A 663,992-nucleotide genomic window follows, 5' to 3' on the forward strand; every position below is an offset into this window, starting at 1 on the left:
AGTTGTACAAGTCGTGTTTTCAATTTTTAAACCTACTGGAACGATATCTGCTAAATCAGTGCCACTAGAAATTAATGAAAACGCTAAACGTGTACCAGCACCAATAGTAATACCAGCTTTAGTTAAGAAAGTAACAGCACCAGTACCATCTAAAACGCCGTCAGAAGAGGCTACAGCAACAAAAGTACCAGCATTATCTAAATCTTCTTTAACTAAGTGAATTTGGTTAGCGTTACCGTGAAATTTAGCACCAGTTAATTCCATACGAATTTCTGTGCCTGATGGAATATCAGTAGTAGGGATATAAATGATGTGTTGGTCTTCACCAGTAGCAGCACCAGTACCATCGATATCATCAAAACTTACTACTAAATTACCTGTTAATTCATAAGCAATTTTAGTTTCATTGATTGCTTCTAAGTCGGTATCTGAAGCGCCGCCACGAACTGCAACACAAGATGCTAAACCGTAAGTTTTGTCAAAAGCATGTGGAACTAAACCGTCACCACCTTTATATACTTCAAAACACGCCTCTGTACCTGCGAATGCGTTACCAGCATATAAGCCAGCTAACACTGCAGTAGAAATAAGCGCTTTATTAAGTTTTTTCATTCCGTTTTACTCCATGAAATATTTTAAGCAGCAATTTACTGCTTATTGGAACACGTGTTCCTAGGTAATTAGTGTATTTCAACACTTTACCTAAGGTATTGAATTCAACTGCGACTTTAGTACAGCAGTCGGTGCTTGCATGCGTTCACCACCTGCAAAAGCCACCGAAGCTTATTCAACGTGTCGAATCATAACGTTGTTTAACCTTAACAGTCAACATTATTATTTCAAAAAAAACCTTGTAATTGCTTGTTTTTTTAACACTTAGCCCTAGCTATTTCAGTTATTGGTTTATTGGAAAACTATATAACTCAGATAGCTTACGCCCAAATTCATCTAACTCTGTAGTATCTTTAATTATTCTTGGTGTAATTAGCACCATTAGCTCAGAACGAGAAAAGTCATTACCCTTAGTTTGAAATAATCTCCCTAAAATGGGTATATCACCTAACAGAGGAACTCTACTGTCATTCTCATTTAAATCTTCCTGAATCAAACCACCTAAAATAATAGTTTGGCCATTACCTGCTAAAACATTAGTGCTAATACTGCGCGAAGTAATAGTCGGAGAAGGTATGCTCGACAGAGTATTAGGGCTGCTTTTTGACGTTTCTTGCGATATTTGTAAACTCACTACACCGTCGGCATTAATAATAGGCGTAACAGATAAAGAAATACCAGTAGAGCGATACTGTACACTTGTTCGCACATTATCAGAAGAGTCTGATTCTCTAAACTCAGTAATAATTGGCACTTGTTGTCCTGAGTTAATACTGGCACTTTCGCCATCTCGCACTACCAAATAGGGCCTAGCTAGTACACGAGTATTCGTTTTACTTGCTAACATTTGTAAAGCTACGTTCCAGTTACCATTAAAACCTAAAAATGATAATGAGCCTGTAGTAGACTTTAAGCCTAAAGTAGCAGATTTAGTATGATTAGCTTTAGAATCATAAAACCAATCTATACCTGCAGATACATTGTCTGACAATTCAACTTCTGCAACAATCACCTGTAAAGCTACTTGCCCTGGCATCCTATCTAACTGCTCTAATAAAGCTAACACCTCTTGGTATTTACTCGGTGATGTGTTTATAACAATCGCATTTTGACTCTCATCAGCGGTGATCCTAATACTACCGGTTCCACTTTTAGTGCTAGCAATGTTGCCACTGGCTTGATTGGGGTTATTATTAACAATACCACTCGTCATTGAGCCTAAAACCGCTTGAAGACTTTTAACTAAATCGCTTGCTTTAGCAAAATTAGGCCGATAAACATACATTCGCTCGCTTTCACCACCAGTTGCCACATCGAGCATACGCGCCCACATACTAACGCGGTCGCCTAAAGTACTATTTCCAGAATAAACAACAACAGCATTTAGTCTATTAATTGGTACCATAGCAATATCTTCACCAATTTGAAGACCTTCTGCTTTCATAAGTTCTTCCATTTGCCCAATAAGGGCATCAGGTGATAAATACACCATACTAAGCATTCGTATATCGCGCCCTCTTGCATGAGGCACATCTAGCATATTCACTATTTGTAAGGCACGCTCTATATCAGCTCTTTTACCTTCCATTACTAATAATCGATTAGTATTATCAGAGTAGGCTTTAGCGTTAGTCAGTTTACCTAAAATGCTAATAATAGAACGAGATGAATTATATACATAGGGTACTAATTGAATAACATCGTCACCAGATTCAGGCAAATCTTCTAAGTTACGGCCTATGCCTATAGAGCGATCAAGTACACGGTTAGACGCTTTGTTAACGTAGATAATGTTATCTTTAGTATACACCTCAACTTTTTGCTGGCTTAACACCTGACGGGTTATTTGAAATAACTCCTGCGGGCTCACATCTTGCTGAATGCTAAGTACCAATTTTTCTCGCATTTGTTCAACTTCAGATGATAAAACATAGCTTAGCGACAACAACTCACCAAAAACATAATGAGCTAGTTGTGGCACTTCCATCTCATTAACAGCCACTTTAATTGGTGCACTAGTTGCGAAATGAGGCAACTGAGTTAATAAAGGCGATCCTCTTTCTATCGCCCCCATACTATCGATCTGATGCTCTGCAAACTCCTGTAAATCAGCTTCTTTTTTGTCAACTGCATTATTTGATACTATAGCTTGCTCTTGTTTTAAAAAAGACTCATTAATGCTGAAGTTACTTTTTAACTTATCTTTATGATCATTAGATTCGGTTGACACACAAGACACAGTAAGCGTAGTTAGTGTGAGTATAACTAATGGCTTGATAAATTTGTGTTTGATTCTCATTAAATTACTATACCTACGATTAAAGGGTAAATGATTACTTGGTCTGTGGTTTAAATAAATTCAGACTTAGCTGTGGCAACTCTTGCTCATGTTCAACTTCTTGTTTATTCGGCATAAACAGCGCGGTATTATTGGTTAACTCAATTAAACTATAACCATAAACTTCAGTACCAACAGTCACTGTGATTAAACGTGAAGTAGTAGCTATACCAGAGCTTTTCTTATTAAGCATGCTCATATCAACAACCATTCGCCCAGTTAAATTACCATTAACCTCATCAATTGCCACAAGCTTAGGAGATAAGTCACTTAAGGTCAGCTGTTTAGGTTTTTCAAGTTTTTTTTCTTCTATCAAAACAGGCGTAACACCAAACAGTAAACTAAATGCCTCACTACTAGCTTGGGTATCTTTTAAGCTGCCAAACTGTATGGCTTGTGCAACTTCTTTATCAATATCACGTCCGGTTAAAGGCGTTACATAAGTCTGACGTACAACAGAAATAAAATGAATCAGCATTGCTACCATTACTGCTACCAATACTAAGATCTCTTGACGATTAAATTTAATCTTCATTGGCAACCTCGGGTTTGAGCGGTACTAATATTTCAAGTATTCCTGTCATATCGGATGCAACGCGATTACTCTTTATTAAACGTATACTAGCAAACAAACTTCTTGGTTTACCTGTTTCTAAAGCAGCAATTAAACGATAGATATCTTGAGGCTTACCTTTTACAAATACGCTCGCAGGTAAAGTGGTTGCGCCTTTATTATTTACTTGGCCTGTATTACGCGTAGTTAGCTCTACACCTACCGCTTTTGCTTCTGCCTCTATATGCTTTAATACTTTTATCGCCAACTGACTTTCAGGAGCAGAAAACCAAGCTTGCTCTAATTGGGCATAATTATCATCTATCGCTTTTTCTTGAGCTATTAACACAGTAGAACGCTGTTGCACATTAGATAAACGTTTCTCATTAAGACTTAGTTGATTTATGGTTTGTGTTTTTAAAGTAACCCAATCAAGCCAAGGCACTAATATAAATTTCGCCAACGCCAAAACAATCACAATGCCTATTAACAAAGGTTTATTTTTCATTATTAACCTCTTGCTGCATGCTCTGTGTTGTTTTTTCCGAGGTAACTTGAGTTGCCTTTGGCTGATAAACTAAGCTAATAGTAAAAGTTTCACCACCTTTATTATTGCTTTGTATACTGCGGTCAAACTTTACTTCTGCCCATTCAGGCCTACCACTCAACTTACTAATAACATCTACCGCCGATGGTGAAGTGCCACGAATTTGCAATAAAGAACCGCTTTGTTGAATATTATCTAATATTGCATCATCAGCTAGCTGAGTGCTTAGTGTATGTAAAATCATACTTGCTGATGGTAGCCGTTTATAAAGATCGCGATATGTTTGTATTGTTTCTGCTTTGTGATCTAACGCTTGCTGTTTATCAAATAAAGCGCTGGCTTCAGCTTGTAATTGTTTAACTCGCACTTGCAGCCGATTTTCTTGCCAAGTTAACCCTGCCGATATAAACATCATATAAATAGCAACTAAAGCAGCTGAGTAACCACCGATTTTTTTATAGTCTATAGCTTGTTTTACTTGCTTAGTAGAAGTACGAACTATACAACCAACCAATTCCCACCATTTAAGCGGTAAAGTTTGCATTTGTAAACTGCTTGGCAAAGTTAGCAGTTCAGGATTTATACCTTTGCTATTTTCACCTAACGCATCTAAAAAGTAACTTTGGTTAACCATTAACCCCTGAATAGGTGTTAAATGCAATTGATTAGAGTCGGCTAACCATGCCCAATACGGAGTTTTAGCCTGAACTTTATAGAGCTTTTTCTTTACCAACAAACGATAAAGCAGCCAAGTTTCAGGAATAAGAATATGCCAGCCGTTGGGTATATCAGCTATCACTTTTGCGGGTAACAGTGCATATAGCACTTGATACCGACCATTTTCATTCGACTGAACTTTCCAAATAGCTTTAGAACCTGAACTAGCTAGCACTTTTAGTTCATTACGAATCAACTTAGGTAAATCAGTCAAAGCTGCTTTATAAGAACGCTGAAACTCAGTGTACTGCTGTTTAGGTAATACCCGTATACGCTGGCTTGCTGAAAGGAACTTGCTATTTTTACTGTTTTCACCTTTTAGCTGTCGCGGTCTTGTAAACATCTTTGATAATGCTTTCACTTGAAGTCGGTTCCTATATAACCGGGTTGTTTTTCTGCAACATAGCTTATCCGCTTGGTGCTGTTAGCTTTAATTACAACAAAAGATTGCCTATATGCCGCATCTTCAATGGTAATATCAATACTGACTTTTAATCTTCGACTTAAATACACCATCATGTCTTCTGAGCGCTCAACCATCAAATCATCACTACTTATATTTTCTTCACCATTACGCATTTTCATAAACTGCTCTGCTCGATAATCGCCAAGCAGTACTGGTAACAAGGCGTCTGGTGCAAACTCGTAGTTTATCACATGACTCCCCATAAAAGTAACATAGGGACCAATACGCGACCAGTCTTTCTCTAAGCCTTTTACTAGCCCTAATTCATCTGTGGTTTGTGGTAAACCATTCCTTGGCAACCCTTCAGAAGCGTAATCTTGCTTTTCTGCGCCATTCAGATGTAAAAAGTCATCTGCATCAATCCAGTCTTCAATTGCTGCTACAACATGATCTGGGTTTTCAACATTAAAACGATATAAAAAATTAAGCCATAATCTAGGCTCAAAAGGATGAACCGGCACCATTGATGCTGTATCAAAAATTTGAACTTGGGCGTTATTCCAAGTAAATGGAGTACCCCAAAAATTAAATTTTTCAGGTAGCTCTAGTTCAGCTAAGCGAGCCTTATTAGGACGTTCAGCCCATAAAGGCGTTGTTTGCAAAAGATATATCAGCTCTTCTTTAGCTGATTCAACCGCAGCCCTTGCTAACAGGCTGTTTTTTGCTTGTTGAGCTAACCCAATATTAGCTTTACTTTTATACTGATACACAGTCACTACAGTTGCAATAACAGCTGCTAGCATTAGCACTAAAATCAGTGCCACACCTTTTTGTTGCTTAATACTGCAAAAAAATCTAGCCATCAGTTCTACTCATAAAAATATTAACACGCTGCATATCTGCGTTTTCAAGTCGAACCCACACTATTTCAGGCTCTTGCTCTGACTCTTGCTCTGCATCGATACTCAACTTAATAAATAGCGGTAGTAATTCTGTATCAAAACCATCCACAGAGTTAAACCAAGCAGGGTTATGCGCAACAATACCTTGGTAAGAGTCAGACATTGCATTTAGTCTATCTCGTGCTGAAGGCCAACTATAATATTCAAGACGTATATTTTTAACTGGTTTAATTGGTTTCTTATACGTTTCACAAAGTTTTTCAGGGTTGAATTCAGGATTTATTAATAACTTCTGTATAATTAAACGCTCACAGTAAGTTAGCACTTCATCAATGACACCTAACCAAGCTACTGCTGTTTTACCTTGCTCTTGCATGCTTGTTGTTGTCACCCACGATACATTATCCTTGTCACCTTTAAACCATGTTTTAACAACATGTGGTTCTACTGGCACCGCATAATTAAATGCAGCCGAAAGTTGCTCTTGCCAAGCTAAGCCAGCTTTAGCCTGTTGCATTTGTTGTTTAACACGATTCTGCGACTTATTAAACCCCACCACATAAAATGAATAAGCACCGCTGGCTAATGACAAAACTGCCGTCAGTATTAGGGTGGCTATGAGCATTTCTAATAAAGTTAATCCACGCTGATTTGCCATATTGTTTGCCTAAAGTCGTAGGTAATTGCAGACTCACTAGAAATAGTGATGTTATAAAGCACTAAAAAACCCGCTCCTGTTTCCTTAGCTCCTGTCTCGGGACTAAAGCCCCTTATTTCCGGCGCAGCACTTATAACTTCTGCTTTCCAGCTATATTTATTGTTTACGGTTGTAATATCACCTTTAACTTTTTTCTGCTCTAGCTCATAACGAATATTTGCTTGTATAGTGTTATAGTCCGCTAAGCTATTTATATATTTTACTGATTGCAGTTGAGTAGCAAAATTTTGCTGAAATACTACAGCAACTAAACCTAAAGTCATAAACAAAATGATTGATGCTATAAGCACTTCAATCAGGGTAAGACCATAATGCTTTTTCATCATCTATCACCAATTGCCATGCTTGGCCGTTTATATACGCCTCTAAAGAAATAGGATCTACAATCCCGTCGGGTGATACCGAAAGTGTTTTTTCGGCAAAAGAGGTATATTGAAGTGTTAATTCCTGTTCAAACTGCTTACTTTTGGCCTTAATGCTTTTGCCATTAACGCTTATCTTTACAGGCCGAGATAAAAAGAAACTGCTATTTTGCATTTGTTCAATAAAAAGCGCACTCAATTGACGCTCTGATCTATGCTTTGCTGACTCTACTTGCTTCACAGTCAGCGGAAGCACAATACTTAAGCTAAGGGCCATAAGTACCATAACAATCAGTAGCTCTATTAATGTAAACCCTCGAGAATTAAAACGGAACATCTGATGTCGAAACGATACTTAGCAGCATGGTAACCACCACAGAACCTACCAGACCACCCATAACAATAATCAGTAAGGGCTCTAACATACTAGTCAGTTTCATTGCCCATTGCTCAAAACGCCAACGCGCTCTTTCGCTCATCTCACCAAAAACCACATCTAAATTGCCGCCCTCTTCGCCTACTTTCACTAGCGACAACATTACCGGCTCTAAAATATCCGTTGCGGCTAAAGAGTCTGATAGCATTTTACCTTGCGACACTTCATCTCTTACTCGCTTTAACTGGCCTTGAATTTTATTATCATTAGCAATAGCCACCGAAAAACCCAATGCTTGAGCTAAAGGTAAACCGCTTTGCAACATTAACTGCATGGCAGAAATAAAACGAATACGCTCACTTAGCAATAAACCATTTTTTATTAAAGGCGTATTTCTTAACGCTGCAGATAAAAAACTTTGAAACCAAGGTTTGCGCCAAGATATGGCAATAAAAAATACAAACCCGACAATAGCAATAAGTAAGGTAAACTGGTTATCTTGCATCCAAGCGCTACTGTCTAATAAAAAGGCGGTATAGGCCGGAATATCTTTCATATTGGCAAATAGACCTTCCATACTCGGCACAATAAAGTTAAAAATAGCAAACAATGACACTAAGCAAACCGCAAAAATAAAACCAGGATAAATCATGGCTTGGTTCACTTTACCTTTTAAATCATTTTGAAATTTTTGGTTATGACCTAGCCGCTCTAGTGTAACCGCTAACTGACCAGACTCTTCACCAATACGAACCATTTCACAATATAAGGTATTAAAATAACGTGGGAATTGAGCAAAGGCAGTATGTAAAGGATTACCGCCTCTTACCTGCTCTGTCATCGAGCCTAGCATTTCAGCCGCAACCGGATTTGGGTTAGCTTGCGACATCATATCTAAAGCGCGATCTAGCTGAACGCCATTGCGAAGTAACAAAGACAGCTCTACAGTAATTTGCTCTAAATCACCCGCAGATATACTATTAAATAGCCCAGCATCCGGCTTTAACTGCTTAACCTGTAAAGGCGATAATTGCCTTGCAATAACCAAACCTAAAGCATCGGTTTCAGTAGCCGCACGAACTCGGCCTTTTACCCGCGAGCCTTGGCCATCTATCGCTTCAAATTCCCAGCTTAACATTAACCGGCTACTCGCATCACTTCATCAAAGGTGGTAATGCCGCGCAACACCTTTAATAAACCATCTTGCTTTAAGGTTCTTAAGCCTTTGCGCTCACGATATTCACGCACAGATTTAAGAAAGTTATGATCTTTAGGCATAGACTGAATTTCATAGTCATTAGGCAGATACTCTAAAATAGCAACACGACCTAAATACCCAGTACCACCACAACGCTCACAGCCTTTACCTACGCATATATCAGGCGTAGCAGAGAAACCCGCTAGCATCTGTTGTAAGTCTGGATGCTTAATAATTAATGCTTCGTTTTCATCTGTTGTTTTACAGTGAGTACAAATAGTTCGCACTAATCGCTGGGCCATAATAGAAATAACCGAGGCATTTAATAAAAATTCTTCTACACCCAAATCAATAAGACGGGTAAAGGTTGTAGGTGCATCATTAGTATGCACAGTACTAAACACTAAGTGCCCAGTTAACGATGACTGCATAGCAATACGCGCAGTTTCTTGGTCACGTATTTCACCCACCATAATAATATCGGGATCTTGACGGACAATGCTTCTTAAGCCGCGTGAAAAATCAAAGCCAATATCGGTATTCACTTGAACCTGATTAATGCCTTCTAACTGATACTCTATAGGATCTTCTAGAGTAATAATCTTTACCGAAGGCTGGTTTAGCTTAGCTAAAAACGAATATAAACTGGTGGTTTTACCCGAGCCCGTTGGGCCTGTCATTAATATAACGCCGGTGGTCCGTTTTAAATCTTGGTTTATCAGCTCAATTAAGTCATCTTCATAGCCAACAGCTTCTAAAGAAAAGTTAACCGACTCTTTTAACAAGAAACGCATTACCATACTTTCGCCTTCACCTAGCGGTAACGACGACACCCGGATATCAAGCTCTTTACCAGCAACACTGGTTTCTATTTTGCCATCTTGTGGCTTTCTGCGCTCGGCAATATCCATACCCGCTAAAATTTTAATCCGCGACACGACACCAAGCTGTAAATCTAAAGGAATAGTATCACTTTGATGTAAGATACCATCAACCCGATAACGCACCCGATAGCGGCCACTTAATGGCTCAATATGCATATCTGAGGCACGCATTTTTATACCACGAACAATTAAGCTGTTCACTAAATTAACCGTAGGCGCACCATAGGCTAACTCCCGTAACCGCTCTAGCTCTGAGCCAGTATCTTGCATTTGATGCTGCTCTGACACTTTTTTTGCCAAAAGCTGAGCACGCAAGGCATCTAGCTGCGATTGTTTACATAAATGAATAGATAAATTGTAGATAGACTCTGGCCAAAGGTTATAAACCTCTAATACAAAAGGATCAATCACCGCTAAATGTAGTTGATCATCGGCCATTAAAAAAGGTAAAGCGCCAGCTTTAAAGCTAGCGTCTAGATCAAAGGTATTTAAAAATTCGATATCCAGCTCAGAGTGTTCAGCTAAAGACTCAAACACCGGAAGCTTAAGGTAAGACGCATAAATATCGGCTAACTCGTCTTTTTGTAAAATACCCAAGTTAACTAAAATATGCTCTATTCTACCGCCAAGTTGCTTTTGGTAATCTAAAGCCCGCTGTAATTGCAGCTCAGTTACTAACGCTAACTTTAAAATATGTTCGGCTATACCAAGTGGCCGTCCATCATTGTTAGCCTTAACGGCACCATTAACGGTTGATAATGTCGGCATTGTCTTCCTCACCACCCTCGCGGCCATCTGCACCTAAGCTTAATAAGTCGTATGCACCACTTTGCCCAGGAAAACGATATACATAAGGAGCGCCCCAAGGGTCTAAAGGCACTTCACGAGGTAAATAAGGACCATCCCAACCACGTTTATCAGATCCAAGTAGCTCATCTAAACGTTCAGGATACCTGCCTACATCTAGTCTAAATGCATCTAAAGACGTAGCTAGCATCTGCATTTGTGCTACAGCTGTATTACGCTTGGAAGAATCAACTTTCGAAAACATCGTTGGCGCAACTAAGGAGGCTAGAAGACCTAAAATAACCATAACGATTAGTAGTTCAATTAGCGTAAAACCTTTTTTATTTCGTGCAGATATGCGCACCTTTGCTCCTTACTTTACGGCTTAATTTAATGGTGGCAATTATACTTAAAGCCCTTATGCTATGCAAACAGATACTCAGACTTGAATAACTGCAACCATAGCCTTACACTTGCCAATTTGCTCTGGGTCAAAAATAGTGAAATATCTGATTACTGGCAATCATGCCTGCGCTAACAGAGGTGATGCAGCAATACTTCGCGGCTTATTGCATTATCTGGATAGCCAAGAAGATAGCGACTATATCCTAAACAGCCGTCATCCTGATAGCGCTAATTTTTTTCTGAATAAAACCGTCGTACCAGACGCCTTATATCTGTATAGAAAAACACATAACAATCGTCTCCGGCAAAAGCTGTACTGGCGTATACTGCCCTATTATTTAGCGTTATTAATGTGGATTTTTAAAGACAAGCCGCAAGCCATAGCGCCCTACTTGCCAACGTTTATGCGCCAGCAAGTTAAGCAACTGCAATCTGTCGATGCCGTTATTCAGGTTGGCGGCTCATTTTTCATCGACTTATACGGCAACGGCCAATTTGATCACGCCATTTGCGCTATCGCCGCAGGCAAGCCGCTTTATTTAGCAGGCCATAGCATAGGCCCTTTTACAGGTAAGTTATATCAGCAATTTTGCCATTTTGTTTATCGCCATTGCCATTGGTGTGGTTTGCGTGAGCATGTTAGCGCGCAAGCAGCAGAGCAAGCGAATATCTGCCTAAATAACTTAGTACTAGGCGCAGATACCGCTTGGCTAGTCCCTGGCGCTAAATTACTGGCTAATCAAGCAACAGTCGAAAAAAGCAATACTATTGCCATCACGGTGCGCTCAGTGCAACCGTTCTCTAGCAGGCTTAATATACAACAACACCAATACGAAGCCGCCATGGCCAAACTGGTTGATCAGCTTAGCGCTATGCACTATAAAGTGGTGTTTTACTCTACTTGTACCGGCATCGACAGCTACGCCAATGACGATCGCATGGTAGCATGGCGTATTCGCAGCTTATGCCAAGCTCGCACTTTACCTGAAGTCGAAATGGCCGAGCTAAACGACGTTGAATTAGGCCTCGCCTTAGCTAAATGCACACTAACAATAGCTACTCGCTTACACAGCGCTATAATCTCAATGAATTTCGCCACACCCGCCATCGCCATTAATTATGAACATAAATCAGCGGGGATCTATGCAGATATGGGATTAAGCCACTACGCTTTTAGTATGCAATCATTGCAAGATGGCCGTTTGCTTAAGGCAATTACTAGCGCGTTAAGCAATAGCAACCTTAGTGCAGAATTTACCTCAGCAGTTCAAAAACAACGCCTAGCCGCAGAGCAATTTATTAGCGCCATGCTAAAACACAGCAAGGAAAAGGTGTAATGCAAGTCAGCTTTTTTGTCGATCAATACCCCTGTTACTCTGAAACCTTTATTCAAAATCAAATAGATGGCTTATTAGCCGCCGGCATTAAAGTGCAAGTAATCACGCTGTTTTCAGATCCAACCGCCCCCATAAACCCAAAGCTGCCAGTAAAAGCCATCTATCAGCGGCCAGATCCTAAAGTTAAAATGGTTATAAAACGCAGCCTATCGGTTATAAGCAGCCTATTTAACACCAGCGTTTGGCGCAGCCTTAGTCAAAACCAGTTTGCTTTATTGCGTAAAAATTTATTCTTGCCAGCCTTAGCCGCAGACTGGCATAAAAAGCACGGCAGTATGCAAAACGATATTATTCTGGCGCATTTTGGCACAACCGCAGTTACCGCCGCTATGCTGATAGAGCTAGGCTTATTACAAGGCAAACTCGTTAGTGTATTTCACGGCTTTGAATTATCCGAACACCAAGTGCTGGCTCGTTATAAAAAAGCTTATCGGGGCCTTTTTGCTACCACAGAGCTATGTATGCCCGTTAGTCAACTTTGGGCTCAGCGTTTAAAAACCTTAGGCTGTCCTGAAAATAAAATACAGGTTCATCATATGGGCATTTATGCCGACACTTTTAGTTTGCTAGAACCGAACCGGCCACTTAATAACCCCATACAATTACTCAGCGTTGCTCGGCTAGTCGAGAAAAAAGGCTTAGATGATGCAATTGACGCCATTAGTTTGCTAAAGCAGCAACAGATACCCGCTAAACTAACCATAATTGGCGATGGCCCATTAAAGGCCGCATTACAACAGCATATTCAACACTTAAATTTACAAGACAGGGTTAAGCTAGCTGGGGCTCTACCCCACAGCGACGTTAAACAAGCCCTAGAGCGCTGTGATATTTTTATGCTGCCAAGTAAAACGGCCGCTAATGGTGATATGGAGGGGATCCCCGTATCGTTAATGGAAGCCATGGCTAGAGGCATTATTGTATTAAGTACTAAACATAGCGGCATTAGCGAGCTAATTAAACATAATGAAAATGGCTACCTTGTAGATGAAAATGCACCAGAGCAACTTGCTCAACAAATCCAAAGCATTGCTAAGGCTAATAACCTAAGTCAAATAAGGCTATCGGCAAGAGCACAAATAGAAGCGCATTTTAATCAGTCTGTACTTAACGAAAATTTAATTAGTCAACTGCAGGCCCTGCATGATCTCAGTTAAAAGCCGTGGGATCTGGATAGTTTTAGCCGCCATTAGCGCGGCGCTACATCAATTAATATTAATGGTCATAATGTCGCGTTTACTTAGCGTGCAAGAAGTTGGTCTTTATAGTTTATTACTTGTTTTTACGGCTCTAGCAGGCGTACTACAAGACGGTGGCCTCGCCAGTTTTATTGTCCATAAACAAAAACTAAAACGCGCTGAATATAGCGCTATGTTTATACTTAGTACCTTACTAGGTTTGGTTATTGCCAGCCTGTTAATTGCCAGTTCGCCATTTTTAAGTTTGTTATATCAACAGCCACTTTTAACTGAATATATGCCGCTGGTTGCCATAACCTTACTCATAAACAGCTGTGTTACGCCTTATCAAGCCAGCATGTTAATTTGCCAAAGACAAATCGCCTTAGCCAAAATAGACATTTTCAGCAAAACCTTTGCTACTGTACTCACAGTCTACTTGTTACTCTCTAGCACACTTGGCATTGCCAGCGCCCTTTATGGCGCTATTGCTGCGGCCTGTATTAGGTTGCTAATTTTAGGCTATAGTTTACCTATTGCTTATCAACCAAGCTTGGCAGTTAATTTATCTATTATTCCTAAAGCCCTGAAATTTGGTAGTTATCAAACCGCGGCCTTAGTGTTAAACCAATTAAGAACCCGGTTAGATCAGCTGGTTATTGGTAAATTAATGGGCATGGAAACACTCGCCATCTACAGCCTAGCCAAAGAATTAATTTCTCACCCTAATCGCTTTATCGCCCCGCTTATTCGAAATTTACTATTTCCTAAGCTAGCCCAACATCAACAAAAACCAACGCAGCAACAGCATATATTTAGCCAAGCCATTAAAGCCATAGCTTGGAGCAACAGCATAATTTTTGCCACTTTAGCCTTAGCTGCAGGCCCTATAGTGCAATTAGTTTACAGTAATGACTACCGAGCCGCCGCCCCTATATTAAGTCTGCTTGCTGCCTATGGCATAGTTCGCAACACCGGCGCCGCTTATGTAAGTTTTGCCCAAGCGCAGGGCCGAGCTGAATTAGAGTTCTATTGGAATGTATTTGCTTCTATTATCATGGGGGCCGTTATTTGGTTTAGCGCTAGTACCTTATCGTTAAGCTTTACTGCTATGGCATTAGCCGGTGTGCAACTAAGCCTTTCCTATATTGGCTTTTATTTTTTTAGATACCATATAGCCCCGCTAAAGCAAGTTAACTATATTGCTTTAAGCCTAGGGCCAGTATTAGTTGTGCTTAGCGCCAGTATCATCGGCTATATCATCTACGCTTAGGCGGCAAAAGCTCGCTTAAGTCGTCTAATCGCCCGGTGATAAAACAGAATACAGCGATCAATAAAATCAAGTGCTGAATTGGCCGGAACTGCCGCAAGCTCTGGCCAAGCTAAATGAATTAACTGCTGATGAAAAGCCCCTTTACGCTGCTCTGCTATAGGAATACAAAGCATCAATTCTATAATGTCTCTGTGACTAAAGGGCGAAATAAAAACAATACCACTTTGAAAACCATAGCGATTAATCGCACTATAAGCACTCACGCGGTTTTCTTGATAAAATAGCGCCAGCAATTGCTCAATAGGTAAATTAGGTAGGCACTTAATATAATGGGCTAATGCGGCAATAAGCGGCTCTTTATAAGGTAAGCCGCATAAAGACAGCAAGGTTTCTGGGGTTAAAGTCAACTCTGGCTGCTTGGTGTTTTCAGCCACTTTATCTAAATAATAGCCCTTAGCAATAGCGCCACCCACCCCAGAAAAAGCAAAGCATAAACCAACACTATCAATAAGCTTACTGCTTTTTAGCGGCGAACCGCCAATGGCATAGCCAGTACAAGATAAAAACTGCGTAATCTCATCTTCAGATAAAGCAAACTTAGGCTGAAACTGAAACACCTGATGTTGCAAATTAAACTTTTTAGCCAGCTGAGTTGCCGTTTTAATATCTTGATAAGAAGCAAAAGAGCGATCTGCTCGGGTCCAAAAATCTACTTTGTTCTGCACACCTTGGCTACACGCCAGCATAACTCGGCTGTCTACCCCCGCAGTCAAACCAATTCTTACTGGCATAGCTTCACTGCAGGCTGTAAATTGCTGCTGCATCAAGGTAGCAATAGTGGGCAGTCGCTGTTGCCAGTTTAAACAAACAGGCAGTGCTGTATCTTCTAATGGCCAATGTCGCTTAGCTGCAAAGCTTTGTAAATCTAAATAATGGTTAGCCAGCAGTCTTTGTACGCCTTTATAAGCTGTACAGCCCGCAGGATACCAGCAATCATCATTAATAAGCTGCTCTGCACTAAACAAAGGCGCAAGCTTAGCCTCCATTAGCCCAGGTGTGGCGGCTAGTCGTTTACTAGCGGGTGCATACACTAAACTTTGCGACGCTAACGGATCCATATAAACGCGCTGAGTATCCTCGGTAACAATAAACGCCAACCAACGGCCAGCTAATTGATACAACCAAGTCTCTAACGGGCTATTGGCTTTAGCTAAATCAGAAGCACAAGCAACAGGCAGAGTTATTGCTTGTGTTAGCAATTTATCCTGCAGCATAGCCCAGCCCACAATATAACCAAGCACTTCACCTTGGCCAGAAAGCAAACTCACAACAGGTAAACTAGGCTCGGTAGCTAACCTAAAGCCAACTAACGACCATTGCCGAAAATGATTAGGGAAAACAAGCGGATCATTAGCCGTTGTCAGCACAAACTGATGGCGAAGTGGTAAAGTCATAATTTAAATTAGATAATTAATCTGATAATTCAGGATAACAAATAGTCTTGTGTTAAGTAACAGCCTATTTGCCATGATAATATGCAGCTAACTTGCTACAATGCGCCAAAACAAAATTATAACCTATGCCAGCAATAAGTATTGTTATTCCTCTATACAATAAAGCGACCTCTGTAAGCAGAAGTATTAACTCAGTGCTACAGCAAAGCTTTAGTCACTTCGAGCTAATCATTGTCGACGACGGCTCTACTGACAATAGCCTTAACATAGTACAAAGCTACCAAGATAAACGCATCACCATTATTCAACAACAAAATCAAGGGGCATCGGTTGCTAGAAATAATGGCGTCCTAGCCGCAAACAGTGAGTTTATTGCATTTTTAGATGCCGATGACTGCTATCACCCAGACTTTTTACAGCGAATTATAAACCTCACAGAGCAATATTCTGATGCCGCACTATTTAGCTGTCGCTTTAATTTCGTTGATGAAACAGGCAAAACCTTCAGCCCTAAAGGCAGCTTACCTGAAGATTATATTGGCGAAATAACCCCTTTTTATCCCTTGTTCAAACAAAACCGCGCTTTAATACACCCCTCTTCTATGGCGGTAAACAAAAAACTATTTTTAGCCTGTGGCGGCTTTCCCGCAGGCAAAACAGTTGGCGAAGACTTACAGCTAATATTAAGTATGGCATTGCAAGGTAAGGTTGTATCTGACTTACGCATCTGTGCCACCATTCACCGAGATGCTGAAAATAGAACCCAAAATAGAGCAGAAATTAAACCGGGCTGCCACTTAGAGTACTTTTTTAAAAGCCAAAGTTGGCAACAAAATATAGCAGCAGACACCATTGAACAATTAAAAGACTTTTTAATTCATAATGCCTTGTTACACAGCGCCGGTGCCGCTTTGCTTGGCCAGCGCAGCTTAGCTTACTATTATGCCAAACTTATATGGCAGCAAAGCCCACTAAACGGCATCATAGCTTTTGCTATTGCTGTTATGCCACAACGCACTTTAGCTTGGTTAAAACAGAAACGAAATAATGACTAACAGCCTAATATCGGTATATATACCTACACACAATCGGCCTGTAATGCTAGCCCGAGCCATCCAAAGCGTTATCAATCAAGACTATAGCAATATCGAAATTATCGTCGTTGATGATGGCTCAACAGCCCAGAACCAAAGTAAAGCCGAGAAGCTCTGTGCACAGCACCCTAATATTATATATATAAAAACAGCTATTTCAGGCGGTGCCTGTGCAGCACGGAATCTTGCTATAAATAAAGCCAGCGGCGACTTTATTACCGGCTTAGATGATGATGATGAGTTTTTACCTAATCGCCTTAGCGCTTTTATGGATAACTGGCACAAATTCACTGATCTATCATTACTTTGCACCGGTTATAAGTTTATCTTACCCGGCGGAAAAGTAATCAACAGTGGCCAAAAAGCCATGGCAATAGGCAAGCAAAGAATATTAGATATAAATGATGTTGGAAATCAGGTATTCACCAAAACCGAGTACTTAAAAGCAATAGCGGGGTTCGATCCTAACCTAGAAGCATGCCAAGACTATGACGTTTGGATAAGATTAATCCAAACATTTGGCACAGGCTATAGATTACCACTAATTAACTACATCGTTCATCAAGAGCACGACTCGCCAAGAATATCTCAACTAGACAAAAGACAACGTGGTCATAAGCAGTTAATAACCAAACACCAAGAAAAAATGACCCCACAACAAATTCGAAGTCAGCAATTTTTCTGTGCTTTATATGGTGGCGAACAAAACATCTGGCGCTTAACAAAATTAAGTGGCTGTCGGCATTTGCTAGTACTATTTAAGGTGCTATTTGTCCGCGCACTATCTACAAAGCGCTAATTTGAGCTAACTAAAGCTCTTTAGCAAAGCACTTTTTCAAGCCATCTTCAATAGTGATTACCGGCTGCCAATCTAATTGCTGCCGCGTATGGCTTATATCAACTTGTAAGTTACCACACAAGCGCTCTATAACAGCACGTTTTCCTAAAAGTTTAGCAGCCAATTGCAACCAGGTACTAGGAACAGAGAACAAGCGAGGCTTCTTACCAGCGGCTCGCACTAATAGCGTTAATAATTCTGTTGTAGAAACATCATGGTTATCACTAACTAAAAAGGTTTGTCCCACTGCTTTTGGATGCTCAATACAAGTAATTATTAAATTCAATAAATTATCTAAAGCAACAAGACTGCGCTTATTATTTATAGCGCCTAATGGCAAGGGCAAGTTCTTTTTGGCCAGGCGTATCATAGATAAAAAGTTACCTTTAACACCTGCGCCATAAACTAAAGGAGAGCGAATAATAACCACTTCCATCTTTGTTTCAGCGGCAATTTGCCTTAACCCCAACTCAGCTTCAGCTTTTGAAATACCATAAGCATCAACAGGCATAGGCTGCTGGTTAACATCAAAGGCTTTGCCTTCTGCCGTTACTTCGCCATTTACCTTAACAGTACTGATAAAAATAAAGCGCTTCACACCCTGCTTTGCCGCTTGGCGGGCTAAGTTTAAGGTGCCTGCAGTATTTACATCACGAAAAGCTTGAAGAGGATCTTGAGCGCAATCATTCATCTGATGCACACGGGCAGCAGCATGAATAATAACATCAGGCTTAGCTTGATTTAGAGTTGAAGACCAATCAGTAGAACCCGTTACGTGCGAAATTAATAGGTTTTGGGTTGGCGCATCACATGCAAACGGACTTCTGGTTATAGCAGTAGCGTTATAGTTTAACTTTTGCAGTTCAGACAATAACGCCCTGCCAATAAAGCCATTGGCACCCGTAATGAGCAGGTTTTTAATCATGTACAATCTCAGTTGTCAATTCAGCATACAACGCAAAATAAGCAGCTACAGTATTAGAAATATTATACTTATCTATTGCCAACTGCCGGCCTTTCTCTGCCATACCCACGCGTATTAATGGGCTAGTATACAAATATTTAATCGCCTCTGCTAGTGGTTCAACCTGACGAACAGGAACTAAAATTCCGGTTTCATCAGGAATAATAGCATGGCGGCACCCTGGCACATCCGTGGTAATGATTGCACGGCCACAGGCCGCGGCTTCTATAAGTACTTTAGGCAGTCCTTCTCGGTATGAAGGTAATACAACTAAGTTACTTTGAGCAAAAATCTGAGGAATATCATCCCTAAAACCTAAAAAATCAAGTAATTGCTCTTTTTCTAACATTTGAATTACATCAGGCGATACTGAAGCAGGGTTCCCCTCGTCTGTATCACCGGCAACCCAAAAGCGAATTTCTGGATAAACAGCTTTTACTAGCCTAGCCGCAGCAACAAACTCTAAAAAACCTTTGTCTTTTAACAAGCGTGCAGCAAAGGTTACAGTGAACGGCGCTTTAGGCTCGGGTAAAAATAAATATTTTTCTAAATCTACACCTGCACCGTTAATAATACGGGCTTTTGACTGCACCACTATGCCAGCATTTAAAAAACTCTGTTTATCTGACTCATTTTCAAATACCGCTAATAAATTAGGGTGAGCAAAGACTCTTTTATATAAAAAGCTAACTAAACCACGTACTAAAACAGCACGGATACCATGATGAATAAACACATAGCCTAGCCCAGTAACAACAGCTAATACACCAGGAACCTTTGTAATACGTGCAGCTAAGCCACCATAAATCACTGGTTTAATGGTCATTAAATGAACAAGCTCAGGTTTTAAGTGGCGAAATAAAGTCAGTAAGTAAAAAAACGATTTAAATTCAGAGAAAATATTCTTACCACTTCGGCTTAAAGGAATAACATGATGAGTTAAACCCGCAGCGGTAATTTGGGCAACTTCAGCTCCCGCCATTGTCGCTACATGTACATCATAACCTTGGGCTTTAGCTTCATTCGCTTCAGGCAACCAATGCGACAAAAAGAACTTAGCAATATTCACCACAAAAACCATTTTAGGCTTATCGCCTTGATATAGCTGTAAATGAGTTTTTATTACAAGCTCTATATCAAAAGCCTCCTCAGCTAACTGCCGACCTGCAAGCCCCATCCTAGCACGCAGCGCAGTATCTTCAGTAAGCTTACAAATTGCTGCAACTAACCCAGCAGACTCTTTTACAGGCACTAATAAGCCGGTAACATTAGGCGTTATTGCATCACGACAACCAGGAACATCGGTCGTAATCACCGCTCTACCACAAGCCGCCGCTTCTATTAAACTTTTAGGTAAACCTTCGCGATAGGATGGCAGCACAATAATATTGGCTTGAGCAATAATATTATTAATGTCTTTTTGATACCCCCAATGCTCAACAATGCCTTCATCCAGCCAACGACTGATATCAGCACTAGACACCGACTTAGGGTTACCATCATCAGTATCGCCAACCAATACCATCCTAATCTCTGCGCCTCTGCGGCTTAGCTCTCTGGCAGCTTCAACAAATTCTAAAACGCCCTTATCTATTAATAAGCGAGCCACTAACATCACTACCGGTGTCGATATCGGCTCTGGCTGAACATCATAACGGCTCAAATCCACGCCAGAGCCACGGATCATAACTGCTTGTGAAGGATCGATAATCCCAAGATCAAGCAATAACTGTTTATCATCCGGGTTTTGAAAAATAACTTTGGTTGTATCAGCTGAATGCAGGGCAAAACGATATAATAATGAAACGGCAAAACGCAGAATGCTCGCTCTTAAACCTCTAGCAATAAATATATAACCTAAACCAGAAATTGAAGCGACACGCTGTTTAACCTTTAAAAAGCGGCTAGCAATACCACCATAGATCACAGGCTTAATGGTAACCAAATGCACAATATCAGGTTTAACTTTGCGCAACATGGCATAAATGCCTTTAAAAGCATTAATTTCTGAAAGTAAGCCCGTGCCACTACGAGATAAATCTAATTGGTGTAAAACAAAACCTAACGACGCTAAATACTCAGCTTGGTCAGTAAAATTACAAGCAAGGTGCACTTCATAGCCATCACGCTGTGCCGCTAATGCAATAGGCAAACGGTGCGATATAAAAAACCAATCTACGTTAACAACAAACAGTAGTTTTTTCATTTAGGCTGTTTCTCTTGCCCGACTAACATAAATTTAAGCTCATTAGCTAGGCGCTCCAGTAACACTTGTCATAGATGCAAAAATATCAAACCAGCAACTCGACGCGCTATCAAGACTATATTTTTCTTCTGTTAAATACCTTCCAGCACAACCTAAACGCTGACGTAACTCGTAATTATTCATTAAACCAGTGAGTTCAGCTCCCCAATCAGCTATATTTTCAACACCAATACCCACTTCTGCTTGTTGTAAAATATCTTTATTCATACCCACGTTAGAAACAACACAAGGTATAGCACACGCCATATAAAGCAGCATTTTATAACTACATTTGCCATTCGACCAAGGATCATCTTGTAAAGGCATCAACCCAATGCTCATTCGCTGAATTGCGCTAACCTCAACTTCAGGGCTCCACTTAATAAAAACTACTTTTTCATCGGGCAATTGCTTAAAGCGCGGTTTTACATCAGCAATAATTAATAATTTCCAATCAGGGCATGCCGATAGCGCATCAATTAAACCAGATTCTATTTCATATAAATATTTAAAACCGCTCGAAGAGCCAGACCAGCCCAAAAATAACTGTTCAGTACTTACGGGTTTAGGTGTAAATCTACTAGTGTCAACAGGGGTAGGAATAATGCTTAATGGTTTATTAAACTGCTTAAAATAATCAGCTAAGTAACTGTTACCACATGTAATATGCGATGCTAAAGAAGCAATAGTTTTTGCTGCCAAGCCTTTTTTACGCAAGAAAATAGCATCATCAACATCAAAAATAATAGGCTTACGTATAAAGCGCTCTAATGTAGGTAAAGTCGAAATAAGCTCGCGCTGTAAAATAACACAGTCAATATCCGAATTATTGATAGTACGTATTTGCCCGAGTCTATGTGTAACTTCAGAAATAAACCAAGCAAACCGCTGCCATTTACTAACAGGTGGATATGCAGATTTCTTAGCATGATAAAAAATTAAATTAATATCTTTAGAATTAAACTTATCAGCATATTGGCTTACACGAAACCGAGTGCTAGGGATATTTTTACCCTGAGTAAGTACCGCTACTTTCATTGTTCAGCCCTTTTTAAATCAGCGGTTATTTTTTGTTGCTTATCTATTTTAGATAAATTCATTTCAAAATACATATTAACCAAAACGATTAAAACAGGAAAAATAAAAACAAATCTAGACGCAACAAATAGCGGATAGCCCAAATCAGAAACAAACACAAAACCTAACACTAAAATAAAAGAAGCAAAAGATTTAATATTCGAGTACAAATAACCCACTACAATAACAAGCACTAAAAAATAACCAAAAAAGCCGCCTCGCAATACATATTCAGATAAAATATTATCACCAAACGCAAGATCACCACCTGAAGTAAAACCAACACCAAGTATAGGTGAATCAAAAACATAAGCATAGCTACCAGCAAGCCTCCCACCTAACGAAAACCTTGATAGCAAGCCATTATCCTCTCTTAAAACAACATTAAAAAACAATTTAGAAACATCTTCCACGAACCATACAACTGTATTTAAATTAATAAAAATAAAATAAAATAAAACTAGCAAAAACAGCATTACAATAACAACATTAACAGCACGAAAAATATAGTAAAAATAGGCTAAAACCATTATAAAAAATAAGAAAAAACCAGTATTAGACAAAAGCAATAAAAGCAAAATTGAAAATGCGACACTAAAAAACCGCAGTATACACTTTGCACTAAAAGTACAAACTAGACGTGAAAAAACCAAACAAACAAAAGCAATAATAAAAAAAGCAAAACCAGCAACAGAATGAGTAGCAAACACAATGACAGGCTTATTAGCCCAAGTAACCATAAAATCAAATAGTTCTGGATATAATTGCTGATAGAAAGTACGTTGAAATTCAATAACTGCTTTCGATTCAAAACTAATACAAAGTGCAAAAATAAGAAGTGATAATATAAGTAACAAGACGACTCTTATTTGATTTTTAGTAAAGTACAAGTCTCTAATATTAATTGAACAAATCAAACAAAGGGCAATATAAGGTACTAACGCCCCTAAGGTCAAATGACCAAAAGGTGAAAAAACAGACATCGCACTTAAAGTCAAGAGCAATAAAAAAGAAAACGATAGCAACTTTTTTGATAACGTAACTTTAAATAATAAAGCACCAAATAAAATAATAAAAATAGCTAGGCAATAACTAAGTACAGTTAAGTAAGGGTTAATAACCCCACCTAACGAAGAGGGAAAGTACAAAGAGATAATTAAAGCTATTATTAAGCACCAATTAAAGTTTGATGGCTCATGCTTATTATTTTCATGCACCTCGAGCAAAATAGCGCTCCTTCAGTAATTGACGAACATTCATATAATTCATCATAATCATCACTGAGATAAACACAGCTCCCCCAACTAGCGTTTTCAATATTAACGCCCATAAAGCGGTTAGCACAGGTAACTGAACAATTGCTAATACCATACAGCAAATAGCAAAAGCCACCTTAACAATAGCTAACTTAGGTAAAGCTGGCATTACAAAGGCATATTTCCCTAATACAATACTAGTAACTAGCGATGCAGCAAAGCCGTAGCAAATGGCAACAGCAGCGCCACTAAGGCCACAAATTGGGATCAATATAATACAAGCAATAATATTAACTAATGCCCCTACAGCAACAGTATAAAACTGCAAAACAGTATTGCTACCTAACTGAAAAGCATAATCAAAATAATAAGATCTTATCACGCTTAAAAATAAAGCAAGCGCTAGCCAAGGCATTAACGTATTAGCACCAGCTCTAAAGTTTTCGCCCATAAATAAAGCTGCAACATCAGCACTTAATAATGCAAGACCAACACAAGAAGCCGCAGCGACAGCTAATAGTAACTCAAAATTTATGACTAGCTGCTTTCTTGCAGCAATCTCGCCTTCTTTATTTAATTTACTAATTATCAAAGGAAATGCAGCTAAGTGAATAATACCCAGCAAGGTACCAATAATATATTGTATAAACTCAAAAGAAGCTGAAAAAACGCCAACTTCGGCTGGGCCTTGGTATTTCGCTATAAAAAACCGCCCACTAGCATCAATTAAGAAAGTCATTACAAATGTCATTGTTAATGGCATACCGTAAACTAACATCTTAATAAAAATACTCTTATCAAAAAAGCGAATATCAGAGTTAGCCCACTCAGACCTCTGTAACAAGCTGCTTAAAAGCAAGGCAATTAGCAACATCATTAATACAGCTCGAACATCCAAGCCAAAATGTAAAGCAGCGCCCCCCAGCAATAAAGCTAGCCCACTTTTAATCAGTGATGCGATACCGTAACGTACCGGCCTAAGAGCGATATTGTCAAAGCGCAATGCAAGTGCAAACCACCCTTGCCCAGCGGCAAGAATACCCACAATAGAAAAAATAACTGAAAACTGGGATAAGTAATCATCCAACGGTAAAAAATAAGTAGCTACACTTATTATTAATGCTATACACAGCCAACTATACACAGCCGTAGACACCCATTGCTTTTTAAGCCGAGCATCATTCACTTCAGGCAAAAAACGTCCTAAAGCTAAGCTTATCCACTGAAAAACAATAGTATTTAACCCCATTGCGACAACAATAGTTAACGAGTAAAAACCATAATCTTCAGGCGTTAACAATCGGGTATAAACAGATAAGGCCAGTAAGGTAATAATTGCAGGCCCTAACCTTGCTAAAAAGTATAAAATACTATGCTTAAACAACATAACAGCAACTCAAGGAAGATCAGGCATCATAGCGGTTAAGGCATCAAGCCAATGCCGATTAACAACACCATAATGGTTTGAAATCTTTTGAGAATTTAAAATACTATAGGCTGGTCTAGTTGCTGGCGTAGGATATTGCTCAGTCGTAATAGCATTTAACTCTATCTTGCTAGCTGTTTGTTTAAATATATGCCAAGCAAAATCATACCAAGATGCCACACCTAAGTTAGCAAAATGATAGATATCTTTATGCAATTTAGCGTGTTGACTATGTTGAATTATTTTTAAGATGGCCAGTGCTAAGTCACCGGCATAAGTAGGCGTACCTATTTGATCGGCCACGACATTTAGCTGGCTGCGCTCTTTACTTAAGCGGATCATCGTCTTTAAAAAGTTATTACCATATTCACTATATAACCAGCTAGTACGAATAATAATAGCCTGCTCACAGTGCTCAAGCACAGCCAGTTCACCAGCAAGCTTACTCTTGCCATACACCGAAACCGGCTCAGTTAAATCTGACTCAAAATAAGGCTTGTTAGTTTTACCATTAAAGACATAATCTGTTGAAATATGAATTAAAGGCAAATCTGCTTGTTGACAAGCAATAGCCAATTTTTCAGGCATAGTCGCATTAAGCATATAAGCCAACTCCGGCTCATGTTCAGCTTTATCAACAGCAGTATAGGCTGCAGCATTAACCACTATACTAGGTTTTACAGCAGCAACTAAGGTTGTAAACTCAAGCTCAGTTTCTAAATTAAGCTCTCTTCTACTCGGGGCCTCAAATGCTATGCCCGCTTGGCTTAACACCGCTTGTAGGCATGTGCCTAACTGGCCAGTTCCACCTAAAATTAATACCTTCATTTAGCAAACAACGATGCAAAAGTTGGAGCACGGCTATCTTTATCTGAAAGCACCGGTTCAGTAATAGGCCAACTAATATTTAGCTGCTCATCATTCCAACAAATGCTTCCTTCATCTTCTGGTGCATAATAATCAGTGCACTTATATTCAAAGTCAGCAATATCAGAGACCACTTGGAAGCCATGAGCAAAACCTGGTGGAACCCAAAGTTGGCGAAAGTTTTGTTCCGAAAGATAAACACCATACCATTGACCAAAAGTGCGAGAATCAGGCCTTAAATCAACGGCGACATCGTAAACTTCACCTCTGACAACTCTAACTAATTTGCCTTGAGGGCGCGTTTTTTGAAAGTGTAACCCTCTAAGCACGCCTTTAGCCGACCGAGAATGATTATCCTGAACAAAAGCTAAATTAATACCTGTTTGTTGCTGATAACGTTCAGCATGAAAACACTCAACAAAAAAGCCTCGCTCATCACCAAATACCTTAGGTTCAATAAGCACACAATCTTGCAGTGGTGTATTAATTACTTTCATTTATATCCCTCTGCCACTTTTAGTAAGTAAGCGCCATAGCCCGTTTTAGAGAAACGCTGGTAGCGTTGCATTAACTCATCAACATTTAACCAGCCATTACGAAAAGCAATTTCTTCTAAGCAAGCAACTTTAAGCCCTTGTCTATGCTCTATCGTTTGCACAAATTGGCCAGCTTCTAACAAAGAATCATGAGTGCCAGTATCAAGCCAGGCAAAGCCACGACCTAACAAGCTTACACTTAAGGTGCCGCGCGTTAAGTAGGCGTTATTCACATCAGTAATTTCCAGCTCGCCTCTTGTCGAAGGACGGATATTTTTTGCGATATCAATAACATCGTTATCATAAAAGTACAGGCCTGTTACCGCATAATGTGACTTAGGCTTAGCCGGTTTTTCTTCAATTGATAACACTTTGTCTTGGTCATCAAATTCAACTACACCAAAACGCTCAGGATCAGTCACATGATAGCCAAACACTGTTGCGCCTTGCGACTTTTTAATGGCTGCATGTAATTTATCGGAAAAATGCTGGCCATAAAAAATATTATCCCCTAAGACTAAGCAAACATTGTCTTGGCCTATAAATTCCTCGCCAATAATAAAGGCTTGGGCAAGCCCGTCTGGGCTTGGTTGCACAGCATAACTTAAACTGATCCCAAAGGCAGAGCCATCACCCAGCAAACGCTGAAATGCCGCTTTATCTTCTGGCGTAGTAATAATTAAAATCTCACGAATGCCCGCCAGCATTAATACCGACAAGGGGTAATAAATCATCGGCTTATCATAAATAGGCAACAACTGTTTTGATACACCCATAGTAATAGGGTAAAGCCGCGTTCCTGAACCACCGGCTAACACAATACCTTTAGTATTGTTTAATGTTGAATTTTTAGTGTTTAATTTTAAATTAGTCATATCACTTCTTAATTTGTGATGTTTTTACAATATTAGTCAATAGTTTAGCTAGCTATTGGCATTAATTTAATAATGTAATTTTAAGTTTGAATTCAACACTAAAAACTTAAAACTTAACATTCAATTGCGCCAAGGCGCTATTGCTGATAGCTGCCATCCAGCACAGCTTGCCACCAGCTTTTATTATCAAGAAACCACTGCACGGTTTTTCTAAGCCCAGTTTCAAAACTCTCTTCAGGCGCCCAGCCTAGTTCACGCTGAATTTTCGACGCATCAATAGCATAACGACGATCATGGCCGGGACGATCTTTTACAAAAGTTATCAAACTTTTGTAGTTTTGAATGTTAAGTGGTGAATGCTCAGTGTTTTGTGTTGAGTTTAGCGGTGCTAGTTCGTCTAGAATTTGGCAGATGGTTTCTACTACGTCTAAATTTGTTTTTTCGTTATGACCGCCAATATTATAGGTTTCACCTATTTTGCCTTCGGTAACCACTTTATATAAAGCCCGCGCATGATCGTCTACATACAACCAATCACGAATTTGATCACCCTTACCATAAATAGGCAGCGGCTTACCGGCTAAGGCATTTAAAATAACCAGCGGAATAAGCTTTTCAGGAAAATGATAAGGCCCATAATTATTAGAGCAGTTAGTAATCACTGTCGGTAAACCATAAGTACGAAGCCAAGCCCGCACTAAATGATCGCTTGCGGCTTTACTGGCAGAATAAGGTGAGCTTGGCGCATAAGGTGTAATTTCAGTAAACAGTGGAAGGGCTGAGTTATGAGTTTTTAGTTTTGAGTTTTGAGTGTTAATTACTTGCGCTGTTAACTCAGCACTCACCACTAAACCCTCAACACTGCTTTCCTCATCACTCGCGTCAGCGACCTCGTCTGCCGGATGCGGTAAATCACCATAGACTTCGTCGGTACTAATATGATGAAATTTAAAGTTAGCTTTTTTCGGCTCAGCTAGTTGCTGCCAATAGTGTCGGGCTACTTCTAATAACGTATAGGTACCAATAATATTAGTATGAATAAACTCAGCTGGGCCGTCTATCGAGCGGTCAACGTGGCTTTCTGCTGCTAGGTGCATTACACAATCAGGTTGATGCTGGTTAAACACCCGCTCTACTTCAGCGCGATCACAAATATCAACCTGCTCAAAATAATAGCGCGGGTTTTCTGCTACCGACACTAACGAGTTTAAGTTGCCTGCGTAAGTTAATTTATCAACATTAATCACACTTGAAGCGGTATGTTCAATAATATAACGCACGACGGCAGAGCCAATAAAACCCGCCCCGCCAGTTACTAAAATTTTCATTATAAATTACCAAACTGCAAAAAGTTACTTAGCCGACGAATCACTTTCTAGCCATCATAATACTGACAAGCATCGCCAATATGGTTGATAGAAAAGCAATTAAAACCACAATCAGCGCACGCTTAGGGCCATATTTTTCTTCTGGAACAACGGCAGGATCAACCACTTTTAATACATACTCATCGCGCACATTGGCTAACATTAAGTTTTTTGTTTGCTCTTCAATTAGCAAATAAAGCATAGTTCTAATGTCAGCTATTTCTGCTTCATTAACATGTTTTTGTAAAAAGGCTATGCTAGATTCGGCTTCGTTTATGGTTCTTACTCTAATGTCTTCATTTAACTCTTTAACCATCAAGGTTAACCAATCTCTAGCTAACGCTGGTGAATAATGCTGTAAAGAAACCTTAATCATGCCAGTTAACTTGTCTTGATCTAAGTTAAAGGTTTTTTCAAATTCTTTATGTACCTCCAAAGAAGAAGGTTTAACTTGTTGATAGGGCTTATGCTCTCTAACCCACTCCTGACGCTCAGGATCATATAACTTTTCATTAATAATCAAGGTGTCAGTTTCACGATCCCACCCCTTAGCTGCAAATGCCGGTACATATAAGTCATACTTTTCAATAAAGCGCATCATAAAGCCACGTGACTTTAATACTTCTATGGCGAGTGTCTTATCTTTACCTGACGACGAACCTAAATTAACTCCCGCCAAAGCCGCTAATCCACCTAATTGGCCTGGAAGCTTTAAGCTAGAATCTTCGCCTGCAGGCGCTAAAATCATTTCAGCTCTATAAATATTCGGTAGACTTAGCGTATAAAATACCGCACCAACCGAGCAAATAAAAACAAAAATCATAATAGACCACTTGCGCTGCCAAATTACCGCAAACAGCTCGTCTAACGTAATATTATCCGACAGTGTTGTTTTAGAGTTTTTTGAAGTCATGCCAATCCTATTAAATTAGAAGCTATTCAAGGCAGCTATAGCAACCGCAGTTTGATAGAAAATTTGCGTAACCTGAGCCCACAGATTTAAATTATCTTTATATTCGGTATCTAGTGGCACAACGATAGTATCACCCGCTTTTAAGTTGTTTTGGCTAGCACTAAACCAGCTGCTTTCAGGCACCATTACCGAGCCATTGGCGCGAATAACATAAACGCGGTCTTTATCAGCTCGTATACGAAAGCCGCCAGCTAACTTTAAGTAGTCTTCTAAAATTTGGTTATTAGCAAAGCGATGGCTGCTAGGGTGCTGCACTTCACCTACAATAGAAATAGTATTGTTTTCTCTTGGAATAAACAGCTCATCACCATCTTCTACTTGTAAATCGGCACTAGGTTCACCAGCAATAATCATTGGTAAATCAATAACTAAACGACCTATCGGCTTCACCTTTTCTATTTCATTAATCATGGTAATAGAATCTTCAGGTGATATTCTAGCAATTTCACTAGATAACGACTTGGCCGCAATATCAGCACGTAACTGCTCACTTAACTTTTTAAGCTGCTGGGCTTCACGCTCACGAATTTGCTCACGGGTAAATAAGCTACCATCAACAAAGGCATTATTAGTTAAGCCACCGGCACGCTTTATTACATCAGACAGTTTCTCACCTTGCTGAATGGTATAAACACCAGGGAATTTCACTTCGCCATGTAAAGTAATGGTTTTATCTAAATCCCATTCAGGTACAGCAAACACATTTAAACGATCACGGCTGGCTAAAGCAATATTGTGCTGGCCAGATAATACTTGCGACAAATCAACGCTTTCATGCTCAATATACACCCCTCGTGCCGAGCCACTATTAGCCACTGCGCGGGTTAACTCAGCACGTTTTAAAAAGGCAGAATCTTTTAGTCCCCCTGCAGCATCAATTAAATCTAATACAGTGCCACCTATTGGTTGTGGGTAATCACCCTCAACTAATACTTCACCATTAACACTAACAATTTTAGCCTCAACCCCATTGCGTGCTTGTTGGCGTAGCTTTTGTAACACAGGGTAAAGTAACTCAGTACGGGTAAGATGCGGCGTAAATTTAATTAATTCTGCATCATCTAAAACATTATCTAATAAATAAGCAAAGCTTTCTTTTAAGGCTTTTTCTTGTTCTTGCTTAGTTATGTCATCGGCAAAAAGGCGGCCTTCGGCTGACTGTAATTTTTTAATATCTGCCATTAAGCGCTCTTCGGTTAGCACTTCTGGTTCAGACATTAACCTAAAACCGTCTTCAGCAATATCTAACTGATTTAACCAACGCAACTCTATTGCAATATCAAAGCGCTGCTCTAATTTATCACGCAAATATTTATTTAATGCCGAGCGCTGGAAGGTCTGCAAAGCTTGATGAAACACTACTACTGTATCTCTAGCTTTAAGCTCAATATTGTCGGCACTGTTTGGCTGGTTAATAGCATCAGCTAACCTAAACTGCAATATGTCTATATCACCTAACGGATTAATTTCTCTTAAAATAATTCCGTAGTTTAAATCTGCCGTTCGGTGTAAGTCAGACCATCTAGAGCCTAATAAATCTGTTAACTTTAAGCCTGGCTGCCAAGCATGCACACCAGGGCGAACAACAGCCCCCACTAATGTGACCGCATTTTGTACTTGCGGCGAGGTAGCACCAATTTTAAGGGCGTCACCGGCTCTAACCTGTAACTTTTGCTGCTTAGGGTTTGTTAAATCAACACTTAAATATTCACGATAATTATGTTTATTAAAGCGCTCTAACACCGCTTTTTGTGGGTAAGCCTTAGGCGTCGCACCACCTGCCATGGCTAATAAATCTTGCAATGTATCTGTCGCCGACACTTCATACTTAGCAGGGCGATGAACCTCACCACTCACTTCAGCAATAGCCGTCACTGGCGCCACAAAGACAACATCACCATCTTTTAAAAACACATTATTAGTGGCATTACCTTTTAGTAATAAGTCATATAAATCGAACCTAGCAACACTTTTGGCTGAGCGTTGCACAGAAATATGCCGCAAGCTACCAATCTCGCTTACACCGCCAGCGGCAAAAAGTGCCTGAGTTACTGAACTTAGCGCGGGTAAATTATAAGAGCCAGGATATTTCGCCTCACCGGCAATAATCACATTAATAGTGCGTAACGCCCCCATGCTAACGGCAACATTGGTTCCTAATAATTGCTGTTTAACGCGCTCAATAATAAGATCTTTGGCTTCGGCATAACGCAAGCCCGATACTTGTAACGCCCCCATATCAGCAATATTTATTGCACCATCACGGTTTACTTTAGCGTTAACATCACGATTCACTTTGCCAAAAAGTTGTAATTGTAAATTATCACCAGGGCCTAAAATATACTCATCTGGAACCGGCAGGTTTTTAGCACTAGAAAAAGAAGAACTAGCAGGTTCAAACATATTCATACCAAAACGTTTAAGTTCGGTATCTGCTGTTTTCTTGTCTTTTTCTTCTTGTTGCTTTCTTTGTTTCTGCCGTTGCAATAATTCGTCATCAGGGTTTTCAGAGTCAGATGAAGACGCCCCCGTTAAACCTAAATCACTTAAGTTTATGCCATACTGCTGGGCTAATTGCTCTTGCTGTGCTCGTGGCAGCTGTTTAAATTGTTCCAGCATGGCCGGAGTAACAGCCTGCGCTGCCACTACGGCCGACCATAAGCTTAAAGCGGCTACCAATAAGGTTCGAATTGCAATCTTAAACACCTGGGAACTCCATTATTATTGTTCAACCTGTAGCTAATTTTTACAATAACCACGCTAACGCACTAAAACCTAAAACCTAAACCCTAAACCCTAGGCCAGTGAATTATGCTGCATAATCGGCGGATTATAACCTAAATCGGCCACTCTGAATTACTTAGTCTCAATTTTTTGTTAAAACGTGTTAGCCTAAAGCCGCTATTACACAATTACCAACGCCACTCCCAGCGTAAAGCCACTTTATGCTCATATTTAGTTTTATTTATGTTACTCGCACCAGCATTCGCATCAGTACGAGTATCAGCACTAATATTAGCACTAGCATTAGCTGCGCCATTAGCCAATAACTGCTGCCGCTGAAGTTGATAATCAACACTTATTAAGCCTTTAAATAACGGCTGCTGATAACCTAACTCTAGTGTTTGACGCTGTTTAACAATACCTTCTTGAGCAATACTTTGTTTAGCAATACCTTGTTGAGCAAAGCTCTGCTGTTTAAAATGAATATAACTAGCCTGGCCATTGCCTTGATAGCCTTGCACTGCAATTAGTAATTGTTCAGAAGGCACTAAAGCAGCATCAGCACCGCCTTGGCTTAACCAATGCGGATAATTATCTGCAATTTTTTGTAGCTCAGCGGTTAAACTTAATTGATGGTTTACATTCGCAATATTGTACTCAGCGCCAACTAAATAGCCCGCATTGCTCTCACGGCTAGTCGCTTTATTGCTCAGGTTGCCAAGGTTATTACTCGAACTTGTATAGCGATTATTCGCGTATGCAGCACGCCGGCTTTGGCCATTCGCCAGGCTAACACCAGCATAAACAGCTGTGTTAGCCGTTATGCTGTATCTAACATCTAATTGGCTAATAGTAGTAGCCGCATATTCTTCTTTAAGGGCAGTGCTTTTATCTTCAAAGAAAGCAGTTCTATCTTCAAAGAAAATGTTAGTGCCTATAGTCTGCAACTGAGACTGAGACAAACTTGCTGTTTTATCAGCATTAGCCAAGCCTAACTGATGAATGGCGTTTAAACGCCTAGCAACTTCATTATCTAAGGCTTGATGATAGGTTAAACTTGTTGCGACTTCTAAGGCAGACCAAGGCTTTATGCTAATACGCGCTGCAGCAAAGTTATGATGGCGTAGCAAAGCACTACCGGCTTGCTGGCCAAGCTCTAAGCTAACATTAGCGTTGCCCAAAAAGTCTAAGCTGTCATTAAAAGGTAAAGCAGAATTAAGTCGGTTTAAGCGCAGTTTCTTTGCCGCTGGGCCATTATGACTAAAATTAAAGCTAGTATCATAACCTGGCCCCCACCATTGCTGTTGCTGGGTTGCCAAAAGCACCCAATTGCCCAAGGTGACAGCGGCATAACTCCCCTGCCAATCATGGCTTGGGTTATAGTCAGTAAATATTGCCTCATTCTCATCAGCAGAAAAGTGATAAGTATCAGACCAAGAAAAAGGTTTATAGTTAAAGCTTTTAACAATACCTAATGCCCAATTATTGCCTTTAAACTCAGTGCCCACTTTTATTTTTGCGCGCTGTGCATAGTTGTTAGCAAAGCCAGAAGGCGCAAAACTATCAGTCGCTGCGCTTATTTCTAGTGTTTTTATATGCTCGGTACGGGCATGGTTAACAGCCGAAGTTAAGCGCAAAAAAGCCAATAATTCAGAGTCTGTAAGCTGTGAACGGTCAACCTTAGCTAACTCAGCTAAAATAGGCTGCCACATTAACGGATAAGTATTAATAGGAATATTAAGATAACCAGCATCAGCTAAGAGTTTTATGCTGGTTCGTAAATAGCGATCATCAGTATTTACCCACGGCGAGGCAACTAACTGGCATGGATATAAAGCAGTTAAAAAAATACAGCCAATAAAGAAAACCAATCGAAAAAAAATAGCTGTCGCCCTATATAAAGTATTTAACTAAAAGCCCTCTAAAAACCGCATGGATACTAGCAGAAGCCCATTACACAAACAAGTCAAAACAGCCATAGTAGCTAGGTTAAGGCTTAGTCTAGCTATTCAAAACCAGCTTAAATTAGTTAGGTTTTAACTGCGCCTTTTAGCCAGCCAAGCTTGAAACATTAAAATGTTCCACAGTACACCAGACCAATTTCTATGTTCAGAAAGGTGAGCTTGCCACAACTTATGCACCTGTTTTGGATCAAAATAGCCATCCGCCTTTAGTGTTTCAAAGTCAAGTAATTGCTCGGCCCAATCCTTAAGCTCATTCCTAAGCCACTGAGCTAAAGGTACCGAAAAGCCTTTTTTAGGCCTTTCTATCAAATTCTGAGGAACATATTTATATAAAATATTACGCAGTGGGCTTTTAGCCGTTTTATTTTTATACTTTATGGCTTGCGGTAATTTTAACGCAAACTCAACAATGCGATGATCTAACAGTGGTATTCGGCCTTCTAATGATACGCCCATAGCGGCACGGTCAACCTTACATAAAATGTCATCCGGTAAATATGTTACTAAATCAATCGCTGGCATAACATCTTCTGTAGGCAACTTACTTAATGCTTTTGCTGATAACATCAGCTCTACTAAGCCTTCATCACCATTAATAACTAAGTTAGGTACATTTCTGTAGCTTGCCATCATAAAGCTTCGATAAAACTGCTTAAAGTCAGTTATAGTTAAAAGCTCTAATGCTTTGCTAATCTTATCGCCAACTAAGGCATCTTTAGCCGATAAAGCCCCCACTTTATTTAAAACTCTAATCGGTAATAGCCGCTGCAACATTTGTAGCCCAGCGCAAGTAAACTGAGATAGCCCTGATAACTTCTGCCATGCCGCTAACGTTTGCTGATAACGGCTATAGCCCCAAAATAGCTCATCACCGCCATCGCCCGACAAGCAAACCGTGACATGTTGTTTCGCCATAGCACAAACTAAATACATAGGTAGCTGGCTTGAATCAGCAAAAGGTTCGCTATAAATATCCGCCATCAAATTAACAGTCTCTAATACCTGCTTATCCGATATATATAAACTGGTATGTTCTGTGCCTAAATGCTTAGCAACTTCTTTAGCAAATATAGCTTCGTCATACTTAGCATCATCAAAACCTATTGAATAAGTTTTAACTGGTCGATCAGATAACTTTTGCATCAAAGCCACAACTAAAGAAGAATCAACGCCGCCCGATAAAAAAGCACCTAAAGGCACATCAGCAATCATTTGATCTTTTAAGCTTTGTAACAGCAAAGCTTCTAGCTCTATTGCTGCTGTCTCTTCACTCAACTCTAGCTTATCGCCTTGCTCAATAATGTCTGTAACTGACCAATAGCTTTTAAAAACTGCCCCTTTACTGTTAAAGCGTACATATTGACCAGGCTGCAATTTTTTAACTTCCTTATAAATACTTAAAGGTGCAACAATATAGCCTTGGCGTATAAGCTGTGAAAGCGCCGCTCTGTCTATGCTTAACTCATCTTTGCTTAATACCGCTTCAATACAGCTTAGTTCAGAGCCAAAAACAATATCATCAGCAACAGAAGCAAAATATAACGGCTTTTCACCTAAACGATCCCGCACTAAAATCAGGCTGTTATCCTGGTTATCCCAAAGCGAAAAAGCGAACATACCAACCAGTTTTTCCAGTGTTGCCGCTAAGCCAAAAATATCAATAGCCGCTAATAGTGTTTCAGTATCTGAATGGCCTTGCCAATTAACATCAGCACAGCTATCTATTTCTTTTCTAATAGCTAAGTGATTATAAATTTCACCATTAAAAGCAATTACATAGCGCCCAGTCGGTGAAAGCATTGGCTGGTGTCCGGCAGCAGAAAGGTCAACTATAGATAAGCGCCGATGAACAAAGCCGGCAGAGTGCAGATCATTTAACCAAACACCCTGATCATCTGGCCCTCTGTGTACTATAGCCTGCCCCATAGCCTGCAGTGCTTCAACATTTATTCTGTCACTTTTCGTTGCGGACCAAATTCCAGCAAAACCACACATAAATATTATTTTCCTAGTAACATTTTCTTAGTAACAGGCTCTTACTAACAGGCTTTTAGTAACATAGAATAAAGACGCAAATACGCCTGCCAGCTGGCAGCAATTGAAAACTGGCTGCGAGCTAAGTCTCCTAGCTCACGCCCTATGGCGAGGTTCTGTTGTCTATCGTTATGCAGATAATCAAGCATAGCGCGGCATAATTGCTCGGCACAACCGGGCTTAATGCTAGGCACTTTATCTGCCAAAATCCGTTTAACATCACCTACGTCAGTCGCTATACAGTACTTATTGGTTAACATTGCCTCTACCAACACATTAGGAAAGCCTTCGCTAAGCGAGGGTAAAATTAAACAATCACTATCCTGCAACACCTCAGATACATCGGCAACTTCGCCAATAAACTGGCAATGCTGGCGAATAATAGGGTTATCTAAATAAGGCTTTAATGCACTAGCCGTTGCAATATCACGACCAACAAAAGTAAATGTCAAATGGCCAAACTCAGCGGCAGGCAGTTGCTGTTGTAATAATAAAATGGCCTCTAATAAAAACTTATGGCCCTTTACTTGCGCATAACGGCCAATAACAGCAAATTGGTAATTTTGCTTTAGTTCAGCTTGGTTAGCGTTAGGCTTTGTAAATGTATCCGACATAGCAGCAAAAGCGTCGGTTGCAAATCCATTAGCAATAACAAGCGATTTAGCTAAGTAATAACCGGCTTGGCCATGTGAAGCTAAACCTGCCTCAGAATTACTTATAATATGGGGTTTCAGCCTATGGCTTAACCAGGCAGACGCTTTAGAAATTAGCCCCGTTATCCCTGTAGGAATTTGACTACGACGAATGGCCCAAACCAGCTTAACCGGCAACCTAGCCGCCGCTATGCTAGTAAAAAAATTAGCATGATACATCCAGCACTGAAAAACCGTTTGCGCCGAATTCAGCTGCTTTAATAAGTTACGCAGCGTCAAAACCGCTTTTAGGTTCAAAGGGTTATTCAGGTTGCAGCTATAAATAGGAATATTTTTTTGTTCAAGCCGCTGCCAAAGTGCGGTTTTATCACTTTTTAGGCTAATTACAATATGCTCAACATCAGGTGTGGCCTGTTGCGACTGGCTAATTAACAACTCCAGCTGATTTTCTGCGCCACCTTGATATAAGGCGCTAAATATATGAACAATGCGCAATCTATTTCACACCTGCTTTAAACCGATTAATAAGATACTGCAATAACGTAGGGTGGCTCCACAGTTGCGAGTCTAAGCTAGGTTGAATACAGTTAACCTTATTAGCCAATAAATCATCAACCACCTTAGGTAATAGGCTCATCGCCGCTTTTTGCTGCAATAAGGGGTAAGTTGCAAAGTTATCTTGGCTAGTTATAGCACTAAAGGCATAAGCCAGAACATCCCCCGTATCAATGCCAGTATCAACCCTATGAATAGTCGAACCAAAGTTTGCTGCATCTTTATTCACTAAGGCCCAATAACCACCATGCACACCGCGATATTTAGGGTTTATTCCAGCGTGAATATTAATAACGGGGCAACTAAACACAGCCAGTAATTCAGGGCTTAAAATACGAGTACCACTTAGGATCACAATATCTGGCGATAGCGAGGCTAAAAAGGCCATAGCATCAGCAGAATTAACATTCGTCGTCGTAAATATCGGCTTAATACTGGCAATAGAATGAAAGCCAGCTAAAATTTGTTGCCGGCGTTTTTTGCTAGCAAAGCTTAAATACTTTTGCACCAGCATAAAGCACACTTGGCCAAACACCTTAACAAGCCCCTGCTTCTTTATTCGTCGCAATAAAAGCTGTTTTTTATCGTCACGGCGCTCTTCTACCCAATCTACTTTAAAGCCCGCTTCCGTCATAGTTTGAATTAACATCTGAGTTGAAGCAGAAGCCCTACCTAAAACCACTAAGTGCCGCATGCTTTACCTGCTAAAAACTGGGTTGCCGCCTGCTGCATAGTCACAGACTTAAAGCCATAGCGCTTATTTAACATCTGATAATGCTGCAACAACAACTCTAGTTGCTGTAAGTTTTGTTCGGTATATTGGCCAAAATTATGTGGATGCCACCATAAATGAAAAACGCCGCCTTTTTTAGCCGTGCGTGTCATAGACCACTTTAACCGGCGCAGTTTAATGCCATCTAAAAAGCGTAACTTAGACGAATAAGGCCGAAAAAACAAACTGGCTGGCACATCCACCATGCCTGAGGCCTTGTCTAACTTAACCTGTTGCCGCAAAGATCCACTTAACGGAATATAAGTGTCAATTAGCCTAAATAATCGTTTTATAGCACTGCGTTCATTACGGCTTTCTGCTTTATAAGCCCAATGCTCAGGATTACCTCTATAAGCAATTAAGCCTTGTTGCTTACATACGGTTAAATAATCAGAATTAAATTGATTACGAGGAAAAACCAAGCTGCGCAGCGATATCTGTTTAGCCGCAACAATATCAGTGCAGGCTTTTAAATCAGCAGTAAACTCGGTAATAATTTGGCCTTGCTCTAAGCAATAAAAGTGTGAATAAGTATGAGAGGCAAACTCTTGATTAGGTGTATTAGTAATGGCTGTTACTAAATCAGGGGCAAATAACAGCTTAGGATCTAAGCTAGATAAATAGTCTAAATCATGAAAAGGACTATATTTTGTATCTTTATAACTAGGTAGTAACTTAGGTGTATTATTAACAAAGCTATCATAGTCATTGGCACATAAGGCCCCAACACCAGCCCAAGTGCAAGCGACATTATATTTATTAAAAAGCTGCAGCAGCTTTGGCACAACTTGATGTACATTTTTTAAAACAGTGAAGTATTCCTCACCGCGAGAGTCTCTTACCCCCCAAAACAATTCAAAGTCTAAAGATATAATAAAACCATTCATATAAGGTTTCCATTTACAACCTGACTTGCAGCTTGTTTTATTACAACTGTTATAGCGGGTAAAAATTAATCTAACACCTTAAAAACCGCATGGATACTAGCAGAAGCTAAATACCCGAACAAGCCACAAACCATTTAGGTGGGTATAATTTACACGCTCGCCTTAGCTAAACCCAATTAAAGCTAAGCTAAAGCGAATTTATAACCTAGATAATTAGTAAAAACTTAACGGCACAAAGTCTGCAGCATTTGCTTAACATCAGCACCTAGGGTTTTGTCACGCATAGCATATTCTATAAATGCCTGAATATAGCCCAGCTTATTACCGCAATCATGGCTACGGCCACTTATATGATGCGCCTGCACGGGTTGCTGTTCCATTAATAAGGCAATTGCATCTGTTAGTTGTATTTCATCACCCGCCCCTGTTGGCGTGCGCTTTAAGCAGCCCCAAATTGCCGGGTTAAATACATAACGGCCCACTACCGACAAATTAGACGGCGCTTGCTCTTGGCTGGGCTTTTCAATAATATTGGTAATAGCAGCAGAGTTACCCGCTGTTAATACTTCGCCATTTACATCAGCAATGCCGTAATTACTTACTAACTGCATAGGCACTGGTTCTACCATAATTTGGCTTATTTGGCTGTCTTGATACAGCTTAATCATTTTAGCTAAATTGTCGCTAGCTAAATTAGCATCATAAGCATCTACTATCACATCGGGTAATAACACGGCAAAAGGCGCATCGCCAATTAATGGCAAGGCACACAAAACCGCATGACCTAAACCTTTAGCTTCACCTTGGCGCACTTGCATAATAGTGACATCTTTGGGGCATATTGCCTGCACTTCATCTAGCAACTGCCGCTTTACTCGCTTTTCTAGCATAGACTCAAGTTCAAAGCTTTTATCAAAATGGTTTTCAATCGAATTTTTCGAGCTATGGGTAACTAATACAATTTGCTTAATACCCGCCGCAATACATTCATCAACAATATATTGAATCAGCGGTTTATCCACTAAAGGCAGCATCTCTTTAGGAATAGCCTTAGTTGCCGGTAACATTCTAGTACCTAAGCCTGCAACAGGGATCACCGCTTTTAATACTGACATCTAATATCCTTTTACTATTTTATTATTAATCATTACCAAACAAATCTCGAGTATACACTTTCTCTGCCACATCCATAAGCTCATCAGCCATACGATTAGACACAATTACATCAGCTAATTGTTTAAATTCAGTTAAATCAGTCAATACCCGAGAATTAAAAAAAGCAGTTTCAATTAAGGCAGGCTCAAATATAATAACTTCAATACCCTTGGCTTTAATTCGCTTCATTATTCCCTGAATAGCAGAAGCCCTAAAATTATCAGACCCCGTTTTCATCACTAACCGATACACCCCAACCACTTTCGGGTTTCGTTTAAGAATTGATTCAGCAATAAAGTCTTTACGTGTCCTATTAGCATCAACAACAGCGCGAATCATGTTATTGGGTACATCTTTGTAGTTAGCTAACAACTGCTTGGTATCCTTAGGTAAACAATAACCACCATAACCAAATGAAGGATTATTATAATGAGTACCAATCCGCGGATCTAAGCCTACACCTTGAATAATTTGTTTTGCATTTAAACCATGACTTTCTGCATAGCTATCAAGCTCATTAAAATAAGCAACCCGCATAGCTAAATAGGTATTAGAAAACAATTTAATTGCTTCAGCTTCAGTCGATTCGGTAAATAAAACCTCAACATCTTGCTTCTCAGCGCCTTGTTTCAGTAAATTTGCAAAAAGTTTTGCGCGTTCGCTTTGCTCACCCACAATAATGCGTGACGGATATAAGTTATCGTAAAGCGCTTTACCTTCGCGTAAAAATTCTGGCGAAAATATTAAATTTGGTGTAGCAAAGCGTTCACGTGCAGACTCCGTATAACCAACAGGTACTGTAGATTTTATTACCATCACTGCATTTGGGTTAATAGCCATTACGTCTTTAATAACAGTTTCAACACTCGTTGTATCAAAATAGTTGGTTTGCGGGTCATAATCTGTTGGGGTTGCAATAATTACAAAATCTGCATTTAGATATGCTAGCTGCTTATCTAAAGTAGCAGTAAAATCCAGATCTTTATTAGCAAGAAAATCACCAATCTCTTTATCTTCAATAGGTGATTTTTTTGCATTAAGTAACTGCACTTTTTCCGCAATTATATCTACAGCCACAACTTGGTTATGCTGTGCTAACAGCATTGCATTTGACAGCCCAACATAACCCGTTCCGGCTACAGCTATTTTTAGCTTCGACATCATTATCCTTATTAAAATATTATTTCACTAACGTTCACTCTGGTGACACGCACTTTAAGTGCTGTGACTAGCTTGTTTCACAAGCGGTAACAAGCACCTTCGGTGCAGTAACTGCTTCCGCCGGAAGCGGCCACTCACCACTAAACACTTAAAACTCATCACTTGCGACTTAATTACACCTACGTTGCAATTACAGCGTTTATATCCAACAGCTGTAACGCCACCTGTAACGACCGCTTCGCTCCATCGTCACCGTGTACTATTCTCACCTGCTGCGGTTTATGCCGCATGCGGTTAATAAAATTAATGAGGCCAGTTTTATCAGCATGGGCTGAATAGCCGCTTAATGTTATCACTTCGGCTTTAATATCAATGCGTTTATCGTCTATATCAACATAACCGCCTTTAGGGCCGTATTGCTGAATGGCGGCGCCTAAGGTGCCACGGGCTTGGTAGCCAACAAAAACCACTTGATGGGCATTATGTCCTAAAAGGGCTGATAGGTAATTTACTACTCGGCCACCTTGGCACATGCCACTGGCAGCTAAAACAATGGCGGGTTGTTTAGTCGAAGCTAAATACTGCACTAAGGCTAAGTGCTGACTGTGGCTGTCTATAGTGTGTAGCTGCTGAAAATTTAACGGGTGCCGGCCTTGGCGTAAGCGTTGCTTGGCTTCAGCGTCCCAGCAATGTTTAAGATCACGATAACTTTGAGTAAATTTAGCCGCTAAGGGCGAGTCTACAATCACTTGCAACTGATCCCAGCGCAAGCCTTTATTAATTTGCTGCCCTCGCAAGCGGTGAATAATAGCCTCAAGCTCATACAATAACTCTTGGGTACGGCCAATACTAAAAGCCGGAAACAACACAGTACCGTTATCACGCAAGGCATGTAATAACACTTGCTGTAAGCGCTGTTGTCTATCGCGCCGGCCTTCATGCACTCTGTCACCATAGGTACTTTCAATAACAACAGTATCCGCACTAAAAGGCGCTTTAGGTGCAGGCAACAAAGGCGCATAAGGCGCGCCTAAATCACCCGAAAACACGGTTTTATACCACTTTTGCTTGCCAGTTGCAGTTGCTACTTTATGCCTAAGCTCTACATAAGCCGAGCCTAAAATATGCCCCGCCGGCTGAAACTTAACTTGCAGCCCAGCACTAGTACTTGTACTTGTACTATTAGGCTTAACAGTTAGCCACTGCTTATACTTACAAGGCACTAACTGGCGATGAATTTTAGCTAAAAACACTTTAATTAACGCCTCATCACGGGTCACCCCTACCTTAAGCGCATCTTCAAGCACCAAAGGCAACAAAGTCGCTGACGCTTCAGTACAATAAATAGGCCCAGCAAAACCGGCAGCCAATAAATAAGGAATACGCCCCACATGGTCAATATGCACATGGGTAACAATTAACGCTTTAATATGCTCAATAGCAAAATCAATCTGCGAGTTTGTAGCAGAAGCACCAGCAGAGCCACTACCAGAGGTTTCAGCCCCCTGAAATAAACCACAATCAATTAAAACAGAATAATCATCAGCAATTTTATATTCATGACAAGAACCAGTAACGCCATCAACAGCACCGTGGTGAAGGAAAATTGGGGAGGGGTACGCAGTCGACATCCTGTCTCCTTTGTTTAGTTTTGAGGGTTGAGTTTTTAGTGTTTAGTTGTAAAGCTAAGTTTTTAGTTATAAATTATTTAGGTTTAGTTTTATTATTTCTTTGGGTATTTTTTATAATGGTGGTTAGTATTTTAATTAATTCTTCGCTTTGTTCTAGTAGGCTTATAACATGTGGTTGGCTAATATCTAAATAGCCAGTTTCACATAATAGGTTTAGCCAATATTTAGTTTCTCGTGACTCTTTACTAGCAATACACATCTTGGCAATAAAATCAGCTTTAGACTGCCCTGCCTGAGCTTCATTTATATTGGCACCAATTGAAGTACCCGCACGCAACAACTGCTTAGAAAGCACATACTCTTTTTGCTCTTTACATAAGTGCTGATAAAGCTTAATTACCCTAACCGCAAAACAAAAAGACTTGTTAAGTACATTATTCGAATCAACAGGCATCCCTACCCCACAACCCCCAAATAAATATACTTATAGATCAAACCAAGCAATTAACAACAAAAATATAACATTTATTTCAAAATACACTGCTTTTAACTCAACATTCAGCACTAAAAATTCAACACTAGTAGCTTGCCTACGACAAGCTACTTAACCCTATCCCCACTGCCCTTGCCCGCTACCGTCATAAATATATATTTAAAGTAATCGGCTAAGGTTAAGCTTTCTAGCATCTTAGCGTCTGTTTCTGCTAACAGCACTGGGGTAGACATATCAATTTCGTTTACTTGGGCTAAACCAGTGATGCCAGGCCTAGCTTTTAATACACCGCGCTGTTCGCGCTCGGCTATTAATTCTTCTTGGTTAAATAAGCAAGGTCTTGGGCCTACTAGGCTCATATCGCCTAGTAACACATTCCACAATTGCGGTAATTCATCTAATTTAGTTTTACGCAAAAAACCACCGAATTTTGTAATAGAGCTAGTGCTGGCTAAATGGCTAGCAACGGATGCTGTGTCTACTTTCATGGTGCGAAACTTCACTAAAGTGAAAGGCTTTTTATTACGCCCTACTCGTTGTTGCATAAAGATAGGCGAGCCGGTATCGAATAAACCAATAATATATAAAATAACCAAAAATGGCAGTGCAAACACTAAACCAAATAATGAAAACAGAAAATCCAATAAACGTATCATTTGCAATCCAATTAGTAACTATTTAAAACAGCGGCGAATGCCTTCATCTAAAGAAATAGGCGGAGCCCAATTTAAGGTTTTTTTGGTATGTTCTATATCGACAGTTAATGAATTAGCCAACCGCTCTATCATAGCTTTTTTACCAACGGCAGAAGCCGCAAGCTTTAAAATAAATACAGGAACAGGAACCAATAAAGGTTTTTACCCGCAGCGATAATTAATTTTTCTAATAGCGCCGATGTTGAAACATCTTCATCATCACTAACTAAAAATGTTTCACCTGCTGCGTTAGGGTGGTCAACACAAGTAATAATTAAATCTATCAAGTTATCAATAGCGACAAAGCTACGCTGGTTATTTATAGAACCTAAAGGTAATGGCAAGTTTTTATTAGCTAACTTTAATAACAAACCAAAATTACCAGGTGCTGCTTTACCATAAACAAGTGGAGGACGAATAATAACCAACTCCATTCCGGTTTCAGCAGAGATTTTACGTAAACCAATTTCGGCATCATTTTTTGAAATAGAATAATTATCAGTAGGGCTCGATTTATCAGCTAAAGTAAAAGTTCTAGAATTGTGAGTTCCCATTACACCTATAGAGCTTAAAAAAACAAATCGCTTAACACCATTAGCCGCAGCTTGCTTGGCAAGCGAAAGCGTTGCATAAGTATTGCAAACTCTATAACCTTCTAAATCTGCTTGCTCATACTTATTAAACAGATGCGCTCTCGCAGCTAAATGGATAACTACATCAACATCGTTTAACGCAGCACTAAAATTGCTATCTGAAGAAAAGCTATTTACATAATAATGAAGCTCGTCAAAATTGTCAGCGAAAGCACCTCTTGAAAGACGTGCAGTTGTAAATCGTTCAGCAAGAAGAGCATAAAGCTTACTACCAATATAACCTGTTGATCCTGTAAGTAAAATCCTTGGCATATGTAATTAGCCTATAATATATTTGTTATAAAAATTCGTATGCTTCTTTTTTAGGTAAACAATGCTAAGGTAACAGAAAAGGTTATAACTTGCTGTAACATGATTGCAATTACCAACATCACGAAGAACTCGCCAGTAAAACTTAAAAGCATCAGACTTACTGCGAGATAGCGAACCAGCCCTTATTCTATAAAAACCTAAATTCTTATTTAAAGAATAGGCATAATCAAACTGCTTAAGAAGTTCAAGCCAAAGAGCAAAGTCTTGCCGCTTTTTTACTAAAGGCATATATATTTTACCATAAGGCTCAGTATCGTAAATAGCGGTTAAACAGCCAATATAGTTATGCTTCAATAAAGATTTAAAATTAACTTTTTCTGGTACTGCAATTTGCTCCAGTAAACTCCCTTGCTCATCCATAGTCGTATGCGAAGTAAATGAAAAACCGATATTATTTTCTTGCATAAAATTAATTTGATGCTCAAGTTTATCTGGCGTCCATAAATCATCCGAATCTAAGAAAGCTATATAACGGCCCTTAGCTTCAGATATAGCGACGTTACGAGAACCTGCACCGCCCAAATTTTTACTATTACGGATAAGTTTGATTCGATTGTCAGTCAGGTAAGGAAGGATACAATCAATAGTATCATCAGTAGAGCAATCATCAACTACCAGTAACTCCCAATTTTGAAATGACTGTGAAATCACAGAGTTGATTGAAGCTTTAATAAATTGACTGACATTGTGCGCTGGCATAATAATAGAGACTAGTGGAACATCTTGTTGATTAATATTCATCCAACCTTCTCCTAGGGAAACTTTTACAAAAACATCTTTAGCCAAACTAAAAATAACTCAGTAGTTTAATATTGAGTTAATAATTTTATTTGAGGCAAAACCATTCCCATATAAGTCAATACCATACTGATCATTGAATATATATTCATTGAATGCTGATAAAATATTTTTCTTATCCGCACCAGCTAATACATTAAAATTGTGATGTACGAGTTCAACCCATTCTGTTTCATCACGTAATGTAATGCATGGTTTTGAAAAAAAGAAAGCTTCCTTTTGTAAACCACCGCTATCAGTCATTACTAATTTACAGTTATCGATTAGCCAAACCATATTTAAATAACCAACAGGCGAAATAACTTTAATAGAAGAAGACAATTTAAATTGTAAACCTTCAAGCTTAGATTTAGTGCGAGGATGCAAAGGCAAAACAATAGGAATCGATTTAGCTATAATATTTAAAGATTCAACAATTGAAGTTAAACGATCAATACAATCTGTATTTTCAGCTCTATGAATGGTTGATAATATAAATTCACCAGTTAACTCTAAATTATTTGGTTTAACAGCAAGTCCTTTATAAAATAAAGCCCCATCTTGCATCACATCACCAACTAGCTCGACCCGCGCACCCCACTTTGAGACGCCTTCATTATCTAAATTTTGTATCGCAATTTTAGTTGGACAAAACAAGATTGAACTAATTCTATCGGTTAAAATTCTGTTTACCTCTTCGGGCATGGCCATATTAAATGATCTTAAGCCTGCTTCAACATGGGCAACTTTAATATGTAATTTAGAGGCAGCTATAGCACCAGCTAATGTAGAATTAGTATCGCCATAAACCAAAACCCAGTCTGGTTTTTCTTTCAATAAAACCTGTTCGATTTTTTCAATCATTTGTCCAGTCATGGCACCGTGAGAGTTGCCGCCAATGCCTAAAAAATATGTAGGCTTGGGTATTTGCATTTCATCAAAGAAAACATCGCTCATATTCGTATCATAATGCTGACCAGTATGAACAATAATTTCGTGTAAAGTATCGCACTTTGAAATCTCGCGACTCACAGAACCAGCTTTTATAAATTGTGGCCTAGCACCTAATATAGTAACAATTTTTAACACTTCTAAATCTCCTTATATAACGTCAATAATGTTTTCTCTTCAGCTGCCCAATTATATTTAAGTTGCACGGCTCTTAAACCATTCTTCCCCATTCTATTTGCATCTTCAGGGTTGCGAATTATAAAATTAATTGCATCTGCAATTGCTTTAGGGTCTGTAGGTTCTACACAAATCCCACACTCTTCCCCTTCAACAAGTTCACGCCACATCGGAAAGTTAGAAGTTATAATAGGTAAACCTGCAGACATATATTCAAACATTTTATTAGGCTGTGCATCAATATGATTAGGATAATCATGAAATGTTACAATTCCTGCTTTCGAACGCCCTAAAATTTCAGCGGCAAATGTACGATCAATAAACCCTAATTCATTAACTTGTTCCCATGCTTTACAACTCTTTACTTCTTGTTCAATATGAGGCTCAGAAAAGCGACCTGCCAAATTGAGTCTCACACAGGGTGCACTAGGCAGTGCTAAAATCACCTCCTTTATCCCTCTAATTTCTGTTATCCCACCTAAATAACAAACTTCATCAGCTTTTTCTGACCATAAGGTATCATTAAATTGATTAAGCTCACCTATAATAGGGTAGTTGTTAATGTTATATGATTTACAATTTAATTTAGATAATTTACTAGTAATAGAGGGTGTAGCTCCAACTAAAGCATCAAATTTACTCAAACTAAATTTCTCATAAAATTCAAAGAGTAATGGTAGGATTTTTTTAAAAAAAACATTTAAATATGGCTTTGACTTTAGTTGTTTAGGTAAATCCTCATGTGCATCAAAGACAACTTTAAATCCTTTTTTCTTTAGCTTTAAACCTATAGGAATTAACTCCGGATCGTGTAAATGATAAACATCAGCTTTCAACTCTATAGCTTTATTATAAACAAGTTTAGTTGTTTTAAGCATACGCGACAATCGCCCTACACTTAAACCTACGTCATATATGGTAACACCTTTGTCACTTAACTCATCCCCTTTGCCATCAGCAACAATAAGTGAAACATTTTTGCCTGACATTGCTAATGAGTTACACATTTTCAGAAATATACGCGTATCGTATCTTGGGTGAACCGATGTTACGTGTACTACACTATTATTTTTCATATAAAAAACTCTTCTTAGGTAATAATTTATATAGCATGACAAGTAAAAGAACCCAAAGATAACCATAACTATTCAACACTATAGTAAATTCACTCAGATAAAACATAAAAGAAATAAAGCCTAGCAAAACAACGATTAGATTATCTTTACTATGCAGCATATACTGAATAAAAACACTTGTAATAAAAACAAAAAAACATATAAACACATAATAAAGATACTTTAAATAATAAGGGACATTAAGATTAGAATTCCCTATAAGTCCAGTAACCATTGTGCAATCTTTACCTACAAAGTAATTACAAGCATTTAGGTCAGCTCTAAAGTATTCACCACCAAAAATGTAAGTATAATAAACACTTGTCCTATAGTTATCATTAAAATCATATAAATACTCATAACCTGCAGAAATTGATATTGGAACAGCCACTAAACGTATAATAAAAACTTCAGCAATATCAATAAAATCACGCTCTATAGTAACCATATATGTTCCATAAACGATAACTGTAAATGAAAGTAAAATAAAAGCGAACCCTAATAATAAGTGTCTAACTTTAAGCGTACGCAAATAAACACCAGCAATAAAAAAAGCAAGTACAAAAACAATAGCTGTTTTTGATAAAGTAAGTGTTGATGTGAAAACAAGTGGCAGTAGCAATAAAAAATTAAACTTAAACCGCCCTATTAAAAAAGCTACAACTGGGTTTATAATATAAAGAAGAAAGTAAATAACTAACAAGTTTGAGTTTTTATAAAAAACCTCTCTATAATAAGACATTTCTTCAAAACTATAAACCCCAACATTAAACAGAGGTGAATTCAATATCGGCACAGTATATAAAAAGAAAGCAGAAATTATTAATAGAAAAAAATAACAAACCCAAAATGAAGCGCTAGAAATGTTTTTCTCGGAAGAAATTGTAATTCCATCATAAAAAGTCTTGTTTCTTTTTTTTTGAAAGAGTGACAATATAACAACAACCCCACCAACCACTAAAATATCGTCAAAAACCAAATTAATCCTATCAAGTTGATAATTCAGCATAGCCATTCTATCACTATAAAAAGAACTTAAAAGAAAACCTAACAAACAAAAAATAAAATAACCTAAACTAAAAAAATTAAAAACTGTTAGGCTATACCTTTTATAGTTTAAATTCAAAAAATAAACAAAAAACATTAAAAAAATTAAAATAACAATCTGCTCAAAATAAAGCATCACTTACGCACCACCTTAACAATACCGTATATTAGTAGATAAAATGATACTAAAAACAATATAAAAACACACAAAAGGTGCAGCACCATCACTTGAAAAGTGCCATTGTATATTGCTACAAAAGTATAAGGAATATAAGTCCTATCACATTTAATTTCAGCACAAATATAACTATCATCTTTAGCAAGTTCATATAAAATAGCAAAATTAATATTATTGTATTTTATATTAGCTAAATTATTTAACCTGTCGTAATAACTCCAATTTTCAAAAAAATATAAAGGCAATACATCAACAAGACCCTGCTTCAAAACCGGATGTAATGGGTCTTGTATTTCATTATAAAGTTCATATGATTTTATATTGAGGTAAGCGTAATAACCGCCATTTAAAACGTAGGCAAAATCACCTTTACCTATCTCCTCGCTTGCATATTCGATTATGAATTTATTATCACTGTCCATACTCCCTCCTTCGTAAACACTTGCAGTTAACGAAGAGTAGAATTTATCGGCTAATATTTTGTATTCAATATCACCAAAATATATATATGCACGAAGCATTAAGTTCATAGCTAAAGAGTCAGTCAAACCAGACCACCAAATAGGCTTTAATACTCCAACTTTTAAATTATTATATTTCCACTCAAAATCATATGGAAGATGAATGTTTCCATTTAGTTCAACTACATTACCTTTAACCCATTCAACAGTATTCATAAAGTTATCTTCATTAATCAAACTTAATGGCGGTTGAACATTCCAGTACTTTTGAGTTTCATCTTTGTACCATACAAGATGCTTATTATTATCCTTAACATTCATCACAACACTATCTGAATATCTTAAGCCATAGTGAACAACGTAATATGGAGATATAAATTGACCTTGACTTGCACTTGTTGAATGAGGAATTCCTTTAGAGTTAAATTTTCGAACAGAAAATTCTTGATGTACTATAAAATTTCTAACTTTGGTATTAAACTCATTAATTTCATACTCAAAACCTATAAATATTAATAAAGAAATCAATAATGATACAATGAAAATTAAAAAATGTTTCACTTCACTCTCAACCTATTAATTGGATGTATTAAAACTAACAATTGTATAAAATACCCAAGAGTAATTATTGCGACTAATAGCACATAAAAGCTAATAGCATTACTACCTATGTATTGATACAACAACAAAAAAGAACATACAAAAAGCAACTTAATAAGCTCTGTAAGGAGCAGTAGTTTCTGAACGCCTAACAAGTTAAATAACTGGGAAATTGACGAGATTGTTAATATTGGTATAGTTAAAAATATAACTATTGATATAACATCTAAGATACCATTCCAATTTTCAGGCTCGTACTTCAAAAGTAATGGATATAGTAAATGATAAGAAAAAACTATTAATAAACTTACTGAGAATAAGACAAAAATTGTATTTCTGATCAGTTTAATTTTATTCTCACTTTCGATTTGTACAAATTCTGCGACAAAAGCTTTAGATACTGATTGAGATAGCATTCCTATAGGAATAGTTATTATTCTATTTGCCATAAAATATAAGCCTGCTGCTTTTAAATCCACAATAGTTGCCATGAATAAGATAGGTAAATATTGAGTTAATGCTGAGAGCAAGCTTGCGGGCATAGCAAAAAAACTATAAGGTTTTAGACCTATCCAATAATTCTTCCAACCACTTTTAATTTGTTTAGTATTTATTTTTGAAAGGAATTCAAAAATTGTTGAACTCATCAATATAATTTGACCTATTCTCGAAAGAAACTCTGCGTACCAAAGGCCATATACGAGTTTAATATTACCAAACAGTATTTGAAAAAAAATCAAAAACACTGATCTTGCAACATTAGTTTGTGCCAATTTAAAAATTTTATTTTTGTTTACAAACATACTTGATGTTAACTGGCAAACATTGTAAGAAATTACAATCAAAAAAATATATATAAACTCTTCTACCGAAAAGTAATATTTCGTGTAATTATTCTTAAAAAAGTAATTACTAACTATAATCAAAATAAAAATTATAGTGGTTAGCAACATTATTGAAAGTATAATTGATTTAAAGTAAATACTAATATAATGTTTATTATTTCTTTCTAGGGACAGGATATACGCATCACTTTTAAGTAATGTAATAATTGCCATTATTGAAACTATCGAAAATACAATTCCAAACTTTCCAAAGTCTTCTGGATCATAAAGAAGAGAAACAGTAGGCAAGCTTAACAATAATATAACTTGTGATATTACATTACTTCCGAGTAATCCAGATATATTTTTGATGTATCTAAATTTCATACTGTCGATATGTAGCCATGCATCGGCAAACTAAAAACACTACTCGCTAACTTCTCAGCTATAGGAAAGTCGCCTTGCTGATAACCTAGTTTGCTAAATGCGGTTTGCTGATGCATGCAAGTGCCATAATAAATCATGGTAGGAATACCTTTAGCTTTATACTCTGCCATTACAGCATCGCGATTATTAGAGATAAGGGTATATTGCGCCCATGAACTAACAAAATCTATAGGCACCTGTGGTGTTTTAAATTTACCCGCTAGTTCTTTCTCATAGTTATCAGCTGCTTTATTGCGATTAATTAACTCTGTTGGAAATTCAGCTAGCTTCTCCAATAAAACGGCAGCTTGTATTGTATCTAAACGACTATTCATACCTATACGAACATTATCGTATTTGTCTTTACCCTTACCATGAACACGATAAGACCTTATTAGTTCGGCGTATTCATCATTATTAGTGAATATAGCACCGCCATCGCCGTAACAACCTAGAGGTTTTGCAGGAAAGAAGCTTGTAGTTGCTATATCACCAAAACTACCTGCCCGCTTACCATCTATACTGCCACCGAAGCCTTGGGCGGCATCTTCAACAAGTTTAAGGTTGTACTTTTTAGCAATTTTTTCAATTTCAGGGTAGTTTGCCGGAAGTCCAAAGAGATCGACAGCTATAATCGCTTTAGGTTTTAATTTGCCTTCCGCGATCGTTGCCTGTATCCGTTTTTCTAGATCTTGCGGGCAAATATTAAAAGTTGCTTCATCTGAATCAACAAAAACTGGCGTAGCACCCTCAAAGGCGATTACTTCTGCGGTAGCGAAAAAAGTAAAGGTTGGGCAAAATACGGCATCACCTGGCTTAACGTCTAATACCATCATGGCAAGCGTTAAAGCATCAGTGCCATTTGCACAAGTAATAGCATGTTTAACACCGACATATTCAGCAAGCTTTTGTTCAAGCTCTTGTACTTCTGGGCCCATTATATAATGGCCATGATCTAATACTGTTTGAATACGTTTATCTATTTTTTGTTTTAAATGCTGATACTGCGCTGCTAAATCAATAAATTGCATGATATTACTACTCTTGAATTAATTTTAGGCTTGTTCCTGATAACAGATAGGTATCACCTGTGTGCTGACACTTTTCAGTTCCTTCACCTGATAAAGGCAAGGATAACTGTTCGCCGTATTTACTTATCCAGCCTATTTGCTTAGCAGGTACCCCAACCATTAATGCAAAAGCCGGAACATTTTTATTTATTACAGCGCCTGCCCCCACTAAGGCGTACTCGCCAATAGTTACACCACAAATAATGGTGCAATTCGCGCCAAGGGTTGCACCGCGCTTAACGTAGGTATCACGATATTCCGTTTTACGCTCTATAAATGAGCGTGGATTATATACATTGGTAAACACCATGCTAGGGCCACAAAACACATCATCTGCTATATATACATTGTCATATACAGATACATTATTTTGTATTTTCACGTTATTGCCGATAGTGACTTTATTGCCTACAAAAACGTTTTGGCCTAATGAACACTTATCACCAATTACAGCACCTGAACAAACATGGCTAAAATGCCAGACACGGCTATCAACACCAATTTGTGCGCCATCATCAATAATGGCGCTTTCATGTTTATAAAACTGCATAATTAGCGAATTACCTTAGCAACAAAGGGGTGAACATCAGACTTGTTATTAACTGTATCTTGCTTTCTTATTTGGCTTACAATCTCAATACTTTTACGGGCTTCATCTAAACTAAAACCGCCGCCATTTAAAATATGCTGATAGCTAACTGTATGTAAGTCAGTAAAACCACCTGAGAACTCAATTTCTTTACCATCTACAGTTATAGATCGGTAAGTTCTCTGGCCTGCAGCTTTAACACTTTCGGGGATATAGTTGTAATTTACTGATAAAAACCAACGTACTTTAGCATGCTTAAATTCTAAATAACCTGCACTAGAATCAGCTTGTTTTAGGTGGGCTTCATTTTTAACTAGATCACCAAATACCCAACCTAACATGTCATAAAAATGCACACCAATATTAGTCGCAATACCACCTGATTTTTTATCATCACCTTTCCAAGAGGTGAAATACCAATGGCCCCGGCTTGTTAAATATGTTAAATCGACATCAAATACTTTATTAGGGTTTTTAGCTACTTCTGCAGCTACATATTCTTTAAGCTCAATAATACTAGGGTGTAACCTTAATTGCAGAATATTATAAACTTGCTTACCTGTTTCTTCTTGAACTACTTTTAATGCGTCAATATTGTGAGGGTTTAGAACTAAAGGTTTTTCACAAATGGCATGAGCACCGTGACGCAAAGCAAAGCGGATATGCGAGTCATGTAAGTAGTTTGGCGAAGCAATGCTTACGTAATCTATTAAGGTGCCTTTTCTTTTTAATAAATCTATATGGCGATCAAAGCGCTCATACTCCACAAAAAAATCTGCTTCTGGAAAATAACTATCAATCACACCGACCGAGTCATTTTTATCCATAGCCGCTACTAGTGTATTACCTGTATCTTTGATGGCTTTCATATGGCGAGGGGCTATATAACCAGCGGCACCAATCATGGCAAATTGTTTCATTCTCAATCCTATAGAAATCACTAAATTAAAATATGTAAATTACTAGTCAAGCTTAAAGCTTTGTTTGAGTCAGCAAGCTTATAAACGAATATCAACAGACTCTTTAGGTAACACATACTTTAAATCGTATAAAATGTGCTGCCGTTTACCTAAAGTTTTAATTTTATCCGGCCCCATCTGTTTAAACTGATCATGACCAACAGCTAACACTATTGCATCATAAGTACTTTGTTTAGGATTAGGCGTTAACGTTAAACCATACTCGTGCTCAGCTTCAGATCCTGAACACCAAGGGTCTACAACATCTACTTCTATGTTGTAGTCTTTTAGCTCAGTAACAATATCCACCACTTTGGTATTACGAATATCAGGGCAATTTTCTTTAAAGGTAAGCCCCATAACTAGCACTTTAGCGCCATCGACCTGAATCCGTTTTTTAAGCATATTTTTTACTAGTTCCGATACTACATGCTTAGCCATACCATCGTTTAAGCGGCGACCAGATAATATAATTTCAGGATGATAACCAATAGACTGGGCTTTGTGAGTTAAATAGTAAGGGTCAACACCTATACAGTGGCCGCCTACTAAACCTGGACGAAAGGGTAAAAAGTTCCATTTAGTGCCAGCTGCTTCTAATACTTCTAAAGTATCAATACCAAGCTTATTGAAGATTATTGATAACTCATTAATTAGGGCAATATTAACGTCACGCTGGGTGTTTTCAATTACCTTAGCGGCTTCTGCCACTTTAATTGAGGATGCTTTATGAGTACCCGCAGTGATAATTGATTTATATAACTGATCTACCGTTTCAGCAACTTCAGCATTTGAACCTGAGGTCACTTTTAGTATATTCGTTACACGGTGTTGCTTGTCGCCTGGGTTAATACGCTCTGGTGAATAACCGGCAAAGAAGTCTTTGTTGAATACTAAGCCAGAAACCCGTTCTACTACGGGGATACATACTTCTTCTGTTGCACCAGGGTAAACTGTTGACTCATAAATAATAATATCGCCTTTAGTTACTACCTTACCTAGCATTTCACTGGCTTTTACCAGTGGTGTTAAGTCTGGTTGTTTATGCTCATCTATTGGCGTTGGCACGGTGACAATATAGATATTACAGTTAGCTAAATCGGCAGCATTATGTGAATAGCTTAACTGCTCTGTTTGCTGTAATTCTTGGTCGCTGACTTCTAAAGTTGAGTCATGGCCAGCTTGTAATTGCTCTACCCGGCTTTTATTAATATCAAAACCTAGCGTTGGATATTTTTTACCAAATTCAACGGCTAATGGTAGGCCAACGTAACCTAAACCAATAATTGCTATACGTGCTTTTGTTAAAGAGCTAATTGAGCTATGCATCCGTTGCATCTCCGAACTAAAAACTGATTAAATTAAAATTTAAGACTGATTATCCGACTTATAAGCATAACCATACTGATACTGGTATTGATAACCTGATGCGCGGCGTTCTACACCATTTAAAATAACGCCTTTAATGGTTATGCCGTTCTTTTCAAACCTTTGTACTGTGTGTTGCATTTCGTTAACTGGGGTTTGGTCAAAACGGGCTACTAATAAGCTAGTGCCGGCATAGTGGCCAATAATGGCAGCGTCGGTTACGGCTAGTATTGGTGGGGTGTCTATTAGTACGTAATCGTAGTCTTTTGCTGCTTGTTCTAATAGCTGTTTCATGCGGTTGTGCATTAATAGCTCGGCAGGGTTTGGTGCTGCTGTGCCACGTGAGATAAAGTCTAAACCGGGTATATTGGTGACTTGCACTACCTTTTTATAATGTTCGATGCTTTTAGTGTTGTCGGCTACAAAGTCTGACAAACCAAAGTCATTTTTAACGTGCAGCATTAAGTGGCTGTAGCCACGGCGAATGTCACCGTCTATATACAGCACTCTTTGGCCGCCGGCTGCTAGTACAGCCGCTAAGTTAGCGCTGATAAAGCTTTTACCTACCGCTGGGCTGGGGCCTGATACCATAATAATATTGTTTCTGGCTTCTAGCATGGCAAAGTGCAAACTGGTACGTAAGCCACGCAATGCCTCGATGGCTAAATCGGTTGGGTCTGCCTTGGCAAGTAATAGCGCTTTATTAGCGGCTAATTTATTCTTTTTACCTATTAATCGGTGCTTTTTATTAAAAGCTTGCTGTTGTTCTGAAAGTGGCACTGAGGCGTAAACGTTAATGCCTACGTCTTCTAGCTCATCGGCACTTTGAATGCCCCGGTTTAATGCAGCGCGTACTAAGACTAAAGCCACGGCTAGCATGCCACCTAGTATAGTTGCCATAACCACTATTAATGACTTTTTAGGCGCTACTGGTAAAATATTGGTTTCGGCGTGATCTAAAATTCGCACGTTGCCAACAGTGCCAGCTTTTAAAATATTTAGCTCTTGCATCCGGTTTACTAGTTGTAGGTAAATTTCTTGGTTTACTTCTACATCGCGGGTTAAGCGTAACACTTGCTGCTGGGTTTCGGGCAGATCTTCTATTTGGCTGGTTAGCTTTGCTTGTTCGGCCATTAAGGTTTGCTTTTGGCTAATAAGCGACTGATAGCTTGGGTGCTGCTTGGTATATAAGCGGCTAAGTTCGGTTTCTTTAATTTGCAGCTCGTTAAGCTGGCGTTCTACTTCTATTACTTGGCTTAATATGCCTGAGGTTTCAAGCGATAAGTCTACCGACTTACTTTGTAAACGGTATTTATTTAACTGCTCTTCGGCTTTGGTTAAATTGCGCTTTATATCAGGTATTTGCTGATTTAAAAACACTAGGCTTTTTTCTGCTTCGGCAGCATTACGCTGAATGTTTTGCAGCATATATTCTTCGGCTATGGCATTTAACACATTTTTTGCCAGTTGCTTATTATCATGCTGAATGCTGGCGGTTAAAATGCCTGTTTGCTTACCGCGCTCTGACACATTTAATAGTTGTTGCCAGTCGTTGATAGCTTTTAAGCGGTTAATTTTAGTTAGGCTATAGCTTTGGGTGTTAGCTAGGTTTGCCGCACTAATATGTAAAGCCCAGTCGTCGTCTGTTGCTAGCTGGCCAACTTCACCTGCTAATACAGTGTCGTAATTAGCATCGCTAAGGCGAAAGCTATTGTCTTTAAAAGCTAAGTTTAATTTTTGGCCTATATATTTTTTAGGCACTGTAAACTGTTTAATAATTAATTGATCTTGCTCTGGGCTACGGCGGGCTAAAAAGCCGCCTATAACCGGCATATAGTTAGGTGTGGCTATAGTGGTTAAGTCTAATTGGTCTACCACGCTGCCTATAATCATGCGTGATTTAATAATTTCTATTTCTGTTGCAGCTTCGCTTTCGCCTGCAAACATTTCACCCATTTCGCCTAACATTGGCATGCCAGTTGATTTTTTTTCTACTTGCAAAAGCGCATCGGCACGGTAGATAGGCGTTGCTAATAAGGCATAGCTTACACCCACTACGCAAAATATGGCTGTAATAGCAATAATTAGCCATTTATGATCTAGCAGCTGGCCAAATAGCCGAGCCAGATCGATTTCATTGCTGGTATTTTGCATTGAATTTTGAGAGTTGGATGCTTGTTGCATTATGTCATAACCCTATGAGTAAATTAGTTTAGCTTAGTGCACCAAGTTGCCACTGCAGCATCTATTAGTTGATAAACGTGCTGGTAGACTTCTTCGCTTTTTTTGTATGGATCGGGAATATCTTTACTGCTGGTGTTGGTAAGCCACTGGCCTAGCAACATAGTTTTGGCGTGTGCCTCTGGGTAGCGCTTGGCAATAATGTTTCGTTGCTGAGCTTCCATTACTAATATTAAATCGTATTGGCTTATCAGCTGTTGGTTTAATTGTTGCGCTTGGTGCTTGGGACTAATTAAACCGTTTTGAGCGGCAATTTGTTTAGCTGTGGCATCCATGTCCCAGCCTGTACCATCACTATGAATACAGGCTTGTAAACCAGCTGAGGCGATATGTTTATGTGGTAACTTTTGTTTAAGTAAAAATTCGGCTGTTGGACTACGACAAATATTACCTAAACATACCACTAAAATATTATTAAACATTATTCTCCTTCTTTGTTATTTGCTACTTAAGATCGCTTTGAAAACGACCAATTGAGTATAAACCCGTAATTGATGGCAATAATTGACTGATTACACGGTTCCAACGCGCAACCGGTGCTGCGGTAACATAAATAACATCGCGCTGTTGTAACTGAAATTGTTCGGCCATTATAAGCGCAGTAGCGTTTTTAGCATTTAACTGGAACACATCGGCTAAACGACCACTATCAGCTGCAGCTTGGCGAATAACAAATACGCCAGAAGCATCGGCTGTTTGCTCATATAAACCACCTGCTTCTGCTAAGGCTTCGGCTAGGCTCATACCATTGCGACCCATTAAGTAGCTTTTTGGCTGCCGTACTTCACCTAACACAAACACTTTATTGTCGTCGTTACGGGCAACATGCAAAACGTCATTACGCTTTAGCATAATGTTTTGCTCGGTATTACCTTGTTGATATAGCTTGCGTAAGCTAAATTTTTGCTCTTTGCCATCGCGCAATAAACTTACTTGCTCCCAGTTAGCGGCTTCGGTTAAACCACCTGAGGCATTAATGGCTTCTATTAAACTGGTTGGAACGTTAGTTACTGGTAATACACCTGGTTTTTGTACCTCGCCAGTAACATAAATACGTTGGCTACGAAAGCTAGCCACAGTAACATCAACTTGCGGCTTTTCAATGTATTTACCTAAATGATGGGCTAATAAATAGCGAATTTCGGTTACTTTTAAACCTTCAACTTCTAACCAGCCAATATAAGGGTAAAAAATACGGCCATCATTATGCACCCAAGTACCAGCATCTTCTGGGCTACGCATTGAACCTGCCGGTATGGTTAGTTCTGGATGTTCCCAAACGGTAATATTAAGAACATCACCGCGACCAACTCGATAGTCGTAATCTTTTTGTTCTTGCTCAAAGCTAGTGTTAGCCACTAAGTCTGTAGCGGGTTGGCGCATTAATTTGTTTTCGGCAATAACTTGTGGGGTAATATTATAAAATTTTATTTTATTATCTAACCCTGGCGCGGCTTCATCTGACTTAACAAAGCTACCCGGTGCTAACATACAACCACTTAACATAAGTACAGCACAGCTAGAAACGATTGCTTTAAGGGGTGTTTGACCAAAAAACAATTTGGAAAACAATGTCATAAATAGCTACCTTTTTTATATACACAAACTAGTGCCTCTGAATTATTAAAATCAGAATTATTGGCCATTATTTAAAGCGCGTAAGTATACCCTAAATAATTTTATTTGTATTAATAATTACAGTTTTAAGTGCACTGTTTAGTGCTTAGAATTTAACACTACTTGCCATTCAGCGTAATACAGCTGCACTGCAAGCTTTCCTGCCACGGTGGTAAAGTTATCCCATATTGCTGTTGTATTTTTTGACCGCTTAGAACACTAAAGTTTGGCCTTGCTGCTGACCAGCTTTTGTGAATGCATATTTCCCCCCTTTAAAAGGGGTCAGAGTGATTTTTAAGAGACATAGATACATAAAATCACTCTGACCCATTTTATTGCATTAATTATTTGCTTGGCTATATTTTACAAGTAATACCAATTAAATTTACAATAAATAAATATGGCGCGTAGAAAGAGAATTTTAATAACTGGAATGCCTTACCATGTTGTACAGCGTGGTCATAATCGCGCTAATTGTTTTTATGATGAGGCTGATAAAGCCTGTTATTTGTCTATATTGGCTAGACACCTTACTGCTTATGGAGTGCAATTACATGCCTTTGTATTGATGAGTAATCATGTTCATTTGTTATTAACGGCTAACCAAGATGGCATGATTTCAAAGCTGATACAGAATTTAGGGCGTGATTATGTTCATTATTTTAATAAGCGCTATCAACGCGTGGGGACATTATGGGATGGTAGATTTAAAGATAGTTTGGTAGACACTGATCAATATTTTCTTACTTGTCAGCGTTATATTGAGTTAAACCCTGTTCGAGCCGGTATGGTTTTGCACCCTGCTGATTATCATTGGTCTAGTTACCACGCTAATGCTAGCGGAGTAAATATTAGCATTGTTACTCCGCATCGGGTGTACTTAAACTTAGCTGACACTTTAGAGCAACGATTAGTAAATTATCGGGCGTTATTTGAGCTTGGTATTTCTGATAAAGATCTTAATGCCATTCGTTCGGCGCTTAATCATAATTATCCTTTAGCGGATGAAGGTTTTATTGCTGCACTTACTAACAAATATAATGTGAGCTTTGGCCGCAGGCTTAAAGGCCGGCCATGTAAATAAAAGGGCACAAAAAAGGGGTCAGAGTGATTTTAAGTAAATCACTCTGACCCCTTTTTATTGGTTACAACCGGAGATCACAATCATTAGCCGGTAGGATGTACTTTAAGTCGTATAGTACGTGTTCTGGTTTCATTAAGGCTTTAATGCCGCTGATGCCTAGTTCGCGAAATTGATTATGGGCTACAGCGACGATAGCGGCGTCGTAACTGGCTGGGTTAGGTTGTTTTACTAGCGTTATGCCGTATTCGTGTTCGGCTTGGGCTGTGTCTACCCATGGGTCGTAAACGTCGGCTTGGACGCCGTATTCGGCGAGTTCGGTTAGCATGTCGACGACTTTAGTGTTGCGAATATCTGGGCAGTTTTCTTTAAAGGTTAAGCCCATTACTAGCACTTTAGCGCCTGAGACATGAATGCGGCGTTTTATCATGGCTTTTACTAGTTCGCTTATAACATAGCGGCCCATGCTGTCGTTGATGCGACGGCCGGCTAAGATAACCTCGGGGTTATAGCCAATAGATTGCGCTTTATGGGTTAAGTAATAAGGGTCAACCCCTATGCAGTGGCCGCCAACTAAACCTGGGCGAAACGGTAAGAAGTTCCATTTAGTGCCTGCGGCTAATAGCACTTCTTCGGTATCTATGCCCAACTTGTTAAAAATAACCGCTAATTCGTTAATTAAAGCGATATTTAAATCTCGTTGGGTGTTTTCTATTACTTTGGCCGCTTCGGCAACTCGGATAGAGCTGGCTTTGTAAGTACCAGCAGTAATAATGCTGGCATAAAGCGAATCAACAAAAGTGGCTATTTCGGGCGTTGAGCCTGAAGTGACTTTTTTAATGGTGGTCACGCGGTGTTCTTTATCGCCCGGGTTAATACGCTCTGGGCTATAACCGGCAAAAAAATCAACATTGTATTTAAGGCCTGATACCCGTTCAATAACCGGAATACAGTCTTCTTCGGTTGCACCTGGGTACACAGTTGATTCGTAAATAACGATATCGCCTTTTTTAACCACTTTACCTAAGGTTTCTGAGGCTTTTATTAACGGCGTTAAATCGGGCTGGCGATGTTTATCTATTGGCGTTGGCACAGTAACTATATAAATATTGGCTTGTTTTAAATCAGCTACTTGGCTGCTAAAGCTAAGCTGGCTAGCTTGCTTTAATTCCTCTGGGCTTACTTCTAAGGTATGGTCTTCACCTTGACTTAACTCGGCAACCCGAGCTTGATTAATATCAAAACCCATAGTTGGGTAATGCTTGCCAAACTCAACCGCTAACGGCAAACCGACATAGCCTAAACCGATAATAGCGATATTTACATTTTTTAATGCTGTCATTCTGAATTATCCATAAATATTTGTTAAAAGCAGTGACGGGCAGCTGCGTTGCTGTGACTAGTTACCTTTAGTAACAGTGACTAGCTCACTAGGTGAGCAGTGACCGTTCGCAAAGCGAACTAGTTACCTGTCACCGCTTGCGAAGCAAGCTCGTCACTCAACAAAAAGCTGACTAGTCAGCTTTTTGTTGCTGCACATACCACGGCATTGCTTGTTTTAAACCGTCTAAAATTCTAAATTCTGGCTTGTAGCCTAATATTTGTTTGGCTTTGCTGATATCGGCTTGCGAGTGGCGTACGTCGCCGGCGCGGAAGTCTTGGTAATGCGGTGCGCGGGCGTATTGTACGTTATTTTCAGCTAGGCATTGTACTAAAGCATCAAACAATTGGTTTAGTGTGGTTCTGTCACCTACTGCGACATTAAAGACTTCACTTTTTTCAATTGGGCTTAGTGCGGCGCGTAAGTTGGCTTGTACCGCATTGGCCACAAAGCAAAAATCGCGACTGGTTTCGCCATCGCCATTAATTTTTACTTCTTGGTTGGCTATCATGGCGGCGGTCCATTTGGGGATAACAGCAGCATAAGCACCGTTGGGGTCTTGCCTTGGGCCAAAGACATTAAAATAACGCAAGCCAACACTATGAAAACCATAAGTACGTGAGAAAACATCGGCATACAACTCGTTAACGTATTTAGTTACCGCATAAGGCGATAAAGGCTTGCCAATATTGTCTTCTACTTTAGGCAGCGCTGGGTGATCGCCATAAGTAGAGCTTGAAGCAGCATAAACAAAACGTTTAACTTTAGCCTCACGCGCAGCTTGCAGCATATTTAAAAAGCCGCTGATATTAGTATCATTAGTTGCGATAGGGTCGTTAATTGACCGTGGCACTGAGCCTAAAGCGGCTTGGTGCAGCACATAGTCTACGCCTTCGCAGGCTAACTGGCAGTCGCTTAAACTGCGAATATCGCCTTCAATAAAACTAAAATTTTGCCATTGCTGTTTGCTGACTAACTGCTGCACTTGATGCAAGTTATGTTGATGACCAGTAGCAAAGTTATCTAACCCTACTACGGTTTGATTATATTTTAATAAGGTTTCTACTAAGTTAGAACCAATAAAGCCTGCACAGCCAGTAACTAACCAACGAGCATTTCCTTGCTTTAGGTTTGCAATAATATCCATTTATGTCCTCTATTTGTATTTTGTAGCAACTGTTCTGGTTAACTTGTTTAGCTAGCTGTTTTGGCTAACTTTTTTGGCTGATAACATCAATAATACGCTGACAAGCATTGCCGTCACCATAAGGGTTATGGGCAAAGCTCATACTGTCGTAATAGGCTTTATCTGTTAGAAGCTTTGTTACTTCTGTGACTATTTTATCTTTATCTGTGCCCACTAGCTTTACTGTGCCAGCGTCTACTGCTTCTGGCCGTTCTGTAGTGTCGCGCATAACTAATACTGGTTTACCTAAGGATGGCGCTTCTTCTTGAATGCCGCCCGAGTCGGTTAAGACTAAGGTGCTGCGGCTCATTAAGTAAACAAAAGGTAAATAGTCTTGCGGCTCGATTAAATGCACATTAGGCGCATCAGCTAATAAACGAAATACTGGCTCACGCACGTTTGGATTTAAATGCACTGGGTAGACTAAGTCACAATCTGGAAATTGTAGCGCAATTTGCTTTAAGGCGGCACAAATATTGTCAAAACCGGCACCAAAACTTTCACGGCGGTGGCCTGTTACTAGCACTAAACGTCGGCCGTCTTGGCCATAAGGAAATTGCTTAGCAAACTGGCTTGATAATTCTGGGTTAGCATCAATTTTTGCCACTACTTGCAACAAAGCATCAATAACGGTATTACCAGTAACGGCAATATGGGCTGGGTTAACGTTTTCGTTTAATAGGTTTTGTTTTGACGCTACGGTAGGAGCTAAATGATAACGGGTAATAGCGCTAGTTAATTTACGGTTAGCCTCTTCTGGCCAAGGGCTATAAATATTGCCGGTGCGCAGCCCTGCTTCAACATGACCTACGGCTACTTTTTCATAATAACAAGCTAAGGCAGCAGCAAAAGTAGTACTAGTATCGCCATGCACTAAAACCACATCGGGTTTAAAGTCCTGCAACACAGGTTTAAGGTTTAATAAAATGCTAGTAGTAACGTCGTATAAGTCTTGGCCGGCTTTCATTATGGCTAAGTCGTATTCTGGTGTAATATCGAACAGCTTTAATACTTGATCAAGCATTTCACGATGCTGGCCAGTGACGCAGACGCGGCTTTCTATATGGCTTTGCTGCTTTAATAAGTTAACTAAAGGTGCCATTTTAATGGCTTCTGGCCGAGTGCCAAACACACTTAACACTTTTAACATTATTACGCCTCATAAAATCAATAGCATAAAGCTTACCAAAAGCCCTTTTAAAGCGATAGAGCAAACAGGTAAACTAGCGGTTATCTATTAGTAGCCAGCAGTGCTTTTTAAATACTGGCTTTATTTTGCAGGAACCTTTTATGTTGTACTTTAGCAGCCGTGCCATACCTGAATTAGCAGGCTTAAATCTTAACCAGCGCATGCAGGTTATTCGTGCCACTGCTGATCAATTGCCGGCACCGACAAAAATTATTTTAAACATTATTAAACTTTTAATTCTAACACCATTATTTTTACTAATAGCCCGCAGCAGTGGCTGGGAAATAGTGGCTTATGTAGTGTTATTGCTAATAAGTTACCCAGTTATTACCAGGCCCATTACCTTTGCGCTTTGCCGGCCTAAAATGCCAGCTATTCGGCAAAAACTGTTTGAAACTACAAAGTAAAATTTAGCTAGGTTTATGCGATAACACGCATTAACCGAACCTGAATCAGGTCTTATTAGTCGCTTTTTTCGCTTTAAGTGGTACGTTAACGGGTGACAAGCTGCCGTTTGATATGCATAATCCAGTGCAACTTCGTACAAAGTAAGCGAAGAATATAACTCTAATAATCCTGGGGAAACCATGTCAAATTCAAGTAACATTGCGGCGGTGCCAGAAAACCAGCCGCAATTTCTCGGCCATCCGGTCGGGCTTTATGTATGCTTTCTTACCGAAATGTGGGAGCGTTTTTCATTTTACGGTATGAAGTACCTGCTGTTGTTATATTTAACAAAATATCACTTATTTAGCGATGCCGGCGGTTTAGATGTTTTAGGTAGTTATGCTGGTTTAGTCTATGCCATGCCTGTGATTGGCGGTATGTTAGCCGACCGTTACTTAGGTATGCGTAAGGCAGTAACCTTTGGTGCTATTTTACTTTGTTTAGGCCACTTAGGCTTAGCCTATGAGGGCTTCCAAGCCTATGTGCAAGACGGTGTGGTGGTGCAAGATACCGGTGCCATTCAAGTATTTTACTTCTCTTTAGCCTTAATCATTATGGGCGTAGGCTTTTTAAAACCGAATATCTCGACCATTGTTGGCCAGTTATACGGTAAAGAAGATGCCCGTCGTGACTCTGGTTTTACCATTTTTTACATGGGTATTAACCTGGGTTCTTTTATTGCTACTTTAACGGTTACTTATTTAGGTGAAACTTATGGCTGGGGCTACGGCTTTGGTTTAGCCGGTATTGGTATGGTGTTAGGTTTAATTATTTTCTTAGCTGGCCAGAAGTATTTATATGGCTATGCAGAGCCTGCCAACCCAGGCATGTTAAAAGAGAAAGTGTTTGCTGGCATTAACCGCGAGTGGATGATTTATTTAGCTACTATTCCGGCATTAGCCGTTATGTGGCAGCTGGTTCAATATAACCCTGTAGTGCATAACACCTTATTAGGTTTATCTTTTATTGTGCTAGTGGGTATTATCTGGTTTATGGTAACCCAGTGTACTAAAGAAGAGCGTGATCGCATGACAGTGCTTATTGTGCTAACGGTTTCTACCGTAGTATTTTGGGCCTTGTTTGAGCAATCTGCGTCGTCTATGACCTTATATGCTGACCGCGTATTAGACCGTACTATCTTTGGTTATGAAGCAACAGCTGGCCAGTTTGGCTCGTTAAATGCCTTCTTTATAATCACCTTAGCGCCGCTATTTGCTTGGTTATGGATTGCCTTAGCAAAACGTAAAATTGAACCTAGCACGCCAGTTAAATTTGCCTTAGGTATTATTCAAGCAGGCTTAGGTTTTGGTGCCTTAGTTTATGGCGCCAACCACCCTAACGAAGCCGGTTATGTAGCAGCTTGGTGGCTAGTGTTAGCTTACGCCTTACACACTATGGGCGAACTATGCTTATCGCCAGTTGGTTTATCGGCCGTTACTAAGTTAGCCGTACCAAAAGTTGTCGGTGTGATGATGGGTGCTTGGTTCTTAGCCACTGCCTATTCAGAGCTTTTAGCTACACAATTAGCTAAATTAGCCGCTGTTGACACTAAAGCAGGCGAAGTTGCCGATGTGCAAACCGCCCTAGCCTCGTATAACGAACTGTTTAGTTTCTTATTCTATGTTGGCGTAGGCTTTGGTGTCTTTATGCTACTTATTAGCCCTTGGCTGAAAAAACGCATGCATGGGGTGCATTAGAACAGCAGTTACGAGTTACTTAAGAGCAGTGATGAGTTGTTAGTGATGAGTGCTTAGTTACTTAAGAATACTAAAAAGCCAGAGTTTTTACTCTGGCTTTTTTTACGCTTACTTTTTAATCGGCAAAGCTAATTTTCCCCATAGTAACGCTCGGTATACCGGCTTGGCTGTTACTGAATTTTTGCTTGCCACCTACTAAACACTCATTGGCTAGCACAGCGAATAATACCGCTTCTTTAGCATCGGGGTTGATACCTAAGTCTGCGGTGCTGGCAAAGCTGACATTTGGCAAGGCTTGACTAAGGTGCTGCATTAATAATGGATTATGAATACCACCGCCACTGGCATACACCACAAACGGCTGCAAATCGGTTGTTAGTGTATTAATAGCATGGGCTATCATATCTGCCGTAAACCGGTTTAAGGTGGCCATAATGTCGGCATGGCTTAAGCCTTGGCTGGCACTTTGTTGCTGGGCTTGCTGTAAATAGGCTAAGTTAAACACTTCTGGGCCTGTGGTTTTAGGAAAGTCTAAACTAAAAAATCTATCTTGTTTTAATGCCGCTAATAAGTTGGCGTTGATTGCTCCGGCTTTAGCTAGTGCGGCTCCCTGATCATAATACTGGCCTGGAAAGTGAGCTTGAATATAGGCATCCATTAAGGTGTTGCCCGGCCCTATGTCCGAGCTGAAAACCGCACTAGCGTCTTGGCTGCTGGGCAAGTAGGTTAAATTGGCTATGCCGCCAATATTAAGCAAGATCCGGTTTTGTTTTGGGCTGCTAAATAATAAGTAATCACCATAAACCGCTAAAGGCGCGCCTTCGCCACCGGCAGCAAGATGCTTTTGCCTAAAGTCACTAATAGTAATAATACCTGTGGTTAAGGCAAGATGATCGGCATCGCCCAATTGTAAAGTGGCATTAGGAAATTCAGCTAACTGATGCTGCCGCTTAGGGCAATGAAATACGGTTTGACCATGGCTGGCAATAATATCAATATCATTAGCTGTTAGTTGCCACTGCTGTAAACACTGATTAATTAAACGGCCATGCTCTAGGCCAATCCAAGGGTGTAATAAAGTAACCATTTGTAAGTCAACTTGGCGCTTGGCAAATACAGCTTTAACTCGCTGCTTGTAGTCTTGGTTGTAATCAATAGTGGTAAAATTAAGTAGCTCAACTTTGGTTGCTAAGCCCTCGCCCGTTAAACGACACAGAGCAATGTCTAAGCCATCTAAGGAGGTTCCACTCATTAAGCCAATAATCATCCGGCTGGGTTTAGACGCCATGTTAGCGAGTTTTTCAATATGAGAATGCATAGAGCGGCCTTGCCATTAAATTTCATTATTTAAGATCCTAAGCATAATGAATAAACTTTATTGCTAAAGCTACTCTTAGCTTAGATTTTGGCAAAAATGCATGGCTTCACTAGCCCTGCAAACGCAGTGTTAAAATATTTATTTGCAATGACATTTTTGTTAGTAAAGTAATATTTACTTACTGCCCAATTTAACAGCTAAATAAAACCCATAGTTTGATCTTGCGCATTGAATCTAGAGCTAAGGGGCGTATCATTAGAATGTCTACCCCTTCATAGGTATGGCATTTCTATTAACTGCGCACTTGGAGTATGCAGATGGATATAGTTGAACTGTCACGATTTCAATTCGCGTTTACCGCGATGATCCACTTCCTCTTCGTTCCCCTGACTATTGGTATGGCTCTTATTCTGGCAATAATGGAGTCGGTTTATGTGTTAACCGGCAAGGTTATTTATCGCGATATGACCAAGTTTTGGGGTAAGTTATTTGGCATTAACTTTGCGTTAGGCATTACCACCGGTATTGCTATGGAGTTTCAGTTCGGTACTAACTGGTCGTATTACTCCCATTATGTCGGTGATATTTTTGGCGCCCCTTTAGCGATTGAAGCCTTAATGGCGTTCTTTTTAGAGTCGACCTTAGTGGGCTTGTTTTTCTTTGGTTGGGACAGGCTAAGCAAAGAAAAGCATTTAATGGTTACTTGGTTAATGGCGCTTGGCACTAACCTATCGGCATTATGGATTTTAATTGCCAACGGCTGGATGCAACATCCTGTGGGCTCTCAATTTAATATAGACACTATGCGCATGGAGCTAACTAATTTTAGCGAAGTAGTGTTTAATCCGGTTGCCCAAGTGAAGTTTGTTCATACCGTTTCAGCCGGTTATGTTACCGCGGCTATTTTCGTGTTGGCTATCTCAAGTTGGTACTTATTAAAAAAACGCGATCTCGCTTTTGCTAGGCGCAGCTTTGCTATTGCCTCGGCTTTTGGTTTAGCCAGTGTGCTTTCGGTTATAGTACTTGGTGATGAGTCGGGCTATGAGCTGGGCGATGTGCAAAAAGTGAAGTTAGCGGCGATTGAAGCCGAATGGACAACTCACCCAGCGCCGGCTGCTTTTACCTTATTTGGTATTCCTAATGAAGAAACTCAAACCACTGACTATGCGCTGCAAATTCCGGCAGCTTTGGGTTTAATTGCTACAAGATCTTTAGATAAAGAAGTTAAAGGCTTAGATCAGCTAAAGCGTGAGCATTTAGACCGTATTGTCCGTGGCCAAGAAGCTTATGTATTAATGCAGCAGTATCGCCAAGGTGATAAATCTAGCGCTACAGTACAGCGCTTTAATGAGCTAAGCGATGACTTAGGCTATGGCATGTTATTAACCGCCTATACCGATGATGTTGCTAATGCTACCCCTGAGCATATCGCCATGGCCGTAGAAGACTCTATTCCCACCGTTTGGCCACTATTTTGGAGCTTTAGAATAATGGTTGGCTGCGGCTTTTTAATGCTATTGCTGTTTGCTTGCGCTTTTTGGCATAGCGCTAAACGTACTGCTGTTAAACCTAAGTGGTTACTCAAGTTCGCCTTATACAGCTTGCCGCTACCCTGGATTGCCTGTGAAGCCGGTTGGTTTATTGCCGAATATGGCCGTCAGCCTTGGGCTATAGGTGAGATACTACCTACCCATATGGCGGTGTCACAACTTAGCACCACTGATATTTGGATTAGCTTAGGCTCTATCATGGTTCTCTATACTATTTTTGTCATTATCGAAATGTGGTTAATGACTAAATATGCTCGGATTGGTCCTGCCGCGTTAAAAACCGGGAAGTATGATTTAGAACATTCTGCAGCTGAGCTTAAAGAGGGTTAATCATGGATTATGAAGCGTTAAGATTTATTTGGTGGCTGCTAATTGGCGTGCTGCTAATTGGCTTTGTGGTTACCGATGGTTTTGATATCGGTGTTGCTGTTTTGCTTAAGATTATAGGTAAAAACAATAATCAACGTCGCATTATGATAAACAGCATAGCCCCACACTGGGATGGCAACCAAGTTTGGCTGGTTACAGCAGCCGGTGCCTTATTTGCCGCTTGGCCAACCGTTTATGCCGCCGCGTTTAGCGGTTTTTACTTAGCAATGATGCTCACTTTATTTGCATTATTCTTACGCCCCATCGGTTTTGAGTACCGAGCAAAAATTGATGATGCCGCTTGGCGCGAAAAGTGGGACTGGGCACTTACAATTGGCTCGGCAGTGCCTGCTGTCGTGTTTGGTATTGCCTTTGGCAACTTATTACAAGGGGTACCTTTTCAGTTTGATGATATTTTACGCCTACATTATACCGGCAGCTTTTTTGCCTTATTAAATCCTTTTGCGCTCTTGGTGGGTGTACTAAGTTTACTTATGTTGGTAAACCACGGCGCAACTTACTTGCAATTGAAAACTGAAGATGACCTACGTGCCCGTAGCGAAAAAATATCGACTATTTTAGCCGCAGCCTGTGCTGTGATCTTTGTATTAGCCGGTATTTGGTTATATTTTGCTATCGACGGCTATAGCGTAACTAGCGTTATTGATACTAATGGCATCAACCGCACTGTGGAAAAAACAGTAACAACGGCCAAAGGTGCTTGGTTTAATAACTATGCCAAATGGCCGCTACTTTGGTTAGTACCTGCCTTAGGTGTCTTGGGCTTTATTTTAAGCTCAATAGCCAGTGCAGCTAAGCGTCATATCTTGGCATTTATCAGTTCAGCAATTGCTATTGCCATGGTGGTATTAACCTTTGGCGTTAGTATGTTTCCCTTTATTATGCCCTCTAGCAGTATGCCAAATCATAGCTTAACTATGTGGGATGCCACCGCAAGTGAAAGCTCGCTGATGATTATGTTTATTGTCGCCTGTATATTTGTGCCCATTGTCTTGCTTTATACCGCTTGGAGTTACTTTGTTATGCGTGGTCGGTTAAACGAGCAACATATTAAAGATAACTCTAACTCACTGTATTAAATAAAGAGGATAACTTATGTGGTATTTCGCTTGGATTTTAGGTGTGTTATTAGCCTGCTCTTTTGGCATTATTAATGCCATGTGGTTAGAAGCGCAAGGTTACGAAGACGAGGAACAACAAGCTGACTAAGTCAGAAAATAAAGCTGACGCAGCACTTATTAACAGTGCCGAAATAAGTGCTAGTAAAAGTGCCAGTAAACAGCTTAATGCTTTGCTGGCACCGCAGCGACGTTTGTTACAAGCCGCTTTGTTACTTGCGGTGTTGCATGCTGCTCTATTTGTTTGGCAATGCTATTTATTAGCAATGTTATTTAGCCAATGGCTAACTAGCAGCTTGCAGCAGCAAGCTATTACTACCCAGCAACTTTTACACTTATTACCTTGGCTTTTATTCTGTTTATTTATGCGGCCTCTATTACATTATGGCCGCGAACAATTAAGCTTATTAGCCAGCCAGCGCTGTAGGGCCTCATTGCGCCAGCAATTACTAGCTACTCTTGCTAGTAGCGGCACAGCAAAAAGCCGTTATGGTGCAGATGGCAGTATTGCCAGCCAAGTATTAGAGCATGTTGATGCTTTAGATGGTTTTATCAGTCGCTATTATGTGCAGCGTTATTTAGTGTTAATTACGCCGGTTTTACTGTTTATAGCTATTTTGTATTACAGCAAATTAGCGGCAGTGTTATTACTTATTACCGCGCCCTTAGTGCCCGTATTTATGGTGTTACTTGGCAATGCCGCTACCAGCGCCAGCCAGCAACAATTGCAAGTGTTAAGCCGCATGAGCAGCCGGTTTTTAGATTTAATGCGCGGCATGGCCACTTTGCAACATTTGCAAGCAACAACCAGAGCGACTAATAGCGTAGCCAACGCCGCTGAACGTTATCGTAGTAGCAGTATGAAAGTATTGCGCTTAGCCTTTTTATCAACTGCGGTATTAGAGTTTTTTGCCTCACTAGCCATTGCCTTATTGGCGCTTTATCTTGGTTTAGGCTTGTTAGGTATTTTACCTTGGGCCAAAGCTGAGATCCCCGTGCCCTATCAAGGTGCTTTATTTATTTTGTTATTAGCCCCTGAGTTTTATGCCCCCCTGCGCCAACTTGGCAGCGACTACCATGCTAAAGCCCAAGCCTTAGCGGCAGTTGACGAGCTAGCGCCGCTGCTTAAGCGCAGTGTTTGGCAGCATAGTGGTAAGCAATTACTTACGTTAACCCAAGCGCCTAGTATAGATATTAGTAATTTAATAGTGTTGGGCGAGCAAGATAGAGCTAGGCTTAACTTAGCTAAGCTTACTATTAACGCTGGCCAGCGCCTTGTTATACAAGGCGCTAGCGGTTGTGGTAAATCGACTTTATTAGAAAGCTTGCTTGGCTTTAATCAATACCAAGGGCAGATTTTAATTAACCAGCAGGATTTAAAGCTATTAGACCGCTCGCACTGGCAACAACAACTTGGCTATTTAGGCCAAAGTAGTGCCATTATGGCGGCTAGTATTGCTGATAATTTGCGCTTAGCTGCGTCTGAAGCCACTGACGCCGAGCTAATAGCTGTATTAAAGCAAGTTGAGTTATGGCCACTTATTCAGCAACTGCCATTACAGTTGGCCACGCCACTAGGTGAGCGCGGTTTCGGTTTATCTGGTGGCCAGTTGCAACGTTTAGCTATTGCTCAGTTGTTGTTGCGCCAAGCTTGGTTGTGGCTGTTAGATGAACCTAGCGCCCATTTAGACTCTGCAACGGCCCTGCGTATTCACCAGTTATTAGGTAAGTTAAGCCAAGGCAAAACCTTAATTTTAGTTAGCCATAATAGCGAGGGCTTAGACTGGGCCGACGCCCTATTAGACATGCCGATAAATCCTATCCAGCAGGCTAAGCAGAAGGTGGGCCATGAAACAAGCTAAAACCAACGCTAAGCCTAGCTTAATTAAACTGCGAACTATTTTACAAGGTCGTGCTGCTAACTGGTCTCTGGCGATCTTGTTAGGTTTTATTACTCTTTTAGCGGGCACTACTTTATTGGCATTATCTGGCTGGTTTATCAGTGCTGCTGCCTTAGCCGGTTTAGCCAGTGTTGCAGCTTATGGCTTTGACTACTTTAGGCCAGCGGCCATTATTCGGCTTTGTGCTATTGGCCGCACTGCTGGGCGCTATGCTGAGCGTTTAACCTCACATTATGCAGCGCTGGGTTTACTTAAAGATTTGCGGGTAAAAAGCTTTGCTACTTTGGCTAAGCAAAAGCCACAACAACGTGGTTCAGCGCAATTGCTGCAGCGCTTAGTGGCTGATATCGACTTATTAGATTTATTGCCACTTAAAGTAATTGCGCCTTGGTTATGGGCTAGCTTACTTAGTTTATTAGTTTTGCTGTTTTGGTACTTATTAGCGCCTAGCTTAGCCTTTTATGCCGTTTTGCCTTTAGTCTTAGCTTGGCTTGTTGTCCCACTGGCCACGTTGATGGCAGGCATTAAGCTGGCCAAGCAAGATACTGACTTAGCCGGTATAAGGCGCCAGCAATTGCTAGAGCCTTTAGCCATGCTAACGCCACTGTTACTGTGGCAGCGCTGGGATAATGCAGCTGCGCGTTTTAATGCTACCGATAATCAGTACTTAGCTCTGCAGCTAAAACAACAACAGCTAAGTAGTTTAGCTAGTTTAATGCAACAGTTACTGCTGGCGATAACCTTGGTTGTGCTGTTGTGGCAAGGCATAATATTAGTGGCTGCTGCTAAACTAACAGTGCCCTTATTGTTAGCAGCATTATTAGCCTTATGGGCGCTAAGTGAAGCCTTAACGCCGTTATGCCAAAGCTTTATTGCTTTGGGGTTAAGTATAGCGGCGCGCGATAGAGTAAACCAACTGGCCGAGCAGCCCTTAGCTAGCCAAGGTGCAGTGCTACCAACAGGGCCCTGGCAATTAACGGCTAAACATATTACTGCTAGGCAAAACGGCGCTTTAACTGGCCCTGACAACATTAGCTTTAACCTCAGTAGCGGCCAAGTGTTGCATATTAGTGGTTTGTCGGGTTGCGGTAAGTCGACTTTGCTGCAAGTGTTAGCTAATCAGCTTAATTATACTGGTCAGTTGTTATTAAATAATCAGCCTTTAAGCGCTTGGCAATTACAAGATGTTATTGGCTATTTACCGCAGCAATTAGATATTTTTGATCTTAGCCTAGCCCAGAATTTACGCTTAGCTGATCCTGAAGCTACTGATGAGCAATTATGGCAAGTATTAGCCCAAGTTAATTTAAGCGATTGGGCGACGGCGCAGCCAGAGCAACTTAATACGGCTTTGGGTGAATATGGCCGTCAGGTATCGGGCGGTCAAGCTAGGCGAATTGCTTTAGCTCGTTTGCTACTAACCAAGCGGCCTATTTTATTGTTAGATGAGCCTTTTGCGGGTTTAGATACAGCTACTAGGCAGCAAGTTTTAGCGGCTTTAATCCAACAGCAACAACAAGGTTTGTTAATTATAGTTAGCCATCATCAGCTTAATAACCCTAAAATCCAAAAGCTTAGCTTATAAGCTAGCTGCCAAACCTAAGCTTAACTTTTAGCTTTATGTTAAGATATCGCCCATTACACAAGCGCTTTTAATGGAGTGGCCTTTTTTGTGTTAGCCCAGTATCAACAACAAGTTGAAAGCTCAAACTTACGTTATGATGAAGCTCAGTATCAATTGGTTTTACAGCTAGAGCAGCTAGCTAAACAATTAAATAGCGGCATAACACCCAGCCAAGGGATCTATATATTTGGCCCTGTTGGCCGGGGTAAAACTATGCTGATGGATAGTTTTTTTCAAAAACTGTCCATTAAGCAAAAAGTACGGCTACATTTTCATCACTTTATGGCCAGGGTGCATAAAGAACTAAACCAGTTAACTGGCCAAGAGGATCCGTTAGATACAGTTGCCGCTAACTGGGCTAAACAATACAAAGTTTTGTGTTTTGATGAGTTCTTTGTTAATGATATTGGCGATGCTATGTTGCTTGGTACCTTATGGCAGGCTTTGTTTAATAAAGGCGTACTGCTAGTTACTACCTCTAATGCCCCGCCTAAGCAGTTATATTTAGATGGCTTACAACGCCAGCGCTTTTTGCCTACTATAGATTTACTAGAGCAGCATTGTTTGTTGTTTAGTTTAGATAGCGGTATAGATTATCGCCGCTTAGACAATACGGCTAAACCTTATTATTTACAGCAAGCTAGTCAGACTGAATTAAAACAACTTAGTCAGCAATTATTTGGCCCAGCACCAAGCTGTCAGCAAGTGTTAGTACTACAACGGAGCATTGCCTGCTTATGGCGCAATGATAAAGTAATTGGCTTTGATTTTAAGGCCTTATGTTATAGCCCACGTAGCCAATTAGACTATATGCAGTTAGCTGCCAAATACCAAGCTATAGCCGTTGATCAGGTGCCACAATTTAGCTATTTAGCCGAAAAAGCCATAGTACACGGCGTTGAAGATCAATATCAGCGTGAGCATAAAGAATATTATGTTAGCAAAATGGATGATGAAGCGCGGCGCTTTATTGCTTTGGTGGATGAATGCTACGACAAAGGCTGCTTATTGCTAATTAATGCTGAGGTTGATATTGCTGATTTATACCAAGCCAAACAATTAGCCTTTGCTTTTGAGCGCTGTACTTCGCGTTTGTATGAAATGCAGCGCTGGCAAATTAGCGACTTTAAAGTAATTAAACCGCAATAAACTGCTGCCAATCTTGCAACAGTTTAAGCAAGTCTTCTAAACCGCAGTGACAACTTAAGCCATGTTCATCAAGTTGCAGTTGTTCTTCTAGCAACAGTTGTTGCTCTGTTGTCGAATTATGATCATGCAAAAGACTATTGTGCTGCAGCATAACCTCAAGCTGCTGCACATCTAAAACAAATTCTTTGCCTTGGTAGCGCCAGTCATTAAAAGGCGTAAGCGCCTTAAGCTGTTGGATTAATTGCACTACAGCCGTGGCATCAGCGGCAAACTCTTCTAATAAAAAATTAGCTAATATTTGATATTCTGGCGCTAACACTAAGCCATATTGCCCAGTATCACGCTGGTAAGTAAAGTCGTATTCCAAGTCAGTTGCCTATTGATTTGCTAGGCGCTGAGTATAACCTATTGCTAAGCCGTTTTACTCGATTAGCAGTGGACTTTTGGCCCTTTGCACCCGATTGCGCCCCGATTTTTTAGCCACATATAAAGCTTCATCGGCGGCGGCTATACATTCATTAGCGGAAAAACGCTGATTATTTGCCGCTACACCTATAGATACCGACACCATTAAACCAGGCTTATTTAGTGCTAACTCTAGATCTCGGGCTTTTATACAAAGCCGGTTGGCTAATTGCTCGGCGGCGGCGACACAAGTGGATGGGAAGATAATTAAAAACTCCTCGCCACCTATACGGCCGATAATATCGGTTTTACGTAATTGTTGGCGACATACAGCCGCAAAGCGCCAGAGCACTTCGTCACCCGTTTGATGACCAAAAGTATCGTTAATTTGTTTAAACCAATCTAGATCTAAAATGGCAATGCTTAAATCTAAATTGTAGCGCTCGGCTTGGGCATATTGCTGTTGAAATAGCTGCATAACTTTGCGTCTATTATAAACAGCAGTTAAGCCGTCGGTATCGGCCAGTTGCTCTAGCCGCTGCTGATGTTTGCGACCACGATAATATAGCACTACTAATAATACTATGATGGCAAAGCTAAGCAATAATACCCCCAGCAAAAACATATAACGTTGCTTTTGGCTGTTTATCATTAAAGTATGTAAGGCATTTTTTTGCTCTAGCAGCTTATTTTCAACTTGCTTAGCCTCTAAGTCATACATAATACGCAGCTGATGTAAGGCTTGGCTGCTTTGTTGCTTATCTAATTGCTGCTTTTTTTGTTGCACCTGCAATAGCAATTGATAAGCTTGTTGGTACTGGCCCTGTTGCGCCAATACAGTTGCCCTACTGCTATCAATAGCTAAGGCCTGAATGGGCATAGTGTCTTTATCGACAAAGTGTTCGGCTTGTTGCAGGTGCTGCTCGGCTAAGGCTATATCTTGTTGGCTAATTGCTAGCTTTGCCAAACTAAGGTTAACATCGAGCTGCATATAAGGATTATTAGCTTTGGCAAAAATAGTTAAGGCACTATTAAAACGTTGCTTAGCCTGTTCAAAGTTGCCGAGGGCTATATCGATACCGGCAATTTCTTTTTCGGCATAAGCTACGCCTTGCCAATCATCGACTTGCTGCGCCAAGGTTGCCGACTCTGTAAGCAAGTTTAAGCCTACTTCATGATTGCCTATGTTTTTTTCTGCTCGGCCTAAACCGTATAAAGCAATACTTAACTCTAGCCAGTTTTGCTGACTGCGCTGATAATTAGCCACCTCAGTGAAGTATGGAATAGCCAAACTATCCTCACGCCGATATTCGTAGACCAAAGCGATTAACCCCGCTACTTCGGCCGGATGGACATCGGCATTATTGCTCTGCGCAGCTAACTGATAGGCTAGATTTAAATCAGTTAGGGCACCGGTATAGTTAACTAAACTAATATTAAGTGTGCCCCTTGTCACTAAAGCAGATAGCTTTAAATTAGCTTCTTGCTTTAATTCTGCCCATTCTATGGCCTGCTCTACTTCGGTTAAAGCTTTACCAGGCACGCCTTCGTTATCATAAGCTAGGGCTCTTACCAGCTGTAATTGATGATACCGTAAGGGATTAATTGATTGTAATTTAGGTAGATTTAAACCTTGTTCGGCATAACTAATGGCCTGCTGTGAATGCGATAAGCTATTGTAAGCACGGCTGAGTAATAAATAGTAATCAGCCGGTTCAAGCTGGGTAGCAGCCGGTTTATTATCGGTTAAAAGGGTGATTAGTACCTGTGGATCTTTTTTGCCTAACTTAGTGTATTCACTAAAACTAAGCTCGGTAGCTAATGCAAAAAGTGGTATTAAGCTAAGTAGACTTCCTAGTACTAGTTGCTTGAGTATAGACACTATAATCTCATTAAACACCCTGTTCTTAAGTTGATTGTCGCAGCTAATGCAACTGAGTTCAATGGACAAGCTAGGCATTGAACCTGAATATTAAACACTATAGCTCAGCTAGGTTAACAAAAAACAAAAAGGCCTGTAAATACAGGCCTTTTTAGCAAAAGCTTTATAACAATACTGCCTAATTATTACACCGCAGTCTGAATAATCACATTATCTGCCTTTTTAGTGTATTCAGGCATTTTATGGAAGTTCAAGTAACGGTAAGTGTCGGCCGCTGTAGCATCAATTTGTGCTGCATACTCTAAGTATTCAGCCACTGTTGGTAATTTACCAATGATAGATGCAACCGCCGCTAGCTCAGCTGAAGCTAAGTAAACATTAGCACCTTGGCCTAAACGATTAGGGAAGTTACGCGTTGACGTAGACACTACGGTTGAGTTTTCTGCTACCCGTGCTTGGTTACCCATACACAGTGAACAGCCAGGCATCTCAGTGCGAGCACCTACTTTACCAAAGATGCTGTAATAGCCTTCGTCCGTTAATTGCGCTTGGTCCATCTTAGTGGGTGGCGCTATCCATAACCGGGTTGGTAATTGGCCTTTATACTTATCCAATAATTTACCCGCAGCACGGAAGTGACCAATATTAGTCATACAAGAACCAATAAAGACTTCATCAATTTTATCACCAGCTACTTCAGATAATAAACGCGCATCATCTGGATCATTTGGCGCACATAATACTGGCTCTTTAATTTCGGCTAAATCAATCTCGATCACTTCTGCATACTCGGCATCAGCATCAGCAGACATTAATTCTGGCTTAGCTAACCATTCTTTCATCGCGATAATACGACGCTCGATAGTCCGCACATCACCGTAACCTTCACTGATCATCCACTTTAACATTACTATGTTAGATTCTAGATATTCAGCAATAGATTCTTGTGACAGCTTAATAGTACAACCAGCAGCAGAGCGCTCAGCAGAGGCATCAGATAATTCGAATGCTTGCTCAACCGTTAAGTGTGGTAAGCCTTCAATTTCTAATATGCGGCCAGAGAACGCATTCTTCTTGCCTTTTTTATCTACTGTTAATAAGCCTTTTTGGATAGCAACATAAGGGATTGCATGTACTAAATCGCGCAGCGTAATACCTGGTTGCATTTCACCTTTAAAGCGAACTAATATCGACTCTGGCATATCTAGTGGCATAACACCCGTTGCTGCAGCAAAGGCAACTAAGCCTGAACCTGCTGGGAATGAAATACCAATTGGGAAACGGGTGTGTGAATCACCACCAGTACCTACGGTATCAGGTAGCAACATCCGGTTTAACCAGCTGTGAATAATACCGTCGCCTGGGCGTAATGACACACCACCACGGTTCATAATAAAGTCTGGTAATGAGTGATGGGTATCAACGTCTACTGGCTTAGGATAAGCCGCAGTGTGACAGAAAGACTGCATTGTTAAGTCTGCAGTAAAGCCTAAACAGGCTAAGTCTTTTAATTCGTCACGAGTCATTGGCCCTGTGGTATCTTGCGATCCTACTGTGGTCATTTTTGGTTCACAGTAAGTGCCTGGGCGAATACCTGCAACACCACAAGCTTTACCAACCATTTTTTGCGCTAAGGTATAACCTTTGCCTGAGTCGACTTTAGGCAGTGGACGACGGAATTTTTCTGACGGGCCCTGACCTAAGAACTCACGAGCACGGTCGGTTAAACCACGACCGATGATTAATGGAATACGGCCACCGGCGCGCACTTCATCAATTAATACGTCTGTCGCTAATTCAAATTCAGCTAATACTTCATCAGTGCCATGACGAACAATTTTGCCCTCAAATGGCAGTATATCAATAACATCACCCATCTCTAAGTTGCTAACATCAACTTCGATAGGTAAGGCGCCTGAGTCTTCCATAGTGTTAAAGAAGATAGGAGCAATTTTGCCCCCTAACACAAAACCACCACCGCGCTTGTTTGGCACGTATGGAATATCGTCGCCCATAAACCATAACACTGAGTTAGTAGCAGATTTACGTGATGAACCTGTACCTACAACATCACCAACATAAGCTAAAGGATGACCTTTTTTGTTTAATTCTTCAATTTGCTTAATTGGGCCTAAGGTACCCGGCTCGTCTGGTGTAATGCCTTCGCGAGCATTTTTTAACATAGCTAACGCATGCAAAGGGATATCAGGACGTGACCAAGCATCTGGTGCTGGTGATAAATCGTCAGTATTAGTTTCGCCTGATACTTTAAATACGGTTACAGTAATTTTTTCAGCTAAAGGTGCTTTGGCTTCAAACCACTCGGCATCTGCCCAGCTTTGTACTACTTGCTTAGCATAGTCATTGCCAGCTTTTGCTTTTTCGGTAACATCATGAAAAGCATCGAAAATAAGTAAAGTATGCGATAAAGCTTTAGCCGCAACTGGCGCTAAGGTTTTGTCATCTAATAAGCTAATTAATGGCTGGATATTATAACCACCCATCATAGTACCTAACAGCTCAGTAGCACGCTCGGCACTGATTAAGCCGCAGCTAATTTCACTTTTTGCTACTGCAGCTAAAAAGCCCGCTTTAACATAAGCGGCTTCGTCTACCCCTGGTGGGACACGGTTAATTAATAAATCTAATAAAGTTTCTTCTTCACCTTGAGGTGGGTTTTTAATTAATTCTACTAAAGCAGCAACTTGCTCTGCATTGAGCGGCTTTGCTGGTATACCTTGCGCTGCGCGCTCGGCCACATGTTCGCGATATTGTTGTAGCACTATTTGGCTCCTCTTGGTCGTTAATTGCAGCCATACTGCTGCAACATTATTCACTAGACTGAATGGGTTGAATTATAAGAAAATTTAGGCCAAATTGACATTAGCCGACCAACTCCCAGACTTATAGTGGGTATAAATTTGATGAATGTGGCAAATAAAAAAAGGCTAAGCACTTATAATGCTCAGCCTTTGTAGTATACCAGATTTAGCTTACCAAATCTTAACCCGCTTTTCTGGGGCTAAATACATGGCATCACCTTCTTTAATATCAAAGGCTTCATAGAACTGAGGAATATTTGGTAATAAACCAATAACCCGGATATATGGCGGTGAATGTGGATCTGTGGCTAAACGTTGGATTAAGGCTTCGTCACGGTATTTAGCACGCCATACCTGAGCCCAGCTTATAAATACTCGCTGCATGCCAGTAAAACCATCCATCACTGGTGCGTCTTGACCATTTAATGATAGCTCATAAGCTTTTAAGGCTACTGTTAAGCCACCTAAGTCACCGATGTTTTCGCCTAAGGTTAAATCACCATTTACTTTATGACCTTCAAGCGGTTCATACTGGCTGTAGTGTGCACTTAACATAGCGCCACGCTTTTGGAACTGGGTTTTATCTTCTTCAGTCCACCAGTTGCGTAGGTTACCGTTACCATCGTACTTAGCACCTTGGTCGTCAAAACCATGGCCTAATTCGTGGCCGATAACTGCGCCAATACCACCATAGTTTACAGCGTCATCTGCTTCCATATTAAAGAAAGGTGGCTGTAAAATTGCTGCAGGGAACACAATTTCGTTATTTACTGGATTAAAGTAAGCGTTAACGGTTTGTGGCGTCATATGCCATTCACCTTTATCAATTGGCTTACCTAACTTAGCTAGCATTTCTGCATAACCAAAATGGCTAGCACGGATAAAGTTACCCACTAAGTCATCTGCTTTAATTTCTAGCTTAGAGTAATCTTTCCACTCGTCTGGGTAACCAATTTTAGCAGTAAAGGCATCTAACTTAGCATGAGCTGCTGTTTTGGTATCTGGAGTCATCCACTCTAGTTCGTCAATAGCAACGGCATAAGCTTTGATTAAGTTATCAACTAGCTTTTCCATCCGCGCTTTGGCTTCTGGTGCAAAGTGGCGCTCGACATAAAGTTTACCGGTTAATTCACCTAATACCCGATCTGAAGCGTCAACCGCTTGCTTCCAACGTGGTTGTTGCTCTTTAGTACCATTTAAAACAGTGCCATAAAAAGCGAATTGACGATCAGCAAAGTTGCTGCTTAGTCTGCTGGCATAACCACTAATGGTTTTCATGGTTAAGTAATCTTGCCAGCTGGCAAGATCACTTGCCGCTAGCACTTTAGCAAAACCACTAAAATAGCTTGGTTGACGGACTATTATTTGGTCAACTTGAGTTAAGTTAACGGCTTTAGCAAATTGCGACCAATCAAACTTACCCATCTTTTGATCAAGTTCAGCAAAAGCCATTTTATTGTAGGTGTTATCCGCGTTACGGTTTTCTACTCGGGTCCAATGGTGCTCGGCTAAGGCCTTTTCCAGCTTAAACACCCGCTCTGCAGCCGCAGCTGCATCTTTATTGCCAGCTAGACTAAACATATCAGTTAAGTAAGCTTTATATTCTGCTATTAGCTTTTTACCGGCTTCATCATCTTTAAAATAAAAATCGCGATCAGGTAAGCCTAAGCCTGATTGGCTGATATAAACAGCGTATTGGCTAGAGTTTTTGGCATCGTTATTAACAAACCAACCAAAAGGAATAGAAATGCCATCACGCTGTAACTTAGCAAATAATGCTGGTAATTCTGCTTTATCTTTTAAAGCTGCTACTGCATCTAATTGCGGTTGTAATGGTGTAAAGCCTAGGCTTTCTACTTTAGCTTCATTCATATAGCTTTTATAAAAGTCACCTAGTTTTTGCTCATCTGAGCCTGGCACTAAATCGGTGCGAGCAGAGACTTCATTAATAATGTCCATCACAGCGTGCTGAGAGTTATCACGCAAGATATTAAAAGAACCATAAGAAGATTTATCTGCTGGAATTTCAGTTTCTGCCAACCATTTACCATTAACAGCTAAGAAAAAGTCTTCACTAAACTTAACGGCTGGATCAAAGTATTGCTGCTCTACGCCAGAGACTAAAGGGGCTGTAGTAGTGGCTGCAGCAGTTTGTTGCTGAGTTGGCGCTTTAGCTGTTGTGGCTTCTTGCTCACCACAAGCGGTTAAGCCCAGCGCTAAAGCAACAGAAGCTGCAACTAAGGTAGTTTTTTTCATTCCGATTATCCTGTTTTTATACCAGTTATATCACAAAATCTCCCTATACTAACCTGTGCTAGCTTTGATGCCAAACGCCTTTAACAGTTATTTCGCAGTTAAGTTGTAACAAGTTATAATACAAATAATAAAGGTGTCAGAGTCAATTAACTGCTGGGTTAATTGACTCTGACACCTTTATTAAAATAGGGGTTTAAAAGCTATAATGCATATTTGCTGATATAGTTCGGCTAGGCTCGGTTATTTTATTTAAACTAGACCTGTCTGCATGGCCTGCTCCGTTAAGATAACGTACATATTTTTTATCTGTTAGGTTAGTTGCTGATAAATTCATTCTAAAGTTATCGGTAAACTCATAACTAGCTATTAAGTCTAAGCTGCCATAACCAGCAATTTCAATATTATCAGGATTAACTTTATCCATCCGCTTGGCCCAATTAACAATTAATTCGCTGGAAAAATTTTCCAGCTCAAAGCTAAGCCCTGTCACACCAGATAATGGCGCGATACTCGTTATATAATCACCGGTTTCATCATTTTTACCATCTTGATATGCCGCATTTGCAAAAAATGACCACGCATCATTTACATGATAGCGAACAGAAGCTTCTATACCCTTTGTTGTCACTGCATCTATATTTTGGTATTGATACACTAACACTTGGCTTTCTTCCCCTGTATAAGGATTACTAATGCTTTCAATATCAATTAAGGCGGTAGATAAAAACTGATCGTATTGATTGTAATAAATCGCTGCACTGAATATAAAATCGTCTAATTGCCCTCTAATACCTAATTCATAAGCATCACTTTTTTCTGGCGATAAATCTTCGCTAGGCACAATTTTATAACCGTAAATAGAGTTATCGTGATCAATATAGCCTAAAGTGATAAAGCTTTAATACTCTACAGCCAATTCGCGGTAATCATGACAATAAATGATTACCGCTAAAGGTTAAAACAATGACAAACCTAATTCTTCAGCAAATAAGCTAATTAGTTGCATGCCAACAACAGAGTTGCCAAAAGAGTTTAATGCTGGGTTCCATGCTGAAATAACCCCAAACTGCGGCACTATAGCAACAATGGCCCCGCCTACACCACTTTTAGCTGGCAAGCCTACTTTAAAGGCAAATTCACCTGATTGGTCATACATGCCGCTAGTGGATAAAATTGCATTAACTCGGTGGGCGTCGCGGCGACTACAAATTTGCTCGTTACTATGCGGCTGTATGCCACGGTTTGCTAAAAACAATAATGATTTGGCTAATTGCTGACAATTAATTGCCGTAGCACATTGATGAAAATAATGTGCTAATACATCTGGCACTTCAGCTTCAATATTGCTAAAGCTTTTCATTAAGTAAGCAAGCGCCGCATTGCGATTACCATGCTCAAGCTCTGATAAATAAACCTTTTGATCGGCATAGATATTTTCATCACCGGCTAAACGACGGATAAAAGTTAAAAAAGCACTTTTACTTGCCGAGTAATGGCTTACCAAAACATCAGCAACTAATATAGCACCAGCATTAATTACAGGATTACGCGGAATACCTTTTTCCCATTCCAACTGAACAATAGAATTAAATGGCTGCCCTGATGGCTCCATGTTAACTCGCTGCCATAAATCATCACCAAGTCTATTCATTGCCATCACTAAGCCAAATACTTTCGACACACTTTGTAATGAAAAGCTTTGCTCTGCTGCCCCTGCGCTGTGTATTTGTCCGTCAATGGTTGCTACCGCTATGGCTGCAGAGCTTGGTTCAACTTGCGCTAAAGCGGGAATATAATCAGCCACCTTACCTTCACTATACAAAGGTTGGCACTGCTGGAGTAATTGTTGCAATATAGAAGTTATGGCTTGCGGTTGTTTCATAGGCACCTATAAACAAAATCAGGCTAAATTTTTGTTGTTTATTATGACACAGACTCAGGTTGACTTCAGGCTAGATTCAGACTTAATACTGACATTTAGCTTAAATGTGCTTCCAAAGCAGCCTCAGGCTCACTTTCTGTACAATCTAGCGAACAAAACAGAAATAAATTAGCCTTTGATGGTATTAATTGAATCAAATAGCTGTAATAACAAGCTAACTCTATAATTTGTTGCTTTTAATTACGACTTTAGTTATAATAGGTCTAACAGTGACTCAGTAGCAACACAGCGAGACGTAGCCTATAGCCAACTAAAAATTAGCTTTATTTCTTTCTATCGTCTCATCGTTTTAAACCAGCTACGTTAAACCGTAACTGGGTCTATTTAGCCACACTGTTATCTAACCATGTTCCAATTACACATGCTCTGGAGGCTATATGTTATTAAATAAAATTTCTTCTTTCTTAAAATCTGTAAGCGTTAAAACTCGTCGTTATTTATTAATGTCAGCTTTAGTGCCGTTAACACCACTAATGTTGCACAATACTATGCAGCAATTAGATGAACCCCAAGCCAGCAATCAGGATAGCCTAAAACCATTAAAAGTAAGTTTAGGCACCGCTGTTTATTTAGAATCAGAACAAGAACAAAGTAAAAGCTGGTTAACCTTAGTTGCTAGCCCTGATGCCAACCTTAAACAAGGTGAGTTATCAGTATTATCACCACTTGGCCAAGCCTTATTAGGTAAGGACGCAGGTGATGAAGTGCAAGTTAAAGTATTAGGTAGCGAAATGCGCTTTGTTATTGCAGAAATTACTAGAACTAAAAATATCAGCAATACAACACAACCTAGTTATCATGCTGAACAAATAGTTTCTTAAAAAATTTTACAACACCAAAACTCATTACATAAGTATCATTTCTCCTTGATACAAAAGCAAAAGGCCGCAATAGCGGCCTTTTTTATTTAAGCTGAAAAATTACTTTTTCTTGGCTTTTGGGTTTGGCAGATCAGTAATAGTACCTTCGTATATTTCTGCAGCCATACCGATAGACTCGTTTAACGTTGGGTGAGCATGGATAGTTAACGCTATATCTTCTGCGTCTGCACCCATTTCAACAGCTAAACAAATTTCACCTAGCATTTCACCGGCGTTGATACCAACCATAGCACCACCTAATATACGGTGAGTTGCTTTATCAAAAATTAATTTGGTAAAGCCTTCAGTACGTGAAGAGGCAATAGCACGGCCTGATGCAGCCCAAGGGAAAGTAGCTGTTTCAATTTGAATACCTTGCTCTTTTGCTTCTTTTTCAGTTAAGCCTGTCCAAGCCATTTCTGGATCTGTGTAGGCAACTGAAGGAATGCAGCGCGGATCGAAGTAATGTTTCTTACCTGAGATAACCTCAGCCGCAACATGGCCTTCATGAACCGCTTTATGCGCTAACATTGGCTGCCCAATGACATCACCAATGGCATAGATGTGGTCAACGTTAGTTTTTAATTGCTTATCAACATTAATAAAGCCACGCTCATCAACATTTACACCGGCTTTAGTTACGTCTAATAAGTTACCATTTGGCTTACGGCCAACAGCCACTAAAATCTTGTCGTAACGTACCGCTGTTTCTGGCGCGTTTTTACCTTCGAAAGTCACATATAAGCCATCATCTTTGGCTTCTACGCCAACAACTTTAGTTGATAGCATAATGTTGAAGTTCTTTTTGTTGTACTTAGTATAAGTTTTTACTAAGTCAGCATCTGCTGCTGGCACTAATTGATCAGCAAATTCTACTACTGATACTTTAGAACCTAAGGCACGGTAAACAGTACCCATTTCTAAACCTATGATACCGCCACCTAAGACTAACATTTCGCCTGGAATATCTTTTAATTCTAAGGCGCCTGTTGAGTCGATTATGCGGTCGTCATTTTCTGGAATAAATGGTAGAGAAACTGGCTCTGAACCTGCTGCGATAATAGCGTGTTCAAAGGTAATAGTAGTATCGCCAACTTGTAAGGTGTTAGCACCAGTAAATTTACCGTAGCCATTAACTACTTTAACTTTACGCATTTTCGACATGCCAGCTAAACCTGTGGTTAATTGAGAAACCACTTTGTCTTTCCAGCTGCGAATTTTATCTAAATCAATTTCTGGTGCACCAAAAGTAACACCGTGTGACGCCATTTCACGGGCATCATCAATCACTTTAGCAACGTGTAATAATGCTTTAGAAGGAATACAGCCTACGTTTAAGCAGACACCACCTAAGGTGCTACGGGCTTCAACTAAGGTGACTTCCAGACCTAAGTCTGCTGCACGAAATGCAGCAGAGTAACCGCCAGGACCTGCGCCTAGCACCACAACTTGGGTTTTAATTTCGTTGCTCATCGTATTACCTTTCTTTATCGGGTCGGGTTACTGACAGGATCTTTATTTAAATCCTATCAGGCGAAAAAAGTGGCAAAATTTTAACATTGCCAACAGCAGAAGTCCCGAAACTTTTGCTGGGACTTCTGGTTTTTACTAGCTACTCATTTTCTATATAAGCACTTATATAACGCTTATATAGCTATTACATAATAATCTGACGAATATCCGCTAAATAGCCCGCTAAAGTTGCGGTAAAGCGTGCAGCTAAAGCGCCATCTATAACACGGTGATCGTAAGATAAGCTTAACGGTAACATTAAGGCTGGTAAGAACTTTTTACCATTCCATTTTGGTTTCATATCTGATTTAGACACCCCCAAAATAGCCACCTCTGGCGCATTAACAATAGGCGTAAACGCCGTACCGCCAATACCGCCTAAGCTAGAGATAGTAAAGCAGCCACCTTGCATATCGGCCGCTGTTAACTTGCCATCACGGGCCTTAGCCGAGATCTCTTGCAACTCACGAGATAGCTCAATAATGCCTTTTTTGTTTACATCACGTACTACAGGCACTACTAAGCCATTTGGCGTATCAACCGCTATGCCAATATGAATATATTTTTTCAAAATTAAGCTAGCACCATCATCAGACAGCGAGCTGCAAAAGGTTGGAAACTCCTCCAATGCCTTAGCTACTGCTTTCATTATAAAGACTAAAGGTGTGAACTTAACGCCCAGCTTTTTCTTTTCCGCTAATTGATTTTGCTGCTTACGGAAATCTTCTAAGCCGCTGATATCAGCTTCATCGAATTGGGTTACATGCGGAATACGTACCCAGTTCCGATGCAAGTTAGCACCCGATAGCTTTTGAATTCGCGATAATGGCTTAGATTCCACTTCACCAAACTTAGCAAAGTCAACTTTAGGCCAAGCAATTAAATCAAAGCCCATATTAGACGCTGAGCCACCCGTGCTAGCACCGCTTTCTACTTGCTTAACTAGCTGCTTAACGTAGTTTTGTACGTCTTCTTTTAGTACCCGCTCTTTACGGCCTGTACCTTTAACTTTGGCTAAGTTAACGCCAAATTCGCGAGCAATACGACGTACTACTGGTGACGCATGCGCATATTCTTTGTTTTCAACAAAGCCATCTGTCGCTGGGCTGCTTGGTGCTGCAGCTTTAGCTGGCTCGGCTTTAGCCGTTTCTGTAGCAGCTTTCGCTTCAGGCTTGGCCTCAGGTTTAGCGCTTGAGTCTGGCTTAGCCGCAGGTGCGCCTTGTGCTGAGGTTTCAAACACCATCATTAAGCTGCCAGTAGACACTTTATCGCCAACAGCCACTTTAATTTCTTTTACTGTACCCGCCATAGGCGCGGGTAATTCCATTGCCGCTTTGTCGCCTTCAACACTGAGTATTGACTGATCAGCTGACACAGTATCGCCAACTTTAACCAGTACTTCAGTTACTTCAACGGCATCACCGCCGATATCAGGTACATTAATATCTTCTAAGCTAGTGGTCGCTTTAGCTTCAGCTGCTGGCTTAGCTGCTGATTCTGTAGCTTCAGACTTAGTTTCGGTTTTGCTTTCTTCTTTGTTATCGGCTTTAGCATCGGCTTTGTCGCCATCAGCTGCAAATACCATAACCAGGCTACCGGTTTTTACCATGTCGCCAACAGCAACCTTAATCTCTTTTACTACACCTGCTGCAGAGGCAGGCAATTCCATTGCCGCTTTGTCGCCTTCAACGCTGAGTATGGTTTGATCAACAGCAACGCTATCGCCAACTTTAACCAAGATCTCAGTGACTTCAACTTCATCAGCACCAATATCCGGAACTTGAATTTCAATAGTCATTTGCAATCCTCTTATGCGTATAGCGGGTTGATTTTGCTGCTATCGATGCCGAATTTTTTCAGGGCATCCACTACTACAGCTGGTTTCAACTCGCCTTGCTTAACTAGTTCGCTTAATGCTGCAACCACAATATAGCTGGCATTTACTTCAAAATGACGGCGTAAATTCTCACGGCTATCAGAGCGACCAAAACCATCAGTACCTAACACTTTATATGCGCTAGTGGGTAAGTAAGCGCGAACTTGCTCGGCATAGTTCTTCATATAATCTGTTGCGGCTATAGTTGGTGTATTATTTAGCACTGTAGCGATATAAGCTGTTTTAGCTTCAGCTTCAGGGTTAAGCATATTAAAGCGCTCAACATCTTGGCCATCACGGGCTAGCTCATTAAAAGAAGTTACTGAATACACATCAGAGGCAACGCCATAATCTTTGCTTAGAATATCTGCCGCTTTGAGCACTTCTTTTAAGATGGTGCCTGAGCCAAGTAACTGAACTTTACCACGGTCGCCATTTAAGGTTTCTAACTTATAAATACCACGACGAATACCCTCTTCTACCCCTTCAGGCATAGCATGGTGATGGTAGTTTTCGTTCATTACTGTGATGTAGTAATAAATGTTTTCTTGCTTCTCGCCGTACATACGCTCTATACCATCTTGAATGATTACCGCTAGCTCGTAAGAGTAGGTAGGATCATAAGAGATACAGTTAGGTACTGTGCTGGCTAAGACATGGCTGTGGCCATCTTGGTGCTGTAAGCCTTCGCCGTTTAAGGTAGTACGACCGGCAGTAGCACCTAATAAGAAACCACGGGCTTGCTGATCACCGGCCATCCACGCCATATCACCGACACGTTGGAAACCAAACATAGAGTAATAGATATAAAACGGGATCATCGGTAAATCGTTGGTACTGTAAGAGGTGGCTGCCGCTACCCAAGATGACATAGCACCCAGCTCGTTAATACCTTCTTGTAATACTTGACCGGCAGTATCTTCTTTATAGTAAGACAACACTGAGTGATCTTCTGGCTTGTAGTTTTGACCGCCTGGATTATAAATACCAATTTGACGGAATAAACCTTCCATACCAAAAGTACGAGCTTCATCGGCAATAATTGGCACAATTTGCTGACCAATGTTTTTATCTTTTAATAAGATATTTAACATCCGGACAAAGGCCATAGTAGTTGAAATTTCGCGCTTTTGCTCTTCTAGTAAGCCACTAAACTCGCTTAACGCCGGTAAGCTTAACTTTTGGCTAAACTTAGGTAAACGCTTAGGCGTATAGCCTTTTAATGCTTGGCGGCGCTCATGTAAATAAGCTAACTCTGGCGAGCCTTCTGGCAATTTAATATAAGGTAAATCTGCTACTTGCTCTTCAGTAATATAATCTTCAAGCCCTAAACGTTTGCGCAGTTGCAATACGTGGGTCATATCCATTTTTTTCACTTGGTGAGCAATATTCTTACCTTCAGCCGCTTCACCCATACCGTAACCTTTTACGGTTTTAGCTAAAATAACCGTTGGTTTATCAGTACACTCTTGAGCTGCTTTAAAGGCTGCAAATAACTTAGAAGGTTCATGACCACCGCGCTTTAAGGCGAAGATTTCTTCATCTGTCATATCTGCAACTAAAGCTTCAGTCTCTGGATAACGACCAAAGAAGTTTTTACGAACATAAGCACCATCATTAGCTTTATATCTTTGGTAATCACCATCAATAGTTTCGTTCATTAACTGCAACAGCTTACCTGTAGTGTCTTTAGCTAATAATTTATCCCAACCACGGCCCCAAACAACTTTAATAACATTCCATCCTGCGCCACGGAATAAGCCTTCTAATTCTTGAATAATCTTGCCGTTACCCATAACTGGGCCGTCTAAGCGCTGTAAATTACAGTTAATTAAGAAGCATAAGTTGCCTAGTTTTTCACGGGCAGCAAAGGAAATAGCACCGCGTGATTCTGGCTCATCCATCTCACCATCGCCTAAGAAGGCATAAACCCGTTGCTGGGTGGTGTCTTTTAAGCCACGACCATTTAAATACTTTAAAAAGCGCGCTTGATAAATTGCAGAAATAGAACCTAAACCCATAGAAACAGTAGGGAATTGCCAGAACTCAGGCATTAATTTAGGGTGCGGATAGCTAGGTAAGCCTGCACCATCTACTTCTTGACGGAAGCTATCTAATTGCTCTTCAGTTAAGCGGCCTTCAACAAAAGCACGGGCATAAATACCCGGTGAAATATGGCCTTGGTAATAGACTAAATCGCCACCGTCGTGTTCATTAGGCGCGCGGAAAAAGTGATTGAAGCAGGTTTCATAAAATGCCGCTGACGATTGATAAGATGCCATATGGCCACCTAAATCTAGCTCTTTTTTCGAGCCACGCAGCACTATCATTATAGAGTTCCAACGGACAACTGAGCGAATACGTCTTTCTAAGTTAACATCGCCTGGGTACGCTGGCTCTTGTTGCGGCGCTATAGTATTGATGTAGTTTGTCGTCACACCTGTTGGCATGGCCACACCATCTAAACGCGCTTGATCTAGCACTTGCTCAAGCAGGAACTGAGCCCGCTCTACCCCTTCAGTGCGAACAACCGATTCTAACGCTTCTAGCCACTCTTTGGTTTCTAGCGCGTCGATGTCAACTTTACTGACTTCAGACATATCGAGGTTTCCTATGGTTATTTACGCTTATGCTGTGCTTTATATAAGCGTTAAAGTTATTCATATTAAAGCTTTACCGAGTTAACTTTGCTGAGTACGCCGTAAAGAACGCTCTAACCGCGATCGCTCTTTACCTATCTCTAACAAGGCTTCTTCTATAAAGGCTAAGTGACCATTACTGGCCTGACGCGCCTGTTCAGGTTCGCCGTTAATTACCGCCAGCATTAAACGTTGACGGTGCTGATTTAATTGGTCAACTATGCCGTCTCTTTGCTGCAAGTGATCCAAGTTTATACGAATATTTTTTTCTACTAATGGCATTAAACCGCGCACTAAATGCAGTAACACCACATTATGTGAGGCTTCAGCCACTGCTAAATGAAAGTTAGCAACAGCTTTAGCTTCGCTATCTAAATCATTTAACTGTTGCGCGCCACAAATAGCTTCATAATAACGCTTAATCTGCGAAAAATCGGCCGTTGTACCGCGTAAAGCAGCGTAGTAAGCGCAAATTCCTTCTAAGGCATGCCTAAACTCCAGTAAATCAAACTGCGACTCTGGATGACGGGCAATTAATGCAAATAAAGGATCGGTTAAACCTTGAGTTAAGTTTTGGCTAACATAAGTCCCACCACCTTGGCGACGACTAACTAAGCCTTTAGCTTCAAGCTTTTGGATCGCTTCCCGCAATGAAGGGCGTGATACTGCAAACATCTCTGCCAATTCACGTTCAGCAGGCAGCCGTTGACCAACAGCAAAAGTGCCCTCAAGCATCATGTTCTCTAGCTGTTCAACTATCCTATCGGACAGCTTAGCGGGTTTAATTTTAAAGTCGGCCATTAAGTAAAAAAACGTCCTTAAGATGCGCTTGTGTAAATTGGTCTTACCAATATCAAATTAATCGCGATAAGGTAACATTAATCTGGTATCAAGTAAATAAAGCAGAGATCAAAGCGAAAGGCAAAACGGTAAAATAGTTAGAGTATAAACTCGATAAATAGCTAGTAACTTTAAGGCTGTACTAAAAATAGCTTTTTAGGTCTATGGCTATTTACTGAGTAACCGAAGCAAGCGCTGTTCTATATAAATGTAAAGCCGTGGTTGGTGCAAAAACCAGCCACCTATGTAGCCCACAACGCTGCCGAGTATTACATCTTTCATTCGCAGCATTAATAACCAATTAAGATCCTGAGCGACGCTGCTGGCTTCCGCTAGAATAATAGTTAGCGGCGTAATAAAAATAACCGCTAGCCCATAATTTCGAGTAACCAAGACTTCCGTTAAAAAGCTTAGTCCCATAATTAATAGTGCTAATGTCCAAGCATTAGGGCTAAACGAGAAAATAACCCAAGCTAAGCCCATACCTATGGCGGTGCCAACAATACGATGAACTTTTCGTTGCCACACCGTCCGAAAGCTAGCACCTTGGAGGATTGCCAAACAAGAAATCGGCACCCAATAAGGTTTATCAAAACCAAACCATAAAGCCAATAAATAACTGATAGCAATAAAACTAGCTATGGTTGCCGCTTCTAAAAAAATTGCCGCCACTCTAGGTTCGGTTGGCTCAGCGGCCACTAGGCCATACTTATTGCCAGCCATTAGCTGTACTAAGCTATAAATAAGCGCTAATAAACTTGCACCAAAACAACCAAATAACAGCAATCCTGCTCTTTGTGCCACTAATGACAAATCAAAATGTACGGCACTGGCAACACAAGCGATCATAATAAAAAAGAAACTGCCAGGTGGCGGCACAACAAAAAAGCGGCAAATAAAAGTCGCTAAAAATGAGACAAAAAACAGTGCCAGCACTAGCACCCAAGGATTAAAGCCAGCTAACAGACTTAAGGTAAAACTAGCAGAAAAACCAAAGGTCACTAATGCCATAGTCACCATGCGATGTGGCAAAGGCGTTTGCCTGATATACAAGCTGGCCAAGCCACCTAAGCTTGCCATCACCCCAAGCGCAAAATGATTAAGCCAAACAGCAATAAGAGCGGGTATACCAACAGATAAAGCGACAGTAAGATGAATGCCAAATGGCCGCTTTTGCGGACTTAATACTAAAAGTGGCCGGATATTTGCCCAGATCCCTACTTTATTGTCAGATAACGATTTTGGTGATGTCATAACCCACCATTAAACTTATTGATAAATGCTGCCTTTATGCTTTAACCAACCACCCACGTGACGGCCTTGAGGGTCATGGTGGGTCCAGTGCACCACACCACCTTTATTATTCCATTCATATTGGCCATAAAACTGGACAGTATCGCCCTTTGCTAATCCATTAATTCTTGGCGCTAGATCTATATTATGGGCAATTAATAAGGTTTGACCATCAGCAAGTTGTAAAATAAAGCGCTGATGGCGGGAGCCTTTATTGTCGTCCGCTAATACTCTAATCACACTTCCTGAGCCTTGAACTTGAACCTTACTTTGCTGATTGATAAAAGCTTGCTTTATCGCACTATTTTCTGAGGTGTTTTTTTGAATAGCTTGTAGCTTGGCTTGTTGGACTGGAGCGCTATTCTGTACTGGCGGCGTTTTAGTTGGTGTTGCATCTAACCAATGGTAAAGCCCTAAGCCTATTAGGACTATAATTAACAGCTTTTTCATCCAGTCGCTCTCCTTAGCTTAATAACTTTTAATAGCAGCTAACCATTGCAGTTAGCCGCATTTTGTATTGCTGAGACTCTCTGAATTAGCCACTATTCGCTATAAAAAGCTTCAACAGTGCCTTTAAGCTTAATTAATAAAGGTTGACCACGGCGGTCTAGCGCTTTAGGTGATGCCACTTTTACCCAGCCTTCGCTGATGCAATACTCTTCAACATCAAAACGCTCTTTGCCGTTAAGTTTAATGCCTACGCTGTGCTCAAAAATTTCTGCTACATGATGCGGGCTACGAGGGTTTCCTGATAAGTGATCCGGTAATTCTGGACGCGTTTTTGTGTCGTTCATAGTAAACCTAAAGTAAATAAAAGTGGGCTATTGTAGACAATATCAGCCTAGCGCTCAATAACCCTTGATTCAACAAGCTGTGAATAGTTGAGCGCTGCTATTTTGTTGCAGCTTTAATTGTTGCTTGCCAATTAACGGCTTGCCATTGGCCATTACGTTTAACAAAGGTGCCACTATTTAAATAACGCTGAGTCTTAGCACCTGAACGCCCCACTAAGACAAAGGCAACAACAGCCGTATCACCATACTGCATTATGCTAACGTCTTCACTACTATACAGTGTTTCGATATTGTCGGGCGCTATCATGCCGCTGCTATTAACGCCTTGCATCAACTCTGCTTTACCAAAACGGCTGCCGCTAGAGCTAGTATAAATAAGCTCATCAGCCCAAAACTTATTGTGAATGCTGGCATCATTGCGGGTTGCACCATCGAGAAACTCCGATAGTAAGGCGGTTAAATCAGCTTTATCATCAGCCATAGCAAATACAGGGCTTAACAGTAAAATACTGCCAAATAAACAGCTCACTAACAGTTTCATCTTAGATCCTTATATTTAAGTTAAGATATCAGCAATAAAAAAGGCGCTCAATGCGCCTTTGATAACACAGTTTTAGCAGTAAAAACCATTACATGCTAATACCGCCATCAATTTCTACCACTCTGCCGGTGTAGAAGTCGTTCTCAAAGATATATTTAGCGGTATGGGCAATTTCACTGGCTTCGCCTAAACGGCCTACCGGTTTCATTTTCTCTAAACGCTCGCGCATTTCCGGTTTCATGGCATCTGTCATTGCTGTGCGTATAACACCAGGCGCTATAGCAGCAACACGAATACCATAGCGGCCTAACTCACGGGCCCAAGTCACTGTCATCGCCACGACACCCGCTTTAGCGGCTGCATAGTTTGTTTGGCCCATATTGCCGCTACGTGCGACGCTAGACATATTAATAATAACGCCTTTACGCTGACGTTTTACCATTATGGCTGCAGCTTCACGGCCACACAGGAAGACGCCTGTTAGGTTTACATCGATAACCGACTGAAATTGTTGCAGTGACATTTTGCTTTGAATTTCACCGTCTTTATATTTCAATAATAAGCCATCACGTAAAATACCGGCATTATTAATTAAGCCGTCAATACCTGAAAAATCATTATCGATTTGGCTAAAGATTGCTTCTACTTCGCTTTCATCTGCAACGTTAGCGCTATAGGTATTTACCGTGGTACTTGCTGCTAATTCGGCTTTAGCCGCAGCTAATTGCTCGGCATTCATATCGATTAACGCTAATTTTGCGCCTTCTGCAGCACACATACGTGCCATTTCAAGACCTAGGCCTTGAGCACCACCTGTAATTACGATGGTTTTGTCTTTTAATTGCATTAGCAATTTCTCCGAACAACGCATCTGTTCCGTGCATTTATGTCATGACACGCCGTAAACCCATCCATGGGGGCTTGATTCCGCCCATCCAGGGCTGCAACAGTCCTGACATAAAGCACATACACAGATGCTGTAATTTATTTAAAAACGAAGTTAGATTCTTTATCAAAATAGCCGCAGAGTAATATAAGCCGATACGGATATACTTTTTTCTGTGACCATTGCAGGCCATGGATGGCCGGAACTGAGCCCCATGGACGGTTTATAGCGTGTCACAGAAAAAATGTATGCAGTAGCAGCCATTACTCGCAGTTTATTACTAAGCTTTCTTCTCAAACATCTTAAAAATGCTTGAAAAATCTAGCTTGCCATTACCTGCGCGCTGGTGAGTTACATATAAACTACGCGCCAAGGCTCCCATTGGCGTGCTGCTATTGCTTTGTAAGGCGGCTTCTAGAGCTAAGCCTAAATCTTTCGCCATTAAATCAACTAAGAATCCACCTTGATAACCATTAGATGATGGCACATTCTCCATTACATCAGGACAAGGATTATATAGCTCTAGCGTCCAGTTACGGCCCGAACTTTTAAGCATAATATCTGATAACACTTTAGGATCTAAACCGTTATCTATGCCCATCTGTAATGCCTCTGACGTTCCCGCCATAAGAATACTAAGCAGCATATTATTACAAATTTTAGCCACTTGGCCTGCGCCTACTTCACCGGCATGAAACAAGTTTTTACCCATATCACTTAGCACTGTTTTAGCACGCTCAAAGTTAGCAGGCTCACCACCGGTAATAAAGGTTAAGGTACCCGCTTTCGCGCCGCCCACGCCTCCTGAAACAGGCGCGTCAATAAAAGCAATGCCGTGCTCAGCTAGGCCAGCGCCAACTTTACGGGCACTGTCTGCATCAATTGTCGAGCAATCAATAACCAAAGCAGACTTAGCAATATGCTTAGCTAAACCCTGTTCACCTAGGTATAAACCTATAACATGCTTACCCGCAGGCAACATTGAAATAACAAACTCTGCATCGGTTACCGCTGCTTTTGCCGAGCCTGCGCTGGCTACGCCTTCAGCTTTTACTTGGGCTAAGGCTGCTGCTGATAAATCAAAGGCGGTTACTTGATGTCCGGCTTTAGCAAGATTGATAGCCATAGGGCCACCCATATTACCAAGGCCTATAAAAGCGACTTTTGCCATCTTAGGATCCTTTTAATCTTCTATTTGTCCAAGGTCACGAAGCGGATGTGCAGCTGCAGTCCATGGCGAGCGGAATAACTCAGTCACTATTTCAGCCGGTACATCGGCAACCGTTTTATATTGCCATTTTGGTTGGTGATCTTTATCTATTAATAAGGCGCGAACACCTTCGGCAAATTCACCTAATTTACCGCATTGCACACTTAAGCCAAGCTCTAAACGAAAGCTATCGGCTAAAATTTTACTTTGGCCTAACTGCAATAACTTAAACACTATATGTGCAGTAATTGGGCTACCATAGGCTAAAGAGGCTTTAGCTTTATCTAGCCATTTATCTTCTTCACCCTCAATAGCATTAATGCTAGCCATAACTTGAGCTAAGTCAGTTTTAGTGGCTAATGCAGCAATTTCATCTTGATAAGGACGAATATGGCTTAATGGCATTTGGCTACGGCACTGATCTTCTTCAGTGCGCAGGATGTCACTTAACTTTTGATGGTTCAATATAACTGTATCGCCCCATTTTACGGTTAAGAGTTTATCCATTAAGGCTTCTTTTTGTTCGTTAGTAACAAAATGATCCGCCAGACCAATAAACTTGGCATCAGCGGCATTAATTGAAGCACCTGTTAAGCCTAAAAATAAACCACAGCCTGTAGGCATACGGTTTAAAAACCAACTTGCACCAACATCTGGATATAAGCCAATGGCCATTTCTGGCATGGCTATCCGGCTAGTAGCCGTAACCACTCTATGCGATGCGCCAGCCATTAAGCCTAAACCGCCGCCCATAACAATGCCGTTACCCCAAACCAATACCGGTTTTTCAAAAGTATGAATTAGGTAATCTAACTCATACTCTTTAGCAAAGAACTCTTCTACTTCTGGTGCATATTCGCCCGGTTGTTGTTGCATGGCCTGGTATAAGTCACGAATATCGCCACCAGCACAAAAGGCTTTTTCGCCAGCACCTTGCATAAAAACCAAACAAATATTGTCATCGGCCTGCCAGCGCTTTAACTGCGGCAGCATGGATTCAACCATTGGCAAACTTAACGCATTTAATGACTTTTCGCTGTTTAACGTCACAACGCCAATTTTTTTGCCATTATGGGTATCTAGCTCTACATATTTAACTACGTCTGTCATTTGCTTATCCATTAATCCAATTGGGTTTACGCTTTTCTAAGAATGCGGTGACGCCTTCAACTTGATCTTTAGTGTCAAATAAACCAACAAAATATTCACGCTCTAAAGGCAAGGCGCTATGCATAGTACCTTTACGGGCCTGCTGGATTAGCTGTTTACAAGCGCTAACTGCAGGAGGGCTTTGCTCTGCTGCTTTATCCGCCAACTCTAAAGCGGTATCTAAAGCAGCGCCGGTAGCGACAACTTCTTCAATTAAGCCGATTTGTAAGGCTTTTTCAGCGTTTACTCGCTCGCCACATAAAATCATTCGCTTAGCCCAACCTTCGCCGACTAACCAAGCTAGGTTTTGAGTACCGCCAGCACAAGGTAATAAGCCTACTTTTGCTTCAGGTAATGCCATTATAGTTTGTTGCTCGGCAATACGAATATCACAGGCTAAAGCGACTTCTAAACCACCGCCCATGGCATAACCATTAATAGCCGCTATAGATACCCCTCTAAAAGCACTTAAGGTTTCAAAGGCTTCACCAAAGATCCGAGACATATCGCTAGCCACAGCTTTGTCACCATCAGCAAATAATTTAAGATCGGCGCCCGCACTAAAAAACTTTTCACCTTCACCGGTAATAACCAAAGCATAGATATTTTTGTCTTCATCTAGGCTTTTAACAGCGTCACGCAATTGGGTTAAAGTTTCAAAGGTCCAAGTGTTTGCAGGAGGGTTAGCAATAGTAATTAATGCGGTATGACCACGCTTTTCTAGTTTTAACTGTGCCATGATGTTTCCTTATCTAGGCCACAGCAAAAACATAAACATTTGCTGTGGCAAGTTACCGATAGTCAGTGTTTACTGACTATTAGTTTGCATGCTGATTATAAAATATCAGCAGCAGCTTGATCTAACAAACGACGGCCAATGATCAAACGCATGATTTCATTAGTGCCTTCTAAAATTTGATGTACTCGCACATCACGGAAGTGACGCTCTAATGGATATTCTTTGATATAGCCATAACCACCGTGTAACTGCAGGGCTTGATCGCAAACACTAAAGCCAACATCGGTGGCAAAACGTTTCGCCATAGCGCAATAAGCAGTAGCTTCGCTGTCTTGTTGATCTAATTTAAAGGCGGCTAAACGCACTAACTGACGCGCAGCAACCAGCTCAGTTGCCATATCAGCAAGTTTAAACTGTAAGGCCTGAAATGCAGCTAAAGGCTTGCCAAACTGCTGCCGCTCTAACATATAATTACGTGCGGTATTTAAAGCTTGCTGCGCCGTACCTATAGAGCAAGTAGCAATATTAATACGACCGCCATCTAAGCCTTTCATGGCAAAGCCAAAACCTTCCCCTTCATTACCTAATAAGTTATGAGCCGGAATACGCACATCTTCAAAGGTAATTAACCGAGTTGGCTGAGCATTCCAGCCCATTTTTTCTTCCGCTTTACCGTAAATAACGCCTTTGGCATCAGCTGGAACCACAAAGGCCGAAACTCCTTTAGGGCCAGCGTCACCAGTACGGGCCATAACAACAAGTACTTCTGTTTCACCTGCACCTGAGATAAACATTTTTGAGCCATTAAGCACATACTCATCGCCGTCTTTTTTAGCGCTTGTACGTAAACTGGCGGCATCAGAGCCTGAACCTGGTTCGGTTAAACAATATGATGCTAATTTTTCGCCTGTGACGAGTTTATCTAACCATTCGCCTCTAGCTGTATCTGTGCCCCAATTGGCTATCATCCAAGTTGCCATATTATGAATAGTGAGCATGGCCGTTGTAGCAGTACAGCCCATAGCTAACTGTTCAAAAATAATAGAGGAGTCTAACCGTGATAAGCCCATACCACCGTATTGCTCTGGGGTATAAAGCGAGCAAAAACCTAGCTCACCAGCTTTTTGAATAACAGCCTTAGGAAAGAAGTGCTCACGGTCCCACTCGGCTGCATGGGGGGCTAGCTCTTGATCAGAAAATTGTTTTGCTAGATCAACAAAGGCTTGTTGGTCATCTGTTAAATTAAAATTCATATAGTGTCCTGCTTATACAATCGGCTTCGTTGCTTGCTTACGTCACCGTATTAACCTTTTCAACCTGCACCAGAGACTGACTACAACACAAAACCGGAACAACTAAACAGACTATCAAAAGCGAGGATGGGAGATCCGAGCGGGTCTGCGTGTTGCTCCGGAGGAAGCAGTTGCTTGCACCGGGCAGCGAGGAACACACTTTACACACTGACACGCCATGAACCGTCCCTGGGGCTCGATTCCGGCCATCCTTGGCCTGCAACGGTCAGTTTAGTAAAGTCCGCTCTCACCTGTGTATTTTAACGTAGATTAATCGACATATTAGGCCCTGACACCGGAATATCATCGTTAAACCAACGCGCTGTTATGGTTTTAGTTTCGGTATAAAAACGTACGGCTTGTTTACCATAAGCATGCTGATCACCATAGAAAGAACCTTTCCAACCGGTAAAAGAGAAAAACGGCAGAGGCACTGGAATAGGAATGTTAATCCCTACTTGACCTACTTCAACGTTATGTTGATATTTACGCGCTGCAGCACCGCTAGCGGTAAAGATGGAGGTACCATTACCATAAGGGCTGGCATTAACTACTTCTAAGGCGGCATCTAAAGAATCAACCTGCATAGTGGTTAATACTGGGCCAAAGATTTCTTGCTTGTAAATCTCCATATCGGCGGTGACATCAGTAAAGACTGTAGGGCCTACCCAGTTACCATTTGGGTAACCTTCAACTGTGCAGTTTGAGCCATCTAACACACACTTAGCGCCTTCTTTTTTACCTTGTTCAATTAATGATAAAACGCGAGCACGGGCTTGTGGGCTAATTTGCGGGCCATAAGCGGCTTCAGGATCGGTATAAACGCCTGGGCGAACCTTACCAATTGCAGCAGCAACTTCTGGGATCCACTGTGCGGAATCACCTACAAATACCGCGACCGAAATAGCCATACAACGCTGGCCAGCAGCACCAACAGAAGCCCCCACTAAGGCATTAATTACTTGTTGCTTATTCGCATCTGGCATAATAACCATATGGTTTTTCGCACCAGCAAAAGCTTGTACCCGTTTTAAGTTATCAGTACCTGTTTTGTAGATATACTGACCAACATTCACCGAGCCAACAAAAGAAATAGCTTTAATATCTGGGTGATGCAAAATGGTATCTACTTGTTCTTTAGCACCATGCACTACTTGTAACACCCCTTTAGGTGCACCTGCTTGTGCAAATAGCTCTGCTAATTTATTCACCGTCATTGGATCTTGCTCAGACGGTTTTAAAACAAAGGTATTACCACAAGCAATAGCTAGCGGGAACATCCACAAAGGGATCATCGCAGGGAAGTTAAATGGCGTAATACCAGCACAAACGCCTAATGGCTGAATATAGCTATAAGTATCAATGCTGCGTGCTACGTTTTCGACAGTTTCGCCCATCATTAATGACGGAATATTTGCTGCTTGCTCAACAACTTCAATACCGCGCCATACGTCGCCTTTGGCATCTTCAACCGTTTTACCTAATTCTTGGCAAATAATTTCTGCTATCTCTGCTTGATGCTCTTTAAGCAAATGCGCATAACGCATCATTAAGCGCGCCCGCTCTGATACTGGCACTTCTTTCCACGTTAAAAAGGCTGTTTTTGCCGATTCAATAGCGCGCGTCATCTCGTCTGGCGTAGCACAAGGCACCTGAGCAATCACTTCTTGAGTTGCTGGGTTGGTTACGTCAATTAATTTGTCGCTATTAGAGCTAACAAATTCGCCATCAATAAAATGTTTTACTTGTACTGTCATGAAGCTTCTCCTAGTTGTATGAAGCACTGCCAGCCTTTGGCTTAGCTGGCAGGTAATTAATTAATTATCATTAAGCGGTTGTCTTAGATTACTTCTACCGCTAAGGCGACAGCTTCGCCGCCGCCAATGCATAAAGATGCAACACCTTTATGTAAACCGCGCTGACGTAAAGCATGAATTAAGGTAACTAAAATACGTGCGCCTGAGGCACCAATAGGATGACCTAATGCACAAGCACCACCATTAACGTTTACTTTGGCTTCATCTAAACCAAGCTCGTTAATCGCTAGCATAGTAACCATGGCAAAGGCTTCGTTTATTTCCCATAGATCAACATCTTGCTTAGACCAACCTGCTTTAGCTAATACTTTTTCCATAGCGCCAACAGGTGCCACAGTAAATAAAGCAGGTTCCATAGAATTAGTAGCATGAGCAACTACACGAACTAATGGTGTTAAGCCTTGCGCTTTAGCATCGTCTTCACGCATTAACACTAAAGCCGCACCGCCGTCAGAAATAGAGCTAGAGTTAGCTGCCGTAATAGTGCCTTCTTTAGCAAAAGCAGGACGCAAGGTTGGGATTTTATCAAAATTGGCTTTAGCCGGTTGCTCGTCAGTGTCAAAAACCTGCTCGCCTTTACGGGTTTTAATAGTAACAGGCGTGATTTCAGCCTTAAATGCACCGCTAGTAATAGCTTGCTGAGCGCGGGTTAATGACTGCACAGCAAAGGCATCCATTTGCTGGCGAGTAATGCCTTTTTCATCAGCAGTTTCTTGGGCAAAACAGCCCATGGCCTTGCCATCATACGCATTTTCTAAGCCATCTAGCATCATATGATCTTTTACTTCGCCATGGCCCATACGCATGCCACCACGCGCTTTTGGCAGTAAATATGGCGCATTAGTCATTGACTCCATACCGCCGGCAACAACAACATCGGCGCTACCTGCTTTTAATAAGTCAGTCGCTAACATCACAGCTTTTAAACCCGAGCCACAGACTTTATTAATAGTAGTGGCACCGGCAGATAAGGGTAAGCCGGCTTTTAATGTTGCTTGGCGCGCAGGGGCTTGGCCTAAACCAGCAGGCAACACATTACCCATAATGACTTCGCTAACGTTTTCACCTTTTATACCCGCTTGATTTAATGCGGCGCTAATTGCCGTTGCACCTAATACAGTTGCATCAACCGCTGATAAACCACCCATAAACCCGCCCATAGCGGTACGTTGAGCTGCAACGATTACGATATTGTTAGACGCCATTATGTTCTCCAAACTTGATTGAAATGAAAATAGATAAAAAAAGTTGTTTCAGAGCCTACACCAAATTTACGTTTACGCCAACGTCAACCTTATAACACTATGGTTGTGTATGCTTAATTTGGTTCATTTCTGTGTACAACTAAGCGGATAAAAATGGCATCTTTGCTTTACAGTTGTTATTAGCTGCGGCTTACAGTCTAGATGGTTACTTTGGCTTACTTTACCTTTACGTAAACTTCACTTATAGTTGCAACGTTTTTGAGAAGGCAAATATGACTAAAAAAGAAGAAAAAACTTACAGTATTAGTGAGCTAGCAAAAGAGTTTGATATTACTACGCGCAGCATTCGTTTTTATGAAGACCAAGGCTTAGTTTCGCCGTTGCGCAAAGGACAAACCCGCATTTATAGTAATAGAGATCGGGTGCGTTTAAAACTCATTTTACGCGGTAAGCGTTTAGGCTTTAGTCTAGCCGAAACAGGACAGTTATTTGAACTTTATGATGTAGATAAAAGCAGCGTAACGCAGCTAAATACCATGATGAAGTTAATTGAACAGAAAAAAGCTGAATTACATCAGCAAATGGATGATATAAAAGTTGTGCTAATGGAGCTGGTAACTGTTGAAAAGCGGTGCCGCGATATCTTAGCAGAGACCAAACCACAGACACTGCCAAAACAGCAGGATTGAGCAAACGGGGAATAACATGATTAGCAGTTATAAAGGCCTTAATTTCGACTTAGGTGAAACCGTCGATATGATCCGCGAGCAAGTAAACGCTTTTGCTCGTGAAGAAATAGCACCACGTGCTAGCCAAATTGATATAGATAATGAATTTCCGGCCGACTTATGGCGCAAATTTGGCGACTTAGGCTTGTTAGGTATTACTGTAGATGAAAAATATGGTGGCTCTGGTTTAGGCTATTTAGAGCATGTTGTTGCCATGGAAGAAATTAGCCGTGCTTCTGCTTCTGTTGCCTTGTCTTATGGTGCTCACTCTAACTTATGTGTTAACCAAATTTCTCGTAACGGTACTGAAGAGCAAAAATTAAAATATTTGCCTAAACTATGTTCTGGCGAGCACGTTGGTGCTTTAGCGATGAGCGAGCCTAATGCTGGCTCTGACGTTGTTAGTATGAAACTGCGCGCAGAGAAAAAAGGCGACAAATATATTCTTAATGGCAATAAAATGTGGATCACTAATGGTCCTGACGCCGATGTATTAGTTATTTATGCAAAAACCGATGTTAATGCTGGCTCTAAAGGCATTACCGCTTTTATTGTTGAGCGTGGCTTTAAAGGTTTTAGCACAGCACAAAAGCTAGATAAATTAGGTATGCGCGGTTCAAATACCTGTGAATTAGTATTTGAAGACTGTGAAGTACCAGCTGAAAACGTATTAGGCCAAGTAGGTAGTGGCGTAAGAGTATTAATGAGTGGCTTAGACTATGAGCGCGTTGTACTTTCTGCCGGCCCACTGGGTATTATGACCGCCTGTATGGACGTTGCGGTACCTTATGTACACGACCGTAAACAATTTGGTCAAGCCATTGGTGAATTCCAATTGGTTCAAGGCAAATTAGCCGATATGTATACACAAATGAATGCGGCCAGAGCCTATGTTTATGCTGTAGCTAAAGCCTGTGACCGCGGCGAAACAACGCGTAAAGATGCTGCAGCAGTTATTTTATATGCTGCTGAATTAGCAACAAAAATGGCCTTAGATGCTATCCAATTACTAGGCGGTAATGGCTACATTAATGAGTACCCTACTGGGCGCTTATTGCGTGATGCAAAATTATATGAAATTGGTGCTGGTACGTCAGAGATTCGCCGGATGTTAATTGGCCGCGAATTGTTTAACGAATCTAACTAACTAAACTAGGTAATAAGCGCAAGTAACATTGCTGTTACCCAAAGTCCGGTGCAAGCCAAAGCTTTTGCTTTGGCTAACCAAGTCTGCTGAACCAAGTCTGGTGTAAGGTAACTTAAGTGACCCAAATTACGTCTAAAATTAATCCTCGCTCTGAGGAATTTCAAAAAAATGCGGCGGCTATGCAAGTCGTTGTCGATGATCTCAACAGCAAAGTGCAACAAATTAAACTCGGTGGTGGCGAAGCCCTTATTGCTCGTCATGTTTCTCGTGGCAAAATGTTTGTCCGTGAGCGAGTGCAAAAGCTATTAGATCCAGGCTCTCCATTTTTAGAAGTCGGTCAATTTGCTGGCTGGGAATGCTATGACGACTACGTGCCAAGTGCAGGTATCGTTGCTGGCATCGGCCGCGTGAACGGTGTTGAATGCATGATAGTGGCTAATGATGCCACTGTTAAAGGCGGCACTTATTACCCGTTAACCGTGAAAAAACATTTACGCGCCCAAGAAATTGCCGAGCGTTGCAACTTACCTTGTATTTATTTAGTGGATTCTGGTGGTGCTAACTTACCGCGTCAAGACGAGGTTTTCCCAGATAAACTGCACTTTGGCCGCATTTTCTTTAATCAAGCCAATATGTCAGCCAAAGGTATTCCACAAATTGCCGTGGTAATGGGCTTATGTACGGCTGGTGGTGCTTATGTACCGGCTATGGCTGATGAAAGCATTATTGTAAAAGACCAAGGCACTATTTTCTTAGCTGGTCCGCCTTTAGTTAAAGCGGCAACGGGTGAAGAAGTTACAGCAGAAGAATTAGGCGGTGCCGATGTCCATTGTAAAATTTCAGGTGTGGCCGATCACTATGCCTTAAATGATGAGCACGCTTTGCAGTTAGCCCGTAACTGTGTAGCTCGCCTTAACCGCCAACAGCAAACTAAGGTGGATGTTAAGCCAAGCCAAGAGCCGCTATACGATGCCAAAGAGCTCTATGGCATTGTTGGTACAGACTTGCGTAAACCTTTTGATGTTAAAGAAGTGATAGCCCGTATTGTTGATGGCTCAGATTTTGATGAGTTTAAACAATATTACGGCTCGACTTTAGTTTGTGGTTTTGCCCGTATTTTTGGCAATCCAGTAGGTATTGTTGCCAATAATGGCATTTTATTTTCTGAGTCAGCCCAAAAAGGCGCCCACTTTATTGAGTTATGTGCCCAGCGAAAAATTCCTTTATTATTTTTACAAAATATTACCGGCTTTATGGTTGGTAAAAAGTATGAAGCCGAAGGTATTGCTAAACACGGCGCTAAAATGGTGATGGCGGTAAGTTGCGCTAAAGTACCAAAATTTACGGTGTTAATTGGCGGTAGTTATGGTGCAGGTAACTATGGCATGTGTGGCCGTGCTTATGATCCAACCATGATGTGGATGTGGCCTAATGCTAGAATTTCCGTAATGGGTGGCGAACAAGCTGCCGGTGTTATGGCACAGGTGACCAAAGATGGCTTAGCGCGTAAAGGTGAAACCTTATCGGCAGAAGCTGAGCAAGCACTGAAAAAGCCAATTGTTGAGCAATATGAAAAGCAAGGTCACCCCTACTACGCCAGCGGCCGCTTGTGGGACGACGGTATTATTGACCCTGCTCAAACACGAATGACAGTAGGCTTAGCTTTAGCCGCAGCTTTAAATGCGCCTATTGAAGAGACTAAGTTTGGCGTATTTAGAATGTAATTTAAAATTTAAAATGGCAGGTATGGACTTAGCAGCCTGCAACTGCTGCGTCCATTTTTACTGTGACACGCCGTAAACCCATCCATGGGGGCTCGTTTCCGCCCGTCCAGGGCTGCAACGATCACAGTAAAAAGGACATCCGCATTTGCCGATTAATCTGATCAGGGCAGCACGCAGTACTTTTTTTCATAACCTTTGAACGCCTGGACGGCGTGAAAGGAGTCTACAGGGATGTATTTACGACGTGTTAGGAAAAAAATGTACGCAGGGCTGTCCCGTTTAGTATGCATGAAGCATGCTTGAGCAATAAATTAAAATACTCTCGGAGTAATATATGAAGCCTACTTACACAGAAGTCAGCATAGATAAGCGCGGTGTTGCCACTTTAACGTTAAACCGCCCTGAAGTGCATAATGCCTTCGACGATAAAATGATAGCTGAACTGATCAGTATTTTAGGCAATTTAGCCTCTGATGATGCTGTGCGTGTTTTAGTGTTAAACGCTAAGGGTAAAAACTTCTCAGCTGGCGCCGATCTTAACTGGATGCGCGCTATGGCTGATAAAGATTATCAACAGAACCTAGACGATGCCGACGAGCTGGCAGAATTAATGCACAAACTGGATCGCTTCCCAAAACCTAGCATCGCCTTAGTGCAAGGCGCAGCTTTTGGCGGCGCTGTTGGTTTAGTGGCTTGTTGCGATATCGCTATTGCTACAGATAATGCTAGTTTCTGCTTAAGTGAAGTTAAAATTGGTTTAATTCCTGCTGTTATCAGCCCATATGTAATGCGCGCCTTAGGTGAGAGACAAAGCCGTCGTTACTTTATCACCGCTGAGCGCTTCAGTGCCAATACGGCATTAGACATGGGTTTATTACATCAAGTTGTTGCACAAGATCAACTCGATACTGCTGTAGATAATTTTATTCAAACCTTATTACAAAATAGCCCCGCAGCAATAAAAGCCGCTAAAACCCTGATCCACAATATTTATAATCGTAAAATTGGCAATAATGTTATAGCTCATACTACGCAAGCTATTGCTGAAATTAGGGTATCAGCAGAAGGCCAAGAAGGCTTAACGGCGTTTTTAACTAAGCGCAAACCTAACTGGCTAAATGAAGAATAGGTAAGGAATAACATCCATGTTTCAAAAAATTCTGATTGCGAACCGCGGTGAAATTGCTTGTCGTATTATTGATACCGCACATAAGCTTGGTATTCGTTGTGTCGCAGTTTACTCTGAAGCCGATGCTAATGCTCGCCATGTTCGCATGGCCGATGAGGCTTACTTACTTGGCCCAGCGCCAAGTAAAGACTCCTATTTACGTTTAGATAAAATTATTGCTATCGCCCAAAAAAGTGGCGCCCAAGCCATTCACCCTGGTTATGGTTTTTTAGCCGAAAATGAACAGTTTGCTCAAGCCTGTGCCGATGCCAACATTGTATTTATTGGCCCGCCAGTTAGTGCTATTACCGCTATGGGTTCAAAAAGTGCGGCTAAAAACATCATGCAACAAGCTGGTGTACCCTTAGTTCCAGGTTACCACGGTGAAGATCAGTCTGATGCCACCCTAGCGGCAGAATCGGCAAAAGTAGGTTACCCACAATTGCTAAAAGCTGCCTATGGTGGCGGTGGTAAAGGCATGCGCGTGGTGTGGTCAGAAGATGAATTTGCCAGTGCCTTAGCCGGCGCCCGCCGCGAAGCAACAGCGGGCTTTGGTAACGATAAAATGCTGATAGAGCGTTATTTGACTAAGCCGCGTCATATTGAAATTCAAGTTTTTGCTGATAATCACGGCAATGCCGTCTATTTAGCAGAACGTGATTGCTCTATTCAACGTCGTCATCAAAAAGTAATTGAAGAAGCACCAGCGCCAAACTTTACTCAGCAACAGCGTGAAGCTATGGGTGAAGCCGCTGTTAAAGCTGCCCAAGCTATTGATTATCGTGGTGCCGGTACAGTTGAGTTTTTATTTGATGAAGACGGCTCTTTCTACTTTATGGAGATGAATACTCGCCTGCAAGTAGAGCACCCTGTTACTGAAATGATTACCGGCCAAGATTTAGTTAGCTGGCAGCTTTTAATAGCCGCAGGTGAACCCTTGCCGCTAAGCCAAGACCAAGTGCAAATTGATGGTCATGCTATTGAAGTACGGGTTTATGCAGAAGATCCTGATAATGACTTTTTACCCGCTACCGGCAAGTTAACTTATTTGCGCCAGCCAGAAGCCAGCCGTTATGTACGAGTTGATACTGGCGTAGTTGAAAACGATGAAGTTAGCCCATTTTATGATCCTATGATTGCTAAGTTAATTGTTTGGGATAAAAGCCGTGATCGCGCGATTAACCGTATGTTACGCGCCTTAGAAGATTACCAAATTGCCGGTGTGACCACTAACCTTGGCTTTTTAACCAATTTAGCTGACCACCCTGCTTTTAAAGCTGCCCAGCTAGATACTAACTTTATTAATCAGCATCACGACAGCTTATTTGCTCCGGCTAGTGAGCAAAGCCAGCAACAACATAGCCAAGCTTTAGCCTTAGCTGCGTTATATATCTTGTTGCAACAAGCTTCTCAAAAGCATGATTTAGTAACTCAGACGCCATGGCAAATGAGCAACGGTTGGCAGTTAAATACAGTACCAACCAGAATTATTACCTTGCTAAGCGGCGAAGAACAGCAACAAGTCACTATTGAACAGCATCCACAACATTACCAGTTGCAATTGGCCGCTCAGAGCATTAATTGCCAAGCTGAGTTAACAGCTGATCACTTAAGTTCTGTGCTAGATAATCATAGGATTAAGGTTAAAGTTAGCCAATATCAAGATACTGTGAGTGTGTTTATTAAGCATCAACGTTATGATTTTACTTATCAAACTGAAGTGGCTACTGAAGGCGAAGGTGCTGAGCATGCTGGTAACTTAACAGCACCAATGAATGGCACTGTTGTAGCGGTATTAGTAGACAAAGGCTCTGTAGTAAAAGCAGGCGATACACTGGTTATTATGGAAGCCATGAAGATGGAATACAGCATTAAAGCCACTCAAGATGGCACGGTGAATGATGTATTTTATGCCGCAGGTGACTTAGTCCAAGACGGCGCAGAATTAGTTGATTTTACGGCGGACGAATAATGACATTACCCAAGCAAGTTAGACTGGTTGAAGTAGGCCCGCGCGACGGCCTACAAAATGAAGTAAGTGTTAGCACAGCCGATAAAATTGAGCTAATTAATCAGTTAGCTGCGGCTGGGCACAGTTATATAGAAAGTGGTGCCTTTGTTTCACCAAAATGGGTGCCGCAAATGGCTGATTCAGCAGAGGTGTTTGCGGGAATAAACCGCCAAGCGAATATTACCTATGCGGCATTAACGCCTAATTTAAAAGGCTATGAAGCGGCTAAATTAGCTAATGCGAGCGAAGTTGCTATTTTTGGTGCGGCTTCAGAGGCTTTTAGCCAAAAAAATATAAACTGTAGTATCGCAGAAAGCTTAGCTCGGTTTGAGCCGGTAATGGCAGCAGCTAAGCGCGATGGCTTTAAAGTAAGAGGTTATGTATCTTGTGTCGTGGGCTGTCCTTATCAAGGTGAAGTGGCCCCTAGTGAGGTTGCTCGGGTAGCTAAAGCTTTATTGGATATGGGCTGTTATGAAATTTCTCTTGGCGACACTATAGGTGTAGGTACACCTAACAGCGTTAATGCCATGCTAGATGCGGTGTTAGCTATTGTGCCGGTAGAAAAAGTAGCGGTGCATTTTCATGATACTTATGGCCAAGCCTTAACTAACATTTACGTTGCCTTAAACCGCGGTGTTAGCGTGATAGATAGCGCTGTCGCTGGTTTAGGTGGCTGCCCTTACGCGGCAGGCGCATCTGGCAATGTGGCAACTGAAGATGTAGTCTATTTGCTAAATGGGCTTGGCATCTCTCATGGTGTCGATTTAGATTCTTTAGCTGCAGCGGGTAGATTTATTACTAGCAAACTAGGCAAACAGCCTAGTTCTAAAGTAGGATTGGCGCTGCAAGCTAAGTGCAGTACAACTTAAGTATTCAAGCGCTATCTACATTTTCTCGCAGCATTAATAGTATTAAGCAAATACAGAGGACAACAAATGGCAGGGTTTAATAAGGTCGTGAATAGCTACGAAGAGGCCATGGCCGGCTTGCAAGACGGCATGACCGTTATTGCTGGCGGTTTTGGTTTATGTGGTATTCCTGAGGGCTTAATCGCGCAAATAAAAAAAATGGCTACTAAAGACTTAACCGTGGTATCAAATAACTGTGGTGTAGATGGCTTTGGTTTAGGCATTTTGCTTGAAGATAAGCAGATTAAAAAAATGGTTGCTTCATACGTGGGTGAAAACGCCTTGTTTGAAAAGCAGCTGCTTAACGGTGAATTAGAAGTAGAACTTACCCCACAGGGCACTTTAGCTGAAAAAATGCGTGCTGCAGGTGCTGGTATACCTGCGTTTTTTACCGCTACTGGCTACGGTACACCTGTTGCAGAAGGTAAAGAAACCCGTGAAATTAATGGCCGTAACTACGTACTTGAAGAGTCTATTCAAGGTGACTTTGCAATTGTCCGGGCGTGGAAAGCAGACCGTTATGGCAATTTAATGTTCCGCCATACTTCAATGAATTTTAACCCTATGGCAGCCACAGCAGGCAAAATTACTGTAGCTGAAGTAGAAGAAATTGTTGAACCAGGTGAGCTTGAACCTTCACAAATTCATACCCCAGGTATTTACGTACAACGTGTAATCAAAGGCTCTTTTGAAAAGCGCATTGAACGTCGTACAGTACGCCAAGCATAAGGAGGCAACACTATTATGGCTATAACTCGTGAACAAGTTGCCATGCGCGTAGCGCAAGAATTACAAGATGGTTATTACGTCAATTTAGGCATAGGCATCCCAACTTTAGTAGCAAACTATGTACCTAAAGGTATTGAAGTAATGCTGCAATCTGAAAACGGTTTATTAGGTATGGGCCAATACCCAACTGAAGATGAACTGGATGCTGATATGATTAATGCCGGAAAAGAAACCGTTACCGCAGTTAAAGGCGCAGCTATTTTTAACTCGGCTGAAAGCTTTGCCATGATCCGTGGTGGCCATGTTGATTTAACCGTATTAGGCGCCTTTGAAGTCGACCAAAACGGCAACATTGCTAGCTGGATGATCCCTGGCAAACTTATTAAAGGCATGGGCGGTGCTATGGATTTAGTAGCCGGTGCGCAAAATATTATTGTCACTATGACTCATGCCGACAAGCACGGTAACAGTAAACTATTAACTGATTGCACCTTACCTTTAACCGGCGTAGGTTGCGTTAAGAAGATAGTTACTGACTTAGCTGTATTAGAAGTACGTGATGGTGCCTTTCATTTATTAGAGCGAGCACCAGGTATTACGGTTGCAGAAATTCAACAAAAAACAGCCGGTAAATTGGTCGTAAATGGCGACATTCCAGAAATGACTTTTGGCTAAGTAATCATATTATACTAGCGCACTGTTAACTTAGTGCGCTAGTCCCCACCCACTTATGCTGCTACTTTTTGGCATACACCCAAATCATGTGATACACTTAGGTTGTACCACTTGATATAAAGAGGTGTAACATGATAGCGCTAGTAAAAGAATTCACTCCCAAACTATATCCTGCTAATAATATCTGGCAGCAGCTAGGCATTGCTGAGCGTGGGCCTAAGTTATATCAAGCCTTACATAATGGCTTTGCTTATAGTGTCTTTGACACTCTAGCTAGCTTATCCGGTTTAGATAAAAAGCAACTAGCCGCAGTTTGTCAGTTAGCACCCGCCACTTTGGCACGGCGAGCCAAAAGCGGTAAATTTACTCAAGAAGAAAGTGATCGCCTATACCGTTTTACAACTGTTTTAGTTGCTGCCTGCGCCTTATTTGATAATGATATAACCGCCGCTAATCATTGGTTAACTGAGCCTGTATATGGCCTTGGTGATAGAGCGCCGCTGGATATGCTAGCTACCTCGGCCGAAACCCAAGCCATACTCGATTTAATTGGCCGGTTAGAGCATGGTGTTTTTGCTTAATGGCAGCTGTTAAACAAAACATTATTCATTTATACCGTTTGGTTCATAACAAATGGGCAGCCCAAGCCTTTGATGGTGAAGGCGCTCGCCGCTTTGGCGGTCGTTGGAACAGCAAAGGTCAACTTTGTATCTATACCGCCAACAGTGAAGCTTTAGCTATTTTAGAAGTGTTAGTGCATTTAAATAATCGTGTAGCCTTGCGTCAATATAAGCTATTTCAATTAACTATTGCTCGCGCTGATCTGATGCAAATAAGCAGCAACACACTACCTGCGAGTTGGCGTGACCAACCAGCAACCAGTGAAACTGCCGCTATAGGTGATAACTGGTTAAGCCAAAAAGCGAGTTTGGCTTTAGCAGTACCCAGTGTACTGGCACCTAGGGAAAGCAACATTTTACTTAACCCTAGCCATGCCAGCTTTAATGACTGCTTAACTACTATTACTGAACTAGACTTTATGCCCGATCCGCGCTTAGCGCTTTAATCGTGCTAACAAGCTAGAGGTGTCCCAGCGTTGGCCGCCCATTTGTTGTACTTCGCTGTAAAACTGATCAACTAAAGCGGTTAAAGGTAAATGGCTGCCATTATTGCGCGCTTCTGCTAGTGCTATAGCTAAATCTTTACGCATCCAATCTACGGCAAAACCAAAGTCATATTGGCCTTGTAACATAGTCGTTGAACGATTTTGCATTTGCCAAGACTGCGCTGCCCCTTGAGATATCACCTCCACTACTGCTGCTGCATCTAAACCGGCATTTTGCGCAAAATTTAAGCCTTCGGCTAAACCTTGTACTACACCTGCAATACAAATTTGATTCACCATTTTAGCTAGTTGACCAGAGCCGACAGGCCCTAACAGCTTAGCGCAGCGAGCATAACATTGAATAGCAGGCTCTGCCTTGACCATATCTGCATCTTCGCCGCCAATCATCACGGTTAAAATGCCTTTTTCTGCACCCGCTTGACCACCTGATACCGGCGCATCTAAAAAACCTATCCCTTGCTGTTTAGCTGCTGCAGCTAGTTCTCGTGCTAACTCTGCCGATGCAGTTGTATGATCAATTAAAACTGTTGCTGGCTGCATACCGGCTAACACGCCATGCTCGCCATAAACGACCGAGCGCACGTCATTATCATTACCGACGCACATAAACACTAAATCAGCATCTTTTGCTGCTGCTGCCGGTGTTTCTGCCCAAGTGCCGCCATATTCTGCAGCCCACTGTTTGGCCTTAGCTGTAGTACGATTATAAACTTTAACTTGATAGCCATTTTGCTGTAAAAAGCCGGCCATAGGATAGCCCATTACCCCTAAACCAATAAAGGCAACTTGTTTACTTTGTTCATTTGATTTGTTTGACATAGCTTAGACTTAGATCCGCAATTTTATGTGGCGCAGAGCTTACAAATTAATCAGCCTAATTGCAAAGCTGGTCACGCTTAACCGACTATTTTTTTCGCTAGATGTTAAAGCAGCCGCTATAAAACGACGCTAGCAACAAAAAAGCCTTGTTATAAACAAGGCTTTTTTTAACGCTTAAGCTGCTAGGTTTAGCGTGGCGGTAGCATGCCTGGTGGTAATTTACCGCCCATGCTACGCATCATTTTCATCATGCCGCCTTTACCAGACATTTGTTTCATCATTTTTTGCATCTGGACAAACTGCTTTAATAGCTGATTAACATCTTGGACTTGAGTACCAGAACCAGCTGCAATACGCTTTTTACGTGAACCTTTTAATAAATCAGGGAAATTACGCTCTTTAGGTGTCATAGAGTTAATAATAGCCTCCATTTTAATAAATTGCTTATCGCCCATTTGATTCATGGCGCCAGCTGGTAAATTTTTCATGCCAGGTAGTTTATCCAGCATTGACATCATGCCGCCCATACCTCGCATCTGCACCAGCTGATCTCGAAAGTCTTCTAATGAAAAGCCTTTGCCTTTCATTATTTTTTGCGCCATTTTGGCCGATTTTTCTTTGTCGACTTTCTGTTCTAACTCTTCGATTAATCCCAGCATATCACCCATGCCAAGAATACGCGAAGCAATACGATCTGGGTGGAATGGCTCTAAGGCATCAGTTTTCTCACCCATACCAATAAACTTAATAGGTTTACCGGTTATATGACGAATTGAAAGTGCGGCACCACCACGGGCATCACCATCTGCTTTAGTTAAAACCACACCGGTTAAAGGTAAAGCATCGTTAAAGGCTTTAGCGGTATTGGCCGCATCTTGCCCCGTCATGGCATCTACTACAAATAGGGTTTCTATTGGTTTAACTGCAGCATGTAAGGCTTTAATTTCGTCCATCATGTCGCTATCAACATGTAAACGACCGGCAGTATCTACTAATAGAACATCAAATTGACGCACTCGAGCATGACTAATAGCCGCATTAACAATATCTACTGGCTTTTGTGAGACATCACTAGGGAAAAACTCCACCTTAATATCATTAGCTAAGGTTTCTAATTGTTTAATAGCCGCAGGACGATAGACGTCTGCTGATACCACTAATACTTTTTTCTTTTTTCGCTCAGTCAAATATTTTGCTAACTTAGCTACAGATGTAGTTTTACCCGCACCTTGTAAGCCCGCTACCATAATCACAGCTGGCGGCTGAATATTAAGTGCTAACTCTTCGTTAGCCTCACCCATGGCTTCTTCAAGTGCTTTTTGCACAATTTTCAGAAACTCTTGACCTGGGGTTAAACTTTTACTCACTTCTAAGCCAACTGAACGCTGCTTAACATTGGCAACAAAGTCGCGAACTACTGATAAAGCTACGTCTGCTTCAAGCAGAGCCATCCGTACTTCGCGTAGGGTATCTTTAATATTGTCTTCAGTAAGACGGCCGCGACCGGTAATATTTTTTAAGCTACGACTTAATCTGTCAGAGAGGTTTTCAAACATGCTAATATACTCAACACTGATAATATGGCTGATTATACCTCAGACGCACTGAAGAATCAGCTTTATAGGATACTGGTTAGCTAAAACTCATTAAAATTATCGCCTATAAAAAGAGCAGGCTTTAAAAGACTAACAGTGAACACTGTGCTTAAGTGCCAACATACCATACAATAGTAGATTGATGAAATAAGAGGGATTAATGCATATGTCACCGGTATTGCTAAGCGCACTCGCTTTAATTGCTTATTTGATTGCAACAGCTTCAGTATTGCTGCGTATTTTTCATCCGGCTGGTCCTCACTTTAAAACCACCTTTTCGGCGGCTAGTATTGCTATAGTGCTGCATATGTTTGCTTTAACAGCCTTATTATTTACCGACAATGGCCAAAATTTCAGTTTATTAAACGTTGTCTCCTTAATCTGTTGGCTTATTACCGTAGCCATAACCCTAGCGGCGCTACGCAGCCCAGCTATTTTATTATTACCCGTTGTTTATGGTTTTGCTTGCTTAACGCAACTGGCAACACTAATTACACCCCAATATATGCAAATCCAACATTTTGAACAACATATCAGTATATTAGCTCATATATTTTTAGCCTTTATCGCCTATGCGGTGTTAATTATGGCCATGTTGTATTCATTGCAAGTCAGTTATATTAGCCATAAGTTGAAGCAAAAAGATTTTACTGCTGTTACGCGGCATATGCCTCCTTTGGTATATGCCGAAAAGCTACAATTTAGGTTACTGTTAGCTGGCACTATTTTATTAGGTTTAGCGCTGTTAAGCGGTGCCTTATTTATGGATAACTGGTTAGCAAAAGCCAACTTACATAAAAACGTGTTAAGCTTTATTGCATTTTTAGTGTTTGCGCTGCTATGTTGGGGCCATGCCCATAAAGGTTGGCGCGGTAAAACTGCCTATACCCTTACTATAACAGGTAGTGTATTGCTAACATTAGCCTATTTTGGCAGCCGTTTTGTTCGTGAAATTTTATTGGATAAACTTTAACTCTTGACTGAATTAACTGTTCGTAATAATAAGTATGAGTGTTTGGTTATAAAGGTGTTTAACTCTTGGACGACATAGCAACAGGTACGTTATTTATTATTCTTGGCGTGCTAATTTTTATATCTGCCTATTTCTCTGGTTCGGAAACCGGCATGATGTCTGTAAACCCCTATCGTTTGAAACATTTAGCAAACGAAAACAATAAAAGTGCTATTAGGGTTAGTAAATTATTAAAACGGCCTGATCGCTTAATTGGTTTGATATTAATTGGCAATAATCTAGTTAATATTGCTGCATCGGCTATCGCAACTATTATTGGTATGCGTTTATATGGCGATATGGGTATTGCTATAGCTACTGTTGTGCTGACGTTAATTATTTTAGTCTTTGCTGAAGTGACACCTAAAACCATAGCTGCGCTGCACCCTGAACGTATTGCTTTTCCTAGTTCAGCCATATTAGTGCTGCTCTTAAAAGTATTTTATCCTTTAGTCTGGTTAATAAATTTTATTACCAATGGTATTTTAAGGCTATTACGCATTAGCCCTGAAAACCATCAAGGCAATAGCTTAAGCGCACAAGAGTTGCGCACTGTTGTTCATGAAGCTGGCGCTTTAATACCTGAACAGCATCAAAGCATGTTAGTGGGTGTATTAGATTTAGAAAATGCCACTGTTGAAGATATTATGATCCCACGCAATGAAATTGTTGGGATTGATATCAATGACGAATGGCGCAGCATTGAACGACAGTTAGCCAATATCCAATACAGTCGTATTTTATTGTACAGAGATAACATTGATGACGCTTTAGGCTTTGTTCACCCTCGTGAATTAATGCGGTTATTATTTAAATCACAATTAACTAAAGCCTCTTTATTGCGCGCTGTAAATGATGTGTACTTTATTCCTGAAGGAACTCAGCTTAGCACTCAACTACTGAAGTTTCAGCGCACTAAAGAGCGCATAGGCTTAGTAGTAGATGAATATGGTGATATTCAAGGTTTAGTTACCTTAGCTGATATTTTAGAGGAAGTGGTAGGTGAGTTTACCACCGACATTGCCGAAGAAAGTAACGAAGATATTATGCAACAACCCGACGGTTCATTCTTAATTGATGGCAGCATTAATATTCGTGATTTAAATCGGGAGCTGCATTTAGCTCTGCCTACAGATGGCCCAAAAACTCTTAACGGCTTAATATTAGAATTATTAGAAGAGATCCCACAGGGCAGCCTAAGCATTAAGCTAGCTGGTTACCCATTTGAAGTGATTACAGTGCAAGATAATATGATTAAAACGGTACGTTTTATCTCTCATTTAAAATAGCCAAGTATCTGCATAACGCGACTGCACAACTATTTACAGCTTTAGTGAATGGCGTTAGTGCTGTCGCCCTCTAGCGCTGCAGTTTGCTGTAAACCATGTTGTGGCTGATTATGATGTAATGCGGTTAACATATTCTGCCAAAAATATGGGCCTAGTTCATTTATTACATTAGACTCTGCGTTTAAAAGCATTGCAACGCCAATCTGATGGTCTGCTGAGTAAGCAATTTCAGCACGATAGCCTTTTACCCAACCACCATGATAAACCAGTTCATCATCACCAAACTGATACAAGCGCCAACCTAGACCATAATTAGCATCTTTGAGGAAGGCTTTCCATTGTTTACGCCGCAGATCACGACGCGTTTTAATATGCCGAGTTGTGAGTTGCTGCAAGTTCTGCTCTGAAAACACTTCAGGATTATGGCCTAATTGGGCGATTAACCAATAGCCTAAGTCAACCACACTTGCATTCACACCTGCCGCTGGCAAAAAGTGATAATAATCTTCAGCGACTTTAACCGGATGCCATTTTTTTCTGGCCATAACATGAGGCATTGCTCGGTTTTCAGTGCTAAAAAACCCATCCATGCCAACCGAAGCGGTAGGTAATTTTAACGGCGTAAATAAACGTTGTTGAATAAGCTCAGCATAACTAAGACCTGTGGTTTGCAGCATCACAGGTTCAATTAAACTAAATAACACATTTTGATAGCCATAGCATTTACCGGGATTACATAGCGGATCTATTTTACTAAACTGCGGTAAAATTCGCGCCATGGGCACATCAGCCTCAATTAAATTGTCATAGGCATTTGGCATAACACCGGTACTTTGCGATAACAAATGATTTAAAGTTAGTTCTTTATTAAAACGTTTTGATTTAAAAGAAAATTCAGGAATGTAATCAATTAACTTATCATCTAAAGCAAACTTACCCTCATCGGCTAATATAATAGATAAGCCAGCCGCAAAAGTTTTTGAAACAGAAGCAAGACGAAAAACAGTATAAGGATCAACTGGTTCTTCTGAACCAAGTTGGCGCACACCAAAACCGGCAGTAGCGATTATTTTATTACCTTTGACAATGGCATAAGCACCACCTGGGACGCCAGCCTCAGTTAATTTAGCAAAAAAATGTTGATCAAAATCACTGATCACTTGACCTAAATCAGCCTCTGCCGCTACCGGCACTGCAACCAACACAGAGAGAAAACTTAACAACAAACTTATAAACCACTGTTTCACTTTGTGTCCTTATACTTACTACCTAACTTTGTATTGTAGGGATTTTGACTTCTGATGCCAAATTTTCTGATCCACTATAATGCCAAGTTATAAATTAGCTTACAAAGTAAAAGTATGTCTTTACATAACCTTTACCCATTAGCACTACTGCGCTGACTTAGCGCTGAGTATAGTATAGGCATAAAGAATGTACGGCTATAAAAGCAGTATTTTGCTAAAGAATAATATTAGGGGTACCTAAATGCGTTATTGGATTTCAGCCATAGTAGTGGCAAGTATTATTGGTGTATTTTGGCTTAGTAATGGCGATAAAGAGCCTGCTATTGAGTATCAAACCCAGGCCATCACTACTGGTGCTATTGAAAGTGTTGTAAATACTGCTGGCAGTACTAAAGCCGTTGTTACTGTAGAGGTAGGCACTGAAGTATCAGGCCTTATCACTAAACTCCATGTTGACTTTAACGACCAAGTTAAGCAAGGCCAAGCTATTGCTCAACTAGATGACCGTAGCTACCAAGCGCGATTACGCCAAACACAAGCCGATGTTACTATGGCTAAAGCCAATTTAGCCCAACAAGAAGCCGGCTTAACCAAATCTAACGCTGAATTAGCCCGTGCTGAGCGTGCCCTGAAACGGCAGCAGCAATTAATAGCTAGTTCATTAAGCAATCAAACTGAGTTAGATAATGCGGTCGCAAGTTTTGATACTGCAGTGGCACAAGTTGCGTTATCAAAAGCGCTTATTCAAAGTGCACAGGCTCAACTACTGCAACGTGATGCTCAATTAGAGCAAGCACAATTAGATTTAGATCGCACTATTATCCGCTCGCCAGTTAATGGCACTGTCATAGATAGACAAGTTGATATTGGCCAAACAGTAGCAGCTAGTTTATCTGCTCCAACTTTATTCACTATTGCTCAAGATTTATCACAAATGCAAATTGAAGCCGATGTAGATGAAGCGGATATAGGCAAAATAGAGCAAGGCCAAGCGGTTAAATTTCAAGTTGATGCTTTTCCTGAGCGCCAATTCCGTGGTCAAGTACAACAAGTACGTAAAGCGGCCAGCAATGTAGCTAACGTTGTTACTTATAAAGTTATTATTGACGCGCCCAATCAGCAGCAGTTGTTACTGCCAGGCATGACTGCAAATTTAAATATTATTCGCGGTCAAAAACAAGATATCTTACGAGTGCCTAATTCAGCATTACGCTTTAAACCTACTGGTATTAAAACTGACACTAATCAGCCCAGACAAACCGATATGGCCGACAAGCTAATTAGTGAGTTAAAACTAAGCGGTGAAAAAGCCGATAAAGTTAAACAACTAATAACCGAATTTCAAAAAAATCTACAACAGGCTTTTGCCCAAAGTAATAGCGCTGGTCCTATGCAAGACAGACGACAAATAATGCAGCAACAGCGGCAAAAAATGCAAAACGCCTTGCAGCAAGTGCTAACAGCAGAAGAGTTTGCGACTTATAGTCAGCTGATGGCTCAAGCCAGAGAACAACGGCAACAGGGCAATAACGGCACAGCGGCCCAAGTATGGAAGCTTGGCGCTGATGGCGTACCTTATGCGGTAGATATCCGTGTTGGCCTTGCTGATGACGAATATAGCGAAGTACTGGGCAATGCCCTAACAGCGGATGATAAGGTAATAGTGCGTGCAGTGAGGGCGAATTAATATGGCCGCTTATGCAAGTAATAGCTGTGTTATTGAAACAAAAGCCATTAGCAAACAATATCAAATGGGCGGACAAAAAGTACAAGCTTTAAAGCCTTTAGATATATGTATTAAAAGCGGTGAATTTGTTGCGGTTATGGGGCCTTCTGGCTCAGGCAAATCTACTTTTATGAACTTGCTAGGCTGTTTAGATTCACCCAGCAGTGGCGAAGTATTATTACAAAACGAAAACATTACCCATTTATCTGCCGCTAAACTGGCACAAATTCGTAATAAGTATATTGGCTTTGTGTTTCAGCAATTTAATTTGTTACCTCGTACTAGCGCGCTAGACAACGTAATACTGCCTTTGCTTTATAGCAAAACAGAAAAACATCTAGCCAAAGGTCTTGCAGAGCAAGCATTAGCCCAAGTAGGTTTAGCTTCTCGCGCTGACCATCACCCAGCACAGTTATCTGGTGGCCAACAACAGCGTGTTGCTATTGCTAGAGCCTTAGTCAATACCCCAGCCTTATTGTTAGCTGACGAGCCTACAGGTGCTTTAGATACCGAAACCGGCTTAGAAATTATGGCGCTATTCCAACAGCTACATCAACAAGGTAAAACTATAGTGTTAGTGACGCACGAGCATGAGATAGCTGCTTTTGCTAATCGCCAGTTAGTCTTTCGTGATGGCGAACTCATTAGCGATACACAATCTACCCCAGAATGCGCCCAAACCACCTTAGATAAATTAAGACAGAAACGTTCTGCCGGAGCACACTGATGAATATGCTAACTTTACTTGCTGTTGCTTGGTCTGCGCTTAAAGTAAATTTAATGCGCAGTATCCTTACTATGCTGGGTATAATAATTGGTGTATCTGCGGTAATTATTATGCTGGCATTAGGTGAAGGCGCCCGTTATGACGTTGATCAGCAAATTAAAAGCTTAGGCGGCAATGTCTTTATTGTCTTTGCCCGTGGTCGCTTTAGTGGTGGCGCTCGTGAATCGTCTGGTAGCCGTCAAGGTTTAACTGAACAAGATGCCTTAGCCATAGAGCAACAAATTCCACAAGTGAATGTTGCCGCGCCCACACTACGTGCTAGTGGCCAACTTATTTATGGCAATATGAATTGGGCCCCCGAAATTAATGGCGTGGATAATCGTATCTTTGCCGCCCAAAGCTGGTCTGTCGTCGCCGGAAGAGATTTTAGCACTACCGAGCTTAATACAGCAGCAAGAGTAGCCATTATTGGCCAAACAGTTAAACGGGAATTATTTGCTGAAAGTGATCCTATAGGCCAAACCATTAGAGTGAATAAAATGCCGGTCACTATTATTGGTGTACTTAATGGAAAAGGCCAAAATACCCAAGGTAATGATCAAGATGATTTAATATTTATGCCGTTAAGTACAGTACGCAAACGTATAGCGGGTACCACTTTATCTAGCCCGACTGCCATCCGCAGTATTATTGTCCAAGTTGAGCATGAACAAGATATGGATTATGTGCAGCAAGAAATAGACAGCTTATTAAGCCAACGTTTACGCAGTACTACTGGCGAAAGCCCATTTAGGATCTTTAACTTATCGCAAATGATCAGTACCCGCTCTGAAACCATGCAAATATTTAATGGCCTATTAGCCGCTGTTGCTTCGGTATCATTATTAGTAGGCGGTATTGGTATTATGAATATTATGCTAGTCTCAGTTACCGAGCGCACCCGCGAAATAGGTTTACGAATGGCGGTAGGCGCTGAACCTAAAGTGATCTTAAAACAGTTTTTAATAGAAGCAGTACTGCTCTGCGGTATGGGCGGCTTAATTGGCTTGCTATTAGCCGTTGCGGTAACCCAAGGTTTAGCCCACTTTGCTGATTATACGGCTATTATTCAACCTAGAGTGGTGCTGATGAGTTTAGGCTTTTCATGCTTAATAGGCGTATTTTTTGGCTACTACCCTGCGACCAAAGCGGCTAAGCTGCAACCTATAGATGCGCTTCGCTACGAATAGCTAAACAAATAAGTCATAACAAAAAGGCTTAATCTAGATTAAGCCTTTTTGTTTTACTGCAACGTCTTAAATAAACTTGATACTTTTCAATAACGGTCACTCAGTTACCAATCATCTAATAAGTCATCAAAAATGTCCTCGTCAATTTCAGGCTCAGCAGGCTTTGGAGGATTACCATCATAAATTTTAAATAATAACCGCTGAAAATAAGACTCTTTAACAAAGGCATAAGGATCTAGCGACTCGTCTAACATTTGCTCTAGTGACATCATTTGTTCACGGCTATCTAGCGCTTTTATAGTAAATCTAGTGATAGTTAACGGCATACTTAATAAAGATAACGGTGAATACCAAGTATCACCAACACGGCCAACTACACCACGAGCCGTATCTGGACCTAGCCCTGGTAGCATTAAATAAGCACCGTCACCTACCCCCCAAACAGCTAGCGTTTGATCAAAATCTTCATCTTGCTCTGCTAAACCAATATGACTAGCAACATCAAAAATACCAAAGATGCCTACAGTGCTATTAACTAAAAATCGGGCGGCACTAATAGCTGTACTGTTAGGTTTTGCCTGTAATGCGCCATGTAAAAAGTTAACGGGTTCAGATAAGTTATTACTGGCATTGATTAAACCTTTACGGGCAGGCTTAGGCACTACTGCCATATAACCAACTGTAGCTGGCCGTAACAAATAGTGATCTAAAACGTCGTAGTTAAAATCCCACATACTACGGTTAAAGCTTTCTAACGGGTCACGTTTATCAACATAACCAGTGCCTGCGGCTGTATTTTCTGTGCTATTAGAGGTGCTATTAGTGGCACAGCCGGCTAATAGCAGCAAAATAGAAACGCTATAAAGAGGTTTAAATATGGCCATGTTACGGCTCCAGCCTTAACTTTATTGAAATATGTGGTTGCTCAAAAGTTAAGACTTCTGAGACAGTTTGGATATCACCTGGCCGCTGCTCTACAGTGCCAGATATTGACATCCTAGCAACCACTTGTATTTGTTCAGCATTAGCTAAGCTCCAGCCTGGCTGCATGGCCATTGACTCTTGTAATAACAACTGCTGCTGCCCTGCCACTAGTGGTATACGCTGTACAGCTAAAGGTAAGGCTGAGCCTTCGGTGGCTCTGGCAAATAAAAATAGCGTAGCAGCTGGATTGGCTTGTTGCAGAGCAGGATCAACATATAAATCGACCGTTATCCGCCTAGTATTAACATCGACATCAACACCCAATTCAATTAAGCGTTGTTGCACCGCAGCATAACGAGGATCATCTGTCTCTAATTCCGCCAATAATACGGTCCAAGCTTGTTTGGCCTGTTCCATATCACCGTTTTCATAAGCTATTAAAGCCATTAAGGATAAGGCATCACTATTTTTAGGCTCTTTAAGTAATACTTTTGCCACTGCACGCCCGGCTAAGGCTAAGCTGTGCTCATCACCAACAATAATCAGTGCTTGGCTATAGCTTAATAAAACAGCAACTCTATCTGGTGTTAGCGCTAAGGCTTTTTCAAAGGCGTCTACAGCTTGCTCAGGAAAACCTTGCGATAAATGAATCCGTCCCAGCAGCATCCAAGCTATAGCATCATCACCTTCTTTAGCTAATTTAGTCCGTAATGCTAAGCCAAACAGCTGGATCTCTTCAGCAGAGAGTGGCTCGCCTTGTTGCAGTAAAGCCCGCTCACCGTATTGTTGCAGGTTATCTTTAGCATGTTGCCATTGCTGTAATTGACTGTAGTTGCCATTAAATGCATAGACCCCAGCAACCAACACTGCAATGCCAACTAACATTAACCAAGGTAATAAGCGGCTTTTTGCTGTCTCTTTTGCAGTAGAATCAGGCGTACCATTTATAAACTCTAATTTTAGTTCGTTAGCAGCTTGAACAAAGTCTGACTCAGCTAACTGACCATTATCACGCGCTAAGGCTAATGCTTGTAACCGTTGTTCAAATAGCGCTGTAGTAGATAAATTTTGCTGCCGACTACGCCGTGGCCAAAAAAGGCATAATGCACAAAGCAGCAGCATTACAGCACTGGCTATTACTAAAGGCCACATCATCATTCTTTACTCCGGTAGCGTTCTATCAACTTATCTAGCTCAGCACTTTGCTTGTCGGTTTGACTATTAGCTGTGTTGTCGTCTTGCTGACTTAAGGTGGCAGATAATGCTTTGCGCCTATAGCCACCAAACAATAACAAAGCGATTAACATCACCAGCGGCGCCAGCCACAACCATAAGGTAAGTTTATTAACAGGCGGTTGATAATGGGCAAAGTCACCATAGCGATTGACCATATAGTCTAGAATTTGCTCACGATTTTTACCTTCCTGAATTAACTGGTAGGTTTTTTCTCGCATATCCACTGCCACTACAGCATTAGAGTCGGCCACATTTTGATTCTGACATTGCGGACAGCGCAGCTCTGCGGTTAATTGCTGATATAACTGGCGCTGCTTAGCATCTTTAAAGGATAAAATCTCTTCTGCGTGGCTAAGATTAACTACCAACGCACAAAGCAGAATTAACAGTAAATGCCTCATGGTTTAGCGCTCCACTGCTGATATAAAGGGGCTATTTTACTACGCCATACTTGTGGATTTATATCACCAATATGATGCAGCCTAATAATGCCTTCAGCATCGATTAAAAAAGTTTCGGGTGCCCCACTGACACCTAAATCTAAAGATAAGGTTCTATTGGCATCTAAGATATTAAATTGGTAAGGATCGCCACGTTGGCGAAGCTTATCTAGCACTTCTTGCTGTAGAGCTGTTAAGTTAAAGGGCTTATCAAAGGTAGGATCTTTAGGTAAGTCGTAATATAAACCAATTATTTTCACCCCTTGCTGGCGTAACTCGGCTAAGTAGGCTAATTCAGCATTACAAGTTGGACACCAAGTTCCCCAGACATTTAACAAAAAGGTTTCACCTTTTAGTTTATCGGCAGTCCATCGCTTTTTTGGTTGCATTAAATCTGGCAAACTAAACTCAGGCAGCACCTTACCTACCGTTACTGAGCTGCGCTCCATAGGATTAGAAAACAAACCGCTGAGTAAAAATAAAGCTAGCGCTAAAAATAAAACTAGTGGTAAATAGTAAAACAATTTACGCATGCTTTACCTCAGCATTTTTATTGGCTTTAATTGCAGGCTTGCGACGGTAACGCTTATCAGCTAAGGCTAACACACCACCTAAAGCCATTAACACGCCCCCTAACCAAACCCAACGCATAAAGGGTTTAACCTGAATACGTAGCGCCCAAGCATTACCTGGCAGCTCTTCACCCAATGAAATATATAAGTCGCGACTTAAGCGCGCATGCACAGCGGCTTCGGTCATTACCATACGCTGAATTCGGTAGAAACGCTTTTCGGCATGTAAATGGGTGACATAGTTACCATTTTTACGTACGTCTATTTCTGCCGCTTGACCGCCATAGTTAGGGCCATTAAGTGCATAAACTTCTGTTAATTTAAAGTCGTAACCCGCCACTGAAGTTACATCACCTACTACCATGCGCACATCGCGTTCTTCGGTGTAAGTTTTGGTCATCACTACACCTACAATTAATACCGCAAAACCAATATGAGCTATGGTCATACCGTAATGGCTGGCATTAAGCTTAGTTAAACCTTGCTTAATAGAACCAAAATTGTGCAAGCGCAATAGAACTTCTGCTAATGCCGACACCCCGACCCAAGCACCTAACAATAAGCCTAGCAAAGCTAAATTTGCTTGTAAGCTTTGCATAGTTACCATTACTGTTAATGCCAGCATAATGGCCGCTATAGCCACTAAAGAGAGTGGTTTAATTAATAACATAAACTGTTGCTGCTTCCAGCGCACCCAAGGACCAAGGCCTAACAAGATGGCAAAGGGAATAGTTAAGTAATAAAACATCTGGTTAAAAAACGGCTCGCCAATAGAGATAGAACCTAAGCCTAATTCTTTATGAAATAATGGAAATAAAGTACCTAAAAATACAATTAAGCAGGCAGTTAATAAAAAGATGTTATTGCTCCATAGCATCATTTCTCGTGAGAAAAGCTGGTAGCGTGCTTGGCTGCGCACAGCACTCATCCGCAAGCCGTAAAGTAATAAAGAGCCACCCACTACTACCAATAAAAAGGCTAATAAATATAAGCCCCTACCTGGATCGGTAGCAAAAGAATGCACTGAGACTAAAACTCCAGAGCGAACTAAAAAAGCCCCAACTAAACTTAAAGCAAAAGCTGATAAGGCCAGTAAAACGGTCCAAGATTTAAAAGTACCGCGCTTTTCGGTTACGGCTAAACTATGAATTAAAGCTGTGCCTGCTAACCAAGGCATAAAAGAAGCATTTTCAACTGGATCCCAAAACCACCAGCCACCCCAACCAAGCTCGTTATAAGCCCACCAGCTGCCCAGCATAATACCTAAGGTTAAAAACACCCAAGCGGCTAATGCCCAGGGCCTTACCCAACGCGCCCACACGCTATCAAACTTACCCCCCATTAAAGAGGCGATAGCAAAAGCAAAGGCAACCGCAAAACCAACATAGCCCATATACAACATAGGCGGATGCATTATCATGCCAAAATCTTGCAATAAAGGATTTAAATCACGACCTTCTACTGGATAAAACGGCAAACTACGAGCAAAAGGATTAGACATTAATAATGAAAAAGCAATAAAGCCGGCATTTATTAGCCCCAATACAGCTAAAATTCGGCCTTGTAACAGTAAAGGTAACGCTTTTGAAAACGCTGCTACTAAGGCTGTCCAGCCAGTAAGCATTAGCACCCATAACAACATTGAGCCTTCATGCGAACCAAAGCTAGCAGCTAAACGATAATACCAAGGCAAGACTGAACTAGAGTTGCTGGCGACATTAATAACCGAAAAATCATTAGTATAAAAGGCATAGCCCAAAGCTGACATAGCAACAGCGCTAAACAAAAACATAGCTATAGCTAGTGGTTTAGCGGTCAATAAAGCTTGCTGATTGCCAGTAACACTGCCATAAAATGGCACTATGGCTAAGATAATCGAAATAGCAAAAGCAAAAGTTAAGGCCAACTGGCCTGCTTCAACAATCATTAATAGCCTCCACTAGCTGGCTGGTTTGCTGGTGGCACATGTTTAATACCTTTCATTGCTTCAGCAACTTCTGGCGGCATATATTCTTCATCATGTTTAGCTAACACTTCAGTAGCAATAAGAGTACGGCTATCTTGCAAAACACCTTGGGCAACTATACCTTGGCCTTCGCGGAATAAGTCAGGTAATAATCCCTGATAAATAATAGTCACTGTAGGGCCAGTGTCAGCCACTTCAAATTGTACTTTTAACGTATTTGGATCGCGTTTTACCGAGCCTTCTACTACCATGCCGCCAATACGGAGCCGCTGGCCTGGTTGCGGAATAACTTTATCTTTACCTAAACCTTCAATTAACTGGGTTGGCGTATAAAATAAATCTATATTTTGCTGTAAAGCATATAGCATAGCCCCAACAGCAGCGGTGATTAAGCCAACAATAAATACAATGGTCAGTAAACGTTTCTGTCGTCTTGGCTGCATTAGTTCTGTTGCTCCTGATACTGCTTAATACGTTGTTCACGAGCAGCTTGCGCTGCAATATCACGTTTTAATTGCTTATGCTGCCAGCGACTATAAACCACTAAAGCAGCTAACATTGCATAGGTGGTGCCAAAAGATAACCAGACATAAAAGCCATAATTACCCATTGCCCAAAATTCTGCCCATGATTGAAAATACATTATGACTTCCTCACCAGCGCTTTTACCCAAGGTCGATGTTGTTCATTTTGTAAAATTGCCGTTCTTAATCTCATACAGACCATAGCAAACATAAAAAGTGCGAAAGCTAAGATGCTTATCAGTAATGGCCACAACATGCTTGGATCTATTGAGGGTTTAGCAAACTTAGTAATAGAAGCGCCTTGATGCAGCGTATTCCACCATTGCACCGAAAAATGAATGATAGGCAAATTAATCACACCGACTACGGCTAATAAAGAGGCCACTTTACTGCCCGTTGCTCGGTCTGAAAACGCACCACTAAGGGCGATAACACCTAAGTATAAAAACAATAAAATTAACTCTGAGGTTAAACGCGCATCCCATTCCCACCAAGTACCCCACATTGGTTTACCCCAAGCCATACCGGTAATTAAGGCAATAGCAGTGTATACCGCACCAATAGGCGCTATCGCTAGCACTGACCACTGGGCAATTTTGACCTGCCAAACTAAAGCAATTAACGCTGCAATAGCCATATAGAAATAAGTACCCATAGACATAATAGCCGCTGGTACATGTAGATGAATAATACGGTAGCTGTCGCCTTGCTGATAATCTGGTGGGGTAAAAGCTAAGCCCCAAATATTACCTAAGGCTAAAGTGATAAGGGCTAATACCATTAACCAAGGTAACCAACGGCCACATAAATGATAAACAGTCTCTGGTTTTGCATAGGGGTGTAACCATTTAAACATGTTAGCTCACATTTATTTTCAATGCGCTAGCCACCGCAAACGGAATTAGCGCCAAACTAAATAATAACATTGCTAAAATTATTGCCAGTTGACCTTGATATGCTAGGCCCATACTAGCTGCCTCCATGGCAGCGCTGGCAAAAATTAGTAGCGGAATATACAAGGGTAATATAAGCAGTGCCAATAAAATGCCACCTTTATCGGCAGATAACGTAAGTGCTGCGCCTAATACACTAAGTAAACTTAATAAGGGTGTACCTAGGGCTAAGGTTAACATCATTGCCGTAAGACTTGCGGTATTTAACCCCAACAATAAGGCCACTAATGGTGATAACAACACTAAAGGTAAACCAGTACTTAACCAATTAGTGCAAATTTTTGCTAAGACAAATGCCATAACTGGCTGTCGTGCAGCCACTAACTGTTCGACTACGCCATTACGATAATCGTCTTTAAATAAACGCTCTGCTGCTAAAAGCACACTTAATAATGCTGCTATCCAAATTATACCTGGTGCCATCTGTCGTAATAAATTAGGTTCGGGGCCAATACCCAAGGGAAATAAAGTCAGCACTATAATAAAAAACAACACCGGATTAAGCCAATCCGCTTTTTGCCGCGCTAATAAACATAACTCACGACGGATAAACTGGCTAAGCATTACCATCGGTAGGCTAACTCCAATTTGTGCATGGCATGATACTCTAGCGTTAAAGGCTGATGGGTGGTTAGTATTATGCCACCTCCGCCTTGTAAATGCGTTAAAAAGTGTTGTTGCAATAAAATAATAGCGACTTGATCTAAAGCGGTAAAAGGCTCATCAAGGATCCAAACTTGCCGTGGTGTAAACCATAACCTTGCCAATGATACTCGTCGCTGCTGACCAGCAGACAACATACGGCAAGGAATATCTTCTAGGCCAGCCAAACCTAAGTTGGCTAAAAGTTGATAATCATCCGTAGCAGCAACACCTGAACTGGCGCGCCAAAAAGAAATATTCTCAATTGCCGTTAAATGCTCATGTATTCCACTATGGTGGCCGATATAACATAAGTTAGCCGCATACTCATCAGCCGCTTGTGCTAATGGCTGCTGTAAATAATAAATTTGACCATCGGTAGGCGAAGCTAGATTAGCCAACAATCGCAGCAGTGAGCTTTTACCTGCACCATTTTTGCCGGCAATTTGCAATAAGTGACCTGCTTTAAGCTGTAAACTAAGTTGCTCAAACAATACTCGATCTTGTCTAATGCAACTAAGCTCTGTGGCTTGTAACAATATTTGGCCGGTAGATACTGAATAAGATAGCAAGGGTAGCGCGCACCTAAAGTTATCGACGACTAAGTAAATTGCGCGCATATTAACATAATGCGACCATAATACGAATGACACAGCCTTTACTAGCAGTAAAAAAGAGTAAAAAATGGATGAAATAAAGTCTACTTTAGCAAGCCTAGTTAATAATTTAGCCCTAGATAAGCCTGCTATTAAATTAGTTGTCGCCCAAATATACCAAGCCCAGCTGCAACAGCTAAGCAGTGGCGCTTTTACCGTACAGTTGCCAACAACTCAAGGCCCATTACAGTTGCCTTTACCGCCAAGTTTTAATTGGCCACAGTCACAGGGTGCAACTATTACTGCGTCACCTCAAACTTTCTTGGTCGAGGTAGAGTTTTTAAGTCAAGAAAAAAATGTATTACAGTTGGCAATAAAGTCAGCCATAAATAAAATAAATTTACCTATTAGCCAAAGCCAAAGTCAATTAATAACCTTGGCATTAAGCCCTAGCCTGTTACAACAACTAGCGGCCTCTAGCACAGTTAATCTTGCCAGCCCACAACATATAAACGAACCTATAGGTAGCGTACTTATTAATGCGGCTTCGCTACCAGCTGCAGCCGTTATTAATGCCACTGTAAGTATGAGCAGCAATAAGTTAATACTAACGATTGCCAATTTAGCTCCTATAGCCCTAAGCCCCGCTGCTAGTCGGGCCTTAAGTGCTGTTATACAGCGGCAAACTATTAGTTATGGTAATGAGCAACCGGTACAATTACTTATTCGCCCTAGCAGTTCACAACTACAGCTAGTCACAGCTAATTCTGCATTAAATAGCAAAATAGACTTAAGCCCAGAAGTCCACCAAGCTATCCAGCAACAATTACGTAATTTAGTTAATCAACAAGCGCCTACTTTAACCTTGCAAAACCATCAACTCAGCTTGGGTAAAATGCCGGTATTAAATTTAGCCCCGCAGTTAAAAACCGCGGGTTTAAATAATAACTACCAAGTACAAATTTTGCAGGATGCTAAGCAGTGGCTATTACAATTAAGTTCAAAACCTCTTAATGAGCTAGTAACAATACCTAGCGATAAACTTAACCAAACTGTGCAGCTGCTCCAAACTCCAGCAACAACTAGCAGTCATAAAACAGCTCCAGCTATTAGCTTATCAAAAGATACTCAGCAACAAAGTGTACAACATGCTTGGCGCCAGTTATTACCACTATTAGCCCCTACTATTGATCCCTTAGCCGAACTTAGCTCGCAAGAACCTATAATTAATAAAGTTTTGGCTTTAATTCGTCAAAGTCAACCTGATGGTAATAAAGTGCTATCAAGCCCCCAGTTAATGCAGCAACTAAATAGCCTACTGCAGTTTCAACCTTTACAAACAACGCCTAACTTACAAACAGGTGCTGGCACCTTAGCTTTAGCCATTCAATTATTACTAGGTAATTTACAACAAAAAGCGACTGCGCCTGCCAATCAAAGCACACAAGGACAACGCTTAGCATCGCTTATTGGCCAACTAGAGCCAGCACAAGCAAGTCGCTTATTGCGGCATCTAGGCACACACAGTAGCGCTTTGCAGCAAAGTCAATTAAATATGCTCGATACCACCAGTAATCAGCAACTAGTGTTGCAATTACCCTTACAACAAGGCCAACAAAGTGTCTTAAATCAAATTACAATTGAACAACGCGAAGCCGACAACAAAAATGAGACTAAGAGTAAAAAACAATGGCGGCTAACAATGAAGTTTGACTTACAGCAACTTGGTAAGCTACTTGTCGTCGCCAGCTTACAGGAGCAAGAGTTACAACTGCAGTTTTACGCCGAACAAGAGCAAGCACAAAGAGTAACAGAGAAGTTTTTACCCTTATTAAAAGAGCGCTGCCAAGCGCAAGGAATAGCCGTAAATAAAGCAGAATGTGTTCTTGGTAAAATACCTGATAGCTTAGTCCCTAGAACTAACAGCTTAGTGACGATAAGAGTATAGTAAATATGAATAAATATAAGCAGTTCGATAGTCTTAATCAACCAAGTGCAGATACAGCATCCGGGCATAAAACAGCGACTGCCTTACAATATTCAGGTAAAGCAGCACCTACGGTTACCGCTAAAGGCCACGACGACTTAGCCGAAGATATTATCGCCTTAGCAAAGCAGCATGGAGTCTTAGTCCATCAAGATGATGAGTTAAGTAAACTTCTTAATCAGTTGAGTTTAGGTGACGAGATCCCACAGCAATTGTATATCGTTATTGCTGAGTTAATCGCATTTTCTTATGTGTTACAGGGCAAGTTTCCAGATAATTGGCACAACATTCATCAACGTATTGATATTAAAACTTAAGTAAAAAAGTTAACCAGACTTAGTTTGATGCAGACGTAATAAGAGCTCGGCCTCGGCTCGGGGTAGCTCACATTCTTGAATAATCTCTTCTAAGCCAGCGCCTAATTCCACCATTTTCATCGCTCGGCTATATATTTTTGCTTCTGGGTCGGCTAGTTCTAATGACTGCTGTTTATCTGTTAAGTGCTGCAGTTGTTGTTGTTGCTCAGTTAGCTCTGATTCAAAGTTTATTACTCGCTGACCTACGCCGATAATGCCACTACGTAATTCTTTAATTTCATGGCCAAGATTATTATTTTTCTCTGTTGTGCTGATTAAGGTTGTCAGCTGTTTTTGTAGCTTTTGTAGCTGCTGCTGACCACGACGCTGCCTAAGGTATAATGCTATCGCTAACCCTATAATTAAAACAGTTTGTGTCAGTACAACAGCCCATAACATCATCATTAAATAGCGCCAATATCATCCCACTCTTCTTCACTGAGTAGTTTATTTAAATCGACTAAAATTAATAACTCATCATCGCGGTTTGATACACCTTGAATAAAGCGAGCACTTTCATCCGTGCCTACATTAGGTGCAGTGTCTATGTCGGACTGTTTTAAATAAACCACTTCCGCCACACTATCTACCAAGATACCTATCACTTGTTTTTCAGCTTCAATAATCACAATACGACTATTATCGGTTACTTCTGCCGACTCTAAACCAAAACGCGTTCGAGTATCAATAACAGTAACAACGTTACCGCGCAAGTTAATAATACCGACAACATAGTCAGGCGAGCCTGGTACCGCAGCAATTTCTGTGTAACGCAGTACTTCTTGCACTTGCATAACATTAATACCATAGGTTTCTTCTTGCAGTTTAAATGTAACCCACTGCAACACTACATCAGAGCTAGCACTTTTTGCTTTAGCTTGTTTAGTTAGTGTACTCATACCCGGCTCCTTAATACTTCTTTATAATTATGCTGTAATATCTAAACCGCGGTTTAGTAAATCAATCATGACATCAACATCAAGTAATACACACATATGCTCTTTAATCACACCGGCCATCCAAGGTCGTTTACCTTCAACTTGGCGCCATTTTACATCTTCTTGCTCTAGCACAAAGGTATTAACTAAAGACTCACAACAAATACCCCAATTGCTTTGACCAAGCATAATGACATATTGATAATTTAACTGTTGTTGCATTTGTTGATCATACTTCTCGGGCATTACCCAACAAGCCGTATCAACAATATTAATTTTTTGCTCGCGATATAGCATAACACCTTTAAACCACTGCGGTTTAGCAAACAAACTATTTACACGGCCTAATTTATGAATGCCGCCAAGCTCTTTTAAAGGCACTGCAACTTTTAATCCAGCCAACTCAAAAAATAAAGCTTGAAAACGTCCTGTTCGATATTCTTTCTCTGCTGTTACTGTACTTTGAGTTGTTTCTGTTAGTAAGGTATCCGTTTGCTTTTTAAGCGTTACTGCCGCTACGGCTGCTATATTTTCTTTTGGCTTAACAGCGACTTTAGGCTTACTGACTGCTGGTTTATTTTGGCTTACTTGCGCCAGCAAGCTATTTAGCTGCTGTTGTTGCTGCTTAGCCAGTACATCGACTTCGGCTTTCTCTTCCGTTAATAACGCCGACAGATAATGTTGCATCACCTTATGACTCGCATTTAAATTGCTCATCATCTACTCCGAGCTTAACTGCAACAAATAAGTCAACAAGGTATTATAAGCAAATACGCCACGTGATGAAGCTGCATAAATATTAGGTGGCGTATGCGCTAAGCTAGCATCTCTAAACTTAGTATCAATAGGGATAACAGACGGCCAAACCTTATCTTTGTGATTCAACTTTAATGTTTTATAGGCTTCTAGGGAAGCATTAGTTCTTTTATCATACATAGTGGCAACTATAGTATAAGGATATATTTTTTTCTGCGAACTAGACATTAATTGAATTGTAGCGATCATTCGATCTAAGCCTTTTAAGGCCAAAAATTCAGTTTGCACCGGTATAACTAATCTATCACATGCTGCTATTGCATTAACCATCAACACCCCCATTACAGGTGGACAATCAATTAACACATAATCATACTCAGACTCTATTTTTAATAAGGCTTTTTTCAACATTAAGCCCATACCGCCACGAGCACCTAAAGAGCGATCTAAGGTAGACAGCGCCATAGATGCTGGCAAAATATCTAAATTTGTAACGCCACTTGGGCAAAGCGACTGTAAAACTTGCTCAGAAGTTACATCGTTACCGCGAATAAAAATATCGTAAACGCTCATCTCCAATTCTTCAGCGTCAATGCCAAAGTAATAGGTTAATGAAGCATGGGGGTCGGTATCAACTAACAGTACTCTGTTACCTCGCTCTGCTAATAAGCCTGCTAAGCTAACAGCTGTTGTCGTTTTACCTACGCCCCCTTTTTGATTGGCAACTGTCCAAATAATCACACTATTGTCCTTGCTCTTGTGGAGCCGGTGGTCGTGTTGTAATACGAATACCGCCTCCAGGTAAGGCAATTATTTTAATACTGCCATCATCTTGAGTAATCTGTTGTAGCTTTTGTTGTAACTGAACATCTTCAGGCTGAGATTCTACAGATGCTGGCTCAACTTGCTGATAACCATAACGAGAAATGGCAATCACTACTTTGCGGTTTTCAGCTCGACCTTGAGCGGTGTTATTATCAGTAAAGGGATAATACTGACCAAACCCCTCAATGGCCATTCGAAAAGGGTTAGTGCCTAATTGCTCTAAAACACGTAACACAGAAGCAGCTCGACTCGCCGACAACTGCCAGTTTGAAGCAAAAATCTCATTATTAATCGGACGATTATCGGTATAACCGCGAACCCGAATATAATTATCTATCGGATTAATAATTTTTGTTATTTCAGTTAATAAGGTTACAGCTGAGTCAGTTGTCGTAGCGCTACCACTAGCAAAGAGTAAGCCGCTATTTAACTCAATAGTTAGCCAATTTTCATCACGTTGAATTTTAGTTAAGCCTTGGTCAATTAAGCTATCTAAGGCTTTTACCAATTGCTGCTCTACTGATATTAAGGGACTACCTAGCTTTTTATGATCAACTTCTGACAAAGTACTAGCATCAGCTAATAAAGTAGGGCCTTTTGCAGGCTCTAACGAAGTGCCATATAAAGTTAATTCACTTTGTGGGCCAATATGGCTTAATAAACCTTTCCCCTTTAATCCAGTTTCAGACTCCGTTGGCGTATCAAAAATACGGGTCAAACTTTGGGCTAAAGCACTATATTGTTCTTCTTTAATAATCGACATTGCGTACAGGACAACAAAGAGCGCAAACAAAAGCGTCATAAAATCAGCATAAGAAACTAACCAGCGATCTAAATGCTCATCATGTTGCTGCTGATGCCTGCTGCGATGACGATACATAGCATTAATCCAATTGGTAAGCTGCCAGCTTACGTTCAATGCTGTAAGGGTTTTCCCCATATGAAATTGAGACTAAACCTTCCACTATCAACTCATGGTAAAGTGTGCGCTGCTGAACTAAATTTTTTAATTTATTGCCTATAGGTAAAAATAGAAAGTTAGCAAAGCCAACTCCATAAATAGTGGCAACAAAAGCAGTTGCTATGCCCATGCCTAGTAATTGTGGTTCAGAAATATTTGCCAAAGCCTGAATAAGCCCCAGCACCGCTCCTATAATACCTATGGTTGGGCTATAACCGCCCATAGCATCAAAAATTCTGGCTCCGCGCATTAAACGCTCATGCTCTAAGGTTAATTCAGCATCTAGTGTATCTTGCAGTACAGTTGGCTCTACACCGTCTACCAACATATTTAAACCACGATGTAAAAACTTATCTTTTTCTATTAAAGCATCATCTTCTAACGCTAAAAAACCACTATTTCTGGCTGCTGTACTCCAATTAACAATACGTTTTGAAGTTTGTTGTAACGGATTTTCTACAGGGTGAAACACCCAAGGCAACAGTTTTAAACCTTGTTTAAATTGAGAAGAAGGTGTTTGTAACATGACAGCGCCTATAGTACCGCCAGCGACAATTAAAAAAGCGGGCAAGTGCAATAAGGTAATTAAACTGCCACCTTCCATTACAAAGCCACCAGCTACAGCGACAATAGCTAGAAGAAATCCCGCTAAAGCTAACTTATCCATGATTTAGCTCCTGCAATAAACACTTCACAACATCGCTTAACTTTACTTCTTCATCCATTAAACCAGCTTGGGCAATAGCTTGAGGCATACCATAAACAATACAGCTAGCTTCATCTTGGGCCCATATTTGCGCCCCTTGTTGCTTTAACATTCTTGCCCCTTCACGACCATCAGCCCCCATACCTGTTAACACTATTGCTAAAACTTTATCGGCAAATACTTTGGCGGCTGTAGCAAAAGTTATATCAACACTGGGCTTAAAAGTAATACGGGGCGAGTCATCTTCTCGTATTCTTAACCGAACTTGGCTAGGTGCACCTTCCAGTAGCATTTGTTTGCCACCAGGAGCAAGATAAGCTACGCCAGGCTGCAGTAAGTCACCATCTTCGGCTTCTTTAACACTAATTTTAGCTAGGCTATCTAAGCGTTGGGCAAAGGCGCCGGTAAAAGCTGCTGGCATATGCTGAATTAGCACTATGGGTAAAGGAAAGTCTGCGGGTAAGGCTGTAATAATCCTCTGTAACGCAACGGGGCCGCCAGTGGAGGTGCCAATTGCAATCAGCTTATATTGCTTACCACTAGCTTTAAAGCATTTGTTGGTTGCGGTAGCAGCTAAACGCTGCCCTAGCTGGGGTCGTTGATAACCGTCTTGCTTAGGTACGGTTGTACGAGTACTTAAATTTGCTGTAACTGAGCTAGAAGGGTCAGGCCGCGGCGCTATACTATTAAAGGTAGCTCGGCCCAAAGGACGCTTACGAGCAACAGCTTTTACTCGGTCGCGTAATACTTGGCCAGCTTCATCTTTGTTGCGTGCTATATCTTCAAACTTTTTTGGTAAAAAATCGACTGCACCGGCCTCTAAGGCATCAAAGGTAGCCTTAGCGCCTTCATGGGTTAAAGACGAAAACATTAATATTGGTGTGCGCTGAAACTGCATAATTTCACGTACTGCAGAAATACCATCTAGCACCGGCATTTCTACATCCATAGTAATCACATCTGGTTGTAATGCTTTAGCTTTATCCACCGCCTCTCGACCATTAATTGCCGTATCTATCACTTCAATATCAGGATCTTTCGCTAATATTTCTGTCAGCCGACGGCGGAAAAAGCTTGAATCATCAACAACCAAGACGCGTATGGCCATAATGCTCTACTCACCTCGCCCTTTACTGAAGCGGTCTAATTTAATTTTTGACTTTTTAGCATAATGGGTAAGTAAACTAGGTACATCCAAGATCAGTGCTATGCCACCATCAGACGTAATAGTTGCCCCAGCCATACCTGGCGTACCTTGTAATAAGCGATCTAAAGGCTTAATCACTACTTCTTCTTGGCCTATTAATGAGTCAACAACAAAACCAACTTGTTGGGTACCAAGCTGAACAATAACTACATGCCCTTGTTCACGGCGGCGCTTTTTCTCTGAACCTTTAACTAACCAATGCTCTAAAAAGAATAACGGAATAGCTTTATTACGCACAACAACGGTTAATTGACCATCAACTATATTGCTTTTATTTAAATCTAAATGGAAGATTTCACTGACACCAGCCAAAGGTAAAGCGAAAGTTTGCTTACCCACTAACACCATTAAGGTCGGTAATATAGCTAAGGTTAAGGGTACTTTTATTTCTAGTAACGTACCTTCACCTAGTTTAGATTGAATTTGCACTGAGCCGTTTAGTTGAGTAATTTTTGTTTTAACCACATCCATGCCAACGCCACGGCCTGAAATATCTGATATTTGCTCTTTGGTTGAAAACCCAGGTGCAAAAATCAAATTAAAAGCTTCAGTATCTGACAGGCGGGCAGCACTATCTACATCAAGAATGCCCCGCTTGATGGCGATACTTTTTAACTTTTCCGGGTCCATACCCGCACCATCATCATGGATGCTTAATAAAATATGATCGCCAGCTTGCTCGGCAGAAAGTTTAACAGTACCAACTCGTTTTTTACCGGCTTTTTCACGTACATCTGGCATTTCTATACCATGATCTACTGAGTTTCGAACTAAATGCACTAAAGGATCGGCTAAGGCTTCTACTAGGTTTTTATCTAAATCCGTTTCTTCGCCTTCTAAAATTAACTCTATATCTTTCTTTAAAGAACGTGCCATATCACGCACTACGCGTGGGAAACGGCCAAATACCTTTTTAATGGGCTGCATTCGAGTTTTCATTACTGCACCTTGAATATCGCCTGTGACGACATCTAAGTTAGCAATAGTTTTACTCATGCTTTCATTCTGAACACTGCCCGACAAGCTTAACAGCCGGTTTCGCACTAACACTAACTCACCGACTAAGTTCATGATTTGATCTAAACGCTTAGTATCAACCCTAACGGTAGTTTCTGTTTGTACTTGCTGTGTTGCTGCTATGTTTGCAGCTGGTGCTACTTCTGTAGGGCTAGCTGTAGCTTCGGCTGCTTTTGCTGTAGCTGCTGTTTTTTCTGCAGCGGTTGGGCTAGATGGTTGTTTATTTTCAGTTTGCTCTACTGCAACAGTAGGCGCTTTGCCTTTACCATGAAGCTGATCAAGTAAAGCTTCAAAATCATCCTCATCAAACTCATCGTCATCTGTTGATGCTGAGCTGCTTGATGCTGGTTGCTTAGACGTTGTAGTACCTACTTGGCCAGTAGTGGCCGCTTCAGGAATAAAAACACCCTTGCCATGTAGCTGATCTAAAATAGCTTCAAATTCATCATCAGTAATATCGTCGCTATTATTAGTTGGCCGCTTTAAATCATCTTCGGCTAAAGGCTCAGCTTGCGTAGCTTTAGGTGCCTTACCATGCAGCTCATCTAAGATACGCTCAAACTCATCTTCAGTCATTTCGTCTATACCGCCCTCATTAGGCTCGGCATCAACTTGACTGTCTTGTGACTCAACTACAGGCTCAGCTATAGTTGGTGGTGCGGGTGCAGATTCTGATTCAGACTCTGGCTGACTATAAAACTCTAAAGCCTTGAGTAACTCAGCTGGAGCCGGTGTTAATGCTTGACGATTTATCACCGCAACAAACATGGCATTAATACTATCTAAAGATTGTAATATAACATCCATCAACTCAGCGGTAACACGGCGCTTACCGGTACGTAGCAAATCAAATACGTTTTCAGCACCATGACAAGCATCAACTAATTCTGTTAAGGCTAAAAACCCTGCGCCACCTTTAACGGTATGAAAGCCTCGGAAAATAGCATTTAATAAATTAGCATCGTCAGGATTATTTTCTAGTTCAACTAGCTGCTCTTGCAATAATTCAAGTATCTCACCTGCTTCGACGAGGAAGTCCTGTAAAATATCTTCATCCATATCAAAGCTCATGCTCGAATACCTCTTTTAAAAGCCTAAACTGGAAAGTAAATCATCGACATCGTCTTGACCATTTACCACATCTTCACGCTCTCCAGCATCTAAAATAGGTCCTTCTACACCCCGTGACGATACTTTTGATTTTTTCGCTACCCCTGCAGGACCTACAGCACCTGACTGATTAAATGCTGTTAGCAATCCAATTAAACTCTCTTCAACCTCACGTACTAACTCAATCACTCGGCTCAAAATTTGCCCAGTTAGGTCTTGATAATCTTGCGCCATTAAAACGTCGGTAAGTAAGCCATTTAGCGTTTTCGAATCTATATTGGCTTGAGCTATAAAATCATCAATATGGTGACATAAGCGTTTAAAGTCACCTAATTGTAATTGTCTTTGCATTAACTGTTGCCATTGCGGTTGAATAACAGTTAATTGTTGGGAAATATTATCGGCAATTGGCAAGCAAGACTCAACAGCATCCATAGTGCGATTGGCTGCTTGTTCTGTCATACCTATAACATGCGCTAACCGTTTTTTGGCGTCGGGTATGTCTTCTTCTACTAAATCATTTAAAGCTGGATCTAGATGAAAACTTTCTAATGAATTATGTAGCTGGCGGGTAAGTTTGCCTACTTCAGCAAATAATTCAGAGGTATCAGGCACCACCAATTCTTGAATAAGACTATTAGCCGATTCATATTGCTCAGTTTCAAGCAGTTCAACTAGCTGCCTCGCTTGCTGTAAAGAAATTACCGGTTCAGTTATCATCGTCATAATATGACTCCCCTGTCAGTGACGATTAGCCTAAACGCTCAAAAACTTTAGCTAGTTTTTCTTGTAGAGTGGCAGCAGTAAAAGGCTTGACTATATAACCGTTTACACCGGCTTGAGCCGCTGCAATAATTTGTTCTTTTTTCGCTTCTGCCGTTACCATTAATACGGGTATATGCTTAAGCTTGGCGTCGGCGCGAATAGCTCGCAGCAAATCTATACCTTGCATACCTGGCATATTCCAATCGGTAACTACAAAATCAAATTCAGAGTTCTGTAACATAGGTAAAGCTGTACTGCCATCATCAGCTTCAGCAACATTAGTAAAGCCGAGATCGCGTAACAGATTTTTTATTATGCGTCTCATGGTTGAGAAATCATCAACCACAAGAATTTTCATGTTTTTATCCAAAATCTCCTCCAACGAGATATGACAGCTAACTCAATACAAGGTTATGCCCAGTCTTGCATTCTGGCTTTTAATCTAATAAGAGCCTGACTATGTATCTGGCTCACTCGAGATTCACTTACATTTAATACTGCGCCAATCTCTTTTAAATTTAGCTCTTCGTTATAATATAATGATAATACCAAGGCTTCCCGCTCAGGTAAATTACTTATGGTTGCCACTAAATCTTGCTGAAATGCACTATTAGCTTGGATATCAAATAACTGATCACTGCCAGTATCGTCTGCACTAACAATAACATCTTCAGATACACCAAGATCTTCAATACCAATTATTCTACCACTGCTTATATCACTCAGTATATGATGATACTCATCTAAAGACATGTTTAGCTTTTCAGCTACTTCATAATCTTTAATATCACGACCATAAGCGGCTTCTAATTCTGCAATAGTATCGGCAATTAAACGGGCATTGCGATGAACAGAACGCGGTGTCCAATCGCCACGGCGCATTTCATCTAGCATAGCACCACGGATACGTATACCAGCAAAAGTTTCAAAACTAGCACCTTTGCTACCATCAAAATTCTTTGCTGCTTCGATCAATCCTATCATGCCCGATTGAATTAAATCATCAACCAGCACACTTGCCGGCAATCGCGCTAACAAATGATAGGCAATACGCTTAACTAAAGTCGTGTGCTGATCTACCAATTGCTGCATGCGATCAACACCGCCATAAGCCGCTAGTTTACTATTCACACTATGCCTCGCTCCGGATGAGAGTCAATTAATTGCTCTAAGAAAAACTCTAAATGCCCAGATGCCATATCAGGTAATGGCCACTTACCTGCTTTTAATGCCAAACTTTTTATTGCCATACTAGCAGGTGTTTTAGGAAAAGCTTCAATAAAGGCTTTTTGTTTACGGGCTGCTTTTCGGACATTTTCATCATAAGGTACAGTTGCAACTAGTTCGAGATTAACATCTAAAAATCGATCTGTTACTCGAGTTAGCTTGGCAAATAGCTCTTGGCCTTCTTTAACGCTTCGTACCATGTTGGCGACAATTTTAAACTTATCAACACCATGATCACGACTCAAGATCTTCATTAACGCATAAGCATCAGTAATGGACGAAGGTTCATCACAGACCACCACCATGACATCTTGCGATGCTCTTGAAAAGCTAAGTACCATATCGGAGATACCTGCAGCGGTATCAACTAATAATACATCTACCGCCGTTTCCATTTCACTAAAAGCACGAATTAAGCCAGCATGCTCTGCCGGTGCCAACTCTGTCATGCTTTGTGAGCCTGAAGATGCCGGTATAATTTTTATACCAAAAGGACCTTCAATAATAATATCATCTAACGAAACTTCACCAGAAAGTACATGAGATAGGTTTTTTTCAACCCGTAATCCAAGCATGACGTCACAGTTAGCTAAGCCTAAGTCTGCATCAAGCACTATGACTTTTTTACCTAATTGCGATAACGCCATGGCCAAGTTAAGTGAGACGTTAGTTTTACCTACGCCACCTTTACCGCCACTTACTGAGATAACTTTTACCATTTGTTTATTCATTTTTCTCAGGCCAGTAGCTTGATCATCAAAATTGTCATGATTATGCATAGGTCCCTTCCACCCGATCCATCTCATCATTATACCATTGATGAACCGTACTACTTTGTGCCAATCTTAATGTTTCTGCCTGTTGCACTAGCGCTGTGGCATCAGCCACCGCTATATCTTCGGGTACACGCTGACCATTAGTTAAATAGCTTACTGGTAATGCATTTTGAATTGCCACGTTAATTACTTCTCCTAAGCTTAGACATTCGTCAAGTTTAGTAAAAATGCAACCCGATAACGGTATACGCTTAAAATGAGTGACGCTTTCTTGCATCACGCGCGCCTGTGCTGTAGCTGACAATACCAGATAACTATTTATTTTGACATGGCTATTATGCACTAGTGTAGCAAGTTTATCGGCTAAACGTATGTCGCGTTGACTCATGCCTGCCGTATCAATCAAAATAAGTTTACGCTGTTGTAACTGATTAATTAATAACGTTAATTCTTCGCTATCTTTTGCTAATTTAACGGGGCAGCCAATTATACGACCAAAAGTAGCTAATTGCTCGTAAGCCCCTATACGATAACAATCAGTTGTGATCAGAGCAACTTGGTCAGCGCCATGACGACGAGCAAATTCGGCAGCTAGCTTAGCCACTGTTGTGGTTTTACCTACACCTGTAGGGCCAACTAAAGCCACAACACCACCACGACGTAAAATATCATCATTAGTAGTACTAATTTGTCCCGCTAACAACTCTAAGGCTGCTTGCCAAGCATCATTAGCGTTCATTTCTTCTGACATAAAGCAAGCCAACTGATCGGCTACTTGTTCAGATAAGCCTAATTGCTGTAAGTTTTCTATTACTAAAGCTCGTACCGGCTCGCGGCGTGCTAGATCTTGCCACATTAAACCTGATACTTGGTGCTGTAACAACTGGCGCATAGATAGCATTTCATTGCGCATAGAATCCATTTGCTGTTGCATTAAACTAGCTTGTTGCTGCTGCAGCTTACTGAGCTCGGTAAATTGCGCGTTATTAGTAGCCTGAGCATTAGTCGAAAAACTGCCAGAATTTTGACGTTCAAAACTATTTGGCCGCTCTGATTGTGGCTGACGTGTAAAACCTGCGGCAGTTGCTTTAGTTGGCTGGTCATTAGCCCCTGCTTCGTTCTGCTGCTTTAGCATCTGCCGGGCTAATAATGCTTTTAATGAATCAGCTCCTGCTTCAGTGTCATCGCTGTCATCTACTCTGGCTTGAAAGCGTGGTTCAGCCGGCTTAACTGCTGGTTGAGCTGCCGCCTTTACTAGTGCAACTTCATTATCAATAGCAGCAACTATCTCAACCCCTTCGGCAATTTTTTTGTTTGATAAGATAATAGCATCCGGCCCAAGGAATTCTTTTATTTCGGCTAAAGCACTACGCATGTCTTTTGCTACAAAACGTTTTATTTTCATGAATTACTCCTAAGAAGCCTGACCAATAACACTAACAATACGAATTTGTTTATCATCAGGTATCTCTTGATATGACAATACTCTCAATCCTGGAATGGTATACTTCACGAATCGTGCCATAACTGTGCGTAAAATTCCTGACGTTAATAAAACAGCACTATCGCCACTTAATTCTTGATTTTGATAAGCATCTTGTAATGACTGCTGAATACGGTCGGCTAGGCCAGGCTCGATACCCGCACCATCATTACCCGCGGCTTGCATGGACTGATGCAGCATTTGCTCAAGCTCTGGCGCAAAGGTTATCACCGGTATTTCACTACGACTGCCGCCTACTTCTTGCACTATTAAGCGGCGCAGGGCAATCCGACAAGCTGCGGTTAATACATCAACATCCTGACTTTTCGGCCCATACTCCACTAAGGTTTGCACAATAGTCCGCATATCCCGTATTGGCACGCCTTCTTGCAGTAAGTTTTGTAATACCTTTACTACTACTGTTAGCGGTAAAACATCTGGTACTAAACCTTCAACCAGTTTTGGTGACTGTTTTGCCAGCATATCTAATAAATTTTGTACCTCTTCGTGTCCTAATAAACTAGCGGCATGATTAGTAAGAATTTGACTTAAATGGGTGGCAACTACCGTAGCCGCGTCTACTACGGTATAGCCTAAAGTTTGCGCATGTTCACGCTGTTCTTTAGCTATCCAGACTGCATCTAAACCAAAAGCAGGATCTTTTGTTTCTATACCTTTAACAGTGCCAAACACTTGCCCAGGATTAATAGCTAACTCATTATCATGACGCAATTCACTTTCACCACTAATTACACCCATTAACGTCATCCGGTAACTGTTTGGTTCTAAATCTAAATTATCACGAATATGCACTGCTGGAATTAAAAACCCTAATTCTTGTGATAACTTTTTACGCACGCCTTTAATCCGATTTAATAGCTCGCCACCTTGGCTTTTATCAACTAGCGGAATTAAGCGATACCCTACTTCTAAGCCAATAACATCAACGCCTTGCACATCATCCCAACCAATCTCTTTATTAACTTGAGGCGCACTTGCAGACACAGCTTCAGCATCACGGGTAATAAGCTCGGCTTTTGCCTCTTTACCACGCTTATGCATCATATAAGCTAAACCACCAACAATAGCGGCTAGCGATAAAAATGAAAAGTGTGGCATACCTGGCACTACACCCATTAAGGTTAGTACACCTGCAGCAACAAATAGCACTTGGGTATTGCCCAACTGTGCCGTCATTTGTTGTCCCATATCTTCAGATTTATTTTGTCGAGTAACAATAATAGCGGTACCAATAGACAATAATAGCGAAGGTATTTGCGCCACTAAGCCATCACCTATGGTTAATAAGGTATAAACTTCCATGGCATTGGCAAAAGATAAGCCATGCTGGATCATGCCAATAAATAAGCCGCCAACTAAGTTAATCACTAAAATAACAATACCGGCAATCGCATCGCCTTTAACAAACTTACTAGCACCATCCATTGAACCGTAGAAGTCTGCTTCAGTAGTCACCTCTTCGCGCCGATCTCGGGCTTGCTCTTGGGTAATCAAGCCTGAATTTAAATCAGCATCAATGGCCATTTGCTTACCTGGCATAGCATCAAGGGTAAAACGCGCCGATACTTCAGCTATTCGGCCAGCACCTTTAGTAACAACCACAAAGTTGATAATGATAAGAATTAAGAAAACAACAATACCGACCGCATAGTTACCGCCAATAACTACTGAGCCAAAGGCTTCAATAACCTTACCCGCAGCATCACCACCATTGTGCCCCTCTAACAATACCACTCGGGTACTGGCTACGTTTAGTGCTAAACGCATAATAGTTGCTACTAGCAAAATTGCTGGGAAAGCGCCAAAGTCTAGCGGTCGCATGGTATATACCGTTATCAACAACACCACTAGAGCTAAAGCAATATTAAATGAAAACAGCACGTCTAATAGAATAGGCGGCAAAGGTAACACCACCATAGCTAACGCAGCTAAAATAAATAGCGGCGTACCCAACCCGGTTAAGAAGTTAAGTTTAGACCGATCAAAACCTTTAAGATAACTGACTAACTGCATGATAATCCTGACAGTAAAATGGCGCTATACAGAGTTACTGCAAGAAGTGCTCCAATTTTAAAATATTTAATTACTGAAATGAGTGTCAGTAAAGTAATTAATCATTAGTCATAACTATTACCACTACTTTAATAACGATAATCTTCGGGTATTGGCAGATCTTTAGCTAAAGCTTTTGGCCGACTGCCTTTACCTTTTTTATGCATATTTAACTGATAGACATAAGCTAGTACTTGAGCAACAGCAGCAAATAGCTGCTCTGGAATAGGGTGGTCTACTTCTGTAGTGTGATAAATAGATCGCGCTAACATAGGCGATTCTAATACCGGCACTTTGTGCTCATTGGCTATGCGTCTAATGTGCATAGCCACTTCATCTACCCCTTTGGCCACAACAACTGGTGCTCTAAATTTACCTTGGTCGTACTTTAAAGCTATGGCGTAGTGGGTCGGGTTAGTTACAATAACATCGGCCTTAGGCACCTCTTGCATCATCCGTTTCATCGACATTTGCATTTGCGTCCGGCGGATCCGAGCCTTTATCTCTGGGCTACCTTCACTATTTTTATTTTCATCTTTTATTTCTTGCAGCGACATTTTTAACTGTTTTATATGATTCCATTTTTGATAAGGGGCATCCACTAAAGCAATAACGATGACGCTAGAACAAAGACCTAAAAACACCCAGGACAAAAAGTATAAAGCCGATTCAATATTATCTGGGCCACTCATTAAAGATAGCGCCATAATATCGTCGAAAAAGTACTTTAAAAGTAAATAAGCAATACCTACTACTACTATTACTTTTAAAAAGCTTTTTAATAACTCAACTAAGGCTTGCAAACCAAACATACGCTTAAAGCCTTTTAACACGCTCATTTTACTGGGTTTAGGCGCAGCTGCTTGCAAGCTAAAATTAAAACCACCTAATAAAGTATTACCAATAAAGCCTGCTACTAATATTAAGGCAAAAATACCTGCCATTGGTGGAATTAACTCTTTACCTACTTCGCCCCAAGCCGTAAACATAGAGTTTACTTCAAACATATCTTTTTGATCTAAGCGCATCATCCGCTGGCCAATTGTTAAAATAGCCATAGCTAGCATTTTACCAAATACTAATATAGCAGTAGCGCTGCCTATTAAAACGAAGGCGGTACCTAAATCTTTTGAACGGGCGACCTGGCCCTTTTCGGCTGCGTCTTGCAGCTTCTTACTGGTGGGCTGTTCGGTTTTTTCTGCACTATCATCTGACATGTCAAGGCTCCTTGTTTAACAGCCAATTAGACGACAGCTATACTCGATGCTGTGTTGCCATTGCTTTTCAAAGTGAAATAGAAATGTATCTAAGGTTAGCCATAAAATCACTAAGCCCGATAACATGGTAATTGGGAAACCTATAGAGAAAACATTTAGCTGCGGGGCGGCACGGGTCATAATACCAAAAGATAAGTTTACCGTTAACATAGAAATAATAGGTGCTAAGGCAATAGCCAAAGCAGTTGCAAACATCCAGCCAGCAAACTCCAATACCACCCAGTAACTGCTTACATCCCACCACTGACCATTTATAGGTAAGGTTTCAAAGCTAAAGACTAGCATTTGGATCATTATTAAATGACCATCAAATAACCAAAATAATAAGGTGGCTAGCACTAAATAAAATTGCCCTATTGCAGGTACACTTACGCCACTAGCAGGGTCAACCATAGAGGCAAAACCTAATCCTGTTTGAGTAGCAAGCAACTGCCCCGCCACCACGAAAGTGGTAATAAACAGCAATGAGATAAAACCTAGAGCAAAACCGATCATTAACTGTAATAACACTTCAATAATCATCTGCCCAGACATAAGGTCAGCATTAACCACTGGCGGCAAAGTAGGCATTATAATCAAGGTAATCATTACCACTAAACCGGTTTTAATCCGCATAGGTACATTACGCACACCAATACCAGCCATAATTAAAAACATCCCCGTTACCCGGCATAATGGCAGTAAATAATCAGCTATGGTTTGCATTAAAATGCTTAACGGAAATTCCATAATTATTCTATTTAACCCACAACAGTTGGAATACTTAGGATTAATTCATGAGTAAATTCCATTATGGTTTGCGTTAACCAGTGGCCACCGTAAATAAGCGATAACAATGTAATAATTAAACGCGGTAAAAAGCTTAAGGTTTGTTCGTTTATCGAAGTAGCCGCCTGAAACACCGCCACTAATAAACCAACAAAGAGTGATGGCAAAATAATGGCACTCACTAACAAGATAACTAAAAAAAGTGCATCTCGCAGCACATCAACAAATACCTCTGGACTCATGTGCCGACTCCATAACTTGTGGCTATGGTGCCCATAACCAATATCCAACCATCAACTAAGACAAACATCATTAATTTAAAAGGTAATGAAATAATCATAGGTGATAGCATCATCATACCCATAGCCATTAACACACTGGCTACCACTAAGTCGATAATCAAAAATGGAATAAACAGCATAAAGCCAATTTGAAATGCAGTTTTTAATTCACTGGTAATAAAAGCTGGAATAACCACAGTGATAGGATAATCTTGCGGGTTCTCTGCTAGCTCTAATCCAGCAATTTGGGCAAAGGTATCTAAATCTTTAGTTCTAGTCTGATGTAGCATAAAGCCTTTTATCGGCACTATAGCTGTTTCTAAGGCTTGAACTGGCGATATAGTTTCACTTAAGTAGGGTTGCAGCGCGGTATCATTAATATCTTTAAATACCGGTGCCATAATAAAAAATGTTAAAAATAACGTAATACCTATTAGCACTTGATTTGAGGGCGACTGCTGTAAGCCTATGGCTTGACGCAAAATTGCCAGCACTACAATAATACGTGTAAAGCAAGTCATCATAATAACGAGTGCTGGAATAAAGCTCAGCATCGTCATTATTGCTAATACTTGCAGTGTTACACTATATTCCTGACTGCCATCAGCATTAGTGGTTATTTTTAGTGCAGATAGCGCACTATTATCAGCAAAAACATCAGGACTAATTACAGCTATTAGCACCAAAAACAACAGTCGCAACATAATTCATTCTATTTTTTTAGGAACGATTGTAACTGTATATGAAAGTCTGATGCCAACTTTTCTTCTGGGAGTGGACTTTCTAGTTCAAACAGCAAGTTTATACTGTTTGCAGTGACGCCTAAAACTCGTTGTTTCCCTTGCATTTCAATAACTAACAGTTTTTCTTTTGGCCCTAAAGATGTCGTAGAAATAATTTTTATATGACGGCTGCCAGGTAGTCGTAATGTCAATTTTTTGAAGGTCCAGCCTAGTACTAAAACAATTAACACTACGATCGCCAAAGAAATGGCCATTTTAGTTAAACTTAAACCAGCGCTATTTTTTTGACTCGGCTTAGTTGCTAAAGCTGCCACTGCAGGCGGAGGGCTTAGCTTTTTAACTTCTTCAGTATCTGTATCTGTTAATACCTGTTGCTGTGCAGGCTCAACTGTTGTCGCTTGCTCAGCCGACACTATATCCTCAGCAATGGCTTGACCTGCTGCTAAAGAACTACTGACACTGCTTAACAGAAACAGTATCAGTAGAAGCAAAATTGTTTTATAAAGTGATGCAGGCATTAACGCAGTTTCTTTATACGTTCAATCTGGCTAATTACATCCGTTAAACGGATGCCAAACTTATCGTTAACCACTACCACTTCACCGTGGGCAATTAAAGTACCATTAACCAATACATCTAGTGCCTCACCGGCAACACGTTCTAGCTCTACAACTGAGCCCTGGTTTAACTGCAATAAATTACGAATACTTATTTTAGCTCGCCCAACTTCCATCGATATAGTGACTGGAATATCTAAAATAGTATCTAGTCGGCGCTTTTCATCGACAGTAATGTCTGCCTTTTCGTCACTGAGCTCTTCTAAATCTACCGCCTCAGCATCTGCACCGGCTTCTGCCATTGCTGCGGCCCATTCGTCCATAGTGTCTTTATCATCAGCCATTTTGCTTACCTTTCATCCTGATCTGACAAGTTCAGATCTGCTTCTAGTTCATTGATATCAGCGTCGCTATCAAGTCGGCGACCGCCTTTTGTAAACACATGCAATTCAGATTTCACTGATTCTGGGCGTTTAATTTTTTCAACAATTTTAACCGCAACGTTTTCACGTAAACGCCCCAATTTACCGCGATAAGTAGGTAGGTCTTCAACCAATACTGTAATATGCTCAGGAATATCTATCGGAATAATATCACCAGCCTTTAACTCCATTAGTTCACGCAAGGTGATATCCACATCCAACATTTTAGTACTAAGATCGACCTTAACATCCATTATCTCGTCACGAAGTGCCTTACTCCAGCGCATATCGGTGTCTTCTTTGTCACTTTGCACTCCGGCATCTAATAGCTCTCTAATTGGTTCAAGCATGGAATACGGCAATGCAACATGAAAGTCACCACCGCCACCATCTAATTCAATATGAAATGAACTTATAACCACTACTTCAGTTGGGCTAACAATATTAGCCATGGCAGGGTTAACTTCTGAATCTATATATTCAAAAGATACATCCATTACGGGTGCCCAGGCTTCTTTGTAATCTTCAAAAATAAGCTTTAATAGCATTTGAATGATTCGACGTTCAGTTGGCGTAAACTCTCGGCCTTCAATTTTGGCATGATAACGGCCATCGCCACCAAAAAAATTGTCTACTAATATAAATACTAGCCGTGCTTCCATGGTGATTAAGCCAGTACCTTTTAATGGTCTAAACCGCACCATATTTAAACTGGTTGGCACAAAAAGCGTATGCACGTATTCGCCAAACTTAATCATTTGCACGCCGTTGATGGACACTTCTGCCGTTCGTCGCATCATGTTAAACAAGCTGATCCGCATATGACGAGCAAAGCGCTCATTTACCATTTCTAAAGTAGGCATACGGCCACGCACAATGCGATCTTGTGACGAAAAATCGTATTCAACAGCAGAGCGACCTTTACCTTCGCCTGCTTTATCTACCTCTTCTTCTTCAACATCATCGACACCGTGCAATAGCGCATCAATTTCGTCTTGTGACAATAAATCGGTCACGGCTGCTCACTCTTATTGCATTACAAAACCGGTGAAAAGTACTTCATCTACTACCACCGAACCCACTACTTCTAATAAAGCTTGTTGTAAATCACTCAGTGCTTTATTTTTTAAAGCATCTCTACCTGCTGCGGCACTTAAATCATCAGCATTGGCCGAACTAAAAGTTTGCAACAAACTACCTTCAATTAATGGTATATGACGCATAGCTAAAATTTCATTTTCTTTACCGCGCAGCAACAACTGTACCCGTATTTGTACCATTCTATCGCGACTGCTACCAGGAACATTAAAAACAAAAGGCCTAGGTAAAGGCACATATAATGCTGAACCTGCTAAAGCTTTAACCGAACCATCACTAGCTAGTTCTATACCATCTTTGTCTGTTGCAGCTTTATCTTGGCCATTAAACAAGAAGAAATAGGCTCCGCCTGCTAATAACAATATTAAAACAACTGCGCCAGCAATAATTAGCTTCTTATTTTTGCTCGCACCTTCGGTAATAACTAAATCTTTATCTGCTGCCATATTTTAACGACCTATAATTTACACTTGCACTATTATGCGACTCTAAGCTAGCCAATGTAAATCTTTGTATTTTCTTTTCTGTTGAGCCGCCGCCTTTGTTATTGCTAGCAATTTAAGCATAGTAGTCTACCAAGCGATCCGATTGCCGCACACTAATCTGTATTGGTATTGCTGAAAGCTCCTCATCGCTACCTTCAGTGCCAGCCTGTTGCTGTTTACCTTGGCCTTGCTGGGCAAGTTGCTGCTGTTGTTGTTGTGATTGTTGTTGCACTTGGCCTTCGGTTAACTGAATACCTTGCTGCTGTAGCATTTCTCGTAAACGCGGCAACTGCTGCTCTATCAGTTCCTTTGCTTGCTGTTGTTGTACCGTAAATTGTACTGTTGCCTGTTCTTGCTGAACATCTATTTTTATTTGCATCATACCAAGGCCAGCTGGATCTAACCTGATTTCTGCTCGCTGAATTTGTTGACTCAGCATTAAACTAACTTGCTGCCGCATTTGTCCTGCTGCATCTTGTTGCATTAAGTTAATACTTTGCCTAACTTGCTCAGCATGAGTCGCACTAGGTGTAGTAGCACTGGGTGCTGGCGATAAACGAGACTCGGCTGTTGCGGCTTGGGCATTAGCTAAAGCCGCAGAGAAACCCTGTTCTGAACGCTGTGAGTTGTGAGGTGTTGGGCTTAGTTTTTCAGTTAACTGCGCAGCCGCTTCTGCATCGGCTAACTTAGTTGGAGCTACAACTTGTTCGTTAGCAGATGCGCTAGATAGCACATTACTTTTTGTTGATGAAGCTGAGGATTGTGCAGCAGTCTGCTCAGCTTTAGTTGCATTAGCTTGCTCATTTCTACTTGATTGCGCCTTAGCCGCTACTGGCTCAAGCACCGCAGATTTAGATGCTTTAGTTTCATCTATAACTAAGTTAGGCTGCAAGTCTAGTTCGGACTTAGTTTCAGGCTTAGCTTCCTGTTTAGAGTCAGTCTTAAGATCCGATTTAGCATTAGGTTTAACATCTAGCTTAACATCACTCTTTTCACTTAACTTAGTTGCAGCTGCCGTGCTTTTCTCCAGCTTAACGGCTTGGTTTGGTAAAATTAGCTCTGCTGCAGGCTCTATTTCATCAGTAATGGCACTAGTTGCAGGTTCATTACTATAAATGGGCTTAGTATCATTAGCTACAGTTCTAGCATTAGCACCTTTATCTATAAGCTCATGATTACTTTCTTTATTGCTCTTTTTAGATAAGTCGTCTACTGCAGCATCTGGCTGTTCAGTAAAAATTGGTTTAGCCAGCTTTTCAGGATCATCAGTAACTAGCTTGGCGGCAGTTTTATCTTTATCTGCTGTTTCTGAATCATTTAACTCAGTCTGCTTTTGATTTGGCTCTTGCTCTGATTTTGCAGCTTTATTAATAATGCTAGGTACTAAGTTTGTTTCTAGCTCGGCTGATTCAGCTTCAGGGTCTGTTTCGGCTACAGGTCCATTATGCATAATGGGTTTAGTATCAGCAGCAGAAGGCGTTTGCTTACTGTTTTTAGTAAAGGCTATTTGTTGCAATAAACTCAGTGATAATTCATCTGTTCCATCTATAGCATCAGCAGCATCAAGTTCGGTTTGATTATCACTTTTAGCATCTACTTTAAGCAGTGATAAACTTATTTCTGATAAGTTGCTAACAGCGGCAGGAATTTGCCGTTGACCATGATGTGGGCTCTTAGCAGAGGCTTTGTTTAAAGCAGCATTAAAACTTGAAATAAAAGCATCAGTCGTGCCAGCCTCAGCATCAACACTAGCCGCAGAATCTAAGCGTAAACCACTATCCACACTACTTAACATCATTGAAACCTGTACATCTGACATTACTATCTCCTGCTACTATTCAGAGCCTGTTTAGTGCATTTTAATCGTTTTATCTCCAAACCTAGTACTTATTGCATACAAGTTTCAGGCCAATAAAGTAGCTTTAACCTAAAATCATAAAGTTTAGCTATTTTAGCGCTATTCTTCTAAAGCTAACCGGCGCATAAAGGCTTGGCCTGCATACTCATCAGCCGTTTTTTGCTCTTGCTTCATCTGGTGCTGCATAGCTGCGGCTTGTTCACGTTCTACTAGTAACTCTAGAGCTTTACGTTTTTTTTGCATGGCTAGCCAGCTTTGTTTTCGTTGTTCGGCAACTTGTCTAGCCTGATGTACGGCTTTAGTCTGCTGGGCTAAGGCTTGATCTAACTTACTAATAAAACTAACAAACTGATTAAACTGCCGGCTTTGTACACCTAAACTACCTTGTTGTTGGCTTTGCAAAATATATTCAGTGCGATAATTAGCTAAACCCTGATATTTTTGCTCGGCTTGCTGATAAAACTGTTGGGCATTAATAAACTGAGCTTGCAGCTTTTCTTCACGCTGTTGCTGCACTTTAATTAACATAGCAAAACGATGATTAATCATAAATTATGCCCTTGTGGCATCGGTATTAACTGATTAAGCTGCTGTAAGCTCTGATTATAAGGAATGATGTCAGTCATACCTTGTTGTAAAAACTGATTAATTTTTGGCATCATAGCTATTGCTTTATCTAACTGCGGATCACTGCCCTTAACATAGGCACCAATAGCAATAAGATCTTTGCTTTGCTGGTAACTAGCATAAAGTTGTTTAATTGCACGAGCTTGTTGCTGATGCTCCATACTTGTGACCGCTGGCATCACTCGGCTTATAGATTTTTCCACGTCTACTGCAGGAAAATGCCCAGAGTCAGCTAATGATCGTGACAATACTATATGGCCATCTAAAATTGCTCGCGATGCATCGGCTATCGGATCTTGTAAGTCATCGCCTTCTGATAGCACTGTGTAAAAAGCCGTAATTGAGCCTTGGCTGCCAGAACCATTACCCGCCCGTTCAACTAAGGCAGGTAACTTGGCAAATACCGAAGGTGGATAGCCTTTAGTCGCGGGCGGTTCACCAACAGCTAAAGCTATTTCTCGCTGCGCTTGGGCATAACGAGTAATGGAATCAATAAGCAATAATACATCCATGCCTTGATCACGAAAATACTCTGCCACTTGTACTGCTGTTTCACAGCCTTTTAGCCGCATTAAAGGCGACACATCTGCTGGTGCAGCTATCACTACAGATCGGGCCTTGCCTTCATCACCGAGTATTTCATCTATAAACTCTTTTACTTCTCGGCCACGTTCGCCAACTAGCCCAACAACGATAACATCAGCAGCTGTGCCTCGCGTCATCATACCTAACAACACACTTTTACCTACACCAGAGCCAGCAAATAAGCCCATACGTTGACCTTTACCAACGGTAATAATACTATTAATAGCCCGCACTCCTACATCTAAGGGCTGCTTAATGGGGCGTCTATTTAATGGGTTAATTGGCTTGCCTTTTCCTGAAGCATATTCGGTGGTGGCAATAGGCCCTTTACCATCTAAAGGAGCACCTACACCATCAATAACGCGGCCTAATAAATTTAAACTAAGTGGAATACCTTTATAGTTAAGCAAAGGTGTGACTTTAGCACCAGCTACTACACCTGAAACATCATCTTTTGGCATTAAAAAAATACGATCATTAGCAAAGCCAACCACTTCAGCCATAATTTCACCTTGTGCGGTTTCAACCATACAAGGTTGACCTATAGCAGCATTACAACCTGTCGCTTCAAGCGTTAAGCCAACCACTCGTACTAAGTGCCCTGCCACAGCTGCACGTACTGGTTGAATATATTGTTGCTGTTGCTGTAAAAAGCTGACTAGCTGTTCACTATTGGTCATTGTCATCATCACTTAGCGGCTGCTTAGTCTTAGGGGCTGCATTAGGGTGTGACTCTTCTGCTACAGTATAGTTTTGCTCATCAACTACAGGCGCAGTGCTAGCAGTCTCCTCTAAGTCTGCAGACTCGAGCTCTTCAGTTAAGCTGTTTGCCGCGCTTTGTTCAGCTAGCTGCTGTAGTTCAATAAAGTGGCTTAAGCTGTTTTCTACTCGCTGCTCTAAACTTCTATCTACACTAGATAAAGTGCTTTGCACTAAACAACCACCTTGGGCAAGGTTAGCGGCAGCAACTAACTGCCAGCCATGCTGGGCGAGCTCGTCTGCAGAATAAAAGCTCTCTACTTTTATAAGATCCTTGGGATTAAGTTTAATAACAACATTTTTGCTTTGTAGTGGTAAAGCTGAAGTTGCATCAGCTATGGCTTGCAGTATTACGGCAGTATTAGTTTTTGCTTCTACCCCAATAACAGCTTTAGCCATAGCTAAACTAAGTGCTAATAATTGCTGTTTTACTTGCTCATTGACAGCTAATAATGGTTGTTGCAATTGATTAAGTAAGGCGGTTAACTGTTTACGTTGCTCGGTAAGTTCTAACTCAGCTTCAGCTAAGCCAACTTTTTTACCTTCAGCTTGACCTTGCGCCATGCCATCTTGATAACCTTGCTCACGCCCCTCTGCATAACCTTTGCTAAAGCCATCTTCTTTGCCTTCCGCCAAGCCTTCGTCATAAGCGGCTTGACGCATTTCCTCAATATCAGCGGCTGTCAGCGGTTTAATGCTTTGCTCGGCCTGTTCCGTCATCGCTACCGGCTTTCTGTTAGCGTTAGCCATATTTAAAGCATTAGTACGCGGTTGTTTAGCAGCTAGCTCTGCCGTTAAATCGGGTGTAAACCACTGCTGCACCTGCAGCTCAGTTTCTTCGTCTGGCGAAAATGGCCGACCGGAATTAAAGTTTTTCTTCTCACTCATGCTAGGCACACCTTTTACAACTAACAGCTACATTATCTAGCATTTGCTAGGCTTTACCCACAACCCTACTTATAAGAAATCATCACCACCACCACCACCGAGCATAATTTCACCGGCGTCAGATAACCGTCGAGCAGTAGATAAAATTTCTTTTTGCGCCGCCTCAACATCACTTACCCTAACTGGAGCCATGGCCTCTAAGTCATCTTGTAACAGTTCAGCCGCACGCTTAGACATATTTTTATAGATTTTTTCTTTTAAGTTTTCGTCTGTACCTTTTAAGGCCTTTATTAATACATCTTGCTGCACTTCACGCAATAAGGTCTGAATACCACGGTCATCAACATCGATTAAGTTTTCAAATACAAACATTAAATCTTGAATTTGCTGGGCCATTTCTTCGTCATTTTCACGAATAGCATCCATTAACAAGCCTTCAATATTGGTATCCATATAGTTAAGTATATTAGCAGCTGCTTTTAAGCCACCCATCTTAGCGGTTTGAGTACCAGCTTGACCGGCAAATTGTTTTTCCATTATCTCGTTTAGTTCTTGTAAAGCTGCAGGTTGTACTTCTTCTAAGTTAGCTATGCGCATAGTTAAGTCTAAACGCACCTTTTCAGGGAACTGCGATAAAATTTCAGCTGATTGCTCTGGCTCTAAATATGACAATACAATCGTCTGAATTTGCGGGTGTTCATTACGAATAATGCTGGCCACTTGTTTAGAGTCCATCCATTTTAATGAATCTAACCCTTTAGCCCCGCCACCTAAGATTATTTGGTCAATTAAATTGGCTGCTTTTTCTTCACCTAAAGCAGCAGTTAAAGCGCGTTTTATAAACTCTTCACTTTGGAAGCCTATGGTACTAAAGTTTTGAATTTGCTCAATAAACAAACTATGCACAGCGGTAATCTTGGCTTGGTTTAACTCGACCATTTGTGCCATAGCTAAGCCAACTTTTTGCACTTGTTTCGGCTCTAGGTGCTTTAAAATTTGCGCAGCATCTTCTTCTGACAAACTCAGTAATAAAATAGCGGCTTTTTCAACACCGTCGAGTTTACCTATATCAAAGGTAGGTTTTGTTGCTTCTATGCTACTCATCTTCAGCCAACCAATTTTTAACCACTAAAGAAGACAGTTCAGGTTCATTGGCAACCAAGGCCCGGACTGCGCGTAATAGATCATCATCACCATGTAAATCTGGCAGCATTAAAGTGCCGTCTGAGGCAAAGCCTACTGCATTTTCATCAAATGATGAGTTTAACATGTTGATAGTATCATCCCCCAAGTCTAACCCTTTGCTCATTGATTTTTCATCATAAGCTTCTTTAGTGTCATCTGGGTAAATCAATTTCTTCAACATCGGTCTTACTATAAACAATAGCAAGACAATAACGATTAACCCACCAATGATTAATCTTATTAGCCGGCTAAACCACTCTTCAGTGTAAAAGCTAGGCTGTTGGATATCGAGAATTTCATCTTTAATAAAAGGTACAGATATGACTTCAACTATATCACCGCGCTGAGCATCAAAACCTATACCGCCTTGTAATAAACGACGTAAATTCATTAAATCAGCTTGGCTGCGAGGCTCTGGCGTAACACCATCGGCACCAGGCTTATAATCCACGGCAACTGATACACTTAAACGACGGATAACACCACTTTGCTGAGTAATATGGCTAATAGTGGTATCTAACTCATAATTACGTGTCGCTTCTTTATGGCTGCGGCCAGGTATAAGTTGCTGGTTATTGCTAGAGGTTGCTTGCTCAGGAATAGTTGAGTTTAAAGGCGGTTGATTAGATAAAGCACCTGGAATACCGCCACTGATACCACCAACGTTATTTTCTTCTACTGTCATTTCACTGCGTACAGCAGGCAAGTCTGGATTAAAACGTTTTTGCGTTTGCTCAGTAGCCGTAAAGTCCATATGTAAATCAACTTCTGCCGTATAATTACCATAACCTAATACTGGCATTAAAATAGAGTCGACTTTTTGTCTGTATTCCTCTTCACGAGTACGCTGTAGCTCATATTCACGACGTGAGCGCGCAGCCGATGCATCTTGTGAGCCACTATTTAATAGTCGGCCACTTTGATCGGTTACCGTAACCCGAGTTGGCTCTAAGCCTTGTACTGCTGAGGCCACTATATCCACAATAGCATTCACTTCGCTATCACGGATAACAGTACCGCCCCTAGCTGTTACTAAAACAGTAGCTGAGGGTATTTTTTGTCTTCTGGCAAAGACGTTTTCTTTAGGGATAGCCAATAATACTCTGGCTCGAGAAACACTTTGTAGTTCTTCTATAGTCCGTGCTAACTGCTGTTCACGGCTGTGCTTTAAGCGTTCTGTTTCTAAACGTTGGCTAACACCAAAACCACTGTCTTTTAATAAAAACTCTGTGCCTGTTGAGACTTCTTTAGTCAAACCAGCACGCGATAACGACAACTTGATTTTTTGAAATTGGTCTTCAGCCACTAAAATCACATTGCCTTGCAGCTCATAATTAATTTTTTGACTATCTAAATGATCTAAAGTTTGAATAAGCTCTTCGGTGGCAAAAGTGCCTAATGGCCGTAACTCTGGTTGCCTAGCCCAAAGCACAATTAAAATAGCAATGGCTAAACAAATAGTTAGGGCAATAACCATAGCCACCTGACGAATTAAATCTGTGCCAGCCAATGAGCCCATAAAGCTAGGTTTTTGTTCTGATTGTTCGCCGGCGTAGTCGTTTCCACTTAAAGCCAGTTCAGTTGATTGATTATCAGCCACTTATAATTACTCCTGACCTATACCGGCATCGACATAATTTCTTTATACGATTCAACCAGTTTATTACGAACTTGCACTGTAGCTTCAAAGGCTAATGATGACTTTTGACTAGCAATCATGACTTGGGCTAAGGACACATTAGGATCGCCCATCTCAAGTGCACTACGGAGTTTTCCGGTTTCTTGCGCTAAGTCATTAACATTGCCCAACGCTTGGGTAAGCATTTGGCTAAAATCTGTTTGGCTTGGATTAACCTCAGCAGTATTTTTAAGCTTTAGCTCAGTACCAACAGCTCGAGCCTGCACTGCCATTGATTGCATTTCGGCGTATAAGTTTGGGCCTTTGATATTCATAGCGTCACCTGTCAAAAAATTGCTGTCTATCTATTAACTATAGATAAAGCATTAACCGTGCCACTTATAAGTACATGAAATTTATATGGATAATACGAAAGGAAACGGGTGACTAGCACCCGTTGTTATCAATTTAAAGTTTATTGCATTATTACACTGGTATATCGATACCCTGCTCTCGCATCCGCGCTAACTTATAACGCAAAGTACGATCACTAATACCTAGCTTTTCTGCCACCGCTTTACGCTTATTTGCACAAGCTTTCATGGTAGCTAAAATAATCCGGTGCTCTTGATCATGAACACTAGCTTTAAAATCTGTAGCATTAGATAAATCATCAGCACTTGGTTCTAGGTTGATGTCAGCAGAGCATTTTACTGCACTAGGCGTATTGCTACTTGTAGCCATTGGAATACTTTCACTGCATTCCAACATAATATCTGCAGCGGCTATTTCATCAGTAGCTGAAATAATTAACGCGCGCTGGATCACATTATCAAGTTCTCGCACATTACCAGGCCAAGTATAGTTATAGAGCCGTGATGCCGCTTCCGCTGTTAGTGTGGCAATAACCCGACCTTCATTGCGGCAATATTTAGCAATAAAGTGCTCAGCTAAAGGCACTATATCTTCCGGCCTCTCTGCTAATGCAGGCCAAGTTAAAGGGAACACATTTAAACGATAAAATAAATCTTCCCGAAACACGCCATCGGCTACCGCTTGTTTTAAATTACGATTGCTGGTTGCTAATACACGCACATCTAGCTTAATGGTTTTACGGCCGCCCAAACGTTCAACTTCACGCTCCTGTAAGACTCTTAACAATTTAGCTTGCAGGTTTAAATCCATTTCTGTTATTTCATCTAACAAAATAGTGCCATGTTGCGCTTGCTCAAATTTGCCTGGGCAAGCAGCTATTGCACCGGTAAAAGCACCTTTTTCATAGCCAAACAGCGTAGATTCCAGCATGTTTTCTGGAATAGCCGCGCAGTTAATAGCAATAAAAGGGCCTTGATTACGCTCTGATAATTGATGGATATAACGGGCTAATACTTCTTTACCTGAGCCACTAGGGCCTAAAATCATCACATTAGCATCGGTACGCGCTACCCTGCCACAGAGAGTAAGTAACTGCTTACTACTTTCTGCTGCCACTATTGGTTCTATAGTTGATACCGGTTCAGGGCTAACATAGCGGCTAACAGTATTCACTAATACTTCAGGAGCAAAGGGTTTAGCTAAGTAATCAATAGCGCCTAAGCGAATAGCTTCAACCGCCGCTTGCACTGTGGCGTAAGCCGTCATAATTAACACTGGGATCTGCGGATATTGCTCACGTAAGGTTTTTAATAAGGTTAAGCCAGATACGCCACCTAATTGCACATCAGATACCACTAATTGGAATGATTGTTTTTTTAATAACATTAAAGCTGATTCAGCACTATCAACAGCTTGTACCTGATAGTTTGCCAGCATTAGTGTATCTTGAAGTGCTTCACGCAAACCAGCATCATCTTCAACCACTAAAATTGTTTGTTTCATGCTAAGCCTCCGCTTTATTTTTATCTAAACAAGCATCAGCGTTGTTATCAGTAGTATGTTGCACCGGCAAAGTAAGCTCAAAGCATGCACCGCCCGATTTACTGGGTTTATAGCTAACAACACCATGATGGGAGTGAGCAACAGCTTGCACTACTGCTAAACCTAGCCCAGTACCTGAAGACTTACTGGTTATAAAAGGTTCAAATAACTGGGATTGTATGCTGCTAGCCACACCTGGGCCATTATCAGCGACGGCAATAACAATATGCTCTGCCTGATGCTGACTTTTGCTGATGGTTAAGCTGATTTCTGCTTGTTCAGGTATTGCTTGTAAACTATTTTGAATCAAATTTAAGATAGCACCACTTAAGGCATTCATATTGCCAATTAAATTGGCATTAGGTGCAGTGTTAGTTAACTTAAGACTGGCATTTGCTGCTAGTAAAATGGCATCTGCGCTGGCCTGAATAGCACTAACTAAGTCTTCAACACTAAAAGCTGCTACCGCTTGTGAAGAGTCAGACCGCGCAAATAACAACATATCATTAACTTGTTGCTCGAGATCTAACAAACGCGATTGCAGTTTATGCTGAAACTGTTGTTGAGTTTGCATAGTTATGCGCGGATTAGCTAAATTTTGTGCATACAGCATAGCTGCCGATAAAGGCGTACGAATTTGATGGGCTAACGACGCCATCATCTTGCCTAAGCTAGATAAGCGCTGCATATGACTTAACCGGCTTTGCAAAGCACGAGTTTCAGTTAAGTCAGTTAACATTATTAACTGCCCTGGTTGGCCGTGATCTGATGAAGGGGCAAGAGCGCTTATTGCCAATTTAACCCGACGGCCATCTTTTAATGAGACCTCTAAGCCATCATCACTGCGCGGACTAAAACTTCGGGTAATAACATCTAACCAACGTTGGCCTATTAATGGCTGGCCTAATAGGTCTATCGCAGCAGCATTGGCTTGATAAACATAGCCCCGTTGATTTAATAAAATAACTGCAGCAGGTAAGGCTTGCAATAAAACCTCTGCTTGCTGATCCTGAGCAGTTTCTACCGGTTCTTTACCCCTTATATAAGCAGGTAATGCACTAACGTTAGCCGCAGACGAGTCTAATGTTGCAGTATATAAAGACGAAACAGCAAAAGCATTGGTCATAGTCATAGCTACCTTTAGAACAATTAAACAATAACGCTCTATAGCTAATGCAAATTACGAGCCAACCACAAACCTTTGATTAATAAGCATTTATTTTAGATTTATGCTAGTCAATATTATGACTATTGATTTTACTCTTCTTTATTTAGATTATATTTACGCATTTTTTCTACTAAGGTAGTACGACGTAACCTTAAGAACTCGGCCGCTCTAGCAACAACGTATTCATGACGCTGTAAGGCTTGGGCAATAAAGTGAATTTCTAATTCAGCTAAATGCTCTTTTAAATCTAAGCCTGTTTCTGGTAGTTGATTACCGTTATCAGCAAAGCCTACAAAACTATTTTGCTGCTCTTGCTCAGTTTCATCATCCTCTTCATCCGTTTGAAACAATTCGTTTAGCAAGTCACGCTCTTGCAAGCTTTCAGGGTACTCTGGCTGGTAGCTTTCAACATCTAAGTGGCGGTACTTTAAAGGCAGCTCTGCTATATCAACTACTTGTTCTGGGTACATTATGACCATGCGCTCTAATAGGTTAGCTAGTTCGCGGACATTACCTGGCCATGGGTGCAATTTTAAACTTTCAATTGCACGATCGGTAAATTTAACATTAGCATTATTGCGCTGACTTATGCGCTGCAACAAAGCTTGAATAAGCACAGCTAAATCATCAGGGCGCTGTTGCAACGAGGGCGTTTCTATTGGAAATACGTTTAAACGATAATATAAATCCTCAAGAAAACCACCATCTAAAATCATTTGCTCAAGATTACGATGAGTGGCTGCTACTATGCGTACATCCGCTTTTATCATCTGGGTGCCACCTACCCGCTCATAAGTACGTTCTTGCAACACTCTTAACAGCTTAACTTGCATCGGCTGTGGCATATCGCCTATTTCATCTAAAAATAACGTGCCACCTTGGGCTAGCTCAAAACGGCCTTTTCGGGTTGAAATTGCCCCCGTAAAAGCGCCTTTTTCATGGCCAAATAACTCACTTTCTAATAACTCCGCCGGAATGGCGCCACAATTAATAGGCACAAAAGGACCACAATTTCGCTGCGATAATAAATGAATATTACGAGCTACTACCTCTTTACCCGTACCAGAGTCACCTAATATCAATACATTGGCATCAGTTGCTGCCACTTGCTGAATTAAAAACCTCACTTGCTGCATGGGCTCAGAATTACCCACCATGCCATCAAATTGTACTTTATTATCTTGTGGCTGCTGGCGAGGCATTAATCGATGATACTGCTGACAATCACGCAGTAGCTGAGTAAGGCTAGCATAAGCAAAGGGCTCAGTTAATAAACCAACAACATTAGGGTATTGCAAATGTGCCTTTAATTGCTCACCTAGCAATAAAAAAGCGACAGTGGGATAACGCTGAATAATATCGGCATGCTGTTGCTCAGGAATAGCCCCCAGTAAAACAACGGCAATAGGCTCACGGTTTAATTTAGACACTAACGTCTCTAAATCACAGCTTTGGTGTGGCTCTGAAATAAAGCTTAACACCGTACTTAAACGCTCAGCACGACCAGATTGCTCATCAACAATATAAATTATTGGGCTATTCGACTTAATTAGATTATTCGACATAGTACTGCTTTTATTATGTTTTCAGTTTAATTAGCCTAATCATGGCTAAGCTTGACGACGCTTGCAACTAAATACGCTATTATTTTGACACAGCGTCAAAATAATAGCGTTAAATAAAGTATCACTAATGACATTTCAGTCAATATGCTGATAATACATAGTATTAAATTTGCTTTAATTACGGCATAGTTAGTATTGATAACAAATACTATGCTTTGCTGCTTCAACATTAGCAGTAAAGCTAAAAAAACACATAAGAATAACTAAGATAGCTGATATTACAGCTGCTAAGGGCACTGCATGTTCAACGGAAAAAGCATATTAATTACTGGTGGAACCGGCTCTTTTGGCCATAAATATACGGCGACTTTGCTGGCTAGGTATAAACCGAAGAAAATTATTATCTTTTCTCGTGATGAGCTTAAGCAATACGAAATGCAGCAACAGTTTAATCAAAGTTGTATGCGTTATTTTATTGGTGATGTTAGAGACGAGCAGCGGCTTATCCGTGCTATGCATGGTGTTGATTATGTGATCCATGCTGCTGCCTTAAAGCAGGTTCCTGCGGCTGAATATAACCCAATGGAATGCATTAAAACTAATATCAATGGTGCCGAGCACGTTATCAATGCGGCTATTGAAAACAATGTAGAAAAAGTCATAGCGCTATCGACAGATAAAGCCGCTAACCCAGTAAATCTTTACGGAGCAACTAAACTAGCTTCAGATAAACTCTTTGTAGCAGCCAATAATATGGCTGGTAGCCGGTCAACCCGATTTTCGGTAGTACGCTATGGTAATGTGGTCGGCTCTCGCGGCTCTGTTGTACCTTACTTTCAGCAGTTAAAAGCCAAAGGCAGCGATCATATTCCTATAACTCATGTTGAAATGACCCGATTTTGGATTAGCTTGCAACAAGGGGTCGATTTTGTATTAAAAAACTTTGAGCGTATGTTAGGTGGCGAAATTTTTGTGCCCAAAATACCTTCAATGCGGGTGGTTGATTTAGCCAAAGCAATAGCGCCACAGATACCAATAAAAGTAGTGGGTATTCGCCCAGGCGAAAAACTACATGAAATGATGTGCCCAGGTGATATGTCTTATCATACCTTTGAATTTGCCGACCATTATGTTATTGCGCCAGCCATTAAGTTCTTCAACCGTAGCAATGACTTCTCTAGCAATGCTTTACAAGAAAAAGGCAAGCTGGTTGCCGAAAACTTCGAATATGTATCAGACCAAAACCCAGATTTTTTAACGGTAGAGCAGCTTGCTCAGTTTAATCAGGAAGCTATGTTGTGATCCCCTATGGTCGTCAGAATATTAATCAAGCCGATATCGATGCAGTAACAGAAGTACTGCAGAGTGACTTTTTAACTCAAGGGCCAGCAGTACCGGCTTTTGAGCAAAAATTAATAGAACTCACCGGTGCCCAAGATGCCATAGCGGTAAATAGTGCAACCTCAGCGTTACATATTGCTTGTTTAGCCTTAGGCGTTGGCCCTGGCAGCCGAGTTTGGACATCACCTATTAGCTTTGTTGCTTCAGCCAACTGCGCCCGTTATTGTGGTGCTGATGTCGATTTTGTGGATGTAGAACCAGATAGCGGCAATATGGCTGTAACTAGCTTACGCGAAAAACTAGAGCAGGCTCGATTAACCGACACCTTACCGCAAGTCGTGATCCCCGTGCATTTAGCTGGGGCCAGCTGCGATATGCAACAGATCTATTATTTAGCCAACGAATTTGGTTTTAGTATTATTGAAGATGCCTCCCATGCCGTGGGCGCTCGCTTTCAAGATGAAGCTGTTGGCAACTGCCGTTATAGTGATATTAGTATCTTTAGTTTTCATCCGGTAAAAATTATTACCACCGCAGAGGGCGGTGTCGCCTTAACCAATAAAGCTGAATTAGCAGCCAAAATGCGCATGCTGCGAAGCCATGGTATCACTCGCGATGATAGCTTAATGACCGAGCCTAGCCACGGTGCTTGGTATTACCAACAATTGCAATTAGGTTTTAATTACCGCATGACAGATATGCAAGCCGCACTTGGCATCAGCCAAAGCCAGCGTTTACTGCCTATTATCAAAAAGCGCCAACTACTAGCCGCTAATTACAATCAGTTACTGGCAGATTTACCACTTGGTTTACCGGCGCTTGATGATGACAATATCAGCGCTTGGCATTTATATATTATTCGTCTTAACGACAAAACTAAACGTAAAGCCGTGTTTGAAGCCTTAAGAGCCGCAGGTATAGGCGTGAATGTGCATTATATTCCCATCCATACCCAGCCCTATTATCAGCAGTTAGGCTTTGATTGGGGCGATTTTCCTGTCGCAGAAGATTTTTATGAGCGCATTATTAGCTTGCCGATGTTTCCAGAGCTAACCGCTGAGCAGCAGCAGTATATTACCGATAAGCTGACTGAGTTATTAAGATGAATATTGTTATTATCCCTGCTCGTGGCGGCAGTAAACGTATACCGCGTAAAAATATAAAATTATTCTGTGGTAAGCCCATGCTGGCCTACCCTATTGAAGCAGCTTTACAAAGTGGTATTGTTGATAAAGTAGTTGTATCAACTGATGATGCAGAAATTGCCTCTATCGCCCAAGGCTTTGGCGCAGAAGTCCCCTTTATCCGAAGCGGCTCTTTGGCTGATGATCACACCGGCACCAGTGCTGTGATCCGTGATGCCATTGAGCAACTGCAAGTTTTAGGCTGGCCTTTGCAATATTGTGCTTGTTTATATGCTACTACGCCTTTGCTTAACGCTGAGACCCTTCGTCAGCTATACCAGCAATTACAAACAAGCTCAGCCGATTATGTTTTTACTGCTGCTCGGTTTTCATTTCCTATTCAACGCGCCTTATTAATGACCGAAAATGCCGGCGTGACTCCTTTTGATCCAAAAAGCATTAGTAAACGGTCACAAGATTTAGCGCCCACATTTCATGATGCTGGCCAATTATATTGGGCCAAAGCCAGTACTTGGCTAGATAACACTAAAACCATTTTTGGTGCTAATTCTCGTATGCATGTATTGCCCGATCATTTGGTGCAAGATATTGATACTGTAGAAGACTGGCGCCGAGCAGAATTGCTTTATCAATTGCTACAACAGGAAAAAGTATAAATGAAAGTCTTGCTGCGCGCCGATGCATCTGTGCAGATAGGTAGTGGCCACATTATGCGCTGTTTAACCCTTGCCCAAGCATTGCGCCAGCAAGGTGCTGAATGTCACTTTGTTTGCCAACAAAGTGAAGGCAATTTAATTGATTATATTGTTGAGCAAGGCTTCGTCGTATTTACGCTCTCTGGCACGACGCAAGATGAATTACTCGATGCTAAACAAACATTGGCGCAACTTACCCAGCAATATCAGCTATTAGTCGTTGATCACTATGAGCTGGCTAAAGCTTACTGCACAGCACTACGCCAGCAATGTCGGCAAATAATGGTAGTCGACGACTTAGCGAACAGAGCGCACGATTGCGATATTCTGTTAGACCAAAATTTATCCCCCAAACTAGAACAACGCTATGCGGGGTTATTACCAAAACATTGCTTGCAATTGCTAGGCCCACGCTATGCGTTGTTACGTCAAGAGTTTTATCAAAGTACTGACCCGCGCTCTGATTCACATATTCTGATTGGGTTTGGCGGTAGTGACGAGCAAAATTTAACCAGCTTAGCGATTGCTGCATTACAACAATTAAAGCTTACGCCAATAACGGCCGATATAGTAATTGGGGCGAATAATCCCTGGCGCACTGAGATTGAACAACAAGTAGCCGGCCTGCCCAATGTGAAGCTGCATATTCAATGCAACTACATGGCAACTCTGATGCACAAAGCGCGACTCATGCTTGGTGCCGGTGGAACTAGCCATTGGGAACGATGTATTTGTAACCTGCCTGGTCTGGTTGTTACCGTTGCCGAAAATCAGCAGGCGACAACGGCATATCTTGACCATCTTGGCGCTTGTGTTTGGTTGGGTCAGGCTGCTGAAATGTCAGCAGAGTTCTTTGCAGAGCAACTATGCTATTACCTGTCCCAGCCAGCACTGCTGGACGAGATTGGCCAGCGGGCGAAAAACCTGGTACCGGCTCATGCCGGCACACCGTTAGTGGTAGAGCAAATATTTAAGGTAGTGGCGAGAATATAATGTCAGAGATAAAAATAGCTAACCGTTTGGTTGGGCCAACACAACAGCCCTTTATTATCGCTGAGATGTCGGGTAACCATGGCCAATCGCTGGAAAAAGCCATGGCCTTAGTTGATGCCGCCGCAGCAGCGGGCACACATGCACTCAAACTGCAAACTTACACACCAGATACCATTACGTTGGATGTGCACGAGCGCGAGTTTTTTATCGCCGATAAAAACAGCCTGTGGCAAGGTAACTCTTTGTACAATCTATATAAAGTAGCCATGACGCCGTGGGAGTGGCATAAACCCATTTTTGACTATGCCAACAGCAAAGGTATGTTGGCATTTAGCTCACCGTTTGACTTAACCGCCGTCGATTTTCTTGAATCACTTAATGTGCCCTGCTACAAAATCGCCTCTTTTGAGAATAGCGATCATGGTCTTTTAGCTGCGGTGGCTAAAACCGGCAAGCCGGTTATTATGTCTACCGGCATGGCAACCCAAACCGAGTTAGCCGAATCGGTGGAAGTATTACGAGATAATGGCTGTAAAGATTTAATACTGCTTAAATGCACCAGCAACTACCCTGCCCGCCCGGTTGATGCGAATTTACGTACCATTCCGCATCTGGCGCAGCTGTTTAATTGTCAGGTTGGATTATCAGACCATACCCCTGGCGTGGGCGTTTCTGTCGCAGCTGTCGCACTGGGCGCAACCGTAATTGAAAAACACTTTGTACTGGATAGAAACGGCGGTGAAGTTGATGCCGAGTTTTCATTGGAGCCAGCTGAGCTAAAAATGTTGGTAGAGGAAACCACCCGCGCGCATGATGCGCTTGGTACTGTGCATTATGGTTGTACCGAGAAAGAGATAGCCTCACGGATACACCGCAGATCACTTTATATCGCCAAAGATATGAAAGCAGGCGACATTTTCACCCTTGAAAACCTGCGCTCAGTTCGCCCGGGGCTTGGGCTGGCACCTAAGTTCCTGCCTTTTTTTATTGGTAAAAAAATTAACCGCAACGCAGATCAAGGTACACCACTTTCCTGGGAGTTATTGTGAAGCAAGCAAATAGATTAGTATTGTTTGGTGCCAGTAAAGCTGGAGAAACCTATCTTAAAAAACATCCACAGCAAAATATTATTGCCTTTATAGACAATGATGCTAATAGGCATGGCAGCCAAGTAGGCAGTATTCCTGTATTGGCGCCGAATACATTACAAAAGCTAGAATTCGATACCGTCATTATCACAAGTTTATGGATCGACAGTATATACCAACAGCTTACGACCGAGTTAGGTATAGCTGCAGAGAAAATTTACGTTCCTAACAAGAGAGAACTAAAATCGGAGCATCCATTTAGTGATCCTGAAACGCTTGAATTGGGGCATCAACTGCTGATCACGTTAAGTGATCTATTCAGGCAATATGAAATTAAAGCCTGTATTGACTCGGGGACCCTTCTCGGTTTAATGCGCGAGGGTAAGTTACTCGCTTGGGATGACGATATAGATTTCGCCATAGATGATGCCGATTTTGACAAAGCACTGGCTATAATGAAAGATTTCCCGCAGCTGGCGCCAATGCAAGATAAAGTCGACTGGCAAGCGACACTACTTCGTCAATCAGGCGAAGATGCATGTCTTAATATCGAGTTTCAACCAAAACCTGGCAGTACCTTAATCTCCTTTGAAACCAGTTTGCAACGTCGTAAATCAGTAAATGGTCGCTCTGAGTTATTATCTTCTGCCGGAATTTTTTTCGCACCGGAACATCACTTTAACACCATTGAGACGATCAACTTTAATGGACACGCAATTCCTGTTCCATCTGACGTAGACGGGTTTTTAACATTTATGTATGGTGATTGGCGAACACCTAAAAAAGCTATGACGCTGAATGATTATGATAACAGGCGCACACCCGCTGAAATTAAGCATAAAACGGTTTCTATCTCAAAGCATGCGTTCTGGTAATGACCGATGACAGACGCTAACAGACTGAATGTACTTCTAACCAGTGCTGCAGCAAAAGTCACGCTGTTAACTGCATTACGCAGTGCGGCCAAACGAATCCATAATTCAGCCGTTATTATCGGTGGTGATAGCAGCTCTCCCGTGGTTAGCCAGTATTTCTCAGATGATTTCTGGTTAATGCCACCATTAAGTGAAGCTTCAACCAACGATATAATTAGTGGCTTACTACAACGCAAAGTGAGCCATATTCTGCCGAGCAGAGATGGCGAGCTACTATTCTGGGCCAAATACAAAAAGCATTTAGCTAGCGAAGGTGTTCAGGTGCTGGTTGCCGATGAGCAAAGCATTTTACGCTGCCTCGACAAACAACTGTTTGCAGATTTTCTTATTGAAAAAGGTTTGCCCGCTATAGCGACTTATTCAAATCTTGATACCGCTGCTCACAACAGTGCTAAATGGGTAGTAAAAGAGCGCTTTGGCGCGGGTAGCCAGAGTATTGGCCTGGCACTGGATACTGCGGCAGCGCTGCAGCATGCAACTGAATTAAAGCAGGCTGTTTTTCAGCCTTTTGTCGCGGGTAAAGAGCTAAGCATTGATGCCTGGCTCAACAAAGCCGGACAGTTAAAAGCCCATATTTATCGCTACCGCATTAAAGTCCAACATGGCGAATCACAAATTACTCAAACCGTGGCTTTGCCGCAGTACGACGACATTATCCGCGATACATTGCAGGCGCTACAATTAACAGGCCCGGTAGTACTGCAAGCCATTATCGACAATCAGCAACAACTGCATATTATTGAGTGCAACAGTCGCTTTGGTGGCGCTTCCACACTCGGTATTAAAGCTGGTGTAGACAGTTTGTACTGGAGCCTGGCAGAAAGCTGCGGCTTAGACCTTAATGCAATGCAGTTTGTACCAGCCCCAACACCAATAACTCAAGTACGATTCGCTGGAGATCTGTATTTGTGATTTATATATTTGATTTAGACGACACCCTTTACAACGAGCGTCAATACGTCGAAAGCGGCTTGCATGCCGTTGCACGCTTTGCCGCGAAACGCTGGCTGCTCGACGAAGATACCAGCTACCAAACTATGCTGCAATTATTAGACTCACAAGGCCGCGGACGGATTTTTGACGACTTACTGGCCCCACACAAGCTGGCAACTAAAGCTAATATCAAAGCTTGTGTTAGCCGCTACCGGCTGCATCAACCAGAAATAAGTATGCCGCAGGAACACCATGAGTTGCTACAAAAGCTACCAAAACCGCTTTATCTAGTTACCGATGGCAATAAAATCGTTCAGCAAAAAAAGGTTCAGGCACTGGGTATTGCGCATTATTTTAAGCGAGTTTTCATAACTCACCGCTTTGGCATAAAACATGCAAAACCCTCTACCTATTGTTTTGAATTAATTAAAAAAACAGAACAATGTCAGTGGCATGATATCGTTTATATTGGGGATAACCCAGCGAAGGATTTTGTGAACTTAAATACATTGGGAGCAAATACAGTGAGAGTGCTAACTGGTGTACATAGAAACAAGCAAGTTTTGGCAGAATATGATGCAAAGCATCAGATCCAAAATTTAGATGATATATTCACGTTATGTAACAGGCTCAAGCATAATAAATAGCCCAACTAAAATTTTATTAAATCGAAAAAAATTTAAATAAATGTCGTCCGAAAAGAGAGCGCTCTAATGCTGTCTTTCCTTACGAAAATGCCAAGTAAGCAATAAACTAACAATGAAAATGTAGGTTATATATGAAAGGTATTCTTTTGGCCGGAGGAAGTGGCAGCCGCCTCTACCCTATTACGCTTGGCATATCAAAGCAACTGTTGCCTATTTACAACAAGCCAATGATTTATTATTCATTGTCTGTTCTGATGCTGGCTGGCATTAATGATATTTTACTCATCACCACCACAGAACAACAGGCTGCTTTTCAGCGCTTGCTGGGCGATGGTGGCAGGTTTGGTATAAAGCTGCAATACGCCATTCAAGATAAACCTGAAGGCATCGCACAAGCATTTCTAATTGCAAAGCAATTTATCGGTCAGGATAGCGTTTGTCTGGTACTGGGCGATAACATCTTCTATGGACAAGGCTTTACCCCAATATTACGACGCGCTAAAACCCGATTACCCGGTGCAGTAATTTTTGGCTACAAGGTAAAAGATCCTGAGCGATTTGGAGTGGTGGAGTTTGATGAACAAAATAAGGTGCTTTCGGTCGAAGAAAAACCGGTACATCCTAAGTCTCCTTATGCTATTACCGGTTTGTATTTTTACGACAATCAGATTATTGGCATAGCGCAGAGCGTGACTCCTTCAGCAAGAGGCGAATTGGAAATCACCTCTGTAAATCAAGCCTATCTGGCTCAAAACCAACTAAAAATAGAACTGCTTGGTAGAGGCTTTGCGTGGCTTGACACCGGCACTTATGACAGCCTGGCAGAAGCATCAGCCTTTGTCGAAACAATAGAAAAACGCCAGGGCGATCAAATCGCCTGCCTGGAAGAGATTGCCTATAATAATGGGTGGCTAACATCGCAAGACATTGAAAAATGCCTGCGGGACATACCGGAAGGCAGTTATAAAAATTATTTAACTGAAACGATTTTTTGCTAATACAGCCATCGCATGCTCTGCAATTCATATTTCAGATACCACAATGCGAAATAACCTTAATAATAAGAAGCATAGAATGGAAAATATATATATTTACGGCACCGGCAGCAAAGCACTAAAATTCTTGCCTGCCTTGGCATTAAAGTACCAGATCATCGGTTTTCTGGACAGCGATCTAACACGCAAGGGGCAGTTTCTGCTAGGCGTTGAAATTTTCCATCCGTCATCACTGCCGGTCATCCATTATGATCATATAGTGATTGCCAGCAGCTATATTGACGAAATAAATAAAACCCTGCTCGACAACAACTTAAAAGCTGGTATCCTTATCGAACAGCTGCCAAATATCCTTCAGCTAAACAAAGACTATACACAGCTGGAAAATCACTACCGAGAGCAAAGCACCGAATATATCCCACGTATCCCGTTATTGCAGCAGCATATTGAACAAGCTAGGCTGATAACCGATCGGCAGGAGCTTCTGCAACTTCTTCCTAAAGGTGGCACTGTAGCAGAATTGGGCGTTGCAAATGGAGACTACACAAAACAAATTCTGAACATAAGCGCACCGAAAAAACTACACTTGATCGATATATGGCAGTCGGAGCGCTACAACGAAACACTGTTCCAGAATGTATGCAAAAAATTCGGCGCTGAACTGTCAAAAGGTCAGGTACAAATCCATCGCAAATTATCAGTTGAAGCAGCCGACGATTTTCCAGACCATTATTTTGATTGGATTTACATCGACACAACGCATTGTTACAAAGGTACCAAAGCAGAGCTTGAAACCTATGCAAGTAAAATAAAGCCTGGTGGCATCATCGCAGGCCATGATTACACTATGGGGAATTGGAATAGTCAGTTCAGGTATGGCGTTATGGAAGCAGTGCATGAATTTTGTGTGAAACAAGGCTGGCGAATTAAATATATGACGATGGATTTAAGCGAAAATCAGAGCTTTGCCATAGAAAAAATCAACTGAGAGGCTCGCAACCATGCCAGGTATTTTCGGTCTTAGCTTACACAACACAGACGGTCGGCTCCATTTTACTGCAATGACTCAGAAAATGCGATTGCTGCCAACAATCCATATTAAATCTATCAGCGAAAGTCCGGAATTTTGCTGCGCAACCAGCCATATTGCACTTTTTGCTCATCACGATGTGATAAACAGCGACGTTCAATGCTGGTTTGATGGCGAGCTCTACCAAACAGCCCATTCTAAACCTGATAACGCCCCCGTGCCCGAACCAGCTGAACAGTTGCGCAATGCCTATCTGGCTGGCGAGCTGGCTTCATTTCTGCGAGCGGCCGATGGTGCTTTTAATGCTGTAATTTATGATATGTCGCAAGACAAAGTGCTGCTTATCGCCGACAGATATGGCATGCGAAACCTGTACTATCAGAAAAGTTCTGCGGGTTTATGCTTCGCAGCAGAGGTCAAAGCTATTCTTGCTGCCCGCCTGGCGGTAACAGAACTTGCACAATTATCATTCGATTGTTTTATGGAACTGGGTTACTTACTGGAAGATCATACCTGGTTTAATAACATTAAATTACTCCCACCTGCCACTATTCTTGAATTTGATAAGCGACAGAATAAAAGCCGCCTGCAACGCTACTGGGAATGGTCGGAAATAAAGCAACAGAAACTGAGCTTTGATGACGCTGTCGATCAGGCTGCAGAACTTATGCTCGAATCTGTAAAAAGACGTTTTAACCCGAACAGTAGCCAGGGGGTGTCTTTAAGTGGTGGCTTGGATTCAAGATTTATTCTGGCTTGTATTCACAAACTATGGCCTGATTATCCGGGGCAGGCATATACTTTTGGCACCGAGGAATGTGCAGACATTACGATTTCTAAAGAAGTCATCCGACAAATACCAAACTGGAAACATCATATTAGTCTATTTACTGCCGACAATTGGTTCTCTCCAAGAATACAAAAAGTGTTAATGACCGATGGAATGCTAGATATGCAGCATATGCACGGCAGTGAGTTCCTGCAGTTGCTTAATTATAAAATAGATATGAACGGCTATGCTGGAGATGCAATACTTGGAGGAAGTTTTCTGGATGCAAAATCTTGTGACCAACGTATTACACCTGCATTAGCCAGGCGCTTTTATGGTGCGTTCACTGAATATTGTGACCTTAATGACACAATTTATGATTTACCACACTTTGAACCTCACCTTTATATGAACCGTATCAGGCGTCTTACCCAAATGGGTGTGGTCAATAGCCAGTTTGATTTGGAAATAAGACGTCCTTTTATGTCAAACAATTTACTTGAATTCGTATTTAGTATTCCTGACCATTACCGTTTAAACAACAAACTTTACGGCACCCTGCTAAGCCGTCATTTTCCTAAGTTTTACCGTAACATACGCTGGCAGAAAACTGGCTGGCCGATATCGGAACAATGCCCTGCAGGCACTGCAGCTGTATCAGGTATAGCCCCACCTGATTTCGGTAAACTCCAGGCATATATCAATTATGAAAATTTAATTAGACAACCTGATGCCGTTGCATCCCTGACAAGGCTACTGAATAACCCCAATGCGCTCTGGCGCCAACTAACAGACGTAGATTATTATAGAGAATTTTTCATTCCGCATATTTATGCAAATCTGAACAGATGCAATAAAATACTTAGATTAGCCACTGTAGAAATATATCTACAGAACACAAAAAACTAACCATCAATAAAAAATTACATAAAAAAACATTCAACCAGAGTATTGTATATGACAGAATCCGAGAAATTTTTAAATGTCATGATTAGGAAAGAATCACTCAGTTTTTTCGGAGTACAAGATGAAAACATCCTAACTAACATATGCGCTATCTGGCACAACGACAGAAACAAACATTGGCGCTGGAACGAAGTTGAACAATACGATGACCATAAAGGAAAAATACTTGATATGGCAGCTGGTGTAGGAACATTCTTACTCTACGGCTTGCATCAGGGATATGATATCTATGGGATTTAGCCAGAACAATGGAAGATAGATTACATCAATAAAAAATAAAAGAGAATAAATACCCACAATGGTACAACGAAAGAATAATTCAAGCTATAGGCGAAAGCATCCCATTCCCTGATAACCATTTCGATTACGTGACATCTTATCAAACTATAGAACATGTCTAAGATGTAGAAAAGTGCCTTTCTGAAATGTTAAGGGTATTAAAACCGGGAGGAAAATTAAGAATAAATGCACCTGACTACAGAGGTTGGTTCGAACCTCATTATCTGCTACCTTTTTTGCCAACAATGAACCGACAGCTGGCTAGAATTTATTTAACACTGTTACGCCGGCCAACTTCTGGTCTCGATAGTCTGAACTGGACCACAACACCAAAGCTGCTGCAGTATCTGAACCAATATCGGAATATCAGCTATCTGGATCTGACGCAGTTATACAATGAACGCGCTATCACCAAAATCCAGCAGGATTATAAAGTATCGATACTGCTAGCCAAACTAATTAATTGGTTAAAACAAGCCAAGCGAATGTTCAAACAAGAACAATACATCAACCTGGTTATCAGAAAGTCAACAAACTAAAACCAAGTATAAGCTAGTACACTGGTTCAAGTCAGGACGATTTCAGTAAGCTGGTAAGGACCTCAGTTACCCGCTCTTGTTGTGTCTGGCTGATCCCTATCCACAAGGGTAACCGGATAATCCGGTCGGACAGAGAATCGGTCATCGCCATGTCACCATGCACCCGGCCCAGCCGTTGACCAGCCGGAGAAGAGTGCAAAGGTACATAATGAAATACTGTACTGATTTGCTGCGCTTTTAACCCATTGATCACAGCCTGTCGATCCTGATGATCCGGCAGTAGAATATAGTACATATGGGCATTGTGCTGGCATTCGGCAGGGATAATTGGCCGGCGTAACAAACCTTCAGTCTCAAGAGGCTCCAGCAGCTGATGATAAAAGTCCCAAGACGACAACCGCCGTTGCGTAATGCTATCCGCCTCTTGCAACTGCGCCCATAAAAACGCGGCAATAAGCTCCCCCGGTAAAAATGAAGAGCCTGTGCTTTGCCAGGTATACTTGTCAACTTCCCCACGAAAAAACCGACTGCGATCCGTACCTTTTTCACGAATAATCTCCGCATGCCGGACAAAATCTTCCCGGTTCACCAGCAGCGCACCTCCCTCGCCGGAAATGACGTTTTTAGTTTCATGAAAACTGTAAGCACCCAGATCACCAATACTGCCTAACACCTTGCCTTTGTAGCTGGCCATCACGCCCTGTGCGGCATCCTCAACTACCAATAAACCATGCCGGCAGGCGATTGCCATAATTTTATCCATCTCACAGGCAACCCCAGCATAATGCACAGGTACAATTGCCCTTGTCCTAGACGTGATGGCATCCTCTATCAGCTTTTCATCAATATTCAGGGTATCGGGTCTGATATCAACGAAAACAGGTACTGCACCGCGCAAAACAAAGGCATTGGCGGTCGACACAAAAGTGTATGACGGCATAATAACTTCATCACCCGGCTGGATCTCCAACAGTAAAGCTGCCATTTCCAGAGCCGCCGTACATGAATTAGTTAATAAAGCAGATTTTGATCCAGTAGTATGTTCAAGCCACTTATGACAGAAAGAGGTAAACCTCCCATCCCCAGATAACTGCCCTTTATGATGTGATTCTGATATGAAATGGAGCTCCTTGCCAGTCATATAGGGACGGTTAAAAGGAATTATATCGTTACACATGGTAATACCTACCGTTATTTGAAAAAAATCTAGTCCTAATACTTAAATCTCTTATTTCACTAAGATCTGAAAAATTTTCTATTTTAATTAATTTGACTAACCCTGAACCACATATAACTACAGGCTTTTTATCTGAAAAAAAAAGAATTTTACCTATATTCTTCTCCCTTCGCACAATGTTAACATCTTCAAAAACAACACATTCTACCACTCTAACTAATTTGCCATTCATAAATGATTTTGCACCAGCATAAGGATAACCTACTGAGTCGCAAAACCTTGATATAAACTCAGAACTTTCGCTCCAATCTATAAAATAGTCATAATCATCACGCCACACACTGTATGAAGCATATTCAGAAGACTGGGCAATACCGAGGATATTTTCACCTGAAAGCATTTTTTCGAGAAGAAAAACCACAATCTCAACATAAATTTCTATCGAAAGCTTAATTGCATCGCAAACCTTAATTGGGTAATCAACAAACCTTGATTTACAAATAATAACATCACCAGAATCCGCATCATTATCCGCAAAAATAGCCGAGACTGAAATTTCTTTATCCTTATTCAATAAAGCAGTTACCAAAGGATTGAATCCTCTATAAGCTGGCAGCTTAGAGTCATGGAGAACAATAAGGTTTTTGTTACACGAAATTAACCAGCGCCAACCAATACAAATTCTGTAAAAGTAATCATCATCACTTGCTAAACAAGGTTCAGCTCCTCGGCTGTAGAAAGGCAAGTCATATTCAACGCATACAGACTTAATTTCTTCAAAAAAATCATTTGAAACACCTAAATCCCTTCCAATAACGACATAAGATATTATTCGGCGATAGTAGGCAAGAGATGCTCTTAAAACATGTAAGCCTTTTTCGCCAACGACAAATAGCGCTACTCTAACATCAGTCATTAAAAACCTCGTACCACTGCGCAATTAGATTTTCAATGCTATGTATTGCGTAAACAATTTCATCGTTGCAATTTCGTTCTATTAGGTTTAACCCTTCAGGACTAAAGTCATTAAAATCATTAACCTCAATACCCTGACTTAAAAAATAAAACCATTGCGCTGTATTTTTCTTAATATATAACTTTTTTCCATACCCTAACAAATGTATTGAAACTCCCATAGCCTGCTGCCTATCATGATTAAAAACACCTACATCAATAGCCCTCAAAAAACTCCGATATTTATCCCATGACATATAATTGGTTATTGGTTTAAAAGAATCTCCCAACTTACGCTCACCATAGGATATAACTTTACTCGCGTAATCAAGATCACCATATGATAAAGGAACATAAAAATCACAATTACTCCAAGAGTAAAAAGAAATTTTTTCTATAATTTCAAAATGATTATTTGAGGATGAGGCAGAATTCCCTAACAAAAAACTCATCTTTGAATTACCATTTACAGCATGGTCAATTATAATTTCGGAATCATGAATAACATTGCTAGAATACATAAGACATCTGTAATGTTTACCTTGTGCACCGTAAAGTTCTCTGACATATTCAATATCCTTCGGAATATATGTCACTAGTCCTTTAACGTTTTTGATTACAATATGTCGACTATCACTATGTCTTTCGGGAAAGTAAAAATCCCCGCCCCACATAACCCAATAACTTTTTTCTAAAAGCATAGACTCACGTATAAGCAACTGATCAATTTTATCCCGCCATAAACCATGAAGAATAATTTTCCTGGCGTCTTGCATATAAGCCGCTAAAGTCGTGAAAATATCTTCATCTGTATGTAAAAATTCAACACCATGACTAGGAGTCAGACCGAACAGATACTTCTCACTAGTAATAAAAACATATTTGTGTTGCCCCCGGCCGAAATGCTTGTCAACGAAATCGATAAACGGTGAGAGAAACTTTTCTGGCGTCATCACATGCAATATCATGATGCTCTTTCCCCTGCTTCAGCCATAAATGACAGTATATTTTTTGTTATTTCTTTATAGGAGAAAATTTCTTTGGCAGAAAAGGCATGAACTTCCGGTCCTTCGCTTTGCCAAAATAACCTAACCTTTTGATAAAAAAAACTTAAATTAACAAAGCCTTCGTCTCCATTGGTTCTATATAATCCAGGGAAACGGCTATAGTCGAAAGAATCGTTATGACTAATTAACATAGGGAAACCGCGAGCAAGATACTCCCTTACTTTTAGAACTTCAAATGTGCCGTTCGGATCAAGACGATGCAACCCAAGACTTGCCACGCCAAGCGAACATTGCTTATATATATCATCTAGTGCTTTTCCTGTAAGCGCACCAGTAAAACAGATGTAAGCGCCCAACCCTAAAGATTCTACAAGTTGCTGGAGATTGATTTTGGCTGGTCCGTCACCGACAATATAAAAACAAAACCGAATGTCAGGATGCTTGGAGATAAATTCGGGTATGGATTTTATAACTCTGTCATATCCATGCCAATTGGATATCCAGCCTACACCAATCAAGCAAAAAGCTGTCGTATCCTTTTGTTTTTCAAGTGGCGGAATTAAGTCGAAGTCTACACCATTAGAAATTTTTTTAATTTTATGCCCAAGAAAAATACTATTATTTTCAGTAAACGATGGGGAGAAAACCCCGCTTACATAAGGCTGCAACTTATCTTGTAATAACCTATCAGTTTCAGCCCATTCGGTACTGAGTTCTTTATGATACGGGAACGTAGGTACTTCAAAAAAAACTTTACTAGTTGCAGTGCTGCATTTTTCGGCGCATAACACCATTTTGTCATCCATCATCGGTATATATCTGAAATACCAATAATCATTACTATAGCTTTTTTCAGAAAACAGCGTTGCCAGCTCTGAAAAAAAAGTAAGAGGTTTAATAGCGGGTAAAAGCACTTCAGTTTTAGTAAGTTGACCATCCAGAAATAATAGCCGGACTAGCGCAGGGCCATCGCAACAAAACAAAGAAACAATAACTCCATTCGAGGAAAAGCCTTTTGCTTGCCCTATAGTTTTATTCTTTATCCCAAGCATTCCTTTAGTCTGCAAATTTACATTCACCACTAGACCTATTTTTTTTTTCATATAGCCTGGTCCTTAAAAATCTACATATCAATAATCGTTTTTATGTTTGCAAAATTTCGTCCAATTTCTCTACGAATTTCTTCCCGGTATGCTCGACTAGCAATAATGATATTTTGAATTTTGTCGGTACAATCAGATTCAGACGTAATACAAGGAATACCAAACAGCGTCTGATTAATAAGCTTTTTATCTATAATATAATCGGGTTTTTTACCTATTTTGTTTAGCAAAAACACTAACCGCTGCCCTAATGCACCAGCACCATAGATAGAAAAATGCTCATGCTGAATGGTGTAATCAATAACCTCTAACAAAGAATCATCATAAAATCTTGCAGCCAGGGAGCTGTAAAAACCATAAAAAAAATAATCTACATCATTGACACGGTGCCGATGCGGCGGCCTCAAAGGCATCTTTCCTACAGGTAAACCAATCAAAATTTCATGAAATTTATTTAGACAAACATATTTACCAGACAAAGTAAGTAATCGATCTTTTTCTTCCCCTGAAATATAGCCTGCCATCTGTTCAAGCGACACTAGCAATTCGGGTTGTAACGCCGTTAAATCATTAATAAGCTCTTTTGGAGAAGTAGATACCAGCTCAAAATATTTAACTATAATACAAAAAATGTTTTTTCGGCTTAGAATATACTTTTCGAATTTATCTTTTAGTAAGGCAGAAATAATGTCAACCCAAACTAAAATTAATGTTCTTTGCATTTCATCCTGATTAGTCGACATAGAATGTTCTGATTTATGATAAATCACCAAAGGATTATGCAAGGTAGAAAAGCGATATCCACTCAATGCTATCCTGAAAATAAAATCATAATCTTCATGGCCGCCATCAACTTTAGATTCTGTCGAGAACAAAACGCCTTCTTCTAGTGCTTTTTTTGGAAAAAAATAACAGTGCGGTGGGCCTATATTGAAATTGATCAGTGCATCTATGGGATCGGAAAAAGCGGGTATAATATCGACTTCATGAGATTCATATTTTTCTATAAATCCACATACGTTAATAACATTACCTTGAGTCGCCACAAGCATGGTTAACTGTTCTTCGATGCATTGGGGCAGTAACTCATCATCTGCGTCGAGAAATTTGATATAACTGCCAGAAACAGCTTTTATTCCTCGATTTCTTGCAGAAGATAATCCAGAATTTTCTTGCCGGATAACAGCAACATCCTTAATAGCATAACGCCTTGATAAAGTAACAGGCGTATAACTTCCATCATCAATGATAATAACTTCTATATTTTTATGTGTTTGCTTTTCTATAGATGCCAAACATCTGTCTAGTAAGTCATTATGATTAAAGCAGGGGATAATAATGCTTACTTTAAATAGGTTCAGATCAATCATCATAACACCCTGTCCTCGTTGATTCCTATATCAGCCAGCAACAGAAAAAATGCTAACGTCTTTTCTACCAACTCTCTTGTAGTATTCTTTGATAACTTGGGTAATATCTGACGCAAAAGCTGCTGATGCAACGAGATAGCAATGATCGTAAAGACTGAAAGCGTCATTTAACGACATAATCGGATAACCATTTACACTAAGCCCATGCAATGCAGGGTTACTGTCTACTACAGCTTGAACTTCTAATCCCATCATCATCGCCGTGTCAATCATCTGATAGCCAAGTTGGCCGCCACCGTAAATAACCACCTTAGAAAAATTTTCTGCTTTCACTTTGCTGACTAAAGTAACACAGAGCAACTGAAAATCAGTATCATTAAAGCAATCTAAATAGCGCTGCATCAACCATTGAGGAAATTGGCACGTTACGACCGCCTGCGGCCATTTAGTACCATTTTCCCCTCTGTAACCGCGATTATGCTGCACATCCAACATAAACCTCTCGGGTCCTTTGCTGTTTAGTTTGTTAAAGTCGTTCTGTGAGCATATTGTTGAGTAATTATTCACGCCGGCGTTATCGTCAAACAATAATTTGCCAAGCAAAGAGGCTTCGGTATAAGTCGGCAACTCAAGCAAAGTATAAATTTCTTGTAATGCCATCGCTCTGCAATCCATATTGGTTAATATTTCTGGACTTACATAATTTAGCATATGACTTAGATGCCTTGATGCTATGAACACCCCTTGTTCAAAATGTGAAAGACTTTCATCTTGTGCCTCACAGATAAACACTCTGGAAGTTTTAGGGGTCACCTTGCCTGAATCTGATAACTCATAACCTGTTGTAGTGCTATTTCTGCCAGTAAGTAGTATTTCTAATACTTCAGGACTAAACGTAATCTGCTTTTGCCTTGTAATATTCTCTTGTGTTACTGGAAAATAGGTTAGATAAGGCACTGTTAACGCATTTTTAGCCATCGATGGAATTGAAAACATTAAATAATTCATCGTTATTGGCGATGTGCCAGCAAGACATTTGTTGAGCCAGTTTGTGGTGTTCCCTCTTGCGCCAATGTCGATCATAGCCACCTGTTGTGCAGAACCAAATATATCTTTGGTATATTGCAACAATAGTTCTCTGGCATTTGTGCTTGCTTGTTCGGCCGCAGCCTGTACCTCATTAGAATATAAATATTGCTGCAAATCATCCTGTTCAATAGCGCTGATTAATAACGAATTCTCCTGTACACTTAAATTTTCAGGTAAGTCAGGTAGCTTTAACTCATTCACTAAATCTTTTAAAGTGTAATTGCGACGCAAAGAAAAGTGATTAATCGCATCTTTATCCAGTTTTTGCATAGCCGGTAAAAATGCAGCACTGCGAGATATATAAAAATCTTTCACCTGAATATCCAACTTTAAAGCTGACGCCGCAGCCCTTAATAAAGGTGTAAATATTATCGCCTCACGCATAATAGGGCACAGTAGCTTTACACCTCTGCGGTGTGCATCTACCACAACCCATAAACAGAAACCAGCCAGCACGGGCCCATAGAGTGCAGCACCGAAATGTCTGAAAAAATTATTTTTTGCCGGTTCTCTGAGATTACCCAAACGATAAAGAGTAGATAAAGGGTTCTCCTTCGTCGCATTGCCTAATACTAAATGGCGCTGGGTTAGTGCTGTTTCTCTATGAATACCCCCAAGATACAATGAAGTAATACCGAAACGCTGCGCCTGCACTGTATCAGATACTAGGTTATCCCCCAGATGCAAAATGCATTGGGGCAGTACATCAGGGTAGCGTTGAAACAGTACGGTAAACAATTTGCCTGTTGCTTTATTCAGCTTATGCTCACAAGAAAGCAGCAGTTCGGCATCGTTCACAGCAATAGCCGCCTTTGCAAACATCCTTAAAATAAACTGCCGATCAAAATAAGTATCACTGGTAAAAGCAATAAATTTGCCATTTTGTCTAAGATCATCAAGCAAAGATAGTAAATAAGGGTTGGGGAATGAAAACTCTAACTCGACATTTAATTCTAACTCCGCAATTTTATCGCTCTGCAACAAATACACTGGAGCCTGTTGCCATATCTCAGCGAAAGAAACTTCGGTAGTGTTTTCCTGCTTAGCTTTAGTTTTTCGGGCTACTTTCTCCATCTCAATCCGGATTAGGGCGAATTCTGTCGCCGTCATGCTGCTATCCAGCAAACCTTCAGCAATCGCTCTGCGGCCCACTTCCAAAAAGATATCCTGTGGTACCTTTACCGCTCGGTGCAAAATAGTATCGAAAATATCTAGTGATACCAGTTCGTAATTGAAAACATCAACGTTTTTAAGATCCGGTAGTAAAGACCAATGAAATACCGTCCCGCTCATACAACGTTCCTTACCATCCAAGATAAAATTATTGCAACTCTCTATTGAGTTGCAGTAAAACCGACATAGCCTGCTTTATTGACGTAGATGAGATATTTTGTGTTCTTGGCAGATACTTTACCTCACACAAAGCGCTAAGCTCATCAAATTTTCCCTGCCAGTCATCGCCCATAACGAAAGTATTAACCTGGTATTTTCTAATGTCATCAATCTTCTGCTGCCAGCTGTGTTCAGGAATAACCAAGTCGACGTAGCGACAGCTTGCCAGCACTTTTACACGGTGTTCGTAAGGCACTATAGTGGTTTTGCCTTTTTCGTTCAGGTTAAATTCGTCGGTTGATACACCAACAATAAGCCGGTCGCCCAAGGATCTTGCTCGTTTTAATAAGTTTACATGGCCAACATGAAACAAATCAAAAGTACCATAGGTGATTACAGTTTTCATGCTCGCTATTACTCCGTGTTACACGATTAATTATCGGCTATAAAACTAAACTGACAATTTATTATTTGGTCTCATCTAACTTTAAAGGCTCATTACAAAAATCATCTACAACAGCTTGAAGATAATCATGCCAAACCGACACCACATAGTTATATTGTTTTAAAGCCTCTAATAAGTTTTCTTTATCAGTCATAAAAGATATTAATTTTGTTAGCAGGCCTAATATGTAGGTGGTACTGCCATGCAGAAGTGGAAATAAAAAACTACCCTGCTCAGCTGACAGCTGTTTAAATAATTGCCATTGTTGCTCTACCTGTTGTTTAGCAGCTGTACTATCTGTTATTTCGGTTGAAATTAAATCACACCATTGCTCAATACTGGTTCTGACTTGGTTAATATTAAATACAGTGAGTAATTGCCCTGTCTGTGGAAAGAAACTCTCTTGATAAAATGCAGTTGTTAAGAAGTGCTGTAGATTCTCTTGAACATGGCCGTTACATTCTGTAATCAAAATATTTGCAGGTTGCAGCGATACCGCGCCTTTAACCTTTGCGCCATCACTGCAGTTATATACTTCAACTTGTGCACCATAAGCCGCAATTGTTTTTTCCATGATCTGCCGAGAAACATCAAATTCAACTTTAGTTTGGACTGTAGGCCTAAAGTTACCTTCTACTGTTATCCCTTCACCGTGCACTTTTTTATAATCATAAATTGCTTTTCCGTCCTGATTATAATAAGCCGAGTGTTTAGAGTGATGGTTATCAGCATCTATATAGCCAAGATCGACTCCAAATAAATATAATTGCTTAAACCCAGCATGTAATGCAAAACTTATGGCTAAATTAGATACCGTTGGATAAGCAAAAGGGATACTGGCGATATCTACTGTGTTAGGTAATAACTGTTTAAAAATATAAGCAGCAGCCTCACCATCTTTAAAAGCTAAAAATGCATCAGCAAACAACGCAGCTGAATCAGGGTGTAAGCCATTTATAGATAAGGCATATATACCTTTTAAATAAGCTTGATCTTTAATTTGAGTAATCCAGCGATAACTAGAGCGATTTTGTTCTGCTTCTGTATGAAAATCGGGTTTAATTCCCAGTTTATAGAGGGCTTTTAATGCTGTGCCACAACTAATCACAATTGCATTATGACGATGCTCTTTTAAGTACTCAATACTGTCATCTAAACTTGGACCATTGCCTACAATAAATACTGGAGTTTCTGTTGTGGGATGATGTGAATATAAAGCTCTATCGGCTTTTAGCCAATTAAAACCAGTTTTAAAATTAGTATAGGTATGACTAATGCCAAAACGTGCCTCATCATAATAATCTCCCATAGCTAAAATCACTTTAAGTTGATGCTTTAATAGCTCAATATCGCGAGTTAAAAACGGGTTTTCATAGGCTTGTAGCATTTTAGTATCAGCAATAGTGTGAGCACCTGCCTGATAAAACTGCTGCATAATATCAGCAAAGTAATCTGTTTCACTGCCGCCTATATTTAAATATATTTGTTGCTCTTGTTTTGTCGCAGTATCAAAAAATTGCTGCCAATCAAAACTGAATAAACTGGCATAAAAAAAGTCAACATTAGGCTCAAAAATATATAGTTGTTTAACAGAAAAGTTCTGATTTATTTTAGATATATGCTGCCCACAACCAATACCAAAGATAATTAAAGAGTTAAGCTCATTAACCTGGTATTGCTGCATAGTGGCCATTTGGTTAAATACACTCTGCAACTTATTGATGCTTTTATAATGCACATAATGTGAAAACTTCCACACCACATTTTTTCCAATTAAAAAGTTATCTTGATGCGCTTTACTAAAAAAATTTGCAACCGTTTTTTCTGCATCTAACAAACAATCTTTATATAAAAATAAATTACGTTTTTTATGCCAGAGGTTCGGCCGTTTCTTATGATTAACAAAAAACCATTGTTTTGGTTGATAATTAGCAATTAAATTAACTAAGCTAGGATAATGCTGCTTAAATGCCGCTATATTTTGTTTAAACTTTAACTTAGTTTCTTTACAAACTTCTGTAGATAATTCAGCATTACCTAGTATGTTTTCAGCTCTTGTCGGAAGATAATTCTCAGCCCCATGTAAGCCAGTAAATACTGTCTTTTTTACCCCTAATTGGCGAGCATCAATTACCGACTCTATTAAAAAATTAATGACTTCGTCCATTACAGGATGAGCTATATGGCGATAAATAAACAGCTCTTTCAACCCAAGCTTATACTGAATTAAATCTGCAATTACCGACTCTACATTGTTTCCATCACTGCCTAATTGAATAGAAATGAGTGTGCCATGCTTTTCAGCTAACTGGTAAATACTTAACCAGTCAATAACCTGCATAGCACTATAAAAGAAATCAAGTTCAGGCTCGTAAATGACCAGCACACTTGGCGGATTTTGCTTTAATAATAATTCAATTTGATAACCAAGCCCTAAACCAAATAAAATGACTGTACTTGAATCTGATAAATTTTTGGTTGGCCAATATATTTTTTTTACATCAGTGCTTTCTGATAAATCAATATATACTGCTGCTTCTCTGAATTGCTGAACTTCGCTTATAATTTCGGTTTTAGGGTCAATAGAATATATTGCTTGCCCAGTATTTAAATCAACAATATTAGGCTGATTACGCTTGGTACAGAATATTTTATATTGGTTTACTTTATAACCCGATAATTGCTTTAAAATATTTGGGCAATAAAGCGAGAAAGCATCTAGATTAGCGCTAAATTGTGTCGATAAAATATTAGTAAAGGATTGCTCTAATAAAGCCTGCTCAGTTGGGTTGGAATGGATTTGATCTTGATAGGAGTTTAACATGACCACCTTTTACAAGTTAACGAAAACTACTTATTCGTATCGTAACTAGCATTAGCTTTTCTTGCACGATTTAATTGGCTAATTTCTGCCATTACATCTGCTTTTAAATCGTTTATCAGTTCTACTTGCTGATTTAACCACTCTAGCTCTTGATTTAATTGCTCTGTTAATTGGTTATTGGATGTGTTTTTCAGCAAAAGCTGACGATATTCAACAATCTTAAATATCGTCAATTCTATATCAGGCTGCTCAGAGTTAATCTGCTGACTTATTTCAACTTTTAATTGCTCTAAAGTCTCAAAAGTAGCTGTAAAGTCTACCATTAAGCCACACCAATACCTTGCGAACTTTGTGATTGCATATTGTATGCCTTTTCTCTATCTGCAACTGAAATTTGATCCCAAGCTGATTTAATCGTTAAAAGAATATCCATAACTTCTTGCACTTTTTCAATACTCATTTCACGGCTAGCGACAATAAGATGTTCATGCATAAAGCCATATAATGAATGTAGGTTATTAGATATTTCACCACTAACATTCATATCAATAGATGATTGTAATGAGTTAATAATGGCCATTGCTTTTGATAAGGTAGTCGATTTTCCACTGTAATCTTTACGCTCAATAAAGCCTTTGGCTTTAGCCATATTTTCTAAAGCACCTTGCATTAAAAGTTGGATCACACGATGTGGATCCGCTACGGCTAAATCATCTTTAACTCCGACTGATTTATAGGCTTTAATTCCGTAACTCATAGCTATTTACTCCGTTGTAAAGAAAACCTGCGAAATATCATTATGACTTTTTATTAGTACCAAACCCTGGCAGACTTGTTAGCGCTGCAGTCACATTAGTTTGAGTGCGTTGCATTTCAGCTAATAAGCTATCTAATGCTTGGTAACGGCTACGTAATGATTTTTCGAAACTTTCTATATATCGGCTAGCTGCTTCAGAAGCTTTAGTATTATTTGCAATTTGTTTATTAATTGACGATTCTTTGCTCGAAAATATGCCTCCAGACTTATTAAAGCCTTTAATAAAAGTATCTAAAGAATTAATTAAGCCGGATTCATTACCAAACATCTTGCCAATAGCATCAAAGTTCTCATCTAAAGCTTTATCAAAACGCTTTTGACCGCTAGTTTCGCTATATTCAGTTGAAGTACTTATTTCTAACTTACCATCTTTATTAAAGGTTATGCCTAACGAGTATAATGAATTCATCTCATCATCACTGCCGCCAATAGTGTTACCCAAAATAGCCCTCATTTGTGACATCATATTAAAAGGCAACGGATCACCTTTTAGTGCACCTGCATTGCCTGTAACGGTTTTACCATCTGCACCTAGAGTTCGGCTTTTTGTTAAATTATTAACTTGATCAACCAGCTGATTATAACTATCCATAAAAGCTTTAATATTGCTTTTTGCTGTCTCTTTATTTACACCCACTTCAAGCTTAGCATTATTACCATCAGGAGTTTTTTGTAACACTGTTAAACTGATATCCTGGACGACATCGGTAAAGGTATTAGAGGCGCTAGTGGCGGTTATACCATCTATTTCAACAATTGCATTTTGCGCTGACTGAACTGCGATTAAACCTGCTGTAGGCCCTGTAGGTTGCGTAGAGATTGCATCTAACTCAGCATTATCATTAGAGATAACCAAATCATTGCCGTCTCCTGTTACAGATGAGCTTAAAACTAATTTAGTACCAACACTGCCACCAGCATTAATGATATTGGCATTTACGCCAAAGTTATCGCCACTGTCATTTATTTTTAACCGTAATTGCTCTAGAGTCATGCCAGCAGTTACCTCAATATCAAAGCTTTTACTGCCAGCAGTAAAGGTTAATTTACCATCACTAGTGGCGATTACATTATCAGCACTGCTATAGCCTAAATCTGCCGATTCTAATCGACTGCCTTGAGCTAATTGATTTACTTTAATATCAAAACTAGAAGCTGACGCCGTAGCACTAGCAGTAGCTTCAATAAAGCTTTTACCTTCAATGGGTTGGTTAATGGTGACTGAGCGTTGTTTAAATTTATCACCACTAAGTTTATTAGCAGCATCTTGAAAGGCCGATAAAGCAGATTTAAGTTTGCCCATACCCGACAAAGAAGCGTCTAAGGTTGCTTTAGTTTTATTAATCCGACTAAATCTATTTTCTCGCTCGGCATCAACAAAGCTTGTCACTAATTCATTCAATGGCAAGCCAGATGCCGCACCTAAGAAATTAATATTTGACATAGCAACCTCATTACTTAATTAATTTAAAGCTTACTTATACTTTACTGTTTACCAGTAAGCCTAATGACTGTCCCATCTCCTCTTGCAACTTTTTAATATCTTGCGAGACTCTTAACAATTCTTCAGATGGTATTTGCCTAATCATTTGATCTGTATTTTTATCTATTACTTTTACTACTGTTCTACCTGATTCTTCATCCATAGTAAACGTTAATGAACGTTGCTCAAAAACGGCAGCCTTATTAACTATGGATAAAGCTTGTTCAACTTCAGCATCCGATGGCTCTTCCACTTTAGCTGCGGGCATACTTAAACTTTTACTATCCGGTTCGATTAACGAAACCACTTTATCACTTTTTTCAGCCGAACTCATATCATTGATATGGCTATTATCTTGCTTAAGATTAGTAACCATTGAGGTGCTGTTTATACTGTTCATAATTTCCCCCCCCCCAAGAGTAAAGCTAAATGCAGCCTAAACTGCAGTTAGCTTAATCTTATTTAGCCTAATAACGATAAGGCTGCTTGTGGACGCTGGTTAGCTTGCGCTAAAACCGTTTGACTGGTTTGCTGTAAAATTTGAGTGCGAGTCAATTCAGCGGTTTCTTTAGCAAAGTCGGTATCACGAATACGTGAGCGTGCACTAGATACGTTTTCAGACACATTAGACAAGTTACGAATCGTTGCCTGGAAACGGTTTTGTACCGCACCTAAATCTGCACGTTTGCCATCAACAAGTTTAATTGCAGCATCAATTCCTGCCATCGCGGCTGAAGCACCCGTAGCACTTCCTGGCGCAGTTGCTAAATCATACGTATTTAAACTTAAACCGGTTGCATCCCATGTAGCCGCAGAACTAACGTTAACTGAAATAAAGTCACTCGCTGTCGCTTGCGCACCTACTAATACTTTCGCTGAAAAGTCACCTGTTAATAACTTTTGACCACCAAACTCAGTAGTATCAGCAATACGTGTTATTTCTTTTCTTAATGAGTCAAACTCTTTTTGTAATGCAGCTTTATCATCATCATTAGAGATACCATTTTGTGCTTGTACCGCTAAAGTCCGCATACGTTGTAGTGAAGTTGTCATTTCATCAAAAGCACCTTCAGCAACTTGGGCTAATGAAATACCGTCGTTGGCATTACGTGATGCTTGGTCTAAACCATTAATTTGGCTGGTTAAACGGTTAGAGATTTGCAGGCCAGCTGCATCGTCTGCCGCGCTATTAATCCGCATACCTGAAGATAAGCGTTTAAAGGCCGTATCTAAGGCGCCGCCAGAATTCATTAACTGACGCTGAGCGTTTAATGAAGATGTATTAGTGTTTACAAATAAGGCCATGAGTCACTCCTTAGTTTTCAGTTTAAGTAACAGACTAAAAACTATAATTTTAAGTTGGGTTTCCCCGTTAATTTAACCAAGCTGCAACTTGGCTTATACAGGGTATCGGCATGGCATTTATTTACTTTAGCTTTTTTTTATTATTTTTAATTTTAATTTCTCTATAGTCATTGCTAGGGCATATAAATAAAAAAAGCTACCTTAAGGTAGCTTTTTATTAAGCGAGTCACTCCACTGAAGCATTTTCCGGCAAGAAGCTGGGATACTGCAATATCCCACTGCCTCAGCTTATTTCAAATTAGCCTTGTAACAAACTTAAGGCTGCTTGTGGACGTTGGTTTGCCTGGGCTAAAACCGTTTGACTGGTTTGCTGTAAAATTTGGGCACGGGTTAATTCTGCCGTTTCTTTAGCAAAGTCAGTATCACGAATACGGGCACGTGCACTAGATACGTTTTCAGACACATTAGACAAGTTACGAATCGTTGCCTGGAAACGGTTTTGTACCGCACCTAAATCTGCACGTTTGCCATCAACAAGTTTAATTGCAGCATCAATTCCTGCCATCGCGGCTGAAGCACCCGTAGCACTTCCTGGCGCAGTTGCTAAATCATACGCATTTAAACTTAAACCGGTTGCATCCCATGTAGTCACAGCAGAACTAACGTTAACTGAAATAAAGTCACTCGCTGTCGCTTGCGCACCTACTAATACTTTCGCTGAAAAGTCACCTGTTAATAACTTTTGACCACCAAACTCAGTAGTATCAGCAATACGTGTTATTTCTTTTCTTAATGAGTCAAACTCTTTTTGTAATGCAGCTTTATCATCATCATTAGAGATACCATTTTGTGCTTGTACCGCTAAAGTCCGCATACGTTGTAGTGAAGTTGTCATTTCATCAAAAGCACCTTCAGCAACTTGGGCTAATGAAATACCGTCGTTGGCATTACGTGATGCTTGGTCTAAACCATTAATTTGGCTGGTTAAACGGTTAGAGATTTGCAGGCCAGCTGCATCGTCTGCCGCGCTATTAATCCGCATACCTGATGATAAGCGTTTGAAGGCAGTATCTAAGGCATTGCCTGAGTTAATCATTTGACGTTGTGCGTTTAAAGATGATGTATTTGTATTTACGAATAAAGCCATGATGTATTCCTCGCTTTTTAATCTATTCTTGGCAATATTATTTGTTATTGCCTGTGTCTTGCCGTGTTAAATATGTATCGGACGCATGCAGGGAAACTTGAGGGATTTTTTTGAAAATTATCGTGTTTTGCAAAAGTAGTTAATTTAAGAGGCTAAAAAGCGATAAAACCCGCGTTATTGCTAACAGCGGGTCAGAGTAAAGCAGTAAAGCTATTGTAGAATTATTCAACTTACCGGATATAATCAAAAAGAGTTGAAGCAGACATTTTGCTAAAAGTAGACGACGCTGCTTGCATAGCCACTTCTTGGCGTTTTATTTCTGTCATTGCTGCGGCAAAGTCCACCTCGGCTAAATCGGCCCGATACTCTTTATGTTTAATTGTTAAGTCTTCATTATTATTAAACACACTATCGAGTACGTTATTTCTACCACCTAGGTTAGCTAAGCTGCTATCAATACGCCTAGCACTTGCCTCTGTTTGGGCTAAAGCATCAGCAATAGCCTCATTAACCGCTCCACGTGAGACTGATGGATTTTCTAATACTTGAATAAAATCGTTTAACGTATTTAAAATATTCTTTTTTTCGGGTAGCGGTAAGTCGAAGTTTATTTGTCCTGGTGCCGCTGCAGCGCCATCAATTTTTATTGTTAAACCTTGAAATAAAATATCCTCTCCAGGGACAAAGGTCCCCGTTACTGCAGGCGTTAAGGCTGAACCATTTTGTAAGATTTGATAATTATTTGCCGCATCAATTGTGATGTTATAGGTATTATTAGCCGGAGTTAAATTATCGTAGTTTGCAATATAAAAAGCATTAAATTTAGTTTGATCAGAAACCTCTATACCTGCAGCAGTGGCTCCCCCTAATACAATAGTTGTATCTGAGGGTTTAAAGCGAGCAAATACATCATCAAATATCGCTTTACCGCTATCATTACCTGGCATTTTTATTGATGGTGATATTTGCAAAGCACGAAAGCCATCATCACCTTTAAATTGATATTCACCAGTGACAGGGTCTTTTTCATAAGCTGCACTTCTATCCTGGTAGCCCGCGAAAATATAACTACCTTCAGAGTTTTTGGTATTCATGGCATCAAACATTTCTGCTTGAATATTTCTTAACTCTAAGGCAAGCGCTTCACGCTCTGCAGGACCATAAGTAGCATTACCTGCAGCCTGGGCTAAAGTACTAATGCGATCATAAGAAGTGCGCATATTGATTAGCACGGTTTCTTCTAGCGCCAAGTTATTCTTTAATAGCACACTGTTTTTTTGAAACTGTTCTATTTGTGCTAAGTTTTGATCTAAACCGAGCACTTTTGCTGATGCTGCAGGGTCGTCAGCTGGCGATAAAATTCGGGTTTGCTTAACTAATTGCTCTTCTGCACGCGACATTCTTTTTTGCGCATCTAAGATACCATTTAGACTTTGCTTAAATTGCATATTAAAAGAGATCCGCATAATTATTACCTCACCGCTTGTAATAGGGTGTCAAAAACAGTTTGTGACGTTGATATAATCTTCGAGGCCGCAGCATAACTTTGTTGAAAACGGACTAAGTTTGCAGCTTCTTCATCTAAACTGACACCAGATAAAGATTCATACCATTGTGTAGTTTGAGCTAAAATGGCCGAGTTGGCTTCTTCGCTGGTTCGAGCTTGGCGTGTACGCTCACCAATACTGCCTACCATAGTGGCATAAGATTGATTAAAGCTATATTTATTAGCTGCCGAGCTAGCACTAGAGTCGGCATTACGGCGCATGGTTGAGGCACTTTGTAGTTCAGCAAAAGCTAAGCCGTTACGGTTGTCATTAATACCGCCTTGATTAAACTCTAAGGTAAAGGTATCGCCAGGCTTAGGCTGGCCACTGATATTAAAGTCAAAACCTAAATCATCAGCAATACCAGCTTGCTTTAAAATTTCATTATAATTATTTGAACCAAAAGTAGCCGTGAATGTAGTAGCTGCGCTATCAGTAATTTCAAACTGATCACTACCTAAATATGTAATCGTATAAGGCGCATTAGCTAAAAATGGAGCTGGGCTGGTATCAGTTGACGTTACCGTTAAATCTTCAATGCGACCATTACCTAAATTGGCACTATTAAAAACACCACGAACTGGGCTTGCCAGTGCAATATCCTCTGGTCGGTTAGTGGCCATCTCTAATCGGCGAGCAGCTGTGCTTAATGGGTTAAGTAAAAACTTTTCACCGGTTGCAGAACTGTTACTAATGGTCATTTCTAAACCATACAAGTCCCCATCTGGTGAGTCGGCAGCATTTATCGTCACGTCGGTTGAGAAGTCAAGCCCGGTAATGGTTTTATCTGTACCTGGGATCACATTACCTTTGCCATCTACAGCTTCCAATAATACTGTACCGGGTGTGCCATTATTTACAATAGTGACCATAAAATCTGTTAAGGGTAAGTCGCCCGACTTTCCGGGTTCAATATTATAGTTAATACTACCGACATTACCTGCAAAGCTAAGGGCAGCAAAACTGGGTAAAGTAAATAAATTATCGCCTATGCCACCACTTAACGTCATACCAAGTTTATTTTGACTATTCATTGAATCAGCTAAAGATAAACTTAGCTGGCCTAGTTGCCGCTGCACTGGGTCAAGGATCTCTTCACGAAAAGCCACTACAGCACCAAGTTTACCGCCAATTTCTTTTACATTTACATCTCGTAATACGGTCTTTTTTGAATTTAGCTGTAACTGCAATTCTTTACGGTTTGGATCAGGCTCGCCATTTAAGGCTAGCAACTGAAAATCGCCCTGCTCAACAACAAGTGACTGGCCACCTGCCATAAAAACCAACTTTTCGCCGTTATCCGCATCTAAGGTGCTTATTTCAAGCATTTCAGATAGTTTTAAAATAGCTAGATCGCGTTTATCTAATAAGTCTAATGGTACCGGCCGTGTCGCACCTTTACCGTAAGAGGCAATATCTTTATTGTAAGTCGCAATTTGCTTAATTAAGTTATTAGATTCGTTTACGTATATATCAAGTTGCTGATTTACATACTTTTCTTGGTCTAAGATCAGATTAGACATGCCATCAAAGCGGTCGATTAAGGCCTGAGACGAACCAATTATAAGTTGCCTATTTGATAACTGAGTTGGATCATTATTAGCCGTTTGAATTTGCGCAAACAAGTCATTCATGCCAGTAGCTATGCTATTGGCTGGATTAGAAAACAAGGCATCTACTCGGTTAGCTTCATTAACAAACTGACTAGCAAAGGCTAAATTAGAGGTATCGCGGCGCATTTGCTTTAAGGTAAACTCGTTTACTAAACGCTCTGTTGTGCCACGACCTACCCCTAAACCAAATTGCTGGGCTTCAAATTCGGTACGCTGCCGTACATAGCCTGGGGTATTAATATTACCAATATTATTACTGGTAGTATTTAGCAAACTGCTATTAGCTAAAACGGCAGAAGTACCAATTCTAAGTAAATTATCTGACATATTTGGCTCCATAGCAGGCTTGATTAAAAGTTACAGCCCCATTAGTGTTATTAATCGGCATCTGGCGACATTCCTTGAGCGTTATTTTCTTCAAGCTGCTCTTGCTTTCGCACTTGTTCAATAGTTGGGCTTTGGTATACCGCCATAATTTTTTGGGCATAAGCTGGATCTGTGGCATAACCAGCAGCTTGTAACTCAGTAAAATATTGCTCGGTATCTTGCGTTGCTTGCAGCGCTTGTTGATAACGCGGATTATTGCGAATAAATTGGCTGTAATCTTCTAGGCTTTGTTCTGGTGAACTATAAGATCTAAAGCTAGCTTGTTCTTTTTGCGCCACCCCTTGACGATATTCTAAAGTATTCACTAGCGCTGTTTTACCCTGCCAGCCATTATTGGCTTTAATGCCAAAGAAGTTAAAGCTTTGTTCGCCATTAACGCCTTGTATCATCCGTTGCCCCCAACCGGTTTCAAGTGCAGCTTGGGCTATTAACGCCATTGGATCTAAGCCTAATACTTTGGCTGTTTGTTTAGCTGCTGGTAATAGTGCTTTAACAAAATCAGCTGGGCTGTCTACTTGCCACTTTTCTGGTGCATCTTTAGTTGGTTTAGCTGTCGCTATAGCCGTTACTTCTGTTAATGCCTTGTCTGATGTCACTTTATTGGCATTTATAGCTGCCATACTAGGCCTTGTTAATGCCACTGGCGGCATCATATAAGTAGTAGCTTGCCGCTCTGTCGGTAATGCCATAGTACGGGTAGTAGATAATGGCATAGGTTCACCGCTTGGGGATTTTTTCTGTACAGCAGGGCTAAGCTGCTGGATCATTAAATCTGCTAATCCTAAGCTGCCATTTTTAGCTAAGTCGGTTGCTAATTGGCTATCATGCATATCACGATAAAACTTAGTGCTTTCACTATTCATCATACCTTCTGCTTCAAAAGCTTCACTGGCTTTACGCATACTGGTTAATAACATACTGACAAAAATAGCCTCAAATTGCTCAGCCGCCTGACGTAATGCACCTGGCTGATCACTTTTCGACTTGCTGCGAATATTCTGCAGACTGGTTAAATCATGATAAGACACATTATTAGGCGACTGGCTCATATTAAATCACCACTAATTCGCCGTGAATAGCACCGGCTTCTTTTAAGGCTTCTAAAATCGCCATTAAATCACCTGGCGCGGCACCAACTGCATTTACGGTGCGCACTAAGTCATCTAAGGTGACACCTGGATCAAATTTAAACATCCGTGATTGCTCACGGCTAACATCAATAATTGAATTTTCTTCAAGGGCCGTTACCCCATCACTAAAAGGCGCTGGCTGCGATACTCTTGGGTTTTCTGCTATGGTAACCGTTAAGCCGCCATGGGTAATGGCCGCTGGAAATAACCGCACTTCTTTACCAATTACAATAGTGCCAGTGCGTGAGTTAATAATTATTTTTGCCGAGCTATCACCCGGTTCAAACGTTAAATTTTCTAAGGTAGATAAATAGGATACCCGCTGATTAATATCCCGTGGCGCTCTTACTTGAACTGACGTAGCATCAAGTGAATGGGCTGTATCGGCGCCAATAAAGTTATTAATGGTATCAGCTAAGCGTTTTGAGGTTGTAAAGTCAGATCGCTTTAAATTTAAGGTAATAAAGTCGCCTTGAGCAAAAGGCGTATTTACTTCGCGCTCGACCATAGCACCATTAGGAATGCGCCCCACTGTTGGCGTATTAACCAAAATGCGTGAACCATCTAAGCCTTCAGCACCTAAACCGCTAACTATTAAGCTGCCTTGGGCAACGGCATAAACATTGCCGTCTAAACCCGTTAAAAAGGTTTGCATTAAGGTGCCGCCACGTAAGCTTTTAGCACTACCAATTGACGATACCGTAATATCTACCGTCTGACCAGGTTTAGCAAAAGCAGGTAATTCAGCGCTGACACTGACTGCAGCAACGTTTTTAATTTGCGCCCGCATATTTGCTGGCAATGCAATACCAAAATTGCTCAGCATAGTGCGAAAGCTTTGCTCAGTAAAAGGGCTTTGCTCACCGGTACCTGGCAACCCCACTACTAAACCATAGCCTACTAATTGGTTAGATCTAACACCTTGCACATCAGCCACATCTTTAATTCGTGCAGCATAACTAGGTAGCGCCAGCATTAGGCAACTAAGTAGCAATAGGCAATTAGTAATAGCTTTATATATAGCGTTCATGCTGTTACTCCTAGAAAGGCCATAACGGACCACTAAAGAATTGACTTAACCAACCTGGTGATTGGCCACCATGATGCGCACCAGTACCACTGTATTCGATTCTGGCATTGGCAATTTTAGTTGATTCAACCGTGTTATTAACATCAACATCTTCAGCGCGAATAACCCCTGTTAAACGGATATATTCTTTACCGGTGTTTAGGGTTAACCATTTTTCACCTCGAATAACTAAATTACCGTTACTTTGTACCCGCAACACATTTACTGAGATATTGCCAGTTAAGCTATTACTTTGGTCGGCCTTAGAGTCACCTTTAAAGTCAGACTTTGACCCTGCACCAAACTGCAGTACATTACCGCCAATGGTTACTGGGCCACCATTTAAACCAACCATAGGGTCAAAGGATGTAGCACTGTCTTTCTTGGTTTCTGTTTTAGCCTTTTTACTAGCTTGGGTTTTTTCGACTAACAATACGGTAATAATATCACCTTCATGCCGTGCTTTATTGTCTGAATACAAGCTATTAGAATGATTTTGAGCAAATAAAGAACCACTTTGCATAACCGGCCGTGCCGCTGGTTCGGGCACTAAGGGGGCATAGCTAGGATCATCTGCCATTGGCTCTTGTAAAGAGGCGCAGCCCGTTAATATCAGTGCAGACATTAATATTGACGTTAACCCTTTAATTAATCGCATCGTGGTTACTCCTGTTATAGCTTCTGAATAGCAAAACTTAACATTTGGTCTACCGATGAAATAACTTTAGAGTTCATTTCATACACCCTTTGGCTTTCAATTAAGTTTACTAATTCTTCGGTTACGTTAACGTTAGATGTTTCTAAGGCGCCTTGAACAATTATGCCTAAGCCTTCTAGGCCTGGCACGCCTTGCACCGGATCGCCACTGGCGCCTGTTTCACTAAATAAGTTCTGACCAATAGGTTCCAGACCAGCTGGATTAATAAAGTTTGTTACCATCAACTGTCCCAACACTACCGGCTCACCTTGACCCGTTATTTGTACTGAAACTTGGCCATCTTGTGACACGCTTATACTTTTAGCATCAGGTGGAATGACGATATTAGGCTGCACTTGATAACCCGCGCCTGAGGTCACTAAGCTACCTTCACTATTAACCGTGAATTGACCATTACGGGTATAAGAGATGTTGCCATCTGGCATTAAGACTTCAAAAAAGCCATGGCCCTGTACCATCAGATCCAAACTGTTATCTGTAGTAATCATATTACCTTGGGTAAAGTTTTTCTGGGTTGCCACGACTTTAGTACCAGCGCCTATCATTAAGCCATTAGGTAGCTCTGAGTTTTGCGACGACGCGCCCCCAGGTTGGTTAACATTTTGGTACAGTAAGTCTTCAAAAATGGCTCGGCTTTTCTTAAAGCCAACTGTACTGGCGTTAGCCAAGTTGTTTGAGATAACCGAAATATCACGCTGCTTAGCATCTAAACCGGTTTTACTTATCCATAATGCTGGATGCATATAAGCCTCCTGAGCCTTAGCTCATAAATATTACAGGCGGGTTAGCCCATTATTCTTAATAATTGATTTTGCTTCTGATCCATATCTTCAGCTGCTTTCATCATTTTTACTTGCAGCTCAAATTGACGCTGCAAACTTATCATGCTGGTCATTTCACCGACGGCACTGACATTACTGCCCTCAACTGCGCCTTTTAATAAACTGACGTTAATATCAACTTGAGCTAACTGACCATCTTTGCGCCTAAATAAACCGTCGTTACCTTTTTCCATATCACTATTTAGCGGTTTAACTAATTTAATCCGGCCAACTTCTTCCATTGCATTAGCGGGTGCACCTTGAGGTAAGGCACTGACTGTGCCATCTAAAGCAATTTCCACTTTAGCTAAGGGTAAAGGTAATTGGATAGGACCGTTATCCCCCATTACTAAGGTGCCATTAGCTGTTTCTAGCAGGCCATTAGCATTTATTTGTAAGTTACCAGAGCGGCTATAAGCCTCGGTACCATCTGCAGCTAAGACGCCAAACCAACCGTCGCCTTGAATAGCAACATCTAGCTCTCTATCTGTTGTCATAATAGCGCCAGCGTCAAAGTTTTGGCTGGGATTTTCAGTTAATGCAAAAACACGAGTGGGTAAACCTGTACCAAAGGCTTGCATAGAACGCGCTTGTTCTAAATCGGCTTTAAAACCAACGGTACTTGCGTTTGCAAGGTTATTCGCTCGTACAGCGATACCATTCATGTTTTCTTTGGCACCGCTCATGGCGATATATAACAGTTTATCCATTGCTTACTCCAAGCTGTGCTTTACTTGTTTGCTTTCTTTATTACTTAAAATAAAGCAAGAACAATGCCACAAACTAAGCAGTAGACTAAATCTGACAGATAAACGAAAAAAAGTAATGCAGAGATAAGGTATAAAACAGACATAAAAAAGCACCGCCATAAGGACGGTGCTGTGTGTAGATAAAGATTAGCGGATCTGTAATACCGTTTGTTGCAAGGTACTGTTAACTTCAAGGGCACGAGAGTTAGCTTGGAAGTTACGCTGAGCACTAATTAAATCAACTAATTCTGTGGTTAAGTTAACGTTTGACTGCTCCAGCGCAGACGAATTAATAGAGCCTAAAGTACCGGTATTAGCTTGGCCACCTATTGGCTCGCCCGACGTAATACTCTGTTTCCATGAGGTATTACCAACTTGCTTTAAGCCTTGCACATTAGCAAACCGCACTAAGGTAACTTGCGATAAATACGACGAGTCACCGTTACTATAGCTAGCTAATACTCGGCCAAAAGAGTCAATATCAACACCGGTTAAGTTACCTACTGTAGTACCATCTTGGCTTAAATTCTGCACATCAAAATTAGAGGCATACTGCGTAGGTAATTTTACCCCAGACGCATCTCTAAAATTGACCACAACATCTGCAGAGTACTGGGCACCATTCGTTAAATAACCATTTGCAGGATCATTTAAAGCTGCCATATCTACTGCTATTGTTGGACCAGGTGATCCTGCTATCAAATTACCGTTTGAATCAAACTGCAATGTTTGGCCATCAAACCAAGAGTTAGGGTTACGGGTTGCCGGTGCTACAGGTGCTGGAACCATTGGGTCTGCAGTATTATCATCCCAGACTAATCGGGTTTCCCAGCTTGCTGCAGCTGGCGGAGTAGGCGTAGCCATTTTTCTAAAATAGGTTGTCGCTGTATGAGCTTCACCTAAGCTATCATAAACCGTAACCGACGTAGAGTGGTTATAAGTTGCGCGATCTGTAGGGTCAAAGGGAGCGCCATCGGTTGGTACTGCTCTTGAATCTAAGTTCATACTTAAGAAAATATTAGAAGTTGCTCTTGGCGCACCAGCTGAGGTTGGAATTGAAATTGGCTGAGTTGTACTTAAACTTACTGACTGATTTTCACCCGTTACTGGATCAACTGAAAAGCCCTGCAAGAAGTTGCCGTTATTATCTACTATAAAGTTATCTTTATTTAATTTAAAGGCACCTGAGCGGGTGTACGTTAAATCTTGCGATGACCTATCTGGCGTTAAGGCAAAAAAGCCTTCACCTGTTATCGCTAAATCTAAAGAGTTATTAGTAAACTGCAATGAGCCTTGGCTAAATTGCTGGGCAACAGTTGAAGTTGATACGCCATCGCCCACTTTGGTTCTACCTGAGGCAAAAATTGACGTTGCATATACATCGGCAAACTCAGCTCTGGACTCTTTAAAGCCAGTGGTATTAACGTTAGCAATATTATTCGCTGTGGTGTCTAAATTTTTTTGTGCAGCGGCTATGCCGCTTAGTGCAATATTAAAACTCATAATTTACCTCTACTTGCTTGTAAGCATTCTGAATTATTAACCGTAAGATACTTCTAACACGTCACTTAATTTCACTGCGCCTAACCCAAGAAGGTTGAGCATAATGCTGCCATTAGCACCGCCATTCATGCTTACACTACCAACAGGGGTATAAACATTGACTGGCAAGCTACTGTTAGAGCCATCAGTATAAGCAACATCGACTTTTATTTTATAAACGCCAGCTTTAACCCGATTGACAACGTCTTCATCACCCTCAACGGCGTCAGCATCGACTTCAGAGCCTGTGCCGTTATGGCTACCATCCCAGATAAAGTCATTCTTACCGACTTTAGGGTTGTCAACACTAAAGCTTTGAATAACTTCACCTTTATCATTTTCTATACTAATTTTCATGCTAGTTGCTGGTTTGTCTAACGTGATGTTGCCACGCGATAAAGTATCACCTGTGAAGACAATTTCATCAGATTGCGTTAACACACTTCGGCCAACTAAAGATGAAGCTTGTAAGGCTTGGTTAGAGCTCATGTTTTCAGCAAAACCGGCAAAGCTTTTATTTAGGGAGTTAATACCATCCGCCATAGTGAAATTGGTCATTTGCGCTATCATCTGATCATTTTCAACCGGTTTAGTTGGATCTTGAAAAGCTAATTGTTGGGTTAGCAATGCAAAGAAATCAGACTGGGTTAAAGCGCCATTATTTTTGTCTGCTACTTTATTTTTTTCACCCCAGTACATGCCATCTAATGCACTGTTGTTAACGTTGGAGTTATTAACGTTGCTAGTCATAATTTACCCTTAACCTTGGCCTAATCTTAGGGTGCGCATAACCATTTGCTTAGCAGCATCAGCCGTTTGCACATTCGTATCATAAGAGCGTGAAGCCGAAATCATATTGGCCATCTCTTCCATAATATTGACGTTGGGCTTATAAATGTAACCATTCTCATCTGCCAACGGATGGTTAGGCGCATACTCAACATTTAAAGGTGCATCAGATTCCACTATGCCAAGCACTTTAACGCCAACATTATCTTCACCTTGCATTTGCTTTGCAGCTGATAGCTCAGCAGCAAACACAGGGTGCCTAGCGCGATAAGTTTGCTCTACGCTACTACTAACACTGTTAGCATTGGCAATATTACTGGCAGTAGTGTTCATACGTACTGATTGCGCAGCCATACCACTACCGGCAATATCAAAAATCTTATACATGCTCATAATTATTGCCCTCCACCGGTGATAGCTTTTTTCAAGCCACTTATTCTGGCGGTTAAGAAAGCTAAACTGGCTTGGTACTCCATACTGTTTTTCATAAAGGCATTACGCTCATGATTAATATCAACAGTATTACCATCCCCAGTATCTGCCTGATCAGGATTCCTATACAGAGTATCGCCGCCTAATTGGTTTGAAATTGCAAAGTGCTTTTCATGAGTGCGGCCTATAGAGCCTGATTGATGCGCTTTAGCTAGCTTCATCGCTTGGCCAAAGTCGATATCTCGCGCTTTATAACCTGGCGTATCGGCGTTTGCGATATTTTCAGATAGCACCTGCGCCCGTCGATCTCGGATCATTAACGCCTCAGGATGCAGACCAAATGCTTTGTCAAAACTGATTGCCATTTTTTTGCCACCTTAGAATTACTATTAGCACTGTTAGTAATTCAGAAGCAATTTATAGGCCACAATTTAGATAAAAAGGAGGGAGGCTAAGACTTTTTTCGGTAAATAATGCCAGGATTGCAGCGAATCATATCAAAATCACTGTTAATACTAGACAGTGATTCAGAGGCCCCTAAAATAAGAAACCCTTTAGAATTAAGTGATTGAGCAAACTTTGCGATAATCTGTGCTTTAATATCACCTGAAAAGTAAATCAGTACATTACGACAAAATATGACGTCAAATTTACCAAGTAAACTATAACTATCTAATAAATTTAAATGGCGAAAACTAACATTATTTTTTACTTCTGGCTTTAATTGCATCAAACCCTTGCCGCTATCGGCAAAAAATCGGCTACGTCGCTCTGGCGATAAACCTCGAGCTAAAGCTAAACCGTCATATTCTCCGCGCCGACACTGTTCAAGCATTGTCGTTGAAATATCAGTACCTAAAATACTTACATTTAATTGTTGCGCAGCGGTTTTTAACTGTTGATATTCCAAAACAGACATAGAAATTGAGTAAGGCTCTTGGCCGCTAGAGCTAGCAGCTGACCAAATTTTAATATTACGCTTAGTTTTTTCTAACTCAGGTAGTATTACCTTTTTTAATAATTCAAACGGATAAGTATCACGAAACCATAAGGTTTCATTAGTAGTCATGGCATCAATAACCGCAGTTCTTAATTGCCGTTCTATAGGGTTTAATGTTTTTTGCACTAATTCAGATAGTGAGTTAATTGCAAAGCGTTGCATTAAAGGTGCTAAACGACTTTTAACTAAATATTGCTTATTTTCACCTAAAACTATGCCACATTGCAGTTCTAAGAAATCACAAAACTGTTTATATTCTATGTCATACAATTCTTTATTTGACACACGTTACCCTTACACTATTTGTAGCCATTTCTGGACAGACTCTGCCAGTTCGTTAGGATTAAATTTGGCAATAAAGTCATCAGCCCCTACTTTTTTAACCATTTGCTGATTAAACACGCCACTTAACGATGTATGTAAAATGACATGTAATTGCTGCAGTTTTGGATCAGATTTAACTTCTGCTGTTAAGGTATAACCATCCATCTCTGGCATCTCAATATCTGAAATTAACAAACCAATTTTTTCAGTGACACAGTGGCTGCATTCTTGCGCAGTTTGTTGTAAAAACTTTAGTGCTTCACGGCCATTGTTTACCAACTCCATCTGTACCCCTAAGCTTGCTAATGCACGCTTTACTTGGTTTCTAGCTACTGCAGAGTCATCGGCAATTAAAATGATTCTATCGCCTAAGTCCTTCGCTATACGCTGAGTATCCATTGGGCTGGTCACAGTAGTCGCTGAGGGTGAGATTTCTTCTAAAATTTTCTCAACATCTAAAATCTCTATTAATTCGTTATCTATTTCTGTCACTGCAGTTAAATAACTTTGTTTGCCTGTTGCTCCTTGTGGCGGCGGCATAATGTTTTCCCAGTTAATATTAATAATACGATCAACGCCATTAACTAAGAAGCCTTGTACCGAGCGATTATATTCAGCAATAACAATAAAGCTATTACTAATATCACTAATGGCTCTTCCGCCAGTAGCTAAACTTAAATCGATAACAGAAATAGCTTGGCCACGAATATAAGCAATACCTTTTACATACTTGTTTCGTCTTGGCACCGCAGTTAAAGGCGGGCATTGAATAACCTCACGCACTTTAAACACGTTAATACCGTAGCGTTGGCGACCAGCCAATTTAAATAACAATAATTCAAGCCTATTTTGGCCGACTAATTGTGTACGTTGATTGACTGAGTCTAAAATCCCTGCCATTAGCTACCTCTTTTTTTACTCTACAAAACACAAACCACATAGATTAATTGGACTTAGGCGCGATTCTTGCTTGCTACCTTGCTATATTGATATTTGTATATTATCGCATTAATTAATAAAGCATAGCTGAATCCATATGAAAAAGTACCAATATTTATTACATCATTTAAAGCAACTATACTTAACCTTACTGTTACTAGCCGTTTCTTTTAATGCTATGGCTCTAGAGTATACGCCTGCAGAGTTAAGCCAAGCTGCGGACAATTGGCTTAAACAAGAATTATCCCAGCTTAGTAATGGTGAATTATTACCAAAATTTGTGCCACTAGATGACCGAATTGGCATTAAAAGTTGCACAGAGCCCATCGACTTTAGCTTGTCACAGCCTATTAGCCAGCGGCAAAACACTATTCTTATTCAATGTCTAAGCGGTGACCAATGGAAGCTGTATTTATCTGTCCGTATTGATGAAATAGTACAAGCCGTTATTTTAAAGCAAAATGTTGCTACAGGTGCCCAAATTACGGCCGATATGTTAGCATTCGAGACCCGTGAACGACGCTTTGTGCGCGGCAGCTTAGTATCAGAGCCACGCCAAATAATTGGCGCTAAAGCAAAACGCTCATTAAGTATGGGCCAAATGATGACATTACAAGATGTTTGCCTTGTGTGTAAAGGTGATCTTGTTACAATATCTGTTAGTAATAATGGGTTAAATGTTGCTGCTAGTGGTATAGCGCAACAAGATGGCAGTTTAGGCGATACCATAGAGCTGATAAATCGCCAATCAAAACGCCGCGTGCGTGCTGAAGTGACAGGTGTAGATCAAGTGAGCGTTCAATTTTAAATTATTTTAATAATTTTACTCAAGTTTTCTTAAGTCTTGCCGTTAAGCTGTACATAGGGATCTGTATTAAGGTAATGAGGTTAGATTATGGCTATTAATATCAACAATTTGCAAAACAACACTCAAGTAAAAGCAGACAAGGTTGAGCAACAAACTCAACGTCAGCAAACTAGTGTGCAGCAAAATGCCAGCCAAGTGCCGAGTCAAAAACAAGACTCAGTATCGCTGACACCACAAGCGCAGCAAATGACAAAGCTGACTGAGAAAGCTAGTAATAGTAGTGGTATCGACCAAGAGAAGGTTGATAAAATTAAGCAGGCAATCAGTGAAGGTAAATATAAAATTAACGTTGAAGAACTAGCAAAACGTATTGTTCAGTTTGAAGATGAGTTATTCGGCCATTAATGACTACTGATCAAGCCTCTACCCTATTAAAGCAACAACAACAGCAGCTGGATTCGCTGCTGTTATTGTTGCGGCAAGAACTTGCCGCGCTATCTGAGCGTGATATTGCCAATATTGAAAGACTTACTGCTGAAAAAAATCATCTAATAGCACAAATAGAACAAACCGATAATGCTGTTGCTCAGCTACCTAACTTAGCCGACATTAAACAGCTAAGCTGGTTTAGTGAAAGTGTGGCTAAAATTGATACCGTACTAGCTGATTGCAAACAGCAAAATGAAGTTAACCAGCAAGTGCTTGAGCAAAGCCAATTAATTCTAGAAAGATTTAAGAACGCACTATTATCCCAAAAAGGTAAGTCAGGATTAACCTATACCAATAAAGGCAAGCCTTCTGTCGATAATATAGGCAAAGGAATTAAAGCCTAACTACCAAACCTAACTAATTATAATAACGGATCCGTTTAATCTTTTGCGTTGGCACTGTGGCTTGATATAGCTGATATACCTGTTCAAAGTCTAATTCTAACTCAGTAATATATACCTCATCCACCGCGTAGGTTTTTAGCACTTTTGCTCCTTTAATCACCCCTGATACCGATGCGGATAAAGCACTATTAGTTATTACCATGTCTTTTAGGTTTGATTTTGCGTCAACTTTTTGGCCGTATACCATTTCTGTTAACTCGCGATAGGCTTCTAGCTTTGATGCTGTCATAGCTTGCAGCATTCTTTGCTGCTCAGTTTCGCCTGATTGTAATCTAATAGGCGCATAGCCTACTGCTAGCAGTACTGGAAAACTTTGTGGCACAACCTGAGCATATTCAACATAACGGCTATTCATAGGCGTGCATGCTGTTGTTGTGACTACTAAGCCTAAGGTTAGGCTTAAGGCGTATAAAACAGTTTTCATTTCGCAGTATTCTCGTATTCGTTATACACTAATACAGTATTAGCAATATCTAAGCCAGATATAAGGCATGCATTTTGCTTTACATTAATTAAGTGTCAATCGTTGGCTAGGAACTCTATGAAACACTCTATAAGACAGAGCGCAGTTATATCAAGCTTAGTATTATTACTATTTACCGCCCCCAGCAAAGCAGTATGGTACGAAGCAACTGGGCAAGCGCAAGTTAAGCAAGGTGATCTAGCTCAAGCTAGGCATATTGCTATAAATGATGCTTTAAGTCGTGCTGCACTATTCGCCGGAGCCAAGGTACAAAGTAGCCAACAGGTCTTAAACGGCGTTTTACAACACTCAATGCTAGATATTAACAGCCAGTATCAAGTTAGCCAGCTGCAAGTGATGTCTGAAACCCAAAGAGGTAACCTATTAACGGTTGTTATTAGAGCAGATCTTAACGCCAACAGTTCAGAGCCAAGTTGCCAAGCCCAGCAATACCAAAAACCGCTGCTACTTAGCCAAATTCGGCTTGCCGCGCGTGAAGATGCTATTTATGGCCAGTTATTTTCGTTAGATAAAGATGCCACCAACCAATTACATTATCAAATGCAAGATAATACCTCGGCAGCCATTACAACAACTTTAGCTCATAGCACTAGCCTAGCAGAGCTACAACCGACCTATAGCGATCAATTATTTCGTCAAGGCGCACAATATATTGTTAGTGCCACTATCAAAGACTTATCGCTTGGTGAAAAGACCCATCAATTTTGGCAAAGGGCACAAAAGCAGCGCTTTTTTGCCTTAGATGTTGTGCTATATGACTTGTTTGACCAAAGCGTGGTTTATCAGCAAGAGTATAGAACCGAATCTACTTGGCCTTATAAAAAGAAGCATACGCCTGCTAGCCATAGCCAAGCCTTTTGGCAATGGCCTTACGGCCAAAAGATAGATCAGTTATTAGCCGCTGTCGCTCAAGACTTACAACAACAGTTACAATGTAAGCCTTTATTGACTAGCATTAGCCAAGTAGCTAATAACCAAGTGTTTTTTAATATTGGCAAACAGAACGGCATAAAAGTAGGTGATAAACTACAGTTAATTCAAGTCAAGCGCGATCCCACAAAGCCGCAAATTAAACTATTAACCCAAAGCGACGTTGTATTAATAGTGCGCCAAGTAAGCGAACAACATGCCATGGCCGAGCCTGAAAATGATGCATTACTGCAGCATATCCAAGCTGCAGATATTGTTAGCGTGCATAAAAGTCAAAAATAAAGCTTTAACTTTGCTTTAATGACTAAGCCCAATTGCATAAAATGTAACCGTACAGTAGAAAACTACTTATTCAAGCCATTTCTTACCTGATAAAGGGTACTTATTTTATCAATTTTTATATAGAATAAGCGCCATTAGTCCCAGTAGCTCAGATGGATAGAGCGCGCCCCTCCTAAGGGCGAGGCCACAGGTTCGACTCCTGTCTGGGACGCCATTTTGCTTACTGCTGAGAGTTTAGCCTTGCTTGAGCTGTAAGCCTACTTGTTCATTGTGGCGAATAATTGCACTGACAACGGCTTCGGGGATAAAGGTTCGGGCAACTGACATTACTTGCTTATTATCAATGCGCACTAAGCGCGCGTTAATTAACATGCCTAATTGGTGCTGGGTCATAGTGCCGGTAACAACATAGCGAATAGGTAATGCATCGCTTAACTCTTCATAATTACGGCTTAATACAAAATCACCCTGCTCTGTTACTCTAATATAGTCAGTCGCTTTATAATCTAGCACCGGTACACCAAAAGTATGTAAGTCATGCATCATGGCTTCACTTAAGTGGTTACTTAAAATACTGCCTTGCTCTAAAGCAGAATCAACAAAAGTAAAGTTTGTTACTGCAACTTGCGACTCAGGATCGGTTTGCTGCCAGTGCACAACCAATTGATACACTAAAGACTGCGAATAGGCATTAACTGTTAACTGCATAATATCATCATCTTTTTGCCACTGCGCCTGTATAACCTGCTCTAATGATGGGGCTGTCATAGTTGGCGCTGTCGTTGTGGTGCAGGCTGTAAGCATAAGCACCGCCAGAGGCAGAGTTAAATATTTCATTTTTTGACTCCTGTTAAATCGCGACGGTACAACCTATTGCCTTGTTGAATCACACCTTGCTGCTGCCAAAATTTATCTGCAGGTATCAACTGGCTACTGGCAGCTAAAACTCGCTTATTTTTTACTGTAATTAAGCGTGTATTTAACATTATTCCTTCAGCCAAGATACTATAAGTACCCACTAATAAAGTATCGGCTAAACTACTATTAGCTATAGTGGTTAATTGTCGTGATAAGGCTTGTTCATGATCGGACTGTAACGCTAGTTGATCTCGCAGTCGGTAATCATAAATATCATAGCCATGCTGCTTAATATGGCTAAGCATACTTTCACTTAATTGATTGGCCATTTGTTTTTCAGTCTCATCTGCTTGCGACAGAGAAAAGCTATTAACAGGCACAAAAGAGCTAACTGCTATGCGAGGTTTACTAGCGCTATACCTTATATTATCCGGTAATTGCTGTAATAAGTTTGTGGTTAGTAACTGGCTATAATCATCCAGTGTATAAGCCTGCTGCTGGGTTGAGTTGCTTGCACTACAACTTATTAATAACCATAAGCTAATGCAACTAATAACTAGAGATCTTAGCACTATCATACTGCCACCTTTGGTTAAGCCAGTTTACACTTTGATTAAATGTATTTGACCAATAATTTCTTAATAACGAAATTAAAGCAATATTTAGGCCAAGCTAGCTAACAGATTATTGGCTAGGCGCTAGATATCCTAAACAGTAGCCTAAATAAAACTGCCGTTTAGGATCCTAACTAGAGTTTAAACCGTAAACGGGTAACTTATAGCTTCATGACTTTTATAGCCTTCTAGCTCAAAATCTGCTGTAGTTACCCAAGTTTCTATATCCTGTAAGGTTTTTATCTTAGGATTAAGATGTAAGCGAGGTAAAGGTAACGGCTGGCGTTGCAGCTGAACCTCTTGCAATAAAGGCAATTGGTTTTCATAAATATGGGCGTTGACTATTTTATGAAATACTTTACCCGCTTTATGACCGGTAATTTGTGCCACTAAGGCTAATAACACAAAGCATTGCACCTGATTAAAATTCAAACCTAAAGGCACATCACAACTGCGTTGATACGAGGTTAAATATAAGGTGCCATCTAATAGTGAAAAAGTATGGGTATGCATACAAGGCCGTAAACAGCCTAGCTCTATTTCACCGGGATTATAAAAAGTAATGATTTCAGCTCTATCATCAATGCCTTGGCTTAAATTATTGACCACTTTTTTAAACTGATCTAAAAAGGTTCCATCCGGCTTTTGCCACGATCGCCCTTGCACGCCATAAACTCGGCCCATATCATCAGTGCCTTTACGATGTGGGTTATTTAACCAAGCTGTATTTTCATTGGCGTTGGCATTCCAGGTATTACAGCCAATAGCCCGAAAGTCCGCTGCATTATCATAACCGCGAATATAGCCTAGCAACTCGGCTATTGCTGCTTTGTAATAGCTTTTACGTGTGGTTAATAATGGAAAGGCATTCGCTGCGACATCATACTCTAAATCAGCATTAATTAAGGTTAAACACCTAACTCCTGTGCGTTTATTATCTACCCAGACACCCTGATCAATAATGCGCTGACATAGATCTAAATATTGTTTCATGCTTATACTGCCTGTTGTTTTTGTTGACCTCGGCGCCAATAGCCATAGCTAATTAGGCCCACACCACTAATAATCATCGGTAATGATAGCCATTGCCCCATTGACATACCTGCAGACAAAATTCCTAGATGTGCATCTGGCTCGCGATAGAATTCAACGGTAAAGCGGGCAGCACCATAGCCGACTAAGAATAATCCTCCTAAGGCTCCGCTTGGTGGGCTAAACCGACGATACAAAATAATTAAAATAAATAATACTATGCCTTCTAGCATAAACTCGTATAACTGCGAGGGGTGTCGTGGATAAGGACCTGCGTTAGGAAATAACACCGCCCAAGGTACATCTGTTGGCCTGCCCCATAATTCGGCATTAATAAAGTTACCTAAACGCCCTGCCGCTAAACCTAGTGGTGCCAGCGGAGCAACAAAGTCACCTAACTCTAGGTAAGCTTTATTATTACGTTTTGCAAACCAGGCCATAGCAACAAGCACACCTATAAAGCCACCATGAAATGACATGCCGCCGGTCCATATTTTAAACAGGTAGATAGGATCTTGTAAGAAATAATCAAATTGATAAAACAAAACATAGCCTATACGGCCACCCAGAATAACCCCGATAAAACTTTGAAATAATAAGTCGCTAACTTGCTGCTCAGTCCAGCCTGATTTAGGCTGACTGGCTGCTCTATTGGCTAGCCACCAAGCAAGAGCAAAGGCAATTAAATACATTAAGCCATACCATCTTAAAGCGATGGGGCCTATAGCAAAAATTATCGGATCAATTTGTGGAAAACTAATATAGCCCGCTGACATAACAACCCTTAACTAAACATCATCTTAGCTGCGACTAAGATTAAAAAAATACCAAACACCCGCTTTATCACCAACACCGGCAGGCGCTGAGTTAATCTAGCCCCAATAGGTGCCATAAAAGCAGAAGTGGCCACTATACCGGCTAATACTGGTAAATATATATAACCAAAAAAGCCATCAGCTAATGAGTAATGCTGCCAACCAGCTAACACATAGCCAATAGAGCCAAAAACAGAAATAGCAATTCCCGAGGCTGCAGCACAACCTATGGCTCGGCGCATATCTACTGAAAAATAGTTCAGCATAGGCACAAATAAAGCTCCACCACCTATACCAAGTAAACTAGCAATACCCGCTAACAGCGCCGAAATTGCGCCTAACCAACCTTTATTGGGTAAAGCCTTACTGCCAACAATTGAGCGCGAGCCTAGCATACGTAGGGATAAAAGCAGCACTGCTATAGCAAAGACTAGTTTTAAGGTGTGGCCACTAACATTATGGGCAAAATAACCAACCAAACTCGCACCTATTCCAGCACCAATCAATACCGCTGTCGCAATTGACCAAGGCACATTATCTCTTCGATGGTGAGCTAACACCGAGGAGCTTGCTGTAACAATAATAGAGGCTAACGAGGTGGCAATAGCCACTAACATGGCATGCTCAGGCGCGATAATACCATAAGCAGGTAATAAGACTACAAGGGCTGGCACGATCAAAAGACCACCACCTATACCCAATAAGCCGGCAAGGAAGCCCACTACCGCACCTAAAAGTAAAGTTAGAACAATAACCGTTAGCAAGCTGTACTCTCTTTATTGGTTAAGGAAGTTTCTTAGAGGCATAAGGCTTAGACTCTAAGTTGATTTAGTGATTGTTTTTGTTCTAAAAAGCGTTGCACATGTATTCTAACATGCTGGGCTGAACGGCAAGCTAAGACTTCTGGTAATAATAACTCTAACTCTGATAATTCAATCCGCCGTAATAACCATTTAATCTTCGCCAAATTACTGCTATTCATACTAAAATAGCGATATCCCATGGCAGCTAATAGTAACACTCCAGCAGGCTCTGCTGCTAATTCACCACAAATACTAATAGGGAATTGTAAACCTTTAGCTTGTAAGGCTAAGCTATATAGGGCACGTAGTACAGCAGGATGCATAGCATCATATAAACTAGCTACTCTTGGATTGTTTCTATCTACTGCTAACAAATATTGGGTTAAATCATTAGTGCCAACCGAACAAAAGTCTACCTTTTGGGCTAACTCAGGTAGTTGAAACATTATTGAAGGCACTTCTATCATTACCCCAACCTTGGGCCGTGGTAGTGCTATGGCTAACTCTTCACTTACCTCAAAACATGCTTGCTTAATTAACCTTAAAGATTCATCAACTTCCGCAAGATCAGAAATCATCGGCAATAAAATATGTAAGTTATCTAAAGCTAAATTTGCTTTTAGCATAGCGCGAATTTGTACCAAAAATATCTCAGGATGATCAAGCGTTAAGCGAATACCGCGCCAACCTAAAAATGGGTTTTCTTCTTCGATAGTAAAATATGGCAGTGCTTTATCGCCACCAACATCTAAAGTACGCATTACGACTGGTTTATTAGGTGCGCTCTCTAATACTTTTCGATATAAGTCGGTTTGTTCTTGTTCTGTAGGAAAGCGGCTACGCATAATAAACGGAAACTCAGTGCGATATAAACCTACGCCATCGGTATGCTCTAGATCAGCAGTTTCTAGTTCGACAGCTAAACCAGAATTAACCATTAAATCAAACCTAATGCCGCATAATGACTGTGAGGGTAAATGTACTTCGACTAAATACAGCGCATTAAGTGCGGCATCTTCATTAATTAAGCGCCGATATTCCGTACAAATTGCTTCTACTGGCGACAATAGAACATTGCCAAGATAACCATCAACAATTAAGTATTGATCTTGCCATTGCAATAAGGGTAATTCATCCACCCCCATTACTGCTGGTATATCTAAAGCTCTGGCCATAATAGCGGCGTGAGAGTTAACCGAGCCTTTTAATGACACTATGGCCATTAACTTTTCTTGGGGGATCTCAGCTAACATAGTGGCTGTAACATTATCAGCTACTAAAATGATATCTTCAGGTAATTTAACTTTACGCTTTTGTGTATCTAATAAATTATTTAATACCCGCTGACCTAAATCTCTTATATCAGTGCCGCGCTCACGTAAATAGCTATCATCCATATCGTCAAATTGGCGAGCAAACTTTTCAACCACGCGTTTTAAAGCACTTTTAGCACACCAGCCATCGGCTATTTGTTGTTCAATTTCTTTGCCTAAGCTAGCCGCATCTAATAATTGATGGTAAACATCAAAAATAGCTAAAGCATCAGGAGGTAAATGCCCAGCCATTCGCTCTGCTAAGCGATTAAATTCGGCTTTAGTCATTTTTACTGCGCGGTAAAAATAGGCTAGCTCTTGCTCTGGGTTGTCAGAACGTTTAACTGAAATAGCATTAAAATCATTAGCAGGCTCTAGAATAAAGGCATGGCCCATAGCTATACCCGGCGCCCCTGGCAAGCCCTTTAAATGCCCTGTCTGAATTTGTGTAGCAGAACTTTCACTCGCCGCTTGGCGCATTTCAGCATTTGCTAGTACCGATGCTAGTTGCGCTGCTAAGGTTACTAAAAAAGACTCTTCTTCTTCGTTAAATACCCGTTCTTCTGCTTGCTGTATGGTTAACACACCCAGTACTTTACGGTGATGAATAATAGGACAGCCTAAAAAAGCAGAAAAATGCTCTTCACTGACTTCAGGTGTCACTTTAAATCGAGGATGTAAATGTGCTTTAGCTAAATTAATTGGCTCTTCACGTTGACCTATCCAACCTATCAGGCCTTCTGCAAAGCCAATAGCTACTTGACCAACAGCATCAGGATTAAGGCCACTTGTTGCCATTAACATAAAGTGCTGCTGCTGATAATCAGCGAGATATACCGAGCAGCACTCAGTTTTTAAGGCCTGTTTTATACTCGTTACTAAACCCGCTAGCGCATTGTTAAGCACTGGCTCTTGTGCCACATCTTGAACAATACGTCTGAGCAGGCTTAACATTAGAGCTCCCTTTTTAATTCTTAGCTAACCTGGGTTAGCAATCTACACTTAACTTTTTCTTTTTCCTTCACGGCGAATGAATGGCAATGCAATAGGAGCAAACTCTTTCATGACTTTACGGTAAACTTCACGTTTAAACGCAACTACTTGCCTCACTGGATACCAATAACTGACCCAGCGCCAGTTATCAAACTCAGGATGCGTAGTTTTTAATAAGTTTACCTCATCTTCACTACAAGTCAGCCGTAACAAAAACCATTTTTGTTTTTGACCAATACATACAGGGTTGCTGTCTTTACGAATTAAACGTTTTGGCAGCTTATAACGCAGCCAATGTTTAGTTGTTGCGATAACTTGTACATCTGCTGCAGTTAACCCAACTTCTTCGTGTAATTCGCGAAACATCGTTTGCTCAGGCGTTTCACCTTCGTTCATGCCACCCTGTGGATATTGCCAAGAATGCTGACCATATCGTTTTGCCCAAAACACCTGTCCTTGGTTGTTACATATTACTATGCCGACATTAGCCCGAAATCCTTCGGAATCGATCACTTAAACCTCTGGCGGTTCATAAATCTATTATAAAAAGATTCTTTCACAAAGTTGGCTGTGGAGCAATCGCTATTTTCAAGCCAACTTCCCTATAGTTATCCACAGTTTACTTTATTTAATTAATTGCAGTGTGGACTTTTTAACAGCTTCTGTTGATAACCCTGTGCTCAAGTAGCAGTAAAGCTATGAATAAGTTTATATTTAATTATATAACCCTTAGCTAAAACTACATTAAAGCACTTATTTTCAATAGCTTACAAAAAGCATCTAAAAGCACTACTATCAAATCTTATGTGCATAAGTCAGTTTGAGTTGTTTTTAAGCAGCAATATAGTTCAAAAAATGCTAGCGTTAACAACAAAATAGTTAATCTACTTAATTATGCTTACACCACCACAAACAACTGAAGATTTAATGGCGCGCTGTCATGCTATTGCTGGTTTAACAATTGGCCAGTTAGCTGAGCGTCTTGACCAAGTTGTACCTAAAAACTTGCTAAAAGATAAAGGTTGGGTGGGACAATTAATAGAGTTAGCCTTAGGGGCTAATGGCGGCTCTCAAGCTGTGGTCGATTTTGCAGAGTTAGGCATAGAACTTAAAACCTTACCTATTAACCAACAAGGTAAACCGCTAGAGAGCACCTATGTCTGTGTCGCGCCTTTAACCGGCATAACAGGGTTAGAATGGCAAAACTCTTGGGTGTGTCAAAAGCTACAGCATATTTTATGGTTGCCAATTTTAGCTGAACGCCAAATCCCTTTAGCCCAGCGGGTTATTGGTAATGGCTTTTTATGGCAACCAGACCCGCAGCAGCAACAAGCTTTGCAACAAGATTGGGAAGAGTTAATGGAATTAATTAGCTTAGGCGGTATTGCTAATATTAGAGGCGCTACAGGAAAGTATTTACAATTAAGGCCTAAAGCCGCTAATAGTAAAGCTTTAACTGATGCCATAGGTAGCCAAGGCCAACCCATAAAGACACTGCCAAGAGGCTTTTATTTAAAAACCAAGTTTACTGCTGCTATCTTACAGCAGCAGTTTGCACTTAGCTTTTAAGAATAGTTAATGGCTGTATTTATTAACTATTTTATTATAATCACCATTTTCTTTAAGTTGGGTTAAGCCTGTATTAAAGGCTTCAACTTGTTGTGGTGAGATTGATTCTTGACTAAACATAATAAACACATCAGCACTTTCTAAACTAATATTATGCGGTTTAATATACTTATCCAACCCTTTACGCCTTAGGATAGATGCAGCAACAAAGCTGTCTTCAAGTAAACCATCAATTTCTTCATCTAATAACCTTGCAATATTTAACTCACTGATAATGGCCCCGATAAAAAGAGGTTGAAAGGTTTTATTATCATAAAGAGCAGCAAAATCATCACCATAGTAATATTGATTAACAATACCTAACTTATGGCCCGCCTCAAGATATGCCGTTATATTTTTATAAGGATAATTAATATTACTGTTACGGACATATAGCTGAAAGCGCTCTTTACGATAAGCATCAGAGAAATAAGCAAAGCTTTCTCTATCTTCTGTTTTTGATGCGCCTAATACTGCATCCACTTCACCTGCTTTAAGTTTAAGTAGTAACTCCGTCCAACTACCTTGGGTAACTGTAAATTGGCAGCCCATATTACTGAGTACCCCTTTGACAATTTCTATATCTAATCCTGCTGGCTTATTATCTACCGTCATATATTGGTAGGGTTCCCAAGCATCAATACCAAAATTTAAAGAACAATCAGGTTGTGTAGCAGCTAACGCTGCAGGGGTCTTTTCTACTACCTCTTGCTCGGCAGGTTTACATGCCATCAGCCCTAAACATAGACAACTCATCATTAACATTAGTTTTTTCATATGCCACCCCTAACAATTAAGTTATTACTAAGCATAGCCCACTATAGTTTTTTTATATGGAGTTTAGGTCTTTTATTTAAAATATCCTTACGTTATTCAATGCTTAATGCTTATTAGCTGCAGTATTTAACGCCACTATAGCTAGCACTATTGCTGGTGGAAAACCGATAAGGATCATGGGTGTCCAAAATAGCCACATGCCAGATATAGGATAGGTTAAGCTTTGTCTAAAAGCTGTGCTGAAATTCATTAGCCGCGAACTATGGTGCGCGATATGCGATGCCCACAGCCAACGGATGTTATGTGATGCACGATGAAACCAATAATACAAAAAGTCTTGCAACAGAAAAGCTAAAAACAAACTAGCAAAAATACGGGGCTTAATGCCAGTAGTATTAATTCTACAGGAACCATAAAATACCCCTTAACACCATCAATTTATCACTAAATTATTAACGTACAGGTAGTGTAACTTGTAAAAACATCTTATCTATTTCTTCTTGATTACGCAGTAAATTCGCCTGCTCTACTACATCTTTAGTTAAGTGAGGAGCAAAGCGCTGGATAAAGTCATACATATAACCTCTTAAGAAAGCACCTTTACGAAAGCCAATTTTAGTGGTGGAAGCGTCAAATAAATGGCTGGCATCAATAGCCACCAAGTCGTCATCTAGTTCGGCATCCATTGCCATAGAAGCAATAACACCTACGCCTAAACCTAAGCGAACATAGGTTTTAATCACATCGGCATCAGTGGCAGTAAACACTATATGAGGCTCTAAGCCTTTACTGGCAAAAGCTTTATCTAACTCGGAACGCCCTGTAAAGCCAAAGACATAAGTCACTATAGGCTGATTTGCAACATCATCTAGCACTAATACGCGCTTTAACTGCGCAAGGGGGTGATCTTTACGCACTATAACACTACGGTTCCAGTGGTAGCAGGGCAACATAACTAAATCGCTATATAAGTGCAAAGCTTCAGTGGCAATTGCAAAATCTGCTTCACCTCTTGAGGCCGCTTCAGAGATCTGCTGTGGTGTCCCTTGGTGCATATGCAGCGACACTTTAGGATATTTTTGTATAAAGCCACTAATCACTTTTGGCAGTGCATAGCGGGCTTGGGTATGGGTAGTGGCAATGTTTAACTTGCCTTGATCCGGTAAAGTATGTTCTTTAGCTATAGCTTTAATACTTTCGACTTTAGATAAAATTTGTCTAGAAAGCTCTATTACTTCTTTACCCGCTGCAGTAACATGGGTTAAATGTTTACCACTTCTACCAAATATTTGAATACCAAGCTCATCTTCTAACATCCGCACTTGCTTACTTATACCAGGTTGCGAAGTATATAAACTCTCAGCTGTGGCAGAGACATTTAAATTATTGTTTAGCACTTCATAAATATAGCGCAGTTGTTGTAATTTCATTGATTACCGACCCTATAATGGCTGTTCTTTAACTAATATACCTTGTGGTTAGGATATTCCAACTTTATTTTGTTTCACTATAAACCGAGTTTGTTTGTCTGCTGTTGTTAATAAGGTTGATAGTTAAGCAATAGTGGTAAAACTAAAGATATTTGCTGATAGATACTTTTGCTAGTAAGGTTTATTGTGTAGCGTCTGCCAGTTCAAACATTCTGCAGCATAATATTGCTAATTATATACTTTAGTTTTGTTAATGATGCACTGAGCTGTACTCTACGATATAGTAATAAAACATGTTTAAGCGCGACATTACTATTAATATTTTACTTAAATTGGTATCTATATTGCTATTTTGCTAAATTACCTCTTACTTCGAACTTAGGTCGATGCGGTAATACCAAATTAAATAAAAATGGCTTTTAGTCGGCAACTTTAGCTTGCCAACATCGCCAGCAGGTGATGATTAAATACTATTTCTTTAATCATTATAAGCTCTTGCGAGCAGTTTATTTAGAGGTCTAAATGCTGTTAACTTTGATCATTATATTGATAATAGCGCTAATTATTATTGCCGTTATTGTCAATGCGATCCAGCAACACAAAGCACGCTTGGCGGCTTTAAAGCGTGCAGAATATAGCAAGCTTCGCGCTATGCTGGAAGATAGTGAAGAATTATTATTGAATTCTGCCAACGTTCCTTTATCACCCGCTATCAGTAAAATGTTATTAAAGCGTATTTGCTTCAACTTAAAAGCCATGGTTGAACTGGAACCTAAAGCAAAGGATTTACGCCATCGATTAAATGAAACTGAAGCCAGGCTTGCTGCTTCAGAACCCACCGATAACAGCTACAATGACACTGTTACCTTGCCTGATAATGATCAACAACTTATTCATATGATTAAAGGTATTAAGCGGCTGCGTACCGTTTTAAGGGGCGAACATGCTAGAGGCAACCTTGATACCCAAGTTGTTATTTCAGAGGATAAACGCTTAGAAATATTACAATTACGGATTAATGTTGAAAGCCAAATTAAGCGTGGCATAAAAGCTAGATCAAATGGCATGCTAGGTTCGGCTAGGCAATATTTTGAAAAAGCTTTAACCTCATTAAGCCAATATGGTCATCAAGATGACTATGTAACTAAACGCCAAGCAGAAGTTATAGAAACCTTAGAAAGCATAGCTACCCAATTAAAAGAAGGTAATGTTCGCGATAGAGCTAAAAAAGAAGAAAAAGACAATAAAGATATTGATGATTTATTTGCACCTAAACCTAAGTGGTGATTTAGTGTTTAGTGTAAAAAAAATACTCGCAGCTGCGAGTATTTTTTTACTTTAAGTATTTAACTATTTTTTAGTCACTACCCATTTACCTTTTTCATACCAAGCAGCCCAACCTGTTGCTTTGCCATCAACTTCAGTCATCACGTATTGCTGCTTAGTTTTACGGCTCCAACGTATCACCGCTAAATTACCTTCAGGATCTTTTTGCGGGGCATCAGCTAAATAGTAAAACTTAGGTGAAATTAAATCACGGTATTTAGCTAGCTCAGCTACTAAAGGTGCTCTGGTTTCGCGTGATTTTGGAAAAGTAGCTGCAGCCATAAAAATCCCTGCTGCACCATCACGCAATACAAAATAGGTATCTGATTTTGCACACTTCAAATCAGGTAAATGGACTGGATCTTCTTTTGGTGGTGCAGCTTCACCGTTTCGCAGCAACTTACGGGTATTTTTACACTCAGTGTTGGTACAACCAAAATACTTGCCAAAGCGGCCTGATTTTAATTGCATATCGGCGCCACATTTATCGCACTCAATTAGCGGACCATCATAACCTTTTATTTTAAAGCTACCCTGCTCAATCTCATAGCCATCACATTCAGGATTATTACCACAAACATGCAACTTACGCTGTTCATCTATTAAATAGCTATCCATGGCGGTGCCACATTTTTGACAACGCTTTTTCTGTCTTAATAATTCTGTTTCATGTTCATCATCATCAGATACGGCTATAGCATCGTCGCCTGATACTAAATTGATAGTTTTAGTACAGCGTTCCTTAGGTGGTAAATTATAGCCTGAGCAACCTAAAAACACCCCTGTAGAAGCAGTACGAATTCCCATAGCTCTGTCACAAGTTGGGCAAGCAATATCGGTTAAAACAAACTGATTTACTCGCATACCGCCACTTTCTGGCTCTAACTCTGCTGTTTTTAGTTTTTGCTGAAAGTCAGCATAAAAGTTATCCAACTCATTACGCCATGCAACTTGGCCATTAGCAATTTCATCTAACTTTAATTCCATATTAGCTGTAAAGTCGTAATTCATTAGGTTATTAAAGTTTTCAACTAGTCTATCGGTAACGATTTCGCCCATTTTTTCGGCGTAAAAGCGTTTATTTTCAACACGCACATAACCACGATCTTGGATTGTTGAAATAATAGATGCATAAGTTGATGGCCTACCAATGCCACGCTTTTCTAACTCTTTAACTAAGCTGGCCTCACCAAAACGTGGTGTAGGTTTAGTAAAGTGCTGACTGTCATTTAATTGTTGTAACTTTAACACTTCACCCGGCTTAACATCAGGTAAAACACTGTCTTCTTCCCCTTTGCGCTTAGCAACTGGCTGCACTTTGGTCCAACCGTCAAAACGAAGCACTCGACCTTTAGCGCGTAATTCAAAATCAGCTGCTTGAACTATCACATTGCTAACATCATATAATGCGGGTGGCATTTGGCAGGCCACAAATTGGCGCCAAATTAATTCATACAATTTGCGCGCATCTGCTTCCATCTCACCTAAAGCAGAGGCTAAAACTGTTACTTCTGAAGGGCGGATAGCTTCATGCGCTTCTTGAGCATTTGCCTTACTACCATAATTAAGAGGATGTTCAGGTAGATATTTTTTACCAAAATTTTCTTCAATATAGTCACGACAACTTGCTACTGCCTCAGCGCTCAAGTTTGTTGAGTCTGTACGCATATAAGTAATATGACCGGCTTCATATAAACGCTGAGCTAACATCATGGTTTTTTTAACACCATAACCTAAGCGTGTACTAGCGGCTTGTTGTAAAGTTGACGTTATAAAAGGAGCCTGCGGTTTACTACTGCTAGGCTTATCTTCACGATTAGCAACTTTATATTCTGCCGACTTAAGGATAGCTAATGCCGCTTGAGTTTGAGCTTTATTTAATGGTTTAAAAGCTTTGCCCTGTTGTTTTGTTACCTCAAGTTTTAAAGCATCTGCCGCAGCAGTTGTAGCATCCGCTGTTACTGTCCAATATTCTTCTGGAACAAAGGCTTTTATTTCACGCTCACGTTCAACAACCAAACGAACAGCTACGGACTGTACTCGTCCAGCGGATAAGCCTCGTGCGACTTTTTTCCATAGTAAGGGCGAAACCATAAAGCCCACTACTCGGTCTAAAAACCGCCTAGCTTGCTGTGCATTAACGCGGTCTTCGTTAACAACACCAGGTTCTTCAAAAGCATTTTGGATAGCATTTTTGGTAATTTCGTTAAATACAACACGTTTAAACCTGTCGTCATCACCACCAATAATTTGCTTTAAATGCCAAGCTATAGCTTCTCCTTCACGGTCTAAGTCCGTTGCCAGATAGATAGTGTCAGCTTTTTCTGCTAGTGCTTGTAACTCTTTTACTACTTTTTCTTTGCCTGGTAATATTTCGTAACGTGCCTTCCAGCCGTTTTCTGGGTCTATACCCATACGATCGACTAAAGCTTGATATTGCTTTTGCTCTTTGCTTAATTCTTTTTTAGTTGCAGATTTCTTTTTACTACTGCTAGTAGGCAAATCGCGTATATGACCCACGCTAGACTTAACCACGAAGTCTTTGCCTAGGTACTTATTAATTGTTTTTGCTTTTGCCGGTGATTCGACTATTACCAGTGATTTCGCCATCTTAATCCTGAGATCCCTAACTAAATTTTAGTACTTGCCCATTAAGTTGCTTTTTAACGTATATCCGTAAACTGCGGTTGTGACAAGTGAATAAACTGATTATTATGCAAACCAACTCAATTTCTGCGCTAACTGCTGGTATCATAACCAGTATATGCTGCGCATCTTAAAGGTTGCAAAAATAATAACAACTGCGCTATGCCAAAAAGGATAACAACTCATTATGAAATTTATTGAAGCAAACTTTGATGGCCTCGTTGGTCCAACTCATAACTATGCAGGCCTATCTATTGGCAATATAGCGTCTTTATCTAATGCTAAAAACACTTCAAGCCCGCGCCAAGCTGCCAAACAAGGCTTAAGTAAAATGAAAGCCTTACATGACCTTGGTATGGTTCAAGGCGTACTTGCGCCACAAGAGCGCCCTGATGTCCATACACTACGCCGGCTAGGCTTTTCTGGCTCTGATGCTGCTGTTATCGAAAAAGCCGCTAAACAAGCTCCTGCTGTGTTTAAAGCGGTTTGCTCTGCATCAAGTATGTGGACAGCCAATGCAGCAACTATTTCACCTAGTGCAGATACTGCAAATAATAAAGTCCACTTTACACCTGCTAATTTAACCAATAAATTTCATCGTTCATTAGAACCTAGCACAACAGGCAACATATTACAGGCTATGTTCCGCGATCCTAAGTATTTTTCGCATCATACACATTTACCAGATAATGACCACTTTGGTGATGAAGGCGCGGCAAATCATACCAGACTTTGTAGTCAGTATGGCAAAACCGGTGTTGAGCTTTTTGTTTTTGGTCGCTACGCTTTTGATAGCACTAAACCTGCCCCAACACGCTACCCTGCCAGACATACCTTAGAAGCTTGTGAAGCTGTAGCCCGCTTACACGGTTTAAATCAAGACCAAGTAGTCTATATGCAACAAAACCCTGATGTAATTGACCAAGGGGTATTTCATAACGATGTTATTGCCGTTGGCAATCAAAACGTGCTGTTTTATCATCAACAAGCTTTTGTTGATAGCAAAAATAAACTAGCCGAGTTACAACGTAAATTTGGCAATGACCAAGAACTCCATCTGATTGAAGTTAAAACAGACGAAGTTAGTGTTGAACAAGCAATTAAAACCTATTTATTTAATACTCAAGTTATCACTCTTCCTAATGGTGAGATGGCCATTATTGCGCCAACAGAATGCCGCGACAACCCTACAGTACATAGCTATTTACAACAACTAACAAGCCGTGGCACGCCAATTAAACAAGTTCACTATTATGATGTTAAGCAAAGCATGCAAAATGGTGGTGGCCCTGCTTGTTTAAGACTACGGGTAGTTTTAAGTGAACAAGAGCAAGCCGCGGTCAATCAGCACGTAATTATGAATGACAACCTATTTGCTGATTTAAACCAGTGGGTAGATAAGCATTACCGTGATGAATTATCAGAAGCAGACTTAGCTGATCCCCAATTATTGGTTGAGTCACGCACCGCTTTAGATGAATTAACCCAACTATTAGATTTAGGATCGGTTTATCAGTTTCAACAAAGTAAATAAGCTCGTTTAAATAGCACTTAAAGCGATTAAACAAATTTAGTCGCTTTAAGTGCTTCGCTATTCTCTTCCTTGCTAAAACGTTTCTGCTAGCTGTTGTTTTAGTTTATCGTCTTCTGTAGTAGATGTTAGGGCCTGAACTATAGTGTGTGCCAATTCTTTGTCACCATTTAATGCATATAACTGAGCCAAGCGAAACTGAGCCCATTCTCGACGCTCTTCTTCTGTAGATTCTGCAATAAATTGCAATAACATAGCGATAGCTTCAGTTATTTTTGTTTTAGCCAGTATCGCATTTCGAGCTAACTGATATCTGCTTTCTAATATTAGCTGCGACGCTGCATCATCAACAGCAGGCTGTTGAATAGCTTGTGCAAATAAGCTTATGGCGGCCGTATAGTCTTGTTTTGCTGCTAACTGCTGAGCTCGATAAAAATAAGGTTCAGGCCGAGACTTTAACTCTACAGCCTGCTCTAAAAACTGCTCAAAGTCCGTTGTGTCAGCAAAATCAATAATCTTAATTTCTAACAACAAGCCTTGTAACTTATCTATTGCTTTTAACTGGTTAGCTAAAGCTAGCGCAGCATCTTTATCCCCCCCCGCTATACTAGGAGCTTGAGCAAGATAACTGGCTAGAGCAATGTAGCTACGAGGATGCTCTGGTGCAAGTTTCAGCGCAGTTTCATAAGCTTTTTTACAACGCTTAGCATAACCTAAAGCACTAAACATACTAGCCGATGTGGCTTTATTACAACTCGCTGTTGCATACCAATGCTGATAATCTGCATTATTAGCTTCATATTTAACGGCTTTTTTTAATAGCTCTTCAGCTAAATCGGTATTATTTAACTTTGCTTCTGTTTCGCCCCATAAAGCAAGCAACTGGGCATCTTTGGTTTTCGGGGTTACTTTATCTACCAATAATTGCTTAGCTGCCTGATAATCTTTGGCTTGCCATAAGGCTTTTACTTGTGAAGCTAAACTAGCATTGTCTGCTTGCGCTATAGCGCTAAAAAGCAAAAAAACAGATAAGAAAAAAGCCATGCGCATTTAACCGCTCCACATAAACATGATTTAGATAATTATAAGCACTATAAAGTAATGCTATTATACTGGCCACAACTTAGATGTAACAAATCATATACAATAAAAAAGGAGCCTAAGCTCCTTTTTTTTATTGTAATTTTTACCCTGCCACATCACATGATTGCAGCATTCCAAAAGGATTTGCTGGCGGTGAAGCGTTTTCATTTACAACATCTTCACTTGAAACCGGTAGCAAATACTCTCTATATGACACATTTTCTGTTCCTGAAGCTAAACCAGTAACTTGTAAACGGACATTTAGCCATGCTCCTACATCTTGCGGGTAAGTCACTTTAAAAGTTGCAATTCCGCTTTCATCTGAAGTAACAGTTCTGTCTACTACAGCGATATTTCCTGGGGTTAATTGACCATCAAAATTAATATCTTCTTTATCATCTAAGATGCCATTAAAGTTAGCGTCTTCGCTATCACAATATATAGGAGAGGTATGCGCACCTGGCGTTCCCGATGTAATCCAACGTTTAAATGATTCAGGCGGAAGCGGAGACGGCACCCATACCCCCTTTTTATAACCTAAAGATACCACTGCTACATTTAGTTCTTGATTAGCTATAGGGTTACCTGAACTATCTGTAACTATAATTGAAAACTCTTTAGCATAAGTACTTAGCGAAGGCTTTGTAATTGTATTTCCCGTACCAAAGCGGAAGAATAGCGTTCTTTTGCCTACTGCAATATCAACTTTATCATTTATAGCGTTATCATCTTGTAAAGAAGCGTTTACTACTAAGTTTAGGCCATTAACGCCTCCGCCGGTAGTCGTATCTGCGGTAAATACAGTAGAAGCAATACCCTGCGAATTTGTTACTGCAGTACCTGTGCTTTTTACACCCCCTGCAGAATTATCTAGAGTAAATACAATCGTTTGATTTTTAACTGGGTTATTATTTTCGTCACGCACTATAGCTCTAATAGCACTTGATTCACCCGCACCTAACTGAGTAGGAAAAGCTTGTGCTTCAACTTGAGTTGGATTTACTGCTACAAACTCAACTATCTTTTTCGCGCTTACCGCTTCAGTGCCTTCTCCACCTATTGCGCTAATAGTTGACATACCAGCATAAGTCGAGCGGATAATAGCTTCAGCTTTACCGTCAGCATCAGTAGTACCGTAGGACGTTACTTTTTTATTAACTAAGTTGGCTTCTGTGTCGGCAATAACACCGCGAGTAGTATTAAAAGTTACTGTTTTATTAGCGTTAGGCAAATCATTAACTAGCCATTCGACATTAAGCGCTTGGGCTGTATTAAGATCTACTTCTAATATTGTGTCCTGATCCGCTTCAACGAAAGCAAAAGCATCAGCACTGATATTAATAGTAGCACTATTAGTGCTACCTAAACCCATGACCGTAAGCGTATCTACGCCGCTATTTACAGCGGTATAAGTAAAGCTAGCTTTAGCTGCAGAGCCAGCAGTTATAGGCGTTGTATTACTTAAAGTATTACCTAAAGCCGATACAACCTCTAATTGTTGGCCTTGAATGCCATTATCATTAGAATCAGTTAAAAACACGTCGACCGTTGCCGTATCTCCTAGCACAACAGACGAAGGCGCTGCTATAACTATAGAGGTACCAAAAACGGTAATTTTCAATTCTGCGCTTTGTTGTTGCACAATAGCCCTAATAGTAATATCACGCAATTCTTTATCTATTTGTGTAGTTAAACTAGCTTTAGCCACACCATTAAGTCCGGTTACACTATCAATTTTTACTAGCTCACCTGAATCTGCAAAGAAATCTACCGGCACATTAGCCACAACAACGTTATTAGAATCTCGAACTAATGCACTTAATTCTACTTTATCCCCCGCGCCAGTGCCTAGCTGCAAAGTATCGGCAATTAATGACACGCTGCCAATAGTGACATCAACACTGTCACCACCATCGCCTGCAGAGTTAAAGCCTACATTTGTAATAGCATCATTAAAACTGGCTTCTACTTGGCCGGCGCCAGATTTAGTTCCTACCAATAAAACAATAGTTGCTACACCATTAGCATCAGTAAGTGCTGTACCAGATTGATTGCTAAATGAAGCTAAGGCTGGGTCGCTTAGGGTAAAGCTAATAACCTTATTAGCTATTACACCATTATTTGTCGCACTTAACGTTGCTTTTACCGTAAGCGGTGTAGCTTGCGATAATTCGCTCGACGCTAAACCATTAGATTTAGCTAAAGTAAGATCTAGAGAGTAAACAACATCAGTATTGCCACCTCCAGTGTTACCAGTACCTAGTGAACCACCACCGCCGCAAGCGGCCAATGCTGATAGTATTAGCGCAATAAATAGTCGCTGGACGTTCCGCATGAAAACTCTCCCTAGCTGTTTTTTTATAATTTATTTTTTGATTTATAATACATCTTAAACAATAACCTTATAAAGATCATTGCAATTTTAATTTTTTTTTGTCTTTATCTGCCCATCTATAGCACAACCTGTTAGTCTTAGCGCCATTCAATACTCATTATTAGTCAGAAGTTATGGCAAACGATAAAAAATTAGGCTTAACAGCCCGCATTGTTATTGGCATGTGCGCCGGTATTCTTGTTGGATTTTTATTCAAAACAATCTTAGCTGGCCAAGAAGAGCGCATCCTTTCTATCTTTGGGTTCGACTTTGCAATTAAAGCATTTTTTGTTGATGGTTTATTCCATGTTGGTGGTGAAATATTTATTGCCAGCTTAAAAATGCTTGTTGTACCTTTAGTTTTTGTCTCTCTAGTATGTGGTACTTGCTCACTTTCCGATACTTCAAGTTTAGGTAGGCTAGGCGGAAAAACTATAGGTTTATATCTACTTACTACTGCTATTGCTATTTCCATCGCTATTTTTGCAGCCTTAATCTTTAGCCCTGGTTTAGGCGTAGAAATGCAAGCAGACACTACTTTTAGTTTAAGTGAAGCCCCTTCGCTATCACAGGTATTTATTAATATATTCCCCAGCAATCCGTTTGAGTCTATGGCTAAAGGTAACATGCTGCAGGTTATTGTTTTTGCAGTATTATTTGGTTTAGCTATGGCTATGAGCGGTAAATCAGGTGAACGCTTAGCCGCTGTATTCTCTGATTTAAACGATGTAATTATGAAATTAGTCACAGTACTGATGAATTTAGCGCCTTATGGTGTGTTTTTCTTAATGGCTAAATTGTTTACTACCTTAGGGTTTGAAACTATCGCTAGCTTAGCTAAGTACTTTGCTGTGGTGTTATTTGTATTGTTATTTCATGGTTTTGTGGTGTATGGCGCTATGCTAAAATTAGTGTCGGGTTTAAATCCAAAGATTTTCTTTAGTAAAATGCGCGATGCCGCCTTATTTGGCTTTAGTACCTCAAGCAGTAACGCTTCTATGCCAGTAACAATGGAGACAGTCACTAAAAAGTTAGGCGTCAAAAATAGTGTTGCTTCTTTTACTGTTCCACTTGGCGCCACCATCAATATGGATGGTACTGCTATTATGCAAGGCGTTGCTACGGTATTTATTGCTCAAGTTTTTGCTGTTGACTTAACAATCACTGACTTTTTAATGGTTATTCTAACTGCAACCTTAGCCTCAGTCGGTACAGCAGGCGTTCCAGGCGTTGGCTTAATCATGCTAGCTATGGTGTTGCAGCAAGTTGGCCTACCGGTTGAAGGTATAGGTTTAATTATTGGTGTTGATAGACTACTAGATATGACCAGAACTTCTGTCAATATCAGTGGTGACGCTATGGTGTCGTGTATCGTAGGTAAGAGTGAAAAAGAATTCGATATTGATGTATTTAATGATCCTAATGCTGGTGTTAAAGACGAAAACATAGACTTTAATCAACTGCGCTAACTTATAAAAATCTTATAAAGCCCATACCTAATTTATATTTAGCTATGGGCTTTTTTGTTTGCTCTAATTAAAACTTATTAAGTAAGCGGTTTCTATCAACTTTGATACCGAAAATTTACGCTTTGCGAAGCCTTTAGCAGTAAGATCTTGCACAGCTAACTCTTTGATACTCGCCGAGGGAAATAATGCTTCTAGCTCCAACTTACTTACACTAAACGGCGGCCCTACTTTTTCATCTTGTGGGTAGTCAACGCTAATCAGCAACATTTTAGTGCCCGCTTTAAATAATGTTAATAACTTAGCCGCATATTGCAGGCGCATAGCTTCTGGTAAGGCAACTAAAGCCGCTCTATCATAGATAAACTGGCATTCAGTTATGGCTTGCTTAGGCAAGTTGAAAAAATCGCCGTTCCATATCGTAATCTGCTCTGTTTGATAGCATCTAAAGTTATTAGTTGCTTCGCTAACACTAGGCTCTAACTGATGCTGAGCAAAAAAATCACGGCATGCGATATCAGATAACTCAGCCCCTACAACACTATAGCTTTTAGCTAAAAACGCTAGATCTAAAGACTTGCCGCATAAAGGTACAAATACCTTAGTTGCTGTTGGCAAAGCTAACTGTGGCAATAGCTCCTGCAACATAGGGTGGACATCATCTAATTGAAACCCTAAATGATCATTTTGCCAACAAGCTAACCAAAATTCTGCATCCATTAATATACCCGAGTTATTTGTGCTAGCTTTTGCCACCAAATAGATAAAATCCCAGCAGAGCCAACACCTATTTTTTCAGCAATACCCTTTTTCAATTGAAACTTAACTTGATAAATATGCCGCGTTGCTAAGTGTGACAATATATAGTCATCACTTGTCTGTAGGCTATCTACTAAGTTTAACTCTAAAGCTTGATAGCCAAACCAATGCTCACCAGTAGCCACTTTATCAATCTCTAATTGTGGCCTATGGTCTTGAACAAAACGTTTAAATAAGTGATGAGTCTGTTCTAATTCTTGCTGAAACTTCTCTCGACCTGAATCCGTATTTTTTGCAAATAAAGTGACAGTGCGCTTAAACTCACCCGCTGTAAACTGCTCAAAATCAACATCATGTTTTTGTAGTAACTTATGAAAATTGGGCAATTGAGCAATAACACCTATAGAACCAACAATAGCAAAAGGTGCGGCTAATAATTTATTACCTATACAGGCCATCATATAGCCACCGCTTGCTGCCACTTTATCTACAGCAACAGTTAAAGGAATATTTTGCTGCCGTAAACGATCTAGCTGTGACGCGGCCAAACCATAGCCATGAACGACACCGCCGCCGCTCTCTAAGCGTAACAACACTTCATCTTCAACTGTTGCCACAGCTAATATTGCAGTCACCTCTTCGCGTAAGGCATCCACTTCTTTTGCATCCATACTGCCATTAAAATCTACTACATATAATCTTTTTTCTAAAACATTAGCCGAGTTTTTGTGCTGTTTATACCAGCTTTTAAACTGCTTTTTAGTTAACAATTTTTGTTGCATTTGTGCAACGCGTTGTTGATACTGCTCCGTTAAATCGGTAAACATTAATTGAGCTTTACTTGGCCGAGACTTTGCTGCAGCCGCCCCTACTATCAAGACAATAATGACAGCAAAAGCCAACACAAAAGTTACTGTTTTTGCCAAAAACAAACCATATTCATAAATAAATTCCAATCTAGTACCCTCTTAAAATGTCATGCAACATTGTAACCTGTTTTAAAAATAGAAAAAGCTCGGCAAGCCGAGCTTTTTAAGCTGCAGGTTAGATATTAATTAGCGGGTGCAATCACACTAACATCACTAATTTGTATACCTGCGCCTTGCGTTTTAAAGAAGCTAGCCGTTTGGGTTTGCATTTCTTTAGTTGCAGCAGCACTAGCCGCAGGGCTTAGAATTGAACCATGATTCCCTGCACTAAAACGCGTAATCGCATTTTGTCCTTGCAAAGAAACAGAGCCTGCAGCAGAACCATTTATATTTCCAGCCGCCAACAAGCGAGCTAAAGGCTCTGTACCCGCTAATGGCATTTTACCTGCTTGTAAAGCCGCTAATGGATTAGCAAAACCATTTGGTACTACTTGGTCAGATAAGTTATCAACGCCATCACCCACAACTTCAATTACATAGCTTGGCGTTTCAGACACTACTAAGCGTTGGGCATAGTTATTTGGGTCCCCTGCATCTGTTACTGTTTGGGCAGCAAAAGCAAACTGACTAAAAGCATTATTTAACGCGGTTAAAGCAGCTGTATTGCCAGTTTGCTGTAAGTACTCAACAAAAGGAGGGTAACAAGCAGCAAAAGGTGGCACCATAGGCGCACCACAACCGCCATTCACTTCCGTAGCAAATTTAATATAAGATTGAGCCGTTTCTCCCCCTGCACCCAGCATTATGCTGGCTTTTATTAACGGACTAAATGAAGGTGAATCTAATAAAAAGTTTGCGACAGCACCACCTGGCATAGCCAAAGTAGCAGTTTTAATATTATACAAACCATCTAACGCTGGATTGCCACTTGGCGTATTTGCCATAGCAACCATAGATGTTCCAGTAATTGCTCCTAGTGAGTGACCTAAAAACTGAACGTTAGACAGATCAAACTGTAAGCCTTGAGTAAAGTTTAAGCCTAAACGTAAACCCAACATATCAGCAATACTTTGTCTTAAATTATCGCGTGTTACTAATAAATTAGACAAGTTCATATAATCAGTTGCTGAATTGGTAGTGGCATTCATAACTACAGTTCTAGTCTCACCATTTTCTGTGGGAACCTCTACACTAAAACCACGGCTACCATGCAAAGGGTGGTCAATAGCAACAGTAGCAAAGCCTTGTAAAGATAAAGAGCCAGTAATGGCAAGCATATCTTCTTTTTTAGAGGTAATACCGTGTTGCAAAATCACAACAGGCCAACCAGCTGCAGGCATTACCAAACCATAATCACTATTTGGTACTGTAATTTGCACCGCAAGGGTTTGCATACTGTTAGTTTTTGGAATGGTATTAAATTTTGTTAGATGCCGCGCCTTATCTAATTGTGAAACGACAGCACCTTCTTCATCATACTGAGTTAAATCACGTAAAGCGCCATTACTGGCTCCCTGACAATAAGCATCATTAGCAGAAACCGGCGTAGCTGGTTTCATAGAGGCAGGTAAGGCAGCAATAATAGCACCACTATCACAACGGGCTAACCAACGGGTATTTAATGGCGCTGTAGGGTTGATTTCTGTTGGCTCACCTAAATAATAGGGCAGTTGAATAGAACCTGTATATAAACGAGCTAATTTAAATAAGAAACGAGGATCATCGTAACTATCTGCAATGGTTTGACCTGGGAATAACATATCTGAAACTAAGGCTCCAGTATCACTGGTCATCAAGATGGGTGGCGTATTATTGTTTAATGGACTTGGTGCCATTAAACCTTTAATTGCAGCTAAGACATCACCTGCTGATTGAGTAGTAATAGCCGCAGTGTAAATTATATCTTCTTTATCAATACCCTCTGTAGCAACAGCATTTTCAAAGTTGTTAATTAACTGTTGTAAGTTACGCTGTGACTCTGTGCTAAGCGGTTTAGTGGCAAAATCTTGTTTAACTAATTCATAAGATGTTGAAGGCGCAATAGCATTACCTTCACTGTCCTCAAGCACTGACGTTAATACCAATAAATAACTGGTCTTAGGCTTTAAGGGCTTTAAAGGGATAACAGCAACACTATTGCCTTTAGCTGCAGTTACAAAGTCTTGGCCAAAGGTTAATTGGCTAACAGTCTTACAAGCAAAACCACGAGGCACTGCGCGACAACTTTCATCACTAGATGCTGAGTCGCCCATCAAGACTTCAAAAATTCGAACTGCATCAGGCCGACTAGCTGAAGTAGCATCTAAGCTCACGCCGGCCGTAAAATCTATATCAATCGCAAAAGGATTCTGGGTTGACCAACCATCTAGTGCACCTAAAGCAACTTGGGGATTGGTATAGTCTGGTGAATCACCGGCATCTAAAGTTAAAGTACCATCTGTAGTGCCTTGAAATAATAAATCGTTTGGTACCGATAAACGTGGTACTGATGCGCCCGGATCAAACACCACTCTAGATAAGGGTACAATTGGATTGTCTTGTGCGTCGTCTTTTATATCTTGTAGCGAGTCACCGCATGCGGTTAATCCTAATGCGACCGCAACAGCTATGCTTAATGCTAGCTTGTTCATAATCTTCTCTCCCCGTCCTAATCTCTATTTTTTATTTGCAAAGTAAAAGCTTACTCTGCTTATTTTGAAATCTTTAGCCAAATTTAGCCATTAACAGCTACGACCAGTTAAAGTTAACTCAATAAATCATAAATCGCTAGTTGAAAACAACAGAATAAATGAAGAAAGGTGCAAATTTTATGATTAAAGCGTATGCTGACGCCATTTTTTACCGCTACGAGTGATTATTATGCAACAGTATAAAGCAGCAAAAGATGCATTAAAAAATAAAACTATTCTGGTTACTGGTGCCGGTGATGGCATAGGTAAAGAAGCGGCATTAACTTATGCTGCCCATGGTGCAACAGTAATTTTGCTAGGCAGAACAGTAAAAAAACTAACCGCTGTTTATGATGAAATTATTGCCAATGGCGGAGCTGAGCCTGCCATTATCCCGCTTGATTTAAAAGGCGCCACTGCAAAACATTATCGTGATATGGCCAGCACTATCCAAAATGAGTTTGGTCACTTAGATGGCCTTTTACACAATGCCGGAATTTTAGGTGTATTAACCCCTTTTGAGCATATAGATTTAGAGACTTGGCAAAATATTATGCAAGTGAATGTCACCTCCGCTATGCTGATGACTCAAGCATTATTGCCGGTGATGCGTTTAGCACCTAAAGCATCTATAGTGTTTACATCTTCAGGAGTTGGCAGGACAGGCCGTGCATACTGGGGGCCTTATGCGGTATCCAAATTTGCTACAGAGGGCTTAATGGAAGTAATGGCTGACGAATTTGAGGCATCTAATATAAGAGTTAACTGTATCAACCCAGGTGCCACTCGAACCTCAATGCGTAGCAGTGCTTATCCGGCAGAAGATGTGATGACGCTAAAAACGCCAGCTGACCTAATGTGGCTATATTTATATTTAATGAGTGATGACAGTATTAATGAAAATGGTCAATCATTAGACGCACAACCTAAACGATAACAAAACTGGCTTGCCTTTAATATCTAATACTTTAGCGTTAAACATAATCAAACTTATCTATGATTATTAAAAACAATATTAGGCAAGCCAATTTTACTAAAAAGCTGTTACTTCTTAGTTAAGATCTCACCGCCGTTAGCTTGGGCCCATTCGTTCCAAATTACGACTTTAGAATTAAAGTTTTCAACGGCTTGCTCAGTTGCTTCAGTAATTAAACGATCCACTTCAGCGCTATATTTAGCATCAACTTTCGCCACTGGTACTATTTTAATACCACGAGCCTGTAAACCCTTTTTCATAGTATGGGTACGCAATAACTTTAGCTGACCATCTTCAACATAAAAGTATTGGCTGTCTTTGTTTATCGTTTTAAATTTTGGCTTAACAGGTCTTTTGCTTGCTTTAACTTTATGAGTGCTATCTTCTACAGATACAAGATCTGTACTCTGTTTATATCCTAACTGCTCTAAAGTAAAACCTTGCGACTTGGCTAAAGACTCTAATTGCTCTATTAACTCAACTTCTTGCTGTCTATCAGCTAATACTGTGTTTAACACTTCGATTGCTTCAGTTAATTTAACTAAGGTAAGTTCTTTTGCCGCTTTTTTTAAAGCCCGTTTTTCTAATAACAATGACATGATGCTCTCCAGTGATATAACGTGCTATAAGCATAATCAATAAGCATCTATAAATAAAGATAATAAACAAAATCATTACAAACAATAATCTTAAATCATTCAGCCTCTGTTAATACAGATATGATTTCAGCTGTTTTTTGTTTCATTAATCCATAATTATGTTTCGATTCTACATTTAATCTTAAGACGCTCTCTGTATTAGAAAGCCTAACATTAAAACGCCAACTGTCTAACTCCATACTTAACCCGTCAGTATAATCAATTATAGTTGCCATATCTTTATACTTTGCAGCTATATAATTCATCTTACATTCAGGGTTATTAATTTTAAAATTAAGCTCTCCTGAAGAAGGATAATCCTTTATCATAGCAGCAACTTGTTTATAAAGTGATTCACCAGTTACCGATATCAACTCCGCTACTAATAACCACGGGATCATACCACTGTCGCAATAAGCAAAGTCTCTAAAATAATGATGGGCACTCATTTCTCCGCCATAAATAGCATCTTCTTTTCGCATTCGCTCTTTAATAAATGCATGGCCGGTTTTACTTAATACTGCTATCCCCGCTAGCTGTTTTACTATTGCTTGGCTATTCCAATATAAACGAGGATCATGAATGATTTTCGCTCCAGGTTGGCGCCGTAAAAAAGCCGCAGCAAGTAAGCCAACAATATAATAACCTTCAATAAAGTTACCCTGATGATCAAATAAAAAACAACGATCAAAATCGCCATCCCAGGCTATACCCATATCTGCTTTATGTTGCACCACAGCTGCTGAGGTTACCGCTCTGTTTTCAGGTAATAATGGATTAGGAATACCGTTAGGAAAGCTTGCATCAGGCTGGTGATGTACTTTAATAAAAGTAATTGGAATATTTTGCGCTATAAAGTGTTGCTCTATAGCATCTACTACATGTCCTGCAGCACCATTACCAGAGTTTACAACTAGCTTTAATGGCTTTAGCTTAGCTAGATCGATAAAACTAAGCATTTTAGCCACGTATGGCTGTAACAGTGATTGACGAGAATAGCCTACGCCAGAAAAAGTAACTGTTTGCTCTGGAGCAATTTTACTACTTTGCCGACAAAATTGTTCAAAATCAGCAGCCGGAAACGGAAAGGTCAATAAAGCTGCTGTCAATTGTTTAATCTCAGCCAGACCAGTATCTCCACTAATAGGCCTGGCATCTTCGCGCACTAGTTTCATGCCATTATAATCAATAGGGTTATGGCTAGCTGTGACTTCAATAGCACCTTGAATATCCAGATACTGAGCAGCAAAGTAAACTTCTTCAGTACCCGTCATACCTAAATCTATAACAGAAACACCTTCTGTTAATAAGCCAAAGGCTAAGGCTAGCTTTAATCGCTCAGATGTCGCCCTTACGTCGGCCCCTAAAGCAACCTGTTTAGGCTGTAGATGCTGAGCAAAAGCACGACCAATACAAAAGGCAACATGCTCATTTAGTTCAGTGCCTAACTTGCCACGAATATCATAGGCTTTAAAGCATGATAGCTGTTCTATCTTATTTTCTATCATCTTAGTTTCTACCGTATTTATCTTCATACCTAATAATATCGTCTTCACCTAAATAGCTACCGGACTGTACTTCAATTAATTCTAAAGGGATTTTGCCGGGATTCTCTAAAGAATGAATAGTGCCAAGAGGAATATATGTCGACTCATCCTCTGAAACTAAAAACTCCTTATCGCCATTGCGCACTAAAGCCGTACCTTTAACCACAACCCAATGCTCTGCTCTATGATGATGTTTTTGTACCGATAGTTTAGCACCGGGTTTTACTGTAATATGCTTGACTTGAAAACGGGCACCATCCGTTACCGAGTCATATTTACCCCAAGGCCTAAATACCTCACGATGAAACTCTACTTCGCTACGGCCATAGCTTTGTAATTTAGACACTATATTTTTTACGCCTTGAATATGTGCTTTATTGGCCACTAAAACGGCGTCTTTAGTTTCAACAACTATGACATCATCTAACCCAATTACGGTTACTAAACGCTCTTCAGCATTGATATAGCTATTACTGCATTGCTCTAGCAAAACATCACCACGACTGGCATTACCCGAATTGTCTTTAGCCATTATTTGCCATAATGAATCCCAGCTGCCAACGTCACTCCAGCCCGCATCTAAGCTAACCATTACCGCATTGGCCGATTTTTCCATTACTGCATAATCTATCGAATCTGAAGGGCTGGCAGTAAAGGCATCATAATCTAAGCGAATAAAGTCTAGGTCGGCTTTTGCTAGGGCTAAGGCTTGCTTGGCCGCGGCTAAAATATCGGGTGAAAACTGGCTAAGCTCAGTTAAAAAGGTACTGGCTTTAAACATAAACATGCCGCTATTCCAAAAATAATTACCGGCATTAATAAATTGCTGCGCAGTAGCGGCATCAGGCTTTTCTTGAAAGGCCTCTACTGCATATACGTTCTTGCTGACGCTATCTTGTAAACTTTGGCCTTGTTTAATATAACCATAGCCGGTATGAGCAGACGTAGGCACTATACCAAAGGTGACTAACTTACCGGCCTCTGCTGCCGGCAATGCTAAATCTATTGCTTGATGAAATGCTGGAATATTTTTAATAGCATGATCGGCAGCCAATACCAGTAACACTGGATCAGTGTCTACCTTTAAGGCTTGTAAAGCGGCCACGGCAATAGCCGGTGCTGTATTACGACCTTGTGGTTCTAATAATATAGTCGGCGTGCCTTGGGCTAATTCACGAAACTGTTCGGCGACCATAAAGCGATGGTCTTCGTTACAAATGACCATAGGCTGCTGTAAGCCTGCTAACCCCTGTAGCCTTAACACGGTATTTTGCAGCATACTTTTATCATTTAATAAGGGTAAAAATTGCTTAGGCTTTTTTGCGCGAGACAGCGGCCATAAGCGTGTACCAGAGCCACCAGATAATATTACGGGGATCATATTGCTTCCTTTCGGTTAAATTCCATTCATATTATAACGAATACATTCAGTTTTTGTGCTAATAGGAGTATAGTCAGCATCTCACTTATTAGTCAGTAATTTGTCATAGCATAACCTAAATTAGTTAAAAATTTACTACAGTGTTAATTGCAATAAGGCTGGTCTGTACTGCAGCATCAACTTAATTACGTTGTTTTTAACAATTGTCACAGTATGGAAAAATAGCATGCCAGAATTTAAACAACTATTTGTCAATAATAAAAATTGGGCCGATCGTATTGAACAAGAACAACCCGGTTTTTTTAAGCAACTGTCTGAACAACAAGCTCCTGAGTATTTATGGATAGGCTGTTCAGATAGCCGTGTGCCAGCGAATGAAATTGTTGGCTTATTACCTGGTGAGCTTTTTGTTCACCGTAATGTTGCTAATTTAGTTTTACATAGTGATATGAATTGTTTATCTGTCTTGCAATATGCCATTGAAATATTGAAGGTTAAACATATCTTGGTCGTAGGCCATTATGGCTGTGGTGGTGTGAAGGCTGCGATGTTGAAACAACGCGTAGGCTTTGTTGATAACTGGCTACGCCATGTTAAAGATGTCTATTCAATCCATAAAGCTGAGTTAGAAAATATTACAGACGAAGATGAACGCGTTAATCGCCTGATTGAATTTAATGTTATCGAGCAAGTAAGTAACTTATGTCATACTAGCTTTGTGCAAGAGGCTTGGGAGCGAGGACAACCCTTAACTGTACATGGTTGGGTATATAGCTTACGCAATGGTCGGGTAAAAGATCTTAAAGTGAGCCATGCCGACTGTAATAGTATCGATGATATTTACACTTTAGACTTATCTGAACAATAATCTATTTTAGTGACATTATAGGATCACATGAGTTCATTTCAGTTTAATACTATTGGCTATATTTCATCACCTTATAAGCAAAAATTTGCCATTCCAAGACAGCCTGGCTTAATTGAAGAAGCACATGGCAGCTTAATTCTTGAAGCTGATTATAGTGATGACACTATAGTACGCGGTATAGAGAACTTTAGTCACCTCTGGTTAGTTTTTGTATTTCATCAAACTGCAGATAAAGGCTGGTCTCCCATGGTACGGCCACCTCGCTTAGGTGGTAATGCCCGCAAAGGCGTTTTTGCTACTCGCGCTACCTTTAGGCCTAACCCTATCGGCTTATCTGTGGTAAAGTTTGAAGGTATAGAGCGAAAAAAAGGTAAACTAATCATAAAATTAAGTGGTATCGACTTACTAGATGGCACACCAATTTTAGATATTAAACCTTATTTACCTTATGCCGACTCATTACCCAATGCTGCAAGTGGTTTTGCTGATGCCGCACCAGAAACCGCTATGCAAGTGAGCTTTTCAGAACAAGCCACTCTTTTTTGCCAGCAGCAACAGCAATATCCTGATTTGCAACGCTTTATTGAAAAGGTGTTAAAACAAGATCCACGGCCATCTTATAAAAAACAACGCAGTGGCGAACAGCAATATGGTATGACCCTGTACCACTACAATATAAAATGGACAGTGAACGGAGAGCACAATCATGTTACTGAGATCAATCCGTTACCTTAGCGTAACCTTAGCCGCACTAAGCAGCAGTGCCAGCTTAGCTCAAACTATTCCTGACTTACCAGAGCCGGTTACCAGCAATTCTGTTGCCAGCACTACAGTGCGTGGCAAAACTTACATAGTCAGCATGTTAGGCTTAGCCCCTGGCAAGCAGTACAGTGATATGCATAACCATGTTTGGATGCATACTTTAGGTGACTTCAATTGGCAACAACTACCACCAGTACCAAGCACTACAAAACTAAACGGCCGAGTAGCTGCAAGTGCTGTGGCGCTTAATAATAACTTTTTTGTTTTTGGTGGTTATAGTATTAAAGCAGAGGGTGACAAAGAAACCGCTGTAGATAGCTATCGCTTAGATCCCGTAACTAAACGTTATACTAAATTAAATGATATCCCAGTACCCGTAAGTGATGCCGTTGCCCTAGCCTATCAAAATCGTTATATCTATCTTATCAGTGGCTGGAGTAATGATGGTAATGTCAATTTAGTGCAAGTATTTGATAACTTTACTCAACGCTGGTCTCAAGCCACACCTTTACCCGGCAAAGGCGTCTTTGGCTTAAGTGGCGCTATAGTAGATAATAAAATGCTACTTTGCGATGGTGTAACTTTAGATTACTTCAGCGATAAACCTCGCCAATACCAAGCAGATGCAGCATGCTATTTAGGCACCATAAGTAACAATGCCACCACTATAGATTGGCGGCTAGTGCCCCACCCTACTGGCCAAGCTCGCTTTCGGATGGCCGCTATAGCAACTGAAGTTGCAGGTGATAAAGTTATAGCCTTTATTGGCGGTAGCACAACACCTCATCGCTATAACGGTATTGGCTTCAATCAACAAACTGCAGAGCCTAGTAGCCAAGTCTGGCTGTATTCTATTAAAAAACAAAAGTGGCTTGTAGCAGAAAATAGTAATGCCATTATGGATTTAAGCGGCTTAATTAATATAAATGGCAGCATTTATTCAATAGGCGGTATGCAAGCTAAGCAACAAGTCAGTAACAAGCTGATCCAGCATCAAATTAAACTTAACTAAGAGTAATAGAATTGACTGCGCTGCGCTGATAGAATAGCGCTAATTTTTTTACTGCATATTAGAGAGCACCATGCGCAGCAGCCAGTATTTACTTTCAACCGTTAAAGAAACACCAGCAGATGCTGAAGTTATTAGTCATAAGCTTATGCTGCGTGCAGGTATGATCCGACGCGTGGCATCAGGCATGTATACCTATTTGCCCACAGGTGTAAGGGTATTGCGTAAAGTTGAACAGATAGTTCGCGAAGAAATGAACAAAGCCGGCGCGATTGAAGTATTAATGCCAATGGTGCAACCGTCCGAGTTATGGCAAGAATCAGGCCGCTGGGACAAGATGGATGCGGAATTGTTACGCTTTAAAGATCGACATAATCGTGATTTTGTACTTGGCCCAACCCACGAAGAAGTGATTACCGATTTAGTGCGCCGTGAAGTTACTAGTTATAAACAGCTTCCGCTAAATTTATTTCAAATTCAAACTAAATTCCGTGATGAACGTCGGCCCCGTTTTGGCGTAATGCGTGCCCGCGAATTTTTAATGAAGGATGCCTATTCTTTTCATTTAAGCCAAGAGTGTTTGCAAAAAACCTATGATGCAATGTATCAAGCTTATTGTAATATTTTTAATCGTTTAGGCTTAAACTTCCGCCCTGTATTAGCTGACACCGGCGCCATAGGCGGCAGCATGTCACATGAGTTCCATGTCCTTGCCGCATCAGGGGAAGACGCTATCGCCTTTTCTGATGGCAGTGATTATGCCGCTAACATTGAAATGGCCGAAGCTATAGCGCCAAATACAGAACGACCAGCACCTAGCCAAACTATGGCAGAAGTAGCTACACCAAATGTAGGTACTGTAGCCGAGGTTGCTCAGTTACTGAATGTCGCGCCACAACAAATAGCTAAAACCCTTTATGTTCATGCCGCTGAAGATCAAGCCAAGCAAAGCGCTAATAGTGCTGAGAAAGTACAATTAGTAGCCTTAGTCTTACGTGGAGATCATGAATTAAACGAAATTAAAGCGGAAAAACTAGCCCAAGTAAAATCCCCCTTACAATTTGCTACTGAACAAGAGTTACAAGATATCCTTGGTGCCGGTGCAGGTTCGGTAGGCCCGGTTAATGTTGATCTGACTATTATTGTCGATCGTAGCGTTGCTGTAGCCGCAGACTTTGTAGTAGGCGCAAATAAAGATGGTTACCACTTAACTGGCGTCAACTGGGATCGTGATATTAAGCACTATCAAATCGCTGATTTGCGTAATATTGTAGAAGGTGATCCCAGCCCTTGTGGTAAAGGCAAACTAGTGATTAAACGCGGCATTGAAGTAGGCCATATCTTCCAGTTAGGCGAAACCTATTCTCAAGCTTTAAAAGCTGGCGTGCTAAATGAAGCAGGCAAGCATCAAATAATGACTATGGGCTGTTATGGTGTCGGCGTATCCCGCATTATTGCCGCAGCAATAGAACAAAACCATGATGACAATGGCATTATTTGGCCAGACGCTATAGCGCCTTTCCAAATTGCATTGATACCAATGAATATGCATAAGTCTGTACGGATTGAAGAAGCCACTATTCAGTTATATAACCAATTAACAGCGGCAGGTTTTGAAGTCTTATTTGATGATCGTAAAGAGCGCCCAGGCGTTATGTTTGCCGATATAGAACTGATGGGTATTCCACACAGTATTGTTATTGGCGAGCGTAATTTAGATAACCAACAAGTTGAATATAAAAATCGCCGCAGTGGTGAAAAGCAATTATTAAATTTAGCTGACGTTGTTAGTGTTATGCAGCAAAACTTAGCTTAATATCGCTCTAAATAGCAAAAGGCAGCGAAGTTCGCTGCCTTTTTTGTTCTTACTACTACCTATAAAACCTCATTAAAACAATAAGTTTTTGCCAAAGAAAATAGTAGAAACAGTATTAATAAATATCACCACTAAAATTAATGGAATAAAGGTACCAAGTGAAAAATTCACATATTTTTGTAAAAATGAGCCAGCAAAGCTACTATTTCCTTGGCTAATTTCGGCATCAAAACTCACTTTTTTCCAACGATAAATAACAAACATACATAGCAAAAAGCCATTTAATGGCAGTATCGTTTCATAAAAAATATCATAAATTAAATCGAAGAATGATTTAGTGATCGGTAAACCATCGGCACCTGCACCATAACTAGTTAAGCTGGTAAATACATCCACCCGACCAAAGGATAAAGCGCTAATAATTGCGAGTACTATCATCACAGCACCTAAGGAATATAAAGCCCTACGACGACTCACGCCCTTGCCATCCATTAAACTGGCTACTGGCACTTCAATAATGGATACTAAGGACGTTAATGCAGCAAAAAACACCAATAAAAAGAAAAAGCTAGCAACAAAAGAAGCACCTAAATAACCAATATCTGCTTGCAAAGCTAAAAAGATTTTCGGTAAAAAAGTGAAAATCATACTAATACTAGACTCAGATAGCTCACTCATCTGAATATCTGGATTAAATGAAAATGCGGCAGGCAAAATTAATAATCCTGAGCAACAGGCGACTAATAACGATAACCCCGCCACCATTTTACCTGCATGAACAATATTATTATTTTTTTGAATATAAGAGCCGTAGGTAATTAAAATACCCATAGCTAACGACAACGAGAAAAAAGCTTGAGCTAAAGCGCCATTTAATACTTGCCCTGTCATCTTGCTAAAGTCTGGCACTAAAAAATACTTAACTCCTAACATGGCATTATCTAGTGTAAGCACATAAGCCACTAAAATAATTAACATTAAAAACAATAATGGCATTAATACTTTAGCTGCTTTTTCTATGCCCTGTTTAACCCCACCTTGTAAAATAAGAAAGGTCAAGCCAACCACTATTGCCATATAAATAAACAGCTCATTGCTATTTATAAAGCTACCGAAGCTATTAGGCGCTGCCAACTCAGTTAATTGCCCCATAGTCGACTTGGCTAAATAGCCAAAAATCCATACCGTTATTACTAAATAAAACACCGCTATCATAAAAGGCGTTAATACCGATAACCAACCTACGCCACGCCATGCTGCACTTTTACCTATTTCAGTATAAGCCCCTAACGGATTTTGCCGGGTATGGCGACCTAAACTCATTTCGGCCAGCATCACCGGCAAGCAGATAAAGAATACAAAAAAAGCGTACATAATAAGAAATGCAGCACCGCCATTTTTACTTGCCATCACCGGAAAAGCGACTAAATTACCGATGCCGACTGCTGATCCTGCCGCAGCTAATACAAAGCCGAGGCTAGAACTAAATTGTTCACGTTTCATTGTTACGCGGACTCCCTGGGTTTTTATTATTAGAATATATTTTTTATTGTGTTTTGCATGCTAACAGGCAAATGCTGCAAATCCTAGTACCGCACTGCTCCAATGCGTTTAATAGCTTTATTTTAAAGCATTGGTTTAAGCTAGGTGTTCTGCTAAAGTTCAGGTTTTAATTTAGCTTGTTTAAAAGGTTTTATACCATGCTTTATATGATTTACTCTGAAGATGCAGCCAATAGTCTAGCTCAGCGTTTAGCAACCAGACCCGCGCATTTAGCTCGTCTTGAACAATTAAAAGCAGAAAATAAATTATTTGTTGCTGGGCCATTACCGGCAACTGACAGTAATGATCTTGGTGATGCAGGCTTTACTGGCTCTTTAGTGATTGCTGAATTTACTAACTTAGAACAAGCACAACTCTGGGCCGATGCCGATCCTTACCTAGCAGCGGGTGTTTATGTAAAGTCGACGGTAAAACCTTTTAAAAAAGTACTGCCATAAGTTTTGCCACAAGGAAATAAGGCATGGAATATATTTTACTCACCGGTGGTGCCGGCTATATTGGTAGCCATACCGCATTAGAACTAATTAACGCCGGCTTTAATGTTATTAGTTTTGATAACTACAGCAATAGCTCTACCGAAGCGTTAAATCGGGTACAACAGCTTACTGGTAAGACAATCATTAGCATTGAAGGCGATATTCGTGATCCCGCCGCACTGCGCCAAGTGTTTACTAATTATAAAGTTACTGCCGTCGTTCACTTTGCTGGTTTAAAAGCCGTTGGGGAGTCTACTCAATACCCACTGCATTACTATGATAATAATGTGGTAGGCACAGTGACGCTATGCCAAGTTATGCGCGAGTTTAAGATTAAAAAATTGGTATTTAGCTCCTCCGCCACTGTTTATGGTGATGCCAAGCAAGTACCTATCCCTGAAACTGCACCACGTTCAGCTACTAACCCTTATGGCCAAAGTAAGCTGATGATTGAGCATATACTTGAAGATTTAGTTGCCGCAGAGCCTGACTGGGCTATTAGCCTATTACGCTATTTTAACCCTGTGGGTGCCCATCATAGTGGCCGCATTGGTGAAGATCCAAACGGTATTCCTAATAATTTAATGCCTTTTATTGCTCAAGTTGCTGTAGGTAAGCGTGCGCAATTAAGTGTATTTGGCAATGATTACCCAACCCCTGATGGTACCGGCGTACGTGATTATATCCATGTTGTAGATTTAGCCTTAGGCCATGTTAAAGCCTTGCAATACCTAAGCAGAAATAACGGTGTTACTGCTATTAACTTAGGCACAGGTGTAGGTTATAGCGTGCTAGATATGGTAAACGCCTTTAGCCAAGTCAATAACGTCGCTGTACCTTATCAAATTGTACCGCGCCGCCCCGGTGATATTGCCACTTGCTACGCCCAACCGGATGAAGCCGCAACTTTACTAGGTTGGCGAGCTGAAAAAACGCTAGAAGATATGGTGCGTGATAGCTGGCATTGGCAATCTAGCAACCCTAATGGTTATAAATAAAGCTGCATCTAATACTCGACTTCAGCTTTACAAGTCAACCAAGATTACCTAATGTCCTGTGCATACCCTAATGCGCAGGACCATGCCACTATGACATCTTTATCTGCTTTAACCCAGCACCCTAATATTAATAAGAAAGTGATTTGGATCACTGGCGCTTCAAGCGGAATAGGTGAAGCACTAGCTCGAGAGCTGGCGGCACTAGGCGCGGTATTAATTTTAACTGCTCGTCGCGAAACGGAGTTAGCCCGCGTTTGTGCTAGCTTAACTAACCCACAGCAGCATTTATTATTACCCTTAGATATTACAGATGACACTGCCATTAGTGCTGCTGTACAGACCATACAGCAACAAATTGGCGGCCTAGATTGGCTAATTAACAACGCTGGTATTAGTCAGCGCTCTTTAATTATTGACACTAGCTTAGAAACCGAGCGTAAACTGTTTGAAGTTGATTACTTTGCCCAAATAAACTTAACTCGCCAAGCCCTACCATTATTGTTAGCTGATGGCGGTGGCAAAGTTGTTTTTGTCTCTAGCGTAGCCGGCTTAGTAGGTACTCAATATCGTGCTGGTTATTCTGCGGCTAAAGCGGCTTTACATCTTTGGGCCAATAGCTTGCGCGCCGAATTATTTGACCAAGGCCTAAAAGTAGCCACTATTTTCCCTGGCTTTGTAAAAACTCAGGTATCACATAATGCTTTAATCGGTGATGGTAGTGCTTTAGGTGAAATGGACGAGGCTCAAGCTAAGGCTATGACTGCAGAAAAATTTGCCCAAAAAACGGTAACAGCATTAATTAAAGATAAAAACTATATTGTTATTGGAGGGGTAAAAGAACGTTTAGCCGCGGTAATGTCAAGACTATGGCCTAACTTACTGTACAAGATGATACGTAAAGCTAAAGTACGTTAACTTAGAACTATTAACGTACTTAGTGTTTAAACCAACTTAACCTCTACCCTCACGAGTAGGTTTTTTCGCTGTTGGTTTTCTTACTGGTTTACGTCCAGCCGGTGTTTTTCCTGTGGCAGGTTTAGTCGGCTTTTGCTTAGGCCTAGGATCAGGCTTGGTCACGGGCTTAGTTGCTGGCTTGTCTGCAGCTGGCTTGTCACCACGTTTATTCTCTGTTTTACTTGCCACTTGATGCTTACGAACAGCACGCCTCATACTTGCCATACGGCGACGACGTTCATTGCGATCTTCAGGTTTAACTAAGCTTTGTTGTTCTTCGCGTAGACTTACTAATTTACGTAAATAGTTTACGTCTTCTAATGCGTATTCAGAATAACCACCAGCAGGCAAATGTTTTGGTAACAATAAATCACCATAACGCACTCGTATTAGTCGATTTACCACTGTGCCTTGCGACTCCCACATCCGTCTAACTTCACGGTTACGGCCTTCGGTAAGCACAACATGAAACCAGCGGTTTAAACCTTCACCCGGTAGCGCTTTAATTTTCTTGAAATTAGCTTTACCGTCTTCTAATTCGACACCGGTTCTTAAGCGTTGGATCATGGCATCATTTACTTCACCAAATACCCGCACTGCATATTCACGCTCAACTTCAAATCGTGGGTGCATTAACCTATTCGCTAGCTCACCATCAGTAGTAAACAACAATAAGCCTGAGGTATTAATATCTAAACGACCAATGGCAATCCAGCGTGAACCTTTAATATTAGGTAAGCGGCTAAAAACAGTTGGCCTGCCCTCGGGATCTGTGCGTGAACATATTTCACCCTCAGGTTTATGATAAGCAATAACCCGGCAAATCTGATCAACTTTCGCCGTAATTTGCACCGGATGACCATCAACTCTAATTTGCTGGTTCTCCGTGACTCGATCACCTAAAACAGCAGGTTTAGTATCAACCGTAACCCTACCACTGCTTATCCACTGTTCCATTTCCCGTCTTGAGCCCACACCAGCACTGGCTAAAACTTTTTGTAACTTCTCACCGACAACTTTTTTACTAGAACTTTTTTCACTCATTAGTGTTTCTCCCCTGTCATCCCGACAGTGTCTGCTAAATCTATACTCATAGCCTGAAATTCAGGCAATGCAGGTAATTGGCTTAAATTTTGTAAGCCAAAATAATCTAAAAAAATATCAGTAGTAGCATAAAGACCAGGCCGGCCTGGCACTTCTTTATGGCCAACTAACTTTACCCACTCTCGGTCAACTAAAGTACGCATAATCTGACTGCTCACCGACACACCACGGATGTCTTCAATTTCACCACGGGTAATGGGCTGGCGATAAGCTATTAAAGCTAAAGTCTCTAATACCGCTCGTGAATACCTAGGAGAACGCTCTGGCCATAACCGGGCTAAATAATCACTTAACTCAGGCTTGGTTTGAAAACGATAACCCGAAGCGGTTAAGTGTAAACTCACGCCACGGCCTGCGTAATCTGCAATAAGTTGCTCTAACACTGCGTTTAAGCGTTTTTTACTAACAGCTAAGCCTTCTAATACGGTTGCTTGCAGCTGAGCTGCGCTTAGCGGCTTATCTGCAGAGAAAATAGCCGCCTCAACTAATTGAGTTAGCTGAGCATCATTTATTTTCGTCGCCATTATGCCTCACTTATTGCCAGTTTGACATGTATTTGCGCATAAGCTTCAACTTGAATAATGTCGATTAACTTTTCTTTACTTAGCTCTAATATAGCTAAAAAACTTACTACGACACCGGCACGACCTTCTTTCAGCTCAAAGCAAGCGGAAAAAGCCATATAACCACGGTGTTTAGCCAGCAAAGCCAATATTTGACTCATGCGCTCTCGAGTAGACAAGTTTTCACGCTTAATATGGTGATGCTGGAAATTTTTGCTGCGTTTAACAATATCTTTTAAAGCTAAGGCTAAATCGGCTAGCTCAACATCTGGCAGTACCACTAAAGGCGCAAAATTATCATCTAAACTGGCATTTGCAGTAAAAAAGTCCCGCTCATCACGCGGTAGCTCATCTAGTTCGGTCGCTGCTTGCTTATAAATTTCATACTCTTGTAAACGACGGATCAGCTCTGCTCTAGGGTCGGCTTCCTCTGCTTCTAAATCGCTATGGCGAGGTAGTAACAAGCGCGACTTTATTTCTGCTAACATGGCGGCCATCACTAAATACTCAGCCGCCAATTCAAAATTAAGGCCTTGCATAAGCTCGATATATTCCATGTATTGCAAGGTAATTTCGTTTACTGGTAAATCAACAATATCAAACTTATGTTTGCGAATAATATACAACAGAAAATCTAAAGGTCCCTCAAAGGCATCGAGTAAAATCTCTAATGCCCCAGGTGGAATATATAAGTCTTCAGGTGATTGCATTACCGCTTCGCCGCGAACAAAAGCCAGTGGCAAAGGCTGCTGCACGGTTAATGCATCTAAAGCATTATTATTCACATTTTCACTCACTAAATACTTAGCTCATGTTAATTAAAAGGCGAAATATCACCGCGGCCTTCACGAATGATAACGGGTCTATCTTCAGATAAGTCGACTACAGTTGTTGGTGCTTCACCAATAATGCCACCGTGCATAATTAAATCGACTTGCTTTTCTAACTGCATACGCATTTCATCAGGATCACTTTCGGCAAATCGTTCGCCTGGTAAAATTAAGCTAGTTGATAACATTGGCTCGCCCAATTCTTCTAATAAAGCTAGTGCCACTTTATGTTCAGGAATACGTAGGCCGATCGTTTTTTTCTTATCATTTAATAGTCGTTTAGGTACTTCTTTAGTACCGCGTAAAATAAAAGTATAAGCGCCTGGCGTATTGTTTTTAATTAAACGAAAAGCGCTATTTTCTACCTTGGCATAGACTGACAATTCAGATAAATCACGGCAAGTTAAGGTAAAGTCGTGATCACCGCTTATTTGTCTAATTTGTATAATACGCTCCATCGCGCCTTTGTTACCTACCGCACAGCCTAAAGCATAACCACTGTCGGTTGGGTAGATAACAACACCGCCTTGCAAAATAATTTGCGCCGCTTGCTTTAACAATCTCTGCTGTGGATTGTCTGGATGGATATGAAAAAATTGGCTCATAGTTACTCTACTTTCGTTCTATTTTTAATTATTAGCAAAGGGGTTAATTAAAAATTAATTGCTTAAAGTCCCTTTTGCCGTTTGTGCTAACGGCCAATGTTGCCATACAGGAAGCACATCGTCAGGTAAATATAGGTTTTTTCCCAGCTCATTCCAAGTTGTTGGCTGATGAAAGTCTGATCCCACAGAAGCTGAAAAGCCATGCTGTTGGCATAAGGCCCATAAATCTCGGCGTTGCTGGGGTGTTTGCTGGGGTGAAATAATCTCAACAGCATCACCTTTAGCCGTAGCAAAATCGGCTAATAAACGTTTTAACCACTTAGTATTTATTTTATATTTTAGTGGGTGCGCCAGCACCGCTTCTCCGCCAGCAGCTTGGATCCACTGCACCGCTTCGGCCATCTCAACCCAGCTATTGGCTACATAGCCTATTTTGCCTCGGCCTAAAAACTTCTTAAACACATTATTCATGCTATTGGCTTGACCAATGTTGACTAAGTGCCGCGCAAAATGAGTACGGGTTATGGCTGCACCGTTAGCAAGGGCTAACACCGCTGGCAATACATCCGGAATATTACTTTTAGCTAAACGATGTGCCATCTCTTCAGCCCGCTCTAATCGACGTTGCTGTTGACTGGCTAACTGCTGCAAAAATATTACATTTGTTGGGTCAACATTTAAGCCAACAATATGAATTTCAAAGTTTTGCCAACTCGTTGAAATTTCAACACCATTTATCAGTTGCAACGGCAGTTGCTGCTTGGCAATGCTCTCTTTAGCTTCAACAAGTCCGGCTATAGTGTCATGATCGGTAATGGCTAAAACATCAACCCCCTTTTCTACTGCACGCAATACTAGTTCAGTAGGGGAAAGCACACCATCAGAACAATGGCTATGGCTGTGTAAATCAATTTTCATTGGCACCTCAAATTATATCGCTATTGTCGCACAGCAAACCAGAAGCACAAAATATGTAGTGAATATAGGGAGTAATTTGAGCCACGTTAGGCCATAAAGAGTGCCAAAAAGATCTTTTATTACATTTTTATCACTTTTTCTGCTCTGGGACTTGACTAGACGGCTAGTTTTGCGGTTTGATGTTGGCAACTTAACTAATACTGATGTAATTACTAATGCAATTTACAACAAACTTAACCTTAATCAATTGGTGGTGGCACATTCCCAACGGGCGTGTGTAAGGCGTTGTATTAGCTGTAATTACCTAAAGCCCGTTTTCGCAAGAAGCGGGCTTTTTTTATATGTCCGCGTCAGCAAAAAAACAATCACTTTAGAAAAACTATTAAAGCTGTTGATAATTAAGGACATAATAAAAAATGATTTTTAGCCACATAACCCAAGTAAGCGGCGAAGTAGCCAGTATGACGCTGCCGGTTCCTTATCCTAAGGATGTATTAAGCCGCTACCAGCAACTTAGTGCCAGCAGCCATTATTCTATGCTGCTTGAGTCGGCTGAAATTGACAGTAAAAATAGTGTTAAAAGCATCATGCTACTTGATGCCGCCTTACGCATAGAATGCAATGGCTTGCAGGTAGCAATCACGGCAGTAAGTGCTAATGGCCAAAGTTTACTACCCTATTTAGCCGAGAAACTGCAGCCCTTAGCGCAAACCCTATTAAGCCCTAAACTACTGCAACTTACCTTTAGCCAACCCGATCCGCTGTTAGAAGAAAACCAACGCTTATTACAACCAAATCCTTTTAGTGCCCTGCGTTTAATTCAGCAACAATTGCGTTGTCATTCAGATGAAGCCTATGCCGTGTTTTTAGGGGGGGCTATAAGCTATGACATGGTGGCTACCGTTGAGCAATTACCCGATGTGCCTATGGCAGAAAACCAATGTCCAGATTATGTATTTTATTTAGCAGAAACCTTGCTAGTGCTTGATCATAAAACAGAGAAAAGCCGGCTTATTGGTAATGTCTTTTGTGGCGAGCAAGCGCCAACCAACTGTTTTACTATTGGCAACCGCCTTGAACAATTTAAACAACTTTTAACGAACCCATTAGCTGCTGCTTCTAAGCCCACTTCGGATAACGCAATAAACCCAGACGTTAACGTGGATATCAGCGATGAGACTTTTATGGCTCAAGTAGAGCAATTAAAACAGCGCATCGTCGCCGGCGATATTTTTCAAGTAGTCCCCTCACGCTGTTTTAGCCTAGCCTGCCCCAATCCATTTGCCGCTTACGCTAAGTTAAAGCAACAAAACCCCAGCCCTTATATGTTTTATTTGCAAGATGCCGCTTTTACTTTATTTGGCGCTTCGCCTGAATCGGCTCTTAAATATGAGCAAAGTAACCGCCAAGTTGAAATTTACCCTATAGCTGGCACGCGACGCCGTGGCTTTGCCGCCGATGGCAGCATAGATCACGACCTAGATAGCCGAATTGAATTAGAGCTACGCCAAGACGAAAAAGAAAAAGCCGAACATCTGATGCTCGTTGATTTAGCCCGTAATGATGTTGCCAGAATAAGCGTGGCCGGAAGTCGCTATGTTAAAGAGTTACTTAAGGTTGACCGTTACTCTTATGTTATGCACTTAGTTTCTCGCGTTATTGGCACCTTAAAACCTGAGCTAGACGCCTTACATGCTTATCAGGCTTGCATGAATATGGGCACTTTAGTCGGTGCGCCTAAAGTTAAAGCCGCTGAGTTAATTCGTGGCGTAGAAGGCAAGCGCCGAGGCAGTTATGGCGGAGCTGTTGGCTACTTAGCCGGTAATGGCGACTTTGATAGTTGCATTGTTATTCGCTCTGCTTATGTTGCTAATAATACCGCTTATATCCAAGCGGGTGCCGGTGTCGTGTTCGACTCTGTACCACAAGATGAAGCCAACGAAACCCGCAATAAAGCTCAAGCGGTAATTAATGCTATTTTAAGTGCCCATGCCACAACATCAGCCCCCGCCAACACATCAAACACAGCAGCAGCTAGTTCAGCACTTGAGGTATAAATTATGAGCATTATTTACTTACTGGATAATATCGACTCCTTTAGCTACAACTTAGTCGATGAATTTGCTCAACTGGGCTTTACCGTTAGACTGTACAGAAACACCGTACCAGCGGCTTATATTTACCAGCAAATGCAAGCTGAAACCGATAAGGTGTTATTAGTATTATCTCCAGGCCCGGGCAGCCCAGCTAAAGCCGGTTGCATGCCAGAATTAATTAAGCTCTGCGCCGGTGATATTCCAATACTAGGCATTTGCTTAGGTCATCAAGCCATAGTTGAGCATTTTGGTGGTATCGTCGGCTGTGCAGGTGAAACAATTCATGGCAAAACCTCAGCTATATCTTTGGTTAGCCACCCAATATTTAGCAATTTACCTAATCCTTTTACCGTTGCCCGTTATCACTCATTAATGGCAACAGAGCTACCTAATGCCTTAACCTTGTTAGCTAGCGAGCGCCATATTCCCATGGCGGTAATTAACGAAGAGCAGCGTATGCTGGGCTTTCAATTTCATCCCGAATCTATTTTAACCACTTTAGGCAAGCCGCTTTTAAAGCAAAGCATTGCGTATTTATTACGGAGCCAAGCATGAGTCAGTCTGTTTTAGCCGCGGTAAAAGCGCCAATAAACCCAACAGGTCATTCAACTGTGCACACAGCAGTGGCAGCGCCAGCACAGCAGACATCTGTGTTAGATTTAGTCCAGCACAGCTTAACTGGCCAGTCACTTAGCTTTGAGCAAGCCGAGCAGTTTTTTACTGCTGTCGTTAAAGGCGAAGTCGAGCCGGTGCATTTAACTGCTTTATTAGTCGCGCTGAAAATGCGCGGTGAAACAGCAGCTGAAATTGCCGGCGCTGCCAGTGCGATGCGGCAAACTGCCCTTAAACTACCCGAGCGAATTAGCCCTAGTATAGATTGCTGTGGTACAGGGGGGGATGGCAGCGATAGCATTAATATTTCAACTACCGCCGCTATTGTCGCCGCTGCTATGGGGATGTCGGTAATTAAACATGGTAATCGCAGTGTGTCATCGCGCTCAGGCTCTGCCGATTTACTGGAACAATTGGGCGTTAATATTGCCATGACACCACAGCAAGCTGCGACTAGCTTAAAGCAAAGCCGTTGCAGTTTCTTATTTGCCCCCCAGTACCATGTTGGCATTAAGCACGCTATGCCGGTACGCAAAAGTTTAAAAAGCCGGACTATTTTTAATTTGCTAGGGCCTTTAGTTAATCCGGCTTGTCCTGACTTTCAATTACTTGGCGTTTATGATGCCAACTTATGTAACGTGATGGCCGAGGCCTTGCAGCAGCTTGGTGTAAAACGCGCTTGGGTAGTGCATGGTAGTGGTTGTGACGAAATAGCCCTGCATGGCCCAACAACAGTATCTGAGTTACATCAAGGTGTAATTCGTCAATTTACCTTAACGCCTAGTGATTTTGGTTTAACCACAACCCCATTAAGCGAACTAGCCGGTGGTGAACCGGCCGAAAATGCCGCGGCAACCTTAGCTATATTACAAGGCCAAGGCACAGTTGCTCATAATCAGGCAGTTGCTGTTAATGTTGCCGCTATGATGAAAATTTCTGGCTTAGGCGATGATTTAATAGCTAATACAAAACAAGTTTTACAGTTGCTACAAACCAAGCAAGCCTACAACACCCTGCAACAGTTTAAGGAAGTAAGCCATGACCATAAGTAATGAGGCTATGCCTAACGTTTTAGCCAACATTATTGAGCATAAAAAAGGCGAAGTGACGGCATTAAAACAGCAAAAGCCATTACCAAGCTTTAAAAGTCAGTTAGTCCCTAGCCAACATGATTTTTTAGCTGCGTTACAACAAGTTGGCCCAAGGTTTATTTTAGAATGTAAAAAAGCCTCGCCGTCTAAGGGCTTGATTCGTCCTGACTTCGACTTGCAGCAACTTGCTCAGGTTTATAACCAATATGCCGATTGTATTTCAGTATTAACAGATGAGAAGTTCTTTCAAGGCAAATATGAATACCTAGCCACTATGCGAGCTTTAGTCGATAAGCCGCTATTACATAAAGACTTTATTATTGATAGCTATCAAATTTATTTAGGCCGACACTGTGGCGCTGATGCCGTATTGCTGATGTTATCGGTGTTAGATGATGCCGAATATAGCGAACTGGCCGCTGTGGCTAAATCACTGAATATGACGGTTTTAACCGAGGTGAGTAATAAAGAAGAAACCTTGCGAGCTGTTGCATTAAATGCCGAATTAATTGGCATCAATAACCGTGATTTACGCAGCTTAGATACCAATTTAAATACCAGCTTCGAGCTAGCAAAGCTTATCCCCACGGGGATAACAGTTGTATCAGAATCTGGCATTTACACTAATCAGCAAGTGCGCCGCTTATCGCAAGTGGCCGATGCCTTTTTAGTTGGCAGCTCATTAATGGCGCAAACTAATTTAGCCCAAGCGACGCGTGATCTCGTATTAGGCGAGCATAAAATTTGTGGTTTAACCCAAGCAGAAGCGGCCAAAGCCGCCTACGCGGCTGGCGCTAAATATGGCGGTTTTATTTTTTATCCGCCATCAGCGCGTGCTGTCACTTTGCAACAAGCCAAGCAAATCCAGCAAGGCGCCGATTTATGTTATGTTGGCGTTTTTGTTAATGCCGAACTTGCACAAGTTGCCAACCATGCTAAGCAGTTAAACCTAAGTGCTGTGCAGTTACATGGTGATGAAACTGATGATTATATCCAACAGCTTAAGCCATTATTACCCGCCAACTGTGAAATTTGGCAGGCCTATAGAATTAAAGACAGCTTACCGCAGTTTAGCCGCTTAATAGGCCATAGCCTTGATAGAGTCTTGCTCGATAGCTTTCACCCAACACAACAAGGCGGCAGTGGCCTGCGTTTTGATTGGGCTTTATTGCAACAGCAATTACCAACGATCCCAATAATGTTAGCGGGCGGTTTAAATGCCGACAATGTCACTGATGCCTTAAAGCTAGAGGTTGCAGGCTTAGATTTTAATTCCGGTTTAGAAACCGCGCCTGGCATTAAAGACACTAACAAAATTCAGTCAACTTTTATCCAGATCAGAGAATTTATTTATGAGTGAGTTAAAACTTAATCCGTATTTTGGTGAATACGGCGGTATGTTTGTACCGCAATTATTAGTGCCAGCTTTAAAGCAGCTAGAGCAAGCTTTTGTTGATGCCCAACAAGATCCTGAGTTTCAGGCTGAATTTCAACAGTTACTCACTCATTATGCCGGCCGACCAACCCCTCTGACTTTATGCCGGAATATTTCGCCTAATCCGTTGGTGAAAATTTATTTAAAGCGGGAAGATCTCCTGCATGGTGGCGCCCATAAAACTAATCAGGTATTAGGCCAAGCCTTATTAACCAAGCGGATGGGTAAAAAACAAGTAATAGCAGAAACCGGGGCCGGCCAACATGGCGTCGCCACCGCATTAGCTTGCGCCTTACTAGGCTTAAGCTGCCGCATTTATATGGGCGCTAAAGATATAGAGCGCCAGCAGCCTAACGTATTTCGCATGAAGTTAATGGGCGCAACGGTCATTCCAGTTACTAGCGGCTCTGGCACCTTAAAAGATGCCGTTAACGAAGCTATGCGCGATTGGTCCGCTAATTACGAAACCGCGCATTACTTATTAGGCACTGCCGCTGGGCCACATCCGTTTCCGACTATTGTTCGGGAATACCAAAAAATGATAGGCGAAGAAGCCAAGCAGCAAATAGTAAAAGCTGAAGGGAAATTACCTGATGCTGTTATTGCTTGTGTTGGCGGAGGCTCTAACGCCATTGGCATCTTCAATGACTTTATAAAAGAAACAGATGTTGCCTTAATTGGCGTTGAACCTGGCGGTAAAGGCATAACCACTCATCAGCATGGCGCAGCACTGAGTACCGGTAGCTACGGCATTTTACATGGCGCTTATACTGCTATTATGCAAACCGCAGATGGCCAAATTGAAGAGTCTTACTCTATTTCAGCTGGTTTAGATTATCCAGCCGTTGGCCCACAACATACCCATTTAAAACAAACCGGCCGTGCCAGCTATATTGCTATTAATGATGATGAAGCCTTAGCCGCCTTTCAATTACTCGCGAACAAAGAAGGCATTATTCCAGCCTTAGAAAGCTCACATGCACTAGCTCAGGCATTAAAAATGGCAACAACAGCAACCGAGCCAACCGTATTATTGGTCAACTTATCAGGGCGTGGCGATAAAGACTTAAGCCATGTTCATAGCATCTTGCAACAAAGTGGCCAGCAAGGAGAATAACCATGAAGCGTTACCAGCAGATGTTTGATCAATTAAATAAACAACAGCAAGGCGCCTTTGTGCCTTTTATTACTATTGGTGATCCTAGCCCAGATTTATCTTTTGAGATAATTAAAACCTTAATTGATGCCGGTGCCGATGCCTTAGAGCTAGGCATCCCCTTTTCTGATCCTATTGCCGATGGCCCAACTATTCAAAGCGCCAATATTCGTGCGTTAGCCGCAGGTGTTACGCCCGCAATGTGTTTTGATATTATCGCTAAGGTACGCGCCTACAGCCCGAATATCCCTATTGGTTTATTACTGTATTCTAATTTAGTTATGGCCCGTGGCATTGATAACTTTTATAGCCAAGCCGCAGCGGCCGGTGTTGACTCAGTGCTGATTGCCGATGTGCCTTTGCATGAAAGTAAGCGTTTTCGCCAAGCAGCGATTAAGCACAATATAGCACCAATTTATATAGTGCCGCCTAATATTGACGATGAAGACTTACGGCAAATTGCCTCTTATGGTCGTGGCTATACCTATTTACTTAGCCGCGCTGGTGTCACTGGCACTGAAACGGTAGCCGCTATGCCTACAGATGAACTTATAACCCGGATACGCAGTTATAACCCTGCTCCGCCGTTACTGGGCTTTGGTATTTCTACTCCAGCGCATGTTAAAGCGGCACTTAACAGCGGCGCAGCGGGTGCGATTTCTGGCTCGGCTATTGTCAAACTCATTGAGCAACATCAACAGCAACCTGCCGAATTACGCTTAGCCTTACAGCAATTTGTTAGCAGCATGAAAGCGGCAACCTAGTTTAGGCGGCTAATTTAAAAACGCGGCTTAAACCTGTTTAAGCCGCACTTTTAACCTAGCTTAAAATTCCTTTTATAAAAGCTATCGACCTTTGCCATTAACAGCGGGATAATAGGCTTTTTATTATTAGCAGAGCACATTATGCAAATTAGCAAAGATACCGTCGTTCAATTCCACTATGTCTTATCTGATATTACCTCAGGCCAGAAAGTTGAATTAGAAAACTCGAACAAAAAATCTAACAGTGATGGTCCTTTATTGTATTTACACGGCCACCAACAAATGTTGGCCGCATTAGAGCAAGCCATGGAAGGTAAGCAAGCAGGTGATGAGTTAGATATTAATTTAACACCTGAGCAAGCCTATGGTGAGCGTGATGAAAATGCCATACAAAGTGTCCAAGTAAAACACTTAATGGGCGCAAAAAAATGGAAAGTGGGTATGACTGCGGTGGTGCAAACCGAGCATGGCCAACGCCAAGTGACAATTGTAAAAATGGGTATGTTTAAAGCCGATGTTGATACTAATCACCCGCTAGCCGGCAAAAGCTTAAACTTTTTAATCAATATTACTTCTGTACGCCCAGCCACCACAGAAGAACTAGCCCATGGCCATGCCCACGGTGAAGGCGGCCATAATCACTAAAAGTAAAATAGCCTTACAACACTATGAAAGTTCATTTCATAGTGTTGTCTTGTTCTAGAGCATACTTATCCCAAGCTTAAACTGTTAAGATCATGGTAATTATTTATTCAGTAAACTTTTGGCCAGTTTAAACGTACTGTGTAAGTATTCTATTTTATCAAGCCTCATATTTTGGTTTTTTATCTGCTAGCTTAAGTAAATAGCAGTTTACTTTAACAAGAGTCTAATAATTACTATGCGCTATATTAATACCACTCAGTTCGATCATCAGCAGCCCGATAAAGTAGGCGTTTTAATCACCAATTTAGGCACACCAGATGCGCCGACTAAACCGGCCTTAAAACGCTATTTAAAGCAATTTTTATCGGATCCTCGGGTAGTTGAGGTGCCTAGGTCAATTTGGTGGTTGGTCTTAAATTGCGTTATTTTACAAATACGGCCAAAGCGCTCGGCTAAGGCTTATGCCACCGTATTTACCGAACAAGGCTCGCCATTATTATTTCATACTCAAGCTCAAGCAGAGGCACTTGCCGCTAAGTTTTCTCAAGCGGGGCGTGATGATGTCGTGGTTGATTTTGCTATGCGTTATGGTAATCCGAGCATAGAGTCGGTATTAGATAACATGTTTAAACAAGGCGTGCGTAAATTAGTGGTACTGCCGTTATATCCACAATACTCAGCCTCTACCTCGGCTTCTACTTTTGACGCTATCGCCGAAAATTTTGTTAAGCGCCGCTGGCTACCCGACCTGCGTTTTGTTTCACACTATGCTGATTATAAGCCCTTTATTGCCGCTGCTGCAGCCCTTATTCAACGCCACTGGCAGCAACATGGCAAAGCTGACAAGCTTATTTTTTCTTATCATGGTATTCCTAAGCGCTACTTAACTAATGGCGATCCTTACCACTGCCAATGTTATAAAACCTCGCGTTTAATTGCCGAGCAATTAGGCCTTAGCGCCGAACAATATCTCACTACCTTTCAGTCACGGTTTGGCCGTGAAGAATGGTTAAAGCCTTATACCGATGAAACCTTAAAAAGCTTACCCGCTACAGGCGTTAACGCCGTGCAAATATTTTGCCCTGGCTTCTCTGCTGACTGCTTAGAAACGCTAGAAGAAATAGCAGAAGAAAATAAAGAATACTTTTTACAAGCAGGTGGCCAGCGCTATGAATATATTAGCGCCCTAAATGCCGAGCCTGAGCATATTGATGCGTTATATCAATTAATTAATGACAATATTCAAGGCTGGTACTTTAGCCCAGACTTAAGCCGAGCACAGCGTGCTAAGCAAGTCGCTGATGATAAAAATTATTAAGTTAACTCTGCTAAGTAACCGCAATTAAGCACAAGCTAAGCTGTAAATGCCGCTCTAAGCTGGTCAAAGTGTGCAATAGTCCAAGTGGCTTCTGCGCTAAAATGGTGGTTAGTACTATTTAGATATAAACAAGATGGCATGCCGGCATTCGCGGCCGCTTGTAAGTCATAAATATAATCGCCCACATACAAGATCTGCTCTGGGGCTAGCTGCAACTGCTGTGCTATATGTAATAAGCCTGCAGGATCGGGCTTAGCAATAAAATCATCTCGTGTTACTACTAGCTCAATAGGTATGGCCAGACGTTGCATGGTTAGCTCGGTTGCTTGGCGCATATTACGCGTAAATAATGCTAAGGGTATATTGGCAGAAATAAGCGCTTGTAAACATTCTTCTGCACCTGGGATCCACCTTGCTAAAGCCGCACCCGCCATTTCGTGCTGATAAATAACATCTAATGCGGTTTGATAAAGCTTAGGATCTTCGGTTTGGGCTAGCCGCTCTAGCAAGGGCGTGCCAACTGGCCAACCAATATCTTGGCAAATCGCAGCAAAGTCTAATGCTGAATCAACTAAGGTGCCATCCAAATCGAAAGCTACTGCCTTAATTTGTTGTTGTATTTGCTTAATATCCAAATTCTCACCTAAACAATTCCCTATCAGTAATGCTATCTTTAGTAAAATTGGTTAATTCTACTAATTGTAGGTCTAAATAGCACAACCCAAAATCCACAAAATACATAACCAACTGATTTATAACAATAAAATTATGGCGCAACTTTTGCCTTATTTATGCTTTAATTAAGCAAAACAATTAATGGAGCAGACTATGGGCTTATTTAGATTACTTTTTAACTTACTTTGGTTTATTTTAGGCGGCTTGTTTATGGGCTTAATGTGGTGGTTTATCGGTATTTTATGCTTTATTAGTATTATTGGTATTCCATATGGACGCTCTTGCTTTGTTATTGGTGAAATGGCTTTTTGGCCCTTTGGCCAAGAGGCGATAGATCGTAGTTATGTAAACCAACGTCATGATATTGGTACTGGTACCTTAGGCACTATTGGTAATGTTATTTGGTTTGTAATCTTTGGTATTTGGTTGGCTATTGGCCATTTAGGTTCGGCATTGGCGTGTTTTTTAACCATTATTGGCATTCCTTTTGGCATTCAACATATTAAATTAGCCATGTTAACACTAGCTCCTGTTGGTAAAACTATAGTCACAAAACGAGTTTAAAGGCTAAAGCATGGTATTTAAGCAAACCAAGGTAACAACTCCCTTAACTACAGCGCAGAAATACCAGCGCATTTGGCAAACTGTGCTGCAGATCCCTAAAGGTAACGTTGCCAGCTATGGTCAAATTGCAGATTTAGCCGGTTTACCTGGCCGAGCACGTTTGGTCGGTAAGGCCTTAGGCCAAGCCCCAGCAGAGCTGGCAATACCTTGGTATAGAGTTATCCGCAGCGACCGGCAACTCGCATTTCCTGCTGGCAGCCCTAATGCTATTAGCCAACACCAATTACTGTTAGCTGAAGGCGTGCTTGTAGTGAATAATCGCGTTAAAAAAAGCTATTATTGGCAACCTGATTTAGCTGAAATAATGTATCAACTACAATTTTAATTAAATCGACCAAGGCTATGGATTTTTATTGCCATAAAAGCCTGCTTTTCGCTAGACTAGCGCCCTACTAATGATAAGCGTAACAAATAGGACATAATTATGGGTGCACAATGGAAAGCCAAGCATAAGCAAGACGCTGCTAATGCAAAAGGCCGTATATTTACTAAGTTGGCAAAAGAAATCGCTGTTGCTGCACGTAATGGCGCCGATCCTGATATGAATGCCAAATTACGATCGGCCATTGAAACCGCTAAAAAAGCTTCAATGCCAAAAGAAACCCTAGAGCGAGCCATTAAAAAAGGCGCCGGTTTATTAGATGGCCCAGCTAATTATGAAACCGTAGTTTATGAAGGTTTTGCCCCGCATCAAGTGCCTGTTATTGTTGAATGCTTAACCGACAACAAAAACCGTAGTGCTATGAGTATGCGTATTTTATTTCGCAAAGGCCAATTAGCTACTTCAGGCGCTGTATCTTGGGATTTTAAACATTTAGGTCAAATAGAAGCCACCCCAACCAGCCCAGATGCCGATGCTGAATTAGCGGCTATTGAAGCTGGCGCTCAAGATTTTGAAGACGGTGATGATGGCGATATGGTGTTTTTAACCGAGGCGGCAGATTTAGACTTAGTTAGTAAAGCCTTGCCTGAATTTGGCTTTAGCGTAAATACAGCTCGGTTAGTTTATCGCGCCAACAATCCAGTTACTTTAACTGACGAAGATGCCCTAGCTGAAGTAGAAGCTTTTTTAGACGCTATTGATGCCGATGACGACGTTCAGCACGTTTATGCCGGTATTGCCGAATAGAATTTAGATTAAAGCAAATAAAAAGGGCTCTTAATAAAGAGCCCTTTTTGCTTCTAGTCTAATTATTTTTTCTTAGGTATAGGAAAACCACGATCACGCATTAAAGCATCAATAGTCGCATCACGACCACGGAATGCACGGTAAGCTTCTGCTGGGTCTACCGCGTTACGTACGCTAAACAAGTGTTTAACCAGTTTGCCTGCGACTTCTTTATCGTAAAAACCACCTGGTGCTTCAGCAAAGGCTTCAGCTGCATCTGAGGTTAAAACTTCAGCCCACATATAGCCATAATAAGCAGCTGCATAACCTTCACCTGAGAAGACATGGCCAAACTGCGGTGTACGGTGACGCATAACAATTTCTTTTGGCATATTCATGGCATTTAAAGTATCACGCTCAAAAGCGTCAGGATCAACATTGCTAGGGTCATCTAACATATGCAGTTTTAAATCAATAATGGCTGAAGCTAAATATTCAGTTGTTTTAAAGCCCGAATTAAAAGTAGCCGCTTTTTTGATTTTTTCTACCAGCTCTTTTGGCATAGGTTTGCCAGTTTCACTGTGCACTAAGTATTTATTAATTACTTCATCCGTTAATAACCAACGCTCTAATAATTGCGACTGAAACTCAGTGTAGTCACGCACGCCACCATTTAAGGTGGGGTAAGTCACTTTGGCGGATAAAGCATGTAAGGCATGGCCAAACTCATGGAAGTAAGTAGTAGCATCATCCCATGAAATTAACACTGTTTCACCTGGTGCACCTTTCATAAAGTTAGAGTTATTGGATGACAGCACATTTTTCTGACCATCATAGGTGCTGTATCCACGATAACTCGTCGCCCAAGCGCCTGAGCGTTTACCTTGGCGAGCAAAAGGATCTAAATACCATAAGCCTATTTCTTCGCCTGTGGTTTTATCGGTGACATGCCACACTTTCACGTCTTCATGAAACACAGGCACACTGCCTTCTGGCACAGGCGTAAAGTTAAAGTTAAATAAACGGCCAGCGACATAGAACATGGCTTCACGCAGCTTATCTAGCTGTAAATATTGCTTAACTTCATTAGAATCTAGGTCATACTTTTCTTTACGCACTTTTTCAGCGTAATAGCGATAATCCCAAGGCGCAATTTTAATATCATCACCTAAGCTATCGGCTAAAGCTTGCATATCGGCAACTTCTTCTTCAACCCTAGCAATAGCAGCAGGCCATACCGACATCATTAAGTTCATAGCATTGCTTGGCTTTTTAGCCATTCTATCTTGCAAGCGCCAAGTAGCGTAATTATCAAAGCCTAATAAGCCAACACGCTCATCACGTAAAGTTAAAATTTCAGTAATAAGCGCATTATTATCATGTTCATCGCCATTATCACCACGGCTGTAATAGGTATTCCATACCTTTTCACGTAAAGCACGATCTGTTGAATAGGTTAAAAATGGGTCCATAGAGGAACGCGTATTCAAAACTGCATACATGCCTTCTTTACCACGTGACTTAGCTGCAGAAGCGGCACCATTAATATAAGATTGCGGTAAACCATCTAGCTGATCTTCGGTTAAATACAACACATAACCTTCTTCATCAGCTAAAATATTACTAGAAAATGCCGTATGTAATTGGGCTAAACGCTGGTTAATTTCAGCATAACGCTGTTTTTTCTCAGCGTCTAAGGTTGCACCATTATTGGCAAAGCCTAAGTAAACTAAATGGGTAAGACGCTGTTGCTCTGAGGTAAGCTTTTTATATTCATCAGAATTATAAACGGCTTCTACCCGCTTAAACAAAGCTTCATTTTGGGTAATTTTAGAAGAGAAAGCCGATAATTTAGGCGCTATTTCTTTTTGAATGGCTCTAAATTCTGCTGAAGATTTATTAGAACTCCAAATTCCGTAATATCTAAAAACTCGGCTTAAATCTTCACCTGCTTTTTCTAAAGCGACAATAGTATTTTCAAAGTTAGCCGCTTCAGGATTATTGGTAATAGCATCAATTTCAGCTAGTTGTTGCTGCATACCAAATTCTAATGCTGGTTTTAAATCAGCTAATGACATTTTGTCAAAAGCCGGTACCCCTTGATATGGACCTGTCCAAGGTTGTAATAGTGTATTATTTTGGCGAATTTCTGAAGTGGCGGCAGCTATTGCTGTTTTTTCAGTGTTAGGTACTGTGGCATTATTACAGCCAACTAAGCCTACCGAAAGAATGGCTGTTGTTACCCATAGTGGCAAAGATTTCATGCGTTGCTCCAAGCTAGGTTAATTAAGAGATAGTGCTTATTTAATACAATATGACTTTGTTGCAAAACAGACTACCTTGCTCAACTTAGAAAACCAAGTTTTAGGCTTAGTATTAACCAAATAAAAGTTGCCAAATGCTGACTTTGCGGTGCTTGTGATATTGCTTACGTAATTTATCAACCGCCTTTAAATGCTGTTTCGCTGCACTAAAATCTTGCGCGACTAGGGCGTGCTCTGCAGCTGTTAATTCCTGTAATACGAGCTCTAAGCCTTGCTTAAACTTATCCGCTTTATCTTCAGGGAATTCCGCGGTTAATGAGGTTTGAGTTAATAGTTTTAAATTTTCAATATGCGGCGTCAGTTGTACTATCGTTGTTGCTTCATGCGCTTTTTTATATTGAAAAGCCATTTCTTTCATGGTTTTTTCTAAATCAACGGTTGCCGCTGCAAGATTAAATGACAATAAAACGCTTAGGGCGATACCACTAACGCCACTAAAACGGCTTAAGCTAAATCGTGTTTTCATATTAAAGTCTCTAAAAATATTCAGCTATTAGTATACCGATTTAAGCCCATTAACGCAGTAACCCCCTTATTAATCTACAGCAAGTTATCTGCTATTGGTCTTACTTTACTTGCGCCAGATAGCGTAATATGTACACAATTAGAGCCTGCCCCTAACTGAGACATATTATGAATAAATTGATTAAATCGACTCTCGCTAGTGCGATTGTATTAAGCCTTGCCGCTTGTAGCAGCAAACCTTCAGTAGTGGACTATGAAACCAAAGCTATGCAATTGGCGCAAAAGCACATTATTATCGATACCCATATTGATGTGCCTTACCGTATATACAATAGATGGGAAGATATGAGCCAAGCCACTGAAATTGGTGACTTCGATTTTTACAGAGCCATACAAGGCGGCTTAAACGTGCCTTTTATGTCTATTTACATTCCAGCTTCTTATGAAGAAAGCGGTGGTAGTTTTCAGCTAGCCAATCAATTAATTGATAGCATGGAGGCGCTAGTTGGCCGCGCACCTCACAAATTTGCAATGGCCCCTGACAGTAAAGATGTTATTGCCCAATTTGGTAGCGGTAAAATTTCCTTAGCTCTTGGTATAGAAAACGGCACGCCTATTGAAGGCAAACTAGAAAACCTGCAACATTTTTATGACCGCGGCGTACGCTATATCACTTTAGCTCACTCTAAAAGTAACCATATCTCTGATTCCAGCTATGACTCTAACCATCAATGGCAAGGCTTAAGTCCCTTTGGTAAAGAGCTAATAGCTGCCATGAATAATATTGGCATGATGGTGGATATCTCACATGTATCTGACGATGCGTTTTACCAAGCTGTCGCTATTAGTAAAGTCCCTGTTATCGCCTCACACTCTTCTGCACGCCACTTTACACCGGGCTTTGAGCGCAACATGGATGATAAAATGATTAAAGCCCTAGCTAAAAATGGCGGTGTTATTCAAGTCAACTTTGGCTCTTCCTTTGTCACTCATCAAGCTAACCAATATGGTGCTTTACGTGCAGCAGCCGCTAAAAAAGCTGGTGTTGCGAATGATAGAGATTTTGCCGCTAAGTTTAAGGCAGAAAACCCTTACCCATTTGCCAACTTAGATAATGTATTAGATCATATTGATCATATAGTTAAATTAGTAGGTATTGATTATGTAGGAATTGGCTCTGATTATGATGGTGTAGGTGACTCACTACCTGAAGGCTTAAAAGATGTCTCTACCTATCCTACTTTAATTGCGGGCTTATTAGGCCGTGGTTATAGCGAAGCGGATATTGAAAAAATATTATCTGGTAACTTTTTGCGAGTGTGGCGCCAAGTAGAAGCTTATGCTGCTGCACAAAAGTAATTTAAAGCATTAAATAACCTAGCTACACGGTTAAGCCTAATAAACTTAGCCGTGCACTAGGTTAAACAATTATTTAGTGTTGAATTAGAGCTGCAATTAAACCTATTACACCACCAAAAAAACCGCCCCATACCACTAGCCAGCCTAAATGCTGACGAATAATACTTTGCATAATATCTTTAACTAGCTCAGGGGTTAATTCCTGTAACCGGCTTTCCACTATGGTTTGTACTTGCTGTTGTAACTCTTGGCTTTGCTCTGGCTTATTAAGTTGTGCCAACACTAACTGCTTAAAGTCAGCACTTTGTGCAACATCAGCTAAGGCGGCTTTTAATTTAACTATAAAAGGCTGTTTCAAAGGTAATAGTGCTTCTGTGCCACCAAACATGGCCAGCATACTGCCAAATGAAGACTGCTCTACAACATTCACTAACGAATCAAAAGCGGGTGATAAATCGGTTTGCTCTATTACCGGCTGCAAATCAAGCGGCATAAAGTCTGTTTGCTGCTGCATAAAACGCTGAATATTATCAGCGTTAAAAAACTGTTGCATTATTAACTGCTGAATACCAGCTTTAAACTGATCAAAGCGGATTAAAATAACACCTGAGCCATATAAAAGTGGCACTTTTTCAAACAACATATGTACAGCTAACCAATTAGTTAAGGCACCAGACAATGCAAACAAACCAACACTTAATACAATAGGTTGCTGCCAATGCCAGCCAACTAACATTACAATTAATGCCAGTAAATTGGTTACTATGTTTTTATTTAGGCGACTTTTTTCACTCATGCTAATTAGCTCTCAACACCAAAATGATTTGGTGCTGATTTTAATCAGCCCAGCCCCTACTAGCAAGCCTTGTACTATTAACTAGTTATATCCTAGCTCAGCACAATGTGCAGTTTCCACTTCCTGATACGATAGCAGGGGTTCATCTGCATCTTGCTCAGCCCAAACAAAGCTTAAAGCTTGATGCTCTTGCTCAGTTAAAGCAAAAGCTTTTTGCTGCTGAAAGAAAAACCGTTGTTGCTGAATATGACTAGGTTTAACGGCACTCATAATAGACTCCTTGTGACCCGATAAAGTGGCGCCCAGTTAAAATATCTTAGCTGTTCGCTATTTAAGATTAGCATAGACTGCACAAACTGACCTGAAACTGAACTGGTCATCAGACTAGTTGCCTTTAAGCGGGTTTATATTTGACCAAAACCTATTCTATAAAAAACTGACCACAAGTAGCCATACAAGCACTTTGCAGTTTACGCTATTAACGCCTATGCTTGCAGTTTGACATTTTCACTGCTTAATATAATTGCCAAGGAGGCTTATTATGCACACTAATAAAGCACAGTTACCTTTTGTTATTACCAGCGCCTTACTTATAACTGCGCTGTCTACAAGCTTTACAGCTACAGCTGAAACTGAAGCTACAAAAATAAATATTGAGCCAGGCTTATGGCAATATAATTTCAGCATTAAAACTGAGAGTGGTGAACTAGAACGCACAATGCAAAAAATGGAACAAACACTAGCTAATATACCAGCTGCTCAACGCGACATGATGAAAAAAATGATGGCTAGCCAAGGTGTTTCTTTTGATTTTAAAAACACCTCAGTTCAGGTTTGTTTAACTCAGCAAGATATTGACCGCGGTCAGATGCCACAACAAGAGGGCTGCAAACAAAATGTCAAACAAACTAGCGCCAACAGCTACAGCTTCACTTTTAGTTGCGACACCAACCCTCCCAGTAGCGGCAGTGGTGTTATGACTTTAGATGGCCGCAAAGCCTATACCGGCAATGCCAACTTTACCACCCAGCTAAATGGTAAAGCAGAGCAAATGACCATGCAACAAAGTGGTAAATGGCTTAAAGCAGATTGCGGTTAATTTTTAGCGCTACTTATAGTTAAAGCCTGCCATAAAAAATGCTGATAACGAGATTCTATCGGCATTTACTTCTATTGTTTTATCTTACCGTGCAGCTAACGCTCTATAGTTGTCTAAAAAGCTATCGTAAATATTAAAATAGCAATGACAACTGCGCACCAATCGTAGTGCGGCTAAACCGCTTATTGTCACCATTCACTTGATAATCAATTGGCAGTGAATTCGGGTAAAAACTCTGATATTGCAAGTTATAATAATTGCCGTAAAAATCAAGCCGGATATTCGGCTGCAATTTAAGCTCAAGCCCTACTTTGGCCATTCCATGGCAACAGTTGTTGCTATTACTGTCATTTTCAATCCATTCCAACAGGCTGCCACTTAAGTCAAAACCAGCCTGAAAATAAGGACTAAGCCACCAGTCCATACCCAATCGTGCATATAAAAATACTGGCCTTATACGGCCTTCAGAATAGTCAGCCGGTTGCTGCTTCAAAGTAATACGCTGATAACTTAAACCAAATTGCATATATAGATCGTTTCGATCTACTTTGCGTAACCCTAATGCAAAACCAGACGTTTCAGCTTTATCTGCGTGCTCGGTAAATACTGAAAACACTTTTTCAGTATCGGCAAATACAGCCTCAGCAGGGCTTGCAACTAAAGCACCAAAAATGATCAACCCCGCCATTACAACTTTACACATTAGCAACCCACACCTTAAATTAACACCGTTAACATTAAGCCGCTGATAGTACTTTAAAACGTTACAAGTTAAAAGCGTGAAAGATAAATAGTAAGTATTACTAATAACCATTTAATAAATACAGATAACATATTGTATAGTCATGTCTTTAATGCATTATCTCCCCAATAAGTGAGCCGTTACTATGTGGCTAAATACAGAGCATATTACCGATGCGGCGATACGCAGCTATCGCAAGGCACTACTGTGCGCTCGCCCTAACCATGTGGTTATTGATAATTTATTTGATAACATAAAGTTGCAGCAAGTTATTAGTGTTTTACAGCAAGATAACCAATGGCAAACCCAGCGGCACAGCTACTCTGCTTTATATGTCGATAACACTAAGTGGCAAAAAACCAGCAGCAAGCAACGTTTTGTCCAGCGAGATATTTGGCAACGCACTGCGCCAAGTTCTGATAACACTTCTGCGGCTATTGCTTTAAACAATAGCGCCAGTGAATTTTTAGCATATTTACGTAGTGTTGAATTTATGGCGTTGTTATCAAAAATTTTTAAAGTGCATTTAACCGATATTAACGTGGCTAACCCGGCGATTAATACCAATTATTTTCGCTTAGCCGCAACCGACTTTGTAAACCTACACGCCGATGACTCGCCAGGGCGAGAAGTATGCATGCTGTTATATTTAAATAAACATTGGCACAGCAACCACGAAAATAACGGTGGTGAATTGGTTTTTAAAGGCACGAATAACTGCCCTATTAAGATCGCGCCGTTGTACAACCGCTGTGTGTTGTTTGACCCATCCTCTGCAGGCTCAGAGCATTGGGTGAAGCCAGTAGCAACTACGCAATACCAACTGTATCGCTATAACGTTACTAGTTGGTATTGGTCTGAGTGATTATTTAATTGTCGAACATAGGGTTCTAACCAAGTTCTCGTTTCTGCGCATTAAACAACAAAGCCCACGCTTTTGCTTCGTTAGCCTAAGGTGTAAATTGCTGGAGAGATTGTTTCGGGCTTCCTGCCCTACACCCTTCGGGCCGCACTAAAGTGCGTGCCAATTCGTTCCTGACGAATTGGTCGAACTACAGAGTTCGAACCAAGTTCTCGTTTCTGCGCTTTAAACAACAAAGCCCACGCTTATAGCGTGGGCTTTGTTGTTTAAGATGGCGGAGAAAGAGAGATTCGAACTCTCGTTAGGGGTTAACCTAAACACACTTTCCAGGCGTGCGCCTTCAGCCACTCAGCCATTTCTCCGGTGCTTGGATCACAAGCGCGGCTATACTAGATAAAATATGCTGTTGCTGCAAGTATTATCCGGTTTAACCGGCTGAAAAAGCTTACTATCGCTGGCTTTTTCAGCGCTTTTGGTACGCAAAAACTAAGCGTTGCCTTTTACTTTCATGTTTAACTCTTTAGCGAAGTTTAACATTCTATTTAAAGGCACTAAGGCTTTTTCTCGAATATCGGCATCGACAAAGATTTCATGTCCGGTTGCGTCTACTAAAGCTGATTCAATTGACTTTAAGCCGTTCATTGCCATCCACGGGCAGTGAGCACAGCTACGGCATGTTGCGCCGTTGCCACCGGTTGGGGCTTCGATAAAGGTTTTATTCGGCATTTGTTGCTGCATTTTGTAGAAAATGCCTTTGTCGGTTGCCACAATAAAAGTGTCGTTAGGTAAAGTTTGGCTAGCTTTTATTAATTGGCTAGTTGAACCTACCGCATCTGCTAGCTGTACCACGTTGTCAGGCGATTCAGGGTGAACAAGCACCGCCGCTTCAGGATACTGCTTTTTAAGCTCTATAAGCGCGTTGGCTTTGAATTCGTCGTGCACAATACAAGCGGCGTCCCATAACAACATGTCAGCGCCTGTTTGCTTTTGCACATAATGGCCTAGATGCTTATCTGGTCCCCAGATAATTTTTTTGCCTTGGCTATCTAGATAATCTACAACATCTAAGGCGATAGACGAGGTGACTACCCAGTCTGCACGTGCTTTTACGGCTGCTGACGTATTGGCATAAACAACCACCACGCGATCTGGATGTTGATCACAAAAGTCTGAAAACGGTTTAGCTGGGCAACCTAAGTCTAGCGAACAGTTAGCCTCAAGAGTTGGCATTAACACCGTTTTGTTTGGCGTTAATATTTTAGCCGTTTCACCCATAAACTTAACACCAGCGACAATTAAGGTGCTAGCGGGGTGTTCATTACCAAAACGTGCCATTTCTAGCGAGTCTGAAACACAGCCGCCGGTTTCTTCGGCTAAGGCTTGAATTTCAGGATCAGTATAATAGTGCGCAACTAATACAGCGTCTTTTTGCTGCAATAAGGTTTTAATGCGTTCTTTGTACGCAAGCTTTTCATCGCTATTTAGCGGCTTTGGTTTTGCAGGAAAAATAAAATCACGCTCTGTGAAATACGACGATTGTTCCATAGGGCTAACTCTATATTGATGACTATTTTAATGCTGGCTATTATAGCGACTTGCAATAATAAAAGACAGTAGATAAGGATGCATGGTGGGTCATGATGGATTCGAACCATCGACCAATGGATTAAAAGTCCACTGCTCTACCGACTGAGCTAATGACCCATGCAGGAAAGTGATAAAAAGTGGTGGGTCATGATGGATTCGAACCATCGACCAATGGATTAAAAGTCCACTGCTCTACCGACTGAGCTAATGACCCAAACAGGGTTATCGAAATGGTGGGTCATGATGGATTCGAACCATCGACCAATGGATTAAAAGTCCACTGCTCTACCGGCTGAGCTAATGACCCTTTTCGATATATGTTTGCGCGGCTTGGTGGGTCATGATGGATTCGAACCATCGACCAATGGATTAAAAGTCCACTGCTCTACCGGCTGAGCTAATGACCCTCACCGCGGACGCATATCTTACTGATTTACGGCTTGAGTGCAAGAAAAAACTGGTAAAAATAAGCACAAAGCAGGTTAACTGCTCAAAATGCCAGCGCTGAGCAGTTAATTATTAACAAAATTGATTAAAATGTTATATAGAGGCAAGAAAATAGCTCTCTAATTTAACTCTTAGATTTTGTATCTTAGGCTAAATTAGAGAGCTATTTATTACTGTTATTATTGCAAGGCGCTGAGGCGATCTTGGGCTAACTTAACCGTAGTACCTGTTTTAAATTTACTGACTAATTGTTGATAATATTTTTTAGCGGCAGCTTTATTGTTTTCACGCTCGGCTACCTGACCTAACTTTAATAAAGCATCGGCCACTTTTGTTGAATTAGGATAAGTACCTACAACACGCTCAAATTGGGTTTTAGCTTTAGCCAGTTCATTTTTATTAAATAACAGCTGGCCTAACCAAAAATGAGCATTAGCGGCATAAGTAGAATTAGGGTAAGTATGAATAAAGTTCTCAAACTCTGGTATAGCAGCGTCATAGCGACGGTCCTTTAATACCATATTGACGGCTTTGTCATAAGCTTGATTTTCTAACACATCTGAAGAGTAAGTTGTTTCAGCTACTTGGGGTGAAATAGTTGAGCTATCTACACTACTAGTGCCAGCTTGTTGTACCTCTGATACCCGTCGATCAATTTCTTGATATAAATCACGCTGCCGTTGTAAGATTTCTTCAAGTTGATACGCATGGGTTTCTGTCACACCGCGCAATTCGCTTACTTCATCTAACAACATTTGTAATTGCTGTTGCATGCGAATTTGGCCATCTGATCGCGCTTCAACAATGCGCTCTAACATAGCTAAGCGCTGTTCTAAACTACCTGTTGGTATAGTTTGCGAACCACTAGCCACCGTAGCTGAACGATTAAGGTTAATATCCGTTACCGGAGCGGGATTGGCATTAGCACTGGCATGTGCCAGTACTAATGCTGCTAACAAAGTAAATTTAGCTTTCATGCGAGTCGTTTATTAAAATTAAGATATTAATAGACTAACACTGCACGACGGTTTTTGGCAAAGCCTGCTTCCGTGCGTGAGCGATCTAATGGTTTTTCTTCACCGTAACTTACAGTAGAAATCTGGCCACCCGACACACCTAAATTTTGTAAATATTGAACAACAGCTAAAGCACGACGCTCACCTAAAGCAATATTATACTCTGGTGTACCACGCTCATCTGAATGGCCTTCAATAGTGACACGTACACTTGGGTTAGCCGTTAAAAAGCTAGCATGCGCTTCTAGAGAAGCAACAAACTCAGGGCGAATAGTGGCACGGTCAAAGTCAAAGTAAATAGTATTTTCTTGACGTAATGAATCTAATTTTTTACGCATTTGTTCAGCTGGGCTTACCACTGGTGCAGCTGTTTCAACTTGTACAACTTCTTGTTGCTGTTGAGTATTTGCGCTGGTATTAGCATCTGATTCATCCATGCTAGAAGTAGAACTACAAGCAGCCATAGTCAGCACTGGTAATGCAACTAATAAACTTTTTAATACATTATTTAATTTCATGATCTTGTCCTTTGTTTTTTAAAGTAAAAACTTTTTATTATAAATATGGCGACCACGACGGTGATTTAACTGCGCCTTCCACCGCCGGTAGCCTTGCTTTAAAACGACCATCCATAGAAACCAGTGCTAACACCTGTGTTGAACCATGCATAGTACTATAAATAATCATAGAACCATTTGGAGCCACACTTGGTGATTCATCCAGCGTTGTTCGAGTTAACACTTGCAAAAATCGAGTTTGTAAATCCATTTTTGCGATGTTGTATAACCCTCTGGTACGATTAACCATTACTATCGACTTACCGCCGTCAGTAAAAGATCCTGCAAGATTCATCTCACCTTCAAAAGTGATTCTTCTTGTTTTATTTGTTAATAAATTTACGCTATATAGCTGTGGATTACCACCACGCTCAGAACTAAACATTATTTCTTTACTATCAGGTGACCAAGTTGGCTCGGTATCAATAGCACGATGATTAGTTATCCGCGTTAAAGCTCTTGACGCTATATCCATTACATAGATTTCTGGATTACCATCCTTTGATAGCACCATAGCCATGCGTTTACCATCTGGTGACCATGCTGGAGCCCCATTAATACCCGGCGAACTACTTAACATAGTGCGTTTGCCAGTATAAATATCTTGAATATAAATTTGTGCTTGCCGCTTTTCAAAAGTCACGTAGGCTAATTTAGTGCCATCTGGTGACCATGAAGGAGACATCAGAGGCTCTTTTGAGCGTAATAATACTTGCTCATTAGCGCCATCATAATCAGCAACTATTAATTGGTGCGAAAATTCATTGTCATTATTAACCAAAACATAAGCAATTTTAGTTAAAAAAGCGCCTCGTTCACCGGTTAGCTTTTCATATACTATGTCACTAATACGGTGGCCATACTGCCGAAACTGGCTACCGGTTATTGTTGTCTCACGGCTATCAAGAATATGGTCATTACTTAACACTAATTTACCGGCATTAAGCATTTGTTTATTTAAGCCATTACTGCCTTTTAATATATCTATTAGTTCAAAGCTTACAGTATAGCGGTCAATCCCAGTTTCGGTAATTTTACCTATTACAATAGCTTCTACCCCTTCACGCGCCCAAGCCGCATAGTCAATTTGTTCAGCACTCGCCGGCCTTTGCGGCATCTTAATACTAGCTAATGGGCTAAACTTACCACTACGCATTAAATCAGCAGAAATTATTTCATCTAAGCGTTGGCTTGGCACAGTGGCACCATTAAACGTAAAAGGGACTATGGCAACAGGCCGGCCAGAATCTAAACCACCTGTAATAACAATCTCTAATGACGCCTTGGCCGAGCCACTTAAAACAAGTGCGAATACAGTAAAAATAACACGATAAAAACTAGACTTTATCAAAATTGAGGCTCCACTCTTAAGTTTATATCTTTCATTTGTTTATACACTTCTGGATCTGACGACATTGGCAATTGATTAATGCGATTAAGTGCCCGCACCGTCGCTTCACAAACGGCTTTATCACCGCTCAATACCTTAGTGCTAGTTACAAAACCAGTAGTAGCAAGTTTAATATTTACTAAGCACGACTTGCCGCGCATAGACTCATCTTTATACAGGTTTTGATTTATAGTGTTCATTATTAAAGCTTTGTAGCGCTCAACCTCTGTTGCTGCTTGTTGCGAACGTGCCGCTGCTCTGGCACTAGCCTCTTTAGCTAGTTGCTCTTGCATTAAGCGCTCTTGTTCAGCTTGACGCTTAGCTTCGGCCTCTTTTCGAGCGCGCTCTTGACGTTGTTTTTCTAAAGCTGCTTGTTCTTGCTTACGCTTTTCTTCAGCAGCTTTTGCCGCAGCTTCAGCTTTTTTACGTTCTTGCTCTTTTTGTATTCTAGCTTGCTCGGCTTGTTTGGCTTTTTCAGCTTCTTGTTGCTGTTGCTTCTTTGCATCAGTGGCTGCAGCTTGCGCCGCTTTAGCTTCAGCATCGGCTTGCCGCTTTTGAGCTGCAACTTGCTTTAAACGTGCCTCTTCATCAGCGCGATTTTTTTCTGCTAACTGAGCGCGACGTTCTAAGTCACGAATACGCTTTTCTTCTGCGGCTTTAGCGTTAGCTTGTTCAGTTTGCATTTGTGCTACCCGCTGTTGCAATGCATCAGCATCTATAGCTACTGCTTGCACCGGCGCTAAGGCTTCACCTTCTGACTGCAAAGTGACATTAACAATTTCAGGTTTAGAAGAAAAATCTGCTCCCCAAATCAACAAAATAATACAGACTAAATGCAGCCCCAACGATGTAATTAATGGTGGGTCTAGTTTTATCGCCATCTTATTTAGTATCCACGTTATCAGTCATTAAGCCTACTGATGGCGCGCCTGCTTGCTTTAAAATATTAATTAAATGTATAACTGCATTATAGCTTACTCTACCATCACCTTTGACAATAACTTGCGTGCCTGGCTCTATGGTTAACCAACTTGCTACTTCTACCACTAACTGATCAGCAGTAAAGGGGCCTTGCTGCTTACTGTCTTTTTCAAACCAATATAAACCATCTTGATCAACAGTCGCCACTAAGGGAGTTTTACCGTCTTTCATTTGCTTGATTGGTTCAGCTGCAGACTTAGGCAACTCTACTTTTACCCCTTGGGTAATAAGTGGCGTGGTTACCATAAAGATAACAAGCAACACTAGCATAACGTCAATATAAGGTACCACGTTAATTTCCGCCTTTAATCGGCGCTTTTTCCGCACGTACATTAGTTATTGTCTCCAGTATTTACCATCGATTGTCGATTTAAAATATTGGCAAATTCTTCTGCAAAATTAGCATAATGAGATTCAAGAATTTCAACTTGATGTGAAAATTTATTAAAAGCAATTACAGCCGGGATAGCAGCAAATAAACCAATAGCTGTTGCTATAAGGGCTTCAGCAATACCTGGTGCAACCATTGATAAAGTAGCTTGCTCAACTGCACCTAAGGCAATAAAAGAGTTCATTATTCCCCAGACAGTGCCAAATAAACCTATGTAGGGGCTAATTGAGCCTACTGTAGCTAAGAAGGGTAAGTTAGTTTCTAAACGCTCAACTTCACGCGACAAGCCTACTCGCATAGCTCGCTGAGTGCCTTCCATTACAGCAATGGATTGCTTACTGCTAGATTTGTGTAAACGGGCAAACTCTTTAAAGCCTGCTTTAAATAATGCCTCTAACCCTGTTACTGCAGAGCGAGCGCTCACTTCGTTATAGAGTTTGGATAAGTCGATCCCAGACCAAAATTTATCTTCAAACTTTTTAGCATCCACTAAAGCAACATTAAGTATTTTACTGCGACGTATAATCATTGCCCATGACATTACTGACATAACCAACAGAATTATCATTACCAACTTTACAACTAAACTGGCTTCAATTAATAAACTTAATATAGAAATTTCACCTGACACCTTGTAATACCTCTGTCACTTCTGCCGGAATAGATCGGGCTTTCATTTCCTGCAATGCTACACAGGCCACCTTAATATCTGCCGAACACACTATAACGCCGGCCTGATTATATACTTGCTGTTTAAACACTATACTTGCGCGCTTTAACGTACTAATTTGACTCTGTATGGTCAACAAGTCATTAAATTTAGCCGGCTTATTATTATCCATCAGTACTTGCTTAACAACAAAAGCAACGTTGTTTGCTAATAATAAATCTTGCTCTACGCCTAAAGCACGTAACCATTCGGTACGTGCTCGTTCAAAAAATTTAAGGTAATTGGCATAATATACAATACCCCCAGCATCGGTATCTTCGTAATAAACACGCACTGGGAATGTAAAAATTGTACTAGACATGTCTGTTCGCTTTAAGTTGCATATAATATGAAAGCTGCGCGACTAACTCAATTGGTTAACAACGAAATTGCTAACTTATATTTTTCAGCTCGGCACTTGTTTTTGGCTAACAATTCTGTTGACTAAACTTAACCCAAATAGTTCAGCAATAAAAGGTTATGCGACCAAACTACAAGCTACTAAGATACTTAACGTTGCCTAAAAAATAGTAATACCGCTAATATCTACTGGTTTAGCTTAACATTAGATGAATAGAGCTTTTCAAGCTGCCACTGTCTATAAAGCAAACAGCCAAGTTTCATCCGAATAGATATCGAACATTAGTTTTTCTAATGCCAAACTGACAATTTTTCTAGTTTGAAGTAATTACTCAGTTAACCTATTATACATTTGTGTTCTGAGCTAGCGCACAGTGTAGGAATTAAGTTACTACACTTTAGTCAAGTTCACTAAGTAACAGGATTTAGCGTTGATAAGTGTTGTTATGTTTCATATGTTCCCTGGACTTTTTTGAAGCTCTGCTTCAACTTTTTAGCCCACTTTATAGTGGGCTTTTTTTTTACTTGTATTTAGCATGGTGTTTCTTTACTTATCATTGAGTTAATGGCGGTAAATCAAAACCAAAGTGACTGTAGGCTCTTGGCGATGCCACTCGGCCTCTGGGCGTGCGCTGAATAAAGCCCTGCTGAATTAAAAATGGCTCTATCACATCTTCAATTGTATCTTTTTCTTCACCTATAGCTGCCGCTAAGTTGTCTAAGCCCACTGGTCCACCACCAAACTTTTCAATAATGGCTAATAGTAGCTTTCTGTCCATATAATCAAAGCCTTCTGCATCTACATCGACCATTTGTAAAGCTTGAGCGGCTGTTTCAATTGTTACTTCACCATTGGCTTTTACTTGCGCATAATCTCGCACTCGGCGTAATAAACGATTTGCTATACGTGGCGTGCCTCGTGAACGCCGTGCTATTTCAGTCGCTCCTGCTTGGTCTAAAATTAAATTTAAATAATGAGCTGAGCGTAAAATAATTTGCGTCAACTCAGAGACCTTATAAAATTCTAGTCGCTGTACTATGCCAAAACGATCGCGTAAAGGTGAAGTTAAGGCGCCAGCTCGTGTTGTTGCTCCTATCAGTGTAAAAGGCGGCAGTTCTAATTTAATTGAACGTGCTGCTGGGCCTTCACCTATCATAATATCAAGCTGATAATCTTCCATCGCCGGATACAGTATCTCTTCTACTACTGGGCTTAAACGATGAATTTCATCAATAAACAACACATCATTCGGCTCTAGGTTAGTTAGCAAAGCGGCTAGATCACCAGCTTTCTCTAATACTGGGCCTGAAGTATTTTTAATATTAACGCCCATTTCATTAGCAACTATCATAGCTAAAGTGGTTTTGCCTAACCCTGGCGGGCCAAAAATAAGTAAATGATCTAAAGGATCACCTCGGCCACGGGCAGCTTCAATAAAAATAGCCATTTGTTGACAGACATGCTCTTGACCGGTGTAATCAGCTAAAGTTTTTGGCCGAATTGCACGGTCTATGACTTCATCTTCACGCGTAGCCGTGGTTTGGATCAGGCGATCTGCTTCTATCATTAGTTAAATCATACTCCGTAATGCGGTTTTGATTAATTGTTCACTGCTCATCTCTGGCGTAATAACTTTTTTAACTGCTTTAGCTGCCTGCATTTGACTATAACCTAAAGAAACTAACGCACTTATAGCATCATCTTCTGCACTGACGGGCCGACTAAAAATAGCTTCATCATCAATCACCAGCATATTATCCGTTACTGGTGTAGCAGGTGCTAATCCCCAGTTTTTTAGCCTATCACGCATTTCAACTATTAAACGCTCTGCCGTTTTTTTGCCAACACCCGGTAATTTAACTAAGGTGGTCATATCATCCATTTGCACACAGCGTACAAACTGCTGTGCTGTCATGCCAGACAAAATAGTCAGTGCCAATTTCGGCCCTACACCATTGGCTTTAATTAATAACCGGAATAAGGCCCGTTCGGTCTCATTAGTAAAACCAAATAATAACTGGGCATCATCACGCACCACAAAATGAGTATAAATTATGGCCTCTTGACCCAAGGCTGGTAAATTATAAAAACTATTCAGTGGTAATTGCACCTCATAGCCAACCCCAGCAACCTCTATTAACAAATCGGGGGCCTGTTTTTCTAACAAGATACCACGTAATCGTCCTATCATATTTTTACTTATATACCCCGAGCTTTACGCCTTTATTGTAATCGACCGCGCACTGTTTTACGGGCGCGGCCCGCTAAACCAATTAAACTCTGCTGAGTATGGCCATGACACATAGCTACAGCAAGTGCATCGGCAGCGTCTGCTTGCGGATTGGCAGCTAACTTTAGTAAGGTGCGCACCATATGTTGCACTTGTGCTTTATCTGCGGCACCTGTACCCACTACAGCTTGCTTTACTTGCCTAGCCGAATATTCAAATACTTCAAGGCCAGCATTTTTAGCAGCAACTATTGCAGCGCCACGCGCTTGGCCAAGCTTTAAAGCAGCATCTGCATTACGGGCCATAAACACTTGTTCAATAGCAAAAATAGTGGGTTGAGTCTGTTGAATTATCTCACTAACGCCATTAAAAATATCTAACAAGCGCTCGGGTAATAAATCGGTCGTCTTTAAACGAATACAGCCGCTGGCAACATAATTAAATTGGCTACCAACCTGACGCACTACGCCATAGCCTGTGATACGGCTTCCCGGATCTATGCCGAGAATAATATTCACTATTAACCAAACTCAACCATCAGCTCTTCACTGATATCGGCATTATGATAAACGTTTTGCACATCGTCTGAGTCTTCTAACATATCTATTAGTTTAAAGAAGTCTGCTGCATTAGCAGCATCTACTTCGGCACGAATAGAGGGCACTAAGGTTACTTCTGCTGACTCTGCAACAAAACCAGCATCGACAAGAGCTGCTTTAATATCAGCAAAATTATCTGGCTGAGTTAAGACTTCTTTACTGCCATCGTCGTCGACAACAATGTCATCAGCGCCAGCATCTAAAGCCGCTTCTATTAAGGCATCTTCATCTACTTCAGGTGCAAACATTAATACCCCTAAACGGGTAAATAAATAGGCTACTGAACCTGAAGTACCTAAACTACCAGCATTTTTAGTAAAGGCATGGCGTACTTCTGCTACGGTACGTTTATGGTTATCTGTCATGGTTTCAACAATAATTGCCACACCATTAGGGCCATAGCCTTCATAGACTAATTCTTCGTAATTTTCACCTTCACTCGCACCTGCACCACGCTTAATCGCACGGTCTATAGTGTCTCGGTTCATATTTTCAGATAAGGCTTTATCAACCGCTAAGCGTAAACGTGGGTTCATGCTGGGATCAGGATTTTGCTTGGCAGCTACGGTTAGCTCGCGAATAACTTTAGTGAAGATTTTATTTTTTTTTGCATCCTGACGGGCTTTGCGATGCTTCATGTTCGCCCATTTACTATGGCCGGCCATTTTATCACTCCTTATATACAATAAGCGGCAGATAATGACTGCCGCTGTACTACAAAACTTTATAAGCCGCACTCACCTCTTAACCTAGGTAAATGCTTACTTTATGGCTTAAGCTAATTAAGCTTTTTAATGACTTGAATATTTAACTCTGCAAGCTGTGCTGGGTTAGCACTACTAGGTGCATCCGTTAGCGGACAAGCAGCTGTAGCCGTTTTAGGGAATGCCATAACATCACGAATTGAAGTCGCGCCAGTCATTAACATTACCAAGCGGTCTAAACCAAAAGCTAAACCGGCATGAGGCGGTGCGCCATATTTTAATGCTTCTAATAAGAAACCAAATTTTTCTTTGGCCTCCTCATCACTAATACCAAGTAAACTAAACACCTTAGCTTGCACATCACAATTATGAATACGTACCGAGCCGCCACCTAACTCAGTACCATTTAATACCATATCATAAGCGTTTGATAATAAATCAGCCAATTTAAACTGTTCGACTGGGGTAGTTAAAAAGCTCGCCGTATCTACAGGTGCTGTAAATGGGTGATGTACAGCAGCATAGCTACCATCATCAGCTTGTTCAAACATAGGGAAATCTACCACCCATAATGGCTTCCAGCCCGCTTGGGTAATGGCTAAATCCTCGCCTATTTTCAAGCGTAAAGCGCCCATAGCTTCACAGACTGTATTATAACTATCAGCACCAAATAAAATTAAATCACCATTTTTTGCTGCGGTACGGTTTAGTATTTCAGCTACGATATCGGTCGTTAAGAACTTAGCTACCGGAGACTGGATGCCATCAATACCTTGGCTGACATCATTCACCTTCATCCAGGCTAAACCTTTAGCGCCATAGATGCCAACGTAGCTGGTATAACCATCAATATCTTTGCGCGATACTTTAGCGGCAGCTTGTGGCACTTTTAATGCCACCACTCGGCCTTTGGCATCATTTGCTGGGCCAGAAAACACCTTAAATTCAACGTCTTTAACTAAGTCGGCAATATCCACCAGTTGCATGGGGTTACGCAGGTCTGGTTTATCCGAACCGTATAATCGCATTGCTTCGTGATAGGTCATCCGCGGGAATTGACCAAGATCGACATCTAATAAATTGGCAAACATTTTACGCACCATCTCTTCGGTCAAGTTCATTACTTGCTCGGCGCTCATAAAAGAGGTTTCAATATCAATTTGAGTAAATTCTGGTTGCCGATCTGCTCGCAAGTCTTCATCACGGAAGCACTTTACTATTTGATAGTAGCGATCTAATCCCGACATCATTAATAATTGTTTAAATAATTGCGGCGACTGTGGCAGAGCAAAAAACTCCCCTTTGTGAGTTCGGCTAGGCACTAAGTAATCACGCGCACCTTCGGGTGTAGCTTTGGTTAAAATAGGTGTTTCAATATCTAAAAAGCCATTAGTATCCATAAAGTTACGCACAAAGCTGGTTACTTTAGCTCTAAACTTTAACCGGTCACTCATCAGCGGGCGGCGTAAATCTAAATAGCGGTATTTTAAACGCTGCTCTTCACTATTATTTTGATTAGAATCTAAAGGTGATGGAGCGGCTTTATTTAAAATCACCACTTCACTGGCGTAAACTTCAACTTCGCCCGTTGCCATATCGGCATTAATTTGCGACTCAGGACGTGTCCGTACTTGGCCTTTAACTTGAATACAAAATTCGTTACGTAAGGTATAAGCTACTTTAAATAACTCGGCTAAGTCTGGGTCACATACTACTTGAACTATGCCTTCACGATCTCGCAGATCAAGGAAAATAAGCCCACCTAAATCACGGCGGCGGTTTACCCAGCCACATAATGAAACTTGTTGTTCTGCATGTTGCGCAGTTAATAAACCGCAATAATGGCTTCGCATTAAACCTTCCTTTAACTTGCTAATCAGTGACACGAAAATAACGGCTGATTATATAGAAATTTTATGTTTAATGTCACTGCTAGCGGATTAAAAGCTTGGTTTACTAAAACAATATTGATTTTTACCTTGCTGCTTAACCCTATACATAAGGTTATCTGCCACTTTTAACAACTTATCTGCATCGGTGCCATCTTCAGGATAAATAGCGATACCTATACTGGCTCCTATGCTTATAGCACCTATAGATAGCTGCATTGAATACTGTAATTGCTGTAACACTTTTTCAGCAATAATAGCGGCATCATGACGATGCATTAATCCGGTTAATAAAATAACAAATTCATCACCACCAAAACGCGCCACCGTATCAGTTTTACGCACTGCATCTTGTAATATAACCACTATACTTTGCAGTAATTCATCGCCGACATCATGGCCGTATTTATCATTAATGTCTTTAAAACCATCTAGATCAATAAAAAGTAAGGCTAAAGTTTCATTATGCCTTGCATGCTGCAATAACGCTTGTTGGAGCCGCTCTTTTAATAAACTGCGATTAGGCAATTGGGTTAGGTCATCATGTGTTGCCATAAACCGCATTTTTTCTTCAGCAATGCGGCGTAAGTTAACTTCTTTGCGTAACGATAAATTCCAAATAATAAAAAAGACAATAATAAGAGATACAGCCCCGCCTAGCTGCAGCATTAACCGTGTAAATGAGGTTTTATCTAAGCCTTGGTTAATTTGAAAATCAAACCATTTTTTATAAACCTGTTTTTCACCATCTTCGCCTAAACTACGGATCCCCTTATTTAACATCTTAACTAAAGGCTGGTAATCAACCCTAACGCCAAACATAGTTTGTTCGCTAGTTAAGCCTTCTAATACTTGGATTTGTAAATTAACATAGCCAGTATCCCGTAAAAACTGGCCTGCTGTTTCTACGGTATCTATCACAATATCTACTTCGTTATACTGCAATAAACTAATAGCTTGCTTTAAATCTTTGGTTAAAGTTATCTCACTATTAACAAAACGCTTTGGTAACTCTGCCGCTAAAGTGTATTCTTTATAAATAGCAATACGTTTACCAGCTAACTGGTCTATATCAATTACCTTATTACTAGACACACTACTAATAGCCGCCCAATGGCTAGACCAATATGGTTCGGTCAATGATAAAACTGCATTTTCGTCACTAGTCTTGCCAAGGCCACCAACGATATCTATCTCATGCTCTGTTAATGCTGTTCTAAGTTCAGCAAAGCTCTCGAAAGCTTTAATTTCAAATACGGTATCTAAACGCTGGGCTATCAGGTTAATAATATCTATGGTAATGCCCACAGCTTCACCTGAGCTATCCAAGAATTCCATGGGTGGCCAGTCTTTAACTATGCCTAACCTAATTGGTTGATGCGTATTTAGCCAAGTCCGTTCAACTAAGGGTAAAGGTACTTTATGTCTAAATTTAGCGTAATAGCGATCAGGCTCATTAAGCCAGCGCTTTTCAATAGCCTCTAACTGCTCTAAATCTAAATTGGCAAAACCTTGATGAATTGTTTCAAGCAACTCTTGGTTATCCGTTTGCACAAAAGTATATAGACCCGTTTCTATTACTAGCTCATCGGACATCTTATAACGATCTGCTACATTTAATTGCTGAAAACGGATTGGCATTATTGCCGAACCACCTATAAAGCCGATAGCCTCTTGCTGCTGTACGGCTACTAGCATTTCTTCTAAGGATACATAGCGTTTAAAGGTAAGTTGAGGATACTTACCTTTTAATTCAGTGATATAAGGTGCGTTTTGAAATACTGCAATAGTGGCTTGGTTTAACTTACTTAAAGATAGATTAGTGAGATGTTTAGGATAAAAAAGTGCCGAATTAAAGTTATATAAATGATATGCCTCTTTTAACCGCTGAGATATTAGCTCACTCATTGGTAAAGCTACAACAGCGTCAATACGGCCTTGCTCTAAGTTTTGCACATTGTTAGCCGAGCTGTCTGGTACAAATGCTATTTTTTTACCTGTTTGCTCAGCCCAAGCTTGCCAGAGTTCAATAATTAGCCCTTTAGCCTCACCTCCAGCAGTAATATGCATATAAGGTGGATTATTTACAGATACACCAAGCTGCAAAGTGTCTTTATCTGTAGGCGCGCTCAACCAGCTTTGCTCTAAATTAGCAATAAAAGTTGGCTCGATTTGATTAGTTGCGATTTGTAATTGCTGAAATAGCGCTGGGTTTTCATAAACAGCATAACTTAATTTATTTCTAGCAATGGGCATTTTTCGATACAAGGGAAACAAAGCATTTAAGGTTTTATAGTCAGCATAAATAACAGGCAAATTATCAAAAGCACTAAACGCAAATAACTCCCCACGAACTGCAGCATCATATAAGTCAGGAATAGAGGAGTAATAGGCCAAGTTAGCATTTGGGATTAATTCTTGTAGGGTAGCTATATGGCTTGATCGTTTAATTACACCTATAGTAAGAGGCTTCAAATCATGCACGCTTGTAAAATGCGGCATGTCGCGATGAATAAAGACATTACTATAAATAGTAATATCCAAATCTCCCAATTCATATTGCTTTGCTCTTGCAGGCGTACCGGCTAAAGCACCATGTAAATGCACCTCTCCTCGCTCTAACATTGCTAGTGTTTCAGGCCAGGTAGCGGGAAAAAATTGAACCTCTATATCTTGTTGCTGAGCAAGCTGCCGCCAATAATCAACCACCAAACCTTCTGCTTGACCATGTTGATTAAGATACATATAAGGATATATATCTTTGCTAATTGTTATTTTTAATGGTGACGGTAAAGCAGCATGGCCGCTGGTCATAATTAAAATAAGCACTAAATAGACTAATGCTGAAAATCCCTGTTTCATTATTATCTACTACTTGGCAGTTCATACCTCAGTATGGCGTCTATATTAACAATTGGCCAAGCTACCTAATTTTATGCATGCCAAACAGCCGATTTTGACTTTAATTAACCAGTATAGCCTGACTTTAATAGCCGTTAGCGGCAGTTTTAAGGTAAACTGATTCAAGCTGTTTTTTGATAATAACCCTAACGATGCCGGATAATATGCAAAAAGACTCAATTTATGCAGAGCCATTAGGCAAAATTCAAGATTTTAACTTTGATGATCAAGTTGCTGATGTGTTTCCAGATATGATCCAACGGTCTGTACCGGGATACCATACTATTATTCAAACCATAGGCAAATTAACGGCAAAGTTTCAACAACCTAATAGCAGCTATTATGACTTAGGCTGTTCCTTAGGGGCGGCAACTTTGGCCATGCGCCGCAACTTATCAGCAGAAAATTGTAACATTATCGCTGTAGATAATAGTAAAGCTATGGTTGAACGTTGTGAGCGGCATTTACAATCATTCCGTTCAGAAGTGCCGGTTACTGTACAACTAGCTGACATTCGCCAATTGGCTATCAGTAATGCTGCTGTGGTGGTGATCAACTTTACCTTGCAGTTTTTACCAAAAGCAGATCGCGAGCAGTTAATACAACAAATTTATAATGGTTTAAAACCTGGTGGCTTATTAATTTTATCTGAAAAATTTATTCATCCACAAAACACTGAAAACGAATTATTAATCGACTTACACCATGATTTTAAACGAGCTAATGGTTATAGCGAATTAGAAGTGAGCCAAAAACGGACAGCCCTAGAGAATGTAATGCAGCCTGATACCTTAAAACAACACGCAAATCGTTTAACTAAGGCTGGTTTTAATCAGCAAACTATATGGTTTCAGTGTTTTAATTTTTGCTCAATGTTAGCGATTAAATCTTAAGGTTGCTCATGATAAATTTTAACTCGTTTTATGCTCAACTAGCGACAAATCGTTTAGCTCCTTGGTTAGAAACCCTACCAGCACAATTAGCACTCTGGGCTAAACAAGCCTTACATGGTGACTTTAAACAGTGGCAAAAAGCTTTAGCCCAACTTCCAGAAACGACACCTTCTAACCTTAATATTAAAGACAGTGTCACCTTTGGTTGTTCTGACGATTTAGCCCCAGGCCAAATGCAGCGCATTCAGTATGTACTTGAGCAGTTAAAACCTTGGCGTAAAGGCCCTTTTTCCATTCATGGCATAGACCTAGATACCGAATGGCGCTCTGACTTTAAGTGGCAACGTATTTTGCCGCATATTGCACCATTAAAACAACGCTACGTATTAGATGTTGGCTGCGGCAGTGGTTACCATTTATGGCGCATGCTAGGTGAAGGCGCTGATTTTGTAGTCGGCATTGACCCATCACAATTATTTTATGCTCAATTTAATGCCATTAAGCACTTTAATCCAGATCCTAAGATCAATCTGTTACCTATTGGTATCGATGATATGCCAGCGCTGCAACAGTTTGATACTGTATTTTCTATGGGGGTGTTATATCACCGCCGTTCACCGCTAGATTTTTTACAGCAGCTAAAGCAGCAGCTGCGACTTGGTGGCGAGTTAGTGTTAGAAACTTTAGTGATTGAAGGTGATGAGAATACCGTTCTAGTACCAACCGATCGCTATGCAAAAATGCGTAATGTCTGGTTTATTCCCAGTTGTGCGGCTTTGACACTCTGGTTAGAGCGTCTAGGCTTTAAAAATGTCAAAGTAGTGGATATTAACCAAACAACTTTAGCCGAACAACGTAAAACTAGCTGGATGGAAAATGAAAGTCTAATTGATTTTCTTGACCCAAATGATCATAGTAAGACCATTGAGGGCTATCCAGCACCGTTGCGTGCTGTTATTACAGCAAATAGCTAACTATTCTATGCAAGCTAGATCTGCAACCAACAAACTGGGGACATTATGCAAAATTCGGACTTAAGCCAACTTATGCAACAGGCAGCAGATGATGCCGTAACTTATAGCCAACAAGAATATCAAATTACACTAGACCACAGCATAGATAGCCTGCAACAAATAGACACCATTTTGGCTCAGTTGCACCAACAGCAGCTAACACAACAACATTCTGCTGAGGTACTATTTACTGTTAGTAATATATTTGGGGCTTATACCGGTGAGGTTTTTATAGCTAACGTTGGTGGTGCTTGGCGTAACAATGAAACAGATAGTGCCGCGCCTTTTATATATATCCAACTAGCAGACAAAGAATTTCCTTTTGCATCAATCTGTTACCATAAGATAACCCATGACAATAGCATTAATGTCTATGACTATGTAATGCAAGCTATGGCAAATGCTCTGCAGTAAAGCTTTTGTCTTCGCCGTTATACAGGTAAAATAACCATAATTTTATACTTTTCACTTTTAGCCATTCGAGGACTGCCGTGAGCGAGCAAAAAACATCTTTAAGCTACAAAGACGCCGGAGTAGATATTGACGCAGGTAATGCCTTAGTCGATCGTATTAAAGGTGCGGTAAAACGTACTCGCCGCCCTGAAGTTATGGGAGGCTTAGGTGGTTTTGGTGCTTTGTGCCAAATTCCTGCTGGATACAAAGAGCCGGTATTAGTATCAGGCACTGATGGTGTTGGTACTAAATTACGCTTAGCCATGGACTTAAAGCGTCACGATGGCGTAGGTATTGATTTAGTGGCAATGTGCGTAAACGATTTAATAGTTCAAGGTGCAGAACCCTTATTCTTCCTTGATTACTATGCAACCGGTAAGTTAGATGTTGACACCGCTTCTGCCGTTGTTAATGGTATTGCCGAAGGCTGTGTGCAATCTGGTTGTGCTTTAGTTGGTGGTGAAACTGCAGAAATGCCAGGTATGTATCATGGTGAAGATTACGATATAGCAGGCTTTTGTGTCGGTGTAGTTGAAAAAGCAGATATCATTGATGGCAGTAAAGTTGAAGCTGGCGATCAGCTGATTGCATTAGCCTCATCTGGACCACATTCCAATGGCTTTTCATTAATACGTAAAGTATTAGAAGTTAGCGGTCAAAGCCCAGAAACTGTACTAGAAGGTAAAACCATAGCGGATCATTTACTTGAACCTACCCGTATCTATGTTAAAAACATTCTACAGTTAATTAAACAGCTACCTGTACATGCATTGTGTCATATCACAGGCGGTGGCTTTTGGGAGAATATCCCTCGGGTATTACCGGAAAACACTAAAGCTATTATTGATGGCAAAAGTTGGCAGTGGCCGGCAATTTTTAACTGGTTGCAGCAGCAAGGCAACATTAGTGAGCATGAAATGTACCGTACTTTTAACTGCGGTGTCGGTATGATGGTAGTAGTGCCAGCTGAACAATTGCAGCCAGCGTTAGATCTTTTAACTGCTGCCGGCGAAACAGCTTGGCATCTGGGCGAGATCCAAACCGCTACTGCAGAAGATGAATTAGTCATCATTAACAAGTAAGGCAAAAAATGAAATCAATAGTTGTACTGATTTCTGGTAATGGCACTAATCTGCAGGCAATCATTGATGCCTGCAGCAATGGCAGTATTCCTGGTAAAGTAAGCGCAGTTATTGCTAATAAAGCAGAAGCTTACGGGTTAACCCGTGCCAGCGAAGCTGGTATTCCTACAGCAGTGCTTAGCCATATTGGCGTTGCTAGTAGAGAAAGTTATGATCAGAAACTTATTCAAAGTATTGAACAATATCAACCAGACCTTGTCGTACTAGCAGGCTTTATGCGTATTTTAACGCCAGCCTTTGTTAAACATTTTAACGGTAAATTGCTAAATATCCATCCGTCGCTGTTACCAAAGTATCCAGGGTTACATACCCATCAACGGGCAATTGAAGCCAAAGATAGCGAGCACGGCTGTAGCGTACACTTTGTAACGGAGCAACTTGATGGTGGTCCGGTAATTTTACAGGCCAAAGTGCCAGTGTTTAGCGATGACGATGTCGCTAGCTTAGCGGAACGGGTTCACGAACAGGAGTATCGAATCTATCCGCTGGTTATAAAGTGGTTTTGTCAAAATCGTTTACAGCAACGAGCAGATCAGGCATGGTTAGATGGTAATTTACTCACGACTTATGGGTATGCCAATGATGAAGATTAAATCAAAATGGCGCCAGTTGGCGTCATTTTTACTCTTAACCGCTACTATTGCTTGGCCGGCTGCAGCTGCAACCTTAGCCAGTTTTACCGCTGATTATATTGTTTATCGCGCAGGTAAAAAGCACGGTGAAGCTCAACGTTATTTAAAGCAAAACGGCTTAGAATATGAATTTGGTTATAGCAGTGATATTAGCTGGCTAGTGTTTTCAGATAAGCGCAGCGAAACATCACACTTTACCATTGAAAATAATCAAATAAAACCTAGCTTATATGTAATGCAACGTACTGGTACTGGCCCTAACAGGCATTATGAGCTGCAGCTTGACCATGATAAAAAACAATTAAAAGTTGGTAAAAAGCGCCAGCCAAAAGCCATTGTTTGGCAAGATGATTTGTTAGACTTAATTAGCTATCAGTTGCAGCTAAGTTTAGATTTGCAGGCAGGTAAAACCGAGTTTAGTTACACTGTGCTTAATAAGCATGGCAACACTAAGGTCTATAACTATAAAGTGGTAGCAGAAGAACTTTTACCCCTACCTTATGGTAATACTCGTACCTTGCGTATTGCTAGAATAGAAGATGATATTAATAGCGATAAACAAATTTATGCTTGGGTGGCACCTGATTTAAACTATATGTTAGTCCGGTTATGGCGTGGTGAAGATAATGTTGAGCAATTTGATGTCCAGTTGCATACATTAAACTTAGACCAAATAGCTGACTCAACGCTGTAATCAAACCTTTCTTATAAATTATTAAGCCAACTGCATATCACTATGCAGTTGGCTTTTAACTTAAGTGACCGCTCACCACATAATTTCTCTGCAATAAAGATTACTAGGTCTATGCTTACACTTAGGCTTATAAAGTTCTAGTGCCATCATCTTATAGTAATTAGATGACTATTATTAACCATCTTCTCTGTACTAGGTATTGCAACTTTTACAAAAGCCAATTATTCTTAACGGATAGTGGTCTGACCTCTAATTAGGAGAAAGTGATGGATGTCGTTATTTTATCGTTAGCCTTGGTAGCTGCAATTGCCGTACTGGCATACAACCGCGCCAGTTTAACCCTGTTCACTGCTGCTATTGCTGCAGTACTTTTTATAGCTAGCATTTTAGATATTATCGGCTTAGTGCCTTGGATAATATTTGCAATAATTGCCCTACCGCTAAATATTGCTACGGTCCGCCAACAATATTTAACTAAACCCTTATTAGGCTTATATCGCAAAATTATGCCTGAAATGTCCAGAACTGAAAGCGAAGCTATAGAAGCAGGCACAACTTGGTGGGAAAGCGATTTATTTCGTGGGAATCCTGATTGGCATAAAATGCACAACTTTCCTAAGCCACGTTTAAGTGCTGAAGAACAAGCCTTCTTAGATGGCCCAGTTGAAGAGTTACTGGCTATGGTTGATGACTGGCACATTACCCATGAGCGCACAGATTTAACCCCCGAAGTGTATCAATTTCTAAAAGATCACGGTTTCTTTGCCATGATCATTAAAAAAGAATACGGTGGTTTAGAATTTTCTGCTTATGCCCAATCTTGCGTGCTGCAAAAGCTAACAAGTAAGAGCATGGTGTTATCTAGTATTGTTGGTGTCCCTAACTCTTTAGGGCCTGGCGAATTGCTGCAACATTACGGTACTGAAGAACAAAAAAATCATTACCTACCTCGTTTAGCCAAAGGCTTAGAAGTACCTTGCTTTGCCCTAACTAGCCCTGAAGCTGGCTCTGATGCCGGTGCTATTCCTGATACAGGTATTATTTGTAAAGGCGAATGGGAAGGCAAAGAAGTTATTGGTATGCGTTTAACTTGGAATAAGCGCTATATTACGCTTGCGCCTATAGCAACCGTATTAGGTTTAGCCTTTAAACTTTACGATCCTGAGCAGTTAATAGGTGAGGAAACAGACTTAGGTATTACCTGTGCGTTAATTCCTACTGATACTGACGGCGTAAAAATTGGTCGACGCCATTTCCCGTTAAACGTGCCATTCCAAAATGGCCCTACCCAAGGTGAAAATATCTTTGTACCACTAGATTATATTATTGGTGGTGTTGAGATGGCAGGTCAAGGCTGGCGCATGTTGGTTGAGTGTTTATCGGTAGGCCGTGCTATTACCTTACCGTCAAACAGTACAGGTGGCATTAAGGCCGTTGCTTTAGCTACTGGCGCTTATTCACGTATTCGTCGTCAATTTAAATTGCCTATTGGTAAAATGGAAGGTGTTGAAGAGTCTTTAGCCCGGATTGGTGGCTATGCTTATATGGCAGATGCCTCTACGGTAATGTCTGTTGGCGCCATTGACTTAGGTGAAAAACCATCAGTTATTTCAGCTATTACTAAATATCATATGACTGAGCGGATGCGCCAAGCCATAACTGATGCCATGGATATCCATGGCGGTAAAGGCATCTGTATGGGGCCAAATAACTATTTAGCCCGTGGCTATCAAGGTGCACCTGTTGCTATTACAGTAGAAGGCGCCAATATTTTAACCCGTAATCTTATTATTTATGGTCAAGGTGCTATTCGTTGCCATCCTTATGTATTAGCAGAGTTAGAAGCGGCACAATTAGAAGATGAAAACGCTGCAATCACTGCTTTTGATAAAGCTCTATTTGGTCATATTGGTTTTGCCATCAGTAACTTCTTCCGTACCTTTTGGTTATCTTTAACCGGCGGCATCTTTAGTCATGCACCTTATAACGATGCTACGGCTAAATACTATAAGCAGATGAACCGCTTTAGTGCTTCTTTAGCCCTAATGTCAGATATTGCTATGGCAACCCTTGGTGGTGATTTAAAACGCCGTGAACGTATTTCTGCTCGATTAGGCGATGTACTAAGTATGCTGTACCTCACCTCAACCGTACTTAAACGTTATCAAGATGAAGGCCGTAAAATTGATGACTTACCTTTTGTACAATGGGCTTGTGAAGACAATATGTACCGAGCGCAATTAGCATTAAATGAATTATTTGATAACTTCCCTAATCGAATTATTGCTTGCATCTTAAAGCGCATCGCCCTGCCATGGGGGCGCACTTTACGTAAACCTTCAGATCAAATTGAGCATCAAGTTTCTCGTATTATGCAAACACCTAGCGAAGCACGCTCGCGCTTAGGTCATCATATGTACTTGAAAAATGAACCATTAAACTTATTAGGCCGGATGGAGCAAGTATTGCTAGACGTATTAGCTGCAGAGCCTATCTTTAATAAGGTGTCTAAAGCTAGCGGTAAACGCTTACCTTTTTATCGTTTAGATGAAGTAGCAACCTTAGGTTTAGAGCTGGGCGTTATTACTAATACTGAAGCAGAAGTATTACGCACTGCCGAAACAGGCCGCTTATTTGCCATTAACGTAGATGATTTTGAGCCTGAGTATTTAGCTGCTGATAAAGACCTAACCCAACAAGGTTTAGGCGCAAATGAAACCGATAAGGTAGCATAAGCTCAGTAGCTATTTAGTTGTGATACTATTTAAAAACGCTAGCCTCTAAGCTAGCGTTTTTTATTAACTCAGCACTGAAAAGGATAGGATACTGAATGGCCAGCATGCGGCGAACGGCTAAGCAACCTCAAGCAACAAGACAAGCTCACGCCACCTCTTTAAAGCAAACTTTAGCGTTATTACTGCCTTATTTATGGCAATTTAAGCTTAGAGTTTTTTTAGCTATTCTTGCCCTTTTTGCGGCTAAGTCTGCACTACTGCTTATGCCTTTGGCGTTAAAACATATTGTTGATGCTATGGATACAGCGCAAAGCCCTATTATAGTTGTGCCTGTAGCCTTATTAATTGGCTATGGCGCTTTGCGTTTTGCTGGGATCTTTTTTGGTGAGGTACGAGATGCTTTATTTGGCCGCATTACCGAACATGCCATGCGCCAATTAGGCTTAAGAGTATTTAATCATCTGCATAGTTTAGAGTTAGCTTTTCACTTAGATCGCCAAACCGGTGGTATTAGTCGAGATATAGAGCGTGGTACTAACGGCCTAAGTTTTTTAATGCGCTTTTTAATGTTTAATATTGCCCCTACTTTATTTGAAATTGCCGCTGTCACTATTATCTTTGCCACTTTATTTTCACCACTTTATAGTGTGATTACCTTATTTGCTGTTGCTGTCTATATCTTCTTTACCGTAGTTGTAACCGAGTGGCGCAATAAATATACCCGCGAAGCTAACCAAGCCGACAACACAACTAATAACCGTGCTATCGACAGCTTACTTAATTATGAAACCGTAAAGTATTTTAATAATGAACAATACGAAGCGGATACCTACGATAGCTTCTTAGCTAATTGGGAAAAGGCTCGGTTAAAAAACCGGCTTAGTTTATTAGCGCTTAACTCAGGCCAAGCGTTAATTATTGCTGCCGCTATCACTGCATTAATGTGGTTAGCTGCAAACCAAGTAATGGCAAAACAGTTGACCTTAGGTGATTTGATAATGGTTAATGCCTATATTATTCAGCTATTTATTCCATTAAATTTTTTAGGCTTTGTTTATCGAGAAATCCGCAGAGCCTTAACCGACTTAGAAAACATGTTGGGGCTGTTATTGCGTCAAGCAAAAATCAAAGATGCCGCAAACGCAACTGAACTTAGCATCAAACAGGCTGCTATTGAATTTAAAAATGTCGATTTTGCTTATGACAGCAAACGACCTATCTTACAGCAGCTCAGTTTTACTGTGCCTGCAGGGCATAAGGTAGCTATTGTCGGTGCCAGTGGTGCCGGTAAAAGTACAATCAGCCGCCTGTTGTATCGCTTTTATGATGTAGATAGCGGCCAAATATTAATTGATCAGCAAAACATTACAACTGCCACTTTACATAGCTTACGCAAAGCCATTGCTATAGTGCCGCAAGATACTGTGTTATTTAATAGCAGTATTCGAGAAAATATACGTTATGGTTTTCCTGCAGCCTCTGAGCAAGATATTGATGCCGCAATAGATTCAGCTCATTTACGGCAATTTATATCTAGCCTGCCCCAAGGTGATGCCACTTTAGTGGGTGAAAGAGGCTTAAAGGTTTCAGGTGGAGAAAAACAGCGTATTGCTATCGCTAGGGCTATTTTAAAACGAGCACCTATTATAGTGTTTGATGAAGCAACGTCGGCGCTAGATTCTACCTCAGAGCAAGCCATACTCAGCGCCATGCGCGATCTTGCTAGAAATCATACTAGTATTGTCATAGCCCATCGCTTATCCACCATCACAGATGCTGATAATATTTTAGTGTTAAAGCAAGGCCAACTAGTAGAACAAGGAAATCACCAACAATTACTACAACAACAAGGTGAATATGCGCGAATGTGGCAATTACAACAAGAGTAATTTTGCTACTACTAGAACATGTAGCTAACTTATGCTTATACTATTTATCTTGGTATAAGAACTTACTCAATAATAATAATGACAAGCACAAGGTAACGTTATGAAAACCTTTAAAATTTCTATTACTGCGCTCTTAGTAAGCTCAGCTTTACTATTAACAGCCTGTGATAGTGTAAATACTAATGATAATGCTGCTAAACAAAGTACTGTTACTCAACAAGCGCTAACAGAAGCCGACGCCATCACCTTCTTAGCCAAGGCTGAAACTAAATTAATTCAACTTTATTTAGAATCTAGTCGTGCAGAGTGGATTTACTCTAACTTTATTACCGAAGATACTGCTTCTTTATCAGCTGATGTTAATGAGAAACTCACAGTCGAGATGATAGAGTTAGCCACCGCAGCAGCCCAATTTGATAAAGTACAATTATCGGCTGACAGCCGCCGTAAATTGGATAAGTTAAAACTAGCTTTAACTTTACCAGCCCCTAAAGATGCCGCCAAAACTGCAGAAATGGCAAAAATTGTTGCTGATTTAGGCGGATTATATGGTAAAGGCAAATATTGTAAAACCGATGGCACTTGTATGTCATTAGGTGAAATGTCAACCGTAATGGCTTCTAGTCGTGATTACAACGAACAGCTAGAAATGTGGCAAGGTTGGCGCGAAATTAGTAAACCTATGCGCCCTTTATATCAACGCTTAATTGAATTAACCAACGAAGGCGCAGCAGAGCTAGGCTATGCCGACACTGGGGCTATGTGGCGCTCTAAGTACGATATGCCTGCTGAAGACTTTGCTCCAGAGTTAGACCGGGTTTGGGGGCAAGTAAAGCCTTTATATGATGCCTTACATTGTCATGTCCGTGCTAAGTTATCAGAACAATATGGCGCAGATAAAGTGCCTTTAGATAAGCCTATTCCAGCTCATTTACTAGGTAACATGTGGGCCCAAAGCTGGGGTAATATTTATGATTTAGTGGCACCTGCCGATGCCGACCCTGGTTATGATGTAACTGAGCTATTGGCTAAGCATAATTATGATGAAATTAAGATGGTAAAAGGCGCTGAAGGCTTTTTTACCTCTTTAGGTTTTGAACCTTTGCCAGACACTTTCTGGACCCGCTCTTTATTTACTAAACCAGCAGATCGTGATGTTGAATGTCATGCTTCAGCTTGGGATTTAGATGCTAAAGACGATTTACGGATTAAAATGTGTATCCAGCGTACCGGAGAAGAGTTTTCGGTTATTCACCATGAGTTAGGCCATAACTTTTACCAGCGTGCTTATAAAGATCAGCCAGTGTATTATCAAGAAAGTGCTAACGATGGTTTCCATGAAGCCATAGGTGACACTATAGCACTATCAGTAACACCTGATTATTTAAAGCAAATTGGTTTACTAGATACTGTACCTGATGAATCAAAAGATCTGGGTTTATTAATGAAAATGGCCATGGATAAAGTTGCCTTTATTCCCTTTGGTTTAATGGTAGATCAATGGCGCTGGCAAGTTTTTAGCGGCGAAATTAGCCCAGAGCAATATAATGAAGCCTGGTGGCAGTTACGCGAAAAGTATCAAGGTGTAGCAGCACCTGTTGCTCGTACTGAAGCAGACTTTGATCCAGGTGCTAAATACCACGTACCTGGTAATGTGCCATACACTCGTTACTTTTTAGCGCATATTTTACAGTTCCAATTTCATAAGGCGTTATGTGATATAGCAGGCAGCGAAGAAGCCGTACATCGTTGTTCTATTTATAACAGTAAAGAAGCCGGTGCTAAACTGAACAAAATGTTAGAGATGGGTTCAAGTCAGCCGTGGCAACAAGCCTTAGAAGTAGTAACAGGTAAACCTGAAATGGACGCTACCGCCCTTCTTGATTACTTTTCGCCATTACAAGCTTATTTAGATGAGCAGAATAAAGGCCAGCAGTGCGGTTGGTAATTTAGCCTAACGCAGCTGACTGATTAAGCTACTGCTTTAAACAGTCAGTGTTAAGCGCTAATCCGATACAAAAAAGCCTGCACTATGCAGGCTTTTTTTATTTTTTAGCTAAAGCCTTTTGCCGTAACTTGGCTTTTACTGCGCCTTTACGGGGTGATTTTCTGGCGGCAATATTTCTGGCTTCACCTTCTTCTGGCGTGACATAGCTTGGATCATGCTCATAACCTGCTATAACTTCAGGGGTAATGACCTGTTGGGTTAAGCGTTCTATTTCTTGTAATGCTGAAGTTTCATCAGGCGTAATTAAACTAAGGGCAACGCCAGTGTTACCCGCTCTACCTGTGCGGCCAATACGATGTACGTAGTCTTCTGCTACTTGCGGTAAATCGTAATTAACAACATAAGGTAAATCATTAATATCTAAGCCTCGGGCGGCAATATCTGTTGCCACTAATACTCTAACTGCACCTTGTTTAAAGTCAGCTAAGGCTTTAGTTCTAGCGCCTTGGCTTTTATCGCCGTGAATAGAAACTGATTTTAAACCATCTTTGCCTAATTGCTTAGCTAAGCGGTCGGCCCCATGTTTAGTACGAACAAAAATAAGCACTTGGCGCCAATTATGTTTACCAATTAAATGCGACAGCAACTCTCGCTTGCGGTGGCGATCCACTAAATATGCAAGTTGCTCAACATTGTCAGCGGTAGCATTACTGGCAGCTACTTCAATCAATATTGGATTATGCAGTAATTGCTCGGCTAGTTGTTTAATGTCATTAGAATAAGTAGCTGAAAATAATAAGGTTTGCCTTTTTTCAGGTAACTTAGCAATAATTCGTTTTATATCAATCACAAAGCCCATATCTAACATTCTATCGGCTTCATCTAACACTAATACTTCTAAAGCAGATAAGTTAATCGTTTTTTGATGTAAGTGATCTATAAGCCGGCCAGGTGTGGCGACTAAAATATCTAAGCCTTGCTGTGCTGACTCATACTGTGGTTTTATCGATACGCCACCATAAAATACAGCTGAGTGAGTGTTAAGATACTGGCTATATTTAACCACATTGTCGTAAACTTGCTGCGCTAATTCACGAGTAGGTGTTAACACTAGCACTCGAACATGATGCTTTTCTACGACCTTTGGCGCATTGAGCATCTGCTGTAGCAGTGGTAGAGTAAAAGCAGCGGTTTTACCTGTGCCTGTTTGTGCACCGGCTAAAACATCTTTACCTGCCATAATAACGGGGATACTTTGTTGCTGTACTGGCGTGGCTTGATCGTAGCCTTGTTCGGTTAACACTTTTAAAATAGGTTGCGCTAATGCGAAAGATTGAAAAGACATTTGAAATCCTGTTAAACCAGCCGTCAACCGCACTATGCGTAATCAGCTGTAAGCTAACCAGTATAACAGAAGCCACCAAAGCAACCTATTTGCAATGAGTACTAACTGGTTTTTGTATATAGTGCGCACCTATAATAATCAATTATATACAGGTATTTCCACCAATCCTGAGCGCAGGTTACGTCAGCATCAAGGTGAACTGGTTGGCGGGGCTAAAGCTCTAAGGGGTAAAGGTCCTTTGCAATTAGTCTATCAAAAGCCCTATCTTGACCGCGCCAGCGCTAGTAAAGCTGAGTATCAAGTCAAACAGCTCTCAAAAGCTGACAAGGAACAGCTTGTCGCTGCCTACAATGCAAAACAATAGCTATGGATAATTTTTATCTAGTATTAATTTATTTAATAATTGGTGCGGCGTTACGCCGAGTCCCTGCCATGCCAGAAAGTAGCGGCATTGCTTTTAACATGTATGTACTCTATGTCGCTTTACCGGCTCTTATTTTACAGAATGTGCCTCGCTTAACTTTTTCAACTGAGCTATTAATCCCCGCATTGACACCTTGGTTATTATTAATTGCCGTAGCCTTGTTAGTTTTAACCTTAAGCCGTTTTTTTAATTGGTCACGCCAAGTAACAGGTGCCTTGTTAATTATCTTACCTTTAGGTAATACCTCTTTTTTAGGCTTTCCCATGACCGAAGCCTTATTTGGTAGTGAGGCAATGCCTTATGCGGTGGTTTATGATCAAGCAGGCTCCTTTATCGCCTTAGTAACCTACGTCACTATTATTGCTGCTCTATATAGCCCTTTAGCCGCCAAACCAACAGTAACAGGGATTTTAATCAAAATTATCTCATTCCCGTCATTTATTGCCTTAATTATTGGCTTAGTGTTGCGCACTTCTGGCTATTCATCTTTTACTCAATCTTTAATTGATAATTTATCAGCAACCTTAGTACCTGTTGTTATGATAGCCGTCGGTTTTGGTTTAACAATAAAGTTTAGTAAAAGTGAATTATCACCTTTAATTAGCGCCCTGCTGATTAAACTGTTATTTATGCCGTTATTAGCAGCGCTAATTTGGTATAGCTTAGGCCAAACTGGGTTGGCGGTATCTATTAGTATATTTATGGCAGCTATGCCTTCGATGATATCTGCAGGCGCTATAGCTATTATGGTAGGCTTAGCTCCTAGATTAGTCAGTGGCATTATTGGCTTAGGTATTTTATTAAGCTTAATTACTTTACCCCTAGCATTTAATTTACTAAGTTAAGCTTTATAGATGAAGATGGTGCAACCTAGCTAAATCTGTTAATTTAACTCGACTTTTATTAAAGAACCCTTGCCATGCCTGAGCAGCTACTGACCCTACAACATGATGCCATGTTATTGCTACAACAAATTAATCTTTGGTAGCAAATCGGTTTTATTCTGCTATCCATTAGCATTACTTTTACTGTAAATCACTTTTTACAACGTAAGCTACATAAAAATGCGCAAATGATTTCTGGCATACGCCGTATGGCAGTCCGTGGTTCACAACGTATTTTATGGCCATTTTCTTTAGCTATCTTATTAGCCTTAAGCCATGCCATCTTAAAGCAGTTAAACTTACCTCATACCGTAATTAACTTCTTAATGCCTATAGTGTTGGCTTTAGGAGTTATTCGCATTCTGCTTTATATACTGCGTAAGGCCTTTATTGCTAGCGCCTTAGCAAAAACCTCTGAAACTGCTATAGCTATGATTATCTGGTTAGTTGTTATCTTACATCTAACCGATTTATTAACACCGCTACTCACTGCCATGGACACTTTAGCCTTTACTTTAGGTGAAAGTAAAATATCACTTTTAGCCGTAATTAAGCTCATTTTAGTGATTATTTTTGCTTTTACTTTTGCTATTTGGTTAGCAGAATTACTTAATCAACGCATCAAAGGCTCTAAGCATATTAGCCCAAGTATGCAGGTTGGCTTTAGCAAGTTTAGTAAGGTATTTTTAATCACCTCAGCTTTTTTAATCGCCTTAAATGCAGTAGGTATTAACTTAAGCTCCTTGGCAATTTTTGGCGGTGCCTTAGGTGTAGGGCTAGGCTTTGGCTTACAACGTATTGCATCTAATTTTATTAGTGGCTTTATTTTAGTATTAGATCGCTCGATTAAGCCTGGCGATGTTATTTCTGTAGGGGAAAACTTTGGCTGGGTACATGAGCTAAAAGCCCGTTATGTAGTAGTGCGCAACCGTGAGGGGGTTGATACTTTAATCCCTAACGAAAATTTAATTACTTCTGAGGTGATTAACTGAAGTTATGATGATCGCAATGTGCGATTAAAAATTGTTGTACGAGTAAGTTATGAAGATGATCCCGAGCAAGCAATGGCGATAATGCTAAGTTGTGCTAACAAGTCTATTCGAGTATTAGAAAGCCCAGAACCAACAGTGATGTTAAAAAACTTTGCTGAAAATGGTATTGAAATAGAATTGCGAGTGTGGATAGCCGACCCAGAGTATGGTGAAGATACGGTTAAATCTGATATTCATGTTGCTATTTGGCGGGCGTTTAAAGAAGCAAAAATAACCATACCTTACCCGCAGCGAGATTTACATATTCGCTCAGACCAACCTTTTAAAACCCGTGATAAATAACCATTAAAAAAGCCCCGTTAACATTATAATTTTTATAACACTAACGGGGCCTTCACTTAGTGCTAAGTATTAATAACTCAACACTTAACACTTAACACTTAACACTTAACACTTAACACTTAACACTTAACACTATATTTAAGCACTTCCTATCATATTACGTAACACATAATGTAAAATGCCACCATGCTGGTAATAGGATAATTCATTACCGGTATCTATCCGGCAAATAACTTCTATTTCTTGTTTAGAATCATCGGCATAAGTAATAAGAACTCTTAGCTTTTGTTTCGGTTTTAAATCATTAAGCCCCCGAATACTAAAGCGCTCATCACCTTTTAGTTGTAATGTTTTACGATCTGTTCCCGCTAAGAATTGTAATGGTAAAACACCCATGCCAATTAAATTAGAACGATGGATCCGCTCATAAGACTCAGTAATAACAGCACGAACACCAAGCATTAAAGTGCCTTTAGCCGCCCAGTCACGTGATGAACCTGTGCCATACTCTTTACCCGCCACAACAACCATAGGCGCACCCTGCTGACGATAGCGCATTGCAGCATCATAAATAGCCAGCTTATCACCTGATGGATAATGCCGGGTTACCCCGCCTTCTTCTTCAGGCACCATTTCATTACGAATGCGAACGTTGGCAAAAGTACCTCTTACCATTACTTCATGGTTACCTCGGCGTGAGCCATAAGAGTTGAAGTCTACCGTATCAACACCTTGCTGCTGTAGATATAAACCAGCAGGGCTAGTCTCACTAATAGAGCCAGCAGGTGATATATGATCTGTTGTCACCGAATCGCCTAGTAGGGCTAATAAACGTGCATCTTCAATATCCTTGATCTCCGAAGGCGTGCGGCTTAAGCCTTGGAAGAAATCGGGATGACGAATATAGGTGGATTCAGGCCAAGGATAGGTTTTTTCTTTTGGCACATTAATATTTTGCCAAGCCTCGTCGCCAGTAAATACTGCAGCATACTCTTTAGTAAACATGCTGGTTTGTACTTGGCCAACAGCTGCAGCAACTTCGGCATTATCTGGCCAAATATCTTTTAAATAGACCGGATTACCTTGCTGATCTTCGCCTAAGGGATCTTTAGTCAGATCAATATCAATAGTACCTGCTAGGGCAAAAGCAACTACTAATGGCGGAGAGGCTAGCCAGTTTGATTTAACAAAGGGGTGGATCCGACCTTCAAAGTTACGGTTGCCCGACAATACTGCTGACACGTTTAAGTCTGCTGAACTAATTTTCTGCTCAATAACATCGGCTAAAGGGCCTGAGTTACCAATACAAGTAGTGCAACCATAACCTACCAAATGGAAGCCTAGCTGCTCTAAAGGTGTCATTAAACCGGCTTGTTCTAAATAACGAGTTACAACTTTAGAGCCTGGTGCTAATGAACTCTTCACCCACGGCTGACGTTTTAAGCCTTTTGCTAAGGCTTTTTGCGCCAACAATCCCGCTGCCATTAAGACACTAGGATTAGATGTATTAGTACATGAAGTAATAGCGGCTATAACTACGGCATTATCTTTTAATTTAAATTGCTCACCTGCAAGCTCAAGATCATGTTCAGTATCATGAGTTGGCTGCGGCTGACCACCACCTTCATTTAACAAAGCTTTACGGCTTTCTTTATCTGCATCAATATCTAAAGCTAGCATGTCATTACAGTGCCGCTTTAAACCAGATAAAGTAACTTTATCTTGTGGCCGTTTAGGACCAGCCAGTGAAGGCACAACATCTGATAAATCAAGGCGAAGACTATCAGTAAAAATAGGTGCATGACCCTTTTCACGCCATAGACCTTGAATTTGAGTATAAGTTTTAACTTTATTGATTAGTGCTTGATCACGTCCAGTTAAAGCTAAATAATCTAAGGTTACTTGGTCAACTGGGAAGAAACCACAAGTTGCTCCATATTCTGGCGCCATATTAGCAATAGTTGCTCTATCTGCAAGTGATAGCATATCCAAACCATCGCCATAAAATTCAACAAACTTGCCTACCACACCATGATTACGCAATAACTGAGTAACAGTTAATACTAAGTCAGTTGCTGTAATACCTGGCTGTAACTTACCAACAAACTCAAAACCTACTACTTCAGGTATGGTCATTGAAACAGGCTGCCCCAACATAGCGGCTTCAGCTTCAATACCCCCTACGCCCCAACCTAAAATACCTAAGGCATTAATCATAGTGGTATGAGAGTCTGTTCCCACTAAGGTATCAGGGTATAAAGTAGGCGTATCAGTATCATTATTAGTCCACACTGTTTGCCCTAGGTACTCTAAGTTTACTTGGTGACAAATACCGGTTCCTGGTGGTACTACTCTAAAATTATTAAAGGCAGTCGCTCCCCAGCGTAAAAAAGAATAACGCTCATGGTTACGCTGCATTTCCATTTCTACGTTACGCTGAAAAGCCTCGGGGTTAGCATAACTGTCTACCATTACCGAGTGGTCAATAACTAAATCAACCGGCGTTAAAGGGTTAACTTTAGTGGGATCTTCGCCTAATTCGGCAACAGCTGCACGCATAGCCGCTAAATCAACGACAGCAGGTACCCCGGTAAAATCCTGCATTAACACTCGCGCCGGACTATAAGCGATTTCTCGATCTGAGCGGCCAGTTTTCTGCCAATCCACTAAAGCTTGAATATCTTCAACGCTAACATTGGCACCATCTAGGTTACGTAGTAAGTTTTCTAACAATACTTTTAACGAAAATGGCAACCTAGCAATGTCGCCGAAATCTGCACTGGCAGTGGCTAAACTGTAGTATTGGTAATCTTTGCCACCGACATTGAGTTTTCTTGCGAAATGAGCTGATGTTGTCATGCAATTCTCCTTATTATTACTCTAGTTAGAGTGTAGTGCAGATATCCAATGATGCTAAGTTTTTACGTTATAAAGCCCTGAAAGTGAGATACAGCAACAATATAATCAAGTTTTAGACAAGTTATTGTTTTAAATCATTTTAAATTAAACTAATCTTAGCAAACTTACGTTTACCCACTTGATAAATATCACTAGAACCTTTGCTAATTTCTAACTTAGTGTCTGTAACTTTATCTGTACCGTTCAACTTAACCGCACCTTGTTTAATCATACGAATAGCTTCTGAAGTACTATCCACTAAACCTGCTTCTTTTAATACATTAGCAATAGCCATACTAGCACCATTAGCTTGAATGTGTTTTTCTGGAATGTCGTCTGGTAGGGCGTTTTTACTAAAGCGCTGGATAAAATCTTGGTGCGCAGCCTCTGCTGCCTCTTCACTATGAAAACGGGCTATTATTTCTTTAGCTAAGAGTATCTTAATATCTCGCGGGTTTGTGCCCTTAGTAACCTGCTGCTTTAATTCTGCTATTTGCACAATAGGTTTAAAGCTTAGCAAGTCATAGTAACGCCACATTAAACTATCAGATATCGACATTATCTTACCAAACATATCATTAGGCGCATCGGTAATGCCAACATAGTTACCTAAAGACTTAGACATTTTCTGCACGCCGTCTAAACCTTCTAGTAAAGGCACCATCATAACGGTTTGTGGCCGTTGCCCTTCATCCTTTTGTAACTCTCTGCCCATTAACAAGTTAAAGCGCTGATCCGTACCGCCCATTTCAACATCGGCTTGTAAAGCTACAGAGTCCCAGCCTTGAACTAATGGATATAAAAATTCATGGATCGCAATAGATTGGTTATTAGCATAACGCTTTTTAAAGTCGTCCCTTTCTAACATTCTAGCAACAGTTTGTCTGGATGCTAACTTGATCATACCCGCTGCACCTAGCTGCTCCATCCACTCAGAGTTAAAGGCTATTCGTGTTTTATCAGCATCTAGTATTTTAAACACTTGCTCTTTATAAGTTTCAGCATTGGCTAATACTTCTTCACGACTAAGCGGCTTACGGGTAACATTTTTACCGCTAGGGTCGCCAATAGAACCGGTAAAGTCGCCTATTAAGAAAATAACTTCGTGGCCTAATTGCTGAAAGCTACGCAACTTATTAATTAATACGGTATGACCTAAGTGTAAATCAGGTGCCGTTGGGTCAAAGCCAGCCTTAATTTTCAATGGCTTGCCTTCTTTTAATTTGGCAATCAGCTCCTCTTCCAGCAAAATCTCTTCGCAACCACGTTTTAATTCTGCTAAAGCTAGCTCCCAGTCGGCCATCTGTGTCTCCCATTATATGTCTATTAATGCTAAATTAGCCCTATTCTATAGCATGTACAACTAGCTGCAAGCGCACAAAAGGCTGGTGTATTGCAAAAAAAACGTATATGCTCGGTTTTTGTACGTTTGTTGAGATTAGACTCGTATTATGCATTATTTAGTCACAAAAATTCCTAAACCACACCGCATATTAATTGCTGGTATTTCTGTGGTTCTGTCTATTGTTTTATTATTACCATCTGAACAAGCAGCAGCTTCAAGAGGCAACAAAAGCGAAACTCTAGAAATAGGTAAACGCTATAGCCTTGAGTTGCCGCTAACAAGCGAAGATTTAGCTGAAGAACTAGCATTAGCCAACTTAGCTGCATTACCAGAAGAAGATTCCAGTTTAAATTGGGCCACTTTGACTGTACAAAAAGGTGATGTGTTATCGGCACTGTTTAAAAAAGCCAATGTCAGCCAGCAAACAATGCTAAACATTCTAGCTTTAGGCGCTGAAACTAAAACCCTAACTCAGATCTTTCCTAACGAACAATTAGAGTTTGGCCTTGACCAAGCTGGCGAATTACAAGAGTTACGTTATGCCTTAAATCATTTAACCACTTTACGGATTAGTCGTGATGAAAACGGAAAGTTTATTGCTGAAGAGCTTAAAAAAGAAGTTGAACTACGTAGTCAGTTTTCAAGTGCAGTTATTCGCAGCAATTTTTGGAGCGCTGGCATAGAAGCCGGCCTATCAGAAGCACAAATAATGAACCTTGCTGGCATTTTTGGCTGGGATGTCGACTTTGGTTTAGATATTCGTGCTGGCGATAGCTTTAGCGTCTTATACGAAACTCAATTTGTTGATGGTGAGTTTATTGGTAATGGCAATATTGTTGCCGCTCAATTTCAAAACCAAGGCCATTTATACCAAGCAGTACGCCATACTGATGGTAATTATTATAAGCCTGATGGCGCTAGTATGCGCCAAGCCTTTTTACGGGCGCCAGTTAGCTTCCAATATGTTAGCTCTAATTTTAACCCTCGCCGTTTACATCCAGTATTAAAAACTGTCCGACCACATAATGGCGTTGATTACGTAGCACCAACTGGCACCCCTATTATGGCAGCAGGTGATGGTAGAGTCATTGCCTCAGCTTACAATAAGCTAAATGGCCATTATGTCTTTGTCCAGCACGCTAATAATATTGTCACTAAGTACTTACACTTATCTAAGCGTCAAGTAAGTAAAGGTGAAAAGGTCCGCCAAGGTCAAACCATAGGCCGTTTAGGCGCTACTGGCCGCGTAACCGGCGCCCATTTACATTATGAATTTTTAGTCGACGGTGTGCACCGTAATCCACGTACGGTAAAACTACCACAGGCAACGCCATTACAAGGTAATGAAAAGCAACTATTTACCCAACAAGCACAGCAAATATTAGCTCAGTTACAAACTAACGAAAGAGTATTGCTAGCGAAATCAGTATCTGAGCCAACAGCAGCACCTTAAGGTTAGTGTTTAGTGTTTAGTGTTTAGTGTTTAGTGTTTAGTGTTTAGTGTTTAGTGTTTAGTGTTTAGTGTTTAGTGTTTAGTGTTTAGTGTTTAGTGAAACAGTAAATACCCTGATAGAAAAAAGCCAATCTTCTGATTGGCTTTTTTTGTATCAGGTGTTACTGAGTTCATTAAGATAAATTGTGGAGGTTCGATTTACCCTAAACTAACCATTGGAGCCCTGGACGGGCGGAAATGAGCCCCCATGGATGGGTTTACGGCGTGTTAGTGTGGGTAAACCGAACCGTATATACACTTAAATTTAGTTTGAAACTGTTAGTGTTGAGTGCCTACTATTTGGGGCACACTACAGCCCACACTCAACACTATCCTAGCTAACCTACTAGTGCCAGCAGAATACCTGCCGCTACCGCTGAGCCGATGACGCCGGCTACGTTAGGCCCCATAGCGTGCATTAATAAGAAGTTATGCGGGTTAGCCTCTAGCCCCACTTTATTCACTACTCGTGCTGCCATAGGCACCGCAGAAACCCCTGCGGCTCCAATTAATGGATTGATAGGCTCTTTAGAGAACTTAGCCATCACTTTTGCCATTAATACACCTGCGGCTGTGCCTATAGCAAAGGCCACTGCACCTAACAGTAATATGCCTAGGGTTTGCATAGTTAAAAATTTATCAGCACTCAGCTTAGAGCCTACGGCTAAGCCTAAAAAGATAGTAACAATATTAATTAGCTCATTCTGTGCCGTTTTACTTAACCTATCCACCACGCCAGATTCACGCATTAAGTTGCCTAAACAAAACATACCTATTAGCGGTGTCGCGCTAGGTAGTAGTAAGATCGTTAATAAAAGCACTAATAACGGAAATAAAATCCGCTCTTTTTGACTTACTTCCCGTAGTTGATGCATTTGAATATTACGCTCAGCTTTAGAAGTAAGGGCGCGCATGATAGGCGGCTGAATTAGCGGCACTAACGCCATATAAGAATAGGCTGCAACGGCTATAGCGCCTAATAAGTCTGGCGCTAGCCTAGAGGCGAGAAATATCGCTGTTGGGCCATCAGCACCCCCGATAATGGCAATTGCAGAAGCTTCTTGTAAGGTAAAACTAAGCCCAGGCACTAAATTTAATGCCACAGCACCAATTAAAGTAGCAAAGATACCAAACTGAGCAGCAGCGCCTAAAAAGAGCATTTTCGGGTTCGCTATCAAAGCAGAAAAGTCGGTTAAAGCCCCAACCCCCATAAAAATAAGCAGCGGAAAGATCCCTGTTGCAATACCTACTTCATAAATCATATAGAGAATGCCACCAGGCTCAGATAAACCGGCAAGTGGAATATTGGTCAAAATGGCGCCAAAACCAATAGGCAATAAGAGCAATGGTTCAAATCCCTTAGCTATGGCTAAAAACAGCAAGCCAAAACCAACCAACATCATAATAACTTGGCCTGCAGTAAAATTGGCTAAACCAGTTGAAGCAATTAACGTTGTAAATGCATCCATAACATATCCTTAAGCAATATAACGTTAATCAAAGCTAATTAGCACATCACCTGTGCTTACGGCATCGCCAGCAGCAATGTGTATTTTAGATATAGTGCCATCAGCAACAGCACGTACCTCAGTTTCCATTTTCATCGCTTCCATAATAATAACCACATCGCCCCGCTTCACTTGGGCGCCGACTTTAGTCACTATTTTCCATATATTACCGGCTAAAGGTGCATTTAAAGTTGCACTGCCAGTCACAGAAGCACTACCAGGAATATTCTCAGATACTACAGGTTTAATAGCAGATAACTCACCGCTACTTGCCACCTCAACTTGATACACTTTGCCATCAACCCTAACGCTGTAACTGGCAGGTTCGCTATGTCTGGCTTCTAATTTTTTACTCGCTTGAGCTTGGGCTTTAGCTTTTAGTTCTTGCTCTGCTAATTGCTCAGGTGCAGGCTCAAAAGCGGCAGGATTATCACGATTTTTTAAGAACTTTAAGCCTACTTGTGGGAATAAAGCATAGGTTAACACATCGTCAATTTTATCATCAGCTAAACGAATTTGTTCCGTTTTAGCTAGCTCGGTTAACTCAAGTGTTAGCTTATCAAGTTCAGGAGCAATTAAATCAGCAGGGCGGCAACTTATGGCGGTCTCACCGGCAAGAATTTTATCTTGTAATTCCTTATTTACCGCAGCTGGTGTTGCACCATACTCGCCTTTAAGCACGCCAGCGGTTTCTTTGGTTACACTCTTATAGCGCTCGCCGGTTAAAATATTAAGCACCGCTTGAGTGCCAACAATTTGCGATGTTGGCGTAACTAAGGGTAAGAAACCTAAATCTTCCCGCACCCTAGGAATTTCTTTTAACACTTCATCTAACTTATCTAAAGCGCCCTGCTCTTTAAGCTGGCTTTCCATATTTGTTAGCATGCCACCTGGCACTTGAGCAATTAAAATTCGCGCATCAACCCCTTTTAATGAACCTTCAAATTGAGCATACTTTTTTCTAACATCACGAAAATACGCGGCAATCTCAGCCAGCAGCTCAATATTAAGCCCTGTATCACGCGCCTCACCTTCTGTAATAGCCACTATAGTTTCAGTAGCACTATGACCATAAGTCATACTCATAGAAGAAATAGCGGTATCTAAAATATCAATGCCAGCATCTATCGATTTTTGATAGGTTGCTGTACTTAACCCAGTTGTAGCATGACACTGCATAGCTAATGAAATTTTAGTCGCTTCTTTAATCCGTGTTACTAATTCTTCTGCTACATAAGGCTTTAATAAGCCGGCCATATCTTTAATGCAAATAGAATGACAGCCCATATCCTCTAGCTGCCGCGCCATATCAACCCACATATCTATGGTATGCACAGGACTTACCGTGTAAGAAATAGTGCCTTGGGCATGCGCACCCACTTTAATCGCCGCTTGCACTGCGGTTTGTAAGTTACGGATATCGTTCATGGCATCAAAAATACGAAATACATCGATACCATTTTTATGGGCTCGCTCAACAAAAGCTTCAACAACATCATCAGCATAATGCCGGTAACCAAGTAAGTTTTGGCCTCGTAACAACATTTGCTGCTTAGTATTAGGCATGGCTTTTTTTAGTTCGCGAATGCGATGCCAAGGATCTTCACCTAAATAGCGGATACAAGAGTCAAAAGTTGCTCCGCCCCAAGACTCAATGGACCAATAGCCAACTTGATCTAACTTTTCGGCAATAGGCAGCATATCTGCAAGACGTAACCGGGTGGCTAATAATGATTGATGGGCATCACGCAGAACTAATTCAGTTAATAATAATGGCTTACTCATATGAAAATCCTTTTAATGTTGTTGCCGATGCTGGTGAATGGCTGCAGTAATGGCAGCTATAATGGCTGGAGTAACTGCCGTTTCAGCTGCTGATGTATTGGTAGTATCAGTCTCTTTTGCTGGTACAGGAAAGTGACGCTGCATAACACGACTTAATAAAGTAACCGCTAATACTAATAACCAGAGAAAACAAAATACCGAACCCATACCTATTAACATTAAGTTGGCTGATTGCACTAACAATGCTGTCACCATGTTGTATTCCTTTTTTATTTTGGTTGGGATGAGTGCTAACCAGCTTTCAATTTAAGGCTAACACCAAGACATAGTGTTTTAGCCAACCCTTTATAACTCCTAGTATTATGCGGTGTTAATCTACTGACGCTAAATAACCTAGATTAATACTAAGTATTTACAGCAAAAATACACCTAGCATTAACCCGCTGCTGCATCCGATATTTGGAGCAATATATCGGATGCTAATTGCTCTAAAGCTTGACTTAAAGTTAGCACTAAAGCCGGATAACCATCAGCTTGCAGTGGCAGCTGATAACTAAAAGTGAAATATTGCTCACTAAGCTCGGCACGCTTTAAGCTGTAACGTCCCTGCAATAGGGCATAACCTTGGGCAGTGCCATGAAACTGGTCAACATTTAACATTATTGTTATCGCTTTAGGGCTGGGGGCATGCGCAATAACATAACGCTGATCTAGTGCTTGCACAGTATTTGCTAACTTACGTTGAATTTGCTCTGCTATAGGCTCGGCCCATAAATGCTGCCGCGCTAATACTAACTCTACTGCTGACATCTGCATAACAATAGACTTGCTGTTTAAATAATTGGCAACTTGAACCGGTTGCAAAAATATAGACTCTGCCCTTGGCTCTGCTGCTACATTGATTTCAGTATTAGCTAATTGATAATAAGCAACTGACACTGAGCTACTACAGGCTGTTAGTGCCAGCAGCATCAAAATTAAGGCAAGATTAATAATCCTCGTTCTCATTGTTTTGCTCTCTTAGGTTCTGGATCAGCTACTGTCTCAACATTAAAAAATAAAGCGTTACTTTGTTGATTTAGTAATTGCAAAATTGGTTGCACATCACGCAATACTTGATCAAGGGTTTGTAAGTTAGCATCTAAGCGATCATAAGCCGGTGAGCCTGGGCTAATTCCGCTCAACATCTGTTGTAACTGCTGCATACTTTGCTGTAATTCTTGCGGTAACTGCTGCAATTGCGGCGAGGCCAATAACGACTCTACTTGCAGCACTAAAACTGCGGCACTTTGCATTAAAGCATCAGTACTTTGTAGAGTTTTATCGCCTTGTAGTAATAACTGCTCTATCGGTAAATTATTAATTTTATCTAAGGCCATTAGCACTTTTTGCTCAATATTACTTAAACCGCTACGTGCTGTTGGCAGCATTGGATAGCCTACTATCGTACTTAAACGTTTTTGCTCTGCTAATAAGTTAATTTGCGATTCAGCATCTAAAAGCTCTTTATTTAAGGCCAGCTCAATAAATAGAGCGCCCGTTAATAAGTTACCTGGCTTTAAGGTCGCATGCATACCTTTAGCAACAGCTTTGTTTAATTCTTCTTTTAACTGATTAATGCTTAAATTGTCATATAAACGGCCGGTTTCAATCCTAATTAATACTGGAATACCCTGCTGTAAAGAAACTTCGAATGGTTTTTCAAATGAAAAGAAAAATGGCACACTAACAACAGTCCCCACCCGAATACCGCGATACTCTACAGGTGCGCCAGACTTTAATCCTCGCACTGACTCATCAAAAAACAATAAGTATTCAACGTATTCATTATACATTCCCTCTTGCACACTTTGCTTATTAGGAAACAATTGAAACTCTGCACCATTTGTCACTACCTTACCCGCCGGCCAACCTTGCATTAAATCAAAACTAACGCCACCGCTTAGTAAGGTGGTAACAGAAGCAACATCAACTTGTAAGCCTTCAGCAGTAAGATCAAATGCAAAACCACTACTAAGCCAAAACCGGACATTTTCTGAGACTAAACTATCGTAAGGCTCGCGAATAAATAATTGATAATCGGTACGTTTGTGGCTTAAATTAAACTCACTATATTCAACCGTACCTACCTCATAGCCACGATATAACACTGGATCGCCAACAGCTAAGCCACTCGAATCAGTTCCACTTAACATGACCCTAATACCGGGAGCATCAGCAGGAGCGGCAGGCGGGGTTGCCAGCAGCTCATACTCTCGCTTCTCGACTGTAGACTCGCCAGGCTGCAATTCAATATAAGCACCTGATAACAAGGTATCTAAACCTGTAACACCGGCTCGACCAACTTGCGGCTTAACTACCCAGAATTGTGAATCTTGATTAAGGATAGCGCTAATGGCTGGTTTCATTCGCGCTTTAATAATTACTTGCTTTAAATCCTCACTTAACTCTACCGAAACCACTTGGCCAACATCAACACTACGACTTTTAATTTGCGTTTTATTAGCAATAATTCCTTCAGCATCCGCAGCAATTAATGTTAACAAGGCACCTTGCTGCTGAAAATTATTATACAGCATCCAACAACCTACTAAGATTGCAGCCAATGGCACCACCCAAATGGGCGACCACTGTTTAATTCTGCGCACTTTTGCTGTTGCAGCTTGACTATCCGTCACTCTGTTTCCCCTTATTAACCAAACGTGCATCCCATAATAACCGCGGATCAAAACTTAATGCAGCCAGCATAGTAATAATTACCACGGCAGCAAATACAATAACACCAACCCCCGGATAGACTGACATTACTAAATCAAACCTAACTAAAGCAGCCATTATCGCTACCACTAATACATCTACCATTGACCAACGTCCTATCCAATCTACAACGCGATATACTTGGGTGGAATAACGCTGGCGATGCGCTTTAGATAATCGGGTTAAATAACATAGCCACAATAACACTATTATTTTTATCACCGGCACTATTACGCTGGCAATTAAAATAATAATTGCCACTGGGTAAGCACCTTCTTGCCACATAATGATTAAGCCACTAATAATAGTCGACTCTAATCGATCACCAAAAGACTCTGTGATCATAATAGGTAATAAGTTTGCTGGTATATAGAGTATTATTGCTGCAACTAATAAAGCTAACGTATTTTGTATACTGTTAGGTTGCCGTGAATAAACTCGGCTGTGGCAGCGTGAGCAATATTTGTGCTGAACTGGCACCATAGCAGTGCAAACTTGGCATAGCTTTAAACCTTGCTCTAAGCCACCTTGCCCTACTTTTGTGCTTAATTCTATTGCTGGGGTTGGTGCTATTTTTGACCATAACTCACGGCGATCTATTACCTGAAATACTCTTAAATGTAATAGACAAAAAATACAAAACGCCCAGAAACTTGGCCCTAACGATATTTCAGCATCTGCGACTAGTTTGACAAAGCTAATAATCAGCCCCATTAAAAAAATATCGACCATACTCCATGGCTTTAGCATATACAGCACGCGCGCTACCCAAACGCTAAACGGCAACTTGTAAACCATAGCCAGTTTTAAATAAATGATTGCCGACATACAAAAAGCGGGTATAGCTTGAATTAACAGCCAAATAAGCAAGGCTAGCCATTGATGATGTTGTTGGAATAACACCGACGAGGTATCAAAAAAACTCATTTGATGCCTGTCACCGGCGGCATACATGCTTACAAAAGGGAACAAATTAGCTAGCAGCAGCATAAATAAGGCAGTCGCAGCATAAAGAACAGGCCTTAAAATCGGCTGTTGATGCCGAGCATCTAGGGTATTGTTACAACGGCTGCAGCAGGCTTCTTGGCCGGCTATAAGCGCAGGGATTGTTTGTACTAAGTCACAATGCCGACACAATACTGTTTGCTCAGTATCATTATAATTGTCGGTAGCATGCTCTGTTACTGCACTAGTGGTAGCTAACACCGTCACCGTAGATTGGCTCACTGAAGTAATTAGAACTGAATGTTCGCTCAACTAACAGATTGTTTAGAGCCTATTAGTAAGCAAGTATTAGTTTGTATTTATAGCATAATATTAATAGTTTAGATAATAAAAGAGGGGTATAGAATTTAGGCATTAAAAAACCCGCTTTGGTTTTCACCTAAGCGGGCTCTTCGTAATATGGCGGACGCAGGAGGATTCGAACCTCCGACCGCTCGGTTCGTAGCCGAGTACTCTATCCAGCTGAGCTATGCGTCCGGGGTGGTACTTTTTTAATACAATAAAATTTGATACTACAATGTCTTTCGCAACGTCTTTCTTGATTCGCCATTCTAGGTTTAGATGGCGGACGCAGGAGGATTCGAACCTCCGACCGCTCGGTTCGTAGCCGAGTACTCTATCCAGCTGAGCTATGCGTCCGTTCTAAAACAAAAAATGGCGGAGAAAGAGGGATTCGAACCCTCGATAGAGTTTCCCCTATACACCCTTAGCAGGGGTGCGCCTTCAGCCACTCGGCCATTTCTCCGCTCTATGTTGCGGCGTGTATATTAATGTCTTAATAAAATATGTCAAACAATTTTTGGTAATACAAAGTTTGTTTGCCGACCTTTTAAACAATTGTGTAAATTAGCGGCACTAAATGGACGGAATCAATACACTAGAAGTAAAGAGCTTACTTTAATGAAATTAATTATTACCACCAAAACCACCTTCGGTTGTACCCTTTTCTGCTTGGATACGCATATAAATCTCTTCACGATGTACAGAAACTTCCTTTGGTGCATTTACACCAATGCGAACTTGGTTTCCTTTCACACCTAAAACTGTCACTGTGACTTCGTCACCTATCATCAGTGTCTCTCCAACACGACGAGTAAGAATTAGCATTCGCTTGCTCCTGTTTCGTTTACTCAATGTCTTGGACACTGAGAAAATTTTAGTCAACAATCATAACCCAGCATCAATAAGGATTAAATGGCTGATGCTACAAATAATGATATTTATTAGTTATTAATAATAAAGTTTTATAAGTGTAGCAAGCAATGACTATTTTCAAGTGTTTTTTCGGTATATATAAGTGTTTTTAAGACCAATCTGCAATACAGGGGGCTTTTAAACCTATATTCGTCAGCACAGTATCACTTTACATCTAGAATGATACTGTGATTAAAGCCATATCTAGTAAACTTTTAATTTAACTGCTCACTTACTTGAGCTTTAGCGGCCTCTAATACAGAGCTTAAAGCTTGCACATCTGTGCCACCTGCTTGCGCCATATCAGGACGGCCACCGCCTTTACCACCCAGTTGCTCTGCAGCCCAGCCAACTAACTTGCCGGCATGTACTTTACTGGTAGTGTCTGCAGTGACACCTGCAATTAAGCTAATTTTGTCATCATTAACTGTCGCTAATAAAATAACCGCCGAGCTTAATTTATTTTTAAGCTGATCAAGCATAGTGCGTAATGCCTTAGGCTCTGTAGCGGGCAGCTGAGTTATTAGCACTGTTACACCAGCAACATCTTCAGCTTGATCTAAAATAGACGCACTGGCTTGACTGGCTAACTTAGCTTTTAGCTGGTCAATTTCTTTTTCTAACGACTTACTACGCTCTAAACTCTGCTCTACCCGCTCAGCAATGCTAAGCACATCACCTTTAAGTGAAGCAGCCACCTGTTGAGCTTGTCGTTCTATTTGTTGTACATACGCCACTGCAGCTGAACCACTACAAGCTTCTATCCGGCGTACACCTGAAGAGATACCCGCCTCAGAAACCAATTTCACTAAGCCAATATCGCCGGTGCGTTTAACGTGAGTGCCACCACAAAGCTCAATTGAGAATTCACCCATGCTTAATACCCGAACCTCGTCGTCGTATTTTTCGCCAAATAATGCCATAGCCCCAGCCTCTTTAGCTTGTTCGATAGACATTAAACGGGTATTTAACTGATGATTCTGCTGAATTTGCTCATTAACTAGCTGTTCTATGCGGCGTAATTCGTCTGCAGTAACAGCTGAAAAATGGCTAAAGTCAAAACGTAGTCTATCTGGCTGCACTAATGAGCCTTTTTGCGTGACATGTTCACCTAATACTTGGCGTAAAGCGGCATGCAATAAGTGAGTCGCAGAGTGATTTTGTTTAATAGCAGCACGCCGAGCGCTATCAATTTGGGCATTAACGCTATCACCTTGCTTAATGCTACCTACCATCTTGCCTTTGTGAGCTATGGCATTGCTTAATTTAACGGTATCTTCTACCTTAAATACCGACCCTGACGGCAAACTTAAGGTACCGGTATCTCCTACTTGACCACCTGACTCGGCATAAAATGGCGTTTGATCTAAAATAACTAACCCGGTTTCGCCATCATTAAGCTGGGCCACAACTTGGCTATCTTTTATCAGCTCAAGTACTTTAGCCTGATTAGTTTCATCGCTATAGCCTGTGAAGTCAGATTGCTGCTCGGTGGTTAAATTCGCATTGTAATCGGCCGAGAAATTTGACGCTTGCTGAGCCCGTTTACGTTGCTCGGCCATAGCCGCTTCAAAACCATCATGATCAATAGTTAGGTTACGCTCACGCGCCACATCGTTAGTTAAATCTACTGGGAAGCCATAAGTATCATAAAGCTTAAACACTAGGTCGCCAGGTAATACAGTGCCTTCTAGCTGTTGTAGGGCCTGCTCTAAAATAACTAAACCACGCTCTAAGGTTTTACCAAACTGCTCTTCTTCTAACTTAATAATTTTTTCTATTACCGCTTGTTTTTGCACCAACTCTGGGTAAGCGTCGCCCATCTGATTAATTAATTCTGCTACTAACTGATAGAAGAAGGCACCTTTAGCACCTAATTGATTACCATGACGTACCGCACGGCGAATAATACGACGTAATACATAGCCACGGCCTTCATTCGAAGGTTGCACACCATCAACAATTAAAAAAGCACAACTACGAATATGATCAGCCACGACTCGTAATGACTTATTACTAAGATCAGTCGCACCGGTAATCTTGGCAGCTACGTTAATTAAAGCGACAAAGGTGTCTATTTCATAATTACTATGCACATTTTGTAAAATAGCCGCTATACGCTCAAGCCCCATACCCGTATCAACACTCGGCTTAGGTAAAGGTTCCATTGTGCCATCAGCTTGGCGATTAAACTGCATAAAAACGATGTTCCAGATTTCAATAAAACGATCACCATCTTCTTCAGCTGAACCTGGAGGGCCACCCCATATATGATCGCCATGATCATAAAAGATTTCAGAGCAAGGTCCGCATGGTCCTGTATCACCCATAGACCAGAAGTTATCTGATGCATAAGGCGCACCCTTGTTATCGCCAATGCGAATAATTCGTTCAGCAGGCACACCAACTTCATTTAACCAAATGGCATAAGCCTCATCATCGGTTTCATATACAGTAACCAATAACTTTTCTTTTGGTAGCTTTACTTCTTCCGTTAAAAACTGCCAAGCATATTGAATAGCTTCACGTTTAAAATAATCACCAAAGCTAAAATTACCTAGCATTTCAAAAAAGGTATGGTGACGGGCGGTATAGCCAACGTTTTCTAAGTCATTATGTTTACCACCCGCACGCACACAGCGCTGTGACGATACGGCACGGCTATAGTTGCGTTTATCTTGACCTAAAAAGACATCTTTAAATTGCACCATACCAGCATTAGTAAATAACAAAGTGGCATCATTCCCTGGGATCAGCGAGCTGCTGGGCACAATCTGGTGTTGTTTATTGGCGAAAAACTCTAAAAAAGCACGCCTGATCTTGGCCGATGTCATTGTCATGAAAAAATCCTGTCCACGTTGGGTTATTCAAAATAAAGTTATTTAATCTAGTTACTTCTCAGTAAAGATAGAGTTTATTTGTTCTATGCTAAAACCACGACGTTGCATATACGCCATGCGCTTCATTTTTTCTTTATAATCAGTTACAGGGCTATTAGCATATTTTTTGCTATACACCTGCATAGCCAGTGTAAACCAATCGATATTTAATTCTGCTAGACAGCGCTTAAGCTCGTCAACTGTAATATTATGTTGCTTACATTCTTGGGCAATATAGTTATAGCCATAACCTTTATTGCTGCGACTGCGAACCAACATACTAATAAAACGTTGCTGATTCAGATAATCGTAATTTTTACACCAAGCTATTACTTGTTCTATATCTTGCTCTAAACCACCAAGCTGCTGCAACCTGCGACGTAACTCTAACTCACTATAGTCTCGTCTTGTTAGCCAACTTAGGGCTTTATGCTTTAATGCTTTGGGTTCAAGCATCTTTATACTACCAAGACACCATCATCATTTTTAGTGTTTATTTGCAAAGCAAAAAAGTCATTGAATGATAGAAAAAAAGCAATATTAAGCACAGGGATAACGACAATTAAACCAATAAACAGGGTAGGTGCTGACAGCAATATTAATAAAAAACTTAATATTGCAAAGACAACTAAAGGGGTAATATTGCGCCAACAAGCAATAAAACTGGTATGCATTATCACTAGCAATCGCTGCTCATGTAAAAAATAGGCAATAGCAACAGCATAAGCGAATACCATCCAGACAATAATAGAGCTGGCAACAAACAAAAGTATTAACCAAGGTTCATAAACACCATTTTTAAGTTGGCTATCAATAGTTTGTATCATTAGGCTTAGTGGTATTGCGGCCAGCATATTTATGGCGGCTAAACGAATAAACACCATACGACAACTCGGCTGTTGTAATGGGATAAACATATCGGTGTATTTAATGGTTTCTTTATGCTGAATGGCCACTATGCTTTTATAAATACCGGCAGTAAAAAACGGACTAATAAACAAAGCAGCTATATTTAGTAATGTATGTGTAGTACCAAGCAAAGCTGTAGCAATAAGCGTAACAAACATCAACAGCCAAATCAGTGGAGCTTGTTTAAATATATGCCAAGCTTGTTGCAACCACTGCACTGCTGCCGATATTTTAACCCGTTTAACAATAAGCTTAACCTGAAACTGGTTATCCACTATGTCTCCAATGAGTATAAAGCGCTTATACAAAAATCTAATTAAGCTAATATTATACTGTAAAATAAGACTAATTAAGAGCGCTAGTTAATAAACATTGTGAACTAGTTAGCTATGTTTAACTCTGCTAGTAAGGTTTTTGCTGTGGGCTCTTGCTGTAATTGCCATAAAATATAGCGGCTATCAACATGAATGGCTCGGCTATGTTGCTCATTATAATGCCAATCACTGATAACCGTTTCGCAAGCGCCGCCCGATACCACGCCAACAATATTCCCTTGTAAATTTAAACTGACGGCACCAGCATGACCAAGGGTAATATCAGCACTGCTTAAAAAATTGATTGGTAATTTTTGTTGTTTTGTTTGCTTTAGCCGCTGCAGCACTTTTTGTACTGCGGATGATTGTTCGATATTAGCAAGGCTATCAATTAAGCCTTGGGCTGAACTAAATGGCTGATACCAAATAGCATCTTTAGGTTGATAGCCTTCAACTTTAGCAATATTTAAGCGTAAAGTACCATTAGCATCGGCATAAAAGTCTTGATTATTAGCATCATTAAAAGCCTGCCATATTTCAATATAATCAGGCCAAATCTGGGCAAACTTAGCCTCTAACTGTAAACGTTGCTGACTAGCCTGTTCACTGCTTGGCTGCATAGCGACAGCAAAGCTAATAAGGCTATCTTCACTTTGCTGAAACTGACTGACAGAAGCTGTTAACCAAGCTTGCTGCTGCTCAGGATCCATTAATTTAGTGCCTCTATATATTGCAGCTAATTTATGCCTAACAATCTCTAAATTAAAACCATCATTTAAAGAAAAGTAATAGTCTAAGCCAGCTAAACGATATTCAGCAGGTAACTGAGCATATTCGGCTAAAAAGTGTAAGGCTAAATTTTGATCTACCCGACTATCAAAGTGTTCCCTAAATTGCTGCATACTGCGTAATAATGCTTTTTTTGTTAATGCTAATACCTTGCTATTACTCGACTCTGTTTGTCTAAGTAACGCATACTGATATAACTGCCTCGCTAAAGTAGGTAGTTGAACAAAGTTAAGGTTTTTAAGGGTTAAGTCGCGTACCGATTGTTGATATTGCTGCTGATTAAGCACAGCTACTTGCTGGATAATTTGCGTATATAGCTGTCGCCTAACAGAGCTACCGTTAATCCAAGTGTTTAACTTCTCTTCCTGCGCAAGTTTATTTATCACCACAATGCTATGTTGGAAGCGAGCTATTTTTGCTTGCTCCTGCGCTATGTTACTTTCGAGTAATTGCAATTGCTGTTGATATTTTTTAGCTAATTGCGGAGCATCTTTAGTCTGTTGCTGTAAAATTGCTAAAGCTTGTTGCTGATAGTGCAATTGCAATGGGCTAAGTTGTTCAAACTGAACTTTTACCGCTTCAGCAGTTTGATAGCGTTGGCTTTGCTGAGGAAAGCCAGCCACTAAAATATGCTCATGTTGTGCGACACCTTTACTAGCAATAGTTAAAAATGTTGCTGCTTGATAGGGTACATTTTGTAGCGAAAAGGCAGCAGCTTGACCTTTAGTATCAACATAACCGCGGACAAATACATAATCAGCATTATATTGTGGCCAAGCATTATCTTTAGCACTAGGGTCTAACCGCGCTAAACTATTATTAGGGGCATAAACAAGCCTAACATCTTGTATTTCTATTGATTTAACTAAACTATATTTCAGTCCACCACTAACAGAATGCAGCTGACAACTTAATCCAGACTGCTGTTCACATTGATTAATTAATTGCTCAGAAATTTGCTGAATCTTTTGTTGTCTTTGTTGTGCTGATAACTCAACATCTAACTGCCGATTAATGATTAAAGTTACATCTTCCACTTGTTGCGGAATTTTTAGCTGTAAATCATCTAGGACTAATTCTGTATCAGAACTTGTTGCGACAAAGTTTTCAGCTGTTAACAAATGAGAATTCTCATTTATTTTACTAGCTATACAATCATAATTAGTGAGTACTAACCCTTGATTAGACACTAGAGCACCACTGCAATCACCCACTTGCACAGTAGTATTTAAACTCAGTCGAGTTAATCTATCTAGATTTTTCGCTTTATCGCTAACCTTATTAGCGACCAATAATTTTGCTAATTCCGGTTGTTGCTTTATTTGCCAAAATCCTTCTTTTGCCGTTACTGACAAGCAACATAACAACAGCGCTACGCTGATCATCCGACATTTATTCATATCACACTTTTCACCTGATAACGCATTGAAGTAAACGCTAGCACATTATGTCCTCTAGCTTTGCAGTAATGCGTTAAGGCGCTCAAATATGCGATAATTGCCAACATTTCATCCCAATATTGCCTAGATTAAATCATCTTGACCTATAGCAATAACAACGGATAATGCATATTAACAATAATATAGGTTTTTTTATGGAAGCACTTTTTGAACGATTAATGTATGCATCGCGCTGGATAATGGCGCCCATTTATCTTGGACTGAGTTTAGCGCTAATCGCCTTAGGTATTAAATTTTTTCAAGAGGTTTGGCATGTTATTCCTATCATATTTACGATGCAGGAGATTGAATTAATTTTAGTCGTACTATCATTAATAGACATTACCTTAGTAGGCGGTTTAATTGTGATGGTGATGTTTTCAGGATATGAAAACTTTGTCTCACGACTAGACTTAGAAGGTAATACAGATAAATTAGGCTGGTTAGGTAAATTAGATTCTGGTTCTTTAAAAAATAAAGTTGCGGCATCTATAGTAGCAATTTCATCTATCCATTTATTAAAAGTGTTTATGAACACAGAAAACATTAGTAATGACAAAATCAAATGGTACTTAATAATGCACATTACTTTTGTTTTATCCGCATTTGCTATGGGCTATTTAGATAAATTACTACGAAAATAAGTGTAATTCGGCCTAACTATGCTAAGTTTGCAACATAGTTAGGTATGCTCTATGCCACAAAGGAGTGTCAGCATAGTGATATTTTCATCTTGCTTTAAAAGCTATATAAAACCAATGTTATTACTAATATTGGTAATTATTTCTGTTCATTGCAGTGCAGTAGCAGCTTCGCCATTATTATCGAACTTTAAACCTAAAGATTATAATGGCGGCACCCAAAATTGGGCAATTATTCAAGATCAGCATGGCTTACTCTATGTAGGTAATAATGTTGGGCTGATGCAGTATGATGGCTCACAATGGCGGATGATTGCCACTCGCAACAAATCAGTAGTACGTTCTTTAGCCTTAGCGGAGGATGGCAATATTTATGTCGGTTCTAAAGGTGACATTGGCTATCTTGATCAAAATGCTAATAGCCGTTATATCTCTTTAATTGACCGTATACCAAGTGAATACCAGAATTTTCAAGATGTTCGTCAGACATTTGCCGCTAAAGAGGGTATCTATTTTATTAGCCGCAATTATATTTTTCGGGTTGATATTAAGACTAATAGCCCAACCAAAGTATGGCGCACTAATAGCCGATTTTTAAAAGCCTTTTGGCTAGAAGATCGTCTTATAGTCCGCGAAGAAGGGACTGGTCTTGTCGAGTTAGTAAACAATAACTTTCAACTCCTAGCAGGTAGTGAACGCTTTGCTAAAACTAACGTTTATGTTTTATTACCTTATGACGACAGTCGCTTTCTAGTTGGAACGCGAAGCCAAGGCTTATTCTTGATGGACGCATCAGGCAGTCTCCCTTGGCAAACCGATATTGATAACCAATTACTTAATGACACTTTATATACTGGCTATCAATTAAAAAATGGTGACTTTGCTTTAGGTACCAGCCACAGTGGCGCTTATATACTCTCTGCTGACGGTAAGCTAAAACAACACCTTGATAAAAGTGCTGGCATGCTTGATGAAAATATCCGGGCTATTTTTCAAGATCATCAACAAGGATTATGGTTTGCCTTAGATCATGGTTTAAGTAGAATTGATTTATCATCTGCTATTAGCTACTTTGATGATAATAATGGTCTACGTGGTAATGTTTTATCACTATATAAACATAATGATGTGCTTTACGCTGGTACTAGCTTAGGTCTATTTCGTCAAAGCAGTGCTAAACAATTTAAGGCTATTCCTGAAGTACAAAAGCAAACATGGGATTTTATTAGCTTTGAGCAACAATTACTGATTGCCAATAGTCGTGGCGTTTATCGTCTTGAAAATCAAAACGTTAGCTTACTTCGCGCCTCTGAACAAGCCAGCAAAACTCTCTATCAATCCAAACTTGATCCTAAACGCTTATATATAGGTTTACAAAATGGTTTAGCTAGTATGCGCTATAGCCAAGGTCAGTGGTTTGACGAAGGCAGGGTCCCTGGCGTTACAGGCAATATAAATAGCATATTAGAATTAGATAATGGGGAACTATGGCTAGGCACTTTAGCCCACGGTGTCTATCAGCTAACTATTCCTCAAGCTTGGCAAGGTGGCAACTCAGTTCCTTTAGCAATAAAACGCTATGACAAAGCTGCAGGTTTACCAAGTGCTAATCGTAATGCTGTCTCACTTTTTAAACAACAACTGCTCTTTGCTACTGTAGGCGGCTTTTATCGCTTTAATCCATCAACTGAGCAATTTTACTTAGATGAAAACTTAGCCACGGCATTTGACCAACCGCAACCTTGGGTTCGCTTACCCCAAGAAGATTTAAACGGAAACTTATGGTTATTAACTTGGGATAACTCTAATGGCAGTCGCCACGCTGGCATGCTATTAGCTGATGATAGCGGTCAATATCAGTGGCATGTAGCTGCTTTGGCGCCTCTAAAAGATATCCCTTTTGACAGTTTAATGATTGACTCTAACAATACTATTTGGTTTGGTGGGGCCGAAGGTATATTTCGCTTCGCTAGCGAAGAGCATCAGGTTATTACCACTAAAACACCTTTAATCCGCCAATTACGCCAACTTAATGGCGATTTGTTATTCCTTGGCGGAACAGTTCCTACAAGCCTGATATTAAAACCAAGCTCTAACAGCTTGCGCTTTACTTATACCAGCCCTAATTACAGTCATGTCTTTACTCAACAGTTTCAAACTAAATTAGCAGGTTATGATCAGAGCTGGTCTGAGTTTAGCTCTGAGCTTTATCGTGACTATACCAACTTACCTAGTGGTAATTACCAGTTTTTACTGCGGAGCCGGAATAACCAAAACGAAACTTTTACAGCCCAACCTTTAACATTTAGCATTAGTACAGCTTGGTACTTAAGCCATTATGCGCTGCTGGGCTATGCCATTATGCTCGCCCTAGTTTTATATGCTATACACAAATGGCATCTGTACAGTCTGAGAAAAGATAAAGAATACTTAACAACGCAAATAGAACAACACAGCGCCAAAATTCAGCAAGCTATGCAAGAATTACAACAAGCTAAACAACATGCTGAAGCTGCAACTGTCGCTAAAAGTGAATTTTTGGCTAATATGAGCCATGAGCTACGCACCCCTTTAAATGCAGTACTTGGTTTTACTGATCTGGCTCAGCAAAGTGATGATACGGTTAAGCGCGCTAGCTATTTACAAAAAGCCCAAGCTTCGGGCAAAGTGCTGCTTAGTGTTATTAACGACATCTTAGACTTTTCCAAAATTGAAGCCAATAAACTCCAATTAGAGCAGCTGCCATTCTCACTTGCCGTAACAGTGCAGCAAGTTCAAGATATTTTCAGTAGTCAATTACAGCATAAGCCGATTACTTTTAACCAACATATAGATACTCATATCCCCGCATTAGTTGTAGGCGATGCTTTACGACTAAGCCAAGTGCTTATTAACCTTATTAGCAATGCTATTAAATTTACTGAGCAAGGTGACATTACCTTAAGCTTAACCTCTACTCCCCAGCCAGCTTCAGAGCAAGTATCAATTATCTTTAGCGTTACCGATACCGGTATAGGTATTTCCGCTGAGCAACAAAAAGACTTATTTACCGCTTTTAGTCAAGCAGACAGCTCTATAAGTCGTAAATATGGCGGAACTGGCTTAGGTCTAACTATAAGTCAGCGCTTAGTTAAGCTTATGGGCGGTAATTTGCAGCTAACGAGTCAACAAGGTGTTGGCAGCCGATTTTATTTTAGCTTGCGGTTTAATTTACCTTCTAGCCAAACTAACTTAGAAACAGCTGCTGTTGCTCCCACCACATTATCAAAACCTTCGGCTAAAATAGCAGCATCTGCGACAAGCCATACAGTGTTAGTAGTAGAAGACAATTACTTTAATCAAGTATTAGTCCAGATTGTATTACAAAAATTAGGTTATCAAATTTTAACCGCCAATAGTGGCGAGCAAGCACTTAGCATGGCACAACAGCAATCTGCCTCTTTAGTGTTAATGGACATAGAAATGCCTGGCATGAACGGCTATGAAACCAGCCAACAATTGCGCCAGCTTACCAATTATAACAATACACCTATTATTGCCATGACAGCCCACTGTAGTGAGGATGTTATCCAGCTTTGCTATAAAAATAAGATGAATGATGTTCTAAGCAAGCCTTTTAGCCACGCTGAACTCATCGCTAAATTGGAGCTATGGCTAAGTTGATAAATTCTGTTAGCTCAATTTATCTATCACTGCGCTAAATTCAACGAAACGGCAGAGGTGTTAAACGCCGGCTAATGGCTGACCTATCTGGTTTAAATCAAAAGGGGTGGCCTGATAAACATAGTAGTTAAGCCAGTTACTAAATAATAAAAAAGCATGGCTTTGCCAAAGCTTTAAAGGTGCCTGACTAGCATCATCATTTGGATAATAGTTTTCAGGCAGCGCACTATTAATACCGGCGGCAAGATCACGCTGATATTCATCATCTAAACTCGTCACATCATATTCTGGATGACCAGTAACGAAGACTCGGCTACCACTAGTGTTTTGCAATAAATAAGCACCCGTAGCCTCAGCGGCGGCTAAAATGTGTAAGTCGGGATGCTGCTGGTACTTTTGCTCAGGTACTTGAGCATAACGAGAGTGCGGCACCAAAAACTCGTCATCAAAACCGCGCACTAGTGGCGATAACGGCTGCTTAACTTGCTGCCAATAAATGCCTGATAGTTTTTCACCACGTATTTCGCGCTGTAAATCGTAATAGTGATATAAAGCAGCATGAGCCGACCAGCATAAAAATAAAGTTGATGTAACGTGCTTATCTGCCCAAGCTAAAATATCAGCAAATTGCTGCCAATAGGTCACCTCTTCATATTCAACTAAGCCTAAAGGTGCGCCGGTAATAATTAAACCATCATAATTTTTAGGCTCTACCTCAGAAAAATACCGATAAAAGCAGTTTAAATGATTTTCGGGGGTATTTTTACTGACATGATCGTCCAACCTTAATAGCTCAATATCTAATTGTAATGGGCTATTAGCCAGCAGGCGCAACAACTGAATTTCTGTGGTAATTTTATTAGGCATTAAATTGAGAATAGCAATTTTTAGTGGCCGAATATCTTGCTGCACAGCACGACTTTCTGTCATCACAAAGATGTTTTCAGCAAGTAAGGCAGCAACTGCTGGCAGTTGGTCGACAACATTAATTGGCATGGTAAACACTCATTATTGTTAGCTGGAATAGATTGATGGCTTACTGTGCAAAATAAATAGCATAAAGTCAACATCTAAACGTTTAGATGGCTAAAGTGCAAATTGAAATATAGAATATAAAAAGTGGCTCTAAACTTGGCCAGTGCAAACTCTTGTACTACTGTGTCTTCAGGCTCAGGCTGAATACTAATGTCAGCTTTGCAGCTTATTAAGGCAAGTGCAATTAGTGCCAAGTATAACCATTTTATTTTTATCATTATTTATACACCGGCAACGCTTTACTTCATTTTTTATTACTATGCAGTCAAACACTACCCTTGCAGCTTATCGCTGCTAGGTAATCAGAGCAAGTTATTATTACTTTTCGTTTACGCCTTGCTAGCAAAAAACTAAGATTAAAAGCCATAAAAAAAGCCAGTGTAAACACTGGCTTTTTATCTATAAAATTTATTCTGCTTCGGTCTCGGCTAATGGCTCTGTTGGCTTATCGCCTGGTTTTAATAATAAACGCTTGCGCAATTCAGCTTCTATTTCATCAGAAACACTTGGATTTTCTTGTAAGTAGCGAATAGCATTGGCTTTACCCTGACCAATTTTATTCCCTTTATGGGCATACCAAGCACCGGCTTTATCTACTAAGCCTTCAGCTACACCTAAATCAACAATTTCACCGTGCTTATTAATGCCTGAACCATATTGGATAATAAACTCAGCTTGTTTAAAGGGTGGCGCTACTTTGTTCTTAACCACTTTAACCCGTGTTTCGTTACCGGTTATTTCGTCACCATCTTTTACTGAACCAATACGGCGAATATCTAAACGTACTGAAGCATAAAATTTTAATGCATTACCGCCAGTAGTGGTTTCAGGATTACCAAACATCACACCTATTTTCATCCGGATTTGGTTGATGAAAATAACTAAAGTGTTAGAGCGTTTAATATTACCAGTAAGTTTACGTAAGGCTTGTGACATTAAGCGCGCTTGTAAGCCCATATGGCTGTCGCCCATATCACCTTCAATTTCTGCTTTAGGTGTTAAGGCTGCAACTGAGTCAACAATTACAATATCAACTGCGGCTGAGCGAACTAGCATATCGCATATCTCTAATGCTTGCTCACCAGTATCAGGTTGCGAAACTAATAAGTCTTCTACATTTACACCTAGCTTTTTAGCATAAACAGGATCTAAGGCATGCTCTGCATCTATAAAAGCACAAGTTTTACCATCTTTTTGTGCTTCAGCTATAACTTGTAATGTTAAGGTAGTTTTACCCGATGACTCTGGGCCATAAATTTCAACGATCCGACCATAAGGTAACCCACCTATACCCAGAGCAATATCTAAGCCTATTGAGCCTGTTGATACTGCAGCAATGTCTAGTGCTGTACTATCACCAAGACGCATAATAGAGCCTTTGCCAAACTGACGTTCAATTTGCCCTAAGGCGGCATCAAGCGCTTTTTGTTTATTGTCGTTCATGTTTAATTCCATGGTTGAGTCGGTAGTACCGAACAATTAACACTGTATGCTCATACAGTATTCTAGATTAAGCTAGCTGTCAACAACTCTATACTACGTTTTAAAGCATACTCAATACTTTGTTGTCTAACCTGTTGTCGATCGCCTTGAAAGCATTCTCGTTGACTAATTATAGAGCCATCTACGTAAAAACCAAAACATACAGTCCCCACTGGCTTTTCTACCGAGCCACCATCAGGCCCAGCAATACCTGTTACAGCTATAGCAAACTTTGCCCCAGCTGCTTTAGCAGCACCGGCTGCCATTTCGGTCGCGGTTTGCTCACTAACAGCGCCAAATTGTAGTAAAGTTGCACTGCGTACAGCCAGTAATTGTTGTTTGGCTTTATTGCTATAAGTGATAAAGGCGCGGTCAACATAAGCTGAACTGCCCGCTACCGCGGTTAACCAATAGCTAACACCGCCACCAGTACAAGACTCAGCAGTGGTGATTGTCCACTTTTTCCGTAATAATAGCTGGCCTAATTCGGTTGCCAGCTGCAGACTGTTAACCATAACTATCCTTAATTTAACTAGGAAGACATAACCTTATTATGCCGTCAGATAAGAAACTGGAGCAAGACTTAAGCGCTCACACCCCTATGATGCAGCAATATTTGGGAATTAAAAGCCAACACCCCGATATTTTAATGTTTTATCGCATGGGCGACTTCTATGAATTGTTTTTTGATGATGCTAAGCGTGCTGCAGCACTGTTAGATATATCACTAACTAAGCGTGGCCAAAGTAGTGGCCAGCCCATACCTATGGCGGGTGTGCCTTATCATGCGGTTGAAGGCTATTTATCTCGCTTAGTCCAACTAGGTGAATCTATTGCTATTTGCGAGCAAGTTGGCGATCCGGCCACTAGCAAAGGGCCTGTTGAGCGCAAGGTAGTACGCATTGTCACTCCGGGTACTGTGACTGACGAAGCCTTATTAAATGCTCGCCACGACAACTTACTTTGTGCCATTAGCCATTCTAGACAGCATTACGGTTTAGCCCAATTAGATTTAACTAGTGGCCGCTTTTTACTAAATCAAGTTGCCAATTTAGATGATCTTGCGGCTTTAATTCAGCGCTTAAATCCTGCCGAGCTGTTATATCCTGAAGACTTTGCTGCCATAAACTTAATAGAAAATCGTAAAGGTGCCAGGCGTAGGCCAATTTGGGAGTTTGATTTAGCAACAGCCAGGTCATTGTTATGTAAGCAGTTTGGCACCAAAGACTTACTTAGCTTTGCCGTTGACGATGCACCTGTAGCCTTAATGGCTGCAGGCTGTGTAATGCAGTATGTCAATGACACTCAACGTGCCCACTTACCCCATATTCGTGCTATTGGTGTTGAGCGCTCTGAAGACAATATAGTATTAGACGCTGCAACTAGACGTAATTTAGAACTCACTCAAAACTTAGCTGGCAATTTTGACCACACTTTGGCTGCAGTGCTCGATACTAGCCAGACCGCTATGGGATCACGACTATTAAAACGTTGGATCCATGCCCCGCTTCGCAATCAACAAACCGTTAACCAACGCTTAGATGCCGTAGCTGAGCTTATTGAGCAATATGAACAACTGCAACCTGACTTAAAAAGTATTGGCGATATAGAGCGCATTATTACTCGCTTAGCCCTGCGTAGTGCAAGGCCACGTGACTTTGCTCGCTTACGTCAAGCCTTACAGTTACTGCCTGAACTAGCACCTAAACTAGACAAGCAACAAGCTAAAGCCTTGCAAAACATTGCTTTTGCGGCTCAACCTATTCCCAGCTTATGTCAATTATTAGAACAAGCCATTGTAGAGTCACCACCAGTATTAATGCGTGATGGTGGTGTCATTGCCGATGGCTATGATGCCGAGTTAGATCAATGGCGCAATTTAGCTACAGGTGCTACCGACTATTTAAGTCAACTAGAACAACGGGAACGTGAGCGCACTGGCATTAGCTCATTAAAAGTTGGCTTTAATCGAGTCCATGGCTATTACATTGAAACCGGCCGTAGTGCTGATATTAAAGTGCCAACGGAATATGTCCGGCGGCAAACCTTAAAAAATAATGAGCGTTATATCATTCCTGAGCTAAAAGAATACGAGGATAAAGTGCTCGGCAGCCAAAGCAAAGCCTTGGCCATTGAAAAGCAACTCTATGAGCAGCTGTTTGACCACTGCGCTGAGTATCTGGCACCTTTACAGCAATTAGCCCAAGCTTTAGCTGAATTAGATGTGCTTTGCACCTTTGCCGAGCGTGCAGATAGTTTGCACTACTGCCGACCTAGCCTAGTAAATGAAACTGGAATTAAATTAGAGCAAGCACGGCATCCTGTTGTTGAACAAGTGTTAACTACACCATTTATTGCCAACCCATTAACTATGCAGCAACAGCGGCGAATGCTGATGCTAACCGGCCCTAATATGGGCGGTAAATCAACCTATATGCGTCAGACAGCCTTAATAGTGCTAATGGCCTATATTGGCTGTTTTGTACCGGCAAGCTCGGCCCAAATTGGCCCTATAGATCGGATCTTTACTCGTATTGGCGCATCCGATGACTTAGCCTCTGGCCGCTCAACTTTTATGGTAGAAATGACTGAAACCGCCACTATTTTGCATCATGCCACTGAAAACAGCTTAGTATTAATGGATGAAATTGGCCGCGGTACTAGTACCTATGATGGTTTAAGCTTAGCTTGGGCCTGTGCTGAGCATTTAGCTAAGAACATTAAAGCTTTAACCTTATTTGCTACTCATTATTTTGAATTAACGGAGCTAGCCGAGCGCACCGAAGGTATTGTTAACGTCCATTTAGATGCGATTGAACATGACGAAACTATAGTGTTTATGCACAATGTACAAGAAGGTGCAGCCAGTAAAAGCTTTGGTTTACAAGTAGCACAGTTAGCAGGCGTACCCAAAAATATTATTCGCCAAGCACAACAAAAGTTACACCAATTAGAACAGCAAAGTTTAGTCACTGAACCTAGTCAAACAGTTGCGGCTACACCGCAACTAGAATTAGCCTTAGCAGAGCATCCTATAATAGAAAAGTTACGTGAAATTGATCTTGATAACTTAACGGCACGTCATGCACTCCAATTGTTATACCAACTAAAAGATACATTGGTATGAAAATAAATGATTTAAGCTTATCGGCAATACTGGCAGGCTTTGTCGCCGTAATTGTTGGCTTTGCTAGCTCGGTTGCTATAGTGCTGCAAGCAGCTAGTGCCGCTGGCGCTAATGACGCTATTGTCGCCTCTTGGCTACTCGCTTTAGGTATTGGCATGGCCATTAGCTGTATCGGCTTATCTTGGTATTATAAGGCTCCAATTATTACCGCTTGGTCTACGCCTGGCGCAGCTTTTTTAGCAACAAGTTTACAGGGTTTATCTATTAATCAAGCGATAGGCGCCTTTATGTTTGCCGCCGTATTAGGCTTAATCATTGGCCTAAGTGGATGGTTTGACAAATTAAGTCGACTGCTACCCTTACCATTAGCCAGCGCCATGTTAGCGGGGATATTACTGCAATTTGGTTTAAATGTTTTTACAGCACTACAACAACAGCTAGCGTTAGTTGGCGCCATGTTACTAAGCTATTTAATTGCAAAACGCTTTAACCCTCGCTATACCATTTTATGGGTATTAATAATTGGGATAGCTATGACGATGTTGCAAGGTAATACAACGTTTACAACAGTCCATTTTAACCTTGCCAAACCACTATTTATTCAACCGGAATGGTCATTGTCTGCATTACTAGGTGTAGGTTTACCTTTGATGGTCGTCACAATGGCATCGCAAAACATTCCTGGCATAGCAGTATTACGCACCAGTGGCTTTAATACAGCCGCTTCACCTTTAATCAGTTGTACGTCTTTTCTGACTTTGATATTAGCACCATTTGGTGCCTTCGCGCTCAATTTAGCCGCTATTACTGCAGCAATTTGCACTGGTGAAGAAGCGGATCCTGATCCTGCAAAACGTTATATTGCAGGAATTGCAGCTGGACTATTTTACTTATTAGCAGGACTATTCTCTGCAACTATAGTCGCTTTATTTGCTGCTTTTCCTGCAGAGTTTATCACTGCACTAGCCGGCTTAGCCTTATTTAGCACCATAGCAGTAAATTTAGCTAGTGCTACTGCTGATAAAGATTACCGAGAAGCTGCCATAGTGACCTTGTTAGTTACTGCTTCAGGAATGAATTTATTTAACATCAGCTCAGCATTTTGGGGACTGATTGCTGGAGGCCTGACTATTTTATTTATGAATACCACCAGAGTAATTCCTAAATGTTAAATCAAACACTTGCATTAGATACTTTATAAATAAGTCTCTAAACACGACTTAACCAGAGAGCAATTACTCAAGCGCTGAGATTAATTCCAGTCAAGAATAGCGCATAGCCGCACTATTCTTGAAACAAAATATCGACGTTTAAGCCTTGTTGCGTTACGACTTCACGTAATCGGCGTAAGGCTTCTACCTGGATTTGCCGCACTCGCTCACGGGTTAAACCAATTTCACGACCAACATCTTCTAAGGTAGAAGGCTCGTAGCCCAGTAGACCAAAACGGCGTGATAGTACTTCTTTTTGTTTTGGATTTAATTCATCTAACCAGCGAATTAAATGCTGTTTCATATCGCTTTCTTGTAAATTACCTTCAGGGCCCAGTTCTTTTTCATCCGCTATAATATCTAGCAATTGTTTTTCTGGCGCGCCAGCAACAGGCATATCAACGGAAGTAATTCGCTCATTTAACTTAAGCATTTTTCGCACATCTTCAACTGGCCGATCTAACGCTGCTGCAATTTCTTCTGGCGTAGGCTCATGGTCTAGTTTCTGTGATAATTCACGCGCGCAGCGTAAATAAATATTTAGCTCTTTAACGACATGAATAGGCAAGCGGATAGTACGGGTTTGATTCATGATGGCACGTTCAATAGTTTGCCGAATCCACCAAGTAGCATAAGTTGAAAAACGAAAGCCGCGCTCTGGGTCAAACTTTTCTACTGCGCGAATTAAGCCTAAATTACCTTCTTCAATTAAATCTAGTAAGGCTAAGCCACGATTGATATAGCGCCGAGAAATTTTTACCACTAAACGTAAGTTACTCACTATCATGCGCTTGCGAGCAGCCTCATCGCCTTTGAGGGCTAAACGCGAAAAGTATACTTCTTCTTCAGCAGATAACAGCGGCGAAAAACCAATTTCGCTTAAATAAATTTGGGTTGCGTCTATTGTTTTAAAATTATCATCAGTGCTAAACACTTCTTCTTTATCAGTGTTTTCTGATTTAGAGTCGGCAATTTCTAACAGAGTTTCATCTTCAACAATATCGTCGTCTTTTAACTCTTCAATGTCGTCGCCACTTTTATTTCCCATAACTTTTCTCCCATCTTTATTGGGTGCAGGGGTAGCTTTTTATTATTGCATCCATGCTTACAATTACGCTGATTACAACTTTAAATAGCTCTATTATCTTCTAGGTAAATACTTCATCGGATCAACCGAACCACCACGATAACGAATTTCAAAATGCAATCTTACATCTGTTGCATCTGTTTTACCCATTTCTGCAATTTGCTGACCTGCAGAAACCATCTGTCTCTCTTGTACTAATAACTTCCGATTATGTGCATACGCACTTAGGTAATCATCATTATGTTTAATAATTATTAAATTACCATAACCGCGTAAAGCATTACCAGCATACACCACTTGACCACTTGCGGCAGCATTGACTCGACTGCCTTCCACACCCGTTATATCAATACCTTTATTGCCTTGCTCTTGATATGAAAAGCCAGAGACGATTTTACCTTTTACCGGCCATTGCCATTGTACTAACGCCGTATTTGGCAGTTTAATAGGCGGCTTTGTAACTTTATTGTTAGTGGTTGTTTGAACATACTCCGTTTGCTTTTTTGGTGCAACCGGTTTAGGAGATTTAACTGAACTATTTGATTTTATTTGGCTTGATGGCTTTTTAGCCGCTGATGTCTTTGCTGCTGCAGTAGACACCGGCCGACTCTGATTGGGTGGAAGCTTTAGTTTAATAATTTGACCTGGGTAAATAATATAAGGACTAGAGATATTATTTAGGCCCGCTAACTTGCGCACATCTAAACCGGCGCGAAACGCTATAGCATATAAAGTATCGCCTTTGCGTACTGTATATTGCTGAACTTGTAAACTACCTTTATTGCGCTCATTATAAAAATTTTTTCTTAATTCTAACGTCGTCACAGGAGCAGGAGCCGTTCTTGATGAACACCCTTGCAAAATAGTATTTAATAATAAACAACTTAGTACGATATATATCGCACGCATTTCTAAGCGAATACCCCGCTCCTTCTACTTAGTCTAGATGTTGTTTAATATCACTAACTGCTGGCTTACCCAACCAACGCTCTAAGTTTAACAATAGCACCATAATCATCACACCCGCGACAGCACAGATGCCAGCTAGCAGCATGTCAGTATCACCGGTTGCGCTAGGGTAGGTCCAAGGTAAGTACAATTTACTTTGCCACTGCCAAGGCCAAATTCGATATAAAGCCCCTATTACAATACCAATTAGAAAAGCTAAGCTAGCATCATGATACTTGGCTAATAGCCAATTTAATAGCCGAGAAAAGCTTAATAAACCAAAAATACAACCAGCAATAAATAAGGCCAGCACGCTAACTTTTAAGTTAGTCACTGCAGCTAAAACATGGCTGTACATACCTAATATTAATAAAATAAAACTGCCAGAAATCCCAGGCAATATCATGGCACAAATGGCTATAGCACCAGCAAAAAAGTACATCCATATAGCTGGCTGTAATTCGCTAGGTGTAAGTAAACTAATTCCAACAGCAAAAATGACGCCCAATAAGCATAAGAGCAAGCGTAATTTAGACCAAGATATACTGCGACATAATTGAGGTAAAGCAGCCAAAATAAGCCCAGTAAATAACGCCCAAAGTGGCACAGGCCTATAGTGTAAAAAGTAACTAATCACCCCTGCTAAAGCAAAGATACTCAGTAGAATACCGCTAAATAAGCAAAGTAAAAAAGTGCCATCTACATACTGCCATAATGATTTAAATTGGCCGCGAACTAACAATCTAACAGCCGTTAAATTAAACTGGCTAATGGCAGCTAATAAACGCTGATAAATACCCAATATAAAGGCTAAAGTACCGCCAGACACGCCGGGAACAACATCCGCGGCTCCCATCGCCATGCCTTTGATGATCCATTGCAGATACTGCATCTCTTACCCTTACTTTGGCTATATTAAGCTAACTCACCTGGTATTAATGGCACAAAACGTACGGCCTCTATATCACTACTGGATACCGTATCACCCTGACGCTGATAAATTCGTAATACTTGCTCTTGCAAGCCAACTGGGATGACTAAGCGACCACCATCCGCTAATTGTTCTAATAGTGCCATTGGTACCTCTGTTGGTGCCGCCGTCACTATTATACTGTTAAAAGGCGCCTTGCTTGGCCAACCTTGCCAGCCATCACCATGCTTCATAGCAACATTATGTAAATCCAATTGCTGTAAGCGTCTTTTAGCTTGAAACTGTAAAGATTTAATCCGTTCAACACTAAAAACTTGCGGAAACAGCCTAGCAAGAATGGCCGTTTGATAGCCTGAACCTGTGCCAATCTCTAACACCTTACCAGCAACCCTATCTTGCAGTAATAACTCTGTCATCCGTGCCACTATATAGGGTTGCGATATAGTTTGGCCCTGCCCTATAGGTAAGGCAGTGTTTTCATAGGCTTTATGTGCTAAAACCGACTCTACAAAGAGGTGCCTTGGTGTTTGCGCCATGGCTTGCAGCACTAAGGGGTGCTGAATACCATCCGCTTGAAGCTTTTGCGCCAATACACTAGCGCTTCGTGATGTTGCGACTGCCATGTTACAGTTTTATCCCCTCTAACCATTGACGTAAAGTATCCATGCTTTTATAAGCTGACATATCGACTTGTAGCGGCGTTATAGATGCATAATTATTAGCTATAGCATGAAAGTCTGTGCCTTCTCCTGCATCTAATTCGTTACCTAACGAGCCATACCAATAGATAGTATTGCCCCAAGGGTCGGTGCTATTTGTCATGGTCTCTGCTTTATGTCGTCGGCCTAAACGTGTGACTTTAATACCTTTTAATTGCTCAATTGTAACAGGAGGTACATTAATATTTAAAATTTGATCGCGCGGTAACGGGTGCGACTTTAATTTCTTAATAACTTGTACGGTAACAAAAGCCGCAGTAGTGAAGTATTGTGAGTCTTTGCTTGCTAAAGAAACGGCTATGGCGGGTAACCCTAAGTGTCGGCCTTCAGTTGCAGCTGCAACAGTACCAGAATACAGCACATCATCACCTAAATTAGCACCATGATTAATACCTGCTACGACTAAATCAGGTGTAAAATCCAGTAATTGACTTATTGCTAAATGCACACAGTCAGTAGGCGTGCCATTTACTGAATAAAAACCATTTTCTATCTGCTGCACCCGCAATGGATTAACTAAGGTTAAGGAATTACTGGCGCCGCTACAGTTTCGATCGGGTCCTACTGTGGTGACATCTGCTATTTGCATTAATGCCTGCTGTAATACCTGCAGCCCCTTAGCATTAACACCGTCATCATTACTTAATAATATTCGCATCAATTACTACTCCACTACTGCTGTATGCCGACCACAATCTTGATAATGCACTAACTCTCTTAACACGCTGGTAGCAAAGCAACCTGCGGGTAAACTAAAGCTTAGGGTTATATCTTGCTGCTCTGCCGTTAACTGCAGGTGTTGCGGTATAATTCGCATACTGCGCCGTTCTTGTTTTAAACGGTAATCTATTAAACCATTAATAAGACTGGGATACTGACCAAGCACTGCCTGTTCAAAAGCTAAACTAGCTGCTGTGGCCATAGACTCCCCCATCCCTGGTAATACCGCGGTAATACTTAAATCTTGCTTGGCTAACCGTTGCGTTAATGCATCATCTACTAGCGGGGCTTTAAATACTGATGCTGTACCACTTAGTTGCAGTACATCACCTGCTATAATTTTATTAAACCAGCCTTGCTCAATACGCGCCGAAAGCTGCTGATTAAATAAGAACGAACGAGCAGCAGATAAGGCTAAGCCGCGTAACTTACGATCACTAATACTTTGGCCGGCAAATAACTGTTCAGCTAAACGTAAATTACCACCATTAATGCCAAAACGCTGTTCCCCATAATAGTTAGGCACGCCTTGCTTAACCTGCTGTAATCTATTAATAACAGACTGAATATCAGAAACTTGCCTTAATCTAATTTGAAAGGTGTTCGCTTTCAACGCCCCTAAACGCAGCTTACGATAATGCCGCACCATATTCAAAATGCGACAACCTTCTAGTTGCCACTCTTGCCATGGTAGTTCTTGTTTAATAGGCCATTTAAAGCAAAACCATTGCCGGGTAATCGCATGCCGGTCTTTAAGCCCAGCATAGCTAATATCTCGTGCTTTGAGCTTAGTTAATTCGGCTAGTTGCTTTGCTACATATTGCGTGTTTTGGCCTATTTTCTCAATCTGCAATAAAATATGCTCACCCGCACCTGAGGGCGTAAAATTAAGCTGTTCATCAACAATAAAATCTTCTGGTTGCTGGCGTAATAAAGCCGTTGCTGTTGGCTGGCGGTATAAATACGCTAAAGAGGTTAACTCACTCATGCGCTAACCAACAACACGACGGCCTCAGTCGCTATCCCCTCTTTACGGCCAACAAAACCCAATTTTTCTGTTGTGGTCGCTTTAACATTCACTTGGCTTAATTCACAGTGCAAGTCGGTCGCTATTAGTTGGCGCATGCTTTGGATATACGGCGCTATTTTCGGTGCTTGCGCCATTATAGTGATATCAAGGTTAGCTACTTTATATCCTGCCTTTTGCACTTCGGCATAAACTTTACGTAATAAAATGCGACTATCAATATTTTTAAAGGCCATATCGGTATCAGGAAAGTGATGACCTATATCGCCCAGCGCCATAGCACCTAATAAAGCATCCGATAAAGCATGTAACACTACATCTCCATCAGAATGCGCTAATAGTCCTTGGGGATACTCAATGCTAGTGCCTGCTAATGTAATAGGGCCTTCACCACCAAAAGCATGAACATCAAAACCATGGCCAATACGAATATTCATTAACTATTTTGCTCCAAATAAAAAGCCGCTAAGGCTAAATCAGCAGGCTGGGTAATTTTAATGTTATCGTTATGCCCTTCCACCAATAAAACGGGATGACCAGCCCACTCCATTGCTGAAGCTTCATCGGTAATATGCACCCCCGCTTCAATAGCATCTTCTAGTGCAGCTTTTAATAAGGCGGTAGGGAAGAGTTGCGGTGTTAATGCATGCCACAGATGCTCACGATCAACAGTATGGGCAACAGTTAGCTCGCCTCGTTTCATGGTATCCCGTACTCGACACGCTAAAACACCGCCATCACCATAGGCTAAGCAGCGCTCTATTAGTAGCTCTATATCAGCTTTGCGAACTAAGGGACGGGCAGCATCATGCACTAAAACCCAGGGATATTTATAAGGTTCAATTTTCTGTAACGCATTAATAACTGAATGCATGCGCTCTGCACCGCCTTTCACTTTTATAACCTGTGATTGATCTAAGTTTACTTGCTCAATGTAGGGGTCATCCTCAGCTAAGGCTAGCCATACTTTATTCAGTGCAGTCACTTGCTGCAAACGCGCTAAACTATGCTCTAAAATGGTTTTATTGTGTAACACTAAATATTGTTTTGGTTTATCTGCCTGCATTCGCTTGCCTACACCAGCTGCAGGTACTATCACTGCAATAGCTGGAGTTGCAGGTTTTAGCTCATTTGTCATGCATTTTTTCCGTGTTATCTGACTGACTAAACAAACGAAAAAAAACTTCATCTTGTTTAATTAATCCCAACTCATTACGGGCGCGCTCTTCAATTGCATCAAAGCCTTGTTGTAAGTCGGTAACATCGGCTTTTAACAACCGATTGCGTTTTTCCAACTCTTGATTACTTAATGCTTGGCTGCGTAACTCATCTTGTTTATTCCAGTAATCAGTAATACTGTGCTGCCCAAACCAGAGTCTATATTGTGCCAACCCCAATATTAACAGCAGCAACACCGTAAATAATCGCATCATAATGCATTAACTCGTTGCTGATAAAAGTGAATTATGGCTTTATTATGCTGCTTAGTATCTTTATTGCAAAGCGAGAAATAAAGGTTGAGCACACTTACAGAGGTCATAACTACACCTTTTCTAGTATTGGCTTAGCAAAATTGCGCCAATTTAAACGACAGGTTAAGAGTAACTCTCGTAAATTCAATAAACGTGGTGTTGTTTTTTCTTGTTTTAGCCATTGATGGCCACAACAGGCAGCAATCATAATGGCTTTTGCCGGTTTCAACAAATACTTTACACTATTGTCAGCTTGTAAAGGCATCCCTGACATAGCAAACCAGCCATGATGATTACAATGCACTTTTAAACCAGCTGCATCCACTTCATCAATACTATCTAGCACTATATACTCTTGATTTGATTGCATAATATAAATCGGTACTATAAGACCAGGTTTAGCATATTTTTGATAAAAAGCATCGATCTGATCCGCTTTTTGCTTGCGGGCTGGGCAATGCTTAGCTTGAGGGTTATACCAAGAGGCATTTTGACTATCTAACTGTAACTGAACTTGTTGCTGTAAAATATTACTGGCCGCACGGCGAATGTAAAATGTTATGCTTGCCAAACGGCCAGCTAAATTAACAAGTTGCTCGGCAGGTAATTCCGACAGACGTAATAACTCCCGCTCATATAGAGCGTTACAAAGCTCGGTATAACTTTGGTTATCTTCCGATACCTGCCAAAAGTGTGGCTGCTGACTGCGAGATTTATCCATTAGCAGATGTTAACCAAAGCAGCATAACTTGTAAAAGCAAACCTGCACCTATTGGCTATCGATTTTTTTATGTAATTTCACTGGCGTTGATTTTTTCTGCCTTACTTTTAAGTTTATTAGCTCTACACAAACTGAAAACGCCATAGCAAAGTAAATATAACCTTTAGGCACATGGACATCTAAGCCTTCTGCGATCAAGGTAAAACCAATTAACATTAAAAAAGACAAGGCAAGTATTTTAATGGTGGGATGATTATCAACAAACTCACCTATAGATTTAGCAGCAAACAACATTACCAATACAGAGGCCATCACAGCAATTACCATAATAGATAAGTGGTTCACTAAACCCACAGCCGTTATCACTGAATCAAGCGAAAAGACTATATCTAATAAAGTTATTTGAATCAGAATAGCCACATAGCTGGCAGCGGCTCTAGTGACACTACTGCTACTACCTTCTAAACTGTCATGAATTTCATGGGTAGACTTGGCTAATAAGAAAAAGCCGCCAATAATAAGCACTAAATCTCGTCCTGAAATCTCATAGCCAAAAGTCGTAAACAGCGGTTCAACTAAACCTATTACCCAAGCTAAACTAAATAGTAAGCCTAATCGGGAAAGCATAGCTAAACCAATACCAATTCGGCGAGCTGAATCACGTTTTTCTGTTGGTAGCTTAGCCACTAAAATAGAGATAAAAATAATATTATCTATCCCTAATACAATCTCTAGTGCCATTAATGTTGCTAAAGCCACCCAAGCTTCTGGGCTATAGATCCATTCAAACATATGTAGTACCTAAAGTATCATGGGCTAAATTACAATCCACATAAACGGTTACAAATTGCCGCTGGCTTTTAGTAACCTAGTAAGTAGTATAGTGTCACCTTAGCAATAACAGCATGTTATATCGCTTGAGATCGCTTGAGGTTGTTAATGGCCGGCCAGCGTTCCAACCCGCTTACCGGCCTTTTTTTAACATGAAATAACCCAAGCTCTGCTTAAGCCAAATAAAAATGCACTAGGCTAATAAATATCATTAGAACTAGTGCAATACAATTTATTTTAAACTAAGAAAGTAAGTTAAGTTACTTAAGATAACTTCAATGGTATTTTAATGTAGCTGACGCCATTAGTTGCAGCTTTTGGTAATTGGCCGCCGCGAATATTCACTTGTACCGCAGGGTAAATTAGTCGAGGCACTGCTAATGTTTTATCCCGCGCTTGGCGCTTTTGCACAAAGTCTTGCTCGGTGGTTGCAGCTTTAACATGAATATTTTGCTGCTTTTGCTCTGCTACAGTGGTTTTATAGCGTAATGGTCGTCCACCAGGCTGATAGTCATGACAAATATAAATCACAGTGTCTTCAGGCAATTGATATATACGCTGGATAGATTGATATAACACATGGGCATCCCCTCCTGGGAAGTCGCACCTTGCAGTCCCGCCGTCAGGCATAAATAATGAATCGCCAACAAATAAGTTATCGCCTATTAAGTAACTAATACTGTCGTTAGTGTGGCCAGGGGTATTAATAACCTGAGCCTGTATATTACCAATAAAAAATTGTTCATTATCTTGAAATAATTTATCAAAATAATCACCCTTTGCTAGCAACTCTGTATCATCAAGATTAAATACCAGTTTAAATGTCTGTTGAACTTTTTTAATTCCTTCGCCAATACCTATAGGTGCGCCGGTTTTAACTTTTAGATAGTCAGCAGCGGATAAATGATCAGCATGCGCATGGGTCTCTAAAATCCAATCAAGGCTTAGTTGCTGTTGCTGGATATATGCCAAGATCTCATCAGCCCCTTGCGTACTAACGGCGCCAGCCTCAGCATCATAGTTTAATACAGGATCAATAATAGCAGCACGCTTAGTTTGGTTATCTGCCACTACATAACTACAAGTAGAGCTATCAGCATCAAAAAACATTTTTATAAGCAAATATTTTGAGCTTTCTGGCTTAACTGTCGGCATAGATACCTCGTAAATTAGTAAATGCTAAAATTCGATTGCAGCATAACTAAAACTACATTAGAATTCAATAATGTTATAAGCATATTACTTATTGATATATGGGGCAATGACTTAATGATAGTGTTTTTAGCTGCCGTAGTTATCGGTTTAAGTTTAGGTCTGTTCGGCTCAGGCGGCTCAATACTTACCGTCCCTATTTTACTGTATTTATTAAATATGCCAGCAGAATTAGCTATTGCTTCGTCTTTATTTATTGTCGGCGCTATCAGCTTATTTGCAGCAACTCGTAGCAGCCTTAAACGATTAGTAAGCTGGCAACATGTCATACTTTTTGCCCTACCTAGTATGGTTGGCACTTATTTTGGCGCATGGTTTGGTACCTTAGTAGATGGCCGTTGGCAATTATTAATCTTTGCTATTCTGATGTTTAGCTCTGCCATTTTAATGTGGCGAAAAAAAGTTCAGCCAGAACATAATCAACTTAGCATTAAGCCCGCTATTTTAATTATTGTTGGCTTAGCTGTTGGTGTTATTACTGGCTTTGTCGGCGTTGGCGGTGGTTTTTTGATAGTACCCGCTTTAGTTATTTTCGGTGGCTTAGCTATGCTACGCAGTATTGCTACTAGCCTAGTTATAATTACCTTGCAATCCAGTGTAGGCTTTATTAAATATTACTCAGTACTTATAACTAAAGGCGCTATATTTGATTGGCAATCAATCTCGCTAATTATTGTCTTTGGCATTATCGGTAGCATTATTGGTGGCGCTATCGCTCATCATGTACCTAAAAAGATGCTACAACGCGGCTTTGCAGTATTTTTATTGCTGATGGCTGCAGTCGTTATTAACCAATCCGTACTTTAACTTTGTGATTCAGGAGCAAGCAATGAAAACAGCACAGCAACTTGTAGCAGATGCAAAAGCACAGATCCAAGAAATAAATATAGAGCAATTAGCTACAATCTTAAAGAATGATCCTGAAGCGACGCTTATTGATGTGAGAGAACCTGCAGAGTTTGCTCAACAGCATATAGCAGGCGCCGTTAACTACCCTCGTGGAGTCCTTGAAATGAATATTCATAATCATCCTAAGGTCGCCGCTAGCGGTTGCGAGCCAGCCTTAGCATTAGAGCAATTAGCCAAAGCACCTATTTACTTAATTTGTCGCTCTGGCGGTCGTTCAGCCCTGGCCACTGTATCACTACAGCAAATGGGCTTTACTAATATTTTTTCAGTCAGCCCAGGCATGCAAGGTTGGTTAGATGCCAAACTTCCTACTGTCTCTTAATGCTTTTAGGACAAATCATGGAAAACTTTACTCCTATATCTGCGCTTATTGGCGGTAGTCTAATTGGTCTAGGCGCATTAATGTTATTTATATTCTCTGGGCGTATTGCTGGGATCTCAGGTATAGCCAGCAACTTGCTGTTCTCTGCTCAGCAACGTGGTTGGCGATTAGCTTTTGTGGTTGGTTTAATTGTTGGCCCCTTAGCTTTTGGTCTAATAAAACCTGATTTTGCCTTTACTACTGTCGAGTTAGGTTGGCCAGTGATAATAGCCGGTTTATTAGTAGGACTAGGGACGGGCTGGGGCAGTGGCTGCACTTCTGGCCATGGTATTTGTGGTATGAGCCGTTTATCACCTCGTTCTATTCTTTCCACTATCTTATTTATGTTAGTTGGCATCATTGTCGCCACTTTATTACATTAATAATTAAATATGACTGGAGCTAAGATGCCTTTATTAATTGCTTTTATTGCTGGTTTAGTGATGTCTATCGGGATGAGTTATTCACAAATGATAGAGCCAAGTAAAGTGTTAGCCTTTTTAACCTTAAACAAGAATTGGGATCCAAGCTTATTACTGGTTATGGTTAGCGCTTTATTAACTTATAGTATTGGTTACTGGTTATTTGTAGCAAAAAAGAAGCCCATAATGGCCGATAAGTTTTATCTACCTCAAAAAAGAGCAATAGATAAACCCTTAGTGATAGGCGCCATATTATTTGGTGCTGGTTGGGGCTTAGTCGGGTATTGTCCTGGGCCTGCACTAGTGGCGATAAGTTCTGGTAGTTCTGGTACCTTAACCTTTGTAGCAGCTATGATTGCAGGTTGGTTTATTAGTAGACAATTGCCCATTAAAGCTTAGGTTTCTACCTGTTAAATCTTATAAATACTAGTTATCGCCGTCCCAGCTAAGCTATGATATGCTAAATTTATCAACATAGTTTAACTGGGGGTAAGCTGTTTATGGCAACCTTTAAAAGCTTATATTTATTTATAGAACGTACTTTTTTTGCCAGCCTTACCCGCAAGATTATTGGTAACTTAGTTTTTTTAGCCTTATTTTTCTTTGCTGCTATGTGGCTAAGCTACTCGGCTATAAACAATAGCCATAATAACTATACAAACTATTGGTGGTTGCTTTTAGTTTTAGGGATTAGTGCTTTTATATTTACGTTCGCTTATATGCACTATTTAATAGTACGGCCAGTGCAAGTATTAGTAAAAGTGCTTCATGATACAAATAGTAAAGATTCTGATTTACAACAACGTTTACCTGCTTTTACTTTTGATGAGTTTCGCTCTTTATCCGAAGAATATAATCAGTTTATTGGCCAGTTATCTGCCTTACTGGCCGACATTCACAGCCAAGCCAAAGACACGCACAATGTTAATGAGCAAGTCTCTGCCGCAGTTAACCATACCCGTAGCCACTTAGCTGATACCGAACAACGTAGCCATCATATTCGCGATCAAAGCGATCAAGTATTAGAGTATTTAAGCAATATTGTCCAACACAGCGATCAAGTAGGTCTAGTCTCAACCACCACTGTCGAAAAAGCCACTGCCGCCAGCCAACAAATGTTGCAGTTATCTGGTCAACTTAGCCGTATAGTTAAATTGCTAGAAACCTTTAGTAGCACCATCACGGGCTTACAAAAGAATGCTGAGAACGTAAGACACATTTTAGACATGGTCGAAGGATTTTCTGATCAAACAAATTTACTAGCTCTTAATGCTGCCATTGAAGCGGCCCGTGCTGGTGATGCTGGTCGCGGCTTTGCTGTTGTTGCTGATGAAGTACGCACCTTAGCAGCAAAAGTAAATGACGCTACACGGCAGATTTCTGGCTTTTTAAATGATATGGAACGTTTAGTTTCTGACACCCAAAAAGAGTCGGTTAGTTTAAACCAGCAAGCTCAAACTGCCCAGCAACAAGTTGGCAACACCAGTAATGAATTCTCTTTACTAAACCAAGAGTTACAGCAAGCAAAAACGGGCATCTACAGTATTACTCAAACCGTTGTTTCATTAGAGCAACATTATCAGCAGACTCATCAACATTTAAGTGCAATAGAGTCAGTTACAACCGAAGCTTATAAGCAAATGGCAGCTATAGATAACGCTGCTAAAGAGTTACTAACTGGCACTGCTCGCACTCAGCAGCAATTAGAGCTATTCTCAGGCCATAAAAAGCACTGATCTCTTTTCTTGGCAGATATACTTATATTTGCCTTATTTGAGCAATTAAATTTTTAAAGATAAGTAACTAGATGGCTGCTGTATTGCTGAAGACTATAATGGCGGAGTGGACGGGACTCGAACCCGCGACCCCCGGCGTGACAGGCCGGTATTCTAACCAACTGAACTACCACTCCGCACAGGAGTATAACTATAACAACTTGTTGATTGGCGGAGTGGACGGGACTCGAACCCGCGACCCCCGGCGTGACAGGCCGGTATTCTAACCGACTGAACTACCACTCCGCGATCAAACAAGGTATGTAAAGCAGTGGCGGAGCGGACGGGACTCGAACCCGCGACCCCCGGCGTGACAGGCCGGTATTCTAACCAACTGAACTACCGCTCCACTGTAACACTTTACATTAAATTGGCGGAGTGGACGGGACTCGAACCCGCGACCCCCGGCGTGACAGGCCGGTATTCTAACCAACTGAACTACCACTCCGCACCAATTACACAACAAGACTTCAAAAGGGTATCCTGCTATGCGGCGAGAATGATACGGTTTAGGGTCATGGTCGTCAACTCCTTTTTCGTCGCTTTTGTCTAATCCTTAGTCATCCGGTAGCGTTAGATCAAGAATATCATCTATATCGTCTGTTTTTTGAGCAGCGCTTTTTAGTGCGGGGTCTGCGGTCTTGTTTTTGGCTCCTGTAGCGCCTTGTGCTTTTGCCTGCTTATGAGCTGATTTTTTTTGCCAAAACAATAAATCTGACAATTTTTTATCACTCAACACAAACCAAATGGCTGCCACACCCACCAATAAAATAACTGCATTACTTATAATAACTAATAACCACGGAAAAGAACCTTCATCTTTTGCTGCTTGATTTAACTGTTGTTTTTCTGCGGCTAATGGGTCAATGCTAACTGCAACTTCAGCTAACGGGACCATAAAGTTGATTTCAGGTAAATTTAACACAAACTCACGGCCATCTATACGGGTACCAAAGGCCATAACTTCTACAATATAACTACCATGGCCACGATTATTTAGTTTAAGTTGCCGTAAAGTACCCCCTACTTCATTTAATGAAAAGTCTGCTATTTCACCATTAGGATAACGAATACGACCCTGCAACAAGATACTTTGCGCCTTAATTGCCGGATCGGTAATAGTAAAAGTGATCTGGTGTGGCTTAGCTATCTCTTCGCTTATAGCTTCATTAATAGCGGGCGACATTTTAATGTCTGCCAGTATAGGGGCTGGAGCTAACATGACTGCAGCTTGCTCTATTTCTCGCGTATATAAAGGGGTTCTAACGATATATTTTGGCGTCCATTCACCAGCTGCAAAGCGTAACTGAAACTCACCGGTAAAAACACCATCCCGCGCCCGCTCATCATAGCCTTTTCCATCATCCCGAAATTGCGCCACTTGCACTACGCCCTGACCAAAGTTATCTAGCTCTGGCTTGTTAGTACTAATAAAAATAACTTCTAAGTTTAAAACATCCCTAAACTCTTTGGCTTCAATTGGCTCACCACCATTAAGAAGCCGTGCCGTCACTTTAACTGTCTCACCCACCATCAGCTGTTGCGGTAAAGGGTCTACCACTAGCTCTATTTCAGTTAGTACCATCACCCGACTTTCAGGCAATAAGCTACCTACAGCTTGCCAAGGCCCTGGGGTAGGCTGCTTTATTTTAATTAAATCGTAATTTTGTGCATCATGCCAAGAGATACCATGGTTTTTAGCGGTATTAAAATGTAATTTGCTGCCATCAGGCTTAACTAAAACCACTGAAGCACTACCAGGGCGGCGGAAGAACAATAACGTAATCTCCTCTACCCCTTCATCAATACGAAAACGATTCTCAAACAGCGGAATTTGATTTTTAGTCGGTAAGTCTTGTAACAAAATAAAGCTATCAGCATCTAATTTAATCTCTGGCTCTGCCGCTGTAACAAATGACAATAAGCTTAAAAGCCCCAGAATAATTAATCGCGCCATAAACAAGCCCCCCCTTTTTTTTGCACTAAATCTAAACGCGCTTCATGCTCAGCCAACTCTTGCGCTGTCGCTTTAATAACAGCTAAGCGACCACTGCGCTCTATTTGCAACTCCCCTTCATGCTGATGTTTATTATCTTGTTCATTAGCCAAGTTTAAGCTAACTTGGCCGCCTGTCATCATTAAATAAACATCCGCTAGGATTTCAGCATCTAATAAGGCGCCGTGTAAGGTACGGTGACTGTTATTAATGTCGTAGCGACGACATAATGCATCTAGATTGTTTTTTTGCCCTGGATGTAACTCACGGGCCAAAGCTAAGGTGTCAAGTACAGTGCAGTATTGCTCTAAGGGGGCAATGGGTTGGCGTAATAATGAGAATTCATGATTAATAAAACCAACGTCAAAAGGCGCGTTATGAATGACTAACTCAGCACCTTGAATATAGTCGTAAAAGCCTTGAGCAATATCACGAAACTTAGGCTCATCTTTTAAGCGTTCATTGGTTAAACCATGAATTGCGACCACTTCAGCTTCAATAATCCGCTCTGGGTTAATATAGACATGATAATTGTTACCAGTATAACGGCGGTTAATAAGTTCAACACAGCCAATTTCTACAATCCGATGACCATCTTTAGGATTAATGCCTGTTGTTTCTGTATCAAGAATAATTTGTCTTTTTATCATGTTCATTTCGTTTTGTGCCGTAATTAAGGTAGATTATACGCCGTTTATGTCAGAGGAAAGCTTTATGCGTAAAACTGTTACCATCTTCACCGATGGGTCCTGTCTTGGCAACCCCGGAGCCGGTGGTTATGCCGCGGTTTTAATTTATAAACAACACCGCAAAGAGCTAAGTAGTGGCTTTCGTCTAACAACGAATAACCGTATGGAGCTACTCGCGGCTATTAGCGCCTTAGAAAGCCTTAAGTCGCCTTGCAATATAGAGCTAACAACTGATAGCCAATATGTCCGCTTAGGCATTACCCAATGGCTTGCCGGCTGGAAACGCAATAAATGGTTAACTAGTCAAAAAAAGCCAGTAAAAAATCAAGACTTGTGGCAGCGTTTAGATAAAGCCTGTCAACAACATACAATAAACTGGCATTGGGTAAAAGGTCACAGTGGCCATCCGGAAAATGAGCGTTGTGATGTGCTTGCAAGATTAGCAGCCGAAAACTCACCTACCGCTATTGATAAGGAATTTGAAGCCAGCCAAGCTTCCTAGTTAAAATACTCAGCTTAAATACAACAGATAATTTATATAGCATGACTTATTAGCTCAACCTCATTATCCGTGGAACTTAACACAACTCTATGGCGGCCACTATTTCTTGCCTGATAAAGCAACATAATAGCAACCTTAGCTAATGCACAGCATTAACCCGCCATTAACTTAAGTTGCACTTAAGAACAATAGTTTATTTAAATGATGAAAATCAAACACTTAATTAAATAATAATAATAATTAAGTAAATTAAAGTGAATTACAATTTGACGCACAGCCAAGACAGTAGCATAGTATTTGCTGCCTATGCTTTAACGACGGTTATGTCGGCTTTTTTATATACATGGAATGGTATTTTCAGGCTTAATTTAACTAATAACAATTCAGTTATTTCTGATTGAATTAATACCATAACAAGAAAGGCCACTAATATGACCTCAATGCCAACTCTACAATCTAGGCTGATACAACCTAAGCTTAACAATGTCGAACTACAGACAAAAAAAGAAGCCTTAAACCCTGCTTTACAGCTGTTCCCTTATTTTTTTACAGCACGTTTAGCGGCGAACTCTGGGCAGCAAACTGCTATTTACCGTTTGCGCCATCAAGTATATTGCGAAGAGCTTAACTTTGAACCCATTAGGGCAAGCGGTTTAGAGCACGATGAGTTTGACTCTAGGGCTATCCACTGTTTTATTAATCATACGTCAACCAATGTTTTAGCCGGCACTGTACGTTTAATAACCGCGAATAATGGCGAAGATAAGTTGCCTATAGAATACTATTGTAATAGTACTACGACGCAATTATCACCAAAACACTTTGCTCCCAGCCAGATTTGTGAAATTTCACGCTTAGCTGTTCCAGCAAATATTCGTCGCCGTATCATTGTAAAAGATCCAACCGCGACACCTCTTAACCAGTTATTAAATAAGTTTGAGTCTGAATGTCACTCTAGTGTAGCCGTTGCCTTATATTTAATTGCTACGCTAATAAGTGTCGAAAAAGGTAAGTATCATGCTTATGTTATGATTGAGCCTGCTTTAGCCAGAATTCTAAGTCGTATTGGGATCAATTTTCAAAAAATAGGCGATAGCATTAATTTTAATGGCAAAAGAGCACCTTATTATTTAGATATGCGTACAGTAAGCACTACGTTAAAACCTAACTACTTATCGCTGCGAGCATTATTAGCAGAGCAGTTAGGGCTACACCGCCCGCATAAGCAAACATTAAAACTAATTAAACCACAGCTCTGTGAAGCCATTACAACGGTAAATTAAGCTGTAAACTATTTATCCTGATAGCATTGGCAGCAATGTAATAATTCTGTTATATATTATAACACTTTGTTTTTGCCACAGCTTACGCTATGTAAGATAAGGATAAAGGCACTAATGAATATGCCATTACAGCAATTATTGTTAGAAATTAGCCTAGATCCTAAAATAGACCAAGGTAATTTGCTAGATGCCAGCCTGCTAATTATTACTACCTTGCGGCAGCAACTAGAAGTTGATCGGCTAAGTATTTGGCTGCTAGACGAAAACCAACAACAATTAGATTGCTTAAGCCTAATAGATCAAGAAATAATTGATAGCCCTTCTAATTTAAGCTTGCTAAGCAAGCATTTCCCCAAATACTTTAAACATTTAACTAGCGCTAAAAAACCCATTATTATTAAGGACCAAGCTAATTTATCTAAATCAGAGCTATACCTTAATTACTATCAGCCGCTAGCCATAATCTCTACTGTAGAAGTTCCTGTCAGGCATCATGGCAAAGTAGTAGGGGTTATAAGTATGGAGCACCGCCAACCAAGGCATTGGACAGAACAAGAAATTACATATATTACTGTCTTTGCAGATATTTTTAGCCGCGCAATTAATGCCGCCGAGCGCTTTGATTATCAACAGCAATTACAGCAATTAAATAGCCAATTAGAACTTAAAATATTACAAAGAACGAAAGAATTAACTCAATCATTGGCAACTTTAAAAAATACCCAACAAAAAATGATTGAAGTAGAAAAAATGGCTAGTCTTGGTCGGATGGTTGCGGGTATTTCCCATGAAATAAGCACCCCTTTAGGCATAGCTGTTACGGCAAACAGTCATGGCCAAGCTACACTTGCTGAATTAGAAGCCTTATTTTTATCTGGACAACTGACTAAAGCATTATTTGCTCAAAAAGGTCAAGTAATAATAAACAGCATTAATTTAGTAACCAATAACTTACAGCGCACAGTAGATTTAGTCGATAGTATCAAACAAACAGCTTTAGAGCCCTCGGCCTCTTCAGTGACTAAACTTAGGTTAGCCCAGTTTATCCCTCAAGTACTTAGCAGTTTAGCGGATGAAATTGCAGCTTGTCAGTTAAGTATTACACTTAATATTCCTGCTGATTTACAATTAGAAACTTACTCATCTGCATTAGCCACTATAATACGTCAGCTTATTGATAATGTTTGTGTACATGCATTTAGTGACACTACAGAGCGAACTTTACAGATTAATATTGAATTAATAGAGCAAAATTGGCAACTAACACTAGTTGATAATGGCAAAGGCATGAGCCAACACCAGTTAAGCCATGCTTTTGAACCTTTTTTTACTTCTAACCGTAGTGGCGGCTCTAAAGGTTTAGGCTTAACCTTAGTATTCAACTTAGTGACACAAATATTGCAAGGCCATATCCAACTGTTCAATAAAAACAATGGCCTTAGCGTACAAATTACTTGCCCACTCAAACTTAACTTATAACAAAAATACGCAAATACTTGAACTTAGTTCGTTCAAGACATTAGTACTAAACCGATTAGAAATTAAAAACGAATAGTAGCATTATTTAAACTTGCTTCAGCTGTACCTTGCTGGCCATTAATACGCCATTGCACCTTCAGTTGCTGCAAGGTTGGCAGTAAGTTAAATAGCTGCAGCTGGATCTGCTTTAAGCGAGCGGGTTGCTGGCATAATAATTGGTAATTAGCGTAAAAATCAGCAGAGCCTCGGTAAAATTTAGCATCGTGTAAATCTGTACTGGCTTCTGCAGAGATTAAATCACAATTGGCATCAGCATTAAACTCAAACCATGTTGCACGATTAAACACAGCTATGGCAGCTAAAATTTCAGCAGCCTGCTCAGCCGTAGTGGCTTTGTGCTCAAAACCAATAACATTCTGGGCAGCTGATTGAAAAGCCAGTTGCAGCTCATTTCCTTCCACTACCAGCAGTAAAGTTCCTTGACTAAAATCTTGCTTAACCGCTGTTTCGGCTTCAGGTTGTGCAGATAAAGCATCAGCCAAAGTGTAACTAGTGAATAAAAACAAAACAACAGCACTGATTGTAAAGATTAAGCTAGTTTTAATCGTCATAGCTAAGTGCTCCAAATTAATAATTTACTAAGCTAGAATAGCTTTAGTAAATACTTATTCCCCACGCAAGTATGCCTTCATTTTCTGCTAATACTTGGCAATCCATAACCGCATTTGGCTTAGATACTCGCAAAGCAGCAAGCAAAGTATTAACTTTTTCCTGATCCAGGGCACAGGCCAATAATTCAGTAGTGCGCAGTTCAGCAAACCTAATTGCTTGCGTATAGCTTTTTAATAGCGAAATACGCTGGGCTAACTCAGCCCCCAGGCGTCCACTTAAAATCGTGTGGATGTGCTCTCGTGATTCAATAAGTAAATCTGGCACATCGCTTTGTTCGATGCTTTTAGCTACTTTATGTAATGCATCATTATAATTTTTTCGTGCTTGCTCGGCTGTGGCGTCTGGTGCTGCACCTGCTTGTATAGTTGCCAATTTAGGCAGTAAAGCCTTAGCCATCTCCAATAAGCCATCGCTTGCCAGTAAGGACTGCTGATGCTGTAATTCCACTTTAGCTAATTGCAATATTAATGAATCAGCATGATGCATTACAAAGGCAAAACTACCGCTATGTTTACACACCCGTGCCGCATCATCTAGCGCTTGAGGCCAGTTCGCATATTCCAGACCAAATTGACTGATAACCAAATCAAATTCTTCAGCCGAAAAAGGTAGCATTTCCATATTAACACCACTATGAAAGCGTACATTATGTTGATTTTCTGCTGACAACCAAGGCGGTGCGATCTGCGCTAAATCTACCGCATCAATTTGTATATTCTTAATTTCATTTAACAGTAATTTTGGTAAAGCGCCATTGCCGGTTGCTAAATCCAGTACACGCTTACCTGCAGTTAACTTAGCAAACTGTGCATGCCAAAATTGATTAATAGCGCTATCGGGACTTTCTACAAATTTACCAAGGCAAGAATGGACTAATCCTGATAGCCAATAGCTATTCCAAGCTTGACGCCGATTTTCAATAGTTAATTCCACATCCAAGTTCCTAATAAATAACATACAAATTTACACTATGTTATTAAAAGTAAAAAGCCAGCCTTAAATGTAAAGGCTGGCTTTTATCATTGCTAAAACAAATTAGCTAGTTGCGTTAAACTCTTTCTTAGAAACGTTGAGTATAACGAACGTATGGTACACGACCCCACGGATCATATAACTCTGTATTTACAGTGTCTGAACCATAGTTTTGATATAAACGGTCGTATGTTGGATCTCTATCCGTTAAGTTTTTAACACCAACGGTAATAGTCGCATCCCAACCAGTGTTATAGTTAACTTGTAAGTTATGCGTTAAGTATGAAGTTAACTTCTTACCTTGCAAGCCTTCACTATACTCTTCAAAGGTTTGACCAGCTGGGTCTGTTAACCAGTCTCTATAGACAATCGACTCTGTAGTATGAATGTAGCTCATATTCCAAACAACAGAGAAGTCACTAATAGACCATGTAGTGTTAAGTGAACCACGAAGTTTTGGTAAACCTTCACGACCAGCAATATTTACACCGTTAGTACCGCTATAATTTGTAACATATGAAGCATTTAAAGTACTACGTAACTGACCGTACTCTTCTAAATCAAAGTTAGTATTAAGAGCTAAGTCCACACCGCTAGTTTTAGTAAAGCCAAGGTTACCACTACCAGTTTGAACAAACACAATACCGCCAGTTGCTGGGTCAAGCTCTACACCTAAACCTAGGTTAGACTGAGCGCCGCCAGCAGAAGTACCTACTGGGAATAATGAAATGCCTGGAGGACAGTTTTCAACAGAACCACGGTAACAACCAATTACAGTATCTACACCAATAGTACTAATTTGGTTAGTAATTTTGATGCTGTAATAGTCAGCCGTCATGTTAAGCCAGTCTGTAGCAGCCCAAGCTAAACCTAAACCATACTGCTTAGATTTTTCTGACTCTAAATTAGGGTTAGAAATTCCCCAAGAAGTAACTTGGACAGAACATGCTGGTACACCCATTGCCATTTCACAGGTTTGACGGTCATTAGTAAATGCAGCACTAAACGATGGCTTACTGTTTAAAGCGTTTAACGTTGGTGCACGGAAACCTTCACCGTAAGTAGCACGTAAAGTTAAGCTATCAATTGGTTGGAAGCGTAAGCTAGCCATTGGCGAGAAATCACTACCGTAGTCGCTATATTTGTCGTAACGACCTGCAACACTTAGCTCAAGCTTATCAAGTAATGGGAATAATACTTCACCATAAAGTGCAGTAATATCACGGCTACCTGCAGACGAGTTACCTGCAGAACCAACTACTTGGCCAGACTCACTTAGTGGATCATAGTTATCTTGGTAGAATTCTTCACGATATTCCACACCCATAGATAATGCAGCTGTACCACCTGACATTTCAAACATATCTACAGAGCCGTTTAAGTAAAACTCTTTGATACTTGTTTTCATGTCACGTAATATAGTAGTCGTAAAGCCTAAGCCTTTTGGATCACCAGAGAACGGGTCATAAATATTATATTTACCTTGGGTAATAGGAATTTGAGCTAAACCACCTACTACATAGTTATAACCCATATCTGTTGCACGAGACTGAATATAACGAACGCCAGCGTCTACATCAACAATACCTAAAGTACCTTCAATACCACCAGAGAAGCTGTGGGTAGTTGTTTCAGAGAACGAGTCACGGTTACCTAAAGCAGCAAAACGGTGGAATAAAAACAGATCCGTATCAGCTAAAGTTTGGTAGTACGGGTCGTTCCATTCTGGGTTTAAACCGCCATCTGTAGGTGACGTTGCTGGGTGGTTAGGTGTACCTTTTGGAATAGCGATAGCACCACCTGGGAACGGGCTTGAAGGCACCGGCGCATAACGGCCTCTTGTTTCTGATTTAGCTACGCTTGAATTAAAGAACATTGACCAGTCATCATTAATATCGTACGAAGCATTACCAAACACAGAGAAGTTTTTGCTGCTGGTTAAGTTAGCTGATGTAGCTGAGTGGTTAAACTGACAGGTACCATTAGCTGTATTCATATAGAACAAATCACTATCATCACCATTAGTACACAGTCCAGGTACTGCTGTACCGTAAGTTGGATGCGCTAAACGTGAAGATACTGCAGTACTTGTACTTGTACTGAAGTTATTTGAATAAACAGAACCACCAGGAGCAGCATACCAATAATCGCGGTCGCGAGTATAGATAATATCTCTAGAGTTAAATGAAGCACCTGCTAAAACACGGCTCTTAGCACTAGAGGCACCTATTAAGATGCTGCCTTCTTCGGTATCGCCGCCATCATTAGTTGGTTTACCTAAACCATAGGTTAATTGCACACCATCAAAGTCTTTACGAGTGATAATGTTAACAACACCACCTAAAGCGTCTGAACCATAGATTGCAGAAGCGCCCGCTGATAGAACTTCTACACGCTCAACAGCTGCAAGTGGAATAGAGTTTAAGTCTTGTGCAGCACCTACCATTGGTGAAGTTGGCGCACGACGACCATCAACTAAGATTAAGGTACGGCTTTCACCTAAACCACGTAAACTAATACCTGAGAAACCACCCCATGAAGAGCCTGAGGATGATTGGTAAGAACCAAATGAGTTGAAGTTAGTTTCACGAAGGAAATCTGAAACAGAAATATCACCACTTGCTTCAATAGTAGCACGGTCAAAAACTACAACCGGTAATGAGCCTTCCATATCAGCACGACTTAAGCGTGAACCTGTTACTTCAATTCGCTCAACTTTCTTAGCTGCTTCTTCTTCAGCAGCATTAACCGATGTTGCAAATGCGGTAGCAGATGCGGCACCGAAAATTATAGCTAAGCGCACAGCTTTGCTTAATTTATTATTCATATACATGTGTTTCTCCCTGGACCACCATCATTATGTGTAGTGGCTCTATTTTAAACAGTTACCAAACTTTGCGGCGCTTGGCACTCCGTTTACCTCGGAATATCTCCGATGTATCGCATATAGATAATAAACGTAATATTTCAGTAGGGTCAACTGCTTTTATGGAACAATTAAGAATTTACGTTGTCAGCTGATTATTTTGCTTAATTAGTAAGCATAAATATACATGTATTTACACTACAACAAAGTCACAAGCTAAATATAAAACCATTTATTACAACAGCTTACGATAACAGCCTATTTTAAATAGTCAATATTCCAATGGTTTTATTTTATATCACATAAATTATATCTATATAGATATTTATCTTTGGTTTTACCGTTTAAACACTAAAACTACAAAAAATAGCTGCAAAAATAAAATTTTTGTTGTTTTTCCATTGTCCATTTGGTTGCTAACTGGTTAAAGTAGGCCATACTCTACCTGTATATAAACACATAAGTCATGCTAACAGAGCAATTAAAAAGCCAAATTAGGCTAATCCACCAAAACATCAAAATAGGTATGCCTAATTACCAACCTCGGCCTAGTCAGAATAAATTAATAGCTGAAATGGCCAACATTATTGCCGGTCAGTATCACAGGCAACAGCGGATAGGCTTAATAGAAGCTGGTACAGGAACGGGGAAATCTTTAGCTTACTTATTGGCAGCGATCCCTTATGCGTTACAGCAAAAAAAAACAGTTGTTATAGCCACTGCAACCGTTGCCTTACAAGAGCAGTTAATTAGCAAAGACTTGCCCTTTTTCTTGCAGAATAGTAAATTAAATTTTGATTATTCACTGGTAAAAGGTCGGCAGCGCTATGCTTGTATTGAGCGTATAAAGCAACAAATAAAACACCCTGAATTATTCAGCTCAACCCAAAGCGCCAATACGGCGCCAGATTGGTCTGAACTACTACAACAGTGGCAACAAAGGCACTGGCTAGGCGATAAAGACAGTTTAGCTATGTCGGTGCCAGAGCCGCATTGGCAAGCCATTAATGCTGACGCTATGCATTGCAGTAATACTAGCCTGGTTCACATTAATTGCCCTTTTCATTTAGCCAGAGCTGAAGCTGAAACAGCACAGGTTTTAGTGGTAAACCATGCCTTGCTACTAGCTGATTTAGCTAATGGCAATAGCATTTTACCGCCGCCAGCAGATTGCATTTATATTATTGATGAGGGCCATCATTTAGCTGAGACCGCTCGAGACTTTTTTGCTGCCAGCGCGCCCTTAAACCAAAATTCAATCTGGCTAGAAAAAGCCGCTAAAACTATTCAACAATTATTTGCGCTTTTACCTGAAACAGAAACAAGAAGTTTACTACGCTTAGAAGACAGTTGTAATGAGTTAAAGTCTTTACTTAAAGCCATTGAGAATGCGTCAGTTCCTTTTAAAGCCCGTTGGTTTGAACAGAAAACCCAGTTTCGTTTTGCTGATGCAGCTTTGCCAAAATTAATGCAGCAACAAGCTGAAGAAATAGCGCTAGTAAGCAGTAAAACTAAGTCTCAACTAGATAAAGTGCTGCAGTTAGTACAAGAGCATATTAGTTCAAACAAAATCAGTGTTAAGCAGCGCTTGCTGTTACTGCAAGATCTCAACTACCTAGCCCTACAACTTGAACAGCAAAACGCCCTTTGGCAACTTTATGCTGTAGAGCAAAACCAGAACAAAGCAGTAACTCAAGCTAGATGGGTAGAGCTTGCCGAGCCTAATGATAAGTTAATAGCACATGCTTGCCCGCTAGCAGTAGGTAGTAAATTAGCCAAGATGCTATTTGATGAAGCTTTTGCTGTTATTGTTTGTTCTGCTACCTTAACGGCTTTAAATTCATTCAATTATATTAAGTATGATTTGGGCCTGCACGACTTTGAGGGCGTACAAATTGTCCAGGTTGCCTCACCTTTCGCTTATGCGGAAAAAGGCACTATTATTATTCCTAAAATGAAAACAGAGCCTACGGTCTCTGAATTTACTACGGAGTTAATTCAGCAACTACCACATTATTTACCTAAGCAACAAGCTAGCTTAGTGCTGTTTGCCTCTTATTGGCAAATGCAGCAAGTGGCAACCGCCCTGCGAGATAAAGGCTTTTCACTGTTAGTTCAAGGTGAAGCATCGCGCCAAGCCTTATTACAGTTACATAGCATGAACTGTAATAATAAAAAAACCAGTATTTTATTTGGCACCCAAAGCTTTTCTGAGGGCTTAGACTTGCCCGGTAATTTATTAACTAACCTTGTTATAACCAAACTGCCTTTTGCTGTACCCACTTCCCCCTTAGAAGAGGCGTTAGCCGAAGCTATAACCAAAAAAGGCGGCAATGCTTTTACTCAGCTGGCTATACCTGCAACAGCCAAGAAGCTAGTGCAAGCTTGTGGTAGACTTCTTAGACAAGAGCAGGATCAAGGCCGTATAATCATCTTTGACCGCCGCTTGGTTAATAAGTCTTACGGCACCGCTATGCTTAATGCATTACCGCCTTTTCGCCGTCAGATAGAACACTAACAAATATATAGCCTATATTAGGCTACAGGAAAAACCTACAGTGTTACTAGACATTGCCTTAGATCCTTCAGTGCTACTGATATTATGCAGCATTGCTTTTATTGCCGGTTTTATTGACGCCATTGCTGGCGGTGGTGGCTTATTAACTATACCTGCCTTACTTACCGCTGGTTTACCTGCTCACACAGCTTTAGGCACTAATAAGTTAGCGGCAACTTTTGGCTCTTTAACCGCCTCTATTACTTTTTATCGTAAAAAGCTAATTAACCTGCGGTATTGGCGGCAATGCATTATATTTACTGCCATAGGTGCATTAATTGGTACTCTTGTTGTTGACCAAATTAGTACCAAAGCACTAGAAAAGTTTTTACCAATTGTTATTTTATTTGCTGCTATGTACAGCTTGTTTAACCGGATGCAGCCAGACGATAAACTGACACTGCCCAGCCCTTCCACTAAAACCAAAATGCAGCAACGCTTACAAGGCTTAAGTTTAGGTTTTTATGATGGTATTGCCGGCCCAGGTACGGGTGCATTTTGGATGGTATCAACTATGGCCATGTATCGGATAAACCTATTATTAACTAGCGGTGTAGCCCGCACCATGAATTTTGTTAGTAATGGGTTTTCGCTAATTGCCTTTATTGCTTTGGGCCATGTTAACTTTGTAGTTGGTATTGCCATGGGCTTATGCTTAATGCTAGGCGCTTGGCTTGGCGCCCACTCGGCCATACGCTTTGGTAGCCGCTTTATTCGGCCTATATTTGTTACCGTAGTTGTTATGATAGCACTGCGTTTAGCTTGGCAAGCTTGGGGCTGACCTATGTCATTAACAGAAGTATTACAGCAGCAATTAAATCAATTAAAGCAACAAGCTGATAAAACTGATTTAAAGCGGCCCTATGGCAAACCACAAAATTGGTTTGATAGTGAATTATTTAGCTGTCGCTCAGCAAACTTAGCTGAATATGTTGCCGAAGCACAGCGAAACTTAAAGCGACTAACAACATCCACTTCATTATCAGCGCTTGCTAAGCAGCGTTTAGTCCAGCGCCTGAGTGAACAAGTAAATGCGCTGACTCAGGCATTTCGTAATATTGGTTTGCACCAACAATCCTTTAGCCGCCGTGCCACTCAAAAGGTGGTAGAGAATATTACTGCCTCAAGCCAGCAACTGTATCAACAATTAAGTGACTATCAAGGTTTTGAGCGCCGTTTACTCGATATGATAAGCTTAGCTAGCCGTGATAATAGTGCTGAACAAGTCCAACGCACCCTTGCTTTACACCAACGTCTTGGCCGTTGCCGCAAGGCTATTTCTGCGGTTGAGCAGCAAATTCAAGATTATGAACGACAACAAATGTCATGATGCCTAGTAATTTACCTGCTTTAATTTACCACCCCTGTTATAGCGAACTCACTTTACCTGAGCGCCATCGTTATCCTATTGATAAATATCGTCAGCTTTATCAGCAGCTGCTAGCCCTAAATGTGCCAGCAGAAGCCTTTACAAGGCCAAGCAGCGCTAGCATAGAGCAATTAGCGATCTGCCACAGCCCAGATTATATCAATGCCTTACAGGATGGCAGCCTTTGCCCTAAAGCAATGCGCCGTATTGGCTTTCCTTGGTCAACAGCCCTATTTAAACGCTCATTGCAGTCGTTAGGTGGCAGTTTAGCCACTGCCCAGCTTGCTATGCAACAGGGTATAGCTATTCACTTAACTGGCGGTTATCACCATGCCTTTTTCGCTGAAGGCTCAGGCTTTTGTTTATTTAATGATTTAGTTTTTACTGCTAAGTCGATGCTGCAACAAGGCGTAGAAAAAATCCTTATTTTTGATTTAGATGTGCACCAAGGTGACGGCACGGCTCATATGGTAGCAACCGAACCAAGAATAATTAGCAGCTCAATTCATTGTGAGAAAAACTTTCCCGCTAGAAAACAAGTTTCAGATTGGGATATAGGCGTAAGCAAAGATTGCAGCGACACGGAATATCTAGAAACGGTAGAGCAAAGCCTTAGCACCTTAATTCGTTTACACCAGCCAGATCTAGTTATTTACGATGCGGGAGTAGACTGCCACCAAGCAGATGAACTAGGTTTGCTTAACTTATCAACCGAAACACTATATCAGCGAGATTTATTGGTGTTAAATTTTTGTCGCCAGCAACAGATCCCCGTTGCTGCGGTTATAGGTGGCGGCTACCAGCGCAATATTACTGCGCTGGTGCAATTACATCTGCAATTATTTAAAGCTGCCTTTACTGTTACAGGTTCAAGCTTGGCCAGCAAAATAAAAACCTAAATGACGTTTAATGTCTTTTGGTAATGCCGGTAAATCAGACTTAGGTAATAAGAAGGTTGCCATATTAAATAAATCAGTAAAAATTCGATTCTTCTCAGTGGTGCGCTTTAAGTAATCATGACCTGATGAGCCACCAGTGCCAATTTTAGTGCCCAACATTCTTTGCACCATCATGGCATGTTTATAACGCCAAATAGTTAGGTTTTCGTCAATCTCTGTTAAACAAGTTAGCAGCTGAAATGGTAAATTAAACATCGGCTCTTCTTGGTATAAATTAATAAACAATGCTGATAACATAGCTTTTTGGCTTAACCTAAATGCACCGTCTTTTTGTAGTTGCTGATATTTATCGGCATCTAATAGCGCTGAAAATTTTTCAGCCGTGCGCTCAATTTCTTTTAACTGCATTTCACGCTCATGTTCAGCAATTTGCTCTATGCCTTGCACGGTTTTTTTATCATCAGCAAGCATTGTTTCAGTAGCTTGGCCATACATTTGCCAAAAGCTAAAGTTATCTAATTGTAAAAACGGCATCCGCTCTAGCCATTTTTCAATACGCTCGAATAAACTAGGCTCATGCTCTAGTTGTTGCAAGAAATCACGATCTTTATCATTTAAGCGGCTGTAAAATGAGTTTTTATCAAAATCAATCCGATAATCACTCTTTAAACCTAAGCCAATTTCTAGCATTTTAAATTGCACACTTTGAAAGCCTGAAGCTGGTACTAGGTAGTCACGAAACGACATAAAGTCTTGCGGTGTCATGGTTTCTATTACGGCAATTTGGCTGTTAAGTAGCTTTTGAATAGTAATAATGCGCTTTAATTTATGCACTATGCCGGTTAACTGCTCGTCTTTTACTTCTGCCTCGGCAAATACAGACATAACCGCTTTTAATTCATGTAGAATTTGTTTAAACCACAACTCATATGTTTGATGCACAATAATAAATAGGGTTTCATCATGGGCTTCAGCAGCATATTTAGCGCTTTCAGGTGCTTGAGCGGTTAATATTTTTTCTAACTGTAAGTAATCGCCATAGTAACAAGGTGTTGTATTTTTTTGCATTATAGTTGTCCTTTACCTAGTGATAAATCATTGTAACAAGCTAACTGTTGAACTCAATGTTTCAGTGGTGTTTTAAGCCAAAGCTGATTATGCTCTAACTAAGCTTAAATTAGGTTACTAAAACGAGGTTAGTATGAAACTTAACGATGACATTCATAACTATTATGAAAAACTATTACTGCAGCACTTAGTCGATTTAGGCCTTGATAAAAGCAAAAATGCGGAGTATTTGGCTGATTTAATCTGCATAAGTTTAAACTTATTACCCCCACGCTATATTCGCTATGAAGTCGACATGGCTTTTTACCTACCCCAAAGTGAGCGTTTTGAAATGGAAATGAAGGTAAAAGAAGCGGTAGCGCGCGCGCAAGATTTTTTGGATACTAAACGTGACTAAACCGCTAAACCAAGCGCCAGCCCATATTAAGTTGGCGGTTGATTTAATTTTACTGCTAGAGCAAAACGGACTAGAGCCTAAAACAGTGTTAGCTGCTTTAGAGGTTGTAAAACAAGACTATATTAAAAAGAGTCAGGTAGAATCTACTCAGCGATAATGCGTTTTTTATTGCCAGCAGACGTTGCATTGTCTAAATAGACTAGGTCATCTATATAGTTTAGCGGCCCAGTAAGCCGCTAAATGTATTTTAAGTCTATTAGTTGCTGATACAGGCTGATGTTTTAGATAATGCTTTAGTTATCTCTGTATAAATAGCCGCGTGCTTTTTAATTGTCGCTTGCTCTAGCTTTTCTGATGCTAGATGCACTTCTTCTAGGTTAAGCGCTGCTTCTGCTAGTGCTTCTGATAACTTGTTAAGTGCCCCTTCAAGGGTGTAAGTTAACTCGTGTATCTTCACCATATCTTCAGCACTCATGTCTTGTTTTTGGGTTATTTCAGCTAACTTTAGGTTGTAGTTAGTAAGGTTACACAACGCTTTTTCAACAGTAGGGGACTTTTTGGCAGGAAAATGGTTATATCTACCATCATCGCTAGCAAATGCAGTACAACTTAACAAAAGTCCGATAACTAAAAGTTTCTTCATCACACAGTCTCTCTATTTTGATTTATATTCGCCATCATTGATGGCTAGGTTTGAGGATACTCATACTGATTTTTTGTATGCTTAGTTTTTATCATTGCTACAGCTCTAACACTGAAGTAAATAATGATGGCGATGACAATCATGGCTAAATCAAATAAAAGATAATACATTAAATGTTCAATCCAATTTTTTTCATAGCTTGAAGTGTCCATTGAAGCATCCAAATTTATTCAGCAACTTAGTTGCTAAAGTTAGTATAAATCACGCAGATAGCGCCCTTGAGCTAATAATTTTTGGTAACCATCTGCCCCAAGCGTACTTCGCAATAAACTATCTACAGCTGAGCCCATTCCGTTATGACGACCGCAGACATAGATATACGCATTTTCACTTATAAAGTGAGCAATTTGTTGCCATTTGTCTGTTAACACATCTTGAACATAGCTAGGGTTGGCAGGATCACGTGAAAATGCACAATCAAGCTGCGTTAACACACCAGTTTGTTGCCAGTGCTTAAACTCCTCATAGAGCGGCTGTGTGCTGTCGGCTTGTCGTTCGCCATAAATAAGCCAGGTGTCGCCAGGGTTTATTTGATGTGACCGCTCTGCTAAGTGACCACGAATACCTGCCAAACCACTGCCCGCACCAATAAGCAAAAGTGGTACTTGGCTATCATTAATATGGCATAACTTATTTTGCTCTACTTGCAATATAATGGGATCATCGACTGTTAGTTTTGAGGTTAGCCAGTCAGAGCAAAACCCTGAAGTGCCAGTGTCATCTTGATGTTTTCGCACAATTAAACTCATCTCGCCATCATTAGGAACTGACGCCACGGAATAACGCCGCGGATGCGCTGTTAAGTCATTATACGGATAAATGGCAACCACATCGCCCGCTTGCCATTGTAGGTCTTTTTGCTTACTAGATAGGCGAAGATGAAATAAGCCAGTATCTTGTTCATTGGTTAACTTTACTCTGGCATTTAACTGCCATAATTGCACATCCTGTTTAGTCGACGCTGGTTGAAACTGATCTTGCTTTTGTACAGGCGAACTTAATTTAGCCCCTAATTTTGTAAGTTCAGAATTAAGATCGTCAGCAAACTGACAAAATTTTGGATACCGGCTATCACCTAAGGCTAACACCTCATAATTAACACCACTTAACATAGTGCTATGTATATTATTGTCACCTAAGCTTTTGACTCGCTTAGGTTTAGTTAAAGCCTGCAAGTCTTGATAAAAACAGCGCCCATTATCAGGTGGCTCGCCATCACCATAAGTACTGACAACAAAAACCACCTTTTGAAATTTAATGAGCTGGGCGGGCCTCAGGTCTGACAATGCCATTAATGCGACAACCTTGGAGCCACCAAGTATCTGTTGCTGCTTTATGGCTAACGCTTTAGCCGTTCCTGTTTGGCTGGCATAAGCAACCAATGTCGAGGCCAAAAGTTGTTGCTTATTTATTTGCTTGGGTTGGCGATAACGCCACAGCACGCTGAATGTCCAGCTTATCCATATACCACAAAGCAGTATTGCCAGCGTTATCATTACAGGGGCAACACTTCAAAGGTTGCAGAATAGTTACCTTGTCTAATTGTCGCCGGCTTAGCTACTTTATCATCACTATAACTGGCCTCTAAAAAGTACATGCCTGCATGCGGCCAAGTAATATTTATTTCGCCTTGTTCATTAGCTTTAAGTGTTATCATCTGCTGACTATTACGATAACGCATACCGCCTGGCACAACTTCTACTTCTGCCCCGGCTGCCGGCTGGCCATCAATCAATAGTTTAAAGGTAGCCGTTTCGGTGGCATATAAATCGTTCGGATGCGTTACGGGCATTAGCTCTAAACCTTGGTTAGTCGGTTGCAGTCCAGCCTTAGTAGGCGAGCCAACTGTTACAAAGGTTTCAACACGACGCCAACTTCTAGACACACGCAAATCAGCTGCTTGAGCAGGAACAGCGGTTGTAAATTCAGATTCATCGGCTTGTTGCCCTCTTGCTGGCCACATTTTCCGCTTACCTTCAGCATCGCGCCACACCGCTCGAAGCCCCCCATAAGAAGAAGCAATTTTATAACTACCTTGCATGTTAAGCTCTACGTCAAATACACTGCGATAACGCCCTTTTACGGCATGACTCATCGCAACGGGGTCACCCGTTGGCCCAACTATCTGGATCCCTTCTAATGCCATAGCAAAATGATCTGGATGAAATAGTGTGTTAGATATTGCAGCATCAAAGGTAACGATTGCTTGATCGCCCGACAATACCGTTGCACTAGGCTTTATCCATGCGCGATGCGCACTTACTGAGGTTGACATTAAAACTGCCGCAGCGACGGCTATAAACTTTATATCCATTGTTCTAACCCTTATAAAATAGTGTTGATACTAAAAATGTAAACGAATTAATTCAATTTCAGCTTTCCCCGCAACTTCAAGTGGAAACGAGCTTTTAGTTAGTGGTAATTTTATAGGTAACTGTAACAGCTCTCGTCCTCCTACCTCTCGCGCAGCCTCAACCATAATGCGATACTCACCCGCCGGTAGTGTTGCTAAAGCTGCCGATAACTGAGCCTGAATAGTATGTTGGCCAGGTCCTTTGGTTGCACCGCTTAACCCATCTACCGGCATATTTAGCGCACGCCCACCTTTGCGCCACCACTGTCGTAGATCTTTTAGCCATTCTTGCCCTTTGTTATTAGCAAGCTTAGTGTCATACCAAACTGCAATTTGCGTTATTTTGCGTGCATCATCTTCAATCCAAGCAGCGACATAAGGCGAGTGATATTCAGCCACATTTAATCTTGGTAGGCTTACCGTTAACTGTAACTCTGCGCCAACCACTTTATGCGGGTTAAAAATGCTTATTACTACCGCGAGCCCTATTACAAACCAACGCATCTTCTATTCCTTTTTTTAAATAAACACTAACATTATTACGACAGGGACTAATGCTCCCAACGAGATTAAAGGCCATGTCATTGGCCGGTGAGGCCCTTGCCTAAATAGCAGTATTAACCCGCTGCCACAAAAAACCACACAAAACAACGCGAAAATATCTATCAACCAAAACCATACAATCCCGGTGTCACGCCCTTTGTGTAAATCATTAAAATAAGCCACCCAACCACGATCTGTTCGTTCATAACTAAATTGTGCATACTGCGCATCTATGGCCAGCCAAGCATCTGCTCCGGGTTTAGCCATAGCAACATAAAATTCAGCGCCATCCCACTGACCCAAAGTGTCGCCCGCAATTTTCACGCCTTTGCTATTAAGATACTGCCGCAGTCGCTCTGGCAACATAATGTCACCAGCAGGCAAAAGCCGTAAGGTTTCCAGTTCTGTTTCAGGTACCTTGGCTTCAATCGTTATCAGCTGATTATTGCCACTAATAGCAGCGGCATGATTTAAGGTAATACCGGTAATAGCAAACATCAGCATGCCTATTAGTGTTACAGCGGCACTTACCCAGTGCCACTGCCTAATCGAGCCTAACCTAATACGCATTAGAAACTTACCGTCATACCAAGCCAGACATTACGAGATTTATCTTTTACGTTATAATCGTCGGTAAACAGCACTTCACTCACCGCGCCCCTGCCTGTTACATACTCGTACTCGCCATCATTATTTAAATCAGTGTATGTAGTTGAGTAAGTTGTAAAATCACGGTCAAGCAAGTTGTTTATACGAAAGTTAAAACGAATTAACTGGCTATATTCATAGCTGGCACCAAGGTTAAGTAGACTATAATTTTTATAATACAGAGGTTTTTCTATTATGCTGTCGTAACCACGATACCGATCAGAGCGCAATTCGCCTTGTAAGTAGACTGTTACACTGTCGGTCATATCCCAGTTCGCACGAATATTAGCCATGTGCTCGGCAGTATTGGTTAAAGGTAACCCAGCTTGAGCACCACTTTTTTGTTCGCTGTCGGTCCACGTATAATTACCCTGTAAAGACAATTCTGGTGAAAATTGATAACGACCTGCTATTTCTACGCCTTGAATATCCACTTCATCAATATTTATTTTCTGACTGTAACTTTGATAACCTAGCTGATCATAGTCACCTAAATTGACACAAGGACGAACACCTTGAGTTTGGGTGCAACTTTGGATAGTGTCACCAAGGGCAATTTTGTCTTCGAATTGAGTTTTAAAATAGGTGATATTAAAATTGTGACCATTATCTAAAGCATTCCAGTACAAGGCAATTTCAGAGTTGACACTGGTTTCTGGTTGTAATTCAGGGTTACCCGCAAACGGGCTAGTACCTTGGCCACCAAAACCTGTAATACCGTCATATAAATCAGTCGTATTTGGTGTTTTATACCCTGTACTTACGCCTCCTTTTAATGTCCACTGCGCATTAAGGTTATATACAGCGTATAGCCGTGGTGAAACTTGGCTTCCAAAAGTATCGTGCTTGTCGTATCTAACCCCTGCAGTCAGAGTAAAGTCTTCGGTCATCATCCAGTTGTCTTCAACGTACAGCGAATACATTTTTTGCTGCTGCTTTCCTCTTACGCTGCCGCTTTCCATACCAAAAACACCGTCAATTAATTCACCATCTATTAGCTGGCCACCTACGACAAAGTTATGCAGACCCGCGGCTTGCAATGGAATATCTAGGCGAGCGTCAAGTGTATATTGGTTACTTTCCAGAGGTCGTGCTGGGCGGGGTAGAAAAGTTGCTTCTGCTAAACTACGACGAGCGGCTTCCGTTAAACCAGCATACTCACCTGTGCCGTCATACATTTCTTGCAATAATAAACGCTCGGCGACGCTAAGTGGTAAGGTGCGGCCATTATTTTCGGTTTCTACATAAGATAAAGCGATCATACTAGAGCCAAAACGCCAATCTGCATCATGGGCTAACGACCACCAATTACGATTAAACTCTTGATCTGCAGCATAACCTGCCCGCGGATTAACCTTGCCACGGCTATCTTGCCAAAGCTCTTCTATGCTGTCTTTTGTACCTAATGGATAAATAATACTATCGTTTTCAATGTCATAGCTTGGTGTATTATCATAAACTTGATTTGAAGCGTCGTAATCAAACTTTAAGCGCTGGTTGTCAGCCGGTGTCCACGACAACGAAAAGCCAACATGCTTATCACTATTATCAACAGTACGTCCGCCGCTACCAAAACCAAGCTCGCGCACAATCACATTGCCATTTGGATCTATCGCCGGTGTAAATGTCGGTGTTGATGCTTGCTGATCATACAAGCTACCACGTAGTCCCAAGCTTAATACGTTATCTATTAAAGGCCCCATTACGGATACTTCGGTTGTGAAGTCATCACCAAAATTATCATTAGACTGCACACTACGGCCCATACTTACTTCACCCGTCCAGCCCTGTGTATGCCTTTTGGTAATAATATTAATTACCCCGCCCAGGGCATCTGCGCCATACAAGGTTGAAGCTGGGCCACGAATAACTTCAATACGGTCAATACTGGCTAACGGCGGGACATGGTTAAATGCGTTGCCACCAAAATTATTGGGGTAAATATCGCCATGATTATTTTGACGACGACCGTCTATCAATAACAAAGTATACTCACCGGTAAGGCCGCGCATACTTACCGAGCCTTGTCCTGTTTTATCGCGGCTAGTGCCAATATCAACACCTTCTTGATACTTCACTGCATCTAATAAAGTGGTAAACGAATTTTGACGAATTTCTTCTTGAGTAATAATTGAAATACTAGCAGGTGCATCTGTTAATTTTTGTTCAAAGCCCGAGGCTGTAACTACAATGCGCTCAATTCCATCTGGGGTGTATGCTGCATTAACTAATTCTGCGTTAACAGATCCCGCTAACGTTAAAGCTATTAATAAAGACAGCTTTGTTGGCACCGCGTGTTTCATTACTTCTATCCTTTAATCTTAATGGCGAATACTGCTAAAAAGTAGCGGCATACTAACTGATCAAAAACACCAATGTCAATACAAATGATAACTAGTCTCATTAAGATTGGTAGCTGTTGTAATGTGCAGATTTTAAGCAAGCGTTAGAACTTGTTATCGCAGGAAGTATAGAAACACAAATAGAATAAATAGTAACAACAATGAAACCATGACGATTATGTCTAAGCGGTTTCATTGTTTATGCGGTGTACAAAATTAGGATTTATGAGCCAAATACTTTCATACGTTCTTCTAGAGGCTGAAACGCTTTGTCACCTGCAGGCTGCTCGATCGCACCAAATACTATTTGTGCATTTAATTCCCAGTCGGCAGTAAGGTTCCATTCATTAGCAACTTTCTGATCAATGACGGGATTATAATGCTGCAAGTTGGCACCTATATCTAAGCTAGTCAATGCCATCCAGATCGCATACTGATGCATAGCACTGGTTTGATGAGCCCAAATTGGAAACTTATCCGCATACAAAGGCGCAGCTTGTTGCAAATTTCTAATCACGCCTTTGTCTTCAAAAAACAATACCGTACCCGCACCTGCTCTAAAGCCGGCTATTTTATCTTTAGTACCTTGAAACTTTTCGTCATCAGCAACTATAGCTTTTAGTGTTTCTTCAGTGATGTCCCACAGTTTTTTATGATCATCAGCAAACAAAACTACGATACGTGTCGATTGTGAATTAAAAGATGATGGTGTATGCAGGACCGCATGTTCAACAAGTTTAATAATTTCTTCGTTAGAAACTGGCAGCTGATTGCTTAGTGCATAGACAGAACGACGCTTTTCTACTAATTGCTGTAAATTTTTTAGGTTTGACATTATTCTCTCCAGTGATTGTTTAGGAACTTAAGTAATTAAAACTAAGCTATAGTTCTATTATGATTGTTGACTATAAGTAGATAAACTGTCGATACAGCAAATAACTTTTCTTATTTTGAGAACAATTAAAGAGTGGTTTAAATGGGCCAACTAGAAGATATGGCAATGTTTGTGCGCATTGTTGAAGCAGGTAGTATTACTAAAGCCGCAGAGCAATTAAATATCGCAAAATCTGCAGTAAGCCGTCGACTAAAAGAGCTAGAGACTCGCTTGGGCAGTCAGCTAATTAGCCGAAACACGCGTCAATCACACTTAACCCAAGCTGGCGAGCAGTATTATCAAAAGGTGAACAATATACTAAGTGAAGTGGAAGCGCTTAATGAAGAGACCCGTGGGGCTCCGACTCGTATAGAAGGGACGCTAAAGATGACAGCGCCATTATCTTTTGGCTTGATGCATTTAAATAATATCATCGATGAATATGCCAATATGCACCCTGATTTAAAGTTTGAGCTAGATTTTTCTGATCGACATACTGATTTGATTGAAGAAGGGTTTGAGTTAGCAATTCGTATTAAACAGTTAGAAGATTCAAGCTATCAAGCCAAACGCTTAGCACTAATCCGTTATGCGTTATGCGCCAGCCCCGAATATTTAAATAAAATGGGGACACCAAAAACCTTTGAAGATCTGGCAAAGCATAAGTTTTTGCAATATGGCATGGGCAAATCTAGCACTATAGAGTTGATAGATGAGCAAGGTAAAAAGCATCAAGTACCAGTAAACGGTAAAATAAAAGCTAATAATGGTGACTTTTTACTTGAGATGGCAATCAAAGGTCAGGGTATTGTTTTTTTACCCACTTTTATTACATATCAAGCCTTAGCTAGTGGTGAGCTATTGCCAATACTGCAGCAGTATCAGTTGCCAACCTTAAATGCCTATGCGGTTTATCCTAAAAACAGATTTTTATTACAGCGTTGTCGCTATTTAATCGATTTTATTGCCCAACGTTTTGGTGATGAGCCTTATTGGGATAACTTTTAATACACTTTGATGCAACAAGCTAAGCAGAATTTGGGTGGCAACCCCAAGAGCCACATCCCGGCACATACATCATAAACTGTGGCTGCTTCCTTCCGGACCTGACCAGGTTCGCTTACTAGTATTGCGAGAGGACCAATGGGGTTACCATTGACAGTTGAACAATCAACTGGCGCGCATTATGCGCAAAACAGCTGTTGCTTGCAAGTCTAGTAACAGCTCACTGCTGCATTTCTGTACGATATTGACGTAATATTGCTTTTAAGCGCTTTTGATTCTCAGGCCCCATGCGTAACAGCATTTTTTGCGGTGCCGGTAAAGCTTCCAACCTAGGATCGGCAAAGGTATACATTACCGAAGGCCGTTCAAGCGCTATTGGATAATCAACCTCAGGTGTTTGTAATAAAACATCAATAGCACTAATCACTCGCTGCTTAAAAGAAGCATCTGGATAACCTAACTCAGCAAAAGCTTCTTCTGCTAAAGGTTCAAAACGCTGTAAGCTGGCTAGCACTTCTGCTGCCGAAACACTTTCTAGCAAGTCTAAATACGGCTTATAACGGGCAAAGTTTGCTGAGTCTAATTGATAGGGTGGCTTTTTAGCACCAATAAAACGCTGATCTAGCGGTTGTAAAATAGGATGCCCTTTCACTAACTGGCCAAGAGCAATATTATCGACTTGCACCACAAAATTACGCACCATTTGCTCGGTTACAATTAAACTAGCCAAGCCAGGTTGCCAATCTAAATTAAATATCTGCTGCTTAATTTCAGTATCGGATGTATCTAGTGTTGGTAACGGTTGCTCTACTACTGCAATAACTTCTACTGGCTCAATACTTACTTCAGTTATAGACTCAACATCTGGTTCTGGCTCAGCCATTATTTCTGGTTCAGCTAAGTCCACAGATGGACTTGACTCTACTGCAGTAGTAATAGGTTGCTTAATTTCAACAACATCTGGCTTAGGTTTAAACAAAAACCAAAGCGCCAATAATAAAACCACAACAACGGCAGCAATAGCAAAGTAATATTTTTGTTGACCTGTGGCACTAGTCTCTGTTGTCATAATAACCTCATTAATAATCTGCTGTTGCTCAACGAATAGTCATTGCAATCTGTTAAAAATCTAGCAATATACTAACAATGAGCCTGTGATAGGGAAAAAGTTCAACTTGGTGACGCCGAAAAATATACATAATAGCAATACGCAAAATAATGCGTCACAAACTGCCTTACTTTTAACTGGAGGTGGTGCTAGAGCAGCCTATCAGGTCGGCGTATTAAAAGCTATTGCCCAACATTACCCTAGAAATAGCGCCATACCCTTTAAAATTATTAGCGGTACCTCTGCTGGTGCAATAAATGGGGCTGCTATGGCTAGCTATGCTTCATGCTTTCATCTTGGGGTTAAAAAGCTAGAATGGATTTGGCGTAACTTTTCTACTCATCAAGTTTATTATGCCGATTATATTCGAGTATTTCGGCATTTATTTCGCAGTATCTATAGTGGCTTCCAAGCTGACTACGCCAATAAGCCCCCTGTAAGCCTATTTGATAGTAAACCTTTACGATTAATGTTAACTAAAATATTAGACTTACAACGTATAGATCGTAATATTATGGGCGGCTATTTATCTAGTGTATCTGTTACTGCTTCTTGTTATAACAATGGCGACTCTATATCGTTTTTTCAATCAAAACAGGCTCAAGAATGGCGGCGGGCTAAGCGCTCTGGTCAACGAACTTTAATTGGTGTCCATCATTTAATGGCGTCAGCTGCTATTCCGCTGGTTTTCCCCTCGGTGCGTATTCATCAACAGTATTTTGGTGATGGTTCTGTCAACCAATTAGCGCCTTTAAGTGCCCCTATTCATTTAGGCGCCGATAAAATTATGATTATTGGTTTAGCTGATCCCCGCAGTAGTGATGCTGGGCAACGTATGCTACACCATCCTGATCTTGCCAATATTGCAGGTCATTTATTAGATACCGTATTTAGCGACACTCTTAATTCTGATCTGGAGCGCTTGCATAGAATAAACAGTACTATTGCCGTATTACAGCAACATACTATTGCCTCTCCCTTAAAAAAAATTGACACTTTACTGATTAATCCCAGTCAAAATTTTAGCCAAATTGCTAGTGAGCATTATTTAAGCTTGCCTTTAGCGGTTCGAACTATTTTGCGTTTAACCGGTACCCGGCAGCATTCTCAGTCAAGTTTACCCAGTTACTTATTGTTTGAACAAAATTATACCCGACGCTTAATTGAATTAGGTATGGAAGATGCTAATCAACAAATGCCACAAATTTTAAAGTTCCTTCAAGATTAACACTTGGCCTATTAGTTGCTTAATAGATTAAGGATTACTTAATTTATTAAGGATAAAATTATGGAGTATGCTTTGTTGCAGGATAGAGGCTGCAGTTCGGCCCCCTGTTATGCTTCTATAACTAAGCTACAACATTGGCCTGAGCTTCCAGAGCAAGCTGGACTAAGCTTAGTCAGCCAGCTTCAAACTACTTTAGAGTTACAACAGCAACTTGATATTATTTCAATGGCTGCCGGCAAGCTTTTGCCTCTGTCTTGGTTGCAATTACACACGGCTGTCGGTGATTTTACAGCTAGTGGCTCAACCCCAGCTGACTATGAGCACCGCAGCATGTTGGTTTTAAATCAACAATGCTTAGCTGAGCTGGTATATCAAAGTGCTAGCCCTTTTACACCAATGTTACAGCGTGAATTATTGCAATTAGAAACCGAGTGGTTATTTGCCCTTCGCAATGCACTAGTAGTCAGCCGCTTACAACAAATGGCGTTAAAAGACCCCCTTACCTGCCTAGGCAACCGTCGTTTTTTTGACGACAGCTTTACTAAAACAGTCCAGCTGGCTAAACGCTATGATGAAAGCTGCGGCTTATTATTATTAGACTTAGATAACTTTAAGCAAGTTAATGATATTGACGGCCATACGGCAGGTGATGAAATGTTAATTGCTGTGGCTAATGCATTACGCGATACACTGCGGGTGACTGACAGCATATTTCGCTTTGGTGGCGACGAGTTTGCTATTATTTTATCTGCCGCTGATGTTGCAAGTGCTGAATTAATTGCTAGACGCTTGTTAAAAGCAATTAATCAACTAGCGCTTGGTCAGCAGTATCAAGTGACAGTCAGTGTTGGTTTAGCTTTACTTAAAACTGGACAGAGCCAAGCTGAATTATTCGCTGCGGCAGATAAAGCCTTATACCAAGCAAAAAATGCTGGTAAAAGTATGGTCCGCCTAGCACTTTAACTCTTATTGACTGTTTATTTAGCCATTTCAGACCAGTGCAACCAGTATTTTGCTTGTTGCGCTGAGCTGGCAGAAGCATAGCCCGCTACCGCAATAAGTTGCTGCTGCTTATTCAATAGCAAAGGCACTCGCAAGCGTTGCCAAGGCGGTACTTGCCATAATTTAAACCATTGTTTTAGGGGTTTATGCTGTAATGCTGAACTTGGTTTAAATAATAAACTCAACTTGCCAAATACAATAGAGCCGCTGTCATCGGCTACAGGCAGGGCATCAGTTGAGGCTTGATTATTAATATCTATTTGGCCAAGCTTTTCTGGCAGCACAAGCTGCGTTGTCCCTTGCCAGGCTAAATTATAATTTGGCTTGCTGTTATTAGTGGCAGCTACTTTGTACAGCTGTTCGGCATAACGTCTAATATTAAAGCCATCCAGCACTAATAAAGGGCTGCTGTCCTCTCGGGCTAAAATAACCGTTTGGTATAATGTTTCTAACCACTGCACTGATGGGGTTAGTCCAGTATCGGCTAACCAGCGCCGAATAAGTAAATGTTGTTGTAAAGGAATATGCTGGGCTAAGGCCGTTAGTTGTAACCGATCATTAACCACTACCTGCGGATAAAACTGTTCGGTATAATAATCTGCTAACTGCTGCATGTTAGCGATTAACTGCATGCTACGGCTAGCTGTTTTACTAAAGTGGGGCCAACGTTGACGTAATAGCGGCGCTATTTGATGGCGGATAAAGTTACGTTCATACTGGGTATCAATATTACTTTCATCTTCTACCCAAGCTAATTGTTGCTCTGTGGCATAGTGCTGTAACTGAGCTTGGTTAAAACTAAGCAATGGCCTTAATAGTTGACCCGCTGCAAAAGGTTTGCTTGCCGCTATACCACTTAAACCTGCAGGGCCTGAGCCCCGTTTTAATGCTAGCAACAAGGTTTCTATTTGATCATCGGCATGGTGCGCTGTCAGCAATAAATGCTTATTAGTAGTAATAAATGCTGCTAAAGCGTCATATCGCCCTGCTCTAGCACGGGCTTCTAAATTATGCCTACCTTCAAGCTTAAGGCTAACCGAGCTAAATTCAACTTGCCGCACGGCGCATTGTTGCTGACAAAACTCTGCCCAAGCAACTGCATTATTGCTTAAACCATGGTTAATATAGACAGCTTGCAACTTAAAGCCTAGCTGCTGCTGTGCTTTAGCTAGCAAGTCTAGTAACACCATAGAATCTAAGCCACCACTGAGAGCCAGAACCACCTTATGCTCTGCTTGCAGCTTAGCTTGCGCCAATAAACAATGCTGTAAAAAAGTCTCTACCTGTAGTGTGGTCATGCTCAATCTATTTTAAGTGCGCTATAAACTAGACAGCGGTATTATTAAATAAAAAAGCCAGTACTTTAGATACTGGCTTAATATTACAACTGCTAAGGCTATTAGCAATAGCCGTATGACATCAGTCTATTATAGCGCCGCTCTAACAATTCATCGACGCTCATTTTATTTAACAACTCTAAATCCTGTAGTAATACCGCCTTTAAGCTTTGCGCCATTTTCTCAGGAGAACGGTGGGCACCACCTAACGGCTCAGTTACCACTTCATCAATAAGCTTTAACTCTTTAATTCTAGCCGCGGTTATCCCCATTGCATCAGCCGCTAAAGGAGCTTTTTCCGCGCTTTTCCATAAAATTGAAGCACAACCTTCTGGCGAAATAACCGAATAAGTACTATATTGCAACATATTTACTTTATCGCCTACACCTATAGCTAAAGCGCCACCCGAGCCACCTTCACCGACAACAGTACAAACAACTGGCACTTTTAAGCCTGCCATAACTTTTAAGTTGCGAGCTATAGCTTCAGATTGACCGCGCTCTTCTGCGCCTATTCCTGGGTAAGCACCTGGCGTATCAATAAAAGTTACAATTGGCATTTTAAAGCGTTCGGCCATTTCCATTAGACGTAGGGCTTTGCGGTAACCTTCTGGCCTTGGCATACCAAAGTTTCGTTTAATCTTTTCTTTAGTATTCCGACCTTTTTGATGACCTATAACCATTACTGGTTGGCCATCTAAACGTGCTGTACCACCAATAATAGCATGGTCATTGGCAAAGGCTCTATCACCGGCTAAATCATCAAAGTCAGTAAACATATGCTTGATATAATCAAGGGTATAAGGCCTTAATGGATGACGAGCTAATTGCGCAACTTGCCAAGCACCTAGCTCAGCAAACACTCTTTTAGTTAAGGTTAAGCTTTTTTCTTTTAATTTATTTATTTCTTCTTCTAAGCCTAAATCATAATCGCCATTGCGACTTACGTTACGCAATTCGTCTATTTTTGCTTCAAGTTCAGCAATGGGTTGCTCAAACTCTAAATAATTCAGCATCATCGACAGTCACTACCTAATTAATTAAATTCCAGTTCTATTGTCGCCAATTGTTTTAACTGATGCAACAAAGCGTCGGCAGGCGTCACCCACCATGGAGTATCTAGTTGAAGCATTACCTCGCCTTCCTGGCGCTGATACCGGATATTAACCGGAACGGTTCCTGCTTTATACTCACTGAGCACCTGCTGTAATTGTTGCAGGTAATTGTGGTCTATTTGTGTCGATTGTACAGTGATATTCAAACAACGCAGCGATTTTTCTCGCACTTGCGTTATTTCACTGACATCGCGGCCCGTCATTGTAAGGCCACCATTAAAATCATCAAAGCTGACCTGTCCCGTTATAACTAAAATAAGGTCCTTTTGCAGTAATTCTTCAAAATTTTCTAGCATATCGGGGAAAAAACGTACATCTAAGCGGGCAGACTTATCATCTAAAGTCACAATAGCCCAGCGCCGCCCTTTTTTATTAACAATAACCCGAACCGACACCACTAAGCCTACTACTTGTACTGATTGGTCTTTTCGCGTGGGTTGTAGCTCATTTAATCGACAAGAAGCATAACGTGGTAGTTCATTCAAATAACGGTTAATAGGATGGCCAGTTAAGTATAAACCTAAGGCTTCGCGCTCACCTTCTAGCCAAATCTCATCTGGCCAAGGCGCCACTTGAACAAAAGCGCTGCTAGTATCATCAGCTTCTGGGCTGAGTAAGCCAAATAAGTCATCTTGACCAACTGCCTGCGCCTTAGCATGTTGCTCGGCAGCTTTCATTGCTTGCTCTAAGGTTGCAGCTAACGCAGCTCTATGTGGCCCCAGCTTATCTAAAGCACCGGCTAAAATTAGCTTTTCCATCACCCGTTTGCCGACTTTTTTCAGATCGACTTTAGCACAAAAATCAAACAGATCGCTAAAAGCACCATGCTGTTTTCTGGCGGCTATAATGGCTTCAATTGGCCCCTCGCCCACCCCTTTAATGGCGCCAATACCGTATACTATATGGCCTTGCTCATTAACAGTAAACTTGTGCACCCCAGCATTTACATCTGGTGGAATCAGGGTAAGCTTCATCCGCTCACACTCATCTACTAGGGTAACAATTTTGTCAGTATTATCCATATCGGCGGACATTACCGCTGCCATAAACTCAGCTGGAAAGTGCGTTTTCATCCACAAGGTTTGATATGACACTAAGGCATAAGCAGCAGAGTGTGATTTATTAAAGCCATAGCCAGCAAACTTTTCAACTAAATCAAAAATTTTAATGGCTAATTCAGGATCGATACCATTATTGGCTGCGCCTTCTTGAAAGGTTGCTCGCTGCTTAGCCATTTCTTCTGGCTGTTTTTTACCCATAGCTCGGCGTAACAAGTCAGCACCACCCAATGAGTAACCTGATAGCACCTGTGCAATTTGCATAACTTGTTCTTGATACAAAATAATGCCGTATGTGGGCTCTAAAATAGGTTTAAGCGATTCATGCTGCCAGGTTTCATCAGGGTAAGAAATCGCTTCACGGCCACGTTTACGGTCAATAAAGTTATCAACCATACCAGATTGTAGTGGCCCTGGCCGAAACAAGGCGACTAAGGCAATAATATCTTCAAAGCAATCTGGCTTTAGGCGGCGAATTAAATCTTTCATGCCGCGCGATTCTAATTGGAATACAGCTGTAGTATCGGCTTTTTGTAATAAATCAAAGCTGGCCTTATCTACTAGCGGTATATGGTTTATATCAACTAGCGGTTTACCTTCTTTAGTTAAACGGCTATTAACCATATTCACTGCCCATTGCAAAATGGTCAGAGTGCGTAAACCTAAAAAGTCGAACTTAACTAAGCCGGCATACTCAACATCATCTTTATCAAACTGAGTGACAGGGTTATTACCATGCTCATCACAATATAAGGGCGAAAAGTCGGTGATTTTAGTTGGCGCTATAACCACGCCACCGGCATGTTTACCGGCATTTCGGGTTACGCCTTCTAATTGCCTCGCCATATCAATGAGATCTTTAACCTCTTCATCTTGGGCATAGAGTTCAGGTAACCTTGGTTCTTCTTTAAAGGCTTGCTCTAACGTCATACCTGGCGTCATAGGCACTAATTTAGAGATGCGTTCAACAAAGCCATAAGGATGGCCTAGCACCCTTCCTACATCACGAATAACGCCCTTAGCCGCCATAGTGCCAAAAGTAATAATTTGTGACACAGCTTCTCGGCCATACATGTCAGCAACGTGTTCAATTACTTCATCTCGGCGGTCCATACAAAAGTCGACATCAAAGTCCGGCATCGAGACCCGTTCAGGGTTTAAAAATCGCTCAAATAATAAATCATACTCTAACGGGTCAAGATCAGTGATCTTAAGCGCATAAGCTACCAAAGAGCCGGCACCAGAGCCTCGGCCCGGCCCAACTGGAATGCCTTGATCTTTACTCCACTGAATAAACTCCATTACCACTAAAAAATAACCTGGAAAGCCCATTTGGTTAATAACTTTAAGCTCAATTTGCAGCCGCTCGTCGTAGCCGCCACGCCGCTGCTGGCGAATAGTTTCATCTGGAAATAATATCTGTAGCCTTTGCTCTAAGCCTTGTTGTGCTTTCATCACTAAGAAGTCAGCGTCAGACATACCGCCAGTTGGAAATGCTGGTAAAAAATACTCACCCAAACGGATAGTGACATTGCAGCGCTTAGCAATCTCTACTGAGTTTTCCAATGCCTCTGGCAGGTCGGCAAACAACTGCTGCATTTCTTGCTCAGTGCGTAGATACTGTTGTTCTGAATAAAGTTTTGGCCGACGCTTATCATCTAAGGTAAAGCTATCATGAATAGCTACCCTAATTTCATGAGCAGCAAAGTCTTCTCGCTTTAAAAATACCACTTCGTTAGTAGCTACAACGGGTAGTTGATGCTGTTCAGCTAATGCTACCGCTTGCTGGATATAAAGCTCTTCATCCGGCCGACCGGTGCGGCATAGCTCTAGATAAAAACGATTAGGGAACTGCTGCTGATAATAGGCTACTAACTCATTAACTAAAGGCTGATTTTGCTTAATCAATGCCTTGCCTAAAGTGCCATCTTTAGCACCAGACAACACAATAACGCCGCTGGCATATTCAGTTAACCAATCATGATCTATTTGTGGTTTACCTGCAACATGGCCTCTTAAGTATGCTTTTGAAATAAGATCACACAGATTTTGATAGCCAGTGTTATCGGCTGCTAACAAAAGTAAGCGGCTAGTTTCTGTCCCTAGACCAGGGTGCTGCACCCAGCAGTCGACACCTATAATTGGCTTAACACCGGCAGCATGAGCAGCACTATAGAATCGCACTAAGCCACAAAAATTCATTTGGTCGGTTAGCGCTACAGCTGGCATTTTTAATTGATTAATGGCTTTAACTATTGGCTTTACCTTAGCCACCCCGTCAACCAAGGAAAAATCACTGTGCAGCCGTAAATGAATAAAGCTTGGTTCTGCCATTAGTCTTGTTGCTCCAATACTAGCCGCACTGGTTTAAAACTTCGCCTATGCTCAGCTAAGACACCATGCTGCTTAATTGCCGCTAAGTGCGCAGCAGTAGGGTACCCCTTGTGTGCAGCAAAGCCATAATGCGGATAAGCTTGATCTAATGCATACATTTCATTATCTCGTGCCACTTTAGCTAAAATCGAGGCTGCGCTTATTTCTGGCACTAAGCCATCACCTTTGATTATTGCTGAGGCGTTTATGCCAAAGTCTGGTGTCCGGTTACCATCTACCAATACCCAATCAGGTGTAATAGCTAAGGCAGCTACCGCTCGGCGCATTGCAAGCATAGTGGCATGTAATATATTTAAATCATCAATCTCATGCACTTCAGCCCGACCAAGGGCCCAAGCCAAAGCTTGTTGCTTAATTTGCTCAGCTAATTGAGTGCGTTTTTTTTCACTAATTTTTTTGGAATCAGTCAGGCCTGCTATTGGCTTTGCTGGATCGAGGATAACCGCAGCTGTAACCACGGCACCAATTAATGGCCCACGGCCTACTTCATCAACACCACAAATTAAAGCTACATTAGGCCTTTGATATTGCATTAGAATTAATCACCTTAAAAATTGCTTCTGCAGCGCGTTGACTAGCATCACATTTAATTGTTTGATGAATAGCAGTATATTCCGCCAATAATGCTGCACGATCTGTACTTAATAATGGCTGCATTTTGGCAACTAGTGCAGCTGGTGTTACTTGATGCTGCAATAGCTCACTTACCATACCACGACCTGCCAGTAAATTTGGCAAACTAAAATGGGCTAACTTTACTAAACGACTGCCAATTTGATAGGTTAACCAATTGGCTTTATAACTCACTACCATTAAGCATTTAGCTAACATAGCCTCTAGCGTTGCAGTGCCAGATGTAATAAAAGTTGCATCAGCCGCCAATAAAACATCACGCGCTTGACCTATAAATACTTGTAGCGGCAATTCTGGTGCAATCTGCTGTTTAATAGCCGCAAATTGCGCTGCTTTATCTTCAGTAACCATATTACAAATTAACTGTAACGAGGGTTGTTGCTGCTTGAGGGTGGCTGCTGCTTGCAAAAAGTCGGCAGCTAATAATTTTATTTCATTGCTACGACTACCCGGCATAATGGCTAATACATTTTTAGTGCTATCTAAACCTAATACTTGCTTTGTCGCCTCTTTATCAACTATTAACGGCATAGTATCTGCCATGGTATGGCCAACAAAAGTACAAGGCACCTGATATTTATCATAAAAAGCTTTTTCAAAGGGTAACAGCGACAATACCATATCCGTTGCTGCGGCAATTTTAAAAATTCGCTTATGCCGCCAAGCCCAAACCGAGGGGCTAACATAATGCACAGTTTTTATCCCTGCTTGCTTTAACTTCAACTCTACTGGTAAGTTAAAATCTGGCGCATCAATACCAACAAACACATCTGGCTTATCAGCTAATAACGCAGCAATAATTTCTTTTTTAACTTTAAGTAGTCGCGGTAATCGGCCTAGTACTTCAACTATGCCCATTACGGCTAGCTCTTCCATATCAAATAAAGCGGTAAAGCCCAAGGCTTGCATACGTGGGCCACCAATTCCATAAAACCGAGTATTAGGGTTTTGTTGCAAGCAAGCTTTCATTAAATCAGCACCTAAAATATCACCCGAGTGCTCGCCTGCAATAATAGCAATTTTAACTATTTTATCTTTTTCTATAGTCATGTATTAATTAATGCGCCTTAAAAAACGAAATTGGTAGCCTAGTACTAGACGGCTAATGTTACCCGCTTTACTAAATGGTTGGAAATTTAATTACAAATAGAACTGAGCATAAATAGGGTTATGATCTGACACTGCAGGCGTATTAATAGCGGTAGCCATTCGTAACTTGAGATCACGATATAAAATAAAGTCTAAGGGTTGACGGCCAAAACGCTTAATGTGATGTGCATCTGCCATAGTGGTTTTTTTTAAGCCCATAGCGCGGCAAAATTGTACTAAATATAAGCGCCTAGAGCGGCTCCAAATATTAAAGTCACCCGCTACAATAAGGGGCCCTTGGTGCTGCAATAAAATCTGCCTCAAAATCATAATTTCCTGCTGAAACTGGCCATGACTGACAAAGTTAACGGCATGGATATTAACCACTAATAAAACATCACCTGTACTTAGCGGATGCTCGGTCATGATTTGACTCTTATGGGTAGCAAAGCTTAATTCTCGCCCTTGGCTTAGTACCGTATTAATCTTACTAAAGGCACATTCACCTGCTGTCAGCACACCAAACAGATGAGAAGGTGTCTGAATATTTGGCGAAACAGCATAAGACCAGCCGCCTAATTGCAGCTTGTTGCTAAGGGCTAACTTAGCTTCTTGCAATAATAATAGTTGCGTAGGATAGCGCGCTAGCAAGTCTGTTAAACAAAGCTGAAACTTGGTACTCATAGTGGATTTTTGGGTATTCCAACTCATAACACCCAGTAAGTTTGAATCTAGTGCTTTCTCTTGATGTATAAGCTGGTGCGGTGTAACGCTGGGCTTAAGCATAATGATTTATCCTGCCTGATTTTAAAGGCTTATTTAAGACTATACCAAATAATGACAAGCTTTTAATGCCACAATAAATAAATCAAGAATGCCAAGCAGCGGAGTAAGTACATAGCTAGGCTAGTTAAGCTGCTATGTACTCTTATTATTGAAGTGATTTAAGATTTACGGGTTTTAGCGAACTATGCCACGACTACTATTAGCTATAAAGTCAGTAAAGACTTTTAGCTCTGAATATTGTTCAGCTTTGTCGGCTAACACAGCTAGTGCTTCAGCTGTCGTTTGGTTTTTACGGTAAACTTCTTTATAAGCGCGGCGAATTTCTAATAAAGCTTCACTGCTATAGCCACGACGTTTTAACCCTTCGGTATTAATACCACCAGGAACACAAGGCGCACCATGAACCATCACATAAGGGGGAACATCTTTTAATACTATAGAGCCACCGCCACAGAAGCTATGAGCGCCAATATGGACAAACTGATGAACACCTGTCATACCGCCTAAAATAGCCCAATCACCAATATGAACATGGCCAGCAGCCTGGGCACCGCTTGCAAAAATAACATTATTACCAATGACACAGTCATGAGCAATATGAGTGGTATTCATAAATAAATTATGACTACCAATAACTGTTTTACCTTGGTCTTGAACAGTTCCACGATGCACTGAACAGCCTTCGCGAAATACGTTGTAATCCCCCACTAGTAATTCTGTATTTTCACCACGGTATTTCTTATCTTGGCAAGCTTCACCAATACTAGCAAATTGAAAGAAGTGGTTACCTCGGCCAAAAGTACTAGGGCCTTTAATGGCAACATGGGATTCAACAATACAATCATCCCCTAAGGTAACGTTATGGCCAATATAACTAAAAGGCCCTATAGTTACGTTTTTGCCTATAACGGCACTGGATTCAATTACTGCAGATGGATGGATCACGTTATAGCTCTCTTCTAGCACACATTAATTCAGCCGAGCAAACGACTTGACCGTCAACCTTAGCTTCACCATAGAACTTCCAAATATTGCGGCGTTCTTTTAAAAACTTCACTTCTAAAATCATTTGATCACCGGGCACAACAGGCTTTTTAAATCTAGCTTCGTCTATGCCAGCAAATAAATACAGCTCATTTTCGGCCCGTTCAGCCACTGTTTTAAACCCTAAAATACCTGTTGCTTGAGCCATAGCTTCTAAAATTAGCACACCAGGAAAAATCGGCATATTAGGGAAGTGGCCAGTGAATATAGGCTCATTTACTGAAACATTTTTTATCGCCGTTAAACTTTCGCCAGGCGTATAATCGAGCACACGGTCAATTAGCAAGAAAGGATAACGATGTGGCAATAAAGCCATTATTTCCTGAATGTCCAAGCTGTTTAATTGATTAGCCAAGGCTATTCCTCTGTTGTATGATCAGCAGCTACAGTATTTTGCTGAGTTTGCAGTTGTGACTCAAGCGCTTTCACTCGCTGATATAGTTGATCTATCTGACGCAATTTAGCAGTATTTTTGCGCCACTCTCGGTTAGGTGTCGCTGGCAAGCCTGAAGTATAAACCCCTTTCTCTGTAATAGGTTTCATTACCATTGCCATACCTGAGATATGAGCACCATCACAGATATCAATATGGCCATTTATAACAGCAGCGCCACCAATAATACAATAACGGCCAATAGAAGTGCTGCCCGCTACTACTGTAGCACCGGCAATAGCCGTGTGATCCCCAATACTAACGTTATGGGCAATTTGACATAAGTTGTCAATAATAACATTATTACCAATTAAGGTGTTTTCAATTGCACCACGGTCAATAGTTGTGTTGGCGCCGATTTCACAACCATTACCAATTATCACACTACCTACTTGGGGTATTTTTAACCAAGTACCCGCTTCATTAGCAAAACCAAAACCATCAGCACCTATTATAGCACCACTATGAATAGTGCAGTTTTCACCAATTTCAACTCTATGATATAGAGTAACATTAGGCCAGACTATAGTGTTAGCACCTACTTTAGCTTCCTGACCAATAAAGCAGCCTGCACCTATCTGAGCACCTTTAGCCAAAGTAACACCGGCAGCAATCACCGCATTTGCCCCTACAGCAACATCTTCCGCTAAAATAGCTGATTCATGAATAATAGCTGTAGGATCTATACCTTGCGCTGCCTTTGGTGTGTTGTCTAACTTTTGGGCAACTTTGGCAAAGGCAACATAAGGGTCTTTTACTACTAACGCTGAAACACCTGGTGCCACAAAAGCTAAATCATCGGCAGTCACTAATACTGCCGACGCTTCTGTTTCTGCTAAATATTTACGGTATTTAGCATTAGATAAAAAAGTAATCTGGCCAGACTTAGCTTGCTCTAAGGTTGCCAAAGAGTGGATGCGTAAGGTTGCATCGCCCACTAATTTGGCTTCTATAAGTTCAGCTAATTCGGTTAAAGTAAAACTAATCATTATTTTTTCTTGCTCGCAATACTGATTACAGCATCAGAAATATCATATTCAGGTTTAGCATAAACAGCCGCACCCGAACTTAAAATTAAGTCGTACTTATCACGTGTAGCAACTTCATCTATAGCTGTCTGAATTAAGCTTAAGATTTTATTGCGCTCTTCGGTTTGACGATCACGTAATTCTTCTTGCAAAGGACGCGCTAACTGCTCATATTTCTCACGCTGGCTATTTACTGTAGCAGATAATTCTTGTTGTTGTTTCTCACTCATAGTTGGGCCATCGCGACGTAACTTTTCTATATTAAAAGTAATATCTTTTTCTAGCTTATCAACCGCTTCCATTCTAGAAGAAAACTCTGCCCTTAGAGTTTGTTGCATGGTTGCAGCTTGAGGTAATTTACTCGCAACCGCTTGTACATCAACATAGCCAATTTTCATTTCTTTAGCTGCAACCGTCGCAGACATTACTAAGCCTGCTACTAAAACCATTGCTGTTTGTAAAATACGCTTATTTCTCATTATATTTTCCTATTTACACTTTAAGTTTAAAATTTATAACACCTAGTATAATTGTGTTTAAAAAGTCGTACCAATATTGAAGCTAAAGTTTTCTTGTTTATCACCTTCATATTTTTTAACTATTTTTGCCAAGCTAAAGGTTAAGGGACCCATTGGTGAAATCCATTGTAAAGATACACCTGCAGTTACTCTAATCATACCTGGATCTGCATAGTCAGCTAAGGGTGGCTGGTAATAACCAAGTGAATTATTAATAGTTAAATTAGCATACCTGTTGATATCAAACTCGGTATCCCAAACGTTACCAGCGTCCATAAATATGCTAGTTCTAACTGAATTACGATAGTCCTCACTTAAAAATGGCGTTGGGGTAATTAACTCTAAAGTTAAAATTGCTTGCGCATTACCACCAGTAGAACGCTCAGAGACAGCATAAGTATCATTATCAGGATTATTAGTTGTATAGCCTCCTACACCAATATCTGGAATACCTGGCACACTAGATGGAAAACGATATATAGCTCTAGGCCCTATAATTTGAGTTTCAAAGCCACGGATATTATGGCCACCAGCATAAAAATACTCGGTGAAAGGTAAAGTGTGGTCATAGCCATTTTTAGCACCATAACCATTACCATAACCCAACTCTAGTTTACTTAAAAAAGACCAAGCATGGTCATTACTTAAAGGAATATACTTACGGGCTTCAAAGTTAGTTTTATAAAACTGTAAATCTGAATTTGGCGTAGTAACTTTAATATTCCAACCAAAATAATGACCTGCTGTTGGAAATAAACCACGGTTTAATGTGCTTTGTACCCAACCTGCCGATAATTCGTAGTTTGTAAAGTTATAACCGCCATCAGGATTATTCTGTTCTAATAATACAGCACGGAAATGGCGCAATTGATCATATTCAGTAATACGATTAATTTTATTAGCCACATAATTAGCGCCAAAGTTCAAGCGATTATATTCGTTAATCGGATAACCAACATTAACACCAAAACCGTAGCGCTGTTGGTTATGAGCCTCTAAGCTACTAGAGCGCTTGCTGTAATCCATTTCAGAATAAAATACTTGGCCGCCTAAACTAACACCATCTAACGTATAATAAGGATCAGTATAATTTACACTTACCGATTTTTGGTATTTATTTGTGTTTACATTAATGCCTGCTGAGTTACCCGTACCAAAGAAGTTTTCTTGCTGAACGCCAATTTGGAATGATAAGCCCATATAACTACCATAAGATATGCCAGCACTAAAGCTACCCGATGGTTGTTCTTTAATTTTAAAATTTACATCAACTTGATCCTCTATACCTGGTACAGGTGAGGTGTCAAAACTAACAGTTTCTATATAAGGTAAGCGTTGGATCCGGTCTTTTGATAATTCTAACGAATCATTCGATAACCAGGCTCCTTCTATTTGTCGCAGTTCACGGCGTATGACTTCATCTTGAGTACTGTTATTACCAGACACCATAATTCGTCGGACATAAACCCGTTTACCTGGCTCAACGCTAATGGTTAACTCCACTTCTTTAGTGTCGTCATTAATCTTAGGAATAGTGCGCACTTTAGAATTTGCATAACCAAAACGCGCCAGCAGCTTAGCAATAAGCTCTTCAGTATAAGTAACGAGAGCGCCATTATACAGTTGACCATTTTGAATTGGTAGCATGCTTTTAACAAGCTCATCTTTACCAATTAAATCACCAACAAACTTAATACCTTTTACTGTATATTGCTCGCCTTCAGTAACATTTAGAGTGACATAAACTGAGGTTTTATCAGGGCTAACAGCAACTTGCGACGAGTCAACTTTAAATCGTAAGTAGCCGCGATCTAAATAGTAACTAGTTATTTTTTCTATATCGCCTTGTAAAGTTTGTTTTTGGTAGCGATCCGATGACATAAAACGCCACCAAGGTAAATCTTGTTTTGATTCAACAATTTTTAATAATTCGTCATTAGAAAACAGTTTATTACCAACTATATTAATTTGTCGAACAGAGGCAGCATCACCTTCATTAAACTTAACTTTTAAATTTACTCTGTTGCGAGGCAAATACACTGTTTCTATATCAACAGTTGCCTGATACTTACCAACACCGTGATAAAATTCGGTTAAACCTACTTCAATGTTTTTTAAAGTGGTTTTATCTAGTGGCTCGCCTACTTCGACCTTATTCCCAGCTAAGCTTTCTAACAGCTGCTCTTCTTTTAGATCTTTATTACCATCAAACTCTATTGCATTGATGGTTGCTCTTTCACGTAAGCGATAAATAACGGTATTACCATCACGCAACACTTGGATATCATCATAGTTGCCTGCACCGTATAAAGTACGAATACTACGAGATAAGGTGTATTCAGTAATAGTATCGCCTACGGTGAAAGGTAAATTATTTAATGCAGCACCCAGTGCCACACGTTGCAGACCTTCAACTTGAATATCCTGCACCGTAAAGCTTTCTTCTGCGAGCACCGAGCCACTTGCTGTAGCGAGTATCATCGCCGCTACTAATCGTCTAATTGTCATTATGTGAACTACTTATGATTAGTTATTTATAAACGAGAAATATCATTTAACAACGCTATTCCCATCAACATTAATAAGAGTAACGCGCCAAACCTGAAACCTACTTCCTGCGCCTTCTCAGAGACAGGTTTACCCCGGATTAGTTCCACCAACATATACATTAAGTGGCCCCCATCCAGGATAGGTAGCGGTAATAAGTTAATGACGCCTAAATTAACACTTATTAACGCTAAAAACGATAAAAAAGCAACGAAACCTATACTGGCAGTGGTTCCTGCACCTTGTGCAATTGAGATAGGACCACTCAAATGCTTCATAGATACATCACCTGTCACTAGCTTAACTAGCATCGAAAAGCTTAAACGGATTAATTGCCAACTATGGTTAAATCCAGCACCTATAGCCTCTAAAGGGCCGTAACGCTGGGTATAGACTATACCTTCGGGCCAAGGGGTCACTTTAGGGCTCACCCCTAGCATCATACCTTGAGAAAAACCATCCTTAGCTTCGACACTAGCCGGAGTGACTGTTAATTCAAGTTGACGATTATTGCGCTCTATCACCATCAATAATGGCTGCTCGGGGCTATTGCTAACAATCTTGACAACTTGTGGCCAGCTGGTAATAACCTGCTCATCTATTTGCAAAATTTTATCATTTAACTGCAAACCGTCTCTTTGCGCTGCACTATCCTCTGCTATTAACGCCAGCTCGGTTAATGCCTGAGGCCGGTCTAGCTCTAAACCTAAGCTAGCAAAAACACTTTGTTGCTCTGGATTAAATTTCCAGTCAGTGGTGTCTAGCACTATCGTCCTAGCCTGACCTGTAGCGAAATCCTTTAGCCCGAGCTCTATGCGATTACGACCTAACTGCTCAACCAGCAATAAGTTGACATTGTTGGCATCGGTTGCCGTATGGCCATTAACCGAGACAATTTGCGAGTTATTAGGCACTTTAGCTTGAGCAGCAATAGACTGAGGTGTCACAGTCGCAATAACAGGCTTAATTGTCTGCACACCCAGCATATACATTAGCCAAAGAGCAAAAAAAGCAAAAATAAAGTTGGCTGCTGGTCCGGCAGCTATAATAGCCATACGTTGCCAAACTGTTTTGCTATTAAAGGTTAAGTCTTTAAACTGAGGCAGTACCGGATCAACTCTCTCATCTAGCATCCGTACATAGCCGCCTAGCGGAATAGCAGCAATAACAAACTCTGTGCCTTGTCTATCGCGCCATCGTATTAGCGCTTTACCAAAACCAATAGAAAAGCGTTTAACTAAAACACCGTTTTTTCGAGCTACCCAAAAGTGGCCAAACTCATGCACTGTGACTAAAATACCCAGTGCGACCACAAAGGATAATAAGTTCCAAATCGCGCCAGACATTAACAATTATCCTTTATATACTGCTCAGCACAATGCCTTGCAACTTGATCAAGCTGTAAAATTTCTTCCAAGGTACAGACCTTGCTTAATGCGTATTGTTCCAAACAAGAGGCATTTATGCGATGTATATCGGTAAAACGAATCTTTTGCTGCAAAAAAGCCGCCACAGCAACTTCATTAGCGGCATTAATCGCCGTTGTAGCACCTTGACCATATTTACAAGCAGCTATGGCTAGGTATAAGTTTGGATAACGCTCAGGCTCAGGCTCAGTAAAAGTAAAATCGCGCATTTGTTTAAAACTTAAAGGCGATACAGGGCTAGACATACGGTTAGGAAAGGCTAAAGCATGAGCAATAGGGGTACGCATATCCGGCTGGCCAAGCTGAGCTAATACTGAGCCGTCAGTATATTGCACCATAGAGTGAATTATGCTTTGCGGGTGTATTACTACTTCTATATCATCAGGTTGACAGTTAAATAACCATCTTGCCTCAATAAATTCCAAGCCCTTATTCATCATAGTTGCGCTATCTATCGAAATTTTAGCGCCCATGCTCCAGTTTGGATGTGCCACTGCTTGGCTTGGTGTCAACTGAGCAAATTCTGCTAAGTTGGTGGTTAAAAATGGCCCACCGCTACCTGTTAGCAATAATTTACTAATACCATAACTAGCGATTGATTGATTATGACTCTGCTGTTGCAAAGCAGCGGGTAAACATTGAAAGATGGCATTATGCTCACTATCAATGGGTAACAAGGTCGCTTTATGCTGCTGCACCTTGTTAATAAATAGCTCACCACTCATTACTAGCGCTTCTTTATTAGCCAGTAATACTGTCTTACCATGCTCTACAGCCGCTAAGGTTGGCAACAAGCCTGCGGCACCAACAATAGCCGCCATCACTATGTCCGCTTCGCTATCAGCTGCTAATTGACATAAGGCTTCAGCACCAGCCAGTACCTCTGTTTTACTGCCTGCTTGCTGTAGCAACTGTTTTAACTGCTGCGCGGCCTTAGTATCTACCATAGCCGCATAGCGCGGTTTAAACTGTAAGCATTGTTGAAGTAATGCCTCGGTTTGGGTGGCAGCAGTAAGCGCTAACACCTGATACTGCTCTGGATGCTGTTCTAGTACCGATAAAGTACTGACGCCAATAGAGCCTGTTGAGCCGAGTATAACCACTTTACGCATTAATAAAGACCGCTAAGAATAGCAATAATTAAAGCAAATAGTGGCGCGGTCGCGGTAAGACTATCAATGCGATCTAAAATACCACCATGACCAGGCAAAAATACCCCACTGTCTTTTACCCCAGCTACGCGTTTAAACATACTTTCGCTTAAATCACCAAATACTGAAAGTACAGTTAAGGTTAACGCAGCGGCATACCACATTGCAGTTTGCTCAGGCCAATCTTGCCACACAGCTACCACTGTTACTAACAGCGCCACAAAACCTAAGCCTCCTAACATACCTTCTACGGTTTTACCGGGGCTTACTCGAGGCAATAGTTTATGTTTACCAAAAGGTTTACCAATAATATAACCGCCAATATCTGCTGCCCAAACTAATCCAAGCAATGCACAAATTAACCAAGCGCCTGTAAACTCAGATTCTGCATAGCCTGTATGGCGAATATATAGCACAGCTGCCCAAGCGGGTATTAAGGTAAACCAGCCCATTAAAGCTTTAAGCCAATCCCGCTTAGCCCAGATCGATTTACTTCTAGGAAAAGTAAGCACTAACACCGCTGCCATTAACCACCAAGCCACACCGGCTAACAATAAACTATGCAGTAACAATTGGCTTGCCAGAGGTTGGTCTAGATCGGCGGGTAAACTTAAATATAACAGCAGTAAAACAACTGTAGTTAAAACAACATAAACAGCACGCATACTGTTATTTGCTAAACCACAAAAGCCACTCCACTCCCAAGCAGCTAACAAAAATGCTGCAGAAATAAACACAACAAAACCTGGCAAGGATAAATAAAACACAGCCAGTAACGCTAAAGGCGCTAATAATAATGCGGTTATGACGCGTTGTTTAAACAATATTGTTATCCTTTACTACTTTTTGCTAATTGCCTAACTTGCTCTCCAGTACAGCCAAAACGGCGCTCTCGGTTAACAAAGCTAGCAATAGCGTCAGAAAATACTTGCTGATTAAAGTCTGGCCACAAGGTATCAGTAAACCATAACTCAGCATAAGCGGCTTGCCATAATAAAAAGTTGCTAATTCTAACATCGCCGCCAGTACGAATAAGTAAATCTAATTCTGGCTGATCATACATTTGTATTTGTTTAGCAAACAAAGCTTCCGTAATATCATCGCTGGCTAAACTACCTTGTTCCACTTGCTGTGCCAAGGACTTTGCAGCATTAACGATATCCCAGCGGCCACCATAATTAGCGGCTATATTTAAAGTCATAGCCGTATTATTTGCCGTTAACTGCTCTGCTTTAGCAATATTTGCCCTTAACTTATCGCTAAATGCACTTAAGTCACCAACAATTTTTAACCTAACATTATGCTTGTGTAAGGTTTTAACTTCGCTTTGTAACACCATCAAAAACAATTGCATTAAGCTGCTAACTTCATCTTCAGGCCGGCGCCAATTTTCACTACTAAAGGCAAATAGAGTTAAAGACTTAATACCTAACTCGCGACAAAAGCTAACACTACGCCGCACCGACTCCACACCTTTCTTATGGCCCCAAACTCTAGGTTTGCCTTGCTGCTGAGCCCAACGCCCATTACCATCCATGATTATAGCCACATGTTGTGGCAAACTTTTTGGGTTTAGCTGCGTAGCTGCAGTCATAAGCTTAGACCTATCCCTGTTATTGCCTTCAATCAGTCAGACACTTAATATTAAATATATATAAAAAAGCGTTGCGTCACCTAAGCGTCGCAACGCTTTTGTTGTAGCATTAAATTTAATTAAACTTCCATTAAATCTTTTTCTTTGTCTGATAAGACTTCATCAATTTTCTTGATATAAACATCAGTTACTTTTTGAATTTCATCAGCTGCACGACGCTCATCATCTTCACTGATCTCTTTGTCTTTTAATAAGGCTTTTAAGTCATTATTGGCATCACGACGAATATTTCTTACCGCCACTCGGCCATTTTCAGCTTCGCCACGGACAATTTTTACTAAATCTTTACGGCGCTCTTCAGTTAAAGCAGGCAGTGGCACACGAATAACAGTACCAGCAGACATAGGGTTTAAGCCCAAATCTGACCCCATAATAGCTTTTTCTACTGCTGCAGTTAAGCTCTTATCAAATACGGTAATAGCTAGTGTGCGTGCGTCTTCAATTGACACGTTTCCTACCTGGTTTAACGGCGTATCTGCTCCGTAATATGGCACCATAATACCATCTAATAAGCTTGGATGGGCGCGGCCTGTTCGCACTTTACTTAATTGTGACTTTAGTGCATCAACACTTTTATCCATACGAACGTTAATATCTTTAATTATGTCGTTAATCACGATTTTATCCTTTTCTGGCCAATGCACTTAGGCATAGGGCTCTAGTTTACTGTAAATTTTCTGCGTGGTCGATCACTGTACCTTCAGGATCGCCCATTACTACTCGTTTTAATGCGCCAGGCTTGTTCATATTAAAGACGCGAATTTTTAAACTATGATCTCTAGCTAGTGTAAATGCGGCTAAATCCATCACTTTTAATTCTTTTTCTAATACTTCGGTATAGCTTAATGTAGAATATAAGGTTGCTGTAGGATCTTTTACTGGATCAGCTGAATAAACGCCATCAACTTTAGTGGCTTTTAATACTGCATCTGCACCAATTTCAATACCACGTAAACAGGCAGCTGAATCTGTAGTAAAAAACGGATTACCGGTACCTGCGGCAAAAATAACAATCCGCCCTGACTTTAATAAGCTAATAGCTTCTGCCCAGCTGTAATTGTCACAAACACCATTAAGTGGGATAGCACTCATTAAACGGGCATTAACATAGGCACGATGTAAAGCATCACGCATGGCTAAGCCATTCATTACGGTTGCTAACATGCCCATATGATCGCCCACTACGCGGTTCATCCCTGCTTTGGCTAAGCCTTCACCACGAAATATATTGCCCCCGCCGATAACTATACCTACCTGCACGCCGAGTTCGACTAATTCTTTAATTTCTTGTGCCATGCGATCCAACACTTTGGGATCAATACCAAAGCCTTCATCGCCCATTAGGGCCTCGCCACTAAGTTTTAATAAAATCCTACGGTATCTTGGTTTTGGATTTGTGCTCATGACAACCTCATAATGCAGAGTGAATTGACTAAATTATAGATAAAAAAAACCGCGGCTTAGGTAAAAACCTGAAGTCGCGGTTATTCTAGCGGGTTTTGCCATTAGGCTGAAGTGATAATTACTTCTTAGCAGCCGCTATTTGTGCAGCAACTTCCGCTGCAAAGTCTTCTTCTTTCTTTTCGATACCTTCGCCAACTTCTAAGCGAGTGAAAGAAACAGCTTTAGCATCGTGTTGTTTTAAGAAATCACCAACTGACATTGATGGATCTTTAACAAACGGCTGACCGGTTAAGCTTACTTCACCAGTAAACTTACTCATACGGCCTGCAACCATTTTTTCAGCAATTTCTTTTGGCTTACCAGAGTTAACAGCGATATCTAATTGAATTTCGTGTTCACGTTGTACTACTTCTGCAGGTACGTCATCTGGGGTTAAGAAACCTGGGTTATTAGCAGCAACATGCATTGCTACGTCTTTTGCCACGTCTTCGTTACCACCTTCAAGCACAGCTAATACACCGATACGGCCTGAGTGAACGTATTGACCAATAGTTGCGCCTTCTACAACAGCAGCACGACGAACATTGATGTTTTCACCAATTTTCGCGACTAAGGCTGCACGAGTTTCCTCGACAGAAGTACCGTTTAAGTCAGCAGCTAAAATAGCTTCTGCAGTAAATAAATTGTTAGCATGAGCTAAATCAGCAACAGCATTAGCAAAGCTTAAAAAGTTAGCATCACGGGCAACAAAGTCAGTTTCGCAGTTAAATTCAACAGCTAAACCAATACCATTACCAACGCGAGTAATAATAGCGCCTTCTGCAGCTATACGGCCTGCTTTCTTAGCAGCTTTAGCCAAACCACTTTTACGCATAGCGTCAATTGCGGCTTCAACATCACCACCGGTTTCTTCCAGTGCTTTTTTACAATCCATCATGCCAGCGCCTGTGCGCTCGCGAAGTTCTTTTACTAAAGCGGCAGTTACAGCCATGAGAGCTTCCTCGTATTAATTCAGGTTGAACAAACAGGGGCTACACAAAGCCCCTGTCAAAATTTTACTCTGTAATCGCGTTTATCTAATGCGATAAAACAGGAAAATTACTCGGCTTCAACGAAAGCTTCGGCTTCAGCCTGTACTTCGATATTTTTTTCACGACCATCAGCGATCGCTTGACCAGCAGCTGCTAGGTATAATTGAATAGCGCGAATAGCGTCATCATTACCAGGAACAACATAGTCAACACCTACTGGGTCAGAGTTAGTATCAACGATTGAAACAACTGGAATACCTAAGTTGTTAGCTTCTTTGATAGCAATATGCTCGTGATCAGCATCAATTACGAATAGAACGTCTGGTAAACCGCCCATATTCTTAATACCGCCTAAGCTTTTTTCTAACTTTTCCATTTCACGTGTACGATCTAAAGCTTCTTTTTTAGTAAGCTTGTCGAAAGTACCGTCTTGGCTTTGTGCTTCAAGATCTTTTAAACGCTTGATTGATTGACGCACAGTTTTCCAGTTTGTCAGCATGCCACCTAACCAACGGTGATTTACATAGAACTGATCAACTTTAGTTGCTGCTTCTTTAATTGCTTCAGATGCTGCACGCTTAGTACCAACAAATAAAATTTTACCTTTCTTTGCTGCTACTTGTTGAATAAATGCCAATGCATCATTCATCATTGGAACTGTTTTTTCCAAGTTGATGATATGTACTTTGTTACGCGCACCAAAAATGAAAGGCTTCATTTTTGGATTCCAATAACGAGTTTGGTGACCGAAATGGACGCCCGCTTGGAGCATGTCGCGCATTGAAACTTTTGCCATGATTTTATTTTCCTGTATTTAGGGGTTAAGCCTCCATACATCCCATATGCCGACTTTGATTAGGCTTTGGTTAAGCGCCAAGCAAAGCACCCCGGTACATGTGTCGATGTATGTGTGTTTTGTTTAAGTTACGCCAATTTACAATGCATATGTGATGTCAGCAGCAAAAATGCTACTATAACCGCACCAGTGCAATTTGCTTATTAGCGGCGCGCTTTATACCATAGGCGCGTGGTAAACACAATAAAATGTGTATTTTTACAGCAAATCGTTAGTAACTAAAACCTGACGATATTAAAGAGAGACTATGCATGACTGCAATTATTAAAACTGCGGCAGAAATTGAAAAAATGCGCGTGGCCGGGCGCTTAGCGGCTGAAGTGTTAGAAATGATTAAGCCTCATGTTCAGGCTGGCATAACCACAGACGAGCTAAATACCTTGTGTCATGACTATATAGTTAATGTACAGCAAGCTATACCAGCGCCACTAAATTACCATGGCTTTCCTAAGTCAGTTTGTACCTCAGTTAACCATGTTATTTGTCATGGCATACCAAATGATAAAAAGTTAAAAGATGGTGATATTATTAATATTGATGTCACGGTAATTAAAGACGGTTATCACGGTGACACCTCAGAAATGTTTGTAGTGGGTAAGCCCAGCATTATGGCTGAGCGGTTAATTCGTGTTACCCAAGAGTGTTTATACTTAGCCTTAAAGAAAGTAAAAAATGGCGTTCGTTTAGGCGACATTGGCCATATTATTCAACAGCACGCTGAAAAGCATAGCTACTCGGTTGTCCGCGAGTATTGCGGTCATGGCATAGGTGCAGTGTTTCATGAAGAGCCGCAAGTGCTGCATTATGGTCGCCCAGGCACGGGTGAAGTATTACACACCGGTATGTGCCTTACGATAGAGCCGATGATTAATGCTGGTGCACGGCACAGCAAAATGCTTAAAGATGGCTGGACAGTCGTCACTAAAGATCGCAGCTTATCCGCCCAGTTTGAACACACTATTTTAATTACCGATACTGGTTGTGAAATTTTAACCCTGCGTAGCAATGAAGATTTAGAGCGCATTCTTACCGCTGAGTAAAATAAGCCAACGTAATCGACAGATAGTGAGGTTAGCACAATGAATCAGGCAGTCTCTTTTAATAAACCACTGCCTGAGCATTATAGTTTAAGTGGCTATAAAGCACATTTTGCTGACTTTCATGACTGGTTAAGCCGCAGCTTTTCTCAGCAACCCGTTACTAATTTAGTAAAGGCTAAAGCGAGCTTTATTGATAGCGTATTAGTGCAACTTTGGCATAAGCTTGATCTGCACAAAGGCAAGCAATTAAGCCTGATTGCTGTTGGGGGGTATGGTCGTGGTGAACTGCATCCTTGCTCTGATGTTGATTTACTTATTTTAACCCAAGGTGCACTTACCGATAGCCAACAAGAGGCCATTAGCCAGTTTATTGCTTTGTTGTGGGATCTGCGTTTAGAAGTTGGTCATAGTGTTCGTACTCTTGAAGAATCTCTTAATTTAGGTAAAGACGATATTACTATCGCCACTAACCTGCTAGAAATGCGTTTACTAACCGGTAATAGCTCTAAATTTCAGCAATTGCAGCAAGACGTTTATGCTGATAGCTTTTGGACTAGCCAAGATTTTTTTCAAGCTAAACGCCACGAGCAACAACAGCGTCATGCCCAATTTCATGGTACTGCCTATAATTTAGAGCCTAATTTAAAGGCTAACCCCGGTGGCTTACGCGATATTCAAACTATTGGCTGGGTAGCTAAACGGCACTTTCAAACTCGTACCATGCGAGAACTCGTCGCTTATCACTACCTTACCGAAGATGAGTATCAGGAACTAATGGAATGTGAAGCGTATTTATGGCAAATGCGTTTTGCGTTGCACCTAGAAGCAGGCCGTAATGAAAATAGAATTTTATTTGATTACCAACCGGCTATAGCCCAGCGCCTAGGCTTTGGTGCCGATGGCAAAGCTTCTGTTGAACGAATGATGAAACGCTTCTTTCGTACAGTCCAGCGAGTCAGTGAGCTTAACGAAATGCTACTGCAGCACTTTGATGGCAGCATTCTAAACCCTGATGCTAAAGTAAAAATACAACCATTAGATGATTATTTTGAACTACAAGGCCATTTAATCGCTGCGCGTGATAATGCGATTTTTGCTAGACGTGATAATTTGCTGCGGTTATTTTGGCATATTGCCAATAACTCCAATATTACCGGCATTCACTCCTCAACAATGCGCTTAATCCGTCAAGTTAGGCGACGTTTAATGGGCGACCTACAAGACTATGAAGGCTGTCGTCAGCTATTTCTATCTATTATCCGTCACCCCGGCGGCATGGATAATGCTATTACGCTAATGCATCGTTATGGCATCTTAGCTGCTTATTTACCGCAGTGGCGCAATATAGTAGGTCAGATGCAATTTGATTTATTTCATGCTTATACCGTAGATGAACACACTCATCGCTTATTAAAGTTTTTATATAAATACACCCTTGCCGAACATGAGAATGAATTTCCGCTATGTAGCGACATTGTGCGCCGGATGGAGAAACCAGAGCTACTATATTTAGCCGGTATTTTTCATGATATCGCTAAAGGTCGCGGCGGTGATCACTCTGAGCTAGGCGCTATGGACGCCCGCGAATTTGCTAAGTTACATCAACTAAGTGATTTTGATAGTAAGTTAATTGTCTGGTTAGTTGAAAATCACTTATTAATGTCAGTAACAGCACAGCGACGAGATATTTATGATCCTGCGGTGATCACAGAGTTTGCAGAAAAAGTAAGAGATGAAACGCGGCTAAATTATCTGTACTGTTTTACCTTAGCTGACATTCGCGCCACTAATGATAACTTATGGAATGATTGGAAAAACTCATTACTGCGCGAACTGTTTCTTGCCGCCCAAAAAGCCTTCCGCCGCGGCTTAGAAAAACCTATGGATTTACGCGACTTAATTCGTGAAAATCAAGCTGGAGCTATGGCATTACTGTTAAAGCAAAAGTTTAGCGAGGCAGAAGTAGCAGCGCTTTGGACTAGAATAAAAGCTGACTATTTTGCCCGTTATAGCCCAGCGCAAATTGCTTGGCATTGTGAGCACATTCTACGCCATAAAAACCCGCAGCAACCATTAATCTTATTAAGTAAAACCGCTATTCGCGGTGGCAGCCATGTTTTTATCTATACCAAAGACCAACCTGGTTTATTTGCTCGGCTAGTTGCTGCTTTAGATAGCAAAAAAGTGAATATTTTTGATGCCCAAATCATGACCAATAAAGATGGCTATGCCATGGATACCTTTGTTATTTTAGAGCAAAATGGCCAGCCGGTTATTTCACCTTCTCGCCAGCAAAGCATTAAACGCGCTTTAGAATTACATATTCAGGGTAAACCAGATTTATCACGGCAAAAAAACCGTTTATCACGTAAAATGCGCCAGTTTAATGTACCGCCCAAAGTGGCCTTTTTACCCGGCAATACCAGCAAACGCACTATGATGGAGTTAGCCGCCTTAGACACACCAGGCTTGCTGGCCAATATTGGCGAAGTGTTTCAACGCTGCAATATTAATATTCATGCAGCAAAAATTACGACTATAGGTGAGCGTGCAGAAGACTTTTTTATGCTCTCTAATAATGATGAACAAGCACTAAGTTATGAGCAACAGGCGGAACTGAAAGCAGCTTTAATTGAACAACTATCAGAGCAGTCAGAAGGCTTTTAAATTACAAGGTTAATTTAATTACCTTAGATAATTAAAGCCTTGAATTGACTACAGTAATAAGTTATTAATGCTTAGCTAATAAATAACATAACAATAAATAAAATTAACCCAGCACCGCCCATGACACCGTACTCTAGGCGTTTTTCAAAACGCTTTTCGGCATTGGCTTGTGCAGGTACTAGCGCAGCTGAAACACAAAAAGTCAGCCCCATAACTAAACATAAAACAGTTGCGGCAAACACCAGCGCAGTAACTAACATTGTCATATCTCACCCTTCATCTAAAAAATATTATTTTGCAATAATACATGCTACAGCATAATAAAGCAGCCGCTATTCTAGCATAAAACTTTTCTCTAGATAGCAGTACTATAGTTAGCAAATATCACTTTTGCGCCTTAATTATATTCTGTTACTAAAAACATCCCAACAATAACAGTAATTTTATCCTAACACTTTATACTTAGTGCTATAGCATCACTGTTACTGTTTTTAGCGAGGCATTAATGTATTATTTTTTTCGCGGTCTAAGTTTAATTCGCACTAAAGGATTAAAACGTTTTGTCTTAGTGCCTCTGTCTATCAATTTGCTATTATTTTCTTTAGCATTTTATATTCTGTTACAGCAACTTAATTCTTTTATTATCGCCATCCAGCAATACTTACCCGCTTGGCTAAACTGGTTAGAATATTTGCTTATCCCGCTAGGCGTTATGTCATTAGTGATAGGGCTAGCTTTTAGCTTTACCCTAGTAGCAAATTGGATTGCTGCACCTTTTAATGGCTTATTAAGCGAAAAGGTAGAAGCCTATTTAACTGGCAATACTATTGGCAAAATGGATACAGCGGCATTTATTAAAGATATACCGCGATTATTAAGCCGAGAATGGCAAAAATTACTCTATGCCATACCCAGAGCCATAATATTTTTAATTCTGTTTTTTTTGTTACCGGTAGGCGGTCAAATACTCTGGTTTTTATTTACTAGCTGGCTGCTAGCTATCCAGTACTGTGATTATCCGTTTGATAATCACAAAATTTCTTTTCACACTATGCGCAGTCAATTAAGACAACGCTGGCCTGACAGCTTTAGCTTTGGCATTACTGTTGCAGTTGCTTGTATGATCCCACTATTTAATTTATTAGTGATGCCCATAGCAATTTGTGGCGCCACTGCTATGTGGGTAGATAAATTTGCCATGCAAAATGACCCCACATTAAAAGCTCCAGGCGCAAAAGCTTATAATAAGCTAGATAAATATTGTTAACCGGCTACTATATTTAGCCGGTAAAGTGTTGCTGTAACCAAGGTAAGGCTATTAGCTCAGGTTCTAAAGTTTCAATTGCATCTATCCGCAGCATAGGGGCAACTTCTGTCCCTTGCAGCTCAGCCAATAACTCTGCAAACTTTTCACCACCACCACAAAAGTTTTCATAACTACTATCACCTAAACCGATTACGGCGTAGTGCTTGTTTGTTAACAAAGGGAACTGTTCTTTTAGCTGCAAATAAAATGGAAACACATTATCAGGCACATCGCCCTCACCTGTAGTGGAGCAAATAACTAGCCAAATATCAGCATTATAAGCTAATACTTCATCTAAGACGGCATCTTCAAATAGTTGGCAATCATAATTACGCTCGCTCAGTGCTGCCACAGCTTGCTCTGCTACATACTGGGCCGCACCGTATACAGTGCCTACTATTACTGCAATTTTTGTCATTCTTCCTCCACACTCTGACTATTAGCAAAAAGCTGGGCAAATTGCTGTTGATAATACTGCTTGTTTATCGGCCAATTAAACTGTTGAAATATGTTTTCAAGCTGGTTAAGTCCAGCACTAAATAATAAAGGTTCAGCCGTTACTGGGTGTGGCAACTGTAACTGTTTAGCAATCAACATCAACCGCCGACAATTAAAATGCTGTAAAAAAAACTTATTATGTTTACCATCACCATGGCTAGTATCACCCACTATTGGGTGGCGTAAATGTGCAAGATGGCGTCTTAACTGGTGTTTACGCCCTGTTAGTGGTTGCAGTGCTAACAAAGAGTATCTTGCCACTGGGTATCGGCTAACAGGCATGGGTAATTCAATTTTTTGCAACGGCTGATAGCGGGTTATAGCTGACTGTGCTGCTTTATCATCACGACTATATTTATCAGCAATTTTGTCTTGTTGCTCTTTTAGCGCATAGTCTAACTCGCCACCCTGAGATACATAGCCACGTACTACAGCTAAATAGTATTTATGCCATAAATTCTGCTGTTGTTGCTCAGATAAAATGCGGGCTACTTCACTTGAAAGCGCGAAAACTAAAACACCTGAAGTTGGCCGATCTAAACGATGCACGGGGAAAACATGTTGGCCAATTTGATCGCGCAAGGTTTGCATGACAAACACTGTTTCATGTTTATCGAGAAATGAGCGGTGAACTAGCATACCGCTAGGTTTATCAATCACCACTAAGTAATCATCTTGATACAAAATTTTTAAAGGCAACCTAAGTTCAGAAGGCTCTGTGCTTAGCACAACTTCTGGATCTGTCATGCCTCACCTGTTAACTGATTATCAAGGCTTTTAATAATACTTAGTAATGGTTGCGCTGTTATGGCATGGCTTTTAAAGGCTTCCTCAGCAATTGGGTGAACACTAATTTTATTAGGTAAGGCTGCTTTTGCTGCAATAAGTGCTGTCATACGTGGAATAAAAATATACTGCAGCCAATTCTCTAAAGGCATAGTGTCACAACAAAAAGGGGCTGAGCTTGCCATGGCTGCTACATTTGGCGGTGAAGCACTCCATAAATTAAGCTGTTTTAACTCGCGCTCTAACTCCGCTAATAACAATTCAATATTACTATTCATAAGGTCCTCATGGTTTAATGCTAGTTTACCATAAGCGGCTTACATCGCTAGACTTGTAAAAACAATAAAACACCAGCATGATCAAGTCTTAATTGCAGGAGAAAGCAATGGGTCCAGTTATATTGTTATTAGTGTTAACCGGTATTTGTTATGGTTTTTGGCTACAGCGCAAACAAGATGAGCGAGCAAGCTTATTAGCAAAACAGCTATGTCAACAGCAAGAATTACAGTTATTAGACTGTGCACGAAGCCGCCATAGTATTCGCAAGCATAATGGCAGCATACGCTGGCTAACTTTTTATCAAGTAGATTTTAGCGGTGATGGCGAAAGCCGCTATCAAGCAGAGCTAATTTTATCAGGTATGCGCTTAGCTGCTTTTGAGTTACCGGCTTATCGGGTATAGTGTTTAGTGTTTAGTTTTAAGTGCTTAGCGCTGATTGTTTTGGTCTAAACATTAAATAGCCACTGACATTATTAAAGCTCAGTTGGGTAACGGTTTTATAACTATTATCTGCAAACAGTGATTTATATTTATCTAAAGTAACAAAAACACCCACGCCTGCTGAGTCTGCATTTTTATCAACTATTGAGTTAACAGCGTGCAATAAATAATGGCCTAAGCCTAATGATTGATGCTTAGGCGATACAGCTAAAAATACCAGCATATGATAATGCTCTACCGGCATGGCAGAGTGGATACTTTGTTCTTTTTCTAGTAACTGCTTGGTTGATACATAACCTGCAGTAAGTAACATTTTTAACCGCCAATGCCACAAGCGCTCGCCATTATCTGTATTGGGTTCGGTTAGGCAAGCAACGCCCAATAATTGCTGCTGATTAAATACACCTATCATTGGTTGCTGCGCCTGCCAAAAAGTCGTTAACTCTTCCCGAATTGCCGCTCGCAAGCGCAGTTCATAATCAGACTCATTAGCCCGAAAAATTTTCATAAACAAAGGGTCATCATAATAAGCTAAGTACAACAAAGAAGCGGCAGACTTAATATCTTCTGCCGTTAACATAGCCGCAGTAATTTTATCCAAGGTTAATGAATTTAAATCTGAGCTCATATCAATCCTAGTTTACAAAGTTTAGGTGTATTGACTTTAGCAGCAAGCTAAAATATTGCCAAGTCAGGCTAAAAAATAAACAGCCTACTCTGCTGTAACTTATAAATATTGATAGGCTTTATCGCCCCAGCCAACCAGCTTATTTTGTTTAAATATAAGCGGAGTACATTCATCTTTAGTGGTTTTACCATCACTTTTGACGTGATGAGTTCGATAGAATAATACCTGTATGGCGACATCTTCTTTAGTAAATAACTCACTAAAATCAGGCTTACCCATCAAGCCTCTAACACTGTCAATCGGCATATCTAGCTGCAGATTATTTACCTGTTCTTGGTTATATTGCTGCGTTTTTTCCCAAGCACTGTTACCATCAGTAAGCCCATGCTTACCACCAACAGAAACGACACAGCCGGATAAAGTAGCGGCCAAAGTTGTAGCAACTAAAAGTTTAACTAACATATTTATCTTCCCTATATTTTTATAAAATAACTTGCTAGCACTAAGTTCACTCACCAGCATGCTACTTTTGATTTAGCAAAAGCCATGCCTAACCTTAATTTATATTAAAATCAACAATTTAAAAATTAACTGCTACTTTTAGTTGTCTATTAATGGTAAGTTTCACTACTTGTTAGTCAAATAGGCAATTAACAGTGACAGATCCAATACTATTACTGCAACAAGTTGCAGCTCAGTTGCAGCAAGAGGGAAAAACACCTAGTTTGGCTTTATTTCGCGCCCGTTTAGCCGGACAACTAGCCCCGGCTCAACTTTTTACGGCTTACCAACAGTGGCGGGCTAATCCCATTGTTGCTAATTCTATTAAAACTAATAATACAGAGCAGGATACTGCGGCTAATACCACAGCAGTCAGCCTAAATGAGCTTTGGCAAACTCAGCAAGCTATCTTAACTCGAGTAGAGCAGATTGAAGCTAAACTAGATGAGATATTAAAAAAATTGGAGCCAATTTAATGTATGTTGCAGAGTTAAGCTTTAGCGTTATTGCCGATACAGATTTTACCCGCGCTGAAATCGCTATCCGCCACTACATAGAAGCCTTAATTTTTAATGGCCAAGTGCTAGGTCGTGAGTTTCCAACTGCTTGGCAAGAAGAGCGTTTTAATTGTCGTATAGTTGTGCCTAATACCGATGCTTTGTTGCCTAAACACCATAGCAGCAAAGCCTCTATTGCCTTAAATAAGTTAGCTGCTGCAGGCCTTGGTTATCCAAAGCTAAAGATAATGGGCATGGATTTAATGTCGCAACATACCGATCCTTGTGCCGCACCAGAAGGATATATTCTGTACTCTCGTTTTAGCGATACTTGTTCACCACTTCGCTGCGCGGAACACATGGCGCCCATACCGCTGTATCAGCTAAAAACTAGCACTGACGATTTTGAAGCTCTTATTCGTTGGCAGTTGCAATACCAAGCTTTAGATGAAATTCAAATGCAGCAAACTCGCGTCTTAACCAAAACAGCTGAGCGCAGCCTGCAACAACTTAATAGCCAACTTAATCGCCAAGGCCGAGCTTTAGCCAAGCAACTTGAGCGTAGTACCCAAGTACCCGTTTATTATGCGTTATATAGTGGCACAAGCACAGACTGTGAGAGTGAACCTAGTAAGTGCTGCCCTAGCTGCCACAGTGCATGGAAACTAGCTGAGCCTTTAGCCGAGCTATTTGATTTTCAGTGCCAAGGCTGCCGTTTAGTCAGCAATATTGCCTGGGAGTGTCAAAGCCCCTCGTAAGCACATGGCTGCAATTGACTAAGAAACTGCGCTAAGTTAGCCGCCAGCTTTTCCGTCACTTCTTGGCCTACTCGCTCTAAAAACACTTCACCCGTGCTATTTAATACACTAAGCAAAATATCATCATCTTCAGTAGTGGCAAAAAATACTGTTTCTTGCTGCTTTAAGCGGCGCTTCATTAAAATATGACCAATAATATTTTCTTGTAAGCGGTTTAAATCATCGCTATTCCAAACCATTAATAAGGCCAGTTTACCCCGCTGATGCTCAGCCGCTAGACCAGCACCATAATAGGTTTGATAAAACGTAATAATGTCTGGATGTAAAACCAGTTCTAAGGCTTGTTCAACATTCGTAAAATCGGCAGCGGGTTGCTGTAGCACAGGCTGCCATTGCACGCTATCATTGACAACCTGACCGATTTGACAAGGTGATATGCTTGTTGGATCGACCCAAGTAGTTAATTTAAGCTGCTGCTGTTGATGCCAAAGCAGTGACTGTTGAATAAAATCAGCATAATTACGACTTAAGGCCACAGGATTTTCCATTCTAATTTATGATAAACTTAACCTATTGTACCCTTAACCTGTAAGTGATGACAAAAGCAGATATGAATAATGACTTCTCTGAAGCGCTAGCTGGTTTAAGCTTAGGTAAAGCAACCGATTATATTGATCAATATGATCCTAAGTTACTGCAAGCCGTACCGCGCAGCTTAGGCCGACATGCGCTTAGTTTAGACAATGATAACTTACCTTTTGTCGGTCACGATATATGGCACGGCTATGAGCTATCTTGGCTCAACCGTAAAGGTAAACCGCAAGTTGCTTTAGCCACATTCACAGTGCCCTTTGATTCTTGTAACTTGATAGAATCTAAATCATTTAAATTATACTTAAATAGCTTCAATCAAAGCCGATTTACGGACTTAAGCCAAGTCTATAAAAACTTACAGCGAGATTTATCTGCCTGCGCCGGTAAAGCCGTCACGGTAAACTTACATCATGTAAATGAAATTACTACCTTTCAGCCGACGTGGATCCCTGGGCTTTGTATCGATGATCTGGATATTGAAGTTGATCAATACCAATATGATGCCAGCTTACTTAAAACGCTGCAAAATGCTGATATAGTGACAGAAAAGCTACATTCACATTTATTAAAATCAAATTGTTTAATTACTTCTCAACCCGATTGGGCTAGTGTTTATATAGAATATAGTGGTGTGCAAATTGACCACGAGTCTTTACTTCGATATTTAATTAGTTTTCGTAATCATAACGAATTTCATGAACAATGTGTTGAACGTATTTTTCTTGATATCTGGACCCGCTGTCAGCCGCACTATTTAGCGGTATATGCCCGCTATACGCGTCGAGGTGGTTTAGACATTAATCCATGGCGTTGTAGCCAACAGGCAACTCCACCAGCAATTCGTTTAAGCAGACAGTAAATATCGCTTTTATGCTATTTGTCGATATACTCAATTTATTAGGCTAATTAATTGCTAATTTAGGGAATTACTTTGCAGAACGATCGCCAACAACTTGATAAGGCCTTAAAAGCTCGTAAGCTGCTAGAAGACACTTATGAAGCTCAGTTCAAAATTTTGGCACAATTTGTGGTAAGGCTTTCTTTAGCATGTAAAGGTATTGATACCGAATTAGATAATAAACTAGCCAAGCTACGCACAGAGTTAAATCGTGGTACCGATCTAGAAAAACTAATTCCTTTTATTGAAAGCACTAGCACTAGCTTACAGCAGCTTGAAGTTAGGCATCAGCTTGAGTTACAAAAGGTGCAGCAGGGCCTAACTAATGCGGGTAAGTACTTACAGTTGCAAAAAGGCTTACCCGATCAATTACGTCGTGATTTACGATCCTTATTAGTTAGTGTAGAACTACCCTCTTCTACTGTGCATGCTTTTTTACCTCACTTAACTAAACTATCAGAGCTGTATCAAACCGCATTACAGGCTAAAGCTAACATACAACAGAGCAAGACTAACGATAATCGCTATCAAACTATCTGTCGGCAGATTAGTAATGAATTAAGTAGTTTACTAAGTGAATTAGCTTTTACAGATACTGCAGCGGTTGAGATTAATCAAATTCGTAGCAGCTTACTAACTGAATTATCCATTGAAAGCTTATTACAAGCTTGCCTTAAAACTATTAACATCATTATTGTAAGTGTTAATAACGAACGCCAACTAGCAGAGCGTTTCTTATTAAAATTAAATGATGCTTTATCTAGTGTGCAAAAAGCGGTTACCACTTCAGTTAGCAGCTCTAACGAACTGCAAACACAACTTAGTAATCTTGACCAACAAATAAGTTCGCAAATAAACAATTTATCTCAAAGTAGCCGCAGTGCTACTTCGCTAGAGCAACTTAAAAATTTAGTTGCCGATAAGCTAACCACTATTACTGTATCACTGCAGAAAAAACAACAATTTGAGCAACAGCATCGACAAAAAGTGAATCAAACGCTTACTGATATGACCCAGCGTTTGCAAGAGTTAGAGCAAGATGCTGTAACTTTTCAACAGCGCATAGCTGAACAAAATCTGCGCAGCTTACAAGATGCCTTAACCCAAATTCCGAATAGAGCGGCTTTTGATGAGCGTTATCAATTTGAACTAAAGCGGGCCAAACGCTACAACACTCCCTTATGCGTTGTCATTGCTGATATTGACCGCTTTAAAAGTATTAATGATAATTATGGCCATAGTGCGGGTGATAAAACCTTAAAGATTATTGCCCAAACGCTGTATACAAATCTTCGTGAGACTGATTTTATCGCTCGTTATGGTGGTGAAGAGTTTATACTTTTATTTCCAAAAACCACATTAAGTGAGCTTGAACAACCACTAAATAGCCTTAGAGAAAAAGTGGCAAAGATCCCATTTAAGTTTAAAAACATTAAAGTCCCTATTACTATCTCAATAGGGGCAACTCAACTAATAAACAATGATACACCACTAAGTGCTATTGACCGTGCAGATAAGGCCTTATATGAAGCTAAGCATACTGGTCGTAATAAGGTAGTTTTAAAGCCAGCAACAAGCAAAGTAACCAATTAAGTTATCACAAGGAAACGCTATGCACGTGCAGTTAAATCCATTAGGCTCTATGGACTTATTATCCCAATTAGAAGTTGATAAATTACAACAAAACGCTGAAAAAGCTACCTTTCAAATATTTAGAAATTGTTGCTTAGCTGTGTTAAACGTTGGCAGCCACACTGACTGCTCAGCAGAAATTTATGAACAATATCAAGATTTTAAAGTTAATTTACTTAGCCGCGAACGCGGTATAAAAATTGAACTATTTAACCCACCCAAAGATGCGTTTGTTGACGGTAATATTATTAAAGGTATCCACGAGCATTTGTTTGCCGTATTAAGAGATATTTTATTTTATCACTCACGGCTGCAAAATCAAAAAAGCTGGTTAGATTTAAGTAATAGTAGCCACGTTACCCATGCCGTATTCGATATTATGCGAAACGCCAGAGTTATAGATGGCACTAATGAGCCAAATTTAATTGTTTGCTGGGGAGGGCACTCCATTAGTGATATTGAATATAAATATACCAAAGAAGTTGGCTACCAACTTGGTTTACGTGGTTTAGATATTTGTACCGGTTGCGGCCCAGGCGCCATGAAAGGACCCATGAAAGGCGCCACTATTGGTCATAATAAACAACGGATCCGTAATGGCCGTTATTTAGGCATCACCGAACCCAGCATTATTGCAGCAGAGCCCCCTAACCCAATCGTTAATCAACTGGTTATTTTACCTGATATCGAAAAACGCTTAGAAGCCTTTATTCGCACTGCTCACGGCATTATTATTTTCCCAGGTGGCGCTGGTACAGCAGAAGAGTTGTTGTATTTATTGGGTATAATGCTCCATCCAGATAATAAGCAACAACAGTTACCTATTATTTTAACTGGCCCTAAAGACAGCGCAGAATACTTTAATCATATCGCCAGTTTTATTGAACAAACCTTGGGCGCTGAAGCTTTAGCTTTAATGGATATTATTATTGATGATCCTATTGCTGTTGCTCGTAAAGTGAAAGCGGCTAATACAGCGGTGCGCGATTATCGCTTAGCAGTAGGTGATGCTTATCATTTTAACTGGACCTTAAAAATAGAACCTGACTTTCAGCAACCTTTTATACCCAGCCACGCCAATATTGCCACTTTAGATCTACACTTAGAACAAAGTAAGGCTAGCTTAGCCGCAAATTTACGCCGCGCCTTTTCGGCTGTAGTTGCCGGTAACGTTAAAGAGGAAGGCATTAAAGCGATTCGCGAGCATGGACCATTTTTAATTAGTGGCGAACCTAAATTAATGCAGTTAATGGATACGCTCTTGCAATCGTTTGTCGAGCAAGGCCGAATGAAGCTACCTGGCTCAACCTACACTCCCTGTTATCGGGTAATAAAATAAATGGCTCATTTGTTATTGATAGATGCGATGAACTTAATCCGGCGTATATACGCGGTACAGGAACGGCCGTATTTACCCTTAGCTGATGAAGTTGCTGCTACGACTAAAGCACAAATTATTACCAATACAGAGCAAACACTGCGCCAGTCATTATTAAGATTGCAGCAAGACTTACAACCTAGTCATGCTGCTCTGGTATTTGATGGTGATAATAGCTATTGGCGGCGCCAGCTATTTACGGATTACAAGGCTAACCGTAAACCTATGCCTAGCATGCTTGCTGACGCCTTACCGGCATTACAGCAAGCAGCTAAGCAACTTGGCTTTCACTCTTTACGCCAGCCCGATTATGAAGCTGATGATATTATTGCTTCGATTGCCAGTCGGATGGCGCAGCATCAACAGCAAGTCACTATCGTCTCAACCGATAAAGGCTTTTTACCGTTAATGTCACAGCAAATCCATGTTTATGACCACTTTAATCGCCAATTTCATAGTGATGAAACTGTACAAGAGAAGTTTGGCGTGCCACCTCAGCAACTAGTTCGCTATTGGAGTTTAGTAGGTGATAACACCAACAATATCCCCGGCGTTCCGGGTATAGGGCCTAAAACTGCACTCGACTTGCTAGCTTTAGCTGATACATTAAACTTAGCGACTCAGCATGAAGGTTGCCATAAAAAAGTTCGTGATAAAATTTTAGAACATAAAGCTGACATTCAAATGTTTATGCAAATATTAAGTTTAAAAACTGACGTAGAACTTGGCGTTAACTTACAGGAGCTTCGTCTTGAACCCAGCACCCTCTAGTCAGAATAGTCCTTTGCATTTCTTTGCTAGCTTTAAAGCCAAGCTATTATTGTTTTGCTTAGTTGGTATTGGCAGCTACTTGCTATTAACGCTACTTATAGTAGTTTTTTATCAAGATAATACTGAACAAATGAACTGGGTTGATCGTGAGGCTTTTAATAATAAGATTATCAAAAAGTATAAGCCGCATACTGGTTTAAGCCAAACTGAAATTCTGCATACTCTAGGTAGCCCTGATATTACCGAAGCAGTAATAATAAATGCCGATATATATCAAGTACTGTATTTTCGCACTCACCGTAATACGCCAGACGGTATTACCACCGCGGATGAGTGTACTGCCCTATTATTAAAAAACCGCCAGTTAATCGCCATTGGTGATGCAGCTGTTAACCAATTTAGTCAAATAAAGCCCTATGGTTAATACCCAAGCTTCGTCATGGCAAGGCTATACTCAGCTATATCAGCAACAGCTAATTTTATTTAAAGCTAATAGCTCAGCAATGCAGCTTTATACGGTATCTGAACATTTAGTTGCAGCTAGGTTAAGCTTAACCGAACAACCAAGTGCGATATTAAGGCAACAAACAGCTCTAACAGCTGCTCTGGCTAGAGTAGAAATACTTTATCACTTTTGTTTAGATTACCAATGGCCTAGCGCAATCACTAACTTATTGCTGGTTAGTAGTTTTTGTAGCAGCATCGATGCTGAATTGGCAACTAATACCGCCGACAAGCTAACTAAGTACCCAGCGCTAGCTTGCGCTAAACGCAACCTGCAAGGGCTTCCTAGTAATATCTTTACCATACTAAGCCATTGCTATGCTAATCAACGTAAAATTAGCTATCATCAACAGTATCCTCTTAGCAGCCTACTTACGCTAGCTGAGCAATTGACTGCTACACAACAAAGCATTGATCTTGCTAGTTTGAGACAAAAAGTTGCTTCTCAGCTTATGTATAGCCGCTGTGAGCTTGAGTTAAAGCTGTTGGCTGTACTGGCCAAAATAGTTACTCTAAGCTTAAACCTAACAGAACAGTCATTGGCTGCAAGTAAACTACTTAGTAGTGACTCTGCCGTTAGCCATTTACCTTTAGAGGATTACGCTCGTTTAGAAACCTATATAGAACAACAGCCGGTGATGGCTGGCCATTTAATGCAACGGGCTTCACAGCTTAATCGGCAACGACAAAAAATTAGCCAAGTAAAATTGGCTATTTCACTACTTGGCATTAATGCATTGCCCCTATTATTAGCCAGTGCTGAGCTGCAACAACAGTTAGCTGATCTTAAGCTGCCCAATCATCTAATATTACAACAATTTACTCAGTGCTTTGCATCCGCTTTACATCTTCTACTCCCCACTGAGTTAACTAAAGATAAAGCAACCTTAATTGCCTATTGCCTTTGCGCCCCTTTATGGCTTAGCCATAAAAATTATTGCCAGCCTATAGTTCAAGTAAAGCCAGCACCGAATCAGCTTAACTTACCCTTAGCGACACTGCTTACTCAAACTGATTACTTAACTAATATCAATATTTTATTGCAACGTTATCAGTTAAGCTCTTGGCTAAAGCCTAGCGCTGAACTCTTGCTCTACCTTAATCGTAAACCAAGTAAACTTAGCGCCATTAGCCTAGCTTTATTAACAGCTTGGCACGCCGCGGCTGCGACACTAACTTACGCAGGCCCTGGGACGACAAATTTACCTTTTTTACAGCAACTGTTACTTCGCCTGCAAAAGCTAGCTGCAGCTAACTTTAGTTATCAAGCTGAAGAATTATGCCTCAACCTAGCAACATCTAATACCAGCTTTTGCCCGCTGCAATTAAACTTATAGTTATATCACTCTAGCGCGTTTAAGCCCGCCAACTGGCGTATTGAGGCAGAAAATGTTATATTTAACAACATTCCCAGAGGCTCATCCGTGGCCCGAGGCTCTCTTTTGCACACTGGCATTTAAGCTAAGGTTCCTATGAATAATCAGACAATTACCGTCATCAAAGGTGATGGCATTGGCCCAAGCATTGTTGAGGCTGCAATTCAAATATTAGATAAGGCTGGCTGTAACTTTTGCTATGAATATGTTGAGGCTGGATTAACGGCATTAGAAAATAGCGGTGAATTATTACCTCAAGCCACGCTAGATGCTATTGCTCGCAATAAGATCACCTTAAAAGGCCCTTTAACCACCCCTGTTGGTGATGGTTTTACTTCTATCAATGTTACCTTACGTAAAAAGTTTGGCTTGTACTCAAATGTACGGCCAGTAATTTCTTTTAAAGGCACTAAAGCCCGTTATGACAACATTGATATTATTACAATCCGTGAAAATACTGAAGGCATGTATTCAGGGCATGGCCAAGTGGTTTCTGCAGATGGTATGGTAGCAGAGGCCACCAGTATTGTTACTCGTGCTGGGGCAGAGCGCATTGCTATCTTTGCTTTTGAAACTGCGCGCCGCGAAAATCGTAAAAAAGTGACTATAGTGCATAAAGCCAATATCTTAAAATCTACCTCAGGCTTGTTCTTAAAAATAGCGCGTGAAGTTGCCAGTCGTTACCCTGATATTGAAGCACAAGAAATGATTGTTGATAATGCCTGTATGCAACTAGTCATGAACCCACAGCAGTTTGACATCATAGTTACAACTAACCTATTTGGTGATATTTTATCAGATTTATGTGCTGGTTTAGTCGGTGGTTTGGGCATGGCGCCTGGTGCTAATATTGGCACTGATTGTGCTATTTTTGAAGCTGTTCACGGCAGTGCACCAGATATTGCGGGTAAAAATTTAGCTAACCCTAGCTCGGTTATTCTAGCCTCAATTCAAATGCTAGATTATTTAGGTATGAATGACAAATCTTTAAAAATTCGTTCAGCCTTAGCAGATGTTATTGCAACTGGAGATCGCACAACCCGTGATCTAGGTGGCAACTACGGTACGACTGACTTTACTGCTGCCATGTTAGAACGTTTATAAGCTCTACCAAAATAAATAAGGCGCAAGCCGCCTTATTTCAATATAATTTCTAGTACAACCACTCATACTTATGGAGTTTAGATGCCAGCCCACCAAGCCAATAATCCTCTGCATGGCGTGACCTTAGAGCAAGTAGTAACAGCTTTAGTTAGCTACTACGGTTGGCCAGCATTAGCTCATAAAGTAGATATTAACTGCTTTAAAGTTGACCCTTCTATAAAAAGCAGTCTTAAGTTTTTGCGTCGAACGCCATGGGCTAGAGCCAAAGTAGAGCAACTCTATATTCAAACAAAGTGGCCTAACTAATATGCCTTCTTTGCTAAAGGTTGGCTGTAGGATAGCGCCATATCCCAAGGTAATTGAATCCAAGTATCTTGTTCAATGTCAACAACATACTTATCCACAAATGCTTTGCCTTGCGGTTTAGCATAGATAGTGACAAAGTAAGCTTGTGGAAACAGTTTACGTAAAGATTTTGCTGTTTCACCGGTATCTACTAAATCATCAACTATTAATAATTTACTACTATCCTTAATACTGGCCTGCTTTAAAATCTGTAAACTACCTTGCTTATTATGGTCATAACTTGCTATACAGATACTGTCTACTACTCTAAGATTTAATTCCCGAGCTAAAATTGCAGCCGGCACTAAACCGCCGCGACTAACGGCTAAAATGCTAGTGTAACCACCAGCTAACAATTGTACAGCTAAGGCTTTGCTCGCCTGATGAAATGCTTCCCAAGAGACAAGAAACTGTTTATTTTCAGCTAAAGACATACTCTTCTCATTAATTAATCTGTTACTACTTATTTAAATACAGCCTAATGCCACTTCGACCATTTCATTAAAGCTGGTCTGGCGCAGCTCAGCGCTTAAGGCTTCTCCGGTTCTAATATGATCACTTACCGTTAAAATCGTTAAAGCATTAATACCGTATTCGGCAGCAACAGCATATAAACCTGCTGCTTCCATCTCAACCGCTAATACGCCATATTTCTCTAAGCGTTCAAATACCGTAGGATCAGGGTTGTAAAATAAATCTGCGGTAAACACATTGCCTACTTTTATTGCAATGTTGTTAGCTCGCGCTGCAGCCACAGCTTTTTCTAACAAAGGATAACTGGCAATAGCCGCAAAATCTATCCCGCCTAAACGTTGCCGATTAACCGCAGAGTCGGTACTGGCTCCCATCGCTATCACCACATCGCGAACTTTAACTGCAAGCGGTAAAGCGCCACAAGAGCCGACACGAATAATATTCTTTACACCATAAAATTTTGCTAATTCAGTAGCATAAATAGAGATTGATGGTATCCCCATCCCCGAACCTAAAACACTAACGGCTTTGCCATGATAATTACCGGTATAGCCAAGCATATTTCTAACTGTATTAACACAAACCACATCAGTTAGAAATGTTTCAGCTATATGTTTAGCCCGTAATGGATCGCCTGGCATAAGGACAGTGTCAGCAAAAGCATCAGCAGCGGCAGAAATATGAGGAGTCGCCATAAAGTTCTCTTATAAGTTTATATTCAGGTTAAGTATTCTAGTTTTAGGCCAAGCGGATCTGCGCTAAAAACGACTCACCATATTGCATAGGCTCTAATTTAAAATAATCAGCCAAAGTTTGGCCTATATCCGCAAAGCTATTACGCTTACCTAAGTTAACCCCTTGCATACCCGGCTGATATACCAATACAGGAATATACTCACGAGTATGCTCAGTACCTGGCCAAGTAGGATCACAACCATGATCAGCCGTTAAAATAAGTAACGTATCAGCATCACAAGCAGCGAAAATTTCAGCTAATCGGCCATCAAAGTATTCTAGAGCCTCACCATAGCCAATAGGGTCGCGCCTATGACCATAATTTTGATCAAAATCTACTAAGTTAGTAAACACTAAGCTGTTATCGGGCTGAGTTGCCATTTGTGCTAGGCTAGTGTCGATTAAAGCCGTTAACCCTGTTGCTTTAATATTTTTGGTTATTCCTTGGTGAGCATAAATATCGGCAATTTTGCCAATAGCTATTACCTGACCGCCGGCTTGAGTTAGCTTATCTAAAACTGTTGGCGCAGGTGGTAATACCGAAAAGTCGCGACGATTACCTGTCCGTGCATAATTAGTTGCGGCATCACCTAAGAATGGCCGAGCTATCACCCGACCTATATTATATTTATCTAATAATTCACGAGCAATTAAACAAAAATCTAATAACCGCTGCAATCCAAAATGGGTTTCATGGGCTGCAACCTGAAATACACTATCAGCAGAGGTATAACATATTGGCTGGCCTGTTTTAACATGCTCATCACCTAGCTTAACTAAGATATCTGTACCCGAGGCATGACAATTACCTAAAATTCCACTAACGCCAGTTCGCTGGCATAGTTCAGCAATAAACTCTGCCGGAAAACTATTGGTTTTGTTTTGAAAATAGCCCCATTCATACAGTACTGGCACTCCCGCTATTTCCCAGTGACCACTAGGGGTGTCTTTACCGCTACTTAGCTCTTGAGCAAAGCCATAGCCCCCTATTAGCTTGGTTGCCTTAGGAACCTCAGCTTGGTGCCCCGAACTTGCTGCTGTTGCCGCATCAACTAAACCTAATGAAGTTAAATTAGGTAACACTAGCTGCCGCCCCTTTTGTTTTACAAAGGCCGAGGCAATGCTAGCAAAGGTATTAGCACCTACATCATTAAATTTATCAGCATCTGGCGCATAACCGATACCAAAACTGTCTAGCACCAGTATTACTGCTTTAGTAGCCATACCTGTTACTCCAGTGATGTTATAGTTTAGATTTACAGCTTAACACAAGAGCTGTAAAAAGCTGCTTCAGCAGCTGCAGCTATTGCATAACGGACTTTATATTTTAAAATGAAAAAGCCCGCTAACCAAGAGCGGGCTTTAATTCACTTAAGGCACTTTATTTTGGCAAAGTTTGATAGCCCATATTATATAAAGTAAAACTAAAAATATCTGCTGTTTGCTCTATTTGCTTAGACACTGGCGTACCTGCACCATGGCCGGCGTTAGTTTCAATCCTAATCAATTGCGGATTTATACCTCCAGCTTTAGCCTGTAATTCTGCAGCAAATTTGAATGAGTGCGCAGGTACTACCCTATCATCATGATCAGCAGTAGTAACTAAAGTGGCAGGATAAGCCACCCCTTGCTGCACATTATGTACTGGAGAATAGCCTAGCAAATACTTAAACATCTCACTACTTTGCTCACTAGTACCATAATCATAAGCCCAGCCCGCACCAGCCGTAAAGGTGTGGTAACGCAACATATCCATTACACCAACAGCCGGCAATGCCACTTTAACTAGCTCTGGCTGCTGAGTCATAACGGCACCTACCAATAAGCCACCGTTAGAGCCACCACGAATAGCGAGTTTCTCTGCTGACGTATAGCCTTTATTTTGTAAATATTTAGCAGCAGCAATAAAGTCATCAAATACATTTTGTTTTTGCATTAAAGTGCCGGCTTTATGCCAGGCTTTACCATATTCTCCACCACCACGAAGGTTAGGCACAGCATAAATACCGCCTAACTCCATCCATACCGCATTAGATACACTAAAGCCTGGGGTTAAACTGACATTAAAACCACCATAACCATATAAAATAGTCGGGTTAGAGCCATCAAGCTTTAAGCCTTTTTTATAGTTAATCATCATCGGCACTTTAGTACCGTCTTTTGAGGTATAAAAGACTTGCTCTGAGACATATTGCTGACTATCAAACTTAGCTGCCGATTGATAATAAACTTCAGACTCACCACTGCTTGGTGCAAAGCTATAAATAGTAGGTGCGGTAGTGTAATTGCTAAAAGAATAATACAGAGTATCGTCTTGTTTCTTGCCACCAAAACCAGACACAGTACCTAAGTTTGGCAGTTGAATATCACGAACTAGCTTACCGTTATAATCATACTGTTGGACTTTAGATAATGCATCTACCATATAGTTAGCAAAAATATAGCCTGCACCAATATTGGCACTTAATACATGCTCGGTGTGGGGAATAACATCTTGCCAATGCTCTGCTGTTGGGTTAGATACATCAACTTTTACCACTTTTTTATTGGGAGCATTTAAATTTGTCACTAAAAATAAAGTGCTACCTTGGCTATCCAATAGATTAGTATCAGAATTAGTATGATCTAAAATTGTCACTAGCTCACTATTTGGCTTTGTTAAATCTTTAACAAACAACTTATTGCCTGAGGTAGAAACGGCTGCAGAAATTAATAAATAACGAGCATCATCAGTAACAGTAGCACCAACATAGCGATGTTTTTGATCCGCCTTAGCACCAAATACCACTTTATCTTGCTGCTGAGAAGTGCCTAATTGATGATAATATAATTTATGCTGATCAGTTTTAGCAGATAACTCACTACCATCTGGTTTATCGTAACTTGAATAGTAAAAACCTTCGTTACCCACCCAACTAATACCACTAAATTTTATATCAACTAATACTGGCTCAAGTTGTTGTTTAGTCTCGGCATCAATAATAATCACTTTGCGCCAGTCGCTGCCACCTTCTGAAATAGCATAAGCTGCCTTAGAACCGTCTTTAGAAAACGTGACACCGGCTAAAGAAGTAGTGCCATCACTGCTAAAACTATTAGGATCTAAAAACACTTCACTACTACCGTCTTCCAGCAAGCGATATAATACGTACTGATTTTGTAAACCATCATTTTTATAATAATAGGTATAGTTACCTTCCTTAAAAGGCGCGCCTACTTTTTCATAGTTCCACGATTCAGTCAGTTTTTGTTTAATAGTGTCACGATAAGCGATACCGTCTAAATAATTAAATGTCACCTTATTTTGAGCTTTAACCCAAGCTTCTGTTTCAGCACTGCGATCATCTTCTAACCAACGATAAGGATCGGCTACTTTTTGGCCAAAATAACTATCTACCACTGCACCTTTGGCTGTTGTCGGATAATGTATTGCTGTAGTGGTATTTGGCATAGTTGCTGTAGTTTGGCTTAAAGTAGGGTTTATGTTATCGGCACTGCTACAAGCAGTTATTAACGATACGGCTAAAATACTAAGGGCATACTTCATAAATATGGGTCCAATCTAAGGTTGAAATAATATCGCCTCAGCTTAGCAAAGAAGTTTAAGTTTGCCTATTACCATTTGCCTTACACTAGTGGCTATTCGCAGTATAAAAAGGGGGGTTAATCGGCTAAAACAACAAAACCAGCCTAAGCTGGTTTTGTTGTTTATAGATGGTGCCTCGACCCGGAATCGAACCAGGGACACGAGGATTTTCAATCCTCTGCTCTACCGACTGAGCTATCGAGGCACATAAACTGTGCTAATTACAACTAATTTAGTAGTAATTATAAATAATGGTGCCGCTTATCCGAGTCGAACGGATGACCTACTGATTACAAGTCAGTTGCTCTACCAACTGAGCTAAAGCGGCTATGACTATTACATCATTTTGTATAATGCTGTATTATTTAAACAGATTAAACTGTTTAAATAAAGCAGGCACCACATAAATTAATGGTGCCCAGACCCGGAATCGAACCAGGGACACGAGGATTTTCAATCCTCTGCTCTACCGACTGAGCTATCTGGGCAGCGCGGGTCGTATTAAACGGATTTTAGACAGTTAAGTCAACAGATATTTTCTTAAGACGATACTGTTAGCTTATTAGTTGAACAAAAACCGCTATTAAGTTAGTTTCTGTACAATCAACTATGCAACTTTTTAAAAGTTGTTAAAATACGCCTATTCGAACAAGACTGCTTTAATTAAGCTGCATAAATTGGAACTATAATGAAAAACCCTTCATTTAGTCGACCTATTTTTAAATGGTTGGCCTTACTGTCAGTGATTACTTTATGTGTACAAGCCGGTTTATTTTACTTTTTGAATATGCCAGATCCAGAGCAAAATAATAACAGCTTAGTCCGGCTCGAAGCTGAAAGTAAAATGCTGACTAAAGTGTTACAACCGCTATTAATACAAAAAGATAGCCAACAAACAGAGCAAATATTGCTACAAACCCGTAATGGCGATCGAAATCGTGCTTTGTATTTATACCAGCGCACTAAAGCAGCTAACGCAGAACTAATACATAATACCAGTAATGTTCAAGGCTACACCCCGCAACCAGAGTGGAAGAATCAAGTTCAGCAATATGACAACTATCTAATCTCCAACCAAATAATAAATCTGGATCCAGAACGTCAGGCTTTACTGATTTATGTCCTGCAGACTACAGCACCTTCGCAATTACCAGTGTTCATAATGTTTGCTGTATCAATATTACTAGCCTTAACCTTAAGCTTTTTTATAGCGCGCCGTATTGCTAACTTTTTTAAACGTCGTTTATCGCCCTTAGTTACTGGGACACGTCAAGCATTAGACAAAGAGCAGTTTCAAGGAAGTGTAGAAAGTGGCGTTGAAGATGACTATGGTATTTTGGGTGGTTATATTAATAAGTTATTTCGTAAGATTGAATTAGCTCATTTAGAACTAGCCGAATCTGAAGCCAACATAGCTAACTTACAACAAGAAGTAGAACAACAAATTAAACAGCGCACAGAAGCCTTAGAAACTGCTAAATTAGCTGCAGAAAAAGCCAATGAAGCTAAATCTACCTTCTTAGCCACCATGAGCCATGAAATTCGCACGCCAATGAATGGCATTATTGGCACTGTAGATTTACTACGAAAAACCCAGTTAACTACCTCACAGTTTCGCATGTCTGATACGGTAAGAGAGTCGTCTTTTTCACTACTGCGTATTTTAGATGACATTCTTGATTTCTCTAAAATAGAGGCCGGTAAATTAGAACTTGAAACCATACCGCTATCTTTAGTAGAAACCATTGAAGCTGTAGGGCGTATCCTAGTGTCAGTGGCGCATCAACGTCAAATTGATTTAAAGCTATTTATTGATCCCAAGATCCCTGATGGGTTAATTGGTGATCCCGTCCGGTTAAGGCAAATACTGTATAACCTAGCCGGTAATGCCATTAAATTTACTAACACTACTAGTGAAAAAACCGGCTTAGTATTAATTAAAGTCCAGTTACTAGAAGAAAATCTCGATTTTAGCCAAATTCAATTTAGTATTATTGATAATGGCCGCGGCATGACACAGCGCCAGCTAAACTATGTGTTTCAACCCTTTAGCCAAGCAGAAGGCTCCATCACCCGTAAATTCGGCGGCACTGGCTTAGGCTTATCAATCTGTCAGCGTTTAGTCACCTTAATGTATGGTGATATTAATGCCACTAGTGAAGTAGATAAAGGTACTGAATTCCGAGTCCGCATTCCGATGCGCCGTTCAGATGAATTACAATATGTGAATAAAAACTTACTAGCAGATATCCATATTTGTTTCTTTACAACAGATAGCAATAACCGCCAACATATCGAACAATATTTAAGCTATGCTGGTGCAGAGCTGGATTGTGTTGATAATGTTAATGCATTAAAAAAACGGACAACAACCCAGAAATTGCTACCACCCAAGCAAGCGGCTGTGTGGGTGTTAGATGCCACCTACGAGCAAATTTCACAAGAAGAAGTTGAATTACTGCAACAATCTTCAACTATGAATCAAGTACAGTTTGTTGTCATCACAAACCAAGTTGAGCTATCTGAGCAAAGCAATGACCGTGTGTATTATTTACATAGTGCGCCCATTTGCCGCAGCCATTTATATGACGCCATTTTAATTGCCGCAAAACGTAAAGCTAAACCTATTTATCATAATACTAATTTAGAAACTGTTAAAAAAGTACCATCAATAAGCGAGGCTAAAAAGCAACGGCGTTTAATATTATTAGCTGAAGACAACTTAATGAACCAACGCGTTATCGTGGAACAGCTTAATGCTTTAGGCTACGCCGTAGAAGTTGCCGATGATGGCGCTATAGCATTAGAAATGTGGCGACGCTATCAATATCCTCTCATTTTAACCGACCTACATATGCCTAATATGAGTGGTTATGATTTAGTCACAGCTATTAGAAAAGAAAGCTTAAACCTAAGTGAGAGCGCGGAGTTTACTCGAGTAATAGCGGTTACTGCTAATGCCCTTAAAGGGGAAGAGCAAAAATGTTTAAGCATAGGTATGGATGGCTACATTACCAAGCCATTAGAGCTAGCCACCTTAGAAACTATGATGGCACGCTGGCTACCACACAGTGATGAAAGTACAATCGCAGCTATTAATAAAGCTAAAGATACAACTCCATCGCCTATTTGCTTTACTACAATAGCCAATTATTTAGGCAATGACCCACAAAAGCATGAAGAACATTTAAACTTTTTTGTCAAAAATACAGCAGAGTTATTTCAGCAGTTAGAACAAAGCTCCCAGCAACAAGACAGAAGCTTAGTGCGCTCTGTTGCCCATCAGTTAAAATCATCAGCAAAAAGCATGGGCGCTTTAAGTCTCACCGACCAAGCTTTAAAGTTAGAAAAAGCCGCTGAACAAAGTGATTGGGTTGTTATAAATGAATACATTCGTATTTTAGAGCAGAAATATCAAGAGGTAGTCAGCTACGTGCAACAGCGCTATTAACGCTAACAAGCTTATATATTTTTTGAGAACAAAAAAGCAGCTTTACGCTGCTTTTTTTCAGTTTGTTAAGCTCCTAAAACTGGTTCATAGTGTTGTCTTTGCCACCTGCTTTAAGCGCAGCCTCACCGGAGAAGTACTCTTTATGGTCATCACCTACGTCTGAACCTGACATATTTTGATGTTTTACACAGGCTATGTTTTGCCGGATCTCTTTACGCTGAACCCCCTCCACATAGCCCAGCATACCGGCATCACCAAAGTAGTCTTTAGCTAGATTGTCAGTCGATAACGCTGCAGTGTGGTAAGTAGGTAAAGTAATTAAATGATGGAAGATACCGGCTTCTCTTGCCGCGTCGGCTTGGAAAGATTGAATACGCGCATCTGCCTCTTTACCCAAAGCGGTATCGTCATACTCTACATTCATTAGTTTAGCACGATCATAAGCAGAAACATCTTGACCAGCCTGCTGCCAAGTATCAAATACTTGTTGACGGAAATTTAAGGTCCAGTTAAAAGAAGGGCTATTGTTATAAACTAATTTGGCATTTGGCACCACTTGACGAATACGGTTAACCATATCAGCAATTTGGCCAACATGGGGCTTTTCTGTTTCTATCCATAATAAATCGGCACCATGCTGTAATGAGGTAATACAATCTAGCACCACACGGTCAACGCCAGTATTAGGTTTAAACTGAAATAAACCACTAGCTAGGCGTTTGGGTTTTAATAATTTACCCTTGGCTTTAACCACTACATCGCCATTAGCAATATCGTCAGCACCGCTAATTACATCACCATCTAAAAAGCTATTATACAAATCACCTAAATCACCAGGCTGTTTAGTTACGGCAATTTGTTTAGTTAAACCTGCGCCTAACGAATCGGTTCTAGCCACTATAATGCCATTATCAACCCCTAATTCTAAGAAGGCATAACGTACAGCATTAATTTTGGCGATAAAATCAGCATGAGGCACTGTTACTTTACCGTCTTGGTGGCCACATTGTTTTTCATCTGATACTTGGTTTTCAATTTGAATAGCACAAGCGCCGGCTTCAATCATTTTTTTGGCTAATAAGTAAGTTGCTTCTTCATTACCAAAGCCAGCATCTATATCGGCAATAATAGGCACTACATGGCTTTCAAAATGATCAATTTGATGCTGTATAGCTGCTATTTTTTGATTGTTATTAGCAGAACGCGCATCATCTAACTGGCGGAATAAACCAGCTAATTCTCGCGCATCTGCTTGTTTTAAAAAAGTATATAACTCTGCAATTAGTGCTGGCACAGCGGTTTTTTCATGCATGGATTGATCGGGTAAAGGCCCAAAGTCTGAGCGTAAAGCGGCTATCATCCAGCCTGACAAGTACAAATATTTCTTTTTAGTACTGCCAAAATGTTTTTTGATAGCAATCAACTTCTGCTGGCCAATAAAACCATGCCAGCAACCTAATGATTGGGTATAAGCGCTAGTATCTGTATCATAAGCCGCCATATCAGCACGCATTATGTCTGCAGTATAACGAGCAATATCTAACCCAGTATGAAATCGGTTTTGGGTCTGCATTCTTGCAGCAGACTCAGGATTAATAGCTGACCAAGCGGCGCCACTCTGCTGACGTAACTCGGTTAGTTTTAGTATGGCATCTTGGTATGCTGACATGCTTGCTTCCTCTTATTGCTGTTATATGGCAGGCAACCCTTTACCTGTTGTTTAATACTATAGGTGGCTAAGCTTAAATTCATAAAGCTAATTACAATGATGCTTAACATTCATAAAACTTATGATAAAAGTTTCTTGACGCTGTATAGGCCTTCTAGCCTATAATTCATTACAGTTATATTGTGATAGTGAGTCATAGATAAAATGAATATTAAGAAAATGGATCTAAACCTATTAGTCTATTTAGATGTATTGTTGCGTGAAAAGAATGTGACCCGAGCAGCAGGACAGCTTAATATTACTCAACCGGCCATGAGTAATGGTTTAAAAAGATTACGTGACTTATTAAACGACCCTATATTAGTTCGAACATCTGAAGGTATGGTACCAACAGAACGGGCACGAGAATTAGCCCCTGTTATTCGTGGCGTTTTGTTAACTTTAGAAGAAACCCTACAACCTAATAAAGACTTTGAACCTGAACTAAGCCAACGGGTATTTAGGATCATGGCGAGTGATTATGCTGCTTCTACACTGATCCCAGCATTATTAAAAAAAATGCGAGTGCTTGCGCCTAATACCAGTCTAGATATTATGACGCCCTCTGATGTTAACTTTCATGATGTTGAAAACGGTAAAGTAGATATGGCAATTAATCGCTTTGATCAACTGCCACAATCTTTTCATCAAAAAACTGTTTGGCGAGATAGCTTTTCCTGTCTTATTAGTGCCAAAAATCCCATTCTAGCCCACTTTAATCTAGACACTTACTTAAAAGCACAACACATTTGGGTAAGTAAAACTGGCTTTGGCGTTGGTGTGGGGATGGATCCTAAAGATGTGCAAAAGCTTGGCTGGGTTGATGAAGCTTTAACCCATTTAGGTAAGCAACGGAAAATATCTGTATTTACTCGTAATTATCATGTCGCTATGCATTTATCGGTAGGTATGGATTTAATAGCTACTTTACCAACAAGAGCAGCCCGCTTATATGAAAATGATAGTACTATGGCAATTATGGACCCACCTTTTGCTATTCCAGCTATTGAACTAAAAATGATTTGGAGTCCGTTATTACACCAAGATGCGAGCCATATATGGTTTAGACGATTAATAACTGAAGTAGCAGATGAATTAAAAAATTAACTAGACGTAAATAAGCCACTACCCCTCTCTACTTTAGCGCAGTTAGAGATAGCGGCTTACGCTAGTTGAGTCGACTTATAGTTAATTAAGTAACTCGTAAGCTGGTAAGGTTAAAAACTCTACTAGCTGATCTGAAGTCGTTATTTCCAGTAATAACTGTTTGGCTTGGCTAAAGTTTTGCTCTGCCCACTGGCTGTCCCCTACTTCTTGGCGCACTACTACAGACTCTTGCTCTAACATAGTGCTAAATAGTTGCTTAGTAATTAATTGGCCATTACTTAGTTGTTTTTTATGTTGGATCCACTGCCAAATAGAGGCTCGAGAAATTTCCGCGGTGGCAGCATCTTCCATCAAGCCATAAATAGGTACGCAGCCTTTGCCGCTAATCCAAGCCGCAATATATTGCAAGGCAACACGAATATTAGTACGCATGCCTTGTTCGGTTCGATCGCCTGAACATGGCTCAAGTAGCTCGGCAGCAGTAATAGGTGTATCTTGCTCTCGCAGCATATCCAACTGATTAACTTTAGTCTCACTTAGATAATTATCTAGCACTGAATTGACTGTTTCTGCTAACCCAGGATGCGCTATCCAAGTGCCATCATGGCCATTTTTGGCTTCTAACTCTTTATCTGCTCTAACTTTGGCCAGTATAGTGTTATTTTCAGCTAGATCTTTTGATGGAATTAATGCCGCCATGCCACCCATAGCTAAGGCGCCACGCTTATGACAGGTTTTGACTAATAAACGAGAGTAAGCATTAAGAAAAGGCTGTTGCATAGTAACTACTTGTCTATCAGGCAAAACACGATTTGGGTGATTTTTAAGGGTTTTAATATAGCTAAAAATATAGTCCCAGCGGCCACAATTAAGCGCCACTATATGATCTTTTAACATATATAAAATTTCGTCCATCTCAAACACGGCTGGTAAGGTTTCAATTAGAACTGTCGCTCTAATACAGCCAATTTGTTGCTTAAACTTCAACTCGGTATAACGAAATAGATCACCCCACCATTTAGCTTCTTGGTGAGTTTGCAATTTTGGTAGGTAATAATATACACCAGTCCCCTTAGCTAAGCGTGTTTGATAGTTATGCAAAAAGTACAAGGCAAAATCAACTATACAGCCAGGCACTTGCTCACCATCAACAAATAAATGCTTTTCCCATAAATGTAAACCTCGCACCCGAGCAATTAATAATGCGGGATCAGGCTTAAGGGTATAATATTTCCCTGTATTGTCATCGGTATAACTAATAGTTCCAAGATTAGCATCACGTAAGTTTATCTGGCCATCTATTAAGCCTTGCCAAGTTGGCGCTTGCGAGTCTTCAAAGTCTGCCATAAATACTTTAACATCAGCATTTAAAGCATTAATAATCATTTTACGATCTACAGGACCGGTGATTTCCACTCTGCGATCCCGAAGATCAGTAGGAATGGCAGCAACTTGCCAATCAGACTGGCGTATATTGATAGTTTCAGGTAAAAAATCTGGCAAACCGCCGTTATCGTAGTATTGCTGTGTTTGTTGTCTTTGTGTCAGCAATTGCTGCAGTCGAGAACGAAACTCTCGGGTTAACTCAACTAATAAAGCACAAGCTGTCTCTGTCAAAATTTGTTCATATTCCGCAGTTAAATCAGCGTTAATACTTAATCCAGCTCTAATAGTATTAGTGGTCATAATCTAGTTCCTTTTCGGCTGCTTAGGCTTAATTAAGCAGCTAAGCTGCGCTTACCATTAACTCATAATGACTTTTACTATAAGCGGATACTGCCATAACACATATTAATATAAACAATCTTTACCATTCATTAAAAACATAGTTAATTACAGTAGCACTAAAAAACATGGCACGGCTTATGCTTAATTAATACTAAGTACGGTTAAGCGTCTCACAGTGTCAAATTAATGTCAGAGGTGGTTATGGAATTTGTTTTATTATTAATTCTACTATTAGTTATAGTAGTAGCGCTGGTTGCAAACCGCTTTGCGCATAATGGTAATCCGTTTCCAGTGCAAAAGCGTAATAGTATTTTCAGCCCCGTTGAACGCTCTTTTCTGCAATTATTAGAGCAAGCAGTAAGTACCGAATATAAAATACTAAATAGAGTAAAACTGGCTGATATTGTTGAAGTTAAACAGGGCGTTGCTGATAAAGCTCGCAATAGCACCTTACAAAAATTAAATGCAAAATATTTAGATTTTGTATTATGTGATCCAGCAGATATGCGAATAATCGCTGTTATCGATTTAGTTAACAATAGCACTAAAGAAGGCCATAAAGCGATACCTGATTGGTTTGTTAATGGCGCTTTAGATGCGGCAACTGTGCCTTATTTACGAATGAAGATAAAAACAGGTTATACTGCCAATGATATTCAAAATGCTATTGCTAACCGCTTAGGTAAACCAATAACTAAACCAGAGCCAACCTTTAAAGGCTTAGTTAAAAAAGGACCAACCCGTCCGGTACGCTCTTTAAAACCTGCTAGTAACGGCAATATATTGCCGACACCGGTTTTATCACGCTCACAAATTAAAGCGCAACAAACTGCGCTAATACAGGCTTCTTAACGCTTTGGAGAAATGAGTCACTCCGCGCTAAGTTGGAATGCCGCCCGCTGCAACGGGCGGCATTTTTTTATACCTTCAACTTATTTTAAATTTTTTAATAAAAAGCTTAAGCTTTTAGCCTATTTGCCGATACACTGGTACAGAGTATTGTCATAGGAGGTAGCTATGAGTCAATCTGTAGGTGCGACAGCATCAGCACAGGCTTTTGAGGTTCTTGGTGCAGTTATGGCCAATAAGCAACAAAATCAAGAGGCTAAAATGGCGACTATGTTAGTTCAAAGCGCCATGCAAAGTGTTGAACAAGTGCAATCTTCTGCACCAGTAGGCAACTTAGGCCAAAATATTAATATTAGTGTTTAATTTGTCTTAAACTAAAAAGCCAGCATTATGCTGGCTTTTCTTTTTCTAATGCGTTTTTCTCTAGAGGCTAGCTGTTATCTTGTTGTTCTAAAAAGCTTTTAAACTCTATAGCATAAAGCTTTAATAACACTATAGTTAACGCAAAAATAATAGGCCCATAAATCACACCTATTAAGCCAAATAACTGAATACCACCTATTAATGATAAAAAAATCATTAATGTATTCATATTAGAACTGCCTTGCATCAAGATAGGGCGTAAGAAGTTATCTATAGAACCCACAACAATAACACCCCAAGCAGCTAAGAATGCAGCCCAGCCCCATTCGCCAGTCAAACCTAAGTATAATGCAGCAGGTAACCAAATAAGTGCCGTCCCTACCAAGGGTATAAAAGATGCAAAAGCCATCATAGTCCCCCAAAACAATCCAGGTAAGCCAACAATAGCCATAGCAATGCCACCAACTATACCCTGTGCAATACCGGTTAAAAATGAGCCCATAACAGCAGAGCGTGCAACAGATTTAGCTTCCACTAATAAGGCATTTTCTTGACTACGTGATAAGGGGATCAGCCAGTGAATAGCATCAACGACTTTATCGTGATCGCGTAATAAAAAAAACAGCACAAACAACATTAAAAATAAGCCAAATAGTACTCCGGTAATATCACCTACTAGCTTAGTTCCCATATCTAACAAGACTTTACCAAAACTTGAAGCAAACTCCGTTAATCGTTGCACTATATCTTGAGTGTCAATGCTATCTATAGGTAAGTAATACTCAACTTTCTGTTTAGTATTAACAATAAAGGCGTTTTGTAATAGTTGCTCAGCGCCCCCTTTACTTAACCATTGATAACTCTGCTTAGTAAATTGCGCTGCTTGCTGCACTATGGCAAAAAACACTAACCCTGCGGGTATAACAATCACTAAAACTAAAGCGATACAAGATAAAGCGGCGGCTAAGTTCGGTTTACCAGGTAATCTAGCTTCTAATCGCTTATGCAAAGAAATACACAATAACGACAACACAAAAGCTAAGACTAATGCCCCTACATAAGGCGCTATAAGTAAATAACTGGCATAAAGTGCTAATAACAGAGCACCTATTAATAACCAATGTCTTGGTTCTGCTTTAAACTCCGCCATTACCAATCAATCCTTGTTTAAAATTCACTGTTAATTAAGGCGCAACTTGTTGCAGTAATAAGCCACAAATATAAGCACCATAAGTCCCTAAGCCATAACCAAGTACAGCCAACAATACCCCAACCGGCGCTAATGATGGATGAAACGCAGCTGCAACTACTGGTGCCGAGGCTGCCCCACCTACGTTAGCTTGGCTACCAACAGCCATATAAAACATGGGAGCTTTTATCAATTTAGCCACTATAAGCAATAGGCCAGCATGCACCGCCATCCAAACTATACCCACTAAAAACATATGTGGATAATCAAAGATCGCAGTAATATCCATATGCATACCGATAGTGGCTACTAGAATGTATAAAAATGCACTACCCATTTTCGATGCGCCAGCTGCCTCTAAGTTGCGCGCCTTAGTTAATGACAAACCTAAACCTACAGTTGTAGCTATTACTACCAACCAGAAAAAATTACTGGTTAAACTATACATTGCTAACTGTGGAGCAACTTGTGCTATCCAGGCAGAAATAATATCGGCAAAAGCATGCGATAAACCTACTACCCCAAAAGCCACAGCAACAATTAGCATAATGTCTGTTAAACTAGGAATACGCGAGTTTTCGGCTTGATACTTTTCAATTTTTTCACGTAAGTATTTAATACCCGTAGTATCAGCGCCATTTGCCTTATCAAAGATTTCCGCTCGGCTGGCAACCCATAATAAAACTGCCATCCAAATATTGGCGACAATAACATCTACCGTTATCATGACCGAAAATATACTACCTTGAACCTCAAACACCTCTTTCATCGCTGCTTGGTTAGCACCACCACCAATCCAACTACCGGCAACGGTTGTCATACCGCGCCAAACATCACCGCCAAGTTCTTGTGGAAAGAGTATTCCCATTAGCGCTAATGCTATAGGACCACCGATTATAATACCTAAAGTGCCGGTTAAAAACATAATTAACGCTTTAGGTCCAAGACCTAAAATAGCTTTAAAATCAACACTTAAGGTTAATAAAACTAAACTAGCAGGTAATAAGTACCGAGAAGCCACTTTGTATAAAGCCGAACCTTCACCATCAATAATGCCAAAACTATTGAATAAAGATGGAATGAAATAACACAAAAGTAATGCTGGAACATATTTATAAAATGCTTTGCAATAGCGGTTTTCACTCTGGTTGGTATAAAACACTAGCCCTAGAATTGTAGCCAGTATCCCTAATACAACCGCATCATTAGTAATTAAAGCAGTGCTTTCTTGCATAGTAGACCCTGATCGAATTGACGGTTTATTATAATTATTTGCGACAACATAGCATAGGCCCCTCTAAGCTCAAAGCAGCCCCGCTATATTACTACTAATTTAACATGCTAAACTTATTAGCACTTAGTGATAATTTGCTAGGTTGTAATATTGATTTACACTTGAGGTCTAGTATGTACCGTCAATATATCGACACCCCACTTGGGTTAATGCGCATTTCCGCATCAGAGCTTGGCATAACAGAAGCGAACTTTATTTTAGCTTCAGAACAAAAATCCGCACAAGCATCGGCGATAACCCAACAGGCAGCACAACAACTCACTGCTTATTTTGCCGGTAAATTGCAACAGTTTACTTTACCGTTAGCCGCAACAGGAACAGAGTTTCAGCAACAAGTATGGCAACAACTAACCCGTATTCCCTTTGCAACAACCTGTAGCTATGCTGCCATAGCACAGCAAATAGGCCGACCTAAAGCTATGCGCGCTGTGGGCGCAGCTAATGGCAGAAACCCTATCGCTATCATAGTGCCTTGTCATAGGGTTATTGGTGCCAGCGGTAAACTAACAGGCTATGCGGGAGGACTTGATAAAAAAGCTTGGCTGCTAAAACACGAACAGCACCTTTAAGGTGCTGTTCGATTATGGCTAACTAAGATTTGCTTAGTGATTAGAATTGATAAGAAACCCCAAAGCGGAATTCATTTTTTACATCATTACTATTTAAAGCAATATTACTACGTACTGCCCAATCAGGGCTAAAGTAAAATGCAATACCGCCCGCTAAACTAGCATGATTATCATTAATTGTATGGTAACTAGCTTCTGAATATAGCTCTACTTGCGGCGTTAAAGGATGACGTACACCTAGGCCAGCATAACCGCCTGTTTTATCGGCATCTCTAAATTGTGTTTCAAAGCCGGCTAATACATAGGTTTGAGTTTTAGGCGAAAAGTCTAAACGAAATCCGGTTAAATACTTCACACCTGCTTGTAATACATTTACATCATAATGATGCTTTGATAATGCCGAAAAACTAGCATCAACTACCCAATTGTTATCTAAACGCATAGAGCCCTCTATGTAAGGGCCATCCAAGTTCGCATCGGTATAACCTGCACCTACGTAGTCCCAACGGATATCAGCCGTGGCCGCAGCGGTAAAGAGGCTAGCACAAGCAGCGGCAAGTATAATTGATTTCTTCATCGTTAAAACTCCTCAGATTAACTGTTAGATTAATTTTGTTGTGGAGAAAATTAATTCTATTTTGTTTTCAATAATCTAAGAATAACGGATGCAGATTAATGCCACCTGAACTTTGCCAATGCAAAAGTTGGGACTTTATAACTTGGCCGCATTATACTATTGGCTTTTAATATAGAGGCAGCAAGATGCAATTAATTGGTATTATTGGCGCTATGGAGCAAGAGGTTGCAACACTACGTCAGCAACTACTCCATCTAGAAACCACCCAGCTAGGTAACTGTATATTTTACACTGGTGAGTTAAATAATTGCCGAGTTGTATTAGTACAATCAGGTATAGGTAAAGTTGCTAGTGCCGTTGCCACCACATTAATGATCCAACACTTTGCACCTAATGCAGTTATTAATACCGGTTCAGCAGGCGGTTTTGATCCTGAGCTCAATGTTGGTGATATAGTTATCAGTAGTGAGGTTCGCCACCATGACGTTGATGTTACTGCTTTTGGCTATGAGCTAGGCCAAGTGCCACAAATGCCTGCAGCATTTATACCTCATGCTTCTTTAGTAAATGCAGCTGAGCAAAGTATTGCTAGCTTAGGTTTTTGTAAAACCAAAAAAGGTTTAATCACAACCGGTGATAGCTTTATTTGTGCTCCAGAACGGATCGCTCTAATGCGTCAGCAGTTTCCAACTATGCTAGCGGTAGAAATGGAAGGGGCCGCTATTGCCCAAAGTTGTTATATGCTCAACACTCCTTTTGTTGTTATACGCAGTCTAAGTGACATTGCTGGCAAAGAATCACCGCAGTCTTTTGAAGCTTACTTAGAAGTAGCAGCCAAAAACAGCTCAGCTATGGTCAAACAACTCCTTATCCATTTAGCAACGCTAAGCTTATAAATGGCTACTTTAATAAGATGAGCTGGTTAACTACAGTTCCTACATATCCACTAATACTTATTGCCGTGATGATAGTGTCACGGCTAATTCCCCTACCTGACGCTTACCATCCACTAACTTTCTTTCGCTTTTTTGCCCAGCAATTGGCCAAAAAAGTGAACCCAGATTTACAGCGCAGTAAACAGCAGCAACTATTATCAGGTAGTTTGGCTATAGCCGTAGCCTTATTGCCCTGTATAATCCTGTTTTATGCTTTATATCAGTTTTCTGAGCTGCCCTTAATTTTAGATGCACTACTACTATACTGCAGTCTAGACTGGCATGCTCAATCAAAAGTGGCCGTAGATACCAGCTTACTATTGCAAAAAAAACAACTGTCTTTAGCGCGACAACAAGCTGCAAAAATACTGTTACGTGATACTGATAAAGTAAATGTGATGGGGTTAAGTAAAGCTATTATCGAAAGTGTCTTACTGCAAAGTAGTAAGCTATTTATTGCTACTCTAGGTTATTTTTTACTCGGCGGCGGCTTAGCGGCATTAAGCTATAGGCTATTACAAGAGTTACAACGGCAATGGAACCCAAAGCTTAAGCAATTTCACTTTTTTGGCCGCCCGGCCTCATTACTAGCCAATCTATTAGCTTTTCCTGCTTTATTACTAAGCAGTATTATTATTGCTATCCAATATGGCATAGTAAGTTGCTTTAAAAGTTGCCAACAAAAACCAGTGTTTTTTAATAAGGGGAGCTTTTACTTATTAAGTTGTAGCAGTATTGCGTTGAAGCGGGATCTTGGTGGCCCAGCATTTTATAGTCAGAAAAAAATACTACGGCAAAGATTTAATACTAAAGATGCACCTTCAGCTGCCGATATAATAATAGCATTACGTATGGTTAACTTTTTACATCTGTATCTTTTACTGCTCGTTATCGCAGCTAATTTACTTATATATTTACGCTGATCGACCTATTTAATAGGCTAAGTTGTTTATAAGGAATAACTAGACAAGCTAATATTAAGCAAGGTATGTTTAGACGCACTGATTATTTAATACAGAGAAAGTAAACTAAGCTACTCACCATAGAGGTTCTAGTGAAATATTGGCATAACATTATCTTTACTTTTTTCTGTTTCTGCGTAGCTTTTTCCGCTGTAAATTCTTCTGCGGCACCATTATTAAGAGCGCTGACACCAGATCAAGGCTTATCTCAAGGCTCAATTAGAGATTTATTAATTGATAAAGAAGGCTATCTTTGGTTAGCGACCGATGCCGGTATTAACCGTTATGATAGTAACCAAGTTTTACAAATTAGTACTGCCCAATATCCTCTTAATGAAATGGCATTTTCAGCAGTACTGCAAGACTCTGAGCAGCGTATTTGGGCTGCTTCAGCAACTAACGGCATTTATTTATTTAAACCAGAACTTGGCCAACTTGAACTTGCCATCCCTATGTCTGCATTTACTGGCATAGAGCAGCTACCTCTTATAATCTCATTATCAGAATATGATAAAGATCATCTACTGGTCAGTGTTAGTGATAGTTTATTTCTTGTATCGACTAACCTAACTGACCTAGTGGTTAAGCCACTATTTAGTTTAACAAAACTTGGCATGCCTAATGGTTGGTTAAGAACAGCCTTAGTGCTTGATAACAATGTTTTTATCGCCACCTTTAATGGCTTATATTACCTTGATCTCAATACCGGTTTAGCTACCCATTTACCTCATTTAACACCTGATATGCTGCATGACACCCCAAACAGACAGCTAGATCAAAAACATATTAAATATCTGCAGCTACATCAACAAAGATTGTGGTTAGGGGCTGTGGATGGACTATATAGCATTAGTGTACAAGACATAAAAAGCTATATTGAAACAAAGCAAACTTATACGCCAATCCATCATATAAATGACTACAATATTTGGCAGATTATATGGCAAGATGATTTTGCTTTAATCGCAACAGATCGCGGATTACTTACTTTTAATCCAGTAAAAAATACCTATAAAAAGATACTACGTTTAACTGATAGTCCTCTTGGCTTATTTGATGACAATATTCTTGATATTGCTGCAGACGAATATGGCGGTTACTGGCTAGCTACTAGAAATGATGGCGCTTATTACTGGCATCATCGTGGTCAAGCTTTTAGTCATGTTTCTAAACAAGCAAATAATGGCTACAGTTTATCCAATGAAAAAGTCTATTCTCTGGCTCCGGCTTCAGATAATGCAGTATGGGTAGGAACCAGTAATGGGCTTAACCATGTTGAACTAAAAAGTAAAATAGTCACTCAGTATTTAATTAATGATGATGTAAAAACAATATTTCATAGCAGTACTATTGGCAAAATCATTCCTATTGATAAGGAAAAAATGTGGATAGTAACAAGTGAAGGTCTAAATGTTTTTAATTTGCCTTTAAATCAGGTGTCAGCTGCACCGAGTAATAGCCCAGAAGATAGCAAAATATTAAGCCAAGCGAGACGATTTTTTTATTCTTATAAGAATTTTATCTACTTTGCTACCTCAGATAATTTTTATCGCTATAACCAAACCACTAATGAGCTACTAGCACAACCAGAACTAACCGCTGCTATCAACCCAGCAAACTTCGGAGCTATTTTAGGCGAGATTAAAAATGGTCAACAATTACTGTTGTCAGATGCCGATCAACTTTGGACTTATGATCTTAAACAACAAAAATTAGATTTAGTTTATCAACATCAGCCTTATCAGCCGCAATTAGGCCGAACAGCAACCACTATGCAACTAGATGATAATAATGTGCTATGGATTGGCTTTATTGGCTTAGGTATTTTAGGTTTTGATGGCAATAACTTAGATTTACTGCATAGCCCAACTAAGCTTTCTGACAGCAAAATTGCTTACGACTTACATAAAGATAACTTAGGCTATATATGGTATTCATCCCATCAGGGTCTTTCTCGGCTAAACCCAAAAACCTTGCATATTGAAAACTTTACTAAAGAAGATGGCTTAATATCACACGAATATAATGGCGGTGCTTCAACCACCATGAAAGATGGTCGCTTAATCTATGGCAGTATGCGAGGCATTACTATTGTTGAACCAACAGCGCTAATAACAGAAGAACAGCAACCTAAAGTAGTTATTACTAAATTATCAACCCAAACAGGCGATGAGCTCAATATTGAAGGTAACTTAAACCAAAAACAAATAGATCTCTCCTATAAAGACTTAGGCATTGAGCTGCACTTTAGTAGTATGAACTTTCGTGATGCCCATAAAATGCAATATCGATATTGGCTAGAAGGTAAACAAAATATTGAATTTCCAGCACAAAGCCAAAACAAGGTAAACTTTCCACAGTTAAGCCCTGGTAACTATATATTCAATGTTGCTGCTATCTCTCCACTCAATGGCAGAGAAAGTAAACCGGCTCAGCTATATATCCATATAAAGCCGGCCCCCTGGTTAGCAAGTTGGGCTTTAACTAGCTACGGCTTATTGGTACTACTTATAATTTACATCGTTATTAGCGTTAGATTAAGGCAACAAAAAGTTGTTAAGCAAGCCCACTTAAACGTAGCAAAAAGTGAGCAAAGGTTGCAGCAAGCATTAGCCTCAGTTGATAGTGGGGTATGGGAATGGCAAGCTAGTAACAACGAAGTTTATGCCTCTAAAGTACAATCTGTCCTTGGCTATAGCTTAATCCAACCACAGCTTAGCCAAGACCAACACCTTGGATTGATTCACCCAGATGACCTAGAGGACTTTAAATCAGCTTGGCAACGCTTTTTACAACATCCAGATGCTGGCTTTGATTTTACTTACCGCTTACGCCATAAAAACGGTGACTGGCTTTGGTTTAGAGTCATGGGTAAAGCCGAAATAATAGCCCACAATAATAAAATACAACGGGTATTAGGAACCTTTACTAATATCACTGAAACCCGTGCCACTTCAGAAAAAGCCCGTTTATTTGGCGAAGCTTTTCAGCAAACTCGAGACTGGGTTGTTATTATGGATAATCAGCAGCGCTTAGTTGCTGCCAACCAATCTTTCACTACTGCTTTTGGCAGTATTGAACAATATATTACAACACCACGAATTCACCACTTAGGCATTAGCTTAAGTCGGCGACGTTATTATACTAAGCTGTTAAAGCAACTTTCCATTGGTCAGCATTGGCAAGGTGAAGAAGTCGTAATAACCCCTGATGGCTGCAAGCGGCCCACTTTAATTAATGTCAGTGTGGTAGGTGAACAAGAAAACAAAGCATTTTATGTCTTAGTTTTTACCGATATTACTGAGCAAAAACTAGCAGAAGAAGAACTACGATACTTAGCAAATTATGATTCATTAACCGGTTTACCTAACCGAGCTTTATTAATGGATCGCATTTACCACGGCATAGACCACGCTAAACGAGCCAATAAATCATTAGCACTTTGCTTTATTGACTTAGATCGCTTTAAACAAATTAATGACTCCTTAGGCCATGACATTGGTGACTTACTGTTAAAGAAAGTGGCTCAACGTTTAACCCAAGCTTTACGTGAAACTGACAGCGTTGCCAGATTAGGCGGTGATGAGTTTGTTGTCTTATTAGAAGGCTATAAATCAGATGATAATATCAGCCATATAGCACGTAAAATGTTAATGATTATTAGTGAACCTATGTTATTAGGTACACACAGCGTTGGCGTTTCACCCAGTATTGGCATAGCGGTTTATCCTCAAGATGCCATAACCGGCACTGAACTATTAAAGCATGCTGACGTTGCCATGTATCATGCTAAGGCCGCTGGCCGTAATAACTTTCAGTTTTTTACAGCGGAAATGAACGAAAAAGCCCATTTGCAACTAGCTCGTGAAACCCAACTACGACAAGCTATACAACAAAATGAGTTCTTTAACGTCTATCAGCCTATTATTGATATTAATACCCGTAAAGCTGTTGGTGCTGAGGTGCTATTACGCTGGCAAACAGCAGATGGCATGATCTCTCCTGCTGATTTTATCCCTTTAGCTGAAGAGTTACGCTTAATTATTGATATGACAAAAAAACTGTTAGATCGTGCTTTAGCTGATTTAAAATCTTGGCATGATCAAGGGCATAGGGTTTATTTATCGGTCAATTTATCTACCCAACATTTAGAGCAACCCGCACTAGCTGAACATACCCGTTTATTACTAGATAAACATCAACTTTCTGCTAAATATCTTTGTTATGAAGTCACAGAAAGCGCACTAATGCGGGACCATGCTAGTGCCATTAAAACTATGCAAGCTTTAAGTGATCTGGGGATAAAAATGGCTCTAGATGACTTTGGCACGGGCTATTCTTCTTTAAAATACTTAAAAGAGCTACCTATTGATGGCATTAAAATTGACCGTAGTTTTGTCAAAGATATTGGCATCGACGTGAATGATGAAACTATTATTGATGCAATTTTAAGTATGGCCACTAGCTTAGGCATGTATTGTATTGCTGAAGGTGTTGAAACTGAGCAGCAACTGGCATTTTTTAATAAGCGTAACTGTGCATTAATTCAAGGTTTTTACTTTGCTAAACCTATGCCTTGCGCTGAGCTACTACAGTTTTTAAATGACGAGCATAATGACTGAATAGCAGCCGTTGTCACGCCTACACTCAGTTAATAATGCCGAATATATCTAAGCTCTGTTATACTGGTTATTGCTTTATATATTTGGAGTTCAGCTGTGCCGCCATTAGTCAGTGGAGCCTTGTTATTATTATTAGCAGAGGCCTGCTTTGCCGGTATTGGCGCTTTAGTTAAGTTTACTAGCGGTACGGCTTCAGAAGCGCAAGTGGTCTTTTTTCGTAATTTTTTTGCCTTGTTGTTAATGTTGCCTTTTTTATATCGGCATGGTTTTAAATTATTAAAAACCCAGCGCTGGTACTTACATTTGGCTCGCTCAATAACGGGCATTATCTCCATGTATTGCTTTTTTTATGTTTTGGCTAGAATGCCGCTAGCCCAAGGCATGCTGGTATTATTAATTTCGCCATTTATTGTGCCATTAATTGCTTACTTTTGGCTTAAGGAGCGCCCCACTAAATTAACCTTATTTAGCATTGGTTTAGGTTTTATTGGTGTGGTATTTGCGCTACCTGTAGTAGAAAGTGATGTTTCTGTTATTGTTTTTGTCGCCTTAGCGTCTGCTTTTTTGGTCGCTATTACTAAAACCACCATTCGTTATATGTCAGATACTGAGCCAGCGGTTAGAATTGTGTTTTATTTTTCATTTTTAACCGCCGTTATTTCCGTTATACCGCTACCATTTTATTGGCAACCGCTTAGTGCAACAGTCTGGTATGCTTTTGCTGCTATGGGAGTTTTGGCCGCTATAGGGCAATTAGCTATGACTAAAGCTTATGCCCTAGCCCCTGCTAGTGATATAGGTATTTGGACCTATAGCAGTGTTATTTTTGCCGGTTTTTTTGGCTACATATTTTGGCAAGAGCCCGTGACGATGAGCTGGTTATTAGGGGTCTTAATTATTTTTTATGCCGGTTATATTAGTACTCGGCAAAGATTACTTTAAATACAGTCTGTGCAAGCGCTGGTAACACTGCGCCGAACAAGATAAAATATGTTCCATTTTTACAGTAATAATATAGGTAACAACGCACAATGGGCAAAAAGCTGCACATTAAAACTTGGGGCTGTCAGATGAACGAATATGATTCATCTAAAATGGCAGATCTCTTAGACGCAACACACGGCTTTATTCTGACTGAAGAAGCAGAAGATGCAGATGTTATATTACTCAACACTTGCTCTATTCGTGAAAAAGCGCAGGAGAAAGTATTCCACCAGTTAGGACGTTGGCGGCCGCTTAAAGAAAAAAATCCAAACCTAATCATTGGTGTCGGTGGCTGTGTCGCTTCACAAGAGGGGACTGCAATTCGTGAGCGGGCGCCTTATGTAGACATTGTCTTTGGCCCGCAAACCTTACACCGCTTGCCAGAAATGATTAATATGGTAAGAGGCGCTAAATCTCCTGTGGTTGATGTTTCTTTTCCTGAAATTGAGAAGTTTGACCGCCTACCAGAGCCTAAGGCTAATGGCGCTACAGCTTTTGTTTCCATTATGGAAGGCTGCTCTAAATACTGTACTTTTTGTGTCGTACCTTACACCCGTGGCGAAGAAGTTAGTCGCCCTTTAGATGACGTTTTATTTGAAATTGCTCAGCTAGCTGAGCAAGGTGTACGAGAGGTTAACTTATTAGGCCAAAACGTTAACGGCTATCGTGGTGCCACCCATGACGGCCAAATCTGTCACTTTTCTGAATTATTACGTTTAGTCGCTGCTATAGATGGTATAGACCGAATTCGTTATACGACCTCACACCCAGTTGAGTTTACTGATGACATTATCGAAGTATATCGCGATGTGCCAGAGTTAGTTGACCACTTGCACTTGCCAGTACAATCGGGTTCAGATCGTATTTTAAACTTAATGAAACGCGGCCATACCGCTTTAGAATATAAATCGCAAATTCGTAAGCTTAAAAAAATACGGCCCAATTTAAGTATGTCTTCTGACTTTATTATTGGCTTCCCAGGTGAAGATGATGCCGATTTTGAAGCGACTATGGATCTAATTAAAGCTATTGATTTTGATATGAGCTTTAGCTTTATTTATAGCGCAAGGCCTGGCACACCTGCGGCAGATTTACCTGATGATGTAACAGAAGCGGCAAAAAAACAGCGTTTATATATTTTACAAGATCGTATTAACCAGCAAGCCTTAAAGATTGCCCGTAATATGTTAGGTTCTGAACAACGGATCTTAGTTGAAGGACCATCGAAAAAGAATATTATGGAACTGACTGGTCGTACAGAAAACAATCGAGTAGTCAATTTTGAAGGCTCACCCGATATGATAGGCCAATTGGTTGACGTTAAAATTACTGACGTCTTTAGCAATTCATTACGTGGTGATTTAATTCGTACTGAAGCTGAAATGGGCTTACGCCGTCATACACCGCCACAGCAAATCTTAGCCAAGCAACAAGCTATGAAAGATGCAACTAATGAGCTTGGTGTCGCTACTTTTATTCCTTAACTTAAAAAGGAACAGCTAAAACTGTTCCTTTATTGTTTGAGAGCCAACATTGACTTTAACTACCCATAGCGCTGAATTAACTTTAACCCCTGCAGATAATCAGAGATTAACTTCTTTATGCGGCCCTTTTGATGATAATTTAAAGCATATTGAACGCCGTTTACAGGTACAAATTAGTTATCGCGATAATCAAATAAAAGTAACAGGGCCTGAAGATAATACGGCTGCTGCCCTTGATATTATACAACAACTGTATACACAAACGGCACTACAGCCAAATACAGCCTTAACTCCTGAACAGGTGCATTTAACTATCAACGAGAATTACGATATCAGCTATCAATCCGATATATCCGAACTACGCCCTTTTAGTTTAAAAACTAAAAAAGGTTTAATAAAACCCCGAAATCCAAACCAAGCACATTACGTTAGCAATATTTTAAGCCACGATGTTTGCTTTGGCATTGGCCCTGCAGGTACCGGTAAAACTTACTTAGCCGTAGCTTGTGCAGTCGATGCTTTAGAGCGCGATATGGTAAAGCGGATAGTGTTAACCCGACCGGCTGTCGAAGCCGGTGAAAAATTAGGCTTTTTACCAGGTGATTTAGCGCAAAAAGTCGATCCTTACTTACGGCCTTTATATGATGCTCTTTTTGACATGCTAGGCTTTGAGAAAGTTGAGAAGCTGTTAGAGCGGGGTATTATTGAAATTGCCCCGCTAGCTTATATGCGCGGCCGTACTTTAAGTGATGCTTTTATTATTTTGGACGAAAGCCAAAATACCACTATGGAACAGATGAAAATGTTTCTCACCCGTATTGGTTTTAGCTCTAAAGCTATAATCACTGGCGACATTACCCAAGTAGACTTGCCGCGTGGCCAATATTCTGGTTTAAAACATGCTATTGATGTTTTAGCCGACGTTAAAGAAATTAGTTTAAATTACTTTAATGCTAAAGATGTTGTTCGCCATCCCGTAGTGCAAAGTATTGTTATGGCTTATGAAGCCCATGAAGCGGCTAAATTAGCAGCTAATGAAGGTGAGCAACGTTAATGGCTATAACCTTAGACTTACAGTTGGCGAGTGCGGAAGCAAATCTGCCCACAGTTAGCGAAATTCAATTATGGTTAGAAACAGCAATACTGCCATTTCAGGCTGAAGCAGAGGTAACAGTACGCATTGTTGATAATACTGAAAGTCAGCAACTAAATATGCAGTACCGTGGTAAAGATAAGCCCACTAACGTATTAAGCTTTCCATTTCAATGTCCGCCTGGTCTTGAACTCGCCTTATTAGGGGATTTAGTGATCAGTGCACCTGTTGTCGCAGCTGAAGCTAAACAACAAGGAAAAAGCTTAACTGCGCATTGGGCGCATATGATCATTCACGGTAGCTTGCATTTACTTGGTTTTGACCATATAAATGATGATGATGCAGAAGAAATGGAATCAGAAGAGATTTTACTTCTGCAGCAGCTTGGCTTTACCAACCCCTATTTGTTGGATAACGAATAGTTTCTTTTATTTATTTGGAGCACCAGTTCACTGATGAGTGACGACAACCCCCACTCTAGTCGCGGTTCTAACGGGAAATCTTGGCTAGAGCGCATTGCTAGTGTTTTTTCCGCAGAACCTCAGGATATTTCAGACTTACAAGATATTATTGCTGAAGCAGAAGTACGCAATTTAATTGATAACGATACTAAAGGTATGCTTGATGGTGTACTTGATGTGTCCAGTATGCGGGCCCGTGATATTATGATCCCACGCTCACAAATGGCCACCGTCGATATTGATCACAGCATAGAGCAATTATTGCCCATTTTAAATGAGAACAATCACAGCCGCTACCCTATCGTCAATGAAGATAAAGATCACATTGAAGGTATTTTACTGGTAAAAGATATTCTGCAATACACCTTAGACCCTAATAAGTCCGAGTGGAATTTACGTGATCTACTGCGCCCTGCTGTTATTATCCCTGAAAGTAAACGAGTAGATGCGCTGTTAAAAGAATTCCGACAGAAACGCTATCATATGGCTATTGTAGTCGATGAGTATGGCGGTGTATCAGGCTTAGTCACCATTGAAGATATATTAGAGCAAATTGTTGGTGAGATTGAAGACGAGCACGATTTAGAGGAAGAGCATGACATTAAACGTATGGCCACCCATGTATTTAAAGTTAGTGCTTTAACCCCAGTAGATGAGTTTAACGAGTCATTCCAAACCAACTTTGACGAAGAAGATGCCGACACTATAGGGGGTATAGTGCTACATGCTTTTGGCCATATGCCAGAAAAAGGTGAGAGCATAGAGCTACAAGGTTTGACTTTTAAAGTTACCAAATCTAACAGTAGGCGTTTAGTTCAGTTACAAGTTAACTGTGCAAAAGATAATAACGCTGAAGATGAGGACTAAGCTTGTTTAACGTTAACACTAGCCTTAGCCGTTATTTGCTGCTGATTATAAGTGGCGGTGTTAACACCCTAGCTTTTGCCCCTTATACCCTATGGTGGCTGCCCATATTTAGCTTAGCAGTACTGGCTTACTGTATTCAGCAGGCTAGTACTGCTCGCCAAGCTGCCTTATATGGCTTTAGTTATGGTTTAGGCTGGTTTGGCTTAGGTGTTAGCTGGGTCCATGTCAGCATTGCCGACTTTGGCGGTATACCGCTTATCGCCAGTTTAGCCTTAATGTTGTTATTGGTGAGTTATTTAGCTTTATTTCCCGCCTTTGCTGCTTGGTTAACACAACGCTTAAAGCTAGCTAAATATATGCCGCTATTATTTGCTGCCAGCTGGACCTTAGCTGAATGGTTACGTAGCTGGTTGTTAACTGGCTTCCCTTGGTTATCTCTGGGTTACAGCCAAACCAGTGCTGGCTTAATCTATTATGCACCGCTTATTGGTGAAACAGGTATTAGCTTTTTATTAGCTTTTTCGGCCGCTTCGCTCGCTCAATCACTCACGCAACAAGCAGTAATTTCTCGCTATAGCTATATTCTAGTTGCTGGATTCTTGTTTGTTATTAGCCCATTATTGCAACCTTTTAAAGGCTGGCAAAATACTGCTGAATCCCTATCAGTCCTGTTAGTACAAGGTAATATAAAACAAGAGTTACGTTGGAACTCAGAGCAAGAGTGGCCAACTATGGTGAAATATCTAGAGCTAACTCGACCGCACTTCCAAGCTGACCTTATTATTTGGCCAGAAGCCGCTATCCCAAAGCTTGAGCATTTAGCTAATGCCTATTTAGACAATCTAAATCATGCTGCCTTCTATCAAAATACGGCTGTTATAAGCGGTATACTCGATTATCACCCTAGTAGTGGTGAAGCTTGGAATAATCTAATAGTACTAGGTAAACGTAGTAAGGAAGCTACAACAGGTGATTATCACTATGGACACGCCAATAGATATAGTAAGCATCACTTATTGCCTATAGGTGAGTTTGTACCTTTTGAGAACTGGCTGCGCACTTTAGCTCCTATTTTTAATTTGCCTATGAGCTCATTTAGCCGTGGCGCCTATATCCAACCTAATTTACAAGCAAATGGTTATTTTTTATTACCGGCAATATGTTTTGAAATTGCTTTTCCGCACCAAATTGCTGCTAATTTTACTCCGGAAACCCAAATTCTATTAACCGTTAGCAATGATGCTTGGTTTGGTGACAGCATTGGCCCGCAGCAGCATTTACAAATAGCGCAAATGCGTGCTTTAGAATTTGGTCGGCCACTGGTACGCGCAACCAATACTGGTGTCACAGCTACTATAAATGCTAGTGGCCAAGTGCAACAACGTGCTGCGCAATTTACCGATACTGTGCTAGAAGACCGCATCCAATTAACAACAGGCAGCACACCTTACCTAGTTTGGCGCGACTGGCCACTGCGAATTAGCTGTTTGGCTATTTTTATATTTATTCTAGCTAGCCGTAGGCAACAAAGAAACTTGTTAACAAGCCAGACTAAGGTAAACTAAGTTATATTAAGCTAAGCTATTAGTCCGTTGGGATTTCTAATGACGCTACTACATAACATTAGTAAAACGCTGCAACGCCGCCGAAATATTACTTGGCATTCTCTTGGTTATGATACCCACGTAAGACCAGAAACAGCACAAGATTGGCCTGATGTAGCGGCCTTAACTAAAGCTGTATTTAACGCTGACGAGGAAGCTAAGCTTAATGATAAATTACGGCAGCAAGCTGCCAATTATATTTCATTAGTTGCTGAACAGCATGGCAAAATTGTTGGCCATATCATGTTCTCTCCGGTGCAATTAGCTAACGCTAAACAGATAAAAATGATGGCATTAGCTCCTATGGTGGTATCCAAGGTATTGCAACAACATGGTATAGGCTCTGCTTTGGTTCGCGCCGGCTTAGAAGCCTGTTATCAGCAAGGCGTAGCGGCAGTTGTTGTCTTAGGTCATGCTGACTATTACCCTAAGTTCGGCTTTACCCCCGCAAGTAATTTTGCAATTAGTTGCCCTTGGCAAGTTGCCGATGAGGTTTTTATGTTATTAGAACTTAAAGCCAATGCAATGAAAAATGCCAGCGGTACAGTGCAATACCTACCGGCATTTGAACAAGTTTAATCGTCTAGGCTACCATTAACAATTTCGGCTATTTGTTCTAGCCTAGCTAGTACTTTACTGTTCACCGATCTCTTTGGATATTGGCCACGACGATTAACCACACCCACATCAAGACCAGTTAATAATGCTAAGGCTTCGTCTACGGTTTTTACCGCATAAATATGAAACTGCTGCTGCTGAACCGCATTTATTACTTCATCGTTAAGCACCAAATTAATTTGATTACTTGCCGGAATAATAACACCTTGTTCACCCGTTAAACCGCGACTTTGGCATAAGCGAAAATAACCTTCGATTTTTTCATTTACACCACCAATAGCCTGCACTTGACCATGTTGGTTGATCGAGCCAGTAATAGCTAAGCTTTGTTTTAAAGGAATATCAGTAATAGCAGACAGTAATACACATATTTCAGCTAAAGCCGCACTGTCACCATCGATATGGCCATAAGATTGCTCCATAGCGATATTAGCCGATAAAGTAAGCGGGAAGTTCCGCGCATACTTAGCGCCTAAATAACCGGTTAATAGTAATACTCCTTTGGAGTGAATCGCCTTACCTAGCTCAACTTCACGTTCAATATCTACTATGCCACTAGAGCCAGCAAATACCGTTGCACTAATCCGAGCTGGTGTACCAAAAGCCGTATCGCCTATCTCTAACACTGTTAAACCATTCACTTTACCCACAGCCATGCCCGAGGTATCAATTAAGATATGGCCTTCTTGAATATCTTCTAAAAAACCTTCACTAATACGACCTGTACGATATTGCTTGCCCCGCAATGCTTGTAATACATGCTCTGCTGTTAAGGTTTTTTGTTGTTGCTGATTAGCATAAAAACAGGCTTCTCGAACAAGCTCTAATACATCAGCAAAACGAGCCGATAATTTTTGCTGATGTTCGGCTTGGCGAAAGCTAAAGTGCAATAACTGGGTTAAACCGCCACTACTTAGGTCATTAATATGTAACTGCCGCATTTGCTCTATAATTTGTAGCGCCATATTACTAACAGTGTGTTCGGTAAAAGGTAGATAATATTCAAAATCTGCTAGTACCCGAAATAACTCATTAAACTCTTCATCAACATCTTGAATTAAATAATACAAATCACGCGAGCCTAGCAGTACCACTTTCACATTTAATGGGATTGCTTTAGGAGTAATAATAGTCGAGTTAGTTACAGCATGATCACTCAGCGTATCTATAAGGAGCTCACCTGACTTTAACGCCTGCTTTAAGGCGTCCCATACCGCTGGCTGGGTTAATAAGCGATCAGCATCCAAAATAAGATAACCACCATTAGCTCTATGTAAAGCACCCGGTCGGATCATCCTTGAGTTGGTATATAACGAGTTTCCAGCAGAATTATATTCAACTCGACCAAATAAGTTACCATAACTAGGGTTTGGCTCAAAAATAATAGGTGCACCTGACATTTGCTCAAAATGCACTAAAACATTGGGCACAAACTCTTCAATAAAAAACTCTCTATTGTCACTTTCTTCTTGTTTTTCAGCATCAGATTCATCTGGTAAAAACTCTAAAACAGCCTTAATTAAATGACTACGCATTTCCCTAATATAGCGCTGTACACCAAGTTGAGAACTGTAATCATGCTCTAATTGCTTTAGCATGGGTTTAATAGCTTGCTCTATGGTATCTTTACGTAAATCGCGCTGTTGTTCAGACAGCTCTCTTTTCCATTTTGGTAGCTCTAATAACTGCTCATGTAATGTTGTTTCTAATTCTGTAACTGCGTCATAAAACTGCTGCCGTTGTTGTTCGGTTAAATTGGCTGATTCCTGATCATTAACCGGCTTGCCATCGATAATAGGTGAAAAACCTACGCCACCATTATCTTCAACCAATAATACCTGCTTAGCTAAGGCTTCTTTTTCAACCTTTGCTATAGCTTTATCATATTTTTGATCAAAATCTCTGGCGATGGTCTTTTTCTTGCGCTGAAATCCTGGGTTATCAAAAGCTGCCGGAAAAGTCCCTAGTAAGTCATCAATCAACGCTTCAAGTTTTTTAACTAAGGTCTTACCCTCACCAGGCGACAAACGTAACACACTGGGCACACGCTCATCGTCAAAATTATTTAAGTAACACCACTCATCTGGAGTTGGCTTTTGCGCAGCAGCCTGTTTTAAAATGTCTTGCACTAAGGTAAAGCGACCTAGTGCTGGTTCACCCATCACATAAAGATTATAGCCAGGCATATCCATGCCAATGGCAAAGTCTAACGCCGTTTTAGCTCGCTCCTGACCAATAAAACCAGCTTTTAGCTGCTGATGGCTTAACGCCTGGGTAATAAGCGCTTGCGAAAAATGTGGCGCCAGCTGCTCGGCTGACAGTGATAAAGGATGAACAGTGTTGGTCATGTAGTGCCTTAGTATTAACTGCGTTTCTAATGGCTATACTAACAAAAACCCTGAGCCCTGTGCTGAGCTATTTTAAGAAATGATTAAAGAATTTAGAATAAAAGTCGATATAGTTAGTATCTAGCCTAACTAAAAGTGAACTGCCATGAGTGAAACTAACCGTTTACAAAAAATACGTAATCTTGGCGTTCGTTTGCACGAGTTAGATTTAGTTGCCATGGCGCCCAATAAGTCTTACGCCTCTACTGCCTTAAACTTCTTATTTGCAGCCCACAAATTACAGCGCCCCACAGGTGTTCCGCTAGAACATACACTGTATACCTTAGGCCAAGCTATTATTGCTAATAAAAAAGTCCGTTTTAGTAACTTAGATGCTGATGCAGTGATTGACTTCTTTTGTCGCCAATATCGAGTTCACTAACTTTCTTTTCTAAAGCCCGAAATATTTTCTGCTTTAAACCTTTCTTATCATCTTGAAGCTTAACTTTATTAACTAGGATAATAATGTCTGCATATAGGTGGCTAAACAAAGCATGAGTAATAGCAAAGCATGTTCTTTGAACCTAAATACCGCTAAGCTACAAGGTATTGAAAACTCTTCGCAAAAAAGTAGTATGACCGTTTCAAAATATATAGCAGCGAAAAAGGCTAAATTAGCCACAGTCTTAGGCTTTAAAAAATCTAAGCAACAACGCTATGAGTTACTAGTGAAACACTATCATGCCGACTTGTATCGCTATGCGCTTTGGCTATGCAAAGATCCTGATACTACTAAAGATATAGTACAAGAAACTTATCTACGCGCTTGGAAAAGCTTAGATAGTTTATTAGATCCTAAAGCTACTAAAGCTTGGTTATTTACTATCTTAAGGCGAGAAAATGCACGGCGGTTTGAACGTAAGCAGTTCGACTATGACGATACTGAACAAGACTCGCTAATAGATAGCTCGGCTCTCAGTGCTGGCCAAGTCTACGATAATGAAAAACTAAGAAGTAAAATAAGCCAGTTACCCCTAGATTATCGTGAGCCATTAATCTTACAAGTATTAGCAGGTTTTAGTAGTAATGAAATTGCTAAATTACTCGATCTCAATGTTAACACCGTTAATACTCGGTTATTTCGTGCCCGCAATAAATTGCGCAGCCTACTATCAAACACTAACTCTGTGGAGGATAGTTTTGAATAATTTTAAACTACGCCAGCAACTAGAGCAGGAAGTTCTGCAAAATCCAAATAGCACTCATCCGCAAGTTATTAATTTAATGCAGCAAGATGCTGAATTTAAAAGCTTTGTATCAAACATTCGCCTACAAGACCAGGCGCTGCAACAAGCTCTTAAGTTGCCGTTACCTGCAGAGGTAAGTACCGAGTTACTCCAAATCCCTAATCAACCAATAGCAAAAACAACTTGGCTTACTCACTTAGCTATAGCCGCATCTTTTGTCGCACTCTCACTTATTAGCGCTGTTATCTATAAGCACTATACGCCAAGCAGTATGGCCGAGCATGCCTTAGCCCATATCCATAACGAGGTCGATTTTGTTAATAGTCATTTGGCGCAACAATCATTAAGTGATGTTAATAGCAAACTGGCTAGTTTTAATGCCAGCTTAGAGAATTGGTCTGATGATATTATTTATGCCCGCTTTTGCCACTTTAAAGGCGTGCGCTCATTGCACTTGGCAATTAGAACTAGTACAGGCTACGCCACCGTTTTTATTGTACCTAAAGAAACTAAGCTCAATAATAATCAGCACTTTTCTGATGCTGATTATCAAGGCATTGAGCTTGCTATGGCACAGGCTAATCTCGTTATTGTCAGCCGTGAAGCAGCAGATTTAAATTTGTTATCGCAAAAACTGTTAGCGAATTTACGTTTTAGTACTTAATACAGAATATTCTATCTGCTTTAGCTAAAATCTAACTTAAAGCATTAGCTTTGGTGCATCATAGTTTTCAGGCTCATCAGTATAAATACAGACATTCCAATCTGCAGCTAAACCGTCTTCAGCAGTGCAGTACTTAGCAAAAAACTGCTTAATTTCTTCACGCTGGCAATGAGCTTCAAAGCTAGCCATGTCGGCCCATATTTCATTAAAAGCGATTGGAAAGCTGTTCCCAGGTGCAAAAGGGCTGCTAATGTGCCGCGTAACACGATATTGTAAACAACCGTCTTCGCGCACAGTATTAGGCTCTAAAGCTTGTAGTACCTTAAACAGAGCAGCCTCTTGACCGGGCTTTGGCAAAAACTGTGCAATGCAATATACTTTTTTCGACATAATCTTCTCCCTATTACTAGTCAGCTATTTAAATCAGCTGACTAGTAATACTATTTTGATAATTTGGGTATTAATTATTTAGTCCCGCTAACAATATGAAACAAATCAGCATTTAACCACAAATGCGTTGCCACACTAGCTGCATAACCTAATAAAATAACCGGTGTCCATTTTAAATGGCCCATAAAGGTATAGTAACCACGCGCTTGCCCCATAAGTGCCACGCCAGCAGCTGATCCAATCGATAACAAGCTACCGCCTACACCTGCGGTTAAAGTAATTAGTAGCCACTGACCATGCGACATTACCGGTTCCATAGTTAACACCGCAAACATTACTGGAATATTATCTACTACTGATGACATTAAGCCCAAAACCACGTTGGCTAAAGTGGCATTACCACTGCCATAAAGAGTGGTGGATAACAGCTCTAAATAGCCAATATAGCCCAAGCCTCCAACACACATTACTACACCATAGAAAAATAATAAGGTATCCCACTCGGCACGTGCTACACGGCTAAACACATCAAAGGGCACAACTTGACCTAAAGAGCGCAACCGCTCTTCATCACCAACCCGCTCCGCCATAGCTTTTTTACGGGCTAAAGAGCCAGGTAAGCTGACCCGCAAAAAATAACCAAAAAATTGTAAATAACCTAAACCTGTCATCATGCCCAGTACTGGTGGCAAATCTAACCAAGAATGACAAATTACTGCCGAGGCAATAGTGAATAAAAACAAGGTAAGAATACGCAAAGCTCCCCGCTTTAATTCCACGTCTTCTTTTTGTGCAGCTGGGAAACGATTTTCAACAAAGAAACTCATAATGATGGCTGGCACCAAGTAGTTAACTACCGACGGCACAAATAAGCTTAAAAACTCTGTAAAGGTAACGATACCAGCTTGCCATACCATTAAAGTGGTAATATCACCAAAAGGAATAAAAGCGCCACCAGCATTAGCTGCAATAACAATATTGACACAGGTTAGGTTGATAAAGCGCTTATCACCTTCGGCCACTTTCATTACTACTGCACACATTAACATGGCTGTTGTCATGTTATTAGCAAAAGATGAAATTACAAAAGCCAGCACACCACTGATCCAAAATAAACTGCGATAACTAAAACCTCGGCGGATCATCCAAGCTCGCAAAGCATCAAATAAGCGGCGCTCTTCAAGGGCATTGATGTAAGTCATCGCTACTAATAAAAATAGCATTAACTCAGAGAACTCTAATAAAGTATGGCGAAAAGCTTCTGCAGCAACACCAGGCAAACCTGCTTGCATATATTTCCAGGCAATTAATACCCAGGTAATACCTGCTGCGACTAGTACCGGCTTAGATTTTCGTAAGTGAATTTTTTCTTCAGCCATTACCAACATATAGGCTAAAAAAAACAAGACTAAAGATGAAATACCAATAAAGGAGGTGGTTAGATTTAATGTTCCCGTTGCAGCGAACGCTGCTGGAGAAAATAAGCTACACAGCAGCAGATACAGCCAAGACTGTTTCACAAAGTTACCCTCAGTTTAAAAAAAGACGGCCAACAAATTCGGCAGCCTATTATAAAACATCTGGCCGAGAATACCCGGACTAGATAAGTAAATTAGTTAAAAATATGCACTATTTAACCAAAGGTGGGTATAAATGCTGGCAACATAACCTAAAAAGATAACCGGTGCCCATTTTAAGTGGCCCATAAAAGTATAATAACCCCGAGCCTGTCCCATTAGTGCCACGCCCGCAGCCGAACCAATAGACAACAAGCTGCCCCCACACCTGCTGTTAGGGTAATAAGTAACCACTGACCGTGAGCCATCTCAGGATGCATAGTTAACACCGCAAACATTACTGGAATATTATCCACAACCGCTGAAATCATGCCTAAAGCTACGTTAGCAGAAGTCGCATCCCATTGGGTATAAAGTAGATCTGACATCATGCTTAAATAGCCCATGAAGCCTAAGCCGCCGACACACATAACTACACCATAGAAAAACAGTAAAGTATCCCACTCAGCGCGTGCCACACGGTTAAAGACATCAAAAGGCACAACTTGGCCTAAAGAACGCAAACGCTGCTCATCGCCAACACGCTCGGCCATGGCTCTTTTTCGGGCTAAAGAGCCAGGTAAACTTACCCGTAAAAAATAACCAAAAAATTGCAAATAACCTAAACCTGTCATCATACCCAGCACTGGTGGTAAATCTAAAACAGTATGGTAGGCAACAGCAGTAGCAATAGTAAATAAAAACAAAGTCACTATTCTTAAGGCACCACGTTTTAATTCAATATTATCTTCAGCACCAGTTGGTTTACGGTTTTCAATAAAGTAACTCATAACAAGGGCAGGAATTAAATAGTTAACTGCAGCTGGCACAAATAACACTAAAAATTCAGCAAAATTTAATACTCCGGCTTGCCAAACCATCAAAGTGGTTATGTCACCAAAAGGACTAAAAGCACCACCCGCGTTGGCAGCAATAACAATATTAATACAACACAAGTTAATAAAGCGCTTATCACCTTCGGCAACTTTCATTACCACTGCACACATTAACAAGGCTGTCGTTAAGTTATCTGCGATAGGTGATATAAAAAAGGCTAAGCCACCCGTCAACCAAAATAATTGGCGATAACTAAAGCCTTTACGTACCATCCAACTACGTAACACATCAAATAAGCGGCGCTCTTCTAAGGCATTGATATAGGTCATAGCAACCAGCAAGAACAGCATTAGCTCAGCAAATTCTAGCAAAGTATGGCGAAAAGCGGCGGTAGATTGTTCAGAAAAGCCTACTTGAACATATTGCCAACCAATCATTGCCCAAATTAAACCTGCAGCTACTAGCACAGGCTTAGATTTACGCAGATGGATTTTTTCTTCTACCATGACTAAAGCTTAAGCAACAACAAATATTACTAAGGCCGTTATGCCGGTTAAACTAGCGGTTAAATTTAAACTGCCTACGCTGGCATAAGCCTCAGGGGTATAGCAACAGAATAATCCAACTAGTATCAGTAAATATTTTTGTATGTTCATGATAAAATCTGCACCTTAGCGCTTTAGTAAAAACTGTAAAATACCAGCAAAGAACACTCGAAATATTAACGTAGAATAAGTAAAGAGCACTTAGCATTACAAATCATGCCGGTAGTTGTGCTGCCAACGATAAATTGCCTAATCCTAGAGTGGCCATAAGCCCCCATCACCATCATGTCAATATTATGTCGTTGCTGATATTCATTTAGCACCGTTTCAGGATCACCTTCAACTATGGCACTTTGGGTTGTAAAGCCGGCCTGCTCTAACTGCAATATAGCCGCGGCTAAGCAATGCTTGTTTTCTTCATTTTTATCACCAGCCATCACTATATGCACAGGTAAGCCTTTAGCAAAAGAGCCATTGGCTAAAATTGTTAAACATTTTTCAGCAGTAGCACTACCATCAAAAGCCAGCATAATACGTTTTGGCTCTACATAACGCTGCTGAGTAAGTAAAATTGGGGAACTAATACTGCGGATAACGCGCTCAACATGTAAACCAATATGGCCATGTTCTTCAGCACTGCTAAAGCCACGTTTACCCATTACAACTAACCGCGTCTCATCTTGCATAGCCACTAAAGTTTCCACTAGCTGACCATGACGCAAGCGTTGATCAACATCAGCCACACCAGCCTGCTCAGCCCGTTCAGCCGCTGCATCTAAGATATGCCGGCCCCGCTCCATAGCTAATTTGCCATGCTTTTCATCTAATTCGGCCAGCTGTTGTAATAACAACTCTTGCGAACCTAAGCCAATGCTGCCACTTAAATCTGGAGTCTGTGTATGTAGGGCTTTATCTAATACATGAATAACCGACATAGGGGCTTGTAATTTATTGGCAGCCCAAACCGCATATTCACATATTGCTTCTGCATAAGGTGAAGCATCGATACATGCCATAATTCTTTTTTTCATAACTTGCTCCTGCCAACCCATTAATGATTAATTATTTTAGCCATCTCATCTTGATTAAGCGCTGAGAACTTATCCACTAAAGTGGCACTGGCTTCATTCAAGCCTAACAACTCAACTTCTGTGCCTTCGCGACGAAATTTAGTCACCACTTTATCTAAAGAACTAATAGCAGTAATATCCCAAAAGTGAGCTTGGCTTAGATCTATAGTGACTTTTTCTAGCGCCTCTTTAAAATCAAAGCCAGCAACAAACTGTTCGGCAGAAGTAAAGAACACTTGGCCAACAACTTGGTAACTACGCTGTTGCTTGTCTGCTGACAAGTTAGAACTGATAAACATAATTTGGCCAACTTTACTGGCAAAAAATAGCGCACTCAGTAAAACGCCGACAAAAACGCCATAGGCTAGATTATGAGTAAATACTGTCACAACAACGGTGGCTAACATCACAACGCTAGAGCTTTTGGGATTAGTTTTAATATCTTTTATGGATGACCAGCTAAAAGTACCTATAGATACCATAATCATAATAGCGACTAGGGCAGCCATAGGGATCATGCCGACCCAAGCATCCAGAAAAACCACCATAATTAACAAAAATATACCGGCTAATAGTGTTGATAGCCGAGTACGGCCACCTGACTTCACGTTGATAACCGATTGGCCTATCATGGCACAACCAGCCATACCTCCTATTAAACCAGAGCCTATATTGGCTACACCTTGGCCAACACATTCACGGTTTTTGTTACTGCTAGTGTCAGTTAAGTCGTCAATAATAGTCGCCGTCATTAACGATTCTAAAATACCTACCACGGCTAAAGCTAAAGCGTAAGGCAAGATAATCATTAAAGTATCTAAATTAAGAGGAACATCTGGCCATAAGAATATTGGCAGAGTGTCAGGTAACTCGCCCATATCCGCTACAGTGCGGATATCGATGCCAAAATACAAAGCAATAGAGGTTAAAACGATAATGCAGACTAAAGGTGATGGAATTTTTTTGGTTATATAAGGAAATAAATAAATAATGAATAGACCTAAAGCTGTCATGCCATACACCATAGTGCTGCCATGCTGGCCAACTAATTCTGGCATTTGCGCCATAAAAATTAAAATAGCTAACGCATTAACAAAACCTGTCACCACTGAACGGGAAACAAAGCGCATTAGATCGCCAAGTTTAAAAATACCAAACACTACTTGCAGCACACCTGTTAGCAAGGTCGCCGCTAGCAAGTATTGCAAACCATGCTCACGAACTAAGGTCACCATTACTAACGCCATAGCGCCAGTAGCTGCAGAAATCATAGCAGGCCGACCGCCAGCAAATGCTGTTATAACAGCAATACAAAAAGAAGCATATAAACCCACTTTAGGGTCAACGCCAGCAATAATCGAAAAAGCAATCGCTTCTGGGATCAAAGCTAATGACACCACTAAAGCGGCAAGCACATCGCCTCGTAGGTTAGAAAACCAATGTTGTTTTAAATAATTGAGCATACTGACTACTTAGGCCGGTAAAATTGGCGCGAATTCTAGCAAATTACCGCGCTGCTCGCCACTTACTAAACAGGTAAACCTTCACGATGAAACTGTATTCCACCACATTGGGTACAAGCTACCAATTCAGAGGGATGAGTATAATCAATATGCTGCAAGCAATTAGTACAACGATACCTAGCCATACCAACAACTTCACCTTGATGATAAATGCCTTTATGTTTAAAATCTTGAGCTAATTCTTGCCACTCTACTTGGCTTTTATCCGTAATAGCGCTTAGTGCTTGCCACAAGGCCTCTGGCCAAAAAGAGGGCACTGTATCCGGTGCATCTTCAGCATCTGCATGCTCTTGCCACTGCCGCTTTAAGGTTTCAATAAATAAGTCCGTTTCATAAACACTTAAGTCTTGCCCTGCTTTAATATAGGCTTTTAATTGCTCAACTAGGTTAATCATATTGTCCAGCTGACGTTGCTCTGCCTGTTGTAGCGTATTGGTAAAGTCAGTTAACCATTGCTGATATTTCTGTTTAAGGCTCTGCATACTTAACTCCTATTAAGAACTACGCATCTGCTATAGGTTATAGTATAACTGAATACTAAACAGCTGCATTTACACTAAGTAAAATATATTTTACTAAATAATTACATTCAGCTGCACTACCATTAAAACAGTAAAACCTTGCCACCTAGATATTCTCCAGCAAGGCCAATGCCGTTCTTGTTGTCAATACGTTGCTGCGGTATGCTATAGCCACTTTTTGCTGCAATGCCAGCAGCTGTATTAACCCCATTTTCTGGATGACCTTAATGCAAGAACAATACAACCCACAGCAGATTGAGACTGAGCTGCAGCAAGAGTGGGAGCAAACCCAAGCTTTTAAAGTGGTAGAAGACCAAACTAAAGAAAAATTTTACTGCTTGTCTATGTTTCCTTACCCAAGCGGACGCCTGCATATGGGCCATGTCCGTAACTACACTATTGGTGATGTTGTTAGCCGCTTCCAGCGCATGCAAGGTAAAAATGTTATGCAGCCTATGGGTTGGGATGCCTTTGGTTTACCTGCAGAAAACGCAGCAATTAACAATAAAACCGCGCCAGCTAAATGGACTTACGAAAATATAGACTATATGCGCAATCAGCTAAAACGCTTAGGTTTTGGTTATGATTGGGATCGTGAGTTTGCCACTTGTCAGCCAGAATATTACAAATGGGAACAATGGTTCTTTACTAAGCTATACGAAAAAGGCTTAGTTTATAAAAAAATGGCCACAGTAAACTGGGATCCAGTTGATCAATGCGTTTTAGCAAACGAACAAGTAATAGATGGCCGAGGTTGGCGTTCAGGCGCTTTAGTAGAGCAACGGGAATTAGCACAATGGTTTATTAAAATTACCGCTTATGCTGAGGAACTTTTAGCTGACTTAGATCAGCTAGACGGCTGGCCTGAGCAAGTAAAAACCATGCAAAAAAACTGGATTGGTCGCTCTGAAGGCGTTGAAATCCATTTTGATATTGCCAACAGTGATCAGCAGTTATCTGTTTATACCACCCGTCCAGATACGCTCTATGGTGTAACTTATGTTGCCGTTGCCGCCCAGCATCCGCTTGCTTTATCCGCTGCAGAAAACAATCCTAAATTAGCTGCTTTTATTGCCGACTGTAAAGGTGGCAAGTTAGCCGAAGCAGAATTGGCTACTTTAGATAAAAAAGGCTGCGCAACCGGTATCTTTGCTATTCATCCTTTAACCGGTGAACAAGTGCCTGTTTGGGTTGCTAATTTTGTATTGATGGACTACGGCTCTGGCGCAGTTATGTCAGTGCCCGCCCATGACCAACGTGACTATGAGTTTGCAAGTAAGTATGGCTTACCTATTAAGCAAGTTATTACCACCGCAGATAACAGCGCAACAGATATTAGCAGTGAAGCTTATACCGAGCATGGTATTTTAATTAACTCTGCTGAATTTAATGGTTTAGATTTCGAGCAAGCCTTTAGTGCTATTGCCGCTAAGCTAAAAGCCGATAATCGTGGCGAAATAAAAGTTAACTATCGCTTACGTGATTGGGGTGTGTCGCGCCAGCGTTATTGGGGCGCACCTATTCCAATGCTAAATTTAGCTGATGGTACTCAAGTGCCTGTGCCTGAAGACCAACTACCGGTTATTTTACCTGAAAATGTTGTAATGGATGGCGTGACTTCGCCTATTAAGTCTGACCCTGAATGGGCTAAAACCAGCTATAAGGGTATGGAAGCCTTCCATGAAACAGATACCTTCGACACCTTTATGGAATCTAGCTGGTACTACGCCCGCTACTGTAGCCCAAATAGCGATGATGTGATGCTTGATCCAACCAAAGCCAATTACTGGCTACCGGTTGATCAATATATCGGCGGTATTGAGCATGCAATTATGCATTTATTGTATGCCCGTTTTTTCCACAAACTATTGCGTGATGTCGGCTTAGTTAACTCAGATGAGCCATTTAAGCAGTTGTTATGTCAAGGTATGGTGCTAGCAGAAACCTTCTACCGTGAAACTGAAAATGGCGGTAAAGAGTGGTTCTCACCGCAAGATATTACGATAGAACGTGATGAGAAAGGCCGTATTACTTCGGCAATACATACTCGTGATGGCAAGCCGGTTATTTCTGCTGGCATGAGCAAGATGTCAAAATCGAAAAATAACGGTATTGATCCACAAAAAGTAATCGACCAATACGGTGCTGATACTGTGCGTTTATTTATGATGTTTACCGCACCACCAGAGCAAACACTAGAATGGTCTGACTCAGCAGTAGAAGGCTCACACCGTTTTATTAAACGTATCTATGCTTTAGTTGCTAACTTTATTACAGCAGGCTCTGTTGGCCAGCTTGATCTAGCTGCACTGACTCAAGAGCAAAAAGTGTTACGCCGTGAGCTACATAAAACCATTGCTAAAGTCTCTGACGACATTGGCCGTCGCTATACTTTCAATACCGCTATTGCTGCTGTAATGGAGTTATCGAACAAGCTACATAAAGCCAGTTTAGCGACAGAACAAGACCGGGCTGTTATGCAAGAAGCCTTATTGGCAACCTTGCAAATGCTTAACCCAATGATCCCGCATGTGGCGCAATATTTATGGAAAAAACTTGGTCAAACTCAACTTATAGAACATAGCCAATGGCCAGTTGCTGATCCTAGTGCCTTAGTTGAAGACGAAAAACTAGTTGTAGTACAAGTTAATGGCAAAGTACGTGGTAAAGTCACTGTCTCGGCAAGTGCAGATCAAGATACAGTGCTAGATCGCGCCAAAGCAGAAGATAACGTGAGTCGTCATTTAGACGGTATGACTATTCGTAAAGTTATCTATGTGCCAGGCAAGCTGCTTAACTTGGTGGTGGGCTAAGATGGCACGCGGTATAGGCTTACTAATACTTGTTAGCAGTTTACTGCTAACAAGTTGCGGTTTTCATTTGCGCGGCAATTTGCCGCTAAGCCATTTTCCAGCTATGCACATTCAAAGTGATCGCCACTCACAACTGGCACAATTAGTCATCGCTAAGCTGCAGCATAACAAAGTGCAATTACTGGATACTGCTCAGCAAAATGCGCCTATGCTACAGCTAGTAAACGACTCGCTAGAGCGCCGCACCTTATCGTTATTTCCTAACGGTCAAGTAGCCGAGTATGAACTAATTTATAAAGTGAGTTATGCCCTAACCATGTCTGACACTGAAACTCAGTTTTACCAGTTTGAGTTATTTCGTGATTATCAAGATGACCCTAATCAAGCCTTGGCAAAAGCTAATGAGTTAGAGCTGATGTTAGGCGAGCTGCGTGAACAAGCGGCAAACCGCATTCTTCGTCAATTGTCTCGGCTGCATTAATGCAAAAGCTGTATGTCAATCAACTAGCAGCACATTTACAACAGCCATTAGCCGGCTGCTATTTAATCTTTGGTGAAGAGCCATTACAAAAGTTAGAGGCCATAGACGCAGTTCGTTTAGCAGCTAAAAACCAAGGTTACTCTGAACGCATCAGTTTACAGGCCGATACTCAATTTGATTGGCTGCAATTAGAAGCTGAATTACAAGCTATGTCACTCTTTGCCGAGCGGCGTTTAATTGAACTGGAATTAGTCCAGCAAAAACTAAGCCCAGTAGCAAATGATAGCCTAAAGCAGCTTCCTGGTTTATTAAATCCAGATGTGGTGTTATTAATTCATGGCGAGCGGAGTCTTAACGATGTTAGTAAGCTAGTCTGGTTTAAGCAGCTGCAAACACAAGCCGTTCAAGTAGGCATTTATCAATTAGATGATAGGCAAAGCTTACAATGGCTGAATCAGCGTGCTCGTCAGTTACAGCTACAGCTCACACCTGATGCTATCGCCTTATTACAACACCACTGTGCCAGCAACTTGCTAGCAGCAAGGCAAGAGCTTGAAAAGCTCGCCCTAAGCGACATCAAACAAACCATCGATGCCAACACCTTAGAGCAGTTTTTAGCTGATCACTCACATTTTACTGTGTTTCAATTAATCGATGCTATGCTTGCTGGCCAAGCCGATGAAGCCTTACATCGTTTACAACGCTTGTATCAACAAGATGTAGAGCCCATTATCATTGCTTGGCAATTACATAAAGAAGTAAGTCAGTTACAACAACTGCAACAAAGTCAACAACCGCTGGCTCAAACCTTTAAGCAATTAGCTATTTGGCCAAAACGCCAGCCACAATATCAACAGGCATTATCTCGATTATCGACTAAATGGTTAGACTTTTTATTGTTGGAGTTAGCTGCCTTTGATCGTTTATATAAAAGTGGCCAACTTATAAATACCGAACTTGCCTTGAGCCATTTAGTCTTATTATTTATTACACCAGTGGCAAAAAACTTTAGTTTGCAACAGGCGCAAAATGACTAAACAAATTAATTTACTTGGTGGAACTTTTGATCCCGTGCATCTTGGCCACATTAGCATCGCTCGTGCTGTTGCTAAAGAGTGTCAATTAAGCCGTGTTGACCTTATGCCTTGTCACGTGCCGCCACACCGGCAAAGCCCTGGGGTAAGTGCTGAGCATCGTTTAAATATGGTAAAGCTAGCTGTAGCCCCCTACCCTGAGCTTGGCGTGCAAAGTATAGAATTAAATCGCAGCTCTTTATCTTACACTGCAGAAACCGTTAGGCTTTTACGCCAGCAATTTCCTAATGCTAGGATTAATTTAATTATTGGTATGGACTCACTCAGTCGGTTTTGTAGCTGGCATCAATGGCAAACTATACTGCAACAAGCTAATTTAATTGTCTGTCGCCGCCCTGGCTATAGTGTAGAGCAAGGCGATGCCCCTCAGCTTATCAGCCACTATGCCTGTGATTCATTAGCACAATTACAACAGCAACGTTATGGCCAAATTTGGCTAAGCCGCAATGCAATGGTGCCTATTTCTGCGACAGAATTGCGTTTGGCACTGCAACAAAAACAAACTGTTCAGCAGTGGATTACGCCTGATGTACTAGCTTATATTCAACAACACAACTTGTATCAACAAGTAAACTAATTAGGATTACTATCCTATTACAGATCCACTTAGGCTTTTTATGTTAAAATGCCTGCTTAAATATAAAATGAGGAATTAGGGTGGAAACCAGCGAGCTATTAAGTTTTATTCTCGATAAAGCCGACGATATGAAAGGACGCGATATTATTACGGTAGATGTTAGAGGCAAATCACCCGTTACCGATTATATGGTGCTGTGTTCGGGAACTTCTACTCGTCATACCAAGTCTATTGCTACTCACGTCGCTAATGAAATGAAAAAAAAGGGTGTGCCAGCCTTAGGCTTAGAAGGCCAAGCCTCTGGTGATTGGGTGCTATTAGATATGGGCTCTGTTGTATTACATGTATTAGTTGAAGAAATGCGCGACCATTATCAATTAGAAAAGCTTTGGGATGTTTAATAACCCATGAAGTTAATTATTATCGCTGTAGGCAGTAAAATGCCCACTTGGGTGCAACAAGGTTACGATGAATATGCCCGCCGTTTTAGCCGAGATTTACCGCTAGAGTTAATTGAGATTCCAGCAGGTAAGCGGGGTAAAAATGCCGATATTAAACGTATTCTTGAGCAAGAAGGCGATAAAATGCTGGCAGCCGTAGGTAAAGGCTGCAAAATAGTAACGCTTGAAGTAACAGGCCATAATTGGAGCAGCCCACAACTGGCAACTAAGTTAGTGGAATGGCAGCATGATGGTAGAGATATTTGTTTGTTAGTCGGTGGCCCTGAAGGTTTAGCGCCTAAATGCATTGCTGCTAGTGAAGAGAAGTGGTCATTATCAGCATTAACCTTACCTCACCCTCTGGTTAGAGTTGTGTTAGCTGAAAGCTTGTATCGAGCATGGAGCATTAGTACTAACCACCCTTATCATCGCGAGTAAAGATGTTAAAAAAGCGCGTTGCTATTAAAGATCTTGCCGCTGAAGCCCGCTTATTTAACGTGCGGGCAATTGTTGCTATGGTCTTTGTATGCTTAATGTTTACACTGGTTGTTTATAACCAATACCAACTACAAATTGTTTCCTATCAAGATTACCAAACCCGCTCTGAAGGCAACAGAATTAAAGTTGTTCCTATGGCCCCGAACCGCGGCCTTATTTATGATCGTACTGGTATTTTATTAGCCGAAAATAGGCCAGTATTCTCTTTAGAATTAGTGCCAGAGCAAATTAAAGATATGCCGCAGACTTTAACAGAGCTAGCGACGTTAATTGAAATTAGTGCTGAACAACAACAAAACTTTTTACAGCAAGTAAAACAACAGCGCCGTTTTAATAGCATAGCGTTAAAAGAGTTACTTAATGATGATGAAGTGGCTATTCTGGCTGCTAATCAACATCGTTTTAGCGGTGTTTCTGTAGAGGCCCGATTAAGCCGGCACTATCCTTTTGCTGATTTATTTACCCATGCAATTGGTTATATAGGAAAAATTAATCCAAGAGAACTACAGCAGCTAGATGATGCCAATGAGTTATCTAACTACGCTGCAACACGAGACATAGGTAAAATAGGCCTAGAGCGCTTTTATCAGCAACAGCTGCACGGCACTATGGGCTACCAAGAAGTTGAAGTGAATAACCGAGGCCGCACCATACGGGTGCTCCGCTCTGTGCCTGCGGTATCAGGACAAAATATCCAACTAGGTTTAGATGTCGGCTTACAATTAACGGCACAGCAAGTTTTAAAAGATTATCGTGGTGCTATAGTCGCCTTAGACCCTCGCGATGGCGCTGTACTAGCCTTCTATAGCAACCCAAGTTATGACCCCAACTTATTTGTACGTGGTATTAGCAGCAAAAATTATAATCAATTACTAAACTCACGTGATCGCCCGTTAATAAACCGAGTGACTCAGGGGGTTTATCCGCCTGCATCAACAGTTAAACCGCATTTAGCCTTACTCGGCCTAGAAAGTAATACCATAACTAAAAGTACTAAAATCTGGGATCCGGGTTTTTATACCTTACCCAATAGTGACCATAGGTTTCGCGATCACTTACGCTGGGGCCATGGCTGGGTAGATTTATACACCGCCATGATGAAAAGTTGTGATACCTACTTTTATGATCTAGGCGTAAAACTGGGCATAGATCGGATCTCAGAATATATGCACAAAATGGGCTTCGGGGAAAAAACAGGTATCGATATACTAGAAGAAAGTAGCGCTAATATGCCATCAAGAGGCTGGAAACGCGCTCGTTATAATCAGCCTTGGTACCCGGGTGACACTGTCCCTCTGAGTATTGGCCAAAGCTATTGGACCAGCACCCCGTTGCAATTAACTCTGGCAACATCCGTTTTATTAAACAAAGGCCAATTGGCTACGCCACATCTTGTTACGGCTTTTACAACTGATGAAACCTCTATAGCTAACTCGCCGCCATTAATTCCCAGCATAGACGTTATCAATAGCGCTAACTGGGATACAGTAATGGACACTATGCATAAAACCGTGAGTGATATTGGCGGCACCGCTCATCGCGCCTTTATTGGCGCAGACTACCAAGCGGCAGGTAAAACAGGGACCGCCCAAGTAGTGAACATTGGCCAAGATGAAAAGTATGACGCCGAAGCAATAGATGAACGGCTACGTGATAATGCCATGTACGTTGGCTACGCCCCTTACGATAACCCCAGTATCGTTATTGTAGTGGCATTAGAAAATGCTGGCGGCGGCGGGAGCATGGCGGCACCTATGGCACGGCAAATTCTCGATTATTATTTCTCGGCCGAGGTAAATAAAAATGACTGAGCATTTTAGGCATGCAGCTAAACCTACCTTAGCCTCACGGTTTCATATCGACCTACCGCTGTTATTCGGTTTATGTGTATTGATGGGGTATGGCCTAGTTGTACTTTATAGCGCTTCTGGTCAGGAATTTAGCATGATAAAAGCGCAGGTTATCCGTCTAACCGTCGCTTTAATAACAATGATTATCTTTGCGCAAATAAAACCGCAAACTTTAATGCGCTGGTCATTTCCGGTATTTCTATTTGGCCTTTGCTTATTAGTCGCAGTTTTACTATTTGGTCACGTTGGGAAAGGCGCACAGCGTTGGTTAGATTTAGGCTTTATGAAGTTTCAGCCCTCTGAATTAATGAAACTAGCTGTGCCTATGGCAGTAGCGTGGTTTATAGCATCGCACAGTTTACCTGCCAAGTTACGCCATCTTGCTGGTGGCTTTTTAATGTGCTTGATTCCTACTTTACTAATTGCCAAACAACCTGACTTAGGTACCTCGATTTTAATCGCGACTGCAGGTGTATTTGTATTATTTCTTGCCGGCATGAGTTGGCGCTTAATTGCCTTAGTCTCCTTTGCTATAGCCGCCTTTGCGCCAGTATTGTGGCTTTTTTTAATGCGTGACTATCAACGGCAACGGGTATTAACTTTTCTCAATCCAGAAAGTGATCCTCTTGGATCTGGCTACCATATTATTCAATCTAAAATAGCCATTGGTTCTGGGGGCTTAGAAGGTAAAGGTTGGCTACATGGCACCCAATCACAACTAGAGTTTTTACCTGAACGCCATACTGACTTTATTTTTTCAGTGCTCAGTGAAGAGTTTGGTTTAATTGGTGTGCTACTTTTATTATGTATTTATTTATTTATTATTGCTCGCTGCATGATTATTGCCAGTCGCGCTCAAGATAGCTATGGCAAATTAGTAGCCGGCAGCTTTACTTTAACGTTTTTTGTTTATGTCTTTGTTAATATAGGTATGGTATCCGGTTTACTGCCTGTAGTAGGCGTTCCCCTCCCTTTAGTCAGTTATGGTGGTACTTCAATGGTGACACTGTTAGCTGCTTTTGGCATTATTATGTCAGTCGGAACCCATAGGCGAATGTTGGCAACCTTATAATGAATGTAAAAATGAACAGATTTATTTGCTTACTAATTTTAGGGCTAATAACAGCTTGTAGTAGCCAACCAACCCCCTCCGATCAGACTAGCCCTAATGCTGGTCGTTATCAGCAGGATACGGATAGTATACCGCAGCGCTTACCTACCTATTTAGAAATGACCGACCCTAGCCCAAAAACTGAGCGTCTTAGCCGTGGTGGCAACAAACCCTATCAATTATTTGGCCAACATTACACGCCTTTAATTAATGCCTTAGAACACGAAGAGGTAGGTATAGCATCCTGGTATGGCAATAAGTTTCATGGCCATTTAACCTCTAATGGTGAAACCTATAATATGTTTGCAATGACAGCAGCCCATAAGACTTTACCACTACCTTCTTATGTTAGAGTAACCAATTTAGATAATATGAAGTCTGCTATTGTTCGAGTTAATGATCGCGGTCCTTTCCATCGAAACAGAATAATAGACTTATCCTACTCTGCTGCGCATAAGCTTGATATGCTAAAGCAGGGTACAGCAAGAGTTCAGCTAGAATTATTACAATCGCCAGCCATGCTTGCTGCAGCCTATCCAGCTGAACAATGCTTTATTCAAGTCTTTGCCAGTGGTGACAATAAAAAGCTTACAACATTACAGCAACAGCTTAAGCAACAACAACTGCCCAGCGAAATTCGTTCTGCAGCAGGAATTTATCGCTTATTAGTTGGTCCAACAACGGACAAGCAACAAGCTCAGCAATGGCTGCAATATTTGCGTCGCAATGAATACCCAAGCGCCTATTTTTCAGATAGTCATTTGTGTAGCTAACTATGCGAACTACATTCACTTATTATTAAAAGAACAGGTCTTATGAATAGTTATCATCATCTTTTTACTGCCGCAGCCATTTCCATGGCAACTATCAGCGTGAGCTTGCCCGTTTTAGCGCAATCAATCACCCCTCAAGCACCAGAAGTGGCTGCAAAAGGTCATATTTTGATTGATTTTGATACCCAAAAAGTGCTGTCAGAATCTAATGCAGATGCCTCTTTAGCACCAGCTAGTTTAACTAAAATGATGACCAGTTATGTTATTGGTGTTGAACTTAAAAAAGGCAATATCTCTGTTGATGACATGGTGACTATTAGTGAAAAAGCTTGGGCCAAAAACTTCCCGGGTTCATCATTAATGTTTATTGAGGTCGGTACTCAGGTTTCTGTCGCCGATTTAAACCGAGGCATTATTATTCAATCAGGTAATGATGCTTGTGTTGCTATGGCCGAACATATCGCCGGCAGTGAAGAAGCTTTTGTTGACTTAATGAATGCCCATGCTCAGCGCTTAGGTATGCATAACAGCCGCTTTGGTAATAGTCATGGTTTACCAACAGCCGAGCACTATACTACGCCCCGTGATATGGCTATTTTGGCAGCAGCCTTAATACGTGATGTGCCTGAAGAATATGCAATTTATGCTGAAAAAGAATTTACCTATAATAATATTAAACAATACAACCGTAACTCTTTATTATGGGATCGTAGTCTAGAAGTTGATGGTATTAAAACCGGCCATACTAATGAAGCGGGTTATAGCTTAATAACATCAGCTACCCGTGATGGTATGCGCTTAGTATCCGTTGTTATGGGCACAGCGAATGAGCGTAGTCGTCAGACTGAAAATAAAAAGCTTTTAACCTATGGTTTTCGTTTTTTTGAAACAATTACAGCTTACCCGGCTGGCGAAGTATTTTCTGAGCAACGTATATGGCAAGGAGATAAAGAGCATATCCAACTAGGCATTTTAAATCCGGTGCAACTTACATTACCTCGTGGCCAACGTAAAAACCTAAAAGCTGATCTTGCCTTGAATCAGGAACTGTTGGCCCCCATTACTAAAGGCCAACAAGTTGGTACTATTTATTTAAAACTTAATAATGAAGACGTAGCAACTTATCCATTAGTGGCATTAGAAGATGTTGCTAAAGGCGGCTTTTTTAGTCGGATGATTGATTATATCAAAATGAAGTTTAATTAATCGGCATAGCTGCTAACGAGTAGTTTGTCATAAATTTAAAGATCCCGGCTAATGCCGGGTTCTTTGTTATAATTAATCTTTAAAGCGGCAAGGTTTAGCTTACATTTAAGCGTAGAGAAGATAAAATGAGCAAAATAGTTAAAGATACAAAATTTGATCAATACCTAGATTTTCCCTGTAATTTTAGCTTTAAAGTACTAGGCTTAGCAGACGAACGTTTAGTTGATCAAGTTATGGCAGTGATTAGACAACATACACATGCTTGCGATTATAGCCCTACGGTAAAACCAAGCGCGAAAGGCAATTATCACTCCGTTGCAGTTAATGTTACTGTTACCAGTAAAGACCACATTGAGTTACTGTATACCGAACTTGGCAAAATTGAGCTAGTTCGTTACGTTTTATAGACAGCTTAATGCTTACTGCAGTTCGTATTCAAGCCATAAGGCTGTATAATGTTGCCAGTTTTCATTTAACAGGTAAGGCTTGTGCATAGCAACAGCGTCAGCAATGAGTTAGTTATCAGAGATCTAGGCGTAAAATGCTATACTGATGTATGGCATGCCATGCAGGAATTTACTAATCAACGCGATGCCTCTGTACTCGATCAACTCTGGTTATTAGAGCATCAACCAGTTTTTACCCAAGGCCAAGCTGGAAAAGCTGAGCATTTACTCTTTCCCGGAGATATACCGGTAGTTAAAGTCGATAGAGGCGGTCAAGTCACTTATCATGGCCCTGGTCAATTGGTCGTCTACGTATTATTAGATTTAAAGCGACGTAATCTTGGTGTAAGGCAACTGGTCACACTAATAGAACAAGTATTAGTAGAATTACTGCAAAGCTATAATATAAATGCTTATGCAAAAGCAGATGCACCGGGTGTTTACGTTAATGAAGCTAAAATAGCTTCATTAGGCCTTAGAGTCCGTAAAGGTTGCACCTTTCACGGTTTAGCACTGAACGTTAATATGGATTTATCACCCTTTGCTCGCATTAACCCTTGTGGTTATGCTGGTTTGCAAATGGTGCAATGTAAAGATTTAAACGGCCCCCAAACCGTTGCAGAAGCTAAACAACGAATAGTGCAGTGTTTTGAGCAACAACTGCAGGTAACTAAGCTGCACCACACAACAGGGTTGAATTGGCAAAATGACTAAAACAGCACGCATGGAACCAGGCGTTAAATTACGTGACGCCGAAAAAATGGCCTTAATCCCAATTAAGGTATTGCCTACTGAGCCAGAAGAAATGCTGCGCAAACCAGCATGGTTAAAAATCAAGCTGCCAAAAAGCTCAGAGCGTATCGATCAAATAAAAGGGGCTATACGCAAACATGGATTACATTCTGTTTGCGAAGAAGCATCCTGCCCTAATTTAACCGAATGCTTTAACCACGGCACTGCCACTTTTATGATTTTAGGCGCCATTTGTACCCGCCGTTGTCCATTTTGTGATGTTGCTCATGGTCGTCCATTACCGCCAAGTGCAGAAGAACCAGAAAAGTTAGCTTTAACTATTCGTGATATGGCACTTAAATATGTAGTTATTACTTCGGTCGATCGCGATGATTTACGTGACGGTGGAGCTAAGCACTTTGCTGACTGTATAGCGGCTATTCGTAAATACAATCCAGACATTAAAATTGAAGTTTTAGTCCCCGACTTCCGTGGTCGTATGGATGCAGCACTAGATATTTTAGTGCAGACTCCACCAGATGTGTTTAACCACAATTTAGAAACAGCACCCCGCTTATATAAATTAGCTCGTCCTGGTGCAGACTATAAGTGGTCTTTAACCTTATTACAGCGCTTTAAAGCGGCTCACCCAAATATCGCCACAAAATCTGGTTTAATGGTTGGTTTAGGTGAGACTACAGAAGAGCTAATAGAAGTATTAAAAGACTTACGGGCACATGATGTTGACATGCTAACTATTGGTCAATATTTGCAGCCTAGTAAACACCACTTACCTGTAAAACGTTATATGCCGCCTGCAGAGTTTGACGATATTAAACGTATTGCATACCAACTAGGCTTTAAGCATGTTGCCAGTGGACCTTTTGTCCGCTCAAGCTATCATGCAGATCGCCAAGCAGCAGGTGAAGAAGTTGGCAGTTTCACCACGCCTTAAATAATAGGCGCTATGCTATTAATAAAGAATTTGGGTGGCACAATGAAAAAACGACAGTTTAGTAGAGTGACCTTCCATGGCATTGCCTATCTTGATATGGCGAGTTTTAGCTGTGTTACCCAAGTGCTTAATTTATCGCTCAAAGGCGCTTTAGTTAAAAAGCCATCTGACTGGCCAGCTGCTTTTCTGCATAAAATGCAATTACGGCTGGTTTTGACAGACTACCCTATTGAACTGTCCATGCGAGTGAGTCTAGCCCACCAAAGTGACACTGTATTAGGCTTGCATTGTGAAGCCATCGATATTGAGAGTGCCGCTCACTTTAGGCGATTATTGCAATTAAATCTGGGTGATGCTGATTTAATTGATCTTGAGTTATGGCAGTTACTCGAGCAACAACCTACAAACCTATAAAGACAAAGCTTGCTGGGCATCTGGATAACCTTGCGCAGATGCTTGCTGCATAAATTGCTGCCATAAAGGCCAATCCTGCTGCTGTCTAGCAAGAAAGGCAAAATAGTATTGCACAGGCATAATATGCTCAGGTTGTTGCAGTACCTTTGCCGCTAGCTGCCAATATATAGCCGGCATTTTTGCTTCATAAAAACGCATTGGGTTAATATCTACTACTACCCTAAAAGCTTGTTTACCCACAGCCTTACAAGTATCTACCGGTGTTAAACTAATATCGCTACGCTTAAGCTGCCAATGTTGTAAATACTGTTCAATATTAGTTGCTAACACTATATTAGGATGCAGCTTTTGATTTTGGCAAACCTGCTCTGCACTAGCAGTATTTAAAGAGTACTCGTCAATAAAACCGAGTAAATGTAGAAACTCATGCTGCAATAAATCTAAAGTTGCATTATCAGGTAATTGGATAATGCCATTGTTATAACTGGCTTTACCGCGGCCAGCTATTACTAGCACTTGGCTAATATCTGCAGCTTGACTCACTATTTGTTGCAGAGGTTGATATTGACAACTAATACGTTGCTCAAGCTGTTCAGAACAACTAAGTGCCGTACTTTCCACATGAGCCAAAGCCGAAAAACAAACAGCTAATTGAGCCAACTCAGCATGCTCTAACCATTGTTGCCGTAATAGCTGCCAGCGCTGTACCCCTGCCAATTGACTAGCTAAAGGCTGAATAGTAACGGCACAGCCATTAGGGCTGCTATAAGCTGCTACCTTAGGCAAAGTATCACTTTCTGACCAAAAGCCTAACTCATGCTGTTGCTGCTGGCTGACAGCAGCTAATGTAAGCTGGTTAATTGCCACAGCTTGAGCTAGCCAATTAGCAGTGGCTAATTTACCCTCTAAACGTTGTTGTAATTGTAAAGCATGGCTTAAGGCTGCAGCATCACCTAGCTTCGCTGCTTGTTGCAGCCAATATAAAGCCGCAGCCAGCTCATTTGAGGCTATACGCTTAGCAGCTAAGGTGGCTGCAGCTCGCGCATCGGTCTGCGCTTGTTGCATTAATATATCATCACTAGTTTCTTTAATGCCTGCAGGCTGGCAACCTAGTAATAATGCCAAAACAAAAAAACCAGTAAACTGGCTTTTTTGTTTAATAAACTTAACAACTAAATTATAAATGAACATCTTGTTCAACGAGGGCTGCCTCGCCACGTAGCCGTGAGATTTCTAAACGTGCATAGCGATGTTCAACAAACTCAAATACATTGGTTGCCAACACTTTTTTATAATAATTTAAAGCTTGAGCATCACGTTGTTGGCTGTGATGCCATTTAGCAAGATAAAAATAGACTTCACATAACCGCTCTGCTAGCTCTTTTTCAGAATCTAAATTAACAATTACTGAGTTCAGTAAAGCTTGTTCAGTCATTTCTCCGCTGAAAAATGCCACTAAGTTTGCCGACCATTCAGCTTGATTTACAGCCAACGCATTTTGCTTTAAATGAATAAGGGCTTGCTCAGTAGAAACTTCAGATTCTGCTATATATAACCACAACATGCGGTAAGCATCAGAGGGCATAAGCTTTAAAAATGTTGAAAAGTCAGAGATGGCAAGTTCATTTAAACCATCATAATATAAGGCGATCCCCCGATTCAAGTACGCATACTGATGATCAGGCTCTAGCTCTAATACAGAGTCGAAGGCTTCATAGGCTTGGTTAAACTCACCCGCAACCGTATGGTGAATACCTATAAAATTATAAATATCGGCAAAGTCAGGTTTTAAACGCAGCGCTCGCATAAAATCTAAGCGCGCTAAAGATCTTAATCCAACGCTGTCATACATAATACCGCGGTCATAATACAACTGAGCAACTTGCACCTCTGTTAATTCAGCACGGTACAAAATTTCAGTTAACCTAGCTATTGCAAGCTCAGCACGACTAGAAACTAGAAGCGGTTCAGGTTCTAGCCAGCCTTGGTTGTTAGCACCATCTTGACTATGGCTATTCGCGCAGCCCGTTAGCAAGGTAGCCAGCAGCGCCAAAGGCGCAAGCTGGCTTATATAGCTATTAAGCTTTTTCTTCAGCATTTGCCGATTCTACAGCTGGTTTAGCATTAGCTTCTTTAATACTTAAGCGAACACGGCCTTGCTTATCTACTTCTAACACTTTAACCGCAACCTTCTGGCCAACAGTTAAATGCTCAGAGACGTTATTAACACGCTCTTCAGAAATTTGTGAGATATGCACTAAGCCATCTTTACCTGGCAGTACGTTAACAAAGGCACCAAAGTCAACAATACGGACAACTTCACCTTCATAGATAGTACCCACTTCAATTTCTGCTGTTATAGCATTGATTTTATCAATAGCAATTTGCGCAGCTTTAGCGGTAGTAGCAGCAATTTTTATACTGCCGTCATCTTCAAGTTCAATTGTACAGCCTGACTCTTCAGTGATTTGACGAATAACAGCACCACCTTTACCGATAACCTCACGAATTTTTTCAGGGTTAATCTTCATAGTGTAAATGCGCGGCGCAAATTCTGACATTTCTTCACGGTGACCACTAATAGCTTGGTCCATTACGTTAAGAATATGCAAACGTGCAGCTTTAGCTTGTTTTAAAGCAATTTGCATAATTTCTTGGGTAATACCGTCAATCTTAATGTCCATTTGTAAGGCAGTAATACCTTCAGTGGTACCCGCTACTTTAAAGTCCATATCGCCTAAGTGATCTTCATCACCTAAAATATCAGACAAGACAACAAAATCATCGCCTTCTTTCACTAAGCCCATAGCGATACCCGCTACTGACGCTTTGATTGGTACACCGGCATCCATTAAGGCTAATGACGAACCACAAACTGATGCCATAGAGCTAGAGCCATTTGATTCGGTAATTTCTGACACTATACGAATAGTGTATGGGAAATCATTAAAATCAGGCATTACTGCTTGCATACCGCGCTTAGCTAAACGACCGTGACCAATTTCACGACGCTTAGGCGAACCAATCATACCGGTTTCACCTACGCTGTACGGAGGGAAGTTATAATGCAGCATAAAGGTATCGGTTTTAGCACTTAATAAATCATCTACCGTTTGCGCATCACGTGCTGTACCTAAAGTTGCTGTAACTAAGGCTTGTGTTTCGCCACGGGTAAATAATGAAGAACCATGAGTACGCGGCAATACACCTGTCATTACACTTAAACCACGAACCATTTCCGGATCACGGCCATCGATACGTGGCTCACCTTTAGTGATGCGGCTACGCACAACTTGGCTTTCTAAGGCATGGAAGATGTCCGACACTTCTTGGCTATCTAAGCTTTCTTCTTCTGTTAACTCTGCTGTTAACTTTTCCATTAATGCAGTTTTAATTTCAGCAATACGCTCATAGCGTTTGGCTTTTTCAGTAATGCGATAAGCATCACCGATATCGGCACTTGCAAGCTCAGCAATTTTAGCAATTAACGGCTCATTTTTAGCCGGTGCTTGCCAATCCCAAGCTGGTTTAGCTGCATCTGCGGCTAATTCTTTAATGCTATTAATCGCCACTTGCATTTGCTCATGACCATAAACAACAGCGCCTAACATTACATCTTCAGATAGCACGTTAGCTTCTGATTCAACCATTAATACTGCACCAGCAGTACCGGCAACAACTAGATCTAATTTACTTTCTTTTAATTCATCTTCAGATGGGTTAATGACATACTGATCATTAATATAACCAACACGTGCTGCCCCTACCGGGCCTGCAAAAGGAAGACCTGAAATGGCTAATGCTGCAGAAGCACCAATTAAAGCAACGATATCTGGCTGAATTTCTGGTTGTACTGAAACGACAGTAGCAACAATTTGCACTTCGTTAATAAAACCTTCTGGGAATAACGGACGCAACGGACGGTCAATTAAACGTGCTGTTAAGGTTTCACCTTCTGATGGACGGCCTTCACGCTTAAAGAAACCACCAGGAATACGGCCAGCGGCATACATTTTTTCTTGATAATTCACCGTTAGCGGGAAGAAGTTCTGACCTGGCTTAGGTTCTTTTTTACCAACAACCGTCACTAATACTGAAGTATCACCAAGGCTTGCAAGAACTGCAGCGTCTGCTTGACGTGCAATTACGCCAGTTTCTAAGGTGAAAGTATGTTGACCGAAGGGGAATGATTTTACGATTGGAGTCACGTGTTTGTTTCCTTTACTTAATCGCCTAATTGCGATGTCTTATTTTTTATTTATTTCAGCACTAGTATACTCTGTAACCAATCTTAAAAGATAGTTCCATTAAAACTATACTTTATATTAAATGTTGCAGATAATTTTATTTCAGGCATAAAAAAGGGGCTAAAAGCCCCTCTTTATTAATTAAATAGCTTATTAACGGCGTAAGCCTAAGCGCTTAATTAATGTTGCGTAACGCTCTTGGTTTTTACCTTTTAAGTAATCCAATAATTTACGACGCTGGCTTACCATGCGTAACAAACCACGACGTGAGTGGTGATCGTGTTTATGTTCAGCAAAGTGACCTTGTAAATGGGCAATAGTTGCAGTTAATAAGGCTACCTGTACTTCTGGTGAACCTGTATCGCCTTCTTTAGTTGCGTATTCAGCAACAATTTTTGCTTTTTCTGCAGCATTTAATGACATAGTAAACTCCAAATGTGAGTGAATTAAAATAGCTTGTCGCCGATCACTCATTCAGCTGACAATAATTAACCGCGGCATTTTAACAGTTACAACGGTTATTACAATACGTTTTTATCAGCTTGCTGTATTCAATAAGCGACGCGAGCTTAATACGCCATCAATTATTTGCCCAATACCTAAAAACTGCTGGCTTGCACTATATAATTTAATAGCAGCACAACTTTCTAACTCAGTATCAAAACTTTGACCATGTTGAACTTTTTTCTGCTCGGCAGCTGATAGCACTAATTCAGCTAAGCCAACTAGCCCTGCATCAACAGGCAACAATAAAGCATCAACCGAGCTAAAGTCTTTACTGTCATGACATGGCAAGGTTGCCTGCTCAATAGCTGGCACTGTATAGGCTTGCTGTATATCAAACGGGCCCACTTGAGTGCGATGCAACGCCGATACATGCGCACCACAGCCTAAAGCTTCGCCTAAATCGTCAATTAAGGTTCTAATATAGGTACCTTTACTGCAATGAACAACAAAGCGGGCAACTTCAGGTGTAAAGCTCACTAATTCAAAACGGTAGATACTAATTGGCCGCGCTTCTCTTGGCACCGTAATGCCCTGACGCGCATAGCGATACAAAGGCTGGCCTTGATATTTTAGCGCTGAGAACATAGTTGGCACTTGCAAAATATCGCCGCGAAATGCTTGCATAGCCTGCTCTAAAATAGCTTGGTTATGTTGCACTGGCTTAGTACTAATCACTTCACCTTCGGCATCACTGGTCGTGGTGCGAATACCAAATTTTGCCTCGACCTGATAAGTTTTATCGGTATCTAATAAGAACTGGCTAAATTTTGTTGCTTCGCCAAAACATAACGGCAATAAACCCGACGCCATAGGATCTAGAGCTCCGGTATGGCCGGCTTTTTTCGCTTGATACAACCAGCGCACTCGCTGCAAAATACCGTTGCTGCTGATATCTAACGGCTTGTCTAATAGCAAGATGCCATTGACTGAACGCGCATTACGACGTGCCATTAGTTGTTCGACTCTTCACTATCAGATTGCATATCAGTAATAGTGTCGTCTACAGCATTTGCATCTGCGTCATCTAGCGCTTGGCCTGAGTCTAAACGGCGCTTATCATCGTCACGACGGGCGTTAGCAACTAGAGTTGCCATACGGATCCCTTCATTCAGTGAGGCATCGTGGCTAAAACGAATATTAGGCACAATCCGTGACTGAATTCGCTTGCCAATAAGCTTACGCACAAAACCTGAAGCGTCATTGAGTATCTTTAAGTTGTCGGCCACTTTTTCATCTTCTAGACCTAAAAAAGTAACAAAGATTTTAGCGTGAGATAAGTCTCGTGACACTTCAACATCTGACACTGTGATCATAGTATGTAAACGCGGATCTTTAATTTCACGTTGTAAAATTACCGCCATCTCTTTTTTCATCTGTTGTGATAGACGATCAACGCGAGAAAATTCTTTACCCATAATAATTTATCCTAAACGAATACTGAGACAAAACAGGGGCCAATTGGCCCCTGTTTTTTGTAACTAACAGCTTTGTTAGTTACAGGGTACGTTCTACTTGTACCACTTCAAAGACTTCTATCTGGTCGCCAGCGCGCACATCGTTGTAGTTCTTAACACCGATACCACACTCGTAACCATTACGAACTTCACTAACATCATCTTTAAAGCGACGTAATGATTCTAGCTCACCTTCATATATTACCACGTTATCACGTAATACGCGGATAGGTGCAGAGCGCTTAATCACACCCTCAGTTACCATACAACCCGCAACAGCACCAAATTTAGGCGAACGGAATACATCACGAACCTGAGCTAAACCAATAATCTCTTGTTTAAACTCTGGCGCTAACATACCTGTCATCGCTTGCTTAATTTCATCTAGTAGTTCATAGATAATACCGTAGTAACGTAAATCTAAACCTTCTTCATCAATCAGTTTACGCGCGGTACCGTCAGCACGAACGTTAAAGCCGATGATAATAGCCGATGAAGCCGCAGCTAAAGTCACGTCAGTTTCGGTAATACCACCTACACCACTACCGATAATTTTAACTTTAACTTCATCAGTCGATAGCTTCATTAATGATTCAATAATAGCTTCAACTGAACCTTGGACATCGGCTTTAAGTACGATATTAAGCTCTGAAACGTCACCTTCTGTCATGTTGGCAAACATGTTTTCAAGTTTTGATTTTTGCTGACGCGCTAATTTAATATCGCGGAACTTACCTTGACGGTATAAAGCCACTTCACGCGCTTTACGCTCATCTTTAACAACAGTAACTTCATCACCTGCTTGTGGCACGCCTGATAAGCCAAGGATTTCAACTGGAATTGATGGACCAGCAGATTTCACTTCTTTACCATTTTCATCGCGCATCGCACGCACGCGGCCATATTCAAAACCACAAAGCACAATTTCGCCTTGCTTTAAGGTACCGTGCTGAACCAAGATAGAGGCGACTGGGCCACGGCCTTTGTCTAAACGTGATTCAATAACAACACCACGAGCCATACCATCACGAACAGCTGTTAACTCAAGCAATTCAGATTGGTTAAGTACTGCTTCAAGCAGCTCATCAATACCTATACCGGCTTTAGCTGATACTTGAACAAACTGAGTATCACCGCCCCACTCTTCTGAAATAACATCGTATTGAGATAGTTCGTTACGCACTCTGTCAGGATCAGCTTCAGGCTTATCAATCTTGTTAACAGCAACTACGATTGGCACACCTGCAGCTTTCGCATGCTGAATGGCTTCTTTAGTTTGCGGCATAACGCCATCATCTGCCGCTACTACTAAGATAACGATATCTGTTGATTTAGCACCACGTGAACGCATTGACGTAAAGGCAGCGTGGCCTGGTGTATCTAAAAATGTCACCACACCACGTTCAGTTTTAACATGGTAAGCACCAATATGCTGGGTAATACCACCAGCTTCACCTGAGGCAACTTTTGCTTTACGAATATAGTCTAGTAATGATGTTTTACCATGGTCAACGTGGCCCATAACAGTCACAACAGGCGCTCTAGGCTCAAGTTTACCTTCACCTTCACGAACTGACATTACTGCTTCTTCAAGTTCGTTTTCTTTGGTTAGGGTACATTTGTGACCCATTTCTTCACAAACAATAGCGGCTGTTTCTTGATCGATAACTTGGTTAATGGTCGCCATAGCGCCCATTTTCATCATAACTTTAATTACTTCTGTGGCTTTAACCGCCATTTTTGATGCTAATTCAGCAACAGTGATGGTTTCACCAATTCTAACTTCGCGCTCAACTGGCTGGGCCGGCTTATTAAAGCCATGCTGCATACTGGTTGGCGTTTTCTTTTTCTTAGAATGACGATTAGCGCGATTAAAGGCTTCTCTATCGTTAGCATCATCTTTCTTTTTATTTTTAGGTGGTGCTTTTTTACCGGCACCGCGACGACCTGCACGCTCTTCTTTAGCATCCACTTCGTCTTCCGCTTCTTTAGCAAATTCGTTGCTGGTTAAGTGATAATCATCACTTTCCACAGGTTTCTTTGCTTCTGCAGCCCAACGTTCGCTATTTTCTTCTGCTAATTTACGAGCAGCTTCTATTTGCTTTTTCGCATCTTCTTCAAGCTTGCGTAGCGCTTCAGCTTCTTGTTGCTGACGAATACGCTCAGCTTCTTTACGCGCTTCTTCTTTAGCCGCGCGACGTGCTGCTTCTTCAGGATCGTCTTTCACTTGCTGAGTCTGTTTAGCTTCTTCACGACGCTTAGCTTCTGCTGCTTTACGATCGGCTTCTTCTTTTGCTTTTACAGCAGCTTCTTCTTTCGCTACTCGCTCTGCTTCAGCACGTGCTTTATCAGCTTCGGCTTGGGCCTGTTGCTCGGCAATACGTGCTTCTTCTTGTGCTTTAAGTTCTGCTTCATCAAGCTGTGGTTTTTTAACATAAGTACGCTGTTTGCGAACTTCGACCGTTATTTCACGATTACGGCCACCACCACTAGCAACACTTAAAGTTGACTTTTCTTTACGTTGCAAAGTTAGACGAGACGGCTCTGCCGAACGTCCACCATGCTGACCACTTAAATGCTCAAGCAAAGATTTCTTTTCATCTTCACTTACCATTTGACCTGCAGTTTTTTTAATACCTGCTTCAGCGAATTGTAGTACTAACCGATCAACAGTAGTACCGACATCACTGGCTAGTTTTTCTATAGTGACTTCTGCCATTTGTGTTGTTACCTCCGTTGACTACTATTGTTCTTCGCTAAACCAGACGATATTACGGGCTGCCATAATTAGGTCGGCGGCTTGTTGTTCCGACATTGGCGCTATTTCCTGTAATTCATCTACACCTAGCTCAGCTAGGTCGTCTAACGTGATTATTTTTTTACTTGCCAATGTATAGGCAGTATGAGTGTCTAAACCATCTAATGCTAATAGGGCTTCTGTTGGTTTAGCACCATCTAATGATTCTTCACTTGCTAAGGCGCGAGTTGTTAATACCGCTTTAGCACGCTTACGTAACTCTTCAACGATGCCTTCATCAAAGCCATCGATGCTAAGTAATTCTGAGATTGGCACATAAGCTACTTCTTCAATAGAAGAGAAGCCTTCGTCAATAAGTACGTCTGCAAAATCTTCATCAATCTCTAGTGACTCCATAAAGATTTGACGGATCCTGCCACTTTCTTCTTGATGCTTTTTATTCATGTCACTAACTGACATAACATTTAGTTCCCAACCGGTTAATTGACTGGCTAGGCGAACGTTTTGACCATTGCGACCAATTGCCATGGCTAAATTATCGTCTGCAACAGCAATATCCATTGAATGGGCATCTTCATCAACAATAATTGACGCTACTTCTGCAGGTGCCATAGCATTGATAACAAACTGAGCATCGTTATCATCATATAATACGATATCTACACGCTCACCTGCTAGCTCGTTAGAAACAGCTTGTACCCGTGAGCCGCGCATGCCTACACAGGCACCTACCGGATCGATACGGCGGTCATTACTTTTCACCGCAACCTTAGCTCTAGCACCAGGATCACGGGCTGCACCACGCAGCTCTATCATTTCTTCACCAATCTCTGGCACTTCAATCCGGAACAACTCTAATAGCATTTCTGGACGTGAGCGGCTTAAAAATAACTGAGCACCTCGTGCTTCGGGTTTAACTTCGTATAATAAAGCACGAAGACGGTCACCTGGACGATAGGTTTCACGCGGCAACATTTCCTCACGACCTAACATAGCTTCGGCGTTGTTACCTAAATCAACAATAATGCTGTCGCGGTTAACTTTTTTCACTATACCCGTAACAAGCTCACCTACTTGATCGATATAAGCTTCAACAATTTGTGACCGCTCGGCTTCTCGTACTTTTTGCACAATAACTTGCTTAGCCATTTGGGTAGTTATGCGGTCAAACTGGATCGATTCAATTTGCTCTTCAACATAATCACCAACATTTAAGGTCTCATCTTCATATTGAGCTGCAGACAAGGTGATTTCGCGATACGGATTTTCTTGCACTTCGTCATCAGCCACAATGAGCCAACGCCGGAAAGTTTCATAAAAACCTGTTTTACGATCTATGCTAACGCGCGCTTCAATTTCGCCGCCATTTTTCTTTTTAGTTGCTGCTGCTAATGCAAACTCTAACGCTTGAAAAATCTTTTCTCTTGGCACGGATTTTTCGTTAGAAACTGCATCAACAACTAATAATATTTCTTTTGCCATTGTTTGTTGCCTCGATTTGCCCCGGTAACTTAAAAAACAGCTACCACGTTCGCTTTATCAATATTATCCATCAGCAAACGATAGGGTTTGCCATCTACTTCCACTATCAACATATCGTCTTCAATAGCTGCTAGTATGCCTTTAAACTTGCGTCTGCCATCTTGTGGAATCGCCAATTTAACTTCAATCTTTTGTCCTACTACCGCTGCATAATGAGCAGGGATGAACAAAGGACGGTCTAAACCTGGTGAAGATACTTCCAGTAAATATTCAGTTTGAATTGGATCTTCAACATCTAACACAGCACTAACTTCACGACTAACGACTGCACAGTCTTCTACGTTCACACCATCAGCGTGATCTATATATATTCGTAATGTCGAATGACGGCCAGCTTGCACAAGCTCTAAACCTAATAACTCAAAGCCATTAGCTTCAACAGTTGGTCGTAGCAAATCAGTCAGTTTTTGTTCTTGCCTAGTCAAAAAGACCTCCAAAACACACCTTGTGCAAGCTAAATTGGCAGCATTCACCAGTAGGGATTGCACAAATAAAAAAGGGCTTAGCGCCCATTACTTTGTAAAACACAGTCTGCAGATACGAAAACGCCCCGAGCTAGCGGGGCGAAGAAGCATCCTATCAATAAACATATCGCCAATGTTTATTGAAAATAAAGTTGGTTGCGGAAGCTGGATCCCTGACCTTCGCACCGCGGTTATAAAGAGGAGCCCGAGGGCTTTCTATATAACTTTTGCAAACTAAATTGGTTGCGGGAGCCGGATTTGAACCGACGACCTTCGGGTTATGAGCCCGACGAGCTACCAGGCTGCTCCATCCCGCGTCCGTAATAGGCAGCTATTATATAGCGCTACGCATTTTATGGCAAGCTTAGACTGCCTAAAGTCTGTATTTAATGGTGCCGAGAGCGGGACTTGAACCCGCACGTCCGAAGACACTACCCCCTCAAGATAGCGTGTCTACCAATTTCACCACCTCGGCTCACTAAAAGGGTTAATTTCCGACAGGAATATCACTAACAGGTTCTTGTTTAACTGGCTCAACTTGCTCAGTTACCGGCACAGATAAATCTTGCCATTCATCAACTTTCTTAGTTTGACCCGCAGTATAATTACCTAAAATAATGCTGACAACAAAAAACACTGTTGCTAATAAAGTTGTTGTTTTAGTTAAAAAGTTACCAGTACCAGAAGAACCAAATACGGTTGCTGATGCACCGGCTCCAAAAGCTGCACCCATATCGGCACCTTTACCATGTTGAATTAACACTAATCCAATTAAGCTCATGGCGACTAATAAATACACTACAATTAAAATTTCGTACATGCTTATTCCTGTGCACTACTGCAAATTTGCGCAAATTCTGCTGCTTTAAGGCTAGCACCACCAACTAATGCGCCGTTTATATCTGGCTGGGCAAACAAGGCTGAACAATTTTCGCCATTTACGCTGCCACCGTATAATAATTTTATTTCCGTTGCTGCTATGGAATCTAGTTGAGCTAAATGCGCACGGATAAAAGCATGTGTTGCTTGTGCTTGTTCCGGAGACGCTGACTCACCTGTTCCTATTGCCCAGATTGGCTCATAGGCGATTACTGATTTTGCTAGCAATTCGGGCTGCGAAGCATACACTGCATCAAGTTGCTGCGCAAGAACCTGCTCGGTTTTTTCTTGCTGTCGCTGCTGTATTGTTTCACCAATACAAAGAATAGGTGTTAACCCAGCCTGTACAGCAGTATTAACTTTTGCTGCAATCAGCTCATCAGTTTCAGAATACAGTTCTCTGCGTTCTGAATGGCCGATTATAACATAACTTACTTCAGCTTCTAATAGCTGCGCAGCACTGATCTCACCGGTATAAGCACCTGCTTGGTGCTGGCTAACATTCTGAGCACCTAGCTTAAAGTTACGTTTTGCTGCAAAACTGTGCAATAAAGTTAAAGGCGGGCAAATAACGACATCAACTCCAGTTAAGCTGTTAACAGCTAAAGTATCACTCATGGTCGCAACTAGTGCTGCTGAACCATTCATTTTCCAGTTAGCTACCAGTAGCTTATGTTGAACTTTCATATCCTTTCCTTAACCTTTTATTTTACCGGCGCGATACTAACTAAGACGCCTAAGACAAACAATACCTAAAATAGCATTAGCGCTTTAACTAGCAGTTAACTGGCTATTTTCACGGCATCAGCTATTTGTTCGGCATAATTGCGAACAACAGCTTCATCTTCGCCTTCTACCATCACTCGAATTAGCGGTTCAGTACCACTTTTACGAATTAACACCCGTCCTGCGCCATTTAATTTGCTTTCCACATCAGCAATTACTTCTTTTACATGATTGTTTTCTAGTGGTGCTGTGCCTTTTTCAAATTTCACATTAACCAGCACTTGTGGCATCTTTTGCATGCCACGACTTAATTCAGCTAGAGATAAATTCGCTTCTATCATAGCGTTTAGCACTTGTAAGGAGGCAATAATACCATCGCCGGTGCAGGTATAATCTAAATTTAAAACGTGACCTGAGTTTTCACCACCGATGCGCCAATCATGCTCACGCAGCAACTCCATAACATAGCGGTCACCAACATTACTACGAACAAAGGGAATATCTAATTCTTTAAGGGCTAACTCTAAGCCTAAATTACTCATTAAGGTGCCAACAACACCGCCTTGCAATTTACCTTGGCTTTGTGCAGAGCGAGCAATAATATAGACAATTTCATCGCCATCTAGCACCTTACCACTATGGTCGACCATCATTACCCTATCGCCATCGCCATCATAGGCAATACCTAAATCTGCTTGTGAATCTAAAACTGTTTGTTTTAATAAATCAGTATGGGTAGCACCACATTCATGGTTAATATTAATACCATCTGGCGAAGCGCCAATAATAACGACTTCTGCGCCAAGCTCTTTAAATACTGCTGGGGCAATATGGTAAGTTGCACCATGGGCACAGTCGATAACAATTTTCATGCCGCTTAATGATAAGTGGTTTGGCAAGTGGCTTTTACAAAATTCGATATAACGACCAGCCGCATCTTCAATTCGCTTAGCTTTACCTAACTTTTCTGACGGCTCACAAATCATGGGTTGTTCTAATTCACGCTCAATTGCCAACTCAACTTCGTCAGCTAATTTAGTCCCATCTGCCGAGAAAAACTTAATGCCATTATCATAGTAGGGGTTATGTGAAGCACTAATAACAATACCAGCCTCAGCACGGAAAGTTCGGGTTAAATAAGCTACTGCTGGTGTTGGCATAGGGCCAAGTAAACGGACGTTTATTCCTGCTGCAATAAGCCCTGCCACCATAGCAGTTTCGAGTAAGTAGCCTGAAATGCGGGTATCTTTACCAATTAATACTTTGCGAGTTCCGCGTTGTGATAATACTCTTCCCGCTGCCCAACCTAGCTTCATAGCAAATTCAGGCGTTATTGGGAACTCACCTACTTTACCGCGAACACCATCAGTACCAAAATATTTTCTGCTCATCTATTATGCTCCATGCCGTACTGCAGTGGCGATCTGCACTGCTTGTACAGTTTCTTTAACGTCGTGTACTCGAATTATTTGTGCTCCAGCTAAAGCAGCAATAGTGGCACAAGCCACACTACCAACCAGTCTTTCTGTTGCTGGCACACCTAATAACTGACCAATCATTGATTTGCGTGACATGCCAGCCAAAACTGGCATACCCAACTGAATAAGTTCTGTTAGCTGTTGTAACAGTTGATAATTATGACTTAAGCTTTTACCAAAACCGAACCCAGGATCTAAAATAATATTTTCTGGCAATACCCCTGCTGCAATGCATTCTTTAACACGTTGCTGCAAGAACTGTTTTACCTCTTGCACTACATTTTGATAACTTGGCTGCTGCTGCATAGTGCGGGGCGCACCTTGCATGTGCATTAAACACACCGGAACTTGGCTAGCGACTGCTACATCTAAAGCACCTGGTTCTTGTAGTGCCCGAATATCATTAATTATATCTGCGCCAGCTTGAACTGCTTCTGCCATCACTATAGCTTTGCTGGTATCTATAGAAATAACACAGTCAAAACGTTGTCTAATAGCCTTAATAACGGGGATAACTCTAGCTAACTCTTCGTCTGGGGCTACCTCTGCTGCCCCTGGTCGAGTAGATTCCCCCCCTATATCAATAATACCGGCACCGTCAGTTAGCATTTGCTCGGTTTGCCGTAATGCAGCATCTAAATTGCTATAGCTACCACCATCAGAAAATGAATCTGGGGTTAAGTTTAAAATTCCCATAACTACAGGCCGCTGCAAACTTAACTGACGCTGTCTAGGCAGTGATAACAACATTTAATCTCCAATAGATTATTCGCTAAATTAACAGTAAAAAAGCCCCGAAATACCGGGGCTTAATTAATATTACAGACTTTAGCTTAGTGTAAATTACCTTCTGAAGGCTTATCATTCACTGTAACGCTATCAGTATCACTGCTAGTGCCTTTACTGTCATCGCTATCGTCATTTGTCGGCTTATCTCTTGGCTCCCAGTTTTCTGGTTGACGAACTTCACGTCTTGCCATTAAGTCATCAATTTGTTTAGCATCAATGGTTTCATACTTCATTAATGCATCTTTCATGGTATGTAACACATCCATGTTTTCTTCAATCAACTTTTTAGCACGGTCATAGTTTCGGTCAATAAACTCACGAATTTCAGCATCAATAGCTTTTACCGTTTCTTCAGACATATGTTTATTTTTAGATACTGAGCGGCCTAAAAACACTTCACCTTCATCTTCTGCGTATAGTAGTGGTCCAAGTTTCTCTGAAAAACCCCATTGGGTGACCATTTTACGGGCTAAATCAGTTGCGCGCTCAATATCGTTCGAAGCACCTGTTGTAACTGATTCAAAACCATATATAACTTCTTCAGCAATACGACCACCGAACAATGAGCTAATCATGCTTTCTAAATGACGCTTACTGTGCGATACCCGATCTCGCTCAGGTAAATACATAGTGACACCTAAGGCGCGACCACGAGGAATAATGCTAACCTTATACACAGGATCATGCTCTGGCACTAAACGACCAACAATAGCGTGACCTGCTTCATGATAAGCCGTCATTTCTTTTTCTTTCTCTGTCATCACCATAGAGCGGCGTTCTGCACCCATCATGATTTTGTCTTTGGCTTTTTCAAACTCATCCATCGATACCACCCGCTTATCAGTACGGGCAGCAAAGAGCGCGGCTTCGTTAACTAAGTTAGCTAAGTCAGCACCAGAGAAGCCTGGAGTACCACGGGCAATAACAGAAGGCTCGACCCCTTCGCCTAGTGGCACTTTACGCATATGCACTTTTAAAATTTGCTCACGACCTTTAACATCAGGTAAACCTACTACGACTTGACGGTCAAAACGGCCAGGGCGCAATAAAGCTGGGTCTAAAACATCTGGACGGTTAGTTGCTGCAATAATAATAATACCTTCATTACCGTCAAAGCCATCCATCTCTACTAGCATTTGGTTAAGTGTTTGCTCACGTTCATCATGGCCACCACCTAAACCAGCACCACGTTGACGGCCTACAGCATCAATTTCATCGATAAAGATAATACAAGGAGAAGCTTTTTTCGCTTGCTCAAACATGTCACGAACCCGCGATGCACCCACACCAACAAACATTTCAACGAAGTCTGAACCAGAAATAGTAAAAAAAGGTACTTTAGCTTCACCAGCTATAGCTTTAGCTAATAAAGTTTTACCTGTACCCGGTGGGCCCACTAATAGAATACCTTTAGGGATACGGCCACCTAATTTCTGAAAGCGCGATGGATCTTTTAAATAATCAACCAGCTCTGACACTTCTTCTTTAGCTTCATCACAACCAGCAACATCAGCAAAGGTAGTTTTAATTTGGTCTTCGCCCATTAAGCGTGCTTTACTTTTACCAAATGACATAGCGCCCTTACCGCCACCGCCTTGCATTTGACGCATAAAGAATATCCAGACACCAATTAACAATAACATTGGGAACCAAGAAATAAAGATGGTCGCTAACCAGCTATTTTCTTCAGGTTTAGTACCTAGGGTACTGACATCATTTTTAATCAGGTCATCTAACAGTTTATCGTCATATCCAGTAGGGATTACGGTTTCAAAGCGCTCCCCACTACGTTTAATACCCGTAATTACACCCGTGCGTTCAACTTTAACCTCACGGATCATCCCTTGGTTTACCTCTTTGATAAACTGAGTGTAGTTGGTTTGCCGCTCGCTTTTATCATTAGGCCCAAAGCTGTTGAATACTGACATTAATACGACAGCAATCACCAACCAGACAATTAGATTCTTTGCCATGTCACTCAAGGTTATAACCTCTTCATTACCAAAATTTATAAATTCCCGACTACTTTACTAAATTTTGAAGCCGGTCGCCACGATATATGTCTCACGTGAACGTGCACGTGATGAATCTGGCTTACGTATTTTTACTGTGGTAAAGGCTGCGCGCACATCTTTAACAAATTGCTCGAAACCATCACCTTGAAACACTTTAACGACAAAACTACCATTTTTCTTCAATACGTTATTACACATATCGAGGGCTAATTCGATCAAGTACATAGATCGTGCCTGATCAGTAGTATCATTACCACTCATATTCGGCGCCATATCAGATAAAACAACATCAACATTCTTACCTTCAATACGACTTAATAAGGCATTTAACACTGCTTCTTCCCGAAAGTCACCTTGTAAAAAGCTTACTCCATTAATAGGATCCATCGGTAAGATATCACAAGCTATCACTGTGCCTTTATCACCTACAACACTAACACTATATTGCGACCAACTGCCCGGAGCAGAACCTAAGTCAACAACCGTCATGCCCGGTTTAAACACTTTATCTTGCTGTTGGATCTGCTCTAGTTTAAAGGCTGCACGTGAACGTAAGCCTAATTTCTGCGCTTTTTGCACAAAATGATCAGCAAAATGCTCTTGTAACCAGCGGCTTGAGCTTGCTGAGCGTTTTTTCTTCGTCATGCCATCACTCTTAATTAGTGTTATCGCTTAGATGGCGTTACAATAGCCAAAATTCAAGCGTCTGTAGCGGAAATAGTCATTTTATGAGTTTAACTAACAAACAAATACAATTTTTAAAAGCAAAAGCACATGAGCTTAAGCCTGTTATTTTACTTGGTAACAACGGTCTTACCGAAGGTGTTATGGCCGAAATTGAAACTGCACTTAATTTTCATGAATTAATTAAAATTAAAGTGCCAACCGCAGATCGTGAACAAAAAGCATTAATTATGGATGCCATTGTTCGTGAAACTAAAGCGGAACAAGTTCAAGCTATAGGTAAAGTTCAAGTTATCTATAGACCAAGTAAAGATAAAAAGATTCAATTGCCTCGCGGCTAAAGTATAACATTGCTGCAAACATAAAAAGCGCTTATCGGCGCTTTTTTACTTTCTTGGCTATAATTTTTGCTTAAATACCTAAAAAGTTTTGCTTTAACTAGTTAAGACACCATTTTGATAGTCATGGATGGCTTGCTCAATTTCAGCCGCCGTGTTCATTACAAAAGGCCCATACTGCTTAATAGGTTGGCGTAATGGTTTACCAGCTATAAATAAAAACTTGGCCTCCTCGTTATTGTTATTAGTAATAATCAGCGAGCCAGAGCCGGTTAATAAGCTTAAAGTTTTTTCTTTATTAAGAGTGCCAACACTGCCAATACGGATTGCACCACTATAACTATAAAGCATGGCGTTAAGTTGTTCTGTTATCGGTAGGCTAATGGATTGTTGTGGCGCTAAACTAATGTCTAAATAGATAACTTCAGTATCAGCAATACTAAAAAAACCTTGCAACTGAATATCATTAACCTTAATTGCCCCAGCAATTGCTTTAACACTAAAGCCAGTAAACTGCTGCCAAGGAATATCTTCTGCTGCTATATCCTGATAGTGCGCGGGAATCAGCTTACGTTCAGCCGCTAAATTAACCCATAACTGAAAACCATGCATGCGACCTTCTGTTTGCTTGGGCATTTCTGAATGGATAATACCTTTACCCGCTGTCATCCACTGCACGCCACCATCTGCAAGCAAACCGACATTACCTAGATGGTCACGATGTTCCATTTTACCTTGTAGCATATAAGTAACAGTTTCAAAGCCTCTATGCGGATGAGCAGGAAAGCCTGCTATATAATCAGCAGCTTGATCTGAGCCAAACTCATCAAGCATTAAAAACGGATCAAATCGCTCTAACTGAGCGCCACCAAACACTCGTAGTAATTTCACCCCAGCGCCATCAGAAGCAGGACGCGCTACCAACTGTTGTTGTACTTTTACTTCCGTTGGATTCATATTCATTTATTAATCCTCACTAGGTTGTAACTTAATGATAAACACTCTAAATCTTAGATTGTTAATGTCTATTAAAAAAATGGCCATAGACTGTGGTGATACAGGCATAAACACTCTAGTATTCTTTAACAGAGAATGTAAGTAGATAATATTAGCATATTCGTTACTCTAATAAGAATGATAGATAGGAGACTCACTTAATGGCTAAAATTCTTAAAGCAAAAGAGCATGACATTGGCGGTTTAAATGTTAAGCGCGTTTTACCTCATCAAGAAAAGCGTATGGTTGGTCCTTTTATCTTTTTTGATCAAATGGGCCCAAATAACTTCCCTGCTGGTCAAGGTATTAATGTTAGGCCGCATCCGCATATTGGTTTATCTACTTTAACCTATTTATTTGCCGGGAGCATTTTGCACCGTGACTCTTTGGGTAATAACTTAGAAATTCAGCCAGGTGATGTTAACTGGATGACAGCGGGTAAAGGTATAGTGCATTCAGAGCGTGAGAGCTTTGAAGTTCGCGCTAATCCGCATGAAATTAGTGGTTTACAATGCTGGGTTGCCCTACCACAAGCCATGGCAGAATTAGAACCAGCCTTTAGTCATACTAAAAAAACTGACTTACCGCACATTACCCATGAAGGCGTTATGATGCGTTTAGTGGTTGGTGAGGCTTATGGCTTAAGTTCGCCGGTTAAAACCTACTCACCTATGTTTTATATTGATGTTGTTGCCAGTAAAGGCAGTGTTATTACTCGCCCTAACCCTGATCAAGAAATGGCTATTTTCACTATTTGTGGCGAAGTGACCATTAACGGTGAAACCTTTGGCGCGAATGAGTTTATTTTAATTGAGCCAAATGATAGCGAAATTGAGCTTGCAACCGATGGTCGCTTTGTCATGTTAGGCGGTGAGCAATTCGAGCAAGTGCCTTTTATTTCTTGGAACTTTGTTTCTTTTAGTAAAGAGCGTATTAAGCAAGCTGAAGACGATTGGAAAAACGGTCGCTTCCCAACTATTCCAGGCGACGACAAAGAATTTATTCCACTTAAGTAATTTCAACAAAAGGGTGATTTCATGAGAAAGCAGATAACATTTTTAAGTAACGGCATTAGCCTTTCAGGTTTGCTGGAGTCACCCGCCACCGAGGTTAAAGCCTATGCGATATTTGCCCACTGCTTTACCTGTGGCAAAGATATCGCAGCAGCTAGTCGAATTTCCCGTGCTTTAGTTGCCAAAGGTATTGCTGTTTTACGCTTTGATTTTACCGGTTTAGGTAATAGCGATGGTGACTTTGCCAATACCAACTTTAGCTCAAATTTGGCTGATTTAACCGCAGCTGCCGAGCATTTAAGCCAGCATTACCAAGCGCCACAGCTGTTAATTGGCCATAGTTTAGGTGGTGCTGCTGTGCTTGCTGTGGCAAATAGAATACCGTCAATTAACGCTGTTGTTGCTATAGCGGCACCAGCAAAAGCGGAGCATGTTATTCATAACTTTGCCGATAGCCTAGACACCATAAAGCGTGATGGCGTCGCTAAGGTTCAATTAGGCCCAAGAGAATTTAGCATTCAAAAGCAGTTTATTGATGATGTTACAAATAATAGCCAGCACAACTTTGATCTTAAAGGCAAAGCCGTGTTGCTGTTGCACAGCCCCGTAGATACTGTCGTTTCTATTAACCAAGCTGAACAAATTTACACTAGCGTTAAGCACCCTAAAAGCTTTATTTCTTTAGATAAAGCTGATCACTTTTTATCTAACAAAGCAGATGCAGAATACGCGGCAACGGTTATCAGTGGCTGGGCCGATAAATACCTAGAGTACGATACAACCCCTAGCGATAAGACACCGCCTGTCAGTAAAGGCAGTGTGCTAGTGTCGGAAAAAGATCATAACTTTACCCTAAATGTTAGTAGCGACAGCCATTTTTGGTTAGCCGATGAGCCCAAAGCTGTGGGTGGCCAAAATTTAGGGCCTGATCCTTACGAGCATTTATTAGCCGCCTTAGGCGCCTGCACTGTTATGACGATGCGTATGTATGCTAAGCATAAAAAACTGGCCGTTGATAATATTAGCGTTAGCTTAAGTCATAGCAAAAATTATCATCAAGATTGTCAAAACTGCGAGCAGCAAGATGGTCGTGTTGAGCTTATAACCAGAAAAATAACGATCACTGGCGATATAAGCGATGAGCAAAAACAACGCCTGCTCGCTATTGCTGATAAATGCCCTGTTCACAAAACCTTACACAGTAAGCTGCTTGTTAAAACAACAGCGGACTAAAGGCAACGCAAGCGACAAATAACAACCAAAAGTAAGAGGTCTAGATGCTACAAATTGCCTTAATATATTTAGCCGCAGCCATAGTGGCCATTCCTATTGCTAAACGGCTTGGCTTAGGCTCGGTGCTAGGTTATTTACTTGCCGGTAAGTTGTTTTCAGAACATGACGAAGAATCTTTGCATAAATTAGCCCATTTATGGGGTGATGATCGCAGCTATGGCATCGCAGTTAAACAGCGCTTAGAAGATTTACAACAAGTGCTTACCGACGATAAACAACAACAGCAGCAACTTAATGCCTGCAAAGAGCAACAAGGCGATCTAAATAAGTCAGCTACGCCAGCCAAGCGCTAAAGGGGAAAGCAATGCTTAGGGTAACACTTGAGCAATGGCGCATGTTTCGCGCCGTAGTTCAATATGGCGGCTTTAATCAGGCCGCCCAAGGTATTCATAAAAGCCAATCGAGTATCCATAATGCCGTGGGTAAAATAGAAAGTGGCTTAAACGTAAAGCTGTTTGAGATTGAAGGCAGAAAAACTGTACTCACAGAAGCCGGTGAGCTTATGTTAAGACGGGCTAATTTCTTACTAGATGAAGCCGCTAAGCTAGAGATTGTTGGCCAAACCCTAGGCCAAGGTACAGAAGTGAGTTTGCGCATAGCCATTGATGAAATGTTTCCGCATACACTGCTTTATCAAGTTTTAGAAAGTGTTTCATCGCAATACCCTATGCTACAAATTGAGCTTGTGGAGTCGGTATTAAGTGGTGCCTGCGAATTAGTTGATAATGCAGAAGTTGATATTGGCATCTCCCCTGTTATGTTAAAAGATGGTTTTAGTGAACAACTGTGTCAAATTAATTTTATTGCCGTTGCTAACCCTGGACATGCTTTGCATAGCCTTAACCGTGAATTAACGGTAGAAGATTTAAAAAGCCATCGCCAAGTGGTAGTAAGGGACTCAGCCTTACTGAATAAAAGCAATGCTGGCTGGTTAGGTGCCAATCAGCGTTGGACAGTTAGTCACTTACGCACTTCTATCGATATGATTTGCAAAGGTTTAGGCTTTGCTTGGCTGCCGCTAAGTGCTATTCAGCCAAAGCTAGATAATGGCGAATTAAAACCCTTACCGTTACGCCATAATAGCCAGCGCTCAATGCAACTACATTTAATCTTTAAAGATGGCGACAACCTAGGCCCAGCTGCCAAAGCTTTTTTAGCAGAATTAAGATACCGCTGCGAATAGCAACCCAGTTAGAATTACAATCATTCGTTTAAATAGAATGACATGAGTTTTTTTTACTAATTTTAACCGCATATAACAAACGTTAAACTAGCTTCATGGTAATAAATGAAGGAATTCAGAAATGAAATATATTAGACGTTCAGCAGATAGAGGTGCGGTAAACTTAGGTTGGTTAGAAAGCAAGCATAGCTTTTCTTTTGGTAGCTACCATGATCCTAAGCATATGGGAGTTTCGGCGCTTCGGGTAATTAACGACGATATGGTGATGCCTGGCCAAGGTTTTGGTACTCATGGTCACCGTGATATGGAAATTATTTCTTATGTTACTGAAGGCGCGTTAAAGCACGAAGACAGTGAAGGCAATAAGCATATTGTGCCTGCAGGTGATGTGCAGCGTATGAGTGCCGGTAGTGGTGTAATGCACTCTGAGTTTAACCCCTCAGATACCGATAAAGTGAAGTTTTTTCAAATTTGGATCCAACCTAATAAAATGGGTATTAAACCAAGTTATGAACAAAAAACCATCCCACAAAATGGCCAGCTAACACCCTTAGTTACGGCGACTGGTGAAAATGGTACTTTATCGTTAAACCAAGATGCGAGCTTATCGCGATTGGTGTTAAAGCAGAATGATACTTTTAACCTAACACCCGGTGATTACATTGGCTATTTACACTTAGTTAAAGGCCAACTTAACGTTGCAGGTGAGTCGTTCTCTGCAGGTGATGCTTTTGCCATGGAGCCTAAGCAAGCCTTTGAATTGCAAGCTAGCTCTGATGTAGAAGCCCTGTGGTTTGAATTACCCGCAGCAAGATAGGTAAAACGCGACAATGGATATAACAACCTTAGTATTAATAGCCTTTGTTGTAGTACTAATTGGGATATCAAAATCTGCGTTTGCAGGGGCACTTGGCGTATTCGCCGTGCCCCTTTTAATGCTTAAACTGCCCGCTAGCCAAGCTATAGCCTTAATGCTGCCCTTATTAATTATTGGCGATGCTTTAAGTGTCAAAAGCTTTTGGCGTAAATGGGATAATAAGTTGTTATTACCGCTTATACCTGGCGCTATTGTTGGGGTTATTATTGCCTATTTAATTATTGATATAATTAATGCCAACCACCTTAGGTTTATTATTGCTTTTATTTGTATTCTTTTTGCCATAAGAAATATTCTATTTAAGCAAAGCTCTCTTCGTTTTCTAAGCAATAAAATTGGCGCGGTTATTATGTCTATGCTCTCTGGCATTACCAGCAGCTTAGTTCACGCCGGCGGCCCACCTATTATTATTTACTTTACAGCTATAGGGTTAACCCCAAGCAAATTTGTTGCTACCGCTGCTATCTTCTTTGCTAGCATGAACCTGCTAAAGCTTGCCGCTGCGCTATCTTTTGGCTTGTTAACGTCAGAAACAGTGCTAACTGCCCTGCTGTTTTTCCCATTAGCCTTCGTAGGCAACTGGATTGGCGTTAAAATAAATAACGCTATCGATAAGCAGTTATTTTTAAAGGTCATGAATTACTTGCTGTTAATGTTAGGTTGTTGGTTATTAATAAAATAATAACGCTTTAAGCTAATGGTTCAGCTTTCACTAAACACGGCACAATCGCGGCCATTTGCTTTGGCTTGATATAGCGCATCATCAGCCCGTTTTAGCCAGCTATCAATAGTGCTACCTTCAACCCAGTTAGCAACGCCAAAGGATACAGTTACTGACTCACCATCTGGATTTTTAAGTTCATGTTTAATCGTTTTTCTAAGGTTATCAATAAATACTTGTTGCTGCTGTTGAGTAATATCTGGAATTAGCAGCACAAACTCTTCACCACCAAAACGATATAATTGGTCATATTTCCGGATATGTGCTTTGGTGATCCTGACCAGACTCTGCAACACTTGGTCACCAACGGCGTGGCCATATTTATCATTAACTTTTTTAAAATGATCTAGATCTAACATAGCAAGTAAATGCTGATTCCCCTTTCGTTCAGCGCGAGATAAAGCTGCTGCCAGATCTGAATTTAATGCTCGGCGATTTAAAGCCCCTGTCAATGGGTCAGTCGTGTTTAGTCTAGCCAATAACAGCAGTTGTTTATTACCGTAGTTAGCATAGAAAAATGCACATAATGACAGCATTAAACTAGTCATAATGTATGAATCTATTGGCACTACATCAAAAACATTAGGTAAGTTTACTAACACAGAACCCGTAATAAAGCTGATAACTAAAGCTTCATAAGGTTTTACTAGAAAAAAACTGACAGCACAAACAGGATAAACCCACAAAAAACTATTAATGCCGTTGGCAGCAGTAATACTTAATGCACCTGCATTAATTACTACTGCTAGTATCGCACTCGACACTCTGATCTTACCGGTACGATGGGCATATAGCACTAACATTAATATGCCTAACAACATGATTAAATCAATAATCATGGCTACAATATTATCTTGTGTATAACGTATAAATACAAAAGGAGTTATACCTAAAACAGAAACGGCACTAAATACCTTTAGTATTGATAATTGCAGCTTTTCTTGTGATGTATTTATCTTAATATCCCCATAGTTATAGACATTATGATAAAGCTAAATAAGCTCTACAGTTGCTTTAAGTCCCTAGCCAAACGACACTCTAGTGATCGGCACTAGCTTGCTTGAGCTGTGCAGCAAAACGACTTAGCTGCTCTTCAGTTAAGCATGGTTCAACAAACTGCTTAATAAAAATTGGCACAGTATCAAGAAAGGTAATATTGATTGATATATCAGATTCAAATTTAGCTATCCGACTAAATGCCGCTACTGAATGTACTGTTTTAGCTTCTTCAACCCCTTGTAACTGTAACAGCAGCTTTACTGCCTCCACACTTTTGAAGTTTTGATGCAGAGGGTTCATTAAGTGTTTTGTTCTGCCAAGGTATTGTCGGGTCCAGTTCGCTTTATTTGGTTCGCCTGAGATACGGCCACGTTCCCCTTTAACTGTTATAACAAAAATACCATAGGGGCTAAGTACTAAGTGATCTACTATAACCAGCTCATCTTTGGCGGTACGTAATTTCAATTTACGAAAATGCTGATACTCACGTGATAAGCGCCAGCGTAAAATTCTATTTAATTTATATTCTGCAAATACCCCTTTAAAACCAGGTAAATTTAGCCCTAACCAAGTTGTTAATAAAAATATCGTCAGTAAAAAGGCAAAAATATTCGCTATTATCAAGGGTATATTATTAATAGCTTTGTCTAATAACTCGGGAAAGCTAGCAGACATTAAACTAGACACCCTGTCCTCAGTAGATAACGACTGAGGACTGGTTGTTTCAACCTCGACTATAGGTTCTGCAACACTTGCTTGTCCTTTAGTAGTAGGCTTTGCTAATTTAGTTTCTACATTTTCAACGCTAGCTTGTGATTCAGCTGACAATGCAGGTTCTTTATGCTCTAACACTGTCTCTTTTTTGTTAATTGGCTCGGCATTAGACTCAGTACTAGCTTCGCTGGTTAGCTCAGCCTCAGCTACCAATTCTGTTTTAGTTTTAACATCTGCTTTAGTTTCAGTCTGTATTTTTTTTATTGCTGGTTCAGGCTTTTTTGTAACTGCTTGTTCATTAGTTACAGCCGGATGGGATAAAAAACTAACTGGATTGCGGCAATATTTTTCATATTCACGTGAAGCGTTACGATAATTACTGTTTTGTTTTTGATTACTAAAGCGGTCTATTTGTTGTTGCAGCATAATGCAAGCGCCTTCAGTGTATTGCTGTTGGCTATACACCTGTGACGATAAAAACAATAGCAGCGATAAAACCAACAACAAATAGCGCATAAATTATCTCTAAATAAATCAATACCTATGCTAGCAGTAACAATCATAATAAACATCTTTTAATATAAATCTCAATCATTAACTAGTCATACTGTATGTATAACTTAGTTAGTAAATAACCTTGCTGTAAACAGTTACAATTATTTTCAACTGATTGTTGGCTTCAGCTATTTATAAGCTGGGTTAACTAAGGTATAACGGCGCAATGAAAACACCAAAACGTATCCAGCCTCTAGTTGATGAGGGCTTAGTGGATGAAGTGCTCCGCCCTTTAATGAGTGGCAAAGAAGCTGCCGTGTATATCGTCCGTTGTGGCGAGGATATTCGCTGCGCCAAAGTCTATAAAGAAGCAGATAAACGTAGCTTTAAACAAGCTGTTCTGTATCAAGAAGGCCGTAAGGTGCGTAGCTCTCGCCGTGCTAGAGCTATGGAAAAAGGCTCGAAATTTGGCCGGCTGCAGCAAGAAGAAAGCTGGCAACATGCTGAAGTAGACGCCTTATTTAAATTAGCTAAAGCAGGTGTCCGCGTGCCGCAACCTTATGGTTGCTACGATGGCGTCTTACTAATGGAGCTAGTTTGTAATGATGAAGGACTAGTTGCTCCCCGGCTAGCCGATATTGCTATGGATGCCGACATCGCCATAGCTGATCACGCCACTATGTTGCATTACATTATACTTATGCTGTGTGAAGGCATAGTACACGGCGACTTATCTGAATTTAATGTGTTAGTAGATGACCAAGGCCCTGTAATAATAGATTTACCACAAGCAGTTGATGCTGCGGCAAACAATAACGCCAAGTGGATGTTTTGCCGTGATGTAAACAATATTCGTGATTATTATGGTTTATACGCGCCTGAACTGCTTAATACTAATTATGCTGAAGAAATTTGGGCACTTTATGAAGCAGGTGAACTAACAGCTGATGTTGAATTAAGCGGTGACTTTATCGCCGATACAGAAGCAGCCGATGTTGATTCGGTATTAGAACAAATTAAAGCCGCTTTTACCGAAGCAGAAGAACGAAAAATCAGATTAGCAGAGCAAGATCAAGATTAAGCTATAACAACTCTAATTAAGCTTAAAACTCACTCGCACTCTTTGTACTTTTCAAACCTAGGGGCTATGAAGTATTTCACGCTAGCCTACTAGCAAAATCAATTACTAAGCCTTAATCTAAAGGTAATTTAACTAGGTGAGTTTTCGAGCCTTTATGCCTAAATTTAAACTTTTTTTACTACCTATTATTATTTTAACTGTTTTGGTAATCAGCTTTTGGTACAGCGCTGGCTGGCTCCAGCTTTGTGCTGGTTTAGCTTTATTTTTATTTGGTATGCAATGCCTTGAAGAAGGTTTAAAACAATTAGCTGGCGGTAAGTTAGAACAAGTACTAGCGCGCAGTACTGCCACACGTTTTAAAAGCTTTTTGGTCGGTGTCGGTGGCACTATGCTGCTGCAATCTACTACTTTAATGTCTTTATTAACTATTGCTTTTATTAGTACAGGCTTAATCCAATTCGCTAGTGGCATTGCAATTTTACTTGGTATTAACCTAGGGACTAGTGCCGGTATTTGGCTACTGGCAGCAGCTGGTCAAAACTTTAGTCTTAGCCCGCTAGCACTACCATTATTAGTTTTTGGTGTATTAGCTGGCTTTAATGGTCCTAAAAGTAAAGCAGCTGGCCGTATAGTGCTGGGCATTGCCTTTATTTTCTTAGGTATAGATCAAATTAAAGCCGGCTTTAGTGAGTTTGGCAGTAGCTTAGATTTAACCACACAATTTGATGCCACCTTATTAGGCCAATTAGCTTTTGTTGCTGTTGGTATCCTATTAACTGCTGTACTGCAATCTAGCCATGCTACTTTAATGTTAGTACTAGCCGCTTTAGCTGGTGGTCAAATTGAGCTTTGGCAAGCCATGACTATAGCTATTGGTGGCAACATAGGTAGCAGTGTTACTACAGCTTTTGTTGGTTGGCTTGGCGGTAATCGTGGCGGCCAGCGTTTAGTCTTAGTTCATACTTTTTTTAATATAGTTACTGGTATTGTTACCTTTATCTTGTTAATGCCATTGCTGTGGATCTCACAAAAGTCTATGGCGCTGTTTGGTGCTGGCGACAATACCTTATTGCAATTAGCCATGTTTCAAACTCTATTCAATATTATAGGTGTGCTAATATTTTGGCCACTGCAAAGCAAAATTGAATATTGGCTCTGCCGCTTTTTACCCGACCCAATTGAACCTGAAGTATTAATTACAGCAATAGAATCAGATCTTGTTGCTACACCACAAAAAATAGCGCCAAATCAAGCCCGTTATCTTAACGACGCGGCATTAGCTTCAGCCGATACAGCCGCTAGTGCTGTGGTGCAAGAGCTACAATATTTAAGCCGCTTAAGTCTAGAGGTGATCTGCCATGCCTTGTATCAACCTATAGAGCAATTAATAGCGCCAAGCTTAGATGAAAAAATATTAAATACCTTGCCAGATGATAACAACAGCTTAGATGCTAAAGAGCTATATCAGCAGCATATCAAAGGTGTTTATTCAGATTTACTCGGTTTTATGAGCCGATTAAACGTAGAGCTAGATGAAGATCAGCAGAAGTTTTGGATTACCTGCCAAATGTTAGCACTACAATTAGTCGATGCAGTAAAAAATGCTAAGCACTTACAAAAAAATTTATATCGTTATTTGCGCGAAGAATCTATCTTCACCCGCAGTTTATATTTAGATTTACGCCGCCATGTTTTTTGGGTGCTACGTGAAACTTACTCGTTAAGCCGTACAGAGTTAACCGAAGAACAATCCTTACTGACCTTATCAAATATAGATAGCGAAACAGAACGTTTTGCTAAAGAGTTTAGGCATCGTATTTTTAGTGCTATTCGAATGCAAAACTTGAATAACTTACAAGCTAGCTCACTGATGAACGATTTAAATTATAGCCATCGTATTGCGCAAAGTTTTAGCCATGTGTTGCAGGTAAGTTTAACTGATGAAAATAAATTATTGCGTGAAATTCGCAATTTAGATCAAGAAAAAATGCCGTTAGTCAGTTTAACCCAATAAAAATCTAAGAGGGCACAGGCCTGTTTAACTGCTGCTAACCACTTGCAGGCCTATAACAGAAATAACTAAGCTAGTTAGAAAAAACATGCGCCAAAAGGTAACAGGTTCGTTAAATAATATAATACCCGCGGCGACTGTTCCTACCGCGCCAATCGCGCCCCAAACCGCATAAGCAGTACCAACTGCAATGGCTTTTTCACCCCCCATAGACTTAAACAGCAAATACATACTAATACAGACGCAAATAACAAAAGCGGCCAACCAAAAAGCTAAGTATTTACCACTCGCCTGCTGCGCCTTGCCTAAGCTAATGGCAAAGCCCGTTTCAAATAAGCCGCCAATAATCAACAAAATCCAGTTAATGCTCATTTATTAGATGCTCTTAAAAGTTAAAGGGCTAGCCTGCCAACTGCAGAGCAGGCTAACCCTGTTTGGTTGCTACCAACAGTTCTCTTATTGTAACTGTACTACTGCGACGGGCCTTTGCCGATGTAGCGCTCTAGCCAGCCGTGGAATTCTTTGAACCAAAATACGGAGTTATTCGGTTTTAAGATCCAGTGGTTTTCATCTGGGAAATAAACTAAACGGGCATCTATGCCTTTACCTTTGTATACACCATAAGCTTCTAGGCCTTGTGTTACTGGCACTCGGTAGTCTTTTTCACCGTGAATCACCAGCATGGGCGTAACGAATTTATCGGCATGCATAGCTGGGCTCCATTGCAGCATTTTATCTAAGCCGTCCCAAGGTGCGCCATTATATGAGTGAACACGATGTGCTGTGCTGTCTGATGCAAATTGGCCCATTAGATTGTAAACACCAGCATGGTTTATTAAGGCTTTGTAGCGATCAGTATGACCGGCAATCCAGCTAACTAAATAGCCACCATAGCTACCGCCTGCTGCGGCTAAGCGGTTTTCATCGATAAAGCCTTTGGCAAGCATAAAGTCGACTGCGGCTTGGCTATCAATAAAGGGTTTAGTTGGATGCTCGCCATGAATAGAAACGGCAAAGTCTTGGCCAAAACTGGTTGAACCATGGAAGTTAGGCATAATAGTCACGTAGCCAGGCGCCGCGAATAATTGCGGGTTCCAACGGAAGCTAAAGTTATCGCCAAAGAAGCCATGTGGACCGCCGTGCAATAAGTTTAATAATGGCCATTTTTTGTTTTTATCAAAGTTTGGCGGATAAACAATATACATTTGAACCGCATTGCCATCAGCGCCAGTAAATTCTGCTTCTTCTACCTTACCCCAAGCAATATTTTGCTGTAACTCTTGGTTAAAGCGAGTTAGCGCCGTTAAGTTTTTACCATTGGTTTTTAGTTTAAAAATCTCAGGAAACTGGCTAATACCATGCTGAACAAAGACTAACTGGTTGTTAGCGGCAACCCTAACACCACTATTACTTTGGTTACGCAGTACTTGTTTTACTTTACCGCCAGATGCCGACACTGAAAAAATAGATTGTTTAGCTCGATCACCTGCAACAAAATAGATGGTTTTACCATTTTGGCTAAACTGCCAGTCAGCTGGGGAATGGCTAAAGTCTTTAGCAAGTTCTGTTTTTTTACCGCTTTTAAGCTCGTAACGGATTAACTTAACTCTATCGGCATAAAAGTCGGTTCTTTCTTGAGCGCCATAAACCAGAAACTTACCATCGGGGCTAAACACTGGGTTTGCATCCCGAGCAGGGTTATCGCTGGTTAAGTTAGTAAAGTCACCACTGCCATCCAGTTTTAGCATTAATACATCACTGTTTAGCTGGTTATAAGGCTTTTCACTAGTAATAGCGCTTAAGGCTAAGCTTTTACTATCAGGGGCAATAGAATATTGCACACCACCGCCGACTGAAAACCAACGCTGCCAGCCTGGAGTTAATTCAGTTACATAATTGCTGGCTAAATCTAGCTTAAATAAGCGCGGAAAATGATTATCTGTTAGCCAATGATCCCAATAACGGTAAACCCGATCTTCAGTTACCTTAGCGCTAACTTTATTGTTTTTGTTTTGCTTTAGTTCAGTTTCAAGGGCCTTAAAGTCCCCATTGAAGTCTGCTGGCACTTGGGCCATAAAAATAATGCTTTTGCCATCAGGCGTAAATTGCGGTGCCGATACCGACACAGGCAAGGTAGTAAGTTGCTTAGCTTCACCACCTTGTAATGGCAGCATAAATAGCTGACCTTTACTATTACCGCGGCGGGCAACAAAGGCCAATTGTTTGCCATCTGGGCTCCAGATTGGGCTAGATTCACTTTCTTTTAAATGCGTAAGTTGGCTAATAGCGCCGCTATTGATATCTAATAAATGTAAATCCGCATTACCTTTATCGGTTGCCATATCGTAGCGCGTTAACGAAAACACCGCTTGTTTACCATCTGGCGACACTACCGGCGTACTTGGCCGAGCAGCTTGCCATAAGTCTGCCGACGTTATTGGCTGCGGGCTAGCTAATAGTTGGCTGCTAGCAAACACTAGCGCACTCACTAATCCCTTATAAATAAAACCGTGACTTTTCATTTTAATACCTAAATAATAAAAAAACTTAACGTTAAACCATAGCATACAAGCATTTACAGCTAAGCTAAGCATGCGGTTGGCTGGCTAAAGCATGCGATTAACTTTGTAATTACGTTTTAATTTAATAGAGTAGCAGTAATCAGCACTGAAACCGAAGCAACAAGGCTAACTTAAAAAACTTTACAATAATCACTAGACGACCGGTCTAATTCAGCTTAGTATTAGCCCATGACGAAAAAACATCACGACACCCGCCAGCATCTGTTAGACACTGGTCATCAAATAATAGCAGCACGCGGCTTTAGCTCGGTTGGGCTAGCGGCAATATTGCAACAGGCTGAAGTGCCTAAAGGCTCGTTTTATCATTACTTTAAGTCTAAAGAGCAATTTGGCCAAGCCCTATTAGAAGACTACTTTAGCCATTATTTAGCCCAGCTTGATCAGCTTTTTAATCAAGCTGATTTAACCGGCCAGCAGCAATTAATGCAATATTGGTCAGAGTGGCAACGGCGCTATTGTGCCACTGACGGCACTAGTACCTGCTTAGTGGTTAAACTCAGTGCAGAAGTCGCCGATTTATCTGAGGCGATGCGTTTAACGCTTAAAACTGGTACAGATCACGTCATTAACCGTTTAACCGCTTGTATTGAAGCGGGCATTGCTGATGGCTCTTTGGCTGTAAGCCAAGCAGAATTTACTGCCACTAGCTTATATCAATTATGGTTAGGGGCAAGCTTACTCACTAAGCTACACCGTGATCAGCGCCACCTAGATTTAGCCATGAAAATGACACAACAACTACTGGTAAACTAAGTTTAACTAGGCTGTTTGCCCGCTTTAGTGCGGGCTTTTTTAGCTAAACGCACTAGTCGACTGGTCTAATTTTATAAAGAAGGTATTTTATGCAAGATTTTAGTTTTTATAACCCAACTCGAATTGAATTTGGCGCAGGTAAAATTGCCAAAATTAACCAGCTAGTGCCAGCCGATGCCAAAGTACTGGTATTACTTGGCGGTGAAAGTGCTAAGAAAAACGGTACCTTAGATGAGGTGCTTAGCGCTTTAGGTGAGCGCGAAACGCATCAGTTCTCAGGCATAGAGCCAAACCCTAGCTATGAAACCTTAATTCAGGCGGTAGAGCTAATAAAGCAGCATAATATTGATTTTTTATTGGCTGTAGGTGGCGGCTCGGTAATAGACGGTACTAAATTTGTCGCGGCTGCAGCCTTATACCCAGAAGATGCTTGGCAAATTCTGGTTACCGGCGGTAAACATATAAAACAAGCCCTGCCCTTTGCTACGGTATTAACGTTACCGGCAACAGGATCAGAGATGAACAGTGGCTCGGTTATTACGCGTAAATCATTACAAGCTAAGCTGCCTTTTGGTAGCCCATTATTATTTCCCCAGTTTTCAATTTTAGATCCGGTGAAAACCTACAGCTTACCGCAAAAACAAATTGCTAATGGCGTAGTAGATGCTTTTGTTCATGTAATGGAGCAATACTTAACCTATGCCGCTGACGCGCCAGTGCAAGATCGCTTTGCCGAAGGCTTATTGCAAACCTTAATTGAAATTGGCCCTAAAGCCTTAGCTGAACCAGAAAACTATCAAGTACGCGCCAGCTTAATGTGGACTGCAACATTAGCCTTAAATGGTTTAATTGGTGCTGGTGTGCCGCAAGATTGGGCGACTCACATGTTAGGCCATGAATTAACTGCCCAGCATGGCTTAGATCATGCTCAAACCTTAGCCATAGTGTTACCGGAAATGCTGCGCCAGCGCAAAGCCAGCAAAATGACTAAACTGGTTCAGTTTGCCCAGCGGGTTTGGCATATAGAAAACGGTACTGATGATGAAAAAGCGGAAGCGGCCATTGAAAAAATGCGTGCCTTCTTTGAGTCTCTTGGCGTGGCAACCCGCTTAAGTGACTACCAGCTTGGCGCTGAACATATAGAGCCGCTGATCCATAGTTTAACTAAACATAATATGGTGGCCTTAGGTGAACATGGCGATGTGACACCTGATTTATGCCGTAGCATTTTACAAGCCAGCCTATAACTGCGTTGACTAGTCAAGTAGCGGCTTACTCTGTGGCTATTTGCTAATTCGCCCATTTAAGTGCAGTGAACATTTTTATAAGGGATAACAATGTCAAACCAAATGCCAAACCAAATAAATCAACAAAGCAATACAGTTAATCGTCAATTAACCTTAGCATCACGACCACAAGGTGCGCCTACTAGCGACAATTTCGCTCTTATCAGCACTGAGATCCCAAGTATTAGTGATGGCCAACTGTTATTACGCACAGTTTACCTTAGCCTAGATCCTTATATGCGTGGCCGTATGAGCGATGCCAAATCTTATGCTGATCCTGTTGCTATTAATAGCCCTATGGTTGGCGGTACTGTTAGCCGAGTGCATGCAAGTAAGCATGCTGATTTTAAAGCCGGTGACTGGGTGCTTAGCTTTAACGGCTGGCAAGACTACGCTGTAAGTGATGGCGCTGGCTTAATTAAGCTCGATCCCAATCTAATGCCGCCTTCTTATGCCCTAGGCATTATGGGTATGCCAGGTTTTACTGCTTATATGGGCTTACTTGATATCGGTAAACCACAAACTGGTGAAACGGTGGTTGTTGCTGCGGCAACAGGTGCAGTGGGTTCAGTAGTGGCACAAATAGCTAAGCTAAAAGGCTGTAAGGTGGTGGCCATAGCGGGTGGGGCAGAAAAATGTGCTTATGCTTTAGAAAAACTGGGTGTTGATGCCTGTATTGATCATAAAGCCGAAGATTTTGCCCAGCAATTAGCCGAGGCTTGCCCTAAAGGCATTGATGTTTATTACGAAAACGTCGGTGGCAAAGTGCTAGATGGCGTATTACCCTTATTAAACACTGGAGCGCGAATTCCAGTCTGTGGCTTAATTTCGCAATATAATGCGACTGAACTGCCAGCAGGGCCAGATCGTTTAGGCCAGTTAATGGGCGCCATTTTAGTTAAGCGCATGACAGTAAAAGGTTTTATTATTTTTGATGATTATGCTCATCGCTATAATGAATTTGCTCAAGATATGGTGCAATGGCTGCAGCAAGGTAAAATTCACTATAAAGAGCAAATTGTTGACGGCCTAGCCACTGCGCCTGACGCTTTTATTGGTTTATTAGAAGGTAAAAACTTCGGTAAACTAGTGATCCGCGTTGGCGAAGACAACCTAGCCTAACTAATTTAGCCAAGCTTCAAGGGGTCATAACACTTAAAACCCCTTGCAGCTAAATTGTTATTGATTGCCACTACAAACCACTACTACGACTAACCCGTTTTGTAATGGTTTGGGCTAAAATCTGGCTATCGCCACACAATAAAGTAAATTGCTTTTTGGCTCGGGTAATACCGGTATAAAGTAATTCCCTGCTTAATATTGGGCTATTATCGGGTGGCAACACTAAACAGCAATGACTAAATTCAGAGCCTTGCGACTTATGCACTGTCATGGCAAATACGGTTTCAATATCTGTTAACCGGCTGGGTAACACCCATTTTAAGCTGCCATCGGCTAATTGAAACACTACTCGTAGCTTGCCGCTGCTAGCATCAAGTAACGTAATACCAATATCACCATTCATTAAGCCTAGGCTATAGTTATTGCGCTGCATCATAATAGGCCGACCGTTGTACCATTGCTGTGAACAATCCAGCAGGCCTTCGGCCATTAACCAGCGGCTTATTTGCTGGTTTAGCCCTTCAATTCCCCAATCTCCACTACGCAAGGCGCACAATAACTGAAATTGACTATAGGCAGCTAACACAGCTTTGGCCCAAATGTTATTGCTGCTATCGCTGTCTCTAATATCGCTGCTGGCAGTGCTAGCACTATAACTGCTTTGCTGTTGCACAAGCTGTAAATAGTGACGATACCCCGCGACAACAACAGGCTTTAAGCTTTCTAGCTTATTACCAGCTAGTAATTGAATATCGGTATATTGATTAAATAAATTGCCGGCGCTGGTTTCACCGCGGTTCACGGCAAAGGCTAGCTGGCCTATTCCCGAGTTAGCATCAAACCGATGCGACTTTCTTAACATAACTGTGGCTTGATTAAGCACAGTGCCATTCCCCTGCCAAGGGCTTAAGTCTGTTGCGCTAAAGGGCGCTAATAAACTCAGGGTTTGCGGCAAGTAACCGCCTAATTCGGCACCGCGGCATAAATCGCCTAGTACAGAGCCTGCTTCCACTGAGGCTAGCTGATCTTTATCGCCGAGTAATATTAACCGAGCATGGCTAGGTAAGGCTTGCAACAAAGCCGCCATCATTTCTAAGTCAACCATAGAGGCTTCATCTACCACTAGCACATCTAACGCTAACGGTTGCTCGGCATTGTGTTTAAATTGACGCCGATTAGGCATAGCGCCTAATAAACGGTGTAGTGTTACCACTTCGGTTGGAATGCCAGCTTGCATCTGTGCTGGTAACTTGCTGATAGCACCGCTGATTGACTCCGTTAAGCGCACCGCAGCTTTACCAGTAGGTGCAGCAAGCTTAATCGTTAAAGCACGCTGACTGCCAGCTTGTTCAGGCTCAGTTAGCTCTGTCGCACTGTGCTGAATTAAGGCCAATAGCTTAACCACTGTGGTTGTTTTACCAGTACCTGGGCCGCCGGTAATAATGGCAAAATGACGCTGCAATGCCATAGCACAAGCTAATTTTTGCCAGTCGGTCTCGCGGCTGCCATCTTGGCTAGGCTCGGCACTTGGAAATAACTGCTCTATACGCTGCTTAAGCACTGGGCTTAAACTTATTTGTTGCTGTACTCGCTGGCTAATTTGCTGCTTAACTATTTGCTCGGCTTGATATAAGCGATGTAAATACAAGCGGTTATCGGCTAACACTAAAGGAGATATTTCATCTTGCTTAAGCCAGTGGCTACTGGCCAATGCTTGCTCTATATCGCTTAGGCTAATTGCCGCTAAAATATGCGAAGGTCTATCAGAGAAAAATTGCGCATACTGGTTTTGTGGTGGCAAACTTAACAAGCTATCGGGGTTGGTTATTAAGTCTTGCAATAAAATACAGCTATGGCCACGACCATATTGGTGGCAAAGCAAAGCACATAGCAACCAAACCAGCGGTTGCGGCTCGGCAACAACTTGATTTAAGGTCAGCGGCAGCTGAGCATCGAGTGCTCGCAGCCAGCGTCGGTCTACCCAGCGTTGCAAAAGTTGCTGCATAGCGGCTAGATCTTGCACTGGCGCTGTTGCCGTTAAATGAACCTTATTTGACATGAGTTCCCCGCCTTATTTTACACTGATGGCTTATTGTTATGCATGGCTATTAATTACTAACCTTAGCTGCCAGCATTAGTCACTTTCATTAGCAAACAGCTGATCTAAAGCCTGCAGTAATGCTGGGCTTGGCATGATATCTAGCTGACCCTCGCTAGGGGCTCGAATAAACCAATATAAAGCACCGCCAATATAGTGCTCTGGCGCGGCTAAATAACCAGGCTGACGTTGTTTTAACAACCGATGCAAGGCCAGCAGATATAACGCTGCTTGCACATCATATCTGTGTTGTAAAAACATTTGTTGCATGCTGTCTTGGTTATACGCCTCGTTATTATCGCCTAACCAATTCGACTTATAATCCAACACCCAATAGCGACCTTGACTATCTTGCAAGGTTAAATCGATAAAACCTTTAAGCATGCCATTTAGGTTATCGGCTAATAACATTGGCCTAGTTTGGCCTGGCAAAATAGCTTGGCTAATAATCTTATCTAGCGCCAGCACATCAACCTGACGGGTTTCTAGCCAGAATTCTAGCTCAGCTCGTTGCTGCCCTAAGCCCGATAAACTTACCCCTAAGGCTGAAATAGGCGTGCTTAGCATAGTGGCAAACCAAGGGGCTAATACTGGCTGCCATGACTGCCAGTTATGCCGTGGCAAGCTTTGCTCTAAAATTGCGTTAATGGCTGTTGCATCACATTGGCTAAACTCCTGTTGCTGCGCTTGCTCAAATAATTGGTGCAAAAACGTACCAGCAACGGCACCACGCGGAAAGTCATGAATGGACTCTTGTAGCTCACTGCTTGCGACGGGTTCATACGCTTCTTCTAAGCGCTGGGTATCTAAGGCCGTATCGGCAGCTAAGTCACTACTAGCCTCAGTTTCTGGGCTGTTTGCTATTAGCCTATTCGTACTGTGGCTATCGGCTTTACGTAACGCCGAGTAACTCGCAATCCACCAGCGTTGCCGGTTGACGGCTGAAGCTAAACGTAAAGCTGGGCTTAATTCTGCGGTGGCAGTGGCAGCTAAGGGTGGTTGTTGCTCTAAAATAGGCTGTTGCTGCCAAGGTAAGTCGGCCAAAACGGCGGCGAGTTTTTGCTGATCAACATCAGCACCCAACTGCAATAGATTACCCATGCCGCTAAGGGCAATTTTACTGCCTTTACTTCGGCCTTCACTATAAGCTGCTAAGCCTAACCAGCAAGCATAAATAGGCCGGGTTAAGGCAACATATAACAGCCGAATATCTTCGCGTAAACGTTCACGTTCGGCTTGCTCAACCGCAGCTTCATCTGGGCTTAAATCTAGCACCATTTTAGTGCCATCGTAATAACGCTGAGGCTGTTTAGCCGACGCCGCTTTATAGCCACAAATAAAGGGTAAAAATACCAGCGGGTATTGTAAGCCCTTACTTTTATGGATAGTCACCACTTGCACTAGTTGTTGCTCACTCTCTAGCCGCAGTTGTTGCTCTTCCGCGCTATCGGGCTGCTCTATTTGCTCGGCTAACCAGCGAATTAAACCCGTTTCACCATCGCGTTGCTGGCTTTCATGCTGCAATAATTCAGCTAAGTGCAATATATTGGTTAAAGTACGCTCGCCTTGCTCTTGGCTTAACCATAAACTGGGCAGTTCAAAGTAATGCAACCAAGCTTGCACTAGCGCCAGCACCCCTTTAAAGCGCCAAACTAATTTAAACTCGCGCACTTGCTCTGTTAAGGCTTCCCATGCTGGCTCGTTATTAAAGTAATAGTCTAATTTAGCATCCGTTTGCCCTGATAAGGGTAACGCTAAGGCCATACGTAGGGCATTTTCATCCTCTATTTCATAGCAGGCCCGCAGCCAAAATAATAACGCTGAGGCTTCGGCACTGGCAAAAATAGATTCACTGTCAGACAAATAAACCGAACGAATTTGCCGCTGGCTTAGCTGTTTTCTTACCAAAGCGGCTTCATTACGATCTCGAACCAAAATAGCAATATCAGAAGGCTGTACTGGCGTAAATTCGTCTTGCGTAAGCTCAACTTGCATAAACTCAGCATGCTTAGCCGCGTCTGACTTAACAAAACCCGCTTTAGCTTGTTGTGCTTGGCTTAAAATAAAGGCTATTTGGTCGGCACAGGCAGCTGCCATTAATTGCTGATAAGCGCCTTTTTTTAACTCCTCAGTTGCAATATCGGGCAGCCAATAGTTAACAGCCGGCACAGCTTGCGCAGACACAGTTTGGGCCGGATTTGCTTGGCTAGCTAAAATAAAGTGTTCGGCTTTACCTTGCGCCTTAACGGCTAAAAAAGGCAGCGGTGTGCGAGTCTGGCTATCACTATTAGCATCCGTAGCATTAGTATCAGTAGCAGCAGAGCCAAATCCAAAAGCGCCTTGAGGGCTTTGCTCTGCTTGGCTAAATAACGCATTCACCGCAGCCACTAGGTCTGTAGTCGAACGATAGTTTGTACTTAAATTATAATGACGCTGCTCAGTTAAACGCTTAGCGTGCAAGTAAGTATGTAAATCTGCGCCACGGAAACTATAAATAGCTTGCTTAGGATCGCCCACTAACACTAGCCCTGTTTCGCGGCTAGTAACATCAGGATAAATAGCCTGAAAAATAGCAAACTGTATTGGATCTGTGTCTTGAAACTCGTCAACCATAGCAAACGGATATTGCTGGCGAATACGCGCGGCAAGCACTTCTCCACCTGGGGCATTTAGGGCTTGGTGTAAATCAAGAAGTAAGTCGTTAAAGTCGCGCTCAGCTCCTTGCTTTTTACGTTGCCTAAATTCTGCGGTTAACCATAAGGCCGCATGATGGCGAACATGAATGGCGATATCAGGTTGCTGCTCTAATAGCTGCAAAGCCTGATCAAACAAAGCAAACACCGGATGTTGCACTAATGGCTGGCCTTTTTTAGTGCCGGCTGTTAAATGCTCTAGGCTGAACTTTTTTACATTCTTCGCAAAATCGCTTTGTTGCCAATGTAACAGCTCTGGCTCTGCTATTATTTTTTGCCACCATGCGCGCTCCTGCTCTTGCCAGCTTGCTTTGCGAAACTTACCGCCGTGTAACCAACTATTAGCATAGGCATCGTCTAACTGCGCTAAGGCTTCAGCATCAAGTGCTTGCTGCATTAGCTGACAATGGGCCTGCATTAGGTTTACCCAATCAGCTAAAGGTTGCGCCACTTGATCTGGGCTTAAGGCTTCAGGTAAATCGGTACCCTTAACGGTAAAGTGTAAGTTGCCGGCATCGGCTTGTAACCAAGGCTTAATATCTGCCAGTAAGTCATCAGGAGACTTACTGACATTCCCCAGCGCCTGTAATAGGTTTGGATCTTGTAATGGGTATAAAAAACTGCGCCAATAATCGCAAGCTAAAGTATGTAATAATTGCTTATTGTCATTGCTGAGGTTCTCGCCAAAAGCCGCGCCAGAGTCAAAGGCATGCTCGCTTAACATACGCTGGCACCAACCATGAATAGTAAAAACAGCTGCTTCATCCATCCATTGCGCGGCGCGCTCTAACACGCCGGCACAACGAAAATGCAATTCTGGCGGGTATTCGGCTAATAAATCTTTAATAAAGCTATCCGCACTTTGGTGTTGGCGAAAAGCGATAGCCGCTTCCACTAAGCGAGCCCGAATACGATCGCGCAGCTCAGCCGTTGCCGCTTTAGTGAAGGTGACCACTAATATTTCTGGTGGTAATAAAGGCCGGTTAAAGGCAGTTTGCCCGGCGACACCATGGCCCAGCACTAAACGCAGATATAACGCAGCCAAGGTATAGGTTTTGCCCGTACCGGCACTCGCCTCTATTAATCGGCTGCCATGCAGTTCAAACTGTAATGGCTTAAGCGTAATCACAGCACTGGGATCTGAATTTACCTGTTGTTTAGTCAAGATCAGACTCCTGCTTAGCTAATTTGGCATTTAATAACGGTTGATATAGCTGCTCTGCCCATGTTGCAAAACCTGCTTGCTCTAGACTCGCAAAATCAGGGTAATAGCGTTGTAGCTCGGGGCTATTATCCCGTTCACCGCCAAAGTTGTAACCCCCTTCATAGGTTTGCCGACACTTTTCTGCATCTTGAGTTTGCAGCCAACATATTGCCGTTTTTGGCATTACAGGTAGCGGCTGCTGCAAGCCTTGTTGCCAATAGTTAACCAACTGCTGTAGCTGCGCAAAAGCGCTGTCTTTCGCTTGCGCTATTAGCTGCACTTTATCATCTAACCCATACTGCAAGGTGCTTACCTTAGCGCCTTGCGCATTGGCGACTAATTGCTGTAACCAACTAGTGCGCAAGGTATACCAACGCAATTGGTCATCTTTACGAATAGCGCTAGCGCGTAATAATATCAGTGCTTGTTGCTCAATGCCTGACGAGCCAGCTTGGTAGAGCTGAGTTAAATTGTCGTTTAATGCCACATCAGCAAACTGCAAGGAAATAGCTAAGGGCTGAGCAGCTTTTTGCCAAGCGATGCCATCAGAGCGATATCGATTAAAAACTACCTCTACTTCACGCTCTATGCTTGCCGCAACATTTTGGCCAAATATAGCCAGTGGTAATTTAGCTTGCTGGCTTAATTGGGCTACAGCGGCAGATAAATCAAAATCGGGTTTATGTAACAGCTGTTGCAATAACTGCTGCTTTAATTGATAAAGTTGCAGAGTGTTGAGTACAAAAGGCTCATCATCCTGCGCTTGCATTGCCGACTGATAAAAGCGGGTTTTAAAGCGTTGATTTAAATAATGCCGACAGGGGTTGGCTAAAAAGTCATCTAATAAACGCACACTTAATACCGGCAAAGCCTCTTGTTGCGCTGTACTGCTAAGTGAGTCTGTACATGCTGGCTCAGTCTGATGCGCAGCTTGCCATTCATAAGCATAGGTTGCGTATTCACCATTAAAATAGCGTGGCGAAAAAGGCTGTAATGGGTATTCTTGGGTAAGTGCTTTTAACACAGGTAAGCCTGACTGATGCTGCCAGCCTTGCGTTATTACATCACCTAATTGACTTACCAGTACGCTAGGCGGTAGCTCACTATTATTGCGAATATGCTTGCCTACCCAGCTTATATATAAGGCTTGTCGAGCACTGAGCATGGCTTCTAAAAATAAAAATCTATCATCATCACGTCGCGAGCGATCACCAGGGCGATAATCATTGGCCATTAAATCAAAGTCATCACTTTGCCGAGTACGCGGGTATTCGCCATCGTTTAAACCCAGTAAATAGACCCGTTTAAACGGAATAGCCCGCATAGGCATTAAGGTAGAAAAAGTTAAACTACCGGCCAAGAAACGCTGGCTTAAGCCTGATTCACTGGCTTGATCTAACCAAGCTTCACGCAGCACTGCTAGACTAATGTCACCGCTAAAATCTCCACTTAGGCCAGCATCCACTAACTGCTGCATAGCATCAGCTAAACGGCCATAAATAAGCTGATCTTGATCACTGCTAAAGTCGAATAAATCCGTTAATAAACCGGGCTGTGCAAACAGCATTTGTTGCCACTTTGCTAAGCTGGCTTGGGGTTGAGCAACAAGTTGTTGCTGCCAATGTTTAAGCTGCTGAATAAATTGCAGTAAAGGCCCTACTTCTGCGGCGGCTAAGCCTGACACTTCAGCATAAGGTGCCCGGCCCTGCCATTGTTCAACATCACCAAGGGCAAAGCCAAGCAGCATACGCTCTATACCAAACATCCAACTATAATTATCGGCCAGTTGATCTAAGCCTAAGCTAGCACGTTGTTCGCCATCTAACCCCCAGCGCACCCCCGCTTCATTTAGCCATAAGCGAATTTGCCCTAGCGCCTGAGGATTAATAGCAAAACGGCGCTGAATGGCAGGAACATCCAGCAAGTCACTCATTTCGGTTAAGGTAAAGCGTTGCTCTGGTAGCTGTAAAATATATTCTAACGCCACCATTAACGGCTGACTGCCACGCAAACTTTGATCGGCTAAGGTATAAGGTAAATAGCGTTTATCATCGCGGTTTAAGCGGCCAAATACCGCATGGATATGGCTTTGATATAAGCTAATATCTGGCATCATAATAATAATATCACGCGGTAATAAGCTGCTATCACTGGAAAATTGACTGAGCAAATTATCTTGCAGAATTTCTACTTCACGTTGGCGGCTATGGGCAACATGAAAGCTAATACTCTTATCGTCAGCGGCTACGACTCTAGGTTCGGTTGGGCTGGCATTTAGCTCTAACATATCTTGCTGTAGCTGTTGCAATAAAGGCAGCTTAGCGATATCTGCTACCGGCTCAGAGAATAAGTCTATTTTATTATTAAACCAATGCTGATACTGCTCTGGTTGGTCAAATTTATCCAGTAAACTAATGTAATCGCGACCTTGCTTACCTAAACTCGCCAGCAAAACAGGCGCATGTAAATACAGTTCATCGGCATCAAGCACTTCGGGCAAGCCTGGCTTACGCTGCTGACGCTTTTGTTTAGCACGCATATCATCTTTGATGCTACTAATATCGCCCCAAAAATGCCGACACGGATTAAGTACCGTTAGTAACACTTGGCGCTGCGACCCCAAAGCCGCCAGCAATTCTAAGGTTTGCTGAGCTAACGATGACACCCCAAACACCACTATGCGATCAGGCAATAAATCTGGCCTAGCTAATTGGCCTTGCTGTAATGCGGCTAACGCCTGATTATGCACATCTGCTCGGCTAGAATAGGCTAAATCACCTGAGGAGCTGGCAATATCCTGCTGCAATAAACGCCAGAGCGCCGGCTGCCATAATTGATCGTCTGGGACGATTTTAAGGGGGGTTTTAGCTAAAACATCGTCGCCATTACGCCAATGTTGTAGCCAGTCGGCTCGATACACTTGATATTGGTCGAATAGGTCGGCTAAACGCAGCGCTAACTGATAGCTTTTTCGCCCATCTAAGTCTTGCTGTAAATAGCGGTTTAAAGGCGCAAACACCGGATCGGTTAACTGGTTTAATAAGCCTAAAATGCGCCAGCTTAAGTTGTTTTTATCATAAGGTAAGCTTTTAGGAATGGCCTCGCCTAATACGGCCCGATAAAGCTGCCAAACAAATTGGTTGGGTAATTCAACCTGTAAACCCGCGGCAATACCAGGATGACCATTAGCGGTTTCGGCTAAGGCCATTTTTAGCCACTGAGCAATACCGTTACTTTGTACTAGCACCTCTTCTGTGCCCAGTACGGGCACTGGATTAGCACTTAACCACTGTACCAGTAACTCGCGTAGCGTTTCTAATTGATTACTATGAATAACCACAAAGCCAGGCTGCAGCATGCTAACTCTCTACAAAAACAATATCTTGGCAGATTAGCACAGCAACTAAGATTTTAGAATGGACATCACTGGTAAAAAATACAGCAGTAATAAGTTAACCGGCCATAATTCGTAAATAACCTAAAATAACGTTATTATTCAACATCTCTAATTAGGCTGCGGAGACAGCATGGCTGCAAAATTTCGTATTAATAAAACCGTTTTACTAGTCATGCTAGTTATTATTGCTGGCTGTGCTGCACTTGCAACGCGTGATCTTAATCAAAAATTTGGTGAAACAACCCCGACAAACCGAGCTAGCGCAATAAGCTCTGCAGTTAATGCTGCTAAAGATGATGTTTATCATCAAACGGTTAAACCCATTTTAGAACAGCGCTGTGTTGTCTGTCACGCTTGTTATGACTCGCCCTGCCAGCTTAATTTAAGCTCTATTGCCGGCATAGAGCGCGGCGCCCATAAAGACTTAGTTTATGATGCAACTCGTTTTAATGCTGCTAAGCCTAATCGTTTATTTATCGATGCCTTAGAAATACAGCAATGGCGTGAGCGTGGCTTTTTTCCTGTACTGAATGAGCGCAAACAAAATATTGAAGCCAATACCCAAGCCTCATTATTAGCCCGCAGTCTAATGTTAAAGCAGCAACATCCGCTGCCAGATACGACTATTTTGTCAAACCAGTTTGATTTTAGCTTAAACAGAGCTCAGCAGTGCCCAACTATAGAAGAATTTGATGGCTTTGCCAGTAACCAGCCTTTAGCTGGCATGCCTTATGGTTTGCCCGCTTTAGCTCCTGATGAGCATAGCAAATTACTCACTTGGTTAGCCCAAGGGGCAAAAATGACAACCGAGCCGCCTTTAGCTGATAGCGAATTACAAGCCATACAAAAACTAGAAACTTGGCTTAACGACGATAGCTTAAAAATGCAGCTAAGTGCGCGTTATATTTATGAGCATTTATTTACCTCACACCTCTATTTTGAGCAACTGGTTACTGCGCAACAGCAACCGCAGTTTTATAACTTAGTCCGCTCAACAACTCCGCCAGGCCAAGCAATTGACATAGTCGCTAGTCGACGCCCTTACGACGATCCTAAGGTAAGCAGAGTCTATTATCGCTTACAACCGGTGCGGGCCACTATTGTTAATAAAACCCACCAACCCTATCCAATTAATAAAGACTTATTAGCTAAGTGGCAGCAGTGGTTTGTTGCAGCCGATTATAAGGTGGCAGAGCTACCTAGCTATCAGCCAGAAATTGCTGCTAATCCGCTAACGGCTTTTGTGCAACTGCCGGTTAATGCGCGTTATCGTTTTATGCTAGAGCGGGCTGAAAATACAATTATGGGCTATATCAAAGGCCCCGTTTGTCGTGGCCAAGTGGCATTAAACGTAATAAACGATCATTTTTGGGTATATTTTCTTGACCCTGATCTTGTTACTAACGACAAGGTAGAAGCCTTTTATCTAGCTCAAAAAGATAACTTACGCTTGCCAGCTGAAGACGAAAGCTCGGCTCGTGCCATTAATTGGCCGGCTTATGCCAAACGCCAAGGTAATTACTTACGCGCTCGCAGCGACTTTTTAAACAGCGTGTTAAAAGATGGCCGCCATTTAACAGCCGATGCGTTATGGGATGGGGATGGCACTAATAATAACGCTAGCCTTACTGTGTTTCGCCACTTTGATAATGCGACTGTAGTAAAAGGCTTAATAGGCGATGCACCAAAAACCGCTTGGGTTATTGATTATGTATTGCTAGAGCGCATTCATTATTTATTAGTTGCTGGCTTTGATGTCTATGGTAACTATGGTCATCAATTAATGACCCGCTTATATATGGACTTTTTACGCATGGAAGGCGAGTCTAACTTCCTAGCTTATTTACCGCCAGAGGTACGCCGCGCTGAATTTAAAGACTGGTATCAAAAAGCGGGGGTTGAATTAACTCAGTTTATTGCCGGCGATATTAACCCCTTTGCTCAGCCTACTGGTATCACTTTTAATACTGACCAACCTAAAGCCGAGCTTTATCAAATTTTTGCCAACAAACTAAGCCAAGTTCAACCAAAGCGTTACCAACTAGAAAACAGCTCTTTGAGCGTAAACAGCCAGGCCTTATTGCAGCAGCTGGGCAAAATTAAAGGCAAAGCGGCGTCGCTTTTACCTGAACTGACCATGATTATGCTGCAGCCCACTGACAGCAACTTAGCGCCGCAATTATTTACCTTGATAAGAAATAGCGCCCACTACAATGTGAACAGTTTATTTAAAGAGGAAAGTAACCGTGACTATGCCAATGATAATATGACTATTGTTAATGGTTTATTAGGTAGCTATCCCAATGTATTTTGGCATGTTAAAGAAACTGACCTAGCTAAAGTCGTCGCTATGGCCCAGCAGCTAACCAATGAACAAGATTATCAGCGATTATTAAATAATTATGGTGTGCGCAGAACCGCCAGCGACTTTTGGCAGTTTAGTGACCAACTCAATGCTATTTTTAATCAACTTAACCCTATAGAAGCCGGCTTATTAGACTATAACCGCTTAGATAACAGATAATCGTTCAAAACCCTTTAAGCATAAAGAGCCTACGCATCAGGTAGGCTCTTTAGTTGCAACTGCAATCTGAACTGCGAAGTTTAATTGCCAGATCTAGAAGCCAACATACACAGCAAACATCAACATTAATCCTGCCATAAATGCAAAAATGGCGACCAAGGGTGCAATAAAGCGCGCCCACTGAGTCCAGCCAACTTGGGCAGTAGCTAAATAAGCCAGTAAGGTACCTGAGGTAGGCGTAATCATATTAGTAATACCATTACCAAATAAGAAGGCCAGTACAGTGCTTTGTCCAGAGACACCGGCTAATTGGCCCATTGGGCCTAAAATAGGCATGCTCACAGCCGCTTGACCTGAAGTAGATGGGATCATGACATCCAATAATAGTTGCGAGCCAAACATACCCACTACAGCAACATAAGCATTATCTTCACCGACTAAATTTACCAGACCATGCACCACACTATCTAACACCTTGCCGTTTTCTAGCGTAATAGCAATGGCCATAGCGACACCAATTAAAATACTGGCAAGTAGAATTTTTTTCATACCACTAACAAAAGCATCAGCGGCTGCGCTAGCCCCCATGCCACTAATAATAGTCAGCAAGATACTTAAACCTAGGTAGTAAGCGGTCAATTGCTGGTTATGCCACTGCCAAGTAGTAGAGGCATAAACTAATCCTCCTACTCCTGCCAATAAAGTTAGCAACAATAATAAATGGCGGTTGCTTAAACGTTTATTACAAACTTCATGCTTAGGTTGATTAGCAAAGCCAGCTTTTTTAATCACTAGCAGCATAAAGCCAATACCCACCACTAAGAAACAAGCAAAGAATAATGCACGCATGCCAGCACCACTAAATACAGGTAAACCTAATAGTGGCTGAGCAATGGTTAAAGGTAAGGGGTTAGTAATAGAGGATAAATAGCCAACCTTAACGGCAACGGTGACAATAGCTAAGCCAATAATAGGCTGCATGCCTAAACGACGCACTAATTCGACCATGAGTGGGATAATTAATAGGTACTCTGATGCTAAGCCTAAAAAGGTGCTACCTAAAGCAAAAATGGTCATTAAAAATATGACTAAACCATAAACATTACCCTGCACCATATTCAGCAGCCGCTCTAACCCTGCATCTACTGCACCTGACGCATTAAGAATGCCAAACATGCCCCCTATCACCAGCACCATAAAAATCAAGCCAGCGCCACGCTGCAAGCCTTGTGGAATAGACATTAACACATCAACTGCCCCTACAGGACGCGCTTCGCCTGCAGGTGCTTGTTGAACGCTACTAAATAAATGGCTGATAGAGCGATCTTTTTCTATCATTTGGTAGCTATCGGCAATTACTAAACCGTTTTCACGCTGGTAACTGCCAGAGTCCAACACATAGGTGAGGACTGCAGCTATCACTAAAATAAACAGCAATACTACGATTGGGTTACGCGTTTTTGGTTTAAGGGCTACCTGGTTATTACTCTCAACCTTAGACTGCGACATAATGATTCCTCAGCACTTATCTAGCTTATGCTAAATCTAAATAATGCTTTATTAAAAAACTGAACATAAATCAGCTTGAATATAGGCAAGCATTTCTGTAGTTAATAACTGTAAATTGGCCTGTAACTCAGTAAAACCTAGGTGTTTACTAAAGCTAGCTTCATCCATATACAAATGACGATTAATTTCAATTTGAATGCTATGCCGGCGTTGGGCAGGATTAGCATAACACTGAGTTAAATAGCCCCCTTTATAAGGCTGATTTAAGCTCACTTGATAGCCCATTTTTTTTAAGCTATTAACAATCACATTAGTAAAGCCGGCATTAGCTGACTGACCGTCTCGGTTACCAATAACAAAATCTGCTCGAGCAGTGCCAGCATCAACATTCATAGCATTACCTTTGGATTTCATCGAGTGACAATCAACATGCCACACGGCACCAAATTCTTGATAGCGCTGATCTAATAGCTGCTGTAACCGTTGATGATACGGTAGATAGTAACGAGTCAAACGTTGTTGCACCTCTTCAACAGCTAAAGGTTTTGCATACATCGCTTGCCCTGGCAGTGCCCATTGTCGCAATAACCCCATACCACGCTCACTATAAGCAGTAGGATTAAGTGGAGCTGGCCAATCACCATCTAACATCACTGCAGGAATATCATCTGGCGCTCGGTTTAAGTCAATATACATTCGCGACGTTGTAGCTGCGAGTACCGTAGCACCTTGCTCGGTACTTGGCATCCATAGCTCATCGACAAAAGCATCCCATCCCGTCTGCATTTGTGTAAGGCTAGCCAAAGGCTGAAAATTTTCTGGCAGCACCATGCCGCTATGTGGTGAATCAAACACTAACGGTTGTACAGCAGTTTGCGGTAAATGTAGTATATAGCTTTCGCTAATTTCAGGCTTCATAAATAGAGTCCCAAAGCTATAGCGGCGATTTTTCCGCTATAGCTAGTAAACAAAAGTGTTTATATAGAAGTCATTAATCAAGAATGATTAACAAAACTTAATACTGGTAGCTCAGTTGCATATATATAAAGCGACCAACGGCATTATAGGTTTGCTGATCAAAGTTAATATTTAGATTAACTAAAGATACTGGAGGCTGTTTATCAAACAAGTTATTTACGCCTACTCGCAATGATAAACCTTGCTCAAATTTATAGCCGCCAGATACACCGTGATAAGCTACCGAACCTATGTGTCGAGGTGCATTTGCAAAGGTTTCAGTACTTTCACCGATATAACGTAAGTTATAGGCTGCTGACCAAGCATTGTGCTGCCATTGCGCGGTTAAACCGGCACGCCATTCTGGATAAGATTCACGCGAACCTGCTGTACCTGCCTTATCTAGTGACACTGTACTGCCATCAGCTAAGGTAGACTCTTCTAGTAACTTAGTTAACTTGCTAACACTGGCACTAAAGTTCCAACGACCATAGTCAGTATCCATTTTGTAGCGGGCAACAGCATCGACACCAGATACTTCTGTACGGTTAAGGTTAACCGGGCCATCGATTACATTCAGAATTTCACCGTTAGTAGCGCGGCTGATAACGTTACAATTTTTGCCAGTAAAAGCGCACAAATTCACTAGATTTTGGGTACCAAAAGTGCTGATGGTGTTATCTATCTCAATATTGTACCAATCAGCTGTCAGGCTAAAATTAGCCAATTGCTCTGGGGTATAAACAAAGCCAACTGAGCGGTTAATAGAAGTTTCTGGCGTTAACTGTAAATTTCCACCCACTGTAATAGGCACGTTTGATTCATTTTGGATATAACTTGCTGGTACACCGACGCAACCTGGTAAGGCATTATTAGTTGCACAGGGATCATTTACCGCATAAAACGACTCGCGCTCACCTTCATACAACTCTAACAATGATGGCGCACGGAAACCTTCAGCCCAAGTAGCTCTTAACATTAAATCTGTTATTGGGCGATAAATTAAGCCAACTTTGCTATTGGTAGTGTTACCAAAAGTGCTGTAATCAGAAAAACGGGTGGCTAAGTTTAATTCTAAGTATTTGGCTAGCGTGACATCAGCTAACAGCGGGACATTAAACTCAGCATAAGCTTCGTATAAGTCATACTCACCAACAGTGCCGGTTCTAGGCGATGAAGACGTTGTGTTATAACTATTTACCCTAGGGGCAGAGTTAATAATATCATCAGGGGTATCAGTGCCTTTTTCTTTGCGATATTCTGCACCGGCTGCCACTAACACATCACCGGCTGGCAGCTCAAAAATGGCGTTTGTAATATTAAAGCGGGCATGCAGCTGCTCTGCTTTGTTTTTATCATGGCCAGTAAAGTTAATATAATTGACCATATCCTCAGTCAGAGGGTTAAATAAGTTAACTGGCACACAGCCCGCTTGTAAGTCATTAATATTCGCAGTGATACCGCTAGCATCGCACGCACGCAAACCTAAGGCTAACTTATCTAAGTGCAGCTGATTGTAGGAAGTAAACTCACCTTTATTTTGTGCCCAAGAAGCAAAAGCATCCCAGCGCCAATCGCCTGGTAAATAACCTTCAATACCTACACCTAAACGACTGGTTTTAACATTTTGCTCGTTACGGCGCAAACCATTATCAGTAAAGAAGTTATTTGCTACAAAGTCGTTACCAGAGAATTCAACACCAAAAGGGTTTACTCTAGGGTCATCAGCAATAATAAAACCACGGCTACCACGCACGGTCGGAATAACAGCTGAGAACTGCTGATCAGACGTTCGCTCATTATATAAAGCTTCTACTCTTACTTTAGTATCTTCAAATATACCAGTATCAGGTAAGACAAACACACCTTGAGCATATAAACTCATCCGCTCACTTGGTCCAACTACATAGTTATCATGGTAACGATTAAACCTGTCATCACTGTTAGCTGGACGCCAATTCGCTAAATCAGCACCATTACTGTTTGGCTCTCGGGTAATACCTTCTTTAGGAATAGGAAAGCCCATTACACCTTGTAAGTTCTTTTCAGTAAATAAACCTTCAGCGCTGCCTAGCGGTATCCCGTTTAATGGCATTGCTGTTAATGCTCTATCTTGAGTCATTATAGGTTTTTGCTTTGAAAAGCTGGCAGCAAACATTAAATTATGCTCACCAATGTCCTGGCCAACTAAGGCATCAAAATTAACAGTTTCACGATCACTTTTACTAGTTTGGCCGTAATAGGCGTTTAATTTAGCACCCGCAAAGTCTTTTACTGTTTGAATATTTACCACACCGGCAATGGCATCAGCACCATAAATCGCTGTGGCACCATCTTGTAACACTTCAACGTTACTAATAATGGCATAAGGAATAGTATTTAAATCAACAAAGTCACGAAATCCTCGGCTACCAGCACCGTTGACCCAACGGTTACCATTTACCAAGATTAAAGAGCGGTTTTCACCCATGTTACGTAAATTAATACTAGCCGTACCATGACTAGTGCCAGCACTACCATTATCATTTAAACTACCACCCACTGATGGCATCTCTTGTAATACGGCACTTAAAGATACGGCACCTTGCACTTCCATCTCATCTTTATTAATAGTCTGAATTGGGCTACCTTCTGTCTCACCACGGCGGCTAATGCGAGAACCTGTAACCGAAATTACTTCAACTTTGCTTTCTGCTGCATTACCTTCCTGCTGCTGTGCTACTGCCGGTGTGGCGATGATGGCGCTAGCGCCTATCATAGCTAACATAATTGCAGATAAGTTATATCGTTGTTGTTTCATTGCTTTACCCCGTTACCTGTAACAGATTGGTGTTTAATTACCATAAAAGCTAGCAAAGCAATGCAAGCTATGCAATATTATAATAAATAATCATACACCCATAACAAAACGCTATAGGTATGCGATTGCAGAGTTTCTGTTTATAGGAAGAGGTTATGCTTAACCTAAAAAGTTTACAGTGTTTTCACGCTATTATGCAGACGGGCTCTGCTACTGCAGCAGCCAAACAAATGGGCTTAACTCAGCCGGGTATTAGCCGTTTACTAGCTTCATTAGAACAGTCAATTGGTTATGCATTATTTTATCGTGAACATAGCCGACTAATCCCTACCGATGAAGCCTTGCGATTACGGGCTGAAATTGAATTACTACTTAATAATGCTGATAGATTTTTAGCTTTAGCTCGCAATTTACGTAAATTTGATGCTGGCTCTTTAACTATTGTTGCCCCAGCCAGTTTTAGCTCGGGTCCTTTAGCCGATGCCGTAGCGAGTTTTATGGCTGTGTACCCTGCTGTTTCGATCAGTATTGATAGCCAAAGTCCGCAACAAGCGCGTGAACTCGTCGCCCAACGTTCAATAGATTGCGGCTTTACTCAACTGCCTGAACAGCATCCTGGTTTAATTTGCTACCCTATTTTAAAAAGTGCTTTAGTCTGTGCTGTGCCAGGCCAACACCCTTTAGCTAAGCTGTCTAGTATCCAGTTAACCCAACTTTGCAGTGAGCCTTTAGTATTACTTGGTAAAGGCCGTCCTTCTCGGCAAAATTTAGAACAGCTATTTCAACGTGAGGGGATCATACCCCGTGTAAAAATAGAAACCCATAATATTGCTACCGCTTGCGCTTATGTTAAACGCCAGCAAGGCATAGCAATTATTAATAAAATATTAGCCAAACAATATGTAGATAAAGATATGCGATTAGTGCCACTATCCAATACCATTAGCCATGAGTATGGGTTTATTCATTCAGCCCACGCTCCCATGTCTCGTTTAGTTAATGCCTTTTATCAACATTGTTTAGCTTATTTTCAACAAAGCGAGTCAATTGAGTAAGATAGCCGAGCTTAAGAGGTAAATGCTATAGTAGGCAGATTTCAGAATGCCGAAAACAGGATTGAATATGAATAAAACCTATCACATTGGTACCACAGGCCAACCTTGGAGAGCAGCAGAAAAAGCTCAGTGGTTAGCCGAGCAAAGCATAAAGCGCAGCTTTTTTACTGAAGTGTTACCTGACATAGAAGCCTTAGCTGCAGAGTTTAATCTAGTTAAATATGGCGAGCTTGATTACAAAGCCGTATGTGAAAAAACTTACCCTTTATATGCAGTTAAAAGCCGCGATTGGCAGCCAAATAAAGCAACTGTGCTAGTTACAGGTGGCGTTCATGGTTATGAAACTAGCGGTGTCCATGGTGCACTGCGTTTTTTACAAACCAAAGCCGCTGAATATAGCCGCCATTTTAATATAGTAGTTTTGCCCTGTATTAGCCCTTGGGGTTATGAAACCATTAACCGCTGGAACCCGGAAGCTATTGATCCTAACCGCAGTTTTGGTCCTGAGGGTAAAGCCGCAGAAGCTTTAGCAGCACGTCAATATTTGCAATCATTGAATACAAATTTTGCGCTACATATTGATTTACATGAAACCACCGATAGCGACAACAGCGAATTTAGGCCAGCCAAAGCCGCACATGATGGCACCATAAACCTTAATTGGAATATTCCAGACGGCTTTTACACCGTAGACGACAGTGAGCATCCAAGTCCAGCCCTGCAAAAAGCTATTATTGATGCTGTTGCAAAGGTTACTCATATTGCCCCTGCAGATGACAATGGCAAACTCATTGGTGAGCCAATACAACAACCTGGTGTTATCAACTATGCTAAAGCCTCGCTAGGCCTATGTGGCAGCGTAACCAATGCGCCTTTAGTTAGCACAACTGAGGTCTACCCTGATAGCCCAACTGCGACACCAGAGCAATGTATTCAAGCCCAAGTTGCTGCCGTTTGTGGCGCCTTAGATTACTTATTAAGTTTATAAGCTGCTATTTCAATTTAGAGCCAGTTGCTAGAGTCTAAGTTTAAAGCTAACAAAGCTGCGAAACAAAAAAGCCAACTGCGAAGTTGGCTTTTTTATAGTTAAAATTTATTTAAGCTTTAAACTTTCTTCTAGCAAAGAAGGTAAGCGCTAAACCAAACATTAATAAGGTACCAGGCTCAGACACTGAAGGCACACCAACTTGGACTCCACCTACAGTAATACCATCAAAAGCTAAACCAGAATCATATGCACTGTCAGTCCAATTAACAGCACCAAATTCTAAGAAATAATTACCCGCAGCAGCAATTTGAAACGTAGATTCAATCCAACCAGTATAACCACAGCCACTATCATAACAGTCAGCTGAAGAAGCGCCTAACGGCGACCAAGTAGGCGCACCATTAATAATACTAACTGTACCTGGGTTTAATGTGGCTTCTGGCGCCGGCATTCCCATACCTGGAACAATAGTACCTGAAGGTAAAGTACGCGCCGTAAATAACATTGCTACTTGATTATACGACTCATCAAGTAATCTAGCCCATGCATAGTCAGCATAACCAGAACCATCAGAAGTTACATAGTTAAAATAAAACTTTAAATCATCATGCTCTGCTGCTGCAAACAATGATGAACGCAACATAGAACCTGTTTGCCCTTCCAGCCCTGGTAAACCCAAACCAAGAACGCCATTAGTGGTCGCTACCCAGCCATAGTTGCCTGAAAAAGGTGAACTGGTAATGTCGCCATCGGCACCTGCTACGCCACAAGTACCAGTACAATCCCAACCTGTAGGAAGCCCTGAGTCAAAAATAACAGAAGCATTTGCAGTAGTAGAAAGCATAGCCAAGCCAAATACGGCTGACAACAGTTTTGTTATTGTTAAGCTTTTAGTATTCATTGTATCTTTCTCTTATATATTAATAATTTCACATACCATCCAAGTAAACAAAGCAACAATTAAGCCAACTTTATTTACCTATACTTATCAATAACTTAAGCTAAGCGCCGGTTAATGCACACACTAGAATGTAAACAATTCGGACACTTGGACCGAATTGATTGCTCTAAAGCCAATTATCCACTATCAAGACTAGCCTACCTTGGAAGCCGGGTTTAGCTGTAGACTCGGTTCCAACATCTATACTTATTTGCCGCTGGCCATCTTGTTCAGTTATATCTGCAATATGGGGTGCATTGCCAATACCATCGTTGAAAGAAAGACCGTAACGTAGCGTTTTATCGCGAATAGCTAAAGTAATATGCTCTTGATACATAAAACCTTCAAAGTGCTCGTCAAACCAAAACTTACGATTGATTTCAAATAGGGGAATACGCACGCCAAAGTCAATCATAAACATTAACGCTTGATCTGAAGCCTGCCTTGCCTCTTTGGTTAAATAGCCAGTAAATAAATAAACGGGTTTTTTATCATCAATCAATTCTGCAAAAGTGCGTAATAACGCCGATGCATGATTATAGCGCCGCTCATTCAAAACATAGTTAGGCCCTGCCCTAACGCCAGTTACGGTATCAAAATAGTAAGAGCCTCTAACTTCAGCACCTTGATCAAACCTCTTCTGTACACCTGGCGGTAAATCTACTTTATCAACATATAATTTTGCCGTTATGCGTAAAGAGCCGAACAAAAATCGTCTTAAGTTTTGATAGCCAGACTCAGAGTTTACCAAACCAAAAGTACCTGAATGGCTGCGATAAGCGACCGCCCGCGGTGCTTCTTCAACATAAGCATTAGCCATCATAACTAAGCCATCACTGGCAGGCCCAGTAACTCGCTTTGAAAGCTTAAAAAATGCATCATAATCTTTGTAATTAGAACCAATAAAACAAAAACAATTTTGTGGTTCAAATGCCCCATCAAGTGTATTTACGGCCTTAGATGTTTTACTGATTTTTAAATATTCACGCATCCGATCTTTATCAAAGTTTGAAATTTGAAACCGATCTATAGGGCCAAGATCAGGGACATTAACTCCCATAATATCTATACCATTATGCGGTGTACCATAAGTAAACATTTTATCGACATAATGTGGACTAGGGCCATCTTGCACTAGCTCTAATCCAGTACTATCTAAACCTTCTGGAGCGCCATATTGACAAATATTCTGTAGATAACAACGACAAACTAGGCCCCCCATTGAATGAGCAACTAAGTGTACTTTGAAAGCGGCCTTTCGCACGGGGTCATCGCCACAAGTGGCAGCCCTTACTCGCAGAATAAAACTACGTAAATCTAATGCAAATTGCTCCATAGTTACTCGTTCACCATTACCTAGCAGGTTAGATGCACGCTCATAGTAACGAAACACCCAAATTGAACGAGCTTGCACTTGTGCTGGTTGTTCTTGATAACCTCCACCTTGAAAAGCATCAACATATTGATGATCTTTAATTAAACGCAATAAAGGTGACTCGAAAATAAAAGGGATAGCTTTACGTTGATGATCTTGTCGTATCACTGTTGAACCACGGTTAAACCCCATATAAGGATCTGCTGTAGTCTCATCAATTTCTGACATAGTAGCAGCAAAGCCACGGACATAAATTATAGGGTAGAAAGGTGCTTGCATAGCTGAATTTGTCGTCATGACATTCCTCCTATTGATTGCCACAACATCTAATTGTTGGCTTATAGGTTACAGCGGCACTACAAGCAATAGTATTAATCAAGCTGTACCGCTTTAGTACAAGTTAAAACTATAGTTGAAATAAACAAATTAAGGAGGATGAAATGAAAAGACTATTTTGCAGCAAATAGAAATGGAAAAAAAACTAAGGCCTTATAATAAGGCCTTAGGATATGAATTTGTTAGTTAAGCTTTACTTTGCTATTAGCAGAAGCAGCTTAGTTTACAATTAGATGCAAACGATGTTTTCAGCTTGTGGGCCTTTTTGGCCTTGGCTTAAAGTAAATTGTACTTGTTGGCCTTCAGCTAAAGTTTTGAAACCGTCGCTTTTGATAGCGCTGAAATGGGCAAATACGTCTGGACCAGATTGTTGCTCAATAAAACCAAAACCTTTAGCTTCGTTGAACCATTTAACGGTACCAGTAACAGTATTAGACATAATTAAAATCCTGAATAAATTAAAAAAATATATGAGCCTTAAATAGGCAATTCAGCTGGAAGAAAACTGAGATTTAGATATAACAGAACGAAGGTTTATGACTAAAACTGCGGATTGTACTTATATAAAACTAGGCTTTCCCTCAAGCCAAATGCACTATAACGCTTATCTAAGTAGTAAGTCAACTATTAGTTGAAATTTATGCAATTAACTTAAAAAAACTTAACTGGGTAAACAGCAACCTAGAAACTAAATCTCTAAGTTGCTCTTTTGTTTTTAATTACTTTATTCTAAACCACCTAAACATAAATACTTGATATCAGTATAGTCATCTAAACCATACTGCGAACCTTCTCGACCATAGCCGGAGTGTTTAATGCCGCCAAAAGGTGCAGCAGCATTAGAGATAGCGCCTTCATTAATGCCTAACATGCCAAACTGCAAAGCTTGAGCAACACGAAATACCCGACCAATATCTCGGCTGTAAAAATAAGCAGCTAAGCCATAGTCTGTCGCGTTAGCTAGCTGAATAGCTTCAGCTTCATCTGTAAACTGTTGTAAAGCTATAACAGGACCAAATATTTCTTGTTGGCTTATAGCCATATCCGCTGTTACTTGGCTTAGTATTGTCGGTGTATAAAACTGTTTACCGGCTTTATGTCGTTGACCACCAAGCTCTAGCTTTGCACCTTGTTCAATAGCAGAATCAACTAGCTTAGCTACTTTTTGTAACGCTTCATCGCTAATCAAAGGACCAAGATCTGAGCTTGACTTAAAACCAGTACCTACTTTTAGCCCATTAACCGCAGCTAAAAGCTTGCTAATAAAAGCAGCATAAATACTTTTATCAACTAAGATCCTATTAGCACAAACACAAGTTTGGCCGGCATTGCGAAACTTAGCCACTAACAAACCTTGCACAGCAGCGTCTAGATCAGCATCAGCAAATACGATAAAAGGCGCATTGCCGCCTAACTCCATCGTTACCCGTTTAATGCCTTTAGCACATTGTGCAGCTAAGATTTTACCTACAGCAGTAGAACCAGTAAAACTAAATTTAGCTACCCTGGGGTCGGTAGTTAAAACTTCCCCTAAAGCCTTAGCGTCTGTACCAACAACAACATTAAATACTCCTTTAGGTATGCCTGCTTGCTCTGCCAATACTGCCATTGCCAAAGCAGAAAGAGGAGTTTGTTGTGCTGGTTTAACCACAAAGGTACAACCCGCAGCTAAAGCTGCGGCCGCTTTACGCATCATCATGGCATTAGGGAAATTCCAAGGCGTGATTGCAGCAACAACGCCTACAGCTTGGCGCTGAACAATTATTCGTTTATCCGCTGAAGGAGCCGGAATAGTTACACCGTCTAAACGTTTTGCTTGCTCTGCAAACCACTGCAAATACGAAGCACCATAGTTAATTTCTGCTTCAGCTTCAATTAACGGCTTACCTTGCTCTGCAGTTAGAATAATAGCTAAATCGGTTTGGTACTTAATTAATAGCTGATACCAGCTATTAAGCAGTTCGGAACGTTTTGCAGCAGGTAACGCACTCCAGCCAGGAAAAGCCTTATGGGCAGCCGCCACTGCTGCTAATGCTTGTTCTGGTCCAGCGTCTGCCACTTGGTTTAACACTTGGCCATCAGCAGGATTAATAACAGCAAAGCTGTTATGGCTGCTATGCCATTCACTGTTAATATAAGAGCCCTGACGTAGTAAATACTGAGAAAGTGCTGGTTGCATGAATTCGCTTCCTTCTTAGGTTTAATAGTCGTTACTTAGGATGCTTCTTACTTAGATAATAACAGTGCTAACTAAATATCCACTATAACCTATATACGCCAATAACAATAAAACACCATGAAGACGATTAATCTGCCCCTGCTTTTTATAGCCATAACCCATAATAAACAATGCTGCTGTTAAAGCAGCCATTAAGGTCCAATCTCGAGTTAACACTACGGCATCTAAACTTATTGGCTTAATAGCTGCAGCTATGCCCACTACAGCTAAAGTATTAAATAAATTGGAGCCTATAACATTACCCAAAGCTAAATCGTGCTCACCTTTTTTAATTGCAATAAGTGAAGCAGCCAGTTCAGGTAAAGAAGTACCAATAGCAACAACGGTTAAACCAATGACTAAATCACTAACCCCTATACCTTGAGCAATATATACAGCACCAAACACCAATAGACGTGAAGCTATAATTAATAACACTAAGCCTATAATCAACCAGATAATAGCCTGCTTTAACGTTAGGTTATTGTCGCTTAGCTCAGCAACGGCTTGGTCACTATAGTCATCTTTACTATTTCGCATCCCCTGCCAAATTGACCAACCCACTACCATAAAAAATACTACCAGTAACCCCAAAGCATCACTACGGCTTAATTGGCCATCATATAACTGCCAACCAGCAAATAAGGTTATAGCCATTAGTATAGGCAACTCTTTACGTACTACTTGAGAATTCACAGCAATAGGGCTAATTAATGCCACTAGGCCAATTATTAAAGCAATATTAGTGATGTTAGAGCCATAAGCATTACCAATTGCTAAAGCAGGGTTACCATCTAAGGCAGCAATAGCAGATACCACCATCTCAGGTGCAGAAGTACCAAAACCAACTACAACCATGCCGATTAATAAAGGCGGCATACCTGCATAACCGGCAGTTGCAGCAGCACCGTCAACAAATTTATCTGCGCTCCAGACTAATAACGCTAGCCCAGCTAACAAAGCCAATATAGCTAAAAACATCGCCTATCCTTATATCTAAAATCAGGCGCGCAGCATAACACGAAGCGAATTTTTGGCACAGTACGATTGCTTGATTTTGCTCGCATTTCAACACTGGGTTACACTGACCGTTTTAAACTAGTAATTTTGGAAACATTGTGACTTTACTCATTATTTTAGCAGTGTTATTAGTTGGGTTGGTATTAGTTGTTAACCTAACAGAAAGGTTTGGCAAACAAGAGGCGGCCACTAACAGTAAAATTAGTGCTTTTATTGTTCCTTTGCTGATAATAATGGTTGCTGTACAAGTATTACGCGCCTTATTTTGGCCTGATGGTTTCTAAATCTTAGCTCCAACTTAGCGGGTTAACCCGATAAAAATAACTTAGTTGTTGGTAAAGCTTAGTATGCTGAGCAGCAAGTTCATGGGGTTGCTCAAAAAACACTTCTGAAATAACAGCAAAAAACTCAGCAGGATTGGTAGCGCCATAAGCATTGAATAAACTCACCTCTCCGGCCGCAACCTGATACTGCAACTGATTAAACTCTTTCGCCAATACTTTTGACCACTGCTGATAATCTGTACTGCGCTCTAGTAAAGGCGCGCCTGTTGCCATGCCTTTTTCTTGATCAAGCTGATGGGCAAACTCATGAATAACCACGTTACGGCCATCATTAGGATTAGCAGCTCCTTGCTTAGCATCTGCCCAACTTAAAATAACCCTCCCTACCCCCCAAGACTCACCTGATAACAAGCGTTGCTGCTGATGCATCACTCCAGCTGCATCACGTTGCGGCCCTTTAACCATAAAAGCACCAGGATAAATAAGAATTTGCTTCAATTTAGGATAATAATAATCTGGACGATTAAGTAATAATAAACAAGCTTGAGCAGCAATAGTGATACGCATTTCATCAGTGACAACAACACCAGCACAACCGATAAACTTTTTTTCTGCAATAAACACTTGAATATGCTGTTTTAACTGTAACTGTAAATCAGTAGGTAATACGCGATAAAAAGGCAGCCGCTGTTGTAAAATCCTTCGCCAAGCTCTAGGGAAAGGTTGCTTCAGCAAGCCTTGTCGCTTATAACGTCGCCAATACGGTTGCAATAATACTAAGCCCATGATCACTGCACCTAGCAATAAGGTAATAATAATTGCCATCTGTCACCTCTAAATATGCAACAGACCAAGTTGCGTTAACTAACAAATTAAATTATTAATGTGGCTATCAGAGCTTAAATGCAAGCTAACTCAAGTATTATGCAACAAAGTGTGCAATATCGACTCTAATTGGCGCTTAATAGGCTTAAAGTGAATAGGAAATATAATGCTGCAACTATTTAAAACCTTGCTCGACAATCTTAACCCAACTGATTCTAATGCTCAGCATCAGCCAAGCACAGTCTGTGGTTTAAGCAGTGAGCAATTTGCTAGCGTGTCGCTAATGTTGATGGTAGCTAATGCAGATTTCAACTTAACTGTTGAAGAAACCGCACTAGTAGAGCAGTATTTACAACGTGAGTTAGGGTTAACTAATGTTGAAGCTAAAGAAGTCTGCGAACAAGCCATTAAGCGGGCCGATGAAGCCGTATCATTACATGAGTTTACAACACAACTTAAACAGTTGAGCTATGCAACTAGACTGCAGTTAATGCAGCAATTATGGCAACAAGCTTATATTGACCATGAATTAGACCCAAATGAAGAAGCTATGTTGCGCAAAATTGCCGATTTACTATTTATCCGCCATAGCGATTATATTCAAGCCAAACTAAGAGTAATAGACAACTAATCTTGTCTTTTCTCTAACACTTCGCCTTCAATTACGGTCGGGCCATGCTCGGTTGGCTGTTCAGCATGCGCCTTTGCTTGTTGCTGCCAAGCTTTAACTTTAGCTCTATGCTTAAATAATAAAATAGGGATCACTATCCAACTAAGTAACAGCATAAATAGCAAGAGTCCAGCACCAATCACTATAAACACACCTAACATTAACCAAGCCAAAAGTCTTTGCAATGGCCCAGCTGATTTACGCTTAGCAAATGCTTGCTGCCATTGACTCGTCTGCTGTTTAAAAGATGAAGAAAACATAAATACCTCGGCTTTATTTAACGCTATCATAAATTAAAATCCTAGTTAGCGTCACTGTAAGCGTAGTGTAACATTGATGACTGAGCGCCACCTGAATTAAGATTAATATGTCCGGCAACCACTAATTGCAATGTTAGCGACGATTTAGGCCACTTTTTATAATAAAAATATCTTAACTACAGCATATAACACTCAAAGTTGTTAGTTAAATGTTTATTTAAAGCCTTTATTGTCAGCAATATTTTAATGCTACGTAGCTTATGTTTTAGCGCTAGTCGGTATCATAAATACTAGTTACACTATAAAGTAAAAAGGATTGATATCTTATAATGCGCTCACTTATTTTCTTTTTTATATGCTGCTCTTTCTTGGCATCGGCATCTGATGAATTAGAGCCTAGATTGAATGCTGCCGCTATAGAACCAGAGCTTATCAGTCAACAGTTACTACAAAATCCCATTGCAAACTTTACAGCCAGGGATTTGATTGTATTAGCAGAAACACAAATTCATTTAAGAAATAAAGATGCTGCCCTAGATGCTATCAATAAAGCTATAGCATTAGCCGATAGTGTTTATCTAAGCGGTCATAGCTATTTAATGAAAGCCAAAATATATGGCATTTTATTTCGTGACACCCCGCTTGCTATCACCCAATTACAGCTGGCTGAACAACTATTAATCGGCCAAACTAGCCGAGAAAGTAAAAGTTTATATGGAGATGTGCTGCAAAATTTTGCTCAAGCCTATAATCAATTAGGCCAGCCTAATAAGGCTATGCCTTATGCAAAACGTAGCCTTGATGTTGCATTAGACCTCCAACATGCCAACTATGAGTTAAGAGCCAGAATTATTATCGGCCGCCTTGCCTTACCTAATAATGATTACAACTTAGCCTACAGTCAGTTTACTCAAGCACTTAAGTTAGCCAGTCAATTAAACGATCAGCCTGCTTTAGCTTCTATTCATTTTCGTTTAGGTAAGGCTTTTTTAAAAATAGATGATACCCAGAGCGCTTTAGAACACTTCCAACAGGCATTACCTTTATATAAGCAGCTACAACGAAAAGGTAACTATACTTATACCTTAGTTTTTATAGCAGAAGCTCATTTAGTGGAAGCAGAAAATAGCGGTAGTACATTATCTTTGCAGTTAGCCAAAGATAGTTTAGCTGAAGCTTTAACGCTTGCCCGCGAACAAGATGATGTATATAGAGTTGGTTTAGTCATGCAGTCTTTAGCAAAAGTAGCCATACTTGAAAAGCAACCTCAGCAAGCTATTAAGCACTTTTCTGATGCAATACAGTTATTTCAGCAACAAAACTTTTTGACTACAGCTTATGAGGCTAGTATTAATTTAGCTGAAGTCTTGTACGATAATAACCAGCAAGAACAAGCAACAGTATTACTTAATAAAATTGAACCTGAGATCACTCAATCTGCAGCTTTTATGCATTATAGATTCTATAGCCTGATGGCCAAAATAGCAGCAGATAATAAGCAATGGCAACGCGCTTATACCAACTTAAATGATGCAAGTAACAAACGTTTTGAGCAGATTAGTGAAGAAAGTCAGTTTAAATTAAATAATATTAAACAAAATATAAATGAAAATAGTGAATTAAAGCGCCAGCTTGATATGGCTCAACAAGAACAACTGTTATACCAAGCTAAGCTAGCTCAGTTTAAAAACTATGTTTTTATTAGTAGTGCTTTGCTAATAAGCTTAGTTATTATTTCTTTCCTCTGGCGTTATCTTCGCCTACAGCAACGGATACGGAAAAATAAAACATCGCTCTTTAACTGGTCTAGCTTTTGTCAGCAAGTACAAAAGTTAGAAAACAAGCAAAATATGACAGTGTTGGCGATCCAATTACACGCTAGCCAGCAGCTAAAACTACAATTTGGCGAGCTGTTTTATCATCAATTATTAGAGAGCTTTTTACAGAACTTACCGGCACATAAGTATTTAGTAAAGTGTCGCGAACTTGATACTCTATGGTTAGCCTTGGATCAAAACACCGAGCTTGAAGCGCTACAACAAGCATTAGTTTTACAGCTTAAAGAGCTTTTGCCTACTGAGTTTCAGTCCTCGCCCATTGTATGCATGAGTTTTATTTTAAACCAGCTTATTAAAAAACCATGGTCTACTAGCTCTATAGCCGCATTGCCCCAAGCACTATGGTTAGGCCATTACTTAGCCGCAGAAAACACTGAGCCAAGTGAAGCTTGGTTATTAACGCTCCAGAGCACTAGTCCTAATGCCTGTGAGTGGACCAGTATAGCTATTCGTAAAGATTTAATAAACTCACTTAGCTTAGGTAGTATGGCATTACACTGCAATGGCGAAGTACTTAAACCTAACGCTATTAATATGGCTAATTAGTGCTTGGTTAGAATGATACTGAAATATGCTGTAAATGCGCTGGTAAGCTAATATTTTGTCGCTGCTGTGTCTGCGGACAGTTAAAACTTAAGCCAACTGCTTGCAGCGCTAAACCCTTGCTATCTTTATTATTATCACCATACATAGGGTCGCCGATTACGGGGTGTTGTATTGCAGCAAAATGCCGGCGAATTTGATGTTTTCGTCCGGATATAAGCTTAACTTGCAATTTGCTTTGGTTTAAATCTGCAGCGTAGTGCACATTATAAAACTGTGTCTCACAAGCTTTGCCATCTAAACTACTCACTATTTTTGCTGTTTGCTGTAACTCACGAGATAACTCACCTTTAACCGCAACTAAATATTCTTTATCGATAGCATGATTAGCTATCATTTTACTAAAAGCAGCAGCCATTTTTTTAGAATGAGCCAATAATACTAAACCGCTAGCTTCTCTATCTAAACGATGTAATAAAAATACCGGTCTTTTATGACCAAAATGCAACTCGACAGCCCGCAATAAAGCTAAGTGATCTCCCCATTCATTGCCTTGCGACAACATGCCTGCAGGTTTAAACCAAACACTATAGCCTTGCATGTCGTGTAATAACACAGCTTTATCGCATTGCCGCTGTAACAAATCATCATCATAATGGATTTCTAGCTTTTGTCCCGGCAGTAAAGCTGTTTGGGCTCGCCTTAAGCGCTTTTTAGGTTTAGTATTTAATAATACCGCGCCTTTAGCCATGGCATCTTTTAAGCGGCTTTTAGATAATTCAGGTAAAACCTTTGCTAGTAACTCAATGGCGGTTATTGGCTGTTCAACTGTTAAGTTACGTACTAATTTCATCTCTTTACCTATTCTTTACGTTTAATTCAGCCAATATTCATGCCGTTAGCCTGTAATAGTAACAAAACTAATGGAGTTTCTGTTATGAAAACTATACTGCAATCTATCATACTGTTTATGGTACTTAGCATACCAGCCTATAGCGAAGAACCAGCTAACTCAATGACGATAGAGCGACAAGGCAAACCAGATATTAGCAATTTAGCCAAAACTCAGTTAAATCAGCGTAGTGCTGGTAACAGTAGCCAAGCCTATGAAAGCTACGTTTGGTTTCATAGCGTTGATTTACATCTTAGCGGCGATATTAATGAAAATGGTTATTATCATCGCCTAGAAATTGAAATAGATGCTGACACCTCAGATCCTTATGTGCAAGTATTCGCTGAATATAGCTTAACCTCACGCTATGGAAAGGAATATATTTTTCATACTAGCTCTGTATTTGAACTCTTTAATCAGCGTAATGATGATTGGTTTGCTACTGATACTGTGTTACACCGCGATTACCCCCGTGATGAGTATTTATTAACTATACGGTTGTTTAACGCTAAAACAGGCTACTTAGTAGCTGAAATATCAGGGTATGATGATCATAGTTTAGACTTATTACCTTTAGAAGATTATCAACGCGATATCCATTTTGACCATAATACTTCGGTCGGCGTGGCAGTAGCTGCAGGCAATACAAGCAGCATAATTTTATTGGGTTTAGTCTTGCTATTTATGTATCGTAAATCTAAATTAGCTTAATGATAATAATGCTATTTCGCCTATTTATTTATAGCTATATATTGACTTGCTGGCTACCATTCACTGTACTGGCAGCGCCAGCATTGCAAGTAAAGATTGACCAAGAAGCCGATCATAAACAGTTTACTTATACATTTTTTACCCCAACAAAAATGGAACAATTGCAATTTGCAATTAGTAACCAAACTTTAGCCGAACACTTTCGCTCATTTCGTCGTTATCAGCCTAGCTATCTACAACAATATATCTGGCGTGATATGCAACTACATGCAGCGACTTACCCAGGTGTTAAGCTACAGCGCTTAAGGAATACCACTAGTCTTAGTTACCAATTATCAGGCTCAGATCCTATTACTCGTAAGCAATTGAGCGCCGAATTAAGCAACTTAATAAGCGCCAGACAAAACCACTATTTACAGCAAATGTACTATAGCCAATTTCGCTTTGCTGATGGCCAAGTTGGCATAGTGCCTGATCACCTAAGAATTGTTTTAGAAAGCTTACCCGACTTAGCTCCCATAGCGCAGGCCATAAAACAGCAGCAGTCTAACTTAAGCTCTAGGCAAATGTTGCAGTATATTAGCCATTGGCTACAACAAATTCCCTATCAAGACTTAAGCGATCGCCAACATTCTAGTGGGACTAGTTTTAATGTTCCGTTAAAGTTATTAGCTGAAAATCGAGGCGATTGTGATAGTAAGGCGGTATTACTTGCAGCCTTAATTAAACTTATTTATCCAGAACTTAAGCAAGCTATTGTATATTTACCTAACCATGCAATGCTGGCTATTGCTATTAAACCCTTAGCTACGGATTCTACTACTTTGATAAATGGCCAAGTTTATGTATTAGTGGATGCCACTGGGCCAGCTTTATTAAAGGTAGGCGAAATCAACCCGCAATATCAGCTTTATATGACAAATGGCTACAATGACTATCGCTTATTTTGATGTTTTATCTTGTTGAGCCAGCCGATAAACCTTATCAAAAATATCATTCCAACCTAAAGGCACTCGCCTAACGCCATTAATATCATTTTTAGCTAAACGCTCAATATGAATAAATAAACGATTTACTGGCGATAACACCCGACGTTTAAATCTATACTGCATCAAAACAAAAAAGATAGATAACAACACTAAGTAACTGATGAAATGCAAAGAAAACACTTTAATGCCTGAGGTAAACAAACTTAGTTTTGGCTCTAAAACGGCTAACGACCAAGGGGTATTATTTAAACGTTGCACATGAAGCAAATGCTGATCTATTTGCGGCAGTTTGCGTGATGTAGATTCTGGAATTAAACTGCCTGCTTGATCTAATAACATTAAATCTGTATCTGCATATAAGGTATACACTGGCTTTAATAATTGTTTTAAATCTAAAGCAAATAAAAAACGACCTATTTTTTTATTGTTTGCATATAAAGGAACCTGTAATAACGCTTGTTGTTGCATAAAATCTGGATAAAAAAGGCTGTCTTGACTAAATGAAGATTTTTGATTAGTGCTGTTTTGCCAGCTAAGTAATTGTTCAGCAATATAGTCTGACCAACGTGGTAAGCCGTTATAAGCATAGCCTTGCTCAGAGACATAATAAATATTACTAATAAATGGCTGTACTTCTGTCACTAAATCAAAGTAGGGCTGTAAACGTTGCAACATATTTAATTCAGCATGCAATGGTTGCTGAGTATCTAGTAAAGAAACTTTTATCGTTTCAGCGGCACTAAAAGATAATAAAGATATCATATTATCATCGGCCATAGCGGGTAAGAGCAGCTTTAATTGAGCAGTTTTTTGCAAAGCTGTAGCATAAGCTAATAAGGCACTAAACTTATCATCCAACTGACTACTAGCACTGTTTAAGCGCAACTTAGTTTGTATTACGCTGTCATCAACTGCTCTTAAATAATGGCTAAAAGCACCCAGCAGCGATAACGTAACAATAAGCACACTAGCTATTAGTTTTACACGCTGATACTCAACATAAACAGGGTTTTTCATGCAACTCCTTTTGCACTTAATTAATAGCGCAACTTTGCTTACTAAGTAGACTAATTGAATCACCGAAGATGTCAACTTTAATCCTGTTTGCGAATTAATGCCTAAAGTAAGCTGAAGCTAAGGTTAATCAAGGCTATTATCGCTTTAATACTAGGTGCAGTATGACAGGTTTTTTAGTACTATAGCGCCCCGCTTTTTTGTTGGTATGGTATGTAATAATGTTTGCTCTTGGTCAGCGTTGGATTAGTGATACAGAATCAGATTTAGGCTTAGGCACTATAGTTGCCATAGAGGGACGCATGTTAACCCTGCTATTCCCGGCAAGTGGTGAGACTCGCTATTATGCCCAAGCAGAAGCCCCCTTAACCCGTGTTACTTTTAATGTTGGCGATGAAATTAGTAGCGCTGATGGTTTTAAAGTACTGGTTAGTGCTATTAAACAGCAGCACGAAAATTTAATTTACTGTGGTCAACGTAGTGACACTGACGACTATATTGAGTTACGCGAAACTTTTCTTGATCATTTTATTAGCTTCAGTAAGCCCCAAGATCGTTTATTTGCCGGCCAAATTGATCGTTTTGATTGGTTTACCTTACGTTATCAGGCCTGGCAACAAATTCATCAGCAACAGCAAAATCCATTACAAGGCTTAGTTGGCGCTCGTATTAGTTTAATCCCGCATCAATTACATATTGCCAACACTGTAGCTAAACGTCATGCCCCAAGGGTATTACTGGCCGATGAAGTGGGTTTAGGTAAAACTATTGAAGCTGGCTTAATTATTCATCAGCAACTAATCAGCGGCTTAGCTAGCAGAGTATTAATAGTAGTACCAGAAACATTACAGCATCAGTGGTTAGTCGAGATGCTGCGACGTTTTAATTTACACTTTGCTATTTTTGATCAAGAACGCTGCGAACAAGCAAGTTTAGATACCGCTAATCCTTTTGATACTGAGCAATTAGTATTGTGTAGTTTAAGCTTTTTAAAGAACTCTCCTCGTTGGCATCAACAAGCCCTTGAAAGTCAGTGGGATTTATTAGTAGTAGATGAAGCCCATCACCTGCAATGGCAACAAGACAACCCTAGTGAAGATTATTCACGTATTAGTGAATTAGCTGAAAAAACGGCTGGCTTAATCTTACTTACCGCTACTCCTGATCAGTTAGGCCACCAAAGCCATTTTGCACGATTAAAGTTGCTAGACTCAGATCGTTTTCATAGCTACGAGCAATTTGTTGCCGAAGAAAAAAATTATCAGCATATTGCAACTGTAGCTAAACCTTTATTAAACCAAGAAAAATTATCTACAACCGAGATAGCTGCTTTAGAAAACACCCTAAGCGAAAGTGATATTAGCATCGAGCTTAGCCAACTAAATGCTAGTGACATAAGCGTACAACAAAACGCACGCCAGCAATTACTTGAGCAATTACTAGATCGTCATGGTACTGGCCGTATTTTATTTCGCAATAGCCGCGCCAGCGTACAGGGTTTTCCAAAGCGTCAACCACAATTTATGAGCTTAACGCTGCCGGAGCAATATGCAAATGCATTAAAAGTACATACTAGTTTAAATGCTGATTTAACCTTAGCCCAACGGGGTCACGCCTATTTATTTCCAGAGCAAATTTTTCAGGCTTTAGATCCAAGTGCCAGCTGGTGCCAGTTTGATCCTAGAGTTGACTACCTTTTACAGTTACTTAAAGCTCATAAACATGAAAAATTTTTGCTTATATGTGCAAGTGCAGCAACAGCTATCGCTTTAGAAGAAGCCGTTAGAACCCAAGAAGGTATTCGTGCGGCTGTGTTCCATGAGGGTATGAGTATTATTGAACGCGATAAATCAGCCGCTTATTTTGCTCAAGAAGATTACTCCGCTCAATTATTACTATGCTCTGAAATAGGCAGTGAAGGCCGTAACTTCCAGTTTGCCCACCATTTAGTCTTATTTGATTTACCTTTAAATCCAGACCTACTAGAGCAACGTATTGGCCGTTTAGATCGCATTGGCCAACAAGCTGACATCCAAATTCATGTGCCTTACTTTAGCCAAAGTGCACAACAGCTATTAATGCAATGGTATGATCAGGGATTAAATGCTTTTAGCCAAACCTGTCAAACAGGACGAGTTATCTTTGAGCAGTTTGCGCCACAATTGCAATCATTATTAGCCAGCAGCAGCTTTGACTCACAAGCTGTAGAAACATTAATAACTGATACCGCAAGCGCAAACCAAGCATTAAAATTAAAGTTAGAACAAGGCCGAGACTTACTTTTAGAAATTAACTCTGGCGGCGGTGTTAGTGCTCAACAATTAGCACTGTCTATTGCCGAACAAGATCAAGCTACTGTTTTACCTATGCTGATGTTAAAAGCTTGGGATATGTTTGGTGTTAACCAAGATGACCACAGCGATACTAGTATAGTGCTAACCCCTGGTGACCATATGCAATGTAGTTTTCCAAGTTTAGCTGAAGATGGCACCACTGTAACCTTTGATCGGGCAACCGCATTAGCCCAAGAAGATATTCAGTTATTAACTTGGGACCATCCTATGGTTAGGGGAACTTTAGATTTACTCACCACAGAGCCGCAAGGGAATAGCTCGGTCGCTATTTTAGTCAATAAAGCGCTTCCGGCTGGTAGTTACTTCGTCGAGTTTAATTTTATTGTGGAAGCAAGTGCGCCGGCTCAATTACAATTAAATCGTTATTTACCTGCCACCCCTATTCGCATCTTATTGGATAAGTCGGCGACGAATCTGTCAGCTAAAGTCAGTTTTGAGCAACTTAATAAACAATTAAAGCCAGTAGGCCGACAAACGGCTTCTAAACTCGTTAATGCTTTACAGAGCTTAGTGCATCCGTTAATTAGCCAAGCTACACACTTTGCCGAGCAGCAACTGCCGCTAATCCAAGCACAAGCTGTGCAGCAAGTAACAGAACAACTTAATCAGCAACATCAACGTTTAACTGCCTTGCGCCAGCTTAACCCTTCAGTACGTGCTGATGAAGTGGATGCGGTACTAGAGCAGAAGCGGCAATTATTAGACTACGTCAGCAAAGCTCGATTAAAGCTAGATGCTTTACGGTTAATCGTTGTAAGTAGTGATTAATTCTTGATGAGTTTTATCTATTCACCACCAACCCAGCCGTATCTTGATATTATCTACCAAGATCAGCAGTTGGTGGTATTTAATAAGCCAAGCGGTTTATTAACCGTCCCAGGTAAAGCTATCGAGCATAAAGATAGTTTAGAATATAGGGCACGCTTAGTCTGGCCAGAAATACGACTGGTTCATCGGCTTGATATGTCAACTTCTGGCATTGTCATTATGGCATTAACCGCTGACAGCCAGCGGCAATTAAATTGGCAATTTCAGTTACGTCAAACTAAGAAGCATTACATCGCTAATGTCTGGGGGCACCTAACAGCTAAGACTGGTACTATAGATTTACCCTTGGTATGTGACTGGCCCAATAGACCTAAGCAAAAGGTGTGCTACGAACATGGTAAGCCGTCACTAACCCATTACCAAGTCATTACCCAAGACAAAGACAGCAGCCGAATAATGCTTACACCAGTTACTGGTCGTTCACATCAATTACGAGTACATATGCAGTGGTTAGGACACCCCATTTTAGGCGATAAATTTTATGCCCATTCAGAAGCTTTTGTTAAAACAAATAGACTACAATTACATGCAGAAAGTTTAACAATTAGTCATCCTGAATTAAAAAATGAAATACAGTTTAATTGTCCTTGCCCCTTTTAATTATGAGCTATAATGAAACCTTATTAATACTCCATTCATTTACTTAGTATATTATTAGCAACATTGTTGAAAACACCTGCTTTGTACTATTTTTACAGCAAGATTATAAGTTTTACGGTACAATATTACCGCTATAATAAATCAACCCAAGGAGATATGGATGAAACTTAAAAAATTATATGTCGCCATTGCAGCTACACTGCCTTTATTAGGCTCTTTTGCTGCTAATGCTGCTGATGTTGACAAAGAAAACCGTGTATTTGGTTCCATATTCACTGAATATTATATGCCTGACACTGATAAAACTGAGTCTCCAGCTTGGGATTATATGAAAAAAGACTGGGGCTACGGTTTAGAAATTGGTTATTATTTAAATGAGACTTGGGCATTACGTGCTGAATATGCTCGTTTAGAAATGCAATCTAAGCTAAATGGTAGTGATGTTAATGGTAATCGCTTTGGTATTGATGCCATGTATCATTTACCACAAATGCCTTCTATATACATAGTAGGTGGTTTAAAGCGTTTTGATGCAGCTAGAAACACTACAGCAGTAAACGTCGGTGTTGGTTATAAGCATTTCTTTAACCAAAATTTTGCTTTATATGCAGAAGGTAACCGTTATCAAGGAATTGATAAAAGCTATGCAGATGCTGGCATCAAATTAGGTGTAAGCTATTTATTTGGCTCAGTAGCAGAAAAAGCTGCACCTACACCTGCTCCTGCCCCAGCTCAAGTAGTAGAGCAACCGGTTAAAGTGGCAGATACAGATGGTGATGGCGTACCTAACAATAGAGATAAATGCCCGAATACAGCTGCAAACCATAAGGTAGACGCTGATGGTTGTACTATCTTTGTAGAAAAAGTAGCTTCTGTTGGTGATGTTGATATCGAAGTTCGCTTCCCATTCGACTCAGCTGTTATCCCTGCAGATCATCGCTTTGATGTCCAAAACTTAGGCGCATTTATGCAACGCTTCCCTGAGGCAACAGTATTAATTGAAGGCCACGCTTCTAAAATTGGTAGCCCAGAATATAATATGAAGTTATCTCAACGCCGCGCTGACGCTGTTGCAAAAGTGCTGAAGCAAGACTTTAATATAGCCCAGGATCGCATTAGTACTATTGGTTACGGTGAAACTAAACCTCGCGTTAATGGCAGTACTCGTGAAGCACACCGTGCTAACCAACGTATAGAGGCTAAAGTCACAGCTACTATTAAAGAGCCTGTATTACGATAATACATACTTTTTTTAAGTATAGCCGCTGAAAGTCAGCGGCTTTTTATTTTGTAGTTAATTATAGCTATAATAAAACAAATCGATGCCGAACCACGCTGGACTTATAATGTTTAAGCCTATACTCCCATTATCTATAATATTATTGTTGACTCTACCGGCTTGTACCACAATGCTACCTAAACCGGCACCTAAAGCTGTGTTTAAGCCTGATTTTGATAGTAATGACCAAGAGTGGTTTCAAGCTACACCTTATAATAGTGATTCCTCTTGGCTTGCACCTACCCCCTTTACTAGTGGTGAGGTGTGGCCTGAGCCGCCACCGCTTTCCAGCAGCACAGTTTGGTTTACCGCACATGCCCATAATAGTAGGAAGCTTTTGGCTCAATCCCATGTTTGTAATACAGAATCTGAAGTTTCTAGATTGGCTGAAAATGAACGGTTACAAGAAATGGCTAAAGCTCTAGTTGAGTTTAAAGCCACTAAATACTGTTTTATTTTAACCGCCGCTACTAATATCCATGTACTGGAGCAGCACCCTAAGTATTTAAAGTTTATAAGTAAAGCCAGAACATTATATACCTTTAATAAGTACCTAGAATAAATCTCTTAATATTAAAGTCTGACTATCCTGCGCCGATAGCAATATATAGCCTTAACAGAAGAAGTAGATATGCGGCGTACCTTTCACTACTTTATATGTAGTTTACTCTATTTTTTTTCGATCAGTATACCTGTCGTTTTTGCAGCAAATACTGCTTATATTGCAGCAGATTTTGAGCGACAGTTTCCTACTGAAGAACGGGTAGAGTTAAGCGCAGAATCAGCGTTTATGGCTTTATTTTTACCTAGAGTAACCGGCTTTCAACAAGGTACTGTCATATTAATTGCTGATGCTAATGAGCATGCAGCTAGCCCAAAATACATCAACTATTTACGAAAGCACCTAACTGAGCTAGGTTGGAATACATTATCTATTATGCCTCCCCCTATTAGCCTTTTTGATACCAACAGTTTAAATAGCTATCAACAACAATTACAACAGCGCACGGCAACAGCTATTAATTACGCCAAACGTGAGCCTGGTGCTATTGTCATTATCAGTCAAGGTAGTAGCGCGGCTATTATTAATCAACTATATGCCCAACAACAACTCACAACGCCAGCTGCTTTAATTATTTTAGGCACCTATTCACCTGTTCCAGAGCTAAATAAACAATTTGCACAAGCTATAGCTAGCCATGCAGTGCCCGTTTTAGATATCAGTAATAGTGCAGATAATGAATGGGGCTTAAGCCAACTAAAGCAGCGCCAACAACAAGTAGAAAAAAACTTTAAAGCAGTTTATCGGCAACGCCTTATCGCTGGATCTGGCTATTCTGAAAGCAACCAGAGCTGGGTATTGCAGGAAATATACGGTTGGTTAGTCTCTATAGGTTTATAGGTTTACTTACTACGCTGGCGCTTAATTAACTCATAAGCGGCTTGAATATCTTGAGTTCGTTGTTTTGCAATTTCTAGCATTTCTGCAGGCACACCTTGGGCCATTAGCTTATCTGGATGATGTTGTGACATTAATTTACGATACGCACGTTTCAGCCCAGTTTCATTAATAGTAGAGTCAACGCCTAACACTCTATAGGCATCATTAATCTTTAGTTTACTAGTTCCCTGCTGTTGCCGACTTTGCGTACCATAGGCTTGTAATAAACGATCTAACTGTACAGAGCTAACATTTAAGTATCCCGCAACTTGTTGCAACAGCTGATATTGGCCGTCAGCCATTTTTCCCTGTAAACAGGCTGTACTGATTTGAATTTCTAAAAATAACTGTAGTACTTCTTTACGCCTACGATAAACTTGATAAAACAACTGCAATTGCTGACGTAGTGGAAAACTGACTAACTTACCATCACGAAAGGCTGCTTGAGCTTCTTTTTGCTGCTCAGGACTAAGATCTAATTGTGCCATAAAATGCAAAGCTTGCTGGATATGCGCCTGTGTCACTACACCCGCTGCTTTAGCAATATGGCCCATAGTAGAAAAAGTGGTATAGCGAAATAATGCTTGCTCATCTGGGTTTTCATTAAATAAACCACTAAAACCACCATTTTGCTCAAACTTTTGACTATAAGTCTGATCAAACCAATGACCTATCATCACTCCTAGTATTAAACCCGGTATGCGAAATATTGCTAAGCCAAATAAGGCACCTAAAATTTTACCCCACACTTTTAAATTCCTTATTTACTACTTATCAACAATAAAGGTTACTTTTTTTAAATGATTTAATCTGCGCACTATATCGGATTAGCAGGATTTCTAAAATTGATTTATCATAGCAAGTTAACTATCAATGAATAATTCTTATGATAATCCAAGGTAAGGCAAGAATCGCTGTATGAAACATCGGTTAGCTCTGTTTTTATATCTCCCCCTAGTGGCAACTTGCAGCCAAGCATTTGCTGATCAGCCTCGTGTTAATATCTGCTACCAGCCGATTATACTGCCTGATGCTGTCTCAAAGTTAAATATTAATGATCCTGCTATTAATATTAACTCTAATTCAATAGCCTTAAGTAATAATCAAACCGCGAATTTTAGTGGCCAAGTTGAAATAAGTTACCGAGATACTCTATTAATAGCACCTAATGCAAGCTTAAATCGTTTAGCCCAAAGCTTAACTGCTGAAGGCGGCATTGCTTACTTTAATAGCAGTATTACAGTTAATGGTAGCAGCTTTGCAGCTGATCTTACTAACGATAGTGCAACACTTGCTGATGCTCAGTATCAATTTATCAGCCAAGCCGGTCGCGGTTATGCTCAGCATCTACAAGCTAGTACACAAGGATTATCTTTAAACAGCGCCTTATTTACCACTTGTCCCACCGCAGATAACAGCTGGGCCTTACACGCTAAAGAAATTAACATCGAAGCCGAGGATGGCTGGGGCGAAGCGCGGCATGCTGTGTTTAAAGTTAGCGACATTCCGGTATTTTATCTACCCTATTTAACTTTCCCAGTAAATGATCAACGCCGCTCGGGTGTATTATTACCCACCCTAAGTAGCTCGCAAAAAGTAGGGTTAGAAATAGAACTACCCTATTACTTTAATCTTGCGCCTAATTATGATCTTAAATTAACGCCTCGCTATATGAGTAAACGCGGTTTACAGCTAAAATCTAATTTTCGCTACTTAACCGAACAACACAGTGGCAATATGCAGCTAGAGTACCTGCATGATGATAATGAAAAAGTAAATAATTTTGGCCCGCGTTATCTAGGCCATCTAAGCCACATAAGTGACTTTACCCCACAGATTAGAGCATATATTGATGTCACAGACGTCAGTGATGATACTTACTTAAATGACCTTGGTTCTGATTATGCTAACCAAAGTGATACCCAATTATTACGTGAAGCGGCTATTAGTTATTATGGTGAAAACGTTCACTCCCAACTGAAAGTACAAGGCTTTGAAATACTCGGTAACTATGACTCAGCTTATAGCGCCTTGCCAGAATTACAATTAAAGTCAGCTAAACCTATAGCGCTAATACCTAATGTGAACTTTGCTTGGCAAGCGCAATATGCGCATTTTACTAATAATAATGCCGACATTAAAGATGCTGACCGGCTACACTTACAGCCGACTATTGAAATGCCCTTTATTACGCCAGCACTTGAAGTGACAGCACAAGCTAGTTTACTTTACACTTATTACCAACAAACAGCCGCCGATAATATCAGTGGTATCCGAGCTAGCATTAATCGCACTGTTCCCAAATTTAGCATCCATAGCCGGCTTAATTTAGAGCGTGAATATGATTGGTTTGGCGAGCCTGCATTACAAACATTTGAGCCTCAAATCCAGTATCTCTATATTCCGTATCGTGACCAAACCGATATCGGTTTATATGACACTACTCGATTACAAGATGATTATCATGGTTTATTTAGACAGAATCGTTACTCAGGCTTAGATCGTATAAACCAAGCTAACCAAATAACTTTAGGTTGGACCTCGCGTTTTTATGATAATGCCGATAACGAGTTATTTAGATTCAGTTTAGGCCAGATTTTTTTTCTAGAGCAGCCGACTATTACACCAGACAATGAAGATGAGTTGACCTCTACAGAATCAATGTTAGCATCTGAATTAATATGGCATTGGTACCGTAAGTGGTACTTTAGTACCGCCTTGCAATATGATATTGATAATGAGCAGTTGATAAAAAGCAATGCTTCTTTAGATTATCGCTCAGGTGATAAAAGTTTATTTCAATTGAACCATAGGTATAGCCGAGCAGTCTCAGGACTTGAGATCCAGCAGCTTGGTGTCTTAGGCGCTAAACCAATTAGTGATAACTTCCAACTAGTTGGTAGTTACTATCGCGACGTAACAAATAACCGTATGATAGACGCTAGTTTAGGTTTGCAGTATGAATCCTGCTGCTGGGCCGTACGAATTATTGCAAAACGGCAAGTTATTACCGATTTGGAACTGCCTGTAGGCAATTTCACCCAAACTAGTAAGCTTGATAGCAGTATCGGCTTACAATTTGTCCTTAAAGGCTTTGGCGACAGCGCCGGCTTTGGTGTTAGCGATATGTTATCTAATGGTATATTTAGCTATCGTCGACCATATTTACTCACTAATTGATGTAGGATTATATGAAGTTATCTAAAATCATTGTTACCGCGCTGTTGTGTTGTGGCAGTTTAGCGTTAAACGCGCAAGAGCGTGAGGTTGATCGCATTACAGCTATTGTTGACAATGGCGTAGTCTTAAAAAGCGACGTCACTGAAGTAATTAATAGAGTTAAACGTAACGCTTTAGCCCAAGGGCAAACCTTACCTTCAGATAGCGCATTACATACCCAAGCTTTAGAGCGCTTAATACTGACCAACATCCAACTGCAACTAGCTCAGCGCATGGGACTACAAATAAGTGATGCCCAATTAGATGACACTATTCGCAATATCGCCCAAAGTGAAAACTTATCTCTAGAGGCGTTTAGGCAAAAAATAACTGAAGATGAAGGCGATTATGAACGTTTTCGGGAGCGCTTACGCGAAGAGATAATTACCGGTGAAGTGGTTCGTGCCAACGTTCAACGTCGCATCTACATCAATCCAAAAGAAGTTGATACTTTAATGAAAATTATGGAAGAACAGGGTGCGGTAAGTGAGCAGTATAACCTTGGCCATATTTTGATTGCTATTCCCAACCAAGCAACTAATGAAGCAATCCAAGATGCCAAAGATCGCGCGACTAAAACCTTAGAGCTATTGCGTGAAGGCAGTGATTTTAAACGTATTGCTATCGCCTCTTCATCAGGTAGTAAGGCGCTTGAAGGTGGTGATTTAGGCTGGATGAATATTAACGAAATGCCGACATTATTTTCTGAAGCTATTCGCGGCAGAAAAAAATCTGACATTATTGGCCCACTACGTTCAGGAGCAGGCTTCCATATTTTAACTATTTTTGATATTCGTGGTGAAAACGTTGCTGAAATTCAAGAAGTCAATTCACGCCATATTTTAATAAAGCCGTCTATCATTTTAAGCGAAGAACGGGCGCGCTCTATGCTAACGGAATTTGTTACCAAGCTTCGCACGGGTGATGCTGACTTTGCCGAGTTAGCCAAAGAATACTCGGAAGATCCAGGATCAAAATTAAATGGTGGTGAGCTAGGTTGGAGTGACACCAGTATTTTTGTTCCTGCCTTTCGTGACACCCTTAATCGCTTAGAGCCAAATGAAATAAGTGAACCCTTCCGTACTGAGCATGGTTGGCATATAACACAAGTGTTAGGCAAGCGTACTATTGATGCAACAGCTGATAAAAAAAGAGAGCAAATTTATCGAATGATATTTAATCGTCGCTTTAACGAAGAGTCAGAGAGCTTTTTACGCGAACTCCGTAATGAAGCCCATATCGAAGTGATGTCGGGGAACTAAATGACATTACGCATAGGTATTACCCCAGGTGAACCGGCTGGTATAGGTCCTGACTTAGTAATAGCACTGGCGCAACAAGATTGGCCAGTGCAACTGGTAGTATGTGCAAATGCTCAATTGCTACAACAACGCGCTGCTCAACTCAATTTACCCTTACGTTTAATTAACTATGACAAAGCTGCGCCTGCTACTCCACAGATGGCAGGCAGTTTAACTATTGCAGATTTCGCCTTAGAAGAAACGGTAACAGCTGGCGAGCTAAATGTGGCTAATGGTCAGTATGTCGTTAATACCTTAGCTTATGCGGGAGAGGCCGCTATTAGTGGTGAGTTTTCAGCTATTGTCACTGGCCCTGTACATAAAGGTATTATTAATAAATCTGGGATCCCTTTTAGCGGTCACACTGAATATTTTGCCTTGCTATCAAACTCTGCTCACGTAGTAATGATGCTAGCTACAGAAGGACTAAGAGTTGCCTTAGCGACTACTCATATCCCTTTAGCTTATGTGGCAAAAGCAATTACTCGTGACAGGCTAATGAATGTTACGCGCATTTTGCACCACGATCTTAAATACAAATTTGCCATTGCTAATCCTAAAATCTATATTTGCGGTTTAAACCCACATGCTGGTGAGGATGGTCATTTAGGTCGCGAAGAAATCGATATCATGATCCCAGCCTTAAATGAGCTACGCGCTGAGGGCATGGACTTAGTTGGCCCTTTACCAGCCGATACCCTTTTTCAGCCTAAATACTTAGAGCATGCGGATGCAGTCTTAGCTATGTACCATGACCAAGGTTTACCGGTACTTAAATATATGGGATTTGGTAAGTCTGTAAATATTAGCCTTGGACTACCTTTAATTCGCACCTCTGTTGACCACGGTACCGCCCTTGATTTGGCCGCTACGGGTAAGGCCGACACTGGCAGCTTATTTCATGCTGTTCATCAAGCCATTCACTTGGCAACAAAAACGAATTTATCTTATGACTGAAAATGTACACCAGGGCCATAGAGCCCGTAAGCGTTTTGGCCAAAACTTTTTACATGACCCGCAGGTTATTGATCGGATTGTTAAAGCTATAGCACCAAAACCTAGCGATTTTCTCGTAGAAATAGGACCTGGCCTAGGCGCTCTAACCGAACCTGTGGCAGAGAAATCTGGCCACCTTACGGTAATAGAACTAGACCGAGATTTAGCACAGCGTTTACAGCAACATCCTACTTTGGCCGCTAAACTTAGCATCCATCAAGCTGATGCCATGAAATTTGATTTTGCTAGCTTAGTGCCTAACGATAAAAAAATGAAAGTGTTTGGCAACTTGCCTTACAATATTTCAACACCGTTATTATTTCATTTATTTCAATATGCCGATCAAATTGAAAACATGCATTTTATGCTACAAAAAGAAGTGGTAATGCGCATGAGTGCTCAGCACGGTACTAAAGCTTTTGGCCGATTAAGTGTTATGACCCAGTTTTTTTGTCATGCTATGCCTGTGGTTGAAGTAGGACCTGGGGCTTTTAAACCCGCACCTAAGGTAGACTCTGCAGTCGTACGCTTAATACCAAGGTCTATTTCAGAGCGCCCTCAGGTCCCGTCCGAAGTATTAAATCGTGTTTGCTTAGAAGCTTTTAATCAGCGGCGTAAAACACTTCGTAATTGTTTTAGTAATATTGCAACAGCAGAAGATTTAGAACAATTAGGCTTAAACCCAGGTTTACGCCCTGAGCAACTAGCCGTAGCAGACTTTGTGCGTATCGCACAATGGCTTCATCAGCAGGAGAAAGTAGAATGAGTTCACATTTCAACGTTCCCGTTGAGGTTGAAACCTTTTATATCGCAGCACAATCAGATCCCGCAGCAGAACGTTATGTGTTTGCTTATACAATTACTATTCGCAATTTAACTAGCGATAACCTACAACTACTACGTCGCTATTGGTTAATTACTGACGCTAATGGTAAAGAAACCGAAGTTAGTGGTGAAGGAGTTGTTGGTGAACAACCTGAATTAGCTCCAGGCAGTAGCTATCGCTATACCAGCGGTGCAGTCTTAGATACTCCCGTTGGCACTATGCAAGGACATTATGAAATGATTAATGCCAGCAAAGAGGCCATAACAGCGCCTATTCCATTATTTCGTTTAGCTATGCCTAATATTTTAAATTAATGGCCACTTACGTTATAGGTGACTTGCAGGGCTGTTTTGAGCCTTTGCAGCGCTTATTGCAACAGATTAACTTTTCAACTAAAGATGACACCCTCTGGTTTTGTGGTGATCTTATTGCTCGTGGTCCACAATCTTTAGAATGCTTAAACTTTATCTATAACTTAGGTAGCTCTGCTCAAGTCGTCTTAGGTAACCATGATTTGCATTTTATTGCCTGTTATTATGGTATTGCTGAAGTTAAAGCCAAAGATAAATTACAGCCTTTATTACAAGCCAACAATCTTGAAACACTAGTGCATTGGTTAAGATATCAACCATTAATGCATGTCTGTCAGCAACGCAATGCCATGATGGTACATGCTGGCTTAGCACCGGATTGGCAACTAACTGAAGCTCTAGAAATGACCCAAGAGGTACAAACTCAACTACAGCAGCAGCCTTTAAATTTGTTGCAAAACATGTATGGTAATAAGCCTGTTCGTTTTGCTGATGCTAAGACAAAAGAACAAAGGTGGCGCTATACAATCAATAGCTGCACCAGAATGCGCTTTTGCTCAAAAACAGGAGCATTAGACTTAAAGCACAAAGGACACCCTAATGATCAGCCAGATTTGGTACCTTGGTATGAGTTTTGTCGCAATAAAGTTTTACCTCAACTATTTTTTGGCCATTGGGCCGCATTAAATGGCTTTAGCCCTGTAGACAATGTTTTTGCATTAGACACTGGCTGTGTATGGGGCAATAGCTTAACAGCCTACTGTATTGATAGCCAAAAACGATTTAGTGTGGCAGCAACTGTTCTTTAGCTGTATATTTACATTACATAAGTATATTAAGGCCTAATTTATTTGTAGGTCTTAAATAGTCAGACCTATTGGGAGTTATTATGACGTTAACAGTTGCATTAAGAGTGATCGGTGGCTTTGCCATCACTTCACTGTTGCTTCTTTTTCTTGGCGGTACCGCCTATTTCAGTCTCAACAGTATTAGCCAGTCTACTTCTGGAGTTAACGAGGTTTCTATTCCGGCTTTAGAGCAAAGCGCCATTATGAAGAGTGGCTTTGTCTTAATGAGTAAGTTAAATCAAACCGCTTTTTATGCTAATAGTTTAACTGAATTAGATACTTTACAACTCCAGTTTACAGAAGAAAAACAAGCTTATGAGCGTAGTTTCGCTAACTTACTAAAAGCAGTAGCTAATGATGCAACACTAAAGCGAGCCACTAATAGCACTAATGATTCTTATACTCGTTTTACAGCCATAGCGACCGAATTATTTTCTACTATCGATTTTAGCCTTAAAACACAAAATACTATTGCTAAAAATCTAGTAGAGCTAGAAGATAATGCCGATAATATGGCTATGTTAATCCTAGACTTTACTGATGTCCGCGACGTACAGCGTCGTTTTCCAAAAGCTTATAGTGCGGCAACATCTATTGAAACAGGTATTAATACCTTAATTAGTAATGTGGTTGACTTAAATCGCACGGCCTCTGCCAGCACGGTTGCCACCCTAAATAATGAAGTTAACTTTCGTTTAACTGAGATTAATAACCAATTTACTATTATCCAAGATGAAACCTCAGGTCAAGTACCTTTAGTCAGTGAGTTAGCAGAAAAAATTAATAATATTAGTAATTTACTGTCAGGTAGCAACGGCATTCCACAATTAAAAACCCAACATCTAAATAGCTTAGCAAAAGCAACTCAACTATTAACTCAAGCTGATGAGCAAACGGTTATTGCTATGCAAGGCTTAGATGCATTATTAAATCAAGCGCGTTCAGCTGCTGAAACTATCCAGCAAGACACTGAGCAAAGCGTAACAAATGCCATTACCACTATCTTTGTAGTAGTGCTGCTATCTATTTTATTTTCAATCCTCATTGCTACTATAACCGTGCGCAGTATCTCGATACCGCTGGCTAAAGTAAATCATATTTTAGGCGTTGTCGCCTCAGGTGATCTAACTCAAAAGCTTGATGATAGTTCTAAAGATGAATTTGGTACTTTAGCGAGGAACTGTAACCAAGTAATTAGTAACTTACAGCAGTTAATCCAAGGTATTATTTCTCGTTCTACCCAGCTAGCTGCAGCTTCAGAACAAACATCGACCATTACCGTACAAACAACCCATGCCATTCGGGAGCAGAAGTCACAAGTTACCCAAGCAGCTACTGCAACCACTGAAATGAATAGTACGGCCCATGGCGTTTTACAAAGTGCTAATGACACTGTGGTAGTTATCCAAAATGCCAATACTGAGACAGAGCGCGTAAAAGGTATATCATTAGAGAATAAGAATATTATTCTAGAACTGTCAAATGAAGTTGAACAAGCATCTGAAGTGATTAATAAACTACATAAAGATAGCACCTCTATCGGTAGCATTTTAGATGTTATTCGCGGCATTGCAGAGCAAACGAACTTATTAGCTTTAAACGCTGCAATCGAAGCGGCTAGAGCCGGTGAGCAAGGCCGCGGATTTGCTGTCGTAGCAGATGAGGTGCGCTCTTTAGCCAGTAAAACACAGCAATCAACTCAAGAAATTCAAGCAATGATCCAAGTGCTACAAAGTGGTGCTCATGCCGCTGTTGAAGCGATGAATAAAGGTAAAAAGCAAGCTGAAAACTGTGTAGCAAAAACAGAGTTAGCTACCACAGCTTTGGATTCTATTTCCATAGCAGTTCATTCTGCTCGTGAAAGTAGTGAGCAAATATCTGATGCAGCTAAAGAGCAAAATCAGGTATCACTAGAAATAAGTAAGTTATTAGAGTCCATAGTTTCTATTGCAGAAGAAACAGCTTCTGGCGCTGAACAAACATCAGAGTCTAGCCATGAAGTTGCTCGCTTAGCCGAAGAGTTACGAGTATCAGTCGAACAATTCAAAGTTTAATTATATAGCCTTTACTTAGAACAAAAAAATCCGCTTTTAGCGGATTTTTTTGTTCTAAAATAGCTTTTACTCAGCTCTTTGTTTTAATACTTCAAATAATGGCGAGCCAGAATAGCCATTTGCTTCTGCCCAAGCAATATCACCCGAATCTGCAACATCTGAGGCTGGTAATTGTTTCACCATAAACTCACCTACATCATCAGCTTTGTTAATAAAAGCAAAACGGATCAGGCTATTACCATTACAATAAACACCTGAGTAAACACTACGCAGCCTTAAGCGACGATCACTTAACACCTTACGTAATCTATTTTTATCATTTGCAGCAACATAATCACACATTGACGCTACTAATTGCTCATTAGCTAAGGCTACAGGCGAAGTGAAAGCCACAAACCCTACTAGTGTACTGCAAAATAAAGCGGGTAATATTTTCATGCACTACTCCTTACTTAATATATATAAACTATATTAGCAATAAGTGAATATGGGCGCAAATAAGTCCCCATTTACCTTAATAATTATTGGCGTTCCAAAGTAATAAAGCGACATGAAAATGGATTAGCTGCATCAGCATTATGCTGATGCTCTGCAACTAACGACCAATTTCCAGCAGCCAAATAATCTGGAAAGTAAGCATCACCATCAACGGTTAAATCAATTTCAGTTAAATATAACCGTTCAGCAAGCGGTAAACATTGTTGATAAATTTGTCCACCACCAATAACCATCACCTCATCAGCAGCTGCTGTCAAAGTAAAAGCTTGTTCTAACGAGCCCACCCATTCAGCACCTTTAGTTTCAGCTGGAGCTTGCCTACTAATAACAATATTGCGACGGTTTGGTAACAGCCTGCCGATAGACTCAAATGTTTTGCGGCCCATTATAACGGGCTTTCCCATAGTCACTTTTTTAAAGTGTTGTAAATCAATAGGTAAATGCCAGGGCATTTCGTTATTTAGACCAATAACACGATTATTGGCCATCGCCGCTACCATAGATATCTTCATCAGCTAATCCTTAACGCTGATAAATAACTTCAACATCGTAATCATCTTCATCAAAATCATCGTCATCATCTTCATCATTAGCTTGATTAAAATGAGCTTGTTGCTCTGAATCTTCATCATCCCATTTAAAGCTTTCAGGATCTGCCATTTTATCTGCTTGTTCTTCCACTGGCATTTCTTCAATATAATTATAAATATCCGATACTAAGCGCAGTGTATTAGTCCGACTAGCTGCAGCTATTTTACAAATAGGCCCTTGCCAATCTAAAGCAGTAACGACCTTCTCTACAATTTCATCTAACTCTTCATCGAGCACTAAATCTAACTTATTAAAAACTAACCAGCGAGGCTTTTTTGCTAGCTTAGTACTGTACTTTTCAAGTTCTTTGATTATTGTAATAGCATTTTCTGCTGGATCTGAACCATCCGCAGGCAGCACATCAATAATATGCAGCAATAAACGGCATCGCTCTAAATGCTTTAAAAATTGAATACCTAAGCCTGCGCCATCTGCAGCACCTTCAATTAACCCCGGAATGTCAGCAACAACAAAAGAACGATGAGACTCAACTCTAACAACACCTAAGTTAGGCACTAAAGTAGTAAAAGGATAGTCAGCCACTTTTGGCTTAGCAGCTGATATAGCGCGAATTAATGTAGACTTACCAGCATTCGGTAAGCCGAGCAAACCTACGTCTGCTAGCAATAGCAACTCTAAACGTAAATTACGGATTTCACCTGGGGTACCATTAGTTTTTTTACGTGGTGCACGATTAGTACTGCTAGCAAAACGAGTATTACCTAAACCATGCCAACCACCTTTAGCCACGCGAAGTTTTTGGCCGTGCTTAGTTAAATCACCTATAATCTCATCAGTATCAACATCGACCGCACGAGTCCCTACGGGCACTTTTAAGGTTAAATCAGCACCCCGCTTACCAGTACAATTGGTACTTCCGCCTTTTTCACCGCTTTCTGCGCGATGAAACTTTTCAAATTGATAATCGACTAAAGTATTTAGATTTTCATCTGCTTGGATGTAAACATCACCACCATCGCCGCCGTCGCCACCATTGGGGCCACCCTTTGAAATAAACTTTTCACGTAAAAAACTGATAATACCGTTACCGCCATTACCGGCTTCGACACGGATTATAGCTTCATCTACAAATTTCATGGGAGTTTCCTGCTTAACGAGGTTAATGAGTTGCTAACTACTAGCTGAACTATAAGTATAACTTAGCTTAGGCTAAAAATAAAAAATACCTAGAGCAACCTGTTTATTTAATAAAAAACCCCGCACAAGGCGGGGTTTTTTCACAGCGATAAGCTTATTCGCTTACAATGCTGACGAATCTACGATTGTGCTCGCCTTTCACTTCAAACTTCACTTTACCTTCAGTTAAAGCGAACAAAGTGTGATCTTTACCAATACCAACATTAGAACCAGCGTGGAACTTAGTTCCGCGTTGACGCACAATGATGCTACCAGCTAAAACCGACTCACCACCAAAACGCTTAACACCTAAGCGTTTAGCTTCTGAATCGCGACCGTTACGAGTGCTACCTACACCTTTCTTACTTGCCATGTGTCGATACTCCTGTTACGCGCTGATGCTGGTGATTTTCACTTCAGTGAACCACTGACGATGGCCCATCTGATTACGTGAATGCTTACGACGGCGGAATTTAACGATTTTAATTTTATCGCCACGGCCATGATTGACCACTTCCGCTACCACTTTACTACCTTCTAATAAAGGTGCACCGATGTTGATTTCTTCGCCATTGGCGATCATCAAAGGTGTAAATTCGATTGTTGCGCCGGTTTCTAAGTCTAGTTTTTCTAGACGTAGAGTTTGACCTTCCGTCACACGGTGCTGTTTACCGCCACTTTGGAAAACCGCGTACATAGTTAACTCCGTACAAAGCACGCCATAGCCATATTAAAGGGGGCGTGTTAATTCAATTCACAGGGCGCGAATTGTACGCAATTTCCCCTAGCCCCGCAAGTAGAAATAAAAAAAAGATCACTTAGTTACTAAAAGGATCGACATTTACTTGGGGACTGGGGGCTCTATAGTGTAGAATTGGCACCATTCTTGGGTTTAAGCAGTTGTTTTTTATGTCACTTCAACAGATCCAGCAACTTACTGCCACTGATATGGCAGCAGTGAATCGGCATATCTTTTCACAATTAAATTCCGACGTTGCGTTAATTAATCAATTAGGCATTTATATTGTTAATAGTGGTGGCAAAAGATTGCGGCCACTTTTAGCAGTATTAGCCGCGCGAGCATTAGGCTACCAAGGAGAGAAACATCTCTCTATTGCGGCTATTATTGAATTTATTCATACCTCAACACTGTTACATGATGATGTTGTTGATGAATCGACTTTGCGCCGGGGCAAGCAAACCGCTAATGCCTTGTTTGGTAATCAAGCCAGTGTTTTGGTCGGTGACTTTTTATATAGTCGCTCATTCCAGATGATGGTAGAAATTAATAATATGCGTGTCATGCATATATTAGCTGATGCCACTAACATTATTGCTGAAGGCGAAGTGTTACAGTTAATGAATATTAACGATCCAGACACGACCGAGCAAAGCTATATGCAGGTTATATACTGTAAAACAGCCAAACTATTTGAAGCTGCAACCCAATTGGCTGCGGTTATAGCCGAGCAACCTGAGCATATTGAACTTAGCATGCAACGTTACGGCATGCACTTAGGCACCGCATTTCAGCTTATTGATGATGTTTTAGATTACCAAGCGGACGCTGCTGAACTAGGTAAAAACCTTGGCGATGACTTAGCTGAAGGCAAGCCAACTTTACCTTTAATCTATGCTTTACAACACGGCACAGCTGAGCAGCAAAGCTTAATTAAAGCGGCTATCACTGAAGGTAACGGTTTAACCCACTTTACTGAAATAATGACAGCCTTAAACGAAACTAAAGCCTTTGAATACACCAGAAAAGTAGCAGAGCAAGAAGCACTAAAAGCGCAACAAGCCCTTGCTGATATTCCTGACTCTGAATATAAAACAGCTTTACTGGCTTTAGCTGATATAGCGGTATCACGTAACCATTAGGCTTGAATGTAATCTCCATAAAAAAGGCGCTTAAGCGCCTTTTTTATTACAAGCTAAATCTCACTAGATTAGTTGTTTTTTACAAAGTCTTCGCCAAGCGTAATATCACCTTGTAATGTAGGTAACATATCGTTCATCGCTTTTTGTTCAAAGGCACTTAACTCACCGATAGGTAATAGTTTTTCTACACCATTTTTACCTAACACTAATGGCTGAGCAAAGAAACGAGCATGCTCACCTTCACCTTCAACATAAGCGTATTCTGTAACTTCTTCGCCTTGTAAGCCTTTCATTAATGATAAGCAAAAACGCGCAGCTGCTTGGCCCATAGATAAAGTAGCTGAGCCACCACCGGCTTTAGCTTCAACAACTTCAGTACCAGCATTTTGAATACGGTGAGTTAATGAACTCACTTCTTCATCAGTGAAGCTTACACCTGCAACTTGAGATAAAAGAGGCAGAATAGTAGTGCCACTATGGCCACCAATTACTGGCACCTGTACTTCAGTTGGATTTTTACCTTTTAATTGGCCAATAAAGGTTTCGGCACGAATAACGTCAAGCGTTGTTACGCCAAATAAACGACGTGGATCGTAAGTACCTGCTTTTTTAAATACATCAGCAGCAATAGCAACAGTTGTATTTACTGGGTTAGTAATAATACCGACTAATGCTTTTGGACACTGTTCTACAATGGCTTCAGCTAAGGTTTTAACAACACCCGCATTGATATTAAATAAATCTGAACGGTCCATACCTGGCTTACGAGGCATACCAGCAGGGATCATTACAATATCGGCATCTTTTAATGCAGGATTTAAATCTTCTTTACCATAGCCTGTTACAGTTACAGCTGTTGGGATGTGGCTTAAATCTACCGCCACACCAGGTGTAACTGGAGCCAGATCATACAATGCCAAATCTGTACCGGCTGGTAAGTCTAATTTTAATAGCAAAGATAATGCCTGACCTATACCGCCGGCGGCACCTAATACGGCAACTTTCATGATTCTCTCCAAGTAAGGGTTCTATGAAAACGCGTCAACAATACTGAAACCGCGCAAAAATTACAATTGACATCAGCCTAAAGTCTAAGCATTTTACCTAAATTTAGTGTACTTTAGCCAACAAAGTTTTTTATTACGCCAATTTAATTAATTTGCTGATACTGATTAGGAGCATTTTACTTTATGACCAAGCAAGCCCAACAGGAAGCTTTAATTCGAGCATTTAAAGCTATACTTAAAACTGAAGGTTATGGCTCACAAAGCGAGATTGTTGAAGCCTTAAAAAATGATGGCTTCGATAATATTAGTCAATCTAAAATTTCCCGTATGCTTAGCAAGTATGGTGCAGTACGTATTCGCAATGCCAAACAAGAAATGGTTTATACCTTGCCTGCAGAATTAAGTGTTCCTACAACTCAAAGCCCTCTAAGGCAGTTAGTGTTAGAGATTGAACATAATGATGTGATGATTATTGTTCGCACTAGCCCAGGTGCTGCACAGTTAATAGCTCGTTTACTTGACTCTATTGGCAAGGCTGAAGGCGTATTAGGGACTATTGCCGGTGATGATACTATTTTTATTGCACCACAAAGCGTGAAAAACATTAATTTCACCTTAAAAAACATCACCGAATTATTTGAGAAAGTTTAAGTATGTCCTATCCCTAGCTCTAAAAAGCTTATTGAAGGCGCGTAAAATGCTGCGCTACAAGCAAACTGACAATAATTAATTAATTGATCCGGAGCTTCTACTTCAGAAGTTACAGCTAATCGACGTAAGACATGCTGCTCTAACACTTCTGCAGTAGCTGCAAAGCTGACCTCCATATTGCCTTGTTGCTTTAACTGGGCAAAAGGCATATTTTGCTTTAACAACATTTTAGTCGCATCCTTTGCTGATTGTTGAGCCAATGCCCAATGACTATCAGCGGCTAATAAGTCAGTATCTAGTGCTTTGCCACTCACCTTGTCCATACCCATTATAGCTTCTTGTTCTACTATCGTTAATTGTTGCCAGGCTTTTAAATCATAAATAACTTGCTGCACAAACACATAACTTCCAGCTGCTAATAAGGGCTGCAATTCTTGATCAACTAATGCAACTTGCCGTTTCAATCGGCCATTTAGGTTATTTGTTACATCGATAAAACCAGTTAAATTACGGCCATCTAAATAACGAAAACCTTGAATAAAGTCTTGAATGTCAATATTACCTTCTAAAAGCTGTAAAACTTGTTGGCAAGCAATATAGTTAACATCTTGTCGATCTGAACGTATTTGAATAAATAAATCTATCGGTGTCGCAGCTAACTCATGATCACTATTTTGTGGATCGGGAAAAGGCACTAAGCCCAAAGGCCGGGCATCTGGATATAAGCTATCCCAAAAGTTACTACCAATTGCAATGACACTAGTTAGCATAGCTTCTGAAAAATGATCCGCTAATCGCTCTATCAGCGCTGGCAGACGTGCTAATTTATAACGTAGTTGCCGTTCATGGCCTTCTAAAGCATTTAATAGTAAATAACTGCCATGCAAATTGGCCTCTGTACATATCCCTAACTGTTCGCGAGCCATATTTATCCCTATGATAATAGCTATATCATCAGCAAATGTAGCTAAAGGTGTTTTTTTGCCGCATCTCTTGTGAGATATCTCTCACAAAGTAGTGCGCTTTAACGTCAAAACCCTGTAGCCATGCTGAAGCAATAAACCATAACATATTGTATTAATTAAACTTAACGCTGCTTCTAAATAAATCTCGATAATACTACCGCATCTGTATGGATAAAAGTAGCCCCCTTTTTAGCCGTCAATGATGCATAATTATCACGTCGATTGATTGACACCTTGACAAGATGTTAAGGCACAGCAGGACGCTGTACCTTGCTAGGATAGCACAAGGATAGAAATAGGACCTGTTCAGGATGAACATAAGCTATTGAAAAGGAATAATTCAATAGCTGCAGGATGCAAGGACACACTTGGATAAGTGCACATTGCAGGACGCAATGTTTAAGGATGAAAGGAAAGGCGGGAAGCCTCAGGGATACTCCAGGATGGAGTTCAAGGATGATATGCTAAAGGATAAGCACCGCAAGGGATGCAAAACAGGCCTTAGGTGAGCAAGCAGTGAATAGCTCACCTTACCCTGTGCCTTTATTTTTTCAGTACACCACTTAACTTTATATTAGTTAATACAGTACCCACGTTATTCACTTATTCAGCTTGTTCCACTATTCGCTTCATTGCTTTCATATAACCGCGTAATGTTTTTCCTACTTGCTCAACTGGATGCTGTCTAATAGCTTCATTCACTGCGATTAATTTCAAATTATCTACACCTGTATCTGCTTGACTGACATGACCAATATAGTCTTTATCTAAGCTGTTTATTATGTCTGTTAATAATGGCACTGCGGCATGAGAAAATAGATAATTACCATACTCAGCAGTATCTGATATCACCACATTCATTTCATATAACCGTTTACGCGCTATGGTATTAGCAATAAGCGGCGTTTCATGTAAAGACTCATAGTAAGCCGATTCAGCAACAATGCCAGCATCTACCATAGTGTCAAAAGCTAATTCAACGCCTGCTTTAACCATTGCAACTAGCAAGAGTCCCTGATCAAAGTAGCTTTGTTCAGTAATTTTCACATCTGAAACGGGTGCTTGCTCAAAGCCACTTTTACGTGTCTGTTCACGCCAAGTATGTAAGTCTTGATCATTATTCGCCCAATCGGCCATCATAGTACGCGAAAAGTCACCGCTAATAATATCGTCCATATGTTTTTCAAATAATGGCCGCAAAGTTTGTTTTAACTGCTCAGCTAAATCAAAGGCTTTAATTTTTGCCGGATTACTTAACCGATCCATCATATTAGTAATGCCGCCATGTTTAAGAGCTTCTGTTACTGTCTCCCAACCATATTGAATCAGTTTAGCGGCATAGCCAGCATCAACTCCATCGGCTACCATTTTATCAAATGCCAGTATAGCGCCTGTTTGCAACATGCCACATAAAATGGTTTGCTCGCCCATTAAGTCAGATTTAACTTCAGCAATAAACGAAGAATGTAACACCCCAGCTCTATCGCCACCGGTCGCTGCAGCATAAGCTTTTGCTATCGCTAAGCCTTGACCTTTAGGATCATTCTCTGGGTGTACTGCTATAAGGGTAGGCACGCCAAAACCACGCTTATATTCTTCTCTGACCTCGGTACCAGGACATTTTGGTGCGACCATTATTACGGTAATATCATCGCGAATTTTCTTACCTTCCTCTACAATATTAAAACCATGAGAGTAAGACAGCACCGCCCCTTGCTTCATTAAAGGCATAATGGCATCAACCACAGCGCTATGTTGTTTATCAGGCGTTAGGTTTAAAACCAGATCAGCATCAGGAATTAATTCAGCATAGTTTCCCACCTTAAAGTTATTATTAGTGGCTCTTAGATAAGAGTCTCGTTTTTGGCTAATAGCTTCATCTCGTAAGGCATAACTGATATTTAAACCAGAATCACGCATATTTAGCCCCTGATTTAAACCTTGGGCACCACAGCCAACTATTACAATATTCCAATCTTTTAATAATTCACAACCTGCACTAAATTCTTCAGGCTGCATAAAACGGCATTGTGCTAATTGCTGCAATTGCTGACGTAAATTTAACCTATTAAAATAATTACTCATGTCTGCTCTCTATTCACTATCTGCTTACAAGCAGACTAGTTTATCGGCCTAAATTGATATTGATGGTAACGGATGCATCATCTTGCCTGAAGTGATATATTCAAAACTCTGTATTTCATTTTATGCAACAAAGGTTTTATGGACATACGTAGCGCGCAATTATTTCAGCATTTAGCCAGCAGTTTAAATTTCAGTCACACCAGCGAGCAAATGCATGTTAGCGCTCCCACACTAACCCGGGTGATACAGCGGCTGGAACAAGAACTGAAAACGCAATTATTTTATCGCGATAAGCGCTCGGTAAAACTAACCGACGCTGGCAGACGCTTTCAACGTTTTGTCTACTATTGGCTAGAAGAGTGGCATCAATTACAACTAGATTTACAACTTTCCAGTGTTGAGCTAACAGGAGAAATTAGAATATTTTGTACCGTAACGGCTAGCTATAGCCATTTACCGGCAATTTTAGATCGATTTCGCTTACTTTGTCCCAAAGCCGATATTAAACTTAGCACTGGTGATGCTGCATCAGCTATTGAGAAAGTGCGCCAAGGTGAAGTAGATATTGCCTTAGCTGCTCATCCAACTTTGTTACCTATCAATATGGCTTTTCGTAGTATTGCTAAATTACCAGTCAATTTAATAGCGCCAACTATTCCGTGTCGAGTTAATGATTTACTAAATCAAAAGCCTATACCTTGGCAAGATATACCTATGATATTGCCAGAGCACGGTCCAGCTAGACAACGCTTAGACACATGGCTAAACCATTTAGGCATTAAAGCAAAAGTAGTCGCTATGGTTGATGGCCATGAGGCTATGGTGTCTATGGTTGCATTAGGTAGCGCTATCTCACTAGCAGCCGAGCCTGTTATTCACCATAGCCCAGTACGAGACAGGGTAAAAGTAATAGAAATTGACTATCAGTTTGAACAGTTTGATTTGGGAGTATGCATGCTAACAAAGCGGCTCAATGAGCCGCTAATTCAGTCATTTTGGCAAGTCGCTGTAGCTAAAAGCCAATAGATAATCACAGTTTAAATTAGATATTTACTTAACAACAGTGAGATGACTGCCTCGTTTGGGTTTGGTCGGCGCTGTTGTGTCAGTATCAGTTTCAAGGCTTTCGCTAAATATTTCAGCCTCATCCTCTTCTTCTTCTAACGTAAACACTGTACCAGCGCCATTTTCTTTAGCGTAAATAGCTAAAACAGCAGTAGTAGGGATATATAATGAAAAAGGCTGACCACCAAATCGAGCATTAAATGTTATAGCGTCATTACCTAGTTGCAAATTTGCCACCGCTGAAGGTAAGACATTCAACACTATTTGGCCATTTTGAATAAATTGTACTGGCACTTTCACACCAGGCACAACCGCATCTACAACCAAATAAGGTGTACAGTTATTATCAACTATCCACTCATAAAACGCCCTTAATAAATAGGGACGGTTAGCGCTCATTTTCATTACAGCATCATTCCTCTACGGATTTCACGCTCAGCTTCAGTTAAAGAAGCTTGAAACGCATCACGCTCAAAAATACGTGTCATATAGATCTTAATTTCTTTACTGCCCGGACCATTTAAGTCTATACCTAATAATGGCAAACGCCATAGCAGCGCAGCCATATAGCAGTCAACTAAACTAAACTCTTCACTCATAAAGAAGGGTGTTTCATTAAATAAAGGTGCTATAGATAACAAGCCTTCTCTTAACTCTTGACGGGCAATTTCAGCATGCTCATCATTATTTAAAATTTTAGCAGCTTGTTGATACCAATCTTTTTTAATCCTATGCATCATCAAGCGCGCTTGGCCACGAGCAACGGGATATACTGGCATTAATGGTGGATGTGGAAAACGCTCATCCAAATATTCCATAATAATATCAGCTTCATATAATGCTAACTCACGATCTAATAAAGTGGGTAAGCTACCGTATGGATTAACTTCGTATAAGTCTTCTGGTAGATTGTCAGCAGCTACCTGAAGAATATCAACGGTGACGCCTTTTTCAGCTAACACAATACGCACCTGATGGCTAAACATATCTTCAGCCGACGAAAAAAGTGTCATCACAGGGCGTTTATTGGCAGTGATCGCCATGTATCCTCCAGTAAAATAAAAAAACGGCAAAGGGGCACGAGGCCCCTATTCACATTTCTAATGATAATAATTAGTTAATGTACATCTTTCCAATATTCTTTCTTCAGTAAATAGGCAAACACAAAGAAAATAAGTAAGAAAACCATTACTTTTATACCGAGCGCTTTAGACTCTAGTTTTGATGGTTCACCTACATACTCCATATAGTTTACCAGATCTGCAATGGTTTGGTCATATTCTTCACTATTTAGCGCGCCAGTACCGTCAGTTTTCAAACCAACATAGACTTGCTTCTGTTCACCATCAACCAAACGGGTCTCATATGCCTTATAAGGCATACCTTGTAAGCTTTGCAAAACATGCGGCATACCCACTAACGGGAACACCGTATTATTAACCCCAAATGGCCGACTTGGATCCGCATAAAAGCTACGCAAATAAGTGTATAGCCAATCAGGACCACGAACTCGAGCTACGTTGGTTAAATCTGGTGGTGTAGCACCAAACCATTTCTCACCATCTTTAGCAGACATTGAGTTCGTAATGTGATCACCCACTTTCTCACCAGTAAACATTAAGTTTTCCATACCTACATCTTCAGGAATACCTAAGTCACTAAAAGTACGTGAATAACGCTGGTACTGCATTTGGTGACAACCTAAACAATAGTTTTGGAAGGTACGAGCACCTCTTTGCAAAGATTCTTTATCAGTCAAATCAATAGGTGCTTTATCTAGGTGTACAGAGCCACTTGCTGCTAGTACTGCTGATGACGCTAGAAATGCAACCACAGAAAATAAGGTTTTGATCATTAGCTTAACCTCTCTGGTAGCGGTTTAGTTTTCTCATTTTTACTGTAGAACCACAGTAGAATAAAGAAGCTAAAATAGGTAAATGAGAAGATACGAGCCAATATTGTATATGTTTCTGTAGCTGGTAATACACCTAGCACACCTAAAGCAACAAAACTGACACAGAAAATAACTAAGTTTACTTTATGTAAGCCGCAACGGTAGCGGATTGAGCGTACTGTACCGCGATCTATCCATGGCAGTAAGGCTAAAGCAATAATAGCTAAAAACATAAATACAGCACCTAACAATTGATCAGGTACGGCACGTAAAATTGCATAAAAAGGCGTAAAATACCACACAGGTGCAATATGCTCTGGTGTTTTCATTGGGTTAGCTGCTTCAAAATTTGGCGCTTCAAGGAAGTAACCGCCACCTTCTGGAGCAAAGAAAATAAACCATGCAAATATTAATAAGAAGCCAGCAACACCCACTAAATCTTTAACAGTGTAGTATGGGTGGAAAGGAATCGCATCAACGATAATTTTTTTACCACCTTTAGTGTAATATTGATGATAAGTAAACTTTTTATCGGCTTCGGTTTGCTTAACACTGCCATCGTTATCACGTTTAATTTCAATACCGTCTGGGTTATTTGAACCAACTTCATGTAAAGCCATTAAGTGTAAAAACACTAAAATAACTAAAACTAAAGGTAACGCAATAACATGCAGAGCAAAGAAGCGGTTTAAGGTAGCACCTGAGATAACGTAGTCACCACGGATCCACAAAGTTAAATCTTCGCCAATACCAGGGATAACACCAAATATCGAGATAATAACTTGTGCGCCCCAGAAAGACATTTGTCCCCAAGGCAGCATATAACCCATAAAGGCTTCAGCCATTAAGACTAAGAAAATTAGCATACCAAAAATCCACAATAACTCGCGTGGTTTCTGGTAAGAGCCGTACATCATGCCACGTAACATATGTAGGTAAACAACAATAAAGAATGCTGACGCACCGGTAGAGTGCATATAACGAAGCAACCAGCCGTAATCAACATCACGCATAATGTATTCAATTGAGGCAAAGGCGCCATCAGCTGTTGGTACATAGTTCATGGTTAGCCAAACACCAGTGAGGATTTGGTTAACTAAAATTAACATGGCCAACGAGCCAAAAAAGTACCAAAAGTTAAAGTTTTTCGGTGCAGGGTACTGAGTGACATGCAGGTTCATTTTTTCCATGAACGGCATACGGTACTCAATCCACTCCATTAGATTTTTAAACATTAGACGCTCCCCTCATCTTCACCAATCATAATTGTGTTGTCATCGAGGAACATATAAGGCGGTACTTGAAGGTTTGAAGGTGCAGGTACACCAGAAAACACCCGACCGGCTAAATCATAAGTAGAACCATGACACGGACAGAAGAAGCCTGACTGAACACCTTGAACATGAGCAGAAAAATCATTTGGAATATAAGTTGGTGAACAACCTAAATGGGTACAAATACCGACAGCAACAAAAATTTCTGGCTTTTTCGAGCGATGAATATTTTGGGCATAGGCAGGTTGTTGATCAACTTTAGATTCTGGGTCAGCTAATTGATTATTTAACTTAGATAGCTGCTCTAACATTTCAGGACTGCGTTTTACTATCCAGACTGGCTTACCTCGCCACTCTACACGAATTAACTGACCTGTTTCTAGCTTGCTAATATCAGCTGTCACGGCAGCACCAGCTTGTTTTGCACGTTCACTGGGGTTCCAGGACGCAATAAAGGGTACGGCAACACCGACAGCTCCTACACCCCCTACCACTGAGGTTGCAATGGTCAGGAAGCGACGGCGACCTTGATCTACGGGCGCATTGCTCATCCACTCATCTCCAGGTTAATGCTTAAAGACAATTTAAGCATTTTTATAATTTAAAAAATATCGCTGATCATAATGAAAAGCCTTGCTTTACACAAGGATTAAGGCAGCCTGAATTGGTATTATCTCACTGCTAAGTACTACATAGTAGTCATTTTTGCTTTGTTTTTACAGACTATTCGATTTTTAAGCAAAAAAAACCCGGAACATAAATCCGGGTTTTAATTTTATTAAAACGATTAACGTTTTGAGAACTGTGGACGCTTACGTGCTTTACGTAGACCCACTTTCTTCCGCTCTACTTTACGTGCATCACGTGTTACAAAGCCTGCTTTACGCAATGCTGGACGCAAGGTTTCATCAAACTCCATCAATGCACGGGTAATACCGTGACGGATAGCGCCAGCTTGACCACTGATACCACCACCTTTAACAGTGATGTATAAGTCAAACTTTTCAACCATATCAACTAACTCTAATGGCTGTTTTACAACCATACAAGCTGTTTCACGACCGAAATATTCAGTTAATACGCGCTGATTAACGGTAATTTTACCTGTACCAGCTTTGATAAAAACACGGGCCGTAGAGCTTTTACGACGACCAGTTCCGTAATATTGATTCTGTGCCATGATATGCTCCGATTAAATATCTAATACTTGCGGTTGCTGAGCAGCATGTTGATGCTCTGCACCGGCGTAAACTTTTAACTTACGGAACATAGCGCGGCCTAATGGGCCTTTTGGCAACATGCCTTTAATAGCAAGTTCCAAAACCATTTCTGGTTTTTTCGCGATCAATTTCTCGAAAGTGATTTCCTTTAAGCCACCTGGAAAACCAGAGTGCGAGTAGTATATTTTGTTTTGCGCTTTATTGCCTGTTACAACCACTTTTTCAGCGTTAATAACGATGATGTAATCACCTGTATCAACGTGTGGCGTGTACTCTGGCTTATGCTTACCACGTAAACGGGCAGCGATTTCAGTTGAGATACGACCCAGCGTTTTATTCGCCGCATCAACAACGTACCAGTCGCGTGTTACGCTTTCTGGTTTTGCACTAAAAGTTTTCATTTAACTCTATCCAAATATAAACATAGTTACACCTGATACAGTGCAGGGCTATTGCATTCTGTATCGTTCGCGTACCCCTTCGAGTACATCACTACCGGGCTAACGGCAGTATAAGGCTGTAACGTAGGCCGGGCGCGGATTATATATTAACCAATTTAAAAAATCAGCATTGATTACAAAAATATCTGCATATTAATGAAAATAATTAAGCTAAATGCTGTTTTGCCAGATATTCAACCGACTGCATCTCTTGTAGTCGGCTTATAGTACGCTTAAATTCAAAATTAAGTATGCCATCTTGATACAGTTGCTCTAATGCTAGGTCAGCAGAAATAATTAGCTTTACGTGTCGCTCATAGAACTCATCAACCATAGCAATAAAACGTCTGGCTACATCATCATTATGTCGGCCCATAGACTTCACATTAGCTATAAGCACAGTATGGTAGCATCGACTTAGCTCCATATAGTCATATTGACTACGTGCCGTTTCACAGAGTTCAGCAAAATCAAACCATATAACTCCATCTGCTTCTGCTTTAGCAGCAAGTTGCCTATTTGCTACAGCTATTTGCACATTAAAGCGTTGTGGCTCAGTTGATAATGCCAAAAAATATTGCTGTAAATTAAGCTCAGCTTGCTGATCAGCTGGAAAATGGTAAATGTTTGCTTTTTCTAAAGTGCGCAACCTGTAGTCAATACCACTATCAACATTAACAATTTGGGTATGTTGCTTAATTAATGCTATAGCAGGTAAAAATCTAGCCCGCTGTAAACCATTGCGGTATAAGCCGTCTGGTTCAATATTGGACGTTGCCACTAAAGTGATACCACGGGCAAAGAGTGCCTGCAATAAGGTACCCAAAATCATAGCATCAGTGATATCTGATACAAAAAACTCATCAAAACATAAAATATCAGTTTCTTGTTTAAATTTATCTGCCACTTTTTCCAAAGGATTGCTTTCCCCCGGCAAAAGCTTAAGCTCTTGATGCACCCGATACATAAAACGATGAAAATGAATGCGTAACTTACGTTTAGTCGGTAGACTTTGATAAAAGGTATCGACAAGATAAGTTTTACCTCGACCAACACCGCCCCAAAAGTATAGTCCTTGTAAGGGTTCTAAAGGTTTGTTGCCAGAGATAAAGCGCCGCCACCATGAAGGGTTCTTGTTTTGGCTACTACAATAGTCATCATATAAGCGTTGTAATTGCTTAACGGCAAATTCCTGAGCGGCATCGTACTGAAAATCGTCACGTTTTAAGTCTTGTTGATATTTTTCTATTGGTGTCATTGAAATCTTGCTTGAAAGCTAATAGTTTTAACCCTAAATTCAGATTTCAATTGTAACATGCCTTACCACTAGGCATAACAAGTTGGGTTACACTAAGTAAAAGAAATTATTCTTCTGGAGTTATTATGGATTTTGTTGTTATCGCCATTGCTGCAAGCATAGGCTTAATTATTGGCGCTATTATTAGTCGCTTTGTTACATTGAGACAATTTAACCACGACAAACTGCAACAGGAACTGCAGCTAAGTAAAAGTCAGTTACATCAGTATCGGCAAGATGTCTCAACCCATTTAGAGACAACTAATCAGTTAATGACACAATTACAAGATAATTATGGCCGCATTGCTCGCCATATTGCCGAATCTAAAATGCAATTAGTGGCGCAACCTACTGCAAAGCCAGATGATGATGAATTAAATTACTTGTCGGGTGATATTGCTTCACATATTCGTCAATCTATAGATCAAATAGATGAAAAACGTCGCGTCTATTCTGATACGGTGCAGCAACCACGCGATTATTCAGGCCAGAGCAGTGGTTTAATTAAACAAAAAGTAACTGACCAAAACAATAATTAATTGATGTTTTATTTAGCATAACGGAACTTTTGTCACAGTTTGCGGTTCTTAACCGCGAACTGTAATTGGAGACTTTTGCGCTATGAATAAGAAATTGTCATTAGTTAGTGCTGCTGTAGCAGCAAGCTTGATGTTGGCTAACCCTTTACCAGCTGACGCTAAAATCCCCTTTTTTTCTACTAGCGAGGAAATGCCTACTTTAGCACCTATGCTAGAACAGGCTACTCCTGCCATAGTCCATATTTCTGTTGAAGGTAGCCGCGAAGTACGACAACGTTTACCTGAAGCCTTTCGTTATTTCTTTGGCCAGCGCGGGCCAAATGAATTACGCCAAGAGCAACCGTTTAAAGGTTTAGGATCTGGGGTTATTATTGATGCCAGCAAAGGTTATATCGTTACTAATAACCATGTTATTCAAGATGCTGACAATATACAAATTAGGCTAAAAGATGGCCGTACTTTTAAAGCAAAAAAACTGGGTGCAGATCCGCAAAGTGATATAGCCTTATTACAAATTGAAGCTAAAAAATTAATCCAAGTCCCGCTGGCTAATTCAGATAAGATTAGAGTCGGTGATTTTGCCATTGCTGTTGGTAACCCTTTTGGCTTAGAGCAAACCGTTACCTCAGGTATTATAAGTGCCTTAGGTCGTGGTGGCCTTGGCATTGAAGGCTTAGAAGACTTTATTCAAACCGATGCTGCCATTAATAGCGGTAACTCTGGCGGTGCGCTATTAAACCTAAAAGGTGAGCTAATAGGCATCAATACCGCTATTCTTGGCCCAAATGGCGGTAATATTGGCATTGGCTTCGCCATTCCTACGAACATGATGAAAAACCTAGTTGACCAAATTGTTGAATACGGCGAAGTAAGGCCTGGTAGCTTAGGGATCCGTGGTGGTGACGTAACTGCTGATTTAACAGAAGCCATGAACTTAAAAGTTAGCCGAGGCGCTTGGGTTAATGAAGTTATACCTGATAGCCCTGCCAGTAAAGCCGGCTTGAAGTCTGGCGACGTTGTTATCAGTATGGATGGCAACCGCATTAGCAACTTTAATGAATTAAGAGCTAAAGTTGCTACCTTAGGCGCAGGAAAAACAACAAAGCTAGGTATTTTACGTGATGGCAAAGAGCGTACCATATCAGTAACTTTGGGCAGCACAACTGAAACAACAGTTGCTGCTAATGAAATGCACCCTATGTTGCAAGGCGCTTCTTTATCAAATACAGATCAAGGTGTAAAAGTTGACAGTGTTGAGCCTAATTCAGCAGCCGCCCGGATTGGCCTTGTCGCTGACGATATTATTATTGGCGTTAACCGTAAAGCGATTAACAACATTAATGATTTAAGAAAAGCGATAGAGAACCGCAATGGTATAGCTGCACTTAACATCCAACGTGGCAACACTAATCTGTATGTATTAATTCGCTAAATTTTGATTAGGTTAGGCAGGAGTTAACCGCTACTGCCTAACCTGAATTAGTGTTATGCTTAGCGCATTATATTCATGTACTATTTTGAGCAACTGTGCGCAAATTTTTATTATTTCTGCTAAAAAGTATCGCTTATGGTTTGGCTTTAGCCTTTGTTTTGCTATGGGCACTGCCTGCATTTAACCATTTAAGCCTACCAAGATTACACTCTTCCGCCAATGACAAACTGCCAGCCCCTATCAGTTATAATCATGCTGTCAGACGCGCAGCCCCTGCTGTAGTCAATGTTTACACCCGTAGTACTTTAGTGGATCCTCGTGCTCTACGACCGCGTACTATTGAACGCCAAGAGCTTGGCTCTGGTGTTTTAATGAGTGCTAAGGGTTATATCTTAACAAATTATCATGTGGTTTATGGTGCTGACCATATTGAGGTCGCTTTACAAGATGGCCGCTGGTTAGAAGCAGTATTAATTGGCCAAGATAAAATGACAGATTTAGCTGTACTTTATGTTCAAGCTGATAATTTACCTGCTATACCACAAGATCCTGAACTTAAACCACAAGTTGGCGATGTAGTATTAGCCATTGGTAATCCATTAAATCTTGGTCAAACCATTACCCAAGGTATTATCAGTGCTAATGGCAATACAGGCTTAAGCTCACAAGGTAGTTACCGTGACTTTATGCGCATGGATGCGGCGATAAACCGTGGTAACTCAGGTGGTGCGCTAGTGAATACCAATGGCACCTTAGTTGGTATCAATGCCGCAGCTTATCAATTAGAGAACCAAGATGTGCAAGGTATCTTTTTAGCTGTGCCTTATAAGCTTGCATTAAATGTTATGCAAAAAATTATCAAGCATGGCCGCGTCACTCGGAGTTATTTAGGTTTAGCCGGCGATGCAGTGCTTAATGCTTCTGGTGAACGTTTAACCTCATCGGGACAATTACTCTATGGTATTAGGATCACAGCCGTTAGCGTTAATGGCCCAGCAGCAGAAGCAGGTATTCAAGTCGATGATATAATTTTGGAAATGGATGGCCAGCGCTTTGAAAATGTGCAAGCAGCATTAAACCTTATTGCAGAAACACCGCCCAACACTAAAGTTCAACTTACTATAGAGCGTAACTCACAACGATTAACAATCACTGCGGTCACTCGCGAGGTTATATAGTATATGTAGCGGCTTAAACAATAACGGCTTGCCAATGGCAAGCCGTTATTGTTTAACGAGGTTAATCGGTTATCTCAGCACTATTGAGGTGCATCTACTCGCTCTATTTGTGCCCCTAAGTTCTTTAGCTTAAACTCAATTTGTTCATAACCACGGTCTATATGATAAATTCTATCGACAATAGTAGTGCCATCAGCCACTAAGCCAGCAATAACTAAACTAGCAGAGGCCCGCAGATCTGTGGCCATTACTTGTGCAGCTAAAAGTTTATCACTGTGCTCACAAACGGCAGTATTACCTTCTAAACGAATTTTAGCACCCATGCGTTGTAACTCAGGAACATGCATAAAGCGATTTTCAAATATGGTCTCTGTAACCATGCCAACGCCATGAGCCACAACGTTGAGTACCGTAAACTGAGCTTGCATATCGGTAGGAAACCCAGGATGTGGTACTGTTTTCACATCAACAGCTTTAAGCTGTCTGCCGGTCATATTAGCGCGGATCCAATCTGGGCCTGTGCTAATTTCTACACCTGCTTTGCGTAACTTATCTAATACTACCTCAAGTTCCGACGCATCAGCATTACGACAAGTTACATCGCCTCCGGTTACAGCAGCAGCCACCAAAAAGGTGCCTGTTTCAATGCGATCAGGTAAGACGCTATGTTCAGCCGCATGCAAAGACTCAATGCCTTCAATTGTTATGGTATCAGTACCAGCGCCAGTAATTTTAGCGCCCATACTGTTTAAATACACGGCTAAATCGACTACTTCAGGTTCGCGGGCGGCATTATCAATAGTAGTAATACCGTCAGCAAGCACTGCAGCCATCATTAAGTTTTCTGTGCCAGTCACGCTGACCATATCCATAATGATATTGGCACCTTTTAAACGACTAGACGTTGCTTTGATATAGCCATTTTCTACTACTATATCGGCACCCATCTTACGTAAACCATCAATATGTAAATTGACCGGCCTAGCACCAATAGCACAGCCACCAGGAAGCGACACTTCAGCTTTGCCAAAGCGGCTTAATAAAGGGCCTAGCGCTAATATTGACGCCCGCATAGTTTTAACCAGTTCGTACGGAGCATATTGATTATTAACACCAGCAGCATCTACTGTTACTACGTTGTCAACAAAACTAACTTCTGCACCAAATAACTGTAAAAGCTTAATAGTGGTTTCAATATCTTTTAATTTAGGCACATTACGAATAGTGCTGGTAGATGCCGATAATAAACTGGCAAATAAAATTGGTAGGGCTGCATTTTTTGCCCCTGAGATGGTCACATTACCTTGTAAAGGTTGGCCACCTGTTACTAAGAATTGTTGCATATAATACTACGCTGGCGGATTAAGAAGTTTTTCTCTACGCCATTGTGTCGGCGTAAAGGTCTTGATGCTAACAGCATGAATAGTGCCATCAGCTATTGCGTCCATTAAAGGGCCATAAACCATTTGCTGTTGTTTTACCCGACTAATATCAGCAAAACAGTCACCTACAGCTATTACATTATAGTTGGCACCTTCCGCCTTAACATAGACTTCTGTTAGCGCCAGTTGTTCTAATAATAATTGTTCTAATTGCTTAATATCCAAAGTTTAACCTTACTCAACAATTGGCAATAATGCTCTTACTGCACTCACATCAGCTAATGATAACAGCTGCTGCGGGACATTACATAATTCAATTTTCAAGCTAGTATCTCGAGCCTGCGCTAGCTGTTGTAACAGCCAAGCCAAACCTGCAGTATCTATAGCTGTCAATGCAGCAAAATCGAATTGTATAGTACCAGTTAACGTATTTAACAACTTAAAGGGTGAATACAGTATTAACGTATCACGATTTAAGACGCCTTCAAACTGAATGCTATTAGCTACAGCTGTAATCTTAAGTGTCACTTCTGCTCAGCCTTTTCAGCTTGGTCTTTAGTATTACTAATCGGTGTTTTCGCTTTTTCTAATAAGAGGCTAGTCACATTTTTTAAGCCTTGCTGGCGAATAATATTACTTAATTCAGCTCGCTTACTATCTAACAACGAAATACCTTCTGCCACCATATCAAAGACTAACCAATTATCGCTGCCTTTACTCTGGCGTAATTTAAATTCAATATTAATATCTGGCTTACCAGGGTCAATCACTCTAGTTTTTACACTAATAATTTTACGATTACCTATATCAGATGCTGGTTCTATCATCACTTTTTGATCGCGATACTGGGTAAAGACCCCCGCATAAGTTGCTATCATATACTCTTGAAAAGCATCAACAAAAGCAACTAAATCCTCTCTTGGCGTATTGCGTAAATCGGCAGCATTACCAATAACTCTTAACGCAGCATAACGGCTATCTATATAAGGAATTAACTCCTCATTAACTACGACTCTTAAATAGTCAGGGTTATCTTCAATTTTTTTCTGATCTTTAGCGATACGAGTGAAAGTTCTATCGGCAACAACTTCAATCATTTTGAAGGGGTCGGTATAGGTTTCCACCTCTGCCAAAACAGGTAAAGCTAAGCTACAAACGCTAATAAGCATACCTAATAAAAGGGTTTTAAATTTCATAATTAGCTTCCACGATTAAATAAAAATTGACCGATTAACTCTTCAAGCACTATTGCCGACTTAGTATCTTCGATATAGTCACCATCAGCTAATATTTCAACAGTTTCATCAATAAAACCAGGCTGCAAACCAAGATATTGCTCACCTAATAAACCTGATGTCAGTATTGCTAACGAGCTCGTTTCCGGAAAGTTACTGTAGTTACTATTAATAGCCAAAGTAACTACAGGTGTATAACGGTTAGTGTCTAAATTGATCGCAGTTACCCGCCCCACCACAACACCACCTACTTTTACTGGCGAGCGAACTTTTAAGCCACCTATATTATCAAATCTGGCGTGTAATAAGTAGGTATCATTGCCACCGCCTACCCCGCTGTTAGCAACATTAAGTGCCAACATAAAAAATGCTGCTATAGCTAAAACTATAAAGCTACCTACCAATAATTCAATTTTCCGCGTGGTCATTTTATCCACCAAACATAATTGCAGTTAAAATAAAATCGAAAGCCAGCACAGTTAAAGATGCTGTTACGACCGTTTCAGTTGTGGCTCGGCTAATACCCTCAGAAGTGGGTACAGCGTCATAACCTTTATGTAAGGCAATCCAAACTACAATAATTGCAAATACAAAACTTTTAATGACGCCATTTAAAATATCTTGATATAAGTCGACGTTTGCTTGCATGGCTGACCAATAGCCACCACCATCTACACCTAACCAATCTACGCCGACTAAATGGCCCCCTAAGATACCAACCGCATTAAAAATTAATGCTAATAGCGGCATGCTAATAACACCGGCCCAAAAACGTGGGGCAATAATACGCCTAAGCGGATCAACAGCCATCATCTCCAAGCTTGATAACTGTTCCGTTGCTTTCATTAAGCCTATTTCTGCCGTTAGCGCACTACCTGCTCGGCCAGCGAATAACAAGGCTGTCACTACAGGCCCTAGCTCACGTAGTAAGCTAAGTGCAACTAAAGGCCCAAGCATTTGCTCAGCACCAAATTTAACCAAAACGGTATAGCCCTGCAGAGCCAGCACCATACCTATAAACAGCCCTGAAACAACTATTATAATTAACGACAATACTCCCACTACATACAACTGACGCATTAATAATGGGAAATTACGTCGTATATCGGGCTTGCCTACTAAGGCAGAAAACAGCATAGTGCCTGCTTTACCAAAGCCTTGCACAGTGGCTAATGCTGAATGCCCTAGTTGTTGAACTTTATTTACAATCACTTAGCCAACTCCATTAATTCATCCTCGTAAGGCGCAGCATTAAAATGGAAGGGTACAGGGCCATCAGCTTCACCTTTTAAGAATTGCTGAACTAGCGCTGAGGGATGCTTCAGTAACTCAGCAGGAGTACCATGACCAACCACTGACTTTTCTGCGATGATATACACATAGTCAGCTATGCCCATCACTTCATGCACGTCATGGGTTACTACAACCGAAGTTAAACCTAAAGCATTATTAAGCGACTTAATTAACCGCACTATTACTCCCATTGAAATGGGATCTTGCCCAGCAAAGGGCTCGTCATACAAAATTAATTTAGGATCTAAAGCTATAGCTCGGGCTAAAGCAGCTCGGCGTGCCATACCGCCAGACAACTCTGCAGGCATTAAATCTCTTGCGCCCCTTAAACCTACCGCCTCTAGTTTCATTAGTACTATTAAACGGATTAAAGATTCGCTGAGTTTAGTGTGCTCCCGAATAGGAAAGGCAATGTTATCAAAAACCGACATATCACTAAACAAGGCACCGCTTTGAAACAGCATGCTCATTTTTTTTCGGGCTTGGTATAGCTCAGAGCGAGAAAGCGCAGGAATATCTTGGCCATCAAACATAATGTGGCCTTGGCTAGGCTTAAGTTGGCCACCGATTAAACGCAACAAAGTTGTTTTACCAATACCGCTAGGGCCCATAACAGCGATAACTTTGCCGCGGGGAAACTGCATATTTAAGTCGCGAAATATTACCCTATCACCTCGACTAAAATGCATATTTTGAATATCTATTATCCTATCCGACAAACTTTTTGCTCCGCATAACGAGCAGTATTAATACCGCATAAAAATTAGGTTGGCTTACCTTAAAACTACACTTAAAGATATTGCTCGCAATATACATACAACCTTGTATGTTTGCAATTAGCCTGTACCCTGAGCTTAGCTATTATCATTGTAAGCTGGTTCTAAGCTAAAGTCGTTAATAAAAATCGTTACAAACTGTGAAGAGATGCTAACATTTAGCTAATTAACAGCTTTTTTTTGCTTTTCAACCTGATAAGCTGGAAAATATGTTAACTATGCTATCACTGCCGAGGAATTAACAATTGTCACCTTTGCTTATCGCGATTATTGTGGTGTTTGTTGGTTTAGTGCTTCTGGTATGGAGCGCTGACCGCTTAATTTTTGGTGCTTCGACAGTCGCCCGCTACACAGGCATATCACCTATGCTTATCGGCTTGACTATAGTAGCACTAGGCACCTCTATGCCAGAAATTCTAGTTTCTTCTATTGCAGCCTATAAAGGCCATTTAAGCACAGCAGTTGGCAATGCCCTTGGCTCAAATATTATCAATATTTTATTAATTATTGGCCTAGCCGCTTTATTAAAACCTATCCGTGTCACCTCACTAACCATTAAACGTGAATACCCTTTATTAGTTGCAGCAACGTTATTGGCTTACTTCTTTTTATCTGATCACTTTCTTAGTCGAATTGAAGGCTTAATATTAATAGCCGCTTTTTTCAGCTTTATAATATTTATGGTGTATTGCGCTCGCACCATAGCAGTTGATGATCCGCTAATGCAGGATATCAATAACGAAGAAAGTCCACCTATTTCCTTAGGTCAAGCCATTTTTTGGTTTGTGCTAGGTATGCTGCTATTACTTGCTGCTTCACAGTTATTGGTTCACGGCTCTGTATATATAGCACGCTATATAGGCGTTAGTGACTTAGTTATAGGCTTATCTATCGTTGCTTTAGGCACTAGTTTGCCAGAGTTAGCAACTAGTATTGTTGGTATAATAAAAGGTGAAGTGGATTTAGCCCTAGGTAATATTATTGGCTCAAACATTATTAACATATTGGCCGTGCTAGGTATAAGTGCCATTATTGCTCCAGGCGTTATAGATCCACAAGCGAGTAACCAGGACAGTTATATTATGATAGCTGCAACTATTATCTTGCTGCTTATGTCGCTACGACACAGTCGGCAACCACGACTAAGTAAATTTGAAGGTCTATTTTTATTAACTGCATTTATTGCTTATCAATATTTTTTATTTTCATCCTTTGCTTAAAGAGAGAACCATGAGCACCGATTTTCGTATTCGCGCCAAAGAAGTTATTGCCATTGAAGCCAGTGCTGTAGAGCAACTAGCCCAATATATCGATGATGAATTCAATTATGCCTGTGAACTTATTATTAATAGTAAAGGTAAAACCATAGTATCGGGTATGGGTAAATCTGGGCATATCGCTAATAAAATAGCAGCCACACTGGCCTCTACAGGTACTCCCGCTTTTTCTATCCATCCAGGCGAAGCCAGCCATGGTGACTTGGGCATGCTATCTGCGGAAGATGTGGTTATTGCAATTTCTAATTCTGGTGAAACAGCAGAAATGTTAACTATAGTGCCGGTTATCAAGCGGCGCGGCATTAAACTTATCGCTATCACTGGCAATCCTGACTCTACTTTAGCTAAATTTGCTGATGCCCACTTATGTGTAAAAGTTGACCAAGAAGCCTGCCCGTTAGGTTTAGCTCCTACTTCCAGCACAACGGCAACCTTAGTTATGGGTGATGCCCTTGCTATGACATTACTAGATGCCCGCGGCTTTTCAGCAGATGATTTTGCCTTATCACACCCTGGTGGCAGCCTAGGCCGCAAACTATTACTGCGTTTAGACGATGTGATGCATAAAGACGATAAGGTACCTATAGTTAGTATTAATGCCACTATTAAAGATGCCTTATTAGAGATTTCGAAAAAAGGCTTAGGAATGACAGCTATAGTCGACCAAGAAGGTGTATTAGCCGGTATTTTTACTGATGGCGATTTAAGGCGTATTTTAGATCAACGCTTAGATATCCATAGTTCATTAATTAGCGATGTTATGACTAGGCATTGCATTACGGCTAATAGCCAAATGTTAGCCGCAGAAGCTTTACAAGTATTACAGCAGAAAAAAATTAATGGTTTAATTGTTGTCAATAGCACTAACATCCCTGTGGGAGCCATGAATATGCACGATTTATTACGTGCTGGGGTGCTATAAATGTCGCTATTTTCTCAGCTATATCAAGATATAAGCGATAACGTTATTGCTCGGGCTGCTAATATAAAACTATTAATTTGCGATGTTGATGGTGTGTTTTCTGATGGCCGTATTTATCTTGGCAATAATGGTGAAGAATTAAAAGCTTTTCATACCCGCGATGGCTATGGCATTAAAGCTTTACGTAATGCAGGTATTGAGGTCGCCATTATTACTGGGCGAACTTCAACAATAGTCCAACAAAGAATGACATCCTTAACCGTCCCCTATATTTACCAAGGCCAAGAAAATAAAATCGCCGCTTTTACTGATATTCAATCACAGCTGCAACTTAGTCCCAACCAAATTGCCTACATAGGCGATGACTTAGCTGACTGGCAAGTCATGCAGTATTGCGGTTTAGCCGTAGCAGTAGCTGATGCTCACCCTTATTTGCGAGTAAATGCTCACTATAACACTAGCTTAAATGGCGGTTTTGGCGCTGTCCGCGAATTATGCGATTTATTATTAATTAGTCAAAATAAATTTATGCTCTTTGATGGTAGCAGCACATGAGAAAGCTATTGGTATTATTAGTTTTAGCTCTGGTTTTAACCGCCAGTTATTTATGGTTTAAACCTGACAACAACACAGCCCTAGTGTCTGCTGATCAAAAATTACAACCCGATTATATTGCCAGTGAAATCAGCCGAACCTTATATAACGATCAAGGCTACAAAACTGACTCTGTAACAGCAGTACGTTTAGAACATTTTGACCAGCTAGGTTTTACCCATTTTGAGCAGCCTATTTATACCTTATATAACAACCAGCATCAGCCTAGTTGGACGGCACATAGCCAAACAGCAACTTGGTACCCTGAAGATAGAATAATTCTAGAACATAAGGTTATTATTGAAAGCTTATTGCAGAATGAACTGATAGAACGCATAGAAACAGATACACTAGAAATGCTATTCCCTGACAACCGTTTACAAAATAATCAACCAGTGCGTGTAATAGGTAAAGGTTTTATTATTGAAGGTGTAGGCATTCAGGCAGACTTAACCAACAAAACCTTACACTTATTACAACATAATAAAACGGTATACCAAAATGAAAGCTAACTATATTACAGCCACAGCTATATTGTTAATAACATTTAGCTCTATTGCCGCTGTTCCAGATTACAAGCAACAAATTCAAATTGACGCCGATAACTTATCTTCGATCAAAGAAGATGTTTTGACATACCGCAACAATGTCATTATTACTCAAGGCTCAATGAAAATGACTGCTGATCTATTAGAGATTGATGCCAGTGCTGGTAAAGGTAATGAAGTCTATCTTGCTACTGGCCAACCAGTAAAATATTCACAACGAATGGAAGATGGCAAACTCGTTACTGCTGAAGCTAAAAGCATGCGCTATGAACCATCAACACGCATCCTAACTCTTAGTGGCGACGCCGAGCTGGCACAGAGTGGTAGCGTAGTTCAAGCATCAACTATTCGTTATAACGTTGAAAAACAGCAATTGAATGCCGATAGTAATAAGACCAAGCGCGTAACAACTATTTTTACGCCAGAGGAAAAAGATAACCCATGAAGTTAGTCGCAGCACATCTGGCCAAAAGCTATAAAGGCCGACAAGTAGTAAAAGATGTCAGCCTAGAGGTCAATGCCGGCCAAATAGTTGGCTTACTCGGCCCCAATGGTGCCGGAAAAACGACAACTTTTTATATGATAGTAGGCTTAGTCCCCTCAGATAAAGGCAGCATAACCCTTAATAATGAAGATATGACTTTTGAGCCTATTCATGCCAGAGCCAGAAAAGGCATAGGTTATTTACCTCAAGAAAGCTCTATTTTTAGAAAGCTTAGCGTGTATGATAATTTAATGGCTATTTTACAAACGCGCAAATCTTTAAGCCGCGCTAAGCGTGAAGAAATAGCAGATGAGCTATTAGAAGAATTTCATATTGGCCATATCAAACATAATTTAGGTATGAGCTTATCGGGTGGTGAGCGGCGACGAGTAGAAATTGCTCGCGCTTTAGCAGCCGAGCCTGCTTTTATTTTATTAGATGAGCCTTTTGCTGGCGTTGACCCTATTTCAGTTTTAGATATCAAAAAAATTATTCAACATTTAGGCCAACGTGGTATAGGTGTCTTAATTACCGATCATAACGTACGCGAAACACTAGACGTCTGTGAAATAGCCTACATAGTTAGTCATGGTGAACTGATTGCCTCTGGGCCACCACAACAAGTGCTAGCTGACCAAAAAGTACGAGATGTATACTTGGGTGAGCAATTCAGGCTATAGTTTTAAGGCAATTCAGGTATAGTTAGTTAAAGCTAGCCAATACCAATATCACTTGTGTTTCAGGAGATTAGTAGAAGTAAATGAAGCCATCTTTGCAACTTCGCTTAGGACAACAGCTGACCATGACCCCTCAGCTGCAACAGGCTATTCGCTTATTGCAGCTATCCACTATTGAGTTACAGCAAGAGATCCAAGAAGCTTTGGATGCGAATCCTTTATTAGAAGCAGATGACGATGCAACACCCTCAGCGGATGAGTCTTTACAGCAACACAGCCAAAAATCAGATGACAACTCAATAAGCAACGACACTAAAGTTGACAGCTCTGAAACAGATGCCAGCGAAGCCTTAGCAGATCAAAATATTAAAGAAGACTTACCCTTAGACAACGACTGGGACAACTTAGTTAGCGCCACTCCCGTTAGCTCTGGCAGTAGTGGTAGTGATGATGATACCGCTTACCAAGGTGAAACTAGCGAAAGCTTACAAGATTACCTACGTTGGCAAATGTATTTAACGCCTTTTTCTGAAATAGACTTAGCTATAGCTGAAGTAATTATTGAAGCTATCGATGACAGCGGCTTACTCACCATCAGCTGTGACGATATTTTACAATCGCTTGCTATTCCAGGCATAGAGGCCGATGAAGTAGAAGCTGTGATTAAACGGATCCAGCTATTTGACCCTATTGGCGTAGGCGCTCGCACGGTGCAAGAATGTTTGCTGGTGCAATTGCGTCAATTTTCAGCTGATACGCCATTTTTAGCCGAAGCCCAGTCTTTATTATTAGAACATAGTGACTTATTAGCTAATAGGGACTTCCGTTCTTTGATGCGAGTGACTAAACTCAAAGAAGACGAACTAAAACAGGTGATGCAACTTATTCAAAGTTTAAACCCACGGCCAGGCGCCGATGTGATAAAACAAGAACAAGAATACGTCATCCCTGATGTTAGCGTCAAAAAAGTAAAAGGCCGCTGGCAAGTCGAGTTAAATGTTGACGCCATGCCTAAAATTAGAGTTAATCAGCAGTACGCTGCCATGTCTAGAACAGTAAAAAGCAGTGCCGATAGTCAATTTATACGTTCACATTTACAAGAAGCAAAATGGTTTATAAAAAGTTTAGAAAGTAGAAACGAAACCTTATTAAAAGTGTCTAACTGTATAGTACAACAACAACAAGCATTTTTTGAACATGGCGAAGAAGCCATGAAACCAATGGTATTAAATGATGTTGCAGAAATGGTCGGTATGCATGAGTCAACCATTTCACGCGTTACAACCCAAAAATACATGCATACACCTAGAGGAATATTTGAACTTAAGTTCTTTTTCTCTAGCCATGTAAGCACCGAAAGTGGCGGTGAGTGTTCTTCTACTGCAATTCGGGCTTTTATTAAAAAATTAGTGGCGGCGGAAAACCCGGCCAAACCATTAAGCGATAGCAAAATGGCCGAAATTCTTTTAGAACAAGGGATAAACGTTGCAAGGCGCACTATAGCCAAGTATCGTGAGTCATTATTTATTCCACCGTCAAACCAGCGCAAAACCTTGATGTAAGTAAGCCAAAAAAAGGAATATGTCTATGCAAATCAATCTAACTGGTCGTCATGTTGAAATCACACCCGCATTAAAGGAATATGTAGACACTAAGTTCGCAAAATTAGCTCGACACTTTGAGCACATCACCAATATAAATGTGGTTCTCACTGTAGAAAAACTAAAGCAAATTGCTGAAGCTAAAGTTAATTTAAGCGGCGCAGAAGTATTCGCTATCTCAGATGATGAAAACATGTATGCAGCCATTGATCAGCTTATCGACAAGCTTGATCGACAAGTCATTAAACACAAAGAAAAGTTAATTCGACACTAATTAAAATATGATCAATTTAACCACCATGCTTACGGAGAACTGCACTAGAAGTGCAGTTCTTTTTAATAGTAAAAAGCGTATTTTGGAATATATTGCCGAGCTAGCACAACAGCAATTACCTGAGATAACTGAATACAGTATTTTAGAAGCCTTAATGGCGCGAGAAAAATTAGGTTCTACAGGTATAGGTGGTGGTATTGCTATCCCCCACGGTAAATTAAGCAGCGTGGTTAAGCCAATATTAGTCTTTGTTGTTAGCAAAGAGCCTATTGCTTTTGATGCCGTTGACAACCAACCTGTCGATATTTTCTGTGGTATTTTAATCCCAGAAGATCAATGCCAAACCCATTTAAGCACTTTATCTAGCCTAGCTAAATTGCTAAGCCAGAAAGAGCTAACCAAACAAATTCGTAATGCAGAAACTAATCAACAATTATATCAATTACTAATAGATTATTGTGAGGCGAATGCAGAATGATGAAACTGTTAGTGGTAAGTGGTCGCTCTGGTTCAGGCAAATCTGTTGCGTTACGAGTAATGGAAGATCTAGGTTATTACTGCGTAGATAACATCCCTGTTAATTTACTGCCTACTTTAGCCACAGCTGTCATGGGCCAATATGAACGGGTTGCTGTCAGTATTGATGTGCGCAACTTGCCAGAAGATCCTGATGATTTAACAGAAATTCTCTCCTATCTACCACACAAGGTAGAACTACATATTTTATATTTAGACGCCGATCACAGCACTTTAATTCGCCGCTTTAGTGAAACGCGCCGTATGCACCCTTTATCACACAAGGCTATGTCGTTAGACGAAGCCATTCTGCGTGAGCAGCAACTACTTGACCCCGTCGCTAGCAGTGCAGACTTATATATTGATACCACAGAGCTAAATGTGCACCAGCTAGCAGAGCAATTACGGGAACGTATACTCGGCCAAAAAACTGGGCGCTTAGTTATATTATTTGAATCTTTTGGCTTTAAATACGGCATACCCAAAGATGCCGACTATGTGTTTGACGCCAGGTTCTTACCCAACCCACACTGGAACCCAGACTTAAAACCACTAACCGGATTAGACCAACCGGTAAAAGAGTTCTTTGCCGCCCAGCCCGTAGTCGCTAAATATATTTGGCAAATAAATAGCTTTATTAGTAGCTGGTTACCACAACTAGAGCGCAACAATCGCAGCTACCTTACCATCGCCATAGGCTGCACTGGCGGTCAACACCGCTCGGTATATATAGCAGAATGCTTAGCAGAAAGCTTTCGCAACCAACGCGACGACGTACAGCTACGCCACCGTGAATTAGTGCGTCATCACCAACGCCAATATTAATTTATGCGCTGCAAACAAACTGTCACTATAGTCAACCAACTAGGCCTACACGCCAGAGCCGCCACTAAACTCGCTCAGCTATGCCAGCAATTCAGCGCCAAAATAGAGTTAATCCAAGACAAGCAAACCGCCGACGCCAACAGTGTATTAGCCTTACTCATGCTAGCCAGCAGTAAAGGCAAAACCCTACAAGTTGCCACCGAAGGCACAGACGCCCAACAAGCCTTAGACGCCGTAGTTAATTTAATTAACAACGGCTTTGATGAAGACTAACTCCTGAAATTATTAATTAATACAAAGCATTATTTCTTGTATAAAAAAATAGCGCCTATTGGCGCTATTTTTATTATGTTGCAGATTTTAAGCTTAGATTTATAGGTATTCTACAGCGACTATTTCATACTCTACTACGCCGTTTGGTGTTGTAATATTAACAACGTCGTCTACTGACTTTCCTATTAAACCTCGGGCTATAGGTGAGTTGACTGATATTAAATTGTTTTTAATACTCGCTTCATCATCACCTACTATACGATAAGTAACTTCTTGGTCAGTATCTACATTAAGGATAGTTACTGTGGTACCAAAAATTACTTTACCGGTATTTTTCATCTTGCTAATGTCTATAATTTGCGCATTAGACAATTTAGCTTCGATGTCTTGAATTCTACCCTCGCAAAATCCTTGCTGCTCACGAGCTGCGTGGTATTCCGCGTTTTCTTTTAAATCACCATGCTCACGTGCAGTTGCAATTGCTTGAATAATAGCCGGTCTTTTAACCGACTTTAATTCATGCAATTCTAAGCGCAGGTTTTCTGCACCCTGCACCGTCATTGGGATCTGACTCATGCGTTTACTCTCTTATGTAATTCTTGTACCGACACAACACTTTCAAATGCGCTGGCTGCGGTAGATTCTACTGTAGCAAAAGCAGCATTAAGTGTGGTGGTATAATTGGTTTTATACTGCAAGGTACCACGGCGAATTGCTTTAGAATCTTCTATTGCTTTACGGCCTTCGGTTGTATTAACCACATAGCTGTATTCGCCGTTTTTAATTCTATCTAGAATATGTGGACGGCCTTCTGATACTTTATTTACCGTACGGCATTCGATACCTGCTGCTTGTAATGCTTTAGCTGTACCACCAGTTGCATCTAACTCAAAGCCTTTAGCAACCATTAGTTTAGCTAAATCTATCATTCGCACTTTATCGCTGTCACGCACCGAAAGCAAGGCTCTACCACCAGTTGGGATATCACAGCTAGAACCTAACTGACCTTTTGAGTATGCCATGCTAAAGGTTTCGCCTACACCCATTACTTCACCGGTAGAACGCATCTCAGGGCCGAGTATAGGGTCAACACCTGGGAATTTATTAAACGGGATCACCACTTCTTTTACTGAGAAGTAAGGCGGGATAATTTCTTTAGTAATACCTTGCGAGGCTAATGATTGGCCAACCATGCAACGAGCACCTATTTTAGCAATAGCCACGCCAGTAGCTTTTGATACAAAAGGCACAGTACGGGCAGCACGTGGGTTTACTTCAATTAAGTAAACTTCGTTATCTTTAACTGCGAACTGGGTATTCATTAAACCAACAACGCCAAGCTCTAAAGCTAGTTTGCGCACTTGGTCACGCATTACATCTTTAATTTCAGCCGACAAGGTATGAGGTGGTAATGAACAGGCAGAGTCACCTGAGTGCACACCTGCTTGTTCGATATGCTCCATAATGCCGCCAATTACGACGTCAGTGCCATCACAAATAGCATCAATATCCACTTCGATAGCATCGTCTAAGAAGTTATCTAATAACACTGGCGAGTCGTTAGACACGCTTACGGCATCAGTCATATAACGGCGTAAGTCTTGCTCGTCATAAACAATTTCCATCGCGCGTCCACCTAGTACATAAGATGGACGTACTACCATTGGAAACCCAATATCTGCTGCTGAATTAATGGCTTCTTCCACACTGGTTACCGTAGCATTTTTTGGCTGTTTTAAACCTAAACGTACTACAGCTTGTTGGAAACGCTCACGGTCTTCAGCACGGTCGATAGCGTCAGGTGAGGTACCAATAATTGGCACTCCATTGGCTTCTAGGGCGCGGGCTAATTTTAGTGGTGTTTGGCCACCATATTGCACTATTACGCCTTTTGGCTTTTCTTTAGCAACAATTTCTAATACATCTTCTAATGTAATTGGCTCGAAGTATAGGCGGTCTGAAGTATCATAATCTGTTGAAACCGTTTCTGGGTTACAGTTGATCATAATGGTTTCATAGCCATCTTCGCGCAAAGCTAACGCAGCATGCACACAGCAGTAATCGAATTCGATACCTTGACCAATACGGTTTGGGCCACCGCCGATAATCATAATTTTATCGCGATCAGTTGGGGCTGCTTCGCACTCTTCATCATAAGTGGAGTACATATAAGCCGTATTAGAGGCAAATTCTGCCGCACAGGTATCAACTCGCTTATATACTGGGTGAATATCAAAGCTATGGCGCTTTTTGCGCACTTCGTTTTCGCTTACACCTAATACATCTGCAATACGTTTATCAGCAAAACCTTTGCGTTTTAAGCGGGCAATAGCGGCTTTATCTAAGCCAGCAAAACCGGCTGCACATAAGGCTTGCTCTTCTTTTATTAGGTCTTCAATTTGCACTAAGAACCAAGGGTCTATCTTAGTTAGAGCAAAAATATCATCAATTGACATACCAAAACGGAAGGCATCGCCTATATACCAAATGCGCTCGGCACCGGGTTCTTTTAATTCACGAATTAGAATATCTTTAGCGTCGGTTCGAGTTAAATCAAGAATAGGATCTAAACCAGACATACCGGTTTCTAGGCTGCGTAACGCTTTTTGTAGTGATTCTTGCTGGTTGCGGCCAATAGACATTACTTCACCAACAGATTTCATCTGAGTAGTTAAGCGATCATTGGCGCCAGCAAATTTTTCAAAGTTAAAACGCGGCACTTTGGTTACTACATAGTCGATACTAGGCTCGAACGATGCTGGTGTTTTACCACCTGTTATGTCATTGGCTAGTTCATCTAAGGTAAAACCCACTGCTAACTTAGCCGCCACTCGGGCAATTGGAAAGCCAGTAGCTTTAGAGGCTAAGGCTGATGAACGTGATACCCGTGGGTTCATCTCAATGATAACCATACGGCCGTTTTCAGGGTTAATACCAAACTGAACGTTAGAGCCACCGGTTTCGACACCAATTTCACGCAGTATCGCCAACGATGCACTGCGCATAATTTGATATTCTTTGTCGGTTAAGGTTTGTGCCGGCGCTACTGTGATAGAGTCACCGGTGTGCACACCCATAGGGTCGAAGTTTTCAATGGCACAAACAATAATACAGTTATCGTTTTTATCACGCACCACTTCCATTTCGTATTCTTTCCAACCTATTAATGATTCATCAATCAATAATTCTTTGGTTGGTGACAAATCTAAGCCATTAGCACAGATTTCTTCAAACTCTTCGCGGTTATAAGCTATACCACCGCCAGAACCACCCATAGTAAATGACGGCCGAATAATACAAGGGAAGCCAATATCTTCTAAAACAGCAAAGGCTTCTTCCATTGAATGAGCAAAACCTGCCCGCGGGCAAGATAAACCTATAGCGCGCATTGCTTCATCAAAGCGACTGCGGTCTTCTGCTTTATCAATGGCATCAGCTGTAGCGCCAATCATTTCCACATTATATTTTTCTAGCACGCCATGGCGCTCTAAATCTAGTGCGCAGTTCAATGCAGTTTGACCACCCATAGTAGGCAGTACCGCACAAGGACGTTCTTTTTCTATTATTTTTTCTACAACTCGCCAGTGAATTGGCTCGATATAAGTAGCATCGGCCATTTCTGGATCAGTCATAATAGTAGCTGGGTTAGAGTTAACTAAAATAACTCTATAGCCTTCTTCTCTTAAGGCTTTACAGGCTTGGGCACCTGAATAGTCAAACTCACAAGCTTGACCAATAACGATAGGGCCAGCGCCTAAGATTAGAATACTTTTTAAGTCGGTACGTTTTGGCATTGCGTCTGAGTCTCCGTAATTCGTGTTAGCTTAGGCTGAATGTTTACGCATCAGCGCAATAAAATGGTCGAATAGCTCAGCGGCTTCATACGGGCCTGGGCTTGCTTCAGGGTGGCCCTGAAAACTAAAGGCAGCTTTATCTGTCCGCTCTAGGCCTTGCAAGGTACCATCAAATAATGACTTATGGGTGGCACGTAAGGTATCTGGCAAGCTGGCTTCATCAACCGCAAAACCATGATTTTGCGCAGTAATCATTACTCGTTTACTGTCTAAGCTTTGCACCGGATGGTTAGCGCCATGGTGGCCAAACTTCATTTTTATTGTGCTAGCACCACTTGCTAAGGCTAATAGCTGATGGCCCAAGCAAATACCAAAAATAGGAATATCAGTTGTTAAAAATGTTTTGATAGCTGCAATAGCATAATCACAAGGAGCAGGATCACCAGGACCATTGGACAAGAATATGCCATCTGGATTCATAGCTAATACATCTGCTGCTGAAGTTTGTGCTGGCACTACAGTAATTTTACAGCCACGCTCAGCTAAAGAGCGCAAAATATTACGTTTTACGCCAAAGTCGTAGGCAACAACATGAAACTCACCGGTATTAGTTTGATTAAAACCTTGGCCTAACTGCCATGTACCTTCTGTCCATGAATAAGATTCTTTAGTGCTGACTACTTTGGCTAAGTCCACGCCATTTAAGCCAGAAAAATCTTTAGCTAATTGTAGTGCTTTGCTTTCGTCAAGATCATCTATGGCCATAATACAGCCATTTTGCGTGCCCTTTTCTCGCAGTATTCGGGTTAATTTACGAGTATCAATATCAGCGATGCCAAGGATATTGTGCGCATTTAGATAATCTGTTAATGATTGTTGATTACGGAAGTTACTAGCAAGTAACGGTAAGTCTCTTATAACTAAACCTTTAACCCAAACCTGGTTAGATTCTTCATCTTCAGAGTTAGTACCGGTATTGCCGATGTGTGGATAAGTAAGAGTGACGATTTGTTCTGCGTATGAGGGATCAGTTAATATTTCTTGATACCCCGTCATAGAAGTATTAAACACTACCTCTCCAACAGAAACTCCTTTAGCGCCAATGGCTGTACCGCGAAATACGGTGCCGTCTTCCAGTACGAGCAGGGCGGACTTAGACAAAATAACCTCCAAACAGCAGAAAACAAGTTAAAACCACTTAAGATTTAGTACCTGTTTTGACCCAAAAAATGATACCCGAATTTGCCTTAGGCAAACCTGACTATTCTATGCGATTTGCGGCTTTTTTTCTATGCTTTTTTTGCTTTTAATAAAAACATTGGCTTTACGGCTATTTATGCACTTAACCTTGCATAAAGTTATGCTAAATCGGTTAATCCAAGCACTTGCTGCATAGTATAAAGTCCAGGCTGTTTGTTTTTCAACCAGACAGCAGCACGCATAGCTCCTTGGGCAAAGGTCTCACGACTAGAGGCTTTATGAGTTATTTCCAGTCTTTCGCTTAAATTAGCAAACAATACGGTATGGTCACCAATAATATCTCCACCACGAATAGTCGAAAACCCTATCGTTTGTTGCTCTCGTTCACCGGTATCTCCTTCTCTGCCATATACAGCAACCTTAGCTAAATCTCGGCCTAAGGTTTTGGCAATATTATTACCTATAGCCAATGCTGTACCTGAAGGAGCATCTTTTTTAAATCTATGATGTGCTTCTATAATTTCTATATCCGCATCAGCACCCATCACTTTAGCGGCGGTTTGCACTAAGTGTTGCAACAAGTTAATGCCAACACTCATATTCGGCGCCCACACAATAGGAATAGACTTACTGGCGTGCTGGATCTGCTCGTATTGGTCATTGGTTAAGCCTGTTACCCCAATAACCATCGCTTTTTGCGCAGCTACGGCTAATTGTAAATGGCCTAACATTGGCTCGGGTAAGGTAAAATCTAGCCAAATTTCTGCCTGCTTAATGCTGTTAGCACTTACCTCAGTTAAAGGTAAGGCTAATTTACCGCAACCCGCTAACTCACCAGCGTCAATACCCACTAAAGATGAACCTTGACGCACAGTAGTAGCTGTTAGGTTAAGCTGTTGTTGGCTAGCTACATTAATTAATGCTCGGCCCATGCGACCATTAGCGCCTAAAATTCCAATTGTTGGCATATTTTCACCCTAGTAAACGTTAATCTTAACCCGCATTAGAGCAAAAGCCCCGCTTGGTATAAAGCAAAAAAATTAAAGAGCCTGTTGTAATATTTGTTTAGCTATTTGTGGCGTAATATCGCCATGCTCACCTAACTTAAGCATATTATGCTGCACTAGCTTTGCCTCTACCGCAGCAATTGCTGCAGCACCTAACTTATAATCGCTAAGTTGAGTGGCTACACCCATCTGTTGAAAAAATGCTTTTGTAAGGGCTATAGCCTCATCAATCACTTGCTCTTCATTGCTATAGGATAGCTGCCAGACTCTGCGGCCATATTGCAGTAGTTTTGCTCTTTTTTGTTCGCGCTGTTGCTGTAATAAAGCGGGTAATATTATAGCCAAGGTTTGGGCATGATCTAAGCCATAACAAGCTGTTAATTCATGCCCTATCATGTGTGTTGCCCAATCTTGAGGGACACCTTGGCCAATTAAGCCATTTAATGCCATAGTTGCCGCCCACATAATATTTGCCCGCACATCGTAATTTTCTGGCTCAGTTAATGCCAGTGGCCCTTGCTCGATAAGTGTTTGTAACAAGCCTTCGGCAAAGCGATCTTGCACAGCAGCATTAACCGGATAGGTTAAGTATTGCTCTATAACATGAACAAAAGCATCTACCACACCATTAGCCACTTGCTTAGTGGGCAAGCTAAAGGTCACGCTAGGATCTAAAATAGCAAACTGGGGATAGACTAGCGGGCTAGAAAAGCCTAATTTTTGTTGTGTTTCATAACGGGTTACAACCGAGTTACCGTTACTTTCGCTACCGGTTGCCGGTAAAGTTAGTACGCAACCTAAAGGAATAGCTGATGTTACCTTAGCGCCCTCGGCTAAAATTTGCCAAGCATCACCTTCAAACACTGCTGCTGCGGCAATAAATTTAGCGCCATCTATAACGCTGCCACCGCCTACAGCTAATAGAAAATCAATTTTTTCACGACGTACTAAATCAGCCGCTTGCATTAAAGTTTCAAAACTAGGGTTTGGCTCAATACCGGAAAACTCTAGCCAACTAAAATCACTTAATGCTTGACTAACTTGTTGATAAACTCCATTGCGCTTAATAGAGCCAGCACCATACAGCAACAATACTTTACTGTTTTTTGGGATATTATTTGTCAGAGTGGCAATTTGCTCTTTACCAAAAATAATTTTGGTTGGGTTTTGAAAACAAAAATTAAACATGTCATTACACCATTACGTAAATTGCTTAGGATCGGAACAGAACCTCTATAGCTACCTTTATAGGATCAACATAAAGCAATTCAAGCGCAGCTGGGAGCTTACTGCGCTAAACAACAACCATCATCAGTTGATTAGCTGCAACTAGAGCATAAACTCCCTATCAATCAGCAAATAGCTGTTTAACTTTTTGCTCTAAACCAGCTGCAGTTACGCTAGCTGCTGCCACTGTTGGCGCCGCTTCAAGCTCCACCACTGACCAAAAGCGACCTTTAAACTTAAAGGCGCCATTACCTTGATGGCTAAAAAATGATCCCCATAAGCCCTTTAATGCCATAGGCACAACAGGCACTGGGCTTTCAGTCAAAATACGCTCTATACCTGGACGAAAGCTATCTATGGTGCCGTCTTTTGTTAAGCGGCCTTCAGGAAAAATACAAACTAAGTGCCCGTCGGCTAATGCCTGTTTAATCTTAGCAAAAGCAGCTTCATGTACTTGCTCATTTTTCTGCTTGCTGCAAATAGGAATGGTTTTAGCAGCTTTAAATAATTTATTTACCAAAGGTAAGTCATAAATAGCTTTTTCCATCACAAAACGAATGGGCCTTCTAACTGCACCTGCAATCACTAAGGCATCAACATAGCTAATATGATTAGCCACTAACACCGCAGCACCTTGTTCAGGAATATGCTCTAAGCCTTTTTTTTGTACCCTATACATAGTGTGACTTAGTAAATATATAACAAAACGCAACACAAACTCTGGCATCTGAGAGTACACATATAAGGCCACTGCTATATTCATTAAAGCTAAGACTAAAAAGTACTGACTAATTGACAGCCCTAGTACCGATAAAAACAAGATACCAGCCAAAGCGCTAGCAACCATAAATAAAGCATTAAAAATATTATTTGCCGCTATAACCCGCGCTCGTTGATGTGACTGGGCACGTTGTTGTAATAACGCATACAAAGGCACGATAAATAAACCGCCAAACACACCAATTAAACTTAATGCCATTAGCAACCACCAACCATAAGCAGTAGCTAAAAACTGACTTAAATTTATTTCTGCTGTAGGGGCAAACGATGGACTAGTTAAATACAAGGCGATGCCAAAGATAGTTAACCCAACCGAGCCAATAGGTACTATTCCAAGCTCTACTTTATCGCCAGATAAACGCTCACAAAGCATAGAGCCAATACCCACGCCCAATGAAAATGCAACTAATAGCGCAGTTACCACTGTATTATCACCGCCTAGCACTGTTTTAGTATAGTTGGGAAATTGGGTTAAATAACTAGCGCCTAAAAACCAAAACCAGCTAATGGCCATAATAGATAAATATAAATCTCTATTGGTGTAACTAATACTTATTGCTTTTTTGGTTTGCTGCCAAGGTGCAAAACTAAATTTTTGAGCCGACTCTACTTTACCCACTTTTGGTATATAGCGGCTAACTAGGTAACCTATAACTGAAAACAATACGACTACGGTACCTATCCACAGCTCTGCCTGATTAAAGCCAACAATAAGACCACCTAATACAGTTCCCAATAAAATTGCCACAAAAGTGCCCATCTCTACCCAAGCATTGCCCGCTAATAATTCTTTAGGTGTTAGTAGTTGCGGTAATATTGCATATTTAACGGGGCCAAAAAAAGCCGACTGAGTACCCATTAAAAATAAAATAGCCAACAGTACTAAATATTGCTGAAAATAAAATGCTAGCGCAGCCGCCAGCATCAAACCGATTTCTATCAGCTTTAAACCTCGGATTAATGCTGTTTTACAACTAGCATCGGCCAAAGCGCCTGCAGTAGCAGAGAACAATAAAAACGGTAAGATAAATAAGCCAGCCGCCAGATTCATTGTGATATCAATCGACCAGGGCAAGGCATTAGCTGCGGTAAAAGCCAGAGCTAACATTAAGGCATTTTTAAATACATTGTCATTAAAAGCGCCTAGCGCTTGGGTTAAAAAGAACGGCATAAACCGCATGCTACCTATAATTTTCAACCCTGACATTGCCGCTCCATTAATTATTAGTATCTGTTTATAAAGCCAACAGCATAATAAAAAGCCATTAACTTCACCAGCAAATAGATTTACTGACTAAAACAGTTAATATGATGATAACTAATTTAGCCTTGCGCTTAGCAACTAAGATTGACAGGAAGTCTAGCCGTCTATATATTTGCAACTTATGTTTGCACGTTGCAGTAATGAATCATTTTTGTAGGTACTATTATGTCTTCAGTTTCACTAGCCCCCATTGGTGCTAAACGCTCATTACTGCCGTTATTGTTTTTTGTGATGCTATTTCTGGGCACTGGCTTGTATTTACAAAGCCAAGATGTGGCTTATGCGTTTTACCAACTACCAGGTCATGTTGCTATTATTCCAGCTTTAATTTTAGCGGTTTACTTACACCGAGCACCATTAACAGAGTCTATTGACGTTATGATCAAAGGTGCAAGCAATCATAATATTATTACTATGTGTATTATTTATTTGCTTGCTGGTGCCTTTGCTAGTGTAGCTACTGCAACGGGAGGCGTAGATGCGGCCGTTAATGCTGGTTTAAGTTTAGTCTCGGCCAGCTGGTTGTTACCGGGCTTATTTGTTATTGCTGCTGTTATTGCTACCGCTATGGGTACTTCAATGGGCACTATTGCTGCTTTAGCACCTATTGCAGTGAATTTAGCAAGCCAAGCTAATTTAGAGCCTGCCTTAGTAGCAGGCGTACTGCTAAGCGGCGCCATGTTTGGTGATAATTTATCTATTATTTCTGATACCACTATTGCCTCCACCCGCACCCAAGGTGCCAAGATGGCAGACAAGTTTAAAGAAAATATTAAAATTGCCCTACCTGCCGCAATTATCACCTTAGCGTTGTATATTTTTTTATCATCTGATGGCGCTGTTATTACGCACGAAGCCGTTAATTGGACCGGCGTACTGCCCTATGCTGCTATTTTAATTTTAGCTATTTTGGGCCTAAATGTCTTTGTAGTGCTATTACTGGGTGTGGTGCTAGCCGCCGCCCAAGGGGCATTTTTTGCCAATTATAATATAGCTAACTTAGGTCAAGATATTGCCAGCGGTTTTGCCAATGTCCAAGAAATTTTTATATTAGCTATGTTAGTAAGTGCTTTAAGTGAGTTTATTAAACAACAAGGTGGCTTAGAGTGGATTGCCATAAAAATTCAATCAGCAGCCAGCAAGCTTAAACTAGCTGGCAATAAAGCTCAGCAACTTGCCATAGCAACCTTAGCCTTTAGCAGCAATTTGTGTATTGCTAATAATACTGTTGCTATAGTATTAACCGGTGACCTTAGTAAAACCCTAGCCAAACAACACCATATTAGCCCTAAACGCAGTGCAAGCTTATTGGATATCTTTGCTTGTGTTAGCCAAGGCTTAGTGCCTTATGGCGCACAAGCCTTATTGTTAGGCGCTAGCTTTGGTTTATCACCTTGGCAAGTGGTAACAAAAAGCTATTATTGTATGATTTTATTAATAGTGGCTATTAGTGTAGTGATATTGCGCAGTAGCAAGCATAGCTAAGTTAAAAACAGTAATTATTAGCCACACTTATCAGTATACTTTAGGCTGTTTATTTTTTTTAAACATTAACAGCAGTTGGTTTATCGGTTTAGCAGCAAAATGGTATAGCAAAATATACCATTTTAACTTTAAAAAGTGGCCTCGCACAAACCAGATTTGTTTAGCAAAAGAGTACTTGTCTGGTTCAGCCGCTAGCACTTTTAACATTAATTTACAGACAAACTTATTAGGCGCTAAAGTATTTCGTTGCTGTAAATACGCGCTGGCTTCTTGGTTAGAAAATACCTTGCTTATAACAAAGGCAGCGTTAGATACTGCTGCTTCAGCACCAATCAACTTAGCTTCTTGTTGTAGCGAAGCTAAACCACTTTGCTCCATTACATGATTAAACAATTGATTAATATCAATAATATCTTTAACTGTACGATGCGTTTCTTCTTGAAAAAACAAATGCACTGCAGCATGAATAAAGAGATGCTCGATACAAGGCAGATACAAATTGGAACCGGAGATCTGCACTGCCCGCTTAAAAAATGGTGCTATATTCAGTTTTAATGCTGATGCTGTTGGATATATTTGATGGTGCAAATCTATAACTGTATGGCGCTCAAAATGTTGAACTGGCGGGCTTTGATGCGACCACTTCATATAGTAATGGCGATCATAATCTGATATTTGCGGTTCATAAAAGCCCTGAAAGAACAGCTTACTGCGCATAGTTAAAAAAGATTTTTCTGGTACTAAAATATCAATATCACTAAATAATCGACCATAGCTCATCGGTAACGCTAAAGCCCTATAAGCGGCGCCTTTAAGTAACAAACAAGGAAAATCTAGCTCTGCGGCTAAATCCTCTAATAACAATAACTCATAAAATAAGCTCTGCTGCTGTTTATCAGCATACTTAGCACCAGCATTTAAGTGCTTAGCTACTACTGCTGGCGGCTCTAAACTCGGGTTATGTAAATGCAGTTGGTAGTAGGCTTTAGCTAATAAACCATAACGGCGTAAATCGACTAATAACTGCCGCCAATGCTCAGGCTTTGCTTGCTGATAAAAGGCTTGCGTATCTCGAAAGAAGTCTAATACTATAAAACTCATATTAGCTCGTCCAACAAAGCTAAAGCATGATCAGAGTCAGCATAAATTAATTCAAATGCCTGGGTTGAATTAACCAGTTGACTTAAAGCATTGAAGCCTTCTACCCCTAACACAGAATAATTAAAAGAGTTTATTGCTAATTGCATAAAACTATTACTGGGCGTTAAACGATTAAAGGTTGTTGATTCAGCTCCAGCTTGGTACAGCGGAAAAATGATATGAGTTGCTCTACAGGCTTGATTAGCTTGCTGCCAGCTTAATTCACTGGGTAATAGGTAACCTATAGTGCCTTTAATGGTATTAGTAATATTAAACAGTACCGGCGCATCTGCATAGCGCTGTTTTATTACCTGTAAAGAATGATTTTTTAAACTAATAGGCCTCACACTAGGTAGCACGGCTCCGCTTAAAGTATCAATAAAGCAGGTTTCATCAGATAATAGCCGCCACCCTTCTAGCATTAGCATAGCCGCTAAGGTACTTTTACCTGAACCTGGTGCAGCTGGCATTACTAACGTCACAGCACCTTTTTGCAGCACAGCAGCATGGATAGATAAATAATGATGCTGAAAAGAGGCCACACTCCAATTAAATGCCCATTCAAAAATGGCCGGCAGATGCGCTGGCTCTGACATTCTAAAATGCTCTGATGCAGAACCAACATAAAACTCAGCCCCTAATAAGCGCCGACGCTTTTTAATGTTTAAATCAAAGTCATAAAACTGTTGTAGATCAAAAGGCTGAAACACTTCTGCAGGGTATAGCTGTTTTATAGCATGATAAAGCGCACTAGATTGATTAGTAACAGCAAGCGAGAAAGGGTAAGTATGTAAGGAAAAATTATATGCTGTCATCCTGACTTATTTAACTATATAACAGGCTAACGAGTGGTTAAGCCTATTAGTTATTAACTGTTCTAGATCAGTATCTAGGGCTGCGACTCCTGCTCTAATGTAGTTTCATGACTAACAAGGTTAAACCTTAATCGAAACTCATCAGGCTCGTTATCTTCAACAAAAGTTAACGCTTGTTCAATATAACCTGATTGTTCAACATTAGCCAGCGCTAGCCATTTGGCATAATCCATTGCGTAAATAGCTGTTTCAGCTTGCATACTTTAGCCTTAGGTTTTGAAGTTAAGCAGAGTTATCTACCGCCTCTGACATAAAAAGCGACTAAATTCTTTAAGTCCTTCCTCTTTTGCCCTGTTGTATTTTGATAGGCATTTACAAAGTCTTCTGGTGCTGGAAAATTAGACCAACGGCCATAATAATACTTAAGGTAAAGAGCATATAAAAAGCAATAAGCAATATTTCTATCAAAATAGCTATCACTATAATTTACTATTAAGCTACTTATTGGCATACGAAGATTTTTGTTAAATATCTGACTAAAAGTAGTATGCTCATTAACGCACACACCTCTAAAGTAATAAGCACGCCTTCTTGAGTTAAAGCAGCCATTCCAGTAGCTAAAGTAGTCTATAGCACAAACATCAGGAATGTCAGTTTCTACGCACTCTTTACCAGTATTTGCAGTAACTGAGGCTATTTGTGATGCTGTAGCACTTAAACCACAATTTAAACTTGAACTGCCCCAAGTAGCACGGCTTTTAAAAGACATTAACAACGGCACCGAAGCAGTCGCCGTAGTTAGAAACTTACGGCGGCTAGTTTGAGTCGACTTCACTTCCTTATTATCAATAGGTTCCATAATTTCATCCTAAAGCTTACAGCATACTAGTAGCTATTTATTACATATAACCGTTAACATGCACAATTTATACCAGCAGCATAACTTACTGAATACAATGGCAGTACTTGCTTTATACTGCCATTGTTATTCATTTTTGTAAAAAAAACTGACAGCTTTACAAGCGACATTGTGGTAGTGCAGTAGCTGCCTTACGTTCATTATAAGTTCGCATTGCATTTGGCATTTTTTCTCGCAATGACGTTATACGATTTTGTGGCAATGGGTGGGTAGATAAAATTTCTAGTGTCCCTCCGCTACCCGCTGCAGCCATATTTTGCCATAAGTTAACTGCTTGCCTTGGCTCAAACCCGGCTTTAGCCATTAAATCTAAGCCCATAATATCGGCTTCTGTTTCGTGTGCTCGGCTAAAGGGTAAAGTTACGCCTATTTGTGCCCCTAAACCAAATGCCGTCATTAATTCGTTTTGATATTGCACTTGGTAGGCTTTCATAGCCGTGCTGCTTAAGGTTAGCGCAGTTTGTACAAACTGGTTAGTTGATAAACGCTCATTGCTATGGCCTGCCATAACGTGGGCGATTTCATGGCCAACAACAGCTGCTAACTGAGATTGATTTTCCGCTACCTTTAATAAGCCAGTATAGATACCAATTTTACCACCAGGTAAGGCAAAAGCATTAACCTGTTCACTATCAAATACTACCACTTCCCAATTCTGCCGCGCATACTCAGCAGGTGTCACATTGATTAATGCGCCAGTGATACACTGCACATATTGGATTGTATTACGATCTTTTGAAATTGGCGTTTCAGCTTTTAACTGCTCAAAAGTTTGCGCACCCATTTTACTTAGTTCGGCATCATTAAATAACATAATTTGGTTGCGCCCAGTAGGCGATTGCGCACATGCTGCCAACACTAGTGCTGTTGCGGCAACAAGCGCCGATGCTTTTAACATTGTAATATCCTTATGCAAGTTATTTATGACTATAAAAACTTAATTATAGGTAATTTTATCTGCTACTGAATAAAAAACCACCCGCAGGTGGTTTTTTATTTTAATGGTCTAACTAGTTAAGTCATCAAAAAACTTTTTTACACCATCAAAAAAGCCTTTTGATTTGGGCCTATGCTTAGCTTCGGCATCACCGGCCATGCTATCACCTAGCTGTCGTAATAACTCTTTTTGTTTATCACTTAGGTTAACTGGCGTTTCAATGACGACTTTACAAACTAAGTCGCCCACAGCTCCACCACGGACAGACTGCACACCTTTTCCTCGCAAACGGAACATTTTTTCTGTTTGCGTTTCAGCTGGCACTTTCAACTTAACACGGCCATCTAAGGTTGGTACATCAATCTCTCCGCCTAAGGCTGCTGTAGTGAAGCTAAGCGGGACATCACAATATAAATTGCTGCCTTCGCGTACAAAAATTGCGTGCTCTTTTACATGTACTTGTACATATAAATCACCCGCTGGAGCGCCATGCATACCAGCTTCACCTTCACCTGTTAAGCGAATGCGGTCTCCGGTATCTACTCCTGCAGGTATTTTAACCGAGAGGGTTTTAGTCTTTTCAATCCGGCCATCACCATGACACTTTTTACAAGGATCTGAAATAACCTTACCGCGGCCACTACAAGTTGGACAAGTTTGCTGCACAGCAAAGAAGCCTTGACGCATAGTTACTTGGCCGGCCCCATTACAGGTTGAACATGATTTAGCCGATGTGCCTTTTTTAGCGCCAGAACCATCACAGATATCACAGCTGGCCATAGTAGGTATTTTAATGTCAACCGACTTACCACGAACCGCTTCTTCTAGGCTTAACTCTAAATTGTAACGTAAATCAGATCCGCGTTGGGCTCTGGATTGGCCACGACGACCACCGCCACCGAAAATATCACCAAACACATCACCAAAAATATCGCCAAAATCAGCATTTCCGCCGCCGCCAAAACCACCGCCGCCACGATTAGGATCGACACCGTCATGACCAAAGCGATCATAGGCAGCCCGCTTTTGCTCATCCGACAATATCTCATAAGCTTCTTGGACTTCTTTAAACTGCTCTTCCATGGCCTTATCACCCTTAGTTCTGTCAGGGTGTAACTTCATAGCCAGCCGTCTATAAGCCTTTTTGATATCTTTTTCGTCGGCGTCTTTTGCGACACCTAATACTTCATAATAGTCACGCTTCGACATAGCTTAGTGCTAACTTCTTATGTTGAGGGGCTGAGTAAACTCAGCCCAGTTAAACTTAACTTACTTTTTATCATCTTCTTTAACTTCTTCAAACTCGGCATCAACGACGTCGTCATTTGAATCAGCTTGCTGACTTGCACCAGCACCTTGCTCAGCTTGTGCTTTAGCTTGCGCAGCTTCCATCAGCTTTTGTGATGCTTGCATTAAAGCCTGAGACTTCTCGTCAATAGCTTCTTTATCACCGTCTTTTAACACAGCTTCTAAATCTGCAATAGCGCTCTCAATAGCTGTTTTATCATCGGCAGCTAAATTGTCGCCAGCTTCTTCTAACTGCTTACGAGTTGCATGCACCATAGCATCAGCTTGGTTACGTGTTTGCACTAACTCTTCAAACTTTTTATCGTCTTCAGCATGTGCTTCAGCGTCACGTACCATTGCTTCGATTTCTTCATCCGTTAAGCCTGAGTTAGCTTTAATGGTGATCTTCTGTTCTTTACCTGTATCTTTATCTTTTGCCGATACATGTAAGATACCATCAGCATCTAAGTCGAAAGTTACTTCGATTTGTGGCTCGCCACGACGTCCTGCGCGAATACCTTCTAAGTTAAACTGACCCAATGATTTGTTATCTGATGAACGTTTACGCTCACCTTGTAACACATGGATAGTTACCGCAGATTGATTATCTTCAGCTGTTGAGAACACTTGCGACTTCTTAGTTGGAATAGTCGTATTTTTCTCAATTAAAGCTGTCATTACGCTACCCATAGTTTCAATACCTAAGGATAAAGGCGTTACGTCTAATAATAATACGTCTGTTACATCACCTGATAATACCGCACCTTGAATAGCCGCGCCTACTGCAACTGCTTCGTCAGGGTTAACGTCTTTGCGTGGCTCTTTACCAAAGAACTCTGTAACGACCTCTTGCACTTTAGGCATACGGGTTTGACCACCAACTAAAATAATATCGTTGATGTCAGCAACCGTTAAATCTGCGTCTTTTAACGCTTGTTTTAATGGCTCTAAAGTACGCTGAATTAAATCATCAAGTAATGATTCTAATTTAGCCCGTGTTACTTTAATGTTTAAGTGTTTTGGACCTGATGCATCAGCTGTGATGTATGGCAGGTTCACTTCTGTTTGCGATGCTGAAGATAATTCAATTTTCGCTTTTTCTGCAGACTCTTTTAAACGCTGCATAGCTAGCGGGTCATTTTTTAAATCAACACCTTGCTCTTTTTTGAACTCTTCAACTAAATAATTGATTAAACGGTTATCAAAGTCTTCACCACCTAAGTGAGTATCACCATTAGTCGCTAGTACTTCAAAAGTTTGCTCGCCGTCTAAGTCATCAATTTCAATAATTGAAATATCGAAAGTACCACCACCTAAGTCATAAACTGCAACTTTAGTGTCGCCTTTCTTTTTATCCATACCGTAAGCTAACGCAGCAGCTGTTGGCTCGTTAATAATACGCTTAACATCTAGACCCGCAATACGGCCGGCATCTTTAGTAGCTTGACGTTGCGCATCGTTAAAGTAAGCAGGTACCGTAATAACAGCTGCTGTTACCGCTTCACCTAAATAGTCTTCAGCGGTCTTTTTCATCTTTTTCAATACTTCTGCTGATATTTGCGGAGCAGCTAATTTTTTACCTTTAACTTCAACCCAAGCATCACCATTATCAGCCTTAACTATTGAGAAAGGCATGATTTTAATATCACGTTGTACTTCTTCGTCTTCAAAACGACGACCTATTAAACGCTTAATTGCGAATAAAGTGTTTTTAGGGTTGGTTACTGCTTGGCGTTTCGCCGGCTGACCTACTAAAACTTCACCGTCTTCGGCATAAGCGATAATTGAAGGAGTGGTACGTGTACCCTCAGCGTTTTCTAGTACCCGAGGTTTATCACCATCTAATACTGCTACACAAGAGTTTGTTGTACCTAAATCTATACCAATAATTCTACCCATAACTGCTCTCCATTTTTATTCTGAACAATTAAAAATTGCGTTGAACAGTTAATGGGGATAACCCTTGTTCCATTCAAGGTTATTCAATTAATTTTTTTGTTTTATACTAAAAATTAGCAAAAACATTGCTGTTAGTACGAAATTAAAGCCTTAAATAGTAAAAGCGGTTAACTTATTAGGCCTGACCTGACTATAATGGCCACTAATGTTGAGCTAATAAAAAGGTTTTTTTATGCCATTACTGGATAGTTTTACTGTCGATCATACCATTATGAAAGCGCCAGCTGTGCGCGTTGCAAAAACAATGCAGACCCCTAAAGGTGATGCTATTACCGTTTTTGATTTACGTTTTTGTGTGCCTAACGAAGAAATTCTGTCAGAAAAAGGCATTCATACTTTAGAGCATTTATTTGCTGGTTTTATGCGTGATCATTTAAATAGTGATGATATCGAGATTATCGACATTTCCCCTATGGGTTGTCGTACTGGTTTTTATATGAGCTTAATTGGCACTCCTGATGAAGTAACTGTTGCTACCGCATGGCAAGCTGCTATGCGTGATGTATTAAAAGTGTCCAAGCAAAGTGATATCCCTGAGCTGAATATTTATCAGTGCGGTACGGCGCAAATGCACTCTTTAGATGAAGCTAAACAAATAGCTGAAAATATTATTAATCGTGGTGTTGGTATTAACCAAAACGATGAATTAGCCCTGCCAGAAACCATTTTAAAAACCCTATAAGCCAAGCCGTTACTCAGCAACGACATTAGGCCGTTGCTGAGTAATAAGTTAGCAAAACAAACAGTCACCTCTCTGCTTTAACTCAACAATCAACATTCAACATTATTTTGCGCAGCTATCTAGCAAATAGGCGATATGCTGATACTCAATGCCACTGTGTCTAGACAGCCCTATCTCGCAGCTTCGACTGCTAGAGACACCTTGAACACAAGCTGCAACTTGTGGTTTTAAACTATCTAAGGCAGAAGCATTAAGCTCTGGTAGTACAAAGCCTTTATCACCAGCAAAGCCGCAACAACTAATGCCTTCTGGGATCACTAGCTGTTCAGTACAGGCTGCCACTAACAGTTTTAGCTTATCGGCTTGGTTAAGTTGACTGGCACTACAGGTTAAATGCAAGGCGACTGGGGTTGATAACTTAGTGAGTTGTAATTTAGACAGCACACAATCTGCTAAAAAGTCGACGCTGTCATACAGTTTTAAGCGCGCATCTAGCTTAGCCTTTAAGGTTAAGCTACAGGGGCTGCTATCAGAAAAAATAGGTAACCTTCCCTTGTCGCTAACCTTAAGTAACCATTGCTCAAGCTGTTGCTGTTTTTGCTCGGCTGCGGCAAATTGGCCCTTAGAATGAAACGGCATGCCGCAACATTGACTATCAATACCTTCTGCGAGAATAAGCTGATAACCCGCTTTGGCTAACAATGATTGCATTACCTCAATTAAACTACGCTTATTTTGGCTAGTTGCCGCCGGCCCCATAACTCGCCCTGTGCAGCTGGCCAGATAAATAATAGGAATAAGCTCATCTGTTAATTTAGTAGTAATTTTGTGCTGATTTGCCTGCATATAATGAGCACTAGGCATAGCCTGATGCCAAAAAGGCAGTATTTTATGTAAAGTATTGCCAAAGCTTAAGCCATAGCGCGCAGCTTGAGCCATAAGGCTAAATTGGCTAGCCATTAGCTTAGCCAGCCCCTGCCAGCGTCGGTTATTAGTTGCCCTTAACTGGCGAGTTAAATCACCGGTGTTTATCCCCACCGGGCAAGCGGTTTGACACATACCACAAGCAGCGCAGCTATCATTGCCTTGATATTCATAAGCTTTAGTTAGCTGCTTTACGCGCTGTTTATTAGCCCCCGTTCGGTTAAGACTGGCGATTTCACGCTGAATTACAATGCGCTGCCTTGGTGTTAAGGTAAGCTTACGTGACGGACAAACCGGCTCACAGAAACCACATTCAATGCATTTATCGACTATAGGCTTTGTTGCCGGTAAAGGCTTTAAGCTTTGTAAATGAATTTGCTTGTTATGACTTAACACCACATCGGGATTAAGCAGTGATTGCGGATCGAGCAGCTGCTTAATTTGCCACATAAGCTGATAAGCGTCGCTGCCCCATTCTAATTCAACAAAAGGCGCCATATTACGGCCAGTGCCATGTTCGGCTTTTAATGAGCCGTTAAACTCTACCGCCACTAATTGGGTTACAGCCTGCATAAAGGCAGCATATCTGCTTATTTCTTGCGGTTGCTCAAAGCTTTGGCTAAAAACAAAATGCAAATTGCCCTCAAGGGCATGACCAAAAATAATTGCCTCATTATAATGATACTGCGCAAACAGCTGCTGTAACCTAAATACCCCTTGGGCTAGTTTTTCAACCGGAAAGGTAACATCTTCAATAATAACCGTAGTGCCGGTTTCACGCATAGCGCCAACAGCGGGGAAAGTGCCTTTACGAATAGCCCATAGCTGATTGTAGATCTTAGGATCAGTACTAAACCCAACTTTTTGTTCAAGCGCATATCCTTGCAGTGCTGTGTTTATTTGTTGTATTTGCTGTTGTAACCCAGTTGCTGAGGCGGCTGTGGTTTCAATAAGTAAGGCACTGGCTGAATGAGACAATTGCTTTATCCACGCAGGCATGCCGGCTTTTTGCTCAATAGAGCTTAAGCTGCGCCTATCGAGCAATTCAACGGCTACTACCGGTTGTTGCTTTAACAGCCTAACCGCTTCGCAGCATTGCTCTATATTAGCAAACACTAACAAGGCAGTAGCACGATTAGGATAATCTGGCACTGTATTTAAGGTTACTGAGCTAATAAAACCTAAGCAGCCTTCTGAGCCCACCATTAAATGCAGCAATATATCGATAGGATCGGTAAATTCAGTTAGCGCATTCAGCGAAAAGCCGGTGGTATTTTTTAAACGATACTTATGTCGAATTTTAGCCGTTAATGCTGTATTAGCCTTGGTTTGCTCGGCTAAATGACTTAATGCGGCTAATAAACTGGCATGGCTTTGCCTAAATGCCGTAACGCTAGCGGCATCTTCGCTGTCTAGCACTGTGCCATCGAACAACACTAGCCGCATACCAGCTAAAGTTTGAAAGCTATTTTGCGCCGTACCACAACACATACCACTGGCATTATTAGCAATAATGCCGCCAATTTTGCAGCTATTAATTGATGCGGGATCGGGGCCAATTTTGCGCTGAAACTTGCGCAGTACGGTATTGGCATCAGTGCCAATTACCCCAGGCTGCAAGCGAATTTGCTCACCTAAGCCTCGTACTTCTCGCTGCTGCCAGTTTTCGCCTAATACAATTAATACTGAATCAGTAACGGCCTGCCCCGACAAACTAGTGCCAGCAGCACGAAATGTAATAGCAACTCGGTGCTGGTAGGCTAATTTAATAAGACTGATTACTTCAAGTTCAGTCTCTACCCGCAGCACCAATTTAGGAACTAAGCGATAAAAGCTAGCATCAGTGCCATAAGCGAGCCTAGCTATAGCATCATCAAAATAGCGCTCGCTTGGGATTACCCCTTTAACTGATTTTATAAACTGCGGGGATAACATTTCTACCTCGGTGACCAGTAAGCCATTATGATCAATAATAGTAAGCAGGCTAACTTTGCTTGTATAAATTTTGATTGTAAAGCAACAAGGCAGAATTAACTTAGAAGGCGAAACAGACTTAACAGGATAAAAAAATAAAGAAAGGATGACAAGCTAACTAAGGTTAGCAAAAAAACGACAACCTGACTTGTCAGCTTTAGCCGCAAGTCAGGTTGTCGTTATTAATATCATTTTTTACTACAAGGTACTGCTTAACTTATTGCTAATAACCGCAGATTTATTCTGGCGCTTTAGCAACACCTACCATTGCGGGGCGTAATAAACGACCATTTAATTCATAGCCCTTTTGCATAACAAAAGTAACAGTGTTTGGCGCAAACTCTGTTGTTGGCATAGTAGTCATAGCTTCATGCAAGTCTGGGTTAAAAGGCTCACCTTGTGGGTTAATTTGATTAACACCATACTTAGCTACTACATCTAAAAATCCTTTTAAGGTTAAATCTACCCCTTCAGCAAAGCCTTTAAGTTGCTCATTTTCACGATCAACAAACTCTAAAGCCCGCTCTAAATTATCAGCTACAGATAGCAAATCTGCAGCGAACTTTTCTAGAGCAAATTTATGGGCTTTTTCAACATCTAAAGATGCGCGGCGACGGGTATTTTCAGCATCAGCTTTTATCCGCAGCATTAAATCTTTTTGTTCGGCCAATTGCGCTTGAGCCTGATTTAATTCTGTTTCTAATTTAGTAATAATATCTTGCTCAGCCGACAATTCGACTGGTTCACCTTGTTCATTCCCTGGCTGAGTCTGCTCAGTATGGATATCGTTTGGCTGTTTTTGCTCTGTCATGTGTTACTACTCCCAAATTATGTAGGTGTATTATGGGGATCCTTACTGCCGATTCAAGTGCAAACTTAATTGTCTTGCACAGGCGCTTACCAGCGGAATTAAACGGCCATAATCCATTCTTCTGTGTCCTAGCAAAGCGACAAAACGCTGCGGCTCAGCCTGATATCGTTGCGTTATAATACTGACATTTGCTAATTCTGCAAAACCCGATTCTTTGCCTAATAATAACTTAGGATGGTCATCTTTGGTTATGGTCTGCAATAAAGACATTAACCCTTCAGGATAATCCAACAACTGCATGACTTGCTGTAAGGCTGGGCTTTGTTGATAATCTGGCGTTAATAACAATTGATGTTGACCAAAAATAATAGGTTGGTGCTGCTGTAACTCATCTAAACTTAACTGACCCAATACTTTTCGTAATAATGCTTGGCATAAATCATTTTCATTACGCACCACATTGCCTAAACGCTCTATGCCTTCCTGCCACTGGCCGCCACTTAGGGCAGCATTTAATAAACATAAAACCTTACTTAAAGTGGCATTATCAATAGTGTGTTCGCAGTGTAAAATTCGGTGTAAAATATCGCCATCTTCGTCTATTACTACTAATAATAAGCGATCGCTGGCTAAACGCACTAAATCAATTTGCCGTACCATACGGGTTTCAGCTTTAGGTGCGCTAATAATAGCAACAAAACCTGTTAAGTTGGTGAGTAACTGGCCGGCTTGTTGGCATAATAAGGAAACTGGCAACTGGGCGGTTAATTTACGTTGCAGCTCTGTACTCCACATGGCAGATAACGGCTGCAGCCGCATTATTTTATCTATAAAAAACCGGATGCCTTTAGTGGTAGGAATACGACCTGCTGAAGTATGTGGCGAACGAATTAAGCCTTGCTGTTCAAGCAACATCATGGAGTTACGCACCGTTGCTGAACTTACAGCTAACTCAGCATGCTGCGCCAACAACTTAGATGAAACCGGCTGACCATCTAATAAATACTGTTCAACAATCAATTTAAGTATTAAATCAGAGCGATTTAGCGATAATGTCATGCCTAGTTCCCAATACAAATGTAAGCTTTATATGGGGACGTTTGACAGTTATTCAAGCTACAATTGCTACTAGTGTCTGGCTAAGGCTACCGCTATACTAAATACAAGCTGTGTAAGGAACCTACTATGTCTGACGCTTTTACAACTATTGGCCTAATTGGCAAACCGCATCATGCCGGAGCTAATCAAACTCTACTTAGCCTATATCAGTTTCTCCAAGACCGTGGTTTAACCGTATTTATAGAACAAAGAGTAGCCGATTCATTAAATTTACCAGAAGCTAAAGTGCTAGATTTAGTAGAACTTGGTAAGCAGTGTGACTTAGCTATAGTGGTTGGCGGCGATGGTAATATGCTTGGTGCAGCAAGAGTACTAGCTAGATTTGATATTGCTGTTTTAGGCGTTAACCGCGGTAACTTAGGCTTCTTAACCGATTTAGCCCCAGAAAGCTTTCAGCAACCTTTAAATGAAGTACTCGCCGGCAATTTTGTCACTGAGCACCGCAACTTACTGGAAATAACAGTGCATCGACATGGCATTGTTAAAAGCAGTAATAGCGCAGTTAACGAGGCGGTGTTACACGCTGATAAAGTCGCCCATATGATTGAGTTTGAAGCTTATATCAATGATGAATTTGTGTTTTCGCAGCGCTCTGATGGCTTAATTATTAGTACTCCTACCGGTTCTACAGCTTATTCACTTTCTGGTGGCGGGCCTATTTTAACCCCAGATTTAGATGCAGTTAGCTTAGTACCCATGTTTCCACATACTTTAAGTAGCCGGCCCTTAGTGGTTTCAGGTAACAGTGAAATTCGCTTAAAGGTTGCGAGTACCAATGACGCTCACCTACAAATAAGTTGCGACAGCCATGTAATTTTAGCCGTTATGCCTGGCGACGATATTTATATTCGTAAACATCCTACGCCATTACGCTTAGTTCACCCGCCTGGTTATAGTTACTTTCACGTCTTACGAAATAAACTTGGCTGGGGCAGCAAACTTTATTAAAAACTGACTTGCTAAGAATTAATTTCCGATATAAAGTTACTGTATAAATAACCACTGTTATTTTAATCAGCCTTCCTAGTGCTTTTTGCTAATAGTTTATAGGCTGCAACATGGATTGAAACGGGAGCCTTATATGCTGTGTCATTTGCACATTAGTAACTTTGCTATAGTACGCGCATTAGAAATCGATTGGGCTGATGGCATGAGCACCATCACCGGAGAAACCGGTGCCGGTAAGTCAATTGCTATTGATGCTTTGTCATTATGCTTAGGTGAGCGCGCTGATGCCAGCGTTGTTAGGCCAGGTGCTGATAAAGCCGATATTGTTGCTACTTTTGATGTTAGCAAGCTCACTGCTGCACAAAAATGGCTAACCGATCAAGACTTAGCTATGGCTAATGACTGTATAGTTCGCCGAGTGATCAGTAGTGAAGGCCGCTCTCGTGGTTATATTAACGGCGTACAAGTGCCAGCGCAGCAACTAAAAACCCTTGGCCAGCATTTACTAAGCATTCATGGCCAACACGCTCATCAACAATTATTAAAAAGTGATTACCAGCGCCAACTAATCGACAGTTTTGCTGGCCACCAAGTTGCCATTAACAACACTAAAGAGGCATGGCGGCAATGGCAGCAATTACAAGCTGAATATGCCGAATTAGAGCAATCAAAACAACAACGAGACGCTCAGCGCCAATTATTAGAATATCAAGTCGCCGAGTTAGATAGCTTTTCTCCCGCTGCTGACGAATATGCTAATTTAGAAGCTGAGCACAACTTACTTAGCCATGGCCAAACCTTGTTAAGTCAAAGCCAACAAGTTGTGCAACTACTGTATGATGACGAGCAACAAAATATCTACCAAGCCTTATCGGCTGCGCATAGTCAACTAGAACAGCTCTGTATACTCGACCCTAGCCTTAGCGGCATTAGCCAAATGCTAAATGATGCCTTAGTCCAAACCGAAGAAGCCAGTCGAGAATTGCGGCGCTATAGTGACAAAATGGAGCTTGACCCAGAGCGATTAGACTTTATTGATCAGCGACTTGGTCAATGGTTAGCCTTGGCTCGTAAGCACCAAACTAGCAATGAAGAGCTACCCGCATTACACCAGCAACTTAGTAGTCAATTGGCAGAGCTAACTTGTAATGATGAACGCTTAGCAATGTTGGCAGATAGTATTGAACAAGCAAAACAGCATTATGCTGAGCAAGCACAATTGTTAAGTAAGCAACGTCAAGCTGCTGCCGAGCAATTAAGCCAAAAAATTAGTGCCAGCATGCATGAACTAAGTATGAGCAATGCAAAGTTTAACATTCAACTAACAGAGTTAACCTTAAACCAAGCCAGCATTAACGGCATTGATGCTGTTGAGTTTCAAGTATCCACCAACCCAGGTCAACCATTACAAGCAATGCAAAAAGTAGCTTCTGGCGGTGAGTTATCACGGATAAGCTTGGCCATCCAAGTAATTTTGGCCGACAAAGTAACTACACCTACCTTAATATTTGATGAGGTCGACGTAGGCATTAGTGGCCCCGTCGCTGCTGGGGTGGGTCGCTTACTTAGACAGTTAGGCGAAAAAACACAAATTATTTGTGTTACCCATTTACCTCAAGTTGCCAGCCAAGGCCATCAGCAACTTTTTGTTGAAAAGTATACCGACGGCGTAAACACCGAGACTCGTATGCTTACCTTGAATGACGAGCAACGTATTGGAGAAATTGCTCGTTTATTAGCGGGTGAAAACATCAGTGCCAGCGCCTTAGCTAATGCTAGAGAACTTTTATGTGCACCTGTAGTCTGAAAGAAGGTTTTTATCGGCACGCCGGATAGGGTATGATGAACGCATTCAGTAAGAGTAGACAGAACATATGAAAGCAGTTTTAACCACAGCATTACTAATTATTGGCCTTAGCAGCCTAAGCGCATGCAGCAGTTGGGTATATCGGATTGATATACCTCAAGGCAACTTTTTAGAACAAAAAGACATTAATAAGTTACGGGTAGAAATGACTAAAGAGCAAGTGCTATATGTTTTAGGCAGCCCAGTTGCTAGTAATGCCTTTGATAATGATACTTGGCACTATTTTTATTCATTAAAAAGTGGCATGGGTAATAATGATTTTAAAAAGCAGCTGATTATTACTTTTAATCAAAACAGATTACAAGATATCAGTGGCGACTACGAAAAATCTGAAAACTTTAACCAGCCTTTAGATATTTAAGCTTAATTATAAACAAAACGTTTAAACTTATATAAATAGTTTAAACGTTTTTGTTATCCGCTAATCTACCACCCGTCACCTTATCGGCGCGGCCTTCTTGTTTGGCTTTTTCAGCACGCCTGCGGCGTAAATCCTTAGGATCAGCAATTAATGGCCTATATATTTCTATTCTGTCGCCTTCTTTAACAGTATCAGTCAGCTTTACTGTTCTACTCCAAACGCCAACTTTTTGTTGCGACAAATCAATTTCTGGATATTGCTGCAAAATACCAGATAAGGCAATAATCTGCTCTACGGTGGCATCTGCTGCTACCGATATGGTTAATATCGTTTGCTTTGTAGGCAAGGCAAAAGCCACTTCAACCATCAGTTGATCAGCCATTTACTTCTCCGTATACTTGCTTAGCGCGTATAGTAAAAGCATTAACCATAGAGGCGGCTAATTCGCCAAACACTTTACCAAACGCAAATTGAACTAATTTATTTGAGAATTCAAAATCTAATTTAAGCACAACTTTACAGGCCTTGTCATTTAGTGGGATAAACTCCCAAGCACCCTGTAACTTTTTAAATGGACCATCAACTAAATGCAGATCAATTCTCTGATAAGGGTGAAAGGTATTGCGAGTAGTAAAAGTATGGCTAATTCCGGCCTTGGAAACTTGCAATGACGCCACCATCTCTTGTTCAGACTGATTAACAATACGTGCAGCAGTACAGCCTGGTAAAAACTGTGGATATTCCGGTACTCTATTTACCAAGTCAAACATCTGTTTAGCGCTATAAAAAACCAAAGCACTGCGCTCAATTTGTGGCATACTCTATCCCCTTTATTGTCGCGGCAGATTGTAACAGAATAACGGGCTGCAACAAGGCTAGCACCAAAGCAATTCATTAATACAGGGCCGTAAATACTGGCAAATTATGACTAAAAAAACTAAAAGTAAAAATACAAACGGTACTATAGCGCTTAATAGAAAAGCGCGGCACGAGTACTCTTTAGAAGATCGCTTTGAAGCGGGTATCAGCTTACAAGGCTGGGAAGTAAAGAGCATTCGCGAGGGTAAAGTTAACTTGTCTGATTCTTATGTCATCATTAAAAATGGCGAAGCATTTTTATTTGGTGCTCAGATTCAACCGTTAAACAATGCCTCTACTCACGTTGTATGCGATCCAGATCGCAGCCGTAAACTGCTGTTGCATAAGCGTGAATTAAGTAAGCTAATTGGCCTAACAGAACGCGAAGGCTATACCCTTATTACTACTGCTATGTATTGGAAAGCCTGCTGGGTAAAACTTGAATTTTATTTAGCTAAGGGTAAAACAAATTACGATAAACGCGATGATATTAAAGATCGTGACTGGTCGCGTGAAAAAGAGCGGATGATGAAGCATTCTCGCCGTTAATAAGCGTAAGCAGGACTTGAATTATTAATATTCATCCCCATATATATAGCAGTTGGTAAACATAGTAAGTTGTAATGGTGCTTGTATAAGTAACTACTGCAACGTACAATGTATAAACACTAAGAGTGTAAGTGTTTCACACAGAATTCGGGGCTGATTCTGGATTCGACGAGATTCACGACCTCCTAAGTGCATGCCGAGGTGCGGTAGGCCTCGTAAAAAAACCGCAAAAAACTAGTCGCAAACGACGAAACGTACGCAATCGCTGCTTAATAGGCAGTAGATAGCTCTTCCCCTCACGCATGCCTGTAAGCTGAGACTCTGGAAGATCACCCCCAACAGGATCGCGTCGCGTCTTCGCCTGGAGACAAACCGTTAAAACCAATCAGGCTCGCCCGACGATAGCCTGCCATTCGGCGCTCATAGGGTTAACTAAATGAATGTGCTAAGCATGTAGTACTGAAGAGCTAGGTTTTTCGGACGCGGGTTCAACTCCCGCCAGCTCCACCAAAACACAGACCTAGACAGTCTCTAAACGTCCACTAACCCAGCGTAACTGCTGGGTTTTTTATTAGTTGTAAACTAAAGTTTGATTATTAAGGCTGATGAGGTAAGTTGGCTTTTAAGGTTGTGGAGTTTCTTTATTGTTTTCTGCACTACTATCTGTGGTTTTATCCGCTTCTGCTATCAAGGCATTGTCGCCTATGTTCTCTAAACCTTGAGTTTTATCTATAGCCTTAAGTTGGTGGTGAATTGCAGCTTTAATTAGCATATGAGCGCTAATAGGTGCGGTAATTAGCAAGAAAATAGTAATTAATAACTCATGAGCACTGTAATTACCGTGGCTGCTAAAAAAGAAAATAGCACCAAGTAAAATTCCACCCATTCCTACTGTAGTGGCTTTAGTTGGCCCATGTAAGCGCATAAAAAAATCGGGCATTCTGGTTAAACCTATAGAGCCTATTAGCACAAAAACACCACCAATAAGTAAAAAGAACACCACTACCCATTCCATAAACTGTAGCATACTGACTCCTATTCTATTATGTCGCCACGTAGCAAAAACTTGCATATAGCTACTGTACTAACAAAACCTAACATAGCTATTAAGAGTGCTGCTTCAAAATATAGCCAAGAACGCATTAACAAACCGTATAACGAAATCAACGCAATACTGTTGATATACATGGTGTCTAATGCCAATAAACGATCGGGTAAGCTAGGACCACGCAATAAACACCAAATATTTAACAGCAAAGCCAGGCTAATCATGGCAAATACTAATAATATGACGTTATTTAACATTGAAATATTTCCTTTAAAGGCGCTTCATACCTTTGCTTAATCGATGCAATTAATTCAGCTTCATCAGTTAAATCTAGCACATGTATTAACAACCAGCGTTGTGGTAATGGCTGGTTGGGATCAATCGAGTCAGCATGAGGATAAACATCAGCACTTACTGTGCCTGGTGTCATAGACACAGTATTAGCCAATATGGTTAAAGGTAAAGTATGGTGCAAATCAATGGGAACACGCACAAAAGCAGGTTTTAATTTATGTTTAGGGCCAAGAATAATAATAGCGACTTGCAAATTAGCCGTGACTATATCGCCTAACACCCTAATAAAATATCGCACAGCTAATAATGGCCGTTTGATTTGTGGCTGTTTATCACGAAACCTAGTAGTTATTAAGGGTAAAATAACCGCTAAGATTAAACCAAAAAACAGATGAATTAACTCAACACTTTGGTTTAGTAATAGCCAAACTATAAATAATATTAAGCTGCTAAAAGGAGCCGGTAACCAACGGTTATACATTAATCGTCTCCTTTAATGTTTTTAAGGGGGGCTTCAGTAAGCGAATTAGAGACAGGGCTGCCTAATACCCGCTCGGTTAGGCTATTAAGATCATATAACTGACTCGCCGCATTTTTGCTTAGTTGGGTCAGGGGGCCAGCAAACACGACTAACAAGACACTAGATAGCAGCAACCAAGTTACCGCAACAACTTGTAAAGGTTTTGCATGTTCACCATCTGAATCTGAGCCACTTACCCGCCAAAACAGCATAGACCCTGCTCGTGATAAACCAATAATGACCAATAAAGTACAGCTTAAAGCAACGCCCCATAACATCAACTTTTGGCTAGGTTGTTCTACTGCTTGCAAAATCATTAACTTACCAATAAAGCCAGAAAAGGGTGGAATTCCGGTTACACTTAAGGCTGCTATTAAAAATAGTGTACCCAATAAGGCTGGTTGAGCAATACGTCGACCTGGCACTAAGCGGTCTCCTACTTTACCGCGCTGATTTGCTACTAGATCGGCTATTAAAAATAAAGCGGCGCAAACTAAAGTGGAATGAACGCTATAAAAAACCACCGCACTTGCTGAGGCGGGTGTTTGCACTGCCACTAATGCCACTAAAGTGCCTACAGAAATAAGCACTAAATGAGCAACAACACGACGAAAGTCTTGGCTAGATACTACTCCCACTGCACCAATAACAATAGTTGCTAACCCCACCGGCCATAACCAAGCTGAGGCAATGCCCGCTAATGGGCCTGCATGCTCACCAAATATAGTGCTATAAACTCGCAGTAATCCATAAACACCAATTTTAGTCATAACAGCAAATAACGCTGCCACAGAGGGTGATGCCGAAGAATAAGCCGCCGGCAACCAAAATTGTAGTGGTAAAATGGCTGCCTTTAATGCAAAGACAATCATCAACAGTAAGCCACCTGTTTTAACTAACATTAAGTCTTCAGGCGCTACATTAGCCACTTTAGCTATCATATCGGCCATATTTAAAGTGCCTAAGGTGCCATACAACACGGCTAAAGCAATAAGAAAGACTGCTGAACCGGTTAAGTTAATGATGACATAGTGCAATGCAGCTTTCGTTTTGTTCTTACCGCCAGCATGTACTAACAAGGCGTATGAAGCGATAAGTAATACTTCAAAGAACACAAACATATTAAACAAGTCGCCAGTTAAAAAGGCCCCATTAATCCCCATCACTAAGAATTGAAATAACGGATGAAAGAATGAGCCCTTTTCATCTTCGCCCGCGCTACCATAGATAATAGCGCCAGCAGCCAAAAAGCTGGTTAGGCAGACCATAGTTACTGACAGCGTATCTGCTACTAGCACTATACCAAAGGGTGCCTGCCAATTACCTACTGCATAGTGCAGTATGCCTAACTGTTGAACTTGTAATAACAAAGCAATCGTAATTACAAACTGGATAACTGCCGAAACCATGCTCAGCCAACGACGATGCGTGGCACGGCGATGGATAGGCGGCAAAATAATCAGCAACGCCGTTAACATTGGCAAAATTATAGGTAATACCACCAAGTGCCACATTAACGCTGCCCCTTACCTGTTTCTGGTAACTTACCATCAACATGGTCATTACCTAAATCCGCTCGTGCTCTTATGGCAAGAATGACTAAAAATGCGGTCATCGCAAAGCCGATAACAATTGCAGTTAACACTAAGGCTTGCGGTAAAGGGTCTGCATATTGCTCTGAGCTCCCTAATACTGCTGCGCCACGTAGTGTCAGTCGGCCTGACGAAAATATAAATAAATTAACCGCATAAGACAGCATAGTTAAACCCATCATTACCGGAAAGGTTCGACCGCGTAATATTAAAAACACGCCGCAACTGGTTAAAAAGCCAATACAACTGGCAAACAATGTTTCCATTAGATTGTTTCCTTATGTACAGGTCTATGGCTAGTGGTCATTTTGCCTAAGTTAGCCAAAATTAATAAAGTTGCACCTACTACCGTAATGTACACCCCTAAATCAAAAGCTATTGCACTAGCTAATTCAATTTCGCCTAATAACGGTAAATGGTAGTAATCAAACCAAGAAGTTAAGAATGGCTTATTAAACAACATACTGCCTATACCTGTTACTAAAGCTATGGTTAAACCGATAGCAATTACCCGCTGATATTCAACTTCCATTCGGGTTTTCACCCAATCGACTCCGTGGGCAATATATTGCAAGATAATAGCTACTGCCGTGACTAAGCCAGCAATAAAGCCGCCACCTGGTAAGTTATGGCCACGGAAGAAAATAAATACCGACACCATTAGCGCTAACGGCAATAGCACTTGAGATACAGTCGCTAACAACATGGAATGGCGTTCGGTACTCCAAGGTCGACCTTCACCGTCGCTACTGGGTTTAAATAACGGAATACGCGTTAGCAATTTGAAAATACCCAAAGCTGCTATACCTAAAACGGTAATTTCACCTAAAGTATCAAAGCCACGGAAGTCGACTAAAATAACGTTTACCACGTTAGTACCACCGCCACCAGTTTTAGCGTTAGCAATAAAGAAATCAGAAATAGTAGTAAAGGGTCGGGTCATTAAGGCATAGCTTAAGCTACCTACTATCACCCCGACCATACTGGCTATAGCAACATCAAACAACACCCGCCCTGCGCTGGATTGTTTGGGCGTTTTATGGGGTAAAAAGAATAGCGCCAGCATTAATAAAATAATGGTCACTACTTCAACTGATAATTGCGTTAAGGCTAAGTCTGGCGCAGAAAAACGGGTAAAGGCAATAGACACCATTAAGCCTACTACAGATATCATTAATAATGCCATTAACCGAAAACGATGCAGTACCGTAGTAGCAAAAGCACCAATTAATAGCATGGTTACCCCCGCTAGGTTAACAACGTCAACCGGTAGCTCGGCACGGCCGCCCCATAAGGTATCTAGGTTTATTAAAGGCAGACCTGCCAGCACAATAAAACTTAACAGTAACAGCTTCATATAGCGTTGTAATGAGCCATTATCTAGCCAGTTATAAGCAGCAGTACAAGCCTTGATAAATTTAGCAATGTATAACTCAAAGGTTTCCAGGACATCTATACCCGGCAGCATATGCTGAAAATCAAATAAGTGCTTGCGGTTGACATAGATTACAGTGCCTCCAATAAGTGCTAGTACACTCATTAGCAACGGTAGGTTAAAACCATGCCAAATTGCCACACTGTACTGAGGAATCGGCCCACCTAATACAGCAACGGCAGCTGAATTTAAAATATCTTGAATAAAGTAGCCAGGGAAAATACCGACTAAAATACAAAGTGCAACTAAGACTTCAACCGGCACCCGCATATAGCGTGGCGGCTCTTTTGGCGTTTTGGTTAAGCCTTTAGGTTGGCCATTAAAAAATACGTCATGAATAAAGCGCATTGAATAAGCAACCGAAAAAATACCTGCTACGGTTGCCAATACAGGGATCACCCAAGATAACGAGCCTAATAAGTGCTGATGCAAGGTTTCAGTAAAGAACATTTCTTTAGATAAAAAGCCGTTTAATAATGGCACACCAGCCATAGCGGCAGCTGCTACCATAGCTAAAGTGGCGGTTATGGGCATAAATTGCCATAAGCCATTTAGCTTGCGCATATCGCGTGACCCTGATTCATGGTCAATAATGCCCGCAGCCATAAATAAAGACGCTTTAAAGGTAGCATGATTAATAATATGAAAAATACCGGCAATAGCAGCTAAGTCTGAGCCAATGCCAAACAACATAGTAATTAAGCCTAAATGGCTAATAGTGGAATAGGCTAGCAAACCTTTTAAGTCGTGTTTAAATAAGGCTAAATAGGCACCAATTAGCAGAGTAATTAATCCTGTTAAGCTAACAATAACAAACCACAGCTCGGTACCCGACATAACCGGATAAAAGCGAGCTAATAAAAAGATACCGGCTTTAACCATAGTGGCTGAGTGTAAGTAAGCACTTACCGGAGTTGGCGCTGCCATGGCATTAGGTAACCAAAAATGGAATGGGAATTGCGCCGATTTAGTAAAACAGCCAATTAAAAATAACACGAGCATCACTGGGTATAAATGATGCTGCAAAATAATATCTTTACTGGCCAGTACCTGATCTAAATCATAGCTACCAACCGCTTGGCCAATTAATATAAAGGCTGCTAATAAAGCTAAACCACCGGCACCTGTTACCGTTAAGGCCATGCGTGCTCCTTGTCGCGCCTCGGTTTGATGCCACCAAAAACTAATTAATAAAAATGAGCTTATGCTGGTTAATTCCCAAAATAACCAGAGTTGTAAAATATTACCCGATAGCACTATGCCTAACATCGCTGTCATAAATAACATTAAATAAGCATAAAACCGAGGCATGGAGTCTTGCACTGACAGGTAATAGCGCGCATATAAAATAATCAGCAAGCCAATACCTAAGATCAATAAACTAAATAAATAGGCTAAACCATCCAGCCTAATAACAATCTCTAAGCCTAAAAGCGGTACCCAGTCTAAGCCAAAACGTAACACTTCGCCGCTAAACACCGTTTGGGTTAAGGATAACAGTATGGCTAAAGCTAAAGCTGGCGGAATAGCTGTTAATAGCGCGCAAGTACTCCTACTTGTTTTGGCACTTAATACTGGCACTAAAGAGCCCAGCATGGGTAACAGCAAGATCCATAAAAGTGTCATAGTTACAACCTGTCCTTATCGCGGTTAGCGAATGAGAGCCATCACGCGCGAAGGCGGTCTTGGCAATGCATAACTTTTTATAATAAACCGCTTTCTAAACATAATAGGCGACTTGTAGTCATAACGACGGTAAATAGCAAAAAACAGAAGTCATTATGCCAACATTTATACCGCTATCTTAGCAAAATGTCTATAAACGCTATGACTTAAGCTGTAGTTTTAATCTCAGCAAACAAGCTGTTTAACGAAGGTTTCTGTGCATATTTTAATCAAACTACCTAGCTTGATTTTTGCTATGCTTAGTCAACAATCATTAATTTAAAACTATAAACGTTTTTTGGCGGCCAGATGAAAACTAGAACCGAACGCGACAGCATGGGCGAACTACAAGTACCTGTAAACGCTTTATATCAAGCACAAACACAACGAGCTGTACAAAATTTTCCTTTTAGCGATCTGTTATTTCCTAAGCAGTTTATTGCTGCATTATTAAAAATTAAATTAGCGGCAGCACAAGCAAACAAAGAACTTGGTTTATTAGAGGCCAATATTTGCCAAGCCATTTGCCAAGCAGCTAAGCAACAATTAGCAGATATAGACATGCAACATTACCCGATTGATCTGTTTCAAACAGGCTCGGGCACTAGTACCAACATGAACGCCAATGAAGTGCTTGCTACCTTAGCATCTAAAAACTTGGGCAAAACCGTACACCCTAACGACCATGTAAACTTAGGTCAAAGCAGTAACGATACTATTCCTACTGCTATTCATGTTAGTGCAGCTTTAGCTATTAACAACCAGTTATTACCGGCCTTAGAGCAACTTCAGCACAGCCTAGCTAATAAAATCCAGAAAATTGGGCATATTGTTAAAACTGGCCGCACTCACTTAATGGATGCCATGCCGGTAACCTTTGAGCAGGTTTTAACCGGCTGGTCTAGCCAACTTAAGCTGAATCAACAACAACTCAAGCAACAATTACAGCAACTACTTGGCTTAGCTCAAGGCGGTACAGCTGTTGGTACAGGTATTAATGCTCACCCCGACTTTGCTAAGCTATTTTGCCAACAGCTAAACTCACTCACTGATATGCAGTTTAGACCTGCAGATAACTTATTTGCCGCTATTGGCTCACAAGATAGCGCTGTTGCTTGCTCGGGTAGCTTAAAAACCTTAGCCGTAACTATAATGAAAATTAGTAATGACTTACGCTGGATGAACTCTGGACCTCTGGCTGGTATAGCTGAAATTGAGCTAGCGGCTATTCAACCAGGGTCATCTATTATGCCTGGCAAGGTTAACCCTGTTATTCCAGAAGCCACTGCTATGATTTGTGCTCAAGTAATAGGTAATGACAGCACTATCACAGTTGCCGGCCAATCAGGTAACTTTGAGCTAAATGTTATGTTGCCAGTTATAGCTTATAATTTACTGCAAAGTATTAACTTACTTAGTACTGCCTGTCATGAGTTAGCTAGCCAAACAATAGATAGTTTTACCGTACTTGAAGATAATATTGATCAAGCCCTAGCTCGTAACCCTATTTTAGTTACTGCTTTAAATCCACTTATTGGCTATAGCAAAGCAGCGACTATAGCCAAACAAGCTTATCAACAGCAAAGACCCGTTATCGATGTTGCCTTAGAGCATACTGAATACAGTAGAGCCGAACTGGCTGAGTTACTGGACCCCAAAACACTAACCAAGCAAGCAATACCTAAGTAAAGGCCTTAGCTAGGAATTAAGTTTACCGATTTCGTTACTACAAATTTATTGTTATAGTTGCGCAACTATTTTAGAGGTTATTGTTTATGTCAGTATTTTCTCGTTGTGCTGTAATCGCTTTATTATTTAGCGCCAGCAGCTTAGTTGCCGCACCCGTTGTGCTAACTAATATTCATGGCTATGGCTTTAATGCCGAGCGTGAGCTCAGTCCTTTTCAAGTGCTGGTATTTGATGACGCAACTGGCAAAGTATTAGCTCGAGGTGATAGCAGTATTGCCAAACAATATGCCAAGGCTAAAACCATAGACGGTAAAGGCAAAACCTTATTACCCGGACTCATTGACGGCCATGGCCACGTTTTAGGCTTAGGCTTTAACTTGTCAATGACAGAGTTGCGTGGCAGCCAAAGTGAACAAGCTGCTGTACAAAGGGTTGCTGAATTTGCCGCTAACAATCCAGAGTTAAGCTGGATTAGAGGCCGCGGTTGGAATCAAGTATTATGGCCAGAAAAACAATTTCCCACTACGGCATTATTAGATGAAGCTGTCGCAAATAAGCCCGTTTGGTTACGGCGGGTTGATGGTCATGCTGGCTGGGCTAATAGTCAAGCTCTTGCAATAGCTGGCATAACTAAAGAAACCTTAGATCCTGCTGGTGGTGAAATTATTCGTGACGCTAAAGGTAACCCTACCGGCGTGCTAATAGATAATGCTATGGCATTAGTTGAACGCCATATTCCAGACAGCACAGAGAACGAAAAACGCCTAGCGTTAAAAGCAGCTTTTCAACACTTATTGGCTTTAGGCATTACCAGCACTCATGATGCCGGTGTCAATACCGATACAGTCAAGCTGTACCAACAATTAGCCGCTGAACAAGCTTTGCCTATACGCATTTACCCTATGCTGTCAGCCAGTGATCCACAGCTAGCACAATGGCTAAAAGCCGGTATTATTGACGACCCCACAGACTTTTTGGATATTCGTTCAGTAAAAATCTATGGCGATGGTGCTTTAGGTAGCCGTGGCGCGGCTTTAATTAAACCTTATAGCGACCAGCCGGAGCAGAGCGGTTTATTAGTAACAGCACCTGAGCAACTGCAGAGCTTAATGCAGCAAACTATTAATGCTGGTTTTCAAGCTAATGTGCATGCCATAGGCGATTTATCTAACCGCTTAACCTTAGATATGTTTGAACAACTTGTACCAGCCGAGCAACGTTTAGCCAGTAGGCATAGAATTGAGCACGCACAAATAGTGGCACCTGAAGATATTCCTCGCTTTGCTAGCCTTGCCGTCATCCCTGCTATGCAAGCAGTGCATGCCACTTCTGACAAAAACATGGCCGCTGATCGTCTAGGCGAAGCACGCTTAGAAGGGGCTTATGCTTGGCGCACTTTTTTAGATCAAGGCAGCATTATAGTTGGTGGCTCAGACTTCCCTGTCGAATTAGCCGAACCTTTTCATGGTATCCATGCCTCTGTTACCCGCCAAGATCAGCAAAATCAGCCCAAAGGTGGCTGGCTACCTCAGCAAAAATTAACCTTAGTTGAAGCCTTGCGTTCATTTACTCAAGACGCCGCTTATGGTGCCTTTCAAGATCAGATGATGGGCACCTTAGCACCTGGTAGCTGGGCCGATTTTATCTTAATTAATCGCAACATTTTCACTATTCCTGAAACTGAACTGTGGCAAATTGGCGTTGAGCAAACTTGGGTTAATGGTCAACAGGCATTTCAAAAGTGATTAGTCAGAAATGGAGTAAGTTGATCCGCAGCTTGCAGCAAAAAAAACAACGTAAGCTTGAACAATGTTTTATTGTTGAAGGTGAAAAAGCAGTATTAGAATTATTAGCCTCAAAGTGGCAAGTAAAAGCCTTATTTGCCACAGAGCGTTTTTTACAGCAGCATGCTGCAGCTGTTGCCCCGCTAGATTTAGTGCAAAGTTGCAGCAGTGAAGAATTAGCCAAAGTAGGAACTTTCAGCACTAACGATGCCGCCTTAGCCGTAGTTGTTATGCCAGAGGCCAAAGCCTTCACCAGCACTCAACCTAACTGGGTGCTAGTTTTAGACCAAATTAATGACCCAGGTAACCTTGGCAGTATTATTCGTATTGCCGATTGGTATGGTATTAAACATATAGTCTGCTCACCTGACACCGCAGATATGTATAATCCTAAAGTGATTGCCGCAGCCAAAGGTTCGTTTTTGCGGGTCAATTTATATTATCAACCCTTAGCCCCCCTTTTAGCTCAACAGCAGCAACCGATTTTTGGTGCTTATTTAGGCGGCGAATCGGTGCACGCTTTAACGCTAAGCTCACCTAATGGTTTTATTGTCATGGGCAATGAAGCTAATGGTATTAGCCCAGAACTTAGCGGCTTTATTAATAAGAAAATTACCATTCCTGGCTATGGCAATGCTGAATCACTAAATGTCGCTATCGCCACCGCTATTATCTGCGACAATTTATGTCGTTTAAGTCAAGCTTAGGCCTATAGCCTAAGCTGTTTGTTAACAGAATTTGGGCTAAAAGCAAAACCACCCATTCGCTTAGCCGACAGCCGAAAGCGTTATGGTTTGCCTATTTATCGGCCACATCATGCTGTTACCGATGCTATTGCTTGTGCCGAGTTATTGCAGGCCCAGATTGCCGATCGCTTTGAGCCTAGTACGGCAATAGAGCAACTCTGGCGTTAGCTGAAAGTTGCTGCTAGTTGTAAGTACTAGCATAAGCTATAGTAGGGATAACTAAGTAGGGCGGAGAGCTAGATGAAATCATTGCTTAATCGTATCGCTAAAACTCGCGGCCAGCGCATACTGTTATTGCTATTGATTTTAGCTTTATTTAGCACCGCCATTTACAGCGGCATCTTGCAGCAGCGTATTATTAATCCTTTATTAGCGCCGCTTGATAATAAAGCGCATAGTGCTTTAAAACAAAGCTTAATCTTAAGTAGCGCTTCCTTTGCTACGGCTCGCTTAATAGATCGTGGTATTGCTTTTGTATCTGAAGCTGAAGTTGGTGTTGGCGTGGCTAGCATAAAACCCGGCCAACTGCTTAAACCTTTGCAAGATATGGCCGTGCGCTATTCAGATTTAATGGTGCTAGCCATGACATCGGTTGGCATGCAGCTATTTTTACTTGAGTTTGGTAAAGTTGCTGCTTTGCCTTTATTTGGCAGTGGCATTATCGTTATGCTTTTAGCGACTGGACTCGGGCCTCGGGCGTGGCGACAAAACTCATTATTTTTACTGCGTATTTTTATCGCTCTATTAATCATAATTCGCATTGGGATCCCAATAGCAGCTTATGGCGTAGCCTCATTATCTACCTGGGTGCTAGAGCCGCAGCGAGTAGAGGCACAAGCAGCATTAAGCGGCGCAACAGCGCACTTAAATACTGAGCCTGCTTTACCAGCAGAAGATAGTGGCGCTCTAAGCTGGTTAAAGTCCAGTGCCAGCAGCGCTAATGAAGTCTTTAATGCCGTAAAACACTTTACAGATGGCATGGTAGAAAACTTGGTGCAACTAATAGTTGTCTACACTTTACAAACTCTTGTATTTCCACTGCTCTCGCTATGGCTACTCTGGCACTTAGGTCGCTGGTTTGTACTGCAATCTCGCTTAATGCCGCGTACCTCTGAAGCAGCACTAACACACTAAGGTATAAACACAACTTTGACTATTAATTATTAACACCAAATATTTTTGTAGCTTAGCTGCAATATAGGGTTAAAAGTTGTATAATAAATGCAACTTTAGCCTAAATTGTTATATTTTTGTTGTTATTACTATTTAGTATTACAATATCACTTTGCTCCATCGCAACCGAGACACACTATTGGATAGCGCCGATTTTATTCAAAAACGTAAGTTTATTGTCAAACTTGGCAAGATGCTGCACAAATATGGCACTCCTGCCTATCGCTTAGAAGCACACCTTAAAGAATTAACTCAGCATTTACAGCTTAAAGGCTCCTTTATTATTTCGCCCACAGCAATGACCTTTGTTATTTGGAGCGAAGGCCATGAGCAAGAATATACCCACGCTGAGCGTGTTGATCCTGGCGGTATTGACTTAGGCTCATTATCGCGCTCGGATGATTTAGTAGAAAAGCTGCTTCGTGGCGAAATTAGCATCCAACAAGCTGATGCTATGCTAGACATTATTAATGATCGGCCAAGCTCATACGGCCATCTTGCAACCGCTTTAGCCATGGTTTTATCAGGTGGTGCTTTTGCTTTACTGATGGCCACTAGTTGGAATGATGTTTTATGGTCGTCAGTATTATCATTAATGGTTTATCTATTTATGGTATGGGCCGAGCGTTCTATCCGTATCGCCCACATGTTAGAGCCCTTAGTTGCCATGGCAGCAGCTATAGCAGCTTGCGCTATTAGCCGTTACATTGACCCTGGGGTTAATATTCGCTTAGTAGTGTTATCGGCTATAATCGTCTTTATTCCTGGCTTGGCTTTAACCTTAGGCTTTGCTGAGTTGGCCGCTAGACATTTAGTGTCGGGTAATGCCAGAGTAATGGACGCCTTAATGCTGTTATTTAAGCTTTATTTTGGTGCCTTTATAGGGATAGAAATTGGCTTTAGTGTTTTTGGCCAAGTTGACTTTATAAAGCCTGAGCCTATACCCGATGTGATGGCATGGCTAGCAATTGGTATTTTAGGCTGTTCGTTAATGGTGCTATTTAAAAGCCGTGGTAAATATACGATCTGGTCACTTGCTTCTGGTTTTATTGCTTATGGCGTTAGTATTACCGGCGCAACTTTTTTTGATTATACCTTAGGCGCGTTTTTTGGTGCTTTTGCCGTTGGTATCTATAGTAATTTATTTACCCGTTTTGCTAATGCACCCGCTGCTATAGTGGCGACTCATGGTTTAATCGTCTTAGTGCCTGGTAGCAAAGCCTATATCGGTTTAAATACACTTATTTCTGGCCAAGAGTTTGTTGTCTCAACGGGAATTGGCCAGCAAACTTTTTTAATTTTTATGGCATTAGTTGCTGGTATTATTTTTGCTAACGTTGCTTTACCGCCCCGTAAAAGCTTGTAGGAGTTAAAGTGTCTAATCGTAGTTATTTACGTTCATTACGCTTAGGTTATGCGCTACGTGAAACCTTGGCAGAAGGCTACAGCCGACAAAAATTTATAAAAGATATGTTAGCTGGCGTAACAGTGGGTATTATTGCTATTCCATTAGCAATGGCCTTAGCTATTGCCAGTGGCGTTGCACCGCAATATGGCTTGTATACTGCTATTATTGCTGGCTTTATTATTGCCCTAACCGGCGGTTCGCGCTTTAGTGTCTCAGGCCCTACTGCCGCTTTTGTTGTTATTTTATATCCCGTTGCCATGAAGTATGGTTTAAGCGGTTTGCTTATCGCTACTGTCTTATCCGGTATTATGTTATTGCTAATGGCTATGTTCAGGCTAGGCCGTTTAATTGAATATATTCCTGCGCCTGTCACCTTGGGCTTTACTAGCGGTATAGCCGTGGTTATTGCCATTTTACAGATTAATGATTTTTTTGGCTTAGCCATCACCGATTTACCTGAAAGCACTCTAGAAAAAGCACTATTGCTTGTTAGCAACTTAGTCAATACATCTTGGCCTACTTTAACTGTAAGTGCCGTTACACTTGCCGTTATGCTGTTATGGCCACGTTTAAAAACAGCTTTACCTGCGCATTTACCTGCTTTATTTTTAGGTACTTTACTGGCTTTAATCTTTATGCAGCTAGGCTTAGAGCTAGATACTATTGGCTCACGTTTTAGTTACCTAACACCTGAAGGCGAGATTGGTAGCGGGATCCCCGCCTACTTACCCAGCTTTGTTTGGCCTTGGCAACAGCTTGGCCCCGAAGGTGTTGGCTTAACGTTTAGCTGGCCATTAGCAAAAGATCTACTGGCCGCCGCTTTTGCCATGGCAATGCTTGGTGCTATTGAATCATTACTCTGTGCCGTAGTATTAGATGGTATGTCGGGTCGCCGTCATAGTGCTAACAGCGAGTTATTTGGTCAAGGCTTAGGTAATATCATTGCTCCGTTTTTTGGTGGTATTACTGCTACCGCCGCTTTAGCCCGCTCGGCTGTAAACTATAAAGCAGGGGCTCAATCACCTATTGCTGCTATGGTGCATGCGTTAGTCTTGTTACTAGCCTTAGTATTATTAGCGCCTTTATTATCTTATCTGCCTATGGCAGCTTTGGCCGCACTGTTAATTGTTGTTGCTTGGAATATGAGTGAGGCTAAAAAGGCCCTACAATTAATTAAAACTGCGCCTATTAGTGATATTTGGGTATTTTTCTGCTGTTTTTCTTTAACTGTACTCTTTGATATGGTTATTGCCATCACCGCCGGTATTGTATTAGCAGCATTATTGTTTATGAAAGAAATTGCCGCTATGACCAAAGTTACCGATATCAGTCAACAGCGCAAACATATTCCAGCGCCATTACCGGAACATTGGTTAGCATTAAAGATTAGTGGGCCCTTATTCTTTGCCGCTGCCGATCGGGTTTTTGCAGATATTGGTAACTTAACCCAACATAGCAAAGGCATAATTTTATATATGGACGGCGTGCCATTATTAGATGCTGGTGGGCTAGCGGCTTTAACCAAGCTGATTAAGCAATGCCGAGCAGAAAATACCCAGTTGTATATAGCAGACTTACAGTTTCAACCGTTAAAAACACTGGCCAGAGCCCAGATAAAACCAGAGCCAGGTGTTGTAGTTTTTTACCCTACATTGCACGAGGCTTTAGAGGCAATTAACAACGCTAAGACTACAACTTAATATTTGTTAAAGATTGTTAGTCGATCTTAAAAGTTGTTTTTAAAGTTGCTAGACTAACTTGAGCTATTGCTTTAATTAAGGTGTGCCGTGCGTTATCTCGTTATTTTACTCTGGTTCTGTTCGTTAAGCTTAAGTGCAGACGAAGTAGCTGACTGTAATGACGAAGGTTGTATAACAAACCCAGATTTTATGTTTAGCCTAAGCTTAGGTTATGGTCAGCGTTCTAATCCATTATATGGCGGAGCAGAGTTACCTTTAGTTGTGTTACCCGACTTTTACTATTATGCAGAATATTGGTTTTTTGATAACGGTAAATTAGGCTTAACTAAACCATTAACCCCGAACTGGCAACTTAGCTTAGTTAGTCAATTAAACCCTGAAAAAGGCTACTTCCAAAAATGGTTTAGCAGCAACTTTACCGCTTTTCCTTTTACTTCTCCCTTAACGCCTCAAGCTTCCGTTGTTGAAAAATCGGCTGCTGCTGCAGCAAATATTAGTCAAGTAAATAAAAGGCCCACCGCTGTTGATCTAGGTATACAGCTAGATTGGTTTAAAAAAAGCTGGCATGGTCAAACTATTATTTGGCATGATATTAGTAATAGTTATAATGGCCATCATGTTAGTATTAGTCTTGGTAAAAGCTGGCAGCATTCTACGGGCTGGTGGCAGCTAAACGGGCGTTTATTTTGGAAAGGTGCCAAACTTATGGATACCTATTATGGTATAAACCAATATGAACCTTTTAATATTCAACATTACCAAGCTAAAGCAAGCTGGCAACCAGAAATTAGCTTACAATGGCGGCAACCGATAACAGAGCGCGCAACCTTAGTGGGCTTTTTACGTTATTTATATCTGGATAAAGCCATGACTAATAGCCCTCTAACACGCTCTGATCATATTACAACATGGTTTTTTGGTGTTAATTATCGGTTTTTATAATGCATGGATTTTGGTTAGTTATAGCACTTGCTAGTGCAAGTACTGATGCAGAACAATGCAAAGCAGATATTTGTTGGCGGGTTAGCCCTAACACTTGTGTTGCTGAGCGCCTTGATCAAGCTTGTTTAACTACCCTAAAAGTACAATGGCACAGTGCAACAACACAATCTCTATGTGTAGCTACTTCAGAGCAAACTTTACACTGCTGGCAACCAAGTAAAACCGGCAGTTGGCAAGAAAAAATACCTTGGCAAAACACAACTTTATCACTGCAAACTAATACGGCCTTAATCATTTTACAAACCGAGCTGCAAGTGCTTAGTCGTAAGCCGATTAAACCCCGACGATTAAACGGCCCCTGGAGTATTTTCTAATGACAAAAATCTTGTTAGTAGAGGACGATAATCGTCTGGCATCACTAGTACAAAGCTTTTTAACCCACCATGGTTTTGAAGTCCAATGCCAGCCTAGAGGCGATGCAGTTGCAGAGCACTGCCGGCAGTTTCAACCCGACGCTATTATATTAGACTTAATGCTGCCAGGTTTAGATGGCTTTGCCGTTTGCCGACAAATTAGACCTTGGTATAAAGGGCCAGTATTAATTTTAACCGCTAAACAAAGTGATATTGACCAAGTATTAGGCTTAGAGTTGGGTGCAGACGATTATGTAATAAAACCAGTAGAGCCCAGAGTACTAGTTGCTCGTATTAATGCTCTGCTACGTCGTGGTCATATCCATACCCAATCAACACAACAAGAGCTACAATTTGATCAGTTAGTATTAAAGCAACGTGCCCGTGAAGCTTGGTTAAATCAGCAGCGAGTTGATCTAACCAGTTATGAATTCGATTTACTCTGGATGTTAGCCCAACATGCCGGACAAACATTAAAGCGTGAAGCTATACATCAGCAAATCATTGGCCGAGAATATGACGGTTTAGACCGTACCGTTGATGTTCGCGTTTCCCATTTAAGACGCAAATTAGGTGACAATGCTGAAACGCCGTTTCGCATTAAAACCGTTTGGGGTAAAGGCTATTTGTTTGTTGCTGATGCTTGGCAATAACGGCTAACTATGCAGCGTTTATTTTGGCATTTTTATCTAGTTATTTTTTTAGTATTATTAGGCAGTGGCTGGGCGGTTGAGCAATTATGGCAAAAATGGCAGCCAAACTTAGAGCCGGCTTGGTTAGCTAGTTATGAAAAACAACTGGCTTACGGCTTAAGCCAGCCCAGTCAGCAATGGCCCAACTTTATTGACTTAGCAATAAGTGCAGTAGAGTTTGACAGTATAAGTTGGTTACCAGCAGAGCAACAACAACTGCAACAAGGCAAAATAATAAAACTGTTTCAAGCTGATGCCGTTTATTTTTATTACCTGCAACAAGATCAGTTGTGGCGTTTAGGTCCGCTGCCGTTAACCCAAGAAAGTCACGCCACAGCTTGGTTTAATTTATTATTTTTTGTGTTATTAGCTATAGCGTTAGCCTTATGGCTCTGGCCTATTGCCCGTGATATTCGCAAACTGCAACAAGGCTTACACAGTTTTGATCAACATAATAAAATAGACTTAACACTACCTAAGCATAGTGTTATAGCTCCTATCAGCCAAAGCGTGCAACAACTAACAGAGCAAGTAACTAATTTATTAAACTTACAACGGGAAATGACCCAAGCCGTTTCGCATGAGTTACGCACCCCCATAGCAAGGTTAAACTTTGCCCTAGAAATGGCTCATCAACTACCTAGTGATGAGCGTAAAATGATGCTACAAGATGTACGTGAGCTGCAACAACTAGTGGATGAAATATTGGATTATGCTCGGTTAGAAACAGCACAATCCCCGCTTAATTATCAACATATCAATTTAACTGAACTATTAACTAATTTACAAGAGAAGCTAAGCCCACTACCCGGTGCTACCATTAGTATGCAGTTAGCAGAGGAGGCTATGTTCTATGGCGATGGTCACTATTTAGAGCGGGCGATACAAAATATTATTATTAACGCTAAACGTTATGCTAAACAGCACATTAAGCTATCATTGTTACCCATTTCAGCTGGCTGGCAAGTGGTAGTTGAAGATGATGGCCCAGGTATTCCAGCAGCACTACGCCAACAAGTTTTAGAGCCGTTTTATCGCCAAGAAAGCAGCCGAAATAAACAAGGCGGAGGTTTTGGCTTAGGTTTAGCAATAGTGCAGCGTATTATGCAATGGCACAATGGCCATATTAATATCAGCGACTCAGCCCTAGGCGGCGCCTGTTTCACCCTTACCCTTGTGCAGCGAAAAGTAGAATAATTTCGATTAGCCTTGGGCCTTTGCTTTAAAGCCCGTATCATGCTCAACGCTACTTTAGGAGCCCCTATCATGTCTAAACAACCGGCTAATTGGATTATTATTTTATTAGCAGCCATTGTCGCCACTACCCCCTTAGCGATTGATATGTATCTGCCTGCTATGCCAATAATGGCCAAGCAGCTTGATACTACTATTGGTATGGTCCAGCAGTCTTTAAGTATATTTTTAGCTGCTTATGGTTTGAGTATGCTGCTTTGTGGCCCTTTAGCTGACAGATTTGGTCGGCGGCCACTGGCCCTAATTGGCTTATCTGGCTTTATTGCAGCTAGTGTCATTTTAAGCTTAGTGCAAAGTATTGAGTGGTTTTTATTTTGGCGAGCCTTGCAGGCTTTATTTGGCGCAGCTGCCACAGTAGTAGTGCCGGGTATAGTCCGTGACATTTACCAGCAAAACACCGCCAAAGGTATGTCCTATGTTTCTATGATTATGATGCTAGCACCGTTAATAGCCCCCGCTATTGGCAGTGGTGTTTTATGGGTTAGCAACTGGCAAATGATTTTTATTGTCTTAGCTGTTTACGCACTCTTAATTGTCATACTTAGCTGGCGATTTTTACCTGAAGGCACGCCACACCAAGAAACTAAAACAGCCCAATTTTTTTCCGGTTATAAAGTGGTTTTTAGCAAAGTCAACGCTAGACCAAATATTGCTACTTCTATGTTTGCTTCATTTTCATTTTTTTGCTTTTTAACTGCCGTACCTTTTGTTTATATTGAATATTTTAACGTTAATGAACAACAGTTTAGTTTATTATTTGGTTTTAATGTCGCTATGCTAATGTTAGCTAACTTTGTTAATAGCCGTATTGTTACTCGGCTAGGCCCACAACGTATGCTGCAGTTTGGCTTAATAGCCGCCATTGTTAGTGCCTGCGCTTTAACACTATTTAACTTTTGGCAGTTCTCTCTAGTTTACACTGTATTAACCATAGCGCCGTTAATGGCCAGCTTAAGCCTTATTGCCACTAACGCTGATGCTATGATTATTATGGAGTTTCCTAAAAACAGCGGCACGGCAACCGCGGTTATCGGCACCTTACGCTTTGGCAGTGGTGCCTTAGCTGGCCCACTTTTAGCGTTCTTTTATAATGCCACTGCATTACCGTTTTCATTTTTAATGTTAGCAGGAGTCTTGCTTATTGCTGCCAGTCAGTTATGGCGTAAAATTGCCCCTAAAATAGTTGCTTCTTAAATTTTACAAGCACCACCACTACAGTCGTCATCATCATCGGCTATTAGTGCTTCAGCTGCGGCCGCTCGGTCTAATTCTGCTTGTTGCTGCAGCACATTTTCTTCAGCCGCGGCAAAGTCTAAGTGATCAAGATTAAAGTCTAATTCTGCCATAGTTAAGATCCCAATTTAGCTAACAAAAATAAAGGAGCCAGTTTAGCAAATAAGCAGCGCAGTCTAAAGCTGATTTAAGCAATGCAGTATGGCAATGAAGTTGCTAGAATACAGCAGCTATTTTGCCTTACTGCTTGCAGGAGTTTGCTATGACCAGTTTAACCATTCTTACCCCAGATGATTGGCATTTACATTTTCGTGATGATGATATGCTGCACGAAACCGTGCCTGCTACTGCACGCCAATTTGCCCGCGCTATTGTGATGCCAAACTTAGTGCCACCGGTTATTAACGCCATTATGGCTAACGCCTATCGGCAACGTATTTTAGCTGCTAGGCCAAAAGGCAGTAATTTTGAGCCGTTGCTTACTTTGTTTTTAACCGACAAAACCAGCAAGCTAGATATTCAACAAGCTAAAGCTGCTGGTGTTGTGGCGGCTAAGCTATATCCAGCAGGCGCAACCACTAACTCTGCCGATGCAGTTAGTGCTTTAGATAGCCTCTACCCTGTTTTTGAAGCTATGGCCGAAGCAGGTATGTTATTATTAGTGCATGGTGAAGTGACTGATCATGATATTGATATTTTTGATCGAGAAAAAATATTCATTGATCGCTACTTGCAGCATATAGTGGCCAAATTACCAAGCTTAAAAGTGGTGTTTGAGCATATTACTACCGCTGATGCGGTTAGCTTTGTAACAGAAGCACCTGCCAATATCGCCGCGACTATCACGCCACAACATTTACTGTTAAACCGTAATGACTTATTAGTAGGTGGTGTAAGGCCACATAACTATTGTTTGCCGGTATTAAAGCGTCGTACCCATCAAGAGGCCTTACGTGCAGCGGTAGCTTCTGCCAACACTAAGTTTTTCTTAGGCACAGACTCTGCACCTCATGCTCAGCACGCTAAAGAGTCAGCTTGCGGTTGTGCCGGTTGCTATAGCGCCCACAGTGCTATTGAGTTGTATGCCCAAGTATTTGATGACTTAGGTTGTTTAGAAAACTTAGAGGGCTTTGCTAGTCATTACGGCGCTGACTTTTATGGCTTACCACGTAATACCACTACAGTGACTCTTGAGCGCAAGCAATGGCAAGTCCCTAACGAAATCACCTTACCTAATGGTAAGCCAATAGTGCCTTTCTTTGCTGGCAATACCCTTAACTGGCAACTTAAAGCTTAAGCTCTAGATATTAGTTTTTTAACTTTTTAAATAGCTCAGCAACCGTTCTAAAGCGCGGTAGCTGAGCGCTTCCATAATATGAGCTTTGTTAATATCTGTTTTTAACTGTAAATCGGCTATAGTACGCGCCACTTTTATTACCTTATGGTAAGTACGAGCAGACAGCTGAAAACGATGAATCGTATCCTCTAAGAAACTCGCATCAGCTTGGCTTAACGGGCAGTACTTAGCAATTTCTCGACCATTTAATCTCGCATTAGCTTTGCCTTGGCGTTGTATTTGGATTTCTCTTGCTGCTAATACTCTTTCACGCACGCTGGCACTGCTTTCTTCTTGGCTATTTTGACTTAACATGCCTTTGGGTAGCAAAGGCACTTCAATTTGCAACTCAATCCGATCGATAAAAGGCCCTGATAAGCGATTTAAATAGCGCATAACTTGCTCTGGTGAAGAACGACCATCTTCATGATGACCTGTAGGGCTTGGATTTAAAGCCGCTACTAATTGAAACTGAGCCGGAAACTCGGCCTGCCGAGCGGCGCGGCTAATATGAACTTTGTTGGTTTCTAATGGCTCTCGAAGCACGTCTAGCACTTTTCGCGGGAATTCAGGCAACTCATCTAAAAATAAAATTCCATGATGGGCTAATGAAATTTCACCAGGCCTTGGCACTGAGCCACCACCCACTAAAGCTACAGCAGAGCTAGTATGGTGCGGACTACGAAATGGCCGCTGCCGCCAATCGGTTAAATTGCGGGTTAATCCGGCTATGGAATAGATTGCTGCTGTTGCTAAGGCCTCAGATTCAGTTAAAGGCGGCATAATGCTAGGCAGTCGCTGCGCCAACATAGATTTGCCAGTGCCTGCAGGGCCCAACATTAATAAATTATGCTCACCAGCAGCTGTTATCTCTAATACTCGTTTAGCATGAGCCTGCCCCTTTACATCGGCTAAATCAGCTTGTAGGTTAGTTGGGGCAATCGGCAAAGCGGGAATGACAGGTAAAGCTTGCTGAGCAAGCAAAAAGCTATGCACTTGCAATAAGTGATCTGCCCCATGCACGGCAACATTAGTGACTTGCTGCGCTTGTTGGGCATTTAGCATTGGTAGCACTATGGCTCTTTTAGCTTCTCGGCAAGCTATAGCAACCGGTATTTCACCTAAAATGGGTCTTATCTCGCCCGATAAAGCAAGCTCACCACAAAACTCAAAACCTAATAAGCTTTTTTCGGCTAACTGGCCACTGGCAACAATAATCCCCAGTGCTATAGGCAAATCAAAACGGCCGCCTTCTTTTGGCAAATCTGCCGGCGCTAGGTTTACGGTAATTTTCCGATCAGGAAAGGCAAAGCCACTATTAACCATAGCGCTGCGCACTCTGTCTCTAGATTCTTTAACCGAGGTTTCTGGCAATCCTACAAGTTGAAAAGCAGGTAAACCATTACTGATATGTACTTCTACTGTAACTAAAGGGGCATCTAAACCATAGCGTGCCCGACTATATACAACCGCTAATGACATCCGCTGTCCTATTATCACACTAACCATTAATAACTAATATTTAGCACATAATTAACATTTAACAAGTTAGCTGAAATAAAAATAACCTGCCCAGCTAGTTATTTCTGTACAAACAGTAAACAAATGCTGAATTAAGCGCAAATAGCGGCTGATAACTTTGGCTTCTAGCAAAACTGCGGTAGCATAACGCCTTTGAGGTAAAATATTAGGTGCTATGACGGATATATCTGCTTCGCCATTTAGTCAACAACAACTGCAACAATGGTTTGATACGGCAACATTTCATCGCGCTCAAGCTTACTTGCAAGCTGGTAAAGTCTTAAAGTTAGAGTATAACGACAACTTATCAGACATTACGGCGCAAGTCTGGGGAGCCGCGTTTGCCCCCTATCGCCAATATATTAGCTTGTCAGAAAAAAATGGCCTTTGGCAGTTACAAAACCGCTGTACTTGTCCGGTTGGAACTAGCTGTAAGCATGTGCTTGCCGTATTACTTAAGTTGCAACGCGATTATCAAGACTACAAGCTACAAATAGAGCAACAGCCCTTACGCGCTTTAGATAATTGGTTTACCCAGGTCGAGCAAACCTTGCAACCTAAAACTGAAGACAAAGACAGTATTTTGTATCTACTTTCTTATGGCCGGGCAGGCTTACAGCTTAACCCTAGACGAGTGCGTATTAGTAAAAAAGGCGGCTATACCAAAGGTGTCGCTATTGGAAAATATGATTTAGTTAGCCCAAGCATGCCACCTTGGATAGATCCGCAAGATTACCGGTTACTTTCTTATTTTCGCGCTCAAAGCCAACACGACTTACCTGTATTAGAAGGTGAATGGGGCTTTTTGTTATTACAGCAATTGCTGGATACAGGCCGCTGCTTTTTTAGTGAAGCCCGTCATACTGTGCGCTGGGGCAACAAACAACGGATGCAGTTTCGCTGGCATAGCACCGAATCTGGTCAACAATTAACTTGGTCTGGTGATGATGCCGAGACTAAATTAGAGTTGGTGTACACTGAGCCGCCTTGCTATTTAAATACCAATAGTTATACCTTAGGCGAATTAGATACCGAGCTAAATAGCCAACAGCTACGTTTATTAAAAAAAATCCCGGCTATTCCTCAACAAGCCTTAGCCTCTAGCATTGGTAGACTGCAGCAGCTATTTCAAAACCAAGCTCTGCCTGTACCTCAAGCGGCTGGTGTTAAACAAATTACTGCTAAAGCCAAACCAGTACTGCAATTAAAAATGCTAACAGTAGCCGCTAAAAAACGCAGAGAGCCTGTGGTTATTTTACAGTTTAATTATGCTAACTATTTATTACCGCTTAATTTAAACCAGCCGCAGACAGAACAATTTGATGGCGAAGATACTGTTTTCATTAAGCGCAGCCGTGCAATAGAAACTGCAGCCCTAGAGCAATTAATTGCACTTGAGTTACAACAGGTTGATATTGCTACCGCACCTTGGCAAGAGCATAGTTGTTTTAATGCCGGCGCAGGGCCAGATAACCCTTTGCTATGGCAACCTTTTTTAGATGCACTACCGCAATTAGAGCAACAAGGCTGGCTAATAGAGCGTGATGAAGAATTTAATTTAGATATCTTAGTAGAAGCTCCTTATCTGCAAGTGGAAGATAGCAATAGCGGTGGCTTTTCATTAGCGGTACACGTCGATATTAATGGCCAGCAAGTGCCATTATTACCCTTAATTAGCCAATGGTTACGCCAACATGGTTTACCAGAAGCCAATAAGCCTATTTGGCTGTCATTGCCACAAGGTAAATTAGCCTTAGCGCCCGAGCTTATTCAGCCGTTTATCGACACTATTTTGCAGCTGCTTAATCCGTCAAAACCGGCTTTTAGTATTGAGCTGCCGGCATTTAAAGCGGCTTTATTGTCTGAGGAAGTAGGCAAAGATCTTAAGTTTATTAATGCCCAAAGAGCCCAGAAACTTAGCCAGCTGCTACATAATTTTAGCGGGATTGATAATTGTACTATCCCCCAAGGTCTACAGGCGTCGCTTCGAGACTATCAGCACCAAGGCTTAAACTGGCTGCAGTTTTTACGCCAGTATGGTTTAGGTGGGATTTTGGCTGATGATATGGGCCTTGGCAAAACGCTACAGACGCTTAGTTTGCTTTTATTGCAACAGCAACAAGGTGAGCTAAAGCATCCAGCCTTAATTATTTGCCCTACTAGTGTGCTTGGCAATTGGTTAAATGAAGCAGCACGCTTTACCCCGCAATTACGGGTATTACAAGTGCATGGCAATAAGCGGCAAGCGCTGTTTAATCAACTGGCAGATTACGATGTTATTGTCACCACTTATCCTTTAGTCGTGCGCGATCTTAAACATTACCTGCAACAGCCTTTATCTACCGTTATTTTGGATGAAGCTCAGCATATAAAAAATGCTGGTAGCCAAGCGGCAAAAGCAGTACGGGCGCTAAAAGCAGATTTTAAACTCGCCTTAACAGGTACACCGCTGGAAAATCATTTAGGTGAACTAAAGTCTATTTTTGACTTTGTATTACCCGGTTTATTGGGTAATGATACACACTTTAATCAGGTATACCGCAAGCCGATTGAGAAGAATGGCGATATGGAGCGAGCTCATGCTTTAAAACAACGTATAGCGCCATTTATTTTACGCCGTACTAAAGCACAAGTTGCTGCCGAATTACCCGAAAAAACCGAAATAATTCAATTATTAGAATTGGAAGCCGACCAACGTAACTTGTATGAAAGTATTCGTTTAGTTATGGAAACTAAGATACGAGAGCTGTTTATTCAAAAAGGCGTTGCCGCTAGCCAAATTCAATATTTAGATGCACTGCTTAAATTACGCCAAGCATGCTGTGATGCCCGCTTAGTGCCAGTTGAACATGCTCGGTCGGTAAAAAGTAATGCCAAATTACAATGGTTGCGCGATACCCTACCCGAAATGCTAGAAGAAGGTCGTAATATTTTATTATTTAGCCAGTTTGCTAGCATGCTTACATTAATTGAAGACGAACTAAAAGCATTAAAAATTAGTTACAGTAAACTAACCGGGCAAACTAAACATAGACAACAACAAATTGATGCTTTTCAACAAGGCGAAACTCGAGTGTTTTTAATCAGTTTAAAAGCCGGGGGCACAGGTTTAAACTTAACCGCAGCCGATACAGTAATCCATTATGATCCTTGGTGGAACCCCGCAGCTGAAGCTCAAGCCACGGACAGAGCGCACCGTATAGGTCAAGATAAAGCTGTTTTTGTGTACAAGCTTATTGCTAGCAATACAGTAGAACAAAAGGTACAACTTTTACAGCAGCATAAACAACAATTGGCTGACCAAATGTTTGCTGGCAGTAAAGGCCAGCCGTGGCAAGGTAAAGCAGATGATTTATTAGCTTTATTCAGCACGGATTAAACTGAATTATGTAAGCTAAATCAGATAATAATCGTAGTTTCACTGTCGTATATATTAGGTAGTAGTGAATGAAGTATCGTATTTTAACTGTTATTACAGTTATCGTTTTAATCTTAACCAGCTTACAGTTAAATGCAGCACCTAGTAGTTTTAACCAAGCAAAAGTTATGGCTCAAGCTATTTATGCCCCACAAAGCAATAGCTTTTATTGTAACTGCCCTATTCAATGGCAAGGTAAGAAAGGTATACCTGATTTAGCCGCTTGTGGTTATCAAGTGCGAAAGAATACAAATCGTGCCAATAGAATTGAGTGGGAACACGTCATGCCAGCCCATCATTTTGGTCACCAAAGACAGTGTTGGCAAAATGGTGGTCGAAAAAACTGCATAAAAAACGACGCAGTATTTAAAAGCATGGAAGCAGACTTATATAACTTAAAACCCGCTATTGGCGAAGTTAACGGCGATCGCAGTAACTATCAATTTACTATGCTGCCATCTACCTCAGTTCAGCATGGAGCCTGCCCAGTAAAAATAGACTTTAAACAGCGTAGCATTGAGCCTGCAGCGGTTATTCGTGGTGACATAGCTCGAATTTATTTTTATATGGCGGATAAATATGCCCTTACGCTATCAAGGCAGCAACAGCAATTATTTATGGCTTGGCATAATCAAGATCCGGTCGATGCAAACGAGCGTGAACTTAACCAACAATTAGCCATTGCCATGGACCACGACAATCCTTTTGTTAGCGGCCTACGTGAATGGCACTTAGGCTACCAACCTAGGGGATACGGTTTACCCGCAGCTGAGCGCTAACTTACATTACCACCAGGGCCTGTTACTGTAGACACCTTTACCATGCCCTTACGGATAGCACTTGCTAAGTCTGTGTAAAGCAAGCTTTCAGCCTGCTCATAGCTAACGGCTAAACCATTAATCATACATACCTGATTACGGCCATTAGCCTTGCTAAGATACAGCGCCATATCAGCAATCTGTAATACTTTTTCCCAGTTTAATAACTCCTCACTAACCCCCGAAAAAGGTAAATGAATAAAGCCACCACTAGCCGTTACATTAATACTATGCTTTTTAAATTCAACCGGCTGCTCAGCAATAACCTGTAAAACACGCTGAATAAAATCTGCAATTTTACTTGCTGAGATATCATTTAAGAGCAATAGAATTTCTTCGCCCCCCCAGCGCACTATTAAATCTTCAGTGCGACAAGTCGCCTGTAAACGCTGGCTTAGCTCTATTAAAACAGCATCACCTACGCTGTGGCCGTAGTGGTCATTAATTCGCTTAAAAAAATCAATATCTAATAATAGTAGCCCCGTTAAACTAAGATTATTATCTTTTTCGCGCAACCCCTGCTTACTGCGTTTTTCCATATATTGTTGCAAGGCTCGACGATTATACAAGCCGGTTAATGGATCTCGTTGCGATTGCAACGCTAGCTGCTTATTGGTTTCATTTAACTTAAGGTTAGAGCGCCTAACTTTACGATACAGCTGCCACAAGCCCACACCTGTAAATAGTATTAATAATACAATTAGCAGCATTAGTTTTTGCTGCAATTGTTTGTTTGTTAGTAACTCTGCTTTAAGTTTATTTTCTTGCTCTAACAATATAATGGTCTGCGCTTTAGATTTATTATCATAGCGATTTTGTAGCTCATTTAAGCGTGACTCTCTATCTGTAGAACGAATATCTTCACGCAATTGCATCAGTAGCAATAAGCTCTCTACCTGCTGCTTATACATACCCGCGGCAGCATAAGCTTTAGGTAGCCACTCATAAAAAGATTCATATTGAGACTTAGTGCCATTATGCTCAAAATACGCTAAATTTGTTTGCATTTGCGCAATGCCTTCAGCGTGTTCACCGTCCATCACTTTAATAAAACCTAAGTTCATTCTAATGAGATGTTGTAGATTTTCATCGGCTAATTTTTCTGCTAACGGCAAAGCTTTAAGTAACACTTTTTTTGCAGCGGCATATTGCTCAAGCTCTATATAAGCAGCCCCAATATTATTTTCAAATATTAAAACTAAGCCTTCAATATTAGCATTAACCACAACCTCTAAACCTTGTTCATAGACCTTTATGGCTTCAGTAAAGTTTTTTTCTGCGTTAGAGATATAACCTAATAATAAATATAGCTGAGGTAAATAATCATTAAACTGATATTTAATAGCATCTGCAAGCAATTCCTCAGTAATCTGTCGGCTTTCACTCCAGTTCTTAAGCTCAGTATGAACTAAGGCAATATTATAATTAAGAAAGGCTCTGCGCCGTAATTTAGCGGCATTATCTGTTTCACTTACGGCATCTAAGGCGCCAATATAATGTTGTAGGGCTTTTTCATATTTACTATCGGTCTGAAATAACCGGCCTAAAACATTATGGGCATAAAATCTAACTCTAGGATCTGTCGCTTGCTCAAGTGCTAGCTCAGCTTGCTCTGAATTAATGACTGCATCATTTAACTTTTGCTGAAACATTAATAGCTCTATTTCAGTAGCATAGACTTCACTGTGAATATTTTGATTCTCGGTTTCTGCAGCAATTTTTAGCAACTGCTGTAACAGTTTATTGCTGAGCTCAAAATCTTTAGCAAAATAAGCATTAGTAGATAAATACCCCAGTAATCTGGCGCGACTTTGTAAGGCGGGATTAAGGCTAGAGGTTTCAGCGAGTTCTGCTATTAACGCCATACTCGACTCTCTATCGTTTTGAGATAGCTCTACATATTTATCAAGCTGTTGCTCTAGTTTTGGATCAACATCACCTTCTTGAGCTTGAGCAAAAGCAGTGCTAAGAAACAAGCTAAAAAGCAAGAGCAGGGTATATACAAAGTAGTGCCGTACCATCATAGCTAATTTACCTAAAACAGCGATATTATCCCTAATAAAACATATCCTAATAACCTATATCTGACAGATATATAGTTAAGGGTCCTTGGCAAAGGGCATACAGCTTACTTTAGTTAGCTCTACCCGTTTTTCGCTACTTTCATCTTGGAGCCAACAGCGTTTATTATCTAGCCATAAGCTATATGTACGAGTTGGTAACTGATGTCGCCCCATTATAGGTAAACCCCTAGAGTCTCGTAGTAGTGCTTGTTCAATAATCAATATATTGTCGTTGGTCAGTACAGTATCAGACAACTTCACCGGTGCCCCGCCCGATAACGCTATTATGCCTTGCTGTAACTGCAGTTTAACATCAGCATTCACCATGTTAAGTACTGCAGGCTGGGCAGCAGTTGTCATATTCTGGCAACCAAAAGCCAAGATAACGCTAGCCACTAAAGTTAATTTTTTCATCATTACTCCAGTGGTAAAATCGGCATACTAATCCGGTTATCTAAAAGTAGATTAGGTTGTTTTAGTTTAAACTCAACTGTACCAGTTTCTTTGACTGCCGCGAATGAATCTGTTTTATCTACTTGTTGTGATACTGATGCAGCAACGACAGGACAGCTATGATGTTTTGCAAAATATAAAGCTGTATTTAAACTCGCTTCGGCAGTGTTACCCAAATTATGTTTAAAATCATCTTCTACTGCACAGCCTTTAACATCTGCTGCATAAACCGGATATTCTACTGGTATAAAACCATCAGCGTAGTCACCAAAACCTTTAGCATTTATGCCAGAGAATTGCACGGTAAAATATGTAAGGCCACAGTTGTCTGCTGGATAAAAGCCATAAGGCTTACCGCAAGTTTGGCCGCCTATTTGAATTACTTCAACATCTACGCCACGCAAAGCATTCATAAAGGCTTCGCTTGCCGAACAAGTTGACTCACTCGTAAGGACAAAGACTCTATTTAAACCTAGTGTAGGTAATGCCTGTGATGTTAACCGGCCCTGATTGTAATCAATAACAGTATCATAAAAAGGCATTGGCTGTAGCGGAGCACCCGTTACTGGGTTCGTATTTGGATATTTATCATTAAACTGTACTTTTTCAAAAAAGCGATCTTGGATAATATTATTGCCAGCAACCATATATCCAAACTGTGATGCTAAAGCTAACAAGCCACCACCGTTATAGCGTAAATCAATCACTAGCTCTGAAATGTTTTCTGTACCGAATTTTTCTATGGCACTTATAAGTTGTGGTTGGGCTATAGCGATATGGCTGTTAAACACCAAATAGCCCACTTTGCCAATATCGGTATTTATTACCGAGACATTTTGCACTGGTGTAGTAGCAACATCTGCAGATTGCACATTGTAAGTCATTTGATTTCCGGCCACTTTCTGCATAACAATCTGATGCGATTCACCTGCTGAACTCGGATACAGACCGGCTAAAATTTTTGCAAGCCCCTCATCAGTATTATCATTTACAAAGTCGACACCATTAACAAATCTAACCTCATCACCACGGCTAATACCCGCACTAGCAGCTGGCGAACCAGGCTCGGTATAAGCAACCGTCAGTTTGCGCGGTGGTACGCCTTGATTTAAGTGCCAGCTAATTCCGTAACCTGATTCAACACCACTTTGAGTTTGCTGCAAATAATCGGCAGTATTCTGTACAAAGTGGAACTTATCTTTACTAGCACCAGAATCGGTTTTGCCATCTGTTTTTAATCGATGAAAATAGTCGACAACATTGTAGCCGGCAGGATTAAGATCACTCAGTTCGCGGTACCATAAGTAAGTGCGGTTACTCCAAGAGCGCAGCCAAAGTTTTTCATGCAAAGCTGAGCCTACCTTATCTGGATAAGCTTTATTGCTAAAGGGGTCTATACCCTTGCGTGGTATCGCACAATAATCTTTCAATTTAGACTCTGCTAAATATTGACCTGGCGTATAAACAAGCTGATTACCCCCAGATATATCATCAGTGTCAATCGAACTACCCGAGCCGCCACAGCCGGTAAGCAACAAGCTTATTGCAGCGACCATTAAGGTTAATTTATGAGGTAAATGCACTTGAGCCTCTCCATGCTGTTTTGAAATACTTTTTATAATTAAAAATTTAATAGAACAAAACTAAGCCTAATTAACATTACCACCAGGTCCTGTCACTGTGGCCACATCTATCAACCCTTCTCGAATAGCGCCTGTCAGGTCAGTGTATAAGAGCGTTTCTGCTGTCGCAAAGTTTACATTTAAACCATTTATCATACACACTTGATTGCGACCATTGGCTTTACTACGATAGAGCGCCATATCAGAAATTTGCATTACTTTTTCCCAATCCAGCTCTTGTTCACTGATATTAGCAAAAGGCAGGTGAATAAAGCCACCGCTGACACTAACATTAATCCTGTGTTGTTCATATTGTACTGGAGCCTCAGCAAGTTTATTTAAGATCCGCTTAATAAAAATAGGGACTTTTTCTAAAGAGATATTATCTAATAACAATAAAATTTCTTCGCCGCCCCAGCGCACAACTAGGTCTTGTTCCCGGCAACTCTCTAACAAGCGCTTACTTACTTCTATTAATACCGCATCACCCGCACTGTGGCCATAATGATCATTAATACGCTTAAAAAAATCAATGTCTAACATTAAGATGCCAGTTAAAGTACTTTCACTATCATTTTCGCGACGCTTTTTACTGCGGACCTCCATATGCTCATGTAAAGCACGACGATTATATAGCCCCGTTAAGGGATCACGTTGTGATTGAATTGCTAATTGTTGGTTAGTTTCGGATAGCTTTTTATTAGATTGGCGAACTTTACGATATAAAGAGTACAAAGCAACAGCGGCAAAAAGCATTAATATTACAAAAAGCAAAGTTAACTTCTGTTGTAATTGCTGATTTTCTAATAGCTGAGCTTTTAAAGTGTTTTCATGCTCTAAAATTGTAATTTGCTGCGCCTTTGCTTTAGTGTCATAGCGGTTTTGCAATTCATTTAAGCGTGCTTCACGCACTGTAGTGCGAATATCCTCACGCAAAGCCATGCGTTCAAGTAATAAATCTGCTTGTTCTTGGTATCTGCCTGCCACCGCATAAGCATCAGATAAAGAATCATAATATGATTCAAAATCTACTTTTGTCGCATGCTGTCTAAAATAATCCATGCTAGCTTTAATTTGCTCAATACCAGCATCGTGCTCACCTTCTAATACGCGAATATAGCCTAAATTTAATAGCGATAGCTGTCGACTATATTCATTACCTATACTTATTGCACGCTGCTTAGCTCGCTCTAATATAGTTTTTGCTTGTTCAATTTGTTTAAGATCAATATGACTAACAGCTAAATTATTCTCAAAGGTTAAAGCTAAACGTTTATTACCATTGGCTAGCGCAGCTTCTAAACCTAAAGTATCAAATTGAATAGCATCTTCTAAGCGCTGTTCTATTCCTGCTATATAACCCAGCAATAAATAAAAATTGGGTAACATATCTAAGTGCTGATATTTAATGGCATCTCGCACTAACTGCTCTGTTAGCTGTTTTGCTTGCGACCAGTTTTTTAATTCAGCATGCACCCTTGCCATATTAAAATTTAAAAATGCTCGGCGGCGTAAAGTAAATTTATCATTGGTTTGCGTAATAACATCCATGCCACTTATAAAGTGCTGCAAGGCCAGCTCATACTGAGTGTCAGCTCGATACAGCCTGCCTAATACATTGTGGCCAAAATAAGCTATTCGTAAGTCTGTTGTATGTGGTAATAAGTCTACTAATACATCGGCTTTAAGAATGGCATCATCCAGCTTGTTCTGAAATAGCAGCAACTCTAACTCAGTAGCATAAATTTCAGTTAACACATTCGGGTTATCAGTAACTTCTGTAAGCTGCAACATTTGCTGCAATAATGCGTCAGTTTCAGCTTCATTTTTTACATCAATATCAGTTTTATAATAAGAATCTGTTATTAAATAACCTAGCAGCCGCGCTTTACTGGCTACAGCTGGGTTATTAGCATTACCATAGGATAGCTTTAGCTGCTGCAATAAGTCTCCTGCCTCAGCCTCTTTATTATCATCAATAAGCTGAATATAACGTTCTAGCTCTTGCTCTAATTCGACATCTACTCCAGTAGCGCCTAGAGGTAGAAAGCAGAATAAAAATGCAAAAGCAATAAGGTATCGCAAAGTAAACAGCTTAATATGCATCATAAAACTTTATACCTAATTTAAGATTAACTAACATTACCTTTAGCGCCTGATATTGTTGTTACATCAACCAACCCTTCGCGAATAGCACTAGATAAGTCACCATAAAGCAAAGCTTTTGCCTGCTCAAACTCAACCTTTAAGCCATTAACCACACAAACCTGATTTCTACCATTAGCTTTACTTAAATATAAAGCCATATCCGCAATTTGCATTACCTTTTCCCAGTCTAGCTGCTGCTCATTAACTCCAGAGAAGGGTAAATGAATAAAGCCACCGCTCACTGAGATATTAATACGGTGCTGTTCGTACTGCACTGGTGTTTCTGCTAATTTATTTAAAATTCGTTCTATAAAAACGGGAACCTGTGCCAATGAAATATCGTTTAATAACAATAATATTTCCTCGCCTCCCCAGCGCACCACTATGTCTTGCTCTCGACAGCTATCGAGTAAACGATTACTGACTTCTATCAATACTGCATCACCGGCACTATGGCCATAATGGTCATTAATCCGTTTAAAAAAGTCGATATCTAACATTAGAATGCCGGTTAATGTTTCATCATTATCATTGCTGCGCCGATGTTTAGCCCGGCCTATCATATGTTCATGTAAGGCTCGACGATTATACAGTCCAGTTAAAGGGTCACGCTGAGATTGAATAGCTAGCTGTAAGTTAGTCTCGTAAAGCTTTTTATTAGATTGGCGTACTTTACGATATAAGAAATATAAAGCGACTGCCGCAAATAGCATTAATACAACGAAAAGAAAGCTTAGCTTTTGTTGCAGTTGTTTATTTTCTAATAGCTGTGCTTTTAAAGTATTTTCTTGCTCTAAAATAATAATTTTTTGCGCTTTAGATTTATTATCAAACCTATTATGTAACTCACTTAAACGCGCATCTCGGTCTGCTGAACGAACATCTTCTCGCAACTGCATTTGTTTTAGCAGCGTCTCGGCTTGCTGTTGATATAACCCTGCAGCAGCATAGGCCTTAGCAAGCCACTCTAATTTTGGTTCATAATCTGCTTTTTTAGTGTGTTCTTCAAAATAGGCCAGACTAGCAAGCATTTGCTCAATTCCTGCTGTATGCTCGCCATTCATTACCCGAATATAACCTAAGTTTAATTTTATTAACTGTTGTGAAGCTTCATCTTCTAAGGTTAGGGCGCGCGCTAAGGCAGCCTGTAACACCTGCTTAGCTTGTGAGTACTGTGCTAACTCTATATAAATTGCACCTATGTTATTTTCAAAAACTAATGCAAGTGCTTCCCAGTCTACTTTTAATGTTGCCTCTATTCCTAGTTCAAAATATTTAATTGCTTCTTTAGGCTGCTTTTCTGCGCCAGCTATAAAACCCATTAACAAATAAAGCTCTGGTAAAATGCTGGTATATTCATATTTAGTGGCATCTGCAATTAATTGCTCTGCGATATCTCTAGCTTGAGACCAGTTTTTAAGCTCTACTTGAATATGAGCAATATTGTAATTTAAGAAAGTACGCCGGCGCAGTTTTAAAGCATTGTCTGTTGCCTCTGTTGCTTCTAAAGCTTGAATAAAGTGCTGTAACGACTCTCCATACTGACTATCGGCTCTGTATAAACGGGCTAAAACATTATTGGCATAATACTTAACTCGTAAATCTGTTGCTTGCTCTAAAAAGGTTTTAACTAAATCAGTCTTAATAATAGCTTCATTCAACTTACCTTTATAAAGTAATAATTCAAGCTCAGTAGCATAAATCTCACTTAGCGCATTTGGATTTTTTGTCTGCTCTGTAATGTTAAGAAGTTGCTCTAACAAGTTATCGCTAAGCTCAAGGTTATCAACATAAAATGCATTTGTTGTTAAGTAAGCTAAGAGTCTTGCTCTGCTTTGCAATGCCGAAGTGCCACCAGCAACTGTATATAGTTGTTCCAGCATAGCTGTAGAGGCTTCTTTATCTTTAGCTGCCAGCTCTAGATACTGATCTAATTGCTGTTCTAATTTTGGGTCAACATCCGATTCCTCGGCTGCAACTTGGAGAGCAAGAAGACTAAATAGCAGAATAAAAATAAATCGAATACACTGCTTCAACATAACGACTTCCTGAAGAGTTTTATGATATTAGCTAAAATTACCCTAAAAGTTTATTAAATGCACATTATTTAAAGACTCGTAATTTAATTGCCCAACAACGGTTGCAATAATTTAATATCAATACAGCGCATAATCTGTGCTCACACCTTATTGGCTGCGGACTGTAAGCAAGGCACTGTCAAAGTGTTTTACAATAAATAACAACTGCGTATTTTGCCTATATTTAACCTATTGTTTATCAATAACAAATTTCCTTGGCATTCTTATTGCTACTTCCTGATGACATAAGACTATTTAAATCAAAGGAACGATTATGAAAATACAAAAAACTACTTTATTAAGCTGTTTAGCTGCAGGTCTGCTTAGTATAACGGGTGTAGCTCATGCTGGTTTAGTATTAGACACTGGTGCCATCACTATGGGTGTCAAAGATAATGGTGGTTTAGGTTTTGCTGGTGTTGGCATTAACTTAACTGGCGGCCCAGGCGATGCCATTATGCCTGGCTGCTTATGTGAAGGTTGGGGTGCAGCTTCAAATGGCGTGGGTAGCTATACATATGGTGACACAGGCACTTATGGTTTTGCTTCGTCGACTTTCACGAGTACAGGTCCTGCTAACGCTGTATCAACAGTAGTGTTAAGTAGCGGCTTAACTGTAGTGCATACTTATTCATCTGCAGCTGGTGGTAGCTTATTTGGTGTTAATGTTTCAATCTTTAACACTTCAGGCTCTGCTGTTACCGATGTTCGCTATGCTCGCACCTTAGATTGGGACGTTGGTCCAGGCCACTTTGCAGATGACTTCACCACTATTTATGGTGGTACCACATCAGGTCCTGGCGGTAATGTTTTACACACTTCATTCAACCCATTTGCCGTCCCAAATCCAATGTCATTTCGTGGTAGTTACGGTGGTGTTGCAGCAAATAGCAATGGTGTGAATGTACCTGGTGATTTAGGCGCATATTTTGTTCTAGGTTTTGGTGACTTATTAGCTGGCGAATCAGTTAGCTTTGACACTTATATTGGTGCTGCTTTTACTACTTCTAGCTTATTAAGTGCTTTTGGCTCAGTTGGCATTGAAGCCTATTCCTACACTTATGATAACGATGGTGCCGCAACTTATGGTTGGGGCTTTGCTAATGTAGGTTTACCCCCAGCGATAGATCCGGATCCAACTGATGTTCCAGCTCCGGCTTCAATTGCATTGTTTACATTAGGCTTGGCAGGCTTAGGATTAAAAATTCGTCGTAAAAAATCTGTTTAAACAAATATCCACGCATAAAAAACACCAGCTTTGCTGGTGTTTTTTTAAGGCTCGCCTAAATTATTATGATGCTTACCAAATACAGGTATAGTTAGCTGCCACTTGATAGAAGCCGTGCGGAATAACAACAAACTAAACATACCAATAAGCATAGCTTGTAATTGGTCAACACCTAAAGCCAATAATCCCGTATAAAGCATACCCGCCAAAATACAAGTAATCGCATATAACTCACCTCTAAATACCATAGGGATTTCTCTACACAAAACATCTCGAATCATTCCACCACAGACACCGCTCATAGTGCCTAGTAAAATCGCTACCATAACCGAGGTACCGTATTCTAAAGACTTCTGTGTACCCGTCATAACAAATACCGCTAAGCCAAAAGCATCTGCTACTTGTAGCGTATTATGCGGTACAGTTAATCGCTTGCGTAGTAGCAAGATGGTCCCTACAGCTGCGATAAAAATAGCATAAAAGTAATTATTGTCATCAATCCAAATAACCGGAGCACCCAGCAATAAATCACGCACAGTTCCGCCGCCAATTGCCGTCACACTCGCCAGTACAATAACGGCAAAGCCATCCATTTGATTGCGCCAAGCAGCTAAAGTACCTGTAACCGCAAAAACGGCAATACCAAATAAATCAAACCAGTAAAAATACTGCTCCATAACGTACCTTTTAATCTTAAGTTAATGGTTTTAATTTATTCTATCTTAGCTTACTCTAATTTTATGCCGCTTATTATCATATATTTAACTCAAGAATATAAAAATACTAACTGTTTATAGCTCACTGTCTATGTTAACATTTTACAGATTTATTAACATAGATAATGTAAAGGACTAGCATGAAAAAATTAGTAATAGTAGCGGTTGTCGTAGCAGCTGCCGCAGGTGGTTTGTATTTTGCCAACAACAAGGCCGAAGAAGCTATTAAGCAACAAATCTCGTTAACTAACCAAACCTATATTGAGTTAGCTGCCAAAGGCGAAATGCCTCTTATCACTCTAAGCTACAAGGATGTTTCTGCCAATGTCCTTACATCAAGCTATAGTGTTCAAGACTTAGCAATTAGCGTTGGTGAATTAGGCAATGTAGCAACAGTGGCTAACATAACGGCTACTGGTATAAAGCCACAGCAATTATCAGACAAAGGCAGTATGAGCTTAAGCGGCTTAAAAGCAGCGCCAGCTGCACTGCAAATGTTACCACCAAATATAGTATCTTTTGTTGAAAGCTTAGAGATACACGGTGATTATAGCTATGCTTACCAAAAAGACGGTTCTTTACAGTTTAATCAAGCCACTCATATTAATGATGAGTTTAGTTTAAGCTATGATTTTTCTTTAGCGAATATGCAACAATTTTGGCAGTATGCTAAAGATGTTACGGCTATGCCAACTGAGCAACAACAGGCTCTAACGACTAGTGAAGACTATCCTCAACAAATGCTTGCTCAGTTAATGACCGGCGCATTAAACAAAGGTACCGTCGCTATAACAAACAACAATTTCCTACAGCGTTTAGCAAAAATAGCGGCTGAAAGTGGTCAAGGTGCTGACTTTGAAACTTTTCAAGGTATGGCTTTAATTGGTGTATCTAGCGCAGAGCAAATTCCTGCTGCTTTTAAAGAAAACTTAATTAAATTTATTAATAACCCAGAGAAATTAACCTTAAGTTTTTCTTTTGCTGAGCCATTAATGTTCAACTCTTTTGAAAGCGGCCAACTAGCAACTAAGCTTAATTCTCCAGAAGCTTTTATTGAGTTTGCCAATTTAAGCTTATCGGCTAACTAATTATGCAATAACCAGCCATGCTTATACCTTGAGCATGGCTATTTTTGGCACTAAGTTTTAGCAATTACCGGCTTTAGCTCAATTACATTTTGCTCAGGATCTTCGATATAAATAGATTCTGTCAAGCCGAGGGCGCCATAGCGTAATGCAAAATCAGAGTAGTGAACCTGATGCTGCTCTAAAAACTGAATGAGCTTATCTTGCTCAATAGTCTCTAATTGTAAACATATATGATCAACATTACGGCCATCTTGTTGTGGCGGTTTTCCACCCAAACGCCCTAATTCACTATCAACTTGCACTATATCTATTAATGCTGAACCCGCTCGTAATTGTACTAAACCATTTTCAGTACGTTTATCTCGCTCCACAGTGCAGCCTAATATCTGGCAATAAAAATGCAGCATAACCTCAAGCTTAGTGGTTCTAAAGACGACATGATCAATACCTAATATTTTTAACATAGCGTGAATCTAGCCTGTATTCTATTCTTTATATATCTTTAATGTTCTGTATGGAGCTAAAAATGCCCCCACTTAACAGTTTTAGCCTAGCACCAGAACTGGAAACTTGTGCTTGGTTTAATACCGAACAACCACTTTACCTTAGTGCCTTGCGCGGTAAGGTTATCGTTATAGTGGCCTTTCAGATGTTATGCCCAGGTTGTGTATCACATAGCCTACCCCAAGCCTCTGCCTTACAAAAGTTCCACTCAACTAGCCAGTTACAGGTTATTGGCTTACATGCAGTATTTGAGCATCATCACGTTATGACCCAAGAAGCTTTACAAGTCTTTATTGCTGAGTATGGCTTAAACTTTGCTATCGCGGTAGACCAACCATCGACAGTGGAAGCCCTACCTAAAACCATGTCCAAACTGCAACTGCATGGTACACCTAGTATAGTGTTAATTGATAAACAAGGTAGGATCCGTCTTAACCATTTTGGCCATCTGCATGACTTGCAATTGGGCAGTATTATTGGCCGGCTATTGGCAGAGACTTTTGATTAATTTAATAATAAACCCTGTTCGATCGGAATAAATTCACAAGCTGCATTGATAAGCGCTAAAGCCGTTAATGAAGGCACACCATACACCTGAACAGCCTTGCCCTTTTGTTGTATTTTTTGGACCAGCAAATCAAAATCCCCATCTCCTGACACCAGCACAACGACATCGGCTTGCTCAGCATAATCTAAGGCATCAATAGTAATACCTACATCCCAGTCACCTTTAGCTGAGCCGTCAGCACGCTGAATAAAGGGTTTAAGTTTTATTTCAAAACCAATAGCACGCAGAATATTTTGAAATTGCCGCTGTTTTTCATCACCACGATCAATAGCATAGGCTGTTGCTTGAACCACAGTACCACTTTGATTAAGCAGCCGCCAAAATGCGTTATAATCAAAACGCTTACCATAAGCATCACGGGTGGTGTAATACACATTTTGCACGTCTACTAATACTGCTATTTTTGTCATTTATGACCTATTCTCTAGCTACCCATTTAATGCCCGCGTACTGTAATAAATTATTACTAGCTAATTATTTTCAAGCTAATATAAGGCGCTAAATTAAAAATAATGATACCTATTTTGTAATAAGCTAAATATTTAAAATAAACCAAATTAAGCTGTGCTTTTTCTAGCGCAAACATTTTTGCTTGTATGGCTTTTATTCGCGGCCGAAACCAAGTTAACACTAAGGTAGTAAACAGTAAAATACTACTATTAATTACTAAGCTCCAACCGAAAAACTGAGTGACTATAATGATAGTATCCATAATTACCTCTAGTTAATTAGCTGTAGCAGTCAACAGATATTAATCACAACTCACCTTAGTTGACTATCCTTACTACCTCGACGATTAATACCTGAAGATGCCGTTTGTTGTTTTTCTAACTGCTGCTGACATTGCACGCACATGCGAACACCGGGAATTGCTTCGCGTCGTGCCTTAGGGATAGCGCAGCCACACTCTTCACAGTGCGCTAGACTCTCCCCCTGGTTTAATTGGCTTCTAGCTTGCTGTACTGCGTCTTCAACGCTAGCATCTATTTGCTCTTGAGTGGCGCCATCTCGTGTCCAACCGCCAGCCATGCACAACTCCAAATAAATAATTAATTAAAAATAAGTTTAGTAAGTATAGTTGAGATTAAGTAACTGCGATTTATTATAATGAAGCACTAAACAATCTTGTTTTTCACTTTACCTATAATTTTTAATGTCACAAAAGTCATTACGCTTAAAGCTATGGCAATCTCTATCCGCTCTAAACCAACTGCTATACCAACAGCACCGGTTGACCAAATAGCAGCGGCAGTGGAGGTGCCACTAACCTGGGATGAGCTTTTTAAAATAGCGCCGCCCCCAATAAAGCCTATTCCCGTCACAATACCAGCAATAATCTTGCCTTGTGCATCAGGATCAGTAAATGCTGACATAGCTAAAATGGTAAAAGTACAAGCTGCCATAGACACTAACGGAAAAGTACGTAATCCTGCCGAGCGGCTACTAGACTCTCGCTCCCATGCCGTTAAAAATGGTAACAACAGTGCAATAAATAACTGGACGATATTTTTGACAACTTGTTCTATATCTATATTAAATAATTCCATCGCTAAGCTTCCCTATCAACTAGCAGGGTGAATAATGGCCAAATAAAGCTAATTAAGCTTGTTCTACCTCATGTATAGACATCTTGTCGCACTATACTTTATAGTCAAACTCTGTTTACTCATGGGTATATAAATAATGACTCGATTAAAAATTAGTTGTGCTTTGCTTAGCTTGCTACTTGTAGCTTGCTCAGAGCCGGCATCTGTGACTAAAAATGACATTCCTACTGTAGAAGTTAATTTAGACAATGTACACCAAGATATCAAAGTATTAGCCTCAGACGAATTTGCTGGCCGTGGACCTTTAACAGCTGGCGAAACCTTAACCATCAACTACTTAGCTAAACAGTATCAAGATATAGGCTTAATAGGTGCTGTTGCTGGTGAGTATTTACAGCCGGTTGAGATCGCTCAATTAACACCAGACCCAAATATGCATTTAACTATTGGTGAATTAAACTTTACCGCAGGTAGCGACTTTACAGCTCGTACCCAACAAATTCAGCCATTAATAGAGTTAAAAAACTCAGATGTAATTTTTGTTGGATACGGTATTAAGGCGCCAGAGTATCAGTGGAATGACTTTAAAGATGTTGATGTTAAAGGTAAGACAATCATTGTTTTAGTAAACGATCCTGGCTTTGCTACCCAAGACGATGATTTATTTACCGGTAATGCAATGACTTATTATGGTCGCTGGACTTATAAATACGAAGAAGCCGCACGTCAAGGTGCCGCTGCGGTATTTATTGTCCATGAAACCGCCCCTGCTGCTTACCCATGGAGCGTTGTAGAAAGCTCTAACACCGGCAGTAAATATACCTTAATGGATAACAATAAAAATGCTTCACAAATTCCTATTATGGGCTGGATAGATGTTGCAGCCGCTGAAGCTGTTTTTCAACAAGCAAATCTTGATTATCATCAGTTAAAGCAACAAGCTCTTAGCCCTGAGTTCAAAGCAGTTGCCCTTAATAGCCAAGCAAATTTAACCCTAAAAAATCAGCTAGTCATGGCTAAATCACATAATGTGGTGGCGCAACTTACTGGCAGCGAATCACCAAATGAATACATTGTTATCGGTGCTCATTGGGATCATTTTGGTGCTATTGAAACAGAAACTGGAACAAAAATATTTAATGGTGCTGTCGATAACGCTTCAGGCACAGCCGCTACCTTAGAAATAGCGCGTATAATGGCAAAAATGCATCAAAACAAACCTTTTAAGCGTTCAATAGTATTTGTTAACTTTACCGCTGAAGAGACCGGTTTAATTGGCTCAGAACAATTTGCCCGTGGCAATATTATTCCAACCAAACAAATGGTCGCTTTATTAAATATTGACGGTATGAATGTTTTAGAGGGTACTGATTATATTTTACAGTATGGTAAAGGCTTATCAGAAATGGAAGATTATTTAGTACAAGCTGCCAAGGCCCAAGGCCGCAGTGTGAAAATGGATCCTAGACCGCAAAACGGTCTATTTTTCCGTTCTGATCACTTTTCTTTAGCAAAACAAGGCGTACCAAGTTTATTATTTATGAGCTTAGGCGATACCGACCCTGACTACATAGCTCACAGGTACCATAAAGAAAGCGATATTTATTTTCCAGAATGGTCATTAGGTGGTGTTAAACAAGATATTGAATTAATAGTCGATATTGCTACGCAATTAGCTAACAATGGCGATTGGCCAAAGTGGAAAGCTGAATCAGACTTTAAAACTCGCAGGTTACAAGACCGACCTTAGTGCTTTACTAAAATAAAGTTTTCAACTAAAAACCGCCCAATTTGGGCGGTTTTATTGTTTATTAACCTTGTTCAACCTGCTGTGGCTTGGCTTCAACACTTAGCACCGAGCTTGATGATGACGGTCCTCTTAATGCCCTAATATCGTGCCCTGTTGGTGACTCATGCGCTCTTAAACCAAACTCACGTAATACGGCAAACACATGGTCAAAAATGTCTGCTTGAATATTCTCATATTCAGCCCACTTAGTGGTATTAGTAAAGGCATAAATCTCAATTGGCAAGCCATCGGTCGTTGGGCCTAACTGTCGCACTAATAAGGTCATTTCTTGATGAATAGACGGATGCGACTTTAAAAAAGATAGTAAGTAGTTTCTAAAGGTACCTATATTGGTTAGCCTGCGACCATTTATAGTCAGCGACATATCAACTTGCTTTTTACTATTGGACTGTTCTATGTCTTTAGTCTTTTGCTCTAAATAACTGCCTAGCAACTCTGCTTTACTTAGCCGTTGAATCATAGCTTCATCTAAAAAACAAATGCTACTAGTATCAATTAAAACACTACGTTTAATTCGTCGACCTCCCGACTCAGACATGCCGCGCCAGTTCTTAAAAGAGTCTGAGATCAAGGCATAAGTAGGCACTGTCGTGATGGTTTTATCCCAGTTGCGTACTTTAACAGTGGTTAAACCTATATCAATCACATCGCCATCTGCACCATATTTAGGCATTTCTAGCCAGTCACCCACAGACAACATTGAGTTAGCTGATAATTGAATACCCGCAACTAAACCTAGGATAGGATCTTTAAACACCAACATTAATACTGCTGATAAAGCACCCAAACCACTTAATAACAAGAGTGGCGATTTACCCATAAATAATGAAACAGCTAATACCACAACAAAAATACTTCCTATTAGCTTAGCTGTTTGCAGCACACCACGAAGCGGGAAACGCATCTCTGTAATTTTGCTATAGGCTAACCTTTCTAAAAAATCTAAAAAGGAAAAGAACACTAATAAACTAAATAATAAAATCCACTGATCAGTCGCAACTTTAATAAACCATAACAATGAATCGGTACTTTCAAACCATAAACCGGCTTGCACTTGCAATACTATGGCTTGAACAATAAAAGCGACACGTTGAAATAGCTTATGCGTAAGTAGCAATTGCTGCCAATTCCCTTTAGCTTTAGTGGCTAACTTAGTTACTAAACCAAAAACTGGGCCATGCAAAAAATAATGCACAAAAACAGTAAACAATACTAACCAAGCTAAAACTAAGCCATCAAAAGCCAACTCTGCCTGATTAGGCATATATCTTTCTAACCAAGTAATTAAAAACTCTTGAAACTTTCCTCGTAAACCATCCACTTTGCCGATTCTCCTTTGTGCAGACTAAACATAGGTGTTGCTTATATTAAGCTAAATCAATCGCAATTACTGTTTAAGTACAGTCACTAACCTAGTTAACCTTATTTTTATTGCTGCTTTGTTCAAAGCAGCCAAATAATATAGACAATAACACCATCACTAAAGCGGCAACAACAAGACCGCTAAAGGGAAGTATATAATTATCACTTCTATCGCGTAATACTCCGACTATAGCGGGCGCCAGTGAACCAAGACAAAAGCCAAAGGTTAGCATCATAGAAGTTAAACTAGCCGCTTGTATGGGAGTATCTGTTTGTTGAACAGGTAAGGTAAGTGAAATAGCAAACATACCGGTTAAAGCCATACCTGAAAAAACACAAACCAACCAAGGTAATTGCATAGGCCACAGCGTAATACTCATTAACGATAAAGCTACTACCGAATTCATCACAATTAATAATTGATAGATCTTAGGCAGCCAACGCAATAAAGCCGGAGCAATAAAGGCGCCTACTAATCCAGCAAACATAAAAAGGCTAGCATAATGACTGGCCTGCACTAATGTTGCTCCTGCTTCCTCATAACGCGCCACTAACCAAGTTGTCAGCGAATAAAATAAGCCACTTTGTAAAGCAAACAACAAGGTAAATATCCACGCTTTTATTGAGTTTAGCGGTAATTTAGGTGCAGTTGTCCGGATATGATTAACTTGTTTAGGTAATAAAGGCTGCCAAACACACCAGGCCAAAAGTACGGGCAAACTCCACGTTGCCATGGCCCAACGCCAATCTTGTAAATAAGCTAGTAAAGGTACCGTAAACACTAAACCAAAGGCAGCACCTAAGGTAATGCTAAGGGTATAAATTGGCATTATTGTGCCTAAGCGCTGATTAAAGCGTAATTTAATAAAGCCAGCCATTAAGGTGCCACAAATGGCAATACCAACACCAATACCAATAGCCGTTAACAACAAAACCAGAGGATTATTGGCCCAAAAACGTAGCGCTAACGACAAGGTTAATATAGCTAGTGCCGCACTAATACAGCGCTCTAAGCCAAAACGTGCCGCAAGCCAAGGCGAGACAACGGCCATTATCCCCATCATTAAAACCGGTAAAGTCGTAATTAGCCCCACCGCAGCACGGGATAGCCCAGTATCGGCAACAATGAGCTCAATAAGAGGTGCTATAGAAGTTAAAGCCGGCCTTAAGTTAAGACTAACCAGTACTAACGCTATCAGCGGTAGTAATCGAATATGCATAAAATAACCAAAAGGTTTTCACAGTTATCTAATCAAAAATGGCTGTCAAACAACAGCCATAATACAGTTGACGCAACGAGCCTAGCTTATATGTAAACTCAGTTCCCAATTATAGCTCAGCACAAGTCTCGATAATTTCACCGGTAGAATCATCGGCATTATGCTTAAACAGCATAGCTTCAGCCCCAGTTCCAGAGCCTTTACTCCACCATTCAAAGCCGCCTCCCGCATAGCGAGAGCCACTTGCCGAGACTGCAAGCTGCATATTGTAGTTATTGCCTTTATATTGGATTAAGGCTAAGTCAGTTGTGGTATAAGTTGCAATTATAGAAGCACCACTTTCACACAGGTAATTATAGGTTGCCGATGGAGTAGCCTCTGTTATCTGCTTATTACTATCCTCTTGTACTGGGTCTGAGCAACCGCTAACAACTATAGTAAATACCAATAATAAACTTGCAATAATTCTCATTTTTTCTCAATTTTGTTACTTTAGTATCTTAGCTTGACAGTCAAATGCTCTGGATAAAGGAAGGCACACTAAAGCTGATCGGCTATAATAGCTAAAATCACCGCAATAAAACGCCAATTTAAAGGTTCTAAGGCAGTGATTTCTAAATTTAGTTTAATAAAAAGCTTACTGCTCTATTTCAGATAATGATATACCTAAAGCTTTAGCAATACCGGCGCCATAAGCTGGATCGGCTTTTAAACAGTTTCCTATATGGCGTTTTCTTACCATATCATCAACATTGGCCAATTCAGCTGCTGTGTTAGAAAATAACACCTGTTGTTGCTCTTTGGTCATTAAACGGAATAAATTCCCTGGCTGGGTATAATAATCAGTATCGTCATCTCTAAAATCCCAATTATAAGCAGCTCCCGACAACTCTAATGGCGGTTCTTTCGCTGTAGGGCATTCTTGCCATAACCCCATGCTATTGGGCTCATAGCCTTTTGCACTGCCATAATTACCATCCACTCTCATGGCACCATCGCGATGATAGCTAGACACTGGGCAACGCGGCTTATTTACCGGAATTTGGCTATGATTTACCCCTAAACGATAACGTTGGGTATCACCATACGAAAATAAACGGCCTTGGAGCATTTTATCTGGCGAGAAACCAATGCCGGGTACTATGTTGGCAGGATTAAAAGCCGCTTGTTCAACTTCAGCAAAATAGTTTTCAGGATTCTTATTTAGCTCAAAGGTACCAACATCAATTAATGGATAATCGCCGTGTGGCCAAACCTTTGTTAAATCAAAAGGATGAAAACGATAATGTGCAGCTTCTTGCTCTGGCATTATCTGTACTTTTAAATCCCAACGGGGAAATCGCCCCGCTCAATAGCTTCATACAAATCACGTTGATGGCTTTCTCTATCCTTGCCAATAATAGCTTCGGCCTCACTATTGGATAAATTCTTAATACCTTGCTGACATTTAAAATGAAATTTCACCCAAAACCGTTCATTATCGGCGTTAATAAAACTAAAGGTATGACTACCAAAACCATGCATATGACGATAAGAACTAGGTAAGCCGCGATCACTCATTACAATAGTCACTTGGTGCAGTGCTTCTGGCAGTAAGGTCCAAAAGTCCCAATTACTTTGCGCATTGTGCATATTGGTACGAGGGTCACGTTTCACCACGTGGTTAAGATCGGGAAACTTTAACGGATCACGCATAAAGAACACTGGAGTATTATTACCCACCATGTCCCAATTGCCTTCTTCGGTATAAAACTTTAAAGCAAATCCCCTAATATCTCGCTCAGCATCAGCTGCCCCACGCTCACCAGCTACGGTAGAAAAGCGGGCAAACATTTCTGTTTTTTTGCCTATCTCAGAAAACAGTTTGGCTTTAGTATATTGCGTAATATCATGAGTAACGGTAAAAGTACCAAAAGCACCCGAGCCTTTAGCGTGCATACGGCGCTCTGGAATTACTTCTCGATCAAAGTGCGCTAGTTTTTCTAAAAACCAAAAGTCTTGCATTAACAAAGGGCCGCGTGGCCCAGCTGTCATAGAGTTTTGATTGTCAGCAACAGGACAGCCATTAGTAGTAGTTAGTTTTTTTGTTTTATCGTCCATCAAACTTCCCTCTTAATTGCCTTTGCGCCAATAGTTATTTGCTGCAGCTACGGTTTGAAAATTAGTCGCAATAACCTGTGACGCAGCAGTAAGTATAGCTTACTGCTTAGTTAGTATAGCTTACTGCTTCAGAATAGGAACTAAAGTTTACGTTTCGTTACAGCATTTCTTGGCGTAATTGCTCTGGACTTTTTGCTGACAATAACCCCGGTGCAACATCAAATACAGTTTTAGCCCCAACTTCACCGGCCTTAACTAATCGATGTACAGCACGGGCATAGGCCACTAATACACTAGAGGTAAATTCAGGATTGCTTTCTAAGGCTAATGAATACTCTATGTTTTGCTTACTGCTTTCTCCAGTAACACCGCTACGGATGACAAAGCCACCATGAGGCATTTTAGTATGATCTTTGTCAAAGCTGGCTTCATCAATAAAATGAACTTTAGTATCATAATCAGCAAAATAATCGGCCATTGTAACTATGCTATGCCGAATCGCCTCAGCATCTGCAGTAGGTTGCAACACAACATAACACTCACGGGTATGCTTGTCTCTAGTGCTTAATGTTGGCTGCTCACCGCTACGTACTCTGGCTATCGCATTTTCGCTAGGTAGGGTATATTGCGCTGCTTTTTTTACACCTGGCACACGGCGTATAGCATCAGAATGGCCTTGGCTTAAGCCTTTACCCCAAAACGTATAGGTTTCACCTACTGGTAACGTAGCTTCAGCATATAACCTATTTAATGAAAACAAGCCTGGATCCCAGCCTACAGATAACAAAGCAATATGCTTAGATTTTTTTGCTGCTTGGTCTAAAGCAGCATAATACTCATTAATTTTAGCGTGGGTATCAAAGCTATCTACCGTATTAAAAAACTGAGCTAAATATGGCCCTTGCTCAGGTAAGTCGGTTTTAGATCCACCGCACAAAATCATAACATCCACATTTGCTTGATGCTGTTCAATATCGGTCATAGCATAAACCGGCACTTTGTCATTTAAGAGGCTGATACTAGCAGGATCACGGCGACTAAATACCGCCACTAATTTCATATCGGGGTTTTGTTGTAACGCAGCTTCAACGCCACGCCCTAAATTACCATAACCAGCAATGGCTACTCTAATTGGCTCCATCATTAAAAACGACCTTATACAATTAAAAAAAGAAAACAGCCTAAAAACAGCCAACTTAAATATGCGGAATTTTGGCTAAAACTACAAGTAACTATTTTCTTATAGACTCTTTTTTTTAAGCTGAGCCTGCACCAATAAACCTTAACTAGTTATATGCATATTTAAACTTCTTTCACAGCACTAAATGGAATTATTTTCACCAAAAAACTTAATAGCCACTTAGTCTTATGCCTTAAGCTAAATACCACTATAGATGAACCTATTGCGACCAAGATAGCACCTATAATATCTAGTGGAAAATGTACCCCAACATAAACTCTAGACAAACCGCTAATTAAACTAATACCGCTTAGTAAATAGGCTAGCCTGCGGGTGCTTTTATTAAATAACAACATTATGGCTATACAGAAAATAAATGTAGTGTGATCAGACGGAAAAGAAGAATCAGGCGCATGCTCAACCAACTGGGTACCTAGGCCTTGCACAAAGGGTCTAGAATGGTAATAAAACAATGAAATGCTATAGCTTGTAAGCATACCTAACAACACAGCTAAACCAGCCTGATAGCTGGACGTCATCTTTGCTAATTTACCGCTAAACCACAACCAACCGAGAATAACTATAAAAACATAAGGCGTAGCTTCTGCTAAGCCAATTAACATTTGATCTATTGATTTATTGTTACCCGCATATTGATTTATAAATAAAAAAGCAGAAATATTGAACTGTTCCATTTTATTAATCTAGGCTCCATGTACTCAGTACTAAAGTTTAAGTTTTGGTTTCAGCAGATACCGACGCTAACCGCATGGCTTGTAGCTCTTCAGCGGTTTTTAAACGACAGACAGCTAATTGCTGTAAGCGCATATCTTTAATGGTCGCTAGCGGGTCAGCAGCTTTTAACTCTGTTTGCGAATTTTCATATGCAAGACTGTCATCCGTTTGCTTTTCATTAGTAGTATCTAACATAACAAAATTCCATATAAATATAATATAAAACAATACATTACAGCATTTCTCTCTAAAGCACAGCCGTTGTAAGCTAATCTTTTGCTTAACCCCTATCTATTAGCTGCACTTAACGCCATACTAAATTTGTTGCGCAGCACTTTTATCTTTTGCACGCCAAATGAATATGTAATGGCTGTTCAAAGTT

610 protein-coding genes, 18 tRNA genes, 2 other RNA genes and 2 pseudogenes (1 of these 632 only partly in view) are annotated in these 663,992 nt (G+C 40.7%); 233 read left to right on the top strand and 399 right to left on the bottom strand.

Annotation, left to right across the window (positions count from 1 at the left end; translation table 11 throughout):
* From RDV63_RS12065 to gspG, 12 genes are all read right to left on the bottom strand, one after another.
* A protein-coding gene (locus RDV63_RS12065) for a hypothetical protein (protein WP_313909740.1) crosses the window boundary here: on the bottom strand, positions 1 to 612 show its start. Its footprint begins 1,179 nt before the window's first position; 612 of the gene's 1,791 nt are visible here — the first part of the coding sequence; it begins with the start codon at positions 610 to 612; the stop codon falls past the left edge of the window.
* A 283-nt stretch (positions 613 to 895) separates the two neighbouring features.
* Positions 896 to 2,842, bottom strand: a complete 1,947-nt coding sequence (locus RDV63_RS12070) for a secretin N-terminal domain-containing protein (RefSeq protein WP_313909741.1) — start codon at positions 2,840 to 2,842, stop codon at positions 896 to 898.
* Between the two features lie 103 nt (positions 2,843 to 2,945).
* On the bottom strand, positions 2,946 to 3,485 hold the full coding sequence (locus RDV63_RS12075; protein ID WP_313909742.1) for a hypothetical protein: 540 nt from the start codon (positions 3,483 to 3,485) through the stop codon (positions 2,946 to 2,948).
* Positions 3,475 to 4,011: a hypothetical protein gene (locus RDV63_RS12080; protein ID WP_313909743.1), complete on the bottom strand. Its 537-nt coding sequence runs from the start codon at positions 4,009 to 4,011 to the stop codon at positions 3,475 to 3,477. Before RDV63_RS12080 ends, RDV63_RS12075 begins: the two co-directional genes overlap by 11 nt.
* Positions 4,001 to 5,128, bottom strand: coding sequence for a PilN domain-containing protein (locus RDV63_RS12085; RefSeq protein WP_313909744.1), 1,128 nt, complete (start codon positions 5,126 to 5,128; stop codon positions 4,001 to 4,003). The genes RDV63_RS12080 and RDV63_RS12085 overlap by 11 nt, the downstream gene beginning before the upstream one ends.
* Positions 5,125 to 6,036 (bottom strand): type II secretion system protein GspK, encoded by a 912-nt coding sequence (locus tag RDV63_RS12090; RefSeq protein ID WP_313909745.1) that lies wholly within the window; start codon positions 6,034 to 6,036, stop codon positions 5,125 to 5,127. The genes RDV63_RS12085 and RDV63_RS12090 overlap by 4 nt, the downstream gene beginning before the upstream one ends.
* On the bottom strand, positions 6,029 to 6,733 hold the full coding sequence (locus RDV63_RS12095; RefSeq protein WP_313909746.1) for a prepilin-type N-terminal cleavage/methylation domain-containing protein: 705 nt from the start codon (positions 6,731 to 6,733) through the stop codon (positions 6,029 to 6,031). Before RDV63_RS12095 ends, RDV63_RS12090 begins: the two co-directional genes overlap by 8 nt.
* On the bottom strand, positions 6,712 to 7,116 hold the full coding sequence (locus RDV63_RS12100; protein WP_313909747.1) for a prepilin-type N-terminal cleavage/methylation domain-containing protein: 405 nt from the start codon (positions 7,114 to 7,116) through the stop codon (positions 6,712 to 6,714). The genes RDV63_RS12095 and RDV63_RS12100 overlap by 22 nt, the downstream gene beginning before the upstream one ends.
* On the bottom strand, positions 7,085 to 7,492 hold the full coding sequence (locus RDV63_RS12105) for a type II secretion system protein (protein WP_409934836.1): 408 nt from the start codon (positions 7,490 to 7,492) through the stop codon (positions 7,085 to 7,087). The genes RDV63_RS12100 and RDV63_RS12105 overlap by 32 nt, the downstream gene beginning before the upstream one ends.
* Positions 7,479 to 8,669 (bottom strand): type II secretion system F family protein, encoded by a 1,191-nt coding sequence (locus RDV63_RS12110; protein ID WP_313909749.1) that lies wholly within the window; start codon positions 8,667 to 8,669, stop codon positions 7,479 to 7,481. The genes RDV63_RS12105 and RDV63_RS12110 overlap by 14 nt, the downstream gene beginning before the upstream one ends.
* On the bottom strand, positions 8,669 to 10,381 hold the full coding sequence (locus tag RDV63_RS12115) for a GspE/PulE family protein (RefSeq protein ID WP_313909750.1): 1,713 nt from the start codon (positions 10,379 to 10,381) through the stop codon (positions 8,669 to 8,671). Before RDV63_RS12115 ends, RDV63_RS12110 begins: the two co-directional genes overlap by 1 nt.
* Entirely contained in the window at positions 10,359 to 10,763 is a 405-nt protein-coding gene (gspG, locus tag RDV63_RS12120) for a type II secretion system major pseudopilin GspG (RefSeq protein ID WP_313909751.1), read from the bottom strand. Before gspG ends, RDV63_RS12115 begins: the two co-directional genes overlap by 23 nt.
* Positions 10,764 to 10,899: 136 nt before the next feature.
* Between gspG and RDV63_RS12125 the strand changes: the two genes are divergently transcribed.
* From RDV63_RS12125 to RDV63_RS12135, 3 genes are read left to right on the top strand one after another with little or no spacing between them, the layout of a single operon-like run.
* The gene (locus tag RDV63_RS12125; protein WP_313909752.1) at positions 10,900 to 12,141 is read left to right on the top strand and encodes a polysaccharide pyruvyl transferase family protein; all 1,242 of its coding nucleotides are present in this window, start codon (positions 10,900 to 10,902) and stop codon (positions 12,139 to 12,141) included.
* The gene (locus RDV63_RS12130; RefSeq protein WP_313909753.1) at positions 12,141 to 13,358 is read left to right on the top strand and encodes a glycosyltransferase; all 1,218 of its coding nucleotides are present in this window, start codon (positions 12,141 to 12,143) and stop codon (positions 13,356 to 13,358) included. Before RDV63_RS12125 ends, RDV63_RS12130 begins: the two co-directional genes overlap by 1 nt.
* Positions 13,345 to 14,652 carry an oligosaccharide flippase family protein gene (locus RDV63_RS12135; protein ID WP_313909754.1) on the top strand — a complete coding sequence of 436 codons (1,308 nt, stop codon included), beginning with the start codon at positions 13,345 to 13,347 and terminating at the stop codon, positions 14,650 to 14,652. The genes RDV63_RS12130 and RDV63_RS12135 overlap by 14 nt, the downstream gene beginning before the upstream one ends.
* On the opposite strand, the gene RDV63_RS12140 is transcribed toward RDV63_RS12135, so the two are convergent.
* Positions 14,649 to 16,106 (bottom strand): hypothetical protein, encoded by a 1,458-nt coding sequence (locus tag RDV63_RS12140; protein WP_313909755.1) that lies wholly within the window; start codon positions 16,104 to 16,106, stop codon positions 14,649 to 14,651. The two genes, RDV63_RS12135 and RDV63_RS12140, sit on opposite strands and share 4 nt — an antisense overlap.
* A gap of 125 nt (positions 16,107 to 16,231) precedes the next feature.
* On the opposite strand from RDV63_RS12140, the gene RDV63_RS12145 reads away from it, so the two are divergent.
* Together RDV63_RS12145 and RDV63_RS12150 are read left to right on the top strand one after the other, a co-directional pair.
* Positions 16,232 to 17,161 carry a glycosyltransferase family A protein gene (locus RDV63_RS12145; RefSeq protein ID WP_313909756.1) on the top strand — a complete coding sequence of 310 codons (930 nt, stop codon included), beginning with the start codon at positions 16,232 to 16,234 and terminating at the stop codon, positions 17,159 to 17,161.
* Positions 17,154 to 17,999: a glycosyltransferase gene (locus RDV63_RS12150; RefSeq protein ID WP_313909757.1), complete on the top strand. Its 846-nt coding sequence runs from the start codon at positions 17,154 to 17,156 to the stop codon at positions 17,997 to 17,999. The genes RDV63_RS12145 and RDV63_RS12150 overlap by 8 nt, the downstream gene beginning before the upstream one ends.
* A gap of 10 nt (positions 18,000 to 18,009) precedes the next feature.
* On the opposite strand, the gene RDV63_RS12155 is transcribed toward RDV63_RS12150, so the two are convergent.
* The 35 genes from RDV63_RS12155 to RDV63_RS12325 form a co-directional block, all read right to left on the bottom strand.
* Complete coding sequence (locus tag RDV63_RS12155; protein ID WP_313909758.1) at positions 18,010 to 18,963, bottom strand: SDR family oxidoreductase; 954 nt, start codon at positions 18,961 to 18,963, stop codon at positions 18,010 to 18,012.
* A complete protein-coding gene (locus tag RDV63_RS12160; RefSeq protein ID WP_313909759.1) occupies positions 18,956 to 21,208 on the bottom strand; it encodes a glycosyltransferase family 4 protein in 2,253 nt (750 codons plus the stop codon). Before RDV63_RS12160 ends, RDV63_RS12155 begins: the two co-directional genes overlap by 8 nt.
* A gap of 42 nt (positions 21,209 to 21,250) precedes the next feature.
* Complete coding sequence (locus RDV63_RS12165; RefSeq protein ID WP_313909760.1) at positions 21,251 to 22,285, bottom strand: glycosyltransferase; 1,035 nt, start codon at positions 22,283 to 22,285, stop codon at positions 21,251 to 21,253.
* On the bottom strand, positions 22,282 to 23,541 hold the full coding sequence (locus RDV63_RS12170; protein WP_313909761.1) for a hypothetical protein: 1,260 nt from the start codon (positions 23,539 to 23,541) through the stop codon (positions 22,282 to 22,284). The genes RDV63_RS12165 and RDV63_RS12170 overlap by 4 nt, the downstream gene beginning before the upstream one ends.
* Positions 23,534 to 24,967: a lipopolysaccharide biosynthesis protein gene (locus tag RDV63_RS12175; RefSeq protein WP_313909762.1), complete on the bottom strand. Its 1,434-nt coding sequence runs from the start codon at positions 24,965 to 24,967 to the stop codon at positions 23,534 to 23,536. The genes RDV63_RS12170 and RDV63_RS12175 overlap by 8 nt, the downstream gene beginning before the upstream one ends.
* 9 nt (positions 24,968 to 24,976) lie before the next feature.
* The gene (rfbD, locus tag RDV63_RS12180) at positions 24,977 to 25,834 is read right to left on the bottom strand and encodes a dTDP-4-dehydrorhamnose reductase (protein WP_313909763.1); all 858 of its coding nucleotides are present in this window, start codon (positions 25,832 to 25,834) and stop codon (positions 24,977 to 24,979) included.
* The gene (gene rfbC / locus RDV63_RS12185; protein WP_313909764.1) at positions 25,831 to 26,370 is read right to left on the bottom strand and encodes a dTDP-4-dehydrorhamnose 3,5-epimerase; all 540 of its coding nucleotides are present in this window, start codon (positions 26,368 to 26,370) and stop codon (positions 25,831 to 25,833) included. Before rfbC ends, rfbD begins: the two co-directional genes overlap by 4 nt.
* Positions 26,367 to 27,284, bottom strand: a complete 918-nt coding sequence (rfbA, locus tag RDV63_RS12190; RefSeq protein WP_313909765.1) for a glucose-1-phosphate thymidylyltransferase RfbA — start codon at positions 27,282 to 27,284, stop codon at positions 26,367 to 26,369. Before rfbA (RDV63_RS12190) ends, rfbC begins: the two co-directional genes overlap by 4 nt.
* A 137-nt stretch (positions 27,285 to 27,421) precedes the next feature.
* Positions 27,422 to 28,612: a dTDP-glucose 4,6-dehydratase gene (locus RDV63_RS12195; protein ID WP_313909766.1), complete on the bottom strand. Its 1,191-nt coding sequence runs from the start codon at positions 28,610 to 28,612 to the stop codon at positions 27,422 to 27,424.
* A 40-nt stretch (positions 28,613 to 28,652) separates the two neighbouring features.
* Positions 28,653 to 29,564 (bottom strand): Wzz/FepE/Etk N-terminal domain-containing protein, encoded by a 912-nt coding sequence (locus RDV63_RS12200; protein ID WP_313909767.1) that lies wholly within the window; start codon positions 29,562 to 29,564, stop codon positions 28,653 to 28,655.
* 15 nt (positions 29,565 to 29,579) lie between these two features.
* Entirely contained in the window at positions 29,580 to 32,330 is a 2,751-nt protein-coding gene (locus RDV63_RS12205) for an SLBB domain-containing protein (protein WP_313909768.1), read from the bottom strand.
* Between the two features lie 206 nt (positions 32,331 to 32,536).
* The gene (locus RDV63_RS12210; RefSeq protein WP_313909769.1) at positions 32,537 to 34,219 is read right to left on the bottom strand and encodes a capsule assembly Wzi family protein; all 1,683 of its coding nucleotides are present in this window, start codon (positions 34,217 to 34,219) and stop codon (positions 32,537 to 32,539) included.
* 165 nt (positions 34,220 to 34,384) lie between these two features.
* A complete protein-coding gene (gene asnB, locus RDV63_RS12215) occupies positions 34,385 to 36,307 on the bottom strand; it encodes an asparagine synthase (glutamine-hydrolyzing) (RefSeq protein WP_313909770.1) in 1,923 nt (640 codons plus the stop codon).
* A gap of 44 nt (positions 36,308 to 36,351) precedes the next feature.
* Positions 36,352 to 37,494 (bottom strand): glycosyltransferase, encoded by a 1,143-nt coding sequence (locus RDV63_RS12220; protein WP_313909771.1) that lies wholly within the window; start codon positions 37,492 to 37,494, stop codon positions 36,352 to 36,354.
* Between the two features lies 1 nt (position 37,495).
* Positions 37,496 to 38,248 (bottom strand): formyl transferase, encoded by a 753-nt coding sequence (locus tag RDV63_RS12225; RefSeq protein ID WP_313909772.1) that lies wholly within the window; start codon positions 38,246 to 38,248, stop codon positions 37,496 to 37,498.
* Positions 38,236 to 39,213 (bottom strand): polysaccharide deacetylase family protein, encoded by a 978-nt coding sequence (locus tag RDV63_RS12230; protein ID WP_313909773.1) that lies wholly within the window; start codon positions 39,211 to 39,213, stop codon positions 38,236 to 38,238. Before RDV63_RS12230 ends, RDV63_RS12225 begins: the two co-directional genes overlap by 13 nt.
* Positions 39,214 to 39,437: 224 nt before the next feature.
* A complete protein-coding gene (gene galU / locus RDV63_RS12235; RefSeq protein ID WP_313909774.1) occupies positions 39,438 to 40,328 on the bottom strand; it encodes a UTP--glucose-1-phosphate uridylyltransferase GalU in 891 nt (296 codons plus the stop codon).
* Between the two features lie 25 nt (positions 40,329 to 40,353).
* Positions 40,354 to 41,529, bottom strand: coding sequence for a nucleotide sugar dehydrogenase (locus RDV63_RS12240; RefSeq protein ID WP_409934837.1), 1,176 nt, complete (start codon positions 41,527 to 41,529; stop codon positions 40,354 to 40,356).
* A 179-nt stretch (positions 41,530 to 41,708) separates the two neighbouring features.
* On the bottom strand, positions 41,709 to 43,160 hold the full coding sequence (locus RDV63_RS12245) for an MBL fold metallo-hydrolase (protein WP_313909776.1): 1,452 nt from the start codon (positions 43,158 to 43,160) through the stop codon (positions 41,709 to 41,711).
* Between the two features lie 73 nt (positions 43,161 to 43,233).
* A complete protein-coding gene (locus tag RDV63_RS12250) occupies positions 43,234 to 43,614 on the bottom strand; it encodes a four helix bundle protein (RefSeq protein ID WP_313909778.1) in 381 nt (126 codons plus the stop codon).
* A gap of 146 nt (positions 43,615 to 43,760) precedes the next feature.
* A complete protein-coding gene (locus RDV63_RS12255) occupies positions 43,761 to 44,309 on the bottom strand; it encodes a sugar transferase (RefSeq protein WP_313909779.1) in 549 nt (182 codons plus the stop codon).
* Positions 44,310 to 44,473: 164 nt separating this feature from the next.
* A complete protein-coding gene (locus RDV63_RS12260) occupies positions 44,474 to 45,253 on the bottom strand; it encodes an NAD-dependent epimerase/dehydratase family protein (RefSeq protein ID WP_313909780.1) in 780 nt (259 codons plus the stop codon).
* 6 nt (positions 45,254 to 45,259) lie between these two features.
* Positions 45,260 to 46,054, bottom strand: coding sequence for a glycosyltransferase family 2 protein (locus RDV63_RS12265; protein WP_313909781.1), 795 nt, complete (start codon positions 46,052 to 46,054; stop codon positions 45,260 to 45,262).
* Between the two features lie 57 nt (positions 46,055 to 46,111).
* Entirely contained in the window at positions 46,112 to 47,179 is a 1,068-nt protein-coding gene (wecB, locus tag RDV63_RS12270) for a non-hydrolyzing UDP-N-acetylglucosamine 2-epimerase (RefSeq protein WP_313909782.1), read from the bottom strand.
* Positions 47,180 to 47,181: 2 nt separating this feature from the next.
* The gene (locus RDV63_RS12275) at positions 47,182 to 48,294 is read right to left on the bottom strand and encodes a glycosyltransferase (protein WP_313909783.1); all 1,113 of its coding nucleotides are present in this window, start codon (positions 48,292 to 48,294) and stop codon (positions 47,182 to 47,184) included.
* The gene (locus tag RDV63_RS12280; protein WP_313909784.1) at positions 48,284 to 49,519 is read right to left on the bottom strand and encodes an O-antigen polymerase; all 1,236 of its coding nucleotides are present in this window, start codon (positions 49,517 to 49,519) and stop codon (positions 48,284 to 48,286) included. Before RDV63_RS12280 ends, RDV63_RS12275 begins: the two co-directional genes overlap by 11 nt.
* Positions 49,516 to 50,580, bottom strand: coding sequence for a D-glucuronyl C5-epimerase family protein (locus RDV63_RS12285; protein WP_313909785.1), 1,065 nt, complete (start codon positions 50,578 to 50,580; stop codon positions 49,516 to 49,518). Before RDV63_RS12285 ends, RDV63_RS12280 begins: the two co-directional genes overlap by 4 nt.
* Complete coding sequence (locus RDV63_RS12290) at positions 50,577 to 51,830, bottom strand: oligosaccharide flippase family protein (protein ID WP_313909786.1); 1,254 nt, start codon at positions 51,828 to 51,830, stop codon at positions 50,577 to 50,579. Before RDV63_RS12290 ends, RDV63_RS12285 begins: the two co-directional genes overlap by 4 nt.
* Entirely contained in the window at positions 51,827 to 52,900 is a 1,074-nt protein-coding gene (locus RDV63_RS12295; RefSeq protein ID WP_313909787.1) for a DegT/DnrJ/EryC1/StrS family aminotransferase, read from the bottom strand. The genes RDV63_RS12290 and RDV63_RS12295 overlap by 4 nt, the downstream gene beginning before the upstream one ends.
* A gap of 7 nt (positions 52,901 to 52,907) precedes the next feature.
* Positions 52,908 to 53,489 carry an acyltransferase gene (locus RDV63_RS12300; protein WP_313909788.1) on the bottom strand — a complete coding sequence of 194 codons (582 nt, stop codon included), beginning with the start codon at positions 53,487 to 53,489 and terminating at the stop codon, positions 52,908 to 52,910.
* Between the two features lie 2 nt (positions 53,490 to 53,491).
* A complete protein-coding gene (locus RDV63_RS12305) occupies positions 53,492 to 54,448 on the bottom strand; it encodes a Gfo/Idh/MocA family oxidoreductase (protein WP_313909789.1) in 957 nt (318 codons plus the stop codon).
* Positions 54,449 to 54,526: 78 nt separating this feature from the next.
* The gene (gene tviB, locus RDV63_RS12310) at positions 54,527 to 55,816 is read right to left on the bottom strand and encodes a Vi polysaccharide biosynthesis UDP-N-acetylglucosamine C-6 dehydrogenase TviB (RefSeq protein ID WP_313909790.1); all 1,290 of its coding nucleotides are present in this window, start codon (positions 55,814 to 55,816) and stop codon (positions 54,527 to 54,529) included.
* Positions 55,817 to 55,855: 39 nt separating this feature from the next.
* Positions 55,856 to 58,039: a polysaccharide biosynthesis tyrosine autokinase gene (locus RDV63_RS12315; protein WP_313909791.1), complete on the bottom strand. Its 2,184-nt coding sequence runs from the start codon at positions 58,037 to 58,039 to the stop codon at positions 55,856 to 55,858.
* 23 nt (positions 58,040 to 58,062) lie between these two features.
* Positions 58,063 to 58,518: a low molecular weight protein-tyrosine-phosphatase gene (locus RDV63_RS12320; RefSeq protein WP_313909792.1), complete on the bottom strand. Its 456-nt coding sequence runs from the start codon at positions 58,516 to 58,518 to the stop codon at positions 58,063 to 58,065.
* Between the two features lie 22 nt (positions 58,519 to 58,540).
* Positions 58,541 to 59,674: a polysaccharide export protein gene (locus tag RDV63_RS12325; RefSeq protein WP_313909793.1), complete on the bottom strand. Its 1,134-nt coding sequence runs from the start codon at positions 59,672 to 59,674 to the stop codon at positions 58,541 to 58,543.
* Between the two features lie 439 nt (positions 59,675 to 60,113).
* Between RDV63_RS12325 and RDV63_RS12330 the strand changes: the two genes are divergently transcribed.
* A complete protein-coding gene (locus tag RDV63_RS12330; RefSeq protein ID WP_313909794.1) occupies positions 60,114 to 60,797 on the top strand; it encodes a transposase in 684 nt (227 codons plus the stop codon).
* A 61-nt stretch (positions 60,798 to 60,858) separates the two neighbouring features.
* On the opposite strand, the gene tviB (RDV63_RS12335) is transcribed toward RDV63_RS12330, so the two are convergent.
* From tviB (RDV63_RS12335) to wecB (RDV63_RS12345), 3 genes are all read right to left on the bottom strand, one after another.
* Positions 60,859 to 62,136, bottom strand: a complete 1,278-nt coding sequence (gene tviB / locus RDV63_RS12335) for a Vi polysaccharide biosynthesis UDP-N-acetylglucosamine C-6 dehydrogenase TviB (RefSeq protein WP_313909795.1) — start codon at positions 62,134 to 62,136, stop codon at positions 60,859 to 60,861.
* Between the two features lie 172 nt (positions 62,137 to 62,308).
* Positions 62,309 to 63,322 (bottom strand): SDR family oxidoreductase, encoded by a 1,014-nt coding sequence (locus RDV63_RS12340; protein WP_313909796.1) that lies wholly within the window; start codon positions 63,320 to 63,322, stop codon positions 62,309 to 62,311.
* A gap of 64 nt (positions 63,323 to 63,386) precedes the next feature.
* On the bottom strand, positions 63,387 to 64,511 hold the full coding sequence (gene wecB, locus RDV63_RS12345; protein WP_313909797.1) for a non-hydrolyzing UDP-N-acetylglucosamine 2-epimerase: 1,125 nt from the start codon (positions 64,509 to 64,511) through the stop codon (positions 63,387 to 63,389).
* 140 nt (positions 64,512 to 64,651) lie between these two features.
* Here wecB (RDV63_RS12345) and RDV63_RS12350 point away from each other — a divergent pair, with 140 nt between their 5' ends.
* The gene (locus RDV63_RS12350; RefSeq protein ID WP_313909798.1) at positions 64,652 to 64,957 is read left to right on the top strand and encodes a DUF6170 family protein; all 306 of its coding nucleotides are present in this window, start codon (positions 64,652 to 64,654) and stop codon (positions 64,955 to 64,957) included.
* Between the two features lie 180 nt (positions 64,958 to 65,137).
* On the top strand, positions 65,138 to 66,694 hold the full coding sequence (locus tag RDV63_RS12355) for a peptide MFS transporter (protein ID WP_313909799.1): 1,557 nt from the start codon (positions 65,138 to 65,140) through the stop codon (positions 66,692 to 66,694).
* 115 nt (positions 66,695 to 66,809) lie between these two features.
* Here the strand turns inward: RDV63_RS12355 and RDV63_RS12360 are convergent, their stop codons facing one another.
* Entirely contained in the window at positions 66,810 to 68,012 is a 1,203-nt protein-coding gene (locus RDV63_RS12360) for an anhydro-N-acetylmuramic acid kinase (protein ID WP_313909800.1), read from the bottom strand.
* 311 nt (positions 68,013 to 68,323) lie between these two features.
* Between RDV63_RS12360 and RDV63_RS12365 the strand changes: the two genes are divergently transcribed.
* The 6 genes from RDV63_RS12365 to zapE (RDV63_RS12390) all read left to right on the top strand — a co-directional run bounded on the left by RDV63_RS12365 (position 68,324) and on the right by zapE (RDV63_RS12390) (position 75,744).
* Positions 68,324 to 69,892, top strand: coding sequence for a cytochrome ubiquinol oxidase subunit I (locus tag RDV63_RS12365; protein WP_409934838.1), 1,569 nt, complete (start codon positions 68,324 to 68,326; stop codon positions 69,890 to 69,892).
* The gene (gene cydB, locus RDV63_RS12370) at positions 69,892 to 71,031 is read left to right on the top strand and encodes a cytochrome d ubiquinol oxidase subunit II (protein WP_409934860.1); all 1,140 of its coding nucleotides are present in this window, start codon (positions 69,892 to 69,894) and stop codon (positions 71,029 to 71,031) included. The genes RDV63_RS12365 and cydB overlap by 1 nt, the downstream gene beginning before the upstream one ends.
* Before the next feature lie 16 nt (positions 71,032 to 71,047).
* Entirely contained in the window at positions 71,048 to 71,161 is a 114-nt protein-coding gene (cydX, locus tag RDV63_RS12375) for a cytochrome bd-I oxidase subunit CydX (RefSeq protein ID WP_313909803.1), read from the top strand.
* A 103-nt stretch (positions 71,162 to 71,264) separates the two neighbouring features.
* A complete protein-coding gene (gene cydD, locus RDV63_RS12380) occupies positions 71,265 to 72,932 on the top strand; it encodes a thiol reductant ABC exporter subunit CydD (protein ID WP_313909804.1) in 1,668 nt (555 codons plus the stop codon).
* Positions 72,919 to 74,556, top strand: a complete 1,638-nt coding sequence (locus RDV63_RS12385; protein ID WP_313909805.1) for an amino acid ABC transporter ATP-binding/permease protein — start codon at positions 72,919 to 72,921, stop codon at positions 74,554 to 74,556. The genes cydD and RDV63_RS12385 overlap by 14 nt, the downstream gene beginning before the upstream one ends.
* An 87-nt stretch (positions 74,557 to 74,643) precedes the next feature.
* Positions 74,644 to 75,744, top strand: coding sequence for a cell division protein ZapE (zapE, locus tag RDV63_RS12390; RefSeq protein WP_313909806.1), 1,101 nt, complete (start codon positions 74,644 to 74,646; stop codon positions 75,742 to 75,744).
* Here the strand turns inward: zapE (RDV63_RS12390) and RDV63_RS12395 are convergent.
* The 6 genes from RDV63_RS12395 to glsB all read right to left on the bottom strand — a co-directional run bounded on the left by RDV63_RS12395 (position 75,731) and on the right by glsB (position 84,991).
* Positions 75,731 to 76,111: a YacL family protein gene (locus tag RDV63_RS12395; RefSeq protein WP_313909807.1), complete on the bottom strand. Its 381-nt coding sequence runs from the start codon at positions 76,109 to 76,111 to the stop codon at positions 75,731 to 75,733. The genes zapE (RDV63_RS12390) and RDV63_RS12395 overlap by 14 nt on opposite strands.
* A 54-nt stretch (positions 76,112 to 76,165) precedes the next feature.
* Entirely contained in the window at positions 76,166 to 78,031 is a 1,866-nt protein-coding gene (locus tag RDV63_RS12400; RefSeq protein WP_313909808.1) for a GGDEF domain-containing protein, read from the bottom strand.
* Positions 78,032 to 78,216: 185 nt separating this feature from the next.
* Positions 78,217 to 80,814 carry a bifunctional aconitate hydratase 2/2-methylisocitrate dehydratase gene (acnB, locus tag RDV63_RS12405; RefSeq protein WP_313909809.1) on the bottom strand — a complete coding sequence of 866 codons (2,598 nt, stop codon included), beginning with the start codon at positions 80,812 to 80,814 and terminating at the stop codon, positions 78,217 to 78,219.
* A gap of 210 nt (positions 80,815 to 81,024) precedes the next feature.
* Entirely contained in the window at positions 81,025 to 83,109 is a 2,085-nt protein-coding gene (locus tag RDV63_RS12410) for a M13 family metallopeptidase (RefSeq protein ID WP_313909810.1), read from the bottom strand.
* A 193-nt stretch (positions 83,110 to 83,302) separates the two neighbouring features.
* Complete coding sequence (locus tag RDV63_RS12415; protein WP_313910416.1) at positions 83,303 to 84,001, bottom strand: TonB-dependent receptor domain-containing protein; 699 nt, start codon at positions 83,999 to 84,001, stop codon at positions 83,303 to 83,305.
* A 63-nt stretch (positions 84,002 to 84,064) separates the two neighbouring features.
* The gene (gene glsB / locus RDV63_RS12420) at positions 84,065 to 84,991 is read right to left on the bottom strand and encodes a glutaminase B (protein WP_313909811.1); all 927 of its coding nucleotides are present in this window, start codon (positions 84,989 to 84,991) and stop codon (positions 84,065 to 84,067) included.
* 437 nt (positions 84,992 to 85,428) lie between these two features.
* On the opposite strand from glsB, the gene RDV63_RS12425 reads away from it, so the two are divergent.
* A complete protein-coding gene (locus RDV63_RS12425; protein ID WP_313909812.1) occupies positions 85,429 to 85,872 on the top strand; it encodes a GreA/GreB family elongation factor in 444 nt (147 codons plus the stop codon).
* A 99-nt stretch (positions 85,873 to 85,971) separates the two neighbouring features.
* On the opposite strand, the gene lpdA is transcribed toward RDV63_RS12425, so the two are convergent.
* From lpdA to RDV63_RS12500, 15 genes are all read right to left on the bottom strand, one after another.
* Positions 85,972 to 87,384 (bottom strand): dihydrolipoyl dehydrogenase, encoded by a 1,413-nt coding sequence (gene lpdA, locus RDV63_RS12430; protein ID WP_313909813.1) that lies wholly within the window; start codon positions 87,382 to 87,384, stop codon positions 85,972 to 85,974.
* A 184-nt stretch (positions 87,385 to 87,568) separates the two neighbouring features.
* Positions 87,569 to 89,221, bottom strand: a complete 1,653-nt coding sequence (gene aceF / locus RDV63_RS12435; RefSeq protein WP_313909814.1) for a dihydrolipoyllysine-residue acetyltransferase — start codon at positions 89,219 to 89,221, stop codon at positions 87,569 to 87,571.
* A gap of 11 nt (positions 89,222 to 89,232) precedes the next feature.
* Positions 89,233 to 91,899, bottom strand: coding sequence for a pyruvate dehydrogenase (acetyl-transferring), homodimeric type (aceE, locus tag RDV63_RS12440; RefSeq protein ID WP_313909815.1), 2,667 nt, complete (start codon positions 91,897 to 91,899; stop codon positions 89,233 to 89,235).
* An 81-nt stretch (positions 91,900 to 91,980) separates the two neighbouring features.
* The gene (gene pdhR, locus RDV63_RS12445; protein WP_313909816.1) at positions 91,981 to 92,739 is read right to left on the bottom strand and encodes a pyruvate dehydrogenase complex transcriptional repressor PdhR; all 759 of its coding nucleotides are present in this window, start codon (positions 92,737 to 92,739) and stop codon (positions 91,981 to 91,983) included.
* Positions 92,740 to 92,946: 207 nt separating this feature from the next.
* A complete protein-coding gene (locus RDV63_RS12450; RefSeq protein ID WP_313909817.1) occupies positions 92,947 to 94,032 on the bottom strand; it encodes an FUSC family protein in 1,086 nt (361 codons plus the stop codon).
* Positions 94,033 to 94,047: 15 nt separating this feature from the next.
* Positions 94,048 to 94,521, bottom strand: a complete 474-nt coding sequence (locus RDV63_RS12455; protein WP_313909818.1) for a DUF3465 domain-containing protein — start codon at positions 94,519 to 94,521, stop codon at positions 94,048 to 94,050.
* Positions 94,522 to 94,613: 92 nt separating this feature from the next.
* Positions 94,614 to 94,865 carry a DUF3297 family protein gene (locus tag RDV63_RS12460; RefSeq protein WP_313909819.1) on the bottom strand — a complete coding sequence of 84 codons (252 nt, stop codon included), beginning with the start codon at positions 94,863 to 94,865 and terminating at the stop codon, positions 94,614 to 94,616.
* Between the two features lie 97 nt (positions 94,866 to 94,962).
* On the bottom strand, positions 94,963 to 95,406 hold the full coding sequence (locus RDV63_RS12465) for a nuclear transport factor 2 family protein (RefSeq protein WP_313909820.1): 444 nt from the start codon (positions 95,404 to 95,406) through the stop codon (positions 94,963 to 94,965).
* Positions 95,407 to 95,494: 88 nt separating this feature from the next.
* A complete protein-coding gene (locus RDV63_RS12470; RefSeq protein WP_313909821.1) occupies positions 95,495 to 96,253 on the bottom strand; it encodes an SDR family oxidoreductase in 759 nt (252 codons plus the stop codon).
* A 319-nt stretch (positions 96,254 to 96,572) separates the two neighbouring features.
* Positions 96,573 to 97,463 carry a 3-hydroxyisobutyrate dehydrogenase gene (mmsB, locus tag RDV63_RS12475; protein WP_313909822.1) on the bottom strand — a complete coding sequence of 297 codons (891 nt, stop codon included), beginning with the start codon at positions 97,461 to 97,463 and terminating at the stop codon, positions 96,573 to 96,575.
* Positions 97,464 to 97,475: 12 nt separating this feature from the next.
* The gene (locus RDV63_RS12480) at positions 97,476 to 98,612 is read right to left on the bottom strand and encodes an enoyl-CoA hydratase/isomerase family protein (RefSeq protein ID WP_313909823.1); all 1,137 of its coding nucleotides are present in this window, start codon (positions 98,610 to 98,612) and stop codon (positions 97,476 to 97,478) included.
* A 4-nt stretch (positions 98,613 to 98,616) separates the two neighbouring features.
* Positions 98,617 to 99,390: an enoyl-CoA hydratase gene (locus RDV63_RS12485; protein WP_313909824.1), complete on the bottom strand. Its 774-nt coding sequence runs from the start codon at positions 99,388 to 99,390 to the stop codon at positions 98,617 to 98,619.
* Between the two features lie 95 nt (positions 99,391 to 99,485).
* A complete protein-coding gene (locus RDV63_RS12490; RefSeq protein ID WP_313909826.1) occupies positions 99,486 to 100,643 on the bottom strand; it encodes an acyl-CoA dehydrogenase family protein in 1,158 nt (385 codons plus the stop codon).
* A gap of 299 nt (positions 100,644 to 100,942) precedes the next feature.
* The gene (locus RDV63_RS12495) at positions 100,943 to 102,439 is read right to left on the bottom strand and encodes a CoA-acylating methylmalonate-semialdehyde dehydrogenase (RefSeq protein WP_313909827.1); all 1,497 of its coding nucleotides are present in this window, start codon (positions 102,437 to 102,439) and stop codon (positions 100,943 to 100,945) included.
* A gap of 83 nt (positions 102,440 to 102,522) precedes the next feature.
* Positions 102,523 to 103,704 (bottom strand): acetyl-CoA C-acyltransferase, encoded by a 1,182-nt coding sequence (locus RDV63_RS12500; protein WP_313909829.1) that lies wholly within the window; start codon positions 103,702 to 103,704, stop codon positions 102,523 to 102,525.
* A gap of 272 nt (positions 103,705 to 103,976) precedes the next feature.
* Between RDV63_RS12500 and RDV63_RS12505 the strand changes: the two genes are divergently transcribed.
* From RDV63_RS12505 to RDV63_RS12550, 10 genes are all read left to right on the top strand, one after another.
* Positions 103,977 to 104,393: a MerR family DNA-binding transcriptional regulator gene (locus tag RDV63_RS12505; RefSeq protein ID WP_313909831.1), complete on the top strand. Its 417-nt coding sequence runs from the start codon at positions 103,977 to 103,979 to the stop codon at positions 104,391 to 104,393.
* 16 nt (positions 104,394 to 104,409) lie between these two features.
* Positions 104,410 to 105,579: an isovaleryl-CoA dehydrogenase gene (locus RDV63_RS12510; protein ID WP_313909832.1), complete on the top strand. Its 1,170-nt coding sequence runs from the start codon at positions 104,410 to 104,412 to the stop codon at positions 105,577 to 105,579.
* Between the two features lie 179 nt (positions 105,580 to 105,758).
* Positions 105,759 to 107,303: a carboxyl transferase domain-containing protein gene (locus tag RDV63_RS12515; RefSeq protein WP_409934861.1), complete on the top strand. Its 1,545-nt coding sequence runs from the start codon at positions 105,759 to 105,761 to the stop codon at positions 107,301 to 107,303.
* A 334-nt stretch (positions 107,304 to 107,637) separates the two neighbouring features.
* Positions 107,638 to 108,432 (top strand): enoyl-CoA hydratase/isomerase family protein, encoded by a 795-nt coding sequence (locus RDV63_RS12520; RefSeq protein ID WP_313909835.1) that lies wholly within the window; start codon positions 107,638 to 107,640, stop codon positions 108,430 to 108,432.
* Positions 108,433 to 108,448: 16 nt separating this feature from the next.
* On the top strand, positions 108,449 to 110,443 hold the full coding sequence (locus RDV63_RS12525) for an acetyl/propionyl/methylcrotonyl-CoA carboxylase subunit alpha (protein WP_313909837.1): 1,995 nt from the start codon (positions 108,449 to 108,451) through the stop codon (positions 110,441 to 110,443).
* Complete coding sequence (locus RDV63_RS12530; protein ID WP_313909839.1) at positions 110,443 to 111,351, top strand: hydroxymethylglutaryl-CoA lyase; 909 nt, start codon at positions 110,443 to 110,445, stop codon at positions 111,349 to 111,351. Before RDV63_RS12525 ends, RDV63_RS12530 begins: the two co-directional genes overlap by 1 nt.
* Positions 111,352 to 111,417: 66 nt before the next feature.
* Entirely contained in the window at positions 111,418 to 112,119 is a 702-nt protein-coding gene (locus tag RDV63_RS12535) for a CoA transferase subunit A (RefSeq protein WP_313909841.1), read from the top strand.
* A gap of 15 nt (positions 112,120 to 112,134) precedes the next feature.
* Entirely contained in the window at positions 112,135 to 112,794 is a 660-nt protein-coding gene (locus RDV63_RS12540) for a CoA transferase subunit B (protein WP_313909842.1), read from the top strand.
* A 131-nt stretch (positions 112,795 to 112,925) separates the two neighbouring features.
* Positions 112,926 to 113,375 carry an antitoxin Xre/MbcA/ParS toxin-binding domain-containing protein gene (locus RDV63_RS12545; protein WP_313909844.1) on the top strand — a complete coding sequence of 150 codons (450 nt, stop codon included), beginning with the start codon at positions 112,926 to 112,928 and terminating at the stop codon, positions 113,373 to 113,375.
* Complete coding sequence (locus RDV63_RS12550; protein ID WP_313909846.1) at positions 113,375 to 113,860, top strand: RES family NAD+ phosphorylase; 486 nt, start codon at positions 113,375 to 113,377, stop codon at positions 113,858 to 113,860. Before RDV63_RS12545 ends, RDV63_RS12550 begins: the two co-directional genes overlap by 1 nt.
* Here the strand turns inward: RDV63_RS12550 and RDV63_RS12555 are convergent.
* Together RDV63_RS12555 and ffh are read right to left on the bottom strand one after the other, a co-directional pair.
* Positions 113,849 to 114,739: an NAD(P)-dependent oxidoreductase gene (locus tag RDV63_RS12555; RefSeq protein ID WP_313909847.1), complete on the bottom strand. Its 891-nt coding sequence runs from the start codon at positions 114,737 to 114,739 to the stop codon at positions 113,849 to 113,851. The genes RDV63_RS12550 and RDV63_RS12555 overlap by 12 nt on opposite strands.
* Positions 114,740 to 114,927: 188 nt before the next feature.
* A complete protein-coding gene (ffh, locus tag RDV63_RS12560; protein ID WP_313909848.1) occupies positions 114,928 to 116,295 on the bottom strand; it encodes a signal recognition particle protein in 1,368 nt (455 codons plus the stop codon).
* Positions 116,296 to 116,494: 199 nt separating this feature from the next.
* On the opposite strand from ffh, the gene RDV63_RS12565 reads away from it, so the two are divergent.
* Positions 116,495 to 117,307 (top strand): inner membrane protein YpjD, encoded by an 813-nt coding sequence (locus tag RDV63_RS12565; RefSeq protein WP_313909850.1) that lies wholly within the window; start codon positions 116,495 to 116,497, stop codon positions 117,305 to 117,307.
* Between the two features lie 65 nt (positions 117,308 to 117,372).
* On the top strand, positions 117,373 to 118,635 hold the full coding sequence (locus tag RDV63_RS12570; protein WP_313909851.1) for an HlyC/CorC family transporter: 1,263 nt from the start codon (positions 117,373 to 117,375) through the stop codon (positions 118,633 to 118,635).
* A gap of 41 nt (positions 118,636 to 118,676) precedes the next feature.
* On the opposite strand, the gene RDV63_RS12575 is transcribed toward RDV63_RS12570, so the two are convergent.
* A complete protein-coding gene (locus RDV63_RS12575) occupies positions 118,677 to 119,882 on the bottom strand; it encodes a serine hydrolase domain-containing protein (RefSeq protein WP_313909852.1) in 1,206 nt (401 codons plus the stop codon).
* A 241-nt stretch (positions 119,883 to 120,123) separates the two neighbouring features.
* On the opposite strand from RDV63_RS12575, the gene RDV63_RS12580 reads away from it, so the two are divergent.
* The 3 genes from RDV63_RS12580 to RDV63_RS12590 are packed head-to-tail and all read left to right on the top strand — an operon-like array spanning position 120,124 to position 123,564.
* On the top strand, positions 120,124 to 121,569 hold the full coding sequence (locus tag RDV63_RS12580) for an efflux RND transporter periplasmic adaptor subunit (protein WP_313909853.1): 1,446 nt from the start codon (positions 120,124 to 120,126) through the stop codon (positions 121,567 to 121,569).
* Between the two features lies 1 nt (position 121,570).
* A complete protein-coding gene (locus RDV63_RS12585) occupies positions 121,571 to 122,335 on the top strand; it encodes an ABC transporter ATP-binding protein (protein ID WP_313909854.1) in 765 nt (254 codons plus the stop codon).
* Positions 122,335 to 123,564: an ABC transporter permease gene (locus tag RDV63_RS12590; protein WP_313909855.1), complete on the top strand. Its 1,230-nt coding sequence runs from the start codon at positions 122,335 to 122,337 to the stop codon at positions 123,562 to 123,564. Before RDV63_RS12585 ends, RDV63_RS12590 begins: the two co-directional genes overlap by 1 nt.
* 104 nt (positions 123,565 to 123,668) lie before the next feature.
* Here the strand turns inward: RDV63_RS12590 and RDV63_RS12595 are convergent, their stop codons facing one another.
* From RDV63_RS12595 to ccmA, 10 genes are read right to left on the bottom strand one after another with little or no spacing between them, the layout of a single operon-like run.
* Positions 123,669 to 124,448 (bottom strand): VacJ family lipoprotein, encoded by a 780-nt coding sequence (locus RDV63_RS12595; protein WP_313909856.1) that lies wholly within the window; start codon positions 124,446 to 124,448, stop codon positions 123,669 to 123,671.
* A gap of 1 nt (position 124,449) precedes the next feature.
* Complete coding sequence (gene ccmI / locus RDV63_RS12600; RefSeq protein WP_313909857.1) at positions 124,450 to 125,646, bottom strand: c-type cytochrome biogenesis protein CcmI; 1,197 nt, start codon at positions 125,644 to 125,646, stop codon at positions 124,450 to 124,452.
* Positions 125,643 to 126,125 (bottom strand): cytochrome c-type biogenesis protein, encoded by a 483-nt coding sequence (locus RDV63_RS12605; RefSeq protein WP_313909858.1) that lies wholly within the window; start codon positions 126,123 to 126,125, stop codon positions 125,643 to 125,645. Before RDV63_RS12605 ends, ccmI begins: the two co-directional genes overlap by 4 nt.
* A complete protein-coding gene (locus RDV63_RS12610) occupies positions 126,122 to 126,697 on the bottom strand; it encodes a DsbE family thiol:disulfide interchange protein (RefSeq protein WP_313909859.1) in 576 nt (191 codons plus the stop codon). The genes RDV63_RS12605 and RDV63_RS12610 overlap by 4 nt, the downstream gene beginning before the upstream one ends.
* Positions 126,690 to 128,663, bottom strand: a complete 1,974-nt coding sequence (locus tag RDV63_RS12615) for a heme lyase CcmF/NrfE family subunit (RefSeq protein WP_313909860.1) — start codon at positions 128,661 to 128,663, stop codon at positions 126,690 to 126,692. The genes RDV63_RS12610 and RDV63_RS12615 overlap by 8 nt, the downstream gene beginning before the upstream one ends.
* Positions 128,663 to 129,145 carry a cytochrome c maturation protein CcmE gene (gene ccmE / locus RDV63_RS12620; RefSeq protein ID WP_313909861.1) on the bottom strand — a complete coding sequence of 161 codons (483 nt, stop codon included), beginning with the start codon at positions 129,143 to 129,145 and terminating at the stop codon, positions 128,663 to 128,665. Before ccmE ends, RDV63_RS12615 begins: the two co-directional genes overlap by 1 nt.
* A complete protein-coding gene (gene ccmD, locus RDV63_RS12625) occupies positions 129,145 to 129,345 on the bottom strand; it encodes a heme exporter protein CcmD (RefSeq protein ID WP_313909862.1) in 201 nt (66 codons plus the stop codon). The genes ccmE and ccmD overlap by 1 nt, the downstream gene beginning before the upstream one ends.
* Positions 129,345 to 130,082: a heme ABC transporter permease gene (locus RDV63_RS12630; protein WP_313909863.1), complete on the bottom strand. Its 738-nt coding sequence runs from the start codon at positions 130,080 to 130,082 to the stop codon at positions 129,345 to 129,347. Before RDV63_RS12630 ends, ccmD begins: the two co-directional genes overlap by 1 nt.
* A 1-nt stretch (position 130,083) precedes the next feature.
* Positions 130,084 to 130,749, bottom strand: coding sequence for a heme exporter protein CcmB (gene ccmB / locus RDV63_RS12635; protein WP_313909864.1), 666 nt, complete (start codon positions 130,747 to 130,749; stop codon positions 130,084 to 130,086).
* A complete protein-coding gene (ccmA, locus tag RDV63_RS12640; protein WP_313909865.1) occupies positions 130,743 to 131,474 on the bottom strand; it encodes a cytochrome c biogenesis heme-transporting ATPase CcmA in 732 nt (243 codons plus the stop codon). Before ccmA ends, ccmB begins: the two co-directional genes overlap by 7 nt.
* A gap of 31 nt (positions 131,475 to 131,505) precedes the next feature.
* Here ccmA and RDV63_RS12645 point away from each other — a divergent pair, with 31 nt between their 5' ends.
* Both RDV63_RS12645 and RDV63_RS12650 read left to right on the top strand, forming a co-directional pair.
* Complete coding sequence (locus RDV63_RS12645) at positions 131,506 to 133,365, top strand: flagellar hook-length control protein FliK (RefSeq protein WP_313909866.1); 1,860 nt, start codon at positions 131,506 to 131,508, stop codon at positions 133,363 to 133,365.
* Positions 133,366 to 133,370: 5 nt separating this feature from the next.
* On the top strand, positions 133,371 to 133,721 hold the full coding sequence (locus RDV63_RS12650) for an EscU/YscU/HrcU family type III secretion system export apparatus switch protein (RefSeq protein WP_313909867.1): 351 nt from the start codon (positions 133,371 to 133,373) through the stop codon (positions 133,719 to 133,721).
* A 9-nt stretch (positions 133,722 to 133,730) separates the two neighbouring features.
* On the opposite strand, the gene RDV63_RS12655 is transcribed toward RDV63_RS12650, so the two are convergent.
* The 32 genes from RDV63_RS12655 to RDV63_RS12810 form a co-directional block, all read right to left on the bottom strand.
* Positions 133,731 to 134,165 (bottom strand): DUF2802 domain-containing protein, encoded by a 435-nt coding sequence (locus tag RDV63_RS12655; protein ID WP_313909868.1) that lies wholly within the window; start codon positions 134,163 to 134,165, stop codon positions 133,731 to 133,733.
* Positions 134,165 to 134,659: a chemotaxis protein CheW gene (locus RDV63_RS12660; protein WP_313909869.1), complete on the bottom strand. Its 495-nt coding sequence runs from the start codon at positions 134,657 to 134,659 to the stop codon at positions 134,165 to 134,167. The genes RDV63_RS12655 and RDV63_RS12660 overlap by 1 nt, the downstream gene beginning before the upstream one ends.
* A gap of 27 nt (positions 134,660 to 134,686) precedes the next feature.
* Entirely contained in the window at positions 134,687 to 135,415 is a 729-nt protein-coding gene (locus RDV63_RS12665) for a chemotaxis protein CheW (RefSeq protein ID WP_313909870.1), read from the bottom strand.
* Between the two features lie 3 nt (positions 135,416 to 135,418).
* Positions 135,419 to 136,195, bottom strand: a complete 777-nt coding sequence (locus RDV63_RS12670) for a ParA family protein (RefSeq protein WP_313909871.1) — start codon at positions 136,193 to 136,195, stop codon at positions 135,419 to 135,421.
* Position 136,196: 1 nt separating this feature from the next.
* A complete protein-coding gene (locus RDV63_RS12675) occupies positions 136,197 to 137,159 on the bottom strand; it encodes a flagellar motor protein MotB (protein ID WP_313909872.1) in 963 nt (320 codons plus the stop codon).
* Between the two features lie 4 nt (positions 137,160 to 137,163).
* Complete coding sequence (locus RDV63_RS12680) at positions 137,164 to 137,907, bottom strand: flagellar motor protein (RefSeq protein ID WP_313909873.1); 744 nt, start codon at positions 137,905 to 137,907, stop codon at positions 137,164 to 137,166.
* Positions 137,900 to 139,054, bottom strand: a complete 1,155-nt coding sequence (locus tag RDV63_RS12685; protein WP_313909874.1) for a chemotaxis response regulator protein-glutamate methylesterase — start codon at positions 139,052 to 139,054, stop codon at positions 137,900 to 137,902. The genes RDV63_RS12680 and RDV63_RS12685 overlap by 8 nt, the downstream gene beginning before the upstream one ends.
* A gap of 6 nt (positions 139,055 to 139,060) precedes the next feature.
* Positions 139,061 to 141,241 (bottom strand): chemotaxis protein CheA, encoded by a 2,181-nt coding sequence (locus RDV63_RS12690; protein WP_313909875.1) that lies wholly within the window; start codon positions 141,239 to 141,241, stop codon positions 139,061 to 139,063.
* Positions 141,242 to 141,256: 15 nt separating this feature from the next.
* The gene (locus RDV63_RS12695) at positions 141,257 to 142,006 is read right to left on the bottom strand and encodes a protein phosphatase CheZ (RefSeq protein ID WP_313909876.1); all 750 of its coding nucleotides are present in this window, start codon (positions 142,004 to 142,006) and stop codon (positions 141,257 to 141,259) included.
* A 25-nt stretch (positions 142,007 to 142,031) separates the two neighbouring features.
* Complete coding sequence (gene cheY / locus RDV63_RS12700) at positions 142,032 to 142,415, bottom strand: chemotaxis response regulator CheY (RefSeq protein WP_290617489.1); 384 nt, start codon at positions 142,413 to 142,415, stop codon at positions 142,032 to 142,034.
* 41 nt (positions 142,416 to 142,456) lie between these two features.
* Entirely contained in the window at positions 142,457 to 143,137 is a 681-nt protein-coding gene (locus tag RDV63_RS12705; RefSeq protein WP_313910417.1) for an RNA polymerase sigma factor FliA, read from the bottom strand.
* Positions 143,138 to 143,172: 35 nt separating this feature from the next.
* The gene (locus RDV63_RS12710) at positions 143,173 to 144,003 is read right to left on the bottom strand and encodes a MinD/ParA family protein (RefSeq protein WP_313910418.1); all 831 of its coding nucleotides are present in this window, start codon (positions 144,001 to 144,003) and stop codon (positions 143,173 to 143,175) included.
* A gap of 40 nt (positions 144,004 to 144,043) precedes the next feature.
* On the bottom strand, positions 144,044 to 145,453 hold the full coding sequence (gene flhF / locus RDV63_RS12715; RefSeq protein WP_313909877.1) for a flagellar biosynthesis protein FlhF: 1,410 nt from the start codon (positions 145,451 to 145,453) through the stop codon (positions 144,044 to 144,046).
* A gap of 9 nt (positions 145,454 to 145,462) precedes the next feature.
* The gene (gene flhA / locus RDV63_RS12720; RefSeq protein ID WP_313909878.1) at positions 145,463 to 147,565 is read right to left on the bottom strand and encodes a flagellar biosynthesis protein FlhA; all 2,103 of its coding nucleotides are present in this window, start codon (positions 147,563 to 147,565) and stop codon (positions 145,463 to 145,465) included.
* A 128-nt stretch (positions 147,566 to 147,693) separates the two neighbouring features.
* The gene (gene flhB / locus RDV63_RS12725) at positions 147,694 to 148,821 is read right to left on the bottom strand and encodes a flagellar biosynthesis protein FlhB (protein WP_313909879.1); all 1,128 of its coding nucleotides are present in this window, start codon (positions 148,819 to 148,821) and stop codon (positions 147,694 to 147,696) included.
* 15 nt (positions 148,822 to 148,836) lie between these two features.
* Positions 148,837 to 149,610, bottom strand: coding sequence for a flagellar biosynthetic protein FliR (fliR, locus tag RDV63_RS12730; protein WP_313909880.1), 774 nt, complete (start codon positions 149,608 to 149,610; stop codon positions 148,837 to 148,839).
* Between the two features lie 11 nt (positions 149,611 to 149,621).
* Positions 149,622 to 149,891 carry a flagellar biosynthesis protein FliQ gene (fliQ, locus tag RDV63_RS12735; RefSeq protein WP_313909881.1) on the bottom strand — a complete coding sequence of 90 codons (270 nt, stop codon included), beginning with the start codon at positions 149,889 to 149,891 and terminating at the stop codon, positions 149,622 to 149,624.
* Positions 149,888 to 150,634 carry a flagellar type III secretion system pore protein FliP gene (gene fliP, locus RDV63_RS12740; RefSeq protein ID WP_313909882.1) on the bottom strand — a complete coding sequence of 249 codons (747 nt, stop codon included), beginning with the start codon at positions 150,632 to 150,634 and terminating at the stop codon, positions 149,888 to 149,890. Before fliP ends, fliQ begins: the two co-directional genes overlap by 4 nt.
* An 8-nt stretch (positions 150,635 to 150,642) precedes the next feature.
* Positions 150,643 to 151,191 (bottom strand): flagellar biosynthetic protein FliO, encoded by a 549-nt coding sequence (gene fliO / locus RDV63_RS12745; RefSeq protein ID WP_313909883.1) that lies wholly within the window; start codon positions 151,189 to 151,191, stop codon positions 150,643 to 150,645.
* A complete protein-coding gene (fliN, locus tag RDV63_RS12750) occupies positions 151,191 to 151,574 on the bottom strand; it encodes a flagellar motor switch protein FliN (protein WP_313909884.1) in 384 nt (127 codons plus the stop codon). Before fliN ends, fliO begins: the two co-directional genes overlap by 1 nt.
* 5 nt (positions 151,575 to 151,579) lie before the next feature.
* Complete coding sequence (gene fliM, locus RDV63_RS12755) at positions 151,580 to 152,668, bottom strand: flagellar motor switch protein FliM (protein WP_313909885.1); 1,089 nt, start codon at positions 152,666 to 152,668, stop codon at positions 151,580 to 151,582.
* 12 nt (positions 152,669 to 152,680) lie between these two features.
* A complete protein-coding gene (gene fliL / locus RDV63_RS12760; RefSeq protein WP_313909886.1) occupies positions 152,681 to 153,196 on the bottom strand; it encodes a flagellar basal body-associated protein FliL in 516 nt (171 codons plus the stop codon).
* A 112-nt stretch (positions 153,197 to 153,308) separates the two neighbouring features.
* Positions 153,309 to 155,054 (bottom strand): flagellar hook-length control protein FliK, encoded by a 1,746-nt coding sequence (locus tag RDV63_RS12765; RefSeq protein ID WP_313909887.1) that lies wholly within the window; start codon positions 155,052 to 155,054, stop codon positions 153,309 to 153,311.
* Positions 155,055 to 155,192: 138 nt separating this feature from the next.
* Entirely contained in the window at positions 155,193 to 155,642 is a 450-nt protein-coding gene (gene fliJ, locus RDV63_RS12770; protein WP_313909888.1) for a flagellar export protein FliJ, read from the bottom strand.
* Positions 155,639 to 156,985: a flagellar protein export ATPase FliI gene (gene fliI / locus RDV63_RS12775; RefSeq protein ID WP_313909889.1), complete on the bottom strand. Its 1,347-nt coding sequence runs from the start codon at positions 156,983 to 156,985 to the stop codon at positions 155,639 to 155,641. Before fliI ends, fliJ begins: the two co-directional genes overlap by 4 nt.
* Entirely contained in the window at positions 156,975 to 157,952 is a 978-nt protein-coding gene (gene fliH, locus RDV63_RS12780; RefSeq protein ID WP_313909890.1) for a flagellar assembly protein FliH, read from the bottom strand. Before fliH ends, fliI begins: the two co-directional genes overlap by 11 nt.
* Positions 157,953 to 158,021: 69 nt before the next feature.
* Entirely contained in the window at positions 158,022 to 159,056 is a 1,035-nt protein-coding gene (fliG, locus tag RDV63_RS12785; RefSeq protein WP_313909891.1) for a flagellar motor switch protein FliG, read from the bottom strand.
* Positions 159,049 to 160,737, bottom strand: a complete 1,689-nt coding sequence (gene fliF, locus RDV63_RS12790) for a flagellar basal-body MS-ring/collar protein FliF (RefSeq protein ID WP_313909892.1) — start codon at positions 160,735 to 160,737, stop codon at positions 159,049 to 159,051. Before fliF ends, fliG begins: the two co-directional genes overlap by 8 nt.
* A 17-nt stretch (positions 160,738 to 160,754) precedes the next feature.
* Positions 160,755 to 161,090 carry a flagellar hook-basal body complex protein FliE gene (gene fliE, locus RDV63_RS12795; protein ID WP_313909893.1) on the bottom strand — a complete coding sequence of 112 codons (336 nt, stop codon included), beginning with the start codon at positions 161,088 to 161,090 and terminating at the stop codon, positions 160,755 to 160,757.
* 151 nt (positions 161,091 to 161,241) lie between these two features.
* On the bottom strand, positions 161,242 to 162,633 hold the full coding sequence (locus RDV63_RS12800) for a sigma-54 dependent transcriptional regulator (RefSeq protein ID WP_313909894.1): 1,392 nt from the start codon (positions 162,631 to 162,633) through the stop codon (positions 161,242 to 161,244).
* A gap of 1 nt (position 162,634) precedes the next feature.
* On the bottom strand, positions 162,635 to 163,804 hold the full coding sequence (locus tag RDV63_RS12805) for a sensor histidine kinase (protein WP_313909895.1): 1,170 nt from the start codon (positions 163,802 to 163,804) through the stop codon (positions 162,635 to 162,637).
* Between the two features lie 125 nt (positions 163,805 to 163,929).
* A complete protein-coding gene (locus RDV63_RS12810; protein ID WP_313909896.1) occupies positions 163,930 to 165,405 on the bottom strand; it encodes a sigma-54 dependent transcriptional regulator in 1,476 nt (491 codons plus the stop codon).
* A gap of 300 nt (positions 165,406 to 165,705) precedes the next feature.
* Here RDV63_RS12810 and pseB point away from each other — a divergent pair, with 300 nt between their 5' ends.
* The 14 genes from pseB (at position 165,706) to RDV63_RS12875 (ending at position 177,760) form a co-directional block, all read left to right on the top strand.
* Complete coding sequence (pseB, locus tag RDV63_RS12815; protein ID WP_313909897.1) at positions 165,706 to 166,707, top strand: UDP-N-acetylglucosamine 4,6-dehydratase (inverting); 1,002 nt, start codon at positions 165,706 to 165,708, stop codon at positions 166,705 to 166,707.
* A complete protein-coding gene (pseC, locus tag RDV63_RS12820) occupies positions 166,704 to 167,852 on the top strand; it encodes a UDP-4-amino-4,6-dideoxy-N-acetyl-beta-L-altrosamine transaminase (protein ID WP_313909898.1) in 1,149 nt (382 codons plus the stop codon). Before pseB ends, pseC begins: the two co-directional genes overlap by 4 nt.
* A complete protein-coding gene (gene pseF, locus RDV63_RS12825; protein ID WP_313909899.1) occupies positions 167,849 to 168,547 on the top strand; it encodes a pseudaminic acid cytidylyltransferase in 699 nt (232 codons plus the stop codon). Before pseC ends, pseF begins: the two co-directional genes overlap by 4 nt.
* A complete protein-coding gene (gene pseG, locus RDV63_RS12830) occupies positions 168,548 to 169,579 on the top strand; it encodes a UDP-2,4-diacetamido-2,4,6-trideoxy-beta-L-altropyranose hydrolase (protein ID WP_313909900.1) in 1,032 nt (343 codons plus the stop codon).
* Positions 169,579 to 170,628: a pseudaminic acid synthase gene (gene pseI, locus RDV63_RS12835; protein ID WP_313909901.1), complete on the top strand. Its 1,050-nt coding sequence runs from the start codon at positions 169,579 to 169,581 to the stop codon at positions 170,626 to 170,628. Before pseG ends, pseI begins: the two co-directional genes overlap by 1 nt.
* Positions 170,625 to 171,542 carry a nucleoside-diphosphate sugar epimerase/dehydratase gene (locus tag RDV63_RS12840; RefSeq protein ID WP_313909902.1) on the top strand — a complete coding sequence of 306 codons (918 nt, stop codon included), beginning with the start codon at positions 170,625 to 170,627 and terminating at the stop codon, positions 171,540 to 171,542. Before pseI ends, RDV63_RS12840 begins: the two co-directional genes overlap by 4 nt.
* 6 nt (positions 171,543 to 171,548) lie before the next feature.
* Entirely contained in the window at positions 171,549 to 172,514 is a 966-nt protein-coding gene (locus RDV63_RS12845; RefSeq protein WP_313909903.1) for an ATP-grasp domain-containing protein, read from the top strand.
* Positions 172,511 to 173,182, top strand: a complete 672-nt coding sequence (locus RDV63_RS12850; protein ID WP_313909904.1) for an HAD family hydrolase — start codon at positions 172,511 to 172,513, stop codon at positions 173,180 to 173,182. Before RDV63_RS12845 ends, RDV63_RS12850 begins: the two co-directional genes overlap by 4 nt.
* 131 nt (positions 173,183 to 173,313) lie before the next feature.
* Positions 173,314 to 174,180 (top strand): glucose-1-phosphate thymidylyltransferase RfbA, encoded by an 867-nt coding sequence (gene rfbA, locus RDV63_RS12855; RefSeq protein ID WP_313909905.1) that lies wholly within the window; start codon positions 173,314 to 173,316, stop codon positions 174,178 to 174,180.
* A 76-nt stretch (positions 174,181 to 174,256) separates the two neighbouring features.
* Positions 174,257 to 175,165, top strand: a complete 909-nt coding sequence (locus tag RDV63_RS12860; protein ID WP_313909906.1) for a class I SAM-dependent methyltransferase — start codon at positions 174,257 to 174,259, stop codon at positions 175,163 to 175,165.
* A 13-nt stretch (positions 175,166 to 175,178) separates the two neighbouring features.
* Complete coding sequence (locus RDV63_RS12865) at positions 175,179 to 176,885, top strand: asparagine synthase-related protein (protein WP_313909907.1); 1,707 nt, start codon at positions 175,179 to 175,181, stop codon at positions 176,883 to 176,885.
* 48 nt (positions 176,886 to 176,933) lie between these two features.
* Positions 176,934 to 177,182: a hypothetical protein gene (locus RDV63_RS12870; RefSeq protein WP_313909908.1), complete on the top strand. Its 249-nt coding sequence runs from the start codon at positions 176,934 to 176,936 to the stop codon at positions 177,180 to 177,182.
* A gap of 77 nt (positions 177,183 to 177,259) precedes the next feature.
* Positions 177,260 to 177,343 (top strand): methyltransferase domain-containing protein, encoded by an 84-nt coding sequence (locus RDV63_RS15295; RefSeq protein WP_409934862.1) that lies wholly within the window; start codon positions 177,260 to 177,262, stop codon positions 177,341 to 177,343.
* A 24-nt stretch (positions 177,344 to 177,367) separates the two neighbouring features.
* Positions 177,368 to 177,760 (top strand): hypothetical protein, encoded by a 393-nt coding sequence (locus RDV63_RS12875; protein WP_313909909.1) that lies wholly within the window; start codon positions 177,368 to 177,370, stop codon positions 177,758 to 177,760.
* A 31-nt stretch (positions 177,761 to 177,791) separates the two neighbouring features.
* Here RDV63_RS12875 and rffA read toward each other — a convergent pair whose 3' ends face one another.
* The 27 genes from rffA to RDV63_RS13010 all read right to left on the bottom strand — a co-directional run bounded on the left by rffA (position 177,792) and on the right by RDV63_RS13010 (position 206,834).
* On the bottom strand, positions 177,792 to 178,937 hold the full coding sequence (rffA, locus tag RDV63_RS12880; RefSeq protein WP_313909910.1) for a dTDP-4-amino-4,6-dideoxygalactose transaminase: 1,146 nt from the start codon (positions 178,935 to 178,937) through the stop codon (positions 177,792 to 177,794).
* Positions 178,930 to 179,853, bottom strand: a complete 924-nt coding sequence (locus RDV63_RS12885) for a formyltransferase family protein (protein ID WP_313909911.1) — start codon at positions 179,851 to 179,853, stop codon at positions 178,930 to 178,932. Before RDV63_RS12885 ends, rffA begins: the two co-directional genes overlap by 8 nt.
* Entirely contained in the window at positions 179,846 to 180,844 is a 999-nt protein-coding gene (locus RDV63_RS12890; protein ID WP_313910419.1) for a TDP-N-acetylfucosamine:lipid II N-acetylfucosaminyltransferase, read from the bottom strand. Before RDV63_RS12890 ends, RDV63_RS12885 begins: the two co-directional genes overlap by 8 nt.
* Before the next feature lie 11 nt (positions 180,845 to 180,855).
* Complete coding sequence (locus RDV63_RS12895; RefSeq protein WP_313909912.1) at positions 180,856 to 182,001, bottom strand: glycosyltransferase; 1,146 nt, start codon at positions 181,999 to 182,001, stop codon at positions 180,856 to 180,858.
* Between the two features lie 20 nt (positions 182,002 to 182,021).
* A complete protein-coding gene (locus tag RDV63_RS12900; RefSeq protein WP_313909913.1) occupies positions 182,022 to 183,374 on the bottom strand; it encodes a glycosyltransferase family 2 protein in 1,353 nt (450 codons plus the stop codon).
* A gap of 27 nt (positions 183,375 to 183,401) precedes the next feature.
* On the bottom strand, positions 183,402 to 185,753 hold the full coding sequence (locus RDV63_RS12905) for a hypothetical protein (RefSeq protein ID WP_313909914.1): 2,352 nt from the start codon (positions 185,751 to 185,753) through the stop codon (positions 183,402 to 183,404).
* A gap of 28 nt (positions 185,754 to 185,781) precedes the next feature.
* Positions 185,782 to 186,198, bottom strand: a complete 417-nt coding sequence (tagD, locus tag RDV63_RS12910) for a glycerol-3-phosphate cytidylyltransferase (RefSeq protein WP_313909915.1) — start codon at positions 186,196 to 186,198, stop codon at positions 185,782 to 185,784.
* Between the two features lie 61 nt (positions 186,199 to 186,259).
* On the bottom strand, positions 186,260 to 189,061 hold the full coding sequence (locus RDV63_RS12915) for a 6-hydroxymethylpterin diphosphokinase MptE-like protein (protein WP_313909916.1): 2,802 nt from the start codon (positions 189,059 to 189,061) through the stop codon (positions 186,260 to 186,262).
* A gap of 26 nt (positions 189,062 to 189,087) precedes the next feature.
* Positions 189,088 to 189,384, bottom strand: a complete 297-nt coding sequence (locus RDV63_RS12920; protein WP_313909917.1) for a hypothetical protein — start codon at positions 189,382 to 189,384, stop codon at positions 189,088 to 189,090.
* Positions 189,384 to 189,818, bottom strand: a complete 435-nt coding sequence (gene fliS, locus RDV63_RS12925; RefSeq protein WP_313909918.1) for a flagellar export chaperone FliS — start codon at positions 189,816 to 189,818, stop codon at positions 189,384 to 189,386. The genes RDV63_RS12920 and fliS overlap by 1 nt, the downstream gene beginning before the upstream one ends.
* Positions 189,819 to 189,858: 40 nt before the next feature.
* Complete coding sequence (gene fliD, locus RDV63_RS12930; protein ID WP_313909919.1) at positions 189,859 to 191,322, bottom strand: flagellar filament capping protein FliD; 1,464 nt, start codon at positions 191,320 to 191,322, stop codon at positions 189,859 to 189,861.
* 34 nt (positions 191,323 to 191,356) lie between these two features.
* Positions 191,357 to 191,761 (bottom strand): flagellar protein FlaG, encoded by a 405-nt coding sequence (locus tag RDV63_RS12935; RefSeq protein WP_313909920.1) that lies wholly within the window; start codon positions 191,759 to 191,761, stop codon positions 191,357 to 191,359.
* Positions 191,762 to 191,823: 62 nt separating this feature from the next.
* Complete coding sequence (locus tag RDV63_RS12940) at positions 191,824 to 192,666, bottom strand: flagellin (protein WP_313909921.1); 843 nt, start codon at positions 192,664 to 192,666, stop codon at positions 191,824 to 191,826.
* 298 nt (positions 192,667 to 192,964) lie between these two features.
* On the bottom strand, positions 192,965 to 193,813 hold the full coding sequence (locus tag RDV63_RS12945; protein ID WP_313909922.1) for a flagellin: 849 nt from the start codon (positions 193,811 to 193,813) through the stop codon (positions 192,965 to 192,967).
* A 230-nt stretch (positions 193,814 to 194,043) separates the two neighbouring features.
* Positions 194,044 to 195,279 carry a flagellar hook-associated protein FlgL gene (flgL, locus tag RDV63_RS12950; RefSeq protein WP_313909923.1) on the bottom strand — a complete coding sequence of 412 codons (1,236 nt, stop codon included), beginning with the start codon at positions 195,277 to 195,279 and terminating at the stop codon, positions 194,044 to 194,046.
* Between the two features lie 5 nt (positions 195,280 to 195,284).
* Positions 195,285 to 197,300 (bottom strand): flagellar hook-associated protein FlgK, encoded by a 2,016-nt coding sequence (gene flgK / locus RDV63_RS12955; protein WP_313909924.1) that lies wholly within the window; start codon positions 197,298 to 197,300, stop codon positions 195,285 to 195,287.
* A 50-nt stretch (positions 197,301 to 197,350) separates the two neighbouring features.
* On the bottom strand, positions 197,351 to 198,409 hold the full coding sequence (gene flgJ, locus RDV63_RS12960) for a flagellar assembly peptidoglycan hydrolase FlgJ (RefSeq protein WP_313909925.1): 1,059 nt from the start codon (positions 198,407 to 198,409) through the stop codon (positions 197,351 to 197,353).
* 1 nt (position 198,410) lies between these two features.
* Positions 198,411 to 199,466 carry a flagellar basal body P-ring protein FlgI gene (locus RDV63_RS12965; RefSeq protein WP_409934863.1) on the bottom strand — a complete coding sequence of 352 codons (1,056 nt, stop codon included), beginning with the start codon at positions 199,464 to 199,466 and terminating at the stop codon, positions 198,411 to 198,413.
* 64 nt (positions 199,467 to 199,530) lie between these two features.
* Complete coding sequence (gene flgH, locus RDV63_RS12970) at positions 199,531 to 200,217, bottom strand: flagellar basal body L-ring protein FlgH (RefSeq protein WP_313909927.1); 687 nt, start codon at positions 200,215 to 200,217, stop codon at positions 199,531 to 199,533.
* Between the two features lie 14 nt (positions 200,218 to 200,231).
* Positions 200,232 to 201,020: a flagellar basal-body rod protein FlgG gene (gene flgG, locus RDV63_RS12975; RefSeq protein WP_313909928.1), complete on the bottom strand. Its 789-nt coding sequence runs from the start codon at positions 201,018 to 201,020 to the stop codon at positions 200,232 to 200,234.
* 41 nt (positions 201,021 to 201,061) lie between these two features.
* Complete coding sequence (locus tag RDV63_RS12980) at positions 201,062 to 201,808, bottom strand: flagellar basal body rod protein FlgF (RefSeq protein ID WP_313909929.1); 747 nt, start codon at positions 201,806 to 201,808, stop codon at positions 201,062 to 201,064.
* 186 nt (positions 201,809 to 201,994) lie between these two features.
* Positions 201,995 to 203,350 (bottom strand): flagellar hook protein FlgE, encoded by a 1,356-nt coding sequence (gene flgE, locus RDV63_RS12985; protein ID WP_313909930.1) that lies wholly within the window; start codon positions 203,348 to 203,350, stop codon positions 201,995 to 201,997.
* Between the two features lie 36 nt (positions 203,351 to 203,386).
* The gene (locus tag RDV63_RS12990; protein WP_313909931.1) at positions 203,387 to 204,139 is read right to left on the bottom strand and encodes a flagellar hook assembly protein FlgD; all 753 of its coding nucleotides are present in this window, start codon (positions 204,137 to 204,139) and stop codon (positions 203,387 to 203,389) included.
* Between the two features lie 9 nt (positions 204,140 to 204,148).
* A complete protein-coding gene (gene flgC / locus RDV63_RS12995; protein WP_313909932.1) occupies positions 204,149 to 204,571 on the bottom strand; it encodes a flagellar basal body rod protein FlgC in 423 nt (140 codons plus the stop codon).
* Positions 204,572 to 204,573: 2 nt separating this feature from the next.
* A complete protein-coding gene (flgB, locus tag RDV63_RS13000; protein ID WP_313909933.1) occupies positions 204,574 to 204,975 on the bottom strand; it encodes a flagellar basal body rod protein FlgB in 402 nt (133 codons plus the stop codon).
* 86 nt (positions 204,976 to 205,061) lie between these two features.
* Positions 205,062 to 205,895, bottom strand: a complete 834-nt coding sequence (locus tag RDV63_RS13005) for a protein-glutamate O-methyltransferase CheR (RefSeq protein WP_313909934.1) — start codon at positions 205,893 to 205,895, stop codon at positions 205,062 to 205,064.
* 9 nt (positions 205,896 to 205,904) lie between these two features.
* Complete coding sequence (locus RDV63_RS13010; protein WP_313909935.1) at positions 205,905 to 206,834, bottom strand: chemotaxis protein CheV; 930 nt, start codon at positions 206,832 to 206,834, stop codon at positions 205,905 to 205,907.
* Between the two features lie 136 nt (positions 206,835 to 206,970).
* Here RDV63_RS13010 and flgA point away from each other — a divergent pair, with 136 nt between their 5' ends.
* The 3 genes from flgA (at position 206,971) to flgN (ending at position 208,514) form a co-directional block, all read left to right on the top strand.
* The gene (gene flgA / locus RDV63_RS13015) at positions 206,971 to 207,681 is read left to right on the top strand and encodes a flagellar basal body P-ring formation chaperone FlgA (protein ID WP_313909936.1); all 711 of its coding nucleotides are present in this window, start codon (positions 206,971 to 206,973) and stop codon (positions 207,679 to 207,681) included.
* Positions 207,682 to 207,768: 87 nt separating this feature from the next.
* Complete coding sequence (gene flgM, locus RDV63_RS13020; protein WP_313909937.1) at positions 207,769 to 208,086, top strand: flagellar biosynthesis anti-sigma factor FlgM; 318 nt, start codon at positions 207,769 to 207,771, stop codon at positions 208,084 to 208,086.
* Positions 208,086 to 208,514, top strand: a complete 429-nt coding sequence (gene flgN / locus RDV63_RS13025; protein WP_313909938.1) for a flagellar export chaperone FlgN — start codon at positions 208,086 to 208,088, stop codon at positions 208,512 to 208,514. The genes flgM and flgN overlap by 1 nt, the downstream gene beginning before the upstream one ends.
* A gap of 13 nt (positions 208,515 to 208,527) precedes the next feature.
* Here flgN and RDV63_RS13030 read toward each other — a convergent pair whose 3' ends face one another.
* Complete coding sequence (locus RDV63_RS13030; RefSeq protein ID WP_313909939.1) at positions 208,528 to 208,998, bottom strand: LPP20 family lipoprotein; 471 nt, start codon at positions 208,996 to 208,998, stop codon at positions 208,528 to 208,530.
* Positions 208,999 to 209,115: 117 nt separating this feature from the next.
* On the opposite strand from RDV63_RS13030, the gene RDV63_RS13035 reads away from it, so the two are divergent.
* Positions 209,116 to 210,270 (top strand): flagellar assembly protein T N-terminal domain-containing protein, encoded by a 1,155-nt coding sequence (locus RDV63_RS13035; protein ID WP_313909940.1) that lies wholly within the window; start codon positions 209,116 to 209,118, stop codon positions 210,268 to 210,270.
* 137 nt (positions 210,271 to 210,407) lie between these two features.
* Positions 210,408 to 210,484 (top strand) — tRNA-Arg (locus RDV63_RS13040).
* Between the two features lie 20 nt (positions 210,485 to 210,504).
* Here RDV63_RS13040 and RDV63_RS13045 read toward each other — a convergent pair.
* The 7 genes from RDV63_RS13045 to rppH all read right to left on the bottom strand — a co-directional run bounded on the left by RDV63_RS13045 (position 210,505) and on the right by rppH (position 217,211).
* Entirely contained in the window at positions 210,505 to 211,107 is a 603-nt protein-coding gene (locus RDV63_RS13045; protein WP_313909941.1) for a FlgO family outer membrane protein, read from the bottom strand.
* Positions 211,104 to 211,706: a FlgO family outer membrane protein gene (locus RDV63_RS13050; protein ID WP_313909942.1), complete on the bottom strand. Its 603-nt coding sequence runs from the start codon at positions 211,704 to 211,706 to the stop codon at positions 211,104 to 211,106. The genes RDV63_RS13045 and RDV63_RS13050 overlap by 4 nt, the downstream gene beginning before the upstream one ends.
* A gap of 177 nt (positions 211,707 to 211,883) precedes the next feature.
* Positions 211,884 to 212,735 (bottom strand): thymidylate synthase, encoded by an 852-nt coding sequence (locus tag RDV63_RS13055; protein ID WP_313909943.1) that lies wholly within the window; start codon positions 212,733 to 212,735, stop codon positions 211,884 to 211,886.
* Positions 212,736 to 212,737: 2 nt separating this feature from the next.
* Positions 212,738 to 213,550, bottom strand: coding sequence for a prolipoprotein diacylglyceryl transferase (lgt, locus tag RDV63_RS13060; protein ID WP_313909944.1), 813 nt, complete (start codon positions 213,548 to 213,550; stop codon positions 212,738 to 212,740).
* 8 nt (positions 213,551 to 213,558) lie between these two features.
* Positions 213,559 to 214,353: a sulfite exporter TauE/SafE family protein gene (locus RDV63_RS13065; RefSeq protein ID WP_313909945.1), complete on the bottom strand. Its 795-nt coding sequence runs from the start codon at positions 214,351 to 214,353 to the stop codon at positions 213,559 to 213,561.
* A 47-nt stretch (positions 214,354 to 214,400) separates the two neighbouring features.
* On the bottom strand, positions 214,401 to 216,659 hold the full coding sequence (ptsP, locus tag RDV63_RS13070) for a phosphoenolpyruvate--protein phosphotransferase (protein WP_313909946.1): 2,259 nt from the start codon (positions 216,657 to 216,659) through the stop codon (positions 214,401 to 214,403).
* Between the two features lie 48 nt (positions 216,660 to 216,707).
* Positions 216,708 to 217,211 carry an RNA pyrophosphohydrolase gene (rppH, locus tag RDV63_RS13075; RefSeq protein ID WP_313909947.1) on the bottom strand — a complete coding sequence of 168 codons (504 nt, stop codon included), beginning with the start codon at positions 217,209 to 217,211 and terminating at the stop codon, positions 216,708 to 216,710.
* 381 nt (positions 217,212 to 217,592) lie between these two features.
* Here rppH and mutH point away from each other — a divergent pair, with 381 nt between their 5' ends.
* Positions 217,593 to 218,267, top strand: a complete 675-nt coding sequence (gene mutH / locus RDV63_RS13080) for a DNA mismatch repair endonuclease MutH (protein ID WP_313909948.1) — start codon at positions 217,593 to 217,595, stop codon at positions 218,265 to 218,267.
* Between the two features lie 6 nt (positions 218,268 to 218,273).
* On the opposite strand, the gene RDV63_RS13085 is transcribed toward mutH, so the two are convergent.
* From RDV63_RS13085 to cysB, 3 genes are all read right to left on the bottom strand, one after another.
* Entirely contained in the window at positions 218,274 to 219,083 is an 810-nt protein-coding gene (locus RDV63_RS13085; RefSeq protein ID WP_313909949.1) for a transporter substrate-binding domain-containing protein, read from the bottom strand.
* Positions 219,084 to 219,186: 103 nt separating this feature from the next.
* Positions 219,187 to 219,444, bottom strand: coding sequence for a sterol desaturase family protein (locus RDV63_RS13090; RefSeq protein ID WP_313909950.1), 258 nt, complete (start codon positions 219,442 to 219,444; stop codon positions 219,187 to 219,189).
* A gap of 91 nt (positions 219,445 to 219,535) precedes the next feature.
* A complete protein-coding gene (gene cysB / locus RDV63_RS13095; RefSeq protein WP_313909951.1) occupies positions 219,536 to 220,513 on the bottom strand; it encodes an HTH-type transcriptional regulator CysB in 978 nt (325 codons plus the stop codon).
* Between the two features lie 522 nt (positions 220,514 to 221,035).
* Between cysB and RDV63_RS13100 the strand changes: the two genes are divergently transcribed.
* A complete protein-coding gene (locus tag RDV63_RS13100; RefSeq protein ID WP_313909952.1) occupies positions 221,036 to 221,800 on the top strand; it encodes a hypothetical protein in 765 nt (254 codons plus the stop codon).
* Positions 221,801 to 221,863: 63 nt separating this feature from the next.
* Here RDV63_RS13100 and topA read toward each other — a convergent pair whose 3' ends face one another.
* Positions 221,864 to 224,449, bottom strand: coding sequence for a type I DNA topoisomerase (topA, locus tag RDV63_RS13105; protein WP_313909953.1), 2,586 nt, complete (start codon positions 224,447 to 224,449; stop codon positions 221,864 to 221,866).
* A gap of 223 nt (positions 224,450 to 224,672) precedes the next feature.
* Between topA and astB the strand changes: the two genes are divergently transcribed.
* Positions 224,673 to 226,019 (top strand): N-succinylarginine dihydrolase, encoded by a 1,347-nt coding sequence (gene astB / locus RDV63_RS13110; protein ID WP_313909954.1) that lies wholly within the window; start codon positions 224,673 to 224,675, stop codon positions 226,017 to 226,019.
* 72 nt (positions 226,020 to 226,091) lie between these two features.
* On the opposite strand, the gene RDV63_RS13115 is transcribed toward astB, so the two are convergent.
* Positions 226,092 to 227,066, bottom strand: a complete 975-nt coding sequence (locus tag RDV63_RS13115; protein WP_313909955.1) for a hypothetical protein — start codon at positions 227,064 to 227,066, stop codon at positions 226,092 to 226,094.
* Positions 227,067 to 227,202: 136 nt separating this feature from the next.
* A complete protein-coding gene (locus RDV63_RS13120) occupies positions 227,203 to 229,434 on the bottom strand; it encodes an Ig-like domain-containing protein (RefSeq protein WP_313909956.1) in 2,232 nt (743 codons plus the stop codon).
* A gap of 173 nt (positions 229,435 to 229,607) precedes the next feature.
* Here RDV63_RS13120 and RDV63_RS13125 point away from each other — a divergent pair, with 173 nt between their 5' ends.
* Positions 229,608 to 230,942, top strand: a complete 1,335-nt coding sequence (locus RDV63_RS13125) for a dicarboxylate/amino acid:cation symporter (RefSeq protein ID WP_313909957.1) — start codon at positions 229,608 to 229,610, stop codon at positions 230,940 to 230,942.
* A gap of 63 nt (positions 230,943 to 231,005) precedes the next feature.
* Here RDV63_RS13125 and RDV63_RS13130 read toward each other — a convergent pair whose 3' ends face one another.
* The 3 genes from RDV63_RS13130 to RDV63_RS13140 form a co-directional block, all read right to left on the bottom strand.
* The gene (locus RDV63_RS13130) at positions 231,006 to 231,659 is read right to left on the bottom strand and encodes a thiopurine S-methyltransferase (protein WP_313909958.1); all 654 of its coding nucleotides are present in this window, start codon (positions 231,657 to 231,659) and stop codon (positions 231,006 to 231,008) included.
* A complete protein-coding gene (gene sohB, locus RDV63_RS13135; RefSeq protein WP_313909959.1) occupies positions 231,659 to 232,654 on the bottom strand; it encodes a protease SohB in 996 nt (331 codons plus the stop codon). The genes RDV63_RS13130 and sohB overlap by 1 nt, the downstream gene beginning before the upstream one ends.
* A 95-nt stretch (positions 232,655 to 232,749) precedes the next feature.
* A complete protein-coding gene (locus RDV63_RS13140; RefSeq protein WP_313909960.1) occupies positions 232,750 to 235,197 on the bottom strand; it encodes a VolA/Pla-1 family phospholipase in 2,448 nt (815 codons plus the stop codon).
* A gap of 229 nt (positions 235,198 to 235,426) precedes the next feature.
* On the opposite strand from RDV63_RS13140, the gene RDV63_RS13145 reads away from it, so the two are divergent.
* Positions 235,427 to 236,173 (top strand): YciK family oxidoreductase, encoded by a 747-nt coding sequence (locus tag RDV63_RS13145; RefSeq protein ID WP_313909961.1) that lies wholly within the window; start codon positions 235,427 to 235,429, stop codon positions 236,171 to 236,173.
* Positions 236,174 to 236,280: 107 nt separating this feature from the next.
* Here the strand turns inward: RDV63_RS13145 and RDV63_RS13150 are convergent, their stop codons facing one another.
* From RDV63_RS13150 to RDV63_RS13160, 3 genes are all read right to left on the bottom strand, one after another.
* Positions 236,281 to 236,811 (bottom strand): H-NS histone family protein, encoded by a 531-nt coding sequence (locus RDV63_RS13150; protein WP_313909962.1) that lies wholly within the window; start codon positions 236,809 to 236,811, stop codon positions 236,281 to 236,283.
* A gap of 95 nt (positions 236,812 to 236,906) precedes the next feature.
* Positions 236,907 to 238,358, bottom strand: a complete 1,452-nt coding sequence (locus RDV63_RS13155; protein WP_409934864.1) for a phosphomannomutase CpsG — start codon at positions 238,356 to 238,358, stop codon at positions 236,907 to 236,909.
* A gap of 1 nt (position 238,359) precedes the next feature.
* On the bottom strand, positions 238,360 to 239,778 hold the full coding sequence (locus tag RDV63_RS13160; protein WP_313909964.1) for a mannose-1-phosphate guanylyltransferase/mannose-6-phosphate isomerase: 1,419 nt from the start codon (positions 239,776 to 239,778) through the stop codon (positions 238,360 to 238,362).
* A gap of 226 nt (positions 239,779 to 240,004) precedes the next feature.
* Between RDV63_RS13160 and can the strand changes: the two genes are divergently transcribed.
* The 4 genes from can (at position 240,005) to RDV63_RS13180 (ending at position 244,233) form a co-directional block, all read left to right on the top strand.
* Complete coding sequence (can, locus tag RDV63_RS13165; protein WP_313909965.1) at positions 240,005 to 240,646, top strand: carbonate dehydratase; 642 nt, start codon at positions 240,005 to 240,007, stop codon at positions 240,644 to 240,646.
* Positions 240,647 to 240,673: 27 nt separating this feature from the next.
* Positions 240,674 to 241,381, top strand: coding sequence for a tRNA (N6-threonylcarbamoyladenosine(37)-N6)-methyltransferase TrmO (tsaA, locus tag RDV63_RS13170; protein ID WP_313909966.1), 708 nt, complete (start codon positions 240,674 to 240,676; stop codon positions 241,379 to 241,381).
* Positions 241,353 to 242,420, top strand: coding sequence for a galactose oxidase (locus RDV63_RS13175; protein WP_313909967.1), 1,068 nt, complete (start codon positions 241,353 to 241,355; stop codon positions 242,418 to 242,420). Before tsaA ends, RDV63_RS13175 begins: the two co-directional genes overlap by 29 nt.
* Before the next feature lie 70 nt (positions 242,421 to 242,490).
* Positions 242,491 to 244,233 (top strand): proline--tRNA ligase, encoded by a 1,743-nt coding sequence (locus tag RDV63_RS13180; protein ID WP_313909968.1) that lies wholly within the window; start codon positions 242,491 to 242,493, stop codon positions 244,231 to 244,233.
* 72 nt (positions 244,234 to 244,305) lie between these two features.
* Here RDV63_RS13180 and RDV63_RS13185 read toward each other — a convergent pair whose 3' ends face one another.
* Complete coding sequence (locus RDV63_RS13185) at positions 244,306 to 245,736, bottom strand: sodium-dependent transporter (protein ID WP_313909969.1); 1,431 nt, start codon at positions 245,734 to 245,736, stop codon at positions 244,306 to 244,308.
* Positions 245,737 to 245,933: 197 nt separating this feature from the next.
* Between RDV63_RS13185 and RDV63_RS13190 the strand changes: the two genes are divergently transcribed.
* From RDV63_RS13190 to RDV63_RS13200, 3 genes are read left to right on the top strand one after another with little or no spacing between them, the layout of a single operon-like run.
* Positions 245,934 to 246,233 carry a YciI family protein gene (locus RDV63_RS13190; protein WP_313909970.1) on the top strand — a complete coding sequence of 100 codons (300 nt, stop codon included), beginning with the start codon at positions 245,934 to 245,936 and terminating at the stop codon, positions 246,231 to 246,233.
* 23 nt (positions 246,234 to 246,256) lie between these two features.
* On the top strand, positions 246,257 to 247,270 hold the full coding sequence (galE, locus tag RDV63_RS13195; protein WP_313909971.1) for a UDP-glucose 4-epimerase GalE: 1,014 nt from the start codon (positions 246,257 to 246,259) through the stop codon (positions 247,268 to 247,270).
* 51 nt (positions 247,271 to 247,321) lie between these two features.
* Positions 247,322 to 248,185, top strand: a complete 864-nt coding sequence (locus RDV63_RS13200; protein ID WP_313909972.1) for an SDR family oxidoreductase — start codon at positions 247,322 to 247,324, stop codon at positions 248,183 to 248,185.
* A gap of 36 nt (positions 248,186 to 248,221) precedes the next feature.
* Here RDV63_RS13200 and rluB read toward each other — a convergent pair whose 3' ends face one another.
* The 5 genes from rluB to rnm all read right to left on the bottom strand — a co-directional run bounded on the left by rluB (position 248,222) and on the right by rnm (position 252,244).
* Positions 248,222 to 249,268 (bottom strand): 23S rRNA pseudouridine(2605) synthase RluB, encoded by a 1,047-nt coding sequence (gene rluB, locus RDV63_RS13205; RefSeq protein WP_313909973.1) that lies wholly within the window; start codon positions 249,266 to 249,268, stop codon positions 248,222 to 248,224.
* Positions 249,268 to 249,852 (bottom strand): SMC-Scp complex subunit ScpB, encoded by a 585-nt coding sequence (scpB, locus tag RDV63_RS13210; RefSeq protein ID WP_313909974.1) that lies wholly within the window; start codon positions 249,850 to 249,852, stop codon positions 249,268 to 249,270. The genes rluB and scpB overlap by 1 nt, the downstream gene beginning before the upstream one ends.
* Entirely contained in the window at positions 249,852 to 250,601 is a 750-nt protein-coding gene (locus RDV63_RS13215) for a segregation and condensation protein A (protein ID WP_409934865.1), read from the bottom strand. Before RDV63_RS13215 ends, scpB begins: the two co-directional genes overlap by 1 nt.
* Before the next feature lie 104 nt (positions 250,602 to 250,705).
* Positions 250,706 to 251,326 carry an L-threonylcarbamoyladenylate synthase gene (locus RDV63_RS13220; RefSeq protein ID WP_313909976.1) on the bottom strand — a complete coding sequence of 207 codons (621 nt, stop codon included), beginning with the start codon at positions 251,324 to 251,326 and terminating at the stop codon, positions 250,706 to 250,708.
* A gap of 54 nt (positions 251,327 to 251,380) precedes the next feature.
* A complete protein-coding gene (gene rnm, locus RDV63_RS13225) occupies positions 251,381 to 252,244 on the bottom strand; it encodes an RNase RNM (RefSeq protein ID WP_313909977.1) in 864 nt (287 codons plus the stop codon).
* Positions 252,245 to 252,660: 416 nt separating this feature from the next.
* Here rnm and RDV63_RS13230 point away from each other — a divergent pair, with 416 nt between their 5' ends.
* The 8 genes from RDV63_RS13230 (at position 252,661) to hemH (ending at position 261,361) form a co-directional block, all read left to right on the top strand.
* The gene (locus RDV63_RS13230) at positions 252,661 to 254,301 is read left to right on the top strand and encodes an anthranilate synthase component 1 (RefSeq protein WP_313909978.1); all 1,641 of its coding nucleotides are present in this window, start codon (positions 252,661 to 252,663) and stop codon (positions 254,299 to 254,301) included.
* A 3-nt stretch (positions 254,302 to 254,304) separates the two neighbouring features.
* Positions 254,305 to 254,895: an aminodeoxychorismate/anthranilate synthase component II gene (locus RDV63_RS13235; RefSeq protein WP_313909979.1), complete on the top strand. Its 591-nt coding sequence runs from the start codon at positions 254,305 to 254,307 to the stop codon at positions 254,893 to 254,895.
* On the top strand, positions 254,892 to 256,004 hold the full coding sequence (gene trpD, locus RDV63_RS13240) for an anthranilate phosphoribosyltransferase (protein ID WP_313909980.1): 1,113 nt from the start codon (positions 254,892 to 254,894) through the stop codon (positions 256,002 to 256,004). Before RDV63_RS13235 ends, trpD begins: the two co-directional genes overlap by 4 nt.
* Positions 255,991 to 257,403 carry a bifunctional indole-3-glycerol-phosphate synthase TrpC/phosphoribosylanthranilate isomerase TrpF gene (gene trpCF, locus RDV63_RS13245; RefSeq protein WP_313909981.1) on the top strand — a complete coding sequence of 471 codons (1,413 nt, stop codon included), beginning with the start codon at positions 255,991 to 255,993 and terminating at the stop codon, positions 257,401 to 257,403. The genes trpD and trpCF overlap by 14 nt, the downstream gene beginning before the upstream one ends.
* Positions 257,396 to 258,595: a tryptophan synthase subunit beta gene (gene trpB, locus RDV63_RS13250; RefSeq protein WP_313909982.1), complete on the top strand. Its 1,200-nt coding sequence runs from the start codon at positions 257,396 to 257,398 to the stop codon at positions 258,593 to 258,595. Before trpCF ends, trpB begins: the two co-directional genes overlap by 8 nt.
* Before the next feature lie 2 nt (positions 258,596 to 258,597).
* The gene (gene trpA / locus RDV63_RS13255) at positions 258,598 to 259,398 is read left to right on the top strand and encodes a tryptophan synthase subunit alpha (protein ID WP_313909983.1); all 801 of its coding nucleotides are present in this window, start codon (positions 258,598 to 258,600) and stop codon (positions 259,396 to 259,398) included.
* Positions 259,399 to 259,539: 141 nt separating this feature from the next.
* Complete coding sequence (locus RDV63_RS13260) at positions 259,540 to 260,043, top strand: peptidylprolyl isomerase (RefSeq protein WP_313909984.1); 504 nt, start codon at positions 259,540 to 259,542, stop codon at positions 260,041 to 260,043.
* Between the two features lie 235 nt (positions 260,044 to 260,278).
* On the top strand, positions 260,279 to 261,361 hold the full coding sequence (gene hemH, locus RDV63_RS13265) for a ferrochelatase (RefSeq protein WP_313909985.1): 1,083 nt from the start codon (positions 260,279 to 260,281) through the stop codon (positions 261,359 to 261,361).
* A 35-nt stretch (positions 261,362 to 261,396) separates the two neighbouring features.
* Here hemH and RDV63_RS13270 read toward each other — a convergent pair whose 3' ends face one another.
* Entirely contained in the window at positions 261,397 to 261,996 is a 600-nt protein-coding gene (locus tag RDV63_RS13270; protein WP_313909986.1) for an HAD family hydrolase, read from the bottom strand.
* Between the two features lie 193 nt (positions 261,997 to 262,189).
* Here RDV63_RS13270 and RDV63_RS13275 point away from each other — a divergent pair, with 193 nt between their 5' ends.
* The 3 genes from RDV63_RS13275 to RDV63_RS13285 all read left to right on the top strand — a co-directional run bounded on the left by RDV63_RS13275 (position 262,190) and on the right by RDV63_RS13285 (position 263,789).
* Positions 262,190 to 262,600, top strand: coding sequence for a YccF domain-containing protein (locus tag RDV63_RS13275; protein ID WP_313909987.1), 411 nt, complete (start codon positions 262,190 to 262,192; stop codon positions 262,598 to 262,600).
* A gap of 10 nt (positions 262,601 to 262,610) precedes the next feature.
* Positions 262,611 to 262,985, top strand: coding sequence for an MGMT family protein (locus RDV63_RS13280; RefSeq protein ID WP_313909988.1), 375 nt, complete (start codon positions 262,611 to 262,613; stop codon positions 262,983 to 262,985).
* A 99-nt stretch (positions 262,986 to 263,084) separates the two neighbouring features.
* Positions 263,085 to 263,789 (top strand): YebC/PmpR family DNA-binding transcriptional regulator, encoded by a 705-nt coding sequence (locus RDV63_RS13285; protein ID WP_313909989.1) that lies wholly within the window; start codon positions 263,085 to 263,087, stop codon positions 263,787 to 263,789.
* Positions 263,790 to 263,851: 62 nt separating this feature from the next.
* On the opposite strand, the gene RDV63_RS13290 is transcribed toward RDV63_RS13285, so the two are convergent.
* Both RDV63_RS13290 and RDV63_RS13295 read right to left on the bottom strand, forming a co-directional pair.
* Entirely contained in the window at positions 263,852 to 266,032 is a 2,181-nt protein-coding gene (locus RDV63_RS13290) for a M3 family metallopeptidase (RefSeq protein WP_313909990.1), read from the bottom strand.
* A 112-nt stretch (positions 266,033 to 266,144) separates the two neighbouring features.
* Positions 266,145 to 266,558, bottom strand: coding sequence for a cytochrome b562 (locus RDV63_RS13295; protein WP_313909991.1), 414 nt, complete (start codon positions 266,556 to 266,558; stop codon positions 266,145 to 266,147).
* A gap of 167 nt (positions 266,559 to 266,725) precedes the next feature.
* Here RDV63_RS13295 and RDV63_RS13300 point away from each other — a divergent pair, with 167 nt between their 5' ends.
* Positions 266,726 to 267,916, top strand: a complete 1,191-nt coding sequence (locus RDV63_RS13300; protein WP_313909992.1) for a dipeptidase — start codon at positions 266,726 to 266,728, stop codon at positions 267,914 to 267,916.
* A 73-nt stretch (positions 267,917 to 267,989) separates the two neighbouring features.
* On the opposite strand, the gene RDV63_RS13305 is transcribed toward RDV63_RS13300, so the two are convergent.
* Positions 267,990 to 268,712 carry a DUF445 domain-containing protein gene (locus tag RDV63_RS13305; protein WP_313909993.1) on the bottom strand — a complete coding sequence of 241 codons (723 nt, stop codon included), beginning with the start codon at positions 268,710 to 268,712 and terminating at the stop codon, positions 267,990 to 267,992.
* An 81-nt stretch (positions 268,713 to 268,793) separates the two neighbouring features.
* On the bottom strand, positions 268,794 to 268,982 hold the full coding sequence (locus RDV63_RS13310; RefSeq protein WP_313909994.1) for a hypothetical protein: 189 nt from the start codon (positions 268,980 to 268,982) through the stop codon (positions 268,794 to 268,796).
* Between the two features lie 271 nt (positions 268,983 to 269,253).
* On the opposite strand from RDV63_RS13310, the gene RDV63_RS13315 reads away from it, so the two are divergent.
* Positions 269,254 to 269,811 carry a DUF3617 domain-containing protein gene (locus RDV63_RS13315; protein ID WP_313909995.1) on the top strand — a complete coding sequence of 186 codons (558 nt, stop codon included), beginning with the start codon at positions 269,254 to 269,256 and terminating at the stop codon, positions 269,809 to 269,811.
* Positions 269,812 to 269,944: 133 nt separating this feature from the next.
* Here RDV63_RS13315 and RDV63_RS13320 read toward each other — a convergent pair whose 3' ends face one another.
* Positions 269,945 to 270,514, bottom strand: a complete 570-nt coding sequence (locus RDV63_RS13320; protein ID WP_313909996.1) for a hypothetical protein — start codon at positions 270,512 to 270,514, stop codon at positions 269,945 to 269,947.
* Between the two features lie 184 nt (positions 270,515 to 270,698).
* On the opposite strand from RDV63_RS13320, the gene RDV63_RS13325 reads away from it, so the two are divergent.
* On the top strand, positions 270,699 to 271,418 hold the full coding sequence (locus tag RDV63_RS13325) for a 2OG-Fe(II) oxygenase (RefSeq protein ID WP_313909997.1): 720 nt from the start codon (positions 270,699 to 270,701) through the stop codon (positions 271,416 to 271,418).
* 269 nt (positions 271,419 to 271,687) lie between these two features.
* Here RDV63_RS13325 and RDV63_RS13330 read toward each other — a convergent pair.
* From RDV63_RS13330 to RDV63_RS13420, 19 genes are all read right to left on the bottom strand, one after another.
* A tRNA-Ser gene (locus tag RDV63_RS13330) sits at positions 271,688 to 271,777 on the bottom strand.
* 124 nt (positions 271,778 to 271,901) lie between these two features.
* On the bottom strand, positions 271,902 to 272,960 hold the full coding sequence (gene nadA / locus RDV63_RS13335) for a quinolinate synthase NadA (protein ID WP_313909998.1): 1,059 nt from the start codon (positions 272,958 to 272,960) through the stop codon (positions 271,902 to 271,904).
* 83 nt (positions 272,961 to 273,043) lie between these two features.
* A tRNA-Lys gene (locus tag RDV63_RS13340) sits at positions 273,044 to 273,119 on the bottom strand.
* Positions 273,120 to 273,140: 21 nt separating this feature from the next.
* A tRNA-Lys gene (locus tag RDV63_RS13345) sits at positions 273,141 to 273,216 on the bottom strand.
* A 17-nt stretch (positions 273,217 to 273,233) separates the two neighbouring features.
* Positions 273,234 to 273,309, bottom strand: a tRNA-Lys gene (locus RDV63_RS13350).
* Positions 273,310 to 273,333: 24 nt separating this feature from the next.
* Positions 273,334 to 273,409, bottom strand: a tRNA-Lys gene (locus RDV63_RS13355).
* A gap of 219 nt (positions 273,410 to 273,628) precedes the next feature.
* Complete coding sequence (gene ybgF / locus RDV63_RS13360) at positions 273,629 to 274,426, bottom strand: tol-pal system protein YbgF (RefSeq protein WP_313909999.1); 798 nt, start codon at positions 274,424 to 274,426, stop codon at positions 273,629 to 273,631.
* 26 nt (positions 274,427 to 274,452) lie between these two features.
* Positions 274,453 to 274,983: a peptidoglycan-associated lipoprotein Pal gene (gene pal, locus RDV63_RS13365; protein WP_313910000.1), complete on the bottom strand. Its 531-nt coding sequence runs from the start codon at positions 274,981 to 274,983 to the stop codon at positions 274,453 to 274,455.
* A gap of 37 nt (positions 274,984 to 275,020) precedes the next feature.
* Positions 275,021 to 276,373 carry a Tol-Pal system beta propeller repeat protein TolB gene (gene tolB / locus RDV63_RS13370; protein ID WP_313910001.1) on the bottom strand — a complete coding sequence of 451 codons (1,353 nt, stop codon included), beginning with the start codon at positions 276,371 to 276,373 and terminating at the stop codon, positions 275,021 to 275,023.
* Positions 276,370 to 277,293 (bottom strand): cell envelope integrity protein TolA, encoded by a 924-nt coding sequence (gene tolA / locus RDV63_RS13375; protein WP_313910002.1) that lies wholly within the window; start codon positions 277,291 to 277,293, stop codon positions 276,370 to 276,372. Before tolA ends, tolB begins: the two co-directional genes overlap by 4 nt.
* Position 277,294: 1 nt before the next feature.
* The gene (gene tolR, locus RDV63_RS13380; RefSeq protein ID WP_313910003.1) at positions 277,295 to 277,726 is read right to left on the bottom strand and encodes a protein TolR; all 432 of its coding nucleotides are present in this window, start codon (positions 277,724 to 277,726) and stop codon (positions 277,295 to 277,297) included.
* A complete protein-coding gene (tolQ, locus tag RDV63_RS13385) occupies positions 277,726 to 278,403 on the bottom strand; it encodes a protein TolQ (protein WP_313910420.1) in 678 nt (225 codons plus the stop codon). The genes tolR and tolQ overlap by 1 nt, the downstream gene beginning before the upstream one ends.
* A gap of 1 nt (position 278,404) precedes the next feature.
* Positions 278,405 to 278,815: a tol-pal system-associated acyl-CoA thioesterase gene (gene ybgC, locus RDV63_RS13390; protein WP_313910004.1), complete on the bottom strand. Its 411-nt coding sequence runs from the start codon at positions 278,813 to 278,815 to the stop codon at positions 278,405 to 278,407.
* A 592-nt stretch (positions 278,816 to 279,407) separates the two neighbouring features.
* Positions 279,408 to 280,421: a Holliday junction branch migration DNA helicase RuvB gene (gene ruvB, locus RDV63_RS13395; protein WP_313910005.1), complete on the bottom strand. Its 1,014-nt coding sequence runs from the start codon at positions 280,419 to 280,421 to the stop codon at positions 279,408 to 279,410.
* 3 nt (positions 280,422 to 280,424) lie between these two features.
* Positions 280,425 to 281,045 (bottom strand): Holliday junction branch migration protein RuvA, encoded by a 621-nt coding sequence (ruvA, locus tag RDV63_RS13400; protein ID WP_313910006.1) that lies wholly within the window; start codon positions 281,043 to 281,045, stop codon positions 280,425 to 280,427.
* 32 nt (positions 281,046 to 281,077) lie between these two features.
* Positions 281,078 to 281,602 carry a crossover junction endodeoxyribonuclease RuvC gene (gene ruvC / locus RDV63_RS13405; RefSeq protein WP_313910007.1) on the bottom strand — a complete coding sequence of 175 codons (525 nt, stop codon included), beginning with the start codon at positions 281,600 to 281,602 and terminating at the stop codon, positions 281,078 to 281,080.
* Between the two features lie 2 nt (positions 281,603 to 281,604).
* Positions 281,605 to 282,348 carry a YebC/PmpR family DNA-binding transcriptional regulator gene (locus tag RDV63_RS13410; RefSeq protein WP_313910008.1) on the bottom strand — a complete coding sequence of 248 codons (744 nt, stop codon included), beginning with the start codon at positions 282,346 to 282,348 and terminating at the stop codon, positions 281,605 to 281,607.
* A gap of 113 nt (positions 282,349 to 282,461) precedes the next feature.
* On the bottom strand, positions 282,462 to 284,240 hold the full coding sequence (gene aspS, locus RDV63_RS13415) for an aspartate--tRNA ligase (protein WP_313910009.1): 1,779 nt from the start codon (positions 284,238 to 284,240) through the stop codon (positions 282,462 to 282,464).
* Positions 284,241 to 284,327: 87 nt separating this feature from the next.
* Positions 284,328 to 287,138, bottom strand: coding sequence for a transporter substrate-binding domain-containing protein (locus RDV63_RS13420; RefSeq protein ID WP_313910010.1), 2,811 nt, complete (start codon positions 287,136 to 287,138; stop codon positions 284,328 to 284,330).
* A 203-nt stretch (positions 287,139 to 287,341) separates the two neighbouring features.
* On the opposite strand from RDV63_RS13420, the gene cmoA reads away from it, so the two are divergent.
* From cmoA to RDV63_RS13465, 9 genes are all read left to right on the top strand, one after another.
* The gene (gene cmoA, locus RDV63_RS13425) at positions 287,342 to 288,070 is read left to right on the top strand and encodes a carboxy-S-adenosyl-L-methionine synthase CmoA (protein WP_313910011.1); all 729 of its coding nucleotides are present in this window, start codon (positions 287,342 to 287,344) and stop codon (positions 288,068 to 288,070) included.
* Between the two features lie 8 nt (positions 288,071 to 288,078).
* The gene (gene cmoB / locus RDV63_RS13430) at positions 288,079 to 289,044 is read left to right on the top strand and encodes a tRNA 5-methoxyuridine(34)/uridine 5-oxyacetic acid(34) synthase CmoB (RefSeq protein ID WP_313910012.1); all 966 of its coding nucleotides are present in this window, start codon (positions 288,079 to 288,081) and stop codon (positions 289,042 to 289,044) included.
* Between the two features lie 45 nt (positions 289,045 to 289,089).
* A complete protein-coding gene (locus RDV63_RS13435) occupies positions 289,090 to 289,497 on the top strand; it encodes a hypothetical protein (RefSeq protein ID WP_313910013.1) in 408 nt (135 codons plus the stop codon).
* A 77-nt stretch (positions 289,498 to 289,574) separates the two neighbouring features.
* Positions 289,575 to 290,618, top strand: coding sequence for a phosphoribosylformylglycinamidine cyclo-ligase (purM, locus tag RDV63_RS13440; RefSeq protein ID WP_313910014.1), 1,044 nt, complete (start codon positions 289,575 to 289,577; stop codon positions 290,616 to 290,618).
* Between the two features lie 8 nt (positions 290,619 to 290,626).
* Complete coding sequence (gene purN, locus RDV63_RS13445; protein WP_313910015.1) at positions 290,627 to 291,271, top strand: phosphoribosylglycinamide formyltransferase; 645 nt, start codon at positions 290,627 to 290,629, stop codon at positions 291,269 to 291,271.
* Positions 291,258 to 292,004 (top strand): DUF3108 domain-containing protein, encoded by a 747-nt coding sequence (locus tag RDV63_RS13450; RefSeq protein WP_313910016.1) that lies wholly within the window; start codon positions 291,258 to 291,260, stop codon positions 292,002 to 292,004. The genes purN and RDV63_RS13450 overlap by 14 nt, the downstream gene beginning before the upstream one ends.
* A 266-nt stretch (positions 292,005 to 292,270) precedes the next feature.
* Positions 292,271 to 294,739, top strand: coding sequence for an acyl-CoA dehydrogenase FadE (gene fadE / locus RDV63_RS13455; protein WP_313910017.1), 2,469 nt, complete (start codon positions 292,271 to 292,273; stop codon positions 294,737 to 294,739).
* Positions 294,740 to 294,834: 95 nt separating this feature from the next.
* Positions 294,835 to 296,628: an ABC transporter ATP-binding protein/permease gene (locus RDV63_RS13460; protein WP_313910018.1), complete on the top strand. Its 1,794-nt coding sequence runs from the start codon at positions 294,835 to 294,837 to the stop codon at positions 296,626 to 296,628.
* A gap of 100 nt (positions 296,629 to 296,728) precedes the next feature.
* Positions 296,729 to 298,576, top strand: coding sequence for a M2 family metallopeptidase (locus RDV63_RS13465; protein WP_313910019.1), 1,848 nt, complete (start codon positions 296,729 to 296,731; stop codon positions 298,574 to 298,576).
* A 97-nt stretch (positions 298,577 to 298,673) separates the two neighbouring features.
* Here the strand turns inward: RDV63_RS13465 and RDV63_RS13470 are convergent, their stop codons facing one another.
* Positions 298,674 to 299,921 (bottom strand): DEAD/DEAH box helicase, encoded by a 1,248-nt coding sequence (locus RDV63_RS13470; protein ID WP_313910020.1) that lies wholly within the window; start codon positions 299,919 to 299,921, stop codon positions 298,674 to 298,676.
* A 94-nt stretch (positions 299,922 to 300,015) separates the two neighbouring features.
* On the opposite strand from RDV63_RS13470, the gene RDV63_RS13475 reads away from it, so the two are divergent.
* From RDV63_RS13475 to RDV63_RS15305, 4 genes are all read left to right on the top strand, one after another.
* Positions 300,016 to 300,285: a GIY-YIG nuclease family protein gene (locus RDV63_RS13475; RefSeq protein ID WP_313910021.1), complete on the top strand. Its 270-nt coding sequence runs from the start codon at positions 300,016 to 300,018 to the stop codon at positions 300,283 to 300,285.
* 2 nt (positions 300,286 to 300,287) lie between these two features.
* On the top strand, positions 300,288 to 301,190 hold the full coding sequence (locus RDV63_RS13480) for an AEC family transporter (RefSeq protein WP_313910022.1): 903 nt from the start codon (positions 300,288 to 300,290) through the stop codon (positions 301,188 to 301,190).
* A 248-nt stretch (positions 301,191 to 301,438) separates the two neighbouring features.
* Complete coding sequence (locus tag RDV63_RS15300; protein WP_409934839.1) at positions 301,439 to 302,221, top strand: mechanosensitive ion channel family protein; 783 nt, start codon at positions 301,439 to 301,441, stop codon at positions 302,219 to 302,221.
* An 18-nt stretch (positions 302,222 to 302,239) separates the two neighbouring features.
* Positions 302,240 to 302,563, top strand: coding sequence for a mechanosensitive ion channel family protein (locus RDV63_RS15305; RefSeq protein WP_409934840.1), 324 nt, complete (start codon positions 302,240 to 302,242; stop codon positions 302,561 to 302,563).
* A 138-nt stretch (positions 302,564 to 302,701) separates the two neighbouring features.
* Here RDV63_RS15305 and acnA read toward each other — a convergent pair whose 3' ends face one another.
* Both acnA and tyrS read right to left on the bottom strand, forming a co-directional pair.
* On the bottom strand, positions 302,702 to 305,422 hold the full coding sequence (gene acnA, locus RDV63_RS13490; RefSeq protein WP_313910023.1) for an aconitate hydratase AcnA: 2,721 nt from the start codon (positions 305,420 to 305,422) through the stop codon (positions 302,702 to 302,704).
* A gap of 139 nt (positions 305,423 to 305,561) precedes the next feature.
* Complete coding sequence (gene tyrS / locus RDV63_RS13495) at positions 305,562 to 306,764, bottom strand: tyrosine--tRNA ligase (RefSeq protein WP_313910024.1); 1,203 nt, start codon at positions 306,762 to 306,764, stop codon at positions 305,562 to 305,564.
* A gap of 148 nt (positions 306,765 to 306,912) precedes the next feature.
* Here tyrS and RDV63_RS13500 point away from each other — a divergent pair, with 148 nt between their 5' ends.
* Positions 306,913 to 308,259: a peptidoglycan DD-metalloendopeptidase family protein gene (locus RDV63_RS13500; protein ID WP_313910025.1), complete on the top strand. Its 1,347-nt coding sequence runs from the start codon at positions 306,913 to 306,915 to the stop codon at positions 308,257 to 308,259.
* Positions 308,260 to 308,636: 377 nt separating this feature from the next.
* Here the strand turns inward: RDV63_RS13500 and RDV63_RS13505 are convergent, their stop codons facing one another.
* From RDV63_RS13505 to RDV63_RS13570, 14 genes are all read right to left on the bottom strand, one after another.
* A complete protein-coding gene (locus RDV63_RS13505; protein ID WP_313910026.1) occupies positions 308,637 to 309,767 on the bottom strand; it encodes a sodium ion-translocating decarboxylase subunit beta in 1,131 nt (376 codons plus the stop codon).
* 24 nt (positions 309,768 to 309,791) lie between these two features.
* Positions 309,792 to 311,591: a sodium-extruding oxaloacetate decarboxylase subunit alpha gene (oadA, locus tag RDV63_RS13510; RefSeq protein WP_313910027.1), complete on the bottom strand. Its 1,800-nt coding sequence runs from the start codon at positions 311,589 to 311,591 to the stop codon at positions 309,792 to 309,794.
* A gap of 12 nt (positions 311,592 to 311,603) precedes the next feature.
* Positions 311,604 to 311,846 (bottom strand): OadG family protein, encoded by a 243-nt coding sequence (locus RDV63_RS13515; RefSeq protein WP_313910028.1) that lies wholly within the window; start codon positions 311,844 to 311,846, stop codon positions 311,604 to 311,606.
* Between the two features lie 180 nt (positions 311,847 to 312,026).
* Positions 312,027 to 312,599, bottom strand: coding sequence for a PqiC family protein (locus RDV63_RS13520; RefSeq protein WP_313910029.1), 573 nt, complete (start codon positions 312,597 to 312,599; stop codon positions 312,027 to 312,029).
* Positions 312,596 to 314,269 carry an intermembrane transport protein PqiB gene (pqiB, locus tag RDV63_RS13525; RefSeq protein ID WP_313910030.1) on the bottom strand — a complete coding sequence of 558 codons (1,674 nt, stop codon included), beginning with the start codon at positions 314,267 to 314,269 and terminating at the stop codon, positions 312,596 to 312,598. Before pqiB ends, RDV63_RS13520 begins: the two co-directional genes overlap by 4 nt.
* Positions 314,259 to 315,575, bottom strand: coding sequence for a PqiA/YebS family transporter subunit (locus RDV63_RS13530; RefSeq protein ID WP_313910031.1), 1,317 nt, complete (start codon positions 315,573 to 315,575; stop codon positions 314,259 to 314,261). Before RDV63_RS13530 ends, pqiB begins: the two co-directional genes overlap by 11 nt.
* 178 nt (positions 315,576 to 315,753) lie before the next feature.
* A tRNA-Arg gene (locus tag RDV63_RS13535) sits at positions 315,754 to 315,830 on the bottom strand.
* Positions 315,831 to 315,915: 85 nt separating this feature from the next.
* Positions 315,916 to 315,992: transfer RNA gene (locus RDV63_RS13540), tRNA-Arg, on the bottom strand.
* 16 nt (positions 315,993 to 316,008) lie between these two features.
* A tRNA-Ser gene (locus RDV63_RS13545) sits at positions 316,009 to 316,098 on the bottom strand.
* Between the two features lie 161 nt (positions 316,099 to 316,259).
* Complete coding sequence (gene csrA, locus RDV63_RS13550) at positions 316,260 to 316,460, bottom strand: carbon storage regulator CsrA (RefSeq protein WP_313910032.1); 201 nt, start codon at positions 316,458 to 316,460, stop codon at positions 316,260 to 316,262.
* Positions 316,461 to 316,762: 302 nt separating this feature from the next.
* Positions 316,763 to 319,381: an alanine--tRNA ligase gene (alaS, locus tag RDV63_RS13555; RefSeq protein WP_409934866.1), complete on the bottom strand. Its 2,619-nt coding sequence runs from the start codon at positions 319,379 to 319,381 to the stop codon at positions 316,763 to 316,765.
* Between the two features lie 57 nt (positions 319,382 to 319,438).
* A complete protein-coding gene (locus RDV63_RS13560; RefSeq protein WP_313910034.1) occupies positions 319,439 to 319,882 on the bottom strand; it encodes a regulatory protein RecX in 444 nt (147 codons plus the stop codon).
* A gap of 2 nt (positions 319,883 to 319,884) precedes the next feature.
* Complete coding sequence (locus RDV63_RS13565) at positions 319,885 to 320,610, bottom strand: hypothetical protein (RefSeq protein ID WP_313910035.1); 726 nt, start codon at positions 320,608 to 320,610, stop codon at positions 319,885 to 319,887.
* A 104-nt stretch (positions 320,611 to 320,714) separates the two neighbouring features.
* The gene (locus tag RDV63_RS13570) at positions 320,715 to 322,838 is read right to left on the bottom strand and encodes a S46 family peptidase (protein ID WP_313910036.1); all 2,124 of its coding nucleotides are present in this window, start codon (positions 322,836 to 322,838) and stop codon (positions 320,715 to 320,717) included.
* 194 nt (positions 322,839 to 323,032) lie between these two features.
* Between RDV63_RS13570 and RDV63_RS13575 the strand changes: the two genes are divergently transcribed.
* Together RDV63_RS13575 and RDV63_RS13580 are read left to right on the top strand one after the other, a co-directional pair.
* The gene (locus RDV63_RS13575) at positions 323,033 to 323,521 is read left to right on the top strand and encodes a TIGR00645 family protein (protein ID WP_313910037.1); all 489 of its coding nucleotides are present in this window, start codon (positions 323,033 to 323,035) and stop codon (positions 323,519 to 323,521) included.
* Between the two features lie 51 nt (positions 323,522 to 323,572).
* Positions 323,573 to 327,181 (top strand): ATP-binding protein, encoded by a 3,609-nt coding sequence (locus tag RDV63_RS13580; protein WP_313910038.1) that lies wholly within the window; start codon positions 323,573 to 323,575, stop codon positions 327,179 to 327,181.
* Between the two features lie 60 nt (positions 327,182 to 327,241).
* Here the strand turns inward: RDV63_RS13580 and metA are convergent, their stop codons facing one another.
* From metA to RDV63_RS13595, 3 genes are all read right to left on the bottom strand, one after another.
* Positions 327,242 to 328,177 (bottom strand): homoserine O-succinyltransferase, encoded by a 936-nt coding sequence (gene metA, locus RDV63_RS13585; RefSeq protein ID WP_313910039.1) that lies wholly within the window; start codon positions 328,175 to 328,177, stop codon positions 327,242 to 327,244.
* Between the two features lie 447 nt (positions 328,178 to 328,624).
* Entirely contained in the window at positions 328,625 to 329,659 is a 1,035-nt protein-coding gene (gene recA / locus RDV63_RS13590) for a recombinase RecA (protein ID WP_313910040.1), read from the bottom strand.
* Between the two features lie 62 nt (positions 329,660 to 329,721).
* Positions 329,722 to 330,213, bottom strand: a complete 492-nt coding sequence (locus RDV63_RS13595; RefSeq protein WP_313910041.1) for a nicotinamide-nucleotide amidohydrolase family protein — start codon at positions 330,211 to 330,213, stop codon at positions 329,722 to 329,724.
* 38 nt (positions 330,214 to 330,251) lie between these two features.
* Here RDV63_RS13595 and mutS point away from each other — a divergent pair, with 38 nt between their 5' ends.
* Positions 330,252 to 332,825, top strand: a complete 2,574-nt coding sequence (gene mutS, locus RDV63_RS13600; protein WP_313910042.1) for a DNA mismatch repair protein MutS — start codon at positions 330,252 to 330,254, stop codon at positions 332,823 to 332,825.
* Entirely contained in the window at positions 332,822 to 333,997 is a 1,176-nt protein-coding gene (locus tag RDV63_RS13605) for a benzoate/H(+) symporter BenE family transporter (RefSeq protein ID WP_313910043.1), read from the top strand. Before mutS ends, RDV63_RS13605 begins: the two co-directional genes overlap by 4 nt.
* A 112-nt stretch (positions 333,998 to 334,109) precedes the next feature.
* Here RDV63_RS13605 and rpoS read toward each other — a convergent pair whose 3' ends face one another.
* From rpoS to RDV63_RS13665, 12 genes are all read right to left on the bottom strand, one after another.
* A complete protein-coding gene (rpoS, locus tag RDV63_RS13610) occupies positions 334,110 to 335,084 on the bottom strand; it encodes an RNA polymerase sigma factor RpoS (RefSeq protein ID WP_313910044.1) in 975 nt (324 codons plus the stop codon).
* A 93-nt stretch (positions 335,085 to 335,177) separates the two neighbouring features.
* Positions 335,178 to 335,948 carry a peptidoglycan DD-metalloendopeptidase family protein gene (locus RDV63_RS13615; RefSeq protein ID WP_313910045.1) on the bottom strand — a complete coding sequence of 257 codons (771 nt, stop codon included), beginning with the start codon at positions 335,946 to 335,948 and terminating at the stop codon, positions 335,178 to 335,180.
* Between the two features lie 112 nt (positions 335,949 to 336,060).
* On the bottom strand, positions 336,061 to 336,963 hold the full coding sequence (locus tag RDV63_RS13620) for a DUF368 domain-containing protein (RefSeq protein WP_313910046.1): 903 nt from the start codon (positions 336,961 to 336,963) through the stop codon (positions 336,061 to 336,063).
* A 23-nt stretch (positions 336,964 to 336,986) separates the two neighbouring features.
* Complete coding sequence (locus RDV63_RS13625) at positions 336,987 to 337,625, bottom strand: protein-L-isoaspartate(D-aspartate) O-methyltransferase (RefSeq protein ID WP_313910047.1); 639 nt, start codon at positions 337,623 to 337,625, stop codon at positions 336,987 to 336,989.
* 1 nt (position 337,626) lies between these two features.
* Positions 337,627 to 338,379: a 5'/3'-nucleotidase SurE gene (gene surE / locus RDV63_RS13630; RefSeq protein WP_313910048.1), complete on the bottom strand. Its 753-nt coding sequence runs from the start codon at positions 338,377 to 338,379 to the stop codon at positions 337,627 to 337,629.
* Between the two features lie 6 nt (positions 338,380 to 338,385).
* On the bottom strand, positions 338,386 to 339,429 hold the full coding sequence (truD, locus tag RDV63_RS13635; RefSeq protein WP_313910049.1) for a tRNA pseudouridine(13) synthase TruD: 1,044 nt from the start codon (positions 339,427 to 339,429) through the stop codon (positions 338,386 to 338,388).
* Positions 339,426 to 339,905, bottom strand: coding sequence for a 2-C-methyl-D-erythritol 2,4-cyclodiphosphate synthase (gene ispF, locus RDV63_RS13640; RefSeq protein ID WP_409934841.1), 480 nt, complete (start codon positions 339,903 to 339,905; stop codon positions 339,426 to 339,428). Before ispF ends, truD begins: the two co-directional genes overlap by 4 nt.
* Positions 339,905 to 340,606: a 2-C-methyl-D-erythritol 4-phosphate cytidylyltransferase gene (ispD, locus tag RDV63_RS13645; protein WP_313910050.1), complete on the bottom strand. Its 702-nt coding sequence runs from the start codon at positions 340,604 to 340,606 to the stop codon at positions 339,905 to 339,907. Before ispD ends, ispF begins: the two co-directional genes overlap by 1 nt.
* Positions 340,596 to 340,901 (bottom strand): cell division protein FtsB, encoded by a 306-nt coding sequence (ftsB, locus tag RDV63_RS13650; protein ID WP_313910051.1) that lies wholly within the window; start codon positions 340,899 to 340,901, stop codon positions 340,596 to 340,598. The genes ispD and ftsB overlap by 11 nt, the downstream gene beginning before the upstream one ends.
* 109 nt (positions 340,902 to 341,010) lie before the next feature.
* On the bottom strand, positions 341,011 to 341,661 hold the full coding sequence (locus RDV63_RS13655; RefSeq protein ID WP_313910052.1) for a hypothetical protein: 651 nt from the start codon (positions 341,659 to 341,661) through the stop codon (positions 341,011 to 341,013).
* 48 nt (positions 341,662 to 341,709) lie between these two features.
* Complete coding sequence (locus tag RDV63_RS13660) at positions 341,710 to 342,453, bottom strand: TerC family protein (protein WP_313910053.1); 744 nt, start codon at positions 342,451 to 342,453, stop codon at positions 341,710 to 341,712.
* 303 nt (positions 342,454 to 342,756) lie between these two features.
* Positions 342,757 to 343,647, bottom strand: coding sequence for an MBL fold metallo-hydrolase (locus RDV63_RS13665; RefSeq protein ID WP_313910054.1), 891 nt, complete (start codon positions 343,645 to 343,647; stop codon positions 342,757 to 342,759).
* 114 nt (positions 343,648 to 343,761) lie between these two features.
* Between RDV63_RS13665 and RDV63_RS13670 the strand changes: the two genes are divergently transcribed.
* The 5 genes from RDV63_RS13670 to RDV63_RS13690 all read left to right on the top strand — a co-directional run bounded on the left by RDV63_RS13670 (position 343,762) and on the right by RDV63_RS13690 (position 347,132).
* Entirely contained in the window at positions 343,762 to 344,511 is a 750-nt protein-coding gene (locus tag RDV63_RS13670) for a sulfite exporter TauE/SafE family protein (RefSeq protein ID WP_313910055.1), read from the top strand.
* Between the two features lie 22 nt (positions 344,512 to 344,533).
* Positions 344,534 to 344,935, top strand: coding sequence for a rhodanese-like domain-containing protein (locus RDV63_RS13675; protein ID WP_313910056.1), 402 nt, complete (start codon positions 344,534 to 344,536; stop codon positions 344,933 to 344,935).
* Positions 344,936 to 344,952: 17 nt separating this feature from the next.
* On the top strand, positions 344,953 to 345,357 hold the full coding sequence (locus RDV63_RS13680; RefSeq protein WP_313910057.1) for a YeeE/YedE family protein: 405 nt from the start codon (positions 344,953 to 344,955) through the stop codon (positions 345,355 to 345,357).
* 24 nt (positions 345,358 to 345,381) lie between these two features.
* Positions 345,382 to 345,795 (top strand): DUF6691 family protein, encoded by a 414-nt coding sequence (locus tag RDV63_RS13685; RefSeq protein ID WP_313910058.1) that lies wholly within the window; start codon positions 345,382 to 345,384, stop codon positions 345,793 to 345,795.
* 101 nt (positions 345,796 to 345,896) lie between these two features.
* On the top strand, positions 345,897 to 347,132 hold the full coding sequence (locus RDV63_RS13690) for a methyl-accepting chemotaxis protein (protein WP_313910059.1): 1,236 nt from the start codon (positions 345,897 to 345,899) through the stop codon (positions 347,130 to 347,132).
* Positions 347,133 to 347,231: 99 nt separating this feature from the next.
* Here RDV63_RS13690 and RDV63_RS13695 read toward each other — a convergent pair.
* From RDV63_RS13695 to dnaQ, 6 genes are all read right to left on the bottom strand, one after another.
* A tRNA-Asp gene (locus RDV63_RS13695) sits at positions 347,232 to 347,308 on the bottom strand.
* A 32-nt stretch (positions 347,309 to 347,340) separates the two neighbouring features.
* Positions 347,341 to 347,417: transfer RNA gene (locus RDV63_RS13700), tRNA-Asp, on the bottom strand.
* A gap of 26 nt (positions 347,418 to 347,443) precedes the next feature.
* Positions 347,444 to 347,520 (bottom strand) — tRNA-Asp (locus RDV63_RS13705).
* Positions 347,521 to 347,542: 22 nt separating this feature from the next.
* Positions 347,543 to 347,619, bottom strand: a tRNA-Asp gene (locus RDV63_RS13710).
* 108 nt (positions 347,620 to 347,727) lie between these two features.
* Positions 347,728 to 349,128 carry a TIGR03503 family protein gene (locus RDV63_RS13715; RefSeq protein ID WP_313910060.1) on the bottom strand — a complete coding sequence of 467 codons (1,401 nt, stop codon included), beginning with the start codon at positions 349,126 to 349,128 and terminating at the stop codon, positions 347,728 to 347,730.
* Positions 349,116 to 349,817, bottom strand: a complete 702-nt coding sequence (gene dnaQ / locus RDV63_RS13720) for a DNA polymerase III subunit epsilon (protein WP_313910061.1) — start codon at positions 349,815 to 349,817, stop codon at positions 349,116 to 349,118. The genes RDV63_RS13715 and dnaQ overlap by 13 nt, the downstream gene beginning before the upstream one ends.
* A gap of 64 nt (positions 349,818 to 349,881) precedes the next feature.
* On the opposite strand from dnaQ, the gene rnhA reads away from it, so the two are divergent.
* From rnhA to RDV63_RS13735, 3 genes are all read left to right on the top strand, one after another.
* Positions 349,882 to 350,358, top strand: coding sequence for a ribonuclease HI (rnhA, locus tag RDV63_RS13725; RefSeq protein ID WP_313910062.1), 477 nt, complete (start codon positions 349,882 to 349,884; stop codon positions 350,356 to 350,358).
* 431 nt (positions 350,359 to 350,789) lie between these two features.
* Positions 350,790 to 351,641: a PEP-CTERM/exosortase system-associated acyltransferase gene (locus RDV63_RS13730; protein WP_313910063.1), complete on the top strand. Its 852-nt coding sequence runs from the start codon at positions 350,790 to 350,792 to the stop codon at positions 351,639 to 351,641.
* Between the two features lie 114 nt (positions 351,642 to 351,755).
* A complete protein-coding gene (locus RDV63_RS13735; RefSeq protein ID WP_313910064.1) occupies positions 351,756 to 353,120 on the top strand; it encodes a GAF domain-containing sensor histidine kinase in 1,365 nt (454 codons plus the stop codon).
* Between the two features lie 62 nt (positions 353,121 to 353,182).
* Here RDV63_RS13735 and RDV63_RS13740 read toward each other — a convergent pair whose 3' ends face one another.
* The 3 genes from RDV63_RS13740 to RDV63_RS13750 form a co-directional block, all read right to left on the bottom strand.
* Entirely contained in the window at positions 353,183 to 353,731 is a 549-nt protein-coding gene (locus RDV63_RS13740; RefSeq protein WP_313910065.1) for a DUF2796 domain-containing protein, read from the bottom strand.
* Positions 353,732 to 353,774: 43 nt separating this feature from the next.
* Positions 353,775 to 354,725 carry a class I SAM-dependent methyltransferase gene (locus tag RDV63_RS13745; RefSeq protein WP_313910066.1) on the bottom strand — a complete coding sequence of 317 codons (951 nt, stop codon included), beginning with the start codon at positions 354,723 to 354,725 and terminating at the stop codon, positions 353,775 to 353,777.
* A gap of 127 nt (positions 354,726 to 354,852) precedes the next feature.
* Positions 354,853 to 357,597, bottom strand: coding sequence for a TonB-dependent receptor (locus RDV63_RS13750; RefSeq protein ID WP_313910067.1), 2,745 nt, complete (start codon positions 357,595 to 357,597; stop codon positions 354,853 to 354,855).
* A gap of 499 nt (positions 357,598 to 358,096) precedes the next feature.
* Here RDV63_RS13750 and dinG point away from each other — a divergent pair, with 499 nt between their 5' ends.
* Genes dinG through RDV63_RS13770 form a run of 4 tightly spaced genes read left to right on the top strand, consistent with a single transcriptional unit; the run spans position 358,097 to position 362,455 of the window.
* Positions 358,097 to 360,148 (top strand): ATP-dependent DNA helicase DinG, encoded by a 2,052-nt coding sequence (gene dinG / locus RDV63_RS13755; protein ID WP_313910068.1) that lies wholly within the window; start codon positions 358,097 to 358,099, stop codon positions 360,146 to 360,148.
* A gap of 40 nt (positions 360,149 to 360,188) precedes the next feature.
* The gene (locus tag RDV63_RS13760) at positions 360,189 to 360,968 is read left to right on the top strand and encodes a TSUP family transporter (protein WP_313910069.1); all 780 of its coding nucleotides are present in this window, start codon (positions 360,189 to 360,191) and stop codon (positions 360,966 to 360,968) included.
* 3 nt (positions 360,969 to 360,971) lie between these two features.
* The gene (priC, locus tag RDV63_RS13765; protein WP_313910070.1) at positions 360,972 to 361,517 is read left to right on the top strand and encodes a primosomal replication protein PriC; all 546 of its coding nucleotides are present in this window, start codon (positions 360,972 to 360,974) and stop codon (positions 361,515 to 361,517) included.
* Positions 361,514 to 362,455: a histone deacetylase gene (locus tag RDV63_RS13770; protein WP_313910071.1), complete on the top strand. Its 942-nt coding sequence runs from the start codon at positions 361,514 to 361,516 to the stop codon at positions 362,453 to 362,455. Before priC ends, RDV63_RS13770 begins: the two co-directional genes overlap by 4 nt.
* Here the strand turns inward: RDV63_RS13770 and RDV63_RS13775 are convergent.
* On the bottom strand, positions 362,426 to 363,523 hold the full coding sequence (locus RDV63_RS13775) for a tryptophan 2,3-dioxygenase family protein (RefSeq protein ID WP_313910072.1): 1,098 nt from the start codon (positions 363,521 to 363,523) through the stop codon (positions 362,426 to 362,428). The two genes, RDV63_RS13770 and RDV63_RS13775, sit on opposite strands and share 30 nt — an antisense overlap.
* Before the next feature lie 133 nt (positions 363,524 to 363,656).
* Between RDV63_RS13775 and RDV63_RS13780 the strand changes: the two genes are divergently transcribed.
* Positions 363,657 to 363,920, top strand: coding sequence for a late competence development ComFB family protein (locus tag RDV63_RS13780; RefSeq protein ID WP_313910073.1), 264 nt, complete (start codon positions 363,657 to 363,659; stop codon positions 363,918 to 363,920).
* The gene (locus RDV63_RS13785) at positions 363,913 to 364,077 is read left to right on the top strand and encodes a YbaM family protein (protein ID WP_313910074.1); all 165 of its coding nucleotides are present in this window, start codon (positions 363,913 to 363,915) and stop codon (positions 364,075 to 364,077) included. Before RDV63_RS13780 ends, RDV63_RS13785 begins: the two co-directional genes overlap by 8 nt.
* Before the next feature lie 99 nt (positions 364,078 to 364,176).
* Here RDV63_RS13785 and RDV63_RS13790 read toward each other — a convergent pair whose 3' ends face one another.
* The 8 genes from RDV63_RS13790 to RDV63_RS13825 all read right to left on the bottom strand — a co-directional run bounded on the left by RDV63_RS13790 (position 364,177) and on the right by RDV63_RS13825 (position 371,344).
* Positions 364,177 to 364,563 (bottom strand): DUF6746 family protein, encoded by a 387-nt coding sequence (locus RDV63_RS13790; protein ID WP_313910075.1) that lies wholly within the window; start codon positions 364,561 to 364,563, stop codon positions 364,177 to 364,179.
* Positions 364,564 to 364,607: 44 nt separating this feature from the next.
* The gene (locus tag RDV63_RS13795) at positions 364,608 to 364,775 is read right to left on the bottom strand and encodes a hypothetical protein (protein ID WP_313910076.1); all 168 of its coding nucleotides are present in this window, start codon (positions 364,773 to 364,775) and stop codon (positions 364,608 to 364,610) included.
* A gap of 39 nt (positions 364,776 to 364,814) precedes the next feature.
* Positions 364,815 to 366,065 (bottom strand): NADPH cytochrome P450 oxidoreductase family protein, encoded by a 1,251-nt coding sequence (locus RDV63_RS13800; protein ID WP_313910077.1) that lies wholly within the window; start codon positions 366,063 to 366,065, stop codon positions 364,815 to 364,817.
* A gap of 53 nt (positions 366,066 to 366,118) precedes the next feature.
* Positions 366,119 to 366,937 carry a DUF4198 domain-containing protein gene (locus tag RDV63_RS13805; RefSeq protein WP_313910078.1) on the bottom strand — a complete coding sequence of 273 codons (819 nt, stop codon included), beginning with the start codon at positions 366,935 to 366,937 and terminating at the stop codon, positions 366,119 to 366,121.
* 30 nt (positions 366,938 to 366,967) lie between these two features.
* Positions 366,968 to 367,480: a DUF2271 domain-containing protein gene (locus tag RDV63_RS13810; RefSeq protein ID WP_313910079.1), complete on the bottom strand. Its 513-nt coding sequence runs from the start codon at positions 367,478 to 367,480 to the stop codon at positions 366,968 to 366,970.
* A 15-nt stretch (positions 367,481 to 367,495) separates the two neighbouring features.
* Positions 367,496 to 368,089 carry a PepSY-associated TM helix domain-containing protein gene (locus tag RDV63_RS13815; RefSeq protein WP_313910080.1) on the bottom strand — a complete coding sequence of 198 codons (594 nt, stop codon included), beginning with the start codon at positions 368,087 to 368,089 and terminating at the stop codon, positions 367,496 to 367,498.
* The gene (locus RDV63_RS13820) at positions 368,089 to 370,470 is read right to left on the bottom strand and encodes a TonB-dependent receptor domain-containing protein (protein ID WP_313910081.1); all 2,382 of its coding nucleotides are present in this window, start codon (positions 370,468 to 370,470) and stop codon (positions 368,089 to 368,091) included. Before RDV63_RS13820 ends, RDV63_RS13815 begins: the two co-directional genes overlap by 1 nt.
* A gap of 262 nt (positions 370,471 to 370,732) precedes the next feature.
* Positions 370,733 to 371,344 carry a nitroreductase family protein gene (locus RDV63_RS13825; RefSeq protein ID WP_313910082.1) on the bottom strand — a complete coding sequence of 204 codons (612 nt, stop codon included), beginning with the start codon at positions 371,342 to 371,344 and terminating at the stop codon, positions 370,733 to 370,735.
* A 141-nt stretch (positions 371,345 to 371,485) separates the two neighbouring features.
* Here RDV63_RS13825 and RDV63_RS13830 point away from each other — a divergent pair, with 141 nt between their 5' ends.
* Positions 371,486 to 372,391: a LysR family transcriptional regulator gene (locus tag RDV63_RS13830; protein ID WP_313910083.1), complete on the top strand. Its 906-nt coding sequence runs from the start codon at positions 371,486 to 371,488 to the stop codon at positions 372,389 to 372,391.
* 41 nt (positions 372,392 to 372,432) lie between these two features.
* Here the strand turns inward: RDV63_RS13830 and ffs are convergent.
* An RNA gene (ffs, locus tag RDV63_RS13835) (signal recognition particle sRNA small type) lies at positions 372,433 to 372,529 on the bottom strand.
* Between the two features lie 79 nt (positions 372,530 to 372,608).
* The gene (locus RDV63_RS13840; RefSeq protein ID WP_313910084.1) at positions 372,609 to 373,457 is read right to left on the bottom strand and encodes a DUF3014 domain-containing protein; all 849 of its coding nucleotides are present in this window, start codon (positions 373,455 to 373,457) and stop codon (positions 372,609 to 372,611) included.
* Between the two features lie 109 nt (positions 373,458 to 373,566).
* On the opposite strand from RDV63_RS13840, the gene RDV63_RS13845 reads away from it, so the two are divergent.
* Positions 373,567 to 374,724 (top strand): patatin-like phospholipase family protein, encoded by a 1,158-nt coding sequence (locus RDV63_RS13845; protein ID WP_313910085.1) that lies wholly within the window; start codon positions 373,567 to 373,569, stop codon positions 374,722 to 374,724.
* Positions 374,725 to 374,784: 60 nt separating this feature from the next.
* Complete coding sequence (locus tag RDV63_RS13850) at positions 374,785 to 375,687, top strand: GGDEF domain-containing protein (RefSeq protein ID WP_313910086.1); 903 nt, start codon at positions 374,785 to 374,787, stop codon at positions 375,685 to 375,687.
* 14 nt (positions 375,688 to 375,701) lie between these two features.
* On the opposite strand, the gene tilS is transcribed toward RDV63_RS13850, so the two are convergent.
* The 19 genes from tilS to rpsB form a co-directional block, all read right to left on the bottom strand.
* Complete coding sequence (tilS, locus tag RDV63_RS13855; protein ID WP_313910087.1) at positions 375,702 to 377,024, bottom strand: tRNA lysidine(34) synthetase TilS; 1,323 nt, start codon at positions 377,022 to 377,024, stop codon at positions 375,702 to 375,704.
* Between the two features lie 101 nt (positions 377,025 to 377,125).
* Positions 377,126 to 378,082 carry an acetyl-CoA carboxylase carboxyl transferase subunit alpha gene (gene accA / locus RDV63_RS13860; RefSeq protein WP_313910088.1) on the bottom strand — a complete coding sequence of 319 codons (957 nt, stop codon included), beginning with the start codon at positions 378,080 to 378,082 and terminating at the stop codon, positions 377,126 to 377,128.
* A 17-nt stretch (positions 378,083 to 378,099) separates the two neighbouring features.
* Positions 378,100 to 381,570: a DNA polymerase III subunit alpha gene (dnaE, locus tag RDV63_RS13865; protein WP_313910089.1), complete on the bottom strand. Its 3,471-nt coding sequence runs from the start codon at positions 381,568 to 381,570 to the stop codon at positions 378,100 to 378,102.
* Positions 381,570 to 382,163, bottom strand: coding sequence for a ribonuclease HII (gene rnhB, locus RDV63_RS13870; RefSeq protein WP_313910090.1), 594 nt, complete (start codon positions 382,161 to 382,163; stop codon positions 381,570 to 381,572). The genes dnaE and rnhB overlap by 1 nt, the downstream gene beginning before the upstream one ends.
* Positions 382,144 to 383,313, bottom strand: a complete 1,170-nt coding sequence (lpxB, locus tag RDV63_RS13875; protein WP_313910091.1) for a lipid-A-disaccharide synthase — start codon at positions 383,311 to 383,313, stop codon at positions 382,144 to 382,146. Before lpxB ends, rnhB begins: the two co-directional genes overlap by 20 nt.
* A gap of 90 nt (positions 383,314 to 383,403) precedes the next feature.
* Positions 383,404 to 384,138, bottom strand: a complete 735-nt coding sequence (locus tag RDV63_RS13880; RefSeq protein WP_313910092.1) for an endonuclease/exonuclease/phosphatase family protein — start codon at positions 384,136 to 384,138, stop codon at positions 383,404 to 383,406.
* A gap of 174 nt (positions 384,139 to 384,312) precedes the next feature.
* Positions 384,313 to 385,083 carry an acyl-ACP--UDP-N-acetylglucosamine O-acyltransferase gene (lpxA, locus tag RDV63_RS13885; protein ID WP_313910093.1) on the bottom strand — a complete coding sequence of 257 codons (771 nt, stop codon included), beginning with the start codon at positions 385,081 to 385,083 and terminating at the stop codon, positions 384,313 to 384,315.
* A gap of 1 nt (position 385,084) precedes the next feature.
* Positions 385,085 to 385,537, bottom strand: coding sequence for a 3-hydroxyacyl-ACP dehydratase FabZ (gene fabZ, locus RDV63_RS13890; protein WP_409934842.1), 453 nt, complete (start codon positions 385,535 to 385,537; stop codon positions 385,085 to 385,087).
* Between the two features lie 2 nt (positions 385,538 to 385,539).
* Complete coding sequence (lpxD, locus tag RDV63_RS13895; protein WP_313910094.1) at positions 385,540 to 386,604, bottom strand: UDP-3-O-(3-hydroxymyristoyl)glucosamine N-acyltransferase; 1,065 nt, start codon at positions 386,602 to 386,604, stop codon at positions 385,540 to 385,542.
* Positions 386,604 to 387,122, bottom strand: a complete 519-nt coding sequence (locus tag RDV63_RS13900; RefSeq protein WP_313910095.1) for an OmpH family outer membrane protein — start codon at positions 387,120 to 387,122, stop codon at positions 386,604 to 386,606. The genes lpxD and RDV63_RS13900 overlap by 1 nt, the downstream gene beginning before the upstream one ends.
* 57 nt (positions 387,123 to 387,179) lie before the next feature.
* Positions 387,180 to 389,669: an outer membrane protein assembly factor BamA gene (bamA, locus tag RDV63_RS13905; protein ID WP_313910096.1), complete on the bottom strand. Its 2,490-nt coding sequence runs from the start codon at positions 389,667 to 389,669 to the stop codon at positions 387,180 to 387,182.
* 26 nt (positions 389,670 to 389,695) lie between these two features.
* Positions 389,696 to 391,054, bottom strand: a complete 1,359-nt coding sequence (rseP, locus tag RDV63_RS13910; RefSeq protein WP_313910097.1) for a sigma E protease regulator RseP — start codon at positions 391,052 to 391,054, stop codon at positions 389,696 to 389,698.
* Entirely contained in the window at positions 391,054 to 392,247 is a 1,194-nt protein-coding gene (gene ispC, locus RDV63_RS13915) for a 1-deoxy-D-xylulose-5-phosphate reductoisomerase (protein ID WP_313910098.1), read from the bottom strand. Before ispC ends, rseP begins: the two co-directional genes overlap by 1 nt.
* Entirely contained in the window at positions 392,247 to 393,110 is an 864-nt protein-coding gene (locus RDV63_RS13920) for a phosphatidate cytidylyltransferase (RefSeq protein WP_313910099.1), read from the bottom strand. The genes ispC and RDV63_RS13920 overlap by 1 nt, the downstream gene beginning before the upstream one ends.
* A 5-nt stretch (positions 393,111 to 393,115) precedes the next feature.
* Positions 393,116 to 393,880, bottom strand: a complete 765-nt coding sequence (uppS, locus tag RDV63_RS13925) for a polyprenyl diphosphate synthase (protein ID WP_313910100.1) — start codon at positions 393,878 to 393,880, stop codon at positions 393,116 to 393,118.
* Positions 393,881 to 393,999: 119 nt separating this feature from the next.
* Positions 394,000 to 394,557, bottom strand: a complete 558-nt coding sequence (frr, locus tag RDV63_RS13930) for a ribosome recycling factor (protein WP_313910101.1) — start codon at positions 394,555 to 394,557, stop codon at positions 394,000 to 394,002.
* A 46-nt stretch (positions 394,558 to 394,603) separates the two neighbouring features.
* Complete coding sequence (gene pyrH, locus RDV63_RS13935) at positions 394,604 to 395,344, bottom strand: UMP kinase (RefSeq protein ID WP_313910102.1); 741 nt, start codon at positions 395,342 to 395,344, stop codon at positions 394,604 to 394,606.
* A 118-nt stretch (positions 395,345 to 395,462) separates the two neighbouring features.
* Positions 395,463 to 396,335, bottom strand: coding sequence for a translation elongation factor Ts (gene tsf / locus RDV63_RS13940; protein ID WP_313910103.1), 873 nt, complete (start codon positions 396,333 to 396,335; stop codon positions 395,463 to 395,465).
* Between the two features lie 107 nt (positions 396,336 to 396,442).
* The gene (gene rpsB / locus RDV63_RS13945) at positions 396,443 to 397,171 is read right to left on the bottom strand and encodes a 30S ribosomal protein S2 (RefSeq protein ID WP_313910104.1); all 729 of its coding nucleotides are present in this window, start codon (positions 397,169 to 397,171) and stop codon (positions 396,443 to 396,445) included.
* Between the two features lie 311 nt (positions 397,172 to 397,482).
* Between rpsB and map the strand changes: the two genes are divergently transcribed.
* Both map and glnD read left to right on the top strand, forming a co-directional pair.
* On the top strand, positions 397,483 to 398,271 hold the full coding sequence (gene map, locus RDV63_RS13950; protein ID WP_313910105.1) for a type I methionyl aminopeptidase: 789 nt from the start codon (positions 397,483 to 397,485) through the stop codon (positions 398,269 to 398,271).
* A 39-nt stretch (positions 398,272 to 398,310) separates the two neighbouring features.
* Positions 398,311 to 400,938 carry a bifunctional uridylyltransferase/uridylyl-removing protein GlnD gene (glnD, locus tag RDV63_RS13955; protein ID WP_313910106.1) on the top strand — a complete coding sequence of 876 codons (2,628 nt, stop codon included), beginning with the start codon at positions 398,311 to 398,313 and terminating at the stop codon, positions 400,936 to 400,938.
* A 71-nt stretch (positions 400,939 to 401,009) separates the two neighbouring features.
* On the opposite strand, the gene RDV63_RS13960 is transcribed toward glnD, so the two are convergent.
* The gene (locus tag RDV63_RS13960) at positions 401,010 to 401,204 is read right to left on the bottom strand and encodes a hypothetical protein (RefSeq protein ID WP_313910107.1); all 195 of its coding nucleotides are present in this window, start codon (positions 401,202 to 401,204) and stop codon (positions 401,010 to 401,012) included.
* 239 nt (positions 401,205 to 401,443) lie between these two features.
* Here RDV63_RS13960 and cysZ point away from each other — a divergent pair, with 239 nt between their 5' ends.
* Positions 401,444 to 402,205, top strand: a complete 762-nt coding sequence (cysZ, locus tag RDV63_RS13965) for a sulfate transporter CysZ (protein ID WP_313910108.1) — start codon at positions 401,444 to 401,446, stop codon at positions 402,203 to 402,205.
* Between the two features lie 13 nt (positions 402,206 to 402,218).
* Here the strand turns inward: cysZ and RDV63_RS13970 are convergent, their stop codons facing one another.
* Genes RDV63_RS13970 through RDV63_RS13980 form a run of 3 tightly spaced genes read right to left on the bottom strand, consistent with a single transcriptional unit; the run spans position 402,219 to position 403,806 of the window.
* Positions 402,219 to 402,662, bottom strand: a complete 444-nt coding sequence (locus RDV63_RS13970) for a flavodoxin (RefSeq protein WP_313910109.1) — start codon at positions 402,660 to 402,662, stop codon at positions 402,219 to 402,221.
* Positions 402,659 to 403,489, bottom strand: coding sequence for a tRNA pseudouridine(65) synthase TruC (truC, locus tag RDV63_RS13975; RefSeq protein ID WP_313910110.1), 831 nt, complete (start codon positions 403,487 to 403,489; stop codon positions 402,659 to 402,661). Before truC ends, RDV63_RS13970 begins: the two co-directional genes overlap by 4 nt.
* Positions 403,486 to 403,806 carry a YqcC family protein gene (locus tag RDV63_RS13980; RefSeq protein ID WP_313910111.1) on the bottom strand — a complete coding sequence of 107 codons (321 nt, stop codon included), beginning with the start codon at positions 403,804 to 403,806 and terminating at the stop codon, positions 403,486 to 403,488. The genes truC and RDV63_RS13980 overlap by 4 nt, the downstream gene beginning before the upstream one ends.
* Positions 403,807 to 403,913: 107 nt before the next feature.
* Here RDV63_RS13980 and RDV63_RS13985 point away from each other — a divergent pair, with 107 nt between their 5' ends.
* Entirely contained in the window at positions 403,914 to 404,210 is a 297-nt protein-coding gene (locus RDV63_RS13985) for a DUF3301 domain-containing protein (protein ID WP_313910112.1), read from the top strand.
* A 16-nt stretch (positions 404,211 to 404,226) separates the two neighbouring features.
* Here the strand turns inward: RDV63_RS13985 and RDV63_RS13990 are convergent, their stop codons facing one another.
* Together RDV63_RS13990 and RDV63_RS13995 are read right to left on the bottom strand one after the other, a co-directional pair.
* Positions 404,227 to 404,877 (bottom strand): GNAT family N-acetyltransferase, encoded by a 651-nt coding sequence (locus RDV63_RS13990; RefSeq protein WP_313910113.1) that lies wholly within the window; start codon positions 404,875 to 404,877, stop codon positions 404,227 to 404,229.
* Positions 404,878 to 404,976: 99 nt separating this feature from the next.
* Positions 404,977 to 405,339 carry a DUF3192 domain-containing protein gene (locus RDV63_RS13995; RefSeq protein ID WP_313910114.1) on the bottom strand — a complete coding sequence of 121 codons (363 nt, stop codon included), beginning with the start codon at positions 405,337 to 405,339 and terminating at the stop codon, positions 404,977 to 404,979.
* 194 nt (positions 405,340 to 405,533) lie between these two features.
* Between RDV63_RS13995 and RDV63_RS14000 the strand changes: the two genes are divergently transcribed.
* Positions 405,534 to 405,854 carry a hypothetical protein gene (locus RDV63_RS14000; RefSeq protein ID WP_313910115.1) on the top strand — a complete coding sequence of 107 codons (321 nt, stop codon included), beginning with the start codon at positions 405,534 to 405,536 and terminating at the stop codon, positions 405,852 to 405,854.
* Positions 405,854 to 406,633 (top strand): DUF2310 family Zn-ribbon-containing protein, encoded by a 780-nt coding sequence (locus RDV63_RS14005; RefSeq protein ID WP_313910116.1) that lies wholly within the window; start codon positions 405,854 to 405,856, stop codon positions 406,631 to 406,633. The genes RDV63_RS14000 and RDV63_RS14005 overlap by 1 nt, the downstream gene beginning before the upstream one ends.
* Here the strand turns inward: RDV63_RS14005 and syd are convergent.
* Positions 406,618 to 407,169, bottom strand: coding sequence for a SecY-interacting protein (syd, locus tag RDV63_RS14010; protein WP_313910117.1), 552 nt, complete (start codon positions 407,167 to 407,169; stop codon positions 406,618 to 406,620). The genes RDV63_RS14005 and syd overlap by 16 nt on opposite strands.
* Before the next feature lie 59 nt (positions 407,170 to 407,228).
* Between syd and queF the strand changes: the two genes are divergently transcribed.
* The 8 genes from queF to RDV63_RS14050 all read left to right on the top strand — a co-directional run bounded on the left by queF (position 407,229) and on the right by RDV63_RS14050 (position 415,196).
* Positions 407,229 to 408,086 carry an NADPH-dependent 7-cyano-7-deazaguanine reductase QueF gene (gene queF, locus RDV63_RS14015; protein WP_313910118.1) on the top strand — a complete coding sequence of 286 codons (858 nt, stop codon included), beginning with the start codon at positions 407,229 to 407,231 and terminating at the stop codon, positions 408,084 to 408,086.
* Between the two features lie 72 nt (positions 408,087 to 408,158).
* The gene (locus tag RDV63_RS14020; RefSeq protein WP_313910119.1) at positions 408,159 to 409,718 is read left to right on the top strand and encodes a diguanylate cyclase; all 1,560 of its coding nucleotides are present in this window, start codon (positions 408,159 to 408,161) and stop codon (positions 409,716 to 409,718) included.
* A gap of 19 nt (positions 409,719 to 409,737) precedes the next feature.
* Positions 409,738 to 411,096 carry a nucleotide 5'-monophosphate nucleosidase PpnN gene (ppnN, locus tag RDV63_RS14025; protein ID WP_313910120.1) on the top strand — a complete coding sequence of 453 codons (1,359 nt, stop codon included), beginning with the start codon at positions 409,738 to 409,740 and terminating at the stop codon, positions 411,094 to 411,096.
* Positions 411,097 to 411,906, top strand: a complete 810-nt coding sequence (xni, locus tag RDV63_RS14030; protein WP_313910121.1) for a flap endonuclease Xni — start codon at positions 411,097 to 411,099, stop codon at positions 411,904 to 411,906. It begins immediately after the preceding gene.
* Positions 411,887 to 412,330 carry a DUF3192 domain-containing protein gene (locus RDV63_RS14035; RefSeq protein ID WP_313910122.1) on the top strand — a complete coding sequence of 148 codons (444 nt, stop codon included), beginning with the start codon at positions 411,887 to 411,889 and terminating at the stop codon, positions 412,328 to 412,330. The genes xni and RDV63_RS14035 overlap by 20 nt, the downstream gene beginning before the upstream one ends.
* Positions 412,323 to 413,747: a hypothetical protein gene (locus RDV63_RS14040; RefSeq protein ID WP_313910123.1), complete on the top strand. Its 1,425-nt coding sequence runs from the start codon at positions 412,323 to 412,325 to the stop codon at positions 413,745 to 413,747. Before RDV63_RS14035 ends, RDV63_RS14040 begins: the two co-directional genes overlap by 8 nt.
* 135 nt (positions 413,748 to 413,882) lie before the next feature.
* Complete coding sequence (locus RDV63_RS14045; protein WP_313910124.1) at positions 413,883 to 414,890, top strand: isocitrate dehydrogenase; 1,008 nt, start codon at positions 413,883 to 413,885, stop codon at positions 414,888 to 414,890.
* Between the two features lie 81 nt (positions 414,891 to 414,971).
* Positions 414,972 to 415,196 (top strand): VF530 family protein, encoded by a 225-nt coding sequence (locus RDV63_RS14050; RefSeq protein ID WP_313910125.1) that lies wholly within the window; start codon positions 414,972 to 414,974, stop codon positions 415,194 to 415,196.
* Here the strand turns inward: RDV63_RS14050 and gpt are convergent.
* The 7 genes from gpt to RDV63_RS14085 all read right to left on the bottom strand — a co-directional run bounded on the left by gpt (position 415,193) and on the right by RDV63_RS14085 (position 420,518).
* Positions 415,193 to 415,669, bottom strand: a complete 477-nt coding sequence (gene gpt / locus RDV63_RS14055) for a xanthine phosphoribosyltransferase (protein WP_313910126.1) — start codon at positions 415,667 to 415,669, stop codon at positions 415,193 to 415,195. The genes RDV63_RS14050 and gpt overlap by 4 nt on opposite strands.
* Before the next feature lie 33 nt (positions 415,670 to 415,702).
* Positions 415,703 to 416,404, bottom strand: coding sequence for a purine-nucleoside phosphorylase (gene deoD, locus RDV63_RS14060; RefSeq protein ID WP_313910127.1), 702 nt, complete (start codon positions 416,402 to 416,404; stop codon positions 415,703 to 415,705).
* A 43-nt stretch (positions 416,405 to 416,447) separates the two neighbouring features.
* The gene (locus tag RDV63_RS14065; RefSeq protein ID WP_313910128.1) at positions 416,448 to 417,668 is read right to left on the bottom strand and encodes a phosphopentomutase; all 1,221 of its coding nucleotides are present in this window, start codon (positions 417,666 to 417,668) and stop codon (positions 416,448 to 416,450) included.
* Between the two features lie 157 nt (positions 417,669 to 417,825).
* Entirely contained in the window at positions 417,826 to 419,991 is a 2,166-nt protein-coding gene (locus RDV63_RS14070) for a prolyl oligopeptidase family serine peptidase (RefSeq protein ID WP_313910129.1), read from the bottom strand.
* Positions 419,992 to 420,159: 168 nt separating this feature from the next.
* A tRNA-Phe gene (locus RDV63_RS14075) sits at positions 420,160 to 420,235 on the bottom strand.
* A gap of 47 nt (positions 420,236 to 420,282) precedes the next feature.
* A tRNA-Thr gene (locus RDV63_RS14080) sits at positions 420,283 to 420,358 on the bottom strand.
* Between the two features lie 84 nt (positions 420,359 to 420,442).
* Positions 420,443 to 420,518: transfer RNA gene (locus RDV63_RS14085), tRNA-Phe, on the bottom strand.
* A 200-nt stretch (positions 420,519 to 420,718) separates the two neighbouring features.
* On the opposite strand from RDV63_RS14085, the gene RDV63_RS14090 reads away from it, so the two are divergent.
* Positions 420,719 to 423,481: a hybrid sensor histidine kinase/response regulator gene (locus RDV63_RS14090; protein ID WP_313910130.1), complete on the top strand. Its 2,763-nt coding sequence runs from the start codon at positions 420,719 to 420,721 to the stop codon at positions 423,479 to 423,481.
* A gap of 73 nt (positions 423,482 to 423,554) precedes the next feature.
* On the opposite strand, the gene RDV63_RS14095 is transcribed toward RDV63_RS14090, so the two are convergent.
* Complete coding sequence (locus tag RDV63_RS14095) at positions 423,555 to 425,150, bottom strand: isocitrate lyase (protein WP_313910131.1); 1,596 nt, start codon at positions 425,148 to 425,150, stop codon at positions 423,555 to 423,557.
* 204 nt (positions 425,151 to 425,354) lie between these two features.
* On the opposite strand from RDV63_RS14095, the gene RDV63_RS14100 reads away from it, so the two are divergent.
* Positions 425,355 to 426,296 (top strand): LysR family transcriptional regulator, encoded by a 942-nt coding sequence (locus RDV63_RS14100; protein WP_313910132.1) that lies wholly within the window; start codon positions 425,355 to 425,357, stop codon positions 426,294 to 426,296.
* A gap of 81 nt (positions 426,297 to 426,377) precedes the next feature.
* Here RDV63_RS14100 and aceB read toward each other — a convergent pair whose 3' ends face one another.
* Positions 426,378 to 427,982: a malate synthase A gene (gene aceB, locus RDV63_RS14105; protein ID WP_313910133.1), complete on the bottom strand. Its 1,605-nt coding sequence runs from the start codon at positions 427,980 to 427,982 to the stop codon at positions 426,378 to 426,380.
* Positions 427,983 to 428,225: 243 nt separating this feature from the next.
* Between aceB and RDV63_RS14110 the strand changes: the two genes are divergently transcribed.
* Both RDV63_RS14110 and RDV63_RS14115 read left to right on the top strand, forming a co-directional pair.
* Positions 428,226 to 428,876: a DUF2726 domain-containing protein gene (locus tag RDV63_RS14110; protein ID WP_313910134.1), complete on the top strand. Its 651-nt coding sequence runs from the start codon at positions 428,226 to 428,228 to the stop codon at positions 428,874 to 428,876.
* Between the two features lie 165 nt (positions 428,877 to 429,041).
* The gene (locus RDV63_RS14115; protein WP_313910135.1) at positions 429,042 to 429,236 is read left to right on the top strand and encodes a hypothetical protein; all 195 of its coding nucleotides are present in this window, start codon (positions 429,042 to 429,044) and stop codon (positions 429,234 to 429,236) included.
* Between the two features lie 67 nt (positions 429,237 to 429,303).
* On the opposite strand, the gene RDV63_RS14120 is transcribed toward RDV63_RS14115, so the two are convergent.
* Positions 429,304 to 430,386 carry an AI-2E family transporter gene (locus RDV63_RS14120; RefSeq protein ID WP_313910136.1) on the bottom strand — a complete coding sequence of 361 codons (1,083 nt, stop codon included), beginning with the start codon at positions 430,384 to 430,386 and terminating at the stop codon, positions 429,304 to 429,306.
* Between the two features lie 34 nt (positions 430,387 to 430,420).
* On the bottom strand, positions 430,421 to 431,659 hold the full coding sequence (locus RDV63_RS14125; protein WP_313910137.1) for a DUF819 domain-containing protein: 1,239 nt from the start codon (positions 431,657 to 431,659) through the stop codon (positions 430,421 to 430,423).
* A gap of 173 nt (positions 431,660 to 431,832) precedes the next feature.
* On the opposite strand from RDV63_RS14125, the gene RDV63_RS14130 reads away from it, so the two are divergent.
* Entirely contained in the window at positions 431,833 to 432,288 is a 456-nt protein-coding gene (locus RDV63_RS14130) for a methylated-DNA--[protein]-cysteine S-methyltransferase (RefSeq protein WP_313910138.1), read from the top strand.
* 40 nt (positions 432,289 to 432,328) lie between these two features.
* Here the strand turns inward: RDV63_RS14130 and RDV63_RS14135 are convergent, their stop codons facing one another.
* A complete protein-coding gene (locus RDV63_RS14135; protein WP_313910139.1) occupies positions 432,329 to 432,865 on the bottom strand; it encodes an outer membrane beta-barrel protein in 537 nt (178 codons plus the stop codon).
* A 185-nt stretch (positions 432,866 to 433,050) separates the two neighbouring features.
* Between RDV63_RS14135 and mtnN the strand changes: the two genes are divergently transcribed.
* From mtnN to RDV63_RS14185, 10 genes are all read left to right on the top strand, one after another.
* Entirely contained in the window at positions 433,051 to 433,761 is a 711-nt protein-coding gene (gene mtnN, locus RDV63_RS14140; RefSeq protein WP_313910140.1) for a 5'-methylthioadenosine/S-adenosylhomocysteine nucleosidase, read from the top strand.
* 17 nt (positions 433,762 to 433,778) lie between these two features.
* A complete protein-coding gene (locus RDV63_RS14145) occupies positions 433,779 to 434,723 on the top strand; it encodes a cobalamin biosynthesis protein (protein ID WP_313910141.1) in 945 nt (314 codons plus the stop codon).
* A gap of 131 nt (positions 434,724 to 434,854) precedes the next feature.
* A complete protein-coding gene (locus RDV63_RS14150; RefSeq protein WP_313910142.1) occupies positions 434,855 to 439,384 on the top strand; it encodes an EAL domain-containing protein in 4,530 nt (1,509 codons plus the stop codon).
* 96 nt (positions 439,385 to 439,480) lie between these two features.
* A complete protein-coding gene (locus RDV63_RS14155; protein WP_313910143.1) occupies positions 439,481 to 440,326 on the top strand; it encodes a DMT family transporter in 846 nt (281 codons plus the stop codon).
* Positions 440,327 to 440,415: 89 nt separating this feature from the next.
* Positions 440,416 to 441,852 (top strand): tRNA (N6-isopentenyl adenosine(37)-C2)-methylthiotransferase MiaB, encoded by a 1,437-nt coding sequence (gene miaB, locus RDV63_RS14160; RefSeq protein ID WP_313910144.1) that lies wholly within the window; start codon positions 440,416 to 440,418, stop codon positions 441,850 to 441,852.
* Positions 441,853 to 441,901: 49 nt separating this feature from the next.
* On the top strand, positions 441,902 to 442,906 hold the full coding sequence (locus RDV63_RS14165; protein WP_313910145.1) for a PhoH family protein: 1,005 nt from the start codon (positions 441,902 to 441,904) through the stop codon (positions 442,904 to 442,906).
* Complete coding sequence (gene ybeY, locus RDV63_RS14170; protein WP_313910146.1) at positions 442,906 to 443,367, top strand: rRNA maturation RNase YbeY; 462 nt, start codon at positions 442,906 to 442,908, stop codon at positions 443,365 to 443,367. The genes RDV63_RS14165 and ybeY overlap by 1 nt, the downstream gene beginning before the upstream one ends.
* A 33-nt stretch (positions 443,368 to 443,400) precedes the next feature.
* The gene (locus RDV63_RS14175; RefSeq protein WP_313910147.1) at positions 443,401 to 444,273 is read left to right on the top strand and encodes an HlyC/CorC family transporter; all 873 of its coding nucleotides are present in this window, start codon (positions 443,401 to 443,403) and stop codon (positions 444,271 to 444,273) included.
* 2 nt (positions 444,274 to 444,275) lie between these two features.
* On the top strand, positions 444,276 to 445,838 hold the full coding sequence (gene lnt, locus RDV63_RS14180) for an apolipoprotein N-acyltransferase (protein WP_313910148.1): 1,563 nt from the start codon (positions 444,276 to 444,278) through the stop codon (positions 445,836 to 445,838).
* A 39-nt stretch (positions 445,839 to 445,877) separates the two neighbouring features.
* Positions 445,878 to 446,456, top strand: a complete 579-nt coding sequence (locus tag RDV63_RS14185; RefSeq protein ID WP_313910149.1) for an N-acetyltransferase — start codon at positions 445,878 to 445,880, stop codon at positions 446,454 to 446,456.
* On the opposite strand, the gene RDV63_RS14190 is transcribed toward RDV63_RS14185, so the two are convergent.
* Positions 446,453 to 448,843: an ATP-binding protein gene (locus RDV63_RS14190; protein ID WP_313910150.1), complete on the bottom strand. Its 2,391-nt coding sequence runs from the start codon at positions 448,841 to 448,843 to the stop codon at positions 446,453 to 446,455. The genes RDV63_RS14185 and RDV63_RS14190 overlap by 4 nt on opposite strands.
* 145 nt (positions 448,844 to 448,988) lie before the next feature.
* Here RDV63_RS14190 and RDV63_RS14195 point away from each other — a divergent pair, with 145 nt between their 5' ends.
* From RDV63_RS14195 to RDV63_RS14205, 3 genes are all read left to right on the top strand, one after another.
* A complete protein-coding gene (locus tag RDV63_RS14195) occupies positions 448,989 to 449,264 on the top strand; it encodes a hypothetical protein (protein WP_313910151.1) in 276 nt (91 codons plus the stop codon).
* A gap of 112 nt (positions 449,265 to 449,376) precedes the next feature.
* Positions 449,377 to 450,030 carry a sigma-70 family RNA polymerase sigma factor gene (locus RDV63_RS14200; RefSeq protein ID WP_313910152.1) on the top strand — a complete coding sequence of 218 codons (654 nt, stop codon included), beginning with the start codon at positions 449,377 to 449,379 and terminating at the stop codon, positions 450,028 to 450,030.
* Positions 450,023 to 450,733 carry a DUF3379 family protein gene (locus RDV63_RS14205; RefSeq protein ID WP_313910153.1) on the top strand — a complete coding sequence of 237 codons (711 nt, stop codon included), beginning with the start codon at positions 450,023 to 450,025 and terminating at the stop codon, positions 450,731 to 450,733. Before RDV63_RS14200 ends, RDV63_RS14205 begins: the two co-directional genes overlap by 8 nt.
* Positions 450,734 to 450,769: 36 nt before the next feature.
* On the opposite strand, the gene RDV63_RS14210 is transcribed toward RDV63_RS14205, so the two are convergent.
* The 6 genes and pseudogenes from RDV63_RS14210 to RDV63_RS14240 form a co-directional block, all read right to left on the bottom strand.
* On the bottom strand, positions 450,770 to 451,123 hold the full coding sequence (locus tag RDV63_RS14210; protein ID WP_313910154.1) for a putative quinol monooxygenase: 354 nt from the start codon (positions 451,121 to 451,123) through the stop codon (positions 450,770 to 450,772).
* Positions 451,124 to 451,197: 74 nt separating this feature from the next.
* Positions 451,198 to 452,643 (bottom strand): sodium:proton antiporter NhaD, encoded by a 1,446-nt coding sequence (gene nhaD / locus RDV63_RS14215; protein WP_313910155.1) that lies wholly within the window; start codon positions 452,641 to 452,643, stop codon positions 451,198 to 451,200.
* Positions 452,644 to 452,739: 96 nt separating this feature from the next.
* Positions 452,740 to 454,172, bottom strand: a pseudogene (gene nhaD, locus RDV63_RS14220) (sodium:proton antiporter NhaD).
* 65 nt (positions 454,173 to 454,237) lie between these two features.
* Entirely contained in the window at positions 454,238 to 455,092 is an 855-nt protein-coding gene (locus RDV63_RS14230; protein ID WP_313910158.1) for a universal stress protein, read from the bottom strand.
* 20 nt (positions 455,093 to 455,112) lie between these two features.
* Positions 455,113 to 456,594: a SulP family inorganic anion transporter gene (locus RDV63_RS14235; protein ID WP_313910159.1), complete on the bottom strand. Its 1,482-nt coding sequence runs from the start codon at positions 456,592 to 456,594 to the stop codon at positions 455,113 to 455,115.
* Positions 456,595 to 456,659: 65 nt separating this feature from the next.
* Positions 456,660 to 457,136 (bottom strand): zinc ribbon-containing protein, encoded by a 477-nt coding sequence (locus RDV63_RS14240; protein ID WP_313910160.1) that lies wholly within the window; start codon positions 457,134 to 457,136, stop codon positions 456,660 to 456,662.
* 266 nt (positions 457,137 to 457,402) lie between these two features.
* Between RDV63_RS14240 and leuS the strand changes: the two genes are divergently transcribed.
* The 14 genes from leuS (at position 457,403) to RDV63_RS14310 (ending at position 470,565) form a co-directional block, all read left to right on the top strand.
* Positions 457,403 to 459,988, top strand: a complete 2,586-nt coding sequence (leuS, locus tag RDV63_RS14245) for a leucine--tRNA ligase (RefSeq protein WP_313910161.1) — start codon at positions 457,403 to 457,405, stop codon at positions 459,986 to 459,988.
* Between the two features lies 1 nt (position 459,989).
* On the top strand, positions 459,990 to 460,469 hold the full coding sequence (gene lptE / locus RDV63_RS14250; protein WP_313910162.1) for an LPS assembly lipoprotein LptE: 480 nt from the start codon (positions 459,990 to 459,992) through the stop codon (positions 460,467 to 460,469).
* Positions 460,469 to 461,506: a DNA polymerase III subunit delta gene (gene holA / locus RDV63_RS14255; RefSeq protein WP_313910163.1), complete on the top strand. Its 1,038-nt coding sequence runs from the start codon at positions 460,469 to 460,471 to the stop codon at positions 461,504 to 461,506. Before lptE ends, holA begins: the two co-directional genes overlap by 1 nt.
* Positions 461,499 to 462,140 carry a nicotinate-nucleotide adenylyltransferase gene (gene nadD / locus RDV63_RS14260; RefSeq protein ID WP_313910164.1) on the top strand — a complete coding sequence of 214 codons (642 nt, stop codon included), beginning with the start codon at positions 461,499 to 461,501 and terminating at the stop codon, positions 462,138 to 462,140. The genes holA and nadD overlap by 8 nt, the downstream gene beginning before the upstream one ends.
* A gap of 80 nt (positions 462,141 to 462,220) precedes the next feature.
* The gene (rsfS, locus tag RDV63_RS14265; RefSeq protein WP_313910165.1) at positions 462,221 to 462,541 is read left to right on the top strand and encodes a ribosome silencing factor; all 321 of its coding nucleotides are present in this window, start codon (positions 462,221 to 462,223) and stop codon (positions 462,539 to 462,541) included.
* Between the two features lie 6 nt (positions 462,542 to 462,547).
* Positions 462,548 to 463,018 (top strand): 23S rRNA (pseudouridine(1915)-N(3))-methyltransferase RlmH, encoded by a 471-nt coding sequence (gene rlmH, locus RDV63_RS14270; RefSeq protein ID WP_313910166.1) that lies wholly within the window; start codon positions 462,548 to 462,550, stop codon positions 463,016 to 463,018.
* 2 nt (positions 463,019 to 463,020) lie between these two features.
* The gene (gene mrdA / locus RDV63_RS14275; RefSeq protein WP_313910167.1) at positions 463,021 to 464,889 is read left to right on the top strand and encodes a penicillin-binding protein 2; all 1,869 of its coding nucleotides are present in this window, start codon (positions 463,021 to 463,023) and stop codon (positions 464,887 to 464,889) included.
* Positions 464,882 to 466,000, top strand: a complete 1,119-nt coding sequence (gene rodA, locus RDV63_RS14280; RefSeq protein ID WP_313910168.1) for a rod shape-determining protein RodA — start codon at positions 464,882 to 464,884, stop codon at positions 465,998 to 466,000. Before mrdA ends, rodA begins: the two co-directional genes overlap by 8 nt.
* 11 nt (positions 466,001 to 466,011) lie before the next feature.
* The gene (locus RDV63_RS14285; RefSeq protein ID WP_313910169.1) at positions 466,012 to 466,812 is read left to right on the top strand and encodes a septal ring lytic transglycosylase RlpA family protein; all 801 of its coding nucleotides are present in this window, start codon (positions 466,012 to 466,014) and stop codon (positions 466,810 to 466,812) included.
* Positions 466,813 to 466,854: 42 nt separating this feature from the next.
* Entirely contained in the window at positions 466,855 to 468,018 is a 1,164-nt protein-coding gene (locus tag RDV63_RS14290; protein WP_313910170.1) for a serine hydrolase, read from the top strand.
* A 125-nt stretch (positions 468,019 to 468,143) separates the two neighbouring features.
* Positions 468,144 to 468,425, top strand: coding sequence for a DUF493 family protein YbeD (ybeD, locus tag RDV63_RS14295; RefSeq protein WP_313910171.1), 282 nt, complete (start codon positions 468,144 to 468,146; stop codon positions 468,423 to 468,425).
* A gap of 159 nt (positions 468,426 to 468,584) precedes the next feature.
* Entirely contained in the window at positions 468,585 to 469,178 is a 594-nt protein-coding gene (gene lipB, locus RDV63_RS14300) for a lipoyl(octanoyl) transferase LipB (RefSeq protein WP_409934867.1), read from the top strand.
* Positions 469,171 to 470,151, top strand: a complete 981-nt coding sequence (gene lipA, locus RDV63_RS14305) for a lipoyl synthase (protein WP_313910173.1) — start codon at positions 469,171 to 469,173, stop codon at positions 470,149 to 470,151. Before lipB ends, lipA begins: the two co-directional genes overlap by 8 nt.
* A gap of 42 nt (positions 470,152 to 470,193) precedes the next feature.
* Positions 470,194 to 470,565 (top strand): PilZ domain-containing protein, encoded by a 372-nt coding sequence (locus tag RDV63_RS14310; protein ID WP_313910174.1) that lies wholly within the window; start codon positions 470,194 to 470,196, stop codon positions 470,563 to 470,565.
* On the opposite strand, the gene RDV63_RS14315 is transcribed toward RDV63_RS14310, so the two are convergent.
* The 17 genes from RDV63_RS14315 to rlmE form a co-directional block, all read right to left on the bottom strand.
* The gene (locus tag RDV63_RS14315) at positions 470,560 to 471,756 is read right to left on the bottom strand and encodes a hypothetical protein (protein WP_313910175.1); all 1,197 of its coding nucleotides are present in this window, start codon (positions 471,754 to 471,756) and stop codon (positions 470,560 to 470,562) included. The genes RDV63_RS14310 and RDV63_RS14315 overlap by 6 nt on opposite strands.
* Positions 471,743 to 472,663, bottom strand: coding sequence for a lipoprotein NlpI (nlpI, locus tag RDV63_RS14320; protein ID WP_313910176.1), 921 nt, complete (start codon positions 472,661 to 472,663; stop codon positions 471,743 to 471,745). Before nlpI ends, RDV63_RS14315 begins: the two co-directional genes overlap by 14 nt.
* The gene (gene pnp, locus RDV63_RS14325; RefSeq protein WP_313910177.1) at positions 472,644 to 474,773 is read right to left on the bottom strand and encodes a polyribonucleotide nucleotidyltransferase; all 2,130 of its coding nucleotides are present in this window, start codon (positions 474,771 to 474,773) and stop codon (positions 472,644 to 472,646) included. Before pnp ends, nlpI begins: the two co-directional genes overlap by 20 nt.
* Positions 474,774 to 474,965: 192 nt before the next feature.
* The gene (gene rpsO, locus RDV63_RS14330) at positions 474,966 to 475,235 is read right to left on the bottom strand and encodes a 30S ribosomal protein S15 (RefSeq protein ID WP_313910178.1); all 270 of its coding nucleotides are present in this window, start codon (positions 475,233 to 475,235) and stop codon (positions 474,966 to 474,968) included.
* Between the two features lie 114 nt (positions 475,236 to 475,349).
* Positions 475,350 to 476,270: a tRNA pseudouridine(55) synthase TruB gene (gene truB, locus RDV63_RS14335; protein ID WP_313910179.1), complete on the bottom strand. Its 921-nt coding sequence runs from the start codon at positions 476,268 to 476,270 to the stop codon at positions 475,350 to 475,352.
* Positions 476,270 to 476,734 (bottom strand): 30S ribosome-binding factor RbfA, encoded by a 465-nt coding sequence (rbfA, locus tag RDV63_RS14340; RefSeq protein WP_313910180.1) that lies wholly within the window; start codon positions 476,732 to 476,734, stop codon positions 476,270 to 476,272. The genes truB and rbfA overlap by 1 nt, the downstream gene beginning before the upstream one ends.
* 79 nt (positions 476,735 to 476,813) lie before the next feature.
* Positions 476,814 to 479,492, bottom strand: coding sequence for a translation initiation factor IF-2 (infB, locus tag RDV63_RS14345; protein WP_313910181.1), 2,679 nt, complete (start codon positions 479,490 to 479,492; stop codon positions 476,814 to 476,816).
* Between the two features lie 24 nt (positions 479,493 to 479,516).
* Positions 479,517 to 481,013, bottom strand: coding sequence for a transcription termination factor NusA (nusA, locus tag RDV63_RS14350; RefSeq protein WP_313910182.1), 1,497 nt, complete (start codon positions 481,011 to 481,013; stop codon positions 479,517 to 479,519).
* A 29-nt stretch (positions 481,014 to 481,042) separates the two neighbouring features.
* Complete coding sequence (gene rimP / locus RDV63_RS14355; RefSeq protein WP_313910183.1) at positions 481,043 to 481,498, bottom strand: ribosome maturation factor RimP; 456 nt, start codon at positions 481,496 to 481,498, stop codon at positions 481,043 to 481,045.
* A 279-nt stretch (positions 481,499 to 481,777) separates the two neighbouring features.
* Positions 481,778 to 481,854: transfer RNA gene (locus RDV63_RS14360), tRNA-Met, on the bottom strand.
* A gap of 73 nt (positions 481,855 to 481,927) precedes the next feature.
* Positions 481,928 to 482,012: transfer RNA gene (locus RDV63_RS14365), tRNA-Leu, on the bottom strand.
* 12 nt (positions 482,013 to 482,024) lie between these two features.
* A complete protein-coding gene (secG, locus tag RDV63_RS14370) occupies positions 482,025 to 482,357 on the bottom strand; it encodes a preprotein translocase subunit SecG (protein ID WP_313910184.1) in 333 nt (110 codons plus the stop codon).
* Between the two features lie 2 nt (positions 482,358 to 482,359).
* A complete protein-coding gene (gene tpiA / locus RDV63_RS14375; protein ID WP_313910185.1) occupies positions 482,360 to 483,103 on the bottom strand; it encodes a triose-phosphate isomerase in 744 nt (247 codons plus the stop codon).
* A gap of 95 nt (positions 483,104 to 483,198) precedes the next feature.
* The gene (glmM, locus tag RDV63_RS14380) at positions 483,199 to 484,533 is read right to left on the bottom strand and encodes a phosphoglucosamine mutase (protein WP_313910186.1); all 1,335 of its coding nucleotides are present in this window, start codon (positions 484,531 to 484,533) and stop codon (positions 483,199 to 483,201) included.
* A 3-nt stretch (positions 484,534 to 484,536) separates the two neighbouring features.
* Complete coding sequence (gene folP, locus RDV63_RS14385) at positions 484,537 to 485,370, bottom strand: dihydropteroate synthase (protein WP_313910187.1); 834 nt, start codon at positions 485,368 to 485,370, stop codon at positions 484,537 to 484,539.
* An 83-nt stretch (positions 485,371 to 485,453) separates the two neighbouring features.
* Entirely contained in the window at positions 485,454 to 487,382 is a 1,929-nt protein-coding gene (gene ftsH, locus RDV63_RS14390) for an ATP-dependent zinc metalloprotease FtsH (protein ID WP_313910188.1), read from the bottom strand.
* A gap of 57 nt (positions 487,383 to 487,439) precedes the next feature.
* The gene (gene rlmE / locus RDV63_RS14395) at positions 487,440 to 488,069 is read right to left on the bottom strand and encodes a 23S rRNA (uridine(2552)-2'-O)-methyltransferase RlmE (protein ID WP_313910189.1); all 630 of its coding nucleotides are present in this window, start codon (positions 488,067 to 488,069) and stop codon (positions 487,440 to 487,442) included.
* A gap of 83 nt (positions 488,070 to 488,152) precedes the next feature.
* On the opposite strand from rlmE, the gene yhbY reads away from it, so the two are divergent.
* A complete protein-coding gene (gene yhbY / locus RDV63_RS14400) occupies positions 488,153 to 488,449 on the top strand; it encodes a ribosome assembly RNA-binding protein YhbY (protein ID WP_313910190.1) in 297 nt (98 codons plus the stop codon).
* Positions 488,450 to 488,542: 93 nt separating this feature from the next.
* Here the strand turns inward: yhbY and RDV63_RS14405 are convergent, their stop codons facing one another.
* A complete protein-coding gene (locus RDV63_RS14405) occupies positions 488,543 to 489,409 on the bottom strand; it encodes a pirin family protein (protein ID WP_313910191.1) in 867 nt (288 codons plus the stop codon).
* A gap of 194 nt (positions 489,410 to 489,603) precedes the next feature.
* On the opposite strand from RDV63_RS14405, the gene RDV63_RS14410 reads away from it, so the two are divergent.
* The 6 genes from RDV63_RS14410 to RDV63_RS14435 all read left to right on the top strand — a co-directional run bounded on the left by RDV63_RS14410 (position 489,604) and on the right by RDV63_RS14435 (position 494,490).
* Positions 489,604 to 490,458 carry a pirin family protein gene (locus RDV63_RS14410; RefSeq protein ID WP_313910192.1) on the top strand — a complete coding sequence of 285 codons (855 nt, stop codon included), beginning with the start codon at positions 489,604 to 489,606 and terminating at the stop codon, positions 490,456 to 490,458.
* Between the two features lie 21 nt (positions 490,459 to 490,479).
* Positions 490,480 to 491,688 carry a bifunctional alpha/beta hydrolase/OsmC family protein gene (locus RDV63_RS14415; protein ID WP_313910193.1) on the top strand — a complete coding sequence of 403 codons (1,209 nt, stop codon included), beginning with the start codon at positions 490,480 to 490,482 and terminating at the stop codon, positions 491,686 to 491,688.
* Positions 491,689 to 491,732: 44 nt separating this feature from the next.
* Positions 491,733 to 492,041 carry a hypothetical protein gene (locus RDV63_RS14420; RefSeq protein ID WP_313910194.1) on the top strand — a complete coding sequence of 103 codons (309 nt, stop codon included), beginning with the start codon at positions 491,733 to 491,735 and terminating at the stop codon, positions 492,039 to 492,041.
* Between the two features lie 11 nt (positions 492,042 to 492,052).
* Positions 492,053 to 492,931: a LysR family transcriptional regulator gene (locus RDV63_RS14425; protein WP_313910195.1), complete on the top strand. Its 879-nt coding sequence runs from the start codon at positions 492,053 to 492,055 to the stop codon at positions 492,929 to 492,931.
* Between the two features lie 121 nt (positions 492,932 to 493,052).
* Positions 493,053 to 493,748, top strand: a complete 696-nt coding sequence (locus RDV63_RS14430; RefSeq protein ID WP_313910196.1) for a pirin family protein — start codon at positions 493,053 to 493,055, stop codon at positions 493,746 to 493,748.
* Positions 493,749 to 493,761: 13 nt separating this feature from the next.
* On the top strand, positions 493,762 to 494,490 hold the full coding sequence (locus RDV63_RS14435; protein ID WP_313910197.1) for a sulfite exporter TauE/SafE family protein: 729 nt from the start codon (positions 493,762 to 493,764) through the stop codon (positions 494,488 to 494,490).
* Positions 494,491 to 494,510: 20 nt separating this feature from the next.
* Here the strand turns inward: RDV63_RS14435 and RDV63_RS14440 are convergent, their stop codons facing one another.
* Both RDV63_RS14440 and RDV63_RS14445 read right to left on the bottom strand, forming a co-directional pair.
* Entirely contained in the window at positions 494,511 to 495,368 is an 858-nt protein-coding gene (locus RDV63_RS14440; protein ID WP_313910198.1) for a GGDEF domain-containing protein, read from the bottom strand.
* 199 nt (positions 495,369 to 495,567) lie between these two features.
* Positions 495,568 to 496,758: a nuclease-related domain-containing protein gene (locus tag RDV63_RS14445; RefSeq protein WP_313910199.1), complete on the bottom strand. Its 1,191-nt coding sequence runs from the start codon at positions 496,756 to 496,758 to the stop codon at positions 495,568 to 495,570.
* Between the two features lie 205 nt (positions 496,759 to 496,963).
* On the opposite strand from RDV63_RS14445, the gene RDV63_RS14450 reads away from it, so the two are divergent.
* On the top strand, positions 496,964 to 497,818 hold the full coding sequence (locus RDV63_RS14450; protein ID WP_313910200.1) for a PA4780 family RIO1-like protein kinase: 855 nt from the start codon (positions 496,964 to 496,966) through the stop codon (positions 497,816 to 497,818).
* Between the two features lie 154 nt (positions 497,819 to 497,972).
* Entirely contained in the window at positions 497,973 to 499,832 is a 1,860-nt protein-coding gene (locus tag RDV63_RS14455) for a Na/Pi symporter (protein WP_313910202.1), read from the top strand.
* Positions 499,833 to 499,856: 24 nt separating this feature from the next.
* On the opposite strand, the gene RDV63_RS14460 is transcribed toward RDV63_RS14455, so the two are convergent.
* On the bottom strand, positions 499,857 to 500,201 hold the full coding sequence (locus tag RDV63_RS14460; protein WP_313910203.1) for a DMT family transporter: 345 nt from the start codon (positions 500,199 to 500,201) through the stop codon (positions 499,857 to 499,859).
* Positions 500,202 to 500,299: 98 nt separating this feature from the next.
* A complete protein-coding gene (locus tag RDV63_RS14465; protein WP_313910205.1) occupies positions 500,300 to 502,351 on the bottom strand; it encodes a S9 family peptidase in 2,052 nt (683 codons plus the stop codon).
* Positions 502,352 to 502,579: 228 nt separating this feature from the next.
* Here RDV63_RS14465 and RDV63_RS14470 point away from each other — a divergent pair, with 228 nt between their 5' ends.
* The 3 genes from RDV63_RS14470 to RDV63_RS14480 all read left to right on the top strand — a co-directional run bounded on the left by RDV63_RS14470 (position 502,580) and on the right by RDV63_RS14480 (position 505,572).
* Entirely contained in the window at positions 502,580 to 503,164 is a 585-nt protein-coding gene (locus tag RDV63_RS14470) for a TetR/AcrR family transcriptional regulator (RefSeq protein ID WP_313910206.1), read from the top strand.
* A gap of 89 nt (positions 503,165 to 503,253) precedes the next feature.
* Entirely contained in the window at positions 503,254 to 504,411 is a 1,158-nt protein-coding gene (locus RDV63_RS14475; protein WP_313910207.1) for an iron-containing alcohol dehydrogenase, read from the top strand.
* A gap of 90 nt (positions 504,412 to 504,501) precedes the next feature.
* Positions 504,502 to 505,572, top strand: a complete 1,071-nt coding sequence (locus RDV63_RS14480; protein WP_313910208.1) for an NADP-dependent oxidoreductase — start codon at positions 504,502 to 504,504, stop codon at positions 505,570 to 505,572.
* Between the two features lie 70 nt (positions 505,573 to 505,642).
* On the opposite strand, the gene recD is transcribed toward RDV63_RS14480, so the two are convergent.
* The 3 genes from recD to recC all read right to left on the bottom strand — a co-directional run bounded on the left by recD (position 505,643) and on the right by recC (position 514,925).
* Entirely contained in the window at positions 505,643 to 507,631 is a 1,989-nt protein-coding gene (gene recD, locus RDV63_RS14485; protein WP_313910209.1) for an exodeoxyribonuclease V subunit alpha, read from the bottom strand.
* A 75-nt stretch (positions 507,632 to 507,706) separates the two neighbouring features.
* Entirely contained in the window at positions 507,707 to 511,528 is a 3,822-nt protein-coding gene (gene recB / locus RDV63_RS14490) for an exodeoxyribonuclease V subunit beta (protein WP_313910210.1), read from the bottom strand.
* A complete protein-coding gene (recC, locus tag RDV63_RS14495) occupies positions 511,521 to 514,925 on the bottom strand; it encodes an exodeoxyribonuclease V subunit gamma (protein ID WP_313910211.1) in 3,405 nt (1,134 codons plus the stop codon). Before recC ends, recB begins: the two co-directional genes overlap by 8 nt.
* Positions 514,926 to 515,094: 169 nt before the next feature.
* On the opposite strand from recC, the gene RDV63_RS14500 reads away from it, so the two are divergent.
* A complete protein-coding gene (locus RDV63_RS14500; protein WP_313910212.1) occupies positions 515,095 to 517,488 on the top strand; it encodes a fatty acid cis/trans isomerase in 2,394 nt (797 codons plus the stop codon).
* 93 nt (positions 517,489 to 517,581) lie between these two features.
* Here the strand turns inward: RDV63_RS14500 and RDV63_RS14505 are convergent, their stop codons facing one another.
* The 3 genes from RDV63_RS14505 to RDV63_RS14515 form a co-directional block, all read right to left on the bottom strand.
* Positions 517,582 to 518,997, bottom strand: coding sequence for a hypothetical protein (locus RDV63_RS14505; protein WP_313910213.1), 1,416 nt, complete (start codon positions 518,995 to 518,997; stop codon positions 517,582 to 517,584).
* Positions 518,998 to 519,048: 51 nt separating this feature from the next.
* Positions 519,049 to 519,915: an N-formylglutamate amidohydrolase gene (locus tag RDV63_RS14510; protein WP_313910214.1), complete on the bottom strand. Its 867-nt coding sequence runs from the start codon at positions 519,913 to 519,915 to the stop codon at positions 519,049 to 519,051.
* 97 nt (positions 519,916 to 520,012) lie between these two features.
* Entirely contained in the window at positions 520,013 to 522,754 is a 2,742-nt protein-coding gene (locus tag RDV63_RS14515; protein ID WP_313910215.1) for a TonB-dependent receptor, read from the bottom strand.
* 155 nt (positions 522,755 to 522,909) lie between these two features.
* On the opposite strand from RDV63_RS14515, the gene RDV63_RS14520 reads away from it, so the two are divergent.
* Both RDV63_RS14520 and RDV63_RS14525 read left to right on the top strand, forming a co-directional pair.
* On the top strand, positions 522,910 to 523,809 hold the full coding sequence (locus RDV63_RS14520; protein ID WP_313910216.1) for a LysR substrate-binding domain-containing protein: 900 nt from the start codon (positions 522,910 to 522,912) through the stop codon (positions 523,807 to 523,809).
* Between the two features lie 67 nt (positions 523,810 to 523,876).
* Positions 523,877 to 524,797 carry a M14 family metallocarboxypeptidase gene (locus RDV63_RS14525; protein ID WP_313910217.1) on the top strand — a complete coding sequence of 307 codons (921 nt, stop codon included), beginning with the start codon at positions 523,877 to 523,879 and terminating at the stop codon, positions 524,795 to 524,797.
* A 109-nt stretch (positions 524,798 to 524,906) separates the two neighbouring features.
* Here RDV63_RS14525 and RDV63_RS14530 read toward each other — a convergent pair whose 3' ends face one another.
* The 5 genes from RDV63_RS14530 to RDV63_RS14550 all read right to left on the bottom strand — a co-directional run bounded on the left by RDV63_RS14530 (position 524,907) and on the right by RDV63_RS14550 (position 530,647).
* Positions 524,907 to 525,698: an NF038132 family protein gene (locus RDV63_RS14530; protein WP_313910218.1), complete on the bottom strand. Its 792-nt coding sequence runs from the start codon at positions 525,696 to 525,698 to the stop codon at positions 524,907 to 524,909.
* A 166-nt stretch (positions 525,699 to 525,864) separates the two neighbouring features.
* The gene (locus RDV63_RS14535) at positions 525,865 to 527,409 is read right to left on the bottom strand and encodes a hypothetical protein (RefSeq protein WP_313910219.1); all 1,545 of its coding nucleotides are present in this window, start codon (positions 527,407 to 527,409) and stop codon (positions 525,865 to 525,867) included.
* Positions 527,410 to 527,677: 268 nt separating this feature from the next.
* The gene (locus RDV63_RS14540) at positions 527,678 to 527,887 is read right to left on the bottom strand and encodes a cold-shock protein (RefSeq protein ID WP_313910220.1); all 210 of its coding nucleotides are present in this window, start codon (positions 527,885 to 527,887) and stop codon (positions 527,678 to 527,680) included.
* A 285-nt stretch (positions 527,888 to 528,172) separates the two neighbouring features.
* Positions 528,173 to 529,627, bottom strand: coding sequence for an NAD-dependent succinate-semialdehyde dehydrogenase (locus tag RDV63_RS14545; RefSeq protein ID WP_313910221.1), 1,455 nt, complete (start codon positions 529,625 to 529,627; stop codon positions 528,173 to 528,175).
* A 51-nt stretch (positions 529,628 to 529,678) separates the two neighbouring features.
* Complete coding sequence (locus tag RDV63_RS14550) at positions 529,679 to 530,647, bottom strand: calcium/sodium antiporter (RefSeq protein WP_313910222.1); 969 nt, start codon at positions 530,645 to 530,647, stop codon at positions 529,679 to 529,681.
* A gap of 137 nt (positions 530,648 to 530,784) precedes the next feature.
* On the opposite strand from RDV63_RS14550, the gene RDV63_RS14555 reads away from it, so the two are divergent.
* Positions 530,785 to 530,970: a hypothetical protein gene (locus RDV63_RS14555; protein WP_313910223.1), complete on the top strand. Its 186-nt coding sequence runs from the start codon at positions 530,785 to 530,787 to the stop codon at positions 530,968 to 530,970.
* Between the two features lie 3 nt (positions 530,971 to 530,973).
* Here the strand turns inward: RDV63_RS14555 and RDV63_RS14560 are convergent, their stop codons facing one another.
* Complete coding sequence (locus RDV63_RS14560) at positions 530,974 to 531,795, bottom strand: zinc-dependent peptidase (RefSeq protein ID WP_313910224.1); 822 nt, start codon at positions 531,793 to 531,795, stop codon at positions 530,974 to 530,976.
* A gap of 166 nt (positions 531,796 to 531,961) precedes the next feature.
* Between RDV63_RS14560 and RDV63_RS14565 the strand changes: the two genes are divergently transcribed.
* Entirely contained in the window at positions 531,962 to 532,426 is a 465-nt protein-coding gene (locus RDV63_RS14565; protein ID WP_313910225.1) for a TerB family tellurite resistance protein, read from the top strand.
* Here the strand turns inward: RDV63_RS14565 and RDV63_RS14570 are convergent.
* A complete protein-coding gene (locus RDV63_RS14570) occupies positions 532,423 to 532,755 on the bottom strand; it encodes a hypothetical protein (RefSeq protein WP_313910226.1) in 333 nt (110 codons plus the stop codon). The genes RDV63_RS14565 and RDV63_RS14570 overlap by 4 nt on opposite strands.
* A 299-nt stretch (positions 532,756 to 533,054) precedes the next feature.
* Here RDV63_RS14570 and RDV63_RS14575 point away from each other — a divergent pair, with 299 nt between their 5' ends.
* A complete protein-coding gene (locus tag RDV63_RS14575) occupies positions 533,055 to 535,109 on the top strand; it encodes a tetratricopeptide repeat protein (RefSeq protein WP_313910227.1) in 2,055 nt (684 codons plus the stop codon).
* Between the two features lie 7 nt (positions 535,110 to 535,116).
* On the opposite strand, the gene RDV63_RS14580 is transcribed toward RDV63_RS14575, so the two are convergent.
* Positions 535,117 to 535,959, bottom strand: a complete 843-nt coding sequence (locus tag RDV63_RS14580) for an RluA family pseudouridine synthase (protein ID WP_313910228.1) — start codon at positions 535,957 to 535,959, stop codon at positions 535,117 to 535,119.
* An 84-nt stretch (positions 535,960 to 536,043) separates the two neighbouring features.
* Between RDV63_RS14580 and RDV63_RS14585 the strand changes: the two genes are divergently transcribed.
* Positions 536,044 to 536,709 carry a choice-of-anchor H family protein gene (locus RDV63_RS14585; protein WP_313910229.1) on the top strand — a complete coding sequence of 222 codons (666 nt, stop codon included), beginning with the start codon at positions 536,044 to 536,046 and terminating at the stop codon, positions 536,707 to 536,709.
* Positions 536,710 to 536,717: 8 nt separating this feature from the next.
* Complete coding sequence (locus RDV63_RS14590; RefSeq protein WP_313910230.1) at positions 536,718 to 537,659, top strand: hypothetical protein; 942 nt, start codon at positions 536,718 to 536,720, stop codon at positions 537,657 to 537,659.
* Here the strand turns inward: RDV63_RS14590 and RDV63_RS14595 are convergent.
* Positions 537,651 to 538,715 carry a hypothetical protein gene (locus tag RDV63_RS14595; RefSeq protein ID WP_313910231.1) on the bottom strand — a complete coding sequence of 355 codons (1,065 nt, stop codon included), beginning with the start codon at positions 538,713 to 538,715 and terminating at the stop codon, positions 537,651 to 537,653. The two genes, RDV63_RS14590 and RDV63_RS14595, sit on opposite strands and share 9 nt — an antisense overlap.
* Before the next feature lie 218 nt (positions 538,716 to 538,933).
* On the opposite strand from RDV63_RS14595, the gene rapA reads away from it, so the two are divergent.
* The 5 genes from rapA to RDV63_RS14620 all read left to right on the top strand — a co-directional run bounded on the left by rapA (position 538,934) and on the right by RDV63_RS14620 (position 545,175).
* On the top strand, positions 538,934 to 541,834 hold the full coding sequence (rapA, locus tag RDV63_RS14600) for an RNA polymerase-associated protein RapA (protein ID WP_409934844.1): 2,901 nt from the start codon (positions 538,934 to 538,936) through the stop codon (positions 541,832 to 541,834).
* A 6-nt stretch (positions 541,835 to 541,840) separates the two neighbouring features.
* Positions 541,841 to 542,494 (top strand): bifunctional tRNA pseudouridine(32) synthase/23S rRNA pseudouridine(746) synthase RluA, encoded by a 654-nt coding sequence (gene rluA, locus RDV63_RS14605; RefSeq protein ID WP_313910232.1) that lies wholly within the window; start codon positions 541,841 to 541,843, stop codon positions 542,492 to 542,494.
* Between the two features lie 160 nt (positions 542,495 to 542,654).
* The gene (locus tag RDV63_RS14610) at positions 542,655 to 543,734 is read left to right on the top strand and encodes an OmpA family protein (RefSeq protein ID WP_313910233.1); all 1,080 of its coding nucleotides are present in this window, start codon (positions 542,655 to 542,657) and stop codon (positions 543,732 to 543,734) included.
* Between the two features lie 169 nt (positions 543,735 to 543,903).
* Entirely contained in the window at positions 543,904 to 544,335 is a 432-nt protein-coding gene (locus RDV63_RS14615) for a hypothetical protein (protein WP_313910234.1), read from the top strand.
* A gap of 69 nt (positions 544,336 to 544,404) precedes the next feature.
* Entirely contained in the window at positions 544,405 to 545,175 is a 771-nt protein-coding gene (locus RDV63_RS14620) for a DUF3530 family protein (RefSeq protein WP_313910235.1), read from the top strand.
* 2 nt (positions 545,176 to 545,177) lie between these two features.
* Here RDV63_RS14620 and djlA read toward each other — a convergent pair whose 3' ends face one another.
* Positions 545,178 to 545,963 (bottom strand): co-chaperone DjlA, encoded by a 786-nt coding sequence (gene djlA / locus RDV63_RS14625; protein ID WP_313910237.1) that lies wholly within the window; start codon positions 545,961 to 545,963, stop codon positions 545,178 to 545,180.
* 169 nt (positions 545,964 to 546,132) lie between these two features.
* Here djlA and lptD point away from each other — a divergent pair, with 169 nt between their 5' ends.
* From lptD to RDV63_RS14660, 7 genes are all read left to right on the top strand, one after another.
* Positions 546,133 to 548,394, top strand: coding sequence for an LPS assembly protein LptD (lptD, locus tag RDV63_RS14630; RefSeq protein ID WP_313910239.1), 2,262 nt, complete (start codon positions 546,133 to 546,135; stop codon positions 548,392 to 548,394).
* An 11-nt stretch (positions 548,395 to 548,405) separates the two neighbouring features.
* On the top strand, positions 548,406 to 549,695 hold the full coding sequence (gene surA, locus RDV63_RS14635; protein WP_313910240.1) for a peptidylprolyl isomerase SurA: 1,290 nt from the start codon (positions 548,406 to 548,408) through the stop codon (positions 549,693 to 549,695).
* The gene (gene pdxA / locus RDV63_RS14640; protein WP_313910241.1) at positions 549,696 to 550,691 is read left to right on the top strand and encodes a 4-hydroxythreonine-4-phosphate dehydrogenase PdxA; all 996 of its coding nucleotides are present in this window, start codon (positions 549,696 to 549,698) and stop codon (positions 550,689 to 550,691) included. It begins immediately after the preceding gene.
* Positions 550,684 to 551,496, top strand: a complete 813-nt coding sequence (rsmA, locus tag RDV63_RS14645) for a 16S rRNA (adenine(1518)-N(6)/adenine(1519)-N(6))-dimethyltransferase RsmA (RefSeq protein WP_313910243.1) — start codon at positions 550,684 to 550,686, stop codon at positions 551,494 to 551,496. The genes pdxA and rsmA overlap by 8 nt, the downstream gene beginning before the upstream one ends.
* Complete coding sequence (gene apaG / locus RDV63_RS14650; protein WP_313910245.1) at positions 551,493 to 551,870, top strand: Co2+/Mg2+ efflux protein ApaG; 378 nt, start codon at positions 551,493 to 551,495, stop codon at positions 551,868 to 551,870. Before rsmA ends, apaG begins: the two co-directional genes overlap by 4 nt.
* A complete protein-coding gene (locus RDV63_RS14655; RefSeq protein ID WP_313910246.1) occupies positions 551,870 to 552,676 on the top strand; it encodes a symmetrical bis(5'-nucleosyl)-tetraphosphatase in 807 nt (268 codons plus the stop codon). The genes apaG and RDV63_RS14655 overlap by 1 nt, the downstream gene beginning before the upstream one ends.
* Before the next feature lie 80 nt (positions 552,677 to 552,756).
* Positions 552,757 to 554,769, top strand: coding sequence for a methyl-accepting chemotaxis protein (locus RDV63_RS14660; protein ID WP_313910247.1), 2,013 nt, complete (start codon positions 552,757 to 552,759; stop codon positions 554,767 to 554,769).
* A 66-nt stretch (positions 554,770 to 554,835) separates the two neighbouring features.
* On the opposite strand, the gene RDV63_RS14665 is transcribed toward RDV63_RS14660, so the two are convergent.
* The 5 genes from RDV63_RS14665 to rplU all read right to left on the bottom strand — a co-directional run bounded on the left by RDV63_RS14665 (position 554,836) and on the right by rplU (position 557,692).
* Positions 554,836 to 555,207, bottom strand: a complete 372-nt coding sequence (locus RDV63_RS14665) for a DUF3718 domain-containing protein (protein ID WP_313910248.1) — start codon at positions 555,205 to 555,207, stop codon at positions 554,836 to 554,838.
* An 83-nt stretch (positions 555,208 to 555,290) separates the two neighbouring features.
* Positions 555,291 to 555,779: a type 3 dihydrofolate reductase gene (gene folA / locus RDV63_RS14670; protein WP_313910249.1), complete on the bottom strand. Its 489-nt coding sequence runs from the start codon at positions 555,777 to 555,779 to the stop codon at positions 555,291 to 555,293.
* Between the two features lie 10 nt (positions 555,780 to 555,789).
* Positions 555,790 to 556,956, bottom strand: a complete 1,167-nt coding sequence (cgtA, locus tag RDV63_RS14675; protein ID WP_313910250.1) for an Obg family GTPase CgtA — start codon at positions 556,954 to 556,956, stop codon at positions 555,790 to 555,792.
* A gap of 154 nt (positions 556,957 to 557,110) precedes the next feature.
* Positions 557,111 to 557,368: a 50S ribosomal protein L27 gene (gene rpmA, locus RDV63_RS14680; RefSeq protein ID WP_313910251.1), complete on the bottom strand. Its 258-nt coding sequence runs from the start codon at positions 557,366 to 557,368 to the stop codon at positions 557,111 to 557,113.
* Positions 557,369 to 557,383: 15 nt separating this feature from the next.
* On the bottom strand, positions 557,384 to 557,692 hold the full coding sequence (rplU, locus tag RDV63_RS14685; RefSeq protein ID WP_313910252.1) for a 50S ribosomal protein L21: 309 nt from the start codon (positions 557,690 to 557,692) through the stop codon (positions 557,384 to 557,386).
* 212 nt (positions 557,693 to 557,904) lie between these two features.
* On the opposite strand from rplU, the gene ispB reads away from it, so the two are divergent.
* The gene (ispB, locus tag RDV63_RS14690; RefSeq protein ID WP_313910253.1) at positions 557,905 to 558,876 is read left to right on the top strand and encodes an octaprenyl diphosphate synthase; all 972 of its coding nucleotides are present in this window, start codon (positions 557,905 to 557,907) and stop codon (positions 558,874 to 558,876) included.
* A 68-nt stretch (positions 558,877 to 558,944) separates the two neighbouring features.
* Here the strand turns inward: ispB and mdh are convergent, their stop codons facing one another.
* Positions 558,945 to 559,883 (bottom strand): malate dehydrogenase, encoded by a 939-nt coding sequence (gene mdh / locus RDV63_RS14695; RefSeq protein ID WP_313910254.1) that lies wholly within the window; start codon positions 559,881 to 559,883, stop codon positions 558,945 to 558,947.
* A gap of 183 nt (positions 559,884 to 560,066) precedes the next feature.
* Here mdh and argR point away from each other — a divergent pair, with 183 nt between their 5' ends.
* A complete protein-coding gene (gene argR, locus RDV63_RS14700; RefSeq protein ID WP_313910255.1) occupies positions 560,067 to 560,534 on the top strand; it encodes a transcriptional regulator ArgR in 468 nt (155 codons plus the stop codon).
* On the opposite strand, the gene RDV63_RS14705 is transcribed toward argR, so the two are convergent.
* Both RDV63_RS14705 and ilvC read right to left on the bottom strand, forming a co-directional pair.
* Positions 560,531 to 561,460 (bottom strand): Dyp-type peroxidase, encoded by a 930-nt coding sequence (locus tag RDV63_RS14705; protein ID WP_313910256.1) that lies wholly within the window; start codon positions 561,458 to 561,460, stop codon positions 560,531 to 560,533. The two genes, argR and RDV63_RS14705, sit on opposite strands and share 4 nt — an antisense overlap.
* 642 nt (positions 561,461 to 562,102) lie before the next feature.
* On the bottom strand, positions 562,103 to 563,584 hold the full coding sequence (gene ilvC / locus RDV63_RS14710; protein WP_313910257.1) for a ketol-acid reductoisomerase: 1,482 nt from the start codon (positions 563,582 to 563,584) through the stop codon (positions 562,103 to 562,105).
* Between the two features lie 138 nt (positions 563,585 to 563,722).
* Between ilvC and ilvY the strand changes: the two genes are divergently transcribed.
* Positions 563,723 to 564,610 carry an HTH-type transcriptional activator IlvY gene (ilvY, locus tag RDV63_RS14715; RefSeq protein ID WP_313910258.1) on the top strand — a complete coding sequence of 296 codons (888 nt, stop codon included), beginning with the start codon at positions 563,723 to 563,725 and terminating at the stop codon, positions 564,608 to 564,610.
* Between the two features lie 24 nt (positions 564,611 to 564,634).
* On the opposite strand, the gene RDV63_RS14720 is transcribed toward ilvY, so the two are convergent.
* From RDV63_RS14720 to zapE (RDV63_RS14755), 8 genes are all read right to left on the bottom strand, one after another.
* Positions 564,635 to 565,054 (bottom strand): ClpXP protease specificity-enhancing factor, encoded by a 420-nt coding sequence (locus RDV63_RS14720; protein WP_313910259.1) that lies wholly within the window; start codon positions 565,052 to 565,054, stop codon positions 564,635 to 564,637.
* Complete coding sequence (sspA, locus tag RDV63_RS14725; protein WP_313910260.1) at positions 565,054 to 565,692, bottom strand: stringent starvation protein SspA; 639 nt, start codon at positions 565,690 to 565,692, stop codon at positions 565,054 to 565,056. The genes RDV63_RS14720 and sspA overlap by 1 nt, the downstream gene beginning before the upstream one ends.
* 74 nt (positions 565,693 to 565,766) lie before the next feature.
* On the bottom strand, positions 565,767 to 566,504 hold the full coding sequence (locus tag RDV63_RS14730) for a cytochrome c1 (RefSeq protein ID WP_313910261.1): 738 nt from the start codon (positions 566,502 to 566,504) through the stop codon (positions 565,767 to 565,769).
* The gene (locus tag RDV63_RS14735) at positions 566,504 to 567,778 is read right to left on the bottom strand and encodes a cytochrome b (RefSeq protein ID WP_409934846.1); all 1,275 of its coding nucleotides are present in this window, start codon (positions 567,776 to 567,778) and stop codon (positions 566,504 to 566,506) included. Before RDV63_RS14735 ends, RDV63_RS14730 begins: the two co-directional genes overlap by 1 nt.
* Positions 567,778 to 568,368, bottom strand: a complete 591-nt coding sequence (gene petA / locus RDV63_RS14740; RefSeq protein ID WP_313910262.1) for a ubiquinol-cytochrome c reductase iron-sulfur subunit — start codon at positions 568,366 to 568,368, stop codon at positions 567,778 to 567,780. The genes RDV63_RS14735 and petA overlap by 1 nt, the downstream gene beginning before the upstream one ends.
* 236 nt (positions 568,369 to 568,604) lie before the next feature.
* Positions 568,605 to 568,997, bottom strand: coding sequence for a 30S ribosomal protein S9 (gene rpsI / locus RDV63_RS14745; RefSeq protein WP_313910263.1), 393 nt, complete (start codon positions 568,995 to 568,997; stop codon positions 568,605 to 568,607).
* A gap of 12 nt (positions 568,998 to 569,009) precedes the next feature.
* Positions 569,010 to 569,438, bottom strand: a complete 429-nt coding sequence (rplM, locus tag RDV63_RS14750) for a 50S ribosomal protein L13 (RefSeq protein ID WP_313910264.1) — start codon at positions 569,436 to 569,438, stop codon at positions 569,010 to 569,012.
* Between the two features lie 205 nt (positions 569,439 to 569,643).
* Positions 569,644 to 570,735 carry a cell division protein ZapE gene (gene zapE, locus RDV63_RS14755; RefSeq protein ID WP_313910266.1) on the bottom strand — a complete coding sequence of 364 codons (1,092 nt, stop codon included), beginning with the start codon at positions 570,733 to 570,735 and terminating at the stop codon, positions 569,644 to 569,646.
* 125 nt (positions 570,736 to 570,860) lie between these two features.
* Between zapE (RDV63_RS14755) and RDV63_RS14760 the strand changes: the two genes are divergently transcribed.
* The 3 genes from RDV63_RS14760 to RDV63_RS14770 all read left to right on the top strand — a co-directional run bounded on the left by RDV63_RS14760 (position 570,861) and on the right by RDV63_RS14770 (position 573,923).
* The gene (locus RDV63_RS14760) at positions 570,861 to 571,313 is read left to right on the top strand and encodes a YhcB family protein (RefSeq protein ID WP_313910268.1); all 453 of its coding nucleotides are present in this window, start codon (positions 570,861 to 570,863) and stop codon (positions 571,311 to 571,313) included.
* A gap of 82 nt (positions 571,314 to 571,395) precedes the next feature.
* A complete protein-coding gene (locus RDV63_RS14765) occupies positions 571,396 to 572,745 on the top strand; it encodes a Do family serine endopeptidase (RefSeq protein WP_313910269.1) in 1,350 nt (449 codons plus the stop codon).
* Between the two features lie 95 nt (positions 572,746 to 572,840).
* Complete coding sequence (locus RDV63_RS14770) at positions 572,841 to 573,923, top strand: trypsin-like peptidase domain-containing protein (protein ID WP_313910270.1); 1,083 nt, start codon at positions 572,841 to 572,843, stop codon at positions 573,921 to 573,923.
* An 80-nt stretch (positions 573,924 to 574,003) separates the two neighbouring features.
* Here RDV63_RS14770 and murA read toward each other — a convergent pair whose 3' ends face one another.
* From murA to RDV63_RS14805, 7 genes are read right to left on the bottom strand one after another with little or no spacing between them, the layout of a single operon-like run.
* Entirely contained in the window at positions 574,004 to 575,266 is a 1,263-nt protein-coding gene (gene murA / locus RDV63_RS14775) for a UDP-N-acetylglucosamine 1-carboxyvinyltransferase (protein ID WP_313910271.1), read from the bottom strand.
* A 6-nt stretch (positions 575,267 to 575,272) separates the two neighbouring features.
* On the bottom strand, positions 575,273 to 575,530 hold the full coding sequence (locus RDV63_RS14780) for a BolA family protein (RefSeq protein ID WP_313910272.1): 258 nt from the start codon (positions 575,528 to 575,530) through the stop codon (positions 575,273 to 575,275).
* Between the two features lie 9 nt (positions 575,531 to 575,539).
* Positions 575,540 to 575,833, bottom strand: a complete 294-nt coding sequence (locus RDV63_RS14785) for an STAS domain-containing protein (protein ID WP_313910273.1) — start codon at positions 575,831 to 575,833, stop codon at positions 575,540 to 575,542.
* Entirely contained in the window at positions 575,830 to 576,501 is a 672-nt protein-coding gene (locus RDV63_RS14790; protein ID WP_313910274.1) for a phospholipid-binding protein MlaC, read from the bottom strand. Before RDV63_RS14790 ends, RDV63_RS14785 begins: the two co-directional genes overlap by 4 nt.
* Positions 576,502 to 576,503: 2 nt before the next feature.
* Positions 576,504 to 576,968: an outer membrane lipid asymmetry maintenance protein MlaD gene (gene mlaD / locus RDV63_RS14795; protein ID WP_313910275.1), complete on the bottom strand. Its 465-nt coding sequence runs from the start codon at positions 576,966 to 576,968 to the stop codon at positions 576,504 to 576,506.
* A gap of 1 nt (position 576,969) precedes the next feature.
* Positions 576,970 to 577,752 (bottom strand): lipid asymmetry maintenance ABC transporter permease subunit MlaE, encoded by a 783-nt coding sequence (mlaE, locus tag RDV63_RS14800; protein WP_313910276.1) that lies wholly within the window; start codon positions 577,750 to 577,752, stop codon positions 576,970 to 576,972.
* Positions 577,749 to 578,522, bottom strand: a complete 774-nt coding sequence (locus tag RDV63_RS14805; protein WP_313910425.1) for an ATP-binding cassette domain-containing protein — start codon at positions 578,520 to 578,522, stop codon at positions 577,749 to 577,751. The genes mlaE and RDV63_RS14805 overlap by 4 nt, the downstream gene beginning before the upstream one ends.
* A 332-nt stretch (positions 578,523 to 578,854) precedes the next feature.
* On the opposite strand from RDV63_RS14805, the gene RDV63_RS14810 reads away from it, so the two are divergent.
* The 11 genes from RDV63_RS14810 (at position 578,855) to RDV63_RS14860 (ending at position 586,600) form a co-directional block, all read left to right on the top strand.
* The gene (locus RDV63_RS14810) at positions 578,855 to 579,829 is read left to right on the top strand and encodes a calcium/sodium antiporter (RefSeq protein WP_313910277.1); all 975 of its coding nucleotides are present in this window, start codon (positions 578,855 to 578,857) and stop codon (positions 579,827 to 579,829) included.
* A gap of 10 nt (positions 579,830 to 579,839) precedes the next feature.
* Positions 579,840 to 580,808, top strand: a complete 969-nt coding sequence (locus tag RDV63_RS14815) for a KpsF/GutQ family sugar-phosphate isomerase (protein WP_313910278.1) — start codon at positions 579,840 to 579,842, stop codon at positions 580,806 to 580,808.
* Positions 580,809 to 581,363: a 3-deoxy-manno-octulosonate-8-phosphatase KdsC gene (gene kdsC, locus RDV63_RS14820; protein WP_313910279.1), complete on the top strand. Its 555-nt coding sequence runs from the start codon at positions 580,809 to 580,811 to the stop codon at positions 581,361 to 581,363.
* Positions 581,360 to 581,914 (top strand): LPS export ABC transporter periplasmic protein LptC, encoded by a 555-nt coding sequence (gene lptC, locus RDV63_RS14825; RefSeq protein WP_313910280.1) that lies wholly within the window; start codon positions 581,360 to 581,362, stop codon positions 581,912 to 581,914. Before kdsC ends, lptC begins: the two co-directional genes overlap by 4 nt.
* Positions 581,904 to 582,395 (top strand): lipopolysaccharide transport periplasmic protein LptA, encoded by a 492-nt coding sequence (gene lptA / locus RDV63_RS14830; protein WP_313910281.1) that lies wholly within the window; start codon positions 581,904 to 581,906, stop codon positions 582,393 to 582,395. The genes lptC and lptA overlap by 11 nt, the downstream gene beginning before the upstream one ends.
* Positions 582,392 to 583,114, top strand: coding sequence for an LPS export ABC transporter ATP-binding protein (gene lptB, locus RDV63_RS14835; RefSeq protein WP_313910282.1), 723 nt, complete (start codon positions 582,392 to 582,394; stop codon positions 583,112 to 583,114). The genes lptA and lptB overlap by 4 nt, the downstream gene beginning before the upstream one ends.
* Positions 583,115 to 583,194: 80 nt before the next feature.
* Positions 583,195 to 584,673 (top strand): RNA polymerase factor sigma-54, encoded by a 1,479-nt coding sequence (locus tag RDV63_RS14840; protein WP_313910283.1) that lies wholly within the window; start codon positions 583,195 to 583,197, stop codon positions 584,671 to 584,673.
* Positions 584,674 to 584,698: 25 nt separating this feature from the next.
* A complete protein-coding gene (gene hpf, locus RDV63_RS14845) occupies positions 584,699 to 584,986 on the top strand; it encodes a ribosome hibernation-promoting factor, HPF/YfiA family (protein WP_313910284.1) in 288 nt (95 codons plus the stop codon).
* Positions 584,987 to 585,011: 25 nt separating this feature from the next.
* Entirely contained in the window at positions 585,012 to 585,464 is a 453-nt protein-coding gene (ptsN, locus tag RDV63_RS14850; protein ID WP_409934868.1) for a PTS IIA-like nitrogen regulatory protein PtsN, read from the top strand.
* Positions 585,464 to 586,327: an RNase adapter RapZ gene (gene rapZ / locus RDV63_RS14855; RefSeq protein WP_313910426.1), complete on the top strand. Its 864-nt coding sequence runs from the start codon at positions 585,464 to 585,466 to the stop codon at positions 586,325 to 586,327. The genes ptsN and rapZ overlap by 1 nt, the downstream gene beginning before the upstream one ends.
* A gap of 3 nt (positions 586,328 to 586,330) precedes the next feature.
* Positions 586,331 to 586,600, top strand: coding sequence for an HPr family phosphocarrier protein (locus tag RDV63_RS14860; RefSeq protein ID WP_313910286.1), 270 nt, complete (start codon positions 586,331 to 586,333; stop codon positions 586,598 to 586,600).
* Positions 586,601 to 586,699: 99 nt separating this feature from the next.
* On the opposite strand, the gene greA is transcribed toward RDV63_RS14860, so the two are convergent.
* From greA to RDV63_RS14890, 6 genes are all read right to left on the bottom strand, one after another.
* Positions 586,700 to 587,176: a transcription elongation factor GreA gene (gene greA / locus RDV63_RS14865; protein WP_313910287.1), complete on the bottom strand. Its 477-nt coding sequence runs from the start codon at positions 587,174 to 587,176 to the stop codon at positions 586,700 to 586,702.
* A complete protein-coding gene (gene carB / locus RDV63_RS14870) occupies positions 587,173 to 590,394 on the bottom strand; it encodes a carbamoyl-phosphate synthase large subunit (protein WP_313910289.1) in 3,222 nt (1,073 codons plus the stop codon). Before carB ends, greA begins: the two co-directional genes overlap by 4 nt.
* 30 nt (positions 590,395 to 590,424) lie before the next feature.
* Positions 590,425 to 591,555, bottom strand: coding sequence for a glutamine-hydrolyzing carbamoyl-phosphate synthase small subunit (gene carA, locus RDV63_RS14875; protein WP_313910290.1), 1,131 nt, complete (start codon positions 591,553 to 591,555; stop codon positions 590,425 to 590,427).
* Between the two features lie 197 nt (positions 591,556 to 591,752).
* Positions 591,753 to 592,562, bottom strand: a complete 810-nt coding sequence (dapB, locus tag RDV63_RS14880) for a 4-hydroxy-tetrahydrodipicolinate reductase (RefSeq protein ID WP_313910292.1) — start codon at positions 592,560 to 592,562, stop codon at positions 591,753 to 591,755.
* 72 nt (positions 592,563 to 592,634) lie between these two features.
* Positions 592,635 to 593,789, bottom strand: a complete 1,155-nt coding sequence (locus RDV63_RS14885; RefSeq protein WP_313910293.1) for an iron-containing alcohol dehydrogenase — start codon at positions 593,787 to 593,789, stop codon at positions 592,635 to 592,637.
* A gap of 160 nt (positions 593,790 to 593,949) precedes the next feature.
* Positions 593,950 to 595,815, bottom strand: a complete 1,866-nt coding sequence (locus tag RDV63_RS14890) for an MFS transporter (protein WP_313910294.1) — start codon at positions 595,813 to 595,815, stop codon at positions 593,950 to 593,952.
* A gap of 222 nt (positions 595,816 to 596,037) precedes the next feature.
* Here RDV63_RS14890 and RDV63_RS14895 point away from each other — a divergent pair, with 222 nt between their 5' ends.
* On the top strand, positions 596,038 to 597,357 hold the full coding sequence (locus RDV63_RS14895) for a Na+/H+ antiporter NhaC family protein (RefSeq protein ID WP_313910296.1): 1,320 nt from the start codon (positions 596,038 to 596,040) through the stop codon (positions 597,355 to 597,357).
* Between the two features lie 30 nt (positions 597,358 to 597,387).
* Here RDV63_RS14895 and RDV63_RS14900 read toward each other — a convergent pair whose 3' ends face one another.
* From RDV63_RS14900 to dnaK, 7 genes are all read right to left on the bottom strand, one after another.
* A complete protein-coding gene (locus RDV63_RS14900) occupies positions 597,388 to 598,458 on the bottom strand; it encodes a nucleotidyltransferase family protein (RefSeq protein WP_313910298.1) in 1,071 nt (356 codons plus the stop codon).
* Positions 598,455 to 599,312 (bottom strand): HprK-related kinase A, encoded by an 858-nt coding sequence (locus RDV63_RS14905; RefSeq protein WP_313910299.1) that lies wholly within the window; start codon positions 599,310 to 599,312, stop codon positions 598,455 to 598,457. Before RDV63_RS14905 ends, RDV63_RS14900 begins: the two co-directional genes overlap by 4 nt.
* Positions 599,313 to 599,386: 74 nt before the next feature.
* Complete coding sequence (locus RDV63_RS14910; protein ID WP_313910301.1) at positions 599,387 to 599,572, bottom strand: hypothetical protein; 186 nt, start codon at positions 599,570 to 599,572, stop codon at positions 599,387 to 599,389.
* 32 nt (positions 599,573 to 599,604) lie between these two features.
* Positions 599,605 to 600,081: a hypothetical protein gene (locus RDV63_RS14915; protein WP_313910302.1), complete on the bottom strand. Its 477-nt coding sequence runs from the start codon at positions 600,079 to 600,081 to the stop codon at positions 599,605 to 599,607.
* 247 nt (positions 600,082 to 600,328) lie between these two features.
* The gene (locus RDV63_RS14920; protein WP_313910303.1) at positions 600,329 to 601,129 is read right to left on the bottom strand and encodes a M48 family metallopeptidase; all 801 of its coding nucleotides are present in this window, start codon (positions 601,127 to 601,129) and stop codon (positions 600,329 to 600,331) included.
* 108 nt (positions 601,130 to 601,237) lie between these two features.
* Positions 601,238 to 602,377, bottom strand: coding sequence for a molecular chaperone DnaJ (gene dnaJ / locus RDV63_RS14925; protein WP_313910304.1), 1,140 nt, complete (start codon positions 602,375 to 602,377; stop codon positions 601,238 to 601,240).
* Positions 602,378 to 602,437: 60 nt separating this feature from the next.
* Complete coding sequence (dnaK, locus tag RDV63_RS14930) at positions 602,438 to 604,354, bottom strand: molecular chaperone DnaK (RefSeq protein WP_313910305.1); 1,917 nt, start codon at positions 604,352 to 604,354, stop codon at positions 602,438 to 602,440.
* 232 nt (positions 604,355 to 604,586) lie between these two features.
* Between dnaK and luxS the strand changes: the two genes are divergently transcribed.
* The gene (gene luxS, locus RDV63_RS14935; protein WP_313910306.1) at positions 604,587 to 605,096 is read left to right on the top strand and encodes an S-ribosylhomocysteine lyase; all 510 of its coding nucleotides are present in this window, start codon (positions 604,587 to 604,589) and stop codon (positions 605,094 to 605,096) included.
* 102 nt (positions 605,097 to 605,198) lie between these two features.
* On the opposite strand, the gene RDV63_RS14940 is transcribed toward luxS, so the two are convergent.
* The 3 genes from RDV63_RS14940 to hrcA all read right to left on the bottom strand — a co-directional run bounded on the left by RDV63_RS14940 (position 605,199) and on the right by hrcA (position 609,864).
* The gene (locus tag RDV63_RS14940) at positions 605,199 to 607,955 is read right to left on the bottom strand and encodes an FAD-binding and (Fe-S)-binding domain-containing protein (RefSeq protein ID WP_313910307.1); all 2,757 of its coding nucleotides are present in this window, start codon (positions 607,953 to 607,955) and stop codon (positions 605,199 to 605,201) included.
* Between the two features lie 277 nt (positions 607,956 to 608,232).
* Positions 608,233 to 608,805, bottom strand: a complete 573-nt coding sequence (gene grpE, locus RDV63_RS14945) for a nucleotide exchange factor GrpE (protein WP_313910308.1) — start codon at positions 608,803 to 608,805, stop codon at positions 608,233 to 608,235.
* A 42-nt stretch (positions 608,806 to 608,847) separates the two neighbouring features.
* Positions 608,848 to 609,864, bottom strand: a complete 1,017-nt coding sequence (hrcA, locus tag RDV63_RS14950; RefSeq protein WP_313910310.1) for a heat-inducible transcriptional repressor HrcA — start codon at positions 609,862 to 609,864, stop codon at positions 608,848 to 608,850.
* Positions 609,865 to 609,990: 126 nt separating this feature from the next.
* Here hrcA and nadK point away from each other — a divergent pair, with 126 nt between their 5' ends.
* The 3 genes from nadK (at position 609,991) to RDV63_RS14965 (ending at position 613,100) form a co-directional block, all read left to right on the top strand.
* A complete protein-coding gene (nadK, locus tag RDV63_RS14955; protein WP_313910311.1) occupies positions 609,991 to 610,872 on the top strand; it encodes an NAD(+) kinase in 882 nt (293 codons plus the stop codon).
* 133 nt (positions 610,873 to 611,005) lie between these two features.
* Positions 611,006 to 612,679, top strand: coding sequence for a DNA repair protein RecN (gene recN / locus RDV63_RS14960; RefSeq protein ID WP_313910312.1), 1,674 nt, complete (start codon positions 611,006 to 611,008; stop codon positions 612,677 to 612,679).
* A gap of 67 nt (positions 612,680 to 612,746) precedes the next feature.
* The gene (locus tag RDV63_RS14965) at positions 612,747 to 613,100 is read left to right on the top strand and encodes an outer membrane protein assembly factor BamE (protein WP_313910313.1); all 354 of its coding nucleotides are present in this window, start codon (positions 612,747 to 612,749) and stop codon (positions 613,098 to 613,100) included.
* Between the two features lie 40 nt (positions 613,101 to 613,140).
* On the opposite strand, the gene RDV63_RS14970 is transcribed toward RDV63_RS14965, so the two are convergent.
* Complete coding sequence (locus RDV63_RS14970) at positions 613,141 to 613,482, bottom strand: RnfH family protein (protein WP_313910315.1); 342 nt, start codon at positions 613,480 to 613,482, stop codon at positions 613,141 to 613,143.
* Entirely contained in the window at positions 613,475 to 613,918 is a 444-nt protein-coding gene (locus RDV63_RS14975; RefSeq protein WP_313910316.1) for an SRPBCC family protein, read from the bottom strand. The genes RDV63_RS14970 and RDV63_RS14975 overlap by 8 nt, the downstream gene beginning before the upstream one ends.
* A 106-nt stretch (positions 613,919 to 614,024) precedes the next feature.
* Between RDV63_RS14975 and smpB the strand changes: the two genes are divergently transcribed.
* The gene (smpB, locus tag RDV63_RS14980; RefSeq protein WP_313910317.1) at positions 614,025 to 614,507 is read left to right on the top strand and encodes an SsrA-binding protein SmpB; all 483 of its coding nucleotides are present in this window, start codon (positions 614,025 to 614,027) and stop codon (positions 614,505 to 614,507) included.
* Between the two features lie 149 nt (positions 614,508 to 614,656).
* Positions 614,657 to 615,017, top strand: a transfer-messenger RNA (tmRNA) gene (ssrA, locus tag RDV63_RS14985).
* Between the two features lie 112 nt (positions 615,018 to 615,129).
* Here the strand turns inward: ssrA and RDV63_RS14990 are convergent.
* From RDV63_RS14990 to RDV63_RS15015, 6 genes are read right to left on the bottom strand one after another with little or no spacing between them, the layout of a single operon-like run.
* On the bottom strand, positions 615,130 to 615,534 hold the full coding sequence (locus RDV63_RS14990) for a Na+/H+ antiporter subunit G (RefSeq protein WP_313910318.1): 405 nt from the start codon (positions 615,532 to 615,534) through the stop codon (positions 615,130 to 615,132).
* Positions 615,535 to 615,542: 8 nt separating this feature from the next.
* Entirely contained in the window at positions 615,543 to 615,812 is a 270-nt protein-coding gene (locus tag RDV63_RS14995) for a K+/H+ antiporter subunit F (RefSeq protein WP_313910319.1), read from the bottom strand.
* Positions 615,806 to 616,330 (bottom strand): Na+/H+ antiporter subunit E, encoded by a 525-nt coding sequence (locus RDV63_RS15000; RefSeq protein ID WP_313910320.1) that lies wholly within the window; start codon positions 616,328 to 616,330, stop codon positions 615,806 to 615,808. The genes RDV63_RS14995 and RDV63_RS15000 overlap by 7 nt, the downstream gene beginning before the upstream one ends.
* A complete protein-coding gene (locus RDV63_RS15005; protein ID WP_313910321.1) occupies positions 616,330 to 617,883 on the bottom strand; it encodes a monovalent cation/H+ antiporter subunit D in 1,554 nt (517 codons plus the stop codon). Before RDV63_RS15005 ends, RDV63_RS15000 begins: the two co-directional genes overlap by 1 nt.
* The gene (locus RDV63_RS15010) at positions 617,883 to 618,227 is read right to left on the bottom strand and encodes a Na+/H+ antiporter subunit C (protein WP_313910322.1); all 345 of its coding nucleotides are present in this window, start codon (positions 618,225 to 618,227) and stop codon (positions 617,883 to 617,885) included. Before RDV63_RS15010 ends, RDV63_RS15005 begins: the two co-directional genes overlap by 1 nt.
* Complete coding sequence (locus tag RDV63_RS15015; RefSeq protein WP_313910323.1) at positions 618,227 to 621,022, bottom strand: monovalent cation/H+ antiporter subunit A; 2,796 nt, start codon at positions 621,020 to 621,022, stop codon at positions 618,227 to 618,229. The genes RDV63_RS15010 and RDV63_RS15015 overlap by 1 nt, the downstream gene beginning before the upstream one ends.
* Positions 621,023 to 621,370: 348 nt before the next feature.
* Here RDV63_RS15015 and RDV63_RS15020 point away from each other — a divergent pair, with 348 nt between their 5' ends.
* From RDV63_RS15020 to RDV63_RS15075, 12 genes are all read left to right on the top strand, one after another.
* Positions 621,371 to 622,750: a class II fumarate hydratase gene (locus RDV63_RS15020; protein WP_313910324.1), complete on the top strand. Its 1,380-nt coding sequence runs from the start codon at positions 621,371 to 621,373 to the stop codon at positions 622,748 to 622,750.
* An 86-nt stretch (positions 622,751 to 622,836) separates the two neighbouring features.
* Positions 622,837 to 624,495 (top strand): amidohydrolase, encoded by a 1,659-nt coding sequence (locus tag RDV63_RS15025; protein ID WP_313910325.1) that lies wholly within the window; start codon positions 622,837 to 622,839, stop codon positions 624,493 to 624,495.
* Complete coding sequence (locus tag RDV63_RS15030) at positions 624,492 to 625,241, top strand: RNA methyltransferase (protein ID WP_313910327.1); 750 nt, start codon at positions 624,492 to 624,494, stop codon at positions 625,239 to 625,241. The genes RDV63_RS15025 and RDV63_RS15030 overlap by 4 nt, the downstream gene beginning before the upstream one ends.
* 18 nt (positions 625,242 to 625,259) lie before the next feature.
* Positions 625,260 to 625,448 (top strand): hypothetical protein, encoded by a 189-nt coding sequence (locus RDV63_RS15035; RefSeq protein ID WP_313910329.1) that lies wholly within the window; start codon positions 625,260 to 625,262, stop codon positions 625,446 to 625,448.
* A 72-nt stretch (positions 625,449 to 625,520) separates the two neighbouring features.
* On the top strand, positions 625,521 to 626,414 hold the full coding sequence (locus RDV63_RS15040) for a hypothetical protein (protein ID WP_313910331.1): 894 nt from the start codon (positions 625,521 to 625,523) through the stop codon (positions 626,412 to 626,414).
* Positions 626,415 to 626,592: 178 nt separating this feature from the next.
* Positions 626,593 to 627,819 (top strand): threonine/serine exporter ThrE family protein, encoded by a 1,227-nt coding sequence (locus RDV63_RS15045; protein WP_313910332.1) that lies wholly within the window; start codon positions 626,593 to 626,595, stop codon positions 627,817 to 627,819.
* 8 nt (positions 627,820 to 627,827) lie between these two features.
* The gene (gene dauA, locus RDV63_RS15050; RefSeq protein WP_313910333.1) at positions 627,828 to 629,561 is read left to right on the top strand and encodes a C4-dicarboxylic acid transporter DauA; all 1,734 of its coding nucleotides are present in this window, start codon (positions 627,828 to 627,830) and stop codon (positions 629,559 to 629,561) included.
* Between the two features lie 87 nt (positions 629,562 to 629,648).
* Entirely contained in the window at positions 629,649 to 630,503 is an 855-nt protein-coding gene (locus RDV63_RS15055; RefSeq protein WP_313910334.1) for a MipA/OmpV family protein, read from the top strand.
* Entirely contained in the window at positions 630,503 to 630,877 is a 375-nt protein-coding gene (locus tag RDV63_RS15060; protein ID WP_313910335.1) for a DUF3019 domain-containing protein, read from the top strand. The genes RDV63_RS15055 and RDV63_RS15060 overlap by 1 nt, the downstream gene beginning before the upstream one ends.
* The gene (locus tag RDV63_RS15065) at positions 630,877 to 631,569 is read left to right on the top strand and encodes a response regulator transcription factor (RefSeq protein WP_313910336.1); all 693 of its coding nucleotides are present in this window, start codon (positions 630,877 to 630,879) and stop codon (positions 631,567 to 631,569) included. The genes RDV63_RS15060 and RDV63_RS15065 overlap by 1 nt, the downstream gene beginning before the upstream one ends.
* A 9-nt stretch (positions 631,570 to 631,578) precedes the next feature.
* Positions 631,579 to 632,805 (top strand): ATP-binding protein, encoded by a 1,227-nt coding sequence (locus RDV63_RS15070; protein WP_313910337.1) that lies wholly within the window; start codon positions 631,579 to 631,581, stop codon positions 632,803 to 632,805.
* Between the two features lie 69 nt (positions 632,806 to 632,874).
* Entirely contained in the window at positions 632,875 to 634,056 is a 1,182-nt protein-coding gene (locus RDV63_RS15075; protein ID WP_313910339.1) for a multidrug effflux MFS transporter, read from the top strand.
* Here the strand turns inward: RDV63_RS15075 and RDV63_RS15080 are convergent.
* Positions 634,053 to 634,208, bottom strand: coding sequence for a hypothetical protein (locus tag RDV63_RS15080; protein ID WP_313910340.1), 156 nt, complete (start codon positions 634,206 to 634,208; stop codon positions 634,053 to 634,055). The genes RDV63_RS15075 and RDV63_RS15080 overlap by 4 nt on opposite strands.
* Positions 634,209 to 634,357: 149 nt before the next feature.
* Between RDV63_RS15080 and pyrC the strand changes: the two genes are divergently transcribed.
* Positions 634,358 to 635,392: a dihydroorotase gene (gene pyrC, locus RDV63_RS15085; protein WP_313910341.1), complete on the top strand. Its 1,035-nt coding sequence runs from the start codon at positions 634,358 to 634,360 to the stop codon at positions 635,390 to 635,392.
* 18 nt (positions 635,393 to 635,410) lie between these two features.
* Here pyrC and RDV63_RS15090 read toward each other — a convergent pair whose 3' ends face one another.
* Complete coding sequence (locus RDV63_RS15090) at positions 635,411 to 636,913, bottom strand: YifB family Mg chelatase-like AAA ATPase (protein WP_313910343.1); 1,503 nt, start codon at positions 636,911 to 636,913, stop codon at positions 635,411 to 635,413.
* Positions 636,914 to 637,127: 214 nt separating this feature from the next.
* On the opposite strand from RDV63_RS15090, the gene RDV63_RS15095 reads away from it, so the two are divergent.
* Complete coding sequence (locus RDV63_RS15095; protein WP_313910344.1) at positions 637,128 to 640,331, top strand: SNF2-related protein; 3,204 nt, start codon at positions 637,128 to 637,130, stop codon at positions 640,329 to 640,331.
* A 68-nt stretch (positions 640,332 to 640,399) separates the two neighbouring features.
* Positions 640,400 to 641,149, top strand: coding sequence for an endonuclease (locus tag RDV63_RS15100; protein WP_313910345.1), 750 nt, complete (start codon positions 640,400 to 640,402; stop codon positions 641,147 to 641,149).
* On the opposite strand, the gene RDV63_RS15105 is transcribed toward RDV63_RS15100, so the two are convergent.
* The 5 genes from RDV63_RS15105 to RDV63_RS15125 all read right to left on the bottom strand — a co-directional run bounded on the left by RDV63_RS15105 (position 641,146) and on the right by RDV63_RS15125 (position 649,513).
* Positions 641,146 to 643,212, bottom strand: coding sequence for a diguanylate cyclase (locus tag RDV63_RS15105; protein WP_313910346.1), 2,067 nt, complete (start codon positions 643,210 to 643,212; stop codon positions 641,146 to 641,148). The two genes, RDV63_RS15100 and RDV63_RS15105, sit on opposite strands and share 4 nt — an antisense overlap.
* Before the next feature lie 75 nt (positions 643,213 to 643,287).
* Positions 643,288 to 643,665, bottom strand: a complete 378-nt coding sequence (locus RDV63_RS15110) for a hypothetical protein (RefSeq protein ID WP_313910347.1) — start codon at positions 643,663 to 643,665, stop codon at positions 643,288 to 643,290.
* A 2-nt stretch (positions 643,666 to 643,667) separates the two neighbouring features.
* Positions 643,668 to 645,287, bottom strand: a complete 1,620-nt coding sequence (locus tag RDV63_RS15115; RefSeq protein WP_313910348.1) for a S41 family peptidase — start codon at positions 645,285 to 645,287, stop codon at positions 643,668 to 643,670.
* A gap of 66 nt (positions 645,288 to 645,353) precedes the next feature.
* Positions 645,354 to 647,435: a diguanylate cyclase gene (locus RDV63_RS15120; protein WP_313910349.1), complete on the bottom strand. Its 2,082-nt coding sequence runs from the start codon at positions 647,433 to 647,435 to the stop codon at positions 645,354 to 645,356.
* Between the two features lie 23 nt (positions 647,436 to 647,458).
* Complete coding sequence (locus RDV63_RS15125) at positions 647,459 to 649,513, bottom strand: GGDEF domain-containing protein (protein WP_313910350.1); 2,055 nt, start codon at positions 649,511 to 649,513, stop codon at positions 647,459 to 647,461.
* 313 nt (positions 649,514 to 649,826) lie between these two features.
* Between RDV63_RS15125 and RDV63_RS15130 the strand changes: the two genes are divergently transcribed.
* Positions 649,827 to 650,780, top strand: coding sequence for a PEP-CTERM sorting domain-containing protein (locus RDV63_RS15130; RefSeq protein ID WP_313910352.1), 954 nt, complete (start codon positions 649,827 to 649,829; stop codon positions 650,778 to 650,780).
* Between the two features lie 44 nt (positions 650,781 to 650,824).
* Here the strand turns inward: RDV63_RS15130 and RDV63_RS15135 are convergent, their stop codons facing one another.
* Positions 650,825 to 651,457: a trimeric intracellular cation channel family protein gene (locus RDV63_RS15135; protein WP_313910353.1), complete on the bottom strand. Its 633-nt coding sequence runs from the start codon at positions 651,455 to 651,457 to the stop codon at positions 650,825 to 650,827.
* Between the two features lie 179 nt (positions 651,458 to 651,636).
* Between RDV63_RS15135 and RDV63_RS15140 the strand changes: the two genes are divergently transcribed.
* On the top strand, positions 651,637 to 652,584 hold the full coding sequence (locus RDV63_RS15140; protein WP_313910354.1) for a hypothetical protein: 948 nt from the start codon (positions 651,637 to 651,639) through the stop codon (positions 652,582 to 652,584).
* Positions 652,585 to 652,634: 50 nt separating this feature from the next.
* On the opposite strand, the gene RDV63_RS15145 is transcribed toward RDV63_RS15140, so the two are convergent.
* A complete protein-coding gene (locus RDV63_RS15145; protein WP_313910355.1) occupies positions 652,635 to 653,048 on the bottom strand; it encodes a VOC family protein in 414 nt (137 codons plus the stop codon).
* Between the two features lie 62 nt (positions 653,049 to 653,110).
* On the opposite strand from RDV63_RS15145, the gene RDV63_RS15150 reads away from it, so the two are divergent.
* Positions 653,111 to 653,596: a redoxin family protein gene (locus RDV63_RS15150; RefSeq protein ID WP_313910356.1), complete on the top strand. Its 486-nt coding sequence runs from the start codon at positions 653,111 to 653,113 to the stop codon at positions 653,594 to 653,596.
* Here the strand turns inward: RDV63_RS15150 and RDV63_RS15155 are convergent.
* From RDV63_RS15155 to RDV63_RS15170, 4 genes are all read right to left on the bottom strand, one after another.
* Positions 653,593 to 654,066, bottom strand: a complete 474-nt coding sequence (locus RDV63_RS15155; protein WP_313910357.1) for an NYN domain-containing protein — start codon at positions 654,064 to 654,066, stop codon at positions 653,593 to 653,595. The two genes, RDV63_RS15150 and RDV63_RS15155, sit on opposite strands and share 4 nt — an antisense overlap.
* Before the next feature lie 56 nt (positions 654,067 to 654,122).
* A complete protein-coding gene (locus tag RDV63_RS15160; protein ID WP_313910358.1) occupies positions 654,123 to 654,368 on the bottom strand; it encodes a DUF6868 family protein in 246 nt (81 codons plus the stop codon).
* 50 nt (positions 654,369 to 654,418) lie between these two features.
* Positions 654,419 to 654,685, bottom strand: coding sequence for a DksA/TraR family C4-type zinc finger protein (locus RDV63_RS15165; protein ID WP_313907509.1), 267 nt, complete (start codon positions 654,683 to 654,685; stop codon positions 654,419 to 654,421).
* A gap of 86 nt (positions 654,686 to 654,771) precedes the next feature.
* Positions 654,772 to 655,203 (bottom strand): MgtC/SapB family protein, encoded by a 432-nt coding sequence (locus tag RDV63_RS15170; protein ID WP_313910360.1) that lies wholly within the window; start codon positions 655,201 to 655,203, stop codon positions 654,772 to 654,774.
* 136 nt (positions 655,204 to 655,339) lie between these two features.
* On the opposite strand from RDV63_RS15170, the gene RDV63_RS15175 reads away from it, so the two are divergent.
* Complete coding sequence (locus RDV63_RS15175) at positions 655,340 to 656,953, top strand: M28 family metallopeptidase (protein ID WP_313910361.1); 1,614 nt, start codon at positions 655,340 to 655,342, stop codon at positions 656,951 to 656,953.
* Positions 656,954 to 657,014: 61 nt separating this feature from the next.
* Here the strand turns inward: RDV63_RS15175 and RDV63_RS15180 are convergent, their stop codons facing one another.
* From RDV63_RS15180 to RDV63_RS15210, 8 genes and pseudogenes are all read right to left on the bottom strand, one after another.
* Positions 657,015 to 658,334, bottom strand: a complete 1,320-nt coding sequence (locus RDV63_RS15180) for a mechanosensitive ion channel family protein (protein WP_313907513.1) — start codon at positions 658,332 to 658,334, stop codon at positions 657,015 to 657,017.
* A gap of 91 nt (positions 658,335 to 658,425) precedes the next feature.
* Positions 658,426 to 659,595 carry a CynX/NimT family MFS transporter gene (locus RDV63_RS15185; protein WP_313907514.1) on the bottom strand — a complete coding sequence of 390 codons (1,170 nt, stop codon included), beginning with the start codon at positions 659,593 to 659,595 and terminating at the stop codon, positions 658,426 to 658,428.
* A gap of 109 nt (positions 659,596 to 659,704) precedes the next feature.
* Positions 659,705 to 660,067, bottom strand: a complete 363-nt coding sequence (locus RDV63_RS15190; RefSeq protein ID WP_313907515.1) for an MliC family protein — start codon at positions 660,065 to 660,067, stop codon at positions 659,705 to 659,707.
* A 165-nt stretch (positions 660,068 to 660,232) separates the two neighbouring features.
* Positions 660,233 to 661,695: pseudogene (locus RDV63_RS15195) on the bottom strand (catalase).
* Between the two features lie 12 nt (positions 661,696 to 661,707).
* The gene (locus RDV63_RS15310) at positions 661,708 to 661,791 is read right to left on the bottom strand and encodes a hexameric tyrosine-coordinated heme protein (protein ID WP_409934849.1); all 84 of its coding nucleotides are present in this window, start codon (positions 661,789 to 661,791) and stop codon (positions 661,708 to 661,710) included.
* Between the two features lie 61 nt (positions 661,792 to 661,852).
* The gene (locus tag RDV63_RS15200; protein WP_313907517.1) at positions 661,853 to 662,839 is read right to left on the bottom strand and encodes a diaminopimelate dehydrogenase; all 987 of its coding nucleotides are present in this window, start codon (positions 662,837 to 662,839) and stop codon (positions 661,853 to 661,855) included.
* 158 nt (positions 662,840 to 662,997) lie between these two features.
* Entirely contained in the window at positions 662,998 to 663,570 is a 573-nt protein-coding gene (locus tag RDV63_RS15205; RefSeq protein ID WP_313907518.1) for an undecaprenyl-diphosphatase, read from the bottom strand.
* Between the two features lie 37 nt (positions 663,571 to 663,607).
* The gene (locus tag RDV63_RS15210; protein WP_313907519.1) at positions 663,608 to 663,805 is read right to left on the bottom strand and encodes a hypothetical protein; all 198 of its coding nucleotides are present in this window, start codon (positions 663,803 to 663,805) and stop codon (positions 663,608 to 663,610) included.
* Positions 663,806 to 663,992 lie beyond the last annotated feature (187 nt).

The organism is Rheinheimera sp. MMS21-TC3 (assembly GCF_032229285.1).
Lineage (GTDB): Bacteria > Pseudomonadota > Gammaproteobacteria > Enterobacterales > Alteromonadaceae > Alishewanella.

Coding starts and splice junctions, on each gene's coding strand:
- RDV63_RS12510 (WP_313909832.1), top strand. CDS start 104,410: ATGATTAGCAGTTATAAAGGCCTTAATTTCGACTTAGGTGAAACCGTC.
- RDV63_RS12565 (WP_313909850.1), top strand. CDS start 116,495: ATGCATATGTCACCGGTATTGCTAAGCGCACTCGCTTTAATTGCTTAT.
- RDV63_RS12140 (WP_313909755.1), bottom strand. CDS start 16,106: ATGACTTTACCACTTCGCCATCAGTTTGTGCTGACAACGGCTAATGAT.
- RDV63_RS13580 (WP_313910038.1), top strand. CDS start 323,573: ATGCCACAAAGGAGTGTCAGCATAGTGATATTTTCATCTTGCTTTAAA.
- xni (WP_313910121.1), top strand. CDS start 411,097: ATGGCTCATTTGTTATTGATAGATGCGATGAACTTAATCCGGCGTATA.
- RDV63_RS14765 (WP_313910269.1), top strand. CDS start 571,396: ATGAATAAGAAATTGTCATTAGTTAGTGCTGCTGTAGCAGCAAGCTTG.
- dnaK (WP_313910305.1), bottom strand. CDS start 604,354: ATGGGTAGAATTATTGGTATAGATTTAGGTACAACAAACTCTTGTGTA.
- RDV63_RS13100 (WP_313909952.1), top strand. CDS start 221,036: ATGCTGTTAACTTTGATCATTATATTGATAATAGCGCTAATTATTATT.
- RDV63_RS14415 (WP_313910193.1), top strand. CDS start 490,480: ATGAGAAAGCAGATAACATTTTTAAGTAACGGCATTAGCCTTTCAGGT.
- RDV63_RS13735 (WP_313910064.1), top strand. CDS start 351,756: ATGAATATGCCATTACAGCAATTATTGTTAGAAATTAGCCTAGATCCT.
- RDV63_RS13480 (WP_313910022.1), top strand. CDS start 300,288: ATGGATAATTTTTATCTAGTATTAATTTATTTAATAATTGGTGCGGCG.
- nadD (WP_313910164.1), top strand. CDS start 461,499: ATGACTAAACAAATTAATTTACTTGGTGGAACTTTTGATCCCGTGCAT.
- RDV63_RS14540 (WP_313910220.1), bottom strand. CDS start 527,887: ATGTCTAATACTGTTACTGGTACCGTTAAATGGTTCAACGAAGCTAAA.
- RDV63_RS12595 (WP_313909856.1), bottom strand. CDS start 124,448: ATGGCCATATTTAAACCTCTTTATAGCGTTTCTATTTTGCTGCTATTA.
- RDV63_RS14995 (WP_313910319.1), bottom strand. CDS start 615,812: ATGTTAAATAACGTCATATTATTAGTATTTGCCATGATTAGCCTGGCT.
- glmM (WP_313910186.1), bottom strand. CDS start 484,533: ATGAGCAGAAAATATTTTGGTACTGATGGTGTTCGCGGTAAAGTAGGT.
- RDV63_RS13605 (WP_313910043.1), top strand. CDS start 332,822: ATGAAAATAAATGATTTAAGCTTATCGGCAATACTGGCAGGCTTTGTC.
- RDV63_RS13880 (WP_313910092.1), bottom strand. CDS start 384,138: ATGCTTAAGCCCAGCGTTACACCGCACCAGCTTATACATCAAGAGAAA.
- RDV63_RS12580 (WP_313909853.1), top strand. CDS start 120,124: ATGCGTTATTGGATTTCAGCCATAGTAGTGGCAAGTATTATTGGTGTA.
- RDV63_RS15065 (WP_313910336.1), top strand. CDS start 630,877: ATGACAAAAATCTTGTTAGTAGAGGACGATAATCGTCTGGCATCACTA.
- RDV63_RS14895 (WP_313910296.1), top strand. CDS start 596,038: ATGTCTTCAGTTTCACTAGCCCCCATTGGTGCTAAACGCTCATTACTG.
- fliE (WP_313909893.1), bottom strand. CDS start 161,090: ATGAATATCAAAGGCCCAAACTTATACGCCGAAATGCAATCAATGGCA.
- RDV63_RS14460 (WP_313910203.1), bottom strand. CDS start 500,201: ATGAGCATTAACTGGATTTTGTTGATTATTGGCGGCTTATTTGAAACG.
- RDV63_RS14840 (WP_313910283.1), top strand. CDS start 583,195: ATGAAGCCATCTTTGCAACTTCGCTTAGGACAACAGCTGACCATGACC.
- RDV63_RS14940 (WP_313910307.1), bottom strand. CDS start 607,955: ATGTTATCCCCGCAGTTTATAAAATCAGTTAAAGGGGTAATCCCAAGC.
- RDV63_RS14550 (WP_313910222.1), bottom strand. CDS start 530,647: ATGTTTTTAGCTATATTGGCTTTGTTAGCTGGGCTAGCGTTATTAGTC.
- smpB (WP_313910317.1), top strand. CDS start 614,025: ATGACTAAAAAAACTAAAAGTAAAAATACAAACGGTACTATAGCGCTT.
- RDV63_RS12630 (WP_313909863.1), bottom strand. CDS start 130,082: ATGTTTAAATGGTTACACCCCTATGCAAAACCAGAGACTGTTTATCAT.
- RDV63_RS13280 (WP_313909988.1), top strand. CDS start 262,611: ATGGTATTTAAGCAAACCAAGGTAACAACTCCCTTAACTACAGCGCAG.
- RDV63_RS14425 (WP_313910195.1), top strand. CDS start 492,053: ATGCTTAGGGTAACACTTGAGCAATGGCGCATGTTTCGCGCCGTAGTT.
- RDV63_RS14175 (WP_313910147.1), top strand. CDS start 443,401: ATGAGTGACGACAACCCCCACTCTAGTCGCGGTTCTAACGGGAAATCT.
- ppnN (WP_313910120.1), top strand. CDS start 409,738: ATGCACGTGCAGTTAAATCCATTAGGCTCTATGGACTTATTATCCCAA.
- tolA (WP_313910002.1), bottom strand. CDS start 277,293: ATGGCGATAAAACTAGACCCACCATTAATTACATCGTTGGGGCTGCAT.
- dapB (WP_313910292.1), bottom strand. CDS start 592,562: ATGCCAACAATTGGAATTTTAGGCGCTAATGGTCGCATGGGCCGAGCA.
- RDV63_RS12695 (WP_313909876.1), bottom strand. CDS start 142,006: ATGACGATGATAACTGAACCGGTAATTTCTTTACAGCAAGCGAGGCAG.
- RDV63_RS12360 (WP_313909800.1), bottom strand. CDS start 68,012: ATGCATTCTCATATTGAAAAACTCGCTAACATGGCGTCTAAACCCAGC.
- RDV63_RS14530 (WP_313910218.1), bottom strand. CDS start 525,698: ATGAATACTAAAAGCTTAACAATAACAAAACTGTTGTCAGCCGTATTT.
- RDV63_RS12705 (WP_313910417.1), bottom strand. CDS start 143,137: ATGCAGCAATTGGTAGATCAGCACACGACTTTAGTTAAGCGTATTGCC.
- fliD (WP_313909919.1), bottom strand. CDS start 191,322: ATGTCAAATATTAATTTCTTAGGTGCGGCATCTGGCTTGCCATTGAAT.
- RDV63_RS12265 (WP_313909781.1), bottom strand. CDS start 46,054: ATGAATATTAATCAACAAGATGTTCCACTAGTCTCTATTATTATGCCA.
- purN (WP_313910015.1), top strand. CDS start 290,627: ATGAAATCAATAGTTGTACTGATTTCTGGTAATGGCACTAATCTGCAG.
- galU (WP_313909774.1), bottom strand. CDS start 40,328: ATGTCAGTATTAAAAGCGGTGATCCCTGTTGCAGGCTTAGGTACTAGA.
- RDV63_RS14885 (WP_313910293.1), bottom strand. CDS start 593,789: ATGTTTAATTTTTGTTTTCAAAACCCAACCAAAATTATTTTTGGTAAA.
- fliR (WP_313909880.1), bottom strand. CDS start 149,610: ATGGAATTTCCGTTAAGCATTTTAATGCAAACCATAGCTGATTATTTA.
- RDV63_RS12130 (WP_313909753.1), top strand. CDS start 12,141: ATGCAAGTCAGCTTTTTTGTCGATCAATACCCCTGTTACTCTGAAACC.
- fliQ (WP_313909881.1), bottom strand. CDS start 149,891: ATGAGTCCAGAGGTATTTGTTGATGTGCTGCGAGATGCACTTTTTTTA.
- RDV63_RS13450 (WP_313910016.1), top strand. CDS start 291,258: ATGATGAAGATTAAATCAAAATGGCGCCAGTTGGCGTCATTTTTACTC.
- RDV63_RS15165 (WP_313907509.1), bottom strand. CDS start 654,685: ATGGCTGGCGGTTGGACACGAGATGGCGCCACTCAAGAGCAAATAGAT.
- RDV63_RS12385 (WP_313909805.1), top strand. CDS start 72,919: ATGAAACAAGCTAAAACCAACGCTAAGCCTAGCTTAATTAAACTGCGA.
- RDV63_RS12685 (WP_313909874.1), bottom strand. CDS start 139,054: ATGGCCATACGCGTCTTGGTTGTTGATGATTCAAGCTTTTTCCGCCGT.
- argR (WP_313910255.1), top strand. CDS start 560,067: ATGACCAAGCAAGCCCAACAGGAAGCTTTAATTCGAGCATTTAAAGCT.
- RDV63_RS13505 (WP_313910026.1), bottom strand. CDS start 309,767: ATGGATGCATTTACAACGTTAATTGCTTCAACTGGTTTAGCCAATTTT.
- RDV63_RS12810 (WP_313909896.1), bottom strand. CDS start 165,405: ATGTCGAATAATCTAATTAAGTCGAATAGCCCAATAATTTATATTGTT.
- rlmH (WP_313910166.1), top strand. CDS start 462,548: ATGAAGTTAATTATTATCGCTGTAGGCAGTAAAATGCCCACTTGGGTG.
- RDV63_RS13960 (WP_313910107.1), bottom strand. CDS start 401,204: ATGACAATGTTAGTTACTGCGCTGGTGTTTGCCGCAACTGTTTTATGT.
- RDV63_RS12585 (WP_313909854.1), top strand. CDS start 121,571: ATGGCCGCTTATGCAAGTAATAGCTGTGTTATTGAAACAAAAGCCATT.
- RDV63_RS14185 (WP_313910149.1), top strand. CDS start 445,878: ATGACGCTACTACATAACATTAGTAAAACGCTGCAACGCCGCCGAAAT.
- RDV63_RS14210 (WP_313910154.1), bottom strand. CDS start 451,123: ATGTCGAAAAAAGTATATTGCATTGCACAGTTTTTGCCAAAGCCCGGT.
- RDV63_RS14910 (WP_313910301.1), bottom strand. CDS start 599,572: ATGCAAGCTGAAACAGCTATTTACGCAATGGATTATGCCAAATGGCTA.
- RDV63_RS12175 (WP_313909762.1), bottom strand. CDS start 24,967: ATGTTGTTTAAGCATAGTATTTTATACTTTTTAGCAAGGTTAGGGCCT.
- RDV63_RS14975 (WP_313910316.1), bottom strand. CDS start 613,918: ATGCCACAAATTGAGCGCAGTGCTTTGGTTTTTTATAGCGCTAAACAG.
- RDV63_RS14110 (WP_313910134.1), top strand. CDS start 428,226: ATGGAATTTGTTTTATTATTAATTCTACTATTAGTTATAGTAGTAGCG.
- pseI (WP_313909901.1), top strand. CDS start 169,579: ATGTCAGAGATAAAAATAGCTAACCGTTTGGTTGGGCCAACACAACAG.
- greA (WP_313910287.1), bottom strand. CDS start 587,176: ATGAGTCAGATCCCAATGACGGTGCAGGGTGCAGAAAACCTGCGCTTA.
- RDV63_RS12300 (WP_313909788.1), bottom strand. CDS start 53,489: ATGCAGTTTTATAAACATGAAAGCGCCATTATTGATGATGGCGCACAA.
- RDV63_RS12710 (WP_313910418.1), bottom strand. CDS start 144,003: ATGAATAAACAAATGGTAAAAGTTATCTCAGTAAGTGGCGGTAAAGGT.
- rsmA (WP_313910243.1), top strand. CDS start 550,684: ATGACTGAAAATGTACACCAGGGCCATAGAGCCCGTAAGCGTTTTGGC.
- RDV63_RS12605 (WP_313909858.1), bottom strand. CDS start 126,125: ATGAGGCATTTACTGTTAATTCTGCTTTGTGCGTTGGTAGTTAATCTT.
- nadK (WP_313910311.1), top strand. CDS start 609,991: ATGTCTGACGCTTTTACAACTATTGGCCTAATTGGCAAACCGCATCAT.
- RDV63_RS12340 (WP_313909796.1), bottom strand. CDS start 63,322: ATGGATATTATTGCAAACCTAAAGCAAGGAAATGCTCGTTGGTTAGTT.
- RDV63_RS15210 (WP_313907519.1), bottom strand. CDS start 663,805: ATGTTAGATACTACTAATGAAAAGCAAACGGATGACAGTCTTGCATAT.
- RDV63_RS14965 (WP_313910313.1), top strand. CDS start 612,747: ATGAAAGCAGTTTTAACCACAGCATTACTAATTATTGGCCTTAGCAGC.
- pseG (WP_313909900.1), top strand. CDS start 168,548: ATGAAAGTCTTGCTGCGCGCCGATGCATCTGTGCAGATAGGTAGTGGC.
- RDV63_RS13655 (WP_313910052.1), bottom strand. CDS start 341,661: ATGGATAAATCTCGCAGTCAGCAGCCACACTTTTGGCAGGTATCGGAA.
- pdhR (WP_313909816.1), bottom strand. CDS start 92,739: ATGGCCGACTTTAAAATTAAACCCGCTAAGCTGTCCGATAGGATAGTT.
- RDV63_RS14500 (WP_313910212.1), top strand. CDS start 515,095: ATGGCTGCAAAATTTCGTATTAATAAAACCGTTTTACTAGTCATGCTA.
- RDV63_RS14450 (WP_313910200.1), top strand. CDS start 496,964: ATGAAAACACCAAAACGTATCCAGCCTCTAGTTGATGAGGGCTTAGTG.
- RDV63_RS14730 (WP_313910261.1), bottom strand. CDS start 566,504: ATGATCAAAACCTTATTTTCTGTGGTTGCATTTCTAGCGTCATCAGCA.
- rffA (WP_313909910.1), bottom strand. CDS start 178,937: ATGTGTAACGATATAATTCCTTTTAACCGTCCCTATATGACTGGCAAG.
- trpA (WP_313909983.1), top strand. CDS start 258,598: ATGAAGCGTTACCAGCAGATGTTTGATCAATTAAATAAACAACAGCAA.
- RDV63_RS14420 (WP_313910194.1), top strand. CDS start 491,733: ATGCTACAAATTGCCTTAATATATTTAGCCGCAGCCATAGTGGCCATT.
- RDV63_RS14585 (WP_313910229.1), top strand. CDS start 536,044: ATGAAAACTATACTGCAATCTATCATACTGTTTATGGTACTTAGCATA.
- flgJ (WP_313909925.1), bottom strand. CDS start 198,409: ATGAGCCAGTCGCCTAATAATGTGTCTTATCATGATTTAACCAGTCTG.
- tsf (WP_313910103.1), bottom strand. CDS start 396,335: ATGGCTGTAACTGCCGCTTTAGTAAAAGAACTTCGCGAGCGCACAGGC.
- RDV63_RS15005 (WP_313910321.1), bottom strand. CDS start 617,883: ATGTGGCACTTGGTGGTATTACCTATAATTTTGCCAATGTTAACGGCG.
- RDV63_RS12115 (WP_313909750.1), bottom strand. CDS start 10,381: ATGCCGACATTATCAACCGTTAATGGTGCCGTTAAGGCTAACAATGAT.
- RDV63_RS12425 (WP_313909812.1), top strand. CDS start 85,429: ATGTTATTAAATAAAATTTCTTCTTTCTTAAAATCTGTAAGCGTTAAA.
- RDV63_RS13670 (WP_313910055.1), top strand. CDS start 343,762: ATGATAGTGTTTTTAGCTGCCGTAGTTATCGGTTTAAGTTTAGGTCTG.
- RDV63_RS14120 (WP_313910136.1), bottom strand. CDS start 430,386: ATGGCGGAGTTTAAAGCAGAACCAAGACATTGGTTATTAATAGGTGCT.
- RDV63_RS14570 (WP_313910226.1), bottom strand. CDS start 532,755: ATGATAGCGTTAAATAAAGCCGAGGTATTTATGTTTTCTTCATCTTTT.
- RDV63_RS15150 (WP_313910356.1), top strand. CDS start 653,111: ATGCCCCCACTTAACAGTTTTAGCCTAGCACCAGAACTGGAAACTTGT.
- RDV63_RS14505 (WP_313910213.1), bottom strand. CDS start 518,997: ATGTCGCAGTCTAAGGTTGAGAGTAATAACCAGGTAGCCCTTAAACCA.
- RDV63_RS14095 (WP_313910131.1), bottom strand. CDS start 425,150: ATGTCAGCATACCAAGATGCCATACTAAAACTAACCGAGTTACGTCAG.
- fliS (WP_313909918.1), bottom strand. CDS start 189,818: ATGAGTTACGGAATTAAAGCCTATAAATCAGTCGGAGTTAAAGATGAT.
- RDV63_RS14135 (WP_313910139.1), bottom strand. CDS start 432,865: ATGAAGAAATCAATTATACTTGCCGCTGCTTGTGCTAGCCTCTTTACC.
- RDV63_RS14515 (WP_313910215.1), bottom strand. CDS start 522,754: ATGAAACAACAACGATATAACTTATCTGCAATTATGTTAGCTATGATA.
- RDV63_RS12110 (WP_313909749.1), bottom strand. CDS start 8,669: ATGTTAAGCTGGGAATTTGAAGCGATAGATGGCCAAGGCTCGCGGGTA.
- RDV63_RS13035 (WP_313909940.1), top strand. CDS start 209,116: ATGAAACACTCTATAAGACAGAGCGCAGTTATATCAAGCTTAGTATTA.
- RDV63_RS12540 (WP_313909842.1), top strand. CDS start 112,135: ATGGCTATAACTCGTGAACAAGTTGCCATGCGCGTAGCGCAAGAATTA.
- RDV63_RS13045 (WP_313909941.1), bottom strand. CDS start 211,107: ATGAAATATTTAACTCTGCCTCTGGCGGTGCTTATGCTTACAGCCTGC.
- RDV63_RS12100 (WP_313909747.1), bottom strand. CDS start 7,116: ATGAAAAAGCATTATGGTCTTACCCTGATTGAAGTGCTTATAGCATCA.
- RDV63_RS12165 (WP_313909760.1), bottom strand. CDS start 22,285: ATGAAAGTAGCGGTACTTACTCAGGGTAAAAATATCCCTAGCACTCGG.
- RDV63_RS14145 (WP_313910141.1), top strand. CDS start 433,779: ATGAGCTGGTTAACTACAGTTCCTACATATCCACTAATACTTATTGCC.
- hemH (WP_313909985.1), top strand. CDS start 260,279: ATGCGCTATATTAATACCACTCAGTTCGATCATCAGCAGCCCGATAAA.
- RDV63_RS13990 (WP_313910113.1), bottom strand. CDS start 404,877: ATGAGCTCAGATTTAAATTCATTAACCTTGGATAAAATTACTGCGGCT.
- RDV63_RS14915 (WP_313910302.1), bottom strand. CDS start 600,081: ATGTCTTTTAAAAGCCGTGCTACTTGGGGCAGTTCAAGTTTAAATTGT.
- RDV63_RS15075 (WP_313910339.1), top strand. CDS start 632,875: ATGTCTAAACAACCGGCTAATTGGATTATTATTTTATTAGCAGCCATT.
- RDV63_RS13560 (WP_313910034.1), bottom strand. CDS start 319,882: ATGCTTGAACCCAAAGCATTAAAGCATAAAGCCCTAAGTTGGCTAACA.
- rapZ (WP_313910426.1), top strand. CDS start 585,464: ATGAAACTGTTAGTGGTAAGTGGTCGCTCTGGTTCAGGCAAATCTGTT.
- flgA (WP_313909936.1), top strand. CDS start 206,971: ATGAAAAAGTACCAATATTTATTACATCATTTAAAGCAACTATACTTA.
- pdxA (WP_313910241.1), top strand. CDS start 549,696: ATGACATTACGCATAGGTATTACCCCAGGTGAACCGGCTGGTATAGGT.
- ispD (WP_313910050.1), bottom strand. CDS start 340,606: ATGACAAATGAGCTAAAACCTGCAACTCCAGCTATTGCAGTGATAGTA.
- RDV63_RS12680 (WP_313909873.1), bottom strand. CDS start 137,907: ATGGATAAGTTAGCTTTAGCGGGATTTCTTCTAGCTATTGTCGCTGTA.
- nlpI (WP_313910176.1), bottom strand. CDS start 472,663: ATGCTGAAGAAAAAGCTTAATAGCTATATAAGCCAGCTTGCGCCTTTG.
- RDV63_RS13570 (WP_313910036.1), bottom strand. CDS start 322,838: ATGAATAAATGTCGGATGATCAGCGTAGCGCTGTTGTTATGTTGCTTG.
- RDV63_RS13325 (WP_313909997.1), top strand. CDS start 270,699: ATGTGGCTAAATACAGAGCATATTACCGATGCGGCGATACGCAGCTAT.
- RDV63_RS13050 (WP_313909942.1), bottom strand. CDS start 211,706: ATGATAGTGCTAAGATCTCTAGTTATTAGTTGCATTAGCTTATGGTTA.
- RDV63_RS15160 (WP_313910358.1), bottom strand. CDS start 654,368: ATGGATACTATCATTATAGTCACTCAGTTTTTCGGTTGGAGCTTAGTA.
- flhA (WP_313909878.1), bottom strand. CDS start 147,565: ATGCAGTTAGTCAGTTATCTTAAAGGTTTTGATCGGTCTAAACTTAAC.
- RDV63_RS14815 (WP_313910278.1), top strand. CDS start 579,840: ATGAGCACCGATTTTCGTATTCGCGCCAAAGAAGTTATTGCCATTGAA.
- nadA (WP_313909998.1), bottom strand. CDS start 272,960: ATGGAACAATCGTCGTATTTCACAGAGCGTGATTTTATTTTTCCTGCA.
- RDV63_RS12470 (WP_313909821.1), bottom strand. CDS start 96,253: ATGCAATTAAAAGACAAAACCATCGTAATTACAGGTGGTGCTCAAGGC.
- ruvB (WP_313910005.1), bottom strand. CDS start 280,421: ATGATAGAAGCAGATCGCCTGATCCAAACCACGGCTACGCGTGAAGAT.
- RDV63_RS14665 (WP_313910248.1), bottom strand. CDS start 555,207: ATGAAAATATTACCCGCTTTATTTTGCAGTACACTAGTAGGGTTTGTG.
- RDV63_RS13200 (WP_313909972.1), top strand. CDS start 247,322: ATGTCCTGTGCATACCCTAATGCGCAGGACCATGCCACTATGACATCT.
- RDV63_RS12965 (WP_409934863.1), bottom strand. CDS start 199,466: ATGCTGGCGCTACCTAGTTATGCTGCACGAATTAAAGATGTGGCTGAT.
- fliO (WP_313909883.1), bottom strand. CDS start 151,191: ATGCCTGCATCACTTTATAAAACAATTTTGCTTCTACTGATACTGTTT.
- RDV63_RS12200 (WP_313909767.1), bottom strand. CDS start 29,564: ATGACTTCAAAAAACTCTAAAACAACACTGTCGGATAATATTACGTTA.
- galE (WP_313909971.1), top strand. CDS start 246,257: ATGGAATATATTTTACTCACCGGTGGTGCCGGCTATATTGGTAGCCAT.
- RDV63_RS14455 (WP_313910202.1), top strand. CDS start 497,973: ATGCCTAAATTTAAACTTTTTTTACTACCTATTATTATTTTAACTGTT.
- RDV63_RS12905 (WP_313909914.1), bottom strand. CDS start 185,753: ATGAGCGGGACGGTATTTCATTGGTCTTTACTACCGGATCTTAAAAAC.
- alaS (WP_409934866.1), bottom strand. CDS start 319,381: ATGACATCGGCCAAGATCAGGCGTGCTTTTTTAGAGTTTTTCGCCAAT.
- RDV63_RS14070 (WP_313910129.1), bottom strand. CDS start 419,991: ATGAAGTATGCCCTTAGTATTTTAGCCGTATCGTTAATAACTGCTTGT.
- RDV63_RS13805 (WP_313910078.1), bottom strand. CDS start 366,937: ATGGATATAAAGTTTATAGCCGTCGCTGCGGCAGTTTTAATGTCAACC.
- RDV63_RS15120 (WP_313910349.1), bottom strand. CDS start 647,435: ATGATGCATATTAAGCTGTTTACTTTGCGATACCTTATTGCTTTTGCA.
- RDV63_RS14290 (WP_313910170.1), top strand. CDS start 466,855: ATGAATAGTTATCATCATCTTTTTACTGCCGCAGCCATTTCCATGGCA.
- RDV63_RS14990 (WP_313910318.1), bottom strand. CDS start 615,534: ATGCTACAGTTTATGGAATGGGTAGTGGTGTTCTTTTTACTTATTGGT.
- RDV63_RS13190 (WP_313909970.1), top strand. CDS start 245,934: ATGCTTTATATGATTTACTCTGAAGATGCAGCCAATAGTCTAGCTCAG.
- queF (WP_313910118.1), top strand. CDS start 407,229: ATGACAAAAGCAGATATGAATAATGACTTCTCTGAAGCGCTAGCTGGT.
- RDV63_RS12535 (WP_313909841.1), top strand. CDS start 111,418: ATGGCAGGGTTTAATAAGGTCGTGAATAGCTACGAAGAGGCCATGGCC.
- recN (WP_313910312.1), top strand. CDS start 611,006: ATGCTGTGTCATTTGCACATTAGTAACTTTGCTATAGTACGCGCATTA.
- RDV63_RS15015 (WP_313910323.1), bottom strand. CDS start 621,022: ATGACACTTTTATGGATCTTGCTGTTACCCATGCTGGGCTCTTTAGTG.
- RDV63_RS12980 (WP_313909929.1), bottom strand. CDS start 201,808: ATGGATAAACTGTTATATATCGCCATGAGCGGTGCCAAAGAAAACATG.
- RDV63_RS12555 (WP_313909847.1), bottom strand. CDS start 114,739: ATGTCAAACAAATCAAATGAACAAAGTAAACAAGTTGCCTTTATTGGT.
- RDV63_RS15205 (WP_313907518.1), bottom strand. CDS start 663,570: ATGGAACAGTTCAATATTTCTGCTTTTTTATTTATAAATCAATATGCG.
- rlmE (WP_313910189.1), bottom strand. CDS start 488,069: ATGACGAAGAAAAAACGCTCAGCAAGCTCAAGCCGCTGGTTACAAGAG.
- trpB (WP_313909982.1), top strand. CDS start 257,396: ATGAGTGAGTTAAAACTTAATCCGTATTTTGGTGAATACGGCGGTATG.
- flgL (WP_313909923.1), bottom strand. CDS start 195,279: ATGCGGATCTCTTTTAATATGCAATTTAAGCAAAGTCTAAATGGTATC.
- RDV63_RS14465 (WP_313910205.1), bottom strand. CDS start 502,351: ATGAAAAGTCACGGTTTTATTTATAAGGGATTAGTGAGTGCGCTAGTG.
- lpxB (WP_313910091.1), bottom strand. CDS start 383,313: ATGACTATAGAAAAAGATAAAATAGTTAAAATTGCTATTATTGCAGGC.
- RDV63_RS13675 (WP_313910056.1), top strand. CDS start 344,534: ATGAAAACAGCACAGCAACTTGTAGCAGATGCAAAAGCACAGATCCAA.
- aceF (WP_313909814.1), bottom strand. CDS start 89,221: ATGACTATTGAAATTCAAGTTCCGGATATTGGTGCTGATGAAGTTGAA.
- map (WP_313910105.1), top strand. CDS start 397,483: ATGACTGCAATTATTAAAACTGCGGCAGAAATTGAAAAAATGCGCGTG.
- RDV63_RS13420 (WP_313910010.1), bottom strand. CDS start 287,138: ATGAAACAGGGATTTTCAGCATTAGTCTATTTAGTGCTTATTTTAATT.
- ispF (WP_409934841.1), bottom strand. CDS start 339,905: ATGAATATTCGTATTGGCCATGGTTTTGATGTTCATGCTTTTGGTGGT.
- folA (WP_313910249.1), bottom strand. CDS start 555,779: ATGAAGATATCTATGGTAGCGGCGATGGCCAATAATCGTGTTATTGGT.
- RDV63_RS12160 (WP_313909759.1), bottom strand. CDS start 21,208: ATGAAAAAACTACTGTTTGTTGTTAACGTAGATTGGTTTTTTATATCG.
- RDV63_RS12865 (WP_313909907.1), top strand. CDS start 175,179: ATGCCAGGTATTTTCGGTCTTAGCTTACACAACACAGACGGTCGGCTC.
- metA (WP_313910039.1), bottom strand. CDS start 328,177: ATGCCAATTAATGTTGTCGACCAACTGCCAGCAGTTGCTGCCTTACTT.
- hrcA (WP_313910310.1), bottom strand. CDS start 609,864: ATGACATTATCGCTAAATCGCTCTGATTTAATACTTAAATTGATTGTT.
- RDV63_RS13010 (WP_313909935.1), bottom strand. CDS start 206,834: ATGGCAGGGATTTTAGACTCAGTCAATCAACGTACACAATTAGTCGGC.
- RDV63_RS14230 (WP_313910158.1), bottom strand. CDS start 455,092: ATGAAAAAAAGAATTATGGCATGTATCGATGCTTCACCTTATGCAGAA.
- RDV63_RS12365 (WP_409934838.1), top strand. CDS start 68,324: ATGCAGATGGATATAGTTGAACTGTCACGATTTCAATTCGCGTTTACC.
- lptC (WP_313910280.1), top strand. CDS start 581,360: ATGAGAAAGCTATTGGTATTATTAGTTTTAGCTCTGGTTTTAACCGCC.
- RDV63_RS14580 (WP_313910228.1), bottom strand. CDS start 535,959: ATGAAATTAGTACGTAACTTAACAGTTGAACAGCCAATAACCGCCATT.
- RDV63_RS13475 (WP_313910021.1), top strand. CDS start 300,016: ATGAGTACTAACTGGTTTTTGTATATAGTGCGCACCTATAATAATCAA.
- RDV63_RS12090 (WP_313909745.1), bottom strand. CDS start 6,036: ATGGCTAGATTTTTTTGCAGTATTAAGCAACAAAAAGGTGTGGCACTG.
- fliN (WP_313909884.1), bottom strand. CDS start 151,574: ATGGCTGATGATAAAGACACTATGGACGAATGGGCCGCAGCAATGGCA.
- lgt (WP_313909944.1), bottom strand. CDS start 213,550: ATGTCAGCGGGCTATATTAGTTTTCCACAAATTGATCCGATAATTTTT.
- RDV63_RS13995 (WP_313910114.1), bottom strand. CDS start 405,339: ATGTTAGTTAAACTTTTAGTTGCTACAACTTTGGCCGCTACTTTATCC.
- uppS (WP_313910100.1), bottom strand. CDS start 393,880: ATGACTGCAGCTACGCAGCTAAACCCAAAAAGTTTGCCACAACATGTG.
- RDV63_RS12945 (WP_313909922.1), bottom strand. CDS start 193,813: ATGGCTTTATTCGTAAATACAAATACATCATCTTTAAACGCACAACGT.
- RDV63_RS14480 (WP_313910208.1), top strand. CDS start 504,502: ATGTCAAACCAAATGCCAAACCAAATAAATCAACAAAGCAATACAGTT.
- RDV63_RS14100 (WP_313910132.1), top strand. CDS start 425,355: ATGAATATTAAGAAAATGGATCTAAACCTATTAGTCTATTTAGATGTA.
- RDV63_RS14575 (WP_313910227.1), top strand. CDS start 533,055: ATGCGCTCACTTATTTTCTTTTTTATATGCTGCTCTTTCTTGGCATCG.
- RDV63_RS15130 (WP_313910352.1), top strand. CDS start 649,827: ATGAAAATACAAAAAACTACTTTATTAAGCTGTTTAGCTGCAGGTCTG.
- RDV63_RS14190 (WP_313910150.1), bottom strand. CDS start 448,843: ATGACCAACACTGTTCATCCTTTATCACTGTCAGCCGAGCAGCTGGCG.
- ccmI (WP_313909857.1), bottom strand. CDS start 125,646: ATGATGATGTGGCCTTTAGTAATAGCCAGTGCTGTAATGCTGCTGCTT.
- ilvC (WP_313910257.1), bottom strand. CDS start 563,584: ATGAGTAATTATTTTAATAGGTTAAATTTACGTCAGCAATTGCAGCAA.
- RDV63_RS12515 (WP_409934861.1), top strand. CDS start 105,759: ATGCAAGTCGTTGTCGATGATCTCAACAGCAAAGTGCAACAAATTAAA.
- ccmD (WP_313909862.1), bottom strand. CDS start 129,345: ATGTATTTTCAATCATGGGCAGAATTTTGGGCAATGGGTAATTATGGC.
- cydX (WP_313909803.1), top strand. CDS start 71,048: ATGTGGTATTTCGCTTGGATTTTAGGTGTGTTATTAGCCTGCTCTTTT.
- rpsO (WP_313910178.1), bottom strand. CDS start 475,235: ATGTCATTAAATGCTGCAGAAAAAGCAAAAATTGTTGCTGAATACGCA.
- rfbA (WP_313909765.1), bottom strand. CDS start 27,284: ATGACTAATTTAAAATTAAACACTAAAAATTCAACATTAAACAATACT.
- RDV63_RS13840 (WP_313910084.1), bottom strand. CDS start 373,457: ATGACAACAGAGACTAGTGCCACAGGTCAACAAAAATATTACTTTGCT.
- yhbY (WP_313910190.1), top strand. CDS start 488,153: ATGAGTTTAACTAACAAACAAATACAATTTTTAAAAGCAAAAGCACAT.
- RDV63_RS12545 (WP_313909844.1), top strand. CDS start 112,926: ATGATAGCGCTAGTAAAAGAATTCACTCCCAAACTATATCCTGCTAAT.
- RDV63_RS13780 (WP_313910073.1), top strand. CDS start 363,657: ATGAAACTTAACGATGACATTCATAACTATTATGAAAAACTATTACTG.
- flgK (WP_313909924.1), bottom strand. CDS start 197,300: ATGTCAGATAATTTACTTAGAATTGGTACTTCTGCCGTTTTAGCTAAT.
- RDV63_RS14130 (WP_313910138.1), top strand. CDS start 431,833: ATGTACCGTCAATATATCGACACCCCACTTGGGTTAATGCGCATTTCC.
- RDV63_RS12080 (WP_313909743.1), bottom strand. CDS start 4,011: ATGAAAAATAAACCTTTGTTAATAGGCATTGTGATTGTTTTGGCGTTG.
- RDV63_RS12860 (WP_313909906.1), top strand. CDS start 174,257: ATGGAAAATATATATATTTACGGCACCGGCAGCAAAGCACTAAAATTC.
- RDV63_RS13130 (WP_313909958.1), bottom strand. CDS start 231,659: ATGGATGCAGAATTTTGGTTAGCTTGTTGGCAAAATGATCATTTAGGG.
- RDV63_RS12530 (WP_313909839.1), top strand. CDS start 110,443: ATGACATTACCCAAGCAAGTTAGACTGGTTGAAGTAGGCCCGCGCGAC.
- RDV63_RS13215 (WP_409934865.1), bottom strand. CDS start 250,601: ATGCAATCACCTGAAGACTTATATATTCCACCTGGGGCATTAGAGATT.
- RDV63_RS15025 (WP_313910325.1), top strand. CDS start 622,837: ATGTCAGTATTTTCTCGTTGTGCTGTAATCGCTTTATTATTTAGCGCC.
- RDV63_RS14475 (WP_313910207.1), top strand. CDS start 503,254: ATGCAAGATTTTAGTTTTTATAACCCAACTCGAATTGAATTTGGCGCA.
- RDV63_RS14565 (WP_313910225.1), top strand. CDS start 531,962: ATGCTGCAACTATTTAAAACCTTGCTCGACAATCTTAACCCAACTGAT.
- RDV63_RS14595 (WP_313910231.1), bottom strand. CDS start 538,715: ATGAAAAACCCTGTTTATGTTGAGTATCAGCGTGTAAAACTAATAGCT.
- oadA (WP_313910027.1), bottom strand. CDS start 311,591: ATGAGTAAGCCATTATTATTAACTGAATTAGTTCTGCGTGATGCCCAT.
- RDV63_RS12350 (WP_313909798.1), top strand. CDS start 64,652: ATGTTGTACTTTAGCAGCCGTGCCATACCTGAATTAGCAGGCTTAAAT.
- RDV63_RS13465 (WP_313910019.1), top strand. CDS start 296,729: ATGAAAACCTTTAAAATTTCTATTACTGCGCTCTTAGTAAGCTCAGCT.
- RDV63_RS14705 (WP_313910256.1), bottom strand. CDS start 561,460: ATGGCTCGCGAACAGTTAGGGATATGTACAGAGGCCAATTTGCATGGC.
- RDV63_RS12660 (WP_313909869.1), bottom strand. CDS start 134,659: ATGAGTACACTAACTAAACAAGCTAAAGCAAAAAGTGCTAGCTCTGAT.
- RDV63_RS14760 (WP_313910268.1), top strand. CDS start 570,861: ATGGATTTTGTTGTTATCGCCATTGCTGCAAGCATAGGCTTAATTATT.
- rnhA (WP_313910062.1), top strand. CDS start 349,882: ATGCGTAAAACTGTTACCATCTTCACCGATGGGTCCTGTCTTGGCAAC.
- recC (WP_313910211.1), bottom strand. CDS start 514,925: ATGCTGCAGCCTGGCTTTGTGGTTATTCATAGTAATCAATTAGAAACG.
- RDV63_RS13980 (WP_313910111.1), bottom strand. CDS start 403,806: ATGAATAGTAATATTGAATTGTTATTAGCGGAGTTAGAGCGCGAGTTA.
- mdh (WP_313910254.1), bottom strand. CDS start 559,883: ATGAAAGTTGCCGTATTAGGTGCCGCCGGCGGTATAGGTCAGGCATTA.
- RDV63_RS14005 (WP_313910116.1), top strand. CDS start 405,854: ATGTATGTTGCAGAGTTAAGCTTTAGCGTTATTGCCGATACAGATTTT.
- topA (WP_313909953.1), bottom strand. CDS start 224,449: ATGGCGAAATCACTGGTAATAGTCGAATCACCGGCAAAAGCAAAAACA.
- RDV63_RS14560 (WP_313910224.1), bottom strand. CDS start 531,795: ATGGCAATTATTATTACCTTATTGCTAGGTGCAGTGATCATGGGCTTA.
- RDV63_RS12490 (WP_313909826.1), bottom strand. CDS start 100,643: ATGAATTTTAATTTAACAGATGACCAACAAGCCTTTGTTGATCTAGCA.
- RDV63_RS12135 (WP_313909754.1), top strand. CDS start 13,345: ATGATCTCAGTTAAAAGCCGTGGGATCTGGATAGTTTTAGCCGCCATT.
- RDV63_RS12645 (WP_313909866.1), top strand. CDS start 131,506: ATGGATGAAATAAAGTCTACTTTAGCAAGCCTAGTTAATAATTTAGCC.
- ptsP (WP_313909946.1), bottom strand. CDS start 216,659: ATGTTAAGCCTGCTCAGACGTATTGTTCAAGATGTGGCACAAGAGCCA.
- RDV63_RS14735 (WP_409934846.1), bottom strand. CDS start 567,778: ATGTTTAAAAATCTAATGGAGTGGATTGAGTACCGTATGCCGTTCATG.
- glnD (WP_313910106.1), top strand. CDS start 398,311: ATGAATCAGGCAGTCTCTTTTAATAAACCACTGCCTGAGCATTATAGT.
- flhB (WP_313909879.1), bottom strand. CDS start 148,821: ATGTCAGATGATAGTGCAGAAAAAACCGAACAGCCCACCAGTAAGAAG.
- RDV63_RS12615 (WP_313909860.1), bottom strand. CDS start 128,663: ATGATTGTTGAAGCAGGCCAGTTGGCCTTAACTTTTGCTTTTGCTATT.
- holA (WP_313910163.1), top strand. CDS start 460,469: ATGCAAAAGCTGTATGTCAATCAACTAGCAGCACATTTACAACAGCCA.
- RDV63_RS12505 (WP_313909831.1), top strand. CDS start 103,977: ATGACTAAAAAAGAAGAAAAAACTTACAGTATTAGTGAGCTAGCAAAA.
- RDV63_RS14195 (WP_313910151.1), top strand. CDS start 448,989: ATGAGTGAAACTAACCGTTTACAAAAAATACGTAATCTTGGCGTTCGT.
- flgN (WP_313909938.1), top strand. CDS start 208,086: ATGACTACTGATCAAGCCTCTACCCTATTAAAGCAACAACAACAGCAG.
- RDV63_RS12325 (WP_313909793.1), bottom strand. CDS start 59,674: ATGACATTGTTTTCCAAATTGTTTTTTGGTCAAACACCCCTTAAAGCA.
- flgG (WP_313909928.1), bottom strand. CDS start 201,020: ATGCATCCAGCATTATGGATAAGTAAAACCGGTTTAGATGCTAAGCAG.
- RDV63_RS14045 (WP_313910124.1), top strand. CDS start 413,883: ATGAATAATCAGACAATTACCGTCATCAAAGGTGATGGCATTGGCCCA.
- mrdA (WP_313910167.1), top strand. CDS start 463,021: ATGTTAAAAAAGCGCGTTGCTATTAAAGATCTTGCCGCTGAAGCCCGC.
- RDV63_RS15155 (WP_313910357.1), bottom strand. CDS start 654,066: ATGACAAAAATAGCAGTATTAGTAGACGTGCAAAATGTGTATTACACC.
- RDV63_RS14430 (WP_313910196.1), top strand. CDS start 493,053: ATGAAATATATTAGACGTTCAGCAGATAGAGGTGCGGTAAACTTAGGT.
- truB (WP_313910179.1), bottom strand. CDS start 476,270: ATGGCACGTCGTAATGCGCGTTCAGTCAATGGCATCTTGCTATTAGAC.
- RDV63_RS14615 (WP_313910234.1), top strand. CDS start 543,904: ATGCTACCTAAACCGGCACCTAAAGCTGTGTTTAAGCCTGATTTTGAT.
- RDV63_RS13115 (WP_313909955.1), bottom strand. CDS start 227,066: ATGCGCATGGCTTTTTTCTTATCTGTTTTTTTGCTTTTTAGCGCTATA.
- RDV63_RS14900 (WP_313910298.1), bottom strand. CDS start 598,458: ATGAGTTTTATAGTATTAGACTTCTTTCGAGATACGCAAGCCTTTTAT.
- pseF (WP_313909899.1), top strand. CDS start 167,849: ATGAATATTGTTATTATCCCTGCTCGTGGCGGCAGTAAACGTATACCG.
- RDV63_RS13235 (WP_313909979.1), top strand. CDS start 254,305: ATGAGCATTATTTACTTACTGGATAATATCGACTCCTTTAGCTACAAC.
- ccmB (WP_313909864.1), bottom strand. CDS start 130,749: ATGGTAATGCTTAGCCAGTTTATCCGTCGTGAGTTATGTTTATTAGCG.
- ilvY (WP_313910258.1), top strand. CDS start 563,723: ATGGACATACGTAGCGCGCAATTATTTCAGCATTTAGCCAGCAGTTTA.
- fliH (WP_313909890.1), bottom strand. CDS start 157,952: ATGAGTGAGAAGAAAAACTTTAATTCCGGTCGGCCATTTTCGCCAGAC.
- leuS (WP_313910161.1), top strand. CDS start 457,403: ATGCAAGAACAATACAACCCACAGCAGATTGAGACTGAGCTGCAGCAA.
- RDV63_RS14655 (WP_313910246.1), top strand. CDS start 551,870: ATGGCCACTTACGTTATAGGTGACTTGCAGGGCTGTTTTGAGCCTTTG.
- RDV63_RS14720 (WP_313910259.1), bottom strand. CDS start 565,054: ATGAAAATGAGCGCTAACCGTCCCTATTTATTAAGGGCGTTTTATGAG.
- wecB (WP_313909797.1), bottom strand. CDS start 64,511: ATGTTAAAAGTGTTAAGTGTGTTTGGCACTCGGCCAGAAGCCATTAAA.
- ispC (WP_313910098.1), bottom strand. CDS start 392,247: ATGCGTAAAGTGGTTATACTCGGCTCAACAGGCTCTATTGGCGTCAGT.
- RDV63_RS12480 (WP_313909823.1), bottom strand. CDS start 98,612: ATGACAGACGTAGTTAAATATGTAGAGCTAGATACCCATAATGGCAAA.
- RDV63_RS13500 (WP_313910025.1), top strand. CDS start 306,913: ATGCATTATTTAGTCACAAAAATTCCTAAACCACACCGCATATTAATT.
- RDV63_RS13310 (WP_313909994.1), bottom strand. CDS start 268,982: ATGAGTGCCGTTAAACCTAGTCATATTCAGCAACAACGGTTTTTCTTT.
- RDV63_RS12990 (WP_313909931.1), bottom strand. CDS start 204,139: ATGACTAGCAACGTTAATAACTCCAACGTTAACAACAGTGCATTAGAT.
- RDV63_RS15135 (WP_313910353.1), bottom strand. CDS start 651,457: ATGGAGCAGTATTTTTACTGGTTTGATTTATTTGGTATTGCCGTTTTT.
- apaG (WP_313910245.1), top strand. CDS start 551,493: ATGAGTTCACATTTCAACGTTCCCGTTGAGGTTGAAACCTTTTATATC.
- RDV63_RS15095 (WP_313910344.1), top strand. CDS start 637,128: ATGACGGATATATCTGCTTCGCCATTTAGTCAACAACAACTGCAACAA.
- mmsB (WP_313909822.1), bottom strand. CDS start 97,463: ATGGCAAAAGTCGCTTTTATAGGCCTTGGTAATATGGGTGGCCCTATG.
- RDV63_RS13410 (WP_313910008.1), bottom strand. CDS start 282,348: ATGGCCGGCCATAGTAAATGGGCGAACATGAAGCATCGCAAAGCCCGT.
- RDV63_RS15140 (WP_313910354.1), top strand. CDS start 651,637: ATGAAAAAATTAGTAATAGTAGCGGTTGTCGTAGCAGCTGCCGCAGGT.
- aceE (WP_313909815.1), bottom strand. CDS start 91,899: ATGTCTGAAGTCAGTAAAGTTGACATCGACGCGCTAGAAACCAAAGAG.
- RDV63_RS12845 (WP_313909903.1), top strand. CDS start 171,549: ATGACAGACGCTAACAGACTGAATGTACTTCTAACCAGTGCTGCAGCA.
- RDV63_RS12495 (WP_313909827.1), bottom strand. CDS start 102,439: ATGACAGTACAAGTAAAACATTTTATTGATGGCGAATTTGTTAGCTCT.
- ftsB (WP_313910051.1), bottom strand. CDS start 340,901: ATGATGCGATTATTTACGGTGTTGCTGCTGTTAATATTGGGGTTGGCA.
- recD (WP_313910209.1), bottom strand. CDS start 507,631: ATGTCAAATAAGGTTCATTTAACGGCAACAGCGCCAGTGCAAGATCTA.
- lptE (WP_313910162.1), top strand. CDS start 459,990: ATGGCACGCGGTATAGGCTTACTAATACTTGTTAGCAGTTTACTGCTA.
- flgM (WP_313909937.1), top strand. CDS start 207,769: ATGGCTATTAATATCAACAATTTGCAAAACAACACTCAAGTAAAAGCA.
- astB (WP_313909954.1), top strand. CDS start 224,673: ATGAAATTTATTGAAGCAAACTTTGATGGCCTCGTTGGTCCAACTCAT.
- rpsI (WP_313910263.1), bottom strand. CDS start 568,997: ATGGCACAGAATCAATATTACGGAACTGGTCGTCGTAAAAGCTCTACG.
- grpE (WP_313910308.1), bottom strand. CDS start 608,805: ATGACAGAGCAAAAACAGCCAAACGATATCCATACTGAGCAGACTCAG.
- acnA (WP_313910023.1), bottom strand. CDS start 305,422: ATGACAACATCAGCTCATTTCGCAAGAAAACTCAATGTCGGTGGCAAA.
- cysZ (WP_313910108.1), top strand. CDS start 401,444: ATGTATTATTTTTTTCGCGGTCTAAGTTTAATTCGCACTAAAGGATTA.
- RDV63_RS13810 (WP_313910079.1), bottom strand. CDS start 367,480: ATGCGTTGGTTTGTAATAGGGCTCGCGGTAGTAATAAGCATTTTTAAC.
- aspS (WP_313910009.1), bottom strand. CDS start 284,240: ATGCGAAGCCATTATTGCGGTTTATTAACTGCGCAACATGCAGAACAA.
- RDV63_RS14790 (WP_313910274.1), bottom strand. CDS start 576,501: ATGAAATTTAAAACCCTTTTATTAGGTATGCTTATTAGCGTTTGTAGC.
- RDV63_RS13180 (WP_313909968.1), top strand. CDS start 242,491: ATGCGCAGCAGCCAGTATTTACTTTCAACCGTTAAAGAAACACCAGCA.
- sspA (WP_313910260.1), bottom strand. CDS start 565,692: ATGGCGATCACTGCCAATAAACGCCCTGTGATGACACTTTTTTCGTCG.
- RDV63_RS14920 (WP_313910303.1), bottom strand. CDS start 601,129: ATGTTAAAAGCATCGGCGCTTGTTGCCGCAACAGCACTAGTGTTGGCA.
- surE (WP_313910048.1), bottom strand. CDS start 338,379: ATGCGAATATTATTAAGTAATGATGACGGTGTTAATGCTAAGGGGCTG.
- RDV63_RS13985 (WP_313910112.1), top strand. CDS start 403,914: ATGGGTCCAGTTATATTGTTATTAGTGTTAACCGGTATTTGTTATGGT.
- RDV63_RS12195 (WP_313909766.1), bottom strand. CDS start 28,612: ATGAAAATTTTAGTAACTGGCGGGGCGGGTTTTATTGGCTCTGCCGTC.
- RDV63_RS12665 (WP_313909870.1), bottom strand. CDS start 135,415: ATGAGCAATTTAAATGCGAGTCATAAGGTGATGCAACATTATCTGTCG.
- dinG (WP_313910068.1), top strand. CDS start 358,097: ATGCTAACAGAGCAATTAAAAAGCCAAATTAGGCTAATCCACCAAAAC.
- lipB (WP_409934867.1), top strand. CDS start 468,585: ATGCAGGAATTTACTAATCAACGCGATGCCTCTGTACTCGATCAACTC.
- folP (WP_313910187.1), bottom strand. CDS start 485,370: ATGTTGTTATCACTGCCTAGACAGCGTCAGTTAAGTTTGCAGCGGCCT.
- tpiA (WP_313910185.1), bottom strand. CDS start 483,103: ATGAAAGTTCAACATAAGCTACTGGTAGCTAACTGGAAAATGAATGGT.
- RDV63_RS15060 (WP_313910335.1), top strand. CDS start 630,503: ATGCATGGATTTTGGTTAGTTATAGCACTTGCTAGTGCAAGTACTGAT.
- lpxD (WP_313910094.1), bottom strand. CDS start 386,604: ATGATTAGTTTTACTTTAACCGAATTAGCTGAACTTATAGAAGCCAAA.
- RDV63_RS13685 (WP_313910058.1), top strand. CDS start 345,382: ATGCCTTTATTAATTGCTTTTATTGCTGGTTTAGTGATGTCTATCGGG.
- RDV63_RS12095 (WP_313909746.1), bottom strand. CDS start 6,733: ATGGCAAATCAGCGTGGATTAACTTTATTAGAAATGCTCATAGCCACC.
- RDV63_RS13150 (WP_313909962.1), bottom strand. CDS start 236,811: ATGTCATTGTTATTAGAAAAACGGGCTTTAAAAAAAGCGGCAAAAGAA.
- recA (WP_313910040.1), bottom strand. CDS start 329,659: ATGAACGACAATAAACAAAAAGCGCTTGATGCCGCCTTAGGGCAAATT.
- RDV63_RS13320 (WP_313909996.1), bottom strand. CDS start 270,514: ATGTGTAAAGTTGTAATGGCGGGGTTGATCATTTTTGGTGCTTTAGTT.
- RDV63_RS13825 (WP_313910082.1), bottom strand. CDS start 371,344: ATGTCAAACCTAAAAAATTTACAGCAATTAGTAGAAAAGCGTCGTTCT.
- RDV63_RS14860 (WP_313910286.1), top strand. CDS start 586,331: ATGCGCTGCAAACAAACTGTCACTATAGTCAACCAACTAGGCCTACAC.
- RDV63_RS12145 (WP_313909756.1), top strand. CDS start 16,232: ATGCCAGCAATAAGTATTGTTATTCCTCTATACAATAAAGCGACCTCT.
- can (WP_313909965.1), top strand. CDS start 240,005: ATGCCAGAATTTAAACAACTATTTGTCAATAATAAAAATTGGGCCGAT.
- hpf (WP_313910284.1), top strand. CDS start 584,699: ATGCAAATCAATCTAACTGGTCGTCATGTTGAAATCACACCCGCATTA.
- kdsC (WP_313910279.1), top strand. CDS start 580,809: ATGTCGCTATTTTCTCAGCTATATCAAGATATAAGCGATAACGTTATT.
- RDV63_RS14535 (WP_313910219.1), bottom strand. CDS start 527,409: ATGACGACAAATTCAGCTATGCAAGCACCTTTCTACCCTATAATTTAT.
- rnm (WP_313909977.1), bottom strand. CDS start 252,244: ATGAAAATTGATTTACACAGCCATAGCCATTGTTCTGATGGTGTGCTT.
- lptA (WP_313910281.1), top strand. CDS start 581,904: ATGAAAGCTAACTATATTACAGCCACAGCTATATTGTTAATAACATTT.
- fadE (WP_313910017.1), top strand. CDS start 292,271: ATGGATGTCGTTATTTTATCGTTAGCCTTGGTAGCTGCAATTGCCGTA.
- RDV63_RS13900 (WP_313910095.1), bottom strand. CDS start 387,122: ATGAGAAATAAGCGTATTTTACAAACAGCAATGGTTTTAGTAGCAGGC.
- RDV63_RS12550 (WP_313909846.1), top strand. CDS start 113,375: ATGGCAGCTGTTAAACAAAACATTATTCATTTATACCGTTTGGTTCAT.
- RDV63_RS12765 (WP_313909887.1), bottom strand. CDS start 155,054: ATGTCAGATGTACAGGTTTCAATGATGTTAAGTAGTGTGGATAGTGGT.
- RDV63_RS13740 (WP_313910065.1), bottom strand. CDS start 353,731: ATGACGATTAAAACTAGCTTAATCTTTACAATCAGTGCTGTTGTTTTG.
- luxS (WP_313910306.1), top strand. CDS start 604,587: ATGCCATTACTGGATAGTTTTACTGTCGATCATACCATTATGAAAGCG.
- RDV63_RS12500 (WP_313909829.1), bottom strand. CDS start 103,704: ATGGCGTCTAACAATATCGTAATCGTTGCAGCTCAACGTACCGCTATG.
- RDV63_RS14040 (WP_313910123.1), top strand. CDS start 412,323: ATGGTTAATACCCAAGCTTCGTCATGGCAAGGCTATACTCAGCTATAT.
- RDV63_RS12225 (WP_313909772.1), bottom strand. CDS start 38,248: ATGCGGCACTTAGTGGTTTTAGGTAGGGCTTCTGCTTCAACTCAGATG.
- RDV63_RS12610 (WP_313909859.1), bottom strand. CDS start 126,697: ATGCGTAAATTGTTTTACTATTTACCACTAGTTTTATTTTTAGCGCTA.
- RDV63_RS13795 (WP_313910076.1), bottom strand. CDS start 364,775: ATGGACACTTCAAGCTATGAAAAAAATTGGATTGAACATTTAATGTAT.
- RDV63_RS13625 (WP_313910047.1), bottom strand. CDS start 337,625: ATGGCAGTCGCAACATCACGAAGCGCTAGTGTATTGGCGCAAAAGCTT.
- RDV63_RS13660 (WP_313910053.1), bottom strand. CDS start 342,453: ATGTTTGAATGGATCTATAGCCCAGAAGCTTGGGTGGCTTTAGCAACA.
- flgH (WP_313909927.1), bottom strand. CDS start 200,217: ATGCGATTAATTAAAGGGTTAACGTCAATATTAATGTCTGCACTGATA.
- trpD (WP_313909980.1), top strand. CDS start 254,892: ATGAGTCAGTCTGTTTTAGCCGCGGTAAAAGCGCCAATAAACCCAACA.
- lpdA (WP_313909813.1), bottom strand. CDS start 87,384: ATGAGCAACGAAATTAAAACCCAAGTTGTGGTGCTAGGCGCAGGTCCT.
- RDV63_RS13145 (WP_313909961.1), top strand. CDS start 235,427: ATGCAACAGTATAAAGCAGCAAAAGATGCATTAAAAAATAAAACTATT.
- RDV63_RS14805 (WP_313910425.1), bottom strand. CDS start 578,522: ATGCATTTTAGTCGAGGTGATAGGGTAATATTTCGCGACTTAAATATG.
- RDV63_RS12655 (WP_313909868.1), bottom strand. CDS start 134,165: ATGATGATGTTATGGGCTGTTGTACTGACACAAACTGTTTTAATTATA.
- dnaE (WP_313910089.1), bottom strand. CDS start 381,570: ATGGCAGAACCAAGCTTTATTCATTTACGGCTGCACAGTGATTTTTCC.
- RDV63_RS15145 (WP_313910355.1), bottom strand. CDS start 653,048: ATGTTAAAAATATTAGGTATTGATCATGTCGTCTTTAGAACCACTAAG.
- RDV63_RS13595 (WP_313910041.1), bottom strand. CDS start 330,213: ATGGTTAACAGTCTGCAGCTGGCAACCGAATTAGGCCAGCTATTATTA.
- fliL (WP_313909886.1), bottom strand. CDS start 153,196: ATGGCAGCAGATAAAGATTTAGTTATTACCGAAGGTGCGAGCAAAAAT.
- RDV63_RS13715 (WP_313910060.1), bottom strand. CDS start 349,128: ATGGCGCGATTAATTATTCTGGGGCTTTTAAGCTTATTGTCATTTGTT.
- RDV63_RS12315 (WP_313909791.1), bottom strand. CDS start 58,039: ATGCAACAAGCATCCAACTCTCAAAATTCAATGCAAAATACCAGCAAT.
- RDV63_RS13775 (WP_313910072.1), bottom strand. CDS start 363,523: ATGCAAAAAAATACAACACCTTGTTACTATGGCGATTACTTACAGTTA.
- RDV63_RS12305 (WP_313909789.1), bottom strand. CDS start 54,448: ATGAAACAATTTGCCATGATTGGTGCCGCTGGTTATATAGCCCCTCGC.
- fliI (WP_313909889.1), bottom strand. CDS start 156,985: ATGACCAATAGTGAACAGCTAGTCAGCTTTTTACAGCAACAGCAACAA.
- flhF (WP_313909877.1), bottom strand. CDS start 145,453: ATGAAAATAAAACGTTTTGTAGCAAAAGACATGCGTAGTGCTTTAGCC.
- zapE (WP_313910266.1), bottom strand. CDS start 570,735: ATGACACCAATAGAAAAATATCAACAAGACTTAAAACGTGACGATTTT.
- RDV63_RS15300 (WP_409934839.1), top strand. CDS start 301,439: ATGGCAGTCCGTGGTTCACAACGTATTTTATGGCCATTTTCTTTAGCT.
- RDV63_RS14905 (WP_313910299.1), bottom strand. CDS start 599,312: ATGACAGCATATAATTTTTCCTTACATACTTACCCTTTCTCGCTTGCT.
- ffh (WP_313909848.1), bottom strand. CDS start 116,295: ATGTTTGAAAACCTCTCTGACAGATTAAGTCGTAGCTTAAAAAATATT.
- surA (WP_313910240.1), top strand. CDS start 548,406: ATGAAGTTATCTAAAATCATTGTTACCGCGCTGTTGTGTTGTGGCAGT.
- RDV63_RS14285 (WP_313910169.1), top strand. CDS start 466,012: ATGAACAGATTTATTTGCTTACTAATTTTAGGGCTAATAACAGCTTGT.
- RDV63_RS14125 (WP_313910137.1), bottom strand. CDS start 431,659: ATGCAAGAAAGCACTGCTTTAATTACTAATGATGCGGTTGTATTAGGG.
- pseB (WP_313909897.1), top strand. CDS start 165,706: ATGTTCAACGGAAAAAGCATATTAATTACTGGTGGAACCGGCTCTTTT.
- rpmA (WP_313910251.1), bottom strand. CDS start 557,368: ATGGCAAGTAAGAAAGGTGTAGGTAGCACTCGTAACGGTCGCGATTCA.
- ybeD (WP_313910171.1), top strand. CDS start 468,144: ATGAGCAAAATAGTTAAAGATACAAAATTTGATCAATACCTAGATTTT.
- RDV63_RS12675 (WP_313909872.1), bottom strand. CDS start 137,159: ATGTATCGTCATCGCAGCAGGCATCAGCAGCAACATGATGAGCATTTA.
- RDV63_RS14660 (WP_313910247.1), top strand. CDS start 552,757: ATGACGTTAACAGTTGCATTAAGAGTGATCGGTGGCTTTGCCATCACT.
- RDV63_RS12895 (WP_313909912.1), bottom strand. CDS start 182,001: ATGAAAAAAAAAATAGGTCTAGTGGTGAATGTAAATTTGCAGACTAAA.
- ptsN (WP_409934868.1), top strand. CDS start 585,012: ATGCTTACGGAGAACTGCACTAGAAGTGCAGTTCTTTTTAATAGTAAA.
- rseP (WP_313910097.1), bottom strand. CDS start 391,054: ATGTCTGGCGCGATTTGGAACTTATTATCCTTTGTGGTCGCACTGGGT.
- fliP (WP_313909882.1), bottom strand. CDS start 150,634: ATGTTGCGACTGTTGTTTTTGGTGCTAATAGCTGTAATTAGTCCTGAT.
- RDV63_RS12915 (WP_313909916.1), bottom strand. CDS start 189,061: ATGTTAAACTCCTATCAAGATCAAATCCATTCCAACCCAACTGAGCAG.
- ybgC (WP_313910004.1), bottom strand. CDS start 278,815: ATGTCTAGTACAATTTTTACATTCCCAGTGCGTGTTTATTACGAAGAT.
- tolR (WP_313910003.1), bottom strand. CDS start 277,726: ATGTACGTGCGGAAAAAGCGCCGATTAAAGGCGGAAATTAACGTGGTA.
- dnaJ (WP_313910304.1), bottom strand. CDS start 602,377: ATGTCGAAGCGTGACTATTATGAAGTATTAGGTGTCGCAAAAGACGCC.
- pyrH (WP_313910102.1), bottom strand. CDS start 395,344: ATGAGCACAAATCCAAAACCAAGATACCGTAGGATTTTATTAAAACTT.
- RDV63_RS13515 (WP_313910028.1), bottom strand. CDS start 311,846: ATGGTGACAGCATTGTTAGTGCAATCAGCCAACTTAATGTTAATAGGT.
- RDV63_RS13120 (WP_313909956.1), bottom strand. CDS start 229,434: ATGCGGAACGTCCAGCGACTATTTATTGCGCTAATACTATCAGCATTG.
- RDV63_RS13790 (WP_313910075.1), bottom strand. CDS start 364,563: ATGAAGAAACTTTTAGTTATCGGACTTTTGTTAAGTTGTACTGCATTT.
- RDV63_RS12525 (WP_313909837.1), top strand. CDS start 108,449: ATGTTTCAAAAAATTCTGATTGCGAACCGCGGTGAAATTGCTTGTCGT.
- tsaA (WP_313909966.1), top strand. CDS start 240,674: ATGAGTTCATTTCAGTTTAATACTATTGGCTATATTTCATCACCTTAT.
- RDV63_RS12410 (WP_313909810.1), bottom strand. CDS start 83,109: ATGAAAAAAACTACCTTAGTTGCAGCTTCTGTTGCTTTAGCGCTGGGC.
- aceB (WP_313910133.1), bottom strand. CDS start 427,982: ATGACCACTAATACTATTAGAGCTGGATTAAGTATTAACGCTGATTTA.
- RDV63_RS14410 (WP_313910192.1), top strand. CDS start 489,604: ATGGCTAAAATTCTTAAAGCAAAAGAGCATGACATTGGCGGTTTAAAT.
- RDV63_RS13085 (WP_313909949.1), bottom strand. CDS start 219,083: ATGAAAAAACTAATGTTAATGATGAGTTGTCTATGTTTAGGGCTGATG.
- gpt (WP_313910126.1), bottom strand. CDS start 415,669: ATGTCTTTAGCTGAAAATAAACAGTTTCTTGTCTCTTGGGAAGCATTT.
- asnB (WP_313909770.1), bottom strand. CDS start 36,307: ATGTGTGGTTTTGCTGGAATTTGGTCCGCAACGAAAAGTGACAGAATA.
- deoD (WP_313910127.1), bottom strand. CDS start 416,404: ATGGCGACTCCTCATATTTCTGCCGCTGCTGATGCTTTTGCTGACACT.
- RDV63_RS13125 (WP_313909957.1), top strand. CDS start 229,608: ATGGCAAACGATAAAAAATTAGGCTTAACAGCCCGCATTGTTATTGGC.
- RDV63_RS12800 (WP_313909894.1), bottom strand. CDS start 162,633: ATGAAACAAACAATTTTAGTGGTTGAAGATGATGCTGGTTTGCGTGAA.
- RDV63_RS13815 (WP_313910080.1), bottom strand. CDS start 368,089: ATGCGTATTAGGTTAGGCTCGATTAGGCAGTGGCACTGGGTAAGTGCC.
- truC (WP_313910110.1), bottom strand. CDS start 403,489: ATGACAGATCCAGAAGTTGTGCTAAGCACAGAGCCTTCTGAACTTAGG.
- RDV63_RS13285 (WP_313909989.1), top strand. CDS start 263,085: ATGGGTGCACAATGGAAAGCCAAGCATAAGCAAGACGCTGCTAATGCA.
- RDV63_RS12355 (WP_313909799.1), top strand. CDS start 65,138: ATGTCAAATTCAAGTAACATTGCGGCGGTGCCAGAAAACCAGCCGCAA.
- tyrS (WP_313910024.1), bottom strand. CDS start 306,764: ATGGCCGACTGGGAGCTAGCTTTAGCAGAATTAAAACGTGGTTGCGAA.
- ruvA (WP_313910006.1), bottom strand. CDS start 281,045: ATGATAGGACGATTACGTGGTATCTTGTTAGAAAAACAGGCCCCCGAT.
- ybeY (WP_313910146.1), top strand. CDS start 442,906: ATGGCTATAACCTTAGACTTACAGTTGGCGAGTGCGGAAGCAAATCTG.
- RDV63_RS12890 (WP_313910419.1), bottom strand. CDS start 180,844: ATGACGCCAGAAAAGTTTCTCTCACCGTTTATCGATTTCGTTGACAAG.
- rluB (WP_313909973.1), bottom strand. CDS start 249,268: ATGAGTGAAAAAAGTTCTAGTAAAAAAGTTGTCGGTGAGAAGTTACAA.
- fliG (WP_313909891.1), bottom strand. CDS start 159,056: ATGAGTAGCATAGAAGCAACAAAACCTACCTTTGATATAGGTAAACTC.
- rfbC (WP_313909764.1), bottom strand. CDS start 26,370: ATGAAAGTAATTAATACACCACTGCAAGATTGTGTGCTTATTGAACCT.
- RDV63_RS13175 (WP_313909967.1), top strand. CDS start 241,353: ATGTTACTGAGATCAATCCGTTACCTTAGCGTAACCTTAGCCGCACTA.
- RDV63_RS13770 (WP_313910071.1), top strand. CDS start 361,514: ATGATGCCTAGTAATTTACCTGCTTTAATTTACCACCCCTGTTATAGC.
- priC (WP_313910070.1), top strand. CDS start 360,972: ATGTCATTAACAGAAGTATTACAGCAGCAATTAAATCAATTAAAGCAA.
- RDV63_RS12075 (WP_313909742.1), bottom strand. CDS start 3,485: ATGAAGATTAAATTTAATCGTCAAGAGATCTTAGTATTGGTAGCAGTA.
- RDV63_RS12650 (WP_313909867.1), top strand. CDS start 133,371: ATGAATAAATATAAGCAGTTCGATAGTCTTAATCAACCAAGTGCAGAT.
- truD (WP_313910049.1), bottom strand. CDS start 339,429: ATGAGTGAGTTAACCTCTTTAGCGTATTTATACCGCCAGCCAACAGCA.
- flgB (WP_313909933.1), bottom strand. CDS start 204,975: ATGGCAATCAGTTTTGACAAAGCATTTGGTCTGCATCCTGAGGCGTTA.
- mlaD (WP_313910275.1), bottom strand. CDS start 576,968: ATGACCACGCGGAAAATTGAATTATTGGTAGGTAGCTTTATAGTTTTA.
- rnhB (WP_313910090.1), bottom strand. CDS start 382,163: ATGCAATATCAAAGGCCTAATGTAGCTTTAATTTGTGGTGTTGATGAA.
- RDV63_RS13290 (WP_313909990.1), bottom strand. CDS start 266,032: ATGAAATCTTTGCCACTATGGGTAACAACAGCCATTCTTTCGGTAGGC.
- RDV63_RS12240 (WP_409934837.1), bottom strand. CDS start 41,529: ATGTCGAAGCTAAAAATAGCTGTAGCCGGAACGGGTTATGTTGGGCTG.
- RDV63_RS15070 (WP_313910337.1), top strand. CDS start 631,579: ATGCAGCGTTTATTTTGGCATTTTTATCTAGTTATTTTTTTAGTATTA.
- RDV63_RS12155 (WP_313909758.1), bottom strand. CDS start 18,963: ATGATTAAAAACCTGCTCATTACGGGTGCCAATGGCTTTATTGGCAGG.
- RDV63_RS14200 (WP_313910152.1), top strand. CDS start 449,377: ATGAGTAATAGCAAAGCATGTTCTTTGAACCTAAATACCGCTAAGCTA.
- RDV63_RS12330 (WP_313909794.1), top strand. CDS start 60,114: ATGGCGCGTAGAAAGAGAATTTTAATAACTGGAATGCCTTACCATGTT.
- rplM (WP_313910264.1), bottom strand. CDS start 569,438: ATGAAAACTTTTAGTGCAAAACCAGAAAGCGTAACACGCGACTGGTAC.
- rbfA (WP_313910180.1), bottom strand. CDS start 476,734: ATGGGTAAAGAATTTTCTCGCGTTGATCGTCTATCACAACAGATGAAA.
- RDV63_RS13435 (WP_313910013.1), top strand. CDS start 289,090: ATGCAAAATTCGGACTTAAGCCAACTTATGCAACAGGCAGCAGATGAT.
- RDV63_RS14890 (WP_313910294.1), bottom strand. CDS start 595,815: ATGTCAGGGTTGAAAATTATAGGTAGCATGCGGTTTATGCCGTTCTTT.
- flgE (WP_313909930.1), bottom strand. CDS start 203,350: ATGAGTTTTAATATTGCACTAAGCGGCATAGCCGCTGCACAAAAAAAT.
- RDV63_RS12255 (WP_313909779.1), bottom strand. CDS start 44,309: ATGATACGTTTATTGGATTTTCTGTTTTCATTATTTGGTTTAGTGTTT.
- rluA (WP_313910232.1), top strand. CDS start 541,841: ATGAGTTTTATCTATTCACCACCAACCCAGCCGTATCTTGATATTATC.
- RDV63_RS13460 (WP_313910018.1), top strand. CDS start 294,835: ATGGCCAGCATGCGGCGAACGGCTAAGCAACCTCAAGCAACAAGACAA.
- murA (WP_313910271.1), bottom strand. CDS start 575,266: ATGCAACAATTCTTAGTAACAGGTGGCCAACCTTTACAAGGTAATGTG.
- RDV63_RS14115 (WP_313910135.1), top strand. CDS start 429,042: ATGAGTCAATCTGTAGGTGCGACAGCATCAGCACAGGCTTTTGAGGTT.
- RDV63_RS12320 (WP_313909792.1), bottom strand. CDS start 58,518: ATGTTTAATAATATTTTAGTGGTATGTTTAGGTAATATTTGTCGTAGT.
- rapA (WP_409934844.1), top strand. CDS start 538,934: ATGTTTGCTCTTGGTCAGCGTTGGATTAGTGATACAGAATCAGATTTA.
- RDV63_RS14510 (WP_313910214.1), bottom strand. CDS start 519,915: ATGAAGCCTGAAATTAGCGAAAGCTATATACTACATTTACCGCAAACT.
- secG (WP_313910184.1), bottom strand. CDS start 482,357: ATGTACGAAATTTTAATTGTAGTGTATTTATTAGTCGCCATGAGCTTA.
- RDV63_RS15105 (WP_313910346.1), bottom strand. CDS start 643,212: ATGATGGTACGGCACTACTTTGTATATACCCTGCTCTTGCTTTTTAGC.
- RDV63_RS13230 (WP_313909978.1), top strand. CDS start 252,661: ATGATTTTTAGCCACATAACCCAAGTAAGCGGCGAAGTAGCCAGTATG.
- RDV63_RS14620 (WP_313910235.1), top strand. CDS start 544,405: ATGCGGCGTACCTTTCACTACTTTATATGTAGTTTACTCTATTTTTTT.
- rfbD (WP_313909763.1), bottom strand. CDS start 25,834: ATGAAGGTATTAATTTTAGGTGGAACTGGCCAGTTAGGCACATGCCTA.
- RDV63_RS15175 (WP_313910361.1), top strand. CDS start 655,340: ATGACTCGATTAAAAATTAGTTGTGCTTTGCTTAGCTTGCTACTTGTA.
- RDV63_RS14435 (WP_313910197.1), top strand. CDS start 493,762: ATGGATATAACAACCTTAGTATTAATAGCCTTTGTTGTAGTACTAATT.
- RDV63_RS14590 (WP_313910230.1), top strand. CDS start 536,718: ATGCTATTTCGCCTATTTATTTATAGCTATATATTGACTTGCTGGCTA.
- RDV63_RS14445 (WP_313910199.1), bottom strand. CDS start 496,758: ATGCGCTATTTGTTGTTGGTTTTATCGCTGCTATTGTTTTTATCGTCA.
- RDV63_RS12455 (WP_313909818.1), bottom strand. CDS start 94,521: ATGAAAAAGCTGTTAATTATAGTCCTAATAGGCTTAGGGCTTTACCAT.
- RDV63_RS15170 (WP_313910360.1), bottom strand. CDS start 655,203: ATGGAATTATTTAATATAGATATAGAACAAGTTGTCAAAAATATCGTC.
- RDV63_RS14240 (WP_313910160.1), bottom strand. CDS start 457,136: ATGCAGAGCCTTAAACAGAAATATCAGCAATGGTTAACTGACTTTACC.
- RDV63_RS12590 (WP_313909855.1), top strand. CDS start 122,335: ATGAATATGCTAACTTTACTTGCTGTTGCTTGGTCTGCGCTTAAAGTA.
- petA (WP_313910262.1), bottom strand. CDS start 568,368: ATGAGCAATGCGCCCGTAGATCAAGGTCGCCGTCGCTTCCTGACCATT.
- RDV63_RS14090 (WP_313910130.1), top strand. CDS start 420,719: ATGAAAAACCCTTCATTTAGTCGACCTATTTTTAAATGGTTGGCCTTA.
- RDV63_RS12870 (WP_313909908.1), top strand. CDS start 176,934: ATGACAGAATCCGAGAAATTTTTAAATGTCATGATTAGGAAAGAATCA.
- RDV63_RS12485 (WP_313909824.1), bottom strand. CDS start 99,390: ATGGCACAGTTAAAACTAGAAAAGCGTGGTCATACCGCATTAATTACT.
- RDV63_RS13470 (WP_313910020.1), bottom strand. CDS start 299,921: ATGTCTTTTCAATCTTTCGCATTAGCGCAACCTATTTTAAAAGTGTTA.
- RDV63_RS12290 (WP_313909786.1), bottom strand. CDS start 51,830: ATGAAATTTAGATACATCAAAAATATATCTGGATTACTCGGAAGTAAT.
- RDV63_RS12275 (WP_313909783.1), bottom strand. CDS start 48,294: ATGAAAAATAATAGTGTAGTACACGTAACATCGGTTCACCCAAGATAC.
- rpsB (WP_313910104.1), bottom strand. CDS start 397,171: ATGGCAAAAGTTTCAATGCGCGACATGCTCCAAGCGGGCGTCCATTTC.
- RDV63_RS12885 (WP_313909911.1), bottom strand. CDS start 179,853: ATGACTGATGTTAGAGTAGCGCTATTTGTCGTTGGCGAAAAAGGCTTA.
- RDV63_RS14315 (WP_313910175.1), bottom strand. CDS start 471,756: ATGTTCATTTATAATTTAGTTGTTAAGTTTATTAAACAAAAAAGCCAG.
- nusA (WP_313910182.1), bottom strand. CDS start 481,013: ATGGCAAAAGAAATATTATTAGTTGTTGATGCAGTTTCTAACGAAAAA.
- mutH (WP_313909948.1), top strand. CDS start 217,593: ATGCTTACACCACCACAAACAACTGAAGATTTAATGGCGCGCTGTCAT.
- accA (WP_313910088.1), bottom strand. CDS start 378,082: ATGATGCTGAATTATTTAGAGTTTGAGCAACCCATTGCTGAACTTGAA.
- RDV63_RS14525 (WP_313910217.1), top strand. CDS start 523,877: ATGAATAAAACCTATCACATTGGTACCACAGGCCAACCTTGGAGAGCA.
- glsB (WP_313909811.1), bottom strand. CDS start 84,991: ATGAAACAACCGCAAGCCATAACTTCTATATTGCAACAATTACTCCAG.
- ftsH (WP_313910188.1), bottom strand. CDS start 487,382: ATGGCAAAGAATCTAATTGTCTGGTTGGTGATTGCTGTCGTATTAATG.
- fliJ (WP_313909888.1), bottom strand. CDS start 155,642: ATGATTAATCATCGTTTTGCTATGTTAATTAAAGTGCAGCAACAGCGT.
- csrA (WP_313910032.1), bottom strand. CDS start 316,460: ATGCTAATTCTTACTCGTCGTGTTGGAGAGACACTGATGATAGGTGAC.
- pal (WP_313910000.1), bottom strand. CDS start 274,983: ATGAAATTAAATAATGTATTAAAAAGTTTATTAGTTGCATTACCAGTG.
- RDV63_RS13295 (WP_313909991.1), bottom strand. CDS start 266,558: ATGAAAACACGATTTAGCTTAAGCCGTTTTAGTGGCGTTAGTGGTATC.
- RDV63_RS13155 (WP_409934864.1), bottom strand. CDS start 238,358: ATGATAGAAAATAAGATAGAACAGCTATCATGCTTTAAAGCCTATGAT.
- RDV63_RS14050 (WP_313910125.1), top strand. CDS start 414,972: ATGCCAGCCCACCAAGCCAATAATCCTCTGCATGGCGTGACCTTAGAG.
- RDV63_RS13620 (WP_313910046.1), bottom strand. CDS start 336,963: ATGCAGTATCTGCAATGGATCATCAAAGGCATGGCGATGGGAGCCGCG.
- RDV63_RS15125 (WP_313910350.1), bottom strand. CDS start 649,513: ATGTTGAAGCAGTGTATTCGATTTATTTTTATTCTGCTATTTAGTCTT.
- RDV63_RS12900 (WP_313909913.1), bottom strand. CDS start 183,374: ATGATGATTGATCTGAACCTATTTAAAGTAAGCATTATTATCCCCTGC.
- bamA (WP_313910096.1), bottom strand. CDS start 389,669: ATGACAATTAGACGATTAGTAGCGGCGATGATACTCGCTACAGCAAGT.
- mutS (WP_313910042.1), top strand. CDS start 330,252: ATGCCGTCAGATAAGAAACTGGAGCAAGACTTAAGCGCTCACACCCCT.
- RDV63_RS12150 (WP_313909757.1), top strand. CDS start 17,154: ATGACTAACAGCCTAATATCGGTATATATACCTACACACAATCGGCCT.
- RDV63_RS13160 (WP_313909964.1), bottom strand. CDS start 239,778: ATGATCCCCGTAATATTATCTGGTGGCTCTGGTACACGCTTATGGCCG.
- cmoB (WP_313910012.1), top strand. CDS start 288,079: ATGATAAATTTTAACTCGTTTTATGCTCAACTAGCGACAAATCGTTTA.
- RDV63_RS14610 (WP_313910233.1), top strand. CDS start 542,655: ATGAAACTTAAAAAATTATATGTCGCCATTGCAGCTACACTGCCTTTA.
- ybgF (WP_313909999.1), bottom strand. CDS start 274,426: ATGAAAGCTAAATTTACTTTGTTAGCAGCATTAGTACTGGCACATGCC.
- RDV63_RS15090 (WP_313910343.1), bottom strand. CDS start 636,913: ATGTCATTAGCGGTTGTATATAGTCGGGCACGCTATGGTTTAGATGCC.
- tviB (WP_313909790.1), bottom strand. CDS start 55,816: ATGCATAGCTCAATTAGCTCTTTAACAAAAGCACGTATAGCAATTATT.
- mtnN (WP_313910140.1), top strand. CDS start 433,051: ATGCAATTAATTGGTATTATTGGCGCTATGGAGCAAGAGGTTGCAACA.
- RDV63_RS15110 (WP_313910347.1), bottom strand. CDS start 643,665: ATGAAAAAATTAACTTTAGTGGCTAGCGTTATCTTGGCTTTTGGTTGC.
- RDV63_RS15000 (WP_313910320.1), bottom strand. CDS start 616,330: ATGTATAACCGTTGGTTACCGGCTCCTTTTAGCAGCTTAATATTATTT.
- rodA (WP_313910168.1), top strand. CDS start 464,882: ATGACTGAGCATTTTAGGCATGCAGCTAAACCTACCTTAGCCTCACGG.
- carB (WP_313910289.1), bottom strand. CDS start 590,394: ATGCCAAAACGTACCGACTTAAAAAGTATTCTAATCTTAGGCGCTGGC.
- RDV63_RS12520 (WP_313909835.1), top strand. CDS start 107,638: ATGAAGCCTACTTACACAGAAGTCAGCATAGATAAGCGCGGTGTTGCC.
- RDV63_RS13185 (WP_313909969.1), bottom strand. CDS start 245,736: ATGAAACGTGAACAATTTAGTTCTAGCCTCGGCTTTGTATTAGCTGCG.
- cmoA (WP_313910011.1), top strand. CDS start 287,342: ATGCAAAAAGACTCAATTTATGCAGAGCCATTAGGCAAAATTCAAGAT.
- cgtA (WP_313910250.1), bottom strand. CDS start 556,956: ATGAAATTTGTAGATGAAGCTATAATCCGTGTCGAAGCCGGTAATGGC.
- RDV63_RS15040 (WP_313910331.1), top strand. CDS start 625,521: ATGAAATCATTGCTTAATCGTATCGCTAAAACTCGCGGCCAGCGCATA.
- RDV63_RS14520 (WP_313910216.1), top strand. CDS start 522,910: ATGCTTAACCTAAAAAGTTTACAGTGTTTTCACGCTATTATGCAGACG.
- RDV63_RS12105 (WP_409934836.1), bottom strand. CDS start 7,492: ATGTTCCGTTTTAATTCTCGAGGGTTTACATTAATAGAGCTACTGATT.
- tviB (WP_313909795.1), bottom strand. CDS start 62,136: ATGACAGCATTAAAAAATGTAAATATCGCTATTATCGGTTTAGGCTAT.
- RDV63_RS13970 (WP_313910109.1), bottom strand. CDS start 402,662: ATGACAAAAATTGCAGTAATAGTAGGCACTGTATACGGTGCGGCCCAG.
- RDV63_RS15080 (WP_313910340.1), bottom strand. CDS start 634,208: ATGGCAGAATTAGACTTTAATCTTGATCACTTAGACTTTGCCGCGGCT.
- RDV63_RS12690 (WP_313909875.1), bottom strand. CDS start 141,241: ATGAGCTTTGATATGGATGAAGATATTTTACAGGACTTCCTCGTCGAA.
- RDV63_RS12295 (WP_313909787.1), bottom strand. CDS start 52,900: ATGCAATTTATTGATTTAGCAGCGCAGTATCAGCATTTAAAACAAAAA.
- ispB (WP_313910253.1), top strand. CDS start 557,905: ATGTCACTTCAACAGATCCAGCAACTTACTGCCACTGATATGGCAGCA.
- RDV63_RS15185 (WP_313907514.1), bottom strand. CDS start 659,595: ATGCATATTCGATTACTACCGCTGATAGCGTTAGTACTGGTTAGTCTT.
- RDV63_RS12230 (WP_313909773.1), bottom strand. CDS start 39,213: ATGAATGGTTTTATTATATCTTTAGACTTTGAATTGTTTTGGGGGGTA.
- RDV63_RS13305 (WP_313909993.1), bottom strand. CDS start 268,712: ATGAGTGAAAAAAGTCGCCTAAATAAAAACATAGTAACCAATTTACTG.
- RDV63_RS12250 (WP_313909778.1), bottom strand. CDS start 43,614: ATGCCTGTTGATTCGAATAATGTACTTAACAAGTCTTTTTGTTTTGCG.
- trpCF (WP_313909981.1), top strand. CDS start 255,991: ATGACCATAAGTAATGAGGCTATGCCTAACGTTTTAGCCAACATTATT.
- RDV63_RS13300 (WP_313909992.1), top strand. CDS start 266,726: ATGAATAAATTGATTAAATCGACTCTCGCTAGTGCGATTGTATTAAGC.
- RDV63_RS12920 (WP_313909917.1), bottom strand. CDS start 189,384: ATGGTAGACTTTACAGCTACTTTTGAGACTTTAGAGCAATTAAAAGTT.
- RDV63_RS13520 (WP_313910029.1), bottom strand. CDS start 312,599: ATGAGAACGAGGATTATTAATCTTGCCTTAATTTTGATGCTGCTGGCA.
- RDV63_RS13665 (WP_313910054.1), bottom strand. CDS start 343,647: ATGCCGACAGTTAAGCCAGAAAGCTCAAAATATTTGCTTATAAAAATG.
- RDV63_RS12465 (WP_313909820.1), bottom strand. CDS start 95,406: ATGAAACTGTTAGTGAGCTGTTTATTTGGCAGTATTTTACTGTTAAGC.
- RDV63_RS14970 (WP_313910315.1), bottom strand. CDS start 613,482: ATGGCTGATCAACTGATGGTTGAAGTGGCTTTTGCCTTGCCTACAAAG.
- RDV63_RS13690 (WP_313910059.1), top strand. CDS start 345,897: ATGGCAACCTTTAAAAGCTTATATTTATTTATAGAACGTACTTTTTTT.
- RDV63_RS13575 (WP_313910037.1), top strand. CDS start 323,033: ATGGAAGCACTTTTTGAACGATTAATGTATGCATCGCGCTGGATAATG.
- rpoS (WP_313910044.1), bottom strand. CDS start 335,084: ATGGGAAATAAAAGTGGCGACGACATTGAAGAGTTAAAAGACGACGAT.
- pyrC (WP_313910341.1), top strand. CDS start 634,358: ATGACCAGTTTAACCATTCTTACCCCAGATGATTGGCATTTACATTTT.
- RDV63_RS13680 (WP_313910057.1), top strand. CDS start 344,953: ATGGAAAACTTTACTCCTATATCTGCGCTTATTGGCGGTAGTCTAATT.
- RDV63_RS13850 (WP_313910086.1), top strand. CDS start 374,785: ATGGAGTATGCTTTGTTGCAGGATAGAGGCTGCAGTTCGGCCCCCTGT.
- RDV63_RS13820 (WP_313910081.1), bottom strand. CDS start 370,470: ATGAAACACGCGGTGCCAACAAAGCTGTCTTTATTAATAGCTTTAACG.
- RDV63_RS12875 (WP_313909909.1), top strand. CDS start 177,368: ATGTTAAGGGTATTAAAACCGGGAGGAAAATTAAGAATAAATGCACCT.
- flgC (WP_313909932.1), bottom strand. CDS start 204,571: ATGAGCATGTATAAGATTTTTGATATTGCCGGTAGTGGTATGGCTGCG.
- tilS (WP_313910087.1), bottom strand. CDS start 377,024: ATGACCACACTACAGGTAGAGACTTTTTTACAGCATTGTTTATTGGCG.
- RDV63_RS14065 (WP_313910128.1), bottom strand. CDS start 417,668: ATGGCTACTAAAGCAGTAATACTGGTGCTAGACAGTTTTGGTATCGGT.
- rplU (WP_313910252.1), bottom strand. CDS start 557,692: ATGTACGCGGTTTTCCAAAGTGGCGGTAAACAGCACCGTGTGACGGAA.
- RDV63_RS13260 (WP_313909984.1), top strand. CDS start 259,540: ATGCAAATTAGCAAAGATACCGTCGTTCAATTCCACTATGTCTTATCT.
- RDV63_RS14310 (WP_313910174.1), top strand. CDS start 470,194: ATGAAAAAACGACAGTTTAGTAGAGTGACCTTCCATGGCATTGCCTAT.
- RDV63_RS12260 (WP_313909780.1), bottom strand. CDS start 45,253: ATGCCAAGGATTTTACTTACAGGATCAACAGGTTATATTGGTAGTAAG.
- infB (WP_313910181.1), bottom strand. CDS start 479,492: ATGGCAGAAGTCACTATAGAAAAACTAGCCAGTGATGTCGGTACTACT.
- RDV63_RS12245 (WP_313909776.1), bottom strand. CDS start 43,160: ATGTCGACTGCGTACCCCTCCCCAATTTTCCTTCACCACGGTGCTGTT.
- scpB (WP_313909974.1), bottom strand. CDS start 249,852: ATGGCGACGAAAATAAATGATGCTCAGCTAACTCAATTAGTTGAGGCG.
- RDV63_RS15190 (WP_313907515.1), bottom strand. CDS start 660,067: ATGAGAATTATTGCAAGTTTATTATTGGTATTTACTATAGTTGTTAGC.
- RDV63_RS13055 (WP_313909943.1), bottom strand. CDS start 212,735: ATGAAACAATATTTAGATCTATGTCAGCGCATTATTGATCAGGGTGTC.
- RDV63_RS15200 (WP_313907517.1), bottom strand. CDS start 662,839: ATGATGGAGCCAATTAGAGTAGCCATTGCTGGTTATGGTAATTTAGGG.
- tagD (WP_313909915.1), bottom strand. CDS start 186,198: ATGAAAACTGTAATCACCTATGGTACTTTTGATTTGTTTCATGTTGGC.
- lptD (WP_313910239.1), top strand. CDS start 546,133: ATGAAACATCGGTTAGCTCTGTTTTTATATCTCCCCCTAGTGGCAACT.
- RDV63_RS14470 (WP_313910206.1), top strand. CDS start 502,580: ATGACGAAAAAACATCACGACACCCGCCAGCATCTGTTAGACACTGGT.
- RDV63_RS14545 (WP_313910221.1), bottom strand. CDS start 529,627: ATGCAACCAGCACTTTCTCAGTATTTACTACGTCAGGGCTCTTATATT.
- ccmE (WP_313909861.1), bottom strand. CDS start 129,145: ATGCAGCCAAGACGACAGAAACGTTTACTGACCATTGTATTTATTGTT.
- RDV63_RS15020 (WP_313910324.1), top strand. CDS start 621,371: ATGAAAACTAGAACCGAACGCGACAGCATGGGCGAACTACAAGTACCT.
- RDV63_RS15100 (WP_313910345.1), top strand. CDS start 640,400: ATGAAGTATCGTATTTTAACTGTTATTACAGTTATCGTTTTAATCTTA.
- RDV63_RS12940 (WP_313909921.1), bottom strand. CDS start 192,666: ATGGCCTTATTTGTAAACACTAATACATCTTCATTAAACGCTCAGCGT.
- RDV63_RS13750 (WP_313910067.1), bottom strand. CDS start 357,597: ATGTATATGAATAATAAATTAAGCAAAGCTGTGCGCTTAGCTATAATT.
- RDV63_RS14405 (WP_313910191.1), bottom strand. CDS start 489,409: ATGAATATGAATCCAACGGAAGTAAAAGTACAACAACAGTTGGTAGCG.
- RDV63_RS15010 (WP_313910322.1), bottom strand. CDS start 618,227: ATGGAAACATTGTTTGCCAGTTGTATTGGCTTTTTAACCAGTTGCGGC.
- dnaQ (WP_313910061.1), bottom strand. CDS start 349,817: ATGATAAAAAGACAAATTATTCTTGATACAGAAACAACAGGCATTAAT.
- RDV63_RS12460 (WP_313909819.1), bottom strand. CDS start 94,865: ATGAACGACACAAAAACGCGTCCAGAATTACCGGATCACTTATCAGGA.
- miaB (WP_313910144.1), top strand. CDS start 440,416: ATGGGCAAAAAGCTGCACATTAAAACTTGGGGCTGTCAGATGAACGAA.
- RDV63_RS13315 (WP_313909995.1), top strand. CDS start 269,254: ATGCACACTAATAAAGCACAGTTACCTTTTGTTATTACCAGCGCCTTA.
- cysB (WP_313909951.1), bottom strand. CDS start 220,513: ATGAAATTACAACAACTGCGCTATATTTATGAAGTGCTAAACAATAAT.
- RDV63_RS12935 (WP_313909920.1), bottom strand. CDS start 191,761: ATGAACAGTATAAACAGCACCTCAATGGTTACTAATCTTAAGCAAGAT.
- RDV63_RS13220 (WP_313909976.1), bottom strand. CDS start 251,326: ATGAGCCAATTTTTTCATATCCATCCAGACAATCCACAGCAGAGATTG.
- RDV63_RS13140 (WP_313909960.1), bottom strand. CDS start 235,197: ATGAACAAGCTAGCATTAAGCATAGCTGTTGCGGTCGCATTAGGATTA.
- lptB (WP_313910282.1), top strand. CDS start 582,392: ATGAAGTTAGTCGCAGCACATCTGGCCAAAAGCTATAAAGGCCGACAA.
- RDV63_RS13830 (WP_313910083.1), top strand. CDS start 371,486: ATGGGCCAACTAGAAGATATGGCAATGTTTGTGCGCATTGTTGAAGCA.
- RDV63_RS13730 (WP_313910063.1), top strand. CDS start 350,790: ATGACCTCAATGCCAACTCTACAATCTAGGCTGATACAACCTAAGCTT.
- RDV63_RS14440 (WP_313910198.1), bottom strand. CDS start 495,368: ATGATTATTGATTTAATCATGTTGTTAGGCATATTAATGTTAGTGCTA.
- RDV63_RS12805 (WP_313909895.1), bottom strand. CDS start 163,804: ATGACTATGACCAATGCTTTTGCTGTTTCGTCTTTATATACTGCAACA.
- lipA (WP_313910173.1), top strand. CDS start 469,171: ATGACTAAAACAGCACGCATGGAACCAGGCGTTAAATTACGTGACGCC.
- RDV63_RS13030 (WP_313909939.1), bottom strand. CDS start 208,998: ATGAAAACTGTTTTATACGCCTTAAGCCTAACCTTAGGCTTAGTAGTC.
- rfbA (WP_313909905.1), top strand. CDS start 173,314: ATGAAAGGTATTCTTTTGGCCGGAGGAAGTGGCAGCCGCCTCTACCCT.
- RDV63_RS12450 (WP_313909817.1), bottom strand. CDS start 94,032: ATGACATCACCAAAATCGTTATCTGACAATAAAGTAGGGATCTGGGCA.
- RDV63_RS13275 (WP_313909987.1), top strand. CDS start 262,190: ATGGGCTTATTTAGATTACTTTTTAACTTACTTTGGTTTATTTTAGGC.
- RDV63_RS14235 (WP_313910159.1), bottom strand. CDS start 456,594: ATGCTCAATTATTTAAAACAACATTGGTTTTCTAACCTACGAGGCGAT.